This window comes from Methanomethylovorans hollandica DSM 15978 (genome assembly GCF_000328665.1).
Lineage (GTDB): Archaea > Halobacteriota > Methanosarcinia > Methanosarcinales > Methanosarcinaceae > Methanomethylovorans > Methanomethylovorans hollandica.
Genome location: NC_019977.1, coordinates 918,035 through 1,840,780 on the forward strand (window position 1 = coordinate 918,035; position 922,746 = coordinate 1,840,780).

Here is a 922,746-nt window from a genome sequence, read left to right on the forward strand (position 1 = left end):
GTTCATCTTTCGGAGAAAGCGGAAAGCAGTTCATAAGGCTTTCTTATGCGACATCCCAGCAACGCATCCATGAAGGGCTGGAACGCATTGATGATATTCTCGGCTGATCCTCAGCTGCATCTTTCTATTATTTTTTTAACGATCTTTGCACTGCTACACAGGGCACACTGTTCTGATTTTCCTATTCTTACAACAGTAGCGCAAGATCCTCTTTTTTGCAGTTCGCACTTAAGCTCTTTTTCATTGAAGTGCTGATCATACCCTAAAGCGATAACATCTGGTTTTATTTCTATAAGAGGTAAAAAAATATCTTCATCGCTTCCAAGTATTGCTTTATCTACCATCTTGAGAGCATTGATCATCTCTAATCTCTGATCTTCAGGTATCACTGGTTTGGGTTTATGCCTGATCATGGAATCCCTTGCAACAATGACATATAACTCATCCCCTAATGCCTTGCATTCTTTCAGGTATGTCAGATGCCCTGGATGCAACAGATCAAACGTCCCGGTTGCTAAGACCCTTATCAATCATATCACCTGGAATAGTATGAGGTAGACGCATACTACCTTTAATAATCTTATGCAGCCATGAAAATGCTTTTCAGATATATTTTTATATAAGGTTTCAGAACGACTCTGAAATATTACACACAAGTAGAAAACTTAAGAAGCGAGAGTGGGTAAAAGCATTAACCTTTGTTCTAACTGTCAAAGATAGCAAGAAGCAAAAGATGGACCCTCTGAGCCTAATACCGGAAATATAATGATGTAGCGATCAACAAATGAGCTTGATATGCACGGCAAATTAATGTTTATTAATACATAATCTCTCTTGTTATAAATTACCGCATGTAATATATAGTTGTTCTAACTAATTATGTCCGAATTGCAAAGGTAGGTAGCATGGTAAAAAAATCTATCAGTGAGATCAATGGCAGGATCAAAGATGGAAGCGTCAATGTAGTTACTGCTGAAGAAATGGTTGGGATAGTTGCAGAGCTTGGCGCACAAGGAGCTGCAAAGGAAGTAGATGTGGTAACAACAGGCACTTTTGGTGCCATGTGTTCCTCAGGTGTGTTTCTTAACTTAGGTCATTCAGAACCTCCGATCAAGATGCAGAAAGTGTGGCTAAATGATGTGGAAGCATACACAGGAATAGCTGCAGTGGATGCATATATAGGAGCCACACAGGTATCAGATACACTTGGAATGGAATATGGTGGAGCGCATGTGATAGAAGATCTCATAAGAGGCAATACCATCGATGTACATGCTATCTCTGCGGGAACCGATTGTTATCCCAGGAAGATCCTCGATACAACCCTTGACATCAATGACCTGAACCAGGCAATAATGATCAATCCCCGCAATGCATATCAAAAATATAATGCAGCTACGAACAGCACTTCTCAGAAACTATACACTTATATGGGGTCATTGATGCCTAATTTTGGGAATGTGACATATTCAGGCGCAGGTGTATTATCACCTCTCTGCAATGACCCTGAATACAGAACCATTGGAACAGGCACTCGTATTTTCCTTGGAGGAGCAGAGGGGTACATAATAGGACAGGGTACTCAACATTCCTCAAAGAGCGGGTTTGGCACGCTTATGGTCCAAGGTGACCTGAAAGAAATGGACCCAGAGTTCATACGGGCTTCCAGTTTCACAGGATATGGTGTGTCCCTGTATGTCGGAATGGGGATCCCAATACCTGTGCTTGACGAAAAAGTTGCACTGTCCACTGCAGTATCTGATGCTGACATTATTACCAACGTGATGGATTATGGTATACCCAGTCGTGACAGGCCCGTGGTAAGGCAGGTAACATATGAAGAGCTCAGGTCCGGCTCCATTGATATCAAAGGACGTGAAGTTGCAACTTCTTCACTCTCAAGTTTCAAGCGCTCCAGGCAGATAGCATATATTTTGAAAGACTGGATATCCCATGGAGAATTCTTCCTTTCACAGGCATCAGAGAACTTGCCATCAGATTCTGTATCCAGGCCAATGAAGCAGACAAGAGGGACACCCATGGTAAAAGAGATCATGGCCAGGAATGTGACGACCATCCATAAGAATGCCAGTGTATATGAAGCGGCCAAAAAAATCATGGATGTTTCTTTTAATCATTTGCCTGTAGTTACTGAAAACAATAATCTGGTAGGTATAGTCACTGCATGGGATATTTCAAAAGCTGTCGCACAGAACACATTTGACCTTGTGGAGAATATCATGACCCGGAAAGTAATAACTGCTATGGATAGCGAGCAGGTGACCATTGCAGCCAGGAGGCTTGAGCAACATAAAGTATCAGCAATGCCTGTCGTGGATGAACAAAATCGTGTCATAGGCATCATTACAAGCGATGATATAAGTATGCTTTTTGCCAGGAGGGACTGAAATGAAGATAAGGATCATCATAAACCAGGACATTGTCACTAGACCGATCTTGGCAGAGGCTATACTGGAAACAGGCATTCCTCTTAACATTGCACAGGCGCATTTTGATTCAACGGCAGGCGAGATAGTTGCCGACATAAAGGATACCGAATACAAGATGATCAAGCAGGCCCTGGTTTCCAGAGGAGCGGAAGTGCGTAAGCTTGACACCCCCATTAACTGGGACGAGGACGAGTGTGTAGAGTGCGGTGCCTGTGTTTCAGTATGCCCCACAAAGGTATTCTCAATGGATAAGGAATGGAACCTGGCAGTGGACACCACAAAATGTATCCAGTGTGGAACATGCATAGAAATGTGTCCGCATGATGCACTTTCCCTGGATGTCTAAAGATAATTGAAAGTGATTGTCAGAAAGGAAAGTTAATGAAAGAACATTTTCAGCTTAAGGAGACAATTGTTACCATTGTGACAGACCGGGAGTCCCATATCAAAAGGGCAAAAGAATCGATACACCACAATCGTGCGGTTCTGGAGAGATTCATTGCCCTTGACCCATTTTTCAGGTCAACTCTTGAGCCCTATGCTACTGTGGAAAATGTACCGGAAGTGGTGAAAAGAATGATCCTTGCGGGTAATTCCATGGGTATCGGCCCCATGAGTGCTGTTGCAGGTACTATTGCAGCAATGGCAGTGGAATCTATGGTAGCTGCAGGAGCTACTTTTGCAATTGTTGATAATGGGGGAGACATCGCACTGATCAACGACAGGCCTGTAACTATAGGCGTCTATGCAGGTACCTCTCCAGTAAAGGACCTGGCCTTTCAGATGCCTGTCCATGACAATATAACAGGGATCTGTACGTCTTCAGGCACTGTAGGTCCATCCATTAGTTTTGGGATGGCCGATGCTGCTATAATTTTTTCCGATGATGTCTCACTGGCCGATGCTGCAGCCACAGCACTTGGGAATGCAACACAAGTAGGCAAAGAGGCGGTTGAAAAGGCCTTTGACGCTGTGAAACATGTTACTGGTATAAAAGGAGCAGTAGTGATACAGGGAGAATATATAGGGATGTGGGGTGCCATCCCGGAAATGGTCGAAGCCCATATTGACTACGACTGTATCACTAAAGGTTGATCTCACGTCTGGACAGTGGCTAAGTAGACTTCCTCATAAGGTTGTATCACTACAAAACCTTCGCCTGTAAAGGCCATCTGCAAGCTTTCTCCGCTTGACCTGCCAACCAATGTCTTCAGGGATATGTCTGTGCGCAGATCGGGTTGCAGATTACCTGACCATGCAACAGTAGCGTTAGGATCTGTGAATACAGGTCTGTCTTTTGTAACCTGCAGTGTAAGTGGATCGTAATGTGTAGTGATGGCAACCATACCTTTACCTTCAAGTAGTACATTGAAAAGGCCACCTGACATGAAACCGGCGATCCTTTTCATCATTTTGATGTCCCACTTAACGGTTTCCTCAAAAGCAAGCAAGTCGTTACCATTAACATAAATGGATTGCCCGTCCAGTTCAAGTATGGTGACTTTTTTGCCCATCTCTGCCAGGTATAGCTTGCCTTTCCCTTCAGCTTTAGTAAGGCTTAGTCCCTCCCCTGTAACAGCTTTCTTTACAAGTTTTCCAAGACCATGTTCAAGAACGCCTTCCCTTGTGAATCTGATATCTCCGTTGTATGCAACCATGGTGCCTTTCTTGATCCACACTCTGCCATCGAGATTCACTTCAAGCAGGCGGTCGCGCTCCAGCTCGAAATTACCTTGTCCGAGGTCTTTTTGTCCTGTATTCTCGACAAATTGTTTTATTGAATAACGTCCCATATATTACACCGTAGATTAATTTTTGATAATTATATTTATATCCTATTATTAATATGTTATGGTAAGTACATGTATTGACATATAACAAACACTAATTTCATATAGAGCTAAGATAATAGATTATGATATAATAAAATGGAGTGGTAAATAATGGTAAAAGTCACACTGGTTACTGCCCAATGGTGTCATTTTTGTCCGACGGCAAAAAAACTCTGGAGAGAGCTTAAGGAAAAATTCAATTTTGAATATGCTGAGGTCGATTATGATTCTCCCGAAGGTGAAAAACTTATAGAGAAGTTTTCTATAGTTTCTGTGCCCACTACCATAATCGACGATGAGATCGTATTTGTGGGAGTGCCTGATAAAGACAAGGCAAGCAAGACTCTGGAAAAACCAATTTAATTGAAAATCCGGTTATTAACATGTATGACCTGATCATAATAGGCGGAGGGCCTGCAGGACTTACCGCGGGTATATATGCAGTAAGATATGGCCTGAACACTATAGTACTTGAGAAGGATGTGCTGCCCGGGCAGATAGCAGCAACGGACCTAATAGAGAATTATACTGGTTTTACAGCTATCTCGGGTCCTGAGCTCATGCAGCGGTTCAAAGAGCATGCCCAGACCGTAGGAGTGAAGATCGAGTCTGCCGAGGTATCTTCGATCATATCTGAGGATGGTAGGAAGGTAGTGATGACAGATACTGGGAACCTTGTATCAAAAGCCTTAGTCATTGCCACCGGTGCCAATCCAAAGAAACTGGGAATCCCGGGAGAGAAGGAGTTTATGGGCAAGGGTGTATCATATTGTGCTACGTGTGATGCACCTTTCTACAAAGGGAAAACAGTGATGGTGATCGGGGGTGGAGAATCTGCACTTACAGACGCACTTATCCTTTCCAATATAGTAAAAAAAGTATATATTGTACATAGAAGGGACAAACTGCGAGCTTCCATGATACTGCAGGAAAGAGTATCCAAAAAGCCTAACATTGAGATCATCTGGGATAATGTTCCTGAAGAGATACAGGGAAAGACCGGTGTTGAGAACATAATTCTACGGAACCTTAAGACAGGAGAAATGAATACATTACCAGTAGAAGGTGTTTTTGTATATATCGGAATTCTTCCCAACACAGAGTTCATAGATGTAAAAAAGAATAGTTCAGGTTTCATATTGACAAATGAAAAACTGGAGACTTCCGTACAAGGCATCTATGCAGCGGGAGACTGCAGGGATACAACTATCTGGCAGGTAGTCACGGCAGTTGCAGATGGTGCAGTAGCTGCGGTGTCTGCACATGAATACATTATGAATCTTGAGCTTGAACAATGAATTTTACAAATTAAATAAAGTAAGGAGAATTAAGATGAACTGCAAAACTAATGCGGATGGTACATCCTGTCTTAAGGTATGCGAAGATTCAACTGCTGAGGATCTGGAACCCATAGCAGAGGCCATACATGCTTTGCTTGGCATACCTGTCACCATTAGAAGCCTCAATAATTATGGCATCCGCATGGAAAGAGGAGAAGTGGTGGATCGGAATTATACAGGGCCTGTACTGGAAGAAGTTATTAGGGTCAACAAAATAATTCGCATGGTACCTGCAGAAGGAGCTTATAAAGGAAAAGCAGTAGTAGTGGCACCTATACGTACTCTGGAGGGGAGTGTTATAGGGGCTGTAGGTGTGGTCGATCTGGTTGCAGCCCTTGACATATTATCCATGTTCAGGGAATATCCTGGTATCGTTGATGAGGTAGAGGAATCGAAAAAGAAGCTGCAGTGATCTCTACAGCTAGATTATATCCTTTTTATCTGCTGATGCTTGACAAACTTCAAAATAATTATGGCTACTATTGATATCGACATGGAAGTGAGTATGACAAGTACCAGACTGCCCTCATCTGCAAACTTCATCATCTCATAGAAGAGAAAAGCGCATATGGCAAATCCGGTTATCAGGACAGCAATGAACTGAGAGGTGAAAAGTGTTTCGTTAGTTTTTTCCATATGCTTTTGACAAAGACTTATCCATTATAAGTTTTCTGTTCCAGCAATATCATCAGTCATCTGCAACACATCGATACCAAAATCAAAGAGCACTTTATTAAGTTTGAACAGAGGCAATCCCACCACATTAGAGTAGTCACCATCTATTTTTTCTACAATTATAGCTCCTTTTCCCTGTATGGCAAAAGCACCTGCTTTGTCAAGTGGTTCTGCAGTCTTCACATAAGCTTCAATTTCAGCATTTGACAGCTGTTTGATAACCACATCTGTCTTTTCCCAAAAGCTCGTGCGTCTTTGTGCATCCAGATCCATTACAGTTACGCCTGTGATGACACGCACCTTTTTTCCGCTGATCTGCCTTAACATTTCCCTGGCTTTATCCCCCGTATGAGGTTTTCCAAGTATCCTTTCATCACAAGTTACCACCGTATCCGCCGCAATGACTATTCCTGAACTGATCATAGAGGCGGAATCTTTTGCTTTCTCGATGGAGTTGTGGATGATAAAGTCAAACGGCTTCATATCAGGTTGAGTTCTTTCATGATAATTGCTTGAAACAACTTTAAAATTGTTTCCTATCAGTTGCCTGAGCAACTCTTTCCTCCTGGAGGAGGCGGAAGCAAGGAAAATAGCTCTCATGATGGTAAGAAGTTACAGTGATAATTTAAATCCATAGTGGTAAGATGCAGGGTGGATGAGTATAGAAACCTTAAATATAGTCCGATGATATTAAACGGCTGTAATAGCCATGTACATTAGATCATATTCTAATCGCTTGTATACCATACTGCGAATTCATATGGTATTGTGCAATATTACTATAAGTTAAGCAACCGGGAAATTATCTATAATCCCGTATGTCTGTGTGATAATTTAAAATTATGAAAAGTACTTTTGTGGATATTGACCATATGAATGATTATTAATACATGTGAATGAGGAGGAAGAGTATCATGAAGAAATTGATCAATGGAAAGTTATACAACACAAAGAAATTAGTACCAATAGCAAGTTGGGACAATGGGATAGAAATATCAGACACCAGATATTCTGAAGAAACACTGTGTAGGACCAAAACCGGAGAATATATTATATACAGTAAGGATGCCAGTGGTCTTGATTTAAGAGAGATAACTCCTGAGGATGCTTTTGAATGGCTGCAAAAACATAGCCTTACAGCAAAAGCTGATATAGAATTAATAGAGTCCGTCAAAAAAGCTTAAAAGACACTTAAATTCGTGGGGTAATTTGCATTTCAGAGGAAATTGCAAGGTATGAATACGTGCAGACCGGATACTTCGGTACCAAGTGTTCGGTATCCTGTTTTTTTACGAAATAAGTGACTCCAGTTTTTAAAAAATACTTTTAAACTATATAACCTTTTTAATGGACTCGGCGGGATTCGAACCCGCGGCCTTTACGTTGCGAACGTAACGATCTTCCCCTGATCTACGAGCCCGAAAAAAAGAAAATACTGAAAAAAGAGAGGTCTTAGAGTGGTCTGCCCACTTCTGTGACCTGTACGCTCTCAACACCGGGGACACCAGCAAAAGCAGCTTCTACCTGCTCTGTGCCGCCCTCGAGGTCACCTACCATTATGACCATGATAAGTGCTTTAAGGCCAAAAGCAACCGGTTCGATCTTTGAACCGAAGAACGTTGCTCCTTCAGGTATCACCGCTTCAAGTTTGATCTTGAGATCTTCAAGATCAGTTTCCACACTTTCCGGCATTATCTTAATAGTTGCTGCTACATCACCCATTTTCACACCTCATGGACCTACAAAACCGCATTTTTGGCAGGTGTAGGGATTGCTCTGCTGTCTGCAGCTCACACATCTTCCTATCTCTGCACCGCATACGGGACATGGGAAGCGGGCAAAACCACGTTCCTCTAAGTTAACTCCACATGAAGTACAGTTTATGACCTTGTTTACCATTCGATTTCTCCTTCAGTATTTATAAGAGATAATTCACTAATTTCATCAGCATAAGATGATTTGTGTACATAATCAGTATACAATTTAAATATTCCCCTTGATAAGAGTACCTATTACAGCTTTCTCCTCAAGAGCGGCAAGCACTCTTTCAGGATACTTGCCGTTGACTACCACGCAATCTCTACCCTCCTGCATAAGTAATTCCGGCAGCATCCTGTCCACGCAGCTTTCTCTCATTTCCGTAAGTTTTACAGCATGCACCACTGGTACTGTCTCCCCGTTGATACGTACTCCGTCAACATCAGTAACTTTGATCATCCTGGCATTCAGTATTGATGCCACCCATGCAGCAATGCAATCAGAGGTCACATCCCATGAGTGAGGCAAAGGATCTCTGTTCAACAGCAGTCTGTAAGGCTTCAGAACAGAAATTCCAGCAACCAGCTCATCCAGATCGTCTGTCATTGCTATGCCGCTTTTATCAGACAGGTAATATGCATACTGCTCCATTCCCAGAATAGCCATCCAGTGAGCTGCATCATCACTAATGCATTTATTCTCATGGATATCTCTGATGTTGTCTGCAAAAACACCACCTCCGGGAACTATCAGTAAAGTGGGCACAGGTGAGTTCATATGCGTTATATGCTCCTGCAAACAGAACAGAAGTTCGGGAGCAGTTTCTATGAGACTCCCCCCGACTTTAATGACAGTACAATCTTTAACATTTGCAGTCATGTTTTTTTGTTATCGTAGATCTGTAATTCTTTCCATCATCCTGGCTGCAGCATAGGCAGGAAATACGTCAGATATCTCTTTTTCCCATTTCTCAGCCACGGAAATGCACTCCATTCCAAGTCTTTCCGCAGCTTCGATTATCATGAATTCCCCAACGCCTGCAGCAACTACTCTGCATATATCATGTTCCTTGGATACAGTAGATATCGCCTCAGCAAGCAGTTTTATCTGCTTTTCCTTTACCTGACGTGCAATTTGTATTATTTCATTCTCTGATATCTCTTCCAGGTCCGCACATACAAGCCTTGCAAGTCTTCTCATGGTTTCAAGCCTGCTTTTTCCCGCCCCATCTGCAGTCGTACAGGTATATGCTTCCGGAATGATATCTCCAAGCAGCAGATAAACATCACCTGTTGTAGCGAAGAGTTCAGAGGAAACTCTGCATATACCCTGTTCCAGTTCAACTTTGTCTACCAGAGTAGCAACATTGGTACGCAATGTACCCATATACACCAGTTCACTTGCAAGCAATCTCTTAAAATCGGTTTTTGATGCCACATGTTTTGAACTGATTATAGGGATTATATCGCTTGTAGTACTTCCAACATCCACGAAGATGCAATCCCCTATCTCCTCGCCGATCAGTCTTGAAGAAGCTGCCCAGTTTGCTGCAGCAAGGTTACGCAGATCATCACCCTGTTTAAAAATATCGCCATTGGTATCTATGTAAGACACCTCGCACCCAAATGCATCTTCTGTAGCCCGCATGATAAATTTAAGTCCATGCACCTTGTCTTCAAAGCAATCGGCAAGTTCGCCAGTTATGACCACTCCGAGGATATCGGGTTTAATCCTTTTAGCTATATCTTGAAGTGTTTGTGGAAGGGTAGTATCTTTCCACAGTGGCAGATAGTGTATTTCTACTGTAGTGCCATCAGAAGTAGCTATTTTTGTATTTGCCCCCCCTATGTCTATTCCAAGGCATTTCATTTGAAATCCTCCTTTGTAAAGGAGTATTCTGCAGCCATGTATACAAAATCAGGTAATTCTCCTAGCCTGTTCTTAAGCAGCAGGTCAGCGATCTCTACATCCATTACCTTGCATATCCCATAAACCGATGTGGTTGGCCTGGGGTTCACATCTACCACATATGGTGTTCCATCATACACTATGTCCACACCTGTATAACCTCTGCACCCTAATACCTTAGAAGCTTCCACGGCTGCTTTGAAGAGCTCCTCTTTGTAAGGAGGTGAAAAACAAACTGTATTACCTTTGTATTCAATATGGAGCCCAGAAGGATCATTAACATCCATGAATTCAATAAGTTGTTTGTTAGCACAAAGTGGTAATGTTTTTTCTCCTGCTATAAGACTCACACTTAGATGTTCCCCGTTTATGAACTCAGTTGCAATGGACCCAGCAGGCACCTCGGCATCTTGAGTGAGATATGTTGCTTCAGAGGCGCATCCGAATCTGGGTTTTACCACACATTTCGCTTCAGATCCATTTTCAAGGATGCGAGGAGCAGCTATATTGTGCCTGAGCAGCGCTTCAGTGCATTTTACTTTATCTGCACATAAAGCAATTGCTTCAGGTGTGGAACCCAGGTTAAGCGTGTTCATCTCTATGAGATCAGTAAGCTCCGCCAGGATCTCATCAGGCCCTATCACAAGTCCGGCATCACTTTTTTTTGCTTCAGCTTCTATGATCATTCTGAAATTGTCTTCAGTTGAAACGATGGCATTTCCCCTAGGTAATAGAGGACCTGAGGTCAAATATGTAACTTCATGACCCAGCCTTGCGAAACTGCTGACAAGGGTTTTAAGCATAGACCTGCCTTCAAGGAAAAAAGTACCACCCATGCCTGTACCCATTGCATATTCTGCAAGTAGTATCTTCATGAAAGGTCCAATCGTTTTATTAGATATATTACTAGCGAGTAAGAAATTGGTGTAATTATTCGATAATCAATAAATACTATCATTCACATCTTGGCTATCCAAGGGATGAATATGGGAATATTATCTGAAAATCCGTTTGCACAGGCCATAGCAATATCCACTTCCATGGCACTGTTCATGATAGGTGTTGCAATGGGTATTATGACAATGCTCAGTACAAAGTCTACACCTCTTCCTTTTGCTGTGATACTTTTGATCTTTGCTGTCATATTCATTGCATCATCTGTATTTTTTGAGAATAGAGGTGCTGATCACGTAGGCTCACTTATGGGCGGGGGCATAGCAGGATTTGCTGTAACATTTGCTATAATCGCTTTTTTCACAGGCATATCCTTCGCTGCCCAGGGAGGCATACAGGGAATAGGATGGGAAAGAATGGTATCGGCTCTCGCCATTTGCATGATCTCAAGCATGCTGATAATAAAAGCCGTGAAGTATAAGATAAGCGGGCAATATCTCTAAATCCTGTATTCTTCTTTTTGGAGATGTACACCTGCCAAAAAGTATTTATAGAATATCAAACAATCATAAGCATTGTAGACACACAACCGTACACTAAAAGAGGAATGTAAAGATGGACGAAGGATTGGGAAACACCGAAGAAATGAAACCCAAAACCAGTGATAATGATGTGAAGGATGATGTGTCAGTTACGAATGACGCGCCATCTTTGGAGGATCAGCTGCGTATGAGAGACGAAGAGGTAGCACAGATAAAGGACAGGCTCTTACGTCTGACCGCAGAGTTCGATAACTTCAGGAAACGCACAGCACGAGAAAAAGAAGAGTTCCGTAAATTTGCTTCAGAGGAGCTTCTTCTTGAACTTGTTGAAGTTTATGATAACTTTGAACGTGCCCTGGAATCTGCAAAGAACACAGATGATGTTAGCTCCGTAGTGAAAGGTGTGGAAATGGTCTTCAAGCAGTTCGTTTCCATCCTGGAGAAAGAAGGTCTTCAAAAGATGGAATGTGTGGGTACGGAATTCAATCCCCATGAACATGAGGCCATGATGCATATAGAGCATCCTGATCATGAAGAAAATACCATTGTAGAAGTATACAGACCTGGATATTATCTTCATTCCAGAGTGCTGAGGCCCGCTGCTGTGACTGTGTCAAAGCTTCCCGAACTGTCGCTGGAAGATAAGGATTGCAAGTAAGGCGCATCGTATTGCGCGACGACCGTACGCACAAAGTCACAAATATTTAGTTATAACAGAATGATCTTATAAAGATTTGAGAGGTAATAATATGGCAAAGATATTGGGTATTGACCTTGGAACTACAAATTCCTGTATGGCTGTAATCGAAGGTGGAGAGCCAACTGTCATCCCGAATGCAGAAGGAGGGAGGACAACACCTTCTGTAGTAGGTTTTTCCAAGAAAGGGGAGAAACTTGTGGGGCAGGTTGCCAAGAGGCAGATGATTACAAACGCAGATAATACTGTGTATTCCATTAAAAGACACATGGGAGAGGCCGGATATAAGGTAGCCCTCAACGGGAAGGACTATACCCCGCAGGAAATATCTGCCATGATCCTGCGTAAAATGAAGGAAGACGCTGAGGCGTATCTGGGAGAGACCATCACACAGGCTGTCATTACAGTTCCTGCTTACTTCAATGACGCTCAGAGGCAGGCCACCAAAGACGCGGGTGCCATTGCAGGTCTGGAAGTGATGAGGATCATCAATGAACCTACTGCAGCATCACTTGCATATGGTCTGGACAAGACAGAAGGAGAACACAAGATCCTTGTATATGATCTGGGGGGAGGTACCTTTGATGTATCTATCCTGGAGCTGGGAGAAGGTGTGTTCGAAGTTCTTTCCACAAGCGGGGATACTCAACTTGGTGGAGATGACTTTGACCAGAGGATAGTAGATTATTTTGTTGAACAATTCAATAAAAATGAGGGTATTGATCTCTCCAAGGACAGAGCAGCATTGCAGCGTCTGAGGGATGCTGCAGAGAAAGCAAAAATCGAGCTTTCTGGTATACCTTCCACCAACGTCAACCTTCCTTTCATCACGGCAGATGCCAACGGGCAGCCAAAGCACATTGATATAGATATCACAAGGGCTCAGTTCGAAAAGATGACTGCCGACTTACTGGACAGGACTCTGGTTTCAGTAAGAAGGGCACTTGAAGATGCAAAGCTTAACCCCCAGGATATCGAGAAGGTGCTGCTGATAGGCGGTTCTACAAGAATGCCTGCAGTGTACGAAGCTGTAAAGAAGATATTCGGCAAAGACCCGTACAAAAATATCAACCCGGATGAAGCCGTAGCAGTCGGTGCTGCCGTGCAGGCAGGTGTGCTTACAGGCGAAGTGCACGATGTGTTGCTGCTGGATGTCACACCCCTTACCCTCGGTATAGAAACCCTGGGTGGCGTGGCAACTCCGCTCATAGAGCGTAACACGACCATACCTGTGAGAAAAAGCCAAATATTCTCTACAGCTGCTGACAGTCAGCCATCCGTGGAGATCCATGTGCTGCAGGGTGAGAGAGGTATAGCTTCTGCGAATAAGACCCTGGGACGATTCATCCTGGATGGTATCCCGCCAGCTCCAAGAGGGATTCCCCAGGTAGAAGTTACCTTTGACATAGATGCAAATGGTATACTTCATGTCAAGGCAAAGGACCTGGGTACGGGCAAGGAACAGTCCATATCTATCCAGAAGCCAGGCGGCCTGTCTGATGAAGAGATCAACAAGATGGTAAAGGATGCGGAACTTCATGCTGAGGAGGATCGTAAGCGTAAGGAGCAGATAGAGGTAAAGAACACTGGAGAATCCCTGGTGAACGCAGCCGAGAAGACCCTCAAGGAAGCAGGGGATTCTGTGACTGCAGATCAGAGGTCAAAAGTGGAAAGTGCCATCTCCGAACTTAAGGACGCTCTTCAGAAAGATGATGTTGAAGATATCAAGTCCAAGACAGAAGCTCTTCAAACTGCTATCTATGATATATCAGCTGCTATGTATCAAAAAGCACAGCAAGAAGCTGCTTCCGGGGCCGGGGCTTCTGAAGGTGCAGCTCCAAAGTCGGATTCCGGCGATGAAGTGGAAGATGCAGACTACGAAATAGTTGATGACGGCAAGAATTGAACTGTTTCAGAAACATTGGTATGTTCGATTTTTTGAACGTACCTTATTTATTTTATATTGACATACAGGGTCTCTCATGTCCACTACACGTGATTATTATGAGATCCTTGGAGTTACCAAGGAATCTACTGAAGCCGAGATAAAAAAGGCATACAGAAAGCTTGCAATGCAATATCATCCGGATAAGAACAAGGCTCCGGATGCAGAGGAGAAATTCAAGGAGATCTCAGAAGCTTATGCTGTGCTCTCGGATGAAGAAAAAAGGGCTCAGTACGATAAGTTTGGTCACGCTGGAATAGATGGACGCTATTCCCAGGAAGACATTTTCCGTGGTGCTGATTTCAGAGGTTTCGAAGACCTGGGCGATATCTTATCCAGTATATTCGGAGGCGGCTTTGGAGGATTTTCAGGCGATATATTCGGAGGCGGAAGGGGCAGGCGCAATGCTCCGATGAGAGGTTCTGACCTGCGTTATGATCTGGCCATATCTCTGGAAGAGGCGGCCAATGGCGTGGAAACTACCATCAATGTCCCAAGGGCCGAGAACTGTGAAACTTGCGGGGGGACCGGTGCAAAGGTAGGTACTAACCCAATAACATGTCCTGCATGTCATGGCTCCGGACAGATCACCAGTGCACGCAATACTCCTTTTGGCCGTTTCATGAGTACGACTGTCTGTAATAAATGTAATGGTAATGGCCAGATAATAGAGGATCCTTGTCCTGCATGTAAAGGCACGGGTAAGATCAAGAAAGTAAAGAAACTTTCTGTGAAGTTACCAAAGGGTGCTGATAACGGGCTACGCCTGAAGATCAGAGGAGAAGGTGAAGCAGGAAGTTCTGGAGCACCATCAGGAGATCTTTATGTAATGGTGCACGTGCAACCTCATAAGACCTTCGAGCGCATAGGAGATGATATTCTCTACGAGCTGCCAATTTCATTTGCACAGGCGGCTTTGGGTGATGAGGTACCTGTTCCCACACTCTACGGAAATGTGAAGATGACCATTAGACCCGGAACGCAGACACATTCTGTTCTGCGACTCAAAGGTAAAGGCGTACCGCATTTACATGGAAGTGGCGAGGGTGACCAGCTTGTCAAGGTTATCGTGCAGATACCAAAGAACCTGAACTCTGAGCAGAAAGAGTTACTTCGTAAGTTCGATGAGATTGATAAGAAGAGTGGTGGAAAAAGCAAGCATTCTGGCATATTTGAGAAAGTAAAGGATGCTTTTAATCCATAGTTTTGGCTGTTTTTGATGGTCTAATATTTTTATCTTCTTTTTTTAGTAAAATTTAAAGCCAATGACACCATAAGAGCCTATTCTTCAGATGCACGTACTTTTATATGAACCGTGCAATATAAATCTAAAGGGATCTCATGAAAGCTGTTATTATAGGTGCAGGGGAAGTAGGCTATCATATAGCAAAATCACTGTATGCTACTAATGATGTAATAGTCATAGAACAGGATGAAGAGGCCTGCAAACGGGCCGATGAACTGGATGTTCAGGTCATTCAGGGTAATGGCGCGAATGCATCAATATTGTCCCAGGTTATTAAGGGGACTGACATCCTAATGGCTGTCACTGGTTCCGATGAGGTCAACATTGTAGCATGTATGGCTTCCAAGCTCATTATAGGAGATAAAAATAAGCTTAAGACAATGGCAAGAGTCAGTAATCCTGACTATATTGATAAACCAATAGCTAAACGCACCAGTATCGGTATCGATGTGATGATATGTCCTGAACTTACAATGGCCTCTGAAGTCGCACAGATACTTGCAATACCATCTGCCATTGATATTGAATCATTCGCAGAGGGAAAAGTGGAAATGATGGAATTGGTGGTTTCCAAAGAAAGTTATTTTGCCAATAAGATGATGAAAGACCTGCATCTTGCTGATTGTTGCATAGTAAGTGCTATTTTTCGTAAAGACGATGTGATCATTCCCCATGGCGGGGATTCCATACAGGAGAACGATCATATAGTTGTTATCGGCCAACCTTCTGCAATGAAGGACATAAGGGGACTTTTGGGAGAGGTCGTTGGCAGACGCAGTAAGGTCATGATCATAGGTGGAGGCATAGTTGGTTTTTATCTTGCGAAGCTCATCGGTAAAAGTGAGGCAGATATTAAGATCATTGAATCCCGTAAGGATCGCTGTGAAGAAATAGCAGACGAACTTTCGGGGGTTCTTGTATTGAATGGTGACGGAACGGATATCAATCTGCTGAAGGATGAGGGAATCAATGAGATGGACGTGGTCGTTTCTGTCACGGATAGTGATGAAAAGAACCTTTTGTGTTCTTTGATAGCCAAAAAACTGGGTGTTAAGAAAGTTATTGCCAGGTCGGACAGATCTGATTACATCTCTCTGTTTGAAATGGTCGGGGTGGACAGTGCAGTAAGTCCCAGGGAAGCAACAGTCAACGAGGTGCTTAAACTCACCATGGGAAAAGGAATTGAGGCTATCACTACTATAGAAGGACAAAAAGCTGAGATCATCGAATATACTGCTTCGAGCAAGTCAAAGATAGTAGGTAAACCGTTGCGTGATGTAAAATTCCCTGCTGGTGCCATTGTTAGTATGATAGTGCACAAGGGAAGAACCATAGTCCCCCGTGGCAGTCATGTTATCGAGGAAAATGACAGGGTAGTAGTTTTCGCTCTTCCCACTGCTCTGGAAGCTGTGGAAAAACTTTTCAAATAAGAAAGGTGGAACATGAACCAAAAGGTCATACTCAGCGTATTGGGAACTCTTCTGCGTTTCCTGGGAATGATGATGATAGTTCCCCTGCTCGTGGCTTTTTATTATCATGAATCTCCTCTTCCTTTTCTTATCGGTATAGGTTTAACAGAGATCACAGGCATCTATCTCTGGTCATCTTATAAGTCAGACGACGACTGGAAGCTCAGAGAAGCTTTTGCTATAGTAGCCTTTAGCTGGCTGGCAGCTATGTTTTTTGGTGCTATCCCATTCATTGTCGAGGGTATATCTCCCCTTAACGCTTTTTTTGAAACTATGTCGGGTTTTACAACTACAGGTTCATCTATTCTTGATAACATAGAAAGCCATTCTAAAAGCATTCTTTTCTGGCGCAGCATGATTATTTGGGTAGGTGGGATGGGTATTATCGTCTTGTTTGTTGCAATTCTTCCTAAATTAGCTATTGCAGGCAGGCAGCTTGTCCGTGCTGAAGCTCCCGGCCCTACTGAGGACAAGATAAAACCCAGGATAAGGGATACAGCCAAGATCCTCTGGATGGTATATGTAGTGCTATCAGCCTTGGAAGTTGCAGCTTTACATCTGGCTGGCATGTCAACCTATGATGCTGTTACGCATATGTTTGCTTCCATGGGCACTGGAGGTTTTTCTCCTTATGGTCGGGGGATTGAAGCTTTTAACAGTCCTTTGATAGAAGCTATACTTATACTATTCATGTTCATTGCAGGAGCAAATTTTGCACTGCTGTACAGGACACTTTATGTGAATCATAAAATAATCTTCAAAGATGAAGAATTCAAGTTCTACACTGCAGTTGTTGTTGTGGCCACTGCTGTGCTGATCCTTGCATTGAGGCGAGATATAGGTGCAGATCCCTTTACTTGTCTGCGTTATGCTTTGTTCCAGGTGGTATCTCTCCTCACAACTACTGGTTTTGCTAATACGGATTTTAATTTGTGGCCTGACTCTTCGAGAATCGTGTTATTACTTGTAATGTTCATCGGAGGGTGTGCCGGATCAACTGCCGGTGGTCCAAAAGCAATAAGGATTCTATTGTTATTGAAGTATGCCAGATGGGAACTGTTCAGGTCCGTTCATCCAAAAGCAGTAAAACCTATCAAGTTCAATGGAAAAACAGTTCCAGAAAACACTATGCAGGAAATCATATCCTTTGTGGTTATTTATTTCCTCGTATTTATAGCAAGTACATTCTGTATCTCTATTATGGGCGTAGATATTCTCACTTCTATCACCGCATCCATTACAACTCTGGGTAACATTGGTCCTGGATTCAATCTTGTTGGACCAATGGCAAGTTTCAACGGTATGCCTGCACTAGCTAAAGTGATAATGATAGCGAATATGTGGATAGGCAGACTTGAGGTATTCACGGTAATTGTTATGTTCACACCAGAGTTCTGGAAAAAGTAGAATGAACCCAGTACTAATGTAGTTAAGTACTGGTATTTTTAACTTACAATTTTGTTAATCTTTTACATGTCCATTTCATTCTTCACGACATTCTTGAATAACACTCTCAAATCCCACAACAGTTTTTTATTGGCTTTGAAAAGTGCATATAGCAAGTCAGTAAGGCTCATTTTGTTGAAGTTCACATCCTTTAAGGAATACGCCAGAGAATTCAGTTCTTCATCCGTGAATTTCACAAAAAGGTCCTTGACGATCAGACCGTTATCTATTGCCTTGCCAATCGTTGCTCTCCATCGGTCTTCATATTCCTGGAGAGATTTTATGGAAACATCGCCCGCAAGTATTGCATTACAAGCCACTTCACCTGCTATCTCGCCTGCGTCCATGGCATTTATGATACCTCCGCCTGTAACTGGATCGGATTGCCTTGCTGCATCACCTACCAGCATGAGCCCATTGGCGATGGTACGTTCAACTGTTCCACTTACAGGTACGCCACCATAATCAATTTCAATAATAGAAGCGTCCGGAAGTTTTTCTTTTACAAATTCATTGAGGTAGTCTATGGCTCTTTTTTCACCAGATTCGCTTCCAAGTATACCGATACCCACATTGGCCATATTCCCGCCTTTAGGGAATAACCAGAGATAGCCACAAGGTGCTATTTTCTTACCCACATAGAACTGGCAGTATTCCTGATCGATATTGACACCGCTCATAAGATACTGCACACAGGTCTCCATGTCCGAAGGTTTTAGAGAAGTATCGATACCTGCCCATCTGCCGACCTTGGATTCCATACCATCTGCACCGATCACTATCTTGGACCGGATCTTATATTCCTTTCCAAGGTGCATGGCTTTGATGCCGCATACGTATCCATTTTCAATAATCAGACCTGTAGCTCTGGTCTTGACCATGACTTCGGCGCCTGCCTTTACACTTTCATAGACAAGTGCCCGGTCAAATATCTTTCTTTCCAGGACATAACCGACTTCTCCGCCGGCTATCTCTTCAGCCATCTGTACACTCGTGCCATCAGGAGAGAATATTCTTGATCCTTTCATGTCGGCACATATCCATCTTGGATCCGGTTCGATATGCTTTTTCAAGGCTATTTTGCTGATACCTTCTGCGCATCTTACTGGATCACCAATCTCCTGGCGTTTTTCTATAAGTAGCACGCTAAGGCCCTTCTTGGCTGCGGTTTTTGCTGTAATTGAACCAGCAGGTCCGGCACCTACAACGATGATATCGTAATTATCTTTCATCTGATCACCCTAATAGCCCCCACGGGGCATATCTTGCCACAGAGACCACAGCTGGAACAGTTCATATCCACTTCTATCCACGTCTCCACAAGTTCCAGGGCTCCCGCCGGACACACACCCACACATGCACCACAATATCCACATTTATACCTGTTCACTTCAATGGACACAATTATCACCTATAAATTTGAGATCGCATAACTTAACGTACTCTAATAATGTATTCAGCCTTATATCTTTTGTAGCTTACAGCCTCGGGATACATCATCCTCAATGAAGGCAGTTAAGCTTTACACGTGCTCTGCCACTTTCCAGTTCAAACTTATTCTGCACATATTCAAAGGAAAGTCCATGTCCATGCAGAAGTATTTCCACAATATCGTTTGGCTCATCGATATCGGTACTCAGCAGGAAGGAATCATATATTCTCAATGAGCAGTTCAGATATTTAGCTATACTACAGTGGTTACGAAAGCTCATTCCATAATAACAGACAGAGAATCCAGCTGGCTCCTTTATAAAAAGTATGTTCGTTCCGCCTCCTTTGCCAGGCACGATCACCACATCTTCTTCAGAGTTAATTATGTCGTTGATCTTTTCTGGCCTGGTAAGAGGAAGATCTGCCATTATAATAAGTACTGGCTGATTAACCTTCTTAAGATATTTATTGATGGATTCGTTCAGATCAGCGGGGTCGATCACAAAATTCACATCGAGATCTGAAAGTGAACTATATTTAAACGTTGCAAGTATATCGATATCTTTCACTCCTGCCTCTCTCAGGGAACACACTACATCTCTTAACATCAATTCTACGAATTCTTCCCTTTCTGTCCGGCTGAGCACAGGAGAAAGCCTTGATTTTGCATTTTCTTGTTTGTATGGTATGACAGCACGCATCATATTCCTTCATAAAGTGCATTTCTTTGTTTTGGGATCCTTCCGGAAGACCTGATGATCCATTCGATCTCAGCAGGCGCAACATATTCTCCGTTAGTGCTTCCGGAAGCTGTGGAGATCTTATCTTCCATCAGCGTACCGCCCAGATCATTGGCACCGCAATGCAACGCTACCTGAGAAAGCTTTTTCCCAAGCTTGACCCAGCTGGCCTGAATATTATCGATGTGGCCATTAAGGATTATCCTTGCCAAAGCATAGAACCTCAGATCTTCAATGCCTGTGGTCATAAATTTACCCTGGGAGAGCATATTTTCACCAATCGGGTTATTATATGGCATAAAGGGCAAAGGTACCAGTTCCGTGAACCCGCCTGTCCTTTGCTGTATGGAACGCAGAATGAAGAGATGATTCAGACGCTCTGTGAGGGTTTCAACATGGCCATACATTATAGTGGAGTTGGTTTTAAGTCCGGCCTGATGAGCTGTCATTATAGTATGTACCCATTGTTCAGTGCTCAGTTTTCCAGGGCATATAATCCTGCGTACTCTGTCAGAGAGTATCTCTGCCGAAGTGCCTGTTAGTGTATCAAGACCTGCTGCTTTAAGCCTTTCAAAGGCTTCCTCAAGGGAAACGTCACTGTTCCCGCATGCATAGAAGATCTCCATTGGAGAAAAGCCGTGTATGCTCATCTTTGGAAATTCTACCTTTATATTCTCTACAACAGAAGTATAGTAGTCTATGTCAAGCTGCGGTAGGAATCCTCCCTGGATACAGACTTCCACTGCACCAGCTTTGCTGGCCTCTGATACTTTTTCAAGTATCTGGTCCATGTCCAGCATAAATCCCTTTTCAGAACGATAAGCACAGAAACCACAGTTGCCCCTGCACATATTGGTAATGTATATATTCCTGTTCACAACATATGTGACCACATCACCTACAGTACTTGAACGAAGTTCATCTGCAAAATTAAAAAGTATCAGAGGAGATAATTCTGCCAGTTCAAGAGCATCCATGAGGGTGATTTCCCCCTCATAGACCTTCTCCTTCATAGCCTCAGGAATAAATGGCAGCATTGCCAGCCTCCCTTGGGCGGTTGCCAAGAGACGTATCTCTCATATTATCTATCTCGTAGAGAGTTGTCCGTTGTTTTGGGATCCGATTTGCCCCTTTGATCATCCATTCAAACTCCTGTACCGAGATCGAGGTGCCATTGTTTGCACCGGCTGCAGTAGAGATGCTTTCCTCCATGAGCGTCCCTCCAAGATCATTAGCTCCACAATAGAGAGCCACCTGAGCCAGCTTTTTTCCAAGTTTTACCCAGCTAGTCTGGATGTTTTTGATGTGTCTGTGGAAGATTATACGGGAGAGTGCATACACTTTGAGATCATCGATCCCCGTGGTGGCATAGTGCCCTTCCTCTATCATTTTTTTCCCGATGGGATTATTATAAGGCATGAATGGCAAGGGTACGAATTCTGTGATGCCGCCTGTATCTTTTTGTATATCCCTTAATATCATCATATGTTCTATTCTGTCCTGCCAGGATTCAATGTGTCCATACATCATTGTAGAGGTAGTACGGATACCTGTGCTATGAGCTGATGTGACCACATCTCTCCATTCTGCTGTTAGGAGCTTGTCAGGACACAGTTCTCTTCTCACATGGTCACAAAGTATCTCAGCTGCAGTACCTGGCATGGTTCCAAGACCAGACTTTTTCAGTTCACTCAATACCTGCCTGATGCTCAGGTCACTGGTCCTTGCAGCATGATAAACTTCCATGGGAGAGAATGCATGTATATGAATTGAAGGATATGCTTCTTTCACTGCTTCTAAGATGCCGGTATATAGCTCAAGACCAGCATTTGGTAAGAGACCGCCCTGGATGCAAACTTCGGTTGCACCTGCTTTGTGGGCTTCTTCTACTTTGGCAAGTATTTCCTCTGTGCTCAGGATGTAGCCGTTTTTCTCTTTAAAGGCGCAAAAACCACATGTTCCTACACAACGGTTGGTAAAATTAATATTGCGGTTCACTACGTAGGTGGTAATGTCACCGACTGCTTCGTAGCGTAAATTATCAGCAAACCTAAAAAGTTCGAAAGGTTCAGTATCCAGAAGCAAGAGCGCATCGTCAATGCTGGTTTTTCCATTGTAGGCTCTTTCCACCAGCTCTTCATCAATCTTTGACATCATAATATGACCAGACCAGTGTATTGGAATAGTATGCTCAATTGGTTCAAAATATAAAGCATTATCTAAATAAATAAAAGAACGTTCTTTATCATCCGGATCGCCTATAACCTTCATCATCAACCATGGACCTGATAAGTGGCTTTAAGTGCTTACTGTACCATCCTTTGTTTATGTAATCAGGATAAATGGGCAGTCTTTCCCTAAGAGATATATCTTTGAGCAACCTTCGCAAGTTATCCACTGTGGGCCACTCTGTTTCAGGATTGATCCAATCGATGGTAGTGGGAGATATGCCTCCCAGATCCGAAGCCCCGTATTTGACAAGTAAATATGGATCTATCAGGTTTGGAGCCACCTGGATGGCTATATCGGCAGGTAATATCTCCCGCGCCATGGAAACTATCTGTACCATTTCCTCGATTTCAGGAGAGGATTGTTTTTCCATGGATGTCCCCGGCTTTGGTACAAAGTTCTGTATTATTACTTCCTGGATGTGTCCGTATTCCACGTGCATATTGGCAATACACTGCAGGGAATCTATCCTGTCATCCAGTGTCTCCCCGATACCCACGAGTATACCAGTTGTGAACGGTATCTGTAGTTCACCTGCATATTTTATGGTCTTGACCCTGACATCAGGTTGTTTCCCCGGGCAATTCAAATGAGCAGCTACCATGCCTGTAGTTTCCAGCATGAGACCCATACTTGCATTCCAGGGTTTAAGGGCTTCAAGCTCCATGTAGTTCAGGACACCTGCATTTGTATGCGGCAAAAGGCCGATCTTTATTGCCAGTTTGCAAAGGTCGACCACATACTCCACATTAGAAGAATAACCCAGTTCTTCAAGCCATTTCTTATACTCGGGCACCTCTTCGGCATATTCCCCGAATGTAAAAAGCACCTCAGTACAACCTGCTTTGTTTCCTTCTTTAAGTAGTGGGATAACATCTTCTGGGGACATGAAGTATGATCCGGGCTCATCGGGCTCACGCCTGAAAGTGCAATATCCACATTTATTCCTGCAGACATTGGTCACGGGTATGAATACATTGCGAGAAAATGTAATAAAATCTGTCATGGCTTTCGTTGGACTATATAGGCTACCATAAATTTAATCTATCGATTGAATGCCATAATTCCTGATATCTTTCATGGCATTTCTTACACCAAGTGCAATACCATCGACTTCTATGCCACCTTTGCCTTTTGCACCATCTCCAACTACATAAAGACCTTCTATGGGAGTCCTATTGGTAAGGTCCGTACCGGAAGACGAACGATTCACCGGCCATTCTCCGGAATATGACTGAATGAGAAGTATCTCGTAATCTCTGCCTGCAAATATCTCGGAAAGGTCCTTAAGACCGAGGTCTATTTCTTCTTCCAGCCGGTCAAGTTTTTCCCATTCTACACATTGATGTGCCATTGTCAGGTGCTTTCCGGAAGGTGCAAGAGATGGATCGATATTTGTCACTTCATTGATACCATTGACCCTGCGGGCGTAAGGTGTCAGGAGGGTACCAGCATGGCCGATGAGAGATTCTTGCGACGAAAGGCAGATCTTGACGCCGGCTGAGGGTTTTAGTTCTTTGATGGACGTAAGATATTTTTCTGTATCTACGTCCAGTGCATTGGTATCGTATAGCCTGCTTGTTTCTATATGACCTGTATCGCTTATCACAATGTTTCCACGGTACTCTTTTCCATTAGCTATTATTCCCACAGCTTTCTGATCTTCTATAATTATCCGGGAAACCTCTGAAGAAGTCTGTATTGTTCCTCCACTGGAGTATATGACGTCAACAAGGGCGTCAGTAATTCCTTTACAGCCGCCGAGAGGTACTCCGGAGCCACTGTATCTATACATGTTCTCAATGATCTCAAATACTTCTGCTGCAGGTACGTCTTTAGCCCTCAGGCTTAATGCCCACCCGCAGAAAGAGTCAGCTATCCTTATGGCCCAGTCCTCTTTAAGGTGCTTAGAACACCACTCTTCCATTGAACCCTTTTTCGGAGGGAAGATACGTGTAGTGGTTATGAGGATCGCCAGTTTTATCTTATTGATCAGTGAAAAACGTTTTCTGAAATCATGGAAGTCTATATCCTGATAACCATGCACGTAATCTGTGGTATTTTTCTCTATTGGGACACGGATGACAGCCATCGGATCGGCACGTATTATCTTTACAGCTGCTCCAATGTCCCTGAGCAGGGTACCAAGAGGACCAGTCGGACCATGAGGTATCATGTGCAAAGCCCCCGTAGACAGCTGGAATCCTTTATATTCAATATTGGTAAACCTTCCACCTGTAATGGGGAGCCGCTCAAAAACAGCCACTTCGTGGCCTTCCTTTGAGAGCCAGGCAGCAATAAGAAGACCTCCGAGGCCTGCACCGATCACTAGAACCTTCATACACTTTCCTCTATAGCTTTCATAGGGCAGTAGGCTATACATATTTTGCACTGGATGCAATCTGCAGTTATCCAGGCATTCCCTTTAACAATAATAGCATTCTTTGGACAGAAAGCAGTGCATTGACCGCACCCAACACATCTTTCATCGATTTTCATTGGCTATACACCGTTTACCCAGTATAGAAGCATTCAATGAACAAAAACATTGTTGTTATAATTATCTCCAGAGATCTTCTACAGACCTATCTTTTCAATACCAAAGGACACTAAAATAGAAATGATATTTAAAGTTTGTTGTGACATAAAAACAGAAAGTTGATCAGAATTCTCTTTTTTCTAAAATTTTCTTTATGGTAAGTAAATCGAGCTGAAATTATAATTAGATTTATATATAATAAATACAAATAATAAACTGGATTGAGTAACACCTGAATAGATCGTTATGTCAATCAGTTCGTATATTATTAGCAAATTGGTATTTATCCGGACGGAGGTGAAATTGATGGAACAGAAAAAAGACGCACAGAAGAAGGGAAACACCCCTGCACCTGCTAAAGAACAGAAAAGGAAGTAATTGCTGAAACTTACTGTATACTATTGATCAAATAGTATTCTTTGATGAGGTGAAAACAATGGAACAGAGAAAGGATGTACAGAAGAAGGGAATAAAATCCCCGGCTCCTGTAAAAGAACAGAAAAAGAAGTAATTATCAAGAACAGCTTTACCGGGGGTATGAACCCCCATTTTTTACATATAGTGCATTAAATATTTATCATAGGTCTGGGGTCTTTTTCTTCAGACTGAGCACATAGACCTCTATGCCGGCACCAATACAGGCATTCACGCGGCTTTCAGCTATCCGGGCACAGACGATTCCCAATCTGATCTTTTCCGGGGGGACGTTATATTTCTCTGAATAAGTGATGAATCTTTGTACCTGTCCTATGGCATTGTCCCTGGCCTCGATTTCTATCTCTATCAAAAGATGTTCATTCTTTTTGCTTTTGAATACGACATCTATCCTACCCCCTTCTGTCTCCACCTCAGTATCTATGAACTCCAGTCCTTCCTCTATAAGTTCGGGGAAAGTAGAGATCATTCTGGCAATATCCTGTTCTGAAATGGAACCATGGTCCGTTATATCATTCAGACAGCTTGCTTTTAGCACCCTGTTCAAATGAGAAGCGATATCTGTCCTCTTCTTATTGGTCTCATGAGGATAAACATTCGTGATCTGTTCATTTTCCAGCTGGAGCAGTATACATATTTTTCCTAGCTTTTTGCTGCGGGAAATAGGAAGAGCACCAGTGCCTTTGCTAACAACACCAATCCCATTTTTCCTGCTTATTATCCTGAGATCCTCAATCAGTTCCTCTTTTTCTTCATCTTTGAGAGTTGCAATATCCACACTTTCATGCCCTATATCATGCTTTTCCTTAATAGCATCAAGTAAATTATTATAGGAAAGAATATCCTTGTACTCTGCCTCAGCAGCTGTAAAAAGTCTATATGTAATCATTCTCAAACTTTCCTGTTAGACCGGTATGCATCTGACACTTACATGAGGACATGATTGAACATACATTTTGTCATATAAGTTTATCTGCAATATACTGTAAAGGATTTCATCAAACTCTTCATGAAACCACCTAGTAATTCATTTGTTTAAATACCTTCATGTAAAAGAAGTATGACTTAATCTGTATCATATGTGATGTATAAAGGCATTGCACAATGATTACACAGTGTTGTAATGAATAAGATAATGGTTCAAAAATACAGAACTATCAGCAAGTACCTGCTTTGTTTTCAGAAAATCACCTTTAACAGAAACTTCATTCCTAATAGCGTTAGCTATGGAAAAAAAAGGGTTCAATAGTGTTCAGTGAACGACACTAGAGAGGGATCTAGTGTAGATATAATTACGATCGAGAAAAGAACATAACTATAAGAGTGATATGTGTTGTGAAGATCGCCAAAATTTAGATGAGGGTGTAGTTATGTTTACGACAGATGAATCAACAAAAGCGATTTTTTTGCAGGTATAGCATTGTGGTCTATTTTAGGCCTTCTAGGAAATAGTATAGTTACTTTTAACTTTAGAAAAAGTGATTGTAAAACATTTACTACAGCAGACACGTCATTATAAATCGCATCAGTCTTTGATTTTTAATACTATTCTTTTTTCAGTTTCTAAGTTTCTGTAATTACCATAAATCTATAGGATAGAACACGAATATATGAATATTAACGGAGAGAATAGTATCCAAAGTGCATATGGCCGCAGAAGAGGAACTGCGATAATCAACACTGAAAAGGGAATCATTGTAGTAGCTGAAAGAAATTCAAAATTCCTTCTTCCAGGTGGAGGTACACGACCTCATGAAATGCAAATAGAGTCGGCAATAAGAGAAGTAAAAGAAGAACTTGGTGTCTATCCAGTAGAAGTAAAGTTTTTATTTAGATATATGGCAGCAAAAGTATTCTTTATGAAAGTAGTGGGTACTCCAATCCCTCATAACGAAATAAGCAGAATTGGGTATTATAATCCAAGTTGTAATCTTGAGGTTTCTAATAATACAAAAAAAATATTGGACATTTATTATGGATCATACATGGCTCCTTAAATAGATCATGTGAGTGATTGAATGTCGATGATCATAGAGTCTATGGAATATACAAGACTTTTATAATTATTTTAATATAGAATATGATTGCCTCAATATTTTATATACTGTGAAAGATGGCTCTGTAGAAATGCTCACTTGAGCAATATATCTAACCTTGACATATCTGTCAAGGTTATGTATCAATAACTTGATTTTAACTTCTTTTACTTGATTCCAGTATCCTCTTGCTTTTATTTCTTCACCATATTTTCTTTTAATGACTGAGAACATAGTTTCTGCCAGGTTTCTAATATGATACAATACCTTCTCAAACTCTTGTATCATTTTTTTGCGATATTTGCCTTTTATCTTCTTCCTTTTCCTTTCTCTCAAAGGGATCATAGCTATTGCTTTTAGTTCTTCCCTTACCAGAGAATGTATTCCCCAGCAGCATCCTAGCTTTCTCTGACCTCATAACAAGCTGCAGCACTATAATAATTTAGTTTGGATGCCATGTTAAGGAAAAGGTCTGGATTTAAGAGCCCAGGACCTTTCAAAACTTACCCCCTGTTTATGATAAAAAGGGTATATCCGACATAAATTGCCAAGAAAGTTAGGGCTTCCCATCTTTCAAATTTATGCTTCTTGCCGATAAACATGAAGATAAAGAACAGCAATGTTGCAATTGCTAGAATAATTAAGTCTACATTAATACCAATTGGCACCGTTAGAGGAGATATTATTGAAGAAACTCCCATGATAAAAAATATATTGAAAATATTTGAGCCGACAATATTTCCAACAGAGATGTCCATCTCCTTTTTGAGTGCTGCCGCAACCGATGTAACTAACTCAGGGAGTGATGTTCCTGCAGCAACGATTGTTGAAGATATGAGAAACTCGCTTATTCCCATTTGCCTTGCAATCGACACAGCACCATCCACAGTCAATTTTCCTCCTATTACTAAAAAGATAAATCCCGCTATTAGCATAAATGAAATTTTTGTGCTGGAGTGTTCCTTAATATTATCAGATGATTCATTTGTGCTATTTCGGATAGTTTCAAATATATAATAAAGAAACATTGAAAAGAAAAAAAGTAATATTATCCCGTCTGCTCTCGTAAGAATATTGTCTGAATCATTGGCCAACATTATTTTGTTTGACATGGTTGTCAGAACAAGGACAGCAAGTAAAGCAAAAGGTATCTCTTTCCAAACGGTTGGCTTTTGCACAATTAAAGGAGCTATTAATCCGGTTACACCAAGAATTAGCAGTAAATTGATTATATTGCTTCCAACTATATTACCAAATGCTACATCACTGTTACCTTGAATGGAAGCAAAGAAATTAACAACGAGTTCAGGCATGGAAGTTCCAAATGCAACAACAGTCAATCCTATTACCAAGGAGGATATGCCAAGATGCTTAGCAAGAGACGAGGCACCTTCGACGAACCAGTTTGCCCCCTGATATAACAATGCAAGACCTATCAGAATAAATATGTAATCGATCATGGCTTTACATCATCTATATCAATGATTATAAAATCATCGAATCACCTACGGTACTGTACATTCCCCTGCCCGAAATCCATCAGCATATGACCCAGCTGGACGAGATCAACGAGAAAATATTAGTAACTCCGAAAGAGATCGAAGTTAAAAAGATCAAGATGATCAATACAGCAACCTGAAACGTGTTCGAAAAAGATCTCACGGATGTGATCTTTGAGGAATTAAATATGATGCCAAAGCTCATCTTTTCGTGACATCCCTCGAAGAAACCGGAATGAGCTCTGGAAGAGCAATTTATTTATAGCCATCTGATATTATAGACCGGGCTAGTTAGCATTTATGCGTATAATATGCATTTTTTAAGTGGGGGATAAAAATTTCATTTATTAGATCAATGAACAACGAGCAAAAACTCGAACTCTCCAGTAGTCTATTGTCATGGTTAGTAGAAGAGATGAGAATAAGCATTCCTGAAAGGGCACTGGAATTATTTGAGAAAACACTGCAACTGGAAAAAATTCAGCTGAAATTGTTCCATGGCCAGCAGATTTCAAATGAGGAAATTCTCACAATAGCTACTCTGAAACACTTTATCCATTCTTCTGAGGAAATAGCTCAAATGCCCTCTCCTTACAAAACAGTGGAATATACATCTGTGGATAATAAAATTACAGAAACATAATAGTTCAGATGTGCAATTGATTGGATACTTTATCAGAACTTGGAAGTAGGGTAATAAGTGCCTGAGCTAAGGGTATTGAAAGTAACCGGAACAATGGGTTTTGAAAACACATTTAAATTAAGGAAAGATAACTTTAGTCCCTACTGAGCTTTGTGACATATGATACATACAAAATACACTTACATCAAGATAAGGTAGTATAAAACCCCAAAAAATGCAGACCAAAATAAGCAGTGAGGGGATAGCGTTAAACCATTAGATTTACGCTGAGGGGGAGATTCGAACTCCCGCAGCGCGTGAGCACTACCGGTTTTCAAGACCGGCGCCGTAGTCCACTTGGCTACCTCAGCAATATGTTCCAATGAGTGTGGTATCCTTAATACCACTTTTGAATATAAGACTTTTGATAAGAGATGCGATAGCGCCTGATAAATAAAGGAACGAAGAGTGTTACTCTTCGGTTTCGACTTCTTCAGAAGCTACTGGCTCTTCGGATTCATCCTTATTTGGCGCATAGGGATATTTCTCAACAAATTCCAGATTAGATATGCCCAGATTTTCGATGAGTTCGTGGGCTATACGGCCCTTGGAAATAAGCCATCTCTGATTGAAACTGAACTCTATGGGTATAATAACGCGGATAAGTTCCGGAGTTATCTCCATATCCATGTTCGATGCACCGGTGTACAGGGCAAGCAGACCTCTGGCCTTTTCCTCAGAGTCATCCAGCTTCTTTTCAATGGTATACTCGTAGGTTACAGCCCGGCCTGCAAGAGAGTGATTAAAATCCACACGCAGCCTGCGGCCAATGATCTTCTGTACAACACCCTTCTTGCCATCTACTTCGACCTCCATACCCGGGTATGCACGTGTGTCCTTAAGCTGTGTTGCAACCTTGGTGATGGAAACAGACTCCACCAGAGCAGGGTTGTGTACACCAAAAGCCTTCTCCGGAGGGATCTCCAGGGTGCCTGTGTATCCTACTTCCTTGTCCACAAAGTCCTCATCCAGACCTTTTATGGTATGGCCGGAACCAACTATGACAACGTCTCCCCCATAAATACCACGGGGATTGAAGATACCATTCTCTTTTGCAATTTCCTCGCTAGTAGTGTCAAAGACCTGTCCGTCCTCGAACCTTCCAGTATATGTTATCTTTATGAAATCTCCTTTCTCTATTGCCACATATATCAACTCTGTTCCTTTGATGAATGTAATTATGTATACAGTGTCTCTGCTATACTCCTGTGCCTTTAAGAACTTTTTGCCATCAAAGCAGAGCAAAGAAAAGTATGGATAAGGAGAGATAAATAAGACGGTCAAAAAGTATTTCAATGGAGCCCTTAAAAAATGAAAAATAAGAAGAAGAGGAAAAAGAAAAAGAGAGAGGGACTTTTATGTCCTAGTCCTCAGCCTTCAATGAAAAGCGGGCTACATAAGCCTGCATATCATCCGAAAGCTTTGCAAGTTCCTGGGCTGACTTAGCAAGCTCCTGCATAGAAGATGTCTGCTCCTCCACAGCCGCAGAAGCCTGTTGTGTGCCTGCAGCTGCATGCTCTGAAATAGCTGATATCTCTTCAACTGATGATGTGATCTCCTCGATACTGGCAGACTGTTCCTGCGCAGCAGCAGCAATATCCTGAGCCATGATCGCCACTTTTCCACTCCTCTCCACAATGGACTGCACTGCCTGTACAGTTTCAGAAAGGGCTGTGGATCCTGTATTCACCTGCTCAGTACCTTTATCCATGGCTTCCACAGCATTTTCAGTACCGACCTGTATCTCCTTGATCAGGCCAGCTATCTCCTTCGCGGCATCACCTGATTCTTCTGCCAGCTTTCTAACCTCATCAGCAACCACTGCAAATCCTCGGCCATGTTCACCAGCCCTTGCTGCCTCAATAGCTGCATTAAGCGCAAGCAGATTTGTCTGATCTGCAATGTTCGTGATAAGACTAACGATCTCATCAATCTTTCTGGATTTCATTTCCAGTTCACGGATCACATCAGCAGATTCACCTACAGCTGATTGTATGGAACTCATCTGGATGATCAGGTTTTCAGACTGTACACCTACATCCTTTATTGTATCACTGGTGATCGTTGCGGTCTCTGCAGCCCTCTGCGCATTTACAGCTATTTCCTGCACACTCTGAGTCATGTCGGTCATGGCCCTGGAAACTTCTTCGGTTTTCTGCGATTGGCTGGTCGAACCTTTTGCGATCTCCCCAACATTAGATGCGATCTCAGTGGAAGAAGCTGTCATCTCCTCAGATGCTGCAGACATCTCCTGTGCAGAAGCTGCAATATTGGCTGCATTTACTCCTACCATCCTGACCATCTTATTCATGTTGTCCATGATAAGGTTTAGTCCGGCCGGAATTCCCTTGAAATCTATGCCAACATCAGTATCAGCCCTTATGTCCAATTTCCCGTCTACGGCCCCATTGGATATTTGGTTAAAATCCTCAATGATCCTGTTAATAGGATTGGTTATGGACCTTGCGATCAGATAAGCCACAAATGCCATAAAACCGATTGCAACAACCGAGATGATGATCAGGTTATTCCTCATGGCTGTAGCTCCTGCAAGCATCTCTGCTTCTGGAACGGACAGCACTAATGCAAAATTAGAGGAAGGTATAGGTTCATAAAATAAAACCACATCTTTGCCGCTCACAGGGTCTAAGGAAGCTATAGTTCCCTTCTTGCCGGCACTGATATCCTGTGCCATCTTTGCATATCCAGGTGCATTTACATCTTTGATAGATCTGGTGCCTATCCAGTCCTTGTTATTTGGATGTGAGAGGAAAACGCCGGACTTACTGGTAATGAAAGCGTAGCCGGTATCGTATATAGAGATCTGTCCGGCAGAGCTGTCTATCTCAGTGAGTGAAACATCCAGACCGCTTATTCCTATTGCATTTCCATCTTTGATAACCGGAGCCACATAGCTCACTAGCAGGACGCCATCATACACGAACGGCTCAAGGACTACGGTCTCTTTTAATTTTATAGGCAGCTGATAATAATCAGATGTATCGGTGTCTGCCAGCGGGTCCAGTACAAGTGAACCGCCCAGATTATTCCAGTAAGGCATGAACCTGCCCGTGGCATCGTGACCCACAGCATTGACAAATTGATTATCTCTGCCATCAAAAGCGTTGGGTTCGAATCCTACATAAGCTCCCACAACACCCGGAGTAGTAAGAAAGAGATCCTTTACTATGGCACTTACCTCTTCCCTGTTTCCGGAGTTGTAGTTTTCCATGGTACTTGCAAGGGTCTCTGCAACGATGACATTCCTCTGAAGATTACCATCAAATGCCTGTGCATGAGCTAACGCAGTATTTTCTGCATCTGCATAGGCCAGTTCATTTTCCTGCTCAGTTACCTGAGAAATGATCATGTAACTGGAAGCACACATTACAAGTGTGACACCAAGAACAATATAGATCATAAGTTTTGTTTTTAAATTTAGATTCTGCAATTTCAATTTATCACCTTATTAAAATATATATAATTGACACTTGATATAAATGCGCTGTAAAATATATAAAATACATGGTTTTAAATTGGCAGTAAAAATAGGCAGTGCATCTAAAATGCTGTAAAATATGATAGTCCTGTACCTTAGTAGAATCTTGGAAATAACTAGAAAGGTACAGGACCATGAACCTATATGACCTGTTAGACGATTATTTTGTCGATAGCGAAGGTGCTGTGAGAACACTCATAACTACCAGGCATTTCCAAAAGAGCACTGGAAACAGATATTTACCTATGGAAGATTAAGAATAGGCTGAAGTACAGGGGATGTACAGCAAAATGGGGACACTGCCAGTTACAGAGAGATTGAACAATAAATTTAAACTATATTTAAAAAAATCATCTGTATAAAGACGGAAAAATACCGAAATATCATGATCTGTCTGGTGATCAAAAATTGATATTACCCACACTATGTCGAAGAGATACTAGATTTTTAATTAAGGGATAAACCAATTAAATCATTTATAGCTATTAATTTGCTTAGTTGTTTTTAAAATTTTACTTGGATATGCAATGAGAAGTTCCGAATCATCTTCGAAAGGTTAAAGAATGAGCCATGCTAACAAATGTCATTAGAACTCAAGGAGATATGAAGATGTTTGGAATAAATGACCCGCAGATATGGCTGGCATATCTGCTCAGTGTGCTAAGTGCTCTGGGCTGCATAATATATGGACTGATGCACTGGAATGACAAAGACCCTCTGGAGGAAAGCTGATGGCAAGCACTATAGTTCTTGGAATTGCTGTACTCATTTACCTTATGCTTACCTGCTATTGCGGATGGATGGGGTACAAACATACTAAAAGCACCGATGATTTCATGGTGGGAGGAAGGAAGGTAAATCCTTTCGTGCTGGCGCTGTCCTATGGAGCTGCTTTTATAAGCACTTCAGCTATAATTGGTTTTGGAGGATATGCCGGTGCCTTTGGAATGGGAATATTATGGCTCGTATTCCTGAATATTTTTATTGGAATATTCATTGCATTTATCGTGTTCGGCTCAAGGACAAGAAGAATGGGAGTAAATTTAAAAGCCGTTACTTTTCCTGAACTTATAGGTAAAAGGTTCCAATCCCGCTTTATCCAGGGCTTTTCAGGCCTTTTAATAGCCATATTTATGCCTATATATACAAGTGGCGTGCTTATCGGCGGGGCCCGTTTCATGGAAACTGCCCTTGGTATTGACTATAATACATCTGTGCTTATGCTTACAATAATAACTGCAGCTTATGTGATCACAGGTGGCCTCCTGGCTGTGATGTACACAGACGCAATGCAGGGAATTCTTATGTTTGTAGGCATGGCAATTCTCATGATACTGACCTACCGAAATCTTGGAGGTGTAGTCGAAGCGCATCAGGCACTCACCAATCTTGCGTATCTTGTACCTGAAACCATGGCACAACAAGGACACAATGGCTGGACTTCAATGCCCACCTTTGGCTCCCCTATATGGTGGACCCTTGTTTCTACAATCATTCTCGGAGTGGGAATCGGAACGCTTGCCCAGCCTCAGCTGGCTGTTAGGTTCATGACTGTTAAAAATACTACTTCACTGAAAAGAGCAGTACTGTCAGGTGGGCCTTTTATCTTCATGATGGTTGGAGTCGCCTATGTGGTTGGAGCTCTCTCCAATGTGTATTTCTTCAATAACAAAGGCATGTTAGCATTTGATGTGGCTGGGGGGAACATTGATAAGATCATGCCTGAGTATATCAACAGCGCAATGCCCGAAATATTTGTTGTCTTTTTTATGCTCACCCTTCTTGCCGCCGCCATGTCAACCCTCAGTTCACTATTCCATAACATGGGTACAGCCATAGGCCACGACCTATATAGAGAATACATAATGCATGGGAAAATCGGACATACAATAAGCATTACAAAATTGGGTATTGCTTTTACTATTATAATAAGCGTTATTCTAGCTTATGTCCTCCCCATAGGCATCATTGCCAGAGCAACAGCTATATTTTTTGGTTTGACAGCTGCTGCTTTCCTGCCCATGTACGCGGGCGCAATATTCTGGAAGCGCATGACAAAGGAAGGAGCAGTAGCCAGTATGCTTGTAGGTACTTTCAGCAGCCTTTTCTGGCTTACTTTCGTACATGCCAAAGAAGCTAGCGCACTGGGAATAAGCCAGGCGATCTTCGGCCAGACAACATTACTTACAGGCACATGGACATTGGTGGACCCTATACTTGTAGCTACACCTATTTCAGTGCTTGTTGCTATAGTTATCAGCCTTCTCACAGAACCTGCACCAAAAGAACATATAGAGAAGTGCTTTGGAAAATAAGAGGAAGCTACTATTTTATTTTTTGTAGCTACTATTTTTTATTTTTTCTTATTATTTAGGCGATAATGTATACTGAACCACAGGTATAATCGAAAGGTTAAATAATGAGTCGTGCTAACATATAGCACATATATTTTTCATTATTAATCAATATAGAAAGAGATGACCCAAAATGCTTGGAATAGATGACCCGCAGATCTGGGTGGTATACTTACTGTGCATTCTCAGTGCCATAGGCTGCATGATATATGGTGCTTTGAAGTGGAATACGGGTACTGAAGATGAGGACGTGCAATGATGGTTTTGAACACTGCGATTCTGGGAATCACTGTACTTATCTACCTGATGATAATTTTCTATCTTGGGTGGCTGGGATACAAGAGAACGAAAGGAATTGATGATTATATGGTAGCAGGCAGGAATATACATCCATATATTCTTGCACTTTCATATGGGGCTACTTTCATCAGCACATCTGCAATAGTAGGTTTCGGAGGCGCCGCTGGTGCTCTTGGAATGGGACTTTTATGGCTCGCCCTGATGAACATTATAGTGGGAATATTCATTGCTTTTGTCGTTTTCGGCTCAAGAACACGCAAGATGGGAAAGAACCTACAGGCTGTTACATTCCCTGAACTGCTTGGCAGACGTTTCGATTCAAGGTTCATACAGGGTTTTGCAGGAATTCTGATCGGTATATTCATGCCCCTCTATACAGGAATAGTGCTCATCGGAGGTGCCCGTTTCGTAGAGACCACCCTTGGGATCAACTATGATGTTGCACTGATGATCCTGACCATCATCGTCGCAGCATATGTGATCACTGGAGGGCTCATTGCGGTCATGTACACGGATGCTTTGCAGGGCACACTCATGTTCATAGGCATGGCGATCTTGCTCGTCTTTACCTACATCAGACTTGGAGGTGTAGTTGAGGCACATCAGGCTCTGACAAACATGGCACACCTGGTACCTGAAAGTCTTGTAAAGGGAGGGCACATGGGGTGGACAGCCATGCCTGCCTTTGGTACACCTATCTGGTGGAACCTGGTTTCTACACTGGTGCTTGGTGTGGGAATTGGGGTGCTGGCACAACCTCAGCTAGTAGTAAGGTTCATGACGGTAAAGGATGACAAAGCCCTTAACAGAGCTGTTTTCGTCGGCGGTCCGTTCATTCTGATGATGACAGGTGTAGCCTTCACGGTCGGTGCACTTTCAAACGCATATTTTTTCCAGAAAAAGGATATGATATCACTTGCAGTCGCCGGAGGGAACACGGACCTTATCATCCCGGAGTTCATCAATAGTGCTATGCCCGAAATGTTTGTTGTTCTTTTTATGCTCGTACTGCTTGCAGCAGCCATGTCCACCCTTAGTTCCCAGTACCATACCATGGGAACTGCAATAGGACATGATTTTTACAGACAGTACGTTAAAAAAGGAAAAATCAGCCATACTGTCGATGTCACCAAAATTGGTATCGCACTAACCATCCTTGCAAGCGTGGTGCTGGCCTATGTATTACCAATAAGTATCATTGCCCCAGCAACAGCCATTTTCTTCGGATTGTGTGCAGCTGCTTTCCTGCCCATGTACATTGGGGCCATATTCTGGAAACGCATGACTAAAGAAGGAGCAATAGCCAGTATGCTGGTAGGTACCTTGAGTAGTCTAAGCTGGATTGCATTCGTACATGCAAAAGAAGCAGCTCCTCTTGGGATAAGCCAGGCTCTCTTTGGTAAAGCAACATTGCTTACAGGGACATGGACGGTCGTAGACCCTATCCTGGTAGCTACACCTCTTGCTATGCTCACGGCTATTGTAGTGAGCTTAGCCACACGCCCTGGGGCCACAGAACACCTGGAGAAATGTTTTCATAATATCAAATGATATGCGAGCAACCATATCATCAACTTTTTTTATAAAAAAATAGACAGGTCCATTGAAAATGAAAAGAATTGCCTGGAGAAAGGATTATTTTTAAAACGCCGCAGAAAAATCAGTATTAGCATTTGTATCAGGCGCAACATAGTACCCTTAATAAGGCAAAAGCCGTATGACGAGAACTAGAGGGGATATTTAATATAATAATGTTCGACTTTTGCCAGCTTATCTTCGGTACTAATTATATATAAACGTGATCCTCGTCCTCTTGTAAATTTATCTCACAGATCCAGTACATCTCCAGTGTTCATTATCAGCACTTTGGTTTCACATGAACCCATAACTTTGTTCATGAAATCCAGAGGATCCTGCGCGATCACATCAAATGTGTTATAATGCATGGGTATTGCTATTTTGGGGCGTATAAGGGCCACAGCTCTGGCCGCATCTTCTGGATCCATTGTGTATCTGCCTCCAATAGGCAACAACGCCACATCCGGCTTGTATATATCCTCGATAAGCTGCATATCTGCGAAAAGACCAGTATCTCCGGCATGATAGATGGAACAACCGTTCATCTGTACAATGAATCCTGCAGCTCTGCCCGCATACAAGCTTAAACCTGCATGTGATACTGATGAAGAGTGATTGGCATCTGTCATTACCACTGACATACCATTGACATTCATCCTGCCTCCTATGTTCATGCCTTCGGCTGTCACATTCTGGGATTTAAGGTATTGAGCCAGCTCATGCACTGCAATAACTTTACATCCTGTCCTGTGTGCTATCTCAATTGTATCCCCCAGATGATCAAAATGACCATGGGTAACAAGTATAAGATGCGCTTCCACATCTTCAGGGAGTATTTTTGCCTTTGGGTTACCTCTGAAAAAAGGATCAATAAACACATTTATGCTAGCCTTTATCTCAAAACAGGCATGTCCATGCCATATCAATTGGATCCCATACATAAGATAATAGAATATGTTCTCAGACTAATATATTCCGTGTGGGATCATTATTACGTATAAGCGATATTAGAGAGGATCATGGAAATAGGACTGGTGATACATGGTCCGGAAGCGATCGATTCCGGACAGGCCAGGAAGATAATCAAGGTCTTAAGCGCAAAAGGTAATGTTACAGCCATGATTGCAGGCACTATGGGCAAGACTGCTGTCATAGATGCACACATGGAAAAAGTAATTGACATAAGCAGAAGCTTCAAACCAAGTGACTGCATAGAAAAATGCATTGACACAAAAGATGTGATCTACCTGTTAAACCATGGAAAGAACCTGCAAACAGGAATAGCATTTGCAGGGATCGTTATTTCTCGCCTTAACAGAAAGGATGATAAGCCTATAGTTCACATCGAAAGACCTGGCAGTTCGGATGGTGCCGTAATTCCATGGAATGATCTTGCCCTTGAGTATGCAAAGATCATTGCCACTGAACTTAACCTTTCCATTATTTTAGCGTCAGAAAGAGATAAAAAAGCTGTATTAGATACAGAAGGAAACCAGGTCATAAGACACCTGGCCGGAGTGCAGCCCGGAGAGAATATACTTGTCAATGGGCTAGTAGTGGGCTATGCAACCTCCTGTGAAGTTAGCATCGTTACGGAGAATGGTTATATCACCCATATCATTGGAGGCACTCTAAAGAAGCATGGTGTGGAAAAACTGCATAATTATGAACATCTGGTTCCTGTGGACCTTAAAACAGCCTGGGTGAAAAGTGGAAGGCTACGCTCTGGCAATTTCAAAGCGCGTACACTGCGATCCTGCGAACTGGGAGCCCTTGTAAGGAACAGAAGAGAGAAGGGGACTGAAAAGGGAATAAATGCAGTGATAGTTGATCATGCGGCAGAAAAAGTATTTGACATCGCACCGGGAGCAGATGTTGCCGTAACCATAGGAGATGATACCACCATCCTAGCAGCAGACATACTGTACAGGCTGAGCATACCGATCATTGGAATAACTGATGGAGATCCGGATGGTGTATCCCATAGAACACATATATTTCCAGGTTCAAGTATCCTGAGACTAATACCAGATAGCGATGACGTGATAGGCAGAAAAATCGTTTCTAACGTGTTCATGAATAAAAAGAGCATGAACTTCAAAAGCTTCCAGGAGTTGAAAGACATGGTCATACATCAGGCTTTTGATGCCATTAAATATATAAACGAATATTAAACATCCTGTCCTTCAAAAAGTCCGGCTATAAAAGTTTAAATATAATAATGTTCATACTATCAAGTAGATCTCATGAAAGAGATAGAAACATAGAATAAGGGGTTATTTATGAAGGACTTTGAAGTAAAAATATTGGACGACACCGACTATCGGTTCATAGATGCATTGAAGAACCTGGGAATGTCAAGAAACGTTGCAACAACGCTGACATATCTTTCAAACGTAAGAGAGGCTTCATCCCAGGAGATAGAAATGAGCACAGGCCTAAGGCAGCCTGAAGTAAGCGTGGCAATGAGGCAGATGCGTGAAAAGCACTGGATCAGCGTGCACAATAAGAAGGCTGTTGGAAAGGGCAGGCCAACGAAGATCTACACTCTTAATGCTCCGATCGAAGAGATAATCAAGCACTACGAGGAAAAGATAATAGAAGATACGAAGACAACAATGATAGCCATCAAGAAGCTGAAGACAATAAGCAAAGGGATGGAGTAAACTTTCGTCCCTTTAGTTCAGAAATTTTCTCAAAGCTGAAGGGCCTGAAGGGCCTTCATTGAAAAATTACAAATATTTAGATTTAATTTTTATATCTTTTCATGCATATCTTTTCAATTGCTTGTAATGGAAAGTCTATTGAGTTTTTTAGTTCATTAAGTCCATTAAATTGTTCGAATAGACAGAATATTACTTATTTTCTCAGACGAATCCCATATTTCTAATGAATTTAAGCCATACATCTTGTACACAAGAAGAATAGGATGTCCGTAAAAAGACACATGCCTTATTCATATATATACAGACACTAATATAATTTATAGCAATACTATTTTCATGGAGCTGCCATAATTATTAGAGTACCCGATATATTTTCCTGGTCTGAGAGTAGTGATAATAAATTATTCATTGCTGGACTGAGATCATTATAGGATTTAATATAAGCACCTCATGAATAAAGCAAACAGGAGTAGTTCCAGAAAATAGAAGGCTTCTTAGATTTAATGGAACTGTATGGGAAGTATTGCCCACTCATGTATAAAGCAATGGCATTGAATATGTAATGTTCGAGTCTCAGATCCCGGGATTCTCACCTTTTACAATAATTGTTGAAAAAGCAGTTGAAGCTGTGTTTGTTCCATCTGTCACTGCTGATAATGAGCCGGCACCAGTTCAAACAAGACAGCAAATTGAAAATGTCGATAAGGAACGGATACAGACAGAAAGATCAAATATATAGATATTGGTCCTGATCCTCCTCCTGGCAGGAATATTTGCAGTATGAGCTGAATATCTTAAGAAAGAGGATAACTGAGTCTGTTGAATTTACTGCATTAGATCGGATGATCTGAAATAACTCGGGATAAGATAGAGTATGATAATATAAGAAACACTAAACGCATGGATATATGAAAAATAAATTAATTTTTTTGGTTCTCTTCAACATCGTGTGGGTAATGTCAATTTTCCCGCCATCAGATAGATCATGGTATTCCTGTATTTTTCTGTCTTTAGGCCATAAGATCTTTTAAAAGCAGTTTTAATTTTATTGTTTAGTCCCTCTACAGCTCCATTGTTTAGACCGTTCTTCATTGCTTCAAGAATTCCCTGCGCATGTTTTTTGATCGCTTTTGACACTGAACTTATCTCTGGGATATTGCTATGGGTTCCCCAATAATGCCATTTATCAAGGTATTCCCTTGCTATTGATGTCTCTTTTATTGTCCACAATCTTTGAAGGGCCAATCTAAACTGGTATGCTTTAGCAGTTTTTGTATCAAGGTTCTTGATGGCTTCCATGAGAACGTTTTCTTTCTCTGACAATCTATCAGGGTTCTTTAACCACATAAACCTGGTATTCTTAAGAACATAGTTTTCTTTTGATTCAGTTCTTCTAACTCTATCAACTGAATCATTCATCATCTTTATCACATGGAACTTATCAAAAACGATTGTAGCTTTTGGGAAATACTCCCTGGCTCCACTTTTGAATGCAGGATACATATCCATAGATATGTATTGGATCTGTTCGTGATCTACCTTGCCAGCGATCTCTGTTCTGAATTTTTGGAACACATCTTTTCCTTTTCCATTTTCGATGTGTATGACTCTTGCTTCTTCCATATCATAGAACAAAGTGACGTAGTTATGGCCCTTTTTAACAGCTATCTCGTCTACTCCGATCGTTTTAATATATGATATATCCCTTTCTTCTTTTGCTTTGTCTACATAATGACTAAGTATTCTCCACACAGAATCCTCATGAATATGTACAATATCAGCTACAGAAGCTACTGGCATTTCTTTGCACATAGCAACGATCAATGCTTCAAAGAACAAGGTAAATCCAGTGTTCTGTCTGGTCCATGGAAGATCGATCAACTTCACACCATGTCCATTACACTTTATTCTGGGAACCTTTGCATGTAGATAGGTTTCGTAATGGAAGAAATCCAGGTGTCTCCATACTCTTTCTTTTGTATCATGAATAGGGCATAAATCATTACATACAGGACAGAGAAATTTGCTTCCTTTTATAAAATCAAGGTAAATATCCATCCTTTTCTTAGAAGTATCGAGATTTAGTTCTTTTACAAACCAGGGAGGAATTATTCCCAGAGCAAGTTGAATGAGGTCTTTGTCTTCCATTAAAAAGGGTTTAGATGAATTAACATATTAATTTACCCACTCAATGTTGTGGAGATCCACTTTTTCTTATTCAGGCATTGTTCTTATTCAGGTATTGCCTCTACTTCTCCAGGATGTTGTGACTTTTCAGGAGCATTTGTATAAAAATCTTCGCCATAGAAGTTCATCTTATTGTTCTCAAGTATGATCACGTAATCTGCAGAGTTCCTCAGAGCAGCAGAGAAACCGGGTTCCACTCCAAAAAGAATGGTCTCTTTTCCGTGCTCGTTAGCCTTGCTTAAGAGAGGTTTAAAATCAGCATCCCTTGTGACAAGGGCCAGCGTATCAATAGTAGGATTAAAAACAAGTTCCATTCCTTCCACTGCGAGACGCACATCGACATCACTCGAACATATGATCGGCTCGAAACCATTGTTTTCAATGGCCTCTACTAGTTTATCAGAGGCATACTGATTGAGGAAGACCCTGCCTATTTTCACATTGCCATACTCTTTGAGCACATCCCTGATCTCTTCGAGGTTTACATTGAACTCCTTACGAAGGACATTAGGTCCGTCAACAAGAAGACCTATCCTGCGCCTTCCTACTTCTTTTTTTGTGCTGAGGTATTTGACAATGGAATTTAATCCAGTCTTTACGTTCTGCATATTGTCCTCACTAAAGATATATTGTTACCTTATAATAACCACTGTTACCTTATAATAACCATTGAATAGTATTATACTCTAATTAAGTTTTATAGTTTTGTGTAGACAAATGATGTCTTTGAAGAGCAATTTTCTCTAATTTTCAAGCAGTTTATACATCGAGATTTTTTTAACATCTATTTCCTCACGTCCTGTTTCCACGAGCATGAAGTAATTGATCATCCACTTGTCCTGGCTTTTGCGTGTATAAACTATCTGTCCTCCCTTTTCAGTAAATTTATCAAGAACATCTCTGAATTGACCAAGCTCCATCTCAGAAAGTTCTATGAAACTTATACCTTCAAGTAACCAGTTGTATACTTCAAGAAGGATCACTTCGCGCACTCTTTTAAGACCCTTGGTGTCCGTGAAGTCCTGTTTATAGACCGTCCTTTTCAGTTCAGGGGACCAGCCAGCAAACACTTCGCGCATATCGATAAAGGTAATCGGGACAGCTTCACCTTCCAAAGGTCTTGGATAGCTTGTCCTTAAGTGTTTCTGGTCCTCCAGATCACCACCTTCGATCATAACTGTTATATGCGCTATTATATTTTCGCATATTACTCTTAATGCGGAAGCCCATGAACAAGCCTACCAGCATACCGCTCAGATGTGCAGTATGAGCTACCATATCGCTCGATCCCATCATAGCAAAGTCCAGAAGTGCAAAGAGCAACAGTGCATATTTTATTTTCATAGGTATGAAATAAACGTAAATCCTCATATCAGGGGCAAGCACCGTCAGAGTTGCAAAAACACCCAGGATGGCACCACTTGCACCCACGACAGCCGAGTAAGGGTTTGCAACTGTCAGGGAATAACCTATAGCTGCCACAATCCCTGAAACAAAGTAAACTCCCCAGAATCTGCTCTTGCCAATACGATTCTCCAGTTCGCGTCCGAAGAAGAACAGCACAAGCATATTAAAGAACAGATGACCGAAATCCACATGCAGGAACATATGGGTCACAATTGTCCAGGGCTGTGTCAGCATAAATGCAGGCGTGAGCTTAAAAAGATTAAAGTATGTGGCTCCCAGAAAAATATTTCCGACAAAGAACGATACCAAACAAATATAGATGATAGCCATTGAAGGACTATTTTTCATTGAACTCATAATACTACTCCAAATACCCTTACCAAGTCCCTTTGCAGTTTTTCGGATCGTGGTGCGGATCATATCTTTGAATACATTATCCGAACCTTTGTTGCTTATACTGCCTGTGTATCCCGGATGACGCTGTTCGAATTCCAGTCCCTGGCATGCATGCTGCTCCGGTAACCTGTGTGTTGCACAGAAGTTCTTTCCACAAAATCTGCATGTGAAAGGCAAAAGTTCTTTTTTACCGCATATCCAGCAACTATCATCTACATCCTTCACCAAATTATCCTCTACCTACCTACAGACACATAAAATAAAACTGTTTCTGAGAGGACCATGTCACAGATTGTCAAGAACAATCGTGACATTTGCGGAAACTATATATTATACAATTACCTATGTAACCTTCAATCCACTGCAGTTTAATTCTTTTTTTTAATAACGTTTTATTAGAGTACATTATGTGTAAGTCTGTAACCATCAATCATGATAAATAGGGGAATGTTTTTATAGGCGCTTGCGCATTAAGGTTGAACCAAATACTCTTATAAAAGTATTACGCTTGATTTCATTTGTAACATATGTTGCTATGGAAACGGCTAAAAGTATGCAGTGGGACATAAGGAGGGTCAAACACATGACTAAAATATCAACAGGCAAGTTCTCCCTTGAAGATTTGGAGAACGTCCAGATCACGATCAACAACATAGTTGGTGCCATAGAGACAAAAGCCGAAGAGGAAGGTATTGAAACCGGACCTACACCAAAACCCGGTGTTTCCGGCCTGAGGGAATGGGACTATAAATTGCTGTCCCGGTATCAGCCAGTATACACTCCTGTTTGTGATCAATGCTGTTACTGTACTTATGGCAAGTGTGATCTCGGTGGAAACAAAGAAGGAGCGTGCGGTATTGACCTAGGTACACATCAGTCAAGGGAGTTCCTTTTGAGGGTCATCACCGGTGCAGCGGCGCATTCAGCTCATGGACGCCACATACTGCATCACCTTATAGGAATACATGGAAAAGACCACCCCATTGACGTAGGACCTTCAAATCTGTTTGCTCCCAACACTCAACTGGTCACAGGGATCATGCCAAAAACCCTGGGTGATCTCGAAGAAGTTGTGGCATATGTCGAAGAGCAACTGATGCAGCTCCTCTCTACGATCCATGTCGGACAGGAAGGTTCAGCTCTTGACTTTGAATCCAAAGCACTGCACGGAGGAATGCTTGACCATGTAGGTATGGAAGTTTCTGATATTGCTCAGATCTCATGCCTCGGTATGCCAAAATCCGATCCTGAAGCCCCCCTTGCAGAGATCGGCATGGGGTGTATCGATTCAACAAAACCTGTGCTGCTGGTCATAGGACACAATGTTGCAGGCATAACCTACATTATGGACTATATGGAAGAGCAGGGACTAAACGACAAGATAGAGCTTGCCGGACTGTGCTGTACAGCCATAGACATGACACGCTACAAGACAGAGGATCGCAGCCAGCCAAGAGCCAAAGTTGTTGGCCCCATGGCAAAAGAGCTCAAGATGATACGTTCTGCTGCCCCTGATGTTATAGTAGTGGACGAACAGTGTGTCAGAGCAGATGTCCTTGATGAGGCAAAGAAGCTGTTCATACCTGTGATCACAACCAACGAAAAGATCATGTATGGTTTGTCCAATAGATCAAACGATACTGCAGACCAGATCATCGAAGACCTTTCCAGCGGGAAGGAACCAGGAGCACTTATATTGAATTTCGACCTGCTTGGAGAAGTGGCTCCCCGCCTTGCCATGAAAATGGCACCCATAAGAGATGCAAAAGGTATTAAGTCACTGCCTTCTGATGAAGAACTGAGGACCTTGACCTCTGCATGTGTGCAGTGCGGTGCATGTGAACTGGTATGCCCCAACAATCTGCCCATAATGAACGCTATGGTAGCAGCTGTTGATGGGGATCTTACCAAGTTTGAGAAACTGCATGACCATTGTATTGCTTGCGGGCGCTGTGATCCTGTGTGTCCAAAAGACATTCCGATCCTCAATGTTATCGAAAAGGCTGCACAGAAAGTTATCCGCGAGGAAAAAGGGAAGATGAGGGCAGGCAGAGGTCAGATCAGTGACCCTGAGATACGCGAGGAAGGAGTTAATCTTGTAATGGGTACCACACCGGGTATCGTGGCAATGGTCGGGTGCTCCAACTATCCGGAAGGCACCAAGGACCTGTTCACTGTAGCCAATGAGATGCTCCAGAGGAATTACATAGTGGTAGTCTCCGGATGTTCTGCCATGGACCTGGGCATGTACAAGGATGAAGAAGGTCAGACCCTCTATGAGAAGTATCCAGCCAAGTTCCTGGCAGGTAATCTCATAAATGTGGGTTCCTGTGTTTCCAATTCCCACATAACAGGTACTGCAATTAAGGTGGCCTCCATATTCGCCCAGAGGAACATTACAGGTAACTTTGAAGAAATAGCAGACTACATCATGAACCGTATAGGTGCAGTGGGTGTGGCATGGGGTGCATATTCTCAGAAAGCTGCAGCCATAGGCACTGGTTGTAACAGGCTGGGTATACCGGTAATAGTAGGACCGCATGGTTCCAAGTACAGACGTGCACTCATCGGTAAACCTTATAATGAAGAGGATTGGAAAGTGTATGATGCGCGTAACGGTGAGGAAATGCCAATCCCATCCTCCCCGGAGTTCCTGCTTACGACCGCAGAGACCATTGAAGAGCTTATGCCCATGATCGCAAAGAACTGTATCAGGCCAAGTGACAATAACATGGGACGCATGATCAAGCTCACTCACTATATCGAACTTAGTCAGAAGTATATGGGTCATATGCCAGAGGACTGGTACAAGTTCGTGAGGATCGAGACAGACCTGCCTCTTGCAAAACGTGAGGAGTTGCTGAAGATTCTTGAAAAGGAACATGGATGGGAGATCGACTGGAAGAGGAAGAAGATCATTTCCGGCCCGACCATGAAACTCGATGTGTCTGCACAACCTACAAATGTCAAAAGACTCTGTAAGGAGAGTGTGTGCTGATGGTGGATACTACGAAGAACACAATGATATATACTACCTGGGGAACTAGGAATGCAAAACCAGTGCAGCCTTTAGTGGCTGCCAAACTTATTTCCAAAGCCAAGAGACCACTTTTGGTAGTAGGTGCGGATGTTCTTGAAAGTGATGTACTTTCCAAGGCCATAGAATTAGGCAAAAAAGGTATGCAGATAGCTGCAACAGGCCATTCCATGCAGGGTTTCAAGGACCAGGACGTAAATGCAAAATATATCAATATCCATTTCCTTGCTACTTATCTAGGCGATAAGACATGGAAAGGACTGGATGGCCTGGGTCCCTATGATCTTTTGATATTCCTTGCACACAAAAAATACTATCTTAACCAGGTATTATCAGGCCTCAAGAATTTTACTGATATCAAGACACTGGCTATAGACAGGCACTATTTCCAGAATGCAGATATGTCCTTCGGAAATCTGAAACCGGATGACCATCTGGCAGCACTTGATGAGCTCATATCTAACCTTTAAATCATGATCTAGAAATCGCGGAGAAAGTAAAATGGCAGATGAATTCCCTTTTGAGATATCTCCTATGTTCGAGGGAGAAAGAATTAGAAAGGACAATATGCATGTTGAACTTGCTGGCCCGAAATCTATTGGTTTCGAACTGGTAAGAGCAGCTGATATGAACGATTTGGAAGATGACAAGTTCACACTTATCGGTCCTGACATTGCAGATATGGCTGAAGGTTCCAGATATCCTATCGCTATGATCTACAAGATCGCAGGTGAACTGGTGGAAACCGACCTGGAATCAATAGTAGAAAGGAGGAACCATGAGTTCCAGAACTATATTCAGGGACTTATGCACCTCAATCAGAGAGACGATGTTTGGTTAAGAGTAAGCAAAGAAGCTGTGAAAAAAGGACTCACTTCTTTTGAACAGATCGCAAAGGCCATTATGATGCTCTTTAAGAACGAGCTTCCATTCATAGAAAAAGTGGAAACCGTGTATATCACGGATCAGGCAGAGATCGAAAAAGAGATCGAGAACGCCAGAGCTGTCTATCAGGCAAGGGATGACAGGACAAAGGGACTGCATGATGAAGATGTAGACACCTTCTATGGTTGTACTCTGTGCCAGTCCTTTGCACCGACCAATGTATGTGTTATTACACCAGACAGGATTTCCCTGTGCGGTGCTATCAACTGGTTTGATGGAAGGGCAGCTGCCAAGGTCGATCCTGAAGGTCCTCAGTTCGCCATCGAAAAAGGAGAACTTGTGGATGCAGCATCAGGTGAGTACTCCGGTGTGAACGAACATGCAAAGCGCTTGTCCAATGGTGAATACGACAGGCTCAAGTTGCATTCTTTCTTCGAATACCCTCACACCTCATGTGGGTGTTTCGAAGTGGTAGGTTTCTACGTGCCTGAAGTGGATGGTATTGGCTGGGTGGACAGAGACTTCGCAGGAACTGCACCCAATGGACTCCAGTTCTCTACCATGGCAGGACAGACAGGTGGAGGTAAACAGGTAGTAGGTTTCCTGGGTATCGGTGTCAACTACTTCCGTTCACCGAAGTTCATCAGTGCCGATGGTGGCTGGGATAGGGTAGTATGGATGCCCAGCATGCTGAAACAGAAAGTTCTAGACAGCATCCCTGCTGAACTTAAGGATAAAATAGCAACCGACGAAGATGTAAAAGATGTTGAATCCCTGAAAAACTTCCTAAAAGAGAAAGATCATCCGGTGGTCAAGAGATGGGTAGTCGAAGAGGAAGAAGCTCCTGAAGAGGAGGAAGCAGAAGTCAGTCAGGCTCCTCAGGCACAGTATCAGCAGCAACCTATGCAATATGTTCCACAGCAGATGCCAGCGGGCTTTATGCCTTCCATGCCAATGATGGGTGGCTCCGGTAGTGGTGGCGTAAAGATAGTGCTCAAGAACGCCAAGGTGACCGTAGACAAGATTATAATTAAAAAAATAGAATGATCGGGGACTATTGTGACCAGAGTAATAGCAGTGACCGGGAAAGGTGGGACTGGCAAGACAGCCATCACTACCTTACTCATACGCCATCTCACCAGGGGAAACAAGGTAGTTCTGGCAGTGGATGCCGACCCTGATACAAATCTTCCTGAAACGCTGGGATGTGAGGTGCACAGGACAATTGGTGATGTGAAAGAATTCATGCACGAAGAGCGTGACAATCTTCCTCCCGATGTCAACAAGCAATCAATTCTTGAGTCCAAGCTCTACGAGGTATTGGAAGAGATGCCAGGATATGATCTGCTTGTCATGGGTCGGCCCGAAGGGTCCGGATGTTATTGTTATGTCAATAACCTGCTAAGAGGCATCATGAACAAGCTCGTAGACAACTATGATGTCCTTATAATCGATACCGAGGCCGGACTTGAACATTTCAGCAGGAAGATATTCAAGCAGGTGGATGACCTTATTGTAGTTACAGATGGATCCCGCAGGGGAATGGGGACTGCAGAACGTATCCGTGAGCTTGTAGGAGAACTGGAAACCGATGTTGCCCACATATACGTGATCGCTAACAAGGTCACTGACAGCACCAGTGAAACGATCATAAGGACCGCTGCAGAGCTGGAGTTGGAACTTATAGGTATGGTACCGCTGGACGAGATGATAGTACAAAGAGACCTTGCAGGACAGCCGCTTATGGAACTTCCGGACGACTCGCCTGCTGTGAAGGAAATAGAGAATATCTCCCGGAAACTGAATTTATAAGGCTCTTTTGATTTATGGTGGAATGCATATGACAAAGAAGACAAAATTAACTGATATCACTCAACTTTTCAAGGATTTCGATATCGAAGCCCTTGAAGGAGTGAGCATTGAGGGTGATATCGAATTGAATATCACTGGCGGTGGAGGGCTTAACCCTGCACTAGCCTATGCACTGGGACAAGAGATCTCACACATTTCTCTGCACATGGCCAATATAGGCAGGATATTGGGATATCCGGTTGACCAGCTGTTAGCCCAGTCTTTGGGTATGGGAGTTGCCGGTGCCCCCTCGCCTGTGGGTGAGATGGTTGCCGCAAAGACAAAAATACAGGAATTGCTGGCTGCAAAATTCGAAGTGGCTTCAGTAAAGAACTGGACCAATCCCATACAGGAAGTCACTCTGGGTGCCACTTCCGGAGATGGTGGGTCCAGGAAGAGTACTATCACATTAGGAGGAGAGAACGCCCTCCCATATTACTTTGATGCGGAAATGCCTCACCGCAACTACATTACCATGGATGTCTTTGATATGCCCATTGGCATGGCCAAGGCAGTGAAATCCAACTATGATGATGTCATCAACGACCCGGCAGAATGGGCAAAGAAAGTCGTCAGGGACTTTAATGCCGACATGGTGACCATCCATCTGATATCCACTGATCCTCTTATCAAGGATACCTCTGCCCGCGATGCAGCTAAAGTGGTGGAAGATGTATTGCAGGCTGTGGACGTGCCTATTGTCATCGGTGGTTCCGGTAACCCGCAGAAGGACCCCGAAGTGCTGGAGAAAGCTGCAGAAGCTGCTGCAGGTGAGCGTGTACTTCTCGCTTCCGCAAGTCTGAACCTGGATTATGAGAGGATAGCCAAAGCAGCTATAAATAACGGTCATGTTGTGTTGTCCTGGACCCAGCTTGAGATCAATGCCCAGAAAGAGCTTAACAGGAAGCTCATGAAACAGTGTAATGTCCCAAGGGACAGTATCATAATGGACCCGACCACTGCGGCTTTGGGTTATGGTCTGGATTATGCTTATAGTAACATGGAACGTATCAGGCTCGCCGGCCTTATGGGCGATGATGAGCTGACATTCCCGATGTCCTCCGGTACCACCAATGCATGGGGAGCCCGCGAGGCATGGATGGTCTCATCACCACTGGCACAGGACTCTGAGTGGGGACCCAGGGAATATCGTGGTCCCATATGGGAGATAGTCACCGGTCTGGCTCTGTCCCTTGCAGGTAATGATATGTTCATGATGATGCACCCAACTTCCGTACAGGTGCTCAAGGAAATCACCCAGACCCTTTATGGCTCTATTGAATCAGAAGCAGTTGATATCAGCAACTGGGTCGGAGCGGAGGTGTGAAACATGAAAATAAACAGTCCGCTTGAAGCGTATAGATATCTGCCCGGTACTAACTGCGGCGAGTGTGGTGAACAGACATGTATGGCCTTTGCTGCACATCTGATCGATCGGTCGAAAAAACTCACAGACTGTACTCCCATGCTTGAACAGAAGTTCAGCAAGAAGTTAAAGGATCTACAGGCACTTCTTGCTCCGGAGATCCGCGAAGTGGAGATCGGTGTGGGTGAAAAGGCCGTGAAGATCGGAGGGGACGATGTGCTGTACCGTCACAGACTCACATTCTTCGATCCAACAGCACTTGCCTATGATGTGTGGGACACTATGCCTGAAAATGAACTTGTGGAAAGGGTCAAGAAGATCCATGATTTCAAGAAGTTCTATGTAGGCAACTTCCTTACACTGGACATGGTAGCTGTGAGATGTGTTTCCAAAGACCCGAAGAAGTTCGCTGACACTGTGAAGAAGGTCATTGGTACTACTGATCTCCCTCTTATTCTGTGTTCCTTTGATCCGGAAGTGCTGAAAGCTGGTCTTGAAGTGGCAAAGGATAAAAATCCACTCCTATATGCCGCAAACAAGGATAACTGGCAGCAGGTTGCAGATCTGGCACTTGAATACAATGTGCCTGTCACACTGTTCTCACCTGATGACCTGGATACACTCAAATCCCTTGCAGTGACCTTTGCAAAGATGGGTACAGAGAAGCTTGTGCTTGATCCAGGAACGTTCCCCTCAGGCAAGGACCTAAAGAAGACCTTTACCAATTTCCTGAAGATCAGAAGAGCTGGTGTTGAAGGGGACAGAGATATAGCCTATCCTATAATGGCGGTCCCGCTCACTGCCTGGATGGTGCAGGATGATGCTGTCAGTGCTTCTTATTGGGAAACTGTTATTGCATCCATATTCACCATAAAGTATGGAGATGTAATGATAATGCATAGCATCGAACCCTATGCTCTGCTTCCGCAGCTGCACATAAGGGATACGATCTATACAGATCCCCGAAAGCCTGTAAGCGTGCAGCCTGCCATGTACAAGGTAGGTACTCCGGACAAGGATTCACCGGTGCTCGTCACGACCAACTTTGCCCTTACCTACTACACAGTGGAGAGTGACCTTGCTTCCAGCAAGGTCAATTGTTTCCTATGGGCCATAGATACCGATGGTATCGGTGTGGAGGCTGCAGTAGCAGGCGGTCAGCTTACAGCAGCAAAGATAAAAAAAGGCATAGAAGATTCCGGTTTTGATCTTAAGAACGATACAACGCACAACACCATAGTCCTTCCGGGCCTTGCAGCACGTCTGCAGGGTGACGTGGAAGATGAAACAGGTGCAAGAGTAATGGTCGGACCTGCGGATTCCGGAAGACTTCCGGGCTGGATGGAAAAGAACTGGCCTCCAAAAGCAAAGTAAAAAAGCAAAGTAAAATCAGGCGTCCGCATTTTGCGGACCCTATTATATATTTTTTGACAGGACACAATTAATAAAAATCTGCCTGTTTCCATCCATTCCTATTTTATCCTCAACTACTATTTTTTCTTTCCTTTTACATCCCAGAATCGCGGTGAACTGTAACCTCAAAGCAAAAACAGTAATAAAATGTTTCAATGAATTATTTTTGACTTATACAAAAAGAACGCAAGATAATTATAGTACTTCTTTGTTGTCTTATTTGGTTTTTATCATGTCAGAGATAGTTCGCCAGAAAAACAGTATAGAATTAACCAAAAACTGCAAGCACTGTGTAATTTTAGGTAATGTTGAGGAAGTAGCAGATGAATATATCTTAAAGTTTGCACAATGGGCTACATCTCTATGGGATTATGAAAAGATTAAGATGTGGAAAAAATCCGATACTTTAAGTCCCGGCTATTATACTAGAATGGCTGAACATGGGGCATACAAAGTACATGTACTCGATGAGAATAAGATGAAAGACCTTTTTGACGGTGCACGGAAAGACAGTCCGGCAAGACTAAAAGATTGGGATAAGAAAGAACTTGTCGCATATGTGGGCTGGTATGTGGATGATATCTGCTAGTGCCATCAGAAATTGACATCGTCTATACATGTAAAATACTCGACTTCTTTCAACCATTTTTTACCAAGTTCAGAGTAAGTGATGCTAACTGTTCCTTCTGACGCTGCAACATCTTTCTTTTTTCTTAAAGTGTTCGTGGGCCTGACCGTCTCAGCAGTTTTTTCCATTAATGCGACACCTCCTCTAAATTATTATTCTGACACACTTCATTTTTATACTTTACTTACTAAGCATTCCACCGATCATGAAACGGTAGATCTCCATATCTTCAGCGGTGAAATAACTTTCAATACGACCATTGATTATTGTGTGGAAACCATTTGTTTCACCACACACTAATTTTTCCATCTTTACTCGCTTTTTCATTTATTTGCTCCTATTGTCTTTGTACGTGCTATAGTATGTAAACAGAGCATATATATTTTGCCAAAATATTCTATATATATTTTTAAAAAACATAGGTGCTATATATGGGTTTACTTATGGCCGTAGGTTGGCTGTAATGAAAATAGAACAATCTTAATGAAAAGTGATATGTGTTAAATTTACAGAACTTCTACCGCTGCTCTGACATATGTTTTTATATTGTATGTCACAAAATACCTTTCGTTCGCCAGTTGAAGGAGACAACATCATGAGTGAAGTATTTTTTAGATCTGCTGCAGATGTAGGACCGACAAATACACAGATAGATCAGATAAAAGAACTTTTTCGGAAAATACCCGTAGTGGAAAAAGGTGATCTTGTGGCCATCAAAATCCATCCCGGGGAATACGGCAATACCACATATGTGCGCCCGGTCTTAATCCGTACTATCGCAGACCTTGTTAAAGAAGCCGGTGGAATACCGTTCATAACCGATACTACTGTCCTTTACGGCGGGAAACGCTTCAACGGCCCTGACATGCTCTGGACAGCAGCCGTGAATGGTTTTACGTTCGGTAGTATGAATGCACCGTTCATTTCTGCAGATGGTCTGCTTGGGGACGACAGTGTGAAGGTGCCCATAGGAGGGGAATATATAGGCGAGATCACAGTAGCCTCTGCCATTGCCAAGGCTGATGCGATGATCATGATCTCACATTGCAAAGGCCATCCGGCATCAGGTTTCGGTGGTGCTGTGAAGAACCTGGGCATGGGATGTCTAGATAAGGAAGGCAAAGCAAAAGTGCATTCTCCCGGAATGCCGGACATTGATACGGAAACTTGTATAGGATGTGGAAAATGTGTCAGAGCATGTCCCTGGAATGCTATATACCTGGAAAACGGCAAAGCATTTGTCGATAAGAGCATGTGTATGGGCGAGCTATCTTGTCTTGGGTCATGCAGTTTTGACTCTATAATGCCGCATGAGGGCTATACCATTGAACTGCAGGCTCGCTTAGGGGAAGCTGCCCTTGGACCGGTCAAGCTCCTGCCCGAAAAGATAGGATATATCAACTGGGTATTTGATCTGACTCCAGGATGCGATTGTTTCAATTTCTCTGCTCCTGCTTTTGCAGGAAATGTGGGCATTCTTGCCTCAATGGATCCTGTTGCCATTGACAAGGCTAGCCTTGACCTGGTCAATAAAAAAATTAATGAAGAGGGTTGCATGCACTCTATTGAGGATGTATGGGGTATTGATCCAATGATACATCTGGAGCGCGCTGCAAAGATAGGTGTTGGCAGCCTGGAATATTCCTTGGATATTTGAAATCCAGTCTATTATTTTGTGGAGGGTTTGTTATTTATATGACTTTCCACTATTTTTATTATGGGCGTTAGCAATTTAGTGAGGGTGCATATGGTTATGTCCATTTTGTAAATGGATAATCTATTTCCCATTACAAATTTGTTCATTTAGTGGAACGGTTACCTTCCGGTTGCAACAGCTGCAAAAAATAAGGGGTATTATATATGAAAGAACTATATGATAAAATGGCAACTGAAGCCATGAGTGCACAAAGAGCTGTAGTGGACACTATTAATGCAAAGAGGGGTACTACATTCAAGGTAAAGGATGCACAACCTTATGTCGATGCTGTGAACAAAATGAAACCCATGGGCGAACAAGCCAAGTCAGTTTTTGCCCTGCATATGGATTCGGTTAACACACATTTCAACGTGCTTACCGGGCTTACTGACACTGTCAGGCCAGAAGATGATCCTTTTGTCGAACATTACCAGACACCGCCTATAATGGAGATCCTGTATGAGGAAGATCCTGCTTTTAGAAAATCCGTTGAAAAGTTTGTGGATGAGATCGGCAGGTCTGAAGCCCTCATTGGAAAAGAGTCAGTGCGCAGGTATGGAGGGTTCTATGGACCCACTTGTGTGGTAGACTTTGCATTTGTACCTGGAAGTACCAGTAATGTTGTCAATAGGATCCTGCAGAAAATGGATATACCACAGGATCACAAAAGAGCTATCCTTTCGTCCAAATCGTGGGGTATGAACACTTCTTATGGGGTGGGAGCAAAGTTCCAGATGGCCATCGAGGAAGGCAAGACGTTATCCGAAGCTATGAAAGAAGAAATAGACATGCTGAAGATGGTCTATGATACACCCACGGATGCCCAGGCCAAGCTCATGGACGAAGCCGGTCATACGTCCTTTGACGTGCGTAAATATATGTCACAGTATAAGGACAAGATGAGAAAGACGGTAAAGGCTGCAATGGATGATGAAGTGTTCTATGGTAACATAGTCACGGTCCCTGCCTATGGAGTAGGTGATGTGGCGCATCACATATCTCAGTCCATGTTTAACATGACCAAGGATGATGTGGTGATGGCTGTGATCAATGCTGTTACTGAAGTAATGGAAGCTACAATGGAGAAAGCCAAAGGCAAATTCAGGAACGAATATTCTCCGCTCACCATTGCCACGGACGCAGCAGCTGCAGCAGCTACAAAGATCCTATGGATGGATGGGTTCACCACCATGATGGTGCTGGACCTGCTGGTGAAGAGATTCCATAATCTAGTACTCACCAATCCCAAAAGAGGTGCTGCGGCAGAATTGCATAACGTTGACTTCATCGACCTGATAGAGAAAGGAGAAAGGATCATAGATCACAAACCAAGAGGTGCTGGTTGTGTAATTCAGGGAATACCTATTGACCTGAGCCCCATAGAAAGAAACACAGTACTCAATAATCCACAATGGTACACTTATCCGGCATGTGCTATCACTGTGAGGTTCTCTGCCCTGATGAGACTAGCTGATTTCCCGTGTCTGCTTACCAGTGAACCAGTGACAGCAACCATGATGACTAACATAATATCTCTCCACAAGAAAGAGCCTCATTCCCCTGCAAGGGTATGTAAGTTCTGCGCAGCCAACTACTTCGATTATAAATGCAAAGACTGCAACTGGACGGAGGCCGTCTGATCAGTGTACCCTTCAATGGGTACACCCTTTTAAGAGGCTGATCAAATGGCAGAAATAAGTCTTTTTAAACGGTCCATAGCCGAACTAATAGGAACCTATGTTCTGGTTTTTCTTGGAACTGGTTCCGTAGTTACTACTGTGCTGCTTTTCCAGGGGTGGACGCCATATCCGGATAACAATTTCAATGTAGGGATAGACATCGCTGCCTGGCTGACAATAGGTATGGCCTTTGCGATAGCTATAATAGCCATGATCTATGCTTTTGGACATATCTCAGGTACGCATATAAATCCCGCTGTAAGCATAGCACTGTGGGCAACAAAACGCTTCCCTGCATCAGATATGGTCAGCTATATTGTAGCCCAACTCATAGGCGCCAGCCTGGCTTCCTTTACGATAGTCGCAATCCTGGGTCAGAGAGCGGTTGGAACTGGTCTGGGTGCAACTGCCATGTTCTCAGGAGTAAATTATGGACAGGCTATACTTTGTGAAACAATAGCCACATTCTTCCTGATGCTAACGATCATGGGCACAGCTGTGGATAAAAGGGCACCTGCCGGATTTGCTGGCCTTGCCATAGGTCTTGTTGTCGCAGCTGATATAATCGTAGTGGGTAATATCACAGGTTCATCCCTTAATCCCGCACGTACTTTTGGTCCATATCTAGCAGAATTTCTTTTAGGTGGAAGTAACCTCTGGTGGCAGTTTCCCATCTATATTATAGGTCCCATAGCAGGTGCTTTATTGGCAGCTTTCCTTTATGACTATGTAGCACAGACAAAGCAAGGATAACAGGAAATTTACTTTTTTTACTTTTTATTATGTGTTTTCCAGTCACCTCAGAAAAACCCCTACCGAAAATCCTATCTAATCACAGACATTATGGAGTACAATGACCACTACCATCTGCCCTAAATGTGGAAAAGGCACTAATATATCGCTCAGCGGTGTATGCAGAGATTGTTTTTTTCAGAATTTCGTTCTGGCCCAGTTACCCCAGGTGATACAAGCAAGGCTATGTGCCACCTGTGGAGCACGTTTTACTCGCGGCAGATGGGCCGATGAATATGACATTGAAACTGCGGTCCTGAAAACCATTGAAGACAACCTTTCAATACATGAAGCTGCAGAAGATGTTGAAGTATGCATAGTTCCCCGGCAGTTAACTCCGCACATGTACAAGGCAGAAGTGGAAGTGGTTGCGGCAATACAGGGAGAAAGAATCACTGTAGTTCTATCAACCGAGATCAGAATAATTCGTGAATCATGCGAGATGTGTAGCCGGATTTCAGGAGGTTATTTCGAAGGTATACTCCAGATAAGGGCCACCGATAGATCACTTACTGATAACGAGCTTGCAACATGTCTTAGAATTGTGGATACGACCATTGACAGGATGCGTGCCAAAGGTGATCGTCTGGCATTCGTTACTGAAACTATCAGATCAAAAGAGGGGCTGGACCTCTATATCGGGTCGATCAATTCCGGCAGACATATTTGTAAATCAATAATAGACGAACTAGGTGGCACTTTCACTGAGTCTCCTTCCCTTTTCGGGCAGAAAGATGGCAGGGACGTCTACAGAATAACTTTTTCCATGAGACTGCCGCGCTTTACACCCGGGGACATCATAAGTATCAGGAACAGGAAAATAGTGGTCAAACATATGGAGAAAAAGCTGACTGGTACTGACCTTGCGGATAGTTCACGCTTTATAGCCACCGAAGATGAAATTGCATTGGCCAAACATGTAGGAAACATCAGGGATGCGGTCAATGCTGTGCTTGTTTCTGAAGAAGAACATGAACTTATGATATTGGACCCATTCACTTTTAGGACCATAAATTTGAAGAAACCTTCAGGATTTTCAATGCCGCAAGATGAGGAGATCTCGGTGATAAGAATCGAAGATGTATTATTCCTCTTGCCCCCCGAATGGAGAAAGAACAATAACTGAAGGACTGATCTATTGAATGTGCTTGTAATTGGTTTCAGTGCCCGTAATATTGTCTGCTCCGGTAGCCGGGCAGGCTATAATATGTATGCTATTGATGCATTTTGTGATCAGGACACAATAGGTTGCTGTATTGCCACAAAGGAGCTGCCTCATGAACTTGACATCAGGAGCAAAGATGCGGCAGATATTGTTTTAGACATGGTCCGAAGCTTTGAAGTGGATTTTGATGCAATAGTCCCGGGTTCCGGGTTCGAGACAATGGACTTTAGCTCTCTGCCCTGGTTAGTATTTGCAAGTGATCCGGGAAGTATTCATGTAGTGCAGGATAAGTTCACTCTGTCCCGCAAGCTTGCAGAACTTGGACTTCCTCACCCGCACGTTTACGGGAATGTTGATGATAAGCCGGACAAATTCCCTGTAATGATCAAGCCCCGTAAAGCAGGCGGCGGGATATTAAACAGGATAGCCTGCAACGGACAGGAACTTTTAGAGGTAGTAAAGGATATCCTCGAAACTGAACCGTCTTTTACCCGCAATGACCTTATGATGCAGGAGTTCATCCAAGGTGAACCTGCAAGTGTATCACTTATTGCAAGTAAAGATAAAGCAGTAGCTGTTGCAGTGAATGAACAGTTGATCGGTCTTCCCTGGCTGACAAGGATTCAATTCGCCTATTGCGGCAATATCACTCCTTATGAAGGAAAATATGCAGAGGAAATGTGCAACATCTCAGAAAAGCTCATAAGCGAACTGGGACTCCTCGGATCTGTAGGTATAGACTTCATAGTAACGGAGGATGGACCAAAGATCATTGAAGTGAATCCCAGATTCCAGGGAAGTCTGGATACCGTAGAACTGGCTACCGGGATAAACCTTTTCGATGCACATATGCAAGCATTTCGGGGAAAGCTGCCCCCAAGGGGCGTAAAGGCACAAAGATCTGCCGGCAGGTGCATAATATATGCATATAAGGAGGTAAGGATGAACCCACAGGTTCTGGCCGAGATGCGTAAACAACAAATAGTAGACATACCTCAGACTGATTACGTGGGGCTTGCAGACTGCCCTGTGACCTCTGTCCTGCACACAGGCTTGAACCGGAGCAGCGTCCTTAATTCTTTGAAAAGGGATTCTGAACGGGTCAGGAGACTAATTGAGAAATAATCCATATGATCAGGTACATGAAATATTAGCATCATGTGCAAAAATTAATATTACAATACAGCAGATTATAGTTCTATTCTTGAGGTGAGTATTTTTGATAGATATGAATGATCCTGTTACTCGGGGATACCTTATTCGGCTTGTGGGTGAAGACGGGCTGGCCATGATAGAAAAGATGCCGGAGGGTGAGGTCACTGACGAACAAATAGCTCAGGCCGCAGGCATACTTCTCAATATTGTAAGGAGAACTCTGTTTATATTGAATGAGAACAAACTTGCTATTTGCAGGAGGGAAAGGGACGCCAGTAGTGGCTGGCTCACTTATCTCTGGACCCTCGATATGTCAGACGTAGAAAAACAGCTTATGAAGGAGAAAAAGAGGTTAATAAAGAACCTTAAAATACGCAAGGACTTTGAGGAAAGTAATGTCTTTTATATTTGTCCTGAGGGCTGTGTAAGAATGGATTTTAAACAGGCTTCAGATTCTGCATTTATGTGTCCAGACTGTGGAGAGGATATGGTACACCAGGATAATCTGCCATTTATTCATATAATACAGGAAAGGATCAAAAACCTGGAAAGCAGATGATATGATCACTCCGGACAGGGCATTGCAAATACTCAGAGATGAGGGCTGTTCTGAGAAGGTTATTGCACATTGTATTGCTGTTTCCAGACATGCTACCGAAATTGCAGAAGTAATGGTAACATCCGGGAAACACTTGAATGTAGAGCTGGTGACAATAGGAGGTTTGCTCCATGATCTGGGGCGATGTCGCAGTCATGGTATAGACCATGCTGTGATAGGTGCGGATATTGCTATGGAACTGGGCCTTGATCCTTTGATAGTCAATATTATCAAGAAGCATATAGGAGCAGGCATTACCATAGAAGAGGCAAAAGAACTTGGTCTTCCGGAAGATGATTATGTTCCATTTACCTTCGAAGAGAAGATAGTAGCACATGCTGACAACCTTACTTCAGGTGATACAAGAATAAACATGGTCCAGCTAGTGGAAAAGATGAGGAAACGAAATTTCACTGAAAAAAGTATGGAGCGTGTCATTTCACTGGCACAAGAGATTGGTATCTATTGAACTATGGTCTAATGAACAAATCTTTATTTTAGCTGATTGAAGTAATTTTAACGGAAAGACTTATATATATTATAAATAATCAATAATGTGTCTGGGTGACAGATATTATCTTTTTGTTAAAATTTTCTCATTTTGCGACGATGAGGTATACTGATGGTCGATGATAAATATTTAAAAGGTACAACTACTGTAGGTATAGTTTGTGATAAAGGCGTGGTACTCGCTACCGAAAGACGTGCAACTATGGGTCATTTCATAGCCAGCAAGACAGCCAAAAAAATTTATCAGATCGATGATCTTGTGGGTATGACCACTGCAGGATCCGTAGGAGATGCTCAACAGATCGTACGCGTAATGAGTGTTGAATCACACCTGTACAAAATGAGGCGAAAAGAGCCTATGACCATCAAAGGCATAACTACGCTCCTGTCAAACATCCTGAGCGGACAGCGCTACTATCCTCTGATGGTGCAACTGCTTGTGGGTGGTGTGGACAAGAACGGGCCTGCAATATTCTCTCTTGATGCACTTGGCGGCACCATCGAAGAAACAAAAGCTGTAGCAACAGGTTCTGGTTCACCTATGGCTTATGGAGTGCTTGAGGACCGCTTCGTGGATGGGCTCTCCATCGAAGAAGGAGTAGAACTGGCAATACGTGCCCTTCATAATGCAATGAAGAGAGATTCTGCTTCAGGTAATGGAATAGATGTTGTGGTTATCACAGCTGACAAATTTGATCGGCTGGAAGAAGCAACGGTTCAGCAGTACAGGGATAAATTAAACTGATAACATTTTGTCAACTTTGTTGACGTTAATTTGACATTTGTTCTATCTTTCATAGATCAAAATTTTATATTTTTTTATTTTTCTCAAAGGAAGGCTTTTAATGGCAATAGATGAAGTATTAGCTGATCTGAAACAAAAAATAGACGAGAAATTGCCGAAAGGTACCACTATTTCTAGCGTAGAGTTCGAGGGTCCTCAGCTTGTAATGTACACTGAGAACCCGTGGAGTTTTGCGGACAATGGCAATATAGTACGGAACCTCGCAAAAACATTAAGAACACGTATTGTTGTCCGTCCTGACCCAAAGGTTTTGGTGCCACCGGAAGAGTCTGTTAATAAAATCGTTGAGACAGTACCTGTAGATTCGGCCATAGCCAACTATCATTTCGATCCTGATGTGGGAGAAGTTATAATAGAGGCAGAAAAACCCGGGCTTGTGATCGGAAAACACGGTGAGACACTTAGAGAGATCACTAAAAAGATCGGGTGGACCCCTAAAGTCGTACGTGCCCCGCCCATATCCTCACGGACGGTAAAGAACATCCGTGAATTCATGAAAACAAACCACAAAGAAAGGAAAGAAATACTTAAGACCGTAGGGCGTAAGATACACAGAGAATGCACTTCCAAAGATCAATGGGTCCGTGTAACTTCACTGGGTGGCTGCAAAGAAGTCGGAAGAAGCTGCTTCTTGCTTTCCACACCAGAATCATGTGTAATGATAGATTGCGGTGTTAACGTTGGTTCTGAAGAACATATGACTCCTTATCTCTATGTTCCGGAGGTTTCACCCTTTAGCAAGCTTGATGCAGTGGTCATCACCCACGCTCATCTGGATCATCAGGGTTTATTGCCACTTTTGTACAGGTACGGGTTTGAAGGACCTGTTTATTGCACACCTCCTACAAGAGACTTAATGGCCTTATTACAACTTGATTATATAGATGTAGCTTCCAAGGAAGGTGGCAGACCTCCATATTCTTCGGCTGATGTGCGTGAAGTGCTTAAGCACTCCATTGTCCTGGATTATGAAGAGGTGACCGATATTGCACCTGATATTAAGCTTACGTTCCATAATGCAGGGCATATCCTTGGCTCAGCTATTTCTCATTTTCATATAGGCGATGGTCTGCACAATGTGGTCTTTACAGGTGATTTCAAATATGAGAAGACCAGGCTTTTTGATCCGGCCGTCAACAAGTTCCCCCGTGTGGAAAGCGTGGTCATGGAATCCACCTATGGAGGCGTGAACGCGCTCCAGCCATCCCTGCAGGATGCAGAAGGCCACATGCAACAGGTTATTAAGAATACTCTCCAGAACAAGGGAATAGTACTGATACCTGCCTTTGCAGTCGGAAGGAGCCAGGAGGTTATGATCGTTCTGGAAGATGCCATACGCAAAGGACTGATAGACAATGTGCCTGTGTATCTTGATGGTATGATATGGGAAGCCACGGCCATACATGCTACATATCCTGAATATCTTAACAACGATCTGAGAAAACTTATTTTCCAGAAAGGAGAAAATCCATTCCTTTCAGAATGCTTCAGACCTGTAGATTCCAATGAACTCCGGCAGGAGATCATATCCAAACGTGAGCCGTGTGTGATCCTGGCCACATCAGGAATGATGAACGCAGGACCTGTGATGGAATATTTCAAAGCCTTTGCTGAAGATGAAAGGAACACGCTTGTGTTTGTAGGCTACCAGGCGGACGGTACACTGGGACGCAGGATCCAGAAAGGCTGGAAAGAGATACCTCTGAAAACCGGGAAGGGAACAGAGATGATACACATGAATATGAATGTGGAGATCATCGATGGTTTTTCAGGTCATTCTGACCGCAGGCAGCTCATGGAATATATACGCAAGATGAAACCCAGGCCTGAGCGTGTATTTACAGAACATGGAGATGAAAGGTCATGTATCGATCTCGCAACATCCATCCATAAAAAGAACAAGATGGAAACAAGAGCTCTCACGAACCTCGAAACCATTCGTCTTGTTTAATAGTTTCATAGAAGTCTGTATAAATATGTTATCAGTTCGGCATGGTTCGTAAATACCATGTCGGCATCTATTAACTTTTCTTCTGGAAGATAGGTAGGGACTGCCACACAGTAGATACCAGCTTTTTTTGCGGACTGTATTCCCAGGGGGGCATTCTCTATCACCATACATGCTGCCGGTTTCAGCCCAAGCTTACCGGCTGCTGTGAGGTAAGGCTCAGGATCAGGCTTTCCACGGGTAACATCTTCTCCTGAAACTATCACCTCGAAGATACCTGGATAGAATTTGTCCATGAGGGAGTTGACTATAGTCCTGTCCGCTCCCGACGCAACAGCAAGCTTATACTTCCCTTTGAGCGCCTGCAGGCATGTCGGCATATCCTTGAAGGGTTCTGCCCTGTTGTTCTGCAAGAAATATTCTCTTTTCTTTTTGAGAAACGCTTCGTAATCCGATGAACTGGGTTCCATGCCTGCCTTATGAAAAATGATATCCACTACACCCTTATGATTGGAGCCTTCTATTTCATATATGTCCATATTTGTTATATGAATGCCCACTTCTCCGAATGCCTTTACCCAGGCATCGGCATGGTAGGGCATGGAATCCATAAGCACCCCATCAACATCAAAAACCAGACCTTTCAACATGCATCTTCATCTCTGGGTATCGGATAAATATTTGTGCATGGGGATGTACGTATATAAAATTCCATATGGGTTTAAATTGGGGATACTATGGGTCAAAAAGTGGAAGAACTAAGTGTCTGTCCCGATTGCGGCTATGAGCGAGGATTTCATCTTTTTTCAGGAGATTTTCTGATAACAGGGTGCAGACAGGCATAATATGACCTTCATGCGGGCAGAGCTATGATATTGGCTGGATAACTTCCAATCTAGAAGAACTGAAACAATGAAAGGTGAAACCTGCGATATTGATCATTGATTTTGCTTTTTGTCAGGTATTTTGTCCAGTTCTTTTTTTATTTCCGATGCCTGTTTCATGTATTTGGCGGACATTAAACTGTGAACCTCTGCATCTATGATCTTTTCCTTCAGGTCCGAATCAATTGCTGAAAGGACTTTCTGTATTGCAGCGTATCTGTATTCCAGTTTCTGGATATCTGTATCCTTATGCGCATCTTTGTTCTTTCTATTCAGATAGATGGCGCCGCCAAGAACCAGAAGACCAGTAATGAAAAACAAATAAGACAAGTATGTGGTATCATTTGATGTCTTTGCCTTTGTTGTGGACACTGTGATCTCATTGAAGGACGGATGGGTGAATAAGAAACTTGTGATATTACCCTCGCGCCTGGAATTCGAAGATAGTGGCATCCCGTTCCCGTCAACTATCACCGGATCAAAACCCTGCTTTGTTTTCACGTTCAACACAAGAGAGTGGACCGAAGACGGCTGATATCCTGGCAGTGTGAGCATTTTAGTGAACTGGCCATTAGAACTTTCAGGTAAAAGATATACAAGACCGTACAACTGCGGCAACCCGGACGGAGAAGTACTGTTCTCAATGAAATAGAGGATATCTCCTGTTCTGTTATAGGCTATATCCATTGCAGATGTTGCATCAGACATATCCTGTTTTTGAAAAAGCATCACTGTAGAATCTGCTGGAACTGAGAGGCCTATCATAGTAACATTTGCATTATCGGGCAGAAGTGTCCATGTTTCCTGAACAAGGATCCCATCCACATAGCTCATGTCCATATCAATGATGTATTGCTGAAAATACATGTCAGAAAAACCTGTATCATTCCCGGTTGTCAGAGCAGTTGTGTTACCTGCTGCAACCGTATGGAGCAACATAAAAAGGCAGGTGATCATGAAGAGCGAGCGCTTCAGGCGTATGAACATCTGATGATCCTGTTTTCTGTGCGATAAATGAAGATTCATGGACTGATCCCTTTTAGTGCATTCATGTGTGCCAATTGTTATATGTTTTTGCTTTTAGCAGCGTGGTCCTGGATCATAATGTAATCATCCTGTGTTCTTTTGGAGAACCGTATAAATGGCTCCGACAAACACATATTTATATATCAATTTGTAAAGTATAGATCTAGTAAAGTTGTCTATGAGGATGATAGATGCCGGAAGATGGTGGTAAATAGGTAGCCTTTGGTCTGAGATCTGTCTGACATCAGTAAACTCTCACAGCAACTGTCGAGCACCTTCTTAAAGATGGTCTGACTGAAAATTTCGCATGCTACAAGGTGTCATGTTGGGCATCATGACGATATACAGAAGGATAAGTGATAGGTAAGCTGTCCTGCACCATAGTATGTTGGCTTACCTCTATCTTTAAATATAAACACATAAGTATAAAAGTAAGTAATGGTATATAGTATCGCTATAGTGTAATGACGCAATTCCATAGATTAGGAATTCGTGTGAAAATGCATATTACAGCTATGTGTTCATTCACATGTTCATTACAGAAGTGTACTCAGTAATCCAGCGAGGGGATGAACGTGCAGTCCATAGTACAGGAAGCATTAAAACACACAGAAAAGGATAGAGAACATCGAAAAACAGTAGCAGTGGATGATCAACTCGAAGGCTTCGGAATGCCGCGTATCACGATCGTAGGTTGTGGTGGCGCAGGCAATAACACCGTAAACAGGCTCTACAACATTGGTATAGAAGGTGCCGAGACCATTGCCATCAATACTGACAAACAGCATCTGGACAATATCAGGGCTGACAAGAAGATCCTTGTAGGTAAGACACTTACCCGTGGGCTTGGTGCCGGAGGCTATCCCGAAGTGGGTGCAAAGGCAGCAGAACTGGCTCGCAGCACCCTTGAAGATATATTCAAGGAAACAGATCTTGTGTTCATTACTGCAGGTATGGGTGGAGGTACAGGTACTGGTGTCGCACCCGTTGTGGCCGATATAGCCAAACAACAGGGAGCTATAGTAGTGGGTATGGTCTCCAGTCCGTTTAGGGTTGAAAGGGCAAGGACCGTCAAGGCAGAGGAAGGTCTTGAGGACCTGCGTAAAGCCGCAGATACCGTAATAGTACTTGACAATAACAGATTGCTGGAATATGTGCCAAATCTACCCATCGAGCAGGCTTTCTCAGTAATGGACCAGCTTATTGCGGAAACGGTAAAAGGTATCACTGAAACAATCACACAGCCATCTCTCATTAATCTGGACTACGCAGACATAAGGGCTATTATGGGTTGTGGCGGTGTTGCTGTCATGCTTGTGGGAGAGAGCAAGAATCAGGACAAGAGTAATGATGTAGTGCGCACAGCATTGAACCATCCCTTACTGGATGTGGACTACAGGGGAGCAACCGGTAGCCTTGTACATATTACAGGCGGTCCGGACCTTAGTCTTAAAGAAGCGGAAGAAATTGCTTCATCCCTTACTTATGAACTTTCACCCAGTGCCAATGTAATATGGGGTGCGAGGATAAGGGATGACTACGAGGGTAAAGTGCGTGTTATGGCCATCATGACAGGTGTCCAGTCTGCACAGGTGCTTGGTCCTAAGAATTCAGCAGGTGCAATGCCCCTGTCAGTAAAAGGCAATTCATCTGTGTATAGCAGAACACGTCAACCAGTTGTTGAGTCTCTTGGTCAGAGAAGGCAAAGCGGGTCAATAATCGATATAATAGGCTGAACTTAGAAAACTCAGGTTACTTTAATGTACCTGTTCCTTTTTTTATAGCAGATATTCTTTTTAACTATCTGTACAATTAGTGTTACATGAATGTCCTGATTGCTACGGGAAAACTTGCAGAAGGTACTGTAAGGAAAGCTGTAGGTTCAAAAGCACATATTATGGTACTGGATATAGACATAGCGGCATTTATCACTCCACGTCGCCTTATAGAAGCTTTGAAAAAAGGATCCGCCCAAAAACACTACGACATTATCTTTGTTCCTGGCCTTGTATCAGGGAATTTCTCAAAAGCTGTTGAGGAGCTTGGAAGTAAAATATACCTCGGTCCGAAACATGCTTATGATTTAGGGTATGTTCTGGATTTTGTAGGAAAGATAGAGTTTTCCACCAATATCCCTGCCTGTGAACTGCTGGCAGATGTCAGAAAAAAATTGGCCATGGAGAAAGTGGAACAGCTAGAAGCTTCCTGTGAACCTTTGATGTGTATAAGAGATGTAAAGCTTGGTGGGGGCAGCCGTATGAAGGTACTGGCCGAGATCGTGGATGCGACTGGTATGGAGACCACTGCCCTTGAAAAGAAAATAATGGCCTTTACTAACTATGGTGCAGACATGATCGACCTGGGCGCATCTCTCAATGCTACACCCGATGATGTGGAACGCACTATCCGTGTTGCCAGAAAAGTGACAACTTTGCCCATCAGTATCGATACGCTTGACCCTGCTCTTCTCAGGCGTGCAATAGAAACAGGTGTTGACCTGGTATTAAGTCTCAACAACAGTAATCTAAATGAGATCGGTCCTCTTGCAGCATCTGCAGAAGTTACTGTTGTGGTCATACCCGATAGTTGCGAAGAACTGGGTAGCCTTGTAAAAAATATCGAAAAGGCAAAAGAACTGGGCATTCGGAAGATCATTGCAGACCCTGTGCTTGATCCCATTGGCCACGGCATAGCCGGTTCCATTGTGCGCTATTATGAATTCCAAAGATATTTACCTGAAATTCCTGTTTTCTTCGGAGCGGGGAACGTAACTGAACTTCTGGATGTTGATTCCCATGGAGTGAATGCGACCCTTTGTGGCATAGCAGCAGATCTTGGTGCCAGTATACTTTTTACCCCGGAGTATAGTAATAAGACCCAGGGATCGATAAGAGAATTAAAGATTGCATCCCAGATGATGATACTTGCCATGGAAAGGCAGAGTTCTCCAAAGGACCTGGGCATAGACCTTATAGTAGTTAAGGAAAAAAGGCGACGAACAGATTCAGATATGCCTTTGAAGTTCACGACGGCTAAAGAGAACAGGATGTGGAAGATCGATCCTGCCGGCAGTGTGGGGATAGGCATAATACCTCATGAGGAAAGAAGGGGTGAAGGTTTGATAGTTGCCAAACATACCACTTCCACAATAGTGGGTACCAATGCAAAAGCAGTTTTTGATACGCTTGTGGACCTGCAGCTAGTATCTACTTTAGAACATGCCGGCTATCTCGGGCGGGAGCTTAAAAAAGCGGAAATTGCCTTAAGGTTTAATAGAAGTTATGCACAGGATGATGAGTTCTAGGTGTTATTATGATACTTCAGCAAGAAGATAAAGATGCCATAGTAGCCATAGTAGCTGCACGTCATTTCTCAGAGCAGAAATGGAAATGGATCAATCTGAAAAAAGATCTACAAAAGGTTCTGAAAGCTTTTGAGGAAATAAAGGAGCAGTATGATAAATATCCATATATGAGCAAGGACTGGTATGTAGAGAATTCCGCTACCAAAAGTACACATATGTGTGATACCTGGGAAGAGCTTCTTCTTCTGGTGGAGTTCCTGAGGGATTATGCCCAGTACTTCGATTTCATGGTCAGGTATGAAGGTGGAAGAAAAATGTTCTCCATTGCCAGCCATGATGGGGAACTCACACATGAGCAGGAGAATGCGATCACTGTCGCAAGGAGGCTCAGATGCAATGTTATCGTATTCTCCGTAGAAGTACCGGATTCCATTGAGTTCAATCTGATCCAGATTGGAGGAGGAATATAACTTAAAGTGTATCGAGATGCCATTAGTGACTTAGGATCCTAACCAACTTTTTATATAGTATTGAAGAATATTAGCCCCAGCCAGTCTCATTTATACATGAGCTGTGAATACAGCTTACAAATATGATACTCATACGTGATATATAATATATAAATCAGAATCAAAGACAAATAGAGGAGTTACATAATGGATGTTCTATACTACCTGGCACCTCTTGCCGGTCTTGTCAGTCTGATATTCGCTGGCTTCTTTGCAAGAAGTGTTCTTAAAGAAGGCACTGGATCAAAGGAGATGCAGGCAATATCAGCTGCCATACAGGAAGGTGCAATGGCTTATCTGAATCGTCAGTACAAAACAATAGCCGTCGTGGCAATCATTCTGGCAGTCCTTATATACGCACTGCTGCCTGATGGAGATAAGATCGCCATCGGTTTCCTGGTGGGTGCCATCAGTTCTGCTATTGCAGGGTACATAGGAATGAACGTGTCTGTAAGGGCAAATGTAAGGACAGCGCATGCTGCTTCCAGTGGTCTGCAAAAAGCAATGCATGTGGCATTCCGTGGTGGAGCGGTCACCGGTCTTGCTGTGGTCGGACTTGCCTTGCTTGGTACCAGTGGATTCTACATACTTTACGGTGATGTAGACCTTGTAGTAGGTTTCGGTTTCGGTGCCAGTCTTATCAGCCTGTTCGCCAGGGTTGGCGGTGGTATATTCACAAAGGCCGCAGACGTAGGTGCAGACCTCGTGGGTAAGATCGAAGCAGGTATCCCTGAAGATGACCCGCGTAATGCTGCTGTTATTGCTGACAATGTAGGAGACAATGTAGGTGACTGTGCTGGCATGGGTGCAGACCTCTTCGAGACATATGTTGTCACTGTGCTGGCTTCAATGCTGCTCGGTTCAATTATAATTGACAAATACCCCAATGCTATCCTGTATCCCCTGTTGCTGGGAGCATCAGCAATTATCGCTTCCGTCATATCGGTCTTCTTCGTAAAGATCGGCTCAGATGGTAAAATAATGAAAGCTTTGTACAAGGGTGTTGCAGGCTCTGCTATCATCAGTCTTGTATTCTTCTATTTCATCACCGATTCACTGATGAATGATATGAGGATATATCTTGCTGCTGTAGTGGGTATAGTGATCATGGTCCTCATGGTGGTTATCACCGAATATTACACTTCTACGAAATTCCGTCCTGTGAAGATAATTGCCGAGGCTTCCAAGACCGGTGCAGGAACTAACGTTATCTCTGGCCTTGCCATTGGTTTTGAGAGTACTGCTCTGCCTGTGATAACAATCGTCCTCGGTATACTTGCTTCTTACTTTGTTGTGGGAGGCATGGCAGATCCTGAAGTAGGGTTATATGGCATAGCCGTTGCAGCTGCAGCAATGCTCTCCACAACTGGTATGATCGTTGCGCTTGACTCCTATGGCCCCATCACCGATAATGCAGGTGGTATCGCTGAAATGGCAGGTATGCCTTCAAGCGTGCGTAAGGTCACAGATGCCCTGGATGCAGTAGGTAACACCACAAAGGCTGTTACAAAAGGTTATGCGATCGGTTCTGCGGCTTTGGGCGCCCTGGCTTTGTTCGCAGATTATAAACACAAGGTTTCACCTGTTGGCGCTTCCCTCAACCTGAGCCTGGATCAGCCAGTGGTGCTCGTAGGTCTCTTCATTGGCGGACTGTTACCTTTCCTTTTCACAGCTGTCACCATGCAGGCTGTGGGTAAGGCAGCTATCAAGATCGTTGATGAAGTACGCCGTCAGTTCAGGGAGATCCCCGGTATCATGGAAGGGACAGCAAAACCGGAATACGGGAAATGTGTAGATATTGTGACCGCTGCAGCCATCCGTGAAATGGCCATCCCCGGTTTCCTTGCAATTGTAGTCCCTCTTGCAGTAGGCCTTTTACTTGGTCCATCTGCCCTTGGCGGACTGCTTATAGGTCTTATTGTTGCAGGTTTGCTGCTTGCACTTACAATGGATAACGGCGGAGGAGCCTGGGACAATGCCAAGAAGTACATAGAGGATGGAAACTATGGTGGAAAAGGTTCAGATGCACACAAGGCTGCAATAGTAGGTGACACCGTAGGTGATCCTTTCAAAGACACATCCGGTCCTGCCCTCAATGCTCTGATCAAGGTGGTAAACATGATCGCCATCCTGTTCTCAACTCTTTTCATTGGCAAAGGACTGCTGTAATGGATCAAAAAAGAGTGAGGCTACGTGGCCTCACTCTTTTTTAAGTTTTTAGAAACACTTTTTATATTAATATGCATTAGGTAGTTACAGGAGCAGAAGCATGCATGAAGATTTGGGCACCTTACTAAACAAGGGATATAGGACATGGAACAGGAACATGATAATAGCAGTTCCTTTTATTTTAGATATGATGGCAACAATCATTTTTTCCTTGTTCGCTGTGACCATTTTCCTAATGATCTTTGTAGTGCCTGAAATAGCATCTTCCACTATAGCCGGTGATGTACCCCCTGAAGTATACTTGGAAATACTTGGTTCACTTTTAAAAGAAAATCTCCTGCTGTTAGTAGCAGGTGCTTTGTTCCTCTTGATATTGTTCTTATTTATAGGATCATTTTTTGAAGCAGGAGCTATCGGCATGTGCCGTCTTGCACTGCTTAGCGGAGATACGTCCGTGGGACAAATGTGGGCATCTGCACGCCACCATGTTTTGAACCTGATGTTTGCTAAAATACTGGTAGCGCTTATTATTATGGCAGGCGTGGTGTTTCTGGTACCGGGCATACTGATTGCAGGCGACCTTGGATCATTGGGGTCCGATCCAACTTCCACAGGAAGTATACTGCTGGCAGTTGGTATGTTAGTCTGGTTCCTCTATGCTCTGGTTGCCGGAATATTGCTGTTCTTCGTAGAATATGCTTTGGTAGTAGATGACCTGGACCCCATCTCAGCACTTGAGAAGAGTTTAGAGTTCTTTAAAGACAACAAAGCTGGTGTGATCTCGATCATCGGAATAATAGTTGCCATTTCCCTGGGACTTGAAATATTCGGAAGTGCTATCAGTTCAGTGGAAGCCCTGTCAGATGTATGGAGCCTGGTGTATCTTTTCCTTTCTGTGATTGTAATAAGACCACTTACAACTACCTGGATAGCACGGATGTATATGGACCGTACGGGGAAGGAACTGTATTCGTTTGATATATACAACTTTGAATAAAGGTAGTTACTGTTTTCCAAGTAACTTACATGCCTGGCAGAGTTCACTACTGCATGCCTGTCCGCATAAACGGCAACTAGCAAGTTTTGCAATGGGTATCTCCCTGGAAAGGACATTTGCTATCTTATCAAAACCGCTCAGCAGAGAATATTTTGTCCCCGGATGTTTATCCTCAAAATCATCCAGCATTTCCCTCACTTCATTCCTCATGGCCTCATGTGCATAAGGGCAGGCACCGGTACTAAGCGGCAGACCGTTAAGATAAGCATACATGGCAACCTCTTTTTCAGGAATGTAACGCAAGGGTTTTATCCTGAGCACCAGCCCTTCCAGCTCACAGGGGGGAACAAGACGTACCATACGTGCCACATCGCCTTTGAGATGGTTCATCATTATTGTCTGTGCCTCATCGTCAAGATTGTGACCTATAGCAAGTTTGGTGGCACCTAATTCCAGTGCCTTGCGGTTCAGAATAGATTTACGCAGAACACCGCAATAACTGCATGTCCCTTTTTCACGTTCCAAGGAAGCTATTTCATCCATTGTCCGTTCATATTGTTCCCTGAAAGAGAGAATGATATGTTCCACACCAAGCCGGCTGGTAAGTCCTTTAGCCTGTTCCAGAGTATTGTGCCGATATCCGGCAATACCTTCGTCCACTGAAAGAGCAATGAGTCTGATATCCGGACGTGCTCCCAGGATCTTATGGAGCATATAGAGCATTACACTACTATCCTTGCCCCCGCTGACAGCCACGGCTATGGTCTCGTTCTTTCTCACAGAGTAATGCTTACGGATCGTGAGCTTGATCTTCCTTTCCACATCTTCCATGAAATGCTTCTTGCACAGATGCATACCGGAATATCTCTGGTATATAATGGAATCATGCTTACATTTATCGCATTTGATACTCATAGGTCAATTCCCGCATCAAAAAAGGCATCTTACTATTTATTTTTGTGGTGAACAGATGATCTTGCTTACTTGCCAGATGCCTGCAGTTATAAGTAACTGGAAAAGTTTATAATATATAAACTATTTTAATGTATATTTTGACTGTTTTAAATATAGGGAAGATGAAACAATGCCTGTACTAACTGAAAATTTATCTGTGCTTCTTTTACTGCTGTCTGTATTTGCAGGTTGCCTGATGGGTGTAGTGTCAGGACTCATACCTGGGTTGCACAGCAACAATATTGCCCTGTTATTGGTATCGGTGTCACCTGTGCTCATTGAAAACGGCATACCAGCTGTATATATCATCTGCATGATCCTGGCAAACTGTATCACTCACACCTTTCATGACATAATACCTGCCATCTATCTGGGAGTGCCTAACTCTGATATGGCACTGGCAGTCCTCCCGGGACACCAGTTATTGCTCGATGGCAGAGGACCTGAAGCGATACGCCTGTCTGCTTTGGGAAGCGCAGGTTCTGTCATTGTATCCATTATCCTGCTTTTGCCTTTTGGTTTCCTGTTGTCCACAATATACCCTCTTATACAGGACTACATAGGCTGGATCCTCCTCTTTATAGCATTAATTATGATCATAACTGAAAAAGGTGAACACATACCAGGCCAGGGATCCTTTACTCGTTACAGACCCATCTCTTATGCATTCTTGGTGTTCATGCTGAGTGGCCTGCTGGGCATCTTTGCATTCGGAAAAGAGAACATGGCAAGTTCACTCTTTGGATCGGACAGTCCATCGATACTGCTGCCTCTGTTAAGCGGTCTTTTTGGAGCTTCACAGTTAGTAGTAAGTCTGACAACCGGTTCAGTTATTCCACCCCAGCATACTTCGCTTATCACACTGCCTGCCAACAGGACAATAAAAGCGATTACCACCGGAAGCCTTGCAGGTTCTTTTGTAGCCTGGTTGCCTGGAGTATCATCTTCTGTCGCTACATTGCTGGCAGAACTGGTTGGAAGGATCGGGAATAAAAAAGATCATGACAAATATAATATGACAGATGACCCTCTGAACGAAGCACGAGAGTTCATTATTTCAGTGTCTGGTGTCAACACAGCCAATGCTGTTTTTGGTCTTTTTGTTTTTTTCTTTATTGGAAGGGCCCGTAACGGGGCCATAGTTGCGATGTCATCGTTCTTAGAACCATCAGCAATTAGCACACCCATTATCCTTATTCTGTTGTGTGTTGTCATCCTTGCATCGATCTTTTCGTATTATTCCACTATCAGAATAGGAAATACAGTCCACCTGTTCATGGAAAAAATTGACTATAGAAAACTGAGCATCACTGTGCTGACAGGTCTATCAGTTATGGTGATTGTATTCACTGGCGTCTTCGGTGTCATAATATTCCTCATGGCCACATCCATAGGGCTGCTGCCGTCTTTCATGAACGTGAGAAAGAGTAATGCTATGGGTGTGATCTTACTGCCGGTTATTCTGTATTTCCTGTAAATGCAGATTATTGTTGGAAGCCATTGATCATCTGCATCATATTATCCTTGATATGTTCCACAGCATCTACCCATTTGCCTCCCACATCAATGGGTGCAACGCCTTCGAGATCTGCCCGGACAAGATCTTCATCATAGGGTATCTCACCAAGTACAGGTATCCCAAGAGCCTCAAGCTGAGGTGTGAGGTTCACAGACTTCCCTTTGTTGATGACCGCTGCCAGATGTTTGACCTCTATGCCCTCTGAGAGATGCTTTATCCTTTCAGCGGTTTCCAGGGAACGCTTGCCGGGCTCAACAACGATGATCATCAGGTCTATACCCTTTGTAGTCCCTCTGCCCAGGTGTTCGATACCCGCCTCCATATCAAGTATCACTGCACTTTTATCCTTCAGTACAACATGCCTGAGAAATGCCTTAAGGAAAGAGGATGCAGGACACATGCAGCCGCTACCCCCGCTATCAATGGTACCCATCACAAGCATTTTTACATTATCAGGGCCCACGACCCCGAAACTGTCTACGATATCGTCAACTTTTGGGTTTAATTTGAACAATCCTCCTTTTTCCCCTGCACGCTCTTCGATCATATCCTGATAGTCGGTAAGAGGATTCGGAGGATTGTTTATGCCGATGGATGAAGCGAGGTTCATATCTGCATCAGCATCTATGGCTACTACATCAAAACCATCCCTTGCAAGCATCCGCGCAAGAGTACCCGAAAGCGTGGTCTTACCTACACCACCTTTACCTGTGACAGCAATTTTCACCATGCATTGAACAGGGTTATAATATAAATTATACCTTCCGGTATCCTGTTATTATATGGTCTGTAAGTTATATTAATGCCGTCATATGTGTATCATTTATGTATCATTTATGTACATCATTCATAGTCGTAATATCAATAGTTGCTGAGGTAGAGAATGGATAAAAGATTCCGGCAGATAAAAAAAATAATGCTCCAGGTCCTGTTCCTGAACCTTATGGTTTCCTTCGCCAAGATCATCTATGGCATATTAACCAATACCCTCAGTATGCAGTCCGACGGTTACCATTCCCTGTTCGATGGTATATCTAATATAGTGGGTCTGATAGGCATACAGGCAGCTTCCAAGCCTCCTGATGCAGAGCATCCCTATGGGCATCGCAAGTTCGAAACAATGGCATCTGTCTTTATCGCTGTGTTGCTGATGTTTGCAGGCTTTAATATATTGAACTCAGCTTTCCACAGATTTGGAAGTGGGGCTATACCTGAAGTGACCACATTTAGTTTTCTGGTCATGATCGGTACGATGGTAATTAACTACATGGTAACTACCTATGAACACCGCAATGGAGTGAAATTACAAAGCGAAGTGCTGATAGCCGATTCAATGCATACCAAAAGCGATATCTATGTATCCCTTTCTGTTATTCTGGGACTCATTGCCATTAAGGCAGGTTTACCTGTACTTGATCCGATCATAGCAATCATAATTTCAGGGATCATCGTCTATACAGGCATAAGGATAATTATGAAAAGCTCTTCCGTTCTGTGTGATACATCGCAGCTCAATGCTGAAGAAATACATAACTTAGTATGTGCAGTGGATGGAGTTATAGGTTGCAACAATATCAGGAGCAGGGGGACTGTAGGTCACATATACATCGACCTGCATGTGGAAGTGCATCCCACAATGCCTACCCTCAGGTCCCATGACATTGCGGATACTGTGGAATATGAACTGAAACAGCATTTTGAAGGCGTCCAGGATGTTGTCATCCATATAGAACCTGCTCCACTTGAGCCTGCTTCATGACCTGAAAATGCGGGATAAACTATAAGATAAGTAAGGATGATTTACTAACGATGTCTGGCAACACTTTCGGAACTGTTTTTAAAGTTACCACCTGGGGTGAATCACATGGCAATGCCCTGGGAGTAGTGGTGGATGGAACTCCTGCAGGTCTGCTTCTTGATGCCTCCGTTATACAGAAGGAATTGGACAGGCGCAGACCCGGGCAAAGCAGTGCATCTACTTCACGTAACGAAGCTGATACTGTTGAAATATTATCAGGTGTGTTTGAGGGAAAGACCACTGGTATGCCAATTTCCATGATGGTCCGCAACAAGGATGCAAACTCAAATGCTTATGATTATCTGCGGACTATCCCAAGACCCGGGCATGCAGATATGTTGTACAGGGAAAAATATGGTACCCGGGACCACAGAGGCGGAGGCAGATCATCCGGCAGGGAGACCCTTGGCAGGGTGGCTGCAGGAGCCATTGCAAAGCATTTGCTTTCCTGCTACGGCATCACAGTTGTTGCACACGTGATCGAGCTGGATGGCATTATTGCTTCAGAGATGTCTTTTTCCGAAGTGATGGATAATGTAGAAAAGACACCAGTACGTTGCGCTGATCTTAAGGCAGCTCAAAGGATGATGCAAGCAATAGAAGATGCATGCAAAGAAGGAGATAGCCTTGGAGGCATCGTAGAGGTCATTGCCACAGGGGTTCCCAGAGGTCTCGGAGAGCCTGTATTCGATAAACTGGATGCCGATATCGCAAAGGCACTGATGAGCATTGGTGCAGTAAAAGGGCTGGAGATAGGTGCAGGTTTTGCAAGTGCACGCATGAAAGGGAGCCAGATGAACGATCCGTTCATAGTAAAAGACGGTCAGATCACATGTCCGACCAACAATGCAGGCGGCATAATTGGCGGTATATCTACGGGACTACCTATCATATGCAGGGTTGCAGTGAAACCTACACCATCCATTTCAAAGAAGCAGAGAACAGTGAATATGGAAACTGGTCAGGAGTGTGAAGTGCAGGTCCATGGGAGGCATGATCCTACCATACCTCCCCGCCTTGTGCCTGTAGCTGAGGCCATGGTTGCGATAGTGCTTGCAGATCACATGTTACGAAGCGGTTTTATTTCCCCCTCATCTATTTGATACGAGACACAACATCTGCTGAAAACCATGTAAATAGTTTTTCCTTCACATGGCATAAAAGGGGATTCCACAGTTGATACTTACTGTATCCTTCTGCACACTTATCCGCTACAAACTTAGGGGTACCTAAAAATAATTAGAAGTACGTGTTTCCAGATCTAGCATATAGATTTTCGATGAGTTGTATATAATACCGTTTTTATCAATGGACCCAGTGTTATAGACAGATCAACGCTAAATTATAGGTTGATATTATAGTAAATCCATTATGTTTATGTATTCCGGATAAGTATATGCCAATATATCAGAATCCAGGGTGTGTTGTTATAGACTATGAACAAAGAAAGATCCAGTTGACTGGTGGCTCCACATACATCATATCTTTACCCATTAAATGGGTTCGGGAGTGTGGGCTTAACTCAGGTGACACTTTAACGCTGCTGCCACAAAACAATTGTGCGCTTTTGCTTTCTGCCGATTCAAAGATAGATAAGAAAAAATCTGAATGCGTGATCCCGATACTTCAGGAGGACAAACTCGAGGACAATTTCAGGATACTTGTGTCCTACTACCTTGCTGGTTATGATCTTATACGGCTGGTATCAAGCAAAGGTTTCCATGCGCTTGATCGCAAGTTCTTCAAGGATGTAACCCGTCAGCGCCTTATTGGCATTGAAGTGATAGAGGAATCAAGGAATGAGATCGTTCTGCAGAGCCTTATGAACTATCAGGAACTGCCAATTACCAAAGGTTTGCAGAACATGTCCCGGCTTATCACTTCCATGCTAGAGGACGCATTAATCGCTCTGAAGGGGCATGATCTGGAACTTGCACGGGATATTGTCAGCAGAGATAATGAAGTGGACAGATTCTACCTTCTGACCGTAAGGCAGTTGAAATCAGCGGTCGAAGATCTAAAATTTGCCGAAAAAATAGGTGTAGAAAGACCCCGCCAGTGTCTGGGATACAGACTTGTTACAAAAATCATCGAGCGCATAGGAGACCACGTGCAGAGGATAGCACAGCAGATCATTATGATGGATGCTACAGTTCCTGAAAAGGATGCTGTGTTTGCCATGGGCACTCTTGCACAAAAGGTTTTTTCTGATTCTATGAAGGCCCTTGAAGAGATGGATATAAAGTTCTCGAACAAAGTGGTCAATCTTGCCAGGAAGTTCGAAGATTACACTGCCATACGCAATGAGCAGGGAGCAGCACGCTGCAAATCCGAACAAATGGTCTCAATAATCGAAAGCCTCAAAAGGATATCCGAATATAGTGCCGATATCGCTGAAATGTCCATTAATATGAGTTCAGAAAGAGATAGAGGGAAGTAAATATTCACACTTCTCTCTTCTGCTCATTTTCATAATCTGAGTTTTTCCATTCTTGCAACCGCTTCATTGATCCTGTCCACGGATTGTGTCAGAGCGAACCGGATGTAACCTTCACCGTGTTGACCAAAACCTACTCCAGGTGTGGCCACTATTCCAGCCTCTTCAAGCAACAGCTGTGAGAACCCCATAGAATCATAACCATTCGGAACCGGAGCCCATACATAGAATGTCGCCTTGGGGGGTTTAACATCAAGGCCTATGCCCTGCAGACCTTTAAGCAGCGCATCCCTTCTCTTTTCATATATCCGATTCATGTCGCTTACACATTGCTGGGAATCCGTAAGTGCAGTTATGCCGGCCATTTGTATAGCATCAAATGCTCCGGAATCGATATTCGACTTAACCTTTCCAAGCCCTTTGATAAGATCTGCATTGCCTACAGCGAATCCCAGACGCCATCCGGTCATATTATACGTCTTTGAAAGGGAATACAATTCAATGCCCACTTCCATGGCACCATTTACATTCAGGAAGCTTGGTGCCTTATACCCTTCATAGACCATTTCTGAATATGCATTATCATGCACCACTATGAGATCGTTGTCCTTTGCGAATTCCACAACCTCTTTAAAGAATGAACCGTCAGCTGTTGCTGATGTGGGATTGTTCGGATAATTGAGGAACATCATTTTTGCCCTTGCCAGCATGTCTGCCGGTATAGCATCAAGGTCGGGCAGAAAGCCATTCTCTTCCAGAAGAGGCATTGTGAAAGGTTCCCCACCTGCGAACTGTGTGCCTATCTTGTATACTGGATAACCCGGATCTGGGCACAATACCACATCATCAGGATTGATGAAAGCCAGAGGAATATGAGCAACACCTTCCTTGGAGCCTATAAGCGTAAGGGTCTGGTTTACAGGGTCTATGTCAATATCCCTTGATTCCTGGCACCATTTGGCTGCAGCTTTCCTGAACTCCAACATACCAGTATAGGATGGATATCTGTGTGTGGCAGGATCCCTGACTGCCTGGCACATTGATTCCACTATATGTGACGGTGTAGGCTGATCAGGATCACCTACACCAAGGTCTATTACATCTACTCCTTTTGCCAGCATTCTGGATTTGGATTCATCGATCGCTGCAAAGAGGTAGGGCGGTAGAGCATTGATTCTGTCTGCGTACATCTTTTCACCTGTAGAAGGTTCCTCTGAAGGACCTTCACCTTATACTTTGCACATATTTAATAAATATGGCTATTGGTTATCCTAACTAACCTATCTGTGGAAATCTTTTTATACATATATTATATTTATATTTCTATAATAATGTCTCTGATCCACGACACCTGCGTCTTGGGAGAATGCACATCGAACACTCCGGAAATTGCTACATGTACTTCATTTGCACTGCTGAAGATAATAGACCTCCTTAACTCCAGCCTACCGGTACATTCTCTTATAAGTATGCTTGTAAGATCGTTGCCTGAAGCAATGTTGCCTCTTCAGGTGTACGGTGTCATTGCAAAAATAGACGAAAAGATTTATGGATATCCGGAAAACGGCCAGTATCCAGCCATATCCGTGGATGTAGTGGTCCATGGCAAGATACGTGGTTACATATCAGCACTGTACAGTAAAGAGAATCAGAATTCCGAACAATGGACACAGGCACATACAATTTTGCACATTCTGTGTGGTTGCCTTAACAATTTGATGGAAAAGAAAGAGCTTGAAGCAATCCACATGGAAGATGTACGCCGCTACAGTTCCTTTTTCCACAATTGTCCTGTGGGCCTTTTCACTGACAAGCAGGGTAATATTGTTCATTGCAACCATAAACTTACAGAAATATTAGGAGTATCTGAAGACAGGATAGTGGGTCTGCACGTTACTGACCTTATAGACAATGAAACTATGTGGAAGACTTTTTCCTCACATAAGCTACTTTCCGGACCTATTGCTGCCGAATATGAGATCAAACTGAGGAATGAAACTGTCAAACTTCGTTCTTTATACTTGCCGGAACTGACAACAGAGGGTGAATTGAAGAGTGGCCTTGGAATTATAGAGGACATAACCAAGATAGAGGAAGCAGCACAAGTCCAGCAACAGCAGAAGAAACTTCTTATCAATACCTTCAATGCGATTAATGATCTGATACTGGTACTCGATAGGGATTTGAGGATCGTGACCAGTAACTGGAAGGGCCTTGAGCACATATCCAAAGAAGAACGGCAGAAACATCCCCTTAGAAATGATGTCCTTATACATGATGCAGACACGTGTGAAAGTTACCACGTGCTGGAGGCTTTTGTTACAGGTATTGCTAAAGAAGCACTCTGGACGGATCCTGCAGACGGGAGTATTAGGGAAATGAAGGCTTATCCCATCTTCGATGAAGACGGGGAGGCCATAATGGTAGTTGAACACCTTAGGGACATAACTGAAATAAAGCGCTCCGAAGAGAATCTTATGAAGGCTAATCAGGATCTTGCACATGCATATGAGAACCTGAAGTCCCTGGAAAAGCTCAAAAATGAATTCCTTTCCAATATTCAGCATGAAATCAATACGCCACTTACAAGCATCAAAGGGTTCAGTGAACTTGTACATGATGAAGATCTTGGGCCATTGAATGCTGAACAGAAAAAAGCAATGACGAGAGTGGTCGAAAAAACAAGACAACTACAGACTGTTCTGGATTCCCTGCTGTTCGTCAGTTCTGCAACCCATGGTGTTATTAAGTATAATTTTGAACGTTTGTCAATAACCAAAATGTTACATGTTGCATTGAATATGGTAAGCGAGAAACTGAAGCACAAAGGTCTTGCACTGGAAGAGAATATAGCCCCGAAGCTGCCTGAAATAATTGGCGATATCGATTATTTACCCCGGGTATTTGTTCACATACTTGACAATGCCATCAAGTTCACAAATAATGGAGGAAAGGTCACAGTATCGGTCACAGAAGATGCTGGGCTCTTGCATTTGATCATCAATGATACAGGTATAGGCATAGCCGAGGAGAATTTAGAAAAGGTTTTTCAGATGTTCTTTCAGTTAGATGGCTCATCAACACGTAATTACGGTGGCAACGGATTAGGACTATTTATGTGCAAGATCATAATCGAAGAGCATAAAGGCAAGATCTGGATAGACAGTAAGGAAGGACAAGGCACTGCAATACATATACTGCTTCCCTGTGCCTAGAACTTTAATGCCTGCTTTTCTGCGGTCCGGCTTTGATTTAGCTTTTTGATGTGCAAAACATCATTACCGTATCTTTTGTTCTCTTATTCTTTTATTCTCTTTATCTTATACACCAATGTACGACCGAAAAGGTATTTAATGCATTAAAAGCCACAAAATCATGTGGATAATATTTGCATAGGAATTCTTGCAAGTGCCTGGAAGGGGGTCTGGGCAGTTGACCGGGAGAACCGTTTTATTTTTTTCAATAAAGGTATGGAGGACATTTCCGGCCTGATGTCAGATTATCTGATGGGTAAGGACCTGATGTTATTCCTTCCTGACCAAACGATCATAGATGAAGTGCATTTCAGGGAATTGTTCCATAAAGCCAGGGAGGAGCTGACGCCAGTAAACTATTCCTTGCTGCCTATTATCAACTCCAAAGGAGAACTTATGGAACAAAGCGGCCAGTTGTTGCCTCTTCTGGATGAAGATGGAAGCTATACTGGTATGGTTGGCACTGTAGAGTATTTCAGTACAAAGAAAATAGGTGCATCTGCCGGAGGAGATGGATCTTCAGAAAGGAAACTGGATGTTATATACAGAAATAGCCCTGTTATTGCTTTTCTCTGGAAACCCCTGCCCGGATGGCCTGTAGTTTTTGTATCCGAAAATATATCCCGATTTGGGTACCATGCAGAGGAGTTCACATCCGGAAAAATGCTCTATAGTGATATGGTATATCCTGAAGATCTTAGTGGCCTTACTTCTGAAATATCGGATTTTGAAAAGCTGGAAAATCTGTACTTTACCCGGGAGTATCGCATTGTAACGCGCTATGGAGAAGTAAAGTGGGTTACCGAAAGGTCAATGCTGGCAAGAGATGAGAGGGGAGGGCCGAGCTATTACCAGGGCATAATCATAGACATCACGCACCTCAAAGAAATGGAGTATGCACTCAAGGAATCTGAGGAGAAGTACAGGCTTATATTTGAGAATTCCCCTCTTGGTATTTTTAACTTTGGTAAGGATGGTACTGTTACCCATTGTAACGATAAGATAGCTGATATCCTGGGCATACCTAAAGAACAGATACTAGGTTTCAACATGAACACATCCCTGAGGGATGAAAAAATGAAAGCGGCTTTCAAAGAAGTGCTCTTGCTGCGTCAGGGTCACTTTGAGGGAGAATACAGGTCACGGGAAAATGGTAAAGCAGCATTCATAAAAGTTGATTACAGTCCAAACATATCAGGTGATGGAACCTTGTTGGGTGGCGTGGGCATTGTTGAGGACATCCGTGAGCGTAAACAGGCAGAGGAAAAATTGAGGGAATATGCTGATGAGCTTAGCAAGATGAACAAGGAATTGCAGTCTGTCGACAGGATGAAGAGCGAACTGCTCTCAAACGTGAGCCATGAACTGAGAACACCTCTTACTTCCATCAAAGGATACAGTGACCTTCTTATGGAAGGCACCTTAGGGGAAATGAACTATCAGCAGCTTAAAGCTGTCAACACTGTCATCCGTAATACTGAGAGACTCCGCAGACTTGTTGATTCTTTGCTGTACGTAAGCATGGCTGAGGTTGAAAATATAAAGTATGATTTTAGCAAGATCGATGTCCTTGAGGTAATTGATAATGCGGTTACAGATATGACAATACCTGTCACTGAGAAGAAAATAGATGTTCTTCTCCATGTACAGGAAGATGTTCCGCAAATAGAAGCAGATGCCAAAAAGATCGCGGATATGCTGACAAATGTGTTGGACAATGCTGTTAAGTTCACACCTTCAATGGGTAAGATCAGCATTTCTGCCAGAAAGGAAGGAGAAATGGTACATATCAGCGTAGAAGACACTGGAATAGGCATACCTTCAGAACTGGTACCGCATTTATTTCAGAAATTCTATCAGATAGATCCTTCCATAAGACGCAAATACGGGGGCACAGGCCTTGGATTGTTCATTTCCAGGAACATCGTGGAAGCCCATAAAGGTAAGATATGGATCGAAAGTGAGGATAGCCAGGGCACTACTGTGCACATCCTGCTTCCTGTCCAGCAAGGCGGTGCATAGAGGTCAATACCGATTCTTTTTTAAGTGTACAGGCCGTAACCACGCAACAACCTGATTCCCAATGAAATAAAAGAGGTACCAGATGAGTAATATTCTACGCAGAGGGCGCTTGGCCAGCACGCCCGATGAGGACATAATGGAATTCACATCTTCGATGAATGCTGACAAATGGATATTTGATGCGGACATAATGGTGGACTTTGCCCATACCATCATGTTAAAGGAACAGGGAATAATAAAGGACCAGGACTGTTCCAGCATTCTTAATGGCTTGCTACGCATAAGAGAAGAAGGTATAGAAAAACTGGATCATACCTACGAAGACATTCACATTGCTCTTGAATCAAGGCTCATTGATATGGTTGGCGAAGACGTGGGAGGCAGGATGCACTCCGGCAGGTCCCGTAATGATGAGGTTGCGACATGCATCCGCCTGACCCTGCGTGAAGAGATGCTTGCCCTTATGGAAGAATTACATCTGCTGCGCTGTACTCTGTGTTCAGTCGCATCAGAAAATACTGAAACCCTTATGCCTGGTTTTACACACCTGCAGCACGCACAGCCTACTACTCTGGCCCATCATCTGATAGCACATATGGATGCTCTAGGCAGAGATGGCGAGCGTTTCCTGAGCGCTTACTCACGGGTGAACCTCTGTCCTCTGGGGGCCGCAGCATTTGCTTCCACAGGCTTTAACATCAACAGGGAACTCACCAGTCAACTGCTGGGCTTTGACGGCCTTGTGGAGAATTCAATGGATGCTGTCAGCAGCAGGGATTTCCTTATAGAATGTACTGCTGTCCTCACAAATCTAATGATCAATCTGAGCAAAATGGCAGAAGAGCTTGTTATCTGGTCTACTTCGGAGTTTGCGTTCATAGAACTGGATGACCGCTATGCATCCACCTCGTCTATCATGCCGCAAAAAAAGAACCCAGATACCGCAGAACTGCTGAGGGGAAAGAGCGGTGTGATAGTGGGTTCCTTGATGGCTCTTATTACTACATGCAAAGCTCTTCCCTTAAGCTATAACCGTGATCTGCAAGAAGCCACTCCTCACATGTGGAAGGCAATGCAGACCACTAGAAGTTCTGTACGCATGATGGAAGGCATGGTAAGGACAATGATGGTCAACAGGGAAATCATGGCTTCAAAGTCCACAATAGGCTTTACCACAGCCACCGAGCTTGCAGACACACTGGTAAGGGCAACAGGGATACCCTTCAGGACGGCTCATCAGATCGTAGGCGTACTTGCAAGAGGAGAAGGGGCCATCTGTCTGCAACAGATAGACACTGTGGCTGATAAGGTTCTGGGAATTAAACTCAGCAGCAAAGGGCTTACAGAGGAGATGGTAAGTGAAGCTCTGGACCCGATCTCGAATATAAAGAAACGGAATATCATAGGTGGTCCTGCGTTTGAGGAAATGGAAAAGACCATCATCAGAAGAAAAGAAACTTTGAAACATGCAAAGGAAGAGATAAGTGCATTAAGAAATGGATCCGAAACTTCCTTAAATAAGCTCATAGAACTTGTGAAACAGTATATCTCTAAAACATGATCAATGCGATCAGCAGATGTGATCTTCATGGAATTCCAACAGGGTGACAGGATAAGTATAGAAAAGGACGGTGTAGAATACGAGGGCATGGTGATGCCAAGCAATACACACCATATTGTCCTCAAGATGTCAAATGGTTATAATGCAGGTATATCTGCGGAGAACGCAAAGATAACCGTACTTCAGAAAGCTTCGAATGTTCAGGATGCTCATGCTAATGATACCTCTCAGCTAAACAAGACTACTAAGGGCAAACTGCCTAAGGTTTCCATTCTTTCTACAGGCGGTACAATTGCAAGCAAGATAGATTACAGGACAGGTGCGGTTACAGCGAGGTTTTCTGCAGATGATATCTTAAAAGCTATCCCAGAACTTACGGAAATTGCAGATTTTTCGGGGAGGGCCATCTATAATATACTTTCCGAGAACATGAGGGCCGAATACTGGGAGGAGCTTGCCAGGGCGGTAGCTGAAGAAATAAGAGATGGTGCAGATGGAATAATCATTGCACATGGTACTGACACAATGATGTATACTGCCGCTGCACTAGCCTTTATGGTACGTACTCCAGTGCCGATCGTATTCGTGGGTTCACAGCGCAGTGCTGACCGGCCAAGCAGTGACAATGCCACGAATGCGATATGTGCGGCTAAAGTTGCAGTAAGCGACATTGCCGAAGTGTGTGTGGTGATGCATGGCAGTGAATCGGATGATATATGCGATATTCACAGGGCCACCAAGGTCAGAAAGATGCACACCTCCAGAAGAGATGCATTCAGGTCCATTAACTCCGAACCCATAGGTTTTGTCGACTATCTTACCGGGGACATACATACTCATCTGGAATATAATAATAGGAACTCACAGGAACTCGATCTTCTCGAAGGTTTCGAACCGAAATGTGCACTCATCAAGTTCACGCCTGGAGCAAGTCCTGATATAATATCATATTATCTTGATGCCGGATACAAAGGCATTGTAATAGAAGGTACTGGATTGGGACATGTATCGTCCGAATGGGTGCCTATGATAGCACGTGCCACTTCTATGAACGTGCCCGTGGTAATAACTTCCCAATGCCTGCACGGACGTATATGTGACCGTGTTTATGACACCGGCAGAGATATGCTGAGAGCCGGGGCCATTGAAGGAGAGGATATGCTGCCTGAAGTAGCCCTCGTAAAGCTCATGTGGGCCCTGAAAAGGTCAGATGACCACGCTGCTGTGAAAAAACTGATGGTTCAGAACATTGCATTTGAGATCAATGAGAGAAGTCCGGAATAAAACATCGTTATATAAAAGTAATTACTTTTATACTGCAAGGATCGTTATTGAGGAAAAAGATCACTACTCTTTATACAGGTGAATATATGTCGTTGAATTTAAGGACACATTATACGTCCCAGATAAACCCGCAAGCCATGAATGGTGCGGAAGTGACCCTGGCTGGCTGGGTGTACGAAGTAAGAGACCTTGGAGGCATTTGTTTTGTCGTGCTGCGTGACCGGGAAGGCCGTGCACAGGTGACCCTTGTCAAAAAGAGGACGGACCCTGAACTTCTTGAAACTGCAAGGAAGCTTATGAGAGAATCCGTCATTGCTGTCACTGCCACTGTCAAGGCTGAAGCAAAAGCACCGGGTGGATATGAGCTTATACCTAAGGAGATCACGTTGCTCAATGAAGCTGAGTCACCTTTGCCCATGGACACTACGGGAAAAGTGGAAGCAGAGCTGGACACTCGTCTTGATTCCAGGTTCATGGACCTGAGGAGAGATAGGACCACAGCTATTTTCAAAATACGCCATGAAACCTTGCGAGCTGTGAGGAACTACCTTAGCGACAATGGCTTCATCGATGTGACAAGCCCGAAGGTCGTGGCAACTGCCACAGAAGGTGGAACTTCTCTTTTCCCTATAACCTACTTTGACAGAGAGGCTTTCCTCAACCAGAGCCCACAGCTTTTCAAGCAGATCCTGATGTCAGGAGGACTTGACAGGGTCTTTGAGATCGGGCCCATATTCAGGGCCGAGGAACATGATACAAGAAAACATCTCAATGAAGCTACTTCTATCGATATAGAGGCAAGCTTCTGCGACCATTTCGATGTTATGGAAATACTCGAGAACATGGTAGCCTATGTTTACTCCCGGATAAAGGAAAACGAAGCAAGGTCACTTGAAGTACTTGGCGTAGATCTGCAGGTTCCTGCAGTACCTTTCCCCAAGATAACCTATGATGAAGCACTTGAGATCGTGAACGCGCATGGTGAAGAATCACTGAAATGGGGAGACGATCTGAGCACCCTTTCTGAAAACACGATCGGAGCTCATGTGTTCAAAGAAATGGGGGTATCTCACTATTTCATCATCGACTGGCCCACAGAGATAAAGCCTTTCTATGCAATGCCATACGAAGACAAGCCACAGTTAAGCAAGTCCTTCGATATGATGCACAGGACCATGGAGCTGTCATCCGGTGCCCAGCGTATACACATTCATGATATGCTTAAGAAAAGGATAGAGTCTCAAGGATTGGACCCAGAGGGTTTCGATTTCTATCTGAAGGCTTTCAGATATGGAATGCCCCCGCATGCAGGCTGGGGTGTCGGATGCGAACGTCTTGTAATGACAATGCTGGGTGTTGAGAATATACGTGATGTGGTACTGTTCCCAAGGGACAGGCGAAGATTATCCCCATGAGGTAAGTGATAACATGCAGGAAAGGAACGCAGCTTCTGGAAATACAGGTAAACAAGCAGCCGGAGAGGCTGCTGCCTGGATGGTAGATGATGGTAGTGTGATAGGTCTTGGTACCGGCTCTACCACAGCTTATGCTATAAAGGCTATAGGCAGAAGGATCGATGAAGGACTGGACGTGCTGGCTGTGGTCACATCATACCAGTCTGAAATGCTGGCCATTGAAGCAGGCATACCCCTTACAACACTGGCCGAGCACCCTGAACTTGATATCGCCATCGATGGTGCCGATCAGGTTGATGCGGATCTGAATGTGATCAAAGGCGGAGGAGCTGCACACACAAGGGAAAAGGTTGTTGCATTCTCCTCGGAACAATTCGTGGTCGTGGTAGACGATTCGAAAATGAAAGAAAAGCTTGATCACTTCGTACCCATAGAAGTGTTGCCCTATGCAAAGGACCTGGTCATGAGATGCGTGCGTGAACTTGGCGGAGAACCACAGCTTCGCCTTGCATCCCGAAAAGATGGGCCTGTGATCACTGACAACGGGAATTTCGTAATAGATGCATCTTTTGGAGTTATCGAGAATGTGGAAGCTCTTGCCATTTCCCTGTCAATGTGTCCCGGAGTTGTGGAACACGGAATTTTCACCGATGTAACGGATATGGTACTCATCGGCAATACGGACGGATCTGTAACAAGGCTTGATACCCTTATCTAAGGGTATCATCTATTCACGTCAAGCGGGCAGGCGCACATTTCTATAAGTGCTTCTTCTCCGATGTGCGACCCGCGGGCTATGAGCACATCTCCGGCATGTACCTGTGTGTTCTTTTTAGGACTGTACAGCCATTTTTCTCCCCTCTTTATAGCCATAACATAGACCCCGGTCTCGGTCTCAAGTTTAAGCTGGCCGAATGTTTTACCCACGATGGGGGAGCAGCTTTCCACAGTAAGGCGTGTTATCACTTCATCGGATTGGCGTACAGCTATAGTTACTATGGGATGGAGTTCTATGCCCCTGAGCACAATATCAGCTATAGCATATGCTGCATCGGAGATGGATTCAGAGGCATGCGCAAGGTGTAAAAGCCCGCGCAGCTGGTTGACATCGGAAACATGCTTGGCGGTCTGAAGCACCCAATGCTGCAGTTCGTGCTTCATGCAATCCATCTTATATTCTATGGCTTTGACCTCTTCGGCGATATCCTCATTATTGAAGAGCAATGCAGAATATGCAAGACCCACAGACATTTCGGCCATATCCTTCATATCCACAATGATATCGACAGCTTTTTCCAGATCTTGCAACATTTTCTCATGTTTCACTTCTTTTGGGGTGTACTTTTCATTTGTCACAAGTTCTGCAAAGATAGGCACGCCTTCATCGTGTCCTCTTGCAAACAGCACATCATCAGCTCTGATCCTTGTTTCATGATTTGGATTATAGATCCAGTCATTCTGCCTGCGGATGGCTATCAGCCACATGCCCGTCTCGGTATCGAGTTCAATGTCCCCCAAAGTGTGGCCTGCAACCTGGGATTCCGGATTGACCGTAGCTCTTACTATGGTCTCGGCGGCTTCTCTTAAAGCAAGCTTCAATTCCATTGGTATGCCCATTTCCATGAGCACTATCTTTGCAATATCTCCGGCAGCATCGGCGATCCCTTCTGAAGCCTGGGCAATCTGCAGCACGCCGGCCATCTCTTCGGCTTCTTCCACACGCCTTGTACTTAGCATGGCAGTGATCTTCATGTGATAGTAAAGAGTATCCATCTTGTCTTCAAGACGCACTACCTCTTCAGCAATGTCCTCATTGTCATAGATCATTGCAGAATATGCCAGATCCACCATCAGTTCTGAGGTGTCTTTTATCTCAATGAGCATATCCTTCATGTTTCTTGGAGTATATCGTATCTCTTTCGGACTCATAATCTTCTATCAGCTCTGATCAATTTTCATGTTAGAATATGTCTCTCGGGTTTATTAATATTATAGCATGCCGAGCATGCGCAATGTAACAAATATGCCTGCTACACCCATCAGGTCTCCCAGGGTCGCAATAATGGGGATAACTGTATCGTCGGGATCCAGTCCGAATCTGTGGGACATAAAGGATATCAGTACGGTCGTTAAGAACACAACTGTAAGCTCAATGCTTCCTGCGATCATGCATATTTTAAAAAGCACAAACAAACCTATTCCTATACCCAGTATGTGTCCTGTAAGCCAGACTATGAAACTTAAGACTGCGCTCGCTGTGAGACCCACTATCAGGGCTGCGAGCACACTGTTCCTCACGACGGGGTTCTTTGTGATCGGTCCGCCAAGACCCATGTGCAGGGCTGAGGATATCCTGGCACCCAGCATACTGCCTGTGTCTCCTCCTATCTTGATGAGCGAAGGGATCAGCAATAGGATTATGGGCATGGAAACAAGCTGGTCAAGCCGGTAGTTCAGGATCTGTCCGGTGATAAGCCCGACGAACGAGGTAGCTACCAGGATCGGGAAACCTCTGCCTACGATGCCTCTTATTGTGTAATAGGTCATAGGAGGAGCACCACCTTCGCAGCCAGGAAAAGCATTAACATGGAAACGATGTCTCCAATGGTCGCAATGGCAGGCGTTACCACATTATCCGGGTCGAAACCGAACCTGAACATTCCGATGGACAAAAAAACCGCTACTACTGACAGTATAATCCCTGAAGATAGCCCTGCCAGCACAGCTATGAACATGAGCGTCAGCGCACCGGCACTTTCAAGACCAAATGCAATGGTGACGAAATGTCCTAGCAGCCCCAGGATGGCGGAAATGATAAAACTCAGCAACAATGAACCTCCAATGTTGTTGGTAAGTTCAGGATTGTTCTCAATTTTGGTGATAAGACCCATGTGTATGGCGCTTCCCAGACGGGAGCCCAGAGTACAGGAAATATTGCCGCGCATACCAAGCACTGCAGGTGCTATGACTATCAGCCCGGGAATGAGTTGCAACTCTTCTGTCATACCGGAAAGAATGATGCCAGCTATCACTCCTCCCATGGTTGCTATGATCTCAAAAGGCAAAGCTTCACGTACTATCGAGGATATGCTGGCATAGTCGCCAATGTATTCTTCGACTATCTCTATCTCATCCTCGTCTTCAGGACGTGTACGATGAAACATAGTAGCTATATTTACATCTTTATATTAAAACACTGTTCCTAGTCAGATATCCCCAATCCATCAAAAAAGGCTATATACCCCTAGTTACATTTAGGGTACCGCACAACACTACTTAGTTACAAAATAAGGGCCCGTGGTCTAGCCGGTTATGACATCGCCTTTACACGGCGGGGATCCTGAGTTCGAATCTCAGCGGGCCCACTTCTAAATTCTGTTTCTTTTGATGCTGATCTTTGTAATATACTAAGTATTCTTTTGTCATCATTGAGGTATTGAGCAAAGCGAAATACCTCTATCCGCGCTCCCGAAGCGTCATCGGGGTTGCGTATCTCCTCGGGCCCACTTCTAAGTTCTGTTTCTTTTGATGCTGATTCTTGTAAGAGCTTGAGCTGCTTTTCTAAGGATTCAACTCTTGATTCAAGCGTGTTGTTGAACATCGGTTGTGTAACTATAAGTAGCCCGGTTCAGTAAAATGTGATAAATAAAGCAATAAATGGCTCTGTAGAACTCCTACCTTCTAATCAACTCAAGGACGCTAAGGCGCAAAGAATGGTATCCTTGCGTCTTGGCGGCTTTGCGTTTCTCTTTTAGATGAGTGGAATGTTGATTGGAGGCTTTGATCAAGTTGGTTTTCTGCAGAGCATGTAATTCGTAAATTTATTTGACTTTCGAGAACAGATACTTATCGACCCATTGTGGTAAATGATTTTCATCTTTTATTTGAATTGTTCCATCGATATCTTTTTCTGCAATTAAGACTGCAGAATCATTCGAATTGTCAAATATATATGCTCTCCTGCATAGCTTTACGGCATCATATAATAAGTTGTTTGATTTTATGTACCTTGTTGTTATTTTGTGATCAGGAACGTCATGTTGTCCCTTTTCAACACGTTCTTTCACTCGTCCTTGGTTAATGGCACTATCTGATGTGCTTATAAAATAAAGATATAGCTGCCATCCTTTTTCTTTAGCCCGTTCCATGAATTCAATTTTAGATCCATGTGAAAATACTGTTTCAAATGAAAACAAGTTGATATCCAAGTCAATTATCTTATCCCGGATGAAATCTGCTGCCAATGAACCCAAATAGGGGTTGTTTAGATCGTTGATAAGACAATTGTTTTCAAATTTTATATGCTTAATATCAATTTTACTTATTGGGAGCAGGGTCGAATCTAAAAGATGTTTTTTGAATTCAGTAATATTTGTTTGTATCCCAAACTTTCCAAAATCAATAATTTTTGTAATATTAAGTTTGTCAGGATCAATATGTAATTGTGTATTTATTAACCATGGGTCATCTTCAATGAATTGCTTGACCAGAGTAGATTTACCTGATCCATTCGGATCCGCTTCATAGTTTATACACAAGTTTTTTTGGGACAACAAATGCATTTTCGAGTGTTTTTATTACTTCGACCCTACCATCCGGGAATTTCCTGACAATAGCATTACCCTGTTGAATCGTAATAGCTCTGCCATTTTTGAGAGCATCATTTGCTGCATGAGTTGTTGCTTTTCGCGCTAGCTCTTCGATGTGTTTAGATTGCTCATCAGGTGACAATCCCATAGAGTTATTACATGCTGATTGTGTACCGATTTTTTCAGGAAAACTAGATCGAACATTGGATTTAGGTATTTTTGACATGTAATTTCCTCATTGCCTAGGTATAGTCCAGTATATTATTGTGTACATAAATAAGTTTGTCTTTATCGCATAATTGAGTTTCTCGATCGTATCCAATGGCAAAAATTGCTAAACAAATTGTTCATATATAGGACCTATATATTGAATATGATTTGAGCAACAGTAGACCATTTTAGTCCTATTTTTATTATGATCGCTTTGAAGGTGCAGCAATAGCTCCTCAAAAAGGAAAAGCATCAATGATCCTTCGATATTCATCCTTTGCTTGCTGCATTTTATTCAAATAATGCGCACTTCCAATGGTGGCAGGTGCGCTATTTGTAGATTATCTTAGAACTTACGCGTTTGAATCTCGTTTGCTTCAGCAATTAGTAATATGAACAAATGCAACCTACACTCTTAAGTTTTGGAAATATCATCTACTTCCTTATCTTCAGATAATAATTTTTCTGCGTGGCAATTTCATCCAATAAAGAATGGAGTAGTTTGGATCTGTCTTTGATGTTCAATCCATATGATCCGTTTTTTGCCCTGTGCAATGCTTCTTTTAATTCCCCGATCTCTAAAACAGTTGAGGCAATACAATAATAACTTTTTGAACGTCCTTCGTTAAATTCCTGTAACATTTCTTTTAGTAATCGTTCTCTGGCCTTTTGTGACTTTTCAAAATCATCCACTCCATTTTTTTGGATAAAGGCAATGTCATCTTCCAGTTTCTGATAGCACTTGAAGGAATCTCGCTTTTTCCCTGCATCCCTGTGCTTTTTCCACTTGGCACAGGTTGCGCTTTCTTTGCAGTCCCAGCAAAACTCGATCCCTTTTTTCTTTATTGCACAGGTGATAAAAGGACAACCTACAATCATTCTGCCTTCGCTCTTACAACCTGAACACCTGCTTTCTGTGTTCATATAATAGCTTGGACAAAGTCTGCAAGAAAGACCGCATACTCCGATTTCAGGGTATTTTATTTCCATAGCCATTTATTTGTATATCATTTGCGTTTATTATTTTTGTTGTGGCAGTGATCATGCTTCATCAGAAAGACATATATGTGTTAATAGTTTTCTTAAAAATCAGCTGAAGGCTATATAGAATTATGTTCATTCAGAATCAGGGACCATGATTGTATTATCTGGTAACATGGAGGTGTTTTATGTTCACTATTTACAGATCTATAGACAACGAGATAATAAGCCTCGATAAAATTGAAAAGGGAGCATGGGTAAATATCGTGGATCCCACTGAAGAAGAGATCGTCTATGTTTCTGAGAATCTTAAGATCCCTATAGAGTACCTCAAAGCTGCTTTGGACGAAGAGGAGCGTGCCAGGATCGAAGTGGACGAAGAATGCACCATTGTGCTGATAGATATTCCTGTGGCGAGCAAGGATGCGGCAGAAAGAGGGATCTACTATACCATACCCCTCGGGATCATAATAAATAATGAGAACATTGTAACTGTTTCTTTGAGAGAGAACCTGGTTATAAAACCATTCTTAGAAAATACGGTCAAGTATTGCTGGACGTTTAAAAAGACACGTTTCTTATTACAGATACTTTACCGCAACTCCATAGTTTACCTTCAGTATCTGCGAAATATAGACAAGACAAGTGACGTTATTGAAAGCCGGCTACACAGATCCCTGAAGAATGAGGAGTTGATTCAGCTCTTAGAACTTGAAAAGAGTCTGGTCTATTTTTCAACTTCCTTAAAAAGCAATGAGATCGTCCTTGAGAAGATCCAGAGAGCAAATCTAATAAAAATGTATCCTGATGACATGGAACTGCTAGAAGATGTCATCATAGAGAATAAGCAGGCCATAGAGATGGCTAATATTTACAGTAACATTCTCACCGGCACTATGGATGCCTATGCTTCCGTGATCTCCAACAACCTCAACATGGTACTGAAATTCCTGACTTCTGTTACGATAATTATATCGATCCCAACAATGGTTGCAAGTTTTTTTGGTATGAATGTACATGTCCCCTTCGAAAACAATCTACATGCATTTGTAATAATATTCATAATATCAACCTTGTTCTCTGTGATTTTAGCAGTTGTCATGTTCCGAAAAGAACTGTTCTAAAAAGTATATTCAAAACAGAATATAGATGAGTATTCCGATAAATCTCTTTTATGATCGATCTGCACAACCTTTTATCAACGCTAAGGTGTTAAGAAGTAAATAACAAGCTTCGCGTCTTTACGTTGAAAATTAATTGCATTAAGAAATAAATAAGAATCAAAACAATAGCAGAGCGAGTTCTGATATACTAAAGCGTCTTATTAAAAGGATTGGTGCTGAATTACAGTCCGGCTTCAGCATTGTTTGTAGCTTATCAGCAGTACACTACCTTTGAAGGTGCATCTTCCATTACCACTTTTGTGATATCAAGAAGTATCAGCATCCTATCTTCCAGTTTAGCAACGCTTTTTAAATAGTTGGCATTGATCTTACCGGAGATTATTTCAGGAACCGGCTCAAGCGTAGATAAAGGCAGTCTCAGGACCTCACTTACTGAATCCACTACAATGCCCACAACATTTTCATCTACTTCCGCTACTATGATACGGGAATTATCATCATGTACCTTTTGCTCCATACCGAACCTTGTATCCAGGTTAACTACAGTTATGATCTTGCCCCTTAAGTTGATGACACCTTTTACATAATCCGGAGAGTGCGGGATACGTGTAATATCGGGTATGCGGATGATCTCCTGTACCTGCATGATGTCAAGTCCGAATTCTTCTTCACCGAGCTGGAATATCACAAGCTGCAACAGTTCTTCCGAACGTGTTTCTTTTTTAAGTCCTGTTTCTTTTTTCCGTGCTGATTCTGCCATGAAGATACCTCAAAAGATTTAACAAGCATTATACTCACAGAATATATTTAAACATTATTATTTTAATAAATTGTATTTAATTAACTATACATAAAGAATGCCTGCTGATGTAAACGGAAAACAAGATAAAAAAATGCTTTTTGACCAATGTTTTTAAAATCTATGTATAAATATGTATGTATATATACATGCATATTTATATGTGCGCATGCATGTAAATCTCTCTAAAGCAAAGCCAAAAATTAAAAAGAAGTGTTGGACCCACAAGAGCCCAAAAACAGCAAATTCATGCTTCAATGATCTTAATACTAAAGGTCAGGGCCTGTCCGGCAAGCGGATGATTCACATCTATAATGATCGTTTCCTCTGTCAGCTCAGTTATCATTGCAGGCATTTCCTGACCATCAGTAGTTCCTAGCATAATAATCATGCCGACCTCGATCTCTGTATCAGACTGAAGTGCTGATCTTGGGAATGTCTGTATGAGATTCGGATCGTGTGCACCATAGGCTTCACTAGCTTCTATCCTGAAGGTTTTTTCCTCCCCCACTTCCATGCCTCGTACTGCATCTTCGAAACCCGGTATGACCTGTCGTGCTCCCACGGTGAATTCAAGAGGTTCGCCATGGTCTTCAGAACTATCAAAAACAGTACCGTCATCCAGTGTACCAGTATAATCTATCTTTATGGTATCTCCATCTTTTATTGCCAAAAATATCAACTCTGTGTATGCATTTGAAAATTGCCTTATGTAGCATAAATGAATGATCGATTAAAAAAGAGGTTCATCGAAATCCTCTGAATTGTCAAATAATTGCTTCGCATTGCAATTTATCAGAGACCTTTCAATATCTCCCCGTAGTTTTCCAGACGCTGCTGTCCTTTTTCCTGTGACTGGCTGTTCACAGAGAACATTATGTACGAAGGTAATACCTCAAGACCAACATACTCAAAAATACAATGAGTGATGTATTTTAAAAGTGTATGGATATCCCCATGTGACCCGCCTTCCGAATACGTGTTCTCATCAGCTCCGGTGGTAATTGTCATCATGACCTTCTTGCCTTTTAATAGACCATTTTCATAGACACCCTGAGTGATGGGGTCAAATGCAAAGCCTGCTGTAAAGATCCTGTCGAGCCAGCCTTTCATGATGGCAGGCATACCAGTGAAGTAGATCGGGAACTGGAATATGAGCAGATCAGCCCATTTTACCTTATCCATCTCTTCCATTATATCCGCCACAAAAGTACCTGTCTTAGTAGCATTGATCTGCTCAGGAAAAAGAGCCAGTTTTTCAGGCTTTTTCCTTTGCATGAAGTCATTGGCATCAAGCACAGGCTTGAAGTGCATGGCATAGAGATCGCTGACCTTAACATTGTGACCGGTCTTTTCAAATGTTTCCACAGCAACAGCCTTCAGAGCTGCGTTAAACGATGCAGGTTCCTGGTGTGCATAAATATAAAGTACATTCATATTGATCTTATATCCTTTATGAGGTAGTACTATATGAGAATAGTCCTCCATCAAAGTTCAAATAATCAAAAGGCCTGCACATCAGTAAGTAGAAGTATAAAAAGACAAAAAAATAAGAATGCCACTCTTATCCAAGAGGGCATTTTCGTGCAATGTGATCTCACATCAGGCTTTGTTTTTGGCTACATGCACTTCGTGCTGAGAGTATAACCACAGTGGAATGTACAGACTCAGCACAATGAAACCTACAATTGTAGAGGTCCAGCCGATCTCAAGGCTGTTGAGATAGACAATACCAATAAGACACAGAGGCAGGTTGAAAAGACCAAAGAGCAGTGCAACGTTCTTCCAGCCGGATGGAGCCTTGAAAGGCCTGTCCAGAGCAGCAAGTCGTGGGTTTGACTTAGCCTTAAAGTATGCAAACAGGCTGATACCGTTGGCACAGACATATCCGATAGCAGATGCCGCCAGAATGGCAGTAGGTGTTCCAAAAGATATGAGACCCAGGTTGAACAGAGCTATCACGACCATAGCAACTATAGGAGTACCATTAGCATTGATCTTACCAAAAACACGTGGCAGGTTGCCTTCAGTTGCCATGGAGTGCATAGCCCTTGCAGACCCCAGGAAAGCTGTCTGGATGATCAGAACCATTGCTGCCACAAGCATGATAATGGCTATGTATGTACCAACAGTGCCCAATGCGGCCTGAGCCAGCGGCAACATGGGAGAAACAGGTTGTGCAAGCACTCCTTCCACACCCAGCGTCCCTGTAACCGCTGTCTGGACAAGAATATAGGTGAACAGACAGACTGCACCACAACTGAACAAAGCCTTAGGAACATCAGAACCTGGTTTCTTATATTCAGGACCATATATGGCCGCTGTTTCCCACGCGCATGCACTCCACTGTGCCATTGCGAAAATACCCAGCAGGATCAGTATATGATGTAAATCCCAGGCCCAGTCCGCTGGGAACCATGAGCCAGTAATGTTGGACAGTACAAAATCACCGGTTGCAAAGGGAGATAATGTGATTATTGCCAGTGGTGCAAGGGACAGGAAAGCAAGTATATAACCCATAGTTGCACCACTTGAAAGCCCTCTGGAATTAATTAAAAGCAGAGTTGAATATATCACAACACCTGCAGCAAGAGACAAACTGTATGCTGAATACCCGGAAAGTGCAGGGATCAGACCCTGAAGATAACTTCCCACAAGGATTGCAAAAATAGCGAGCACAGGGTTCCATGCGAACCAGTAGCTCCATGCACTGAAGCCTCCTATGAGATTACCTTTGTCGTATTTTGATTTGCCATCGCCTTTAAATACATTCTGGGCAAATCCGGGAAGTCCGGAAGCATTAGGGAAGGTTGTGGCAAGTTCTCCGTAGGCAAGATTCTGCATAAAACCCTGGAACACGGAAAGACCCCACACAATAATTGCAAATGAGTATAGATAACTTGCAAAATAACCTATAGATGGTAATATAAGGAGAGGTACACCAATAGCAATAGCAAGACCCTGTTTCCAGTCAATGGTTCGTTCCAGGCTGCCGCCTTCACACACGACCTTGGAACATTGAGCTGCTTGTTGCCAGTCAACTCCTTCTTCTTTAGAAGCCATAATTATCACTCCTTCATTATTATAACTACTCTACTTAGCTAATTCTATTGAATCTCTATGAGAGAAGTCGGGCCGTTCCCCTGCACCGCAAGTTCCCGGCCCCGCGACTTAAACTAAGTTATCTCAGCTTACCTCTGAACTTCTCACAGCAGTTGATCTTGATATCAAGCAGCTTTTCGATGTTCATCTTTGCAGCAATTCCCTTGGGGGCACCTGCAACGGATGTTATGACACCGATACCGAGCTCTTCCCTGAGATCTCTCATGACATACTCGTCAGAAAGATCCATTGTGGAAACTCCCAGTTTCTTAGCCACATAGTCCTTTGCATCGTTAAGCCTCATGTTCTTGGAGAATTCCATCCTTGCCACAAGGTCACCAGCTGCCCTGATACCGCTCATACCGGAGGTCATTATGTGAGTGATCGGCATACCCATCGGGTCGCCGACCCCTATCTATATACCATCCACGCCAGCAATTTCCACCATGGCCTTGCTGGCCCTGGAAACTGCATCAATGGTCGGGGTCTCAAGCATTGGGATACCACCCACACCCATACCCATGTTAACATGACATGGTATTGGTGATACCTTCACAGCCTCTTTTACAAAAGTGACTGCCCTGGCGAGGTTCCAGGCTGAGGATTTGCTGGTGTTTGTGTTCACCACAGGTCCGAATACATTGGCACCTGCCTTTGCTGCCAGAGGAGCCTGCTGGTGTGGCCACAGACCTGCGAGTGTGGTGTTATCATACTGCAGCTCACCGTGCATACCCAGTACAAGTTCGCCTGCCATACCCACTTCAATATACATGTCAGGATACTGTTTTCTCAAGGCTTCCACTGCCCTCAGGGTTGCGAACATGTCACCATCGCCGGCTGCACCGGTAGTATCAAAGTTAGCACCATCTGCACCCGCGAACATCATCTTCTGCATGATCCAGACTATGTCTCTGGTCAGATGATCAGCAGCGTGCTCCATAGATGCCTGGGCCTCAGTGATCTTGAATGCCTTCATCAGGTCACCAGGGTTCTCGAAAGGACCATCAGGAGTGTAGTACAGGCCCATGTTAGGCATAGCACCGTAGAACAGAGGTACTATCATGTTCTGCTGGCATACTTCCATTGCCTGCTGTTCCTGTGAGATGACAGGCTTCACTGGCTTATAGCTGTAGTCTATGTGACCAAGTTCCATGGTGTCTGCGCCCATGGCCCTCTCGTGTATCATACACCCTGCAAGCCTGCTTGTGGGGATACCCACACCGCTGTTACCCTGATCACCATCAAGCCTGATGGTGCCTATGTCATGGGTTACTGGTACTTCTTTACCTGGCTCTACACCGACCATTCTGGCAGGCATCATCAGGATCTCGGCCAGCTTGTCCAGCTCATTGCCGGTCAGTGCTGGAATACTTCCCAGGTCTGCAGCATCTGCAGTACCTGCTTCCAGATCGGCTCGGATCTGTTCCTTCGTAAGGAAGATCCTCTTACCGTCTCCCATCCTCAAAGCATATTCTGTCATTTATATCACCTTTAAAGCAGAAGCTCTTTTGCCCTTGTAACGGCTTCGCTTGCATTTTCTGCATAGCAGTCAGCGCCTATCTTATCGGCCCATGTCTGGGTTGCCGGTGCACCGCCTACCATGACCTTGATCTTGTCCCTCATGCCCTGTTCCTTGAGCATCTCGATGACATCCTTCTGACCTGCCAGCGTGGTGGTCATCAGAGCGGAAAGACCTATCATCTGGGCGTTGGTTTCCTTGGCCTTGTCAATAAAGTTCTGCAAAGGTACGTCCCTGCCGATGTCATGTACTTCAAAACCTGCAGATTGCAGCATGGTGGACACAATGGACTTGCCAATGTCATGCACGTCACCCTCAACGGTACCGTTGACGATAACGCCCAGTTTCTTGGAAGCTTCTCCCTTAGGCATGTCGGCTTCCAGGAGATTGACGCCTTCCTGCATAGCACCTGCAGCCATCATAACGTGGGGTAAGAACAGTTTACCTCTCTCGAACATGACACCCACTTCGTTCATACCTGCTGCAAGACCCTTTTCTATGATCTCAGCAGGTGCAATACCCTGGCCTTTTGCCTTGCTTACAGCAGCGACCACAACATCCTTTTTACAGGAAATTATAGCATCTGCTAATTCCTTGAACATTTCTTCTTTGCTCATCTTAAACCTCCTCTTTTAACTTAACCCAGCTTATTTGAAAGTTGGTCAGCATGGTTAACAAGCTAGAATTTATGTATGCTAAGAGGCGCTATATATCCTAAATTCAAGTCAATATATCTTTAATGATATAATATTTAACTTATAGCATAATATCATATTAATAAGTAATTACTATGCTGTTGTTATAATATTACAATACCATTGCAACCTTCGCTGTAGTTTATTATAAGAATTAAACAAAGATACTTACTAAGGCCTTTGTACTGTATTTACAATAATGTTGTGATATTGCATTACTTTATTTCATATTTCAAGTTGGACAGCAAAAGGTGTTACACTCCATGAGATGGAAAAATGTTTCTCTAACGGTAAAACTAATCTTTTATATGGTTATGGGCGTACTGCTAGTGCTTGCCAGCACAACTGCGATGATAATTTCCACGGTAACCACTCAGGAGAAGGCTCTTGCATATCAGCAGGCTATTGAAATGGCTAGAAGTTATGCCAACGAGTTCAACGGGGATATGGAAGCTAACCAGGCTATTGGAAAAACAATAGCTACTTCCATGAGTAATTATGAGTCTTCCGATAGGGATGAAGTGAACAATATGCTTTATGCTATATTGGTCGCTCACCCCACATTGATGGGCACATATGTGGCATATGAGCCCAATGCTTTTGATGGGAACGATGAACTGTATGTAAATGTGTCAGGACATGATGCAACCGGTCGGTTCATACCGTACTGGAACAAGATGAATGGTACAATTAAGATTGATCCACTTCTATATTACGATACCTCTGATTATTACCAGTTGCCAAAGAAGTTGCAGGCAGATGTGCTTACTGAGCCTTATTACTATGAGGGCGCGTTCATAGTAAGCTATGCTTCTCCCATAATGAAAAACGACACCTTCATAGGTATTGGTGGCGTTGATGTTTCATTATACTATCTTGATGATATCCTGAGCAATGTCAAAGCCTTTGATACTGGCTATGCTTTCATGACCAGTAATTCAGGCATGCTTTTATCCTACCCATATAACAAGCAATGGATAGGCAATAAGACATTGTATGATTTTGAGATAGATAATTTCTCACATGCTGCAGATGATATTAGAATGGGTAAAAGCGGACATGTAGAAACCATAGACCCGAACACAGGCAAAAGAGTGGTAATGTTCTATGAGCCCATAAGGACAGGTAATTTCTCTTTTGTACTGGTGGTCCCAAAGGACGAGATCTTCGCTGGAGTAATGGCCCTGAGAACAAAACTGTTGTTCATTTCCATGGCTGCTGTCATTTTCATGGCTGCAATAGCATATCTTATAGCCCTTTCAGTGACAAGGCCCATCAAACAGATAGTGGCAGGCTTCAAAATGATCTCTAAAGATGCCGTTAAAGGCAAGCTTGACACAAGGGCAAGCAGTGATGTGGAAATAGATTTCAGGGAAATACCACGTGGTCTCAACGAGATCCTGGATGCTGTCATAACGCCTGTAAGAGATACTATAAGAGTGACAAATGCCCTTGCTAAGGGAGAGCTTGAAACGAGGTCTAAACTGGATGTCCAGGGAGAATTCAAACAGCTTGCGGATACGCTGGATGATTTTGCCGAATCCCTGGATACAATGATCAAAGATTCAAATGCCGTACTCACTGCAGTGCAGAATAATGATTTCTCACATGAGGTACAGGTACACGGAGAAGGAGATTTCAGGATCCTAACGGAAGGCATTGACAGGACACGTGAAACCCTGGACCATATGATGGCTGAACGTAAGCAGATAGAGCAGATCCGTAAAAAAGAGATACACCACCGTATAAAGAACAACCTGCAAGTCATCTCAAGCCTGCTTGATCTGGAATCCGATAAATTTCAGGACCCTTTGGTTATAGAAGCTTTCAGGAACAGCCAAAGCCGGGTAATATCAATGGCTTTGGTACACGAAGAACTATACAGGTCTGAAGACATGGAGAGCATTGATTTTTCTGATTATATCCTCAAGCTTGTAAATGACCTTTCACGCTCCTACAGAACGGATAATCGGAAGGTCAATATCAGAACGCGCATAGAGAATGTTTTTCTGGATATGGATGTAGCCATACCTCTGGGTATGATAGTGAACGAGTTGGTATCCAATTCTTTCAAACATGCTTTCGGACCAGAGGATACAGGAGATATTCTCATTGATCTGAGCTGTGACAGGAAAAAGTTCACATTGGTGATATGTGACAACGGTAAGGGTTTCCCCGAAGATGTTAATTTCAGAGAGACCGAATCATTGGGATTACAGCTTGTGACCACACTAGTGGATCAGATAGACGGAACCATTGAACTTGAAAGGAATGATGGTACGAGGTTTACAATAAATTTCAAATGAATGAAATAGGTGAATTCAGTGGACGAAATAAAGATACTGGTAGTAGAGGACGAGAATATAATCGCTCTGAATATAAAGAAAAAACTTAAAAGTTTTGGTTATGAAATTCCTGCCATTGCCTCTACAGGAGAAGAAGCTGTCAAAATGGCTGAGATCATTTTACCGGACCTAATCCTCATGGATATAATGCTGAAAGGGGATATGGATGGAGTGGAAGCTGCAAAAGAAATAAGGAAACATTTTGACATCCCTATCATCTATCTGACAGCTTACTCAGATGATAAGGTATTGGAAAGAGCAAAGATAACTGAACCCTATGCTTACATTGTGAAACCCTTCAAGGCTAATGACCTGCGTTCCAACATCGAGATGACTCTTTATAGGCATAGTGTAGAGAAGGAGGACAAAAGGAAAAAAGCTTCTTTAGAAGGAAGGATATAGACAAATGTTTCCTTTTGTTCCATCCAACATTTATACTGAGAATAGTACATAAGTATTCTAATAGAAATAGTGAGGGATAAATGAAAACTTCCCTGATAGACACCATGCTCAACTCAGAAAAGAGAAAGAATTTGCTGCTTCTGCTTATGGAAGGAGAGAAAGGTCGGGACGAGATCAAAACATCTCTTAATGTGACTTCTACGGCTATCATCCCACAGATAAAGAAACTAAAAGAATGCGGTCTTGTTATTCAGGAGGAAGACCGGTATCGTCTTTCAAACATGGGTGAAGTACTGGTCGAGAACATGCTACCTTACCTCAATATTGTGGAGGTGTTCGAGGAGAACACGGAATACTGGCTGACCCATGACCTTACAGGTATACCATGGCCGTTATTAAAAAGACTAGGCGAACTTGGAAATTATCTTATCATTGAACCTGATCTTAATTATCTTTTTGAGTTCCCCAGGGAATTCAAGGAAAACATTTTAAAGTCGAATTATGTAAAGGTTTTTACTGCTTACTTTCATCCGGAATATCCTGCGATTTACTCAAAACTTGCCGAGCAGGATGTAAATGTTTCCCTTGTGCTTACACCTTCTGTTCTGGCAAGATTCCAGAAGGATTATGCTGAACAGATGGAAAAACTGGAGATTGCAGATAACACAGAGATTCTGATCACCAATGACATATGTGGGCTGGCTACCATTGTAACTACTGACAGGTTCCTATTTTTGTGTTTCTTCAATAAAAGTGGCCACTATGACCACCGTATCATTATGAGCTTCGATCCGAAGGCCCTGCAATGGAGCCAGGAACTGTTCCTGCAGTATAGGGAAAACGCTGAAAGAGTGAAAAGGGATTAAATGTACTGAGTTCGATAAAGAGGGATTTCTTTACAGCAAACCTTTTTTACTGTTATAAATAGTACTTAATTATTTGAGTATGCTGAAATATTTTGATATACTGGCAATAATCAGATCACTCCATCTATCTAAGTATATAAACCTTTATGAATAATGAATGCTATATTCAGCAAAGCATTAATTTAAGAAAAATGCATCAGTAGATAAAAAAACAGCAATTCTAACTTCATTTCTGGGCGGTCTTAGACCATGGGTTTTAAACACAATTCAGTTATTAATTCATTAAATTCACGGAGATCAATATATGGGCGATAAAGATGTTTACGATGCCACGCATATTCAGGTGCTTGAGGGTCTGGAGGCCGTGCGCAAACGTCCCAGCATGTATATAGGGAGCACTGATAACAGGGGCCTCCATCACCTTGTCTATGAAGTGGTGGACAACAGCATTGATGAGGCGCTGGCAGGTTTCTGTAATCAGATAGATGTTATAATAAACTCGGATGGTTCCTTGACCGTGCAGGACAACGGCAGGGGAATTCCTGTGGACACCTATCCTAAATATAACAAGTCTGCACTTGAAGTGGTAATGACCATACTGCATGCCGGCGGTAAGTTCGATAAAAGCTCATACAAGGTTTCCGGCGGGTTGCACGGTGTAGGTGTTTCGGTGGTGAACGCCCTATCAGAATGGACAGAGGTTTATGTAAAACGTGATGGAAATCTGTATTACCAGCGCTATGAGAAGGGGGTGCCTATTGCCGATGTACAGGTATTTGGGAAAAGTGAAGGCACTGGCACAACGGTCACTTTCAAACCAGATAAATCCATACTTGAGACCACTGTTTTTATCTTTGACACGCTTGTTACCCGTCTGAGAGAACTTTCTTTCCTTAATAAAGGCCTGAAGATCACTATTTCTGACAGGCGTACATCTGAAGAGGAAAAAGAGGTTTTCCAGTACGAAGGCGGTATTATATCCTTTGTTGAGCACCTGAACCAGAAACGCAATGTGCTCCACAAGGACGTTATATACTTCGAAAGGGAAAAAGAAGGTACTATAGTAGAGATAGCCATGCAGTACACTGACAGCTATAATGAGTCAGTGTATTCATTTGCTAATAATATAAACACACATGAAGGTGGTACGCATCTTGTGGGATTCAAGGCAGCTCTTACACGTGTTGCCAATGATTACATCAAGAAGAACAACCTTGCCAAAGGCGATGATAAGCTTTCAGGTGAGGACATAAGAGAAGGTTTGACCGCTATCATCAATGTGAAACTTACAGAACCTCAGTTTGAAGGACAGACAAAGACCAAGCTTGGGAATAGTGATGTTAAAGGTATTGTTGAGTCCATGGTCTCTGAAGGTCTTGCCGAGTTCATGGAAGAGAATCCAAAGGTCGCAAATGCGATCCTGCAGAAAGCACTGGATGCCCAGCGTGCAAGGGAAGCAGCCAAAAAGGCAAGAGAACTTACCCGCCGTAAAAATGCCCTTGATATAAGCACTCTGCCTGGCAAACTTGCAGACTGTTCTGAAAAAGATCCTTCACAATGCGAATTATACCTTGTGGAGGGTGACTCTGCAGGCGGCTCAGCAAAACAGGGTCGTGACCGGCGTTTTCAGGCCATTCTGCCTTTCCGTGGTAAGATCCTTAACGTAGAGAAAGCCCGGCTCTCCCGCATACTAAAAAACACTGAGGTGCTGTCTCTTATCACTGCCATGGGTACGGGCATAGGGGATGATTATGATATCAGCAGAGCCCGGTATCACAGGGTCATTATTATGACGGATGCTGATGTAGACGGTGCCCATATAAGGACTCTTATACTTACTTTATTCTTCAGATACATGCGCCCTCTGATAGATGAAGGGTATGTATACATTGCACAACCTCCTCTCTATCGTATCAAAAAAGGTCAGGCAGAGCATTATGTGTACTCTGACAGGGAGCTCAATGCCAAACTGAAGGAACTTGGAGATAAAGGTATTAACATCCAGCGTTACAAGGGTCTGGGAGAAATGAATCCCGGACAGCTGTGGGAAACCACTATGAATCCTGAGACCAGGACCATATTGCAGGTCACTCTGGAGGATGCAGTGGTTGCAGATGAAATGTTCTCCATACTGATGGGTGATGAAGTAGAACCCCGCAAGAACTTCATAATGAAGAATGCCAAACTGGTCACTAATCTGGATATTTGAGGTGTAGCACATGGCAGATGATAATAAAGAAAATAATGGAATGGATGAGAATCCTCTGGGTATCCAGCCTACAGACACAGGTGAGAAGATAGTTCCTGTCCTCATAGAGGAAGAAATGAAGAACTCCTACATCGATTATGCCATGAGCGTGATCGTGGGGCGTGCCCTGCCTGATGCAAGGGATGGTTTGAAACCTGTCCACAGAAGGATACTGTATGCCATGTACGAAGCCGGCATCACCCACGACAAGCCCTATAAGAAGTCTGCCCGTGTAGTGGGAGACGTGCTGGGTAAATATCACCCACATGGTGATTCTGCGGTGTATGAAAGTATTGTAAGGATGGTGCAGGAGTTCTCCCTGCGTTATCCTTTGATAGATGGCCAGGGTAACTTTGGTTCTATTGATGGCGATTCTGCAGCTGCCATGCGTTACACCGAAGCACGCATGAGCAAGATTTCTGATGAAATGCTCCAGGACCTGGATAAAGGAACGGTCCTGATGAACCCTAACTATGATGGTTCTATGGAAGAACCTTCCGTGCTGCCGGCAAAGCTTCCGAACCTGCTGATCAATGGATCCACAGGTATTGCAGTAGGCATGGCCACCAACATGGCGCCTCATAATTTAGGAGAGGTTGTGGATGCAACCCTTATGCTTATAGAAAATCCTTCTTCCACCATACATGACCTTATGACTGTTGTCAGGGGGCCGGATTTTCCTACAGGTGGAACTATTCTGGGCATGCATGGCATACGGGAAGCCTATGAGACTGGCAGAGGTAGGATACAGCTGCGGGCTGTGGCTGCCATAGAAGAGATAAGAAAGGACAAGAACGCTATTATTGTAACCGAGATACCTTATCAGGTAAACAAATCTAAGCTCATCGAGGATATTGCGTTACTTGTCAGGGAGAAGAAGATCGTAGGTATCTCTGATCTGAGAGATGAGTCAGACCGTGACGGTATCCGGGTAGTTATAGAGATTAGCAGAAACGCTGATCCGAACGTGGTACTCAACCAGTTGTATAAACATACCCAGATGCAGACGACCTTTGGCATCATCAACCTGGCATTGGTGGACAATGTGCCACTGGAACTTAACCTGAAACGTATCTTACAGATCTACTTGGAACACAGGATAGATATCATCCAGAAACGTACCCAGTTCCAGTTAAGAAAAACTGAGGAACGTGCCCATATACTCCGGGGCCTGAAGATAGCCCTTGACCAACTGGATGCTGTGATATCTCTCATACGTGCTTCGGCTACGGTGGAGGAAGCACGATCTGGACTGGTAGCTAACTTCGGGCTGGATGAGATCCAGGCAAAGTCTATCCTCGACATGCGCCTGCAGAAACTCACTGGCCTTGAAAGGCAGAAAGTGGAAGATGAGTACGAAGAGCTCATGAGGCTCATTGCAGAATACCTGTCCATCATTGGAAGCGACGAGAAGAAATATGAGATGATCAAAGCAGAACTTATTGAGCTTAAGCAAAAATATAACAATGAGCGCAGAACGCAGATCAAGGCTTCACATGTCGAGCTTGATCTTGAAGATCTCATACCGCAGGAAGATGTGATAGTCACCATTACTAACAGCGGGTACGTTAAAAGACTGCCTGTAAGCACATATTCCCAACAGCACAGGGGAGGTAAAGGCGTTATTGGTATGGAAACCAAGGAAGAGGATTTCGTGGAGAACATCTTCGTTGCTTCCAGTCATGACTATATCATGTTCTTTACCAATAAGGGAAGACTATACTGGAAAAAGGTCTATGAGATCCCTGAGGGAAGCAGGCAGTCCAAAGGTAAAGCCATAGTCAATCTGCTGGAGCTGGGAGAAGGAGAATATGTTACTGCTATGATACCCGTAAAGGAATTCACAGATGATCAGTACCTCTTTATGGCTACACGCTCAGGAACTGTTAAAAAGACATCTCTTTCGGATTTCAGCAATCCACGCAAAGGCGGCATCATAGCGGTCACTCTGCTGGAAGATGATGAGCTTGTGAACGTGGCCCTGACCGACGGATCAAAAGATGTGGTATTGGTATCAAGACACGGCAAAGCCATCCGATTCTCAGAGAACGATGTCCGATCCATGGGCAGGAGTGCACAGGGTGTGCGTGGCATCAAACTCGAGCAGAGCGACAAAGTAGTAAGCCTGGATGTGGTGGATGAACACTCTACCTTATTAAGTATTACTGAAAATGGGTTCGGTAAACGTACCGAGTTTGGAGAATACCGCACAATGCGCCGTGGAGGCATGGGTGTCATTACCATAGTGACAAGTCTGCGTAACGGGCCTGTGGTCAATGTTAAAGCTGTACGTGAGGAAGATGAGGTGATGATCACCAGTTCCGAAGGCATAGTTATCCGTATACCTGTCACAGATATCAGAATACAGGGCAGGAACACCCAGGGTGTTAAGATAATGGATGTACGCCAGGGAGATAAGGTGGTAGGTGTGGCCCGCATAGAGCCTGAGAACGGAGAAGAGAAGTAATGCTTATAAGCATTACTTCCAATTAGGAACATTTATTTATACGTGAGCGCGTAGGATGTCCAAGATAGAATTATAGGATGAGAATTATGGAACTTGAGAAACTGAGACATGGTACTGAACTGATCAAGCGTGGTTTTGCCAGCATGCAGAAAGGAGGTGTCATTATGGATGTGACAAATCCCGAACAGGCAAAGATAGCAGAGGATGCCGGAGCAGTTGCGGTGATGGCTCTGCAGGCCGTGCCGGCCGACATCAGGAAAGCCGGGGGTGTTGCAAGGATGGCAGATCCTCAGATAATAACGGAGATCATCGAATGTGTAACCATCCCTGTCATGGCAAAAGCACGTATCGGACACTTTGTAGAAGCTGAGATTCTGCAGGCTCTGGGAGTTGATATGGTGGACGAGTCTGAGGTGCTTACACCAGCAGATGAAAAATTCCATATAGATAAGACCCAGTTCACCGTTCCTTTCGTGTGCGGAGCCCGTAACCTTGGAGAAGCATTGCGCAGGATCAATGAAGGTGCTGCAATGATACGCACCAAAGGCGAAGCCGGCACGGGAGATGTAAGGGAAGCTGTGCGTCACATGAAACAGATCACAGGAGAGGTCAGAGCCCTTGCAGGCAGGAATAAGGAAGAATTGATGTCCACAGCCCGCGATATCGAGGCTCCTATTGAGCTTGTTATTGAAACTGCACAGCTGCAGAGGTTACCTGTGGTGAACTTTGCAGCAGGCGGCGTGGCAACACCGGCAGATGCAGCCCTTATGATGAGATTAGGTGCTGACGGTGTGTTCGTAGGTTCTGGAATCTTCAAGGCAGAGAAACCTGAGCTTATGGCATCGGCCATAGTGGAAGCCGTCAATAACTATGATAAGCCTCAGGTGCTTGCAGAGATATCAAAAGGCATTGGTGCTGGCATGAAAGGCATAAGCACGGATACAATCCCTCCTGAGCAGGCTTTACAGACCAGAGGATGGTAAATCCTCTTCTTTTTCAGGGTGTAGGCATTGCGTATAGGTGTTATAGCGATACAAGGTAACGTTGCTGAGCATGTTGAGGCTCTTGAGCGTGCCATCTCCGAAAGAGGGGAAGAGGCGGAGATCATCACTATAAAGCATAAAGGTCTGGTACCCACATGTGATGCTCTCGTACTGCCCGGCGGAGAGAGTACCACGCTTGGCAGGCTATTGCTAAGAGAGGGTATTGCCGATGAAATAAAGGCAATGCATGCAGCCGGTATGCCTATTCTGGGTACATGTGCAGGTCTCATTTTGCTTGCAAAGAAAGGCGATGAGCAAGTGAGAAAGACTCATCAGCATCTGCTTGGACTGATGGACACACAGGTCAACAGGAATGCATTCGGAAGACAGCGTGAATCCTTTGAGACACATCTTGACCTGGCTTTCCTTGAATCTCCCTTTAATGCTGTTTTTATAAGAGCCCCTGCTATCACACATGTCGGAAAGGATGTAAAGGTGCTCGCAACCGTTGATAACATGATAGTGGCTGCAGAACAGGGAAACCTGTTCGCTCTGGCATTCCACCCGGAGCTTACCTCGGATAGCCGGGTACATCAGTATTTCCTTGATAAGGTATTTACCAGTCGCATGTAATAAGCAGAAGGGTCATCTTTTATACTATGTTATCTGATAACCTTGATACCAATCAGGTGATACTATGGTAAAACTCAATTCAGAGATGAAAAATGCATTTTCCAAAATGAGGATATTCCCGCTGGCAACGGCTTCAAAGGACGGCGTTCCGAACGTCATACCCATCGGCTTCTGTAAATTGCAGGAAGACGATGAAACTGTCTGGATAGCAGACAACTTTTTCCTGAAAACCCTTGAAAACCTTAAGGAAAACCCCAGGGTGGCCCTGTATGTATGGGGACCTGAGACCCAGGGCTGTTTCCAGATCAAAGGACCCATAGAGATAAAAACAAGTGGCGAGGATTACGAAAAAATGTACAAGATGGTCAAGTCCATGGGTGACAGGTTCCCCGCCAGAAGCCTTGTGATCATGAAGATCACTGAAGTTTATGAGTGCGTATCCGGACCAGATGCAGGTAAAAAACTGCTCTGACAATTTTATTCCTTTTTTGGTTCAAATTCTGGAACATCCGAGACTTCCCATTCTGCTTCAAGCAAATGTTTCACAAAGGACACGAACTCCTTTCCACTTGACCAGATAGCTGTGAGCTCTTCTCTTTGACCCGAGTATTTTCGAAGATCTATCAGTACCTCTGAACCATCTATCAAAATAGCTCCACCTTTCCTTAATTGATCATTTTTCACGGAATGCAGCCTGAGTTCTGCACCGGGGATGAGTTCTGCTATATTGTTCAATTCCTTCATTGAATAAATGATCATGCGTACTTGTACACCTTCACCAATTTTGCGATTCAATTCCTTAACAAGTTGATCATAATGTTTTTCTACCACAGGATACACGCGCTCAAGATTCCTGAAAGTAGGATGAGGTGCTTCTATTATGATCTCTGATCCTGCACTGCAAACAACCTGAATCATTCTATAGCTAATGTTCTTAAGGCCATTTATGGTCCAGACGATCTCTTTCTGATGGATATTTTCTTCACTTGAGTATATATTATTGAGTTTTTCGAGAGCTAACTCTGTTTCCTGCTCGAAATCCTTTTTAATTCTCTCAATGGCTTCTTCAGGGGAAATACATTTGTAGCGCATGGGTTTTGTATGCTGCACTTCAATGATCCCACGTTGAGCAAGCTTTTTTAATACTCCATATACAGCAGATCTTGGTATACCTGAGAACAGATGAATATCGGTGGCTGTGCCACTGCCATGTCTGGCAAGAGCTATGAATACCTTTGCTTCGTATTCAGTGAGCCCTAAGTTCCTAAGTGAGTCTATAAGTGAACGCATGAACCTGTATCCGTATATGAATAGCCGGAAAGAGGGATCTCATTTTTTATCCGTCTTTACTTCTTTCTGTTTTCTGTAGATGAAGAAAACGCCTACTGCAATGATCACTATAGCAATTACCACGAAAAGTCCCGTGTAATTTGACAGCGATTCACCAAAAGATCTCGCAGGCTGTGCTTCAGTTTTTATCTTTATGGTATCCGATATATGGCTGTGCCCATCCTCATCTTCATATTTTATCTCACTGTTGATGGAATAAGCTTTGGCAACTGCCATTTCATCAACCTTCAGCTTAAATAACGCTTCTGCAGTCTCTCCGGGTGCCAGTGTACCCAGGAAGGCCTGGTCATCTGTGGTACTGAACGGATCGTCCACACTGATCCTGACCGTGGCATCTTTTGCTGTCATCTCGCCTGTGTTCTTGTAAGTAACACGCAGCATGCCATCGGCATCTGCATATAGTGTACCTGTGACGTTGACCACTTCGAAATAAGCCTCATTACCCACCTTTATGTCTATCGTCTGGTTCTGCTGACCCACCGAATACCAGAGTCCTACTTCCATATTGGTGATACCCAGATCTGTTTCATCATCACCGCTGATCTGCACGTCCTGCTGATACCCATAGTACAGCTGCAGTTCCAAGGGATAAACACCAGCTGGAGCATTCTTGGAGATCTCAATGTTGAACTCGACAGGATTTTCGGTTTGTTCTCCCGAGGGAAGAGAACCTGCTTCCTGGGGTCCGGATTTCACCTTTATGTAGGGATTATCGGAGGTAAGGACAGATACTATTCCGATAGCAGTTGTCCGCTGAGCTTCATAGTTCATCTCTGTCATCTGTATCTTATGTTCCAGATCGTCAAGGCTCTTCCTGCGAACTCCATCCTCAAACCCTGTGATCACACCTTTGTTCATAAGATTGAGATCTATTGTCACTGTGTCCCCCCGGTAATACTCATTGTCACCTACCAGGGTAGCAGTTACGTTTGGTCCTCCGTAGACTACATAGTAATTATCGTCGAAGTTGAAGAATTCCGGTAATTGTGCATATGCAGGTGTTGTAATACAAACTACCAGAAATAGAAATGCTATGGCATTGATCACATTTTTCAGGCTGTTCATTCTATCCCTCTGTTCTTTTGGTTCATGCTCCTTAATACATTCTTAAATATCAGCACTATCAATGTAATGGCTATCCCGGCAATTGCAATGCCGGTTATGTTCAATTTGTCTTCAGCAGGTGCTACTGTTACATTTACTTTCATATTGCTCGAATATGCGATCTCATCATCTGTATCGATATATTTGACCTCACTGTCCAATCCATATGTTTTTATCACGGCTGCACGCTGCGCAGAGATATCAAAAGATGCTGTTTTACTGAGACCCGGGGCAATGGTGCCAAGGGGTTGCATGGATCTGTCACAAGAGAAAGGTTTTATGGCAACTATCCTGGCAACAGCATCTGTAGCGGGAAGCTCCCCGGTATTCGTGTAGGTGACATTAATAGCACTGGTACCACCTGCTATGATCTGCCCGGAAACCTCAGTGACAGCTAACATGGGTTGTGGTCCTATGACAATAGGGATCGTAAGGGTCTTGTTGGCAGTCTGATAAAAGGCTGCATGATCCTTGTCAGGTAGACCCACGGCAGTTGTAATGCCCGCAGTCATTCGTATGTCTTTTTTGTACTCATATATTAGAGGTAGATCCAGCATATACACACCAGCAGGTGCGTTTTTTGAAACTTTCAGCGTAAATACGAGGGGGTCATCGGGCAATTGTCCCGGAAATACCTCTTCAAGGGTCTGACTGCTCGTAGTCGGGTCAACGTCTATATATTCGGAATTGCTCACCAGTGTAGCTTTCACCCCATAGGCAACAGTGCGAAGAGATTCATATTCGAGTTCCTTGATAGCAAGAGCCTGTTTAGTCTCAGAAGTACCTACACCCTGTGCACTCTTTGCACCGTATAGTACTCCTCTGTTGGAAATTACAATCCTTATATCTCTTGTTTCCCCTCTTTCCAGTTCCGTATCCCCAAGCACCGAAGCATAAAGATCCGGTTCTCCGTATCCGGTGTAAAAATTGATCGTGTGCTCGGATGCAGCCGGCAGGAATTCCTTTGCAGAAGCGGGGTGCATATCTATGATTGGGAACATTCCAAGCACAAACATAACTGCCAGAATGAGAGTCAAATGTGTGAAAATCTTTATTCTTAATGTGCTTTTCATGTGGAGCTAACCTCCATTACCCTGGAATGGTTATCATTCATGCTTTTCATTTTTTTCTTCAATATCCTCTCTTCTCTGTGCTTGTCCAGCAGGACCAGAACAGGCGGGAACACAACGAATGTAGCGAACAGCGCTAACGTTACATCGATGACAGTAATGTAACCAAAATTGCTGGTCATACTAAAAGGGGAAGCTATCAATGCTGCAAAACCAAAGACTGTGGTAAGCCCTGAACTTACGATGGCTTTGCCCATCTTTACACTTGCTTCGTGCATTGCTTCTTCGGGAGAGGCACCTTTGTCCTTCTCTTCAAAATATCTCTCCATCATAAGGATAGCATATTCCGAACCTACTCCAAGGATAAGTGCACCAAGGGTTGCTGTCATGGGAGTGTACTCAAGACCAGTGTAGTACATGATGCCACCGGACCAACCTACAACTATTAACATCGTAATGACCGGAGTGAAAGCTTTCAGATAATCTCTGTAGATGGCCAGCAGTCCTATGAATACAAAAACTATTCCCAGCATTGTCATCAGCATGCGTCCTGAGGTGAGTGCACCTATCACCTCAAAGAATACCACAGAGCCTCCGGTGATAGTAACAGTGTCCCCCGGAGGTGGTGCTAACCATTTAAGGTCCTCTTTGACGGTATTTGAAAGATCTGCTATGCCTTCAAGTCCCAAATCATTCATGGCATTGCCAATGTTCAGATTGAGCACCATTATATTTCCATCATGGATGTACTGTTGTTTCTGGATATCTGGCATCTGTGCATAGATATGTTTCACTTCTTCGGCAGTGCCCGGGATCTCGCCTCCGTTCATTTCCTTTACGATGGACACTATACTGCTGGATCCATAGATGTGGGATCTGCCTTCAACTTCATGCTTTGAAAAATCGTCCACCCATTGCAGAAGAGCCGGATCTGCATTGTTGTCAGTTTTGATTATCAGATTGAGTTCTTCACTGCCACCCAGGATACTACCCAAAAGTTTCAGATCCAGTAAAGCTGGCATATCCTGAGGAACGAATGTCTGCACATCTGTTTGCAGGGGCACCATGGTATCTACATACATGCCTCCCAGGCAGGTCAAACTTGCAACTATCAGAATGAGCCAGGGATACTTCAATGTGAAAGCGGTGATCCTTCCAAGTATACGATCAAGCATATCAGGCTGTGTGGTGCTGACACTATGATAGTTCTTTCTGGAGTTATTAGCATTCTTCAATTTTTTCTTGGTGTCTGCACGGTGCAGGTAATAGATCACTGTCACTCCCACAAAAAGAGATGACATAAAACACATCACTATACCGATGAGCAAAAGTTTTCCAAAATCCTGTATCATTGGCACCGGAGATGTAAAAAGGGACACGAATCCCAGTGCTGTTATTATCAAAGCTATCAGCACTGCAGGACCAATATGTTTGATGGTTTCCACCACGGCCTCTGCAGCATCTTCACCTTTACCAAGTTCTTCCTCTATGCGGTTATGGAACTGGATGGCATAATCTATCCCAAGGCCGATTAGCACAGGGAAAGCTGCCATGGACACCATCGTCATGGGAATCTCTAAAAATCCCATTGCACCAAAGGTGAATATAATGCCTAGCAGCACAATAGGTAACGGAAGTAATCGCCATCTGACATGTCCAAATACCATGTACAGCACTACCATCATCAGTATGGCTGATATGCCAAGCAGAGGACCCATACTTGAATTCATCTCATCGTTGAGCGCAATGTTGAAAGCAGGATCCCCGGTGATTATTATACTATAATCCGGGGGAAACTCAGCAAATGCAACAGATGCTTCAGTTTCCTTTAAAATTTCTTGCTGCGTCTGGTCTGTTGCACTACCTTCTATTACCACTGACATGAATGCATGAGTATTATCCGGCATGAGGGCTGACGGCATATATGAAGCTACGATGTCCTTTATTATCGTTTCATCATCCGGTATTTCGGAATTTCCGGTCATTTTAGAGTTGGCTTCTTTTATTACTGTGGAAGGAGAAATTACTTCAATAACACCCGGTATGCCCTGAGCTGACATGTGGGATCTGTCAAGGGCTTTCAGTAGATCCGGATTTGTGATGTCTTTACCCTCGACCATTACAACTATGGACTGGGTACTGAAGAGCTTCAGGTACAAATGGTCGAAGTCCTGATATAGCTTTGAGGTCTTTTCCACGAAAGTATCGGTTCCTGAACTCATTTCAATGAGCTGGGCACCCTGCAGGGAGAGAACAACTAAAAGCAGTGCAATAAGTAAAATAGCCACAGAGTTGTCCTCAATAATAATCCCAAGTTTTTCAAATATGTCTTTTATAATGACACCTCTAAACTGTTGCAGCTTTCTGTCCGAATATGGGCGTATATATGTGACTGATATTTATAGTTTTTTAAAAATTACAATTTTGTTGTTATTTTAATAACAACCAATTATCATGACAAATTGTTACGCATAATTCTCTGTACATCTGCATCTTTTTGATCTTCAAATTATATTTTACAGTATTCAGCTACACTGCGCAGTTAGTCGAGGTACTCGTTGGCCTTGCCAGAAATATGCAAAGCTCATTAGATATAAGAGGACTCTACTATCTACTAATTCTAATTATAATGAGGTGCTTGTCTTTCCGGATCTTTTTTAGACGAGCTATTAAACCACTTTTACTTTTATTTCACATTATTTGCAGTATTGTGCAAAGCACCTGAGTACATTTTAAAAGCTATCTGGTTGTAACACACCAGGATTACTTCATCAATAGTTTTCACTTCAGTGAGGAAATCCCACACGGACCGAACAGCGATGCCCGCAGCCCTCTCTACAGGAAAACCATAAGCACCTATGCTTATTCCCGGAAATGCGATCGATCCTATGTCATATTGGTGTGCAAGTTCCAGAGAGCTCTGATATGCACGGTAAAGCATTTTTTCCTCTCCGTGCATGCCTCCTTTCCATACGGGTCCTACAGTGTGTATCACCCATTTTGCAGGCAGGCTGTACCCTTTGGTGATCCTCGCCTCTCCTGTGGGACATCCTCCAAGCTTACGGCATTCCTCAAGCAGTTTGGGACCTGCTGCCCGGTGGATCGCTCCGTCCACTCCTTCTCCGCCAAGCAAAGAATTGTTAGCTGCATTAACGATGGCATCGACATGCTGTGTCACGATGTCATCCATTATGACAGATATCCTTTCAGCTACTTCCGTCACTTTGATGCTCCTTGTACTTTGAATACGTTTTAGATCTCTGTGGATATAAATCCTGAGCCATCCGGATGATGGATATGTACAATAAAATACTAATAAAGACAATTATCACTGCATGGACCAGCGTACACAAAGTATACTCTCGTTATTCGAAGTGATAAGTAGCATTCCACGGAGTTCCAAACATGAGGAGCGCATAGCCAGCTGGCTTAAGGAATGGGCTTTATCCCACCGACTTAGCTTCAAGTCCGACAGTGTGAATAATGTAATGATAACTGTCCCTCCTTCTGTGGGGTATGAGAGCTCCCCCACGGTGGTCATCCAGGGCCATATGGATATGGTATGTGAGAAAGCAGAGTCCTCTCCTCACGATTTCAGCTGCGATCCCATTAAGCTTATCTATGATGGGGATTGGCTGCGGGCAGATGGCACTACCCTGGGGGCGGACAATGGCATTGCTCTGGCTATGGCACTTGAACTTGCACAGGATCCTGGCATTAAGCATCCTCCTCTGGAATTGCTTTTTACTGTGGACGAGGAGACATCCATGCAGGGTGCCAGTGCCCTTGCTCCAGACTTAATTTCCGGACAGGTCTTCCTCAATCTCGATTCCGAAGAAGAAGGAGTATTCATTGCAGGTTGTGCAGGTGGTGTTACCACCAACATTGAAATGGAACTGGAGTGTGTGCCTGTTCCTGATTCGTATGGCATATGTAAGCTAGTTGCCGAAGGCATGGCTGGCGGTCATTCCGGTGTGGATATCCATGAAAAAAGGGCCAATTCCAATAAAGTGCTTGCAGCTGCCATTGACAGGCTGATGCGTTTCAAGGATGCACATCTCAAGGACACGCATTTTAAGGACCCTGGTATACTTCTGATATCTGCAGATGGGGGTAAGGCACACAATGCCATTCCCAGATACTCGCAGGCTATCCTGGCTTATCCTGTCGATAGTCTGCCGCAGATGGAATCGACCATTGCACAACTGGAAAGTGAATTGCGCCCAGAGTATGCTGAAAGAGAGCCGGGATTAACCCTGCGGCTTGAAAAGGTACACAAGGATGATACATATAAGGCAATTGCCCCCGAAATTACAATGAAGCTCTTGGGCCTTTTGCTGGATCTGCCTTGTGGCATCGTTTCCATCTCATCTGCCATGCCGGACTGTGTGGAAACATCCTGCAACCTTGCAGTGATCAAAACTGCACAGGATAAGATCACCATTATCACAAGCCAGAGGAGTTCCGATATGGTCAGGCTTGGGGAGCTTACCGGCCGAATAGGCTCAATGGGTGGATCAGTGGGGGGAGCGGTACATAACAGCGAAGGCTATCCTGCATGGAAGCCGGATATGGCTTCGCCTTTGCTGCGAAAATGTGAAGATGTCTATGAGTCTACCTTTGGAGAAAAGCCGGAAGTAGAGGTCATTCATGCCGGTCTTGAATGTGCAGTCATCGGGTCTAAGTTCATGGATCTGGATATGGTCTCGTTCGGACCTACCATAAAGAACCCCCATTCACCCGATGAGCGGCTTTATATCCCTTCAGTCTCACGGACATGGGAGTTCCTTGTAGCACTGCTTGCTTCTTTCAGGTGATATTTTATACTTGCTCATAACAAATATGATTAAAGATTAAAGAGGGGAGTCTATGAAACAATTTCCAAAACCTATAGTGGTAGTCAGCAGATGTCTGGAATTCGATAAGGTACGGTATGATGGCCAGGTGATACATTCTCGCATTGTCAGGGATCTGGAGCCTTTTGTGGATTTCGTTAAAGTGTGCCCGGAAGTGGAGATCGGGCTCGGTGTGCCGCGGGAGACCATCCGGATAGTGCGCAAGGACGGCTCTTACAGGCTTGTTCAGCCAGCCACCGGTGAAGATCTCACGGATAGGATGAACTCTTTTACCGAGGGTTTCATAAAGGATTTGCAGGAAGTGGATGGTTTTATATTCAAGTCCAAATCCCCGACCATAGGTCTTCGCAACATCAAAATATATGCAGGTGCAGAGAACGCACCTGTGGTGGAAAGGGGCACTGGTTTCTTTGCAGGTAAACTGCTGGAAAATTATCCGGGCTATCCGCTGGAAGAAGATGACAGGCTGCGCAATACCAGGATAAGGCAGCATTATCTCACTCACCTGTATACATTTGCAGATCTGCGAAAGCTCAGGAAGTCTGCAAGCCTTAAGGATGTGCAGGATTTCCTGAAAAGGAACGAATTCCTTTTCCTGGCCTATAACAGGGATATACAGAAAAAGATGTTCGCACTGGTGCAGGATGGCTCGAAACCCATCGGCAATATACTGGGAGAACTTGAGTCTCTACTTAAACAATTGATGGTGAGTGCACCGGACCATGAGGCGAACATTGAGGCTGCAAGGGCAATGTTCCAGTCGGTGGCTACTGATGTCTCTGAAAAGGAAAAGCAGTTCTTTGAGGCTGTGCTTGGCCGTTATGAACAGAACAAAATATGTTTCAGCACGGTTCTGGAATTGCTGAAACTGCAGTTGCTTATGTCTGGCAAGGACCCTGCATATCATTCGTTTATATTGCCATATCCCGAAGAGCTTATAATGGAAGTGGATGAGGACAGGGACAAGGACTTCTGGAAGCAGAGCTGATCTCATGGATGAATTGCAGGGACTGGCTGATCAGTGTATCGATTGTAAGAAGTGCTGGGATGTATGCCCTGTGAATATGGTTACAGCAGGCGACATCTATACTCCTCAGGGCAAGATCGGGTCATTGTCAAAGATACTTGCAGGGGAGGAGCTGACAGAGAACGAGTTCAATAATATCTACCTTTCCACGAGATGCGGTGCCTGTGATGATGTATGTCCTGTGGATATTCCCATTACGCAGATCATCCAGTACGAGCGCAAGCTGCTGGCAGAGCAGGGCAGGGAGCCTGCAAAGACCACCCTTATCTCAAAGAACATCCTGGAGAAGAACAGTCCGGGAGGCAAGGACCCGGCTCTGAGGTTCTCATGGGTGACGCCTGACCTTGAGATCGCTGAAAGTTCGGATGTGGCTTACATGGCCGGGTGCTGGGTAGCCTACAGCCATCCGGAGATCGCCCAGTCCACTATCAGGTTGCTCAATAAGGCTGGCATCAAGCCCATGATACTGAAAGAGGAGAAATGCTGCGGCATTTTCCTTATCGACAGCGGCCATCTGGATGAGATAGCAGCACATGGCGAGAGATATATGGAATACATCGAGTCCCTGGGTGTGAAAAAGCTGCTGGTCTCCTGTCCGGGATGCTATCACAGCATCAGGGATTCGTATGCTGAGCTGTGCAGAGCTCCCAAGTTCGAAGTGGAGCTTACTATAAATGTGTTCAAGGAACTGCTGGACGAAGGCAAACTGAAGCCAAAAGAACTAAACCGGATCGTGGCTATCAGGGATGCCTGTCCCATACGTCATCTTGCAGGCGTTCCCAGGTACATCCTCAGGACCATCGGTGTAGAGGTCATCGAGCTATTCGATGGCAAGACACGGTGTTGCGGTGGTCCGGGCGGCCTCAAGCCCAACTTCCCCCAGATCTCCGGGGATATCGCCATGATGGCTGTCAACAGGTACAAAGAGGTCTCAGACACCCTGGTCTCATATTGCCCGTTCTGCATGCACCACACCGAAGGCGTCTGCAAGGAACGCAACGCAGAACTGAACATGAAGGACATTTCGGTGCTGCTGGCTGAGAGCGTGCTGGGGGAGTGAGACTATATAACATTATTTCATTTTTAATTTATCCAAATTAATACTTTAACTAAAAAATGAAAGGATATGTGTGAAATGCCCTCCTAAAAATCAAATTATCCTTTGCTGTGCTCTTGAACACGAACTAAATATTTCTCTAAATGTGAAGTGTCTAGATTAAACTCTATTAATTTATCAAGGATTATTTTTTCGGACAAACTTCTTTTATCTGGCAATGATTTATAAAAAGAAGAAATGCTATTTTTCAACAAATTTAATTGTTCTTCTTTAATTACCCATGCAGCATCACTTAAATGTGCAACTGAGGATAACATATTTGATGGATGGATAAAAACAGGTTTTACCATAGAATTTTCATAAGTGTTTTTAAACCAAGATATGCTATTTTGCATTTGTCCCGATTCATCTTTTGAAATGTCATCGCGACTTAATTTTACTTGGTTTTTACATTCAATTACCCAATAAGACTTATTGCCTATAAACCATAAATTGTCAGGACCATCATCACTTACTTTTTCAGGCCTTTCTGAAATCAAACCCAACAATTCCCCAGTTTCTTTTATGCCTTCTTCAAATCTATCACTATCTACACCAAAATTAACTTTATCTAGAATCTGCTCAACGGCCAATATTAATGAACTTCGCGATTCTTTGCTCCTAATATATTCTGATATAACTTCTGCCCGGTTTTTTCCTTTTGCATCATGTTTAGAATAGCGTAGCCCTGCTTCAGGTTTAGATAGTCGAGAATTAACTTCATATGCTTTGATTTGAACGTCCATAGAATTTGTGGGATCAGTAGCATATAAATAAGTTGATTTTAATTGCAAGTACCACCCACGGTCATCATGGGACTCTGATTTGGATATTAAATCATCAATAGTAGAAATTGTCTTAATAAGTTGACCATTCATGTAGTTTACTTCTGCTTCTCTTTCTAAAATGGAATTATTAAGATAGTCCTCATCCAATGTGAATCCTTTTAACTTGCTCATTTCTAGCTTGTAATATTCTTTCCATCCTGCATCTCTGTCAATAGATTGCTGAATAGTTTCTTCTATTTTTGAGAGTGTAGCTCCTTCTTCTATCATTGCCGAAGTTAAAGTATCTCCAATCTCAATTTGTTTTTGTGCTTCCTCAGAAAGATACTGTTTCTTTTTTGTTTCTGAAAAGAAATTTGTTAAATCATTTCCGATTACAATTACAATACACCAATCACTAATACCTCTAATAGCTCTTCCCATACCTTGTTCAATTCTTTGTGCAATCTGCCGATTTACTATTTTGGAATCTCCTCTTACTTTTTGAATGTATTTAGCCATTAATGAGGTATAATCAGGAAATGAATCTAGAACTAAAATTCTACATATATCATCTGGCAAATCGATTCCATCATAAGCATTTACTAAAACCAATACATTATCTGCACTTTTTATTTTTATTTTCCCATTTAAAAAGTTAATATTTTGAATTACATCAGTAGATGTTGCTATATTGGCTCCTAATGATTTCCATTCATTGGTTTTATAATAGGAAGGTACAATACTTACAACACCAAAATTTTTGTTTCGATTGGATATAGATGTAATCCACTTTATTAAATTTAATCTAGTAAGCCCAGTATTTACATTTGTAGGGAACAAAATTAGCCGCTCACCACTATATTTTAATATATCATACCTTAAAGGCTGACGAACGCTTTCAGGATTAATTCCCAAATCCCTTACCAAAAATGAATCTTCAGTCAAAGTTGCAGACATAAAAAATCTTTTAGGTGCTTTATCAAAAGAAGGAATTTGTGAGATTGAAATCAAGCGGGGGGCGATTTCAATTTTTTTCCCAGAAATCACACAATTACAATTTTTCAGCTCATTTTTTAATAAATTCCATGAAAACTTAATGTTCTCATTGTCTTTATTATTTGCAAAAATGTTAATTATATCACTAATATTATCTTGCCACTTCCAAAATGGAACTGCTAAGAAACAATTTTCTTCGTTTTCTATATCAATACAAGTACCATGTCCTTGGTAATTGAGTGTTGATTTAAAAATATCCCAAAGTTGTTTGTAAATTGGATTTATAGACTTATCTTTTTGGTACTTATCAATAATAAATGAAAAAGATTCACGTATTATGTCTAAACACTTGTGGGCATCATCCATTAGAATTGCCCCGGGTATTATTTCTTCATGAAGTGAATCTCTTAATCCAAAGACGGACTTCCCATTAAAAACCTTTTTGCATGTAGTTACTAATATCGCTTCAGCGTTCAAGAAATCAATTGGGAACGGACTATTCTCTTCAAATTCCACCGTCTTTATTCCAAATATTTTAGCGTGTGCTACCGTTTGAGCCACCAAATATGTATTTGGACAAAGATACACTACTGGCTCTTTAGTTTCATTTAATACTGATTGGAGCATGAGTAGTCCTATTAAAGTTTTACCTTGTCCAGTAGGTAACTTTACAATCACGTCTCTTTTGTTTTTATAGTCTTCATACCATCTCTTTAATACATGTTCTTGTGAGGGTCTAAGGCCTCCAATACTACTTTCTTTATCGAGATTTTCAAATATTTTAATTGGATCTGTTTCAAGCGTCAGTTCTTTCTTGCCAAGTAGCTTTTTATAATCGACTATAAAAATCCCTCAGAAGGATCATTTAATTGTTAATGAATATCAATATATGGCAAGCTATTCGCAATAAATATTCCTATGTTTCTCCTTCAAAATTGAATGTATGACTTTTCTAGTCCAGCAAATGAAAATACACTAATGTTAGAAACCTTAGATAGAAAATTATTCGTATCACTTCTCATTTATCCAAAATATGAATTTTAGTCTATGACTATTCAGCTTCATAATCGAATATTCGCTGACATCGTGATCTTTCTGCATACATGACGTCCATAGCTAAGATTTTACCCTCGCTCCTATTCTCTTCTTACTTTCTCTTCCCATCCCTCATTAACCGCCTCCATCTTCTCCTTACCAAACACCCCTTCCACAGCATCGCACATCGCAATGACCCTCTCCATATCATGTGGTTCGGGCTCTCCATGGTAATAATCATCCAGGGAGCCGGTGTCGAAGATCTTGTCCAGGGGCTTTATCTCTGTGTTCATTTCAGCAGGCACATTCACAAGCTTTTCCACGCTGTGGACCTAACCTTCGTCCCGGAACTGTTTCGCTCTGCGTAGGTATGCTTTTGCGTCCAGATCGGTAGTTTGCATATACTTTCAGTTTTGTTTGGAAAGTGCAATTGATGGAAGTCAGACGATTTGTAGAGGATCGGGAAAAAGAAAAAAAGAAGTTTTTTCACAAAATGATACACAAGGTCCAGAGGACCTGTGCATCCCAGGTTCACTTCAGTTCGAAGGAACCTTTACATCCAGGTGGATACCGTAGTACGCATACTGCGGAACAGTTATTGTAGCACTGCTGCCGGAGAACGTGCCCTTGTATGTGGTAAATTTACCGGGGGCTGGATTCTTCGCAGGTGGTACAGCTGTGTATCCCTGGATCTTCAGGTTTTCCTGTACATCAGAGAAAACTGCTCCATTCTTCAGGTTGATGGTGATGGTCACTTTCCCATTGACAGGTGCTGAGAACGTGACAGTGCCTGCATCTATTTTTTGACCGGCATAGATCGTAACAGTATTTCCGCTCTTATAAGTGGTATATGTTGCCCAGTTGCCCTTAGGGACATATCTGTCACCGGCTGCCCAAGCGGTCTCCTCCTTATAGCAAACCTTGTCTTGCTGGTTTACGAAATTCAGGTTCTGGACCACATTTATGCCGTCACTTCCTCCACTTAAGGTCACCTCATGGTAGCCAGTTGACGGGAATAGCTGTGTCCATCCGGTTTCCATGTTTTCGTAGACATAATAGGTTCCGTATACGGTACCTTTGTATTCAGGGTATACAGGCAACTTTCCAAGTTTTTCGCTGAAATTGTAATGCCCTGATGCATCTGTAGTTGTCTGAGCTAGAAGAACTGGTTCAGTTGTACCCACAGATTTGTACAGCTTAATAGTCCAGCCCTGCAGAGGATGATCTGTATAGGGGGTCCCATCGCCAAGTTCCTGGTATTTATAACCAGATATCTCACAAGCAGTTGCTACAGACACCAAGCCAAGTACGGCTACTGTCAGCAGCATTACTGGCATTAATTTGGAATATGTCATTTTTTCCCTCCGTTTTTAGATCTTCTCCCTCGTCTAGGATGCGTTATCCTTTTTGGCCTTGCTTGTTTGCAGGCTAGGGTAAGATCTACACTCAAACATCGATTATTCAAGTATTTAAACATCATGAATATATTAAATATGTTGATACTCATAATGATGAGGTCTGAGTATTGCAGGATATGTTGCTTCCACTCTTGGCAGGGCTTTTGCAACAGTCAAAACTCTATAAAACTACCCTCAAAGGAAGCAGCAATATATAAGTGCCTAAAAATGTCATTCTTCTGCCTTGTCCACCAGCACAGCATCCGTGATCGTGACCTTTGCAGTGTACTCATCCAGCTCGATGACCTCAAATTGACGGATCTCGATCTTCTTTTTGTACATGGGTGCGTCCACAACGAAGCTTTCGAACTCACCGCCTTCGCCTGCAACATTGAGCCCGATCTTCTCATTGAGCTTTACAAGACGGTCTATATCGTTCTCTGTGATGATGCGTCCGACCCATTTGCTGTTCAGACCATAAGCTGCTACGCTGCTGAAAATGAACCTGAAGCCCAGGGCAAGCAGTTGCCTCATCTCCTTTTCCTGGTCTATATGCCACAGGGGCGAGAATACCTTAAGCCCTAGTTCGTCGCATATCCGCTCGATCCGCTCCCGCTGGTAGTTGGAGTACAGGGCACCCGTGACAACTCCTTCGATGCCAAATTCCTGCTTAGCTTGAAGCATGGCCTTTTTCAGGTCTTCCAGTTCAGTTTCCTTCTCTCCCTGGGTTATCTGCTCGATGAGAGGAATGCCCATAGCCTCGGCCTGCAATTGCGCCAGGCCGATATTGGGCGTGTGGAACATATAGGAATCAGGATTGATGCTCTTAATGGTTATCAGGCACTCAATGGCATAGTTCTGCTGCTGCATGATGTACATGGCATAGTTGCTGTCCTTGCCTGAGCTGAACAGCACACCCAGTTTCAGGTTGGGATAATCATAGAACTGTTTCAGGTACTCCGTCTTGGTGTCATACCCTGTTTTTCTGGTAAGCCTGTCGATGGCCTTATCGAACCTGCTGCCATACTGGGCAGCCTGTTTCTTCCTCCGGGTGAACTGTGCAGGTATGCCAATCCTTTCTCCGACCCTGCGCAGGATGAGCTTGTTCTCAGTAGCATTTATCTTGAACTCAGGTGGTATCCTAAGGCCATATTCCACGAACCTTTTATCAAGATAAGGCACTCGCATTTCGATATTGTGATACATTGCCACAACATCGTCCCTATAGGTGTTCTTCTCATAGATCTTCAGGATATCTGCATAACAGTCCCTGCTGATATCCGTAGAACGTTTGTGCCTGTCGTACCCTGCGAACAGCTCGTCTGCCCCTGAGCCTGAGAACATCACGCGCATCCCTTCCTCCTTTGCCGCCTTGCAGGCCGTGTACATGGTAAGCGCCACTCCGACTTTGGGAACATTCGTATCCTCCACCAGAGGTACCACGGTCTTGAGGTACTCTTCCACCTGCTCCAGGTCTATCTGATACACCACCAGCTCCAATCCGATGACTTGTGCTACCCGGCGGGCATATGCTATATCCGGCGGCTCTTGCACGTCCATAAGGCCCGCAGCATAGCATTTGAAGTCCTTTCCGGGAATTTTTCCAAGTCTCTTGCACATGTAAGCCAGGATGGTGGAATCCAGACCCCCTGAGAACAGTATCCCGAAAGGTTCATCAGGAAAGCGGATCTTTACAGCGTTTTCAAGCAACAGTTGCACTTGTTCTGCAATTTGCTCAAAAGTGCCTTCATGCCGAGGGGTAATATAAAAGAAATTTCTGGTGTAACGGTGAACTGTTCCACTCTTTATGTCATACGCCAGTATCTCCCTAGGATTGAGCTCTTTTATGTCAGTATAGCCTGTTGCTTTCAATGCCTTTTTCTCCGAGGCGAAGGCAAAACCCTCTGAAAAGCTGTACCAGAGAGGTTTCAAACCGATGATATCCCGCGCAATATAAACTATATCTTCCAGCCAGTAGGCGAATGCGTACACACCCCTGAGCATGTCCAGAGCATCACAGATATTTTGCATCACTGCTGTGGGATCTGAGGTGTTCACATTGCCATCTTGCAGCCTTTTTTCGATAAGCTTTACAAGCAGATCCGAATCATTGGAAGCTTCGATCCGGCAAGTTTCTGCCAGCTCTTTCCAGTTGTATATCTCGCAATTGGATGCAAAGATACCTGCATAAACAAGAGGCTGTCTGGTGAAATTTACCATGGAATGCAGGGTGTGACCGATGGTATTGTTCTCATGCGGAAGGTGCAGCTTCGCAGCAGCAGCCGCATATTCCACCCAACCGGGCCCTGCGGCGCCTGTGCTGTCCCTTCCGCGGTCTGACAGTATATGCAGCGCTTTGAGGGTTAGTTCGGCAGCACTCTCCCTGTTAAAAAAACCAGTAATACCGCACATTTTCCTTTTCCTCTTCCCTGCAATAGCTCTGCAGGGACAGCAGATTAAATGTGGTTCCTTACTAATAACCTATTGCATCTCATCTTACGGCATCGACTTTTCTGTGGGGAAAAAGGTTGAGGATCAGGGATTACAGTTGAACTCGACCCTCTCTTCAGGGGTTAATGCAATATAGAACCTTAGGATGTCATCAGGATCTATGTCATCTGCGAGTTTGAACCCTCTTTCTGCACCGGCGTTAAGGAAGTTTTCTTCCTTTTCATGCTTTTTTAGTATGAGTTCCCGTATCACATCATCACTCATAGAGGACATATCCACCCTTTTGAGCAAACCAATGTTTATAAAATTATCTTCTATGCGTTTGTACAGCTCATCAGCAGTTCTGTACTTTGTTTTTTCCTCGACCTCTGCTTCTGCATCTAGTAAAAAGATCTCTTCACCATTCATTTTTCTGTAGGACAAAGCTATCTTCTTTATTACCAGACCATTATTCTCACAAACCACCATCTTACGCTCAGGTCTCATATTTTTACCTCTTGCTGGGTGCGTGATCACATTAAACCCTGGATGGATGTACCATCATTTTTCTTCCAGCAGCAGGTAAAAACCACTCAAATCCATATTTAATGTTTTCTATATTATACTGTATAATACTACTCATGCTCATCATAGGACAGGTTTATACAGTTGTTTACTTTCGTTCACAACAGATGACTAAAATAATATATTGTCAAAATCACTATAGGATAAGTGAGGGATGCATCATTTTCAGCAAGTTCAAAAATACCGTAAGGAAGTCTTTATTACCTCTGGCTAAAGGAATAACCATTTCTCCAAACACGCTTACTGTTATAGGCCTGGCTGTGAGCATTATAACAGCTATGATCTTCGCCAGAGGTTATGTGGTACTGGGCGGAGTACTCATCCTTGTCAGCGGTATCTTTGATGTGCTCGACGGCGCCGTGGCCCGGGCTTCCAACAGGATGACAGCCTTTGGAGCTGTGCTGGACTCCGTATGTGATCGCTATGCAGATGCCATTATCTTTGTCGGCATCATTTATGGACTGATAAACGGAAGTATAGTCCCGTATCCTTTGTTCCTCATCCCGGATTGGCTTTGGTGTTCCCTTGCCCTTATTGGCTCTTATCTTGTCAGTTATACAAGGGCTCGTTCAGAAGCTGCAGGCGCTAAATCTATGGATGTCGGTCTTGCCGAAAGGCCGGAGCGCATGGTCCTTCTGGTCCTGGGTGCCTTTACAGGACATCTGGTACCATCGATAATGCTAATCGTCATCCTTACACACATCACTTCTTTACAGAGGCTGATACACGCAGAGCGCTCCCTGAGGACAAAGCTATAAAGCGTTATTTTTAATTGCGTGGTCTGTTATACTATAGCAACTAATCTAATTGAGGATAAATCATGAGATATGAAACTGATGTGATCATCGAATTAAAATCCGGTATGCTTGACCCGGAGGGCACTACTATAAAAAGAGCTCTGGAACACCTGGGGTACACCCCGGAAAGTGTGAATACTGCAAAGAAATATACTATCACGCTTGACTCAGACAACATCCATGCTGCAAGAGAGAATGTGGAAGAAATGTGTCAGAAGCTCATTGCAAATCCAATAATACACAATTATAGCATCACTTTGAGGGAAATCTGATGACCGTTGCCATTATCCAGTTCGGCGGCAGTAATTGTGACCAGGATGTGCTTCACGTCCTGCAGGATGTTGTAGGTCTGGATGCAAGACTTGTATGGTACAAGGAAGAAAGTCTTTCTGGTTTTGAAGGGGTGGTCATCCCCGGTGGTTTCTCCTACGGTGATTACCTCCGGGCCGGTGCCATAGCAGCACGTACTCCTATTATGGAGTCGGTGAAGACACTGGCTAAAGAGGGCAAGCCAGTTCTCGGTATATGTAATGGTTTCCAGGTACTTACAGAATCCGGCCTGCTTGCAGGTGCCCTGACAACCAATATGTACCCCAAGTTCAGGTGCCAGCCTAACTGTCTGCGTGTGGAAAGCATAGAAACTCCATTCACCTCCAGGTTCAAAAAAGGTGAAGTGGTGCATATCCCCATAGCCCATAAGGAAGGCAATTTCTATGCCACCGAGGATACTCTGGCGCAGCTGGAACACGATGATCTTGTGGTTTTCAGATATGCAGATGCCGAAGGTCACATTACCGATGAGGTAAATCCCAACGGTTCACAGGAGAACATTGCAGGCATTGCCAGTACCTCCCGTAATGTACTGGGCATGATGCCACATCCGGAGAGAGCTTCAGAGGACATACTCGGCTCAAAGGACGGGCTTAAGATATTCGAATCCATGGCAGATCACATAACAGGTTCTGCATGAACCTATTTTTCTTTAAGCACGTTTAGAGCGGTCTTCCACGAATGTCTGACAAAATCCGGCAGAGTACCATGTTCTCTGCTCCAGTCTTCAAGGAAACGCTTTGTTTTAGGATCTGAAGGATAGCCACTTCCCAGATCGATACCAATTCTATTTATCAGCTCTTTTACCAGTTCATCCCTTCTCACTTTGGCTACGATCGAGGCTGCAGACACTATCGGATATGTCGCATCTGCCTGGTGTTCGGAAACTACGGTCAGCTCTTCGGACTTTTCAGGATACTTTTTTGCATACTGTGCTTTCAGATTTGTTCCGAACCTTGCTGCATTCACATCCGCAGCATCGACATAGGCCATATCGGGCTGCAATTCTTCAAGCACCCTGGAAAAACCCAGGACCATTATCTGGTTCATGCTCATAACCTTGCGCAATTCATCGATCTGCGATGGAGATACCTCAAAAACGTAGACCTTGTGTGCATATTTATTTATCTGGTGTGCAAGATGTTCTCTTTTCTTAGGTGTGAGTTTCTTGGAATCAGCAACTCCCAGATTCTTCAGGGAATCTAGCTTACCTTTATCTGCAAGCACACCTCCAATGCACATCGGACCGATCACAGGTCCCTTTCCGGCCTCATCTATTCCTGCTATTCTCATCCATTATTATAACCAGAGCAATGCATAAAAGTTGATATGTTCAAATGAACAGCGTGAAGATAACAAAACCAATTGTCATCATGATTATCGAATGCTTAAGCCCGGACATCACACTTCCTTCTCCCATAGCCCCGGCCATGAGTCCGGAGCTAAGTCCTTGTATCAGAGCTGCGTGTTTGAATAGCTGGGTATAGGCATCCAGATCAAAGCTTCCCAGAAAGCCTCCGGAAGATCCCGAAGCAGCCATTTTCTCCCCAGCTGCAGCCATTTCAGCAAGGAACGTAGTGGATATGACGAATATCACACCCACAAACACAAGGAAAGAAATGTAGATTATAACTATATAGATCATCATTCTCATGCTTCTTTCCCGGCGCATGGCCTGTTCAGAGGCAGCGTCCCTCGCAGCAACTATAAGCGCTTCACCGATATCCCCGCTGGACTCATTTGCCTTTGTGATAAGAGAAAGAGAACGAGTGATCACCTGTGTTCTTAACCTGTTGGCGAAACGTATCAATGAATCATTAATTTCAAGACCCCAGGTAATATCATTCCATATTTTCTTTATTTCCTTGCTCAGGATATTTGTATCTGATCTTGCCATCAGCTGTATCGAATCCCTAAGGGTAATGCCTGTTTCATTGGTGATTGCCAGTTTCTTCAGCATATCTGGGAAATTGTTCTCTATCCTTTTCTTCTTCATATTCTTAATCTCATGGAATATAGCCAGAGGTATCAGGATAATGAAAAGTGAAAGAACAAGTTTATCGTCAATGAAATCCACCAGCTGTGCAGGAGTGGCAATACTATGCATGTTAAGAGCAAAAGGTATCATCAGTACAAGCAATGCAAGAGGAACAGTAACTATGGCTGAGAAGAGAGGTTTAGTGAACATGGGTGCAAGGGGATTCTTTAATGTGTTGTTTAAATTGAGCTGTTTTTTAGATCTGATAAAACCTTCATAAATCTGCATGCATGGTGGAAAATGTTGTATGACCTGTGGACATGGCCTGGAAAAGTGTGAGTGCTTCCTTTCCTCTTACTTCGCCCACAAGCAGGTATTCCGGCCTTTATCTTAAGGCAGCCTTAAGCAGGTCATACATATCCACAGCCCCACGTTCGTCTGCGGTAAACGAATCCCTGGTAACACTGGGTATCCAGTTAGGATGGGGCAGTTTAAGTTCCCGTGTATCTTCAAGGGTGATGATTTTTGCTTTTTCAGGAATGAACAGGGAAACAGCGTTAAGGGATGAGGTTTTACCCGATGCTGTACCTCCTGCATAGATCAGGCTCTTATTATTTTCAATACACAGCCAGAGATAAGCCATGGATTCAGCTGAGAACGTACCCCATTTGATAAGGTCCACAGGGGGTGATAGGAACATCGCTGAACTTACGTATGGTAAAAGTACTGCCATGCGCAGTTACACATGTGCCCAGGGTCATCTGTATCCTTGACCCTTCGGGCATTGCGGCATCAACCATTGGTTCTGCCACATATATATGTTTTCCACTTCTTTGGGCAAGCTGGATAATGAAAGAGTTAAGTTCATCTTCATGAAAAACAATATTTGTTGCAATGTTAGTGTGTTTTCGGTGGTACAGGAATATAGGCAGATCGTGCCCGTTGCCTGAAACATCTTCAATGGAATCTTTTTTCAAAGTAGGTCAGTTCGGGTTCTACCACATAGTAAAGATGATTGTTACGCTCAGCATTGAAAAGGATGACCACGAAATTATAAGGTTTCTTGACCCAGTAGTGTTCGATCTCCTCGTAGCCTTCAAGGCCACTAAAATGAGATATCTGTCCGTGTATCTCATGGTCGTATTTCTCTATTTCTTGTTCTTCCTTTTCGAAAAGATTACGGATCTTATCCAGTACCGAAGACTTCTTTTTCAAACCGCCTTCAGATACACTGCATACGCTTTCAACTGTACTTTCTGCCCTTTCACTTTCGATAATAACCTTCTGAGCCTCACTGGAAATATTTTCATCTGCCCCGTATGGTCCATGTACTTCAATATTATGAGGAGATCCAAATTTTGGGGAGCGGGGTACCAGTATTCGAATATCGTTCAACAAGGAACAGGCACTCTCTTCTGTTTTAAATATATGCGCTAAAGCATCCTTTTGTTCGACTTTATTCTCTATAGTGGGTTCTTCGGTATTTTTAGATACATTTCCTTGCGTTGTTGGCAGAGCCCGATTTATTTGTGGCTCAATAATAATAGTTTTTTTATTATCCTCTTCTTTCACACTGGAATTATCAAGCATTTTTCCACCAATTGATACTAGTAGTATGGCAATAATTTAATTTTAATATTTCTATATTATTTATTTTTTATAAATAGTTCTTGTCATAAAGTTAATCAAATTTAGATAGTTCTACATTCAAAGATAGTGCGTAGCAACTACTGAAATCCACTATTATTGCATTGTATCTATCGTGTAATCGTACCCTTTATATGTTAAGCACAGGACATTGATCTGGAAAATAAGCAGTGGCTCTATAATCTGTGTAGAAACCTATATAAAATTTAATTATATATTCAACAATTTATTATAAACCCATTTGCCACTTAATTAATTTTATAAGTAACAATTTATTTTAAGCTGCTTACTTTTTTATTTAAAGTATCTCAGTCATGTCCTGAACAAAAATATTAAATCTCAGATGGTTCATGTTCAGGTAGCATTCAGTCCTTCAATAAATAAGAGGCTACATTCCATGCCAGTTATCACCCTAGATTATAATGACCTTGAAAAGCTTACAGGTGCCGATAGGAAAACCATTGTCAGCCGCATTCCAATGATCGGTGCGGATGTCGAACGTTTGGAAGATGATCATGTTGATGTCGAGTTTTTTCCAAGCCGCCCTGACCTATACAGCGTTGAGGGTGCCGCAAGGGCCATGCGCGGCTTCCTTGGAATCGAGAAAGGGCTTTGCGAATATGAGGTAAGACCTTACAGTGTCGAGATCTATAAAGATGCTGCAATAGATGATGTCAGACCGGTTCTGGGGTGCGCAGTTGTCAGAGGCATGAAGTTCACTTCTTCCTCTATAAAATCCCTCATGGACCTGCAGGAAGACCTGCACTGGGCCATCGGACGCAACCGTAAAAAGGTCTCCATTGGTGTGCATGACATGGCCCACATCAAGCCGCCTTTCAAATACCAGGCAGTGGATCCTGACTTCCGCTTTGTGCCTCTGGATTTCACTGAGCCTCTGTCCATGAGGGAAATAATTGAAAAGCACCCAAAGGGAGTAAGGTTTGCTCATCTTGTAGAAGGTCTGTCTAAATATCCGCTCATCACGGATGCCAATGGTAATGTCCTTTCTTTCCCACCAATCATAAATGGTACTCTTACGCGGGTGCATGAGAATACCACAGACCTATTTATTGACGTGACGGGTCTAAGTGATGCTGTATACACCGCTCTGATCATCGTTACAAGCGCCCTTGCTGAAAGAGGTGGACAGATAGAGTTCGTGCGCATCATCAATGCAGATGGTACGGAAAACATTACACCTGATATGGCTCCTGAGATAAGGCATCTCACCTCTGTAGAAGTATTGGACCTCTCAGGCATTGATCTATCTCCGGAAGAGATTGTTGCAATGCTTGAAAGTATGCGATTTGGTGCAAAGGTCCTGGAAGATGGGACTGTGGAAGTGCAGGTTCCTCGTTATAGAGCGGACATCTTGGATAATTCGGACCTTATCGAGGACATAGCCATAGCCTATGGATACAAGAGCATAAAGCCTATCTTGCCCATGAATGCTACTATAGGTACTCAGCATCCGGTTTCTCTGGAACGTGGCCATATAAGAAGCATTATGGTAGGTCTTGGCTTTTCGGAAGTAATGCCATTCACACTCACCAGTGAAAAAGTTCACTTTGAATGGATGTGCCGTCCGGTTACAGATGATGTTACCTGCGTCATGCATCCTATCAGTGAAGAGCAGACCATGGTGCGGACAACGCTGCTGCCTAACCTGATGGAAATACTATCTCTCAACCAGCACAGGGAACTGCCTCAGCGCATATTTGAAGTAGGGGAGGTAGTTGTGAATGGGAAAAATTGTCTGCATCTTGCTGCGGTATCCATCCATGCAGGTGCAAATTTCACTGAAGTAAGGGAATTACTTGAGGCACTTATGCGGGAAAAGCAGATGCTTTATGAGGTTGTAGAGTCAGAAGATCCTGCTTTCCTGAATGGCCGACGTGCTGATATCCTTGTCAACGGAAGCAAAGTAGGTGTCATAGGCGAAATCTATCCACAGGTACTGGTTAACTTTGGTCTGGGACAGCCTGTGGTAGGCTTTGAGATCAAGCTTCTTTGAACATTTTGTGAAAGATAATATGGCATATACTCTATCATCTGATGAGTAATGTCATGTTTAATTATATTTTATTTTTCTTTTTAATTTTAGTTATTGACAGTCTGATTTAATTCGCTTCCCATATATTATTTTCCTTTCAGTGCATCTTTCTTATTGAAGTCCCTTCCTAAACGTTGCCATAATTTATTTCTTCAGTTCTCCGAACACAAGCTGTCCATACCTTTTTTGCCGTTTGATCTTGTCCATTACCTCATCTTTAGATGAGTTCTTCACATTCATGTGGATGCGCCCTTCAGTGGATACTTCTTCATTAGCACATGTCTCACAGGGGAGTATGCTCTCACGCAGGGACAGATGATCCGGACATTGTTTTTTTCGAGAATGGCTGCGATCTTTTCCCGGAGATAGCAGGCTCTGGCTGAAATAAAAAAGATCATGCACTATTTCTCTCTGTTGTTTTTTATCCTTATTTATTTCTTAATACAATTCATTTGAAACGCAAAGACGCAATGTCGCAAGGAAGCAAAGCTTCTAATTCTCTTCTTTGCTCCTTAGCGTCTTAGCGCCTTTGCATTGATAAAAAATTGTATCGATCGATCAAAAAAAGTTTATCTAAATTCTCTACAGAACCTATCTGGCAATGGTATAGTGGCAAAAGGGCAACTGAACCAAAGTCATGGAAATGGTCAGCAATCTTTAATATGAACGTAGTTAGTTTAGATTATAGAGAGATCGTTCACGGATAAGATGGAGGGAAGGCACATAATAATGCATGATATGAAAGTCCTGATCAAGCAGCATAGGAATGAGATCAGACAAATGTTCAAAGCTGAGATCATAGGCATCTTTGGTTCTTATGCCAGAGGTGAACAGAAAGCTGACAGTGACGTGGACGTACTTGTTAATTTCGATGATGGTGCAACTCTATTTGATCTGGTGGGACTTGGAGACTACCTTGAAGAGATACTTGGCATTCCTGTTGATGTGGTTTCCATGCGAGCCTTGCATCCAATGATGCGTGATGATGTGTTAAGAGAGCTGGTGGCTTTATGAGGTCACCTTTGCTATACTTGTCTGAAATGATCGATGCAGTAGAGGCAATAGAGGATTTTACTCATGGTATGGATAAAGAAGATTTCATGTGTGATGCAAAAACCAAGAGTGCAGTTGTAAGGCAGTTTGAGATACTGGGTGAGGCTGCCAAGGCAATACCTGAAAATATAAAACTTCTTGTTCCAGATCTACCCTGGAGCAGGATTGCCGGGATGAGAAACAGGCTTATTCATGCATATTTTATTGTTGATTACAATCTAGTGTGGGATACTGTGGAAAATGAACTGCCTGCACTAAAAACAAGGCTAGAGACATTACAAGGTGAATTAAATAAAATTGATTCACCTTAAATGCTTTTTCCTTATTCATCTCCGGCTGAAAGCTATCCATCCAACGTCAGCAGAAAAAAATTTTCAGCTAGCTCATGCATCCTTTCCGCGAAACCGGACCTGCTGATAAGCAAAATGCAACATTCTCTCCGGGGCCGTTCTACGCGGCCATCCTTTTCCTTGCTGACCTCAGGATATATGCTTCTGCAAGAAGCAACAAAAAGATGCTGACCATCGTTGTGGTGATAACTGCAGGATACTGGCCGGCGAATCCTTCGGATGAAGTGTGTTTAAGTAATATTCCCGCATAGGCCCAGACAATAACAAGTCCGTAAGCTATATCCCTGTTCTTTAGCATCGTTGCGACTGCTATGATAAGTCCTGCAATGATCATTATGACGGCCCAGGTCGCTTCAGCCAGTCCAAAACCTTTCCATCCAATGCTTACTAGAAGGATAGTAGCGTTAGCAATGGTTGCTACTGTGATCCAGCCGAAGTACACGCTGAACGGGAGCCTGATGAAAAAATATTCCCTCTGAGAAAAACCTTGGTTCTTCATCGTCTGGTTTATCAGGATCAGGCAAACAAGGATCACTATCATCAGTAACATGGACAATGGGATTATGTGGTAGTGCCAGGCGAATACCCAGGCTGTATTGGCAATGGAAGAAACAGAGAACAGTACTCCGATCCTGCTCAATAGCTCAGTCCTCGTGGCACTTGTATCGTCTCGGAAAATGCCAAGCTGGTACAGTGTATATCCTGCAAGCAGCAGGTATATGAGTCCCCAGATAGCAAAGGTCAGTCCTGCCGGGGCAAAGAGATTGGGATAGGAATCTGAGATCTGGCCAGTGTTCACTCCATTGATCGGGAGGGTGTTGGCCAGACCATTGACAGCAACCATAACCAGAAAAGTTATTGCCGTGATGATTTTGAGGATCGTTTCCCTTTCTTTTCTTTCCATTGTTGTTCCCTTCCTATTGTAACGTATAACCCTTCTCTGACAGTGAAGCAATAGAAGTGTTTTTAGTTTTCTGTATTTAAAGCTATGTAATAAAAGACACACAACTTCCATCGGTGGTCATGGATGTCCGAAACTCTTGCTCTGTTATTTAGCAGATAAACGGCAAAACAGTGATGAAAGTGTCCAATCCTGTGATGGTATTCAGGGAGTCAGAGACGTTCTTCGCAAGATCGGGTAAAAGATATATACCTCTCAGCAACAATCTCTCTTTATGCATCAGCTTCTCTCCCTTATGCATAGCTCCAGTCACTGCGTGTTCCTCAGTGGTGCCGGTATCTCTACACTGTCAGGTATACCTGACTTTCGGGGCAGCAAGGGCATATACAAGCAATTCGATGCGGATAAGATCTTCGACATTCATTACTTCCGCAAGGATCCAGCATATTTCTATACTCATGGCAGGGAGTTCATCTACAACCTGGAAGAGAAGGAACCCAACATAATCCATAGAATGCTGGCGAAACTGGAAGATGAGGGCATGGTGAAGTCGATAATCACCCAGAACATTGACATGCTGCACCAGAAGGCAGGCTCCAGGAGGGTCATAGAGATCCATGGTTCTCCTGCACAGCACACCTGCCTGCACTGCGGCAAAAAATTCCCTTATGAGCTTATTTCCCCTATTGTGCACAGTCATCAGGTCGTCCCAAAATGTGACCGCTGTGGAGGTCTTGTTAAGCCTGATATTGTCTTTTTTGGAGAAATGCTGGACCAAAACTCCTTCTCTCAGGCAATTTCCGAAAGCTCGCAAGCCGATCTTATGGTGGTGATCGGTTCATCCCTGGTGGTCCATCCGGCAGCTTCCTTGCCTCTTAACGCTATAAAGCATGGCTGCAGACTGGTCATAGTCAATAACATGCCCACACCGCTTGATGAGTATGCTTATCTCAGATATACGGACCTTGAAGAAGTGTTCAGGTACCTGGAAAAAGAGATCCACTAAGCATTTCATTGCTTATCATTCTTATCATTGAGGTAAATGTAATACTCTGAGTTCATCTTCCCTGAGATATCATGGGTCTTAAGGATTACATCATCACTATTCTTACTGCAAGGTATGAGAAAAACCAGATCAATGCACTCGTCACAATAATTTTACATTTTTATGGCTTTTGAAAAAACAAAATTTAAACTTATAATTATATTATTTTTTGCATAATTTTTTCATAAAGTATATTTGGGCCTTCTTCCTATATTATACATGGGGGTATCCACTAAGGTAACTGGAAGTTTGCTATAACTGGTGGAGAGGGTATGTATTTGAATAAGATCAGGTAGATCGATCTAATCTGGGATTTACTGTTGTTTCTGTTATTGGCCGTAGGAATAAGCTTTGTTGTTATACATAAATTGGCCAGAGGCAGGATCTTGTTGTACTAGATCTCACTGATGTGTCCGATCCATCAGAATTAGAGAGAACAATTAGTCTATCAGCAGTATCTGATGTTACCATAGAAGGCGATTATGCTACGTATACATTGATGGTCTTTTGATTGTGGATATCAGTGATCCCACATTTCATTTTACTTTTATATGTAAGTGAATAGTGGGATATAGGGATAGGGGCGTGTAGTAAAATGAACAGTAAAATAACAGTATTATTGGCGGCCTTAATTCTATTTGCGATCATACCCACAGTAGTGCAGGCAGTTGCTCCTGCAGAACAGTGGAACAAGACATTTGGTGGAACCTCGGATGACGTTGTAAAGTCAGTTCAGAATACTTCGGATGGGGGATACATACTATCAGGAACTACTTCTTCATATGGAGCTGGTGGATCTGATGCCTGGCTGATCAAAGTTGATAGTAGTGGCAACCAGACATGGTATAAGACCTTTGGCGGAACCTTGGATGATGGTGCAAATTCAGTCCAGCAGATTTCTGACGGGGGATATATACTAGCAGGAGCTACTGCTTCGTATGGAGCTGGGGGTACTGATGAATATGGAAGAGCTTATAGTGATGTTTGGCTGATCAAAGTTGATAGTAGTGGTAACCAGACATGGAATAAGACATATGGCGGATCAAATTATGATCATGCTTTTTCAGTTCAGCAGACCTCGGATGGAGGATACATTATAGCAGCAGATACAAACTCTTCTTCTCCAGATAGTAGCTATAGTCCAGGTTGGTTGATCAAAGTTGATAGTGATGGTAACCAGCAGTGGAATACGACTTTTGCCAAAACAGATGATGGTTTTGATTATCACGCATCTTCCGTTGATCAGACTTCGGATGGGGGATACATAATAGCAGGCTGGGTTGAGAGGCCAACTTCAGTTCTGGATTTCTGGTTAAGCAAAGTTGATAGCGAAGGCAATCAGATATGGAGTACGGGTTTCTCAGGTGGAGCTGGTTATGATTTCGCAAATTCAGTTCAGCAGACTTCTGACGGAGGCTATATACTCGCAGGAGAAGCTGGGGGTGATCTGGGAGACCCGGGTGCTGCCTGGCTCTTCAAAACTGACAGCAATGGTAACATGACGTGGGATAAGAGATTTGGTGGAGGATATGAGACCGATGTTGCTGGTTGTGCATACTCGGTTTATCAGACTTCGGATGGAGGATACATACTAGCAGGCACTGTCCGCTCGTATGGCGTTCCCGACACTGATGTCTGGTTGATCAAAGTTGATAGTAATGGTAACCAGCAGTGGACCACGAAGTTTGGTGGAACTGAAGGTGATTCTGTATATTCGGTCCAGCAGGCTTCGGATGGGGGATACATTGTTGCAGGAGAGACCATGTCGTACGGAGCTGGTTCTGCAGATGCCTGGTTGATCAAAGTTGCACCCGAAACACCTTCTGTGTCTATGACTCTGACTCCAACCTACGACAATAACTTGCGTGAGTCTTCAGCGTGCTCAGTTCTTTCCACTGCAACCTATCTGGATGTTGGAAAGAGCAAATCCCGTGCCAGGGATGTGATGTTGTTCGACCTTAGCATGTATGATAAAGATGATACAATATCCCAGGCAACACTCTCACTATATTGGTATTATCCGGCAGGCAAGACACGCACTTCTGATACTGTTGTTGAAGTTTACAGACCAGGGGCGTGGAACCCGAAGTATGTGACGTGGTACTACTACGATTATCGCAAGGCATGGACACCAGTGGGTGGGGCGTGGTTCGATGTTAATGGCGTTGCCCAGGGCAGTGCTCCTTATGCATCTGTGACCTTCCCGGCTGGTACAGTCCCTGATAACCAGTACCATGAATTCGATGTGACACAGCTTGTACAGGAATATGTAAGCGGTACTACAAATACCGGTTTCTTCCTCAAGGCAAGAACTGAGGGTGATAATTACATTGCCTTCTACAGCTCGGATTGGTCAAATGCCGACCAGAGACCGAAGTTGACCGTGACAAAAGCCTGAATGGTTTGAATGTGAGCGACTGTTATTTCGCTCCATTCAGTTTATTTTTAACTAAAAATATAGAATAAAGATAGTTGCCGGAGTTATCCGGCCATTTATTTTTATAGTTATTCTGTGGTTTCATCATCTGTTCTGATGGCTGCGGCCAATTCCACCGGGGAGACAAAGATCCTTCCATCACCGAATTTGCCCGTACGGGCTGATTTACGTATGATATCAATGATTGGACGGACATCTGTATCCTTCACCACCATATCTATCTCTATCTTTGGGATCATATCCACTTCTATCTTCTTACCCCTGTATTGGAGGCATATCCCTTTCTGAGAACCTCTGCCCTTTACCTCGTATACTGTCATGGCGAAATATCCCTTCTCTGCCAGGGCAGCCTTAACGTCGTTAAGCATCTCCGGACGTATGATTGCATTGATCTTCTTCATCGTTATCACCTCCCTCATCCCTTCGTGGATTCACCATGCTGCGAGATGTCCAGTCCTACATATTCCTCGGTCTCTGTCACCCGCAGTCCCATGGTCTTGTCTACCACCTGGGCGAGGATGTATGTTACCACGAAGGCATATGTAATGGCAACACCGGCATCCAGAGCCTGGATCAGGAATCGGTCTACATTGCCGTATATGAGGCCGTCCACACCTCCGATGGAAGCACTTGCAAATATCCCTGTTGCGAGAGCTCCCCACAGACCCCCCATACCGTGGATGGCCCAGGCGTCCAGGCTTTCATCCAGACCCTTCTTCACACGCAAGAGCAGCATCCTGTAGCACAGCACACCTGCAATACCTCCTATTGCTATCGCTGCCATGGGTCCGACGAATCCGCATGCAGGAGTTATTGCCACCAGACCTGCCACTGCACCGCTTACCATTCCCAGGGAACTGGGCTTACCCTTTGCCCATGAAGCAAGCATCCAGGTAAGAGCACCGGAGGCCGCTGAAATGTTAGTGACTACAAAGGCATTTGCTGCCAAGCCATTAGCTGCAAGTGCACTTCCGGAATTGAAGGCGAACCATCCGAACCATAGGAGAGCGCCACCTATCAAAGTAAGTGAGATATTCTCGGCTTCCATGCTGAACTTGCCGAACCCCGATCGCTTCCCGATTACCAGGGCCAGAGCAAGGGCGCCGAATCCGGAACTTATGTGTACTACAGTACCTCCTGCAAAATCCAGTGCCCCAAGCTGCGATGCCCAGCCACCGCCCCATGCCCAGTGGGCCAGGGGATCATATACAAGTGTGGTCCACAGCACGCCCAGTACTATAAAAGAGCTCAACTTTATCCTCTCTGCAACACCGGATGTGAGAATTGCAAGTGTGACGCCTGCAAATACCAGCTGGAATACCATGAACAGTATATCAGGTATCCCTTCTCCGCCCATTCCTACGCCATTAAGGCCAAAGTGCTCAAGGCTTCCTATAAAGCCTGAGATATCACTTCCAAACGCCAGGGAATAACCGGCTGTTACCCACTGGATGGTCACTATTGCGAATGCTATGAACGACATTGCGATCATTGAAATGACGTTCTTGTTCCTTACCATACCGCCATAGAACAAACCCACACCGGGGGTCATAAGCATAACCATGGCAGTACAGATTAGAATAAAGGCCGTATCGCCCGTATCAAGCGCCATTCAATAACACCTCTGTATCTGGCAAGAGCCTGTAAATAACATCCTGTCGGATGACCATATTATCCGCAACATTATTTTGCTTATATATGTCGGTTCCATTTCCATACACCATTATAATTATTATTCTACTGTATTGTACAGTATCTATCCGTATTCCGACTTTATACTATAAAAAGTTTTGGTAAAAACAAATATGGCATTAGAACTAGGTATAACTGATAAAAATACTGGGGTGTGTTAAAGTTGATCGACTTTAATCAAAAGTAACTTAACTAAAAAATAATGAACTACGTTAAAACAAATAAGTACACATCAAAAATGTAATGAGAATGCTCTCATATCTTATTCAGAACAAGTCCTTTTGAGAGATATCTCAAAAACACCGTTCCTGCAAGTGTATACCGCAGTCTCGGGATCTACCGGTACAGGCAGTTCCATAACTCTTGAATATCCAACGTTAGGTGCTATGACCACCAGTTCCACTGCTTCTTCAGAAGGGGAGAACTCCACATATTCCTCATCCACTCCAAGTTCTGCTGTCAAGTACACAGTATCTTCAGTTTCAAAGATCTCGATAACCGGTTCCACATTATTTATGTATATATCGCCTTCTTCATCGTCTTCATCCTCGGAAAAAGAGGAGTGGGCTATTTTGAAACCCTGTATGTCGGGCTTTTCGCCGACCTTCTGGAAGATGGTATACCCATAGATAAAGGACTCACCGATGTCATCAGCATCTCTGGAGAACATGGACAGCAAGTGCTGAATAAGCTGTTCGATGTCCATAATCGGGCTTTTATCAAAATCCTCATCGAAAGAATGCTTTTTCTTGTCGTCCATATAATAGCTCCTTTGTAGGCTCTCAGCAAATCAAGTTGCTTGCCCACTTGTCCCCATTTGTTCTAATTTATACGAACAAGTGGTATATAAAGGTATACTTCCGCACAGTTGTACAAGTGTAAATGCTCTATACCCCTATGTAAATAGATATCACAATACAATAAACATGTTTCGCCCTTAAGATCGGAATTAATGGTATATTCCCATAGACCTATATCGAAGCATGAAGAATACTGATGGTGGAGTGGTTTTATGAAGATCGATACGAATCTCGCAGTCGAACTGATAGACATCACAGACGATGTTCTATCAGAAGTGAACAAAAGCTCAATACGCAGTGGCATATGTGTGATAAGTACGCCTCACACGACTACTGCTATCATCATTAACGAGAATGAACCTGGGCTGCTTTCCGATATGTTCAACCTGCTTAACAAGCTGGTGCCTCCCGGAGCAGGTTATAATCACGATCGCATAGACAACAATGCCGATTCTCACCTGCGGGCTATGCTCCTGGGGTCAAGTGAAACTCTACCCATTATAGATGGCAAGCTTGTACTTGGCACATGGCAGAGGATATTCTTTGTGGAACTTGACGGGCCACGTCAGAGAAAAGCCAATATCACACTGATCAGGCAAACATAAAAGAAAAAGAGAGCAAACTGCTTATTCAGCAGAATAATAGCAGCGTTTGGGAGAAATTACCTTACCTTCCTCTTTCAGGGAACTGATGATCTTGCTCACTTCTTTGCTGTCGATCCCGGTAATCTTGGCGACATCTCCCGGCCTCACTGGCTTTCCTGCGTTTTTCATTGCTTCAAGTACTTTCTGTGTATTATCGGTCATAGAACATCTCCGTGATGTATTAGGTGAAGCATACATAAAAATATTAGGTTCGTTGTGATACGAGTGAACTGAGGGATATGATCAATACTAATAAAAAGATCTATACTAATAGATAACAGGGTTATGTATCACTTGTATCTGCAGTTTCTATCTTCTCATGGCGATATGTATGTAGCGTTCCAGTTCTTCAGGTTCCTGTGATCCAATCAGCAGGCTTTTCCCGTCATTGAACTCCAGTTCCACCCCACAGTTACCTCTCACATTGTAGGCCATACCCTTGCGCCCATAACGAATACCCCATCCACCGTATTCTCTGATGGGACTATATTTCCGCACTCTATAAATGTTTATATTTGTATATGGGTAGTGCCTGAAAGATAGATGAAACGGATAAAAGCGGACGTAAAGTCCATCCTGTCTTACTTCAGTTCTAAGTTTAAGAGAATACATAAAAAGGGGTAAAAGTATTCCAAAGAGGATCAGCAGGATCGACATTCCGATGTCTGATGTGGGGTTATCACCAAAGGCCTTACCAAGGATCAGCTGCTGTATGGCGCCATACCACACCATAGAGGTGGGTACAAGGACCAGTAACCTGAGCCACCATTGATCGAAGCGTTGCACTTCCCTGAAAAGGACAGTACTTTCTGAGCCCATAATGTCATGGGAGTGCATCCGGGATATGAATCTTGTGGTATTCTATTATAAGAGTGTCTAAGATTGAGATCATAGAGATATCACATTCCGAAATGTTCCATAAGAGGATGCAGCAGAGTGAACAAGCCGATCACAATAATAACAGAACCACTGGCAAGGGGCAATTTTTCCAGTTTACTGCTGCCCACATAGCTCTGCAGGAACCCACGACCTTTTACAAACAGCACAGACAGGCAAACTATGGAAAGAGCAAGTCCAATGCTGAATACAAGTATGTATATCAAACCATTGTACACATGGTCGGTGGCAATGCCCAGCAGCAGTACAGCCAGAGCCGCCGGACAGGGAACCAGGCCCGTGGAAAGCCCAATTGCGATCACGCCTTTGCGGGTATCGATCTGGTGGCTGTGATCATTTTCATGATGGTGATAGAACCTGCGCAGTATCCATGCACCTACTCCTATGAGTATAAGACCTCCAAGCACGCTCATAATATCATGAGTAATATCGGCATTCAGGATATTTACAAGATAGATAGATGCCACTCCTAACGTGATCACTACTATCACATGGGAGAAAATTACAGTTAATCCCAGTATGAGTGCATCTTTCAGGTCTGCACGCGTACTCATAACGAACACAGCCATTACGGATTTGCCATGACCTGGCTCAAGCGCATGTAATGCACCCAGGAGGAATGCGGATATGATCAGCACGAAATTCATGTCGGAGAGCAAAACCTCCGGCTCTGGCAATATATTCATTCGATCGCCTCTGTCTTAATAATTAGTTCAAATCACTGAAAGTGATACTTTATGTTACTGTATACCAGATTCAATATAAATATGTTATGATTAAGTATGCAAAAAATGTATGTAAAAGTAACACTGGGGATATTGCATAAAATATTGTTCTGAAAAAGACATCAAAAATAAAGAAAAGCAAAAATATAAAAAAGAAAAACAGAATTAAAATTGAATTGCTGTTGTAAGCTGTTACATCATCTTCGTGGATTCTGTCTGCCGCGGAGCCTTGATCACAAGGAAACGGAAATTCTCTGTTCCTTCGTTCATCAGTCTGTGAGGTATCTTTGCAGGGCTTTCGATAAGCATATCCCTTGAAACCTCTTCCTTTTCCTCGCCGATCTCCACAATGCCTTTTCCTTCAAGGATGTAAAAACATACATCCGTAGGTGTGGAGTGCTTCTTCAGGCTTTCTCCGGGCTTAAGCTCCATGTGCATTATCTGTGCATGCTCCGTATCATATAACTTGTTCACAGAAACACCATGAGGATTCTCCTGTTTAGTGGCTTTATTTACATCAATTATTTTCATACGTATCACCATAAAAAAATTTAGACGAGGACGTTCATGTCCTCTTCTACAGTTGAGTTTGGCCTGATGTTAAAGTTATCCACAAGTACATTGAGTACATTGGGTGAAACGAATGCCGGCAAGGTAGGTCCGAGCATGATGTTCTTTACACCCAGGCTCAGCAATGCCAGCAGCACAAGCACAGCCTTCTGCTCGTACCATGCAATATTGTAGGATACCGGCAGATCATTTATGTCCTTCAGTCCGAATGCCTCTGCGAGCTTCTGGGCTATGACGACCAGTGAATAACAATCGTTGCATTGTCCTGCATCGATAACTCTCGGGATACCGCCTATGTCCCCCAGGTCCAGCTTATTGTAGCGGTACTTTGCACAACCTGCTGTCAGGATCACAGTATCTTTTGGCAGAGCCTTTGCGAACTCAGTATAGTAATCCCTTTCCTTGTGCCTGCCATCACATCCGGCCATCACCAGGAACTTTTTGATCTGTCCGGCTTTGACCGCTGCGACGATCTTATCAGCTACGGAGAGAGCTGATACGTGTGCAAATCCTCCCATGATGGTGCCTTCTTCAAGCTGTACGGGTGGTTTACACTGCTTTGCCTGCGAAATGATCGCAGAGAAATCCTTTGTTCCATCCTTGTTTGCTGTTATATGTTTGACACCGTCGAAACCCACGACACCTGTGGTGTAGATGCGGTCAAGATAAGAATCCTTGGGAGGTACGATACAGTTAGTGGTCATAAGTATAGGACCATTGAATTTCTCGAACTCTTCTTTCTGCTTCCACCAGGAACCTCCATAGTTGCCTACAAAGTTGTCATATTTCTTGAAGGCAGGGTATGAGTTTGCGGGGAGCATCTCGCCATGTGTGTACACATCCACGCCTGTTCCCTGGGTTTGCTGAAGTAGCTGTTCCAGATCGCGCAGGTCATGACCACTGATAAGTATTCCCGGATTATTGCGCACTCCGATGTTCACAGCTGTAGGCTCAGGGTTACCGTATGTGGAAGTGTTTGCCTTATCAAGCAAAGCCATCGTGGTAACACCCATTGAACCACATTCCAGCACCAGGGGAACGAGCTCGGCTACACCCAGGTCATCATCCATTGTTGCCAGCAGAGCCTTCTCTGTGAAAGTGGAGATCGCGTCATCTGTGTATCCGAGAACTCTTGCATGGTGGGCATATGCTGCCATGCCTTTAAGACCATAGGTCAGCAGTTCCCTGAGGGAGCGTATGTCCTCGTTCTCTGTGGCAAAGATACCTGTGTTTATGCTGGTCAGGCTTTCAGCAGTAACCTTTGCTACAAGGGGCAATGGCTCTCCGGCTTTCGGGCCGGCACCTAGCAGTTTTTCTTTTATCCATCTTGGGAAAGATGAGCTGGATCCCTCATCAATGACCTTTGCACTGAGAAGTTTCTTTTTGATTCCATCCTTAATATCAAAGCCTTCATCGATCATGGACTGAATATCTGCTTTGCAGAAATTGGTATTTGTGACGGTTGCAAAAAGACCATCAAGAATGAACTCATCGGTTTTTGCCTCATTGAGCTTGTTAGCCCTTGCCTTTGAGTTGTAGAAGGCAATACTCTTCAGAACGTACAGAAGATCATCCTGCAGATCAGCGACATCTTCTTTCTTTCCGCAGACTCCGTTCTTTGTGCAGCCTGTTCCATTAAGGGTTTCTTCACACTGGTAACAAAACATATTTTCACCTTATAATTTGATATCTTTTTGATACCGGTATATTGTGGATACTACTTTATAAGGGAGGTAGTTTCCAAGTGGATACTCTGACACTATTTATGAGAATTTATTATACAAAACCAGAAGAAATGTATGAAGGATAGACTGTATTTATATTTTCTGTTATGCTATACTTTAAAACAAACTGCAGACCCTCTCTCAAACACTAATTACAGCCTATCCTGTACTTGTTCAGTTTACTTTAAATGTATGTGGGGATGTTATACTGCATCAAAGAACTTGATTGCAAAGTCACAGAACCTGATGATAACATCTTTGTCCAGCTCGAATTCCTTCCTGTTACCAAGATAGTTACGTGAAGATGGAGTTATCTCCTTGCCCTCTTTCAGTTCAGTATACGTTATGCATTTTATATGCTTCTTTGACACAACGATAAAGTAGCAGTTCTCATATGGATAATCCGGTCCAATGTCATCAAAAGTAAATGTTTCGTTCTTCCTGAACTTGACATCAGCAAAGTAGACTTCACCACTATGTGGATGCTGTATCACGAGATCAGGCATTCGTTTGATATTTGTAGCAGCATCGGCACGTACCTCTTTTAGCAGTTGCATCACTCCAGGAAGACTGTTCGCTATATTGTACCTGAAGACGCCGTACCCTAAATATGTGAACAATTCCCCGACAAGAGTTTCAGCTATCTTGCCCTTTATAATATTTTCAATGAACATACTGTCCTTTTCTGAAATATTGTTAGAATCAATGCCTTTCTCATGGTCAGCATACGTTTGAACATTCACGACTTCACTATCGATGTATTGTGATCTCTGATGCTCCCTGCAGAGAGGACGGTCAAATCTATGCAAGGAAAAATTGTATTCTGCTTCTGTAATGTCGGTATTACATTCTGAACAAATGTTATCCATTTTTGTACACCTCAAATAGTCGGTAGCTGTATAAATATATTAATAGTATTTTAACTTTACTATATATAAAAAAATAGGCATTTAATATCATGAAAGTGTATAAAAACGATGGCAAGATGGTAAGATAATGGATAGCAGCTGTATGGGTTATGCCATAAGGTGCTATGTATGCTCTGAACATGCTTTCAGAGAAACACATAAATCCGGGTTCAGCAGAATTTAACAAGTGACAGGTCCAAAAAGAGATACGATCTTATTAAACATTCCCAGCCTTCGATTGCACAACCAGCAGATAGCAGGTACAGGGTGTGACTCTCCAGGTGGATTGATCAAGTACCTTGTGGCAATGCAGGCACAGGATTATACAGGTGCCAAGTGGTCTATTGGCTTAAGACTGCCAGACGCTACAGATGCAGATGTGGAGAAAGCAATTGCAGACAGGGCCATTGTACGTACATGGCTGATGCGGGGTACGTTACATTTTGTGGCTGCTGAAGACGTTCACTGGATTCTGGAATTGGTGGCGCCGCGTATTATTGCAGGCAGTGTTACAAGGCATCAGCAGCTGGATCTTGACAATGGGACCTTTGCGCACTGCAAAGACATTTTTTTAAATGCATTGCAGGGTGGTAAGCAGCTGACAAGATCTGATATATATGCACTGCTTGAGAAAGCACATATCTCCACAACCGGACAACGTGGCTATCATATTCTGTGGTGGGCTGCCCTGGAAGGGTTGATCTGTTTTGGTCCGCAGGATGGCAAGCAGCAAACGTTCGTACTACTTGATGAGTGGGTGCCGAAAAAGAAGATATTAGGGCGTGATCAGGCTCTGGCTGAACTTGCGAGGCGATATTTTGCCAGCAGAGGACCCGCTACATTGCAGGACTTCGTATGGTGGTCGGGACTTAAGATCACTGAGGCACGAGCCGGTCTTTTAGCAGTTGCATCAGAGCTGGTACAATTCACAGTGGATGGTCAGACCTATTGGATGCCATCAGATACAGCAAATGTGTGTGAAAAGATGCAGAGAATATATCTACTGCCAGGTTTTGACGAGTATATGCTGGGATATAAAGATAGAACTGCCATACTTCATCCACAATATGCCCATCAGATAGTTCCCTGGAACAATGGCATGTTCAGCTCGACCATCGTTATGGATGGCCGGATAGCAGGGACATGGCGACGTACTTTCAAAAGAGGTTCTGTTATTATCAGGCCTCAGCCATTTGTTGAATTCACTGATAAACAACTTGAGCAATTCTCCGCAGCAGCAGATCACTATGGAAGATTTCTTGGGATGCCTGTGATAATAGAGTGAAATATCAATATGATATGGCTTTTGCAGTTCCGATCAATATTATGCCTTGATCTCTGCTTTTAACTGCTGGTAGCAGTCTTCAAAGATCTTCTGGTTACCACTATTGAATTCCAGTATCTCGAAATCGAATATTTCTGCGAATTCCTTTATTGCATCATCAAAATTCTCAGTATAGGAAAGGCCTGTATTGATCTTTGCTACCCTCTTGTATCCGATCATCTCATGGGTCTTTTTCATCATTTGTAATGCCTTTTCCGGATCACCGTGCAGTCTGCTGTTTATATCAAGCAGTTCCCGCCAGCCTTTGCTATACATGGGTGTAAAGAGATAAGTCCCTGCATCACTCACGCTTTTAAGTATCTTCAGGTAGTTATCCACTCCCCCTACGGTCGCCCCTATACAGTCATCTACGATCCTGTCCTTATTGTCTTTCAGGATATGCACAGGGCATGAGAGTGCATTGGCAGCAAAGTCCTTTTCGATATTACCAAGTACATTGCCGCATAAGCCGTAAAAAAGTAAGATGCCCGAAGAATAAGGAGCAAGAACTTCGACTGTCTCATATACTTTCTTTTTCAGCTCTTTAGGACTCCTGTGCAGTCCCAGTTCCATAAGATAGATCAGGACAGTGTATTTGGACTCATTTTCTGCTTCGCAGACAGGAGAGATATTCCCAAGGGGAAGTGTTGTGTAGACAATGTTCGTTCTATCGAGCTTTTCCACAAACTCCCCTATGTTCTCATTGTCAACAACAATGATCTCATTGATCGCAGGGTCGTTTTCAAGGATCCATATGATCTCATCCTGCATGATCTTGCATGAAATGATAGTCATAGTAGGCATTAAATTCCTCCAGATCTGATTGGTTTGTCAGGCTGTATTTTTCAGTAAGTTATTTTTCCGGAAGGTCAATCCTTCCATCCCAGGTCGGACCTTATCAGGGAGATCGATCTTTCGAGCGTTCCTCTTCCCCTTATGCTGGCAAATTGCCTGGCACCCAGCAAGGTTTCAAGTATAGCTTCTGCACGCAGATCGACAGGTTCGGAAAAGTTAAATTCACCTTTTTCCAGGCCGGTTTTCAGAACCTCTGAAAACCATGCCAGCACATCTTCCAGTAACAATAAATGCTGTTCCTTTACCTTATCAGGAAGTTCTTCAAAGTCAACGATAACGGAACCTATAGGACAGATGCTACGGCCTTCGTCGAATTCACTCAACATGAAATCAAAGAAGTATTGCAGCTGTTCACGGGCCGAGCAGCCAGAACCGCTCATTCTGGCAGTATCCTCAGTAAATTGCTGCCTTATGCCTTCAAATATGGTTGCAACGAGGTCTTCCTTCTGAGGATAATAGTGATGAATGGCTGCATTCTTTATACCAAGCTTCCGGGCAATATCCCGGTAGCTGAACCCATTGTAGCCTCTGCATTGCAAAAAGTTTCGTCCGTAATGGAGTATCTGTTGCTTGGTAGTGTTCATCTCTTCCATGATCGTGCACTTACTTACTAGTAAGTAAGGAATATGTTTCACCTGTATAAGAACTATTTGCTTTATGCATGAAGGGTTAGATCACACTTCATATTGAGTAAGGGATTTTGATGTCAGTTAATTTCTGAAACCCTTGTATTTGTACATGAAGCTCTTTCTCCTTTGTGTTTTTCACAATGGTTCAGTTTTAGAAACTACCAATTTGGCAGAAATTGGTAGGTTTTTGCAGATTTATTTATGCTTGATTCTTTCTATCTTTTTCCCTTTAGCTAAAAAACGCTTAGGTTGAATATTCAGAAAAATTCAGATCTGTCAATTTTAGGAAATAAAACTAGTAGAATTCATTGAACTAGTTTGACAAAATTTTATATACCATTGATTAACTTATTTAAAATAATAAGTACCATCTAACGCTTAAAAATGTGAGGGATGATTGTGATAAAGAAAATACAAAAAATAGATGATTTTCGCATTTTTAAGCATTTTTTATGGTCGGATGATTTAGAAGAATTCAGTAAATACAATTTAATCTATGGTTGGAATGGCTCAGGAAAAACCACACTTTCAAATGTTTTCCGTCAGCTTGAAGAACGAAAACTGTTTCCTGACTGTTCTGGGTTACAGTTACAAATAAATGATGAAATAATTACCGAGAAGAATTTTAATCGATTGTCATTAATGATTAAAGTTTTCAATCAGGATTTTGTTAGCGAAAATGTTTTCAATCCTAAACAGGATGTTAGTCCGATATTTTTTCTTGGTAAAGAAGACATACGAAAACAAAATGAAATTACTAGGCTTACTACAGAACGAAATCAAATTGAAATTGAAAAAAATGATCTTGCAAATACGTTAAATAAAATAACTACCGAAAAAGACAAGCTGTGCACATCTATTGCAAAGAATATAAAAGATTGTAACCGTACGAGTGAAAAAGATAGGTATACTAACTATACAAAAAAAGAATTTATAGCAAAATGTGAGTTTTTAAAAAAACAAGATTACAAAAACAAAATCTTAACTGAAAATGAGTTTTATGAATTAAAGAGAAAAAAGGAATCCACTCCAAAAGATAAAATAAATGAAGTCAAACTAAATCTTCTTTCTCAAAGTGAAATAAAGTCTTTTGTAGAACCTATGTTGAACAAAACAGTTGTTTCAGAAACCATTGAAAGGCTCCAAATTAACAATGAATTAAACGAGTGGGTGAGTAGTGGTCTCAAGATATACAATGAAGAAAAGTCAGGCCGCTGTCCTTTTTGTGAACAAGAATTGAAAAAAGAGGTAATAGAAAGTTTAGAAAAATATTTTAATGACCAGTATGATGAATTTATAAATGATCTTGAGTCGCTCAAAAAGGACATTTATTCTTATAAAAATGCTACTAATACACATTTTCCACATGAAACTGAATTTTACATTGAATATAGAGACCAATATATTTTAAGTTTAAATGAATTTGAGAACAAACTAAGAGAATACTCTAATTATCTAGATTTGCTATTAACCCAAATTGAAGAAAAAAAGAAAAATCCTTTTCAAAAAATTGAGATGAATGATGATATCTCAAAAATAGATCTAACTGGAATAGGGATTCTTAATAGCATCATTCGATTAAATAATGCTAAAACTAATAATTTTATTGAAGATCTAGCTAAGTCAAAAACTAAATTAGAAGAACATTATGTTGCAGAAAATTTAGATAATTATTTAATACTAGAGGCTAAACAAAATCAAATTAGCCAACAACTCCGTGAAATAAATACTACTATTCACATTCTTGATACTAAAATTAAGGAATTAGAGAATCAAATCATCGAACACCTACGTCCGGCTGAAGAAATTAATGAAGAATTGCATAGTTATCTTGGACGAGATGAGATTAAATTTGAGATTAGAGAAAATGGTTATCAGATTAAGAGATCTGGTGAGGTTGCTAAATCTTTAAGTGAGGGAGAAAAAACAGCTATATCTTTTATATACTTCTTGAAGACACTTCAAGATAAAAATTTTGATATTAAAAAAGGTATTATTGTAATAGATGATCCTATCTCAAGTTTGGATTCAAATGCTCTTTACAATGCTTTTGGATTCATGAAAAATCGCACAAAAGATGCTTTGCAGTTATTTATATTAACTCATAATCATTCTTTTTTTAAAGAAGTGAAAAATTGGTGGAAAGCCGGAAGAAGTCAAGCTAGTAGAAATCGTTCTATTAACTCCAGTTATTATATGTTGAAAAATATGGTTGTTGATGGTCAGAGAGTCGCAAAGTTGCGACCTCTTGATAATATGTTAAAAGAATATAATTCAGAATATCATTACCTTTTTAGCCTAGTCTACAAAAACTCCACAGATTGTGACGGGAATTTTGAGAATTATTATTTGTTACCAAATATTTGCAGGAGATTACTCGAAGCATTTCTTGCATTTAGAGTTCCTAGCGAGATTGGAAATTTTGGGAATCAAATTAATAAATTGGATATTACGGAAGAAAAAAAGATACGGATTCAAAGATATACTGATGCAAATTCCCATAGTGATTATATTAGAGATGATCCTGAAAAAGATTTATCTTTTTTAGATGAAACACCTTCTATTTTAACAGATATTTTAGATTTAATTAAAGTAGAAGACCCCAAACATTTCAAAGAAATGAAAGGATTAATTGACAAAAAATCTAAATAATTAGTATTATTTACTAACATGGAGTAGGCAATAGTGACTACATATAAAATTCTCTCTACAATCTAAGTTTGTTTGTCATGTAAGCTAATGTTTCTCGCTAATTTTGGTTCAACTAAGATGAGTACCAGTCAATTCATAGCTTTTTTCGCTACTCACATCCAAAACTATATCTTTACTCAGATCATCAAGTCTTAGCGGAGCCGTCAAGATGCGCATAGGGGTCTATATTTGTCATTGCGGGCTGAACATTGCACACGTCATTAACGTGCATAGCCTGCAGGAGAAGGTCAGCAAGCTAAAGGATGTGGTGCTTGTGAAAGATCTGCAGTTCATGTGCTCGGATTCAGGCCAGGATTCCATAGCTGAGGACATAAAGGCACATGATCTTGATCATATCCTTGTGGCAGCCTGCTCTCCTAAGCTGCATGAACCTACTTTCAGGCGAGTGCTGCAGAAGGCAGGACTTAACAAGTACATGCTGGAAATGGTGAATATCCGGGAACAATGCTCCTGGGTGCACATGGCAGAACCCCAGCTTGCAACACAGAAAGCTTTTGACCTCATACGTATGGGTCTCGCACGCCTGAAGCTGCTGGACCCTTTGCAGATAAAAACAGTAACTGCCAACAAGAGTGTACTTATCATAGGCGGGGGGGTCGCTGGCATAGAGGCCGCCCTAACTCTTGCTGACAGCGGCTATCATGTACACATGGTGGAAAAGGAACCCACGATCGGTGGAAAAATGGCATTGCTCAACGAGGTGTTTCCTACGAACGATTGCTCCATCTGCGTGCTTGCACCCAAGATGACCGATGTGCAGCAACATCCGTCCGTCGATCTTATGACCATGGCCGAGGTTTCCGAGGTAAGAGGCTTTGCAGGTAATTTCCAGGTAACGGTTACAAAGAAACCCAGATATGTCATAGAGGACAGATGCAAGGGATGCGTGGACGAATGCTCAAGGGTCTGTCCTGTGGAAATGGCCAACCGTTTTGATATGGGTATGGGCAGGACCAAGGCGATAAACATGCCCATTCCCCAGGCTGTGCCCCAGGTGGCTTACATTGATAGTGATTACTGTGTAGGCTGTGGACTGTGCATGCAGGCCTGTCCTGCAGATGCCATTGACTACAACATGAAAGAGGAAACAATATCTATCAAAGTGGGTGCTATCATCCTTGCCAGTGGCTATAAGATATTTGATGCAGCCCGCAAGGAGGAATACGGATATGGTGTTTACCCGGATGTCATAACCAACATGGAGCTGGAACGCCTGCTCAATGCGTCCGGACCCACTAGGGGAAAAGTGCTTGTGCCTTCCACCAGGCAAATACCAAAGAAAGTAGCATTCATACAGTGTGTGGGTTCAAGGGATGAGACTGTGGGCAATCCTTACTGTTCACGTGTATGCTGCATGTCTGCCATGAAAAATGCCCAGTTGCTCAAGGAACGTTATCACGATATTGAGATCGTTATCCACTACATAGATATACGGGCTGCGGGGGAGATGTATGAAGAGTATTACATCCGTTCCCAGTCTATGGGTATTGATTTCATAAGGGGGAAAGTGGCTGAGGTACAGCAGGATCTCAATAACAAACTGTTCATGAGGTTCGAGGATACATTAAGTTCCGAGGTAACAGAAGAATACTATGACCTTGTAGTACTTTCCACTGGAATGGAAGCTCCGGATGATGCTGATAAAATCTCCAGGGTCCTTAATCTTTCCCGCCGTACGGACCGTTTCTTCGCGATTGCCCATCCCAAGATGAGGCCAGTGGATTCTCATGTGAAGGGAATTTACATAGCGGGTTGTGCTTCCGGTCCCAAAGAGATACAGGCGGCTATTGCCCAGGGGCTGGCAGCCTCAGCCAAAACCATGCAATTACTTACCTGGGGAGAGCTGGAAACTGACCCACTAAGTGCTCATGTGGACGAAGAGAAATGTATAGGGTGCAAAATTTGTGAAGATGTGTGCCAGTTCGGGAAGATCAAGGTGATCAACGGCAAAGCCACGGTAGATGAGGTCTCATGCTATGGGTGTGGTGCATGCAGTGCCTCCTGTCCCACGGATGCCATCATGATGCGTAACAGTACTGATGAGCAGATCCTGGCTCAGGTGCGGGCAGCCACTGAAGTAAAATCCGAGTTCCCTCTTATTGTAGCATTTCTCTGTAACTGGTGCAGCTATACCTGTGCTGATCTTGCAGGCGTTTCAAGGATACAGTATCCTACCAATATCAGAGCTATCAGGGTAATGTGTGCTGGTCGCGTGGACCCGGATTTCGTGCTGGAGGCCTTTAAGGGCGGGGCGGACGGTGTACTTGTCGCGGGCTGCCGGCTTGGTGAATGTCATTACATCTTTGCTAATTACAGTGCCAAAAAGAGGATGGAAGTGCTGCAGGGAGTGCTGGAGGACATAGGTATCGATCCCCATCGCCTGAAAGTGGAATGGATCTCGGCAGCTGAAGGTGAAAGATTTGCCAGGTCCATAGAGAGTTTCGTGGATGAGCTTAAGGAGATAGGGCCCATAGGTTCTGAGCTGCTGGAGGGGCACAATGACGGATGACCGTGATGAAACATCCATGTCCCTGGAAAAGGAAATGGATGTGGATGGTACACACTTCATCTATAGGCAGATCAGCGACAGGTCCGGGAAAGTACTGGATTATGATTACAAACGGTGCATAGGTTGTGGCATCTGCGTAGGTCTCTGCCCCACAAAAGCTCTGGAACTTGGGCCCATGACGGAGATCTCCATGGGGCTGGATGCACCTCCGGTGACCATGGATCTGGATAAGTGTACTTTCTGTTCCATGTGTGTACAGTTCTGTCCCATGCATGCATACTCTATGACCGAAAAAGGGGATTTTCCTTTAAAGGAAAAGTTCCCGCAGTACGACGACTTTGTCCGGGCCAATGAAAAGTGTCTTCCCTGTGCCTTGTGCGAGGCAGCATGTCCTGAAGATGCTATCCGGCTTGAACTGGATATGCCGACCAAAGCTGAAGTCTCGCCTTTTAAGGAAGGCATAGAAGGGCAGATAGAGATAGACACGGAGAAGTGCAACCTGTGTGGGCTGTGTGCACGGTTCTGTGATGCATTCCTGCTCATTGAAAGAGAAAAGACACCTACGGATGTCAGACCTTTCGAACAGCTGCTGGTGGATGAGGATAAATGCGATTACTGTACCCTTTGCCAGGATCTTTGCCCAGAGGAAGCCATTCGTGTGGTCGGTGAGAAAAGAGGTGTAGCTCCTCCTGTAGCCGGAAGGATAATCATCGATGACAATAAATGCACTCGCTGTACCTGGTGCCAGATAGTATGCCCTTATGATGCAATGGATATCAGGAAACCTATTGAAGGTAGGATCACGCTCATTGCTCCTAACGTGAGCAAATGCGATCCTCAGGGCTGTCATGGATGTTTCAATGTCTGTCCATCACATTTATGGTATGTGTCAAAAGATGGCAAGATCTCCATTCAGCAGGATATGTGTACTTATTGTGGTGCCTGTGTGAATGCCTGCCCGAAGGATGTGATGCATGTGGAAAGGCACTTAGTGCACCATACAGAAATACCGGACAGCCCCTGGGCCAGCCAGTGGAAAGATGCCATTAATTCTATGGTTACAGGAAAACGTAATCTTCCCGATGTATCCCGTACCCTGGAAGTGGAACCGGAACTTCCCAGAGAACATGTGGAAGTTGAACTTCCCAGCATAGACGGTAATCTTCTGGCGCTTGCAAGAGCACGGCTTGAACAGGTCACGCCCGTATTCAACAGCACTTCTATCCGCAGGATGCTGGAGAAGACTGAAGAGGTTGAGCCTCTGAGGGCTCGCATAAGGGAACAGATACTTAAAAAAGAACAATAAGGAACAATGCTTAATACTTGCCTTACTATACGGTCACCAAGTTGTAGACAAGATCACATTCCTCAAGGGGATCAATTCTTATGGCTGATAACATGGCTGATAAATTAGATTACAGAGCTCTTGGTTTGAAATGCGGGCTTGAGATCCACCAGCAGCTGGACTCAAAGCAGAAACTGTTCTGCAGGTGCCCCACGATAATAAGGGATATAAAAGAATCAACTTCTGAGTTTTTCAGGTTCCTGCGCCCCACAGCCAGTGAGATGGGGGAGACAGACAGGGCGGCTCTGGAACAGTCCAAGCTCAACCGTAAATACTGCTATAAGGCCTATGATTCCACGTGCCTTGTGGAAAATGATGACGAACCACCCACCGAGGTCAATCCGGAAGCTCTGGACATTGCTCTTGTGATCACAAAACTGCTGCATATGCAGCCCGTTGACCAGATGCATGTAATGCGTAAGATAGTGGTGGACGGTTCCAACACCAGCGGTTTCCAGCGTACTGCTTTCCTTGCAAAGGGCGGTTATCTAGAGACTTCCCAAGGACATGTGGGTGTGGATGTGCTGTGTCTTGAAGAGGAAGCGTGTCAGAAGATAGAGGATCAGGGGGATGTGGTGATATATTCCCTGGACAGGCTGGGCATACCTCTTGTGGAAATAGGCACTGCGCCGGATATCATATCACCTGCACATGCAAAAGAAACGGCACAGCAGATAGGAATGCTGCTGCGTTCCACTGGCAAGGTAAAACGCGGTCTTGGTACTATCCGCCAGGATGTCAATATTTCAATCGCAAAAGGTGCCAGGGTGGAGCTTAAAGGAGTCCAGGCTCTGGATATCCTGGAAATGCTCGTGGAGAGGGAAGTGGAACGTCAGGCAAACCTGCTTGAGATAAGGGATGCATTGCTGGCAAAAGGTGCATCTGTGTGTAATAAGATATTTGATGTTAATGGTGTCTTTGAAAAGACCACTTCCAAGGTCATACAGAAATCTCTGAAGAAAGGCAAGGTGTTTGCTGTATTGCTTCCGGGATTTGCCGGGTTCGTAGGCAGAGAAGTCCAGCCTGGCAGAAGGCTTGGTACAGAGTTCTCTGACCGTGCCAAGACATCGGGAGTTGGTGGGATATTCCACACCGATGAACTTCCAAATTATGGTATTACTGAGGCAGAGGTGCTTGCACTGCGCCAGGCAGTGGGTGCAAAGGATGGGGATGCGGTCATAATGGTGGCAGATGTTGAGAAGCGTGCCAGGGGTGCTATGGAAAGTGTGATAAAAAGAGCAAATGAAGCTCTTTTGGGTGTGCCTGAAGAGACACGTAAAGCACTTCCTGATGGTAACAGCTCCTACCTGCGGCCTCTGCCGGGGGCTGCAAGGATGTACCCTGAGACCGATGTGCCCCAGGCGGATATTTCAATGGAGCATTTTGCAAGCCTCCCTGTTCCAGAACTGCTCACGGACAAGTCAAAGCGTTTCACTGCTGAGCTGGACTTAAGTGGCGAACTTGCTGATATGATCGTGTATTCGTCGTATCTCCCTCTGTTCGAGGAACTGGTCGCACGTTTCCAGGATGGGAAGATCGTGACACCCACCCTTATCTCCCGTACTCTTACGGGTATGCTGCCGGAGCTGAAACGTGATGGTGCGGACATCGACAGACTCTGTGATGAGCATTTCAGACAGGTGTTCTCTCTCGTGGAACAGGCTGCATTTTCCAGAGAAGGCATTGATCCTGTGCTTAGAATACTTGCACAGAGGCCAGATATTTCTGCACAGAAGGCTGCTGCCGAAGCAGGGCTTTCGGGCAGTGATACTGCCGATGTCGAACAGTTCATTGATACTATGATCCATGAAAGGCAGGACTTTGTGAAAGAAAAAGGCATGGCTGCCGTGGGTCCGCTTATGGGTGTGGTGATGGCTGAGTTCAGAGGCAAAGTAGACGGTAAAATATTGAGTGATATCCTCAAACAAAAAATTAATAAGTCGTTAAGTATATAATTTAATTAATGTTATATGTTAAACATATTAATCTTGTTTATAAATCACTCTGCTCTGATTTTCTTTTTTTTTTATCGTTGTTCATTCTATTATGCGGTACTGCTACATGTTCACCAGTAATTGAAGATGTACAGGTCACAAGAGGTGTGAACGAGGACAGTCCTACATGGGGTGTGGATGGGAAAAAACTGGTCTATGCATCGGATCAGGTATTGACAGAAAGGCCTGCTACTGTCATAGGTGCTGTCTTTATGGTGGTGCTTGTATTTGTGATATTTATGATACGCAGATTCCTAAAAAAAGTCGGTTTTTTTGATTCAATTTAACTTTTTGAGGACTTTGAGAAAGGTATATATATTAGTATTATGCGGAAGTTACTTTACCATCGCAATACTTATAGCCTATTCATTTCATGTATACCCAGGTTCTTACAATGAAGGCAGTATTAGGATTAGAAGATGGAACGATTATTCAAGGCACCGGGTTCGGTGCTGAAGGCATAGTTTCTGGAGAACTGGTTTTTACTACTCAATATACAGGTTATGAGGAGGCGCTTTCTGACCCTTCGTATAAAGGGCAGATTCTGATGTTCACTTATCCATTAATCGGCAACTACGGTGTTAGCAACAATTGTTTTGAATCTGACGGGGTCAAGGCCGAAGGCCTTGTGGTCAGGGAATCCTGTCCTGAGCCCTCTCATTACAGATCAAAGCGTACTATTTTCCAGCTTATGGAGGACGAGGGCAAACCCGGTATAGCCGGTGTGGATACGCGCATGCTTACAATAAAGACGCGTGAGCATGGTACTCTGCGTGCAGCTCTCATCAATGGCAGCGACGATGGGGAGGAAGCTGTGAAGCTTGCTAGGAAACAGCCCCACATCTCAGAACTGGACTACATATCAATGGTAACCTGTCCGGAACCTTACAGGCTGGAAAGTCCCTTGCGGGACCCTTACAATCCAAAACATGTTGTGCTTATGGATATGGGTATGAAGCGCAGCATCACCACAAGCCTCCTCAAGAGGGGTATTGACATCACAGTGGTGCCTGCGAATGCAAGTATTTCAATGATAGAATCATACGAACCTGATATGCTTTTCCTTTCCAACGGGCCAGGAGATCCGAAGCAGGCAAAGAACGCGGTTGAGGCTGTAAAGAAGTTTTCAGGAACACTGCCCATTGTGGGCATATGTCTGGGACATCAGATATTGTCCCGGGCGCTAGGTGCCGAAACCTACAAGCTGAAATTCGGACACAGGGGAGCTAACCAGCCTGTCAAGGATTTAGAAACGGGTATAGTACACATCACTTCTCAAAACCACGGTTTTGCAGTGGACGGCGATTCATTTGGATCTGAAGATGTGATTGTCACACAGGTCAATACCAACGATAAGACGGTGGAAGGTATAGCCCACAAATATCTTGATATGTTCAGTGTGCAGTATCACCCCGATGCACATCCGGGTCCTATGGATACGGAGAAGATATTCTTTGGTAAAGTTCTCAAGCTCCTGGAAGGTGAGTAATAATGCCCAAAAGGACAGATATTAAGAAAGTATTGCTCATAGGCTCAGGTCCTATCACCATCGGCCAGGCTGCAGAATTCGACTTTTCAGGCAGCCAGGCATGCAGGTCCCTTAAGGAAGAGGGACTGCAAGTGGTGCTGGTCAACTCCAACCCGGCTACTATTATGACAGATCCCGAAATGGCAGATGCTGTCTATATAGAGCCACTTGAGCCAAAAACAGTAGCCAAGATCATTGAAAAGGAGAGGCCCGATGGCATTATTGCAGGTATAGGTGGCCAGACGGGTCTTAACATAACCAGTGAGCTTGCTGAGATGGGCGTCTTCGAGAAGTTCGGCGTAAAACTGCTGGGCACACCGCTCCAGGCTATTAAGAACACTGAGGACCGTGAACTGTTCAAGGAAACAATGGAGAGCATCGGTGAAAAGGTGCCACGCAGTAAGGCAGTGTCCACACTTGCAGAAGCAGAAGGGCTCATTGATGAGCTGGGATTGCCTCTTATCATCAGGCCGGCCTATACGCTGGGAGGTGCCGGAGGCGGTATAGCCCGTTCCCGCGAGGAGCTTCTGGAAATAACTGAAAGAGGACTTCGACGCAGTCGCATCAGCCAGGTGCTTATAGAAGAAAGTGTACTGGGCTGGAAGGAGTTCGAGTACGAGGTCATGAGGGACTCTAATGATACATGTATCGTAATATGTAACATGGAGAATATCGATCCCATGGGTATCCACACAGGTGAGTCCATCGTGGTCACACCTTCCCAGACACTTAATGATGAAGAACATCAGATGCTCAGAACTGCAGCCATTAAGATCATCCGTGCATTGGGGATCGAAGGTGGCTGTAATATCCAGTTCGCTGTGAAGGATGGGGAATACAGGATAGTGGAAGTCAATCCCCGTGTATCGCGCTCATCTGCCCTGGCATCCAAGGCCACAGGCTATCCAATAGCAAGGGTCACTGCAAAGATCGCAATAGGTATGGCTCTGGACGAGATACTCAACGATGTCACAAAGAAAACCCCTGCATCCTTCGAACCTACCATAGACTACGTTGTTACCAAGATCCCGCGCTGGCCATTTGATAAGTTCGTGACGGCAGATAAGACCTTGACCACAGCCATGAAGAGCACAGGAGAGGTAATGGCCATCGGCAGGACCATTGAGGAATCAATGCTTAAGGCCATAAGGTCCCTGGACATTGACATGTGCTTTGGCAAAGGGGAATGGAATGAAAATGAGGTCCCTGCTCTTCTGAAAACTCCGACCAGCGAAAGGCTGTTTGTTATCTACAAAGCTCTGGCCACAGGCTTTTCAGTGGAGGAGATCGTAGAGCTCACATCTATCGACCCTTTCTTCCTCAGGAAGATCAGGAATATCGTCGATATGGAAAATATGCTTGAGCATGCTGGTTCTAAGGGTGATATACCGACGGATCTGCTAAGAAAAAGCAAGCGCATGGGATTCACTGATGAACGCATTGCAGAACTTACAGGCAGGAAAAGGGCAGATATCAATGACCTTAGACGTAATGAAGGGATCATTGCCACTTACAAGATGGTGGACACATGTTCCGCCGAGTTCGCAGCTGAGACTCCTTATTATTACTCATGCTACGAGCAGATGTGTGAAACAAATCCTTCCGACAGGAAGAAGGTCCTGATTCTGGGTGCAGGTCCCATCAGGATCGGTCAGGGCATTGAGTTCGATTACTGTACCGTGCACGCTGTTACAGCTATCAGGGAAGAGGGTATAGAAGCCCATATCATCAACAATAACCCGGAAACCGTATCTACTGACTATGACACTTCTGATAAGCTCTTCTTTGAGCCTCTTACTCTTGAGGATGTAATGAACGTCATTGACAGGGAAAGGCCGGATGGAGTACTGGTACAGTTCGGCGGCCAGACCTCTGTGAACCTGGCAATACCTCTGGAAAAGGAACTCAAGAGGCGCACAGATCTTCCGACGGTGATAATGGGTACTTCTCCGGCTGACATGGATGTTGCAGAGGATAGGGAGAAGTTCAACGTTATGATGAAGCAGCTTGGTATCAATCAGCCTGAAGCGGGTTATGCCACTTCTCAGGAAGATGCTTTTGAAGTTGCTGCCCGTATTGGATATCCTGTACTCGTAAGGCCTTCATATGTGCTGGGAGGCAGGGCTATGGAAATAGTATACGACCAGAACGATCTGGAAAGGTACATGCGTGAGGCAGTAAGGGTTTCTCCACAGCACCCAATTCTGATAGATGATTTCCTGGAAAGCGCTTTGGAGATCGATGTAGATGCTGTGTGCGACGGCAAGAATGTGCTCATCGGAGCTATCATGGAGCATATTGAGGAAGCAGGTGTGCATTCCGGTGACTCTGCCTGTGTGATACCTCCTCAGTCCTTTGATGAAGAGACACTGGAAACTGTGAGGGACTACACACGCAAGATCGCATTGGCATTGAACGTGAAGGGATTGCTGAACATCCAGATGGCAAAACAGAACGGTACTGTGTATGTGCTGGAAGCAAATCCACGTTCAAGCAGGACAGTACCTTTTGTTTCCAAGGCTGTAGGTCTTCCGCTTGCGAAGATCGCCGCAAAGGTCATCATAGGTCATTCTCTGAAAGATATGGGTTACAACCTTGATAAGGAACCCCAGGTGAACCATGTATCTGTCAAGGAAGTACTGTTACCTTTCGACAAGCTACCGGGAGCAGATCCGGTGCTGGGCCCTGAAATGAAGAGTACAGGTGAGGTCATGGGCATAGACTATGACTATGGACGTGCTTTCTTCAAGGCGCAGCTCAGTGCGGATAACCTATTGCCTCTTACCGGAAAGGTCTTCATGTCCATCCGGGGAGCAGACAGGGAGCAGCTTGTGGAGGTTGCCCGCATACTAAAGAATGCCGGTATAGAGCTCATAGGCACTGACGGAACTGCTCAATACCTTGCAGAACACGGAATTAAAATGGACATCATTAAAAAGGTACGTGAGGGCAGTCCCAATGTTATCGATATGATGCGCAGGAACGAAGTTTCCCTGGTCATCAACACGCCTATCAACAAGCAGGCCCGTAAGGACGGTTACATGATACGCAGGGCTGCTGTGGACTTCAAGATACCGTACATCACCACCATCCAGGCTGCTATCGCTGCAGCCAAGGCCATTAAGTCTATGAAGGCCGGTGAAATGATCACCAAGTCCATCAACGAATACCACAGGGAGATCCTTAATTAAGGATACCCTTTTTATATATATAGTCTTAATTCCAGGTATATTCTGAGGAAGGATATCATGTCAAAGAAAGTAGTGCTCGCTTATTCAGGGGGACTGGATACTTCCGTATGCATCCCCATACTCAAGGAAGAATACGGTTACGATAAGGTCATTACAGTGTCCGTGGATGTCGGGCAGCCCAGGCAGGAAGTACTGGAAGCTGAACAAAAGGCAAAGAAGATCAGTGACGGACACTATACCATCGATGCCAGGGAAGAGTTTGTGAAGGATTACATCTTCCCTCTGATCAAGGCTAATGGTGACTATGAGGGTTATGTGATGGGCACTTCCGTGGCCCGTCCGCTCATTGCCAGGAAGGTCGTGGAAGTTGCAGAGAAAGAGGGTGCAGTGGCACTTGCTCATGGCTGTACAGGTAAGGGTAACGACCAGTTAAGGTTCGAGGCTGTTTTCAGGCTCACCAGTCTGGATGTTGTGGCACCCATGAGGGATATGAACCTCACCCGTGAGTGGGAGATCGACTATGCAAAGCAGCACGGTATCCCCGTAGCAGTCACCAGTGCCAAGCCTTGGAGCATTGATGAGAACATCTGGAGTCGCAGCATCGAGGGTGGTAAGCTGGAAGATCCGGCTTTCATCCCTCCTGAGGAAATATATCAGTGGACAGTATCCCCAGAGAAGGCACCTGAAGCTCAGACCGTTGTGATCGGCTTTGAGAAGGGTGTACCAGTGTCCCTGGACGGCAGGAACCTTGGTGGTGTGGAGCTTATAGAGCAGCTTAACAAAATCGCTGGTTCCCATGGCGTGGGCCGTACTGATATGATCGAGGACCGTGTGCTGGGACTTAAGGCCAGGGAAAATTATGAACACCCTGCTGCTACTGTATTGCTCACAGCCCACAGGGATCTGGAGAAACTGGTGCTTACAAGGCTTGAGCTGAAGTTCAAGAAGAGCGTGGATGAGCAGTGGTCCGAGCTTGCCTATTCCGGTCTTGTGGACGAACCCTTGTACCAAGACCTGAACGCTTTCATCGACAAGACCCAGGAACGTGTTACAGGTACTGTCACCCTGAAGCTCTATAAGGGCAGTGTCACACCCCTGGCACGTACATCGCCATATGCTCTGTACTCCGAGGATCTCGTATCCTTCGACACGTCTTCCATCGATCAGAAGGATGCCGAAGGCTTCGCCAAGTATCACGGTTTCCAGGCACGATTGTATAAACGGGTTGTTGAGAAGTAAGATCGTATGCCAGGAAGGCGTATGATTTATTTTTTTTCTTAATTACTTTTCAATACCTATGATTTTCTGTTTTTTATAAAAAGCTCTTTTACTTTTACAGGAATGTCATATGCAACGCATTCTTCAGCAAAATATCTGCCTTATTATTGCTTGTTTATATGGTCTGGGGGTTTTGCTCCACAAGATGCTTCAGATAAGTGTTCCTTAAAAAAGATATGGACAATATTTAAATTCATTGAAAGCAAATAATAGCATTCTTTAACGTTAAAGGAGGATTTTTTTGAAACAAGAAGTAATTGATCAATTAGCTGCTCTTATAACTGCAGCGTTTGGGCTGATAGCTGCTCTGGCATGGAACGATGCTATAAAGTCATTGTTCGCAGAGGGAGGAGCACTTTATTTCCTTGCTGCATCGGGTATATGGGCATATGCAGTTTTTGTAACTATCCTTGCAGTCTTAATGACCTTGTGGATAGGAGGACTTACAGAAAAGTCAAAAAAAGAATGAGAAATATATTTTTCATTACACTATAATTATTATTATAACTATTTGCTTCTTTTTTTAATTTTTTCTCCAAAACTCCAATATATGTTCTCTTAATTAATTATGACCAATCTTTTCTCTTCAGACCTTTAATGATAGAGAAACCAAGAACTGCAAGTATAGCTTCAAATCCCGGAGACTTCGGTACTTCTGTGGTGGCATTTACAGGAAATTCGGGGCTTGGATCCTCACGACTATCATCTGTAATTTCAGTGGTCTGTTGTTGCTTAGTTTCGTTGGCTATTGTTCCGGATGATGTCTGAGGACCATCCTGTGGACCACCCTGCGGATAGTCTTTAGGATCTCCCGGAAAGGCCAGAGCATTGATCTCTTCAAGATTTGTGAAACCATCGTTGTCCGAATCAAAGTTCTCTATCGATGCAAAGTTCCTTCCACTTTCAGAAAATGCAATACCATATGGATTTCTGGGGGACCCTCCGCCTGAAGTATGGCAGGTGTTACACGAATCAAGCTTTGTGCTATCTGTGTTGTATTTTTGTTTGAAGGCTACAAAATAAGTGGGTCTTGCTGCTGCCACAGACATACCGATCAAAAGGACCAAAGTTACCAACAACACTATTGTCAGTCTATAGTTCATTTTATTACCTCGGATACGAGCATTCTGATTATAAGTAAGGATCTGGAAGATATTTAGTTGCTCTTATGAATTTCAAAGCTCGGAACTTCAAAGAATATATCACTATTAATCATTGAAGATGCGTAAACTATAAGTATAGTTGGTGTGGTATGCATCATGATAAATCATGATAGAAATAAACGGACACGAAACAGAAATGACACAAATTGTCACCACACTGATAACAATGGCCACAGCAGTACTTGCGTACTACTCCTTTTTCCGTTATCATGGAGTGATCTGATGACAGAGCATTACCGTTCACATGATATTCTTTTGTCAATTAATTCTATTCTTTTTTTCGACATCGGAACTTGAAGTTGATCAATTGATCCGTATTTTTTTGCATAGATATCATTCATGACTTTGCGTTCCTTAACCCCGGAGTTATCTCTGAAATATGGTAAGTAGCTTCCATAGATGCAGTTATGTTTCATTGTGAAAGAGAAAACGCTAAATAACGAGTAGAATATGAAGTAAATAATGAATAGAATATGAAGATATTTATGCCAGTTATAAGAAGAACATTGCCATTTCAGGTTTGTTGTAACCATCCCGGTTAGAATCCGGGTCTCAGCTTTTGTTCGGTCGATCAATCCCATTTAATCAGATGAAAATTGCGAATATTATGACAACACAAAATTACAGATTAGGAACACTTGCACTGCATGCCGGACAGAAACCGGACCCGACAACAGGAGCACGTGCTGTACCCATATATCAGACAACATCTTATGTTTTCCGTGACAGCGATCACGCTGCTGATCTTTTCGCTCTCAAGGAACTTGGAAACATATATACCAGGATCATGAACCCGACAACGGATGTGCTGGAGAAGCGCATAGCTGCCATCGAAGGTGGCACAGGTGCACTTGCCGTTGCATCCGGCTCAGCGGCTATAACCTATGCCCTGTTAGCTATTACACAGCCAGGTGATGAGATCGTATCCGGTAACAATCTTTACGGGGGGACATACGAACTGCTCAACTACACTTTCCCAAAGCTGGGCAGGAAAGCTGTTTTTGTGGATTCCGCTGACCCCGATGCTTTCAGGAAGGCCGTCAACGCAAGGACACGAGCCATCTACATTGAATCTGTAGGTAATCCCAAACTGGATATTCCCGATTTCCAGGTAATTGCAGATATTGCTCATGCGGCCGGAGTGCCACTTGTTGTGGATAATACGACTGCTGTAGGACTTGTGCGGCCCATTGAGCATGGAGCAGACATTGTTGTACACTCTGCTACAAAGTTCATAGGAGGACACGGGACTTCCATCGGTGGTTCGATCGTGGATTCCGGCAAGTTTGCCTGGAACAACGGCAAATTCCCGGAACTAACGGAACCTGATCCCAGTTATCATGGTCTTAAGTACTGGGACACCTTCTCCGACTTCCCGGGACTTGGTAACGTAGCGTTCATATTCAAAGTAAGGCTGCAGCTGCTCAGGGATACAGGTGCTGCCATCTCTCCATTCAATTCTTTCCTGTTAATACAGGGGCTTGAGACATTGCATCTGAGGATACCAAGGCACTCAGAGAATGCCTCTAGGGTGGCGGAGTATCTATCCGTGCATCCCAAGGTATCATGGGTGAACTATCCGGGTTTACCGAACCATCCAAGCCATGAGCTTGCATCCAGGTATCTCAAAGGAGGCTATGGTGCACTCATGGGATTTGGTGTAAAGGGTGGTGCAGAAGCTGGAAAACGTTTCATCGACCAGCTTAAGCTGTTCTCACATCTTGCTAACATTGGTGATTCTAAGAGCCTTGTCATCCACCCGGCTACCACCACGCACCAGCAGCTGACACCGGAAGAACAGATGGCTACAGGCGTTACGCCGGATTATATACGTCTCTCCATAGGTATCGAGGACATTGCAGATATCATCGCAGACCTTGAGCAGGCCCTTGAAAAGGTGTGAACATGCACAGATCGGTCGGTATAACAAGAATAGAACACCTGACATTTGATGAGCCACTGTCCCTTGAAAGTGGTGCACGCCTTAGTCCTGTTACGATAGCCTATGAAACCTACGGCAGGCTAAACAGAGAGAAGAACAATGCGATCCTTGTCTGCCACGCTTTTTCCGGGAATGCTCATGCTGCGGGTTATCATGTGGGGGAGGACCGACCGGGGTGGTGGGATGCGATCATCGGTCCGGGTAAATCACTGGACACAGATGATTATTTTGTTATCTGTTCCAACATACTCGGAGGATGCAACGGCACAACAGGACCGGCATCCATTGACCCGAAAACCGGAGAAAGATACGATCTTTCTTTTCCCATAATCACTGTTGGGGACATAGTTAACCTGCAGAAACGTCTTATTGATCACTTTGGTATACAACAGCTTCTGGCTGTGGTGGGAGGATCAATGGGTGGCATGCAGGCTTTACAGTGGTCGGTCTCCTATCCGGAAATGGTACGCAAGGTTGTTGCAATAGCGACAACAGCCAGATCCACTCCCCAGCAGATAGCTTTCAATGAAGTAGGCAGGCAGGCCATTATGTCCGATCCCAAATGGAACAAAGGAGAATACTCCAGTGGTACTATCCCGGAAAACGGTCTGGCACTTGCGCGGATGATAGGGCATATTACCTACCTGTCGGATGCCTCAATGCACAACAAATTTGGCCGGAATCTGCAGAACAAAGAGGCAATAGGATATGATTTCTCCACTGAGTTCCAGGTTCAAAGTTATTTGCACCATCAGGGGGAATCATTTACCAGAAGGTTCGATGCGAATTCCTACCTGTATATCACAAAAGCCATAGATTATTTTGATCTTAGTGTTAATGGTTCTCTGGCTGAGGGATTTTCAAAAGCTGGATCTGCCTTTCTGGTGATCTCGGTGACTTCTGACTGGCTTTATCCGCCATATCAGTCAGAGGAAATCGTAAGTGCATTGACTGCTAACGATATTGAGGTGCAGTACTGTGAGATACGCTCTAACTATGGTCATGATGCTTTCCTGCTGGAGTCTGGACAGCTGAACTATATGATTCTCCAGTTCCTTGACAGGTTACTGGTCCACGATGTGATGGCGGCCAGTCCGACCATCAATGGGCAGTCTTCTATTAACGATGCCGCCAGGATAATGATAGAGAATGGAGTGAACCATCTGCCTGTTATAGGAAACGACGGCCAGCTTGCAGGCATTGTCACCTCCTGGGACATAGCCAAGGCTGTGGCCTGCGGATATCAGGACCTTGATCAGATCATCTCCCGTCATGTATTTACTGCAACTCCTGAAGAATCCATTGCCAAAGTTGCCAAGCTGATGGAAGAAAAAGCCATTTCAGCTCTTCCTGTAGTTGATGAACACAATCAGCTGGTAGGAATTGTTTCAAGTGATAGCCTAAGCACATTGCTGGGACGATGCACACAGCCAAAGAGAGCATAAATGAAAAAGAACGTGCCATCTGAAAGTCAGATTGCTTTCAGGTGCAACAGAAGAGCAGACAGTTCCAGACGATACACTGCTATGTAATGATGACGAATTGCAGATAATTCAGTTTGTTCACGACGGGTGAAAAAAAGCATCATCTTTCTTTTTTTTCCTGTACTAGTTCCTGCTATCCGTATATTCTATTTACAGTAAAATATTAATTACTTATTTATAGTATTGTTTGTATTAAATACTTAAACAATGAAATTTACTATTCTGTGGCCAAAGCCTCTCTCAAATAGATCCTTTCATAGTTTTTTGGATCTAAGCGGGTGTCTCACAGCATACGGCTGGAAATAAATTGATATATTGGATGAAAATATGGACAATCTCAAACCCCGGTTCACTGTACTTGTTGTAGATGATGAACCCGTAAACGTAGAACTTCTGGAAGCTTATTTACATTCAGAACATGACGTGATCACTGCTTTCAACGGGTTTGAAGCAATCGACAATGCGCATAATAAAAAACCTGATCTGATACTTCTTGATATAATGATGCCTGATATCAATGGATTTGAAGTATGCAAGATACTCAAAAGTTCTAAAGATACTGCTCACATTCCAATCATAATGGTCACTGCACTCTCCAACCGTGACGAGCGTGCACGTGCAATAGAAGTCGGTACAGATGACTTCTTGTCAAAGCCAGTTGATAGGCTGACCCTAAAGACCCGGGTCAACTCACTATTGCGACTTAAATCACTTCAGGACGAGATCCTCAGAGAAAGAGACCAGGCACAGAACTATCTGGATGTTGCAGGTGTGATGTTCCTTGTGCTGGACAATGAAAAGCATGTAAAGCTTATTAATAAGAAAGGGTGCCAAATAATCGGGTATACTGAAGAAGAGGTCATTGGAAAGAACTGGGTAAATCATTTCATACCGGCATACTTAAGGGATGAGGTCGATAAACTCCATTCTGATCTCATTACATCTTCTGTTTCCGGTAATAATCTTGTAGAGAACTCATGTCTCACGAGTATGGGAACAGAGAGGATCATCAGATGGAACAATGTGGCTCTCAGGGATACTGATGGTAATGTTATCGGTACGCTCAGTTCCGGTGAGGACATCACTGAAGCAAAGAAAGCAGAGTTACTTATAAACATCCAGAAGATAGCAATGGATGCAGCCACAGATGGTCTGTCTATCCTCAATGAAAGGTCAGAGATGGTCTATATCAATGAAGCACATGCAAGAATGTACGGATATGATTCTCCTTCTGAACTTCTGGGTAAAACATGGGATATACTGTACGATCCTGTTGACCTTGAGATATTTAAAACACGATACATGCCGGAATTGTTGCAAAAGGGCAAGTGGACAGGAGAGAACAGAGGAAGGAAAAAGGATGGTACATTCTTCTTCCAGGAAGTATCCCTTACAGGCCTTGACAATGGGAGAAATGTGTGCATAGTACGGGACATAACATCCCGTAAGGAAGCAGAGAACAGATTGCAGGAATATGCACGCAATCTTAAGCGTTCTAATGAACTGAAGGACCTTTTTATTGATATCATGAGCCATGATATCCTCAATCCGGCAGGTGTGGCCAGGGGTTTTACAGAGATACTTCAATGTATAGAAACAGATAAAGCTAAACTTCACAAACTTAGTATCGTTGAGAAGAGCATTTCCAAGATACTGGATACTATAACCAGCGCTGCAAACCTCGCAAGGCTTGAAAGTGTTGAAGAGGTCGAATTCATAGAACTTGACCTCAATTCAATGATCCTTGAAGCTATTGATGCTTATAAATATGAAATACTCGCATCTGGATTACAAATAGAATATCAGGAAAGTGGCCCTTATTACGCACGGGCCAATCCCATGATAAGTGGTGTGATAACAAATCTCCTTTCTAATGCCTTGAAATACGGTTCCAAAGGCGGCAAGATCCTAATAAGGGTCGAAGATTTCAATAAAGAATGGAAAGTGATACTCACTGACTTTGGAGATGGGATATCAGACACTGATAAAAATTCTGTGTTCCAGCGATTCAAGAGGCTAAACGTAGGTGACATTCAGGGACATGGGCTTGGGCTTGCTATTGTGAAGAGAACTGTAGATCTGCATGGAGGCAGGGTTGGTGTAGAGGACAACCCTGATGCTACAGGTACTCAGTTCTGGTTCACAGTTAAGAAAAGTCTGGCAGACCCTGTTTAAGATCATCTCCTCATTTTTTTAAGTAGCACATCCTCAGAATATGCACGCAGGATCTCGGCCACGCTCCAGGCCTGAGCCACACATCCACCGGGCAGATGGGGCTCATCACCATCGCATATCTCTGAGATACTACCAATGCCCGCTTCTGCCAGATGGGGTATGAAACCGTCCAGCAGTTCTTTAGCATACATCCTGCTCCTTAAGGAGTGTCCTCTTGTTCTGCAGTAGGCTGACACAAAAGGTCCCATGAGCCAGGGCCATACGGTCCCATTATGATAGGCCATATCTCTCTGAAGCAGGCCACCTTCATATTTCCCAACATAGGCAGTTTCATAGGGAGCCAGTGTCCTTAAGCCTCTGGAAGTCAGCAAATGCTGCTGCACTTTTCTTACAATGCTCTTTTCCTTTCCAGCATCGAGCATGCAATGGGGCAGTGATACTGCTAATATCTGATTAGGTCTTAATGCACTATCTTTATATTCAATTCCTTGTGGATCGTAACCAATATAATCATAAAGACATCCCTGTTCTTCATTCCAGAAGGCTGGTTCAAAATTCTCACTTACTTTTTCCGCCATTTCTGCAAGATCAGTATCATCTTTGCCAAGCCGTGCAGCCACCTTTGAGGCAATGACCAGTGCATTGTACCACAATGCATTGATCTCGCATGCTTTGCCTTTACGCGGCGTGATCTCAACATCATCGACTTTTGCATCCATCCATGTCAGTTGACCATCATGGCAAAGCAGATGATCGGTATCAGTTTTTATACCGAACTTCGTTCCTCTGGAATAGTAGCGAATGAGGTCTTCCACCGTATTCCACATCTTTGCCACGGTTTGTATGTCATTGGTATACTCCAGATATTTCCATAATGCATTGATGAACCACAGAGAAGCATCCACAGTGTTATATGCATAGCTATCGGTACTGCGGTCAGGGAATTTGTTAGGTATAAGCCCTTCCCTGCAATTCTTTGCAAAAGTGGAGAGTATACTTGCAGCTATATCATATCTGCCTGTTACAAGTGTAAGGCCGGGCAATGAGATCATAGTATCTCTTCCCCAGTCTGCAAACCATGGATAGCCTGCTATTATCGAATGCTTTCCAGTTGAATGGCGCATGACAACGAACTTGTCGGCAGCTAATGTAAGTTTAAGAGGGAGCACTTCTGTGAAACCCGGTTTCTGGCAGATCATTGCAATGCGTTTCTTTTCAGTTTCATACGCCTTGCGTACGGAAGATAAAGAGATGTCATTAATCTTTTCAGCAGATGCGACTATAAAGATCTCATTGTTTCCCTGAGCCAGTTCCACTTCAAAGTAGCCTGGATGGAAACAGTCCTCACGGAAATCATAACCTCTTTTCATTTCAAGAGGATATTCAAAGTTGTAGTACCAGTCAACATAAGGAATGTAAGCAGCATTCGAGGTAAGATGCAGTTCTATCTTGCTGCCTTCTGGAGTATAGGTCTTCAGCGATGTGCCATGTCGTAATGTGCTCTGCGATATTCCGTCATGCCTTTGTGTCAATCCATGAAAATCCCTCATGTTCACAAGGGGATGAATGCGCATTGTACAGCTTGCTTTTTCGGGAGGCACATGAATGTTATACCCGAAGAATGCCTTGTTCTTTCCATGTTCCATGAACAATGTCTTATTTATCTGTATACCATCCACATCGTATTCCCATGATGGTACAGGTTTCTCAGTGAATATCTTGATATATTTGAAGCCCTGCGGATGGACAGCATCAGAGTATCTATGGCAGGCAAGTTCTTGTGCAACGTTATTGATAAGTATCTCTTCATCAAGGGCTGACAAAAGCACCATCCTGTCGACCGGAGGCTCCATAGATGCTACTAATAATCCGTGATATTTTCTGGTGTTCATAAAAGACAGAGTAGAAGAGGCATATCCTCCCAACCCGTTAGTCACCAGCCATTCTTTCTGGCATAATTCACTTCTATTGTCCCTCCCGGCAGAGAATATGTTCTCTTCAGATCTTTGCATCACTTATTTCCTCCGAGAATCTTTCAAGAAGAAGTATGTTGTCTATCATCAGAGCACAGCTCCAGCCCAGGGGTATGGCCCAGGCAGGATGGCCCTTATTTTTGTCCACCTGCTCAGGGAGCATACCTGTGCTGGTAGATCCTTTGAGTGCCCATTTGATATAGTTCACGGAATCATGTATAAGTTTTGAGATCTCGTTCTCAGTACCAGGTTCGCTGCGCAGTGAGTTTGCAAGGCTGAGCATTGCCTTGGATAACCACAATGTGGTAACTATCCATGGATTGCCTTCAATGTACCTGTCGTTCTCATATCTTTTTATGCCATGATGCCCGTTAACATGCACACTAAGCCTGCTTTCTATGATCCTGATCATTGAGAGGATCATTTCCCTTTCTTGTGGATCAGCAGGTGAAAGCATATTGAATGGTATAAAAGTACCGATCATACTCGCATCCGCCGTAGGATCCAATTTTCCATCTGCAAGGCATTTTGCGAAATGGCCTTCTTTAAGCCACATTTCTTCAATGGTCTTGTTCTTTACAAGCTCGGCTCTTTCAAGCCACCGAGATGCAAGACCTGGTTCACTGTAAGCTCGTGCTATGTGAGCAGCGTCTTTTAGGCCAGCATATGCCGCAGCGCATGTATAAGCGAATACCCCTTCATAAGTTTCCCATATATCCAAACAGGGTTCATGCAGCCCATTCAGTGTGCGCTTCATCAGGTACTCAGCACCTGTGAGGACAGTGGTCCAGATACTTTCCAGAAACTCGGCTCTTTGGATACCCTTTAAGGTAAGATAGTATGTGTACATGGCATGCAGTGTAGCCCCAGTCTCATCTATCTGGGTGGAATGGGAGAAGTTTCCCCATGAAGGACCCGTGTTACCATCAAGCCAGTATCTCTGGAACCAGGAGCCATCGGAAAGCTGTGTGCGTTTACACCAACGGAAGAACATGTCACAGTATTCGGGATACCCTGCATTGAGCAGGGCTATTGCTACTTCCGAAACATCCCTGTTCCAGCAGTACCCATAACCTCCGCACATCTCAAAATCATGGTCGAACTCAGGTGCAGCCACAAAAGAACCGTGTATAGGATCATTGAGCAGGTCAAGGGTGAGCAGAGAGCGGTTGAAAGCCTCCCTGATCTGTTGTTTTGTTTCGGGTATATCGTCCAGCACGGATAGTTTTACTATATTCTTTTTTGAAAGCCACCGTATCCGGTCCTCCTTGGAATCCTCAAGCATGTTATCCACGGGCTCCTGCATTAATTCCAACATCATCTTGTATAACATTGTCCTTTTCTGAGAAGCTCCTATGAACACGGTTATCTCCTTGTGTTGGCCAGCTTTAAGATTAAGGTCCCATCCGACGACCGTGTTCAGATAACCAATATCTTCCTTGTTGTTCTGCAGTCTGCCGTCTTCCATGTCATAACGTGCATTGGTCCACCATATGGTGTCCATTGCCTTGCCTACCTGCCATTCCTGGAAAGGCGGGTATGCCATTATACCGATATAGTTATTCTGCCAGTACTGCACAAGCAGCCGTGCATCAGTATCACAGAAAGCAGAGTTCTTCTTGTGCATCTCGCCTACACAGAGGTTGGAATAATAAAAGAATGTGCCATTGATATCCCTCTCAGTGCTGATGGTATATTTACGCACCATCACAGATGCTTTTTGATGTGTGAAATCCCGGATAGTTACCTTTATACCAGTTCCGTGCACAAGCTCAGTAATGACTATATTAGTATCATCAAGATAATGTTGTGTGGAGTACCATTCAATATTATTGGTCCACATCAGCTTGTTGTCCACCTGCAGGCAGGCAAGCGACTCTTCCACATGTTGGGCATAGTCCCTGCGGGGGTAAAAAAACCCCAACAGTTCGCCTTTTTTGCCCATGGTGATAAGCACCTTGTCATTACCCAGTATCACATTAGGTTGCCTGATCACTGGATCTCCTCTTTCATAATGTGTTCCAAGTTAACTCCTTCGGGTGCCGGTGATACCAGATGTTCGCATACTGCATGTCCCATGCTCTTGCAGCTAACTTCACGCACCTGGAAATTGTACCCCATCATTTCGGTCATGTAACCTGCAATGAACCCGCTCATGTACCCACATACGGGAAGGTCACTGTGACCATATGCATCTGCAATGAACGAATCCCTTACTCTGAACTTACCGCTGCAGGTATCTCTATCAAAATCCATTTCCAGTTTTCCCCAGCCGGATGCAAGGAATAGTTCTCTCAGTATGGCCATACAATTGTTCCTGTCTACCGGCATTATACCCTTTACATACTTTGCAGCACCTATGCCTCCTTTAAGGCCGCTTAGCAGAAGCAAACCGTCAGGCTGGATCACATTCTCTCTTATTATCCTTAGTATATCCAGAAAAGTCCTTGATCTTGTGATCACAGCTCTTTCCCCAAGGAAATTCAGGGGAAAATCCACTGTATGTATCATACGATTTCTGGATATACCGGATTCAATATCATTTACCCCTTCAATGCCCCGGAGCCTTTCATTGATGGTATCTATTTGTGGCTCTTCCTGAGTTTCGGTGAAGAGCACATACTTTCCCTGACCGTTCGGTTCTGTATTGTCGAGGTATGAAAACCTGATTTTCACTCCCATTTCAGTAAGCACTGAATTAATATTTGTTTCAGTCCCCATGTTGCTTTGATAAGTGATCCTGAGCCATACCACATGAGCCTTCTCGTCGCTCTTGGAAAACATGTATAGATCCCGTACCATAAGTAAACCCCGTTTCTCCCATTATTTATGGGCTTCAGCATCCATAGCGTTTAATTTCCTGAAGACCATGGATTTAAAGTCCATGAGAATTGCCATATAATTAATAGCAGCATCAAATGGCGATGAGTGAATGCTAAAATATGAATGCACATCACCGTCACTAAGATTTTTGGTGCACATGTAATAGAAATGGTCTGAAGTGAGCAGATGCTTCCAGATATTGATGATCTCCGGGTCTTTGGTTCTGCGTACATATGGCCCCAGCATCTTGACATCTTCAAAACATCTTCTTTGCATATCGTTACCCAGCCATGCGCTGGTATCACGCTCACTATCAGCCCAAGAGATCGTGGAAAAATCTCCGACGTCTATATCTGCTACAGGGTCGTACCTGCTGATCACTTCAGAAGGAGTATGGAAAGCCAACTTCCTGTCTAAAACCTCTCCGGGCAATGCTTTCAGGAAATTGAAAATGCCCGTTTCTTCCCATTGATGCTCTCCAAAAGTTTCATAATCCATAAAAATGTTTAAAGTATCTCCCGGTGTAAGGGAAGCCCAACTGGCCCATTTGTCCGCTGTAAGCGGATATTCCGGCCACCATCTCGCGGTGAACCTGTAGCCTATGTCATCGCTCAGTTTATAATTACGCAGCAATACCTTGATATTCGAGTCCTTTGCCTGATATACATAGTTAGGTGACCTGTTGCCTAGCAGATGTTCGGTACCTTCGGAAAGTATTGCTTTATATCCCATATCTTTGACAGTGGCTGCAAGACTATTATTATAAATCAGCTCCGTATTACGGAACACCTGAGGTTCCACTCCTATGAGAGCCTTCATATTTTCCCGGTGCTCACGTATCTGTTCCCTAAACTCTTCTCTGTCATCGAACAAACCTGCCAGAGAGTGATAGTTTGTCTCTTCCAGGAATTCCACACATCCTGTCTCTGCCATCTGTCTGAAGGTTTCCAGCACTTCTTTACCCCATTTTTCACACTGGCTGAGCAATGTACCCGTGACCGAGAAACTTATCTTGAACTTTCCATCATATTCATCTACAAGATCAAGCATTGTCCTGTTGGCTGGAAGGTAGCATTTGCTTGAGATCTTCTCAAATATCTCCCTGTTAGTCTTGTTATCGAAATATCTCTCAAAACCCGTGTGTTCATCCGGCCAGAACCATTTTAGCCTATATGGTTGATGGACTTCAAAATAAAAGCAGATCGATTTCATACACTTCCCTCCCATACAGCCCTTCTGAAATCAGATAATATAGATAGATTGTTCACAGATCTCTCATATCCGGTAATATTGGCTGTGTTCATATCCAGAAAAATATCACTTTGCTGGAGATATCCAAAAATATGTTTCAAATGTGCATTATCTAAAGCTTTGGCACGTTCTTTTAGTTCTTGCGCTATGATCTCAAGTTCCTTCAGGTAGAAATGTTGTGCATGATTCCCAAGCATGCCATCCATTCCGTAACGAGCTGCAGACTCGGTTTTCAGCGTGTTCAGCTTTACTTTGTCAAACCTTTTTACGGCATCTTCGGGTTTGATCATACTGATACCTTTTTCTTCCAGGCTTAGCGGCAGATCTGTCAGGAATTGGAACATTCCTCCTGCTTTGCTTTCGTTCCAGGGAATGGTACCATAGTCCAGGTAGAGGGTAACAACATCACCTTCAATGTGCTCTACCCATGAAGCGAACTTATCGGCTATCAGTGGAGATCCATCCCATGACCTGTCAGAGAAGCGCCTGCTGACATCTTCGCTAAGGTCTATATGCCTCAGAAGCGTGGGAATGTCATCAGAATATACGTTATTAGGCACATCTTCGCGGAGCAGATTTTTGGCTCCTTCTGCGATCATGCATTTCAAACCCAGCTTTTTGAGCAACCCTCCAATGTTTCCTGATATCAGCAACTCCGGGTTTACAAAAGTTGAGGGCACGATGCCAAACAGCTCCGATATCTTTTCCATGTGCATCCATACCTGCTCCTTAAAATCTGTGAGGTCAGGATAAAGAGCACTCAATGAATGATAATATGTGGATGCCGCAAATGCTACATTTCCGGTGTCGGCCAAATCTCTGAACGAATCCAGTACTCCCGGATCCCAGGAACACTGGTCCAAAAATGTCCCTGAAAGGTTCAGGGTGTAGGCAGCTCCATTGTCAATAGATCTTTCCAGTACCCTGTTAGTTCTGCCAATGTCGGCTGCCATACGCTGAAAATCAGTGAAGACCCGTTCCTGGTCAAAATAAGTAGTTATCTCAGGCCTACGATAACCTTCAGCAGACCAGTACCATTTCAAATGATAAGGCAGATGCAAGTCCACGCACACACAAACCGATTCCATGGTTAGATATACCCCCTCTCTTTACTTTAATCTATTGTAATTTTATAGCTTAAAACAACACTTTATATTTGAATCAGGCAAATATGTAACGATATTGTTTTATTGTTGTATACCAATAAAACTTTTGTATAATTTTCCAGTGGGGTCAATCATGTTTGAAAGAAAATGGTTAGTAATAGCAGGAGAAGAGGCGGGTCCGAAGTCAAATAAGATGGGTGGTATCTGGAACGTGATCGATGCCGAGGCGACTACTCTTGCCGCTCTTATGAGTTCAGGAGCCATCAAGGAGGATTTATTGCCCGGGATCATAGTTGCAGGTCCTTATTATGGTCACTCGGGTGTTGATTGGCATAAGAGTCTTAATCGTATAACGGACATGAGTGGCTTTGAGCCTTACGATGGGGATGATGAGTTAGCAGAAGCCCTGTCAGCCATGAAACAAAAAGGTATGGAAGTCGTCAGCGGTATTCGTCATTATAAAGGCATACCTATCATCTACCTGATGTTCAAGACAAATGATTTTTGCCGCATAATGTCCGAATATATGGGCACTAGCATGTGTCTTTCAGATAAGGTGAAGGGTGAAGCTTTTTCTTTCATAGGGCTTGATTCAATGAAATATGAGAACATGGGCAATGGACAGGAATATACTCATTATCTCAATCTATCCTATGCTATTTCCGAGTTCATACGGGAGCTGCTGACCATAAAGGCTAAGCGTGCAAAGGATTTCAGTGATCAGAAGATCTCAGAATTCGCCGCCTCTCTTATGCCCAGCATGCATGTATATCTGCACTGCCATGAATTTGGTGTGTTCTATGCTCTTGCAAGGCTGCATAAATTAGGTCTGTCTGTAAATTCCGTGGCCACTTATCATGCAACATTGCCGGGAAGGACTTCCGGACATCACTCGTTACAGAAGATACGGGATAACGATAGCAGCTGGGATCCACGAGTTCCTGAGAACATGGCAAAACTTGAATCCCTGTCTTCTTATGCTGATGTGGTAACTGCTGTAGGCGACTCTACACGCAAGGAAGTCAAACTCTTCTATGGGATAGACTCGATAGTTGTGCGCAACGGTATAGATGATAATGTAATGGGCGTTTCACTGGAAAAGAAGAAAAAATGTCGTGAAAAGATACAGAACTTCCTCTCTGAGAACATTCATAAGGTGTACGGAGGAATATCTATTCCTTCCAAGAGGATATTGCCTATATTTTCCATATCACGTATCGAGATAGAGAACAAGGGATATCCGGACCTGCTGGATTCTCTCATGCTTCTTGATCGAATGGTGAAGATGGAGATAACAGCCGGCCAGCAGGATGAGGATACACGCATCGTCTGTTTCATTATCGCTGCTCATGGGCCGAAGTCAAATGTACCTGACGGGTTCCCTATCAAACTTCCTGATGAGTTGCTGCAGGGTGAGGAGATGAGACTGCAGAGAATGATCAAGGAAAGAGAACTTGAACCCGGGCAGCTGATCACAGGAAGAAGGCATGTGGCAGCTGTATTGTATCCCCAGTGGATATCAGACCATGACGGTGGTCTTAACATGAACTCGGATGAACTGATGGCAGGATGCATTGCAGGTATTTTCCCATCCAGGTATGAACCTTTCCTGCTGACAGGACTTGAGGCAGGAAAAGAGGCCACTCCGAGCATAGTCAGCAAGGTATGTGGTTTCAGTGATGCTCTCGCCAGTATCAAACGCCTTGTTATGGGTATGGGTGGCGTTATAGTCGTGGATAATATCGATCTTCCATACAATGAGACTGTATGCGATTACGCCCTTTCTATGGATTATTTCCTGGATACTTATATTGATGACAAGGTAAAGTACAGTCTTCTCTGTCAGGAGGCTAGCCTGCTTGCAAAGGAGATGAACTGGCTGGACCCTGCCAGAAAATACTATGAACTATTGACCGGTGTGTGCATAGTTCCGGAAGAAGAGGAAAACTAACAGGGTATATATCCCTTTGTTCAGGAGAAGTACCAGTGTCTGAGATACGTAAACACTATTTCCTTGATGAGTATTGCATAGTAGCTGCCGGAAGAGGCAAACGCCCTTCTGATTTTTCTTCTTCCCCGGAGGTTCAGAACGCTACAAACTGCGTTTTCTGTGCGGGGAATGAGGACAAAACACCACCTGCCCTGGCTGTATATAAGGATGGGCAGGTACTGCAGGACACTAAGGATAAGCTTATTAAAGATTGGCAGATACGCTGCATACCTAATATGTACCCGGCGCTTAATCCGGAAGGTGTTGATACTCCATATAGTTCAGGCTATGGGTTTCATGAGGTGATCATAGAAACACCGCAGCACGACAGAAGGCTGACCGATTTCACGGATGAAGAAATGGCCCTTCTTATGCAAGCCTACAAAGACCGTGTCATGCATAATTGGAAACAGCCTCAGATAAAGTTCGTCTCGCTTTTCAAGAATTGGGGGAAGCAGGCTGGTGCATCGCTGGAACACACACATTCCCAGCTCATCGCACTGCCCCTGATACCAATGTCAATTAAAAAGGAATCTGATGTGATCCATGCCACAGGCAAATGTGCCTACTGCGAGATAGTGCATATGGAATCTTCCAATGAACGCTCCATTTATGAAAATGAACATTTCATAGCTTTTGCTCCATATTGCTCGAAGGTCCCATTTGAGATATGGTTACTTCCGAAGATGCATGTCAGTCATCTTGGCGAATTGTCTGAGCATATGTTGCATTCCCTAGGCGCTGCTATACGTTATATACTATCCAGGCTGGAAACGGTACTTGGGTCTCCGGCTTATAATTTCATGTTCTTCCAGTTAGTGGATGATCATCAATATCATCTTAACCTCAGGTTGCAACCTGTGACAAGCAAAATGGCAGGTTTCGAGAAGAACACAGATATATTTATAAATACCATGCCTCCGGAAAAGGCCGCAGAGTATTTGAACAATGAATTTTCCAGACAGACAGTACATTAATCAAATAGTGGGGTAAAGAAAATGAAAAAATTAAGGATAGGTATGTTCTCTTGGGAAAGCTTGCATTCGGTTAAGGTAGGTGGCGTAGCTCCCCATGTATCCGAGCTATCTGAAGTTCTTGCTTCCAAAGGTCATGAGGTCCATATATTTACACGTAATCGCGGTCTAAAGCCGCATGATCTCATAAACGGCGTACATTATCATCGAGTGGACCATGATCAGTCAGGGGGAGTGGTGAAGCAGATGGACAGGATGTGCGATTCCATGTACTGGATGTTCTTGGAGATGGTGGATCGTTTTGGCCAGTTCGATATTCTCCATGGGCATGACTGGCATCCGGTGAACGTGCTATGCAAACTTAAAGCAGAAAAAGGCCTCAATTTCCTGCTTACATATCACAGTACCGAATGGGGTCGCAATGGTAATGCTCATGGTGATTGGTGGGAAGCTAAGACCATATCACACAGGGAATGGCTGGCTGGTTATGAGTCGGCTAAGGTCATAATAACTTCTGAGGTGCTGAAGAAGGAGGTACAGTTCCTGTATCATATCCCTGATTATAAGATCTCTCTTGTACCCAACGGCATTTTTCTGGACAAGATACGTAAGGAAGTTGATCCGGGTGAAGTGAAGAAGCGGTTCGGTATCCATCCGCTGGCACCGGTTGTTTTGTTCATAGGGCGCATGAGCTACCAGAAAGGGCCTGATGTGCTTGTTAAGGCTATAGGAAAAGTATTGTCTCACCGCTGGGACACACAGTTTGTGCTTATCGGGGAGGGAGAGATGCGGGATTACTGCGAACACCTTGCAAATTCAATAGGTGTCAAGCATGCATCCCATTTCCTTGGGTATGCATCGGATGAGGTTTCCAGGGATTGGTACAATGCTGCAGATATTGTGTGTCTCCCAAGCCGCAACGAGCCCTTTGGGATTGTCGTACTTGAAGCGTGGGATGCTGGAAAGACCGTAGTGGCTACTGATGCTGTAAAACTCATAGATAACTTTAAGAACGGGGTTACTGTGCACCAAAATCCGGATTCCATAGCATGGGGCATAAACTATGCGCTGGATGGCCTGGGTAAGGCAGGTTTTGGTAAGGAAGGCCGCAGGCTCATTGAAGAGATATATAATTGGGATGAGGTCGCGGATTCTACAATGAAGGTCTATGACAGTGTATTGAAGGACAATGAATAGAGTAGTTGAGAACCATCTACTCACATTCTCTTTTCACAGAAGGACCTCTGTAAACTCTTTTTTCATAATCACCATATCCTCTGTGTTTGGGTCTGACCTTCTTCTGTAGTTCTTGTTCAAGCAGTTCTTCCACATGTTCCCATTCTGTTTGTTCCGATGTCAACTTATCCCTCATATCACCCTTATGAATGGGTTATGATGTATGAATTCCACGTCCAGTCCCAGCATGTCAGCCAGACGCGGGCACAGCTCTTCCATACCCGGGTTCTCTGTAGCGTAATGGGTGGCATCAATAAGTGTAAGCTCTCCCCGGGAACGTATCACGTCATGTTTCAGTTCCGAAGAAATGAAAGCTTCAACATCATGCTTTTTTGCTATTTCAAGGTACTCATTGCGAAAACCACTTCCCCCAAAGACCATAACGCGTTTAATATCATCCCTCTCTCCCACATATTGCACGTGCGTGTTCAGGCTTTTTGAAACATGGTTTGCCAGAGTCTCTGTTGAACACAAAGGCACTTCGCCTATCCTTCCAGTTTCCAGCTCCTGTATATTGCTAAGCCCCAGCTTCTTTGCAAGTACATCGTTTATCCCTCCTTTAGCTCTGTCAAAATTTGTATGCATGGAATACAGGGAGATCCCGTTGTCCAGGGCTATTTTCAGACTGGTGGCAAGAGTCCTGGAAATGGAATTTACCGGGTTGAAAATAAGGGTATGATGCGTGATCAAGAGATCTGTATCGATTTCGGATGCTCTGTTTAGTACATAGTCTGTAGGGTCTAAAGCAACTGCTATTTTTTTAATGTCATTGTCAAGGTCAAGATTAAGACCAATTCTGCCAATATCAAAATCTGCGGCAAGCTCAGGAGGAGCTATCTTTTCCAGAACTGGAACTATCTTAGATAGATGCATGAAAAACCTTCGTCTTCAATTAATAAGAATCTATCGCAATCATATCGATTTGCTCTACTGCAGGCTTTAAGAGATGTTTTCGGCATAATTTCATAGAAGGATTAAAATATAATTAAATATATTATTGTTTTGAGGTTTACTCATGAGAATAGAAAGTGGGATAGATGGTCTGGATGAAATCATACAGGGAGGCCTTCTCTCTGAACGCGTTTATCTGTTAAGTGGGCCACCAGGAGGTGGCAAAACCACCTTTGGTGTGCAGTTCCTTGCAAAAGGCGCACTTCAGGGTGATGTGGGGTTGTATGTCACTCTGCTTGAATGTCCCCAGAACATCATAAGCGACATGTCCAATTACTCCCTTGATATCATACCATTAATAAAAGTGAAAAAACTATTGTTTGCAGATCTGGGACCCCGTATGGAATATGGGTACATTGATGAGCTGAAGGATATAATTCATCCTCATGAAGGGGTGGAAGGTTTTTCCAATGAGCACGAAGCTCCTTCACCTGCTACTGTATTTAAGGAACTGGCGGCATACGTTGCTGAATACAATATCAAAAGGTTGGTGATCGATTCCATGACAGCCATACGTTTTGCGACACAGGATCCGGCGCTGCAGGAAAAAGAGATGACCCGCTTTATCAGGAATCTTAAAAAGCTGGGTTGTACCACTATACTCATAGGAGAGCTCACCGATCCGAATGCATATACTACCGAACAGTTCGCCTCTCATGGCGTGATCTTTCTGCATAATTTCCTATATGCGAAGCAGATGACACGTGCCATTCAGATCATCAAGATGCGTGGTACAAAACATGACTGTAATATGCACAAGGTCCAATTCACTGAACGCGGGCTTCAGGTAGAAGGACTGGTCCAATAAGGATGTGGTCTTAAGGTGCGGTTCTTTAAGAAAGCGGAAACAAAAAGAAATCTCAGCGACTCGGAAAAAGCTGAACTTGAGCAAAGAGCTTATGACCTCGGATTAGAGGTCGGTTATCATAAGCACTCAGAGCTCGGTTGGGTGAGTGAGCGCTACACTGCACTGGAATCAGTGGCAAAGGAAGCAGATCTCATGGAACTTGTCAGTGAAAATTATAAAAAAGGGAAGGAAACAGGGGCCAAGAGACGAGAGAGGGACATGAAACTTGGTCTCAGCAAGAAAGAAAAGAATAAGGGAAAACATGCTTCTGACACGCTATATGGTTGTTACTCTCAAGAAAGGGATCGCATTCATTTAAGATCTGGTTTCACATCTTTTCAGGACAGCAATGCGCACCCCTACAGCATGCTACAGCATGCCGAGATAACTGAAATGCCTTCAATTACCGAGATCCCCAGAGCAGTGGAAAGACCTCAAATGATCAATGGTTTCAAACAGCTTGTTCCAAAGGAATGAAACCGTGCGATATGATATCACTTTGAGGAGTTGTACTATTATATAATCTATCATTATATAAAAGTACGTGATTTATGTGAATAATAGCAACAGTAGGCATGAAAAGCATTCAATTTTATCTCTTACAAGATACTGCAAGCATAATGAACGATATTACTCTTAGATCGAATGTACAGGAATATCCATGATCTCGAAGAATACAGGTTCTGATGTAGTTCACAGTACCTCCGAAGACAATGAGATCGATTTCTCTCTTGTTCCTTTTTCCATGGACTTTCATGATCCTGATCCGGGGATCTGGCATGCATACATGGATGCTGTTCCTTCCATGTTGCTTGTTCTTGACACTAACCAGGTCGTCTCTTTTGTGAGCGAACATTTTTGTAAGGGCCTGCACTACACAAAACAGGAGATCATTGGTCATATATGGTATGAAATACTGATAGCTCCCGGAAAGAGATATGAAGCCAGAAAAACATATGCCAAACCGGCTGAATATGTAATAGATGATCATGGTGTTGAATTACCAATAATGGATAAGCATGGACAGGAACTTCCTGCGATCCTTAGGGTCGGATACATTCAGGACAGGAACGGAAATATTACCGGGATCATAGCACAAATAGAAATGGTCAATTCTGCATACGATAAATATTCTGTATGCTCTGCTGCTGATAAGTATCGTGTGCTTGTGGAAAATTCGGCGGATATGATCGTGGCAACGGATACGGCGGGTGTGGTCATTTATATAAGTCCTTCCATTGTTACATATGGCTTCATTCCTGAAGAGGTGATCCTCAAGGAGCTGTCAGATCTATTTTTTTTTGAGGACCAGAGCAAGATCATTCACTCTCTGTCGATCACCCTTAATAAATCCGGGCAGACCCGGGTACAAGGCCGCCTTAAAGACCCGAATGGAAAAATATATTGGGTGGAATTGTATGCACAAGCATTATTAGATAACGATTATCATGTTAAAGGGATAACTGGTACCATAAGGGACATTGCCGACAGGAAAGCTGATCTTAATGCTCTGGAGATGACCACTGACATGTTCATCTCTCAGGCACGCTCAGCTTCTGAAGTGATCATTTTTTCAGATTCTAAAGGCACTATTTTATTCTGGAACAGGGGTGCTGAGAACCTCTTCTTCTATACGGCTGAAGAAGCATTGGGCAAACATATTTCCATGATCATGCCTCAAAGATATTGGCATATACATCAGGGATGGGATATTGTTGTTTCAACAGGCCGTTCCTGGGCAATGGGAAACATCATCGAACTTTACGGTCTGAAAAGAGACGGAACAGAATTTCCTATCGAGATCTCGCACTCCTCATGGAAGAAAGATGGAGCTTCCTTTTTTAGTGTAACTATCAGGGATATCACACAGCGAGTTCTTAATGAGAAAGAAATGCGGGAAGCTAAGGACAAATATCGTATGATATTTGAGAAATCACCTCTGGGTATAATCCATTTAGATAACTCTGGGGTGATCACTCAATGCAATAAGAGCTTTGTGGATATAGTAGGTGTGGAAGAAGCAAATGTAATTGGTAATATAATTGGTCTTAACCTGATCAATTCTGATGCAAGTGAGGAGATCAAAAGATGCATCACAACAGTGCTCTCAGGAAAAACCGATGATTTCTCAGGTACTTCCTTTTCATTTATGGGTGTAAGAGATACTCCTATAAGGGCCAGCTTTGTTCCTGTGGTCACTGAAGATAAAGCTGTTGCTGGCGGCATTTGTATAGTGGAGGACATAACTGAAAGCGAGAAGGCAAGGGAGGCACTGATACACGCAAAGAACGTAGCTGAAGAAGCTAGCAGAACAAAGAGTGAATTCCTTTCTAATGCTACACATGAACTAAGAACGCCTCTGAATGCTATCATGGGATTCTCTGACCTGTTGCAGGAAAGCATCGAGGATAAGCTGAACGAGGACCAGCGTAAATACCTCACTAATATAATATCAGGGGGTAAAGACCTGCTTGATGTTGTAAACAACATTCTTGATATATCTAACATAGAAACCGGAAAAACAAGTCTTGAGCTTGAGAAAATCGATATGCCAGTTCTCATACAGGATGTTGTCACTGAAATGTCTTTTTTTGCTTCTAAAAGGAACATTGCACTGCAAACGGAACTTGATCCTCAGATAGGGCTGATCCGGGCTGACAGAAACAAATTACATCAGATACTTACCAATCTGGTAAGCAATGCCATCAAGTTCGGTAAAGAAGGAGGGTTCGTACAGCTAAGGGTCAGGCAAATATATGGCATGCTGCATGTCGAGGTCATAGATAATGGTATAGGTATCATTATCGATGATCAGCAGATGTTGTTCAAGCCATTTACGCAGTTGGACTCATCCTCAACACGTAAATATAAAGGAAATGGTATTGGACTTTATATTGTTAAGCAGTTTGTAAATCTGCATGGCGGAAGCGTATGGGTGGAAAGTGAAATCAGAAAGGGCAGTACTTTTACGTTTACCATTTCCCTGGATCTTTAGTTGCTGTATGATTTTTAATAGCTATGTTCAGATTTTCACGAAAGGGTCAGAACTGATATGGATCACAGATCTATGTTGTTTGCTGTAGTAATGGTGATATGCCTTATACTGCTGCAGCAGCCTGTAAGTGCAAAAGGTGCTGGGGATACGGAATGGCTTACTCCCTCAAACGTCACTCTCTATTGGGGTGAGCAGGTCCTGATAGGCGGATACACTATTACTGCACAGGATTTTTCACCTTCAAAGCCTGTAGACCTTCCGGACGATTATGTGATGCTCAATGTCAAAAGTAATACTTCGCGTTCATGGGGTGCCATTCTTGCTCTTAATAATTCTATCATTCCTAACGAAACGATACTCGACGGATCTATCAGATTAACTGCTAATAAAATTATAACAGGCCGTGATATACCTACTCCCTATGCCACTATAGAAGTTGCCCTTGCAAATATTCCATCCGTCAGTAAGCAAATACCCTGGATTAACAGTGTAGTTAGGGTAAAAAGGCTCCCTGTAAATGAAGCATACATCGATGAACGTGTAAATATATTGATCGAGGTGATAAGTCAAAAGGATATGTCCCTGGAGAATATCCGCATTAATGAGACAGTACCTGCCGGGTTCATAACCGATCCGGATATTGAGGGTACCTGCTGGACCATCAGTCTGAGCCCAGGAGAAAAACGATCTCTATCTTACTCCATACGTGCTTTAAGGCCAGGGACTTTCCTGATACCTGGTATGCAAATGTTCTTTGACCATAATGGTGTAACCCACCACTTGCAAACCAATGCAAGCGAAATTGTGATACATGGTCCCTATATAGATGTGAACAAGTCTTTTATTTATCAGGATATGAGGACAGATGGTCTTTTAAATGTCACTCTCAGGGTCAGTAACACTGGAGACCGGGCTGCTTATGTACAGCTTACTGACCAGATACCTCAAAACTGCCAGCTGATAAGCGGCAACCTGAGCAAAAGCCAGGTCATGCAGCCATCGGATATATGGGTGCTTGAATATTCAGTACTTGTAGGCTCCGGAGAAAATATTGTGATACCAGGTGCAAAAGTGAGGTTTGTAGACTCCAGGGAATATGGAGATGCATTTGAGTCTGCAAGCTTTTTATTCAGAATTCAGGAAAATATAGTGGAAAAGACTGAAACCGAAGAAGATATGTCCCTGGCGGAAACACCTGTTAAAACAGAGGCTGAAACCCAGGAGAATATGGTCACTGAAAAAATAAATTCTGTAAGCAGTCTTAAGCGCTGTCTGATTAACCTGATCGAAAGGGCTATAGGCTGGAGATCATAGTGGAGGACAGGAAACATTTTAAATACATGCCAGACCAACTTTTATTATGAGAGCTTTTGGAAAGGACCGTCTAACTGAAACTTTTATTTTCACTCATGGGGATTCTGACGGCATCTGTTCCGGTGCCATCGCAAAGAGTGCCTATCCGGACTCACATATATATTTCACAAGCCCTGTAAGCCTGTTACAAAAACTGGAGCTGGGGAAAGGGTACAAGCGTGTGATCATTTGTGATATTGCTATTGATGAACGTACCAGCGCACAGCTTCTTCAAAAGCTTAAAGATTTATCCCGGGAAAGTGAACTGATCTATATCGATCACCATCCTGTACCAAAGAACGGCTGGGATGAACCCTGGCTGCATAATGATCCATGTGTATGTTCCTCAGAGCTGACCTATAAAGTGCTTGCCCATCGTCTGAACAGGGATATGCGCAGAGTCGCTATTTATGGAGCTATAGGTGATTATGCAGATGATACCGATTCTGTAAAGGAGTGGTGTGAAGACTGGGATAAAAGGACCCTTTTCTTTGAGGCCGGTGCACTTGTCCAGGCGGTTATATATGCAGGTCGTGAATTCGATTTCAAGAGAGTGCTTATCGAATATCTTTCAAAGGATCGCCTTCCTTCAACTATTCCTGATGTACTTGATTTTGCAAAACAATGCTCTGATCTGGAAGAGCAGTTGAGGCTAAGGATCAAAGAGCAGGTTAAGAGCTTACAGAACATAGCCTATGTTATTGACCCCAAAGGTTACAAGTCCAAATCAGCTATATACGCTGCAGCTTACGGTCAGCGAAAAATTGGAATCTCTGCCGAATACAGGCAGACAAAGCATTCCTATGATATGAGCTTCCGTTCACGTAGTCCTGTTGATCTTAATCTTATCTTGCGGGATGTAGCTCCCCGATATGAGGGGACTGGCGGTGGTCTTGCGGAAGCAGCTGGTGCAAGGATACCAGTGGCTAATTTTCCAGCCTTCCTGAAAGACCTTGATATGCGCATAGGCGAAGAAGAGAAGAAGCTGAAAGAAGAACATATTATAGATAAGTGCCATTAAGCAACCGGAGATAATATGAAAAATAAACCGGACCTTGCTTATGGTGCTGAATTTGAGATATTATTTGTGGGCAGGTCTAATGTTGGAAAATCCTCTGTCATTCGCAAACTGACAGGCAGTAAAGTAAGAGTGGGCAAAAGGCCCGGTGTGACCCTGAAACCTACGCATGTAAGATTAGGTGATCTGCTGGTTACGGATATGCCTGGTTTTGGTTTCATGCACGGTGTCAAGGAACGTAAGCAGGACATCGTCAAAGATCAGATAGTACATTATATAGAGGATAATGCAGAAAGGATCGATCTTGCTGTATTGGTGGTTGATGGCTCTTCTTTTCTGGACATAGTTACCAGGTGGGAAGAAAGGAATGAAATTCCTGTAGATATTGAATTGTTCAAGTTCCTGAATGAGATGGAGATCCCTGTCATTTTGGCTATCAATAAAGTGGACAAGATCGAAGAAGCTATGGTTGACCATGTGCTTGATGCTATTGTGGAGAAACTTGGCCTGCCCTCACCTTGGAATATGTGGCAGGAAGTTGTGGTACCTGTAAGTGCCAAAGAGAACGACCTTAAGAAACTTGTGTCGTGTATCCGGCAACGCATGCATCTTGCAAAAAGGGATGATCTTTTCAGATATGTGCACTGATATTAGAAAATTTCAATAAATCTGTATTATATATGTAACCGGTAAATTATAGATGTTGATTGTCCGACCAAATACATATATAATTTAAATAATATAATCTAATGTAATCTTATACTTATGGCAGAGTGCTGAAGTGTGCATTTTGAAATAATGTCTTAAATATCTATGAATGGGATGAAGCTCAATATCAGCGTGTTTCTATCTTGAGTCTGAGAAAGATCTTTATATCCGTTTCAATATAATTTACGTACAATATTTAAGGAAAAAGATAAAGAAGCAAAAGTTATTATTGCTATCTCCGATAATATGTCTCGAGGAACTACGCAAGAAAATAAGGCCAGTGTCATGAATTATGGGAAACTGACACAAAGCAGTGTATATATATATATACATATTTATATATGTGTGTGTATACAACAGTCGTCACATGTCCTGAACTTCTAAGAGCCATAAAGATGTAGGAATTTCTGATGAAGCATCTGATCTCACAATTTGTAATAATTATCAGTAAGGTGAGAACAGGTGATAGCACAGTAACTGGTATCATGATCTATATGGTCCCCGACGGGACCAGGCAACTTTAATATTCTGGCAGATGCAGGATCGATGCAATTCCTGCTCTAAGACGCTCTTGTCATCTGTACGGAAAAAGAGACCGGGGTTTTGCTTTCAAAACCGGTTTACCCAATTTACTTAATAATCAAAATTGATACAATAACGAGGGAAATATGCAGCAATTAATGAGCGACCAAAGATCAATAGCCTATTTTTCAATGGAGATAGGGATTGATGAACAAATCCACACTTATAGCGGTGGCCTGGGGATACTGGCCGGTGACACTATACGCTCATCGGCTGATCTGAAGGTGCCACTGGTTGCGGTAACTCTTCTTTATCGCAAAGGGTACTTCCGTCAGAAGATCGAAGCAGATGGATGGCAGCGGGAAGAAACGGCAGCTTGGGACGTTGAAGGCATTCTGGAGGAAATGCCTCAGAGAACTATTCTCATGCTGGAAGGAAGAACTATCCATTTAAGGGCCTGGAAATATGAGGTCAAAGGAGTTACCGGCTTTACAGTACCTATCTATTTCCTTGATACTGATATGCCTGAGAACCATGAATGGGATAGGACCCTGACACATCATCTATATGGTGGGGATGAACACTACAGGCTTTGTCAGGAAGCTATCCTTGGTATAGGGGGTATCAGAATGCTCCGAGCTCTCGGCCATCAAAATATTCAGAGTTTCCATATGAACGAGGGACATGCAGCACTCCTGACACTTGAGCTGCTGGATGAACATACAAAAAAGGATGGCAGAGCATATTTGATCGAAGATGACAGAAAAGCTGTGAGAAGTAGATGTGTATTCACGACTCACACTCTTGTTCCTGCCGGTCATGATAAATTCCCTCTAGATGTGGTACGCAGGGTGCTTGGGCAAAGGGAGGATTTCTTTGCCTTGGAAGGTGTCATTCACGATGATTTTCTTAACATGACCCGTCTGGCCCTTAACCTTAGCCGTTATGTTAATGGAGTTGCAAGAAAACACGGGGAAGCCACAAGGCTTATGTTCACAGGATATTCCATCAATTCCATTACTAATGGAGTCCATGCTGCTACTTGGGTTTCAGAACCTTTTCAAAAACTTTTTGATAAATACATTCATATCTGGAAACAGGATAATTTCAGCCTGCGCTATGCATTAAGCATTCCAAAGCAGGAGATATGGGATGCCCATATGGAGGCAAAAAAGAAATTGCTCGATCTTGTCAACAAGCAATCAGGTGTGCAGATGGATGAGAATATACTTACCATAGGCTTTGCAAGACGGGCTGCGACATATAAACGAGCTGATCTCCTGTTCCACGATGTAGAAAGATTAAAAAGAATATCTTCACAGGTTGGAAAGATACAGGTCATATATGCCGGCAAGGCGCATCCCAGGGACTATGAGGCCAAGAAGCTCATCCAGCGTATATTCCAGGCTAAACAAAATCTTAATGGAGACATTAAACTTGTGTATCTTGAAGATTACAACATGACCCTCGGTGCAATGATGACTGCCGGAGTTGATATCTGGCTGAATACTCCTGAACCGCCTATGGAAGCTTCTGGAACCAGTGGAATGAAAGCTGCTCTTAATGGTGTTCCCAATCTGAGCGTGCTGGACGGGTGGTGGATAGAAGGAAACATAGAAGGTGTGACAGGCTGGTCAATTGGGGAAGCGGTTATAGGGAATGGTGAAAACCGTGATCATTCCTTGGATGCAGCCTCCATGTACGATAAGCTGGAACATACGATCGTTCCTATGTTCTATAACAATAGGGACCAATTCATCAGTATGATGTCACATTCCATTGCTATCAATGGTTCATTCTTCAATACCCATAGAATGATGCAGGAATATGTGCTTAACGCCTATTTCTTATGCTAAGAAGCACGGAACGTTCAGCAGATACAAAACCAGAAAGACAAATGACCTTTCATTTGTCTTTTATCCATCTGATATTCCATGACTATATCCATTCTAACTAAAGAACTCTGGCGCAAAAGCATTCATCTTACATCTCTTTTTATAGTAGCAGTCTATGTTTACCTGGGAAAGCCGATAGTACTGGATATGCTCATCGTATATCTGGTCTTAATTTTGCTGATCGAACATTTCCGCCTCAGTCGTGGCATTAAAATTCCGTTTTTCGATATATTGTATAGAGAAAAAGAAAGGTCATGTGTGGGAGGACATGTTTTTTTTGTCCTGGGTTCTATTGCTGCTATCGCAGCGTATAGCAAAGAAGTGGCTATCACTTCAATACTTATGATAACTTTTGGGGATATGGTTGCTTCTCTTGTAGGCATCAAGGCGGGTAAAACCCCTCTTAAAGGGACAAACAAGTCTCTGGAAGGCAGCGTTGCTGAATTCTTTACAGATCTTATAATTGCTGGTGTATTGCTGCAAAGTTTTTCTGTGGCTTTTGTCATGGCTGCAGTTGCCACTTCAGCTGAAACATGGCTAACAGGGATAGATGATAATTTATCCATACCTGTATTATCTGGTTTTAGTGCAGAGCTCATGATGTTAATTATTTCAGTATAAATCTGTTCTGACAAAACCCGGTTTTTTAATAAAATGTCTACGCTCTAAATCAAATTAACTTTAGTTACACACAAGTTGTTTTTTTGAAAAGTTATAAATAGTGCCGTTGCATACTCTAATTATACACCATGATCTAATTAACTGAAAAAAAAAGAGGCTGGAAAATGACACCATGGGAATATGAGATCAGATCGGTAAGGTTTGGAAACTGGGATCAGACAAAAGAAGATCTCAACAGAATGGGCATTGATGGCTGGGAACTGGTCAAGTTCTCTGATCAAATCGATGCAAATGTGAGAATGGCATATTTCAAAAGATCGATCGATGGTCTTGATATATGATTTTTTTGTTTACTATCTCCTCTTTTTTATTTTTTCTTTCAGGCATTTGATATTTCATTGATTCCCAGCAAGGGTAGTCTACAAATACCTTGAGAGACCTTGTCATCTGATAACGTTAATGTTCAGTGCTGATATGAATCGGATCAGACAACAATTGTCATTAATGATATCACAATGACAGACTTATGAGGCAACAAGCCAAAATTATCATTACACATTTTACTCTGACAGGTGACAATATGACCGGAAAAGGAAACCCGTTCGGTGCAAGAGAGACCGTTGATATTTGTGATGAGAACGTGACGATCTACCGTCTGAGCAAGCTTGAGGAAATGGGTATGGTAAACATATCCCGTTTACCGTATTCTATCAGGATATTGCTTGAATCCCTTCTGAGGAATGCAGGAAGCGAGGTTGTAAGTGAGGAGGACGTCCGTAACCTTGCTGCATGGAATCCTGAAAATATACAGCAATCGGAGATACCGTTTATTCCTTCAAGGGTCATACTTCAGGATTTCACAGGTGTGCCAGCGGTTGTAGACCTGGCTGCAATAAGATCGGCGATGCAACGCCTTGGGGGAAACCCGGCTGAAATCAATCCTGTGGTACCAGTGGATCTTGTAATAGACCATTCGATACAGGTGGATTACTTTGGAACTTCTTATGCCATGCATTGTAATGAAAAGTTCGAATTCCACCGTAACCAGGAACGATATGAACTGCTTCACTGGGCACAAAGAGCTTTTGACAATCTCAGGGTTGTACCCCCCGGAACAGGCATAATTCATCAGGTAAACCTTGAATATCTGGCGCCTCTGGTACATTTCAGGGAAACGGAACACGGTAAGATAGCATATCCTGATTCCCTTGTAGGTACCGACTCTCATACGACCATGATCAATGGTCTGGGTGTGCTAGGCTGGGGTGTGGGTGGTATAGAAGCAGAGGCTGTGATGCTTAACCAGCCCTATTATATGGCTATTCCTGAAGTCTTAGGTTTCAGGCTATATGGTGATCTGAAGGATGGGGTGACAGCAACAGATCTGGTTCTCACTGTAACGCAAATGCTAAGGAAATATGGTGTTGTTGACAAGTTCGTGGAGTTCTACGGACCGGGTATGAGAGCTCTTGATCTGACGATAAGGGCAACCCTGGCGAACATGGGCCCGGAATATGGGGCTACAATGGGATTCTTCCCTGCTGATGAGAAGACCCTGGAATATATGCTTATGACAGGCAGGGACAGGAAGCATGTGGACATGGTCCGCGAGTACCTCAAGATACAGGGACTGTTCGTAACTGATGATTCTCCGGAACCTGTATTCACACATACGCTGGAACTTGACATGAGCACCGTGGAACCATGCCTGGCAGGACCCAAAAGACCTCAGGATCGCATAATGCTTTCCGAAATGCCCCACGTATTCCACAAGGCAATGGAAACGTCATTCAAAGAAAAGAGAGGAGGAGAGTTACTCGCAGCAGATCCGGAATACAATCGCTGGCTGGAAGAGGGGGGGTACAGTGTTGCAAAGGACAAATATCCTGGTCATTCTGGTCTTCTGAAGATCAAATGTTCTGAAGATAATGTTTCTGTCTCGCATGGTGCTGTGGTTATTGCATCCATTACTTCATGCACCAATACTTCCAATCCCGCCGTGCTCATAGGTGCAGGGCTGCTTGCAAAGAAAGCGGTGGAGAGGGGACTGCGGGTGAAACCCTTTGTGAAGACAAGCTTGTCTCCGGGTTCTAGGGTAGTAACCGACTATCTGAAAGCTTCGGAATTAACACCTTATCTCGAGGCTCTGGGATTCCATGAGGTAGGATATGGATGTACCACATGTATCGGTAACAGTGGTCCTCTGAAGGATTCAGTGTCTCAGGCAATAAAGAACAAAGACCTTACAGTTGCTGCAGTACTTAGCGGTAACAGGAATTTCGAGGGCAGAATCAATGCCCAGATAAAGGCGAACTATCTTGCTTCTCCCATACTGGTGGTCGCATTTGCTCTTGCAGGTACAGTGGACATCGATCTTACCCGGGAACCTGTAGCATGTGATCCTAATGGGCAGCCAGTGTATCTGAAAGATATATGGCCCGGACGGGAAGAGATCAATGATTATGTTTCCAGGTATGTTCTTCCTGAAATGTTTGAAAACCAATACTCCAATGTGTTTGAAGGCACACAGCTGTGGAAGCAAATGAATGCTCCCAGCGGAACCCAATATAGCTGGAATCCTGAATCCACTTATATCCAGGAGCCACCTTTCTTCAAGGATTTCCCACTTGATATAAGGGCAAAACAGGATATAAAGGGTGCAAGGGTTCTGGCAATGCTGGGTGACAGTATAACCACTGACCATATATCACCTGCAGGGTCCATACCTGCACACTATCCTGCCGGAGAATATCTCCTTAACCGCGGTGTAGATGAAAAGCATTTTAATTCATATGGAGCCCGCAGAGGAAATCATGAGGTCATGATGCGTGGGACCTTTGGTAATGTCAGGCTCAAAAATCAGCTTGTTCCAGGAAAAGTGGGCTCCTGGACCTTGCATCTGCCTGACAGACAGGAGATGTACATCTATGATGCTGCCATGCAGTATATGAAAGATAAAGTCCCATTGATAGTGATCGCAGGCAAAGAGTATGGTACTGGAAGTTCTCGCGACTGGGCTGCCAAGGGTACTCAGCTTTTGGGAGTCCAAGCAGTGATAGCTGAATCATTCGAGCGTATTCACCGCAGCAATCTTATAGGCATGGGAGTACTTCCCCTGCAATTCAAGGAAGGAGAGAATTTCAGAACCTTTGGATTAGATGGGACTGAAGTATATGATCTGTTGGATATTGCCATGTTGCAGCCCGCCGGTGAACTGAGGGTTGTGGCCCACAAGGCAGATGGCACCGCAAAAACCTTCAATGTCATTGTAAGGCTTAATTCTTCCATTGAGGTGGAATATTTCCGAAATGGAGGAATATTGCATAGGTTCCTCAGGGAGAATATCAAAGGGAACTGAGTTTCCCTTTAGATCATTTTTTAATAAATTTTAAAAATATTATGCTACCCGGTGGTCCTGGCATGAAAAACAGTAAAATATAAAAAGAGCTTTGTCGGCATATATAAGTAATACCGACAGCAGATCAATAATTATAATTTAGTATATTGATGACTTAAGTTCAGTATCTCTTTGGTGGCCTGTGAGCTGGCAGGCAGTCCCTGCAGTATACTGGTCTGTCGGGGTCAGGTTCGAAAGGTACCTGTGTTTCCTTACCACAGTCTGCGCAGGTTGCATTGTGCATCTCTCTGTTTTCCCCACCGAAACCGCCACGGCCGCTGCCGCCTCTGTTTCCTTGGGATGATCCAAATCCTCTGCGTTCCATATATTTACCTCCTATTTATTTTATTATCAATCTATCCAAAAGAGACACTCTGTTTCTTGTAGGAGGCTTTTTGAACATAATTGACTCATTTATACATTGTTTTTTCAAATATAATAGTTTTGCTTAAAAAGGGTATAAATTCACATGAATATGAAACTGTAGGTTGCGGTTTTGTTTAAAATGAATTTTTATTATATAATTTTTTATATTAATTTGTGCTTTATATACACTCGGTTTCTTAAAAGATTTATAAAAATTGAAAAAGCTCATAAAAGGGTGCTACAGAATGAATATGATAGATGCTAATTCGTAAAAACACTTAAATATGTTTGAATAAAACACTCATATTACATATTTTACTAAAAACACGTTGCTTATAAAATGGGATTTTGATGGACCAGGTAAAAAAGGGCTTAGAGGGTGTTGTAGCTTTGGATACGCAAATATCTTTTATAGACGGTGTCCAGGGCATACTCAGATACAGAGGTATAGAGATAGAAAAGCTTGCAGACCTTTCTTATGATGCGGTTTCTTATCTTCTCATATATGGAAAGATACCCGACGCCGGAGAACTGAAACCATTTTCCATGGAGCTTATTAAGGAAAGGGACGTGCATCCACATCTTCTGGACATGTTGAAGTTCTGTGATTTTGAGCACGAATTCCTCGATGCCTTGAGAACTGCTATTTCCGTATGTGCGCATTTTGATGAAGATTTAAATGACATTTCTGAGCAGGCCAATGTCAGAAAGGCCATAAGGCTCATTGCGCGGTTCCCGACACTGGTTGCCGCTTTTTACAGGATGGCTAATGGTCTGGAAGTAATATCCCCGGATCCATCTCTCTCCCATGGAGCGAATTTCCTGTATATGCTAAGAGGAGCACTTCCCACTGCACTGGAAGCGCAAGCAATGGAAAAAGATTTTATTCTCAGTGCGGAGCATGAACTGAATCCTTCTACCTTCGCTTTGAGGATAACCGCTTCCACTCTCTCTGACATGCATTCAGCCGTCATATCAGGTCTCTGCACCCTTAAAGGCTCCCTGCACGGCGGGGCAAGGGAGGGAGTGATGGATATGCTGGATGATATAGGTTCAGCTGACAATATCGCAGCATATGTTCAGGAGCATCTGGAGCACAAGCAGAGAATAATGGGATTCGGACACCGGGTCTATAAGACCTATGATCCCAGGGCCCGTATCTACAGGGACATAGCAATGCAAGTGGCCACGGAGAAAGGTAAAAGCCACTGGTTTGACCTTGCCAGGGAAATAGAGTCAGTAATGTATCATGAAATGGTTGAGAACAAGCATAAACCCATATATCCGAACGTGGACTTCTACTCAGGGGTACTGTATAAGGACCTGGATATTCCTTCATATATGGCTACCTCTATCTTTGCCATAGGAAGGATATCCGGATGGATAGCTCATTTTATGGAACAATATGCTGATAACAGGGTCATCAGGCCCAGAGCACATTTTGTTTAAAGGATCTGCAACATCAAAAAGTCTCGGATCCAGAGGACTGAAAATCAAGGATCTCTGTTTGCCTTTCTTTTTTCGGCTATTATCTTCAGTTGCTCGTTCATGGCATTGAAGCCATTTTCCGTGTCTTCTTTTATCAGATACATAAATAATGGTACGAGAAGGCCGGTGAATTTTTCGCAATTGATGAAATGTACACTTCCATCTTCCATTTCCTCTATCCTGAACAAATGCTCGCCGTCCAGTAATCCCTTTACCCAGAATTGCCCTTTCCAGCGTATTTCCCTGTTTACCTCTGTATTGAGCACCACAGGTTTGAGATTGATCTTCAAGAAGTCATTGGTTTTAAACTGCACTTCGAGCAGTTCTCCAATTTGCAGTTTTCCGGAAACATGGGTGATAAATGGGTTCCATGCATGATACTCTTTGAGATCAGCGAGAACTTCCCATACATCTTTCGGCAATGCCTGAATGTTGATCGTTGTACAAATTCTTTTCATATTGATCTTTTAAAACCCTTAAAAGTTTATTGCGGCTTAGAGGGTGTCATTTATGAGAACATCAATGATCTTATGAAAACCTTCCTTATCTGCATTTTTGAAATAATGTGCAGAATCTATGCCTATAACCATGAAAAAAACCAGTAAAGCATTGTTGAGCGAATATCTCATTAAATTCTCCTTGTCATTTTAATGCACGAGCTCAAACTTTAAATGTTTAGCGTTTGATATATTATCACAAGATACTAGAGGCTTTATAAAAACCTCATTATTTGAAAATAGTTGTATGACGTACATAACTAATTGATTATAAAGAGGGTTAATCTAAATCTTCAACAATTAATATTGAAACTTAAAGTCTCAATAGAGTCCCTTTATTGAAAAATGAACCAATGACTTGATTACTTCTTTTGAGTTCCTTCTTTACCCTTGCCAAGATATTCGTAGTTTTTCTTTTTCTCCAATGCTCTTTTGCTGTATTTTTGTTAGTCACGAGTGTGCTTCCAGCATCTTCACTATCGACAAAATAATCTTCTAAAAGGTCATATAGATTTATGGTCCTGTATCTTGCGAGCTCACTCCCATGATCTACTAAGGACAGGATTATCATATTTTACAGCAATTTAGATACGCTGGCGTTTTTCAAGTGCTGAAGGGGCCAGCACTACGAAATTTTTATTTCAGTTTTATTACACAGACATGATCAATCTTTTCCATGAGTAACTTATCTTCTCTTGCAAGCCAACCAACGGCCATTAAGACTGTTTCGGAATCAAAACCGCTTTTTTTGAGCGTTCTCTTCAGTTTAGCTGTAGTTGATTCGTCTTTCTCAAGCAGTCTGTAAACATGGCCTGCTGCCTCTCCTATACTAAAACATACGTCATCCATATTCTCACCGGTATTTTACTTTACTTATGTACAGACTATAATGATGGATATGTTAATTTTGAAATGCCCTCATCTTGCAAAAATATACATCTATTCCATTAGATCCCATTTTCATGCTACCCCTCATTGCATGTGGAACTCCCCAGTTCCCAATCCGCTTATCACATCTCATCTGAGAAGATATTGCTTATTTCCAATTTAAATAAAACTTATTCTATATAACATCTACGGGGTTTAATTTAATGTCATTGCAAAAATTGTAATGCCATTATAATTTTAAAATCTATTGTTCCGGTTACTTTCGCTATCCTTGGCTCAGGTGCTTATTATCATACTTTCAAGTTCAGATAAAGTATCCAATCAATTGCACATCTGCACTATGTTTCTGTAATTCTGTTACCCACAGATGCATATTCCACTGTTTTGTAAGGGAAGAGCATTTGAGCTGTTGGCAGCGTATCTATTTTGCTGTAAAATGTGATAGTCCTGAACCTTAATAGAATATTACAAACAACTAGGAGAAGGTACAGCAAAATAGAGGCCCTACCTAAAATCCCAAGCCTTCTGTATATTCACATACCTTTAGCATATTATGCTGCCCATAATAATTTACATTCAGGTCTTGTTAAATATCATTGTGTTATAAGTTATTTTAATCCAGTTAAAAATTACTGGGGCTAAATCCATAGGGGATTAAAAATCCCACAAACTTCCCAAGATGTCAGCAAAATTCTCATCCTCTCCATGCTGACATCTCCCACTCTTCACAAGGATGCTGGTTAAAAGATTTGATATGGCTATCCTGCTCTGTTGCTTTACCGGGCTGCGTTCCGGTTTGACAGTTTAATATAAGAAACATACACCAGGGGCATGATCACCTCCTCCTGTTGATGGTACCGAATGCTGTTACAAAGAACCCAGCAAACACTGCAGTTGCCAGCCATGCCATTCTGTTGACATCCTGGTATTGAGCTGCCACATCAGTAATAGTCATTGTGGTGAACTGATTGGAGAGATCTGCAACTCTTGTCTGGGTGGTAATGTAGTCTTCTTCTGAGCATACGCCGTTACACACATTTTTACCCACAACCGGGGGAGTACATGGGTAAATTGCACACAATAGAAGAAATATTATTCAATATATCTAATGTTTCTAAAAAAGATTTTTATAAAAATTGATGAAAGGCGGGGTATTGATGCGATTTATACAGATTGTCCATATGTATAAAAATATACAATAATGATATAGTTCCAGTACAAAAGTGTAGCAGATCACATGCCAACGGCTGCATGGTTAATGAGTTGAGACGATAGTGCAGAAGAGATTTTAGAAGAATAGTGTGTTGGTGGGAGGTGTGTAGGCTCTCATCGAGCGTGTGTGCGCATGAGGTGTGGAAGTTATTAATAAATCTATCTATGTGTAAAACGTCCTCTATATAACGAATTTTTCTCGACACAGGCAATAAACTGTTAACATAAATGTAATAATGATAAGTTCCACATAATGGAAGCAGCAGCAGATTTATTTGTGACAGCCTCAATAGTATGAGTGAAGAAGTCTATTCACTCAATTTTCAAATGCAAGTGCATCTTTTGGACATATCTCAATGCATCTGCCACATTTTATGCAATCTCTTTTAGTAAGGCTATTACGGACATCCAGCTGCATTGGACACACTTTATCACACTTCTTACAGTTGATGCATTTTTCAGCATCCAATTTTACCTGATACCGATCTTTTCCCAAAATGTGCTGTACCGTACCCATGGGACAGAATGTACACCAGGTCCTGGGATTGATGGACAAGCCCAGCAATATGGCTATTGTAGTTGTGGTCAGACACATGATCACAAGTATCATACCTATCTGATTGAACAGACCCTGAGTCTGTAGCAGCCTGTATCCCATAAATCCCATCATGAACAAAAATATGGGTACTCTTATCCAGAAACTCCTAAGCACAGGAGGGATCTTTTTATTCTGACTGATCTTGCCTAACCAGAAATCATTGAAACTGCCTCTGGGACACAGATTTCCGCAGAACCACCTTCCTCTGAAAGGACTGATGAGCAGTAAGGTGCCAAACACCAGGAGCATGAAGTATCCCAATACTGGATACCACAAACCTGCAATAGATACGATGATTACAAGGATCCCAAGATATGGAGTAATTTTAAGCATTTTTTCACCAGGACAATGTATTAGGGACTTTCAAGGAACAATTACAATATTTTGATCCTCTTCCCATATTATCAGTTCTTTTTCAACGCGCTCAACCCAGCTATTAATTATTTTCATGATAAGTTCTTTGATCTCTCTCTTGTTCTTTATCCTGTACACAAAGAAATAGCCCCCTCCGTCCAGGTTGTTCTGGAACTTTTGCAGTACTTTTTTTTCAGTGAGTTTTTTGACGCTTCTCTGTACTGTGGATATGTCAAGAGACAGATCTGCAGCTACTTGCTCGGTAGTGAACCATCTGGTATCATTTCCCAAGAGATATTTCAATACCTGAAGCTCTGCTTTTGTCAGATTGAGACCACACTTTATGACAGCTTCGATCTGGAACTCCTTACATGCAAAATCTACCATAACACTACCTCTGCATAGTTACAGTACTGTATTAACATAACAGTATTATATAAACCATGTCAAGTACTGCAATATACTGACCATTAATAGCAGTACTGCCAAGAAGAGGGAAAGCCCTTAACGAATATCCCGATCTCAAGATCATTCGCAAGATGAGTAAATTCCGTTTATTGTTTGATATAGCCGGGTGTCAGCTTTTTCTCCAGCAAGGTAAAAGAAAGATCTATGAACAGAGCCAGCAATATTGCAGGGATAGCTCCTAAGAGCAGCTTTTCAGTGTTATAGCCGATTAGTCCCTGAAAGATGATTTCTCCCAATCCGCCGCTGCCAATGAACGCAGTAAGTACAGCTATGCTGTTTGCCAGGATGGCTGCAAACTTGATACCTGCGAACATGGCGGGATATGCATTCGGGAACCTTATATAGCGCTGTATCTGCCATTCACTGAGCCCGATGCCGTTAGCATAGTCTATAAGCGCAGGGTCCACATTTGTAAGACCAATGTATGTGTTCTTGATTATAGGCAAAAGCGCCCTCAGCATTATGGCTATAAGTGCAGGAACAAAGCCTATTCCCAGAAAAGGTACCACTATGGCTATCACTGCAAAACTGGGCACTGCTTGCACAAGGTTGGCAAAGTTCATCACAACTGATGCCAGCCGCCGGCTATAGAGAGAGGCGAATGCAAGAGGTACTGCTACCATGATGCTTGCCAGCAACGTGGTGTACACAAGCACGATGTGTTCCCACGTAGCATTCAGTATCAACGCTGTGGCTGCCATGTACCATACCTCTTGTACAGTTCTTTTTCAATCCTGCCAGCCCCGAGGTCAAGTATAACAGCCAGTATCCCTGTCCACAGGCCTGCCAGCAGTATGACATCTTTCTCATACAGCTGGATACCGTTCTGGAGCACGGTTCCAAGTCCTCCGGCAGCCACAAGCCCTCCCAGTGTGACAACACCCATGGTGAACACCAGAGCTATCCTTATCCCCCCGGCTATGAGAGGCAGGGCCATGGGTATCCTTACTTTGAGAAGTATGTCCCGTGGTGACAGTCCAATAGCTTCAGCCACATATATGTATTTGCTATCCACGCCTTTAAGGCCGGTATAGGTGTTCCTTGCTATAGGCAATATTGAATAGATCACCGAAGCAGCTATCGTTGGTCCTGTTCCCAGACGCAAAAGAGGCAAAAGAATGACCAACAATGCCAGATCCGGTATTGTTTCCAGTAGATTGAGAAAGTTAAGTACCGGGGAAGCTATCCTCGGCCTGATGTATATGAGCACTCCCACACCAACTCCGATTATCACCGATATGGTCAGAGCGATACTGAACATTTCCAGATGTTCAATGGTCCGTATGGTAAGCAGGTGCTTATCCCACAGTGTCATAATTTCGTGGAAATCCTCTATCATCTTGCTCCATTTACCTTTCCATTATATTTCCATTATATTAACTTCAAAAGCACTTCGTCAGATACCAGCATCCCGCCTACTGTATCTCCGTTCATGACCATTGCCATGTGTTCCCCGCTCCTTTTCATCTCAGAGAGTGCTGTTGCCACTGAGTCACGCAGAGCAAAGACCTTCATGGGCTTTGCTATGTCTCTAAGAAAAGGATGTTGATCCTCACATTTTAACAGGTTCACCATTTCCACTTTGCCTACCAGCATACCATTCTCAAAGACGATACCAATCTCGGTGTCCCTGTCTTTCATGATCTCCACTGCATCACAGGCATCCACTCCCCCGTCCAGGATATACTTTGCATCCAGTGGGGTCATCAAATCTTTGACATTCAACGTATCCATGTGCTTGAACTTCCGTTCCGTATCCACGATATCTGCAACCAGGTCGTTCACAGGGTCAAAGATGAGATCTTCCGGAGCACCCACCTGCACAAGCTTGGCATTGTCCATGATGGCTATCCTGTCCCCAAGTCTGAATGCCTCTTCTATATCGTGGGTGATGAAAACTATAGTCCTGCCGATTTCCTTCTTGATCTCCAGGAACTCTTTCTGTAACTGTTTTCTCAAGATCGGGTCCAGAGCTCCGAAAGGTTCATCCATCAGAAGAAGTGGCGGATCCATGGCAAGAGCCCTGGCAAGACCCACACGCTGCTGCTGGCCGCCGCTTAGCTGCCGTGGATATCTATTGATGAAACGGTCAGGAGGCAGGGAAACGAAATCCAGCAGATGACGCACTCTTCCACTTGTACTTTTATCGTCCCAGCCTTCAAGTTTTGGAACCAGACCCACATTCTCTCCGATCGTCATGTGAGGGAACAGGCCAATGTTCTGTATCACATAGCCCATGTTCCTCCTGAGCTTTACCGGGTCTAACTGCATGACATTCTGTCCATTTATCCGGATGCTCCCGCTGTCCGGTTCTATCATCCTGTTGATCATGCGAAGTGTTGTTGTCTTTCCGGAACCGCTTGGTCCGATGAGGATCAGCAGTTCTCCTCCCTCTATGGTAAGGTCCAGGGATTCCACAGCATAACGGGAACCATATTTCTTGCTTATTTGCTGCAGTTCAATGGACTCGATTCTTTCAAACAATCTCTGGGTTGGCATCTTTTGTTTCCGGGTATTGTTTTGTAAAAAAGTAATGGATGGGACTTATAGAGTCTTATGCTTCAATAAGCCCTTCCTGAACAAGGAACTCCCTTGCGATATCCCGTGGCTCCATCTTCTCCACATCGAACTTGTAGTTAAGTTCTCTCATGGTATCCGTGTCTATCCTGCCATCAAGTTTCTTTAAAGCCTCCACAGCATCAGGATTACTATTCGCGAAGTTTTCTGTCATGATGTATATTGCATCATAAGGAGGCAATGCATTCATGTCATCCTCAAGCACCCTCAGGTTGAAGACCTCGTTCCTGGTATCCGTAGTATATGCGGATATGGCATCCACGTCATCTATCTTGACAGCTTCATACATTACCGTTGCAACTGCCTGTTTGTAATCCTTGAACTCAATGCCGTATACAGCCTTTATGCGGGGCAGTCCATCCTCGCGAGTGGCGAACTCAGGATCTGTACCTACGGTCATCTGAGAGGCATAGTCTTGCAGATCGCTGATCTTCGTGACGTTATTTGCTTCTGCCCAATCCTCTTTCACTGCAATGGCGTATGCATCTTCGAATCCCGGGCTGCTGACTATAAGTATCTTGTCGGTCTCCTTCAATCCCTTTTCAGTTTCAGTGTATACTACTTCAGGGTCCCACACTTGAAGTGCCGGTTCTTTGAGGATCTGGCTGTAGGCGGTTCCTGTGTATTCCACATAGGTATTTATTTCGTCCTTCTTCAATGCTTCATAGTTGACGAATGTTCCTCCCAGCCCTTCGATAACATCGGTCTTATATCCCGCATCTTCCAGCATAATTGCTGCCATATGGGCAAGTATGTACGATTCCTGGAAGAGTTTGGATCCTATTACCACAGTAGGCTTTTCATCAGTTGTCTTTTCAGAGCAGCCACTTGCCAGCAAAGCAACAACTATCACTAATACCATCATGACAGACTTTCTCATTTGCATATCACATCCACTTTCTGTTTGTTGATAAAGTGCTCAAAAGGTTCCCGCTTTTCAACATGGGAATTGAACTTATTCCTTGAGTTGCTGGACCTTCCTGAAGTATCTATCGATCTCTTCCCAGTTGACGATGTTCCAGAAAGCATCTATGAATTTACCTCTCTCGTTCTTGTAATCCAGATAGTAGGCATGCTCCCATACGTCTATAGCCATAATGATCGGGAAATCCGGAAACAGATTTACATTATGCTTTTCTATCTGCATGATCCCCAGTCTTTTGGTGTCATTGCAGAAGGTAAGTGCTGCCCAGCCTGAACCTTCCACGCTTGCTGCCGTCTGAGTGAACTCTTTTTTGAAACGCTCGAAGTTCCCGAAATCTTCCTTTATGACCTCGGCCAGTTCACCTACGGGCTCTTTTGTCGCATTGCCTGCCGGGGTCATCTCCCACCAGAAATAATCATGCAGCACATGCCCTCCCAGATTAAAGGCCACAGCTTTGGCAGTTGCTTTGTAGTCAAAGTCCGTACCTTCCCTGCGGGCCTTTTCCATCATCTGCAGCAGTGAGTTCACATTAGTGACGTAAGCCTGATGATGCTTTTCATGGTGTATACGCAATTGCTCTTCTGAAATATACGGTTCAAGGTCGGCATAACCATATTTCAAAGCCGGTAACTTATACAGTTCTTTAGCCATAGTAGATTCCCCATATTGATCGGCCAAGAGGGTCTGTTCTATAATATTGAGGGAGTATCTGGACGGATAACCCAGGTTACAGATCCTGTTAACCAATTCCCTGATTTCATACTCACAAAATATCTCAGACCACAATGCTGCTTTAATTCCCACAAAATTTCCTATGCAACAAGTAGTCCTATATATTGCATTCAAAAAGCTTCTATATAAAGTTATGTAGTGATGGTTTTAGAATATATGAAGTTACAAGCAGGTTTAAAACAGGTTTCACATGCAGTTACTATTATCCGTTTATAACAGGAAAAAACGGCAGTCTTTCACGAAGTTTGTCTGAAATTTATATTTTACTTGCAAATATAGGACAATTGTTTCCAAAGAGATATATAAGAAAAAGCAAGATATGAGATTTATGGAAGACGGGAAAAAAGAAACTTGGCCTGAATTATCCTTTGAAGAAGGAAAAGAAACTTATCAGACCATCCACTTATGGACTCAGATTGTTGGAAAAATAAAACTGACGAAAATGCCTTGGATCAATCATTCATGGCATGTTACCCTAATGGTTACACCAGTTGGTCTTACTACTGGCGATATTCCTTCAAACGGCAAACATTTTCAAATAGACTTTGACTTTCTCAATCACAAATTAGAAATAACAACCAGCCAAAATGAAGTAAGAACATTCAACTTGTTGTCTCTTTCCATTGGTGCTTTTTACAGAAATATTTTGTCTTCATTGGAGGAGCTTGGAATAGAAGTAAAAATCAATCCAGTACCAAGTGAAATGGAAAATCCTACTCCTTTCGATAAAGATGAGAGGAACTTCTATGTACCCGCAATAGCCACTGCTCTGCATTATGCCCTGCTTAAATCTAATGAAGTTTTTACACAGTTCAGGGCAGGCTTTATCGGAAAATGTAGCCCTGTTCACTTCTTTTGGGGAAGCTTTGATTTGGCAGTTTCTCGTTTCTCCGGACGTAAAGCTCCACCACATCCCGGAGGTATCCCTAATTTTCCGGATTGGGTAGCCATAGATGCTTATTCTCATGAAGTGAGCAGCTGTGGTTTTTGGCCTGGAAACGAAGCAGTGCCTTTTGCAGCTTTTTATAGCTACATTTATCCTGAACCCCAAGGTTTTAAATCTGCTGCTATAAAGCCTGAAAACGCTTACTATCATAAGGATTTACGCGAATTCATCCTTCCTTATAAAGAGGTACAGCAAGCTAGTGATCCATCTCAGATGTTATTGGATTTTCTTAATACCACTTACAGAGCAGCGGCAGATGCAGCTTATTGGGACAGAGAAAATTTAGAAAGACAGTAAAGGAAAAAGTTACACAATACAATTTCCATCGAGAAATCAATCTACAGAGCCCTAAACAGAAAACGCATCGGTGGCTTGTGTTGTGTTCTCCTTAAATCAGATTTATATTATTTTACATTAGAACATGTTTATAGAGTCTAAACTCCCGGAATGTACAAGCCCTCTGCCCACTATGCCTCTGCGCCTTCCTGTATCCTCTTCTCCTGCTCTTTCATATCCCTTATCTCTTTCAGACGGCGTATGATGACCTCAAGCAGGAATAATATAAGAGCTGCCAGAATGAAGTATATCTTCTGGCTGACATTTTCCTTGATAAGCTTTTGTGAGTTTTCCCTTGCATCCCTTAGAAGCAAGGCCTGAGCTTCACTCTTGGTGTATGTTTCTCCACCATTGGCCTTGATCATCATTTCAAGGTCCGGGTTGATCCCTACATCCCTGTATTCCAGAGCATAGTTCACTGCTATCGGATATCCTGAGATGTAATGCACTCCCACCTGACCAACATCTACTGTTGCTTCATATGTGTCCTTGCCTGTAAGCGAAAGGTCTATGCTTCTCGTATCATCAAGTGTGATGGCGGGTATGCCTTCGTCATACATAGTGAGCTTAAGTTGTGCGGGAGTACCGAACCACGTGTCCTCTGCCTCCAGCACGGCTCCTTCCTCTACCTGCGGATTGCCGACAAGCCAGTTCATGGTAGATGAAGTGAGCTTTGAGTTATTGCCGGAGTACATCTGTGTGCTCCACATATTATCATAACCTTTACCATTATCAGTGCTCAGGGAAGCCACGCGTCCCAGGCCGTATCTCCACACAGTGAGCACAGGTTTACCTGTAGAAGTAAGGATCAGCCTGTCTGCTCCGGGTTTTGGTGTCACGTCATTGTAACCTGTGATGTTGCCCGAAAGGTTCACATTCCTGGTGATGAAATGGGTAGGGTTGTATTTTATGAGAGTAAGTGCGCTATAATCTATAGATTCGTTAGTATCTGGCTGTTCCATCTCATCGAAGACCAGATTGACCCTGTCTTCTTTTTCCACAGGGAAATACAGCCCGCCAACTTCATCCATCAAAATCTTTGCAAAGGCATTACCGGATTTATCGTATTGTGAAGGTGCACTGGACTTAACATGTACATAATATAACTTGACTCCCGCATCAGTGAGCTCACTGGCAACTTTGAGACTTTCCTCATATTTTTGTTCTATCCCACCATCTGAGATGACAATTACATCAAGTTCACCTTCTCCTTCTGCAAGCCATTCCTGTGCAATAACAAGACCCTGGTCCAGTGATGTGGTACTGGTTATCGCGGGGGCGATCGAAGATATCTGTTCTTCCAGGCGATTGATGTTGGAAGGCACGCCCATGTATACAAGGCCACCGGAAACGTCAAGTCCTTCTGTTCCAAAGGCAATCACTCCTACATTTGCACCTCTCAGATTCTCATTATTTTTAGTGAGAACATGTATAGCATTACCCAGAATATCTCCGTGAGTACCATGGGCAGATGTACTCATGGAAACATCAAGGACCAATACCACATTCCTGCCACCCTTCCATTCGGTGGCCTTGGAATATACAGGCAATAATCCTTCAAGAGATGAATTAAGATAATTCCCATAGTCATAGGAACTGTCTCCTCCTACCACGTACAGGCCATTGCCAGAACTTACATAATCTTGGAGGTTCTGTATCTCTGCTTCCGACAGAGATCCTATTCCCCTGTTATCCAGCACAACAGCCTTTTTATTATCCAGGTCTGTTAGCTGCGTGCTGATTGAGGTCTCATATAGGTTAAGCAGTACATCGGCCATGGGTGAACCTGTATCATCAGTCACTACCTGGATCTTCGGTTTTGGGACGACATATACGGTCTTATAGAAGACATTATTGATAGGCTGTCTGTCATCGGAAGCAGTAATACTGGCCGTTATCGTGTGGGCGCCCAGAGAAGTGAATGTATACGTTACAGGTATGGTCCTGGAATCGTCTTCCTGGTCATATGTTCTGCTGCGTACCAGCTGATCATCCACATACATCTCTATCTGGTAGGCGATGGGTGTATCTCCGGCCTGCTGAACTATAATGTCGAACTGGTATTCATTATTCAGGACCACTGTCTTCTCACCACTTATATACAGGCTGACATCATTTACCTGCAGTTCAGGGATGACAGAGTAAACCGTGGTGCCTGTCTCCTTTGCGAATTCCAGAGCTTTTCCTAGATCCTGGCCCTTGTTACTGTTGCCGTCAGAAACTAGAACTATCTGATTGTCCCCGCGGGCGTATTGTACAATGGCATCGCCCAAAGCTGTGCTCTCACCAGTGAGCTTTACAACGTTGGTAGGTGTATTCGCTGCCAGGGATCCATATAACTCCGTAGCTGTCTGCTTTTCGAAAAGCTCCATACTGGCAGTCTCATCGGATATCAGCACAAGATCGGGGTTCTCACTGCTTGATATCTTGCTCACCACATTATAAGGAGATGCAAGGGCAATGACCAGCAATGCAAGCACGACCATCCGGGATATGATCAGACCTTTTTTAGCGCCTTTGCGAATAAGGTAGATGCCCGCTGCTATTACCGGCACCATAAGCCATAACATCTCTGGCTGCTGCAGGTTCAGCATCACAGCTCACCTCGCTTTTTGATTATGTACAACTCCAGGATTACCAGCAGGAGTACCAATGCTATCATAATAGTGTCCAGATACTTCTTAGATTCGTATGTTGTCGCCCTCACAACAGACGGCTCATCTTTTAAGGATGTTCTCTCAATGACATCCGAAGCATCTATCGTGGTGTCGGATTCTTTGTCATTGTACAGATTAACGGCAATGGTCCTGCCTGCAACCTCATATAGACCGGCGCTGCTGTAAAGCACCCTTTTTGTAAGCTCTGTCCCACCCGGAGTAGTTATTTGCTGTTCTTTTGCCAGAGTAGATACAGCTCCTGTCTTCAGATTGTACTCTGAAATATCCCCTGAACCGCCGAGCCACCCTGCGAGTTTGAACCAGAAGACAGGGAAATCGGGCAGATTGTGGAAGTTGTTCCAAGCTCCTTCTCCAAGCTGATCGCTGAACCCTAAGTAGACAACTGTGCCTTCACCCACAGTTCCGAAAGCCAGCATCGGAGTATCTTTATCAGATGTGATAAGAGTGGTAGTGCCTAATCTGGGAGTTGCATTCAGGTACTTATACACAGCTATTTCATCCAGGGCCAGATCATCAGTAAGTCTCGTGGATTGGTTCACCTTCATCTGCAGACCTTTTTGTGTTTCTGTTATGCTGGATGTCCTTACAGGTAGCAGTTTCTGTAGTTCCAGATCTGCACCCTGTGCAGCAAGACTGTCGCTTGCTATGAATATGACCTTACCCCCACCGTTAATGTACGATGAGAGCACCGAGATCTCCCCGGATGAGAGGGACTGGTTAGCTTTGGCAACTACGACCACGCTGAACCGTGCAAGGTCCTGAGGTACGCCGTTAGCTGAGGTCGTATCGATGCCGGGCATAAGGGACACTGAGGTCATAGATGGCAACAGTGGCTGTTCAGATACGAACAGGACACGCTTGTTAGAAACCCTGGGTATTGAGACGTAGGCAGTATTATCAGCAGGCAGACTGTCATCTCTATTGATCTTTATTGTAGTGACTCCTGTGCTAAGATTTTGTAATATGAACTGCTGTGTAGCCATTGCCTTAACCGGCAGGTCGATGTTCTTGGTAACACTTTCGCCATCAGTAGTAGTGATCTCTAAAGGCACGTTCTGATCATTGCTGCCATAGTTTTTTATAACACAATTATAGGTATAGCCACTCTGCGTGGTTTCAAGCCTGCCCTGGATAATTCCTATATTATCTGCTGCACTATTACCTATTCTTATGAACTCCACCTTAAGACCGTATGATTCTGCAAGGTTCTTTGCAGAAACAGGGTCTTCTCCTTCCCAGTTGGTGAAATCAGAGATCACTATTAGCCTTCCGCCGTCCTGGGACAGTATTCTCATGCCTGTTCCCATGGCAGCAGAGATATCTGCCACCGTTGCACCTGGCCTGAGAGAGGAAAGAGCTGCCTGAGTGGTGGTTGCATCCTGTTCTTCAAGTAATGTTACAGGAATATTATGAGCAAGCACTATGCTGTTCTCCTTGCTTACGTATTCCTCTGCCTTACTGATGGCTTCCTGGAACCGGTTCCCTGTCTGCATACTGGCGGACACGTCCATAACCAGTACTGTATGCTCATCGCTCAGAGGTTCATTGGTAGTAATGTAAGGCGCAGCAGCTGCCAGGGCTAACAGAATGAGTACCAGTAGCTGTATAAGGAACAAAGGGTCTTTGATAAGTTTTGTGATGGAAGTGAAGAAGCGCTTCTTTTCTTCCACCTGCATGAGGAACATCACTGATGGTATCCTCACTAATAGAGGCTTTGGCCTCAGAAGGTAGAGAATGATAAGAGGTATGACGCTTACCAGTGCCAGCAGAGCCAGGGGTGTCTCAAAGGCCATGTCCGTGTCTCCTGTCTATGGTATAAAGGAAAGCTTCAAAGATGGGCACATCCGTAGTGAAGACATAGTACTCTGCTCCCACGTGGTAGCATGTGTCCTTGATGCTGTTCATATGCTCCATCAATTTGCGCTGATAGTTTTCCTTGAAGCTGTCGCCTACGTAGGTTTTAAGATCCTTCTCTGTTTCCAGGTCCATGAATTTTGTATGACCGTGTACCTGAAGCTGAGCTTCTGTTCTGTCCAGCACCTGTATAAGGATGAGATCATGGTCAGCAAAACGATATATTGCCGATCTGATGGCATCCAGATCATCCATGAAATCAGATATGATGATCACAAGAGAGCGTGAATGGATCACACGGCTGTAACTGATGATACATTCATGTATGTCTGTCTTACCCTGCAGTTTTGTGGTCTCAAGTCTTTCAAGTGTCTGGAACAGGTGTTTCTTTCCTCTGCGTGCCTGGGATATATCCACATCTTCAGAAAAGGTGGAAATAGCGAACTTGTCATTATCCTTTGTCACCATGTATGCAAAACCCATGGCAAGCATCAGGCCATATTCGAATTTGGTGATACCTTTATCAGGATAGTCCATGCTCTTGCTGGCATCCAGTAGTATATGTGCAGTGAGAGATTTGTCTTCCTCGAACTGTCTAACATACAGTTTTTCCGATCTGGCATAGACTTTCCAGTCAATGGACCTGGGATCGTCTCCGGGATAGTATTCCCTGAACCCAATGGTATCTATACCCCTACCACTGTTAACAGAGCGCCGGCTACCGGCATATACGCTGGACACTCTTTTGTTCACCATGAAAGAGAAACGGTCAAGCTGCCGGAAAAAATCCGCATCAATAGTGTGTTTGCCGGGGTTCATGTCCTGCCTGATTTTTATTTGACCTGTGCAAGTATTCCCTTTATCATCTGGTCTGCAGTGATACCACGCCTCTCAGATTCGAAAGAGAGACCAAGCCTGTGGCGAAGTATCGGATAAGCCATTGCGTCTATATCCTCTTCGCTCACATAATTCCTGCCTTTGATCAGAGCACGTGCCTTTGCGGTCAGGATAAGACCGATAGACGCTCTGGGAGATGCACCGTATTCTATTTGCTCGCTGTTCTGCCTTGTAGCCAGGACTATCTTCACTGCTCTGAATTTTAACTGGTCGGAGATAGGCACTTCGGTGGTCAGCTTCTGCAGGTCAAGCAATGTGCTCTTGTTCATAATCTTTCTGACCTGCGGGATGTCCATTTTAGTATATCTGTCCACTATGGTGAGCTCCTGCTCGAATGTGGGGTAGTCCAGCAAGATCTTCAGCAGGAACCTGTCCAGTTGTGCTTCAGGCAACGGGAATGTGCCCTCCATCTCAATAGGGTTCTGGGTGGCCAGAATAAAGAACGGCTTATCAAGCAGATAAGTATCATTGGCTACAGTGATCTGTTTTTCCTGCATGGCCTCAAGCATTGCGGATTGTGTCTTGGGAGAAGCACGGTTGATCTCATCTGCCAGCACTATGTTGGCAAAGATAGGCCCTGCCTGGAACTTGAACGACTTGACACCGCCGTGTTCCTCGATAATGTTCGTTCCCGTGATGTCCGCAGGCATCAGGTCCGGTGTACACTGGATCCTGCTAAAGCGCAGGTCCATGACCTTTGCTATGGTAGAAATGGTCAACGTCTTCCCAAGACCGGGGTTGCTCTCCACCAGAGCATGCCCATTGCAGAGCATAGCTATTATCATCTGTTCCACATATTCTTGCTGTCCTACGATGACTTTCCCGATCTCAGCGAACAATGCGTTGAACATCTCGCTCGCAAGCCGGTATGTCTGGGACAGATTTCCTGTGCTCATTTCACTGGAGTTCATCTCTGGTCTCCTTTACATTCATGGATCAATAGTAAGGTTCTGTATGTCATTATTGTCCTGCCATTTTCTCAAAGTACTGTTTAATGATGCTTTCGTATCCTTCCGGCAGTTTCTCGGAATAGATGGATGAGGAGATTACACTTATATCGTATGCTGAAGACGGAGTAAAACCATCGAGTGTGCTATTGGTCTGATTCCCCTGCGTAAAACCTGCGCCTGTGCCAGGTGGAAGGGTCAGATCGACCTGTTTTCCTTCGACCACCACAACTGCAGGTTCACTTAAAAGATCTTCAGTGGATTTATTTCCCGGATCATCTGAAATTTCTTCCATTACTGCCAGATCTGAACCGCCTGCATTTTCAGGTGACAGGGGGTCTAAGAGATCTTTGATATCCTGGGGTGTGGATGAGATACGATATTCACTCACACTGACATACGTAAGCAAAGAAATAGCTATCAGCAACGAGAAAAAGCCAATATACATTCTTTTCTTGTTGAAGAAGTCAGCAGGTATCACTTTGGAGGACGCACTTACCACATTTTCCCGGAGATCTGCAACTATGATATTATCAACTTCACGGTTGTCGTACGCAGTACTGAGTCTCTCGCGCAGCACCGGGTATTTTTCTTCAACAATGTCTATTGTTTCTTTTTTGTCATCTTTTATGTGCAATATGAAAGTCAGTAAAAGACCGAAGGCCAGTGACAGAAAGAACAAGAAGATCTTAGGGTATGAAAGAGTTGCACCAAGAAAACTTATCGATGCAGCAGAATATACTTCAAGTTCAGGAAACATCTCAAAGATCATTTCCATATTAGTGATCAGTAAAATGGCATACAATAGGAATGTTATGGAAATAACATCAAGCAGTTTATAAAAACGCCTGTATTTTTGAATAGCTATATCTATATTTTCTATGAAGTCTTCAACCTTCATGGTAATGCACTTGTCCTGTATACCAATGTCCCCTATGTTATTTTACATCATCTCATAGGAGCCTAGCACTTTCATCATCCCTGCTTTCGGCAGAATGCTATTTAAAGCATCTTTTATAATAGTATCGCTGATATTCCCTGCAAAGTCTATGTAAAAGATATAATCTCCCAGAATACGTTTTGAAGGTCTGGATTCAATGCGTGTAAGATTTATCTTCCGGATTGCGAATTCCCCCAGCAGGTCATATAATGCTCCTGGCCTGTCTCTGTCAAGATAGACTATGATAGATGTTCTGTGGGGAAGATCTCTCTTTGCTGTGTCATCGGTTTCGGCTACACTTCCACTGCAAGTCTTCCAGGCAAGATCATCATCTTCCTGTTTTTTCCTGAACACTATGAAACGGGTATGATTGTTATTGCAATCCTGAATATTGCAGAGCAGTACGTTAAGTCCGTACATGCCTGCTGAATCTCTGGATGCGATGGCTGCCATTTCCTCAAACTCAGTGGCAAGTTTGGCTGCATGGGAGGTGCTCCCTGTTGTGCGTATCTCTGCATGAGGAAAATGGCTTTTGATGAACTGCCTGCACTGTCCCAGTGCCTGGGGATGGGAAAGTATGACCCTTATATCCTCTATCTTCCCCCTGGACAGCAAACAGTGTTCAATGGGCACAACTACCTCCCCGATTATATGGATCTCATGTTCCATGAGCATGTCAAGGGTAACACCCACCGAGCCTTCGATGGAATTCTCTACAGGTACAATGCCAAGATCAGCATTTGTGAGAATCACAGCATTGAATGTATCGATGATATCGTCGCAATATTTCAGAGATATGTCCTTCAGGGGTGAAGCAGTGTATTCTTTACTGAGCCACAGGCTGGCGGCATGGTCCGAATAAGATCCCCTGGGTCCCAGTACACCGATGATCATAATGCCTACACTACGGCACAACTTATATAATTGTGTATATGTGCCATGCACATGCTCTCTCTCTCTGTTTTTATTTGTACTTGTTTTCCAATTGTGAACCTCTTGATATAACCCTTTTTAGAACTCTTTCTAAGACCTTTCCTAAGACCTTATTCTGAAACAGGATGTCTTTTCAGGAACCAATAAAAAACACAATGTTTAAATAATTATAATGTAATATGCTTGACAAACAAGTTCCATAGGACAGCATCATGGCCGAAAAGCAAAAAAAAGGAATAAATGAACTTATCAATGACACTGATGCTTACATTCCCTTTGCACTTATAGGCATATTCATCCTGCTGTTCTCATTGCTGACAGCCGTGGATCTCACACGTATGGATTACCAGCTTGCAGAGGTGGTATATTCCACTGATACATCGGATCCGCAACATGATATCCTTGACATGGCATGTGCTGATATATCGAGGTGTCTTAACTATGCAGGCATGGAGGCTTTAGAGTGGCAGGGGGAGCATCCTGTCATTCAGCCCGGATCTGTTTCCGTAAAAGCCTGGAACAATGCAGGCTTTGAGGCTCGTCCTTTAAACAAAGATCTGGAACCGGGGGATGTTTTGCAGGTAGAAGTAGAACTCCCCTCTAATATCCTGGGAACCTTACTTTCTCTTGTCAGCAGTCAGAACAGGGTGCTTACTGTATATGATGAAAGCGGCAGCTTCAATATGAGCTTCAACTACAACGCATCCCATCGCTTATGGGGGAGTTCTTCTTTCGTACAGGAAGTCAGCATCCCCACAGATGCATCATATGGGTTTGGTTACGTTGTACTAAAGGTTGGAAATGATGTGCAGGCCACTGACTGGTTCCATGTGGGTACCAATCCCGTGAAGGATATTGTTGCAGCACGTTTCAATGAGCTCATGGAGAACAACTACAAAAACGGTGTTCATATAACAGGCAGGTATGTATTGAACATCAACGGGGACATAACTCCTGAACAGATCATTATCGATAAAGTTAACGGAACCCTGAATAGAAGTATGGCACAGGACCAAGATGATTACATTATTCATTATACCCTAACAGTAAAGCATCTTAATTACACGCTTACTGATGTCGATACAGGTATAGTGGAAAATGGAAGCATGGATATTTTCACACCTGTCGATTCGAGGGAGCCTCTGCTGGCACAGCTCACCGCAGAGTACGAAAGGGAACTCAATACTGGTGTATCTGCGGACATTGTACTCGGGATGTCTAATGTGCGTTCCTTTACCTATGGCCCCTGGCAGCATTATGCAGGCGGTCCACTGAATATCCTGACAGGTCCTTCTATTGCAGGTGCTGTGAACACGGGTACAATGTATGCCCAGAAGCGTGTCTTTGATGCCGCAGACCCCTGGTCTTTGATGTATACGGGCTACTATAACGGGAAGGTCATGTACTCTGATGTAAAAAGGGATACTTCGGACTATGATCTGCAGAAAGGCAATCTTTCAGCGGTCTATGCTGATCTTGCGCAGAACGGTTCTTTCAATATGAATATTCAGGAAGATATGGATGGTTCCATGCAGGATGCTGGTACCAGCCTACAGGCAGTTGAGGATAACACTTCCGTTATCCTGGCGGTCTCCAACTATACGGCAGGTGTACAGAATGGTTGGATATTCAATGATCGGATGTGGAGTCCCGCAGATCCCGACCTCATACATGATGTGACCCGTAAGATATACAGTGCTGAAGTAATGCCGGAAATAATACGGAGTGGTGTAAATGATCAGCCTGGGGCTCAGGATGTACTGGTTGAAACACACTTTGATCCTGAAAGTGTACGTCTGGTCAATATCTTTCCTTTCTATCACCTTACGTGGGATGCCGAATATCTTGTCTCCCTGTGGCACGAGGGTGCTGTTGTGCCCGGATATATGTTCGAGAACACAAGCAGAATAACTTACAGTGCACGCATAATGAAACCCGGTCCCATTGCAGATCTGGACATTGCCAACTGGCACATCACAGACGCCAGGCTTAGACATCGGTCCACCTCCCTGGAAAACCTTAAGGTCACGCCTGTGATGAACTATGCAGACAATGACAGACTCCTGAGCATGGAGCGGGAAGGTGGCTTCCTTAACAGTGAATCACATTCCTTTGACTGGGATGTGGAATATATTGTGGAATTCGATATCTCTTCACAGTGGGACCTGGATTATGGTTATGCGTATACACACACAGGCATGATCGACAGCGCTTATGAAGATGAAAGACTGGATATGTATGATCATGTACAGCAGACACATAGTGAACCTGAGACAGAGAACATTACCATAGTTTATCACAAATGTTTCAGGACCAATACCTATGAGGGTCTTGAAAAATACGAACAGGCTATTGAAAATGATTTCAATGACACCACAGTGATAGTTGATGGGATGGAACTCGTAGATACCTCCTGCAGCGATGCTGCTGATAAGTACAGGGAGGCTTATGTGGATGTAGCACAGATCGAAAGAGCATATGGAATGTATGGTGATGGTACTTATATGCCCAGGCGCACCGTTGCATGTGATGTGCCAGTGTGGCTTCCCGGCCTTATGACAAAGGAAATGCTATCCATGCTTGGTGCAATGGATGACACCGGTCCCTCCCGGAAGGTGTCTTTCATGGGGAATAACCTGGGCCGCAATCCTGCGGACCTTTTCTGTGAGGCTGCAGAGGACATGGCCTTGGAAATGCAGAATGAAAGGGAGGAGTATGTGCAGGCTGCAGGACATTTCACAAGAAATGAATTTACCACCTGCAGTGATGCAGCCCGCATGATCGTAAGGAACGAGGCTTATGAGAGGACCATGCAGCAACTTGTGGATAGCAATACCAAAGTACGGTATTCACTGGATGGATATGTGAACGATGCTTTCTCCAAAAAGGCAGGATCCGCACTGTCGGACCTGCTGGGCGGGCTCTCACCTTCTTCACTTTTGTTCAACAATCCTGCTCTGTCCATGGCAACAAATGCGCTGGCACAGGAGATGGGTGTGATCGATACCATGGAAGTGGTGGACTGGCCCCACAGCAAATACAATTGGACTGAGAATATGACTCTGCTGGTGGACCAGTACCCGGACTATCTGTACCATGATGCAGATTTTGATCTGCAGGACCAGTTCTTATGGGAGGATGCGATTACAGGTAAGACTATCTATCCTCTGGCAGTGCGTAATGTATGTGTCTTTTCCGGGGATATGAGCGGTGCGGTCGCAGATGTTATGCAGAGCTGCACTGATCCTTTAAAAACAGCAGTTTCGGAGCAAATGAGCAGCAGTATCCTTGAGATCAACTCACAGGTGAATGATGTGATAGCACAGATAGGCGTTGAAGCTGTGAACCTGACACAGGCAGGAGTGAGCACAGATACCCGCCTGCTTAGGGATAACCAGACCCGGCTTATCAATACCTATGCTGGGCAGCTTCGTATGGACATTCCGGCGCAGGTCAACAGACAGGTAGCTGCTGATCCTGTGCTGTCCACTTGCATAGATCCGGGTCAGGTGGAAATGATCACTCAGCAGTATCTGGCATCCTTAAGTAATGAACAGCTTGTGGCCATGACTTCTGATGACAGACTGGCACTGGAACTTTTTAACGTGCTCAAAAATAATATGGACCTGAACAATGGTGCAAGTAACACAGAGGTCGATATTGCCCTGCTGCGCCTTGAAGCCGACATGCGTATGGGTGTTGCGGACGGGGTATGCGCGGCTATAGAGATGTGTCATGAGACCATTGATGCATGTTTTGCCAATATCGATAAAGAACTGCAGGCAAAGCTTGATGCTTCAGCTGATAAACTGACAGGCAAAGCCGCAGAAAAAGTGGAAAGAAGACTGGAAAAAGCCATGAGGTACGTACCAGCAGGTCTACCGCTGCTGCCACCTAACTGGGTCTGCACGGTGAATATCTGGGAATATGATGTGAAAGGACGATACAAAACATTCCAGATAAGTGATATAGATAACGAATGCATCGTTGATCCATTTTATGGGCATAAGGCGCAGATGTATGTAAGGGAAAAAAATTATATTTTCCACCCAGTAAAAAAAGATTCTAAAGGAGGTCGTATTTTATTAGGTCGAAATGCTCCAATTGAGTTCCAGTATAATGGTTATGCAGCGACGGTTGTAGGGCCAGGACCAAAAGGTGTTGGTGATAAAATTGGTGGAAGAGATGAAAAATCTCCAGGTTATGATAATTTTGAATCACAATTTTGAGGTAAAAAAATGAAAGTTGTTTTTTTGCTACTATTTATTACTAGTATTTTATTAAGTTCACCTGTAATCGTGTCTGCTCAAAGTCCTTATGCTAAAATAGATTTATATTATAATGGAATTCTTTACCCGGGTGCTGATATTCCAAGGCCACTTTTAAAGATTGGAGAGCCATTCATTATTCGTTTTGATGTGACATCTTATAAGAAATGTTATTTATCGGTAGAATTGTGGTCTATAGATTCAGAAGATTTTGTGATTATAGATGGTCCAACTTTAGAACTTGAAAAAGGTATACATGGTCTAATAGAAGAAAATGAAACAAAAACATATGAATGGACTGTTGCACCCACAGAAAATTGGGCAAGTGGTAGTGTTCCCATTAACTTCTACTATCAATTTACTGATTTAGACACAGCAGACACTATTATAAAAGATGAATTCACCGCCGCTTACGTAACCGTCAGCGAGGAGTACTACGATGGTGAAAAAACCGAAGTTGCCACAGAACCCGCCATTGAACAACCCTCACAAGCTCCTGGATTCATATTGCCTATAGCTGTCGGAATGTTGTTGTTAGCCGAGAAGTGCAGAAGAAACACGTGATATTTTGCTTATTCTTATTAGAAGAGGAAAAAGAAGTGAATTACGCCGCCTGCGGCGGGGTTGTTGTTATGGACAGGGGTCTGGTAAACTCCTATGTGCTGTATGCGGTTAAAAAACATTTGTTATTCGGGAAGTAAATGCCTAGTACATTTGTTTGTCTGTTTTGTTGTCCCATTCTTGCAGCAGTTCCAGACAGGCTTCGCGCTGAATGATTGTAAATTCTACTTCTGCTGTCTGTTCTCCTTTGATGATGTTGTAGATGTGGCTATCGTCGAAGCCTGCAATGGCTACTTCTTCAGTTGTGGTACCGTAATGGATACGCTTGATCCTGGCCCAGCAGATGGCTGCAAAACACATGGGACAAGGCTGCGAGGTAGTAAATATCTCGCAATCAGACAGGTCAAATTTTCCCAGTTGCTGGGAGGCTCTGCGGATAGCAAGTATTTCAGCATGTGCCGTGGGGTCTTTGCTGCTAAGCACTTCGTTATGAGCTGTGGATATTATGCCTCCGTCTTTGACGATAACAGCACCAAAAGGCCCTCCGTGATTGTTCTGCATGCCTCTGCGAGCTTCATCGATAGCAATATGGATTAATCGGAACATTTTATTAGATCATACTCCTGCAGGATCGCAGTATGTACCTTTAAATGGCTTGCATATACAAAAATATGTTCTTTTTACACATTTTCTTCATCCTATGGATGGTCGGGCTAATTTGCATGACCGTCTTTTTGTAAGTTCTGTCGGATTATCAGCGAAATTTAAATATAATTAAATTAATATAATATTGTTATACAATTTAGTGTCTTCGATCCATAAACATTCAAAAGTGCTACAGGAGCCTCATATGTTAGTGAAAAAAAACGTAAAAGCATTATGCATGGCATTTTTACAAAACCCTCGGATTCAGACAACTGCTTCGCGATCAGACGATACGCAAACCAATTACTATCATCGTTTTTCTGGAGGATATGATGACAGCTAATATCATCACCCTTAGGCCTGACTCGGTAAAGAACCTTAAAAGACTGGATGCGGAAACAAAGAAAAAAATAAAAGAAGGCCTTGGCTTCATTGAGCATGAGCCACATGAAAATAATTATATAAGATATGTGTAAGGTATATTCAAGGCAGCAATGATTATGATTAACTAAAATTGAGTTATGGATATATTTTTATTTGTAATTAAAGTGGATCTTCACACGTAACTAATTTCACCGGCTGCGAAATCTACCAGTATCTTCCGGATATCTTCCTCGGTCAAAAGGACATATAATTTGTTGTTAACCGAATATCTGTTAGCTGTACTCAGGATCACAGGAACGTTGGACATATGAGATTCTCCCATGTTTATGTATGGTATATAATGCTCCAGTGAGTACTCCCCATGCTCTACAGATACGCGTGTCTGTATAGGCACCTTGTAGTATGCATCGGGCTCAGGTATTTCTTTACCGCATTTGCATTTGCCTCCCGGTTTGCGCCATTGCGCTCTGCCGCATTTGGGACATGCTATCTTATAGGCGGGAGCTAACTTCAGGCTCTCAAACCTACTATGTGCTGTCTGCACTACCTGTTTTATCTGTAACATCATCTCGTTGTCGAAAACCTGAAGCCTTCTGATACGCAGAAGCTGAGGGCCGCGCACTTCAATGATCCCGTTAGCCTCCTGAAATACCGCATTCCCGTCATAGATATACTCATCTGATACCTCAGACCTCCAGGGAACATTAAGATCAACTAACTGGAACTTACCGTTTTGCAATCTGACAAACTCTATTTCGAACATTACGGCAACCTCAAAACTTCCATGCAATTATCCTGCCATCACTATGCGTTCTGCTTTCATGCCTGATCTCCTGTCCTGCAGGTCAATCACAGGAAACCTGTAAGCATCAGCTTTATATCAGATCCATTCATGATCAGGATTAATAATTGCATGTTTTGCTTATATTTAAGCATTCTTTAATGGATGTAAAGAGAAATAGAGGAACATTTGTTCTTATTACCCATTTTAAATGTACAATTTGTACAGTTTAACCCTTTTTTTAGTGGATTATGCTTTCGAATGTACAAGAGCAAACTTGCTTTTTGCAAGAAAAAGTGTTTCAATCCTTGTTTTAGTGGATCATGCTCTGAAAGTTATCGGCAAAGTGACTGGTTTTATGCAAACTTGTAATGATTTTATTTTTGTTTTGGTGAAAGCAAGTTTCAATCCTTGTTTTAGTGGATCATGCTCTGAAAGCAGAAGACTCGGATTCGGATATCTCCAATAACCGTCTCGTAAGTTTCAATCCTTGTTTTAGTGGATCATGCTCTGAAAGTGCTAGGGCTGTAAAATATTATGGAGAAAAGGAAGATAGCGAAGTTTCAATCCTTGTTTTAGTGGATCATGCTCTGAAAGCCAGACTAGGGAATTTTTAAAAATCGGGCGGAAGGTTGTTTCAATCCTTGTTTTAGTGGATCATGCTCTGAAAGGAGACGGCTCATGCCCGTTAACCCCAAGTTGAGCAACAAAGGTTTCAATCCTTGTTTTAGTGGATCATGCTCTGAAAGTGCATACGGCAGGGTAGGTATAGGCACAGTGGACAGGTTTCAATCCTTGTTTTAGTGGATCATGCTCTGAAAGTAGTTATCGCCGTGAAGATCCTAGGAGTTAGTTTTTGTTTCAATCCTTGTTTTAGTGGATCATGCTCTGAAAGGTGAAAATAAAAGATCGAAACCAAGGACGACGCAGGGTCAAGTTTCAATCCTTGTTTTAGTGGATCATGCTCTGAAAGTCATCTAGTGACAATAACAGTGTCACGAGGGTAAGTTTCAATCCTTGTTTTAGTGGATCATGCTCTGAAAGAAGAAGTATATATGCTCATGATTGCTCAGATGAAAGAGAGTTTCAATCCTTGTTTTAGTGGATCATGCTCTGAAAGAGGATGTTTGGGTGGCTATAAAGACCGCCGTCGAAGCGTTTCAATCCTTGTTTTAGTGGATCATGCTCTGAAAGCCGGCAAACGCATGTATTATAATGCCTATGGATAAGTTTCAATCCTTGTTTTAGTGGATCATGCTCTGAAAGCCAATATGCCAGCATCGCCAAAACAACTTTACTTGTGTTTCAATCCTTGTTTTAGTGGATCATGCTCTGAAAGATTGATGGTGAGGGTAAGCGCAAAAATACGGTTGCAACTATAATGTTTCAATCCTTGTTTTAGTGGATCATGCTCTGAAAGTGCTTGCTCTGGTAATACCTGTAGCCTCAGCGAGTGTTTCAATCCTTGTTTTAGTGGATCATGCTCTGAAAGTTGATATGTCTATTACCATTAAATGACAACGATACATGTTTCAATCCTTGTTTTAGTGGATCATGCTCTGAAAGAGGGGAATTTTTCCCTTTGTTTGGGCTGGAAATCCAGGAAAAGACTCCTTTTCAGAGGGCAAATTTCTTGTTGGTTTTTTATAGATGAGTTTATAAACTCAAGCCTATATTAAAATTTTGGTTAAGAATTGCTGCATATCGAATTAATTTTTTTTGACTGCATATGTATGTACAGTATTAATAAATTCTTTAGACACTTAGTGTGCAGCAGTTCATTTACAATCATGAAAGGGATGTATGAAATAGCAAGAGTGGTTGGGAAGACAGCAAAATATTTATGCTTGTTATAAGAGAAGTATTGTAAGATAAATTTGAAAATTGTGTCGAGTGGGGGCAGACTGTGCATGTGCAATAAAAGTGTAAGACCTTTGTGTCTTTCCGTTTCAGAGATAAACAGTTCTAATAAGATCGATCTGACGATCGGTAACTTGAAGGATGGCTACGTGAAGATCGGATCTTCAGGAAAATAGCATGGATCTGAAAATACTTTCCCTTACTCTTACCTCCACCCGCCCTATTCAGGAATCCGGTGCGCAGCTTAGGGGATTTTTTGCTACAAAGTTCAATGAATACAGCCTTCTGCACCAGCATGATGCTGACAAATTCATTTACCGCTATCCCATGGTTCAGTATAAAATGATACACAGAACGCCTACTGTACTCGGAATCAACGAAGGTGCCGAGGTCTTGAAAGAAATATACGATGAATATGATAAGATTACACTTAATGGCAATGAGTACGAGATAGCAGAACGAGGGATCACTTACAAAAAAGAGGATTTCGGAATCTCTGAGAAACTTATCAAGTATGATTTTTTAACACCCTGGTTCGCACTTAATCAGGAGAACTACAGGAAATATATTTCTTCGAATAACGAGCAGCAGGCAGCATTGCTCAACAGGAATCTTGTAGGTAACCTCCTTTCCATGTCGAAATCCCTGGATTATCAGGTACCTGATAAGATAAAGTGCCATATTGAAGTGAAAGAGCAAAGTTCAAGTTTGAAAGGGAATGATATCATTGCCTTCCGGGGTTTTTTTGTTACTAATTTCCAGATCCCTGACCTTCTTGGCTTAGGCAAGTCGGTATCACGTGGTTTTGGGACAGTGAAAAGATGCAACTAGTTATCAACTCCTACGGCTCATTTTTGAAAAAGAACCATAACTGTTTTCTTGTCAGGAATGAGGATAAAGTCTTCGAAGTATCTGCGGACAAAGTAGAAAGCATTCTGATTGCCACATCCGCCACCATTACCACGGATGCTGTCAAATTCGCTGTGGAGAACAATATAGACATCGTTTTTCTCGACCATTCTGGAGACCCCTATGGGAGAATATGGCATACAAAGCTTGGAAGCACCACGCTTATCCGCAGGCGCCAGCTTGAGGTGGCTGAGAAGAAAAAAGGCTTCAGGATGGTAAAAAAGTGGACCGAGGTCAAGCTTAACAATCAGATCACTTTCCTGAAAGATCTCAAGAAGAACCGGCCTGAACAAAAGGCCGAACTGGAAGAGTTTATTGCAAACATCGAAAAGCTGCAAGCTCAGCTTCTTGAACTCGACGGTACCCTGGAGGAGAAAAGAGGTTCTGTCATGGGAGTAGAGGGTATGGCTTCCCGACACTATTTCGATGCACTTGGTTACATAATGCCTGAGAAATGGAAGTTCAACGGCAGGAGCAGGAATCCTGCGGTTGATGCTTTCAACTGTATGCTGAACTACGGGTATGGGATACTGTATTCCCTGGTCGAAAAGGCATGTATCATTTCCGGGCTTGACCCGTATGTGGGTTTTCTACATACTGACAATTACAACAAGAAGTCTCTGGTCTTTGATATAATTGAGATGTATCGTATCCACGCTGACAGGACCGTGGTCAATCTGTTCTCCACAAAGCAGGTACATGACGAATTTTTTGACAGCATTCCTAATGGAATGAGCCTGAACAGCAATGGGAAAGCTGTGCTTATCGGGGCATTCAATAAAGCCCTTGACCAAAGTGTGGAATATGATGGCAGAAACATAAAAATCAGGGATATAATACAGCACGATTGTCATAAAATTGCAAACGGGCTTATAAAATAAGAGGGGCTTGTTATGCTTGTATGGGTAATATATGATATTACAGAGAACGATGTCCGAAAAAAGCTGAGCGACAGGTGCAAGGACTATGGACTTTACAGAGTGCAGAAAAGCGTGTTCCTGGGGGATCTTGATGGAAATCAGCGAGATGCGCTTGCTGTGGAATGTGAAGAGCTTATAGATACGGATATTGATTCTGTGTATATTTTTCCCATGGATGAGAAGTCGTTCAAAAAGGTGAGGCTGATAGGACAGGCATTTGACAGGGAGCTTGTGAGCGATGAGGTACTGACCACTTTCTTTTGAGGTTGTGTATGAAAGCAGCTTTTGACCACGGAGCTTTCGATCATGAAGTATTGATAACGGTGTCAGATGTAATGGAATACAGTTTCTGCCCCAGGTTCGTTTATTTTATGCATTGCCTTAATATATCCCAACATGCTGAGAACCGTTTCAAGGTCGTGAAAGGCAGGGAAGTACATGCAGAGCGTAAAAACACGAACCGCGACCATGTCAGAAAAAAGCTGCACTGCATCCTGAAAGATCCTGAGGTTCTGCTGGTTTCAAAAAAGCACCATATAAAAGGTATCGTGGATGAAGTGCTCTTTCTGGAAGATGGCACTGCAGCACCTCTGGAATACAAATTTGCCCAATACAGGGACGAAATATTCTTAACTCACATTAATCAGCTTGCTTTGCAGGCTATCCTTATCGAGGAGAACTATGGGCGCAAGGTCAAAAAAGGCTATATCTGCTACATCCGCAGCAAAAATCTTGTAAAAGAAGTGGAGCTCCACAAAGCTGATCTCAGTAAAGCAAAAAAGTCCATAACTGAGATACTTGAGATAATTAAGAAGGGTACCTATCCTGCTGCAACACATGAAGACAAGTGCACAGACTGCTGTTATCGCAACATCTGCGTATAGCACAATGTTCTTATATTTATAAGCACCTTGATAAATTAGTAGCAAGAATTCCAGTGCTGGAAAAGAAGGATTCCTAATCTTTCTTTAGTCCATCATAGGAAAAAATTGCCCTATTCGAGAGCAAGATCCACTATAACAAGGATTGAAACTTTGAGCTCCTTTGCTATCCTGCTGTACGTTTCATCATTCGAGAGCAAGATCCACTATAACAAGGATTGAAACAGAAAAAAATTTTCCTGCCCCATAATATGTATCCCTATTCTCAAACTCAAGGATAGCAAATCCTTGGGAATGAAAAAATTCTCTATTTCCCATAATAGTGCTCTGGTCAAAACTACTGTCCCGACCAGAACTCCAAGTAGGCATGTCATTAATTGCAACAGGGACACTTCCACTCATCCATATTTTTCCATACGGATGAATGACTTCAGAGAGACTCATCTCTCTAACGGCCGTTTCCCAAGAAACGGTCGCTCCCCCTTTAATACGAAGAAGGGAAAACTCTGTCTTACTCCCATAATCGTTTCTATAGATTCGAGAGCAAGATCCACTATAACAAGGATTGAAACATTGTGTCATTTCGACATGTATCATTTCTATGGGTTCTATTCGAGAGCAAGATCCACTATAACAAGGATTGAAACTCATAAAACTCCTGCGGCGTATCCAAATCCGACCCAAATTCGAGAGCAAGATCCACTATAACAAGGATTGAAACGTGATGCACTGGGGCTTTAAAAAATTCCGTAACCTATTCGAGAGCAAGATCCACTATAACAAGGATTGAAACGGTTCTTCTTGTAGCGCTATAATAAAATCTGTGAACATTCGAGAGCAAGATCCACTATAACAAGGATTGAAACCATCAAACTCCTGGGAATTAATAACAACATTTTCATTCGAGAGCAAGATCCACTATAACAAGGATTGAAACAATTTCCAAGATGCATGGAAATTAAATCATCTATTACACATTCGAGAGCAAGATCCACTATAACAAGGATTGAAACATCCTAAACCAGGAATAAAAAGTTCTTCAAGCGAATTACCTTCCAACTTTGTATTCGAGAGCAAGATCCACTATAACAAGGATTTATCTATTTAATCCCGATACTTTTGACGGAAGTATCATTAGCTGATCGATTTGAATCAGAATTGGGGGTTAGGCAAGTTATGGATAAGGTTGCACAGATACAGCTAGAGCTTTACCAAAAGGCGTTCAATGATCGCACAAAGCGGTTCAGGAAACTCAAAAAGTATCTTGTTATGGATGAGTTTCTCTATGCAGCATGGGAAAATGTCTGTAAGGGCACCAGATCTGCCGGTGTTGACTCTATTTCAGTGGCAGATATTAAAAAGACGGGTGTTGATGAATTCCTGCAATCGTTGAAAGAAGATATAAAGGAAAACAGATACGAGCCAGACAGGATATTAAAACATGAGATATTAAAGCCGAATGGAAAAGTCAGAAAGTTAGGGATCCTCACTGTAAAGGACAGGGTTGTCCAGTATAACATGAAACTGGTACTGGAACCGATATTTGAAGCGGACTTTGACAGTAGTTCTTTTGGTTTTAGGGCTAACAGGTCTGCACAGCTTGCCAGCCTAGAGGTCTACAAATGGCTGGAAGCAGGTAATCATTATGTTTTCAAGAGCGACATATCCCAGTGTTTTGATAACATACCGCATGAACTTTTAATGAAACGCATTAAAACGCGTATCAAAGACAGGCAGGTCCGAAGGATCATACGTGCCTGGTTAAACGTGAATTCTGCATGCCTTCTCAATGAAGAAGCAACGTATGGAAAAGATAAAGGGATCCTACAGGGTGGAATAATTTCACCCCTTCTGCTAAATATATATCTTGACCAGTTCGATGATGAAAGGGAAAACATCGGTCTTAAAAGTATAAGATCCGATGGTCAGGGACATCTTGTGAGGTATGCTGATGATTTTGTAATACTTTCAAAGCAACCCATTGACACTAAACCCGTTGAAGGATCATTAAAAAAGATCGGCCTGGAACTTAACCCGGAAAAGACCTACCAGACCCATATAGAAGATGGCTTTGAGTTCCTGGGATTCTATTTCAAAGGAGCATTCGTCGAGGACAGATACAAAGGAAAGATAGACATATACCCAACCGAAGGTTCTATAGAACGAGTGCTTGACTCAATCAGAACCATGACAGATCCAATGAACGGAAATACAAAACCTCCAGTTGAAACTATCCAGGAGATCAACAAGTCCATAGACAGCTGGCTCAATTATTACCACCACACAGATTGCAATTCCGGCCTGCAAAGAATGAACGATAGCTATAGTGACTATCTGTACAAATATGTTACTAACTATCAAAATTAATGCAGTAACTATTTATAGGTTCACATATCATATTTTTATTGTTGGTGGGTTATGGATTTCATTTTAATGAGCATGAATTCATGGATGGTGGATATTTTTGGAATCTCGAAAGTTAGACTGTGAGATTGACAGGTCCTTATCTTTGGAAGAGATTAAACTCAAAGCAGTTGTTGAAGGCTTGCTTTTTATTATAAGAAAGGGAAATTACATGGATAAAGAGATTAGATTTTTGAAATACAAATATATTCATTTAGTTTCTGCTTTGCACATATCTCTATTTTCTGGAATGTTATTTATGAAAATCCACCAATATGCTGATAATGGTTTTGGAATAGGAACTAGAAAGATGAATGATCAGAGTTGCTTATCTAGGTTAAACTGAAGTCTTTTGGCTTTGCCTCTATAATTTCAAGAGAATAAATTGAGATTGCATTTACTTAACCGCTGTCTATTGGGAGTATTGGATGACTGCTAATACAAGAACATATCATTTTCAGGCATTAAATGATATTTGGACGGGGTCCGTTCAACTGGATATGGAAAATAATAAACTGAAGATTGTACCGAATCGTTTTGTACAAACAGGTTTACTGGGTTCAATTCGTTGGTGGTTTGAGGTGGTAGTTCGTGGACTGGGTGGCGAAGCATGTGATCCCAGTAATAGTGAATGTAAGGACTCAAAACATTGCGTTGTCTGTGAACTGTTCGGTTGTACCGGTTGGGCGCGAAAGTTCAGGTTTCAGGTTTTCGATGATAATAATAGTGTCAAAGTGTCTCAAATCAAGAAAAACATTAAATTCGAACTCCAGTTCACATCCCTTCGACCCATTAGTTATGAAGAATGGGCATTATTAGACTTAACGCTTCATATTGTAGCAGAATTTGGTGCTGTTGGGGGGAAAACCGCATTTAAACCATCGACTGAAAATGGTCATGAAAATAAGCTCCATCATCGAGATTTTGGTAAGATCAAACTGGAAATAACAGAATCACAAACTAAACCTGTAAGTAAAATTGAATTCGAGCACTATGTGCGTGATAGTCGCTGGCTTAAAATTGAAAACAATGACTTTACCTGGGCATCTTTCAATAACTTTTGGGTGGTAAACAATAGATACCTTGCCCGGCAAAATCAATTCAAAAGTACATTCAACAGTGTAATCGGTCGCCCACCACAAAAGAAAAAAGCATCACAAAATGATAGTTTTCTAGCAGGTCGTAGACCAGATAGTTATAGAAAAATTGATGGCGAAAGCAAAAAAGTATTCAGTTTCAAAAACCCTCCCACTACTTTCGGTTTTATCGATGGGGAGAGCATAACATTTGATAAAATGAAATACTTGCTTAAAACAGCATGGTATGATATGAAAGATGATGAATTTAGAACAGGGGATAAAATTTTAGATGACTTTACCAGAGGAGAACAATCATGACATTCGACTACTATGCTTCCCTGGGAAATAGAAAGCAAATTCCAGAAGAAGAAACACTTTCATTCGAATTGGTTGACATTTGTTCTACACTGTATTTCAAAGGTAATAAGAAAGAAGCTCGTGAGTACTATATTAAACAGACTCTAAAGACAAAATTTAAAGTTCCAAAAGAATTGGATTTCTCCCCAATTTTATCCATCATGCCGGATTCAGCTTGGATTGGTTTTGAGGTGGAGTTTATCCTAAAAACTCCTTGGTACTCAAAAGACGATCGAAGTTTTCATGTTTTGGAGAACTCTCTTCGTAAGGACCATGTGTTCGGAATCCCATTCCATCCAGCATCTTCATGGAAAGGATTATTACGTTGGGCTTGCAGAATGGAATCTGGACTATTTGAGCATCTGGAAAAAAATGGAATGAAATTTGAAGGCTGGAAAGACGACAAGTGGATATTATATTTATTTGGGAATGAAAAAAATAACACTGATGAATTATATCAAGGTGTGATTAACTTTTATCCAACATTTTTTGATAGAATCAAATTTGAGGTCATAAATCCACACAGTCGCAAAACGCGTGCTGGTACTCAGCCGATTTATTATGAAGTTGTTCCCCCTAAAACAAAAGCAAAATTGCAACTGGTTTACGTGCCACATGCTGGATGTGAAATGCACACAGAGACGAACTGTTTAGAGACGATAAATAAATTACTGACCGCTACAGAGAAATTGCTAACCATATACGGTTTTTCTGCTAAACGCACAGCAGGGTGGGGAACTGCAGAGATTAGCAAGTGGAGAGCATTTAAGGCTGGTATGACTGTAGAGGAGGCTTCACTTGAAAAGTTCAAGGAAGCACTAAAAATCCAACTCAAACTATAGAGGTACTTATATGGGCAATAAATCTTTCGAAAAAGTGCTTGACATTCATCGTTCTCTTTTACTATCAATGGAAGCTATAGGCTGGCTTCACATGGCTGGAAAGGCTCATCCTGACTTTCTTCGATGTCAGGCAGGAGTTGAAAACGGCTATAAATACAAACAATGGTATAAGCAGGCGAATTTAGAATGGAATGAGTTTTTTCAGTCGATTAAAACCTCATATGAGTCTGAAATACTTTTTCCAGAATCAATGGATAAGTTCATTACATCTCACACAAACAAGGGTCCTGGAATCCTTGGATTGCTTCAGGCAGCCCATGGTTTGGTTTCAGGTGTTGAGAAAAATCTCTACAAAAACACATCAGAATATCTAAAACAGTCGGAATCCCACATGTGGTTCTCCACTTCTTTTGGCTACCCTGTACGAAATCTCTTGAGTGATCCTCCAAGTGTATTAAAAGAAGAAGGATGGCCAAAGTTAATCAAATCAGTAGATGAATGTTTATCTGAACTGAAAACTCTAAATGAACCATGTACAGAGGTAAAGAAATGGTGGGATTGGCGTGAAAAAGCCATTGGATATGATGGATTTCTTCGCAAAGCCTTTACAGAAACCCTTGCTGAGACTCGTCTGCCTAATAATGATGTAACTCTCTGGGACCAGTCATACGTAACTGCTGCTTTGTTCAAAAGTGCACTTGCAGGTGCTTTATTGCAGAGGGAATTTCCTTGGAAAGATGACAGATTAAACGATAAAACCCACTGGAGTCTCCTTTCAGTGGGAATTGGTGCTGACAATTATGAGATGAGATCGGTTCGTATTGGTGATTCAATAGGGTCTAAGCATGAGATTAATACCTTTTTTGAAAAAGTACGCGAGTTCATTGAAGTTAATCTCGCTGTAGGAGCAATGCTTTACAAAGATGATTCTGTAATAGTCTTTTCATTTCCTGAATTGAATGCTAATGTTTCTCATGATTTTAAGGATTCACAGAACTTTTATGCGTATATCAAAAAAACTATTGATGCTTATGCCCAGGAATCAAATTTCGAAACTCCACCCCACTGTATTATATCTCCTTCTTCGCGCTCGTTGCTGAATTTATCCCAGCAATTGAAAGATATTCGTAAAAAATTGGCAATTCCTGTTCATCGGAACTGGGAGATTGCTGATAATAATGTTTCAAAAGGCCACATCTGTCCGGTATGTCAGGTTCGTTTTAATGAAAATCCAAATGATAAACAAAAGCCCTGTACTGTCTGTAGTAAACGCCGTATCGGTAGGCTTGAAGCATGGCAAAGCGGTAAATTGGGATCAGATACTATCTGGTTGAGTGAAGTAGCTGATGAAAACGATCGGCTGGCAATTATCACAATGAGTTTTGATTTGGACAGTTGGCTGGATGGAAGTCATTTTGACTCACTTCGCAGTCAATCTGCTTTTGAATGGGTGTCAAAAAGTCAAAAGAAAGCAATTACAAAGGATATAAAGAGAGATAAGCCCTTACTGGATCTTCAAACATATATTAAAAAAGAACTGGAAAAAGCAGAAAAACAGAATTTTTGCATCAATGAAAACGACACTATAATGAACACTCTAAATGGTGGTTTTAAATATAGTAAAGACTGGAAAACCTTTTTTGAAAAAATGGTAGAGGATAGAGCTAGTTCTCCAAAATGGGAAAAGCTAACCAATGAGGGACGAGCAAAGTGGTTAACTCATCAGCTTCTAAGAAAAAATGCTTCCCCGGGACGCATGTATCGTGTACAGCGCCAGACTGAAGAGTTCTTCAAAATTCTATTAGAAAAATTAAGGCAGGTTGTGGATTCCAATTCCAATCAATGGTGTACAAAAAGGCTGATTTTAAAAGTAAAGGACGGTCAGTGGGAAGATAAGCAGACCTATAGTGGTCACTATAACGATGCCCCCGTTAGTTTATTGTATCGGAAGCAATCCAATGATTTTATAACTATCTGCAACATGGGCAGACTGCTTGAGAATGTGCACCCGAAAGAGATCCTAATAAACAAAAGGATCGAATTAAAAAATGACGATTCCAAGGAAATTATTTCAATTGAAATTAAATCTGTTAAGGATAAAGCAGAAAAATATCGTCCCATAGTACCACTTGAGATTGATCCCAGACGATTCCGGGTCGTTGTTCCTCTGAACAAAGCTAATGAATGTATAAAAGTCGCTATTGAAATGTGGAAGGAACAGTATTCCAGAGTATGGGACCGCATGCCCCTGAGAATTGGAACAGTTGCTTTCTCTCGAATGATGCCATATCAAGCGGTAATAGAAACTATCAGAAATCTTGAAAACGAATTGGAAAAGAGAAAACAAGAGGCATGGTATGTCATGAATAAGGATCTTTGCCAAGGAGTTCTTTGTCTCTCCATAAAGTCTCCTGAAGGAGAAGAGTCCTTACGAACCACTCCAGTAAAATTGCCTGATGGCCAATTAGATGTTTTCTACACATATTGTGAAGTTGAAGAAACGAAAGTAAGATATCCCCGGGACTTCCAAGGTCCTGACAGAAAGATATATCGTCATATCTGCGATTTACGCATCGGAGATGGAATTTATATTAAACCTGCTGTCATTGGCACTGTTTTTATGGAAAGCACTGCCAGTCGCTTTGAGAATATTTTTGTTTACAATTTAGATGAATGGCAGAGAATGACTGACCTTTGGCATATACTTGAGAGGCTAGCTCCAAGTCAGACTGCACTCCGTGGTGTATGGGATATTATCTGCGAACACAAGGAACGTTGGCAAGGGCAAAATCATGATTGGAAAGATGGTGAAGAGGAAACATGGTTGGCATTTGTTCGATCTATAATATATGATCGCTTTGATGCTAACTCGGCATCTTTGGAATATTTGGTTGATACAGTAAATTTGGGACTTTTTGATAGATGTATGGATTGGCATATTCGTGTACTTAAAAAGAAGATAACCGAGGAATAATTATGACTGAATCTCAAATGAGTTATCAAGCTTACGAACACATCGGTTTGGCATTAGACCCTATCCATGTAGGAACCGGTGGAAATCGATTGGGACGTGTAGATAATACGATTATTCGCGACCCAGTTACAAAAATACCTAAGATTCCGGGGTCAAGTTTAGCCGGAGTTCTGAGGACATATGTAGCTATGTCTGAAAATAAATATCCAGATTGCGCAGGACAGGGACAGCCTCGTAAAGATGGCACTGGAGGACATTGTGGTCAGAATAATTGTCCTGTATGCACAACATTTGGATTTGCAAAGGGCAATAATGGTGGCTTTGCAGGTTTGGCAAGTTTTAACGATATGCATGTCCTTCTTTTCCCAGTAGCAACTTGTGAAGGTCCATTCTGGGTCACTGCGCCTATAGCATTAAGGCAAATAGAAGAATTAAAAAATATCAGCGATCTCCCTGATAGCAATTCGGTATATTGCATTGACAGTGAAAATAATAAAAATTCAATAAACTTTGGATGGCTGTTGCTGCCGAAAAAATCAGGCTGGAATAGCATGGATTGTGTAAAAAACAATTTTAAAAAAATACTACCTGAAAATATGATATTAGGCAATATTGCGGTTGTGTCAGACAAGCTTTTTTCTCATATCGTTAATAGTAATCTGGAAGTTAGAACTTCCGTGTCAATTAATCCTGCCACAGGAGCTGCAGAAGATGGGGCACTTTTTACTTATGAAGCATTACCTAGGGGTACAATCCTCCACTGGATTGTAATCTGTAGGAATCCAAACCACTTCAAAATTGATAACCACATCATCGCAAGTGCCCAAGAACCAAGAGGTGTGCACGAATATCTTAAGAAAACTTATCCTTATCTGGAATACCTTGGTATTGGAGGTATGACAAATCGAGGTATGGGAAGACTTCGTGTTTTAAATGACAACATCTCAGGAAATATAGGAACAAAAGTTGAAAATGATAACTCCCAAATGGAGAGATGATCATGGAAAACCTAGATATGAAGTGTGCCCAGCTGGGTGCAAGAATTGGAAGCAAAGTTGAAGAGAAGATCCTTACAGATGCTTTGGGTGTATTGCAAGAACAGGGAGTTTACGCATTTTTTCTTTATCTTGAAGCAAACAAAAAACATGATGGGAAATTTATCAGCAACCAGTGTTTAAAATTCATGGGGAGTACACCAGAACATAATTCATTGATTACAAGTAACGATGAAGAGAATAAGCCATTTCCACGTATTTTAGCACTCTCTGAAGATTTGGACAACTTGCTTTTTGCTCGTGATCTTCTGCTTCAGGCACTTGTATACGGCCGTTATCATGCGAAAATAAATTCTAAGAAGGAACCACAATGAACTGGGAACTTTATCGCTGGGTGTGGGTTCTTCAATCTCCGCTTTCAGTTGGTACACTACCATCTGGTTCATTGAACCGATGCCATCTTTATATCCCCGCAAGAGCAATATGGGGAGCAATTACAGCTGAGGTCGCGAGACGTTCAGATGGTCATTTTCCTGACTATGCTGTGATTGGAAATGGAATTCAGGAAGAAATCCGCTTTACATATCTATTTCCTGCAGTCAAGATAAATCAAGAGTGGAAAGCTTGGTTGCCGTGTTATATGGAAGACAAAGGACTGTGTTGGCAGTTAGAAGATGCTAATGATGATTTTAATAATGTCATTTCAAACCAGATTTTTCGGTCAAGATTACTTTATACACGCCCAGGAACATCTATTAATCCCGAAAGCGATTCCGCAGAAGAAGGATCTCTTCATGAAACCGAATGTATCCAGATATATTGGAGTCCCAGTGAGGAAAAAAATAATAAACAATATCAGCAAATCGGAATGATTGGATATGTTCTTGTTAAATCGAATTCATTATATATCGACTCCATAAAAGAAATTGAGACGCTACTCATAGGCGGAGATACAAGATATGGATTCGGTAAGTTGAGACAAGTAGATTTTTCAAACCAATCATACTTATTTAATAATACTGTCAACCTTTCAAACAGTGAACCAATAATCACTGGCCGTAGTGTATTAGGACACACCGCCACAGTAAAAAACATGAGCGGTGACATAGAAGCCCTTGCAGGTTGGGATTATTTATCAAACGGTAGGTTGAAAGGATTTGAAAAAACCTACTGGACTCCAGGATCTTTTAGTCCTGATGGTCAAAGCGACTGGAAAATAGGTAGACATGGGCATTGGGAAAATGTTAACAAAAACTCATAAATCCTTTATTTATGCTTTTTTTGAAGCACATGTTGTTAACTGTCATTTAATTTTTCAAGACGAACAATATAACCAGCATTTTTCAGTACCTTAGCAATAGTCAAGGCTTCCTTTCCAATTTCATTAATTGTTACGTACAGAATCCCTTGCAAATCTCAAGGCATAGTTACATTTCCACACATCAAAGCACAAACCTTATTGCGACCCAACGCTCCAATTAACAATCCATGTTCAAAAATAACATTTTGTCTTGCGCGAGGTTCTTCTTCCCCTCCAGTTATTTTTCCGACATCTTCTGGAGTATAGATTACAAAACAAAAATCAACAGTCATAGATATTGTTTCTAAATACTCAATAATTGTCAATCCTTTTGCACTTTCGGGTTCCAACACCTCAGGTTCAAAATCCATTTTCTTTAATATTTGTACCAATTTATCTCTTATATGGTGGTTCCTTCCATGAACAACAAAAACACGTCTACCATAATTGACGGCTTTTAAAGCAGCAATGATCCTAAAAACTTTATCAAAAAACTCATCTGCAGAAATATTGACCTCTTTTACAAATTCGGCGTCATTCGGATTTAAGTAATAATATTCAGATGGTCTCTGATACCAAGAGTGTTTACTAGTTTTAGTAAGAGGGGCAACAAATACTTTTTTTCTATCCAAAAAAGCTCTACGAATGCACTCAGCAGTCCCTTTACCACCACCAATGGCTATCAACAGATCTGCTTTTTGAACGAGTAATGCTCTTTCTTCTAACCACCAACGACATTTGGGAAGTTTTATGACTTTTCCGATTTCTGGAATCTGGGAAATTTTTTCGGGTAATAAAAAAGTAATATAATTTTTTGGATTTTTACCCGTTTCTTTGCATAATCGTGCGATTTCGTTAGCGATCAAAAAGTCATATTCCCCAAGAGTAGTCAATATTACATGGTGGTCCTCAGATAGTAAATGCCTTGCAAAAGAAAGACAAAAATTATCCACCAGTTCTTTTTCATTTGGTAAATCTCGATTTTTACTCCAACCACCTTGAAAAAGTATATTCATAACCCTAGCCTCTTGACAATTAAGTTTAATTCGTCTTTTATTCTTTAAAGACTATTTTTTAACTGATCAATATTTAAGAATCCTTAGATAATTAAACGTATTCATCTAAAATATTATTGATGGAATAGCTACCTATAGGTAGTGTCCCTATTTTGCTGTAAATTCCCCTGTACCCTGTATGATCTTAATCTTCCATATTTAAATATCTGTTTCCAGTGATCCACTCTTCATTGATATCGATCAATATTGAGACTGAAAGTCTCAATAGAGCTTCTTCATTGGGAAATGCACCAATGACTTTACTTCTTCTTTTAAGTTCCCTGTTTACACATTCTAGGATGTTAGTAGTTCTTATCTTTCTACAATGCTCTTTTGGAAATGCCTGACAGTTATGAGTACCGAAGTGGAATCTGGCCAATGTTTCAATAGCCTTGTTTAACTTTCTTTCCCCTAGGTATTCTACCACTTTAGATAACTGCAATGGATCTTCCATAGCTTCCTTTATCTTCTCTGCTACTTCCTTTTGATGCTTTTTTGGTATTGTCTTCAATACAGCTCTTATCAAATGCACATGACACATCTGCCAGCTAGATCCCGGAAATGAAGTTGTTACTGCTCTCTGGAGACCTTTGTGACCATCTGAGATGATCATTTCTACTCCTCTTAGTCCTCTTTTCTTAAGGTCAGTAAAGAGATCTTCCCTAAACATTGCATCTTCTCCATCTGCTATCCTTGCTCCCAGAATTTCCATATATCCATCTTTCCTCACACCTGCAACTACAAACAAAGCTTTGTTTGTATATCGCGCGCTATCCCTTATATTAAAGTAAGTAGCATCAACTAACAGGTACTTGATCCCCTGTTCTATTGGTTTAGAAATAAATTCTCGAACCTTCTCATCCAGTTCCTGAGTGATCCTTGATACTCTGGAAGCAGAGACGTTCTCAATTCCTAGCTGAGAGATGATATGCTTTATTTTTCTAGTAGACACTCCTTGCAGATACGATTCCATTATAGCATTTGCTAATGCTTTTTCAGTTCGAGAATATCTTTCGAATACTTGAGTTTGGAATGGAATTTCACGTAACTGAGGTTTCAACAACTCAAGTGTTCTATGTCTGGTTGTCAGTGATCGTTTTCTATAACCGTTTCTTTGAACATTCCTGCTATCATTCCTTTCATATGTATCTGCACCAGACTGCTGTAAGGCTTCAAATTCCATAACCGGGTTCAAGAACCAGGTTATGAGGGTTCTTACAGAATCTTCACCATCGACGAAGTAATCTTCTAACAGGTCATATAGATTCATGGTCCTGTACCTTCCTAGTTGTTTGCAATATTCTAATAAGGTACAGGACTATCACATTTTACAGCAAAATAGATACGCTACCGATCATAAGGTTTAATGTAGTCCATAATTATGTTAATATCTAAGGTGGAGGGGCTAAAATTGGATGATGAATTAACAACAAATCAAATACGTCTTTTGTATCTGATTCATAAATCTAACACTAACACAATTATCCAAGGAATAACTGTTTTCAGAAATGCTGTTTATATACTGTCGAAAAAACATATCTATTCTTATACCGATTTCAAACCCATAAATCATGGAGGTATAGGTAGTTCTTCTATTGAACTTAACTCTGATCTTAACCTGCTAATTGGAAGTAATCTCATTGAAAAAAAATTAGAGCCAGGGCCATATACTCGAATGTGTAGTCTTATAATAACAGATAAAGGAAAAGATCTCATTAAAAATTTGATTTTTGACTCAATTGACTCTTTTCTCAATGATTTAAATGCGGATGTTATGAAATCAGAAAGTCAATGTAAACCTGGTTCACTTGAATACTACACTAAAATATCAGTTAAACTGCGATCAGAAGTAAGTGTATACTTTGATATGCAAGTTCAAGGTGCAGCCAATGTAAGTTGGGAAGAAGCTTTTTTTAAATATTCAAATGAGGCACAAATACATCTTTTCTTTGTAACTTGGATACCAATAGGTCCGCTTCATTTTGAGAGGTTATATCAAGATATTAAAAGAGGGTCACCTTGCACAATTGAACAAAAAATATCGGAAAATAATGCAGAAAAATGTGATTCAAAAGAAATCAAACAAAATGAGATATGGTGTTCCAAGATTATTCAATTCAATGAATTTAGCAATTCTGACTTTATTCTAGAGAAAGATTTACATATAGAATACGTAATCGGATCACCTTTTGGAAATTTAGGTGTTGAATTACATCGTGATGGAGTAATTATTGTTGGGATTAGTACTAACGAGTTTGATGAAAATATATTAGATATCATAAAGAAAATTTCAATAAATCATTTATTTTCAATTATGAGTGACATTCAACTTGACATGTTTGTTTTTTCGAAAAGCAATGGAATTGACAAAAGAATAGACATACCTGGCAATTTCTTTGCAATATGCAACAATCATTTTTATAATAAGCTTGAAAACGAAGAGTATAAAACTAAAAACAAATTAAATAGTAATAATAAAAACTTAATTTCTTATATAAGTATATCCCATTCAAATGATGTCATAAAGCAATTGATTTATACAAATATTATCAAGACTATCGATGATCTCATAATGGAATTGTTCCTTTTGTTGTGGGCAATTTGGAATCGTGATTTACAGAGCTTAAACAGCGAACTCATGGAAAATATAGATGCAAAAAGATTAAAATCAATAAAAGATAGGACCAATAAGATTCGAAAAGATCTTATTGATATAAATTTGATTTCAGAGTATCTCCACGAAGTAATTTCCCATAAACGAAGCGAAATTTATAAGATGCCAGATTTCAAAAAAGAAAAGATTGATTTATTACAATGGAAACTTAATGACTTAAATCGCTTAGTAAAATCTTCTATAGATTACCATGACAAAACTAACGAGCTAATAAGTGCACATTATGAAGATATTAATTCAGAGTATGATCAAAAAAGAAATCTATCGATGAACTTTTTAAATTCAATAGTTTCTGCTACTGTTGTATCCAGTATTTTATTGGAATTTATGCCAAATTTCCGAGCAGTGTTAATTCTTCTTCCAGCTTTGTCAATCTTAGGCTATATAGCATATAAAATAATTATGTATTTTCATTCAAATATGTAGTATTACAATTTTGGGCTCTCTTCAACATCGTGTGGGTAATTGCATCACCAGTATATCACCAATGCCCCATATAATAACAATTCACTGTATACTAAATATCCGCTGAAATTAGGAATCAACATCATGTAGCGTAGTTGTCAAGGCCACCAAAAAATGTTCAGTAAATCAGAACACTCTTTTACTCCAAATCCCTTCCGAATTTTCCCATTCAATGCTGTGGAGAGCCCAATTTTTCTCCTTTCCTTCTTTCCCATCCCCTAAACATATTTATCCGATCCTGCCTTCTCTTATCTAAGAAGGTGGAAATAAAATGCAGTTAAAAGTACAGCCTATTGATATCAAGGTCGGTAAATTCAAGGTGGTTTTGAATAATCTGGATGCCAAGGAGCTTGGCGTCAATCCCGGGGACAGGGTCAGGATAAAGAATCATACGACTGTTACTGCTATTGTTGATTTCACGGAGGATATGATCTCTCCGGGGATGATCGGACTTTATCATGAGGTGCAGGAACAGCTGCACAGGGAATGGACAGAGACCGTGGAAGTGGAGCCTGCCGAGAAGCCCAAGTCTGCACGTATCATCAGGAAGGTCATGGATCAGCAGAAGCTTACCAAGGAAGAAATCTATGAGCTTGTAAAGGATATTACGGAAGAGAACCTCACCGATATAGAGGTCTCAGCATTCCTTACTGCTTCCTATATAAATGATATGACAGAGGAAGAGACCGAATGGCTGACCAGGGCCATGGTGGATTCCGGAGAGAAGATAGAGTTTGACATGCATCCCATTGTGGACAAGCACTCTATCGGAGGCGTACCAGGCAACAAGATCACCCTGCTCATAGTGCCTATCGTGGCAGCCAATGGCCTGCTCATACCAAAGACCAGCTCCAGGGCAATAACAGGGGCCGGAGGCACTGCCGATCTCATGGAAGTACTGGCTCCCGTGGAATTCACTGCATCCCAGATCAAGGAAATGACCCAGAAGGTCGGAGGTGTCATAGTATGGGGAGGAGCCACCAACATAGCCCCTGCCGATGATAAACTCATCAAGGTGGAATATCCACTCTCCATAGATCCCCACTGCCAGTTGCTCGCATCCATCATGGCAAAGAAGAGTGCAGTGGGAGCGGACAAAGTGGTCATAGACCTGCCCATGGGTTCCGGTACCAAGATACCGGATATGGCTACCGGACGCAAGCTCGCCCGGGACCTCATGAGTCTGGGAGAGCGTCTGGGCATGGAAGTTGACTGTGCCCTTACCTATGGTTCATCACCTGTGGGAAGGACCATCGGTCCGGCCCTGGAAGTTCGGGAAGCTCTTAAAGTGCTGGAAAGCATGGAAGGTCCTAACAGCTTTATTGAGAAAAGTGTTGGCCTTGCAGGTATGCTTCTGGAGATGGGCGGTGCAGCAGCCCGGGGACAGGGACACGACCTGGCACTGGAGACTCTCCAAAACGGTAAAGCTCTGGCCAAGTTCAAGGAGATCATAGCCATACAGGGTGGCGATCCCAACGTAACCAGCAACGATATACAAATCGGTGAATTCAGTGCAGAGGTAAAAGCTCCCAGCAATGGATATATCATTGAGTTCCGCAACAAGCGCATAGTACAGATCGCAAGGCTGGCGGGTGCGCCAAACGACAAAGGCGCTGGTGTGTATATCCATAGAAAACTTGGCGAATCCGTAAAGCAGGGTGAACCCGTTATAACCATCTATGCAGAAAAAGAGGCAAAACTGCAGGCAGCTCTCAAGAGTGCCAGACAGGACCCCCCATTGATCGTGGAAGGCATGCTTATTGAAAGGCTGACCGATATCCGCGAGGTTTAACGGGTACAGTGAACATCATGCAAAGAATAGTGATCTTACGTCTAGGACACAGGGCCTTCAGGGACAAGCGTATAACCACGCATGTAGGGCTGACCGCCCGGGCCCTTGGCGCTGAAGGCATGCTGCTTGCCTCTGATGACCCCAGCATCAAGCAGAACATCGAGGATGTGGCTGCCCGCTGGGGCGGTGATTTCTATGTCACCAATGACGTGAACTGGAAGCATGAGATACGGAAATGGAAAGACGCAGGCGGAAAGGTCTGCCATCTTTCTATGTATGGCATAAACCTTCCGGACGCTGTGGATGAGATAAGACAATGTGAGCAGCTCATGATAGTTGTGGGTGCAGAAAAGGTACCTTCTGAGATATACGATCTTGCTGACTGGAACATTGCAGTGGGTAACCAGCCCCATTCCGAAGTCGCAGCTATTGCCATAACAATGGACCGCATAGCTGCCATGGATCCTCTTAAAAATCAGTTATCAGGAGGACAACTATCCATAGTGCCCATGGAACGAGGAAAAAAGGTTATCGAAAGACAGTGATCTGCCAGGCTTTCTACAATAGCCCAAAAAGTAATAATATATGATCAAAAAGTCAGGAGATGCAACAACTATTGCACCTCTTGGTATTTAAATACTTATTGACAACAATGAATCTTGACACCATCAATAATATTAGATGGTTGTCTTGTTTATAGTTTCGTTAACAATTTCTGTGGTCTCGTTAACAATTGTGGTTGTGGTCTCTGCTACTATAGGCACTACTGTTTCGTTTACGGTAGTGTTTATAGTTTCCTTTACCGTTGTTGTGGTATTGTTCACAGTTTCTTCTACGTTCTTGTCTGCGCAACCGGAAAAGGCCACAAAGCCTATAACCAGCAGTCCCAATAATAGGAAGTTGAATATTTTCTTCAAAGTAGTCACCTAGCTTGTTAATTAATATACATTTATATGAAGTGTCGATTTAGGACCAGCAGGTTTAGCACCATTGTGGAATCCGGCTTTTAAACCCATTAGCCATAATTTCGAACATTTGACTATTTATTATCTATATAGCACGTATTGCTCTATAGTATAGGTGAATAGCATAATATCGATCTGTTATATATCTTTCGGTTTTGTATCCGGATCGGTAAATTACATGCCGGATGGATTTTAAATAATTTAGTTTAAGTAAAATATAATTTTTTGTTTTGCAATTGTGCATCTGAATGGGGCATGAATATTTATGAAAGTATTATTTTTATCTATCTCGTGTAATACAATATCCTGCAGCATAATATTCTTTTGTTCAAAGGACATGAGAATTCAGCTCTCTTAGATCTTCTATGGTTTCAAAATATTAACCTGATCGAGCTCTTTTCTAAATGTTTCCGCAGGTATTGGCAGGTATAGCCTTATACTGATAATATTATAGTTAAACACCGATGGTTTGTAACTTATGAATGCTAAAATCGCATTCAATAGATGGTGATGTTAATACCATAAGTTTCAAACAAATGGTTAATAACTATAATTTGAGAGGATTTCAAAAAACCCCGTTATTTTAAAATTATCTTATAGCGTATATAAATTATCAAATAAAAAAGCGCGGTTATTGAAATCCTATTTGATCTATTAGAAGTCTCTCTCTGTTATTGTTTTAATCCCGATTCATTTCCTACTGAAAACCATTTTTAACGCAAAGACGTAAGGTTGCAAAGACGCAAAGCTTGTTATATGCTTCTTTGCGCCTTCGCGTCCTTGCGTTGATAAAAAATTATGCAGATCGATTAAAAAAGAGGTTTATCGAAATTCTCTGTGATTGTTTTCCAGAGGTCCAAAAAGAACTATAAGTATAAAGTCATGTGCATACAAGCATATTTTGCAAAGTGCTTGGATCTTGAAATCACCGGAGAAATCAAATGGTACCTATAGAAACTCTTGCTATTCTTATTGGACTTGTATCTGCATTGTCATGGGGTGCAGGGGATTTTATAGGAGGGTTTGCTACCAGAAGGACAAGCGCGTATTCTGTGGTTCTGGTCACTCAAATAATAGGTATTATTATATTCCCGATCCTTGCATTTGTATTTTCAGAGAGCATACCTCCGTTAAACAATCTTTTGTGGGGTGCTTTTGCAGGATTTTTTGGAGCTGCAGGGTTGATAGCACTATATATGGGTCTGGCCAAAGGCAAAATGAGTATAGTTTCTCCTCTGGCTGCAGTAATATCAGTGATCATACCTGTAATATATTCAGCTTTAAATGAAGGTATACCTTCTATTTTTAAGATCATGGGTTTTATTTTTGCATTTATTGGCATATGGTTCATTGTTAACGTGGACCTTGGATCCAATTTAAAATTAACATATCTGGAATATCCCCTGCTTGCAGGTATATTATTTGGTTTGTTCTTTATATCCATTGATAATTTCAGTGCTGCTGCAATTTACTGGCCATTGACGGTTTCAAGGATCACAGCATTTTTCATGCTCACAGGATTTATGATGTTCACAAAAACTGTCAGTAAAACCACACTTAATGTAATTCTGGCAGTTATCCTTGCAGGATTGTTTAACACAGGAGGTGCTATCTTGTTTGCTCTGGCCTCAGAAGCTGGGAGATTGGATGTTGCCACAATCCTGTCATCGCTAAGCCCCGCAGTTACAGTGTTGTTGGCATGTATTGTATTAAATGAACAACTTGCTCCGCGTCAATGGATAGGGGTGATAGCCTCCCTGATCGCTATAATCCTTATATCCATCTGAACTTTGGTGAACATCTCGGGCATATGGTGTCAGCTACAGAGGAGTCGATGAAAAGGCTTTTTTTCTGAGAAAGGCCCTATGCAGAAGTTCTTATAATTAAATTTGATAGTACCCCAGTGGGTTTTGCAGTTTTCTTCCATAACTTTTCTACATTTCCTGGAAAACCCGGATTATATCTGGAGGATATATGCGTGCGGAGCACTGTGAAAAAGGGGTTTTAGCTGCTTTGTTCACTGCATGTGTCCGCATAGCCAGGGAATCTGATTGCGGTCACATGCAATGGAGTGCTTTGGATTGGAACCCGGCATGTAAGTTCTATGAAAGGTTCGATGCCCGGACCCTTAAAACATCTCTGGCACTAAAGCACCTTGCTCAGGAAAGTGATGGTCCGCTCATTTTGCGCATGGTTGAATATATCCTGCGGAGTTCCTTCTTCCACTATCATGCCATCATCCATGAATAACACTCTGTCACTTACTTCCCTGGCAAATCCCATCTCATGGGTAACCACTATCATCGTCATTCCTATTTTTGCAAGGTCGTTCATCACGTTCAACACCTCCCCTACCATTTCAGGATCAAGGGCCGAGGTTGGTTCATCGAAAAGCATGACTTTAGGGCGCATTGCCAGAGCTCTTGCTATTGCAACACGCTGCTTCTGTCCGCCGGAGAGAGCAACAGGATACACGTGTGCTTTATCTTCCAACCCAACCTTGCGCAATATTTCCAGTGCTCTTTTTTCTGCTTCTTCCTTAGACAGTTTCCTTACTTTGATAAGGGCAAGGGATACATTTTCAAGGGTTGTTTTATGCGGGAACAGATTGAAATGCTGGAATACCATTCCGGCTTCCTCTCTGATCCTATTGATATCAATATGGGGCTCGGTTATTTTATTTCCATCTATCCATATATCTCCCGATGTGGGCTGTTCCAGAAGATTGATACACCGCAGGAAAGTACTTTTTCCGGATCCGGAAGGACCTATCACGCAGACGACTTCACTTTCCTTCACATTGACCGATATCCCTTTGAGGACCTGAAGATCTCCAAAGCTTTTGTATAGATCCTTAACTTCTATCACTGACACCCAGCCTCCTTTCAGAATATGCAACCAGCCTGGAAATTGCAAGGGTCATCACCAGGTACATCAGTGCTATAGCGATGTACACAGGGAAAGATGCAAAGGTCCTTGAAATATAAAGCTGACCATTCTTTAGCAGTTCATGCACTCCGATTACAGCGAGCAAGGAAGAATCTTTGAGAAGAGCTATGAATTCATTACCAAGGGGTGGAATTATTCTTCTGAAGGCCTGGGGAAGAATGATCTCTTTCATTGCTATTCTTTCTGTCATACCTAAAGAGCGTGCAGCTTCCATCTGGCCTTTGTCTATGGACTGGACACCTGAACGCACGATCTCTGCAATGTAGGCACCGCTGTTTATACTGCACACAATGACACCTGCAAGGATGGGGTCTATTGACAGAGGTCTACCTGTTACATTTGAGAAAAGACCGGGAATGCCATAGTAAAAAAGCAGGATCTGCACCAGCAGTGGCGTTCCTCTTATGAAGTCCACATAAGCAATGGAAGGATAACGGAAGATCTTTTTACGTGATAATTTTCCAAGTCCTGATATTGTTCCAAGTATAAGACCAAATAATACACCCAGGCTTGTGACCTCGATGGTCACCATAGATCCCAGGAGAAGATCAGGGAACACTTTGATTATGTGACCGATATATTCGTCCAGGAGTGACAACTTGACTACCTCGAAATGGATAGGGAAATATTGGAAAAACTGTTTTTATAGCAGCAATACATGGGCTAAATATAAACATAGCGATAAGGACTACTTTTAAGAGGAGACCATCTAATTAGCTCCAAATGATCCTTATTCTAATTAGACAATAACTTTTGAAGGATATAACAGCATATTGAAGCACTTCCTGGTAAGTTTGAGGCGAAAATAAAAATATTTGCTAAAATATATATACTGCCTTATCTCACATATCTTATATCTGCAGGTGTGCTGGAATTTTGTCAATTATCTGAATTGCAGTTATTTGTCAAACATTAGTATTACTATTCAATATAATAATGGCACATTTTGTAATAAATATTATATTTTGTACCTAGAAAGTTTTAAAAAGAGAAAATGCCTGTTTTTTTCTTGACATCTGTAGAAAGAAACATATAGGTATATGAGTATACACTGAGATGGCTTTAACTTCCTTATAACGCGTGGAGTGGGCGTGTATGCAAATAAGATCAAGTAGGTTAATTTGTTCTGTAATTGTAGTGCTGTTGCTGCTACTGACTTCAGGAGTCAGTTTAGCTGATGACATTAATGTAGAATTAGTAAGTCACTTTGGTGGTAGCATTAATGATGTTGCGATCCGGGGGGATTATGCATATCTCGGACAGGGACAGGATTTAGTTGTGCTGGATATTGCTGCTGTTGATAAACCATTCGAAGTAGGAAGAATAGTTACTCCATCAGTAGTGATCGATGTTACTGTCTTAGATAATTATGCCTATGTAGCCGATGGTAGTAGTGGTCTTCTAATTATAGATATTACTAATCCTTCCTCACCAACAATTGTGGGCAGTTATGACACCACCGGTCATGCATATGGCATTGTTGTAGCAGGTAATTATGCCTACGTAGCTGATGGTAGCAACGGTCTTGCGATTGTGGATGTCACAAATCCTGCAGCACCTATTCCTAAAGGTAGTTATGACACTGGTAGTTATGCACATGGTGTTGCTGTAGCAGGTAATTATGTCTGCGTCGCCGATTCAGACAATGGCCTTGTTATCATGGATATCACTAATCCCACCGCACCAACACTCACGGGTAGTTATAATACAGCCGGTCATGCATATGGCATTGTTGTATCTGGCAATTATGCCTATGTAGCCGATGCCGAAGGCGGTCTTGTGCTTGTAGATATTAGTAATCCATCCTCACCAACCCTTGCAGGCAGTTATGATACTAATGATTATGCAGAGGGTGTTGTTGTAGCAGGTAATTATGCCTATGTAGCCAACAGTGGCAGGGGTCTTGTGGTTTTGGATATCAGTAATCCATCATCATTAGCACTTGTGAGTACTTACTATACTTATGCACATGCTGTTGCGGTGTCCGGTAATTATACATATGTAGCCGCTGGTGACAATGGTCTTCTTATTGTGGATATTATCAATCCTTCATCACCAGCACTGGCAGGAAATTATGGTACTGTTGGTAGTGCAGGAGCTGTTGATGTATCAGGTAATTATGCCTACTTAGCAAGCGGCGGTAGTGACTATGTTCTTTTAAGTATTGTGAATGTCACATCTACTTCCTCACCAACACTTACAGGCAGCTATAATCTTTATGCTGATAATGGAATTGGTGTTACTGTCTCAGGCGATTATGCCTATATAGGCGTAGGTTTCCCTGGTCTTTCAATTTTGGATATCAGTGATCCGGCCTCACCGAGACATGTGAGTGATTATGGAGAATTTGGTCCTCTTAATTATACGGCAGTTGTTGTTGTATCAGATAATTATGCCTATATACCCAGGGAAAATGGCCTTGAAATTTTGGATATTAGTGATCCTTCGTCACCAATATTTGTAGGCAGGTATGATACTGCTGGTAGTGTAGGAGCTGTTGATGTATCAGGCAATTATGCTTACGTAGCCGACGAAAATGGTCTTTATATTGTGGATATCAAAGATAAATCCACACCAACTTTTGTAGGAAGCTATGATACTGCTGGTTATGTATCAGGGGTTGCCGTCTCAGGTAATTATGCCTATGTAACTAGTACCGTTTATTTAGACGATGCTTACCAGAGCCATTTTGAAATTTTGGATATTACCAATCCTTCATCACCAACACTTGTAGGAAATTATGATACTACTGATTATGCACGGGTTGTTGATGTATCAGGTAATTATGCTTACGTAGCTGATGAAAACGGTCTTTATATTGTGGATATCAGTGATAACTCTGCACCAACTTTAGTAGGAAGTTATGATATTGCTGGTTATGTATCTGATGTTGCTGTCTCAGATAACTATACCTACGTGGCCACTGGCGAGAATGGTCTTGTCATCCTGCGTGTAGACGGAGCACCTGTACTTGCAGCAATTGGCACTAAATCTGTCAATCTGAAAGAGCTACTTGCATTCACTGTTTCTGCAACAGGTTCTGATAATGATACTATAACCTACTCTGCGACAGGTCTGCCAAAGGATGCCACTTTTAATGTTGCTACGGCTGCATTCAAGTGGACTCCCGATTATGGTGATGCTGGAGTATATAATGTCACCTTCACAGCAACTGCTAATGGCCGTAGTGACTCCGAAACCATAAATATAGTTGTGGGTAGCACTGCATTGCCTGATTCGGTAGGTGTGTATAACAATCAGGCCACCTGGGCTCTCTGGAGCAGGATTCACAATTCTGTCAATATAGTAGGATTCGGCTGGCCTGGTACTGAACCAATTGTAGGTGACTGGAATGGAGATGGGCTCACTGAGTTAGGTATCTACAACCGTGCCGGTAACAATTTCCTGCTCCAGAGCGAGTCTGTCTTTGATATAATCGGTCTTGGATGGAAGGGTGTCACTCCTGTCGTGGGAGACTGGAACGGAGATGGTGACGATGATGTGGGTGTCTATAACAACGAAGGCACGTGGGCACTATGGAACACCAATGCTAACTCTGCAGACATCGTGGGCTTCGGCTGGCCGGGTACCGAGCCGATAGTAGGTGACTGGAACGGCGATGGGGTTACTGAAGTGGGAATCTACAACAGAGGAGGTAATAACTTCCTGGTCCAGACAGATTCCGGATTCGAGGTCATTGGACTGGGATGGTCGGGTGTTACACCTGTAGTAGGTGACTGGAATGGTGATGGCGCTGACGAGGTTGGTGTGTATAACAATGAAGGTACTTGGGCTCTGTGGAACACCGACACCAATTCCGTTGATATCGTGGGCTTCGGATGGCAAGGCACCAAACCGATGGTAGGTGACTGGGATGGAGATGAAGTTACTGAAGTGGGTATTTACAACACTGGGGGTAATAATTTCCTGATCCAGAATGATTCTGGCTTTGATATCATTGGCCTTGGATGGGCAGGTGTGACTCCAGTTGTGGGCAACTGGGGTTAAAACCTTGTCTTTTCCTCAAACACTGGCTTAAGCATATCAAAGTAAAGATCATCACATCTATCCAGTTTGATCGGTTAGTCCTGACAAGCTCTGGTTGGTATGGGTGTGCAAGGAGTGTGTCTTTGTAGGCATAGATATATTATATATTCCGCAGATGTCCTGGAATTTTGCTAATTATCTGAATTGCAGTTATTTGTCAAAAGTTAATAATACTATTTAATATAATAATAACATATATTGTGCTAAATATTGGACTTGATTCGTATAAATTGCTGAAAAGAGAAAATGTCTGTTTTTTTTATGACATCTGTGGAAAGTGAGCTGTTATTCTTGTCTCACTGCTCTGAAGCGTAGTTCCAAAACTAACTATCTGTATCAATATCAAGAAATCTGCACTCATTGACCAAAATCTAATAGGTCTCTGAGCACTGTAGGAGCTACGGTAATAGCCTGTGAGCTTGTGAACTACGGTTCAAGGGATGAAGCAGGAAGCAACTCGGTCTTTAGCCTAGTGGTAGTTCACGGTTTTGAATTGAAAAAGATAAGCATCCTGCGATTTTGCTCGCAGGAAATCTTTTTTAAGCAAATGGGTGCTCTGCTGAGTCCTTCTTTGCAAGTGCCTCATCAACTGTTGGAGTTCTATCGATAGCACGCTTTATTGCAAGCTTTGTTGCTTCGTAGTTGAACTTGTAGATCTTTTCCTTGTCCGTTGCATCCCATTCGATAAATACTGAAACAATGACAAGAAGATTCTCTGCTTCTTCTTTTGGAATAACGCTGTCAGCCACACTGTCCATTACAGCTTTTGCAATAGCTGCCTGTGCAGGTCCGAACATCAGGGAAGCCTGGGTTGCGTTCTTTATGGTTACCTTGTTCACCAGAAGTGTTGCTGGTTTTGGCATAACATTTGGTTCGAGTACTGCAAGTAATGGGGAATGACCCCGTTGTGGGTTTGCAAGTGCGTTCATGAATGCGTTCTCAACTGCACTTCCCTTTGTACCGATAACAAGATCGATGTGTGCAACTTCAGGTCCTTCTCCTACCAATGCTTCGCCAATAAGACTCTGTGTTATTTTTGTCATGTTCATTTCTCCTTTTGGACTTTGTAGAATTACCCACATTGAATGCTCAAATTCAGATGGCTCGAACATCTATGTATTTTGGATTACATCTTAAATGTTCTCTACAATGCCGTCTTAAACACCCTAATTACTAATAGTAATTTAAATACTTAACCTAACCATTTAGTAATCAGGTGAGAATTCATGGGAAAATTAGAACGCAGTCCAATAGATAACGCGATCAAAATAATAAGCAAGAAATGAACTCTTCACATTATAAGAGATACGTTCTGCGGAAGCAAACACTTTAATGATTTTTAAAGCAGGGCATTTGTGGCATATGAACTTGAAAATGCAGAAGCCTATATGGCTGCTGCATTCCCTTGGAGAAATATAATTAAGCGTGAAACCCCTGAGTCTTTAGCGGGGAATGGTTTACATGAGTTACAGAGAAGCCCCAAGAGCCGTTTTCTTTTGTTCACTAAATTTAAGAGGTGGCAATGGTCATAAACCCCTGTATGCGGCCGGATTTACACCAAAACAGCAAATGAAGCTTAGAGGCAGTAACAGAAAGACTTAAATTATCAATCATTATAAATTATTCTCATGATTGTTTATTAAAATTTTATTTATATACCATAAGGCTGTTTTCGTGTTATGTTTGAAAAATACTGGTCTTTATTCCTTACAGCCGCTATTGGCCTTATCATCGTTGAGCATCCTTACCTGGGAATTAGATTATCTTTCATAGGCTTCGCTTTAGCGAGACATAAAGTAGATTATGTACATGTGGACACATTCTCCGTAGATGTACAAAAACACGAATCTCTTGAGAGTTATGCCAGCATCCAGTAAATTCTTTTTTTTCTAAAAGGTAATTAGTATCCAGGCATATTTCTGCTGGATACAATTCGCCTACAAGCCGCCTACAGGCGCACGGGAAACACTTGTTGGTAACCAAGACCCTCCTCGCAGGAGCATATCCAAAAATCGAGGCATGAAAAGGAATATGAACTTAAGAATATTAGTATAAGTGGAGGAATTATGATGACTGCAGTAGAAGATACGGCATCTCATAAAAAGGCGTCCATACAGATAAGTAAAAATGGCCCTTATATCGTAAAAAATATAGACAATCTCATCAATTCAGATGGTGTTTTTTTAACGACCTCTATCGTAATGGCTTTGTGCAGATGCGGCGGATCCGATAATAAACCTTTCTGTGATGGCACACATATTGCTATTAACTTTAAAGATGATGAGATCTAGCCTCGCCTGTCTTACACAAAAAGAAATAACCACACTTCCACAATCGCTATAGGTCTAAAAGAAGCACAAAAAGCAGTAACAACTTGTGACTATTAGAAGTATTTTGATAGCCCGGCACGGATTCGAACCGAGGTTGCGGGATCCAGAGTCCTGCATGATTGACCACTACACTACCGGGCTACGGTGAATGTATTCTATTAACTGCATATTTCGTATATTAATGTGTCGCTTTATTACAAGCTGTCAGGATTTTCGTTCAGGACAGCTGTCCACCACCACCTTGCCATATCCAGCAGATCTTTACTGAACTGGCCTGAAAGACGATATTCACGATTCCGGTTTGATATTAATCCTGCTCCAAGTAACTTATTGCGCATGGAATAAAAAGAGCCACGATCAACTCCTAGCTGTTCCATGATCTCTTTCCACTCATTTGATCTCAGAGGATTACCACTCTTCTGGCGCTCTTCTATCATCAGGAGGAATTTCTGTCCCCTCGTGGCAGTAGCTTCTTCCTGGAACAAGCGCCTCATAAGACTATAATATGGATCTCGTGAATGTGTGATCCTTGCATTAGAGTCAGACCTAAGCACAATTGTGGTCGATGTTCTTGGAGCATCTTTTACAATGGACATTTATTGAGACATCTCAGATGCCAGTTACCTGGCCATTCTTTGATTCAAGTTCAGTGCGCAAGAGGTCTGCATATTCTTCCTTCAAAGAATATACTATCGGTGTTTTGTAAGATTCTTTATAAGATCTGAGTATGCCAAGTTTTGAATAGATATATCCTACCATTGAGGCAACAGCGCTTCTTGAAATCTCGAACTTCGAATTGATGCTCTGATGCAGTTCATCTACTGTGGTCTTTTGCACCTGTAAGAACACAGATAGAATGTGGGTGCGCAAACCATTTACATCCAACTCGATAAAAGTCTGAAGTCTCCGTTTTATTTTGGATTTTATCGAATCCATAGTTTCACCTCTGCCTAAGCATTAAAAGTTATTATCCTTTAAAGTATAAAAAAGTTTGTAATAAAAGAGTGTGAGGTGCGTAAAAATGCGTCAAAGGTGCTTAGATAAGCGATAAATAACGATAAGGTTATCAATGAAGATTAAGATATCCATGGAATAATGTGATAGCCTAATGCTCTTTAAATACGATTCTTCTAATAATTTCCTGCAGGTGGATAACACTATAGTTCCATCGTATGACTTGACCAAAAACCCCATAGGTACATGTAGCTTCTGCGATGCTCAGATTATAAGCCAGAGCCATCATTACCTTGGAAATGATATAGCAGTTGTTGCCTGCTGTGAAAAATGCGGCGCTTCTTTTATCAATTTGTATGACAGGGAATGGAACTGGTTAAGTGAACAGCCCATCTCTCACTTTTTTTCCTATACGGAATCAAATATGCATGAAAAAGGCGAGTCTAATAAAGCAAGGATCTCGGACAGGTCCGTTTTAGAGGTATATTACACGGATCTTTCAAAAGTGCCACTGAACAAGCTCAATACAATATTCTCTCCTTCGGAGATCGAAGCTATGTTTTCCAAATCCCTGGGGGAAAAATATGTGAGGCAATACCTATACAGGGCTCGCAAGAAGTACAAAAAGTTCCAGGATGTATTTGGGATCACTTTAGATATCTAACTCCAGTCTCACTTTTTGTTATCAGAGGATTAACAGTTTATAAAAAGAAACTGTTTAAATATTAACATAGCACTATGTTAAAAAAACAAACAATTACTAAAATAATTAACTGCCATTGTTTTTTTAGAAGTTTTGCTACAAATTTTGTTTTTATATGCTGTGACTAAAAATAGTTACACAATAAATTTAAACATGGTCTGCAGAATGTTAATTATTAAGTAATTTTAATTAGTTACAGTCTAGTTTTATTTATTAAACTTCAAGTTCAGCATTTTTTTAAAATAGTGGTGTATAAAATACAACTATTATTTATTTTTATTATTCATACAGAACTTTGTATCCAATTAAAGTTTACAACTTAATAAAAATAATCAATGTATGTCCAGTTAACTGAGAGTAAAAAAGTAAGGTAAATAATATAACAATAAAAACAATAGGTACTAAAATTATATCCATTTGAATGGTAGCCAGTAAAATGTTGTATGCAAAATCACTCTGTCTATCATGTTCATCAACAGAAAATATATAGCCTGATTCATTCATATAGTATATATGATCAACTGTTTTGGCTTGCAAAATTGGCACTTTTTGTGAACACGACAATTACATATACTATATGAATATGGGTTTTCTCAACTGCAACCCCCCCATTTACTGCATGATTTAGTACAAGATCCGCATAGATTACTATTTTTGCAAGTTATTCATAATGTCAATAGGAATAAGATCGCTTGACTACAATAATATATCTCCTTAAATACCAATTGCATGAATTGTAGTTTTTTAGCTATGTGTATTTTAGCCCATTTAGCTCAAAAGGGGTAGACTAAACAGGTCGAAAAGTATATTATACACATAGCTAAATAAAAATAGCTTTAGCATTTTTAATTTTTTATTGAAAATAACGAGCAAAAATAATATAACTATCTCCATTGAGGGTCTGGTATCAGCACTCAGAAAAAAAAATATTGAATCAAGCATATGTAATTTTTGCATTTATCTATATTGTAACTTATGAATTAATATTATATGTGTACATAATTTCTTAATTTACGACTCTTACTACTTATCTAGTTTGATGTATATACTCATTAGTATGTTTTGTTACAAACATTTATTTTAAAGTAGATATTATATAATATACTTTTAGTTATTCTTTTTGCAAATTAGTTATTTTAAAGTAAATACTTTAAAATATATATTCTATGTATTCAACATGTTATATATTTAATAGATTATATATTTAATATATTATATATTATCCATGTTGTATATTTAATATCGTAAAAATAATTTCAAAATAGTTGAAACTTTACTCTTTTAAAATTTGCACAATAATAAAGACAGCGGAATAATTAATATCTGTGAATACATTGCAAGTTTAGATTTATTATTCAATTTTTAGGTATGAACATACATGAAAAAAGATCGATTCCTTGTATATGCCACGGTGTTCCTAATAATGGGATTATCCAACGCTGTTATACCAGTATTGCCCGAGCTGGCATCCAGGGACCATATGTCCCATAGTGCCTTAGCTTCTTCCTTACTGTTTTCTGCATATTTTATTGGTGCACTGGTTACGATGTTGCCTTTTGGCCTTCTTTCTGACAGGTATGGCAGAAAGAGACTTATTGTTTTCAGTATGTTTCTCACATCTATTTCAGGAATTATGTTGCTGGAACTACAAGACACTTATTGGCTCACTCTTGCAAGGCTTATAGAAGGTACTGCATGCGGAGCTTTTTTTCCTTCAGCACATTCGTTACTCTCAGAATACCGAGAGAAAAGCAGATTCTTTGGCGAATTTAATTTTCTGCTCAATGCCGGTTTGGCAGCAGGTGTTGTTATTTCGGGGTATGTCGCACAGGACTACATCAAAGGAGGTATCTTCCTGTTCACGGTAGCTTCGATCTTATTACTATTCATAGGCATCCGGGAGCTATACCATGCAAAAAAAGTGAGAGATAACACAACCAGCAGCTCAGTCAATCTTCAAATACACTCTGTTTCCGAGATAAGAGATCTATCTTTTAGAAAAAATTATCTTATGATCTGGTCAAGTTCATTTTTGCTTTTTGGAGTTACAGGAGTGGTACTTTCCCTATATCCGGATTATAGTGCAGGCCTTTTGAACAAGGCGGAACTTGGTATGGCCCTTGCAGGGATGTACGCAAGTTCAATGATAACCACTCTTATTGCAGGAAGACTTCGGCTGCATTATGGCATAATGATCCGAAGTGGGGTTATCCTTGCTGCACTGGGTACTATACTCGCAGTGTATTATCCGATATACGGTTTCATTCTGATAGGTATAGGATCGGGCATAGGCCTGATAGGTCTTCCGGTTGCAGTATCTTATATGCAGAATGACAGGGGCCTTTTGATGGGCATATTCAACACATATACCTACGCCGGCATGGGATTCATGCCTATCATCGCAGGTGCACTGGTACCAGAGATGGGCTTCAGAATGGTTTTTTTCTTTTGCAGCCTTGCCCTTTGTCTACCCCTGTTAATGAAAAACAGAGTGGAAAGTGAGAGAAAAGTACAGATCTGATTTTATATCAGGCCCATCTCTTTTCTCGCCGTACATAAAATAGAAACTTTATTATATTAAACAGTTTATTAAAACTTCATGGTCAACTCAATAACAGTACCGATCAATAAAAACAAAATTACATCCTGCTTTTTTTTGTTCGTACTTTCCATCTATTGTATTTTGTCGGTGGTGCCTGCAACTGCATACACTGAGGTCATGGTCAATCCTGTTAATACTCCCTCAGGCCTGGTCATTGTGATCGTGGATGGATTAGGTTCACCATACATCTATCCAGAACATATACCACATTCCCTCGACGGTGAGTCTCTGGAAGTACCAGTTTTCTACAATATATCAATGTTAGGTGCGACAGGAACTAAAGTATCGGCCGTCAGGGCACCACAAACATATACAGAGGCAGGTCATTCTGTACTTGTTACAGGTGATCCAAAAGCACTTTCGAATACTGTAAAACTACCAATGTCCACAATATATGACATTGCCCGTGAATATAATTATCTGGCATTTGGAATTATGGAAAAAGGAGATTCTGCCAGTATGTGTGACGAACATGATGTAATAGTTCACGACTCTGCCAATTCCATGAAAGCCCCGGAAATGGTAGTAAAATCGTCACCAACTGCCTCATATAACACAGTTTGCATGGAAATTAAAGAGATCATGGAAGAGCAAGCCATGAAACTGCCTGCCCAGCTGCAGGAATCAAAACAGTCTTCCCAGGAAAGATATGACACATATGACAGATGGGCTTTGAGCACAGCCGCACAGGTTGTTGAATGTATGGCTGAAGAGGCCCCTGATCAGAAATATATCCTGACAGTAAATGTCGGAGCTGTCGATGCTGCAGGCCATTACAGAAAATATGATGGCTACATAAAGACCATCGAGGGACTGGACAAGGATATTATGTCACTGTACCAGACATGCACAGAAAACAATATTGCATTCATATTTACAGCAGACCACGGGATGGGTTTTACATCATCTGACAGCAAAGGAGGACATCAGTCGGATACTTATTCAGGCATGGATGAAACTCAGATGGTACCTTTTATAGTACATGCACCAGATGTGCCCGCAAAAGTGATCTATGAGGAATATGGACAACAAGACATTGCTCCCACGGTGCTGAACATACTCAACCTTCCTAACGGATTAAAGAAGTCCATTGGCTCCCAGATACCTTTAAAGGCGCATACGACCCTGGGTGTGCGCAGCCAGTCTGTAGGTACTGTTGAACTCTGGGCAGAGGAAAAATTGATGACAAGTTCCTCCAATGATGATAACTATCTATTTATCGGACTTGACAGAGATAAAAAATACACTGTCAAGTATATACCAGTTAGCAAGAAATCTCAGATATTGTTGCAGGAAATCGAGCCAGGTTCAGATCAGCTTGTCGTTATCAGTATGGATATTTCCGGCCAGGAAAAGACAGATTACTGGAAGCCTAGGTATATAATAGGAGCTTGCGTAATCCTATTGATCAATATAGTCGGATTGCTGTATATCATAAGTATACTGAAAGAGCAATAACACTAGTACGTCGGCATCAATGTCTGGTATTGGGTAAAGATTACTCGAAGTGGGCAGTATGCCTGAATACCTTGCAAAACTGTTAGAACTATGTCGGTAATGGAAAACATCCTGATCCTTGAAAAACCTGTGATGCACCTTTGGTTACCGTGCATGGTAGTGTGATTTGCAAGGCAACAAATATACGTGTTTGGAGAAAGAAGTGAAAAGTACCAACTTATAGAAATGACCGTGTTTGCTTTATGAACTGTTTTATTCATGATAAAGTCTATTAACAATTGTGAACATACTATAATGGGGTGATAACATATCTACAGTAGAGATAGATGTGAGAGGTCAGACGTGCCCGGTGCCACTTGTTGAATGCCGCAAAGCCCTTCGAAAAGCCTCTCCAGGGGACGAGGTGGTGGTAATAGGCACACATCCGGCATCAAAGAAGGAAATTCCCATGGCATGCGAGTCTCTTGGTCTTGATGTCCTGGCAGTGGAAGAAAAAGGCGATGAATGGAAGATCAGGATACGCAGGTAGGTTTGATCATATGGGGAATAAAGCTGTAATTGTGGTCCATAGCGGGGATATGGATAAGATATATAGTGCTTTGATCATAGGGAATGGTGCACTTTCCATGGGCCTTGAGTCATCCCTATATTTTACTTTCTGGGGTTTGCAACGACTAAAGAAAGGGGGTCTTGAAGCTGGCCCGCTTTCAAAGATGCACATGTTGGGGCTCGGCAAATGGATGGTAAAGAAAAGAATGACCAAAGCCAATGTAGTTTCCCTGGAAAAGCTTATGCAGGATTATAAGGAGCTGGGTGGTCGGATCATCGCCTGTGAGATGACCATGGAGATAATGGGCATTAAGAAAGAAGACCTGCGTACGGATTGGATCGATGAGTACGGGGCGGTAGGTACATACATACACGAAGCAAAAGATGCCAGTATCACTCTTTTCATTTGAAGGAGATAGAATATGTTCGACAAGATAACTTATCTGGACAACGCAGCCAGCACTCGTCTGGATGAACGTGTCCTGGAAGCTATGAAGCCTTATTTCTTCGATACTTATGCAGTGGCAACCTCAGAGTTTGGCTATTCCATGGGCATAGATGCAAAGGAAGGACTCATGGATGCCAGAGGATCAATAGCGAAAACCCTTGGTGCATCGGAAGAAGAACTTGTGTTCACTTCTGGAGAAACGGAATCCAGCAACATGGCAATTAAAGGTGTTGCAGCTGCCCTCAGGAAGAAAAAGGGCTCACACATAATAGTATCCCGTATAGAGGACTTTCCGGTGCTCAATACAGCAAAGAGCCTGGAAAGGCAAGGATACAAAGTAGACTATCTGAATGTGGATAGCGAGGGAACTGTGGATCTTGACCAGCTTGGCAGCCTTATAAATAAAGAAACTGCATTAGTATCCATCCAGCATGCAAATCAGGAAATAGGTACATTACAGGACATCAAGGCGATCGCAGACATCTGCAACGAAAAAGATGTACTTCTGCATACTGATGCGACACATACTTTTACCCGGGTGCCGCTGGACGTGAGCAAGATCCCTGTGGACCTGGTGACAATATCTGCACATACTATACACGGTCCAAGGGGAGTTGGTGCCCTCTATGTACGTGAAGGCACACCTTTGGAAAAATGGATGGACGGAGGCTACCAGGAATTAAACCGTAGAGCTGGTCTGGAAAATATCCCGGGTGCTGTGGGATTTGCAAAGGCTGTGGAGCTTGTAACGCCTGAAGAAAATGCATCTCTTGCCAGGATGCGGGACCACACGATAAGCAAGGCTCTGGAAGACATTCCCCATGTTACGCTCAACGGTAGTCGCAATGATCGCACACCACAGAATGCCAATCTCACATTCCATTATGTAGAAGGAGAATCCATGACACTGCATCTGGATATGCGAGGCTTTGCGGTGAGCACTGGTTCTGCATGTTTCAGCAGATCATTGGAAGCCAGCCACGTGATCCTGGGTATAGGCGGTGATCATGAAAGGGCACATGGTTCTCTGAGATTCACTTTTGGCAGGTATAACACTATGGAAGATGTGGATGCTATCCTCGGTGCCCTGAAGGAGATCGTGGAAAAACTTAGAGAGATAAGTCCGTTATATGCTAAAAAATGAGGTGACAGTATGAAGTTTCCTTATACTGAGAAAGTATTAGAACATTTCCGCAATCCTAAGAACGTGGGAAAGCTGGAGGATGCAGATGGAAAAGGCCTGGAAGGCAGCCCTGCCTGCGGAGATATGGTTGCAGTCTATCTGAAAGTGGATCCTAAGACTACGGTGATAGATGATATAAAGTTCGAATCCTATGGATGCGCCTCCAATATCGCCACTGCATCTATTATTACCGAAATGGCAAAAGGAAAGACCATAGCTGATGCAAAGAAGATCACATGGCAGGAGGCCACTGATGAACTGGGAGGCTTGCCCCCCGTAAAAAGGCATTGCTCGGTGCTGGCAGTGGAGGGTTTGAGATCTGCGATACGAGACTATGAGGAAAAGCACGGTCTGGTAAGTGAGCAGGAACCAACCACTGAAGAGGTTGTAAGAAGCAGGCTTAAGCATGTCATGAATCCCATGGCAGGGCTTGATATAGTTCGTACGGAACTGGTTACCAAGATCGAGGTTAAGGAAGGTATTGTCCGGGTTGTCCTTGATCTGCCTTCCAACCATCAGTTCGCAAATGCCATAAAGGAGGATCTCGTAGAAAAACTGGAAGCACTGTGGGATGTCAAAGAGGTAAAGGTGGTCTTTACCGAAGGCTAAGACAAAGGATACGGTATGCCCATGAATGAAAAGCAGGAAATGATTATTAGAAGAGCTCTGGAACTCGGATTAAGAGCATATCCTGTAAAAACAGCGGGTATACCCGTGGAAAACAGGGCACGAATAAAGTGTGAATATGGGTGCAGAGGTTATGGCAAACGCTTAAGCTGCCCTCCCCATATCATGGATATCGATGAGTTCAGAAAGATCCTTCTTGAATACGATAAGGCCCTGCTGCTGATCGGAGAGCATGATATGTCCCATGAACCCGATATTTTTAGGGCATGGTCTCATTTGCGCAAGGAATCTTTTCATAAAATGCTGGAGCTGGAATACCTTGCCTTCAGGGAAGGTTTTACCTATGCTCAGTTGCTGCGGCCGGGTGCATGCAATGAGTGTGATGTGTGCGCCGAACAATGCAGAAAGCCGGAATTGCGCAGATTCCCCCCGGAAGCTGTTGGTATCAACGTGGGAAAGATCATGGACACAGTAGGTGAAACTTTTGTTTTTTGCGATCCTTCTGACATTAAGTGTGTTGGGATCCTGCTCATAGAATAAGGATATCTTGAGAAATGAACTCAAAAGAAACTCTCAAAAAGGAAACTGCGGCTGTTTCTAATAGATATGTACTGATGGGAGACAAAGAAACAGATCCAGAGAAAAAAGAGCACTATTACAGACTGGCTCTTGAAGTGGAACCAAAAAATGTATCTGCTCTCAATAAAATGGGCCTTTTCTCCTATCAGAACGGAAAGCTCCGGGAAGCTATCCGGTTCTTTGATGCCGTGATCGGCTCCGGGAAAGTGCAGAACCTGTATCCGATCTATTTCAATAAAAGTATGGTCTTGAAAGAATTGAAGGAATACGAGGCTGCACTTAATTATATTAATAAAGCCTTGAAATTCGATCCCCAAAACCTGCAGGCTGAAGTAATAAAAAAAGAACTTCAGGATATAGTTGATGAAAAGTACAGACGGCAGGATGAAAGAGAGAAACAGGCTGCATATAGTACTACTTTTAAAAAAGAGAAGAGATACAGTTCCTGGGACCCTCCCACTATATCCATACTTGCGCACATGATATATTACAAGGATTGGCATCTATACAAACATCGCAGGAACTTTGAGATCACCGTTACACAGAGGGAAAAGATAGCTTCCAAGCTTGCAAGTAAGGAATTCTGTTGTGGGAAATGTAATTTTTACAGAAACAACAGTACGTGCAAAAAGAAAAAAAATATACAGGTAGATACGCAAGCTATCTGCAAAGCTTTTCAGCCCGGGAATTAATTGGTTTATATATTGCTGACAGCTAGTTTTTCTACGGGTTGGTGCCAACAATTATATATAGTATAAACTCAACTTATGATTGCTTTAAGATAGAAACTGTTTAGATAAACGTATTGGCCTTAAATAGTGTTACTTTTCCGTATATACTGTTTTTCCGTTATGTTTTCATTATAGTTGGGTCTTTTAAGCTAATATAAGGACGTGAAATATTTGTTCGGAAATGAACCAACTGCCCCAGTGGATGCTGGAAAGGAATATGAAGTAAAGATAGAGGACATCGCAAGAGAGGGAGATGGCATTGCCAGAGTTAGTGGTTTTGTTATTTTCGTGCCCGGTACTTCCGTAGGCGATGAAGTGACTATAAAGGTCACAAAGGTAATGCGCAAGTTCGCATTTGCCGAAGTCAGCAACTAAGTTGTATTTTTCAAGGTGGGATGGAGCATTATCATCTCCTCTCATCTTTCTTATTATCTGTTTTTGAAACATGAAAAACGTAATTGTGCGATTAGCACACAGGAATTTTTAGCATGGATAAAATTACATTTAACGATCTGAATTTATCTTCAGATATCAAGAAAGCAATTGAACACATGGGATTCTTACATCCTACTCCCATACAGATACAGGCCATTCCTCATATACTTGAAGGAAAGGACATCATAGGTCAGGCAGAAACAGGCACAGGTAAGACCGCAGCATTTGGAATACCTGCACTGGAAATGGTGGATATCACACAAAAGAGAGTACAAGTCCTTGTACTTTGCCCAACAAGAGAACTTGCAAACCAGGTTGCTGAAGAGATAAACCTGCTTTCAAGATATAAGGATATAAAGGTCCAATCTATATATGGCGGTCAATCCATTGAAAGGCAGATCCGGACTTTAAAGAAAGGAGTTCATATGGTCATAGGTACTCCGGGAAGAGTAATGGATCATCTTCAGCGTAACACGCTCAAACTTGACAACTTAAAAATGCTTGTGCTGGATGAAGCGGACAAGATGCTGGATATGGGATTCCGAGAGGATATAGAAGTTATTCTGACCAGAGCTCCTGAAAGAAGACAAACGATCCTCTTTTCTGCAACTATGCCAAAGCCCATTATGAAACTAACAACACAGTATCAGCATGAACCTTTGTTAATTAAGACCCAGCAGAAGAACATCAATGTTCCTCAGATAGAACAGTTCTATTTTAACACAAAGGGTAGATCAAAGCACGATATCCTGTGCCGTGTCATAGATAACTATGAAATGAAGTCTTCTCTTGTATTCTGCAACACCAAAAAAGGTGTGGATGAACTGGTAGGTACTCTCAGAAGAAGAGGATACCTGGCTGATGGGCTTCATGGAGATATGGGGCAGAGGCAAAGGGATGAAGTAATGTCTGGTTTCAGGAACGGAACTATAGAAACTCTTGTGGCTACAGATGTGGCTTCCCGAGGTATAGATGTGAAGAACATCGAAGCTGTGTTCAATTATGATATTCCACAGGATACCGAATCCTATATTCATAGAATTGGCAGGACCGGAAGGGCCGGAAAAGAAGGGAGAGCCTTTACATTCGCTGCCAGCAGGGAAGTATACAGGATCAAGAATATACAAAAGTATACCAATACTGTGATCCGCTGCAAGGAACTGCCGGCTATCCAGTAGAACAGTCAAAAGCGCATCGGCGATAGAATATCCCTTGGAAAAGGTCAAGGGATATTTAACATCCAGAACTTTTTTTATCGAATGCTTCAGATGATCAGACCTGAAACCAATACGAGGGCAACGATCATGAGCAGGTAAGTGGCCAGAACGATAGCTACTCTCTTTAAGCGTTTTTTACTTTGCATACCTACCACAAATAAAACCACTATATACCAATATATATGTCTTTCTAATATGCTCAATGGCCTGAATTAAAGACATCCATCAAACCGTAAAGTAGAAAAAATAATGGCAGTATGTACACAATATGAGTGGGGTTACTATCGAATATGATGAATGGCTCAATGCGCTTTTAGATGTGTATAGATTTCGTATTTCTATTCTGAATGAACATCTTAGTTCAATGCCCGTCAAAACAAAAGAAAATGGATCTCAATGCCACCAATTGGAGTGCCAATTGCTCGCACTTAAGGAAATCTTTTCTGAGCTTGAAGCACGTGGAACACAGGGAAGAACAACAATAGAAAATGATGCAGATCAGTCTAAAATTACCTTGACGTGATCAGATGCAAAGATTGTAGACCTTTGATGCTCTTCTGCCAGATGAAAAGTCACAACCTGTCTGAATATTTTAGTGCTTATACTACTGATTTTGCCCAATCTGCGGCTCTTTAGTAATGTAAAAGATCAGTCTGGGAAAAAAAGAGATTCCCGTATAGGGTATTCTTGCTAATTTATGCCCTCGATCCATGTTGGTTGGTAACAGGTTTTATACTCAGTGGATATGTGAATGATCTAAAGGGACCTGTGGAGAAAAGTCAATCACACATAATACATGGGTTTATTTAAATAGAATATCTTTAAAAGCAGCAATCGCCTTGAAACCCATAATGTGCTTCAATGGGCCTGACCGGATTTGAACCGGTGGCCGCCCGGTTATGAGCCGGGCGCTCTAACCTGACTAAGCTACAGGCCCACCACGTAAAAGAGTTTGAAAACGCCGCCAACAGGGCTCGAACCTGTGACATTCTGGTTAACAGCCAGACACTCTACCAACTGAGTTATGGCGGCTTGTATCTGCGCCCTACGCGCGAAACGTCTTAATGCCCTTATTGTTTTTAAACCTTGTGTTCAAGATGCTCTTTTCATTGCCTGATTACTAAGAAAATACGTGTAAATTGAGACTATTAGAAAATATTGTATATATTTAAGTAGAATAGTTTACCTCATCAATATAAGAAAAAAAGAATTTGTCACATATATTGGTTACTACGCCTCAATCTGATTTATGTAAGAATTCATCGTGCGCCACACCAAAAATTGGAATTACTTCTTCACACCTGGGACATGTTCCCTTTGTATTTATATTGTACTCCAGCAAGGAGAATACATTTCTTTTGATCAAAAGCATCCCACACTTCGGACAGTAAGTGTTCTCATAATCATGGCCGGGCATATTCCCTATATAAACAAACCTCATGCCTTCCTCTCTAGCTATGTGGTATGCCTCTTCCAATTTCCGCATAGGCGTGGGGGAGGCATCAGACATACGATATTGAGGATGGAACCGTGTAAAATGTAAAGGTGTATCAGCTCCCAGGTTCCCGTATATCCACCTGACCATGCTCCTTATCTCTTGGGCAGAATCATTGTGACCCGGAATCACAAGGTTCACAACTTCCACATGCATTCCGAGTTCACGGGCAAGCTTTGTCGATTCCAGCACCGGTCCTAGTTTCGCACTGGCAACACTTCTGTAAAACTCCTCTGTAAAAGCTTTGATATCCACCCTGAAAGCATCCAGATATGGAGATATGTGCTCTAGTGCTTCAGCAGTAATATATCCGTTTGTAATATATGCAGTTGCAATACCTGCCTCTTTTGCAAGCCTGGCACAGTCATAAGTATATTCGTACCAGATGGTAGGCTCATTATAGGTCCATGTGATAGTCCTTGCCCCTGTGGTAATTGCCCTCTGCACAGCCTCTGTGGGCGTGATCTCCACTGTACAGGCTTCATCTATCTCTATCTGGGATATAGTCCAGTTCTGACAATGTGCACATCTGAAATTGCATCCGATGGTACCCAGTGAATATGCAAGTGTACCCGGGTAGAAATGGAATAACGGTTTCTTTTCTATCGGATCAACTGCCTCACTGGAAACAGTGTTGTATATCAAAGTGTAAAAAGTGCCATTCCTGTTCTCACGTACCCTGCAAAATCCCCTCTTTCCATGAGCTACAATACACCTGTGACTGCAAACTCTGCAACGGACCTTGTTCCCTTCAAGCTTATCGTAAAGCATAGCTTCCTTGATCATATAAGCCTCCCTGAAATAACATCGGGTTCTAATGACTTAAGCCTTATCAGAGAGGTATCAATGATCCAATTCTGTTATGATCAAGGACAATGTGCCACAGCTGGCAAGCACCATGATTTTACCCAGATTCACTAAGCTCAAATAACATAATCAACTACAAATCGTTCTTCCTTGATCTTGCCAACGATCTGTGCAACCTTTACATGTTCAGGATGTTTCTGATATGTTATCAATGCTTTCTCGTCCTTGAACTTGGAGTATAACACTACATCAAAGGCAGCTTCAGAAGGTATTAAGTTCATTCCTACTTCTATATGTTCGATCTCAGTTATCTTTCCTTTTAAGCCTTCAAGCATTTCCTTCATCATTTTTGCATTTTCTGCCTTTGTTCTTCCCTCTGCATGTTCTTTTAACTTCCACATAACTATATGTTTTAACATGATACTCCCTATACTTTTCAGATATTATAAATCCGGTTGAGATCCCTTCATGAATACTTACTTATCGGACATTATCTTCTCATCCCTGGTATTTTCTGAATGGGACCGAAACGTTTCATAAATTGGTATATTTCGTCATCTGTCCTTATAACATATATATAATACAGCACAATGAACAATCCGGATATGCCCACAATTAAATATTGGTTGATCTCAAAATATTTCAGGATAAAAAGGATTGCTCCAACAGGTGAGAACAGTAGTAGTTCGGATAGAATTATATTTCTTACATGGGACATTTTAACCCTGGAATAAGATAACATCTTGTAACATAAATAACCGTATACAAAAGTTCCTGATAATGCAAAAAGAAACAAAGCCATTCTTGCACTACCCATCATCCCTCCGATAACCAAAGATAATAAACGGGTTATTAAATTAAATATATTGAATTTCAGACCGAATTGCTGTTTTTCCATGACCACATATATTGAACTAAGTGGATGGGACAGGAACCATACAAAAGCCCATATGCTCAGGATCTGAGCGTAAACGCCGGCTTCAGCCCATGAACTACCGAAAATTACGCTAAATACATCACTTCCTACAAATGCAAGTGTCAATATAGGGAACAATCCAACTATTACAAGCACTTTGAAAACAGTTTCAACGAGGGTATCCAGACCACCCTGAGAATTGGCAACAGATGCCCTTTGAAAGAAAACCTGGCTCAGAGAGCTACCTATAAAACTCATTGGCATCTGTAGAATTCTAAAACCAATGGAATAGAAGCCGACTACTGCAGGAGAAAAATAAAAAGCTAACAGAAAAGCAGGAAGCTGCCAGGAGATACTGTTCAATAGAGCTGACCATGTATCTATCAAAGGGAATTTCTTATACCTTTTCAAACCCTGTATGAACTTTTGTGGATGAAGGTTCGCTCTTATAAAGTTTTTATCATCTCTCCAGATCTGTCCTCCCAGGGTTAGAGTTGAAATTATATTTCCCACAAGATTGCCAACTATCAGGCCTCCAGTAAGCGGATATCGTATAAGACCGGAAACAATCTGTGTTCCTGTTGTCGAAAGGGAGCGGGAGACCTGGGCAAAAGAAAGTCTCTTGAAATGCTTTGTTCTGGAGTTCCAGTAGTTTAAAGCCTGAAATATCCCGTTGACAAAAATAAATAGTGGTATCATCCACAGATAATCGCCGAGCTGGGGAGAATTCAGCATCAAAGCTATTTCATTTTTAAAAAAGTATATTGGCAGAATGGTTATAGCTGTTATGACAAAAACGATCGATAAGCTCAATCCCAAAAGATTTACCGCTTCTTCATCAGAATCCGGGAGCATTATAGAAAACTCATATCTCAGGCAGGCGATGATCCCAAGGATCATTGTAATTGAGATCAATAAAGCCCAGGTACCAAACTCTTCAGGGGTATACAGTCTTGCAAGTACAGGAGAAGCCAGTATGGTCACTATCTGGGCAAAGGTCGTTCCGCCCACAAGTGTTAGTACATCTGCTGCAAAACTTTTTTTCTTTTTAACTGGTAAAGAAACATCACTATGGAGCAGGTTTGAACTTTTCATGAGCATACCCGAAAGTATTATTTTTTATGAACATCGAATTTTAACAACAGTTGAGCCCCATAAAGGCTTTTTCCGTTAATATACCTATCTATAAAAATCGGTCTGTAAAAAACCTGTTATTTATTGGAAGCATTCAAATAAATAATTTATAAGTGCTATTACGATAATGCTATCAGCAGAACACAGTATTGACAATTTTCAAATAACGGTGTCTTTAGAAATCCTCTATATTTTGTTACTTATTTCTTCATTTTCGTACAACATATACTTCAAAAAAACATACATTAGAGAGATGAACACTCAGGGCATAAAGGCACTTGGAGTCGGCACAGTAAAGAATTGGAGGGATAATAATTCCATTATCGATAGTGCTGCTCTTCACTTTTATTATATCTTACACTGCCGGATGTTGAGCTTGTCTGAGGTGCATAGTAATAGGTTCCACTATGAATGCTCTTCTGATAACCATCGGGAAATATACAGTTGTATTCTACATGGCACATAGTAATCTGACATGGGTCTCCATGGGAGCAGAATGCATTAAAGTGTATTCACAATACTTGTCAAAGTCTTGCGGACCATGATACTTATAGGAAGCTGAAAAAACCATAAACTTAAATCCTTGTCTTCAGAGTATTATATGAAGTGGTTCCATGCCAACAATAGTGCATCTGGATATTCCGGCAGATGATCCGGAAAGAGCTAGTAAGTTCTATTCAAGACTTTTTGACTGGAACATTGAACTGAATCCTGAATTCGAATATTATATGGTGCATACACAAGGCCTTGATGGTACTGATGGTCCGGGGGGAGGCATAGGAAAGCGACAGGGTGATCAGAAAATTACAGCATATATAGGGGTTCCTTCGGTAGATGAATATATCACAAAAGTGGAGTCATTGGGAGGAAAGACCGTTGCTCCCAAGATCGCTGTGCCAGGAATGGGGTACCTTGCAGTATGCCTGGATACGGAGAATAATACTTTTGGACTATGGGAAGACAATGCAGATGCCAAATGAAGAAGTTACAGAGACTTTGCTTTAGTTTTTTAAATTGTCTTCCTTTTCTTTTCTCTTGTGACAGAAGATATCTGTAACTATCAAGGCATTGCTGGCGGCTCTCTATAATGTTAATCCTGATATCTATTTCGCTTTGATACAGATCCGTGGAACAATGTCAATTAATCTCTACAGCATATCTTATTATGTCATGGATAGAATCCACATATTCCACACGGATCCCTATAGTCTCCTCAATATGTGTTTTGGCATCGATGATCTCCGGCCTCCTTTCTATAATAGAAAAGCCACCGATGTTCTTTTCTACATAGCTGTATTGTACAAGTCTCCTGTTCTCTCGTGGTAACAGGAACAGTTCCTTACCATTATCTTTTGCAGCCTCTGCTTTTTCCACTATGCCTCCAACTGCACCTACATTACCATACTGATCGATGGTACCGGTCATGGTGACACTATCATTCAATTGTTCATTTTTAAGGGCTGAGATCATGAGCAATGTCATCAATGCACCGGCACTGGGTCCGTCCACTGAAGGCACTTCATCAGCAGCAGTTATGCTGAATATCGTATCGCTGGCCATCAGATTTGAATTTGTGATGTTCTGTGCCAGGAAAACAGCAGTATTGGCTGCATCCTGGAACACCACGCCCATAAGCGGTTTAGTTTCCACCAGTACCCTGCCTTTTCCCGGATCTATCTCAACGGATATGTCCATCATTGATCCTTTTTCGATTACTGTCTGTCTGATGAAAGGTCCATCAATATATTCTTCAATGCTCTGGTACACAGCAGGAGCCTGCAGGCTGGCAGTTCCTTCATACCCATCAGATGAAAGACCCATACTGTATTCTATTTCGTTCAATCGCTGCCTATAATAGTCTATCTGAGAGGCATACGACTGAAGAGAAACATTGTCCTGGCTTATTTGCGCATTAAGAATCTCGTTCTCTGCTTCAAGGGAATTGATACTGTCCTGTAATATTCGTACCTGCTCATCCTGTACGGGTTGTTGTAATGCCAACAAGTAGAGATTTGCAGTGAGCGAAATGATCAGCAGAAAGATACATACCTTATGTTTCGTGGCATAAGTCATTATAATACCAGAAAAACACTATCACTATACGTATTTTAGATGTATGCCATCGTGGCAGTACATGCTTAGCTCTATTTTGATCTGCTGAATAATGTCACAGCAGTACCTATCCAGGATTCGGAACTTGTCTTTTAGGATGTGACACAGCTCTGTTTTTGTGATACCATCATAGACATACCCGGACAGCTCCCTAAGCACATCCTTTGCCAGCTCTGAAGCGGTGCAGGCATCCATTACCTGCACATCTATAATCTCTGATTCTGCGTTTGCTGGCCTAACAGATTCTTGTATCAGCAGATCCAGGCAGACCTGATCTCCACACGCGGGGCATTTTGTTTTGATATACACTTGATCTTCCTCAGGTATTCCCTACTGCAATAGATACCGTGTTAGCGGTGTCCCAAAACCCGCTTGTTAGCTCTACAGTGAATGTTTCACCCATCGGAACGTCAAACGCAATTCTTCCGGTCGTAGGTAGGCCAGGTTGAATCTGTTTCAAAAATATGGAGTTCCCGAGATGAATGTCTGCTTCACTGTCCGAAGCAAATTTTCTTCCCTGTGAGTCTACCGCTTGAACATTAAATGAATACAGTACTGCAGATTCTTTCCCCAAGTTTTCTGCTTCCAGCTCAACCACCAAAAATACACCGTCTGCTTTTGCTCCGAAATCACTGCTTCCTAAACTAGAAGCCGTTCTCACTGTTTTCACAGTATATGCAGTATCACCAACGACCGCTCTTTCGCCTATGCCATACTGTTTAACAGCCACTTGAGCAGCAGGCTGTCCTGCAGTAGTCGTGGTTTTTGTCTGAGTAGTTGCAGTGGTCTGTTCTTCCGGAGATCCACCCAGGAGCGCAAGCAGCACCAGCCCTACCACAATAGCTAATATTATTTTCAGTATTTTTCCCATTTTCAACACCTGTTTTTTTATTAACAATATAAAAAACAATCGTATAGTATAAGCTTTTTCCTGTATACCTTAGTAGTGGTTAATAATTCCCGGATCATCTGTTGTTTGAGGAGTATGCGAAGCAAGCGCCCGTTGTAGTATAGTGCGGATAAGTGCTTCCCCTTCTGTGCTGTGCATATATTCTTGAATGAGAGTTTCTACTTCCCGGCTGTCGGCAACTACACCATGTTTGCTGAAAAACTCATACAGCGCAACAGACACAATGTTTGACTGTGACCCATAGTCTCCTCGCTTAGATAATTTCTCAAGTTTTTCAACTAGGTTTTCATCTAGCGCAAATGATTTTGTTTTCTTCTTTCGGTTATCGGTTGTCTCTTCCAAGTCCATGTTTAATAAAGAGTTATTAATAAGTATATACCTTCTTATTGACCTGTTATTGACTGGTTATGAAAAACTATAAATAGGTTAAGGTAATAACTAGTAAATAACAGGTCATTATCATGTCACAAAACGCACGGATGGTTAGTTTCCTTGCACCGGCTTCACTCATAGAAGAGGTCGAGGCCCTGGTACAAGAAGGGACGTTCACTCACATGAGCGATGCCTGGCGAGGAGTATCAAGGAACGGAGTAGAGGTAGAACATGGCAGGAAAAAGAAGGTGTGAAACAAAGTCCATCTCAATGGACGCGATCACAGAGGAAAACCTAGACTATATCCTAGGTTCTCATTACTGCAACTCATTGGGTGCAAGTGCGTTCATTTGCGCTATTATCAATGAGCGTGCAGCGGAATTGAAGTTAATTAACAGAATGGAAAAGGCCGCTGAAGTTGTCGTGCCACAGGGCTGGTACGGTGGATCGAGTGGTATAGTAGCAATAGCAGGAGTCTGAGCGAGATGTCAAGAAGTGGAAAAACTGAGACTCGCTCATCTCCTACAACGCAGGAAGAGCAGATAAACCTATCTCAGGATGAGCTGGAAAAGCTGAGAGGGGATTATAGTGACTGCTCTCTGGACTGGGAGCGCCAAGCACAGCAGGGGATCATCTCTCAGAGGGATCTTGCGGAAATCAAAGAACTGTTAGGGGTGGCATGAATGGCTAAGGCGTGTACATGTGGCGAATGCTCAGAATGTTTGGAGATCATGAGCAGAGAACAGGCAGAGACTAGAGACCGATATGAGAGAGGGCTGTCGGATTGGAGGAACTACTAATGCCCTCCTTTGACCTACCTCTACTGCAAGAGAAGTATGTGCTACAACAGCATGAAATCGAGCTGCTCAAGAGGACAGTAGCGCACTTGCAGAGGGAGAATACAATCATGCTGAGAGAGCTGGAAATCATCAAGAGCCAGAGAGGCACAACAGCATGATAGGGCCCTCAAAGTGCTGGAGGTGTTCTAACTGTGATTCAAACAGGATATACCTCCGTACACGGACTAGAGACTATAGATGTTATTATTGTGGGTACATCATGGAAAATCCAAAGCAGTGCGATAGACGCGGCAATAATCCATCTGGCCCGTTGCCTCCTTCCCGAAATCTGCGGAGGGTAAAAGCATGAAGGTATGTCCAGAATGCAACTCTGCCAGGTTGTACAGGCGAATATTCGCAGCAGAGTACCGCTGTACAAAGTGCGGGCTGATATTCATTACTCCGAAAATAGTAGACGTACCCCGGGATTATAGCATCAGTACCGGAGTACTCACTGCTATAGAGCGGAAGCAGAGGTTGGAAAAGATAGCCCAGGTACACAAAGCAAATCCCCACTACACCCGGACAGATCTTAAAATGGTTTGCTTTGAATCATACTATATGGTCAGCCGATACTGGAAAGAGGTGTACAATTCACAGATGACGATGAACAAAACGGGATAAATCCAAACGGGGAGCCCCTCCTCTCCCCTTAGTGCCGTGGCCAGTGCGTTTGAAGGCGCGGGGTGCGACTCCCTGCCTCGGCTTTTCCGCGTGGGGCTAGTTCTATTCCACTCCCCACCCACGCGGGCTTCCTTTGGGGAAACGGGATAGAAAAGAAGGTGAAAGAAGATGGAAGAAAGGATATGTATCAATGGAATTGAATACGAGCGTGTGAAACCGGTCGGTGAATTGCCATATGTAATTGCAAGAACATACTCGGCTGGCGTATTTGCCGGATACCTGAAAGAACGCAACGGAAAAGAAGGTACACTTCTCAACGCTAGGAGAATTTGGTATTGGGATGGTGCGGCATCTTTGTCACAGCTTGCTATGGAGGGTACATCGAAACCCACAAACTGCAAATTCCCCATAGCAGTTGAGCAGGTTGTGTTGACTGAGATTGTCGAAGTCCTCACTGTCACGCGTGCCGGTAAGAAGAGCATTGAAGAGGTGCCAGTATGGAAGAAATAACCTCTGGATATGGCGATGGCTATGGCGATGGCTATGGCTCTGGCCATGGCTCTGGCTATGGCCATGGCTCTGGCTCTGGCTGTGGCGATGGCACTGGCGATGGCTATGGCTCTGGATATAGCGATGGCTCTGGCCATGGCTGTGGCGATGGCACTGGCTATGGCTCTGGCACTGGCTCTGGCTGTGGCTCTGGATATGGCGATGGCTATGGCGATGGCTATGGCGATGGCTATGGCACTAGTGACGATTCAGACAATGATGATTAGGTGGACAATGTGACAAGGTGAAAGAAGATGAAGAACGAGAACAAATACACGGAATCCATCGTATATATGGAAATGGACAAGATCCTTGAGGGGATTGGAATCAGGCAACTACCTAACCCTGTGCCTCCTGCTCTGGTAGAGAGATTCAAGAGGGCAGTGCTGGCAAAGGTAAATGATAATACCGATACTGTCGCAATGGTCGGCCGGATGCCTGAGGCAATGGCTATGGTGGTAGCAGCAGCCCTTGCTCAGAGAGTTACTCGCTTTGAGTATGGCGGGTATAGCCAGGTCTCTCATGTGATTTTTGACTACAGTGAGCAATGCCCGGAGATGAGGGTATGAGCAGTGACGCTGCTAGAGACCTAGCTCTCAAAATCAATACTCTCAGAGAGCAGGCTGAAGAGTACGAGGTAGTGCTTAGAGACCTCAGATATCAACACTGGCTCGATATCGACACTAGCCAGAAAGAGCTGGGGCTGACTAACGAAACCAAGCGCAAGATGGCTCTTGAGCTAAGGCTAGAGACTGATGAAACGTACAGCAGGATAGCAAAGGAACTCCGGTATGGGGTCAATATGCTCAAATCATGTATTGACCAAGAAGAGCTAGACCTGCTAAGAGAGTACATCGAGGCAGATGAAAGGATATCAGAAGAAGATAAGCAAATGGATTTCAAGTATTTTGATGCTGTGGAAATATTACTAGGGATGTGAGGACAATGGAACTGAGTGTTGATTTATTGAGCGAAATGCTTACAGAGAGAGGATTTTACCCTGGGAACATGGGCAATGAGCACGTATGGAAAAACGTAATCAACGGGATACCCTATGCTGTGGATTTCAGAATAGGCAGCGTATTCCGCTATATGTACGGACAGAGAGAAGAGGACGTAGAAGATGAGGTACTAGCAGACCTGAAAACAGCTATCATAGCAGTAATGCAGGAGGCAATAGGCGGGCAGGATGTACAGGCAACAGGGGCTACCAACCAAGAGCCAGAGATCCCACCCACTGAAACAATTGTAACTCAAGAAGATAAGCCTACCGTAGTGCCTGCGAAAGTACCTCAGAAACCAGCGACTCGTAAGCTGTCCAACGAGGACCTCACTAAAGACAATATCAGACAGTATCTATGCCCAGCTGCTACAGATCAGGAAATATTCATGTTCCTCCAGTTATGCGAACATAGAAATTTGAATCCGTTTATCAAAGAAGCATATCTTGTGAAATATAATAATTCTCCTGCAACCTTGATTGTAGGAAAGGACGCATTCACCAAGAAAGCAGAGGAGCATCCACAGTTTGACGGATTTGAGGCCGGAATTGTAATTGAGAGATCTGGTAAGGTCGAGTACAGGGCAGGTCAACTAGTTCGGCCTGGCGAAATACTCATAGGCGGCTGGGCTGAGGTGCACAGGAAGGACAGGCAATACCCTTACAGGTCTGAGGTGTCTATGCAAGAGTATAATACCAACCAGTCCTCCTGGAAGAAATTGCCTGCTACTATGATCCGCAAAGTGGCTCTGGTACAGGCGCTTAGAGAGGCTTTCCCCTCAGATCTGGGCGGGTGCTACGATTCAGCAGAGATGGGGGAGGTGGTGTGAATGCATACATATCAATGCTGTGGTTGCCAATTCATGTCAATTCCATGCAAATTAATTACATGCGACGACGGGGTACTGTTTCCTGACACTTGCCCGATGACCGGGATAAACTATGTTTTCATCGAACTGTGTGGAGAAGAGGAGGGAATGAAATGATATGCCCACTTCTTTCTTCTTCACATTTTACAAACTGTCAAACATCCAGATGTGGGTGGTGGGATGAAATCCGGCAATGCTGTGCGATTATTCCAGCGAATTTCGGACACATGATGAAACAGGCAGCGAAAGCTAGGCTGGACAGTGATGCAGAGCTTAGCGGGGGTGCTCCTGAATGAGCCCAGAGGAATACATGGACAAGAGAGAGCTCCTGCTCAAGCAGCAACGCAGATGCAAAAACGATGAGGACAGGGCAAGGCTGCAAGCAAAAATAGAGAAGCTCGATAGCACATTTGAGAATGGGTTTTTCAGAAGGGATATAGGTAGACCCGAGCAGAAGTTGACTCAGTACGGGGTGGTGTGAATGGATCTCTACAAAATAATCTGTCCGTATTGCAAGCATGAGCAGATGCCTTTCGGATATGAAAAGGAAGGCTACGGAGCGGTGATATGTGAGGAGTGTGGACAGCCATATGTGAATCAGACTACACGGACAATAGCATATCACTCCTATGCTCTGGTAGGCATTGGGCCGCAGGAAGAGCCAGCCCTTCCTACAAAAGAAGAGGTACAAGAAGCCAGCGAGGCGGACAGAAAGCAGCAGTTCTCAGAAGTGAAACAGAAACTCGAAGAGATTCTGCTGATCTCTGAAGATTCGCCCAGGGCGCTGATCTCTGAAGTTTCGCCCTGGGTACAAACCCCCGGACACAAAAACGGTATGTACAGAATTGATGGGGAATATGTAGAGGTAAGATACCTATCAAGCCACCCAGTGAGGACCACTCTAGCAGACATACACATGCTATGCGAGGAGAGCAACCCCACTGAAGCAATAAACTCCCTGCTAGGCACAACACAGGATACGAGAAACACTGCAGCACTGAATTTTTTTATCAAAGCTGTGAAAAGAGGAGACGTGATTTTATGAGCTCGGAACCATGCCCTAGGCACACACAGTGCAGTTACAAGGAGAAGGGGGCTCACTGCCTCCTGGACAGAGGTGGGGACTGCTATAGGTGGTTTGTCTCTGCTTCCAGGTACGTAGATGAGGAGGTCTAATATGACCTCTTCTACTACACCAGCTGTATCAGAGTGCAAGCACAGCAAGAAGTGCAGTAGATACGATCCAGAGAGCTACACATGCACACGTGGAGAGAGCGACTACTGCGGACACTACAAGGCAATTAAGGGGTTAAGAGTATGATCTTCACATTCAAAAATAAATACAGTGGACAGGATGAGCAGTACGAAGTGTCAGACAGCCTGTGCGAGTACAAGGGGATCACTCCTAGTGCTCCTGTGGTGATGGAAACAGACACAGCATACGTATTAGAGCCAGAGAAAGGGAAGCGAGCGTACTTGAACAAAGCACACTGCAAGAAGGTGATTCTATATGAGAGAGTTTAAATTTAGAGCATGGGATGAGAAAAACAGTAAAATGTATTATTCTGATAATCTTCCAGCTAATTATTACTTTGGTCACGATGGGAACAATAAAATATATTTTTCCGGTGATGTGTGGGATAACGACGAACAAATGTATTATAGAGATACTATATCCTCGGATGCTATGCAGTTCACCGGACAACATGATAAAAATGGAAAAGAAATTTACGAGGGCGATGTCGTGGAAGTGGGGGAGTGGAGAGAAAAAGTAGACGAAATCGGATCTCATTGGAAATGGTATGTGTACGTCGTGTCTTATTGCGATCAACGATGGTTGCCGGACGACTTAGACGAGGCACGGATCATCGGTAATATCTATGAAAACCCTGAACTCCTCAAGGCACTAACAGGAGGGATGAATATATGAGCACAATATATAGACCGTGCCCGGAGTGCGGCAGCCCAGTGGAGAGTGATACCGTCAAAGCTAAATGCATTCAGACCTATATATGTAGTGTATGTGCAGCGCAGCTTTGGCTAATTCAGACTCCTCTTTTCGACAAACTCATTACTGCACAGGTGGGGAGAAAATGATCTCACTATCTGAGTCTGAGTTTATTACCAGAGAAGAGTTTGAGGTGGCCTTGGATGCTGCTGTGCTACAAACCTGCAGAGAAATAGCAGACGATAGAAAGCGAATTACTGTGCTAGAATCCTTCGCACATGGAGTATTCAACGTACTGTTTATGAAGTTCAGAGGAGTAAGAGATATACTAGATGTCAAAGTCAGGCAATATCTCCCAGGGTTTGAACTCCAAAACTCTACCGAATCTCTACAGGAGGAGATTAGCGCAGAAACGTAGTACTACACTGTAGTACTACACTGTTTAGAAAGTCGGCAAAGAAAACCTACATCGGTTGACATTGTCGAGTGTAGTAAGGAGTGGATACTATATTGCTGTAAAGCAATGTAGTACTACGTAGTACTACACGGTTGCAGAAAAAAACCCTTCTAGATTGGAGGAAAATGTATCAAAAATCGCATGTTTCGTCTGTTAGGATCAATCCATCGTTGAAAGAATGGTTTGAAGGTACACAAACTATTCACCATTATGCTCTCTCAGATGCTATGGAGCAAGGCATACTCCACATCCTAAGCAACTATGTCCCTGTATCCGTTTTAGAAAAACAAATACACGAAACCCGAAAGAAACTTGCAGAACTCGAAAACGCATTGGTCAATGCGAAACACGTAGAAGCAGAAACAATGAAACAGCTAGAGAAGGAAGATCCCTCTACAGCATATACAGATATTAGAGAGCAGATCTTCATAGATGATGGCCCAGGTACTATACTAAGAATGCTCAAAAAGAATCAGTCGCCTGCATGGGACAGGGTCTGTCATAAGTACGGTTTCTCAAGCTCAAGGGAAATGGAACAGTTCGTTAGGCTAGAAGCATCAAGGAGGGGATTGATATGACCTCTCTCTATAATGCTGTTCTGGAGATACTAGAAACTCCCATGACTCGCTCAGCAATAATGAATGAATTGTACAGATATAACATATCAGCAGCAGTCACTCAAAGCGGATTCGTCAAAGGATATCTAGACGCTCTTGTGGATCTAGGTCATCTCTACGTAATCGGTACAGTCCAACGGATGAGAATGTACTCCAAACATCCTGCGAAAGAATATGCTCACAGACGCTGTCCGTACTGTCAGACTAATATATTGATATTCGACACAGATACAGGCAGCAAGTACTCCTGCCCCAAGTGCAAGGAAGAATTAGTAGTCGTGATGACGTTCAAAGACGGAGTGCAACTACACCCAGCGGAGGGGGTACAATGAGATACTATCCTCGGCTGTCTCCATGGGCACGGGATATAAAACATCTTATGGGTACTGGCTGGTTTTTGTATCGAGATCTACCATCCGAACTACAAGACAAATCTAACCTGCTCAGGGCACACGACAAAGGGCTCTTAGAACGCAGCACGGGGTATATTGGGCACGGGAACACTAGAAGGATGTGGCGGGTCAAATGACAAAATCCCACACTGCAAAACCTATCGTTTTTAAGTGGACACCTGCTCGCATAAAAGGGGCAAAACTAGCAGCGAGCACCACAATGACGCAAGAAGAGATCGCAAAAGAGTGCAGTGTTCACAGAATGACCGTTAATGAGTGGTTTCAGGCTCAAGAGTTCAAAGAAAAAGTTGCAGAGTTAATAATGCAGGATGAGCGGTTTACTAGGCCGGGGCTGCTAAAAATAACCGGGGCGATACTGGATAAAAAAATAGAAAGAGCAGCGGAGGATCGGTCTACAGCAGCAGACTATATCAAAATAGTAGCCGACATTGCCGGGATAAACAAAGCAGGTAATGAGATCAATATATACAATGCAGTAGGCGTAGTCAATACCCAGGAGGTGAAGGATGCAGTATCTAGGCTCTGCGAAAAGCTCAGGGAAGCAGACGACTCAACCGACTGAGGACGAGCTGCAAGTGTGGGCTAGCGCTCCTGCAGCCTTTGCCCGGTACTGTAGCGGGGGGCGGTGGTATCCGGCTAAGCATCTAGTAGAGCTATCGCACCGGCTTATGGATGTAGCTACCGGGGATATTACGCATCTCATGATATTCATGCCTCCAAGGCACGGCAAAAGTGAACTGACATCTAAGTACTTCCCTGCCTGGTACCTGGGGAAATACCCAGACAATAGGGTCATCCTCACAGGTTACGAGGCAGACTTTGCCGCTCAATGGGGGTACAAGGCTAGAAATATTATGCATGAGCACGGCCCTGCTCTATTCAATCTGACAGTAGCAGGCAACTCATCGGCTAGGGATAGATGGGATATAGCCGGTCATCTGGGCGGCATGAGTACAGCAGGAGTAGGGGGTGCCATCACTGGTAAGGGAGCGCATTGCTTATCGGGTGAAACACGGATACATACTAATTTCGGTATGCTGCGAATCGACGAGGTGGTGCAAAAAGCTAAATACGATGAACGGTATAATAACAGGTTAAGGGTGCTAGCATATGACCACCGTAACCAAAGAGCAGTATGGAAAAGAGTTAAAGCTACACGGATTGTCCGAGATAGGCGACTGTTGGAAATCACCACAGCTAGTGGGGATAAAATCAGAGCTACCGATGAACATCGTTTTTTTGTGCACGAACGCGGATACACAGAAGCGAACCGTCTGTGTCAAGGAGACCGGTTTATATCGGTCAAAGAGCAGATCAAACAAAACGTGCGCCCAATGTGGAGAAGCGAAGGGTGGCCGGGGTGCACTGTGCATGCCGTGTTACCAGAAGCTCAGGACAGTTCACGTAGTTCTGAAATGTTCGCTGTGTGGGGAGATATACGAAATCCCATTATACGATTACCGGAAAGCACTGGCAAGAAAACAGAAGGATTACTATTGTTCAGTGGCGTGTTCTCGGAAGCACCATGCCATAAAGAATGCAAAACGTTGTGTCGTGTGTGCAGCACCGATGCCAGGGAAACCGAGAAACATGTACTGTTCCACGGTATGTCGGGAAGCAGCGAGGCCACCGAAAAGGAAAGCGATATGTCCGGTTTGTGGGGATGCATTTTACCCAATATCTCACCGGACCGCGCATTGTTCAAGACGTTGCGCCAATACCGCGCACTCAAAGAGAATGACGGGAGCTGGAAATTCTCACTACAAGACCGGGACAAGTTATGCGAAGTGGTTCGACGAGATGAGGCCACTCGTGTTGGAGAGAGACGGACACCGGTGTGCCATATGTGGCAGCAATTACAATCTTCATATCCACCATATAAACGAAAATGTTGTGGACAACACCCCGACAAACTTAATATCAATGTGCCCCACTTGCCACATCATCCACCACAAATCGAATGCGACACCGTATCCTCAGTTACAAAAGTTAGCGGAAACGCGCACACGGTCTATGACATCCAAGTGGAAGACTGCAACAATTTCTTTGCTGAGAACATACTCGTCCATAACTGCCTGATAATTGATGACCCTATCAAGAACGCAGAAGAAGCCAACAGCAAGACCTATAGAGACAAATCATATGATTGGTACAGATCCACAGCATACACACGTATAGAGCCGGGTGGGTCTGTGGTCATTATCCAAACACGATGGCACGAGGACGACCTCTCAGGCAGACTCCTTAAGGAAGAGCCGGAAAAATGGACAGTAATAAATCTCCCTGCACTGGCAGAGGAAGGAGGGGATCAGCTAGGCAGGCAACCAGGAGAGGCGCTATTCCCAAAACGGTATGATGTACATGCACTCCAGCAGATCAAAAGGACAGTCGGCACATATTGGTGGAATGCACTCTATCAACAGCGTCCGGCTGCCTCAGAGGGTGCTATATTCAAGCGGCAATATTTCCAGTATTGCTATATCGAGGACGGGCTCTATGTGCTCAGAGACAAGCGGGTCAAGTACTACGACTGTACTATATATCAGACATGCGATCCTGCAGTCTCAACAAAGGCAAGCGCTGACTATTTTGTTCTAGCTACATGGGCTGTAACCCCAGACCAGGATCTTATTCTCCTGGACATCCTCAGAACCAGGCTAGAAGGGCCTGACCAAATCAATCTATTCAAACAGCAGTATGCTAGATGGAAACCAGCATACCAGGGCATAGAGGCGGTAGGTGTAGGCAAAACACTCTACCAAATGCTTGTGAGGGAGGGACTGCCTATCAGAGAGCTCAAAGCAGAGTCCGATAAAGTGACCAGGGCTCTTCCCGCAGCCGCTCGCATGGAGTCCGGCAGTGTCTATTTTATGCAGGATTTGCCAGGGCTAGACGAGTTTGAAGAAGAGCTCTTGTCATTCCCAAAAGGGAAACATGACGATCAGGTAGACTGTCTCTCTTATGCTGTGCAGCTAGCTCTGCAACAGTACCAGGACTTTGACCTTAGCATGCTCATCAAAACTTTTCCGAGGTAACTATGGCGAATTACAGCACCAACACAGCCCCTAAACCAAAACTACATGCTACTATAGAGGTCACTAATATGAAGTACTTGCAGGCTCTCAAAAAGAAACACGATGTGTCTCTATCGCAAGCGGCAGATATGGCTATCAAAATAGCTAGAGAGATCCAATCTGATGAGCAGGCAGCAGAGAGGATAGCTGAAAAAGTTTGTCAGAAAATGCTTAAAAAACTAGAAGAAATGCAATAATTAAACTAAAAACGTACTATTTTGATTCTTTTTCTATGTTTTTTTCTTGTCCAACAAAAGTGTACACTAAATTATATATAGTATATACAATGAAACATATACGTTGAGGTATACATTTGATTGAAATCACTGAGGCTCAAACTTTTCTTATCGGGCTGGGGGCTGGCCTCCTGGCGTCTGTTAAAATATGGTGGGGGCGCAAAACAATGGTGCAGAAAAAAGCGGCATTCAATGACGTATTAGACGCTTGTTCAGACAAACGGATCTCTATAGAAGAGGTCAAATATCTAGTAGAAGAACATTTCTGAGGCTGCTATGGAGATCAATGCAGCAGCAGTCACAACAGAGCAGCTACAGCAGGACTATGAGCTTATGGCAGCTGCATTCTCCACACGGCAGGACTATGTAACAGCTACCCGTTACTCATCTTTCGATACAGAAAACAGATTCACTTACTACTCACAGTTAGCAGCGTCTACCCCTCACGCTTCTACTTCTTTGATGAAGCTGGCTCTATCGCTAGTTAAGGGGCTCCGGTTCAGCAGCCCTACCAAATCACTGACAAAAGAGTTTACGGCCTGGAGTGATCACGTCAATTTCTTTGAGCAGGCGTATACTCTAGCTAGTTTGCTGCCAATGAACGGCACATATGCAGGCATCACTACAGGCACAGCAGCAGAGCTCAGGCTACAACATCTACTCATGCCGACTGTGACCCTAGTGCCTCCAGGTCAGAAACTAGGTGAAGGAGATAATGGTACGGTACTAACTGGCCCAATTGATAGAGTAATAATCAATGAAACCGATGACGAAAACAGAGTAGTATTAAAAGCTTCTCAAGTAGTGTATGGCTCCTTCAATGCGCATCTCAAGAAGCAGCCGGACATCCTGAATAGGAACACATTCGGCATCTACGGCACTTCTCTTTTCGAATCGATTGAGCTCTCAATCAGGAACCTGCTAACGATAGACAGCGGCTATGTATCCTTCGTGAGGAAATACGGGCAAGGTAGGTATGTATATGACTTCAAAATGTTGTATGATGCCGTAATCCAAAAAGGCATGAGTCCTCAGAAAGCGCAGGAATTTGTGGATGCTTTCATGGAGAAGCACAAATACCTGCAGGCAAACGAGGACATAGCCGGGGTGGGCATTGATGTCAAAGAACTCGATGCTAGCGGCTCTCTGGATGTAATGGCATTCAAGAAATCGCTAGAGACTAACATCCAGATAGGATTATTCCAATCACCGCTTACTATGGGAGACAGCAAGGGCTCCACGTATGCGGCGGGCTACGTAGCTGAAGAGGATAGGATGCTAGTACTCGAAGGGCTGCAGCGCATAGTGAGAGACATACTACAGCAGGTCGTGGACAAGCGCCTCCTGCTAATGGGCAAACAGCCCGGTACGGTCTCAATAGAGTTAGAGCAGCTATCAATCCCAGCCCTCACACTTGGGGATCTGCTTGAGCTATACAATACTTCAGCCATCAACAAAACAACTTTTGACCGGGTACTCTCTGAGAGATTCGGCATATCTGTTCTAGAGGAGGCAAGCAAATGAGGCTACCGCTCTATATTATTGCAATATCTTTCTTTCCGCTTATGTTAATTTGGAATTTTCTTGAGTTATATTATGCCAGGGGGCACTGAATGTACGTAATACCGGATACAGACTACACGATTAATGCTTCTGCTAAAACAATAACGCTAGCGGCAGCATACGCTACTCTAAGCGCAGGACAGATTACAAAAATTAAGGATATCACTACAGAAGAGATCCTCTATGATTCGGAAAGGGTCTCGTTTACGGGGCCACAGATCTCGGTTGCTACGGGAGTAATCACCTACACGCAAGGAAACAAAGTGGCCAATACCGATAAGCTGCGCATAGTAGTTGATGCTAATTACTCAGATATATATCACCTCGATGGAGGGAGCGCATAATGCCACGTAATCAATTAATACAGATCAGACGGGACACGACAGCAAACTGGACGAACACTAATCCAATCCCTGCAGAGGGGGAGCTCTGCCTGGACACAAATACCGGATACCTGAAAGTAGGGGACGGGTCATCTAATTATGTAGATCTACCTATCTTCACCCATGGCGCATCTATCACTGAGGCAATAGGCATAGAGTGGGATACCAGCAGCACAAGCCCAACGCTCAAGAGGATCGACATCAATGGTAACGAGCGCTCTACTGTAGACGCTACATATTTCGATAATCACTCTATCTGGGGAAATATAAAAAGATGCACTATAAACCCAGCTATCGGACTCCCTGTCTACGGCACTAATGCAAGAGGTGACGGGCTAGATCTAACAGGCGCATCAGGAAACGTGATGGTTAAGATCCCCAAATTCTATGTGAAGTTCAGCACGGACGGAACTTATCATAGATGGTGGATTAGTCCTGTTGCCCTCGCTGGTTTCGAGTTACATCCAGCTTTTCTTCAGAGGGGCGGTACAGAAGCAGAGCTTTTTGTTTCGGCATATGAAGCGGCAGGGTTCCTGGATGGGGCGACATTCAAACTCACGTCCGCTACAGGACTGCAACCAGTGACGGGTGATGTCTCCTACCCCAATTTGCCGAACTCGGGCCGTCTGTACATTATGGACGCCGGCACCTATGCAAATAACATAGGAACTGGCTACGGCATCATGAATATATGGACATGGTCTGCAATCCGGCTATTGGTGCTCACTGAACTGGGTACGCTCAACTCACAGGCCGCGTTAGGCAGGGGAATCGTAGATCTTGCATTGGGTACGGGATACGCGGGTCTGCTCACGGGTGCATTGTCAGCCGATACCAATGTTGCGACAAACGGTTCTGGAATGGGAACGGGAACAAACGGAGCAACTCCCGTTGTATGGCGCGGCATAGAGAATATTTGGGGCAATACTCTAAGTTTCGTGATCGGAGTAACCTTTTTTGATACCGTTCACTGGGTGCTGAAACCAGACGGGACAGGAGTAGTGGCTGCACCGCTTACCACTGGGAACTACGTAGAATCAGCATCAGTGCCGCCCAATACCACGAGTGGATATATCTCAAGAGTGTTCGTGGACAGCGCGCTGAAATATATGATGCTGGGGTCTGCTGTCGCGGGATCCTCAAGCACCTATGCATGTGATCTGTACACCGTACGCGAAACATCCGCAACAGGTACACACGGACAATGCAGCGGTGCGTGGGGTGCAGGAGATGGAGCCGGAATAAATTATCAACGTAGCGCGATATACGGCCATTTATCCAGACAAGTAGGGGCAAGGATCGAATTTTTGAAGAGGTGATAGAATGGTCGAATCAACAATACAACCAGCTGAAATTTATATAGACCGAATCGAGCACGGTAGAGCTAGACTTCTGTGTAGGTGGAATATCACTACATCTACCAGGGACGAACAGACTATCTATTCCTATGAGGAGGTGGTGCTCTGGTGGACGTTCCCGTATATAGACACGGACGGGGTAACAGTCCTGGACAACTACGCAGCAATAGAGAAGTTCATGCTCGCGAACAAAGCAGATATCCTCAACTACGCAAGAGGCACACAGACAACCCTCATAGGAAAGGACAAGGGCAAGGGCAAGCCGCCAGCTGCTGAAAAGGACAAGGGCAAAGGCAAAGAAGAAAAGGAATTCACAATCCGGGGGAACAAATAATCCCCTTCTCTTACTATGAACCTCCTGCAAACCCGGCCAATTCTCACAATAGAGAGAAACCTGACAGATCTGATAGACCGCACGTTCCGAAAAGCGGCAAGGGTCGCAACGCTTGATTACAAAAATGAGCTACCTAATCGGGTTAGGCAGGGGTTCAGGTCACGTACATTTGCATTGCAGCTAGATAAGCTGATTACAGAGCTTATCCTGCAATCTTTTTCTTATGCGGACAAGCAGGCTAAGCAGCTGACAGCAGCAGCGCCAGAGCTCAATCCTTCTTACGTGCTCACAGAAGAGGCAGTAAGACTATCTGGGGAACTATCAAAAGAATGTGCCGAAAGTGTGGTTAGGATGCTCGTAGAGGATGCTATATATTATGAGTCGCCAAGAGCATTAGCTAACCGAATTACAGACCTTTGGGGCGGTGAAAAGTATAGGGCTGAACGCTTTGCTCGTACGTTCACAGCAGACGTAGCTACAGCCTCTACAGTAAGCCGCTACAGGCAGCTAGGCATTAGATATATGGAGTTCAACGCAGAGGTAGACGACAAGACTACTGCTCAATGTCGCTGCTTAGACGGCACTATATTCGACCTTGAGAAAGGATCAGTCGATGCATACAGACCTCCTTTACATATGCACTGCCGGAGCGGTCTAATTCCAATCACTGAGGATGAGTACGATAAGAGCAGGGAGTTTGAGAACAGGGATTTCAGTACTACTCTTGATGATCCTAAAGAGGTAGACAGAGCATTCAAGCAGATCGGTAAGTTCAACGATAACTATAGGGTCTCTAAGCTGATTATTGATAAGGATCTAGCAGCTAGGTACATGTTTGAAAAAGGGTTCTCAGTGAGTATAGAGACCCCTTAATTCTTGTTTTTCTCTGCGTCTATGCATGTTTGCATAATTCTTATCATATCTCCGTACCTGATATAATAATACTTGCCTTCGTGTCTCTTGTATCCGTTTTTATCAAGTTCCTCAATAACGGATATAGGCAGTGATGCTATATGATGTCTATCAATTATTCCTTTTTTTCTAGCTACTTCATCTGACGGTAGTTCCGGTATATCTGTATTAGTCATTGTCTATATTATAATGTGTACACTAAATTATATATAGTATATACCTACATTATACTGTATATAATGATATTAGAGGGCATTGCTTTTCCATTAGACACACTAAACAAGAACGGCTGGGGCATCCCCTCCTCTGATGCCGACAATGCTATCTCTTCTCTCAAAAACGCTGTAGTCCGGGTCTGTTCTCGCAATGATCCCCACGGCTGTGATATCTCCGAAGATCCTAAAGCAGAAATAGGTAGAGTGCTAGATGCCTGGAAGGACGGGTCTAATGTATATACCAAAGTAGAGATTACAGATTCGGTAGCAGCAGCCAAAGTTAAAGAAGGAACCTGGCAGAAAAAGTGGAGCGTATACGGCAAAGCAGGCGCAATAAACGAGGGATGGACTAACGGAGCGTCACTAAAATCTATTACGCTTGTGACAAATCCAGCATGGGATCAATCCTCATTTGATGTGGCTGCCTCTGCTGAAGATCCCAAATTACTATTTTTCAATGATTTTTCAATAACAGCTTCGGTAGGTAATACCATGGACGACAACAACATAACACCACCCGGCGGGGCAATACCTGCCGAATTTGAGCAGCGTATGGCTGACTCACAGAAACAGATCGATACTCTCATTGTAGAGAGGAAGGCACTTGCTGAGCAGGTAGATGCTCTCACTAAAGAGAGAGATGAACTAAAAACTGTAGCAGCGTCACTGAAAGAAGAGACAGGCAAAATGGTCTCAATGGATGAAGTCAAGCAGATGATCGCTGCAGCAAAAGCAGAAGATCGGGAACAGCAGGCTCACGAAGCCGCTCTTGTGAAACTCACAGCAGCAAGAGCAGAGCTTGGGCTTGAGACCAAAGCAGAGGCATACTCTGAACTTAGCGCATCAGCAATTGAAGAGGCCGCAGCAGAATGGGGTCAGGTACAGATATCAGCATCAGCAAATCAGATCAAATATCCTTCTACTGTCCCCGCAAACAGTGCCAGGCTTAAGGTATTCGATCCATTCACAGGGGGATACGTATAATGGTACAGTTAGGATTCAGGAAACCAACTAACAAGTGGAGCCAGGGCGGTGCTCTGGGTGTCGAATATTTCAAAGTTGGCGCAAACGCTACCGCAGCAAAAATGCTTCCGGGCATAGCGGTAATCAAAGATGCTAATGATTTCAGTGTCAAGGAATCAGGCAGCTTAGGCAGCACAATTGGGGTGCTCGGATACGATGAGACTCCAGCACAGTACAGGCCAACTACCAGCTCTACAGCATACGCATTAGGCGACCACGTAGCAGTGCACAGAGGCGCAGGACGCAGGCAGAAGATGTGGCTCACTACCTCACAGACTATAGTGATAGGTCAGCCTCTGATGGTGACCACAGACGGCTATCTCACAGCAGCCACAGCAGGAACTCATGACGTATACTGTGATGCAGCCGAAAGTGTGACAACCACAAGTGCTGCTGCTGCAATCTGGGTAATTACAAGGAAGTGATTGAAACATGGTCAACGCATTAGCAAATCTTAAAAATCAGTGGGATAAAGACATCGCTCCTACTCTGTATGCTCAGGATATCAGCAAGCAGCTCATGCCAATAAACCCACAGCTCTCTAATCAGGGTCTGGGAGTTCTTAGCATTGACTCTCTAAAATACGTAGCAAGAGGCAGCGCAAGCATTAACTACGACATTCAGCAGGACATAGAGGATACTGTTGACATTGCACTGGCAAACCTGAAAATCCCTGTCCAGCAGGACGACACCAAGATCAGGCGCAGAGATTGGGAAGCATACGTAAAGCAGGGTATCCCTATCAGCTCAGATCTTGCTCAGGACATGGCTGCAAATATCGCTGTACAGCGCACTACTCTTGTAGTGGATGGCTGGAAACCAGACGGGACAAATTACGATATCAAAGGCATGTACCAGGTAGCAAACAACACTGTTGCAGGAGCCGATTTTGATACTTTCGGCAACGCATACAAAACAGTAGCAGCCTGCCTTAAGGAGCTCAAGACTGACAAGATTTACAGTCCTGGGTATAACCTTGTGCTGGCTGGTCTGAACTACGCTGAACTTATGGGGTCTATCTCCACAAACGGAGTGTCAGAGGCTCAGATGGTCATAGACCTGCTCAACAGAGATGCACCTCCAGGCACACAGCCAGGTAGGATCTTTGAGGGAACTGATCTTGCGGCAGGTACGGGAATGGTTGCACCTATCGCAGCTCAGGCAAACCTCAGATATTTTGACCTGATCGAGACCCAGGAGCCTATTAACCATCTTTGGTTTGAGGATGGCAACGAGGTATCTGGAGACATCAAAGCTAGGCAGATAGGCGCAATGGTTCCCAGGTTCAAGCACCTAGTGGGCGGTAAGGATAATTGTGTCTGTACAATCAGCTCTGGTCTGGACAGCTCTTAAGCGGAGTGATATCAGATGAGGCTACGGTGTACGATTGGATCTATGCATATCCTCAGTCGGAGGACTGTTTACAACCGGGGAGACGAGTTTGAAATGGAGGCAACGAAAGCTGCCTCTCTTATCTCCTCTGGCTATGCTGTCACGGTTGAAGAGATTGCAGTAGAGCCAGTCAAAGAACCAGAAGCAGAGCCCGTTGAAGGACATATTGAAACCACAAAACCAACTCCAAAAAGATCACGTTCTCATAAGAGGTAAGCAGTATGGCAATGTGTACTGTCGCTGATGTTAAGGCTATAGTGTCACCAAAAACGGTTACTGATGCTGAAATCACTAGCATCATTGCTCTAGTTTCTGGGGATATAGCAGCCGACACTGGAGCTAGTACTAGCTCTACAGACAGTACACTAGTCAGGGCGTGTATTCATTACTCTGCTGCAATCACGTTGCAGAGAATGAAATACACAGGCGAACTGGCTTCTCAGAGGCAGATAGGCGACAGCATGAGGTCTAATAATGTAGATGCTCAAATCGCTTATCACAACGAGAAGGCCCAGTACTTCATAAACAAATACGTTTCTGCAAATTATGATGAGTACACGATCATATCGGGCAGGATCGGGATAGGCGAAGTAGACAACGAGGTGCTCTATGAATACTGATATCCTAATCCACACCTGCTCAATCCTCCATACCGTACCTGTCTCCCAAAACAAATATGGAGAAGAGGTAAGAGGCGGTCTACCTGTCTCCTCTGCATGCCGATTCTACACATCTCGCAGGATACCAGGGAGGATGTCCTCGGTTGGTATCGGAGAGTTTCATATTGATACACCTAAACTTGCCCTTCCAGCTACTGCTACTGTTACAGAGAACGATATTATCACAAGCTCTGTTATGTCTTTTACAGGGCCGTACAGGGTCAGCCACGTCAATCCGCTTGCTGACTTGTACTCTAGTACTCTTGACCACATAGAGTGTGAGTTGGAGGCGATTGAATGAACCAGCCCGTAACTCATGCAGAGTGCCAGGCACGCATGGAGATACTCGAACAGAAGATGCATACCTGCATGAAGGAGGACAAAACCGACTTCAAGGACACCATTACTGATGTGGAGGAATGGGTCGGGAAACTAGAGTCTAAAATGGACTACATGATATACGGCCTGCTGTTCCTAGCATTAGAAGGCTTCGTAGGGCTTATAATCACAATATTCACTCTGTCTGGGGGGATCTAATGCCTCTACGTGTAGAAGTCCAGGGCATCGAGGAGCTCAGAGCCAAGATTAGAAACATGGGCGAAGAGCTAGCTAATGTGCTAGAGGATGCAGCCAACAAGGGGGCCATGATCGTAGTCAAAGAGGCACAGCTCAACAGTGCTAAGGGGGGCGGCTTTCCTAGCAGGATTACAGGTAATCTATTCAGAAGCATTCCTGCGGTCAGTCCGGTCACTGTATCCAAATCTCGCAATAGAGTAGAGGTAGCAGTGGGCTCCTCTGCTGAATACGCAAGGCGGCTAGAGCTCGGTTTCACTGGCACTGACAGCCTAGGTAGACATTATCATCAATCTCCCAGGCCGTACATTAGGCCTGCTCTTGTTGCTAATAGAAATAACGTAGAGCAGGAGATGGCAAAACGTTTCCGGCAGGTTATAGGGGGCTATACTAGATGACCACTATACACGGTGCTATCAGATCATTGCTGCTAGGTTCTACAGCAGTAACAGACCTAGTGAGCACTCGGATCTATCCTGTGCAGATCCCTTTCGGCACGACCTATCCGGCAATCTCAATACACGAGATCAGCGGCTTAGAGGATTATGTAGTGGGTTACGAGGCACATAGGTATCAAGTATCCATATTCTCTGAATCATTCACTATAGCTCAGGACATTAAGCAGGCTATTAAGCTGTGTTTGAACAGATATTCAGGCACAGTAGACGGACACAACATTAAAAGCCTGTCCTTCCTGAGCAGCCTGGAACTCTATGAGGACGAATCAAGAATGTACCATCTCCCCTTAGATTTCCAGATAGTACACTATAACGATTCCGGGGACAACCAGCAGCCAACGCTAAACCTAGACGGTGGCAGCGCATAACGATAACTGAATAATAAACTAAACAGAGGTCTTGAAAATGGTAACACAAACATCAGTACAGAAGGCTACAGCCATACGTTTTGGCTCTGGCAAGCTTGAGGTAGGCGCAACAGTAGGTACTCTTGCAGATGTGGGAGCAATCAGAAACGCTACGTTTGCTAGGGAATTTGAGAAAGTAGAAATAATGAGCGACAATGCAGACAGAATAGCTGCAGGCATCAGAGATCATTTCGCTTTCATTGAATTTGATATGCTAGAGATCGACATGTCTAAGCTCAGTGTAATCATGGGCGGCCTGGACACCTACGCTACTGTTAACGGTACTCCTGTCGCCGTAGTCGATGAGCCTATAACCCTCAACGGCACGGACGCAGTAAGACTGGCAAACAAAGAGGGAGACGGTACAGAGGCAGCAAGTATAGTAGTCACCAATGCCGCAGCAGTAGCAGCGGTTAGAAACACCGACTACGTCATTTCAGTAGATGCGAGCGGCTACACGACCATAGCAAGAGTGGCAGCCTCTGCAAAGCTTACGGATGGCGGCATTGCTCTTATAGACTATTCATATACACCAAACGCATCAGTGACTCTCAAGAGTGGTGGTAACACTACTATAGCTGACAAGGTCGTAAGGATTACGAACACCAACGCAGCAGGCAAGACCCTTCAGATCACTGCCTACAAAGCTTCAATTGACGAGGGATGGAGCTACGACTTCCCGGCAGATGACGCTTATGAAGTCGGCATGGTTCACATCAAGATGAAGGCAAGGATAGACACTACCAGGACAGTGGGAGACCAGCTCTTCGCTATTGTAGATGAACAAGGAGTCTGATCTGCATGGATTCTGTGAAAACATTTGGCGGTCTGCTTCCTGAGAAGCGCATAGCAATAATAGCTAATAGAGAGATAGACGTGAGCAGGATCCCCTCACGTTTTACTCTTGAGATGATGAATGCTACAAGAGGAGGAGTAGATTACTCAGTCGTTGTGAAAATAATTGCAGACATCTGCTCTAAGAATGCTCCTGAAATTACTCCTGATTTCCTTCTCGATAATCTGGGGATAGATGAGATCAATGAATTAGTAGAGTACATGATGGAGCCAGTCACCCAGAAAGCCAAAGCTAAGATGGCAGAGGCAGCAGGTGCAGACCCAAAAAACTCGTAACCTTTGCGGAAATATACGCATCGGTTGGCTCTATGTATGGTTGGGCAACTCCCGATTATTTGCTCAACCATATGAGCCTCGTTGAAATCCTCGATTATTACGAAAATGGGATCAAATTCGAGGAGTCAAAGGCTCAGATCCTGGTAGGTACTCTTGCGAAAGCAATGCACAGCGGCTCTGATGATCCCAAGAAACCAGCTAAGCGGATATACAGAGAAGAGCCAGAGCAGACCCCTGACCGTAAAGCCCTGTATGAACAATTCGGAGACCTGATAAAAACATGAGCGGTGTACTCGAAACCCTGTCAGTAAACGTTGTTGGTGAAATATCAGACGTAACCAACGCATTCAATCAGCTAGATCAGCGAGTCGCAGGGTTTGGGAGATCTATGCAGACAATGGGCTCCCAGCTGCAGGGCATGGGTACGTCTATGTCCCTTGCAGTCACCGCTCCGTTAATGGCTATCGGGGGGCTGGGTCTCAAGACTGCTGTTGATTTTGATGACGCAATGAGGCAAGTGCAGGCCGTCACTGGATCAACGGGCGACTCTCTTGATATCCTCCGAGATGCAGCGCTTAGGATGGGCGCTGATACAGCATTCTCTAGCTCACAAGCAGCAGAGGCAATGCTACAGCTTGGGCAAGCTGGATTTTCTACTGATGAAATATTAAGCTCTACTGAGCAAGTGCTATCCCTAGCAAGTGCCGGAGCTCTTGATCTTGGTACAGCAGCAGGCATTACGGCTAATGCTCTTATGGGTTTTGGCATGGAAGCAGACCAGACGCAGCGAGTAGTAGACCTGCTGGCTATAGGCGCATCTATTTCTACAACTGATGTACAAGGGCTAGGGCTTGCGCTTTCTTATGTTGCTCCTGTCGCTAATGCTATGGGTATGAGCATTGAAGAGACTACCTCCCTTATAGCAGGTCTGTCTAATGCTGGTATTGAGGGAGAGAGAGCAGGCACAGCTCTTAGAGGGGCTATAGAGAGGCTGGCCGTACCCACTGATGAAGCAGCCGGGGTACTTCACGGTTACGGGATTGAGCTAGATATGGTCAACCCGGCAACAACCAGCTTCACTGAGATTCTGGAGGTACTGGCAAAAGCAGGTATGTCAGCCGCTGACGTAATGGCGGTATTTGGGGTCAACTCTGGGCCCGGAGTACTAGCACTGTTAGGGCAGGGTACTCCTGCTATAGAGGCTCAGACGGCAGCCCTTACAGAATCAGCTGGCGCAGCCAAAACAATGGCTGACACAATGGAGGGCGGTGCAGGTGGAGCAATCAGACAGCTACAGGGATCTATAGAAACATTACAGATCACAATAGGGGATCTTATAGCAGATGCCCTGCTGCCCTGGATAGACAGAGCTACAGAGCTATTCAATCAGCTCTCTTCTCTTCCTACTCCTTTATTACAAAACATCATAATGATAGCAGGGCTAGCGGCTGCAATTGGCCCTGCGCTTATTGCTTTTGGTACTCTGATTAAGTCGACAGGTACTATAATCACATTGTTCTCAGGTCTGCCTATCCTATTCGGTCCGGTGGGTCTGGCTCTTGCAGGTATAGCAACAGCAGCAGCCATTGTATACACGAATTGGGATAGAGTAGGCCCCTGGTTAGTTCAACAGTTTGAGAACCTAAGAGGGGTAGCTCTTGCCCTTCTGGAGAGAGTACAATCGCTAGTTAGAGACGGGTTTGAGTATATCTCTAATTGGTGGAGTGCTAACGGCAGAGCGGTACTAGATGCACTGATAGCAGCATTCCAGAGAACAGTAGCGTTTATTACTCCTGTCTACGAGGCTGTACGAAATCTTGTACTCAATGCACTCACTCTAATCAGCGCATGGTGGACGCAGAACGGCAGCGGAGTAATGGAGACGCTGAGAGCTGCGTTCGATAGAATACAGGCGGCTGCTATCCCTCTAATTACTACTATTAGGGATCTTGTAGAACGAGCCCTCACGGGAATTAGCACATGGTGGACTGGAAACGGTAACGGGGTAATGAATGCGCTTAATGCTGCTTTTACGTGGATCATAGATACTGGCTCACAGCTTATTGCAGTAGTGCTTGATCTCGCTAACAGAGGGCTTATAGCTATCAGCAATTGGTGGAGTGCTAACGGTAATACCGTAATGACGGCTCTTAATACTGCGTTTACATGGCTGATTACAACGGGTTCAGACCTCATAGACACAGTATGGGATCTAGCAACCAGAGGGTTCACTGCTATTAGCAATTGGTGGAGTGCTAACGGAGAGTCTACGCTTAACACACTGTGGCAAAAAATCAATGATCTATATGATGCAATCGAGCCACTTATCCCTATCGTAGTCGAATTTGTGCGGGATGGACTGGAGAAGATTAGTGCATGGTGGACAGCGAACGGGCAGGACACACTCGATGCAATACAGAAGCTCACAGATGCAGCAGAGTGGCTGTTCGACAATGTTCTCATTCCTGCAATTAATACACTTCAGATCATACTGCCTCCCATAATAGACAGTATCAAATCCTGGTGGGATACTTTAGGGGATGCTTTAGAGTTCATTGTAGACCTCATCAATGGAGACTGGGCGGACGCTTGGGAAAACATACAGGCATCCGTATCAGAAGCGTATGAGGACATCAAAAACATATGGGGAACCGGGGCACTTGCAGAGGTAATAGGGGTAGTATGGGATGCAGTCGGCCTAGACACTTCTACTGCATGGGACGATATAGAGACCGATATTACTGATACATGGGACGATATCAAAGAGGCTCTGACCGACAAGGACGGTACATTTAGGACATCAGTGGTTACATTCTGGAAATTGATTAGAGGGGATATCAAAACCGAAGCAGACGGGATAGGGACAGACGCTAACACCTCCTTCTCTGGGCTATCTACTACAGTCTCAACCCACATGAGCGGCATATCTGCCTCTGTCTCTACAGCATGGAACTCTATCCGGCAGTCCATATCAGAGAGATTGACAGCCATCCGGGCTGATACAAGCACAGCATGGACGAACATTCAAACCTCGGTTTCCACGTCCCTAAACTCAATCAGAGTAACAGTAAGCAATGCCTGGAACACAATGCGCACAGACATTACTACTGCATTGAATTCAATAAGAACAACAGTAGGCACTGCCTGGAGCGCAATACAAACAAATGTCTCTACTGCACTCAATAGCATCAGGACAACGTCTACAACTATCTGGAATAATATACAAACCTCAATTACAACCTCACTCAATTCAATCCGAACCACATCAACAACTATCTGGAATAGTATACAGACCTCTGTCTCTAACTCACTGAACAATATAAGAACTACTGCAAGCAACATATGGAACTCCATACTGTCTACTATTACAGCTGCACTCAACAACATTAGAACAACGTCTGTCAACGCTTGGAACTCAATTCAGAGCTCCGTAACAGCATCACTGAATAATATTAGAGCCACTGCTCAGAATATATGGAACTCTATTCACAGTACAATCACCTCAGTACTGAATGGCATCAGAGCAACCTCACAGAGTATATGGGCATCTATACAGTCTGCTATCTCAAGTGCAATGAACAACATCCGGGCAACTATCGCCAGTGCTTGGAGCAGCATAGCAAGCGGTGTTAGTTCCGGCTGGGCTTCTATCAGATCTCGGATACAGGCAGAGATCAATACAATTATATCTGCTATATCCAATGCAGGGAGCAGGTTCTATAGTGCTGCTGCTAGCTGGGTACAGAGCATGGTAGACGGACTCACTTCTAGAATATCCTCACTGAGGTCAGCGGTGAACTCGGTACTGTCGTTAGTGTCGACTGGCAACTCTGCCAATATATCAACCTCCTCTACTTCAAATATCAGGACAGGCGGCACTTCATCGGGTGGCACAGGGTCGGCTAGAATCACCTCCCTCCCTTCCTACACCGGCGGCAGAACAGCACTATCTGGTACGCCTACCACAGTAGGATACAATCCCCTTGAAAAACACGACACTGGCGGCATAGCGGGGTACACTGGCTGGCATTGGATGGAGAAGAACGAATTAGCCATCCCCCAAGCGACTAATTGGGATGCTATCCTTATCAATCCTATCAGCAATGCATTAGCTAAAGCAGCTAGCATTACAGCAGGCAGAGGACTAGGCTCTGGACCAGGATCAGGTAACGTCACCTATGAGGGCGACACAATATATATCACTGCTAACATGTCTAACGAGTATGGGTTTGATGAGATGATGGATGACATCAACAGACGGACAACTAGGGACAGGTTTAGGAGAGGGATCAAATCATGAGTACAGGCGACTATCTTGACGTAGTGTTTGATTCTCTAAGGATCTCTGCTCTTTCTGAGCCTGAAATAGTTGACGATTTCTCTTACAACGAAACCAGACTAGCATCAGGAGAGACGTTTATACAGACCTCTAGTACTCCGAGGTTCTCAAAAACATATAGGTGTCTAACAGAGGATGATGTAGAGCGGGATGCAATCAGACTCAAGCGGGGCAAATTCGCAGATCTTGTAATTGATGGCATAACCTATAGCGGCTGCTGTATCAAGCCCCCCATTAGGTTCAAGTATACCCGTGTTCCTGGGCGGTGGGAATACGATATCACTTTTGTACAACATACTGGCACTCTACCCGTACCTGTAGCGGATGAACTCCCAGCCCTAATAGATGGAGGCAGCGCATGATCTCAAATATAGAAACAGGACAGTTTATAATCTCAATAACTAAAATAGATGTCAATGGTGTACCTGTTGAGAAAACAACGGTATACCCAGACGGTAAAGAAGTAACAGAGGTTTTATAATGGCAATACTAACTAACGCAGGCAAAGTGGCAGCTGCAAAGCTGCTCAATGGTGTGGATTCTGTACCAGCATTCACCTATATCGCAATCGGTAGCGGCAGCACAGCAGAGGCAGCAACACAGACGCAGCTAGTGACCGAGATCACAGCAAACGGAGGAGCAAGAGCGGCGGCTACCTGTTCCTATGTGGCATCGAATACAGCCAAATGGGAGAAGGAGTTCGCCTTCACAGGCGACGTAACTATAAGAGAGTTTGGGGTATTCTCTGCCTCATCTGGAGGAACTATGCTTGTACGTCACCTGTTAGCAGCAGGCAAGGCTTATGAGAACGGGGAAAAGGCTCTTGTATCAATTAGTGCTGTAATATCCTAATCGGAGTTATAACATGGCTTATCCAGGCTGGAAGTATAAAGGGCATGTGACTTTTGCAGATACAGCAAAAGCTAAAGAGGTGCAGGCGCTTGTATACATTTATTACCAGACTGGGATGAATTCTGATTTTAGTGACCTCCGTTTTGCTGCAACAGACGGTACTCCACTGCCGTATTATTTTGACTATGCTACGGCTGGATCAGTGGCAAGAGTTTGGGTCAGAGTTCCAGCCGGACAGACAACAATCAATTTCTATTATGGGAATGCTGCAGCTACATCAGAATCAAGCGGAGCCAACACATTCTTCATATTCGATGAATTCAATGATGCGAACTGGGCGGACAACTGGTCCGGCGATACTGCCTCGTGGACTGCATCGGGCAGCCTGCTCAAGTGCAGCACGTCCGGCAAGAAAATCTATAGAGCGGTATCCGGTGGACTCGATGACAAGGCTATCTATGCAAGCATAGTCACAAAAGCTAATACTAATTTGAAATTTGGTATAGTGTTCAGGGCTTCCTGGGGAGAAGTCCAATTTACCAGGTCTTATACTTCCTCCTATCCTCGCAGATGGTCGGATGGTACGTATGTGTCCGGCTCATCTCCTCTATGGTCTGACAATACAGCAGCAGTGGACAGAGTAGATATATTCAGTACAAAAGCTGCCACTAAATATTATGTGGGAAATACTTCCTGGACAGCAATTACAGGCCCAAATACCCATACTGCTATGCTGTCTGCTGCTGGCCAATTTGGTTTATACGCCTATGCTCCCAATACGTACCAATACGTACGGTGGGTCAGGGTGCAGTCCTCTGCTACACTACTGAACTATACTGTGACAGTAGACGGTGCGAACAAAGAGGACATTATAGAATCGTTCAGCCTGCACATCACTCCGTCCCACGGGTTCACCGGGAAACACTATGCAACCCGGGCAGTAACAATTATACCCGAGGTGACTCCATACGAGACAGGGCTAGTGCTGTCTCCTACTGCGGAAATCAAGGACTACCTGACAGCGTCCACGGGGATCACTGTAACCCCTTCAACAGTAGCAGTCAATGACTCTCTCTATGCCTCAACTGATGTTTACGTTACTCCTGCTGCCGATCCATTGATAGAGGGCATGGACCTGGATCAGTATCCCTGGACTGCTCTTACTGTCCGCAAATCTATAGCAGATGCGATGTGGCAAATGGATATCAAATTTGAGGGGCATACTGTACCACCTACTCAGCGTAGGATATTCTACGATGTGCTAGACATATACGGGGACGTCAACCGGATATTTGCAGGTATCATACCTGAACCAGATTATGTAATATCGGACGCAGCAAATAAAACAAGTGTAGTTGCTTACGATTATGCGTATTATCTGAGCAGGCAGCTAGTCCCATACGATGAAACCACGATCAAGCTAGTCACTGCGTATCCTACCTGGGGGGATTGGATAGAGCATCTCCTAGAGGGCACAGGGATCACAGCGTATAGGATAGCGGCAGGGCCTACCACTACAGCAGAGTTTTCCCTTACTCCCAAAACAACCAAGATGCAGGCCATCAAAAAGATAGCGGACTATCTAGGCTATCTATTCCTAGTCTCCTGGGATGGGGACGATGCTATAGCATATTTCATAGACCCAGCTAACATAGATGAGCCTACTGCAGGGCTTGATCTTCCTGCTCAATACGATGTGTACCACACAGACGGGACGCTTGTAGGCATCCCCTCTGCAAAACCAGTGTCTGAGAAAACGTACAATAGAATAATCGTTAGGGGCAGAGACCCTGTAAACAATGTGTACCTGACCTCAGTAGCAGAGACAGACAGGCTGACAGGAGGCTATGAGTACGCAAGAGAGTATTACGAGGAGTCACTGAACTACACTACTCAGGCTATCTGCGATACTCGGGCAGCTTTCCTGCTTGCTGGGCTGTCTACTGAATTGTATACGGTCAGAGCAACATTCAAGCTTAGGCATGATTTTAGGTTATGGCAAAAAATAAGGTTCCTCGGTGATGGTTTTCCGGCCGCTGTAACCAATATGGGAGTAATGAGGATAGTCAACATCTCGCACTCAATCCAGGAAGCAGACTCCACGGTCACTATAGAGTGTACGGTAGATCAGGATATCTCTCTTATCTCTGAACTTGCAGATGTGTTCGATTCAAACACAGTATCCGAAACAGTAGGAATAGTAGACAATAAATTCTCTACTCAGGCAGAGATCCAAGCAGGCACTATAACAGCCATTAACGGCACTACTGCTACGGTATTACTTGAGAACGGAAATACAATACAAGCGAGGCTGCTAGAATGACTTACAATGTAGGAGACAGGGGGCTAGTTGTCACTACTCGCTCAATGGGTTCAGAGTTCATTAAGAACAATGCTACTGCTGCTGTTGATGACCGGGTATTAATATATCCAATTCAAGGCAAAGCTATTCCTGTAGCAATCCCTGCAACAGCAAGCGAGGCAACAGACCGAGTATATACTGTTCCTCTGGGGAATGGTAGAGGCTGGGCTGTACAGCAACCACAACCCAAATTCACTATTGAAGATCCCGAGGTTCCTTCTTCTACTACGGTAGTAGAATTTGATATCAGGATAGATGAGTACCCAGGGGCTACGTATTGGGGCTATGAGCTGTTCAGCAGGGCAACCTCTGGCACTAATATAGTTTGGATGTTTGGGTTCTCTGGCATAGGGTCTGATACGTATCCTTACAGGCTCAAGGTGATGGCTACCCAGGGAGGAGTATTCAAATACGTATGTGATGCCTCAAAACAGCTATACATAGGAACCACATATCATATCATATGGACAGCATCAGGAGGCATGTCTGGGATGACAAGAAACGGACTACCTCAGGGGGTCCCTTATCCCTGCGTTCTGGAGTACGGCCTGACTACACAGCTCAATTATCCCGATACCGTAGTAGGTACGGGACTGGCACACGGTACGCATCAGGCATTCGGCTCTACAAAAGGACTGATTTCAAACATCACAATCACTAATTCGTGAGGACACAACAATGGCGACAACAGTATCAAGCAGCGCAGAACTTATAGCAGCCCTTGCAAGGGGCGGCACTATCGAGATAGAACCAGGTACGTACTCTATCAGAAGAGCAGCTATAGCAAAATCAGATACAGCACTGGTAGCAGCAGACCAAACAAAGAAGCCAGTGCTGCAAATGGCAGCCAGTCATCCGTCTGCTCCTATGCTCTCTGGGTACAATGTAGACGGAGTAGAGTTTGAGGATCTTATCTTAGACGGGAATTTCTCCAAACAGCCAGGGGCAATTAGAGGCAGGTCTGAGCTGGCGCTGTGCTGGCTAAGGAATAGTGATGACGTATCTATGCAAAACTGCCTGCTCCGTAATGGTGCAAGCGATGGGCTGAAACTTACAACCAGCGATGGGGCAAAGATCCTCAACAATACCGTAGCTCATCTGGGTCACGATGCTTTCTATTTCATGTATGGGTGTGATAATGGAGTCTATGCAGGCAACAACGTAATGACCAGAACCAACTCGGGCGGCCGCTGGTCTTACGGTGCAGCAGGTTGGGATATTCACGATAATGAGATATGGTCTGAGATAGAGCCCTGGAGCACAGGGCCGGGCCTTGAGTTCGACAAGCGGATGTTCGTGAAGATGAAGATTCACGGCAATAACTTCCACACGCTCAACGGCTCAGGCATCTGGCTATTAGGGGATATAGCAAGCTGTGATAAGGTATCTATCTACGAAAATACTTTTGATTTTGTGGGCAGGTACTACAACAATGATCTCAAATACAATGGCTACAGCAATGCAGGAATAGCAGGAGCAGGTTTTGATGGAGTAGAAATAAGGGACAACATGTTCAAAAACTTGATGTACTGTATAGAGATGTCTGAAGCTCTGTACCCAATCTCGGGTAATTACAGATGGAATTTCAATAATAATACTGTCAGTAATTGCCGCTATGGGTTTAGGATAGATCAGGCAAGAGGTTCGATCAGAGGCTCAGGAAACAAACTTACGGGTATAACCACATACTCGCATAATCTGAAAGGAACGCTCAACCTAGTGGCTCCTACGAGCCCAGTAGAGAACGCTGAGCCGATTGATTCAGGAGAAGTAATACAAACCATCCTCTCAGTTGTGGACTCTGCTGGGAAAATAGGAACTCAAACTATCGATATCAAGACTTCTGCTGTAGCTCCTCGCAATAGTACTCTATCCTTAGCTACTGTCAAACTGTCCGTAGATGGAAGGTACGGTACAAGGAACGTAGAGTTTCTTGTATCTACAGCTTCCCCAGAAACGAAGCTACAGACAGCCGTCACCGGAACAGATCTATTGGTCTCACTGACACTCAAAAGAAAAGCGTCAAGCGGGTCAGTACAATTCCTCCTGCCTACACTTGAAGCATCTGCAGGATACAACGAGCTCAAAATCAGGACGGCAGACGGACGATATGGAGAAGCGAAACTTAATATAGTGTTAGCTGAACCTCCTACACCAGAGCCGGAACCTGAGCCAGCGATAGAGCCTACTCCAGTAGAGAACAATATACACTTTACGTTAAGCGTAGATACCAGGAACCAGCGGCTCTATGTCAATGAAAAAGTAGGTACTTCTAAAATAAAAACAGAAGGGGATGGCATAACCGGGTATCTCAAACTCAGAACGGCTGATAATTATTATATTGAGATACCCATATCGGGAACGATGGTAAAGGGGTAAGGCGCTTACTCTTTTTTCACCAACCTTATATTGTTGAAAACTTCTCCTTTTTCCATTAGGTCTAGTAACTCATGATAATCTCTAGCTCTTGGGGTCTCTTTTCTCAACTCCTCCCGTAGAGCCCAATGCAGGTAATCAGAGAATCTCAATATGGGCACGTCTCTCCATGTTTTGTCTAGGTACTCGGTCTGCATGATAAAAGGGTATAGGAATCTCACCTTCAATCATCCCCATGGCCCGTCATGCATCGTTTTCACAAACGAAACTCTGATTATTACACGATTTGCGGCCCTGTGTTTGGCCAATTCGTTTTTGATGTTTTCTGCGATATGTGAATCGATTTCTGCCGTAGTGCAGTGGACATAAGTGTCATCTCCTATACTGCATAGTATATCAGACATTATTGCCCCTGTGTGAATCAGCTCGGCACTGACTGTATCAACCTCCCCTCTATACATATCGTGTATTATGATTTCATATTTCAGGGCTATACTATATTCTACCCCTCTCACAGCCGGGCCAAAATACAAGGGCAGTACACGCAAATTTAAAAAATCACTATACAACGACTCTAGCACAGCGGCACGAGGTATATCATATAGACGTTTGCTAATGTCTGTTTCTGTCATTTCATTCGCCTCATTGTAATATATTTTAGCTCCCCCCCCTTCTTACTCATTTTCAAGGTAGGCGCTTCATAGTTCTGCATGATTTGCCCGATTTTTTCGGCTAGCGGCAGCAATGCTGCGGCTGCTCTATCAGTGAAATTAATCATTGCTGTATTCATTCCTTTGCCCACTTTTTGATATCCTCCTGCTGCTCAGTGGACATTCCATACCATACTATGTATGCAGCGGGACTCAACCAATCTTCTCCATTCCACCACTTAGAATATTTCTCCTGATACAATTCAGATAATATATATTGTTCAGGAGTCTGTATACTGTGCAGCAATGAGATGTTGTGTTCACAGTCGAACAATGAGCACAATACTCTGATTGCTGATTGCTGAATTGTGCTAATATTGATGTAGTGCTCCCTCACTAGATCTACAAGTTGATCCAGCCGGGGTAACCAGGTGCATGAAGTGACCACCACCACTTTTGCCAATTCTGGCAAAGCGGGGAGTGTAACCACGTTCCCATCTAATTTGTGGAATACAAAGTCACCTTCGCTCGGCTTCCATCTCTCTTGCAATTCCTGTGCTTGTCTGCACATTGTGATATATTCAGTAGACGTGTCCATTATTCAGACTCCTCCTGCTCATTGGTCCTCCTCAACTCTTTTATTTTGTTTTGGATGGTTCCCCTAGATAGGGGTATTCCTCTGAGATTATAATACTCAACAATCTCCACTTGATTATACCCCTCATCGAGTAGGGTTCGCAGGGATTTTAGATCATCATGTAGGGGGATATCAATAGAGGGGCGGGGCATCAATCCTCACCTCTTTGACACTGCATTTGTATCTCCTTATTCCCTCCAATCCTTAGGAATAAGGATTCTCGCTGTCCTCTTGGCCGCAAGTTCCGCGCGGAACTTACTTGCTTCTGCTCCTGTCTCCACATGGAGACCGAGACAGTCGGTATAATGGACTGACCACACGTACCTAGAACCCATCCTAGATACGCGTTTTTCAATATAACTGTTGTCCGGCCATACACTGTGTCCAACGTTACTTACTTCTATCATCATTTTCTTCACCTTCATATTCCCGTACTACAATTACTAATAGGTGCTAATTACATATATAGTTTTTGGCACATTACTTGCTCTTTCTTAGCTTAGCTTGTGTGATAATATCCCTCACTTCTACCCATGCTTTGAGGGCATGTATTTCTCTTTCGAGCCTCTCAACCTCACTTAATGCCATATCTACCTTAAGTGAGTCCTTCCCTTTTGTAGCTGCATAGGCTTGATTCTCATCCTTCATCCTTTGATATTCCTCTGAGCTTTCGAGGTCTACGGCTTCCTGTATCGTAAGTGCTGGCACGTACTGTATGTAGAGATCCCGCAGCTTGTCGGGCGATGCCCTAAAATATGCTGTTCGTGTAGCGTCTAATGTGTGGCCCATAAAATACTCTGCTATCATCGAGTCACAGCCTGCGTTAATCAGAGCAGAGTAAAAGACCTTGCGCATGTTATGAGAGCGGATGAGCCCCCACTGGCCCGCTCCTTTCTTACTCTCAATGATATGCTGCATCTCCCTATACACTTCTGCAAAAGAAGTGCGGCTATACTTGCGCAGCTCTTCATCCTGCGTCTCAAGATATGCTGCAGGTATATGTCCCTTGACAAAGAGGTATCCGTCATCAGTTGTCCGTCTCTTTTGATATGCTGCGACTACATCTTTGTTTTTGGAGATAGGCGGCACGTCTCTCCACGCTAGGTACTGTTGTACTGCTCTGGAAGCCTCCGGGCTTAAGAAAGTAACATGATCGTACTGAGCCTTTTCTCTCCTGATATATAGCATAGCGAGCCCGGTCTCCGAGTCGTACCCTTCTCTGAACTGCGATATTTTGAGGTTAGTTATTTCATTAGCACCTAACCCAGAGCTACAGCCTACCAGGAGAAGAGCCCGTTCCAGTGGGCCCACAACCTCAAGGACTTTTCTTATATCCTCTATACTAGGGATCTTTGTATGCTCTTCCCTGGGAGCAGCTCTTTTGAGCTTGCCTACATTGACATTGATATCAAAAGTATTGTAGAAAGAGCGCATTACATCTATGAATTTTCTTACAGTCTTAGGCGCTTTGCCCTGCTCTTCCAGGTACTCTTTGTACCTCAGCAATTCTGCTCTATGGGTCTGGAGCCTACGCTGTAAGTTTCGCTCTCTCTCTGCTTCCTCTAGCATCTCGCTAGGTGTTTTCTGGGTCCATCTGCAATACTGTAATAGGATCTGACAATATGAAGCCCATGTTGTAGGGGCGGGGGAAATAGACCGCTTCCATTCCTGCACAGCTAGATCTTCGGCTAGTTCGGCTTTATCCATACCAAAAAAGAAAGCGTATTATGATAAGTAAGTTCTGGTATTCAGAAAGATTATGACCCCTTTTCTCATGGTAATGCATACTGCTTTTAGAGTATATACGTTTTACTTTAATTTGTTTGGTTCTAAAGCTCAAATTTTTATATTCAAACTTATCATTATGATAATTTCTATATGTACTGTATAGGATATATTTATATGCTGAAACAACAAAGAATAGCTTGCAGAGCACCTATAAAGTGGCTAATGATACAAAAAAGATATTGGATTGATCGTTGCAACAGTGGTATGATAAACAAAAATCATTTATAAAAAACGAGAGGTGGTATAAATGATAGCGAGGACAATCAAGCTAGGAGTATACGGCTGTATAATTGCTGCAGCGGTAGTCTATGCTCAGTTCAACAACAAGTAATGTGATGGCGGGCAGGGAATCATAATACTTTTTATAATACTTTTTAAAAAAGATATTTGTCAGGAACATTGACTTTTCTGCTATTTTTTCTACAATCTCTTACTAGAAATTCTAAAGATCGTTTATAGAATTTATTTAATTTTGTCCTTTATGAAAATAAGTCAATATGATACTGGGAAAGCATCTTAAACTTTTACTACAATATCCGAGTGTGAACATGGACCTCAAAGATATCCTGCTTAAAATAAAGAACAACGAAACAGACCTTGATGCTGCGGAGTCTCTTATACGCGGCATGGGTTATGTACCGGTTTCCGATATTGCAAAGATAGATGTTTGTCGCAGCCAGCGCACCGGGATCATGGAAGCCATCCTTGCGGAGGGCAAGGAACCTGAAGACGTGGTCAAAATAGCAAAAGCCCATGTAGATGCATGTGGCAGGGCGCTTATAACACGTCTTAATGAGACAAATGTAAAGTTACTGGAAGCTGCCATCGGGCCTGAACAGCTGGAATGGGGGAAATACAAAAAGACAGTAGTGGTGCACAATGGCACACCTGTTTCAAAAACAGGAGGTGTAGTGGCAATAATTTCTGCAGGGACGGCTGATATCACAGTTGCTGAAGAAGCCCGCATAGTAGCTTCTGAAATGGGGTGTGAGACGATCGCGATCTATGATGTTGGAGTTGCCGGTTTTCACAGGCTTGTCGGTGAGATGTCCAAGCTGCAGTCACATAAGCCGGATTCCATAGTGGTAGCTGCTGGCAGGGAAGGCACACTACCTACAGTTGTGTCGGGTCTTGTGGACGTGCCTGTGATCGGTGTGCCTGTATCAACTGGTTATGGGGCAGGCGCTAAGGGTGAGGCTGCACTCCTTTCAATGTTGCAGTCATGCTCTGTACTTGCGGTCGTGAACATCGACGCAGGGTTCGTTGCAGGAGCTTTTGCTGCAAGGATAGCCAATAGTGTTGCAAGGGCCCGTGACGGGAAAAACAGGGAGACACAGTCATGAGGACGCTCATTTTTGATGCTTTTTCAGGTGCATCTGGGGATATGATCCTTGGAACCCTCATTGCTCTGGGAGCTGACAGAGAAAAGATAAGTAAAATCATAGAATCTGCAGTGGACGTATCAGTAAGGATAGGTGAAGCCAAGAAAAGAGGTATTTCTGCAGTGGATGTACACATAGACGCAGCACACGAGGAACATGCACGCCACTATGATGATCTGGTGGACATTGTGATAAATGCCGGTCTGCCACCCAGAGTTGAACATAGTGCACTGGCAGTTTTCGATCTTATGGCAAAAGCCGAATCGAAAGTACATGGCATATCCCTTGATGAACTGCACTTTCATGAGGTCGGCCAGAACGATGCTTTAGCTGATGTAATAGGTTCCTGTTATGCAATGCACGAAATAGATGCTGATGCAATTTTCTGTCTACCTATTAATGTAGGGGGGGGCAGGGTTAAGGCCGCCCATGGTTCCATGCCTGTACCAGCTCCTGCCACCCTTGAGATCCTGCAACTCACGGGTCTGTCATTCTATGGTTCAGGGAACAGGGAACTTCTTACACCCACAGGAGCTGCCATCCTGGGTCACTTTGCCCTTCCCCTTGAAAATTTTCCCAGGGGAAAGATCCTGTCTGTAGGTTACGGTGCAGGAGATGCTGATACCGAAGATCCTAATGTGCTGCGTAGCACTCTCATAAATACAGAGGATGACCTCTCCAGAGATTCCATTGAGGTACTGGAAACAAATGTGGACGATGTCACCGGAGAAGTGCTGGGTAACCTGTTCGAGAAATTACTTTCAATGGGAGCCAGGGACGTTGCCATTATCCCTGCTACCATGAAAAAAGGACGTACCGGACATATTATAAAAGTAATTACAAAACCTGAGCATAGTGCTACTCTAGCACGGGAAATCATGAGGGAAACCGGTACTCTGGGGATCCGTGTGATCCCTACCAGACATCGTTATACTGCCGACAGGCGCATGGAAAGCGTAAGTGTCCTTATAAGGGGAAATGCATACGATATGCCCGTGAAGATAGCTGAGGACCATAATGGTGTGATCTTGCATATTTCTGCAGAGTATGAAGATTGCAAGCGAGTTGCCAAAGAAACTGATCTGCCTCTGAAGGACGTTATAAGAAAAGTTGAAGAAGAAGCATGGAATAAACATGGACCTGCTGATCTGTTGTAAATAGTCTACGATTATTTATTAAAATTATTGACTGCCCTTATATAGATGCAAGAGTAATTGAAGAAGACGAGATACAAAGGATACAGAACCTTGCAAAGATGAAAAAAGTCCAGATGTATGCCTTTCATCGCAGGAATTAGGGCTGATAGTTTTCAGTCAGCCTTTGCATACTTAATTTTCTGTTTTTGAATTGCATGCTTTACGAGGAATGTCGGGTTTTGCTTTTACTCTTGTTTTAACAAACAACTGGAATCGATTTCTGCAGTATTGAGTTGCTTCTTTGATTTATAGAAGAAATAGATCACTATGAAGAATGTTGCCATTGGCGACAGATACGAAGGTATATGATATCCGAAACCATCCATGATCATGAACATGCCCAGGAACAATATAGAATACATTGCTCCGTTCTTCAGATACATGTATTTCTGGATCCTATCGATATTGCCTATTGTCAGTTCTCTGACTACAAAAGCTCCGAGTCCGTTTCCAAGAATTATTAATGGCACTGAGAGAGTGAATGCAAATGCTCCGATGACACCATCTATAGAAAAAGTTGCGTCTATGATCTCCAGATAGAATATCTTGCTCATATCTGACATATTTTTTTGGACGAGATCTTTTTCACTTTTTTCCGCATTCTCCTTGAATCCATGAGTAATGAAAAAAGCAGTTGAGCCAATTACTGCACTGAAAGCGATAAGATAGTTTATTTTCAGACTATACCACACAATAACGGATAGTATTATTGACACGATAGCAAAGAACCAGACACCTTTTTTCATAAAATAAGGTTCTCCACATATCCCAAAATTCTTCTTTTCCAGGAACAGCCAGTGCAAGAACAGGAACAGCAGGAATACTCCGCCACCCATCAACAAAGCAGGAGCTGCGGTTTCAATTGCTTCTATTACTTTAGGATCATTGCTGAATGTCGCAGTAAGGGCACCAATTGGTCCTAGGGAAGGTGTACTTACCCATACGATAACCCATGGTAAAAGTCCGCGGATCACAAAAACCGCAAAGAATAGTCCCCATATCAAAAACCATCTGCGTGCTTTCTCCCCCATGGTAGACAGCACCTGAGCATTGATGATGGCATTATCGATACTGCTGATAGTTTCAAATAAGCATAAACCACCGACTATCATGATCATTGATAGGAGATCCATAGCACGCCTCTATTTTGGACATAAAATAAAATTCGGGATATACAATAAACGTTTCTGCACTTATACTATAGTTCTAGTATTTATACTGAATGGGGTGTATAGAAGAAACAGTTTAAAATATAGGAAAAGCAAAACTGAAAAAACGTGATGTAGGGACAGATAAATAAAAAACAGATTTTGTAAAATTCCTCTCTCTCATATAAGGTAGGCAAATCCACGCGAGGATTACTTTAATGATTTGCGATCATTTAATCAAAATGTTCATATACTTGTTGTAGGATATGCCATGCAGTCATTTTATTAGGCACAGGTACAAAAAAAATTTCTCAACACACTTCTATTCTAATTTTTTTATTTTTAATAGATATTGCTAAATCAAGTTGATGGGATTATTGTGTTTAACAAAAGGGATCTCGGAGGGATTATTAAATCCACTGGACTTGTCTTTGGTGATATTGGTACAAGTCCTATTTACACGCTTACGGTTATCTTTCTTCTTACAGCCGTTACACCTGCTAATGTAATAGGAGTTCTGTCTTTAATTGTCTGGACACTTGTGATACTTGTAACCATCGAATATTCCTGGCTTGCTATGAACCTTGGAAAAAAAGGTGAAGGAGGAACTATTGTACTTAAAGAACTCCTTGTTCCTCTACTAAAGCCAGGTAGAAAAGTAGTGATAGTCACAATATTATCATATATTGGTATCTCATTCCTTGTTGGTGATGGCATAATAACACCTGCTATCAGTATACTCAGTGCAGTAGAGGGTATACGGATTATTCAAGGTTTTGAATCCATCAAACAAGAGACTTTGATGCTGATTGCCGGAGTGATTGCAATATGTCTTTTTTCTTTCCAGAAAAAGGGAACTGAAAAGATAGCATGGATATTCGGGCCTTTGATGGTTCTATGGTTTTTAGCTATTGCTCTCTCGGGTATTGTCTCTATTTTTTACACACCATCCGTTCTTAAAGCCATAAATCCATATTATGCTATAAATTTCCTGTTACATCATGGATGGGCAGGATTCTTCGTATTATCTGAAGTTATCCTGTGTGCAACCGGCGGTGAGGCATTATACGCCGACATGGGTCATCTTGGCAGAGAACCGATTCTAAAAGCCTGGAGATTAGTTTTTGTTGCACTGTTATTGTCTTACCTTGGACAAGGAGCATTCCTGATCAGAAATCCAGACTCCCATAACATACTGTATGAGATGATATTTCAACAGGCACATTTTTTGTATGTGCCTTTCTTTATCCTTAGCATCATGGCTACGGTGATAGCTTCCCAGGCTATGATCAGCGGCATGTTTTCAATAGCATATCAGGCAATAACTACCAGAATTGCACCACTTTTTAAAATAGAATATACTTCGGATGTAATTAAATCGCAGATCTATATCAGTTTTGTGAATTGGTTGCTTCTTATTGCTGTACTGTTTGCGATACTTGAGTTTAAGGAATCCAGCAGACTTGCTGCTGCATATGGATTGACTGTTACAGGCACAATGGTAATCACAGGCATAATGATGACCTTTATATTTTACTTCAAAAAACAAGTAGTAAAAACCATTATCTCTATGTGTGTAACATCTGTTGCAATGATTTTTCTCATTTCCAACTCGTACAAATTATCCCATGGAGGTTATTGGTCTCTTTTAATTGCGCTTTTTTGTCTGAGCATGATTCTAATTTATACGAATGGACAACAAAAACTTTATAAGTCTTTATCCCCCATGGACATAAATGTTTTTCTTAAAAAATATAACCTGGCATATCATTTTACAAACAAAATAGAGGGAACAGCCCTCTTTTTTGCCAGGAGCATAAGTAATATTCCCCAGTATATTACACATACTATGTTAGATAATGGGATAGTCTATAAAGATAATATTCTTGTTACTATTGTCATACTTGACAATCCTTTTGGTGTAGCAAGTTTGTTCAAGGAAAAACTTGCGGATGGATTGAGAACATTTGAAATAACAATGGGATATATGGAAGTGATAGACCTTTCAGAGATATTAAAAACTGCGGGAATAGATGAAAAAACAATATTCTACGGAGTTGAAGATATCGTAACTGATAATCCTGCGTGGAAAATATTCTCCATTATGAAAAAAATGTCGCCTTCTTTTGTGCAATTCCATGAACTCTCCCCAGATAAAATTCATGGTGTTGTCACGAGAGTAGAAATGTGAAATTGTCAGACTAGAGTTCTCCGCTTGCTCAGCTTTGCCTTGCAATGCTCGCACCTTAAGCCTTCTATCGTGGCTGGGGCACCGACACGCTCTTTTGAGCGTATCCGTGCTGGGATAGTATGAATCAACTTGCCTTGATGCATCAATACATATATGCACTTATCGGATCAAATACGTCTGGTAGCCTTTGGCAAAAAATATAGGTGCAACATTACTTTGTTGATATAAAAATCCTACTGTATTATATATTACCGCGTCATTTTCTTAAGAGATACCGATGGATACACGCTACAGAAAAATCCGAAACATAATGATTCTTATTTTGTTTCTCAATCTGGCAGTTTCGGTTGCTAAGATCAGCTATGGAATGCTGACAAATACGTTAAGTATGCAATCCGATGGTTATCATTCTTTATTCGATGGTGTTTCCAATATAGTAGGTTTAGTTGGTATTCAAGTAGCCTCCAAGCCACCAGATGCAGAACATCCATACGGACACCGCAAGTTTGAAACATTAGCTTCCGTTTTTATTGCAGTGCTGCTTATATCCGTGGCTCTTAAAATAGTAAGTTCTGCATTTTCCAGGTTTGGCAGCAGTGATGTTCCTGAAGTTACTTTGATAAGCTTCTTGATAATGATAGGAACAATGATGGTCAATTACTTTGTCACAACCTATGAGTATAGAAGCGGAAAGAAACTTCAAAGTGAAGTGCTTATTGCCGATTCGATGCACACTAAAAGTGATATATATGTTTCTCTCTCTGTAATCATTGGGCTCATTGCTATCAAAGCAGGCTTCCCAATAATCGACCCTTTGATTTCTGTTGTCATTGCAGGAGTGATCATACGCGCAGGTTACTCTATCGTCATACAAAGTGCATCTGTGCTATGTGACCAGTCACAGCTTGACCCCGGGGAAATATGTAAGGTAGCCTATTCAATAAAAGGGGTTTTGGAGTGTACAACTATACGAACGAGAGGAGTAGCAGGTAACATATTTATGGATATGAGAATAGGAGTCCGGCATGACCTCTCTATTGTCGAATCAGATTTAATTGCCCACCAAGTTGAAGACAAATTGAAAGAACGTTTCGATGGAGTACAAGATGTAGTCATTCACATAGAGCCCGTTTCAATCGAGCCTGCATCTTAAAGGAAAAAGCATATCAGTACATCTCAGACCATGAATCATAGCTGTATTTGCAGTTGATGCTTCGTTTGCTGTCGGCGATTGGACGACAACGCCTATGCTTAATGAAACAAGATCAGAGTATACAATGAATCAGGTACGCCAAGGTTAATGCGTTGTTTAAAAGAAGAGTTACACAGTGCACTTAAATATTGTGTGACACCTAATTAATAATAATAGGGAAGGTTGGTGATAGATGTGAACTATAAACTAATTATTATATTGTTCTTAACGGTAGTAGTTTTGATCGGGGCGCCTATGGTGGCAGCAAAATCCAGCTACTTGACATCTTTCAATCAGAATTATAATACCGCCGGCACAAAGCTTGATTCATGCAATACCTGTCATATTGCGGGAGAGTCTCTAAACCCTTATGGCAGGGCATCTTCAGCAAATGGAAGAAACTTTGCAGCGATAGAGACTCTTGACTCGGATAATGATGGATTCACTAATACAGAGGAGATCAATGCTTTGACATTTCCGGGAAATCCCGATGATTATCCACAAACCACACCTGTAATGCCAGGTGCAACGACTCCTAACATAACTCAGGAACAGACGGTTACTGAAGTGCCGATGAGCAATATAACTTTGGAGAAACCAACTGCTGAAGTTCCAGCGAACAACACGGCTCAGGAAAAACCAACTACTCAGATACCAGTAAGTAATATAACTGAGACACCCAAGTCTCCGGGATTTGAATCAATGTTTGCATTTGTAGGATTCTTTATTATTGTAGGTCTTCATAGAAAGTATGCCTGAAAACCAATATCTTATAGATGGTTTGTTAATTGTCGGGCTGCCCTTCACCGCTTGCTCAGCTTTGTCTCGCAATGCTCTAACTTTAAGCCCTCTATCGTGGATGGGAATGGGTCAAAGCTGGAACAAAGTAAAAAAAGATCAATACGATATCTTGTCTTTAAGGGTGTAAATCAAGTTCAGGATTTTGTAATCCTGTCATTGACAAAAACCTGGCATTTATAGCTACAATTATAGTGCTAAGGGACATAAGGACAGCTCCAACCGCAGGAGATAGTAATATCCCTTGATTGTACAGTACACCGGCAGCTAGTGGTATTGCCACCACGTTATATCCCGTGGCCCAGAAGAGGTTCTGAAGCATCTTTCTGTAGGTAGCTCGGGAGAGAACGACTATAGAAACAACATCTTTGGGATTGCTTTTGACCAGTATTATATCTGCTGTTTCCACAGCTACGTCGGTCCCTGCTCCTATGGCGATCCCTATGTCCGCTTGGGCAAGAGCAGGAGCATCGTTCACTCCATCTCCGGTCATAGCAACCACAAGACCTCTTGACTGTACCTCTTTCACTTTGGCAGCCTTTTCCTGTGGCAGCACCTCGGCAAAATACTCGTCCAGTCCTATCTCTTCTGCAACCCATCTTGCAACTTGTTCATTATCACCGGTAAGCATCATGCATTTGATTCCAATTTCTTTTAGTGTGGAAATTGCCAGTTTAGATTCTGGTCTGATGATATCAGCCAAGGCAATGGCACCCTTCACTATTCCATCCATCATGACGTAAACAACTGTTTTGCCTTGGGATCTGAGTTTGTCCACAACTTCATTTTCAACGTTAATGCCCTGTTCTCTCAGATATCCAGGGCTAACTACCTTTACTTCCTTTCCTTCTACCATTCCCTGGGCTCCTTTCCCAGGAATGGATAGGAAATCCTCTACATTATACATATCCTCCATTGATGCCGCTATTCCCCTGGCAATGTGATGTTCTGAATTAGCTTCCACAGAAGTGGCATACTTGAGCAGTTCTTTTTCATCCATTGTGGCATCGAAAATAACAGTTTCAGTTATTCCGAACTTGCCCTGTGTCAGCGTACCGGTCTTGTCGAATATAATGGCATTCAGGTTGCGAGCGTTCTCAAAGGCTACTCTGTTCCTGATAAGTAGGCCATTGCGTGCTGCCAGCGCAGAGGATATGGCAACTACCAGAGGAATTGCAAGACCCAGAGCATGAGGACAAGTTATTACCATTACTGTAACAGCTCTTTCCAGGGAAAATGCAAAATTGGCCTGGATAAGCAGAGTCCACACCAACAATGTGAGAGTACCTACACTGAGGGAAATTATAGTAAGCCACTTGGCAGCCCTGTCAGCAAGATCCTGGGTATGAGATTTGCTTTCCTGGGCTTCCCTGACAAGTGCTACTACCTGGGAAAGGAAAGATCCGGCTCCTGTTTTCTTCACTTTGATCTTTATAGCTCCCTCGCCATTGATGGAACCTCCGATGACCTCCTTATCTTTAATTTTGGTAACGGGTTTCGATTCACCTGTAAGCATAGCTTCATTGACAGAGGTATTTCCTTCAACGACCACACCATCCGCCGGGATCTTCTCACCTGGCTTTACAAGCAGCAGGTCACCGGCAATGATCTCTTCCAAAGGAACATCATTAACATTTCCATTTGTATCGACCCGGTGGGCATCAGAAGGTAGCAGCCTTGCCAGTTCTTCAAGTGCCTTTGATGTTCCCATTATAGAGCGCATCTCCAGCCAGTGTCCCAGAAGCATGATATCTATAAGCGTTGCCAGTTCCCAAAAGAAGATCATTCCCATTAGGCCAAACACGACCAGACTGCTGTAGACATATGCAACTGTGATAGCTATAGCTATCAGGGTCATCATACCAGGAGCATGTGAAGTCAGTTCATCCCTGATTCCCTTAAGGAAGGGCCAGCCTCCGTAGAAAAATAGGACCGTAGACAACAAGAATAGTACATAAATGTCTCCGGAGAAACCGGGAACTGTTATCCCTAATGTAAAAAGGAACTCACGGATGATGGGAGACAGTAAAAGCACAGGGATAGTGATGATAATAGAGACAAAAAAGCGTTTCTTGAAATCTTCCACCATCATTGCGTGATGGTTAGTATGTTCGGCGTGTTTAGCCAGTGGACTATGTTCACCACGCTTCATGTCCCCTTGTTCCACATGAGATGGGTGGTGTTCCATTGTCTGCTGCCCCATATCATGCTGCATGTGCTCATGGATTGACATCTCATCATTCCCCATGTGTTCCACCCCGGTTGTCCAGATTTGTTCCCGAAAGTTCTGTCATGACTTCTACCGTTTCTTTGTGATAGGAGTTATAGCTAGAACATTTACTTTATAGAGTCTTAATGTATTCCAAGGTATCATTTAGATCTTTATCAGACATTTGCCATCTTGGCATTGTTGGCGACAGCGACTCTCCGGAAGGTTCCAGGCCGTTTCTGATAGCTGCCCTGATCGCTTCATCGGTAAATGGTGGATTTTCCTCAGTTGTCAATGAAGCGTATGTGATATCAGCAGGTACTGTATATCCCATCATCACAGGTACTCCTCCTTGCCCATCCACACCGTGGCAATTGACACAGCCGCCTCCATGCATGTAGATCCATTGGGGCCCGTAGGATGTAGGTATTCTCTTGCCTGTTTCATTGAATCCGGTATAATAGATGGTCTCGCCGTTTGATTTGAACTCGGTCTTGATCCCTTCTACATTGTATGGATAAATATATCCCGAGCCCATCATGCCTCCTTGCTGGCCATAACCTGCTCCCATCATACCACCTTGTTGGTTATAGCCGGTTCCCATCATACCTCCGTAACCGGATCCCATCATGCTGCCATAACCAGTATTGTATCCAGATGTCTGTAGGCTCATCATATAAACAATCATAATTAGAATTGCAATAATTACAACCCCAATAAGACCTAAGAAGTAAGTTTCCATCTTATTCATAATAACCTCCCACTATTTTCAGATAATAATATGCTCAGTTTCAAATATAAGTGTATGTTCAAAGGCACATTTCCAGCAGTCTGAAAGAAGGTTTAACAAGGCTATTGAAACATTAGAACGATTCCATTTCGATACTCGTAACTACCAGTCATTCCCAAAAGAGCATTGGAGAAAGATAAGAACTACGAACATCTTGGAAAGGATAAATAAGGAACTCAAAAGAAGGAGCAAAATCATTGGTGCATTTCCAAATGAAGCATCTCTATTGAGAATTTCAGTCTCAATATTGATCGATATCAATGAAGAGTGGATTACTGCAGATATTTATCTATGGAAGATTAAGTACATACCATAGGTACAGGGGAATATACAGCAAAATGGGAGCGCTACCTCGATTTCCTGAAATTACAGGCAAAAAAATATATTTACGCCAACTTTGATGCTGTAAATACACGGATTTTAAGCCAAAATAGGATGATATCGTAGAATTTTACATGAAATTATGAAAACTGTCAAATAGGTTTTCCTGACAAAAAAATGAAAATTTTGATCTAATGAGAACACTATTTTTTAAAAAAAGAGTGAAAACTGTCAAACTGTTGTGAAGAGGGCATTTCCCGGTGTCAAAAAGCCCCAGAAAACATATTATTTGTCTGCTAATCTGGTCAACAGATTGACATGTGCTAATTTTGAGTTTCTTGGACTTGGCGTAGACACTCCACTTATACGGCCATACCCCGTCTCTGAGTTTCCGGGTTGCAATGGAATCAGTGATATCTATCGTGGTACGTACAAGGCCGTTGTCATTCCAGGCAGTCAGTACCCTGCCTATCTCGGCTTTTGGATCTTCGGAAAGGTCACAACCATGTGGAGAATCACGTGAACATACCCGGATCACAGCATTTCGGAGAGAAGAAATAACATTGTCCGCGTCGCTTGATGGGATACCCCATCCGTTCTTGTTCAAAACATCCAATGGAAAGGCAATGACCTCTAAAATTACCATCAGAAAATCTGGGATGTGTGGGCGGACTATATATAGTTTTGTGTCCGGTCTTGAAAAAAGAAGATATGTGTGTTCATTATTATACTATGAAAAAAAATAACTATTGCCTTTTTTCAAACAGAATTCAATCCTTGTTTTAGTGGACCATGCCCTGAAAGTTTTCTTCGAAGATTTCTCTCTATAGCTTTTTGAAATCCTTTTCCGGGATGTGCACGATCATTCCCGGCTTATATTCCTCTACAATCCTTGACATTATGGATCAGACACTTTGATTAGGATACCTTTTGATATATCAGTAGACACCACATATAAATAATTCTAAGTTATAGTCTACATCATGGACAAAAAACAAACAACCCGCCAGAATAATAAGGAAGTACCTGTTCTGGAAATAAAGATTGGAAAGCATCTAAAGAACAGTATGCATGATAATGATGCACTGTTAAAAGAACTTGCAGAGTTATAGCTCTGCTGTATTCCTTCTTATCCACTCGTCTATTTCTTCCACTGACATTTTATACTCAGCCACTGTGATTAGCATTTTCTTAGTGGTATTTTTATCCGCGACAATTTTATATCCTCCATTTCTGAGGATAACATCGGCTAATGCAAATGCAGTTCTTTTGTTGCCATCAAAAAATGCGTGAGCCGTTGTGATGGTATGCAATGCTATGGTTGCATTTGCGAAAACAGTTTTTAAGGGGCTTAATTTATACTGAATAAGGTGATCAATAGTGGCTTCAATCATTGTACCACGTGTGCCGCCATATTTCTCAATGAGAGTATCATGGAGCGTAATGATATCTTTAGTCTATACTTATTTGTGCTTTGTAGAAATCCTCACTTTGGCAACAAGTGTGAACTTCATATACCTGCCAAGGTTACACAAAAGCCATCAAATAAAATCAATACTTATGCTCCCTGCTTCTTTAGTAAGGGAATTCGACATGAAACCCGCTTCAATACAACAAACGTGCATAACTGCACAAGGCACAAGGCATGTAGAAGTGCATCTCGCTTCCCTGGCTTTTCCCATAACAATGTTCTCTTTTATATCAAATAGATCCATCATTGGAACCTCCAGATGAGATATCTTTTTAATCTTCTCACAAGGTGTATCGATATCTACAATCACATTCTGCCCATCCATTCTTCCCTTAATGATGTGGGTGAACCCGCATATCCTGGAATTGACTTTTGCTTCTGTCATTGGACTACTCCTGTTGTTTATATATAAGTACCACAAATTAATAATTTAAGTTGTAACCATTATTTCCTTGTAGGTAATAGCATGCACCGGACATACGCTTATACATCTCTTGCATGCTGTCCCTAGGCATTTTTGGGTACTGTACTTTGCAATGAAATCAGTACCCTTTTCTATATCTATGGCTTTCTCAGGACATTCTCTTTCACACATATGGCACATTATGCATCCCACTGCAACCTCTTCAAGAGTTGTTCCTATGTCCGTAACCACTTCTATCTGATTCCTACTGTTTTCATTTATGTCCAGTCTTACCCTTTTCTCAATAATTGGATTATTCAAGGATATCGGCAGTGGGGGCAGTTTATATGCCTTCAGAAACTTGTGGTACATGTCCATACTCATTCCTTCTGTCCAATATCCGAGCTCGCATGTATAGAACTTCTTAAAAGTATCACTTGTTGCCATCATAAGGTGATCAGCTTTTATATGGCTTGCCAGTTCAATAACCGCATCAAGCTTTGCTTCATCAAGAAGTATGTCCCTTGCAAGAGCTAGTGACGTGTTTCCAAATTGCACCGTGCGTTTTGAGAAGTCAGGACACGACCCAATATTTCTTGCTTTTTTGGCGTCCACATAGGTACCTGAAGCACCGCTCATGTACACATTCTCAAGCTCTTCATATCCTATCCCCGATTCAACTATGAGAGTTAATTGGGCAGCCCTAATAGCACCTATAGCCTTCCCAGCCTCTTTGATATCCATCTCTGATAACTCTATATTCTCACCAAGTATGAGCCGGCCGTATTTTAGTTTAGGAGGATTTGTTATGAGCCCAGTTTCAATGGCAAGAGAAAGTATAGAAATGAGGCCTGTCCCTGTGATTCCTGCAGGTATTATGCCACTTTTTTCACTTATATTTCCAGTGATAGGGTCAATGAGATGCCCCTTCACAGTTTCCATATTATTGTTGAGTACGCAGATTCTCCATAAGTTCCCCTCTAGGTTCACATCCGTGATCGCTCCCGGCCCTGCAAGCATTCCGCAATTTATGCCTTGTCCTTCTATTGCAGGCCCTGCTGCAGCACTCCCGGTGATTATTCTATTCCCCACTTTAATGGCCATTTCAGCATTAGTTCCATAATCGGTTACAAGAGTGGGGTTTTCTTGTTTAAGAAAATCTGTCTCAATCATCATGGCAAGTGCATCTGCACCAATCTCATGTTCAATAGCAGGTGGTACAATGATATCACAGTTCTCAAGGATTAGAGTTTCCTTGAATATCTCCTTGGCAGGAAATATTCGTGCATCACGCTGTATGCTTTGTATGCCCAGCCTTTTCTGCATGTTCTTTCCTGCATAGGCAAGATCACGTATCTCGGAATTCTGAAAAAGTGAAAGTTGTATGGGATTGCCACAAACCGCTATCTTCCTTATCTGCGATGAGTCAACGTTGAACCTTTCTACCATTTTCCTGATAGCATCCACAATAATTCTGTGTGCTACATCTTCACCTATGGATATAGCAAAGTCAAGATGATCAGTCACGTTACCTCCTGGCAATGGATGTTTCATTGTCATTGAAGTTTTGGCAACCTTTTTTGTTTCCAGGTCTATCAACTGTGCTCGAAAGCCGCTAGTTCCCAAGTCCAATGCGATACCGTACATTTTATCCCTCTACCTTTCTGGTGAAAGTGAAAGGTTCTATGTAATTCACTTTTCAGCTCACCTGCAATCTATATTCTGTATTTTTTAATATATAACATAACTCAAGGTAATTTATTAAAGCAATTAATATTACTATACGTACTAATTTAATCACTCGCGTTAATCTTATTAATGGGTTTGACAGCATGATCAAAGACGAAAGCATTGGCTGTTTCGAGAAGAATGACTATACAACTGAATAGGTTTATAGTAAAAGTTGTGAGTAATACTCATCTCTTGCTTGAACAAATGCTCTTATGTTCCTAGTTGGTGTACGAGGTGCTATTCCACAACTAGGGGCAAGTACATCTATCCCTTCCTTCAAGCATTTAAAAACCTCTGACTTGACGTTATCAGGCGACCCGAAAAGTAATGTGCCAGATGTAGAGATATTTCCAATGAGTTTTACTCTGCTCCCAATTATAGATTTGGCATAATTAAGATCTTTTACTTTCTCTTCAACACTTATGCCATCAAAACCACAAGCTGCAAGTGAACGAAGAATAGGGTTTGCATTTCCGCACATGTGGAGTACCTTTATACCTTTCACACTTCTGCAGAAACGCTGATACTCTGGAACCATGATATTTTCAAAGATAGACGGACTAAGCAGATCCGGGCCTGCAACACCATCAGATATCACTATCACATCTGCACCTTGATCGGTGAGTGCATTAGCATATTCAATGCATGCATCCGTGGTAATTCTAAGTAGTTCAATAAGCTTATCAATAGATTTCATGGTCCAAATTAGATAATTATCGACACCTGCAAGATGTGATGCGACTGTAGCAGGTCCTTCCAGGCCTACAATTATAGGCAGATCATCCCCTACAGTTTCCTTTAGAAGAATTGTGGACTCCAGCACCACGGAGATCCTTCCTTTTTCTATGAGATTATCTGGTACTTTGATCGCATCTATATTCTTTGTAGCTGGATGGGATCTTATAGAGGGCTGTATATCACAAGTTCCCATGTTCACTTCACATCCCATGGCTTGGGAAAGGATTGTGAGACAGTATGGTATCCTAACGGCCTCCAGCCCACCTGTACGATTGCCTTCGATTGCCAGTAAGGCCATCTTTTCTGGATTTATATGTGCCTCGGGCCAGGAGGAGCCTGAGATATTCATAAGTTCCACAGTACCTGTCTGAGTAAAGGAAAGTGCAGGAACCCTTGATACTGGCTTCTCTTTAAACACATACATAAGATTTGTTCTTAGTGAGTTAGGTATGTGAGATCCCCCTATCGGTATCTTAAACCTTTCTTTTCCTACTTTCTAGGTATGATCTTGTCTATACGAAGAACGCTTATAGTGGCATCTGTAGCGGATATCACTGCTAATTTTTTAACGGCTGCCGAATCATATACAGGTGATGATTTTCTCGTCATCTTACTTAAACAATCAACTTTGGCATCTACACCTATATTATAGTAGTTTTCCATCATAACCATAGTATCAATAACATTAAGACCCATATTCTCTGCAAGTATTTTCGGAATCTCTTCAATGGCCTGTGCATATGCAATGACAGCAAGCTGCTCTTTTCCACTGATGGTAGAAGCATATTGTTTTAACATCTGTGCAATCTGGAATTCAATCCATCCTGCACCTTTGACCACCATCCTGTCCTTTATCATGAAGGCAGCATTATTGAGAGCATCATCTATTGCCTCTTCAACTTTTTCAAGTCCATAAATAAAAGGCTCCCAAATGACGATGGTGGATATAGGCTGATTCTTTACTGAAACAAAAGCAAAGTATTCACCATTCTTTTTTTCTACTCGCACCTCATCGGCCATTCCAAGATCATGAGGCATGATCTCATCTTTTATTGATACAACGCTGGAACCTGTAGACCTTGCTATCTTTTCGAGGTCTTTCATCTTAAGTTTTTTGAAGAGCAGTATGTTCTTACGTGCAAGCATTTCTTCCACTGAAGGATCCACATCTCCTTCAGAGAACACCGCATTTGCTCCAGTAGATATGATTTTATTTGCAAATTCTCGAACATGCATTTTAAGCTCTTCTTCAAACAAATGGGAAGTCTCCCAAGTGTCCATGCGTATATTGTGCTGCGCATTCAGGATACTGCTTTTAAACTTTGTTTCGTAATTAAGCACCAGAACCTGTGCATTTGTCAGATGATAGGGCATGTCCTCCCTTGCTGGTTTTTCGTCGAGAATAACTCCTGTTAGTTTCAAAAATGAGGGGCCACCCACCTTTTTGAGTATTTTCACGTTTTCTTCCAAGTCAAGGCGTTCTTCAATTTTTGTACGTTCAAGATTCGTGATTATCTCCAGTACTGCATCGCCTATCTCCTTCGCCTTGGTATATTCTAAGCCTTTGCTTAAAGCAGCGTTTAAAACTACAGAAAGAGTGTCCTCCGGAGAGATCACCGGAAAACTCTCATACTCCAGGATCTCGTACGCTTTGTTAAGAGCCATTTGATATCCTTTTACAATTGAAGTTGGATGTATTCCCTCTCGCATTAGTTTTACTGCTTTAATTATCATTGAAGTTGCAAGGATCATCGCAGTCTTTGTTCCATCTCCAGTTGCCTTGTCCATAGCTTTAGCAATTGATTTTAGCGAAGTCACAAACGGATGTAGCACATCCACTTCCTCAATGATAGTTTTCCCATCGCTTGTAAGGTAAATATCTCCTACATAATTGATGATGACTTTATTGAGTCCCGATGGTCCGAATGAAGAACATAACAATTCTTTTATGTCAATAGATGTACTTTCCAAGTGGTCAATAAGTTCTTGCTCTTTCACCTCACCGACTATACCTACCCTTCTACGTACACTTTCCCTAAGCGTAGCCATATTATCCAGTTCACTGCCGTAGGTTGAAGCAGTTGTAGTGTTCATATGGACCTCCTTGGAGAGCCCACAGCTATTCCCAAGATTTTGGTTTCAATAGGTATCGCACCGATGCTTCCTATATCATTATGTTCAAGTTCAACTCTGACATTATCCATACTTAATCCGTATCCTGCCATATAATCTGAAATAGAACTACTTACAAGGGCATTTCCCTTCTCAAGAGCTTCTTGATAGTCGTCGAATATGTATCTTCCTTTATCCGAGAACAGTAGACACTGTAAACTACCGGGACCTGCCGGACGTATCAGAACCTCTTCTCTATATACTACATTGCCTACAAGAGCACCAACAGCATTTCCAACTTCATGATATTTTGGAGCCCGTATATCTGCTTCAATAAGACCCTGCAGATCCTTCAGATATGCAGTTACAGGTGCGCCGACCATAACCACAGGAGGTATTATCATGAATTTTGTCAATTCTGAACCATCCAGTATTTTTTCGACATCTTTTTTCTGCATCTTTCCAGTGCAATAGGAAATAAGATGAAGTGCAAAGTTCCTAGCTACTTCTTTTTTGACGTTTGTACAGAATTCGAAATCTACCATTGAACAATATTTTGAAAGAATCTGAGATCCCAACATTGAAGCGTCAGATTCCCACTGTTGATAATCACCAAGGACGTGCAGGGCATCGGTAGGAGTGAAACCCACCTGCTTTATGTATCTTTTCTGTATGAGTTTTCTCAGGATACCTTCGAACATGAGAGGATGTCTATTTGTTTTTGAGGCAATATCTGATATAGAGGAAGGCTCTTCTGTGATGGCATCAAGTATTTCCATTTCTTCTCCTTCTAGTTCAGAGGCATGCAAGCAGTGTGACTCTACCCCATTGCTCATGAAAAATGTTGTTGGCTGGATGATATCACTCATAATACGTGTCGAAATATTCTGTACACTCTGTAACTTACTTATTATTGATGGGAATTCAGTAGCACAAAGGCATAAGGGTATGACCCTATTAGGCCCTATATACATTTTTTCTTGTAGCCATACATGACTGTCTCCCCCCATAGCGGAGGTATCCATTTTGATGGCTTTGACCATTGTTTCCCAGCCACCCACCACAGCACCGGAACTGCTGATGTCAGGCATACCCTTGTGAATCATAGAGATATCCGTACTAGTACCCCCCACATCTATAGTTAAACAGTCCTTGAGGCCGGATAGATGTGCTGCACCCAGCAGGCTTGCAGCAGGTCCTGAAAAAATGGACTCCACAGGTTTTTTCAATGCCTCTTCTATCCTTACCAGTGACCCATCACATTTCATCATCATTAAGATTGAATTGATACTTTTGTCTTCCATTACAGATTGTACGGACCTTATAAATTGATCTATAACTGGAATAAGCTGAGCATTAAGAAGTGCAGTCAATGCCCTTTCATAGGCTCCCAGATTCATGGAAAGCTCATGACCGCAGACAACTGGGAGATTTGTTAAGTTCTGTATGGTCTCTTTGATTCTCAGCTCATGTTCCGGGTTACGGACCCCAAAATACGATGATATAGCAAATGAAGAAACCTTATATTGATTCTTTATTACAAATTCCCTTACAATCTCCAACTTGTTCAGAGGTTCTACCTCATTTCCATTGGCATCATGTCCACCGTCTATGGAAAGAACATAATCAGTGGGAAGTTTACGAGGTATGTTATAACCAATAAGTATGAGACCTGCAGGATATCCTTTTCCCTCAAGGGTTGTGTTGGTCGCAAGTGTAGTAGATACTGAAGTGAACTTCACGCACTCAAGATATTCAGCTTTAAGCCCATCAATTGAATTTCTTATGCCCTGTATTAGGTCCGGATAAGTAGTAAGCGACTTGTTTGCATCTATTATAGATCCGTCTGCAAGGTCCATGATAACAGTATCTGTATATGTGCCACCGGTGTCAATACCAAGTCCTAATTTCATCATTATCACCTGATTCAGAGGAGACGGGGTGTTTTTGCCACCCGCCATGGATATAGACTTTTATATGAATTTCACTCACATTATAAAAATAAATAAGAAAAAGCAGGGGAAGTGAAAAACCTGCTTATCCGAATATCTGCTTTTGGAGAACGGGACCAAGTTCCTTGACCGTGTCCACCATTGCTTTTACAGTTGTGAGGGGTCCTCCTGGTGGTATCTCACAGCCAGATGTCATGATATACTTGGACTGCATGCCGTTCTCCTTGAGTACAGGAAGCACGCCTTCAAGCAAATTCCGTGTGTCGTCCTTTATCTTCTGAACGCCTGCAGGAGAATTATCCATGAACTGTACTGGGTTGACTTCTCCCATCATACAGCAGATGTCACCATATTTGGGAATAAGATCGGCATAGTTCTGCGATCCTTTAGCCCTCAGATTGGGGTAGTATGCGTAACTGAACAACTTTGTCCCGAATTTTTTGATCTGGGTGTCGTAGTGTACTGCATCAGCACAGCTGTGGATGGTGTAGGGCTGGTCGTATTTTTTGAACAACGGCAGATGCTGGTCATATATGAACTTTCCGTCGAACTTCCAGTAATCCTCCTCGCTCATGATCACGTTGTTGGACCATAGGTTATCGATACATAACGCATTGCAGGCATTTTCCTCAAAGAACAGCTCAGATACCTGACAGATATAGTCGGTACATTTTTGGACTGCCTCAAGCACTACCTCAGGATGCGTCTTCATGTCCATAAGAACGCGATCAGCTCCCATAAGCTGGGTAAGGGCAAGCAGAGGGCCTTCATGGAATCCCACAAAAGGTGTGTTCAGTTCCTTGTTGAGCTTCTCAGTGGCCATCTTGGAGGCCATCACAAGCTCATAGGAACGAGTGCCTTTCTTGACATCTGGTACTTCGATCTGCTCGTAATCCTTCAGATGGCCTTCCGAAGAAGGAGTGTCGTCCTCAGGATACTTAATCTTACATCCAAAGTCGGCCGATGTAGCTGAAAGATCTATAAGTCCCACGAACATGTCTGTGTCCAGGTATTTGGATCCCAGATATGCACTGTCAACGAACGCCTTAGGATTTGTGGCATATTCCTTGTAACTGACGTTGGCAAATTTCCTCAATACACCACAGGCTAAAGGATATACCGGCAAACGATCGACCTTCTTGTCTGCCATAGCTGCAAGTGTTCTATCCATATGGGTCATTGCTTCCTTTTTCTTGACACCGACTTTCTCGAAATCTGCAATGATCTGCCTTGCGGTCTCCAATCCTACGTCTGTCTTCCCCTTTACTTTCTTTTTAGCCAGGATCTCTCTATATTTTACCTTGCCCAGTGATATTTTCTCATCATTCCACCTTTGTTCTGCAGGGACAAGTTTCTGTACTGCACCTTTTGCCCAGTCAGTGGCTTTCATGGCGTCCAGATGCGTGGAATCTGCACCGATCTCTTTTGCGAACTCCGGGGACACTGGTGCCCCACCCACCATAACTATCAGGGAGTCCCTGATGCCTTCTTCCTGCAATATCTCTATTACTTTTTCCATGTTCACCATGGTAGTAGTCATCAGAGCACTCATGGAAACAAGATCTGCTTTTTTCTCCTTGGCGGTCTGAACGAATTTCTCAATAGGTACATCGTGTCCGAGATCTATCATATCAAAACCTGATGCAGAGAGCATAGTCTTAACAAGATTCTTCCCAATGTCGTGGACATCTCCCTCAATAGTCCCTATAACTCCCACAGAACGCTTACCAGAGTCCTCAGATTTCATGTGGGGGGCAAGGATATCCATGCCAGCATACATGGCACCGGATGCAATAAGAAGATTTGGCACAAAGGCCTCGCCTTTTTCATACATGTCACTGATTATTGTCATTCCTTTTGCGAGTCCATTCACAATAGCCTCGTAAGGATCTATGCCTTCTTTAAGAACTTTGTTTGCAAGTTCTTCTGCCAATTCTTCGTCACCTTCTACTACAGCTTCCGCTAACTGGTTCATTATAGCTACTGTCATACTATACCTCCAAAATCTTCCATCTAACAGTGAGGTATATATTTCTCACTGTTAACAAAAACAAATTAAGGCACGTGAATATATAACATAACCGCTGGTTATTAATTAAAGTAGTTAATATTATACATGTCTTGTCTCTTTAGATGAGACTTAAATTCAATGAAATGGATCTTTTTTGTAAACACCGTTAACATAGCTAAAAGAATCATATATCATTAATGCCTCAAATAAAATTAATGGCTTTAATCTGATCAACAGTGAAATGCAGGCATCTGAAAGAGACAAAAAGTATTAATGGAATTATATTTAATCAGCCATGGTTTGTAACTTATGAATGCTAAAATCGCATTCAATAGGCAGTAAAGCCAATACTATAAGTTTCAACCAAAAGGTTAATAACTATAATTATCAATAAAAATTCAGAAAGAGGTTCTCACATGTTTAAAAAATTTACATATATGTCACTTCATGTGACTGCTCCCTGAAATGCTGAAATAGATCCTCTCCCCAAATCAGTGATTTCTCTTCAAAGCTCATCATTACATGATTATGGAACATGCCTGTCTTATAAAATAAAGCAAATGAAAAGAATTTATCTGTTACTACGCTTGATGCGAGGCCTATAGTTTCGTTACAAACAAAAAGCTCGGTATTTTTTATTCCAAGATAAACCTGCAATTGTTCAAAATACTCGGTTTTAAATCTCTCAAATACAGGTTCAGTTATTATGAGCGAAATTCGTACTCCTTTACGAGCAAGGTCAACATATTTGTAGGGATATTCAGGGCTGAAAGAAGAGGATACTTCCATTATAAACTTCGATTCATTAAGTTTGTCAGTAAATTTTTTGGGTAACTCATACATACGATTCAGATCTGGTTCAACTAGCTCGCATTCACCCAATTCCTCAATCCTTTCAAGAAGATGCGAAGGAATAGCATTTATTTTATGGTTTTCCCAATATTCCTTATTATCAGCAAAGACTCTTAACGTGTTTAAAAGAGGTATCATCTTCTTTACTATAACTTCTCCAAAGCTTGAAAGTTCGTACAAATCGTTCTCGTAGAAGATAATACCTTGGTCGATAAGTATCTTAATCTGTGTCATCATGGAACTGGAAGTAACATCCAGTATGTCTTTGATCTCATCAATACTGAGAGGCTTTTCTATTAAGAGAAGGAGGAGATCTTTTCTTTTGTCGGATAGAAATAGAGTACCTAACAAAGGCAGTTTCATTTTAATCACCCACAATTTGACAGTTTAATTGAACTTTATATTATATTTTTAAATCAATGCTCTGTAGTTCTCTAGTTCTTAATCTTAACACAAATTATCCTTACAAATGGGGAGTTTTATGTGAAAAGTTGTACCCTTTCCCATCTCACTTTCAATCCATATTTGACCCTGATGTGCAAGAATTATGTTCTTAGATATATAAAGGCCGGATTCAAGACCTTGGTACCTACGACTCATAGAGTCTTCCATCTGATAAAACTTATGGAAAAGATGAGGTATGAGGTCTTTCTGTATACCGGGACCGGTATCGGTTATCCTTATGTGCTGATGTTCTTTTTCTTCACTTAGATCTATACTAATTCTACCACCTACAGGAGTGAACATGACGGCGTTATCAATGAGATTAATGAACGTCTCTGTCAATTTATCTCTGTCAGCTCTTACAGTAGATAACTCCTTAGGAATATTTGTATCTACAATGATCATCTTTTCATCTATCAGCAATATGAGATTCATCAAAGCTTCTGAAATGAGATTATCTATATGAACCGGGAAGAAAGAATATTTAATCTTCCCAGCTTGTTCCAGGCTCATGTAGAGGAGTGAATCGACCAGTCGTTTCAGTCTTTCTGAATTTAGCATAACAGAGTCGATAGATTTTGCTTGCTGATCATCTATGACCCGGATGGTTTCATCATCCATAATACTACACTCGGTCTGTTCTGCCTCGAATAAATCCATCCTTTCGGCAACAAATTCAGTTTTCATTCTTCTGATTGATCTAAGTCCCTTGTTTGCCTTTGTGAGCTCTTCTGAGTATTTTTTCAGGGCATCTTCCATCTGTTTTCTCTGTATCAGACTCCACATCCCCTGCATCAACAATATAAGCTGACGCAGATCGGAGTCGTTGTATTCCTCTTCTTTGTTACCTACACCTACAACGGCAATTATATGATCTCCATCGAAAATTGGAACATTCATGTGTCTTATAAGTTTCACATGATCTTCCGGGTATCCTTTCTTCATGGTATTGGGTGCGGGATAATCATTTGTTATTATAGGTTTACGCTGTCTTACTGCTTCACCCCAGAGACCGGTAGTTTTTATTGGATAGATGAAACGTTTATCTTTGATCCCGCATTCTTTCATGGCACTTTCGGACCAGGAGTGCATTATGAGCTCTGTTTCATCGGCGTTCATAAATGCAAGATATCCCAGTGTGCTTTCAGTAAGCTTCACGGCTTCTTCTCTTGCAAAGTCCGTGATTTCTTCTAATGACGAACCTACCATTCCATTGAGTTTTACGAGAGCATCCAGACGCTTTTCTTCAAGTTGACTCTTTCTCTCTGCCTTTTTGCGCTCAGTGATATCCCTAGCAACAGAGAGTACCATTTTCTTTCCATTATACACTATGAAACGTGCATTGATTTCCAAGGGTATAATTGTACCATCTTTAATTATTGCTTCTGTTTCATATATGGCTCGACCCTTAGTTTCTATAATTTTTAGAAGCTCTGGCATACGCTGTAGGTACTTAGAAGTAACTATGTCTACAGGAGAAGTACTTAATATCTCTTCCTTACTGTAACCTAGTGTATCCACGACAACTTGGTTCACATAAATCAGTTTTCCATTAAGTTCACTGATGTATAGTTGATCGTTTATGCTATTGAAAATACCTTTCAACTTTTGCTCTGATTCACAAAGAGCATCTGTTGCTATTTTGTGATTTATTGCGATTGCAGCAAGATTGGCGTTGGCTTTGAGGATTTCAATTTCTTCTTTTGTGGGTATGTGAGGTTCACGGAAATAGATTTCAAAAGTTCCAAGGACCTCGTTATTTGAACTCATGATTGGTTCACAGCAGCTAGATTTAATGCCCACCTGAGATGCAAATTCTTTCATATCCTTCCAGTAAGGATGTTCCATTATATTCTCTACGATAATCCTTTTTCCAGTATATGCGGCTGTTCCACAGGAACTACTACCTTCTTCAATGGGTAAACTTTCGATAGCTTTTTTATAAAAACCTGGAAGAAGTGGAGATATAGCACGAATGAGATGTTTTCTTTCTTTGTCCAACAACATGACAAAACCGATTGATTCCGGTATTGCCCGCTCTGACATCTTTACCAGATGTGTGAGTACTTCATCCAGAGATGCACCCGAAGCTAATGACTCAAGAACGCGGTTGCGACAGTTAATGATTATCTCTGAGAGTTTCCTATTACTTATATCTAAAATGATGCCTTCATAATATTGAATATTGCTATTTTGATCCCGTCTAATAATCGTTCTTTCATAAACCCATCTGATATCCCCTGATTTTGTAAGGACTCTGTATTCATGACTGAAATTAGAATCCCCTTCTTTAATGCATGTGGCAAATCGAATATGTATTTCCTCGATATCATCAGGATGGATAATATCCTCATATTTAATCTTGCCAGAAAGGAAATCCTCTGGAGAATATCCAAATTGTCGTACATTCTCAGAAACGAATTCCACTGGCCATCCCTGTTCTGCTCTCCAGACAAAAATTGTCATCGGGCTTTCATTAATTAATCTTAAGGTTTCAGCGCTAATATCAAATTGTGCCATGCATCCTCATATCAGTAGAATATTAAGGGTTCCTTGGAATTAGTATTCAATGTAGCAATTTTTAATACGATTCTCCCTGAACTGTATTATTTCGTCTAACAATATAGAAACAAGGAATTAATACATTTTGTCCATTAAGTATATTAGATTTATCGATGCGTCCAAATATGTAATTTTGGAAGGCAGCATATCTATTTTGTAGTAAAATGTGATAGTCATATATTTTCACTCATTTAAAAACTTCTTTCATACCTTTTTTCAGGATAACATGAAGCATGCAATATCTAATAGTCCTTTGAAAACAAGATTCAGTCTTTCATATCTGCTTGCCAGTTTTCTAAATCACATCTTCAAGTATGCAAAGAATCTTGCTATAGTCCCTGTAATGATATGTTTCTTCATCAAACCGAGTAGGATATCCTCTTTTCCTTCTTCTATTGTTTCCTCGCATTGTTTTTCTTTATTCTGCCTTCCTCTTCTGCCCGTAACTCAAGTTCCTGATAAGTTTCCTTAAATGCAGCTACTATTATGGATGAAGTTGATTCACAACTAAAATCACAGCTAAAGTATTTCTGCTCCTAGTCAGTAGTGAAGCAAGTAAAGCAGAAATTGCTTCTGGACTGCGTTACAAGATCGTATCCGGTGAACTCCACAAATAGATTTAAAACCTTCTGGAACTCGGTTATATCGAAATGACTATCCATGACAAAACAAACGGCAGCAAGCAAAAATATTGTTTGACGGCTAAAGGCTGTGCATTCTTAACTGAAGCAGCAGTGCATCTATTTATTGTGCTGTAAAATATGATTGTTCTGTACCTTAGTAGAATATTGCGAACAACCAGGAAGCTACATGGCCATAAATTTATATGACATTTTAGATACACTACCTTTTATACCTACGATGTTCTAAAAAAGGATGATTATTACTGCAATATAGAGGGAATCTCAGAGGACCCTAATAAGTATTGTTGGATCTCCACAACATTGAGTGGGTAAATTAATATGGTTCTCTTCAACATCGTGTGGGTAATTTTAGCACCAATACATCACCAATCCCTCATAAATAACAATTCACTGTATACTAAGTATCTGCTGAAATTAGGAATCCACATCATGTGACATAGTTGTCAAGGCAGCCAAAATATGGTCAGTTAATCAGAGTATTCTTTTATTCCAAGTACCTTACAAATTTACCCACTCAACTTTGTGGAGATCCATTTTTAATAAATGCGAGTCTTTTATTAATGAAACGAAAAAGAGGAGAGAGGATATTATAATAAACTATACTCAGCAAGGTTGGAATAACTTCTTTTCTGAAATCTTAGACGATTCTAATGAAAAAAAGTATCTTTTTTTAGTTGGAGCTGGAATATCTATAGACTCTGGGCTACCAAATTTCACAGATTTTCTCAGAAACTTTTTAGGGCATCTTCTTCCAAATGAATGTAATCCAAATCTCGCCGAAACCACCAATTTAATAATTGACAAACTGCGCCCAGAAGTAATCCTTCAAGAAATTTATCAGTTATATGGAAACCGAACGCTTAAATTTTATAGCTGTTTAGAAGGTGGGGAACCAAATTATAATCATTATTTTTTGGCATTAGCTCTAAAAAGAGGACATTGTGTATTCACTACAAACATAGATACTTTAATTGAAAAAGCTTGTGAGAGATTAGAAATCGATTATGAATTAATATATTTAAATGACAATAAGCAGAAAAAAGAATATAAAAAATATTTAGAAAATGATATATTAATAAAAACATATGAACAAATTGCTAAAGAAGAGCCTTTTAACATAGGCTCAAAAATATTTAAATTACATGGAACAATTCAACCAGGAAATAGTATTCACAAATACAAATCAATTAGATTCATGTTGAATAGAGTTGGATTGGGTTTAGATGAATCAATGAGGAAAGTTTTTGAAAATGCCCTGAAAGAAAGAGATGTAGTTGTATTAGGTTATAGTGGTAACGATCACTTTAGTGTAGACCCCGTTTTAAGACAAGTTGAATCTGATCAAAATATTTGCTGGTTTAAATACAAGGATTCAATTGATTTAGTTGAGTCTTCAAGAGATTTTAAATCAATGAGAGGGGATTTTTTTAAAGAGGTATCTATTGAATTATTTGATATTTGGAGAGATATCTCTCCATTAGATGTAATGATTAGTTGGGAACCAAATTCATATCTTATTAAAGGTGATAGTAGTAGAAAAATTAAAGAGGCAATATTACAATTAAAAACTAAAAACCCTGAATTTGAGCATTATGTAAATCAGCTCCAAATCAAAAACGAAGTTATTTGCGGAACAAATCAACAATCTTCTTTAGTAGAATGGACAAAAAAGATTAACGATTTTCAACGTAATGAGTGTGCTTCAATATTATTTCAAAGAATAGGGGACGTTGAAAAAGCTGAATATTATCTTCAACAAGCTGAAAAATTAAGTAGTAGTGATATTGATAAAAGGAAAATTAACAACTTAAAAACGAGATTGTTTTTGATTACTCGTAGACCAGATGAATTTAATCTTATGAAAAAAGAATTAAAAATTTCATTTGATTCAAATCAATGCTCAAACACGACTTTTGCTGAAACAATTCATAGATTTAATGAATCAATCGATCAAAAAGATGATGAAAATGACTTTTTTTCTGCTTTTGATCTTTCTCTTGAAATTATTAATTTATTAAGGGCTAATCGAGAATTTGATACTGCTCTTGAAGAAATAACTTATCTCAAGCAGAAACTTGAGTCAAGACTAAAGCATAAATCAAGTAAAAAGAAAATTTATGAATATTCTATTTTAAGAGCTAAATTACTGAGAATTCATGGGCTTATATGTGGTTTGGGATTAAAAAGTACAGTCAAAAATAAAGTTGAAGGGATTGTTTATTGTGCTGAAGCTTACGAGATTTCCCATAAAATAGGAGATATTACAGCAAAAGCTCAAGCATTAAATGCAAGGGGGTTAATTGTATATCAATTAATTGAGAGAAGCGATAATATATTAGAGGATGCAGAGAATTCAGTGAATGAATCTTTTATTCTTCACACAAAAACGACTGATAAAAGAAAAAGTTTTCAATCAGCTAGAAATATTTTACTAATTAATCGTTTACGCTATCTTAATGCTAAAACAAATGCTCGTAACTATTGGATAAAAGAATTAGAAAAATCGCTTAAGATGGTAAGAGATAATTTAGATTTCATTGAAACGGGTGAAGTTCCTACAGGTGATGAAATTGAATATCTTTATCGTGATGCTGAATTTAGTGCACTTAAAGGTGACAATCAAGAGTCAATAACTAAATATACTGCGTTGTTGACCATATTGGAATGTCAAAAAAATGTGCTGCACGCAAAAATAGATGAAGATAAAGTAAATCAAAAGGATTTTGAACAACAAATGAACAAAAATATGCACATGATGGCTCGTGTGACCAGAGATTTGCTGAATTTATCCACTAATAGTTGCACCGATTATATTAATAGTTTGATATTGTTAGTTGAATATCTTTTAAATTCAAATGATATATGTTCTTATTATAAATATGATTCACTACCTCTCCAAAATATAAATGATATGTTAAATGATGTATATTGTAAAATACAAAAAAGTGATGTAGACAATTTAAGTAAAATTGAAAAATTAATGGATAAAGGAGCAGAGATCTCAAAATCAATTGATGATTACAATCTTCTTATCAAATTTACTTATTATAGATGACTTCTTTTGGAGGAATTTTCATAGAAGCTGAAGAATAATATTCATGAATAACCAGAGTTAGTTGAGAATTATTTAACTTATTTTTAGCTATTAAAGTCCAGTAAATCCAATGTTTAGGAATAGGTGCTGGTTGTAGATTACTATTTCCTTTTGCAGGTAACTTAAGCCATTCATCTAAGTCAAAGTAATAGAAACCACAATCAATAACTTCAGGAACACCGGGACTAATACCGAATGCATTTGTATTGTCAATAGCACAAAATAAAACAATTAATTCACCTCTAGTTCCATATCTTTTTGATTCAAAATATGGTCTTTCAAACCAAGCAGCAACCATTAAATTTGAAGGTTTAGACAAAGCAGTTTCTTCGCTAAGCTCTCTTAAAGCAGCTTGACTTGGTTTCTCCCCATGCTCTACCCCTCCACCTGGGAGATTCCATGGTGTACCACCTTCTAAATCAGTGGCATAATCTCCAGTTTTAACAAGTAATACTTTTTTTAATTCAGGGTCAAATACAGCTATAAAAGCACCCATACTCCATTTTTTCTCGGCACAATACTTTTGTGCGAGTGAGTCAATACATTCAACTGTTGTACAAGCATCAAATTTTATTTCTAAATTCATATCAATACTTCCCGCACACTTTTTTCCAACACAAAATAAAGCAGGCAATATCTAACAATCTTTTTAAAAATACATTCAGAAGTTCATACCTGCTTGCCTATTTTCTAAACCTTATCTTTAACCAGCAAAGAATGTTCTATAGCTCCTTTATATTGCTATGTTGCTCCATCAAATAGAGTAGTTCTTCCTTTATTCCTTTTTTATTGTTCTTTCTATTTTTCAGGATAGGTGGTGTATCTAAAATACTGTAAAATATGATAGTCCTGTACCTTAGTGTCAATGGCGGTTTAGTTTTCCCCAATTTCGGCGGTATAAAATTCCCTACTTTTTGATATAAAGTTAACTCTACCCCTCTACATACTCAATAAAATATTACAGTTTACTAGTATGTAATCCCAGCTTTCTTCTCTCCTTTAGCCTGTAACTTTCACCTTTGATGTTGATCGTAGTACAGTGATGCAATATCCTGTCAAGAACAGCAGATACAATAACACTGTCCTGGAATATCTCACCCCACTGACCATATGACTTATTTGAGGTAAAGATAGTAGAGGATTTCGGAAAACCCAGATATTTGAAAATTGTCTTATATACCATTTATAAACAGTCGGTTAAACACGGGAGTTTATCGAAATCCTTTTATGAATATGCTGAACTTTAACTGGTAGTGTCCCTATTTTGCTGTAAATTCTCCATTCATAACACTATGTTCTTACGACTTTATAGAATTTGAAGATACTTGAGAAAGCTCTGATAGAAGCTGCTATATGTGTCTCATAATGTGGTTAAAACATATTGATATTTGCCGCATCATAACTATAATTGATTTCATTACATGGAAAAACATGAGTTCATTGAAAGAGTGTGAAACTTTGGCAGTTAAGGCATTAGAGGTGCTTATATGTCTCCGGCTGTAGAGAAAAATAGTACAAATACCTTCAAAAAATGCATTGAAGGCTTTGAACAAAGTTTTAGAAGCCCCCGGAGGGATTTGAACCCTCGACCTGCTGATTACGAATCAGCCGCTATACCGCTAAGCCACAGAGGCACGATTTTGAGAAGTTGCTCTCAAAATCGGAGGTCCAAAGCCTGCTTTAGGTGTGATTGGACAATGGAAGCGGGAATATATAAAATAGATGTCGATAGGCGTATAGGCACATTAATTACTTCTGAACTATCAGAGCGAAATAAATCTCTGATTATTGAATTTGCTGATAGTTGTTTTATTGCTGGACTTGGAGACCACAGGGTTCTTAAGTACATTTCTACTCTAAAAAGCATAGCTACTGATATTCAGGTTGATTTAGACAGAGTTGGAGTACCTGAACTTCGAAGATATATCTCAACGCTCGAGAGATCAGATAAAAGTGAGTGGACAAAACATGACTACAAAGTTACTATACGTAAATTCTACAAGTGGTTTTATAATGAAGACAATCCCGAGTTGACAAAGTGGATTAGGACGACTATAAAAAAGAAAAAACAAAAAGCACCGGAAGACATCCTTATAGAAAGTGAAATACTGTCGCTAATCGATAATGCAACCAATAAAAGGGATAAAGCATTGATTGCTCTTCTATGGGACATTGGAGCACGTATCGGAGAAGTAGGAACTCTACGAATAAAGGATTTAGTGTTCGATGATATTGGGCTAATCGTTCATTTAAACGGCAAAACTGGCCCAAGAAGAGTAAGAGCTGTGTGGAGCATAGAATATCTTAATGAATGGCTCGAAGAACATCCTGAAAGAGATAATCCAAATGTACCTTTGTGGTTCAAATTTAATTCTGAACCTCTAGAAATTCTCAAATATGATGCAATAAGAAGGCGCTTGGTTAAAATCTCTGAAAAGACGGGCATTAAGAAAAAGATACATCCACATCTTTTCAGGCACTCTAGATGCACACATATGGCTAACTATCTTACAGAAGCTCAGATGAATTTATACTTCGGATGGATTCAAGGTTCTGATATGCCATCTGTTTATGTTCATCTATCTGGAAGAGATATTGATGATGCTGTTCTGAAGGCAAACGGAATCATCCAAAATGAATGTGCTCGAAACAATAATCTACAATCTAGTTCAGAAGAGAATGTTATTGAATCGAAAATTTATAGCATGGTAAAAAGCAATCTAAGAAAACTTTTGGTTAATGCTAATTGGGATTAGATAGATACTATTATTTATTTTTTTATTTATCCCATTCATCAATACATTTTCACTCATTCAGCTACCATACCATCTATACTGAAAATTGCCTTTTCTGCGAATTCTTTATTTTTGACTATTTACCCACTCAATGTTGTGGAGATCCAAAATTATTAATTATTAGTCCCCCCGATTCCAACTTTAAAGAAAACTTTTTAAGTGGTGGCTCTGATATTGATTCTTAATTTATAACTTTTATAACTCTACTAAACCATACTTTACCATCAAAAATTAAAAATCTTGCAACCTGGAGCCTTAAAATCAATCCTCGAGGATAATATAAGGGATAATCAACATGTATAATTTATGATATACAATCTAAAGTTATATTCATACACAACTGTCTAAGAATATTTAGTAAGCTACGCTGGTAATAGTGTCTATAGATAACGATTTTTAATAAAACAGATAGCATCATACACCATATCTAAAGTTTACTTAAATGGGAGAGATATTGATAATGCTATATTAAGAGCGAATGGTATAATATTATAGCTAAAAATATATCCATAAATTAAATTCGCTTCGCTCATTTAATTTATATATACAATCAAATATTGAAGTTGCTATATAAACAAGTTAGTATCTAAAGTATAGTTGCTCATTGATATCGATTACTCCTAAAATCAATAGCAATGTACGCTGTAATTAATTACCTGATAACTAATACTTTAATCTATCAATCTTTCAAGCAATTACTCAATAAATAAACAATAATGCAGGTAACAATTAAATGAGAGTGACTGTCTAATGATTATTGTTAAAAAATATACTGATAAATTAAATTCGCTTCGCTCATTTAATTTATATATACATATAAATATTGAAGTTAGTATATAAATAAGCTCGTATCTAAAATCTAGTTACTCACTGATATTGATAATTTTTAAAATAAATATCAACAAACAATGTACAATTGTTCAGTAATTACATGCAGCGCAATGCAATTGATTACCAGATCGTACAAGCGATAAATCAGTACTTCAGTTACTAAACTATAAATCGTACAAAGTGTACATATTTATTAGTTTGAACCTAACCGTTATTATGCCGCAAGCCTGTAATTATGTAAAGTCTCATATATTCTCATAAGTTCCCATAATCAATAAGCAAAAAATTGTATATCTATGTATATATAAAAATACTGTGATGATTAACGCCTATATTTTACGACAATTGCCGACAATTTTGAAGACAATTGTCGTGAAATTCTTTAATTTTTGCCAAATCCGATCAACACATATATATAGAAACAAAGACAATAGGAGAGTGGACGGGCTGATAAGAGAATAAGAGGCTAAGGGAGCTACGAGCTAAGATAAATCTTAGCTCTGCGCTGAATGATATAACATGATATGAAATAACATAACATATTAGCTGATAAAAGCAGTGCATATGAGTTTCATACATGTATTAAGCTCTTAATCTCTAATGATGCTCAATTCATTATGTGATGAACAGATCCATCACGTAATGAATTGAGCAAGTAATGATATTATAAACATAATCATGAGTGATCTGTTATATAATGGATTAATAGATCTATTATATAATGATATGAATAAGTTATTATTAAAGGCTAATAAGCCAGTAACATTTAGCGTAACTGTTATAAAATTTTCTAACTGTATAGAGTGGCGTATTTAAGATAGACATATGAGCTTTGAGATGGGAGAATTATTAACCATACGCTATTGTGATCTTCAATCAATAGAACTTACAGTTCTTTAACCTTAATTTGACAGTTTACAAAAATTCAGGTGATATTTAGGAGCATTTTGCCTTTTTCCATCATAAATAAAAGAATAATAGAAACTAAAATAAAAAATTGCTTTACTTTGAAATGTACATTTAAAGGGGGAAGGTGGAAATGTACTAAGATAGAGAAAATAAGTTCTTTTAATCCTATAAATGAGTTCTATTTTGAACGGTCCCTATTCAGTATATCCTAATTCTTTGGCTCTATCAAAGGCTTGAATTGCTTCTTCTTCTCTTCCCAGACTACGAAGTGCGAAACCCTTGGTATGCCATATAACACTTGACTTTGGGTTTATTTCTATGACTACATCAAATGCCTGTATTGCTTCTTCGTATCTTCCTGCATCGGTAAGTGCAAAACCCATTCGAACCCAGGCGATTTCAGACATTGAATCTATTTCTATGGCTTTATCAAATGCACACATTGCTTCTTCATACTTTCCCAAACTACTGAGTACATAACCCGTGTTAGCCCATGAAATATCAGATTTTGGGTTTACTTCTATAGCTTTATCAAATGCCTGTATTGCTTCTTCGTATCTTCCCAGACTACTAAGTGCCAAACCCTTGCTATCCCATGCACTATCAGACCTTGGGTTTATTTCTATGACTTTATCATATGCCTGTATTGCTTCTTCATATCTTCCCAAGATACTAAGTGCCAAACCCTTGCCACTCCATATACTAGCAGACCTTGGGTTTATTTCTATGGCTTTATCATATGCCTGTATTGCTTCTTCATATCTTCCCAAGCTACTAAGTGCGAAACCTTTGCTACTCCATGGACCTTCAAACTTTGGATCTATTTCTATGGCTTTATCATATGCCTGTATTGCCTCTTCGTCTCGTCCCAAGGTACTAAGTGCCAAACCCTTGTTATCCCATGCATGTGGATACTTTGAATCTATTTCTATGACTTTATCAAATGCCTGTATTGCTTCTTCGTCTCGTCCCAAGCTACTAAGTGCCAAACCCTTGCTATTCCATATACTAGCAGACCTTGGGTTTATTTCTATGGCTTTATCATATTCCTGTATTGCTTCTTCGTCTCGTCCCAAGCTACGAAGTGCCCAACCCTTGCTATCCCATGCACTATCAGACCTTGGGTTTATTTCTATGGCTTTATCATATGCCTGTATTGCTTCTTCGTATCTTCCTGCATCGGTAAGTGCAAAACCCTTGCTATTCCATGCACTAGCAGACTTTTGATCTATTTTTATGGCTTTATTATTTATTAAATAATTCAATTCATCTCTATCCACTAGTTTTACACCATTTGCATCTGCTAACTCAATTGCAGATTTAGTAAAGTAACTGTTTGTTACAACACTGCACGAGGAACATCCATAATATTTCTTAGCTGCAACTACTTGTTGAACTGCGCTGTTTGAAACATTAGAAGTGTATTTTTTTACTTGAACAGCAGTCTTTTCTCCATACTTACTGATTATGAGGTCTGCTCCTTGGTCATTGGATAAAGGAGTTTGCTCGACAGAATAACCCATTTTCTCATAAAGTTGCCCAACGAAAGCTTCAAACTCGTATCCACCCATCCCATTTACATCAAGAATTGATAATTGTTTCTCACTTGAGAGCAGATTGAGTTCAAATATCTTTGTCTTGATATGTTCTTCAAAATTTTTGTAATCTAAACTTGTCAAATTGCGTTCCATGAAATATCGATGTAGAAAAGGTAATTGATAATCTATATCATTCCCAAAAAGATTAATTGTTTGTTTTATATAACCCATTTCATCTAAAGGTGCTGTTTTCATACATTCAGTGAACAGACCATAAAAATATTCAAAACTTGCTTCTGAGACAAGTTCTTTCAAGATGGCTTTATTATGTATTTTTATTCCTTTTGTTATGAGAAGTTTATTGAGGTTTTCCAAATCCTCTTCACTATAACTGGTTCCATATTTTTTTGCAAAATCATGAATCAATTTGAAATCATAAGCGGGCTCAAATCCATAAATTGATTTGAAAGAACATTTATTTGAAATGATGGATTTAAAATAAGATGGTATTTCATTTTCAACCTCTATATAACTAATGTTTTTCTTAAACATCATGCCTTTAAATATTTGCAAATTTTCTGCATAATTGGATCCATAAACTGACATGAACTTGCCTAAGTAATGTTTGAAAGGTGTGGAATTATTACTCAGCATATTCTCAAACATTATATCTATAAACATAGAGGTATGTCTTTTTTCAATTGAATCGATTAGTTTTTGTGTATCTGCTTCATTGAAGATTAGTTTTGCTTGTAAACGCAATAGTCTTTTGAAATCATCCAAATATTCGAGATAGTTGCTTCCATAAATATGGAAAAACACTTTTAGATAATCTATAGGTGTATCTGGATTTTCATTCAGTACCTGTTTGAACTTTTCTTTTAAACGGTCATTTTCTTCAATTAACAAAATTATTTCTCTTAGTGAGGAATCATTAATGAATTGTTCATAAGTTATTACTTTCCTTAAATAAATCAGTCTTTTAAATTCTAATGTAGACGTTATATTTTTATAATATTCGTTGCCATAAATCGAGATGAATGCTCTAATATAATCTTCAAGCGCAATTGGATTTTTATCTAATACATTTTTGAATTTTTCTTCCAACAGAGATTTTTCATCCATCATAGCAGCATATTTTTTAGATTTTACCGTCTTTGCTAGTGATTTATAAAAACCTCCTATAATGAATGTTAAGATTATACCGTATATGCACATTATCCATAAAATCCGGTAGTAGAAGTCAATATAGTCAAAGTAATCAATGATAGAAATACTGATGTAGAAATAACACAAAGAAAAAAATATGATATATAGCAAATGAATCGGTTTTAATCTTACTTCTTTGCCTGATAGTTTGTCAACTTCTTTAAAACCATACTTTTTTTCCTCTGGCATACAATACAGATGATAATGTTCTAAACTATATGTGCTTTTCTATTATTTCTAAGAGTGAGAGAGACAGTATATAATGCGAGTTAATTCAAAAACAAAATTCCCCCAGAATCCTTCGATATTCATCCTTAGCCTGCTGTACTTTGTTCAAATAATGCGCGCTTCCAACAGTTGCAGGTGCGCGACCTTGAAGAATAATCAATCATGATATCTTAAATTGGTTATAGACAGTTGCACTAATATATCCTTAAATGGTTGACAATGAAAGAAGAAATAGTCTTAAGGCGAAAAAGCTATAAGCTCTAACAACAAATAATAAAATAGAAAAGCAGGCTTTGTACATAAAAAAACCGATAGCCCCCGGAGGGATTTGAACCCTCGACCTGCTGATTACGAATCAGCCGCTATACCGCTAAGCCACAGAGGCAATTGTGTCTCTAAAGATTACATAAGAATTTAATAATTTCGCTCAACCTGTAGTGACCGTTATTATTAATGAACCAAACATCAATTATTATTACAGAGTATGTTTAAGAATAGATGGGTGAAGCAAAAATACACAAAGACACAAATATAGTCGAGGCGTTTACACTTGTTATTCTGCTATCCTTATTTGCCTATGTGATAATCAATTGGGATATGATCCCTGAGCAAATACCCTCACATTTCAACTTTCAGGGCCAAATAGACAGCTGGAGCAACAAAAACATGATATTGTTCCCTGTTCTTTTCTGCCTGTGCCTCTATCTACTTATGTGCCTATTACTATACGCGCAACATGATCACAATACTCAAACTTGAGCTTGTATCTGTATTTGCTTACATAAAAAGACTTATAAGCGATTCTATGGCTGAAACAATCCTGATACTTGAAAAAAGGTAACTTATATCCTGCTAAGGAACTTCATGCCCTCTGTTGCTGTGCACCTCAAACAAGCTATATGTGATGATTCACATATCATAGCAGGATTTAATAAGGGGAACAAGGTGAATTAAATGACAATTTCAACAGAAATAGATGTGCATCAATACAGAAAGCCGGAAATTAACATTGATGAGTTATTCGTCAGGAGATGGTCTCCAAGAGCAATGTCAGGACAGTCTGTTCCTGATAAGGACCTCATGCGTTTATTCGAGGCTGCAAGATGGGCACCAAGCGCCAGCAATGAGCAGCCATGGAGATTCATTTATGCAAAAAAGGGAACAAAGTACTGGGATGTGTTCTTTGATCTGGTTGCAGAAGGCAATAAAAGATGGTGCAAGAATGCTGCAGTTCTTATGGTGATCATTTCAAAAATCAGATTTACAAAATATGATGCAGAAAACAGGACACATTCATTCTCAGCTGGTTCAGCCTTTGAGAATTTGCAATTGCAGGCAACTAATCTGGGGTTGGTTGTTCACCCATTTGCGGGTTTTGATGAGAATAAGGCTGCTGAAGCATTAGGGATTCCCGAAGAATACTATGTAGATGTCATGGTAGCAATAGGAATGCCTGGTAAGATCGGCAATTTAGAAGAAAAAGACAGGATAAGAGAATTTCCCTCTGATAGAATGAAACTCAATGAACTGATCTTTGAAGGTAAGTTTGATGAAAAGTGAGGGATCGAAAATAATCATCGCCCTCGGCCTTGAATTCTTACTTCGATGCAGACGTTGAATTGATGTGGAGAATAAGAGCGCACGATACGCGTGGCAATGGGCTCAATACCAAAACCGGCCCTTTGTGCGGCGGCTTCTATGTGAGCAAGGGAAGAGGAGTACAGGTCATCCTCAGGTGTGATGTCGTAGTAATGGATCACAGTTCCGGGCTTTGCAACAACCATGGCCGCATCCAGGAATTCCTGAGCAGTATGTGGCAGGTTCATGATGACATGGTCTGCTATCCCTGCATAGTTCCGGACCTCTGCCTTTGCATCCCCTTCGATAGCCTCCACATTGCTGACCGCATTAAGAGCGATGTTGTGCCTGAGGAACTTAACAGCTTCCGGATTTTTGTCAATGGCTACAACACGGCATGAAGGCCGGTTCTTCGCGATAAGGATGCTGAAAGGCCCTACACCTGCGAACATGTCTGTGATCACCTCCCCTTCCCGTACCTGTTCCAGTATCCTGGAGCGTTCCGTGGCAAGTCGGGGAGTAAAATACGCTTTCTCCATGTCAACAGCATACCTGCAACCATATTCTTTGTGAACCGTATGTGTCGTGTTTTCGCCCTTGATGAATATGAACCTGCGGGTGCGGAATTCTCCCTCCACGGGGGATAATGCCGCCAGCACAGTTTTGATATGCGGGTTTGCCTGCAGCAATGCATCTGCTGCCCTCTCAAGGTCCGTTTCCCCGGATTCCAGCAGGGCTATGCTACCTATTACTTCATATCTGGGTGTGTAGCCCAGCATATGTTCCAGAGTAGCTGGCCTTTCATGCATCACGAACTCACGTTCAGTGACCAGTGCATCTTCCAGTGACAAATCAGTGGCGTTCGCGGCAGGGATAAGAGGAATATATATGCAGGAATCATCTGAAGCAATGCGTACTGAAGTATCCAGTAATCCTTTTTCCATAAGGAGTTTCCGGACATGTTCACCTTTTTTCTTGTCAACCCGAATACATTGCCTGTTCATATCAGCACCCCCAGGGCAAACCCTGAGCCAAAGAAAATGAGGAATACTCCACATGAAAGGAGCACAATCTCATAGGTCTTTGAAGACATTAGTGCCTTACCCTTGCTAAAAGATGCAGACACTATACTGAACCAGCTAAGATCCGCTATCCAGTGCCCGAATATAAATAACCCGGCAGCCAGCAGGCTTATCTCAAGACCTTTGAGCACAAACGCACTGCCTGCTGCAAACCACCATACCCAGAAATAAGGATTTGATACAGAAGTGATAAATCCTGCTGTTACAGGGCTTGCAGAAACGCTGTTTGTTTCTCCACCTTTTGATAGCGCTGCCTTGCGGGCATTTTTTATGGTCGATATGCCAAAAAGGATGAGCACTGCACCTCCAATTAGAGATATTATAGATATTTCCTTCTCAAATACGAGAGAAGGCATACCAAGAACGATGAGAATGCAAATGACAAATTCGAGCATTGCATGACCCAGTACCATCTTCGGCCCAGAGGTCCAGCCATTCTTCATAGAACTATCTATAGTAGCAAATAACATCGGTCCAGGTACAAGTGCGCCAGAAAGACCAACTGCAAAACCTATGGTAAGAATCTCTATAAGTTCGAACATTGTCCACTTTGCCTATGTGCTTTAGCACAAAAAGAGAAAGAAAGGTAAAAACCTTTCCACAGGCTTGTGTTCTTAGAGAATGATCTCTATGTCCAGCTCTTCGGCCAGTTCTTTGTACCTGTTGCGGATAGTGACCTCGGTAACGCCTGCTACATCTGCGACTTCTCTCTGGGTCCTTCTCTCACCACAGAGAATAGATGCGATATAGATTGCAGCTGCAGCTACACCTGTTGGCCCTCGACCGCTGGTAAGCTCTTTCTCGGAAGCCTGCCGCAGAATCTCCACTCCCTTGGACTGCACCTCACCTTTAAGATTAAGGCCTGAGCAGAACCTTGGGACATAATCGATGGGTGAAGTGGGCATTAATTTAAGGGAAAGTTCTCTGGAAATGAACCTATAGGTCCTCCCGATCTCTTTCCTGCTGACCCTTGAAACCTCTCCGATCTCATCAAGTGTCCTTGGCACACTGCACTGGCGACATGCTGCATATAAGGCAGCTGCGGCCACACCTTCAATACTTCTTCCACGGATAAGGTTCTTGTCAACTGCTTTTCTGTACACGACAGCAGCTGTTTCACGCACCGTTCTGGGAAGACCAAGAGCCGATGCCATCCTATCAAGCTCTGATAACGCAAAGGCCAGGTTCCTTTCAGTGGCGTTACTGACTCTTATCCTGCGCTGCCATTTCCTTAACCTGTAAAGCTGTGCCCTGTTCTTGGAGGAAATAGATTTTCCATAAGAATCGCGGTTCCTCCAGTCGATCATTGTGGACAGACCCTTGTCATGTATGGTATATGTCATGGGTGCGCCCACACGGGAGCGTTTCATTCTCTGGTCGTGATCGAAAGCACGCCACTCAGGTCCTTCATCCACGAATTCCGCATCCACTACAAGACCACATTCAGAACACACAAGTTCAGCTCTTTCATAGTCCTGCACGAGATTGCGGCTACCGCATTCCGGACACTGGACCGTTGCATTCTCAACTTCTGCATTTTGTTCTTTCTCTTTACGTGCTTTTATCATTGCACGTATTTTTTCTCTTTCAGAAGTGTCTGAATACCGTACCCTTTCGACTTCGACCATATTATTCACCTTGAAGATACTAATGACGAACTTGAAATGCAATTGTGTGACTATTGGTAAAAACCCAACATTAGATTTTTATATGTTCCAATCATTGGACATATAGACGTTCATTCAAATAATGCCGAGCTTCCAAAGTATTGACTTTCCTGTCAAGTTTCACAGTATAATATGGATTTGCCACAGGACCAAAATAGTTGGTGACCTTGCCAATCCTCTTGACAGTTTTGTCCATCACAGAAGAATTCACGTGAGGCTTTTCCCCTTTGGGCGCCTTATCATCTCCTTGAATGATAAGAGTTCCATTCCCAAAAGCGTGAAGCACTGTTCCAAGTCTTTTCATATCCCTCATTAACTATATATTTTTTTCTCTCAGCTGATAGAATGCAGCTATGTTGTATATATACTTTTCGCACTACTTAAATACGAACCTGGTCCCTAGATATAATACTGAAAGAGTATAACCAGATAGGCACCCAAAATAACATCATTAACAATTTATATGCCATCACTTAAATTACATTTATCTTGATATAATGAGGTATTCCCTATGAAAATGAGGATCATAAAATGCAGTGATATAGGCCTCTCCTGTAACTTCATGGCCCATGGCTATGATCTGGATGAGGTTGAAAAGACCATGTGGGATCATATTGAAACGGAACACAAGGACATGATCAAAGACATGTCGGATTATGATCTGCATCAGCTCAAGCATCGTGTATCAACTTTTCTGGGCAGAAGCTGCGGTTGCGGGCATCTGGAAAAACCAGGGGAGGATTATGATAGTAACGCTTGTAACACATTGTACCGGATCCGCAATTTCCACAAAGGCCTCTGAAATACCTAATTAATGCACTATTGAAGTTGCAAGCCTCAGATTTAAAGCGTGGAAGTGATTTTCGTAGCTTCCATTTAGAGTTCCAGTGGAAATAGAAGGGCTTTATATTTTTAATGTACATAAAAATACGGTTCTAGAATGCCGGAAAATATGATCCCATATTCTTATCCAACATATCAATAAACTGTTTTCATCACATACCATAGATCCCACTATAAAAGCTTTTCAAAATATTTTCTGTTTTAGGTACACTGTTACTCTAATTAGTAAAAAATAACTTTATAATAAAAAATAACTTTATTGTCATAAATAAAGGTGTGGCAACTTATATATGTAAAAATATACTATAAATCATTAAACAAGAATGCATACTCCAAATCAGGGTATGAGTTCAAAAAAGGAAAATGTGTGTATCATGACACATGTTGTTTTGCAAAACGTTATTAGGAAAGAGAGTATTGAATTTACAGGACTGATAACAATAGCCTTAGTTGTAGCTAAAGCTAAGGGATACATGGATGTAGAATGGTTGTGGGTGTTTGCACCATTGTGGTGGCCTGCAGCATTGGTTCTTGGCTTGATGCTGATAATTGTAGTTCTTATAATAATAGCTCTTTTCTTAGCTTTGATCGCTTATATTGCTCTAAATGCTGTAAAGATCGCTTATCACCTCACATAAGTACAGGATAAAAGTAATGCACATAATAATCTTCAGGGAGATGCCTTTACCAATCTCCAAGGCAGGACTGGGATTCACCTCTGGCTTTGTTTTCCAGGATCCCAGTATTCTTTATGATCTGTTTTTCAGAAAAACTATGTTTTTTGACCAGGAATTCAAATAATTCATCTGACCTCGGCTTTTTCCATCTGAGGGTATAATCGGTTGTTACCGGAGGGTTCATAAAGAAATCCCTTATCTCCTCTACAGAAACACATGTATTGATCTCTTTTTTCTCTTCCCTGAGCAGCGTGTTAATATCCCTGTGCCTGAGAATGAGCTTAAGCGCGGTCTTCGGACCCACCCGATGTATACCTTCATTGAAATCTGTGCCGATACAGATGGCAACATCGATAAGTTGTTCACGTGTGATGTTCAGCTGTCCCAGGGAATTTGCAAGGGAAATATGTTCCGGGTTCTTTGGAACATATGCAGCCTTTCCGGGGAGTTTTCGTTTGCCTGTGCTCCCCAGATTACGCACAACATTCTTGGCTCCGAAAAGAAAAGCGTCATAGTCCTGTGATCCTACAAGATCAGCATCCCCGCGCAACGTCATGAACGCTGCCTGGGCCTCTGCTTCGGATTCAGCCTGCATCCATGGAATGCCCATAAGTTCAAGGAGCTTTTTTGATTCCTTCAGTATATGAGGTGTGATACAGGAAGTTCCCTGAGCGAATTTCTTCATACCCTCCAGATCACCCCCCTCTCTTGCGATCTCATAATTACGGGCTGCAAGCTGTTTACACTCCTTGCGTTTCTCCAGTGTACGTTCTTTCATTTGCGGTGGTTTGCCATCAAATATGAAAATGGGTTTGATATTGGCATCTCTTAGTTTGCAGGTCCGTGAGAACAGTCCGGTAAGATGGGAAGTAGGGTTACCTGAAGCGTCAGTTAATAAAGAGCCATTCTTTTGTCGGATGGCACTAAGGAACTGATAGATCGTATTGTATGCATCGATAGCTATCACTTTACCTGCCAGTTCCTCGTAAGTTGTAGGATTTTTTGTGAGCAATGAACCAATTTGAGTACCCATAACGACCTTCTGATATTTGTTCTAAATGATCTCCCCGGTTTTAGCGCTATTGCCTAAACAAATTCGCTGTATATCCATGTGATCATCCTGCTGTGTTCTCATAGTTCATGATATGTGCTTTTGGAGGTTTTATGCCTCTTTTATAGAATTCGTTCCAGGTTCTCCGGGTTACATCGGATCTGAATACGAATTCATCCCTGAGATCATTCACATATGACCTTGCCTTCAAACCTTTGTAGAAGGGATAGTCGTTCAGGAGGATGACAACAGGTCTTGTTGGGGATATATATACATATCTTGAAGTAACGACTGCTTCCCTCAATATCTTCATTGCCAGGTCTACATCAGAATCGTTCTCAATGTAAATATCCAGCGTTGCCATCATTTCTGAACTGCCTGAATTGCCGCTTGCCACACTTTTTGTGAACACCAGATTGTTCGGAGCCGATACGAGACTGTCATCAGGAGTTACAAGACGGGTAGCTCTGAGGCCTATCTCCTTGACCTCTCCATAATAGTCACCCATCTGGATCCTGTCTCCAACCTGATATGTTTTTTCCATTACGATCGCCACTCCTGCCACAATATCCTCAAAAAAGTTCCGCAGGCCAAAACCAATTGCAGCACCAATAAGACCACTAAATAATGCTAGTTGATTGAACGAAAGTTCAAATACAGATGTTGAGATGTAATATATCGCCAATGAGTAAATAAGGATTTTAGAGAGGGGTATTATAGTCTTTAAATGTAGCCTGTACTTCCACGACATCTCTGAAAACTTTGTCAGTATAAATGTCACAATTTTAGAAATAAAAAGGGCAAGTATTATGATGACAAAGGATGAAAACACAGTATCTGGATTTATATTTTCAAATTCCGTGATCATTGTAACAACATCGCTTTCAGCCATTACCACACCAGCCTTATATTCTCCAGGTATTTGACCACAACATGTAGTTTTTCAGGTAGTATGCTATAATATTCATCTTTTTCCAGGATAAGTTTCTGAGAGAGCATTTCGAACAATAATCTGCTGATCATCATATCATCTGCATTACAGCTCAAATATAGTATGTTTTTCAATTCTTCCTTTTTAATATAACCCATTGACAGTATGATGTAGAGAACAAACCTGCCGGTACTATCAAGCTCTATATCAGTTGGAACAATATTTTTTGTACTACTTGTTTTTATTGTAGGATACTCCAGCCATTTGTTCCAGATCTTCTTTGCAACACCAGGATTACCCCGTGATATTTTTGTGATTTCGTTGAAAATGATGGATTCTGCAGTTTCACTGGGAGTCCTATTAAAAAGAAGTGTCCTAAGAGCCACATAATTTATATGCAGACTGTATAGATTGACCTTACCGTGTGTTATTTGTTGAGCTATAGGTATTTTAGTCACCTGGAATATTTTTTCTTCCTTTACATGAATATCATTCACAAATTGTATTTCGCCTTCATCATATGTTGAGAGCAGGAACTCTTTCATGTCCGCGGAGTTCAGCAATGGGATATGGACCTGCACTGGAAAATACCTGCCTATATCCAATACACGATGGAGATAATTCCAGGAGTGAATGTTCCATGTAGTTATGTAAAGTCTTTCATCAGATGAAAGCATCACATTCAGGAACTCTTCGATAACATCGAATCCACCGATCTTTCTCATATACAGATAATGACAATTGTCAAATATCATTATCTTATTGGGGTCTCCGAGCAGAGGGATATGGTCCTTATTATCAATTATAGATGAAAAGGTGACCTTTGTCACCTCATGCGGATGCATTTTGACTATCTCATCTACCAGTTCAGATTTACCTGCATAGGGTAATGCAAGTATGGCGATGTTGACCCGTTGGCCGTCTTCAAAATCAGAGATAGCTTTTTGAATGGCTGCGATCTGTTCGTCCATACCAAATATTAACCTCTTCACAGAATCTTGTTCATTTGATGAATCCATAAATATTCAACCAATGTTTTAGTGTTATTATTGTTCTGTTACCCTCGGAAAACTATACAGAACATAAATATACAGAACGTATAAAATGAACTGTAAAAAAAGAAAGTAATACAATTATAAATACTCCTTGATAAGTTGACCCTTTGTGAATATGAATGTAATGCAAATAGTACCACATGAAAAATAGATAACTCCTGAAAGAAGCTTTCCTGTTGTGATTGCTGCATAACCGCAGAAGCTATAATATTACATGTACATTCAGGAAAGGGAATTCGCAAATATTTAAAAAACAAATTAATAAAGGGCAGAAATAATGAGCTAACTTGATGGTCTCATGAATATTAGAGCTCATGGACCAAAACTTTATATAATGAAAGTATTACCTATTGACAGATTTTTAAATAAAGCAGTTAATAGCGAATTGTTCTATAAACTGCCCAATGGATGGAAAATGTCGGTCAAACACATTACAACTCTATATGCTTACAGACAATTGATATGGCAATTAGCTTGGAGTGAGTTCAAAATGAGGTACAAGAACTCTGTTTTAGGGTATTTCTGGTCACTCCTGGAACCTTTGCTCATGCTTACTGTCCTCTATTATGTGTTTTCTCACATTATGAAAATGCAGATAGAGAATTACCAGCTTTTTCTGTTACTGGGTATCATCATTTGGAACTTTCTTAGCCGTGCAACGACCATTGGGATGAATTGCATCGTTGGAAAGCCAGGTATGATTAAAAAGATATATTTTCCCAGAGACATATTTGTGATCTCAGCATGCCTGACAGCATTGCTTATGAGTGTTTTTGAATCCCTGGTATTTGTGTTGTTCATGATCTATTTTAAGGTACCATTGTCAGTGTACATACTGCAGGCTCCAATTATATTGATCTGCCTCTTTATCCTGTCTACTGGTCTTTCTCTGGCTTTAGCAGCTCTTAATGTGCTTTATCGGGATGTGCAGTTCATCTGGGCTGTATTTCTGCAGGCAGGTTACTTTGCAACTCCCATTTTGTATACATTAGAAGTCTTTCCTGAAAATCTGCGAAGCATAGTGCTTCTGAACCCGTTTGCAAGGGTGATCATTGCTGCAAGAGAAACAATCATCTATGCATCACCCATGCAAACAGGGGATATGATATTCATGGGCGTAGCATCCATCATTTTCCTTATTATAGGATATGCGATTTTCAATAAGATCGAGCCCCGTTTTGCGGAGGAGATATGAATGTCTGTGATAAAAGTGCAGGAGCTGGAAAAATCATTCCGGATTCCTCATGAAAAACGCACCACACTTTTCGAAACACTTACAGGCATGTTCAAGCCTGAATCATATGAAGTGTTCAACGCTTTAAAAGACATTAACTTTGATGTGAAAGAAGGTGAATTCTTTGGCATTATTGGAGAGAACGGAAGCGGTAAAAGCACTCTGCTAAAGATAATTGCTGGTATCCTTTATCCTTCCTCCGGTGAAGTGCATATCCGCAAAAGAGTCACACCCTTCCTTGAACTTGGTGTTGGTTTCCAGTCAGATATGACAGCTGTGGAAAACATAAAGACCTATGGTACTATAATGGGAATGTCCAAGCATGACATCAGATCAAGGACAGATGACATTTTAGAATTCGCAGGACTTGAGAAATTCAGGGATGCCAAATTAAAGAACTTTTCTTCCGGAATGCAGGTAAGGCTTGCTTTTTCTACCGCTATCCAGACCGACCCTGAGATCTTACTTATGGATGAAGTGCTCGCAGTGGGTGATATGGATTTTCAGCAGAAATGCCTCGATGTGCTGAACAACTACCGTAAAGAAGGAGTAACTATCGTGTTTGTGTCCCACGACCTGGGTGCTGTCAGAAGGTTCTGTGACAGAACATTATTACTGCATAAGGGCGAACAGATCGCTTTAGGAAGTACAGCTGAAGTGATCGATAGGTATGTGTATGGAGATCAGGATAAAAGCATTTCAGAACCTGTCAGCTGCGTAGTTGAAAACGACCCTGTTATTCTTACCGATGAGCAGCCGCCGGTTGCTTGCTCACGGTGGGGCGATCAAAAAATAGAGATAAGCAATGTAGAACTCTATGATAAATTTGGTAATTTGAGTAACAGATTCAACTCCTTTGATGCAATGACCATAAGGATCATGTATCATGCTCATAAAAAAGTGTTTGATCCTGTTTTTGGCATTGCCTTGTATTCAGAAAAAGGAGAGAATGTCTATGGAACCAATACAGAACTGAAGGAGATAGAAATTGATTCTGTCGAAGGTCAAGGCCATATAGATCTGAAAATAGAGAGTATCTCTCTGCTCTCTGGAAGATTTCTATTAACTGTTGCCATACATAGTCGTAGACATGAACCTTATGACTGGCATGATAAACTATATCATTTTGATGTGATACCTACAAGCAGGGATGCAGGTATATTCAATGTGCCTTGTAAATGGATAATATGAATGGTGGGACTGATATTTATGGATACTTTCGAAATACATGATGAAGAAGTTAATGTTGAAGAGATCATGAACAAGATAAGGGAGAATATCAGCAAACGGAAAGCACACGGAACTTATCCGCCTGAACTTGATGCCGCATCCAAGCATTCGACAGGGGACAAAAAATGTGCAATAGGAGAGATAAAAGGGGAGATCGCCGATGACCTCCTTAACCTTAAAATCAATTGTGATATTCAAAATAACAGTTATATAATTAGTTCCCACCGTCCTATTGTAGGGATACCTCTCACCAAAAGCAGAAAACTGGTACATGGAGAAGTCCGAAGATATGTGGATCCAATGGTCTTTAAGCAGACAACTTTTAACCAATATGCTGCAAAAATTCTCAATGATGCAGTCTATAGGCTTTCAAGTATGGAAAATGTAATTGGTGAAACCAAATGCCAGCACTCTTCTCGATCGAAAAATCTGCAACAGATAACTAAAGAAAATTATGAGAGATTATTGGATCTGCAGAGCGAAACCGATGAAAGACTATTGGATATCGAAGATAAGATAGAAGCCCTGAAGCAGGAGACCAAAGATGAGACAATTCTCAATACCAAGATGTGTGAACTGGTCGATCAGCTTAGAGCTGATATGGAAAACTCTCTTTCTAAACTAAGAACTGAAATGGTCGACCCGCTTAGAACTGATATGGAAAATTCTCTTTCTAAACTAAGAACTGAAATGGTCGACCCGCTTAGAACTGATATGGAAAATTCTCTTTCCAGACTAAGAACTGAAATGAAAAAAGATAACGAAGCCATGATAAGTTCATTCATTGCAGCAATGGACATGGATATAGAGAAAAAGGCATGGCTTGCACAAGTCCTTGATAAGAGGAACTTGCAGGGGATCTCACAGGCGGAGAAGCTTTTAAAACCACCTCAGCTGGACAGCGGTGTGAATTATTTTGTTTTTGAGGATAAATTCCGGGGAGCACGGGAGGATGTCGCTCAGCGGCAGACTGCTTTTCTCCGTTATTTCGAAGGATGTAAGAATGTGCTGGACATTGGTTGTGGCAGAGGGGAATTCCTTCAGACCATGCGTGAACACGGGATAGGAGCCCGTGGAGTGGATCTTGATGAAACCATGGTAGATTACTGTCATGCAAAGGGTCTTGAGGTGCAGCTTGATGACGCGTTCGAGTATATGGAGAAGCTGGACGATGCAAGCCTTGATGGCATATTCATAGATCAGGTTGTAGAGCATCTGGAACCTTCGTACCTTATCAGATTACTGGATTTATGTTTCAAAAAGATGAAGTACGGATTCTATCTCATTGCAGAGACTGTCAATCCACTTTCTTTTTCATCTTTTGCAAATTTCTACATTGACCTTACACACATCAAGCCTGTTCATCCCGAAACTTTAAGGTTCCTCTTTGAATCCACAGGTTTTCGGGAGATAAAAACCGTATTTTCATCTCCGGTACCCGACTCTCTGAGGTTGCAGAAGCTTGTGACAAGTGAAGTGGCAAATGATACGGAAAAGTATCAGATTGAAGTTTACAACCGGAACATCGAAATGTTAAATACTACTCTTTACGGTGCGCAGGATTATGCTATGATAGGAAAAAAATAGAAATGTTTGAATATCATATATGTTATCTATAAGTTGTAAGCGCTTCATTGACTGATAAAATGAAAATAGCTTTTGTCATACCATGGTATGGCGACATTCCAGGCGGTGCTGAAACAGAGTGTCGGCAAACTGCCGAGAACCTGCAAAAGAATGGGATGAATGTCGAAATACTAACAACCTGTGTCAAACAGTTCTTGAGTGACTGGAATACCAATCACTTTACAGAAGGCACATATAAAGAAAATGGGATCATAGTTAGAAGATTCAGCGTTCGTAAAAGGGATACCGGAAAATTCGATCAGGTCAATTTAAAGCTCATGAACAATTGTAGGATCTCGCCAGCTGAAGAGCAGATCTACATGGAGAACATGATCAATAGTGATTCTCTTTGCTCATATATCAGAGATCATATTGATGACTATGATCATTTATTCTTTATTCCATACATGTTCGGAACCACCTACTACGGTTCGCAGATACATCCTGAGAGATCGATATTGATCCCCTGTCTGCACGATGAAAGCTATGCATATATGGACGTCTTCAAAAAGATGTTCCAAGATGCAAAAGCAGTGATATACAATTCTGAACCTGAGAAAGCACTTGCAAACCAGATCTATGACATAAGAGGTCATCAAATTGTGATAGGTACAGGTATGGACACAGATATTTCATATAATGCCCGGAGGTTTCGGGATAAATATGGCATAAATAACGAATTCCTTCTGTATGCAGGAAGAAGGGATTCCGGAAAAAATGTATCCCTGCTTATAGAATATTTTTCAAAGTACAAAGGGTCTGCAGGTGGGAACCTGCAACTGGTCTTAATCGGGAAAGGAGAACTGGCCATTCCAAAGGAACATAGGCATGACATCATAGATCTGGGATTTGTTCCCCAGGAGGATAAGTTCGATGCTTATGCGGCTGCAACATTGTTCTGCATGCCTTCAATAAATGAGAGTTTCTCTATCGTATTGATGGAGGCATGGCTGTGCGGCACACCTGCGTTGGTGCATGCGGGCTGTGCAGTAACTAAAGACCATTGCATCAAAAGCAACGGTGGATTGTATTTCGATAATTACGATGAATTTGAAGGATGCCTTCAATATTTCCTTCAAAATCCTGGAAAACGTGATATCATGGCTCAGAATGGAAAAGAGTATGTTCTCAGGAACTATAGCTGGGATACCATAGTGCAGAAATATAAGAGATTTTTAGGCGTGATCTAAAATGGAGATTCATCAGATCCTGCCAACTATATCTCCCTGCGATGCCATTGGAAATGAAGCGTTCGTTATACGGGATATACTTCGCAACTGGGGTTACAGATCAGAAATATTTGCACAGAACATACATCAATCAATCAATTCTGTAAATCAGTTATCCGAACATAAAAAAAGATCTTCTAAAAAAAATGTGCTTATATATCATTTTTCCATAGGTTCCGATGTTTCAAAGTACGTGATGAATGCTCCTGATAGAAAGATACTCCTGTATCATAACATAACACCACCTCATTTTTTCTATAATGTCAATGATAATCTTGCATTGATCCTAAGTAAAGGAAAAGAAGAACTAAAACAGCTTGTCGGTAAAATAGACGTGGCTCTGGGTGATTCGGAATACAATCGTATAGAGCTGCAAGATATCGGTTATAATAGGACGGGAGTACTTCCCCTGCTCATAGATCTTGAAAAGTATGACAGATATAACCAAGGACTGATCACCAGGTATGATGATGGCTGGACCAATATTCTTTTTGTCGGGAGAACAGCACCCAATAAAAAACAGGAAGACATCATCAAATGTTTCTATTATTACAAGGCCATAAACCCACGTTCCAGGCTCTTTTTAGTTGGCGGGTTCAATGGCTGTGAAGTTTACTATGATCAGTTGCAGAATTTAATAAAAAGATTGGGAATAAAGGATATACACATAATAGGGATGGCTGATTTCCCAGACCTTGTATCTTATTACATGCTTGCACATATGTTCCTTTGCATGAGCGAGCATGAAGGTTTCAGTGTGCCTTTGATCGAAAGTATGCATTTTGGTGTTCCGATAATTGCCTATAGTTCAACAGCTGTGCCTTATACATTGGGTGGAGCCGGCATTTTGGTCAATAGGAAATGCTATCCTGAAATAGCAGAAATGATCAATTTGGTCGTTACAGATGAGAAGCTCCGTGAAAGGATAATAGCAAAACAGAACATCAGATTAAAGGACTTCGCTTATAAAAGAACAATGGATGTGTTCAGAGAACAGCTAAATAAGGTGATCCACGAGTGTTAGAAATAAAGAGCGGTGGCCCTGAAGCACTTCTTAACAAAAAGACAGCTCTTTCCTCCAATGGCGATAAAGAGAAAATACCATATAAGATAGCATTCGTAGTTCAAAGATACGGACTTGAGATCAACGGCGGTGCGGAGTACCTTTGCAGAGAAGTGGCCGAACATCTTTCAAAGTACTTTGATATAAATGTCATTACCACATGCGCCATCGATTATGTTACATGGAAAAATGAGTATGATGCAGGGGAAACATGCATAAATGGCGTATCAGTTAAGAGGTTTCCTGTCGACTTTCCCAGAGATCTAAAACGTTTTAACAAATGCTCAGAGAAGGTCTTATGCAAAGTTCATTCATTTGATGAAGAGACAGAGTGGATGAAACTGCAAGGCCCTTACTCTACTGAACTTTTTAAGTTCATCGGGGACAGTAAGGATGATTACGATCTTTTCTTCTTTTTCACGTATCTGTATTGCACAACTTTCTTTGGCCTTCCGCTGGTGGCCGACAAAGCTATCCTGGTCCCTGCTGCACACGATGAGCCTCCTGTTTATCTATCTATCTTTAACGAGACATTCCACATTCCCAGAGCTATAATGTACAACACGAAGGAAGAGAAAGATTTTGTGATCCGGCACTTTGGGAACGGACATGTACCTTATGATATAGCTGGCTCCGGGGTTTCCCTTTCTGAAGAGGCGCACAGCAGTAATTCCCCTAAAGAGATCATTAAAGAGGATTTCATAACCTACATGGGTAGAATAGACGAATCCAAGGGATGCGGGGAATTATTTGACTTTTTCCGAAGGTATAAAAAAGAAAAACCTTCATCCATTAAACTCGTAGTACTGGGAAAAGCTGTTATGAAAATACCTTCACATCCGGATATTATCTACCTTGGTTTTGTATCCGAAGAAGAAAAGTACAATATTCTCAAAAATTCCAAAATACTTATAATGCCATCTAAATACGAGAGCTTATCCATGGTATTGCTGGAAGCATGGTACTGTTGGAAGCCTGTTCTGGTCAATGGACAGTGTGACGTACTCAAAGGGCAATGTATCCGAAGCAATGCCGGTCTGTGGTACGAGAACTATGATGAGTTCAGCGCATGTCTTAACCTATTACTTGCTGATGAACACTTAAGAGACCAGCTCGGAGATAAAGGCAGGCAATTTGTGGATATGCATTATAGCTGGGAAACCATTGAGAAAAAGTATCTCAACCTTATCGAAAGGGTCATTTGATCTTAGAACGATTCTTGTATCTTCTTTGCAAGCTGTGCCAGATTCTCAGTACCCGGATCCGTTGCCACTATATCGTGCATTGATCCGCCGTTATCTCCTGCCTTACGGGGAATTATGTGGACATGCACATGCGGTACACTTTGTCCGGCGACTTCACCTACGTTCATACCGATGTTCATGCCATCCAGACCAAAAGCCCTGGAAACAGCTTTTGAAATGATATTCACTGAGCAGAAGAGATCAGATGCATCTTTTTCGTGCATTTCAGTGAACAGACTGATATGCTTTTTCGGCATCACTATTGTATGCCCTTCGGAGCACGGATAGACGTCAAGGAAAGCAAACACGCAATCATCTTCATAAACTTTATATGATGGAATCGACCCTGAGAGTATCTTGCAAAAAATGCATTCCATGTAACATCGCCTCAATCAAAATTTATCTCACTCATATAAGATAAATATAACGCAATATACCCCGCCAGAAAACAGATATTTCTGTTATAGTTTAGGTTTTTTCAGTTTATGCTGCTTGCATTAAGGCAAGAAAGTATCATGCAGCCATTGCAGGTGATCCAAAAGTAATATTCTGGAAGGCCACACTCATATATCTGTCATCAACACTATTTTCAACGTCCTGAGGTCTCAAATAACCTTCAGGTACATAGAAACGCACAACGTTCATTCCCTTTTCAAGATGTAAAGTTGTTTGGACATCACTGAATGTTGTGGAAGATACATTCACTCCATGCTCCAACAGACCGTTCGTATACATCTCAAGATTTACAGATCTACCATAGCTGATCGCTCTGAAATCAAGAGATGTATTCATATTTTCCGATGAGTATATTGCTATTGTTGCATTATTTGAAGTCCAGCGGGTGGGTATGCCACCCCAGTCCTCAATTTCATACCAGTTACTTAATAATAGCACTGGATTGCTGGCCGTTTCAATATTGCTATCACTAATGCTTATCCATACTTTTTCCGGGGAAGATACCGACAATTTATAAACATAGCTCTTTTTGTCATTATACACAGGTTTCATTTCCGTAAGGACCAAATAATTCACTTCATCTTCTTTCAGGTCCATATCATACTCCTGCTTCCCCAGTTTTAAGGAGACTGAAGTATCTTTGTCCTGTGCACCTATTACAATTGATATAACATCCGTTTTATTCTCTGACCTTAGTAATAAATTCGTAGAGCCATTGATCATAAAAACATTTTCTGATAACTTACTGTTCTCATCCACAGCATACACTTTGAGATCTCCTGTTATATGGTCACGCTCCCAGAAGGGAAGATAGTTCAATTGAGTATATTCGATTGGTAAATAGGAGTATGGAAAACTGGTCTGATGGATCGAGGGATTAGCCGAATTTCCGATAGGATCTAAAATTACCGGATTTAAGGTTACACCTGCGAGTAAAGTAACTAACAACAACTGTTTTAAATTAACTTTTGGGATCAAAAATAAAAATAACGGATATACGTAAAAATATCTGTTGCCAACGGCATGAGTGCCGCCCCAGTAATTGTATCCGACAATTATAGCAAAGAATAAGATGTATAGCACAATTCCTGTGGCTATGAGGATCTTATCTGTGTTGGAATTAATATAATCCTTAATCTCACTTGTTTTTGTAGAAAAGTGCCTAATGTTAGTGTAATTATTATTATTATTATTATTATTATGATTATTATGATTATGATTATGATTATGATTATGATTATGATTATGATTATGATTATTAGTAGTAGTATTAGTATTAGTATTACTACTACTACTACTGCTATAACGATTACTACTATTAGTATTGCTTTTAGTTTTATGGTAAGCAAATTTTAAAACGGGTATAGCTGAGAGAAGTACAAATGGATAATACCAGAACATTCCTGTAAAACTGCCAAAGAAATAGTAGAATAAATTGTAGGGGATGATCTTGATATTATTAGTATTGATCAGAGCATCAATATTGCTTTGAGATACGCTAAATAGTGACCTGCCAATTTCATTGACGCTGTCATATCCTCCAACAAATGGGAAATTTTGTGCATAATACAATCTATTCCCACCATAGAAGGAAAATGTTTCTGCGTGCATGAAAAAATAACCATATACTACAACAAGAGGCAGTGCAAATACAATGGCCATCAAAGAAGCAGTATGGTACCTTTTGCTATATAATTCATAGAAAAACAGCGGGACAAAAAAGACCATATTTGGGACTTTTGCTGCAACTGCAATACCAAATATAAAAGAAGAAATAAAAAGATATTTAGGATCATTGCTTCTGAAATATGTTATCCATAAAAACATACCGCTCATTAAAAGGAACATATTATAGATCTCTGCATGCAGCCAGAAGATATAAACGAAGGCTGCAGAGAGAAAAAAGTACAGTGCGGATATTGCCAGTGCAATTTTATCTTCATTTTGTTTTTGCAAATAACGGTAACCGATCAGGATCATTGAGAAAAACATTAATCCATTAAGTAGCAGAACCCCGTTTATCCCGAATAATTTATAGAATGGAACTGCAAACATCGCAAATGTGAATTCCTTTCCGTAATAATATTCCCCATCATCGGTTTTTATTAAAAACATGCCAGCAGGAATGAAATTATCTTCTAAGGCCCTATTAATGTCCTTTGACTCATAGCGTATATCAAAGTCATTAGATATACTCTGTATTTGCATGTAGTAAGTACCTGCATCCGCCCAGCGATAGACTGGAGCATGCATTGTTGCAAGTACAAGGAATAATAACACTGAGGCAAGTATGATCTTAACATAATGAGCTCGAGTTATTTTTCTTAAATAGTGGAAAGAAATAAAAAAACCTCCGATCAACCATCAGTATCTGAACCAGAGATAAGAACCGAGATATATAAAGGTATGTTTATTTTTGATGACTAGATAACCCTAATATACTTGCCAGATAATAGGTCATCTGTTTCCGTAGTTTGTTCCGGGCAAATTTGTATAATGGAAGAGTAGAAAAAGGATTAACGAGATAAAATTATGGATAAAAATGCTATCAGGATCATTTTTGCAATGGTTGTTTCATTAACTCTTCTTTTTATATTATATTCACAAATTGATATTGACGATATTCTTTATACAATTGGCCTGCTAGACCCATTTTATCTCTTAATTGCATTTATGCTGTATGTAGGCAATTATTTTTTCAGATCTCTGCGCTTTTACCTGCTCCTGGAAAAGAAGATCAGTTTGAGAGACCTATTTACAGTTGTCTGTGTCCACAATATGACAAATAATATTTTCCCGGCAAGAACAGGAGAATTGTCTTATATCTATCTTTTAAAAAAGATCCATTACAAAAAAATAGAAGAAGGCATAGCATCATTGCTGATCGCACGTTTTCTTGACTTTGTTTCTATAATGGTTTTATTTCTGATGGCAACCTATACCATTGGGAATCTGACTCCGGCAACCATGCACTTAGTATGGATAATAACATTTTTTATGTTGTCATTGATCATGTTATTCGTGATGTTTGTGCATTTTGGAAAGAAAGTGCCTCAACTTTTCAGAGCTATTGCTTTTCGATTAAAACTAGATCATATCAATCTCATTTCTTTGTTATTGGATAAAACCGATGGAACAATAGAGAGGCTTCAGCTGCTCAAGAATTATGAAAAGGTTTTTTTGCTCAAATTGATAATGGTTTCCCTGACCATCTGGCTTTTAATGTATTCTTTCAATTTCCTTCTTGTGCGTGCAATGAATATTGATCTGAATTTTATGCTCGTGGTTTTTGCAACTTCCTTCGCAATATTTACAACTGTTTTACCGATCCAGGGCATTGGTGGATTCGGAACTCTTGAAAGCGGATGGGCTATAGGTTTTATAACAGTGGGTCTGTCAAAGGATGTTGCGATCAGTTCCGGGCTGATCTACCATACGATCATATTGATATATTTCCTTCTTCTGGGTATTTGGGGAACTATGCTGATAAAAAAGAGATTCAGGAATGAACAGAATCACTTATTATAGGATGGTTTTTTGCATACGGCGATCAATGAAAGACCAACAGGAAAACTAACATTGTTTTCAACAGTTGAGAACCACTTGTTTAAGAAACCATAATAAAAAGGAGCCTTATTTCTATATCTGAATTCTTCATTTATTTGTTTTTTCAGCACTTTTTCAGAGATAATTACAGGCAGAAATCCCAGAAAATTCCAATACCTCATTTTCATGACCGTTAATCCGGAACTTTCAATCAATTTAACTAGGTCCTCCCTGTTATATCGCCTGTAATGTCCTATTTCTTTATCGCGGATTCCATAGAGGAAACTAAAAGCTGGAACAGAAACAATGATGATAGCTTCTTCCTTTAACGTATAGGCTAAATTATTTAAAGCTGTTTGGTCATCATTTATGTGCTCAAGAACATCAAGACAAATGATCGTATCGTAGACGTCGCGTCCAAGGGATTTTACATCCATCAGATCCATAGTATGAAGACTGGCAGTTCTATCGTTTTGTTCAAGTATTTTGTGTGTAAATGAAGTTAATTCATCAACACAATCAATGGCGGTAACTTGATATCCCTCATTGAGCAGGCTTAAAGTCATGTGCCCGGTACCACAACCGGCATCCAGAACAGAATGACCTGTCACATACTTTTTTACAAGTAAACGCAAATTTTCCCATCTGAAGTCTCTTTTTCCAGACTCATGGATCTTTTCAAGATGACTTGCTATATTTGAATTCATCCCACTCATCCTATTGTTCAGCCCTTAAGTTGTTTGTGATGTTATTTATAAGAATACATATTTTCAGAGACCGGTTTCCGGTTCAAAACTATCGTATTTGATGATGTAGTCATCATTGTTCCTGTTGTGCGTCATCAGTTCTCCTATCAATCCAAGAGAGATCAACTGCACCCCTGTTACGATAAGTACGATCCCAAGCATTAGCAAAGGCCTGTCACCTATTTTGATACCTCTGATCCATAAAGAGGATAAATAGCCACCTATCAGTATCCCGGATAGACAGAGAAGGAAACCCACAGTACCAAATATGTGAAGAGGTCTTTTTTTGTAAGTCCCTAAAAATGTAACGGTAATAAGATCCAGAAATCCTTTTAATAACCTTTCGATCCCATATTTCGATTTTCCATACTTTCTTGCATGATGATCAACTTTGATCTCGCCAACAGTATATCCTTTCCAGTGTGCAAGTACAGGGATGTATCGATGGAATTCCGCATATACATGTATATTTTTCACAACATAACTTCTGTATCCTTTATATCCGCAGTTAAAGTCGTGGATTTTTATACCTGTCAATATTTGTGTTAGTTTATTAAATATTTTAGAAAAAGCTCTTTTGCTCATTGTGTCTTTTCGTTCGAATTTCCAACCGGAGACCATATCATATTCTTTGAGAGCAACCAGGAATTGTGGGATCTCTTTTGGATCATCCTGTAAGTCTCCATCCATAGTAATGATATATTCTCCCCTCGCTTCTCTAAAACCACAAGAAAGAGCTGCAGCTTTTCCATAGTTCCGCTGGAATTGCAGTATTCTGAGATACTCGTCTTGTATACTCTTAAGTTTTTCAAAAGTTTTATCAGTAGAACCATCGTCTATAAATATAATTTCATAGGTCAGATTCAATGTAGGAATTATATTCTTGAGTGCTTCGTGCAACCAAATTACATTCTCTTCCTCATTATGAACCGGAATTACTATGGAAAGATTCGTTTTTTTCGACATGAAAAGCTTCCTTCTATTTCAATGACTAAAAAATGTGGCAAACATAAGTTCGGTTGATGGTAACTATTAATACGTCTTAAAAGTATCTATTATAATCTTCTGAAGTGTTTCCATGATATAATAACTAATTAGCTGCAAGCCTGATCCCCACAACTTTTATTTCAAAATGCAGCACCTCATCCGCCAGTGGATGGTTCATGTCCAGTGTCACAGTATCCTCAGTGATAGCTGTTATAGAGGCTGGCATTTTGGACCCATCCGGCAGGCTTACCAGCAGCATGGTTTCCTCCGTTAACCTCTCATTATTGGGAATGGAAACCCTGGGAATAGTTTCCACCAGATTCTTACTGTATTCTCCATAACCTTTGGAAGGTTCAAGTCTTATGGTCTTTTTATCGCCGATCTCCATATTCAAAACAGCTTCCTCGAAACCCTGTAATACCTGACCGCCACCAACCTTGAACTCCAGAGGACCACCCTGACTTTCAGAGCTGTCGAAAATTCCCCCGTTATCAAGAGTACCAACGTACTCTACCGCAACTATATCGCCTAGCTTTACGCCCAAAAATACCATTCCTTCTGAGTAAAAAATCAACTTTTGCTTATCTATATATTATAGAGCCTGCACATTTATAATGCTTTGCGATTTTGTTTATCAGAAGGAATGCATGCAATAAAATTGAAGAAAAAAAGAAGAAAGAGATTTGAAGAAAAAAAATTGCAGCAAAGATTTCACTTACTTGTTCCTTTTATATTGATCAGACCGGTTACCGGATCTGCGGACTCATATCCCACATGTTTTCTCTCCAGGTTGCTGCGGATGGCAGAATCAATTATATGTACCAGGTCTGGTTTACTTAGCAGTGTAACAGCTGAAAGGAACTTTAGCTGATTAGGGTCCTGTCCCGAACTTTCAAGTAGCTCTACCATAGGATACCCCTGAGAAGATGTCAGACTGCCTTTGACCAGATCTTTTCCTAAACTCAGGGAGATCTTCACATGACCTATAAATAAAGGATTGAGCAATTCGATCTTTTCCTTTACTTCTTCCAGTATTTTAAGGATCATAGCTGCCATATCTTCCCTGTCCAGATCCTTAGTATCAAGGGAATATTTTCCCGAATGACTAGATACCTGGGAAAGTTCAATGGAATTCCTGTTCTCGCCTTCCTGGCGGGCAGTTCCCTCTCCTGCCAGCAGGTCTATGAACCTCATGAACTGTGCATCTGCCCGTCTGGCAGAGAATTCCACGATAAGAGCATCCGGATTGAGATCCATTAGCTTCCCGGTTACACTGACCAGAGTTTCCCTGTCCACAAGATCGATCTTGTTCACACATAGTATCTCAGCTTCCTTTATCTGTGTCACTATAAACTTCGGTACCTGGGACAGTTCCACATTTAACCTGCTGGCATCCACGATAGTCACCACCGGAGCAAACGAAAGTTCAGGTAATTCCATCAAAGCCACATGTTCCTTTATCTGCAAGGGAAGGGCAATACCAGTGGGCTCGATGATCAGAACATCCGGATCGTATTCCTCTTCCAGGGTCTGCAGTGTGTACTCCATGCTGATCTTAAGTGTACAGCAGATACATCCGCTTGTAAGCTCCCTTGCAATAAGTCCGGACCCTGCTAAAGTTTCTCCATCTACTCCCACTTCTCCGATCTCGTTTACTATTATAGCAACCCTGTGGCCCTTTTCCACCATATGTCTTCCAAGGCTGAGCAATGTTGTCGTTTTTCCGCTTCCAAGAAATCCACCAATGATTATAACTTTCATTATAACACCTTTGCATTTTTTTCACAGTATAAAGCATTATAGAGCATTTTCTTATTCCTGCCATGGAGGCAATTCCACATGCACTGTGGTCCCCATGCCCTCTTCGCTCTCTATCCAGATATTTCCCCCATGTGCTTCCACTATGGTCCTGGAGATGTATAATCCCAATCCTGTACCTCCATATCTTCTGCTCGTCGAAGAATCGACCTGGTAGAATCTCTGGAACAGATGAGGGATATGATCCGCAGGTATGCCTATACCTGTATCCTTAACCTCTATATGAACCCCATTGGGGATTTTTCTTGCAGCAACAATGACCAGACCTCCCTCGGAAGTGAACTTAAGAGCATTATCAATGAGATTTGTCAGCACATCCGTCAGCTTATCCTTATCTGCTCTGACCGGCGGGATATCTTCCATCTCTGTGCGAAGGATAATACCCTTGTTCTTTGCCTGAAGAAGCAGATCATTGATACAATTATTGATAATGTCCGCAAGTTGAAGCTTTTCGAAATAGTAACTCATTCTTCCGACCTGCGCTCTGCTAAGGTAAAGCAGCGAGTCCACAAGACGCCGCAGCCTGTCTGAATTGCGAATAACAGTATCCATAGCTTTTTTTTGCTGGTCATTAATATCACCAAGTGTCCCGTCAAGAATAAGCTGGCTGTATCCCCTGATAGACGTGAGGGGGGTCTTGAACTCGTGGCTTACATTGGAAAGGAACTCATCCTTCATGCGATCCAGGGATTTGAGTTCCTCGTTGACCTTTGAAAGCTCCTCATTTGCCTTAGCCAGATCTTCAGCATATTTTTTAAGGCTGTCCTCTGCTCTCTTGCGCTGGACCTGACGCCACATGCCAGCCATGAGCAGTGTCAACTGACGTACATCAGCCTCATCATAATCTGTTTTCTTATTGCCGACTCCTGCTACTGCTACTATCCTGTTGCCATCAAAGACAGGAATGTTCATGTGCCTCGTTATTTTCACATGTTTTGGGGGATATCCTTTCTTCCATGGATTAGGCGCATCATAATCATTAGTGATAACGGGCTTACGCTGCCTGATAGCTTCACCCCATAGTCCGATAGATACCACCGGATAATCTATATTAAGATCTGCCAGGTTACATTCTTCCATGGCGCTCTTGGACCAGGAGCTTTTTGACCATGAATACATAGAAAACACTGTCTGCTCCTCGTTAAGGAATGCCAGATATCCCAGTTTGCTCTGGGTTAGCCTTACTGCCTCCTCCTGAGTGAAATCCGCTATTTCCTTCAGAGAAGCATCGTTCATCTGACCTAGCTCCAGCAGAGCCTGCAATCTGAACTCATCGAGCTTCAAAGCCTCTTCGGCTTTTTTCCTTTCAGTGATGTCCTCAAATATCCCAATACCTCCAAGAAGCTTGCCATCGGGAGATATATTGGGACTAAAATCAGCCTTTATAGAGGTTAACTTACTGCTTATAACTGATCTGTATTCCCCTTCATAGTGTCCCAGTTGCCTTGAAAGTACTGCCTGCACAGCCTCAGCCATCTTTTCATCTTCTATGGAGGTGACCATGTTGAAACCTATGAGCTTATCCCTTGCAGTACCCACGATCTTCAGAAACATGTCGTTACAGTGCGTGATAGTTCCCTTATCATCAAAGTGAAATATGCCAAGAGGAGAGTTCTCGAATATCAGATGATATTTCTCCTCAGCTGCAAGCAAAGCCTCTTCTGACCTTTTCCTTTCTGTGATATCTTCTACTGTTCCCACCATACCTTCATATTTGCCGGAGCTATCAAAAAGAGGGTAGAGTACACCACTCTGATACAGCAGGCCTTCCTCCGGGTTCAAGAATGGCAAAAGATCATAAGTTATAGGTTTTCTGGTATTCTTTGCTGTGTGGAACATGCTTAGGAAATTCTCCCCTGCATCGATAGCCATATCCTTTACGTAATCGAGCAAATCATTTCCGAATACCTGTTCTGCGGAAAGTCCGGAAATAGCTTCCATCCCCGGATTAAAGAAGATGACCCTGTCATTTTTATCTATAACCCACAAGCCTGTCCATATTCTGTCAAGTATTCTGCTATAAAGGCCAAGTTTTTCAGAACACTGGTCATCTGTCTGATCCTTATTCTGATGCTTATCTTGGTGTGTGCTTATGAATGACCACCTTCTTTGCTTTTTCAACATTACTTCATCATACAGTTCCAGTACATCCAGTATCTGGGAACTTGAAAGTGCATCCAATGGAAAAGCACGTATCAGGATAGCACCATTATCCTTGATTATCTGGTGCACATCTTTTTCATGAGATAAAAAAACTGGCCACTCGTCCTTAGTTATTGCTACAGGGCACGACATAATCCTAAGCCCTGTATATCCTGCATTTATTGCTTTCTCACTGGCTTGTTTCAGTTCCTCCGATCCCGGAAGATCAATTGGTTCTGAAGCAGATCCTGAGATATTGCATGGTATTAGCTGCAGTTGCCCTTTCATCATGAGGTCATATACATCCATGCCAGCCTCTGTAAAGGCATCAATGGATTCTTCTGCCAGCCTTGACGGCAGATAAATGACACAGCTTTTATTATGATCTATACCAACTTGCACATAGTTTGTCACTATGTCAATTAACTCAAAAGTAGCATCATAGAGCAGAGCTATATGGCCCCGGGGTTCCAGCCGCAGCATTATGTCTGTATGTACCATCTTCCTCTACAATCCGTTCTCTTTATTAAATAATAAATATGTTGAATGTGATCGCTGATTCTGTGCATAGATCAGCCAGCATAGTATATCCTGTATATCCGGCCCTCGTTATCATCACTCACAAACAGAGAACCGTCATCACTGACTATTACATCAACAGGTCTGCCAATTACATTGTCTCCCTTAAGCCAGCCTGTAGCAAAATCATGAACTGTCAGATCGTTCATGTTAATACGCACTACTTTATAACCTGTGGGTTCCTGCCTGTTCCATGAACCATGGAAACATACGAACATATTCCCGAAATATTCTGCAGGGAAAGAATTGCCATAATAGAAATTAAGTCCCAGAGGAGCCGAATGAGCCTGGAGGTCTATAAGGCTGGGCGTCGAATCCTCGCATGGGTTCCGGATGTATGTGTTCTTATCGAAATCAGTGTCGTGTATACTTTTGCCGTAGCATACAGGCCACCCATAATCTTTACCTTGTTCCACCAGATTTATCTCATCCGGCGGCAGATCATCACCCAGCCAATCCCTGCTATTCTCGGTAGCATATAACTTGCCTGTGACAGGATGAAAAGCCATGCCAACGGCATTTCTCATGCCTGAGGAGAACACTGTACAATTGTTACCGTTCAGATCACAGCGTGTTATGGCTGCTCTTCTTATGTCCGTTTCGTAGCATGCATTGCATGAAGAGCCCATGCTCATGTACAGACTGCCATTGTGAACTTTTACCGTTCTTGTAGCATGGCCGCCAGTGGGAATATTGTCTATCAGTACTTCAATGGTCTCCTTTTCCGCAATAAAGTTATTGTCAGCATCTTTTACTCTGATAAGCCTGTCCTCTTCAGCTATATAGAACCAGCCATCGGAATAGTCCAGGCCATGAGGGCGGTTCAAGCCATCTATGAACACTTCCGCACTATCTGCCTTATGATCTTTGTTCAGATCAGGAAGTACTGCTATCAGACCTTTGTTTGGAATTGACACCATAAGCATGCCATCTTTAAGCAGCATCATGCGAGGACCAGGAGCAGGGCCCGGATAAGATATAAGACTATCACCGAGACCATCAGCAAAAACTTCTATTCTGAAACCGGGGGGCAGCTCGATATCAGCAGGATCATCATCGATCACAGAAGGCCGCACACCCAGCTGACTGTAACCAGCCCATAGTATAATAAGCGCAATAAGGCCAATAATTCCCAGATAGCTCCATTTCATACATAGCACCTACTCTTACCAAAGTACTACTTGAACTCGATCTACAATGTATACAATATAATTGTCTCACAGAGATATTGGGTTGTGCAGATAATAAAAAGTTTGCCCAGGATGATGCTTGAGAAGATAGAGAACATATATTTACTAAAAAACATTATTCTGGTCAGATGTTCAAGAAAGCACGCAGATATTTTACAATTGTCCGTGTATTCATCAAATATAACCTGTTTTTCCTGCTTTACAAGGATATAAAAAGTAATTATATATCTAACAGTAAATGCACCTGTAGCCTTGATATTGAAAATCGTGGAGGTGCAGCAAAGCTTCGTGATGCTTTTGAGGAGCTGGGACCAAGTTTCATAAAACTCGGCCAGATGCTTAGCAGGCGGCCAGATCTTGTTCCAAGGACATATGTAATTGAACTGCAAAAGCTGCAGGACAAAGTGAAGCCACTTGATTTCAACCGGATGAGACCTTCTTTTGAAACCGGGTGCGTATGCAATGCTCTTGGCAAGACGGGGGAACATACGGGTGTTAATTATGGAGTTCAGGACATACTTGAGGTATTTGAAGAATTTGACACTCAACCCATTGCAAGCGCCTCCATCGGACAGGTGTACAAAGGTGTATTGGACGGGAAGAAAATAGCTGTGAAAATATCCCGTCCCGGCCTCATTGACATCATAAACCTTGACCTTGCCATCATCGATGACATGAAGCCCCTGATAGTAAAGATCGCTGGCCTCGGAAATAATTTTGATGTGGATGCGTTCCTGAGGGAATTCAGGGAAGTGCTTACCAGTGAACTGGATTACAGGATAGAAGCCCGGAATATGATCCGGTTCTATGACAATTTCAAAGACGATGAGAATGTTTTGATCCCCGGGGTATATACCGATTACAGCCGGGAAAGTATCCTTGTAATGGATTTTGTAGAAGGTGTGCAGGTCAAGGACCTGGAAGATGTGGATCAGGCTACCAGGACGCACTATGCTAAGCTAATTGCTGCCAGTTATCTGAAACAGGTATATATCGATGGATTCTATCATGCCGATCCGCATGGCGGAAATATTCTCGTAAAGGACGGAAAAATAGCCTTCATCGATTTTGGTGCAGTGGGTAAGCTGGACAACGAGCTTAAGCGTGATATGCTTAACCTGTTCTACGGAGTATATGCCGAAAATGTGGAGATAGCTTCGGATGCGTTCCTGAAGATAGGGAAGCTGCGTAAAGAAGAAGTGGATATCGGCAGGTTCAGACGGGACATGGACGATCTGATAGCTGACCAGAAATATGGACTTGGAGAAAGGCAGAGCGATAATTATGCAAAGATCGCTCTGAAATATAACATGTCCCTGCCAAGTGAGTTCTCCACTCTGGAAAAAGCATTGCTGCTTATAGAATCTGTTTGTTTGGACCTTGATCCGAAATTTAATCTGCTGGACGGAGCAAAACCTGTTGTCTCCGAGGCCATAAGGAATCGGTATGCTCCGAAAAAGGCTTTTGAAGCCATTCAGCTTGAAGGGGACAGATATCTGGAGATCTTCAGGAACTTCCCTGCAGGTGTCAATGATGTCATTGAGACCATCCGGGGATACAGATTCGAAAAACTCCAGGAAAGCACATACAAGATGAAAAGATACCGGCTGCTTGACAGATTGACCAGGAACCTGTTCCTGGCAGTGGTAGCTCTGGTTTCGACCTACCTGATAATACTGGGAGAAACTAACACAATGCTCCTGGGAACGATAGGATTTTTGGCATCCCTTTTCTTAAGCGTGCTTATGTTCCAGAAATGATGAACAAAGAAAGTGGGGCTAAGTGATCTTACTCTCACTTTAAACATTCCAATTTATCATATAGCTGATATCTCTTACAAAATTGTAAGGGATCACTCTTTTATTCGATGTGATCGGAAGTTTTAAAGAACAATCTTTCCAAACCCTGATATCCATCCAGACTCCAACTCTTTTACCATTGATATGCTATAGTTTTTGAAATTTTATAAGATCAACTGCTTTTTCAGCTGTGGCACCTATAATAAAAAAAATAGCCTTCTATGCTTACGCAGCCTATATTTAACAGGGGTTGAAAATAAATATAATCATATATTGTTATAATTGTCAAAAGGAGTGCTTTGGAGTTATCACCAGTCTTAAATTAATCTGCAGATGTCCCTATTTTGCTTCAAGCTAAATAGAGTAAAGACCATTATTGATGGGAAAGCACAGGGTGAATATCATAAAGTTTCAAAACCTGCCATTGAACCTTATTGATCATACCTTGTTTCAGGAGAAAAAGATCATGGACAGTTTTATGCAATGTGCCATTGAGGAGGCAAAGAAAGGACTTGCTGAGGGAGGTATTCCCATAGGGTCCGTACTTGTAAGGAACGGGCAGATAGTTAGCCGGGGCCATAACATGAGGGTACAGGAAAACGATCCCTTGGCGCATGCTGAGATCGTCTGTATACGCAATTCAGGACGCCTTGGTAATTATAGTGATACTATCCTTTACTCAACACTGATGCCCTGTTATCTGTGTGCAGGTGCTGCTGTTCAGTTCGGTATAAAAAAAGTCATAGTAGGAGAGTCCGAGAATTTCCCAGGGGGTCCTGAATTTATGAGGGAACACGGGATAGAGGTAACAGATCTAGGCATCTGCGAGTGCATAGAAATGATGAAAAGATTCATCAAGGACAGACCGGACCTCTGGTATGAGGATATAGGAAAATGAATATGTCACAACCTGTGTATATGTCTCGTGACTTTACATGCCTAAAAAATGAAAAATTTACTGCTTTTAAATTTATTTCTCTATTTGTACAAGTTCCTCTGTTAGATCTTCACTGAGATCAGCATATAAGAAATCTGCAGTTGCTGGAAACTGGAGGTAGAAACCATCGGTAATATCTATTTCTATGTTCCCTGATCTGATCATATATTCCAGAACATGACCTCCTGTACTTCCATTACTGTTAATGAAGTGAAGGTGATAGCCCGGAACGTTTACATTTCCAACATACTCCGAAAGCCAGAAACCCACTATTGTACCAGAGACATTTTCAAATTCAAATGTGGGCTGGTCCTTTGTAACTTCTGCAAGTCTGGGGTATGGTTTCTCCTGCGCAGGAACACTACGTGTCTTCATGTAACTGAAATCACCATCTATTCTTATGGCATACATCAGGTTCCTGCTCGGCATTAAAGTTCCAATATATCTGTTAAGTTCCGTATTGTTCATTTCCCGGTCTGTAGTTCCAGATATATCGTTCTCGAATTTTGTCACAGTTGCAAACGGTGTTTTTACAGAGTCTTTTACCCTGTATGCCACACCATCAGCCTTCACCTGGTAGACAATACCATCCAGTAACACCATTTCCCCGTCAAGATCATTGAATGTCCCAAGGCCAAGATCACCATGTTGTTTTAATTCGGCTACTGTCAGATCTCCCTCATACATACCTGCCAGCAATGCATCGATAGTTGATATCTGGTATATGACATCAGTACCATATTCTTTAATACCTGGTTCTTTTTCTGTGCCTATGCAGCCTGAAGAACAGACTGAGATAAGAAACAAAAAGCATATCATTTGAATTATTGATCTTCTCATAGGGATCATTAATAAGTAGTATATCAATGGATATATCTTTGACCAGATTTTTTGTGGTCCAATTAACATATCGGTTTTTTACAGAGCCGGAAAAAGGATAATATAACAAAAATATCTGGTTTTGCTGTTTGTTCTGCAAAAACTTATATACCTACATTGCATGTTAATCTTTGCTTTTAGAGTGTAACTGTTTTGAGAAGATAAGGCTTTTAATGGTATTACTTTGTAACTGCTATTTTCCGTATGCTTCCAGCAAGTGCACCTTTTAGCTTATTTGAAAAGGAAGTGAAATAGTTGTTCAACACAAACGAATCAACTTCTCCAGTTGATGCTGGAAAGGAATATGAAGTAACCATAGAGGATATTGCAAAAGAAGGCGATGGAATTGCCAGAGTAAGCGGTTTCGTAATCTTCGTTCCGGGCACATCCGTGGGAGATGAAGTAACCATAAAGGTCACTAAGGTCATGCGCAAGTTCGCATTTGGTGAAGTTGTAGAGTAATCTGACCCAGATGTTAAGGAAGATCAATTCTTTTGATTTTCCTTATATTTTTCTTTTTTTAAATATCCAAAAAAAGCATATTGAAGGTGGCTTCGGATTATTTAAGGTAGCCCTTACGTGAAAGCCAGTCTACCTGCGGTCTGGTATATCTCCAGATTACATCGGCTTTTGAATCCTGTACTTCCCAGGGGGTAGCAATGACCAGATCGCCTTCTCTTACCCACATACTTTTTTTCTTGGATCCGGGAATCCTGCCCATACGTATAATACCATCCATGCACTGTAATCTCACGCGATTAGCACCAAGCAGACTGGATACCGTAGCAAATACTTCATTATCTCTTTGGCGAGGGGTACGGACTTTTGTTACCTGTTCAGGGACGGTACTTTTATTTTGTGCATTCTTCTTGCGATTATTGCTTCTATAATTTGCCAAACTGATTCCTCCATTTTATATTTTCATATAGGGTAACAGATGCGCTTTATAATGTAAGAAGTTCCACAGGATTTTCAGAGATGCCACACACATCACCTATGATCACTTCTGAGATTAAGCGCCTTCAGAACAAAACTATAAATTTCATTCAGAAAAAGACAATCTTCAATGATAATTATACAACTTTACTCTGATAATATATACATTAACATAACTGTCCTAAACTATATAACTTGAACGCATAAGGGGACTGGCAACAGTTAAATAAACCCTCTTGCTTATGCGGCAGGAAGAACTACCATAAATTAAATTAAACCCGGTGTTTCAAGACACAGTACTGATGATCAGGTGCAGGTCAAGAACATGAACATAGATATGAATATCAGCTAAGGAGAGATCATCATTTTAATAAAGATACCTTATGACCAGGAACATATTGACCTGGATGTCACTATTCCTCACGAGATTATTACTCCGACCCATGTAAAGGTCGACAACGAGTCCGAAATAATAGTTCAGGCTCTGGAGGAACCTGTTGGGATGGAGTCTTTTGCCAGTTTTACAAGCAAGAGCGATAAGTTACTGGTCCTTGTGAACGATGCCACCCGCCCCACTCCCACATCAAAGGTGCTCAGAGCACTATATCCTCTTTTAAAAGATCATCCTGATGTAAAATTTCTGATCGCCACCGGAGCACACAGAGGACCTACAGATGATGAGCTGAGATATATATTTGGTGAACTGCTTGACGAATTCCGCAACATTATACATGTGCATGATGCACGTAAAGATGAAGATATGGTATATCTGGGAGAATCAAGTAACGGAACCGAGATGTATCTGAATAGGCTTGTAACTGAAACCAAGAACATCCTCGTGATAGGAAGTGTGGAACCACATTACTTTGCAGGCTATACCGGAGGCCGAAAGTCCTTCCTTCCCGGGGTTGCTGCCTACAAAACCATTGAAATGAACCACATGCATGCTCTTTCAGACAAAGCTTCTCCACTTGCTCTGGAAGGAAATCCGGTAGCAGAGGATATGGAAGATGCCATGAAAGTATTGAAGGACCTGCGCATATTCTCCATACAGACTGTCCTGACAGCGGATCATGGACTATACGCCATGGTAGCAGGGGATCTCAAACTGTCTTTTGAGCTTGCAGTGAAAAAGGCAAATGAGGTTTTCTGTACTCCCTGCAGACAAAGAGGGAACATAGTCCTGACAGTAGCTCCTTATCCCATGGATATCGACCTGTACCAGTCCCAGAAAGCTCTGGAAAACGGAAAGCTGGCACTGGAACAAGGCGGGATCATAATACTTGTTTCAAAATGCAGGGATGGAGTCGGAGACGACACTTTCCTTAAACTGCTTTGCTGTGCCCAGACTCCAGAGGATGTTATGCAGAAGATAGCTGAAGGATACAAGCTTGGTTATCATAAAGCTGCCAAGATGGTACAAATAGGAATGCATGCCCAGATGTGGGCAGTCTCAGACCTTGATACCGATACCCTGAAAATGGCCAGACTTAAGCCTCACACAGACCTTCAAGAAACCTTTGATATGGCGATAGCTACCATCCGCGCTAAAGGCAAGGAACCATATGCGGTGATCCTGCCACAGGGCAGCCTGACAGTGCCTCTTGTCAAATGACGGGACCTATGTGCTCTCTCTTTTGTCGGGAGCCATAACTTTTTCAAGGCTATTTTATATACATGGGTTCTGTTATTCTAAGTAACTGAAGCAATGATACGGTTTTGCTGATCCCCTAATTTTATAGCAGTGGGTTTGCATTCAAGAAAGATTGCAGGATCAAAGTGATTAATTAATATGACTAAATTTGAGAGTTTCAAAGCATTCAATCTATCCCAGAGCATGCTGGATGTTCTGGAAAAGAAAGGTTTTTTCAAGCCCACTCCCATCCAGATACATGTGATCCCTCCCCTAATGAAAGGAGACAGGGATATTATCGGTCAGGCGCAAACAGGTACAGGCAAGACTGCTGCATTTGGCATACCCATTATTGAGAAACTGAAAGCAAATACAGGTTCCATACAGGCTTTAGTCCTCACCCCTACAAGAGAACTGGCACTTCAGGTGTCTTTAGAACTTGAATCTCTCAAAGGTGATAAGGACATTACAGTAGTGCCTTTATATGGTGGCCAGACTATCAAGAACCAGCTTAAAATATTAAAATCCGGAGCCGACATAGTGGTAGGTACTCCGGGAAGGATTATCGACCATCTGAAAAAAGGGAACATAAAACTGGATTCGATCTCCTATCTTGTACTTGATGAAGCTGATGAAATGCTTAACATGGGTTTCATAGAAGAAGTTAAGGAGGTCTTCAGGAGCACAAATGAGAACAAGCAAATGCTGCTTTTCTCAGCAACCATGCCCACTCCTATACTAAAGCTCGCTAAAAAGCACATGAGGAACCATGACTTTGTTTCGGTGTCACAGGACGACCTCATTGCAGAGTTCACTGATCAGGTCTACTTGGAACTTGCGGAAGAGCAAAAGTTTGAGGCTTTATGCAGGCTTATAGACATAAACTATGGTTTTTACGGGCTTGTCTTCTGTAATACTAAAAGTGATACAATTGACATATCCCGGAGACTGACTGAAAGAGGCTATGCTGCTGATGCTCTTAATGGGGATCTTACCCAGGATCAGAGGGAAGGCATTCTTAAGAAGTTCAGAACCCAGGGGCTCAATATTCTTGTGGCTACAGATGTAGCTGCAAGAGGAATAGACGTATTGGAACTCACTCATGTGATCAATTATTCCTTACCTCAGGATGCCGAGTCCTATGTCCACAGGATAGGCCGCACAGGCAGAGCCGGAAAACAGGGTACTGCGATCACATTTGTTACCCCCGCTGATTCAAGACGGTTCGAATCTTTCGTAAGAACTGCAAATGCTGATGTCAGGAAGGAAAAGCTGCCATCTGCAAAAGAGGTTGTAACTGCCCGTACTAAAAATTTTAAATATGATGTCGGAGAGATCATCAAAACCGGAGAGTACCAGGATTTCCTGAAAATGGCGAACGAACTGCTGGACAGACACCAAGCCAGTACTGTGGTTGCGTCCCTTCTTAAATATTATTTCCAGAATACTCTGAAAGAAGAGCATTATCCTGAACCTGATGCCGACAGTTCAAAGGCAGATACTGGAAAGATACGACTTTTTGTAGCCATAGGCGATTATGAAGGTATGACCCCTGAAAAAATGCCAGAGTTCCTGAGCAGGGAATCAGGTATAAATGATCTGCAACTTGAGACCATTGAAGTGTTCTCCAAGTTCTCTTTTATCACAGTTTCAAAAAATCAGGCTGATATGCTGCTTAAGAGATTTGCCGATATGAGAAAACGGAACCGGCCCTTCGTGGAACTGGCAATGAACAGTAATGTAAGGGATAACAGGAAGAAATAAACTGCCTATGGCGACTCAGATCCCATCTTGTCAGAAAATTTTTTAGTAACTTTTTTCTTTATACTCCCTGAGTTTTCGGGGACTGACTTGCATTCCTTTGTATTTTTTCTTTTCAAGTCTTTTCAGTCCTATTTCTGTCTTTTCTGACTGGAATGCAAGTTCTGCATTCAATTTATGGTAACTGTCCACTCTTTCCTTTGCAATGCTTCCTTCCTGGACTGCTTTTTGGACCGCACACCCCGGTTCCTGATCATGTGTACAGTCTTTGAAACGACACTTTTCAGCTACTCTGACAATATCAAAAAAAGCTTTTTCTAACCCATCGTAACTATCCCCGAGCTGGATCTCCCGGATACCCGGATTATCAATAATTACTCCTCCGTTTGGTAGCAGGAATAATTGCCTTACTGTGGTTGTATGTCTACCTTTTTCATCATCTTCCCGGATATCCTTTGTTTTCTGGACAGATTCATCAAATAATGCGTTTATCAGTGTGGATTTTCCAACACCTGATGATCCTACAAGTGCCACAGTTTTACCTGGCGCAATATAATTCTCAAGTTTATCCAGACCTGCTTTTGAAAGGGCACTGATAGCAATAACAGGAACATCACCTGCAATAGTTCTTATTTTATCAACAGCTTCAGTGGGTTTATCTGTAAGGTCTGCCTTATTCAGTACAATTACCGGTTTTGCACCCGATGCATATACAACCGTGAGGTAGCGTTCAATTCTTCGCAGGTTAAGGTCTTTTCCTGTTGCTGTTATAATAAAAATAGTATCTATATTTGCAGCAATTACCTGCTCTTCATTGTTATCGCCTGCAGCGCCTCTTGAAAGACATGTTTTTCGGGGTAAGACATTGACTATTATGTAAGAATTAATTTCTTCCTGGTTAAGCAAAACAACAAAATCGCCCACTACAGGCTGTTTACCAATTCGTAAAAGTGCACCGGATAATCCGGCTTTGATGATGGTGCCTGAAATGAGAACTTCCCAGTTGGTTTTATGTCTTGACACAATTCTTCCGGCTATGTACGGATCTTTGTAGACAGAAAAAGCTGATTCAAGTGCTTCATCCCATCCCGGAATTGTTGTCTTGTCAGCAAGATCTGAACATATTGGAAGTGAAGGCATATATATCAAGAATTCTTTTCCGGGTATCCTTAAGTAATTTGCGGCAGATTATTTTAAACCCAATTTGACATATGCCTAGACCAAAAGAACTTTAATATATTTTCATCATGTCCCTTTATGGTAACATAATCAATCCAGATGACCTTCTTGATGTACAGATGGAACTTGCTGACATTTCCCGCGAAGGTGGTACCCTTTTTGTCAAAGAATATAGGATAAGAACAAAGTCAGGAGAGCAGAGGTGGGTGGAAGAGCAGACGTTCATCCAGCGTAACGATGCAGGAATTGTGACCCATTACCAGGGTGTCATCCAAGATATTACAGCAAGAAAGAAAAGCGGAAACTAAATGAAATATTCAAAAACTTGTCTGATCTCTTAAGCCTAAAACTTCCTAATAGGCACTTTTAGACACTGTGTGTCCCTAGTTATGATTTGCTACATACTCTTCGTGGAACATCCTGACAACCAGCAGGAAATAAGATAGCAAAAGCGGCCCCACCACCAAACCAATGAGTCCGAACAGGTTGATACCAATGATAATACCCAGCAGAGAGATCATGGGATGAAGGGAACCAAGTTTTTTTTGAATGAACGGCCTTACAAAGTTGTCCATGGTACTTACCAGAATTCCTGCAATGAGAATACCCACTGCAGCAAAGTAATCTTGCTGAAGGAGCTGGATAATGACTGCAGGAATCCATACGACCGTGGCGCCTACTAGGGGGATGAAGGACAAAAGCGCTGCAAGAGCACCCCAGAGGATTGCACCCTGTATACCCAGCAAGAGAAAGGCTACAGTGAGCAGCCCTCCCTGGATAATAGCTATAATGAGGGAAGAAACAAGAGTGGTTTTGACGATCACTCTGAACTCTTCCAGAAGTTTGTCAGAATTTTCCCTGTTGAAGGGAATAGCTGAATATACACTCTTCACAAAATCCGAATCTTCTTCTGTGAAAAGATAATACAAAAGGAAGGACATTATAGTGAATTCTATTAAACGCTGGCCTATACTTTGTACCGCACTAAGCAGCATCACACTACTATAATTGGCAATGGCAGAAGCCACTTCTATGACCTTTGTCTTTATATCAAGATTTATAGGCAATTGTTCAAGATGCAGGTTCTCCAGGAAACTGCGCACAACTTCAGCATAGATAGGAATGGAGTTGATATACTGTAAAACGTTCTGTATTTCCGTGGCTATGGTAGATATCAGGAAATATAAAGGCACCAGTATGAGAACGAAGGATAGGAAAATGGTCATAAGAGCGGAAATGCTTCTTGATAAATGACCCCTCCTGACCATAAAATGATATAAGGGACGCAGGATTACAAAGATTATGAATGCTCCCAGGAATGCATTGATATATGGCAACAGAGCATGTATAAGCACAGCTGCGAGCACAGCCAACATCAAAAGCGCCATTGCCATCTTAAAGGGGCGTTCCATACGTGGTATTATGCACGAATAGTATAAAATAGTAACAGTTAGCCTGAAATAATTTGACTAAAAATAGTTGCATTGGAATAGAAATAAAGGAACGCAGAACACTGCGATCCTTATGATGCGGTTTATTTGCTTTTTTCCTCCGTTTCCAGTACTTTCATAGTGATCTTCATGACAGAATCGGGATTAAGGGATATGGAGTCTATGCCTTCCTTTACAAGGAACTCTGCAAATTCCGGATAATCGCTGGGTGCCTGGCCACATAGTCCACTATGCTTTCCATTGCGTTTAGCTCCCTGTATTGCCATGGAGACAATTTTCATAACACCAGGATCCCTTTCGTCAAAGGAGGTGGCAAGGATCTCAGAATCCCTGTCAACTCCCAGGGTAAGCTGGGTAAGATCATTGGAGCCTATGGAGAAACCATCGAAGTACTTGCTGAACTCGTCCACGAGCAGGATGTTGTTAGGTATCTCGCACATGACATAGACCTGCAGATCGTTCTCTCCTCTCTTAAGGCCGTTCTTCTCCATCTCTGCGATAACCTGTTTTGCTTCTTCCACCCGGCGGCAGAAGGGTATCATCAGGATGAGATTAGTAAGGCCCATCTCATCCCTTACTTTCTTCATTGCGAGGCATTCCAGGGCAAAACCTTCGCGATACCTATCATCATAGTAACGGGAAGCTCCTCTGAATCCTAACATGGGATTACTTTCTTCGATCTCGAAGTATTTACCACCCAGGAGGCTTGCATATTCGTTGGACTTGAGATCGCTCATGCGCACTACTACTGGTTTAGGATAGAAGGCCGCAGCGATCGTCCCCACTCCCTGAGCCAGCTTTTCAACAAAGTAATCGGCCATGTTGATATAGCCCCTGGCCAGTTGTCTGATGAGGGAAAGAGTGGTTTCGTCCTTTACTTTTTCCGGATGCACCAGAGCCATGGGATGCACCTTAATATAGCTCGTGATTATGAACTCCAGCCGTGCGAGCCCGATACCGTCGTTAGGGATCATGGAAAGGGAAAAAGCTTCTTCCGGATTGCCGAGGTTCATCATTATTTCAGTACGGGGACGCTTGAGGCCTTTTAGGTCAATTGTTTCCACATGGAAAGGCAGGATACCGGCGTATACCCGGCCTACATCTCCCTCTGCACAGCTTACGGTTGCTTCTGTGCCGTTGATCAGGTGTTCCGTTGCGTCCTCTGCACCCACCACTGCAGGGATGCCTAACTCCCGGCTCACAATGGCTGCATGGCATGTTCTGCCACCTTTGTTAGTGACTATAGCAGCAGCTGTCTTCATGATTGGTTCCCAGTCAGGGGTCGTGGTATCGGCCACAAGGACCTCACCTGGAATAAACTGCGGCAGCTGTGAGACGTCAGTAATGACACGGGCTTTGCCGGCAGCTATCTTGCCTCCCACGCTCCTGCCTTCTACAAGTACCTGACTGCGTTCATCCAGATAATATGTTTCCAGGACATCACGCGACCTGTGGGCCTGCACTGTTTCCGGCCTGGCTTGCACTATGAAGAGCTCGCCTGTTATGCCATCTTTGGCCCATTCTATATCCATGGGTACGGGCTTGCCTGCCTTGCGGGAATAATAGTCCTCTATGGTGACTGCATATCCGGCCAGGGTCAATATTTCCTCGTCATTTATGCAATACCTGCGCCTTTGGGATTCGGGAACTTCCACATTACGCGTCTGGACCTTGGAATCCCCATGGCCGTAGATCATCTTTATATCCTTGCTGCCCAGCTTTTTCTGGACAATAGGCCTGTACCCTGCTTTGAGAGTGGGTTTGAAAACATAGAACTCATCAGGATTAACAGCTCCTTGCACAACGTTCTCCCCCAGGCCGTAAGCACCTGTGATGAAAACCACGTCATTAAAGCCGCTCTCCGTATCAAGGGTGAAGATCACGCCACTGGAAGCAAGGTCTGAGCGTACCATCTTCATGATGCCGATGGAAAGGCCTACCTTGAAGTGATCGAAGTTGTTCGTGACACGATACGATATGGCCCTGTCTGTGAAAAGGGAAGCAAAACAGCGGATGCACGCGATTTTCAGGGCCGGATAGCCATGCACGTTGAGATATGTTTCCTGCTGGCCGGCGAAAGAGGCAAAGGGAAGGTCTTCGGCAGTAGCAGAACTGCGGACTGCGACATCGGTATCAGGGCCATACTCCTGGCAGAGCTTATCGTAGGCAGCTTTGATCTGCGCCCACAGATCATCAGGGATACCTGCCTCGAGAATGATGTCTCTTGCTTTGCTGCCTCTTGTGGCCAGGTCCTTTACATTGCTTATATCAAGGCCCTCCATGGTCTTCCTGAGCTCATCGAGAACACCTGCGGCTTGCAGCATGTGCCAGTAGGCATCTGCGGTGATAGCAAAACCATTGGGTATTTTGATGCCTTCGTTTTGCAGTTCCCTGTACATTTCCCCGATGGAAGCGTTCTTCCCTCCCACCTCAGGTATATCCTCGATACTTATTTCTCCGAACCAGCGAATGTATCTTGCAGCCGATGTTGTATTCATGAGATCCCCCATTTACTTTTCTTATATCTGTATGTTAATAGGCTGGCTATCTGCGATAAATATTTATTCCTTAATTTAAACATAGGGTTTTAGGGACCAAATATGTGCCTTATGTGCAGCTAATATTGATGCTAGTGTTATACGGCTGTTTATCTGCACTTCGGCTTGTGAGGACAAGATGGATGTATACCTTTGGCTTTTGGGTATACATGTCGGCCCATGTAAAGCACGCTGATTATCATTTAAACAAAGTAAAAATTTCATAGTAGTGATCTTATGGGTTCAGAACTTGACGATAAAAAAATACTGATGGTGGTTGCTCAGGATAACTTCAGAGATGAAGAGTATTTAGAACCGAGAGATGTCCTGGAAGATGCAGGGGTTAGCATTACCGTTGCGAGCAACAGTACAAAAGAGGCCTATGGGGCGCTTGGAGCAAAGATAAAGCCCGACATCAGCATCAAGGATGCCATCATGGCCGAATTTGACGGGATTGTTGTTGTCGGTGGCGGCGGTTCCAGGGAACACCTCTGGCCCAACAAGGATCTTCAAAGGCTGGTGAAGGATGCGTTCGATCAGGATAAGCTCGTAGCTGCAATATGTATCTCACCGGTGATCCTTGCCAGGGCGAAGGTCCTGGAAGACAGGGATTGTACGGTGTTCAAGGACAAGGAATGTATTGCAGAGCTTGAGAAGTACGGCGGCCATTACCAGGATACGGATGTAGTGGCTGACGGGAACATTGTCACCGCAAGGGACCCGAAGGCAGCCGAGAAGTTCGGACATGCGATAGTGGAACAGCTCGCAGCAGAAGATTGAACGTAATCGTTTTTGATTACAGTTCATTTACTTCTTCTCATTTACTTTTTTATTCTTTTTTTCTGCATCCTGCAGTAGATCTAACTAAAGAGGATTTCGATTAAAACTCTTTTTGATCTATTTATACAATTTTTATCAACGCTAAGGCGCAAAGAAATAATAACAATCAACAAGCTTTGCGTCCTCACGACCTTGTGTCTTTGCGTTAAAAGTGAAGATGATTTGATCCCTGTGTTCATCTGATCTATGTGTCCATTATGGTCCAATAGTTATTGGAATAAGGGACGATAGGTGATCCTCCAAGCCCGTAAATTGAATGACCCAATTATGCAACAGTTTTAAGTTACAATCGCTACACATCGACCTGCATCAGGTCTTCTGCGATATGCACTTCTCCGGGGAAGACAGTGCGGATGTGGTCTATGGCTTCCTGCTCGTGTCCCTGCATGTGCGGGTACAGATGGGTCAGGTAAAGCCTGTCCACGTGCAGGGGGTGCTGTGAGATGTGGGATGCGAGCATATCCGGGGTGGTGTGGTTGTCCACTTCAAAACCCAGGGGGAAGGAGCATTCGTATACCAGGACGTGCGCTCCCCGGGCGAGCTCTGTAAAGCTGTCACAGGGTTCTGTGTCACCAGTGTACACAGCGATCCTGCCGGCTTGCTCCACTCTGTAACCAATAGTAGTTACACTGTGGCATCCGTGTGCGGTGTTTATGGTGCAATCCGCCACTTTGAGCACAGTTCCACCTGTAAGTTCGGTGATATTAACCTGCAGCCTGTCCTTAAGGTAGGGGTACAGTGCCATGAGCTTATCGAACCATTGCGCTGTGCCCACAGGACCGTAGATGTGCGTCTGCGTGAGCCCTACCAGCCAGTTGGCCTTGATGAGCCCCAGCACATCGGACACATGGTCCAGGTGCAGATGTGTCAGGAAGATGGTATCTATGTCCCGGTGGTCATAGCCGCTCTCGTAGATCCGCTGCAGTATCCCGCATCCGCAGTCAAAGAGCAGGGGTTTTTTCTTCCCGCCTGCCTCTACCTCAATGATCAGTCCGGACTGCGCCCTTGCCTGCGGGATGCCTGTCCCTGTGCCTAAGAACGTGAGTTTCATAGGTAGAAGAATAAGGCTTAAGTAACTTAACTTTAATTATGGGGTAATTTATACTGGAACAAATCCGGCACAACCTTATTCTTCATGCGAGGGTCGCCCAGCTGGTCAAAGGCGCCAGACTTAAGATCTGGTATCGAAGGATTTCGTGGGTTCAAATCCCATCCCTCGCATGTGGTTTTCTAGTAATATTTTAATTAACAGTTCCTTTTTTAAACCCAAATTACTGAGTTCAGTTGAATAAACTTTAGTAAATGTTTTATATTAACATCTATATTCTATCTCACAAAGAACTTGTTGAGTTTAAAACATCTAAACTTTCCGAAGTTGATATAATGACTTTTATGCCGGTTCATTAAGATGATTACAATCTGAATACTGGAAGGCATTAATTATGAGTGATATTGAAAAGCAATTGTGGAAAACTGCAGACAAACTCCGGAAAAATATTGATGCCGCTGAGTATAAACACATAGTTCTGGGTCTGATCTTCCTGAGATATATCTCGGATGCCTTTGATGAGTTATATGAAAAACTGCAGCAGGGGGAAGGGGAGTACGCTGGTGCGGACCCTGAGGACAGGGATGAATACAAAGCCGAGAATGTCTTCTTTGTGCCTGCAATCGCCCGCTGGTCATATCTGCAGGCAGAAGCCAAAAAACCGGAAATCGGTAAAGCTGTTGACAATGCAATGGATGTCATCGAAAAAGAGAATCCGTTGCTCCGGGGCGTCTTGCCTAAGGTATATGCAAGAGGTAATCTTGATCCTGCAAATCTTGGTGGTCTGATCGATCTGGTGAGCAATATCGCTCTCGGAGATGCAAAAAACAGGAGTGCCGATGTTCTGGGCCATGTTTTCGAGTATTTCCTTGGTGAGTTCGCCCTTGCGGAAGGAAAGAAAGGCGGGCAGTTCTACACTCCCAGAAGCGTAGTTGAGTTACTGGTAGAAATGCTGGAGCCTTACAATGGCCGGGTATTTGATCCATGCTGCGGTTCAGGTGGCATGTTCGTGCAGTCGGAGAAATTCGTTGCCGACCATCAGGGGAAGCTGAACGATATATCGATCTACGGACAGGAGAGCAACCAGACGACGTGGCGGTTGGCAAAGATGAACCTGGCCATCAGGAGCATTGACAGTTCCCAAGTCAAATGGAACAATGAAGGCTCTTTCCTCAATGATGTTCACAAAGACCTGAAAGCGGATTATGTCATAGCCAACCCGCCGTTCAATGACAGCGACTGGAGCGGCGATCTGCTGCACAAGGACGGCAGGTGGAAGTATGGTATCCCGCCGGCCGGGAACGCCAATTATGCCTGGATACAGCACTTCCTCTATCATCTTGGTCCGAGCGGCCAGGCAGGTTTTGTCCTGGCTAAGGGTTCTCTGACATCCAAATCATCGGGCGAAGGGGATATCAGAAAAGAGCTCGTGGAAACACGCCTGGTGGACTGCATAGTGAACCTTCCACCGAAGCTGTTCCTGAATACCCAGATCCCGGCCAGCCTCTGGTTCCTGAGCAGGAACAAGGCCAACGGCAGGTACAGAAACAGGACGGATGAGATCCTGTTCATCGATGCACGGAACATGGGACACCTGATAAACCGCAGGACCCGCGAATTCTCACCTGAGGACATACAGGAGATTGCGAGCACCTACCATAAATGGCGCAATCCGGAAGGCAATTACGAGGACGTGAAAGGATTCTGCAATTCAGCCCCCATCGCACGTGTGCGTGAGTTGGATTACGTGCTGACGCCCGGCCGCTATGTAGGACTGCCGGACGACGAGGATGATTTTGACTTCAATGAGCGCTTCACCGCCCTGAAAGCCGAGTTCGAGGAGCAGCTGAAAGAGGAAGAGAGACTGAACCTGCTGATCGCCGGGAATCTGAAAAGGGTGAAGCTTGAATGACCAGGAATGAATTGATGGTCGACGGGGAATATGAAATTTTAAGGTCACAAATTGCGACCTTAGAGAATGATGAAGAATTTTCAAATTGGAAATCACAGATTGTGATGTCCGATGAAGACTGTGGTATCGCAATATGCGATACCTTCAGAACAGCTTCCATGCGTTTTTCTGAAAGACTCTGGAAAAGAGGGTTCGTATTCTCGAAGATGGATAGTGAATGCACAATGATCGACGCTGAAAGGAAGGAATGCACAAAAAGATGAATATTTTGTGCACATTATAATTTGAATGCACAGGTGTTGCGCAGGTAATCAATGGGCCAGAGGTTGAAGCGATGGGTGGAAGTGAACTGATAGTACCGGAACAGATCCAAAGCCGGATCTACACGATTCGAGGCTTACAGGTGACGCTGGATGAGGATCTGGCAGCTCTCTATCATGTTGAGACCAGAGTATTGAACCAAGCGGTCAAAAGGAACAAAGACAGGTTTCCGGAGCAGTTCTGTTTTCAACTGACCACCGGGGAATATGAGCGTTTAAGATCACAAATTGTGATCTTAGAGAATGATGAAGAATTTTCGAACTGGAAATCACAGATTGTGATGTCCGATGAAGACCATGGCATCGCAAAATGCGATACCTTCAAAACAGCATGCGGGCGCGTTTCTGAAGAATTTGGGTTTCAACTGTCTGCAAAGGAATACAATAATTTAAGGTCGCAAAATGCGACCATAGAACACGTTTTTAAAAAAGAATACTTTAATTTCTCAAAAAGTTGTACTGCTTCCGGTCTGTACTGGATGAAATTGCGAAGCAACCTGCTACGCAATATTGCGAGGCTGGAGGGGATGAAGTGACGGGGGAGTGGAAGGAAACTGAACTTGGTGATATTCTCGTTGAAAAAGGATATATTCGTGGTCCTTTTGGTTCCTCTCTTAAGCGTGGAGAAATGAAAGATTCTGGGGTACCGGTCTACGAACAGAAAAATGCAATATACAATAGTCGTGATTTCCGATTCTTTATAGATGAGGATAAATTTCACGAACTTAAAAGATTTCAAGTAAGGACGAATGATTTGATAATTAGCTGTTCCGGTACAGTTGGCAAAATCTCAATTATTAAAGAAGAAGATCCAAAGGGAATAATTAGCCAAGCATTACTAACTTTGAGGGTAAATACAAAAAAAATAGAACTCTTATATCTATATTATTTTTTATCTTCAAGGCAAGGGTTTGCATTACTCACACAAGCTTCCCATGGTTCTGTTCAGATTAATATTGCAGAAAGAAAAGTTGTTGAAAGCATTCCACTGCTTCTCCCCCCTCTCCCCGAACAGCGCGCCATCGCCTCCGTGCTTTCCAGCCTCGACGACAAGATAGACCTGCTCCACCGCCAGAACAAGACTCTTGAGGCTATGGCGGAAACGCTGTTCAGGCAGTGGTTTGTGGAGGAGGCTGATGAGGGGTGGGAAGAAGGTACATTGGGTGATGTTATTGATCTTTTTTATGGTAAAGGCTTGAAAAATGAAATAAGAACAGGTACAGGTTATCCAGTAATTGGTTCAAGTGGTATTGTTGGCTATCACTCTGAATTTTTGGTTGAAGGTCCCGGAATTGTTATTGGAAGAAAAGGCACTCTTGGAAAGGTTATTTACTTATGGGATAACTTTTTCCCAATTGACACTACATATTATGTTAAATCTAAAGTTGAATCTGCAGGATTGTTGTATGAGTACTTCTTATTAAAGACACTCAGCTTTGAAGAAATGGACTCAGATTCAGCAGTCCCTGGATTAAATAGAAACCTCGCTCTGTCTACAGAAATTAAAATTGCACCTTTAGATAAATTGAACCAGTTCAACCAATTTAGTTCAACATTCATAGATAAATTAAGAAAGAATACAAAGCAAATCCACACCCTCGAAAAAATGCGGGATACGCTGCTGCCTAAATTGATGAGCGGGGAAGTGAGGGTGGAATGTGAGGATGTGGGATAGTGATTGTACATCTTTTCAAACTTTTCTTGACACTAAACTCATTATTACTTTCTTTGCTGGTATTTCTCATTAAAGAAGACGTTGTCCTAAACCCGTTGCATCCTTACCTTTCAAATTTGCCAGCCGTAATTTCTTACCTATTGTATTTTGGATTTATTTTTCTACTTACATTGATAAGCGTTCATCTTACTAACTTCTTAGACACAGATACAATAGATAAATTGTCAATATCTGTCATTGAACCTGCCAATGATGCATTCTTGCCGAGTTATTTAGGTTATTTTTTTGTCGCTTTGAGTGCACCGAACATAGAGGTATTTCTTTATGTTTTTGGAATAATCTGCATTTTTATTTATCATTCCAGAATATCGTATTTTAATCCCATCTTTTTACTGATTGGATTTAATTTTTATTATATAAAGACTAATAACAATACTAAAATATTAGTAATAACACAAAAACAACTTAAAGAGCCAAAAAATGCGGAATTTGAGAATTTAAAGCGTATCAATAATTATACATTTATGGATATGGGAAGGCAGGTACTATGAACCATTTATTAGCAAAAATAATCGGTAGAAATGGTGCAATCTTGAAAGTCATGTCTGATGAAAGAGATTTATTTGATTTACCTGACTTATCAGATACCCATACATACACAACATCGTATACGCTTGAAGATGATGAATGGTATAAGTTGGACAATTTTTTGAGCCGTAATTATGAGAATGATCTGATTGGGACGCCATTTGATAGCACTCATTATAACCAAATAACCAGACAACAATACTCTAAAATTAATTATTTATGCAGTAAACAAGGAGATTTTTTTCTGTTTCAGAAAATGTCTTCAACTCGATTATTGAATAAAAAGTGGTTAGATATTTCAGGCGCACCGAGACTTGAAATTAATAGATCAATCATTATTCTCAATAGTTCTGTCGATGCAGCTTATAATATAAATGACGATATTCTTTATTTTAAGAATATTGCCAGAATCAAATCAATGTTCAGAGGTATTGAGGAACTTTACCGGGAAGCTACTCAAGCTGAAGTCGATGATTTTTTGAATCACAATTTTATTTCTCTGGCTGGAACATTTACTAGTGACACAGTGAAAACGTCTAATCGAAAACGTATAGCAATAGCAATTGATATATTAAACCAATTCACGGAAGATGACGAAAGACAGATTTTCCAATATATTCGTTCTTATTGTGGAGACGTTCCGGTTAACGGTGAAGCTTTTCTTGTCAGCACAGAGAATCATTTAAAAAAAATATTATACGGTATCGAGCAGAGATACTATACAACTCCGCTAGGCAATGAAAAAAGACTTGCCAATTCTACGTTGACACTAAGTAGCAGCTAATTGAAAACATAAATGAGATATTTGTAAACATGTCCACACCAGCAACCAACCATGCGGAGCCAGAAACCCATGAATAAAAACCACCTTTCCAGCAACCAGTCAGATTTCATCCTCTACACCTCAAATGACGGGAACGTAAAGGCGGAAGTCAGATTACAGGATGAAACTATATGGCTGACTCAGAAATCGATCGGTGAGCTGTTCGGAAAATCAAAAGCAACGATTAGCGAGCATATTAAAAAAATATATGCGGAAGGGGAATTACAGATGGATTCAACTGTTCGGAATTTCCGAACAGTTCAGATGGAAGGATCGAGGCAGGTGGAAAGAGACTTGGAATACTACAACCTCGATGTCATCATATCGGTTGGCTACCGTGTCAACAGTTTCCAGGCAACCCAATTCCGCATCTGGGCGACCCGGACCCTGAAGGAATACATCATCAAAGGGTTCGTATTGGACGATGAACGGCTCAAGCAGGGGAAGCAGGTTTTCGGCAGGGACTATTTCGAGGAACTCCTTGAGAGGATCAGGGAGATCCGTGCAAGCGAGCGGCGGTTCTACCAGAAGATCACCGACATCTACACACTTTCTGCGGATTATGACAAAAATGCACCGCAAACAAAGGAATTCTTTGCCACGGTACAGAACAAGCTGCACTGGGCAATCACCGGGAAAACGGCGGCAGAGATCATTTATGATTCAGCGGATGCAACAAAGTTACACATGGGCCTGACAAACTGGAAACATGCACCCGACGGGAAAATACTGAAATCCGATGTATCAGTTGCCAAGAACTACCTCGGGGAAGCCCATATCAGGGAACTGAACAGGCTTGTCTCTGCCTATCTCGACCTCGCAGAAAACCGTGCACAACGCCACATCCTCATGAAAATGCAGGAATGGAGCGAATTCCTCCATAACTTCCTTGAACTGTCCAGCTATCCGATACTGAAGGACAAAGGCAGGGTCAGCGCATTAGAAGCAAAACTGAAAGCCGAACAGGAATACGAAGAATACCGGGTAACACAGGATAAAAATTATATCTCCGACTTTGACAGAGAGGTCCGGCGCATCATGGAGAGTACGGATGACTACAACTAAGAAACTGCCCGACTACCAGACTACGGTCTACCGGACAAATGACGGGGACATCAACATTGAGGTGCTTTATGCCAATGAAAACGTCTGGCTGCCTCAAAAGCGGGATGGCAGAGTTATTCGGATGCAGTGCAGACAACATCTCGCTGCACTTTAAAAACATCTACAAAGAGAAGGAACTTGATGATACTGCAACTACCGAGGATTTCTCGGTAGTTCAGACAGATGGTAACCGATTCTGAAAGGGAAATACAGTGCATTAAAGAGGCCAGGAATGTCCATGAATAAGATCACAGAGTCCGGAATAGAAAAATTCGCCATCGAACTCCTGGAACATCAGGGATACCGGTACGTCTATGCTCCTGACATCGCCCCGGACAGCGACACTCCCGAACGGGACAGGTTCGAAGATGTGCTGTTGTTGGAGCGCCTGCGCACAGCCGTCGGCCGGATTAATCCCAACGTACCGGCAGATGCAAGGGAAGACGCCATCCGGCAGGTCCGGCGCCTGAATTCGCCAGAACTCATATCCAACAACGAGACGTTTCACAGGATGCTCACAGAGGGCATAAATGTAAGCTACCAAAAAGACGGAAATGACAGAGGCGACCTGGTCTGGCTCATTGATTTTAACGATACTGAAAATAACGAATTCCTTGTTGCCAATCAATTCACTGTCATTGAGAACGATGTGAACAAACGTCCGGATATCATTCTTTTTGTCAATGGTCTGCCACTTGTGGTTATCGAGCTCAAGAATCCCGCAGATGAGAACGCAACCGTAAGATCTGCATTCAGGCAGCTGCAGACCTATAAACAAACCATCCCATCTTTATTTGCATACAACGGTTTCATGGTCATCTCCGACGGGCTGGAAGCCAGGTCAGGTTCCCTCTCCGCCGGATTCACCCGGTTCATGACATGGAAAAGCTCGGACGGCAGAGTCGAAGCCTCACCGCTCATCGGACAGCTTGAAACACTAATTAAAGGGATGCTTGAAAAAACCACACTCCTGGATATTCTCCGGCATTTCATCGTTTTTGAAAAATCAAAAAAAGAAGACTCTACGACCGGTATCATCACCATCCGGACCGTGAAGAAGCTCGCTTCATATCATCAGTACTATGCAGTTAACCGGGCGGTGGAATCAACGCTCCGGGCATCGGGTTATGTTGCAAAGGAGAAGTGGGACTGGAATACTTTAGGTATACAGCATGAAAGTCCCGAAAGCTATGGTCTTCCCGGAGTGAAAAAACAGCCCGTAGGGGACCGCAAAGGCGGCGTCATCTGGCACACCCAGGGAAGCGGCAAATCCCTTTCCATGGTATTCTACGCAGGGAAGATCGTACTCGCAATGGATAACCCCACCATCGTGGTGATCACCGACAGGAACGATCTTGACGATCAGCTTTTTGACACCTTCGCCGCTTCAAAGCAACTCCTCAGACAAGAGCCTGTACAGGCAGAGAACAGGAACCATTTAAAAGAACTCCTGAACGTCGTATCAGGCGGCATCGTATTTACCACCATCCAGAAGTTCCAGCCCGAAGAAGGCAACGTCTACCCGCAACTCTCAGACCGGGAAAACATCATTGTGATAGCTGACGAAGCACACCGGACACAATACGGCTTCAGGGCAAAACATGTTGACGTTAAAGATGAGCAGGGAAACGTGATCGGCAAAAAGATCGTTTACGGTTTCGCTAAATACACACGTGATGCCCTTCCCAATGCCACTTTCCTTGGTTTTACCGGTACGCCCATAGAGAAAACAGACGTGAACACGCCTGCTGTTTTTGGTAATTATGTTGACATCTATGATATCTCGCAATCTATTGAGGACGGCGCCACGGTAAAGATATATTATGAGAGCAGGCTGGCAAAAGTCGCTCTGAGCAGTGAAGGAAAAAAGCTTGTCGCGGAACTGGATGAAGAGCTGGATAAAGAAGACCTTGCAGAGACCCAGAAGATCAAAGCGAAGTGGACCCAGCTGGAAGCCTTGATAGGCAGTGAAGCCCGGATAAAACAGATAGCCCAGGATATTGTAACCCACTTCGGACAACGACAGGAAGTGTTCGAAGGCAAAGGTATGATCGTTACAATGTCACGAAGGATAGCTGCCGACCTGTATGAGGAGATGATCAGAGTAAAACCGCAATGGCACAGCGACGATCTCCGCAAAGGTGCCATCAAGGTGGTTATGACCTCCGCATCCTCCGACGGTCCCAGAATATCGAAACATCATACAACTAAAGATCAAAGAAGGGTTTTGGCAGAACGAATGAAAGACCCGGAGGACGAACTGCAACTGGTGATAGTCCGGGATATGTGGCTAACGGGTTTCGATGTTCCGTGTCTCCACACAATGTACATCGACAAGCCAATGAAAGGTCATACCCTCATGCAGGCCATCGCACGGGTAAACCGCGTCTATAAAGACAAGCCCGGCAGCCTGATAGTTGATTATCTGGGAATAGCCTCCGACCTCAAGGAAGCCTTATCCTTCTACTCTGATAGCGGAGGGAAGGGCGATCCTGCTGTCCTTCAGGAAAAAGCAGTTCAGTTAATGCTTGAGAAACTGGAGATCGTATCCCAGATGTTCCATGGATTTGCCTTTGAGGATTACTTTGAAGCGGATACATCCAGAAAGCTGTCAATCATACTTGAAGCGGAAGAACATATCCTGGGTCTGGAAAATGGCAAAAAAAGGTATATTGATGAAGTAACTGCTTTATCAAAGACATTTTCCCTTGCTATCCCGCATGAACAGGCAATGGATGTAAAGGATGAGATATCGTTCTATCAGGCAGTAAAAGCCAGGCTTGTAAAATTTGACAGTACCGGCATCGGAAAAACAGACGAGGAAATTGAAACTGCGATCAGACAGGTTATTGATAAGGCCCTTGTTACCGAACGGGTGATAGATGTATTTGATGCGGCCGGGATTAAAAAACCGGATATTTCCATATTGTCAGAAGATTTCCTTGCAGAAGTCCGGAATATGGAACACAAAAACCTAGCCATGGAAGTCCTGAAAAAGTTGCTCAATGATGAAATAAGAGCCCGCACAAAGAAGAACCTTGTTCAGAGCAGGTCATTAATGGAAATGCTGGAAAATTCCATCGTCAGATATCATAACAAGGTCTTAACTGCAGCTGAGGTTATCGAGGAATTAATCAAACTCAGTAAAGAGATCAAACGGATGGACAAAGAGCCTCAGGAAATGGGTTTGTCTGAATTCGAATATGCCTTTTACACGGCAATTGCGGATAATGAAAGTGCCAGAGAAGTAATGCAAAAAGAGCAATTGAGAGAATTAGCTGTTGTTTTATTTGAAAAGGTAAAACAAAACGCATCCATCGACTGGACAATTAAAGAAAGCGTCAGGGCTAAATTAAAAGTAATTGTAAAAAGGACCCTGCGACAATATGGTTATCCACCTGATATGCAGGCACTGGCTACGGAAACCGTGCTCAGGCAGGCGGAATTGATCGCAGATGAAATAACAAAGGATGTTTAATTATCGAATAGAATATTTTTAAGTATCTAGCCCCACAGCATTGATAGCACGCAGGCACTCAGCTTCTAGCAAAGCGTAGCCGTAGTTAAGCATGGCATTAACCATGTCCCCTGCCCCTGTGGCCCTCCGGCTCGAATCAATCCTTGATTCAAAATCGTATTTCTCAGGAATGGCTTTTGAGAACTCATTCCAATATTTGTAGGCAACCCCACCTTCAACACCCATAATTTCCTGATTTTTGATATGGTGAACTCCGTTCTTTTTATTTCTCATTTTTGCGCCAATGCGTACAACTATATATACATGCTGGACAAGGCTTTAATACTTTAATTCTTATGTACATAATATCTGTATTGGATTAGTTAGTATCCTCTTTAGGATGCTGATTCAGGATCCAGATCAAAATCTTAACATAATGATCATTTATAAGGCGATATCATGAAAGTAAGCGTACCATGTATGGGAAAAGGCGGAAGCGATGACGCAGTCAGCCAGCATTTTGGAAGGGCACCTGCCTACACTGTTTTTGACACAGAGACTGGGGAATATTCCGTTGTAATGAAAAATGGTAGTGAAGGTCCTGCTGACCTGATGGCTGGAGCCGGTGTGAATGTAATGCTCTGTGGAGGTATTGGAAAGGGTGCTGCAGTGATGCTCCAGCAGAGAGGGATCGATGTTTTCCTCGGTGCATCTGGAACGATAAAAGATGCCATTGATGCGTGGGAGTCCGGTGCTCTCTCAAAGAACCAGAATGGTAACTGCGACAGCCATGAACATGATCACAATCATGACGACTGCAGTTGTAATTGCAGCTGTCACAGTCAGGTCTCAATAAGCTGAGCTGCTGCCGAAACATAAAAGAGAATTGCCACCTAATGTGGCAAACTCCATTACTGCAATACAATTGTCTGAATGCAGGCAATTGTTTTCTCCTTTTGTGCCAGATGGTTTAATCCTTAGAGAAGAACTTTCAGTTCTAATTAAGTCATTAGGATTAATTTTCCCAGTTTCTACAAGATTGATTACTGCAAGATCAACACGGAATCTGAAAGGCTCTTGAGCATAAAATTGACCATATCACCGGCTGATACTGGTCTTCTGTATTGGTCTATCCTGGAACAGAAGTCATATTTCTCAGGAATTGCCTTTTTTTAGCCATAATGACAAAGTCTAATAATTTACTTGTAAATAATATTATAGTCTGCGATCATTTAACAAATGTGCTGATGAATAAAATCAGAACATACAGAGATTTCATTGCTCATCTGTTATGGCCAAAAAAATAATATAAGGATTTTTAATACAAGCTCGGTCTCTAACTTTATTTACGATCTCTTGTTGCTTTGTTTAAAAATCAACTACCTCTCTCTACTGTAATTTGATCGTAAACTATACCTTCTGGTAATCGATCTAGTCCTTTCCTCTTGTCTGCTGGCTGTGCAAGGTAAGTTTCAAAATCTTGTTGGGTATTACTATCTGCAATAATGGCACATATATCCATCTTTACATTGGTACTATATGGCTCGCCAAGGTAGGCAGGAGAATACCACTCTCCATTATTACTACTAATTGCAGCAGAGTTAGGTTGAGGATAATAACGATTAGATGAAAGGACTACAACCCATATTGTACTTCCTTCGGGTATGTTTTTTGATGTTCCTTTCACAGTTTCTTGATAATCAACTAAAGTATTATCGTTTGGATAGGTAATTTCTACTATAGAAACTGCAGGATCATCTTTCACTGCGTAATTTGTGATATTGTCTTCTATGTTGTTATGCGGAACCACGAGAAGGTTATAATAGGTACTGTGCATTTTTCCATCAGCACCCTGACCCTTAATCTCAATTTCGTGTTTACCTATTAAAACACTTTTATCAACATTTATCATTAAATTAGAAGTATATGAGGGAGAAGCTCCTCCAATGGGTCGAATAAATGTGGTCACAACACCAGAAGGTTGCTGACTTGAACTGAGGCTAATCGATTCATCATATCCGTTTATACTCTCAACAGTGATTGATGTTTGTACTACTCCTCCCTGTTCAACTTTTCCTTCCATTGGGTCAACAGAAATACTAAAGTCCGATAATTCATCCGATAATTCATCCTGATGATTAACAAAACCAATTAGAAGCATTGCAACTAGGGTTAAAAATCCTATTAATAGAGTTAAAAGTTGATCTTTGGATAATTTTGTCCTCTTCCCTTTTTGGCTTTTAATTATGGGTGGATTTGGGTTCTTCGTTGTTGAATCTTGATTTGTGGATATATTTGTCTTCTTCACCGTGCACCAACTCAATATTTTACTTTCAATTTCTTTAATATATTCTCAATTCCAATGTAAATAGATATCGTTTAAACGTAATAAAATATAATATATAAACAAAATAGTATAAAACTGAAAGAAGGGATTTCACTCCTTCTTTCCACCAAACATATACAGTACAAATGCACTGAGACCAACGAGAGGCAGGAGTACTACAAAACCATAAGTTCTGTAGATATTGAGGCTAAGTATTCTAGGGTGTATGCTATTTCGAAGCTTACTGGTTCTACCCCCAGGGTGTTGGCCAGGTTTAAGATACTTAATGAAAACAAAACCTGAGGGCAACGAATAAAACCCTTCAACTTTTACAACCTGGGGTTCCAGATAATAAAAGAGAATGGTAAATCTGTGAAACCCTTAGCCCCTTTCTCTACCAATCCCCAGGAAATAGTGTATGAGCCTTTCATTGATTATGAAACAGGAGAGATTAAGCAAGGATCACATTACTTCAAACCACTAAGTAAAATCATAATGCAATATGTAGATCATACAAAGAACAAGTTTGATGATGATGTGGCTATTCTGGAAAGAAAGCATGTTCAGGCTGATGATGTTATTTACATAGGAAAGGAAGCAAACAATATTGATGAAAGCGCAATCATTAGCCCGAGACCACAAAAGATTTAAACAGTTATCTATTTACAAGCTTTATGACAGAATCGCCAATTTTTGAGATATTTGATGGATTGCCCAGGCAGGGTCCTGGCAGTAATGAATGTACTGAAAAAGCCTTTAATTTGCTTTCTTCCCTTCCTGCAGGCACTAAGATCCTTGACATTGGTTGTGGTGTGGGCATGCAGACAATACATCTTGCGAAGATCTGCAACGATTGTCACATCACTGCAACTGACATTTACCAGCCTTTTCTGGATAAACTGATGGAAAATGCAGTTAAAGAAGGACTTGATGACAGGATTACCACGGTTTGTGCTTCCATGGATGACCTGCCTTTTGAAGCCGGAGAATTCGACATAATCTGGGCAGAAGGCTCCATCTTTATCCTTGGTCTTGAAAAAGGAATTAGCTACTGGAAACAGTTTCTGAAAGAAGGGGGTTACATGGCAGTGACAGAGAACACATGGTTCACGGATGAACCTTCTTCGAAAGTGCTTCAATTCTGGCAGGATATATATCCTGGTATCATGAACATACCTGACACTGAAAAAGTTATCACGGCAGCAGGATATGATATCATTGACCACTTTAAACTGCCAGCTTCGACATGGCATGATTTTTACTCCCATCTGGAAAAAAGAGTCCATGACATCAGTGATAGCTATAAAGAAAACACCGATGCAGAAATGATTCTTAGTTTTAACAGAAAAGAGATAGAGCTCTTCAGAGAGTATCCAGATGAATATGGTTATGCATTCTACATTTTTCGGAAGAACGCAAATAAATGTCCTGTTACTGATAAATAATTAAATGAACCTGAAACTTGAAAAGAAATCAAAGGAAAACAATATCTACTATCGTATATGGGGAGTGACTTGCTCATAAAAAGCAGGTCATATCCGAATACAAATCGTTTTTAATTAAATTTTTTGCTCTACTACTCATCCCCATTTATGCTATTCGCCAACCACATTTTTTCTTCATTCTGACAAGTTCAATGGCTTCTTTGCCTGTCATGTGTCCAATCTCATTTTCAACAAGACACAACTGCCTACATTTGATTATGAAGGTGATTTTTCATGAGTAATTTGTAGCTTGCAAAAAAATGTCAGGCAACATCAGGAAAATAATGACCCAGTATTGAAACAAATGTGATGCACCCAATTACTGTAGAAATTATAGATGTTCCAAGAACAATGGTACTATTCTCATAGAGTTAGGCAACATATATTCATAGATTTTATTCACAGTTGCGTATTAATTTTTTCAATAGTAATAACCAATGCCCCTCTTGCCCAAGAAAATTTTGATTTTGCCAGATCAGCATATTTTCCTGAAGTTTGAACTTCTCCTTTTCCAGAAATGCAGCATCCCTGACCAGGGCTATTGGTCCCCTGGACTTTCTTTGAAGCTATCAGCATCTCCACTTGGGGGTTCTTTTTAAGGTTCTCCTCGGTTATATTATAAAATCCGGCCGGAATAACGATTATTCCGCTATCTTCAGTTTTTAATGCTCTCATATATCCCCCCCATGTAGCCACCATATGTGGACCACTATCTCCGCAAGTTGCAATGGCAACCCATTCTGTATTATCTAGAACTTCCTTGCATTTGCCTTCTATTTGTACTATATTAGCCCCCCATTAATTTCAATCAAATGATTTCAAACTAGTATAATTAACTACGTTTTTATAAAATATAAATCAATGGGTTTGAAATCTCATATTTAAGGGGTAAATAAATTACAGTTTATTTAAGTGTGTTAAAAGATATTATAATGAAGACAAATATGTGGGAAAAACAAAAAAGAAGGTTTTTAATTACGAAAATCACTTCGCAATATCAACAATACAACCTTCTGGGAATATCATTCTAAATATAAAACCAACAAGTGGACCTGCAACAAACACTACCAGAGGATACGCAAATACAGCACTGATAGCAAGATTAGAGATCCAGGTTAAAGGTAGGTCTTTTGAAAAACCAACTGTTGAAATTGAAAAAAATAATGACATTAAAGTTGCCATTCCACCAACAAAAACTAATGCAGTTATACCTCTTTTCTGAAAAGAGGTGTGATGGTGTTTGTGTAATTTGAACACTAATTTCATCCCATACCTTGCTACAATAAAATATTCAAGTGTAAATGCCACTATAAAAGTAAGAGGGAAACTTAACCAAGTCACTTTAATTATATCTGCAGAAAACCCTTGATGGATTGTTGTGTTGTATGCTGTCATTACAAATGCCATAAAGCAAACAAAAATAAATGTATGAATTAAATTTTCTTTTTTATTTTTTATCAAATTCTCACCTTGTGTGCGTGAAAAAATTATACAACATAAGAAAGTTTAACACAAGGAGTGTTTATGTATATCAAAAAAGTTGACATCTTCTTATAGCCACGACATAGTAACAGATAAATGATAAACTTAACGCTATTGTTTTTATTGGCACGTCCCTAAAATGTTGAAAAATATGATGGTCCTGTACCTGAATAGACTGAGGTGCAGGGAAGTTACAGCAAAATAGAGAAACTGTCCAAGTTCGCACCCTAAACAAAACCTTGTTCCAATAAATATAAATACATATTTAACATCTGCAGCTTTTAATATTTATTAAAATCTGTGAAAGGAATAAGATGGAATGGATTATTTTAATAATTGCAGGGTTATTTGAAACAGCTTGGGCGATAGGTCTGAAATACAGTGACGGATTGACCAGATTCTATCCAATGGTATTTACGGCCATTACTTTGATTTTAAGCATGTATCTATTGGAAAGAGCTTTGAGAACACTGCCTGTTGGCACAGCTTATGCAGTTTGGACAGGTATCGGTATTATTGGCACAACAATATTGGGAATATACCTTTTCAATGAGTCTGTCAACATAACACGTATCTTCTTTATCGGATTGATCGTTGTTGGTATTGGCGGATTAAAACTGGTATCACCCTGATCACCTGTTTCCCTTGAGTACAATACTCTGATCCATGAGTGAGAAAAATGAATGATGTTGAAGAAAAGATAATTGACATCGGTCAGGAGATATTTAAAGGCTATGGAGTCGATGATATCACTGCACTGATCCTATCGATACTTAACTTTGAATCAAATGAGATAAGTATGGAGGAATTAGCACAGAGAACCGGATATAGTCTTGCTTCCATCAGCCTTAAGATCAAGCATATCGAACAATTCTGGAGCATAAAGCGGGTATACAAGCCAGGATCCCGCAAAACATATCTGTATATGGAAAAAAACCTGTTAGATGCCTTTGCTACACAAATCAGGAATGGATTTGCAACCGAATTGGACATTGCAAAAAAGAAAATAAAGCCCCTTATAGAAGAATATAGGGAAAATGCCATTACACAGGAACAAAAAACAAAGCTCCATACATATGAGAATTATCTATCTGAAATTAATAAGTTCGAAGCATTGATCCATTATATCTATCAACAAATTGATCATCTGAAAAATAATCAAGTTTGATCTATTACTAACTCCAGGTCACATAGAACGATGGCAAAGTGCTGTATTGATATAAATGTAGCTTAAGTAGGATACTTTAAAAACATGAATCGAAAAACAGAAAAAAGACCACCGTCCGCAGCCCGTGTTTTGGGTTTGCATGACGGTTGGTAGATAGGTCTGCCTTTTATCCGATGTAGTATGTGACCTGTACTGAAATTGAAACAGTGGACTCTCCTGGCTCAATTGGTGTGGCAACAGGTCCTGCTGCTGCATCTGCTGCTGCTTCTGGCACTGCATAGTAGACCTTGGAGTTTCCATTCTCGGATATGGATGCTGTCTGCACACCTTTAACCTTAAGATCCAGGCTGCTGGCAAGTGCATTGGCCTTTGTGGAAGCATCGGTTATGGCTTTGTTCATAAGGTCCTCACGGAGCTGTTCCTGCCTGTCATCAGATACTGAGAAGGAAATACTTCCTATCTGATTGGCTCCTGCAGCTGTTGACCTGTCGATGATCTCGCTCAGGTTGCCGAGTTTTGTGGTTGTGACCTGCACACTGTTGGATGCAGAGTAACTTGTGATATTCTGTTCTTTGTCATAGTTGTAGACAGGATACACAGAGACATAGGATGTCTGTAGTTCCCGGTCCTCCAGACCCAATGCCTTGAGTTCTGTGACGACAGCGCTCATGAGGGCTGCGTTCTGATCAGATGCGGCCTTTGCAGTATCATCCTGGACCACCACACCTATGCTTAAGGTGGCTGTGTCAGGCACTACCTTCTCTTCTGCGTATCCGCTCATGGTTATTGTGTCTGCAGTATTTGATCCACTCTGCGAGATGGCGTATATCGTTAACGCCATCACCACAAGGACAACTGATAGCGCAATGATAGCTAAATAGGATCTATCTTTTTGATTTTCCTGTGACATTTTCACACTCTCCTTGTTAGGTGCATTGTTAACCGGTGAGTCTGTCTTGTCATGGCCGGTTATTGCATGTTATATAGGGAGCTATACATATTAAAGAATTGGCTAAACTTCAGATGAACTTGCAGTTATATGCAAAGACTGATGACGATATGAATAAATTTAGCTTATTTCAACCCCGGAGCTTTTAAAGAGATCCGGAATTCCCAGTTCAATTTATTTTTATTTACGGGTACGAAATTACATCTGACCATCGCTTCTTTAAACTGCTTATTTGTGATAAAGAAACCATCTTGGGATGCTTCGAACAAATTTTTAAGTGCATAACTAGTATAATTTTTATTTGGTGTTTTTTCAGGGATGATGTTTTGCATTATCCAATTGTATATGGTTTCTTTTTCCACATCGCTTAATTCATATTCACTCATATTGCTCACTTCTGTCTTTCATATTCTCTCAGCAACGTACTACTAAGCTCTGCTCTCCTTTAATTACGACCTGTAAATCTATTGCTCTATAAACCCAACCTATTGATCTATAAACCCAACCCGGAATATTTTCTTTTACATAAGCATTCAAGATAAAAGGCTTATCTGTCTTATCCTTCCAAATTTTATCCTGATAAGTTCAAAATAAGGTCAATACAATTTACGTTACGATATTTTTTCTTTTCAGTATAAACTTACACTATTAAGTATCCTGAAGATCTATTATCTACCACATTGCTAGAAAAAAGAAAAATGATTTTGTTTTTGTTTGATCTTGCACACAATGAGAAGCTATGCGAGAAACCAGTGCATAGTCCAGTGCAAAGCTGAATGCACATGGGCATCATGAGAAAGGTGGAAAATATGGATTATATCAGTGATTTTTTTGGATTTATGAAAAAGGCGACAACATCTGTTCAGACGGTGGATGCCATAAGAGAACGTCTGAAAGCTGCAGGTTTTATGGAACTGGAAATGAATGAGTCATGGATGTTGAATGGATCGGAGAAATACTATCTGACCCCCTATCCTTCCATGTTGGTGGGCTTTACTGTCGGAAGCGGTAAGTTTCCGATAAGAAGTGTGAAGATGATCGCTGCTCACACAGATAATCCCGGATTTCGGATCAAACCCAATCCTGAGGTTAACAGTGAAGGAATGCTGACACTGAATGTGGAACGTTACGGCGGACCTATTCTGAACACATGGTTCGACCGTCCTTTATCCATCGCCGGAAGAATAGCCGTGAGATCCGATGAGGTGCTGAAGCCAAGAGTGATACATCTGGATTTTAAAAGACCTATACTTATCATCCCTAATCTGGCCATACATATGAACCGCGAGGTCAATAAAGGAATAGAGATCAAGGTTCAAAAAGAAATGCAGCCTCTCTTGACCCAGTTGATTGAAGATGAGATTAAGGATAAATATCTGCTGAAACTGGTTGCTAAGGAGGCTGGGGTACGTTGTGAAGATATTCTGGACATGGACCTGAATGTATATTGTTATGAAGAAGGCATGCTGGTGGGCTCAAATGAAGAATTTATTTCCTGTCCGAGGATCGACGATCTGTCCATGGTATACACTGCTATGGAAGCTCTTGTGGGATCAAAGCATGAGCACGGGATCAACATGGTGGTATTCATGGACAATGAGGAGATTGGTTCTATGACCAGGCAAGGTGCTGACTCCGTGATACTGAGCAATGTTCTGGAAAGGATCCGTATGGGAACAGAGAAAACACAGAACACGGAACAAATATCCATCCATCAGGCGATGAACTTCTTTGTGATCTCTGCCGACTGTGCCCATGGGCTGCATCCCAATTACAGTGAAAAGAGCGATATCACCAATAAGCCTGTAATGAACAAAGGGATGGCCATTAAGATCAGTTGCAATCGTTCCTATGCATCTGAGGTGGATACTATTGCAGCTTTTCAGCAGCTGTGCGACAGGGCAGGTGTGAAATATCAAAAATTTGTGAACCATTCCGATCAACCAGGAGGAACGACCCTGGGTCCTTTGATCAGCAAATATATGCCTGTTCATGTGGTGGATGTAGGAGTGCCGATGCTGGCAATGCATTCATCCAGGGAGTTGATGGGCAAACAGGATTTCCTGGATTCCATCGGGATTTTCAGGACATTTTTCCAATTGCAGGAGTGACGTATATCACTCAAAAGTTTAAATTTTAAGATAGCTCTGTATCGCCTCTGTAGCAGACATTTCATTTCAGGAAACTAATAAGATTGGTATTTTTTTAAAGCTTCAATAGATTTACACAGAACCAAAAAAGAAAAAGTTCATATTTTAGTTATTGGTGTGGAATTTTCTAAATAATATTCGAAAAGTTCTTTTGCCCACTCAAGAGCCTTTCTGGAGGTACATAATATGTACTTATTATCAACTTCTCCATTGGTTCTTAATAAACTCATCAGAAGGTGGGTATCATCAAATGTAAAGAACAAGACCCTCATATCCTTATTGTAAACATACATCTTGAAGTTATCATTTTTAAGAAGGGTTTCAAACTCCGTATGATGTTCTGTTATTATTTTATCCAGCAGTTCCTGAGAGAAAATAAAGTAGCTACTGATATTATTCTCAAGCATTTCTCTAAGTAACGAGTCAAATTCAGGATAAAGAAAAGCAGTGACCGTATAGACCGAATCGGGCATTTTATTATTAACATGAAATAAACTATGGAACGAAAATATATCTGTTAGAGACGGACTTACTATATCACAGTCCTTAAGCTCACCCATTCTCTTCAGGAGTTCAGATGGTATAAAATCAATTTCATGAGTACTCCAGTAATCGATATCTATATCAAAAGTATCAAGAGTATCTAGTAAAGGGACCATATCATTGACAATGATTTTTCCAACGGTTGTCAACTCATAAATATCATCATAGTGATCAACAAGATAGTGTTCTTCCAATATTTTGATCTGGGGGAGGAGTGCCTGTCTGGTAGTATCCAGAGATTTGAGCAGGTATTCGGTTTCCCTTGCTCTATCTCTCAGTAATAGAAGAACCATTTTTCTCTTCTCTGACAGGAAAAGAACATCAAGCAAATTTTTTTTCATTTAGGTACATCCTTGAAGGGAACTATAATTTCAATTGCTCGTTACAAACAATCGACAATTAAAGGATCACAATTATTTAAAACAATTCTATTCTAAATAATATTTATTAAAAATATATGAAAACTAGTACGTATAAAAATATAGCACATATATGATGTTTTTCTGGTGCTAGTAAATGCTATGGAACTTGTAGGTGTCGGATCATGTTCCTGAAATACAAAAAAAGCCATGGCTATACAGCCATTTGAGTCAATTAAAAGAGTTTATAAGGTGGTCACAAGGCTTCATCTTTGAGTTTACGCGTTCATGAAGCTTATTACGGGATCGGACTCTACTCCGTCCTGAATGTACTTCATCTTTGAGTTTACGCGTTCATGAAGCTTATTACGGGATCGGACTCTACTCCGTCCTGAATGTACTTCATCTTTGAGTTTACGCGTTCATGAAGCTTATTACGGGATCGGATTCTACTCCGTCCTGAATGTGCTCCATATTTAGGTCTACTTCCTTGTGACCAATTTATAATATCTAACTAATCGTATAAATCACTGACGGTCATATAACTCTGAGTTATTTGAGGAGGTTACGCAAATTTCAAAATTGTGTCTGCAAGCTTTGAATACGCCCGGAGAATCAGAACCAGATTAACTGTTTCTGACTTCCCAATCCCCTACAAGAGGTGTGACGCCTGTCCATCCGAGGCCTACAACTTCAAATCCACCACCTTTCATCAGCATGAAGTTGTTTCCATTACGATTATAAAGACCGATCTTCTCTTCACCGTCGCTTCCCCAATCGCCCACAATCGGTTCAGTACCTTCCCAGCCAAATCCTATCACAACTTCAAGAGCTTCATCTGAGCTTATATTAATGTCCCAAAGTGCCCAGGTACCTGCATTATCATATACACCGATGTCAGTATCAATATCACCATTCCAGTCACCAACAACTGGAGATACACCAGCCCATCCCAGGCCAAAAATATGATAATTCATAGTATCTCTCATAATTAGAAAATTATTGCCGGCTCGGTTATATATGCCGACCTCAGTGACTCCATCTCCATCCCAATCGCCTACTAACGGTTCAGTACCTGCCCAGCCGAACCCCACAAAATCTGCTGAATTGGTATCTGGGTTCCATAGAGCCCATGTACCTTCATTGTCGTACACACCTACCTCATCAGCACCATCTCCATTCCAGTCGCCTGCTACAGGGCTAACTCCTGCCCATCCCAGACCAATGACATCAAACCCTTGATCTTTCTGGATCAGGAAATTATTGCCTTCTCTATTGTAGGTACCGACCTCAGTGACACCATCCCCATCCCAGTCACCTGCTATCGGTTCAGTACCTGCCCAGCCGAATCCCACAATATCTGCTGAATTGTTATCTGGGTTCCACAAAGCCCACGTACCAGCATTGTCATATACACCTACGGATTCTGCCAAGGCAATACCCATCGTCGTTAGCAAAATACACAAAAATATCCCAAAACGGATCAATCTGATCAGTTTTTTTTGCATTCATATCACCTCTTACATAAACAATACATGGTTTTAGTGGCCTTATCCCCAACAATCATTAAAATTTAGATGCACAAAAATATCTAAAATTAAATACATTATGTTAAGACACGTCACTAGGCATTTTACATTTTGTAAAATATGGGACATAGCTAGTATAAGTAGCTAGCGAAAAAAATTTGAACCAGTCAATATATGATTCTGTTGATCCTGAGCATAGTTATCAGACATAAAATATAAAAAGCATTAAAATACATTGAACACTTCGACATGTCTAATGACAGCAGAAAAATCACACTATCTCACGCCACATGAAGTGGCTAAAAAGCTCAGGGTCGAAACAAAGACGGTGCATACATGGCTGCAGGAAGGGACCATGGATGGATTAAAACTAGGTAGACTCTGGAGAATTCCACGCGCACAGCTGGAACAGGCAGATGATAACTGTTTTACAAAGAACACACATCTATTGAACATTAAAGAGATCCCGCGCAATATGTGCGACTATAATAAGGTAAGAGAAGAATGGAACAATGAGATCCCTGAATATTTCAATTTCGGATATGACGTCATTGATGCCTGGGCAAAGGAAGACCGTAATAAACTTGCCATGATCTGGGTCGATCAGCATGGTGAAGAGAAAAAGTACACCTTCAGAGACATGATGAAACTCTCCAATCAGGCGGCAAACATTCTTCTCAAATACGAGATCAACAAAGGAGACCGGGTCCTCCTGATGCTTCACCGTGTTCCAGAATGGTGGGTATTCGTAATTGCACTGATCAAACTTGGTGCTGTGGTATGCCCTTGTCCGACACTTCTGACACCAAGTGATCTTCAGTACAGGATCAATGCAGGTAAATTCAAAATGATCATCACTGACATGGAAAATGCACCTAAAATCGATGAGATCAGAGATGAATGTCCGACTCTTAAAGAATGCATGGTTATCGACGGAGAAGCAGAGAACTGGATCAGTTTTCAATATGAACTCCTGTACCCTGCACCTGTTTCACATCACTCGGTATCAATACCGGCACTTACCCACTCCACAGACCCTATGCTGATCTATTTCACCTCAGGAACTACTGGCAAAGCCAAGATGGCACTTCACAACCATGCATATCCTTTAGGTCACAGGGTCACTGCAGAACTGTGGCAGGACCTTACAGAGAACGACCTGCATTTCACCTTCTCTGATACCGGCTGGGCAAAATGTGCATGGGGTAAAATATTTGGCCAGTGGATCGCTGGTTCATGTATCTTCGTGTATGACACCAGAGGAAAGTTCGAGGCAACTGAGCTGCTTCCGCTGATCGAGAAATATGAAGTCACAACCTTCTGTTGCCCACCCACTGTCTACAGAATGCTCATACTTGCTGACCTGAGCAAGTTCGATCTTGATCAGCTCCGTCACTGTTGTAGCGCAGGTGAACCGCTGAACCCTGAAGTTATCAAAGTCTGGAAGGAGGGAACAGGTCTTAACATCTATGAAGGCTACGGCCAGACAGAAACCTGCTGTGCTATCGCATCCTTTGCGTGCCTGGAGAACAAGCCGGGTTCAATGGGAAAACCTTCTCCGGGATGGAATATTGAGCTGCATGATGAGCATGGGAACAAGGTCAATAACTTTGAAGAAGGAAGGATCGCCATCTCACTTGATCCACGTCCTGTGGGTCTTTTTGTCAAATACCTTAATAATGATGAAGAGAATGAAAAATCATTCCAGAACGGATTCTATTACACCGGCGATAAGGCATATATGGATGATGACGGCTACTTCTGGTTCGTAGGCCGCGATGACGATGTCATCAAGAGCTCAGGATACAGGATAGGTCCTTTTGAAGTAGAGAGTGCGCTTCTTGAACATCCTGCTGTTCAGGAATCTGCTGTGATTGGGTCTCCGGATAACATAAGAGGTATGATAGTCAAGGCTTTTGTTGTACTGAACGAAGGTTTTGAACCTTCGGAGAAACTGATACAGGAACTTCAGAACCATGTGAAGCACACAACAGCACCATACAAATACCCGCGATCTATTGACTTCGTGCATGAACTGCCCAAAACCATCGGAGGTAAGATCATGCGAAAGAAACTACGGGAAATTGAAATCAAAGAGCTTCAAAGTGAATGACATTGGATAAGCAGATATAGAGAAGGAAAGAAAATATGTGGATGATACAATCATTTTTTATTTATTTCTTTACTCTTACTGATCCTCTACATTTTTATCTCTTATCTTGTCTGTATCCAGTTTCCGGTTTCTTTTCTTCCTGAACCTGTGTCAGGATCACAACTTATAAATAGGCTTCTTTTGCCAGTTTAATTTAAAGTTATAAAAATCAGCATAAAACTAGTTTTTAATTCCTGTACCCCATCAATAATATTTTACTATAAAAAAGTATTTCGATAATAAAGGGGTTTTAATCTTTGGAAAATGGAGAGAACAGAAATGAGCATTTTGATCAGGCAAGAAGAAGAGCATGACTTTAAAAATGTAGAACATATGACAAGAGAAGCATTCTGGGATCTTTACAAACCAGGATGTGACGAACATCTGGTATTACATAAAATAAGAAAAGTACCTGCATTTGTAAAAGAACTTGACCTAATTGCATGTGATGATGACCGGATTGTCGGCAATATAATCTATTCCAAATCTAAAGTCGTAAATGAAGAAAGCAGAGAATTTGAAGTTTTATGTATGGGGCCAATTGCAGTATTGCCCTCATGCCAAAAGCAAGGTATAGGTTCTTTATTGATGAATCATTCCCTTGAAAAGGCAAGACAGTTGGGATATAAAGCCGTAATTATTTTCGGAAACCCGGATTATTATCAACGTTTTGGTTTCAGAAATGCTGCAAAATATAATATTCAGACGTCTACAGGTGAAAACTTTGACGCATTCATGGCATTGGAACTCTACGATGGCAGCCTGAAGGGTATTTCAGGAAAGTTCTATGCAGATGAAGTTTTTGAAACAGACGCAGAGGAACTGGAAGAGTTTGAAAAAGGTTTTCCTCCTAAAGTTAAACATGTTACGGACACCCAATTAAAATAGATATGGAGGGATTACCCTTGAAAACAACAGAGACAATAAAAGGGCATCTATCTTTAAACCTCGTTCTATTACCAGGACTATCCGCGCATTTGTGTCATCAGGCCCTGTATCCACCCTATCTCCTGTTTTTTCATCACTTGGTCCTTCAACATGTGTTCCAATGAGAATAGCTGCAATGACAAGCAATGCTAAGACCAAAAAGAATAATTTTTTCATAATTTACTCCCCAGAAAAACTTATAGAACGACCTATATTTAGATCTGCCTGCGTTGTAAAAAAATCATCTGCTGATATTTTATGAAATTTTTATTACCGTGTGGAAATTATAAGAGTTTCCGGTACCCACCTCACTGACCAAAGATCAATCATCGCTACATTCACTTTCTTGTTTTTTCAAAATATTCTTTGTAGTACAGTATATCCATCTTTTATGCAATAACAGGTGTATTACTGTAAAAAGGGTCATCATTATGGCCGATCTGTTGTGTATGAGCGTCCATGTAGCTTTTGTAATTCCTATGTATTCCTGATATCTCCCCCGTGGCACACCCGAAGGTATCGCAAAGTACATAACAAATCCTGTTACTGCAACTATCAGGAATATTACGGTCAAAATGACATCTACTGAATAATTTAGTTTCATCCTGTTCATTTATTCTCCTCATTAGAAAACCAATGTTAAGTCAAAACGTATTTGAGCATATATATGTTAAACGAAGAAATTGTCTGTGAACAAGAACATATGGATCTATACAATTATCAGGCGGGTTTGAAATAACAGAAAAAAAATTACCGCTTCAAAGAAGTTCCGATCCGGTGTACAATGATCTTAACTATTGGATCAAACACGAAGCAATTACTTTATCATTCGATCCTCCGGAAAGCTTCAACAATTCCATTGACAGAATAATAGCTTCACTTGATGACTCTGTTGAGCTGCTCGGCTTTGGAGAAGCCCTCCATGGAGGCGAGGACATTCTGATACTGCGCAACAGGCTCTTTCAGCGCTTGGTGGAGAAGCATGGATACAGTGCCATTGCCATCGAGAGTAGTTTTCCCAGAGCGCATGTAGTGAATGAATACATAGCTGGCCGCGGCCCCGAATCTTATGAAAAGGTACAGGACACAGGATTTAGTCACGGTTTCGGAAGCTTAGAAGCAAATCGCGAACTTGTTGAATGGATGCGGGAATACAATGCAAATCCATCCCACGAGATCAAGCTCCGGTTCTACGGCTTTGACAGTCCGACCGAAATGATGTATGCCGACAGCCCAGGCCAGGTCTTGCATTTTGTGCTGGATTACCTTGCCTCTCTTGATAACATCAGCGGCAGGTATCATCAAGAGATTATAGACCCGCTTCTTGGTGATTATGCAGAGTGGGAGAACCCCGCTGCAATGATGGATCCGACCAGATCGGTGGGCATGTCACCAAATGCTATTGCGCTTCGGATGGAGACAGAAGATCTGATTTCAGAATTAAATGAAAGACGTCCAGAAATGATAGCTAAAAGCGATGAAGATCACTATATGGAAGCCGTACAATACGCAACAGTTGCCCGGAAGTTGCTGAACTATCACGCCATATCAGCCCGGGATTCAGAAAACAGGCTATTAAGGCTTCTTGGTGTTCGCGATGCGATGATGGCGGAAAATCTGTTGTATATAGTATCCCGTGAAGGAAGCAGAGGAAAAGTTCTGGCTTTTGCACACAACAGCCATTTACAAAGAGGAAAGGCCCACATGCAACTGGGCCCTTACGCATTAACGTGGTGGCCGGCAGGAGCACATTTGCATGAGATATTTGGTCCACGTTACTCTAATATTGGTTCGGCGGTAGGCATCTCCGATGCCAACGGCATCTGTCAGCCGGAAGCAGGCACTCTTGAAGCATTGCTGACCGGTTTGCAGGGGACTGTTCGGTTCATTCCAACTCATAGAGGTACAGGACTCCCAGCTTCAGAAATCGCCGCTCTTGCAAATCGCTCGGGAAGTATGAAGAACCCTACCTACTTCGTACTAACTTCTCAGAGCCTCACAGATTTCGACTGGCTGGCTGTTCTGGATTCAACAACTTACAGCCGGGGTGGCCCACAACTTCAAGAATAGATGTAAATAAAATTATTACCATCTGTTTTTGATCGAAATGATGATGTTTTTCAGGCATATAATTATCAGGAGATTTTGCAGTGCCGTTTATGAGTTGTATTTCATTCACGATCATGATGAAATTGCCATGCAATACCAAACTTATCGGTCACCATGCCGTAAAGTTTGCTCCAGAACGTTTCCTGAAGGTCCATTACCACAGTACCTTCAGCTTTGAGTACGCTGAAAATTGACCTTATTCTATCCATTTCCTTACTGATAATTACAAGGCCGATATTGTTCCCAAGGATAAAAGGCATACCCGGGGGAACATCAGAGCACATCACAGTGCTTCCCTCTATTTCCAGAGCAGTATGCATTACCAAATCCTTGATTTCTTCCGTCAAGGAGAAGTCCATATCTTCCGGTGCATCCAAAAACAAAATGATATGAACCAAACAAACTTTTTATATCAAACCCTTGCATTTAGTCATATAGCAACTATCGGATCGTCTAAATCAAGTAATTTTATGGGAACGTGCATGACAGTATATGAGAACGTTAAGTCCATCCTCATGGAAATTGGAACCACAAAACTTGTCTGTGTTACCAAAACGGTGGACCCGGCAAAGATCAATGAATCTATTCGCGCCGGAGCCACTATCATAGGAGAGAGCAGGGTTAAGGAATACGAGGACAAACGTGATGAACTGCTGCCATGTGAAAAGCACTTAATAGGCCATTTACAATCAGGAAAAGTAAAAAAAGCCGTTGAGTTCTTTGATGTGATCCAGTCGGTCGATTCCCTGAAGCTCATAAAGGAGATCGATGAGAAAGCAAGGGCAAGGACTAAGGTGCAGCAGGTCTTTCTGCAGGTAAATATTGGTAGTGAACCGCAGAAATTCGGCTTCGCAGAAAGTGAGATCCCACAGATGATTGCACATATACATGAACTCGGAAATATTCATGTGCAAGGACTAATGTGCATACCTCCTTTTGATACTCCTGAGGAAACGCGTACATATTTCAGGAGGATGAAGAACCTGTTTCACGCACTGCAGCAGAAAAACCACGATAACATCGATATCCAGGAACTGTCAATGGGTATGTCCAACGATTACAGGATAGCGATAGAGGAAGGAGCCACAATGGTGCGCATTGGCTCCTCTATATTCGGAGACAGAAAATACTAAAGTTTTATTTAGTTGATAGCGGTTTCCAATCATTTCCAGTATATCATATTTCGGTTCTTAATCCCGAATCTTTCTGCTGAAATCCATTTCCTTCCCAGTTACAATAAGAAGAAAAATATCTCGATAGCTGCACACATGGTCTGAAGCATATCCCTCGGGCATAGACAGGGAGCTTCATATAGAGGTATAGATCAACAGTTTTCAGAAAACATGAAGCAGAGGTTTATATAGGATTACCGTTTTTCTTAACAGCTCCACTTAAGTGAGGCTGTATAAACTCATCTACTTAAATGCTTTTTGAATAATTATTTTGTCTTTCTTCCGTGTATGAGTCTCTGTCTACTAAGCCCACCGTTTTTCACCTACTGATCTTCGGTTAAAGTTTATTATAGAATTAATACTATATAAAAATATTCACAATAATATATGTGGAAGTTTATATAATTGTGCAGCGATTCTATCAAAAATAATCTTACAGCAAGTAATGAAAATTAAATTAAATTAAATTAAATTAAATTAAATTAAAGTGGATTCAGATCAACTCTCTGTTTTTTATGCCAATGTCCATGTGTAATGTACAATTAATACCATGCTTCAAGTGTCACATATCCCTTCCAAAGATTATCCTCCCTTCTATTACACTCTGTGAAATCACAACTTTACTTATATTTACATGTTAAAGTTTCCTAAATATGTTTATCTATTGATCTGTCAACCTTTTTATAGTGAAAGTTCCTTCACTTGGAGAAAATGATGTACCTTTAAATTTGGACCCGGGTAAAAAGATGAACTCTCCAGCAATTGAAATGAAGTGTAGAAAGCCTGAGATACTGGCTCCGGCAGGCGATATGGAAGCATTGAAGGCAGCTATAAAAGGAGGAGCAGATGCCATATATCTGGGTGTGGGTGAGTTCAATGCACGCCAGGGTGCTACCAATTTTACCGTGGAGAAACTGGAAGAAGGTATAGATCTTGCTCATTCTTATAATATTTTGGTATTCCTGGCACTGAATATCCCAATCAAGGAACATGAACTTCCTTCGGTGCTCGAGATAGTTCATAGTTCTTATATGATAGGTATAGATGCAGTCATTGTAGAAGATCTCGGACTTGTGGATATACTGCACAGCAGATATCCCGACCTTCCTCTTCACATAAGTACGCAGGTCACTGTGCACAATACAGCTGGAGTGCACTTTCTTGAACAAATGGGTGTTTCCCGTACTATCCTTTCCAGGGAACTTACAACAAGCGAACTGAAGCATATAATAGATAATACTAACATCAGTGCTGAGATCTTTGTGCATGGTGCCTTGTGTTATTCTTACTCCGGCAGATGTCTCTTCAGCAGTTTTCTCACTGATCGCAGTGCAAACAGGGGCGCATGCGCTCAGCCCTGCCGCAGACGCTACAGGTTATTCGTTGATGGCGGGGATGTAAGTAACCTGATGGATGGTGAGTATCCCATAAGCTGCGCTGAACTGTGTACTCTTGGAGGGATAAGGGAAATAATAGACACCGGTGTGCAAAGCCTGAAAATAGAAGGCAGGATGAAAAAACCGGAATATGTTACGGCCAGTTCCAGAGCCTATAAGACAGCTGTGGAAAAAGCATGTGCCAGCGGAAAGAACCTCGAAGACGCCGAACTCACTTCCATGAAGACTGAACTTGCCAAGCTGTTCTATCGGGGTTTTACGGACGGTTTTGTACTTGGAGCTCACGATGTGACACATGCAAAATACAGCTCCAATTACGGTGTTCTTCTCGGAAAAGTAAAAGAGGTCCTATATGCGGATAACAGTGCCGGTATCAAGCTGTTTCTTGAAGACAATGTACATGTGAATGATGGTGTGAGCATAAATACCAATAAAAAAATGCTTGGTTCTAAGATCAATGCTATTGAACTCCTTAACCGGAAAAAGGTTGAAAGAGCAGAAAAAGGCACTACTGCAATTCTGCATATTAGCCCAAAAACAGCAAAAGCAGTGCGTAGCGGCGATGAGGTATATATCTCCACAGATACTGAACTATTGGATGACCTGCAAAAGCAGGAATTGATCAAAATTCCTGTGGACATTCATGTAAAAGCTTTCAGGGGCCAGCCGCTTTGGATCAAGGTAACTGAGAGCAGATGCAGTGTTGAATATTTCGATGAATATATGGTACAGGAAGCCAGAAGTGCCCCTACCACACAGGAGCAGATAATAAAATCCATTGATAAACTGGGGGATACTCCATATCATGCTGGCTCCATAGAAGTAGATGCTGATAATGAAATATTCATACCTGTAGGCGTGCTTACTGCTGCCAGGCGTAATGCGCTGGACAAACTCAGACACAATATTCTACAAAGTTACAAAAGGACATCCCCTTCTTTTCAGCTATGTGATGTTGTTTCCTGCTCTGGCTTGCCTTCCTCTGCATCCCTGGAACCTACTTCATTTTCACGATCCCATGGAAAACAGCAGCAGGACAAGCCCCTCATGAGTGTGGAAGTAGGTGATATTGCATCTTTGTTCCTGGCTGCGAGAAATGGGGCTGATATAGTATATTTGCCACTGGATTGTTTTGAGGAGCTGTTCCGGGATAACAATAATGCATCCCTGGAAGAGATCAGAACAAAAGGTACGGAGATAGTATTCATCACACCTCAGATCACCCATGACAGTGAAATGGAAGCCCTGATGCCCCTTATTTCAGCTGTGAAGCACGCTGGCTATAATCTCGCCTGCTCCAATCTTGGAACCTTACAGCTTGCCAGGGAATTCAATATCCCCTTTGTTGCACAGAAGGAATTCAATATATACAATTCGTACACTGCTCTTCGTTTTTTTAATTCGGGAGCTTACCGTGTCACTCTTTCCAGTGAACTGAACCTTGAAGAGATCGGAAATGTCTGCAAGGCACTGGCAGCCTGCAAGCACCCCGTACAATCAGAGGTGCAAATACATGGACGGGAACTTATGCTCATCACCAATAATGATCTGCTAGGACCGATAGCAGCCCGGAGCCTGCTTGGTGAAGGTGCTGAAGTATATCTGGAAGATCAGCAAGGTAGTAAATTCCCCCTTAAAAGGATCGGACATAGGACACTTATATATGATGCAAAGGTTTTGAACATGGCAGAGCATGCGGAGCAACTGCTTTCATCAGGAGTACATGTTCTGAGGCTTGATCTGTCTCTTTACAAAGGGAAAGCCATAAGGGATATCATAAGAAACTATAGGCTGGCATTGGATCAAAAGCGAATACGAAATATAATATATAAAGGGGAAACAGTAACTACCGGTCATTTTTTCAAGGGAGTATGACCCTTTTTGATGGATTTTTATTTACGTTGACCTTTGTTCCCGGAGGTTTTTCGGACAATACATTGTGAAATTATAATGGCATTATAATTTTTGATGTCATACTAAATTAACTTCAATTTATGTTATATAGAATAAGGATTATCTCAAAGAGTGCCGCTTGAGAGCATTTCTCGAGAGGACTGATAGCGGGTTGGAAAACGGGGAATTCCCATGGGAGTGGGTTCATGAAAATGGTGTCTTTGTGTTGAAAGACACGCATTTTCATATGAGAAGGGATACATAAAGAGATGTAAACAATGGGATCGTTGAAGAGATGTCCGGAATGTCATGCGAAATTTCTGGAAGTTGAAAAAGGCATGCAGGTCTGCAAAGTGTGTGGCTACTGGACAAAAAAAGGTACAGCAAGAATTGAATCAATAATGATATATGGGTGAGGGGAAAAAATGAGTGGGACCTTAAAGAGAATATGCATCAATTGTAAAAGCGCACTGAAAAAACAACAACTTGGATTAAGCGTTTTGTATTATTGTCCACATTGCGGTGTCATGACCACTGCAAATATAATATGAGATAAAAAAAAGAGTTGATACTGCACTCTTTATTTCTTTTTTTTCCCTGATATTCTTTTTTCAGATGAACTTACAATGGTACCGTTTCTTTCAGATGGGATCTTACAGTATTCCTAAAATAATGAATGTCAATAGGCTTTGAAATATACCCGCTGCATCCGGCTTTGATAAAAATTTCTTCATCGCCTCTCATGGAGTAGGCTGTGAGAGCTACTACAGGTATGTCTTTTGTATTCATATCTGATTTAATCTTGGAGAGTACCTCCATTCCATCCATTTTAGGAAGCTGGATGTCCAGGAGTATCAGATCCACTCTTTGTTCTTTGACCTTTTCCAAAGCTTCAAAACCATCGATTGCCTGGATAACATAATAGCCAAAAGATTCCAGCAGATCAACGGTCAGTTCCATGTTTATCGGATTGTCCTCTACGACCAGTATTCTTTCCATTTAATTCACTTCTTTTAGATTTTATGGCCGGTATTAGTCAGTACATAAAGTATCTTGAACAGATTGTACATACTAATTTTAGATCATATTTTATATAATCAATAGTATTTTTATACTATATAACTATATTTGAACCTTTGATATCAGATACCAGGAATCAAACTTATTTGATTTCTTTTCTTCTTGCAAGTGCACTACAAAAACATTTCTCTATCAGGTCTAAGTTTCCATCCATCTCAATGATCTCAAAATTAAATTTTCTGGCAAATTCTTCCACCCTGTCATCAAATCCCTGCTCGTAGACCAGACCTGTGTTCAGCTTTGCTACTTTTTTGTAGCCTGCATAATCAAAAACATACTTTGCCATTTTGATGTTATCCGGATCATTAGTTATTCCCGCAGACATGATCATTTCTTTCCAGTTGGCAGCCCACATAGGAGTCATAAAAAAAGTGCCTATTCCTCTGAAACTTTTCAATTTAGAAAGATAGGCGGCCCTTCCACCGAGCACTGCTCCTATACAGTCATCTACTATTTCACCATTTTCTTCCTTAAGGATATATACCGGACAGGCACATTTGCTCATTTCGGTTTCTACCTTACGCAAAACATTACCGCACAGACCATAGAATAAGAGGACGGTCTGTGAGTATGCGCTCATCTGTTCTATTTTTCCGTAAACCGTGCTTCTGAGATTTTCAGGTATTGCATGTAATGCAAGTTCAAGCATATGAATTACAACTATAGTACTATCCGGAGAAATATCTTTTATGAACTCTGGTACTTTTTCAAGAGATAAAGCATTATATGTACATCCAGATTGATCTAATTTTCTGGCAATGCTTGTACTATTCTCATCCTCGACCAGGACCAGCGCAGCAAAATTCCCGTGTTTTTCTATCATGTAGACGAGCTCATCCTCGAACATCCTGCAGGCAATGATACTAAGCACGAACATGTGATCACCTTTAAATCCAGAGGATTATATGAGCTTCAGCTTTATAAAGAGGTCACACCCTTGCGGAGTACGCTGTGGACATATCCAAAAGACAGAGTTATTAAGAGAATAAAAGACATGATTTATAGTTAAACACCGATGGTTTGTAACTTATGAATGCTAAAATCGCATTCAATAGATGGTGATGTTAATACCATAAGTTTCAAACAAATGGTTAATAACTATAATTATAAGATAGTTGATTCTTACCTTTTTGCCAAAATTCTTCGAATTTTACATGTAGTTCATTTGACAATTCTCGGTCATATATTTTTATCATGCCAAAAATTTTATCTACAGAAAGCGGATCATTGATTTCTAATATTACCAGATCCAAGTCAATCAATATAAACCTGTTAGGAGTATCCAGAGCCTTTACTTCAAGATGTTCCGATAAATTCTGTATTAAGACTTCATCTTCTGCAGAATTATGCCATTCCCTCAGGGCTTCAGACAAAGTTGGATTTGGATCTATCATTCTTATTTTAATTCCTTTTTTCACTAACGGAAGAAGAGTATCATGGAACATTGAAGCAAACATATTCTTGAATTGATTGGATTCCATTGATCTTATATTCCCTGGAACAACAACACAAATTTCATTTTTAGCTTCATGGTAAACATTTTTGATCATTTTCATGACCTCTTCGTCTCCCATTGCCGCCGACCAGAAATACTTCTCTCTCTCTTCCTGAATATTATAATGTGATAAAGCTTTTTTAAGATCATCTACTGTTTTTCTCAGTGTGCTCAGCTCTCTTTGCATTTCATTTTCTTTCCGCATGAAGAAATTTTCAAAAGCTAAATTTGCTTCAATTGCACGATATTTTTTTGGTCTGGAATGCTGGACTTCGACAAATCCCATGTTTTCCAGATTATCAAGCACTGCATAAATTTTGCCTGTTGGTATTTTTGACCTTTTTGAAAGTAGATTCGCATCTGTAAATCCTTCTTTCAAGAGAGTCAAATAAGCAGCTGCCTCATACTTATTGAATCCTGCATTCCTTAGCCACTGTTCATATTCTATCGTTGAACTACTTTGAGGTTTATTGTGGAGTGAAAATCCCATATACAAACAACCACATAGTTGTTTATAATTATTGTGTTATGAGATATCATGCTTTAATATACATTTACAAAATATTACCAAATAACAAGGTGTCCTTTATGAAAATAAACACACGAAATATCACCGTCTTTATGTTAATTCTATCACTGATCATTGGTACATCAATCGTATCTTCTGCGAAAATCAGTGGAATTGGAATAAACGCCATGGAAGTCACGCCACTGCCGGCAGAGCCTGGGAACGATGTTACTCTTAAGATAAGGGTCACAAACGAAGGTGTGCAGAAAATCGAAGACTTTTCAGTTAAGATAAATGTGACGTATCCTTTCCACTTAAAGAGCGAAAGTAAAAATTTCGAGAACAAGAGGACATTAAGTGTAGGTTCATATGTGGATAATATCTATTATTTAACAGTTGATGCAGATGCAATATCTGGTCTCTATCCAGTAGAATTTGACATTTATGTCAACGATGTAATACTTAATCCATCAGATAACAACATTTATATTCAGGTTGTTGGAAAACCGGACCTTACAATAAAGGCCGATGCCATTGATAATATCGCCCCGGGAGATACATTTCCATTAAAGATTTCTGTGAATAATATTGGTACGGGCCTGGCAAAGAATGTAAAAGTCATTTCTGAATCTGAAAGCATATTGATACTTGGGTCCAACATTGCACTGATCGAGAAGATAATGCCGGCAGAGACATCACAAATCGAAAGTAGTTTTATTGCAAAAAATGATATGCATCCCGATGCACATCAATTTCCTATAACACTCAAATATATTGATGAACTGGGTGCAAATCATACTTCAACATACAATATCGGAATCAACATACTGAACCGTGCAGACATTGGAATCCAGAGTATAAAGGTAAATCCAGCCCAGATCACTTCCCTCGACGAAGTTCACATTACCGGAATTATTGAGAATACGGGAAATGGTGCTGCAGAGCAGGTGGTTGTGGAACTGAAAAATGAAGACACAAGCTACAAATCTTTCATCGGACAGCTCAGAAACGACGATGATTCTCCTTTCTATTTTGATATCGATCCAGGTTCTGCAGGGAAAAAGGATCTTAACATAACCATATACTACAAAGATGATTTTGGCTCACATAATATCCAGCAGTCAATACCAATGGAAGTAGAAAGACCAAAGACCAATATTATCCTGGTCATTGCCCTGTTGATCGTAATAGCCATACCAGTAGCTTATCTTGTATATAAGAGAAGGCGGAGTGAAAATGGAGAACAATGATCTTAAAGTAATGTTTTTTTTGGCATACAAGAACCTCACCAAAAGCAAAATAACTTTCATGGTCATTGTTGCCGTAATGGCCATGAGTTTCCTTTCCATTACTTTCTTTGCTTCGATCATTGATGGCCTGGGATATGAATTTGAAGAAGGGATGATCCGGGGGCAAACCGGACATCTCATGATAGAGCCTCAAGAAGATGAACTTTATATTTCAGGCTCAGGGAACCTTGTAAAAGACATCCGCAGAATTCCCGGCGTTGTAGGAGTTGCACGAAGACTTGATGCAAGCGCAGTAGCGAGGTATGAAACAATAGAGATAGGGAATCCCGTTCTCTTTATAGAACCTGAGAATGAGAAGGATGTATCAGACTACTGGAATAGCATTATTGTAGGGGAATATCTTTCAAAAAGAGATACAGCTGAATTACTGATAGGAGCAAATCTGGTTAAGTCCTACGCTGCAGAGGGAGACACACAAAAGAGATTTGATGTGGATGTGGGAGATAAGATCACATTGAGCTTCAGCAACGGGTTCGTAAAAGAGTACAGAATAAAGGGTATATATAAAACGGGATCACGGTTTGTGGATGACAAAATAATACTCAACTTCGACCAGTACCAGTTGATATTTGGTTCCACGGACGATATCGCATCTAACATCCTGATAGCACTTCCTCAAAGAGGTATGGAAGAACCTTATACAGAAAAGATAATCGATCTTGGGCTTAGTGAACAGATAAATAAATGGCAGACAAAAATGGGAGCTGTAAATCAGTTTGTGGGAAGTCTCCAGATCACAAATCAGATAACAGGCACTATCGGACTTCTAACTGCTTTTGCAACGATATATATAATAATATTTATCAACGTCACGAATAAAAGAAAACAGATAGGTATACTCAAAGCAGTAGGTATTAAAAAGCAAATAATCCTGGGATCATATGTCCTGCAGTCACTGGCCTATGGGATCACGGGTGTCATAATAGGAAATATAGTAATGAAGTTATTACTCATACTGCTGTCGATACATCCGCTTAGCATGCCGATCGGCCAAGTGGTCCCGATCCTGACCACGGAGAGACTTATGACAACCAGTGCCACACTTATACTGGCATCGATAGTTGCCGGTTTTTTCCCCTCACGAAAAGCAGCTGATGAAAATATACTGGATGCAATATTCGGAGGCTGAGCATGGAAAGGGTGATAATCAAGACCGAGAATCTTGAAAGGGTTTATACTACAGGTGCTGTTAAGACATATGCCCTTAGAGATATAAGTGTTGAAATAAACGAGGGTGAGTTTGTTGCCATTATGGGTAAGAGCGGAAGCGGCAAAAGCACTTTGTTGCATCAGCTGGGACTTCTGGATAAGCCTACAAAAGGCAGTATAACTATAGGTGGAAATGATGTCATTAATATTTCTGAAAAAGAGAGGACCAGATTCAGGCTCCATGAATTAGGTTATGTTTTTCAGTCATATAACCTGATACCAGAACTTACAGCTATTGAAAATGTCTATATTACGGCAATGGCAAGAAATCTGAAAAAAAAAGAGTACGAGAAAATGGCAGAGGAGATTCTTGCTGCAGTGGGACTAGAAGACAGGATGTATCACTACCCTTCCGAGCTTTCCGGGGGGCAACAGCAGAGAGTGTCCATTGCAAGAGCATTGGTCAATAAGCCAAAGATCCTCTTTGCGGACGAACCAACAGCTAATCTTGATTCTGCTTCATCTGAGGATGTCATAAACCTGTTCAGGAAATTCAATAAGGAGATCGGGCAAACTATAGTAATGGTCACACATGAGAAGGACGAAGGGGATAAGGCAGACCGGATAATCTGGGTCAAGGATGGATTATTGGATATGGACAAGCTGGAGAATGTTTAATATCAGAATTGTATAACAAGCACAGAAAGTTTGTAAAGAGAGCACAAGCTGTATCAGATAACACACACGTTCAGATAGCTAGTTGTGAGTATTTAAAGAGGATAGACACGTGCCGTGTATTCTAGAAACTTGCCTGTGCCAGCTGCATACTTGTAATTCATTAAAAAGTCAGTTGCCTTTTCGTTTTTTGCTGATATTGCTTTGCTGCCCTGATTAGAATAAAAGCAAATTAATTTTAGTTTATCTAAATTGTGAGAAACTGTAGCCAATAGACTGTAAAAGGAATACTTGCAGATGTCTGTTAGTATTTGACAATATCTTCAACATAACGGCTGTCATACCTTTGATTTTCTGAGTTAAACCCAAAGAAAACACTGATATAAGACTTATCAACGCCTTTGACAGTAGTAATACCGTGAATATAATATGCCGAATATGTATATATAAAAAAGTTCGCTCCTTATTCTTGTAATCATAGAACAATGGAGCTGATATTATGGTAATAATGGCATGGTATATCAAATGGAATGGAGCACTGCTCGGTAAAAGCAAGAAATTCTTCATGATCGATGGAGGAAAATACTTCGCTCCAGAAACATTGAATATGGAATACTTCAAGGACAATGGGAATCAAACATCATCTCCAAAGGGAAAGCTCAATTACTACGACATCGTTGTCAATGGTAAAGTGAATAAAGATGCAGCTTGGTATTATTCCGAGCCAACGGAAGAGGCGATCAAGGCCATAAATTCTGATTTTACAAATTATGTTGCTTTTGGAAAAGGTGTGGATTTATCAATATATCCCTAATCTATCCATTTTTAATTATTGTGAGTTTTTTCCAGGCAGTTATAGTTGAAACATAATGTATTGGAATACCATCGCACCTACAACCAGCTATCAGGATAAAGACAGTACTTAGCTAATTTTATCTCCCTTTTGTTCCTGCCACTGTTGAATTATCTTAAACACTGCACTACTAACTGAATTCTTAACTTTCTTCTTAACCATTCTTCAACAAACATAATAAATCTGGCAAACCTGAACTTATCCTCATCAATAGTTATTGGACCTGTTTGTGCTATTGTGAAATGCTTTTTCTGGAGGTAAAGCCATGCATTTCTGAGCAGGAATGATAGAAGCGTAAAGAAATATCTGAAAGTCACATCTCTTGTTGATGTTCTTGGTTTGACTATATTTCTCATCCTGTACGAGGACTCGATAGCAAATCGTCTTCTATAGACCGTACTAATCTTTCTTGGAGGCCATTTTACCCCATAAACAACAAACCCAAGGTTTTCACATCCATGTTTACCTCTTTTACCTTTGAGGTACTTTACATCAATTACAAAGTCTAAGTGAACTTCTTTCTTTTGAGCATTCTTCATTACATACTCAGTAGACCTTGCTTTTCTCCCATCTAGTAGTTGCTTTACCTCATTTCCCCTTTTTACTATTGGTATGATATGTGGGATATTCCTGTTCTGTAAGAACTCAAACACATCTACAGAATTGAATTCTCTATCTAAACAAAGTACCTTGATATTGAAATTTAGTTTTCCAATGAGATCTACAAAATAAGTAAGGTAATCGACCTTTGTTTTATTCGTCTCAACCGGAAGAACTGCAATAGTATACCTATCATTCTTGTTTATAATTGAAAGTGATACATATGAATAAAATGAGTTTGTAGATTTCTTGGCCTGACTACGTATCACATAGCCTTCATTGGATGAATCAGTCGTTCCGTAATAAGGATCATTTGTAAAATCGATAGCAAACTCATACTTTTTCATTGATTTTAGAGTACTGACAAAGGCTTGAAAAAGAATACTCTCATTTACCTTGATAAGCTCTGCAAGATTCAGTTTCTTGAGATGATATCTTAAAGACGTCTCACAGGGAATCTCTTGATAGTGTTTTGATGCAGAGTGAACTGAACTATTATCCACTGCCATACAGATAGCAGTGTAAAAAAGATCTTTGAGGGTCAGTGAACCATTTATATTGATATCGATATTATCTAAGAGTGGTTTAAGAGCAGTATCAATACATTGTTTTGGCCTTAATTCGACTTTATCACAGATCCTTGAATTGAATGGGAGAAATGACATATGGCGGCGTTCACGCCGCATATAAAGGTATCGGAAGAAGTTGCGATGTGGCTAAATTGAAATTAGCGAAGTACTGAAAGAGAATTGAATATTGCACATTATCTCTTAAGATTTTCAGAAAAGTCACACCCTTGCGGAGTACGCTGTGGACATATCCAAAGGACAGAGTTATTAAGAGAATAAAAGACATTATTTATAGTTGCTAACCAAACTTTTGTTACTTACTAAACCTAATAATAGATTATGGCTAAACCTGAACAAATTCCAATTGAACATCATCTTTCATCCGAGGAATTGCTTAAAAGAATAAAATCATTAGAAAAAGACACAAGAGTTTTACAGCGTCTTTATTTTGTTAAACATCGCTACGAAGGTGCTTCAGTTACAGAATCCGCCAAGCTCGTAGGAACCTCTAAACCTGTAGCTTATCAGTGGCAAGAACGCTGGAACAAGGATGGCTATGATGGTTTGATACCTCGGTTTGCAGGAGGATGTCCTTCCAAACTTTTTGATGAACAAAAAGAGAAATTAGAAAAGATTTTACATCAGAGGGATGATTGGTCAACAAAGGAAGTTAAGGAACTTATTTTCAATAAGTTCAATGTCACAGCAGATGTTGGAAATCCAATGCATACAGATGGTGTTATAGATCAATATCAAAATCAAGCTGCTCATATGGCCTATGAACTACATGTTAGTAATAGTTGGTCATCTGGTCACTGCTATAATAATATTGTAAAATCAAATATAGCTTATAAAACTGTGACAGACCCGGGAGTTGCCACCCAAAATTTAGCTAAATTTAGTAATCCCTATTATGATACATTATGGCTTGAAGTCAATAAAGGTATGCATCAGGATACATTGTACCAGAATGCTAATATTAAGTATATGACACAAGTTCTTGTTAGTCAGACATCTAAGTATGTTAATGGATTGGCATATTACCTAAAAAATTCTTAAAATTGAGTAATAATATAATGATTATGTAAATGATCATTATATTATTTTTCTATATGGTCAGTAAAATCAGACTTTAAAATATTGGAGATATATAATAGGTGATTCTAATGAATTTAAAAAAAATGCTGAGGTGGACCCCATTATTATTTGTTATATTATTACTGGTAGCAATTATTCTATTACCGTATGCTTTGGATAAAGGACTCCCATTATTTTATGTCACAAATGAAGATTACATGCCCCATAATCTAAAAGTGGAAGTGACAACTCTGTCAAATGAAACACTTTATAATGAGACCATTAACTTAAAAGCCCGTGATCAATTAAGGGTTGAGAGGAATTTATTAACCTTTGTAAAAATCAAACAAGCACCTAAGAGTGTGTTGAATTATAGAGTTACACTTGACTCGAATTTACCAGTTTCTAAAAATCTCACTGTTTCAGAGGGATTTTATGCATATATGATGATAGATAAATCAAATATATCTCTCGAATCAGCAACTTTCATGTAAATTTGATACTCAAAATATTAATTATTTTACTTAACTGGGTAAATACCAGTTTTTCTTTATTTATGGCTCTTTTGCTTAATTTACCCAGATTGGATTGTATAGTTCAAACTAAACCCACCCTGCCAGCCTCCTCTGGTATTGTTAACTAAAGATGGTTAACTCCTTATTTCTGTATTTCATTAATAGAAGAACAGAGTACTTCAGCATTTCAAGACTCTTAGTATAACACTTTGTCTTTCTTCTCAATCTTGCCAGGAAGTGTCTCAATATGCTGTTATATCCTTCAACGGTATATGTTTCAGCTTTGGATTGAGTATGGATAGTTTCTGGAAGAAACTCTGCATATGCTCTCCAGTAATCAGTCATCACTTTGTCTATCTTCTTCTTCTTCTCTAACTTTTCCCAGAATTGTTGTCCGGTTTACGTTCCTCTGCTACCAAAAGAGCAGTCGATGAACTTTTCCCCACCTCTATCAACAACAATCCATATCCAGCAATATTTTTTTTGTTCCCGATGTAGGTGTGCATCTCATCCAGTTCAACAATATCTATCTCATTTTCGCTTTTTAGTTCCTCGAATTCCTGACCAAACTTCTTTATCTATTTCTGGACAGAAACATGACTTACACCTAAAATTCGTCCTATTGAACGAAATCCTAATCCCTCAAGATAGAGTTGCAAAGCCTGTCTTTTAACAAAAGAAGAGAAAGCAGTTGATTCTATCTCTACTGAATAGTTATAGCTGCAATCATGGCAGTGGTATCGTTGGCGTTCACTTATTTTTCCGTTCTTTTTATGATTAGGGCTTTTGCACCGGGGACAGTTCATACAGAACTATAAGTCCTCATAACATCTACCTATGTTTACTTACCACTACCCCATTTTTAATTATTGTGAGTTTTCTCCAGGCAGTTATAGTTAAAACATAATGTATTGGAATACCATCGCACCTACAACCAGCTATCAGGATAAAGAGAATAGCCACTGGATGCAGTTTAATAAACTTTCATTGTGTTTTTAAGTTGACGCAAATCCATTCATGGCATCTACACAGAGCCTGAGATACATCACCCTTAAATAAGCAATGTTCCATCCTATCTTTAAGTATTAGTTAAACGGGTGAAACAATGGACACCTCTAAAAAGATAAAAAATACGGCTGAAAAGGAAAAAGACATTACAATCCCTACCATCGAAGAAGAGATAGATGCATGGTGCGAACTCCCGTCCAAGACATCAGATTCCAAAAGCATAGCTGATGTAGAGATAGATGACTGGTGTGCAGGCTCAAAGGAATCTGCTATCCAGCCGGAAAAGAAGAAAAAGAACTGATCTTTTAGGAGACATGCTTTAGGAGATCATTCTCCTTTCTTAATGGAAAGATAGAGACTTCCATGTCCAAAAGTTTCCCACAGTTCCAGATGTGTGCTTAACATCGTATCAGATGGCAATGCATACAATAACACTCCCTGTTGTAAAATCAGGAGAATCCATCAGTTCTTGGTAGCAAACTCGTAGAAATGTGAACCCATTAAACATTATAATTAAGCGAGCACTATAAAACTCTATTTAAACAAAAAAAATTGTATAATAAAAATAAAAAGAGGTGTAGAGGCAATTTCAATTATGGTATGACAAATACCATTGCAGCCACTACTGTAGTCCATTTTCCTTCTTTATCCCCTTTTGCACACTGGCAGGTGTGAAGTGAATCAAAGATATGGCCACTTGCTTTGTAAACCTGTTCACGCTCATGCCATGCAGATTCTACATTGAACTCAATACCCAATGTTGTTGCCAGCATGGTTGCAGCAAGGTCCTCTGCATATTCTCCTGCAGTGATCTCATCTTCTCCAAAGGAATGATGTTCTGAGATGTATCCATACTGTTCCTTTGCTGCCACTGGTATGGCAGTACCGATCGCAGCCGCCATAAGACGGTGAGGTTCATTTGTCTGGTTTCTTGCAAGGACACAATGAACTATAGCTCCTGGTTTTAGTTCAGGAAGACCTTCCTCCTTTTCTACTATCCTGCAATTCGGAGGCAATATGCTTGAAACAGATACGAGGTTATACTTCTCTATACCTGCATTCCTTAAGGCCAATTCAAAAGATGCGAGCATGTCTTTATGAACACCAGCGCCTTTGACCATGAAAGCTTTTGTTGGTATCATACTCACTCCAATCACAACTTCATATATTAAGGTTTTCTATTTTCGACACTTGCACACGATTCTTTAACGATCTGCTATGACTTATCTCTTTAAAAAACAGAAAAGGAAGTATGCAAAGGCTGACTGAAAACTATCAGCCCTGATTCCTGCGATGAAAGGCATACATCTGGACTTTTTTCATCTTTGCAAGGTTCTGGATCCTTTGTATCTCATCTTCTTCAATCACTCTTGCATCTATATAACCGCAGTCTGCAGCTTCGTTGAATATTTCATATCCTATAGAAGACCGGGTAAGCACGGAGGTCCAGCCATTGGGAGTTCCCACACCTCCAAAAGAGATATCAGTGTTTTCAGCAGCCATATCTGTGCAGTATTTGCATGAACTGCTACGATAATTATCAAGCTCCTGCAGATCAAAGTTTTCCTGTCCTGCTGCTGTTGTGACCTCGAATTTCCCTTTCCTGATCTTCATAGCTTCGATGTCTCCAAGATGCATGTTCTTGCCTTCAATGAACTGCTTCAGCCCCCCATAATCAAAACTGTCCATGCAGAACAGACCCAGCTTGAATATCCTTGCCCTCATGAACATGTGCAGGAAACCACGGGAACTTCTTTGCATCTTGTGTACGGCATCTATATTGCAGCTTGGGCCTACAAAGGCAATACTGTTCATCCCCTGTCGGATCGCGCTCATCAGGGCATCCATTGTCATACTGTGACTGTAGATACTACCTGAGGATTGCAAGAGATCCTCATATGTCCGTGCCACTATAGGCACGGGTTTCCATGGCTCTTCATCGGAACTTGCAGTAACGATAGCACAGTCGATAAGACCTTCCTCAAGACCATATGCAAGCATAGCAGTGACCACGCCCCCATCCTGCCCTTTGATCTCCTTAAGATTGGACTTTGCAGCATATGCTTGCCTCAGACAGCCTATCAAGCCTTCTTCAGTAGTTATTGTCCTCGGACACTGGTTGTAACATACTCCGCATGCTGTGCATTTACCTGTTAGCTTTGGTTGCCCCTCCTCTAAAGAAATGGAGTCACATATGGAAGCACAGGCGCCACACATCGTGCAGATGCCAGGTTTGATAATATCATTACGTAGTTTTGCAAAAGAGATCTTTTCACGCTCTTGTAGAGAGCGCTTAAGACGGATAGTGTTCCTTTCGACTCTATCCATGGATTTGTTGCAGGAAAACGGAGTCATACTATATTCTATTCTGTGACGTTCTCTTATAAAATCTATGTCCCTGAGAGGGGAGGGTTTACATTCGGCGCTTTTCAGCATCTTATTCACCTGCATGAAGATGCATGATGTTTTTGTATCAGCAAAATCTGCAAATTTAAGATAGAACTTGTATTATTTAATATTAATTTTAATTAAAAATCATTAGGTATTTAGAAAAGTTCATAGGCTTCTCTAAACTCATGGAAGTACTGACTGATCCAAATGCATTCCCCCTGCGCTGCAAGGGAATGTACTTCGATCTTAAGACAAACAAAACCTCATCATCTCACATTATGTACAGGTTGCGGCACTGCAACCCACAAGCAAAATCAATCTGGTAAATCCTTCATCCTTGAAGTCCAGGTTATCATCAAGGATAAATAAGGTTCTATAATTCCCTGCCCCAATTTTTAGCCTTCTCCATACTGTTATATTTGAATCATACCATTTTAGCTATAACTCTACCTGAAAACAGTTATCAGGAAAAAGAGAATGCCACTGATGACCTTATGATCATCAGCTCTCTTTTTCCGAGAATTGATTGTGGTGGTATGTGTGGATTTATATACTTCAATTGTTCAGCAAAGAGTTTTCTGAATTCCATTAAAACCCTCATAATAGCATTCAAAGAGGTTGTATCTATAGTTTTGATACAGACTCATTATTTATTCGATCAAAATACTTTGCAAGGGGTCTTTTAACCAATTCAGTTACAACAAAATATATTACTGCCAAAGACACGATCAAACCTAAATGAACCGGAGTAGGCGTTATAAATTCAAAGAACTTAGCTGTGGCAGGGATAATTGGCAATGCTATGGTCAAAACAACTGCTGCAATAGATAATAAAATGATTAGTGGCGCTGGCTTGCCTGCCTTTCCAATTGGCAACATCGAACGAATAGAGAACATTAAGAGCAATTCCGTCAGCACACTGCCTATATACCAGTTTGTCTGAAGGACCGCTGGTGAAATTCTATAGAATAGACCAAAATACATAAAATCAAAAACCGTACTGACTAGTCCAAGTGTAACAAATATGATGTACATGGAACGAAAATCATATTTTTGAGGATATTCTATCTCTTTTTCAGATACCTTATCGAAAGCTATGGCCATCATCGGGAAGTCCGAAAGAAGGTTCAAAAGCAGCAGCTGCTTAGGCAACATCGGCAAAAAGCTGATAAGTAACGAACCCACGGCTACAGCATAAAAGTTACCAAAGTTTGAGACAAGCGTTGCTCTGATATATTTCAACGTATTGGCATGGGTTTCCCTACCAAGACGAATCCCATCCACAATAACACGGAGGTCATTCTCAAGCAGGATAATATCAGCTGTTTCACGCGATACGTCCGAAGCCGATTGAACAACCATTGATACATCAGCCGCTTTAAGTGCAGGCGCATCATTGATGCCTTCACCAAGGAAGCCGACTGTGAACTGTGCCTTCAGCAATTTAATTAATTCCAGTTTCTGCTGTGGTGTTGTACGAGCAAATACACGTATGGAGCCCATTTTTTTATACTGTTCGGTACTAGGTAAGCTCAGGAAATCCGATGCTGTTATAACCTCACTGTTGTCAGAAACCAATCCTGCCTCTCTTCCTATTGCTTGAGCAACAATTAAAGCATCTCCTGTTATGATTGTGATGGCTACATTCAAACGTTTTGCCATTTTCACGGTTTCAACAGTTGTCGCCTTCAATTTGTCAACAAAGGATACAAAGCCTCCAAATTTTGCTCCGTTGCCGTCATCATAGCTGACTCCAAGTACCCGATGTCCAAGTTTTTCTTCATCTTCAAGCCAACTCCCGATTATTTGATCATCAATTAGCCCCTGAGTATCAAAATATTCGGGACTGCCTCTTCTTATATGTAATTGAGTTCCATCAGTATGAATTACAACAGCTCCATTGCTGCGAACAGCAGGATCAAAAGCTTCCTGTGTTATAATTTTATATTCATCTACTTCTTTTCGCTGCTCTGGGCTCAGGGACTCATCTGATGCGCGATCAAAAGGTTCAGGAATTCTTTCTTTTAATCCGATAGCTGCCAGCCTTGATAGAATGAGTGGATGATAAGGCGAGGATGGCATCTTGAATGCATTGGTTAATCTGAGTTGGTTTTCAGTTATTGTACCTGTTTTGTCTGTGCAAAGCAGATTGACAGATCCAAGATCCTGAACTGAAGTTAGTCTCTTAACAACTACCTTTCTTTTGGCAAACTGGAGAGCACCATTAGAGAGAGCAAAGGTGAGTACAAGAGGCAGCGCCTCCGGTATAACTGAAACTGCTAGCGCAATAGCAAAAATTAGCAGTTGAGGAAAGTCAGTATCTTTTCCTTCAATAAAGGCATTTGCCAGCACAATAAACAGCAGCGTAATCAGAGTTGTTTTCAGTATAAATTTACTAATGCGGTCAATACCTTTAACGAGCTCACTTTCAGCCTGAACTTCTGATGCTGTTTTTGCAATCCCGGCAAGCTTCGTGTTAATCCCGGTTGCAGTGACTTCAGCCAGTGCATTCCCGCTAACAATGACAATGCCCTGCAACAATCGATTCTCATCTGTTATCGTCTGATCGTCAGACAATACAGCCTGCTTTATAACCGGTATGCTCTCCCCTGTAAAAGTAGTCTCATCAACCTGCAAACTTCTTACTTCCCGGACTATACAATCAGCAGGAACAATATCTCCCGATTCCAGATTCAGAACATCTCCAGGCACAATCTGATCCGTCGAAACCTCTTGATCCTCACCGTCCCGAATCACGGTTATGGTACTGCGCAGATAAGATTTCAACTTATCAGCTGCTGCATTTGATTTATACTCCTGATATACATTGAGTGCAGTTCCCATGAACACGAAAAAAAGAATGAATGCCGCATCAATGGGTTCACCCAAGAGATACGTCACAACCGCCGCGGCAATCAATAGCAGATTGAAAATACCTTTGAATTGACGGAGTATAAGTTTTAAGAATCTATGCCGTGGAACAGGTAATGAATTTGGCCCGTATTCCCTTAATCGCTTTTGAGCCTCTTCCTTAGTCAGCCCTTTTACCGTATTTATCATTTGTATTAACATCCTTAATCATGTATACGATCAATATCCGAGCTTTTTTAAGACATTGACTAATCAATATTTCCTTCATACCTCATTCCAGCATAACATGAATCATGCAATATCCGATCCCTTTGAAAACAATATTCAGTCTTTCATATCTGCTTGATACCTTTCTAAATCCCATCTCCTATTATGCAAAGAATCATGTTATTGTTCCTCTTTTATGGCTTTGTATCTAAAAAGCTGTAAAATATGATAGTTCTGTACCTTAGTAGAATATTGCGAACAACTCGGAAGATACAAGACCATGAATCTATATGACCTGTTAGAAGATTATTTTGTCGATAGAAAGGATAGATAAGGAAATCAAAAGAAGGAACAAAGTCATTGGTACATTTCTCAATGAGGAAGCTCTATTGAGATTTTCAGTCTTAATATCGATCGATATCAATAAAGAGTACATCACTGGAAACAAATATGTATCTATGAAGGAGTAAGAATATACCAGAGCTACAGGGGGAATTTACGGCAAAATGGGGACGCTGCCAAAATGGTGCTTATGTACGTAGAAAAAGAGTTTTGAAACAGGTTCGTAATTCACCGACTTGCAGAATAATAAATTAAAGGCTTACGGGGGTAACTTATGAGAAACGGTATATTGATGCAATATTTTGAATATGCAATGGCAAATGACGGTCAGCACTGGAAGAACTTAAAAGCTGACGCTCATCATTTAAGTGAAATGGGAATTACAGCTGTTTGGATACCACCTTGTTTCAAGGGTACCTCTTCCAGTGATACAGGCTACAGTGTGTATGATCTATATGATTTGGGAGAATTTGACCAGAAGGGTACCATAAGAACGAAGTACGGAACTAAAGATGAGCTGATCGAAGCTATTAATGCACTGCATGAAAAAGGAATACAGGTATATGCCGACATAGTGCTAAACCATAAAGCCGGAAGCGATGGAACTCAGACCTTTAAGGTGGTTGAGGTTGAATTTAACGATAGAACCAAAGTTATTTCAGATCCTTATGATATTAAAGGCTGGACTAAATTCACCTTCCCGGGAAGAAATAATAAATATTCTGATTTTAAATGGTCCTTTGAGCATTTTACAGGAGTTGATTACAATGAAGCAAACGGAAAGACTGCCGTATATAAAATTCTCGGAGATAACAAGGATTGGGCAGAGAACGTTGATAAAGACCTCGGCAACTTTGATTATTTGATGTTTGCGAATATTGACTTTGATCATCCGGACGTTAAAAACGAAATATACAAATGGTTCAAGTGGTTCGTAAATGAAACAAAAGTCGATGGTGTGAGAATTGATGCAATCAAGCATATAAATCAGGATTTTATCAAAGAGTTCTTAAAGTTCATTAAAAAAGAGCAGGGTGAAGAGTTCTATGTTGTAGGCGAGTATTGGCAATCAAACCATGAGGTATTAGACGATTATCTGGAAGAACATCTTCTGGATATGTATGATGTTCCATTGCATTTTAATTTCCATAGGGCATCTAAAGAGAGTAACAGCTTTGATATGAGGACAATTTTCGACAATTCATTAGTTAAAACTCATCCCCAGCTTGCAGTAACCTTTGTAGACAACCACGACTCACAACCGATGCAGGCATTAGAATCCTTTGTGGAGGATTGGTTCAAACCGCTGGCGTATGCATTGATCCTGTTAAGAAAGGATGGTTATCCTACGATATTTCACGGAGATTACTACGGAATTGCTAATGTAGAAGGACACAGGCCAATGCAAAATGTTATTGACAATTTGATCAGAATCAGAAAAGAGAATGCTTACGGAGAACAACAGGATTATTTCGATCATGGAAACACAATCGGCTGGATAAGGCTCGGAACCGAAGAGCATCCTAACGGCTGTGCAGTAGTATTAACGAACGGATCAGACGGAGAAAAGGATATGTATGTGGGGCAGATCCATTCGGATGAGATATGGATTGATCGTGTGGGCAATAATCCTGCAGAAGTAGTTATTGATGAACAGGGAAAGGGGACATTTCCAGTTTCGGGAGGTTCGGTTTCCTGCTATACAAAAAAAGAATAGTACAAAAGCTTTTAAGAAGGTTTAATTGAGCAAATTATGAATGGGGGTAATAGTGTATGGTTAATAATTTATTTGATCTAAGTGGCAAAGTTGCGATTGTAACTGGTGCCTCCAGTGGATTAGGGATTCAGTTCGCTAAAGCATTAGCTAGTGCCGGAGCAAATATTACGATTGCAGCAAGAAGAGTTGAGAAGTTAAAAGCACTTGAGATAGAACTGGAGAAATTTGGCATAAAGTGTCTCACAGTAAAGTGCGATGTTTTAAACGAAGATGATATTATAAATGTAGTCGAACGCACAGTTGAAGAATTTGGGAAAATCGATATTCTGGTAAATAACGCAGGAACCTCTTCTTCTGCGCAGGCGGAAGATTTGACTGGGGAAGAATGGGATACAGTACTTAATACAAATCTTAGAGGTGTGTTTTTCTTCTCAAAGCATGCTGCAAAAAAGATGAAAGAACGCAATTATGGAAGAATAATTAACATAACTTCAATGTATGGTGTAATTGGAAATACACAAAATCCACTCTCTTCCTATCATGCATCAAAAGGGGGAGTAACCAATCTTACTCGAGCACTAGCAGGAGAGTGGGCAAAATATGGAATTACCGTAAATGCCATAGGACCTGGATTCTTTGAATCTGAAATGACAAAGGAAATGGTTTCTGATGATAGTTTTAAGGATTTTGTTCGGTCAAGATGTCCTATGAAACGAATTGGTAAACCGGGTGAGATGGATGGTTTACTGATATACCTTGCATCTGACAATTCTAGTTATTTGACAGGACAAGATATCTGTGTTGACGGTGGATGGACTGCTGTATAATCATTAAAAAGAAAATATACTTTTTGTAGTCACCTGTGGATGATGGAGTTAGCAGCTGAAAAGTACCATTATAGTCTTAAGGGATACTTATTTGCCTCACGGTCTGAGTAGCCTTCCCCTGCTTGTCCGGAGGATATCCATACTTAGGTAATATCCTCTTCACAAGCACACACATCTGTGAAAGGACATTCTCACGAACGGTACAGTCAATAGTAACATTGGAAAGCACAGTGTTTACCAGCTCCTGTGCCATTGTCCGCATGGTCTCATCACCTAACACTTTAACAGCACTATCATTCTTTTCCAGTGCATCATAGAAAAGTGGGACACGTTTATTACTTTTGACTGTAATATTTTGGTAGCTACTATATGTGATTACAGATGAAAATACCAAACCTTAAAGGAAAACAATATGCATCTCACATCTTCATCTAAACGTAGCTTCTATCGGTGGTATAGATAATGGCCTTGAAAAAATCAGAACTTTATTCTTCTCTCTGGTCCAGCTGTGATGAACTGCGTGGAGGTATGGATGCCAGCCAGTACAAAGACTATGTGCTGGTGCTATTGTTCATCAAGTACGTAAGTGACAAATACGCAGGTGTTCCCTATGCACCCATCACTATTCCGGAAGGTGCAAGCTTTGCGGATATGGTTGCACTTAAGGGTAAGCCGGATATCGGCGACCAGATCAACAAGAAGATAATTGCTCCATTAGTCAGTGCCAACAAACTGTCTGATATGCCAGACTTCCACGATGCTACTAAACTTGGCAGCGGTAAGGAGCAGGTGGACAGGCTGACCAACCTCATCGCCATCTTCGAGAACCCGGCCCTTGATTTCTCAAAGAACCGCGCTGAAGGCGATGATATCTTGGGTGACGCTTACGAGTACCTTATGAGGCACTTCGCAACGGAAAGCGGTAAGAGCAAGGGCCAGTTCTATACTCCTGCCGAGGTAAGCCGGATCATTGCACAGATACTTGGAATACGTCAGGCTGATACCACAAGTTCCACCACGGCCTATGATCCTACATGCGGTTCAGGCTCTCTGCTTTTGAAGGTTGCAGATGAGGCGAGGACCAAGATAACTCTCTACGGTCAGGAGAAGGACGCTGCTACATCGGGTCTTGCTCGCATGAACATGATCCTGCATAACAATCCTGAAGCTCTTATATGGCAGGGTAATACCCTTGCAGACCCCAAGTTCGTTGAGGACGGTATACTCAAGACCTTCGATTATGTGGTCGCCAATCCTCCTTTCAGCGATAAGCGCTGGAGTACTGGTCTGGACCCTCTACACGATACTTATGAACGTTTCAAGCCCTTTGGCATTCCGCCTGCCAAGCAGGGAGATTATGCTTATCTGCTGCATATTGTCCGCTCACTCAAGAGTACAGGCAAAGGTGCTTGTATTCTGCCCCATGGCGTGCTGTTTCGTGGCAATGCAGAGGCAGACATTCGCCGTAATCTGATACGCAAAGGATACATCAAGGGTATCATTGGCCTGCCAGCCAACCTGTTCTACGGTACCGGCATCCCTGCATGCATCATTGTTATCGATAAAGAGGAAGCCCATAACCGCAAGGGTATCTTTATGATCGATGCCAGTGCGGATTTTATGAAAGATGGTCCCAAGAACCGGCTGCGTGCCCGGGATATCCATAAGATCGTGGATGTTTTCACAAAGCAGACAGACATCCCGAAATACTCGCGGATGGTGAGCTTTGAGGAGATCGGGAAGAACGAGTTCAACCTTAATCTTCCGCGCTATATTGACAGCCAGCAGGCTGAGGACCTGCAGGATATCGAAGGCCATCTGCATGGTGGTATTCCCACTGCTGATGTGGATGCATTACAGCGTTACTGGGATGTCTGTCCAGAGCTTCGGCAAACCCTGTTCAAAGCGAATAGACCCAATTATCTGGCCCTTGCAGTGGATAAAGCTGCTATTAAATCCACTATCTACGAGCATCCTGAGTTCTCTGCTTTTATCTCTGGCATGAATGCGCATTTTGCTGTGTGGCAGGAGCAAGCTTCGGCTATGCTGCGAGAATTGCAGGCGGACAGCCATCCGAAGGAAGTTATAGCCAAGTTATCCGAAGACCTGCTTGCTCATTACGCAGATAAACCACTCATCAGCCAATACGATGTGTATCAGCATCTGATGGATTACTGGGAGACAACGATGCAGGATGACTGTTACCTTATTGCAGATGAAGGCTGGAAAGCTAAGACCTATCGTATCATCGAGAAGGATAAGAAAGGCAAGGAGAAGGACAAGGGCTGGACCTGTGACCTTGTGCCAAAGTCCTTCATCGTAGCCCGTTTCTTCGCCAAAGAGCAGGAGATTGTGGATAAGCTTACGGCTGAGCTGGAAAGTGTCACAGCCCGCAGCACAGAACTGGAAGAAGAAAACAGCGGTGAAGAAGGTGCTTTTTCAGAACTTGATAAGGTGAACAAAGCTAATGTAACAGCTCGCCTGAAGGAGATCAAAGGCGACAGGGAAGCTCAGGAAGAAGCTGCTGTACTTAATGACTGGCTGCAACTTGCCAATGAGGAAGCTGACCTGAAGAAACACCTCAAGGATGCCGAAAATGCACTTGATGCCAAAGCTTATGCTCACTACCCACAGCTTACCGAGGACGACATCAAGACGCTGGTAGTGGACGACAAATGGCTCACTGCACTGGATACTGCCATCCATGGCGAAATGGACCGTATCAGCCAATCCCTCACCCAGCGTGTGAAGGAACTCGCAGAGCGCTATGAAACCCCCATGCCTCTGATGACAGAACGTGTGGCTCAACTGGAAGCAAAAGTGAATGGGCACTTGGAGAGGATGGGGTTTAGGCTATGAGTACAGAATCAGTTGCTGAGAGCATACCACCGGGATATAAGCAGACTGAGGTGGGGGTGATACCGGAGGATTGGGAAATTGTAACATTAGGCAATGTTGTTACCAAGTTTATACATGGCGGTACACCCTCTACTAAACATGAAGATTATTGGAAAGGAGATATTCCTTGGATAACAGGTGCAGATATTCTTAATCAACAAGTTTCAGAAATAAGGCGGTTGATTACTACGGATGCTGTTAAGAATAGTTCCACAAACATCGTAAACAAGGGCAATCTCTTACTCGTTTCAAGGACCGGCGTAGGTAAGTTGGCAATTGCATCTTGCGATATAGCAATAAGCCAAGATTTTACTGGTATATGCACCAAAAACGATAATCTGAGTACTGAATATCTCTTTAGATTCCTTGATATGAACCAATCTTTTTTAAAAAATCAGAATCAAGGAACTTCAATATTAGGAATAACGAGAGAAACTCTTTCATCAATTCTTATTTTTTTCCCTCCCACCCTCGCCGAACAAGAAGCCATCGCCACCGCACTCTCCGATACGGATGCCCTCATAGAATCCCTGGAGCAGCTCATCGCCAAGAAACGCCAGATCAAGCAAGGTGCTATGCAGGAGTTGCTGACTGGGAAGAGGAGGCTGCCGGGGTTTGAAGTAAAAAAAGGTTACAAGCATACAGAGATAGGGATGATTCCAGAGGATTGGGTAGTTAAAACTCTTGGATCATTCTGTGAAATTGTTGCTGGTCGTGACTTAGTAAGAGATGACTTTTCGCCAATTGATAGTGATATGCACAAATTCCCTATATACTCAAATTCAATTGCTGATAAGGGGCTTTACGGATATTCTAAATCTTACCAGTATGAACCAGATAAAATCACAGTTACAGCTAGAGGTGACGTTGGACATGCATTCTACCGAAGCATGAAGTTTAGTGCAATAGGACGTTTGCTCGTTTTGTCATCACAGCAGCAGTATGATCTTCGATTTATTACTGAATATATTAACAATTTCGTAGATTTCGCTCTTGAAAGCACGGGTGTACCTCAACTCACTGCCCCACAAATATCTAAATATGCCATTGCTCTCCCATCCAACATAACCGAACAAACTGCCATCGCCACCATCCTCTCCGATATGGATGCAGAGATCACCGCATTAGAAGAAAAACTTTCCAAGACCCGCCAGATCAAGCAGGGTATGATGCAGGAACTGCTTACAGGGAGGATACGATTGGTATGAAAGAGAACCAGCATGTTGAATGGAAGGAGAACTGGAGAGACGAATATCTGAAATGGATATGCGGGTTTGCAAATGCTGACGGCGGTCTGCTGGTTATCGGGCGCAATGACCGGGGCGTGACTGTGGGTGTAAGCAATGCACGCAAACTGCTTGAAGACCTTCCCAACAAAGTCCGAGACGTGCTGGGGATCATGGTGGACGTTCGCGTGGTCGAAGAAAACGGCAAGGAATTGATCGAAATCAGGGTTGAATCATATCCCAGTCCCGTCAGCTACAAAGGTGAGTACCACTACCGCAGCGGCAGCACCAAACAGGAACTCAAAGGCGCTGCACTGGAGCAATTCCTGCTGAAGAAACGCGGAAGGCACTGGGATGGAGTGCTGGAACCATCGTTCACCGCACGATCTTGCAGCACCGAGGCCATTAGACTGTTCAAGGAAAAGGCCATGAAAAGTGGTCGTATGGGCCGGGCCGTGTTGCATGACAGCACAGAGGTTATACTCGAGAATCTGGAACTCGTGGAGAAGCACGGCTTGAAACGTGCTGCATGCCTGCTATTTTCTGACCGCCCGGAACAATTTGTCAGCGGGTCCTGGATCAAGATCGGCTTCTTTGTGACAGATGACGACCTTCAGTATCAGGATGAGGTACATGGCAATCTCTTCGATCAGGTCGAAAAAACACTGGAGCTTCTGCACACCAAATATCTGAAAGCCTACATCAGTTATCAGGGCCTGCAACGTGTGGAAACCTTCCTCTTCCCCTACGCTGCACTGCGTGAAGCACTGCTCAATGCAGTCGTGCACAAGGACTACAGCAGCGGTATCCCTATTCAGATCAGTGTATATAACAACAAAATAGTTCTCTGGAATCCCGGCAACCTCCCCGAAAACTGGACAATGGAAAGGCTACTGGGCAAGCATCCATCCAGACCTTTCAATCCACTGCTTGCCAATGCTTTCTTCCGGGTAGGTTATATAGAGGCATGGGGCCGCGGTATCGAGAAGATCAACCGTGAATGCAGAGAGCACGACATACAGCCACCAGAATATGATTTTGGTATGGCAGGTCTGATGCTGACGTTCCAGGCCAATCCGGCCCATATGCGTGCAGACATTTTGGATCAGGGTAGTACTACCCCAATTGCTACCCCGATTACTACCCCAATTACTACCCAGGACAAACTGGTATCCTTGATCCTTGCGAAACCTGAGATCTCTCAACAAGAACTGGCAGAGGCCCTGGGCCTGACCCGTGGTGGTATTAAATATCACCTGAATAAAATGAAGCTGGATGGGGTGCTCCGACATGTTGGTCCGGCCAGAGGTGGAAGTTGGGAGGTTTTGAAATGAGCAACATTGGTCAGCCTGAACGTGCCACACAAGACCGCATCATCTCTTTATTCCGCTATGAGCTTGGTTATCGTTACCTCGGCAACTGGATCGACCGCGACGGTAACAGCAACATCGAGGAAGAACTACTGAAGGCCTACCTGATAGAAAAAGGCTACACTCCCAAGCAGACCAGCATAGCTCTACACAAACTGCGGACTGAAGCCAACAACCACAGCCGTAATCTTTACAGCAATAATCAGGCCGTCTATAGCTTGCTGCGCTATGGTGTGCCTGTAAAGACCGAGGCAGGCAAGGTCACAGAGAGTGTGCACCTCATTAACTGGCAGGAACCGCAGAAGAACGACTTTGCCATAGCCGAGGAAGTCACCCTCAGGGGTAATCGTGAGCGCAGACCTGACATTGTGCTCTATGTGAACGGTATCGCCATAGGTGTGCTGGAACTTAAGAACAGCCGCATCAGTATCGGTGACGGTATCCGTCAAAATCTTTCTAACCAGCAGCCTGAGTTCAATGCATGGTTCTTCAGTACCGTGCAGTTAATCTTTGCAGGCAATGATTCCGAAGGCCTGAGATACGGCACCATCGGCACTCCGGAGAAGTATTTCCTCACGTGGAAAGAGGAGGAAGAGGACGACAGCCGCTTCAAGCTCGATAAATACCTGCTCAAGATGTGCAACAAAGCAAGACTCATCGAGCTCATGCACGATTTCGTGCTCTTTGATGGCGGTATCAAAAAACTTCCAAGAGTGCACCAGTATTTCGGTGTCAAGGCAGCACAAAAACATGTCCTGCAACACAAAAGCGGCATCATCTGGCACACCCAGGGCAGCGGTAAGAGTATTGTCATGGTACTGCTGGCCAAATGGATACTGGAGCACAATCCCAATGCCCGTGTGGCTATAATAACAGACCGTGATGAGCTTGATAAACAGATAAAAGGAGTATTCACCGAAGCCGGAGAAGATATTGTACGCACCACCAGCGGCCGGGAACTCCTGAGTTTGCTCAGTCAGGCCCAACCCCGCCTGCTCTGCTCTCTGGTACACAAGTTCGGCCCCAAAAATGTGGATGATTTTGATGCGTTCATCAGAGACCTGAAAGCACAGCCCAGCAAGACCGTAGGTGAGGTCTTTGTATTCGTGGACGAATGCCACCGTACCCAGAGCGGTAAACTGAATACAGCCATGAAGGCAATTATGCCAAATGCAGTATTCATCGGTTTTACCGGTACTCCCCTGCTCAAGAAAGACAAACAGACCAGTCTGGAAGTGTTCGGGGGTTACATTCACGTCTACAAGTTCAGCGAGGCCGTAGAGGATAAAGTGGTGCTTGACCTGGTCTATGAAGCCCGTGATATCGACCAGCGTCTTGGTTCCGAAGCAAAGATCGATGCATGGTTCGAGGCCAAGACCAGAGGTCTCAATGACTGGCAGAAAGACGAACTCAAGAAACACTGGGGTACCATGCAGATGGTGCTCAGTTCCCGCTCCCGTATGGATAAAGTAGTAAACGACATAATCTTTGATTTTAGCGTAAAGCCCCGCCTGTCCAGTGATCGCGGTAATGCCATCCTGGTAGCATCCAGTATCTACGAAGCCTGCAAGTATTTCACCCTTTTTCTGAATACGCCATTAAAAGGCAAATGCGCTGTAGTGACATCCTACAATCCGCAGTCCAGGGACGTGACCAAAGAGGACACCGGCGCCAACACCGAAACAGATAAAGAGTTCATCTATCACACATACACTGAACTGCTCAGGGATATCGAATCCAATCCGGGCATGACAAAGACCGAGACCTACGAAGAACATGCCAAGACACTGTTCGTCAAACAGCCAGCTAACATGCAGCTGCTCATAGTGGTGGACAAGCTGCTCACAGGCTTTGATGCGCCTCCCTGTACTTATCTTTACATCGACAAATCCATGCAGGACCACGGTCTGTTCCAGGCGATCTGTCGCACTAACCGGCTGGACGGTGAGGACAAGGATTTCGGCTATATTGTAGACTATAAAGACCTCTTCAAGAACCTGGTCAATGATAAAGGCACAGGAGCCCTGCAGGTCTATTCCTCTGAACTGGACACAAGTTCCGGCGGAGCCGACCCGCAGGTGCTCATGCAGGACCGCCTGAAAAAAGGTAAGCAACGTCTTGATGATGCATTGGAGGCTCTGGATCTGCTATGCGAACCTGTAGAACCGCCAAAGGGAGAATTGGAATATATTCACTACTTCTGTGGCAATACGGAGATTCCGACGGACCTTCAGGAACGTGAAACTCAGCGTGCTGCACTCTACAAGGCCACTGCTTCGCTATTTCGTGCTTATGCCAATATTTGCGACGAAATGGAAGCTGCAGGCTACAGCACTTCGGCAATAGCCCGTGTTAAACAGCAACTGGAACATTATCGGAATATCCGGGAAATAATTCGCAGGGCCAGCGGTGAATCCCTTGATCTGAAAGCCTATGAAGCCGACATGCGCCATCTTATCGACACGTATATAGAAGCATCAGAACCCAGAAAGATCTCTCCGTTTGATGATATGCCTCTGCTGGATCTGATAGTAAAGACTGGGATCGATAAGGCCATTGCAGCTCATCTTGGCAACCTGAAAGGGAACACGACTGCTATAGCAGAGACTATCGAGAACAATGTCCGTAGCAAGATCATCAAAGAGCATCTGAACGATCCCGCTTATTATGAGAAGATGTCAACTCTGCTGGATGAAATAATAGCTGCCAGAAAGGCAAAAGCCATAGAGTATGAAGAATACCTGAAACGTATAGCAGACCTGGTAAAGCAGGTGGAAGCTGGCCATGCAGACGATACTCTTGAAGCACTGAAGACAAGTCCTGCACTGCGTGCCCTTTACAACAACCTGCAAAACCACGTAAATATTCCAGAGGCAATAGCAGAACCAGGTGGTGAATACGTAGTTGCCAGCGATCCAGTACTGAACCTGGCAGTGAAGATCGATGAAACAGTAAGACAAGTGCGTGCTGATGACTGGCGGGGTGTGGAACCTCGCGAACGGGTTATCAAGCAGGCTCTGTTCGGTATCCTGAAAGACGTAGCTGAGGTGGAACGTATCTTCCTTATAATCAAGGCACAGAAGGAATACTGATGGTCACTCAGATCGAACTTGGTGATATTACTGTAGACGTGGTGCTGAAGGACATCAAAAACGTTCATCTGAGCGTGTATCCCCCTGCCGGGAAGGTTAGGATTTCTGCGCCACTGAGAATGGATATCGATACAATTCGTGTCTTTACTATTTCCAAGCTGGGCTGGATCAAGCAGCAGCAAAGAAAGCTTCAGGAGCAGGAGCGTGAAACTCCCCGTGAGTATCTGGACCTTGAAAGCCATTACGTATGGGGGAAACGTTATCTGCTCAAGGTGATCGAGGTAGATGGAGCACCTGCAGTTAAATTGAAACACAGCAAGATGATCCTACAGGTACGTCCTGGAACTGATGAAGCAAAGAAGCAGGCTATTATTGATGCATGGTATCGTGAGCAGCTCAAAAAAGCAGTGCCTCCACTAATTGCAAAATGGGAAACAATGATGGGTGTGAAGGTAGAACTTTTCTTTGTGCGCAAAATGAAAACAAAATGGGGAAGCTGTAACCATCGTGCATTTAGCATCCGGCTTAACACTGACCTTGCAAAGAAACCGAAGGATTGTCTTGAATACATCGTTGTGCATGAAATGGCACATTTGTTAGAACCGACACACAACGCCAGGTTCGTAGTACTGATGGACCAGTTCATGCCTAAATGGCAGTTCTACCGGGACAAATTGAACAGGTTGCCTGTCAGCCATGAGAATTGGATTTATTGATACAAAATAGTGAAGTTGAGAATGGTCACTAAAAAGACAACTATGGTAACTAGTTATCTAAAGAGAGGAGAGAAGCCCGCCAGGGTGTTTTTGATGGCTGACGCATTTATGCATTTGTTCTGCGTTTGCCTGATGGTCTCATTAGGCACTGTAATCATTCCCAATTGACTATTTAATGTCTTTGATGCTATCGATTCTGATTATAGTACTCATTATGAGCTCTATACTATTTAACAAACTTCAGATAGAATTGACATTATACAAAGTTATACTAATGGCAAATTCTTCAGGTGTTAAAAAAAGAATTCTATGGATATAATCAAAAATGAGCCAACGGTTTAAAATAGGTAGTCCTGTTCCCAAAATATCAGTTCTGCAGGTCCAGTGTGATCAATTGTTCGATCAGTGTGTTCCCCAGGAAAGATCTACCGAATTAACAACCTGGATGCTCAGGCGTATAACACGCCGCTCTTTTACTTCCCCAGAACCTTCTTGATCTGACCTACCGCGTCTTGTGCCTTGCCTTCTGCCTTTTCAATCGTACCTTCGGCTTCCAGGTGGGGATCATTTGTGATTTGCCCCACGGTCTCCTTGATCTCTCCCTTTACTTTGTGAATGTTTCCTTCCACTTTATCCGTTGTGCTTGTTTTCATGTTACTCCCCTTTCTAAGTTGCGTTAGAATCTTGGAGAATTATCACAGCTATGGCATCTTTTCAAGAGATACGAACCGAAAAATGATAAGAATTGTCGGCATTACTGCTATGATACCCCTACTTAACCCTACTATTACTATAATGCACTACTTCTCCTTAAGACCCGCGCCTAACTATTTCATTTATTGATTGAGTATCAACTTTAGCAAAGCATATACTGCATAAAAACATACATGAGATGGATGGAGACTAGAAAGATCAAGGAACTTGCAGTCACTGCACTAAAGAATTGGAGAGAGAATAACTCCATAATTGATAGTGCAGCCCTGTCTTTTTACTTGCTGTTGAGCTTACCGGCCATTCTCCTCTTCTTCGTATCCTTGGGAGGTATATTTTTTTCCTCCGGGCAAGTTCAGGATAATATTATAGAGTATATGGAAGGAATTCTTGATTCTAGTCTTATTGAATCATTGAAGGCTTTTATTGCAAATATGCCCGCTACAGACTCTCTTTCTTTAAGTGCATTGGCAGGCCTTCTTCTTCTGATGTGGGGTGCAGGCAATGTGTTCAGGCAATTTAAGAACTTCCTCTACAGGATATGGAATGTTCCGCTTTCACAAGGAAAATTTGCCCGGAATTTTCTGAAAGATGGTTTGCTTTCAACCATAACGGTAATTGTTTTTGGTGGATTGATCGTGCTCATTACTTTAATAGAAGCCCTGATGTTCGCAGGTTCAAGGACCTTACACACATATCTGCCATTATTTGGTGTTCTTCAGTATGTGGGACCGGTTGTGGCCTTTGTGGTCCTTGTGATCCTTTTCATTTTTGTACATATTATATTGCCAGACATTGATATGGATCTGAAATGCCTGGTAGCAGGTTCTGTGATAACTGCTGTCCTGATCACCATCGGAAAATATGCTGTGGGATTCTACGTGACACATAGCGACATTACTTCGGTCTATGGTGTCATTGGATCCATAATTGGTCTGCTACTATGGATATATTATAGTTCCATTGTAGTAACCCTTGGAGCTGAGTTCACTAAAGTTTATTCACAAGACTCAGCAGGTTCCAAAAAGCTTTAAGTTGTTCTCTGTTACCATATGATCAAAGAGGAATATCCCATTAACCAGAAGGTTAGGACTTATTGAAAGTCAGATTTTCCGATGATGGCAATCGCTTTTGACCATGTGTCAACACAAGAAGTGGCCCGACCGCAGCGGTATGATTTCCGCGCGCTCTATATCATATTTATAACATTGGTCTTGTCAGTACCGTCTTTGATTTTATCTATTTCGGACTCTTCTATCGCATCTCCGAGGAGATGCTGCAAACTAACTGGTTCATCGCCAGTGTGATCACTGAACTCCTCCTTATGTTATCCATTCGGTCGTTGTTGCCAATTGAAAAGGCCGGCTGGCCGGCTCCTCTCATTGTATTTCTATCGGCGGCAGCATTTTTGATTACGCTTGCGTTACCGATAATCCCGTGGACCAGTGCCTTTTTTGAGTTTACAAAACCCACACCAGCACATCTCATACTCATTGTGTCGCTCGCGATCCTCTACCTCATTATCTCCGAGCTTGTGAAGCGACCGCTTGCCCGTTTCTTAAGCAAGAACGACTAAACTTATCGGGATATGGTCAAAGCATTTCCTGTAGCGAGAATATAGGTAAGTGTTGGAAAAGGGTGTGAGAGAAGTTTTGAAACGGGCTTCGTAAATGAACAGGCAACCCAATTATATTAATAAAAAAGTAAAAAAGTAACATGTTGCTGGTCAAAAACACGCAACATTCCAATAAGTTGATTGTATTGGTCAGATCTTATTTTGCAGTTTTCTGCTGGCTCTTCATCTTTTCAAGCGCATCTTCAAGTTCCTTTATCTTGAGTTCATTGATCTTGTCCTCAAGATCTGCGAGCTCCTTATCAGTTTTAAGGACTGTAGCATGGATCTTTTCAACAACGTTCTTCTCCAGGTTAAGTCTCTCTTTATTGATTTCGCTAACCAGGTCTTCTGCCATAGCTTTACCCTCTTCCATGCTCAGAGCACCGGCTTCAACTTTTTCGTTAACGAACTCTCTTATTCTCTCTTCAGACAAAGCTGCTAAGCCTGCACCTATCAGCGCAGCTGCTCCAAGAAGACCTACTTTTGTCATTTTTTCCATATATAAACCCCCATTAATACATTAAAAACTCTAACGTTTAATATTTAGGTAGTATTTAAACCACTCCATAATAAACGTAAGAATATCCACACAGGAGAAATCCAGAAATACCCCACAATTTCACTTTGTACTTCCAGACTTATATAAGGATAGGTGCAGTTGTGATATAAAGCTACTGGGGTATGTGAAGCAAAGAAATTAGAGATCATATTTACTATTAACTTAACTTTATGGTTGCGGACGCATAACACGCCGCTCTTTTACTTCCCCAGAACCTTCTTGATCTGACCTGCCTTTTCCTGTGCCTTGCCTTCTGGCTCTGTTCCATGAATGATATAGCTTTAAAGTTGACATTGTTATTGATATTAAGAAGAAGTGGTCTGATATTGACATGATTCTAATTTTTCATGCGCGGTCTATTTGATCAAAGGAAGTTTTTCAGCAAGTGTCAAGGACTTTGCTCCAGTCATCAGATAACCGCTCTGCCTGCTGCAATACTAATTGGATAGCTTCTTCCTGTTTGTCAGGCGGATACTTATACCGACGCAGGGTTATACGTACCAGATTGCGTAGTTTTGCACGGACACTATCCCGCTTCTGCCAGTCCACTGTTGTGCTTTTTCTCAGCTTGTCCGCTAGTTCCTGTGCGATCTTCTTAAGAGTGTCGTCACCCAGTTCACGAACAGCACTTTCATTATCTGCCAGCGCATCGTAGAATGTCCAGCAGGCTGTTGGACTATTGAATCATGCGAAGAAAAAGCAGGTGCTTCTGCACAAGAAAACTTAAAGGGAGCAATACAACATTCTTTGCGTCCTTGCGGCTTTGCGTTGATTTACCTTAGATGCACTTATTACCAATATACTCAGCCTACCTTCTTTATTTTCCTTGTGTAGCTTAGTTCTGATCACTTTTCTGACCATCGGGTTTTAAATTCACATCTGCATTTATTCAGTGTTTTTTACCCTGATTAATACCCTGGTTTTTGTCCACTACTTCTTCAAAGCTGGTCTATTTAATTGTTAGTCCTTACTTGTTGTTCCTGTCACAGTCTTTAATAAATTTTTTAATTTTGATCTCCAGATGTCTTTTTTCCTGTGCCTGTGCACCTTGAAGTGTTCCTACTCGGGAAAGTGCTTTTGCAAGATAACTTTTAGCTATGTTGAGATCCACCGCACTGAAGAAGATGGCAACATGCAGGTATAGTTCCGGATCATCACCGAATTTTTTGCTGACCCTTTTTGCCAGGCTCTTCATTAGTTCAAATTCTTTCCGATCTTGCAGTTGCATAAGATAAACTGAGAACAGATCGAAATGCTCCGGGCTGTGCTCTGCCAGGAAACCGAACTTCTCATCATCGTCCATTGCAAAAAACTCACTTTCGATACGTGTCTTTTCCATTTCATCGTCAGTGAACGCTTTTTCACTCTTCATCAGAAGTTGGTCCACATCTTCCTCGGAAAGGTGCATTTTTTTGCCAAGCTTTTCTATACGCTCTTCATATTGCTCTTCTTCTTTGGCTGTGTAGACCCCCAAAAAATAACAGATCCATTTTAAATAGGCCTGTTTATCCCCCATCCATGATCTGTTGTCGATAGACCACAGAACATAGTCAATGACCAGCTTGAATTCATGAAAGGTGATCGGTTTTTTTTCAAGAGCATCTGCCAGAGGCCCAAGCATCAACACTTCAAAAGGATGCGAGAAATAACTGACATCCTTATCAAGGTTCATTTTTATGTTCCTTAGAACCGAGATAATTTCCTTGTCAGTGATCTTATTGTCCTGCTCGTAATAATAAAGCGCTATACCTCCCTCAATGGTTCCTAAATACTCGCTATATTCCGTCTCTTTGTCCTGAAGACTTCTGATCTGTTTAACTTCCGGTGTATCCGGCTTGAGAAAAACGCTCAACGATACGCCAGCATCCAAATGGTCAGTGTTATTAGAGTTCATATCCTATCCTCTTCAGATTTTCCTTTATCTTCTCTTCCAATTTCTTAGACTTAGTGAACTGCTCTGATAACTGCAGGGATTTGAGTTTTAGTGAACAATTGTCCCGGCAGTGCCACCATGCACTCCACCAGATTGGACCGTAATTTATCTGCCGATGTCCAAAGTTTGCTCAGCCAAGGGGTTCATAAACTCAGATCAATTTGGGGATATTTTGATAGTAATTGAAATATTAGTTATTTGACTTTTGACAGTCTGATTTAATTCCCTTCCCTTATATTAGTATGCTTTCTGTGTATCTCTAATATTGAGGTTCCAGCCTATTGAGTATGGTTATGAAAATAGTCTGCATCCCGTTCCTGAATAAACAACCCAAAATATGGGAGTTGAAAGGTTAATAGGAGAAAACTGGATAAGGTAACTTTCCAACACGGACACGGAACCTGAAAGGTGATATGCCAATTCTTCCAGCAATTTATAACATGTGCATTGATTTAATAGTTAAAAGAATTTGTTGTTCTGATTTTGTGAAAAATATAAGAAAAATTGGTATGGATATTACTTCTTGAGCAATAGCCGTTCATCTATCGGATGATAGACCGTAGCAGCTTCAATGAGCTCTGTGGCGGTGTTCTTAGGGAAAGAATGTACTTCCACACGTACCCCGGAAGCCTTGAGATGATTGACAAGAGCCGTGAAGTCCCCATCACCTGTAACCAGTACTATTGTATCGACTCTGGTGGATATGGAGATCGCATCAATGGCTATACCCATGTCCCAATCACCTTTAGTTGACCCGTCAGGTCTTGATTTCAATTTTTTGGACTTTACTTCCCATCCAATGTATTCTATTACCGACTTAAAACCAGACTGGTCTATTTCCTTTGTTTCCACAACATAGGCTATTGCACGGATAAGTTGTCTTTCTCTTACCACAGCACTTAATAATTTTCCGAAATCTAATTTAGCATAGTAATAATTTCTGGCCGAATAGAACATATTCTGCACATCTGCAAACACAGCCAGTCTTTGGTTTGTGAATATCTGTTCCTGATTATCCTGATCCTCTGACCCCATTGAGTTCACCTGTTTATTAAAATTTAAGAGTGTTTAGATAAAATATTGCATTTTTGTGCTGTTAGATGTAGAAAGTTAGCTATATGATAATTTCAATAATGTTCTATCCTATTTAAGCACGATCATATCTTCGGGCTTTCCAGAAAGATATTTTGACAAAAACTGGATGATAAATAACATTCAAGTATTTTCAATCATCAAGTCCCTTTCTGCCGAAAATATAATTAGCCACTCTGAGGGCATTCCTGTCTCCTGTTTCCTTCTCGCACGAGTCACTTAGCTTGACTACAGGAATATCATTGATACTATGCATTTTGATCACTATATTAAGAGGAGGACTTGTCCGGAAAAAGTCCTGATTATTAGTAAGATTTGTGCCAATACCAAAACTACAGTTTATCCTGCCTGCGCAGTGTTCTTTAAGCCTTATGACATCTGCAGCATGCAGGGAATCACTGAAAACCACTACTTTTTTCATTGGGTCTATTCCCATTGATCTGTAATGCCCGATCACCTTATCAGTAAAACCTAAAGGATCACCACTGTCATGCCTCACACCATCATATAGCTTGGTAAGCCTGAGGTCGAAGTCAGCAAAAAAAGCATCTGTGCCGAAGGTATCCGAAAGAGCTATGCCCAGGTTGCCTCCATATACCTTCACCCAGTTATCAAATGCAAAATAATTAGCTCTGCGCAGACTCATCAGGGCAGAATTGCCCATGATCCATTCATGTCCGATGGTACCCACAGGACTTATTCCATATTTTCGTGCAAGATACACATTGCTTGTCCCTGTGAAGCAGGGCAGACCGCATAAAACCTCTACTACTTTGTCCTGCAATCTGGAACTCCGCCGCCTGCGGGTCCCGAACTCCGTGAACAGACAGCCATGTCGTTCAAGTTCTTTACCGATTGAATGGATCTGCTCTATGTAATGCTTGAGCACGACCTCTTCTCCTGCGCCATCGGAAAATGACTGCTCTTTCCAGCTTTTTTCCACTGTGCTGAAATATAGCTCCGACACTGTAGCCATAAGCGCCACTTCCCAGAGAATGGCACTATGCCAGGGACCTTTTATCCTCATGTCAAGATTATTATCCTTGGTAAGTTTCACACTTACCTCAGATGGATCAAAACGGTAGTTTTTCAGATATTCCAGGTACATGGGCTTGAAGAACGGGCAGGCTGACCCCAGCCAGCTGTACTCCTCTTCGGTCAGCATGATATAAGGAAAGTGACTATCCAGGATATTCCTGATATCTTTTACAAAATCTTCATTAAAGCGCTGTCCACCCCTGTTTATGAAACGATATTCCACATGTGCCTCAGGGAAAAGTTCCAGTACGGCCATCTGCATACTTAGCTTGTACAGATCATTGTCCAGTATAGATTGAATCACACCTGATCTTCCTGCATATTCTGTGGATATATGCCTGTACTTTATACCTTATGTGCCTGTCGATTATATGCCGGAAGATATAGTATGGAGAATGCCTGTACAGACTGTCAGTTATAATTAAGCAATTAAGCGAGAGTTTAAGATAATTTTTTAGAATGTTAAGGCGCAAAGACGCTAAGTCTCAAAGAAGCAAATAAAACTTTTTACGTCTTTGCACCCTTACGACTTTGCGTTAAAGATGATTTGACATAACAAATGAAATGCACAATAAACAACACACAATAAACAATGCACAACAAGGGAAATGATATGACAAGTTACTTAAAAACATATTAAAATATATCACAAAAAGAAAAAAGTAAAGATCAGATCAATTGATTGGTCTCACAAGAATCTTTGAAGCCATACCTTTACCCAGTGCATATTTACAGCCGCTTATTTCGACTATCAGGGAACCCATATGATCCCTGGTCACTTTTATAGGGCAGTCCTCAATAAAACCCATAGCTTTCAGGCGGTCTGCAAGTGATCTGCTTGCATTGATCCCTGCAACCTTGGTTTCAGTGCCTTCGGAAACCATTGCAAGGGGGATAGGTGGGGTCATAATTCATACCTCTGCGACAATAGTTTTTAGTTTTTCTGTCAAATGCGGTCCATTCAGTATCCGAAACTTCGGATCAGAATGCTTTTTGGTCCATGCATATTAGATATGACTAACATGATTAGACACTTCTATCTATGCAGTTTTAGTATATAAGCTTGTCTGCACTATAATATGTAGGTATGACTAATAGTCTGGCCAGTTATTATAAAACAGGTTGCCTGTGAAATGCATTTAAATGATGTTGATGTTGGCATATCTCTTGTTTTTGAAAGATCATGCCTCCTAAACACAAATAAACGATAAGCAACAAATAGATCCTTAGATAAAAGAACATCCTTATATTTTTCAATAAAATGGGAGTAAGACCAATGAGCGATACAGCAGATAACAGGGATCAGGTTTCTGAGGGCGGATCCAAAACACCTAATTTTCTCATAAATGAAAAAAGTCCTTACCTGCTTCAACATGCATACAACCCTGTACAATGGTACCCTTGGGGTGAAAAGGCTTTCGAAAGATCAAGAGCTGAAAATAAGCCAATCTTTCTTTCCATTGGATACTCCACATGCCATTGGTGCCATGTCATGGAAAAAGAATCCTTTGAAGATCCTGATGTGGCCAGGCTCATGAATGCTACATTTATCTGCATTAAGGTCGATCGCGAAGAGAGACCGGATATAGACAGCGTCTACATGGCTATCTGCCAGGCCATTACAGGAAGAGGAGGATGGCCACTTACAATATTAATGACCCCTAACAAGGAACCGTTCTTTGCAGCTACGTATATCCCAAAGAAAAGCAGGTTCGGAAATCCCGGAATGCTTGACCTCATACCCCACATAGCGAAGGTATGGACGCAGCAGCAGGAGGATATACTGCAGACCGCCAGAGAACTAAAAGCTGCTCTGTCCCCTCAGATGGTACAGGCTTCTGCTAAAAGCACAGGTACTGAAATTAACGAAAAGACCCTGCACAGTGGGTACTCACAGTTACTTTCTGCTTTCGACTGGCAGGCAGGAGGATTTGGCCGGGCTCCAAAGTTCCCCTCTCCACACAACCTTACATTTCTCCTCAGATATTGGCAGCGTACAGGAAAACTTGAAGCATTGCAGATGGTAACAAAAACCCTGGATGGCATGCGCGGGGGAGGCATATATGACCATGTGGGATTTGGTTTTCATCGCTATTCCACGGATGGTCAGTGGCTGGTACCCCATTTTGAAAAAATGCTCTACGATCAGGCAATGCTTATCATGGCATACACCGAAGGTTTCCAGGTGACAGGTATTGAAGATCACAGGCAGGTAGCAGCAGAGATCATAGAGTATGTACTGAGGGACATGTGCTCTGCTGAGGGAGCTTTCTACTGTGCAGAGGACGCAGATAGCGAAGGGATGGAAGGTAAATTCTATCTCTGGAAAAAAGAAGAGATATATGATCTACTTCCTTTGGAGGTGGCAAATCTTGTATGCAAAGTATATGACATATCATCCGAAGGTAATTATAAAGAGGAAATATCAGGTATCTCCACCCGCCAGAACATACTGCATCTTGCCAGGCCTATGCAAGAAGCAGCACAGGAACTGGGGATTTCTTTAGATGAATTGAAGGCAAAGCTTGAGCCAGCGAGAAAAATACTTTTTGCAGCAAGAGAAAAACGGGTGCATCCTTCAAAGGATGATAAAGTGCTTACAGACTGGAACGGGCTGATGATAGCTGCCCTTTGCAAAGCGTCCAGGGCTTTTGAAAGGCCGGAATATGCACAAGCGGCATCCAGGACTGCAGACTTCATCCTGCAGCACATGTCATCCCATGATGGCAGGCTGCTGCATCGTTATCGGGATGGTGAAGCCTCAATTTCTGGTTTTCTGGAAGACTATGCCTTCCTGGTCTGGGGTCTTATCGAATTGTATCAGGCCACCTTCGAAAAAAAGTATCTTGAACATGCTCTGCGGCTTAATTCCCTGCAGATAAGGGATTTTATGGATGTCGAGGGGGGATTCTTCCATACTGCAAATGATTCTGAGACCCTGTTGTTCAGGAACAAGGATCTATATGACGGAGCAATGCCCTCCGGGAACTCTGTAAGCGTATTGAACCTTTTGAAATTATCCCGGCTAACAGGCGATACAGACCTTGAGGAAAAAGCCTCTACATCAATGAAAGCATTCTCCGGCCAGATAGATGCGATGCCTATGGCATATTCTCAATTCCTGCATGCTCTGGACTTTACCGCTGGTCCGGCTTACGAAGTGGTCATTGCAGGAGACCCTGATGATCCGAATACCAGAGAAATGATATCCTTAGCAGGCAGATCATTCCTTCCGAACATGGTGCTGCTGCTTCAAGGAAAAAACAATATAGGGGAACTTGCCCCATATACCAAAGATATGTCAGCAACAGATAGAAATGCCACAGTCTATATTTGCCAGGGTTACAGTTGTAGCATGCCAATAATGAGCATTGGCTCATTCAGGGAATTCATATCATCTATTAGTGATAAATGGCATGCTACCGATTGATTTTGATTATAACAATGTGAGTGCAGATCTGACCTTTAAGAGTAGTTTAGGATACAGAAAACCGAATACTTAGAACATATATAATGACAAAAAAAGTCAAACCTAAAAATACAGCGCCTTATGCACCGCATCCATCGGATCAGCATAGAAGGACAGCTGGAATTTGCTCAGCAGGTCTGAAGGCACAGTGCCCAGTTTAGATGTGGATGAGGCAGGTATCAACACCCTCTTAGCCCCGGCATCAAGGGAGACTTGCAAGAGCTCGGAAAGGTTATCTATATTCAGTATTGAACCTCCTATGGTCATTGTTCCGATGATGGCAGTTTGCTCCTGGACTGGCCTTTCCATAGCTCCTGAACAGAGACTTATGAAGCCTGCAAGGGCCAGGCCGTCTGACAAACCGACTCCGTACAGGTCCTGTATGTTCATGAAATAGTCATTTTCCTTTGTGGATATTGATTGGCTTATGGATTTTGCATTTGCCTTGAAGTAGTTGATAGCAGTCCTTATGGACTCTCTGGCCTTTGAATTAGAGCTTAAACCGGAGGGTTCGTATTTACCTGTACCTGAGACAACCTGCAGTTCTGTTTTATAAACGCCTATCTTCCCGGAATCGGTTGCTGACACAGCATAGACCTGGCCGGGTTTTGTAAGACCCGGAGGAATGATCTTATTACCACTTATTTCGGGGACATTGACAAAGTGCTCTTCCATGTTATCATTGTCAATATAGGAGAAGTTAACATCGAAGAATTCCATGCCTCCCATCCTCTTCAATTGCTCCTTGACCCTTCTTCTCCCTACAAGTGCATACTCGAGGATCTCCCTAGCATCCTCTTTTGTGATGTTCTCATCGGGATATATGAGTTTGGCAAGACCGGAGAATGTTTTCTTGACAGCGATAACATCTCTTTGGTTCAGGTTGTTGCCGAGTTTATAGTATTTGAAAAGCACATCAGTGAATGACCGTTTTCTCATCTCCCTCAGGAACTCGGCCAGATAATCCACTATGAACCCATATCTGTCAGTGAAGTGCTCGGGTCTGAACTTGGGAACTTCCCAGCCTGGCAGGTAGTAGTGCATCCTGTCGAAAAATGCACTGTCGTTGTTCATCTCTTCAGGGAAAGGAACGAAGAGATGTGAGGTCTTGAGCATCGAGGAGACGCTCTGGTTGATGTTGCCTACGAATACAATGGACGCATTGGCATTTATCTGGTCCTTGCCACGGGCAAAGGAGCCGGATGCCATGTAGTCTTTCATGATCTGTATGCCATCCTTATCCTTGAACTTGATACCTGCAACCTCGTCAAAGGCTACAACATCCCACAGGCCAACGAGCCCGACCTGCCGTGTACCCATATTGTAGAATAGGTTGGCGACAGTTGTCTGCCCGCCTGAGATAAGGATGGAATTAGGGGATATTTCTTTGAACACGTGGGATTTGCCTGTGCTCCTTGGACCAAGTTCACAGAGGTTGTAGTTGTTCTCTATCAAAGGAACTAGCCTTTCCATCAAATGCCATTTTGCAGGAGTTTCCAGTTGAGTAGGCTCCATGCCTATGGACCGCAAGAGCACATCTATCCATTCGTCCTTGGTAAAGTTCTTCCGCTGATCAATGATCTCTGAGATGTTGATGTTGGGGATCTGTATGGGTTTGAGGCTTGCAATGACAAAAGGAGAAGGCAGCATTTCAGCGCTGTATTCCATTTTAATGATGCACCAGATGCCACCGCCCAGCAGTTTGTCGTACTTTGTGACGTATTCCGGGTCTACCTGCACCTTGGAAAGTCCCAAGTGTGAAAAAACAGCTTCGTAGATGTCTCTTTTTTCATTCAGCTTTACGGAGACCTTATCGATGATGGTATAGTAACCTGTTTCCCGTATCTTGGATTTGATCTTCTCTGCCTCATCAGGACGCACGTAGTTCTCTGAGAGGATGTTCTTGACTTTCCTGACACCCTGCTCTATGAGTTCTTCGTCATCGGTAGCGCAATTCGCACCCAGCAGGTATTCCAGGACGTAGACAGGGACATTGTGGCCTACTTTTACCAGCTTTGTCAGGTCTTTCCTGACCACTCTGCCCTGGAAATATGTGTTCAGTTTCCTGTCAGTTGTTATGTCTGTGTCTGCTTCTGGCATGGGTGTCCACCGATGTTATTTGATTTTGATCAGAAGTCATCTGCTATCAAGAGGTCCACTTCAAAGGGTATGGGATCGATGATGTCCTTGGTGATCTCTGTAGGGTCTGCGTCTAGCAGGCGTATGTAGTAGAACTTGTTCTCTACTTCGCCGGTTAAAGTGAGGGTGACTTTGTACTGTCTTTCTGCTGGCTCATCAGATGAGCTTTCAGCAATAACAAGCTTTTCATCGCTTACCTTGAATTCGTTCCCGTCCCTGTTCCAGAGAGCTACTTTGAACCTTCTGGGTTGCAGTTTATCCGTCACTTTTTCGGTCTGCAGGATGTTTATAGAGAACGGGCTGCTTGTTATCTTCCGGCTTGCGTTGGTTACGGTCAGACCGACTTTGCCGTACTTAATGCCTTTTCTTTCAAGATCTGCAGTCTTGTTGTAGGAGTACTTGAGTACCGGGATGACTATCTCCTGGGGTGCAGCTCCACCATGTACGAAGTTCTTGTTGCTGCCCTGCATCTTGAACCTGAGGTCTGCCTGGGGTACGTATGCGAACATCGTTTGCCCGGATTTGATGATATAATCCATGTTGAACTTGTGGACGTTCATGAGGTCAACATTCTGCTCGCTCAGGATGAATCGCTTGCTGGATGCGATGATCTGCTGCTTGTCAAAACCACCGGTCTCAACTTTATCGACGTTTTCCAATTCATCTCTTTGGTAGATGAAACCATGGTCTGCTGTTATCAGGATGTTGTTCAGTATCTGGAAATTGGTGAGTTTTTCGATGATCTTTTTGATATCTGAGATGGTATCCTCGGCTGCATCGAAGACTTCATGCTCCGAAGCGAAATGGTCTCCTCTGGCGTCGATCTTGTCGTGGTAGATATAGAAGAGCCTTGTGCCTTTGAATCGTTCACGGGCTTCGTCTCTTTTGATGTTCATCAGTTCATCATAATCTATAGCAACGGAGTCCTTTGTTATTTTTTCCAGTATCTTTCCTCTGTTAGCTGTGCCTTCGGTGCTGATGCCATCTGCAAAGACTGATTGGTTGTTGTATTCCAGTCTGTCATGGGGAAGCAGGCTTGCCATGCCGAGTTTTGTGTAAGAGGGGAGGGATCCTGCCATGCACTTTAATTCGACTGTGCCCCTTGTGTCCTTGTTCAGGACTTCCTGAAGCTCTGCAGCTACTTCATAGCGCATGGCATCCGAAATTATGACGGCTATCTTGTCCTTATCATTACGGGTGATGATGTTCTTCACGTAGAGCTTATAGAACTCGTCCTGCCGGTCGATGAGCTCTATGTTCCATCGTCCTTCCATTTCACTTGTGATAAGCTGGCTCCAGCGTGTGAGCAGTTTGTCAAGGAGCCTGTTGTTGTACAGTTTTTCCACAAGGTCTTTGGTGGGTTTGAGGATCTCTTTTTCCTTGTCCTTGTCGTAGTGATAGTAGAATTTGCGATAATAATAGTCCATCAGGTAATAGCGTTCGGTGTAGTTTCTGAAGAACTTAGTGAGATTCTGCTCGCTTATGTTAGTTGCATCGAACTCCTTTGCGAACTGGTGCAGTTTCAATGCATATTCCAGGGAATTGTAGATGTTCTGGAACCTGGAGTACCAGTGTTTTGTCTTGCGGTTGGTTATCCAGCCAAGATATGTATCGAAATCTTCTTTGCCGTTCTGGAGTGCTTCGGCTATCTTTCGGATGATGCTTTTGTCAAAGAGGTCAAGGGATTCTGCTTCGATGTATTTGGAGACTTCATGCTTTTGTATCTCGTTCACGAGGTACTTTTGAAGCGTGCTATCGCCTGCAAGCAGTTGTTCGCAGTACTCGTCAAATACTGTGGAGTCTCTGGAGTTGTCCATCCAGCTTCTGATGAAGATCTCACATTCATTACTCAGGGAGTTGCTGTACGCTTTGTACTTCTTGAGATCAAGGTTCGTGTTCCTTGTTATGTGGGTTATGATGAAGCTCAGAAAGAGCTTCTTCAGCGTAGGCTCTTCTGGCTGGTATCCGAAGTGCCTGTGCATCATGTCCCAGAAATCATCGGCAAACTCGAACTTAGTGATCTCTTCCCATGCCGTGTTGGTGCTCTCATCCAGGGAATCGATCAGTACTTTGCGTACTATTTCCTTCAGGTCCGTGGTCGCAGAGCCGGAAAGCACTGCCAGGAAACCATGTATGAACTCTTCTTCTTTCCAGTGCTTTTGATATAAGCGGTTAAACGGAGTGACCCTTTTCTTGCTTGCGAAGAACTGCTGGTGCTTGTCCAGGAATCTGTCCAAGTCATAGCCCTCTATCTCGAACTCACTCTTGATATCTGATATCCTGCTGTTCTCAAATCGTGATGAATAGAGCTGTATGTCCAGCAGCCAGTTGGCTTCGGGGTCCCGTTCCGCCTCACCTGAATAGATGAGATAACTAGAAGTCGTATCATCCGTCTCCAGCAGCTTCTTGGTGGCAAAGAAATTGTTGTGCAGGATATGCAGCTTTATCCCCTTTTCTGCCAGAGCGCCGCGTATGTGTGCAAGACCTTCCTCATCTGCGGTCCTGTCCTTATCATACCAGAAGACGATCTTCCTCTTCTCGAAGTCGCTGAGAGTTTCGAACTTCTTAAGTATGCTCTGGGTGGTCTTTTCGGGATTTAACATATTTCGACTTCCATAATCGCAGCTTATTGGAAAATTACTTTATTCAGAGAGGTTATTGAACTGTTTAATTACGATTATTTTGTAAACTTGTGTTGACGGATTGCTTCGTGTACTATTTAGCTCTGTTCCGCTATCAAGATGAATTTGTTCCAGTTTTTTAGAGTTTCTGATCGCTGTATCTGTCAGAGGGCAAAGTATCTGGTAGCAATCGTTGTTCTTACTATAAGCAGGTATATGTCTTTTTAAAAGCCCGAGCAGCCCATCGTTTTGAAGTGATGTGTCTATGTAGCTGAAATGCAAAAGGAACCAGAGCTCAAATGAAGGGTTTGACAAACACATATTGATAGACTTTCCGGCATTCCTATATGCGGTTGAGATCCTATCATCCGTATTCTCATCACAGTCAAAGACACACCAAATGGAATCACCACCTTTGATGTCCAGGTCTTGCATCTTCTTTCTGGCAAATCCGACAATGCTACCGATATCTTTACGGCTTGATGGAATTGGGATCACATCCAGATTGTTGTGCGGTGTCCTGTAGTTTTCAAAATACATTGGCTCTGTTTTCTCACCTTCACATATTATGAGCATTTTATTCCTTGTAGGCCTTTGACCACGTTTTCTCCGGCTGTAGTCTGGCATGCCAAAAACCTCTCAGGATGAGATGAAGGGGATTGCTCCATACCTTCCCATCAGGTAACCTTTCAGGATATTCTGGTCTTTACGGACCTGGAATTCCAGCAACGAGTAAAGATTTGTGTTCCCCAGATCTGCATCTTTTTCAGTGAACCATATCTGATCCCTTCTGAAGAGCTCATCGTTGAGCAAGTTGGTGTTGTGGGTGGTTATTATCAGCTGAGAGTTGTTCTTATTGTAACTTTCGTCGTAGAAGAGTCTGACCAAGTGATCACTAAGCATTGGATGCAGCTGTAGTTCCAGCTCATCTACAAACAGGACCTGCCCTTTATTGAGCGCGTTGAGCCAAGGTCCTATCAGAGTGAAAAATCTTCTTGTACCTTCGGATTCCTCGGTATTGAAATCGAATGCTATGTTATGCTTTTTGCCGTCTTTATCTCTGGCAAGGTGGAATGTATTGATATTAATCTTTTGCATTTTTCCACTGGCTTTGTCAAAGCTTCGTGGCAGATGGTTCAATATGTCTACAGGAAGGTCTGCCAGATCTATATCCTCTATACTTGTGATAATATCAATAAGACCTAAATCTGCTCTTTCAAGTGATCTCAGGATGGCTTTTTTCGAATCATCGTCCTGATTGAGCATTCTGATTGTGTATTCGCCCTGTTCTGATAGTGTCCTTGCACTGATTATTCTCAGGTCTTCCCTGAACCATTTGAAGGCTTCCAGGGTCTTATCGTAATTCTGCTGTGCGGAGTTGGAGAGATAAAGAACATTGCTCAGGGTTCTCTTAGAGATATCATTCTGAATCCTTTTATCGGTTGTGAATTTGAACTCGGTGGTGTTCCTTCTTTCAAATACCAGTGCTTCCCTGTTGTTCGGGTAATAATACAATTCTTCATCAATTATCTTGGTCCTATCATATGAGACGGCATAGCTGTACCTGACATTGTTCTTGATAAAAAACACACTGAACCTGCTGGGCTTTGACATACATTCCGGCGTCAGCTTGAATGGCTCAAACGGCAGCAGGTCCCCATCCTGATTCCTGATGGATGTCATCACCAGGTTCTGCAGGTTGAACATTGCTAAAAGAACATTGCTCTTTCCGGAGGCATTAGCCCCATAAATAACAGCGCTTTTCACCAGCCTGTCATTCTTCTTCAGGGCATCCGGTTCAATCAGATTTTCCTCAAGCGCCCTATCGGATGATGCTAATAAACTAAAGGTGACCTCATCCCTTATCGAACGGAAATTCTCGGCTTTGAATTCGATCAACATGTTGATAACAACCTATTACACAGATTTGATTGTGATTTTTGTGATATTTTCACGTATATTGAATGTAAAACTCGATTATATTTAAATTAATTGCTGGGATGAAGAAAACTTTTAGTAATACAGGAATTACTATTCATGACTGATCCCGGACCTAAGAGAAAAAATAACATAAAAGCAAATAAATTTAAAAAGAAAATCAATGTATGTGGGTTAGTTGTCGACATTCAGGCGGTCTGAATTAACTTCGATCTCGCCGTTTTCCTCTTCATACTTTGAGATTTTCTTATTCAGATCAAGTAACAGTTTTTTAGCTGCCTGCATGGTTAGGATCACCATGTGGTCGCTGTGATACACCCATGAATCTTCATCCCGGAATTTTTCATTCATCAGTTCTATTCTTATATCACAGTCGGTTATTGCAACCAACGTATTTGTAGCGTAAGTTCTACCAAAGAGTGGAGTCCTTACAACCTGTATCTCTTTTTTTTCCTGCTGTTCTTCAATAGCTTCCATTGTATCCTCCTCATGCTGAAGCAAGTGGTTGATTTAAGGTCATTGTCTGCTGTGCATATGGCTTTTCTTTTGATGATTTCATTCCGCGTTCTTCTGACCATCGAATAGCACGCTTTTCATGCACTTCAAAAGTTATGCTCCCGCATTTTAAAGATTTCCAGTTCAATGTTCTGCAGACCTCAGTTTCAGGCAGATAGGAGAAACATGCGTTCTCTTCGTAAACAATGGGGCCTGTTTCCTTTCTTATGTCGTCGATCACTTCTTCTTCATCGTCTTCATATCCCGCAACAAAGAAACTGTTTGCAAAAACTGACCCGATTAACGCTTTTACGATGTTATTATCAGCTAGTTTATAGTAGTTGACGTTTTTCTTCTTTTCTTTTATCTCGATAATCCCGTTATAGATGAGACGGGGAATCTTATGATTCACAGTTTGCCTAGAAACACCTGTGCATTCGCTTATTTCTGACTGGTTGTAGGCAATATCCGAATTTCCAGATAGAAAATCAATGATCTTAATTTCAGAAGTTTTTCCTAGAAAATCTTCTAAGGCCGTTTCAAACCCTCCTATGTTAAAAGAATAAGACAAACTATTTACTTAAAGATACTGGTTAGCTGTAAAATTCATTTTACACCATGTTTATATCATTTGAGATAATGTTTATATGTAGATGGTTGGAACTAGCTTTCTTGATAGGGAATATTCTGAATATGAACTGCGCATATTATACAATATCTGCCGGCAAAGCCGCTGGTGCCCTAAACATATAAACCAATTGCATCTATTAAACGGGATTCCTACACATAATAAAGGGGATGCAAAGAAAGCTCTGCATGAACTGCTCAAGATCAACTTATTACAGCATTACAATTCAGGTGGAAGAGATGATTGCTGTATCCCGAAAAAGAACAGAGATGATGCAATTAAAATATTGAAGAAATATGAAAAGCAGTATTCTTTCATTAAGTTCTTAGAATATATCTCGTGAATCCCTTTTTTAGATTTTAACTGCATAAGCAATATTCATATCTTCTCCACCAGCCCCTCGAACTTCGCGTAATTCACTACAACCCCGTCGTCCAGATCCATCTCAATATACGCATCGGCTTTGTTCTTCAGCACTTCATCATAAGCCATGAGCTCAGCGATCATCTTCTTAAGCCGCACCTTCTCCTGCGCATCCTTACCCATATCCGACTTGATCATCTCTTTCTTGGCGTCCAGCTTACCCTCAAGCTCCAGCAGGTAATCCGTTCTCATTTTGGCAAGCATTTCCCTGTTGTACCTGTGCATGTAAACAAGCGCATTGAAAGCCCTGCCCTTACCTGAAGTGAACAGCCAGTAGATGGGCCTTTTCTTGTACATCTTCAAGTGGTCCTTGTAGAACGACTTCAGGAAATATTCCCGTATCACAGCCTCGGAGGACTTCTTCCCATTACCACCCAGAGCCTCGGCAATGAAATCCAGGTTCTCTGAAAGTTGCTCCTTTCCTAAGGCCACCTTGAGGAATTCCTTGAACCTGTCCACAATATCATCCTCAAAGTATTCGTCCTCAAGTATGGGTATGATGTTATCGGCATCCGGCATGAAGCTCGGCTCAGGCACTTGATTAAGATAATCCCCTATCTTCTCACCCTGATTTGCAAGCACAAGCCCCGGCTTGTCCAGCGAATACCTTCCGAACATGCACCCCACGGAATAGGAGACGAACTCCTTTATCGTATCCGTAAGCAGCAAAGCTTCCAGCTCTTCCTCGCTCTTCCCTCCATTATAGCGGTAATGAGGATTGCAGGTCAGCGTGATCTCCGACAGCGGCACATCTGGTGTAAGTTCATCCTGCAAGCCGTAAGCTTCAATGAAAATACGGTTGTTCTCTTCCTCCAGCCGCTGCATCTCCAGGGTCATTTCCTTCCAGTGAGCACGGATTTTGGTATAGGTTTCACGGAGAGTTGGCTGATGGTATTCTGGTTGGAGGAGGGGGAGAGTAGTGAAATCCCAGGAGGTTTCGTAGGAGTCCCAGTCGGATTTTGAGATTTCAATTATATTGTGGCAAATAGTGTCAATTGAATCCGCTATTATATCGATCCCAAGAATAGGCAAAACAGATAAGTCTCCTGGCTGAAATGCTAAAGTAGGGTTTATTACTTTTGCAAAATTCGAGCTAATTTTAGTGCATAAAAATGCAATTAAGAACTTTAAGTGTTCTTGCTTAGGAAATGCAGAGCTTCCGTTTGTATCAAAAAGAAAACCCCCAGGAGAATAACGCACAGCAAAATACGTAGAACTAATTCTCGACCACTCAAGGCATGGTTTAAAAAAGTCTTTTTCGTTAGATATCTTCCAGCCCAAGTTATCCCAAGATAATTGAGGATAGTTCTTTAAGGTTTCAACTTTAATATCATATCCATCATTTTCCCAATTTACTACATTTTCATTGTTTCCATACCACCTTCGAAAATCGCCACCTTTGTTGTACGGAAACCACTTTAAACCAGAATCTTTAGCTTCCTGTGAATTTTTAAAACTGAAGCCTATTTTATTGTGCCATACTTCAAACCAATACCTTACAAAACGCTCATTGTTCCCTGTTCTCATACCTAGTTTTGGTTTAGCGATAGAACCCAGTGAAGCTCCTGCTAAAAACGTGTTTCGCATTTTGTCACTCACCCAATAAGCAATCGGACTTCCGGGAATCTTCTTGAAATCAGCTGCAGAGGCGCGGTAGAAGTTGGGGACGGGATTGGTTGATAAAGTGTTAGCAATTGTCATAATTAACCTCTATTATACCCTATAATGTGACCAGACTGAGGATTAAAACAAGTGTTTAATTCGCTACCCACTGGGTAGCGAATTGTATCGATCATCTGTTGAGTAGGCAATTCATCACATGGCTTGTGATGAATTTGCATATTTGCGTTTTCATCTTCAATATCTCTGTGTCCTCTGTGGTTTGTAGCGGCTACTCTTTCGGTTACATGTTCGATTACTTGTTCGGTAACTTGTTCGCCTACTTGATCGGTAACAAATCTGATACAATAGTTCAGCAAGGAAAACTTATGCAACTGGGTCGCTAACTGGATCGGTGATTGGAATATTACTTGGTCCCAGCTTGGTCCTGACTTAGTCCCTACATGATCCCAACTTGGTCCCGACTCGGGCTGTGACTTAGTGCCATTTATAGCATCAAGTTCACTAACATGGTGCTGGGGGTTCATCCATTCTTCACCTTCTTTTTCCGGGCTAAGAATGCACGACCTTTGTCTGTCAGACGGTATTTTTGCAATCTGCTGCTTGGTTTTTCCGGGATTGTCATCTCGATCAATTCTTCACCAAGAGCTGGATGGAGATAGTTATTCCTGAAGGTTGGACGGTGCTTGATATTCAGAATGTCACGAAGTTCTCCGGAAGACTTTTCTCCGTCTTGGAGTGATAGTAATAATTTTAGAATATGATTGTCTGACTGGGTCGGTGACTGGGTCGGTGACTGGGTCGGTGACTGGGTCGGTGACTGGGTCGGTGACTGGGTCGGTGACTGGGTCGGTGACTGGGTCGGTGACTGGGTCGGTGACTGGACCCCGGAATCTTCTTTGGCTAAATAGCTTTCTGTTGGTACTTCTATAGACTCTGCCAGGTAGACAATGAACCTCACCCTCATTCCGATTTCAATTATCTCCGGCTGTGGAAGTCCAAGCTCTTCAGCATCCTTAAGGATACGACGGAAACCACTGCCCCACTGCTCGATAATGTCAAGTTCCCTGAATACCCGCGCAATAACGCGATTCCTGATCCTTGAGACGCCCTGCTTGACATCCTCGATGGTCATGCCGGGAAGGAGGATACCGGGGTTCTCGATCTCTATCCTGTCATCAAAGAAGGACACTCTGATAGGTGCACCCCTTTGAGAATAATCTGCATGCACAATAGCATTGACAAGCGCCTCACGCAGGATCGTAAGGGGAATGCTCCATACATCCTTACGCCTGATCTCAGAAAAATCGGCGCTTCTGAAAGCATGTTTTTTCAGGAACATCATCACGGATTCAACAGAGCCTGGAAGGTCTTCGTATATTTCGGTATGGTCGAAAATGTATGCCTTATCCTTTCCCTTGAAACGCCCGCATTGTATCCATGCATCCGGGAAATGAAAATCCCTTTTCTTTCCAAAAAGCAGCATAGCGCCTGTGGTCGGAACCAATCTGCCCTGTTCCTTGGTAACAAGTTTAAGCGTGATCAATTCCTCTTCGTTCAGCTCCCGTATTCCTTTAAAGCGCTTTTTTGCAATATCAATATCAAGGTCAGCAGAATACAGGTCAGGCATCGGCATCTCATCAAATGAAATACCTGAAGCACTTCTCTGAAGCTCGGCAATAAGCTCCCTGTCAGCTTTCCGGTTAGTAGAACCAAGCCTTACATAAACACCATCTAGATGACCTTCACTTTTGACCCGATGCGGACGTGAACCACTCGGATAGACTTCAACACCCAAAAGGGTCTTACCCTCCACTGTCATCAATTCAACATCTGGAACAAGCCTTGGGGCAATATGATCCGCAATTATACTGCACAGACGCTCTTCTTCATCAAGCGGATTTGAGACACCTATGATCTCCTTTGTCTCGTCCTCCACCCCTATCAGCAAACGCCCTCCGGCAGTGTTCGCAAAAGCTACAAGCGTCTTGATGATGTTCTTTGGTGAGGAAATATCACGCTTGAACTCCAGAGTCTTACCCTCAGGCATGGTAATAAGCTGGGAAATGGGGGGATTCATTAAGCCTCCGTTTGCTGGGTAATGTTCCTCACCTGCATGATAGCCTCACGCAGCCATGTATCCTTTTCTGCTTCCGAGTTTCCATCCACAAGCCGGATATAAGCTCCCTTATACTCAGGATGCTGTGCATTCTCAATAACAAAAGCCGTAGTAGAGACAACCTCGCCGCCGATACTGTCAAAAGCCCGAGGTCCTAAATGTGCCATGGACAATATAGTATGGTCATCCAGAATGCCCGCTCGGAGTTTCTCATAGGAAGAAAGGAACATCCAGCTCTGCATAGTGATCATCGCCACCATGCCTTTCTGCATCGCAAGGTCAAGATTACGATCAATGAACATGGCAAAGAAATCCGATTTACTGTCAGGATAATTATCCTGAGCGAAGTCCTTGAGCCTCGCATTCATCCCCTTGCCACCCATATACGGTGGGTTGGCGACCACCACATCATACTTGGGGATAAGGTAATCTGCCTGCTTCAGAGCTTGCAGGACCTTCTGATGAGTGGAAAGAAGAGTGAGGTTCTCTGAAAGGATCTTCGGTTTTGGTAATTGGAGGATGCCTGATACATCCTCAGCCTTCGGGCGGATAAGAGAGCCGAAGTTATCAGCTTCATTGAACTGAAGCAGTGTATCCCGAACATCATTGGTGAATAACTCGCTTCCAATTGCAGTTATGTAAGCATTGAGCTCATCATCCTCAAAAGCAATGCTTTCCAGTACACATATATTGGGCACTGCAGGCTTGCGGAAGAAGTTACGGTTCTTTCCCCTTGCCTTCATGGTCAGGGCAAAGGCTGCCAGGTCCCCGGCACGCTTGTCGATCTCGATACCAAAGAGATTGCGGGTGAGGATATTCTCGGATATCTCGGAATGGTCGTAGCCCTCCTCCTCGTAGATGGCATACAGCAGATCAAAAGCATACACCAGCATGTGTCCTGAACCGCAGGCAGGATCACATACCCTGATGTCCTCCGGGGAATTTATTCTCAGGAAATCCGTTTCATTCTCCTCGGGTCTGATATAATAGTCCATCTGCTCGCACAGCCGTGAACTTGGACGGTTGAGCATCCACAAACGGCCCAGGGAATTCTCCACCAGATAGCGGACTATCCAGTGAGGTGTGAACAATTGGGTCGCTGCAGGAATGTTCTCCTTGCTGATCTTCACATTCTTCTTAAGGTCCTTGAACACCTTGTCCTTCTTGGGAGCAATATAATCCTGGTATATCCAGCCGATTATCTCCACTTCCCTCCAGTCATCCACCGGAATGATCCCGTTAATGTCCTTCACAATAGAATCAACATGCAGCAGCTTCTCAGGGAACAATAGCTCAGTGTAGTCCTCTATCTTCTCGAACATGAAAGGCATAGTGCTGTGCAGGTAATTACACAACTTCAGGATGAGATACTTGTACAGCTCTTCATCCTTATTCTCAGACCTCAGGTCAAGCACATGATCAGCATCAAGGTCCAGGAAATCCAGTTCATGAGCGTGTGTGATGATCCCAGGCTCATTCCTGTCAGCATCTTTAGAAGTGAACACCTGCACAGGAAGGTAATCATTGACCTCCATGAACTTCAGGGCAACAAAACGGTTGAACCAGGTGTAAGTGACCTCGTCCATCACCTGTTGATAGCCCTTATGTTTGATCTCCCTGACCAGTTTCTCCCTCTGGTCCTTGAGCTTCTTATTATGGACCTTCCCGCCGATAACTATGGAATCCTCATGTTCGGAATCCACGGGCAGGATCTCCTTGGGGTGGATACCGTAGAAAGCAGCCCTGTCAGCGACCTCCTGAAGCAGCTTATCCCGCACAGTATCCGAGAACTTGATAATGCTTGCCTTATCCATGATCAGAACAACCTTATATCATCTGTTTCAAGTAACTTTGCGAGATATGTCCGAAGGTCTTTAAGGTACCTATCAAGTTCTTCTTCAGAAGCGATCTTATCCTTTGACTTAAAAAGCGAAGTATCTTTAATGAACTTTACAGACCTGACATGAACAGAAACCTCACCCGAACCAGATTTTGGTTCCTTTATGATCTGCAATTGTTTGCTGATCTTGTCATAAGCCTCACTCTGAAGTGAATTCAATCTAGGAGACTGCGCCTGAACATATGTACAGTCTTCTGCCTGTGAAATACGCAGTTTGAGGTCAGTGAACGGTTTCATAACGGAATCCTTGAATTCCTGGTTAAATAACGTATGATGACCCATTTCCTTTTGAAGATCAGCTACTATTGAATCTATTTCTTTGAATGCTGCTTCCTTTAAGTCGGAAAGAGCAGTAGAAAGGGCACTTTCAATGCTTGCTTCCAGCGGGGGCAGTGACTTGATCTCGAAGTAAGGTTCCTTTGACCCCAGGATAGCTTCAACATCCCTAACTTTTGACTTTGTTTCATCGTCCATGAACTGCCTGTCACGGGTGTAATTATCGATCTTCTTCAAAAGCCGCCTGAAGATCTCCACCTGCTGACCCCCGAAGAAAGAGATAACAGGTTCAACATCATACCGCAATTTCACTAGCTCTTCCTTTTCATCGGAGATCTTCTGCAGGAAAGCAGACGGGTCTGTGGTATTGAGTATCTGTTTGAGGAAACCAGCATAGGCTTTGACCTCATCATTTCCCGGGAATCTCTTTTCCTCTTCGTACTTACCTGATATCTGCTCTATCTTGATAAACTCATCATTGAGCAAAGAATGTGTGAAATCAAAGAGATCGTTCTCCTTCTCAGGGATATTTGTCTTATCAAATACCTCCCTCAGGATCGACCTGACTATTCTCATGACCTCGGCATTCGCTTTTTCACGTATCTCCACCACAAGCTTATCAGCGTAATCCTTTCTTGTAAGATACCTCACCACTTCTTCAGCATTGGGTTTCTTAAGAACAAGATACGTCTTCTGATACCTGAGCTTGATCTCATCACTTGCGAACAGCGTAGCAACGAGACCCGATACAGTAAGCTCCTTCCATCCATACGGTTTGCGCCTGAACTTATCCTTGATATCTTGCATTACAACGCTGTCGTTCCTCTGGTGTTTTAGACTCAGATGATCGAGAACTTCCTTAAGGGCAAGTTTATTGGTATCCGATCTTTCAAACCCGAACTTTTCCAGGTCATCCGCCTGCAACACCTTTAAGATCTCACTGTCAGATTCGAAATCCTTGGTCACGTAACCTGCTTTTTTGTACACGTTCTCATAGAGCAGATCCAGACCACATGTTATTCTCTCTTTAGGTTTTTTCTTCTCAATGCTTGTGACTTCCTTGCCGTCCACAAAGACCCTAGCTTCGGAAATACCGCTTTCCATAGACTTCTTTGCATCCAGACGCAAGTTTTCCTCATCACTTCTTTTTTTACTGAGGATCTCCTTGACCTCACCTATATTGGTATTGGAAGTGTTCTGCTTAAGGTATTTATCGATCTTCAGATAATTGCGTATCTGGTCTACGAATTCGGAATCCGCATGAGTGATGAACAGCAGAGTGTCAGTGGAATCTATATTGCTCAGATTGTCGCCATACAGTGACCGCTGGCTACTGCCTCTTAGCACATCATCAGATAAAGGTGTCAGGAACTTTATGGTCAGATCCGCACCAGCCACAGGTTTTGTTTTATCGTCAATGGCCTTGTTGAACTTGTAATCCTTGTGTTTTGTCGGGCATATCTCATTGGACTCAAACACATACTCGAATATCTCATCAAGAATCTTGTGTTTCTCGATATCGATATTCTTTATTTCCCTATTGATCTCCTGCTCCTCATTTGTAAGGAAATAGAATCTATCTCCAGATTTGTGTATCAAGGTCTGGCTCTCAAGCCTCTGCAGTGATCCGGCGATCCTGTTCTTAAGAGCACGTTTATCCTCATCTACATGGGATACGGACAACACCACCAGGTTGTCAAGGCTTGGCTGCAGCTCCTTCACATGCCTGATCATGAAAAGTATCTTCAGCACATCACAGTCCCCATCCTCAAGACAATCATTGTCCTTTGCCTGCTCGATTGTACGAGTTATAATAGGATCAAGGAAGCTCTCAATGGTGCTGTAGAAAGTATAGAACGGTACCAGAATTCCCATATCGTCTTCAGCATATTGCTCAGTAGCCTCTTTGAAGGCACTGAGCATGGACCGCTCACCTTTCGCTAAGTGCTTACCTGTAAAACCGGTCTGTCGTATCTTATCGAACACTTTCTGCAGAATAAAGAACTGGTAAGGCACATAGGGATACACGTCCACAAAATCATCGTTCCCTTTATACAGCTTCATTTCAGCCCCGCCGGGGGAGAAGGTCAACAGGTTCTTAAGGATGGTCTTCTTTTCCTCATGATACAAAGATAAGGTTTCCTCATAGACCTGTTTCTTCGCAAGTATCCTCTTCTTGATGACCTCGTCTACATTGGCACTGGAAAGGCTCAGACGTGTATCAAAACGCCCCTGGATCTTAGAAAAGTCATAACCTTTCACTTTTTCCTTGGTCACCGCATCGATATCAGCCTGGGAAGTAACGACCACCCATGCTTTACCTGCAAGTTTCGTACCCAGTTCCTCAACAATGGTCTGCAGGTTCAGCATCAGGTCACTGTTTTCACCAATATACTGCCCGATCTCATCGATCAGAAAGATCACCTGATGATCCTTACCCTTGGAATCACAATACTTCTTCACCTTCTCAGCGAACTTCTCCACACTGAAATGATAAGTACTGCCATCGGACTGGAACAGCCTTTCAAGTGATTCCTTGCTCTGGTATCCACAATTTACAAGCGCCTCGATGATATGGTCCTGCTCAAAAACATAAGTATCCCTTTTCTCCTCCCAGGATTCCCCATTGAGCTGCCTGAACTCATCCTTGAACTTATCATACAGACCTTTGTTCACAAGGTCCTCTTCCATATCAGCGATCCACAACACATCCCCATAGAAACCCCTTTTCTCATTGAGCACCCGCATGAGAATGTTAACGATCAGCTCATCGCTTCTGTTCAATGTGTTAGCCTTTGAATCAATGTTGAAGAGAATTACATCCTTTGTCCCAAAAGTAATTGCCTGCTCGATGGTATTCAGTAACTGAGGGTCATCTATTTTCTCCCTGAAGAAATCCAGTGCACTCTTACCTTTTACTACCTGATTTTCCAGCAGGTAGGACAACATCTTGATAAAATGCGATTTACCGGACCCGAAGAAACCTGAGACCCATACTCCGGTCTTATCGGTAGGCTCGGACATTGCATGGAGATACCTATCAAAAAAGGTGTCCAGATGCTTCAATGTCTCTTTGGTTACAACATATTCATCCAGTTCAGTATATACGCTGTCTTCATCATATTGATCTACTTTAATAACACCGTTGATCTCTCTTCTGATGTCTTTTTGGAATAGATCATGTATCTTTATTGCAGCAGTCATATCGATCACATTTTACTGTTAAGGATATCTAAGGATCGGTGCCATCATTGATCAGCCTGAAGGCACGATAATAGTTCGCATCCTTAAACTTACCGAATAAACTAAGGTCAAAACCACTGTATTTGCCGGGATAGAAGGCGATAAGAGGAAGATTGCCCGATACAGGCTGCAGATTGTTTAAAATGGAATGTGAACGCACTATCGGCCAGGCCTTACCGATACCTGTCAGGAAGATCATCTGGAAATTCCCATTTTTCTCCATTTTAGCCTGAATAGCATTTTTCAGTATTTCAGGCTTAAGCATGAGCTTCAATTTCTTGAGCAATTCATCAGAACCCTTTTTCTTTTCGAACTGATCGACCTGTTCTATTTTTATTTTATTCTCTATGAGCTCCAGGCAGATCTCATACAGGTCCAGCATTAGAACGTTAATGGATCTCTTCTCCAGAGATGAGTTGATCTTAAGGATAGTATCCCTAATCAGCAATTCTTTATCAGGAGGATAATCGAATATCCAGAAAGGAACTTCATTACCAAGTCCTTTGGATTTGAGAAAATCATCGCTCTGGACCTGCTCCTTCAGTTGCTCTAACCTTTCTTCCAGCTTCATGGGCAGCATACAATTCAACCTAAATTTATTTAAACTTGGTCATATGATTTTGATTGTGGGGTTGTTTGCATTAGCGTGAACATTAATTTATGTTGATGCACCCGATATTGCTAAACACTCCCTTATTTTTCCCCTCATCGTTGCTCAGGTGACAGGTAGACAGGCGGTGCCGTGTAGGGAAGAGTAAGCCGGTGGATCTCGTTTTTATAGTAGTCTGCCATGATGCATAGCTATCTACCACAATAATATATTTCCAGAAAAGTAATATGATATGGTTAAAGTACAGGGAAACAAAAGTGATAAATCGTTAAGTATCATTTAGTTGTTTTAGGGTATATGATGGATCGTGTTACGTAACCCTACTCAGCATCAACACTTTCCCCACTAAAGTGTTCAATGCCTACAACATTTACGCACGACCCATCAAACCCATTTTTCCTTGGAGTCTAAATCCATTTCTTCCACATAGTTGAGAGAATTATAAACAGTCCTCCCCCAGCTTACAGGAAATGAGAGAATGAAGACAAAACGATGTAAGCCAGTAGACAGTTTATTTCCCTCATATGAAATTATGTCATTTAAGTTTATTAAGTCATCTATTTTTTATAAAAAATGTAATGAATTTAACAATTTATCTGTAGGCTCTCATGCCTTTGTAATATAACAAGAATGGAGTTAATAATAATCAAATAATTATAAATACAAATATTCCTTAAGTACTTTTTCCAGTGGTATTCTGCTGGAAAATCTCATGGCTTTTACACCTGGGACAGTTCATGCAGAACTATAAGTCCTCATAAAATATAACCATGTTTACTTACCAATGCCCAAAAATAAACTTATAATTGTTGCTACCTGTCGTTCAGGATTCGAATATGATTTCTTAGAAAAGAGATTACCTCATAACTTAACAATTGAAAGTGTATTTGATAAAGTTGTTACTTATGATAAAGTTCCAAAATCGCAGGCCCATTTAATTGCGTCCAAGCTTGATATCAACTGAAAGGAAGCAGAGTTTGATGGTACTATTGGTTCACTTATAATGAAAATCCCACTACTAAAGATCGTGGGCTTTCTGGCTGCTTATTTCGTAAACTTTGTAAGATCTGGTTCTCATGATGTAGGATTTTCTCTCCAATAACTTCTTGAGATTTATGATTTTACAGCAAATTGTGTACATTGTTCAATATCATAGAAATTAATAGAGTATAGGGTAAACCTTTATACAACTATTACAGACTTTAATGTATAAAGGGTGGTCATTATGCAAAAGATAGTTCCACATCTATGGTTTGATAAAGAAGCTGCTGATGCTGCGAAGTTTTATACATCTGTTTTCAGGGATTCTAAGATCATTGACACCACACAGATCCACGGTACTCCGTCCGGAACAGCGGAAATGGTCACCATTGAGCTGGCAGGTCAGGAGTTCATGCTGATATCAGCCGGGCCTTTCTTCAAATTTACGCCAGCTATATCATTCCTTATTGCCTGTAGCACTACGGAAGAGGTGGACACGTTGTGGGAGCAATTATCCAAAGGCGGTACTGAGCTTATGCCTCTGGACGCATATCCTTTTAGCGAGAGATACGTATGGTTGGCGGACAGGTACGGTCTTTCATGGCAGATAATGCACATGGGTAATAACAAGATCACACAGAAGATCATCCCAACACTTATGTTCACCGGTGATGTGTGCGGAAAGGCTGAAGAGGCGATCAACACTTACTCAACAGTGTTCAGTAATGCAAATATCGGTTACATCCTTCGCTACAGTGGGGGTGACGGACCAGATAAGGAAGGAACAATACAACATGCCGGTTTCATTCTCGAAGGTCAGGAATTTGCAGCTATGGATAGTGCTTATGAGCATAATTTCACTTTCAACGAGGCTATATCATTCATAGTGTACTGCGATACCCAGGAAGAAATTGATCATTACTGGGGAAAACTATCAGCTGTTCCTGCGTCGGAACAGTGTGGCTGGCTCAAAGACAAATTTGGACTATCATGGCAGATAGTGCCAATTATCATGAAAGAGATGATGCGGGAAAAGGATCCTGAGAAACTGGCACAGGTAACTGCAGCATTCCTTAAGATGAAAAAATTTGATATTGCCGAATTAAAAAAGGCATACGAAGGATGATAAATACAGACAGGCATTAAACCGGTATATGATATAATATGATATAATATGATATTATATGATATTATATGAAATATAATGGAATATCAAAAGCACATATATATGGTATATATAGAACACATATATGAAAAATCGTACCGGATATATATTGGAAATCATTTTGAATATCGGAGATGAAAATGATGTGGATCAAAAGATCTATGGTCCTGGCTATAATACTCATTGTGATGTGCTGCGCAGGTTGCAGTGAGAAAAACACCGAAAATATCACGCAGGAAACAGAAGAAATTGTTTATGAAGAAGCACAGAATTCCACTGAATGGAACAATAAAGGTGTTGATCTGTTTATTGCAGGTAGACCTGAAGAAGCACTACAAGCTTATGATAAAGCCACAGATATTGACCCGCAAAATATCTATGCCTGGTACAACAAAGGCAATGCATATTCTTACATAGGGAAATATGAAGAGGCATTACAAGCTTATAACAAAACCACACAAATCGATCCACAGGATGCAAATGCATGGAGCAACAAAGCTAATGCTCTAGATAATCTGGGCAGGTATGAAGAAGCCCTCGAAGCATTAGATAAAACCCTAAAGATCGACCCGCAGTATGCAAATGCATGGTATAACAAAGGTGCTGTGCTTGAAAAACTTGGAAGGCAAGAAGAAGCTCAGGTATGCTACGATAAAGCCAGAGAATTGGGATTGCCTGCAGCATGATGTCCCATCCTGGCTTTGATCTTTTTTGATTGATAGAAAATCCTGTTTTTTGGAGATTTATTAAATAGTTCGTTCGTTTAAATTCATTTAAAGATATTGTCTAATTCTTTATTGAGAAGAATTATCGAAACTTACCTTTTTAGATGGAAACTTACCCTTTAATGTTTTCGATATCTTTTGACTGTTTCATACTTTCTTACTTACCAAATTTACCTTTTCATTTTCGTTATCTGGCGATAGAAACTTACCTTCCTTGCCCTCAATTTGGGAACATGGGGTAAAAGTTGTATTATTTTGTGAGTGTTCAGAAGAAGGAATCAAATTACACTCTTCTCTGTGTATATTGGCAAGTATAGTAAGTTCCTTTCTATCACTACTGTTTTTATAGAGTAAGCTCGGGATAAGTTTAGGGTAAGAAGGTAAGTTTGTATAATCTACAATCACAACTTCTTCTTTACATCTTATAAAAAGGAATTAGAAGATTTATCCAAATTTATTAATACAGAAACACTATTATATACCAGTCGAGCTAATGCGTGATGTAGAATTTATTATATGTATATCGATAATACTTCCCTGTGGAAATAATAATTTAGAATGAGTTGGTGGATTAGCATCAATTGAAACATTAAAATCATAATCAGGAGCCCTATCTGTCAATAGAATAGGAATGTAAATTTTGACAGCTGTTGCCCAATCTCGCTCAACATAATATGGTGTTTTTTGTTCTACTAACAACGTGTTTTTATATATTAGATTCGTATCCGAATCTTTCATTTCAATTGTTACATTATGTGGAATTTGATCTTGGTTATATATAGAAACAAGTGGTAAACTTTTTTCAATGGGTAATGGAATAATTACAGAAATCACTAACCAAAATAAAATAATTAAAAAAAAAGATTGGAATATAATTTTTTTATTGTTCATATTCACCTCTAAAGCATATTATGACTTTATGTAATACGCTAGTCCTAAGTTATATTTTGCAGTTTGCAGAATAGTATTTTGAGTTATATATTGTACTATATTGTACTTGTGTATTTTGATACAATGCATCTGGCGTTGGGTTTGCACTAACTTGGTTCCATAAATTACTGTAAAATTGAGTACTATAAGTAGCCAAATTTTGGGTAGAAGTGCCTGGATTTGATACAGTATATCTTTGATTATTGTTATTTACTATGTTACTATACCAATGCCCGGCAGACCAACTATCCGATACATGCCGTTCATATGCCTTATGAACTGGCTGATTTAAATATTGCTGCACGGATCCATCTGTGTGCATTGGATTGCCGATGTCGGCCATATAATGTGAAGCTGAGCCAAAATGTGTGTATCATTGTTCAAACTCATTTTTCTTCCTCTCTGGCATAACATTATTGAGTCGATTCTTGTAATGCCTGTTTGTGTTCAGTATACCATTTTTTGCAGACCTGGATACTCTTTTTAATGGTCTGGGTTCGCATGGCATTTGGGACGCATCTTCAGCGATCCTGCATTGTAAACATGTTCTTCACAATTATTCATAGAGATGTGCTCATAACTATAAATCCTATGAACACTCCAAAATAAACACATATATGCATTCATGTTTTATATAATTCTAGAACGTAGATCCATTACTCAAACAATGAGATGTTATTTGGCAAAGGATAGTGAAAACAAAGGTTTAAGGCATGAACACAATGGACATCTATGGCTTATCCGGCTCGATCCATTAAACCAAATAGATCATTCTTTTGCTGTGCTTCAAAGTATAAAATTAATTAAAATTGATCTTTCTTATTATAATATATTTATTTATTCAAAAGCAAATATTAGTACAAATAATTATATATGTAATTGATCCCTATATATGGACATGAAAGGATTCAGTATCAATATTGAAGATGCCACGTTAGAAAATGACAATTTCCGTAAAGTTCTCTACACTTCAAAGCACAGCCAGCTTGTGCTTATGAGCCTTAAGCCCCTGGAAGATATCGGGATGGAAGTGCATGAGGAGAACGACCAGTTCTTCCGTTTTGAAAGTGGAGAGGGAAAGTGCATAATTGACGGTAATGAATATGAGCTCAGTGATGGTGTTGCAATAGTAGTGCCTGCAGGCGCGCAGCACAATGTCATCAACACTTCCAAGACCGAGGACCTTAAACTCTATACGATCTATTCTCCGGCTCATCACAAGGACGGTATCGTGCGGGCAACTAAGGAAGAAGCCGAAGCAAATGAAGCCGACTTTGACGGAAAAACCACGGAATAAGATCATAAAAGGTAATCTGGACCAATTTTCACTTGCTGGTCCGTAAATCTTAATGAGTTGGTAAATGTGGTGTCTTAAGAACCACATTCCAATTCCATCTATAATTATTTCTTTTTCTTGTCCTGACTTAAGCTGCATATATAAGACATATATTAAACATGTAGTGAACATGTATCAAACTTTGAACATAATATAGGCAGCTGTACTCTGCTTCTCAGGTCCGGCCCAAAAGCAGAAAATACAAGAAGTTATGCACATCTGCGGTTAGTGCAGCAAAGATAATACTTAAACTCCCTGAAACAGATAACAGAATATAACACAGGAGAATCAACATATGCCACCGGGAACGTATCATAATCCTTCCATAGAGACCATGGAAAGGGGCGAACTGGATGCTTTGATAGATGAACGTATTCAATACACTGTGCAATACGCAGCTGAGAAGTCCCCTTTCTATAGAAAATGGTTCAAAGAACACAAGATCTCACCTTCCGATATTAAGTCCCATGAAGATCTGCTGGAACTGCCTATTATAAATGGCAGTACAATAAGAGAACACCAGCCGCCTGTAACCGGGGATTTCGAGTTCAGAACAGGGGACTGGAATGAGATATTCACTATTCATGAAACAAGTGGTACCAGCGGGACACCAAAGGCGTTCTTCCTCACCTGGGAAGACTGGGAACGTTATGCTGAGAAATATGCGCGGTATTTCGTTGCACAGGGATTCGAACCCGGGGACAGGGTTGTCATCTGTGCTTCATACGGCATGAATGTAGGTGCTAATACCATGACTCTTGGAGCACATCATATCGGAATGACCATCATCCCCACTGGGAAATGCACTTTTCCGACAAGGATTGTGACCTCATATAAACCCACTGGAATCGTGGGAAGTGTTTTCAAACTGTTAAGACTTGGCAAAAATATGAAGGAACAAGGACTGGATCCTTCTGAATCAAGCATTCGGCGTCTTGTGGTAGGCGGGGAAAGTTTTGCAGAAGAAGCGCGTAATTATCTTTCCGAAATGTGGGACTGCGAGGTTTACAACAACTATGGCAGTACAGAAGGCACTATGTGCGGGGAATGTACGGACTTCAGCGGCCTGCATGTATCAGAGGACATGGTACATCTGGATGTCTATGATCCGGGCATGGATAAGTTCGTCAAGGACGGTGAATGTGGCAGGATGGTGCTCAGTACCTTGCTTCCGGTAGGCGCCAGATCCGGTACCCTGCTTCTTAACTATGACACTGAAGACACGACGGTGGTCATGAGCCGCAAGACCTGTGCCTGCGGAAGGACACACATGAAAATAATGAACCCTCAGCGTGAAGCTGAAACTTTCTGGGTTGCTGAGACTCCCTTTAACCGTGTGGATGTGGAAAAAGGAGTTTTCCAGCGGGAGAACATGGAATATTTAACAGGGGAATATGAAGCTTTCCTGTACGGCGGAGATGATGAAGAGGAAACCGTCATGAGAGTGAGCCTGGAATGCCTTGACCCTGCCACATGTGACAGATCCCTTGTGGAAGAGAATTTCCTAAGTTCTTTCTTCAGGTACAAGAAAAAATTTGAGAATGCATATAATGATGAGAGCTTTAAGATACTATTCAACTATACCGCTCCGGGAGCTCTTGAACTGTATCGTATAAAAGGCAGGCCAAAACGTATCGTGGACCGCAGATAAATTATCTTAGGCCCTATACTGGAAGCTGTATTACAGATCAGGATACAGACTGATAGATATGTGCATTCCGCCAAGCAAAACCAGAAACCATAACAATGCCACAGGTTTCATCAGTCTGTAGGGCTCCCCCAGAAAATGCACTGAACCTTTTACAGCCAGGTTGATGTATATTACCAGCAGCATCACTAAAATGCCTGCTATGTGATGTACCCACAGTTCGAGCAGCAATTGGATGCTGATCTGCATTCCTGAATGGGCTAAAAAAGAAGGGGACATTACGAACACAATGGTGAGAAGCTGCAGAAAAAGAGCTGCAGCCATTAAATTGCAATGTATTTTCATTTTTTTAGAGCGCGCCTGATATGCAGAGAATGCCAGCAACATCAGAATGAATAACTGTAACCCGATATTTCCAAAGATCCCCGTAACATCCACCATAAAGATACTCCTGCCTATTCTTTGACTTTTAAGGATAATAAATAATGATTATACTTGAATTTTATTTTAATTTATATATAACTACTTGTTGATAAGTCACTTGGTCAGTTACTTATAATAAACAGACATAAAACTTTTGATGCAAAATACTTTGACAGAATCTATGACTTCCCTGATCAGTAAATTATCATCTCCTGCCCGAGATATACGATATCTGCTGGAAAGAGGATACCCGAAAACCGCATCAATAAGATTTGTCGGCGACCATTACCGCCTTGAAAAGAGCGAGAGGCATATTCTCACCAGAGTGATAGTACCCCCAAAAACTGCTGTTGCACGTAACAGGAAACGGCTTACTTCAAAAGAAGTGGCAGGGAAAAAGATTCTTGCAGACGGATATAATGTGCTCATCGCAATAGAAAGCATGCTGAGCAATCATACATTGTGGCTGTGTGATGATGGTTTTGTCCGGGACACAAGAGGGGTTTTCAGGTCACACAATAATACCGATATTACGATCGAAGCTGTAAAACAGATGTGTGCCATACTTTCCAAAAGCAGCGTTTCCTATGTGAAGGTCCTGCTGGATTCCCAGATGAGCCAGAGCGGAGAGCTTGCTGCTCTGATAAGACAGGAACTGTCCTTATTGTCATTGCAGGGCGAAGTGTCAACCTCCGAACACGCCGACTTTGACCTCAAGCACGCAGACCCCGAATATGTGGTCGCAACTGCGGACGGAGTTATCATCGATGCCGTCGAAAAAGTAATAGACCTGCCTCAGGCAGTTATTGAAGAAAAGGGTAGCTGGGCGGAGATGATAATTTAATGTCAGTAACATTAGTAGACTGTAAGAGGATGACAGAATAGACAATGTTATTGAATGATTCGAATCGCAGATTTAGCACAGTTAAGATGGGACATAGTTAACTCGATTTTTTGTACGCAAGTTCATGAATTGTACAAACCCGCTGGTTTTTGCAAAAATTACCTCTAATTTATTTTGATCTCTATTTTTGCTAAAAGAAGTAAACACAAAATGCATTGTTTTCATAAAAAATTGACGGAACGAAACTTTTTTAAATGTATCTAACCTTCATGATATAAATGGAAAATAATATTCAAGAGACAATTTTGAACAATAGCCTTAATTCAAATAATATTACAAATATAACAAACCATGCGTCTCATTTAATTGAAAAATCTTCTTTCTATTTTCTAAACACAAGTAATATAACTCATTTTGTATCCCAAGTTGATCCAAATTGGTTTTATAGTGCATCAGCACAAAGTGCAGCTACTATAGTTGGATTAATGGGAGCTTTTTTAACAACTAAAGTCTTAAACCAAAAGTCTTATCTTAAACAGCTCAAAAATGATATTAGTGAGCTTGAACAAAAAAAAGAGCATGTTTCAACTGAAATTCAAAACATTAAAGAAAAACAAACGAACCTGTTAACAAACAAAGAAGTAGAACTTTGTAAGAAAATAAATCCATCTTTCACCCCATCTATTCTTCCAGATTACGATCTGCAAAGAATAGAAAAAAGTGAAGGAGGGAAAAACATTCTAGAAAAATTAACTAAATATCGAGAATATGATGATGTTATAATAAGTAAAAAAGGAGAACAACTTTTTTTGAATAACCTTTTAACATACAAAAAAGAACAGGTAATAACAAAAGAAGATTTTTCAAACTCTAAAGTACATTTCATAAATCTAGTAATTTTCTCAATAATTGGTGTTTTCGCACCTCTTTTTATGATGCTTTTAGATTTTGAGACTATGATTAAATATAGAGTTGCAGTGTTCATATTAATTTTATGCGGATGGGTAATAATATTGTATAGTTTAATCTCCGAAATTAAGAACTTGCGAGATTAAAAAGCCCTATGTTTAAAAAAGTCGAAGTGTACGAGGCTTTTTAATAAATTACTATATGTTAATTTAGTTGTCTTTTCTTTAATTATAGTGTAACATCGAACGTTTAAAACTAATGAGTAATAAAATCACTAAACATAGGCACTGACCAAAGGTAAATCTGTTTCAAACAAAAGGTTAACAACTATAACTTATTCCAAAAAAATTCAAAAATTTATTTCAATATCGATGAGAAAATATTGTCTACATTTATTAGTGGATTCACACCAATTTTAGTATAAAAAAATGAGACAAAAGCAATAGACGATTCTATCCCCCATATAGAACATCCTTTACCAAGACATTTATGTGGAAAAAATGGTCGATCATTATTTTTCATGAAAGGATTTATTTCAAATTTTTCTTTTAAGAGACTTAAGTTGTAAGAATCTATTTCTTCTGAACTTTCCTCTTGCCATTTTGACTTATAGTGTACTAATAAATTGCGTATTTTTATAAGATCCTTGACATTTTTATATGTTTGATCCTTTCTAAAATCTTTGACATCAATATATTTTTTCTTATTTTCATCCGAGCTATTTTGAGCAATTATTTTGATAGCTTCTTCATATTTAGAAAGAACATCTTTCCTCTCAAACCCTTCACAATTCCATTTTTCAGCAAGAACTATTAAAGCTTTCAGACAAATTCCTGTTACATGTTTTGCTCTATCACTTTTAAGGAAAGTGTTATAACTAATAGTGTGTCCTTCTGAATCAATTACTATTTTGTGTTCTACTGTATCAAAACAGTCACTATAAAATTCATTTATTATAGATTCGAGATAAGCTATACAAGAAACTACAGACCCACTTGCATATGCAATATCATTTTCATATAGTTCTGCATTTTTTTCCCAGGTACTCCCATCCCTATATTTCTTTTCAATCTCATCACATTCTTTTGCACAAAGACAGGCGCACCTAATGTGTTTACTTGAAAATGGTGATTTTTCTCTTAAATTTACCTTTGTAGTAATATTTATTGATACTTCAGCTTTTTCTTGGTCAGTATTATCTGGTATTATATCTCTCCAGTTGCAACTTAAGTATTAGTTTCATTCAAGCTTCTTCCCACATTTCCAACCTTTCCCATACATGCTTATTAAGTTTAAATAGCTTATCAGCTTTAGCATTCTGTTTCATATAATGCAAAGTATCCTTAGAGAACCCCATGTTCTTCCATTCAGTATAGGAAATACTCAGTATCTATTACCTGACTCTCTGGTTTTCAATAACAATGCATAATTCCATGTTACTGAGTTTTTCTGATATGGAATTTTCTTATTCATCCAGTTCTGGAACTCTTCAGTTACTTTCTTTGCACCAGATGGTTTAAGCCTGAGAGAATAGCTTTCTGTTCTAATGAAATCTTTAGCATCCAGTCTTTAAGTTTCTATCAGATTGATCACAGCAAGATCAACAAGGAACCTTAAGGGCTCTTGAAGATCATATGTAATTTAAAATTCAGATACACAATTTTGAGTTTAGGTATCACCTCATTAAATAACTTAGAGTAATATGAGCGCAAGTGATTTATACGATTAGTTAGATACTGTAAATTGGTTATAAGGGAAGTAAGCTGCAAAATGGAGCATGTGCAGGACGGAGTAAAATCTGGTCTCGTAATAAACTTCATTGACGCGTAAGTTCAGAAATGAAGTACATTCAGGACGGATTAAGACCTGATTTCGTAACAAACTTCATTAACGCGTAAGTTCAGAAATGGAGTATATTCAGGACGGATTAAAACCTGATTCCGTAACAAACTTCATTAACGCGTAAGTTGCAGAATGAAGCACATTCAGGACGGATTGAAACCTGATCCCGTAACAAACTTCATTGACGCGTAAGTTGCAGAATAAAGCACATTCAGGACAGAATAAAACCTGGTCCCATAATAGACTTCATTGTTGCAGGTCAAAACCTTATGACCACCTTATCAACTCTTTTAATAAACTCTATTTTGATTCGTTGGAATGTTTTCTATTAACTCCTCATCCTTCAGGCTGCTTTTGTGGTAGATCGAGTACCATCTATTCTGTTGTTTTCCATCCGTTCTTTTGAAACTTTAAAGTCTCTTATCAATTTCCAGAACTCTTTTTTAGAAACGTTAATTAATATGGTCGGATCATAGTTAACTTTGGGGTGTTTTCATGGAAAGTGAAAAGAGTCCGAAGAAAGAAATTTTTCCCACGATCTCAATAATAATATTGGTGACGGGTATATTGTGGCTGATAAATGAATTGGAGATATTAAGGATCGATATTCCGTGGTTTCCCGTGGTCTTAATAATAATTGGGATCGCCGGAATCATAGAATTCTATAGAAGGAAATAAAGATCCGTCTTGTAGGAGATCTGCTGAAAAGCAGATAATTGTTCTGAAAAGCCATAATCTACCTGAAAAGTAGCTGTCCGATGAACAGCACATGTACATATATATTACTATGAACAAAATAAAAGGGCTTGTAGGGTTATTAAGACCCGAGCTTCCCTTCTCCGCCGGCTTATGCGTAGTGATGGGGCAGATCCTGGCCCTGGGTGAGTTCGCACCCGTTTTCGAAACTGCATTTGGTTTTTTGTCAGTGTTCTTTATTTCGGCTTCAATATTGGTATTAAATGATTATTTTGATGTTGAGACCGATAAGCTCAATGCACCCCATCGTCCGATCCCTTCGAACATGGTCACTCCGTCGGAAGCGTTGCTGCTGTCCATAGTTCTTATGTTATCCGGCCTCATCCTCAGCTATCTGATCAGTATTATAGCGTTATTGATCTCGATTATTTTATTCATCATCGGATTTCTGTACAACAGGCACTACAAAAAGAGCGGACTGCCAGGAAATCTGATGGTTAGCTTTTCCGTAGGGATGACATTCATTTATGGTGGGGTGTCCGTAGGATCACCCTTTAATAACATTGTCTGGCTTTTTGGCGCTATTGCCGCATTAATAGATCTTGGAGAGGAGATCGCTGCCGACGCAATGGACATGCAGGGAGACCTGCTTATCAATTCAAGGTCCCTGGCAATAAAATATGGAAAAGCATTTGCTCTGCGGATAAGCAGCTATATTTTCCTTTTTGTCGTTCTGCTGACATCTGTGCCTTTTATACTAAAGTGGCTGCCTGCCATTTATCTCATACCTATCGCAATAATGGACCTTGCTATTGTTTATCCGTCTTTGAGATTATTGGGATCCGGCAATGATGCGAATGCAGGAAGAAAATATATCCGCTGGGTCTATTTAGGTGCAACATTGGGGTTACTGGCCTTTATATTGATAAAACTGCTTGAAGCATGAAAAAGAGTTGACACACATCTGAATTGTCAATGGTAACATTGATCCTCACAATGCTAACGCTATTCTCACTGAGCACTTTAATACTTATACTTCCCTTATAACCTTGATGAAACTTGGAATTGCTGTCACCGATCCGCATGACTGGACTGCTGATGCCCTTTTGGAAGCTGCAGTGGACAGAGACTTCGAGACATATCTCATTGATCTGCGACATACGGAAGTTGTCATAGAAAAAGATGTAGTGATCTCATGTCAGGGCCTGACACTTCCAATACTTGATGTGCTGGTGGTAAGGGATGTAGGTGCCGGGCCTATGGAAGGTGTTTCCTTCAGGTTCGATGTCCTGAGGCAGCTGGAAATGCAGGGCACGCTTATACTGAATAGCCCCGAAGCCATAAGGAATGCTGCAAATAAGTATCATACGACATACCTGCTCGCAAAAGCAGGAATACCTGTACCGGCTACGTTCTCAGTGCAGGACAGGGACAAAGCCATTGAGACGATCAACGACCTCAGGGATGCAATTGTAAAACCGGTATTCGGCTACAAGGGAAAAGGCATAATCAGAGTAAGGGAAGGAAAAATGGTAGAGCCTGATGGTAAAATCTCACAGATTCCCTGGGAAAAGCAGATCACCCAGATGATCGATAGCTGGGGAATGCTGTATATCCAGGAGTTCATAGAGAACCAGGGAAGGGACATCCGCGCTTTTGTGGTCAACGGCAAGGTGCTGGGTTCTATATACCGCAGTGCACAAAAAGGCCACTGGATAAATAACTTGAGCCAGGGCGGTACTTCGTCACCGTGCAGCCTTACGCCTTCCCAGGAAGAGATCTGTGCGAAGGCTGCAGAAGCCGTAGGCACCGTATTTGCAGGTGTGGACCTCATAGAAGGACCCGATGGCACTATGGTGCTGGAGGTAAATGGCACTCCTTCCGGGGCAGGTATATATAGCTCATGCGGAGTTAATGTTGCCGGACATATTCTCGACTACATACACTTAAGAGAATAATCAAATGATATCTGAAGTCATATTTACGAGGCCTGCTTAATGGATGAATATAAACAATGCATCATTGTGAGAGACGATCTGAAACTTTCAAAAGGTAAGCTTGCAGTACAGGTTGCACATGCAGCGGTATCTGCCAGCAGCTGGGCTTCAAAATCCGCCCTTGATAACTGGAAGGAAGGCGGACAGAAAAAAGTGGTGCTACGGGTTCCCGCACTAAAAGATCTTTTCGAGCTAAAGGAAAAAGCCCGCAGGGAAGGATTTCCCACAGCTCTTATCGCTGATGCCGGCCTCACTGAAATTGAACCCGGAACTGTGACCGTCCTTGGTATCGGTCCTGCAAGAGCTCAGGATATTGACAGAATAACCAAGGAACTTAAACTTCTTTAAGTAGTATCTGTGCAGGATGCCGTATTATAGCGAAGGGTAAAGGGTAGAAAAATAATTTTAATTCTCCACCACTTTTTTCTCTACTCCAGATGTGTTGTCAGGATGGTTATCAGCCTCATCCTTTGATTGGTCATTGACTACCTTACCACCATCATCATTCATCTGGGATGCATCTGGAGTTGTGTGTGTCTCCTTAGGGTTATAAAAATCGAATATTGAACTCGATGTCAAAGGTCTCTTCTTGGTTCTCTTTACCATATACCCATCATTCCCATTAAAAAATACTTAACCCTTCCCCTATGATATTTTTTTCATAAAAGGAACAGGTAAGCTTAGAAAGGGAAGTATGGGACTACCAGATGAATAGAAACTGACTTGATCATCTTTCTGGTGTCCCATCCATAACTATTGTCCACAATCCGACTATCAGATGCCCAGCTTGCTGCGCTTGCTCTCAATATGTTCCAACATGGCATCTACAGCCTTTTTAGCATCAGTTTCCACATTCATTACTCCTCCGGTTACATCCTTGCAGTCCTGAGTGAGCAGTTTCACCAGCCTTGGAGCACCTGTTACTGTGGGCACAGGATTAACATGCGTGTGCAGGCCCAATGCAAGAGCATAGACTGCATCAATGGTAGCTTTCTGCTCCATATATTCAGGTGCTGTTGCCACTACAGGCAGGTCAGGCAGAGGTACATCACCTAGAGCTGATGATATAGCACCAAGCAGATCTGCCAGCCTTCCGGTATCGGTACATGTACCAAAGCTGAGTACGGGAGGAACACCAAGTTGTTTGCACAGGCCTTTGAGTCCAGGTCCTGCAAGTTCCATTGCATCAGGGCTGCACAGACCTCCAACCTGCATGGCAGCATTGCCGCATCCCATAGAAAGTACCAGCACATCCCTTGCAATAAGTTCCTTTGCAATATCCAGACTATGACAATCCTGTCCCGAATCCCTCAGGGTTGTACAGGATACAAGACCTGCAACACCTCTTATGGTTCCACTCTTTATAGCATCCAGAAGAGGTGTTATGCTGCCACCCAGTGCTTCTGTTATGCTCTCTGACGAGAATCCCACCACAGACTCAGTGATAGGAAGGCCAGTTACAGGTAATACGGTTTTCCTGCGTTCACTGAAGTTATCTATAGCCATCTGCAACAGCTGAGCAGCCTGCTCACGTGCCTTTTCTGGTACATAATCTATTCTTTCATCAATACCCTCTAAAGAAACAAGGTCACTGACAGGTACTATTTTGAAATGATATTTCTGGGCATAGATCGGGTCTATAGGCATTGAACAGTTCATATCTGCCACGAACAGGTCTACACAGCCGCTGGCCATGACCGCTTCTTGGGCAATCCAGTTGCCAGTAAACCCAAAGAACACATTGTCCATTTCCCATCTCTGTATCATTTCCTGGCCAGTCTCAATATTGGCTATTATACGCATTCCTTTTGCACCAACTGCCTGAGCCTTGTCCTGCCACATTTGTTCTCTTGCCAGCTGCACCATGGCAAATCCCAAAAATGGTTCATGACCATTGGGGAGTACGTTTACATATTCGGGGTCAAGCACTCCAAGGTCAACTCTCATCTTATGCGGTTTGGGCAAACCGAAGAGGATGTCCTGGCAATATTCATTTACTATCTGGCTCTGATAACCCATAGCCACTCCCAGACGCATAGCTTTTAGGGCAAGGCTCACATAGTCTCCATCTACGTTTGTGAGGGATGAACTCGTTGTCCTCATGATCTCACTGTGGATGCCATTGGGGAATATACCTAGCTTTTTCCATGTTTCCTTACGCTCTTGGGGTGCAAGCATCTCTACTATCTTACTATGTTTTCCGTATTCATTCCTGAAATCAGCTTCCACAAAGTCACATAATCGCAAAGCTACTTCATTATCGGTGCCTGATGTATCAACACCAAGCCTTGCAGCAAAAGTTCTGAGTTTCTCAGACTCCTTAATATTAAAAGGTGTCTTGCCAAGAGCTGTGGCTCTTAGTGTTTTTATGGTCTGTTCTGTATGGTACTGGTAAGTTGAAGCTCCCATAACATTGCGTAAGAGCATCATACGCATGGCCATGCCATCAGCAGTGATACCGCAAACACCTCTTTTATCCGTTTCAGCATTGGCTCTGCAGGGTCCATTGGAACATAGGTCGCAGCGCATACCTCCCTGGCAGAAGTTACAACGTCTGTCGGGGTTCCCACCCATACCCTGGGCCTCATACCGATCCCATATGTTGGTTATGCCGTCTTCTTTGATTCTTTCATATACTTTCTTTACAGATGCATGACAGGATATCCTATCTCCTTCCATTGTTCTTCCTCCTAAAGCTGAAAATTGCTGGTTCCATGTTGCGGCCACTATTAATTTCCAGATAGCTCGAATTATCATCAATTGTGTCCAACGCTTTGAGCCATTCCCACACATTGATCATAGAACAAACAATGTCACCAGCAGAGCAGTTTACCTATATTAAGTATTAATCTGATACTGATATATATAGGAAGAAGTTTCCAACCTGATATCGCTAAAATTGAGATATGCAGAAAACCTTTCACAATCAATATATACTTTAATTTATTCATTTCATGGTGATGAGTGCATTAAGACAACGGATGATACAGGCTCTAAGGATACTAGTTTAAAATATGTGACAATATAAGATAAATAAGCTTTTTGTTTTACTAACATCAAAAATACAGGAGATACAATATGTCTGCATGGATCGTTGCTATGGAAGATAAACTGGCTGAAGAAAAAATGAACGTGATCACCGTAGAAGGGAAAAAGATTCTGTTAATCAGGAAAGAAGGTACTGTTTATGCCATAGATAATAAATGTCCCCACATGGGTTGTCCTCTTAAGGGAGGTATCCTGGAAGGTTATGTTCTGAAATGTAGTTGTCACAACTGGGGTTTTGACATCAGGACTGGTATGAATGCAAAGACAGGCGCATATGTGGATAAGCCAGATTCAAAGGTTTCTACATACCAAACAAAAATATCCGATGGTAACATTTCAGTAATGCTGTAATGTGAACTACCCCTCCCTGCTTTCTGATGAAAGCAAGGAAGGAGACTTCTGCTGTAGAAGTTAAATCTTTTTTTTGATTTTTTGAAAAAGTGACTTCGAATGTCCTTATTGTGCAGTATCCCTTCTATCCGGTCTGGAGATATTGCAGGTATCCCTGTTGCTTCCACTATTCTACACTTTGTCGTTTTACTAGCCTGGCTCCCATCTCAAAGGCTTTCTTACAGTCCTGTGGAAATACTTCTTCGCGTGTTTTCGCTTTTTCTTTGAGATCAAAGATATCCGCAACATATTGTGAATAGTCATCGAATTGATATGTGTCAGTGCTGCACAGTGATTCGGAATATCCAAAGATTTTTGTTGCAACCACTTCATTTACTTCAATTACTTTATTAAATCCAAAGAAATCAAAGTGCTCTTCCTTTGCACCCATTGTATAAATGTATCCAACCGAGATATTCTTTGGATATAATGTTGCTGGGTTAGCAGAGTAAACCAGATATGGGAATATATAACGCTCCATAAATGATCTCATTTCCCCTGTCAAATTTCCAAGGTATATGGGTGATCCAAGGATTACTGCATCTGCATTTTCCAGCTTTTCCAACACCGGTGTCAGTTCATCCTTCATTGCACATTGTCCATAGCTTTTCCCATTTTTTAATTTGCAGGCAAAGCAACTTGTACATCCTTTAAAATTCAGGTCATAGAGATGAATTATTTCTGTCTCTGCACCTTCTGTCTCTGCACCTGCAAGAGCTTGTTCAAGCAGAGTTGCTGTGTTCCATTTCTTTCTTGGACTTCCATTTATTGCTATTACTTTCATAATTTACCTCGTTTTCTTTTACTACAGGATACAAAACTTTTTGAAATATGAGAATCTTCAGAAAGACTTAGTATATCCATACCTAAAAGTATTGCGGATATGAAGGTGTGGAAGAAAGGGGACAAATCTAAAACTAAAAGAACAGGCTGGTTTTGTTTGGTTGCATTTTTCTCAAATACAGCAAAATTATAAGTTGATGTTATTTTTGACCATCGTGATTAACTCATAAAGTAGATAATGTTTCAAATACTAAATTTGATATGGGGTTAAACATATGGAAAAAGTCAAAATTGGTGAATTACGCATTGCATTTGAAAGGAAGGGCGAGGGGGTACCCCTTGTGCTCCTCCACGGCGGTCTTAGCGACAGCCGGATGTGGCACAGGCAGCTTGATGAACTGTCCGATGAATTCACAGTTGTGGCCTGGGATGCACCTGGATGCGGTCGCTCAGCAGATCCGCCTGAGACTTTCCGTTTGCCTGATTTTGCAGACTGTCTTGCTGCATTTATTGAGGAAATTGGATTAGTAAAGCCACACATTCTCGGTCTGTCATTCGGTGCCGGGCTTGCACTTGAGTTTTATCATCGATATCCTGACATGACAAGGTCCCTCATACTGGCTTCGGCTTATGCGGGATGGGCAGGATCACTTACTCCCGATATAGTAGCACAACGTTTGGTGCAGGGGCTTCAGCAATCTGAATTGCTGCCAGAACAGGTAGTTCAGATGTGGATTCCAACACTCTTCGTTAAATCTGTATCTTCTGAGGTAATTGAGGAGACAGCAACAATCATGTCCGAATTCCATCCTGTTGGAATGCGAGCTATGCTGCTTGCTTTTGCTGAGGCTGATCTGCGTGATATGCTTCCAACTATCAAAGTACCTACACTGCTGCTGTACGGTGGAGCAGACCAGCGTTCTCCTCTGAACGTCGCCGAGAACCTGCACGCTAAGATCCCAACATCAAAGCTTGTAATTATACCAGGCGTCGGGCATGAGATCAGCCTCGAAGCACCAGGATCATTCAATGCTGAAGTGCGCAGTTTTCTTCGAGTGAATCGGAAGTAGGTGTTTACTTCAGATAATTGATATGGTGGAAAAAATTGATGTTACTATTCTTTACGCGACTAATAAGGACAAATTTAATAATGCAGTTGTTCTGAAAGAATATATAGAATCTAGAACAGGGAGTGAGTAAGAATGATGGGTACTGAAGATTTAAAACATGAGCATAATGAAATTGGTCTGATGCTTGATGTTCTGGGAAAGATTTGCGAACTACTTGATGCCGGAGAAAATATTGACCCTGAACATCTTAAGCAGCTACATGATTTCATGTTTACTTTTGTGGACAAATGTCATCATACAAAGGAAGAAGAGATTTTATTTCCTATGTTGAAATCTATAAATGGTGCAGAATCTCAAAAACTGATCGATGTGCTTATTGCCGAGCATGGAACCGGACGCAAATATGCACATGCTATAGGTGAAGCTATTTCTAATCACGAAAATGTAGATTTACAAGATCGTGCTGAAATAATTAAATACGGAAGAAATTATATTAAGCTCTTGGTTCAACATATTAAAAAAGAAAATAACGTTCTTTTCACAATGGCTGAAAAGAAACTTTCAGATAAGCAGAATCTAGAATTGTTTGAAAAATTTGAGGTTGTGGAAAAGGAAAAGATCGGAATGGGAGAACATGAGAAATTGCATGCAATGCTCCACCATCTGGCTGATATTTATCTCTAAAAAAATAGAATAGATTTTGACTCTGTGCAAAACCCAGGTCAATTATTATTACTAATAGTATCGTTATTGTTATAATAATAATAATAATACTTATAATACTTATAATAATAATAATAATAATACTTATAATAATAATAATAATAATACTAATAATACTGATAATATCTGAGAGGATTGCAGTCTCAAGGTTAAAAAGAAATAGTTTGGTCGATCGAATATCCATATACCGGATTTGTCTGATTATAATGGCAGACCCCTCTTTAGCGAAGGTATCATGCGCGATATTACCGAGATCAAAAAAGTAGGATTGGAAAGATTAAAAAAAGAAGATCCTGAGTATCAGCATCTGCAAAGTAGATGCCTAGGTTACAAAAATCCTTGTGAATGCTACCATTTATGGAATATTCATTGAACTTATCCCAAAAGATTAGCAATGTTGCTTAGGAAACATTCTTGGCAAGGAATGAAATCAACTCTGGACTCATTTTGGTCTCCCTTCTCAACTTTTCAACTAGATCAACCTCTGGCATCCCTTCTGATTTATACTGCTTTATGTGGTCAAATACTCTCTGGGAAATCTCGTAATATTCGTTGATGTCCTTACGGTGTCCCCACACATCACCTTCTAGAAGTTCTATAGCTTGCATTTTCAGGTACATCCTTGCAGAGCTGGATATTGTTCTTATGTAAGAACTTGGAATGTGGATTGCCTTGATCTTTGGACATCTCATTACAAGTGAGAAGATGTCCTGGTTTGATGGTCTGAACGCAAGATGAACTATCTTTTCTTCCGGATCTAATGTGTTAATCTCGTCTTTGGAACTGACTACTCTTATTTTCATCATTTATACTTCCTCAAATGCCGTTTTTATAAAAGAAACTGTCATTGTGAATTTGTTATTATTTCTATTTAAAGTTTATTAGGTTGTATATACCTCATAATTAGTACAATCCTCAGAATCGATGGTAACAAAGACATTAAATATTCCTTTTAAAATGTTTAAAGTGTCAGGGGGCAAAAAGATCCATCAGGCAAACACAGAATAAAAGTACAAATGCGTCAGCCCGTCAAACACACCCTGACGGGCACATCTCTCCTTAATTTTTCTCCTCAAATTATGCAGACCCAATGATCCACTATAACCTTTTCTTCCTCCATTACATCCATTTGTTGCTGCTATTTTGATGATTTTCCTTTTTAAATGTAGTTCGTTCAAAAGGTATATATACCATATATGCGATATATGTAGTATATCCACTACATATATCTTAAATGGATTAAAGAGGTGACAATATGAGAAACAGAACAATAGCAATACTTGCACTAGTACTCCTTACAGGACTCGCTGCAACTACCCTCGTAAGTGCCGAGACAAACCTTTTGCAACGTGCCTCGGGTTATGCAGGAGGTTTCTGCAACTGCGGTGCAGGTTGGAATGGAAATGCTCCGGGTTACTGCGCTACTTATGCAAACCAGGAACCTACAGTAAAGACTGTAGCAGAAGCTCTTGCAATAACTAAAACAGAGATCTCAGACGATGTAACGGAAAATGATATCTACCAAATGGGTAGATGGTGGATAGTTCCTTACACAGGAGATGATGGTACTGCCAAGCAAGGACGTATCGATGCATATACAGGTGAAGTTATTCCTGACTTCTTCACTTCACAGTATGCTCCTTCCCAGTACAGGCAGGGAATGGGCAGAGGTTATGGCATGATGGGTATGCGGAGGTATTAAATTCCATACCCACTTTTTAACAATATGACGTGCTTTTTAAATCGAAAAAAGCCATCTATTCAATTATTAAAAAGTAATTTATTTAATAACACATTTATGGAGTGAAATTGACAGGTATGATGGGGTATTATGGTAGTATGTATGGCGGCGTCTTTGGTTTTTTCATCCAGATACTGGTCATACTTCTCATTGTAGGAGTGGTGGTCATGCTGCTTAGCAAGTCCAACTTTGCAGGCTCTGGTAACAATGAGAGGCTGGTGAAAGTGGAGAAGGATGTGGAAGAGATCAAAAAAGCCGTGGAAGAAATAAGGAACAAACTGAACGAGATCTAATTTTTCACTAATGCATTAAGACATAATGCATTAAGACATAGTCTTATACAACTGGAATAGCATAATGGCACGTTTAGAGATGGTCTGCAGATGACCCAATCACTTGAACAAATAGTGCACATCGGTGAGGCTCTTGCTCACCCTGTGAGAATACGATTATTGTACATGCTTTCGGAAAATGAGAGATATATCTATGAGCTTGCCAAAGAGCTGAATCTTTCCAGGCAGGTGGTGGACCTGCATCTAAAACGTCTAGAAAAGGCAGGTTTTGTGGAAAGCGACTTGAGGCTTGAAGAGAATGACATGCGGGCAAAGAAGTTCTTCCGACTCAAGGAATTTGATATAAAAATTTGTACAGCTGACCTTAAAAACATATTCACTTGATCTGTTCTGGTTAATCTGCTCTCTTGTAATGAAGATGATACCTCAAATCTTACAGTTGACCTTTACTGTAAAACACAGACACGTAAAATGAGATTAAAAAAGAAGGATGGAAAAACAAATAGTTGATTTCTCACTAAATGTTTAACCAATTATAAGATTTAAGCAACTTCGCCAAATGCGAATTTGCTCATTACCTTATTGACCTTTATCGTGACTTCATCGCCAACCTCGGTGTTGGGTACAAAGACAACAAATCCGCTTACTCTTGCGATTCCGTCGCCTTCTCTTGCGATGTCTTCAATTGTCACTTCATAATTCTGTCCAGCTTCTACTGGAGCACTTGACTGCATGTTACTAAACAAATGTTTCACGTCCTAATTGATTAGCTTAAAAAGAAATACAACCATTTGGTTGAAAATAAGAAAAACAGTAAATATGAAAAATACTATCTAAACCTATAATTCAGCAAATCAGTATCAAACTCTATAAGCATCTCTAGAATAGTAAGGATCCTATATATAGCTGTCCCTATATAGGCTCTGTACCATTGCAGAAATCTTGTAAAAACGATGTCCTCTGTGCTGAAAAGGAAACATGGAGAAGAAGGGTACATATATTGTTCAAGTGAACATTTCCAAAAAGCTTCTCAAAAAAAAGGGTTATCAAAATCTTCTATCATTGCTCTTTGCATGTATTCTTACACCTATTATATGATGTATACATTAACATTTTGAGTTTATGATTTCACCAAGTAGAGAGGTATCATTGATATAGTCTAAGAGCTATAGAACCTCTCATGCAGGTCCCTGAAACAGAACACACGATAGGCATGGAATTATATGCAACTACAACCGGAGATATCGGAGGAAAGCTCAGGCAGGTGCCGGAGGATTTCATAGTAAAGGAAGTATCCGGCTGGGAGGTGGAAGCTTCCGGGAAACACCTGATTTTAGAACTCACTAAAAGGGACTGGGACACAAATCATATCATCAGGGATCTTTCGAGATCACTTGGTATCAGCCAGAAGCGCATTGGTTTCGCAGGTACAAAAGACAAAAGAGCTGTAACCACCCAGCGCATCAGTATCTTTGATGTTACTGAAGAGACCATTGAAAAAGTGCATATCAAAGATGTACAGTTGACGCCTCTTGGAAGATACAGGAGATCTGTGGAACTGGGAGATCTGCGGGGAAATATATTCCAGATAACTATACGGGATATAGATCTTGCAACAGACGAACTGAAGCAAAGAATGGACGGGATCACTTCCGAGATACAGAATATGGGAGGAGTCCCTAATTTCTTTGGAATACAGCGCTTTGGAGCCATCCGGCCGGTTACACATCTGGTAGGAGAAGCTCTGGTCAGAGGTTCACCCGAAGAAGCTGCAATGATATATATTGCTGCAAGTTTCAAAGACGAGCCGCAAGAAACAAGGATAGCAAGAGATGAAGTACGGAACACCAGAGATTTTGCACAGGGACTGAGAACATTTCCTCCCCGTCTGCGCTATGAACGTGCCATGATGCACTATCTTGTGGAGCATCCGGAAGATTATAAAGGTTCGTTCTCGATGTTGACAGACAGCATGAGCAGGATGTTCGTACATGCATTCCAGTCATACATATATAATAGAGTGATCTGTGCAAGAATTCAAGCCGGAATTCCTCTTAACCAGGCCATTGAAGGAGATATCGTATGCTTCAAGAACAGTGATTCTCTGCCTGATACATCAAAAACACAACGTGTCAATGCTGTGAACCTGGAAGGAATGAACAATCTTATAAAAAGAGGACGGGCATTTGTCACTGCGCCGCTCTTCGGATATAATACCGAGATGGCTTCGGGAATCTCCGGAGAAATTGAATCAGCTATCATAGAGGAACTCAAATTAACTACTGAGGAGTTCCAGTTGCAGGAAATACCCTCCATGGCTTCAAAGGGACAAAGAAGAGAGATACTTCTTAATGTACAGCCACAATTCAAGATCCTCGAAGATGACCTGAACAACGGAAAGCAAAAAGTGATGGTGGAATTCTCCCTTCCTAAAGGAAGCTATGCCACCACAGTGCTGCGCGAATATATGAAGGTGGACCCTCTTAAAATGAGTTAACACCTTTCTTTCTGCCTGTCAAGCATGGCGCACATAAAAGCTTTAAATGGAGGAGAAGGTTTGCCCGGTCTTGATTTGAACTCTGGATGGAACTGAGATGCAAAGAAGAACGGATGTCCGGTAAGTTCGCATATTTCCATGCGGTTCCTGTTGACCCCGGAGAACACAAGGCCCTTTTCCTGCAATTTGTCCACAAAGTTGGGATTTACTTCATATCTGTGCCTGTGACGTTCAATTATACTGCGTGACCCATAGATCTTTTCTGCGAGGGAGCCTGGCTTAAGCTGAGCCTCATAATCACCCAGCCTCATCGTGGCTCCCATATCCTCCACCCCTTCCTGCTCTGGCAATATATCTATGACCGGAAAAGGAGTATCTTCGTTGAACTCAGTACTATTAGCTTTTTCAAGACCCACTACATTCCTTGCAAACTCTACTACAGATAACTGCATTCCCAGACAAAGTCCCAGGAATGGGATATTGTGCTCGCGGGCGTATCTGATAGCCATAATTTTACCTTCAGTACCTCTTTCCCCAAAGCCTCCCGGAACCAGAATCCCATCATATGCCTCCAGCTTTTTAAGACATTCCGGGTCATGTTCCAGTGTTTCTGCATTGAGCCAGTCCGTAACATAATCACAACCACATTCTGTAGAAGCATGTTTAATGGATGCACTGATGCTGAGGTATGAATCCTCAAGGTGAGTGTACTTCCCTACAATGCAAATATTCACCTGTCCCTTTAGGTTTTGCATGCGCTCCACCATTTCGATCCAGGATGTATCAGAAGTTGTCGATTTGAGAGAAAGTCTTTTTATCAGATATTGAGTAAGCCCTTCTTTATCCATCAAAAGAGGCAATTCATAAATGTCCCTTGCATCATGGGCACTGATAACAGCTTCTTCCGGTACATCACAGAACAGGGATATCTTTGAGATTGTATTTCTGGAAAGAGGTTCCTTGCACCTGGCAACTATTACATTTGGTGTCAATCCAAGTTCCCTGAGCTCCTTAACAGAATGCTGCGTTGGCTTGGTCTTCTGCTCACCCTGAGTATCTATTGGCACTAGCGTCACATGCACAAAAATAAGGTTGTCTGTTTTCTCTTCACGGTGCATCTGTCTGACAGCTTCGAGGAAAGGCATGCTTTCAATATCACCCACAGTGCCTCCTACCTCAATAAGACATATATCAGCGCCACTCTTTGCAGCAACCTTTCTTATCCGGTCCTTGATCTCATTAGTGATGTGGGGAATGATCTGCACGGTCTTCCCCAAGTAATCTCCCCTGCGCTCTTTTGAAATCACGGACTGGTAGATCTTACCTGTGGTCAGATTATGATCCCGGGTAAGCTCAGTGTCAAGGAACCGTTCGTAGTTCCCAAGATCAAGATCCACTTCCCCTCCATCCTTAAGGACGAAGACCTCTCCGTGCTGATAGGGACTCATCGTCCCTGCATCAATGTTAATATATGGGTCGATCTTGATGGCTGTGACCTTATACCCTATGTTCTTAAGGTTCCTGCCAATGGATGCAGCAGTGATGCCTTTACCAAGACCGCTCATAACTCCGCCTGTAACTACGATATATTTCATGTGGGTCAACTACCTGGATCACTTGAAGACTGGAAGATTTAATATAAGATATACGCAAAATGCCGTAAATACAATCGATAAAGCAACAGCAAAATAGAAGCTCAGTGCTGGGCTGAGTCCATAAGAGAATATACTTGACATCGTAAAGATGAACAGAACTATAAGAAGAACACCGGAAAGAAAGATCGTAGCCTTGGAGACCAGGTACTCATAATTGTATTTCAGCTTTCCTATAGAAATACCCGGAAGTTTCTCTTTCCACGAAACAGCAGGCTTCTTGTTCTTTATGTAGACCTCATTAGGTGCTGACAGAGAATCATCGACCTGTATGCATCGGGTATCCTTGCTTATAAGAGGCTGACCTAGAACCATAGAAAAACTACTTTTTCTTGCACCATGGCTCACTGTTACATAAACATCGCCCTGATATATCTTTTTTCCATCAAAGGGAATGCGGACTACCACCGGGACATAATCTTCATGTGTCACATATGGATTGTCCTCAAGAATAGTGACATTGGGTTTGAGAGTATCGCTTACAGAAATGTGTACATGTGTAGGTGAACTGTAATTGATGATCACTATCTCAAAACTCTTTTCTTCCCCCGGAGAGAGAGGTATCTCCATAGATTCCATATCAAATTCAATGGAATTGATCCCCAGTCTGTTAATATGAACTACCTGCAATTTACCTTCCCTCATTCTCTTAGATGCGGAGGCAACATGTTAGGTATACCCTCGTCTATTGGATAGTATTCATTGCACTTTTTACAGTACAAAGTACCTGTTATAATTTCTGCGTCCTCTTTGCTCTGCACGTTCAGAACAAGATCTCCTTTACATAAAGGACACGCAAGGATCTCCATTAGGTCCTCTTTCACTGCTGCTCACCACCATCAAATACATTGCAGTAAATATCAAGGTTTTGGTGATATTTAATTATGAGATACATTAATCTAGATACTATACATTACATATTGCCATGCTTGACCTTCTGCTCAAAGTGCTAGATTTTGCCATCCCGATACTAATAGTGATAGCAATTGGACTTTTTGGCACAGGCCTTCTGATAGAGCTTGGACTGATGCAAAAGTTGTCCGTAATTGCTGGTCCTCTTTTTCGGCATACCAATCTTCCGGAAAGCTGTGCTTCAGCATTTGTAGTTGCCCTGGGGTCAACAGTTGCTGCCAATAGCATGGTGGTGCAGGTGCGCAACAGTGGGTGTATCAATGATACAGAGGCAATGCTATGCGCTCTGCTCAACAGTACCCCCGCATATATAAGAGAGATACTTACATATCAGATACCGATAGTACTGCCAGCCCTCGGATACTTTGTAGGTGGATTCTATGTAGGAGTGTTCATACTTACGGCAATAGTAAAGATCTCAATAGTGGTCATCCTCAGCAAACTGCTGCTTGAGAAAAATAACTGTAAGATGACTGATACAACTACCCGGAAAAAGGTTTCCTTGAAAGATGCTATCAAGAGAACTTTTATGAAAGAGAAACGTCTGTTCACGAGGATCGCCTTAGTATATCTGGCTATGACCACAATTGTTTTTTATCTAAGGGAAAACGGGATATTAGAGGTGTTCAGCTTGTTGCCACTTGCAAATATCTTTCATATCCCTTCTGAAAGTATCGTTCCCCTCACAACCTATATTGCAAGCCCTATTATGGGGATATCATTACTCGGCCCCATGCTGAGTGATAATGGGATCTCGCCTGTACAGGCAATGATAGTCCTCATGCTGGGGAGTATGTTCATGCTGCCGATGTTTGGGATCAGATCACTTCTTCCCCGATACATATCGCTGTTCGGAGCAAAAGTTGGTACAAAGATAGTAGGAATATCAGTAGGCATCAGTGTTTTTGTAAGGTTGACGATACTTATCCTTCTGTTACAGGTAGCCGGATAAAAGAAAAGCCAGAGCCAGATGTTGGCTCTGTAGGGATTTTAAAAACCTTAAAACACAGCATGTTACCTTCAAGAGTGGTTATGTTGTCCATGCTAACAACGTCCCCAGCCATGTACTTGCCTGATGCCACATGATAGGTAAGTACTTTTGTCAGTTCTGTTTTGTTAGCCAGCAGGCATTCAAAGTCTCTTCAGGAACTGCGGCAAACGCAGCATCTGTAGGTGCAAAGACTGTGAAAGGCCCTTCTGAGCTAAGAGTTTCTACAAGATCTTTTGCACAGCCGTTACAAGGGTATTGAACGAACCTGCATCTATAGGTGTCTGTACTATGTTCTTTTGCTCAGTTACCTCGGTCTCATTTCCTGCTTCTGGTTGTTCTTCTGGCTGTTCCGTACATCCTGATAGCATTAAACTGAAGGCTATCAGTAAAATTACAAATTTGTTTATTTATTTGTTTAGTTGCCGTTTATCAGACTTTTTTCATTGAAATAATAACGAATTACAGAACTCTGAGACATGCTGCCATAATATCTTTCAATGGCTGTCATCACGATACTGATCAGGAAAATAAAAGGAAACTCATCAGCTTACTAATACTGTATTTTGATAATGCTGTCTACAAGAGACATTATAATCAACATGTTTTTATATTAATAATGTGTAACTGCAATTGGTATATTATTAAAAATATAAAAACAATAGTATAAAAACTTTTTTAGTTATCGGTGAGGGAATATGGCAAAAGTAATGATTGTGGATGATGCGGCTTTTATGCGCATGGTCATCAAGGATATTCTTACAAAGAACGGGCATGAAGTTGTTGCAGAGGCTGTAGATGGCCTGGATGCAGTAAAAAAATACCCACTGGTAAAACCGGAACTTATGTTCATGGATATAGTCATGCCAAATATGGAAGGTATCGATGCGCTCAAAAATATCATGGCATCAAATCCAGATGCAAAAGTAGTGATGTGTTCTTCCATAGGACAGCAGTCTGTAGTCACTGAGGCCCTAAAGATCGGAGCTCGGGACTTCATCGTAAAGCCATTCGATGCAAAGAAAGTACTTGAAGTCGTCAAGAAAGTAATGTAAATATGACCATCAGAGTACTTGTTGTTGATGATTCTGCCCTGATGCGTAAGATAATTTCGGATATACTCAACAGTGATCCGGATATAGAAGTTATCGATACCGCACGCAATGGCCAGATGGCCGTGGAAAAGGTCGAAAGGCTCAGACCGGATGTAGTTACACTGGATCACGAAATGCCTGTGCTGGAAGGCCTTGGTGCTCTGGGATATATAATGAGCGAATGCCCCACGCCGGTGATCATGCTAACGGCTGCAGACGAGAGAGGAGCAGAACTCACATTGAATGCTTTTGAGTATGGAGCACTCGATTTTATCCAGAAACCTTCCGGAACTATAAGCCGCGATATAGAACTCATCGCAGAGGAAATCCGGGCAAAAGTCAAGGCTGCTGCAAAGGCACAGCTCAAGAACCTGCATTTCATGGAAGAGCATGTAAAAAGTTCCGAGAAAGGAAAAATACATGCTGAAAATACCTTACCAATATCCAATACATCCAAAGCTACCCCCAGGCGTATAATGACAAAAAAGATACTTGCCATTGGTACCTCCACTGGAGGGCCCAGAGCTCTGGAGAAAGTGATTCCAAAGCTTCCGCGTGACCTTAAAGCAGCAGTGCTGGTAGTCCAGCATATGCCTGCCGGATTTACTGCTTCGCTGGCTCAGAGGCTGAAAGTACAATCTGAACTGGAAGTGAGGGAAGCAAAAGATGGCGACCTGATAAGGGAAGGTGTTGTGCTCATAGCGCCGGGTGATTATCATATGGAAGTAGTTCAGAAGATGATAGATGGAAAGACGGTAGAAGTGATCGCGCTTAACAAAGAACCCAGGGAATTAGGTGTCAGGCCTTGCGTGAATGTGCTCTTCAGGACATTAGCTCCAATATATGGTTCCAACATACTTTCGGTGATCATGACAGGCATGGGTATGGATGGAGCTGAAGGTGTAGAGCGCATAAAGAATGCCGGAGGAAAGGCAATAGCTGAAGATGAGAGATCATGTGTTGTTTATGGGATGCCAAAAGCCATAGTTGATCGTGGACTTGCGGATCGTGTGGTACCCCTTGAGATGATAGCCACAGCAATTCAGCAGCTCATATGAAAGCATCATACGATGGTTGAAAGTCACTGTTGGTGATATTATGGAAATGTCGGAATACAAAGAGATATTTAAAGCTGAATCTGAAGAGCATCTGCAGCAGCTTAATGAGGCATTGCTGGGATTGGAACAAAACCCTGAAGATATGGAATATATCAACAATATGTTCCGGTCTGCCCATACCTTAAAAGGGATGTCCGCAACTATGGGATTCAACACTATTGCACAGCTTACCCATGAAATGGAAAACATCATGGATATGATCAGGAAGTCTCAGATGACTCTGACCGAGAAAATAATCGCGATACAATTCGAATGTCTGGATACCCTGGAAGTACTGGTTGAGAATATTGATAATCCTGATGCTGTGGACGTGTCAACACTGCAATGTAAACTCCACAGTATAATGAGCTTACCTTCAACTGCACAGGATACAGTGGCAGTTTCAGAACCTATTACCAATCTGACATATCCTGCCCCTCCAAAGAACATCGATACTGAAATGCCTGCTGCGCAGAGCATTAGTGTTACAGAAGAAGTAAGCTGCAAAGAAGTTATCAACAAAGAAATTAAGTTCACCCAGGAAGAACTGGCTGAGATCCAACTTACAAGAGCGCATGATCAGGAAGTACTTATCGTTAAAGTGTTTCTGGATGAATCATGTGTCCTCAAGGCAGCCCGTTCAAGCATGGTGCTTATGAACCTCAACAAGCTCGGAAAAGTCATTAAAACCAAACCTCCGGAAAAAGAACTTGAAGATGAAAAGTTCGATTTCAGCTTTCTGGTAGTTGCTGCAACTTCTCAGAGCATGGGGTCAATACAGCACAGGATAGAAAACATTTCAGAAGTTACTAAAGTTGAAATAATTCCCTTATATACTCACAAAAAAGATGCTGTGGACCATGGAGAAAAAGTTAGAGAAGAAAAGATCTTAGACCTGGCAAACAAAAATACCATCCAACAAAAGAAAAACGAATCCGTAAAGACCGGACAGAGCATCAGGGTCAATATTGAGAGACTGGATAATCTCATGAATCTGGTCGGAGAACTCATTATTAATAAGATTAGACTGAACCAGCTAGCTACGGATATAAGATCAAAGGATATTGAAGAGGCTCTTGGAACCCTGGACAGACTCACCAATGAGATACAAACAGAGGTAATGGAATCAAGAATGGTCCCCATCGATCAGATCTTTAGCCGTTTCCCGAGGATGGTAAGAGATCTGGCAAAATCTGAAGGCAAGCAGATCAGTCTTGTGATAGAGGGTAAGGAAATTGAGCTTGACAGAACGGTCCTGGATGAGATAGGAGATCCATTAGTACATTTGTTGAGAAATGCTGTGGACCATGGTGTGGAATCACCTCAAGAACGTGCAAAAGCAGGTAAATCATCTGAAGGACTTGTACGCCTGGCAGCATCTAGACAAAGGAATACAGTGCTTATTGAAGTGCAGGACGACGGCAAAGGCATGGACCCTGCAAAGTTAAGAGATGCTGCTGTAAAGAAGGGCTTAATGAGCAAAGAAGAAGTTTCAAAGCTCTGTGATGAAGAAGCATTTAATCTGATATTCCTCCCGGGTTTTAGCACCAATGCCGTGATTACAGATGTATCTGGCCGGGGAGTTGGAATGGATGTTGTCAAGACAAAGATCGAATCTTTAGGAGGAAATGTTTCAGTTAAATCCGTACTTGGAGAAGGCAGTATTGTTACGCTTCAGTTGCCTCTTACTATTGCTATCATCCAATCATTGATGATAAGAACAGCAGGTGAAACGTACGCTATACCTCTTAACAATGTGGTAAGAGATGTAGGTATAAGATCAAAGGATATAAAGACAATAGAGGGCCAGGAAGTCATCCTGCTGCGCGGAGAGGTCTTACCGCTTTTAAGACTTAACAGTACTCTGGATTGTCCTGTTAAAGTCAACGACAAAGAGAACCTCATAGTTGTAGTGGTGGAAAAGATGGGAAACCACTTTGGTTTTGTAGTTGATGAACTGTTGGGGCAGCAAGAGGTCATAATCAAATCCCTTGACAGTAAAGTGCTGCGTAGCGTAAAAGGATTTGCAGGTGCCACTATTCAGGGAGATGGCACTGTTTGTTTGATACTTGACATTGGAACATTGGTCTGATACCAAAGGAGATGTAATCATGCCTGAAATCGATGAGATGACAAAGGGTGCCTTTCAGGAAGCTGGGAACATAGGAATGGGGCATTTAGCTACTTCCCTATCAAAAATGGTTGACCGTGAGGTCAAGATAGATATTCCGAAAGTGGACATATATCCACTGCAAAGGATCATAGCCGAAGCTTCAGAGGGTGCTCAGAAAAGTGTGGTAGGAGTACATTTAAAGATAAGTGGTGATGTTACGGGAGGAACACTTATATTGCTACCAAAATATTCAGCCCTTTCCTTTGTAGATCTGCTAAGAAAGAAGCCTATAGGTACAACTCATGCTATCCAGGAAGAAGAAATAAAGAAACTCAGGGAAATGGGAATGCGCCTGTGCGCTGCATACATGAGAGTAGTTAATGAGTTTCTGGGGATCAATCTACAGATCGGTGAGCCAGAGATCAGTGTGGACATGGAAGGCGTCGGGAATTTTATTAGAGAAACTGTAGGGTCCATGGCAGATGAGTTCATTGTAGTGAAAGGAGTGGGCTATATACCGTCTACAAATTCCCGTAATGAGTTCAACATGCTCTTTGAACCGGGTGCATCAGATGTAATTGTTGCCGCGATCATGAAAAAGATGATGGGATAATAAATGCTGCCTGAGGCATGATCCAAAAAAATATTTTAGATAGAGTGAATGTAAGTCTAAGGAGTTGATCAGATGTTAAAGCTGGAGTGCTCTGAAGAACAGGATTACTTGAAGTTAAAAAACCTCATTAAAAAAAACCTGGGTTTCAATAGCGAGCAATATAAGGATTCACATTTCAAACGAAGAGTTAACGTAAGAATGAGGGTAACCAATTCAAAAAATTTTGGAGAATATGTACAATATCTTAATACTCACACAGATGAGTACACACATCTGATGGATACTCTCACAGTTAATGTAACTAATTTCTTCAGGAACTCCGAAACATATGAGGTTGTGGAGAAGGAAGTGCTGCCCTCTATAATCAAATCAAAAAGTACAGGGCTTCGGAATATACGAATATGGAGTGCAGGGTGCTCTATGGGTGTTGAAGCCTATTCCATAGCCATACTCCTTAAAAAACTACTGGGAAATGATTTCTCCAGATATAATATCCAAATTACCGGCACTGATATTGACAAAGATATTCTAAGAAGAGCGGAAGAAGCGATATATACAGAAGTGGAAATGAAAGAAGTGCCTGAAGACATCCGTATTAAATATTTTGACCATGATGGGGAATGTTATCATTTAAAAGATGAGATCAAAAAAGTAGCTAAATTCCGCAGGAACGATCTTATTTCCGGAGAGAAACTCACCGGTTTTGATGCCATATTTTGCCGCAATGTCACCATATATTTTGAAAGGCATCTACAGGAAAAACTGTACATGGACTTTTACAATGGCCTTAATAAAGATGGTTTTTTTGTAATGGGTAAAACCGAAACACTGATAGGTCCGTCAAAAGACATGTTCAGAGCATTTGACCCAAGGGAAAGGATCTATCAAAAATAAAAAAACTGGCTGCTCAACTGAAAGAGAGGATCATATGGTTTACGATATTTCCAAACTTACAGACTTTCATTACAGCGCTTTAAAAGAGATAAGCAATATAGGAATAGGTAATGCGGTCACTTCTCTGGCAGAGATGATGGGAAGTGAAATAAAGATAATGACCCCGAGCCTCAAAGTTGCCAGGATAGAGAAAGTAACAGAGTTTTCCGGAGGGGCCGATAAACTGGTTTCGGGAGTCCTTATGGAGCTGGCAGGGGGGGTCAATGGTTATATGGTCATACTTCTGCCACCGGAAAGTGCACAACTTATCTGCAACACTATGACAAAAAAGGAATACTCAGACATCACAGATCCCATGAACGAGTCGCTCATATCAGAAGTAGGTCACATCCTGGGAAGTACTTATATTACCGCTTTTTCCGATTTTCTTAAAGTGGATGTTTTTGCATCGGCCCCATTCCATACATATGACATGATAGGTGCCATAATGGACAATATACTTATTCATATGAGCCAGGAAGTTGAACATGCCATAATTCTGGATACCCTGTTCACGCTAAAAGGTAATGATATGCATGGGAAACTTCTCACTCTGTTCGATCCCATATCTCTAGAATTGATTTTAAAGCATGTAGACGCGATGTTCTGTTGATCGACTGAATATGATAGTGGTAGGAATGGCAGATTATGCTGTGACTCGAAGTCCGGATAAATTGACAACCCTGGGCCTGGGATCATGCGTAGGTATTGCCCTCTATGATCCCGTGGCAAAAATAGGAGGATTGATACACATCATGCTGCCAACTATTGAAAATGCACGTTTTACAGATAACTGTGCCAAATTTGCTGATAGCGGCATACCTATTGTCATACAAGAGATGGTAAGTATCGGAGCAGTGCGCAGAAGACTGGTAGCTAAAATAGCCGGTGGAGCAAAGATGTTCTCTTTTAACAGCGATGTGAACCTGAACATCGGAGAACGGAATATACAGGCCACAAAAATTGTACTTACAGAAATGAAAATACCTCTAATTGCAGAAGATGTGGGAAAGAATTATGGGCGTACTGTTGTGCTGGATACTGATACAGGAGTTTACCATATTAAAAGCGCAATAAAAGGAGAAAACTTAATTTAATAGACAAGAATTTATATTAATTGTTTGAATATATTCATTTGGAGGTAGAAATGCTTAGTCCGGACCTTACGCTCTTACATATTGTATTCATATCTGTCTCCCTCCTAGGAGGAATGCTTGCTATTTATTTCTGGATAAAGGTATATAAAGATACAAAAAGAGGTTCTGTTGCATGGCTCCTTCTTGCTCTGACAGCAATATTCCTCATTACTACTGCTATCTTCCCGGCTTTGGCAGTGGGGAATACTGACCAGAACGTAGTTGAGACCATATTATTGTTCCTTGGTTTCTGGAGTGCTGTATACACAAGTATTTTTGCTGCAGCGGGCTTTTTGATGTTCAGGGCATTTAAGACCGTCCCCCGTCAGGACCTGGGGAATTTTCTCATCGAAGGCATGGTATTCAGAAAAAGCGAGGGAAAACAGGCTGACGATGATGCAAGCACTGCTGAAAGTATAGCCGGGCTATTAAAATGGTCAACGCTGATCGAATACACTCCAAGGACCCGCTATGAGGATTCAGTAATAGAAATGTGTCTGCGCTTTTATGGTGAAACCATGAATGTAGTGCTGGTCTCAACTGAACCGCGCACTTCCATTTACAAGGAAAGGCTTGGAGAACTGTTGGACATCGGAGCTATGAAATTCATTGAACTGTCCGGTACTGAGGACAAACTGGTAGAAAAAGATGGGATCATCATATTGCCGGCAAGAGAACTTGATAGCTTCTTCGACCTTACAGGTAAACTTCCTGCAGGCTGCGCCCTGATATTCGAACCGCTGTCCCATATGCTTTTAGCAGAAGGAGAAGACCGCACATATTCCTTCACATCTAAAATGGCTGAGCAATTTACATCCAAAGAGATCGTGTTTGTTGGTATGATCAATAGCCTTGCACATCAAAAAGAAGTTGTTAGCAGATTCGAAGGGCTTTTTGTGAATATTGCAGAAGAATCCGAGAACAGTATAAAAATAGTAAAAGGCGGCAAAGATGAGTTTATTCGATTTTATGCAGGTAAAAGCTTCTTCCTTGAGACGGAAATGATAAATAAAGCTTAAAGAGTTTGTCATATGATACAGCTTTCAGGTTTCCAGTCAGATGCGCTGAGGGAGATAGGGGGCATTGGTATGGGCAATGCCACAACCGCTCTCTCCCAGCTTTTGAGCAGCAGGGTTCAGCTGAACCTGTCAAATTCACAGATAATGGACATTGCATCGATGGCCTCAATGATGCCTTCATCTATGACCCTCGTAGCTATAATGATGGATCTGACCGGAGACCTGACTGGCACAATGATGATGCTTTTAGATCCTGGTAGTGCTGTGACCCTTTGTTCCAATCTTTTGAGAGAACATGCACTGGAAGAGAATCCGGAAATGTATGAGTCTGCGCTTAGTGAAACTGTCAATATCCTGGCCGGATCCTATCTGAATAACATATGCGAGTTCCTGGGAACAAGAGTGTTGCATTCAACTCCTGAAATCGTTTTAGAAGATGCAGAGACGGTATTTTCCCGGATCAAGGACAGATCAGATGCAACTTCCTCTGAAGTGCTGAACATAGAAACAATGTTCCAGGTACAGGGTCTGTGCAACGCTCAAGGTAATTGCACTCTTTATGGCGATATGTTCGTGTTCCTTGATGAGGAGTCTGTAGGTGCATTGCTTATTCTAATTGAGAAGTTACTGGATGGCCGATGGGAGATTAGAAAATGATATCACCAAGCCAAATTTGTCTTGATGCAACAGGATAATTCAACAATTGATAGCCTTTTCCTGACTGCTCCGCAATGCAAACGGAAGCTTGTGATGTAAAGACATCACCCATAAGATACGTATTTATAAAAATAATAATATATCTATAGAATAGACGACAGCTTCTGTGATATAATATAGGAAAACAGCAGAGTTTCGGGAATTTCAAACGGAGGATATGGATCATGATGGATATAGCATTATATTCACTTGTTGACGATATGGTAAGCAAGGCAGGCACGGAGGGTGTAGTGGAATACTGGCTGCGGGTCGGAGAGAGTTACGCAGAAAGAATGGGAAAAGAGGCATATGTTGGCTGGCCAGCTTTCAACGTAGCAATGAAAGAAGGCAGAACCTCTCTGACAATTGAAGGTGAAATAAATGTACTTACAGATCTTGCGATCACAGATAAGGACGGAGATGTGATAGGCTATGTGTATGCATTGAAGATGTGCCCCATGGCTCCTACTATGATCAGGTTCATCCAGAAGATCGGCCCGATCCCCGGTTCTGATGAAGATGTCGCAGACAGCTATAATAATCGTATCCGGGACTCAGCGGTCTCGAATTATTGTATAACTCACCAGCGCTTCCGGGAGATAGCTGCAAACAACATAACTGTTGCAAAGCAGCTCCTTGAATGCCTGCATCTTGCAAACAAAGGACGTATGGGAGAAGTAAAGATGTTACAAGAAAACCTTACCAGGATCAATGTGGATGAAAGACACATTAAAAGCATTCTAAGAAGTGCATCATGTGTCTTCGCACTGATCGTGAAGGGTAAATCTGCCGGTGAGGAGATAATGGAATAAGGTGAAGCAAATGGCAGAAACAATAGCCTCTAATCCTTTTGTTGACGTGTCTGTATTCCTCTTCTTTGAGGATATCTCTGATAAACAGGGTGTTGAAGGTTTCACGAACTATATCGTAGGACAGGCAAAATCTCTTGCAAGGTCTGTTCCCGAAGAGGAATACAATAACTGGGAAGAGTTTGCCAATGCAGTGGTAAACGGAGAATCTGTGCTTTCATCCTTCGAGAACATTAAACAGATCAGCCCAAATGGTTTTGTAACGAAGGTATGTCCATTCTCAAAGGCCATAAGTGAATATATCAAACGTCTTGGTAACTTCAATCCTGTACATATGGAAGCCACTGATCACTACAATCATACAATACAACCTTCTGCTGCCCACAGTGCCTGTATGATGCATCAGACATACCGCAATGAGGTAGCAAAGAGGATCAGGATCGGAGGGAAACCCTTAGAGTACGCGCAAATAGCAGCAAAGGCATATACAGGCAAGATCGCATTGCCTCCCGAGTCCTGGAAAAAAGTACTGCTGGAAAAAGCTGGCATTTCCGAAACACAGGGTTTTATGGAAATGCGTGAAAATTCGTGTCTGTATGTACTCTACGTGCATGATTGATGATAAGTTTTTAGATGCTCCTGTATCTTTCCGGAAAGAAGCATCTTTATTTTTTCCTTAATTTCAAATTAATAGTTCTAAGATATAGATGAAGATAAAAAAGTTACATTATAATTCCATTAAATTTCCCATTGACACGTACAGTAGATGTTTATTTGAAATGCATTAATGGATAATAAGCTTATTATCCGTGAAAATAACTATTGACACCTAAAAGTACTGATAATGCGAAATATGCATTCCAATTAAACTGACCTCAAAGGATGAAAAAAATAATGGAAGAAAAAGACTTTGATCACACTTCATATCCGCGAAAATTGAATCTGGGTTGTGGGTTTGATAAAAAAGAAGGGTATCTGAACATTGATTTCAATGATTTCCACGATCCGGATATGGTAGCTAATGTCTGTAACCTTGAAATGCTCCCCTGCGGATACTATGAGGAAATTATTGCTTATGATGTGCTTGAACACATAACACGCAACAAGACAAAGCTTGTCCTTTCCGAATGGAACCGTCTGTTGAAAAAAGGTGGTATCCTCCATTTACAGGTTCCTGATCTTCTGGGAATACTATCCCTGTTAATGCAAGATGCATATCAGTCCTTAGAACAGCAGGAGGTATTGGTGCACTGCCTTTTTGGTTCACAGCAATATCATGGGGACTTTCATCACACAGGATTTACAGAAATGATCATTAGAAGTTACCTTGAGGAAACTGGTTTTGAAACTGAGAGCGTTGCAAGAAAAGATGAATGGCTCTTGCAGGTAAGCGCAAAAAAGATCAAAGAGTGCGTTCTGGGAGAGTTGCTTTCCATACAGGATCACACGGAGTTCGTTGCAACAGCTTATGTGAACATACTTGAGAGAAAACCTGACAAAGATGGATTCAAATATTATACTGAAAGACTGATAAGCGGGGAGATGGATAAAGGATCGGTGCTGATATCACTATTGTATTCGGATGAAAAGAAAAAGCTCAGCGAACGTGTGTCCGGTACACCTGCCGGATCTTCTGGTCGAATAAAGAGATAATCTTCCAACACATTGATCCTGATTAGCACATAAAGGTTTAATAAGTGGTAAATGGAATTTTTACTTATGGAGCCTATGCTAATCTTTTTATTTGCACTGCTGATCGTTCTTATACTGACAACGTATGTAAGGCTTCACCCTTTTCTCAGTCTGGTAATAACTTCACTGCTTATAGGAATAATGGCAGGCAGACCTGAAGAAGCATTGAATACCATGTCCTTTGGCATGGGGAAAGTATTCGCCCAGTTTGCCATAATAATTACCGCTGGCAGTATCTTAGGTATAGTACTGGAAAAAACCGGAGGCATGGACGTTATTGCCAGTGATCTGATCAGAGTATCTAAAAGACCACTGCTTGCTCTTAACATATTGGGATTCCTGTTTGCTGTACCTTTTATGTGCTCTATTCTTGCCTACGTGGTATTTGCTCCTCTGGCTAAGGATTTTAGCCTTAAATTGAAGATACCGGCCGGAATACCCGCAACCTCACTTGTACTTGGTACACTGGCATCCTTTGGTCTTCTGTATCCTTCACCTGTTGTACTCAGTGCCGCCAGTGAGATGCATGCGGATATTGCGAAAGTGTTTTTCATAGGACTTATGATAGCTTTTCCCATATCATTACTGGGATACAGATATGCATCAAGATCGACAAAGATCAAGGAACATGATTATGTCCTTCAAGCAGAATCCCTGCAGAAAGCATCAAAAAGCAGACTAGCAGCATATCTTCCCATAGGTCTTCCCATTCTGCTGATACTTGCAGGTACGTTCTTAACTCATCCATTGATATCATTCATAGGAAATCCCAATGTAGCCTTATTGATTGGTGTGCTGCTTTGTCTGGTATTGTCACGATCGTATGGGAAGGAGCTGCATGAATGGGTAGAAAAAGCTATCAGACGCAGTGGAATTGTATTGCTTGATCTCTGCGCAGGAGGAGCGCTCGGAGCCACGTTTACAATGACAGGAGCAGGCGAAGCTTTGGGTAAAATGTTCCTGGATCTTGCTTTTCCTGCTCTCTTGATACCTTTTCTGGTAGCTGTGGCTGTGCAGACGGTACAGGGTTCCCGTGTGGTCACGATGCTTATAGCACCTGCTCTGATAATACCCATCCTTCCACAACTTGGACTTCCTGTTGAGATCAGTCTCCTTTCCATGGCATGTGGCACATTCCTGATATCGCATGTAAACGATCCCTTTTTCTGGATATTCAGAGATCTTGCAGAACTTGAAACCAGCGAAGCACTCAGATACTATACGTTCGGAGGCATCCTGATGGGATTAACAGGCTTGCTGCTGCTCGGATGTGTATATTGGATAGCGTTTTAAAAATCAGGCAGCCCAGTTATAACAAGAGCAAAAAATAAAAAAAGATAAGACCGGGATAATTATCCGGTCTTAGTGATGCTCATGCTGTTCTTTTTCTTTTTGCCTTTGCCAGCTTTTGTCGGCTTCCTGAACAGCAGCAAGACATTTCTTGCAGAGCATTGCAGTGTCCTCTTCTTCTCCTTTTGAGAAAGAAGGCCTGGATATTTGTACGGGCTGCAGCTGGGCAACAGCGCTGCACAGGTCACATTTACCAACAGTGCCGGATGCACTGAATGTGGTGAATCTGTCAGCAGTCTCTTTTGCTGCCTTCAGACATGGTTCACACAGTCCTTTCCAGATACCTTCCGGATACGAGTTCTCAAACCGGGGCACAAAAACCCTTACTGGGACAACAGTGGGTATTGAAACACTACATAGATCGCAATCTGCCATATTCTTTACCTCCTTAGATCAACACCTTTGCGGCTTCCATTGCCCAATAAAGGAACGGCTCTGACCAGAAACCAATAGCTAATACGAATATCGCTGCAATGATCATTGCAAATGTGTAAGGCTTGGGTTCTGAGATCTTTTCCCCATCAGAAGGCAGGAAATACATGTATTTTACTACCCTGGCGTAATAGAACAATGAGATCGCACTGTTGAGTATCGCGATCACTGCAAGCCACACCATTCCTGCCTCTATAGTAGATGCAAAGAGAACGAACTTGCTCATATAACCTGCTGTAAGAGGTATACCTGCAAGGGCAAAGAGGAAGATCGTCATGCAAAGAGCAGTGACCGGCATACGTCTGCCAAGTCCCCGGAAATTATCAATGTCGTCAGGAGTTTCTGAATCCTTTTTCTCCGAAAGGACCATGTATACGACCGCTCCAGTGGCTATGAATGCGCCTGCTTTCATGAAACCATGTGACAGAGCATACAATATTGCACCTGCCAGAGCTGTTTTGCTCATAACCACAAAGGCCATGGTTATATAACCTGCCTGGGCGACCGAAGAATACGCAAGCATTCTCTTGACGCTTGTCTGTGAGAGAGCCACAACGTTACCAAGAGTCATGGTGATCACTGCAAGCACTGCAAAAGCTGTAGTCCATTCAGCCTGCAGAGCGATCAGAGCGATCATGAACACCTTGAAAGCTGCCACAAAGCCCATTTTCTTTGAACCTGCTGCAAGTAATGAGGACACAACTGAAGGAGAACCCTGGTAAGTATCGGGTGCCCACATGTGGAATGGAACGAGAGCTATCTTAAAGCCAAGACCTGCGATCATCAGGACCACAGACAACAGTCCCATTGGGCTTCCAAGCAGGAGATCGATATTTGCTGCCACGCCAGGAATGCTGGTGGTGCCTGTGGCACCATATATGAATGAGATACCGAAGAGCATAAGAGCTGCTGACAGTGATCCGATCATAAAGTACTTCATGGAAGCTTCAAGGGATATTGGATTCTTCTTCTCGAAACCTGCCAAAGCATACGTAGCAAGACTTGCCAGCTCAAAGGCAACGAACAGTACCATGAGGTCATTGGCGGATGCCACGAACATCATACCAGCTGTTGCAAAGATCATCAGCGAGTAGAATTCCTCTGTATGGGAATTGCCTTCAGTATACTTAATAGATGCTATGGATACCAGCAAAGCTACTGAAAGGAAGATTATCTTGAAAAACTGAGATAATGCATCAAATGAAAGTGTGTCATTAAATAGCATACCTTCACGGCCAAGGCTCATTATGACAAGCACAAGGGATGCAAGTACACCCAGAGATGCAAGATAACCCAATATCTTCTTTGCGTTCGTATTAAGGAATAATCCTATAAGTAGAACCACAAGACCCGTCCCCACCAGGGTGAGTTCAGGTGTGAGTAATGTGAGATCTGCCATCTATCACACCCCCACAACAGCCATCAGGCTGACCAGTTTTTCGGAATTTGTTATCATCATATCCAGCACCGGACTGGGGTTCAGTCCAAAGTAAAGTATCAGTATCGCAATGACAGCCATTGAGAATGTCTGGGATGCGGAAATATCTTTCAAAGCCCCGAACTTCTCATTGTATACGCCGAACATTGTTCTCTGCATTGCCCACAAGTGATATGCCGCTGTGATGATTATGGCCAGTATAGCTATGATCACGTAAGTGGGCTGATTGATGTATGTGAATGTCAGCACCAGGAACTCTGCAATGAATCCTGTAAGCCACGGAAGTCCCAGTGAGGCCATGAAAGCCAGCATCATGATCACAGCAAGCTTTGGCATCTTTCTGGCAAGCCCTCCAAGTTCATTGATGATCCTGGTACCCGTTGCATTGTTGATGACCCCACACGCCATGAACATTATACTCATGATGAGTCCATGTGAGAACTGCTGGAACATGGCTCCTGAAACTGAGAGAGAGACAACACCTGCAGCTCCAAGCGTTACATAGCCCATATGGCTTACACTGGAATATGCCACCATGCGTTTGAGATCTTTCTGTGCCAGCGCAAGGAAAGCACCGTAAAGGATGCTCACTGCACCAAGCGCTGCCATGATAGCGATCATAAGGTTCATGGATGGTGTGAAGGGTAGTATAGGCAAGATTACCCTGAACAATCCGTAACCGCCTATCTTAAGCAGAACGAAGAGCACACTGCCTGCGGTAGGTGCTTCAACGTATGCATCAGGCAGCCAGGAATGGAACGGAAATGCAGGGATCTTCACCAGGAAACCGAACAACAGTGCCACGAATATGAGATCACGAGATACTCCGCTGGCTATGAACTGGAACTGTGAAAGCAGATGTTCAATACCCATGTTCGGAGTACCTGTCTGTTTCCAGGCGGCGAAATAGAGGCCAAATATACCCAGCAACATCACAAGTGAACCCACGTGTGTGTAAATAAAGAACTTGATCGATGCCTTATGCTTCCCGGGCCCTCCCCAGATGCTCACCATAAAGAAGAGCGGTACCAGGGTCAGTTCCCAGAACACGTAGAACAGGAAGAAATCAAGCGCTAAGAACACACCTATAACAGCTCCCTGAGTTGCAAGTATCAGAGCATAGAATCTGTTGGGCTGTTTCTTGTCATCATTCCATGTAAACAGTATGAGCAAGGGTATGACTATAGCGTTCAGCAGAACTAGTGGCATGGAGATGCCATCTATACCCAGCTGATAATTGATCCCAAGGCTTGGCACCCATTGAGCAAATTCCTGGAACTGCATCTGAGATGTCGTACTGTCAAAATTGAAGTACGTGAACATGCTCAGTGCCAGTACCACAACTGATGAGAATAGGGCAAAAACCCTTGCTTGTTCTTTAGTCTTTGTGAGTAGAGTAAGTACTGCGAATAAAAGTGGGATCAGTACTATTAAAGATAGAATGGGTATTGCCATTTAGAATACCTCCAGGATCAGCTTAACGAGAATTATAAGTAAACTGACACCAGTTACCACTGAAGTGGCATAGTTTTGTACCACACCTGTCTGAAGTACTCTCAGACCATCTGAGGCTTCGGTGAATATGTGACCTATTAGATTGACCGTCCAGTCAAAGCCTCTGTCAATCGCTCTTCCGGCAAGTGCAAGACCTTCGTATATAACCTTAACTGCAAGGAATTGCGTAAAGATAGAGTTCTGGTAGTACCTGTTGTAAAGCAGCTTGTAGACAGGATTCTTCCTGGAAACAATGCTGGACATGTCAATGATCCGCATACCATAGATAAGATATGAGATCAACAGACCTGCCACGGCAACGATAACAGGCATCCAGAGGATCAGCAAGGGCTCGCCTCCGGCACCGTGTGATGCCAGATGATACTTACCGATCTCTGCAAGTGCATGGATATCCATGTTAACGAAGTTGTTGGCAAATGTTTCTTCCAGGAATTTTCCGAAGCCTGTCTTTGTGATTGCACCAAAGACAAGTGCCAGAACACCCAATATCATGAGGGGAACGGTCATCACAGATGGAGATTCGTGCCCTCCGTAATTGGTCCTTGGCTTACCTGTAAAGGTCATGAAGATCAACCTGAATATATAGATAGATGTAAGCAAGGCAGCGACTATCGAGAATAAATAGGGCAACCAGTTTTCTGTGGACTCACCGAAGAGGTATGCTGCTTCGATTATAGGGTCCTTACTGAAGAAACCACTTACACCAATAGAAGTGCCCGGGATACCGAAACCTGCCAGAGCCAGAGAAGCAATGAGCATGGTTATGAATGTTATAGGCATGACCTTCTTCACGCCACCCATTTGACGGATATCCTGAGTTCCAACTGCGTGGATCACACTTCCTGCGCACAGGAAGAGAAGTGCCTTGAAGAATGCATGGTTGATGAGGTGGAACAGTGAATCTCCCACTGCGGTTACTCCGATGACTGCACCCATTCCAAGTCCAAGCATCATATATCCAAGCTGACTGATAGTGGAAAATGCCAGAACACGCTTAATATCGTTCATGACAAGTCCCATGGTAGCCGCAAATAGAGCGGTGAAGGCTCCAAGATATGCAACTATGATCAGTGAATGGGGAGCTGCAATGAACATGGGGAATGTCCTTGCAACCAGGTATACACCGGCTGTAACCATCGTTGCCGCATGGATAAGAGCAGAAACAGTAGTCGGACCTTCCATTGCATCCGGCAGCCACACATGCAGAGGGAACTGACCGGATTTACCCACAGCGCCTCCGAAGAAGAGCAGAGTTACAATTGTCAGATGACTTACTTCATATCCGAAGATCTGTGTATTGAGAGCTGCTATTTCAGGTATGTGAGTGAAGATCTCATCGAACCTCAGAACATATACGCCTTCGGGTATGGAACCATTGTATATCCTGAAGATATCGGAAAATAGCAGGATGATACCTGCAAGGAACATCACGTCACCAACCCTTGTGGTCAGGAAAGCCTTCTTTGCTGCAGAAGCTGCTGATGGTTTTTCGAACCAGAAGCCAATGAGCAGGTAAGAACACAGACCCACAAGTTCCCAGCATATGAAGAACTGAAGAATGTTATCAGAAAGAATTACTCCTAGCATCGCAGCTGTGAAGAGGGCTGTCTCTGCAAAGTACCTGGGCTGAGCTTTGTCATGGGACATGTAGCCAACAGCATATATGTGGATGAGCAAACTGACAAAGGTAACCATGGACAGCATCACAGCTGCCAGGGGATCAATAAGGACACCCACATTAAGTATGGCAAACCAGTTGTATGATTGAGAAACAACCAGACCCGGGTTCTGCAACAGGTTCAGTGTGATCATCAATGAAATTATAAACGAGGTAAAGATAGCAATAATGGGGATGATAGCTCCGCCATTTGGCAGCTTCTTGCCCAGGAAGAACGTGAGCAAAAACGCCAGTGCCGGAAGTACAGGTATTAAAAATGCCATGTCTTCTATCGCCATTTTTACCACCTCAATACATTGATCTTGTCAAGATCGATCATGTCCCTTACTCTATAGATGGACATAAGGATCGCGAAACCAATGGCTGCCTCAGCTGCTGCAAGAGAAATAGAATACAAAGCAAATACTTGCCCCGTAAGGTCTGCATTATAGCTTGAGAATGCAACCAGATTGATATTGGCAGCGTTCAGCATAAGCTCCACACACATAAGCATTCTGATACCACTTCTCTGGGTCATGAATCCAAACAGACCTATTGAGAATATGATCGCTGAAAGTGCAAGATAATAAAATAATGGTATCATTCGGTACCATCTCCTTTTGCCATGTAGATAGCTCCCATAAGGGTAGACAGTAATACTATCGAAAGTATTTCAAATGGTATAACAAAGTCAGTAAATATCAACATACCTATTCCCTGAATGTTACTCTGGTCCATAGCGTTTTGCGGGATCTGATCCACAGTGTTCCAGTTGGTAAAGCCTACTGATATGAGAACTATTGCAAGGAAAAGAATAGCTACCATCATACCTGCTATACGCGGTCTGAAGAAGTTGTACACTGCAGTCAGGATCTGCATAACAGTAAAATGTTTATTCAGCATCCTTATCACTTCCAAACTGCTTTTTCGTGAGCATGACCGCGAACAGTATCAGTACACCGATAGCTCCCACGTACACTAGTACCTGAATGACCCCAAGGAACTGGGCATTCAGCAGTATGTACAAACCTGCTACGACGAACATGACAGCTATCAGGGACAATGCAGACCTGACTATATCCTTCGCTGTGACAACTAACAGGGCGAAAGATATGGCTAACAGGGCCATTACAGCAAATACAATTATTTCCAGAACATCTGCAATTATTGAGGTGTCCATCTGCTTACCTCCTCACCAGCTTCTTTTTCAGCGTTTATGTCAACCTCTCTTGCCAGCATTTCCGGCGTGAAGAGAAGATCATTGTGCTCCCATCTAATGACACCTGTCAGGTATACCTTGGTGCTTGAAAGAGCTTCTTTAGGACACTGGTCTATACACAGCCCACAAAACAGGCAATGCCCGACATCGATAGATGGGAACCATCTCTTCTTGCTGCTGTCTGGACCGATCCTGGCCTTGACTATCTTGATCGCGTTGTTAGGACAGGTGTTAGCACATATCCCACAACCTATACACTTGCTTTTATCCAGCCTTTGAAGACCCCTGAACCTATCGGCGAGCCTGGTGGGCTCTTCCGGACACATCCTGGTTACCGTGGGCTTGAAATAAATATGATTTAATGCTTTTTTAATATTTTTTAGAACCATATTGTCACACTCCCAGCAAGGCCAGTAATATGACCCATCCCAGATTCAGTAAAGACAGGGGCAAAAGCCTCTTCCAGCTCAGGTCTACTACCTGATCGATCCTGAACCTGGGAACAGCCCATCTGATCATTATGATCGCCAATATAACTATGGCTACCTTGCCCAGGAAGAAGGCTGTGGGCAGGATGATCCCAAGGAGCATGTTAGAGGTAAGCATTGCAGGTAGGTTCCATCCACCCAAAAACAGCAGGACCACAAGCATGGACCCAAGTATCAGGTGAATATATTCTGCGAAGAAACCAAGACCGAAACGCATACCTGTGTATTCTGTGATCCACCCGGCAATGAGTTCTTCCTCGGATTCGTTCTGGTCAAAAGGCAGGCGACCCATATCCGCCATGAGAGCTATAAAGAACACTATGAACCCAAGGGGCTGCATGATAATGAACCATAATGGACTTTGAGCCTGTGCAATGTCTACAATATTCAAAGACCCTGCCATTATAGCCACACTTACGATACAGATCCCAAGGGGAACCTCATAACCGATCATACGTGCGAAGTTTCTGAATGCGCCCAACAGGGAATACTTGTTGTTTGAGCTGTATGCTATCATAAAAATACCAATTACAGAAACAGCAGACACAGCCTCAATGTAAAGAATACTTATATCCATATCAGTGGCTGCTATGGGATAAGTATTACCATTTATGATCACAGCGCCGAAAGGAATAGCCACAAGCATCAGGAAAACGGATCCCATGAGGACTATCGGTGCAAAGACAAAGAGAAGTTTATCAGCATTAGCAGGTATAATGTCTTCCTTTGTGAACAATTTTATTGCATCTGCTACCAGCTGGAAAATTCCATGGGGACCGACCCTGTTAGGACCATGACGCTGCTGAATGTCAGCCGATAGTTTACGCTCGAACCAAACAGCTAACATTGCACCCATGAATATAGCACCCATAAGGCAAAGTCCCAGAATGCCGCGTATCCAGGGATTGAAAAGAATTTCTGGTATTTCCATCATTATCACCTGTCAACCTCACTTGTACATGTGTCCATGCTGCCGGCAATTGCCACAATATCAGCAAGTGGCACCCCTTTCAGAAGTGGGGGTAATGCCTGCAATGTAGGATATACGGGTCCTCTGATCTTGACACGATACGGTTTATCAGAACCGTCAGAAACCATATAGAATCCCATTTCACCTCTTGGGTCCTCCACACGGTGGAACACTTCTCCGGCCGGTATCCTCATGACAGGGGATCTGCGTCCATAGGCAGTTCCCTCCGGGAATATAGGTCCCTTAGGTATCTGATCTAGGCATTGCTCTACTATGTACATACTCTCCCGCATCTCATCAAGGCGCACCTGCACCCGGGCGAACACATCCCCTGCCGTCTGGGTACATACTTTGAAATCCAGGTCCTTGTAAACAAGATAAGGTTCGTCCTTACGGATATCAAAGGCAACTCCAGTTGCACGCAGCGGAGGTCCGGATACTCCGATATCCTTCGCAACCTCGGCTGTAAGCGTACCGATACCCACTGTTCTTGCCTTATATATGGAATCTGTACTGAACAGCTCCTCATAAGTGTCAATGGCCTTTCTCAGATTCCCAAAGACATACTTTACATCATCCGCGAAACCTTCGGGAAGATCATCCTTTACACCACCAAAGCGCAGGAAAGAATGCGTGATGCGTGCTCCTGTAACAGAGTCAATAACACTCATAAGATCTTCCCTTTCCTTGATGGTATACATGAACATGCTCACAAAACCAACAAAAGAAGCATATTCTCCCATGCCCAGCAAATGGCTCTGTAGCCTGGAAAGCTCTTCCATGATCACACGAATGTACTGTGCCCTTTCCGGTACTTCTATATCGGCAAGTTTTTCCACACAACCAACATAGGCTTCTTCGTTGGTCAGAGCAGCAAGATAGCATATCCTGTCCACGATCGTTATGCCCTGCAGGTATGTCTTGCTCTCAAGTATTTTCTCGATCCCTTTGTGGAGCCATCCGGCCTCTACTTCAGAATCTATAACAGTCTCACCCCTCAGCTTTACATTGAGCCTGAAGGGGCCCGGCAGCATAGGGTGTTGTGGGCCCATATGCACTATCATTTCAGAAGGTCCAACTTCATCATACATAATAAAACCTCATACCAGATTCCTGGCTGTTTTGTTGGGGAAACCTTTGTAATCTTTTCTGAGCGGCCATTCACCAAGCAGTTCCTGAGGAAGCACCAGAGGCCGAAGGTTCGGATGATTGAGATATTTAACACCAAAAAGTTCGTACGTTTCTCTTTCATACCAATTGGCATTCCAGTATACAGAAACAACGGACTCGACTTCAGGATTATCCCGTGGCAATACGGCCTTTAAAGTCAACAGTACCGAATGTTCATAAGAACCGATAACATATACCACTTCAATCTCGTTCCTGTCAGGATAATCGACACCTAATTCACAAGAAAGATGTCCGAAAGAAAGTGTTTCCTTGAGATATTGACATATATCCTTCACGCTCTCAGGCTTTACCTTGACATGGATCCTGATATCAGATTCCACCTGTGCATCGTAGATGACACCTGGGAACTGACCGGAAAGGGAATCTATCATAGCTTTAGCATCCATTATGATCACCTCAGTATTCAGTACCCTTGTCCTTCTTTGCGGTTATCTTCTCCTGCAGTTCATAAAACGCCTGGATAAGAGCCTCGCATCTTGGGGGACAGCCCGGAACATATATGTCTACCGGAAAAACTTCATCTATGTTCTGACGAGTGCTGTATGATTCGTAAAATGGGCCGCCGCTGATCGCACAGTCTCCAAAGGCTATAATCCATTTTGGTGCTGGCATCTGATCCCATACCCTCTTAAGTGCAGGGAAATATTTTTTTGTCACGTAGCCACTGATGATCAGTACATCGGCATGCCTGGGAGAGTTCCTTGGAATGATACCAAAACGATCGGTGTCATAGTGTGCCATACCTGTGGAAAGCAATTCCACACCACAGCAACCCATAGCATTTACAGTGAACCAGAGAGAGTTTTTCCTTCCCCAGTTAATGATATCCTGTGCTTTTGTCTTCTTTAAGAAGTCACTGATAGCACTAGTGCTTGTGGTCATGACACCTGGTATCTCTTCTTGCATGTCATCTTTATTATTAGTGGAAACAGGCTCTACTTCTGCCATTTAAGTGCCTCCTTCTTGATAAGATATAAGTATCCGAACAATACAACGAAAATAAAGATCAGCATTTCAATGGTTGCTATAGTCGTTATGCTTGGTTCTCTGAAAATAGTAGCCCATGGATACAAAAAAAGGACCTCTATATCGAACAAGACAAATGCAATGGCATACAAGTAATATTCAACATTGAACTGGATCCTCGCACTCCCAGTGGGAACGGAACCCGCCTCATATGTTTCATATTTTACAGGAGATTTGCTCCTCGGACTTAACTGCTTCACAAGAAGCATGGTCACCGGAGGCATTAAAAGCGCCACTACTAGAATTATCGCAACCGGAATGTAACTGTAGATTATGTTGCTAACATCGATTATTCCTGACATAGTGATTCACCTGAAGATTACAACAATATACAGGTTATTTGTATAATTCTTTTTTTATGAAAAAGAGTATACTGTAACCTATTCTCAATGAATGTTGGTTCAGAATACGTTAAAGGTTATTAAATTTTGTGTTATGGCAAGTTGCAATTAGCCTTTTTAGCTATGTTTTTATCATGCAGACATCGCCATTACACTAAAAGGTGTGAACCCATAGACAAAGGTTCTGCAGAAGAAATGCATCTTAATTGAACCGCAAGAGGGCGCAGAGCACACAGAGAATCAAAAAATATACAAAAAACTCAGCTCATTATTAGAGCTGAGGAGAATAGTATTTTTTGATCAAAGTATCACATTCGGAGCAGGAAACTATCATCCAGTGCCCTACATCCGTGCGCACATATTTTTCAAAGATCGAAGAGCCACAATTCGGACACACATAATAGTCCTTGAAATAGTAATGGTAGAAATGTGGCGTTGTTTCAAGCCACTTCAGTACCATTTGCATGTGTGTGAAGTATTTCTGCTTAAGGGGAGCAGCATTGCTCTCAAGGGCACCTTGCACACGACTGGCTACATGCCGGATATGGCTTTCAGATTTATCTGTGAGCTTTTTGTAGTCCGATATATATCTTATCGTGTGATCCAGATATTGCAGATAGGCCTTATGCGCCTTAGGTTCCCTTTTCCAGATGGTCTGTATGAAGTATTCTCCCATCACATCTTCCATGATATCTGCACATGTTGTACAGATATTATAATCCTTAAAATGACGGGAATCCTGCTCACCCCCGCATATAACACATGTTTCCATCATGTCACCCCTGATTATCCTCAACTTATCAAGTAATCGATATCGGCTTCATGGCTTCCCGGGTAAACATTATGGGGAATATGTTCAGCACTGCAAGCAGATCGCCACTGTGCACTTTTCCGGACTCCTGCCCCAGCACATAAGCATATGTGATAGTGCGTTCAGTGTCCACCGGCTTGGCACCTCCATCTGTACCCACCTTTATGAGAGAAACGAACGCATGGTGAGTAAATGTGCAAGGTATGGCGATCGTGTCAGGCTCGATACTGATATCCTTCACACGCAGTTTCTTGAACTCACCTGCCCTGATGTCTGCATCCTCTGTGGCTATCACCATTTCCCACTTTGCTCTTGTGGCGATGGTGAATTCGTATGTTGCAGCGCTTATTTTCTTACACTTGATGTCACCGTTCTCACGACAAACGACCTGAACTATTTCCTGCTTCATTGCATCACCATGAATAGTTGGTCTATTATAGTACATATAGATTTCGAGAAAACTTCATTAATAATCATTACATATGGTGGGCAGAAAAAACAAGATGTAAAAAATATGTATGAACGCTCATTTCCTTAACATAATACACGTTTTCTCTTTATGACATTTAGTAGTGAGAAGACTATTTGATTCAAGCACACCATCTATGTTGGTTAGTACATGGATAACATTCTCTTTCAATGAATGGATATCACAGGTCCTTACCTTTAACAGAAGATCATAAGGCTCCAGAAGTTCATAGATCTCAAGCACATCATTGATATTCTTGAGTTTATTGATCACACTTATCCTTTTACTCTGTTCTATTCTAAGACCTATATAGGTAGTTACATTTAACCCGATGCTCATAGGATCGATCAAAATGGTGAATTGCTTGACAACCCCGCTGCTCTGAAGTTTTTCGATCCTTTTGTGAACAGTAGATGTAGCAAGCCCGAGATTGCTGGCTATTTCAGTGCTGTGAATCCTGGAATTATGTGTGAGGTGTTCCAAAATAGCAAAGTCTAGATCGTCCATATTAATATATTTAATAGTTTATGGTATATGATAGTTTTCTTTCGGCCAGCAATAAGAAATCAATGTAACATGAGCTGTCAATAACCAACGACTAAAGGCGTTGGCTTGCGATTCAAATTCCCTTTCGGGCAGACCGCTATAGGCATATTGACTAATGCCCTTGCTGCTATGTTTTTAGCAGCATTATAATCGGCGTGTTCAGTATGACCACAATCTAAACACTTAAATTCTGCCTGAGAAGTTCTGTTGTTCTTGTCTATGTATCCACATACAGAACATTCTCTGCTAGTGTTTCTTGGGTTAACTGATACAAAAGGCACTCCTATTAACTTTGATTTATATTCTAAAAAGAGCTTAAGTTGACTGAAAGCCCATTTCCCGAATTGTTCACGCTGTGCTTTCTTAACAGTAGTCCTAGAGCGAATATGTGTCAGTTCCTCTACAGCAATTGCTCTATTCATGTCTTTAGCTACCTGAACAATTTGTTTAGCAATAATATGATTGGTGTTAGTTTTAAAACGTCTTTCCTTGCCCGATATTTTCTTCAGGTGGCGTTTAGCTGACTTTGTACCAACACTCTGAAGAGTTGACTTTAGCTTAGAAAAGTGTTCTCTCACTTCATTGCATTTATCGCTGGAGTAGATCACTCCATCGCTGGTTGTTGCAATGTTAACAACACCCATATCTACACCTAATACTCCTTCTGGAGTCAAAGGTATTTCTTCTGGTACATCTACAACAATGCATAGGTACAGATCCCCTTTGATATATATCAGGTCAACTTGTCCTTTTATCCTACTCATTTTCAGCTTTGCATAACTACCATATACCATCGGAACAACGATTCTGCCTTCTAGAGTTGTTATGCTTGCTTTATCAAGTCCTTTAAAAGATAACACTCTCTGGTCATAGACAATTGCACCAAACTTATCAAAAAGATGCAAGCACGTCTTATCGATCTTATAAGATTCAACGACCTTTGAAATTGCTCTAATCGCTAACTGTGCTGGAAGATTGAACTCTTTACGAATATCATAGTAACATTTCTGTTGGAGCTTAAACTTATTGTAACATTTCAGTTCAAATGCTATTTTTGAAATGCTATTACATGCATTGTTAAATTGTTCCATAGTATCTACTAACTTCTTTTTCTGTTCTACAGCAGGATAGAGTTTAGCTTTCAAAGTTAGTAGCATAGTATTGATATAATACTTCAATGCATATGTAGTTATCGTGTAGCAGATACGGCATTCCTCCCACGGCTAAAGCTCGTGGGCTTCCTGCCTGCTTAATCGTGAAAATATGTGAAAATATGAATATGCATAAGGCAGCAAAATGCTGCCAGGAATTTTAAATGAACTTCTTTTTTATTTTATAATTAAATGAGATATTTTGCTTCTCCTTTAAAAATTAATCTAAATTTATATCAGAAACATATCAGTTGTTCATATACACAACCGAAAATTTCAGTCATGCAAAAAACGAAAGCCTTATTAATAGATGCCTTTTATGCTTATTATCTATTATTTTAAAAAAGGCCAGGTGATCTATTTTGAAAAAAATACTAAACTTCCTAGTATTAGGACTGATGATTGCGGTCCTGGTAACGACCTCAGGATGCACGGACAAGAATGCTGGAGCAAACAGTACCCAGAAAACATACGTAGTTGGTACAGAACCTTATTTCCCTCCATTCGAATATGCTGAAGAAAACAATAGCAAGAATATAGTTGGTTTTGATGTTGATCTCATCAACGCCATAGCTGCAGACCAGGGATTCAAAGTTCAATGGAAGGATCTTGAATTCGATGCGCTGATACCGGCTCTGCAGTCAGGGCAGATCGACATGATCGCTTCAGGCATGACCATCACAGAAGAGCGTGAAAACGCTGTAGACTTTACCGAACCTTATATCAATGCGGGGCTGGCCCTTGCGGTTGCTGTCAGCAATGAAGAGATAAAAGGTGTTGATGACCTCAAGGGCAAGGTCGCTGCCGTACAGCAGGGTTCAACCGGCTCTCATGAAGCTGAAAAGCTAAAAGCTGAAGGCAAGATCGGAGATATAATCTATCTTGCACATGTGAACGATATAATTCTGAACATCCAGAACGAACGTGCAGACTTTACCATAAATGATCTGCCAGTGACCCAGGCTTTTATGAGCCAGAATCCGGGCGTCATAAAGATCGTGGATGATGAACTTACAAGTGATTCGTATGGTTTTGCAGTAAAGAGCGGGAACACTGAACTTCTCACTATGCTCAACCAGGGTCTTGAAAACGTCAAACAGGACGGAACATACGATCAGATAATGACAAAGTACTTCTGAATTTTCCAGTTGCATGCGACTTTTGTTGCATGCCATAATTTTTATCCAGATCTGTCCAGGTCCGGTTAACTCCTTATAGGGATCTTCTAATTAGAACCTGAACTTAAAAACATATTGAGGATTTCGATCAATCTCTTTGTGATCGATTGATACAATTTTTTATCAATGACAGGAAGCTAAGGAGCAAATAGCAAGCTTTGCGCCCTTGTGTCCTTGCGTTTAAAATTATTTGCATTAAGATATTAATATGAACCTAAACAATCAACTAAAGAAATTAATGTTAAATTATAATTTTATTTTATAATTAGTAAAATACGTACACAATTATTATCAACGCAAAGGCGCTAAGAAGCCAGGACTGCCACACTCTTTGTTTCTTTGAACCTTGGCTTCTTTGTGCTGCGGATGCTTGCAGTAAATAAGTGGAGAAAAGGTAGCAAATCACTAAATAGAAAGGTTCTCTTCAACATCGTGTGGGTAATTGCAGCACCGATACATCACCAATCCCCTATAAAATAACAATGCACTGTATACAAGTATCTACTGAATTTAGGAATATGCATCATGTAACATAGTTGTCAATACCGCCAAGACCTGGTCACTAAATCAGAAAACGCTTTTGTTCCAAATACCTTAAGAATTTACCCACTCAATGTTGTGGAGATCCAATAGAAATATATGCAAGTGCATAACTATATGTAATTGGTGATGTTATGAAAAGATTCACTGTTTCTCTCCCCGATGAACTTAAAAAAGAGATGGATGTTTTCCCTGATGTGAACTACCACTCAGCTAAAGACCGAGTGGCTTCCTGCTTCATTCCTTGAACTATCGTTCACAAGTCCACAGGCTCTTCCCGTAGTTCCTACGGTGCTCAAAGACATATTAGATTTTGGTCGATGAGAGCAAATTTCTTGATATTGATAGCAGCGTTGATGTCCCTATCGTGCTTTGTAGCACATTCTGGACATTCCCATTCTCTATCTCTCAATTGAAGCTCTTTGTTATGGTATCCACACATACTACAGAGCTTTGAAGATGGCTCAAACTGTCCAATCCTCAGTACAGTTTTTCCCAACCATGCAGCTTTGTATTCCAGTTTTGTTACAAAGCTACTCCATGCTGAATCGCCTATTGATTGTGCTAAGTTGTGATTCTTAATCATTCCTTTAACATTCAGAGTTTCCAATGCTATTGCTTGGTTCTCGCTAATCAGTTTAAAAGATAGTTTATTCTGGAAATCGTTTCTCTGATTTGCTATTTTGTCATGGAGTGATGAAAGCCTTTGTTTAGCCTTTGCTCTATTCTGAGAGCCTTTTTGTTTCTTTGATACTCTTTTTTGTAATACCTTCAATCGTTGTAAGGAGTTCTTCAAGTGTCTTGGGTTCTCAATCTTTTCACCAGTAGAGAGTACAGCAAAATCTTTGATACCAACATCTATTCCAACCGTAGTGGAATCTGAGAACTCTTGCTTTACTGGAATTTCGTTTCCATCCTCAACAAGAATGCTGATATAGTAATATCCTTTACATGACTTTGATACTGTAGCTGTTTTAAGTTCTCCCTCAAAAACTCTGTGGAGTACAGCTTTGATTTCTCCAATCTTGGGAAGTTTCACAGTATTGTTGTCAAAGTTCACCGTGTAATGCTGTGGTACTGGAAAAGACTGTATTGGATTCTTCTTTGATTTGAATCTAGGAAATCCATTTTTCTCTCTAAAGAATCGAGTGAAAGCCGATTCAACCTGCTTTGTCATGCCTTGCAATGACTGAGAATTAACTTCTCCTAACCATTTGTTAGATTCTTTCAATGCAGGAATCATCTTGTTCAAATCGAATCTGGAAACAGATTTTCCAGTCTGTTCGTATGTTATGATTTTCTGGTCTAACGCCCAATTGTAGACAAACCTACAGCTACCTATGTGCTGATTCAATTGCACAGCTTGGGTAAGAGTAGGATATAGTCTAAACTTGAACGCTTTCAGCATACAAAGGTATTATATGCTTTAACAACATATACAGCTTTTGGTAAAAATTAGTGTACTATCCATATCATAAGGCTGAAACAGGAGTCTACTCACCGATTATGGAAAGCAAAAAGAGAGTATATATGTGAGCATTATTGGGGAGAAAACACATTATGGAGTGATGGATATTTTGTATCCACCATTGGAAATGTTAGTAAGGAAGCTATGGAATATTACATTCGGAATCAGGGATGAGTGTACGCTTATATCCCCTGAGCTAAAGACTCAGGGGTTTTACGCTGCTTTTTATAAATGGAGTTTTTCATTGATGTAAATATTATCCTGCCTGCATTAATAGCAGCGAAAGGAAAGACATTTCCACTTATCTACAATGATCATTTAAAGTTATTTGCATCTAAATTTTTACTTGAGGAAGTCGAGAAATACAAAAAACGATGTAGAAATGCTCATGATTTCCGATCAGTACAGAGATTTGTCGGTGAAAGCGTATTCGGTGAAATGATTCTAACGTGTCAGAGACAATAGTTGTTCAATAATCTTCCTGGCAAAACCTTGTGATATCCTGCCGTATTTCTCTATGCCTTCATTTGTTTCGTACACTGAGATCAAGGATCTTTCAAGGAAAGGATAATTTCTAAATAACTTACCGAGTACATATATATTCAAATCTCTTCCTCCGTGTTCCGGATCCAGTAATGCCAGAACATCAGCTCGATCCTTTACGACCTTTCCTGTTTCCCAAAGCAGATCGTCACATAGGTCATGATCTATCCGGTACTGTCGATCCCATATTGCTTTCAGTTTAAGCACCAATAATGTTACTCTGTTGGGAACAGCTACTTCGATGCCGCCACGGATATTTCTCATTTCCGTATTTTCTTCAAGGATGTGCAGGTCCATAAATATGTCTTCAATTCCTTCAAAAAGATAGGGCTTCTGCAACGTGGCAAAATCAATGATTATAGGACCGGCTTCTGTCAACTTTTGCACGCTTGTGGATAGGCCTGGAAGCCTGTATGGTTCAAATCCTCTTTTTTCTCTCAGATGATGCATTATTCCTTTACGTGTCCGGCTATTTGTGACCAGATCGATATCTATAGATCCGAACCAGGGATTATAGGAATCTACTGCCCAACCCCCTATGAGTACTGCCTTAGGTCCAGCATCATCATACTTTTCTCGCAGATATTGTATAATTTCATTTAACTCTGCCAGAGATAGTGCAATTATTCTTTGGCTGGGCTCATATTGTGCCATACTCTGAAACCATCTGTTTTGTCACATCCATTGCAGAATAACCCATGCCTGCAAGGTCAAGCAGCGTCTGAGCCGGTGATACTATCCTGATACCTTCTATTTCCCGGGTGTTCTGAAAAAGTTCTCTGTCATGCTGGTAGATAAGCACTAAAACTCCTTTTTGCGAGCTGGACTTAAAAAGTTCCCTGAAATAGTCTAAATGTTCTCTTTTCATGTAAAGATATACAGCATCATGACGTACACCATAACCAGTGTACAGTGCTGCAGCAGTGTATGAGGTGAACCCAAAGGGCATATCATCCTGGGCCTTAAAGGCTGATGTTATCTCTTTTGCTGCAACTGCAGCTTCATCGAAATTGATCCGTATTTCACCGAGCCTGAGATTGGAAAACGGCCTTTCCCATGCAACACCATTGAGGAGCTTGTTCACATCCGAAATGCTTACATGGTTATTTTCCTGTTTAACGATATTCTGCTGCATCAATGTTCTGATGGTCTTGTATGCCCATCCGTAGGACACGTTTTCCAGAAGTGAGAGCTGCCGAATTGAGGTTTTTTTCTCTTTGAGCAGGCGGGATATCACTTTCCATGCCTTTTCAGATGTTATCCTCTGGCCTGTGGGTGTGTATTGCTCCCTGCTTTCAGATTTTAATGACCAGGGAAGTTTTATTGCCTGCATGTCCAGCTGTTCCATAAGGTTTTCTTCCCGTTGGGGGAAATATTTAGCAGCAATGACCAGCTGCATCTTTTCTGTGTTTTTGTTGCGCAGCCAGAGGTCACGGAGGAGATTCAACCGTGAGATCGTATCGATGGTAACCCTGGATCTTATCTCAATTAAATAAACCACATCAGCCTTTTTAAGCAGCAGGTCAGGAGTAAAAGGCAGATCCCCGAAGTCTGTTTCAACATCGGCTTTTTCCAAGCCTTCCGGAATACCTATAAAGTCCCGGACATATGCGCGGATATTTGTGTATTCTTCTGCTTGCTGCATTACCATAGTTATCACTATATAGTGATAACTATATAAAGATATCAGTAATACATATCACTTGTTAATGAAGAGCATATATAGGTATCACTGATAGGCTCTAGAGATAAGCTGTAATAATAAGCTAGAGAAGATTTCGATAAACTTCATTTTTAATCGATCTGCACAATATATTCTCAACGCAAAGTAGCAAAGATGAAACGTGCCGCCTGCAGCAGTGTGTTGTTTTGATACAAAATGCATAAATATTCTGAAGAACATCAACATCTGTTCAAAGGTCATCTGGCATTTTCAGAATATATAACAGAAAACAAAAAATGTTATAGCATTCTTTTAAAGTCTTCAATGCTTAATCCGATATCTTTGATTATAGAACTTACGATCTTGGGATGCAAACTCTTTCCAGTATGGTAGGGTATTACAATTCTTTTTGCATCATTATTTCTGAATACCATGTGACTTCCTGACTGTCTAACAAGCTGAAATCCAAGACTTTCAACAATTCTGATCAACTGCTTAGCTGTTACCCTTGGCAGTTTTTCACTCATGCAGTGACCTCAACGGCTACCAGGCTGAATGAGTTGATATCTGAAATAAGATCCTCACATTCTTCCATATCCTGCAGGACCAGCCTAATTGCATCTTTGATGTTCTCAAGTGCTTCTTCGTATGTATCGCCCTGAGAATAACACCCCTTAAGGGCCGGACACATCGCAAAATACCCGTCTTCATCTTTTTCTATTACAACAGGTAATGTGTATTTCTTCATGCTTGCACCTTATTTTTAATATCCACACCTTGCTATTAAAAACTTCCTTTCCTGAGCATGCTGCGAATTGTATGGATACGGCTGGCAATATTATGGAGCATGTTCTCAATGTTCATTGATGGATCCATGCTGTTCGATAGCCCTGATGTCGCGTAAAAAGAACTCATGTGGATTATTATTCACATGATCCGACCAAATTTGATCTCATTCACCAAACCATTCGTCTCTTGATATTTCACCATAATAGGGATCATCGTCTTCAATAATTTCGTATCTGGCTTTTTCAAGGGCTGCCTGAATGTATTCAACATCTACAGGCAGGAGTCCCCTTGCGGAAGCTGGGGGAGGAATGCCGTGCATATTAACCGATTACAACTAAATATTTACATGTTATCTATAAATACTTGCGTGTGAATTACTATGCATGGAATCTACTAGAACTATCCAACTGAAAATAGCTGATCCTGATTTTGATCTAGTAGAAACCATAAAGAAATATGCACAAGGTATGAACTACGTTTCTGAAATTGTTTTTGATAATGAGAAAGTAATACCTGCTAGGAAGTTACAACCTTTAGTTTACAACCACTTAAGAGAAGAACTTGGTTTGAAATCTCAGGTTAGTTGTAATATACCCAGACAAGTAGCTGGTACCTATAAAACAATTGTAGAACTTGCTAAACAAGGTTTGAGTTATTGGCAAAAGATAGTATATTCTCCTACATCGATGATATTGTCGTATAAGAGAGATTATACTATAACTGAAAACTCAGTTAGTATAACTACTTTTAGCAGTGGAAGGAAGACCTACCAACTTGTTAATTACCCTTATGCAATGCAGTTTTTTAAGTCTCCCTGGAAGTTTGGAGCATCGAAAGTAGTCAAACATGATGATGGATCATATTACTTCCATCTGACCGTATATCAGGAAATACCCGATAAACGAACTGAAGATGCTTCTACATTCATGGGAATTGATGTTGGTATGAACTATCTGGCTGTTGCATCTACCACCGATAAGAAATGTAAGTTTTTTGCTGGTGGAGAGATTAAGAACCAGAGAAATATCTACAAGAACATGAGAGCAAGGTTACAGTCTAAGGGAACTTCATCGGCTAAAAGTGTGATGAAACAATTAGCTGGTAAAGAGAAACGTCTAATGAAAGATGTAAACCATTGCATATCTAAAGCTATTGTTAAATTTGCAGCAGAGAACAATGTTTCAGTAATCGGGTTTGAAGATCTGACTGGTATAAGAACACGAACTGAACACAATATATCAAAGAAACATCGGTACCATCACAGCAGTTGGGCTTTCAGACAACTGCAATCATTTGTAGCGTATAAAGCGAAATTAGCTGGAATTATTACCGAATATGTAGATCCTGCATTTACTTCCCAGACATGTTTCCGCTGTAATCATATTAGCAGGAACAATCGACACAGCCTCAAATTCCATTGTGAAATTTGTGGTTATGAGGTGAATGCTGATCTTAATGCTGCAAGTAACTTAGAGCATAGAACACGAGATTTTAGGTATACCTTAGAATCTCAGGGGTGTCAGTCAATCACCCATACGCACGAGATGATCTGATATTATTATCAGTGACATGCAAGCCCTTTCCTCGACACGCTGTAGCGTGGCAGGGAGGGGTAATTGACTAAGCATTTGTAGCATTCGTGAAGTTTGCTATAAGATATAGTTAACAACAGATATGTGTCTTCACCAGTCCTTTACGACATTGCAGCTTTGCGTTAAAAAACAGTTGCAGTAACAAATCTGTACAATATATTCTCAACGCAAAGGCGCTAAGACGCCAAGGCGCAAAGAAGTAAAGAAAAGAATAACAGGTTTGTGCCCCCGCGATACTGCGGCTTCACATTAAAGATCTATCAGTAAGAAACAAACATAGCCGGAGAACTATTGAGCAAATCATCCAGATTATAGATACTTACTGCATAGTAACATTACTATAACTTTTGATCACTGCTGCTTTCATATAGATCTGCATATGTCCCTTTCGTTTCATCGTTACAGAACGTAGGATTGATCTCAGAGCTTGCGGTAGATCACACTTCGATGACCAATGTCGATTACGAAGACAATTAGTTTGTCGCCGTCAATGCTCATGATCACACGATATTCTCCTATCCTTAATGAATACAAAGGAGATCCCGGAGATCCTCTGAGTTTCTTTACGTGAGCTTTTGGGTCCTCTTGTATCTCCTTGATAGCAATGACTATTCTTTTCGCTACGTCAGTAGGAAGTTTCTGCAAATCTCTTCTTGCTCCGGGAGAATACAGGATGGAATACATCAACTAAGCCCCAGTTCAGCTTCAATTGCTTCCTGGGTGTAGTATTTCCCCTTTTTCAGGTCTTGAAGAGCCTCTGCGATCCTTTCAAGGGTTGCATCGCTCAAAGGCTCGTTATCATATGCTATGTTCAGCAGACGGGCGATCACATCATTATATGATTCCCTGGAATGCAGTTTCAGATCATCAAGCCTACCTTTCAGCTTTGGATCAACTTTTATTGTAGTTGCGTGCATATACTATGGTATATGTAGGTATACCATAAATACCTGTTCTTTATACATGGAAAAAACAACCACTCGTCCATTATAAAAGGATTTGAATGCAAATTCACAGGCATCAGGGATATGAAATAATGCTCCTCCATTTGGGATAATTATCTTGAAGGATGTGATCATTGCAATTTTGCGTTTAAAATTATTTGCATTAAGAGATTAATGAACCTAAAAAATGAACATAAGAAATTAATATTAAATTATAATATTGTTTTATAATTAATAAAGTATGTACACAATTTTTATTAACGCAAAGGCGCTAAGACGCCAAGGCGCAAAGAGTAACTAAATAAGTTTTACGTCTTCATGCCCTTACAGCTTTGTGTTAAATAGGATTTGTAATACCAAATGGATGTGGATTAAAACAATAACAGAGATCACAAAAAGATGCACTTGAACCCGGAAAACAAATAAATGAATCTTCACAGCAGCGGTAGAGTCTTTACATCGGCGATACAAAGATCCGGGCGTGTTAAACAGTTTCTGCATATGCAGATCTCCAAAATGTAATAACCCAATTTCATTTTTTCGGGCTCGTGTACCATACCCTTGCTTATTCCGAAGGACAGGGTACTGTAAGCTGTAAGCGATGGGTCAATTCCAGTATTTTTCTTTTTGTGACCGTAGATGTCATGTAACAACCTGCGTCACTTGATGGTACGCCCCATCCGTTCTTGTTCAAAAAGTCTAATGGAAAGGCAACACCTTCGATAATAACCATTAGACAATATGGGATGTGTGGACGCCCTATATATATTTGAGTGTGCAGTATCAGAAAGAGTATCTATAATTAGAGACAATATTACCTTTTTTCAAACCGTATCCCGTGATCGCCAGAAAAGAGAAAAAGTAGATTAGTCGTCTAATTTGAACTGTTTCCTAAGCTCTGGCTCGAAATCCCCGTGTCCGAACTTCTTAAGAATGGCCAGCTTTTCTTCGAATGTTTCCCTCATCCATTTTTTGTGATCTTCCGGAGGTATATACTCGATCATTCCCGGCTTATATTCCTCTACAATCCTGGACATTATGGATCAACCACTTTGATGAGGATATCTTTTGATATATCAGCAGACACCACATATAAATAATTCTAAGTTGTAGTCTACATCATGGACAAAAAACAAACAACCCACCAGAATAATAAAGAAGTACCTGTTCTGGAAATAAAGATTGGAAAGCATCTAAAGAACAGTATGCATGATAATGATGCACTATTAAAAGAACTTGCAGAGTTATAGCTCTGCTGTATTCCTTCTTATCCACTCTTCTATTGCGTCCACTGACATTTTATACTCAGCCACTGTGATTAGCATTTTCTTAGTGGTATTTTTATCCGCGACAATTTTGTATCCTCCATTTCTGAGGATAACATCGGCTAATGCAAATGCAGTTCTTTTGTTGCCATCAAAAAATGCGTGAGCCGTTGTGATGGTATGCAATGCTATGGCTGCATTTGCGAAAACAGTTTTTAAGGGGCTCAATTTATACTGAATAAGGTGATCAATAGTGGCTTCAATCATTGTACCATTTGTGCCGCCATATTTCTCAATGAGAGTATCATGGAGCGTAATGATATCTTTCGTCTTCAAGCCGTCCATTAGTAGGGATGGGGTATTATTCGATATACTCTTTTTGGGAACTTCCACTCTGAGAGAAACACTCACGCCCTTCTCAAAAATAATCCTTGCTGCAAGATCCTGATCCAGAACATACTTAGAGATCCTGTACTTATCGTTGAACTTGTCGATGTTCTCAAATGCTTTGTCAACCTTTGCAGAATCGTCTAGGACACCTGAGAAATCCCTGTTCTCAAATATCATGTTTTTGTCGATCTCTTTTGTGATTGGTACTGGAACAAGGCCAGATCTGCAGTTGTGCACTACAATACCGTTTGCAATATAGCTCTCATCTTCCAAGACCGCTATATTGTATACCTGCTTAGGCTCGGATGGCTGTGAAACAATGACAAATCCGTATCCTTTGACTGTGCATACCATGTCATCTACATTCAGCTGTCCAGCTTCCACCCACTGGTATACACCGTTGTACATATCCCATTGAAGTATGGGGTGGTTCGGTGTGATACGAATATGATAAGACGACGTATGCAGGTCAATTCCAGAGTTTTTCCTTTTGTGACCGTAGATGTCATGCAACAACAGAGCACACAAAGAGTGCGCATAGCCCACAACCGCACAACATACGGTCCGAATGCAGCCTTGCTTGCAAACCCTTAAATAATTTATATCATATCATGCATCTCATACAAAAATATCCGAAGCTTCGCAAGTGGTGGATGTAACCGGATTAAAAACTACAATCCTGCGGATGGTACGAACTGTGATAATTATTAAAGAGGCTTTGTTTTGAAAATAGCTATCATTCTGGGCACCCGCCCGGAGATCATCAAGATGAGCCCTGTGATCAGGGAATGTGAAAGACGCGGTTTTGAATATTACATTCTCCACACCGGCCAGCATTACAGCTACGAGATGGACAGGATCTTTTTTGATCAGTTGCAGCTCCCGGCAGCCAAGTATAACCTGGACGTGGGCTCGGGCTATCACGGTGCACAGACCGGTAAGATGCTCGCCGGCATTGAGCAGATCCTCATGGAAGATACACCGGATGTGGTGCTGGTGCAGGGTGATACCAATACCGTGCTTGCAGGAGCCCTGGCGGCTGCCAAGCTGCACATCAAGGTAGGCCATGTGGAAGCGGGCCTGAGGAGTTTTGACAGGACCATGCCTGAGGAGATCAACCGTATCATGGCCGACCATATTTCCGATTACCTTTTCGCACCCACCGCAACCTCGAAGCAGCATCTGCTTGCCGAGGGCATCCCGCAAGAAAAGATCTTCGTCACAGGCAATACCGTGGTGGACGCCGTGTACCAGCACCTGGAGATCTCTAAACACACCGCCAGTCCCCTTAAGGACATGGAGCTTCAGGAGAAAGGCTATTTCCTCACCACCGTACACCGGGCTGAGAACACGGACAGCAAAACACGCCTATCCGCCATACTCGATGGTTTTGGGCAGGTCTGTGCAGAATGCTCCTTACCCATCCTTTTCCCGGCTCACCCCCGTACCGTGAAGATGATCCATGAATTCAACCTCTCGATCCCCGAAAGTGTGCGCATCATCGATCCCGTAGGCTACCTGGAATTCCTGCAGCTTGAAAGCGGTGCAAGACTGATCCTCACCGACAGCGGCGGCCTCCAGGAAGAAGCCTGTATCCTGAGTGTGCCCTGTGTTACATTAAGGGATAACACGGAGAGGCCGGAGACTGTGGATGTGGGGGCTAATATCATTTCAGGGAAGAATATCATTGCAGGCGTCAGACAGATGATGCAGGCGGGGAATGGCTGGAAGAATCCCTATGGAGAAGGGGATGCAGGTAAAATTATGATCGATGAACTAATTGCGAATGTGTAAATTATCGGGTGTTACTATATGACAACCGGGTTCCGCTGCACTGCAGCTTGCTGCAGTTGCCCGGAAGGATGTGCACTTTTAGTTGTGCCTGTCTGATGTGTCAGGCCTGTATTATTATATAATGTAAAGTATTTTGATCAATCTCTTTGTGATCGATTTATACAATTTTTATGACTGCCAGGATGCTAAGGAGCAAATAGCAAGCTTTGCGCCCTTGCGTCTTTGCGTTAAAAATGATCTGCAGTAACAAATCAAGAGATCAGTAACTTCCTCTTGATAACTAATATAACAGCCTATGCACTATATTTTTCAACAAATGATGTGTATCGGATATGAGGGCCACATCACAATACTTAAATATCTATAGAAAACTAATGTGCTGTTACAAATTTCATATGTAAATCTATAGATTTCGGTGAAATTATAGTTAAATACCGATGGTTTGTAACTTATAAATGCTAAAATCGCATTTAATAGATGGTGATGGTAGTGCCATAAGTTTCAAACAAATGGTTGACAACTATAAAACTGTATAGAATGGGTGTTGTTACGATGTTAGAATGTGCACCGATAGTGTCAGCAGTTTTGAGCTGGTGATCACAGGCGCAGGGCGTACATTGTTTGCTTACATGTTCCAGAAGACTTGTAGTTTGCCCTTCATAACTACAGTCCATAGGCTTGTAAACGTCTTCCTATTCGGTATGATACCGCTGATTTCTCCGGGTCTGGGATTTTTGTAAAAGAAAAATAAGGATAAAAAATATGGAAAGCATAAACACCATGCAAGATGCCTAATCTTTCTTAGTAGCTCTTCAACTATGCGAATTTACATGCAATGTATTTGAAATGATCTAAATTAAGAAAATATTTGAGTAGGAAATCATTGTAATGGATACACCTGGTATTAATTACTCTTATCTGTAATTTATGTATACTTGCATTTTATTTTCCCGGACTGTTTAATATGAGTGTTAGGAAGGAATTATTGCAAAAATTCGGATTAATTGGATTTGCAAATCTTGTTTTCTCACTTAATAGTATAATACTACTACCAGTATTAACAAAAAATCTTAGTATCCTTGAATATGGAATTTGGGCACAAGTAGTTGTTACTGTAGGTTTTGCTCCTTTACTTCTTATGTTTGGCTTACAGTATTCTATGGCACGTTTCATTCAATCTGTCGATAGTAAGAAGGATATTCAAGAGATATTCTATTCAGTATTATCATTTGTTGCTATAATCAGTTTACTTGCTTCTATATGTGTCTACATAGGTGCAGATATTATTTCTTTCTTATTGTTTGATGGAGAAGTAGCTATAGCACAATTGCTATCTGTTATTATTTTCACTGAATCAATTAATGCAGTTTTGATCCATTTTTTCAGATCCATTCAAGAAACCAAAAAATATACTATTTTTTTACTCATGCAAACTTTAATTCATATATTCTTGACATCTACTTTGGTTTTACTCGGTCAAGGAATCTATGGAGCTACCTTTGCTATTATAATAAAAGGTATTTTGATGTTCATAGTAATGTTTTATTTTGTGATTAAAAAAATAGGATTTAAATTACCAAAGTTCAAATTTTTGAGAGAACACATAGCTTTTGGGCTACCTACTATGCCTAGCGAGCTTTCAACCGGGATAGTTAGTTCAAGTGATAGAGTTATAATATCATATCTATTAGGGCCTATATTTGTTGGATATTATGCACCAGCATATACCTTAGGGAATAATATTATGTTTGGTTTAATAGCGCCAATTTCTTTGATATTACCTCCATTTCTTGCAAAGCTATATGATGGTAAAGATATTGTAAATGTAAAAAATATAATAGAGAATACTTTAAAATACTTCTTGTTTATTGGCATACCTGCTGTTTTTGGCTTATCTATTTTATCTAAACCAATATTGGAACTTTTGACAACTAATGAGATTGCTTCTGAAGGCTACTTCATTTTATCTATTACTGCAATAAGCACTCTATTATTTGGTGTGTCAACGATAATAAATCAAATATTCATACTCAAAAAGAAGACACAAATAATTGGAAAGATCTGGCTTACATCAGCAATACTAAAGGTAACTTTAAACTTCTTTATAATACCTCATATAGGAATTATAGGAGCAGCATTTGTAACATTAATTGTATTTATGTTTAGTTTAACATTTTCTATGTATTATTGCTTAAAATTGATCCGGCTGAAGATGGACTATATTTTTATCAGCAAAGGTATACTAGCATCTGTATTAATGGCTCTTCCAATTTTAATTGTACATCCCATTGGATTTATTGAAATGTCAATGTGGATTGTAATATCAATATTTCTTTATATCTCAATAATGCTCTGTTTCCACGCCTTCAAAAAGGAAGAGGTTGAGTATTTAAGAAATAAAATATCTTCGACGTTAAATAGATGAAAGTAGATGAAAAATTATTATTTGCCTGCGAAGTTACGCTAAAAAAATAAACATTAATGTGTTGAATATAGTAACTTTTACTTGACGATTTGTTACAGGTATAAATTTTGAAAACTATAGTATTTAGAAAATTATTTTATTATCAATTATCTTTTTTAATAAAAAACATCCTTCGTAAATTGATATGTATATAATGGCTCTCTTCAACATCGTGTGGGTAATGTCAATTTTCCTGCCATCAGATAGATCATGGTATTCCTGTATTTTTCCGTCTTTAGACCATAAGATCTTTTAAAAGCAGTTTTAATTTTATTGTTTATTCCCTCTGCAACTCCATTGTTTATACCATTCTTCATTGCTTCAAGAATTCCCTGCGCATGTTTTTTGATCGCTTTTGACACTGAAATTATCTCTGGGATATTGCTATGGGTTCCCCAATAATGCCATTTATCAAGGTATTCCCTTGCTATTGATGTCTCTTTTATTGTCCACAATCTTTGAAGGGCCAATCTAAACTGGTATGCCTTAGCAGTTTTTGTATCAAGGTTCTTAATAGATTCCATGATAACGTTTTCTTTCTCTGACAATCTATCAGGATTCTTTAACCACATAAACCTGGTATTCTTAAGAACATGGTTTTCTTTTGATTCAGTTCTTCTAACTCTATCAACTGAATCATTCATCATCTTTATCACATGGAACTTATCAAAAACGATCGTAGCTTTTGGGAAATATTCCCTGGCTCCACTTTTGAATGCAGGATACATATCCATAGATATGTATTGGATCTGTTCGTGATCTACCTTGCCAGCGATCTCTGTTCTGAATTTTTGGAACACATCCTTTCCTTTTCCATTTTCGATGTGTATGACTCTTGCTTCTTCCATATCATAGAACAAAGTGACGTAGTTATGGCCCTTTTTAACAGCTATCTCGTCTACTCCGATCGTTTTAATATATGATATATCCCTTTCTTCTTTTGCTTTGTCTACATAATGACTAAGTATTCTCCACACAGAATCCTCATGAATATGTACAATATCAGCTACAGAAGCTACTGGCATTTCTTTGCACATAGCAACGATCAATGCTTCAAAGAACAAGGTAAATCCAGTGTTCTGTCTGGTCCATGGAAGATCGATCAACTTCACACCATGTCCATTACACTTTATTCTGGGAACCTTTGCATGAAGATAGGTTTCGTAATGGAAGAAATCTAGGTGTCTCCATACTCTTTCTTTTGTATCATGAATAGGGCATAACTCATTACATACAGGACAGAGAAATTTGCTTCCTTTTATAAAATCAAGGTAAATATCCATCCTTTTCTTAGAAGTATCGAGATTTAGTTCTTTTACAAACCAGGGAGGAATTATTCCCAGAGCAAGTTGAATGAGGTCTTTGTCTTCCATTAAAAAAGGTTTAGATGAAGTAACATATTAATTTACCCACTCAATGTTGTGGAGATCCTATATAATTAACAATTGAACTTAGATTACTTTCACGTACAGTATTAATTTTATGTTTTATCAATGTTATTTTTGAATGTTCTGGGACCCTTCTACTCAGACCTTCTTTTCTTGTGTCTTTGCAAGGATTGCACATTCCACATGGTTTTCCATTTATTGGATAGTGACAAAACCATGTTTCATCCATAATATGCTTAAAACACATCTCACTAGCTTTTTGTTCCATATCCAGTTTTGTCATGTATAATACTGGAAAGTTGTAGTACCTAAAAATTTGCAAATAACTATCTTCAGAAACATTATCTAAAATATAAAACACATCATTATCTTCAGTAACTTTTTTAATATTATTTTTTATAAGGTTAAAAGGCTTTGTATCTTTTTCAATACATAATTCCAATGTCAGATTATTTTTATCTGCAAAACTCCCTAACCAGACATATTGAGAACCTAACTTGAAGGACTTAATTATATTGTTGTACATTTGTTTAATCTCAGGCTTTTCACAAATCTCGGCCTTCAGAACAGTTTCGGTTTTTAAGATTCTATGATATGCATCCTCATCTAATTGTTTTATAAGAACTTTTATTTTATCCATTGATTTTTGTTCATGTTCAATTGATTTTCTCTCTTCATCAATTATATAATATGGTTGTACAACTTTTTTCTTCACAATGACTAAGTCGAGTAACCTATAAGTTGAATCCCAACCTCCAGTCCATAACAAATTATATGTTTTCATATATATCCCTTTTAATATATTTTAACTTTTAATCTAAAGAAAATTTCGATTAACTTACCTTCCTCGTATTTATTAATAAATATTGCCTCTATTTACTATTAAATCTCAACTTCTTGGGATCATAATCTTATGAATTAATGTCTATTTCCATTAAGGATTGTTCCAATTATAGGTTTTGTAAAAATCCCGATTTAAAGGACAAATATAACCTTGACATACCCCTATCAAAGTAATGAACTACTAGTTTGGAGTTAATTCTTTTACTTGACTATAGTACTTTTCAAAAAAGTTATTTTATGATATAATTTCTTCTTAAACTTCTGTGCCATTATCCTGTAGCAGATACCCTTCATTCTATTTGTGTTTTTTTGTCGTAAGTGGTGCTCAGGAGTTAAATCCATTTTGAATTATTATGTTAAATAAGATGGACAATAAGATTTCTACATATTGTACATCCTCACTTTTTATATGTGGTTATCATTCCATTGGTGTATATTTGTGAAATATTTAGATTAAAATCAAGATCTTGCTTCGTATTCGGGTTGATTTTTTCTTTTCTAGTAGAACCTACATGATACCTACTATCAGCCATTCTTCCAAAATTAAATCCAACCGTTTCATCAAATTTATTAAATACGATATATGAATTCGAAGTAATATTTTCAGCGTCTACTAGGATATTACCTCCATCTTCATAATATATATAATTAGTTAATGGAACCTGAATTTCAGAAATAAATCCAGGATTTACAACAATGCTTGGACTTGTAGAAACATTAGTATTTGAAATATCTGTATTATGGTTCATTTCAATCCATAACAAACTTTTTATTTCATAATCAGTTTCGTATATTTTCCAATAAGGTTGTTCTCCAACAAAGGGACTTGTTTCAAAACCTGCAATCGTACTAGATGAAGAGAAAAACTGTAGTATTAAGATTAATAATACAAAAATAGTTTTTTTAGCATTATTGTGACGGTTTATATTTCCAAAAATCCAAAATATAGAAGCACTTGCAAGAAATACCAAAGACATTTGTTGCATAAATGCATAAATTCTGTTAGGTAATAAATAATATAAGTTTAAAACGGCTCCAACTCCAATTAAACCAAGAAATACAACAAACAAAAGCGAAATAACATTACTAAATAGCGAGCGGTGTCTTATATAATAAAAAAGTCCAATAACAGAAAGGCAAAGCAGAATTGAACTCCCAATTTCGTTCAAGAATATATTTCCAAGTGGCAATTCATCATAAAATGTAATAGATTTAGAGTATGTAGTTATATCTCCTGTAAATACTTGGATATATGAATCAACAATATTTACAAAACTTTTAAATATGGATGAATAATACATCCAATGGGTTAAAAGCATTAAAATAAAAATTGTAAAAACACCAAAAGATTTAACTTTATATCTTTTAAAATCTGCTTTAAAAAGTAACTCTACTAATAATACAGATGCAATCATAAAAAACATAATAAATGCACTATAATGATGTAAAAAAATTATATATGCTGCCATAATAATAGACAAAATAGTTGTATTAACTTTTTTACCACTAATATTTTTTAGGAGCAAAAAGAAAAAAAACAGAACTGCTGGGTACATGTATGATAAATGTGAAGGGTGAGATCCCCAATAAATTAAATAGTCACAGCAACAATACAATAAAGCTGACAATAATCCAAATCTGGTGTCAACCATCATTCTGCCAATCATAAATATGAGTAGCACGCCTAAAGACATAGTAATTGCACCTAATAAATTATAAATTATTAGCGGAGAGTATGGTTGAGTAAAATACATTGTGATCGCCACTAATAAATGATGCATTGGAAAACCAGAGTATACATAACCAGTAGGTACTGTTCCAGTTTCAATAATAGGTAATATTATATTATATACATGATAAAAATTGTCCGGGTTCCCAATACCTAAGGGGTACAATATTTGATTGCTGATAGATAAATTACAAAACAGCAATACACATTTTAAAATTGTTGTTTTGAATGTTTTTTTTGAATTGAGAAAAAAAATGTCTATCGCGATACTAGCTGTACAAATTGAAATAAACAGATAGTACCATACTGTTTTTGTATAAAACCCATCCAAAAGTGTTAGAAGACTTAGAGAATAGAATATAAAAAATATTATGGAAAATGCATGTTTGTAAGGAGTATATGGATAATTATAATTTCCTTCTTTTAATTCGCTATTAGCAAATTGCTGTTTAAATATAATGAAAATAATTAATCCAATTATTGCTGCAAATACTAAAAAAAGATAACTGATATAGTTTAGAGAGTATAAAAAGAAAAGTACAAATGTTAATATTAATAAAGACAAATATTCAAATTTACGAAAAAATAATTGAGAGAATTTACTCAGAGTTTGCAATACTTTTTCTTTAAACATACATATCACCAATATCTATAAGACTTATACAATAGCACTTTGTATGTATTCAAATAATTATAATTAAGCACGATGGTTTGTAACTTATGAATGCTAAAATCGCATTCAATAGATGATGATGTTAATAACATAAGTTTCAAACAAATGGTTAATAACACTATAATTATCAAATACACTCATTTATCTATAATAGTGAAACTTTGTGGTTATTATTTAAATCTTTTTTCTGTAAAGCTGATTGATTTATTATTGATTAATAACTATTTTTTGATTGTATGCTTGCTATATTCCAACAGAATAATGGATTTTTTAGATTCATCAGCTTTCATGCCTGTTTATTCATCTCATGGAATATTTTTCATATTGGGTAATTCTTGTCAATAAAATACACTACCATAATATATTTGTACTTCAATCGTTCTCTGAACTTATGTTTGAAATAATTGATCTTAACTTTCCAGTCGAACCTCTTTTTATTCTATCAGTCAATTTGACCTTGACTAAAACCTCATTTTTGAGGTATTTTTGAGCCTCCAATTTTATTTGCTCTAATTTATCACTTGTTAGATTTTGTGAAACAACTATATTTATTGACATTTCATCAGGTTTTTCTTGAACAATCTGATATTCCAAAATTTCCTCCGTCTGTTTTATCAACAATGATAAAACTCTTGGAGATATAAGTTTTCCACTAGGTAGAATTATAAAGTCATCGCATCTCCCTTCTAAGGATTTCATAAGAGGTAGGCTTCTTCCACAAGAGCACATTTCTTCAGTAGGGATTCCCACATCTCCAACTTCATATCTGATGAGAGGCATAGCATAATTGTAAAGACAAGTGTAAACTATATTCCCACTATCTCCAGCAGAAATATTTTCTCCATCTTGAACAAATTCAGTGATCACACTGTCCACATCAAGATGGTAACCACAATGTTCAGAACATTCCCATCCAGTTCTATTTACTTCAATGCAACCAAATAAGTCAACTAATTCCACATCAAAGGATGAATTGATCAATTCCCGCGTATTAGAATCAAGCATTTCTGCTGTAGTAAATATATTTTTGGGATTAATTTGTTTAAGCGAATTGTTTTCAATATATAATGATATTAGTTTTAATTGAGAAGGATAACCTACTATAGTAGCAGGATCTATTTTTATTAATGTATTAACCTGATCTTCAATAGTATCAAAGATGCTTAAAGTTTGCAGGTTAAAAACACCTAGTTTCTGAAACCATGAAGGATTATTTGAAGTTCTTGCATCACCTATATTTACCCATTTATCTCGAACTTTCAATCCATTTTCCATCATCGATCTCAAATTTATTGCTTTACTAAAATCATCAGCTGCAATATCATATACAGCTTTTAAAGGTTTTCCAGTGGAACCGCTTGTAGGAATTATCTTGCACTTATTCAGGTCCACATTTTTTGCAAGGATTGTTCCAAGACTATGCTCTCTTACCTCTTGCTTAGTAGTAAAAGGTATTTTTTTCATGTCATCTATTGTTCTAATGTCTTCAGGTCTTATTCCTGCATCTTTGAATTTCCTGTTGTAGAACTCAGTATTATAATAAGCATGCTTGACAATGGCTCTGAGCTTTTTATTCTGCAATTCTTTTAGTTCTGATGGTTTAAGCCATTGATTTTTACGAGCCTGATGAAGGAACCTGAATTTATTGAGAGATCCCATAATTATTACCCTTTAGGCGAACCATTCAACAAATTTTTTTAATCCTTTCTCTATGCTTATTGATGGTTCATATTGAATTAGTTTTTGTGCTCTAGACACATCCGAAAGCGTATTTTCAGCATCTCCTTTTTGTGACACGGTATATTCTACTGCTGATTTTGATTCAATTATGTATTTCAGAGTAATTATTAAATCATTAACACTAATTCGATTCCCGCTTCCTATATTCAAAACCTTACCATCAGTAACTTTACAATTAAGCAATTTAATATTTGCTTCGACAACATCATCGATATAAGTAAAATCCCTTGTTTGTTCCCCATCTCCATAAACAGTTATTGGCTCATTTGCCAGCATTTTTTTTGTAAATATGGATATGGCAAGATCTGGTCTCATTCTGGGTCCATAAACAGTAAAGTAACGTAGAGAAGTAGTTGGCAACCCATAAACTTCATAGAACACACGACAGTAATGTTCCGCAGCAAGTTTACTGACGCCATAGGGAGATACTGGTTCTGTAGGATGTTTTTCATCAAAAGGCAGGTAGCTCACTTTTCCATAGACTGAAGAAGAAGAAGCATTTATTACTTTTTTTACGTCTGCTTCAAGAGATGCCTTGAGTACGTTCAGTGTTCCCACTACATTTATATTATTAGGTTTGAATGGATCTTCCACAGATATGCGTACTCCTGCCTGAGCAGCCTCGTGATAAACGTAATCCACAGTGCTGTCAATGATCTGCTTCATACTCTCAAGATGTGTAATATCAGCATTTACAAAAGTGACATCCCCGCTGTTAAGGGCAATATCCAGGTTCCTCTTTTTTAGTTCAACAGAATAATAGGGGTCAAGGTTATCAACGATTACGATCTCATGACCATCTTTAGCTAGTTTTTCTGCAATGTGGGAGCCTATAAAGCCCGCACCACCGGTAACTATTATCTTAGAAATTATATCAACTCCTCATAAAGTGAAATTGTTTTTTTGACGGTATCTAGCCAGGAATATCCATTCAAAACTTGTTGTCGTCCGTGATTCCCCATATTTGCTGCAAGTTGGGGGTCTGACAAGATAGTAGAAATGCTATCAGCCAGAGATTGTGGATCTTTTGTAGGAACTAAAAAACCACTACCTTCTACAATATCGACCAACTGAGGTAATCTAGAACAAACTATGGGAACACCACATGACATAGCCTCTAAAATGGTTCGTGGCACGCCTTCTTCAAGGCTTGGCAGTACAAATATGCTTGATTGATGGTATAATTGGACTATTTCAGAGTTAGGAATAAAATCCTTCAAAATAATACTATTTTCAAGACCATAATTGTGTATTTTTCGAATTATTTTGTCTTTATCTGGACCTGTTCCAACCATTGTTAAAATTATTTTGGGATAATCAGATTTTAATATGTTCAACGCATCAACTAAATAATCAACACCTTTTCCTTTTACATATCTGCCAATCCAGAGTAATTTTTGTTGATTCAAAGGTGCATTTTCAGGTGGGATAAATAAATCAGTATCAATACCATTGTGTACAAGAGATATTTTTGTAGAAAATACACCCATTTTTATGATTATATCTTTCTCTTCTTGTGTATAGCAAATAATCCTGTCTGCAGATCTAAATATTAATTTTGCGACAGTTGAATTGTATAAGCTTTGAAACCACTTTGGAGCAGTTTGTGATCTAAGTCCATGATTAGTAATTACTAAAGGTGAAGAACCAATTGTCCTTATGACTGAACACAAAATTGTAGAAAAATATAGGTGTCCATGTGCATGTATAATATCATAATTATAGCGGTTTTTATACAAACTTTTAAACATCCTTAAATTAATAGGATTGCCTAATAATTTAACAAGGGGTTTAAATTGGTACACATTATAATTTGTTGCAGATTCTATTGAAGATTTAGAGCCTAATGAAGTGGTATAAACATCTACAGAATGTCCGAATATAACTTGTCGTTTTGACATTTCATGAGCATGTATTCCAATACCACCTACAACATAAGGATATAAATCTGAAATAACACGCAATATTTTCAAAATTAATACCTCGTCTGCTAGATGAAATCTTTTTTCAACAGTTTTTTTCAAAAATATTTCTCAGAAAAAATTGATAATTTTTAAGTAATCGGTTTAAATAGATTTAATTTCATTTAATCTCTCAAGGATGAATTTCTCATCTAATCCCACCTGGTTGAGAACTTCCTTAATTTCATCTAAATATACTACATTTTCGGCAGCTAAGCGTTTTAATGCTTCTTCACGAGTTATAATGCCTTCTCGAACCATTATGGCATATAAATCGTCTTTTTCAGTCATATTTAGTGTGTTTAAGTACATTAAATCTTTTAAATGACTTACTTTACAATCAAATCTCCAAGATGAATTTAGGTTTTGAGGATAATCCCATCCTATCTCATTCTTAATTCGTGATAGAACTTCTTGTTCATCCCATGGAATATAATAGAACAGATCTATGAACTTTATATCAGATGCAAATAACCGAGGACCGAGTGCATGTGGATCGCCATATAAATAACCTTTAACCATAGTCGGTATGCATTTAGGATGATAATAAGCTGGAGTTTTAGCAGTATTTGCCAACACACCATAAAGTATTTTTACAAAAGTAGACTTGTGGTCTTGATCTCGTGATATATTGATTAATTCTTTTTTAAAAGACGTGTCTTCATAGGGATTATGACCTACAACAACACATTTAATATCATTCATTTTAGCATATTTTATAATCTCACAGAAAACCACTTTACATGAAATACACATCATAGGGATTGTTGCTGGGGATGGATGTTTGAGCCAAACTTTAAAATTATGTTCAAATGTCTTTTCATGTGTATTATTTTTAGATTCAAATGAAATTAAATCTACACCCAGCTTTTTTACTGCATTATCTATGTTTCTTTTTGCCTGAGGGTCTGTAAATGGATTATAGTAATTTACTGCCAGAACTCGCATATTGTAATCTTTAACAAGTTTAAGTAAGGCATAAGAACTGTCTCTTCCTCCACTCAATCCTATTATACAATCATATTTTTTGTCTTTTTGTTTCAGTGCATTAAGCACAGATTTCAATTTTTCTTCGCCTTCATACTTTACCTTTTTATAAGTATGACAATAATTGCAAACTCCATTTTCATCAAAGGAAATGTTTGGAGTTGTATCAGGAAGAACACATTTTGTACATCTCATTATCTAGGCCTCATACTTTAAATCAGGATTTTCAATCGCTCTTTTTTATATTTTGGGCAAATTGTACCATTGAATTTAATATTAGTCCACTGAAGATCCCAAAAACACCCACTAAAATAAATGTCATCGCCAGCAATGCCTTACCAATCCAGAAGCCGTCACCTGATCTATAACCATATATTGTCCAGAATCCAAAAACCAGTCCTAAGAACATACAAATAAACCCAGGCACCCCGAAATACAGCAGTGGATGCTTTCTTTCAAACTGGTTCAAAATAGAGCTTAACACCGCTGCTCCATGCCGTAATGGGTTGAACGTGGAACCTTCTACATCATATCTGCATGTGATGGGCACTTCCTTGATCCTCAGGCTGGCACTGCTGGCGTCTGCGAGCATCTCGGACTCGATGCCCATGCCGTTGTTGTTAAAAGTGAATGTGTCAAAGGTGTTGCCGGCAAAGGCACGAAAACCGCTCTGGGAATCGTTGATCTTTGACTCGAAGCTTCCGCCCAGGTTAGTGGCGAAGGTAAGGACTTCCTGGCCTAAACGGCGGTATTTGGGCACTTGCAGATCGTGGCCTTTAAGGAAACGGGCACCGTTGACCATGTCGGCATCCTTCTGGAGAATGGGTTCTAAAAGCCGGGGAATTTCATCGGGATTGTGCTGGCCGTCCCCGTCCAGGGTCACCAGGATATCCACGTTGTTGTCCATGGCCCATTTAAAAGCAGTGCGAAGAGCAGCACCCTTGCCTGCATTCTTCTCATGGCGCAGTACCGTGGCTCCCATAAGCTCGGCTACTTTATACGTGCAGTCAGCACTGCCATCATCGATGACCAGCACCTCGTCCACGTACTGGCGTGTACGGGCGATGACACTGCCTATGCCGATCTCCTCGTTATACGCAGGTATAGCAGCAACAATTGTCATACCAGACACCCCTGTACACAAGGCATGGGTGGAAGCCTGATACTATTGTTATCTTGCTGGTCTCCCTCCGTTTTGTTCCTTAATCCTATCTGCATAATATGAAAATCAATACAATGTCTCATAATATAAATCTTTTTAATCAGCATCAAAAGTATATTGATAAAAGATTTAAAATATGTAGCAGCAATAGAGGAATCAAGGCTCAGCGGGCGTATATACCGGGCGCGGGGTATTTCCGGACAGCTGCCCGAAGGATTGTGAATTTGTTTTAAGTCCGCAAATTATCGGTTGTGTAGAGCAGCCGGTCCTGAGGGCACAGCAGTTGCCGCAAAATTTACCGCCGCTTACCGCCATTGTCCCGACGGGGGAGTAAAGGACCTGCCAGACTGCAATTCCTGGGGCGGGTTTGCAGCAGGCGGTCTTAAGATCATGTGTTTCTTTTCTTTTTTCGATGCTCATATCCCAGGGCAATTGCTTCCAGCAACAGGAGGCCCGCGAAGAAGAGCCATACACCGGACAGATCTGTCGGCCCCTGCTCTGTTACGATCTCCCCCTGGGTAAGCGTGGTGTCCGTACCTCCGGGGATACCCTTCGCAGTACCCGCAGCAGTATCAGTGCCTGCAGCAGTACCCGCAAGAGATGCAGCTGCTTTTTCCGCCGTGATGGCAAATACCGAGAAACCCGATACATCTGACTCATATACCGTGTAATCCGCTGTGCTGTTAACCAAGGTGACAGGCAGCAGTTCCCAGGCAGTGCCATCGTATCTCTGCAACCTTATGTCCTCTGGCTGTACATCCATATCTGCCATCCAGGCATTGTTTACTTTGAATTGCACCCGAGGATCCCGGATGTTAGCCTCAGTGGCGAATTTGGCATTGCCCACCCAGATGTTAATGTATCTGTATACAAGCCCTGCAGGAGCGCTATTCACAAGCCTGGACCTGTTATGCAGCACTTCTATGGTGGACTTGATCTCGCCTGCATTCTTCAGGGCATAGAAACTAACCGCCTGGATGTCATTACCAGGTCTTGTGAACTCATAGGTGACATCGGCATTCATTCTGACATATGCATTGGCTGCATCTTTAAGCGCAATATTCGCATAATCCTCACCGCTTCCGGCACTACCGCCGCCACCGCCTCCGCCACCACGGCTGCTGCTACTGCCACTGCTACTACCGCCTCCTCCCCCGCCTGCGCTGGTATCTGCAGAAGACGTTGTAAGACCGATACTGACAGCATATCCCTGTAGTCCGCTCACATTGTACGGGATCAGCGTGTAGTTATAGGCCGTACCGCTGCTCAGGTTACTGTCCACATAAGATGCCGATCCGGTCACATTGCCGAGGATGGCATCATCCCGGCCGATTTGCACCAGGGTAGTGTCATTGGAAGCTTCCCAGACCAGTGTTATGGAACTTTCCGTGACATTAGTTGAGATATTGTATATCCCGGGAAGCTGCAGGGTAGTGGCTGAGCCATTGGCCCACGCTGCACTGATGTTTCCGTACATATCCGCAGTACATATGCTGATATTGTAGGTCATGCCTTCAGCAAGCTGCGTTGCATTGTAGTAGCTTTCGGAAGTATTTGTGACAAATGTACTGTTCATGTACACCATCACATGACTGAAGTTTTGATCATCCGGCTTTACCCAGCTCCAGTTAAGCCAGCTTGCACCTGCGGATGTTACCTTTAGGTCCGTTACAGATAGGGAAATTATATCCTCGGCTGTGATCCGGGATGCATCGAATATTTCCTCAGCCTCCAAAAGATCCGTAACGGCCTGCTGTACTTCCTCTGCAGTTGCATCGGCGTCATCAAGAGCGGTCTGAGCCATGTCAATGGCTGCATTTAATGCATCAATTGCGGATTGCGGGTATTGGTCTATGTCAGTGCCGATAGTTGCATTTTCCGCTTTGGCACTCACTGCAGTGATATTGGCTTGCAGTTCTGTTTTGTCAATTGCGGTTATCCTGGCTGCATCGAATATTTCCTCAGCTGCCAAAAGATCTGCAACTGCCTGCTGTACTGCCTCCGCAGTTGCATCGGTGTCATCAGCAACTGTTTGAGCTATGTCAATGGCTGCATTTAATGCATCAATTGCAGATTGCGGATATTGGTCTATGTCAGTACCGATAGTTGCATTTTCCGCTTTGGCACTCACTGCAGTGATAGTTGATGTTAATTCGCCTTTATCAACAATTTCCTCTATAGCTATGCATGTTCCCATAGCCATTAGCGAAAACAAAAAAAAGATACAAAAATAACTTGCTCCTTTTCCAAGATAAGTAGATCTCTTCAATGTCATTTGTATTTGTACCACCGGTTCTGAGGATATGTATTTTAAGTCAGTTCTCTTTTTTATTATGATGATGATGGTACGTTGTTCTTAACACTATTTAACTTTGTTCAAAAAACTTAGTTTCGGAATATATTTCATGGGTTCTGTGTAAGGGCCAAAAAAGTAAAACAAAAATTATGAAATAAAAAAGGAACATGCCGAAAAAAGAGTTCAGCAGTGCATGTAAATGTTTGTTATATGAAATTTCTGCAAGGTGCTTTGTAACACGTCAGGAATTATAGGCTGCGTAAACATGGAGGCGGTACTTCCCGCAGTATTTATCGCCATTGTCCTGGGTGCAGGTGGCTGAGTAGGAGTCTGCAAAACCGCACCTGTGATAGAACTTGCACTTCATGTTAGCATTTACTCCTGGTCAGGTGTTGTATCATTAACATAATATATAATTAACATTATAAATATTTGTGTTTTTTTATATTCAGTCACAGCTGGATATGGAAGGTGTTGACAATTAGATCTTGTAAGGGACGCATACAATTTTCATTACCGCAAAGACGCAAAGGAGAAAATAACAATCTTTGCGCCTTTGCGTCTTTGCGTTAAAATGATTTCGCAGTAACAAATGAATTGAAACAAAAACAACAACGGAGAGAAATCTAATTTAAGTTATGAAGAACTTTGCGTTTTTAACTGAATTAACTAAGAAAGCTTTGCACCCTGGCGATAAAATGCTTTACAGAAAAAAGTAACAGGGATCAAAACAGTCAACTACCAACGACTAAAGTCGTTGGCTTGTAATTAAGTACCTTAAATACTCACTACGTTCGGCTGGTTGACAGGCAGCCTACTCAGACAAGATGTACCCGACTGAGCAATGTTTCGAGCAGCATTAAGATCAGCATGTAATTGGAGTCCACAGTTATGGCAACGATAAGCATTACCGTTCCTGTTCTCTTTCAGAATGTTCCCACATCTGGAACACTTCTGACTGGAGAATCTAGGATCAACGGTAATTACAAGTTTACCAACAGCTTCAGCTTTATATCGGATAAACTGTTCAAGCTGGTAAAAACTCCAGTTGTTCAATTTACGAGTAAAATTCTTACCACGTCTTGTCTGAACTCGAATACTAGTAAGATCTTCAAGAGCAAATACATTATAAGGCATTGCCACGATTTCCTTAGAAATACAGTGGTTAACGTCTTTCACAAACCGTCTTTCTTTTCCGCTGATCTTCTTCAAAAGTTGTTTAGCGGACTTAGTGCCTTTGGATTGAAGTTTCTGCCTGATATATGCGTATTTTGCTCTCACTGCTTTGATTTGAAAACCATTAAAGAATTTATTGTTAGAACATACAGCTACATTGACTATTCCTCTATCTATCCCAAGCACTTTATTTCCAGATTGTTTAGGAGATTCTGTACGCATCACAAGATGCAACCAAAACTCATTCTTCTGTTGGATATACTTGATAGTAGAGGATTGTACAGACCAATTGAGATACTTACTATAATATTCAGGAATAGTATAGGTTGCTTCGATTCTGCCAGCAATGGTAGACATTGTAGCAAACATGTGTTTCAGAACAACCCTAAGCGTTCTCTGGTTAAATCTGGCTGCTGCAAGTGGTTTAGCAACAGGAAGTATTTTCAGCTTAACGCCTTTAAGAGCTTCCGCTGCAACATCCCTGGCAGCCTGTACCAAAGAACTATTCAGTTCTGGAAACTGTTCGCGAATAGAATAGTATGTAGCATGGTGGATAATTATCTTAGAACTAGTATGGTGTTCAAAACCATAGTTAGCAGCTATGTTAACTGCTTTATTATACATCATAATAGTTTCTTTAAGTTTAGGCTCGTCAATTTCATTGAGTCTAAGTCTAAGTTTTATGGTCCTATCCACCTTCATATGTACAAGATAATACTATATATAACCAACGTCAAGAGGTGCACAAGAGGTGAGGGTTCGTTTTCTCCAACGACTAAAGTCGTTGGTCTCCACGACCCTCTGCACTCCCATTTATCATGATCTGAATTTTTTTCAGTCCTCGCGCTTAAATGGATCATACGTGAACCCGAAGCCCAGGTATCTCAGGGACAGGAAGGCCATGAGCACCACAAGGACGAAAGAGAGCAATCCTGCAAGGGCTGTAACATAGTACATGACACCCATTGCTGACAAGCCGGTATTCAGATACGGGAAGAGACTGAAGGGCTCGTTGTACAGCGGATACAGATACGTGATGATACCATTGTCCATGTCGTCCAGCAGCAGATGAGAGAGCGAAGCTGCCTCTGCGAATACTCCTACGGCCAGAGCTTTGTGCCACTGCCTGTACAGCACCATACCAGGTAAGACGCCGCCCACAAAGGCAATGCTGGCGAATAATAATGAATGCGTGGGCAGGGTACCTATGTTACAGTGATCACCCCGGGCACCGTACAGGAGCAGATTGATGACCGCAGATATATCCGGGAACAGCGAGAAAAAGCTGCCTATACCAAACAATACCAGGAAATACCACCAGTCGCTGCGCTGTAGCTTGCCCCGGCGGAAAGCTTTTGCAAAACCATACAATGCTATCGGAAACAGCAGTAATACGAAGAATATCAGATGTCCTGCAGGATATGGCATATGGATATATATAACTAAAATATTTTATAATCCTATCGGTCAGTTCTATCATAAACGAACAATTTCCGCAAAAGAATGCAATGTGGTTTGGAAAAGTACAGTTATTTATAGTCAATTACTTAACTTTTCTAACTTATTATTTAGGAACTTTTCGATCCATTTTCTTGCGAAACTAAGCTTTGATGAACAACTGATAAACGTTTCAGCAATCAGATTTTTCATGTGGCCTAGATCTTTCACAAAATTACAAGAAATGACTCTTTTGATGCTCTTCCATATGAATTCTATGGGGTTCAAGTCTGGCGAATATGGAGGTAAATAAACCAATTCGATATCATTTGCCAGTGCAAAATTCACTGTATCTTTTGCTCGATGTGATCTGAAATTATCAAGAATGACTACAATTCTCTTTCCCATATTACTGTTTTTGACAGTTGATAGAAATAAGCATACATCTTCTTTAGTTGAATGCTCCTTAAAATCAATAACAGAATTACCATTCAATGCATAAAACCCGAAGGAGTTTGCTTTTAGCCGGGTTGTGTTTTTAAACATAACTGGTTTGTCGAAAGACCATAGACGAACTGTATTTGCTGTTGTCTGCGGTGATGATTCATCAAGAAAACCAATTACACAATCCCTCTCAATCACGGGTAAGTTTTTTTAAACTATCTTCTGCATCTTCTGGCCTTCTGTAATCATGCGAATATGGTTTGGCATGATGCATGCCAAACTTTTTTAAGATCTCCAATATTTGTTTACCTGTATATATGACATTGAACCTATTGAAAATAAGTTCCTTAACTTCTTTTGTTGACCAATCATCCCTCTGATGTAAAATCTCTTTTAATTCCTCTTTTTGTTCATCCAAAAGTTTGGAAGGACAACCTCCAGCAAACCGAGGTATCAAACCATCATAGCCATCCTTGTTCCAACGTTCTTGCCACTGATAAGCTACAGGTTTAGAGGTTCCTACGAGCTTGGCGGATTCTGCAACAGAAGCACCTTCATAGCGATGTTTAACAAAATAAAGACGCTGTAATACTCTTGTGTCTTTTTCTAATGACTTTATTCTTTTAAGCAATTCCTCGGATGAAAGATGATGTTCAATTGGAATTTGTTCAGGTTTAGCCATAATCTATTATTAGGTGCAGTAAGTAATAAAAGTTTGGTTAGCAACTATAATTTCCAAAGTGTGGACAGCATGTACCTATTTAAATGAGTAGCCAGGCGGCATAGCAGTTTTACCAGATGTATTTTCTCTCTCATTGGTCCTTGCTGCAAGAGGTTGGTACTTATACCCAAAGCCCAGATAGTTCAGGGACCATATGGTCATCAGCAGTATAGATGATATGATCATGACAGTGACCATGCCAGCCAGGTTATAGTACATGAAGTTCACCTCTGACAGATCAATGTTCATATAGGAGAACAGGTTCATGGATCCGCTGTAGAATGGATATAAATAACTTATACCAGCACCGGCCACATCGTCCAGCAGCAGATGCGAAAGGGAAGCAGCCCAGGTAAATACACCCAAAGCCACAGCTTTGCCCCTATGCATGTATAGCAGCTGGCCCAGCAGGGCTGTACTGAAGAAAGCAAGGCTACAGAACACTAAAGAATGGGTGGGTATTGGCCCTGCCATGGTGTGTTCCAGATTACCGTGCAGCAGGTAATTCCACACAGCGGGTATATCCGGCAGCAATGAGAAAAAACCTCCAAGGATTAGCAGCAATATCAAATGCCACCAATCGGTCCAATGCACTCCCTCCCTGCGGGCAGTGTTTACAAAACCGTATAAAGCAGATGACGATAAACAAAACACGAAGAACATCAGATGCACGACTGGATATGGCATATGCTATAAAATTGATCTGAACATTTAATAATTTAATGTATTGATCCCCGCAGAAAAATGAATTGTATATCCTTAACGATTGTAATGCAATATGCATTACCTTATATTTCCACAGCTTCCGCATCCTGTCTGACCCTTCCCGGATACCCTCTTTGGGGACAGACTGGTGAACTACCCCTCCCTGCTTTCTGATGAAAGCGATGAAGGGGCTTCTTGTTTCATTCTTCGAACCACTGTTCGCAAGTCCACAAGCTCATCCCCTGCGTTCCACAGGTGTCAGATTACTATAAGATTTTGCTCTTGAATAGAGAATTTCTTGATATTGATTGCAGCATTTATATCTCTGTCATGCTTTGTTTTGCAATCTGGACACGTCCAGTCCCTATCCGCAAGTGTTAGCTTTCCGTTATGATAGCCACACACATTACAGATTCTTGTACTTGGCTCAAACTGTCCAATATGGAGTATGGTTTTTCCAAACCATTCAGCTTTGTATTCCAGTTTAGTTACAAAACTACCCCATCCAGCATCGGAAATTGATTGAGCAAGACAATGATTTTTTAACATACCTTTAACATTCAGAGTTTCCAGAGCTATTGCTTGGTTCTCGCTAATCAGTCTAAAAGAGAGTTTATTCTGGAAATCATTTCTCTGATTTGCTATTTTGTCATGGAGTGATGCAAGTCTTTGTTTAGCCTTTGCTCTGTTCTGTGGGCCTTTCTGTTTCCTTGATACTCTTTTCTGTAATACCTTCAATCGCTGTAAGGAGTTCTTCAGATACTTTGGATTTTCAACTTTTTCTCCGTTTGAGAGAACAGCAAAGTCTTTGATACCTATATCTATTCCAATTGTAGTTGATTCTGAAAAGTTCTGCTTATTAGGAATTTGGTTTTCCATCTTCGACAAGAATACTTATATAATATTTTTCCGTACATGTCCTTGAAATGGTTGCGGTTTTAAGTTTACCTTCAAACCTTCTATGAAGTATGGTTTTGACTTCTCCTATTTTTGGGATCTTAATTATTTGCTTCTCGAAATCTACAGAGTAATGTTGTGGCATCTGATAAGACTGGACTGGGTTTTTTTAGATTTGAATTTGGGAAATCCTGCTTTCTCTCTAAAGAATTTTGTAAATGCTGATTCTACATTTACTAAAGAGGCAAGCAGAGCCTGTGAATTAGCTTCTTTCAACCATTCATTAGAACGTTTCACTTCGTGGACTAAAATGCGTTGCAAATCAAACCTTGATATTGATTCCTTAGTTTGTTCATAAGTTTTTATTTTCTGTCCTAAAGCCCAATTATATACAAATCTACACGCACCAAAATGAACTTTTATTATTTCCTCTTGTTTTTTGGTTGGGTAGATTCGGAATTTGTAGGCTTTTAACATATTATATAATATGGTTTAGAGATAGGTATAGGTTTCTCTAAACATGTTGTGTTATGACATGTACGCATTCACCTCCCACCTGCCAGCTTACGGCTGGCGAGGAAGGAGACTTCTGCTGTAGAAGTTAAACGATATATTATTTTTTATTTTACATTTATATTAATTAAACCATACAATCCTTACTATATACGTGCTCCAATTAAATAGGTTTATATGCAGTAAGATACTAATGAAAGATTTGTATGTTGACCACTGTAGTATCTACAACAGCTGTAAACGCAGTATCATCTGCTACTACAACAGCTGCCGGAGCTATATCCATGACAACACCCATGGGACTTTCTGAATATGGTGTGCTTGCCGTTATTGGATTAATAGCCTTTTTATCCGCAAAAGAAATACTATCTGCGTGCAGCAAATGGAACAGTAATATTAACTGTATGCTGAATATGAGCATATTACCACTTCTGTTTTCCTTTGCTGCTATCGTTATATATAAGGTAGCAGAGATTATATAATCTCTTTTCTTACTACCTTATATAGCATTTTTTTACTCTTGAAAGTGTATATTGATCAAGGCCTCAGTGTACTTGCAAGACGACATAAATGTTATAATTTACCTGTAATTTTGTTTAAAGGATAAATTCACTGGGTCTTTAGCTCAGAGGATATAAGCATGCATTCTAAGTATGCATTCGCCCCTGAGCTTGTAAGAAAGTCTTTTGATGCTGCCGTCAATGGACGCTTCTGCAGAATATCATCTTCTTGTAAATAGCTTCCGGAGAATATGAATGATCAATTAAAAATGGAGGATTGAAATCCTCTTTAATTTATTAGAATTCTCTGTTGTTTTTAAATCTAAGATCATATTCATTCCTTAATGCAAATTATTTTTATCGCAAGGTCGCAAAGGCGCAAAGCTTGTTAGTTTCTTCTTGGCACCTTAGAGTCTTAGTGCCTTTGAGTTAATGAAAAATTGTGTACTTTACTCACTTAATTTTATTTTTAAAGCAACATAATACATGATTCAATTTTTATTTCTCTATCATTGATTTCTTACTGCAAAATATTTTTAACGTAAAGACTCAAGGGCGGAAAGACGCAAAGCTTGTTATTTGCCCTTGGCATTGATTAAACTCTTTTTTAGGATTATATGGTATAAACGATTTGTTCTGATGTCTGGAAGAATCGTTTCACGATTATTCCCCCTGATATAAAGTCAGGCTTCAAGTCCGATGATAGCATTAACCCACATGGTAATGATATTGCATCCATAATGAGAACTCTGGTTTCTTATCTTCTATAGAAGCCCTGAAAATGTACTTCATAATCAGCATTGGTCATAGGATGTGTAAAAAAGCAGAAATAAAAAATAGAAGCTTGCTAAGATAATAAATAAAAGTAGGAGGTAGTTTACCTACTTAATTAAAAGCCTAACCAGCTCAAGATCTGCCAGACATAATCTATTATGCTGTTCTTCTTAACTACTGGTTCTTCGTTAATCTCTTCGAGAATTGCAATTTCTGCATTCATCTCAGGCATTGCCGTTTCATTCTCAAAGGTCATATTCTCAGTGATTAATATCTTTGCTTGGCCTGTACCGCTGCCACTACTTCTAGCTGTTTCTTGAACCTCTTCTTCAAGATCTGCACCATTGATTCCATCACCTGCGGTCTGGCCATTGCTGCAATCCCTTAAGGTCACTATTACTGTCTTATCTTTGACCTTCATAATGTATTCGCCAGCTGGTCTTTCTGTGCAGCATTCCTGCTTGAAGTGACCTGTCTCGTCAGCCTTAACTTCCAGGTGCGCTATAAAAGTGAGCTTTACAGTTTCCACTTTATCTGTGGTCTGGTTATCTGTGGTCTGGTTATCTGTAGTCTGATTTGTTTCCTCATCAACACAGTTGGTCACAGCACCTGAAAGTGCTCCTGTTGCGTTACCACTGACCACAAGGTTATAATTGCCCTTTGGAACGCGTGTTGACACACTAGCTTTGCCTGCAGATGCAGCAAAAGTTTTGGAGAGATCAAAACCGAATATGTTTGTGGTTATAGTAAGGTCTTGTACATCCTGTGCCTTGATAGTAGCTGTTGTACCTGGAGGTATGGCTATATTTTCTTGTTTGTATTCAAATTTACCATCTACGACTGGCACCTCTACCACATAAATTGTAGTAATGGGTACATAATCTCCAGGGCCTACATCACCTTCAATGAGGATCGGACCGCTATCTACACACAGGTCAAGACCAGGACTTATTGTCAGGTTTTCCACAGGCCATGCAAGAGCACAACTTGCTGATAACAAGAGGATCAGCATTGCACTGACCAGCAGAACGGAAGTGCGGCCAAGCGATTTAGAGCCGGGACTACGCACATTATTAGAAATACTTAATGATTTAATGTTCAATTAAACAACCTCCTACTTTTTTATGCATAGTAGAAATTACTCGTACATAAACATGTTCATATATTATTTGACTTTTACTTAAAGTTATCTATTAGAGCATTCATTTTAGATTTCTAATCAGAACTTTAACTTAAAAATCTATCCGTTATTTAGTTAACTTTACACTTTTTTCTGAGGCACAGCAACCATATATCTTAAAATAATTTCAATAAATCTTATTATTTGAAAGGTATCTTATTCTTACATTCTGCAAGTGCCCTATAATTCTGCCAATTATCTGAATTGTAGATGTTTGTCAAACTTTAATAATACTATTTAACATAATAATAACACACATTGTGATGAATATTGGGCTTTGTTCGTACAAATTGCTGAAAAAAGAAAATACCTGTTTTTTCTAGATATCTGCGGAAGGTTGGTTATATGCTATATCTAAAATTTTGACCTCTAATAATATTTTATTGCATTTAATTTTTAACACAAATTCGCAGGGTCATAAGAAGAGAACTTTGTTTTTTCTTCCTTTGCTCCTTTGCGTTGATAAAATATTGTATAGATCGTTTCAAAAGGGATTTATACTACTCCTCTTAAAATTCTCCACAGCAAGACCTAAAAATATATGGAGTATACACTCTATATAAGGAAGTAGAATATAGATAATATCGGCTGGAAACATACAGCAAAGCAAATCTATTTGTATGAACTGGCGGAAATGCTGCAAGGCAGTGGAAATTATAAGGCAGGATTTTAATTATGGTTCTGAAGTTTCAAAATGCAGCAAACATCGCTCAGCATTTGCATGACCCCCTGTTCAATAATTCCATATTCATCATGCTTGCATCCCTCTCAAGCGCTGGTTTTGGATTCATGTTCTGGGTGCTGGCTGCCAAGACATATGCTACCGAAGACGTGGGTACTGCAACTGCGATCATTTCGTCCATGGGGCTTATCATGATGCTCGCAAAGTTAGGTCTGGATGCTTCGATGATCAGATTCTTTCCTGGTAACGATAAAAAGAAGATCTTCAGCACTGCTATAATTGTTGTAACGTGCTTTGCATTGCTGTTCGGCACGATCTTTATCATATGCGTGGATTTGCTTGCGCCTGAACTTCGTTTACTGAAGTCCCCTGCAAACGCAGCTTTATTCCTGATATTTCTTGCTGCAAACTCAGCAACTGCATTATCATGCATCTCTTTTGTGGCGGTCAGAAAAGCTTCCCTGCAATTGTTCCAGAGCATAATAGTGAGCTCAAGGATCCTGTTTCTCATACCTCTTGCAGTACTTGGCACAATGGGTATCTTTTGCTCGCTGGGCATTTCCTTGCTCATTGCGCTCATAACTGCCTATATCCTTCTTGCAAGATCAGGTGTCATGCCCGGATTTATAGCCGACTGGAAATTTCTGGATGAATCGTTCCATTATTCTGCAGGGAGTTATATCGCAGGTCTCTTTATTGCAGGACCTGGCCTGATCCTTCCTGTCATGGTCCTCAATATGCTTGGAGCCAAGCAGGCAGCTTACTATTTTATTGCTTATGCAGTTGCTACATTGCTTTTTAAAATACCCGCTGCTGTCAGTACATCACTCTTTGTCGAAGGCAGCTATGGTGAAGATATTAAGAAAACTGCAGCAAGGTCCGTGTTGTTTACTTATCTGTTACTGATACCTGCTTCCTTTATAATGTATCTGTGCAGCCATTGGGTGCTAGCGGCTATAGGTGCGGAGTATGCAGCAGAAGGGGTAAGCTTGCTGCAGGTGATGGTAGTCTCCGGTCTATTGGCCGGACTGAATTCCACATATTTTGCTGTGCAGAGAATACGGAAGGATATGAAAGGACTGATAGCACTTAGCGCAGTGATAGGAGGAGGGATACTTGGAGCCGGTTATGTACTCATGCCCACGTTCGGCGTATTGGGGGCGGGATACGCATGGGTGGCAGGAAATGGGATAGGTAACCTGTTGGTTGCCATAATGTTCCGGATGAGAAATGGTATTGATGATAATGTGTATTGATGACAATGCGTATTGTTCAGGTTATTTAGGATAATCAGTACCCGTATGTTGTTTCCCTGCCGCCTTCAGATACACATAAATAAAGATCATGAACCATACAGGGAACAGGACATAACCTGCATTGTCATGCATCTTCCACATTGCAACTGATCCGAAATGATAATTCGTGGCCACCAGGAGCAGCAGCCGGAATATATTCTGTACGGATGTTCCCAGTATCCCAAAAAGGAACAATGGCAAGATGCGATCGTTCCTGGGTCTGACATCTATCAGCATAAGAGCAAAGACAGTAAGAAATATAGCCAGCGAGGCACTTCCCGAACATCCTACATCAATGAATACAAGACTGCTTGAACCGGCAGCATCGGTCAGATAAAGTAACTGCCCCTCAAAACCCACAGGGTACACCAGAGATGAAAAGTATGCTACGATCTTCGTGGTGATAAGTGCATATTGTGTCCCAATGGCTCCATCAAAGATCTTTGGGAAGGAAACCGAGAACCCATATACAAAGACTAGCAGCGATGGCAGATAGGCTGCTGCTCCGAAGAATACCATGAACATGCCAGTGAATATCAAAAAGACAGTGAAAACCACGAATGCTAGATTAGAAGAGAGCGGCATCAATAAGGATATAACTGCAATAAACACACCTGCTACCACATAAGACTGTTCAGCAAGCATTCCTTCATTATTCATTTGACTTAATATTGCATCTTTCTTTAGCCATCCAAAGGTAATACATAACATGAGAATCACAAAGTGATGTGCAGTAAATGGCTCCTCGACTACACTATTACGTTGTGAAAAAAAGATTTTAATAATTGAAATTACTATGGAAATAGCAAGCCACATCAAGAGTTTGTTTTTCATGTTCTGATTCATTATTACTCGTTATTAAATACAAAAAAGGCTTCTTCAAATGGTTCTGGCTTATCGTCCATATATACCACAAACTTTGCAACACGTAAAGTTGAGTTGATGGTTTGGTTTTTTGATACAGGTATCTCATTAGGCAGCACATCTCTTTGATAGAAAAAAGTCTTGCTTTTTTTAACAGTGACATTCAAACTATGCTTCAACTCTTCAGCATAATATGTATTTATCGAAAAATTATGGCTTATAGTATCATTGTTAGCAAGAAAAACAGATATTTTTGAATAATTGCCGTACAAATCATCATACATATCTATTCTACTTATTTCAGCCACTGGCTTTGATGAACTTTCAGAGAGTCCTGAAAGTACGCCTTGGGCAAACAACACAATTATGCTTCCAAGAATTAAAAGAGATAAAATGTAGAATAATCTGATCTTATCTTTTGGCATTTCAATAAACCGCCATATTACGACGTAATGTCAGATACAGAAAACCTACTATGAAAATTAATAAGCACGATCCGATTGGAAACTCTGGAAGAGGGGCAACAATAAAATAAGCATCACTTTCTTCTTTAATTTTACCATTCATTTTATACTCTATAGCGTGAACACGCCATCTACCATCTTTATCGAGACCCCCAGTATACAAACCAGCAGAGAATTTTTTATTATCAATAGTATCATCCTCAGTAAACCCTCTATATTCTATGGGACCTCCAATGGGATCATAATACCAATGGAATACCATTCTTTTACCACTAGCATCGTCCACAGTTATCGTATCAATAATGTTTAAAGAACCATATATAAATTGTGTGGGCTCCTTGGGATCCATAGTTCCAGTGAATACATGAGTATGTGCAGCCTCAGCAACCGACACAAATCCCACTAAAACAATTAACAACAAAGCATACTTAAACAACTTCATTTTCATCCCACCTTCCCTATGATCAAAGCCACCTGAGTGAACACCATACCAATGAATATAACGAACAGTACTCCTGACAATCTGCCAAACCTTATACGCAGGTCTCCTATGAACTTAAATGATTTTTGAGAGAGCGAAGGTTCTGTCAGTTCAAGATATATCAGTAATATAATCAGGACTATAGAGAAGATCACGCTTACATTGAGAGTTGAATTGTCTCCGAATGCCTGATCATAGTAGGCCATGGTGGTCATATAGCTCATTACTGACGTGGAGAACGATGCAAAGCTTACAAAACTGCTCCAGACCTGTGGTGGGTATGCAGGCAGTGACATGTATTCATCATGGGTCTTTCCATCCATATTGGACTTTACTAAAAAGGTGATCTGTTCTCCCATTTCCAGGGGATTTACATAAGTGTACTGATATTTTTTATTTGACAGAGGAGCCAGTTCCGTTGCACCCTCCATCATCAGTTTCCCGTTGGCATATAGTTCATAATCAGCTGAAGATGCCTGAAGGGACGGATTATTGAGATTGAAAGTAACTACTACAGGCACTCCTTCTGAGGGCACCTGGGGAAAGACAGACACGGACACCGGAGCAGCAGCATCGTGTAAGCCAACAACCAGACTTGCCATTACCAGCACAGAAAACCATATTACAAGAGTCTTTGAAACATATTGCCTATCCGAAGATTTCATATAACCACCATTCAACAACTTTACACTGTTTTTTAGTCTGTTACTACTAATTTAATCAACTAATCTTATATCATTTTACCATTATTGTTTAATCAACTACCAGTATATTAACCTATCGTAATGCTTATATTATGTAGCAGTACCGATTTAATAAAATTAATATATTTAGTCATTATTGAGCGCAATAAGTCAGTAGTATATTATTTAAAAGAACATTTATAAAACGTTTAAAAATCAAGAAATAAAAGATGATACTATGAAGCAAAATGTTCCCGTACAATTATAGTTAAACACCGATGGTTTGTAACTTATGAATGCTAAAATCGCATTCAATAGATAGTGATGTTAATACCATAAGTTTCAAACAAATGGTTAATAACTATAAATTCCGGGATACCTCCAATTAATTCATATAATGATCTACTGAACAGTTTTATGTTTCACGAAATGGAGGCATATTCCAGTCATTTCCTGTCACACTATAGTGTAAACTGTTGGTAACGTCAGGAAAATCATATACAGAAGAATTTTGTAAGGTTTTGTAGATCAAAACCAATACGGTTTTATAGATTATTCATTTAGTAAACTCTGTGAAGCTAAAAAAAGTAGGGTTAAATGATCAACATGCTACTTTGTTCATAATAGGCATTTTTCTGGCGATCGTAATTGCAGAATATATTTTTACTTATCTTGATGCGGGGGAGGGAATAATCTTATGTCTGGGTCTGACGATCCTGATATATGTCATTATCTCTGTGATCGATATGAAGCAAGGCTTCATAAATTCGGCAGAATCCCTGGCGATCATTCCTCTTTATGTGCTTTTCACATCATCACTTCCCTGGTTCTTTATTAACCAGCAATTTCTCCTGCCAGCAGTATACTCACTGATATTGGCTCTGTGCTTCTGGCACATGCACGAAAAGAACCTCGAATTTCACGCTGTCGGGCTTAAAAGCAACAAGCTGTTAAAGTATGCCATGATAGGTGTATTGATAGGGATCTTCACCGGTCCCATAGAATACTGGGTACTAAAACCGGCACCTTCTTTCCCGACATTCGAACTGAAATATCTGTTTCGGGATCTCGTATACATGACACTTTTTGTCGGCCTGGGGGAAGAACTTCTGTTCAGGGGCCTGATCCAGAACGATCTTATAAAAATATTTGGTACCAAAACAGGCATATTCGGACAGGCATTTTTATTTGGGATAATGCACATGACATGGCGATCGCCCCTGGAACTTGTGTTCACCTTTTTTGCAGGGTTACTGTTCGGCATCTTATATCACAGGACTGGCAGTTTGACCGCGCCCATCGTATTCCATGGAGTGAACAACACAATGCTGGTCTCGATAATACCATACTACTTCGCCGGGTTGCTCATCTGACATGACAGGAACTAAAGTTTGCATCAGGATAGATATTGATACGGTAAGGGATACACAGGTCCTTCCGGTAGTGCTCGAAATACTTGACCAGTTTAACGCCATGCCACATTCTTTGTCACAACAGGGCCGGACACTACCTTTAAGAACTACAGGAATTATCTGAACCCTCTCAGGCTGCTGCAGAAAAAAGCGATCCGACAGCATGGACTGCAACAAATGTTCAGGGGTATGGTGTACAAACAACAAGTCCAGGCATCTGAAAATCTGCAATTGATCATGGAACGTGACCATGAGCTTGGACTGCATGGTTATTCCCACTATGAATGGATGAACACCCTTCCTAAAAAAACCGAAGAAGAGATCACTGAATGGATATCCAAAGGTTGTGCATATTTTGAAGATGCATGCGGTTTTGTACCAAAGTCATTTGCATCCCCCGGTTTTGTAACAAGCAGCGAGTTTTTGGAAGCATTGGACGGGTTCAAATTTGATTATTCAAGTGATTTCAGGGGCACTGCAGCGTTTTACCCGCAGCCAAGCACCCGCCGCTTTCGAACATTGCAGTTGCCTGTATGTGAAAAGTCTTTCGGAGAACTGGAGTTCGAAGGCTATTCTCAGGATGAGGTCTATGGTATTTTCAAAAGCAGCCTTGACACAGCGCAGCACTTCTTCGTGTTCTACATGCACCCATCCTATGAACCTATACTGAACAGAGATCTTTTAATAAAAGTGCTGGAACATATCATTTCCTCTGAAGATCTGGAAATTATTACAATGCATCAACTGGCAAAACACATAAAAAAGAAGGGGTTTCCCTGAGGATCCTGCAGATATATGAACTGGCACCCCATAAAAATGCAACATCAGGTGGTATAGAAGTTGCAATACTGGAAACATCCAGGGAACTTGTTGCCCTGGGCCATGAAGTAACTGTACTTACAGGTGCAAAGGACATGCCTCAAGAGCAGATAATAGATGGCGTGAAGATCATTAGCATTGATATCTGCAAAATAATGGAACGTACGTGGAATCCATCAAGCCTGACCCTGAAAAGACAGATATTGTTCCCGATAGCTGTCCTCTTTAACATGCCAGAGACCTTTGATATTTACCACGGACATATATATTCATCAGGATTGATCGCAAATTACCTTGCAAGGCGGTCAGGTGGTGTTGCCGTTAATACCATCCATGGTTCCTATTATCCGATATGGAATAAACTTACCAATCCCATTGCTGCCCAATGCTACCGGATCGCAGAACGTATACTGGCACCGGCACTTGCGAAATTCTCCGATATACAGTTGCACACCGGAGATTACTTTGCGCAACAGGTGATCTCCTGGGGTGCACCCAAACAAAAGATCAGAACCATACATAATGGTGCTGACATTACCAGATTCAATCCACATATACCCCATGCAACGGTTCCGGATCATGTATCTATTGACCCTTCACTGCCAGTGATCCTCACAGCCCGCAGACTTGTCAGGAAAAACGGTATCGATTACCTGATAAGGGCAATGCGGTCAGTATGCAGGGAAGAAAAATGTCAGCTGGTTATCATAGGCGAAGGTGAAGAGCGTGATTCTCTGGAACGTTTAGCACATGAGTTGCATGTGCAGGATCACGTGCATTTTCTGGGGATGATACCCCATGATAAGCTTCCGCCATATCTGGCCCTTGCTGATATAGCGGTGGTGCCAAGCCTGGTAGAAGCATCCAGTATATTCATGCTGGAAGCAATGGCAATGGCAAAACCGATCATAGCGACCAATGCAGGTGGGCTGCCGGAGATCCTTCCTCCTTCTGCAGGCATATTTGTAGAACCCATGGATGAGATAGGGCTTGCAGATGCGATACTGGAACTATTACGGAACAAAGAAAAACGGCTGCAACTGGGAAAACAGGCATATCATCATGTACAAGATAACTACTCCTGGAAAGCTGTCGCACAGCAAATGGAATCCGAGTACATGAGATTATTGACCGAAAAAAAGGCACAGGCAGAACAATTACCTGATATTCCTTTTGTATGAAAGCTTGTATGAAAAATACTGCAACCCAAAGACAAAATCAAATAAAAAAGAAATTGAAGTAGGAGGCAGTCATACCTGCTTTATTAAAAGCCTAACCAGCTCAGGATCTGCCAGACATAATCTATTATGCTGTTTCTGTTAACCACTGGCTGTTCGTTAACATCGTTGGCACTTACAATTTCTGCATTTGTCTCAGGAGTTGCCTGAAGCGTGACATTCTCAGCGGTCACATTCTCAGCGGTTACTATCTTTGCTTCGCCTGTACCACTGCTTCTGGATGTTTCTTGAACCTCTTCTTCTTCAATCAGGCCTGCACCATTGATTCCATCACCTGCGGTCTGGCCATTGCTGCAATCCCTTAAGGTCACTATTACTGTCTTATCTTTGACCTGCATTGTGTATTCACCTGCTGGTCTTTCTGTGCAGCATTCCTGAATGAAGTGACCTGTCTTGTCAGCCTTGACTTCCAGGTACGCTATAAAAGTGAGCTTTACAGTTTCCACTTTATCTGTGGTCTGGTTATCTGTGGTCTGGTTATCTGTAGTCTGATTTGTTTCCTCATCAACACAGTTGGTCACAGCACCTGATGCTCCGGCTGCGTTACCGCTGACCACAAGGTTATAATTACCCTTTGGAACTCGTGTTGACACACTAGCTTTGCCTGCAGATGCAGCAAAAGTTTTGGAGAGATCAAAACCGAATATGTTTGTGGTTATAGTAAGGTCTTGTACATCCTGTGCCTTGATAGTAGCTGTTGTACCTGGGGGTATGGCTATATTTTCTTGCTTGTATTCAAATTTACCATCTACGACTGGCACCTCTACCACATAAGTAGTAGTAATAGGCACATAATCTCCAGGGCCTACATCACCTTCAATGAGGATCGGACCGCTATCTACACACAGGTCAAGACCAGGACTTATTGTCAGGTTTTCTACAGGCCATGCAAGAGCACAACTTGCTGATAACAAGAGGATCAGCATTGCACTGACCAGCAGAACGGAAGTGCGGCCAAGCGATTTAGAACCGGGACTACACACATTATTAGAAATACTTAATGATTTAATGTTCAGTTAAACAACCTCCTACTATTCTATTTATAGTAAATATATCCACCTATACATAAAGATATTCATACATTGCAAATAGAAGGCTAAAGTAAAATTATAACAATTTTGCTGAAATATTTACAAATTGTGCAGATCTATTAAAAAAGAGGTTTATCAAAATCCTCGTTGACTGAGTTTACTCTATTATGGCATAAACCATATTTACCATAGCTTACAATCAGGTTAAACCAAATGGGGTATATTGTCAGGGGAACTTCCTGAAAATAAATTAAAGGTGACATATATGGCAGGAGACATATTAGAGAAAGGAGCGATCCTACAGAGAGACAAGGAAACATACGCAATAGCACCACAGATACCCGGAGGCATAGTAACTCCCGACCTGTTGCGCAGGATTGCGGATGTGGCGGAGAAGTACAATGCTGCAGCCATGAAAATGACATCTGCACAGAGAATAGCCATAGTGGGGATCAAGGAAGCTGACCTGGACAATATCTGGAAGGACCTGGATATGAAACCTGCAGCAGCCATTGGGTTGTGTGTGAGGAGCATAAAGATCTGTCCTGGCACCACATTCTGTAAGCGCGGACAACAGGACGCTGTGGGCCTAGGTTTAAAGCTCGATGAAAAATATCACGGTCTGGTACTCCCTTCCAAGCTTAAGATAGCAGTAGCAGGATGCATGAACTCCTGTTCAGAACCCGCAGTCAAGGATATAGGTATCCTGGGCACTCCCAAGGGTTACACTATGATGGTCGGAGGCAGTGCTGGTATCAAACCAAGGCTTGCGGACATAATTGCTGATGAACTGACCGAGGAAGAGGTACTTGACATGGTTGAGAGGATCATTACCTATTATAAGAGCCATGCCACAAAACACAGGCTTGGCAGGTTCATCGACGAGATAGGACTGGAAAAGTTTAAGAAGGACATAGGGCTCTGAGCAGCCCATACACTTTTTTAAATTATATCTTTATTCACAGACCGTGCATACATAAAAAATGTGGCTGCTGATAGATATAATATAATGAAAATCTTTAAATATAATAGATACTACAGTCATGCAACCACAGCGGTTGCTTGAGATTATATCAGATTTAACTTTTATAGAATTCACATTAACAGCAGGAGAATGTAAATATGGAGTATTTTGCAGGTATATCCGATGCATTAAGGGTCACATTTGTGCAGATGATGTTACTTTCTATCATTGCATTTGCCATCTTTATTGTAGGAATGTACATCAACTTGAAGAAATGGGGCATGGGCTCCACAGGATATGGTCAGACACCATCGAAAAGTATCTGGGCTTTCCCTAAGATGCTCATGTACCAGATGAGTCAGCATGCCCATGTTCATAATCAGTCGGTTCTTGAAACGCTTGTTCTTGATATTCTTTTTCAGAGAAGGATCCTGAGAAGAAGTAAGATCAGATGGTTTATGCACATCACTATTTTTGTTGGCTGGATGGTCCTCTTTGCAATGTCAGGTGCCATGTTCTTTGTTGAAATGACACATATGATCGGTGAAAAGATTGGATTCGCAGAAGCACTTCCCTGGTTTATGAACCCTGAAGTTTTCAGAGAATTGCTCGCAGTACCCAATGACATCTTCAGTTACATACTATTCATTGGTGTTGTAATTGCAATATACAGGAGACTGTTTGTTGCAAAGGCCAGAGAAGCCACAATTGCATACGACTCCGTTCTTCTTATAGGACTTGCCGTTATCACAATTTCAGGTTTCATTGCAGACGGTATAAGGACCGGCAGGTTCTGGGGATTTGGCATAGACTATGCATATGCACCTCCGGCTTCATTGTTCCATGTGGTGATATCTCTGCTGTTCTGTATCGCATACATACCCTTCAGTAAATATATTCACATGATAGCCATCCCGCTTACACTGCTCGCAAATAAAGGAGGAGAATAAAAATGGTAAAACGTCAGCCTTCTATAAACACTGAGAACTTCACAGCAGTGCAGCTCATGGAGCTTGATTCATGCAGCAGATGCGGAGAATGTGTCAACTGGTGTCCTACCTACGATGCGTCCGGTCAGAACCCCGGACTTGCACCCAGAGACAAGATTCTCAGGTGGGGCGAGTTCATGAAGAAGTCCTACGGGCTGCGTGCTAGGCTTTTCGGTCCAAAGCACATCCCGCTGGAAGAGCTTGAAGAGTTCAAGAACGACGTATACGGATGTACCACCTGTGGTATGTGTGCCACCGTATGTGAGTCTGCCATAAACACTGTGGAGCTATGGGAATCCATGCGTGCAAACCTTGTTAAGAGCGGCATAGGTCCCTATGGTAAGCAAAGCATGTTCCTGAAGCTCATTGGAGAATACAAGAACCCCTATATGGCAGACAACAAGGACAGAGTCAACTGGTTCCCTGCTGATATCAAGGTCGAGGAACAGGCAGAGGTTCTGTACTTCGGCGGATGCACTGCTGAACTTAAGCAAAGGAAACTTGCCCTTGCGACCGCACGTGTACTCAATAAGCTTGGAATAAAGTTCACAATGCTGGGAGAGAGCGAGATATGCTGCGGTTCCGCACTTATAAGGACAGGACAGTACTTCATCAATGACACTGCAAAGATCAATGCACAGAAGAACATAGATAACATTAAAGCAAAGGGTGCAAAAACAGTTCTTTATGCATGTGCGGGCTGCTACAGAGCTTCCCTTATTGACTGGCCACGCCTGACCGGCAAAGAGCTGCCATTCAAGGTTGTTCATGTCACTCAGTTCCTTCAGGATCTTATTCAGAAAGGAGAGATCAAGTGGGAGAAGTCGATTGACAAGAAGGTAACATACCATGACCCATGCCACCTTGGTCGTCACGTAGGTGTCTTCGAGCCTCCAAGAGCAGTTCTTCAAAGCATTCCGGGCATAGAGTTCATCGAAATGGAAAGGATCGAGGAGAATCAGCGCTGCTGCGGAGCAGGCGGCGGTGTGAAAGCGGGTATTCCTGACCTTGCACTGGGTGTAGCAAGAACAAGAGTTGAAGATGCACTCGCAACACAGGCCGAACTGTTGTCAAGTGCCTGCCCGTTCTGTAAGAGGAACCTTAGCGACGGACGGGATGCCCTTGGTGCAAACGAACTTGAAGTTGAAGATGTAGTGGTGCTTGTGGCAGAAGCCATGGGGATCGACCTGAGCGACACTCCCGCAGAGTGAAACTCAACGATCTCTTTTTTAAGTACATCAGCTGAAAAAAGTGTAACTGAGATGAAAAATGCAGATTCCCTATGAAATTCTGGGAAAAATATTCGTACTGCTGGTCATTGTCGTTATTGTAGGCATCGGCGTAGCCTTATTGATAGGTGCTTACAGTTTCAGACGCAAAAGGATACTTTTTCCGAATTTCGTACTTTTTATGCTGTACCTGTTCTATGGTCCGGCCAAGTGGATCTGCAGAAGATTTTCTATTCGCGACACCATTGTCGATGAGATCCTTATAGAACTCCGGAATGCCCTTATGCTGGAGGATTTCAAAAGATCAAAAGATCGAAAAGTGGTATTCCTGCCCCAGTGTCTGCGCCATCCTGACTGTAAGGCACGATGCGATCCCATTGATGGGTACCAATGCAAAAGATGTGGGAAATGCGATATTGGAGCTGTATGTAAAGCTGCTGATAAATACGGTTTTCAGGTTTTTATCATTCCCGGCGGCAGTTTCATAAAAAAGATACTTAAAGCGTACAGGCCCAAAAGCTGCATCGGTGTGGCCTGCTATCCTGAGCTTTCAGAATCTATGCAAGGAGTTGCTGCCTATATGCCAGTTCAGGGAGTATGCCTGCTCAAGGATGGCTGTTTCAACACAGAAGCAGATGTGGAAGAAATAATACGAAAAATGGAGGAGTCCTGTGTATAGTCTCATAGGAGAGATAGTTTTTGTCCTTATTATCACTTCGATCATACTTACCGGGCTCGCCCTTCTGGTCAGCCGGATGAGCCTTAGCAGGAATGTCTGGCTCGCAGGTTCGTTTGCCGGAATCCTTGATTTCTTTTATCTGCCCATCAAGTACTTTTTCTATAAGTTCTCTGATCCCAGGATACTCGATAAATGGATGGTCTCCCTGAAGAACATAGCTCACAGGAACGATTTCAAAAGAACGCAGAACCGTATCATCCTGGCACCTCATTGTATGCGTGCCATGGATTGTCCTGCGCATTCCACGGAGAATGGTATACAATGTATATCATGCGGAAAATGTGTTTTTGACAGACTTGGCAGAGACGCACAAAAATATGGGTACAGGTTGTTTATAATCACAGGTTCTTCCTTTGTCAAGCATGTCCTGAAGGACCATAAGATCGATGGTGCTTTGCTTATTGCATGTGACTATGAACTGAATAAAGTGATGATGGCCCTTAAAGGCACAAGGATAACAACCTATGGTGTCCCTATGCTCAGTGATGGATGTTATGATACACAGGTAGACTACAATGACATTATCCAGGCCTTTGAGGAGTTCAGTTGATCTGCTCCTGATGCATTATTATGCACAAGGTAATTTCTGGTTGATCTTACACTGATAAACCATCCTAACCGGAGATTATCGGAATAAAATGGTGACTGAGATACGTTAATGTCGGCTGAAGATATGATTGAAGATGATCATATATCCTGTAATTGTCAGGAGGTTATTTTATGAAAAGAATATACAAATATTATCCGGAAGATTTCGGAGAATTAACTGTTAAAGTTATACACATGGATCTTCTTTTTGATGTGTTCGATGATCATACGAAGGTCACCTCTTATCTCAAATTAAAAACCCTGGACCATCCTGTCGATCAGCTTGAACTCAATTGCAGAAAACTGGAGCTCTTGTCCGTAAGCTGCAGGGAATATGATATTGATCATGAGTACAGGCAGGAAGAAGCTACCCTGTTAATAAGGTTCTTGAAGACAGTACCTGCGAACACAGAGCTCGTCATTGATACCCAGACCATCTGCAGACCTACTAAAAACATACTGGAAGGTCTCTACTATGATGAAACACCCGCAGGAGCTCCACCACAACAGATCACTCAATGTCAGCAATGGGGATTTCAGAGGATAGTACCATGCATAGATGATATGGAAGCAAAATGCACTTACACTACGACCATCATTGCGGATGAGAGATATACCAATCTCATTACCAATGGTGATATCAAAGAAACAAGGCATTCTGTAGGAAATGGGAGGGACAGGATAGTCTATGACAATTCGGTCACACCGATGGCACCGTATCTCTTTTTCCTGGGCGTGGGCACCTATGACACTTTCAGGAGAGAATTTGAGTACCCGGATGGACACACCTTTGAACTGGAACTGCTGGTGCCTCCCGGTTCTGATCCCCTGACAGCCCGCAGAGCTCTTGATGTGCTTTATGATTCTATAATGTGGGTGCATCTTTTTACCGGCAGCCCTGAGCAATACTCACAGTTTGAAAAACGCAAAGATATCATGGCTATGGCCAGGAAAAGGGACCAGCTTAAAGACGGGAATGGTGCCAGTGAACAGATCGCAAAGGTAAGAGACGATCTTAAAAAGGCAGTGCAGTCGATAAATACCGGATACATGTACACAGGTACTGTTTATAGAGAGATCGGCATGCAGAATTCCAATTTCGGTGGTATGGAAAATGTTGGAAACACTACCATTACCACAAATCGCATAATGCCCTTCCCTCAGATGACAGACAGTGCTTTTGAGTATATGATGAGGGTCAAGGTCCATGAGTTCTATCACAACCTGAACGGTTCGGAGGTGACCGGGAAAAGTCCTTTTGAACTATGGCTTAACGAGGCAGTTACCGTCCATATAGAAAGAGGATACCATGCATATCATTTTGGGGAAACCTATAGCCGTCTTCAGGAAGTACTGGAATTCCTGGCTCCCGGTTCAGGAACTTTTGCCCTTGACATGGGAGCAGCCTCTATGCCCATCATTCCTCAGGGGTTTAATGACCCTGATGACCTTATCACCTCAGTGACTTATGTCAAAGCCCCGGAATTTGTACGCATGGTAGAGACCCTGATGGGCAAAGAAAATTTTGTTAAGGCTCTGAATGTCTATTATTCCAGGTATAAGCACTCAAATGCTTCAAGTCAGAACTGGATCGAAGTGATGGAAGAGGTCTCTGGCCAGGAATTCAAAGACATGGCAAAGACCTGGCTGGAACAGATACATTTCCCGATGGTCCATCTAAATACTTTCTACAATGAAAATGCAAGGACCTTTACATTATTGTTCGAACAGGAAGTTTTGCAAAAAGGGACATTCTGGGAATTCCCTGTAAGTGTAGCCCTTGTAGACAATGAAGGGAACGATCTTGCCGAAGTTATAGAGCGGATGAAGGGCATGGAGAAAAAGATAGTGATCACTGATGTGGAGAGACCTGCCTTTTTGTCCCTTAATCGGGGATACTCTTTCTTTGGTAAAGTGGCTTATGGTGTGGATTATGATGAACTGGTCCTGCAGATAAGAAAAGACAAAGATCTGATAAACCGGTTCATTGCATTCCACAAGATTGTGGATATGGAAAAAATGGCATTGATAGAGGACACCGTGCGTCTTCCCTCGCAAGAGTTCACAGACCTTTATCACGAACTGATCCGGGACTCAGACCTGATGACGCAAGCTGGGGCTCAGTTCCTGACGATCTTTGAATCCGTCGAGGATGAACGGCTGGCACACAGATATCAGTTGTTATATGAGATCAAGCAAAAGATCATGAAAGCAATAGCAAGCAGACATGAAGAGTCCTTAGTCTCACTCTATCGGTCTTACAATGCAGCAGGATACAAAGACCAGGATTATATAGATGAACAGGTCAGTGCGATCAAGGAACGACAGTTAAAGAACATATGCCTCTCTGTGCTGTCGACCCTCGATACTCCTGCAGTACAGTATATTATTAAGGAACAGTTCGAAACAGCCAAAAACGCCACGGATAAATTAAGTGCTTTCAGTCATTATCTTAATAGTTCGGCATCTGACAGGATCCAGCTTATGGAGGCTTTCCGCAAAGAAGCAGAAAAACACCCTGTAAGCTGGGAAGCTTTCCTGAAAGTAATAGGAAGTAATAACAGTGATGATGTATTCGATCTGATAAGACAGGTTAAGCGATGCGAGGCTTTCAGGCTAGAACAGGCAAATGACCAGAGAGCTCTTTACGGCAGTTTCGCATTTAACAGGAAGAAATCTCTGCAAACTGAGAAGGGAAGAGAATTGCTCGAAGAGATAGTCCTCGAGCTTGCAGAGGTCAATGAGTATAATACCGTAAATATACTCAATGTGCTTGCCAATATTGATAAGATGGAAGAGGAATATCATGCCCCTCTGGTGGGAATGATGGTCATTTTCCTGGAAAAGCTCAATGAGGATCGTACTCCAAGCGTATATAACAGGATCAGGAAAATCCTGCTCAATACTCCGAAGGCTGTGGAAAGATACGAAGCTCTCCACGGAAAAATTGATCTGGGTTAAAACCTGCGACCTTCAAGTCAAAGCCTGAAAACAAAAAGTAATGGCAGAGCTCTCATTTTTTAATGAAACCTGGCAACTATGGTACTATGTAGATATATAAAGGTGGAACCTCTTGAATGAGCTCACACCTTTTTAAATAGATAGTGAGATATTATTTGACATGGATAAGGATCTGGATATGGTGCAAGATCTGGATATAATAAAAGGTCTGAACATTCGTATAATGAACCGGGAAGAGGTACAGTTTGCAATTGAGATGGCAGCTTCCGAAGGCTGGAATACCGGAATCTATGACGGAGACCTTTTTTATGAAGCTGATAATAACGGTTTTTTCATAGCAGAGTTTGAAGGCAAGCCAGTAGGCTGTGCATCTGCTGTTGCATATGATGACAAGTTTGGTTTTTTTGGGCTTTATGTGGTCAAACCTGAATTTCAGAATAAAGGTATAGGAATGAAGCTAACCGAAAAATGCATGGAATATTTGGGAGACAGAAATATCGGACTTGATGGCGTTGCAGAGAATGAAGAGAAATACCAGCTAGTCATGAAATTCAGATCTTCTTACAGCAACCTGCGTTTTGAAGGCAGGGGCGGAGGACAAATCCCGGATGGGCTGGTAAAGCTTTCAGAAGTCCCATTTGAAAAGCTCCTTGAATATGACAGGAGAATGTTTCCTGCTCCACGTTCCGGTTTTTTGAAATTATGGATAGATCAGCCGGATTCTTATGCCTGCGCAGTCCTTGAAGACGGTGAGCTCAAAGGATATGGTGTGATCAGAAAATGCTGGAAAGGTTATAAAGTCGGCCCTCTTTTTGCGGATGATAAGGATATAGCAAAAAAAATATTCAAAGCGCTTAGAGCTTCGGCTCCAAAAGAGAACATTTATCTTGACGTGCCGCAGCCCAACAGAGCAGCAATGGAAATAGCTAAGAAATATAACATGACCGTGATGTTTAAGACTATACGTATGTACAGTCAGAAAGAGCCTGATATAGAGCTTGATAAGGTGTATGGAGTTACGAGTTTCGAACTTGGGTAACAGAATAAAAAAAAGAATGAACAGGCAGGTAGGTTGTGACTGCTGGGATCATTTCCCTGTGTCCTTTTCATCTTATTCCACACTCTCTGATCCTTTTTTGTAGTGTGTTTTATCGATTCTTACTTTTACTTGTATCATCGGTGCATCATCAAAAATACAGGAATTAAAATCAAAGGGAAAGGTTTATGCTTTTTATCGATAATCTTGTCTATCATAATAGACAAAAGGAGTATTCTAAATGCAAGAGTTCACACTTGAAGAAGTTGCACGCTACAATGGAAAAAACGGTGAAAAAGCCTATGTCGTATATAATGACAAGGTTTATGACGTTACTGAAAGTGGTTTCTGGTCAGAGGGAGAGCACATGGGACTGCATGAATCCGGGAACGATCTGACAAATGAGCTTGAAGCTGAAGCTCCACATGAAACCTCTGCCTTGGATGCATATCCTGTTGTGGGTACAATAAAAAAATGAATTAATATTTTTTAATATCTTTTACAGCGTCAGATCTCTTAGTGTTATCAAAGGGGTTTTACGCTGTTAACATGTGGAAATCTATATATAAATACCCGGTGGATATAACGTCATTCTGATAGGGGGACCTACATGCTGGAGATACAGAACCTTTCCGTAGAAATTGGAGGCCGTAGGATACTAAATGGTATTAATCTCAATGTTGAGAACGGCTTTAAAAATGTACTCTTTGGGCCGAACGGTGCGGGCAAATCAGCATTGCTGATGACCCTGATGGGATTCTCAGGTTACAAAGTGGTGGAAGGAAAGATCATATTCAAAGGTGAGGACATCACAAATATGTCCGTGTACGAACGGGCACAGATGGGACTTGGGATAATGGCCCAGAGACCGCCTAATATGAGCGGGGTGAAACTGCGTAGTCTTTTAGGTGTAATATCTAAAAGTGACAGTAAATATGATGAGCTTGCTGAAACACTGGACATGGTGCGTTTCCTTGACAGGGACATAAATGTAGGTTTCTCAGGCGGGGAGATCAAGAGATCTGAACTTTTGCAGCTTTCAGTGCAGAACCCTGACATGGTGTTGCTTGATGAGCCAGAATCCGGTGTAGACCTTGTTAGTATCGCGCAACTTGGTATTACTATCAAGGAACTTCTGGGCGGTAAAGGTAAATGCGCAGGAGAAAGATGTAAACATGGCAAATCAGCTCTTATCATCACGCATACCGGACAAGTACTGGACTATGTGGAAGCAGATAGAGGGTTTATATTGTGCAATGGCAAAGTGATGTGTTCCGGTAACCCGTACGAGATGCTGGAGGATATTAAGTCACAGGGATATGAGGAGTGTATCAAATGCAAGATGAACTATCTCTGAAGAAAAAGGCGGAAGATGCTCTTAAGAAAAGCGCTGCCTATGGAGAGGATTTAAACCTTGATGATTATGCGATAGCCAGCAAAGAGGCAGAGGTTACGGAAAATCTGATGAGCCTGAGTGCTGACGATCAGAAAACACTTCTAAATGTGGGAGTTGTACCTAGTGAAGAGAATCGCAGCGGTACTTTCATCATGCTTAACAATGCAGTTTCTCATACATCTGTCAAACACGAAGATGTAGTGGAACTCATGTCCCTCAGGGAAGCGATGCAGAAATATGACTGGGTGAAGGATTATTCCTGGAAGCTTGTAAAACCTGATGCAGACAAATATACTGCGATGACCTACCTGCAGAATGCAGATGGCTATTTTATTCGTGCTCCCGCAGGAAAGAAATCCAAAATGCCTGTGCAGACATGCCTGCTGATCGGGTCCAAAGAGGTTTCACAAACAGTACATAATATAATAGTTGTCGAGGAAGGTGCACAGCTTGATGTAATTACAGGATGTTCCACCAAAACGGGCGTGGAAAAAGGATTACATCTCGGAATTTCAGAAATGTACGTGAAAAAGGGAGCCACTTTAAACTTTACCATGATACACAACTGGGCTGAACAGATCGGTGTCAGGCCCCGTACTGTGGTCCATGTTGAAGAAGGCGGAACCTACATCAACAATTATATTACCCTGAAACCAGTGAAATCTATTCAGATGTATCCGACAATCCGGCTTGAAGGAAAAGGCGCATTTACAAGGCTGAACAGCATAGGAGTAGCTCATCCCGGATCTGAGCTGGATTTGGGAAGCAGAGTAATATTCGATGCTCCGGATACAAAAGCAGAAATAATCTCGAGGACCATTACCACCGGTGGAAAGGTCATTGCAAGAGGTGAGATGATAGGTAATGCTTCTGGAGCAAAAGGTCATCTGGAATGCCATGGTCTTGTGATCTCCGCAGGTACTCAGAGAGCTATCCCTATCCTGGAAGCAAATGTTGAGGACATAGAGCTCTCCCACGAAGCTGCTGTTGGCAGGATCGCCAGGGAACAAATAGAATACCTTATGGCTCGTGGTCTTACTGAGGATGAAGCTGTTGGAATGATCGTCAGAGGATTCCTTGATGTGGGGATTCAGGGCATACCTGATGAGCTCAAGGCAAGTATCGATGAGACCATTGCCAAGATCGGTGAAAAAGCCATCTGATACGAGTACTTTTATGGATGCGGTGTATGCTAAATGCCGCCTCCTTCTTTACAAATGCTGTTAACATAAATCTTAAGTAAAGGTTTTTATCATCAGATGTCATTAAATAAAGCCGAGAGGATAATAAATGGATAAAAAGAGTGCTATTGGTATTTTTCTCGTAGTGATCATGCTGGGATCCATTCTTCCCCTGTTCTTTAGCGGTTCATCGAATAATAACAATAATCAAACAAATTCACCCAGTGAAGCTCCTGGTATAGACACAATTCCTGGTAACAAGGTAAGTCATCAGCTCGATTCCATCGCAGACGGATTGGCAATGAGCCCTGAAAACATAACATCCGCTCAATATGTGGACTACGCAAAGATGCACCAGAGCCAGCTTAAGATCTTCGTGCCTAATGAAACCGAATTGTCAACTCTGTATAACGTAAGGCTTACAAAAGAGTTCATTGCCGTCGACTCTAATGTACCGAATGGAACTGATATTGCTTTGAGAATGCATGAAATAGAGCCAAAGGTAGTTAATTTCCAATATATAGCTTCGAAAGAGCCGTATAAAGGATACTACTTACTGTCAAGAAGTGAAGAATATTACAATGTCGTAGGATCACCTATGTTATTTGGCAGTAAAGAAAGTATTGAAAATGCAATAGATGTAATTTCCGGGGATGCTTCAGGATCACATTATTTCGATCGCTTGCTCGGTTATACTGAACCAGGAGCGGAATATCAGGTGCTCAGTTCTGATAATGAGCTGGTAGCTGATCAGTATTACTTAGAGTTCAAGGCTCTGGAAGAAGGGGGATATGCAAGGACATCTCTTTTTATGAACCTGAACGAAAGTGTACTTAGTGATATCAACTCTCTCGCGCAGAACAGTTCCACGCGTGGACTTGAATATAATATAACAAACAATAATGACATCACGAAAGTTATCGTGAAAACCAACGAATCTAACTTTTTCAACCTTGCATTGGAGCCATCTGCATAAGGCTCCTGTTTTCTTTCTTCAACGGAAAGACTTTTGTTCTAAAAAGACCTTCTGCGCAGGCTACGTTAGCATTTTGCCGTAAGGTATATAAATAAATGCAGCGATTGATAGCCAGCGCTTGATGTAAGTTGTGATGTAATTTACTTTATGTAGCAATCGACACAGGCAGTTGATAATCATTAAGCCAGACATATACTTCGGTAAGTATGATTCCGGAGCTACAATGAATGATGAAAGGCCTTTAATGAATTCATGGTCTTGAAGGAGATAAATAATATGGCAAAAAAATTCGATATTCCAGCAGAGCTCTCTGATAAAGCCCTCGAGAGCGTTGAACTCGCAAGAGATACCGGTAAACTCAAAAAAGGTACCAACGAAGTCACAAAAGCAATTGAAAGAGGAATTGTTAAACTCGCTGTTATTGCTGAAGACATTCAGCCTGAAGAGATCATTGCCCACATTCCTGTACTGTGTGAAGAAAAGAACGCCCCCTATATATTTGTAAAGCAGCAGAAGGAGCTTGGAGCTGCCTGTGGCATTGGTGTCAACTGTGCAGCAGTGGCTATAGTAGATGCCGGAAAGGGTGCAGAACTTATCGAAGATATCGTTGAGAAGGTTAATGCCCTGAAATAAATCCTTTGGAGGTATAGGCAATGGCAGATGATGATACAGGATATGCGGCAGAGGTCATCGATGTTATCGGAAATACCGGTATGCATGGTGAGGCCAGCCAGATCCAGTGCAGGGTTCTGGAAGGCCGTGACAAGGGCCGTATTATTACCCGCAACAGTGTCGGGCCCGTAAGGATAGGGGATGTCTTCATGCTCATGGAGACCTCAAGAGAAGCAAAGAAGCTCACTACAAGGTGATATGAATGGAACAGAGAAAATGTTCTTTCTGCGGTGAGTTGCTCGAGCCAGGTACAGGGAAATTGTTCGCAAAGAAAGATGGATCCACATTTTATTTCTGTTCATCCAAGTGCGAGAGCAACTTCATGCTTGGAAGGCTACCGAGGCGTACTACCTGGACAGAGCAGGGTAGAGCCTACCTCAAGAAAGCCTGAGTTGGTGTCAAAATGGAACAGACTTATGTGATGATAAAGCCGGACGCTGTACAAAGAGGGCTAATAGGCGAGATCATTTCAAGGATAGAGAGAAAAGGGCTTAAGATAGCAGCCATGCGCATGAACGTTATGGATAAAAACAGTGCAAAGGCACATTATAAGGAGCATTCTGAAAGGCCTTTTTTCACTTCCCTTATAGAATATGTTATTTCCGGACCATCCGTATCCATGGTAGTTGAAGGTAACAACTCCATTGTGATCATGAGAGCCATAAATGGTGCCACTAATCCGGTGAATGCGTTGCCTGGCACCATACGTGGTGACCTTGCTGTAGAGACCGGAAGGAACATAGTACATGCTTCTGATTCACCCGAGGCTGCAAAGCGTGAGATCTCCATTCACTTCAAGGATGATGAGATCACGGGATATAAGAAGATAGATGAGGCGTGGCTGTACGAGTAAAGGGATTAGGCAGGTGTTCACCATTCCTGGTCCTCTTGGTCCATTTTAGTACCGGGCATGGAGCAACTCATCCCTTATGTTTTTACATATCTCAAAGAAAGAGTAATAGAAGGGTTTTCTCATGGTAGACAAAAAGAATTTACGAACTCCAATAGTATCTGTGATGGGGCACGTAGACCACGGGAAGACTACCCTGCTTGATAAGATCAGAGGAAGTTCAGTGGCTGCCGGTGAGGCAGGTGCAATTACCCAGCATATAGGTGCTACCGAAGTACCTATTGATGTAATTGTCGAGAAATGCGGCAATCCCTCCTTAAGGGAAAGGTTTGTCGTACCTGGCCTGCTGTTTATTGACACTCCCGGTCATCATGCGTTCACATCCCTGCGAAGCCGCGGGGGAGCGCTTGCAGATCTTGCTATCGTGGTGGTCGATATCAATGAAGGTTTCAAGCCGCAGACCATAGAGAGCTTGCAGATATTGAAACGCTTCAAAACTCCCTTTGTGGTGGTGGCGAACAAGATCGACAGGATACATGGATGGAACCCTGTACCCAATGCTTCTTTCCTTGTAAGCTATAATAAGCAGGCTGAACATGTGCAACAGTATCTGGACAACAAGTTCTATGAGGTCATAGGTGAGCTGTTCAACATAGGGTTCAATGCAGATCGTTATGATCGGATAAAGGATTTCCAGCACACTATCGGCGTGATCCCCATAAGCGGGCATACGGGAGAAGGAATATCGGATGTATTAATGGTGCTACTGGGACTGGCACAGAAATTCCTGGAAGCCAATCTGCAGTATGATGCCAGTGGCCCCGGAGTAGCTACCGTGCTTGAAGTGAAGGAAGAGCGTGGGCTTGGTACCACTGTAGACCTGATACTTTATGACGGCATGCTACAAAAGGGCGATACGATCGTTCTCGGGAGCCTCGGGGAGCCCATTCAGACCAAAGTAAGGGCCATTCTGAAGCCCAGACCTTTGTCAGAGATCAAATCCGAAGAAAAGTTCCAGCAGGTAGATAAAGTAATTGCAGCTGTAGGTATAAAGATATCCGCCCCCAATCTCGACGGAGCCCTTGCGGGAACGCCATTGAGAGTTGCGACTGCTGAGACTATCGATAAGATAGTCAAAGATATCAAGCAGGAAGTGGATGCAGTACACATTGATACTGATACAATGGGTATCACTATCAAAGCCGATACTATAGGTTCTCTTGAAGCTCTTGTCAATGAGCTTAAAAAAGAGGAGATAGCCATAAGGAAAGCTGATGTCGGTGATATTACCCATCGTGATATCGTTGAGGTCTCTGCAATCGAAGAATCTCAATACTCAGTATTGGTAGGGTTCAACGTAAAGATATTACCTGACGCCAAAGAAAAAGCTCAGTTGTCCAACATCAAACTATTCGTGAATGATGTGATCTACAGGCTCATTGACGATTATAAGGATTGGATAGAAGAACAGAAAGAGCTCTCTGAAAAGAACATTTCCGAAACCATCGTGAAGCCTGCGGTCTTCCAGATCATGCGCGATTGTATTTTCAGACAGAGTAAACCTGCTGTTGTCGGAGTGAGGATAAGATCGGGTATTGTAAGGACAAACACCGAGGTCACAAATTCTGATGGCGTGGTTGTCGGCAAGATCAAAGGCCTGCAATTACGGAGTGAGAACATTGGTACTGCAAGGACAGGGATGGAAGTGGCCATGGCAATTGAAGGACCGACTGTCGGGCGGCAGATCAAAGAGGAAGACATCCTTTACGTAAATGTGCCTGAAAGGCATGCGAAGATCCTTGAGCACGAGATATCGGACTCCCTTTCTGCAGATGAACTGGAAGCTTTAGATGTGTTCCTGGACATTAAAAGAAAGGATAATCCATTCTGGGCAAAGTGAATGCAATCTATATCATATTAAGCGAATTACAAGAGTTCAAAAATATATGGAGGAATAAAGTTGGCAGATTTTAAAGTAGTTGTTTCAGATCCAAAGACAAAGAGTTACCAATTCGATGTGAAGGGACCTGAGGCAAACAAGTTCATAGGAAAGGCAATAGGCCAGGATATTGACGGGTCCATAGTGGGTCTCTCCGGGTATAAATTGGTGATCACCGGAGGTAGTGATAAGAGTGGAATGGTCATGCGGCCAGACCTACCGGGTCCAAAGAGAAAAAGGATCCTTGTCTCCACAGGCGTGGGTTATTCACCCAAAGCCGATGGAATGCGCCGCAGAAAAACCATGCACGGCAAAGAAATCTCACCTAATATCGTCCAGATCAACACCAAGGTTATCGAGTACGGGGAAAAATCCATCGAAGAGATAATTGGTGGCGATAAGACCGAAGAGTGATCCTGGTAATGGATCATTCGTTTTTTTCTTTTTTATATTCTCCTCAGCAGTGTTATTTATCTTCATACTTTGATTCTTAAATCGTTAATTTAACTCGTCAGTATCAGGAACCTTTCCATTCTTCCTATCCACAGGCCGGCCTTCTCAAGCCCCTCATAATTTGAGGGCTCTATCTCTTTTTTCCACCTCTCTGTTGCTTTCCCTATGAAAAATCCCGCAGGAAACAGTATCATGAAATATGCTGTAACAAGGATCCATATTTGTGGATCTTCAAGCCTGTGTCCATATACCCTTTTTCACTGGCAGCTTTGCTTTGAGCCGGTTCCTGTAATATTCCAGGAATTATTCCATAGCAATACTCCCGGCCAGTCTCAGGCGCTGATTGACAGCTGACTGAGATATGGAAAGACTGGATGCTATCGCTTCCTGGGTCCATCCCCGCATCCTGCCGGTTGCCAGAACATTCTTCTGAAAGAAGGCAGCAACGCAGGGAAATAGCAGCCATGAGCGCATCTTCAGGAGAAGCCAGTACACACATTATATTTTCGGTTTAATCTTCTTTTGATAATTGTCTCTTCTTTACCAGCACCTCACAACTGTCCATACTGTGATGTTCTGCATTCAGTACAGTACCGAGTGCATGTATTGAAATCTAAATAGTTACAAATAGAAAGATATAGCTATATGGATGTATAACTTCTTTACAATTATCGAAGTGGTGATCATTGTTTTGAACCATCATGTAAGTACGTTAGGCCCGGGTGACGTTTTCAGGGATTGGCTGGTATACATACTTGGGGACAGAATAAAGAATAAAAACTGTGAAGTGGAAGTTTTTAAATATAGTCCCTCTTCACACACCGTATGCAGATATAAGTTCAAAGGAGAAGGGTGCAGTGTTATAGTAAAGTTCTTTGCCGAGCCTACTGGTAAACTGAAAAAATATAATGCTTATGAGGCAATGGTAAATGAATATAATACTCTCATAGCAGTTAGGTCCTTTACAAATGTTCCTGCACCAATAGCAATGCATCAGGATTTTAACTGTGCCCTTGTGACCAGTTATATATCGGGCAAGTCTTTGTCATGGTATCTGTCACATGACAGAGAACTTTACGACAGGCTGACATCTGTTGCACACATGCAGCGCAGGCTCCATGAATATACACGACATAATTATTATGACAAGGAGAGGGACTTTGCTAATTTTCATAGTGTGCTGGACCATCTTAAGCTTGATCGCTCCACAAGGAGCCATTTCGATCAGCTGCTTGGAAAATGGTGGTACAGTCCCCTGCTTGACCAGAAGCAGGGCTGTATGATACACCGGGATGCAACGCCCTCCAATTATGTGTTCCATAGAGATGTTCCATATATTCTCGATCTTGAAAGTGCCTGGTATAATGCACACTATGCAAGGGATCTGGGGATAATGTGTTCCGAGATTAAGAACCATTTCCAATTGCAGAAAGGTTCAGGAAGGCTTGCAGAACCATATATAGGTCATTTTTTATGGCATTACAGTAAAAACGAAAGTGACTTTTTAAGAACCACCAAAGTAATTCCCTTCTTTATGAGCCTGGGCTTTTTGAGGTCTGCCAGACTGCACAGGCACTATCCACATCATGAATATCTGATCAGGGAGGCATTTGCATGTTTGAAAGGTCTGAGATAAAAGGTTTGATCTTTGATTGCTACGGTACGTTAATAGATATAGATACAGATGAAGATGACTATTATACATACGATGCTGTAAGCAAATGGCTCAAGTACAAAGGAGTGCAGATAGATCCTGACCTTCTTATATCTGAGTATCATTCAAAGATAAGAGATAAAATGGAAGGTTCCGGCGAACAATATCCGGATGTAAGGGTTGAAGAGATATTTGCCGAGATCTGCAATGAGAACGCCATATGGAAGAGTGACACAATATCTTTAGGTATTGAAACTTCAATGGTGTTCCGTTCAGCGTCCCTGCGCAGGCTGCGTCCCTTCCGGGAAAGTATGGAGATACTCAACAGATACCAGGACATTCCCATTTGTTTAGTTTCCAATGGGCAACGGGTGTTCTCAGAAAAGGAGTTACGTTTTCTGGGATTATATGACTTTTTCGATCATGTGATCTTTTCTTCTGACGTAAGATACAAAAAGCCAGATCAGCGCATATTCAAAATAGCACTGGAGCATATGGGACTTAATCCTGAGGAAGTACTTTCTGTTGGTGATACAGAGGAGAATGATATCATTGCGCCTCAAGAACTAGGAATTAAAGCCATGCATATCTATGATGCCTGGAAGGACTTGCTCGATTAAGATCAAGTGATATCAGCTTTCTTCGTTTCCAGGCAAATATTTATCATATACATCGTCTACTTAATTTGAGGCTCGATCTCCATGAACATGATATTTGATCAAGAAATGTGTACTCAATGCGGTATATGTACAGAGATATGTCCAATAGGGATAATCTTCCAGGACGCACAGAACATGCCCTACGTTCCCGATAACATGGGCTATGCCTGCACAAGATGCGGGAATTGTGAAGCTTTCTGTCCTGAAGGAGCGATTTCACCCCTGTTTAAGATTGAACATTCTGTTCCTGATGATGCTGTACTGCCTGATATCACACCTGAACAGCTCGGCCTCTACATGAGGAAGCGTCGCTCCATACGCAATTACAAGGATACAATTGTGGACAGGGCAACCATTGAAAACATTCTGGATATTGTACGTTTCGCACCATCGGGAGTTAACAACCAGCCTGTACACTGGCTGATAGTGCATGATCCGGAAAAAGTGAAGGATCTTACTAGGCTTACTATCGACTGGATGCGTGAGATAGTTGCCTCAGACACCCCAAATCCAATAAAACCTGTAATGCAGGGACTCATTACAGCTTATGAGAATGGAAAGGACCCTATTTGCAGAGGAGCTCCACATATAGCCATAGCTCATGCCCAGGAAGACAATCCCATGGCCTATACGGACTGTATCATTGCTCTTTCATGGTTAGAGCTGGCTGCTCCGGCCTTTGGACTGGGCGCTTGCTGGGCAGGTTTCCTCAAAATGGCTGCGACATCATATAAACCTGTCATAGATGAGCTTGGGCTGCCGGAAGGACACGTAGTACAATATGCAATGATGTTCGGTTATCCGAAATATGATGTATGCAATATACCGGGCAGGCTTCCTTCCAGAACCATATGGAAATGATCTGGCACAAAACTTGAAGAAACAACAAAACTTAAAGAAAAACTTAATTTATAGTGAATGGGTTTGAGCGAGATCATCACCCAGAAAATGATGACCTTCCCTCTGCACCAGACAGTTCAAAAGTAAAGTTACTCCCTGTGCCGACCTCGCTCACAGATATGTGCACCATCTTGCCTTCCAAACTTGCATGAATGTTGATCTCTCCTTCGTTAGGTGTGAACTTAATGGCATTACCCAGCAAGTTGTACAAGATCTGCTTTATCAATGGAAACATAATGTTCTTTGCAAATTCTATGTTCTCCATATAGCAAGGTCTGAAGTTCCACTCCACTGGAAATGGCCCTTTTTTATAGTAGCCATATCTGAAAACGATTATTCTGTGTTTTACCGCATGAATCGGGTATAGTTTATGCGGTTATGGTAATGATCTTATCAATAGCTATTGATGTGTATCGGCCTTGAATTATCTCAAGCTGGACAAAACCATTCTCGCACTCTTTAACTTTACCTTTGAACGTGGCAATCCCACCACAGTAAATAGTAGCGACTTTTCCAAGGAAATCCTGTACGATAAATTCCTCCATCATGCTAATTCTCCCGATGTATGATGGTTTCATTATTTTACATATAAATTATATTTGATATAAAAGTTTGTATTGATATGAGAATAAGACATGAGTACACATAAAAATTCATTGCAAATACAAATAGAACAATTAAAGAGAGTAATATTATTGAAACCTATGAAAAGAAGATATACGGCAAAGTTGAACGTTGACCGGGCTTACAAAATAAATAAAAACTCTCAAACCAAAACATATTCTATGCAAATAATCAAAGGAAAACTGGTAGATATTATCCAACGGGATATTTACAATGCCATTGTCATTCTTGAAAAAGGAAAGATCCAAAATATCCAAAGGACGGATGAGGAGTTTGATAAGTATTTACTGCCCGGGTTTATAGATGCCCATGTGCACATCGAAAGCTCAATGCTCAAACCTTCTGAATTTGCCAGAATGGCTGTCAAACATGGTACTGTTGCTACGGTATCTGATCCACATGAAATAGCTAATGTATGTGGTCTTGAAGGTATTTTTTACATGATAAGAGAATCTGAAAACGTACCTGTAAAAATACATTTTACTGCTCCAAGTTGTGTTCCCGCAACTGAATTTGAAAACACTGGCCATAGGTTGTCAGCAAAGGAAATAGGTATACTGATGCAAGAGCCAAAAATAGTTGCATTGGGAGAAATGATGAATTATCCTGGTGTATTGAATGATGAACCTGAGGTATATGCTAAAATCAAAGCTGCCTTTGATACCAACAAACCTGTTGATGGTCATGCACCTGAGCTTGGGGGGGAAAACCTTAATAAATACATTCGTGCAGGGATCAGCACGGACCATGAATGTACCCGGCTGGAAGAAGCCATGGAAAAAATAGAGGCTGGCATGCATATCCTAATCAGAGAAGGCTCTGCAGCACAAAATTTTGATATTCTCCATCCTCTTATCACAAAGTACCCGGGATCATGTATGTTCTGCACAGATGACTGTCATCCGGATTATCTTGAGAAGGGGCATATTAACAGACTTGTGTCCCGAGCTATAGCTGCAGGTCACGATCTGTTTGATGTATTAAGGGTCTCTTCCTGCAACGCATCAAAACATTATATGATCAATGCCGGAATGTTACAGCCGGGAGATCCGGCAGATTTCATAATTGTCAATTCTCTGGATAAAATGGATGTAGTTGCAACCTACATAGGTGGAAAACCTGTATTTGAAAATGGCAAAGTGCTGTTTCAAGCATCCGTATCAAAACCGATTAATAATTTCAAATTAACCAAAAAAATCAAATCTGAACAACTGGAAGTATACTCGGATGCTGATCTTTTTAAGATCATACAGGCTTTTGATGGCTCCCTTTTTACCGATGTTCTGGAATACCGGCTCCCAAAGAAAAATGGGGAGGTATTTGCGGATCCGGCGAACGGGATCAATAAGATAGCAGTAATTAACCGTTATACGGAAGATCCAGTGCCTTCCATAGGATTCATAAAGGGCTTTGATATTAAAAAAGGAGCAATAGCGTCCACAGTTGCTCATGATTCCCATAACATTATAGCCATAGGAACGGATGATGTGGCTCTGGCCAGGGTTATCAACAAACTTATAGAATCAAAAGGCGGGTTGGCTCTTTCAGACGGAGTGAATATGTGTCATCTCCCTCTGTCGATCGCCGGGCTGATATCTGATGAACAGGCGAGCATCGTTATTGAAACCTATGAGAAGCTGAACGAAAAGATCCACCAAATAGGATGTAATTTAAACTCTGCTTTTATGACAATGTCATTTATGGCATTATTGGTAATACCAAGATTAAAAATAAGTGACAAAGGTTTATTTGATGTATCTGCATTCAAATTGACTGTTTTGGAAAAAGATACTTAAACACAACAGATCCTTGACCATTTACCGGGTTGAAGTAATGAACATCTAAGTAATCATATCCAGCAAAAGATTGTGGAAAGACAACAGTAGGTTTTTTCAGATAGGTATGTTTGATACAGGCTTGTAGTAGGCATACGTTGTTGATCCACAAAGAAATAATAGTGAAACACTCCTGGTTTGTAACTTATGAATGGTAAAATCGAATTCAATAGGTAGTTACATCAATAATATAAGGTAGTTACATAAGTTTCAAGCAAAAGGTTAACAACCATAATTATTGAATGGATACTTTAAAGGAGCCGTCTAATTAAAACTGAAGTGCTGCTGAAAATAATGTGGGGTGGGTATGTTAATTAAATATAATGAAAAACGTAATACAGGATTTCGTTTCCATAGATGGATAAATTCCAGGACTCTATTGATCAGGTTATTTGTACGTGCTCATTTTTTCCTTGCGCTAGGAACAGCATGTGTACAAAGCTATGATAAGATAATTTCGAATAATAAAAAAAGATCCCTGGCAATAAGAATATGGACTTTATTCATTTTTTTTTCAATTTGTATCATATGCTTTTTGGCTGCTGGAAGTAGTTCAGCAGCAGCAGCCATCGTATATGTTGATACAGATGGAACAGGGAGCTACAATTGTGATGGGATTAATGACCACATTGAACTAAATAAAGCACTTGCATACGTCGACAGTACTGGTGGTGGTACTGTATACCTGAGGGGGGCAAACACATACTGGATAGACGCAACGCTTGAGATGGGATCAAATACTATCCTCACCGGAGATCCAAGTGCCTGCATTAAGCTGGTACCAAATGCAGGATGGGATGTTCAGGTGCCAATGATCAAGAATAAAAATGATGTAAACAAAAATATCACGATTAGGGGATTTAAAATTAATGGAAACAGCGAAAGCCAGTCAGTTTCCTACGGTAAAGGATACTATAATATGATGTATTTCGTGAACTGCACGGATGTCACTGTGACAGGTATGCGTCTGGAGTGGGGAACCGGTGATGGACTGAAGATAAGGAACAGTCCTTATAATTATACTTTTTTAGCAGATGTTAAGTTCACAGATAATTCAGTGTACAAACTAGGACATGATGCCCTATACGTTCTGGGAATGAACGGCATTACAGTAGCCAACAATGATGTCTATACAAGGACGAATAGTGCTTTCAGATTATCAAGTTCTGGCCATGCAAAGATCTATAACAACGTTATCCATTCAGAGTTCTCTAGCAGTTCCAATGGTCCGGGTATAGAAATAGATAAGACCAGCGGAATTATCAGTGCACATATATCAGAAAACATTGAGATCTATAACAACCTATTCCATACACTCTACGGTTCAGCTATCTGGATAGCCGGGGAAGATGCTGATAATGTTGTACGTGGCAAGGATGTGTATATACATCACAATATAATATATAATGTTGGGCAGTATCCCATAGATACCGGATACAGCAATGCAGCAATCACTATTGGTCAGTTCAATAATACTAGGATAGAAAATAATGTTATAGACAATGGTGGGCATGCCGGAATAAAATACTATCAATATGTAAACTCCTATAGAATGGCTTCAAAGTTCACCACCACCGTAAAAAACAATATAATCATCAACTGTGCTAAAAATGTAGCAACTGGTGTGTGGAACTATAATTCAGAGAATCACAAATTTATACTGAATAATAATTGCATATATTGGAATACAAAAGGTGCATATGTTGGTGCAAATATCATACGTAGCGGTGATATCTATGTCGATCCTTTATTCGTATCTTCTGCTACCCGGGATTACCATCTCAAAAGTACTGCAGGCCACTATTCGAGCGGTAAATGGATAGCTGACACAGTCAGCAGTCTCCTTATAGATGCAGGATATCCTACCTCTGCATATAATAATGAACCATCTCCAAATGGTGGCAGGATCAACATTGGCCGATATGGTAACACTGCACAGGCATCCAAAAGTGCTTATTCATCAGAGGTCCCAAATGCAGGAGATACTTCTCCAGTTGCCAATGCTGGCGCTGATAAGACTGCAATCGCAGGTTCAGCAGTAATGTTTGATGGCAGTGTTTCCACTGACGATCAAGGCATCGTTTTGTATTCATGGGACTTTAATTATGCAGATGGTATTACATCTGATGCTACGGGAGTCACAGCTACCAAAATATACACTACAGCAGGGACTTATACTGTGACACTCACTGTAACCGATACTATTGGACAGAAATCCACCGATACGTTACAGGTGGTTGTCAGTACTCCAACAAGTATTCCAGCTGGTACGGTATCATATGTTCCTGTTTATGACAATAGGTTGCGTGAGGCATCTCCGACGACTGCTCTTCTCACTAACAGTTATATAGATGTTGGAAGGACAACAGCCAATTTCAGGGATGTAATGATGTTCGATCTAAGCAGCTACAAGACCACGGATACAATATCCAAGGCAACACTTTTGCTCTACTGGTACTATCCGGCAGGGGCTATACGGAATTCTGATACAGTAGTAGAGATCTACAGACCAATCCAGTGGGACCCGCAGTATGTAACCTGGAACACCCGGATGTCTGGAATACCCTGGACCACACCAGGAGGCAGTTGGTTCGATAAGAATGAGGTCTCTCAGGGTGCTACGCCTTATGCTTCACTAACATTCGCTGGTAGCAAAGTACCTGACAATAAATACTACGAGTTCGATGTCACACAGCTTGTACAGGAATATGTAAGTGGAAAACACAAGAATACAGGATTCTTCCTGAAAGCAAAGACTGAGGGCAATAATTACATTGCCTTCTACAGTTCTGATTGGTCAAATTCAGCTCAAAGACCGAAACTGACTGTGACTACGGGAGCAAGTGCTGTGGATAAACCACCAGTTGCAAATGCAGGAGCTGATAAAAATACTACAGCAAACTCTGTAGTTATTTTTGATGCAAGCTTGTCTACTGATGACAAGGGCATAGCATCTTATTCATGGGACTTTGATGCATCTAACGGAATAACTTCACAAGCTAGTGGCGTCTCAGTTACTCACACATACACTTCTCCAGGAACATATACTGTCACGCTTACAGTTACAGATACTGCTGGACAAAAATCTGCAGACACACTGCAGGTGGTTGTTAGTAGTCCAATCATTATTCCAGCTGGTACGGTATCATATGTTCCTGATTATGACAATAGGTTGCGTGAGTCATCTGCAACCAGTGTCTTTTCTACTATTACTTATCTTGATATTGGGAAGCTTGGCACAACCAGTTATAGGGATGTTATGTGGTTCGATCTCAGTGCATACAGTTCAAAAGACACAATTTCTCAGGCAACCCTGTCACTCTACTGGTATTATCCAGCAGGTGCTACACGCACTTCTGATACAGTGGTGGAAGTCTACAGACCTGCAAAGGAATGGGATTCACAGTATGTTACCTGGGCTTCCAGAATTTTGGGTGTGCTATGGGATACACCTGGAGGAGAATGGTTCGACAAAAATGATAACGCACTGGGCACTGTCCCGTATGCTTCAGTAACTTTCCCGGCAAGCACTGTGCCTGATAACAAGTACTATGACTTTGATGTTACACAACTTGTGCAGGAATACATAAGCGGTACTTATGAGAACACTGGTTTTTTCCTCAAGGCAAGAACAGAAAGCGGTAATTACATTGCCTTCTACAGTTCTGAGTGGTCTAATCCTGATCAGAGACCGCAATTGAAAGTGTGTCTAATTGACGCTTCAGATCCGATCACACCGCCTGTAATAGATAATCCACCGGCTGCAGATGCTGGTGCTGATAAGAATGCTACTAAGAATGTAGCTGTAACTTTCGATGGTAGTAATTCCACTGATGACAACGGTATAGTTTCTTATTCTTGGGACTTTGGCGATGGTACAGCTGTAGCCAGTGATGTCTCACCAGTTCATACATATGCAGCAGCAGGGACTTACACTGTGACCCTTACAGTTACAGATACCATAGGACAGACCGATTCGGATACAATGGAAGTTGTTGTGAGTGAACTGACAATCACAACAGGAAGTTCTGTCTCGTACACAGCTGCTTATGATAACAGATTACGCCAATCATCTCCAACAACCGTTCTTCCTACTAGTGCCTATATTGACATCGGAAGGCTTGGTACTGCCATTTACAGGGATCTGATGTGGTTCGATCTTAGTGATTACAACTCCACGGATACAATAGCCAAGGCAACTCTGTCTCTTTACTGGTATTATCCAGCAGGTGCTACTCGTGCTTCTGATACAGTGGTGGAAATCTATAGACCGGTAAAGTGGGATCCACAGTATGTGACATGGAACACTCGCATATCTGATGTTCCTTGGACTGCAGCAGGAGGAGACTGGTTCGATAAGAAAGGAGTTGTTCAGGGTAATGTCCCTTATGCTTCAGTAACATTCCCGGCAAGTACTATGCCTGACAATAAGTACTATGACTTTGATGTTACACAAATTGTGCAGGAATACGTAAGTGGCAAGTATGAGAACACTGGTTTTTTCCTCAAGGCGAATACCGAAAGTGGAAACTATATTGCATTTTATAGTGCTGATGCTTCAGATGCTGCAATGAGGCCAAAATTAACTATAACAAGTTAACACGCAAGCGAATACACATTCGTTTGATTTTTTACGGGTCATTATACTTCAAATCGCTAGTTATATATGCTTTTCAATCAAAACAGAGCCAACGAACTAACTTAGAGTGATATTTGTGATCAGTGTCAACGAAAAGGGATTAGATATAATCGATGAGATGCTCGACTGGGAAGAAGAACTCAATGTCCAGTCCTTTGAGCTTGGAAACGGGGCTACGGTCATTGACTGTGGCGTTAAGATGCAAGGTGGTTATGATGCGGGTCTGTACCTTTCCCGCCTATGTCTTGCTGATCTTGCAGACATAAGCTACACAAAATTCGATCTGAACGGCTTGCCAGTGCCTGCCATACAGGTAGCTACCGATCATCCGGTCGTAGCATGTATGGGTTCACAGTATGCCGGCTGGAGAATATCAGTAGGAAAATACTTTGGAATGGGTTCAGGTCCTGCCAGAGCTCTTGGACTCAAGCCAAAAGAACTTTATGAGGAAATAGGCTACAAGGATGACTCCGAATTTGCGGTCCTGGTCATGGAATCTTCTGCACTTCCAACAGAAGAGGTAGTGGAGTATATAGCAAAACACTGCAATGTGGATGCTGAGAATGTATATATCGCCGTTGCACCTACAGCTTCGATTGCCGGCAGTGTGCAGATATCTGCAAGGGTCGTAGAGACCGGTATACACAAACTGGAGTCAATAGGATTCGATATCAATACCATAAAGAGTGGTTTCGGAGTAGCCCCCATTGCACCTATAGTGGGTGACGATACAAAATGCATGGGATCTACCAATGACTGTATCATCTACTGTGGCGAGACTTATTACACAGTAGAATATGGAGATGATGAGCAACTGGCCGATTATGTGAAAAAGGCACCTTCTACAACATCACGTGATTACGGTAAACCGTTCTTTAACACATTCAAAGAAGCCGGCTTTGACTTCTTCAAGGTTGATGCAGGCATGTTTGCTCCTGCAAAGATAACAATAAATGACAAGAAGACACAGAAATCATTTACAAGCGGCCGTATCAATCCGGGCATTCTGCTCGATTCATTTGGAATAAAGGAAGTATGATATCTTCGACCCCGGGGTGCAACCTATCAGGTTGTACCTTTTTTGGAGATCAATCATGAAGCTCATAAGTACATCCAAAGGTATAGGCGGTCAGCTTGCTTTTTTAAGGGAACTAGTAAAAGGTTCCTAAAGCATTATTCTTATGGTTTCCCCAGGATTTTGTACACCTTTTGCCGAAATTCTCGCATACGGGTCAGATGAAAAGTTAATGGCATACGTGATCTTTACATGATCTTAGCATCAATCACCACATGCCATACACCTGGCGAATATTTTTTGATCCTTCTGGTCTCTACAATCTCAACTTCTTTTCCAATTTCCAGAGCAGCTTCCCGTATCCTGTTCACAGGCCTTTCGAACACAAGTCTTTCAGGAGTTGTTTCATGGTAATGCAAAATGCCACCTTCAGGCTTCAGAGCCTTGATCCCTTTAAAAAGATAGTTGTGAGTTGTTCCCACGTAACCCATGATGACCCTGTCAGCCACACCTTCAGGTGTAACAATGGCGCAGTCTCCAAGTATGGGTTCGACAAGACTTTTCACATGGTTCAAACGGATGTTTTCCTGCAGATAACTAAAAGATACCGGATTTAGTTCGATGGATATGATCTTTTTGGGTGAAGAGTGTACTGCAATGGGTATAGAGAAATACCCTATACCGGCAAACATATCAACAACAACCTCATCATGTGCAACTACGCTCATTAGTTTCTTTTCAGCCAGGTTACCTTTTGAGAACATCACTTTTGCCACATCCAGCTTGAAAGTGCAGCCATTCTCTTTATGTGTGGTCTCAGTACCATGGCCTGCTATGACCTCTCTGGTTGGCAGCCTTAAAGCCCCCTGTATGCCTTTATCCTTTACAACACAGCTACATCTGGGATACATTTGCAGCAGTTTTTCGCCGATAAGCATTTTTCTGTGTTCCAGATCTTCAGGGATGGTCACTATAATCACAGTACCGATAACCTGCCAGCCTGCAGGCACCTTTACAAGTTCTTGGACAGGCATTTCATTTGCAAGCAGTTCTTTAAGGGACTTGTTAGGCGTGTAAATCTCTGGCATTTGGTCGTTGAAGCATGTGTATCCCTTAACCTTTTCAGTTACAGGCAAAAGCAAGTATTTTTTTCCGTTTTCGGTGGTCTTTCTGATCTTCCGATCCATATCCAGAACTTTGCTCTCCAGTAGCCATGTCCTTATAGCCTCTGCCTCTTCAATAGGCACGCAAATAATGAGATCTTGTTCAATTTGCATATCAGTAACCATCATTTATTGTATGGTCCAGGGTTCAGTGAATAGTTACCCCGGAATCTATTCGACTATTAGCTAACGTTTATATAGATTTATTGTTATCTAATGTACTATGAACGACAGCGACCGAACTGCTCTTTTTTCTAACGGAAATGGTTTTGTCGCATTGAACAGTCCTGTAAAGATCGAGATACTAGATTTCTTAAAAGTTTCCACACGTTCCTTTGATGAGATCGTGAAACATACGGGAAAAGCTAAATCCACGATTTCAGTACATCTTAACGACCTGAGGTCCTTCGGACTTGTAGAAGAGGAGTGTGACCAGAATGATAAACGCCGTAAGGCATATCACCTTAAATGTGAGCACATGGCCCATTCTCAGCCTCCTATTCTTAGGCACTATAAAAATGTTCTGGAAACATTAGCTTCTCCACAGCTCGAAAAACATGGATGTTTCAAATGTTTTTTCCGTGCCATACAGTTTGGCTTTGATGCCCATGGAATTAACAGCGATCCCATTATGAGAAAAATAGGCAGGGATATAGGTACAAGCATATCCTCTAATTTCACTTCAAAGGACATTAAGTTTCTTGTGCAGGAATTAGCCGAATTCTGGAAACGGTATCAGATGGGTACTATGTATCTGGTGAACAGTGAGCCTTTGGTAATAGCTGTAGAGAAATGTTTCGATTACAAGCTCATATCGACAATAGGAAAGAACCTGTGCTCTTTTACAGAAGGTATTATCGAAGGCACAATAGTCCACTCGCTAAACATCTCTTGCTGTGTACAGGAAATCGAATGCTGCGGCAATGGAAAAGAAAGATGCCTTTTTATTGTGCATTTTCTGAACAAGTGATAATATTTCTCATATAGAACCTATTATCACTCCGAGTTCCGAAGGTACTAACCTTCCAATGGCAGCAACTATGCCAGGCCCATCGGTAGTTTCCCTGCAAACAATAGCATGCTCCATTATCCCCAATCTTTCGGTGCCGTATATATCCCTTGCATGTCCGGTTCTTTTTATTGCAGCTTTAAGCTCTGACCGTGTGATATTATTTGCTGTAACCCTGTCGTGTCCGGCTTTTTTCCATTGCCACCAGATATCCGCCTGATATTTGCTGAACTTACCCTGTAACTTAGATGGATCATTCATGATCTCTATTTCTACAGGCAGATATCTTATCATGCCAAAACGTGCGGCTATCTGTCGGGCACTTCCTATTCCCAGATATTGCATGTTCTCAGAAGCTATGGATACTTTTGTGCCTATATCCACGACGATCCGGTCTTCTTCAATAGCATCAATAAACCCTTTGTATACATTCCCTTCCTCAGGGATGGATGTTGGTGTGCCATATTGTCTTATAAGGAGATTGCTTGCGAACTCTTCATCTTCCCCTTCGATTTCAACGACAGTCCATCTATCTTCTGAAACGGTGATCATGGCCTTGACAGCCAGTTCCTTCAGTTCATTTGCAATAGTGACAGAAATAGTATCTACAGTTTTTTTTTCGTTACCATAGACCTTTATACATAATGTGATCTTGTTCATATCTTTTGATCTCTTACTGATTTATAAGTGACTCTAGAAGCTCCTTTGTCTCAATAAAGTACTCCAGTGTAGCATCGTCGATAGCGTGACACTCCTGCATAACGTTCTCGATCTTCTTGAGGTCCCTTTTGAAAGGTCCCAGTCTTCTTATAACGGTTTCCCTGTCTGCTCCACCAATAACCAGTTCATTATAAATGGAAATAGTAGTATCGTTCAGCCTTTTGATCTTTTCGCATATATCTTGATTCTGCTCATGATCTGTAAAGACCTCTTGTCTTTTGCCGGCCAGATCTTCAATATTTTCATCCTCAGCAGGGCCAAGTCCTTCAGGCAGTTCTCCTTCCAGTGCAATAATGAGATTTTTGAGAGCTTCCACTACCTTAAAACCTGATTCGGTAAGCTCCACATATTTAACCCTTCCTTCCATGGTAAATTTGACCAATCCATATTCTTCCATTTTCGAGAGGATCTTCGTTGTATGTGCAAAAGTAGAATTGATCTCTTTAGTGATCACAGAAGCATACGTTTTCTGGAAGGACCAGATAGCAAGGAGTGCCAATGTTGGTTTTTCCTGAAGGAATAGTTGCTCAGCATATTCTTTAGCCATAATTTTTCTCTCTTTTTATGATTGGTCCTGCGAATTAGAAGAGAATTATCCCACAAATTCTATCTATTTTATTGTATATTACTTTATGTAAGTATACCCATGTGAAGATATTTATATTTATCGAAATCTTCTCAGAATGTCTAATATTTCCTTTAGTCCTGCATTAGTTTTAAAAGATGTTCCGCTGAAATGTGTCCTTGAAGCCTTGAATCCATCTCCTGTTAACTCCTTAAGCAGCTCTTCCATGGGCATGGCAGATATCCCCAGTTTTTTTGTAAGAAGGTGCTGATCATAAAAGGTAGGTATATCCAGTTCATTCCTGCACAGCTCAACTATCTTTACTGCATATTCTTTTTTCCCAAGTTCCCTATTAGTTAGCTGCACCAGCACCGAGTCACAAAATTCCCTGTTGTGCAGAGGGCCAAGCCATAATGGACCTGCAATACTTGTCTCTTCGCCACATAGCTCACATTTTTCAGGTATATGCACTGCCATTCCATAATGGACCGACCTGGCCGTACATTTAGTGCAATGAGCTATAAAACCCAGATCCTTTAAGCATTTATCTGTCTTATTTGCACCTTTTTTTACTTCAAGATATGCCCGCACATAATGTCTGGTGGCATGGCAGAACATCGGGTGCATGGCTTTCTCATGTCTTGCGAGGTCTCTTGCTATCATACCAAGCATGATGCGCAATCCCATTTCACTGTGATATTCCACGTTCAAAGGTACAGCACTGTATTTCCGGATACCTGAGTTAAGGTGTGCTCCACACAGGGGTGCAGTATCCGTAGCTGTGACAGCAAGCATATTTATGACTGAACTCGATGCAGCATCAAGGTAAGTAGTTGGTGATCCAAAAGGATCTATATCCACTATATTATATCGTTCTTTATGCAACAATGCATTAGCATTTCCAAGACATATTCTCACTTTATCCGTAAGATCATTGATTGCTGCATTTTCCTTTATCAGAGTGTATGCCTCTTCGCTCCAGTCATTAAGTGTGACATTAAGGCCTACCTCTTTTGCGATCCGGAGTCCTCGAATACCTGAAGCTGAAAGTGCATCCACATAGGTGATCTCCGACATTTCAAGATGTCTGCGGGAAGACATGATCTGCGAAAAAGCAGCAATTGAAGCCACTGACAGATCACGGTTCAGTTCCATTTCCGGATTATAGAAAACACTTGCAGAAGAGATGGAAAGCTGCCCGTCATCCGGAACCGGAGGGACCAATGCCCGGGTACCACCTTCTTGAATAGTCCTGGTCTTCATCGGTCCCAATCGAATGATTGTTATTATTTAACTATGATGGTCCCGCTCATTCTGGGGAAAGCCAGAATACTGTAATTGTACGTGCCTGTTTCATTAAATGTATAACCGAAAGCTTGCCTGTAACCTATAGATCTATTCTCCCAAAGGCCATTTTCACTCACAAGAGTGAAGGCTCTGACGGGATCATTAAAATTGATCCAGAACACAGTATCTTCAGTTGCCACTTGCAGGGTACTGGGGGTGGAGAGGAATTTTTCCAGGCGTATGGTATAAGTTCGCGGTGCTCCCGTATCAATAACCTGTGGCCCCTGGGTCACAGTGCCTTCAGCAGGCACATTAACTGCTGGCTGCTCTGGAGTGGTAGTATCATTTTGTTCCGTTACGTCGGGGGATGCATCACTTTCATTTACGGCAATGACATCACCGGTACCATTTTCATCGATAGTGGTATTTTCATCGACAGTATCATTTACACCATCTGTTACATTCACTTCACCATCTGTTACATTGTCGCCGGTACAGCCAGACAACACGACAGCAGACAGTACAAACAATAAAGCTAGAACTTTTAATTTCATCCCTGTCACCTGTGTATACATTAAAAGCCGTTACCTAATAAACTTTCACTTCAAAAGTGCAGAAGTTGGACTTCGATCTTATTTTTCTGTTCATCCTCTTTCATCTCTATAAGTGCGGCATATCCCGAAGCTGCCATACCAGGGTTTACAACTACAGTGCCTTTTGCTCTTACCACCCCTCTTGCCTCGTGTATGTGCCCGCATACAATAAGTTTCACCCTTCCTATTAAAGCTGAGAAAGATGTGCATCCTACATGCCCGGATGGGATCTCGTCCAGAACTCCATATGGAGGAGCATGAGTAAGCAAAACTGTATCCATTTTATCATTTTCTGCAGCTACAATCATTTCTTCGATACCGGATCCGATATCGCACTCCTGCATCTCGAAAGGTGTACAGAAAGGAGTTGGATTGGAACCTCCTGAACCTATAAATACTGTATCGTTTACCGTGTAGGACTTATGATGGAGGTTCACTGCCTTTGAACTGTCAAGCACGTCAAGTATAGAAGGATGGTCACAGTTCCCGGGCACCGCCAGCACAGGTACGTCGAAAAGCTCGAAAAGTTCCAGTGCTTTCTCATCGGGTCCAAAATTAGTAATATCTCCTGCCACAAGGGCAAGATCAATTTGACCGGCTTGTTCCAGAAGACCTTTTATCTTCAGATAGTTTCCATGAGGATCAGCAATTGCGAAAATTCTCACTGCCGAAGCACCTCTGCATAGATTGACATTTCTCAGTTCACCTTTTTGTTCTTTTTATATTTTCGTTTTAGAAGGATCTGTCGCCTCCCAGCATTCCACCGATGACTTTGCCACCTATACCACCTATACCACTAGATTCATCATGGCTCTGGTATCTTGCTGCTGCCATTATTCTGTCAGCAAGCCTGGAGAATGGCAGGCTCTGCAGGAATACTTTTCCAGGACCTTTAAGAGTTGCAAGTACCACGCCTTCACCTCCGAAAAGTGCATTCTTGAACCCCCCTACAAAACCGATGTTATAGTCAATGCTTTCAGCAAAAGCGCATATACAACCGGTGTCAACTCTTATTACTTCTCCTGCTTTAAGGTCACGCTCTATGATCGTTCCACCTGCATGGACAAAAGCCAGGCCATCGCCTTTTAGCTTCTGAAGGATAAAACCCTCGCCTCCAAAAAGTCCTGCTCCGAGCTTCTTCGTGAAAGTTATTTCAATTTCTATCCCCTTTGCTGCACAGAGGAAAGAATCTTTCTGGCAGATAAAACCCCCTCCCAGTTGAGCGAGGTCAAGACAAATGATCTTCCCCGGATACGGAGCTCCGAAGGCTATATAGCCTTTACCTTCTCCTTCGTGCGTAAAATTAGTAATAAAGAAACTCTCACCTGTGACAGCTCGTTTAAGACCCTTCAATAAGCCTCCACCTGTAGAAGTTTCCATTTTGATCCCTGGTCCCATGTACATCATGGCACCTGCTTCTGCCCTTACGCTCTCTCTGGGGTCCAGCTCTATCTCTACAAGTTGCATATCGTTACCAATTATTTTATAATCGATAATATCCGCCATATTCATCTCTCCTTTTATTAATCTCAGGTCTTTAGCGATACTATATACAGTAATGTATAGCTGAAAACTTGAATTCTTTATGTTATTAATGTATAGTTTTAGCTGACGCAAAGATAAAAACTTAATTATATCAGGTGTGCATAAGTGACAAGGTGAGATCATCCATGGAGGAAAAAAGGGCAGTTCTTAAAGAAAATGTAAGTATGATCGCTCGGAGTTATCATGGTGTCCTTCTGGATGAACTTCGTGCAAAAACCTATGCACAAAAAACGCCTACACTTGATTTTAGCACTCGTCTTAATCCCAAAGGTAATGTTTTCCAGTGTCAAAACGATATTCTGGATCTGCATGATCTGATGCATGCTTCCGGGGACCATATATGTCAATACCCGGATAACAGATACCTGGAATTCAGAAATGCTGCAGCAGGCTTTATAGGAAAAGGCCTGACACATTCAAATATTATACCAGGCAGCGGGACATGTGAGATCATAAGACTTGTTTTGGGATGCACACTTGAAAAAGGGGACATTGTGCTTGTTCCATTCCCATCTCCTCCGGAGTACATCCGGAATTCTATATTATTCGGGGCACGTGTGATACCTCTTCCTCCTCATGAACTGCTGCTGGCAGAGGATACTGTCTTGTCATGTGCCAGAGTCATACTGTTATCAAATCCTGGTAACCCCGGAGGTCGCCTTATTTCCAAGAAGGAATTAAGGCTCTTTGCACAGAGGTGTGCAGAAAACAGGACACTGCTCATTGTGGATGAATCCTGTATTGAACTATCTGATCCATCCCAGACCCTGGCAGGCCATGTATTCGATAATGATTTTATTGTCGTCGTTCGTTCCATAGCTCATGCGTTTGCCATTCCGGGACTTGCAGCTGCATATGGCATAGCTTCCGAAAAATTAGCCCAGCTTCTTGATAATGTTCGCTTTCCATGGAGCATTGGCGCACATTCGGACGTATTGTGCACGGCTGTGCTCAATATGGAAGGAGGCACCAATTCAAGGTACCTGGAAGAATCCAGGGAGCTCATAAGATCTCAGCGTAATTATATGATCAAACGCATAGGGCGTATCCATGGTTTTTCCCCACAGTCCTCGGATGCAAATTATCTTCTTGTGGACCTCAAAGATCTTTTCATGGATGCACGCACTCTTACAGAAAATCTTGCATTAAAAGGCTTTCTGATAAGGGATTGTAGTGCCTTCTTCCAGGCAGAGAAGCAGTTTGTGAGGATCGGCCTGCATCTACAGGAGGATGGTGATAGTCTTCTGAAGGCTATAGGCGAGGTTCTTACTGAAACCAGTAAGGAGGGTGCAAGGGAGCGGCTGGAAGTTACTATTGAAACTGCTGCGACTGGAGACGCTTCTGCCAGCAGGGGCACATGCCAGTATTATCCCTGTCATTTTGAGGAACAGGATTGTACTTTCTGTTTTTGTCCCTTCTATGCCTGTGAGGACGTACGCACCGGAGGCAAGTGGATAGTGGCATCCAGCGGTAATAAAGTATGGAGTTGTGAGAACTGTACCTACATACATCAGTCAAGGTTATCCCGCCAGATACTTGATATCCTTATGGAAGAAGGCGATACAGAGGATAACATAAAGAAGGCTTGGGATTTAATAATAAAACCTTTGCTATAATTAATGTTATCTTTCTGACATACAAAAATAAAGCAACAAAAGCTTAACACAACTTTAATTTAATTGGGTTAAGCTTAATTGAATAACTTAATATAGGTCTTGTTGCCTAAAAAAAAGCGATAACTGTGTCAAGACAAACAAAATTTATCCCGGTCAGAGAACATCTGCTAAAGGTCCAGCCATGTAAACACGGAGGTCTGGTGAAGAAAACATCCCAGCAATACGGCATACCGGAATCCCAACTACTGGATGCAAGTGCCAGTCTTAACCCATACGGTACTCCTTTTGATCATCCATACACCGGGCTTGATATGGACAATATATTACATACTGCCCTTAAGAGGATGGGGCAATACCCTGACAATCGTTACCTGGAATTCAGGGATGCAGCAGCCCGTTTCATAGGGAAGGGCATGACAGCGGAAAATATAATCCCAGGCAATGGTTCCTCAGAGATAATCCGCCTGGTGGCAGAGACGGTTATAGAGAAAGAAGATATAGTACTCATTCCATCTCCTACTTTCAGCGAATATGAACAGCAATGCAGCATATTCGGAGCTGAGGTCCGATACATTGAGCAGGAGATGCTTCCGGATGTCCCCGTTGAGATCTTAAAGGGGGCCAGGCTTCTTTTCGTGTGTAATCCCAATAATCCCACTGGCAGATTATTCTGCCGGGAAGAACTCGAGGCCCTCATTGACAAATGCCGGGATAACAATGTGGTCCTTTTTGTTGATGAAGCTTTTATAGAACTGGCTGATCCTTCACAGACCATTGTGGACCTGGTGGAAGCCAATGATCATCTGTTCATCCAGCGTTCCCTTACCAAGGCATTTGCTATCCCTGGCATCAGAATGGGCTTTGGTGTCGCTTCTGTAAAGATAGCAACATTGCTTAATAATGCACGGCTTTCCTGGAACCTGGGATGCGTGGCAGAAGAGGTAAGCACTGTGCTTATGAATATGGAAGGCGGATGTTATAGCCGTTATCTTGTGGAATCCAGGGAAATGATATCCAGAGAGAGGGAGTTCCTTATGCAAAAACTGGAACGCCGTGGATTTAAGCCCCTTGAAAGCACTGTTAACTTTATTTATGTGGATATAAGCGATCTGTCCATGGATTCCACAGAATTGACCGAAAGGATGTCAGCTCACGGTGTACTGATAAGGGATTGCAGTTCTTTCCAGGATATTGGAAAACATCATATACGCATAGCCGTACGCACAAGAGAGGAAAATGAGCGGATAATGGACTGCATAAGACAGGTCATTCAGGAATGGGGAAGAGAACAGGCAATCCTTTATCTGGAGCGCAATCTGGCAAAGGCCAGGGAGAAAGGGCCACTGGGAAGCAACAGGGAATGCAATTACTATCCTTGCCATTTTGAAGGACAGGACTGTACTTTTTGTTTCTGCCCTTTCTATCCGTGTCAGGATGAGCGTACAGATGGTAAGTGGATAACCGGTTCAAGTGGTAATGATGTATGGAGCTGTCTGGAATGCAGGCTGGTGCATGAATCCAATGTGATTGAAAAGATGTTGTCGGTGCTCACTGCCGAGGGCTGTACTGAGGAAGGGCTTAAGAAGGCATGGTCAAAGGTCATGGAGCCTATATTATGTTCTTCACGATAGCTACACTCGATCTGATCGTTGTACTGCTCCTGGCTTTTATCATTGATCTGGTACTAGGGGAGCCACCTTTTGCCATACATCCTGTTGTATGGATAGGCAATCTTATATCATTTTTTAAGCGCAGGGCGCCTTTAGCAAATAGAAGGCTCTATGGTATCTTTATGGCATTGTGTTGCATTCTCTTCGCTGCTTTTATTGGTATTGTTGCTACTTTGATACTAGATACTGAAAGCATACCTGCATTGATCCGATATCTTGTGGCAGCCTGGTTCCTGAAGATGACCTTTGCCATACGCTGCCTTATGGATGCCGGTAAAGAAGTGTATGAAAAACTTGCGGTAGGTGATCTGGATGAAGCAAGGAAGAAACTGTCCATGTATGTGAGCAGGAACACTTCGCAATTAACTGAAGAGCAGGTATCATCTGCAGTGATCGAGACATCATCTGAGAACTTCGTTGATGGTATACTTTCTCCGTTGTTCTACTTTGCGTTATTCGGACCGCTGGGGATAATAGCAGCATACGTATTCAAAGCCACCAGTACCCTTGATTCCATGGTGGGTTACAAGGATCCCCAATACCTGCATCTTGGCTGGTTCTCTGCAAGGTTCGATGATATATTGAACTGGATACCTGCCCGTCTTTCTTTGTTACCCATATCCATAGCTGCTGTTATACTAAGCCTGATTCCAGCCTTTTCAAGATCTCTTGATCCGGTGAATACCGTCAGGTACTCCATTAAGGATGGGAGAAAAACCCCGTCACCCAATTCCGGTTATCCGATGGCGGCTTTTGCAGGAGCTATGAGTATTCGCCTTGAGAAACCCAAAGTGTATGTGCTGGCAGCAGAGAATCCTTATCCTAAGTTCTTTCACATTAAACTTACACGCAGCCTTGTTCTGAGCTCTTCTTTGATCTCTGTGCTGATGTGCGCTTCCTTGCTTTACATTATTATGGATCGTTTCTATGTATTATATTAAAGCCTGACCAAAGTGATGAGTATGAAACTATCAGATATCAAAAATACCGATATGAAAAAAGACCAGTCAAAGGAACTGGAAGGTGATGTGACCGTAGATATAAGGGATATTCTTAAGGAAGAGGGTATCACTGTAAAGATGCTTATCGATACGGCACTTGAGCTATATGTTCCACATCCCGGGATAGAGACAAGGGAAAAGGCAGAAGAAGTGTTTTTGCGGGAACTGGATCTGGCCTTGTCCGATCCGAACCTTTGTCTTCTCATATATGCCGGTATACTGCTGGAAAAAGAAGGACGCAGAGGTCATCTTCCTAACATCAGCAGAAAATCCTATGAAGGAGACCTTACTTTCATAATAGCTGACGAAGTTATTGGGATGAGTATTTCCAGGTACATCAGTGGTGACAAGGGCACTTTTGAATTTGTAAGGTTCGATAAGCAAAAACCGGGCATTCTTTCAAAGCTAGGTCCTTTCATGGACGATGTCATAGGCGGGCTTATTGGTGGTGTTTCCGCAAACATGTATACCAGGAGCATGGCAGACCTCGGTGCAAATAAGGAAGACAAAAGCGATAAAAATAACAAAAGTAGTGATAATAGTGGTGTGATCGCAGGATGAACGATTTCTTTCTGGCATTAAGGTCCGGTTTTGGTTTTCTCTCCACTGTTCCGGTAGGATTGACAATGGAGGGTCTGGACGAGTTCTTCAAGCGGACCTATTTGCATATTCTCGTAGGTGCTGTGTTAGGTTTACTTATGGGTATGTTCGCTTTCTTGGCCATGATGACATTGCCACAGCAGATAAGCGCTATATTGATAGTCATCTTTGTATACTATCTTACAGGTCTTAACCATCTTGATGGACTTGCAGATTTCGGAGATGGTGTAACTGCTCATGGATCGTTGGAAAAGAAGATCCGTGCTCTTAAGGATGTTGCACTTGGCATAGGAGGTGTAGGATTCTGTGCAATGGGTATTCTGGCATTATATGCCTCGATCGTTTGCCTTCAATCAGAAGCCGTTATATTGGCTAATAGTAGTATGCGGACTGCCGCTGCTATCCTGCTGTCCTCCATACTGATAGCAGAAATATCTGCTATGCAGTGCATGCTCACAATAGCAGCCTTCGGTAAGTCTATCCATGAAGGATTGGGTTCTATTCTGGTACAGAATACGACTATCCCGAAATATGTTGTGGGACTATCGGGTTCAGTTGTAATATGTGCTATCGCCCTGCAGCCTTTCGGACTTTGGTATGGAGGACTTATTGCCCTTATAGCTGCTATCATTTCAGCATTTGTCGTATTGAACATCAGTAACAGGCATTTTGGCGGGATGAACGGGGATGTGATCGGCACTTCCAACGAGGTAGGGAGAACTATCGCTCTTATAACTATTGTATTGATATTGAGCTATCATAACGGAGGGATTCCATGGATGCTATAATTATGGCCGGAGGTTTGGGGAGCAGGCTTGGTATGGGGGAGAAGCCCTGTGTGAGTTTGCTGGACAAACCGTTGATAACTTATGTTATAGACGCTTTGCACGAAGCTTCCGGGATAGACAAGGTATATGTTGCTGTATCCCCTGCCACTCCTCTGACACAGAGCTTCCTTAAGAAGAAGTATAATGGCGAGGTAAGATCTATCATGACCGGCGGAGGCAATTATGTAGGTGATATGATATATGCCGTAAAAGAGGCGGCTATAAATGCTCCTGTCATGATAATTATGGCCGATCTGCCATTGCTTAATGGTAAGCATATTGACTATGTTATCGAAGAATATGAAAAATGTGGGAAACCTGCAATGTCGGTTTTCTCTCCCCTGGCAGTATGTAAAGGCCTTTCAGTAAGGCCGGATACGGTCTTTAACTGGGGGGGTGAACTGATAGTGCCCAGTGGTGTAAATATCATTGATGGCAGTAATGTTGAGCAGGAACAGGATTATGAGAGTCTGGTGAGCCAAGAAGCTGCTTTTGCATTGAACATAAACCGTGCCGAAGATCTGCACAGATGCAAAGAGATAATAGAACAAAGACTATTATCCCGGTCATGATCTTCATTTTATATGATCAGTGAGGTATATGTGATGTCCACAGCAGGAAAAATAGTCTTGGCAGGGAAGGAATATTCTCTTGATACATTGAAGGTGATCACTGGACATTCGGTACTCAAAGACACCGGGTCAATATCCGATGAATTGCTTATTCTGTGCAGTGTGATAGATAATCCTTATCTTTTACCTTATTTTCTTGAGACTTTCTATTCAATGCAGCTTAGGGATGAGAATGCGTTCCATTTTGCCTTGCTCAGGATACAGGTCGATTCGCAACTGCGTATGAATGAGGATATCCAGAAGTATCAGCACCGCATGTATGCTGCAAGAACGCTGGAAAAATTGCTTTTCAATGAACTTCTGCTTGAGACACTTGCTGTCCAGGATATTATGGAGTGACATTTCTTTCAAAGGGTACATGCCCGTAAATGCATCTGTATTACGGTGATGAACTATCTTTTTTTCTTAAAACACAGAACAAAGCATTTAAATTGAATACCGCAATAGGTGAACATCTAATAATCATGCTTATGGAGACTTCCTATGTTAAAGGAGATCACAGGTCAATACAACGCAGGCGATATCGAATCCAAGATACATGTTTTCTGGGATGAGATCGATGCTTACTCAAAGGTACGCCAGCTCAGAAAGGGTGCAAAGCGTTTCTTTTTCGTGGACGGTCCACCATATACCACCGGCCACATACACCTAGGTACTGCATGGAATAAGATAATCAAGGATTCCATACTCAGGTACCGTTCAATGAACGATTATCATGTACTTGACCGTGCCGGGTGGGACATGCATGGGCTTCCCATAGAGGTAAAAGTGGAGGGGGTCCTTGGTTTTACGTCCAAGAAAGATATTGAGAAGTATGGCGTCGGTAATTTCATAGAAAAATGCAAGGAATTTGCCTTATTGCAGAAAGACGATATGACCCGCCAGTTCTACTCCCTGGGAGTATGGCTCAACTGGAAAGACCCGTATATGACACTGAGGGACGAGTATATCGAAGCTGCATGGTGGACTCTGAAGCAGGCTCAACAAAAGGACCTGCTCGAAGAGGGAAAAAGAGTGGTCAACTGGTGTCCCAGATGTGAAACCGCAATAGCGGATTCTGAAGTTGAATATGAGGAGCGTATAGATCCTTCTATCTATGTGAAGTTCCGGCTGAAGAATGAACCAGGTACATCGATAGTTATCTGGACCACAACTCCCTGGACCATACCATCCAATATTGCAGTGGCAGTGCAACCTTCATTTGAGTATTCAAAGGTAAAGGCTGTTACATCTTCCGGCGAAAGTGAGATCCTTATCATGGCCTCCTCGCTGGTCAAAGATGTGCTCAAAAAAGGCAGATATGCTGATTTCGAGATACTGGATACCATGCTGGGTGAAGACCTTACGACACTGGAATATGAACACCCGCTTGCAGACCAGATCCCCAAGCAGGCGCGTTTCAAGCATAATGTATATCTTGCAGATTTCGTAACAGCCGAGAACACGGGCTGTGTTCATATAGCTCCCGGGCATGGTATGGATGACTTTGAAGTAGGTATGAAACACGGACTTCCCATTTTCTGTCCGGTTGGGCCAGATGGCAGGTATACGGAAGAAGCTGGTGAATATACTGATATGCACATCAGGGAAGCTAATAAAGTTGTTGTGGAAAACCTCAAGGAAAGAGGTCTTCTGCTTGCAGAAGGTAGTATTTCCCACCGTTATGGACACTGCTGGAGATGTAAAACACCGATCATCTATCTTGCTACCCGCCAGTGGTTCCTGAAGATCTCGGAATTAAAGGAGCAGATGCTTTCAGAGATAGATAAGGTTGTCTGGTATCCGGAATGGGCAGGCTCAGCACGTTTCAGGGACTGGGTAGAAGGTGCAAGGGACTGGTGTATCTCAAGGCAGCGTTATTGGGGAATACCTATCCCGGTCTGGCGTTGTACAGAATGTGAACTTATAGATGTCATAGGCACCAAGCAGGAACTCCTTGAGAAGTCGGGTATGACAGAAGGGATAGAGCTGCACAGGCCCTATGTGGATTCCGTGACCCTTACATGCGAATGCGGCGGAAAGATGCGCCGTGTGGAGGATGTGTTCGATGTATGGTTCGATTCAGCTGTTGCTTCCTGGGCCACATTGAACTTCCCACATCAAAAGGACGAGCTTGAAAAATGGTGGCCTGCAGATTTCATCACCGAAGGTCATGACCAGACCAGAGGATGGTTCTATTCGCAGTTAGGCGCCAGCATGGTGGCCTTTGGCAAGGCGCCTTATAAGAGTGTGCTCATGCATGGTTTCACTCTGGATGTGGAAGGCAAGAAAATGTCCAAGAGCCTTGGCAATGTCGTGCATCCTTCGGAAGTTATCGGGAAGTTCGGTGCCGATACTTTGCGTGCTTACGTTTTATCATCCAGTGCACCCTGGGAAGACCTGAAGTTCAGCAAGGATGAGATAGCCAATATCCATCGGACGATCAATATTCTGTGGAACGTCTACCGTTTCCCCTTGCCCTATATGGCGCTGGATGCCTTTGATCCTTCTCAGGTATCACTGGAATCGGTGAAGCCACATATGCGCAGTGAGGACAGGTGGATACTTTCAAGGATGCAGTCTGTGATAAAATCAGTGGATTCTGCCATGGAGACATGTATGCTCCATAAGGCCATAAGGGCCATCAATGACTTTGTGCTTGAGGACCTTTCCCGCTGGTATATACAGCTTATAAGACCCAGGACATGGGTCGAGGCCAATGATCCGGACAAGATAGCCGTGTACAGGGTACTGTATGAGGTATTCACGACCATTACAAAAGTTATAGCTCCTTTCATGCCCCATCTTGCCGAAGAAATGTACCAGAACCTGGTATGCAATGTCTACAGTGACGCGCCTGAATCTGTACATATGAACGATTGGCCTGTACCTAATGAATCCCTTATAGATATGGACCTTGAACAGCAGATGAAACTTGCACGCTCCATTGTAGAGGCAGCTTCCAATGCCCGTCAGAAGGTCGGGCGTAAACTGAGATGGCCTGTGGGCAGGATAGTTTTGACCCCTCAGAATGAAACAGCGGTTTCAGCTGTCAATAATCTCAAAGAAGTGCTGATGGATCAGACCAATTCCAAGGATATTGTACTGACAGAAATTGGTGGTTCCTGGGATAAACTCGGGCTGAGTGCCGTACCCAACCCTGGTGCTATAGGACCGGTTTTCAAAGGCGATGCTGGAAAGGTCATAGCTGCTTTAAAAGAGATAGATGTCATTACATTGAAGAATAAACTTGCCTGCACTGAAGGGTACGAATTACAACTTGCTGACGGCAATATTGTGACGATAGCTCCGGATATGGTCAATTTCCAGGAAACACTGCCTGACCTGATTGCAAGTGCTTCATCATCTGCAGGTATTGTATATGTGGATGCAAAGCTTACAAGGGAATTGGAAGCAGAGGGTTATTCCAGAGAGGTCATTCGCCGGGTTCAGGATATGCGAAAGGAAATGGACCTTGCAGTGGAAGAGAACATCAAGGTCATTATCTGTATCGATGACGAGAGGGTGGTGGACCTGGTGCTAGATCTGGAACAATTGATAGCCAGCGAAGTGCGTGCAGATGTGCAGATCATAGGCTTTGATGTTGAGGTTAACGGAGACCTGGTCAAGGACTGGGATGTGGAAGGGATAGCAATGCACATTGGAATAGCCAGAAGCTGAGAGATTTAAGGAAAGACTATGCATGGACTTCACATCCTGGCAACCTGTATACGAGGAAATACTTCAGGATCTTGGCTTTAGCCGGGCAGAGGATGAGCGTGCAGCTCTCCTCCTTTCACATCTGCTTGAAGGAAAGATCTCACCTGGACTGGGTGCTCTTAAGGGGGCAATATCCGGAAAGCATGTCCTTGTTTGTGGTAATGGCCCGAACCTCGCCGAGGATCTTGGAAGGCTGGACCTTGAACGATATGTGGTGATCGCAGCTGACGGTGCAACGACAATTGTAATGGATACGGGCAGAATACCGGATATTATAGTCACGGACCTGGACGGGGACGTAGAGCGTGAGATAGAAGCTTCAGAACAAGGTTCTCTTGTGGTAGTTCATGCTCATGGAGACAATATGAGCAAACTACTCAGGTATGTTCCACAGCTTACGAATATTATCGGGTCCACACAGGCTGTTCCCCTTCAAAATGTTTTCAACTTTGGTGGCTTTACGGATGGGGACCGGGCTGTGCATGTGGCCATTGAGTTTGGTGCAGAAACGATCAAACTTGCAGGTTTCTTTTTTGATGATCCAGTGGTATCACCGGCAAAAAGCAAAAAATTGAAATGGGCCCGCAGACTTATTTCCTCATTAGGGGTCGAGTCTTAAGGAGGCTGTTCTATGATGACGATTTTCATGAGAACTTATTTATATTTTGTTACTCAATTAGCAATAAGGTTTCATGGATACACTTGTCATCTGTATAGACCGGGATAATGACCTGGGCGAAAAGGCAAAGGTCTCAAGCCCGATTATAGGAAGAGAGGAAAATATCAAAGCAGCTGTTGCTTTGTCTATAGCGGACCCGGAAGATTCGGATTCTAATACCATTTTCGGCGGCGTGAAAGTGCTGGATGAGCTACGTGCCAAAGGACTGGATGCTGAGCTTATTACCTTTGCTGGTGATAAAAAAGTTGGTCTCACTTCTGACCAGAAGATTTCGCAGCAACTTGATGATGTCCTTGCTAAATATCACGCTTCTAATGCCATTTTCATTTCCGATGGGGCTGAAGATGAAACATTGCTGCCCATAGTCCAGTCCAGGATCAAGATCAACTCCGTGAAACGTATAGTGATCATGCAAAGCTCGAACCTTGAAAGTACTTATTATATTCTGAAGCATGCTTTTAATGATCCCAAGATCTCTCAAACCTTCTTTGTTCCGGTTGGGCTGGCAGCTCTTATATATTCCATCTTTCTGTTAGCAAGTTATCCGGAAGGAGCTATAATAGGCATTCTTGCTGCAGTGGGTCTCTACATGCTATACCGTGGATTCGGTGATACGGTCACCGTTATTTGGAACAAGATAAAAGATGATTTTCATATGGGCAGATTGGTCATTGTAACCCATACTGCAGCTTTAATGGTGATCGTTGTCGCTTTTGTGCAGGGAATTGTCAGTGTATGGCAATATTATACTCAAGCAGGGATCTGGTATCATGGATTGGTGCCACTGACCACTGTCTTCATACATAGTTCCGTATGGTGGCTTGTATTAGCTGCGATCATTGTTAATTTTGGTCGTATGATGAATATGTACTTGCATGGGAAGTTTAGCTTGAGGCAGATATCATCCTCGTTCTACGCTTTTTCTTTTGGGATCCTATTCTGGGGAGCGACCACATATATACTGGCCTTCGATCCTACTATTGAAGGCTTCCAGCCTTCCATCGTTTCAGGACTGCAATATTTCATTTATTCCATAGTCATAGCTATAGTCATAGCTCTTGCAGGTATCAGGATCTCCGCCAGTCCGATCAGGAAGTGAAAGGATGGACATAAGCAAACAGCACGATGAGTGCATAGCCAATATGCATATATCTTTTGCAGTTATCGGCGGGGTGGGTTTTTCTCGCCTTGCAAACCAGTCACAAATGACACTTCATACTGAATATGGTGCTGTCGTGGCATTCATCTCTAAAATGGGAGACAACAATGTATTGTTCATTCCAAGGCATGCAGGGGACAGTGGGCATGTGCCCCCCCATAAGATCAATTATCGTGCTATTATAATGGCAATAAAGCAATTAGGAATTACCAGGGTCATATCTATCAACTCTGTGGGTACGATGCAAGGACATCCCATCGGAAGTATAGCAATTCCTTGTGATTTTGTGGACTTCACCCACGGGCGCCCTTCTACCTTCTTTGAAAATGAGACGGTACATGCAGACATGTCAGATCCTTACTGCCCCCAGCTGTGCTCCCTGATAAGGTCCATACTTAATGAAAAAGGGATTCAGACAGACGATGTGGTATATGCCTGTACTGAAGGGCCCAGGTTCGAGACCAAGGCTGAGATCCGCATGTTGAGCAATTTTGCTGATGTTGTGGGCATGACAGGTGTCCCTGAAGTTATACTTGCTAAAGAAATGCAGCTATGTTATGCATCTGTGTGTCTGATCACAAACATGGCGGCTGGGATTGAGAGTTCCAGACCAACAGCAACCGAGGTACTGGATGTGCTGACTTCCAGAAAAGACCTCATTTTTGAGCTGTTGCATTCCATTGCATCACGCATGCCCATAGAACGGGAATGCCAGTGTAATTATGCGATAGACGATGGAATTCTTTGACCTGGGTACTCATGCTGTGTCCTTCATCTTTATGCCATGTCCTTCGAAGTGTCGATCCGGACACCATCACATATCTTGAACTTGATCACTTCCAAAGTCGGCAACATGCCTCGCATCTTAGGGATAGCAAGCTTATTTACCATCTTATCGGCACCCATGTCAAGAGATATCTCAAAGATAACATCTGCAGAAATAAGGATATCGTTCTCTATATGCTTAGGATGACTGCCTTTGAGACCATAGAGATATGTAAGAGTGCCTGTTTCCTTGCTTACCTCGTATATGATGTGCATCAGCCTTCTAAGCACTCTCGGATTTATATCCAGATTCATAAAAAAGGAGAAATTGTCAAAAACAAGGTTTATATTTCCCTGCTGGTTGTCTGCTGTATTTCTGCAGACTTGAACGACCCTGGCATGACACTTTCCCTCTTGAAATTGAAGATATTATGACACTTGAATTCTTTATTACTAATTGATTATATTTTAATTTATATCTATTGATTGTAACACATATAATGTTTTCCAGAGAATGATGAGCAAGCATACATTACTTATACCTTCTCTCCAATTCAGCTGCATAATGAGCTTATGGATCCTCATAAACCCCGAAAATGCTAAATTATTGGTAATGGTCATAAAGGGCGGCAGAAAAATGCCTCTTTTCACCGGGGAAGTGATCCTTAATAAGACACCAGCCGGTGCAAGGCCGCACAAGTTCAGAATATTGAAGGACGGCAAAGAAGAATACCTGACACCTGCAGAGTTCATAGATCTGCTGCGCATGGCCGATCGCATCATGATCGCAAAAGGCGGAAATGATGCTACCACTACAGCTTTTCTTGATATGCTGAAAGGCTTTCAGCTGGAAGGGGAAATTGTTAATGTCTGCCGTTTTTGTCTGCTTAAACGTAGATTTAATTTTCTGAACAGGAGATCAATAAAATATCATTCCGAGAAGATATGTGAAGAATGTGCAAAAGAAGAACTTTCCAGGGCCCTTAATGCTCCACATTGCCATTATAGTGATGAGGCTAAACAGCGCATTGAAGATATGCTGTTGCAAACAAGGGATTTCGACAGGACAATTGGTACATTGGACCCTGAAGGTCTTGACCAGGAACTGACGAAGTTCGATACAGTACAGGCATCTCTTGATGCCAGGACCATGAAGATAGCAGACCTCCCCATCTCAAAGAACTTCAAAGATATCCTGTTACAAAAATCAGAAGATCTGCTACCAGTACAGACGATAGCTGTTGCTGCAGGTCTTTTCAAAGGAAAGCACCAGTTAGTTACTTCAGTTACAGCTACCGGAAAGACCTTGATAGGCGAGCTTGCGGGTATAGAGAACATACTACACAAAAAAGGAAAGATCCTGTATCTGGTCCCTCTGGTGGCTCTGGCAAACCAGAAGTATGATCAATTCACAGCTAAGTATGGGCCTCTGGGCCTTAAAACTTCGATACGAATAGGCAGTGCACGCATACGCACTTCGTCTACTCTGAAGATGCGCAGAACTCTTGATTCTGATATTATTGTAGGGACCTATGAAGGGATTGATTTCATACTGAGATCAGGTGATGCTGACCTGTTGGGTAAGATCGGTACTGTGGTCATAGACGAGGTACATACACTTGAGGATAGTGAACGGGGTCACAGGGTTGACGGTGTCATAGGCAGGTTAAAATACATTGCTCCTGCTGCTCAGTTCATATATCTTTCTGCCACGGTTGCCGAACCCCTGGCTCTGGCACAAAAACTGAATGCTACGCTGGTGGAGTACGAATATCGACCTGTTCCCATTGAAAGGCACCTTATTTTCTGTGAGGAGCATGACAAGCTCAAGCTTATGACTCGCCTGGCAAGGGAAGAGTTTGCCAAGACATCCACAAAAGGTCACAAAGGCCAGACGATCATTTTCACAAATTCCCGGCGTAATTGCCACAGCATATCAGAAGCATTGCCCATGGTTTCTGCACCTTATCATGCAGGTCTTACACAATCCGTGCGCAAATCCGTAGAAGAGCGTTTTCTTAAAGGAAAGTTGCCAGTGGTGGTAACAACTGCTGCCCTTGCTGCTGGTGTGGATTTTCCTGCATCACAAGTGATATTCGAATCCCTTGCCATGGGAATCGAATGGGTTACAATGCAGGAATTCATGCAGATGCTGGGACGTGCCGGACGTCCGGACTATCATGACATCGGTATTGTGGTACTGCTGGCAACTCCCAATAAGCGTTATTCCAGCGAGCAAACCGAGACCGAAGATGCTGTTGCTATAAGACTGCTTAAGGGCAATATGCTGCCATCCTCAATGGATTATGGTGAAGATGAACAGATGGAAGAGATACTGGCATCAGCTGCTGTTACATCTTCCAAGAAGGACCTGGGAGCCATCCATAACAGGATGATGGGCACATTTGAGCTAGAAAAACTTTTCAGCAGGCTGGTGCATTACAAATTCCTTGAAAAAAGAGAGGATGCGATCTCTCTCACACCTTTCGGCCAGATAGCTGCCGGTCATTTCCTGTCAGTATCTTCAGCATTCCTTATTCGTGACGCAGTGCTTAAGGGGATGGGGCCGCTTGAGATCGTAACAAACCTGGAGTTCTTTGATGCAGGTTACTTCAAATATGCAGCACAGATATCCACAGCTTTGGACATCAATATTCCTTCCCGCGTATTTCAGGGTGCTTCTCTTGATATAATATTTGAGGGAGATAATATATCTCAGCTTGACCAGAACATACAGGACCAGCTCTTTGAATTTGCTGCAGCTTTTCTTACCTGTAAGTGCAAGGACTCTCCTTATTGCGGGTGTGCAGAGAGGCGATTTTCTGCAAAGATCGTGGAGATCCGCATGGAAGGCTATGATCCCACAGGTATTGTACGCAAACTGGAAGACCTGTATGGTGTGACTGCTTATCCGGGTGATGTATTGGGATACCTTGACAACGTAGTACGTAATCTGGATGCAGTGGAAAAGATAGCAAAGGTCTATTCTAAAAAAGAAATAGTTCGTGCTTCCCGGGAAATGAAACAGCAGATAGAAGGTTAACCTTGCATCAGATTATGTGCAGATGCAGTAGCAGAGCAAGAAGTATCAGTATGATCCCTGTAAAAAGCCTGATCTCCACACGCTTTTTTTCCTTGAGTTCTGTAATGGTTTGGGGTTTCATGCCATAGCCGAGCAATACACCCAGGACGATAATAGGAAAGACAACCCCTATATTATAGATCGCCAGGTAGAACGCTCCACGTGCAAGATCTGTTCTGTCTATCAGCATATCCAGGATAGAAAAGTATATAGCTCCTACACAGGGTGCTTTTACGAGGGAGAATACCCCCCCCGATACAAAAGACAACAGCAGGACATTGCTGCTAGCTGTTTTTTCAAGTAGCTTGACCATGGATCTGGGTGTGTGGAAGGTTGATCTGGAATATTTCCTCAGATGATGAGCATCATAAATATGCCACAAGCCAAGTATGAATATCAGAATTACCATTACCGTTGTAATGATGCCTTTAAGTGAAGGCAGTCTATGTACTGTTCCCAGGATGCTCAGGCCTACTATCATGTATGTGAGGAAAATACCACTACAAAAGCCCAGTATCATCTTCAAAATGTCTTTTTTGCTTCCGCTGGATGACAGTATCAGTGTTGCCAGAAAAGCCATGACTGCAAGGATGCAGGGATTGAAGCCCGCAAGCAGGCCGGCAATGAACACAAGATAAAAAGAGAGGTTTGTATCTTCTTCACCCTCATCCTTTGGTATGTCGGATACATTGTCCTCTCCTTCGGATACATTAACAATAGCTTGCGTGAGCAGGTCTTTCAGGATTTTGGTGTTCCCCTGATAATCATTATATGTAATAACTGTCTTCCCGTCCACTACTAATGCAGGCACTACAGATATGCCATATCCGCGGGCAAGTTCATAAGATGAAATGATCTCATGGGAAGTAAGGTTACATCCATAAGTATTTGCTATTTTTTCTATTACAGGTAATGCCTGCTGGCACTTCAAGCAGCCTTCCTCATAAAAATAGTCAACTGCAATAGCAGATGTAGTATTTTGAGCACAGAGAACTACATGCACAGCTGATATTAATAAAAAAAAAGTTAAAGCAGCCAGTAATGCCTGCCTAATGACATGCTGTGGATGCGCAGGTGGATGCATCATATTCGTTTTCCTGGATTTTTTTCGTTGTGGTGTTGAAAACTTTTCCAGTGTCCGTGGAAACATAGCCTTCTATGACATAGATAGGCTTTATACCGGCACATGCACAGCTCCTTTCCATTAGTTCTACTTTCCAGACATCTTCTTCTGGTGTTATCGGTGTGCCGTACATATCAGGGATATTTCCATTCACTATAGTGGTTCTGTTGACCCGCCAGTCCTGAACATGGAAGTAAGTTTTGTAGTACATGGAAACGTTACTGTCGTTCAGCACGATCCCCTGGGCTTGTAAAGAATTTATATTGTACTCTCTTTCATTCTGTGATGGCTGCAGCACCACCACTATACCGACTCCGATTAGCACGATAATAAGTGCCGCTACCACCAGCATAGCAAGTGTTTTTGAAATTTTCATAGTTGTAACCTGGGTGCATTCCTTAATTACTTTTTGTTTTGTAACAGAGGTGTTTATGTCCCCACCACTTATTTAAGTGATGTTAACACAATACGTGCCAGTAACTGGAGAGATAAAAATGAGCACGGATGTTAATAATGGAAAACACCAGAAGAAACTGAGGGTAGAGTTCTATAAACCGGAGGATTGCAGGCAGGTGTATTCCATAGGTGCCGTGGGGGGCCATAGCCCTTATGATTTCAGAATAGGCTTTTATAATGATAACCCCAGGCCAGGAACAGATGAGGATGGCGTGCAGGTGATCCAGCGCAGGCTTGAGGCCGAGATAATTCTTTCACCCCTTGCAGCACTGGAGCTTTCCAGATGGCTAAACCATCATCTGAAAGAATATGAAGCTATGTTCGGTCCTATACCCCAACCTAACAGGAGTGAAAAAAAGTCAGAACCATCCGCTGAAAACAGCAGTGAGAATAGCGAGATACAGGGTTACAACTGAGTTCCTCTCAGAGGTAATCGCTATAATTATATAGGATACAATACAGTTTTAATAGCTTGTGTCCTGCCTTATGTCGGCGGGTATGCAGTATCAATTAAAAAGTGAAAATTAAGAAGTGAGGATTCCATTTGTTCCCAAATAAAAGAGTTCATAAGCTGGTTGGATCGAGAGTCCAGGTTGAAATGAAAGGCGATCTCCATCTTCTGGAAGGTTTACTTAACAGTGCCGATGATTATCTTAACCTTCACCTGTTAGATACCGTGGAAATATCTAACGGAGAAAAGCTCAGGTCACTTGGTTCAGTGGTGCTTCGTGGCAATAATATAATTCTTATCACACCCGCTGAAGAATAATATTTAAGGCAGGATTCTAATAGCAATCGTAGGTTACCATGGTAATAGAAGAAACAGCTATAGAGGTAATCGGCAAGCATGAGGAAGGCGTGTTCCAGAACCAGCTATGGAAAGAGCTGGATATAGATAGCCGCAAGTGTTCAAGGGTTATAGCAAAACTTCTGAAGGATGGTCGGATCACTCGTGAGTCCGCAGTGGACAATGGAGCAAGGACCTTTCTGCTCAAAATTGCCCATAGGGAAGAACCCTGTTTTGAGCTCTTGCTCTCCGGAGAGATGTTCTCTCCCTGTGCAGGTTGCAGGGACGCATGTCAGCCGGAGTACTGTGAAAGGCTGACCTCGTGGGTGATGAACCTGCCTCAGGACAACGTTGAAGATCAAGAGGCCAGTGTAACTGAGTAAATCTGGCCGAAAGGTTTAATTAGGTTATGTGCCATTTTGGAGTCGCTCAACCAGCGCTATTCAATGTGCTCCGGTAGTGTAGTCCGGCCAATCATTCCGGCCTTTCGAGCCGAAGACTCGGGTTCGAATCCCGACCGGAGCACTATAAACTTTTTTCTATAATTTTATGGAGTATTTAGATTTATTTTTCAACTTTTAGTGGTTGCAGATACAACTCCTATACTCCTAACCAGGCATCTGTATTATCGTTGAATGGGTAGCGATATGCATAGGTAATATCTCCAGTGAAGTGATGCCTGTAATCAGTCGGATGAGACGTTTCTTAGTGTTTATAGTTAGATCACTACAGCTTTTTTTCCATGCGATACATAATACACTAAGAGGCATACTGCTGCAACGATTGACATAACCATATACATTCCTCTGTAACCAAAGAAAGGGATTATGAGTCCAACCAGTAAAGGCCCAATTCCCATTCCCATGTCTGTGAACGCAAAATATGTTGAATTTCCCAAGCCCATACGATGTTGCGGAGTTACTTTTACAGAAATTGCCTGAGTACTGGACTGTATGGCTCCAAATCCAAGACCCAACACCGCTCCGGCCAATAAAAGAGTATATCCATGATGAGCCTGGCTAAACAGAAGAATCCCGATTGAAAATATTAGAATTGCCGGGTACATAATTGAGTTTTCACCTTTGGAGTCAAACAGCCGGCCAATAGCAGGCCTCGTAATTACGATTACTGCGCCATATACGATAAAAAAGAGGCTGGCTGCGCTAACCAGATTAATTTCCAGTGAGTACACTGCAAGGAATGAAACAACACTCGAATAACAAATATATATAAACATACAACACATTGAAATTGGAATGACTTTTGGTTCAAAGAAATTGTCAAATTTGAACCCCTTCATTTTCTCCAACTGTTCTGCTGTTAATTCCATTTTATTTAAAGATGACAAAAATGGGAAAATCAAAAGGCTGATCATCGAAGTAATTGTACAGGCAACAAAAATCATATTGAAGCTGCCATGCTGAGTGATGAACATGCCTAAAAAGGGGCCGAGAGCTGTTGCAAGTGTCAGGCTTAATCCGTAATAACTGATACCTTCGCCCCTCCGATCCATGGGAATAACATTTGCAATGATCGTACCTGTTGCTGTGGTAACAATACCAAATGACATGCCGTGAAGAAAACGGACGATAAGTAAGGAGATAAGACTGTTTACTCCGAAATATATCAACGTCATAATAAAACTGAAAATAATTCCTGCGTGAAGTGTCTTCTTATAACCTATCTGTCCGATCCATTTCCCGATAAGCAGACGCATAAAAAGTCCGCCAATCACAAATATACTGGTAGAAAAGCCCGCTTCACCCGGCGATGAGTCAAATTTGCTCATTGCATATCCGGAAATAACTATCATTAATAAATAAAAGCTTAAGAAAGCTAATAAATTTTCAATAGAAATAATTATAAAATCTTTAGTCCATAATTTTGATTTTTTTGGAACCATGTTTGATCCCTCAATTATCTCACATAATTTTGGATACATTGTCAAACATTGTTTCAAGTGAGTGCATGAGATCTTTTCTTTGACGTTCATCAAAACCGGATAAGAGAATGTTATCCCATTCTTCAGCTATCTTTTTCATTTCAGGTTCCAGCTTTTTCCCTTTATCTGTAATAAAAATAAGGTATGAACGCCTGTCCCTCTCATCAATCTTCTTGAAAACATATCCCTCATCAACAAGTTTTTTTATAGCCCTTGTAGTAGTGGCCTTATCGATCTTTAGATAGTTTGAAAGAGATTCCTGATTAACACCATCTTCTTGATACAATCGCACAAGAAAAGAGAACTGTCCACTTCCTATACCATATAGTTTAATTTTCTTGTCAATATAGATTTGTCCATATCGATGGAGATATGAGATGAACTTCCCGCTGAACTGATTATCACACATTTGTACACCTTTTTTTGCAAACGTTGACCTTGTCCATGTTTATAATCTCACTATATTGTCCACAAAATTAGTTGCAGACACAACCATTGGGGTTGTAATTCAACTAATAAATATATAGTTGTTGATGCAACTAATCTCCCGCGGATTTGGATCTGTATAAAACAGAAGTTCCTGCAATACTTCCTTAAAATATGTATAAAAAAGCGGCTTTATTTGCACATTTTTTTAATAACATTTTTATAAATACTTAACATTTAAACTCAGCGATTTATTTATAGTTAAATGATGCATGTGAATTAGATGCCAGTAAATCAGAATGAGATTCAAAGACTGAGTGAAAGCGAAAAGGAAAAAATCAGAACACTGCAAGAAATGAAATCTGAATTTCATCAGATACCTGATAAATCTGCTGTCTTGGCTGACCTGCATCGGCTAATAGATGATGAAGAATCAGAAGTAAGGTGGGATGCTGCTTGTACTCTTATTTACATCTTTTCATCGGTTCCGGATGAATACAAATGCATTGCCTGGGATGATCTGATTAAGTTAACACATGATTTGAAACCACATATTAGTGGAAAAGCTGCTTCAAACCTTGTGCCTGCATTCTCATCACTTCCTGATGAATGTAAATCTGCTGCCTGGGATGATCTTATTAGGCTAACAGATGATAACGATCTATATGTAAGAGAAAGTGCATTTTCAGTTCTTATCAATGCTTTTTCATCAGTTCCTGATGAACACAAACCTAAAGCCTGGGCCGATCTAATTAGGTTTTCAGGACATGAAGATTCGCGTTTTAGATGGATGGCATTTTCTGCCCTAGACTCTGCATTTGCATGTGTGCCTGATGAATGTAAATCTGCTGCCTGGGATGATCTTATTAGGCTAACGCGAGATAGATTTTTAGACGTAAGAGGAGAGACATCAACTGTCCTGGGTTCTGCTTTTGTATTTGTTTCTGATAAATCTGCTGCCTGGGCCGATCTGGTCAGACTAGCAAGTGATAAGGATTCAAAGGTCAGAAAATATGCTGCAGATACTCTTATCTATACTTTTGATCATGTTCCTGATGAATGTAAAAGTGATGCAAGATATGATCTGCAAAGATTGACAAGTGAAGGAGACCCGGATGTTAGAATACATTTAAATCATTCTCTGGGCAAAATGTGCATTGATAAAGCATATAAATCAATAAATGAAGAGGATTTCAGAACTTTTTTAAAAGATGCAATTTGCTATTTTGAAAAAGCTGCAAAAGATAGCAGCTCCTTCACCCCTTCACTTTGTTGTAATCTTTTTTATCGTGCATTCCATGCTGTAATTTTTAAAGAGGCGCATTCGAATAATGAAATTAAAGATTATATCACAGCAGCAAAAAAAGAAATTGAAGGCTCTAAAAGTAAGCAGAAACTTGTGGCGGTTATTGAACAGTTAGCAACAGTATTAGAAATTGCATCTAATACTCAAGGCTCCAATAATGGCTGGAGAGAATTGCTTAAACGAGGTTCAAATATTTGCAATCACGTTGACAAAATGATGGTTTAGGACCAAAAATGACGCTCTGTGCAAAGACCAGGAAATAGATCCTCATCTATGCGATGCTCTGAGAGTCCATATCTCTTCTTTAAGCGTCTCAATATTTGATTTGTACATGAACAGTGTTAGGAACAAAGCCAGAAATGCCAGGAAGTTAACTAACAATGTAAGCTGTAGAGTAGTTCCCCCCAATCCCCCACCTGGGCTGCCGTATATTGCTTCACCGAACATTAACGGATGTACAGAGCGCCATAAGCGGATGGAGAGGAAGCTTAGGGGCACGGATACGAAACCCACTATTCCAAATACTGCTGCAAGCCTCGCTTTAGATTCCGGTTCTTCTATGGCCTGACGCAGCAGCAAATAGATAACATAAACAAGGAAGAGTGTAAGAGATGTGGTAAGCCGTGGTTCCCATACCCAGTACCATCCCCACGTTGCCCTGGCCCAAATGGAGCCGGTGATAAGTACAAGAAGAGCAAATATAACCCCTATCTCTGCTGCTGATCTTGCATAGATATCCCACTTGACATCATGGGACCTGAGCTGCATTACGCTTGCAACAAAGACAATGAAAAAGGCAAGGTATGCAGTAATGGCTATAGGCATGTGGAAGTAGAATATCCTGAAACTGCTATCTAGAACTTCTCCGGCACCGGACCTCATAATAGGCAAATAGAAAAAAAGCATATATATTGCCATCAGCACGAGTCCAGCTGTTATAAAGGTCAACATCCTAAATTTCTTAGTATCCATGCTTTTGTCCCATGTTCTTTTCTATGGAGGTGTATTATCAATATATTTTATCTAATTTGTTATCTTTCTATTTTACCTTTCCAGATTATCCTTCCAGTGTATGATCGAACAAGAGATGTGCCAGACTAAAGAAAACAATGTCATAGACAGCCATGAGGCGCAGTTCTGTGATAATCACGGGTATCCCAGCTCCTGCCACTATCTTGCCTGTGGCCAGCACAGCAGGAATGAGCACCGGCACAAGCAGAGGAAGTAAAAGCACAGGAAGCAGGATCTCTCTTGTACGAGTATTCACCGTGAGGGCAGAGAGTAAAGTACCGACCGCAGAAAATCCCCCTGTACCCAGCAGTATAACTAACATCAGGGTAGGGATGTTTGGAATATTGTAGTTGAACAGCACCATGAACACAGGTATTGTGAGAAGTTCGACAATAAGCATCAGGCACATACTGGATATTACCTTGCCGGTGTATATGGCTGCACTGTCCAATGGACAGAGGCGCAGTCCATCCAGGCATGAGTTCTCAGTTTCCGAGGCAAATGCCCGAGTGATGCCCAGTGTTCCTGCAAATATGAAAGCTATCCAGAGTAATCCTGGAGCCAGGCGGTCAATACTGGAAGAGTCGCTAAGCATGTCACTCAGGGACAGGCTGAAGATCATCATAACCACGAGGGAGAAAACAAGCATGGAATTAAGCACCTGTTTTGTGCGTAATTCAGTACGCAAGTCCTTTGCTGCAATATGAAGGCTGCGTATCATGGTCCTCCATCGAATATCGTGGTATAGATGTTCCTGAGCTCTTCCACAGAAGCTATTTCCTGTTTTCTCATGTCCACAGCTATCTTACCGGCACTAAGTATTATCACTCTGTCACATATAACAAATGCCCTCTCTAGGTCATGTGTGACCATCAGCACAGTGACTTTTCTGCTGTTTTCAAGAAGCATGTTATCCAGGTCACATGCTGACCGCAGGTCCAGTCCTGTGTATGGCTCATCCATCAGGATAATATCCGGATCGTGGATAAGAGAACGTGCAATGGACAGGCGTTGCTTCATACCTCTGGAAAGCGTGCTGACCCTGTCCATACACCGTTGTTCAAGGTGCAGCTGTTCAAGGAGCGTTTGTATCCTTACAGTAAGTTCACTTTCAGGGAGTCCGTACATCTTCCCATAAAAATGCAGATTTTCTTCCACTGTCAGATCTTCATAGAGATAACTTTCATGTGAGATGGCACCTATCTTCTTGCGTATCTCTACTGCCGATCTGCTGAGTTCCAATCCACCGATCTTAACAGAGCCATAAGAGGGTCGTACAAGGGTTTCAAGTATCTTGAGCAGTGTAGTCTTCCCTGCACCATTAGGACCCAGGATGATAACAAACTCGCCTTGTTCTATATTCAGATCAATATCATGCAGTGCAACATGTCCTGCGAACCTTTTGGTAAGTCCCTTTACGGAGATGACGCTGCCCATGGAATAGTAAATGAAATGATACTTAGATTAATATTGTGCCACGCAGATCATTACCTGTGCACAGAACCTGAAAAGAACATAATTGTTCAGAAAGGTAAAAATCCACGTTTTTCTAGAATAGCCAGATTGCTGTAACCCCTGGATTCCCAGAATCCCTCATAAGACTGGTCAGTCACTTCGATATGTGTGATCCATTTTGCCCATTTATACCCATATCTGCCTTCGGCAACCAGTTGCAGGGGGAAACCTCTGTCAGACGGCAAGGTCACATTATTGAGCCTGTATGCCAGCATTATGTCGTTCCCTCTCAGATAGTCCAGCTCTAGGGATGTGGAATAACCATCAGCACAATAGAATATCACATTTTTAGCTCCAGGTTGTAGCCCGGAATCATTGAAAATGCTGCTCAAGGTAACACCTGTCCACCTGGCATCGAATCCCCAGCCCTCCACACAATCCATGCGCACGAACCTGTCAGCGACAGGTAAAGCAAGCAGTTCCTCATATGTAAGGTTCAGAGACTTGTTTACCATTCCTGTAACCTGAAGCGTATAGGTTGCCTCGTTGATGAACTGAGTCCCTTTTATGGCATTGTTACGCTGTTCTTTAATTGACGTAAGTTCTCTGCCAGCGAAAAAAGTATCTTCTGTTTCTGATATATTCGCTGTAGGAGTTTGTTGCGGTTCAACACAGCCAGAAACAAGCAGAAGAACAAGTAAAAATATAAAAAAGTTCATCCTGCCATGCAAAACCATTATCACTGACAGAGATGTTCACCTGTGCATTTCAAGTATTTCAAGACCCTTATCAGTGAGACGATATTTTCCCTCTTCTTCTTTTACAAGCTCCTGGTGCAGAAGGTAATCGATCTGGAACTTGAAGGATGTTTCCTGCAGATTCAAGTTCTTAAGCAGGTCTTCTTTTGAGGCACCGTAAATCCCAATTTCCTTGATGAGCTTACGCCTCACCGGATTGGAAGCAGCTCTGTTAAGCATGTCATGTTCTATTTTTTTGGCTTCACGGGGACCGGGTTTGGTCATGATTATATCTTCAAGATCGTCTTTTTCTACCACAAAAAACCTCCTGTGACCTCTCTTTTGAAATCTATGATATTAATATGCTACGCCTGAAGAGGTTGCCCGAGGATCCGGCAAATAACTTTTGTGATATGTGAATGGGATCTTATGACTCAAGGCATACTCCCAACTAATTTTATTGCTGAAATTTGATTTTCTTCGTTTTAGGAGAGGATATATGCTTTTTATGAAGGTTTTAGAGTCGCCAAAATCTCATAAATGCACCCCGATATCAAAAAAGCATTAATACTAAGAAGAAATAAGATACATTAGGCATGCAAGAGTACGGCACCAGGGAGCAGATCTACAATTTGCAGAACAATACGATCCAGCTTTTGCTATCTGCCCAAAATGAGGCACGTGAAAAGCTTGAACAGATCTGTCAGGGTATCAAGGTAGAAGTTCCTCTAAGCCAGAGACAATCATTGTTCCTGTTCCCGTTTGCGGATACGGTTAACCTTTCCGATTCTATCGATATAATGATCGATCGGTTCATTAACCAGATAATTCTCCTTGAAAGCATAGCAAATCCATCTTTACCTGTGGATCTCGAGGATGTTTTTTATTTTGCTAAAAAAATGCCAGTATACGATGCCTTTCAGATAGCAGAATATGTTCTGAACATGTACCTTCAAAACAATAACAATGCTCTGAAACGCATAAGAGCAGATTGTCAAAAACTTATTCCCTTAAATGGAAGCAGATTCTCTTCAGATAGTATAGAAGTGAAGAACGATACGGTAATTAATCTAAAAGCATCAGGGAATCTGCAGGATTCAACAAAATATGTTGAAAGCCTGCTGAAGATGGTCGATGTGGTCATCCATTCGGCAGAACCGCTCAAGGCCCGGGGTGCGCGGATAAGTCCCGGAGAATCGTATCTTACTGACGACATCAGGCTCTATTTCTTCAAGAACCGCAAGATCCGGCTCGTATTCAAAAAGCCGGAATATACCATAAAATTCATTACTGTCCTTCAGGCTGCGCACCGTCCGGCAAAAAATATCCATCTCTGTGAAAAACAACAATTGTCCATTGCCAGCTATTCTTCTGTCATTTAGCGTGTTTCATGAGCAGACCAACATGCGCCCTATATCGAAAAAATAGCCGTTGACGACAATGAACAGTATCATCTTTCACCCAGGGATGAAGCGTATCTGGAAAACATAAAAGCCGGTAATGTTAATGGGAAAGTTTTATTTGGAAACTATGTGCTTGGCAGATCTCTAAAAATCTCAAATCCAGGAGATTTAAGAGAACTCTGTATGATTTCTGTTCTCTGTGGAGTCTTTCCACCATTGACCAGAGTTTCTGCCCTTGCTGATGATAGTGTATCATTAAGACCAATGTCATCAATATATCATTGATTTTTTATTTTTATGTACTTCTGAATGCAAATAACACAAAATATTGGTAGATTATTTGTCTGCTTCAATCTTTAATTATAGTTATTAACCATTTGTTTGAAACTTATGGTATTAACATCACCATCTATTGAATGCGATTTTAGCATTCATAAGTTACAAACCATCGGTGTTTAACTATAATTAATTTATTGATTGATTGATTGATTGATTGACTTATTCACTAATTTATATATTCATTTATTTATTGATATTGCGCTGATTCTGCAATTAAACTTAAGAGATACATGTTATTTCATTTTAATTAATAATAAAAAACACAAAATTATTAATACTAATTCGGAGTAATAAATTCATCTTCGTGCTAGAGGAGCAATACAAATGAATGCAAAAGACATATACAAAATATTTGTAATTACTTCACTGGTCATCGCTTCTACTTTTTTTGCGGGTTGTATGGATAGCTCATCGACCAGCCAGAACGTATCGAATAATAACGATACGATCACTGTAACAGATTCCCTTGGAAGAACAGTGGAAGTCCCCAAATCTCCTGGGTATGTCATATGCTCCGGTTCCGGCGCCCTTAGATATCTCACGTATCTGGAGGCCCATGACAGGATAGTTGCTGTTGACAGCATCGAAACCGAGGGATCAAAATTCGATGCCAGACCTTATGCAATTGCAAATCCCCAGTTCAAGGAGTACCCCGTTTTCGGGGAATTCAGAGGTAATGACGATCCTGAAAAGATACTGGCACTTGACCCGCAGCCTCAGGTCATTTTCAAAATGTATTCCACATCAGGATACGATCCTGTAGAACTGCAGAAAAAGACCGGTATCCCTGTAATAGCCCTGAACTACGGCGATATGGTCAGCAATAGGGCTGACATGTACAACTCACTCCGCATAATGGGAGAGGTAATGGGTAAAGAGGACCGGGCCGAAGAGCTCATTGCCTTCTTTGACAGCACCATTGCAGACCTGAGCGAGCGCACTGCGGGTGTTCCTGAAGAAGAGAAGATCACATGTTACGTTGGCGGTATAGCCCGCTCAGGCCCGCACGGCTTCCAGTCAACAGAGCCAACATATCCCCCATTCCTCTTCACCAATGCAAAGAACGTGGCATATGATCCTATGAACCTCACCACAGCAGAGGTTTCTAAGGAAAGCATACTTGGATGGGATCCTGACATAATATTCGTGGACCTCTCGACAACCCAGTCAGAAGACAAGTCCAGTGCTCTGTACCAGCTGCAGAACGATGTGTCGTACAGGAAGCTCACAGCAGTAAAAACAGGAGATGTTTACGGAGTGCTCCCCTACAACTGGTACACACAGAACCAGGGATCTGTGCTTGCTGATGCCTATTTTGCAGGCAAGCTCCTGTATCCTGATAGGTTTGAGGATGTGAACCTGGAGAACAAGACCATCGAGATATATACATTCCTGGTTGGAAGGGGCGATGAGGAAATAGGCCGCCAGGTGTATGAAAAAATGATCAACGCCTTCCCGGTTCCTGCATTCACGAAGCTTGATGTCTGAGGGAAAAATAAGAATGGTGAATAAATGCGCTTCCAAGAAGGGGACATAGCTGGCAGGTATAAAGAGCATACAGCCAAAAAAAAGACATATATACTGACAGGTCTTGTGCTTTTGCTTGTGGTGGCCGTGCTTTCGATAGCCACAGGATCCGTGGATATCCCACCGCTGGATGTTGTGCGGACACTTGCTGGATACACAGTCTCGACAACATGGAACAGCATCATATGGAACGTCCGTTTACCGCAAGTCCTGACAGCCATTGTGGCTGGTGCAGGCCTGGCAGTTACAGGTGTTGTGATGCAATCCATACTGCGCAATCCCCTCGGCTCTCCTTTCACCTTAGGGATATCCAATGCTGCAGCCTTCGGCGCAGCATTCTCTGTTATAATACTGGGCTCCGGGAGCACCAGCAGCAGTGTAGGGGATGCAGTCACAATAAATAATCCCTATGTAACCACTGTAGCTGCATTTGTTTTTGCCATGCTGGTCACTATGGTCATTCTGGGCTTCTCAAAGATAAGAGGCACCAGTCCGGAGGTCATGATCCTTGTGGGAGTGGCTATGGGGTCGCTGTTCACGGCCGGGACAATGTTCCTGCAATACTTTGCTGATGATGTGCAACTGTCCTCCATGGTGTTCTGGACCTTTGGGGACACTGCAAGGGCAAGCTGGGAAGAGCTCGGGCTCATAACTGCCATAGTGGGTGCCTCCATGATCTATTTTACATTGAACCGCTGGAAATACAATGCTATTGATGCAGGCGATGAGACTGCCAAGGGGCTTGGAGTGAACGTTGAAAGAGTTAGGCTCTGGGGCATGTTATGGGCGTCCCTTGTCACTGCCATTATCGTGGCATTCCTGGGTGTCATAGGCTTTGTGGGACTCATCTGCCCTCACATGACGCGACGTCTTGTCGGCGATGACCATCGTTTCCTGCTGACAGGAAGCATGGTAATGGGAGCCCTGTTGCTGCTTTGTGCCGATACCACGGCAAGGCTCATGATCCAGCCATACCAGCTTCCTGTTGCTGTACTGACGTCTTTCCTGGGTGCGCCTACGTTCATTTACCTTATATTAAAGGGGAGAAGAATATGATACTTGAAGTAGATGGTGTGGAATTCCAGTACAGGAGTAAAGAAGTCCTGAAAGACATAGAATTCCATCTGAAGAGAAATGAGATACTATCCATACTGGGACCTAACGGTGTCGGAAAGACCACTCTGTTAAAGTGCATGAACGCGATCCTCAAACCCAAAAGAGGCACGATACTTATCGAAGAAGAAGATGTGCTCAAACTGGAACAGATAGAGATAGCCCGGCGCCTGGGATATGTACCTCAGCGCTGTGAGTCTGCAAGGCTGACGGCTTTTGATGCCATTCTGCTGGGGAGAATACCGCATATGAAATGGAATCTCTCTACCGAAGATGTGATGCTTGTAGAAGCCACTATCAGGAAACTGCATCTTGAAGAACTGGCCTTGAGATACATTGATGAATTGAGTGGAGGAGAAATGCAAAAAGTAGGTATCGCCCGTGCAATAGCCCAGAACCCTAAACTGCTGCTGCTGGATGAACCCACAAGCAGCCTAGACTTGAAGAACCAGCTCGAAATACTCAATATTATAAGAGAGGTTGTCAAAAAAGAGAATGTGTCAGCCATAATGACAATGCATGATTTGAACCTTGCCCTCAGATACTCGGATAAGTTTCTCTTCCTTAAGCACGGCACTATATTTGCTGCTGGTAGTGTGGAAGACATTACACCGGAAATAATCGAAGAAGTATATGGAGTACCTGTAACTATCCAGAACTATAATGATGTGGCAGTAGTCATACCCACTGCCTGAAACAACACCAGAGATGTGTATTGCTTGTACGATGCAAATTCCCAGAGATCAGAAGGTGATGGGGACAAGAAAGTAAAGATGGATATCAAAACCCGGATAAATGCCGGATTTCACTTCTTTTCCCAGCTTATCCGAACACGGGTAGAAGTTCCCTTTTCGACCAGCTGACCATTTTCCTGCACAAGAATGCTCTTCAGATGATCACGAAGGATACTTGCCTGTGTCTGTGTTTCTATCACATACCTATCCCTGTAAAAATCCATTGCCTCATCCACGGAAGAAAAATAGTTGGTATAGTCCATGGAAAAGACATGCACATCAGGAAATATCCCCATATTGTACAATACATTGTACAGCACATCACATTTGGGGCCCGGAACATAATTCGTGCCGTAAAGAGAAGGCCACAGGGAAATTGAATGCTCTTCCCAGGGAGTGATCCCTGCGAACCAGTACAGGTATATATATTTTGAAGAAGCCTGCTCCATCTTTTGTATAGCTTCCCTTATATCGGGCATTCCCAGGGAGAACGAGGCGATGACCACATCATACGGAGCATCGAGGTCAGCCTTAACATCCAGATCCTCCCAGCGCTTGCTCACGCAATGTATGTTATTTATTCCCTGAGCTTTCATATTTTCCTTTAAGACATCCATCATTCCGGCTGCAGGCTCTACAGCAGTTACATGGGAGACTTTCTTTGCAATGGGGATGGAAAGCCTTCCAGGGCCAGATCCGATATCAAGCACTCTTGATTCAGGAGTTAGCGAAATTTCGCTGAGTGTTGAATCTGTTCTTTCAGAGTTTGTCTGTGATCTCTTCCAGAAACGTTCTGCGTTTTCCTTTTTGTTCCAGTGTGTGTTCTTATCGCCTGTCTTATCAAGTCTTTGCTGAGTGGTCATGAGTTCTTTCCATACATCATTCCAGTCAATTTTTCCGTATTCCATATATGATCCACCTGCTCCATTTTTGTGATATCTGTAATTGTGATATCTGTAATTGTGATGTGTGTGCTCTAGAATTGATATGTAGTATTATCAGATCCGGTCCTTACATAATCAAATGTTATATTCATTCTTACCTATCAAATATGATTAAATTCTAAAAAATATATGTATAATGGAATAACACGAAAAGTATTAAAAGTATTACCTTGTTTTTACCTGATATGATCAACATGTCATCCGAATGTTCAACTGAAAATACTGTGAAAAAGATTGCCTCTTTTGAGGATGCTGTAAGATTTCACGGGCACGTGTGCCCGGGGCTTACTATTGGTTATATAGCTGCCAAAGCTGCAATCGAAAAACTGGATGCAGAAAGAGATGTAGATGAAGAGCTAGTGACCATTGTGGAGAACGATGCGTGTGGAGTTGATGCAGTGCAGGTCCTTACAGGATGCACTATAGGTAAAGGTAATCTCATCCATCAGGACCATGCAAAACAGGTTTTTACTTTTATATGTAGGGACAGCGGAAAAGCTGTAAGGGTTGCCCTGAAGGCTAGTTTCAACATCGATAACATCGACCCCGAAGTGAACAAACTGCGTCCGAAAGTAATGTCCGGCACAGCCACAGGGGAAGAAAAAAAAGAATTCAGCGAGCGTATGGATGGCATATCCCAGACCATGAGGAACACGCCTGTAGAGAAAATGTTTGACATACGGTTCGTTGATGCCAAGATCCCTCAGAAAGCAAGGATATTCAACTCCGTCCAGTGTGCCAAATGTAGAGAAATGATGGCAGAATCCAGGGCAAGGGTGCAGAACGGGGAATACGTGTGCATACCATGCTATGAGGAATATACCAGAGGATGGTAAGCATACAGCAGGAAGGAAAATGAATTCGACAGGTATTTATCTAAGATACTCACACATAGGTTCGTATTATATTCGTAAAAAAGTAATAGGGAGTTAAATTCATATGGTAGTTATAGTTGATAGAAATCTTTGTACAGGATGCGGGCAATGTATTGATACCTGTCCCGTAGAAGCGCTTTCATTGGGTTCCGATGACATTGTGGTTGCTGATGCGGACTCATGTGTTGATTGTGGACAGTGCATAGACGTATGTCCTGTTGAAGCACTCTCACTGGACTGAGCTCACTGCAATTTCCCTCTCATTAATTTCAGATATTAAAGAAATGTATAGTGTGTGCAGCAGTTCTAACTATGTTGGGATCAAATACATTATAGGGTGAAATGAATATATGCCTAAATCCCTTTCAAAAGGTATTATCGATAACGTTTCTGGGCCCAAGTCTGTGGATGCCTATCTTGCTGGCGTTCCGGAAGATGCGCGTGCTACGCTGATAAAGCTGCGTAAGATTATCCAGGCAACAGCGCCCAATGCAACAGAGGGCATTAGTTACCACATACCTACCTTCAAGTACAAAGGTCCACTTGTAGCCTTTGCTGCCTTCCCTGCACACTGCAGTTTTTATGTAATGAGCCCGGCAGTCATGGAAGCTCACAGGGATGAGCTCAGATCCTATGATACTGCCAAGGGCACTATCCGCTTTCCTGTCAATAAACCTCTTCCTGCCTCGCTTGTGAAAAAGCTTGTAAAGGCACGTATCGAGGAGAACGAGAAAGCTTAACATTATTGTTGGAAAAACAATAATTTTGATCTTCAAATCATCTTTTCGTGCATCTGCAATAACCAAAGCAGTTGTTTTTGTTGTGTTTGTCTTATATACTATGCAATTCAAACGTACATTATCCATCCAAGGGGGAGTAAAGTATGGCAGACAAAACCATTAAAGCATCTGAAAATGTTCCAGGTCCGTACTATGTAGATGAAGAGTGCATAGCATGTGAATTATGTGTAAACACAGCTCCGGATTATTTCAAAATGGCTGATGATAGGCCACAAGCATATGTTTTTAAACAACCCAAAACTGATGAGGAAAAAGATCTTTGTGAGGACGCATTAGGCGTTTGTCCTGTTGATGCCATAGGAAATGACGGATAAATCCAGTGATATCATGTTAAACTAATAAGATCCCCACATTTTTCACAAACCCATTTTTTATTTTTGAGAACCATAAGTTCTTCTCCCGCAGTTCATACCTCAGGGGGCTATCACGGTCTTATCGAGAGTTAACTGATGTATTTCACCTCAGAACTTGCTAATATCCATTTTCATTACTCGCACACAACATTTATCTCATCATCAGTCTCTTAGTGGCCAATACTGCATCTGCAGCTGTTTTTGCGTATGCGTCCGCTCCTATGGCATCTGCATATTCCTGAGTAACGGGGGCACCGCTAACCAGCAATTTAGCTCTCTTCCTTTTAGTTAAACTTTCCAGCAATTCTCTGATTTCCCTGAGTCCGGACATGGATAATGTGGTCATTGCGGATGCAATGATAACATCAGCATCGTGTTCAGCTGCCTTCTGAACTATTATTTCAGCAGGCAGGTCTTTTCCCAGATCGACCACATTGAAACCTTCTACACGTAGCATGCTTGCAGCTATTTTCTTACCAAGGTCATGTATGTCATTCCTCACAGTTCCCATAATAATGGTTCCTTTATTCTCGGGTACCAGTCCGGTTCCGGAAATTTCTTCAAGGACCATTTTGGTCACATTTTCCATGATATTCGAAGACAAAATAAACTGTGCAAGGAAATATTCCTTTTCATCGAATTTCCTGCCGATTTCCACCATAGCCTCCGCTAATTTGCTCAGAAGCTTCATAGGATCATATTCACTATCCATCCATTCTCTGGCAACTTCCAGGACCTTATTCTCATTGATCTGTACAAGGGCTTCATATCCCATATCCAGGAGTTTATCTTCTTGTAACATAGATCCTGTATTTTAGGATACAGACGAATGGTAAATACTTTTTGATAGGTGTATATCCGATGTTTCCGGAAAAGCCAAAAAGTATATATGTTAGGCAAACCCTAACTAACCAGAAGAACAGGGATACAATGGAAAGAAAAGAGCATTTGTACGTAGTTTTTGAAAATTTATTGAAAGTTAAAAACGAGTGCTCTTGTGAGATCTTCTCTGAATGTGGCCTCTCGGATATTACTGTGAAACAGGTAGGATATCTAAAAGCCATTGATGAGCATGAAAAAGTAACATTCAGCAGGCTTGCCAGGATCACCCGGAACTCTAAGCCTACTATCACGGAGATGGTTAACAAATTTGTGAAAATGGAGTGTGTATACAGAGAAAGGTCTGCGGATGATGGCAGGATCTATTATATTTGTCTTACAGAAAAAGGACAGATGATAGCGCGTTCCGAAAAAAATGCTTTACTAAAACTCATAGAAAAAATGTCAGATGCATTGGATGAACACGATATGGACACTCTTATACAAATTCTTCACAAAATACAGTGATAACTGCAACGATGTTTTGTCCGCATATATAGTTAGGGCAATACAAACTAAACGATTTTTATACTTCGAGACGATCAATAATGTATTCACAACAACCCAGCAATAACAAAGAAAGCATCGTGATACCCCTATTTGAGATGGTGATATATCCCCATAGCCGGACAAAGTTCCTTATAGAGAAGACTCTCGGAGAGAAACTTTTAACTGAGATGAATAACGGAGAGCCGGTGCACGCAATAGGATTGACAGTAAAGAGCGATAAAAGACCACCAGATATTTCTGAAGATGATCTGTATAGAACAGGGATCCTTTTCCACATAACGTCATTGCAGCCCGCAGACGAGGAATATCTGATCCATGTGAAATCTCTGCAGAGAGTAGAGACTTCTTCCCTGTACCTCAAGGACGGAGAGTTCTATGCCAGCTACGAACCATTGCCAGATATCCATGACCTTGATGAGAATTTCCAGGAAACTATACTGTCAGATGTGAAAAAGACCATAAATGATATCAGCAGCCGCTTCCATAGTTCAGAGGAGTTTACGCGTCCGATAGCAGATATGGATTCCATTGATCATATAATGGGTTATGTCATGCCATTTATGCCCATAAAGATATCAGAGAAACAGGATCTTCTGGAAACAGTTTCTTTACGTGAACGGTATCTTACCTTCCTTTACATACTAAACAAGCAGAAAGAGAACATCAACCTGCAGATAGAAGTAGCAAAGAAGGTTGCAGAGAAGGTCAATAAGTCACATAGGGAAGCGATGCTGCGAGAGCAGCTTAAGGTGATTCAGGAAGAGCTCAATGATAATGAAGACTCGGTCTTGGGTGAAGTAGGATACAGGGAAAGGATCGATAGTTCAAATATGCCTGAAGAGGTGAAAAAGAAAGCCCTTTCGGAGTTGAAGAAACTTGATAACGGTGGCAGCCATAACCCTGAAAACCCTGTGATAAGGAACTATCTGGATCTCTTGCTGGATCTGCCCTGGATGATAGACGAAAAAAAGAACATTGATATCAATGAAGCCCGCAGTGTGCTTGAAAGCAATCATAATGGACTTGAAAAAGTAAAAGAGAGGATAATCCAGCATCTGGCAGTGATGAAACTGAAACATGAGAAGCAGGGTTCTATTCTGCTCTTTACAGGACCGCCGGGAACAGGCAAGACCAGCCTTGGAAAGAGCATTGCAGATGCCCTGGGCAGGAAATATGTCCGGGTGAGCCTGGGCGGTGTCAAGGATGAAGCTGAGATAAGGGGTCACCGGAGGACTTACGTGGGAGCTCTGCCTGGAAGGATCATACAGGGCATGAAGAAGGCAGGCACGAAGAATCCCGTGTTCGTGCTTGACGAGATAGACAAGCTATCGTCTTCATATTCCGGAGACCCTGCAAGTGCGCTTCTGGAAGTCCTTGACCCTGAGCAGAACGGAACGTTCTCAGACCACTACCTGGAGGTCCCTTATGATCTGTCTGAGGTATTGTTCATAGCTACTGCCAACTCTCTGGCAACTATCCCATGGCCACTGCTTGACAGGTTGGAGGTCATAGAGATCTCAGGCTACACAAAGAATGAAAAGCTTGCAATTGCAAAAGATCATTTGCTGCCTTCTATACTGGAAGAGCACGGCCTTGATGCCGACAAGCTTAAGGTAGACGATGAAGCCCTGAAGCTCATCATTGATAAGTACACTCATGAAGCTGGTGTAAGGGGGCTTAAAAAACAGCTTGCAAGGACTGCGAGGTTCGTATCAGAGAGGATAGTGTCCGGAAAGGCTGAACTTCCTTATGAGGTGAAGGTTGAGATGCTCAAGGTGATCCTTGGAAAAGAGTTGGTCCGGCAGGAAGAAGCCAGGAAAGAGAATGTACCTGGTGTGGTTACAGGACTTGCCTGGACTCCTGTAGGAGGCGATATCCTTTTCATAGAGGGCACTTTCATGCCCGGAAAGGGTAAGCTCACTCTTACAGGCCAGCTTGGAGATGTGATGAAAGAGTCTGCTCAGATCTCTTTGAGCCTGGCAAGGTCAAGGCTTGCAAACACTGTGAGCGGCTTTGACTTTATAAAAAGCGATATTCACATACATGTGCCCTCAGGTGCGACCCCCAAGGATGGGCCTTCGGCAGGTGTGACCTTGTTCACTGCTCTTACATCCCTCATTACCGGCAAAGCGGTTGATCCGCAGCTTGCCATGACAGGAGAGATAACGCTCAGTGGAGCAGTGCTGCCTGTAGGAGGCATAAAGGAGAAAGTACTTGCTGCGCACAGAGCCGGTATAAAGAAGGTGATCCTGCCAAAAGAGAACGCAAGGGATCTTGAAGATGTGCCTGAAGATGCCAGGAGCGAACTCACGTTCGTGACAGTGCAGACCATAGAGGATGTGCTGAAAGAAGCTCTTGACATTGATCTGCCTAAGCCTCTTGTATCAAATACAGGAAGCAGCAGTTTAACACCCGTGCAGAATATTTAAGTGCAGGCAAGGATTACGGTCCTGCAGGGCCGTAATATATTATTTTATGCAATTGTATTTCCTCCATACTCTGTTAACATTATCTGGCTCCATCTGCATTGAGCTCATCTTGCAAAGAAGCTTGCTCCCATGTCCTTTGCTATTTTCTTGCAGGCATCTATGTCGATCTCAGGCACTTTTACAACGGTCATCCTGGTACTGATGCCTGCAGCAATACACTGGCGGGCAAAAGTGAGCATAGCCTGATATGATCCCGAGAATACTGGTCTGCAAAGTTTCTCATATAGTTCTTCGGTTTGTGCGTTCAGACTTACGGAAACAGCAGCCATTCCTGCTTGCTTAAGCTCTTTCACAACGTCTATATCAGGATTGATCAATGCTGCATGCCCATTGGTATCAAGTCTCACTTTTATTCCCTGCTCATGGAGCCATGCTGTGATCCTGAGCAGGACTGACAGCCTGGCAGTAGGTTCACCAAATCCTGTAAAAACAATTTCCTTATATTTATCAAGGTCCAGTTCACTGAGGTGACTGATCATATCTTCCAGTGTAGGTTCCCTTGAGAGCCAGAGATCATATCCATAAACTACGTCTGAAATGTCTCTTATGCAGAAAGTGCATCTGGCACTGCATCTGTTAGTGATGTTAAGGTAGAGGTTACTATGTACCTCATAGGCAATAGTATCTTTATGTCCCTGGGCAAGATCATTTTTACCGTACAAGATCCTTTCTTTTACTCCCCTAGTATTTTCACCCATTTCATCCTCCCATGTACCTGAAGGGATCACAAAGCTTCTGTTCTTCATAGAGGATGGTATATCCTTCAGAAAGTACATCTGCGCAGTGATACCATTTTCCATTTCCACTTCTGATCTGAAATACCATTCGCCTTCATGGTCATCGAGCTTGCATAACAGCTCTGTGTTTATATTATATATTTCTCCAGTAATTAAAGATATGCGTAGGTCATATAGTACTCCCGGGAAAGGACCAAGATCTATCAGGCCATATTTTTGAGAAGTACGGGTTTTGCATACGAAAGTTGCGCTTTCCATGAGCTGATGACTTACACCTTCTCGTTTTAAGGTGCCATACACAAAAAGATACATGTCAGCCCATGCCCATATTTAATCGTTGCAGGGTCTTTTTCACTGGATCAGGCAACTGGCCACACTGTATAGCTTTCATTTGTGCAGGCGAGATGGCCTTGATGGCCGTGTTCATCAATCCATCCGAAAGCATGAGCCTGTCCATTAATTTGCGTACGTGCACAGCAGTCCTTATCTCCAGTCCCATCTGGGCTCGCCACCTTCTGTCATATTCTTCAAGTCTGCATTTCCCTTCCAGGAAATCGGAAGCAGATTCACCCGCAAGCTTACCTCCGACCATGGCTGTGGATATGCCTCCTCCGTTAGTGGCAATGAGATGACCTGCGGCATCCCCTGCAATAAGAGTATCTTTTGTGGCCGTGACCCTGGGTGCACCTCCCACCGGCACGAGTCCGGAAATGACCGATATGATATTGCCTTCCTTTAATTTTTCACTGGCAATGGGATGCTGGCACATGAACTTGTTCAGATAATCCCTTGCACACATATGTTCTGCAAAGAGAGCTTCCCGGATACCCACCCCAATATTTGCCCTGTCACCACCCTGGGAAATTATCCAGGCATAGCCTCCGGGAACATAGTCTTTCCCAAAATACATTTCCACAGCTTCTTTATCCACGTCGACATCAGAGAGCTCATATTCAAAAGCTGTACTTGTTCCCATGGGGTCGGGTTCTCTTACCATGCCATTTGAAGCAGCAACTATGGAATTTGGCCCGTCCGCTCCAATAATCACCTTTCCCTGCACTTCGTATCTTCCGAATGCACCGTCCATTGTCACTTCTGTCCTGTTCACTTCCAGCACATTGGTGGCGATCAATAGATGTGCGCCTGTTTTTGCAGCCACTGAGGCAAGATGTTTATCGAACCTGCGCCTGTCAAGAGCATCTCCCTGTACTTCAAAACCTTTGGATATGCCATTTGGGGCTATAAATCGTTGAAAAGACGTGGTGGCATGTATGCAGCTTGAAGGGTATTCCTCAAGGGTGAAGGGTAGTTCTGCACTGGGTATGAGCTCCTGCAGTGTCTCAACATGGGGCAGAAAACCACCACATTGCAGAGGCACTCCGATATCTTTCTTCTTATCAACTAACAGGACAGACATACCTCTCTGGGCTGCATAGGTGGCGGCAGTGGAACCGGCAGGACCGGCGCCTATTACAATAATGTCATAGGATTCTTCAGGGATCATGTATCTCAATAATCTTTTTGGGAATATAAGAGTGGTTCATGATATTTAATTATTGAGCAGCGTATCTTCGCAATTGATATCCAATTAGTGTCTTTTGTTCGACATCTTAATATGTTCCTCATAACAAGAGAAAAGGATGTTACAGATGGATGATAGCAGGAACTGCTGGCTGGTGGACACCGGATACTGCCAAAAGAGGGCGGAAGCTTGCCTGGAACAGGGAGTTGTTACCATAGATATTGAGATCCATCTGATGGACGAACTTGCTGATGATATCGTCAACCTGAAATATATTGACACGAAAAGCTCGAATTTCGAATATCTGCGTGAAGAATATAGGAAGATGGATGACAAGTTCAGAGCAGAACTTGCGGAAGAATTCGAAAAGATCAAATTGCCTGATGGCTCTCCTGAAGCATTACAGCAGCAGAAACTGGAACTTCTCACATCCAGACTCAATCGGTTAAGAGAAGAGGCACGTCTTTTGCGGGAAACCATGAAAGAGTTTGACAGATTTGAAAAACGCGAACGCATAAAGGAACTTATCAGATCTCGTTTGTGTTACATCGGAGAAGGAAAGCTTAACAGCTGGTCCGAAGATATATTTTGTTTTGCCAATGAGATCCATAATGGTGATCTTGTGATCATGCCTCTCACAGATGAGAGTTATTTTGCCGTCGGAAAAGTAAGGGGAGGCTATGAATATGCAGAGAATGGCCTCAACCTTCGGCACTTAAGGGATGTTACCTGGATACAGGAGAAGCTTCATATCCCACCACTGACAAAACTCCAAGGTGTTTCCCGCAGAGTAATGCCCATAGAAGGGGAACTTAAGGCATCATTAATGGATCTGCTGGATAAGCAGTAATTGTTGAGACAAAAGTTCTTTGTCCTGATCATGGGCTAAAAATCCATGAAAATGTTTCGGATATCACTTTATGCAATAAAAAGCAGCCTGCATATAGGAATACCATAGTATTTCCACGGTCCTGAACCCAGTTTTCCTCAATGATCTAAGATGGTCTTCCACTGTTATCGGGAAGTATGCTACATCGAATCTTGCAAGGTGTGTATCTGCTTCTTCCTGGGTTTTTCCCATAGACAACTGGAAATTACGCAAGTATTGCTTCTCAATCATGATACCTTCTTCTGTGAGAGGTCGGATATTCTCAGATGTAATGTAGGCTCCGCCTTCTTTTAATAGATCATAGCATACTTTTGTTGCGTTCATTCTGTCTTCAGCACAAAGATAATGGTGACATTGGATAGCGGTGATCACATCGGGTATTTCTTCAAGCTCCTGGAAAAACTCCTGTGTGGAAGAAGGTCTTAGGAATTTAAATCTTCCTGCAGGACATGAAGATAGTTTTTCCCGGGCTTGCTTAAGCATACCTTCAGACGGATCCAATAACAAAAACCTGGTTTCTGGGAATTCCATCAATGCCTTTGCAATCAAAGACCCCGTCCCACAGCCAGTGTCCATCCATATTGCAGGTGTGAATGGCAGTGCTTTGACAAGATTGATGACTTCCTGATGAAGTGAAAAGTAATAAGGAATCACTTTGGATACTTGGGTATCATAATCCTCTGGTAGATGAGGTATAGATTCAGTAGAGGGTTTTACATCTGCCATGATGAGAAATTCAATTCATCTTACTTCAGACTTTCTTCTGGGAGTAAATTTAGAACAATCGTTGTAACAAAGGCATTGAGTGAATAAAAAGGGCCGTGTGGAAAGTGGACAGAGCCTTCATGATAACCTTGGGTAACAGGTTATCTTCAGTATTAATAGCTGTATTTTATCCATTTTATCTTTTTGGTATCATTATAAAATAGCTTGAAAACGGCAAAGATGCTTCTGATACAGCTCAAAACCAGTGCTTTTGGAAGGGAACATAACTTGATGGCATTAATATGATTCTATTCCAAGTTGTGTACCCACGTAATCCTCACCGTAGGCTTTTCCATCAATGATCGTTCTTACTCTGTTCGGCTTGAAGCAATTTGGACATCTGCGGATAAATTGAAGACTGGTGATCACAGCAAAAAATTCTCTGTGACAGTTGTAGCAAGTTACAATTATGTTCATTTTTACCCCCTAATTACAGAAGGACTTCTAAGGAAATAAGGATTTCAGTATACTGTGGGAACTTTGCAGTGCATGATAATGTATGCCTGGTAAAAGCCCCATTGCATGATCTCTACTGAGGATATGATGCATAGTATGGGATCAGCTCAATTCATATGGGTGCCTTATGATGTAAACACAAAAATGCTGCACATGTCTGAAAAGATCAACTTTTTCTCTTGATCCATCACATCAGAACACGATTAAACTTAGTGCAAATACTATCCGTATCTATATTGCGATGCTCTTTCTTCAGACATACACCTTTATAGCATCGAAATCACACGAAGCCACACAATCCATACAATACCTGCAATCCTCCGTCCTTACAGCTCTGCACGATCCATCTTCGATGGTCAGTACTTGATTCTGGCATGTAATGACGCATAAGCCGCAGCCTGTACACTTGTTTTTATACACTGCTATGAACATTAAAGTTTCTCCTTATCAATAGAAGTTATTGGAATTGTTTAAATGGAGTGGTTGTACTTTATCCTTACCTTTGACTTTGACATTAATGTATGAGTTAAGGTTTTTTCATGTCAAAAGTTAAAGTTCAAGGAGGTTAAGTATAAACCTTACCTAAAAGTATTGTGTATCTGAAAGATTGAAAAAAGGAACAGAGTTAGAGCTAAAAGAATATGCAGGGTTAGTGTCATTGGTTGAAGTGAGTTATCAAAGAAGATGGAGAGCAAAATGGAAGATACTATTAAGGACATATTTTCAAACGTTAACGAGTGGTTAAAATTTGCAGAAGAAAAAAATGCTGCACTTATAGCCTTCAATTTGGCTTCAATCTTTGGAGCAGCTACAATAGTAACTCAAAACGATACTCCAATTAAACCAGTAGTTTCAATTTATCTCTATTCATTTATAATATTGAGCATAGTTTCACTATTTTTCGCTCTATTTTCTTTTTGGCCTCAAACGAGAATTGAGGAAGTATTAAATAGAAAAATAAAACATTGCTTTCTCTTTAAGAAGCCAGTGATTGAAGGAAATCTCATATTTTATGGTGATATAAACAACTGTGATTCAGAGGTTTATTTATTTAAACTATGTGAATCTTGCAGTAGGAATGTAAAGGATTGTTCACAATTAGAATTAGACTACGTAAACCAAATAATTGTAAATTCTCATATCACTGTTAGAAAATATTTTTATTTTAAACTTGCTCTTCTTTTCACTATAATAGCTTTATTGAGCCCTATATTAATTCCGATAATATTTCTATATAATATTATCAACTCCCTAACAATGAAGCAATATAAAATGATTTTTATTCATCTAATCATGTGTATCCTATCACTTCTAGTTTTGAAGTTAATCTGTAAGTATGTGATATTATGAAAAGTAACTACGTATCATACGATTATATGAAAAGTTTTTCAAGAATTGATCAGATTATTGATGAGTGCAATTCCTATGAAGAAGTTGATTATATTCCTTCAAGAGATAAACTGACTTATAATAATGGTTTTTATGTAGATTGTACTGCTCTATTTGTTGATATCCGGGGTTCTTCTAAATTACCAACTATTCATAAAAGGCCAAAATTAGCAAAATTATATCGTTCTTACGTTTCTGAAATTGTTGCTTTAATGAATGGAAATCAATCCTGTATAGAAGTGAATATAGTCGGAGATTGTGTTTCTGGAATCTTTGGTACTAATATATATTACGCATTTAGCACAGCAGCACAGATATCATCTTTAATCAATGTAATGAATTACAAGTTTAAAAAAAATGAAATTGAAATTATCAAAGTCGGAATTGGTATCTCTTATGGTAGAGCTCTTATGATTAAAGCTGGATACAGTGGCAGTGGAATAAATGAGGTTGTTTGGATGGGGGAAGTTGTCAATGAAGCTGCAAATTTATGTAGCTACGGAAACAAAGAAGGGGATGACAAACAAATTATGGTATCCAACCTAGTTTACGATAAACTTAATGAAAATCACAAAAAACTTCTTAGAAAAAATTATAAAAGAGGATGTTACCATGGTAATGTCATTTGTGTAGAAATGGATAATTGGTATAAGAATAATTGTATCTGACTCTGTCTCAGCGTCTACATTGAATGTATTCTACTTAGAAGTATGTTTATAGTGGTGTCAATAAAATGGGATCAAGAAAACCTCTACAGAATCCAAAGAGATATTTTCAAAGAAACTAATATTTAATCTATTTCCCAATACCAATTAGTGAGTTTGGATTTATGATCTTCTCCTTTCCATTTTACGATTCCATTCCCCCACAAGTCTACTTTTTTTCCATTTTGTAGTCCATAAAGAACCTCATCTTCCAAATTACGATATACAGATTCAGAGATTTCGATATGATTTGGAGAAGCTGCTTGGTTAGCAATTGCAGTTGCATAGTTTACACATTTACCAATAAAAATTAAGTCGTTATTGTTTATATTTCTTGGAATGCCTGCTCTCAGTATGTAGACCTCACTCCAATCTATCCCTATTCCAAAATCAAGTTTTTCGTACTTTTCAAAATAAAGTGATAACTTCTTGTCTAGTAACCATTTTGTAATCATTGCAGCTTTTATTGCTTTTGAAATTTGAGATTTGTAATCAGCAGGCCAAAATGCTAATAATCCATCACCGTTAAAACTTCTAATTACGCCATCATTTTCTAATACTACTTTAGAGGCGACAGCAAGAAACGCTTTATGAATTTTTCCAGATGTTTGTTTTTGATGAATTGTAAGTAGTTCTGTTGATTTTCTTAGGTCAATACAATAAGCACATAGTTTTATTTTTTTAGCTATTTTCTTAAAAGTTACATCTTCTATTGAAGGGATGCCTTTTGTTTCTGTTATCTCATAATCCCCATCTAAGTAATCTTTAACTTGATTCTCTATTTCGTCAATGTATCCCATTAATTCCACCAATCTTAATAAAGATGAATTTACATAAAAATCGACCGGTGTATAAGTTTATTGAAATATTGGTTTCTGGATTCTTCTCAATACCCTTTATCAACAACTGCTGATTTAATGAAGAAGAAAACTATACAAAAGTGGTTCAACCTTCACTTATTATGAAATATATACTCTGCAGAAATCCTTAATCTTGAAGAAACAAATTGAATTGGAGTTTTTCAAAAATGTCTCCATATATCGTCAGGAAATTGGTATTCAAATCTGAAATATCGATTTCAATACATACTCTACAGAGCTAGTCCGCATGTATTTCTTAACCTTCTTTCCCTTTTTTCCTCAAAACGAACCAGTTTCAACTTCACCTGCACGTTTGTAGGAAACTATGATCACTCCTTTAGGTGAGCTTTTCAGATCGTACAAAATAAAGGCAGCAGGAATAGTGCCTCCGGCAAACAGGCGCTTGCCTGTTCCAAGTGTGATAGGGAATATCTTGAGCCAGAGCTCGTCAACAAGATCGTGTTCCATTAGCATTTGAATAAGGTTTCCACTGCCATGAACCTGCAATTGCGGACCTTCCTGAGCCTTAAGTTTTTTTATTTCCCTACATCATTGCCTTTCAATAGAACTGAATTACTCCACTCAAGATGCTGCAGGGAATGAGAAACCACGTACTTCTTTGCCTTATTGAGCTGTGAACCCTCTTCTTTATGGTCCTGCCAGTAGCCCGCAAATATTTCATACGTTTTTCTTCCAAGCAGAATATCAAATGGCCTGTCCATTTGCTCACCCGTTAACTTACTAAGAAAGTCTTCAAAGTAAGGACTGTCCACCCACCATAACTGAAACCCCCCGAGGTATCTTCCTTGGGCCCGCCCGGAGCCTGCATAACACCGTCAAGTGTTATAAAAGATAGAACAATTATTTTTCTCATAACGCTTCCTCATCTAAAATATTAAAGTGCTTCATCTTTTATAATTACTGATTATGAGATCCTCGCCCACATGATCCTTCCCTCCAAGTATCATCTTTTTATCCGAGAACAGAGTTCCAATGTTCATGGACCATGTAGCAATAGGAAAAGTTCACAATCATGCTTCAGAAGAGAATATGGAGATACTGCCTCTCTGGAAACAGGCGATAAGCGGGATCGAGATAATGGATGTCGAAAAAGACCTGTTCACTGAGGAGCATTCTCATTATATAGTGATTCACGACCCTCTGAAAATAAAGTTTCCCAAGAGCCGGGAAGAACTGAACAAAAGGTTCTGTGCCCAGGTGGGAGCTTCTGTTGTCAGTTACATCCACCAGGAAGGGAACATGCATTATGTGAGAGGGCTGATGGCTGAAAATGATGCCAGGGTCTATAGTATTTTGCCGTATACGTCTTTTGACCGCATAGAAGAGGCACGGTTCCCAAAAAGCAACATGGAAGCCAGGAAGATGCAGGCTTTCAAAGAGATCCTTCCGCTACTGCATGGAAAGAATATACTTGATGTAGGATGTGGTGTGGGTACTCTTACCATAAAGATCGCCACCGTGAATACGGATGCTTTAGTACATGGCATCGATCTTCAGGAAAGCCTCATGGAGCAATGCAGGCTCAACTCACAGATAGAAGGCGTGAACAATACTAAGTTCGTTGCTGCAAGTGCATACGAGCTTCCGTTCCAGCAGGGATACTTTGACTCAATAACATGTTTCTTTATGCTGCACCACCTTGAAGATGTGCCGCGAGCCCTGAAAGATATAAGAAGGGTTCTGAAACCCGGTGGCGAAGTCTTTGCCGCGGAACCTATAGACCACTTTCATGATGTGCAAAGATATCCAGAAGACTGGAAAAAGCTCTTTCTGGACGCAGGCTATAATATAGAGATATATGAAAAAGATAAATTATCATACATCCGTGCTAGTATAAGTGATGCCAAGGCACAATAAAAAAAGATAGGAGGGAGTGGGGTCAAAAAACCCCGATATTAAAAACCTGTGTTTTAAGAAGTACTGTTGCAATCTTTATTTACAACGTTTTAGTATTAAAAATTAACCATTTTGTAATACTAGAAAAGATTTCTACAAACATCTCTTTTAATTTATCCACACAAATTTTTATCAACGCAAAGGCGCTAAGACGCTAAGGCGCAAAGAAGAAAATAAAATGCTTTGCGCCCTTGCGACTTTGCGTTAAAAACTATGTACAGTAAGAAATCAATAGGTATTAAAACATTAACAGAGAAATTTCTATAGATTAAAGAGGATTTGGTCGATCCTCCTTTTTTAAACGATTATTTATATACGCCGTGCAACAATTTTCAAATAACGGGGTTTTTAGACAGTCTTGAAATTCTATTGTGGATTGTGGATCCCCACAACATTAAGTGGATAACTTAATATGTTGTTCATTCTTTAACTTTTTTTATAAGAGAAAGCAAATTTCCTTTTCCCGACAGCATCTTCACAATGGACAAGATAATCTTCTGACAGGTTATATTGATCCACATTCCGTACCTTTCTGGTTGTTTCCAGGATTCTAAGAAGGCACAGGGAATTATGTTACAGCATTTAACTGCACTGCCGTCGATAAAAACCAGATTAATGTACCATGAGCGCTTTAAGCGTGTACCGAGGAGTAATAATGCAGGAACCTCTGAAAACAATAAAAGAAACAAGACCTCTGATACACCATATCACAAATTGGGTTACGATCTATGAATGTGCGAATATCACCCGGGCCTTTGGTGCTCTTCCTGTAATGGCCCATGCACCTGAGGAATGTGCTGATATGACACGGATCTCATCAGCTCTTGTGCTTAACATAGGCACCCTGACAAATGAACTGATCGACGCAATGATCCTTTCCGCAAAGGCCGCGAACGAGAAAAAGATACCCGTGGTACTCGATGCGGTCGGTGTGGGCGCTACGAAGTTCAGAGATTACATGGCTGCAAAGATAATCGATTCTGTTAATATCGATATCATCAAAGGGAACTATTCAGAGATCGCAAAGCTTGCAGGGGAAAAGGCTCAGACAAAGGGAGTGGAGACCACGTCTATCAATGCCGATCCCAGAAAGATCGCACAGGAGCTTGCGACATCTAAGTCATGCATTGTTGTCATGACCGGAAAAGAGGACATAATCAGCAACGGCAAAAAGATATTCGTTGTCAGGAACGGGCATGAACTAATGGGGTCTATCGTCGGCACGGGATGCATGGCCGCTTCAGTAATAGGTTCTTTCGCTGCTGTTAATCCGGATCATTTTGATGCCGCAAAAGATGCCCTCTGTTATTTTGGGATAGCAGGAGAACTTGCAGCTGAAGTTTCCCGGGGACCTGGGAGCTTTAAGGTAAATTTATATGACGAGGCATTCAGTCTTTCTGATGAAAATGCAGAAAAGATGCTGAATTTCGAAGAATGCTGAATCAGAGCTAATAGAGGAAACATGACCGGCAAAAAAGATCTGCTTGCAGTACTCGATTTTTACCTCGTGACCGACTCCGGTCTATCTAAAAAAGGGACTTTATCGGATGTGCAGGAGGCAGTTGCAGCCGGCTGCAGGATCGTGCAATACAGAGAGAAGAACAAGAGCACAAAAGAGATGGTCGCAGAAGCATCACAGATCAAATCCATATGCGGTGCTGATGCGATATTCCTGGTGAACGACAGGATAGATGTTGCTCTGGCTGTGGATGCAGATGGAGTGCACATTGGTCAGGAAGATATGCCCATAGATATTGCACGGGCGATCCTTGGTGCTGACAAGATCATTGGTCTTACGGTCCATAACATTAGCGAGGCCATAGAAGCCGAAAGAAGTGGTGCCGATTATGTAGGGCTCAGCCCCATATTCGACACTGCTACAAAAAGTGATGCAGGTACGGGCATTGGCACTGAAAGGATAAAGGATGTTAAAAATGCTATCAATATACCTGTAGTTGCCATCGGCGGAATAAACAAGCAGAACTGCAGAAGTGTGATCGAGAATGGTGCCGATAGCCTGGTGGCAATATCTGCAGTGGTATGCAGCGATGATGTAAAGCGTGAAACACAGGAGTTGATTGCTGTCATCAAAAGTGCTTCAGGTCGTATCTGCTGACGTTATGCAGATCCTATGCAGCATAATCAGGATTTTGAGCACAATTCATGATCTTTGATGCAATATCAGGTTATGGCAGTGTCCAAAGAGGAGTAAAACCATGCTTAATGAACAGGAGTTGCAGCGATATCAGCGTCAATTGCTCATGTTCGATAAAGAAGGTCAGGAAAAACTTAAACAATCCCGCGTGTTCATTGCAGGCGGAGGTGGATTAGGTTGTCCCATAGCACTTTATCTTGCAGTTGCGGGCGTTGGTTGTATTGATATAGCGGATATGGATGCTGTGGAGCAGACTAATCTTAACCGTCAGGTGCTCCACTGGGAAAAGGATATCGGAAAACCGAAGGTATTATCCATCAAAGAAAAGATCCGGCAAATAAATCCTTATATCAATATAATTGCCCGGCATGTGACCATTACGGAAGAGAATGTCCTTGAGCTTGTCAGGGATGCTGACATCATTGTGGATGCACTGGACAATTTCTCTGCCCGGTATCTTCTCAACCATGCATCTCTTCAGACCGGTATCCCTCTTGTGCATGGGGCTATCCGGGGCTTTGATGGTCAGTTAATGACGATCATCCCGGGTAAGACCGCTTGCCTCAAATGCGTATTTCCACATGCTCCTCCTGAGGAGGTTTTCCCTGTCATTGGCGTGACCCCAGGTATTATCGGAACTATCCAGGCTAACGAAGTTCTTAAATACCTTCTACAGACCGGGGAACCCCTGGAAGGGCTTCTAGTATGGGACGGGCTCAATGCCAAAATGGATTCCTTCAAGATACAACGCAGGAATAAATGCGAAGCTTGCGGGGATCCGGATCTTTAATTTTATTGGTTCTCTTCAACATCGTGTGGGTGATGTCAATTTCCTCGCCATCAGATAGATCATGGTATTTATGTATTTTTCCGTCTTTAGACCATAAGATCTTTTTTAAGGAAGTTTCAGAGTTTGGTTACGACTAGAATGATCCTAACAGGAAAGATTATATACATCTTAAACACCATTTTTGTATAGTCGGGTTAAATTTTTGATTGAATGAAACAATTCAAAGATTTCATTCGTGTTATTTTACTGTTGTAGGGAGGTAATTAAAATGAGTGTGGAAGAAAACCTTAAACTTATGAAAACTTTGGATGATGCATGGAATTCCCAGGATTGGGATACATTCGAGAAAAGGCATGCAGATCATGTGGAAGTATTCTGGCCCGGACAGTCGGAGCCGACCAAAGGACGAACTTCACATAAAGAAGAAGCTATTGCATTCTTCAAGATATTTCCTGACAATCACGTTGGAAATGATCCATATAAAGTACTCTTCGGTCAGGGTGAATGGACCTGTTCGGTAGCAGAATTCACCGGCACTTTCAAAGGACCGATGACAGGTGCAGACGGGACTATTATTCCACCGACAGGTAAGAGTTTCAAGGTCGAGTTTTGCACTGTAGCTCACTGGATCAATGGAGAGATCGTTGAGGAGAAGCTTTTCTATGATAAGATCGAGTTGATGAAACAGATCGGCCTTATGTAAAGATAGATCATGGTATTTATGTATATTTTCTTTTTGAGACAATAAGATCTTTTAAAAGCAATTGGAATTTTATTGTTTAATCCCTCTGCAATTCCGTTGTTGAGATCGTCCTTCATTGCTTCAAGAACTCCCTGCGCATGTTTTTTGATCTCTTTTGACACTGAGATTATCTCAGGGATATTGCTATGCGTTTCCCAATAATGCCATTTAGCAAGATATTCCCTTTGCTCTTTTGCTTTGTCTACATAATGAATAAGTATTCTCCAGACAGAATTCTCATGAATACTTACAATATCGGCTACTGAAACTACTGACATTTCTTTGCATATGGCAAAGATCAAGGCTTCAAAGAACAAGGTAAATCCCGTGTTCTGTCCGGTCCATGGAAGATCAATCAACTTCACACCATGTCCATTACACTTTATTCTGGGAACCCTTGCATGAAGATAGGTTTCATAATGGAAGAAATCGAGATGTCACCATACTCTTTCTTTTGTATATGAGTAGGATATGACCTGTTGCAAAGATACTCAAACAGACTTACATATCAGGAAAAGAGTGGTCTGGTGAATGAGATCAAATCTGGCAGGACCATCTGAATAATGGTCCATATGAGCTCTTTTTATGCGACATCAGAACGATACAACAGCATGGATACATCAATGAACATGTACATCAGAATCATCCCGTGACCCGAGAGAGGAGCGGGATCAGACCGAACAGGAATACGTTCACGAACCCGTGGGCTATGGTTATGAATGGCAAACTCCCGGTCTTCTGAAACATGTAACCGAACAATATACCTGCACTGCCTGTGACCACCAGCTCAAAGCTGTTTCCGTAGCCTGAGTGCATCATGCCGAACAAAAGACCTGCAACCAGGAGACCTTTTGTCATGCCGAAGGATTCCTGCAGCCTGGTTTGCAGTAATGACCTGAAAATAAGCTCTTCCATAAGACCTACAAAGAGGAACATGACAACGGAGATCTTGAGCAGGCTTCCTATGGATGCGTCCGGTATAAGGCTGCCTACCTGGATAGTATTGTATTCTCCCATTGCGATCAGTAATCCCACCAGCAGGCTGAGAGGGAGGTATATATGTAGGTTCTTAAGTGTCAGCCCCAGCTCCTTTCGGGTGAACCGCTGGTGGCGTATCAGGATATATAGGGGGATGGCCAGAGGAGCATAGATAAAGAAATACAGATACAGGGTCGTTCCAAAGAACACGGGCATGGAGATATTGACAAGCCGGAGTATAGGAAGCATTATAAGAACTTCCATAATAAGGCTTACATTGGGCCTGTGTATCCACATGGAAGCTACTGCCAGGCACAGCGGGATCATCACATGCAGGAATATGCCAGCCTGCAATTTGCCCATGTACAGCAGGGTCTCCGCTAATACAATGGCAACTATAGGGATAGCCACTAATTGCCAATCCTTCACAGGACGACCGAACACTGAGACACCGGTCGCAGCCGGAACATTCGGATCTTCCACGGTACCTTCATCCGGGTTCATATTCGCATGTTCCCGGCCATGGCCTGTACATATTCTGTCATCTTAACAACACCCACTCTATACATTTTTAATTTCACCGCAATCTATGAATTTATATATGAAGAATAGTAACAGCACATTAGTTTTCTATAGATATTTAAGTATTTTGATGTAGACCTCACACCTGCACACGCCCTTTATCGAAAAAAGATAGGGCTCAGACTGTTATAGTTAAAAATAATACAAGTTTTTAATTTGAAATATCACCACAATTAAATATCATTAAAGAAATAAGTGTATGTGAGTAAGTTATTCTTAATGCTTACATTGAAAAATGTGGCAAACAAGAGTAGCTTGTAACTCGTTTTCTCAGTTTTTTGGTTATGCAATAGTAGGCTAAATAATTTTTTACTGGGAAGTAAGTTTACGACAGAAATGTGTACTTGTGAAAGTACGTAGATCTGATCGAAGTATGTGCATAAATGGGCATGGGGGTATATATGATGACTAATCTACGGTTAAGTGTTGTTGCAATTGTCCTATGTATATTGTTGTTCGCACCATTGGCTGCGGCAGCAAAAAATCCAAATCCGGGTGTTTTGCCGGTAAATTCACACGCCTATGGGATGACCTATGGAGAATGGAGCGAAGAATGGTGGAAGTGGGCTTTATCCATACCTGCAGACCGTAATCCTGTGACAGATACAACTGGTGATTTCTGTGCTGAAGGACAATCCGGAAAAGTATGGTTCCTTGCTGGTACCTTTGGAACTAGTGAAACACGTAGCTGTACTATTCCCGCTGGCAAAGCTCTATTTTTCCCAATAATTAATGGTGAGTCGTCAAAAATACAAGGATATGGGGATACTGAAGAGGTGTTGCGTGAAGACGCTACTGCAACAGCCGATGCCATAACATTTGTAGAGGTAATCGTCGACGGTAAAAAGTTACAAACAGAGTTACAAACAGAGCCTAATTTGGGTTATAGAGTGCAATCTGGTCTTTTTACCATTTGGCTTCCTCCAGATAACGTCCTAGAAATACCAACTGAAGAAGGAGTTTCTAGTATTGCAGTAGCTGATGGTTACTGGATAATGCTAGCACCTCTTTCTGTCGGTGAGCACACAATTCATATTCACGGCGAAGTTGGGAGTTTCTTTGTAACTGAAGTGACCTACGAACTTACCGTTGTGCCCGAGGGTTCAACTAAGTGAATGACAAATATCGAGATTACGAAAATAATCTCAACAAAAGGGGGAGAAGAAATGTTGTACATGGAGATAATTACATGGGACCCAAAGGATGATATGGAAACTGCTAAGCGTTATGCTGAATGGAAACCTCCGGAAGGCTATAATGTTCTGGGAGTCTGGAATGACATAGCATCATGTAGAGTATTTATCCTATCTGAAGTAGATAATGCAGAGGCATATGCTGCTGCTACATTACCCTGGAGAGACATCACACGATGCGAAACCGTTCTAGTAATGGAAAACGATAAGTTCATGGAGATTGCTGCTAAATTTGGGGAAATGTGACTACCTTCGTATATTCTTGACAATATACTCAGAAGTAACACTTTCCTTCACTTTTTTTTATTTATAGCATAGGTTCGCCATGACAAAAAACAATAAGGGAGTGGATGATATGAATCAAGATGTCAAGGTCCGAATGAACTTCATTATATCTGACTGTGCCAGTCGACATCATTCCATTCAAAACTGATCAGTGCAAGTGTACAGATCTGCCTTGAAATTTTCCAGGATTCAGTGTCTGGAATCTGCTGTGACTATCACACAACTTCCATAGTCTGTGGGAAATCCCCCTCGAAATGCATCTGCCCATCCTCTATTTTAAGAGTTTTTATGTTCAGACCGGGCATCTTTGCAAGGTTAGAATTGATCAGATCTTCAAATGCCTCTTCACCTTTATCCTCAGCGCTGCCTGGGATAGGGAGCATGCCTACTTTTGCTTTATAGATAGCCAGGCGGGTTGTGGCATCACTGTCTTTCTCAAAGCGGCCTGAAGCATACACAGGACCTTTGAAATCATAACCATGATCTTGCAGGTCAACATACGCTGACATTTCCGCTTCGTTATTATCACCTAATTTTATCTGGATCTGTTTTATAGCTCCCTCATTGTTAGTGGCCTGCAGATAAGAGCTCAGCTGAGAGCTGGAAAGAGTAATGTCCAGGGGTGCCGGGTCAGAATATTGTATATCGCTTGTGAGCTGGTATGCTGAAACCGGGGATTTAAGGTCTATACCATTTTCTTCTATCATTTGGTCAAAAAGCATAGGGTCCACTTCCACACCCAGATCCTTTGCTTCATCTGTACCCAGCAGCTGGGTTAAGAGCGGGATGTGTACCAGACCACTGGCAGCAACTGCTGTAAGTGCTAAGAACAATACTATGAGAACACCAATGTATATCTGGTTTCTTTTACTTTTGACTGCATTTCCTGAATAGCTCAATCAAACCTCTCCTTGGAACAGTTTCATGCAAATTTCATATGATCATAGTTATAAAACACCTGATCTTATTGGATCAGTCAGGATCTTATACACATATCCTGGACCAGAAGATAACATATGCAATATTAATATATAAAAATAATCATAAAATAAACCCGGAATGTAGCTCACATCTTACTCATAATTCTTGGTAGATTGGATCGAAGGAAGCATCACAAGCCAGATGCGAGCTATTATATGATCTGGCAAACATGTATTTAAGATTCTCTTCTGAAATGCAGGACCTTCCAATTAGAGTCAACAGTTTCATTAATACCAATATCTGTATTGTGAGCAATCAGACGCAGTCTGCATTATAATATAGTGACCTTAAACTGGCACTATGATCAAAGATTGCAGGTGTACACATGGATGTTTTAGCAAAAAAACTTGGAACTACATTTTGCAATAATGCCGTATTTACTATTTTCTGGAAGAATGATGAGAACTGGTCCGTCCACCATGTCTCAAAGAATATAGAACAGTTGGGATATACACCCGAAGAGTTCATTTCGGGAGATCTCAGCTATGCCGGGATAGTACACCCCGATGATAGGGAGAAAATCAGGCATTCTGTGCTCCAATGGGATTGGAAGCACACTCCGTGTCTTTTCCAGGAATGCAGGATACTCGATCATAAAGGCGATGTACACCTGGTGGCCAAATTTCTGCGCGGACAATGTGATGAAAAAGGTACACTGCAATATGTAGAAGAAACTATTGTGGATATCACACAAAATAAAAGTACCGGATCATTTCCCGTATCAGAGAACGATTACCTGAGAAATGCTGTGAACACTGCAAAAGAAGCGCTGCTGTTTCTTGATAATGAATTGAAGATAATCTTTGCAAACCGTGCCTTTTCCCGCTTGTTCTTAACCGGATCCTCAGCCATCGAAGGCCAGTCCCTGTACGCAATTGAAGATGGCCAGTGGAATATACCGGCCCTGCAGGACAGAATATCAGTTCTCCTAAAAGACAATACAGAGTTCAGTGATCTGGAAATAGAGAGCTGTTTCAGCAACATTGGACAGCGCGTCCTTTTGATCAGTTCCAGAATAGTAAATACATTGAACAACAAGACAGGTATGGTCCTGCTTGCCATTGAAGATGTCACTGACAACAAAAGATCTGCAAGGGAGTTAAAGACATCAGAAGCAAAATATTCTGCCCTTGTGGAAAAAGGCAATGATGGCATAATCATAGTACAGAGAGATATCCTGAGGTTCATTAATTCCAAGTTCCTGGAGCTGACAGGGTTTCAGGAAGAAGAAATAATCAACAGCACATTGCTTGATCATGTGCCTGTGGATTTCAGACGCATGCTTGCAAAAAGATGTGCTAAGGCATTAAAAGATGAACGAAGCATAAAGCGTAATTATGAAGTGGATTTCTTCAGAAAAGATGGATCTGTTTTTCCTGCTGAGGTCAGCTTTTCGTTCATATCATATGAAAATGACCCGGCTGTTATGATCACTATCAGGGACATAGCAGAACGTAAAAAAGCAGAGATGCAACTCAAGAACTCTGAAAAGAAGTACTCCACCCTTGTAGAAAAGAGCAATGATGGTATTGTCATTATACAGGATGATCAGCTTGTGTTTGCCAATAACAAGTTTATCGAGATCACAGGATATACACTTGCAGAGGCCATCGGCAAAAACTTCACACGCTTTCTTTCCACGGAATATCGTCGTATGTTCGTCGGCAACTCCGGGAAGAAACTGGGAAAAAGAAATGAAAATCTTCTGAAATATGAGATAGAGCTGCTTTCAAAGGTGGGTAAAAAGATCCCTGCAGAGATCAACTCATCTATGATCGAGCACGAAGGAAAACCAGCTTACATGGCTATTATAAGGGATATCACGGAGCAGAAAACAAGAGAAAAGGAACTCCTGAAGCTCATTGAGGTGAGAAAGGTCCTGGAAAATGTCATTGAAAGCAGTCCTGCAATTGTTTTCTTCTGGAAAGCAGATGATAAATGGCCCGTGGAATTCGTATCTGAGAATATTTCGCAATTTGGATACAGCGCAAAGGAATTCATGTCAGGTACAATACTCTATGGTGATATAATTCATCCTTCTGACCTGCAAAAAATAGACCGTGGCCTTTCAAGATATTTCCAGGAAGATGAGAATAATATTTCTCTTGAATATCGCATCCTTACAAGATCCGGTGAGATACGCTGGATAGATGAACGCTCGGTCATCAAAAGAAATCCCGAAGGCGAAGTCGAGTATCTGCAGGGTATTATTGTTGATATCACTGAGCGTAAGAATGCTAATAATTTCATGCAAATATGCTCAGAGCTTGATACGTTCTTCACTCCAACCACCGATGTTAAAGAAATCTTCCAGCAATTAATTGAACTTGTGACCCAGGTTAAGGGAATAGATTGTGGTGAATTGTATCTTGTAGACGAGGTCACAGGCGATCTGAATCTTGTTGCACATAAAGGCCTGTCATTCAGGTTTGTCAACAGTACCCGACGGTATGCTGCCAATTCTCTTCATGCGAGGGTCCTCAAAACAGAGTATCCGATCTATAAACTATATTATGAGATCAATTCCATGACCCATGGAATTGATCTCGGTTTTGAAGGGCTTGAAGCTACTGTCATATTACCCCTTAAATATGAAGGCAATATTGTAGCAGTGATTATGCTGGCATCACATACTGAGTACGCTATTGAGCAAAACACACGTAGTATAATTGAAAGTATTGCTTCTCAGGTAGGTCCTTCTATTGGACGTATAAGGGAACAGGTACACTTCCAGAAGGATCTGAACAATCTGCAGGAAATATTTGATAGAATTGAAGATTTCTTATTTGTCCTTGATAAAGATGGGTGTATATTACATACTAATAGTTTCCTGTGTAAACGTCTGGGATATTCCCATGAGGAATTGGTTGGTTTGAACATACTTAATGTGCATCCTCAGAACAGAGCTATAGAGATAGCTGCTGCACTTGCGGACATACTTGCCGGAAAACTGTCGGTAGTAAGGATACCATTTGAATCATATATCGGAGAACTGATACCTGTAGAGGTCAAAGCCACCAGAGGTAATTGGAATGGGCATACAGCCCTCATATGTCTGGGCAGAGAGATCAAAGAAAAAGTAGTCTGAAAATATATTCGAGGCAAAAATATGATCAATATTGATCCATCCGCGATCCTGGTAAGGTATAACGTAAAAGCTGAAAAGGAAATAAGCCCGGAGGAAATAGCTAGGCAGCTATATACTGAAGATATTGTGATACGTCCCATCGTTGAGGCTGTTTTTGAAGGTGACGAAGATGATGTTATAGAAGCTTTAGAGGCAGCGATCCGGGCAGGCAGGGACCCTTTATCTTTGATCGATGATGCACTCATGCAGGGAATGGGTATTGTTTCTAAACTATATGACGACGGTTTTCTTTTCCTTCCGGACGTCATTATATCCGCACATGCCATGACCGATGGCATTGAATATTGTAAACATAGTTCCAGTGCAACTCACGAGTTCAAAGGAAAGGTCGTATCCTTTGTTGTGGAAGGGGATATGCACGATATTGGAAAAAAGATAGTCACTGTCCTGCTACGTGCCAGCGGATATGAGGTCATAGATCTTGGAAGCGATGTGCTGGTAAGCGAAGTGATCAGTGCCGTCAGGAGGGAAAAACCTGTAATGCTTTCAGGTACTGCTTTGATGACAACTACTATGTATACGTTCAAAGAGATCAATAACCAGTTGCTCGAGAACGGCATCCACATTCCTTTTGTCTGTGGGGGTGGAGCTGTGAAACAGGATTTCGTATTTGGTTATGAACTCGGAGTATATTGTGAGGATGCAGCGGATGCTCCAAAGATAGCCGACGAAATCCTCAAAGGTGCGGGCGTGAAAGAGCTGAGAGAAAAATATCACAGGCATTGATCGTTGCCTGCGCTCTGCACACATGTATTTTTAAATAGTATATACATTAATTTACTTTTCAACTAATGATTCTTTGATGTTTTTAGCTTCAGTTGAGGTATAGAGAATATAGCATATTTAATATTCTTTAATGTAAAGTATCTATTTTAAAAATATACATGTAGTTTTTTTTATGTATTCGGTTTTGAAAAAACACTGGTATTTTAATATTTTGCTTCATTAAGATCTATTTTAGATAAATAGAGACCAGTTCAAAAAAAACGCAATTGATAGCCCACAATGGATTTGAATGGAAATTATTCCCATACTTTGTTGCAACAATCTATTTATATTACCTCCGAATGTTGCTTTTTTGGTTTGTGTTATATAAGTATTGTTGCACTATAGTATATATCAATTTTATTTTTTAAAAATATTAATCAATAAAACAATATCAATAGGCATACTATTTTTAACATCTAGTAAATTGGAGCCACTTGCATTATAAGTAAAGATTATATATCTAAACAATACAAACCAAACATTTAAATAGATAAATAAAAGTTGCATACCTGGGTCTAGAGACCTATGAAGGTAGATTGGATCAAGGCTTAGTTAAGCCTTAAAAAATAGAGGAAGTGTAGTATGTTAAAAATAGACTACAAGGATATATTAGTAAGATACAACGTAAAAATGGAAAAATCAATGACTCCGGAAGATGCTGCAGCAGAGCTTTATCCAAAGGATGCTCTCATCCGCCCCATCGCTGAAGCTATTTTCCAAGGCGAAGAGGACGATGTGATTGCAGGCCTGGAAAAGGCCATTGCAGCTGGAAAAAGTCCAATATCCCTCATTGATGATGCCCTGATGGTTGGAATGGGTGTAGTGACAAAACTGTATGACCAGGGCATAATATTCCTGCCAAACGTTATGATGTCTGCAGATGCAATGCTTGATGGTATCGAATATTGTAAGGAAAAATCTGGCGAGTCCCCGGTAACAAAAGGAAAGATCGTTGTTCACGTGGCAGAAGGAGATGTTCACGACATTGGTAAGTCTATTGTTGCAGCACTTCTCAGAGCAAATGGTTATGAAGTGGTCGATCTTGGCAGAGATGTACCAGCAGCAGAGGTCCTCGCAGCTGTCAAGGATCACAAGCCTCTGTTGGTATCAGGTACTGCATTAATGACAACCACCATGTATGCCTTCAAAGAGGTCAACGACCTGCTCCTTGAAGCCGGTATTAAGATACCCTTCGCATGCGGCGGCGGAGCAGTTAACCAGGACTTCGTTTCAACATACAACCTTGGTGTCTATGGTGAGGAAGCAGCAGATGCACCAAAGATGGCAGATGCTATTTTACAGGGTGCTGGCGTAGAGAAGCTTAGAGAGATGTTCCACAAACACTGAACGAGGTGAAAAAAATGGCAGTAAAAAGATATACACAGATGGCTTATGCAAATGCAGATGAGATGGTATTCGGCCGTGCAAAATATCCGGTAAAGGCAGGACTTGGAATTGAGCTTGGTGCAGGATCCACTACAGCTGAAGTAAACTATGCACCCAGACCAGAAGCAGGCGCTTCCAAAGAGAAGCTGGTAAATGAATACCAGAGGATCACAAAGGACATTCTGCAGAGAATGGTACAGGTAGGCTTCCCTGCAGTAGTACTTGAAACAGAACATGTGCAGCAGATGACCAACAATCCATCATGGGGTGGCGAGATTGCACACGCACAGAAGACCATCATGGAAGAGTACTATGAGGAATATGGTCTGAAGTCCGCACTGAGGCACACTCCCGGTGACATCAGAGAGAACAAGGATTACATGGACCTCAGAGGAAACAAGTACCCTGTCCTTATGGAATCATTCGAAGCTGTTGCAGAAGGTGGAGCAGACTTCTTATCCATTGAATCAATGGGTGGAAAGGAGATTTTTGACTATGCAATTCTGAGGAACGACATTGGCGGTATGCTCTACGCAATAGGCGTACTGGGCAGCATGGACATGGAATACCTCTGGCAGGACATCGCAAAGGTAGCACAGAAGAAGAATGTCATTGCAGCCGGTGACACTGACTGTGCCCAGGCAAACACTGCAATGTTCATTGCAGGCGGACTTCTTGACAAGAACCTGGCACACACCCTCGCGATCATCGCAAGGAGCATGGCAGGAGCAAGGACGCTATCCGGATATGAAGCCGGTGCAGTAGGCCCAGGAAAGGACTGCGGATACGAGAACATCTTCGTAAAGGCAATCACTGGTATGCCAATGGCCTTTGAAGGTAAGACCTCTACCTGTGCTCACTCCGATGTTATGGGTAACCTGATCATGCAGTGCTGTGACCTCTGGTCCAACGAATCCGTCGAATACCACTCTGAATTCGGAGGTACTACAGTCCAGTGCTGGTCAGAGACCCTCAGCTATGACTGTGCTCTGATGAACGTTGCACTCAAATCCGGAAACGAAAAGCTCCTCAGGGATATGCTCGTGGCATCTGACAAATACAGAGACCCACAGTCCTACATCCTTGCATACGACAACGCATACAAGATCGGTCAGGCAATTGTCAAGGACGGTAACGACCTGTACCTCCGTGCAAAGAACGCTGCTGTGGAATGCTGCAACCTGCTGACCGCCGCAGAGGGCCTTGAGATGACAAAGTTCGAGATCAATGCATTGCTGAAGGCAAAGGGCGAACTGGAAGCACTTACTGCAGATGCTGACAAGTTCATGAGCGACTGCATGAGCAAGTACAAGGCCGAAATAAAGGTATTCAAGCCAGAGAACTACGGTCTCTAAATGCGTGAATGTGAGGGTTTCACTTCAAACCCTTACTCTTAATTTATAACATTGAAGCAATAAGAGGAATGATTTTAACCATAAACTCAGCAGGACTCTTGTTGATAAATATGGCTTAGTGGTCTTTGAAGATTTGAATATCAGGAATATGGTCCGAAACTCTAAGCTATCTAAATCAATACATGATGCTGCATGGGGTAAACTGATTCAGTATACGATGTACAAAGCGGAAGAAGCTGGTAAGATCGTTGAACTGGTTGCACCTCACAACACATCTCAAAACTGTAGTTCTTGTGGTATAAAAGTGGATAAGACACTTGCTACGCGAACACACAGATGTCCAAACTGTGGATTAGTTCTGGATAGAGATCATAATGCTGCTATTAATATTCTCAAGTTAGCCGTAGGGACTACGGTAAAAGCCTGCGGAGTTGAGCCGTTAGGCTCAACAATGAACCAGGAAGCCACATGCTTTAACAGGTGGTAGTTCATTAAGAGATCCTCATGAAGTAAGGGGAACATGTTAAAATGACAACTATCAAGGTTTCCTGTATTCAGATGGATATCATCCAGTGTTCAAAAGAACAGAACATTGAAAAAGCCCTCTTACTGACAGATAAAGCAATAGATTCGGGTGCCAGGATCATAGTGTTACCTGAAGTGTTTTCAACGGGTTTTTGCTATAAAGGTCTGGAATCGATTGCTGAGACCTCTGCGTCCCGGAGAGTTGAGGCATACCCCACCATAGAGAGACTATTAAAATTTTCAAAAGCAAACGATTGTGTCCTCATTGGTTCCATGATCGAAAAACAGATGGATGAACCTGATCAGATCAGATATCATAATCTGGGTTTTTGCATTGGATCCGGGGAGCTCTCCGGGGTTTACAGAAAAACCCACCTGTACGGGCTGGAAAGAAAACATTTTTCCAGGGGAGAGCATATCCTGCCGATAAAACTTGCAAGTGATGATATAACCATCGGAATGCAGATATGTTTTGATCTGCGGTTTCCTGAGATCTCAAGAAAACTGGCACTTGCAGGTGCGGATATTCTGGTCACAGTTGGTGGATTTGCAGATCCAAAAGCTGGCCAGTGGAAAGCGCTCACAACTGCCAGAGCGATAGAGAACCAGATACCTCATATTGCCTGCAACCGGGTAGGTACTGCTCCCTTTGCATCATACTTTGGTAAGTCCATGATAATCAACGCATGGGGAAATGTGAAAGCAGAAGCTGAGAAGGATGAGTGTTTCATTATAGGGGAGATAGATACTGATGAAACAAAAAGGATAAGGGGCAAGGTTTCGCTCTTGGATGACAGGCAGTTGGACCTGTATTAAGCTAAAAGATGCAGATCATGAGGTTTTGGTACCAAGTAGTCAAAGACAGACCAGTTAAAAAAGAGGTTTATGTTAATCCCAGTATACTTCAAAATAAAAAAGCGAAAGAGCCTGTTCAATAGTTACCGCTGAATCTGAGTAAAAGCGAGCCTGTATAAAATAGCATTGTATCCGATCTGTGGTCAAACTATTATTTCCAGAAATTGGAAGATTTAAAACCACCTTTTTTTGTTTCATCAACGGAATTTCATAAGGAGTACTTGGCAACATTTTGATCGCTGCATAAGACAAATGTTGCCGTGGTGCATTCCATCGTACCCCACCTATCTCTGCGTAAATCTCACCTTTTTCAACATTTCCAACCATCACAAACTGACGGATAATTGCCTTCTCCAAAACCGGGAGTTGGCAAACACAGGAAACATCGATAGGTCCATCATAGTTAAATACGTCCAATCCCCCGCTCGCACTGATCAATTCAGCTTTAGGAGTATTAGAGTAAGTCGAGCAACTCCCGGCAGGGATTCGTACTCCATGTTTGAAATCATATATACTCATAAAATAGCCTCCTTAAATTATATTATGGAATTTATTCGTGCAGTAAAGTAAATAGGTAAGCCTCACCATTTCGGATCACTTGTAGTGTTCAAAATATGTACTGTAATCTTCCATGCATCGTTCTCTTTATTCCAGAGAATGAAGTATGTTCCTTCCTCCAGATCTTTACCTACTCCTGTTTCTGCTGCAAAACTGTAAACTCCTATCTCGTATGCCACATCGCCAAGTACATCAATATTTTTTGTGTATTGAATATACTTGAAACTGTTTCCAACGATCTGATAAATATCACTCCAGTACTTACTGATGTACTCCTTAGACCAGCGATTGTCAGGAATTGGACCAAATTGGGGAATATCGCCGCCACGTGGCATGAATTTCGGCTCATCTGTATATAACTGTACTATTCTTGTTATGTCCTGAGTTTGTATGGCAGAAACAAGATCCATGATGATGTCTTTTATTATACTGCGCACCTCTTCTGTATCCATACTCATTTCCTCCTATTATCTTATGAAATGAAAAATTCTCATGTAATCTGATGAGATGTTATTGCATGTGCATAACCTGCACTGTGGTTTTGGAATAGTGCTGATCACTGCACATCGCGAATAAAATTCGCAAAAGAATCAGCGTTGAGAAGTTGGGTTACAGTCCGATTTTTGCTATATTTTTTTTCATGTTCATAGCCCAGATCGAAATTACAGCCGTATTTATGTATCCATTCATGGATCAAAGTAGTCGAGCGCTCGATTGCGCTCTGACTAAAATAAGATGGACACAAGCGGATATCGATTCCTGGCACACACCAGAATGTAGTGGCAAGTTCATTATCGGAACGGCATGCCCACGTACGTTCCACGATTCCACCTGTATAACATTTGTAGCCTGCCATCCACGTCAATGCCCAGAGAATCCGTAAATTCAGATTGATCCAAGTTGCAAAGGCATTGCTTGTAGCGCTATGAAAGTGAGCAGAGAGGGCATTTCTCACCTTAGCCGGGTTTGTCCCATTATACGAAGAGACGACATCGATGGCATTCGACAGCATCTCTCGAGCTCTGCGATGATCTTCCGTAATAATTGTATCCTGGGAAGAAGAGCATCCAGATCTCCTCTGTATGATATTTCTTTGAACATTCTGTGTCTGTTGTACGAGATGCATCAGCTCATGTGCAATCAATTCTTTCCCTGCATCTGTTTTGGGTGCGTATTTGCCATTCGCAAAGACGATCTCCTGGCCAACGGTATATGCATGGGCATTTATTGCTTCTGCTGATGCTGCAGCTTGCGCTTCGCTACGCACCCGTACATTACTGAAATCATACCCGAAACGTGGCTCCATAAAAGCACGGGTAACCTGATCCAGCGGCTTACCAGGCAAGCGTAAAACTTCACGAATTATGGGTGGCACATCTTGGTATTGAGTTACAGGCATCTGTCTCGATAACTTTTTTTGTCTGTGAAATATCCTTTTCATCTTTATTGCATCCAGTACACTTGTGCTGTACCGTCGGCTCCAATATACTCATCACCTGCTTCGCCATCCTGTCAGCCTCCTGCTCGTAAATGTCATTAGGCTGGCTAACTTTCATTTTAGCCTGTAAAGCCCCTGATCTTATCAGTCTCTGTACCGCCTGGTTGCCTGCAGTTTTTTGAAGTTGGAGTATCCTGTCAGCAGGAAATCCTGAAGAATTGAAGCTTGACCTTTGCTTGCAGGAATTCGAGCATATATACTTACCTCCGGTTTTTTGGTAGCTACAATAGTTCTTTCAGCCATTTTAATCACCATTATCTGCAAAAATCACATCGGCAAAACCTCTGAGTCAGACCCAATTGAGACAATTCGATGCCGCAGCAGTTTGCACGAGCAAGCTTACCTCGGTAACGAGGCGAAAACAAGCGTCTGTAAGGCGATTCATTTTTCAGACGTAAGACTAAACTCTGCAGCGTCTGAGGGTCGATAAGGGTGAGTGACGGTGTAAATGTTTCCACCCTGGCTGCAATGGTAGTCCGGGCTGCACTCGACTAGAGACAGGAAGGTCACCGTCGTGTCCTTTCCCTTTCTTTCTTTGCTCGTCACTTTCAGGAGTACGACTTCCTTGGTCCGCATATTGACAACCCCATAAGCATTCCCAACCACGACAGTATCCAAGTTCATGCCCTCGATCACCTTCATTTTGATCGCTTGCTTCTTAGCCGTCGTCTTCTGTGGAGGAGCGCCCACTGTCGGCCGCTCCTTCTCTGTGGTTGGTACGGTGGTCTTACGAGGCGGGAGCTGCGACGCCTGTTGCCGTTGTTCCTTGAGAAGTTGTCTCAATAGTTTAAGGACTTGAACGAGCAGGTCTCCTCCAGGTACAAGCCGAACAGATTTTTCGGCATCATCAATGATCTGCAATGTATCCGACATAGCGTTCTGAGGTGATTGCGACATAGGGCCGGAGATTCTGCCCTGGAGTTTGTTCAATAATTCCCCAAGCGCCGATGGTCCTCCCGGCGACTGTTTTCCACCACCCTTGGATGGAGAGCCTTTTCCCAAAGGCTTCTGCAGCGGGTTTTCGGCCGCACTTGCCTCAGAGGGGAGTAGGAGAAGCAAAAGCGCTGCTAAACCTGCCAGCGGGAGCAGACCCGCGGCGGCTTCTGCAAAGAAAGCAACTATAGCCGCCGCTGCCGTGGCTATTGCTGTTATAATAACCTCACAGAAAACGACCACGATGATGGCCACAACAATGAGTGCAACTATCGCCAAAATAGTCGTGCCCCATTCCTCGAGGAATTGCCGGACAGCATGAGCAGCAGCGGCAAGCTTGGAAAGCACCACCTCAAATGCGTAAGCGATCTTTTGCCCCAATTTTTCGGCGGCCTTCTTTAGTTCATCCATCATTTCGGCGATCATACTGGCGGCACGTGCTGCGAGCCATGCCAGTTCGATCATCGGCCTGCAGAAGTACCAATACATCCCATCCATGGTCGTGAAGATATGGATCATCTGCGGGAGTGTCGCAGGTGAGAATGGGAAAGGAAGTCCGGGTAAAGTCCAACTCGGATTAGTGGGCACGGTCATCGGCTCCGCTATTGAGAGCATACTGCCCGATGCTCCCGCGTATGCATCTAATGCAGTAATGTAACTAAGAAGATCGGCGTGAGCAACTGGAGCTGGTGTGGTAAATGGCTTGATGGAACCGAGCATCACAGGGCCGGGCACAGGCGCTGGCGATGGAAATGTTGCAATGGGCGGTGGAAACATGCGGCCTTGCGGAGCTGCCGGAACAATACCTATAGGCCACGATCCATACAGGTCAACAAAGCCAGGCAACTGGCAATCGATACTGCTCCCCGAAGTGCCACCCCCCGGAATAGCGACTTCGGCGAACATTGCCGGTGAATACAGTCCCACCATCAGCCCTTGAATGAATCGGTGAATGTCAGTGCCTAGAGTGCAATTATCTGCGCTGCCAATGCAATTCCCAGCGATGCCACGCGCAATGCCAAACGGCGCACGCCGAATGCCGAGGGATTCGCTGCCTCCTCTTTGTTGCACGACATGCGTGAGCTCATGCGCAAGCAATCGCTGGCCAGTTTGCGTATTTGGAGAGTAGTGCCCACTACGGAACGAGATGTCACTTCCGAGAGTAAAGGCAAATGCGTCAACGCTCTTGGTCGATGCATCTGCCCGCGAATCCGTGTGCACGCGCACATTACTGAAGTCATGACCAAAGCGATGTTCATAGAAAGCACGCACAGATTCAGGCAGAGGCCGGCCGCCGCCGCGGATGGCACTGATATTGGATTCTAATTTTGGGGTCACTTTTGGAGTTGAGCCAGAAGCTTCTTTTTTCTGGAGTTTCTCGTCCTCTTCTTCCTTCCCGATCTTAATTCCCTTTTTACACCCTGGACATTTGCGCTGGATGGAGTTGTTCGGAGCAGGTTCAGAAACATTTTTTTCATTTGACATCTGCGGCTCTGGCATCCGCATGACCTGCTCCGCTACCCTGTCAGCCTCCTGCTCGTACATATCATTAGGCTGGCCTATTTTGAGTTTAGCCTGCAAAACACCTGATCTGATCAGTCTCTGGACTGCCTGATTGCCTGCTGTGCGCTGAAGATGCAGTATCCTCTCAGCAGGAGAGACTGAATAAGCTTTACCATTTTTTTGATTGATTAAATTTGAGCTTTTCTGCTTTGTTTCTGGTGTTTTAGCAAACGTAACAGCTTTTTCAGTCATGTGACCATCTTCAATTTTGATTTTAGATTTTATGTCTTTTCAGGATACTCGAACTAATGAACCTCTGAATACTACTTTTCTGTTTAAAATGCCGTTTATATGCAATTGGATATTCGGATCATCCCAATCTCATGCAGAAACGCAATGATTTGTTGCGAGGAACTAGGGGGTATTTGTTCATCTGACAAATCTCAGTGAAGGGGCGCAGATCAAGGCTCTTCTCGCTCCACGCGATAGTTAGGTACCCCTTTTTTTTGGTCTCATTGCATTCCCTAGATAAGGTTAATGTGATTCTACCCCATCTTCTCATGGTTTTTTGGGAGATGGGACCGGACCAGGTATCTTCGAAAGGGGCACATAGATCGTGAACGATCCCATAGAAGGTGCAGGGAACTCCACCGTGAAGGGCACATCCCCTGAAATCCCCGTAGCCTCAAACTGAGACAATGGTACTGTAGCTATCTGCTCAAGTATTGTTCCGCAGTCACCAGGGCATAGATCGATAGTATCCTTCACGGAATAGTTGATGTAAGGGGTCACGATAAGATCACTGGAAGCCAACCGCGTCAGCTTCACCATACCGCCCGCATGGCGCTCGTCGTTGAAAGGAGAGGGTTTTGCTCCCGCTGGGCAGGAGAGCTGGTTTTTGCCGATACCCCCGGCAAGGTTGCCAGGAATGTCTTTAGGAATGTTAAAGTTCATCTGCTTTAGGCTCGCCGGATCGTCGAGTTCCGAAATAGCCTTCGGTATTAAAGTGTTGAGGTCTATATAATCATTGGAATACAGCGGAACAGACGGTGGTTTTGCGGTAAGGCTTTTCTTTATCTCATCATAGAGGAAAGTTGTAGTCTCTTTCGTTGTCGGTGAATTGGTAAAGTCCTTGCCAAAGTCAGCACTCAGGTTCTTCGGCGACGATCCACCCCACAGGTACTCGCTCCATAGGGGTACCACGCGGCTGTCAACAGCTGCAGAAATCCCTTTCATTATCCACCATGCTTTCTTGCTCCGGTAATATTCCGCCAGCTTTTCGCTGCGGTAAGGTTCACAGAATCCGGCAGGACACCATGAGGGACGGCCACAATTCTGAGCTTTGGGAGCTCCACTGCTCCCGTACTCACGCTCTGCGACTACATCGCCTTCAGCTCCTGTGACTAGAGGAACGCGCTGTACGATGCCCGATGACAGAGGAGATGCATTCTGCTGTACTACATGGGTGAGTTCATGCGCTAGCAAGCGCCGTCCATTGGGAGTAGCTGGACAATAACGCCCTGCTCCGAAAACCACGTGAGATCCCACGGTATAAGCTTGGCCACTTACGGCATCTGCGGATTGCTCCGCATGCAAATCCGTGTGCACCCGCACGCTGCCAAAATCATGTCCAAAGCGAGGCTCCATGAACGCACGGGTTTGTGTATCTAGCGGCCGCCCCGGAGAGCGCAACACATCGTGTACAATCGATGGCACATCCTGGCCCGAATTTACAGGCACCTTTCCAGATGACTCTTTAAGCTGCAATTTTTTTTCATTCTCATCACAGTTAGCACATTTGCGTTGTACCTGTGGCTCTGGCATCTGCATGACCTTCTCAGCAACTCGGTCAGCCTCCTGCTCGTACATATCATTGGGCTGACCTATTTTGAGTTTAGCCTGCAAAACACCCGATCTGATCAGTCTCTGGACTGCCTGATTACCTGCTGTGCGCTGAAGATGCAGTATCCTGTCAGCAGGAGAGCCGGAATTATTTACACGGCTCTCCTGCTTGCAAAGACTTGAACATTTCTGCTTTGGTTCTGATGTTTTGGCATAAATTGCGGCTTTTTCAGCCATGGATTCATCCCTTATTATACTAATATAGAAACTTCTAAATCAGCATTCAAATATAATATAGACAGAAGCTATTTTCCCTTGAAAATCTTAATGAAACTGAGTGCTGCTAAACCAAGAAAAAGTTGTGATTTGAATATCCAAAATTAAATAGCAGCATACCTCTTGGTATAAGTAGAATTTCTACACTTCAAGTTTGCTTTGAACTTATAAATAAGGCGTTAAGCTTCAATAGTTTGAGTCGGGAACCTTGGCTAAATTTTTGGCGGTCTTGGTGGCTTACCCAGTCTCTCATATGCATCGAGCTGTCTGCCAGCCTGCAGCTCCTCCTGCGTCCAAGTTGAAGGCGTTTTACGTCCTGCAGCAGAAACTTTGTCAAAAGTCAGGTCACAATCCCTCCATATGGATCCACCACGGCTTTCGAGTGCTTCTCTCATCTTCCTAATATTTGCAACCAGCTCCGCTCCTACTGAAGAATTCTCGCCTGTTTCCATCAACCGATAATTAGGCAGAAGGTCGAATTGTGTCTCGCGGCCTATTGGCGTCACCTGCATTTCCACTATATGATCAACAACCATGCGATCACCGAGGACATGGCTCTTTGACCAGTACGGACGGATGATATCGTCCATATTAAGTCCAAGCCTCTCTGCTCTTTGTTTAGTAGATATTGGCACTCTGCCTGGCATAAGAGCATTCCATCTAGATAACTGATTTGTGTCACGCGGACGACCAACTCGATGTTGTAGCGGTCCTTTATCCAGCCAGGCCGCATAAAGACTAAGATCATCACTTTTGAGAGACGGTAGTAGAAGAATTACCGGCAAGGGTGGTGGCACAGGACAGGCACCTACTGGTGCTGGCGCCTCTTTCTTCTTCCCACAGACTCCAGCAGCTGCATTTGAAAGTGCTTTCAAAATCTTATCCTTGTCCGTACTGAAAACCTGACCCTGACCGATACTACTCTGTGCAACAATCAATTGAGAAGGATCACCAATACCTTCAATTAAATCGCAGAACTTTGTACATTTTCCCTGAAGACCTGGCAGATTTCGTGATAAATCACCTTCAATGTCCTCACCGGAAATAACCTGTTTAGTTATAGGTCCAACCGTAACAGGTTTATCACCTTTACTTGGGTTTATTGAAATGGGAATAGAGAGCTCTTCAGCCTTAATCCAAATTTCCCAGGTCCAGAATGGTGCAGTAAACTCACATAGACGCTTTTCTCTTTCAGCTATCTTATACTGGACATTTAAGAATGGTGTAACATTGAACTGTACCTTAAAACCAGCTTTAATTTTACTGTCAAGGTCAAACATAAATTTATCCTGAATATATGATAGGCGAACTATCTCCTGAAAGTTAAAGATAGTAGAGCCTATACCTTCACCCCGAAGCCCCCCTTCAGCAAAACCTTTAATAGGAATGCTAATTCCTTCTACCGGAATTGAAAGTGTGGCACCGGCACTGATCTTGCCCACAACTTCGACAACAATATGGCTGCCTATCGGAACATTAACCTGCCCCTGTCCTATGTAGGTATCATGCAGGGGATCAATCCGAATTAAAACATCATTAAGGGTGATAGAGCCAACACTCAGCCACAGGCTGGGACCTATATCAAGTCCAAGTTCAGGCTCGATCTTTACTCCTGCAATTATAAAGTCTTTTAAATTCTTAATTTTCGACAATTTAGGAAATTCTAGAACCTTTTCTTCCTGGGGATCTGTTAACTTAATGCGCCCGCAGCCAAGAGTAATTCCATCCTGGCCAATTGATAATTTGCATTTTAATTTGCCCGCCAGCTGTTTTGCTGCTGCCAGTGCAGCCGGGCTGAAGCTTGTCCCGGATATATTATTATCAGCGCCTTTCTGTCCAGCTCCATCTCCAGATTGAATAACTGCGCCTGCCTGTTGCTTGGCCCAATCAACCGCTTCGCCTCCAGCTTCAGTAATAGAGTTTACCACTTCATTGGCTTTCTCTTCAACCCAGCTTAAGATGCCTCCACCTGAACTATCAGATTCGTTCTTATCTTCGTTATCACCAAAGAGTGACCACCTTTGTATTCCAGGCATGGATACTGATATCTCAGGTGACCGTTGTATCTCCGCTTTCTTTTTTTCACAAGCTAAACATTTTAACTGGACAGACGGCTGCTCGGGAACTTTTTTGGTTTGAACCCCACCGGTTTGCTGCACCACATGAGTCAATTCATGTGCAGTCAACTCATTTTTATCAGGAGCTTTCCCGCCTCCATAATAGATGTCCTGATTATATGTGAATGCCTGTGCCTGCAGGTCACGGTTCATCTGCACTGCCTTTGAATCCGTATGCACACGCACCTGACTGAAATCATATCCAAAGCGTGGCTCCATAAAAGCGCGGGTTTCTGTATCTAGCGGCCGCCCTGGAGAGCGCAACACATCGTGTACAATTAATGGCACATCTTGTTCCTGAGTTACCGACACCTTTCCAGGCAATTTTTTTGCCTGTAAAACCTTTTTTTCATCCTTGTTGCACCTAGCACACTTACGCTGCACCTTTGGCTGTGGCATCCGCATGACCTGCTCCGCTACCCTGTCAGCCTCCTGCTCGTACATATCATTAGGCTGGCCTATTTTGAGTTTAGCCTGCAAAACACCTGATCTGATCAGTCTCTGGACCGCCTGATTACCTGCTGTACGCTGCAGGTGCAATATCCTCTCAGCAGGAGAGCCGGAATTATTGACATCGCTCTCCTGCTTGCAGAGACTTGAGCTTTGCTGCTTGGGTTCTGATGTTTTGGCAAACACTGCGGCTTTTTCAGCCATCTTCTCCCCCTTGATTACAGATGTAACAAAAACGAAATTGGATCTTATCCACGACAATATTTCAGCCTATGTGCAGAGGCAAAGCAGTCAATAATTATGTAAGAACACCGTTGACATCTCCTTACTCAAGAACAGGATAAGTTATCTGAATGTAGTAATGGGTATTATGTGGTTTGAGGTAAAATCAAGGAATATCAAGGTGTTGTAACTTCAAAATGTTTTAAGCCCGATAAGTATCTGTATCTGGATGCTGTCCAGCTTATTGTCTGGTGTCGGCTTACTGTACGAAAATTTAAGCTGTTTTGGTTTAGGGTCCAGCATATTTACTGAGCTATTGCCGATCAGAAGATGAGGCTGGTCGAGTTTGTATACATCTGCCACATCGTTTACTTTATAGGTTATTGTATCTCCATACCAGTTCGAAGTAATCGCCAGCAGGACTACTTCCCCTTCATTGTCGCTCGGCCAGAGATCAACAACTTTGTCAGCATCCTCATTTTTGATGCTCACATTTATTTTTTCATAAGCATCTACTTCCACTATCCGGTTCAAGCTTATATTCGGGCCATTCTGTATATCTATCTTCACTGTAACTGCAATCTTTTCGTTCATCAACGTACCTCCATGTACTAGTGTAAGACGTTTTTAAAGAGAGAATACCCGAACATGTGTATCGGGCTAAAAAACTTAATCGATTATTTAGATATTTTGTAAAGATTCGGAATAAGAACTATCTGGAAATGTTTTGAGCTGTTGGAATTCTACATATACGACATGTAAACCTGAGAAAACTTTGGTTCTGGAACTCATCCCCGTATTTCCAGTTCCGATACATAGAAGCAGACCTCATCCTGCTGGATAGCTACCCTAAGGGCATCTTCCGAGCCAAGTGCTTCTTTGAGCTCTTCCAGTGCGTTGAGGAAATTCCTGAAACTTTCATCTGTACTCCTTCCCTGGATGTTGTCTGCAAAAGCCATCATCAATTCCAGAAGCTCTTTCATGAATTCCATGAAGTCTTCCTCTTTTTGATAGACTTTATTGTTCACCGCATCTTTGGTATTCTGTGCAATTTTAAAGGCTATATCATTGTTAAATTGTATTCCAATTGCCTTAAAATTACTAACAGTGCATTTTAGCGCCCTTTCTCTCAGATACATAAAGAGCAATTCGAGCTGCTTCTGCAGTTTTTCAGAGAGGTTTTCAATATCTACAACTCCCCTCCCAAGATTATGCACATGGTCTTCACGGGAATATCTGTCAGAAGTTCCCACAATAAGGCTGGTACCTACGCTTTGCACAGTTGTTGCAGGTTCTCCCCCTCCCCCGGTGGAAGCAATTTCAATTGTATGGGTCGAAGGATTGGGAGTTATTGAAACATTTGAACCTGCAATAAGATCTACATTTCCACCGGGATTACTAACCCCATCTATACTCACGAGTGCCCCTGTCTGGATAGCAGTAACCTGATGTGGATTGTCTTTTTTTGCCGAGTGATTCTCCCCTATAGTAATACGATCGTTCGTATCATCAGGAGTAATAACGATCGAACCCTCAGGTACAAGATCTACATCTCCTCCGGCGTTGCCTACTCCATCAACACTAACCAATGCTCCTGTCTGGACAGCAGTGACTGCATGAGGATTATTGATATCAAGAATATGGCACTTAAAGAGCTGATACAGTTCTTTCTGAGTGAAAAATATCCTGTTTTTCGCAGTATCTTCAGAATCAACTGAATAAATACCATTTTCATCTTTTACCGTCGCAAGAAACACTCTTTCTTTATCTGCACACGAAGGACAGATTCTATGATCCTTCTCCAGGTCTTCAAGCCACACGGTCACATCTTTAAGTGGAGTAAATTCCAAACGGCACTCAAGTTCCTTTAATTCAGGAGCTTTATCTGAAGCTATTACCTCAAAACTTTCAACTGTTTTTCCCGGACAGCATTTTTCCGCACAGCTTGATGGATTTGAAGCTGAGGCGACATATCCGTCATAGCAGGCTTTGTATTTTAAATAGAGGTAAGGAGTGCCTGTCAGGTTCGAAACACTGCTCCCACTGCTATTCAATATCTTTTCTTCAGTATTAGGAGGCACGACAATTTCACGCCCACAGCAATCCAGAGCCGCCCCGCCGTCTATGAAAAGCATATTCAGATTTCCATCTGCTGCTGTTTTTATTTGGATCTGTTCAAAACCACAGATAAGCCCCGACCCATTAAGCAGCCTGTTGATTAGATGACGCTTTTCGTCAAAATAGCTCTGTTCCGTTTCAAAGTCCCTGACTGTCATCAGCTTGCCGTAAAAATACTTATTTTTCTCGAACTTGTGAAGCTGACAATCTTTGTTTTCTTTAGTATTGTTAGACATACTCCTACACTCCTTTATATTACGCATTGATAGATTACAACATTACCAGGACATTGTGCTGTCAATTCCCATACGCGCATGCCTTCCCACCTGTCCGGCCTGCTCCTCGTCATGAAGAACAGTATCCCTGCCAATAACGGATGTAACTCCGAGTAAAAATTCGGGTTTATTAAGCTTGGTGTTAATTCCCAGGTACGTGTGCATATCCAGATAGAACCACGGCTGAAGCACTTTCAGTCCATAACAGGTGTGCGCAGGCTTCTGCTCTTCAATGATCCTCCTTACACGACTGATAGTGACCGGATCCATATCGGAGTCTTCCAAAATCACACAGAAACCAAACCTTTCGGTTCCGTAAAGGATGTCAATTAAAGGTATCTCCTGATGAGCTTCTTCTAAGGCTCCATCTTTATCGGACCTCTTCAGGGTTTTTTCATCAAGGCATGCTTTGACCACAGCCTCTTCAGGAGGGAAAAAGATTATTTTCTCCTGACCTTGCTGCTCATTACAGTCTTCAGCAGCAACATGCTGACAGCGGTCCTTGCTCTTAAAAACCTCTACAATGAAGGGCTTTTTTCCCGTTAAGAGGAAAATGCTTTCTTCCAGTCCTTCCCTGGTACCCCTCTTTTTATACAGGAAAACCGCCTTACTGATAAAAAGCCTCTTCTTATCCTCAGGCCAATTCTCCTCCACAGCAAAAGCAAGCCAGGAACCAAGCCATGAAAGAAATTCAGGCGGAGTTCCATAGGCATCGAAATAGCGACCTATGTGCTCTATAGTATGATCGATATCAAAGAATATACTTTCAAATATCGAAAGAAAACGCTCAAGCAGTCCTTTGCTAAGAAGATCTTCCCGATAGATGGCCGGCAGGTGATCAAGATATGAGACCCTCGGGAAGAACACAGTGATCTTTCTGACCACCGGAGAACGTGTTTCAGTACCTGAGAGAATGATCTTGAACCACAGATATTGTCCCTGGGAATCTGCAAGAAAAAGTGCATCCCTTTTCTCATTACCCTGAACTGATGAAGTTTCGGAGATACGCTTGCGCCACTGATCTGGAGAGAGTGTTTTGATATCCACTACGTTATCGTTAGAAACATAATACAGGAACTCTAGCTGCGTGCCATTTTCAAATTCCCCTTCCAGCACCAACCTGTGCCACCTGGTATCAGGGGTCTGGCTGTCTATGGGCTTTGAGATATAATATCCGCTGAAAGCACCCTCTTTGTCCTGAAGATTTACTTTTTGGCGGATCAGAGATGTCAGTTTGTTTCCTTTATCATTGAGCACATACAGATTGCCCTTCGAATCACTGATCAGTTTACGACTTGCTCCTCTGTATGACCAAAGTGCGGTAAAGAGCTCGCCTGACAATTTATGGATCGTCTTTAAAGATATCTCGTTGTCAGATCCATCATCCTGCCCCATTTCACCTATGAACACCTGTTTACAGGCATCGACTACAATTCCGGAAGGTGAAAGATCTTCAGGCCGGATAGGTATCTCTTTTTCTCCAGTATTTGCATAAAAGATATGCAACTTTTTTTCATAAAGGACATATAAATTGCCCTCCGTATCTACAGTAAGGTCCTTTGGTTTTGAAGTTCCGGGATCAGGAGAATATAATGAATGAGGAGCAGGATAATCAACATTTTCCTTACTTATAGACAGAATTTTTCCCGTTTCACTTTCAAGAAGACATATATTCCCTTTGTTATCACATTCTATGTCAAGGATCTTGTGCAAAGGCTTTCCATCGTGATCTTTGCAGACAACCCACCGAATCTGGAAGTCCCTCTTTGAAAGTGCTATCATGCGGGCATTATCTGCACCATTTATTGAAACGAAATCTGCAATGTATAGTGTATCCCTGTCTACCCCGATCGCTGAAAGTGTGTTCAGTTTTAATGGAAGAATCCCAGGATAGCATCCGATTGCCTTCGGAGCATCGTTATGCTGATCGTATGTGAGGATCAGATTTCTTTTTTCATCTACAAGGTAAAAGACATCACATTCATCTATAGAGATATCAATTATGCTTAAATTATTATCATCAAGCAGTACATCCCCAAATTTGTACACATGATCGCTGTTTAAGCGTATATCACCACTTTCCAGATCCACGTTCTGTGCATAAGCTTTGAAACTGTCGAGGAGCTCTTTTGTGTTGATGAGTTTGTAATTTACTTTCTGCATACGATCACCCGCTTTTGCGGCACAGACCTGTTTCTCTGCTGAGCTTCACTGTGTGGCTGCCAGAATATACACATGCATGTTTTGAATTAAGCAAAAGGTTCCCATCGCTATCAGTAGATGCACCTTTATCCCCGGAAACTGAGAGTTTTATAACACAGTTCACACCCTCAACATGCTCTATAAGATTGTACAATTCTGAAACATAAACAGCCCTGCCTATAGGCCAGCCTTTTCCATCCTCTCCCCCCTTTATCGGGTGGAGGAAGCCATTGAGCTTTTTGATCACGTTGTCCCGAACCAGGCTGTCGTCACGAAAACCATCCATCGGAACAACTGTGGCGATGACACTGACCTTTACATAATCAGGCGGGATCACATGGATCTGAGTTCCAAGAAGACGGTGCTTGTCCAGATGCCTGCATACTGCATTTTTGAATCCCTCGGAAGGCTGTGGGGGGACATTCAATATCTCAAGAGGCGTATAAGGAATGATCACAACTGTCACAGACCCCTTGTTATCGTCAGGATTTATCGCTTTGGGGTTAAAAGGGTCGTAATTTGGGATCGCTTTTGCTCTTGCCACCCTCAGACCGGGTGTATTTATAGCTATATATTCAAAATCCTTTGCTGTGACAGTTGTATAGGGAGTTCGTAGATCTTTAAGAAAATCCTCGATCGCCTCTTCAATGGTCTGTGCATCCATTCCACCGCTTGCAGGTCTGTGATTTGTTATGAAACCGTTAAATCCATCTACATTCCAGGTATATTCTGCGTTCAGATTTACTTCTGCGCCTCCTCCGCTCGCATATCCCATAATCCGTATTGCAGAGCCGGCAGGAGGTACAAAACCTCTCTCCCCATCACCAAATTTAATTTTACCTTTTTCATAATCAAAGACAAAGTGTTTATCAGAGGGGCCAGACCCGTCCAGATCTTCAAATTCTTTCCAGTCTTCTTCTTCAATTGATAATTTCAATGTCCTGTCAAGGACGGGAATTTCCTTTAGCTTAAAGACCTGATTTGGCAACCCGGTACTGATCCGCTCCTCATTATCATCCTTTACTGTAAAACCATGAGTTGCAGAAACCGTATTAAGCCTCAAATTTTCTATGCGGGGAGGATATTCGTAACATGAATCTTCCACCCGGCAGCGCAGCCAGAAATAATCAGAATTAAATTTCTGACCCGGGATCGTTGATGAAGCTGTCCATCCTTCTATTCCTTCAAAAATTATTCTTCCGCTCTTCCTGAAATCCTTTGTTTCATCAACGGCATCAATATATTTCCAAATATTTCCATTTGAAGATACCGAAAATTCCCATTTCAAGCGTGCGTTCTTAAACTCATAATCCTGTTCCTCTCCATGCTTTCCAGGTGCTATGAGGTCTTTTTCATAGAGATAGCACATAAAGTCCAGTGCATCAGGAACATTACCATTCTCTGTTTTGAACCCGAGATACAGGGCACAGCCCTTCTGGACATATTCCCCAAAGGGAGCAAAGAAAAGATCTCCGTTTTCATTTGAACTGCTTCTATCAAAAATACCCGACGTGAACTCATCAACCACTATTTTCTCAAGTGTCGCAGGAAGTATAGTAATATCATTATCTAACTGAAAATGAACTCTTTTTCCCTCAATCTTTGTTGATACCAACATGCCTTTTTTCAATACTGGCTTTTGCGCTACTGACTTTTGAGAAGAAGTGAATGTTAAGTCCACTTTTGCAGGTTTTGCCGGCTGGGGCCTGATTCCCAGCAGCTTGAGATATTTCAAGCGATGCTGATCTGTCACACGATCGATCCGATATAAGGCTATCTCAGAAAGCCACGCAAAAAGCTCGATAAGAGTTATACCGGGATCGCTTTCATTGTGATCGGTCCATGCCGGAGAATATCGTGGAACAAGTGTTCTGGCTTCAGCTACCAGCTGCTCGAATGTTCTATCATCAAGATCAGGCTTAGGCAGCGACATATTAATTCCCCTCCTTTTTGCTATTCTCCCATTTTACGGTAATCTCATGTTCACCATTGCATGGAAGAGCATATTCAGGCAGCTTCACCATGGCGGATGCATCATCGATCTTCATGACCTTTGAACTGTTGTGAAGACTTATTGTTACGTTATTTACATGGTCCACGTCTTCTATTTTTTCAAGTATTGAGTAGATGTCAGATATGCATGGGGCAAAGCCGAAACCCCAGCCTTTTCCCTCAGCTGAACCGGTTAGGGGATGCAAGAACTCGGTGATCCTTCTTTTGGCTTCCATTTCTACTATCGGCATCTCATCAATAACACCGGTAACTAGCTCAGCGCCAACATCTATCTTCACATAAGAAGGTGCCATTACATTCAGGTTTACTACGGCAGGACACCTTTCGGTCAAGTATTCTGTTACCTGACGTTTTAATTCAGTGGGGGGCACAGGTTGCGGGTCTGAACTTGCAGGGACGATGATCACTGTTACGCAACCTGTGCTGAATTTCCCTTCGGAATTAAAATTAGGAAGTACCTTGACCCTGGACACATTCCTGGAAGCTTCCTTTGCCAGCCATTCGTAATCCTCAGCTGCCATCGCCCTGTTCCTATGTTTAAGGATAACAGGTGCCCTATTAAGCAGACTTTCGATATCTTCTGTTTCACTGCCACCCTCAGAGCTGACAGGATTGAAGACCTTATCTGCAAAAGCTATGGAACTCTGAAGCTTTGAAATCGCTAAAGCCTCAAGATTTCCTGATCTTCCTCCGCCTATGCTGTACGTAGCTCTGATATTGTTAGCACCTATGGGAGGAAGCATCCCATGTTTTCCATCTCCGAAAGATACCTCGCCTGAAGTTCTGTCAATTATGTAATGTCGGCCTTTGCCTGTCGATTCAAAGAAGTCATGTACTGCTGTCCACTTGACCCAGAATTCCAGGATATTGCCTCTATCATTCTTTCTTAAGATCAAGTTGCCTGGACCTTCCAGCAGTATCTGCTTTTCCTTTTCTGAAAGGGCAGTGTTCTCATTCACCCATATAGTTTCATTTATTACTGGAGTGTTAATAAGACTGAACTTTTGATTTGCTTCTCCATTACCTGAGCCAAGTATTTCATCTCTGATCGTCCTTGATTGCACAGCCCAGACTGAATTAAAATAAAAACCAAGGACCTTCGGAGGAAGTTTTTCTAGATCTTCAGGCATCATATCAATATTAAAAAGTTCAAACTCCTTTTCACATTCTTTAATCTCCTCAACATCTAAAATTTTGATTGGAGTTGAAGCATCAGATCCCTTGATCAAACGTTGCTCATCTGCTTTAGGGGCATTTAATACCATTTTCGGATTCAGGACAACAGGAAAGTCCATAACTTTCAGAGGCTCTATTCTGGACAAATCCAAGCCTTTCATCACTAAATTTCTATAAATTGAAGGCCTCTTCTTTTTTAAATGCATTATATATTGCTGAGGAGGCAAGGAATTTTGTGAATCAGTAACAAAAAGTTCTCTATTAAATAAATCTCCCGTTATTACTGCCCGAATCCAGTACAGATCCTCTGCACCGAATAATTGAGAAGCTTTCATTTTTTCCGGAACAGTGAATTTCACCATTTCCATTTTCTTAAACCCTGAGGTTTTATCCAGTACTTCCAGTTCTTTCCATTCTTCAGGGTCTTCATCACTTAGGTACTGCCACTTTGCTTTTGGAGTGAATGATTCCGGGTATTCAAGGCTTTCATCAATATTTATAAAAAGGCTGAATGGTCCCTTTTTGAGTTCTCTGTCAAATCCAAAATAAACCGCTGGATATGTATCCGGAAGAGCCAGGAAAGGCCTTGATCTGGCATTTGTTTTTAGTTCATCGAGGCAATTCTTTGATTCGATGTTGTTCGTAGCAAAAATGTATTCTGGCTGGGTCTCTTTTCCAGTTCCATCATAAAGGATTTTAAGATCTTTTATCTTAGGGGGACAGAAAGAACCAGGATTAACACTATTACCATTGATCTCGTATTCTTTTCCGTAGTTTCCTCCCACCAGCCGGGTGCGGATCCAGTAATTTTCTTTTCCATTAACTCTGACTGGTTTTACATCAGGCATATCAGAAATAGTTAAAACCATGGAAATGAAATCAGATGCAGTAGCTCTTCTGGAATTACTTCGTTTGGCACATTCAGTATTATCACTTAAGTTTTTCTTGTCACTTTCATCAATCTTAAGAATGCTCCAGCTTTCCCCATCCCAGTACTCCCATGAAAGTATGGGGATATCCGATCTATCAGATGAACTCGGATTACCATGATCCAAACTAAAATTCAGACTGACTTTATATCCTTTTTTTGAAAAAGCATCCTCACACGCTATGTAAAAGGTATCGTAAATTTGTGGTTTTGTTCCAAAAGGATACAGTGTCTTCTCCGGACTTTCTATCGGAATAGGAGTATCGTTGTAATATAAAAGATCAGGCACTATCCCCTGTAAATCTGTATTGCTGGAGGTATCTTTGCTCTCCATGTGCGCTGTTTCTACAGTTTTGTCGAAAAATTGCTTTCGAGCCGCTTCAAGGATGTTTTGAGCCCGTTTCCTACTGCATTGGAGCCGAAATGCCAATTCTTCTTCATTGAGCTTTAATAGTTGATCAAGAGTTTCAATTTTATTTGGAATGTTGTTTCCTGCAAGTTTGGAATAGAACACATCTCCTATTCCTTGCACCTTTTTTACAGATTCACTTTTATGGACGGAGGTCTGCATAGGCGAAATTGAGACCTTAAGTCCTGTTAAGCTCAGATCCTTGAACTCATCTATCTGGTTCTCGGATATTTCACACTTTATCCATCTGCTCTCTATACCGTTTATCGCCACTTTATCAGAGATCACTGCCTCATTTTCGATTGCTTTACATTCACCGGTAGCAGGATCCTTTTTTATTATTACCTGATTTCCATTAACTGCAACACTTCCAAAACGACACCACCTTATTGCCTCAACTTCTTTTCCATCCTTTTTTTCTTTTATCTTTACTCCATATTTCCACTCAGCAAGCCCCTTTTGCTTCTCTGTATCATTATATCCTAGTTTACGCAGTAAGTTCACATCACTTCCACAAAAAAGAACACTGATGTATCCTTCCTGCAAGTTGAAGAGATTTTCATCTCCTATATAGAGAACATGTTCCTGTAAGGAGCTATCTCCTGTAAAAAGCTCTGCTGGTGCTGTTCCATTTATGGCTACTGTATGTTCGAATATTTCGTCTTTGTCCTTTATCACACTATAAACGGATACCAGCTTTGATGGCGTTGCAATAATATTTGTTTCCGTCTCAAAGATGACCGGCTTTCCGTCAGGACCTTCTGCAGAGGCCTGCACAGAAGACTCAATCAGCACATTTTCAGAAGTTCCTTCGCTGAGCACGAACGTAAGCGGGACTCTTGCAGGGCTGGCAGGGATCAGTGAAAAATCGAGCATTTCAAGAAAAGATAGAAAATGCTTGTGAGGAGCTTCATTTAATCTGCTTGTGATGGTATCTGTCATGTTGGCAAAGATCCTTGAAAGGCCAACCCCAAAGTCCCTCTCATCTTCAGTATTCCACTCAGGCACATAAAATGACGCCTTCTTCCTGATATCTGCCAATATTGTTTCCGCATTCATCTGGCTGATCTGGGGTGCTCTCATAGGCTCACACTCCCTCTTTGATGTAGAAGGGATAGACCATATTGAATTGGGTATTGGTTGTCCGAACCTTGTAATCAATGTTTATCAATAGCTTTCCCTCCTCTTTTGACCTTGTATCAGCCTTTACACCAAGCACTTCAATGCGCGGCTCCCACTTTGTCAATGCCTCGTGGACTGTATTCTCTATAAGATGGAGATTCAGTGTATCCATTGAACAGAAAACGTATTCATTTATGCCGCATCCAAAATCAGGCCGCATCAAACGTTCACCTTTTGCGGTCCCAAGGATGATCCAGATAGCCTCTTTAATATCGTCCTCAAAGCTTGAAACTGCCACTTTCCTATTGTAGTCCACATTGAATGGAAATTTCCATCCTTTTCCCAGAAACTCCCTGCCCATTTCAGATCCCCTTTTCCCAAAGCATATTGACCTTTCAGCCCCCGCTTTTGTCTTTACCCTATCAGCACAGTGGGACATCCCATCACAATAGTGTTAGGAGGACCGATTTCTGCAATGACATCTCCCTGTCTGGCAGCAGGTAGGTTGTTAATGAACACCGTAACACTTCCTGCTATCACAACTCCTCCCACATGAGGTACTACCCCTGAAATAAGAGGGCAGTTATGAATATCAGCTGTTGCTCTCCAGGCAGGCATACCTCCTATCAGTACATTAGGACTTCCAGGCCCCGGACCTAAAGGAGTTCCATGCGATGTCACATCTCCAACTCTTGCTGCAGGCGGCATAAAATAACCTCAGTTTATCTTTATAGGCATCCCCTGGATGGTCAAAGCGGCATTGGATTTCAGTGTTAAGGAAGTGGATCCCTCGATCTCCACAATATTTGCCTTGATAGTAAGCTTCATCGCACTTTCCATTGCAATGGAATTCTGTACTGAGTCAATAGTAATTTTGTTATTTCCGCTCTTATCCACAATTTCGATCTTTTCCTTGCCGCTGGAATCATCCAGGATTATCCTGTGTCCTCCTTTGGTGTGTATCTCGATCTTTTCCTGCTTCGCTTTGTCATCATCATTGAATATGAGCTCATGCCCGCTTCTGGACCTTATCTTACGGATGTTGTTCTTCCCATCTGCATTGGTTTCAGGTGGTTTGTCCTGTCCGTTCCAGAGAGCACCGATCACGTAAGGAAAGGTGATATCCCCCCGATCAAAGGCCACAAGCACTTCATCACCTACTTCAGGATAAAAGACGATCCCTCTTTCGTTCCCAGCCATAGGACTTGCGATCCTGGCCCAGTAGCTTTCATCGTTCTCTCCTCTCCAGGGCAGGTTCACCTTTACTCTACCACGCTTTTCCGGATCACTATTATTTGTTACAATGCCAATAGCAACTCCGTAGATGTTCCTGTTCTGCTGGCTTTCTTCCCTGCTTAACAATTCACTAAGGCCCATTATAAACACCTTCGAACTTCAAGGGTAGTTTTGTAGCCGCTTTCCCCAAGCACATGCCTCGTCTTTGTAACATAGTAAACTCCACTGAAGAAACATTTCCCCACCTTTTCAATATTTATCGTCATGCCAGACCGAAGTTGCGGATTCCCGGCACATTCAAGAGTTCCTGTAATGAATCCCATATTTCGTTTTTTCAATTCAGAAAGGGCGATTGCCTTTGCTTCTTCTCTGGAGCGTACAACCCTCCCCTCCAGTTTTAAGCTGCTCTTTTCTCCTTCTGCCTTTTCTACAATACTGGAAAAATCGGGGATTCCTATACTGCTTTCTATCTCTTTGATATTTGCTTTTTCGGAAATGGTTTTCTTTTCTTGTTCACTCCATGCAGTTACTCTAACTTCATGTACCAGATTTGCAGAGCTCATTCGCGGACTGAAACTTATTATATTCTGATTAAATGTGAAGCTTACATTTGCAGTAAGATCATCTTTTGGTTTTCTGAAATAGAGAGTTTTATTCCTTACAAAAAACTCAAAGCCAATGTTTTTTGCAAGGCCCTGCAAAAAGGCATAGTCCATTTCATCGACTTTTCGTTCTATTTTTGGATGGACTATCAGTTTATCGCTTTCTACACCAGCAGGAGACAAATCATTCTTCATAGCGATCTCCCTGGCCACATCTGCATAGGTCACATTGTCACATTTTACTTTATGCTGTCTTTTTTGCAGGTCATGGGAAAGGTCATAACCTTCTACGATCAGTGCCTGAGGCCCCCCTGACAGAAAACCAGGTGATATAGCTTTGATCTTACCCATAATTGTTCCTTGCTCCTGAGGTGCAGAAGCATATCCAAAAGAGATCATGATCCTGGTGCCGGGCTCGATACGTCTGTCATCCAACCATTTGAATTGCTGTTTGGCGAGATCGAACTGTTCATTGAAAGAGATCTTAAACATGCCAGGACTTTCCAGATCTTCATCGATCTCTACTCCAATTATGTCATCCTTTGGAATGCCCTCGTTATTTTCTTCCCATTTAACAGTAAAAGAGGGAACATATATTTCCGGACCTATTAGAAGACCTGCCATGTCTTACTCCACGGATGGAATAACTAATTCCATTCCCATTTCAAGCGATCTTGGATCATGAATCTTATTTGCATCTGCAATATGCCTCCACAGTGCCGGATCTCCGTATTCTCTGTAGGCGATCGACCATAAACTGTCCCCCTGCTTTGTTACATATAGTTTTGTCCTGTCAGAGGATTCTACTACCCTTTCACGTTCATTAAGCCCGATTTTGAATTCTTTAAGTGTTATACTGAGCCTGGCACGGACAGGAATGCCATCTGAATTGAACATTGTAAAGCGCGTGGTCACCCTTTCCAGTACACAGGCAAAGGGTTCCTGTGAAGACATTCCCCATATAAAATGCAAATTAGGTGGGGCATGTATTTTTGGGTCAATGTTCATAAGGTCAGAAAGCTGTTTTGTAAAATCCCGAACATCGGTTCCTGCCTCATAGGTATCATAAAATGCTTCAAGCGTGATACTGCCTGTATTCCCTTTCACGTACTGCAAGTAAGGAGCTTCGAGGCCAGGAATGGAGATCTCTGCAAACGTGTTACTTTTTTCAAAGGAATATTCTGGTGGGAAATAGAGGATCTCGATCTGTTCTCCTTTCTTATTACCATTCAAAATTTCAATGAACCCTTTTTTTGCTTTTGGATTTACTGCCATTTACAGAATTCCCCTCCTTTCACATTCTATCTTTAAACGATGGTCTATTTGCCTGTAGACCTGCTCCGAGATCTGATCAATGTTAAACTGACGTTTAAGATCAGTTTCTATTTTGGAATATGTAATGGCAGATTGTGTCAGCATTGTCTCTTTTGTGAGGGCTACACTGCTTTTTATTTCCATGAGTTTCTGATTTATCAGGTGATCTAGATCAGGCAGAGCATGAAAAACAAGTTCTTTGCCTGCTCCTGAAACATCGCTTACCTCTATGTTCCGAGAAACAATACCCTCGTTGCTGACAGCAGAATTTCTGGCTCCGTTAATTCTCAGGATATTCTTGGAATCAGGGAGGCCGAACCCATACTTATGGGCCGGATGAACCGGGAAATTTCTGTTAACACCGGCCAGGCTGAGGGAAGAGATAAGATTATTTTTTTTCCATCCAGAGCGAACAATGTCAGTGAGATCTGTATTTGGCATGTATGATGGTAAAGACAGCTTATGCCCTGATTCAAAATAAGATATCAACTTATTTGTATTGTGAACAGAATAATTTTTGATATCTTCTGCTCTATATAGCTTTCCTTCATTCAGGATATCCCTATTAGTAACTTTTCTTAAAAAACTGACAGAATTTAAACGACCTGGAGCTCCCAATGGGCTATGTATTACCTTTTTTGAAGGCAAACCCATTATATTTGAAACAAATATCTTTTTCGCTTCTTTAGTGGCAACAGGGACCCGCTGAAAAATCTTTTTTGGCAAAGATATTGCTGATCCCTTTACATAATATCTGTTATTCTTGAGTGCTGAAACCTCTGTAACAGTCTTATAGGCAAAACCCTGGAACATTTGTTGCAGTCGGACGGTCACATGCATTTTGTTGTGCAAAGTGATGAACCATCGGGGAATTTGATCGTAAACAAGTGCTGGAAAAAGAATATATTTTCTTTTTCCTGGCAGGTGTTTATGCATAATTCTTGTATGGAACTTAGGATCAGATAAAGTAAACATTTTAATCCACCCGTCAGCTATCTTTCTTGATACCATTATGAACCAGTTCAACGGTCTCGAATGCAATTGTATTGCTGTCAGCCTTAAGGTCGGGTCCGGTCCATTTAACCGGGTATGCAGCGGAAAAATTCCAGCGCCATTTATCCTCTCCTGTAGCATCCATTAAAATGATAGCTCCTGATTTCCTTTCGAACTTGCCGTTCACCACGTCCTGATACCACTGCCACATCTGGTCAAGCTCGGTGATTCCCCGTTTTAAAATGATTTTCTGGTACTTTGTTCTTTTAGGAAGCTGATGCACATAATCGTTGACACCTCCTTCCTCATAGGATTCGGTCTCTGTTTCTATCTGAAGGCCCGTAACCTCGGACATCTGGGCAAATGTGATCCCATCGATCTCTACACGAAACCGAAAGGACATGAAAGGATCCGTTTTTCCTGCAGTGGTCACCTTTTTCCCCCCTTTGCATCTGAAGAAAATAGAATATACCTTATTCTACCTCGAGAATACTCCGTTGTTTCTCTTCACTCATGCGCTGATTGATTCTGGAGATCTCTTCACACCATCTATGTCTATCCTGGTGTTCCATATTGATTATTTCTTCAAGGGACCAGTGGAAATGGTATGCAATAAAGGCTACCTCCTCGTATATCCTCTCGGGGGGGTAGCCTTTCATTCCCCCAGATACTCACTCTCAATATCGAATTTCTCTCCGCATTTTGGACATGTAGTTCTTATTTTGGATGTGCCGTCTTCGTTAATTCTGTTGTAAAAGTCCTGCAGGAAGGCAAGGTCCGAAGCAAAGAGGTTCTCGATCGTATTTGTGCTGATGTGCTCCAGATTCCCAAGTTTTGTGATCACCCTTGAAAGCAGGATCACAGTGAGGTAAGCTGGATTTGCCTGTACCTTCGGATCCTTTAATGGAAGGATCTCATCGGCTGCAGTGGCCAGACGCATGATACCATTTTTATGCAGAGTTCCTTCCTGGTCCACATACCCCCGGGGTAAATCAAATTCGAATTCTGTCTGGAATGTCACTTATATGCCTCCGCATTATCAGGAATCCCTCTTAAAGCCTTCATGCACTATTTCCAGTGTCTCGATGGCAACTTCATTACCTTTGGCACTGAAATCCACTGGATCATATTTACTTGGCCATGCTCTTACAATGTTCCACCGTGCCTTATCACTTCCAGCCTCGTCGATAAGTATGATGGACATATTTCTCCTCGCACCCTGAGCACCCGAATCTATGACCTGCTGCCTCCAATTATAAAGGTCCATGGAATCTGTGATCCCCCATTTGAGGGTGATGTTCCCGTATTTGGTTAAACCTGAAAGCTTACGGAATACAGGTATTTCGTCCCCTTCCCTATATTCAACAGGGTCGGTGGTGGTATCTGCAAAAGTACACTCGCTAAAACCAGCCTGGCTTATTCCATCGATTTCAACCCTGAACCTGAACTGTCTGTATGGATCCTGTCTTACCATTATAGTTTCCTCCAATGATTATTCTCTTTTTCAGGAATGCAACTGCCATTTATTCCGTGGCTGCGCTCCCTCCTGCCCACTGGGCTATACGGAATATCACAAATTCTGCAGGTTTTACAGGAGCTATGCCGATCACACAGATCAACCTGCCATTGTCAATATCGTCCTGGGTCATGGTCGTCCTGTCGCATTTCACAAAGAACGCTTCTTCGGGCTTTGTACCCATCAGAGCGCCGTCCTTCCAGACAGTGGTAAGGAATTGGGTGATGGTAGCCCTGACCCTTGCCCAGAGCCTTTCGTTGTTCGGCTCGAAAACAACCCACTGAGTGCCTTTTTCAATGGACTCTTCAATATAGATGAAAAGACGGCGGACATTGATGTATTTCCAGAGAGGATCAAGCACGATATTCCTGGCTCCCCATACGAGTATTCCCCGATCTGTAAAATTACGGATCACATTGATCCCTCTGGGGTTCAGGATGCCTTGCTCATCTTTAGTTAACTCGAACTCAAGCCCTAATGCTCCTCTTACAACCTCATTTGCAGGAGCCTTATGCACTCCACGCTCGATATCGCTGCGGGCATAGATGCCAGCAACATGCCCGCCTGGCGGGACCTGCTTGATCTGCTGGCTCAGGGGATCATACACCTTTAACCATGGATAGTAGATAGCCCCGTACTTGGATTGTCTGCCAGCAGTGCTAATAATTGTCAAGCCTGAAATGTTAGGGTTGTCTTTCCCCACTTCAAGGATAGCAAACCTGTCCTTGAGGACTTCACACTGGGTAAGAAGATCGCTTATTAATGTCTTCCTTATATCCGAAGAGAGTTGATGCAGGTCCGGAGCACATAGGATGGATATTTCATCGATATCCCCTAAAGCAGTAAGCCCCTCTTTTTTCCCCGGTACTGCTGCAGGATCTCCGAGGAAGTCACGCCTGCTTAATGGCACTGATGTTTCTTCTGCATCAAGGCCGTCTTCCAAGACATCGAAAAATACAGTGTCTTCTGTGTTTGAAGGCCTGCCTGAACCTTCCATGACTACGAGATTTGAAAGATTGTTCAGTGGATCTCCTAACTTTTTAAGAAAAAAGTCCGATGATGTTGCATCTTCTGAAAGATTGTCAAAAGTCTCCACAGAATCCGCTCTTTCAAGTAGTTCCCTAAATTTTCTCTCTTTTTCCGTGTCGGGAACATTAAAATTTGCTGGAAAATTCACATTCTTCCAGTAAGCTATTGTCAGTTTAAAGGATCGTTTTCCGGCAGGTTCATCATTTTCAGGGTCGATCGAAGAATTGTCAACTCTTATAGCAACCCTGTTGCCCCAGGCCCCTTCTCCAATGGCCTTGAAGATCACTTCGCCCTTGGTCAAAGCAGCAGATTCTGCTCCTCCGGCACCTTCAACACCCCGTCGGACAACCCGTGCAATATAACAACGTTTACCTCCATTACTGAAAAAACCTTCCACTGCATATGGAAGGTAGGAATCTTCGGTATAACTGCCGTAGACTCTCATGAACTGGGTCCAGCTTGTGACCAGTTTAGGCGGGATTGTGGGGCCGCGCTCGGTAAGACCGAGGAAACCCACTGTACTTGTACTCACTCCTTCGATCGGCCTGGCACCGATCTCAAACTCTTCTATATAGACTCCTGGTGTTAAATACTCTGGAATGATGTTCTCCTCCTTATATATTTATAGTGTTATTGAAATATATTTTACTGATCTACAACTAATCTAAATGTTATCATGAAAACAAAAACAATTATGAATTATAATTTGAAATTCCTACTCCAGAATATCTGGATCAGGCACTTCATCAGGGAAGAGAAATAAAACCCGATGAAACTGTTTGGAACTCTTTTGCAGTAACATTAATTGTTCTGGTAATACCATTTTTTTTGCTCTCAATGCTTACCTCCTCTTCATTCTCAATGCCACTCAAATAAACAACAAAACTTCCCTTCCCATCACTTATGGTTTCCATATTTCTGCCTATCACCCTCAACTGAGCACCTTTTACGGGTTCATTTGCTCCATCCCTGACAACACCCCTTACAAGTGTTGCATTTGAGGAAAATGGGTACTCAGGTCTGGGCTTAAGGACTATTTCAGTTATCAAAGGATTTTTTGGATCGAGAATAGGTGGAAGATCAACAGTTGTTTCCTTTGGGAAATACATATCGGAGTCAACTCTCACAGTGTAAGTTCCAGCTTTGAGGTCCGTAAAGAGATAATAGCCGCTTGTGTTTTTCATGGCTTTTTTGTCTGTTTCCTTTACCTTCACCTTAATGTTGCCAATGGTTTCGTTTTTTGTTAGATCATCGATTAGCTGAACTGCAAAAGAAAGTGTGGTTGTCACCACATGATCCAGATATGCAACATACTGACCGGTCTCATAAGGTGTGGAAAAAGCCATTGTGTCATCCTTCTTGCTGACTTTCTTTCTTCGTCATCATTTGCATATAATCCATCTCTTTGGATATCACTCTCTGAACACTCATCTTCCGAGTTGAATCGATCCTCACCGGAGTTACCACGTAGCAAACTGAAGATTTGAAGGGTCTGCCCGCAAAGGTGGTCCATATCTTAGTAAGGTCGTCCAGACTGAGGGAAGTTAGCGTTATATGCAATTCATCGCTTCTGTCAAGGTTTCCCTTCAAAAGTGATCCGCCCAGGATAGAATTATCATGGAGGACCTGCAGAGCTCTTCCCAAAACCCTGTGCTCTTCCAGCGCCTTTTCGGTTTTATCTTGTTCCCCGGAAGATACATGAGATGTCAGCATGTAATATAATTCAAGGATTTGGGGCGGAAACGTAACCTTTGTGGGATCACTCAACTGCATCTCCTGGTTCTTTAAATGGGCATTTTCAAGTATCTGGTATAAGAAGAGAGATAGTCGAACATTATCTTTGGCATCGATCTCTCCCGGAGAAGCCAATATTATAGAATCCGCCGGTATCAGATCTTTCATATTATCCTTTAATAATTCTATCAACGTTTCTCCGACATCTGCTATCGCTCTGTAATCAGACATTGTCCTTTTCTCCGGATTGCTTGATCCAACGGGAATACTCTCCAAAATCAGCTTCAGTAAAAAGCTTCCCAATCTTTTGTAATTCCCTTTTTGTAGCTTTTATCAGGTGTTCCATTCCCACAATACCTGAACTCCCTGCAGCCAGAAAGGCTGCTGCAAGTGCTATATTTTTAATGTTTCCTCCAGTGAACCTGAACTTTGATAGGAAAGAGAAGTCCACATCATCTCCAAGGGGAGTTTCAGCCGGAAACATGCCCTTCCAGATCATTTCCCTGGACATGTCATCGGGGAGTGGGAATTCGATAGTGAAATGCAGCCTGCGCAGGAATGCATCGTCTATATTTTTTCGGAAATTACTTGCAAGGATCACCGTTCCTACATGTTCCTCCATTTTCTGGAGCAGATAGGCAATTTCAATGTTTGCATACCGATCATGAGCATCCTTAACTTCCGATCTCTTTCCAAAAAGTGAATCCGCTTCATCAAAAAAGAGGATCGCATTGCTTGATTGAGCTTCATTGAAGATCTTTTCCAGGTTTTTTTCAGTCTCCCCAATATATTTACTAACCACATTTGATAGATCGATTTTATAGATGTCCAGATCCACCACATTTGCAACGATCTCCGCAGCCATGGTCTTTCCGGTTCCGGATGGCCCGGAGAAAAGAACATTCAATCCCTTTCCCAGGGATAGTTTCTTTTCGAAGCCCCAGTCAGAGTATACTTTTCCTCTGTACCTGATAAAACCACAGACTTCTTTTAACTGCGATTTTGTATCCTTGGGGAGAACTATATCTTTCCAGGTATAATGTGGATCGATCTTTATGGCAAGAGAACTTATTTTTTGATTGGACTGGAGCCTACAGCCCTCGTAAAGGTCTTCCATCGATAAGACAGGATTGGAAGGGTCCTTCAACTTTGCGAAAGTATGTGCTGTGAGGACCGCATCCTTTATTCGACCACCCGTTAGCTGGAACTTGCTTGCAAGAATGTTCGTATCCACATTGAAGGCTACGTTGTAACCTTCCAAAGCATTCTCCCATAATTGTTTACGCAGCGGATATGAAGGCAAAGGAAAGGAAAAATGTATAAACCCATTGTTCATGAGCTCTTCTTTCAATCCCTCACTGCGCTCCAAAGGTTTCGTTCCGGCTATGAATAACCAATTAGGGAAAGCCATTAAGACCTGGATCAGAGATCTTATCTGAGTTTCCGATTCCCTGAAAGTCAAAGCCCCCTGATCTTCTAACAACGCATCAAAATTCTCGAGATACAATGCCGAATTTTGCAGGAGTGCTTCTCGTAGTATGAGAGCGGCTGTTTCTGAAGCCTGAGAAGAGGTGTCTTTAAACAGGGATTTTGTATCAACTACAAGCATATCCATTCCTGCTATCCTGCAGGCTGCTTTTGCTGCACTCGTTTTTCCACTGCCATTAACTCCAGAGAACAGGAACTTCAAGGGAGAACTATTCTGAATATGCCATATTATCATGTCCTTCAGCCTGCCTTTGAGGTCAGCAGGAAGGATCAGATCATCAAAAGAACTCTCAGGGTTAACTAAGTGTGAAAGTTCCCGAACTTTCCTGTCAGGCTGGTCAGACCCCAGTAAAAAACCGATTATTCTCTCATCAACTTTGATGAAGCTGGATATAAGGGGTAACTGTCCATTCTGTCCATCTCCTGTAAGATGGATCAGCTTGTTTTTAAGCAGCGATGAAGATAGAGAAAAATAGGTTCTGGATCTTAATTTTGCTTCCATCGTCGGGCAGAGCAGATTCATGACCAGATCGATCCCGGGACGTTTGCGGGTCACATCATTTTGAAGGTAGGAATATATTTTTTCATATTTCAGATCCAATTCCGGAGCAAGCCCGATCAAAAGAACGTCGGTTTCGAATGTATCCAGGCCGAACATTTCAACAAGCGTATGAAATCGTAGTTGAGTACCTTGCTTCAGGCTTGCGGCCATTTTAGAGTTAATATTTTTGCGAATTGCTTCCAGTTCTTTTCTTTTTTCATCTGGCAACGCTTTAAAACTGCCCTGAAAAACCGGTAATTTTTGAAGATTTTGTATTTCACCCTCTGAGATATAGAGACCCATAAATTCAATAGGTTCTGAATTATCGGCACGTACTGTTTCAAGATAGGTCATAATAACCTGGTCGATCCTTGAAAGCTCATCCAGCAGATGTTCCAGATTGTCAGTATAAGGTATCATGATAATGTACCTTTATTCTGTTTCACGCATTTTTCAAAACTTCATGATATGCATTCATCAAAATTTCCACATCCCGTAATCTTCCCTGTGACTTGAACCTCTCTACTGCAAGCAGGAACTGTGCAGTATTTTCAACGGGCAGATTTTTCTGTGCAAATTTGCATGCAAGAACTCTCAGTTCTTTTCTGGAAGAATATTTCTTTGGCCCTTTCCCATCTGCAAAATTGAACATTAGACCACAGTTCCTGTGACCAACTACCCTTGTAGATGGATTAAAGGATGTTTTCATATAATCTTTGAATATATCAGTCTCTATGAACTTCCCACACTCACACAGGATCATCTAAGCACCCCGATTTTTCAAAAATATAAAGCTAGCACTTAATAAAAGGGTGTATCATCGCCCAATCGCTCGCCCCTTGTATTATTGTACTAATATTCAATCCCACTGTACTAATTGTAAATTTGGTGTGGCATACTATTTAAACATTTTTCTTGTATTTGACTTTTACCTACTGGCATATATAATTTTATTTTGAATAAGTTATAATATTATCTTTTTTAAAAAATATATCAAATTTTCTTTTTCTAAGTTCGAAAAGAGATATCAAGAAAAAAAATACATACGATCGGCTAAACAACTTGAAAGATAAGAAGCACACATGCTGAAGAGGGCCATTATTTTTTGCTGATGACCACAACCTTAATAAATATTAATACAACAATTGTGCTGCATTCCTATAATATAACCAATTAATCTATGTCTGATTTGTCAGACCCCAGGGAGGAAAGTTGGTGGCAGACAATAAATTCGTGTACTTTTTCGGCGGTAATAAGACAGAAGGAAAAAACAGTATGAAAGAACTGCTGGGTGGTAAAGGTGCAAACCTGGCAGAAATGGCCAACCTTGGAATTCCGGTACCACCTGGTTTTACCATCACGACTGAAGTCTGTGTGCAGTACCTCAAAGATAAGGACTATCCAAAAGGACTGCTGGAACAGGTGGATGCTGCTATCGTAAAGCTTGAAGAGGTAGTCGGGAAAAAATTTGGTGACAACGAGAACCCATTGCTGGTTTCGGTACGTTCCGGCGCGAGGGTTTCCATGCCTGGGATGATGGATACGGTCCTTAACCTTGGACTGAATGACGCTTCTGTACTGGGTCTTGCCAAAAATACTGAGAATCCAAGGTTCGCTTATGACAGTTACAGGCGTTTTCTTACAATGTTCGGGGACGTTGTTCTGGGGATCGAACATGACAAGTTTGAACATGCTTTGAGTGAAAAAAAGCACGCTTTAGGTGTCAAACTGGATAATGAGCTCGGGGTTAACGCTCTCAAGGAACTTGTGGAACAATTTAAACTTATAATAGAACATGAAACCGGGAAACAATTCCCTCAGGATGCACGTACACAGCTTCTCATGTCCATTGATGCTGTTTTCCAGTCCTGGAACAATCAGCGTGCAATAACATACCGCAAGCTCAATAATATTCCCATGGAATGGGGTACAGCGGTCAATGTACAGTCCATGGTTTATGGAAACATGGGAGAGACATCCGGCACGGGTGTTGCTTTTACAAGAGACCCTGCAACGGGGCATAAACGTTTTTATGGCGAATATCTCATCAATGCCCAGGGCGAGGATGTCGTAGCAGGTATAAGGACACCCAGACCGATCTCCACTCTGAAGGAAGCAATGCCAATTGCCTTCAAACAGCTTGAAGAGATCTATATAAAACTGGAAAATCATTTCCGCGATATGCAGGACATTGAGTTTACCATAGAGCAGGGCACACTGTACATGTTACAGACCAGGAATGGAAAGCGTACTGCTGCTGCTGCCATAAAGATCGCTGCAGACATGGTCGCTGAAGGTCTTATCGATAAGAAGACCGCTATTTTGAGGATAGAGCCTAACCAGATTGACAAGTTGCTGCATCCGATGATCGATCCACAGGCAACTCTGCAGGTCGTGGCTACAGGACTTCCCGCTTCTCCGGGAGCTGCAGTGGGTAAAGTTGTGTTCACTGCGGAGCATGCTGAACAAATGGCAGAGTCCGGTGCAAAGGTGATCCTCGTACGTACGGAGACATCTCCCGAAGATATAGGCGGTATGAACGCTGCCGAGGGGATTCTCACAGTGCGCGGCGGAATGACATCACACGCTGCAGTAGTGGCAAGAGGCATGGGGAAACCCTGTGTTGCCGGATGTGGCGAAATATCCATAGATATAAAGAAAGGTGTATTCTCTGCAGGATCCTGCTCGATCCATGAAGGCGATTATATATCCATAGACGGTTCAACAGGTCACGTTATAGTGGGCAAGGTCCCCCTGATCACTCCTGAAGTTAGCGGGGAACTTAAGACCGTGCTCAAGTGGGCGGACGAAGTGAGAACCCTTGGTGTGAGAACGAATGCCGATACTCCTTATGATGCCAGTGTTGCCAGGGAATTTGGTGCAGAAGGCATTGGATTGTGTCGTACAGAGCACATGTTCTTCGGTGAAGAGCGTATTCCCGTAGTAAGGGAAATGATCATGGCCGAAACAGAAGCGGCAAGAAGGAGTGCTCTTGTAAAGCTTCTCCCGATGCAGAGAGAGGATTTTGCAGGCATATTCCATGCCATGGAAGGATATCCGGTAACCATCCGTTTGCTTGATCCTCCGCTTCACGAGTTCCTGCCTAACCATGAGGAAGCTCTGGAAAAATTAATGGAGCTTGAGAGCAAAGATGCTCCTGAATCTGAGATCAATAAGGTAAAGAAAGTTATGGAAAGGATAGAGTTCCTGAAAGAGATCAACCCTATGCTAGGTTTCAGGGGTTGCAGGCTTGGAGTTGTCTATCCTGAAATATATGAGATGCAGGTGCAGGCTATTATTGAGGCGGCCTGTGAGCTTACCAAAGAAGGCATGACTATAGTGCCAGAGATAATGATTCCCCTCATATCCCATGTTAAAGAACTGCAGATAGTCAAGCAGCAGGTTGTAAAGGTAGCAAGTGCTGTTATGGCAGACAAAGATGTGAAAATAAATTACAAAATCGGTACCATGATAGAACTTCCAAGGGCTGCCCTTACAGCTGACAAGATAGCCCTTGAGGCGGATTTCTTCTCATTTGGTACAAATGACCTTACTCAGACTACCTTTGGTTTCAGCAGAGATGATGCAGCCAAGTTCCTGCCCGCTTACATAGAAAAGTCCATACTGGAACACGACCCTTTTGCCGTGCTTGACCAGAGCGGTGTGGGTGAACTTATAAAAATAGGAATTGACAAAGGCCGCTCCACCAAAAGTGATCTGAAAATAGGCATTTGCGGTGAACACGGAGGAGAGCCCAGTTCTGTTATCTTCGGGCATAAGGTGGGCCTTAATTACGTCAGTTGTTCACCATTCCGTGTGCCTGTGGCCAGAATGGCAGCTGCACATGCAGCAATTCAGGAAGAAGAAATGAACAAAAAATGAGGTAAGACAGGGTTTTTCCAGGCCCTGCACATGATTTTTATTAACTGTTTTTTATTATCTGGGCTTCAGTACAATAACATATGATAGCGATCTGATTTTTAAAATATCATGATTAATGGGATCGGATCATAAATAGGACCCAATTCAATAAGATCGCTCTATCATATAATCTGCTATTGCAAGGAGTATCTCTTTTGCTTCTGAATCACCCAGTACATCCAGTTTCGCTTTACCTTCACGGATGTGTGCAAGAGCCACATTGCGCGCATATTCGATAGAACCAGATTCTTCAAGCTGTCTGATAGCATCTTCCAGTTGTCCCCTTGAAGCCTTGCCCTTGCCGAATATTTCCAATTGCACGCCGGAGTTGAGGGCGTGAATGGCTATGAGGGTCTTTTTTCCTTCCATTATATCGCTTCCCCTCACTTTGCCCAGCGTTTCTTCAGGGGTCACTATATCCAGCACATCATCATATATCTGGAAAGCAATACCTATCATGCGGCCAAACTCGTACATCTGGTCCGCTACTTCAAGGGAAGAGCCACCAAGCAATGCACCTATCTTACATGCAGCTCCATAAAGCACAGCAGTTTTCTTCTCCACCATTTGGATGTACTCTTTTTCAGAGACCATGTCCTTATGCTCGAATTCCACATCCAGCCACTGACCTTCACATATCTCTGTGCAGGTCCTTGCCAGGATATAGATGCACTTTACTATGCGTGCAGGATCGTTATCCATGCGGGTTATTATCTCAAAGGCTCTGGAGTATAATGTATCTCCTGCAAGGATAGCTCCGGGTTCTCCCCATTTCACATGTGCTGCAGGCATTCCCCTGCGTACATCGTCCCTGTCCATGATATCATCATGCATCAGAGTGAAATTATGTACCAGTTCTACAGCAACAGCAGCAGGCAGGACGGTCTGAAGATCAGACCCCACAGCTTCTGCGGTCAGTATTACTGCTGCAGGCCTGAGCCTTTTTCCGCCTGCATCAGGCAGGTATCGTGCAGCTTTATATAGTTCTTCGGGGTGTTTAATAGGGAGCATTTCCCGAATGCCCTCATCCACATGCACACTCCGTTTTTTGATCTCGTCAATCAGGTTCATGATATCTCGTCACTGCTAGATTACTCTTCTATGTATAGTTCCTCTCCGTTCCTTAACAGATGGAGCGTATCTCCCAGTACATAGCCTGCATCTTCTGCCATCTCTATGTATGCGGCATGCATTTCAATGGTTCCATGAGCAGGTATGACATGTTCAGGTTTGACCATCCTCAGCAGTTCCCAGTGATCTTCTCTGTAGGCGTGTCCTGACACATGTACATTATCATATATCCGTGCACCTTTCATTCTGAGCTTTGTTTCCAGAGCATAGCGGTTAGCCCGAGTGAGAGGATTGGGTATCACATTAGCGGAAAAAACGATCTTATCCCCGGGTTCTATAATGTAAGGCAGATCACCGTTTGCTATACGTATCAATATGGAACCGGGTTCTCCCTGATGCCCGGTAACAATAGGCAGGTATTTGTTTTTGCCTCCTCTCATCACCTTTTCCAGAGCCTTTTCTACTTCACGGCGCTGACCGTATATTTCTACATTCCCCGGAAGGTCAACGTATCCCAGTTCTTTTGCTGTGCTCATGTACCTGTCCATGGACCTGCCAAGCAATATGGGTATACGTCCCATTTCTTTAGCGAAGGAGATAATGGAATTCAAACGGGATATGTGAGAAGCAAAAGTAGTAATTATCATTCCCACATCAGACTCCTCGGTACCCAGCAGCACGTCCTTTACCAGGTCATGTGCAATCTGCTCGGAAGGTGCTTTACCGGAACGTCCGGAATTTGTACTTTCGGTAATAAGTGCAATGACCCCCTCTTCTCCGAGGGATTTGAGCCTGTTGAAATCCGGAGCTTCTCCTAAAGTAGGTGTCCTGTCCAGTTTGAAATCACAGGCGTACATAATAGCACCTTTAGGAGTGTGGATGACCGCGAACACCGTATCTATTATGCTATGCTGGGTATTGATGAACTCTACAGAGACATCTTTTGTTATTTCATAGGTCTCTCCTGCCTTCATGGAGATGAGATTGTTCTTCACACCGAATTTGCGTTCCGAGTCTATCTGATGTTTTATAAGTGCTGTTGTGTATGGTGTACTTATGATAGGTGCACTATAGCGATGCGCCAGCTTGGGGATAGCACCGATATGGTCAAGATGACCATGTGTGCATACAATAGCCCGCACATTCCCGTTTACATCTTTCATTATTGTGTCATCGGGTATGGCTCCCATATTTATAAGCTCAAGGGAGTGCATTTTATCTATTTCTACATCTTCATGTATCTGCACTCTGTCCAGCCGCAGACCCATATCAAGGATGATTATATCCTCATCAACTCTTATAGCAGTCATGTTGCGGCCCATTTCATTATAACCGCCAACTGCTATTATTCCGATTTCTGTCATATTAATTCCTCAAATTCTAAAATATATTGTTACTATATTGTTCCTTACAAACGATCTTTATACGATCTGTAATTCGCTACGGTTAGAACGTAGAGCGAATTCTTTTACATTAAATCCACGCAATTCAAGGTATTCCCTTGTCCACCCGGTGATAACTGTGGGTGTTATATGCAGCCTGTGCATGTCTTGGCATCCGCAGAGGAACATTGCTACTTTAAGCTCGTTCATCATAAGCTTCAACCTCTTAAGCACCATCTCTTTACTCTCCAGTGCCGGAGCAACAAAAGGAAGGGCCGCACTGGCGACACTGGCACCAATGGCTATTGATTTGGCAATATCCATACCTGTCCTTATCCCACCGGTGGCTATCACCGGCAGCGATACATTGCATTCCACAACACTTGCTGCTGTGGGGATACCAAAATCCCAGAACAGTTCTCCCAGCATTTCCGACATGACGTCTTTTCTGTCCCGTGCCCTGTATACTTCTACTCCGGACCAGCTTGTGCCACCGACTCCGCCTACATCAATGGCAGAAACACCAGCTTTCTTTAGCAGCAAAGCATCCTCATGAGATATCCCTGCACCTGTTTCCTTCACAATGATAGGCAGATCCAGAGAGCATATCTCTCTGATGGCTTCCAGGGCACCTTTTGCACCGGCATCTCCTTCCGGCTGTATGGCTTCCTGTAAAAAATTAAGGTGTATTGCCATTGCATCCGCATCGATCATTTCTACAAGACGTTCTATCCCTTCGAGACCATATTCTTTGATCTGGGCAGCTCCTATATTGCCATATATAAAGGCATCAGGCGCCACATCCCTCATTATGGAAAAAGAACTTTCCTGGGCCGGGTCCTCGATAGCGGCTCTCTGGCTGCCTACACCTATGCCGATGCCCATTTCTTCTGCGGCCTGTGCAAGAGCAGCATTAATAGGTTTTGTGTCAGGATGTCCTCCTGTTATAGATGCTATAAAAAAAGGAGCATCCATTCTCTTTCCAAGAAAATCTGCATGAAGATCTACGTCCTCTACATCGAATTCCGGAAGAGCTCTGTGCACCAGCATTACATCTTCCAGACCTGTACCTTTTGTCCTGGACTCTACCGGACTTGAAGAACATAGATTGAGGTGCTCTATCTTTCTCTGGGACGTGCTCATATTAAGACCTGCATTCATATTGTTCATGTGTTATAGCTGTGCCTATTTTCTCGCCTTTAAGGAAATGTTCGATATTGCCGGGTTGTCCGGCATCGAAGATATATGAAGTGAGATGGGTACTGGCACTAAGATCAAGCATTTCCTGAACTTTCCCCAGCATACCTCCTGTGACATCCGTGTTCTCTGAGCCTTTTATATATTCTTTTACGTTCTCGAAGTTCGTGGGCGTGATTATAGGGATAGTTGAACCATTGTCGTCAAGAACCCCTGCAGTTGCACTTCCTATACCCAAGAGACTTGCTTTCAGACGTTTTGCAAGATATGGAACGATCTGGTCCCCGGAGATCACGGATGTTCCAAGACTATGGTCCATTACCACATCTCCGTGCAAGACCGGAACGATGTCCTTTTCCAGCATACAATGTATCTGGTCAAGGAACATGGTCTGAATTCTTCCGTTATCTGCAAGCATACAACACATCGGATGAACTCCCACAGCGCATATGCCATTAGCATTGAGTATATCGACTACCATACTGCAGAGCTCTTTTACCGAAAGATGGGTTATAATAGAACCAGTGGCATTGAACTCTTCATTAAGAGAGAACTTTTTTGCCTGAGGATGACCAAAAGAACCTGCTCCATGCACTATCATGAGCTTTCCTTTGAAGCCGGATATTTCCTGAGCTATTCTACGTATCTCATTTACCCTGACCACTCCATCGTCAGCTCTTTTGTCAGTGATGACACTCCCGCCGATCTTAAGTATGGTTAGACTTTCCGATGAAACCATATCAATGCTCCACTCTTACTCCGTGTTCAGTTACTTTGGTTATAATGGCCTTTCCTCCGACCCTTGTTATTGCCGAAGCCACCTGTTCCGCCTCAGAAAGTGGAGTTAGTGCTACCATGCATCCTCCTCCTCCTGCACCCGTTATCTTTGCGCTGTATGCGCCGGCATTGCGGGCAGCATATATAAGATCTGCAAGCTCCGGACTGCTTACACCGATAGCATCAAGAAGTCCCTGGTTAATGTTCATGAGCACCCCTATGGACTCATATTCCTTTTTGGCGACCATTTTCTCTCCGGTAAGCGAGATCCTGCCTATAGTGGAAAGTATGGGATCGATTATCTTAGGATAATTTTTCTTAAGCTGTGCCACATTAGATACCAGCTGCCGTGTGGAAGAAAATTTTCCGGTATTACCAATAACAATACCACAATCAATAATATGAAGCTTCTTTTTCAGAGGTACCATCACAACTCCGCCCATAGTGCTGACATACGTATCAGTTGAACTGGCCACACCCTGTATCTTTTTCTCTATGCTGTGTCCCAGGGTTGCAATATCTTCTGCTCCCAATCCACATTCAAACAACAGGTTCAAAGCTTGTATAGTGGCAATTGTCACTGCCGCGGATGAACCCAGGCCTGAGCCAACAGGTATATCGGACTTGATGCACAGCTTTATACCTTTGATGTCTGTGATCTCTGACATCTTCTCTACCACAGATGAAACGTACGGGTACCTGTCATGGTCGATTCCGGTATCACCCAGCACCGAACTGATCTGGACGGTATCGCTTAGACAGGCTTGTACCTGAGTACGCAAGTCTACAGCACAGCATATTGCGCTTTCCCCGTAAACTACCGCATGTTCACCGAACAGATATATTTTTCCGGGAGCAGAACATGTTATCTTTTGCATCGTATTCGACTCATTCAAATATTAAGGAGGCGTATCCCACTACGCCGGAATCGTCACCTGTCACTTCTCCACTTGTTGCATACTTAAGAAGTTCTGCTTTGCTTGCTCCAAGTTTCCTGGCAGCAGTAATGGTTGCTGCAATGGGTCCATAACCGCATGCCGATATATCCCTGGCGTACAGCCTGTTATAGAGATCATCCACGTTCATGTCCAAAATAGCTTTTATCAGGTACCTGTCATTGCTCTCTGCCACATGTGCAGGCTGGTAATGAGTGAAGTCACTTGATGCGATTATAACAGCCTTTCTGCCAATAGCTGTGATAGCCCTGGCAATTTCCATGCCGACCTCAAGGGCTATTTCCTCATCCTGCATTCCTATGCATACAGGCAGTATCCTGAAATCATGCTTAAAACGATACTGTAGGAAAGGTATTTGCACCTCGATCGAATGCTCGAAACGATGTGCAACCTCATCTTGGCAGATAATACTGCCTGCAAGCTTTTCCGCCAGTTCATGGTCCGTCTCTACTTTTCCCAGAGGGGTAGACCATGTTTCTGTTGAAAGAGCTACCGGTGATCCATAGCCCGTATGATTTGGGCCGAAGATCACATAAGTATCTGCCTCTGGCAGTACCGCATAGGAGCGAGCTGCGACCCTTCCAGAGTATATGTAACCGGCATGGGGTACCACAACACCCTTTATACCGGACCTTGGATCGATTGTGGTGCCGCTGAAGCAATTATCTAACTCTTTCCTCAAAGCTTCTGGATTAGCCGGGTAGAATTTCCCGGCAACTGTAGCCTGTCTCATACTACGTCACCCCGTGTAAATATTATAAGGGGTACATTGTATATGTAGTATGCTTCCAAAGCAAAGCCTTTCAAATACCAGCTTCGAAATCCTCGAACTCGTAATTGAAGTATGTGCCATTGGCCTTTGCGATCTCTCTTGCAAGCAACCAGTAGACGAGGGAGAGGGCTTTTCTTCCTTTGTTGTTGGTCGGTATGACCATGTCCACATTGGAAGTCATGTTGTTCGTATCACAAAGTGCTACAACAGGGATCCCAATGTTCACAGCTTCTTTAATTACCTGTGCATCTCCTGCAGGGTCTGTGACTATGATCACATCGGGCTCAAAGAATGCTTCGACTGTCGGATTTGTAAGTGTGCCTGGAATGAAGCGGCCAACCATTGACCTGGCCCCTACAGCTTTTGCGAACTTCATTGCCGGGAACTGACCATATTGTCTTGCAGAAACCACAAGCATCCTGGATGGTTCATATTTGGACAGGAAGTTTGCCACCAGTTTTATCCTTTCATCAGTTGACTGGATGTCCAATACATAAAGTCCGTCAGTCCTTACCCTGTATACGAACTTCATCATGTTCTCTGTCTTCTGCTGGGTACCAATATGTACACCAGCTGCCAGATACTCATCTATAGGAACAAGTGAAGTAGATTTCTCTGCATCTGCACTGACGTCTGATAGTTTATCATCAGTATCCACTTGTATATCTGCATTATCAGTAACCTGTATTTCTTCTGTGGTCATTGGATCACCTTGAATTTATAGTACCTTTTTATGGTCCCTTTTAACAGTAATTGGGATAACCCCAAGCTCTAGTTCTTTCTTTGCTATATACAGAGATTGAGTACCGGGATCATCGATCAGGACGGGTGCGCCCATAGAGATCTGCAGGGATCTGGCACCGATAATCCTTGCTCGCTCATATCTAGTATAATGTTCTGTGCTCAAAAAATCACCTTAAGGAATATGATAGAACGTGATCATAAGGATATAATATCAGGTATTGTCAACTAAAAGCTGCATAAGTAAAGCTTACATCCGTGAGTGTTCTTTCCATACCTGAGATAGTTTTATCCGGAATCCCTCCGAATGTGGTCACACATCTATTCTTGCAGGCCAGTCTATATTAATTACAGTAAGAGTAAGGGAATGGGACCGCTGAGATTTGAACTCAGGTTCCGGCGTGATTCGCGTACTACAAAGTACGTCCCGAACGCCGAAGGATGGTCCAGGCTACCCTACGGTCCCTTACTGATATGGTGCCAGTGTATCTACAAGCTCCACATGGGACAGGAGTATGCGACGGCAGCAGTAACGTGTGATACCCAGGTCGTCCATGACCTGGGCAGGATCTTCGCCATCTTTGGTTCTCCTTTTGTATTCATCCCAGCTGCTTGCGATAACTTTACCACAACTGAAACAACGGACTGGTATCATCTATATATGCCTTACCTGTATGATTTCTGATACTTAGCACGTGCACCAGGTCCACCAAACTTCTTGGTTTCTTTCTGCCTGGAATCGTTAACAAGAAGGTTACGGTCATATGCCATATACGCATCACGAAGATTGGTATCATTGGCCCATTCCACTATACCTCTTGAGATAGCCGTCCTTATGGCATTGGCCTGTCCAACAATGCCTCCGCCGCTTACTTTCACATCGATGTCCAGTCCCTCTGCAACTTCGCCTGCAAGCATAAGGGATTCATAGATCTTCATCTTTGCGAATTCAGGTTCATATATCTCAACGGGTTTCTTGTTTATGCGAGTTCTGCCTGCTCCTTTTTTGATAGTTGCACGGGCAATTGCGGTCTTGTTCTTACCTGATGAATTGACTACTTTGTTTGACATGATGATCCTCCTTAGAACTTGCCGCCCATCTTTGTGCTCACGTCCCCAAGTCTCATGTATTTGTTAGAACTGAGCCTCTTCATACTTGCTTCGGCAACCTGTATCATTTCCTTGTCCTTTAGATCGAGCGGGACTCCTACATGCACTTTAAGACGAGCCATTGCATCGCGTCCTCTTGATCTCCTGTAAGGCAACATTCCCCTTACTGTCCTTTTAAGAATACGTTCCGGCCTCTTTGGGAAATGAGGACCAAATTCGGTAGAACCTATAGAGATCTTGTTCCTGTACTCTGCTATAGTATCGAGCTTGGAACCGGAGATCACTGCCTTTTCAGCATTAACTATATCTATTTTATCTCCTGCAAGCAGCCGCTTTGCCACATCACTTGCAAGCCTTCCCAGAATAAGCCCATTGGCATCGATTATTGTCATCTTCAACACCTCTTACTGCAGTATCCTTATCTTTGATCCGCGGGGGTTCTCTTCAAGGATCTGTTCAATCGTCAGATATTTGCCACCGACCTCATTAATCTTGTCAATAGCAGTGCCACTGAAATCAAGAGCTGCTATCGTTACTGATGTCTTAAGCTCACCAGCACCCAGTACTTTACCGGGTATAAGGACGACCTCTCCTTCCTTAGCGTATCTGTTGATTTTACTGAGATTGACCTGAGCATACCTGCGGCTTGGTTTCTCCAGTCTCTTTGCAATATCTCTCCAGATCAGAACATCATTGTTCCTTGACTCTTCCTTAAGAGTGGATATAAGTTCAGGTATTCTGGGGTTTGTTTTTCTTGTAACTTTTCTTTGTGTCTTGTTTCCCATAATGTCCCTCCGCAAGATCATCCGGACCTTACTCACGCAGGTAGGCTGCGTTCAAACATCCATGAGTGTCCTTCAGGGTATTTCATGTCCATAAGGACATCTGACTCATGAATACTATTACTAGTACATAAAGATTTTGTGGCTCACTCCATGTTTGGGAACATGTCAGCCAGCACTTTTGGATAGATCCTGCTTATGTCACACCCTATTTCCCTCGCAACTACAAGTGCTGCGATCTCGATATCCACCATATCCCCCAGGGTTTCCTGTTTTCTGCTTATAAGAGCAGCCACATTCCGATTATCCATACCTGAACAGGCAGCTATCATCGCCATGATCTGTTCTATCAGGGGCCTCTCATGGAATATTTTCTCCGATGGGCGAAAACCACGAGGAATCTCCACTTTTCCTATATCGAATGTAGGAACCAGCTTATTCTCATCTGCTTCCAATAAGCGCAGGGCAAGAGCAGTATCCCTCACCTTTGACGCATTTTCGGGCGACATCCATTTCAGGCCAAAAGAAAGGGCGAACTCAAAATCCCTTATAGAAATGCGATCCGTAGCATGCTGTTTGAAAGGTGCTGATACAACGCACAAGAATTCGTCCATTATGAACCGCGCCTGATTTCTTCTATAATGGTGTCTGCAACCCTCCCGGCTTCTGTCCTACCGGGCCCTTCTATCCTGTGTATCTGCAGTACGAGCACTTCATTCTCAAGCAGAGCACGCACAAGATAAGTATCCCCTCTAAAAGGTACACGGTTGTATTTCCCATCCAGGTAACTGTAGTTGAGGACCACCTTGAAATCTATAATCCCCTCTTTTTCGATCGTGTCGATCATCTGATCTACATTCTTGTAATTGAGATTTTCAAAATCCACTCCATTACTCACGATCTCGATACTGATCTCCCTTTTTGCCTGTATCCGGTGCCCTCTCTGCACTACAGATTCAGTGACGAACATCCCGAACTTCCCGTCCATATTAGCCATCACTTTTACAAGATAGGGAAGATCCGAGTGGTATCGGTACTTCTGTTCGAACTCGACCTCCCTATGCGGGAACTTGTGATATATGCGCTTTCTCATGCTTCGGACCTGGAATAGGCCATATTACCAATATTTTGTTTGAAACACCTATGGCTTTCAGAGCTTGACAAGTTTTGCTGTCAGTATCCCATCAACACCACGCATTTCCTCCAGAATGGCAGGAGATACTTCAGAGTCTACGTTAAGGGTCATGATAGTGACCCCCCCGATAGCTGCTCTGCCGACTTGCATTCCCGATATGTTGATGTTGTTCTTTCCAAGCACCATGCAGCAAGGCCCTATCACATTGGGTCTGTTGATGTGCTTTGCAACTATCATATAACCGGATGGGATTATATCCACACGTTCTCCGTCAATTCCAGTGATCCGGGCTTCGTCCCCTATCATGGTTCCTGTAACAGATACAGATTCACCATTATTGTTTAATTTTATCTGGATTTCAGAGGGTCTTTCTCCGGAAGTTTCGGATTTACTCTCTATCACTTCGATCTTCCTTGATTTTGCAAGTGCAGGAGCATTCACATAGTTCACACTGGAACCCAGGGCATTCTGCAGCATGCCCTTCAACGCAGCAACTGTAACTGGCCTGATGTCCTTCTCAGCAATCTCTCCGTAATATGATATCTCAACTCTCTCATAGCTGGTGCCAAGCAATTGAGCGCAGACATCCGCCATGGTCTCTGCAAGATTGATATAAGGTGCAAGAACCCGCATCACTTCCGGTTTTACAGAAGGTATATTGATCGCGTTCTTTGCCGTTCCACCATTCAGTACTGAAGTAACTTCTTCTGCGATCGTTATGGCTACATTTACCTGAGCTTCCTCGGTGGATGCTCCCAGGTGAGGAGTCATGATAAGATTGTCACACTCAAGCAGAGGGCTGTCCTTTGGAGGTTCATTGATGAATACATCAAGCGCTGCTCCTGTGATCCTTCCACTCTTGAGCGCCTCAGCAAGGGCCTCTTCACTGATGATGCCTCCACGGGCACAATTGATGACCCTCGCTGTTTTCTTCATCACATTGAACTCTTCAGTATCGAGGATATTCCGGGTCTCTTTTGTAAGTGGTGTATGCACTGTAATGAAGTCGGCATTTTCTGCGATCTCCTTTACTGTGGCAAGCTTTATTCCAAGCTCCTGTGCTTTCTCTTTTGATATGTAGGGATCGTATCCCATTATGGTCATATTGAGGCCCTGTGCCCTTCTAGCAACTTCTGTCCCAATGCGTCCCAGACCGATAACCCCCAGCACCTTACCATTGACCTCCACGCCCATGAAATTCTTACGTTCCCATTTCCCGGCTTTCATTGAAGCGTTTGCCTGAGGTATGTTCCTTGCCAAGGACATCATCATGGCAATAGTGTGCTCTGCAGCGGAAAGCATATTACCTTCAGGTGCATTAGTGACGATGATACCTTTTTCAGTAGCAGCTTCGACATCCACGTTGTCAATGCCTACCCCCGCTCTGCCTATGATCTTGAGATTACTGGTAGATTCGATAACCTTTCTTGTTACCTGTGTTCCACTACGGATGACAAGAGCATCATAGTTGACTATCTTAGCTGACAGCTCGCTCTCGGACAACCCCGTGATAACATCTACATCAAAATGTTTCTGGAGCATTGCCAAGCCTTCCTCAGATAACGGATCACTGACTAATATCTTCATCTTTATGTCTCCTGTAAATGGATGATATGGTCGTGGCGATTTAAGCCAATTTCCACCTGTTCGCAGTATGTTAAGTCCAACTGTAATTACCATGCAAGTATATTTAGTAGTTGTTATTACAGCAATACACCAGAAAAGATATTGTACATACATATATCTTCCTTATAGGAGAGCCATATCCGGCCATATCTGCACGCTGGTGCCCGGATCATTATTATCTGAAACGTAAATACACCCTTCTGTTGTTCTTGCCTTTGTTTTCGGCCTTGAATATCTCTATATGAGGTATTTCTCCGGTGCTGGCAACATGTGTTCCCCCACAAGCCTGCCTGTCCACTCCCGGGATGGTGATCACTCGTATGTTAAGGACTTCCGGGGGAAAAGCATCTTTAAGTTTTACTACCGAAGGTATCCCGAAGGCTTCCTCACGATCCATTGTTTCAATGGTGACAGGAATATTCCTGTCTATCACATCGTTGACCTTTACCTCATAGGCCTTGAGTTGTTCCCTGTCGAACTCCTCCAGGGAGAAATCCACACGTGTCTTGTCCTCTGACAACTGATTACCGCTTATCTTAGCACCCGTCTCGCTATGTATGATGGAACTCAGGATATGACATGCAGTGTGGTAACGCATAAGCAGATATCTCCTATCCCAGTCGATAACCCCCCTTACCACATCTCCATCGTTTAGTCCGGCTTTCCCGATTTCATGATATACCTTTCCATCTGCTTTCCTCACGCCTGTAACCGGATATTCTTTACCGGCACAGTACAGAAAGCCAATATCATGGGGCTGTCCTCCGGCTTCAGGGTAGAAAGCGGTCCTGTCCAGTACTATATACCTTTCATCGACCACATTTTCAACTACGGCATCGAACTCTTTGAGATAACAGTCGTCAAAATACAGTTCTTCCATGCCTATGAATGATGAGGTATAACATAAATCTGTTTCTTATGCACCATCAGCAAAATTTCTAATATCAATACATTCCATATATGCAGCGATGCTGGAATCAAGGATCTCAATATATCCCATGCTTGCTGTGAACTTCATAGGCACCCTGGGTCTGAGCCTTGTTCTTCCCTTTCTGATATTCCTTGTGGAACGGTTCGGAGGCAATGCTATCATCTATGGTCTTGCAGCTTCAATGTACCCTGTCTTTCAGCTAATTGGCGGACCATTGCTCGGAAGATGGTCAGATATATACGGCCGGAAAAAGGTACTGTTCCTGAGCCAGATAGGCACCTTTATTTCCTGGGTCATTTTTCTGACGGCTATGCTTATCCCGATCACCAGGATCATCGATGTGAGATCAGGCGTACTGGGAAGTTTTGTCCTCACCTTGCCTCTGACGCTTATTTTTATAGCCAGAGCCTTTGACGGCCTGACAGGCGGGAATGTATCCGTTGCCAACGCCTATCTTGCTGACATCACTGAGGATAAGGACAGGAGCAGTGTATATGGTAAGCTTTCGGTTTCAACTAACCTGGGCTTCATATTCGGACCGGCGCTTGCAGGCATACTGAGCGTTACAGTGTACGGTGAGATCCTGCCCGTGATTGCTGCAGTCCTGATATCGTTTGCAGGAATATTGATGATATCTTTTCTTGTGCCGGAGCCCGAGACACGTGGTTTGCATGACCCTCGGGTCCAGGTTGATGAAACGCAACACATGGAGATGCAGGCCGGAACTTCGAACAGCACAAATAAACTCAGTTTTCTGGAAGTGATAAGGATGCAAGGCATTTTCAGCCTTTTACTTATATATTTCCTAATATTCCTCGGCTACAATATTTTCTATACTGCCTTTCCAGTACATGCCGCAAACAACCTCACATGGAATGCAGCTACCCTTGGCCTGTATTTTTCTGCGCTCAGTCTGCTGCTTGTTGTTGTTGAAGGTCCTGTACTCTCATGGGCCAGTAAAAGATATTCAGATGCTGCACTCCTTACTTTTGGCAGCTTCGTGCTATGCATCAATTTCTTGCTGCTTTTTTTCGGTACTGATCTTATCACATACTGTGCATTGATTTTCTTTGCAGTGGGAAACGGATTTATGTGGCCTTCACTGATGTCCATACTTTCCAAAACAGCTAAAAAGGAATATCAAGGAGCTGTACAGGGTGTATCTACCAGTTTCATCGGTCTTGCCAGCATCATAGGGCTTATAGCAGGAGGCTTTATGTTCTCATTCCTTGATGCAGGTACCTTCCTTATAGCAGGCGCTATGATATTTGGCGTTTTCCTGCTGTCCTTTAAGATGGACCCTTTTAAAAAGAAAGGACACAGGAAGATCGATGATGAACGCCCGGTCTAGTTCTTTTTCTCAGCTGTGCTGAACCCCATAAGCACATAAGGTGTGCAGTGTCTTGTCATGCCGGTGAACAAGCCTGTGAATGCAACGAGAGCTGTAATCCATTTCCATAATCCAGGTTCCACCAGATCCATGGCAAGTATAACAATTGCTATCGAGCCCAGCAATGCTCTTAACAGCAGATCATATCCGCCCACGTTCTCCCGGGTCAGCGTATCTTTGAGTTTCATACGATCCCTCCGTTCTATTATTGTCCAGTGCTCCAATATTAAAATATGCAATGTATCTCAAATACACGAATAAATGGAGGAAGAAATGTATGCATGAGCATGAAAAAGAGATAGAGGACCTGATCGGTTCCATTATGGCCGCAGAACTTCTTGCTGTACTTGCCACAAAAGCTCCGGAATATCCTTATACGAACCTTGTGGCCTTTGCAGCCACCGAAGATCTGAAAAGGTTGCTCTTTGTGACCACAAGGTCCACACGTAAATATCTGTATCTGATCTCCGATAACAGGGCTTCTTTGCTTATTGACAACAGGTCGAACAGTTTTATTGATTTCAGAGATGCAGTGGCCATCAACGCCACGGGCAGGGTAAGAGAGGCAGACCGTGAGAACTATTCTCGCCTCGGAGACATATACCTGCGTAAGCATCCATATCTGCGGGGCTTCTTCAGTTCAGATTCATCAGCACTCATGTGCATGGATGTGGAAAAGTACATCATAGTAAGGGATTTTCAGAATGTGGTGGAGCTTGATATGTGATGTATCCTTTGCTGTTGCTCCAAAAATAGATCGATGAAGGCCATAAGGCCCTTAACGGTCTAAGAGGCAGAATAGCCCTGGAATTTACGCGCAAGATTATCATCAATACTGGGGATATTATAACAGTGGATGGTTATCCGGGGATCATAGTAATACAAAAAGCAGATGCAACTTAAGGGCTGCTGGTCAGCCATGTTATGCCCGATCGGTTATATTGAAACCACCAATAATTATATTTATTACCACATATTCTATTGATGCAATGATACTGCCAGTTGTCGTCCTTTGCCTTGTATTTCTTTTAACGATCATCCGACAGATAGGCAACATAAGGCTTGATCTGTGGCAGATAATGGGCCTTGGGGCCCTTGCTGTATTGCTCACCGGCCAGATCTCCATCCCGGAGGCTATAGAAGCTATCAATCCGGATATAATGTTATTCCTTTTTGGCGTGTTCGCCATTGGACAAGCCCTGGAAACCAGTGGTTATCTCTCCCTTGTTTCCTATAATTTCTTTAAAAATGCAAAGAACATGGATGCCATCATCCTGTACGTGCTTTTTGGCATGGGTTTCGCATCAGCTTTCCTCATGAACGATACTTTGGCAATAATCGGTACTCCTGTAGTGCTCTTGCTTGCAAGGCAACATCAGATCGATCCAAAGGTGCTCCTGCTTGCACTGGCTTTTGCTGTAACTACAGGCAGTGTTGCAAGCCCGATAGGCAATCCCCAGAATCTTCTCATAGCAATGAACGGCGGTATAAAAGACCCTTTTGTGGTCTTTGCACGATACCTACTGCTGCCGACCACAGTTAACCTAATAGCTGCATACCTTGTGCTCAAGTTCTTTTTCAGGGAGCATTTTTCTGCAGCTGTCCTGAACCATTCAGAACCTCAGACAAGCGATCCTAAACTCGCCAGCTTGTCCCGACTCTCGCTTGTCTTGTTCGTATTGCTGGTGTGTGCAAAGATCCTCGTGCAATTGCTGTCTATTCCCTTTGACTTCAGACTGACGTATATTGCTCTGATAGCTGCTATCCCGGTGCTTGTTCTGAGCAGCCGCAGATATGAACTGGTCAAAAGAATGGATTGGCACACCTTGGTTTTTTTTGCGGCTATGTTCATACTCATGGAAAGTGTGTGGAACTCAGGATTTTTCCAGGGTTTTCTGACGGATACGCAACAAAGTATCGTTTCGATCTCCATGGTCTTAAGCGTAAGTGTCATCCTGAGCCAGTTCATCTCTAACGTACCGCTCGTAGCTCTGTACTTACCTATCCTGTCCCATGCTTCAGTGGATACAGGAGGATTGCTGGCGCTTGCTGCAGGCAGTACCATTGCAGGCAATCTCTCTATCCTGGGTGCAGCAAGCAATGTGATCATCATCCATAATGCTGAGAAAAAAGGCAATGTAACACTCACTTTCATGGAATTCTTCAAGATAGGGGTACCGCTGACAATTATCCAGACCTGCGTCTATTGGTTTTTCTTGTCCTTGTAGCTTTCTTGTATTTGCCGTTCTCTCTTACTTGTAAAGATCCGATGCCATTGCTCCTGAGGTACAGATCAGCATCTCGGATCCATGAGATAAGTTCTGAATACAGCCCTTGCCTTTTCCTCTCCAAGCGTTTTAACTACCAGATCCACGAATACCTGCATGTAGTCGGGAGGCACACAGCCAAGGCTCTCACTACCATTTTCGATAAGTAAAAGCAAATATTGCAGGTCTTCTGTGCTGAGTTTTTCCAGCCTTTCCCTGAAATCATTTTCATTTGTGGCAAAATGGTTGGCAAGAGGGGGAAGTAGAGATCTGTAAGGAGCACCCGAACCTGCACAATCCAGACCTTTACATTCCGGAGCTAGTTGTTTCAATATATCTATATCCTTTTGTGAGAGTTCCCTTGGCATTTTTATATCTTCCTGTCTTACCTTGATCTTCTGGTCAACATATGATCTCAATGTTATTTATCCTTATATATTATGTTTAGAGTAAGAATAATTATATAATGTAACTATTGATTAACAATGTCAGAAGATATTGAAAGCTAGGTTAATCTGGAGGTTACTCTTATGTACAAAAATGTTCAAGCCCTTTCGTCAAGATTATTCCGTCCATGCAGAGTATCTCATAGATAGAATACTAGAAAATCTGGCCCCATGTTTCAACAAACTGCCTGCACCCGTTGTATATGGCTTTTCTGTTGTAAGTCTTTCAGAAAATGAAAACCGGATAAGAGAGTTCAGCAGCTTGCCTCTGGCGAGATAATTCTCAAAGCAACGGATGGTTACCTTGATCTTAAGGCATCGCACGGCGGATGTAAGTATGCAGAACATAGCCCACTTGCATCAAAAGCTGATCCTGAGAGTGTAACAGCTACTTACCGCAAGGGTTACTGGAAGTGGTCATAAAGACATTCAGCTTTGATAAGACAGTGTTGTGGACATCGAATAGAACATTTCACTTAGATAATAAATTATTTTTCAGAAACAAATATTTGGGAAATAAAGGATATACTTTTCAGACAAGAATTTATAGAAAATTTTTCCCCATATATAAGTCAAATCCATCATTAAAAACAATTATATATAGGCAGAATAATGGAGGTAGGCATGGACCCATTCATACTGATAACATTGGCTGTATTCCTGCCATTTTTACTGGCCGTTGCCGTGCCAGCAGTAGAAAAGCTGATCAAACACAGAGTTGGCTGGTTTGCTACACTCGTTGCTTTCATAAGCTTTCTGCTGGTTATCAGTATTTCTCCCCTTGTGATGCATGGGGAAAATTTCCAGGCATCTGTGGAATGGCTTCCCTCAATGGGAGTAGAATATAGTATATATGTGGATGGCCTGAGCGTTCTTTTCGGTATAATTATCACGGGTATAGGCATAATAATTATGTTCTACTCGAATGGGTACATGGGTCACAAGGAAGACCTGCCAAGGTACTACCAATGGCTTCTACTGTTCATGGGTTCCATGCTGGGAATGGTATTTGCCGCTAATACGATCATGCTCTTTGTCTTCTGGGAACTTACCAGCATCACATCTTTCATGCTCATCGGCTACTGGAGGAACAAACCTCAGTCCGTGTATGGTGCGACGAAATCTTTGTTAGTGACAGCTGCAGGCGGACTTTTCATGCTTGCGGGCTTCATCGTGTTGCGTGCTATTACAGGCACCTTTGATATACCCACCATTCTGCAGAACGAAACACTGATAACAATGGTGAAAGGCCATGAATTGTTCCTTGCAGCTCTTATATTGATATTTATCGGAGCAGCATCAAAATCCGCTCAGGGTCCTTTCTATATATGGCTTCCCAATGCGATGGAAGCACCAACTCCTGTAAGCGCTTTTCTGCACTCTGCCACCATGGTAAAAGCCGGTATATATCTGGTAGCCAGGATACACCCCATATTTTCCGGAACAGAGGCCTGGTTTATACTTGTCAGCGGCACTGGAATGATCACAATGCTGGCAGCAGGTTTCCTGGCTTTCAGGCAGACCGATATAAAAGCAATACTTGCGTATTCCACCATCAGCCAACTGGCATATATTATGGCCATGTATGGATATACTACCTATCAGGAGCCAGGCATAGGAGTTGCTGCTGCAACCTTCCACCTGCTTAACCATGCAACGTTCAAAGCATGCCTGTTCCTTGTGGCAGGTATCGTTGCACATGAAGCTGCTACCCGTGATATCACACGGCTTGGCGGATTGCGGCACGAAATGCCCATCACGTTCATTATTGCCACGATAGGTGCCCTTTCCATGGCGGGAGTACCACCATTAAATGGTTTTTTGAGCAAGGAAATGTTCTATGAATCTTCCATTGAGATGGGACATGCGCTGGGAAGTCCTTTTACTTTCATTATCCCTGCGATTGCAGTTGCCGGCGGAGTATTCACTTTTGCATATTCTATAAAGTTCATAGCAGCTATTTTCCTGGGCAAGCGCCCTGAAAAAGGTATACCGCCCCATATTCATGATCCTTCGCTCATCATGATCCTTCCGGCAGCCTTCCTTGCCGGCCTTATCATTATCTTCGGGCTTGTGCCATCCATAGCCGTACAAAATCTCATAGAACCTGCGGCATCTTCAATAATGATGGAAGCCCAGCATCTGCATGTACAGCTCTGGCATGGACTGACAGGCTCTCTGGCAATGACCGTAGTGACATTCCTGCTGGGCATCGCAGTGTACACAAAATATGACCGTATAGCAGAATGGCAGAACAGCTTTAACCGTAAATATCCGATGATCAGTGTCAATTACGTATACGATAGCCTTGTGAACAATGCAGGGGACACTTTGAAAGGCTTCTCTTCTTTCATGCAGCCAGGTAGTGTCAAGAGATATGTGGTTGCACTTCTTATCCTGATGGTCGTATTATTTGCCATACCTTTCCTGAAACTTTCAGCAGGTTTTGCACCGACATTGAACTTAAACCTGGAGCCATACGAATTAGTGGTATTTTTCTTCATGATAATGGCTGCTGTGGGAGCAGCGGTGTTGCCCAAATATTTGCCGGCAGTGATCTCCCTTTCAGCCCTGGGGTACCTCGTAAGCTTACTTTTCATATACCTGTCGGCTCCGGACCTTGCACTTACCCAGGTATTGGTAGAAACCCTTTCCACTATAATCTTCCTGTTTGCTATTGTCAAGATCCCTCAGACCTTTAAGGAGCATATATCTCCATCCCTGTTCATGCGAGATGCTCTTATAGCAGTATCTGTGGCTTCTGTAGTATTTATTTTGCTGTTGAGTGCAACACAAGGCATCATTGCGCCCTTTGAGTCGCTTTCTTACTACTTTATAGAAAAGGCATTACCTCTTGCAGGCGGTCATAATATTGTCAACGTGATAATCGTGGATTTCAGAGGATATGATACATTAGGAGAGATAGCTGTCATGTGTCTTGCTGCTCTTGGAGTTTATAATCTTATACACAGCAGAGGTGAGAGCCAATGACCACAGTGATAACAAAAATGATCACAAGGATATGCTTACCATTAGTGATACTATTTTCCATATCATTATTGTTGGCCGGACATAACAATCCGGGCGGAGGGTTTATAGGAGGCGTCATGTTCGCGTCTATTATAGCCCTTGCTTATGTAGTATACGGACTTGAAACCATTAAAAGATCATTCAATCCGGATTGGGGCAAGTGGTTCGGTTTCGGATTAGTTCTGGCATCATTCACAGCTTTTGCCGCCCTTCCTTTTGGACATAATTTCTTTAGGAGTGCAGTAGAGTTTGTACATATTCCCCTGATAGGGGAGATCGAACTGGTCTCTGCTGGCTTATTTGATATAGGGGTGTATTTTGTGGTGATCGGTTCTTTGCTTAGTATATTCCAGATGGTTGGTGAGGACAAATGAATAACACATTGCTATCCCTTACTATAGCTATACTTTTCGGGATAGGTACTTTTCTTATCCTGCGCAGAGACATTGTAAAAGTCATCATCGGCTTGAGCATAATGTCCCATGCAGTGAACTTGCTCATAGTATCTGTAGGAGTATTCAGCGGTAAAGATGTACCAATAATCACTCAGCATGAAGTGGAGTCTACAAACACAATTTTCAGTGATTCTCTGCAAAGTGGTGTGCTTGCCCCTTTATTGAACGGAACTGAAACTACGCAGTTCGTGGACCCGCTGGTGCAGGCCCTGGTATTGACGGCTATCGTCATCAGCCTTGCAACAACAGCCGTGATTATTATACTTGCATATCGTATTCATGAAGAATATGGTACCACTGATATACAAAAACTAAAGAGGTTGTGGGGATGAGTTCGATGATCCATCATTTCCCTATTCTGCTTATAGCAATACCCATACTTACAGCGGCTCTCACAATGATGCTGCGCTCAAGGTCGAAGCTGCAGGCGGGACTGAGCGTCCTTGCATCATTTTCACTTGTAATTATAAGCTTGTTGTTGCTGATAGAAGTATGGAGATCAGGGATACAAGTCTATGAAGTTGGGGAATGGGGCAAATATGGGATCATGCTTGTGGCAGATCTGCTCAGTGCAGGCATGGTGGTAATGAGTGCAGGCGTGTCTTTCCTTTCACTCATATATTCCCTGGACTACATTGAGAAACGTTCATTGCCCACATATTATCCCCTGTTCAACCTGCTGATAGCCGGTTTGCATGGTTCCTTCCTTACAGGGGACATTTTCAACCTGTTCGTTTTCTTTGAAGTACTATTACTCTCATCCTGTGGACTTGTAATGGCACTTGAAAAGGGTGGAGTTACAAAAAGTTCAGACAAGCTGGAAGCAACGTTCAAATACCTTATTCTGAACATGCTAGGCTCTTTCCTTATGCTGATAGCTGTTTCAGCTTTATATGCAACCACAGGTACCCTGAACATGGCAGATATATCGGTGAAACTTAGCGCCATGCAGGCAGCGGGCAATCTTCCCTGGCATGTGTTTGCCATAGGTCTTCTGTTTATAGTTGTATTTGGTAACAAGGCAGCCATATTCCCATTACATTACTGGCTACCCGATGTGCATCCCACAGCACCTTCCCCTATAAGCGCCATGCTAAGTGGCGTACTTATAAAGGTAGGAGTGTACGGCATGCTCAGAGTATTCTTCTACATATTTACAGACTTACTGGGCATGTTCCAGCCCATAATAATAGTGCTTGCATTGTTCACAATAGGCATCGGAGCTGCATCGGCAGTTGCACAGACAGATGTAAAGAGATTGCTGGCTTATTCCAGTGTTAGTCAGATAGGCTATGTGTTCTTAGGTATTGGTTTCGGAAGTGCGGGAGCCATCGCAGCATCCCTTGTGTACCTGGTCAATCATGCTATCGCAAAATCATTGTTGTTCCTTACTTCAGGAGGTATCATACATCATGCAGGTACTCGCGATATGAGCAAGATGGGAGGTATGGCCAATAGTTCTCCTTTCATGGCCGCAGCTTTCCTGATAGGCAGCATGTCGATAGCGGGACTGCCTCCCATGGGAGGTTTCATCTCCAAGTTTTCCCTGTTCGATGCTGGTCTTATTGGACAACACTACACAGAAATTGCAATTGCGCTGCTGTTCGCTGTATTTTCGCTGTTCTATATGTTCAGGGCATGGTTGCTTATGTTCTGGGGTGAGAAAAGAGATGTAAAGATACATGGAGAATACTCACAGCACGGTAGCTCTCCCCTGATATATCTGCCAATTGCCATTCTGGCCCTGACGGTTCTGGTCCTGGGCCTTTATGCAGAACCTTTGTTTTCCCTGGCTCAGGCAACTGCAGTGCAGATACTTGACCCCCAGCCATACATAGATGCTGTAATGACAAGGGTGGTAAGATGAAAAAATACATTCCTCTGGCAGCTATATTTGGAGTGATATGGTGCTTAATTCATGGCACTATCGATCTGAATAACTTTATATTTGGTTTCCTGCTCGGCCTGCTTACCATAAGGCCTTTCAGATTCCTTTACAAGCCTGAAGAGAACTTCAAATTATTATCTCCGCCAAACCGTATAATTTCGATCATAAGGTATTTTATGGTCCTTATTAAGGAGATAATTAAAGCCAACATAGTGGTGGCTAAGGTCGTAACAAAACCAAAGATAGATATAAAACCGGGAATCATTGCAGTTCCCATCAGATGCAAGACCGATCTGGGCATCACCGGGATCGCAAATACAATAACCCTCACCCCAGGTACAATTACGGTAGATATATCAGATGACCATTCAATGCTCTATGTGCACTGCCTCGATGCATCTGATCCTGCAGCCGTATGTGCATCTATACGTGATGATCTTGAAAAATATATACTGGAGGCTTTCGAATGATCAGTTTACTGGATTTCTCCCTGATATTCATGGTGCTTGCATTCATACCATGCATGTATCGTATAATCAAAGGCCCCACTATCCCTGACAGGGTAGTGGCCCTGGATGCCATGACAACTGTGATAATAGTCATGCTTGGGGCCTATTCTTACGATAAAGGCTCAGCCTTTTTCATGGACGTAGCCCTGGTGCTGGCAGTGATATCTTTCGTAGGTACTGTGACCATTTCAAAATACCTTGATGAAGGAGTGGTCTTATGAGCATAGTAGGTATATTCAGCATGATAATGAACATCCTGAGCGACATAGTGCTGCTGATAGGCCTAGTTTTCGTATTCCTTGGTATGCTGGGCCTGATGCGCATGCCTGACGTGTACAACCGTCTGCATACGACTTCCAAGATAGGTACGGTCGGAGCCTTCGGAGTAATGCTGAGCATCCTCATGAGAGCAGGTTTCACACCTATAGGTATCAAAGCTATTACCGTGGGTCTGTTCTTACTCCTTACAGCTCCTATTGCAGCTCACATGATCACAAGAGCAGCGCACAGGCATGGAGTAGGATTATGTAAGGAATCTGTTATAGATGAGTATGGAAAAGCATGCGAGAGATGTAAAAAGTAATACCCATATTTCATTTCTTTTATTTTTTATTTAAAATATACATATATGCTTGAAAAATGTATACACATTTGATTGATCTTGTCGGATTTTTCATAATCGTTGACCCGATGAGAACATAGCAAAATCAGTATAACAAGTAAAATACAGTATGAAACATTAATCCACACAAATTGAGATCCACTGCATTATAATCATGTGAGCGGGTTGGGGAGTGGGGGTTAGTGTGGGAGTGGGGTTAAAAATGTTGTACCCGCTCACTTGGCCTTTGATAGGAACTAATGATATATATACTTTCTCTTCACTGGATATCCGTAGTCTTACTTTATACTTTGCGCTTTAAATCTGATGGTAGAATCTGGTTCTATATATTGGAACTGTTGCGTTCCTGAACATTTCTGCATTACCAGGATGTGGCAATTGATCTAATATACATGCTGATACATTTACATAATGCTTATTGCATGACCTCCCCTATATGTGATATGGGCACTACCCTTTATGTCATTGATATTTATTTGTATTACCCATGTTTTTTATTTCAGTATAAAGGTAGGATAGGAATGTTAAAAGAGTACATTGACATTGGATATGTTCCTGATGAAACCGATTTTGTATGTGAATATCATCTGGAACCTGCGCTGCGAGTTAGTTTCGAGGAAGCCTGTAACCATCTGGCCGGAGAATGTTCCATTGGAAAGTGGAGTGATATTGCTCTGCTGAACCCTAAACTTGCACAGAAATTAAAACCCCATGTGTTCCACATAGATAAAAAGAAACATGTTGTCAGAGTTTCATATCCCCAGGACCTGTTCGAGTTCTGCTCGGTGTCTCATATCATCAGTACAGTTGCAGGCAGAATACTGAATAGTAATATGATAAGCAGATTAAAGCTGCATGATATTATCTTTCCGCCAGACCCTGTGAACGAACTCTGGGGACCAAAGTACGGTGTGGGAGGAATAAGAGATCTTACAGGTGTTTATGATCGCCCCCTGGTGAATGCTGCTGTAAGGCCAAAGGTTGGACTTGATCCGGCAACACATGCAAAGGTCGCATATGATCTTTTTGTAGGGGGCTGTGATATGGTAAAAGACGACGAAAACCTGACCGATCAGAAGTTCAACAGGTTCGAAAAACGTGCAGAACTCACATTCGAGGCCCGGGAAGATGCAGAAGAGGAAACCGGAGAGAAAAAGATGTATATGTGCAACATCACTGCTCCCACATGTGAAGAGATGATAAGGAGAGCAAATTTTATAAGCAATATAGGTGGGCATTATGTAATGATAGATGCAGTGCCCACAGGCTGGAGCTCGGTGCAGACATTGCGTGATGTCACTGAAGAACTCGGACTTGCCATACATGCACAGATTCAGGGACATAATACCTTTACGGGTATGGAAGATCATAGTATCAGCCTGTATCTGATAACCAAGCTTGCCCGTCTTGCAGGGCTTGACCAGCTTTATATCGGTGACATTGACAAGCATTTCCATGAAAAGAAAAAAGAATTAATGGCACTGCATGATTGTTGTGTTATGGATAAAGTAAAAGGAAATGAAAAGATGCACATTCTCCCTCAGAACTGGGATGGGATAAAGCCTATGTTCCCTGTTGTTTCAGGCGGGTACGTACCTGCATTGATACCGGAGCTTATGAATGTATTTGACAAAGATGTTATAATAGATTGCAACAGTGGTATATATTCACATCCAATGGGCTGCGCTGCCGGTGCAAAATCTTGCCGGCAGGTTATTGAGGCAGTACTTGCCGGCGTGTCTCTGGAAGAATATGCAAAGAGCCATACAGAACTACAAGCTGCCTTTAACGATAAAGGATGATATGATCAAGCGATGAAACACCATACAAAGATCTTTAACATAAATCCTGAGAACTTCTCAGATGTTATAGAAGAATGTGCTGAAATTATCTGCAGAGGCGGAACTGTGGCCATACCTACGGAAACCGTGTATGGCCTGAGTGCCAACGCACTTGATCCGGTAGCTGTAAACGGAATATTCCATGCAAAAGGTCGCCCGGCAGATAATCCGCTGATCGTGCATGTGGCATCTGTGCAACAATTAGACAAATTAGTATTAGAGATCCCTGCAAAGGCTTTGTCCCTGATGGAGGCTTTCTGGCCCGGACCATTGACACTTATTCTGAAAAGGACTTGTATTGTTCCGGACATAACTACGGGCGGGCTGGATACGGTTGCTGTGAGAATGCCAGCCGATATTGTAGCACAGGAACTGATACGTGTATCCGGCAAACCTCTGGCAGCACCCAGTGCCAACACTTCAGGCAGACCAAGCCCCACCACCGCAGCTCATGTGCTGCATGATCTGGAAGGAAGAATAGATGCAGTGATAGATGCAGGAAATACATGCATAGGAGTGGAATCCACAGTTATCGATATGAGCGGAAAGAAACCTGCCATTTTGAGACCTGGATATATACCCGCGAGCAGGATCGAAGAGATCATAGGAGAAGTGGAGATCGGTTATAATGACAATGTGACAGAAACTGAGGGTGTAATCAGGTCTCCGGGCATGAAATACACACATTATGCTCCAAACGCCACTGTACTGCTTCTGGAAGGGGCCCATGATCTTGTACAGGATAAGATCCGCGAAATGTATACTGATTTTACCTGCAGGGGAGCCAGAGTGGGCTTGCTTGTTACCAATGCTGGTCTTTTGTCCCTTACAAACGATATGTTCTATCTTGGAAGCAAAGATGAACCTGAAGAAGTAGCCAGAAACCTTTTCCTAGGTTTACGTGCGCTGGATGAAAGAAGAGTGAACATCATACTTGCAGATGGATCTTTTACTCATGAAGGTGTTGGTGCAGCTGTAATGAACAGGCTGAGGAAAGCCTCTGAAATGATAATCAGACTATAGGTGTATTTATGAAACCATACAAAAAAGACCAATTACATTCAAAGCAACGATACATTGCAATATTGAAAACAAATAAGCAACTTGCCAGGATAAATGTAGTTATATTGTCCCTGGGCCTGGCATTATCATATCTGGGGAAAGACAATATAGGTAATCCATTGCTCTGGCTGGGGATAATCATTTTCATATACACGATGTCATCTAACCTGATGGTCCGTCGTTCACTTAAAAAATTGAAATGACCTGTAAGGTCAAAAGGTCACTTTTAAAAAAAACCGGTTGTTTTAAGCATTTTGAATGCCAGATCTGTGACCGCAAATTTAGCCTTGCTGACAAAACTTACAGGATCAATGGATATGGCTCCGCTTGCACGGGCTTCTTCATAGACAGTAAGCGGGGCTGTAGTTGTGATAAGGTTTCTGACAGTATCTTCATCGGTAGCGATGATCACAGTAGGATGGTAGTCACTTACATCCTTGACCTTTTCGAATTCTGTCACTCTGCCGTTCTCTGTAACTAGCCATACGTTCAGTTCACTTCCATCGTTCATTATAATTCCCGCCAGGATACCTTCGTTCCCAAGGAGAACCTTAATTGAGCCGGGAAGTTCTTCGTAGTATGCGTTGTATTCCGTAACAGACCTGTCCAGGTCATTGAACAGCTCTGCATTTGCAGTACCCATCGTAATGAACAACAGGATAATTAACATGCATAAGGTCTTTTTCATACCGTACCTCTTTTTTGTCCATTCAGCAGGAGTTTTTCCGTTAATCCTTGTTTTCTTTTTCTAGTATAAAGCCTTGTTCGTCTTAAAAAGAACAATTTATTGATATTTCGGGCATATATATATGTCCTCTGTCCTGAGATTGTTTTTTATATCGTGGTGTAATTAAGATATTGCTGTAAAGTATCTTTATTATTTTCCTTTACACGTACTCACTTCGAGGTTTCCGGATGGGAGAGATAATTGCAAGTGAATCAATGTGGGAGTACTTCCACTGGCTTGAAGCAAAGCTGAAACAGGAAATGGACATAGCTAACAAGGCCAGAGAACGAGGGCGTGATCCAAAGCCCTTTGTGGAGATACCACTTGCAAAGGACCTGGCTGATCGGGTAGAGAACCTCATCGGCGTACAGGGTGTAGCTCAGCGTATCAGGGAACTGGAAACGACCATGTCCCGTGAGGAAGCTGCACTTGCTCTCGGAAGAGATGTGGCTGTAGGTACTGTTGGTAATTTTGAAGACAGGAAAAAAGCCATAGAGGCTGCTATCCGGGTATCCATGGCAGTGATTACGGAAGGTGTGGTGGCAGCCCCCATTGAAGGTATTGATAGGGTAGACCTGGGGAAGAACGATGACGGTACGGAGTATATCCGCATCCTGTATGCCGGTCCCATACGTAGTGCAGGTGGTACTGCCCAGGCCCTTTCTGTGCTGGTAGGCGATTATGTCCGCAGGAGCGTAGGCATCGACAGATACAAGCCACGAAAAGAAGAGGTAGAACGATATGTTGAGGAAATATTGCTTTACAGAAGGGTGGCAAACTTGCAATACACGCCTTCGGAATCAGAGATCAAGCTGATAGTAGAGAACTGTCCCATTTGCATAGATGGTGAGCCCACCGAAGAAGAGGAAGTTGAGGGGCACAGGAATCTGGAGAGAGTAGAAACAAATCGTGTCAGAGGAGGCATGGCCCTTGTGCTTGCAGAGGGACTGGCCCTGAAAGCCCCAAAGGTCCTGAAACACGTAAAAAAGCTACAGATGGATGGATGGGACTGGCTGGAAACCCTCATAGCAGGTACCAAGATCAGTGGGAGTGAAGAGGAACAAACTGCAGGTGTAAAGCCCAAAGATAAATATCTGAGAGATCTTATAGCCGGAAGACCGGTATTCTCCCATCCTTCAAGGCCTGGGGGGTTCAGGCTAAGGTATGGAAGGTCCCGTAATACTTCTTTTGCTGCTGCTGGCATCAATCCGGCCAGTATGGTGATCCTGGATGATTTCATTGCTCCCGGCACTCAGCTTAAAGTGGAAAGGCCTGGGAAAGCTGCAGGTATGGCTCCTGTAGATTCCATAGAAGGCCCCACAGTAAGGCTGAGATGCGGTGATGTTGTCAGGATCGACGATGTAGAAGAAGCTCATAGATTGCACCCGGAAGTTGAATATATCATCGATATAGGTGAAATATTGATCAATTATGGTGACTTTCTTGAAAATAACCATGTATTGATACCTTCACCATATTGTTTTGAGTGGTGGTTACAGGATTATTCTCTTGCTACCGCTGAAGACGGATCAGCTAAGCCGGAACTGAAGCATCCCTCCCAGGAAGCTGCCCTGGAAATGTGTGAGAAACACAACGTCCCTCTTCATCCCGATTTCACTTACTTGTGGCATGATATAACTGCTAATGAATTTGTAAGATTAGCAGAGTTCATCGAAGAACATGGGTCTTTGAATAAAGCGTGCTCGGTTTTATCGTTGCCCCTTAAAGAAAGTGCTGATAGTGGGATAAAGGTCATTCTTGAAAACATGCTGGTCATGCACAGGGTACTTGAAGGAAATATCCTGATCATGCAGCCTCTTCCTCTGATCCGCTGCCTGGGCCTGGGAGCTAAACTTCACAGAAGGTGGTCAGTTCTTGAAGCAGAGACAGGCCTTGAAGCTGTCAATGTGGTCAGTGGACTGCTTGTGCGGGCACGTGCTCCTTCCAGGATCGGGGCACGCATGGGAAGACCTGAAAAATCGGACAGGAGAATGATGTCACCTGCACCACATGCACTGTTCCCTATTGGGGAAACCGGTGGAAATACCCGTAAGCTTGAGGATGCTGCCAGCTACAAGGAATCTGTAAACGGAAAAGTGGGGCTTATACGAGTGGAGATCGGCTCAAGGATATGTCCTGCATGTGGCATGGACTCTTACGAGTTCAGATGTGAATGTGGTGAATTTACCGTTCCCAAGCTTTCCTGTCCGAGGTGCGGCATTTCGGTTAACAGAGAAACATGCCCTAAATGCGGGGTGAACACTACATGTGCCCGCATGCAGCAACTGGATTTCAAGAAAATATATCAGCGGGCCTTTGAGAAACTTGGTGAACGTGAATCGAATATTGATGCCATCAAAGGTGTCAAAAGGATGATGTCTCGCAATATGACCCCGGAACCTCTTGAAAAAGGCATTCTGCGTGCCAAGCATGAATTGTATACTTTTAAGGACGGTACTGTAAGATATGATATGTCGGATATACCTCTTACACACATAAGAGCGGATGAGCTGGGCGTACAAGTGGAAAAACTGCTGGAAATAGGTTATTCAGAAGATGTATATGGAAAACCACTTATCAGCGGAGATCAGGTGGTATGCCTTAAAGTTCAGGATATTGTCGTTTCATATGATTGTGCTGGATATCTTTTAAAAATAAGCCGATATGTAGACGATCTTTTATCCCAGTATTACCATCTTGAACCTTATTATAATGCTCAGAGCATCGAGGACCTTGTGGGCACACTTGTCATGGGGCTTGCACCCCATACATCCGCAGGTGTTCTGGGGAGACTTGTGGGTTTCACCAGGGCTGCGGTGGGTTATGCTCATCCTTTCTTCCATGCGGCAAAAAGACGTAACTGCGACGGTGATGAGGATTGTGTAATGCTGCTCATGGATGGACTTATCAATTTCTCAAGGGAATATCTGCCGGACAGAAGAGGTGGAAAGATGGACGCACCGCTTGTACTTACCACTCTCCTGGACCCGAGCGAGGTGGACAAGGAAGCTCACAATATAGATGTATGTGCCCATTATCCTCCTGAGTTCTATGAAGCTACTTTGGAATACACGAACCCAAAGGAACTGGAAAGTAAAATGGACCTTGTCAGCAGTCGCCTGGGTACTCCCCTGCAGTACGACCATTTCATGTTTACCCATGATACTTCTGACATAGCTGGAGGGCCGCCTGTAAGTGCTTATAAGACCCTTGGCAGCATGGTCGAAAAAATGGATGCTCAGCTGGCCCTGGCAGATAAGATAAGGGCTGTTGATGCATCTGATGTTGCTGAAAGGGTTCTGGTGTCGCATTTCCTGCCGGACCTGTTTGGCAATCTGAGGGCCTTTTCCAGGCAGAGCACACGTTGCATCAAGTGCGAGGGAAAATTCCGAAGGCCACCACTTACAGGTGTATGTCCTAAATGCGGAGGCCGTGTAATATTGACAGTGCATGAAGGCTCTGTGAAAAAATATCTGGAAGTGTCTAAAAAGGTAGCTATAGATTACAATGTTTCAGCTTATACCAAACAGCGTATTGAACTTGTAGGCCTTGATATTAAGTCTCTCTTTAATAATGACAAATCAAAGCAGACAGGTCTTTCAGAGTTTATGTGAAAAATTATTTGATCGGCAGACCAAAGGCATTTATCTGGTTGATCAGCTCTGTGAACTGTTCGACCTCAAAGGCTATCACTGCTTCCCGGGTCATGCTTATGGACATTTCCCCGTCATAGCTGAGCATCTCGGGCCCTCTGCGCACGAACCTGTCAATGCCGTCCCTGGATAATGCTGCCTTTGCTTCAGGATCATGTACGAATGCCCTTCCCGGGATAAGGACTGTTTCTTTGACATTCCCCAGGTCAAGATCATTAAGGTCTTCTATGGTTATAAGGCAACCAATATCCTTGTTAACAGGTACCACGTTCACAAAGCTCCCCAGCCTGTCAAAGATCTCTGCAAGTCTTGAAACTGCTGCTTTACTGGTGATAAGTGTTGCCTGCTTTCTTATTTCAGGAAGCTGGGACATGGCCTGCTCATCATTGCGCAGTGCAAAGGGGCAGCCTATGAGGGGGTCTTCCAGAGGAGTTCCGGTTATCCTCATGCTATATCTTGAAGCAGCTTCCATGACAATGTTCGTGAATTCATCTATTGTATGCGTCTTGAAACCGTCCAGTACAGGGCCATTACCCAAAATAAGTCCTTCTTCCCTGCAGTTTGCAAAACGCATGAGTATGGCACCTTTTGCCCCCATGTCCTGCAGATCTGCAAGTGTTTTCCATAACTCTTCGCCGTCATTTACACCGGGTATGAGCACAATGGCAGCATAGACATCACAATGCCTGCTGAAATCCTTCAGCACCTGCAGGGATGCTTTAGGGTTGGGATCACGCATATGATCTGCCCGAAGTTGTGGGTCTGTAGAAAAGACAGTAAAGGACACTTCTGCAACACCATGTTGTATAAAGAACTCTGCATCATTTGGAGAATTGAAACCTTTGCCGCTGGTGTAGCCCAGATGAATTGGTTTTCTAAGCTGGGAAAGAACAGCTACGAGATCTCGCAATTGAGGATAGCAGCTTACATCACCTCCTCCGCTAATGGTGATCTTTTCTATCTCGTTGGCTCTGAACCTGATGCTGTCTGACAGGCTGTGAAGAACAAACTGCATGGGTTTAAAACCAGTGTATGATTCCCTCACTCCTCTGGTACAGTAATCACACCCTTTATGAAAAGGAAAACAATATTTGCACCCGAAGGGTGGTATCTCTTTTACTTTTTTAAAGTAACAATATGTGCAGAACCCATTGCAGTCTATGCCCGGACTGCCACCAACATCGGCTACAATTTCCATTTGTATCGTGTGATACCATATGTATTACTTAAATCTTTGTAATGCACGAGAAGCATATGTTCATATAACACGTGCACAAAAGCAAATATATACATAAAAGTTTATTAATATTATTTTGTATGAAAAATAAAAGTAAATTTACGCAGGATATACATTTAGAAGGCACTTTAAGTGTTACTCTAAAAGCCAATTTAATATAATAAATATAATATATAGTACTTACCCTGAAATTGAATGCAGAGAGAATATTGATGCAAAAGGTTTAAAACCTAATTAATCTTAATTAGCGGATATTCCAATGGAAAATATCGTATCTTTTAACGATTGTACAGATTTTTTATTAACACTCTATCTGTACACTTTCCATAATGGATCTTAACAAATAGGAGGAAATATACGTGTCTGATAAAATAGACATTTACGACGACAAAGGTAAGCTGTTGGAAAGCGGCGTCGATCTTATGGACATTGCGCCAACAAGAAACGCAGCCATACAGAAAATCGTCAAAGACACCAAGAGGACTGTTGCAGTTAACCTTGCAGGTATCGAGAATGCTCTTGCCAGTGGTAAAATGGGTGGCGCTGGTCGCCGTATCCTTGGCAGAGAACTTAAATATGACATCGTTGCAAACGCCAGTGCCATACAGGACTCTGTTGCAAAATTGATCCAGGTCAACAAAGACGATGACACCAATGTACAAGTACTTGCTGGCGGAAAGCAGTTACGTGTGCAGGTTCCATCCCTTAGGACTGCAATTGGTGCAGACTATGTTTCAGCAAGCACAGTAGGCGCAGCAGCCGTGGTACAGACCATCATCGACATGTACAAGGTAGACATGTTCGACGCACCTATCGTTAAGGGTGCTGTATGGGGAAGCTACCCACAGACAATGGACATGATGGGCAGCAACGTTGCATCCATCCTCAGTATCCCACAGAACAACGAAGGTCTGGGTTACTCTCTGAGGAACATCACCACCAATCACATTGCAGCCATCACTGGCAAGAGGGCCATGAACTCTGCAGCACTCTCATCCATCTTCGAGCAGGTAAGCATGTACGAGATGGGTAACTCAGTGGGCTTGTTCGAGAGGCACCAGCTTCTGGGTCTTGCATACCAGGGACTGAACGCTAACAACATGGTATGTGACATTGTCACCAAGAACAAGACCGGTACTATCGGTACTGTAGTGGAATCAACAGTTGAGAGAGCTATCGAGGACGGCGTCATTGCAGTTGACAAGAAAGCACCATCCGGATACAACTTCTACAAGGCAAATGATGTCTCCAAGTGGAACGCATATGCAGCAGCAGGTATGCTTGCAGCCACCATGGTGAACTGTGGTGCAGGAAGAGCAGCACAGAACGTTTCTTCAACCATCCTGTACTTCAATGACATCCTGGAAAAAGAGACAGGACTTCCAGGCTGTGACATGGGAAGAGCTCAGGGTACTGCAGTCGGATTCTCCTTCTTCAGCCACTCAATCTACGGTGGAGGCGGACCAGGCATCTTCAACGGTAACCACGTAGTTACCAGGCACTCCAGAGGATTCGCAATTCCTTGTGTATGTGCAGCATGTTCACTTGACACAGGCACCCAGATGTTCACTATTGAGAAGACATCCTCACTTGTGGGCAACGTGTTCGGTTCAATACCAGAATTCAAGGAACCGATCAAGGCAGTTGCAGGAGCGCTCTAAATCCATTAATATCCTATGTCATGGTATCAAAGGTAATCACAGATGTCAAATATGTCCTCAGACACAACAAAGCATTTGCAGCTTGAAATAGTTCCTCAGCGTTTGCTCAGGCCCGAAACTGCCCAGGATCTCCTTAATAAGATCCTGGACCTGGAAGGAGTCATAAGGCTGTTTATTCACGGCCCGAGATTGCCCGGAACAGTACCATATGGTCCTGCAAAGGGAACCGCCCTGGTCCATGATTCCAGACGCCTTATAGAAATAGAAGGCAAGGCAGTGGAATTGATGGTCAGTGTAGGTAGCATCCGTCTGGAAGTGACAGATGCCGACGTGAAAGAACAGGTGCATGAGATATGCGAGAAGATACTTCCGTTCCCCTTTGAGTTCAGAGAGGGTAATTTCATGCTAAGAAGGCAGACTGTTTCAGGTTATGCAAGGTTCGGACCTGATCAGGACCCCCTTCTGGTGGGTATGACCGATCCGAAAGGCAAACTGAAAGACCAGGTATGTTTCATCAAAGATGAGTGATGTTATGTTCGACCGGGAAACACAAGTTGTTGACTGTAGGCATGGGATGGGACTTGGAAGAGGAGGGGGTCTCGCACAAAGAGGCACGCTTTCTGAAACCGGAAGATCCGATGTTATAGCAATTGCAATGAGCCCCGGAAGGAGACATATCACAAAACCTGTATGCGAAATTACCTACGGTATGCGTCGCGAAGAAATACAGGTGAGCGTCCTGGTACTTAATACAGGATCAGGCATACCTGATACTAACATGGGTTCCGGTACCTTCGGGATATCACCCGAGGAAGTGGCCCAGATCTCAAGGCATAAACTTGCGGTCATACATACAGGCAATGTAAGGGACCATGTGATCAAGAAAGTAAGGAACATACTTGAACAAGTGAATGTTCCTGCCATTATCGTGTGTCAAACTCCCGTAGATTTTGAGGATTTTGCAATGGCAGGTGTGAAGACAAGGCTTGTGAAACCAAAAGATAAGGATATTGTGACAAAAGGAAAAGTAATGGAAATTGTGACAGGGATTACACGAGGCGAATCATGTTCAAGGGAAAAATTGAACGAACTCGTGAAAGCCGTGAAAACCACAATGAAATCATTAGATGTTAGGAGTGTATGATTATGGCATATAAACCACAGTACTACCCAGGTGCAACATCTGTTGCAGCAAACAGAAGGAAACACATGTCTGGCGATGTGGAAAAGCTCAGGGAGATCTCCGATGACGACCTGACTATGATCCTCGGGCACCGCCCAGCAGGCAGCGACTACCGCAGCACCCACCCACCACTTGCAGAGATGGGTGAGCCAGAGTGCTCTATTAGACAGACTGTAGAACCAACCCCAGGAGCCAAAGCCGGTGACAGGGTAAGATATGTACAGTTCGTAGACTCAATGTACAATGGTCCATCTGTACCATACTTCAGATCCTACGGTGCAGCCATTAAGTTCAGAGGCGTGGACCCAGGTACTCTTTCCGGTCGTCAGGTCGTTGAGGCCCGTGAGAGAGACATGGAAGAGGTTGCCAAGTTCCAGATAGAAACAGAGATGTTCGACCCCGCACTTTCAAGCCTTAGAGGCGCAACTGTGCACGGCCACTCCCTGAGACTTCAGGAAGATGGTGTAATGTTCGACATGCTGGACAGGGCAAGACTCGAGGAAGACGGTATCGTGAAGATGCACAAGGACCAGGTAGGAAGACCTATAGACAAAAAGGTTCAGCTTGGAAAGCCAATGTCTGCAAAGGAAGCAGCAAAGAGGACAACCATCTACCGTGTGGACAACGTTGCTTACAGGAGCGACAAAGAAGTTATTGAATGGGTCCACAGAGTGTTCGATCAGAGAACAAAATACGGATTCAAGCCGGAATAATCGAGGTGACATAAATGGCAGCAGACAAAAAGATGTTCGCAAAGCACTTGGAGATCAAGTTCACAAAAGAGCACGGTGCCAACAAGATGGAAGGTGGCAAGATCACTGACATGGTTGGTAAGTACTACAGGCTCGGTGTTGACCAGAACCCAAGGAAAGTTGAAATGAAGAAGGCAGGTCAGGAGCTCGCCAAGAAGAGAGGACTTGTCGGTTACAACCCCATGATGCACTGTGGTGGTATTCCACTCGGTCAGAGAGCACTTACTCCATCCTTCATATCAGGCACTGACATGATGGTAGAGGTCGACGACCTGCACTACGTGAACAACGCTGCAATGCAGCAGATGTGGGATGACATCAGGAGAACCTGTATCGTCGGTATAGACTTAGCCCACGAGACCCTTGAGAAGAGACTGGGTATCGAGGTCACACCAGAAACCATCAACTTCTACCTTGAGACACTCAACCACGCCCTTCCAGGCGGCGCAGTGGTCCAGGAACACATGGTAGAGACCCACCCCGCACTTGTGGATGACTGTTACTGTAAGATCTTCACCGGTGACGATGAGCTTGCAGATGAAATAGACAAGCAGTTCCTTATTGATATCAACAAGGAATTCCCCGAAGAGCAGGCAGCTCAGATTAAGGCAGCTATCGGAAAGACAACCTGGCAGGCAGCCCACATCCCAACCGTGGTCAGCAGGGTAACAGACGGTGCCCAGACTACCAGATGGATGGCCATGCAGGTCGGTATGTCCTTCATCTCCGCATACAGCATGTGTGCCGGTGAGGCAGCAGTTGCTGACCTTTCATATGCCGCAAAGCACGCTGGTGTCATCTCCATGGGTGAGATGCTTCCTGCAAGACGTGCACGTGGTCCAAACGAACCAGGAGGAATTTCCTTTGGTCATCTCTCAGATATCGTACAGACCAGCCGTGTAGACCCAGAAGACCCAGCACACGTAGCCCTTGAGGTAGTCGGTGCAGGCTGTATGCTCTACGACCAGATCTGGCTTGGATCATACATGTCCGGTGGTGTGGGTTTCACACAGTACGCAACAGCTGCATACACCAACAACATCCTGGATGACAACCTGTACTACAATGTCGACTACATCAACGACAAGTACAACGGTGCAGCCAAGAAGGGTACCGACAACAAGGTAAAGGCCACTCTGGAAGTTGTCAAGGACATCGCCACAGAGTCCACCCTGTACGGTATGGAGAACTACGAGAAATACCCAACTGCACTCGAGGACCACTTTGGAGGATCCCAGAGGGCAACTGTGCTCTCCGCTGCAGCAGGTGCTGCAACCGCTATCGCAACTGGTAACGGAAATGCCGGTCTGTCCGGATGGTACCTCTCTATGTACCTGCACAAGGAAGGCCATGGCCGTCTCGGTTTCTTCGGTTTCGACCTGCAGGACCAGTGCGGTGCAACCAACGTGTTGTCCTACCAGTCCGACGAGGGTCTGCCTGTTGAGCTGCGTGGACCAAACTACCCCAACTACGCCATGAACGTAGGTCACCAGGGTGGATACGCTGCAATAGCATGTGCAGCACACGCAGGCCGCGGCGACGCATATGCAGTGAACCCACTCATCAAGGTCTGTTTCGCAGACAACCTCCTGCCCTTTGACTTTACAGCTCCAAGGAAGGAATTCGGTAGGGGCGCACTGCGCGAGTTCATGCCTGCTGGTGAGAGATCACTCATCATCCCGGCAAAGTAAATCAAAAAGTAAAATACAGGTAGGCTTCATGCCTACTTTTTTCTCTTTTTTCATACTATAACCCCATATTCCAGCGGCTTATTCTGCTGACTTTCCTAACTGTTATATATCATGCAATTCTTTTTCATATAGTACATTTAGGCTTATACTGCCCGTTTTCATGGAGTGTCACCTATGCAATATAGTCTGGGAATAGATGCCGGCGGAACTTTTACAGATGCTGTCCTCATTCGTGATACGGATGGGGCCATCGTGCAGAAAACAAAGGTAATTACCACATATCCTGATCCATTAGATGGGATAAGCAGGGCCATCGATGAACTGGATAAGGAATATACCCGCAATGTTAAACTGGTGTCAGTTTCCACCACACTTTCCACCAATACTATCCTTGAGGACACCGGATTTCCTGTGGCTGCTATCCTCGTTGGAGATTATGCTATACCACAGGAGGGATTCCCCACACCTAATTATATTATGGTTAACGGCGGCCATACAAGTAATGGTGAAGAGGCTGCTCCTCTGGACGAGGAGAAAGTAAGGAATTTCGCTCTGGAGGTAAAGGACAAGGTAGCTGCATTTGCTGTTTCTGCCTTCTTCAGCAATAGGAACTCGGACCACGAGCTCAGGGTGAAGCACATAATTACGGAACTGACTGGACTGCCGGTAGTATGTGGGCATGAACTGTCCCAGGAAGTGGGAGCATATGACCGTGCGATAACAGCATATCTCAATGCCCAGTTGCTGCCCATCACACATAATTTTATACAGTCCATACTGAAGGATATTCATGCAAGAGGTATTGAGGCAAACCTTCTCATGTTAAAGTGTGATGGCTCTGTGATAGGTATGGAAGAAGCATTGGAGCGTCCGATAGAATCAATCTTCTCAGGTCCTGCCGCAAGCCTTGTAGGTGCTTCCTACCTTACAAAACTGGACACTTGTGCCATGATAGACGTAGGTGGCACCAGTACCGATGTCGCTCTTATAAAAAATGGTGTGCCTGAGCTCAGTGAGCATGGAGCCATTGTAGGAGGCTGGAAGACAATGGTCAAAGCTGTCCGCATGGAAACCTCAGCCACCGGAGGAGATAGTCATGTATGGATCAGCGATCGCAAATTCCACGTGGGGCCCCGCAGGGTCATTCCGCTCTGCCGTGCAGCACAGCAATATCCGGGTTTTCTAAAGCAGCTTCATGAGAGTAAGAGTCCTTCAAAGAAACTTCTTGATGAGAATGTGCAATCCACTAAATATTTTGTTCGCACTGGATTCAGACCTATAGGACTGACAAAAAGTGAGGAAGAGATATATGATTATATTTTGCATACTCCTGTATCCTATGTTGACCTCTTCCAGAAAATGAAAAAGCATCCAAGCACCTATGCTATAGATAACCTCATCAAAAAGCGTCTGATACAGCCTATAGGTTTCACTCCGACGGATATGCTCCATGTACTTGGAGAAATGCAGAAATGGGACACTGAAGCTTCTATTGCAGGTGCTGAAAAACTGGCAAAATTATTGCAGCTAGATAAAGAAGAATTCTGCCGACAAGTGAAAAGAAAGGTAGCAAGAAACATGGCATCAGCCCTGATCTCCTACCTCATAGAAGGTATACCGGCCGATATTGTGCAGCGTATCCTTTCAGCTGAGAATTTTACCCGTTTTAAGGTCGAAACACCTGTTGTACTACTGGGTGGACCTGTGTGGGCGTTCAAGGAAGAGATGGAAAAACTCATTGATGCGCAGTTCATAGTACCTGAGAATGCTGATGTGGGCAATGCAGCAGGTGCACTGGTAGGCAAAGGCATAAAAAGAGTGGACATCCTTATTAAGAAACACTTTGCTCCCATTACCGGAGAAGGTGTCTCGAATGAGGAGCTAAAAGAGGCAAAAGAAGTTGTGGAATACTTCGTATTCACCCCTGAGGGAAGAAAGGTCTTTACTGACCATGTCGAAGCCATAGCATTCGCGACAGAAACCGGTAAAAAGATAGTAATGGACTATATGATAGCTGCGGGTTATTGTAGCAACGATGTGGGTATCGAGGTCACCAGAAAAGATATGGTGATCACCGAAGGGGAAATGCCCATGGAATCCAAGATCATAGTGGTGGGTGTGGGAACATCCCACATAGTGATGGAAAAGAGCTGTATCCCCGAATATATGCGTAAAAAAGCATTCAGTTTCAGCAAGGCGCTTGATGGATCATATTCCGGAAAATGATCATTCATCAAGCATTTCTATTTTTGCTCCGATGGAACTAATTTCCTCAAAGAATTTAGGATACGAGATGGACACAGAGTCAGCAGTATCTATCGTGGTTTTTCCGGCAACCATTGCTGCAAGGGTCAATGCCATCACTATCCTGTGGTCATGCCATCCATGTAGATCTGCTCCGGCGAGCTTGCCGCCAGTGATAGTAAGACTGTCTGGCTCCTCTTTGATCATGATACCCATCTTTGAAAGTTCCACTGCCATGGCATGCAACCTGTCGGTCTCTTTATAGCGCACATGCTTTGCATTGCCTATCACAGTCACGCCATCGGCAACAGCAGCAAGTACTGCTACAGTGGGGACAAGATCAGGGGTGGCTCCGGCATCGAAGTTTATGCCTTTAAGTTGTTTTCCTTCAACTGTCACAACACCTTGTTGCGCGTCCCACTGCACCTCTGCCCCCATGAGCCTCAGCACATTGATGATCTCGGAATCACCCTGCTTTGAAGGGAAAAGATTATGGACAGTGATGCATGAGCCAAGCATTGCTGCAGCTGCAAGCAGATAGGAAGCAGAAGAAAAATCTCCCGGAACAGTGTAATCTTTAAGATCGTACTGCTGATTTGCAGGAATGATGAACTTAATACCATTGGATTCATCCACAAGTATCTTTACTCCTGCTTCCTGTAACATTTCTACTGTAATGTCCACGTAAGGTCTGGACTTCAGCTCTCCTTTTATGGAAAGGATCGTATCTTCAGTGGCAAGGGGACAAGCCATGAGCAATGCAGAAATGAACTGCGAGCTCATGGAACCATCTATCTCAGCGGCAGAGCCTTTGAGCCCGCCTCTTACTACAATGGGAGCACAGCCGTTGTTCCTTGTGGAAAATACGTCTACATTAAGCCTGTTGAGCACATCCAGAAGCGGCTGATTGGGCCTTCCTCTGATGGAACTGTCACCTGTTAGCACTGTCGCGCCATTTGCCAGTGAAGATATGGCGGTCATGAGGCGCAGAGTAGTACCAGAGTTCTTCACATCTATTACATCATCAGGAACACCGGGTTTTCCCTTCATGCCTATTATATGCAGATCACCATTGACTTTTTCTATTTTAGCTCCTAATTTTTCACAAGCTGCTACGGTTGCCAGTGTATCTGCTGACAATAAGGGTTTTCTTACGATGCATTCGCAGGAAAGCGCACCTATGGTAATAGCACGATGCGTATAACTTTTGGACGTCGGTGCGTTCAACTCTCCGCCAATATTTGAGACATCAACTGAAACCCTCATTTGTGTACAACCTCATCTTGCAAAACTTCTGCTGATGGAAACTAAAAGCTGCCAAAGCATTCCAATCGCAAAGATAATACTCCACAATGCCTATTAACCTTATTGATGGCAAAAGGACCTACATGTTACACAATCGGATATGGGGATCGTACTCTTGAGGAATTCATATCCCTGATACTGAACAGCAATATCACCCACCTTATAGATGTAAGGCATTATCCCCATTCATGGATGGAGGATTTTGACAAGGAATCATTGCAGACAATACTTCCAAAGAATGGGATCGCTTATGTGCACTGTGCCGGGGTGGGTGGCATGCGGGAAAGCTCTTACAGTGAATATATGGAAACAGAAGAATTCAACAACAGTTTTACCAGGCTTGTTGCTTTCATATTGGAAGTAAATAGCATAGATGGAAACCCGGTCTTAATGTGTGCTGAAAAGAATCCTAAGGACTGCCACAGGAGATACCTGGCACAGCACCTGGAACAACAATCGGGAATAGAAATAGTGCATCTGACCGAGACAGGTCAGATGGATCTGTGTTCTTTTTTCTGATAGTTATTACATTGACCGAAGACGAGCTACCCTTTCTTCAGTTGCAGGATGTGTCCGGAACAGATTGCTTAAGCCGCCTCCTTTCAGAGGATTGACTATGAACATGTGGGCAGTATTGTCCGATGCCTGCACATCTCCCCGCCTTGGCCGGTAGAGAGTCGCACCAGATTCCAGCTTTTCCAGTGCACTTGCTAGAGCCCATGGTTTTTTAGATATCCTTGCTCCCTCTTCATCGGCAGCAAACTCCCTTGATCTGGATATGGCAAGCTGGATGATGGTGGCTGCAAGAGGGGCTACAATGGCCAATGCTAAAAAGCCAAGTATATTGTTACTTCCTTCTTCATCACGACCTCCTAGTCCCCCAAATATGGCTGCCCACTGTACCCATGTGGCGATCATGGAGATAACACCTGCAATGGTCGCTGCGATCGCACTAATCAGCGTGTCCCTGTTTTTCACATGAGCCATTTCATGTGCCAGTACGCCCTCAAGCTCTTCTGTGGTCAGAAGGTCCAATATACCTGTAGTGGCAGCTACAGCTGCATGCTTGGGATCTCTGCCGGTTGCAAAGGCATTGGGCATAGCCGTATGGACTATATAGACCTTGGGCATGGGCATGTCTGCAAGGGTTGCAAGCTTCTTCACTATGTTGTGCAGTTGTGGATGTTCTGAAGCAGTTACCTCTTGTGCCTTGTACATGCGCAGTACGATCTTATCACTGTACCAGTAAGTACCGAAGTTCATGATTATAGCAAATAAAAAGGCTATAATCATTCCCGAAGGCCCTCCGATGAGCCTTCCCACTATGACCAGCAGACCGGTCAAAGATGCCAATAACAAAGTTGTTTTTAGCATGTTTCCCATATTGTTTTTACCTCAAGGATCTCTTTTGAATTTCTCATAAATTTACATATACTATATGTATGTCCATCTATAAAAATAGATCTGCTCAGAATAAATATATAAATTTAGTGTAAAAAGTGGTATGTCACGCTCACATCTCTTCGATGGTGATGTTCTCCTCTTTTTCCATCTCAATGATAAGAGCTTCCAGTTCTTTCATTTCCTGCTCCATATCCTGTACCTCAGTGTCGGTTATACTTACATTGCCTTCCGATAATATCGCATCAGCAGCCGCAGTATTATTTGTAAGAGATATTTGAGATGAGGGTGCTTCAGAAGCAGTATCACTTTTATCTGCACATCCGGAAATTACAAGGCCACAGGCCATAATGACAAGGATATAAATACTAGCATATTTAATATTTTATTCCTCCTGTGAACTATATTCTTCGGGACCACTTTCAAATCGGGAAGCCCAGTGTTTGCTTTCTTCGCCAGTGACTGCCGTATATGTGCCTTCTCCTGAAAGTACAGTGCTTCCGTTTCCTTCGATTTTCAGATCAAGTTCTGTACCTTTTATCATAACCGTAAGCCTGCTACCCGAAATGCTCACTTTGGCTGTAAGGTCAGAATATACCAGTGCTCTCTTTTGCTCAGCCTCAAGGGAATTATCTAGTTCCAGGACTATTTCAGAACCATTGCTGATCTTTATTTTTGCATCGCCTGCATGGTCCTTGATCACAAGCTGCGCATCATCTATTGTCATCTCTGCGGCTATATCTCCTGAAAGTACAGCAGTACCATTGCCTTTTGCCAGAAGTGTGCCATCACCATTAAGGGAAACTACTCCCTGCCTGTAAGTTTGAAGGATCCGAGATATCCTAGAGAGCACAGCATTTGCATCTTTGAGGTTCTCTGCCGAAGCACTCCAATATTTCCCTGAAGTGTCACCACCATTCTGATACGTCTCTCTTGCACGTTCCCTATTCTGCCGGGCTTGTTCTATAAGACCATTGTATTCCAGGAGCAATTCTTCAAGTTCTGAAGTATCCTCTCCCTGATTTTGAAGTATTTCCACTTCCAGCGAAAGGCGCTCTGAAAGAGAGGTGGACTTGTTCAGATAAATCTCAACTTTATCATCTACGAATTTTACCCTTGTCTTGTAGGCGTCTTTCACGGCATCTCTCCAGATATCATGAATATTCCTGGCCGACTTAGCGAGTTCCTTGGTTGTGGTAGCATTTTCAACAATATACTTTTCAGCATCAAGTTTAGAGATATGGTCATCGAGGTCAGCAATGATCTCATCGGCATCTTCTCTCTGAGATTCATCCACTTTCTCCTTAAGGTCTTCTAAATTAGATATTGTATAATCAATGGTTTCAAGCAAATAGGCCTGCCTTACCTCAAAAACTTCCTTTGAAGAAGCATTGATCTTACCACTGTTCATGTTGACATTTATTTGCTGTAATTTTTCCTTTGCAGCAAAATAATCATCTCTGTTCTTTTGCTGTCTTTCAGTGGCACCTTTGTCATCCGGATCATCATTGCCACTTACCGATACACGGTTCTGTTCCCCTCCCTGGTTCCCTGCTGCATTACCCTGGCTTCCCATCCCATTGTTGCCATTACCTCCTCCGGATGCAGCAAAGGCACCAGTTGAGAAAACACTCATCAACATCAGCATAATAGTAACGTAAGTAAATAATTTCATGACTTTCGTTTTTATCTCCCCTTGTATTTTTATCTCCCCTTATATTTTTATGTCCCCATGTAGATAGATATATTGATAAGCACTTTTAGTGGTTTAGTCGTTCTGTAGAAACCTACTACTGTAGAGATTCCTACAGAACCAAAGAAATCATTTTTTCAAATTATGATTCACTGTTGCAGTAATCATAGTTGTGTTCATAGTTGTAAGCTTTGGGGTCGCATACACCGGTGTTTATACATTCTCCATCACAGATTCTATCACGGTCGCAGTCTTCAATGCAATTCCCATTATTGGCCATCTTTCCTCCATTCCCGCCTTCTCCTGCTTTTCCAGACACTGCTCCGATCACCAACATGCTCACGATCAGGAGTGCAACGGAAATATAAGTGATTGTTCGTATAGTTCTCAGTTCCATTTCTCCTTTGTTCTAGATAAGACGTTTTTCGTCAATTACTATGTAAGGATATTCAAATAAATACATACTTTACTTTATAGCTGTTTTTCTTTTATATGAAGAAGGATATAAGGGTTAATTTGCTTTATTTTACTTGAATAAACTTTATAAATGCCCAGATGACAGATGATGGAAAAGATTTACATATCTTGTTGGTTAATATAAAATTGTGCCTTCCAAAAAAACTAAAAATAGAATATATCATTTGTTGATACTTATATTCTTATGTTTGTTTGTTCTCCCAATGGCGGAGGCCGCGGAAGTCGCAACAGTCCATGGTGCAGTATATGATTGGGAGACCTTCAAGCTTCTGGAGAACACAATTGTTGAAGTGAACTCCACACCTCCGCAGTCACAGGTAGCCAAATATGGTCTCTACTCCTTTGATCTGCCGATGGGCATCTACATCCTCAAAGCAAGTTATTATGAGAATGGTGAACTGGCCTCATACAGAGAAGAAATGCTCAATATTACAGATGGAGGAGACTATCTGCTGGACATGTTGCTTCTACCGGCTTATCCTGAAAGCAATTTGAATGATAGTGACCTTCCGGAGATTCCGACACTGATAGAAGAAGAAAATCCCCTTCCGGGGAATAATGGCTCTAAAAGCACCATTTTCTTAATAGTGGCAGGCTCGTTGCTAATTGCAGGTGCAATCGTATTTTTGGTATTGAAAAAGAAACAAAGTTCTCAGAAAGCCTATCTGGAAACCAGTTTATATGAAACTGAATACTCAGGTTCAGAGAATACAACTGATGATGGTGTATCGCTGCCGCAAGACCTTCAACAGGTAGTCAACATCATAAAAGCCAATGGAGGACGTATTACTCAAAGAGAACTTCGTAACAAGATACATTATTCAGAGGCTAAAGTAAGCCTTATGATATCTGATCTTGAGAACAGGGGCATTGTCGAGAAATATAAAAAAGGAAGGGGTAACATCATAGTACTCAAATATGCAGAACACCAAAATATATAATTGTGTTAAGTACCTATGTTTTTCAAAATAGATAATCATTTCAAATAAAACGAGGCAGCACATGCGAGTTTCTATGGATATAGAATTACAGGATGCTCCAGGACAACTGGTGCATGCACTGAAGCCAATATCTGAGTTCAGGGGCAACCTGGTCTCTGTGGTACATCATCATGAGAAAAGAACTCCAAGAGGTACCATTCCTGTACAAGTGGTATTTGAGACAGAGTCCCTGAGCATAACTACTCTTATAACCAAGCTGGAAAATCTTGGTGTGGGAGTGATCCGGGTAAATGAAGAGAGGTATCTAGAAAGAGGGACAGTCGTGCTCATAGGTCATATAGTGCACACAGACCTGGAAGACACTATCGATACGATTGATAAAACTGGATATGCAGAAGTAGTTGAACTGCATCTTTCTATGCCCAGCATAAATAAATCATCCTCTGCCTCATTCAAGCTTGATGCCGTCGGAAAGAAAGAATTGAGGGATGCAATATCATTGCTAAGGTCGATAGCCCAGAAAAAAGACCTTGTGCTGATAGAACCCATTGAGAGTGAGATCCTGTGAGGTCATAAAATGAAAACAATAAAGGCATCAATAATTGGTTTTGGCTCTGTTGGACAGGGAGTGGCAAGAGTATTGCTCCGCAAGAAAGAGGAATTCAGATCAATTGGCCTTGAAATTATGGTTGTGGCAGTGGCAGATTCAAAGACTGCTGTAGTTGATCTGGAAGGTGTGGACCTTGCAACGGTGCTTGAGCGCAAGGAATCAGAAGGTGTGGTGGGTGATGCCCATATCACAGGCCATGATATCATCCGTGACATAGAACACGATCTGGTCATAGAAACAACTCCTACTAATATAGATACCGGTGGTGTGGGACTGCAGAACATGCTTACTGCATTCAGTAAAAAAAGGCATGTGGTAACATCCAATAAAGGACCACTTGCTTTAAAATACAGGGAACTTGCAGCACTGGCAGAGAAGTCTGGTTGCGCTTTCAGGTTTGAAGCAACCGTGGGAGGTGCAATGCCTTTGCTCAATCTTGTGAGGGATACTCTGGCAGGTAATGATGTTATCAGTATAGAAGGCATATTCAATGGCACCTGTAATTATATCCTTACTCGTATGATGGAAGAGCACGCAACCTATGAGCTCATGCTTGCAGAGGCACAGGAACTGGGTATAGCGGAAAAGGACCCTGCCTATGACGTGGAAGGCATAGACACAGCATGCAAGCTTGTGATCCTTGCAAATGCTATTTTTGGAATAGATGCCACGTACAAAGATGTGCAGGTTACAGGTATCTCTCGCATCACTCCTGAGGCGTTGATGCTGGCCGAGACCGATGGTTATGTTATAAAGCTCATAGGAGAGGTCAACAAGCAGAGGATCCAGGTAGCTCCACGGCTTGTACCAATAGGCCATCCGCTAGCGGTAGGTGGAACTATGAATGTAGCCTCGCTGCAAACCGATCTTGCCGGACCCGTTATAGTTGTTGGCAGAGGTGCAGGTTCCATAGAGACAGCAAGCGCTATTCTCAGCGATATTGTTTCCATTTGCAAGGAATAAAAGCTGATCACAATGACAAGCTTCAGGGAGTTCTGCAGGACATGTAAAGTCATAGAAGAAACAGCCGGATCTCTGGATATGACAGCTCTTGTGGCAGAGCTCTTCTCTCTTGTGACAAGTGAGGAGTTGCCGGTAGTAACTCATTTTGTCATGGGCGAAGTCTTTCCCGCATGGAGTGATGAAGAAGTAGGCCTGGGCACAGGTATTCTTCTCAATGCACTTTCCAAATCATCAGGTCTGCCAGTGAAGGAAATAGAAGACGTAGTAAGGGAAACCGGAGATATAGGCAAGACTACAGTGAAAGTTCTGGGCAAAATATCTAAGGGGCAGGCTACTTTTTCTTCGTTTTTAGACTCACCTGTGGAACTAAGCATCATGGAAGTCTATGAAAGATTCAAGGACATAGCCCATGCAACAGGCAAGGGGTCCCAGACATCCAGGATAAAGCATCTACAATATCTTTTTAACTCGGCGTCTGCTGAAGATGTTGGGTATATAGCCAGGCTTGCCATAGAGGACATGAGGATAGGTGTGGGAGAAGGTATTGTCAGGGATGCCATTGCAAAGGCTTTTGAAGTTCCCGTAGCATCCGTTGAAAGAGGCTTCATGCTCACTAATGACATGGGAATTGTGGCTGTCACTGCAAAAGAAGGTGGTGATGAGGCTCTTTTAGAATTAGGATTGCAGATAGGCAGGCCTATAAAACTAATGCTTGCACAAGTAACACCGGATATTGAAACTGCTATAAGGGAGCTGGGAGTTGTCGCTGCAGAGTGGAAATTTGATGGTGCCAGGGTGCAGATACATAAAAAGGGCGATGAGGTCATCCTCTACTCCCGGCGCCTGGAGAACATCACAGGCTCGCTTCCCGACATTGTATCGTCAGTAAAGAGGGCAGTAAAAGCTGATTCTGCCATACTTGACGGGGAGGCTGTGGCGATTGACGAAAATGGAAGACCGAAACCATTCCAGGAGATCCTTAAGCGTCTCAGACGTAAACATGATGTACAGAACAAGGTAAGACACATACCACTTATTCTTAACCTTTTTGACATCATGTACCTTGATGGTGAAAGCCTTATAGAGCTCCCCCTGCAAAAGAGACGGGAATTCCTTGTAGCCTCTGTAGAGAACGATGATCTCGTCCGCGTGGACAGCCAGCTCATAACATCAGACCTTTCACAGATAGAAAACATGTATGAACAGGCATTGAGTGCAGGTCATGAAGGCATTATGATAAAGAACCCTGCATCTCCATATTCACCGGGAAAGCGGGGAAAGAACTGGCTTAAGAAAAAACCAGTTATGGAAACTCTGGACCTTGTAGTAATAGGGGCGGAATGGGGCTATGGCAGAAGGACAAGTTTTCTTGGTTCTTATGCATTGGCCTGTCATGACCCTGACACAGGCCAGTTCCTGCCGGTAGGTAAAGTGGCCACCGGAATATCTGATGAGCAACTGGCAGAACTAACAGAAATGTTCAGGGAACATGTCATTTCAGGATCCGGTACTAGTGTGGAGATCAGACCGCATATACTCTTTGAAGTGGCTTTCGAAGAGATACAGAAGAGCACGAACTATGAGTCTGGATATGCATTGCGCTTTCCACGGCTTGTACGTGTAAGAGATGATAAGTCACTGGAAGAGGTTGACACGCTGGAACGTCTTGAGGACATGTACAGGACCCAGCGTAAATGAGCATTCATAAGGTCATTAGAGTGTACTTTTTTGTTTCAAAAAGTATTATACCTATCACCCCATAACTTACAATCATATGAAAAATAAGTTGCTTGTAAGTATAGTGCTGATATCTTTTCTGGCATTTTCTGGATGTACAGACAAAGAAAACATGCCGGATACTGGCAGTAATACCAGTACAAATGTATCTGTAGATGACACAAAATACTTTGAAATATACATTGATAATTATGCCTTCCATCCTCAATCCATCACTATTTCCCGGGGCGATACGATAAGGTGGACAAACAATGATTCAGTGCCATTCATTGTCAAAAGCAGTGTATTCCAGTCCCCCACACTGACCAAAGACATGACCTTCACCTACACTTTCCATGAGAGACGTACATATAACTATTATCTTGCCACACATCCTTATACACAAAGTGGAACAATAGTGGTGGAGTAAAAAAACAGGTTCTGTCATATAATTTTCTTTTTTGGAAGAATTGAATAACTTGTGGCTATATATGACACGGAAATTGAGATGGAGAGGACATTCTATGGTAAACGCCGAAAATACTAAAGAGAAGCTTGATCCCAAACTTTACATCCTTTCCATTTCCAAGTTATTCAAAGATATGGGCACAGGTATACTTGCTTTTCTTATACCTCTGTACATAGTTCAAACCCATAGCTTCTTTGCACCGGGAATTCCCGATGTTGTAAAAGCAGGCATAGTAGCCACAGTATTTGGATTTAGCAATGCATTTTCCCAACCATTTTCAGGCAGATTATCAGACAGGCTGGATAAAAGAAAGTCTTTTGTAATATTCGGCCTTGCAGGTTTCATGGTGGTCTCGGTGCTTTATTCTCATGTTTCTATGTTCGAGCACGTGGTGCTTCTAAGAGCAGTACAGGGGATAACCGTCGGTGCAACAGTACCTGCCATCGTGGCAATGGTGACACATTTCTCAACATCCGGCACCAGGGGTAGAGCTATAGGCATATATTCAAGCATGAGGGGATTCGGTTATGGTATAGGTGCAATGATCGGTGGTATAGTAGCTACCTATTTTGGATTCACTGCCGGATTCTATTTGTGTGCTCTTCTGGGTTTTATAAGTTTACTACTTGTGCAGTTATTCGTGGGTGAGACACATAACAGGCATGAAAAAAGAAGAACAAAAGACCAGAATAATGATGGAGCATCACAGTTCCATGCCCTGTCCTTTGCAATGTTCATTATAATGGTCGGGATCATGATAATATTCGCTTTTCTCCCGGAATACGAGGTCCGCCTGCAAGCCTCGGAACTTTCTCTCAGTATTGCAGTGTCCGCATATGTCATTTCCAGAGTGATACTGCAAACTCCCATTGGTGTGCTCTCTGACAGATATGGACGCAAAAGGCTGATACTATACGGCCTGCTCCTGAATATACCAGTAGTGCTGGGATTAGGATATGTAACCAGGGTAGAAGAGCTCATAGTGCTGCGTGCCTTGCAGGGACTTTGCATGGCTTCTGTGGAAACCCCTGTCATGGCCCTTGCAGTGGAACTTGCAGGAGGTGCTTCCGTAAGTTCACGGATAAGCTCCATCACCAGCGCACAGGCAGCAGGTACAGCTTTTGGTCCCCTTATAGGAGGATTCCTTGGAGGATATGTATCTTTCACAATGCCTTTCTATGTATGCGCAGCCATGATGGCCATCTCACTGCTAGTGGTTATGTATATGGTTACAGAACCAAAACTCACTACCAATGCCAGCCCTGATGCATGAAGGTTATAATGAGAATTGGTATCTAAAGAGTTATGTTCAGCCGACAACACTCATATCAGCTATCCGAAGCGAAGGCGTTACTGTGCCGCCTACTTGCCTCAGATCCTTACCGGCACCATTTATAGTCCTAAGAATATTGAAAACATTTCCTGACAGCATAAGAGATCTGATAGGACTTGAAAGCTCTCCTTTCTCGATGATGAAGGCATTCCGTGCTTCTACTGAAAAGTCACCTGATAGGTAATTAGCGGTATGTGCTCCGATGACCGTGTTAATGTAGATCCCTTTATCCGTGTCTTCGATCACATTGCTTTGTTCATGTCCAATAATAAAATTGCGTGTCCCTACAGAGGGAGGTGAGGAATAGGAATGTCTTGAAGCGTTGCCTGTACTGCTTATACCTTCCTTGCCTGCAGTATAGGTATCATATAGATAGGACTTGAAAACACCTTTATCTATTACAGGAGTTGTCTGGGAAGGAATACCTTCATCATCCGCCATAGCTGTCTCAAGACCCCCTTCAAGAAGTCCATCGTCTGTTATAGATAACTTCTCACTTGCAATCATTTCTCCTTTACGTCCAATGAGACTGGACCTGCCTTTTTGAACATTGTCTGCATCAATAGCAGAGGAAAAGATACCTGTCAGAAGATCAGCAACTGCAAATGGATGCAGAATGATCTCTGTACGGTGAGGTTCAATGGAAATACCATTCTTTGACATGGATGCAAGTTCAGAAGCAGCCTTGCCCAAATTGAAAAAATCAATGTCCATTTTTCTAGACATGTCGTATTCATAGGCAGTGGTAGGTTCTTCCTGACCAGTTATAACATCTACGAACCCGCTTATTGCTGTTCCTCTGTCCTCTACCTCTATGCCATTACTATTTAATATCAAACGCCTGCTTACCACACGGGAAAACGAGCCTGCAGTTACAAGCACTTCAGGTAAAGATGATGCTCCTGCCAGCATGTTAGTGGAAAACTCTATACATTCGTCAAGTTCCATATCTTTGATACGGGGATCGAACGCACCCTTTATTTCGGGATACTTCCCATCAGTTGGAAAAGACTTCCATGCAGGATCCGTTCCTCTGATCCTGGCAGAGGAAACTGCTGTCCTTGCAGCTTCTTCCATTTTAGTGTCTATATTGGTACTTGAGAAACCAACAGCACCGTTAACAACTGCACGAATTCCCATTCCTTTATTTATGTTTTCCCTGGAACCTTCGATCACGCCTTTGCGAATGTCTATACTGGTCATTTCGCTTTTGACCAGATAGACCTCAGCCTCGTCGGCACCTGCTTTGAGGGCAGCACGGAGGGCTTTTCTTGCAATGTCATACATTCAGACACCTCCGACAACAGCCTTTGAGATGCAAATATGAGGAGAACCATCGCTCACAGGTACCAGCTGTCCGCCTTTGCCACATCTCCCGGAATTCATTTTCAGATCATTGCCCACATGTGTAACATTGTTGAGGATCTCAAGGGTCTTTCCGGACAGAGATACATCTCTCATGAGGGTTGTGATCTCTCCTTTTTCAATGAGATATGCCTTTTCTGCATTGAACTGGAATATGCCTTCACCAGTGTTGACCTGTCCGCCTCTGGAACCAATAAGGTACATTCCATCGCCTATTTCCTCAAGCATTTCTTCAAAGGTGGATTTGCCATTATCAAGATATGTATTGCTCATGCGCACTATAGGCATGGAATATCCCTGACACCTGCTGTGTCCGGGTTCGCCTCCAAGCTTTGCTGAAGTTTCTCTGGAATGCAGATAAGAACTCATAACACCATCCTTTATGATGGTAGTCTTTTGTGATTGTGCCCCTTCATCATCGAACGGGAAATAACCATATTCATGAAGCGTAGGATCATCCACTATAGTGATAAGGGGTGAAGCTATCTGTTTTCCAATCATATTCTCAAGTATGGAACTTCCCTCAAGCACCAGATCAGCTTCTGAAGCATGACCTACAGCCTCATGTACGAAAACTCCTGCAAGTTCTTGATCAAGTATCACAGGCATATTACCTCCCTTTGCAGGCTTGGCATGTATGAGCTGAAGGGCTTCGTTAGCTGCATTTGTTGCAAGCTCAAGAGCATCTGTTTCATCGAATATCTCATATCCTTTGACACCGAACTTGCTTTCCCTTCCTGCCTGGTAAATGCCATTCTCTGAGGCCACTGCACTAACAGCAAATCCGGATCTTATAAGCTCGTATTCACAATCCAGACCGTCAATGTTGTTATAACACACCTTGACTTCAGATTCAGAGTAGACGGCACTTGTGCTGCTTATCCCCTCAAGTTTTGCACGCTTGCTCATTTCCTTGAGCAGTGCTACTTTTTCTTCAATGGATATATCCCTTGGATCGACCTTTATGCGAGGAAGGTCTTTTAAAGTTGGTTTGCCTACCGTCTTGAGGTCTACTTTTTCTTTGGGATTGCGGGAATTCATACTAACAGCGAGCTCAGAAGCAGCATTTAGTGCTTTCTTCTCATTGAAATAGCCATCAGCTGAAGTAAAACCCCATGAACCACCACACAGAGCGCGTATGCCTCCTCCTCTTGTATAGTTCACAGATATCTCTTCAACGTTTCCATTGTCAATAATTATGGACGTAGTGGTAGCATCTACCACCCTTACGTCGTAAAAGTCAACATTTTTCATGGGAGTCATATTAAAACCAATATCCTCATGTGGGAACAACTTCAGGAATATCGAGGTTAAGCTTAAGGTTTGTTAGTTTCGAAAGCTTCTCTACTATTCTCTGTTTATCGACTCCCACAAGGCTGTGCTCTATAACTTCTATTATGTTAGTTACAGGCACTATTTCGATCTTATCCTTATAGGCTTCTTCTATAAGCACATCATCCTCATTGGATTTAGGAATGATGACTTTCTTTATCCCTGCCAAAGCTGCAGCCTCTATCTTGTAGGTTGCACCACCAATTGGTAGTACGTCACCTCTCACAGAAAGCGACCCAGTCATTGCCACAGACTGATCCACGGGTATGTTCTCCAGGGCGGAGATCACAGCAGTAGCTATGGATATCGATGCACTGTCGCCTTCCACACCTTCATAGGTCCCTATGAACTGTATGTGGATATCATGGTTTGATGTATCTTTTCCAGTGATATTCTTTATCACAGCAGATACATTCTGGACAGCTTCTTTAGCTATATCCTTAAGCATACCGGTGGCGATAACACGTCCTTCTGAACTTGATTGAGCTGGCGTCACTTCAGCCATTATAGGTAACACTATGCCAGAGTCTCCCCCCATTACGGCAAGACCGTTAACCCTGCCCACGGCCGAACCGTTCTTCTGGAACAGCTGATAATCTTTGCGCCTTTCAAGATAGCTATCGGCCAGTTGCTGTTCAATGGAGCGGGCCATCTTCTTTGCAGCCAATACATGTTTAGCAGTGGTCACCACAGCCTCCTCAGCATGAGCAATATCTCCGGCTACTCTTACAAGACCGCCGAGATCCCTTAGCTTCAGGGTAAGGTGTCCTTTTCTTCCCGCCCTGCGTCTGGCTTCCCTGATAACCTCATTGACTGCAGACTTGTCAAAAGGAGGTATATGTCCATCACGCATTACCTCCTGGGCTACGAAACGTACAAGATTCCTGCGGTTCTCGAGATCATCCTCCATGGAATCCCGCATGAATATTTCATAGCCGTATCCCTTGATCCTTGATCTGAGGGCAGGATGCATTTTTTCCACTGCATCGAGATTACCTGCAGCCACCATGATAAAATCACATGGTACAGGCTCTGTCTTTACGAGGGCTCCGGAACTGCGTTCTGATTGTCCGGTAATGGCATATTCTTTTTCCTGAAGCGCTGTAAGCATACTCTGTTGCGATTCCAGGCTTAGAGTATTGATCTCATCTATGAACAAAACACCCTTGTGCGATTTATGTATATCTCCGCTCTCAACCCTGTCATGCGCAGGAGTTTCAAGTCCTCCTGACTGGAAAGGATCGTGGCGTACATCACCGAGGAGAGCTCCTGCGTGAGTGCCTGTTGCATCGATGTAAGGAGCATGTTCTTTGTTGTAATTATTAACAACAAGTTTAGGTATCATCATCTCTTCTTTTGGGAGCAACTGGCGTGTAAGCAGAAGTATCATTATAGCTGCTATGATCCCCCACAATAGTTGGTCCACATAGAAAGAATATATGATTATACCAAAAACCAGTAGCATCATCAGCATGTTCCTGGATTGGGCCTTTTTCTGGGCTTCCAGTTTATGGGCCATGACTATTTCTCTTCCCTTACCAGCGGGTACAGTCCTTATCTTGGGATTGTTCTGGTCCTCAGGATTAGGGTAAGCAAGGATATCCTGAAGTTCTTCTTTGGGTAAAAGTTCTGCCATAGCCTTCGCCAGTAAAGATTTACCGGTACCGGGGGTCCCTATCATCATTACATGTCGGCGCTGGCTAGCCGCCTTCTTGACCACTGTCACAGCATGTTCCTGCCCGATGATCTGATCAATCAACAGTTCCGGAACATCTATGGAGTCCGTAGTGTTGAAATCAAAATCATAAAGTTCGTTTTGATCAATAGTAGTCATCTCTGTATCCATGATTTGCTCACAGTTATGATTTCTGTTGTCAACCTGACTATTCCTTTTGTCCATTGATTCTGCATATATAGATGCACATATAAAATAAATGTATTCCTTTATATTGCAAAACTATATGAATATTAAAGCTGATATGCAGGAAGTGTTCAGAGAATGAAATCCATTATTCATATACTTATTGCTTTCATGTTTGTAATGATATTCAGCTCATTGCCGGCAACTGCGGCAACGGAAGATTCACCATATATACATTACAGACAAATGACAATGAACTTCAGTGGAACCGATGCCACGGTTACTCTTTTGTTTAAACTCGATACATTTGCACAGGCTTACACGTTACTCATGGGAAGCCATAATCTTAAGGGCGATATAAGGAAGATGTTCTTTGAATTCGACGAGGTGACCGTGTACCAGATAGGTAAAGACTATGCTACCCTCAGGATAAACAATGTCTCACAGTTAAGTGACGGATATTACCTGCATAATTCAAGAGCTTTAGGTTCAAGTGTAGATATGCTCACGATGGTCTATCCAAGCGGTGCAAGTAAGCAGATGTCCAATGCAAAACAAACATCGAATATCTTTTACTGATCACGCTCTTTGTTTCTTGTTTACTTTCCTGTTTACGCTACTGCTCGCTTTTATGAAATTGGATAAGCTCGTATAATGTAATATTTGGGTGTGCAGCCGATGTACTAAATTCTGTTGATTAAGCATGCGGCACATGCCTGCTGGCTGCACTTGGTGCAATGATGAAATAGACATTATAGTTTCAAAAATAAATTGATAGAACAATGTCTTTTTCTGGTGAGCTGCAAATTTTACTACGCAAAGAAAAGAAAACAAGTGAACTATATATAATAGCTCCCACTTTGAATAGGTAGATAGCTTTTTCTGATTATATGGAACAAAAGGTTTATCTGCTATGACAATGTATGGGTGGTGCCGATAAGGGCTCGTGGTCTAGTTGGTTATGACGTCGCCTTGACATGGCGGAGGTCCTGAGTTCGACTCTCAGCGGGCCCATCAGCAAAACGAAGAACAGTTAAGTTTAAATCGGAAAACAGCATTAAGGTGCTATGCTGGCCCCCCCTAAGGCCCAGGTAGCTCAGTCTGGGAGAGCGCTGCCCTGAAGAGGCAGTTGTCCCCGGTTCAAATCCGGGTCTGGGCACCAAATAATGCACATCAGTAGTGTAGCGGTTATCACCTGGCGTTGCCAACGCTAGAACCCGGGTTCGAATCCCGGCTGATGTATAATAATTTATTTTTTTTTTGCATATATATTTATAATTACAACTAATTATATTAATGAATGATTTAGGAATGAATAAAGAGACGAGATTGTATCTTCATTCATTAAAGATCCAATCATAGATACGTAAGTATTATAGATACGTAAGTATTATGCATACATCCGTGACAACTTTAAACAACAATATAAAATAAGAAGTTAATAGAGAGTATTCTTACCGAACTCTCTTTATAAATGCTGCTAAGTCTCAGAAAAAAGGTTGTTTTTCTCTGCAATTAGTCGATTTTCTCGAACTTGGATGCAGGTGCTCCACAGACAGGACAGTTACTTTCAGGTTTACCTTCGTGAGTATGACCGCAGACGCTGCAGACATAGTAGTCAACCTCTTCGTTCTTCCCGATCTCAGAAAGCGCTTTTTCGAATAGTCCGGCATGTATCCTTTCCACTTTATTGGCCACTTCAAAGCTCCATTGAGCCCTGTTATCTCCTTCAGTCTTTGCCTCCTCAATGAATTTCGGATACATACTTTCAAATTCGTATGTCTCACCATTAATGGCTTCTTTCAGATTGTCCATTGTAGTTCCGATCCCACCCATACGCTGCAGGTGGTTCAATGCATGGACTGTTTCAGCAGCAGCAGCAGCTCTAAAAAGTTTAGCTATTTGAGAGTAACCTTCATCATCTGCTTTTTTTGCAAAAGCAAGGTATGTCCGATTTGCCATTGATTCGCCAGTAAACGCTGCCTTTAGATTATCCTTTGAGCTCATTATATCTCCCCATACTTTAAAATCTTTACTTTTGATTACATTCAGTTTTCATATGTTTGCCAAAATATGAAAATTGGAAATTCAAAACGCATTTGTGAGATTTATTTACTTAATTTTGATACTCGAATTGAACGAAAATAAATTTATTTCAGTTCATCTGACCAAAATATTTTCACCATGCCGATTGATTTATCACAATTACGATTTGGCATAGATTTTATGCAATGCTATTATTAAAATGTATTCCATATGGTAAATAGAGACACTACAGAGGATTCTGATTAACCCTTTGTTTTTTATGTCACCATAAATTTAAAGTGGAATTTATTTTTGGTATTTCTGTTTTTGTTTCATTTCCTCCAGGTTCATGTGCTTTAGCATGTCCCGAATTTGAATGAATGAAAGTAGCACCCAAGCAGAAAAAACAAAACTACTTTTCTGCTGCTTTCTGATATAGGAATTCTCACCGAGTGCAGAGAGAACCATTAGGACCATGGCAGATGAGATAATCCAGTTCAGAACAGAGTATGTAGGCAGCAAGATCAATAGATATGTAGTTATTCCTAAAATGCCGGATAATTCTCCTCTTAACAGAGTGATACCTTTCAATATTACCGCAAGGAGTATCAATATTGATACCAAAGAAAGAGTGGGATTAACTTTTTCTTCCTGCCATAAAGGATGTACAGGAAGTGTATCTTTTCCTTAAAGGACATAGCTGAAAAATACCTCCTCAAAAGAAGTGATGAGATTTTTCCCGGCCAGCGGAAGAGTCTACAGGCCAGTATTTTCCTCATACAGCAACACATTGATACTAACAGAGTAGGGAATGTGGGGAAAAAGGGGATTACAACTATCTTTCCGCAATTCCTGACAATGCTGCTTTGGTTCCTTGTTCTTATCCTTAATCATAGAATTGCGCAATAAAAGAATTCACTTGAAATAGATATATAGAAACATAGAGGATAAGTAGACCTATAGCCTCTATACTGATTAGGTTTATTTGTCGTACTGCATTCAAAATAACATGGTTCACAGCGATAAGAAGATTAAAGTGCTTTTTGTATGCGTGCACAATAGTGCCAGAAGCCAGATGGCAGAAGAATACTTAAGAAGGATCGGCAAAGAACTATTTGAAGTAGAGAGCGCCGGGTTTGAACCCACCAGTGTAAACCCACTAGTCATAGCTGCTATGGAGGAGGATGGTTTCGATCTCAGCACAAAGAAGACCCAGGCTGTCTGGAACCTTTTCAGGGAAGGGAAATTTTACAATTATGTGATCACCGTGTGCGACAGGACCCATGAAAAGGAGTGTCCGATATTCCCAAAACCTTTCGTTCAGTTAAAATGGTCATTCCCTGATCCTGAATCGTTCTCTGGCACTGACAGCGAGAAGATGGAACAAATAAGAGCTCTCAGAGATGCCATCCGGACCAGAATAGAACAATTCGTCGAAGAGATCACCAGATCCTCACAGATAGATGCCTGAAAGAATTCATTTAAACCCCGATATGTATATAAATGGCTGCTGATGGCCGATACGTTCAGCAGCCTGAATAGGATCTTGAGCAGTGACTGTTATCTGGATAGTTTTCCAAAATGCGTTTCAAATCTCTCCTGCATCATTTCCCAGGTAGGCAACTTCACCTGACAGCCGATGACCTCCACTACAAAGGAGGCGACCGTTGCACCGATTCTGCCGCAGGTTTCCATGTCATAGCCCCTTGTAAAGGCTAACAGGAACCCTGCCCTGTATGCATCACCGGCACCGGTAGGGTCAACGGCTTTCACAGGCACCACGGGTATGCAATATTGTGCATCTTGCGTATGTATCCTGCTTCCCCGGGAATCGTAGGTCACCACAATGGTTCCGATCCTTGCTTTAAGTTCCTCTAAGGAACGGCCGGTCATCTCACAGACTCTCTTTATCTCATGACGGTTAGTGAAAAGTATATCCGTGTGCTCCAGAATGGTTTCCAGGTCCTTGCAGTTATAGGTTATGAGATCCTGCCCCGGATCAAAGGACACAAAGTTTGCCTTCTTTGCTATCCTTGCATTAAAGGAGCATTCAGATGTCGCAAGATGTACAAAATCAACCTCCGGAGGTTCCAGCTCTTTCAGAAGAGTAGATGCACCCCAGTGGAAATACGTGCTCTGATTGTGGTCTCTGTCAGTAAAGACAAAAGCCTTTGTAACTTTCTGACCTTTACATCTGTATAATAATGATAGATCAACACCCAAAGAAGTGAGATATTCCTCGTACCCCGAACTTCCAAAATCCTCTCCTGTAGCAGATATCAGCTGACCTTTACCCCCAAGGGTGGCAATACCCACTGCAATGTTGGCAGCCCCTCCTCCAAAATACTCATGGTAATCAGTGATCGGGTAAGATTCATTATGGCAGGAAATGTGCTCCACATCAAAAAGCAGATCTATGGCTGCATGCCCTACGACAGATATTGTCCTGTCCATATTTACTTCTCCCCTTTACTGGAACTCCTCAACATCAACTACCTTCAGAGGAACATCCCTCAATGCCCTTCCAATGACGGATTTAGCTATCCTTGATGCGTGCTCCTCACTTTCCGCATCAAAGACCTTCATCTCAAGGACCAGGCCGACAATTGCAGTGTTCGCTGTAAGGAATACACTACTGAAGGCCTCCTCACATGCAGGACAATATGTGCTGCCAACGTCCACTTCCACAAAATCGAGTTTAGGGTTAAGTCTTTTGCCAGCTTCGGAGATCGCCACTCCTATGGCATCATCCGGACTGTTCACATCTCTGACCAACCAGGCAGCTTCAATTACAACATTATAATTTGACATTTAATCGTCTCCGGGAAATTGGGTTCTGTCACTTATCAGGATCCATAGATTCAAATGGTGAACAATGTATCATCATCCACCCTGAACACTCCAAGACGTGCCCCGGCATCCAGCCAGGCGTGCCCGTAGCTGAAACATATCAGGGCGTTCACAGGGTCTTCATGATGTACAAAGTATATACCATCCTCGTAATATGATCTTGCCATCGTATGAAAGTCGTTTGCGACAGCATACATATGCGAATCCTTAATAGGTGCAAACTCTGCTTTTTCCAGCGCTTGCCTTAGTAGGTTCTCATATCTATTAACCTTTTCATTCAGATCAGCAGGCAACTTAGTCCCCCTTATTTGCTAGCACCAAAGATTTTCTTAAATAGACCGCCTCCTTCTTCTGTTTTTAGTTCTCGTGACGGTTTTCTCTTAGGAGGAGGTGTTGTGCTGGTCTGAACAGGTATGTGCTCTTCTTCAATATGGTGTATTTCAGTATGATCTGGTTTTACCGGCTGCATATGTACAGACTCCACCGGGGATTTCCTGGCCGATATTCCCTGAGAAGAATTAAGGTTAACACTCCTCATAATGTTAACAGACTCACCACCGTGTTTGCTTTTACGCACCCTGATATCCACAAGGATTGGCCGCTCAATGTCAGTGCTCACCAGCATGGCAACTCCGGGTGGCAGGCGCATGAGTTCATCCTCTACATAGGAGTTTACACCTTCCAGACCTTTGCTGATAGCTTTCAGATCATTTGGATTGGTGACCTTCATAATTATCTGTGTGCCGCACTGCGAAAGAATGTTCTTGTCCACGCGTGCAGGCCTTTGGGAAATTACCATCATGCCAAGACCGAACTTACGGCCTTCGGAAGCAATGGTCCGCAACACATCGGAACTTAAGGACTTACTGAAACCTTTTTCAGGTGCATAGTTATGAGCTTCTTCCACCACCAGCATTCCAGGAGGAATGGTGTTCATTTTACGAGCCTCGAACAACGTACTGCACAGACGTGCAACGATCATAGACTGGATATCCGGAGCCACACCTTTGAAGTCTATAATGGAAGCCCTGCCTGGCTGTACGAGATCTTCTATTGATGTGGGATTGGTCGAAAGTATGCCAGTTTCCCTGATCTCTTCAAGCAGGCTGATGACATTCCACTTTGCCTTGCTGTCATTGTTCTTGACCTCGAAGATTATCTCGTCCAGAGTATATGTTTCCATCTCGGATTTGATCTTATCAATGGTCTCGTACAATATGCCGATATGTGTGCTGGTGAAATTGTTGGGAAATGCTTCACTCAATTCCTTTGCTGTAAGATTCATGCCGTTAAGCCGAAACACTTCATCAGCTTTGGGATTCAGGCTTTTGTTGGCAGGAGTGTATACTGTAACATACTGTGCGTATGATCTTGGAGACACCTTGAATCTGTTAGCAACTTCTGGCTTGATGATACCCTCTTCTTTCAGTGATGCATATTCACTATGCGGATCGATTATCAGCAGGGGTACTTTGCGGTCCAGCATCTCTTCGAGGAGCACTCCTGCAGTATAGGACTTACCACTTCCTGTCTTTGCAAGGATGCTGCAATGTTTCTGTACAAGACTGTTAACATTAAGATGTACAGGTATATCCGTGCCTTCCAGCATGCCTATGAACATTTCTTTCCCTGACAGACCCAGGGAACTGCATATGAGCTCATTATTAGCCTTGTAAATAGGATCCCCTGGGCTAAAGGGAGTGTTGGGTGATCTGAGCAGACCAGAATCATCCCGTTTTCCAATAACTGTTACATCAGCGATTATCCGGTTCCCGCTTTTATCTTTGCGGCTTCCGTTCTTTGCTTCCTCGATAGAATAACTATCTCCAAAACGGGTAATAGATAGCACCTGTGCAAGTACCCAGCCATCGATCTCATGCCAGGCTTTTATATATCCTCCCTGATGCACAGTGGTACTGTCCGATAACAATATTCTGAAGCTGGATGTACCAGCTTCTCCGAATATCACGCCAACTGCATCTCGAACCATTTTTCCCTCTTATAGTGATTTGATCATATTACTTTAAGTAAAAATATTTGTTTATGTAATTATTAGCATTATTATTATTATTATTACTATTATTATTATTATTATCTATGTTTTTTAATATATAGCTTGTACCCTATAATAGCATACGCCATTATTGGTTATGAACTTCCAGTATTGACTTAGGGGCATGAGCCAGCTTTACTAAAGACTCAGCTTCCACAAAATGTGTATCTGCCGGAATAATCATTATATGAAGTGGTGCACCGAAATCGAAGTTTTTCAGCCTTTGAATGTGGTCTGCTGCAACCGCCGGGAAGTCTGATCCGGCTCTTGCGATGCCTACAGCTATTCTGTCCTGCAGTATGTTTGTACTTCTCTTTGCTTCCACCTGCAACAGAAGGTCCAGTGCCTGGTTCACTGTCATATAACCTTTTTCTTTATCGATATCAAGGAAAACAAGGGTATGCAGGCCATGCTCAAGATTCTGGAGAACAGTATCATAAGGGGTTTCCGAAATTACTGTTTTTCCCCGGCTGCTGGTATATGGATGGGGAACAGTAACAGCTTTTCCAAATCTGTAGTTTTGCAAGCCCGTAAGCCCACATACAGCGGATGAGATAGAAGAACCGTGCACAAGCTTTGTAGTGATACCCATTTCCATAGCGCGCAGGCGCAGGTCAACGTGGGTAGTCGAGACCATTGTATCCCCCCCTGTAAGGAATACCACATCTTCATTTATGGCATGTTCAAGCCAGTTGGGATACTGTTCCACTTCCTCCCGTGTGAGAACTGTTATTTTCTTATTGTATAGTCCTTCCATCTTTTCCAGGGTAGTACCCATAAGCCTGGATGTGTAAAACTCTGCATAGACTCTGTTTGCGCGGGCAATAGCTTCGAGGCCTTTCAAAGATATGTCTTTCTCGTCAAAAAGCCCCAATCCAATGAAGGTCAACATAACCGAGAAATGGAATTAATGATTTAAATGTTTTGACCATGCAAAAACGCACATACACTTATCGAAATGCTTTTATAGAACCATATACAGTTAATTCAATTCATACGTAAAAAAGATACATTCAAATAAGTTCATCATCTGGATTCAGGAGGTTCGAAATTATGGCACAACAAGGCATGTCAATACAAATGGCAGGACAATATGGAGGCCAGCCGGTATATATCATTAATCCAACAACTGAACATACACAGGGTAAAGATGCCCTTTCCATGAACATTAACGCCGCCAAAGCGGTTGCAAAACTGGTGCGTTCCACCTTAGGACCAAAAGGCATGGATAAAATGCTGGTCAACATCCTTGGTGATATTGTTCTGACCAATGATGGTGCCACCATACTCAAGGAAATGGAGATCGAGCATCCCACAGCAAAAATGATCGTCGAGGTTGCCAAGACACAGGAGGACATTGCAGGGGACGGTACCACCAGTGCTGTTGTATTAGCAGGCAGTCTGATGGATAAAGCAGGAGATCTTTTAGAAAAAGGAATTCATCCGATCGTTATCTTCAAAGGATACAACCTTGCTACCGAGAAAGCCATCGAGATCCTGGAGAACTTTGCCATAAAAGTAGACAAGGACGACAGAAAGACACTTGAAAAGATAGCAGAAACCTCTATTACAGGAAAAGCTCCAGAAGCGTCTTCAGACCATCTGGCAAAGGTATGTGTCGATGCAGTACTGGCAATAGAGGAAAATGGCAAGTATAACATAGATGAGAAGATAGTGATCAGGAAAGAGGCTGGCGGCAAGATCACCGATACAGAGGTAATACAGGGCATTTACATCAACAAATATCGTCTTCACCCTGACACCCCTGCCAAAGTTGAAGGTGCAAAGATAGCACTTCTGGATATGCCAATAGAGTTCGCCAAGACAAATACAAAGTCAAAGATCCAGCTTGGCAGTGTGGAGGAAATGTTTGCATTCAGAGATCAGGAAATGATCAATTTCCATAAAATGCTGGACACGGTCATAGCAACAGGTGCCAACGTAGTCTTTTCTTCCAAGAACATCGATGACAATGCAGTTCATTACCTCATGAGGCACAACATCTTCACCTGCAGAAGGCTGAAAGATGAAGATATGGCAGTGCTTTCCCTTGCCACGGGCGCCAAGCTCGTAAGGAACATGAAAGAAATAACTGCTGATGACCTAGGATCTGCCGAGGTAGTGGAACAGGAGTCAGAATACGAAGAGAAGACACTTATCACTGGATTCAAAAAGTCCAATTCTGTTACCATTCTGATTAAGGCAGGCAGTGAGCATCTCACTGACAACATTGAACGTGCATTCGATGATGCTCTTAACGTGGTGAAATCAGTACTTGAAGATAAAGCAATAGTGCCGGGAGGAGGAGCCTCTGAGATGCAGGTGGCACAGGGATTGCGCTCTTATGCTTCTACTATAGAGGGACGCGAACAGCTTGCCATCCATGCCTTTGCCGATGCCATGGAAGAGATACCAAAAGCAATAGCAGAGAATGCAGGTTTGGATAAGATCAACATGCTGTTGCAGTTGCGTGCCGAATCAGGAAAGAATAAGAACAGTGGGATCAACGTGTATTCCGGCAAGGTAGAGGATATGATAAAAAACAATGTAATTGATCCGCTTCGTGTAAAGACACAGGCCATCAAGTCTGCATCAGAAGTATCTGCCATGATATTACGCGTTGACGATATGCTCAGGGCCCAGGAAAGGGATATGCAGGACGTAAACCCTGCACACAATGTCCATAATTACAACATGGGATGAACTTATAAACGAGAGCCATATCAAAACGGCAGCTTTATCGTAACGAAATGGTTTGTAAGGTTTACTTACAAACCATAGAAATTTCTGTAATCTTCCATTACCTTTTTTGTCTGCTCAGGATACCTTTTTGTGAGCTGCTCAATAAAATGCTCTTTGGATAAGCATTCTTTCATTTTTTCAGCGATTTTTGATCCATAATCCTTAGAGATGCGGTTTTCTTTCTGGATCTCAAAAGAAAGACATAGTGATTCTGCAGGGAAGTAGTCCTTTCTGATGACGGGTGATACAGAACCAAGAAGCACATCATTATCAAGCTGACTATATGCAGGAACTCCGGTCTTGTGTATCCGGTCTGCACCTGTCAGCAGCTTTTGGTTCTGCTTTGAATATGAGTGGAACTCAATGTATATACTGGGTCTGAGTGCTTCCACAGCTTGTATTATTGGCCTGCCAAGTGTCCTGTAGTAACTTTCTTCCAGGGTAGATACATATTTTTCTTTGCATATGATGGGTATTATCGCCAGAGAACCCACAGCAGGAGGTGTAAGTCCTTCCAATATGTCGGAAGTGTCCATCCATTCATTACCATGCAGACCCCCAACGAAAAGTCTTATGGGATCACCATCACCCAGCATCTTATATTTCATCGGACACCACCTCATTGTGTTTTCCGTTCTTGCAGGCGATCACATATATCTCCTGTTTTTGTGGCTCTATGACCTGAAGAACTGTAACCCCGAGAGCCGCTATTGTGGATATAATGGGTTCCCGGGACTCACTTTTTTTTATCTTTATGACCTGCAGCAGTTTCCCACCCTCCCTGAGTAAGGGAAGCACTCTTTTAAGTGCCAAAAGAGAATCCCCGGGCTCCAGGGTCATGTCGCTTAATATGACATCCACTTTCTCAGATGACATTGCCTTAAGAGGAAGAGTAAAAACATCTCCGAACAATACACTCACATTTTCATGTTCATGCGTTATCCTTTCAAGCTCTGCATGAAAGTCTGTGCTGAACTCAATGCCGCGTACTTTTCCTGCTATCTGTGAAGCATAGAGCAAAAATCCTCCTGCGCTTGAACCCAGATCAAGGACATTGTCTCCTTCACAGATAATGCCGGAAGCTTCCTGAATGAGCTTTAGCTTGAAATAGCCCTTGGGCATATCAAGTCCTTCAGCGACTTCGATAGAGTGATCGGTGCTGACATCCTTGGAAGGTTTAGTTACTATGTTTCCTCCCACTCGTACATTACCACGGATAATAGCATCCTTTGCACGTACTCTTGAGCTAAAATAACCCATGTCCACAAGATAGGTGTCAAGCCTCATGGAACACATATTTACGGATCAAGGAATATAAAATCATGCAACGGTAACAAACAGAGATATGTTATTAACGATTTAGTACATAAATCAAGCTGGATACATTAGTATATTCAAAGCTTAATGGAAGCATATTATGCTGCAAAAGTTCACTTCCCTATTTCCGATCTGGGCTATCATTCTATCAGCAGTCGCACTTTTACATCCCGGGACCTTTCTGCCATACAATAAAGCCATACCTTTTCTGCTGGGGCTTGTGATGTTTGGGATGGGCATGACACTGACTCTTCGAGATTTTCTGCTGGTCTTCAAAAGACCTAAAGTGGTGATCATCGGAACGGTACTCCAGTATACTCTGATGCCCCTGGCAGGTTTTTCCATTGCCAGGACCTTGGACCTTTCCCCTGAGCTTACAGCAGGCGTGGTGCTTCTGGGATGTTGTCCGGGAGGTACGGCTTCAAATGTGATATGCTATCTTGCAAAAGGAGATGTTGCACTGTCTATTGTGCTGACATCTGTTTCTACATTGATCTCCTTTATTATGACCCCTCTGCTCACGTGGATCTATATGGGCCAGACCATCGAAGTGGATACATACGGCATGCTTATCAGCATCCTGCAGATCGTTATAGTGCCTGTTGTTCTGGGGATCGCCATTAATTCACTTCTCGGTGTCCGCATAAGGAATATACGGCATTTCTTCCCTGCACTTTCAATAGCAACCATCGTATTCATAATATCTATCATCATGGCCACGAACAGAGAAACTGTAATCTCGGCAGGCATCCTGGTCACGACTGCTGTCATTGTGCACAATCTGCTTGGACTTGCAAGCGGGTATGGCCTTTCCAGACTGATGGGTCTCAGTGAGATAGAGGCAAGGACCATTGGTATAGAAGTGGGGATGCAGAACTCTGGCTTAAGCGTTGCCCTTGCAATAAAGCATTTCACAGCTGCAGCTGCACTTCCGGGTGCTCTGTTCAGCATCTGGCATAATATCTCAGGGTCTTTTGCAGCTTCTTATTGGGCAGAAAGAAACATATCTGAATGATGTATTCATATATCCGTACTCAGATAAAGGAGAATGACGTTGTTAAAAACATTGATATTCGATATGGATGGAGTGCTTGTGGATTCCATGCCATACCATGTTGAGGCAATGCAGCACATCTTTGACCAGATGGGTGTGTACATGGACCAGCAGGTTATCTATGAAAGAGAAGGCGAAAAGACCATCGACATTATACGTCTGCTACTGGAAAAAGCAGGCATTGATAACGGCAGGTTCGATCTTGAATCAATAGTTGAGAAATATATTGAAGAGTTCAATATTATAGTTGTACTGAATGCCTTTGAAGGCATGCCGGAATGCCTCGAGGTGCTCAAGAACAGATATGCACTTGCAGTGGTTTCCGGTGCTGATAAACCAATTGTGCACAGTGTTCTGAATAGCTTATATCCAGGACTTTTCAGCGTAGTGGTCACAGGAGATGATGTTGCTAACGGCAAGCCAGCTCCTGATCCTTATCTTAAGGCGTTGGAGATGCTGAATATGCAAAAGAATGAGTGCATTGTAATAGAGAACGCTCCTGTAGGCATACAGGCTGCAAAAGCTGCAGGCCTTTGCTGCATAGCGGTTCCTACTTACCTGGATCCCCAGGAGCTCCATCAGGCAGATCTTGTTGCAATGGACCACGATCTTCTCATTGATCTCCTGCTTAATCTGAACTCAGCTACCCCGGAAGCTTGCATAAAAGAGTGTGCTCACTCTGTGAAATTGTAATTGCATTTTATCCCGGTTTCATCAGAACACAGGTTACAAGAGACACATTTTGCGATCTCTGTCTCTCCTTTTTTTAGTTTCATCACCAGATCAGGTTCTGCTATCAATGGCCTGCACAGGGAGATCATATCAGCATATCCTTCCTTAAGCAACATTTCCATTACCTGCTTCGATCTGATGCCTCCCACAAGGATCACGGGCACATCGACCTGCTCTTTTATCATTTTAGCATATTCCCGGTAATATGCTTCCTTTTTTGGTGAATTGATCTTGGTCCTGAAAAGCTCACCCCCGGCTTCTGCAATGCCTCCGCTGACCTCTATGGCACATACACCATTGTCTGCAAGGATCTTTGCTATCTCTATACTTTCAGGAGATTCAAGAGAATGTTTATGGGAATCGGGTTTAAAACCATCGGTAAAGTTCAGTTTGACCAGGATCGGATAATCTTCACCTGCCAGTTCCCTGGCACGTGAGATAATGTCAAGGATCACCTGTGTCCTCTTTTCAGTGGAACCGCCCCATCTGTCCTTGCGCCTGTTGGTGTATGAGGATATGAAATTGCTGAGCAGGAAACCGTGTGCACAATGCAGCTGGATACCATCGAATCCTGCTTCCTTTGCACGCCTGGTAGCCTGCGCAAAATCCTCAATGGTTTCCAGCACTTCTTTCCCGGTCATTTCCTCAGGTGTCATGCCCTTTGTAGTTTCGATAACCGCAGAAGGCGCCAGCATATAAGGGTTATCGGCAGTGACCATGGTCTGCCGTCCCCCATGTGCTATTTGCAGGACTATCTTACTACCATGTTCATGCACCCTTGAAACTATCTCCTTATAGGGCCCGATGAACCTGTCATCATAGATACCCTGTTGCAGATCATCGCTTTTACCCTTCGGATTAACATAGGCATATCCGGTTATGATAAGCCCTACTTCATTGAGAGCAAGTTCCTCATACAGGTCGCCAATGCGTGAGGTAGGAGTACCGTCGGGCTCTGCCATCCATTCGTGTGTGGCAGATCGGACAAAACGGTTAGGGATCTTGATACCGGCTATATTTATGGGTTCGAACAACATAGATATAATTGTTTCTTCCAGGAAGTTATAACTTTTTCTTTTTCAGAATCTGCAGAGATCATAGCTACGACCTGAACTGTGTGCAGATGCAACCACAGGGTATACATGATACAAATAGTAAAAAAAGTAAATAGAGTTCGCAAAGATGGATGCTATTCCCGTGCTCTGTAAACTCAGTGACTCAAATATAATGTGCTGTTTTCCATAAAGCCGATTTGAGCTTTATTCTCTTACAAAGGATATGCTGATGTCAGCTTAAGTCCTGCTTCCTTACGGATTTCCCCGGAGTATTCGGGTCCTGTGTGAGCCTATAGAACCTGTTCAGTTTGTCAGTTTTAAACCTGCTGCTTTGGCTCTGGCCATCAGTTCAGCATTACCTTTCACCGAACCGGGTTCGCTGTATCCTGCAGCTATGATAGTATCAATAGTTTCTATGCCCATGAAATTCTGAATGCTCTGTGCAAACTCATTGAACACGGCTGCATATAGACCAGAATCAGGTGCTCCATGGGAACCAACGAGCACAGCTTTTATCCCGGGTTTTACACGGGGAGAGAAATCGGAATTTACAAGAGAATAGCATCTGTCCAGGAACAAACGCATCTGTCCGGTGAACTGGCTGAAATATATGGGCGAACCAAATACAATGGCATCTGCTTTTGCCACAGAGTCCAGGACACGGGTCAGATCATCCTGTAGCTTGCACTTATCATGTATCTTGCAATGGCCACATCCCTGGCAGCCTTTGAATTCCAGTTCATTGAGATAGATTATCTCTGTTTCAGCACCTGCCTCTGCAGCTGACTCAATGGTTTGCCTGACAAGTGTAGCTGTATTTCCGTTAATGCGTGGACTTCCGATAATACCTATAGTCTTCATGTAATCTCCTCCGAAACATATTGAAATGAATTACCGGTTAAGGGCATTCTTCCATTATATTCTATTAGTCTTCTATTCTATGGAGATTAACTATATTTATATATCATACAATCATTTAGTATAGTAACTTACTGATTTGATATTATGCAAAATATAGAACTTGTGCATGGCATGCAAAACCACTGTAATTGTCCTATCGAGTCAACCTTGAATGTGATAGGTGGTAAATGGAAACCCATGATACTCTGTCTTCTGGCCAATGATACTTTACGTTATAATAAGATCCAGCAGCTCATACCTGAAGTGTCTCCAAAGATGCTGACAAAACAGCTGAGAGAACTTGAATATGATGGATTGATATTGAGAAAAATGTATCCTGAGATCCCCCCAAAGGTCGAATATTCCATAACAGATTTTGGAAGGACCGTGCTTCCGGTATTAAAAACACTGCTGGAATGGGGAGCAGAATATATGGGTAAGAAGTGCATTGCAACTACGCATGTTAATACAGATTATTAACCTAGATTATTGAATAAACTTCAAAATATCATAATCGCTCTTTTTATTAACATTTTCATACAAATAACACATACTTTACGAAACTTATATATATGTTCAGCAATTAATAAATAAATATCAAATAAGGGGAGATGCAATATGAAAACACTCGTTACATACATGAGTCAGACAGGAAATACAAAGAAGATAGCTGAAGCCATCTATGGTGAACTTGAAGGGGAAAAGGACATAAAGCCAATCACTGAGGTAAAGGACCTGCAGGGATATGACCTTGCATTCATAGGTTTTCCTATAATGCAGTTCGATATTCCGCCAGTGGTAAAGGACTTTGTATCAGCTAACACTAGCGGGAAAAAAATTGCAATATTCATGACACACGCTGTTCCTGAAGGGTTCGAAGCCATCCATTCGTGGACCGGTTCCTATGAACAGGCTGCAGCTGGTGCAGACATCCTTGGAAAATTTGATTGCCAGGGAGAGCTTGCACAGCCAATAATCGATATGCTGTTAAAGGCCGATGACCCCCAGATGAAAGCCTTTGGAGAGATGGGCCCTTCCACAAAAGGACAACCGGATGAATCCCGGGTCCAGAAAGCAAAGGCATTTGCAAAGGAAGTACAGGCAAAGGTCTGATATTGCGAAGATGGAACGGAGTTTTCAAAACTCCGGACGTTCCATTTTCAATTGAACATAATTTAATTTACATAGGTATATAATGGATTTTGTGATTCTTTTAATTTGTAAAGATATCCAGTAGATTTATGCCGGATGTGTCGGTGCAGGGTCAGATAGTGAGGATCATGCAGCATATCCAGAAGGTTATAACATGCTTACTTTTTTCCCACATCCTTAAAGAAGATATAATTAAAGGTCCCTTCTTCAGATGCCTTTTTGTGTAGAAGATTCCAAAGATTTCAGCAAATGAAGTATTCCTTCTTGGAACGGATATACAACAGCACCGGAATGGACGTTATCAACGAGCTGGTTGCTATTATGATCAAAGAGTTAAACGTTATTGGAGGAAATATAAACAAGGAGAGAAATCCATTGACAGCTTCGAACAGAAGCCAGGGCAGTCCGAGCGTCCAGGAGATCTTTTTGAGCTTATAGAACCCGTATGTGATAACGAGTCCTATGACCCCGAATATAAAAGCTACCACAGTGCCCAGAAGTCCATATATCATTTTTCCGAATATGAAAGCCGGCATCTGAGGCATTGTCTGTAGCAAGTGTCCAATTGCTCCCAATATTAGTAATGTAAGCACCATATTAAACCCGGTTGGCCTCTTTAATTCCTTTGATAGCACATTACATCCCGGACCCACTACAGTTTCAGTTGACACGTTAATCCTCACCTTTTAAACTTTTCACACAAAGTAATCCATGTTAATATAAAATACTATTGTACTGCATAAACTACCTCTAATGTTATATGAGTTTTTTTGTTTTTTTCTTACTTTATATTTAATTCAAATTACAATAATGCCTAAACTAATATGATATAAAAAGATATAATGTAGGTATTCTTAGAAGCAAGCCCCGGAATAGAAAGTATGAAGTATTTCGCAAGATAGTTCTAAAGCATCAATCTTACTGGTAGAAACATGAAACCCGAAATAAAATCAGAACTTATTGCAGCAGGTTCCGTGGATATGGATCCCATCCTGCTGGGCCGCACCACCATACCTACTGCAGGTCCCGGTGCAGGAAAAAAGGCATTTTTCTTTAGTTCCAGTGGTCACCGGGTACGCCTTGGGATCAACTCCGAATCTCCTCTTAAAGGTAAAAAAGAAAATGAAGAGCTTGTGATCACGAAAAATGGCCAGGAGATCGCCCGTGGATTCATAGAAGAAGAGATAATCCATTGTCCGGACCAGGCTTTCATCACCATGTGCGAAAAATGTATATTTGACTGCAAGTTCTGCCCTGTGCCCAAACTGCAGGGGAAAGTCAAGACCATGGACGAGATGCTTGCAATGATAGAAAAGGCCCATGCCACAGGCAGGATGCATGCGATATCTATCACATCAGGTGTAGAGATCTCTCCTGAAAAAGAAGTTGACAGAGCTGAGGAGCTCATCAGCAGGCTCAGGGAAAGATATACCGTGCCCATAGGTGTTTCAGTGTATCCCACTAAAGATTCCACCCGCAGGCTCAAAGATACCGGTGCCGATGAACTCAAATACAACGTAGAGACCATGGACAGGGATATCTTCAGCAAAGTGTGTCCGGGAGGTGGTCTGGAAGATGTGCTTGCCGGACTGCGGGAAGGTGTGGAGATCTTTGGACGCAATAAAGTTTGCTCGAATTTTATAATCGGCCTGGGAGAAACCGATGAATCTGCCATGAAAGGCATTGAGGAGCTTGTGGCCATGGGCGTGGTCCCCATTCTCAGGGCCGCCAGTCCTCACCCCTTAAGAATTGGAGAGGTATTCATTGAAAGACCATCTGCTGACAGGCTCATGCGTCTGACCCGCTTCCTGCGTGAGAAACTGGACGAATATGGTCTGCGTGCCGATACATTCCGGACAATGTGCCTTCCATGCACAGGATGCGATCTAAATCCGCATTCGGATCTGGAATAAAGGGAAATGAAGAATTACTTCAGGCTGTTTTCAAACTCATCTTTGAGGACAGCATATATGCAGCCATCCTGCACAACATCATTTTTGATAATATTGTTCTTCAGGACAGCTTCAAGCCTGAAGCCTGCCTTTTCAAGAACTCTCCTTGATGCTGTATTTCTGGCAAAAGGCTGTGCATAAACTCGTATTATGTCGAAGTTCCCGAAGAGGTATTGTGTAATGCACCTCACCACTTTTGTCATGATACCTTTTCCCCAGTATTCCTCAGCCAGATAATAACCCAATTCTGCGTTCTTCCGATGTACATTCTCCTTAAAATAAGCAGCTATGCTTCCTGCCACAACACCATCTACAACAATAGCAAATGCCCTGGAAATGCCTCCGCTATGTTTAGCGTTGTGAATGAATTTTCTGGCATCATCTATGGAATATGGATAAGTGAATCCATCCCGTAAATTATCGGATATTTTTTTGTTGTTCGCAATGAATACAAGTCCCTCAGCATCTTCCTCGTCCCATGGCCTCAGAATGAAATCATCGGTCACTATTCTGGCATTATCCTTCTTCATGGGAATTCCTTTCTGACAAATATGAAATGAACATATATTCGATCAGCGTATCCTTTTTTCAATGATCTCAGGCCAGATAGAAGCTGATACTATCATGCTCAAAACAAAAACGAACACCATGCCTGCAATGATATCCACCTGACTATACAGAGGCACAACCCTGGAGCTATTGACAGTTACAGCAAGGCCGGCAAAAATGATCACAAGCAAAAGTGAAGAAAGGATGCTGGCAATAAGCGCATGTTTTCCTTTATTGTCTGAACTTTTATCCATACCGATCATCACCTTATTTTATCCGGCTCCTTTTCATGAGCAGCGAGTTCGTGGTGACGGATACGGAACTCATGGCCATGAAAGCCGCAGCAATCTCGGGAGTTATCAGTATCTTGTGGAACAGCGGGAACAGTACTCCGGCAGCAATAGGTATGCCGATACTGTTGTATCCGAAGGCCCAGAACAAGTTCTGCTTTATCTTGTCCATAGTAAGCTTGCTAAGAGTGATAGAAGCCACCACATCCCGTAAGTCGTTCTTGATGAGCACGATACCTGCTGATTCCATGGCAATGTCCGTGCCTGCACCCATGGCAATGCCGATATCAGCCTGGGTGAGTGCCGGAGCATCGTTGATACCATCGCCTACCATGGCAACTATGCGTCCTTCCTCCTGCAATTGCTTTATCCCGGAAGCCTTGTCCTCAGGCAGCACTTCAGCAAGCACTCTGTCGATACCTGCTTCTTTGGCAATTGCTTCAGCGGTCCTGCGGTTGTCACCGGTGATCATCACAACCTCTATCCCCATTTTCCGAAGTTTTTGCACGGCTTCCCCGGAGTTCTCCTTGAGAGTGTCCGCAACGGCAACGATCCCTATGACCTGTCCACCCTTAGCGACGATCATGGCAGTCTTGCCCTCTGCTTCAAGCTTTTCCATATCCTTATTGATAACTGAGGTATCAAGGCCATTGTCTTCCATGAGCCTGCGGGTCCCAAGCAGTATCCTGCTGCCATTTACTGTAGCTTCGATACCTTGTCCTGCGATCGATCTGAAATCCTCCGCATTTCCAATGTCCACCTGCTTCTCCTGAGCTTTCCTTACAATTGCCTCCCCCAGAGGATGCTCCGATCCCTTCTCGGCAGCTGCTGCGATTGCAAGCACTTCTTTCTCATCATGGCCTGCAGTAAGCACAATATCAGTAAGCTCGGGCTTGCCTTTTGTGAGAGTGCCTGTCTTGTCAAAAACAATAGTATTGACTTTCTGGGTAAGCTCCAGAGCCTCTCCACCCTTGATGAGGATACCATTCTCAGCGCCTTTACCAGTGCCCACCATTATGGCTGCAGGCGTGGCAAGCCCCACGGCACAGGGACAGGATATGACCAGCACTGTAATGGAAATAAGTAATGAGAACAGGAAAGGACTTGTTATACCTGAAACTGTGGTTACGTCATATCTTTCGTATCCTATGAAGAACCAGAAGAAAAATGCTGCAAGCGCAATGACATGTACTGCCAGGATGAAGTTCCCTGCCACCACATCAGCGATGCGCTGGATGGGAGCCTTGGATGTCTGGGCATTCTCCACCAATTCTATAATCTGCGCAAGGGCAGTGTCTGCACCAACCTTTGTGGCCCGAAACTGCAGATATCCACTTTTATTGATGGTAGCACCGATCACAGTATCTCCAGCTGTTTTCTCCACCGGAATGCTCTCCCCGGTTATCATGGATTCGTCAATAGCAGAACTTCCCTGTACCACCACTCCGTCTACAGGCAGTTTCTCCCCGGGCCTTACAACCACAATATCCCCTACCTGTACATCTTCCACAAGTATTTCCTTTTCCTCTTCGCCAGCAAGTACACGTGCAGTCTTAGCCTGCAGGCCGATAAGCTTCTTGATGGATTCCGATGTCCTGCCCTTCGCCCTGGCTTCCAGATACCTGCCCAGGACGATGAACGCAATAAGCATGACAGCAGTATCGTAATACAGATGATGATAGCCAGGTCCCAGGTCCAGGAACGAAGATGCCACACTGATCACGTAGGCTGCTCCGGTACCAGTAGCTATGAGCAGGTTCATGTCCGTGACCCCGTGTTTCAGGCCTTTGTAAGTGCCTTCGAAGAATTGCCTTCCCGGAAATACCATTACGATCGTCGTGAGCAGGAAGAGCACGAGGTCATTTGTAAGGATATCCGGCACAAAGGATAACAGCCGCGGGAATCCCATTTTCATGCTGCCGAGCATTACCGGGATGACCATACCGCCAGCTATGAGCAGGTTCCTTTTCTGCTGCCTGATCTCCTCTTCCCTTTCCTGGCGTTCCCTGTCTTCCAGGACTTTTCGGTTCACTTCCAGGGATGCTGTGTATCCTATGCCGTCAACAGCTGCTTTCATCTGGTCGGGAGAGACCAGGGAAGCATTGTATTCCACATGGGCTTTCCCAAGGGAAACACTCACGCTCACGGACTCCACACCATCGAGCTTTCTAAGCACCTTCTCAACGTTCAGGGCACACGAGGTGCATGTCATGCCTTCTATCTTAAGGTTCAGATTGTCTCTTACCACTTTGTATCCGATGGCTTCAATGGTGTTTTCCATCTCCTTGAGACCCACAAGTGCGGGATCATAGGAAACATACGCTCTTGCCATGGGCAGGTTCACAGCAGCAGAAGCCACACCCTCCAGCTTTTTGAGGGTGCGCTCGATATTAAGAGCACAAGCAGAGCATTGCATCCCTGATACTTTCAGGGTGATCTCCTGAAGTTTACCCGGTTCGACCTTTTTTCTATCCTTATCTTCTTTTTCGTCTTCTTCAGGTATGGGTAAAGGACATGTCTGCTGCGCATCAGCGGCAGCACATTCCTCTCCGGTCTCATAACCTGCTGCCACTACTGCCTGTTTTATAGCCTCAAGGTCTGTTTTTGCCGGGTCTAATTCAACAGCAGCGCTTTCATCTTCCAGTTGCACTTCCACGGAACTGACCCCGGCTACTTTGGAAATTGCCTCTGTCACCCGCTTGTGACAGTGCATGCATGTCATGCCGTAAACTTTGAATTTGGTCTTCATGCAACCTTATATTGGAAATATTAAACTACAACATCATAACCGGCATCAACAACAGCTTTTTTTATATTACTGATATCAGTTGCAGCGGCATCATATTCAACAGTTGCCTGTTTTTTTGCCAAGTCAACTGTTACGCTTTTAACTCCTTTGACCGCCTTTATGGCCTTCTCTACAGTTGCCTGGCAGTGTCCGCACATCATTCCTTTTATGTTGATCGTTTCTTGCGTCATAATATCACCAGTCTGGTAATTATGAATTCATTTGTTATTTGAGGGGCAGACTATAATATCCTTATGCAAGTGCAATAATACATATTCCTCTTGCTGCACGATGCTAAGATCGATCCTCAATCAAATATTCCTTTACCCCTTTCCAGAGGGACTGTCAATCCACTGATATACGACCCACGGAGCATTAAAAGCGTGTACGGGAAACAGCAATATCAATAAATCGTCTTGATCCACAATGATGGCGTCATAGCCAGGTTCCCTGTAGTACGAATATCAACAATTTGATCCAAGATTTGTATCGTTTCTAAATTCAGCCCACTCTGATAGCAGCTTCTATAGCTTCCTTCCACGATGCCAGATCTGCACAATCAATTTCAGAAAGGTTATTCTCCTTCATATTTCCCATGAGGAGGAGTTTACTTCGGCTCAGAAGGCCGCCACCCTTTAGCTCAGTGCCCAATATGTTTTTCAGGCTTATTTCGTCTGAACCGCCTGAAGAATGAATTTTTGTTATTCTTTTGTTAGTGAGTATTAGAAAAGCATCTTTCGTTCTTTCGAACTTCAGCAAATGTTCTCTACGTACGTATTCCTGCTGCAGGCATTCCAGCATCTCCACTGCATGTTCCAGTTTCCTGGCCCGCATGCTCATAACTGTAATCTGTATACCTCCCAAAACCAGATGCAACGAAGACATTTCATGTGCCCATCCCAGCATATCCTTCACCTCTATCGAGTGAAGTACCTCTCTTCTTTTAGAGATAAGAGAGTTTGCATTTTTTATAAGAAAGATGCGCTTGTTGGTACAGGCCATTAGGACCCTTTCACCTCTAAGAAGCACTTCTGTCTCTCCAAGTGTCTTTTCTCCTTGTTTGAGAACAGTACCTTCAATGGTTCCAATCTCTCTGTTTTCAGACAGAGCATGCTGCTGTATCCTTCTATCCGGATCCTTAGGCATGTAATGCTCCAGCATCTTTAAGAGCAGCGGACCGTCGATCAGTTTCACATTATGATCTCCAGCTTCTTTTTGAGCCTCCTTTGTGAAACCTGAGGTAGTAGCTATGATGACTCCATCGACATTATCTCTGTAGCGCAAGCTGCTGTATTCTCTTACCTCCTTTACACCCACCGGCTCAGCATAGCGTTTGGCTTGTACGATCCATGTATGGGACAAGCCAAAGTTCTCGATGGAGATCATGATATCCACTCCCGTATCCCTTGACCTCTGGGTTACTTCTGCTCTGTATCCCATCTGTGTGAATAAATGGCCGAGCAACTCCTCGAACTCATAGGGCTCCAGACCCAGCAGTCTATTAAATGTCCAGATGTTCATAGTATCGACCATTTTATATGTTCTAAATATATAGGGACAGGAATATATGTAACTGTTTGTTTCACTCATACTTATATTCTCTCTTCTGACCCCGTATATGATAGAGGTTGATCAGAAGAGGATTTGCACGATAGTTGCACAACCACACAAAACTTTATTTCCTATCGTGCTATATTGAACAATTACCTGCTGATTAACATTACAGGATCAGGTTTTAAATCCAATGGAGCAAATCATTTAAAGTTGAGCAATATGGACGATCTTGAAGCGATCAGAAAGAAAAGGCTTCAGGAACTTCAGCGTTCCCTCGAAGCACGTCAATATCCGGCAGAGCCAGTAGTTGTAACAGACACCGGTTTTGATCAGTTTGTATCACAATATCCTTTGACGGTGATAGACTGCTGGGCACAATGGTGTGCTCCCTGTCGCATGTTATCTCCCATCATTGACCAGCTTGCCTCAGAACTGCAGGGCAAGATTGTCTTTGGCAAGCTTGATACTGACCAGAATCCTGTGATTGCACAAAAACTGAGAATAACAAGCATTCCCACATTACTGATCTTCCGACAGGGTAACTTAGTTGACCGTATTTCAGGGGCATTACCGAAACATCTGCTTTTACAAAGATTAAAACCAATTATTAATTGATCTCAATCATAAATAGGAGTGTGTAATATGGGTCATAAACCAAGAATCGTAGAAAGTCCTTCAGTACGGCTGATCGAACTGAAATCAGCTTCCACTGCCTACTTTATTGTAGCGTCTGTGGAAGTAGGTAACACCACTACCAAATGTATCCTCACAGCCACTAACCTGGAAGACGGAAAAACACGTCTGATCAACAAGATAGTCACCATGACCCGTGATGTAAGGGCACCTAAGACCGGCGAGGAAATATTTGGCCGGACCCTCAGCGGTGTGGAGCTTACGCGGCAATCCATTGCAGAACTTGTAAGAGATACGCTTCTCAAAGCAGTGGACTCAGCAAATCTGGACATAAAGACGGATATTCATTTTGTGGTACGTTCTACAGGTGTTGTGGCAGGTTTTGATGCACCTGAAGAAGTGGGTGAGTTCATAAAGGCACTGGCTGATGGCTGCCTCATGGCAGGTGTGCCCCCTAATCGCATGACACCCCCTATGTCGGTATTCAATATGCATGAGAAGTTCCGCAAATACACCAAACTGGAAAAAGTTGTCTTTGATGGAGCCGTTGCAAGTGTCACACCTCCCAAAGGAGCTACCGGTGTGGAGATCGTGGCCAACGAAATGGAAGGAGAACTTGCAACTGCAGGTATCAAAGAAGGTGCAAAATGGGTGGATGTGGATTTCCGTAACCCTTGTATCTCCATGGACTTTGGTACCACACTGGATGGCAGGATCATAGGCCAGGAATTACCCTATGCGAGGACAATCGGTAACTTCTGCGGTTATGCGGGTGCTATACCGGATGCGCTTATCAAAGGCACAGGTAAGGTCGATGCCAAAAAAGGCACTGCTCTTGAGATCGCTCAGAACATCTCCCTTGGTAAAGTTTCGCTCATGCTGAAAGGTAAACAGATAAAGGAATACTCCGAAAAGATCCAGCAATATATACGTATTGAGAAAGTGCCTTCGGGCTTTAAAAGATACGGGAGTGTACCAGTGAACCCTCAGGCTGCAGAGGAGATAGGTGTTGTGCTCATAGGCTGTGATGTAGGTATTAACGGCTCAGATATGGACAAGCTCATGGCAATAGGTGCTGAGATAAATGAGAAACACGGCCTTAACTTCCTGTTCGCTGTAATAGATGACGTAATGGCCCGTGTTGTACAGAGGCTTGTAAAAGTGGCACAGGAACATGGACTTATTTTTGAGAACACTGCTATAGGCGTCACCGGACGCGCAGCAATAACCGGCAATAAACCGAAACTCATCCTGAAGTACCTGGAGGAGCTTGGCCTTAACCATAAAATAGAGGAGAATGTCGTATTTGTGGACGATGGTCTGGCAAGGGGTGCTGCTGTCATGGCGCGGTGTATGAACTCCCTGGGGACGACTTTCAATCCTCTTGGGGGTAGAAGAGGCGGAAAATGTATCCTTGCCCAGCGTGTTAAATTACAGTCTGGAAAATAAGTATTTGGGAAGGAATAACCTTCCCTGTGAACATTTACATAATGGCCAAAAATACCAGGCGATAAAAAAGCTGTTATTATCCTTCATTCCGTCCTAAGGAATGCCTAAGAGCTTGCAGAGTTCTTTTAGATCTAAAGTATTCACTACATCTGCGGGTTTAACCCAAGCCCTTCTTGCAGTACCAACTCCATATCTTATGTTGGCAAACTGATCGGGCGAATGGGCATCTGTATTGATAGCAAGTTTTATTCCCATTTCCATGGCCATCATTGCATAGTTGCCATTAAGGTCAAGTCTCTGGGGAGAGGAATTGATTTCCAGGACTTTTCCGAATTCAAGAGCTGCTTCCATGATCTTTTTCATGTCCATCTCAAAGGGTAGCCTCTTTCCGAATTTTCGGCCGGTGGGGTGCGCTAGGATATGTACATGTTCATTCTCCAGTGCAGTTACTATTCTCTTTGTCATGGTCTTACTATCCTGTTCGACAGCACCATGCACAGCAACTACAACAATGTCAAGCTGTTCCAGCAAATCATCACCGTAGTCAAGTGTTCCATTGGGAAGTATATCGCACTCTGTACCTGAAAGTATCCGTATACCATCGATGCTTGCGTTAAGCTGCTCTATTTCTTTGACGTGTTCCATCAATCTCTTTTCCGAAAGACCGCTTGCGATCCTGGAAGATCCGGAGTGATCAGTGATAGCTATATATTCATACCCGAGAGCTCTGGCTGCAAGCGCCATTTCTTTGATGGTGTTCCTACCGTCACTCCAGTTGGAATGTACGTGAAGATCACCTTTGATGTCACCGATCTCTATAAGCCGAGGGATCTTTCTTTGCATTGCTGCTTCTATTTCTCCCCTGTCCTCGCGCAGTTCAGGTGGAATGAACTGAAGGCCGAGCATCTCGTACTGTTGCTCTTCCGCAGAAAAAGGCATTTGTTCTCCGGTTTCAACGTTCTTTAATCCATATTCACTGAGATGCAAACCCTTTGCGAGGGCTATATTGCGCAATTTTACATTATGATCCTTCGAGCCTGTGAAATGCTGAAGCAGGGAACCGAATGAATCATCTTTAACGATCCTCATGTCCACCTGGATATGTTCTTTATATATGACAGAACCTTTAGTAGTTCCCTTCTCAAGGATCTCCTGTACATTATCCATAAGTGTAAAAGCCTCTATGGCTCTTTCCGGCTCATTGGAGCAGGCTATGAGATCAATATCCCCCACAGTTTCTTTCCATCGCCTTATGCTGCCCGCTATCTGGACCTCCCGGATCAATTCCCCATCAACGAGCTTTCTGGATATTTCTTCGGCTATAGGCAATGCCAAACCCAAAGGGAACCTTCCGGTATTGCCTTCTGCAAACTGGCGTTTAGCTGCAATAAGGACATTCTCTTCCATCTTAACACCCATTCCAGGGATCCTGCGTATCCGGTGTTCTTCTGCAGCTCTGAGCAATCCTTTCAGATCTTTCACGCCTAGTTTTGTGTACAGCAGATACGCGGTCCTGGGGCCGATTCCCTGCACGGCAGTGATCTCTTCTATTTTTTCCGGTATCGTATGTCTGAGCTCTTCATAGGCCATGAATGTGCCTGTTTCAAGCATTTCCTTTATTTTTGCCTCTATTGCCTCTCCAACACCGGGAATATGGGCAAGATCATCTTTTTTGCACAGGACATTTAGATCCTCTTCCAGCTCCTCAATATGTCGTGCAGCTTTCTGGTATGCTTTTATCTTGAAAACGTTCTCTCCTTTGAACTCCAGCATATATGCCATTTCATACAGGAGCTTTGCCACTTCAGCGTTATCCATCTTAAATAGATAATGAGAAAGTTACACAAAAATCTAATGTTCTTTTTTAAGGTTGGCCTTTTCAATGGCCTTTGCAACAGCATCCTTATGCAGTTGCGCAGATTCATGGATACCGCCTTGGTTGCCCCGCACGGCACGGCACGGGTATTGCTGTATCAGCAGTCCGGCTTTAGCAGGTGCCTCTTCTATAGGCGTTCCTTTCAGTGCCTCTGCCATGTGCCAGGTGCTGCCACAGGGTGCTCCCCTGATAACTTGTACTTGATCCACTTTTCCTTCGTGAGTGATGATATCCAGGAGAGGTCTCGATAATTTGTCAGTGAACTCACATATAGCAGGATTTGCGCTGAGGGTGCAGCAGATATCTTCCACTTCTATGTACATTCCATATTCTTGTGCGATCTGCTCAAGTTCCTGCACAGGTGCCTTTGAGGCACCTCCAGGAACGATGAGGCTGCGGACTCCGTGTCTGCCGGCAAGCCTGGCTATGGCAGGCGTAAGGTCCGGGTGCAGGGAATATGTTATCAGGATCTCTGCGTTGAACACTTTTTCATCCATATGCAATTCTTCAAGGAACTCATCTGGATCGTCTATGAACTCAGGTAGATATTCAGGTACCTCTGCAGAGATTACTCCCAGGTCCGTTTTGCCAAGTATGGTATCTATCAGCCTTTTACCATACTTGCCTCTTGTAATCACACCAATATTCGTCATGTATGTTTTTCCTGAAAGGAGATATAGTAATCAGATAAAGTTAATTATTTATCTTTTGGGCAGGCTCTTTGTTTTCATGGGAGAAAAAAGATGGTGTGCCATTCCAGCTGAGGATGTCTTTTCGTTGATCGGAAGCGATCAGGATGGCCTAAGCGATCAGGAGGCCAGTATAAGGCTTGCGAGGGACGGATACAATGAGGTGACGTCCAAGAAAGAACATGGCCCTATCTATCGTTTTCTTAAGCAGTTCGCGAGCCCTCTTATCTATCTGCTGCTGATAGCTGCGGTCATCACTCTGTTCCTTGGGAAGTATGCAGATGCTGTGGTCATTGTATTGGTGGTACTGGCAAATGCTATAATCGGTTTCATACAGGAAGGCAAGGCGCAAAATGCTCTGGAATCATTAGCTAAGTTACTGGTACCTGAAGCACGGGTATTAAGGGATGGTGTCAGCAAGGTATTGCCAAGCAGGGAGCTTGTGGTAGGAGATGTGGTGCTGCTGGAATCAGGAGACAGGGTCCCTGCAGACCTGCGCCTGTTCTATGTGAAGAACCTGAGGGCAGATGAAGCGATCCTCACAGGAGAGTCATTACCTGTGGAAAAGAACGCCTCCGCCATTGATAGTGATTGTGTTTCCTATGGTGATCAGAAGAACGTATCTTTTGCCGGCACCCTCATTTCACAGGGCCAGGGAAGGGGTATCGTTGTGGCAACAGGTAATGACACACAGATAGGCAGGATCTCCAAATTTATCAGGGAAAGCAAGGAGATCTCAACTCCCCTGCTGCGTAAGATGGCACGGCTCAGCCTCATCCTTTCAGTTGTGATCGTAGCTATTGCGACACTTACCTTTGCTGTGGGTCTTTTGCAAGGATATGATACCGTAGAAGTATTCATGGCGTCGGTTAGTCTTGCAGTCGCTGCTATTCCCGAAGGGTTGCCTGCAGTCATTACCATTTCCATGGCCATAGGTGTCAACAGGATGGCAGCAAGGAACACGATCATCCGTACGGTACCTGCGGTAGAGACCCTGGGAAGTGCTACTGTTATCTGCACTGACAAGACCGGTACTCTCACCAGGAATCAAATGACAGTGACACAGGTATACGCTGCAGGCAAGACTTATACTATAACAGGTACGGGTTATTCACCTGAAGGTGATTTCCTACTGGATGAGATCAAAGTTGATCCGCTTCAGGATAAAGCCCTTGTGGAAACCCTTAAGGCGGGTGTGCTCTGCAATGACGCTTCTTTCAAAGGGACAGATAACATAGATGGTGACCCTACGGAAGGTGCACTACTCGTTTCCGGCCTTAAGGCCGGTAAGTTCCATATTCCCCGCAAGGACGTAGTTCCCTTTGAGCCGGAACAAAGGTTCATGGCCACACTGCATGAAAAGGAAGACGGTTCACGGATAATATATGTAAAAGGTTCCCCTGAAACGGTCCTTGACATGTGTGTCTCACAGTTTGACGGAAATTACCTTGTTCCTGTAGATACGGAAGGTATTATGCAGGCTGCCGAGCAGATGGCCTCAGAGGCGCTGAGAGTTCTGGCTATGGCTTACAGGGATGTTCCTAAGGATGTAGCGGGCATTGAAGCAGAGGATATAGGAGATCTTGTATTTGTAGGACTGCAGGGCATGATGGACCCCCCAAGAGATGATGTGATGGAGGCCATAGCAAAATGCAAAACTGCAGGCATTCGAGTAATAATGATCACAGGAGACCATTTGAAAACTGCCTCTGCCATTGCAAAAAAAATAGGAATAGAATCATCAGGTGCTCTATCTGGAGGCGATATGGAGAAAATGTCAGATGAGCATCTGAGCGAAAAATTGGATTATGTTTCGGTGTTTGCACGCACCTCTCCGGAAGATAAGTTAAGAATAGTAAAGTTACTACAGAAAAAAGGTGAGGTCGTGGCTGTAACAGGGGACGGGATAAACGATGCTCCTGCCCTTAAAACAGCGGATATCGGCATAGCCATGGGCCAGACAGGCACAGAGGTGGCAAAAGAGGCTTCTGATATGGTACTAGCAGATGACCACTTTTCGTCCATTGTAGCCGCTATCGAAGAAGGCAGAGATGTCTACAGCAAGATCCAGAAGATCATATTATGGACACTGCCTACGAACGGTGGACAGGGATTATCCATAGTGATAGCGGTGTTGCTGGGGATCACATTGCCCCTGGTGCCCCTGCAGATCCTATGGCTCAATACGGTGACAGCTATCGGACTTGGTGTTCCCATCACTATGGAGCCAAAGGAAAGGGGCATACTGAAAAGGCCGCCAAGGCCACCTAAGGAATCTATCCTCGTTCCTCTGATCAAGAGAAGGATCATATTTGTATCCTTGCTGATAGTTGCTGGTGCCTACCTTACATTCTTCCTGAAGATGGGAAGAGATGGGGATCTTACTGCAGCACGTACTGTTGCTTTGAATACGATAGTGTTCTTCCAGATATTCTATCTGTTCAACTCCAAGTCAATGTATGAGTATGTCTACAAGGATCTGCTATCTAACAAGTACATGCTGCTGGGTATTGGTATAGTTGTGTTGCTCCAGTTGCTGATAACTTATAATGGCGCTCTGAACTCTATATTTTCCACAGCGCCTCTTCTGGCCGTGGACTGGCTGATGATCATAGCGGTTTCCAGTACAGTCTTCTTCCTCATAGAGCTTGAAAAATATCTGTACAAGAAGCACTATATCTCATAAAGTATAACCGATACATTTATATATAAATTTTTATTTATATTTTTTTTGGTGAAATAATGGCTGAGATCAACCAGTCTATGGTGTATTTCAAATGCAGCTCATGCGATTATGTCTTTGAGTCAGACCCTGAATTTTTCGGGGTAACTTGCCCACAGTGCGGAGGCAAGAATACTTATCGTATCTGAGCAGTTATGTATAATAATAAGTCCTGTCTTTATTGACACTCATTGAATGAAAGGCAAACTAATTACTTTAGAGGGCATCGATGGCTCCGGTAAGTCTACTATATGCAGGTTACTGCAGGATGACCTCGGATTTGAGGGTTGTATCTTCACCCGGGAGCCTACTACAAGCTGGTTTGGTGATGCTGTAAACCGTGCCCTTCGCAGCGATACGGACCATATAGCGGAACTCATGCTCTTTCTGGCAGACCATGCTGATCATATTTCCAGGCTTATTCGCCCTTCCCTTGAGAATGGGGACAATATTATATCAGACCGTTATTCTGCAAGCAGGTGTGCCTACCAGGGAGCTACACTTCAGGATATTTTTGAAGATCCACTTGACTGGGTGCGCTTTCTGCATAAAGGCTGGACCATCGATCCTGATCTGATAATTCTTTTTGATATCGATCCGGAAGTGGCTGTAAAGCGCTGCGGCGACCGTGGGGAACGCTCGAAGTTCGAGAAGATGGAGTTCCTGAAAAAAGTACGCAGCAATTATCTGCGCCTTGCAGCAGAAGAGCCCGGAAGGTTCGTTGTGGTCAATGCGGACAGACCCTTAAATGAAGTACAAGAAGAAGTATTCAGGATCATTGCACATGCAGTAGGAACCGGGAATAAAGAGTGAAAAAATATTAAAAATCGTTTTTCGTTTGAAAGTGCTTTTTTTCCTTTTCCCGGCTCTAAGGATCACAGATCGTTCGCATCAGCGAACTTGATAAGGGTTTCTCCCAGGTCCCTTATATATTTGGGATTGAGGTTGAAACGGCTCCTTTTCTGGCCGGCTCGTTCTTTTGCTATCTCTACATATTCATTGTCATATTTCTCACTTTTAGCAAGGCCAATAGTGAGGAACCATCCTCCTCCCATTTTGATCTCTGCAAAGCCTTCTTCTATTGTTATCTCAGATTTGGTATCTGATGTAGTATCGATCTCTTCCAAGTACGTCACCTTTATTCTCGTCATTGCTGTGCCATGTACAGCGGTATTGAACCGTTATGCAATGCAGTTGCCACAAGGGCACCCTTTATGCCTATACTTTCAAGCTTGTCGATATCATGGATATCTTTCACACCGCCGCCAAGCAACACATCGTGATGGGAGATGGAGACAATATTACTTAAGAATTGTGAATCCACTCCGCTTGATGTGCCTACTCTGTCCATGTCAAGGACAATGATATTCCGTATATCGAGAGCATTGAGCTCATGCACGATGTCAGTAGGCTCTTGAGGCATGTGGGGATCGGATGTAAGTACTTTCCCATGCTTTTTATCAATGCTGACATTCACTTTCCCTGGAAGGAGAGCTGCAACTTCTTTTATTGTCTGAAAGGATGATGTTTCGGTTCCAAGGATGATGCCATCTGCAAGGGAACTTGCCTCTATTGCTTCTTCAACTGAGGAAATGCCCGGGTCAAGCATTGTAGTGACCCTGGAGGATATTTGCCTGATCACCGGGAAGTTGGTATTGTGATGCCCTGCTCCCTGCAGTATATTAAGGTCTGCGATGTAAACTTCTTTTGGATTTATTTCTTCTATGAGCTTTATGGGCTCTGAGGTGGTACAGATGTGGCTCGTAAGATGCACTGGACGATAGTTCTTCCGATCCCCGCCCTGAGCATGAACCACATTTATATTATATAAATCTAGTACAAAAACGATACGAAACATATATTAACTGATAAACATTCTCATGCTATAAAATAGAGGTTATTATCATGAAATTACTAGTCAGCCCAATAAACAAAGAAGAGGCAATCGCTGCACACAATGGTGGTGCTGACATCATTGATGTAAAGAATCCCAAAGAGGGTTCTCTGGGCGCCAACTTCCCCTGGGTTATCAGATCAGTGAAAGAGGCTATCGGATCTGAAAAACCCATCAGTGCAACGATTGGGGATTTCAATTACAAACCGGGCACTGCATCCCTGGCAGCTTTGGGTGCTGCTGCTGCAGGCGCTCAATATGTGAAGGTTGGTCTCTTCGATGTCCGGACCGAAGATCAGGCTCTTGAGATGCTTACCAACATTAACAGAGCGGTCAAGGATTATGATCCATCCAAAAAAGTTGTTGCATCCGGTTACTCGGATTATAAGCGCATAAACTCTATTTCTCCTTTTCTGCTCCCGGCCATCGGTGCGAAAGCCGGAGTGGACGTGGTGATGGTCGATACTGGTATAAAAGATGGCCGGTCCACCTTTGAATTCATGTCCGAGGAAGAGCTCATGAGATTTACAGGCTCTATCCGTGATGTTGGTCTGGAATCTGCTCTTGCAGGCACTCTCAAGTTCGAAGACCTCCCTGTGCTCAGGCGCATCCGGCCAGACATCATTGGCATTCGTGGCATGGTATGTGGCGGGGACCGTACTGCCTGTATTCAGCAGGAACTTGTTGAAAAACTCAAAAATATGATTTGAACAGTTCCGGTATTTCCGGATATTTTCTACTTTTGTCTTCTCTTTATTTTCGATTTTTTATTTTTATTTATTTTATTATTTTAAGAAATGGTCATTCGATCACAACCAGTATCTGATAAGTATTGGCCCCACGGATAAGCTCCATATATGCCCATGATATTGTAGTGCCATCATTTCTACAAGGGAATTCAGAAAGTTTAAATATGTTCTTAATAGTATGCTTCGTAAAAATGAACAATGTGTTTGGAGAGGTGGAAGGATGAGATCGGATTCATCTAAAACAGTGCTCGTTACGGGCGGTGCCGGGTTTATAGGCAGTCATGTTGTGGACAGGCTCTTGGACGACGGCCACAATGTGGTTGTTTTCGATAACATGACCTCCGGTAAAATGGAATTTATTGCACATCATTTAAATGATCCGCGTTTCAGGTTCATCAATGGGGATATGCTCCAGCCGGAGCAGATTCAACAGGCATGTAATGGCGTTGATCAGGTATTTCACCTGGCAGCCAATCCTGATGTAAGGATCGGGGTTTCTGACACCCGGATGCATTTGGATCAGAATGTTCTGGCCACATACAACCTTCTGGACGCCATGCGCAAGCAACATGTGAAGGAAATAGCTTTCACTTCTTCCTCCACTATCTATGGAGAGGCACACATCATTCCAACCCAGGAGAACTATGGTCCATTGATCCCAATTTCTATGTACGGTGCTTCCAAACTTGCCTGCGAGGCGATGATCACTGCCTACTGCCATACATTTGATATGAGATCCTGGATATTCAGATTTGCAAATATAATAGGTGACCGTGGCACCCATGGTATCATAGTGGACTTTATCTATAAGCTTAAAATGGACCCTGCTCACCTGGAGATCTTGGGTGACGGGAAACAATCCAAGTCCTATCTTCACGTAAGGGAATGTGCGGACGCCATGATGCTTGTTGTCCTTAAAGGCATCGACCAGGTCAATATCTTTAACATCGGCTCCGAAGATGTCATCTCAGCCACCCGTATCGGTGAAATCGTAGCTGACGAGATGGGACTGCATCCGAAACTCCTGTACACAGGAGGATCTCAGGGATGGAAAGGCGATGTGCCAAAAATGATGCTGTCTATCGAAAAATTAAAAGCACTGGGATGGAAACCCGGTATGGGTAGCGAAGAGAACGTGAGAAAGACTGTTGTATCCTTGCTTGAAACTATGGAATAGACCGAGTCAAAGAATTTTTTAATAGAGATCACATAAGCACAAACATATGTATAAACATTAGAGATGTATATTATATAATAATATGACTATTTATGCCAGGCTTGTCAGTGATCGTAAAATACAACTTCCGGAATGTGTGATCCAAAAAATGGATCTATCAGTGAACGATGAGATTATTGTGCAAATCGAAGACAACAAATTGATCCTTACCAAAAAAGAAGAAAATCAGACAAATCTTTTTGATGGATCACATGAAGACATCTGGAACAATACTGATGGCGAAGAGTATTTGAAAGATGAAGGCAATGGCGCGGATAATAGCAGCTAATGAACTACAGAATATCAGTATTCTGATCGCTTTTACACTGATAATTGCAACCGGAACCTGATTCTCGTAGCATTGTACAAATACCACAAATGCGCTGTGAGAGATCTTGACCCTTGCCATTGCTCAAGTCCTGAGCAATTGATCTGATAGCGATTTTTACATCATCTTCGAACTCTATTCGATATCCTCTCTTCTTGGAAATGTACTGAGAAATTGCAGATGGAGCCATGTCCAGCAGACGGGCAGTTTCCTGCTGAGAAACTCCAAGCTTTACCAGCTCTTCAGCTATAGCTGCTCTTATAGCTGGCAGTACATCCCACACTATAGTTTGGCAAGGTAACTTCATCAAAGTATAATTTGTACCTTTAGATTAAATCATTGTGGCCATATAGACACTTTCAGTTATAGATGCATATAGTAAGTAAAAGAGCTGTACTATTTAATATACATATATATATAAATAGCAGTATACTATACAACAACTTACTTAATAAATAAGAGCCTTATGTATGCTTTACTGAGGACTAAGTGAATTATAAAGAAACATTTATATTGCTTTGCATGGATAGATATTTAGATAATATGCACATAGCGATACTAGGCGAATGTGAGGTTTACGATAAGTATGCCACCTTCCGGCTTTTAATGCGGGGGCTAAATAGTTGACCATAGTTGCTGTAATTCCTGCTTATAATGAAGAAGTGTATCTGCGTGATATCATCAAAAAAGCAAGATCTTATGTTGATGAGATCATAGTTGTGGATGATTGTAGTGACGATGCCACTGCATTCATTGCCACCAGTATGGATATCACTCTTGTACGGCATGATAAATCCCTTGGCAGGGCAGAGGCTTTAAAAACTGGTTTTCATGAGGCATATAAACTTAATCCAAAGATCATTGTAACCCTTTATGCAAACGGATGCCATAATCCTGATGAGATACCCAAACTTCTGGAGCCGATCTTCTGGTTACAATCTGATGTTGCTACCGGTGAATTGAAAGGCCATGAATGCATACCTGTGATCCTTATCGATAAAAATGGAAAAAATCAACAGGCAGCTATAGAGGAAGTATGTGATATTTCTGGAAACCGGTTTGCAGGATTCAGTGCTTTTTCATCCAATACCTTTAATGTTCTTAAGTTCAATGAAACAAATTTTCCTGTCGAATTCTCTCTGCTCAAAGACGTACAGGATGCGGGTCTTGATGTAAAAGGTGTGGAAGTATCGATTTTTGTCAGTGATGAATATGCTGTTCTCCATGAACGCAAGATAGGCGTGGTTATTCCCGCCTACAACGAAGAAAAACTTATCAGGATCACAGTGGAAAGCATTCCTCCATATGTTTCGAGGATATTTGTGATCAATGATGCAAGCACTGATTCGACCGCAAAGGTGCTGGAGTCTATTAAAGATCCACGGTTGCATGTCATCACACATGAAACAAATCAGGGCGTGGGTGCGGCTATTTTGCATGGGTATAAGCGCGCTCTGAAAGAGAACATGGAAATTGTCGTGGTCATGGGGGGAGATAACCAGATGAACCCAGACCAGCTCCCTAAACTACTCATGCCTATTGTTCAGGGCAAGGCAGATTATACCAAAGGCAATCGTCTTATGAGCAAGGAATTCAGGGGTGGGATGAGCAAATGGCGTTTGTTAGGTAATTCCGTTCTTACCATGATCAATAAGATCAGCAGCGGATACTGGCACATCATGGACCCTCAGAATGGTTATACAGCGATCTCCAGAAAGGCTCTCTCTGGTATTGATATTGACACTCTGTTCACTTACTACGGATACTGTAATGATATGCTTGTGAAACTCAATACATTTGGTTTCCGTACAATGGATATCACAATGCCTGCCCGCTACGGTCAGGAAAAATCTTCCATCAAGTACAGTAGATTCATGTTCCGTGTTTCCGTTATGCTTTTCAGGAAATTCCTGTGGCGTCTTAAGATGAAGTACATGATATTGAGTTTCCATCCTTTGGTGTTCTTCTATACTCTCGGAATGATACTGGTACCTCTGGGTTTGCTCTTCGGGAGCTACATCTTTGTAGCCAAATTGTTACTCGGGTGGCCAGTGTCACCGAATTCCCCATTGCTGGATGCCCTGTTGCTGATCACTGGAATACAGTTCACATTGTTTGCTATGCTGTTTGACATGCAGGAATCCGATAAATCTATGCAAGGCGGTGAAACAGATGTACGGAGTGTATCCTGGAACTAATCACGCATCCTATTTTCATTTAGAATGATGGTTAAGACAAATACGATAAATTCCGTTACAATAATACTAAGAGATGATCATACTCAAACGTACAGGGCCTACAGGCGGAAAAACCAATTCAATCTAAATATTTTGCTAGCGGTGATATCTGATGTCTTATCTTGATAATCTCGATTTTTCTCTTCCCCGGTTTCGCCAGATATGCGAAACAATATCCAGGAACTATCCAACTATTACAGTATTAGAGTATTTTGAAAACCCCCGATCTGATAAATTCATCATTATGCGTCATGATATTGACCGTTTTCCGGGAAATGCATTGAAAACAGCAAGTATAGAACATGAACTTGGGATCAAGGCAACATATTATTTCAGATCCAATAAGGGTGAATTTCACAAAAATGTAATAAAGCAGATCAAAGAAATGGGTCATGAGATAGGATATCACTATGAGGTACTAAGTGAGACTAATGGTGATCCAGAAAAAGCTATTGAATTGTTCCAATCTAATCTGAAAAAATTAAGAGAGATATGTGACGTTAAAACGATCTGTATGCACGGAAGGCCTCTGTCAAGTTTCGATAACCGTGATCTCTGGAAAATATATAACTATAAAGATTACGGGATCATAGGTGAAGCCTACTTATCCGTAGGTGATGAACTTAATTATTTCTCTGATACCGGCAGATGCTGGGGACTTAAGGACAATATGAGGGATTACATTCCCGGAAATGAGCAGCATATAGATATTGATAGTACCGGCAACCTCATCAAACTCATTGAAAGCAAAGAACTAAATAATTTATATATTCTGACACATCCTGAAAGGTGGTCATCTGACATATTTTCATGGGGTGCATATTATTCAATGGATCGTGCTGTTAATCTTGGGAAGAACATACTGATCAAGTATGGTGGAAGGAAGAACCGTCTGCATGTGGATCGGAGTTTATCGATAACCGTTGATATTGAAGACTGGTATCATATACCTTCAGTTTGTGGGTCTGACTTTTCAGTTTATAAAGATGTTAAAGAATTCTTTGAAAAATGGGAAGGCAGATACGACTACTTAAGTGAACCTACAAAAAGGGTTCTGAATATACTTGATGAATTCAATATGACAGCTACGTTCTTTATAGTAGCGGATGTTGCAGAACATTATCCCGGACTGATAGAATCCATTGCTGCAAGGGGCCATGAGATCGCATGTCATGGAGCTGATCACAGGTGCAGCATCAATCCAAACACAAAAAAACCTTTGCTGACTATAGAAGAGTTCGAACAGAGCACAGAGGAAGCAAAGAGAATACTGGAAAAGGCTTCGGGGCAGGAGGTAATTGGTTTCCGTGCACCTAACGCAGCAGTGACAGGGCAGATGCTCGATTCACTTCGAAAAATGGGTTTTAAGTATGATTCATCAGTAGCTGTGAATTCTTTGTACAATAAAACCGATTCTTCATTGAATTTTGTTTCAACTGTTCCTTATTATCCTGCAATGGGCAGCCTTGAACCCGCTACTACCGGGGACCTTATAGAGTTTCCATGGTCATATTATGACGTTGGGATAAAGATACCTACATCCGGAGGGCCGATGCTGAGGTTCTTGGGTGCTAATCTCATCCTGAAAGGAATCAGGCAGAGCTTGAATAGGGGACATACAATATTTTACTTTCACCCCATAGACATCTGCAAAGAAGAGTTTCCAAAAGTGGGAAAAGGACGGCCTTTTTATTGGATAATTAAAGGAGATATTGTTGAACAAAGGATCCGTTATATACTTCGGAATTTAGATGACGTGAAGGTAGTTCCATTGAGAGATCTGGCAACCAAGTTAAAACCAGTGGGTGATTCTGAGTGTTAAATCTTCAGGAACTTGATTTTACTACCGAGAAGTTCCGCCAGCTCTGCTCTGCCATAGCTGATAATTATACGTCTATCACTATAGAACAATACCTAAACAGTAGAGATGATCTTCCAGAGCGGTTTGTTCTGATGCGTCATGATGTTGATGGGAAAGCAACTCCTTCATTGAGGACAGCGGTCATAGAAAAAGATTTCGGTATACGTGCAACATATTACTTCAGGGCGAAAAGAAATATCTACGTCCCGGAGATCATACAACAGATCGAAGGAATGGGGCATGAGATAGGATATCACTATGAGACCTTGAGTGACTCAAAAGGTGACTATGAAACAGCAATAAAGATGTTCGAGGAAGAAACAAACCGATTCAGAAGCATTTGCACTCTTAAAACCATCAGTATGCATGGAGCCTCTCTGTCAAGGTATGATAACAGGGATTTGTGGAAAGTATATGATTTCAGAGATTATGGGATCATCGGAGAGGCGTACTTATCACTGGGAGAAGAGTTAAATTATTTTACTGATACAGGAAGGGGCTGGAATTCCAAGAATAATCTGAGAGATTTTATTCCGGGTAGGGATCAAAAGTTCTTTGCCGAGACAACTGATGACCTGATCAGATTGATAGAGAGCGGAAAAATGCAAAATATGTATATCACACTGCATCCGGATCGATGGACATCGACTACCTTCACGTGGGTTTCATTCTGGTTCCAGGATCTTGCTTTCAATTTTGCAAAAAAGATATTGAGGATGACGAGAAAATGAAGATCATCGACACCATCCAACATAAACTGATCTTAAAAATGGGATTTAAGTATTACGATGAAGACAAGTACCTGATCCGAAAATGTCTGCAGTACTTCAATGGAAAAAAACCAAAAGTTCTAGATGTTGGCTGTGGAACAGGGCATCATTCATTGCTATTTGAAAAATATGGGGCGAAGGTAACTGCTTTTGATTATGACGAAAGTGTGATCGAAAAGGCAAAAGAAAACAAGATAAAAAGTAATTCAAATGTAACTTTTCTGGTTGCTGATGGACGATATCCGGAAAAATATTTCACTGAAAAATATGATATTATATTTATGGCTGGCTTCTCAATATTTGGCATCGATCTAAATAAACCAATAATGACTAAATATCTGTCTATGCTCGATGAAGGAGGCATATTGGTCTTAGTGCATAATTCCAATCTAACGGGGCTTGTCAGGAAGACAAACTGGAAAAATCATAAAATAGAAGATATGAGATCTTTCTTTGAAAGTGTAGGTGGCAAAGTCGAAAAAATATATTTTTACGACAGGCACGTCACTATAAAGATCTTACGCAGTTTTGCCATTACAGGCCTATCTACCAAACTACATATTCTTATATCCAAAATAACGAAATTACCCTGTGCTATACTTTTCATTGTGAGCAAGAGTGAGAAGCGGAATTAACAATATAAAAAATTATACTTAAATTTTGACAACGGTGAAACAATGAGAATACTTTTTAATGTTGGTCATCCTGCTCAAGTTCATTTCTTCAAGAATGCAATAAGGATTCTTGAAGGCAAAGGGCATGTTTGTAAAATGACGGCAGTCGCCAAAGATGTATCTTTAGATCTATTGGATGCTTATGGATTCGAATACGAGATAGTGGGAAGTGCACGCCCTACGTTGTTTTCCAAAGCTGTGGAGTTATTGAAGATAGAGAACAAACTCTACAAAATTGCCCGATCCTTCAAACCCGATATGCTGGTGGGCGGTTCCGGTAATGCATATAGTACCCACGTTGGCAAACTTATCCATAGACCTTCTATAGTTTTCGAGGACTCAGAAAAGGGGGCCATTGAACACCTTTTGACAGACCGTTTCGCATCTGTTATATTTACTCCGACCTCATACAAAAAGAAGATTGGTGATAACCAATTATTTTTGAACGGATACAAAGAGCTGGCTTATTTACATCCCAATCATTTTCATCCTTCACAGGCTCCTCTTAATGAGCTTGGTCTAACTGCAGATGACAGATTTGTGATCTTCAGATTCGTCACATGGAATGCGGATCATGACATTGGTCATCATGGTATAGAAAATAAAGTTAAGTTTGCTCAAGAGCTTGAAAAATATGGGCGTGTGCTGATCACTTCTGAAGGAAAACTGGAGCCGGAGTTAGAAAAATACAGAGTGCGCGTCTCTCCGGAAAAGATACATGACCTGTTATACTATGCCCAGATGTTCGTAGGAGATAGCCAAACTATGACAACTGAGGCTGCTGTATTGGGTGTACCTGCTATCCGCTGTAATTCTTTTGTCGGAGATGATGATATGTCCAATTTCATAGAACTTGAAGACAAATATGGCCTTATTTTCAATTACAGTGATTCTGAAGAAGCATTGAAAAAAGCACTTGAACTTGTAAAAATGCCTAGCCTCAAGGAAGAATGGAGCAAAAAGAGAGAGAAACTACTGAATGACAAGATCGATGTCACTGCATTTATTGTGTGGTTCATCGAGAATTATCCGGAAAGTATAAAGAGAGCAAAAGAAGGTGTTCCTTTTAATTCCAACTAAGGTGATAGCATGAAGATAGCAAGTATAGTCGGTGTCAGACCTCAGTTTGTAAAAGCATCCGTAGTTTCTAAACAATTAAGAAAGGAACATGAAGAGGTTCTGATCCATACGGGTCAGCACTATGACTATAAGATGAATAACGTTTTTTTCAGTGAATTAAATATTCCAGAACCTGAATATTTTCTTGGAATAGGTTCAGGTTCCCATGGATATCAAACCGGAGAAATGCTGAAGAAAATAGAAGAGGTTCTAATCAAAGAAGAGCCTGATATCGTTTTAACGTACGGGGACACTAATTCGACACTTGCCGGTGCTCTCTCGGCTGCAAAGCTGCATATTAAAAACGCACATGTGGAATCCGGGTTGAGAAGTTTTGACAGATCCATGCCTGAAGAGATCAACCGTATCTTGACGGACCATTGTTCTGATCTATTATTCTGTCCAACCAAAAATGCAGTTGACAACCTTAAAACGGAAGGGATAACTACCAATGTCTATCTGACCGGTGATGTCATGGCTGATTCTCTGCTATACAATAAAGAAATAGCAGAGGAGAGATCGACGATCCTGTCTGATCTGGACCTGAACAGCAAAGAATATGCAGTAGCCACAATACATAGAGCAAGCAACACAGATAACAGGGAGAATCTGACAAACATCGTTGATGCTTTTTCGCAACTGGATGAAACTATTGTATTCCCGGTGCATCCACGGACCCAGAAATTGTTGAAAGAGTATGGCCTCTACGAAAGTTTAAGTTCATCTGTGAAACTGGTCGAACCCCTCGGATTCCTTGATTTCATAAAGCTGATGGCTCATTCAAAAATGATACTTACCGATTCAGGCGGGATCCAAAAAGAGGCATATATTCTGAAGATCCCATGTATTACGTTAAGGGAAAACTCAGAGTGGGTTGAGACCATTGAAGATGGCTGGAACGTTCTTGTCGGAACGGACAAAGAAAAGATATTCCAGGCAGTCAATTCCTTCCATCCCTCATTAAAATTGCACAAGGACAGATTTGGGAATGGAGATGCAGCTGAAAAGATCGCTGCTATCATTGGAGGTCTGCAGTGATGTTGGATCAGAATTCCGAACTGTGGGAAACATTTACCAGAAAAGAAGAGTACTCTCCGGTTAAATTAGATAAACATCAGAGATTTAATTATGCCAATAGTAAAAATAAAAACGCATTTGAGCCCGTTGTTTCTAAGTTTTTGGTATCTGAAGGTTTGAGCGCGGAATATCCCGAAAATAAAAGATTTGCTGTCTGTCTGACCCATGATATTGATGATATCTATCCCCCGTCCTCTCACATCCTGTCTTCTTTTTTTTATTGTTTGAAGGCATTAGATTATAATTCATTTAAGCCACAGATAGCATGGAAAATAAAAGGAAAAGAGCATTCCCCATACCTGAATTTTAGCGAGATCATGGACATAGAAAAGAAATATGATGCAAAATCTTCTTTTTATTTTATCACAGAAAAGAAAGATCCCGTAAGATTCAGATACGACATTGAAGAGATAGGCCATGAACTGGGAAACATTCTGGACAACGGGTGCGAAGTAGGATTACATGGCGGTTACTATGCGTATAATAGTCTTGAGAGTATGAAAGAAGAAAAATCGAGATTAGAGAACACTTTAGGGAAAAAAATTATCGGATACAGGAATCATTATTTAAGGTTCAAGATCCCGGATACCTGGGAGCTATTGGCAAAGGCTGGTTTTAAATATGATTCTACGCTGGGATATGATGATATGATCGGATTCAGAAATGGTATGTGTCATCCTTTCAAACCATACGATCTGAATAAAAACGAACCTATAGATATACTGGAACTGCCATTGGTCATTATGGACGGCTCTTTGTTCTCCTATGCAAAGTCCTTAGATGAAGCCTTTGAATATGCTAAAAAGCTCATCGACACAGTAGAGAGATATAATGGAGTTATCACTCTTTTGTGGCATAATAGTCCTTTCAGCTGGCCGATCCGGAAGAATTGGAAAATATTATACGAAAAAATACTTAAATATTGTTATGATAAAAATGCATGGATAACCAGTGGTGAAGAGATCTATAACTGGTGTATGAAAGAATGTAAAGTGCAATTTTATCAATCCTAAAAAATATCCACACTATACAATGAAGAGTGCAGATATGTTACAAGTGTTCTGAGATAATTCTATTGAAATCAAAATAATAAAAACGGTCCAAGCAGGTGTTTTCGTGATACCAACTGACAAAAAGGCGTTATTTATAATACATGCATACAATAATTTTCAAAAAGAATCCATTAACAGTACATGCAATTATTTCAAAAGCTGTTCAGTGTTAGTCAGGTCCAACCCTATCTCAGAGTTTTCTAAATACATCAAGGTGCCATTTTTGGAAACTTTCAAACTGGATTATAAGATTGATCTTAATGACGTTCCTCCAAATATATCTGTTCATCCAACACCGGTCTTATACACTCCTCTTAATTCACAGTACAAGAAACTTGGGGAGAAGCACTTCAAAGCTGCTGAAACATCAATTAAGAAAAATAACATAGAATTCGATCTTATCCATTCTCATTTCACATGGTCCTCCGGATATGCCAGTGCAAAACTTAAGGAAAAATACAATGTCCCTTTTGTTGTAACGGGTCATGGATATGACATCTATAGCTTGCCCTTTAAAGATGAAGAATGGAAAGAAAGAATTGAATATGTACTTAATTCGGCAGATAGGATAATAACTGTAAGCAATAAAAATCTGTCCTATATTAAGAAACTGGACGTTAAAACGCCTGTTCATATTTTACCGAACGGGTACAGGCCGGATAAATTTTATCCAATGAATATGGAAAAATGCAGAAAGGCTTTAGGTTTACCTCTCGATAAGAAAATAATAGTCGCAGTAGGCAATCTGGAAGAAATAAAAGGCCACTATTACCTTGTAGAAGCTATGGCAGAAGTGATAAAGCATAGAAAAGATGTGCTTTGTTTCATAGTCGGCGGCGGCAAACAAGAGAGAAATCTCAGGAGGCAGATAAAGAATGCAGGCTTGGAGAACCATGTGAAGCTTCCGGGAAGTAAATTGCATAATGAGATCCCTAGGTGGATGAATTCCTGCGATCTATTCGTATTACCAAGTTTGAACGAGGGCAATCCGACAGTTATGTTCGAGTGCCTGGGTTGTGGAAAACCTTTCATAGGAACAAAAGTAGGCGGTATTCCGGAGATCATTGTTTCTGATGACTATGGACTGCTGGCTGAGCCGGCAAATTCAGAAAGACTTGCAGAGACTATTTTGCTGGCATTGGATAAAAACTGGGACACAACTAAGATCAAAGCATATTCTGCACAATTTACATGGGCCGAGATCGGAAAGAATATAGTGGATATATATAAGACACTTCTCTGATGATCTTGTATAAATATTTGTTTAAATATTAAAGCAACTATTATCCTCCAAGAAGAATTAAGTCCTTATTTAACGACCCTTGTAAGTTCAGTTGCCTTTACCAGCATTCCTTCAGATCCCCTCTCGCTAATCTTTTTGGCAGGAACTCCTGCGATCGAGATAGCAGGCTCCAAGAAAGATTTATTAACGACAGAATTGGCACCTATAGCTATTCCATCAGCTATTGCTATCTGTCCAAATATTTTGGCTCCGGGGCCAATATAAACATTATCACCGATTTTGGGTGCTACGTCCTCGTATCCTGCTTTAGTTCCAATGTTAACGCAGGCGTGCAACCTGCAATTTGCTCCAACCCGTGTGGCTTTGTTGACGACTATAGTGCCTCTGTGAGCAATACTTAATCCAGGACCAAAAACATTCAGAGGTATGGTGAAACCTAATTTTATGCTCAGTAAGTAATATTTTCTTTTTAATAGCAGAAGGTATAGTTTCCAGAAGATAGACTTCTTACAATTTTGGTAATACTCTACCTTCCTTAAAAGCCTCTGGAATGTCCAAATGTAATCATATTCGAAATTTTTAGGTTTTTTACCTTTTCTTGATAAGGCTATTCTATCCGCTTCTAAATAAAATTTGTAGTCATCTTTAGACAAGATCAATGTGAACACCATTTGAGTTCCATTTTATTATAGTATTTGCTGTTACCGCGTACTCTACCACATTCATAATTAAATTAGTTTGTATTCGGATATAAATTTGTCTCTCTTGAATACGCATTATTAAAAATATAGCCTTATACCTATTTTGTTGAGCCTTGAAGTACTTTCGAGCAACAGATTTAAATAAATTCTCATAATTTATCATATTGTATTCTTAAAGCCACTCTAACTGCTTCAGGTAGATTCTGTCCCGGAAAAAGAAAGGTGATGATATGCAATTCCAAAATCCGCAGAAACAAGAACCAAATATAAGTGAAAAGGCATGGATATCCGAAACAGCCATCATTATTGGAAATGTCTATATTGGCGACAATGTCTTTGTGGCGCATAACGCTATCATCCGGGCAGATGAACCGGGCTCTTCAATAGTTATTATGGATGGGTGCAATGTACAGGACAATGTGATCATCCATGCTCTGTCCCATTCTCAGGTTCTTATCAATCCTGATACATCCCTTGCCCACGGGTGTATAGTGCACGGTCCCTGCCAGATAGGAAAAGGCTGTTTCATAGGCTTTGGTTCAGTGGTCTTTGATTGCATGATCGGAGATGACACACTTGTACTGCATAATGCTACTGTGCGAAAAGTAAGTATCCCGGATGGAAAAGTGGTATCAGATGGTATGGCCATTAATAAGCAGGATGCGGTAGAAAATCTGGATGATATTACATCTGACCTGATAGAATTCAAAGGTTCGGTAATCATGGCCAACATCAACCTGGTGCATGGCTATCAGGCCCTGGAAATGAAGGTCGAAAGTAAATAATTAAAAATCATTTAAAGGAAACTTGTTTTGTCTTTTTGCAGATAAGTGGAAGAGGTATATATCAGATATATTTTCCTTCCATCCTATCTATCACCATCTTTCCCTTATCTGTCAGCATATACTTTTTCCATGTAGTTTTAGTAGGGGTCAAACACTCTATCAGTCCCATATCTTCCAGTTCTTTCAAAGCGTGGCTGATATTCTGGGTAGACCTGTTGCTCTCATGTGCAATATCAGAAGCATTGGCAACCAAATGTTTATGCATATATTCCATTAATATAAAGCGCCTGTCAACACTAATTATCCACTTGAGCAGTTCATCCAATGTGTTCTCGTTCATTATCTTCCCATCACAATTACGCATTTAGTATATATTGATTAGCGTGACTGCTCCCACACCTAAAGCCTGTGGGCTTCTACGGTTTCGATACCGACAGATTGCAATCCCAATCTGAGAATATTGATGGCTGCATTATGGTCTCTATCCATTACAAGATCACAGCTATCACATTTATGAACTCTATCGGCTAGTGTTTTTTCAACTAGCAAACCACATCTTGAACACATCTTTGATGTATTAGCAGGATTAACCAATACTACTACAGAACCAGCACTTTCAGCCTTGTACTTAGTCATATTGATTAACATGTTCCACGATACGTCTGCTATGCTTTTTGCAAGACAGTGGTTTTTAATCATGTTTTTAATATTCAAATCTTCAAAAGCAATAAATGAATAATTGCCCACAAGTTGTCTACTGATTTGATGTGCAAAATTATACCGTTTGTTAGCTATTCTTTCGTGAACTAACTGAACCACTTTCCTAGCTTTCTGTCGTTCAGTGGTACCTTTAGAGGCTTTGGAAAGTTTGCGTTGGACTCTCGCAAGCTCTTTCTCTTCAGCTCTGAAGAAACGTGGATTTGGAATAAAGGTTCCATTCGACATGGTTGCGAAATTTGCAAGTCCAACATCAATACCTACGACTTTATTCAGATCGGCGATTGGTGTTGGAGTATCTTCAACTTCAATTGTCAAGCACACATACCATTTATTGCATGCTGTTCTTCTAACAGTTATACGTTTCACATTGTCTTCTATTTGTCTATGGAATTTGACATATACATCTCCTATTTTGGATAGATAGATGTGATTGTTCTTTAATTTAAAACCCATCTGAGGATAAGTGAAACTATCATACCATCCTTTGCCCTTGAAACGAGGATAGCCTGGTTTCTCTCCATTCTTTACCCTTCTAAAAAAGTGTTTGAAGGCAAGATCAACACGTTCCTGTACTTCCTGAAGAGTCTGAGAAAACACTTCATTATACTCTGTATTCTCTACTTTCCACTGTGGTAGAAGATTGTTTAGTGCATATTTAGATAATGTTTTTCCAGTTTCTTCATAAACTTGCTTTCGTTCAGCAAGAGTCCGATTATATACTTGCCTACATAATTCCAAGCTCCGCTCCATCTGTCGAATTTGAGATTTGGTTGGATAGATACGAAACTTGTATATCTTACGCATTTAGTATATATATGACTTATTCGCTTAAATACATAGCTTTTGTTAGTATAAGTGTACACCATTCATCCCACGACTAAAGATCGTGGGCTTTCTGGCTGCTTATTTCGTAAAAATACTATGCTTCATCCTAAAGTCCATTGGTATACCGTTATATATACATTAGTAATATAAATAGTAATTTAAGAATACTGCACAATACCTATGACAGACAGCAGAGCAATTCCTTATAAAAACAAGTTTCTGACATCGCTAGATTAGCTTAAGAATCATTTCAGCAGGCTTGTCACCTACATATTAAAGGCGTTTATATTTCCCATTAATTTTCAAAAATACTTGTGAATAAATTAAATAAAAAGAGATGAGATATAAAACAAAACCGCCAATATTCTGACTTTGATTTCCTGCAACTGGCGGCTTTGATCTCTTAAAGTTGGAGTTACGAGATACTAATTCTAGACTACCTGCTTTCTTCCACTTCAGTAAGTGATATGCCAAGGGCTTCAGCTACACCTTTCCCATAGGCAGGATCTGCCTTTAGGCAGTTCCCTATGTGCCTTACTTTGATCATCTTTGGTGCATCACCCATAGCACGAGCAGTATTTTCAAACAAAACCTTTTGCTGCTCAGGACTCATGAGTCTGAATAATTTACCGGGCTGAGTATAATAATCAGCATCATCTTCTCTGAAGTCCCACTGATATGCTGCTCCGTATAGCTCAAGTGGAGGTTCCTTAAACTCGGATTGCTCTACCCATTCTCCATAACTGTTTGGCTCATAACCAAGAGTACTGCCGGCGTTGGCATTGACCCTCATTTGTCCATCCCTATGATAACTATTAACTGGACATTTGGGAGCATTTACAGGTATTTGGTGGTGATTGACTCCCAATCTATATCGCTGCGCATCTCCGTAGGAGAAAAGCCTTCCCTGAAGCATTTTATCAGGTGAAAGTCCAATTCCTGGAACAATATTTGCAGGATTAAAAGCTGCTTGTTCCACATCTGCGAAATAGTTATCCGAATTCCGGTTCAGCTCCAAATAACCAACTTCAATAAGCGGATATTCGTTTTTATACCATACTTTTGTTAGATCAAACGGATTGTATGGCATATTTAACGCTTGTTCCTGGGTCATTACCTGGATGAACATCTTCCAGCGAGGGAAATCTCCACGTTCAATACTTTCATAAAGATCCCTTTGGTGGCTCTCTCTATCTTTAGCGACTATCGCCTCAGCTTCTTCATCTGTAAGATTTTTAATACCTTGCTGACACACAAGATGGAATTTTACCCATAACCGCTCGTTATTGCCATTGATCATGCTGTAGGCATGGCTTCCAAAACCATGCATATGCCTATAAGAGTAAGGAATGCCTCTGTCACTCATTGTGATGGTAACCTGATGAAGTGCTTCAGGCAGTGAAGTCCAGAAGTCCCAGTTATTCTTTGCACTTCTCATATTTGTACGTGGATCACGCTTGATCGCGTGATTAAGATCCGGGAATTTGAGCGGATCACGAAGGAAAAACACCGGAGTATTGTTGCCTACCAGGTCCCAGTTGCCTTCTTCAGTGTAAAATTTCATCGCGAAACCGCGGATATCACGTTCAGCATCTGCAGCACCGCGTTCTCCCGCAACGGTAGAAAAGCGCATAAATAAGTCAGTCTTCTTTCCGATATCAGAAAATATTTTGGCTTTAGTGTATCTCGTAATATCATGAGTTACAACAAATGTTCCAAATGCACCGGAACCTTTTGCATGCATACGTCTCTCAGGGATTACTTCCCTGTCAAAATGTGCAAGCTTCTCCAAAAACCAAACATCCTGTAACAGCTGCGGACCACGGGGACCGGCCGTTATCACATTCTGATTATCAGAAACAGGTGCTCCTGCCACTGTAGTCAGTTTTCCATTTAAATTCTTTCCGTTCATAAAAAACTCCTATACATTAAACCCATTTTCTTACAATGCCACAAAATAAGCACAAAAATATAGGCTCAGACATTTCTAATGTCATGAGCCTTCAAGAGATCAATCCCTGAGCGGCATCAATTAGATGTTCTCGATTACCTTGAACATTTCCGCTAATCAAGCAACCACTTATCGGCAAGTGCCTCTTTTAGTTCACCTGGAAATCCATCTACATCGATGCCAAAGATCTCTATTTCTTTTATCCCCTTTTAATCAGCTTCACTTAACAGGGGCATTCGGTTCAAGACTCTTTCTTAAAGCAGATGAACCAGTCCAGGCAATACTTGCCCTCTTCCTTTTGCTCGACGCGCTCTTTTGCAACACCGCATGAACCCGGTGGAGGGATTATGACGTCTTCGCCTGGCTGCCAGTTGGCAGGGGTTGCAATACCTTCGGCATCTGATTTCTGCATAGCCAGCAATAGCCTCTTGATCTCAGCCATGTTCCTGCCGTTGGACAGAGGGTAATAAAGTACAGCTCTTACCTTTGCTTTCGGGTCAATGATGAAAACCGCTCTTACTGCCTGTGTATTAGAAGCATTGGGTTGTACCATCCCATATTTCTTTGCAACGTCCATCCTGATATCTTCGATAACAGGGAAGGTAACTTCCACATTCTTCATTCCCTTGAACTCGATCTTCTCTTTGATGGTCCTAAGCCATGCAATATGAGCATATATACTGTCGATGGAAAGGCCAATTAGCTCTGTGTTGAGTTCCTTGAACTCTTTCTGCATGGAAGCAAAGGTCATGAACTCGGTGGTACATACGGGAGTGAAATCAGCAGGGTGGCTGAACAGGATCACCCATTTACCTTTATAATCCTCGGGGAATTTGATCTCGCCCATTGTTGTCTTTGCTGTGAATGCTGGTGCATCGTCGCCTATTAAAGGCATAGTTACTCTTTCTTCATCCATTTATGTTATCCTCCTTACATTTCTTGCATTTTCCATAAAAGTTAGTGTTCACTGAATCGATACTGAATCCTTCTATACCGCCAGCTATCTTCATTGAATAATCGAACAATTCTTCTGACTCAAAATCTTCTATCTTCCCACAATCCCGACATATTAGGTGATGGTGCGGTACGAAATTAGCTTCAAACCTTGTTACCCCTTTTACGTTCACCTCCTCAAGCAATCCTCTCTCAGAAAGGAATTTGAGATTCTTGTAGACTGTAGCCTTGCTTATACGGGTCAGTTTTTCTCTGACACCCTCATAAACCTCATCTACAGTGGGATGACCCCTGTGCTCCCGCAGAAAAGCTATAATCTCCACTCTTTGATTAGTGTATTTCATATCAGCTTTTCCTGTGATTTCCAATGTCATTTCCCCCTGTACTTGCTTCTAAAGACGATTTTGTTATAGATACATATAAGAACTAATACTAAATAATGCTTATTATTATTTAATACTTACGTTTAATTAAAATTTGTTATCAAATAAATCTGGTTGTCAATAGCTCTTACTAAAAATTCCCATAGCATTAATTTGTTTAATACCATAAATATGTCATTTTATATATATATATATAGATATAGATATGCGTGTGTGTACCACCTATTTTGGATAACGTATTTACTTTTGTCTTTGGATGAACACACATAAAAATCCGATCTCAAAGGTTCAGTTTATATACCCACCTGTACAATGAAATCAGGATTAAGATGAGCAGGATCAAGATGCTTTCATGGAATGTAAATGGCCTTCGGGCAGCTTATAAAAAAGGATTTATGGAAATTTTCACAGCACATGGGCCAGATATTCTATGTCTGCAGGAAACAAAGGCACAGGAGGAACAGTTACCTTCCGCTCTGCGGCATGTGGATGGATATAAAGCATATTTTTCCTCCGCAGAGAAAAAAGGATATAGTGGAGTAGGCCTGTACACCAAACAAGAGCCGCTTGAAGTAAGATATGAACTTGGAAAGGCAAAGTTCGATACTGAGGGTAGAGTCATAGCCTCTGATTTTGGAGATTTCATACTCTTTAATGTATATTTCCCCAATGGCAAAGCCTCTAAGGAGCGGCTTGATTTCAAAATGGAATTCTATGATGCATTTCTCGATCATCTCGATGCCCTCAAAGCACAGGGCAAAAAAATCATAATTTGCGGTGATGTGAACACAGCACATAAGGAAATAGACCTGGCACGCCCAAAAGAGAATGAAAAAGTATCTGGTTTCCTGCCCCTGGAAAGAGCCTGGATAGGCAAATTAATAGATCATGGCTATCTGGATACGTTACGCATGTTCAGCGACCAGCCTGGCCAGTACACGTGGTGGGACATGAAAACAAAAGCAAGGGAAAGAAATGTGGGGTGGAGAATTGATTACTTCTTTGCCAGTGATAATCTGAAAGATAACATAATATCTGCCTTCATTCTGCCCGATATAATGGGTTCGGATCACTGTCCCATTGGTTTAGAACTTGAAATTTGAATACTTGTAATAGATGAAATGGCTCTGTTCAGGCAATTGCATTCAGAGCCAGATCTACAGCTTCCACAGGGTCATTTGCCTGAATTATACCATCAACTTCCCATTTGCATGCTATGGTAACGACCTGCTTGCCCATTTTGAGGGCCAGAGCGATCTCCGAAAGAGTACCATATTCTCCACCCACTGCTATCACAACATCAGAGGATGCGACAACTATGGCATTGCGTGCATGTCCCATATTGGTCACGATCTGGTAATCAATATACCGGTTAGCATCTTCACGGCTATTACCCGGCAGGATACCTATAGTGGTCCCTCCCTGCCGCTTAGCTCCGCGTGCGCAGGCTTCCATCACGCCCTCCAATCCTCCGCATATAAGAAGCACGCCGCGTATGGCAAGCTCACGGCCTATTTCTTCAGCGATCATCTCAGTCTTATTGTCACACACCCCGCCACCAATTACTCCTACCTGCATCTTTGCCATACATTACCCTCCATAGTGTTAGATGAATGTCAGATATATTCAGCCTGAACCTTAAGTATCTCCTTGCTGTCCTTAGCCATGGAATATTCCTCCAGTGGCTCACGGTTAACTTCCAGAAAAGTATGGCCCCAGTTGAACTTGGATAATATACTGGCAGCTTGTTCCTTATACCCCAGTATATAAAGAGAAGCAGCAAATGCTTCTACTGATGTAAGTTTGAACGGGCGGCCGAAGTTCACCGGATTGCCTGCAACAAGATACGGCAAAGCACGATGCTGCAGGTCAAGCACTAACAATTGAGGAAAGACTGCTTCTACATGTTCCCAGGAGCAGTCCAGTACAGTAAGCCCTTTTGTTATACTGTCAGCAGGAGAAAGAGCCTTTTCGGCCATAGGGTCAAGGAGAATGGAACCTCTGGGAATGGCATTCACCTTTTCCACAAGTCTTGCAAGCTTGAAGCGTACCATTTTTTTACCAGTGCATTTTTTAGGATCACACTGCCCTGCGTGATAAAGATATAGACGAACTTCTCTAGGTCTGCTTTTTTCCATACATTGGTGATGGACTTTCGTATATATAGCATGAGCGAGATTTAATAGCAATTATAATATAGTTATCTTTTTATATATTAGTTGCGTATTTTTCTTTATACTTTTAGGAGCAAAAATGAAAATAGAAAATAGGAGTTATGAAAAAGATGGCTGCCAAAATATATACGATAACCTCTGGAAAAGGAGGGACTGGCAAAAGCATATTTGCTGTCAATCTGGCAGCGGCACTTGCTGGACTTGCAAAAAAGACCCTGCTGATAGATGCTGACCTTTGCATGGCTGATATCGGTCTTATGTTGGGAATGGAGAACAGCAAGATCACACTACACGAAGTGCTGGCCGATGAAGCGAACGTAGCTGATGCACTATACGACGGGCCTAACGGACTTAGGGTTCTGCCCTGTAGCATCTCTTTAGAGGGGTTCAAAAAAGCAGACCCTTCCAGGATTAAGGATGTTATCAGCGAACTTACACCGAATTTTGAATTTATTATCATTGACACATCCACAGGCATAAATAGTGCAACAGCAGCCTCTATTGAAGTATGTGACGAGGTCTTGCTGGTCCTCACACCTGATATAACATCTATTGCCGATGGTTCTAAGATGAGAGCATTTGCAGCATTATTAGGTAAAGAAGTAACAGGAGTGATATTGAACAGAACTATGCCTGTACATGATGAAACGTACAGGGAGAAACTCATGATTTCCCTTGATCTTAAAGTACTTGAGGTATTACCCGAAGATGTGAGCATACCCGATTGTATTGCAGGTAAAAGCCCCGTAGTCACTAAATATCCTTATTGTGAGGTAGCTATTGCCATGAACAAGCTTGCAGCACTATTCTCTGGAATAAAGATGCCTGAACCTGAAGAAGGAAAGGGGCAAAAGAAGCAAAAGAATAAAAAGAAGCGCATTACAGGTGCAAAGCTACCCTTTTCCCAGTCCAAGAAATGAGAGGTCATATCATGGATCTTGCTGATGGAATCCGATATAATCGAAATTCAGATGAAGTTTCTCTTCATGTGTCGCAAGGAATAGATATAGCTCAAAAGAATTCTAAAACTGAGGAAATTATCGCCCTCCTCGCAGATATTAACAGTGATGTTGTTTCTGACGATAACATAAATAGCCTGAAAAAACGCATCGAAACCGACCATTCACAATTGATTAAGGGCTATAACATTAATTTTACTATAAATAATAACTGGGAACAAAAAATAAGAAGTGTCATTGCCAGCAAGGATCTGCATATAGAATGCGCCTCAAAAGTACAGGAAAAACAACAAATTCCTTTACACCAGCGCTTGATAACGCTTATTTCTAACAATCCTGAAGAGGAAGAAGAATACAATATCGCAGTACATGGTCCTATTGTAGATTTTGGTGTACCTGAAGGGAGCAATTTCAAAGAGATAGAAATGTACGCGGTAAATCCTCCATATGCTTATATAAGGATGGCATATGATCCGTTTGCGCATGAATACCAGTATCAAGTACTCGAACCCCTGCTTTCAGAAGAGGAAAAGAGACTTTTGGAAAATATAAAACAACGATTAATAGAAACCCTGGAACTCAACCTGAAGCAAAGTGATCACAAGAATGCTGAAAAATACCTGAGAAAGCATACAAAGAAATATCTTAGAGAATACAAGATAGACATCTCTGTCCGTAAAAAAGAAAGAGTGATGTATCACTTGATCCGGGATTTCCTTGGATTCGGAAGAATAGATGCTATCATGCGGGACATGCGACTTGAGGATGTATCATGTGATGGCCCCAACACTCCCATATATATCTACCACAAGGCCTACAATTCAGTGCCTACGAATGTGATTTTCTCAGATGATGATGAGCTTGATTCCTTTGCCATAAGGATAGCCCAGCTATGCGGAAGGCATATATCCATAGCAAATCCGCTTCTTGATGCAACAATGCCCGATGGATCACGCATTCAGATAACCCTTGGAAGGGAAGTCACTACCCGAGGAAGCACATTTACCATAAGGCGGTTCAATGAGAATCCTATCACTCCGGCAAATCTCGTAAATTTCCACACTTTCTCCACGGCAATGATGGCATATCTGTGGATGGCTGTGGACTCGAGCAAGAGCATCGTATTCGTGGGTGGTACTGCATCAGGTAAAACCACTGCAATGAATGCTGTATCTCTTTTTATCCAGCCTGAAATGAAGATCGTATCAATAGAAGATACAAGGGAACTTAATCTTTCACATCCCAACTGGATACCTGGCGTGACCAGAGAGTCCTTTGCAGGTGAAGAAAGAGGATCTATCCAGATGTATGAGCTTCTCAGGGCATCCCTGCGACAAAGGCCGGAATATATTCTTGTGGGTGAAGTACGTGGAGCAGAGGCTTATGTCCTTTTCCAGGCCATGTCCACAGGCCACACTACGTTCTCTACCATGCATGCCGATTCAGTACAGTCCGTAGTGCACAGGCTTGAAAATCCCCCTATCAATGTTCCAAGGATCATGATACAGGCTCTTGATATTGTTTCTATTCAAGCGCAGGTAAAAGTGAATAATGAGAGGGTAAGAAGATGCAAATCCCTTACAGAAATTGTGGGTGTGGACCCAAGAACGGGTGAATTGCTCACGAACGAAGTTTTCACCTGGGATGCGGCAAAGGATAATTTCCAGTATTCAGGTCGTTCATATATACTGGAAAGCATCATGGAGAACAGGGGATGGAACGAAGAGAAACTTAAGGATGAACTTAAGAAGAGACAGGACCTTCTTGAATGGGCACGTTTGAAAAAGATAAGTCACTACAAGGATTTTGCTAAACTTGTGGTGACATATGGCAGGGAACCTGAGACTATAATGAATATGGTAAGGCAGGACCGGAATGACTAATATTTATTTCAATGTAGCCTATGAGATGTTCGGAGAATATTATGAAAAACGAAGGCACGAATATTATGGTCTTCGTTTGAACATGCTCCGCAACCGAATGAGCATTGGTTACGATATGTACATGTCCGGTGCCGTACTTACCGCTTTTGTATGTATGTTCTTCCCACTTATTGCTGCAAACCTGGTCTTCTATTTTTTGGGAGTCCCTGATTTCACAGGCTCAAGGATCGGTGCTCCTCAATGGTTGTTCCAGTTCAGCGAGTACAAAACAGCAGCTATATGGCTGCTACTTAATGTTATCACAGGGATACTTGTTTTCAGTGCGGTGTACAAGACCTTTGTGATATATCCCGCTGTCATGGCTGGAGAAAGGAAGAGAGGAATAGAACGCATGCTTCCTTATGCCATTAATTACATGTCCTCAATGGCAGGAGCCGGAGTGCTGCCTTTGGACCTGTTCCGTTCTCTTGCTTCTAATAACATATACAGGGATGTGGCAGTAGAGGCAAGATACCTGGTACGGGATATCGAGGTACTGGGCCACAATCTTGTAACAGGGATGAGGAACCTTGCCCTTACAACACCTTCACCTTCTTTACAGGATTTCCTGCAGGGAGCTATTACTGTCATCACATCAGGGGGAGAACTGGAACCATATTTCAAGATAAAGACAGAGCAGTATCTCATAGAGAACAGACAAAAACAAAAAGAGTTCTTAGAGACTCTGGGGCTGCTGGGTGAAACCTATGTTACAGCTTTTGTTGCAGGCCCTTTGTTCATGATAGTGGTCATATCGATCATGGCAATAATGGGAGGAGCTGAAATGGTATTTTTATATCTGCTTATCTATGCGGTCATACCCTTTGGAAGCGCAATGTACATTTTACTTATAAGTAGCATGACGCCGGAGGCATGAAAATGGAATGGAAGAAGCTATTTAAAAATGACTTCCCAGTAAATCCAAATTTAGATGAGAGAACACTCCGTCACATGGAAGATGCTACCGTACGTGTCGGACTGGAAAATTCGCGTAAGAACGTCGTGTTGAAACAGTTCATAAAAGATCCGTACATGACGCTGTGTGCCTATCCGGACTATACGTTCATAATCACTACACCGGTTGCGCTGGTATTTCTCATAGCGGGTCTTATGCGAAACTGGCCAAATCCTATAATAGACGATGTGATCTTCTTCAGTGTCCTGATAGCTATATTCCCTGCTTCCATAATGTATCAGAAGAAGATGAAGCATATAACTAAAATAGAAGAATACCTGCCTACATTTCTGAGGGATATTTCAGAAATGAGCCGGGCGGGGCTTACTCTTTCCAGATCAGTAGCCACTGTGGCAAAAGGAGAGTACGGAGAACTTTCTCCAGAGATAAAAAAGATGAATGACCTCATGTCCTGGGGAGTCTCTTTTGAAAAGGCATTGCTCACTTTTGCACGCCGTATGAATACTGCTCTTATTGACAGGTCTGTTGCTTTGATCACTCAGGCTAGCAAGGCAGGAGGACGAGTTTCCCAGGTGCTGGAAGCTGCTGCCAGGGACTCTACTGAAGTGAAACAGATCGAGAGGGAAAGAAAGGGTAACATGATGGTCTATCTGGTGATCATCTACATGTCCTTCTTCGTGTTCCTCTTCGTTATAGCCATGCTTGCAATGACTTTTGTGCCCACTATGGCAACAGCAGGCCAGGCGGCCACAGATGCCGGAGCAGGCGGCCAGTTCATAGGTGCTTTCGATCCAGGCATGTTCATAAGGGTGATGTTCCATGCATCTCTTGTTCAGGGCTTCTTCAGCGGACTTGTAGCAGGGCAGATGGGAGAAGGAGCCATATCTGCGGGGCTGAAACATTCCATAGTACTATCGATGATAGCCTGGATCACATTCACCTTTTTTATCTGAGATGGCAGAAAGCTGTGAGGGCCTGGTCCCTCACTTCTTGAAAAAGATCGTGCCCATGGGCATCTATGCCAACTACGAGAGGACCAAAGTGTTCGACCTCAAGTTCCCATACGGCTTCAGGCATTCCTAATTGTGGCCAGTATACGGATCGAACATTTTTTATTGCCTCTGCAGCAAGCGCAGCACATCCTCCGGTATAGGCAAGATATACACACTTTCCCTTAAGTGCATCAGCCACTCCCTGCATACCGCCTTTTCCAATGAGGACACGAATAGCATGTCTTTCAAGCAACCTGGGAGTCATACCGGCCATTCTGGCGCTTGTGGTAGGACCGGCGGCAACTGCTTCCCATTTATCTTCATCTTCTTTGACCATCAGAGGACCACAGTGATATATAGCCGCACCTTCAAGCTCAAAGGGCAGTTCTTTACCTGCTTCATCTAATTTCAGAATATGAGCATGGGCTTCATCCCTGGCAGTGTATACAATGCCGCTTACGTACACAATATCTCCGGCATGCAGCTTTATTATATCATCTATTTGCAGGGGCGTGGTTAAGTCATACTTGCTCATGCCTTCCCTCCAGCACTACTTTTGCATGCCTGTTTGCCCAGCATTGAATGTTCACAGCTACGGGAAGAGATGCAGTGTGGCAGTGTGCCTGTTTTACATGTACGGCAAGAGCAGTTGTGGTACCACCCATGCCCATGGGACCAATTCCCAGAGAATTGATGCCCTTGAGCAGCTCAAGCTCAAAAGGATCCATGTATTTTATATCCGTCAGAAGAGCTTGCTTTGCAAGTCTTGCTGCCTTGTCAAAGGAACCACCGATCCCTACCCCCACAATGATAGGTGGACAAGGCATTCCACCTGCTTTAAGCACGGTCTCCAGCACGAATTCCCTGATCCTGGAAATCTCTGTGGGATTGAACATGCGCAGAGCGCTCATATTCTCAGAGCCAGCACCTTTGGGAGCTACAGTGATGCTAAGCTTGTTGCCTTCCACAAAACTGTAATTGATGTCCGGCAGACCGGCACCCGTATTATCCCCGCTGTTCTTCCGGGAAAGGGGAGATACGGCATTTGGCCGAAGAGGCACTTGAATTGTTGCACGGCGTACACCCTCGACAATAGCGCCTTCAAGATCAAAATCCAATGTAAGAGAACGACCGATATCTACAAAGAACACCATGATACCTGTGTCCTGACACATAGGTACCGATCGACTTTTGGCAAGTTCGATATTCTTTAAGATCGCCGCAAGCTGTGCTCTGGCAGTTTCAGATGTTTCCCGTTCATATGCATTCTCAATAGCATCAATGACATCAGGAGGCAGACAGATCTCTGCTTCTCTTATAATGTTCACTGTTGCCAAAACAACGTCATCATAAGTTACCATTCCTGTCAAAGAACCACTCCTGATAAGATGCGAAACCCTTTTTATCAATGTTACTGACATTTACTTTTTGTTAAGCTGGGCATAGACCGCTGCCGCGACTATTATGCAGCCATATAGTCCTAATTTGATAGTTTTGATTATCATTCCACCACTCACCCATTAAGCTAAGCTTGCAGACTATTATTGAGCTAAACTTTGTTTTTTGTAACGGGTACCACTTCTAGTCCCTCAGACAGAACTTCCCTCTGATGTTCAACTATATTAATATATCTCATGCTGATAATTGGAAATTATTGTCATGAGCTCACAAGGAAAATACAACTAAAACCAGGATCATATGGAATAAATAATGACCCACAACAGGAACAGACTGTATTTATAGGTGCGGGAGAAGGGATTCGAACCCCCGAACGCCTGCGCGAGTAGATCTTGAGTCTACCACCTTTGGCCGCTTGGTTACTCCCGCATTTTGGATTAAGATAGCAGTAATACAGGTATTAATTATAAATCTAACTGTTCATGAAGTATATAGCTAAACATGTTCAACGGAAGATTCATATCCTACATTTACTAAGTTCATCATTATTTAGCATGAAAGCTACTAAGAGATTATTGGATGCAACCAGATACATTTTGTTCTTAATTTTGATCGGTACTCTGGAAGTGGAGGCCATGAGCACTTTAGCTAAAAGGCTATTAAGAGATATATCTCCTTCCCGTGAACTAGCAATAGCTCTTGAGGATGCTGATCTGGAGTATGGGAACTGGATATGGTTAAAGGTACTTTCAATGTGAACAAAAGTTGGGCACATATGCTAGGATATGACTTGGAGGAAATAGAGCCTCACACATCTTTCTAGAACATATTGGCGCATCCAGATGTTTGCTGTGAATGGTACTGTTGTTCGGCGGGACACACTGGGAAATCACCTTAGGATCATTGGCACACAATTTGAGGTGGATCATGTAAAAGAAGCCGAGAAGAATATAGAGCATTCCGAGCCAAATTTAAGACATTGTTCCACAGTGCTAATGACCTGATCTTTATGCAGGATATGGATCTCAATCTGCTGGAAGTGAACCAGATAGCCTGCGAAAGACTTGGCTATACAAAGGAAGAACTGCTTTTACTCCGGCCAAAAGAACTAGAAACATCTGATTATTTACCCCTCATAAAGTCCAGGATGACAGCCAGAAAGACAAAGGCACCACTTATACACGTGTCTCTCGCATTAAAAAGAAAGACCATTGAGAGAAAAGAGTATATAGACCTCACTGACAATTAAAGACAAATAAGACAACACAATGCTATACTCTTTGTAGCATAGAATATCCTTTAATTCATATTATAAAAATCAGGCATTGTCAATATAGTGACCATTGCCAAATTGGAGAGTTTATTTGAACTGGACAACCGCTGGAATTGCATTGTTTCTCCTGTATTGGATACTTGTATCGTATCTGAACAGGAATGGTACCCTTGAGAGATATAATATCACAAATTATGGCCCGCTCTTGATGATCAGGACCACAAGGGGGCTTAAACTACTTGACAGGTTAGCAGTGCCTAAGAAAGCCTGGAGATTGTTTGCTGACGTTGGTATACGACTGATGTTCATAGGCATGTTAGCTATGTTGCTCATTGTGATAGTTTCCGATATTTCGATGCTTTCATCGCTGGGTGACAATACAATGCCAGAACCGAACAAGTTCAATGAAGCGCGCAACATATTCCTGATTCCCGGTGTCAATGAGTTCATTCCTTTTACATGGGGTTTAATAGCCCTTATTGTGACCCTGGTGGTGCATGAGTTTTCCCATGCTATTCTCTGCAGGGTAGAAAATATCCGGGTCAAATCAATGGGCATACTGCTTGCTCTTGTACCAGTTGGAGGGTTTGCAGAACCAGACGAAAAAGAACTTTTTGGTACTGAAACAACTGAAAAGGAAGATGAGGGACCAGTTGAAAGAACAAAATCCAAGGCTGCTACGCGTCAGCAAAGGGCACGCATCCTTTCAGCAGGTGTCATGGCAAATTTTGTTGTTGCACTTTTTGCCTTTAGCTTGTTCTTCGGCCCCGTGCTTGGTGCAATTGCACCAATTGGTAATGTAATGATCATGGATGCACAGGATGAGGCTTCCGCTGCCGGGCTGGAGTCACAGATGATCATCACCCAAATAAATGAAAAACCAGTTGAGAACATAGTGGGGATGCTTGAATATCTTGATACTTTCCCGGAAGGTGAAACTGTCAGATTATATGCTTCAAAGGATAGGGTTACCTCTGCCTATGATGTCAAGATAGGGGCTGCTGAAGAAGACATCAAGGGAGTTCTTATCCAGGACATAGTATCTGCATCTCCTGCAGAGGCTGCGGGTTTACAGAAAGGCATGAGGATAATGGAGATGGAAGGTGTTCCCATACGAACTGTTTATGACTTCCGTTATTTCATGAACACCACATCTGCAGGTCAGCCTATAACACTGGTGCTTGCTGACAACACATCCGCAGAACGTGAGTTAACACTTGAGCTTGCATCTCATCCTGACGAAGGTAATGACAAGGGTTTTTTGGGAGTATTTACCAGTCAGGATGAAAATGTGGCGACAAGTCTTGGGATCACAGTGGGAGAATTCCCTGCAACGACCTATATCTCTTTGCTCCAGAGTATCCCTGAAATGCTAAAAGGAATAGCTGGCTGGCTGATCCTGCTGGGTTTGCCTATTGTTGGTTTTGCCGGAGAGGGTTTCCCCGGATTCAGTGGGATGCTCGCCAACTTCTATGCTCCTGCAGGATGGGCCGAACCCCTGGGAATCGGTATATTCTGGATCGCTAACTCTTTATTATGGATAGGCTGGCTTAACTTCTATGTGGGCCTGTTCAATTGCCTGCCTGCAGTACCTCTTGACGGAGGACATGTATTCAAAGATTACACAAAGGCTTTTATTTACAGGCTGACAAAGAATGAAGAGAAGTCACTTCGCCTTTCAGCAGCTGTAACTGCCACATTTGCTGTGCTGATATTCATGTCCTTTGTATTCATGATATTCGTACCGTATTTAGTGCATGGGTTCTGATGGCAGATACAATGGAATGCAACGATGCATGAACATGTATTTATACCGTATTGCAGTTGCCAAGAACATTGCATCCTTTTTTCCCATCACCTGTAATCTAATTCAGGATCGTTGGAGATCTGCCCGGTGCAAGGTAAAGATGAACAGGTTCAATAAACAGTATCTAAAAAACTAAGATGATGATATCATGGAGTTTCTGTTATTTGCAGTAATGGTCTTTTTTTTGTCTATGCTGTTCTCCATGATAGGCCTTGGAGGCGCCATAGTGTATGTACCTCTTTTTTATTGGTCAGGATTCGACCTGCTCAGTGCCATACCTATGGGCTTGTTGTTGAATACAGTGACATCGGCATCTGCAGCCGTGACATATCTGCGAAAGGGACTTGTAAAACTGCCTGTCGCGATCCCGTTTATTATCATCTCCATGATAGCTGCGCCTGTAGGTGCTTATTGTACACATTTGGTACCTGTTAATATACTGCTTGGGATATTCAGTATCATTATGGTACTGATAGGAACTCAGATGTTGGTCCCTGAAAAAAAGTTTTTTCCAGCAACTGGGAACCAAGAGAACATAAGTTCTTTTCCTCTGATCCTCACCTCGGGGTCCATAGTAGGTTTTGCCGGTGGTTTGCTGGGAATTGGCGGGGGTTCACTGGTAATGCCATTGCTGATCTATATGGGATACGCTGTTAAAACAGCTGCGGCTACTTCCGGCCTTATTGTTTTGTTCACTTCCTTTGCCGGATTGATCGCACACCTCACTTCGTGGCAGCCGGATATGGAACTTGTGAGTTATATTACGATCGCGGCTTTTTTAGGTGCACAGGTGGGTTCCTACCTCATGCATACCAGAATGCAGCCGCAGACCTTAAGGAAAATGGTTGGTATGGTGCTGTGGATTATGGCCGTGAGAATGATAGCAGGCCTGTTTGGAATTCTTTCTGATGGAAACCTTTAAGAATCTGATCGTAATCAGATGTTCCATAGTGGGCTCGTAGGGTAGCCAGGATATCCTAATGGGCTTCGAAACCCATGGTGAAGACACCCATTGACTCGCGTTCGAATCGCGGCGGGCCCGCTTGATTTATTAAGTTCATTGACAAAGCGGTAGCTTTCCGTAGTAGTATATATGGCCGCCATCACCATCTGCTCTGAATGTAAATACTAGAGGCTGGACCTGCACTCCTTCTTTGAGAGCATGGTTAAAAGCAGCAGCGAAATCCGGATCTATGTTCTCATGTGCTGTGAAACATTGTGCCTCCTGCCGGAAAACCAATACCATCATCATAGCTTTATCTCCGGCTTGCACGGCTTTTATGAGTTCCTCGACATGCCTTCTTCCGCGTGTCGTGGGAGCATCTGGGAACATCGCCCTACCATTTTCGGCAAGAGTGCATCCTTTTACTTCGATCCATGTTCTGCGCCCTGCTTCCTCAAGCAGGTAATCCAGCCTGCTTTCCCCGAAGACCTGCTCAGGCAGGATCTTCTCGGTATTTGCTAGGCTCTCTATTATTTTATTTTCCAGAACCCACATGGAAATCTGTCTGTGATACCCGGAATGAGTAAGAACGAAGTCATCTCCTGCTTTGCCAGCTATGAGGTCCCACTCTGTTTTTCTCTTTTTTCCGCTGGCTTTTTTCAGAAGCAATTTGTTGCCGGGATACAGTAGATCCGTAAGTCTTCCGGGATCATGGACATGTACTTTTTCACATTTTGATCCTAAAGGAGTGGCAATGTCCACTATTGCCAAAAACCTGTTGGGTCTGGAAACCAGGGTCCCCTCTGCATCAAGGGGAATGTCAAGAACATGTCTTGAAACTTGTGTCATGTTCATTTCTCTTATTGACATTTCTTTTATGTATAGGGTAACAGGAATTAGATCTCCGGGCTTTGCCGGTGTTACAGACTTGCATACACAATTAAAAACCTGTATAATCCGACATTTCATCCATGAATCTTTCCAATATAACCTCTGGACATATGTCTATAACAGGAACCTGTGCATTTCCGGGCTGCACTTTGACCACTATGACGCCACTTTTCACTTCTTCAAGTAACCGTATAAGACTTTCCGGATCGTCTGCATCATATACTTCTTTGATCCCTACTCCCTTGGCCACAGCTGCAAGGTCAGTGTACATTGAAGTGGCCGTAGGTTCATCACCTGTGGAGCCGTATGTGCCATTGTCTATTATTGTCAGCAGATAGTTTTCCGGGTGCTGGCTTGCTATGGTTGCAAGACTGCCGAGGTTCATAAGCATGGAGCCATCACCTTCGATAGTTATCACACGTCTTTGAGGCTGCGCAAGGGACAAGCCCAAGCCAATGGATGAAGCAAGTCCCATAGAACCCAGCATGTAGAAGTTGCGCTGCGTATCACATAAGTAATACAGTTCCTTAGAGGGTATGCCAATATTGCTTATCAGCAGTGCTCCATCCTTTTTGGCTTTATCTGCAATGACCTTGATAGCATCCAGACGTATCATCATAATCTCCAGAAACCTATCTTTAACAGCACAGCCACAGGGCTTTTCTTTTCCAGGGATGTTGTCATTGCTTGAACGATCATGTTTTCAGCTTCCTGTTTTGAAGCTGGCACAAAAAAGGGGATAGCCATTGTTCTCAGCAAACCCGGAGTGAGCACGCCCATAGGCACCTGTGCACAGACAGGTTCCCCTTCCACACCCCTGTGGCTCACGATCATGAGCAGGGGTATGCCGTACAGTTCGTTAAGGGAAGCAAGGGCATTAATGGAATTTCCAAGACCGGAATTCTGCATCAGCATTGCGGTGCTTTTTCCACCCATATATGCGCCTGCACATACTCCTACACCTTCTTCTTCTCTCGTGACAGCCACATGGATGATATCCGGGTCCTTGTCGACCATTAATATGAGGTCCTTCAGGTTCACACAGGGCACGCTGACCACAAAGTCGATACCTGCTTTTTTAATGCCTTGCAGCACTGCCATTGACGGATTATTGTCCATCCTGTATCCTCATTGTTACTGCTTCTTCACCACACTTTAAGGTCAATGGCCTCTATGCGAAGCCTGCGACCCTCTACAGATACCACGATGCCGGAATGCACCTTCTGCATCATACAGTGTTCCGGCAGAAACTTAACTGTCTGGCACATCGAAGGGACCTTGCCTTTTATAACAATGCCTTCAAAAGCGAGGATCATGCATAGACCTGCATCCTTAAAAGAAAAATCGTTCTTTCCAAGCCTGTGCAAAGGTCCTACTATGTGCACAGTGAATATACCCGGGGATCTGTCTATCACTTTAGCAAAGTGAGTGACCGGACAGCCTAATGGCCTATAGCGTAATATATCCCCGATCTCTATCTCAAGAGATCCATCCAGGGGATGAATATCCTCCCTGCAGGAGCATTCGCTGTGGAGCGGACCAAGTGAAAAATCAGCTCTAAGGCCATCAATGATGCCAGTTACTTTATCTTCGTTCTTTTCCTGACCTACAAGCCCCTTTAACTGCTCCAGGTTTGTTCTGAACATCTCTCTTTCAAGGAAAGGGCACCGCATCAGGCTTGATTCATCTGTGATCTGTGCTGCAAAATCCCTGCATTGCTTAAAACCACAGCTTCCACAATTATATCCGGGCAGGAGCGACAGTATCTTGTTCACCGTTCACTCTCCCCTGTATTCCATACAACCGTCAAGGCTGCGCAAAACTCCCATGTGGTGTTTGCGTGCCACTCTCATCTCACCGGTACACAAAGAACAAATTGCAAGAGGAGGATTATATCGTAATTTCATCCCGGTCCCTGTATCAGGGGAAGCACGTATCAGCTCAGCAAGCTCAAAAGAGCCTTTCCCTGTAAGTCCGTTAGCTTCCACAATACTGCATCCGGGATTCACATCCAGGACCCTTTCCCTGAACACTTCCCGCTCTGCCTGGGAAACCACATCTCCTTTTGTCATGACCACCACGTCTGCGGTTGTGAGGAGCGGGCCGACCTTAAGGGGAGTGTTAGGACCGGTAGTCACATCGATGACACAAACAGCAAGGCAATCATCAGGATAGGGAGCACATCGCAGGCAAAGGCCCGCAGTTTCGTTTAGGAGCATGTCAGAACCCTTGGATGCTGCCCATCTCAGCATTTCTTCGGTGTTGTAGATCGTAAAATGGTCAGGACACATATCCTTGGCAAGTCCCACCTGCACAGGTATCCCAAGCTTCTGGAACCTCTGGTCATCATCTGTCCACAGACAGTCGATCTTGACCACTGCCGGGGAATTTCTCAGGGATACAAGAGCTTTGATCGTGTGAAGCAATACAGAAGTTTTTCCTGACCCGGGAGTGCCTGCAATTACAACAAGTTTCATACCGTACCCTCAACAATGTCTCCCCTGCGGATGGTTTCTCTGAGAGAGAGCAGCCAGTTATCCACTTCAGCTATCTTGCAACAAACATGTTGTTCCCGTGAGCTTGTAGTAATAACATCCACCATGCCGCCATTTTTCATCACTATCCTGCGGGTGGCCATGAGTGCCAGTACAGGATCGTGGGTCACAACTATCACTATCTTGCCCTCACATGCAAGCAGTTCCAAAGCTTCCTGTTTTCTGATCCCTGCATTTTCTATCTCATCGATGAGCACCACAGGAGAATCACTGATAACAGCAATGTCAGCTGTCATGAGAGAACGGGACTGGCCGCCGCTAAGTGCAGTAAGATGGTGATGTAGGGCTATGGGTTCCCCGGTAAGAGTATTGGCAAGTTCCAAAACACGGTGCACAAGTCCTGGTCCCTTCCCTCTGCTTCTTGCATGCATTATAAGGAAATCCTCTACTGTCATATCAGCCAGAAAGTGCATTTTCTGCGAGAGTTGAGCCACCAGTTTAAGCCGTGGGTCCACTCTGATCGAAGTGTCCGGTACTTCGCCATTAATAAGTATATGCCTGCCTGAAGAAGTATCTCCCCGGGCAAGCTGTTCAATATCATCGATAAGAGTGCTTTTTCCCGAACCAGTGGGACCCACTATGCCGATTATCTCACCTTTGTTAACTTCTATTCTGTCAATAGACTCCGTAATTCCGTCCTTGTTGACGCCACCCAGAATAGTCAGTGTTATTACATCCCTCATATTCCTACCTCTTAAACTTCTCAGAAACTTTTCCTACTATCTTCAACTCTGCTTCCGGGTCATGGGCCGAGACCCTCATGTCAGGAACAAGGTTATACAAATTATAGTCCCTGTGCAGTCTTTCCATCCCCCCGCCTGTTATATTAAGCACTATACTGTCATTGCGATCTATGAACTTCTTTTCCACAGCTCGCATAAGAGCGGCAACTGCAACTGCAGCAGCCGGATTAATGTCAATGCCTTCAAGTTCTTCGAACAACTGTCGTGCATTTGCTGCAGCAGCATTATCGATGCCATACATCCTGCCTCCTGTGGCTTGTAGGGCATCCCTCACACCTCCAACAACAGAATACGGAGGTTTCCTGTTGAATAGGACATCAGCGTACATATCCTTCGGACATTTCCTATCCACTATACTTTGATCTGCAACGTTATTTGCCCACAAACTGATAAGGGGGGCACATGGCAAATTCTGTGCCAGGTGTAGTTGTGGCAATACATTCCCAAAACGTCCGTCCTGGATAAGCCTCAGGGATGCTTCCCAGGAGGAAATGCCACCAGTCCCGCTCCCCACAGCCTGAAAATAATGCATGGGCAATTTTCCTATAGTAAGTACTGCATCCAGCATCACTGTACCCATGCCATCCCTGCGTGCAACGTTCTTTGCTCCCCCTTCACTAACAAACATCTCTCTTGATGCCACTTTGTTGGCAAGTTCGATGGCATTGTAATAATCTCCCTCTACAGTTACCAGGCATATTGAAGATGTATCTTCATGCAAGGTCCAGAGACGATGAACACTGTTCTGCGGGACTACAAGCAACAACGGCTGTCTTGTAATACTGCATACGTGTGCAAAAGCACGGGCAGTGTTCCCTGCTGAAGCGACGGCCATGATCCTTCTATCCTGTCTTTCCAGCAATCTCTGCATTGTAGGGAAGGCTTCCAGGTCTTTGAAAGTACAGGTCATCATGGAAGCATTCTTCTCTGGCCAATATCCGTTAAAAGCTATATACAGGTCAGAAAGACCAAGTTCTCTGGCAAAAGCTTCACTTTTATATGTCACCGTCTTGCCGGTACCTTCACCGATAATACCGTCCACTGGAAGCCAATCATAGAATTCCCAGATCCCAGGTATGTTCCTGGGTATCAGCTGTGATGCCCCATAAAAAGTGCGTAAAAGTGCATCATGTCCTTTACTGCATATCAAAGACATTGGATCTTGCATCTCTCCGCATGTTGGACATCTTACAGAATACTTATGCATAAGGCCAACTTGGTAATGCCTGATAAATATGTTTCCTTGGATGGAAGTATATTTGCCTTACTGAGGCAATTAATGACCAATCAATGTCCTGAGTAGGATATTATTGTTAGAATCAAGGATCCACAATAAGCTTAGCAGAGGCTAAGGATTCTGGCACGTAAATATTTTACAGTATTCTCATGATCTGTCATGAGCGGATATGGATTCCATGTATGCAGGAATGTTGCACAGAGCTGCATACAACTATCATCGAATCCTTTTTGGTCTTTTCCTTCTAATGCTATTGAAAGGATATTATGGTAAAGTTTGAAATCGTCTTTATCTGCCACAGCAGAGTGCATTTCAGCAAGAGCATTGCTATCATAGATGTGAGAATTGAAACTTTCGGATAAATAGGCCAGTGACTCATCCAGTATGCTGAAAAGACTGAAGTATTTGTTAAGAACAAAAAGGTTCTCTTGCATCTGAGACATCTCTGGAAGAACAAGGAGCAATGCCTGAAGAGCATCCATGACTGCATCCCTTATGGCTGCTTCAAGCTCATGGTCTTTTCCCAAAAAGAAAAGAGACCTATCATCTTCAGTAAGAGGAAAAAGCACTACATCAATGAGTTCCAGATATAAAGATGCCAGTTCCTCAGGCTGCATGTAATTGCCCTGCAGGAAATACCAGTTCCTTATCACAGGTAAGAAGTATTTCTCATGGTTGAGGAAATGTGTGAACTCATGCTGTGCATAAGAACAGAGATCATCCCAGCTATCCTTTCCCATAAGTACAAGTCGAATACTCTTATGTGAATCATAATATAGTCCATCAGCAGGATACAGCTTGTCAAAGTCCTCATCTATCTGTTGTAACCTGAAGGAATCGAATCTTTGAAGTCCTTCAAGTAATCCTATCTCGTCCTTCGTACATTTGCCAGCCAGTTTCTTTAGAATAAGATTTCCCATTAGAAGTGGCTTCAGTTCCCCAATACAGGAAATATCCCGTTGCAACTGAAGAAGTTTTTCTTTGTATACCACATGCTCATCCTCTGCAAGCCTCTGTACTTCAAGCCGGACCTGCAGCAGAAAATCTTCATGGGTCCATCGTCGATATTGTGCTAAAAGGTCCGATATCATTTCATCCAGAAGCATAGTAACCTCTGAGTTAGCAATATCGAAGGTTGCAGCCCGTATAATTAATATAGGTCGCATCTTTGCGTCTTGAAGCTGCAACTGCTTCCTGAAATCCAGTTCATTTCTCTGTAAGAGCATATATTCGCGATATTCATGAGCGTAATATGTGAAGGGTGTAGCATTACTAAAAAAAGTAGCTGTTCTGTTAAGTGCCAAAACTATTGTGTTAATAGAGCGCCGACATAAAGAAACCGTCTTCCGCCGTGCATCAGCTTTGGGAACATGAGCCTTTTTGCTGCCCATCCCAAAGAGCCTCTGCAGCATATGCACCCTGATTATCACCTTCCATGCTGAAATTATTGATCAGAAACAGATGATCAGCAGTGAATCAAATATAAGCCTCAATTCTTAGTTTTCTTTTTTTCCAGTGTTTTGTTGAATGTTTCCCTGCCGGAGAGCTCTCCCATCGTGTAGAACGTCTGCACCTCGGCTCCGAAATTACCGATGATATCCTCCATACGCCTGAAACTCTCTTTAATCTTTTCCGCAGTCATACCATGGTCAACAGATGTATCTGTTTCAAAAAATGCGGCTACTATACCATCTATCATACCCTTCGGATGCCATTCATGCGGAGCTTTGGGAAGCGTGGCCGTAGATTGCTGATACAGAGCAAGTGCATCATTTAACAGGCCTTCTCCAAAAAGGCACAGGAGCATTCCTGATATTGCCTGCAGGTCCGATGGGTTGTCTTCCCGCAGTTTGCGGTAGATCACAGCGGCATCTGCAAAGCTTCCATTTATGGCAAGTATCATTGCCTTGGCATGCAGTGCCTGAAGATCGGCTGGTGAGAGCTTCAGAACCTTATCCAGATATTGGAGCGCTTCCTTATATCTTCCCACAAGCTCCATGATCATGCCCATTTGCATTGATCTTATCTTTTCATCACTGATCTGCAACAGTACAGCTTCAGCAAAACCTATGCCCCTTTCAGTGAACCCCGTTTGATGGTACGCAATCACCACGCGCACCATTCCCTCAAGGGAGGGAACTTGCCTGAATTTTTCCTTCAGGCTTTCAATATTATCAGCAATACTCTGCTTTTGATCCATAATATCCACCATTGATACATGTGCATGATAGAAACTAAAACCTTTCTAATTACCTGAAAGGATCAGCTTTTTAAAATATTCGTACAAAGCAGGATGGTCATGTAACACAAGGTCAGCCAGGCTCAATCTTGAAGGAGGCACATATGTAGGTAGGCCCACACAGAAAAGTCCTGCCTTTTTGGCAGATTCCACACCCATAGGTGCGTTTTCCACTACTATACATTCGTCTTTCCTTACGCCAAGCAATTCCACTGCTTTAAGATAGGGGTCAGGATATGGTTTGCCATAATGGACGTCTTCACCACATACAAAGGTATCGAAAACATCCGGGAAGAAGTCTTCCATGATGGAGTTGACCGTATATCTATCGGAACCTGTAACCACAGCAAGGGAATAATGCCGTTTGAGATCGCTGAGACACTCGGCTATACCTGCAAAAGGTGTGATACTTGCATTTGCACTGAAGAATTCCACTTTCTTGCGCTTGATCTCTTCATATAAATGGGGCTCTACCTGCCTGCCGGCTTTTTCGAATAGCCACTGTATACCCAGTATGTGGTTCGCACCTTCTATCTCATAGATATCTTCCCTGGATACATCGGCACCCACTTCTTTTGAAACCGCTATCCAGGCATCAGCATGGGAAGGCATGGAGTCCACCAGCACCCCATCCATATCAAAAATGATGGATCTGAGCATGTTGACAGAACCTGCTTCAACACGGATAAAACTTGTGTACGGACTTAGAGGATCTCCAAAAGCACGCGTATCCAATATTCCATTTATCGATACCAGTAATTATAAACCATAATCCTACATTAATTAGTACAACAACGAATCAAATATGGGTTTGGTGCTATGCTTAAAAAATGCAGTCTGTCAGAGGAATTACCTGTTGAAGAGTATCTTATTGAGAAGGAGCCATATTATGTGCCTGTGGGAAATGAAATAGAGATCTTCATGTCAGCCTACCGGAATAAGTTGCCAGTTAACCTTAAAGGTCCTACTGGTTCAGGAAAAACCCGTTTTATGGAATTCATGGCCTACAAACTAAAGCGTCCCCTGGTAACCGTAGCCTGTCATGAAGATTTGACAGCTACTGATCTTGTGGGAAGGTTCCTGATAAAAGGCGATTCCGTTGAGTGGAGCGATGGCCCTCTTACAAAAGCTGTCAGACATGGTGCCATCTGTTATCTTGACGAGGTCGTGGAAGCCCGTAAGGATACGATAGTTGTTATCCACCCTCTTACTGATGACCGCCGTATCATGCCCATAGATAAACTGGGTGTGATCCTCAAAGCTCCTTCTGAATTCATGTTAAGTATCTCCTATAATCCGGGTTATCAGAGCGTTGTAAAAGATCTCAAGCAAAGCACACGTCAAAGGTTCGTGGCTATAGATTTCGATTATCCCCCTGCAGAGCTTGAAATGAAGATAGTTGCCCATGAAAGCGGAGTCAATGAGGAAATGGCTCGCTATCTTGTAGATATCGGTCACAGGATCAGGAACTTCAAACAACACGGCCTAGAAGAAGGTGTAAGCACCCGGCTACTCATCTATGCCGGGAAACTCATAAAAGATGGCATAGATCCAAAAGAAGCATGTCGTATAGCTATGGTTAGACCTATCACTGATAACACCGACCTGCAAAAGAGCATTGATGAGATAATCTCCACCATCATGGAGTGAGGGAGAGAAATGCCAGAAGCAGGCGGAAAAACTCTTTCCCCGGAAGAACTTACTGATATTGTCAGATCATATTTCCCTAATCTAGACTCAGATGATTTTTCCTCTGTAGTGGAGCCTTTAAAGAAGATCTCTGTCCAGGATCTGAAGTTCATATTGAACTGTGGGAAATTTACATTCGTTAAAGGCCGCAGAGTTATTAGATCTTATCTGAAGGCAGCACCTCAGGTGTACCGTTTGCTTCCTCAAGATGGCTTTAGAAACTGGATCCTGCTCGCACAAAAAGCATCATTTTTGAGTATTTCGTGTATCGAAGGTTTCTTTGATGCGTCGGGTATGATCACTGAAAAGGGTGGTCTGCCTCTTTTGCACCGGTGGACAGAACTGGGAATCTCCATAGCAGGTCGGGACAAAGGGCTTGCTATATCGTATTTTACCAATACTGCCAAAGTTGTGTCATCCAGACCTTTTGAACATTTTGAAGAACTGGTATCTATTGGAAGCAATTTCTCAGATTCCAATATAAGAGTATCTGAGGCATATTTCAAACATCTGGCCGACCTTTTATCTCTGATGTCCACTGATGAATTTCATAAATTTGTGGATATAATTGAAAATATCAGAGAAAAGGACTGGAGGACCGTAATAGAGATAATGAACAGTTCCAGAGAAACATTCAGCCCCATTGAACCGCATCGAAGGTATTTGATACTCAATGCACTCAATTCCATTCTCAGGTTCGGTGCACCCCTGATCCCTGCACTGTTCAACCGCTCACCTCGTACTATGGCCAACCTGGATGACAAAGACTTCAAAAAATGGTTCTCTGCGGCAGAGAAAATAGCTGAGCTCAATACTGATATGGCTACATCCTTTGTGAATAGGAGTCCGAACATCCTTGGTTTTACAGATGTTGACGAAGTAAAGGAGTGGACAGATAGAAGCATAGTTCTTTTATCCAGGGACAGGCAGGCTGCAAAGGCATTCATGGAATATAGTTTCAAGGGTCTTGAAAAACATATGAAAAACACAGACCACGAAAAAAGAGCATTTATATTAGATGTGGGTGCTGAGCTTGCTCTGGTGAATCCGGAATGTGTAGAAAATTTCTTCAAATATGCTCCGGAAGTGCTGCATCTCTTTACTCATCAGAATTTCAGGGAATGGCTGACCATTGGAAAAGCGATAGCAAAGCAAAGTTCCAATCTTGGTGCAGGTTATTGCAGACATTCAACGCTTGCTTTTAAAATGATTCCTCCTGCTTACCATGGAGAAATATTTTCCACAGCCCGCATATTGCTGGAAGTAGATTGGCTGCTTGCAGGAATTTTCTTTGAAAGTCTTCCGGAAGTAGTGGAAAAGATAGACCCTGCACAGATCAGAAAATGGGCAGGTATCGGCCTGAAGGTACACGAAAAAGATAAAAAGATAGCAGTTGATTACTTTGCTTTCTCTCCGCCCCTGCTGGCAGATCTGGACGTAAGGGAACTTGAAGAGTGGGCACTCAAAGGTATCAGTGTTTTTGAAGAAAGTCCCATAAAGGGCAGGCCTTATTTTTCCCTTAAGTCAAAAAGTTCGACGGATACCATCGAAGATCTTAAAGGCGGTATAGCCCTGAAAAAGGTGGTGAATATACTCAAGTACTATGCAATTGGCCTTTCAGGTGTAGACTTCAGCATCCGGTCAAAGCATGTCCTGCCGTTGGCAGAAGGTCTTGATTTCATGAATCCCATAATTGCAGGTAATGTCATCTATCTGGAACCCAAGATCAAGAAATATAGTGATGTTGAGGATAATTTCAATATATATAAGCTAAGCGTGATGCATGAAGTGGGACATGTGCAATTCAGCACCACTGAAGTATCTGTTGAAAAAGCATATTCTATACTGAAAAAAATGGGATTTGAGTTTAGCAGCGCTGTGGAAACAGTGAGCATAACCAGTCTTTTTTCTGCATTTCAAGATCATCTTCTGGCCATTGATCTTATGGGTATCATAGAGGATGCAAGAATAGAATATATGATATTTACTTCCTACAGAGGACTGCGGGAGAATTTCAGACATATCAGAACTCAGCTTTTACAGGCAAGACCTATCCCGGAAACTGAGATGGAGAGGTTTATGGAAGCGCTGATGTGGCTTTCCACCGGAAATGAACCGTCCTTCCGGATGGAAGAAAAGATGAGGCAAGGTATAAACATTTGCAGAGATCTGCTCCATAAAGTACTTCATCCGGATTCCTCTACTCTGGATTCCATGGAAGCAGTATTTGAGATCTATACTTTGCTCAAGGAGCTTTATGGTCCTCTGACTGATCTGCAATACACACCAATTAAAAATCTTGAGTACAGGGGTGTGGGCATTTCTGCTTTGACCGAGGACGAGCCTGCTTCTGCTGACCCGTACGAGCACATGCTTGCAAGGTTCGTGCCCCAATGTGAGGAAAGCAGGGAAGAGGAGAAAAAAGAAGAAAAACCGGATGAGATGTTCCAGGAACAAAACTATGCTATTCCAAATGACTGGAGTTTGCGCGGGAGCTTCATATACGATGAGTGGGACACTGTGATCAATGACTACAAGTCCGGCTGGTGTGTGGTAAAAGAAATAGAGCCTTCTGGTGACTCGGGAGAATATTTTGAAGATGCTATAAAACGCTATGGAAATGAGATAGCACTTATCCGGCGTATATTCAGCACAATGAAACCTGAGTCTTTCCACAAGTTAAAAGGGCAGACAGATGGCACGGAGATAGATATAGATGCGCTCATAGAAGCCCTCATGGAGAAAAGATGCGGTGCGGATCTGGATGATCGTTTTTATCTGAGATGGGATAAAAGAGAAAGAGATGTGGCTACTCTTTTCCTTGTAGATGTAAGTGCCTCCACCTCCAAAAAACTGGACATAGGAGGTCAGAGTATAATAGATGTGGAAAAAGATTCTGTGATAATAATGAGCCAGGCGCTTGAGAGTATTGGAGATAAATACGCCATCTACGCTTTCTCCGGACATACCCGCAATGATGTGGAATATTACATAATAAAAGAATTCAATGAGGAACTTACCGATACTGTGGCCAACAGGATCAGTCTCCTGGAACCTGTAGCCAACACTCGTCTCGGACCTGTGATCAGACATTCCATCACAAAGTTGGAACAGGTACAGGCAAGTACGAAGATGATAGTGCTCCTCTCAGATGGAGAGCCCTATGACACCTGTCATGGAGAAGGAGCATATGAAGGACGCTTGGCAGAAGAGGATACAAGGGTAGCCATCCAGGAAGGACATGCCAGGAACATACATTTCTTCTGTATAACTGTAGATAAAGATCCGGGAAACTATCTGGACACTATCTTCTCAAATGTAGGTTACACGATAATAGACGATGCGCAGGTGCTTCCTGCAAGGCTTCCGGCATTATATAAGAGGCTCACTACGTAAGCATAAACTAGCATCGAGTTCATCAATTTTTTCTAAGAAACAAATATAAAGTAGTTCAGGTAAGCCTGTCTGCAGGTACATTCCTTTGACAGTATGTGTAATCTTCGGCACCCTCTTGTTCCATTACTTGTACCAGACAAATTACATTGTCGTATGCTTTGGAGGTTTCCTGTAAACTGAAAGTTGCTGCAAATGTGTGCAGCAGTTTAAGAGTATCAAGGAGTTCTGAGGATTCTATGAGAACCATGGATCTATCACCATTGCATTATAATTTGGGGTTATCCTGCTTCTGTCAGCCTATAGCGATCCAAGGAAGCAGGAGGATATACCGACCCTCCTTTTACTATGGATACAGGCACCCAGCTAGGATGTCTAAGTAGTGAATCAAATAACACTATGATATATAACAAAACCTTGCAATAATTTGCAATACCTATGATACTCTTCAGCCCATATATGATATTAAGACCTGAATGTAATTTTACAATGAGGTGTGAACTCTGTATATAAGACGTGAGATTATGTTAATGATGATCTGATAAAAGGGATAACTATCATCAGATTAATTTTTAAGCAAAGGTGTGCTTATTAGTGATATACAAGAATGAAATATATATAAGGAGTACAATATGATCGGCTACCTTGCAGGAACACTTACAACTCTTGCTTTTGCACCTCAACTTTTTAAAGCTTTGAAGACGAAGTCCACAAAAGATATCTCATTATTGATGCTTTTGTGTTCTACAACAGGTATGACATTATGGTTGTACCATGGACTGCTGATCAAAGATATTGCTTTGATATCGGCAAACTCTATTTCTATAGCTCTGTCTTCAACTCTGCTTATGTATAAACTTAAGAAAGATTATCTGGAATTGAATAAAGACTCTGCATTGACCAATGATACTACGATCCGAATGTAGAACAGGAACTTAAAAAATGAAGTGGCTGTACAGATAAATGTACATCACTTCCATTAAAATAAATCAATAAAAGTATTTAGTATCTTCTTGGTGGTCTGTGCTTCTGGTAGCATTCCCTGCAGTATACAGGCCTGTCACCGGATGGCACGAATGGCACTTCCGTTTCCTGTCCGCAGTCAGCACAGGTTGCTTTATGCATCTCTCTTGGACCGCTTGGTCTGAATCCACCGCTTCCGCCGGATCTGAATCCGCCACTTCCGCCACTTCCGCCGGACCTAAATCCGCCACTTCCGCCACTTCCGCCTCTTGAACCGCCGCTTCCGCCAGACCTGAATCCGCCACTTCCGCCTCTTCTATCGTTGTTCATATTTGATGTCCTTTGTTGTTTTATTTTATTAGTTGTCTCATAATTTGAGACTGAGAATTTGTGTATGACTTGGTAGATCAGGTTTAAATCCTTGCTTTTGCAAAAACCACAAACCTGGGGATACACATTACTGTACGTCTTATAACACCTTTTAAAAAGGCATTGGAAACAGCGTCAGTTGAGACCGAATAATTTACCTTGATCAATACAACCCATTCTCTGCATTCAGTCAATTAACCTAAAAGAAGCAAACAGAAACGGTATTATCCTTTTCTTTACTCGCCAACTAAGCTAACTGCAATTGTCATACTGGCATTTTTAATATATATACTTTTTGCCGTCATGAAAAATCACAGCTTAACCCGGCATCATGCCTTAGCTGTCTATTAATCACCGATCGATTTAATCAGATTTTATTTAATAATCTATTAGTTAATCATCTATTATTTGCAGCTCTCTTTCTTCTCCTTCGGAATTGAAACATTTCCAGCTTTGAAGATCAAAGGGGTATCCTGCGATTATATGATAGTTCCCTGTCTTTCCAAACATCTGTATATCTGCATTGGATGGCCTGACAATTCCCCTGGGATGACTGTGCACGGAACCGACCGTAGAAATATTAGGCATCATGAACAGATGCAGCAAGGCACTGCTTTCTCCTGATTCTGTTCCCGGCAGGATCAGCACTTCGCTAATAATACCGTCTTCCGCCTGAAGCAAACCGGCAAATTCATTAGGGTAAGATGATCTGCTGACCTCTAAGATAAATCTGAGGGTATTTCTTGCAATACCTTTTATTTTTTTCATGGAAAAAGATGAAGAACTAAATGTATATAGTTATTTAGGGTAAACCTCATGCATGCAATGAAGCAACCATGGATCCCAAAAAGCTCCAGCCATAAAGTCCCACAAGGATATTATTTACGGTAAGCACAATGCCAAGTATAGCTACTGAAGACTTGAGTCCTTCTTTTAAGTAGGGGACGACCTCATGTATGCAATTATTCAGCACGTAAAAGTTGATTACCAGCAAGACTACAAACAATAATTTAAGCAGTAACAAACCATATATCCCATTATTGGTTATAAAAGAACTAAGAAGTATATTGCCTTCCTGTCCGTTAGGCAGAGCATATGCAGTGCTCAGCCAATCACCTATTACATAGAAGAGAATAATGATGCGGATTTCCCAGAGAATACTTCTAAGGGATGAATTAGTCTGCATTATTGTACCACCTAGTTGCATCAAAGATTATTTTGGATAAATACTTATCTATATTTTACTGAATAATATAGAATACAAGACATATATATACCAGAATCAAAGAAAGAAAAAAAGAAGAATAAGAAAAAATAGGAGGAAATTAATTGAGAATTGTTATCACAGGAAAGTCAGATCACCCCGTGGTAATTGAAAAGTGAATAATACGCAAGCACTGCTATGGCCATTGTTATCAGCACCATGACGATCTGCGTCATTTCTGTTTCGTGTCCGTAATGTTCTATCATGTTTGATCATGATAGAATAGCAATCCATGTTATTTAAAGTTATCTCCTAAATATAACGATTAATAATTGCCATTAACTTATATGTAGATTGCTGGCGCTATTCATCTGCCCATAACACAATAAACAAGACCCTCTAATCCATATATCGGCAGATTTTTAGTCCTTCCACAGCATAGATAGATATGTAATATGAATGGAGTGATCACAGTGCAAGAAACAATTACACCTTTTATGGAACTATTGTCAAAGGATAGATTTTCAGCTTATTGCAATATGGAAGTGCTTGAGGTCAGTCCAGGATACGCAAAAGCTCGTATGCTTATAGCAGATGAGCATCTGAATGCTTTTGGCACTGTGCACGGTGGAGCGATATTCACTCTTGCAGATCTGGCATTCGGTAGTGCATCAAATGCTCATGGCCGGGTGTCAGTGGCGATAAATTGTTCAATAGCTTTTGTGAAAGCTGCCAAAAAAGGATATCTGACCGCGGAGGCAAGGGAAGTATCAATAGGTCACAAACTGGCTACCTATGTAATTACTGTAACAGATGAGGAGAATGAAATTATAGCAAGCTTTCAGGGTACTGTGTACAGAAAAAATGAAACAATAGAAGGCCTGATAGCTTAATCTGGCCTTATATCAGGACCATAAAAGACGATACATGTGGTTTTCCTTCACGATACATACCTACGGAACCACCCGAATCGTCCTTATTTCAATTCCCGGGGTTGTTTCTTATCAGGAAGCACCGGAAGCTGCATGGTATTTACCAGTATAGGACTATCCACTTCTTTGGCACGTTCAAGTAACAGCTCTTTACCTTTTTGTGTTAATGCGAACAGAGGCACTGCCGTCCCTACCTGTGCTATTGGCTTTATGATCTCTCGCAGGTTCCTGGACGCACATGCTGTTACAATATCAGTATATTTCAGCAGCTCAGAAGCGTGTTCTTTTGTCAGGCCCGTAGTATGGGCAGCTATAATACAAACATCCAAACCTTGTGCACTCTCTATCTCCCTTAACTTCGAAGCTGTCAGAGCATCGATAACAGAAACAGCTACCTTCTTGTAACCAATTTGTGCAGCCTTTTGAAGACCTTGAACCGGATCGATGCTTGCATGCTGCGGATCAAGTACTATGCCATTCCTTTGTTCAATGCCTGCTATGACCTCAGGGATCGGTTCGGTCTCCACAAGCCCGGAGATCCTTGCCCCCATACCCTGCACAAGTCTTGGATTAGCAGTAATGACAGTTCCTGCACCATCACATACAGTGACCGTTGCATCGAGCATGCCTCTGTTAAGACCAGTCATCATCACTTCAGAAGCCCCAAAACCTACGAAGACATCCATGTCAAGTTTTCTTTGCGGAGTGAACAGACCAAAGTCCCGGATACGGAACTCCATGTTCTTCCTAATTTCTTCAGAGTTGATATGTTTTATACCCCTGGCCTTTTCAAAGAGTGGACACCAGTCTAACTGTGGTTCTCCTACTTCTGTGACCTTGCCATCCTTTACAACTACCCGTGCCATCCCAAGGATTTCCATTACATGCACCATTATATCACCTTATTTGCTTTCGATTTGAATACTGGAACTAAAGATCAAAGAGCGTTACGCCTGTCAATGACCTTCTTAGACTTACCTTCCGTACGGGGTATGGAACCTTTTTCAGCCAGTTCCACATTCGTACGTATGTTCAGAACGCTTTGAAGCTCATCTTCCACGTGTTTTTGCAGTTCGGCCAAATCACGCAGCTCGCCTGTAAAAGCGTTTTCCGTAATTTCCACTTTTACAGTGATCTCATCCAGCATCTTTTTATTCCTGTCCAGGATGACCTGAAAATGCTCTGTTATCTCCGGGATCTTCACAACTACGTCCTCTATCTGTGAGGGGAAGACATTGATGCCTCTGACGATGAGCATATCATCAGCTCTGCCCAGCAATCTTGAGATCCGCACAGTTGTCCGCCCACATGAACATTCGCTTTCCAGCAAACGTGTGATGTCTCCGGTCCTGTATCTGACAATTGGGAATGCCTCTTTGGTAAGAGATGTCAGCACCAGTTCTCCTTTTTCTCCTTCAGATACCTGCTCTCCATTTTCGTCAAGCACTTCCACAAAGAAATGATCGCTCCAAAGGTGCAATCCATCCTGCTCCTCACACTCAAAAGCCACACCCGGACCCATGACCTCGGATAGCCCATAGGAATCATATGCTTTGATGTTCAGTATTTTTTCAAGCTGTTTTCGCGTGTTCGATGACCAAGGTTCTGCACCGAAACATCCTACGCGCAGGGATAATTTATCAACTATATCCATCTCCCTGGCAGTCTCAGCTAGATAAAGGGCATAAGAAGGAGTACAATGCAATGCCGTTACTCCAAAATCTATCATCATCTCAAGCTGGCGTGTGGTACTACCCGTGCCGCTTGGAACGATCATGGCACCTATCTTTTCCACACCGTAATGGAACCCAAGCCCGCCAGTAAAAAGACCATAGTTCACTGCATTCTGGAATACATCGTCCTTGCCAAGACCTACCATTGTCAGATTGCGGGCCAAAAGATCCGACCAGGTTTCCAGATCATTTTTAGTATAGCCCACAACAGTGGGTTTACCACTTGTACCGGAAGAAGCGTGGATCCTCACTACCTCGCTCTTCGGTACTGCAAAAAGGCCAAAAGGATAGTTATCCCGCAGATCAGCTTTATAGGTGAAAGGCAGATTTTTCAGATCATCCAGAGATCGGATATCTTCCGGCCTTATACCGGCCTCTTTGAACCTGCGGGCATAGAAAGGAACATTGTTATAAGTTGCAGCCACTGTTTTTTTTAACCGAGTTAGCTGTAATTCCTTGAGTTCTGCATGACCCATGGTCTCATATTTTGGCTGCCAGTATTTCATGTAACTATCTCCTAATGTTCATTCCTCATGGGTTTGAACACTTATATTATTTACTGCAATTTCCACTTTCGATATCAGTAAATAATAATCAAGAAACAGTTATTTGTTAAAAAGGAAACGCTTTGGGCATTCCCTTCCGCACCATGTACGTACCACTTCAGGACATGTACAGAATTCCCTTTTTTGTGCCATAATACTTACATGTGTGTACACAGTATTATTATATTAAAAATAGGATAATATGTACAAACACGAAAAACGGTTACTTAGGTCAATCTTTCTTATTTTGACGGTGTTGTCCATAACAAATATTTCTCCAGTACCCGGCGGCTGGAACCAGACTATCACCGATATGGATGTTACATATGAGGTTTCACCAGACGGAAAGAACATACATGTACTCAGACAGGTCACGTTTGAAAACCGGGATGAGGACACCAGGTTCTGGAGGGGATACTATTCAAGCTTCAATTATTACTTCCCTCAAAATGCAAGCAACATCTGTGCCTATGAGAAAGAGAGCAGTGATAACCTTACCTGGAGTCTTAGCTCCTATGGATACTACACTTTCTGCCTGAATAAAAAAGTATGGTATGGAGATTCCTATGCTTTTTACGTTGCATATGATCTTCCACGTAACAGCAACACTGTAGTGTTCAACATAGTGGAATATGGTAACAGGACAAAGGTAGTACTGCGAATACCCCAATACTATGAAACTGATATCGAAAGAAAGGATTATCATATGCTTGAACAGAAAGAATTCACTGAATTCGTATTCCAAAAAGGTACTACCTGGAAGAATCCATGTCAGGTAACCTGTGTGAATCACACGGATATGTATGAGATCAAAGGTGTTGCCCATCTAAGTGAAAAAGAAGTGGGAATAACTGTCAGGTTCTGGGAAGGTGAAGATGCCTGGGGAGCTCATGTTCTGGATGCGACCGTGAAAAATCTGCTGTTGCTTGAAAATGTCACTGGGTTCTCATATCCCCCACAATATAATGTCACTATAATACAGGCAAGCGTGGAAGATACTCAAGGCTACGGCGGCTTTAATAAGGGAAGTAAAGGCATTTATCTTCTCCATACTTCCAGCGATGCCATCCTGATACATGAGCTTGCTCATTATTGGACGCAAGAATGCAGTTTTTCACACATCTGGATGGATGAGGGGCATGCAGACCTGTATACGTATCTCGTTCTGACAAAAACAAACCCAGATGTTGCTGTAAAAAGGAAAGATAGGACTTTAGAAACGTATCAAAAGCTTGAAAGAAAGTATGACATATCCCTGTCTGCATGGGAAACTGCCGATAGCTTTGATTCAACTAATAAAGATGCCATCCTGTTCGGCTATAGTAAAGCTTTCACTGTGATCTATTTGATGTACGAGGAACTGGGATCAGATACAATGCAGACTGGCTGGCAATGCTTAAGCGAGCTTGACCATGAGGTTGATGAGCAATGTTTCATCCAGGTTATGCAAGAAGCATCTGATAAGGATCTGTCATATATTGAAGAATTCCTGTGAAAACTCGGACAATTAGAAAGAAACTGGCATTGAAAGATATACCATAAAGATCCAGTTTCTTTCATTATTTATCTTTTATTTTATCTGCCATCTGTTCTTTCAGTTTTCACTTATATAGTATTTTATTAACACATCATTTTCTTTATTTCTCAATTATTTTTACTTATTCTAGCTTAAAGTAATATCTAAGTTCATCCATATGATGTCAGGAGTGAGATAATGGCTGATATTCCGGATAAAGAAGATACTGATCTGCTGATCACGGATTGGGAAAGGAAGCAATTTCTTGCAGCATTACACAACCGCCTTTTCTGGGTGGGAGAAAAAATACCTTATTTTGTTGAAATGGAAGGTAAAAAATGCAAGCTGCATGACAGGGTCTGGGAACTGATCAACAAGGAAACAATATCAGATGATGAAAAACAGGAGATTGAAGAATGTATTCAACTGTTAAAGAAAAAGGAACTCATAGATGAACTGGAGCTGGAAACTAAAGAAATGACCCGGGAAGAAGCAAAAGGACTGTTCGATGAAACTGCCGGGTTGTTACGTGCAATAATGGACCTTCGGGAGATCGAGGAAGGCATCTCAAAAGAAAAAGAAAAAAAATTCCATGAAATGTTTTCAACACAACGCACTGAAGAGATACGCAGATGGTTGAATTTCTTAAAGGATGCCGGAAAGGTATGAGCTCCAATCTGGTTGATTCATATGAGAAATCAGCAAATTGGTATAAATTATTGTATGTGAGATACAAATCTTTTGTTGAATTACCTTAGACGCTCTTGACAAAGTGTCCTTAGACGAGGAAGACCCTGAATGGTATGCCTGGTTCTCAGGACCGGATCAAGAAATGTGAATCAAGAAATGGATAATTTCATTTGATCGATACCATTGATAATTATAGAGGTGCTTATCACCATTACCACTATATTCATTCCATTGACCTCTCTTAGGGGCGTATGCGGATGAACTTTCAATATATTTAAGAAATTACATGGAAAAGGGGATATCCGTTCCTCTGATTCATCACGAGAACAATAGATTTCCATGCTCTTCTATTTCCGAAAGAAGAAATAGTTATAAACTATAAAATACTTCTTTTATATTATTTTATAGGAATTATTATGCTCGGCTCATATAGATCTCCTTTTAACATGGAAATAGAAGGCGTTTCCTTATCAGTGGAAAAACATGAAGATTCTCTCATATATCGCAGATGGGGAAATCTGGGAAGCACAGAAAGATTACTGTTGAAGGGTCCATGTAATTTCTTACTCAATCCCATTGAACCGGTCAATATGCCTAAAAGGCTCACTCATTTTTTACTGGTGAACTTTAAACAGACGTTGATAATTGAACCGGGCACCACAAAGAAAGTTTACATCACTTTCCCTATAGAACTGGGAGTTTTCGTATCCCAGGGAAGAGAGGACTTTGAGATTATAGATATCTTTTCTTTTGCACGGTTAAAGTACACTCTGTACGGTGCTCCAAGTAATGGGATCATCTGCAGGTACTGGGAAAGTGATGCATCCCTTTCTCCTCCGGACACGGATCCCTGGCATACGGGTTACATAGACCTGAGGATTGTGAATGATACTGAACACATGACAGAGATCAGCAAGTCTTTGTTCAACGCCTATGCTATGAAGATCTACTATGAAGAAAATAAAGTTGTAATGAAAGCGGTCATGAAGGTCCAAAGCCGAAAATTAGCGGAAACGGAGTTCATTCACTGTCCTGGAAAAGGCAGGTTCAAAAAGGCCATGGAACTCTACGTATCATCGAAACTAAGGGTAAGCGGCAGCAAATGCGTTATGGAGTACGGACTATGAACATCACGCTGCATGATGCTGTATCAGTTTCATTATCCGACTATTCCATTCTCTTTTTAAGGATCACTTTTGTAGCTGCAATCGTGGTCATATCTATGATCACTGGAAAAATACTGTATATATACCTCATGAGGAGGCTGCAGGACAAAATGGACAGGAAACAACTGAGCATGCTGCTCAAACTTATGCGCTATAGTTTCATTTTCCTTGTCACTGTCTTTTTCATACTCCCGTTCATGGGAGTAGAGCTTTCAAGCCTGCTGGTTGCCGGAGGGGTGCTGGGTATCATTCTGGGTATTGCAGGCCAGAGCATTGTTGCGAATCTGATCTCAGGAATCTTCCTGACCCTTGAAAGACCTATTAAGATAGGAGACCAGGTGAACATAGATAATAATGCAGGAGTTGTTGAAGACATAACTTTTGTTTCCACCATCATCAGAACCTTTGATGGACTGTATGTGCGCGTGCCCAACGATAAGGTCTTTCTCAATAACATCACCAATTTCGCTGCCAATGTAGCAAGAAGATTTGAGTATTCCATAAGGATAACATATGAAAGTGATGCTGACGAAGCCATTGGGATAATCAAAGGCATAATAGATGATGACCCAATAGCTTTTAAAAATCCGACTCCTACGGTCTTTGTGGATAAGCTGGAAGATAACGGAGTCAATATCTTCGTAAGGATTTGGGCCCCATCCACTGAATGGTATTCTGTCAAAACCAGACTGTTGTGGATAATTAAAAAGTCACTTGAAGAGAATGGCATCAGGATAGCTCTGCCACAGCGCACTCTCTGGTTCGCCAACAGAATACCGGCAAATGAGATAGAAAGTTCAGAGAACGATTGTTCTATTTTTTCACATTATTGATGACAATTAAGCATACTTTTTTAGATTATAGAAATGGAAATAGAGATGTCTTATATGGTTATAATAACGTGAGTATTCATTTTTTTTTGTTTATTGCAGTCTGCGATCTTCTCTGGACTTACTATCGGCTTGTTCGGTCTGAGCAGACTTCGGCTTGAAGTAGAAGCTGAACTTAATAACTCATTTGCTGTGAAGTTATTTTTCTAAAACATATTTCCATATTATCCGGTCATTCTCAGTGGATAAAATGTAATAAAATGTATATACTCTTAAGATAATACTATTTTTGAAGATAGTAAATATTGAAGGAGAGATAAATATATGAAAATTAAGATATTCATAGTTACTCTGCTTTGCCTGGGCCTGTTATCCACTACGGCCCTGGCAGCAAATAATTCAACAGGTAACAGGATATGGGATGCTGCCCAGGAGCCCGCGCTGGAATACACCTGGTCACCCCTTAGTTATTCGGGTTTCTATTATGACCTGGACTCAGGCGAAGGCTCTGAAACGCTGACTGTTAAACTGGACAGCTATTCGGACAGGTCTATTGAAGAGAATGACCTGACATATTCCACAAGACCGATAGAAACTGGTTTTGAGCGTAGTGAATGGGGTTCTTTCCAGATAATCGGTTTCATGGCAGAACGATACTTTGCGGGGTATTCTGGTAATACGGACTTTACAAGAGATGTCAGTCTGATAGCTGATGGGCAGCTTGCAAAGGTCCTCATAAATGAGGATGACGAAAAATCATTGTTCACAGGTTCATCACTGATCCTGGAAGAAGGATATGTGCTGGACATAACAGAGATCGATCTTAATGGTAACAAAGTGTTCGTCACCCTGAAGAAAAATGGCGTGCAGGTAGATAGCACCGTCATAGCCTCTAATCAGGATTACATTTATAAGACGAGAGTAGGTTCCACAGACGATTTCCCCCTTATAGTCGTGCATCTCGAGAACATATTCAGAGGAACTGAAACCAATGCAGTGTTTGTAAGGGGTGTCTTCCAGGTCTCTGACGAGTATATATCTGTACAGGGCAGTGACAACTATGGGAGAATGAGAGTAAGGACAGTGAGCGATGCACAGATCACAATGTCAAATCCCGATGTCATAAACCTAAACGCAGGCAAGACCATTAACATAATGGGAAAACTGAATTTTGTTGTTGCCGACGATAGAGTTCTGCGTTTTGCCCCTGTTGTAGACATGACAGAGCCGGGAACATACGAGTTGCGTGGTACAGTTGCAGACGGACCTTTTAACTGGACCGCACTGAATTTTGAAGGTTTCTACTACAACATTGATGAAGGCATAGGTACGGAATCACTGAAAGCAACAGCCTTGAGAGGACGGACAATACCTACTGGCAACCTCGTATATTCCACAACAGCTCAGCAGGTCAGCTTTGACCACAGTGCCTGGGGAAAGTTCGAAGTGATAGGCTTCCTTGCACATAAGTACTTTGCAGGCTATCCGGACAATGCATTCACCAGTTCTGTAAGCATGGTCTCCCAAGGTCAGCTTTCCAAAGTGCTTATAGATAACGATGATAAGAAATCGGCCTCTCCTGGATCATCTCTGGTACTCGAGGAAGGATATGTGCTTGATGTGGTTGAAGTAGACCTTAATGGTAACAGGGTGCTTGTCTCACTCACACAGAATGGCCAGGAAGTAGACACTGGTATCCTTTCATCCAACACAGACTATGTATACAAAACTGATATTGGCTCCTCTGATGATGTACCCCAGATAGTCGTCCATTTCGATCAGATATTCCAGGGACGTGAATTCGATGCTATCTTTGTACAGGGTATTTTCCAGGTATCCGAGGACTACATTACCCTTGAGGGTTCTGACAGGTTTGGCAGAATGGAGGTTTCCGGCATCTCTGAAAACGGTATAACTCTCAGGAACAGGAATTCCATCTCACTAACCAAAGACACTGTGATCTCTGTAATGGATGACATCTCAATAAAAGTGGCAGATTCGGACACTTTGAGATACTATCCGTTTGTGCTGACCACAACATCCTCAACCCAACAATTGTCCATAGAAATGCCTGAAACGATCATAGCAGGAACAGCAGTGGACATAAAAGTGACTTCCCAGGGTGCAGCTGTGGAAGGTGCGGTCGTGAAGCTCAACAACGTGCAGAGAGGAACTACATCTAACGAAGGTATACTTTCTGTGACCTTGGGCGAGACCGGAACTTTCAAAGTGACTGCGGAAAAGGAAGGTTCTGTCACTGGTGCTCTGGATGTTGAGGTAATATCTGCAGATGATGCCACAAGAAAAATGGAAATAGAGATCAATCCAGAAACCGTGTTCGCAGGAGATGGGATAACAATATCTGTAAAGAAGGCCATCGGTGGCGAACCTGTGAGAGGGGGAGCACTGTTCTATGATGGTACCGCCATAGGTAACACTTCTGCAGAGGGTATGCTCACATACACACCAAGGGATGCAGGTATACACAAGATCAGAGTTGAAGCGGATGATCTGCTTCCGGCAGAGATTACCTTTGAGGTCGAAGCTGCAGAAAACATGTTCACATATTCTGATCTGATCATTGAGCCGGCTTCAGTGGAACAGGGCAAGGAAGCGACCGTCAGTGTCAATGTCGCCAATACTGGCACCTCTGCAGGCGAGGTAAGAGTGGAACTGTTGGTGAACAATAATGTAACGGACGCACAGAACGTCTCTCTTACAGCAGGTGAAGAAAAGACTGTGAAGTTCACTGCAACCGCAGACCAGCCTGGTACCGTCGATGTGCAGATAGGCAACCAGCAGGGCTCATTTGACGTAACGCAGAAGACTCCTTTTGTGGGAATAGTTGCAGCAATAGCCATAGTGGCAATGGTTGCTGTATTCAGGAACCGCAGAAACAAAGAATAAGTTAGTGAGTGAGGATAATACAATCCTCACTTTCTCTTTTTTTTACTGATCGTTTAATTTATGATTTCCAAATTTTTTCTCACACCAAATTTAATTATTTCATCTATGAGCAACAATGCAATGGCAAAGGGAACTGCCAAGAGTATATACTTTATAGAAATCGGCGCTGTGTTGAAGACAGTATTGACCAGAGGATTGAAAATGATTAAACCAAGTATGATTAGTTCACTGGCTATTCCGAGAAGTACCATTCTGTTTCCGAAAAAGCCTCTTGTAAGCACAGACTGCCGTCTTGTACGGGATGTAAAGACATTAGCTATCTGACAGATGATAACAGCAGCAAAGAAAGCTGTGATTGCCTGCATATAAAGCGGATCTGTAAACGGCAAAGCCTGCCCAAAGCTCCAGCCACCATCCCGCAGCACAGCAAAGTAACAGAAAAATCCGGCTGCTGCTTCAATAGGACCTTTGATACCATAGGATGTAAATAGTACCTGGCGTGTTAGCAGTTTCTCATCCTTTGACCTTGGTGGACGATGCATAATGTCACCTTCCCCCCTTTCTACTGCCAGGGCAAGTGCAGGTAGTATATCCGTACCCAGATCAATAGCCAGTATCAGCTGCACATTCATGGGCAGTGGCAGCGCTAATAACACAAAGGCAATAAAAGGCAATATTTCAGGTACGTTGCTTGTAAGTATGTAGGCAATGAACTTCTTGATGTTATCAAACACAGTCCGTCCTTCTTCCACCGCATTGACTATGGTCGCAAAATTATCATCCAGTAACACCATGTCCGCTGCTTCCTTTGCCACATCCGTGCCACTGCCCATGGCCACTCCCATGTCGGCAGTTTTCATAGCAGGTGCGTCATTGACACCATCACCTGTCATAGTAACGATTTCACCGGCAGCCTTGAAAGCCTGAACTATCTTGAGCTTTTGCATGGGCGATGTTCTGGCAAAGACAATCTTTGGAGCTTTGAGCCTCTCAGCCAGTTCCTGAGTGGACAGTTCAGCGAGTTCAGAGCCGATAATGATTTCAAGCTTTTCATTATCGTCACAGAGACCTACCTGATGGGCTATAGACCTGGCAGTGATCGGATGATCACCGGTGATCATGACCACTTTTATCCCTGCCATGTGACATTTGTGGATCGCCTCTTTTGCTTCAGGGCGGGGTGGGTCCACTGCACCTACAAGCCCCAGGAAAACAAATCCATTTTCACATTCCTGCAAATCTTCGACTTTCCTGAAGGCCAGAGCAAGCACTCTTTCACCTGCTTCTGCCATGGCAATGTGCTCATCCATGATCATCTCAGTACTCTTTCCATCAAGAGGCAGAGTACCATCCACTGTGAGTAGCTGGCTACACATATTCATGACAACTTCAGGCGCACCTTTCAGGTAAGATTCCATTGTTCCTTCCAGGGTGGAACAAATGACCTGCATTCTCTCTTTCTTTGAGTCAAATGGATATTCCTGTAGCCGCGGATAGGCGTGCTTCAGTTTTTCGAGATCAGTGAACTGATTAGCGTACACTAACAGAGATCCTTCAGTAGGATCTCCCTTATATCCGGGAGGGTCCTCTATGATCCTTGAATTGTTGCACAGGCCAGCAACCCTTATTAGAGGTTCGGAGGGTCTTTGTTTTTCTTTGACATTCAGATAGCCTTCTCCTGTAAAGACAGAGTTTACAGCCATCTTGTTCTGGGTAAGCGTACCGGTCTTATCGGTGCATATCACAGTGGTGGAACCCAGGGTCTCCACGGATTCTAGCTGTTTTATAAGTGCATTTTTTTTTGCCATTCTTCTGGAAGCAAGGCTCAGGGCGAGAGTGACTGTGGGCAGCAAGCCTTCCGGAACATTTGCCACAATTATACCTATAGCAAAAATGAGGTTCAGCAAGAATGTATCCTGCACGAAGGACCCTATTAAAAAGAAAGATATACCCAAAAAAATAGCGATCGAAGAGATCAACTTGATAAAACTGTTAAGTTCTTTTCTTAAGGGTGTTTCAACCGATGAAGTACGTTTGGTAAGGATAGCCAGACGACCTATCTGAGTATTTGCTCCTGTGCCGAAAATGATAGCTTTACCGTTCCCGGTCTGCACAAGTGTGCCGGAGAATACCATATTCCTGCATTCAAGTATGTTGGGGTGGGTACACTCCAGAGAACGCAACTGGGGTTCAGCCTCTCCGGTTATGGGTGAATTATCTACCTTTAGGGAATTCACCTCTATGAGCCTGCCATCGGCAGGGACCTTGTCGCCTTCTTCAAGTAAGATCACATCCCCGGTAACTATGTCTGAGGCAAGTATTTCTGTAATTTCACCGTTTCTGAGAACCCTGGCTTTCGGAGGTATCAACTGGCGAAAGCTCTCCATTATCTTCTCTGCCTGGAATTCCTGAATGAACGTGAAGGTACTATTAAGGATCACTACAGCAAGCAGTGCTATGCCAATATAGAGGTTCCCCTGGCCGGGAGAAAGCCACTCTGCAATAAAAGCAAGTAATGAACCGACTGTAAGCAAAATTGAAAAGAAATTCCAGAACTGTTTCAGGTACTTGTACAGTAAACTTTCCTTTCCGGTATCTTCGAGCACATTTGCTCCGTATTCTGTCAGCCTTTTGAGAGCTTCATCCTGCCTCAGTCCTGCATCACTGCTTTTCAAACGTGTGAACAGTTCATCAAAAGAAACCTGATGCTCATCACCATTTATCTGTACAGCATTGCCGCCGGTTCTTGCATCCATCTTAAATAATTATTGATCGATTCGTACTTAAAAGATATGCCCTCAGACCGAAGATAGAGCAGTATATACGCTCCAAATACCTGTTGTCACAAAGTTCACAGCCAATGCTGCAAGGAAAAGTCCCATGATCCTTGTGAATACCAGCATGCCGTTATACCCTATATATTTATAGATACGCCTGGAGAACAGGTATATCACCAGACACACTGCAAACGTGATCAATATACTTAGTATCACCATGGACTTCTGCACCATGAGATCGGTGCTTCCCATGAGCACGATCACTGTGGTGATAGTTCCCGGACCTGTTAGCAGGGGCAATGCAATCGGGAAGATCCAGATATCGGACCGGTCCTGCGATTCACTTATCTCGTTCTCAGTGATACTTTCCCGGGATACTTTTGCGAACATCATGTCCATTGCCACATGGAACAACAGTATGCCACCGGCAATGCGTAGCGAGTCGACGTTAATGCCGAAGAGGTCCAGCATCATCTCACCGGTAATGGCAAAGAAGAGAGCTATGACACAGGCAAGGAATACCGCTTTTTTTGCAATGGTATTCTTCTCTGCAAAGGTCATGTGACTGGTAAGGGATATAAAGGTCACAACTCCGCTGATGGGGTTAACTATCACGAAAACGGAAATTAGGGAATAGGTGAGAAAGGCCAGGTTATCCATTCATGATCCACATTAAACGTTGTTTTTCAGAGTAGTAGATTCTGCAAGAATCATGCTTTTAATTGCCACTGAACAGTTAAAAGCCTTATTATCAAAAAAGGTTAAAAGAAGCCAAAGGTGATCATTCTTCCTTTGAAAGGGCTTCTTTTACTATCTTCATCGCACAGAGATCACCACACATGGAACATGCATCACTGCCTGTCACACGGCTTTCCCTGATACTGCGAGCACGTTCTCCGTCAATGGCCAGTCTGTACTGTTCTTCCCAGTCAAGCCTATGGCGTGCGTGTGACATCCTATCGTCCAACGCACGTGCTCTTTCCCGTTGTCCTTCTTTTGCAATGTCTGCAGCATGTGCTGCGATCTTAGTTACGATCGTACCTTCTCGTATATCACTTACCGTAGGTAATGCCAGGTGTTCCGAAGGCGTGGTCATACACAAGAAGTCTGCGCCATACATGCCTGCGAGAGTTCCGCCGATAGCACCGGTTATGTGGTCATATCCCGGAGCTATATCGGTCACCAGAGGACCCAGAAGATAGACAGGAGCATCAAGGCACAGGCTCTTCATGGTCTTTACACAAGTCTCGATCTCATTCACAGGCACATGTCCCGGACCTTCCACAAAGGATTGCACGTTCGCAGTACGTGCCCTTTTCACAAGCTCGCCCAGAGTGACGATCTCAGTAAACATTGCGCCATCAGATGCATCGTGGATACAACCCGGCCTCATGCCATCCCCAAGGCTCACAGCCATATCATGCTCATAGGCTATTTCGAGGAGATAGTCGTATTCGGTGTAGAAAGGGTTGTCTTCCTGATTATGCAACATCCATGCAAGAGTGAACGCACCACCACGGCTGACAACTTCGGTGATCCTATCGCCTTTTTTGATCCGTCCGAGAGAATCAAGGTTCACACCAGCATGCACCGTGACAAAATCCACTCCATCCATGGCATGTTTCCTGACAGCATTGAACATGTCATCGGAGGTCATGTCCACAACCGCTTGCCGGGATGCTGCTGCCTGATATATAGGTACGGAGCCTATGGGGATATGAACAGCTTTCATGATCATGGACCGGATACTATCCAGATCTCCGCCTGTGGAAAGGTCCATCAGCGCATCGGCACCGAACTTTTCGGCAGTGCGCGCTTTTTCAATCTCTTCCTCTATATTGATGTAGTCTCTGGACGTACCTATGTTGGCATTTATCTTAGTGCTCATGTACCTGCCAATGCCCACAGGCCTTGAATCCCTTGCAGGGTTATCGGGTATGGCAATGATGCCTTTTGCCACACAGGAGCGTACAAGGTCGGGATCAATACCTTCTTTTTTAGCTACTTCCTGTATCTGGGGAGCTATAATCCCCTTTTTTGCATCTTCCATGAGTGTCATTGATATTCTCGTATGAACACGAACATAAAAGCCTTTTGCTGTCCTTATATATCCTGTCTGACATATATCGGTGCAGAGTATTTATCAGCTGCGTGGAAAATGAATAAGTAAGGTCGCGGTGGTACGATGCCCCATGATGTTGAAAAAAGCTCATTAGTTTACGGTGTGGATCTTTACAGATTCGTGAAGGATATAAAGTTCGTCCTGTTATTCTATGTAACAGGTGACCTGATGACCATGATATACGTTATAGGATCTGGTCTTGCACAGGAAGGCAATCCGATAGTATCTGCATTCTCCTCCATGAATGGACTTTATAGCATCGTACTGTTCAAGGTATTCTTCACAATAGCACTGTTGGGAAACTATACTTATATTATACATTCCACGGCAGGGAAAAAACAGGGCCAGACCTTTGCATGGAATGCCCTCAGACATACCACTTTGCAATAATGGGACTGATAATAATATTCAATAACCTGCTTGTGATGGGAGGCTATATAAACCCTGTTTATCGGGTATTGACCTTTGTAACCAGCCTTCTGATCTGAGACCGGAATCCCTTTAGATTCTTTTCTGACAATCGATAAAGTTAATGTAAGGTCAGTTATAATGTATCGCGCACGATTCTTACAGGGTGCGGGATATATTATGACTGTTGTTGTATTTACCGAAAAGAACAAAGCTGCTTCACAGATAGCCAACATTTTAAGCGGAGGCAAGCCTGACAGGAAGCTTGTCGAAGGAGTGCCAGTCTATATGTTCCGCAGGAATGGCCAGGAATGGCAGGTAATGGGCCTTTCGGGTCATATAATGGGCTATGATTTTCCACAGGAGCTGAACAACTGGCGCTCGGTGGACCCGGCCATATTGATCGATACACGACCCATCAAGACAGTTACAAAAAAACCGTTTGCAGATGCCATTATTTCTCTTGCCAGGGAAGCTGATGCGATAATACTTGCTTGTGATTTTGACAGGGAAGGCGAGAATATCGGTTTTGAAGCGAAGGAACTTGCATCCAGGGTTTCCCGTGCTCCTGTAAAAAGAGCTAGGTTCTCTTCATTGTCGGATTCTGAGATCATTAAGGCTTTTGATAATCCGGTGGAACCTGATGCAGCCATGGCAATGTCTGCGGAAGCCCGCCAGATCCTCGACCTTAAGATGGGCGCTGCTTTTACCCGGTACCTCACCCTGGCCGTAAGAGAAAGGGCACGTACCAAGGAAATCCTTTCCATAGGACCGTGCCAGACCCCTACCTGCGGTTTCGTATATGAAAGAGACAAGGCCATTAAAGAGTTCAATCCGGAGGATTTCTGGAAAATAGAAGCACTTTTCCATGCAAAGGACATGGACTTCAAAGGAGTGCACCGGGCAGGCAATATAAAAGATAAGGCGAAAGCAGCCGAAATATTCGATCGTATCCGGGCAGGCAAGACCGGGCTGGTTACAAAAAAGAGCGTCACTGAAATAAAGACAAATGCACCATACCCGCTCAACACTACCGAATTCCTTAAACGTGCCTCTAAGTTCCTTAACATCAGCCCCGAATCTGCTCTTGAGATAGCCGAGCAGCTGTATCTGAACGGTTTCACAAGCTATCCGAGGACTGAAACAAATAAATATGCCGATGATTTTGATTTTAAGTCAAAAGTCATAGCCTTTACATCCACAGAATACAGAGACCATGCACTTGCCATACTCTCAGGCGGGGATATTGTTGTGCGCAATGGTATAAAAGACGGACATGACCACCCTCCCATACATCCGATAAAAGCTGTTGCTGTAAAGGAAGTGGAAAAAGCTGTAAAGACAGAAGGTGCCGGCAAGATCTATGACCTGATAGCCAGGCATTTTCTTGCTAACCTCATGCCTGCGGCTTTATTTGAGAAGACGCATCTCGAGATCACAGTGGAAAAAGAACTGTTCGACTCTTCGGGGTCCATAATGAAAAACGAAGGCTGGATGGTAGTTTATCCGTTTGAGACAAAGAACGACAAATTGCTGCCCGATATAAAGGAGCAAGATGAGGTCAAGGTGAAAAAGCTGGAGAACATAGCTTCCAAAACCACTCCACCAAAACACCTTACTGAAGCCGAACTTCTCACCCTCATGGATAAACATGGTATCGGCACCAAGGCAACAGCTCCTTCCCATATAGAGACTAACAAGAAACGTGGTTATTTTGAAACAAAGGGGAAGACCATAGTCATCCAGGAAACTGGTTTCATTCTGATGGACGCTCTTAGCACATCGATACCAGTTGTAGTGAAACCGGAAATAAGGGCAAGTATAGAGTCCCTGGTGCAGGAAGTGGAGGATGGCAGCAAGGACTTAGAGCATGCAGTGGCTGAGGGGACAGAGCTTATCAAAATGATGTATTCACGGCTTACCGAGAGCCGGGATTCCATTGTATCGCGGCTTGCAGGATCTATAAATGATGGCACTGCCACTGATGACAAAAAGAACTATATTGGCAAATGCCCGGATTGCGGACGTGTGCTGCGCATAATAAGCACTGAGAAGGGACGTTTTGTAGGGTGCACCGGCTATCCGCAATGCAGGAACAGCTATCCTTTGCCCAGGGAAGGTGCACTTTCAGTGCTTCGTTCAAAAAATTGTAAGAAGGGTGGAGCTGCAGTAATAAAGGTAGGGAACAAATATTGCTGGGCAGTGGGTATAGGTCCATGCTTTGCATGTGACCTTATGAAGAAATGCTTCCCCCCTGAAGTAGTGGGGCCCTGCCCAATATGTGACGGAGAGATGTGTCTTGTCACTACAAAGGATTCACGTTTTCTGGGTTGTAGCAACCGCTGTGGCCGTACTCAGTCCCTGCCGCAGGAAGGCAGACTTACAGTGCTTGAGCGCAAGTGTGAGGTGTGTGGATGGAAAATGATCCGCATAAAGGAAAAAGATAAGGAAGCCATTGAAAAGTGTGTAAATCGCAGCTGTGGAAAAGATCAGGGTAAAAAAAGGCTTTCAACTTGAGTTGATTTTGCTCTAAATCAATTAACCTTGATTAGTCGTATTGCGAACAAATCTTTAAATATAAGAAATGCATACTTAGAATTAGAGACGAAGGGCAAAACCGGAAAACCTTCTAATACCAAACTGGTGTCTAAATCCAAAATATATTCTAAGCCTCCTTAATTTCGGTTTGCGGCTTCGCCTCTACCTCCATAAATTACCATACAGTTCTTCAAAAGCTATTTCATTAAGCTCTTTTCTTGAAGATGTTGTTTTAAACTCGCCTGGATGCCCTATGGCCAGTGCAGCCACGAGTTCAAGAGATGCCGGGGCTTCTAAAATCAAATTCACTTGTTCTTTATTCTTTAAGATCTCTCCGAGCCACACTGCCCCCAATCCAAGTTCACAACAGGCAAGCAGCATATTCTGTATGGCTGCACCTGTGGATTGCACATCTTTTGTGCGATCGTACATCGTAGAGGTATCCAGAAAAACAGCTATGATCACACTTGATCCTTTTACAATAGATGAATAGCGTGTACAAACAGCCAGCTTTTCTATTGTGTCCCTGTTTTGTACTACTATGAATTTCCAGGGCTGGTTGTTAAGGCCCGATGGTGCCCAGCGTCCGGCTTCAAGGATCATTGTTATATCCGATCTTGCCACAGGCTCAGACGTATAACTGCGGATGCTTCTTCTTGAAAGAATGGTCTCTATGGTTCCCTGCATTTATATCACTTCAAAAAAGGTAGACGTGTTCTTGTATATAAGACACGTCTTTGTATGGAAATAAAAGAATTATATTCCAGAAAGTTCACTTCTCATTAAGGCCACTGTTAAGCCATGGCATCATGGCACGCAACCTGCGGCCCACTTCTTCCACAGGGTGTTCCCTGTCCAGACGTTCCATAGATGTGAGCACGGGCCTGTTGGCCTTGCCTTCGAGCACGAACTCCCTTGCGAACTCTCCGTTCTGGATACGTTCCAGAGCTTCGTACATGGCTTCCCTGGACAGCTCATTGATGACCTTAGGCCCAACGGTCATTCCACCGTATTCAGCAGTGTTGGATACGGAATACCACATCTTCTCCAGACCACCTTCATGGATAAGATCTACGATGAGCTTCAGCTCATGAGTGGTCTCAAAATATGCCATCTCTGGCTGGTAACCAGCTTCGACGAGAACCTCAAAGGCAGTCTTGATAAGAGAGGCCACGCCACCGCACAGGTCTACCTGCTCGCCGAAGAGGTCAGTTTCCGTTTCCTCACGGAAGGTTGTCTCAAATACTCCGGCCCGTGTACAACCTACACCTTTTGCATGTGCCAGGGCTAACTCTTTTGCCATGCCTGTAGCATCCTGATAGACTGCAATAAGACCAGGGACCCCATGTCCTTCTTTGTAAGTTCTGCGCACAAGGTGTCCCGGGCTTTTTGGTGCCACCATGTACACATCGATGTCTTTCTTGGGCACTATCTGATTGTAATGGATGTTAAAACCGTGGGAGAAAACAAGAGCATTACCTGGCTCAAGTCCGGATTCTATCTCCTCATAGTAAATCTGGGACTGTGTTTCGTCCGGCAGAAGCATCTGGATGACATCAGCCGCTTTGGCCGCCTCTTTGACCGTCATGACCTTAAGGCCATCCTCTTCTGCCTGCCGCCATCGTTTGCTGCCCTCACGCAGACCTACGATCACCTCAAGTCCGGAATCATGCAGGTTCTGGGCCTGGGCATGACCCTGGCTGCCATATCCCATCACCGCTATCTTCTTACCTTGCAGGATGCTGAGATCTGCATCCTTATCATAGTACATATTTACTGCCATTTGAATTACCTCTTAAGTTTATCTTTATACGCTCTTCGGGCCTCTGCGCAGGGCAATTTTACCTGTACGCACCATTTCCTTGATACCGAAGGGCTTAAGCAACTGTTCTATTGCCTTGATCTTGTTCTCGTCACCTGTTACCTCTATGACCATGGACTTGCTGGCAACATCGATGATCTTTGCCCTGAAGATGTCTGCTATTTGCATGATCTCGGAGCGATTGTTCACATCCGCATTGACCTTAATAAGGACAAGTTCCCTTTCCACAATGTCCTCGGTCCCAAGATCTGTTACCCTGATAACATCGATCAATTTATTTAGCTGTTTGGTGACCTGTTCCAGAACGAGGTCATCACCACGTACGACAATGGTCATCCGGGATATTGTGGGATCCTCGGTAACCCCCACTGCCAGGCTGTCTATGTTATAGCCCCGGCGGGCAAACAAGCTGGCAACCCGTGAAAGCACACCGTATCTGTTCTCCACCAGAACTGCAAGTGTATGTTTCATGCTTTCCTCTCCAGGTCCATTATCTCGTTGATAGCCGCTCCTGCCGGCACCATGGGCGATACGTTCTCTTCACACTCTACCCAGAAATCTATCAGCGTGGGCCTTCCGGAAGCTATTGCCTGCTCGATGGCCGGCCTGACCTCTGAAGGCTGTGTAACGCGCAGCCCGAGTGCACCGTATGCCTCTGCGAGCTTTACGAAATCAACACTGTTCCTTATACAGGTATAAGAGTATCTTTTATCGAAGAAGAGTTCCTGCCACTGCCTGACCATACCCAGATAACCATTATTGAATATAGCGATTATCACGGGGATATTCTCCTGGACAACAGTTGCCAACTCCTGCGAGTTCATCTGGAACGAGCCGTCACCTGAAATATCAAAGACCACTCTGTCGGGCTTTGCCATTTTGACCCCGATGGCTGCCGGGAACCCGAATCCCATGGTACCCAGACCTCCGGACGATATGAACGTCCGGGGTTCACTGAACCTGAAGTATTGCGCAGCCCACATCTGATGCTGGCCAACTTCGGTAACGATGATTGCATCCTTGCAGGCATCATGGATCTGTTCTATGATGTACTGGGGTTTGATATTTTCCTTGCCGCCAATATAATGCAGGGGATATGATCTCTTCCAGTGTGCTATCCTTTTCAGCCATTCATCGGTGGGAGCCCTTTCGACATATTTAAGCAGGTCTTCAAGCACCTTTGCGGCATTACCCACTATAGGGATGTCTACGCGCACGTTCTTGGATATCTCTGCAGGATCTACATCTATATGGATGATCCTGGCATTGGTTGCAAAAGATCTGATCTTGCCCGTGACCCTGTCATCGAACCTTGCACCCACGGCGATGATGAGATCTGATTCCTGTATCGCATAGTTGGCATATTTGGTGCCGTGCATTCCCAGCATACCCAGGAACAGCGGATGGTCCACCGGGAAAGCACCCATCCCGGTAAGTGTCGTGGTGACCGGAGCCTGCACTTTTTCGGCAAGTGCCCGCAGATATTCGCTGGCATTTGCACTGATAACTCCGCCCCCTGCGTAGATCACAGGTTTGGAAGAGAGGGAGATCTCTTCTGCAGCCTTCTTTATTTGCTGAATGTTACCTTCATAAGTGGGATTATAACTGCGCAGCTTCACCGTTTCTGGGTAGTGGAAATCGATCATTTCGGTTGTGAGATCCTTGGGGATATCTATAAGCACCGGCCCCGGTCTGCCAGTGGATGCAATATGGAACGCCTCCTTCATGATCCTTGGAATATCGTTAGCATCCTGCAGAAGATAATTATGTTTTGTTATAGGCAGGGTTATACCCGTGATGTTAGCTTCCTGGAAGGCATCGTTCCCGATCATGGACAGCGGCACCTGGCCGGTCAGGGCTACAATGGGTATGGAGTCCATGTAAGCAGTGGCTATACCTGTGACCAGGTTAGTTGCTCCGGGGCCGGATGTGGCTAAGCATACTCCCACCTTACCTGTGGCCCTTGCATACCCATCTGCGGCATGGGCAGCTGATTGTTCATGGCGTACAAGCACATGGCGTATCTTTGAGTCATACAGTGCATCATAAATGGGAAGCACCTGACCTCCGGGATATCCGAATATCGTGTCTACGCCTTCCCTATACAGACACTCGATGATGGCTCTTGCACCTGTCATCTTCTCTGTTTGTCCTGTCATACGATCACTCTGATGGTCATTTTTTTAGATGTAGATATGTGTGTTTATCACTCTTTTATTCTATCAGACGATTCTGCCTGTATCAAACGATTGATACCGTTAAGCATTGCCTCCACAGAAGCCATGATAATATCAGTGCGTGTACCTCTGGAAGTTATCATCCTGCCGTCCTTTGAAAGTTTCACCAGTACTTCCACAAGGGCATCAGTGCCTCCTGTAATGGCATCCACATGGTATTCCTCAAGCTGGATGTCTCCTACCCCAGCCACTGCTTTCTTTATACACTGAATAGTAGCGTCCACAGGTCCATCGCCTATACCTGCCTGGACGACCTCCTGGCCATCAACTTTCAGTTTTACCGAAGCTGTGGGAGTGACCCTGTTCCCTGATACTACGGTAAAGTCTTCAAGTTTGACCCTGGAATTGCACTGGATGTTTAGTACGGTCTCGGCAATGGACTGAAGATCAGCATCAGTAACATGCTTGCCGAAATCACCCAGCTCCTTTACTCTCTTGAGGATCTCGTTAAGGTGAGAATCCTGGATATCATATCCCATTTCCTTAATGGCAAGAGATACAGAGCTTTTGCCTGCATGCTTACCCATCACGATCTTACGCTCACGTCCGAGTATTTCCGGCCGTATCGGTTCATATGTGGATGTGTCTGCCAAAAGACCATGTACATGAATACCTGCCTCATGAGAGAAAGCATTGCCTCCTACAAGAGATTTGTTGGGAGCTACGGGTATACCCGTAAGGCGGCTTACAAGCCTCGAGGTCTTGAAAAGCTCAGTTGTCTTGATACCTGTATCATATTTGTACAACCATTCAAGGATCATTACCACTTCTTCAAGGGAGGTATTACCCGCTCTTTCCCCTATGCCGTTAATGGTCACATGTGCTTCTCCTGCACCTGCTCTGAGAGCAGCTACCGTATTTGCGGTGCCCAGGCCGAAGTCATCATGACAGTGTATGCTTACAGGTATCTTTAAGGAAGCTGCCAGATCCTTGAATATAGCCTCTGTCTTTTCAGGTATCAGCATACCTACGGTGTCGCAGAAACAGAGTCTCTCTGCACCAGCCTCGATACCTGCCTGGTAAATGGACTTCAGGAAGTCAAGATCTGCCCTAGAGGCATCCTCTCCACTAAGCTCAACGATAAGCCCATGATCCCTGGCATATTCCGTAGTCTCGATGGCCATCTGCATTACTGCTTCCCTGTCCTTCTTGAGCTTAACTCTAATGTGCAGATCGGACACAGGAGCCACAAGATGAATGGAGTCCACATCACATGCAAGCGCATAGTCGATATCAGGTTGCATGATCCTGCAATAGCTGCAAATATCTGCACTTAAACCTTCAGCCGCAATTGCGCGGATGGATTCCCTTTCCCCTTCGGAAGTGATGGCTGATCCGGCCTCGATAATATGCACGCCAAGCTCGTCTAGCTTGCGGGCAATGGCAAGTTTGTCCTCTTTAGTTAGCGCCACGCCGGGCGTCTGTTCACCGTCTCGTAGAGTTGTGTCCAAAAAGCGGATGTTTTCCAATAATAAGACCCCTCACAGGTATTAGTCTGCGGCAATAGCCAACAGTACCTACACCGATATCGCTATACTATATATGGATATCGATGTATCTATCATGATTGTTCACTAAAGAAGAACAAAAGAAAAAGTGCCTGAATTCCAGGCATCAGAAATACTTGTCAATAGCCTCTATTGAGCTTACCAGAAGGTCTACACATGCCTTGACGTCAGCTGTATCCACTACTTCCACGGGAGAGTGTATATAACGGGTAACTACGCTTATGACACTGCATGGGATGCCCGCTCTTGTAAGGTGTATGGCAGTGGCATCCGTAGTACCACCATCACCCACCTCAAGCTGATAGGGGATGTGTTTCGATTCTGCGGTTTCAATCAGCCATTTAAGCACTTGGGGCGAAGCAATAAGACCACGTCCGGAGGCATCTGCCACGGTGATAACTCCACCTTTACCCTGTTCCACTGCAGCATCCTTTTTATCAATGCCCGGATGATCACCTGAAATTGTCGTGTCGACTGCAAGGGCTATATCCGGGTCCAGGCTGAAGGCAGATGTACGTGCGCCTTTGAGACCAACCTCTTCCTGCACGGTTCCCACGGCATACACGGTCGCTTTGATGTCCTTATCTGCAAGTTGCCTCATAACTTCCAGAAGTATTGCACAGCCTGCACGGTTGTCAAAAGCCTTGCCTGTTATCTTACCATTTGCAAGAGCAACTACTTCCCTGTCCATGGAAACAGGCGTTCCTATGGCAATACCCATCATTTCAGCATCGTCGCGGCTTGTGGCACCCACATCGATGAACATTTCCTCGGACTTCACAGGTCTTTTCCTGTCCTCTTCTTTCATCACATGAGGTGGTTTGGATCCGATGACTCCGGGAACAGGACCATTTTTGGTATGGACCACAACTCTCTGGCTGTGCAGAGTGGGGTCGAACCAGCCACCTATCTTCACGAACTTCAGGAAACCCTTGTCATCAATATACTGCACCATCAGACCTATCTCATCCATATGGGTTGCGATCATTATTGATGGGCCGTTTCCCTTTTTAGTGCCTATCAGATTGCCCATCTTATCCGCGGTCAGCTCGTCCACATAGGGCTTAAGTCCTTCCTCCATAATGGCACGTATACTTTCCTCATGGCCGGAGATGCCATGTGCATTGGATAACTTCTTCAAAGAATCGACCAGTTTTTCCATATTGACCCTCTTTTTTGGAATTAATGAAGATAATAAGCATTGCTGGTATAAAGGTATAGATGTAAAATATAAAATAAAATAAAAAAAAGAATGCTTTGCTGTATGTTGAAGCTTACTCTAACTGCACCCTAACAAAGTGTAAGATCAATGATCGTCGTTACTGGGACTGTAAGGGATGAAATCAGATAAATGCTGTTGCTTCTGATATCAATACTATATTTAGATCTTTTAATCAATTCAACAATTTGTAAAAATTTGAAGATTTCATTGTTTTTTTATTGATTTTCCTTCCTTAATCCTTCCAAAACCAAATAGCACAAATTGCTCTTATTGCGATGCAATGCAACAACATCTAGCAAGACCCATAAATCGGAACAATGAAATGTGCCACCCAATCAGGTGGATACAATCCATACTTAATATATAATTATTGCAATATGAATATAAGTGTATATATATAACATGTGGCTCGCGCACCCACTTAACAGGTTGCAGTGGCCTTCCCATTATAACGATTATTATAAAAATACACTTCACTATAGATGATTTTATATATATGTACTTACATCCCCATATTCAGAACATAGAACTAAAAAGAATAAGTCTGTAGTTGATTGGAACAGGTACAAAATAAAATAGAGTGATTCAAATGGAACTTATCGAGGTAAAGTGTGTTGTGTGTGGAGCCCCCATCTATGTTTATGAAGAATACATCAAAGAAAACATGTACTGTACCATACATTGTTTGAATATTTCTATTAGCTCTGAAAAAGAGCAAATTGTCTAAATGAATAATTCATGTTTTTAACTTCATATTATAATTATTCAAATATTCTGCTAAATGATAAGAGATCGCTTTTTTGTCAATTAATCTATACCTTATAGATATTCGAATATTATATATCTCATAAATGTCTACTGAAAGTAACATGCAAAGAATACTTATCACCGGAGGATTAGGACAAGTAGGTAGTTACCTAGTGGATGCATTGCACGAAAAAGCGGAAGTCACAGTGCTGGATAATTTTTCATCCACTACAAGGGAAACTGTACCTCGGGAAATCAGCATAATAAAAGGTGATGTTCGAGACAGGATAGCTGCAGACCTTGTAAAACAAAACGACATTATTATCCATACTGCAGCCCAGATCAGCGTCACAGCCTCGATGGAAGACCCACTGTCCGATGCACATAACAACGTATTCGGCACCCTCAACCTGCTTGAGGCAGCCCGTAGGTCCCCGACATCCAAGTTTGTCTACATAAGTTCAGCAGCCGTATACGGCGATCCTCTTTATACACCTATCACCGAGTCCCATCCCCAAGACCCGCTTTCTCCATATGGTACCAGCAAACTGAGCGGAGAAAAATATTGTATGATGTACCATAAGGCCTTCGGTCTGCCTTCCTGCTGTATCCGTCCCTTTAATATTTACAGCCCCAGGCAGGATCCGGATAATCCGTATTCTGGCGTAATATCACGTTTCATTGACAAAGCCAGGACAAAACAAAGTCCTGTGATCTTCGGAGATGGTAACCAGACCCGGGATTTCATCTCCGTTCACGATATAGTGGATATGATAATGCTACTCCTTGAAAACGAGGAGGCTAACGGCCAGGTGTTCAATGCAGGCACCGGCAACAGTACCACTGTAAGCGAGCTTGCACACATGATCCTGGACATATTCGGCGTGGATGTTCCGGTGCAATACATGCCGGAAAGACCCGGAGACATCAAATATAGTTGTTCTGACATATCCAAAGCAAGGGAGATACTTGGATTTGAACCAAAGGTGCTACTAAGAGAAGGACTAATGGAATTTGAAGAGATAAAAACATAAGACAATTGGATTTGTGCTCAATTAAAAAATGTAAAAGAGAAAAAGGAGACAGCTCACTTCAGAGAGTGACTGTTCTTATCTCCTCTGCCTATTCCCTTGTACACAAAACCTGCATTAATGAACTTATCAGGGTCCACCACATTGCGGCCATCGATGATTACCGGCTGTTTCTTTCCCATCTTCTGTTTGATCTGTTCAGGGGTCAGTTCGAAATACTGTTTATGCCCGGTGAAGATAACGACCACATCGGCTCCTGTCAGCACCTTATCAATATTAGCATGTATATCTATGCCAGGGTAGTGGACGACGTGAGGATCCTGGACATTTATTTCACAGCCTGCCTGTAGCACCATATCCCTGTATGTTTCTGAAGGTGGGTTACGGGCGTCGTCGGAGTCGTTTAGGAATGCCCAGCCTAACATAGCTATCTTGATGCCTTTGGGCTTTTTACCGACCCTTTCCAGAGCCTTAACAGTGAGGTTGAACATATGCTTTGGCATAAAGTCATTGACCCTTCTGGCAAGCACATAGATAGATTCGGCATTCTCGGGATAGTCCAGAGGTTCTATACCAAGGGTGACACCGCGTTCCAGATGGTAGGTATCCTTAGTCAAACAATGTCCGCCAACACCTGCTCCGGGATACAGAATAGCCCGTGTGATACCTTCGCCTTTAAGGCTTGCAATACCGGCACGTACATCATATACATTTATGCCCATGGCCTCACAGTAAAGCGCAAGCTGGTTCACAGCTGCTATCTGCAGGTCTCTGAAAGTGTTCTCAGCAGTCTTGGTGACCTCTGCAGCAGTAGCTGTCATGGGTATTATCTTACCCTTCGTAAGCACGGGGGTATATAGCTCAGCTGCACGTCGGGTACAGACATCATCAATTCCGCCTACTATCCTATCATGTTCCCTGATGTTCTGCAAAAGCCTTCCGACCATTACCCTCTCCGGTGCATGCGCCAGTGCGAAATCCTCGCCTGCAACAAGACCAGATTCCTTTTCCAGGATCTCCCTTGCCATACCTACGGTGGTACCAGGAGTAATAGTGGATTCAAGTACCACAAGCATGCCTTTCCTGAGATTCTTACCAACGTTCTGTATACCTTCGATTAGTGCGGTAAAGTCCGGCAAGAGGCTTTTGGGGTCCTCAAAAGGTGTCTGTATAGCTAATGTAACAGCGTCAAGCTCGCTGATCCTTGAAAAATCAGATGTGCAGGTGAACTTGCCTGCCTTTACTACATTCTGCAGCAGGCCTTCAAGTCCTGGCTCTTCGCCTTTAAGAGGACTTTCACCTTTGTTAAGCATATCGATCTTATATCCGGAAGAGGATGAAGCTCGCTGGAACCCCAGCACATGATCAAAACACGGGGCATCTGCAAACAGTGCAGCTGCAGGTATACCCACATATCCCATACCGATAACACCTATTTTCTTGATCGGCCCTTTCTCAGTAAGGATCTTTATTAATTTCTCGCTCATTGTGATCACTTTATTTAGTTTAGTATTATATGTCTACCACTTTTTCTTCATGATATGATGTAATAGCAGCCATACATGCCTCAAGGGCATGTTTTCCATCCTCGCCATTAGGATGCGGATACTCGTTATTGGCAACACACCGCACAAAGTATTGAAGTTCATTGAGTAAAGGCTCTTTCGGCTCAACCTTTGCCTCACGTACCCATTCCTTATCGTGGAGCACAACAGATTGTTTCAGATAATCAAGATATGCAACACCCTCAACACCCACTGCAGTAAGAGTGCGTACTTTGTGTGGCGTCAGCCAGTTAACATCCACAAGACCTGAATATTCATGATCGAAGCGTAGGTGTATAGATGCATGGTCCTCAGAAGAATGAATGTTTGCCCCTGCAATCGTGTAGACCTGGTCGATCTTCTTACCATACAGATAAGAAATAATATCTACATCATGCACACCAATGTCCAGAATAACACCTACATCCCTTATCCTGGGGTTATAGGCACCTACTCTCCTTGTGGACATGGATACGATCTTTCCCAATAATCCTGACTCGATGATCTGCTTGAGCCTGATGACAGCCGGATTGAACCTTTCGATATGCCCTACCATGAGCATCAATCCCTTTTCTTTGGCAGCCTTTATCATCAGATCCGCATTTTCGAGGGTGTCTGCAATAGGCTTTTCCACAAGGACATTAACTCCGGCATCCAGAGCATCCAATGTTACGTCTTTATGCATTTTGGTGGGAACCACAATGCTCACTGCATCCAGGCCCTGGGACAGCAGCTTCTTATAATCTGTATAAGCTGTTGTCTTGAAAGTGTGTGCAAGCTCTTCTACAAGTGCCTGGTTCACATCAGAGATACCAACCAACTCGACGCCTTCCATTTCACTGTAGATCCTCACATGGTTCTTTCCCATGGAACCTACACCAATTACTCCTACTCTTATCATATCTTACCTCTGGGCCCATTCCTTTATCGATGCAATGACAGTGTTGATATCAACATCTGATAACGCCGGATGCACAGGTACAGACAGGACTTCGCTGGCTGCCTTTTCACTGTTAGGGTAACTTCCTGTATAACCCATTTCCTTGTACAAAGGCTGCTGGTGTATACAAAGGGGATAATATGTACCTGTTCCGATATCCTTCTGCTGAAGAGCATCACGCAGTGAATCCCTGTGATCGGTACGGACAGTATACTGGTGGTACACGTGTAAACAATTTTCTTTCTCCACTGGTAATATAATGTTCTTTGTGCCTTTAAGGCCCATAGAGAGCTTGCTGGCATTCTTCCTTCTCTTTTCGGTGAACTCGTCAAGTCTTCCCATTTGCACGATACCTATAGCAGCAGAAATGTCGGTCATACGGAAATTATAGCCTATCATCTCATGCAGATAGCGCTGTTTAGAACCATGTGCCCTGAGCATACGTGAGCGAGCTGCAATGTCCGGATCATCGGTGGTGATGATACCACCTTCACTGGTGGTCATATTCTTGGTAGGATAGAAGCTGAAAGTACCGGTTCCGAAAGAGCCGACCTTCTTGCCTTTGTATGTTGCACCATGAGCCTGACAGGCATCCTCTATCACAAGAAGGTTATGATCCTCGGCTATCTCCATGATCGCATCCATGTCAGCAGCGTGGCCGTAAAGATGTACAGGCATTATTGCCTTTGTACGACTGGTGATCATCTCATGGACCTGGTCCGCAGAGATAATATAAGTATCAGGTTCGATGTCAGCAAAAACAGGTTTCGCACCAGTGTAAACAATAGAATTGGCAGTAGCTACAAAACTGAAGGGTGAAGTGATCACTTCGTCTCCTTTGCCTATGCCATGAGCCATCAATGCTACGTGCAATGCGGCCGTTCCTGAATTAACGGCTACAGCATGGTCAACTCCGATATACTCTGCAAAGGCCTGCTCGAACTGGGCCACCCTTGGCCCTTCAGCTATTACCCCTGAACGCAGCACGGCGGTGACGGCCTCGATCTCCGCTTCGTCAAGATAGGGTTTTGCGATGGTTATCATTATATACCTCTTTAAGAACTATAACTAGAACAATAGACCTATATTTATATTTTATTCAATTGTCTAAGCTTCTCCGGCAGTTCGGTTATTTTTGCAGGGCAGCCAATGGCAAGTTTCCATGGGGGCACATCTTTCGTAACCAGGGCCCCGGCGGCTACCATTGCTCCTTCTCCGATCTCCACTCCCGGAATCAGAGTGGCATTAGCACCAATAGATGCACCTTTACACAATGTCGGTCCATCAGCTATGTATTCACCTCTGATAGGATATTTATCATTCGCAAGTACTGCACATGGACCGATAAATACGTTATCTTCTATAGTGACATGAGTAGGAATGTAAACGTTGCCCTGAATACTCACATTGTTACCGATTTTTACATTGCCATCTATGATCACGTTAGTACCCACAAGTACACTGTTGCCAATTGAAGTATTTTCCCGTACCATAGCATTGTGACCTGTTTTGAAACTGTTTCCTGTTTTCACGCTACTGAAGATAGTCGTACCTGCACGGATGAAAGACTCTCTGCCAATGATGGCACCTGGGTAATCATAATCCTCGATCTCAAGTCCCTGTTTAATGATCTCCATCAATACACGATGTTCCGGGTAGCCCAATGTGACGTTTTCCATAACTACAGTCCCTTCACCTACTGAAGTTCGTCCATAGAGCTTTGAGCTACGGTGTATACTTATATTATCTCCCATTAGTATCCTCTTCTGATCTTTGAGCATAAATATATTTTAGATAGAATGATATAATTTACATATATAAAGGTTGCAACATGTTTCATAGCTTAACAGTCCCAGATATGACATATAATAGATATTTCTGTCGCAGGTATCGGATGTTCAGGAACAGCAAGACCATAAAACCTGTTACCTCGGAGATGAAAACATAATCAAGGGAAGGAGTATACGCATATGTAAATAGTATCTGAAAATAATCAAGGGCACCACCATAAGTTCCTGGATTACTCGGGAAATGCCATCCCATAAGAGGCCAGAACAGTGTTGCCGGTGTTTCCCACATATTGTCCGCTATCAGATGACAGAAACTGGCAGCTGAGAGGAACATGAATCGTATATCATTTTTTCTCTTCCACAAATAGAAGGAAACGCTGCAGAGAAACACGAAGAACAGCAAAGTATGTGCAAATATCCGACCATTGTCTATAGTTTCTGAAAAAATTACCCTTCCTATTGGCTTGTCGATAAGATCAGGTAACATAGAGCCAAGGGTCACACCTACATAACTAATGCGACCTTTCAAAACTGGAATTTTATGCTCCAGAAGCTTGAAAAGACCCAAAGTAATTCCTAAATGGCCGAAGATGAACATCGTATTAATATAATATTCAAATATAAATACGTTTATGCCTTATCGAGCTGTAAATATAATTCCCTTTTAGTTTAAAAAGGGAATGAAGAGTAAATATTTAACAGGCAAGAGCATCTAAAGAGGACTATTTTCGTAACTTACGATAGATTTTCCAATGAAAAGGCTCTTCTTTTCGGTATTTTTTGATCTTTGTCCAATCGCTCACCTGTGCGATAAATTCCTCTTTGGACATGCCAATCTGCTGCAAGAACATATCTAGACCCTGAACAGCCTCCGGATTTTCTGCTTTCTCCAATTCTAATTCAAGAGCTTTTTCTCTTGTCATTTGTCCTAATCTTATTAGGTTGCTGTGATAGAAAGTAGACCCTGTAACCTCCGGGAATTTAATAGCGTGTATGTAGAAAGGAATCTCATGCAGAAAACAATCTGTATGTTCAAAGGTCTCCCCGGCTTTTTTCCAGCCCATTTCACGTTGTATCGTCTCAAGGATCTCTGTATAATTAGAATCCAGATAATCATATATCCCCACATAGCCCGGAGTGATATGAGCAGGGACGAATTTGTCTTTGATGCCCATGAGATTAAGTGCAGCACTTATATAAGACTTATAACCTGCTTTTGCTTCATGCCCCAATAAAGGGGAACAGCTCTTTTCAGCTTCAGTACCTTTACATGCATTCTGAAAAACAGTAAGTTCGCCACTTTGAAAAAGCTCGGGAAAACCACTGAGATAGGAAATTCTCCGCCCATTTCCTGTTATTACAATAGGTATATTGAAAGCCTTAAGAGGAAAATAACTTACTAATCCTATACCTCGCATGCAGGGAATACATACATGACCACAACTCATAATGAAATGTTTATAGAGTTCAAGCATTGTTTTCGGATTTATGGCATAATATATATGATCTGCTTTTGTGGCATTTAGTGCATTTTTTATGTTCAGTCTTGCATAGTCTGATAAAAAACCATTGTCAAAAGTGATACACAGGCATTTAAGATTGTAGATCTTATCACAAACATAAAGTGCATATGTGCTGTCCTTACCTCCACTCAGGGGGACAAGGCAATCGTATTCAGAATTGAGTTTCTTTATCTTTTCAACAATTTGTTCGAATTGTTTTTTCTTAAATTCTTTTTTAATATCCCAATCACCAAATGATCGGTCAAAATTGTTACAGTAATTACATACACCCCTCTCATCAAGCTTTACGCTTGGCAAACTGGCCGGCAGGATGCATCGGGAACATCTTAAGATCTCTTCCAATCAGATACCTCCATGGAAAAAAATTAGTAGAAAAACTATGAACGACTAAGAGAGATATAATTTTCCATATACGATGTACTGGAACTACAATTTTACACAAACATTATATTCTGAATATTGACCAACCTTAGATATAATGACGGAATAATCCCGGCTCAGATATTACCTCCGAAGATTCAGATTTTTTTATTTTGAATACATAACCTCAATATCTGCTCCAGCCAACCTATGAGTAAATTTAAAAAGGACATGGAGTCTAAAAAAGTATAACTATGGAAATAAAAGAACTGGTACATAAGATACACTCCTGCGAATGTGAACTTGTGCTTGCTATTACAGGCGGAGGAACTGAGGCAATCGGAGAACTATTGAGATATGGAGGAGGGTCTGCCACTTTACTGGAAGCGATAGTGCCATACAGCCAGAGTGCACTTGATGCTTTCATTGGCAGGAAGCCAGAAAAATATGCTTCCGCAAGGACCGCGCGGGCAATGGCCATGACCGCCTTCCAGAAGGCAATAATGCTACAAAGTCCTGAACAAAAAAGATTTGAACATCTTCTGGGTATTGGGGCGACATGTACCCTGGCAAGAAACGGTGAACGGAAAGAAAGACAGCATGAACTGCATGTGGCAGTACAGTCACTTCAGAATACAACCTCCTATAGCATCTTGTTCTTAGAAAAAAGAGATCGTGAGCATGAAGAGGCCATAGTGTCCAGGTCGATCATTAACATGATAGCTATATCGTGCCACCAGGATGTCGTAATAACAGACGGGACAGGATTATCTTCTCAGGAAAGACCACAAATAAAGCAGGTACAAGCTATTGAGGGGATATCAAACATGCTGTTGCATGAAGCTAACTCATATAATACGCTCCCAAGCTTTGTAAGAATAAGTGGGCAAGATAGGAATACACATCATTCACACAAAATCATGTTCTCCGGCTCCTTCGATCCTTGCCATAAGAACCATTTGAAAATGGCACGGATAGCGTCCAGAAAGTATGGTTTACCAGTACATTTTGAGATCTCACTCCTTAATGTAGACAAACCGCCAATAGACTATATCTCACTTGAGGATAGGATATCTTCAATAAAAGCCCGGTATGAACCTGATTTTATGGGGGACATATTTGTGACAAATGCACCTCTGTTTTCAGAAAAGGCGATCATTTTCCCGGATTCCACTTTTATTGTGGGCGCCGATACTATGAAGAGACTCTTTGACCCGAAGTATTATCGTCCTGGAGACAACCTCTATTCTCTTCTTGAACATTTCAGGACAAAAGGGATAGATTTTCTTGTTTTCAGCAGAAAAGGGATACATATTGAGATCCCAGCGGAAATTGAACATATAATAACTATAGTTTCCGAGGATGAATATAGCGACGATGGTATTTCATCTACACAAATAAGAAAGTTACAACAGAACAAGTAGTGCTGATGAAAAGACACTATTTAGGCGGGTCTCTTTCTGTTTCAGCGTATAATTTGGGGTGTCCCTTTTCTTTATGCACCTTGATAATATCGTTGCTAAGCCCGATGGCAAGCTTTTGCAATATTATCTGAGCCTGAAGTATCTTTTCAGAGTTGAGTTGATCCCATTGTTCTGATGATATACAGTCCATTACAGACTTAAAGTAATCAAGCTCCTCTTTTTGAACACAGGAATGCACGCTCATGCAGGAACAATACTTTTTTTGTAAACGATCAAACATTTCCTCAAGCTTACTGCCAGTTAACACATGGCAGAACTCGTGACATACAGGAGACACTTTTGAATCTATAAAATGCACTTCTGCCAGGAAAAGGAAAAGTTCACATTCGTACATCCAGTCACGTATCTCATATAGATGAAACATATTCAGATATAATTGCAAACTGAAAAGTATAAAAATTTTATGGTTGCTTTAAAGATACTCTATGAATAATAGGAATAATATGAATCATTTGTATATCACTTTGTTTATTTCCCCTAACTAAACTGCAAATAAACAACATGATGGAGCATAACATATTCTAGAAAAAAAGAGCTGAGTTATTCTCAGCTCAATACAGAGTATTCAAACACGTGTCACAACTAATTTCGGTCTCTGATCAGTATTGGACCACTCAGAACTGTAGAAAGCAATGTAATTACCGCTCTCGGTTCTTGCCTTGAGGAAGAAACCAGTGTTCTCATAAGTACCCCGTATGTATTCCTGCACAAGTTGTGTGACATCAAAGTCATAGTACTTGTTGTCAGGCACAGTACTTGCCCGGAAAGTTACCGAAGCATATGGAACATTACCCTGTGCATTACCATTCTTATCGAACCAGTCTCCTCCAGCTGTAGTCCAAGGAACACCGGACATACTAGTATTCCATGTCACATACTTTGGATCCCACTTTACTGGCCTGTAAACTTCAACCACAGTATCAGAAGTGCGGGTAGCACCGGCTGGATAGTACCAGTACAGCGACAAGGTTGCCTGAGATATCGTATCCTTTGGATCATAACCGCTTAGATCGAACAATATAACATCTCTGTAACTGCTTGTGCTTAGCTTTCCAATATCGAGATAGATGCTAGTGGAATAGACTCTATCCGGAGATATCTGACGCAATCTGTTATCATAAGCAGCTGTGTATGAAACAGAACTTCCTGTTGTGGTTGTAGGTTCATTCACAACAACTTCCAGTGTGTCTGAATCGGTCTGTCCGATGGTATCTGTGACTATAAGAGTCACAGTGTAAGTTCCTGCTGTTGCATATGTATGAGCCGGTGAGACACCGCTGAATTCAGCTGTGCCATCACCAAAGTCCCATGAATATGAGACTATACCGATGTCATCAGTGGAACCACTGCCACCGAAAGTTACAGCTACACCCGTTGTAGCAGTCTTGTCAGCTCCTGCATCTGCAACTGGTGGATTATCTACAGGACCAACAGGTTCACTCACAACAACTTCCAGTGTGTCTGAATCGGTCTGTCCGATGGTATCTGTAACTGTAAGGGTCACAGTGTAAGTTCCTGCTGTTACATATGTATGAATTGGTGAGACACCGCCAGATTCAGCTGTGCCATCACCAAAGCTCCAAGTGTAGGAAACTATACCGATGTCATCAGTAGAATTACTACCATCAAAAGTTACAGCTACATCCTTAGTAGCAGTCAGATCAGCACCGGCATCTGCAACCGGTAGGTTATCTACTACAGGCGGTGTGATCGGAGCTGAAAGCGGTGGTGCGATCGGAGCTGAAACTGGTGGTGCGATTGGAACTGAAGCACCAATGAGACACACTTTCAATTGTGGTCTCTGATCAGCATTGGACCACTCAGAGCTGTAGAAGGCAATGTAATTACCGCTCTCGGTTCTTGCCTTGAGGAAGAAACCAGTATTCTCATACATACCACTTACATATTCCTGCACGAGCTGTGTGACATCAAAGTCATAGTACTTATTGTCAGGCACAGTACTTGCCCGGAAAGTTACCGAAGCATACGGAACATTACCCTGTGCATTACCATTCTTATCGAACCAGTCTCCTCCTGCTGTAGTCCAAGGAACACCGGACATACGAGTATTCCATGTCACATACTTTGGATCCCACTTTACTGGCCTGTAAACTTCAACTACAGTATCAGAAGTGCGGGTAGCGCCTGCTGGATAGTACCAGTACAGCGACAGCGTTGCCTGGGATATCGTATCAGTGGGCTTATAACCACTCAGATCGAACAATATCGCATCTCTGTAACTGCTTGTGCTTCTTCCAATATCGATATAGTTATTTGTGGAATAAACTATATCCGGAGATCTCTGAAGCAATCTATTGTCATAGACTGGAGCGTGTGAAACACAATCTGTTGTGGTTGTAGTGGCTGTTGAGTCACTCACAACAACTTCCAGTGTATCTGAACCTGTCTGCCCGATGGTATCTGTAACTGTAAGGGTCACAGTGTAAGTTCCTGCTGTTGTATATGTATGAACTGGTGAGACACCGCTAGCTACAGTTGTAGTATCACCAAAGTCCCACGAATATGAGACTATACTGTTGTCATCAGTGGAACCACTGCCATCAAAAGTTACAGCTACATCCTTAGTAGCATCCTTATCAGCACCAGCATCTGCAACTGGTAGATTATCTACTACAGGCGGTGCCAACGGAGCTGAAAGCGGTGGTGCGATCGGAGCTGAACCAGCATTGAGATCTACAGTCAACTTAGGCCTCTGATCAGCATTGGACCACTCAGAACTGTAGAAGGCAATGTAATTACCACTCTCAGTTCTTGCCTTGAGGAAGAAACCAGTGTTCTCATACGTACCTCTTATGTATTCCTGCACAAGCTGTGTGACATCAAAGTCATGGTATTGATTATCAGGCACAGTGCTCGCCGGGAAAGTTACTGAAGCATATGGTGTGCTGCCTTGTGATACACCATTTTTATCGAACCACGCCCCACCTACCGGGTTCCACGCAGTACGATACAGACGATAGTACCAAGTCACATGCTTTGGATCCCATCTCTGTGGCCTGTATATCTCCACTACCGTATCAGAAGTACGTGTCTGACCTGCTGGATAATACCAGAAGAGAGATAGTGTTGCCTTCGATATTGTATCATCTTTATTGTACATACTAAGATCAAACAACATCACATCCCTGCTACGAGCCTTGCTCTTCCCTACAGCAAGGTAGGATGTATCAGAAAAAACAACACAAGATGATGACTCACTCAATATATTGTCATATTGAGCGCCTTGAGAGATTGGGCCATAGTAGTGTGCATCATCACTATCAGTGTACTTTGTATCGCCGTAGTAGCCTTCAACATCAGCAGTGTTTACCTGCTGACCGGAAACCCAGGCAAGATCATACTTAGCTTCGGTAGAAGCTCCAACACCAAGAGTGGTTGTGGGCAGAGTTACCGGACCATACTTAGTATCGGTTACAACAATGTTAGTAAGTTCAACGTTACCCATGTTAGTAACTATGATCTTAAACTGAACGGGACCCGACGATAGAGAAGGACCTGTTATGGTATCAGCATCCTCCCAGCCAGTACCGTTCCATACGTACTTTTCAATATCAATAGCACCGCTGGCACCATAGTAATGGGCATCATCAGTGTCATTGTACTTTGTATCGCCGTAGTAACCTTCAACATCAGCAGTGTTGTTCTGCTGACCGGAAACCCAGGCAAGATCATATTCAGCTTCGGTAGAAGCTCCAACACCAAGAGAGGTAGTTGTCAGAGTGACTGGACCGTACTTGGTATCGGTTACAACAATGTTAGTAAGTTCAACGTTACCCATGTTAGTAACTATGATCTTGAACTGAACGGGATCAAATGTGGAAGCAAGATAAGGACCAGTTACTGTGTCAGCATCTTCCCAACCAGTACCGTTCCATACGTACTTCTCGATGTCAATTTCACCACTGGAACCGAAGTAGTGACTCGGATCTTCATCGGTTACCGGAGCTTCATTGTAATAGCCTGTAACATTACCGATGTTAGCATACTGACCTTCAGTTGCAGTACCGGTAGCAGTATACGTCCAGACCTCTCCAGGTTGCAGGATACCATCATTATTGGTATCACCATCAACAAGGTTGCTTATAATGCCCAGAATATCGTCCATTACAACAATGTCTGTCAAGTTCACATTACCTGGGTTAGTTACATTGTAAGTCCAGGTAACTTCGGAACCAATGGGGATGTAAGGTCCGGTTGGACTGTCAGCGTCTTCACCATTGGTGTACTTTTCAATATCAACTGAAGAGTTAGCACCATAGTAATGGCTTGGATCTTCATCGGTTACCGGAGCTTCATTGTAATAGCCTGTAACATTACCGATGTTAGCATACTGACCTTCAGTTGCAGTACCGGTAGCAGTATACGTCCAGACCTCTCCAGGTTGCAGGATACCATCATTATTGGTATCACCATCAACAAGGTTGCTTATAATGCCCAGAATATCGTCCATTACAACAATGTCTGTCAGGTTCACATTACCTGGGTTAGTTACATTGTAAGTCCAGGTAACTTCGGAACCAATGGGGATGTAAGGTCCGGTTGGACTGTCAGCGTCTTCACCATTGGTGTACTTTTCAATATCAACTGAAGAGTTAGCACCATAGTAATGGCTTGGATCTTCATCGGTTACCGGAGCTTCATTGTAATAGCCTGTAACATTACCGATGTTAGCATACTGACCTTCAGTTGCAGTACCGGTAGCAGTATACGTCCAGACCTCTCCAGGTTGCAGGATACCATCATTATTGGTATCACCATCAACAAGGTTGGTTATAATGCCCAGAATATCGTCCATTACAACAATGTCTGTCAGGTCCACATTACCTGGGTTAGTTACATTGTAAGCCCAGGTAACTTCGGAACCAATGGGGATGAAAGGTCCGGTTGGACTGTCAGCGTCTTCACCATTGGTGTACTTTTCAATATCAACTGAAGAGTTAGCACCATAGTAATGACTTGGATCTTCATCTGTGACTGGGGTACCGCTGTAATCTGCACTAACATTACCGATATTAGCATACTGACCTTCAGTTGCAGTACCGGTAGCAGTATAAGTCCAGACCTCTCCAGGTTGCAGGATACCATCATTATTGGTATCACCATCAACAAGGTTGGTTATAATACCCAGAATATCGTCCATTACAACAATGTCTGTCAGGTTCACATTACCTGGGTTAGTTACATTGTAAGTCCAGGTAACTTCGGAACCAATGGGGATGAAAGGTCCGGTTGGACTGTCAGCGTCTTCACCATTGGTGTACTTTTCAATATCAACTGAAGAGTTAGCACCATAGTAATGACTTGGATCTTCATCTGTGACTGGGGTACCGCTGTAATCTGCACTAACATTACCGATATTAGCATACTGACCTTCAGTTGCAGTACCGGTAGCAGTATAAGTCCAGACCTCTCCAGGTTGCAGGATACCATCATTATTGGTATCACCATCAACAAGGTTGGTTATAATGCCCAGAATATCGTCCATTACAACAATGTCTGTCAGGTTCACATTACCTGGGTTAGTTACATTGTAAGTCCAGGTAACTTCGGAACCAATGGGGATGAAAGGTCCGGTTGGACTGTCAGCGTCTTCACCATTGGTGTACTTTTCAATATCAACTGAAGAGTTAGCACCATAGTAATGACTTGGATCTTCATCGGTTACCGGAGCTTCATTGTAATAGCCTGTAACATTACCGATGTTAGCATACTGACCTTCAGTTGCAGTACCGGTAGCAGTATACGTCCAGACCTCTCCAGGTTGCAGGATACCATCATTATTGGTATCACCATCAACAAGGTTGCTTATAATGCCCAGAATATCGTCCATTACAACAATGTCTGTCAGGTTCACATTACCTGAGTTAGTTACATTGTAAGTCCAGGTAACTTCGGAACCAATGGGGATGAAAGGTCCGGTTGGACTGTCAGCGTCTTCACCATTGGTGTACTTTTCAATATCAACTGAAGAGTTAGCACCATAGTAATGACTTGGATCTTCATCTGTGACTGGGGTACCGCTGTAATCTGCACTAACATTACCGATGTTAGCATACTGACCTTCAGTTGCAGTACCGGTAGCAGTATAAGTCCAGACCTCTCCAGGTTCAAGGATGTTGTTACCATTATCACCACTGATACGAACTGGAATTACACCCATGTTATCAGCTACAACAACATTCGTCAGATTCACAGTACCATTGTTGGTAACGTTATAAGTCCACGTTACAGTGGATCCTACAGGAATGAACGGGCCAGTTGCGTTATCAGCATCTTCTCCATTAGTATATTTCTCAATATCTACTTCTGGAATAAGCTGGAAGAGACCAGCGTCCAGCATGCTGTTGTTCTCACCTGCAGCTAGCGTTATCGAGCTAGTTCTACCTGTGAGCAGGTCAGCATCGCTGTCCACCGCGTCATCTTGGCCCTTATCCTTAAGCGTGAAGTCATAGCCTGTCGGTTTTATGAACTCCACAATGTAACTACCAGGAAGCAGGCCGAGGAACTGGTAGAAGCCTGTAGCATTTGTTTTGATGGTTACGGGATTGCTGAAAACATCGAGCATTGGATTACCACTGCCATCCAGCAGATTTACTGTTACATTTGCAACACCCAGCTCACCTACGTCCTGAATACCATTGCCGTTAACATCCAACCACACATAGTCACCGAGGCGACCGTAAATTGGTGTCCTGGCCTCAAAAGGTATGGTGATACCGACAGCAGTTGCGCTTCCAGTATTCACGATCTCTGTAATACCGGGAGTCAGGTCTACAAAATCCTTGATGATAGCCTTGAAGGTGACTGTATATGAGCCACCAACTGGAAGTGCAACATTATCATCGAGGATAACGCCCCCTTCGTCCAGCGGGAAAGCAGTTGTACCACTGTCAGGAATTGGACTTGTTGTTGTTGGGATGGTGGGAGCTTCTTTAGTCAAGTTGGTGCTATCCTCAACATAGATAGCATCTACAGGGAATGCGTCCTGCAACAACACATCCGGTACAGGAGCACGAGCAATGTTATTAATGACAATTGTATAGAGTAACACATCCCCGGGGCTGACATAGCCGTCATTGTCCCTGTCTTCATATAAGCTGGCAGTTTTACCATCATCAAACAAGGGTAGAGGTGGTATTCCCGTACCCATATCTACTCCTGGCGCTGCGGCACTGGCAGTCAATGGATCCTCACCCCAGGCTCCCACCAGTTTGGTACCATCCAAAGTGTACAGCAGCATCCCTGTCTGGTCGCGGTCAATAGTATCATAGACCTTTGCCCTGTCGAGTTCCGTTAGATCATAATGAACGTTATATTTATTTCCGTTTGGATCAGTTAAGCTTCCCGTTGTTGGATTGGCATCAAAATCAACGTAAACCCTAACAGGATTATTTCCATTTCCGATAGGTGAAACCCAGACAGGATTTCCATTTTCAGTAGGGTTGGTAGAAGAAGTAGGATCACGTCCGATACCAAGACCTATGAGCAACTGAGGTGTCAGGGAACTCTCAGGGACTAGAGCAAAACCCCAATCCCAAATGGAATTGTAGTAATTAGTGCTTGTTCCAGAGTTGCCAGAGTTAGTAGTGGACAAAGCGTAGAACTTTTGACCACCGGTCGTGTAGAAATGTGCGCCATAATTCACGTTTGTTAGAACTTGCTTGAGATAGCTGTTTGCAGGAACTGTTAGAGCAACGTTGCTTATAGTACTGGAGGAAGTTCTGGCACGATACTGAACCGTGATAGCAGTGGAAGATGGATTATAAAGCCAGACAGTTGTCTCTACACCATTGTAAGTCTGAGCACTGGTAGGAGTTGAGACGGGAGTATAGTAACTGGCGGCCCACAGATTAGTAGGCAACAAACGGAAGAAACGACTTTCGTATCCCACTGAAGTGGCTATATTACCAGTTATAAGGTCTACCTGAACCGGGTTGTTGGAAATTACACGAGCTCCCACGGAAAGACCATTGTTCACCAGATAGCTCTGTCCTTCTGTAAGAGGAACAGTTGTTTCAAATACAGTATCTGCATTAGCATCAATTTGGACTGTTGCGCCACCTTTGCCGGCCATGATCGCCATACCAGTGTACTGGAACATCTGAAAATCTGTGCCATCGGGAATGTTCGTACCTACCGGAACACGGAATTCCGTACCCCAGTTATCAGTATCGTACACTTCATTGGCATCGGCCATGAGAGTATTTGGCCCTGTAGCCCAGCCTGCACGGACCACAGAGATAGTCTTGGTGGCTGCTATCTTATCCCTGCCGCCAAATTTGATGACCGTTAGAGGATCGGTGGTAGTAACAGGATTATTTAAGACGATTACCGTTCCCCCATTGATTATATCACTGGGCACCCCCGGAGGGACTCCATTTGAAGTGTCACCATCTCCCCATATCTGCGTACCGTCAAGATTAGAACTTGAATATACATCAAGAGGGTTGCCAATATCGGGTTCATATCCATTCTCATACTGATCATAATAAATTATAGTATTATTGGCAATCGCAGAAATAGAAATGTAACTTTGCATTGGATTGCGAGGAGTTTCACCGAAGCCACCTGCCTGAATTACCTGTAGAGCTTGTAGCCACTGGTTTTCAGGAACCGGTACATAGAAGAACTGCACAGGCGGCGGATTAATGGCTGCACTTATCATAGGCATACAGGCCAAAATGGCCACAGTTAGAAATACAGTTAGAACCCTTCTGTCTCTTCTCATTTTCAACACCCCTCTGCTAAATCCACGGATGCCCAGAAAACCACAAAATTGTGGTTAAACTCCAACTATAATGAAAGGAATATCCACCCCTGGACCTAGAAGTAGATCTACTATCCTAATTAGGTATGGGTTCTTATTAAATATAAATATAACCAAATTAGATTTGATGACAATTATATTAACATTCGTGTGACTTTAAACATTATTAAATTATTTATGGCGATTATACTTATTAAATCCCTGTAAATCTTTTTCCCTTAATACCAAAGTTGACAGCTACATCCATTTAAGGTGCAACTAAAAAAAGTAGACTTGTATTAAATAATTTTTTCAAGATCAATGGCCTCTACCAATGATGAATCATCGGATAGATGTTAGCTTCCGGTACATTTGCTAAATTTAATGGATCTCCACAACATTGAGTGGGTAAATTCGGAAGGTATTCGGAGTAAAAGAGTATTCTGACTTACTGAACCGATTTTGGTAGTCATGACAACTAAGTCACATGATATGGATTCTTAATTTCAGCGGATATTTAGTATACAGTGAATTGTTATTTTATGGGGGATTAGTGATGTACTGGTGCTGCAATTACCCACACGATGTTGAAGAGAGCCAATTTAATGAAAACATTAAAGGCTTCAGTGTTAAATATTCAAGATCAAGAGTGGGCTTCATGCCTAAAAAGAATCCTATATGTGTTGAATATACCCATTTGTGACCTTCGTTTAGTGGTATAAGGAGAAGTTGCATAATTAATCCGACCTTCCGCAGATGTCAAGAAAAAACAGGTATTTTCTCTTTTCAGCAATTTGTACGAAGAAAGTCCAATATTTATCACAATGTATGTTATTATTATGTTAAATAGTATTATTAAAGTTTGACAAATAACTGCAATTCAGATAATTGGCAAAATTCTAGGACATCTGCGGAATATAAGATTAATCGCCAGAGGAGGATAATCCGTTCTATTCAATAAGTATCATACCTACCTTTGATGTTCTAAAAAAGAGAATTATTGCTTTAATAGGCAGACAAGATTAAAGTACCCTGATTATGTATCGATGAATCTGTTCAAAGGCACAGATCGTTTGATGTTCCTGTGATCTTTTATGAAGACCACGTAACCAGAATCCTCTTTATCGAAGATGAAAGTATATTCAACATTGAAATATGCCCAGTACTTCACATAAACTGACCTGGCATCCGAAACAGTAACAATAGCATCTGTAGAGTTTTCTGTGATATTGTACACAGGATAATCTATCTCCCGTGGGAAGCTGGAATCATACAATGCTGCGGCTCTTGAGATGTATCCGTAATCATCTGCAGTTATATTGTCATAAGAGTTCACTGGAATAAGACTCGATCTGTGTATGCCTTTCCAGTAACTTGTTTCAAATATCTTATAATGCGTTTCATTAAAGCTGTATGCACCCAGGAACTTCCCGAATGACATAGGTGCCATATTCTGATACGAAATGTCAGAGTCTTCCGTATCTGAGATATGTTGTACCAGCATGAGCTTAGTAAAAGGTGCCAAAGCACACCAGATTAGAAAAATACATGATATAGAAACTATTATTGTTCTTTTATTGTGTTGCAGGTATCTGTATACCGGGTCCATTTTTGGCCACTTCCCTTTATTTCTCTGATACTGTAACAACAGTATGAACAGAGGTATCAGGGAAATTGCAGTTACAATAGGATCAAAGAAATCAAAGGCCCCCAGGGTGGAGCTCTCTTTTATAAAAGGGAAGAAAGGACGCATTTTCCAGCTTGTTGCATAATCCAGGTATACGTGACTAAGAATTGCCAGGAAGCATGCGATCGTAAGATGGAGGTTCTTCTCCATTATGTGAAGGAACAGCACAACTAATATAATGAACAATATGGAGTGCATGAATTCCCGATGTCCCATAAAATAGAACAAACTGTTTCGCATCTCCGGGCTCAGATACTTTTCCAGCAGGATAAATATGACGTATGGAATAAAATCAAGGTCAGGAAGTATCGAGAACAAAACCACCAGTTTACTTTCCCTTCCGCGCAATCCTAAAAGTAAAACAATGAGCAGACCGATTCCTGCGTGGGATAAAGAACTTACCATAATTCACCATTTACATTCAATGCCAGAATATTGTACCCCGATCATCTGATTTAAATTTACTTCAATGATCATCTCTGTGAATATGAACCGATGCCTGAAGGGAAGTTATAACATCTATCAACTATCAGCTGAACAAGTATGTCCATTAGCAATGCTTCCTGAAGGAAGTTAAGAAATAAACCAAGTTAAATCGAATGAGAGATCTCAGATTTATAGAACCTTCGGTGCAGCCAGATCAACCCGGAATATCAGTATTTTCCAAAAGAGCGCGCAATCAGCCTGTGCATCCCATGGATACTTAATCCGCTACCAAGGTACAACATCGGACATTTGCCGGTCATTATATTACCTGCTGTGCCTGAAGCCATTTCACGTACTTTTTCTGTATCCGTCCTCCAGTGGACCCAGATATCTTCACAACCTCTGCCAAGAAGATATTGTATGATATCAGCAGGTTCCATAGCTGTAATACCTATCACAACTTTTTCCACCGGCAGGGACAAAGCTTCAAGAGCAGCCTGGACCTGAGATGCACCCAGATCCTTGATGTCCAGAGCCTGCACGGATAAGCCTCTATTTTTGAGCTCATCGATGGTCAATTTGATAGCCGGTTTTGATCTATCGGTCACTATAAGATAACTGTTACCTTCCCAAAAGCTTTCTGCATCATTCATACTATGCCCTCCCTATCCATGCCATACTAGATCAGTTCAGCAAGCGAGGTAACCTTGCCTTCTTTTGATCTCGATATCATCACTTCTATTTTCTTAAAGGCAGGTACACCCGTGCCTGCGGTATCAGCTGCCACAAGAACATTAGCCCAGGGCCCATTGATCATGAATGCTGTTCCCGGATGAGGCTGTTCAAGAACTGAAATCCCTACTTTCAGTACTACTCTTCCGGAAGTGTTTTTCGCAAGTATCATATCCCCTGATTTAAGTCCCATCTTCTTCATATCATCCTTATCCAGTCTGATGATGGAAGAAAGCTCGGCATATTGCTCACTGAACCTGGAATTTTCCTGGGCGGTGTTCTGGAATATATCCCTGTGGGTAACGATGATGAACTTGAACTCAGGTTCTGCGAGGAATTGTCCGAATCCCATCATATCTCCTCCATGATACGTGTGATGATCTGCTCATCTGCCAGTTTCTTTGTGTCAATGATCTGTTTAAGTACCACTTCCACACCATCCATGCGTATTGCAGTGCCTCCGCATTCAACACCGCTAAGTGCTGAGGGAATGGTCACTTTGGACACCCTGGAGGTCAGGTTCTCGCAGGGATCAATGGTAATTAACGGGACCTTACTGAGTTTTTTTGCAATTGCCCCGGGGAGGCTTGCAAGAGGATCAGAGCCAATGATCATGGCTGCATCTATAACGTCATTGCTGATGAGTTCCACCACAGATTGCTGTGGCCCATGTTCTACTTTTTCTCCTCCGAAATACACCCTGTTGATATGGCCAGTTTCCCTGAAAAGAGTATGATCAAAACCACGCATATTGTATTGTCCCACCATGGGTATCAGATGGAATTTTGAAGTTTCGTTGAGCTTGTTCATTAAGCTGAAGAGGGGGTCCAGAGAATTCAGAGAATACGTCATGCCAAGACCTGCAAACACTACTCCGAACTCTGCCTTTTTCAGTATATTTGCTAATTCCAATATCCTTTTGGGATCCATGTTGAAAGATGTCTTTGGAACCTTACTGGATAGAGCACTAAGAAGAGCACCCATGAATTCCGGATCCGCTCCAACCGGGATCTCGTAGAGCTTATCGCTGCAGACTGCAGCAGTATCCGACCTCCTCACATCTATGATCACAGCGGTCCGGTCCTCTTCCCAGCCTCTCTGGCGTTGTTTTCCCCGGGGGAAGTAAGAATACATGGAAAGATGCCGTGGATGAGAATGTGAAGGATCCGCTCCCCAGAATACGATCACATCAGCCATGTGTCGCACTTCATCCAGAGTACAGGTCGGTAGTTTTCCATTGAGGATAGCCTCAACCAGGGGTCCCTGACAGAAAGAAGATGTATCATCAATATGTGCACCAAGTTTTCTTGCAAGCTCTATGGACTTTGTCTGGGCTTCCAGTGTGGAATTCCCGTGCCCGAAGATAAGAGGATGCTTTGCTTCTTTCAGTATCCTGGCAGCTTCCTTTATTGCAGTGTTTTCATCAACTGTTTTTCCATCCACTGTGCATGGCATGGGTGAAGCGCAGCCTTTCATGCGGGAAACACCTTTCAGGCATGCTGTATTAACTCCAGTGACCCTGCTGTCCTGCAGCTCCACTGTAATGTCATCACATAATAAGGCACAACCTGTGCAAACAAATGGTCCGTTGTCCAATGATATCACTCCTGAAGGGGATCATACAAATTCTATTGCTTTTGTGGGGCATGTGTCTATACATGCATAACACAGCGTCTTGTTGGAGCCAAAACGACGGCATTCCTGGATATTCACCGGCCGTACTATGCCATCCTTTATGTATAGGATTACTTTGTCATTGGTCGGAGCCTTGCCACTACCTGTTCCTTCCGGGTCTGCCACCACATTTACCGGGCAGGCAACAACACAATTGCCACAACCAATGCATTTGTCCTTGTGTACAAGAAAACCAGTTTCAGTGACATCACCCACCGGAGTTATCAGTTCATTCAGTTTTTCATAGCCGGTAAGATATTTTTCTTCCTTAAGAGGCGGGCAATCATCTATGCTGATCTTACGTGCCAGCAGATCCACTGCAAAGGCCATACAGGTCGCCTTACCGCATTTTTTGCAGTTTGTTTTTGGCAGCAGCTGGTAGATCTCCATCAGAGTTGGCATTATCAATGTTCTCCTTCAGGACCACTTACTGGCCATTGCCATTGTTCTTAAAGAACAGTCCACAATGACAACTTCCATTGGTCTTGATCTCTTCTTCATGATACACGCATGGACAGATTATATTCTTATCCTCGTCCTTGTCCCCGGTAACTATCCTGCAAGGACAGTACTGGTGCCCGAGCTCATTTCTGTTCCGTGTCAGACCATCGATAACTATATGCAGCATTTCTTCATCGGGGTTAAGAATATATCCTTTTTTATCTGCATATCTTATGAGCCATCCTCTTGTCTTTTCAACTATGTGTTCATGTTTGATCATTCATCTCACCAGAATTTACGATTGATCTCTGTGGGTCCATTTACCTTTTTCAGACCCACGGGTCCATTGAAAATACGATTATTACGGGAATTGTGGATTTCCAGACATGTTTCAGGAATAAATATATGATCCAAAGGGTCCACTCCCATATATTATGGAAGGGATGTATTAAATGTGTAACGCTTAGTGGTTGCCTGTCTTTCTGTTCTTATATCTTTGTAACGGAAGATATTAAAATAATTTTCATTCCGGCAGAAAAGGAGCGTTTATAGGGTGCCCATGTACGGCAGGAACCCTACGCATGATAGCAATAGCACTGGGTATTATATCAACTTCAAAATTTGTTATTTATCGATCACTTTCTTTCTTTTTCTGGATTCCTGAAGTATCTTTACAGGTATTCCCGCACCTGGAACAATGAAACCTGCGATCTCCCCACCAATCTCGAACAAAGCTTCCTCAGTGAAGATCTCTGTCATCTTTTCCCGAAGAACTTTCCCTGAATAGAACTCGCCTGTGATACCGTCGAACTCCAGCACGTTCTGTTTGTTCTTCGGGACCCAGGTATACTCGAAAGCATAAACTGGTCTGAAATAGAGATCCAGGGTATCTATGCTCACAGTCTCATCCAGTACTTCATCAGCATCTATCGGTTTCAGCATTTCGGTCAGCAGTTTCCTGACAATGTATGCAGCCTTTACTTTTACAGGAAGTACTATAGTGTTTCCTTCGTTCAGCTCTGCGGTCTGTGCAAGTTCCCTTGTGGACATGGCGACATACTTGGAAAAATCTTCTTCTTTTTCAGTATAGGCATCGACAAATATATCTTTTGAATTAGCTTCCAGACAGTGTTCTACCCGTGAAAGTGTGATGTTCCTTTGCGGATCCATGGTCTTTTCTTCACCAAATATTGTTACTTTTTGAACTATTGGATCGCTGATCTTGACAATGAATTCACAATTACGTTTATATTCAAAGTGCGTGGAACAGACAGCATGCCAGAACGGTTTATATTGTTTTTCTGAATGAGTTATATTGATATCTTCAGGTTTTGGCCTTGACAGGAGGTTCTTAAGACCTCCGAAAGCTGCAGTCTTTTTGTTCCAGGCCAGTTCTTTCATTTCCTCAAATGTCTTTTCACCCGTCACTATCAGCATTCTTGGCTCATGGGTTACCAGATTAAAACTATCCATGATAATGAATAGCAATATACTTAGAAATAATGTTTTTGCGTGATTCTGGTATGTTCTTTGAATAAATGGAATTTATCAGCATATTTCCCTTCAAGGCCGATATTTTATTTCAGTACCATGGGTTCTGAAATCCGATATACAAAAATATAGAAACTAACCAGAATTAAATTTTTAAGAGGCTTGCTGAATGATCTTATTTATGCATATAACAAAATATAACCTAGTCTCCACAGCCACGTGAATATAGATCTCACAGCTATTCCACAAAGAGGACAGAGCCCTGAAATAAATCCTTTACCTTACTACCTAACCATGATGCACATGTAGTCGTACACTTAAGCTTATGTTTTTATCTCATCGCTGATCATTATACCATCTTCGAGTGTTATCACCCTGTTAACATATTCTACATGCCACGGTTCATGTGTGACCATAATAATTGTCTGTCCATATTTTTCATTCAGCTCTTTGAATACATCCAGCACTTGTTTTGAGTTGTTGGTGTCCAGGTTTGCACATGGCTCATCAGCAAACATGATATCAGGTTTTTTTGCAATTGCTCTTGCAATGGCAACTCGTTGCTTTTCACCACCCGATAATTCATCAGGGACTCGATCATGTTTCCCATTCAGGCCAACCTTAGCTAATGCTTCAAGAGCAGTTCTGTAAGATTCCTTCTTTGACTTTCCTTCCATCATAGAAAGCACATATACATTCTCTGCAGCACTCATCTCATTGATGAGTGCATAATCCTGAAAGACATAACCAACCTGAGTCAGTCTGTAATAACTTCTTTCTGCCTCCGGCAGGCTTGAAACCTCTAGCCCCCGGATAGTGTATATCCCATCTGTTGCATCGTCCAACAAAGCCAGTATCCTCAAAAGAGTCGTTTTTCCACTACCGGATGCACCCATTATGGCTACAAATTCCCCTTTTTTAATTTCAAAAGAAACACCATTAAGAGCCTTGACCGCAGTTTTTCCGGTCCCATAATATCTTTTCAGATCTTTTACTATGATTATTTTTACCGTCCCCATATGGCTTTGAGTATGCTCTCTCTGGATACACTCCAGGCAGGCAGGATCCCGGCTATCACTGACAGCGTAAGCATGGTAACTATACTTTGAATAAGTAGCACAGGATCAATGACCGGACTTATTTCTATGGTTTCATAGAAAATTACTGGATTTGCCTGGAAATAAAGCATAAGTGTAAAGTAGAGTATCAATCCTGCAAAAATTCCCAGTGAAACGTAGAAAGTGCTAAGAAATGCATAGGACAACACAATAGATCTTGGGGTAATACCTACCGCTTTGAGAATTCCGATCTCTTTTTTCCTGTTAAGCACATTGATATAGATAATAATAAGGACCAGCGCTGCACCTACGATCAAACTCACGATCTTGGACATCACATCTATAGCACCCATGCTTTGCATGGCCTGCCTTATGAGAGATTCCGACTTATCAGCCCATGTAAATACCTGTTCATTCACTCCAACTTCTCTGATCTTGTCCTGGATCTGTGCTTCTGTCCCTTGATCAGTGACCCTTACAACTACACTGGTAGCTTCTTTGCCTTCAAGGCCATACACATCCTCGATCTCCTTGTAATGGACCAGAGCATTCAGATCGACAACCTCAAATGTGCCTTCCATAATGCCTTTGACCTTATAGGTCCTTTTTACTCCATTGCTGTATGTTACGTCAACAAAGGATCCTGGCCTTACTTCACCCAGGTTGTCATATATCTCTGATCCGAACCCCGTCCCTGCTATCATAGCCCCGATGATTATCTCGTTCCGGGAGAGATCACTTAAAAATTCTCCTTCACTGATAATGTACGGATAGCGAGAAATATCATACTCTTCTGTGGGAAGCATGCCGGTTATCGTTACACCTACGACTTTCTGCTTATGGTTAATAGATGCTCCCACATCAATCCTTTTTGTTGCAGCTCTCACCCCTTCTACAGCCCGTACTTTCTTCAATACATTATCTGCATTGTTAATGTAGGTATTATCACCAGTTGGTTCAATGACAATATCTCCGTACGGATAATCCTGCATGAACCCGGTGAACATGCCTAAAAGTCCTCCTATCATTGACGGAAGAAACACTAAGTTCAAAAAAATGAGGGAGAGGACAAAAACAATGAACGTCAGTGTTTTCTTGTTGCCTCTCTTGATACTGCAGTAGGCAATAAGAGCTCCTACCCGTATATCATTGATCATATTGTAGCCTCATTTATTCTTGTTGTCAGCAGAATTATCTCCGCCTTCCATCAACTGCTTGATCACGGCATCTTTTAATTTTATTGTCCTGTAATTATAATAGATAAGGCCGCCAATGATTACCAGAATGATCAATATAAGCAGAGCTGTGCCTACTCCACTATCCTTTTTCATGACGATCAGATTGACCTTCGTTTCAATTTGTTCTTCCCCAAAATCATCAATATATGTTATTGTTACCGGGATCTGGTATTCTCCTGCTCTGTCGGCCACAAATGTAATTACTGCAGGCCCGTCTTCGTTAGTATCAAGAGTACCTATAAAAGACTCTTTTAGTCCTTTGAACGGATGATCAGCGTAGACCCTTATTGAATTAATTGTCCTCTCACCAGAGTTTTCGACCCTCATGGTCAGTTCTACAGTATCACCCTTGCGGGGAAGAACAGGGTCAACCTTCACAGATGCAAGATTTAAACTTCCTTTTTTGTCAAGTATGGTGAGTTTAATGTTATACTCATCCTTATGAATGCCATAATCATCTTCATAGTTTATGATAACCGGGATCTCAAAAGTTCCTGATCTGTTTGCCTTGAATTTGAATAATGCCGTTTGACTGCCATTTGAACTAAGAGTTCCGATCGTAGAGTTCTTTATTCCCTGGAAATCATAGCCTAAATCGACTGCCAGGGATTTTGCTATTCCTTTGCCAAAGTTCTCTATCCCTAAATTAAGATCAACTGTATCTCCCTCATAGATATATTCTGGGTTGGTCCTGACAGACGAGATCCTTGGTTCGGCATGCTCACCTATCACTATTACTTCAACCTCATAATATGCTGTTCTTGTTACATCCTTATTTCCATACGTCAGTTTCATTTTTATGATATGAGGACCGGGTTTGGCATCCGGGGTTGTTCTCATATGGTATCTCAACTGCCTTTCACTGTTACTGTAAACAAATCTGGGAAAGTGAGCAACGAGACTTTCCGTAACCATGATATCCGGGGGGATGCTGATTATTTCAAAAGTGATATTTTCAGGAATCTGGGTACCGCAGTTCTCAAGACTTATCCCCACAGTGAACTCTTTATTGATCCCGACTGAACTGGGGCTGATGTCCTCTACGACAGCTATTAAACATTCGTCACCAGAACCTGCTTCAGCTGTAATACTTCCCAGAAGGATAAACAAAAAAAGTGATACCATAAAAAATGTTGATCTTGCATTAGAATTCATTCTTTATTCATCCCTTCAAAATCATTTATGTGCATGCCTTTTGATAATGATCTGTGGTCACTTGAAGCATTTCTTAAGCGTCCCCATTTTTGCTTATGATCGGATTATAAGTAAAATTCAGATTACATTTTTTATGTTTTTATCTTATTTTTAAGTTGTTATGTTAATATCACATACACCATCTGAGTCTAGTCATACTCTTACTGGAGAATGTATCTCTTCAGAATAATAGCAGTTATCTCTATCTTTTTGCTATCTGAGTAGATTTTTACTATATGAGTAGAAGAATTTTAACCCAATTCCTAACTTCAACTTGTCCATCAGTTCCGCAAGCGCAACAATAATTATGTAGTCCCGATTAAGATATTCTTTTAGCAAAATCAGAGTTAATAACTTGTGCTGTACATATCTTCTTTTGGAAGATTTGCAATTACATAGGGAGATCATTGCCTTTATCTTTCAGCGGAAAACAATGATCATGAGAAGCATTCTGTATTAATAATCAGATCAAAATAAAATTAAAAGTGGCTTTTATACAAAGCCAAAGTTTATATACTAGTTACTTTACTTGTATTCTGATAAGTGGATAATTAAGATTTACTTTAGGTATTATGGGAAGTACATAAATTCGTGGTAGGAAAGATACAAAAGAAGCATGCGAAGATGTGCAAAAATGTGGAATCCTATCATTTTTTAGACATTTTATATGTCTTCTTAGGCTGAATTATCCCAAGATTAATGTTTAAAAAAATAAGTGAATATTTCCAGCAGTGTGGTGGTTAGGTCGTGATAACTTTTTAAAAGCAATTATTATGACACAAAGTAGCCACGGTTTAGTTCATTAGAATAAATAAACATTAAGATTGTCAAAATATGAATTATTTATGGTGGAGTATATTATGGAATACCAAGAAAAAAAGGATCGATCACAAAAAAATATTTTTAAACTTTCAGGAGTCTTGTTCCTTTTAATAATCTTAAGTGTCGGCATTGTAGCTGCAGACAGAATTGAAGATGTAAAATCTGACAAATCTGCCCCTATCTATAACTCTTTTACTATCTATAGCACAGGAATTGCAACTTCTGATCTGAATGCCAGTCTGACCCCGACAGACTTGGTGAACAGTTTACTTGGAGGAGGAGTTTCTGTTTCAAATGTTACATTTACTGGAAATAATAGAGCATCAGGACTATTCAGTGGTGGTAATGGTATCATAGGTTTTGATAGTGGTGTTATCCTGGGTACCGGGGATATAAATAACGTTATAGGTCCTAACAAATATAATAGTACAGGAACTAATTATAGTTTGCCTGGTGATGATGTGCTGGATGGCCTGATTCCCAGCTATAACACTTATGATGCAGCAATACTGGAATTTGACTTTGTACCAAATACCAGCCAAATGACCTTCAACTATGTTTTTGGTTCAGAAGAATACAATGAATATGCAAATACGGAATACAATGATGTCTTTGGTTTCTTTGTCAATGGGAATACCACAGATTTTAACATCGCACTACTTCCAGGCATAACTCCACCAACACCGGTTTCCATTAACAGTGTAAATGGTGGATATCCATTGGGAACCGATCCCAAGAACCCTGAATTCTATATTAATAATGTTCTTCCAAACGCTACAATTAACACCGAACTTGATGGCTTGACGGTTGTTCTTACTGCTATAGCTAATGTAAAGCCCGGAGAACTAAATCACATCAAATTAGCAATTGGAGACGCTGGTGATCCATATCTCGACTCTTACGTTTTCATTCAGGCAGGAAGTGTAATGTCCCTTAAACTCAGTCTGACACCTTTAAATACTACAAATGAGGTGGGTACAAGTCATACTTTGACATCCAGACTGGTAAATACTAATAACGAGCCGATATCTGGAAAGACAATTACTTTTACGGTATCTGGTCCAAATGCCCAGAATGGAACGGCAGTAACGGATAGCAATGGTAATGCTACATGGAGCTACATTGGATCAAACGCAGGTACAGATACTATCGTTGCTATCAATGACGAGGAAACTTCAAATCCGATCTCAACGGCTTGGGTACAAGTTGATCATGAAGTATCCATAGACATCGAGAAGTATGTATGGAATGGCACTGACTGGGAAGATACTGACTCAGCACCAGGTCCGTCTTTGTCCTTTGATCCGGTAAAGTTCAAAATAGTGGTTAACAACAATGGAAATGTTACGTTGACAGGAGTCAATGTTACAGATGACAAGTATGGTCCGGTACTTCTCAACAACACTACTCTGGATCCAAATGCTTCCACTGCAGCTGAATATAATGTGTCCATATCTCCTGGTCAGCAGATAAATAACGCTACTGCTTCCGGATATTATAACGGTACGGAATATACAGATCAGGATAGTGCATACTACGTTGGCACTAATGCGAATGTTCACACTGCTATTAATGACAATAACCTGCGCGAGTCATCCTCGTGTTCTGTGCTTGGCACTACAACCTATCTGGATGTTGGAAATAACGAATCCCGTGCCAGGGATGTGATGTTGTTTGACCTTAGCATGTATGATAAAAATGATACAATATCCAGGGCGACACTTTCACTCTTCTGGTATTACCCTGAATCCAAGACACGCACTTCTGATACTGTAGTTGAAGTGTACAGACCAGCGCAGTGGAACCCGGAGCATGTGACCTGGTATTATTATGACTATCACAGAGCGTGGCAACCGGTAGGTGGAGCATGGTTCGATGTTAATAACATTGCACAGGGCAACGTTCCGTATGCTTCAGTAACTTTCCCGGCAAGCACTGTGCCTGATAATCAATACCATGACTTTGATGTCACACAGCTTGTGCAGGAATACATAAGCGGTACTTATGAAAACACTGGTTTCTTCCTGAAAGCTAGTACAGAGAGTGGCAATTACATTGCATTCTATAGCTCTGAGTGGTCTAATCCGGATCAAAGACCTAAACTGACTGTGGAACTTTAAATAAGGCCAGTTACAATCGTTTGAGCGGAAATAATTTCGCTCAATTTCTTTTTTATCTCATCGATCGTGTGCTTTAATGGTACACATAGATATGAAGCATGTTAGGACCCTGCACCCATCCCAGATGTTACTTATCCTGGACTTTGTGCGGGACTACATCAGACTATATTCCAGGGCATCCCCATCTACAGCAACTACGACCTTAAATTTCCTCATACCCGCACCCGTACAGTGCAGGATATGGATAACATGCAGCAGGGAACTTTCGTCATGGACGAGGCCTGGTATACCTTCGATTCCCGTGCTTTCTCCTCCAAGACTAACATGCTCGGCTCCTACATCCTCTCCAAACTTGCAAAACGCAACATGAACGCATACCTTAACATGCAGTCCATGGACCTCCTTGACTCCCGCTTCAGGTATAGGATGCAGGCTATCCTAATTCCTGAAACCTACAGGCAGGACCAATCAGGCAAACCTCTTATCCTCGAAGTCCAGGCCATCACCAAGGATAAATGGGGCTTCTATAATTTCCTGCCCCAATCCTACTTCTTTGATGTCTCGCAGGTTCTTCACCTCTATGACACCACCGAAGAACTCGACCCTTTAACTTAATTTACCACTTCGCCCGCCCCACAATCATGGCAAGCGACCCAGGCCGCCCGCCTGATGGCGGCGGTAGGTAAGTATACTGAACTGAAGAAATAAATTAGGAGAAACATTCATACTTGGTTTTTCTAAAGACAAAATAAGGTTGGCTACTAATAGTGTATTGGGAGTCTATTTAAATTAAACGGGATTAGTCGAAATGCTCTATTACTCTCTTATCTTCAATATATGAAAAATATTTTGCTAAGGCTGCTAACGTAATTCCACATACTATTTTTCCATTTCTAATCATGTTTTTTGTATCTTCAATTGAATAGAAAGATACACCATTTATGTCTTCTGCTTTCTGCAATTCTGTTAGTTTCTTAGTCTCACTAATATTAATTTTTACTAACCTAACTCCAATAGGAGTAATAAAGAATGTAGTATTCTGGTATAAATCGCCGAGATCTATTGATTCAATCAGTTGATATTCTCCTATCTCTTCTTCAATCTCCCTTAATGAACATTTAACCCTATTTTCTTCATCAGAATCTGCAAAACCACGAGGACAACTTATAAAGTACCTTTCTGGCATAAATCGATATTCTTTTAGTAAACCAATATTACCATCTTGATTAACTACAACGGAAACACAATTATGAGCTCTTTCTTCAATGCCAAAAGTGTCATACTCAAATGAATTATGTTCATTTAAAACGGCAAAATAATAAAGGGTAACACCTAAATTAGAATTTTGAAAAACAATTCCATTACTAATATCCGATTTCCAACCAAAATGGATTGATTTTTTTTGATACAAAAAATCTTTTTTTGCAACAACATTTAGAAGAATCTTCTTTTTCATGTTTTCACGTAGCTATTTTATCACTTATCAAGTAATTTCTGGTACTTTTTTACAACATCTGTTAAAAGATTGATCAGAACACCTATAAGTACAGTTCCTGAATGTTGAATAATTAGATCAACTGCTTGTTCTACTGGATGAATTGATAGCTGTAGAATATGTGAGTTACTACTTGTAATAAACATAAAGCATATCATAAAGATAATAAATTTCTCATCTACCTCATTTCCAGAACCAAGCATGGATTTATTATATGTATTTAAGACATCATCCACTATATCAATAAATTCTTCATGAGATTTTTGTTCCTTCAACTTATTATATATATGTTCATCTGTAAGAAGTACAAATTTTCCAGCTTTTTTTAAATATGATATTTCTTCATGGTTCAACTTTTTTGAGTTGTACTTTCCAATTAAGTCAACAATGTTTTTTTCAATACTTCCTAAATTTTCATTTGAATTCATATTTTTTCCTCTATTCTACTGCTTGTAAGTTAGTATATTGAACAAAAGGAATAAGAAATGGTTTATAAAAAACACGTGAATTTTGTACAAGATAAGATAAATCCCAAAGATATGTATTCTCCGCAGACCAATTTTCTTTAAGAACACCTATAAAATTATCATGCACTTTTGGATGTATTTTCCAGAGAGGAGCAATTATTGACTGCACATTTCTTGATAACAAGGATGTAACAAGACCTACAACTTCATTTTCATCTGTATATTTACATGATCCTCCACTGCAGGCACCTATAAATACATTTTTAACACTTTCAAAGTTAGAAGGAGACATCAGAAAATCGTAGGGTGTAATGAATGAATTATAAAGCATAATATTAGAAGCATAAGATGTAACTATATTATTGTTAAAATAACAATGCGTTGAAAAACAAATATAATTATATCTATTGCTATTTAAAGATTCCATGTATCTTTCGATTGTTGCGTTTTTACATGTTAGCAAAGTATCTGTAGAACTTAACGAAGGTATTTCTAGTTCTTCTTTTTCATTACATAAATTATTGTACTCATTATATGGTGATGAAATCCATAGATATTTAATAGGAACCTCATCTTTTAAAATAAGATTGTTTTCTTTTAAAATATAACGTATTGAAGGCGAATAAAACACATTAAAGTTCTCTCTTAAATCTTCGCCATCTTTATTTATTAAATGAAGAGGAAATTGAAATAGTTCACCGTCGGGAATTATAAATATATTTTTTATGTGTTCTGTATCAACAGTATCACGCAACTTAATCGCATCATTCAATTTGGCCATGACTTTATATAAATCAGAATTTCCTGCACCCATACTTTCTTTTAATTCGGTGTCTTGAATTGTAGCTTTAATCTGATTTATAAGATCGATATGTGATTCTTTTTCCAATTTTACTACTTTTTTTATTTTATCTCTTGTTATAAAGAAAATCCATATTGTGTTATCTTTTGATTTTTCATTATCTACAACCATGAATTTAATTACTAAAGTTTCTTTATTTTTTGGTATTTTGCCTAATCGCATTATTAACTCGCTTACCAAATTAGATTCAATTTGCACACAACTATTAATATTTTCGATTGGAGATTTGAGCATGTCTTCATAAGCTAACAACAGATCTAAATAGTCAACATTGATATCATTTGATAACATAATTGAAGTTGAGAGACTTTTTTGAGTATCGATTTCTGATTTCTGTTTATTATTGCGACCTTCTTCTTCAATCTTTTTACAAACGTTCAACTTACGTAACTCAACATTTTCTTTTTGTTTGTCAGTGGGATGAAACTCGCCAGACTGTATTAATTCTGCTAACTCCAAAGTACTACGGCAATTGTATTTCTCAGTGAATTCAATAGCTTCATCGTATTTTCCATTATCCAATAAATTTCGAGTCTTGCAAGCAATATCATCTCTTATGATTCGTATTACTTGCCTTTTATATAACAACGCTGAAAAAACATTTTGAAGTTTTTCTGCAATACAGAGCTTTGCATCTGCAATCGTTAAAAAAGTTAAAGGATTATCTGTGCTATCTCTTAATTCAACATTTGGATTATTTCTTAGAAACACCTTTATTGAATCATAATTATATAACAAGCCCATTTTGTCTTCGGAATTTATATCTAAATTTAAATTATTCTTGATTATTGTTGTTACTTCCTCTTGGTTAGTGGCCCTCTTTATCTTTTCTTGATAAATTATAGACTTCCCACGTTTCCATTTACCATTCAGGACTTCTCTTTCATATCTATTTATAAGCTCTTCGTCAACAGTTTCACGATATTTGCTTTTAAGTATTTCAAAAACCACTAATAAAGCTCTTTTTGATTGTAATTGTCTGTAAATGTCGTTATATTCTTCTCCATACTCCAAAGATTTTTCATTAGCTTTTTTTGCATCATTAATTCCATCTGGATAACATTCTGGTAATAACTCTCCCTTTTTAAAAATAGAAATATATGTTTCAGCTAAATTATGATACAAACTTGCCATCCCATGACCATAAAATATTTTTTTCTTGTTGAAAATTGCATTCTCTGCCTTACAGTAATCAATTGCGTCTTTATATGTTTTTATAAATGAATTTATTTTAATTTTACATTCGTCTTTACGCTCCTCAGGTATTTTATCTGGGAGCACTTGATAATAAAGCTCAAATTCAGTTCTTATAATATTACTTTTAGTATCCGGTAAGAAAACTTTTATGTCGTTGAATTTTTCAGCCAGATCATGAGCTTTTTTGAAAAGAACTAAAGCAGAAGGGTAATTACCACATCTGTAATTAATCAATCCACAAGAATTAATATATCTAATTGATTCATATGGATTATCTGTAATTACAAGACTTTTAAAAGTATCATCTGCAATTGAAATTAAATTAAGACCTGTTTCAAGATCCATTTCACGGTCACAAATTATAATTCTTCTACAAGAACACGCAATCAAATCCCAATCTGAACTACATCTAATAAATTCATCAAATTTTGTTTTCAAATGATCGTCAAATTCAAGGTTTGGTTCATTGTATAAGTCAAACCTATCTATTAACTTTTGAACATCATCTGAAATTTGGAGCATAAATAGTTATAGAGATAGATACTATTTAAATTAGGTCAGAGATAAAAACAATATTTTAATAAGTTTTGTATATAATATCAATGTTTATTCCACAAATTGGAACAATGAAATAATCCGTATTTAAACGAGGACGTCAGCGCATCTAAAATTCTTTAAATGCAAAATTAAAGGGAATTCACATCAAAACATGGACAGTGCCAAGATAGCATCAATCAAAAAGTGGAGTTAAAGATATTATGAAAAATTTACAAAAACCGAAATATTTCAATAAGATGTCTGTATTGTTCCTTTTGTTATTTTTATTAGTTAATCTTGTATCTGCAGAAGTGCTTGAAATGCCAGTAAAAGGCATGAAAATGGAATACACCAGTTGCCCAATTACAGAACAGTACAAATATTCCACAGTATGGACTGGGAATTATGACAGCGGATGTGAAGGAACCGGCACACATGTAGGAGTTGACATTCCCTTACCAGAAGGTACAGATATTTATGCTATTGCAAATGGAGTTGTATGGAAGATAGGGCGTTATGGTGTAAAAGGTACTAAGGATTTTGGGGCTCATGTTGTACTTAAACATGATATTGAGGGTATTGGAGTATTCTATTCAGTTTATGGACATTTAAAAAATGATACCATTCCAAAAGAAATAGTTGAAAATAAAACTGTGTTAAAAGGAACTATAATTGGGAAATCAGGAAACACAGGTTATGTATTAGGTCCCACTGGTTTGCATTTACATTTTCAAATTGAAAAAGATATAGCTGGACAACATCCTTATCTAGTCTTACCAGATATCAAAACAGTTAAAGAAAAAACATATAACCCAATTGTTTTTATCAACACATACAAAAATTATGATGAAAAAATAAAACCAGGTACCGTACTTGAAGGGACTTTCAATCAATACAGACATGGTTCGTACCCGATGATAATGGAGGTTACAGATGTAAACGGAAATGAATTCAGTGGACTACTTCATTGGCCAACACTTAAAGATAGTAAAACAAAGTTTAGGGGAACGATTGATTTTGAGCAAAATAAAGTTTGGTTCACAGAATACGAATTAATACAAGGATCAAATATAGTTCTTGATGGTAATTATTATGCAGAACTAACTGGTAGCACTCTCAGTGGATATTGGATTTGGCCAAGCGGTAAAGAAGATGGCAGTAATTTTTTGATAAAAAAAGTCAATGATGTAAACAAACTTCTCACACTTGCTGCAATTGGTGATAAAATCGTCAATGAGAATTCGCTACTCACATTCGTTATTTCAGCAACTAATCAAGATGGTGACACTGAAACTTACTCTGCCATAGGTATGCCACTTGGAGCTACTCTGGATACAACTACAGGCGAATTTAGCTGGACGCCAGGTACCGATACTGTAGGAACATATGATGTAACATTCTCCGTAACTACCAATGGTTTAACTGACTCCGAAACTATTACTATTACAGTGAAAGAGGAATATTACGATGACGAATCTCCTAAAGAATCTACAGAATCTACCTTTAAAGAGCCTTCGAAGGCTCCGGGATTCGTCTTATCCCTAGCTGTTGGAATGTTTTTATTAGCACAAAAATATAGAGGAAGGATGTGATCCTCTTCCTTTTCCATCAAATGAAGGGGAAAACTATGTCTGTGGTATGGTTGCCTTCGTGGGACGCCAGGTCAGGCTTGAAGTGGAAGGTGATGAGTTCTTCATGGATCTGCTTTTCTACCATACCCGCCTGAAATGCTACATTGTGGTCGAGCTCAAGGCCGGAGCCTTCAAACCCGAACACATAGGACAGCTCAACTTCTACCTTTCTGCAGTGGATGCACAGATCAAAACACCTGAAGACCGACCCACCATCGGACTTCTGCTCTGTAAGACAAAGAAACGTCTCATCGCAGAATATGCTCTCTCCGGTATGGATAAACCCATGGGAGTGGCAGAATACCAGCTTGTCCACGCCCTCCCCGAGCCTCTGGACACCTGCCTCCCCACTATCGAGGAGCTGGAAGCCAGTTTACCCGAAGAACTGGAAAATGAGGAATAATGATCGAGAACAGAAATATTAAAAAATAACTAGTGAGGGGGGGCCCTCACACACTCTCCCTCAATATCTTCGCGATCCTGGCTCCTTCTCTACAAGCTCCATCAAGGCCATGGCAATATCAGACCGCTTCTTTTCCAGATCCACAGCAACATCAACCCTCAAGGCCATACCACAGCGGGAACAAAAAGTCGAGTTCGGCCCGTTCAGCTGCCTGCACCCATCCCAGATATTCCTTTATCTTGGGCGAGCAGGAAATTCTCATATCTTTCTAGTGATCTCTAGTGGTTATAGGGTGAAAGTAAAATCTGTAATTAGGGAGTTGGAATGAAAAATCAAGAAGCCTCGGACGGGATTTGAACCCGCGGCCTCGTCCTTACCAAGGACGCGCTATACCCCTAAGCCACCGAGGCACACAGAATCAGTGGGGCAACCCTGTAATATACAGAATCTATTAATAAGGTTTCGGTTGAATACAACCGATTATAAGAGCCAGCGGTCATCGATGGGGAACCGTTCGTTGATCCACATGAGCACGCCATTATGGTGCACTATTTTGTAGGAACGGGAGAGCACGGATCGTGCGCCGAAAAGAGATTCCTCTTTATGGAGCTCGATATCCTCGAAGTCCCGGCGAGTCTCGATGTTATGATCACGCAGTATCCTGCCAATAGGGATATCAGCCTTCATCATATCGCACTTAACACCCGGCGGCATTTTCTCAATGGCAGAAAGAGAACGTGCGTACACGTAAGACACCTCCCCGGCAGTGAGAGTGACCACACGATCATTGATGTCCGCACCCACTTCCACTTTGAACATCTGTGCCATCCACTCATCCGCAGGGGTGATGTGCTGATACTCAGTCACCACTGTCGTTGGATGGCCGGTCATTATCTCCAGCAGGAAAGTCACAGATCCGTCAGTACCGGCGCATACCCGCAGACAGGTGGGGATGCGGAAACCCTTCAGTTTTGCAAGAAATTCGCTGTCCATAGGAATTGATTTTTTAATACCTTCACAAATTTACGTGGATACGCTCTGTTTCGCCTTCTTCAGGCGCTCCTTGGCAGTGTATCCGGTAGCCTGATACAGGAAATCCCTGTATCTCTTATTCGTTTCCAGAATAATTTTATCATCTTTGACCGTAGTATCGGATTCAGTATCTACTGCCATTTTCTTGTTCTGTATCCATACTGTAAGCGTCTTGAAGACGCCATAGGATATTACAAGCTTCTCCCCGTTATTCGTTATCTCGGCTGGAAAACTCTCAGCCAGGCAATCATGGATCCTTTCAAGATCAAGCTTATATCCACGTTTCAAAGTGTATTCCTGCATTGCTATCATCTTCTTAATTGCTGGTAAAAAGCATAAACATTCCGGTATTTTCAGCATTGACCCAATATTCATTGTTTTTGGGAAATAGTACTAAGAAAGCCTTCCCCAGCCTGTATAAGCTCATCTTTCCTTTGCTCAGGCATCCTGTCATAAGCAGCTATCATCATCCCCATCCTGAAGTTATTGCGCAGCACATCCCTGTGCCGGTCAATGAACCTCCAGTACAATCCATCCCATATCTCACACCACCGACCTTTTTTGTAATCACTCATTTTCAGGATGTAGGCTGAACCGGAGATATAGGGCTTTGTAGCCAGGCTCCCGCCGTCAGCGAACTGGCTCATACCGTAGACGTTAGGAACCATTACCCAGTCCGCAGCGTCCACGAATAGCTCCATGAACCACCTGTACACCTCATCCGGATGAATGCCGCATAGAAGCATGAAATTCCCCAGGATCATCAGACGCTCTATATGATGGCAATAACCCTTATGCATAACCTTTTTTATCGTGATATCCACAGGCTCGATACCAAGTGTACCGTGATACCATCGCTCGTCAAGCAACCCATTATTTTCAAAGAAATTACCTCGCAGTTTTGAGGAATGGTACATGCCCCGTACAAACTCCCGCCAGCCAATGATCTGTCTCACAAATCCCTCCAGGCCGGACATCGGCACATCCCCGTTATCCTTCGAATATGCAATCGCCCGCTGCACCACTTCATCAGGGGTCAGCAGTCCCAGATTGATCAATGGTGAAAGCAACGAATGGAACAGGAAATGTTCATTTGCGGCAATGGCATCTTCATAGGGTCCGAAAAACCTGAACCTTTCAGCCAGAAAATCTTCCATCCAGTCCAGAGAAGCCTCCCGCGTGGTCGGCAGATAAAAATTAGAAACATCTCCAGGATTCTCCGGGAATAACTGCTCTACAAGCTCTGTCACTTCCTTAGTATGAGCTGTCCAGTCTGCGAACCTTATTGGAGGTATCTGTATCCCCTTTGGTATTTTTTTCCTGTTCTCATAATCCAGGCTCCATACTCCTCCTGCTGGGGTCATTCCTTCATCCACAAGTATATGTAGCCTTTTGCGCTGCCAGATATAAAAATTATTCATGAGAAGCTTCGTTCTCCCATCCCTGTACTCTTTGAACTCCCGGATATTTGTCAGAAAACCAGGATTGTCCACAAATTCCAGTCTGACCCCATGTTGCTCGCAAAACTGCCTGATCCCCGAAGCAAAAAGATCGTCATCGAGCTCATAGGTAACAACATGCTTGATCCCATGTTCTTCCAATATATCAAGCAGTTTCTCTTCGTACGGCCTGCCATCAGTAATATCAAAATATGTCACTGCATGTTCATGCAGAAGCATATCCCTGTACGAGCGCATAGAGGACAATATTAGCACAAGCTTATGCTTATGATACCTATATCTGGAGCATAGACCAAAGTCTTCGGCCATGAAAAAAAGGGTATGCCTGTCCGGTTTCAGCTGTTCTGTAGAGGAATACAGGCAATTGCCAGGTATAAATACAAGTTTTGTGTATTTTTGATCCGTATGCTCACCTTGAAGAAGATATAAAAGCTCTTTAGACCGGTTTTTTCAACAGTTGTTATTTGTACCCCATTCTATTTGTACCCCATTCTTTCAGGAAGAGTGTTTATTTTTCAAGCACCTTTCTGCCTTTTTCACCCAGCAGTATCACATTCTGGACCTTTTCAAGGGCTATTTTTCCAAGCTCCTCAAGTTCTTCCCAGGAAGGCGTGGGCTCCTCATGTCCCAGAAACGGCCTGTCAAAATCCGTCTTGCTCATGAACTGGTACAGCATCATCTCATCCGCCCCCTCCACAGTCTGCAGTATACGGCGAATGGTTTCTTTATTTACGTACTCCGGGATCACCCGCACCCAGACACGCAGCCACTTCTGCTTTGCAATATCAAGGGATTTTTCAAGCAGGTCTATGTATTTCACAGTGCGCTCCCCGGACATGCCTGTAAGCTCCATTATCCCCTCCACATCGTCAAGCGGCGCTTTGATCTCCAGCACAAGACCATGTATGAAAGGCAGAGCCTGCTCAATAACATCCGGCTTCATGCCATTGGATTTGAGCAGCACCTGCTTTCCGGCTGCATGCAATCCCTCAAGCAGGGGCAGCAGTTCCTTCTGCAAAGTCGGCTCCGCGCCTCCCAGATAAACGGTCTTCATAGAGGAAGAACTCGCGAACTCCAGAGCTGTTTCCAGTGAAACTTCAGTGAAGGGCTGATGAATATGTACACAATAGGGGCATTTCATGTTGCAGCCTGCAAATTCCATCCTTACCTGCCCTTCGGCCTCAGACAACTTGATCACACGCATTTAATGACTCACTCCACATAAGAATAGGTATAGGTATAGAAATTAGAAAATACCCCGTATAAAGACTTCTGCTAACTGCTACCACAATTAAGATATGTATGTAAATATAACTTGTTCCAAAGAAAAACGTGATATTGAAAATCACACAGGAGTGGTAAATAATGGTAAAGATGACTCAAGAAATTATGGACACCATATCAAAGCAGAACCCGGTACCTGTAGCTACATCAAGTGCGGATGGCACCCCAAACGTTGCATTGGTGGGTTTTCTCAAAGTAATGGACCCCGAAACCATTATGATATCGGATAATTTCTTCCTTAAGACGGAAGAAAACCTCAAACACAACCCAAAGGTTGCCTTTGTGGTATATGATGGCTATACCAGAAAATGTTTCCAGATAAAGGGCAGTGTGAAAATGATCACTGATGGTAAGTTATTCGATGAAATGAAACAATGGGTGGACTCAGCCAAGCCTAACATGCCTAAGAAGGCAGCTGTTGTGGTACACGTGGAAGAGGTCTATGATTCTATGCCAGGTCCTCATGCCGGGGAGAAAATTTTCTGAAATTACGGAAAACTGTGGTACCCCATGTACCATGGTACTTTTTCTAGTTGTCCGTTTACTTTTTATGCTGAAGCTTAATATCAGGTCTCTGCAATAGGTGAGGCGCATGGCAAAAAAACTAACGATTGAAGATCTGAAACCCAAAAAAGAAACTGAAGAAGAGCAGCTTGAAGACCTCTACGATCTCGTAATCCCTCCGGGAACTCCTTCTTACATCATATATGATATAGTTGAAGAATTCGAACTCGAACCCGTGGAAAGAAAGATATCAGTGAACATAATAGAATGTGATCAGAGGGACCTGCTGGCACTGCGCGGTAAACTTGAAGTTGTGCAGGCTGCCGAAAAGGTCCTGTATGATGAACTGAATGCATGGGTCAACAGCAAAGAGTGATACACACCCTTACTTTTTTAATGTCAGCCACTGAATTGACCATTCATTTATTCATTCACCAATTCCCGTAATGACATCTTTCGTGAGATCAAAAACAATAGCTTTTTCGTTCTGATCTTGGATCTCTACCAGTTTACTGTCGGTAATCTCACCTACAGCAGCAGCAGTGAGACCTACCTGAGAGAAAGTTTGCAGGCATTCCTGTACATTCTCCGGTTTGACCGTGACAACATAACCTGTAGCAGGATATATTTTGAGCCACTGCTCAAGGTCCATATTTTCAGGTCGGGGTATTTTGGCAAGATCTACGCAAGCACCTACCTTACTGGTCTCACATAACATACCCAGAGTACCTATAGAGCCAGGGTTACTGATGTCCTTCCCGGCAGTTACAAGCTTCCTTTCAGCTATTGTTACCATCACCAGGTAACATTCCCTGACAAATTGCGGATCTTTAAAAGAAGTAGTATCCCAGCTATAGGGAGAGTTCTTACCTACCCTGCCATCCATATCGTATGCGAAGACAACGATATCCCCGGGAATTGCAGTATCGCTTCTTATAAGACAGTCCTTTTTAGCTGTACCAATGATGGCCACTGCAAGGGAATTATACGGTGTGTCAGGATGAGTGTGTCCTCCCACCATGGGAACACCGAATTTATTGACACCATCCCTTATGCCTTCCATAATGCCTTTAATGGACTCCGGGTCGCTGGAGGACATAATGTTCACCATGGCAAGAGGTTTACCCCCCATGGCCGAGATATCGTTAACATTGACAACTACGGATGTGTAACCAGTCCACCATGGACTTTTTTCCACGATCCTGCCCCAGATACCATCGGCAGCAAAAAGGATCACATCATCTCCGCCCGTATCTATAACAGCAGCATCATCGCCAAAATCTGCGATGACATTACCATATTCATGACGCACGCTCTCGAATATCTTAAATATCTCGGCAATGGGTTTCTTGCGTGAAACCCCTTCAAACTCCCGCAGATGACGGGCAAGCATTTCCAGGCCCATGAAGACCACCACGGATCAATAGTATCTACGTTATATTTCTTCGGCCTTCTTTACCATTTCCATCTTAATGGTATTGCGGCGCTCTTCGCTCATCTGGGAAAGGTCCTTTCCGATAAGACCAAAAGCATCTGACCTGCACTGGCGACAATGCCTCATCTGCTGCACATAAGGTTCACACGCATTCTGCAGCTTCTGCCTTTCTTCGGGGGTTGGTGGTTCCATATCTGCGAACTTAGCCTGACAGATGAGCGGCATGATATTCATTATATAGACACCCATCTCATGGATCTTCTTCGCCACTTCAATTATGTGCTTGTCATTGATGCCTGGCACCATCACGGTATTGATCTTGATGACAAGACCTGCATCCACAGCCATCTTAATGCCTGCAAGCTGATTCCTGATAAGGATCTCAGCAGCCTCCACCCCTTTGTACATCTTACCCTTGTAGACCACATGGCTGATAAGTTGTGCCTCGATTGCCGGGTCTATGGCATTCAACGTTACGGTCAGTGTGTCTACGCCTGTCTCGATGATCTCGGGCATCTTATCAGGAAGTGCAAGCCCATTGGTACTCAGACAGAGAGTGACCTCCGGGAACTCGGCCTTGATAAGCTTGAAGGTCTCGAAGGTCGCATCATTGGCCAAAGGGTCACCCGGGCCTGCTACTCCAACTACCTTAATGAACGGGAATTCCTTGAGCACCTGTCTGGTCCTTTCCAGAGCTTCATGTGGGGTCAGTACTTCACTTGTTACACCGGGACGGCTTTCGTTAACGCAATCAAATTTCCGGTCACAGTAGTTACATTGGATATTGCATGCAGGCGCAACGGGCAGGTGTATTCTGCCAAACTTGTGCTGTGCCTCTTTTGAGTAACAGGGATGTTGTGCAATGATCCTTTTCATTTCTTCCTCCTTACCGGAGACCGTTATATCGCATATATTCTTTGTTTCATCTGACATACCTGTCACGCCCACAGCACTATAAATAGAATTGCCTCAATTATACCTCTACACATTATATATGTTTTGGGATTTCTGCATCATCCACAGACTTCGCACCACTTTCCTTCGCCTTCCCATACCTTTACAGACAGTGAAAAACTCAGTTTTGAACTAAGGTTGCGGTGCATGTGTTCACACAGGTTCTCCACACTTGGGAACTCAAGTATATCATTAAGTAACCTGTGATCATATTCATTAAGCACTCCCTTGACAACCCTTTTTATGTCATAGAAGTCCATAACCATGCCATTCTCATTCTTTTCACCTTCTATAACTATCTCAACCTTGTATGTGTGACCGTGCACGATACCACATGTCTTATGCTCAGGTAAGTAATGAGCACTGTCAATATGATCTATTATTCCAAGTTTCATTTTCATTATAAGCACCCCCACATTCTGTGGGTTTGTGGGATTATCAAAGTATCTATCTCGCCAAGTAGTTCATTTTGCAATTCAAGTAAGGTCCTTACATCCGGCCTTAATTCATATTGTGTTACAGGCTGCAGGATAATACATGAGATATAGTTGCTGATGGATCCTGCCACATCCAGCACATCAGTCGCAGAGGTATTTTTTGTCATCACGACCTTGCAGAAACAATCCCTGTTCTCGTTCTTTCTGAGGATTCTGAAAGTTTCAATGGTCCTCTCTATATGAGGCTGTACCTCTTCACCCTGAAACTCTTCAGTAAGCTTCACATCACCTGAAACAAAAGCAACATGATCTTTTACCTTTCTGGCCTGATCCGGCAATGTCATATTGGATTCCAGATATAATGGGAAAACTACATCTAGTTCCGTGATGAAGTCTGCATACAGTAGCGGTTCACCACCTGTGAGAGACATTGAATGTATGTTCATGAAAGGGTCCACAAGATCTCCGACCTGCTCAGGAGTCAAAAGATTTTGTACGTACTTAAAAATATCTGAGCCTGGAGTTTCCTCATACTTGCAAGCTTCAGAAGTTTTTACATTTGTATCGCAATACGGGCAATTAAGATTACAGCCGGCAAATCTAAGGAACACCTGCCGGTTACCAACATATGGTCCCTCCCCCTGTACAGAACAGAAGATCTCTGTAATAGGTGCTTTCATTACATCACACCTAAAGGCCTGGATTTACGCAGGTCTTTCTCGATATCATGGATCTCGTCCACATACCTGCTGGCTATTTTTTCCATTACCGTAAACAGATCTTTCTCATCGAATCCCTGATCTTTCAGGCAACCATATATCCCATGTTCCACATTCATGCCAAAATGTATCTTCTGAGATACGGAAGAAGTACTGGCAATGGAAATGCTTAGCTTTTTCCCCTGTACAAAAAGATCATCTCCAGCCCTTGAAGTACTTATTCCTCTCTGCAGCAGGACCTCAGCCACCATGGCCGTGAACAAACGTTGTCTGGCATATATGAGCTTGAGATCTGTGGAGTCAAAGTGCTCAATTATGAAATGCAGCATATCGGTGGAATAGATGGGATCTCCTTCCTTCCTATCCTCAAGATCAATCATGTGCCGAAGCTGTACATCGCATGACCCACGGAAAGCAATTATGGAATCCTCCTGCAGATCAGCTTCCATGTATCCCCATAGTGATGATATCTGGCTGCCATCGTAATCAAGGGGCTTTTTAAGCACTATCCACTTCATTTTGTTGTCTCTCCTTTAATTTAATGATCAATACCAAGTCTTTCCATAAGGGGATCCCTTATGCCTGCCTGCATGAAGGCACGCTTTCTGCGGGTACAGCTTTCACAGATACCGCACGGAACGTGATCTCCGTGATAACAGCTCCAGCTCCATTCAAGGGGAGCCTTTAGCTCCAAAGCCTTACGGATGATGCCTTGTTTGTCAAGAGCTGCCACCGGAGCCATCATTTTTACGCCATTGAGAGTGGAATGAGAAAGGCATTTGTCAAGACTGTCAAGGTAAGCAGTGGAATTATCCGGAAAGGTCACGGCCTCCTCACTGTTAAAACCAACAAGTACATACTGGCATTCCAGACTCTCTGCAAAACTTGCAGCAATGTTGATCATTACACCGTTGCGGTTCGGTACCCACACTTTTTTTGCAGAATCCCTTGTTATTACCGGATCGGAATCCTCTGCAATGTCCTGCATAGATACTCGGGGAACATTCATATCCTTGCTCACCAGGCTGGTGGTAGTGATGGCCTTAAGCCATGGAAGAGATATGACCGTGCACTCGATACCGTATTTTTCAGCAACTTTGAGGGAATATTCTATTTCCTTTGCAGCTGCTCTTTGACCATAGTCGAATATCAAGGCCAGTTTTATGTCTGTCTCCCTCTGTGCTATCGCCAGGGATGTGACAGAATCTAATCCACTACTTAACAAAGCAATTGCGCTTATGGTATATCCCTCATGTTCTGCAGGTATTCTCCGAGTAATACCTGGATATTATTTATAATTAGTGGACTGGATAATGCTCAGTGAAGAGGAAAAGACCACATATGCATATACACTTAATACGTGAAACAATATAATTTTTGACCATTTTGACATACTTATAAATATGGCTTCCCCTCCTCACTTAAGAGGAGGGATAGACATCCGCACATTTCCGTATCCCGTAGTAGTCATAAGTAAATGTCTGGGATTCGAACACTGCAGATATGATGGACAGATGGTTTATTGTGATATCATCGATAAGATACTGCCTTTAACAGAAGTTATAACAGTATGCCCGGAATGCGAAATAGAATTAGGCATACCAAGAGACCCCATCCGGCTGGTCGATGGAAGAACAATGAAACTGATACAGCCATCTACAGGTAGAGACATCACTGAGAAAATGCAGTTCTTTGTCAAGGATTTTCTGGACCATCTTCCGGAAGTGGATGGATTCATTCTCAAATCGAAGTCACCTTCATGTGGATCCAGAACTGCGAAAGTTTTTGCATCTCCTGATACACAGGAACCGTTACACAGGCATGGATCCGGGTTTCTCGCAAAAGAAGCAACGGATCGGTTTCCAAACCTGCCATCTATAGATGAAACAGCCCTCATGGACCCTGAGACAAGGGAGCAGTTCCTTACAAGGCTCTTCATGCAGGCTGATCTGAGAATGCACCACAGTTCAATACAGGAACTGATGGACTTCCAGGCCCGTAATAAATTGTTGCTTATGGCGTATGACCAGTGTAAAGTAAAAACATTGGGAAGGATCCTGGCTGACCACAAAAACCGGACTTTTGATGAAAATATGGCAGTCTATGTGAACACATTACAGGAAATGATAAAAGAAAAACCTTCAAGAGCTAATACCACCAATGCTTTTATGCATGCTTTTGGGTATTTTTCCAAAGACTTAGGATCAGACAAAAAGCAGTACCTGCTCAACTGTATGGAAGCATACCGTAAAGGTGATCTAAACATACAGGAACTAAGAAAGGCCATCAGACCCTGGATCTTAGAGTTTCGCGTGGATTACCTTGCAGATCAAACACTTTTTTACCCTTACCCTGAAAATCTCGATCATCTTGATCCAGAATAGAGGAAATATAAATAATATAGGAAGCTAACCGTTTTTAACATGTGTGAGTGTCATATGTAAAGGAAATGAGAAGGCTGGGATAAAATGGATGAAGAAGAAGCAGAAATGGAAGAGTTCATGGAAGATATGAGGTCTGAAGAACTTATTCAAGTATGTCCAGTATGCGGAAACCCTGAACTATATTATGAGGTAGGCGGAGTGGAAGGCTTGTACCACTGCAAGAATTGCGGCTATATAGGCGCCTTTGTGATCGATGCCAATAAAGAGATGATGGAGCTTATTCAGAAAGAATACAATGCTACTGCACGGGACGCAGAATAAAAAAACAAGTTTCTATAATAGCAAATGAAAAAGTGTTGAAACAGGGTCATGCGGCTGGTATGCCTTCGACCTCTGTTTTCCTTATCTCTACTCTTCTAAGAGGATAGATGTTCTTTGCGTTCCTGTAAATAGTAGCAGAGAGTTTGCCCATAATAGCTTCTTCCACAAACTGCTCGAAGTTAAGCTCGCTTGCTCTTTCCTTCACAGTACCGTCCATTACCTCACGGATACCTTCGATCTGGCTGGTCCTTGCCCTTTTTACAGTGAAACAAATAGGTTTCACTCTGACGGTATAACCATCCTTGGTAGTGACCTTAAGGTTTGTATCTATTCTGGAGGTCTGCCTCTTGACAATGGAACGCAGATAATCAGTAGTGATCTCGTGTCCGATGAAAAGGGTTTGTGCAACGTCCCCATTGATGTCGTTGATCCTGAACTTGAGTTTAGTATTGTGCTTTGAGAAATCGTTAGTGAGGTCGCCAACAGTGGCTTCCACAATACGCCCAATGAGCTGTTCAGGTTCCTCTGCCATAGTGGTGCCGATATTGTTCCTGCCTATAAACTCAGGTGTTTCAATGTTATACCAGGATTTAGACTTCCATTTGTCTAATTTTTTCTGTACTTTTCTTGCCAAGTAATTCCTCCGATCAACGCGAATTCTTATGATAGATGATATGAATAATGTATCTGTTCACTGTGCATTCGTTCCTTAGAACGACAACATAGAATAGATCCTGATTAATGGCTCTGTATACTAGACATGTCTCTATATAAAGAAATCGGTCAGCAGACTGACCGACAGGTCCGATTTACAGGAAGCGTATGCCCTTTGACACTTTGCCGGCGCGCTTTGCAAATCCTTCAGGCCAGTTCACAGGATCCAGACCTTTCTGAGCAAAGAAAGCAGAAGACCATCTTTCCAGACCTACGCCTGAACATCCTGACCAGAGTTCCTCACCTGACTGACACTTGACGTTGAAACCAGCCGGGTACTTGGCCCCATTAACGCTTACATTCTGGAACTCCAGCCATTCTCCGTTCTCGCCCCTGTATGGCAGAACCGCTTCGTAATCAGTGGTACCGGCCTCGCTCTGTGCGGCCACACCTGTAAGTCCTTCCTGTGCCATGAACCAGGGAGTAACCCAGGCCTTTCTCCATTCCAGCTCCAGGATCTCATTGAATATGTGCATGTACTTCTCATGCAGTTCCTTTGCACACTCCAATACCTGCTCTTTGGCTCCGAGCCATACGATCTCTATCCTGTGGAACTCATCCACGCGTTCCATACCATGGATACCACCGCTCTCATACCTGTGAGAAGTTCCGGATCTGTCAAATACCTTTATCGGGAACTCATCTGTGGGTATTGTCTCTCCCTGTAGGAACATCCAGAAGGGAGGACACTGGGCATAACACATGCCACCGATTGGTTCACCGATCTTCTCTTTTATAAGGGCAGTGGGAACCTCATGTGTAACTTTGTAATAATCACTGACCTCTTCCCAGTAATCCGGATCCCTGGTCTTGGGAGGACATACATAATAGATCTCAGGATAGACTCCTTTAGCATGACCTGACTTCTGCCAGACCTCCCAGGGCACCAGCTTGGGGAAGATCATCTCCCTGTAACCAAGCGGACCCAGAAGTTCCTCAAGCACAATTCTCTCAAAGGTCCGGAACATCTGCGTGGACTGTGGTCCATGTATCCACTGACCCCGGCTTGCACCCCTCTTGAGCCAGCCCTCTTTTAGCATTGCCTGAGTGGGATCCCCGGAGAACTGATGCTCTTTCTTTTCACTCTGCCACAGTATTTGCCAGTGCTCAGCCTTGCCACCATAGGATTGCTGCTGGATCTTGTCTTCCATCAAAGTGAGTATCCTGTCAGGCACCCGGTTCTCGATCTCAGACTCACCCACATCCAGGGACAGTTTTATTGCACCATTCTCATAATCAATGGACTTCACATAAGGTATCTTCAATTGCTTTAAGGGCTTTTCTGCCGGCATGGTTATAATAAATGACTCCACTTCAATGGCCCTTAGACCAATACGAAAGTCCTTACCTAATTTTGCTGCCAGAGGCTTGCGTATGCGCATGAGTGCATCGTGGGCGCGTACATAGCGACCGGATTCTATCAACATGTCTATTTTATTGCCGTCAATACCCCATTCTACTACCTGTGCTCCATAGCCATCTGAAGCACCCTTGACTAGAATGGTCCTGTTTGCCTCTTCTAAATACTCCCCTATCATCTCATGAGCAGGAGTGACATCCGAACTCGCCCGGATAGCAACTTTCAATGTGAAATGCAATTCCATTTATTTATTCCTCGTAATAGTGAATGAAGAGCCAGCATAGTAGGTAAGCTTTTCAGTAGGCAAAAAGGCGTACATCCTTTATTATGTTGTCGAAAAAGGGCTCTGTAGAAAACCTACTTTAAATTCTATTTTTACCTGGCTCTGTAGAAATCCTCTAAATTCAAACAATAATGTAAGTCAATAAAACTTCTATATGTTGGCCTGAATAATAGTTATTTTCGCATAATTTTGGCTATGAGTAGCTATTTAAAAAGGTTTTCTACGAGCCGAATTTATAGCAAACGTAATTATTGTCGTTTTTGCTTTTTTCTCATTCAACAGATCTTTGTTAGGTTCAATATTTTGAGAATAGTTTTCATGTACCACATTATTCAAGCATATTTTTAAGTTTATGGTATTTAACAAATAGAAGCTGAATTTTAAATAACATAAAATTTATATATAATGTATAATATATTTATTTGTGAGATAGATGATATAATGGGCACAGATAGAGTATTTCAAGACCAAAAGGAAAAACAGAACTTAAATCCTTTAGCTGGCAATGATAGACCAGGTGGACCATGCAAATTTGACATTCCTGTGGCATCACCTCCAAACAACTACTCACAACCGGATAGCAAATATTCTCATACAGCAACGACTCTTGATAATTCAGTAGAAGTAATAAGAAGTCAAAAATACAACCTATCTTCAGATTTACAAACTAACTTACTTAAACCGCATCCCAAGAAAAAACCATCGTTGCTTACCAAAATAAAGAAATTTTTCAAAAATTAATTCAACATATATGTGAGGAAGTGGATACCTTTGGTATTACTTTAAAAAATGATTAAAATGTCTTAAAATCATCAGAGGTTGACTTATGCGTTGGGACTGGAATAAAACCTTCATTGGAATGTTCAGATTAGGATTAATGGTTTTATCTTTTTCATTTGTCATTCAGAATGAGGTGATACTTAATGATGAATTCTTACCCCAGATACCTGTTGGATTCATTTTGGTATTTGTTATAGGATTTTTTATATTACGCCATATACTCAGGACATTTAAGTGGTATTCTTCATGCTGTAAAAAAAAAAGATATCAAACGAATGTGATTGTTCATTTTTGTTTATATTTAATACTTTTCTCAATTGTATTATCCATTCCGGTGACTTTAGATGCGACATCAACATTGCAAAAAGATACGTTACAAAATAGTGAACATATTGATTTATTACGCAATATTGCTGAAACAATTACAACTACTGAGTCAGTTACACCGGATGCATCACGTTTTAAAACCGATCCAAAAACTGTAGATTATAACTATATTTTACGTGGAGTTCATGGACATATAACATATACTGTGTATGGTGGCTTAAATGATTATTTAAAGGAATTACCGAGATCAATTAGTTATTACACTACGCCACCAACTGATATAGATTTTATTAACAGAAATTTGAATGATGAAAATCAAAAACTTTTTTTAGACCCATTCGTTGAACAGATTAAGGGTATTACACCAAATAAAGACGACCAAGCTAGAATTGCAATAAGTCTTGTACAAAACATAAACTACGATACTGCTGCCTTTATGTCAGACAATGTTAAAGGAAAATATCCATATGAAGTTTTGTATACAGGTTCAGGCTTGTGTTCAGGAAAATCAGAGTTGATTGCTTACTTATTGCGAGGTCTTGGTTATGAAGTAGTTATATTCAGTTTTAATACTGAAAACCATGATGCCATTGGAATAAAATGTCCACAAAAATACAGTTATAGAGACACAGGTTATTGTTTTGTTGAATCAACTTCACCAAGCATTATAACGGATGCTTCTGGAGATTATGTAGGAACAGGAAAACTAACTACGATGCCAAATATACTAAAGATATGTGATGGCAATTCATTTGACAGCGTTTCTGAAGAATACGATGACAATATTAATTATTACAAATTATGCAACGACATGAACTCTTACCCCAGTGCGACACTGAGTCAATCAGACTATAATGAATTGAAATCTTATCATGATGAATGGCAGAAATTGGTGGATAAATATGGAATTGAAGTAGCCTTACTTAATTAAAATGACATCTATACCGCCTGTTCTTTGCGTAAGGAAGAGGAATGAGCAAAAAAGTTAATTCATATATATCCTTACTGCATACCCTGTCGTTTCTATCTAACAGTATTATACCTTGAAGTGTGATGATATAATGAATATATTGATATTAGGTGCGGGTGCCGTAGGCCTGTCTATTGCAGCCCGTCTTTCCAGGGTCTCTGATGTGTATGCCGTATGCAGACACAAACATGCTGAAATTATAAAGACAGATGGTTTTAGAATGACAGGCATCTGGGGGGAAGAGACCAGTTTTTTCAGCTGCGGTGAAGATATACCAAAGAACAGGGACTTTGATTACATATTCATAAGTTCCAAGTCCACTGCCACCAGATCCATTTGTGAACAGTTCGCTGATATTATAAAAGGCAGAGAAGTAATAAGCCTCCAGAATGGAATAGGCAACGAAGAAATAATAGCAGAGTACACTGACACTGTGATAGGAGGTACTATAATCACGGGTTTCGAATGGACCGGGGATGCAAGTGTTCATGTATCTGTGGAAAGTGGCCCCATGCAGCTTGGCAGATTCCCTTCAGGAATGGATGGTGGTGTGCAAAAGCTTGCAGAAATACTACTCAAAGCTGACGTTCCTGTGTCTGCAACAGATAATATAAAAGGAGCAATATGGTCTAAGGTCCTTTACAATTGTGCATTGAACCCTCTTGGAGCTATAATGGGTGTGCCCTATGGCAAGCTGGAAAATCCACATGCATGGAGCATAATAGAAGGTATGATGGATGAAGCTTTCAGGGTAACAGCTGCTGAAAAAGTGCAATTGTCCTGGGATACTGCCAAAGAGTACATTAAATATCTGAAAGAACACCAGTTACCTAATACACGGGCACATCATTCTTCTATGCTGCAGGACCTTGCAGCCGGCAAAAGAACAGAGATCGAATTTCTGAACGGTGCAATCGCACAGCGTGCAAAAGAATATGCAATGGACACTCCATACAATGCGTTCATAACCGAACAGATATATTTCATGGAAGAACTGAGAGCAAATGATAATCAATAGTAGAAACTGCAACACACATGAATAGAAACTGCAATACACCTGCTATGAACTCGGGTGAACTGGTAAAACTGGGACTTAAGGGCATAACTGCCAGGGTACTGGAATGTAAGAAGTGCCCTCTACACGAAAATGCAACCAATAAGGTAATAATTAGAGGTTCCGAAAGACCAAAGGTGCTGTTCATTGGAGAAGCTCCCGGGAAAAACGAAGATGAGTCCGGCATTCCTTTCTGCGGAAGGGCAGGAAAAGTACTGGATGAACTTATAGATTACATGGCCCTTGAAGAGAACGAATATGCCATAATCAATACTGTCAAATGCCGTCCTCCGAACAACAGAAAGCCAACGCACAGCGAGCTTAAGACATGCAGACCTTTTCTGCTTGCTCAGATAGAGCTGCTTGATCCTGAAGTGATCATACTGCTGGGCAATACGGCAGAACAGGCATTTTGTGTTTCACCGCTGAAATGGGGTGAAGCTGTGAACATGCAGGAGGGTAAATACCTGGTTAAGTTGTACCATCCTGCAGCCCTGCTTTACAGGCGCTCCCTTATGGAACAACAGAAAGAAATGATCGATCTGAACAAAAAGCTCTGGCAGAAAATATGATGCTTGCTTAAAGGAATAGAATCAGAAATAGAATCTGTAAAAAAGAAGGCTCCGATGGCAAAAGTAGTTGAGATGGAGACTCTGAGGACCAGAATTAAAAATTGATCGTGAATAAAAATGCTCACGAAACGACTACTTTTGGGACCTTTTATCTACATTCTCCAGAATTTCCTCAGCTATTCGGGCATTCATGAGCAGATCATCCATAGTGGCGATCAGGGTTGTGATCTTTTCAGTACTGAAACTGATAGTTGCCAGTCCTTCAGCAACTTCTGTACTCATACCGGAAAGATTATCCGCAGCCAGAGATAAAGCTACTTTTTCTGCCATCTGTGGACTTTTCATGGTAATGGTAGTACGAATTCTCATTTTTTATCGCCTGACTCTTCACCTGATTGCTGCCCTACGATATCATCCACGATATCAATGAACTCCTGCACCTTTCCAGGGGGAATAGAGGCGCCGGATGCTATATTATGGCCACCCCCCTGACCACCCACAGCCAAAGCACCTTCCCTTAAGGCATAAGCAAGGTCAAGACCCTTATCTATCAAAGCCCGTGTACCCCGGCCTGAAATTTTGACGATCCCTTCTACTTCATTGGTTACAATACAGGGTTTCTCAGGGTGCATGTATCTGACCATGGTACTGCTGATCATCCCTGTGTTGTCCATATCCTTTGCTATGATGTAGCAGATATTCTTCCCTTGCTGCAGCATGCCTTCTGCCTGCTTTATATTAGCTACTATAGACCTTTGATATTCAATTGTCAACTGGCGTATTTCCTCTACAACGGACGCATCCTGCATACACATGGACAGAGCCATACCAGCCTTTTCCAGCTTACCACATGTATTGAGCATGGCGACAAAGTCATATACATTCTTTACAAGCTCTTTTTCAAGATAATAAACATCTCCTATGGCAGCGTCCACAGCTTCAGGGCTTGCATGCTTTGCAAGCTTAAGTGCAATTGAAGATGTAAGCTTCTTGAGATCTCCATGAGACAGCTCACTTAATCTCCCTTTCACCCCAAGGATATCAAGGAAATCATGTATCTTCTTTATGTCACCGGTGATATCCAGATAAGGTTCAGGTGTATATTCCAGCACATCGGCTATATCACCATCCCCTACCTTGAGACCCTTTTTGACAGAAACCACGCCTGCCTGTGTGGCCTCCTCCAGAATATGCAGATTTGCACTTCCAAAGAGCTGTTTGTCTCCGACAGCACCTGCAATTGCAAGTCCTGCAAGATCAACATTATCCGGATCCATTTCCTTTGCCACCAGATAGGTAGTACCTGAAGCAGATAGATATATAGCTCCATCAATGCCCGTATAATGAGGATTTACAGCTACCTTTGCAGGGGATTCACCCACAGGCATATGATGATCGATAACTATCACATCATTCTCAATCTGCCTGATAAGTTCTATCTGTCCACTGCCCATATCACAGAATATGACCAGGTCTTCCGCAGATACACTGCTCTTTATTGTATCAATGGTATCCTGAGCCAGCCTGCTTGTAATAGTGGTCTGGAAAGTCATGCCTTTTCGCATGAGGGCCCTGCACATTATACCCGCCGAAGTAAGACCGTCAGCATCATTGTGAGATATAAGACGTACATGCCTGTGTGCAGATATCACATCGGCAGCTTTTGCTGCAAGCTCTTTGAGCCTGCTCAGAGCTATGCTTTCAGATGTCAAATGCGTCACCATCACTGCATAAGAACTTCACCGGGTCTGGTGCCGCTGCCATTCTCAATCACAACACCCACATTGATGCTGGTGTTGATGCCCGTATGAACATCATCCCCCATTATCACACCCAGCTTTCTGCGGCCTGTATCTACCCTCTTGCCTTTGATGATGGACTTGATGCTCTTGCCATCATGACGAAGATTTGCAACCTTTGTACCAGCACCGAAATTACAACCGTACCCTACAACGCTGTCACCAATGTATGTAAGGTGTCCAATTTTAGTGTAATCCATGATGACACAGTTCTTCACCTCAACGCCATTGCCTATATGCACATTGTTGCCTATGGAAGTGGAGGGCCGGATAAAACAATTGGGACCTATATCGCAATTCTTACCGATGACCACAGGACCTATGATGTACGCACCATTGCGCACGATTGTACCCTCACCTATAATCACATCTCCATGTAAGGTAGCCATTGGTTCCACAGTACCTTCACATTTAGGCTTGATCTTTTCAAGCAGAGCCTTGTTGGCATCCAGCATATCCCAAGGTCTACCCACATCCAGCCAGACATGGGTAAGAGGTTCAAAACCCACATGTATGCCATCGTTTACCATCATCTGCATGGAATCGGTTATTTCATATTCATTGCGTGGAGATAGCGCAGTCCTGTCAATGTATTCAAAGATAGTAGTATCGAACAGGTAAATGCCTGCATTAACGGTTTTAACAGGAGGGTCAAGAGGTTTTTCGATTATACGGACAACCTTATCCGCTTCCGTAACGATCACTCCGAATTCAGACGGATTCTCAACCGCCTTTACACTAATTACAGCAGGCTCATTGTGCTGTATAAGTTTTTCAAGATGTGTAGGGTCTACAAGCATGTCACCATTTAGCTGAACAAAGCGTCCATTCACATATTCTCTGGCACAACCTATTGCATTAGCAGTACCAAGCTGCTTTTCCTGGGTTACATGATCAATATGTATACCCCATCTTTTCCCGTCACCGAAATAATCCCTGATAGTCTCTTCCTTATAGCCCGTGACCACCACAAAATCCTTTATGCCTACCTTGATACAGGCCTCTATCACATGTTCGAGCATGGGTCTGTTAGCAAGAGGCAACATGACCTTCGGCCGGGCAGCGGTCAGAGGCCGCATACGTGTGCCTTCGCCGGCTGCAAGTATCACTGCCTTCATCAAAGGTTCTCCCTGACGGTCTTCTCAGCCATTGCATAAAGCTCTTCTACGTTTTCACGGGATTCGGCTGTGATCCTTATCTTGGGTTCTGTGCCCGATGGTCTGATAAGTACCCATCCGTCCTTCATTTCCACACGTACACCATCTATATCAGTAACCTTGCCCATTTGCTTCATCCTTACAGCAATGGTCTGCATTACCCTTTCCTTGTCCATATTATCGCAGGGAAGAGTACCTCTCTTAGTAGGATATCTGGGAAGTACAGCACGCATTTTACCAAGTGGGGTTTCCTGTACCATTTCTACAAGCAATGCGGCTGCGAGGATACCATCCGGACAATATGATACTCTGGGGAAGATCCAGCTTCCGGAAGGTTCTCCGCCGAAGGTTGCGCCTATTTTCTTGAGTTCTTCGGCCACGTAAACATCACCTACACGTGTATGGATCACTTCTGAAAGAGGTAAGGAATCATCCACCATCATCGAAGTATCTACAGGTACCACAAGCTTGCCGGAATCCTTACATTCACGCAAGGCGAAAATTGCAAGCAGCTCATCCCCTGATACGAATTCTCCGTTCTCATCGACCGCCATCATCCGATCAGCATCGCCGTCATGGGCAATACCGACCTGAGCACCGAACTCCTTTACAGCCTTTTTGAGCATCCACAGATTTTCCTCTGTTGGTTCCGGATTGCGTGCGGGGAAGTGTCCGTCGAGCTGCGCATTGAGAGTGATGACCTCACACCCCATTTTTCGTAACAGAAAAGGAGTGATGGTGCTGCCTGCGGCACAACCGCAATCAACAACCACCCGCATCCTGA

Annotated in this window: 889 protein-coding genes, 17 tRNA genes, 13 pseudogenes and 2 CRISPR repeat arrays (2 of these 921 only partly in view); of the genes and pseudogenes, 460 read left to right on the plus strand and 459 right to left on the minus strand. The window is 42.4% G+C overall.

All coding sequences use genetic code 11. The annotated features are described in order from the left end of the window. A protein-coding gene (locus METHO_RS04450) for a pyridoxal phosphate-dependent aminotransferase (RefSeq protein WP_015324332.1) crosses the window boundary here: on the plus strand, nucleotides 1-107 show its end. The gene continues 1,036 nt to the left of window position 1, outside the view; the window shows 107 of its 1,143 coding nt (coding positions 1,037-1,143); its start codon lies beyond the left edge, outside the window; its stop codon occupies nucleotides 105-107. A 3-nt stretch (nucleotides 108-110) separates the two neighbouring features. On the opposite strand, the gene METHO_RS04455 is transcribed toward METHO_RS04450, so the two are convergent. Further along, a complete protein-coding gene (locus METHO_RS04455) occupies nucleotides 111-530 on the minus strand; it encodes an adenylyltransferase/cytidyltransferase family protein (protein WP_015324333.1) in 420 nt (139 codons plus the stop codon). 375 nt (nucleotides 531-905) lie between these two features. On the opposite strand from METHO_RS04455, the gene METHO_RS04460 reads away from it, so the two are divergent. The 3 genes from METHO_RS04460 to METHO_RS04470 are packed head-to-tail and all read left to right on the plus strand — an operon-like array spanning nucleotide 906 to nucleotide 3,545. Next, on the plus strand, nucleotides 906-2,408 hold the full coding sequence (locus METHO_RS04460) for a homocysteine biosynthesis protein (RefSeq protein ID WP_015324334.1): 1,503 nt from the start codon (nucleotides 906-908) through the stop codon (nucleotides 2,406-2,408). Nucleotide 2,409: 1 nt separating this feature from the next. Beyond that, nucleotides 2,410-2,796, plus strand: a complete 387-nt coding sequence (locus METHO_RS04465; protein ID WP_015324335.1) for a 4Fe-4S binding protein — start codon at nucleotides 2,410-2,412, stop codon at nucleotides 2,794-2,796. 35 nt (nucleotides 2,797-2,831) lie between these two features. Beyond that, on the plus strand, nucleotides 2,832-3,545 hold the full coding sequence (locus METHO_RS04470) for a UPF0280 family protein (protein ID WP_015324336.1): 714 nt from the start codon (nucleotides 2,832-2,834) through the stop codon (nucleotides 3,543-3,545). Nucleotides 3,546-3,547: 2 nt separating this feature from the next. On the opposite strand, the gene METHO_RS04475 is transcribed toward METHO_RS04470, so the two are convergent. Then, nucleotides 3,548-4,243 carry an AIM24 family protein gene (locus METHO_RS04475; RefSeq protein WP_015324337.1) on the minus strand — a complete coding sequence of 232 codons (696 nt, stop codon included), beginning with the start codon at nucleotides 4,241-4,243 and terminating at the stop codon, nucleotides 3,548-3,550. A gap of 150 nt (nucleotides 4,244-4,393) precedes the next feature. On the opposite strand from METHO_RS04475, the gene METHO_RS04480 reads away from it, so the two are divergent. Genes METHO_RS04480 through METHO_RS04490 form a run of 3 tightly spaced genes read left to right on the plus strand, consistent with a single transcriptional unit; the run spans nucleotide 4,394 to nucleotide 6,034 of the window. After that, nucleotides 4,394-4,645, plus strand: a complete 252-nt coding sequence (locus METHO_RS04480) for a glutaredoxin family protein (RefSeq protein ID WP_015324338.1) — start codon at nucleotides 4,394-4,396, stop codon at nucleotides 4,643-4,645. A gap of 20 nt (nucleotides 4,646-4,665) precedes the next feature. Further along, the gene (gene trxB / locus METHO_RS04485) at nucleotides 4,666-5,580 is read left to right on the plus strand and encodes a thioredoxin-disulfide reductase (protein ID WP_015324339.1); all 915 of its coding nucleotides are present in this window, start codon (nucleotides 4,666-4,668) and stop codon (nucleotides 5,578-5,580) included. A 34-nt stretch (nucleotides 5,581-5,614) separates the two neighbouring features. Beyond that, the gene (locus METHO_RS04490; protein WP_015324340.1) at nucleotides 5,615-6,034 is read left to right on the plus strand and encodes a DUF2111 domain-containing protein; all 420 of its coding nucleotides are present in this window, start codon (nucleotides 5,615-5,617) and stop codon (nucleotides 6,032-6,034) included. A 14-nt stretch (nucleotides 6,035-6,048) separates the two neighbouring features. Here METHO_RS04490 and METHO_RS04495 read toward each other — a convergent pair whose 3' ends face one another. Continuing rightward, entirely contained in the window at nucleotides 6,049-6,258 is a 210-nt protein-coding gene (locus METHO_RS04495) for a hypothetical protein (protein WP_015324341.1), read from the minus strand. 24 nt (nucleotides 6,259-6,282) lie between these two features. Beyond that, nucleotides 6,283-6,897, minus strand: a complete 615-nt coding sequence (locus tag METHO_RS04500) for a Maf family nucleotide pyrophosphatase (RefSeq protein WP_015324342.1) — start codon at nucleotides 6,895-6,897, stop codon at nucleotides 6,283-6,285. Nucleotides 6,898-7,211: 314 nt separating this feature from the next. Here METHO_RS04500 and METHO_RS04505 point away from each other — a divergent pair, with 314 nt between their 5' ends. Then, nucleotides 7,212-7,481: a hypothetical protein gene (locus METHO_RS04505; protein WP_015324343.1), complete on the plus strand. Its 270-nt coding sequence runs from the start codon at nucleotides 7,212-7,214 to the stop codon at nucleotides 7,479-7,481. Nucleotides 7,482-7,645: 164 nt separating this feature from the next. Here METHO_RS04505 and METHO_RS04510 read toward each other — a convergent pair. The 6 genes from METHO_RS04510 to METHO_RS04535 all read right to left on the minus strand — a co-directional run bounded on the left by METHO_RS04510 (nucleotide 7,646) and on the right by METHO_RS04535 (nucleotide 10,838). After that, a tRNA-Ala gene (locus METHO_RS04510) sits at nucleotides 7,646-7,717 on the minus strand. Between the two features lie 32 nt (nucleotides 7,718-7,749). Continuing rightward, nucleotides 7,750-8,019, minus strand: a complete 270-nt coding sequence (locus tag METHO_RS04515) for an elongation factor 1-beta (RefSeq protein ID WP_015324344.1) — start codon at nucleotides 8,017-8,019, stop codon at nucleotides 7,750-7,752. A gap of 9 nt (nucleotides 8,020-8,028) precedes the next feature. After that, nucleotides 8,029-8,196: an HVO_2753 family zinc finger protein gene (locus METHO_RS04520; RefSeq protein WP_015324345.1), complete on the minus strand. Its 168-nt coding sequence runs from the start codon at nucleotides 8,194-8,196 to the stop codon at nucleotides 8,029-8,031. 84 nt (nucleotides 8,197-8,280) lie between these two features. After that, a complete protein-coding gene (locus METHO_RS04525) occupies nucleotides 8,281-8,934 on the minus strand; it encodes an amino acid kinase family protein (RefSeq protein ID WP_015324346.1) in 654 nt (217 codons plus the stop codon). Nucleotides 8,935-8,943: 9 nt separating this feature from the next. Further along, the gene (locus METHO_RS04530) at nucleotides 8,944-9,924 is read right to left on the minus strand and encodes a hydantoinase/oxoprolinase family protein (RefSeq protein WP_015324347.1); all 981 of its coding nucleotides are present in this window, start codon (nucleotides 9,922-9,924) and stop codon (nucleotides 8,944-8,946) included. After that, a complete protein-coding gene (locus METHO_RS04535; protein WP_015324348.1) occupies nucleotides 9,921-10,838 on the minus strand; it encodes an ATP-grasp domain-containing protein in 918 nt (305 codons plus the stop codon). The genes METHO_RS04530 and METHO_RS04535 overlap by 4 nt, the downstream gene beginning before the upstream one ends. 111 nt (nucleotides 10,839-10,949) lie before the next feature. Between METHO_RS04535 and METHO_RS04540 the strand changes: the two genes are divergently transcribed. The 6 genes from METHO_RS04540 (at nucleotide 10,950) to METHO_RS04565 (ending at nucleotide 18,163) form a co-directional block, all read left to right on the plus strand. Continuing rightward, entirely contained in the window at nucleotides 10,950-11,360 is a 411-nt protein-coding gene (locus tag METHO_RS04540) for a hypothetical protein (RefSeq protein ID WP_015324349.1), read from the plus strand. 112 nt (nucleotides 11,361-11,472) lie between these two features. Continuing rightward, nucleotides 11,473-12,057: a nucleotide exchange factor GrpE gene (grpE, locus tag METHO_RS04545; RefSeq protein ID WP_015324350.1), complete on the plus strand. Its 585-nt coding sequence runs from the start codon at nucleotides 11,473-11,475 to the stop codon at nucleotides 12,055-12,057. A 91-nt stretch (nucleotides 12,058-12,148) separates the two neighbouring features. Further along, a complete protein-coding gene (gene dnaK, locus METHO_RS04550; RefSeq protein WP_015324351.1) occupies nucleotides 12,149-14,002 on the plus strand; it encodes a molecular chaperone DnaK in 1,854 nt (617 codons plus the stop codon). A 76-nt stretch (nucleotides 14,003-14,078) separates the two neighbouring features. Further along, nucleotides 14,079-15,245 carry a molecular chaperone DnaJ gene (gene dnaJ, locus METHO_RS04555; protein ID WP_015324352.1) on the plus strand — a complete coding sequence of 389 codons (1,167 nt, stop codon included), beginning with the start codon at nucleotides 14,079-14,081 and terminating at the stop codon, nucleotides 15,243-15,245. 137 nt (nucleotides 15,246-15,382) lie between these two features. Next, nucleotides 15,383-16,717, plus strand: a complete 1,335-nt coding sequence (gene trkA / locus METHO_RS04560) for a Trk system potassium transporter TrkA (RefSeq protein ID WP_015324353.1) — start codon at nucleotides 15,383-15,385, stop codon at nucleotides 16,715-16,717. A 12-nt stretch (nucleotides 16,718-16,729) separates the two neighbouring features. Next, nucleotides 16,730-18,163: a TrkH family potassium uptake protein gene (locus METHO_RS04565; RefSeq protein ID WP_015324354.1), complete on the plus strand. Its 1,434-nt coding sequence runs from the start codon at nucleotides 16,730-16,732 to the stop codon at nucleotides 18,161-18,163. A gap of 62 nt (nucleotides 18,164-18,225) precedes the next feature. On the opposite strand, the gene METHO_RS04570 is transcribed toward METHO_RS04565, so the two are convergent. From METHO_RS04570 to METHO_RS04610, 9 genes are all read right to left on the minus strand, one after another. Continuing rightward, nucleotides 18,226-19,434 (minus strand): NAD(P)/FAD-dependent oxidoreductase, encoded by a 1,209-nt coding sequence (locus METHO_RS04570; protein ID WP_015324355.1) that lies wholly within the window; start codon nucleotides 19,432-19,434, stop codon nucleotides 18,226-18,228. After that, nucleotides 19,431-19,604 carry an indolepyruvate ferredoxin oxidoreductase subunit alpha gene (locus METHO_RS04575; protein ID WP_015324356.1) on the minus strand — a complete coding sequence of 58 codons (174 nt, stop codon included), beginning with the start codon at nucleotides 19,602-19,604 and terminating at the stop codon, nucleotides 19,431-19,433. Before METHO_RS04575 ends, METHO_RS04570 begins: the two co-directional genes overlap by 4 nt. A gap of 100 nt (nucleotides 19,605-19,704) precedes the next feature. Beyond that, on the minus strand, nucleotides 19,705-20,334 hold the full coding sequence (gene cofC / locus METHO_RS04580; protein WP_015324357.1) for a 2-phospho-L-lactate guanylyltransferase: 630 nt from the start codon (nucleotides 20,332-20,334) through the stop codon (nucleotides 19,705-19,707). Beyond that, entirely contained in the window at nucleotides 20,334-21,410 is a 1,077-nt protein-coding gene (gene cofH / locus METHO_RS04585) for a 5-amino-6-(D-ribitylamino)uracil--L-tyrosine 4-hydroxyphenyl transferase CofH (RefSeq protein WP_015324358.1), read from the minus strand. Before cofH (METHO_RS04585) ends, cofC begins: the two co-directional genes overlap by 1 nt. Then, nucleotides 21,391-22,530: a 5-amino-6-(D-ribitylamino)uracil--L-tyrosine 4-hydroxyphenyl transferase CofH gene (cofH, locus tag METHO_RS04590; RefSeq protein WP_048831232.1), complete on the minus strand. Its 1,140-nt coding sequence runs from the start codon at nucleotides 22,528-22,530 to the stop codon at nucleotides 21,391-21,393. Before cofH (METHO_RS04590) ends, cofH (METHO_RS04585) begins: the two co-directional genes overlap by 20 nt. A gap of 88 nt (nucleotides 22,531-22,618) precedes the next feature. Next, the gene (gene cofG / locus METHO_RS04595) at nucleotides 22,619-23,608 is read right to left on the minus strand and encodes a 7,8-didemethyl-8-hydroxy-5-deazariboflavin synthase subunit CofG (RefSeq protein WP_015324360.1); all 990 of its coding nucleotides are present in this window, start codon (nucleotides 23,606-23,608) and stop codon (nucleotides 22,619-22,621) included. 33 nt (nucleotides 23,609-23,641) lie between these two features. Next, nucleotides 23,642-24,943, minus strand: a complete 1,302-nt coding sequence (locus METHO_RS04600) for a phytoene desaturase family protein (protein ID WP_015324361.1) — start codon at nucleotides 24,941-24,943, stop codon at nucleotides 23,642-23,644. Then, the gene (locus tag METHO_RS04605) at nucleotides 24,940-25,101 is read right to left on the minus strand and encodes a 4Fe-4S binding protein (protein ID WP_015324362.1); all 162 of its coding nucleotides are present in this window, start codon (nucleotides 25,099-25,101) and stop codon (nucleotides 24,940-24,942) included. Before METHO_RS04605 ends, METHO_RS04600 begins: the two co-directional genes overlap by 4 nt. 617 nt (nucleotides 25,102-25,718) lie before the next feature. Beyond that, a complete protein-coding gene (locus METHO_RS04610) occupies nucleotides 25,719-26,465 on the minus strand; it encodes an endonuclease NucS domain-containing protein (protein ID WP_015324363.1) in 747 nt (248 codons plus the stop codon). A 721-nt stretch (nucleotides 26,466-27,186) separates the two neighbouring features. Here METHO_RS04610 and METHO_RS04615 point away from each other — a divergent pair. Beyond that, nucleotides 27,187-27,573 (plus strand): NUDIX hydrolase, encoded by a 387-nt coding sequence (locus METHO_RS04615; protein ID WP_015324364.1) that lies wholly within the window; start codon nucleotides 27,187-27,189, stop codon nucleotides 27,571-27,573. A 66-nt stretch (nucleotides 27,574-27,639) separates the two neighbouring features. On the opposite strand, the pseudogene METHO_RS04620 reads toward METHO_RS04615, so the two are convergent. Further along, nucleotides 27,640-27,996 (minus strand): annotated as a pseudogene (locus METHO_RS04620) (transposase); the annotation flags it as partial. A 119-nt stretch (nucleotides 27,997-28,115) separates the two neighbouring features. Next, entirely contained in the window at nucleotides 28,116-29,072 is a 957-nt protein-coding gene (locus METHO_RS04625) for a calcium/sodium antiporter (protein WP_015324365.1), read from the minus strand. Between the two features lie 394 nt (nucleotides 29,073-29,466). On the opposite strand from METHO_RS04625, the gene METHO_RS04630 reads away from it, so the two are divergent. After that, a complete protein-coding gene (locus tag METHO_RS04630; RefSeq protein WP_015324366.1) occupies nucleotides 29,467-29,754 on the plus strand; it encodes a hypothetical protein in 288 nt (95 codons plus the stop codon). A gap of 264 nt (nucleotides 29,755-30,018) precedes the next feature. Here METHO_RS04630 and METHO_RS04635 read toward each other — a convergent pair. The 3 genes from METHO_RS04635 to METHO_RS04645 all read right to left on the minus strand — a co-directional run bounded on the left by METHO_RS04635 (nucleotide 30,019) and on the right by METHO_RS04645 (nucleotide 33,250). Continuing rightward, nucleotides 30,019-30,104, minus strand: a tRNA-Ser gene (locus tag METHO_RS04635). 100 nt (nucleotides 30,105-30,204) lie between these two features. Next, nucleotides 30,205-30,939, minus strand: a complete 735-nt coding sequence (locus METHO_RS04640; protein ID WP_048831234.1) for an FKBP-type peptidyl-prolyl cis-trans isomerase — start codon at nucleotides 30,937-30,939, stop codon at nucleotides 30,205-30,207. Nucleotides 30,940-31,156: 217 nt separating this feature from the next. After that, nucleotides 31,157-33,250, minus strand: a complete 2,094-nt coding sequence (locus METHO_RS04645; protein WP_015324368.1) for a methyl-accepting chemotaxis protein — start codon at nucleotides 33,248-33,250, stop codon at nucleotides 31,157-31,159. 176 nt (nucleotides 33,251-33,426) lie between these two features. On the opposite strand from METHO_RS04645, the gene METHO_RS14240 reads away from it, so the two are divergent. The 5 genes from METHO_RS14240 (at nucleotide 33,427) to METHO_RS04655 (ending at nucleotide 37,497) form a co-directional block, all read left to right on the plus strand. Beyond that, nucleotides 33,427-33,549, plus strand: a complete 123-nt coding sequence (locus tag METHO_RS14240; RefSeq protein WP_281162792.1) for a hypothetical protein — start codon at nucleotides 33,427-33,429, stop codon at nucleotides 33,547-33,549. Between the two features lie 352 nt (nucleotides 33,550-33,901). Then, on the plus strand, nucleotides 33,902-34,024 hold the full coding sequence (locus tag METHO_RS14245; protein WP_015324369.1) for a symporter small accessory protein: 123 nt from the start codon (nucleotides 33,902-33,904) through the stop codon (nucleotides 34,022-34,024). Further along, nucleotides 34,024-35,607, plus strand: a complete 1,584-nt coding sequence (locus METHO_RS04650) for a sodium:solute symporter family protein (RefSeq protein WP_015324370.1) — start codon at nucleotides 34,024-34,026, stop codon at nucleotides 35,605-35,607. Before METHO_RS14245 ends, METHO_RS04650 begins: the two co-directional genes overlap by 1 nt. A 172-nt stretch (nucleotides 35,608-35,779) precedes the next feature. Further along, nucleotides 35,780-35,905, plus strand: coding sequence for a symporter small accessory protein (locus METHO_RS14250; protein ID WP_015324371.1), 126 nt, complete (start codon nucleotides 35,780-35,782; stop codon nucleotides 35,903-35,905). After that, entirely contained in the window at nucleotides 35,905-37,497 is a 1,593-nt protein-coding gene (locus METHO_RS04655; protein ID WP_048831235.1) for a sodium:solute symporter family protein, read from the plus strand. The genes METHO_RS14250 and METHO_RS04655 overlap by 1 nt, the downstream gene beginning before the upstream one ends. 275 nt (nucleotides 37,498-37,772) lie before the next feature. Here METHO_RS04655 and METHO_RS04660 read toward each other — a convergent pair whose 3' ends face one another. Continuing rightward, entirely contained in the window at nucleotides 37,773-38,465 is a 693-nt protein-coding gene (locus METHO_RS04660; RefSeq protein WP_015324373.1) for a metal-dependent hydrolase, read from the minus strand. 78 nt (nucleotides 38,466-38,543) lie between these two features. Between METHO_RS04660 and METHO_RS04665 the strand changes: the two genes are divergently transcribed. The 3 genes from METHO_RS04665 to METHO_RS13575 all read left to right on the plus strand — a co-directional run bounded on the left by METHO_RS04665 (nucleotide 38,544) and on the right by METHO_RS13575 (nucleotide 40,929). Continuing rightward, nucleotides 38,544-39,698 carry a DUF2117 family protein gene (locus METHO_RS04665; RefSeq protein ID WP_015324374.1) on the plus strand — a complete coding sequence of 385 codons (1,155 nt, stop codon included), beginning with the start codon at nucleotides 38,544-38,546 and terminating at the stop codon, nucleotides 39,696-39,698. A 108-nt stretch (nucleotides 39,699-39,806) separates the two neighbouring features. Next, the gene (locus METHO_RS04670) at nucleotides 39,807-40,190 is read left to right on the plus strand and encodes a transcriptional regulator (protein WP_015324375.1); all 384 of its coding nucleotides are present in this window, start codon (nucleotides 39,807-39,809) and stop codon (nucleotides 40,188-40,190) included. A gap of 562 nt (nucleotides 40,191-40,752) precedes the next feature. Next, complete coding sequence (locus METHO_RS13575) at nucleotides 40,753-40,929, plus strand: hypothetical protein (RefSeq protein WP_015324376.1); 177 nt, start codon at nucleotides 40,753-40,755, stop codon at nucleotides 40,927-40,929. A gap of 200 nt (nucleotides 40,930-41,129) precedes the next feature. Here METHO_RS13575 and METHO_RS04675 read toward each other — a convergent pair whose 3' ends face one another. From METHO_RS04675 to METHO_RS04690, 4 genes are all read right to left on the minus strand, one after another. After that, complete coding sequence (locus METHO_RS04675; protein ID WP_015324377.1) at nucleotides 41,130-42,338, minus strand: ISL3 family transposase; 1,209 nt, start codon at nucleotides 42,336-42,338, stop codon at nucleotides 41,130-41,132. An 83-nt stretch (nucleotides 42,339-42,421) separates the two neighbouring features. Next, the gene (locus METHO_RS04680; protein ID WP_015324378.1) at nucleotides 42,422-42,985 is read right to left on the minus strand and encodes a TIGR00288 family NYN domain-containing protein; all 564 of its coding nucleotides are present in this window, start codon (nucleotides 42,983-42,985) and stop codon (nucleotides 42,422-42,424) included. 135 nt (nucleotides 42,986-43,120) lie between these two features. Next, complete coding sequence (locus tag METHO_RS04685) at nucleotides 43,121-43,552, minus strand: hypothetical protein (protein ID WP_015324379.1); 432 nt, start codon at nucleotides 43,550-43,552, stop codon at nucleotides 43,121-43,123. Next, on the minus strand, nucleotides 43,536-44,405 hold the full coding sequence (locus METHO_RS04690; RefSeq protein WP_156811034.1) for a rhomboid family intramembrane serine protease: 870 nt from the start codon (nucleotides 44,403-44,405) through the stop codon (nucleotides 43,536-43,538). Before METHO_RS04690 ends, METHO_RS04685 begins: the two co-directional genes overlap by 17 nt. 358 nt (nucleotides 44,406-44,763) lie before the next feature. Here METHO_RS04690 and cdhA point away from each other — a divergent pair, with 358 nt between their 5' ends. The 7 genes from cdhA (at nucleotide 44,764) to METHO_RS04725 (ending at nucleotide 53,321) form a co-directional block, all read left to right on the plus strand. Then, on the plus strand, nucleotides 44,764-47,178 hold the full coding sequence (gene cdhA / locus METHO_RS04695) for a CO dehydrogenase/acetyl-CoA synthase complex subunit alpha (RefSeq protein ID WP_015324381.1): 2,415 nt from the start codon (nucleotides 44,764-44,766) through the stop codon (nucleotides 47,176-47,178). After that, entirely contained in the window at nucleotides 47,178-47,687 is a 510-nt protein-coding gene (gene cdhB / locus METHO_RS04700; RefSeq protein ID WP_015324382.1) for a CO dehydrogenase/acetyl-CoA synthase complex subunit epsilon, read from the plus strand. Before cdhA ends, cdhB begins: the two co-directional genes overlap by 1 nt. 31 nt (nucleotides 47,688-47,718) lie before the next feature. Next, complete coding sequence (cdhC, locus tag METHO_RS04705; RefSeq protein ID WP_015324383.1) at nucleotides 47,719-49,149, plus strand: CO dehydrogenase/CO-methylating acetyl-CoA synthase complex subunit beta; 1,431 nt, start codon at nucleotides 47,719-47,721, stop codon at nucleotides 49,147-49,149. Nucleotides 49,150-49,161: 12 nt separating this feature from the next. Next, nucleotides 49,162-49,914, plus strand: a complete 753-nt coding sequence (locus METHO_RS04710; RefSeq protein WP_015324384.1) for an ATP-binding protein — start codon at nucleotides 49,162-49,164, stop codon at nucleotides 49,912-49,914. 28 nt (nucleotides 49,915-49,942) lie between these two features. Further along, nucleotides 49,943-51,280: a CO dehydrogenase/acetyl-CoA synthase subunit delta gene (cdhD, locus tag METHO_RS04715; RefSeq protein ID WP_015324385.1), complete on the plus strand. Its 1,338-nt coding sequence runs from the start codon at nucleotides 49,943-49,945 to the stop codon at nucleotides 51,278-51,280. A 3-nt stretch (nucleotides 51,281-51,283) separates the two neighbouring features. Further along, nucleotides 51,284-52,693, plus strand: a complete 1,410-nt coding sequence (gene acsC / locus METHO_RS04720) for an acetyl-CoA decarbonylase/synthase complex subunit gamma (RefSeq protein WP_015324386.1) — start codon at nucleotides 51,284-51,286, stop codon at nucleotides 52,691-52,693. A gap of 271 nt (nucleotides 52,694-52,964) precedes the next feature. Continuing rightward, nucleotides 52,965-53,321 (plus strand): hypothetical protein, encoded by a 357-nt coding sequence (locus METHO_RS04725; RefSeq protein WP_015324387.1) that lies wholly within the window; start codon nucleotides 52,965-52,967, stop codon nucleotides 53,319-53,321. Between the two features lie 5 nt (nucleotides 53,322-53,326). On the opposite strand, the gene METHO_RS13580 is transcribed toward METHO_RS04725, so the two are convergent. Continuing rightward, nucleotides 53,327-53,488 carry a hypothetical protein gene (locus METHO_RS13580; RefSeq protein ID WP_015324388.1) on the minus strand — a complete coding sequence of 54 codons (162 nt, stop codon included), beginning with the start codon at nucleotides 53,486-53,488 and terminating at the stop codon, nucleotides 53,327-53,329. 52 nt (nucleotides 53,489-53,540) lie between these two features. Beyond that, a complete protein-coding gene (locus METHO_RS13585) occupies nucleotides 53,541-53,687 on the minus strand; it encodes a hypothetical protein (RefSeq protein ID WP_015324389.1) in 147 nt (48 codons plus the stop codon). 268 nt (nucleotides 53,688-53,955) lie between these two features. On the opposite strand from METHO_RS13585, the gene METHO_RS04730 reads away from it, so the two are divergent. From METHO_RS04730 to METHO_RS04770, 9 genes are all read left to right on the plus strand, one after another. Further along, nucleotides 53,956-55,017, plus strand: a complete 1,062-nt coding sequence (locus METHO_RS04730; protein WP_015324390.1) for a DUF362 domain-containing protein — start codon at nucleotides 53,956-53,958, stop codon at nucleotides 55,015-55,017. Between the two features lie 203 nt (nucleotides 55,018-55,220). Continuing rightward, entirely contained in the window at nucleotides 55,221-56,696 is a 1,476-nt protein-coding gene (locus METHO_RS04735) for a DUF2193 domain-containing protein (protein ID WP_015324391.1), read from the plus strand. Nucleotides 56,697-56,741: 45 nt separating this feature from the next. Beyond that, nucleotides 56,742-57,488 carry an MIP/aquaporin family protein gene (locus tag METHO_RS04740; RefSeq protein ID WP_015324392.1) on the plus strand — a complete coding sequence of 249 codons (747 nt, stop codon included), beginning with the start codon at nucleotides 56,742-56,744 and terminating at the stop codon, nucleotides 57,486-57,488. Between the two features lie 100 nt (nucleotides 57,489-57,588). Next, nucleotides 57,589-58,653 (plus strand): 60S ribosomal export protein NMD3, encoded by a 1,065-nt coding sequence (locus METHO_RS04745; protein WP_015324393.1) that lies wholly within the window; start codon nucleotides 57,589-57,591, stop codon nucleotides 58,651-58,653. 18 nt (nucleotides 58,654-58,671) lie between these two features. Then, nucleotides 58,672-59,817 carry an ATP-grasp domain-containing protein gene (locus METHO_RS04750; RefSeq protein WP_245546362.1) on the plus strand — a complete coding sequence of 382 codons (1,146 nt, stop codon included), beginning with the start codon at nucleotides 58,672-58,674 and terminating at the stop codon, nucleotides 59,815-59,817. Nucleotides 59,818-59,911: 94 nt separating this feature from the next. After that, nucleotides 59,912-60,406 carry a transcription initiation factor IIE, subunit alpha gene (locus METHO_RS04755; RefSeq protein ID WP_015324395.1) on the plus strand — a complete coding sequence of 165 codons (495 nt, stop codon included), beginning with the start codon at nucleotides 59,912-59,914 and terminating at the stop codon, nucleotides 60,404-60,406. A gap of 1 nt (nucleotide 60,407) precedes the next feature. Then, nucleotides 60,408-60,914 (plus strand): TIGR00295 family protein, encoded by a 507-nt coding sequence (locus METHO_RS04760; RefSeq protein ID WP_015324396.1) that lies wholly within the window; start codon nucleotides 60,408-60,410, stop codon nucleotides 60,912-60,914. Between the two features lie 153 nt (nucleotides 60,915-61,067). Beyond that, nucleotides 61,068-61,700 carry an archaeal proteasome endopeptidase complex subunit beta gene (gene psmB, locus METHO_RS04765; protein ID WP_015324397.1) on the plus strand — a complete coding sequence of 211 codons (633 nt, stop codon included), beginning with the start codon at nucleotides 61,068-61,070 and terminating at the stop codon, nucleotides 61,698-61,700. A 100-nt stretch (nucleotides 61,701-61,800) separates the two neighbouring features. Then, a complete protein-coding gene (locus tag METHO_RS04770) occupies nucleotides 61,801-63,711 on the plus strand; it encodes a beta-CASP ribonuclease aCPSF1 (protein ID WP_015324398.1) in 1,911 nt (636 codons plus the stop codon). Nucleotides 63,712-63,716: 5 nt separating this feature from the next. Here METHO_RS04770 and METHO_RS04775 read toward each other — a convergent pair whose 3' ends face one another. Next, nucleotides 63,717-64,358, minus strand: a complete 642-nt coding sequence (locus tag METHO_RS04775) for an HAD family hydrolase (protein ID WP_015324399.1) — start codon at nucleotides 64,356-64,358, stop codon at nucleotides 63,717-63,719. A gap of 288 nt (nucleotides 64,359-64,646) precedes the next feature. Further along, entirely contained in the window at nucleotides 64,647-65,618 is a 972-nt protein-coding gene (locus tag METHO_RS04780; protein ID WP_156811035.1) for a hypothetical protein, read from the minus strand. Between the two features lie 575 nt (nucleotides 65,619-66,193). Here METHO_RS04780 and ftsZ point away from each other — a divergent pair. The 5 genes from ftsZ (at nucleotide 66,194) to METHO_RS04805 (ending at nucleotide 72,597) form a co-directional block, all read left to right on the plus strand. Next, nucleotides 66,194-67,354 (plus strand): cell division protein FtsZ, encoded by a 1,161-nt coding sequence (ftsZ, locus tag METHO_RS04785; RefSeq protein ID WP_015324401.1) that lies wholly within the window; start codon nucleotides 66,194-66,196, stop codon nucleotides 67,352-67,354. An 86-nt stretch (nucleotides 67,355-67,440) separates the two neighbouring features. Beyond that, nucleotides 67,441-68,922, plus strand: coding sequence for a dihydropteroate synthase-like protein (locus tag METHO_RS04790; protein ID WP_015324402.1), 1,482 nt, complete (start codon nucleotides 67,441-67,443; stop codon nucleotides 68,920-68,922). A gap of 8 nt (nucleotides 68,923-68,930) precedes the next feature. Beyond that, a complete protein-coding gene (locus METHO_RS04795; protein WP_015324403.1) occupies nucleotides 68,931-69,392 on the plus strand; it encodes a hypothetical protein in 462 nt (153 codons plus the stop codon). Nucleotides 69,393-69,578: 186 nt separating this feature from the next. Further along, nucleotides 69,579-71,600, plus strand: a complete 2,022-nt coding sequence (locus METHO_RS04800) for a sodium-translocating pyrophosphatase (RefSeq protein WP_015324404.1) — start codon at nucleotides 69,579-69,581, stop codon at nucleotides 71,598-71,600. Between the two features lie 100 nt (nucleotides 71,601-71,700). Further along, the gene (locus tag METHO_RS04805) at nucleotides 71,701-72,597 is read left to right on the plus strand and encodes a DUF7847 domain-containing protein (RefSeq protein WP_015324405.1); all 897 of its coding nucleotides are present in this window, start codon (nucleotides 71,701-71,703) and stop codon (nucleotides 72,595-72,597) included. Nucleotides 72,598-72,603: 6 nt separating this feature from the next. Here METHO_RS04805 and METHO_RS04810 read toward each other — a convergent pair whose 3' ends face one another. Then, nucleotides 72,604-73,512: a TIGR00269 family protein gene (locus METHO_RS04810; protein WP_015324406.1), complete on the minus strand. Its 909-nt coding sequence runs from the start codon at nucleotides 73,510-73,512 to the stop codon at nucleotides 72,604-72,606. Between the two features lie 169 nt (nucleotides 73,513-73,681). Here METHO_RS04810 and METHO_RS04815 point away from each other — a divergent pair, with 169 nt between their 5' ends. Continuing rightward, a complete protein-coding gene (locus METHO_RS04815) occupies nucleotides 73,682-75,028 on the plus strand; it encodes a tripartite tricarboxylate transporter permease (RefSeq protein WP_015324407.1) in 1,347 nt (448 codons plus the stop codon). 7 nt (nucleotides 75,029-75,035) lie between these two features. On the opposite strand, the gene METHO_RS04820 is transcribed toward METHO_RS04815, so the two are convergent. Beyond that, entirely contained in the window at nucleotides 75,036-75,800 is a 765-nt protein-coding gene (locus tag METHO_RS04820) for an ATP-binding protein (protein WP_015324408.1), read from the minus strand. Between the two features lie 153 nt (nucleotides 75,801-75,953). Here METHO_RS04820 and METHO_RS04825 point away from each other — a divergent pair, with 153 nt between their 5' ends. From METHO_RS04825 to METHO_RS04835, 3 genes are all read left to right on the plus strand, one after another. Continuing rightward, nucleotides 75,954-76,829 carry a cation diffusion facilitator family transporter gene (locus tag METHO_RS04825; RefSeq protein WP_015324409.1) on the plus strand — a complete coding sequence of 292 codons (876 nt, stop codon included), beginning with the start codon at nucleotides 75,954-75,956 and terminating at the stop codon, nucleotides 76,827-76,829. A gap of 50 nt (nucleotides 76,830-76,879) precedes the next feature. After that, nucleotides 76,880-77,971, plus strand: a complete 1,092-nt coding sequence (gene aroC / locus METHO_RS04830; RefSeq protein WP_015324410.1) for a chorismate synthase — start codon at nucleotides 76,880-76,882, stop codon at nucleotides 77,969-77,971. Between the two features lie 293 nt (nucleotides 77,972-78,264). After that, nucleotides 78,265-79,308, plus strand: a complete 1,044-nt coding sequence (locus tag METHO_RS04835) for a phosphate uptake regulator PhoU (protein WP_015324411.1) — start codon at nucleotides 78,265-78,267, stop codon at nucleotides 79,306-79,308. Between the two features lie 29 nt (nucleotides 79,309-79,337). Here METHO_RS04835 and METHO_RS04840 read toward each other — a convergent pair whose 3' ends face one another. Next, complete coding sequence (locus METHO_RS04840; protein WP_015324412.1) at nucleotides 79,338-80,495, minus strand: LL-diaminopimelate aminotransferase; 1,158 nt, start codon at nucleotides 80,493-80,495, stop codon at nucleotides 79,338-79,340. 141 nt (nucleotides 80,496-80,636) lie between these two features. Between METHO_RS04840 and METHO_RS04845 the strand changes: the two genes are divergently transcribed. From METHO_RS04845 to rpiA, 6 genes are all read left to right on the plus strand, one after another. Further along, nucleotides 80,637-82,520, plus strand: coding sequence for a sensor histidine kinase (locus METHO_RS04845; RefSeq protein WP_015324413.1), 1,884 nt, complete (start codon nucleotides 80,637-80,639; stop codon nucleotides 82,518-82,520). 162 nt (nucleotides 82,521-82,682) lie between these two features. Continuing rightward, nucleotides 82,683-84,581 (plus strand): sensor histidine kinase, encoded by a 1,899-nt coding sequence (locus METHO_RS04850; protein ID WP_015324414.1) that lies wholly within the window; start codon nucleotides 82,683-82,685, stop codon nucleotides 84,579-84,581. Nucleotides 84,582-84,663: 82 nt separating this feature from the next. Then, complete coding sequence (gene argH, locus METHO_RS04855; RefSeq protein ID WP_015324415.1) at nucleotides 84,664-86,142, plus strand: argininosuccinate lyase; 1,479 nt, start codon at nucleotides 84,664-84,666, stop codon at nucleotides 86,140-86,142. 27 nt (nucleotides 86,143-86,169) lie between these two features. After that, a complete protein-coding gene (gene gatD / locus METHO_RS04860; RefSeq protein WP_048831238.1) occupies nucleotides 86,170-87,426 on the plus strand; it encodes a Glu-tRNA(Gln) amidotransferase subunit GatD in 1,257 nt (418 codons plus the stop codon). Between the two features lie 86 nt (nucleotides 87,427-87,512). Beyond that, a complete protein-coding gene (gene aspS / locus METHO_RS04865) occupies nucleotides 87,513-88,841 on the plus strand; it encodes an aspartate--tRNA(Asn) ligase (RefSeq protein ID WP_048831239.1) in 1,329 nt (442 codons plus the stop codon). A 13-nt stretch (nucleotides 88,842-88,854) separates the two neighbouring features. Continuing rightward, entirely contained in the window at nucleotides 88,855-89,559 is a 705-nt protein-coding gene (gene rpiA / locus METHO_RS04870; RefSeq protein ID WP_048831051.1) for a ribose 5-phosphate isomerase A, read from the plus strand. Between the two features lie 5 nt (nucleotides 89,560-89,564). Here rpiA and METHO_RS04875 read toward each other — a convergent pair whose 3' ends face one another. The 3 genes from METHO_RS04875 to METHO_RS04885 are packed head-to-tail and all read right to left on the minus strand — an operon-like array spanning nucleotide 89,565 to nucleotide 92,005. Continuing rightward, nucleotides 89,565-90,770, minus strand: coding sequence for a potassium channel family protein (locus METHO_RS04875; RefSeq protein ID WP_015324419.1), 1,206 nt, complete (start codon nucleotides 90,768-90,770; stop codon nucleotides 89,565-89,567). A gap of 60 nt (nucleotides 90,771-90,830) precedes the next feature. Further along, the gene (locus METHO_RS04880) at nucleotides 90,831-91,388 is read right to left on the minus strand and encodes a magnesium transporter (RefSeq protein ID WP_015324420.1); all 558 of its coding nucleotides are present in this window, start codon (nucleotides 91,386-91,388) and stop codon (nucleotides 90,831-90,833) included. Further along, nucleotides 91,385-92,005 carry a magnesium transporter gene (locus METHO_RS04885; RefSeq protein WP_015324421.1) on the minus strand — a complete coding sequence of 207 codons (621 nt, stop codon included), beginning with the start codon at nucleotides 92,003-92,005 and terminating at the stop codon, nucleotides 91,385-91,387. Before METHO_RS04885 ends, METHO_RS04880 begins: the two co-directional genes overlap by 4 nt. 127 nt (nucleotides 92,006-92,132) lie before the next feature. On the opposite strand from METHO_RS04885, the gene METHO_RS04890 reads away from it, so the two are divergent. Next, nucleotides 92,133-92,206, plus strand: a tRNA-Val gene (locus METHO_RS04890). A gap of 456 nt (nucleotides 92,207-92,662) precedes the next feature. Here METHO_RS04890 and METHO_RS04895 read toward each other — a convergent pair. From METHO_RS04895 to METHO_RS04905, 3 genes are all read right to left on the minus strand, one after another. Next, nucleotides 92,663-93,394 (minus strand): hypothetical protein, encoded by a 732-nt coding sequence (locus METHO_RS04895; protein WP_245546333.1) that lies wholly within the window; start codon nucleotides 93,392-93,394, stop codon nucleotides 92,663-92,665. Next, nucleotides 93,363-93,656: a hypothetical protein gene (locus METHO_RS04900; protein ID WP_015324423.1), complete on the minus strand. Its 294-nt coding sequence runs from the start codon at nucleotides 93,654-93,656 to the stop codon at nucleotides 93,363-93,365. The genes METHO_RS04895 and METHO_RS04900 overlap by 32 nt, the downstream gene beginning before the upstream one ends. A gap of 419 nt (nucleotides 93,657-94,075) precedes the next feature. Further along, on the minus strand, nucleotides 94,076-94,636 hold the full coding sequence (locus tag METHO_RS04905) for a DUF3795 domain-containing protein (protein ID WP_015324424.1): 561 nt from the start codon (nucleotides 94,634-94,636) through the stop codon (nucleotides 94,076-94,078). Between the two features lie 173 nt (nucleotides 94,637-94,809). On the opposite strand from METHO_RS04905, the gene METHO_RS04910 reads away from it, so the two are divergent. After that, nucleotides 94,810-95,745 carry a magnesium transporter CorA family protein gene (locus tag METHO_RS04910; RefSeq protein ID WP_015324425.1) on the plus strand — a complete coding sequence of 312 codons (936 nt, stop codon included), beginning with the start codon at nucleotides 94,810-94,812 and terminating at the stop codon, nucleotides 95,743-95,745. Nucleotides 95,746-95,998: 253 nt separating this feature from the next. Here METHO_RS04910 and METHO_RS04915 read toward each other — a convergent pair whose 3' ends face one another. The 6 genes and pseudogenes from METHO_RS04915 to mtbC form a co-directional block, all read right to left on the minus strand. Beyond that, a complete protein-coding gene (locus METHO_RS04915; RefSeq protein ID WP_015324426.1) occupies nucleotides 95,999-96,505 on the minus strand; it encodes a chemotaxis protein CheW in 507 nt (168 codons plus the stop codon). 286 nt (nucleotides 96,506-96,791) lie between these two features. Then, nucleotides 96,792-97,217 carry an FKBP-type peptidyl-prolyl cis-trans isomerase gene (locus METHO_RS04920; RefSeq protein ID WP_015324427.1) on the minus strand — a complete coding sequence of 142 codons (426 nt, stop codon included), beginning with the start codon at nucleotides 97,215-97,217 and terminating at the stop codon, nucleotides 96,792-96,794. A gap of 122 nt (nucleotides 97,218-97,339) precedes the next feature. Next, nucleotides 97,340-97,981 (minus strand): NAD(P)H-dependent oxidoreductase, encoded by a 642-nt coding sequence (locus METHO_RS04925; protein WP_015324428.1) that lies wholly within the window; start codon nucleotides 97,979-97,981, stop codon nucleotides 97,340-97,342. Nucleotides 97,982-98,146: 165 nt separating this feature from the next. Further along, a complete protein-coding gene (locus tag METHO_RS04930; RefSeq protein ID WP_015324430.1) occupies nucleotides 98,147-99,607 on the minus strand; it encodes an APC family permease in 1,461 nt (486 codons plus the stop codon). 118 nt (nucleotides 99,608-99,725) lie between these two features. Beyond that, nucleotides 99,726-101,126, minus strand: a pseudogene (mtbB, locus tag METHO_RS04940) ([dimethylamine--corrinoid protein] Co-methyltransferase). Nucleotides 101,127-101,137: 11 nt separating this feature from the next. Next, on the minus strand, nucleotides 101,138-101,782 hold the full coding sequence (mtbC, locus tag METHO_RS04945) for a dimethylamine corrinoid protein MtbC (RefSeq protein WP_015323501.1): 645 nt from the start codon (nucleotides 101,780-101,782) through the stop codon (nucleotides 101,138-101,140). Nucleotides 101,783-102,123: 341 nt separating this feature from the next. Between mtbC and METHO_RS04950 the strand changes: the two genes are divergently transcribed. The 8 genes from METHO_RS04950 (at nucleotide 102,124) to METHO_RS04985 (ending at nucleotide 112,276) form a co-directional block, all read left to right on the plus strand. Next, nucleotides 102,124-104,166: a histidine kinase dimerization/phosphoacceptor domain -containing protein gene (locus METHO_RS04950; RefSeq protein WP_015324432.1), complete on the plus strand. Its 2,043-nt coding sequence runs from the start codon at nucleotides 102,124-102,126 to the stop codon at nucleotides 104,164-104,166. A gap of 18 nt (nucleotides 104,167-104,184) precedes the next feature. After that, a complete protein-coding gene (locus METHO_RS04955) occupies nucleotides 104,185-104,607 on the plus strand; it encodes a response regulator (protein WP_015324433.1) in 423 nt (140 codons plus the stop codon). An 80-nt stretch (nucleotides 104,608-104,687) separates the two neighbouring features. Then, complete coding sequence (locus tag METHO_RS04960) at nucleotides 104,688-105,473, plus strand: helix-turn-helix transcriptional regulator (RefSeq protein WP_015324434.1); 786 nt, start codon at nucleotides 104,688-104,690, stop codon at nucleotides 105,471-105,473. A 304-nt stretch (nucleotides 105,474-105,777) separates the two neighbouring features. After that, nucleotides 105,778-107,682: a DNA topoisomerase (ATP-hydrolyzing) subunit B gene (gyrB, locus tag METHO_RS04965; protein WP_015324435.1), complete on the plus strand. Its 1,905-nt coding sequence runs from the start codon at nucleotides 105,778-105,780 to the stop codon at nucleotides 107,680-107,682. A 10-nt stretch (nucleotides 107,683-107,692) separates the two neighbouring features. After that, nucleotides 107,693-110,188 carry a DNA gyrase subunit A gene (gene gyrA, locus METHO_RS04970; protein ID WP_015324436.1) on the plus strand — a complete coding sequence of 832 codons (2,496 nt, stop codon included), beginning with the start codon at nucleotides 107,693-107,695 and terminating at the stop codon, nucleotides 110,186-110,188. 86 nt (nucleotides 110,189-110,274) lie between these two features. After that, nucleotides 110,275-111,171, plus strand: coding sequence for a pyridoxal 5'-phosphate synthase lyase subunit PdxS (pdxS, locus tag METHO_RS04975; protein ID WP_015324437.1), 897 nt, complete (start codon nucleotides 110,275-110,277; stop codon nucleotides 111,169-111,171). A gap of 27 nt (nucleotides 111,172-111,198) precedes the next feature. Continuing rightward, the gene (gene pdxT, locus METHO_RS04980; RefSeq protein WP_015324438.1) at nucleotides 111,199-111,804 is read left to right on the plus strand and encodes a pyridoxal 5'-phosphate synthase glutaminase subunit PdxT; all 606 of its coding nucleotides are present in this window, start codon (nucleotides 111,199-111,201) and stop codon (nucleotides 111,802-111,804) included. A 64-nt stretch (nucleotides 111,805-111,868) separates the two neighbouring features. After that, entirely contained in the window at nucleotides 111,869-112,276 is a 408-nt protein-coding gene (locus tag METHO_RS04985) for a pyridoxamine 5'-phosphate oxidase family protein (RefSeq protein WP_015324439.1), read from the plus strand. 5 nt (nucleotides 112,277-112,281) lie between these two features. Here the strand turns inward: METHO_RS04985 and METHO_RS04990 are convergent, their stop codons facing one another. The 5 genes from METHO_RS04990 to METHO_RS05010 all read right to left on the minus strand — a co-directional run bounded on the left by METHO_RS04990 (nucleotide 112,282) and on the right by METHO_RS05010 (nucleotide 118,551). After that, the gene (locus tag METHO_RS04990; protein ID WP_015324440.1) at nucleotides 112,282-113,094 is read right to left on the minus strand and encodes a TrmB family transcriptional regulator; all 813 of its coding nucleotides are present in this window, start codon (nucleotides 113,092-113,094) and stop codon (nucleotides 112,282-112,284) included. A gap of 39 nt (nucleotides 113,095-113,133) precedes the next feature. After that, nucleotides 113,134-114,219, minus strand: a complete 1,086-nt coding sequence (locus METHO_RS04995; RefSeq protein WP_015324441.1) for a COG1361 S-layer family protein — start codon at nucleotides 114,217-114,219, stop codon at nucleotides 113,134-113,136. Further along, nucleotides 114,216-115,331 (minus strand): COG1361 S-layer family protein, encoded by a 1,116-nt coding sequence (locus METHO_RS05000; protein ID WP_015324442.1) that lies wholly within the window; start codon nucleotides 115,329-115,331, stop codon nucleotides 114,216-114,218. The genes METHO_RS04995 and METHO_RS05000 overlap by 4 nt, the downstream gene beginning before the upstream one ends. Further along, complete coding sequence (locus tag METHO_RS05005) at nucleotides 115,328-117,616, minus strand: efflux RND transporter permease subunit (RefSeq protein ID WP_015324443.1); 2,289 nt, start codon at nucleotides 117,614-117,616, stop codon at nucleotides 115,328-115,330. The genes METHO_RS05000 and METHO_RS05005 overlap by 4 nt, the downstream gene beginning before the upstream one ends. 398 nt (nucleotides 117,617-118,014) lie before the next feature. Next, a complete protein-coding gene (locus METHO_RS05010; RefSeq protein WP_015324444.1) occupies nucleotides 118,015-118,551 on the minus strand; it encodes an O-acetyl-ADP-ribose deacetylase in 537 nt (178 codons plus the stop codon). Nucleotides 118,552-118,663: 112 nt separating this feature from the next. On the opposite strand from METHO_RS05010, the gene pepD reads away from it, so the two are divergent. The 3 genes from pepD to METHO_RS05025 are packed head-to-tail and all read left to right on the plus strand — an operon-like array spanning nucleotide 118,664 to nucleotide 122,271. After that, entirely contained in the window at nucleotides 118,664-120,145 is a 1,482-nt protein-coding gene (gene pepD / locus METHO_RS05015) for a beta-Ala-His dipeptidase (RefSeq protein WP_015324445.1), read from the plus strand. Nucleotides 120,146-120,197: 52 nt separating this feature from the next. Next, on the plus strand, nucleotides 120,198-121,172 hold the full coding sequence (locus METHO_RS05020; RefSeq protein WP_015324446.1) for a YbgA family protein: 975 nt from the start codon (nucleotides 120,198-120,200) through the stop codon (nucleotides 121,170-121,172). Beyond that, nucleotides 121,135-122,271: a (Fe-S)-binding protein gene (locus METHO_RS05025; protein WP_245546334.1), complete on the plus strand. Its 1,137-nt coding sequence runs from the start codon at nucleotides 121,135-121,137 to the stop codon at nucleotides 122,269-122,271. Before METHO_RS05020 ends, METHO_RS05025 begins: the two co-directional genes overlap by 38 nt. 95 nt (nucleotides 122,272-122,366) lie before the next feature. On the opposite strand, the gene METHO_RS05030 is transcribed toward METHO_RS05025, so the two are convergent. The 5 genes from METHO_RS05030 to METHO_RS05050 form a co-directional block, all read right to left on the minus strand. Next, nucleotides 122,367-124,919: a DEAD/DEAH box helicase family protein gene (locus METHO_RS05030; protein ID WP_015324448.1), complete on the minus strand. Its 2,553-nt coding sequence runs from the start codon at nucleotides 124,917-124,919 to the stop codon at nucleotides 122,367-122,369. A gap of 287 nt (nucleotides 124,920-125,206) precedes the next feature. Next, complete coding sequence (locus METHO_RS05035; RefSeq protein WP_048831054.1) at nucleotides 125,207-125,428, minus strand: hypothetical protein; 222 nt, start codon at nucleotides 125,426-125,428, stop codon at nucleotides 125,207-125,209. Between the two features lie 213 nt (nucleotides 125,429-125,641). Then, nucleotides 125,642-126,460 (minus strand): hypothetical protein, encoded by an 819-nt coding sequence (locus METHO_RS05040; RefSeq protein ID WP_015324449.1) that lies wholly within the window; start codon nucleotides 126,458-126,460, stop codon nucleotides 125,642-125,644. Between the two features lie 273 nt (nucleotides 126,461-126,733). Continuing rightward, nucleotides 126,734-128,914, minus strand: coding sequence for a diphthine--ammonia ligase (locus METHO_RS05045; RefSeq protein ID WP_015324450.1), 2,181 nt, complete (start codon nucleotides 128,912-128,914; stop codon nucleotides 126,734-126,736). A gap of 123 nt (nucleotides 128,915-129,037) precedes the next feature. Further along, nucleotides 129,038-129,439, minus strand: a complete 402-nt coding sequence (locus METHO_RS05050; RefSeq protein WP_015324451.1) for a hypothetical protein — start codon at nucleotides 129,437-129,439, stop codon at nucleotides 129,038-129,040. A gap of 185 nt (nucleotides 129,440-129,624) precedes the next feature. Between METHO_RS05050 and METHO_RS05055 the strand changes: the two genes are divergently transcribed. From METHO_RS05055 to purQ, 3 genes are all read left to right on the plus strand, one after another. Further along, nucleotides 129,625-130,275, plus strand: a complete 651-nt coding sequence (locus METHO_RS05055) for a CDP-alcohol phosphatidyltransferase family protein (RefSeq protein ID WP_156811038.1) — start codon at nucleotides 129,625-129,627, stop codon at nucleotides 130,273-130,275. A gap of 62 nt (nucleotides 130,276-130,337) precedes the next feature. After that, nucleotides 130,338-130,586: a phosphoribosylformylglycinamidine synthase subunit PurS gene (gene purS / locus METHO_RS05060; protein ID WP_015324453.1), complete on the plus strand. Its 249-nt coding sequence runs from the start codon at nucleotides 130,338-130,340 to the stop codon at nucleotides 130,584-130,586. After that, the gene (gene purQ / locus METHO_RS05065; RefSeq protein WP_015324454.1) at nucleotides 130,586-131,284 is read left to right on the plus strand and encodes a phosphoribosylformylglycinamidine synthase subunit PurQ; all 699 of its coding nucleotides are present in this window, start codon (nucleotides 130,586-130,588) and stop codon (nucleotides 131,282-131,284) included. The genes purS and purQ overlap by 1 nt, the downstream gene beginning before the upstream one ends. 2 nt (nucleotides 131,285-131,286) lie before the next feature. On the opposite strand, the gene rnhB is transcribed toward purQ, so the two are convergent. The 5 genes and pseudogenes from rnhB to METHO_RS14100 form a co-directional block, all read right to left on the minus strand. Next, complete coding sequence (gene rnhB, locus METHO_RS05070) at nucleotides 131,287-131,937, minus strand: ribonuclease HII (protein WP_015324455.1); 651 nt, start codon at nucleotides 131,935-131,937, stop codon at nucleotides 131,287-131,289. Nucleotides 131,938-131,977: 40 nt separating this feature from the next. Beyond that, nucleotides 131,978-132,910: a type II secretion system F family protein gene (locus METHO_RS05075; protein WP_015324456.1), complete on the minus strand. Its 933-nt coding sequence runs from the start codon at nucleotides 132,908-132,910 to the stop codon at nucleotides 131,978-131,980. Continuing rightward, a pseudogene (locus METHO_RS14090) lies at nucleotides 132,897-133,355 on the minus strand (type II/IV secretion system ATPase subunit). The gene METHO_RS05075 and the pseudogene METHO_RS14090 overlap by 14 nt, the downstream one beginning before the upstream one ends. Continuing rightward, complete coding sequence (locus tag METHO_RS14095) at nucleotides 133,270-133,599, minus strand: type II/IV secretion system ATPase subunit (RefSeq protein ID WP_052309357.1); 330 nt, start codon at nucleotides 133,597-133,599, stop codon at nucleotides 133,270-133,272. The pseudogene METHO_RS14090 and the gene METHO_RS14095 overlap by 86 nt, the downstream one beginning before the upstream one ends. Continuing rightward, the gene (locus tag METHO_RS14100) at nucleotides 133,580-134,212 is read right to left on the minus strand and encodes a hypothetical protein (RefSeq protein ID WP_015324457.1); all 633 of its coding nucleotides are present in this window, start codon (nucleotides 134,210-134,212) and stop codon (nucleotides 133,580-133,582) included. Before METHO_RS14100 ends, METHO_RS14095 begins: the two co-directional genes overlap by 20 nt. A 454-nt stretch (nucleotides 134,213-134,666) precedes the next feature. Between METHO_RS14100 and pheT the strand changes: the two genes are divergently transcribed. Continuing rightward, on the plus strand, nucleotides 134,667-136,283 hold the full coding sequence (gene pheT / locus METHO_RS05085; RefSeq protein ID WP_015324458.1) for a phenylalanine--tRNA ligase subunit beta: 1,617 nt from the start codon (nucleotides 134,667-134,669) through the stop codon (nucleotides 136,281-136,283). 183 nt (nucleotides 136,284-136,466) lie between these two features. Here pheT and METHO_RS05090 read toward each other — a convergent pair whose 3' ends face one another. Next, nucleotides 136,467-136,724: a hypothetical protein gene (locus METHO_RS05090; RefSeq protein WP_015324459.1), complete on the minus strand. Its 258-nt coding sequence runs from the start codon at nucleotides 136,722-136,724 to the stop codon at nucleotides 136,467-136,469. Between the two features lie 327 nt (nucleotides 136,725-137,051). Here METHO_RS05090 and METHO_RS05095 point away from each other — a divergent pair, with 327 nt between their 5' ends. Beyond that, on the plus strand, nucleotides 137,052-137,336 hold the full coding sequence (locus tag METHO_RS05095; protein ID WP_245546335.1) for a nucleotidyltransferase family protein: 285 nt from the start codon (nucleotides 137,052-137,054) through the stop codon (nucleotides 137,334-137,336). A gap of 26 nt (nucleotides 137,337-137,362) precedes the next feature. After that, nucleotides 137,363-137,686 carry a HepT-like ribonuclease domain-containing protein gene (locus METHO_RS05100; RefSeq protein ID WP_245546366.1) on the plus strand — a complete coding sequence of 108 codons (324 nt, stop codon included), beginning with the start codon at nucleotides 137,363-137,365 and terminating at the stop codon, nucleotides 137,684-137,686. A 139-nt stretch (nucleotides 137,687-137,825) separates the two neighbouring features. On the opposite strand, the gene METHO_RS05105 is transcribed toward METHO_RS05100, so the two are convergent. Further along, entirely contained in the window at nucleotides 137,826-138,629 is an 804-nt protein-coding gene (locus tag METHO_RS05105) for a hypothetical protein (protein WP_015324462.1), read from the minus strand. Between the two features lie 271 nt (nucleotides 138,630-138,900). On the opposite strand from METHO_RS05105, the gene METHO_RS05110 reads away from it, so the two are divergent. Together METHO_RS05110 and METHO_RS05115 are read left to right on the plus strand one after the other, a co-directional pair. Next, entirely contained in the window at nucleotides 138,901-139,632 is a 732-nt protein-coding gene (locus METHO_RS05110; protein ID WP_015324463.1) for an NAD-dependent protein deacylase, read from the plus strand. A 634-nt stretch (nucleotides 139,633-140,266) separates the two neighbouring features. Then, the gene (locus tag METHO_RS05115) at nucleotides 140,267-142,069 is read left to right on the plus strand and encodes a disaggregatase related repeat-containing protein (protein WP_015324465.1); all 1,803 of its coding nucleotides are present in this window, start codon (nucleotides 140,267-140,269) and stop codon (nucleotides 142,067-142,069) included. 107 nt (nucleotides 142,070-142,176) lie between these two features. Here METHO_RS05115 and METHO_RS05120 read toward each other — a convergent pair whose 3' ends face one another. The 3 genes from METHO_RS05120 to METHO_RS05130 form a co-directional block, all read right to left on the minus strand. Then, on the minus strand, nucleotides 142,177-142,509 hold the full coding sequence (locus METHO_RS05120; RefSeq protein WP_015324466.1) for a P-II family nitrogen regulator: 333 nt from the start codon (nucleotides 142,507-142,509) through the stop codon (nucleotides 142,177-142,179). A gap of 14 nt (nucleotides 142,510-142,523) precedes the next feature. Next, nucleotides 142,524-143,720 carry an ammonium transporter gene (locus METHO_RS05125; RefSeq protein ID WP_015324467.1) on the minus strand — a complete coding sequence of 399 codons (1,197 nt, stop codon included), beginning with the start codon at nucleotides 143,718-143,720 and terminating at the stop codon, nucleotides 142,524-142,526. 342 nt (nucleotides 143,721-144,062) lie between these two features. Next, nucleotides 144,063-144,560: an Hsp20/alpha crystallin family protein gene (locus tag METHO_RS05130; RefSeq protein ID WP_015324468.1), complete on the minus strand. Its 498-nt coding sequence runs from the start codon at nucleotides 144,558-144,560 to the stop codon at nucleotides 144,063-144,065. 252 nt (nucleotides 144,561-144,812) lie between these two features. On the opposite strand from METHO_RS05130, the gene METHO_RS05135 reads away from it, so the two are divergent. Continuing rightward, a complete protein-coding gene (locus METHO_RS05135; RefSeq protein ID WP_015324469.1) occupies nucleotides 144,813-145,205 on the plus strand; it encodes a secondary thiamine-phosphate synthase enzyme YjbQ in 393 nt (130 codons plus the stop codon). A gap of 21 nt (nucleotides 145,206-145,226) precedes the next feature. Here the strand turns inward: METHO_RS05135 and METHO_RS05140 are convergent, their stop codons facing one another. The 6 genes from METHO_RS05140 to METHO_RS05165 form a co-directional block, all read right to left on the minus strand. Beyond that, complete coding sequence (locus tag METHO_RS05140) at nucleotides 145,227-145,406, minus strand: hypothetical protein (RefSeq protein WP_015324470.1); 180 nt, start codon at nucleotides 145,404-145,406, stop codon at nucleotides 145,227-145,229. 147 nt (nucleotides 145,407-145,553) lie between these two features. Beyond that, complete coding sequence (locus METHO_RS05145; RefSeq protein WP_245546336.1) at nucleotides 145,554-146,063, minus strand: DUF6141 family protein; 510 nt, start codon at nucleotides 146,061-146,063, stop codon at nucleotides 145,554-145,556. An 80-nt stretch (nucleotides 146,064-146,143) separates the two neighbouring features. Continuing rightward, nucleotides 146,144-146,827, minus strand: a complete 684-nt coding sequence (locus tag METHO_RS05150) for a HoxN/HupN/NixA family nickel/cobalt transporter (protein ID WP_015324472.1) — start codon at nucleotides 146,825-146,827, stop codon at nucleotides 146,144-146,146. Between the two features lie 231 nt (nucleotides 146,828-147,058). Next, complete coding sequence (locus tag METHO_RS05155; RefSeq protein WP_048831248.1) at nucleotides 147,059-147,397, minus strand: cupin domain-containing protein; 339 nt, start codon at nucleotides 147,395-147,397, stop codon at nucleotides 147,059-147,061. 20 nt (nucleotides 147,398-147,417) lie between these two features. Next, nucleotides 147,418-149,103, minus strand: a complete 1,686-nt coding sequence (hcp, locus tag METHO_RS05160) for a hydroxylamine reductase (protein ID WP_015324474.1) — start codon at nucleotides 149,101-149,103, stop codon at nucleotides 147,418-147,420. 260 nt (nucleotides 149,104-149,363) lie between these two features. Next, the gene (locus METHO_RS05165; RefSeq protein WP_015324475.1) at nucleotides 149,364-150,029 is read right to left on the minus strand and encodes a hypothetical protein; all 666 of its coding nucleotides are present in this window, start codon (nucleotides 150,027-150,029) and stop codon (nucleotides 149,364-149,366) included. A gap of 226 nt (nucleotides 150,030-150,255) precedes the next feature. On the opposite strand from METHO_RS05165, the gene METHO_RS05170 reads away from it, so the two are divergent. After that, the gene (locus tag METHO_RS05170) at nucleotides 150,256-151,353 is read left to right on the plus strand and encodes a winged helix DNA-binding domain-containing protein (RefSeq protein WP_015324476.1); all 1,098 of its coding nucleotides are present in this window, start codon (nucleotides 150,256-150,258) and stop codon (nucleotides 151,351-151,353) included. Nucleotides 151,354-151,392: 39 nt separating this feature from the next. Here METHO_RS05170 and METHO_RS05175 read toward each other — a convergent pair whose 3' ends face one another. Continuing rightward, on the minus strand, nucleotides 151,393-152,196 hold the full coding sequence (locus METHO_RS05175; protein WP_015324477.1) for a DUF1638 domain-containing protein: 804 nt from the start codon (nucleotides 152,194-152,196) through the stop codon (nucleotides 151,393-151,395). Nucleotides 152,197-152,261: 65 nt separating this feature from the next. After that, nucleotides 152,262-152,840, minus strand: coding sequence for a TetR/AcrR family transcriptional regulator (locus tag METHO_RS05180; RefSeq protein ID WP_015324478.1), 579 nt, complete (start codon nucleotides 152,838-152,840; stop codon nucleotides 152,262-152,264). A 435-nt stretch (nucleotides 152,841-153,275) separates the two neighbouring features. Here METHO_RS05180 and METHO_RS05185 point away from each other — a divergent pair, with 435 nt between their 5' ends. The 9 genes from METHO_RS05185 to METHO_RS05225 all read left to right on the plus strand — a co-directional run bounded on the left by METHO_RS05185 (nucleotide 153,276) and on the right by METHO_RS05225 (nucleotide 167,902). Next, nucleotides 153,276-155,528 carry an AAA family ATPase gene (locus METHO_RS05185; RefSeq protein WP_015324479.1) on the plus strand — a complete coding sequence of 751 codons (2,253 nt, stop codon included), beginning with the start codon at nucleotides 153,276-153,278 and terminating at the stop codon, nucleotides 155,526-155,528. Between the two features lie 208 nt (nucleotides 155,529-155,736). After that, nucleotides 155,737-158,097 carry a CoB-CoM heterodisulfide reductase HdrA2 gene (gene hdrA2 / locus METHO_RS05190; RefSeq protein WP_015324480.1) on the plus strand — a complete coding sequence of 787 codons (2,361 nt, stop codon included), beginning with the start codon at nucleotides 155,737-155,739 and terminating at the stop codon, nucleotides 158,095-158,097. After that, nucleotides 158,087-159,403 carry a 4Fe-4S binding protein gene (locus tag METHO_RS05195; RefSeq protein ID WP_015324481.1) on the plus strand — a complete coding sequence of 439 codons (1,317 nt, stop codon included), beginning with the start codon at nucleotides 158,087-158,089 and terminating at the stop codon, nucleotides 159,401-159,403. The genes hdrA2 and METHO_RS05195 overlap by 11 nt, the downstream gene beginning before the upstream one ends. Before the next feature lie 92 nt (nucleotides 159,404-159,495). Then, on the plus strand, nucleotides 159,496-161,397 hold the full coding sequence (gene gatE / locus METHO_RS05200; protein ID WP_048831249.1) for a Glu-tRNA(Gln) amidotransferase subunit GatE: 1,902 nt from the start codon (nucleotides 159,496-159,498) through the stop codon (nucleotides 161,395-161,397). Between the two features lie 77 nt (nucleotides 161,398-161,474). Beyond that, nucleotides 161,475-161,723: a hypothetical protein gene (locus METHO_RS13590; RefSeq protein ID WP_172635185.1), complete on the plus strand. Its 249-nt coding sequence runs from the start codon at nucleotides 161,475-161,477 to the stop codon at nucleotides 161,721-161,723. A gap of 107 nt (nucleotides 161,724-161,830) precedes the next feature. Then, a complete protein-coding gene (gene carA, locus METHO_RS05210; RefSeq protein WP_015324484.1) occupies nucleotides 161,831-162,925 on the plus strand; it encodes a glutamine-hydrolyzing carbamoyl-phosphate synthase small subunit in 1,095 nt (364 codons plus the stop codon). 2 nt (nucleotides 162,926-162,927) lie between these two features. Then, nucleotides 162,928-166,155, plus strand: a complete 3,228-nt coding sequence (gene carB, locus METHO_RS05215) for a carbamoyl-phosphate synthase large subunit (RefSeq protein WP_015324485.1) — start codon at nucleotides 162,928-162,930, stop codon at nucleotides 166,153-166,155. A 57-nt stretch (nucleotides 166,156-166,212) separates the two neighbouring features. Then, nucleotides 166,213-167,394 carry an argininosuccinate synthase gene (locus tag METHO_RS05220; RefSeq protein ID WP_015324486.1) on the plus strand — a complete coding sequence of 394 codons (1,182 nt, stop codon included), beginning with the start codon at nucleotides 166,213-166,215 and terminating at the stop codon, nucleotides 167,392-167,394. A 280-nt stretch (nucleotides 167,395-167,674) separates the two neighbouring features. Beyond that, nucleotides 167,675-167,902: a DUF5654 family protein gene (locus tag METHO_RS05225; RefSeq protein ID WP_015324487.1), complete on the plus strand. Its 228-nt coding sequence runs from the start codon at nucleotides 167,675-167,677 to the stop codon at nucleotides 167,900-167,902. Nucleotides 167,903-167,999: 97 nt separating this feature from the next. Here the strand turns inward: METHO_RS05225 and METHO_RS05230 are convergent, their stop codons facing one another. Beyond that, complete coding sequence (locus METHO_RS05230; RefSeq protein ID WP_015324488.1) at nucleotides 168,000-168,536, minus strand: hypothetical protein; 537 nt, start codon at nucleotides 168,534-168,536, stop codon at nucleotides 168,000-168,002. A 667-nt stretch (nucleotides 168,537-169,203) separates the two neighbouring features. Here METHO_RS05230 and METHO_RS05235 point away from each other — a divergent pair. From METHO_RS05235 to METHO_RS05245, 3 genes are all read left to right on the plus strand, one after another. Continuing rightward, nucleotides 169,204-170,499 carry an O-acetylhomoserine aminocarboxypropyltransferase/cysteine synthase family protein gene (locus METHO_RS05235; protein WP_048831058.1) on the plus strand — a complete coding sequence of 432 codons (1,296 nt, stop codon included), beginning with the start codon at nucleotides 169,204-169,206 and terminating at the stop codon, nucleotides 170,497-170,499. A gap of 2 nt (nucleotides 170,500-170,501) precedes the next feature. Continuing rightward, nucleotides 170,502-171,983 carry a homoserine O-acetyltransferase MetX gene (gene metX / locus METHO_RS05240; RefSeq protein ID WP_015324490.1) on the plus strand — a complete coding sequence of 494 codons (1,482 nt, stop codon included), beginning with the start codon at nucleotides 170,502-170,504 and terminating at the stop codon, nucleotides 171,981-171,983. Between the two features lie 366 nt (nucleotides 171,984-172,349). Next, a complete protein-coding gene (locus METHO_RS05245) occupies nucleotides 172,350-174,197 on the plus strand; it encodes a PAS domain S-box protein (RefSeq protein ID WP_015324491.1) in 1,848 nt (615 codons plus the stop codon). Nucleotides 174,198-174,199: 2 nt separating this feature from the next. On the opposite strand, the gene METHO_RS05250 is transcribed toward METHO_RS05245, so the two are convergent. Genes METHO_RS05250 through METHO_RS05270 form a run of 5 tightly spaced genes read right to left on the minus strand, consistent with a single transcriptional unit; the run spans nucleotide 174,200 to nucleotide 181,332 of the window. Beyond that, nucleotides 174,200-176,209 (minus strand): amylo-alpha-1,6-glucosidase, encoded by a 2,010-nt coding sequence (locus tag METHO_RS05250; RefSeq protein ID WP_015324492.1) that lies wholly within the window; start codon nucleotides 176,207-176,209, stop codon nucleotides 174,200-174,202. Continuing rightward, on the minus strand, nucleotides 176,196-178,166 hold the full coding sequence (locus METHO_RS05255) for a glycoside hydrolase family 15 protein (protein WP_015324493.1): 1,971 nt from the start codon (nucleotides 178,164-178,166) through the stop codon (nucleotides 176,196-176,198). Before METHO_RS05255 ends, METHO_RS05250 begins: the two co-directional genes overlap by 14 nt. Further along, the gene (locus tag METHO_RS05260) at nucleotides 178,163-178,972 is read right to left on the minus strand and encodes a V4R domain-containing protein (protein WP_083885732.1); all 810 of its coding nucleotides are present in this window, start codon (nucleotides 178,970-178,972) and stop codon (nucleotides 178,163-178,165) included. The genes METHO_RS05255 and METHO_RS05260 overlap by 4 nt, the downstream gene beginning before the upstream one ends. Nucleotides 178,973-178,993: 21 nt before the next feature. After that, nucleotides 178,994-180,205, minus strand: coding sequence for a glycoside hydrolase family 57 protein (locus METHO_RS05265; protein WP_015324495.1), 1,212 nt, complete (start codon nucleotides 180,203-180,205; stop codon nucleotides 178,994-178,996). Further along, complete coding sequence (locus tag METHO_RS05270; protein WP_015324496.1) at nucleotides 180,202-181,332, minus strand: alpha-amylase/alpha-mannosidase; 1,131 nt, start codon at nucleotides 181,330-181,332, stop codon at nucleotides 180,202-180,204. Before METHO_RS05270 ends, METHO_RS05265 begins: the two co-directional genes overlap by 4 nt. 151 nt (nucleotides 181,333-181,483) lie before the next feature. Between METHO_RS05270 and METHO_RS05275 the strand changes: the two genes are divergently transcribed. The 3 genes from METHO_RS05275 to METHO_RS05285 are packed head-to-tail and all read left to right on the plus strand — an operon-like array spanning nucleotide 181,484 to nucleotide 185,511. Then, the gene (locus METHO_RS05275) at nucleotides 181,484-183,301 is read left to right on the plus strand and encodes a glycosyltransferase (RefSeq protein ID WP_015324497.1); all 1,818 of its coding nucleotides are present in this window, start codon (nucleotides 181,484-181,486) and stop codon (nucleotides 183,299-183,301) included. 35 nt (nucleotides 183,302-183,336) lie between these two features. Beyond that, nucleotides 183,337-184,317, plus strand: a complete 981-nt coding sequence (locus METHO_RS05280) for a galactose-1-phosphate uridylyltransferase (protein ID WP_015324498.1) — start codon at nucleotides 183,337-183,339, stop codon at nucleotides 184,315-184,317. Nucleotides 184,318-184,338: 21 nt separating this feature from the next. Next, nucleotides 184,339-185,511: a glycosyltransferase family 4 protein gene (locus METHO_RS05285; RefSeq protein ID WP_015324499.1), complete on the plus strand. Its 1,173-nt coding sequence runs from the start codon at nucleotides 184,339-184,341 to the stop codon at nucleotides 185,509-185,511. A gap of 16 nt (nucleotides 185,512-185,527) precedes the next feature. Here METHO_RS05285 and METHO_RS13875 read toward each other — a convergent pair whose 3' ends face one another. After that, nucleotides 185,528-185,686 carry a hypothetical protein gene (locus tag METHO_RS13875; protein WP_015324500.1) on the minus strand — a complete coding sequence of 53 codons (159 nt, stop codon included), beginning with the start codon at nucleotides 185,684-185,686 and terminating at the stop codon, nucleotides 185,528-185,530. Further along, nucleotides 185,683-186,423, minus strand: a complete 741-nt coding sequence (locus METHO_RS05290) for a Nif3-like dinuclear metal center hexameric protein (RefSeq protein WP_015324501.1) — start codon at nucleotides 186,421-186,423, stop codon at nucleotides 185,683-185,685. Before METHO_RS05290 ends, METHO_RS13875 begins: the two co-directional genes overlap by 4 nt. A 142-nt stretch (nucleotides 186,424-186,565) precedes the next feature. Here METHO_RS05290 and METHO_RS05295 point away from each other — a divergent pair, with 142 nt between their 5' ends. The 10 genes from METHO_RS05295 (at nucleotide 186,566) to acnA (ending at nucleotide 199,818) form a co-directional block, all read left to right on the plus strand. Further along, the gene (locus METHO_RS05295; RefSeq protein WP_015324502.1) at nucleotides 186,566-187,309 is read left to right on the plus strand and encodes an RAD55 family ATPase; all 744 of its coding nucleotides are present in this window, start codon (nucleotides 186,566-186,568) and stop codon (nucleotides 187,307-187,309) included. Between the two features lie 15 nt (nucleotides 187,310-187,324). Beyond that, the gene (locus tag METHO_RS05300; RefSeq protein ID WP_015324503.1) at nucleotides 187,325-187,825 is read left to right on the plus strand and encodes a hypothetical protein; all 501 of its coding nucleotides are present in this window, start codon (nucleotides 187,325-187,327) and stop codon (nucleotides 187,823-187,825) included. 184 nt (nucleotides 187,826-188,009) lie between these two features. Then, nucleotides 188,010-190,343 (plus strand): PAS domain-containing sensor histidine kinase, encoded by a 2,334-nt coding sequence (locus METHO_RS05305; RefSeq protein WP_015324504.1) that lies wholly within the window; start codon nucleotides 188,010-188,012, stop codon nucleotides 190,341-190,343. A gap of 57 nt (nucleotides 190,344-190,400) precedes the next feature. Beyond that, nucleotides 190,401-191,657, plus strand: coding sequence for a hypothetical protein (locus METHO_RS05310; RefSeq protein WP_048831059.1), 1,257 nt, complete (start codon nucleotides 190,401-190,403; stop codon nucleotides 191,655-191,657). A 46-nt stretch (nucleotides 191,658-191,703) separates the two neighbouring features. Beyond that, nucleotides 191,704-192,717, plus strand: a complete 1,014-nt coding sequence (locus METHO_RS05315; RefSeq protein ID WP_015324506.1) for a DHHA1 domain-containing protein — start codon at nucleotides 191,704-191,706, stop codon at nucleotides 192,715-192,717. A gap of 15 nt (nucleotides 192,718-192,732) precedes the next feature. Beyond that, nucleotides 192,733-193,362, plus strand: a complete 630-nt coding sequence (gene engB / locus METHO_RS05320; protein ID WP_015324507.1) for a GTP-binding protein EngB — start codon at nucleotides 192,733-192,735, stop codon at nucleotides 193,360-193,362. Between the two features lie 740 nt (nucleotides 193,363-194,102). After that, nucleotides 194,103-195,800, plus strand: a complete 1,698-nt coding sequence (gene glgP, locus METHO_RS05325) for an alpha-glucan family phosphorylase (protein ID WP_245546337.1) — start codon at nucleotides 194,103-194,105, stop codon at nucleotides 195,798-195,800. Between the two features lie 78 nt (nucleotides 195,801-195,878). Next, nucleotides 195,879-196,460: a diacylglycerol/polyprenol kinase family protein gene (locus tag METHO_RS05330; RefSeq protein ID WP_015324509.1), complete on the plus strand. Its 582-nt coding sequence runs from the start codon at nucleotides 195,879-195,881 to the stop codon at nucleotides 196,458-196,460. Between the two features lie 164 nt (nucleotides 196,461-196,624). Beyond that, entirely contained in the window at nucleotides 196,625-196,801 is a 177-nt protein-coding gene (locus METHO_RS13880; protein ID WP_015324510.1) for a hypothetical protein, read from the plus strand. 239 nt (nucleotides 196,802-197,040) lie between these two features. Continuing rightward, the gene (gene acnA, locus METHO_RS05335) at nucleotides 197,041-199,818 is read left to right on the plus strand and encodes an aconitate hydratase AcnA (protein ID WP_048831060.1); all 2,778 of its coding nucleotides are present in this window, start codon (nucleotides 197,041-197,043) and stop codon (nucleotides 199,816-199,818) included. A 160-nt stretch (nucleotides 199,819-199,978) separates the two neighbouring features. On the opposite strand, the gene METHO_RS05340 is transcribed toward acnA, so the two are convergent. Further along, entirely contained in the window at nucleotides 199,979-200,182 is a 204-nt protein-coding gene (locus METHO_RS05340; RefSeq protein WP_015324512.1) for a CxxC-x17-CxxC domain-containing protein, read from the minus strand. A gap of 392 nt (nucleotides 200,183-200,574) precedes the next feature. Here METHO_RS05340 and METHO_RS05345 point away from each other — a divergent pair, with 392 nt between their 5' ends. Next, nucleotides 200,575-201,672: a citrate/2-methylcitrate synthase gene (locus METHO_RS05345; RefSeq protein WP_015324513.1), complete on the plus strand. Its 1,098-nt coding sequence runs from the start codon at nucleotides 200,575-200,577 to the stop codon at nucleotides 201,670-201,672. A 44-nt stretch (nucleotides 201,673-201,716) separates the two neighbouring features. Here METHO_RS05345 and METHO_RS05350 read toward each other — a convergent pair whose 3' ends face one another. From METHO_RS05350 to METHO_RS05400, 12 genes are all read right to left on the minus strand, one after another. After that, a complete protein-coding gene (locus METHO_RS05350) occupies nucleotides 201,717-202,169 on the minus strand; it encodes an SRPBCC domain-containing protein (RefSeq protein WP_015324514.1) in 453 nt (150 codons plus the stop codon). 36 nt (nucleotides 202,170-202,205) lie between these two features. Continuing rightward, nucleotides 202,206-202,340: a hypothetical protein gene (locus METHO_RS14255; RefSeq protein WP_015324515.1), complete on the minus strand. Its 135-nt coding sequence runs from the start codon at nucleotides 202,338-202,340 to the stop codon at nucleotides 202,206-202,208. A 181-nt stretch (nucleotides 202,341-202,521) separates the two neighbouring features. Further along, a complete protein-coding gene (locus METHO_RS05355; protein WP_048831061.1) occupies nucleotides 202,522-202,779 on the minus strand; it encodes a transposase in 258 nt (85 codons plus the stop codon). 65 nt (nucleotides 202,780-202,844) lie between these two features. Then, nucleotides 202,845-203,057, minus strand: coding sequence for a winged helix-turn-helix domain-containing protein (locus tag METHO_RS05360; RefSeq protein ID WP_015324516.1), 213 nt, complete (start codon nucleotides 203,055-203,057; stop codon nucleotides 202,845-202,847). An 874-nt stretch (nucleotides 203,058-203,931) separates the two neighbouring features. Then, on the minus strand, nucleotides 203,932-204,132 hold the full coding sequence (locus METHO_RS05365) for a hypothetical protein (RefSeq protein WP_048831062.1): 201 nt from the start codon (nucleotides 204,130-204,132) through the stop codon (nucleotides 203,932-203,934). Nucleotides 204,133-204,624: 492 nt separating this feature from the next. Then, nucleotides 204,625-205,239 (minus strand): 4Fe-4S binding protein, encoded by a 615-nt coding sequence (locus METHO_RS05370; protein ID WP_015324518.1) that lies wholly within the window; start codon nucleotides 205,237-205,239, stop codon nucleotides 204,625-204,627. Between the two features lie 30 nt (nucleotides 205,240-205,269). Next, entirely contained in the window at nucleotides 205,270-205,647 is a 378-nt protein-coding gene (locus METHO_RS05375) for a MarR family transcriptional regulator (RefSeq protein WP_015324519.1), read from the minus strand. Nucleotides 205,648-205,814: 167 nt separating this feature from the next. After that, on the minus strand, nucleotides 205,815-206,429 hold the full coding sequence (locus METHO_RS05380; RefSeq protein ID WP_015324520.1) for an ABC transporter permease: 615 nt from the start codon (nucleotides 206,427-206,429) through the stop codon (nucleotides 205,815-205,817). After that, on the minus strand, nucleotides 206,411-207,067 hold the full coding sequence (locus METHO_RS05385; protein WP_015324521.1) for an ABC transporter permease: 657 nt from the start codon (nucleotides 207,065-207,067) through the stop codon (nucleotides 206,411-206,413). Before METHO_RS05385 ends, METHO_RS05380 begins: the two co-directional genes overlap by 19 nt. Nucleotides 207,068-207,099: 32 nt before the next feature. Continuing rightward, the gene (locus METHO_RS05390; protein ID WP_015324522.1) at nucleotides 207,100-208,227 is read right to left on the minus strand and encodes an ABC transporter ATP-binding protein; all 1,128 of its coding nucleotides are present in this window, start codon (nucleotides 208,225-208,227) and stop codon (nucleotides 207,100-207,102) included. A 55-nt stretch (nucleotides 208,228-208,282) separates the two neighbouring features. Then, entirely contained in the window at nucleotides 208,283-209,191 is a 909-nt protein-coding gene (locus METHO_RS05395) for a glycine betaine ABC transporter substrate-binding protein (protein WP_015324523.1), read from the minus strand. Nucleotides 209,192-209,260: 69 nt separating this feature from the next. Beyond that, entirely contained in the window at nucleotides 209,261-210,034 is a 774-nt protein-coding gene (locus METHO_RS05400; protein WP_015324524.1) for a superoxide dismutase, read from the minus strand. Between the two features lie 256 nt (nucleotides 210,035-210,290). On the opposite strand from METHO_RS05400, the gene METHO_RS05405 reads away from it, so the two are divergent. Next, the gene (locus tag METHO_RS05405) at nucleotides 210,291-211,205 is read left to right on the plus strand and encodes a DUF5996 family protein (RefSeq protein WP_156811039.1); all 915 of its coding nucleotides are present in this window, start codon (nucleotides 210,291-210,293) and stop codon (nucleotides 211,203-211,205) included. Nucleotides 211,206-211,375: 170 nt separating this feature from the next. On the opposite strand, the gene METHO_RS05410 is transcribed toward METHO_RS05405, so the two are convergent. From METHO_RS05410 to pheA, 6 genes are read right to left on the minus strand one after another with little or no spacing between them, the layout of a single operon-like run. Next, nucleotides 211,376-213,838: a vWA domain-containing protein gene (locus METHO_RS05410; protein ID WP_015324526.1), complete on the minus strand. Its 2,463-nt coding sequence runs from the start codon at nucleotides 213,836-213,838 to the stop codon at nucleotides 211,376-211,378. After that, complete coding sequence (locus METHO_RS05415) at nucleotides 213,838-215,715, minus strand: DUF7408 domain-containing protein (protein WP_015324527.1); 1,878 nt, start codon at nucleotides 215,713-215,715, stop codon at nucleotides 213,838-213,840. The genes METHO_RS05410 and METHO_RS05415 overlap by 1 nt, the downstream gene beginning before the upstream one ends. Continuing rightward, nucleotides 215,705-216,595 (minus strand): DUF58 domain-containing protein, encoded by an 891-nt coding sequence (locus METHO_RS05420; protein WP_015324528.1) that lies wholly within the window; start codon nucleotides 216,593-216,595, stop codon nucleotides 215,705-215,707. The genes METHO_RS05415 and METHO_RS05420 overlap by 11 nt, the downstream gene beginning before the upstream one ends. 14 nt (nucleotides 216,596-216,609) lie before the next feature. Further along, nucleotides 216,610-217,584 carry an AAA family ATPase gene (locus tag METHO_RS05425; protein ID WP_015324529.1) on the minus strand — a complete coding sequence of 325 codons (975 nt, stop codon included), beginning with the start codon at nucleotides 217,582-217,584 and terminating at the stop codon, nucleotides 216,610-216,612. Nucleotides 217,585-217,633: 49 nt separating this feature from the next. Further along, complete coding sequence (locus tag METHO_RS05430) at nucleotides 217,634-218,521, minus strand: DUF7502 family protein (protein WP_015324530.1); 888 nt, start codon at nucleotides 218,519-218,521, stop codon at nucleotides 217,634-217,636. A 42-nt stretch (nucleotides 218,522-218,563) separates the two neighbouring features. Next, nucleotides 218,564-219,454, minus strand: a complete 891-nt coding sequence (pheA, locus tag METHO_RS05435) for a prephenate dehydratase (RefSeq protein WP_048831064.1) — start codon at nucleotides 219,452-219,454, stop codon at nucleotides 218,564-218,566. A gap of 251 nt (nucleotides 219,455-219,705) precedes the next feature. Here pheA and METHO_RS05440 point away from each other — a divergent pair, with 251 nt between their 5' ends. Together METHO_RS05440 and METHO_RS05445 are read left to right on the plus strand one after the other, a co-directional pair. Then, nucleotides 219,706-223,722, plus strand: coding sequence for a DUF7286 family protein (locus METHO_RS05440; RefSeq protein ID WP_015324532.1), 4,017 nt, complete (start codon nucleotides 219,706-219,708; stop codon nucleotides 223,720-223,722). Nucleotides 223,723-223,731: 9 nt separating this feature from the next. Further along, nucleotides 223,732-224,325, plus strand: a complete 594-nt coding sequence (locus tag METHO_RS05445; RefSeq protein ID WP_015324533.1) for a sarcinarray family MAST domain-containing protein — start codon at nucleotides 223,732-223,734, stop codon at nucleotides 224,323-224,325. 141 nt (nucleotides 224,326-224,466) lie between these two features. Here the strand turns inward: METHO_RS05445 and METHO_RS05450 are convergent, their stop codons facing one another. After that, nucleotides 224,467-224,928: a nucleoside deaminase gene (locus METHO_RS05450; RefSeq protein ID WP_015324534.1), complete on the minus strand. Its 462-nt coding sequence runs from the start codon at nucleotides 224,926-224,928 to the stop codon at nucleotides 224,467-224,469. Nucleotides 224,929-225,299: 371 nt separating this feature from the next. On the opposite strand from METHO_RS05450, the gene METHO_RS13595 reads away from it, so the two are divergent. Then, complete coding sequence (locus METHO_RS13595) at nucleotides 225,300-225,443, plus strand: hypothetical protein (RefSeq protein ID WP_015324535.1); 144 nt, start codon at nucleotides 225,300-225,302, stop codon at nucleotides 225,441-225,443. Nucleotides 225,444-225,523: 80 nt separating this feature from the next. Here METHO_RS13595 and METHO_RS05455 read toward each other — a convergent pair whose 3' ends face one another. Next, the gene (locus METHO_RS05455; RefSeq protein ID WP_015324536.1) at nucleotides 225,524-226,114 is read right to left on the minus strand and encodes a hypothetical protein; all 591 of its coding nucleotides are present in this window, start codon (nucleotides 226,112-226,114) and stop codon (nucleotides 225,524-225,526) included. Nucleotides 226,115-226,430: 316 nt separating this feature from the next. Then, nucleotides 226,431-227,698: direct repeats of the CRISPR family, unit length 37 nt; unit sequence GTTTCAATCCTTGTTTTAGTGGATCATGCTCTGAAAG. A 344-nt stretch (nucleotides 227,699-228,042) separates the two neighbouring features. Here METHO_RS05455 and METHO_RS14260 point away from each other — a divergent pair. From METHO_RS14260 to cas4, 5 genes are read left to right on the plus strand one after another with little or no spacing between them, the layout of a single operon-like run. Further along, a complete protein-coding gene (locus METHO_RS14260; protein ID WP_015324537.1) occupies nucleotides 228,043-228,168 on the plus strand; it encodes a hypothetical protein in 126 nt (41 codons plus the stop codon). Nucleotide 228,169: 1 nt separating this feature from the next. After that, nucleotides 228,170-228,823, plus strand: coding sequence for a CRISPR-associated endonuclease Cas6 (locus METHO_RS05460; protein WP_015324538.1), 654 nt, complete (start codon nucleotides 228,170-228,172; stop codon nucleotides 228,821-228,823). Next, on the plus strand, nucleotides 228,814-229,782 hold the full coding sequence (gene cas1 / locus METHO_RS05465) for a CRISPR-associated endonuclease Cas1 (protein ID WP_015324539.1): 969 nt from the start codon (nucleotides 228,814-228,816) through the stop codon (nucleotides 229,780-229,782). The genes METHO_RS05460 and cas1 overlap by 10 nt, the downstream gene beginning before the upstream one ends. A 12-nt stretch (nucleotides 229,783-229,794) precedes the next feature. Beyond that, nucleotides 229,795-230,085, plus strand: a complete 291-nt coding sequence (gene cas2 / locus METHO_RS05470; RefSeq protein WP_015324540.1) for a CRISPR-associated endonuclease Cas2 — start codon at nucleotides 229,795-229,797, stop codon at nucleotides 230,083-230,085. Nucleotides 230,086-230,093: 8 nt separating this feature from the next. Next, on the plus strand, nucleotides 230,094-230,705 hold the full coding sequence (gene cas4 / locus METHO_RS05475; RefSeq protein ID WP_015324541.1) for a CRISPR-associated protein Cas4: 612 nt from the start codon (nucleotides 230,094-230,096) through the stop codon (nucleotides 230,703-230,705). A 183-nt stretch (nucleotides 230,706-230,888) separates the two neighbouring features. Here cas4 and METHO_RS13600 read toward each other — a convergent pair whose 3' ends face one another. Then, the gene (locus METHO_RS13600; RefSeq protein ID WP_156811040.1) at nucleotides 230,889-231,104 is read right to left on the minus strand and encodes a hypothetical protein; all 216 of its coding nucleotides are present in this window, start codon (nucleotides 231,102-231,104) and stop codon (nucleotides 230,889-230,891) included. A gap of 133 nt (nucleotides 231,105-231,237) precedes the next feature. Next, nucleotides 231,238-231,804: a CRISPR direct-repeat array (repeat unit 37 nt; unit sequence ATTCGAGAGCAAGATCCACTATAACAAGGATTGAAAC). A 74-nt stretch (nucleotides 231,805-231,878) separates the two neighbouring features. Between METHO_RS13600 and ltrA the strand changes: the two genes are divergently transcribed. The 8 genes from ltrA to METHO_RS05515 all read left to right on the plus strand — a co-directional run bounded on the left by ltrA (nucleotide 231,879) and on the right by METHO_RS05515 (nucleotide 240,613). Continuing rightward, nucleotides 231,879-233,069, plus strand: a complete 1,191-nt coding sequence (ltrA, locus tag METHO_RS05480) for a group II intron reverse transcriptase/maturase (protein WP_015324543.1) — start codon at nucleotides 231,879-231,881, stop codon at nucleotides 233,067-233,069. 142 nt (nucleotides 233,070-233,211) lie between these two features. Continuing rightward, nucleotides 233,212-233,451: a hypothetical protein gene (locus METHO_RS05485; RefSeq protein WP_048831065.1), complete on the plus strand. Its 240-nt coding sequence runs from the start codon at nucleotides 233,212-233,214 to the stop codon at nucleotides 233,449-233,451. 82 nt (nucleotides 233,452-233,533) lie between these two features. Then, the gene (gene cmr1, locus METHO_RS05490) at nucleotides 233,534-234,502 is read left to right on the plus strand and encodes a type III-B CRISPR module RAMP protein Cmr1 (protein ID WP_015324545.1); all 969 of its coding nucleotides are present in this window, start codon (nucleotides 233,534-233,536) and stop codon (nucleotides 234,500-234,502) included. Further along, on the plus strand, nucleotides 234,499-235,383 hold the full coding sequence (locus METHO_RS05495; RefSeq protein WP_015324546.1) for an RAMP superfamily CRISPR-associated protein: 885 nt from the start codon (nucleotides 234,499-234,501) through the stop codon (nucleotides 235,381-235,383). The genes cmr1 and METHO_RS05495 overlap by 4 nt, the downstream gene beginning before the upstream one ends. Nucleotides 235,384-235,393: 10 nt before the next feature. After that, nucleotides 235,394-238,357, plus strand: a complete 2,964-nt coding sequence (locus METHO_RS05500; RefSeq protein WP_015324547.1) for a CRISPR-associated protein Csx11 — start codon at nucleotides 235,394-235,396, stop codon at nucleotides 238,355-238,357. 2 nt (nucleotides 238,358-238,359) lie between these two features. Further along, a complete protein-coding gene (cmr4, locus tag METHO_RS05505) occupies nucleotides 238,360-239,355 on the plus strand; it encodes a type III-B CRISPR module RAMP protein Cmr4 (RefSeq protein ID WP_015324548.1) in 996 nt (331 codons plus the stop codon). Between the two features lie 2 nt (nucleotides 239,356-239,357). Further along, nucleotides 239,358-239,726 (plus strand): hypothetical protein, encoded by a 369-nt coding sequence (locus METHO_RS05510; RefSeq protein ID WP_015324549.1) that lies wholly within the window; start codon nucleotides 239,358-239,360, stop codon nucleotides 239,724-239,726. Next, nucleotides 239,723-240,613 carry a hypothetical protein gene (locus tag METHO_RS05515; RefSeq protein WP_015324550.1) on the plus strand — a complete coding sequence of 297 codons (891 nt, stop codon included), beginning with the start codon at nucleotides 239,723-239,725 and terminating at the stop codon, nucleotides 240,611-240,613. The genes METHO_RS05510 and METHO_RS05515 overlap by 4 nt, the downstream gene beginning before the upstream one ends. 155 nt (nucleotides 240,614-240,768) lie before the next feature. Here the strand turns inward: METHO_RS05515 and METHO_RS05520 are convergent, their stop codons facing one another. After that, nucleotides 240,769-241,668 carry a nucleotide-binding protein gene (locus METHO_RS05520; RefSeq protein WP_015324551.1) on the minus strand — a complete coding sequence of 300 codons (900 nt, stop codon included), beginning with the start codon at nucleotides 241,666-241,668 and terminating at the stop codon, nucleotides 240,769-240,771. Between the two features lie 184 nt (nucleotides 241,669-241,852). Continuing rightward, nucleotides 241,853-242,977, minus strand: coding sequence for an IS256 family transposase (locus METHO_RS05525; protein ID WP_015324552.1), 1,125 nt, complete (start codon nucleotides 242,975-242,977; stop codon nucleotides 241,853-241,855). Nucleotides 242,978-243,118: 141 nt separating this feature from the next. On the opposite strand from METHO_RS05525, the gene METHO_RS05530 reads away from it, so the two are divergent. The 3 genes from METHO_RS05530 to METHO_RS05540 all read left to right on the plus strand — a co-directional run bounded on the left by METHO_RS05530 (nucleotide 243,119) and on the right by METHO_RS05540 (nucleotide 247,183). Continuing rightward, on the plus strand, nucleotides 243,119-244,807 hold the full coding sequence (locus METHO_RS05530; protein ID WP_015324553.1) for a hypothetical protein: 1,689 nt from the start codon (nucleotides 243,119-243,121) through the stop codon (nucleotides 244,805-244,807). Nucleotides 244,808-245,117: 310 nt separating this feature from the next. Next, the gene (locus tag METHO_RS05535) at nucleotides 245,118-246,638 is read left to right on the plus strand and encodes an AMP phosphorylase (RefSeq protein WP_015324554.1); all 1,521 of its coding nucleotides are present in this window, start codon (nucleotides 245,118-245,120) and stop codon (nucleotides 246,636-246,638) included. Nucleotides 246,639-246,655: 17 nt separating this feature from the next. After that, entirely contained in the window at nucleotides 246,656-247,183 is a 528-nt protein-coding gene (locus METHO_RS05540) for a tRNA (cytidine(56)-2'-O)-methyltransferase (protein WP_015324555.1), read from the plus strand. A gap of 132 nt (nucleotides 247,184-247,315) precedes the next feature. Here the strand turns inward: METHO_RS05540 and METHO_RS05545 are convergent, their stop codons facing one another. Further along, the gene (locus tag METHO_RS05545) at nucleotides 247,316-247,555 is read right to left on the minus strand and encodes a hypothetical protein (protein WP_015324556.1); all 240 of its coding nucleotides are present in this window, start codon (nucleotides 247,553-247,555) and stop codon (nucleotides 247,316-247,318) included. 989 nt (nucleotides 247,556-248,544) lie between these two features. On the opposite strand from METHO_RS05545, the gene METHO_RS05550 reads away from it, so the two are divergent. After that, nucleotides 248,545-249,390, plus strand: a complete 846-nt coding sequence (locus METHO_RS05550; protein ID WP_015324557.1) for a DMT family transporter — start codon at nucleotides 248,545-248,547, stop codon at nucleotides 249,388-249,390. 358 nt (nucleotides 249,391-249,748) lie between these two features. Here the strand turns inward: METHO_RS05550 and METHO_RS05555 are convergent, their stop codons facing one another. Next, entirely contained in the window at nucleotides 249,749-250,477 is a 729-nt protein-coding gene (locus METHO_RS05555; RefSeq protein WP_281162793.1) for an amino acid ABC transporter ATP-binding protein, read from the minus strand. Beyond that, the gene (locus METHO_RS05560; RefSeq protein WP_015324559.1) at nucleotides 250,458-251,150 is read right to left on the minus strand and encodes an amino acid ABC transporter permease; all 693 of its coding nucleotides are present in this window, start codon (nucleotides 251,148-251,150) and stop codon (nucleotides 250,458-250,460) included. Before METHO_RS05560 ends, METHO_RS05555 begins: the two co-directional genes overlap by 20 nt. Nucleotides 251,151-251,647: 497 nt before the next feature. Between METHO_RS05560 and METHO_RS13095 the strand changes: the two genes are divergently transcribed. Further along, nucleotides 251,648-254,560: a cadherin-like domain-containing LVIVD repeat protein gene (locus METHO_RS13095; protein ID WP_015324560.1), complete on the plus strand. Its 2,913-nt coding sequence runs from the start codon at nucleotides 251,648-251,650 to the stop codon at nucleotides 254,558-254,560. A gap of 578 nt (nucleotides 254,561-255,138) precedes the next feature. On the opposite strand, the gene fae is transcribed toward METHO_RS13095, so the two are convergent. Continuing rightward, the gene (gene fae, locus METHO_RS05570) at nucleotides 255,139-255,642 is read right to left on the minus strand and encodes a formaldehyde-activating enzyme (protein WP_015324561.1); all 504 of its coding nucleotides are present in this window, start codon (nucleotides 255,640-255,642) and stop codon (nucleotides 255,139-255,141) included. A 636-nt stretch (nucleotides 255,643-256,278) separates the two neighbouring features. On the opposite strand from fae, the gene METHO_RS05575 reads away from it, so the two are divergent. Continuing rightward, the gene (locus tag METHO_RS05575; protein WP_015324562.1) at nucleotides 256,279-256,476 is read left to right on the plus strand and encodes a hypothetical protein; all 198 of its coding nucleotides are present in this window, start codon (nucleotides 256,279-256,281) and stop codon (nucleotides 256,474-256,476) included. Nucleotides 256,477-256,665: 189 nt separating this feature from the next. Beyond that, nucleotides 256,666-256,890 carry a CDGSH iron-sulfur domain-containing protein gene (locus METHO_RS05580; RefSeq protein ID WP_245546338.1) on the plus strand — a complete coding sequence of 75 codons (225 nt, stop codon included), beginning with the start codon at nucleotides 256,666-256,668 and terminating at the stop codon, nucleotides 256,888-256,890. Between the two features lie 107 nt (nucleotides 256,891-256,997). Here the strand turns inward: METHO_RS05580 and METHO_RS05585 are convergent. The 3 genes from METHO_RS05585 to METHO_RS05595 all read right to left on the minus strand — a co-directional run bounded on the left by METHO_RS05585 (nucleotide 256,998) and on the right by METHO_RS05595 (nucleotide 257,865). Beyond that, nucleotides 256,998-257,070 (minus strand) — tRNA-Gln (locus tag METHO_RS05585). 53 nt (nucleotides 257,071-257,123) lie between these two features. Further along, entirely contained in the window at nucleotides 257,124-257,525 is a 402-nt protein-coding gene (locus METHO_RS05590) for a hypothetical protein (protein ID WP_015324564.1), read from the minus strand. A gap of 13 nt (nucleotides 257,526-257,538) precedes the next feature. After that, nucleotides 257,539-257,865, minus strand: a complete 327-nt coding sequence (locus METHO_RS05595) for a DUF2551 domain-containing protein (RefSeq protein ID WP_015324565.1) — start codon at nucleotides 257,863-257,865, stop codon at nucleotides 257,539-257,541. A gap of 172 nt (nucleotides 257,866-258,037) precedes the next feature. On the opposite strand from METHO_RS05595, the gene METHO_RS05600 reads away from it, so the two are divergent. From METHO_RS05600 to METHO_RS05655, 12 genes are all read left to right on the plus strand, one after another. Beyond that, nucleotides 258,038-258,547, plus strand: coding sequence for a hypothetical protein (locus METHO_RS05600; protein WP_015324566.1), 510 nt, complete (start codon nucleotides 258,038-258,040; stop codon nucleotides 258,545-258,547). 1,417 nt (nucleotides 258,548-259,964) lie between these two features. Beyond that, nucleotides 259,965-261,107 (plus strand): MFS transporter, encoded by a 1,143-nt coding sequence (locus METHO_RS05605; protein WP_015324567.1) that lies wholly within the window; start codon nucleotides 259,965-259,967, stop codon nucleotides 261,105-261,107. A 78-nt stretch (nucleotides 261,108-261,185) separates the two neighbouring features. Next, nucleotides 261,186-262,646 (plus strand): sulfatase-like hydrolase/transferase, encoded by a 1,461-nt coding sequence (locus tag METHO_RS05610; RefSeq protein WP_015324568.1) that lies wholly within the window; start codon nucleotides 261,186-261,188, stop codon nucleotides 262,644-262,646. A gap of 307 nt (nucleotides 262,647-262,953) precedes the next feature. Beyond that, nucleotides 262,954-263,175: a sulfurtransferase TusA family protein gene (locus METHO_RS05615; protein WP_048831068.1), complete on the plus strand. Its 222-nt coding sequence runs from the start codon at nucleotides 262,954-262,956 to the stop codon at nucleotides 263,173-263,175. A gap of 10 nt (nucleotides 263,176-263,185) precedes the next feature. Next, entirely contained in the window at nucleotides 263,186-263,605 is a 420-nt protein-coding gene (locus METHO_RS05620; protein WP_015324570.1) for a DsrE/DsrF/DrsH-like family protein, read from the plus strand. 12 nt (nucleotides 263,606-263,617) lie between these two features. Continuing rightward, on the plus strand, nucleotides 263,618-264,787 hold the full coding sequence (locus tag METHO_RS05625) for a cysteine desulfurase family protein (protein WP_015324571.1): 1,170 nt from the start codon (nucleotides 263,618-263,620) through the stop codon (nucleotides 264,785-264,787). 9 nt (nucleotides 264,788-264,796) lie between these two features. After that, a complete protein-coding gene (locus METHO_RS05630; RefSeq protein WP_015324572.1) occupies nucleotides 264,797-265,435 on the plus strand; it encodes an iron-sulfur cluster assembly scaffold protein in 639 nt (212 codons plus the stop codon). A 21-nt stretch (nucleotides 265,436-265,456) separates the two neighbouring features. Beyond that, nucleotides 265,457-265,993, plus strand: a complete 537-nt coding sequence (locus METHO_RS05635; protein ID WP_048831256.1) for a DUF2284 domain-containing protein — start codon at nucleotides 265,457-265,459, stop codon at nucleotides 265,991-265,993. A gap of 14 nt (nucleotides 265,994-266,007) precedes the next feature. Beyond that, complete coding sequence (locus METHO_RS05640; protein WP_015324574.1) at nucleotides 266,008-266,724, plus strand: tetratricopeptide repeat protein; 717 nt, start codon at nucleotides 266,008-266,010, stop codon at nucleotides 266,722-266,724. 210 nt (nucleotides 266,725-266,934) lie between these two features. After that, complete coding sequence (locus METHO_RS05645) at nucleotides 266,935-267,138, plus strand: TRAM domain-containing protein (RefSeq protein ID WP_015324575.1); 204 nt, start codon at nucleotides 266,935-266,937, stop codon at nucleotides 267,136-267,138. A gap of 113 nt (nucleotides 267,139-267,251) precedes the next feature. Further along, nucleotides 267,252-268,376, plus strand: a complete 1,125-nt coding sequence (locus METHO_RS05650; protein WP_015324576.1) for a DEAD/DEAH box helicase — start codon at nucleotides 267,252-267,254, stop codon at nucleotides 268,374-268,376. Between the two features lie 307 nt (nucleotides 268,377-268,683). After that, a complete protein-coding gene (locus tag METHO_RS05655) occupies nucleotides 268,684-268,938 on the plus strand; it encodes a hypothetical protein (RefSeq protein WP_015324577.1) in 255 nt (84 codons plus the stop codon). Nucleotides 268,939-269,277: 339 nt separating this feature from the next. Here the strand turns inward: METHO_RS05655 and METHO_RS05660 are convergent. From METHO_RS05660 to METHO_RS05680, 5 genes are all read right to left on the minus strand, one after another. Further along, nucleotides 269,278-269,352, minus strand: a tRNA-Ile gene (locus METHO_RS05660). A gap of 22 nt (nucleotides 269,353-269,374) precedes the next feature. Beyond that, nucleotides 269,375-269,447 (minus strand) — tRNA-Asn (locus METHO_RS05665). Nucleotides 269,448-269,652: 205 nt separating this feature from the next. Next, the gene (gene amrS, locus METHO_RS05670) at nucleotides 269,653-270,696 is read right to left on the minus strand and encodes an AmmeMemoRadiSam system radical SAM enzyme (RefSeq protein WP_015324578.1); all 1,044 of its coding nucleotides are present in this window, start codon (nucleotides 270,694-270,696) and stop codon (nucleotides 269,653-269,655) included. Between the two features lie 137 nt (nucleotides 270,697-270,833). Further along, a complete protein-coding gene (locus tag METHO_RS05675) occupies nucleotides 270,834-271,136 on the minus strand; it encodes a Dabb family protein (protein ID WP_015324579.1) in 303 nt (100 codons plus the stop codon). A 71-nt stretch (nucleotides 271,137-271,207) separates the two neighbouring features. Beyond that, a complete protein-coding gene (locus METHO_RS05680) occupies nucleotides 271,208-272,728 on the minus strand; it encodes a lipopolysaccharide biosynthesis protein (protein ID WP_048831069.1) in 1,521 nt (506 codons plus the stop codon). 653 nt (nucleotides 272,729-273,381) lie between these two features. On the opposite strand from METHO_RS05680, the gene METHO_RS05685 reads away from it, so the two are divergent. After that, nucleotides 273,382-273,747, plus strand: a complete 366-nt coding sequence (locus METHO_RS05685; protein WP_015324581.1) for a VOC family protein — start codon at nucleotides 273,382-273,384, stop codon at nucleotides 273,745-273,747. A 157-nt stretch (nucleotides 273,748-273,904) separates the two neighbouring features. Here METHO_RS05685 and METHO_RS05690 read toward each other — a convergent pair whose 3' ends face one another. The 4 genes from METHO_RS05690 to METHO_RS05705 form a co-directional block, all read right to left on the minus strand. Then, on the minus strand, nucleotides 273,905-274,840 hold the full coding sequence (locus tag METHO_RS05690) for a S16 family serine protease (RefSeq protein WP_015324582.1): 936 nt from the start codon (nucleotides 274,838-274,840) through the stop codon (nucleotides 273,905-273,907). A gap of 24 nt (nucleotides 274,841-274,864) precedes the next feature. Beyond that, the gene (locus tag METHO_RS05695; RefSeq protein WP_015324583.1) at nucleotides 274,865-275,188 is read right to left on the minus strand and encodes a hypothetical protein; all 324 of its coding nucleotides are present in this window, start codon (nucleotides 275,186-275,188) and stop codon (nucleotides 274,865-274,867) included. Nucleotides 275,189-275,198: 10 nt separating this feature from the next. Then, nucleotides 275,199-275,750: a DUF4352 domain-containing protein gene (locus tag METHO_RS05700; protein ID WP_015324584.1), complete on the minus strand. Its 552-nt coding sequence runs from the start codon at nucleotides 275,748-275,750 to the stop codon at nucleotides 275,199-275,201. A gap of 69 nt (nucleotides 275,751-275,819) precedes the next feature. Continuing rightward, on the minus strand, nucleotides 275,820-276,137 hold the full coding sequence (locus METHO_RS05705) for a hypothetical protein (RefSeq protein WP_015324585.1): 318 nt from the start codon (nucleotides 276,135-276,137) through the stop codon (nucleotides 275,820-275,822). A 113-nt stretch (nucleotides 276,138-276,250) separates the two neighbouring features. Here METHO_RS05705 and METHO_RS13605 point away from each other — a divergent pair, with 113 nt between their 5' ends. From METHO_RS13605 to METHO_RS05835, 27 genes are all read left to right on the plus strand, one after another. Beyond that, nucleotides 276,251-276,415 (plus strand): hypothetical protein, encoded by a 165-nt coding sequence (locus METHO_RS13605; RefSeq protein ID WP_015324586.1) that lies wholly within the window; start codon nucleotides 276,251-276,253, stop codon nucleotides 276,413-276,415. Beyond that, a complete protein-coding gene (locus tag METHO_RS05710; RefSeq protein ID WP_015324587.1) occupies nucleotides 276,393-276,641 on the plus strand; it encodes a hypothetical protein in 249 nt (82 codons plus the stop codon). The genes METHO_RS13605 and METHO_RS05710 overlap by 23 nt, the downstream gene beginning before the upstream one ends. A gap of 5 nt (nucleotides 276,642-276,646) precedes the next feature. Beyond that, the gene (locus METHO_RS05715) at nucleotides 276,647-276,844 is read left to right on the plus strand and encodes a hypothetical protein (RefSeq protein WP_015324588.1); all 198 of its coding nucleotides are present in this window, start codon (nucleotides 276,647-276,649) and stop codon (nucleotides 276,842-276,844) included. A 116-nt stretch (nucleotides 276,845-276,960) separates the two neighbouring features. Continuing rightward, nucleotides 276,961-277,119, plus strand: coding sequence for a hypothetical protein (locus METHO_RS13610; protein WP_015324589.1), 159 nt, complete (start codon nucleotides 276,961-276,963; stop codon nucleotides 277,117-277,119). A 187-nt stretch (nucleotides 277,120-277,306) separates the two neighbouring features. Continuing rightward, nucleotides 277,307-277,624: a TFIIB-type zinc ribbon-containing protein gene (locus tag METHO_RS05720; RefSeq protein ID WP_015324590.1), complete on the plus strand. Its 318-nt coding sequence runs from the start codon at nucleotides 277,307-277,309 to the stop codon at nucleotides 277,622-277,624. A gap of 168 nt (nucleotides 277,625-277,792) precedes the next feature. Further along, a complete protein-coding gene (locus METHO_RS05725) occupies nucleotides 277,793-278,134 on the plus strand; it encodes a DUF6948 domain-containing protein (RefSeq protein WP_015324591.1) in 342 nt (113 codons plus the stop codon). Then, nucleotides 278,122-278,400, plus strand: coding sequence for a hypothetical protein (locus tag METHO_RS05730; RefSeq protein WP_156811041.1), 279 nt, complete (start codon nucleotides 278,122-278,124; stop codon nucleotides 278,398-278,400). Before METHO_RS05725 ends, METHO_RS05730 begins: the two co-directional genes overlap by 13 nt. A 27-nt stretch (nucleotides 278,401-278,427) precedes the next feature. Then, nucleotides 278,428-278,742, plus strand: coding sequence for a hypothetical protein (locus tag METHO_RS05735; protein ID WP_015324593.1), 315 nt, complete (start codon nucleotides 278,428-278,430; stop codon nucleotides 278,740-278,742). Then, nucleotides 278,739-279,113 (plus strand): hypothetical protein, encoded by a 375-nt coding sequence (locus METHO_RS05740; protein WP_015324594.1) that lies wholly within the window; start codon nucleotides 278,739-278,741, stop codon nucleotides 279,111-279,113. Before METHO_RS05735 ends, METHO_RS05740 begins: the two co-directional genes overlap by 4 nt. 5 nt (nucleotides 279,114-279,118) lie before the next feature. Then, complete coding sequence (gene bet / locus METHO_RS13100; protein WP_015324595.1) at nucleotides 279,119-280,003, plus strand: phage recombination protein Bet; 885 nt, start codon at nucleotides 279,119-279,121, stop codon at nucleotides 280,001-280,003. 152 nt (nucleotides 280,004-280,155) lie between these two features. Further along, entirely contained in the window at nucleotides 280,156-280,338 is a 183-nt protein-coding gene (locus METHO_RS05750; protein ID WP_015324596.1) for a hypothetical protein, read from the plus strand. Next, nucleotides 280,335-280,523 (plus strand): hypothetical protein, encoded by a 189-nt coding sequence (locus METHO_RS05755; protein WP_015324597.1) that lies wholly within the window; start codon nucleotides 280,335-280,337, stop codon nucleotides 280,521-280,523. Before METHO_RS05750 ends, METHO_RS05755 begins: the two co-directional genes overlap by 4 nt. After that, nucleotides 280,524-281,087 carry a hypothetical protein gene (locus METHO_RS05760; protein ID WP_015324598.1) on the plus strand — a complete coding sequence of 188 codons (564 nt, stop codon included), beginning with the start codon at nucleotides 280,524-280,526 and terminating at the stop codon, nucleotides 281,085-281,087. Nucleotides 281,088-281,552: 465 nt separating this feature from the next. Then, nucleotides 281,553-281,972 (plus strand): YopX family protein, encoded by a 420-nt coding sequence (locus tag METHO_RS05770; protein WP_015324600.1) that lies wholly within the window; start codon nucleotides 281,553-281,555, stop codon nucleotides 281,970-281,972. A gap of 163 nt (nucleotides 281,973-282,135) precedes the next feature. Next, a complete protein-coding gene (locus METHO_RS05775) occupies nucleotides 282,136-282,408 on the plus strand; it encodes a hypothetical protein (protein ID WP_015324602.1) in 273 nt (90 codons plus the stop codon). Between the two features lie 164 nt (nucleotides 282,409-282,572). Continuing rightward, on the plus strand, nucleotides 282,573-283,025 hold the full coding sequence (locus tag METHO_RS05780; RefSeq protein ID WP_015324603.1) for a hypothetical protein: 453 nt from the start codon (nucleotides 282,573-282,575) through the stop codon (nucleotides 283,023-283,025). 41 nt (nucleotides 283,026-283,066) lie between these two features. Then, nucleotides 283,067-283,396: a hypothetical protein gene (locus tag METHO_RS05785; protein WP_156811042.1), complete on the plus strand. Its 330-nt coding sequence runs from the start codon at nucleotides 283,067-283,069 to the stop codon at nucleotides 283,394-283,396. After that, nucleotides 283,393-283,593, plus strand: a complete 201-nt coding sequence (locus METHO_RS05790) for a hypothetical protein (RefSeq protein ID WP_015324605.1) — start codon at nucleotides 283,393-283,395, stop codon at nucleotides 283,591-283,593. Before METHO_RS05785 ends, METHO_RS05790 begins: the two co-directional genes overlap by 4 nt. After that, the gene (locus METHO_RS05795; RefSeq protein ID WP_015324606.1) at nucleotides 283,590-284,039 is read left to right on the plus strand and encodes a hypothetical protein; all 450 of its coding nucleotides are present in this window, start codon (nucleotides 283,590-283,592) and stop codon (nucleotides 284,037-284,039) included. Before METHO_RS05790 ends, METHO_RS05795 begins: the two co-directional genes overlap by 4 nt. Next, nucleotides 283,984-286,512, plus strand: a complete 2,529-nt coding sequence (gene terL / locus METHO_RS13105; RefSeq protein WP_015324607.1) for a phage terminase large subunit — start codon at nucleotides 283,984-283,986, stop codon at nucleotides 286,510-286,512. Before METHO_RS05795 ends, terL begins: the two co-directional genes overlap by 56 nt. 2 nt (nucleotides 286,513-286,514) lie before the next feature. Next, the gene (locus METHO_RS05805) at nucleotides 286,515-286,748 is read left to right on the plus strand and encodes a hypothetical protein (protein ID WP_015324608.1); all 234 of its coding nucleotides are present in this window, start codon (nucleotides 286,515-286,517) and stop codon (nucleotides 286,746-286,748) included. A gap of 116 nt (nucleotides 286,749-286,864) precedes the next feature. Next, nucleotides 286,865-287,056 carry a hypothetical protein gene (locus METHO_RS05810; RefSeq protein ID WP_015324609.1) on the plus strand — a complete coding sequence of 64 codons (192 nt, stop codon included), beginning with the start codon at nucleotides 286,865-286,867 and terminating at the stop codon, nucleotides 287,054-287,056. Between the two features lie 7 nt (nucleotides 287,057-287,063). Continuing rightward, entirely contained in the window at nucleotides 287,064-288,311 is a 1,248-nt protein-coding gene (locus METHO_RS05815) for a hypothetical protein (RefSeq protein ID WP_015324610.1), read from the plus strand. Nucleotides 288,312-288,400: 89 nt separating this feature from the next. Further along, a complete protein-coding gene (locus tag METHO_RS05820) occupies nucleotides 288,401-288,694 on the plus strand; it encodes a hypothetical protein (protein WP_015324611.1) in 294 nt (97 codons plus the stop codon). After that, complete coding sequence (locus METHO_RS05825; RefSeq protein WP_015324612.1) at nucleotides 288,694-290,052, plus strand: hyaluronate lyase N-terminal domain-containing protein; 1,359 nt, start codon at nucleotides 288,694-288,696, stop codon at nucleotides 290,050-290,052. Before METHO_RS05820 ends, METHO_RS05825 begins: the two co-directional genes overlap by 1 nt. A 4-nt stretch (nucleotides 290,053-290,056) precedes the next feature. Continuing rightward, a complete protein-coding gene (locus METHO_RS05830) occupies nucleotides 290,057-290,425 on the plus strand; it encodes a hypothetical protein (protein WP_015324613.1) in 369 nt (122 codons plus the stop codon). Between the two features lie 15 nt (nucleotides 290,426-290,440). Beyond that, a complete protein-coding gene (locus METHO_RS05835) occupies nucleotides 290,441-291,298 on the plus strand; it encodes a minor capsid protein (protein ID WP_015324614.1) in 858 nt (285 codons plus the stop codon). Here the strand turns inward: METHO_RS05835 and METHO_RS05840 are convergent. Next, nucleotides 291,295-291,513 carry a hypothetical protein gene (locus METHO_RS05840; RefSeq protein ID WP_015324615.1) on the minus strand — a complete coding sequence of 73 codons (219 nt, stop codon included), beginning with the start codon at nucleotides 291,511-291,513 and terminating at the stop codon, nucleotides 291,295-291,297. The two genes, METHO_RS05835 and METHO_RS05840, sit on opposite strands and share 4 nt — an antisense overlap. Before the next feature lie 63 nt (nucleotides 291,514-291,576). Between METHO_RS05840 and METHO_RS05845 the strand changes: the two genes are divergently transcribed. From METHO_RS05845 to METHO_RS05925, 19 genes are all read left to right on the plus strand, one after another. After that, complete coding sequence (locus tag METHO_RS05845; RefSeq protein WP_015324616.1) at nucleotides 291,577-292,536, plus strand: hypothetical protein; 960 nt, start codon at nucleotides 291,577-291,579, stop codon at nucleotides 292,534-292,536. Further along, complete coding sequence (locus METHO_RS05850) at nucleotides 292,536-293,000, plus strand: structural cement protein Gp24 (protein WP_015324617.1); 465 nt, start codon at nucleotides 292,536-292,538, stop codon at nucleotides 292,998-293,000. Before METHO_RS05845 ends, METHO_RS05850 begins: the two co-directional genes overlap by 1 nt. 7 nt (nucleotides 293,001-293,007) lie before the next feature. Next, entirely contained in the window at nucleotides 293,008-293,928 is a 921-nt protein-coding gene (locus METHO_RS05855) for an encapsulin (protein ID WP_015324618.1), read from the plus strand. A gap of 93 nt (nucleotides 293,929-294,021) precedes the next feature. Beyond that, entirely contained in the window at nucleotides 294,022-294,183 is a 162-nt protein-coding gene (locus METHO_RS13615; RefSeq protein ID WP_172635186.1) for a hypothetical protein, read from the plus strand. 5 nt (nucleotides 294,184-294,188) lie between these two features. Beyond that, nucleotides 294,189-294,587 (plus strand): hypothetical protein, encoded by a 399-nt coding sequence (locus METHO_RS05860; RefSeq protein WP_015324620.1) that lies wholly within the window; start codon nucleotides 294,189-294,191, stop codon nucleotides 294,585-294,587. A 133-nt stretch (nucleotides 294,588-294,720) separates the two neighbouring features. Continuing rightward, entirely contained in the window at nucleotides 294,721-294,927 is a 207-nt protein-coding gene (locus tag METHO_RS13620; RefSeq protein WP_156811044.1) for a hypothetical protein, read from the plus strand. Continuing rightward, entirely contained in the window at nucleotides 294,924-295,163 is a 240-nt protein-coding gene (locus METHO_RS05870; RefSeq protein WP_015324622.1) for a hypothetical protein, read from the plus strand. Before METHO_RS13620 ends, METHO_RS05870 begins: the two co-directional genes overlap by 4 nt. Next, the gene (locus METHO_RS05875) at nucleotides 295,163-295,597 is read left to right on the plus strand and encodes an HK97-gp10 family putative phage morphogenesis protein (protein ID WP_015324623.1); all 435 of its coding nucleotides are present in this window, start codon (nucleotides 295,163-295,165) and stop codon (nucleotides 295,595-295,597) included. Before METHO_RS05870 ends, METHO_RS05875 begins: the two co-directional genes overlap by 1 nt. Then, the gene (locus METHO_RS05880) at nucleotides 295,594-296,025 is read left to right on the plus strand and encodes a DUF3168 domain-containing protein (RefSeq protein ID WP_015324624.1); all 432 of its coding nucleotides are present in this window, start codon (nucleotides 295,594-295,596) and stop codon (nucleotides 296,023-296,025) included. The genes METHO_RS05875 and METHO_RS05880 overlap by 4 nt, the downstream gene beginning before the upstream one ends. Before the next feature lie 37 nt (nucleotides 296,026-296,062). Next, entirely contained in the window at nucleotides 296,063-296,860 is a 798-nt protein-coding gene (locus METHO_RS05885) for a hypothetical protein (RefSeq protein ID WP_015324625.1), read from the plus strand. A 5-nt stretch (nucleotides 296,861-296,865) separates the two neighbouring features. Next, entirely contained in the window at nucleotides 296,866-297,195 is a 330-nt protein-coding gene (locus METHO_RS05890) for a hypothetical protein (protein ID WP_015324626.1), read from the plus strand. A gap of 71 nt (nucleotides 297,196-297,266) precedes the next feature. Next, a complete protein-coding gene (locus METHO_RS05895) occupies nucleotides 297,267-297,479 on the plus strand; it encodes a hypothetical protein (protein WP_156811045.1) in 213 nt (70 codons plus the stop codon). Then, nucleotides 297,476-301,495, plus strand: a complete 4,020-nt coding sequence (locus METHO_RS05900; RefSeq protein ID WP_015324628.1) for a phage tail tape measure protein — start codon at nucleotides 297,476-297,478, stop codon at nucleotides 301,493-301,495. The genes METHO_RS05895 and METHO_RS05900 overlap by 4 nt, the downstream gene beginning before the upstream one ends. After that, entirely contained in the window at nucleotides 301,492-301,896 is a 405-nt protein-coding gene (locus METHO_RS05905) for a hypothetical protein (RefSeq protein WP_015324629.1), read from the plus strand. Before METHO_RS05900 ends, METHO_RS05905 begins: the two co-directional genes overlap by 4 nt. Next, nucleotides 301,893-302,015, plus strand: a complete 123-nt coding sequence (locus tag METHO_RS14265; protein ID WP_015324630.1) for a hypothetical protein — start codon at nucleotides 301,893-301,895, stop codon at nucleotides 302,013-302,015. The genes METHO_RS05905 and METHO_RS14265 overlap by 4 nt, the downstream gene beginning before the upstream one ends. Continuing rightward, complete coding sequence (locus tag METHO_RS05910; RefSeq protein WP_015324631.1) at nucleotides 302,015-302,386, plus strand: phage tail fiber protein; 372 nt, start codon at nucleotides 302,015-302,017, stop codon at nucleotides 302,384-302,386. The genes METHO_RS14265 and METHO_RS05910 overlap by 1 nt, the downstream gene beginning before the upstream one ends. Before the next feature lie 13 nt (nucleotides 302,387-302,399). Next, on the plus strand, nucleotides 302,400-304,709 hold the full coding sequence (locus METHO_RS05915; protein ID WP_015324632.1) for a DUF2341 domain-containing protein: 2,310 nt from the start codon (nucleotides 302,400-302,402) through the stop codon (nucleotides 304,707-304,709). Next, nucleotides 304,706-305,416: a hypothetical protein gene (locus METHO_RS05920; RefSeq protein WP_015324633.1), complete on the plus strand. Its 711-nt coding sequence runs from the start codon at nucleotides 304,706-304,708 to the stop codon at nucleotides 305,414-305,416. Before METHO_RS05915 ends, METHO_RS05920 begins: the two co-directional genes overlap by 4 nt. Nucleotides 305,417-305,426: 10 nt before the next feature. Then, complete coding sequence (locus METHO_RS05925) at nucleotides 305,427-307,127, plus strand: right-handed parallel beta-helix repeat-containing protein (RefSeq protein WP_015324634.1); 1,701 nt, start codon at nucleotides 305,427-305,429, stop codon at nucleotides 307,125-307,127. Between the two features lie 5 nt (nucleotides 307,128-307,132). Here METHO_RS05925 and METHO_RS05930 read toward each other — a convergent pair whose 3' ends face one another. The 7 genes from METHO_RS05930 to METHO_RS05955 form a co-directional block, all read right to left on the minus strand. After that, entirely contained in the window at nucleotides 307,133-307,321 is a 189-nt protein-coding gene (locus tag METHO_RS05930; RefSeq protein WP_156811046.1) for a hypothetical protein, read from the minus strand. 30 nt (nucleotides 307,322-307,351) lie between these two features. Beyond that, nucleotides 307,352-307,756, minus strand: coding sequence for a hypothetical protein (locus tag METHO_RS05935; protein ID WP_015324635.1), 405 nt, complete (start codon nucleotides 307,754-307,756; stop codon nucleotides 307,352-307,354). Then, nucleotides 307,753-307,926: a hypothetical protein gene (locus METHO_RS13625; RefSeq protein WP_156811047.1), complete on the minus strand. Its 174-nt coding sequence runs from the start codon at nucleotides 307,924-307,926 to the stop codon at nucleotides 307,753-307,755. Before METHO_RS13625 ends, METHO_RS05935 begins: the two co-directional genes overlap by 4 nt. Then, on the minus strand, nucleotides 307,911-308,372 hold the full coding sequence (locus tag METHO_RS05940; protein ID WP_015324637.1) for a hypothetical protein: 462 nt from the start codon (nucleotides 308,370-308,372) through the stop codon (nucleotides 307,911-307,913). The genes METHO_RS13625 and METHO_RS05940 overlap by 16 nt, the downstream gene beginning before the upstream one ends. Continuing rightward, complete coding sequence (locus tag METHO_RS05945) at nucleotides 308,372-308,563, minus strand: hypothetical protein (RefSeq protein WP_015324638.1); 192 nt, start codon at nucleotides 308,561-308,563, stop codon at nucleotides 308,372-308,374. The genes METHO_RS05940 and METHO_RS05945 overlap by 1 nt, the downstream gene beginning before the upstream one ends. A gap of 36 nt (nucleotides 308,564-308,599) precedes the next feature. Beyond that, a complete protein-coding gene (locus METHO_RS05950; RefSeq protein WP_015324639.1) occupies nucleotides 308,600-308,821 on the minus strand; it encodes a hypothetical protein in 222 nt (73 codons plus the stop codon). Nucleotides 308,822-308,891: 70 nt separating this feature from the next. Beyond that, entirely contained in the window at nucleotides 308,892-310,118 is a 1,227-nt protein-coding gene (locus METHO_RS05955) for a tyrosine-type recombinase/integrase (protein WP_015324640.1), read from the minus strand. A gap of 629 nt (nucleotides 310,119-310,747) precedes the next feature. Here METHO_RS05955 and larB point away from each other — a divergent pair. Together larB and larC are read left to right on the plus strand one after the other, a co-directional pair. Continuing rightward, complete coding sequence (gene larB / locus METHO_RS05960; protein ID WP_048831260.1) at nucleotides 310,748-311,542, plus strand: nickel pincer cofactor biosynthesis protein LarB; 795 nt, start codon at nucleotides 310,748-310,750, stop codon at nucleotides 311,540-311,542. After that, a complete protein-coding gene (gene larC, locus METHO_RS05965) occupies nucleotides 311,539-312,738 on the plus strand; it encodes a nickel pincer cofactor biosynthesis protein LarC (RefSeq protein WP_015324642.1) in 1,200 nt (399 codons plus the stop codon). The genes larB and larC overlap by 4 nt, the downstream gene beginning before the upstream one ends. 224 nt (nucleotides 312,739-312,962) lie before the next feature. Here larC and METHO_RS05970 read toward each other — a convergent pair whose 3' ends face one another. Continuing rightward, entirely contained in the window at nucleotides 312,963-313,910 is a 948-nt protein-coding gene (locus tag METHO_RS05970; protein ID WP_015324643.1) for a DUF475 domain-containing protein, read from the minus strand. Between the two features lie 394 nt (nucleotides 313,911-314,304). Here METHO_RS05970 and METHO_RS05975 point away from each other — a divergent pair, with 394 nt between their 5' ends. The 3 genes from METHO_RS05975 (at nucleotide 314,305) to METHO_RS05985 (ending at nucleotide 318,067) form a co-directional block, all read left to right on the plus strand. Further along, entirely contained in the window at nucleotides 314,305-316,116 is a 1,812-nt protein-coding gene (locus METHO_RS05975; RefSeq protein ID WP_015324644.1) for a KUP/HAK/KT family potassium transporter, read from the plus strand. Nucleotides 316,117-316,393: 277 nt separating this feature from the next. Then, nucleotides 316,394-317,269, plus strand: a complete 876-nt coding sequence (locus METHO_RS05980) for a cation diffusion facilitator family transporter (protein WP_015324645.1) — start codon at nucleotides 316,394-316,396, stop codon at nucleotides 317,267-317,269. Nucleotides 317,270-317,563: 294 nt separating this feature from the next. Further along, a complete protein-coding gene (locus METHO_RS05985) occupies nucleotides 317,564-318,067 on the plus strand; it encodes a hypothetical protein (protein ID WP_048831071.1) in 504 nt (167 codons plus the stop codon). Between the two features lie 157 nt (nucleotides 318,068-318,224). Here the strand turns inward: METHO_RS05985 and METHO_RS05990 are convergent, their stop codons facing one another. Beyond that, complete coding sequence (locus tag METHO_RS05990) at nucleotides 318,225-320,354, minus strand: copper-translocating P-type ATPase (protein ID WP_015324647.1); 2,130 nt, start codon at nucleotides 320,352-320,354, stop codon at nucleotides 318,225-318,227. A gap of 94 nt (nucleotides 320,355-320,448) precedes the next feature. Then, nucleotides 320,449-321,066 carry a c-type cytochrome gene (locus METHO_RS05995; RefSeq protein WP_015324648.1) on the minus strand — a complete coding sequence of 206 codons (618 nt, stop codon included), beginning with the start codon at nucleotides 321,064-321,066 and terminating at the stop codon, nucleotides 320,449-320,451. A gap of 82 nt (nucleotides 321,067-321,148) precedes the next feature. Between METHO_RS05995 and METHO_RS13270 the strand changes: the two are divergent. Further along, nucleotides 321,149-321,421, plus strand: a pseudogene (locus METHO_RS13270) (transposase); the annotation flags it as partial. A gap of 135 nt (nucleotides 321,422-321,556) precedes the next feature. On the opposite strand, the gene METHO_RS06000 reads toward METHO_RS13270, so the two are convergent. After that, the gene (locus tag METHO_RS06000) at nucleotides 321,557-322,072 is read right to left on the minus strand and encodes a hypothetical protein (protein ID WP_015324649.1); all 516 of its coding nucleotides are present in this window, start codon (nucleotides 322,070-322,072) and stop codon (nucleotides 321,557-321,559) included. Between the two features lie 337 nt (nucleotides 322,073-322,409). Here METHO_RS06000 and METHO_RS14270 point away from each other — a divergent pair, with 337 nt between their 5' ends. Then, nucleotides 322,410-322,538, plus strand: a complete 129-nt coding sequence (locus METHO_RS14270) for a hypothetical protein (protein ID WP_015324650.1) — start codon at nucleotides 322,410-322,412, stop codon at nucleotides 322,536-322,538. On the opposite strand, the gene METHO_RS06005 is transcribed toward METHO_RS14270, so the two are convergent. The 9 genes from METHO_RS06005 to METHO_RS06045 all read right to left on the minus strand — a co-directional run bounded on the left by METHO_RS06005 (nucleotide 322,533) and on the right by METHO_RS06045 (nucleotide 335,660). Further along, nucleotides 322,533-322,874: a type II toxin-antitoxin system death-on-curing family toxin gene (locus METHO_RS06005; RefSeq protein WP_083885734.1), complete on the minus strand. Its 342-nt coding sequence runs from the start codon at nucleotides 322,872-322,874 to the stop codon at nucleotides 322,533-322,535. The two genes, METHO_RS14270 and METHO_RS06005, sit on opposite strands and share 6 nt — an antisense overlap. Nucleotides 322,875-322,967: 93 nt before the next feature. After that, the gene (locus tag METHO_RS06010) at nucleotides 322,968-323,282 is read right to left on the minus strand and encodes a DUF6951 family protein (protein WP_015324652.1); all 315 of its coding nucleotides are present in this window, start codon (nucleotides 323,280-323,282) and stop codon (nucleotides 322,968-322,970) included. 45 nt (nucleotides 323,283-323,327) lie between these two features. Beyond that, a complete protein-coding gene (locus METHO_RS06015) occupies nucleotides 323,328-324,947 on the minus strand; it encodes a methylamine methyltransferase corrinoid protein reductive activase (RefSeq protein ID WP_015324653.1) in 1,620 nt (539 codons plus the stop codon). A gap of 244 nt (nucleotides 324,948-325,191) precedes the next feature. After that, nucleotides 325,192-326,241, minus strand: coding sequence for a methylcobamide:CoM methyltransferase MtaA (gene mtaA / locus METHO_RS06020; protein WP_342664118.1), 1,050 nt, complete (start codon nucleotides 326,239-326,241; stop codon nucleotides 325,192-325,194). A 17-nt stretch (nucleotides 326,242-326,258) separates the two neighbouring features. Further along, entirely contained in the window at nucleotides 326,259-327,863 is a 1,605-nt protein-coding gene (locus tag METHO_RS06025) for a molecular chaperone GroEL (protein WP_015324655.1), read from the minus strand. Then, the gene (locus tag METHO_RS06030; RefSeq protein ID WP_048831263.1) at nucleotides 327,860-329,794 is read right to left on the minus strand and encodes a hydantoinase/oxoprolinase family protein; all 1,935 of its coding nucleotides are present in this window, start codon (nucleotides 329,792-329,794) and stop codon (nucleotides 327,860-327,862) included. The genes METHO_RS06025 and METHO_RS06030 overlap by 4 nt, the downstream gene beginning before the upstream one ends. A 124-nt stretch (nucleotides 329,795-329,918) precedes the next feature. Next, nucleotides 329,919-331,823 (minus strand): uroporphyrinogen decarboxylase family protein, encoded by a 1,905-nt coding sequence (locus METHO_RS06035; RefSeq protein WP_015324657.1) that lies wholly within the window; start codon nucleotides 331,821-331,823, stop codon nucleotides 329,919-329,921. A 450-nt stretch (nucleotides 331,824-332,273) separates the two neighbouring features. Next, nucleotides 332,274-333,059: a helix-turn-helix transcriptional regulator gene (locus METHO_RS06040; protein WP_015324658.1), complete on the minus strand. Its 786-nt coding sequence runs from the start codon at nucleotides 333,057-333,059 to the stop codon at nucleotides 332,274-332,276. Between the two features lie 84 nt (nucleotides 333,060-333,143). Beyond that, a complete protein-coding gene (locus METHO_RS06045; protein WP_015324659.1) occupies nucleotides 333,144-335,660 on the minus strand; it encodes a sensor histidine kinase in 2,517 nt (838 codons plus the stop codon). A 1,206-nt stretch (nucleotides 335,661-336,866) separates the two neighbouring features. Between METHO_RS06045 and METHO_RS06055 the strand changes: the two genes are divergently transcribed. Beyond that, entirely contained in the window at nucleotides 336,867-339,401 is a 2,535-nt protein-coding gene (locus tag METHO_RS06055; protein ID WP_015324660.1) for an SIR2 family protein, read from the plus strand. Here METHO_RS06055 and METHO_RS06060 read toward each other — a convergent pair. The 3 genes and pseudogenes from METHO_RS06060 to METHO_RS06070 all read right to left on the minus strand — a co-directional run bounded on the left by METHO_RS06060 (nucleotide 339,385) and on the right by METHO_RS06070 (nucleotide 341,074). Beyond that, nucleotides 339,385-340,026, minus strand: a complete 642-nt coding sequence (locus METHO_RS06060; RefSeq protein ID WP_015324661.1) for an NUDIX hydrolase — start codon at nucleotides 340,024-340,026, stop codon at nucleotides 339,385-339,387. The genes METHO_RS06055 and METHO_RS06060 overlap by 17 nt on opposite strands. A gap of 372 nt (nucleotides 340,027-340,398) precedes the next feature. Beyond that, nucleotides 340,399-340,590: pseudogene (locus METHO_RS06065) on the minus strand (ATP-binding protein); the annotation flags it as partial. A gap of 412 nt (nucleotides 340,591-341,002) precedes the next feature. Continuing rightward, a tRNA-Thr gene (locus tag METHO_RS06070) sits at nucleotides 341,003-341,074 on the minus strand. 63 nt (nucleotides 341,075-341,137) lie between these two features. On the opposite strand from METHO_RS06070, the gene METHO_RS06075 reads away from it, so the two are divergent. Then, a complete protein-coding gene (locus METHO_RS06075; protein ID WP_015324662.1) occupies nucleotides 341,138-342,196 on the plus strand; it encodes a tyrosine-type recombinase/integrase in 1,059 nt (352 codons plus the stop codon). A gap of 1,973 nt (nucleotides 342,197-344,169) precedes the next feature. Here the strand turns inward: METHO_RS06075 and METHO_RS06080 are convergent. After that, nucleotides 344,170-346,911 carry a tetratricopeptide repeat protein gene (locus tag METHO_RS06080; protein WP_015324663.1) on the minus strand — a complete coding sequence of 914 codons (2,742 nt, stop codon included), beginning with the start codon at nucleotides 346,909-346,911 and terminating at the stop codon, nucleotides 344,170-344,172. 352 nt (nucleotides 346,912-347,263) lie between these two features. Continuing rightward, nucleotides 347,264-347,335, minus strand: a tRNA-Thr gene (locus METHO_RS06085). A 113-nt stretch (nucleotides 347,336-347,448) separates the two neighbouring features. Here METHO_RS06085 and METHO_RS14390 point away from each other — a divergent pair. Both METHO_RS14390 and METHO_RS06095 read left to right on the plus strand, forming a co-directional pair. Continuing rightward, a complete protein-coding gene (locus tag METHO_RS14390) occupies nucleotides 347,449-347,709 on the plus strand; it encodes a DUF1648 domain-containing protein (protein WP_048831074.1) in 261 nt (86 codons plus the stop codon). Between the two features lie 195 nt (nucleotides 347,710-347,904). After that, entirely contained in the window at nucleotides 347,905-348,510 is a 606-nt protein-coding gene (locus METHO_RS06095; RefSeq protein ID WP_015324664.1) for a nitroreductase family protein, read from the plus strand. A gap of 14 nt (nucleotides 348,511-348,524) precedes the next feature. Here the strand turns inward: METHO_RS06095 and METHO_RS06100 are convergent, their stop codons facing one another. From METHO_RS06100 to METHO_RS06115, 4 genes are all read right to left on the minus strand, one after another. Then, on the minus strand, nucleotides 348,525-349,532 hold the full coding sequence (locus tag METHO_RS06100; RefSeq protein ID WP_015324665.1) for a class I SAM-dependent methyltransferase: 1,008 nt from the start codon (nucleotides 349,530-349,532) through the stop codon (nucleotides 348,525-348,527). Beyond that, nucleotides 349,529-350,152 carry a LysE family transporter gene (locus METHO_RS06105; RefSeq protein WP_015324666.1) on the minus strand — a complete coding sequence of 208 codons (624 nt, stop codon included), beginning with the start codon at nucleotides 350,150-350,152 and terminating at the stop codon, nucleotides 349,529-349,531. The genes METHO_RS06100 and METHO_RS06105 overlap by 4 nt, the downstream gene beginning before the upstream one ends. A 72-nt stretch (nucleotides 350,153-350,224) precedes the next feature. Beyond that, the gene (locus METHO_RS06110; protein WP_015324667.1) at nucleotides 350,225-351,238 is read right to left on the minus strand and encodes a transcription initiation factor IIB; all 1,014 of its coding nucleotides are present in this window, start codon (nucleotides 351,236-351,238) and stop codon (nucleotides 350,225-350,227) included. 91 nt (nucleotides 351,239-351,329) lie between these two features. Further along, nucleotides 351,330-351,581: an H/ACA ribonucleoprotein complex subunit GAR1 gene (locus METHO_RS06115; protein WP_083885790.1), complete on the minus strand. Its 252-nt coding sequence runs from the start codon at nucleotides 351,579-351,581 to the stop codon at nucleotides 351,330-351,332. Nucleotides 351,582-351,788: 207 nt separating this feature from the next. On the opposite strand from METHO_RS06115, the gene METHO_RS06120 reads away from it, so the two are divergent. Further along, complete coding sequence (locus METHO_RS06120) at nucleotides 351,789-352,079, plus strand: DUF1059 domain-containing protein (RefSeq protein ID WP_015324669.1); 291 nt, start codon at nucleotides 351,789-351,791, stop codon at nucleotides 352,077-352,079. A 415-nt stretch (nucleotides 352,080-352,494) separates the two neighbouring features. Next, nucleotides 352,495-352,758 carry a hypothetical protein gene (locus METHO_RS06125; RefSeq protein ID WP_048831075.1) on the plus strand — a complete coding sequence of 88 codons (264 nt, stop codon included), beginning with the start codon at nucleotides 352,495-352,497 and terminating at the stop codon, nucleotides 352,756-352,758. 46 nt (nucleotides 352,759-352,804) lie between these two features. Here the strand turns inward: METHO_RS06125 and fen are convergent, their stop codons facing one another. The 3 genes from fen to METHO_RS06140 form a co-directional block, all read right to left on the minus strand. Next, nucleotides 352,805-353,830: a flap endonuclease-1 gene (gene fen, locus METHO_RS06130; RefSeq protein WP_015324671.1), complete on the minus strand. Its 1,026-nt coding sequence runs from the start codon at nucleotides 353,828-353,830 to the stop codon at nucleotides 352,805-352,807. Nucleotides 353,831-353,912: 82 nt separating this feature from the next. Then, the gene (locus METHO_RS06135) at nucleotides 353,913-354,740 is read right to left on the minus strand and encodes a mechanosensitive ion channel family protein (RefSeq protein WP_015324672.1); all 828 of its coding nucleotides are present in this window, start codon (nucleotides 354,738-354,740) and stop codon (nucleotides 353,913-353,915) included. Further along, nucleotides 354,740-355,798, minus strand: coding sequence for a hypothetical protein (locus tag METHO_RS06140; RefSeq protein WP_015324673.1), 1,059 nt, complete (start codon nucleotides 355,796-355,798; stop codon nucleotides 354,740-354,742). The genes METHO_RS06135 and METHO_RS06140 overlap by 1 nt, the downstream gene beginning before the upstream one ends. Nucleotides 355,799-356,249: 451 nt before the next feature. Here METHO_RS06140 and METHO_RS06145 point away from each other — a divergent pair, with 451 nt between their 5' ends. From METHO_RS06145 to METHO_RS06170, 6 genes are read left to right on the plus strand one after another with little or no spacing between them, the layout of a single operon-like run. After that, entirely contained in the window at nucleotides 356,250-357,029 is a 780-nt protein-coding gene (locus METHO_RS06145) for an ABC transporter permease (RefSeq protein WP_048831076.1), read from the plus strand. Next, the gene (locus METHO_RS06150) at nucleotides 357,030-358,259 is read left to right on the plus strand and encodes an ABC transporter ATP-binding protein (RefSeq protein ID WP_015324675.1); all 1,230 of its coding nucleotides are present in this window, start codon (nucleotides 357,030-357,032) and stop codon (nucleotides 358,257-358,259) included. After that, the gene (locus METHO_RS06155; RefSeq protein ID WP_015324676.1) at nucleotides 358,260-359,885 is read left to right on the plus strand and encodes a methionine biosynthesis protein MetW; all 1,626 of its coding nucleotides are present in this window, start codon (nucleotides 358,260-358,262) and stop codon (nucleotides 359,883-359,885) included. Nucleotides 359,886-359,932: 47 nt separating this feature from the next. Continuing rightward, complete coding sequence (locus METHO_RS06160) at nucleotides 359,933-361,114, plus strand: glycosyltransferase family 4 protein (RefSeq protein WP_245546253.1); 1,182 nt, start codon at nucleotides 359,933-359,935, stop codon at nucleotides 361,112-361,114. A 1-nt stretch (nucleotide 361,115) separates the two neighbouring features. After that, complete coding sequence (locus METHO_RS06165) at nucleotides 361,116-362,177, plus strand: glycosyltransferase (protein ID WP_015324678.1); 1,062 nt, start codon at nucleotides 361,116-361,118, stop codon at nucleotides 362,175-362,177. Further along, nucleotides 362,171-363,421 (plus strand): glycosyltransferase family 4 protein, encoded by a 1,251-nt coding sequence (locus tag METHO_RS06170; protein WP_015324679.1) that lies wholly within the window; start codon nucleotides 362,171-362,173, stop codon nucleotides 363,419-363,421. The genes METHO_RS06165 and METHO_RS06170 overlap by 7 nt, the downstream gene beginning before the upstream one ends. A 2-nt stretch (nucleotides 363,422-363,423) precedes the next feature. Here METHO_RS06170 and METHO_RS06175 read toward each other — a convergent pair whose 3' ends face one another. Both METHO_RS06175 and METHO_RS06180 read right to left on the minus strand, forming a co-directional pair. Next, nucleotides 363,424-363,837 (minus strand): HIT family protein, encoded by a 414-nt coding sequence (locus METHO_RS06175; protein WP_015324680.1) that lies wholly within the window; start codon nucleotides 363,835-363,837, stop codon nucleotides 363,424-363,426. 136 nt (nucleotides 363,838-363,973) lie between these two features. Beyond that, a complete protein-coding gene (locus METHO_RS06180; protein ID WP_156811049.1) occupies nucleotides 363,974-366,124 on the minus strand; it encodes a hypothetical protein in 2,151 nt (716 codons plus the stop codon). A gap of 324 nt (nucleotides 366,125-366,448) precedes the next feature. On the opposite strand from METHO_RS06180, the gene METHO_RS06185 reads away from it, so the two are divergent. Beyond that, entirely contained in the window at nucleotides 366,449-367,444 is a 996-nt protein-coding gene (locus METHO_RS06185) for a lysylphosphatidylglycerol synthase transmembrane domain-containing protein (protein ID WP_015324682.1), read from the plus strand. Here the strand turns inward: METHO_RS06185 and METHO_RS06190 are convergent. The 6 genes from METHO_RS06190 to METHO_RS06215 all read right to left on the minus strand — a co-directional run bounded on the left by METHO_RS06190 (nucleotide 367,432) and on the right by METHO_RS06215 (nucleotide 374,885). After that, a complete protein-coding gene (locus METHO_RS06190) occupies nucleotides 367,432-368,169 on the minus strand; it encodes a class I SAM-dependent methyltransferase (RefSeq protein WP_015324683.1) in 738 nt (245 codons plus the stop codon). The two genes, METHO_RS06185 and METHO_RS06190, sit on opposite strands and share 13 nt — an antisense overlap. 63 nt (nucleotides 368,170-368,232) lie before the next feature. Continuing rightward, on the minus strand, nucleotides 368,233-369,174 hold the full coding sequence (locus METHO_RS06195) for a glycosyltransferase family 2 protein (RefSeq protein ID WP_015324684.1): 942 nt from the start codon (nucleotides 369,172-369,174) through the stop codon (nucleotides 368,233-368,235). Nucleotides 369,175-369,298: 124 nt separating this feature from the next. Next, the gene (locus METHO_RS06200) at nucleotides 369,299-369,748 is read right to left on the minus strand and encodes an FKBP-type peptidyl-prolyl cis-trans isomerase (protein ID WP_015324685.1); all 450 of its coding nucleotides are present in this window, start codon (nucleotides 369,746-369,748) and stop codon (nucleotides 369,299-369,301) included. Nucleotides 369,749-369,906: 158 nt separating this feature from the next. Then, nucleotides 369,907-370,956: a CobW family GTP-binding protein gene (locus tag METHO_RS06205; protein WP_015324686.1), complete on the minus strand. Its 1,050-nt coding sequence runs from the start codon at nucleotides 370,954-370,956 to the stop codon at nucleotides 369,907-369,909. 51 nt (nucleotides 370,957-371,007) lie between these two features. Continuing rightward, a complete protein-coding gene (locus METHO_RS13280; RefSeq protein ID WP_015324687.1) occupies nucleotides 371,008-373,656 on the minus strand; it encodes an ATP-binding protein in 2,649 nt (882 codons plus the stop codon). A 71-nt stretch (nucleotides 373,657-373,727) separates the two neighbouring features. Continuing rightward, nucleotides 373,728-374,885 (minus strand): PQQ-dependent sugar dehydrogenase, encoded by a 1,158-nt coding sequence (locus METHO_RS06215; protein ID WP_015324688.1) that lies wholly within the window; start codon nucleotides 374,883-374,885, stop codon nucleotides 373,728-373,730. A gap of 167 nt (nucleotides 374,886-375,052) precedes the next feature. On the opposite strand from METHO_RS06215, the gene METHO_RS06220 reads away from it, so the two are divergent. After that, nucleotides 375,053-376,684 carry an ABC1 kinase family protein gene (locus tag METHO_RS06220; RefSeq protein ID WP_015324689.1) on the plus strand — a complete coding sequence of 544 codons (1,632 nt, stop codon included), beginning with the start codon at nucleotides 375,053-375,055 and terminating at the stop codon, nucleotides 376,682-376,684. A 505-nt stretch (nucleotides 376,685-377,189) separates the two neighbouring features. After that, the gene (locus METHO_RS06225) at nucleotides 377,190-377,621 is read left to right on the plus strand and encodes a nucleoside deaminase (RefSeq protein ID WP_015324690.1); all 432 of its coding nucleotides are present in this window, start codon (nucleotides 377,190-377,192) and stop codon (nucleotides 377,619-377,621) included. Nucleotides 377,622-377,693: 72 nt separating this feature from the next. On the opposite strand, the gene budA is transcribed toward METHO_RS06225, so the two are convergent. Further along, on the minus strand, nucleotides 377,694-378,500 hold the full coding sequence (gene budA, locus METHO_RS06230) for an acetolactate decarboxylase (protein ID WP_156811050.1): 807 nt from the start codon (nucleotides 378,498-378,500) through the stop codon (nucleotides 377,694-377,696). A gap of 294 nt (nucleotides 378,501-378,794) precedes the next feature. Here budA and METHO_RS06235 point away from each other — a divergent pair, with 294 nt between their 5' ends. Beyond that, nucleotides 378,795-379,001, plus strand: a complete 207-nt coding sequence (locus METHO_RS06235) for a TRAM domain-containing protein (RefSeq protein WP_015324692.1) — start codon at nucleotides 378,795-378,797, stop codon at nucleotides 378,999-379,001. 97 nt (nucleotides 379,002-379,098) lie between these two features. Here METHO_RS06235 and eif1A read toward each other — a convergent pair whose 3' ends face one another. Continuing rightward, the gene (gene eif1A, locus METHO_RS06240; RefSeq protein WP_015324693.1) at nucleotides 379,099-379,437 is read right to left on the minus strand and encodes a translation initiation factor eIF-1A; all 339 of its coding nucleotides are present in this window, start codon (nucleotides 379,435-379,437) and stop codon (nucleotides 379,099-379,101) included. A 414-nt stretch (nucleotides 379,438-379,851) separates the two neighbouring features. Between eif1A and larA the strand changes: the two genes are divergently transcribed. Together larA and METHO_RS06250 are read left to right on the plus strand one after the other, a co-directional pair. Beyond that, on the plus strand, nucleotides 379,852-381,090 hold the full coding sequence (larA, locus tag METHO_RS06245) for a nickel-dependent lactate racemase (protein WP_281162802.1): 1,239 nt from the start codon (nucleotides 379,852-379,854) through the stop codon (nucleotides 381,088-381,090). Between the two features lie 177 nt (nucleotides 381,091-381,267). Beyond that, complete coding sequence (locus METHO_RS06250; RefSeq protein ID WP_015324695.1) at nucleotides 381,268-382,872, plus strand: DEAD/DEAH box helicase; 1,605 nt, start codon at nucleotides 381,268-381,270, stop codon at nucleotides 382,870-382,872. A gap of 42 nt (nucleotides 382,873-382,914) precedes the next feature. On the opposite strand, the gene rsgA is transcribed toward METHO_RS06250, so the two are convergent. Then, on the minus strand, nucleotides 382,915-384,009 hold the full coding sequence (gene rsgA, locus METHO_RS06255; RefSeq protein ID WP_015324696.1) for a ribosome small subunit-dependent GTPase A: 1,095 nt from the start codon (nucleotides 384,007-384,009) through the stop codon (nucleotides 382,915-382,917). A 107-nt stretch (nucleotides 384,010-384,116) separates the two neighbouring features. On the opposite strand from rsgA, the gene METHO_RS06260 reads away from it, so the two are divergent. Next, nucleotides 384,117-384,356, plus strand: coding sequence for a PAS domain-containing protein (locus METHO_RS06260; protein WP_015324697.1), 240 nt, complete (start codon nucleotides 384,117-384,119; stop codon nucleotides 384,354-384,356). 75 nt (nucleotides 384,357-384,431) lie between these two features. On the opposite strand, the gene METHO_RS06265 is transcribed toward METHO_RS06260, so the two are convergent. Together METHO_RS06265 and ppsA are read right to left on the minus strand one after the other, a co-directional pair. After that, nucleotides 384,432-385,460, minus strand: coding sequence for an AI-2E family transporter (locus tag METHO_RS06265; protein ID WP_015324698.1), 1,029 nt, complete (start codon nucleotides 385,458-385,460; stop codon nucleotides 384,432-384,434). A gap of 122 nt (nucleotides 385,461-385,582) precedes the next feature. Further along, nucleotides 385,583-387,997, minus strand: a complete 2,415-nt coding sequence (gene ppsA, locus METHO_RS06270) for a phosphoenolpyruvate synthase (RefSeq protein ID WP_015324699.1) — start codon at nucleotides 387,995-387,997, stop codon at nucleotides 385,583-385,585. A 276-nt stretch (nucleotides 387,998-388,273) separates the two neighbouring features. Between ppsA and METHO_RS06275 the strand changes: the two genes are divergently transcribed. Continuing rightward, nucleotides 388,274-388,816 (plus strand): DJ-1/PfpI family protein, encoded by a 543-nt coding sequence (locus METHO_RS06275; protein WP_015324700.1) that lies wholly within the window; start codon nucleotides 388,274-388,276, stop codon nucleotides 388,814-388,816. 352 nt (nucleotides 388,817-389,168) lie between these two features. On the opposite strand, the gene METHO_RS06280 is transcribed toward METHO_RS06275, so the two are convergent. Then, nucleotides 389,169-389,927: an MBL fold metallo-hydrolase gene (locus METHO_RS06280; RefSeq protein WP_015324701.1), complete on the minus strand. Its 759-nt coding sequence runs from the start codon at nucleotides 389,925-389,927 to the stop codon at nucleotides 389,169-389,171. An 86-nt stretch (nucleotides 389,928-390,013) separates the two neighbouring features. Between METHO_RS06280 and METHO_RS06285 the strand changes: the two genes are divergently transcribed. The 9 genes from METHO_RS06285 (at nucleotide 390,014) to METHO_RS06330 (ending at nucleotide 399,824) form a co-directional block, all read left to right on the plus strand. Beyond that, nucleotides 390,014-390,097: transfer RNA gene (locus METHO_RS06285), tRNA-Leu, on the plus strand. 221 nt (nucleotides 390,098-390,318) lie between these two features. Then, nucleotides 390,319-391,836 carry a type I restriction-modification system subunit M gene (locus METHO_RS06290; RefSeq protein WP_015324702.1) on the plus strand — a complete coding sequence of 506 codons (1,518 nt, stop codon included), beginning with the start codon at nucleotides 390,319-390,321 and terminating at the stop codon, nucleotides 391,834-391,836. Beyond that, complete coding sequence (locus tag METHO_RS06295; RefSeq protein ID WP_048831078.1) at nucleotides 391,833-392,099, plus strand: hypothetical protein; 267 nt, start codon at nucleotides 391,833-391,835, stop codon at nucleotides 392,097-392,099. The genes METHO_RS06290 and METHO_RS06295 overlap by 4 nt, the downstream gene beginning before the upstream one ends. A 71-nt stretch (nucleotides 392,100-392,170) precedes the next feature. Beyond that, nucleotides 392,171-392,692 carry an ORF6N domain-containing protein gene (locus tag METHO_RS13110; protein WP_015324704.1) on the plus strand — a complete coding sequence of 174 codons (522 nt, stop codon included), beginning with the start codon at nucleotides 392,171-392,173 and terminating at the stop codon, nucleotides 392,690-392,692. After that, nucleotides 392,689-393,831, plus strand: coding sequence for a restriction endonuclease subunit S (locus tag METHO_RS13960; RefSeq protein WP_015324705.1), 1,143 nt, complete (start codon nucleotides 392,689-392,691; stop codon nucleotides 393,829-393,831). Before METHO_RS13110 ends, METHO_RS13960 begins: the two co-directional genes overlap by 4 nt. A 547-nt stretch (nucleotides 393,832-394,378) precedes the next feature. Beyond that, nucleotides 394,379-395,203, plus strand: a complete 825-nt coding sequence (locus METHO_RS06315; RefSeq protein ID WP_015324707.1) for a hypothetical protein — start codon at nucleotides 394,379-394,381, stop codon at nucleotides 395,201-395,203. A gap of 69 nt (nucleotides 395,204-395,272) precedes the next feature. Next, nucleotides 395,273-396,307, plus strand: coding sequence for a virulence RhuM family protein (locus METHO_RS06320; RefSeq protein WP_015324708.1), 1,035 nt, complete (start codon nucleotides 395,273-395,275; stop codon nucleotides 396,305-396,307). 68 nt (nucleotides 396,308-396,375) lie between these two features. Further along, entirely contained in the window at nucleotides 396,376-396,546 is a 171-nt protein-coding gene (locus METHO_RS13640; RefSeq protein ID WP_216594297.1) for a hypothetical protein, read from the plus strand. A 32-nt stretch (nucleotides 396,547-396,578) separates the two neighbouring features. Further along, nucleotides 396,579-399,824 (plus strand): type I restriction endonuclease subunit R, encoded by a 3,246-nt coding sequence (locus METHO_RS06330; protein WP_015324709.1) that lies wholly within the window; start codon nucleotides 396,579-396,581, stop codon nucleotides 399,822-399,824. An 18-nt stretch (nucleotides 399,825-399,842) separates the two neighbouring features. Here the strand turns inward: METHO_RS06330 and METHO_RS06335 are convergent, their stop codons facing one another. Continuing rightward, nucleotides 399,843-400,097 (minus strand): CRISPR-associated endonuclease Cas1, encoded by a 255-nt coding sequence (locus tag METHO_RS06335; RefSeq protein ID WP_048831079.1) that lies wholly within the window; start codon nucleotides 400,095-400,097, stop codon nucleotides 399,843-399,845. A gap of 165 nt (nucleotides 400,098-400,262) precedes the next feature. Here METHO_RS06335 and METHO_RS06340 point away from each other — a divergent pair, with 165 nt between their 5' ends. Next, nucleotides 400,263-400,664, plus strand: coding sequence for a NifB/NifX family molybdenum-iron cluster-binding protein (locus METHO_RS06340; RefSeq protein WP_015324710.1), 402 nt, complete (start codon nucleotides 400,263-400,265; stop codon nucleotides 400,662-400,664). A 514-nt stretch (nucleotides 400,665-401,178) separates the two neighbouring features. Here METHO_RS06340 and METHO_RS06345 read toward each other — a convergent pair. Further along, nucleotides 401,179-402,111 (minus strand): hypothetical protein, encoded by a 933-nt coding sequence (locus tag METHO_RS06345; RefSeq protein ID WP_015324711.1) that lies wholly within the window; start codon nucleotides 402,109-402,111, stop codon nucleotides 401,179-401,181. A 390-nt stretch (nucleotides 402,112-402,501) separates the two neighbouring features. On the opposite strand from METHO_RS06345, the gene METHO_RS06350 reads away from it, so the two are divergent. Both METHO_RS06350 and METHO_RS06355 read left to right on the plus strand, forming a co-directional pair. Further along, on the plus strand, nucleotides 402,502-402,780 hold the full coding sequence (locus METHO_RS06350) for a hypothetical protein (protein WP_048831080.1): 279 nt from the start codon (nucleotides 402,502-402,504) through the stop codon (nucleotides 402,778-402,780). A 23-nt stretch (nucleotides 402,781-402,803) separates the two neighbouring features. After that, entirely contained in the window at nucleotides 402,804-403,574 is a 771-nt protein-coding gene (locus tag METHO_RS06355) for a class I SAM-dependent methyltransferase (protein ID WP_015324712.1), read from the plus strand. Nucleotides 403,575-404,012: 438 nt separating this feature from the next. Here METHO_RS06355 and METHO_RS06360 read toward each other — a convergent pair whose 3' ends face one another. Together METHO_RS06360 and METHO_RS06365 are read right to left on the minus strand one after the other, a co-directional pair. Further along, nucleotides 404,013-404,399, minus strand: coding sequence for a pyridoxamine 5'-phosphate oxidase family protein (locus METHO_RS06360; RefSeq protein WP_015324713.1), 387 nt, complete (start codon nucleotides 404,397-404,399; stop codon nucleotides 404,013-404,015). A 198-nt stretch (nucleotides 404,400-404,597) separates the two neighbouring features. Next, nucleotides 404,598-405,074 (minus strand): DUF2798 domain-containing protein, encoded by a 477-nt coding sequence (locus METHO_RS06365; protein WP_015324714.1) that lies wholly within the window; start codon nucleotides 405,072-405,074, stop codon nucleotides 404,598-404,600. A gap of 335 nt (nucleotides 405,075-405,409) precedes the next feature. Here METHO_RS06365 and sugE point away from each other — a divergent pair, with 335 nt between their 5' ends. Beyond that, on the plus strand, nucleotides 405,410-405,727 hold the full coding sequence (gene sugE, locus METHO_RS06370) for a quaternary ammonium compound efflux SMR transporter SugE (protein ID WP_015324715.1): 318 nt from the start codon (nucleotides 405,410-405,412) through the stop codon (nucleotides 405,725-405,727). A 47-nt stretch (nucleotides 405,728-405,774) separates the two neighbouring features. After that, complete coding sequence (locus METHO_RS06375) at nucleotides 405,775-406,263, plus strand: GbsR/MarR family transcriptional regulator (protein WP_015324716.1); 489 nt, start codon at nucleotides 405,775-405,777, stop codon at nucleotides 406,261-406,263. Between the two features lie 166 nt (nucleotides 406,264-406,429). On the opposite strand, the gene METHO_RS06380 is transcribed toward METHO_RS06375, so the two are convergent. Further along, the gene (locus METHO_RS06380) at nucleotides 406,430-407,173 is read right to left on the minus strand and encodes an SIMPL domain-containing protein (protein ID WP_015324717.1); all 744 of its coding nucleotides are present in this window, start codon (nucleotides 407,171-407,173) and stop codon (nucleotides 406,430-406,432) included. Nucleotides 407,174-407,337: 164 nt separating this feature from the next. Next, nucleotides 407,338-407,598 carry a hypothetical protein gene (locus METHO_RS06385; protein WP_015324718.1) on the minus strand — a complete coding sequence of 87 codons (261 nt, stop codon included), beginning with the start codon at nucleotides 407,596-407,598 and terminating at the stop codon, nucleotides 407,338-407,340. Between the two features lie 423 nt (nucleotides 407,599-408,021). Here METHO_RS06385 and METHO_RS06390 point away from each other — a divergent pair, with 423 nt between their 5' ends. Further along, nucleotides 408,022-409,323, plus strand: a complete 1,302-nt coding sequence (locus tag METHO_RS06390) for a M18 family aminopeptidase (protein ID WP_015324719.1) — start codon at nucleotides 408,022-408,024, stop codon at nucleotides 409,321-409,323. A gap of 137 nt (nucleotides 409,324-409,460) precedes the next feature. On the opposite strand, the gene METHO_RS06395 is transcribed toward METHO_RS06390, so the two are convergent. Continuing rightward, nucleotides 409,461-410,246: a helix-turn-helix transcriptional regulator gene (locus METHO_RS06395; protein ID WP_015324720.1), complete on the minus strand. Its 786-nt coding sequence runs from the start codon at nucleotides 410,244-410,246 to the stop codon at nucleotides 409,461-409,463. Nucleotides 410,247-410,890: 644 nt separating this feature from the next. After that, a complete protein-coding gene (locus METHO_RS06400; RefSeq protein WP_015324721.1) occupies nucleotides 410,891-411,772 on the minus strand; it encodes a hypothetical protein in 882 nt (293 codons plus the stop codon). A 277-nt stretch (nucleotides 411,773-412,049) separates the two neighbouring features. Here METHO_RS06400 and METHO_RS06405 point away from each other — a divergent pair, with 277 nt between their 5' ends. Further along, on the plus strand, nucleotides 412,050-413,906 hold the full coding sequence (locus METHO_RS06405; protein ID WP_015324722.1) for an AMP-binding protein: 1,857 nt from the start codon (nucleotides 412,050-412,052) through the stop codon (nucleotides 413,904-413,906). A 303-nt stretch (nucleotides 413,907-414,209) separates the two neighbouring features. Continuing rightward, nucleotides 414,210-414,833, plus strand: a complete 624-nt coding sequence (locus METHO_RS06410) for a GNAT family N-acetyltransferase (protein ID WP_245546255.1) — start codon at nucleotides 414,210-414,212, stop codon at nucleotides 414,831-414,833. Here the strand turns inward: METHO_RS06410 and METHO_RS06415 are convergent. Both METHO_RS06415 and METHO_RS06420 read right to left on the minus strand, forming a co-directional pair. After that, on the minus strand, nucleotides 414,825-415,049 hold the full coding sequence (locus METHO_RS06415) for a hypothetical protein (RefSeq protein ID WP_015324724.1): 225 nt from the start codon (nucleotides 415,047-415,049) through the stop codon (nucleotides 414,825-414,827). The two genes, METHO_RS06410 and METHO_RS06415, sit on opposite strands and share 9 nt — an antisense overlap. A 145-nt stretch (nucleotides 415,050-415,194) precedes the next feature. Then, entirely contained in the window at nucleotides 415,195-415,485 is a 291-nt protein-coding gene (locus METHO_RS06420) for a DUF4405 domain-containing protein (RefSeq protein WP_015324725.1), read from the minus strand. A gap of 164 nt (nucleotides 415,486-415,649) precedes the next feature. On the opposite strand from METHO_RS06420, the gene METHO_RS06425 reads away from it, so the two are divergent. Continuing rightward, entirely contained in the window at nucleotides 415,650-416,942 is a 1,293-nt protein-coding gene (locus METHO_RS06425; protein ID WP_015324726.1) for an erythromycin esterase family protein, read from the plus strand. Between the two features lie 101 nt (nucleotides 416,943-417,043). Here METHO_RS06425 and METHO_RS06430 read toward each other — a convergent pair whose 3' ends face one another. Further along, on the minus strand, nucleotides 417,044-417,328 hold the full coding sequence (locus METHO_RS06430; RefSeq protein ID WP_245546256.1) for a VOC family protein: 285 nt from the start codon (nucleotides 417,326-417,328) through the stop codon (nucleotides 417,044-417,046). Nucleotides 417,329-417,463: 135 nt separating this feature from the next. Between METHO_RS06430 and METHO_RS06435 the strand changes: the two genes are divergently transcribed. The 3 genes from METHO_RS06435 to METHO_RS13890 all read left to right on the plus strand — a co-directional run bounded on the left by METHO_RS06435 (nucleotide 417,464) and on the right by METHO_RS13890 (nucleotide 421,859). Next, nucleotides 417,464-418,114, plus strand: coding sequence for a YggS family pyridoxal phosphate-dependent enzyme (locus METHO_RS06435; protein ID WP_015324728.1), 651 nt, complete (start codon nucleotides 417,464-417,466; stop codon nucleotides 418,112-418,114). Between the two features lie 725 nt (nucleotides 418,115-418,839). Then, entirely contained in the window at nucleotides 418,840-421,425 is a 2,586-nt protein-coding gene (locus METHO_RS06440) for a DUF3656 domain-containing U32 family peptidase (RefSeq protein ID WP_015324729.1), read from the plus strand. 296 nt (nucleotides 421,426-421,721) lie between these two features. After that, complete coding sequence (locus METHO_RS13890; RefSeq protein WP_015324730.1) at nucleotides 421,722-421,859, plus strand: hypothetical protein; 138 nt, start codon at nucleotides 421,722-421,724, stop codon at nucleotides 421,857-421,859. 205 nt (nucleotides 421,860-422,064) lie between these two features. Here the strand turns inward: METHO_RS13890 and METHO_RS06445 are convergent, their stop codons facing one another. The 3 genes from METHO_RS06445 to METHO_RS06455 form a co-directional block, all read right to left on the minus strand. Then, entirely contained in the window at nucleotides 422,065-422,442 is a 378-nt protein-coding gene (locus METHO_RS06445) for a response regulator (RefSeq protein WP_015324731.1), read from the minus strand. A 163-nt stretch (nucleotides 422,443-422,605) separates the two neighbouring features. Next, the gene (locus METHO_RS06450; RefSeq protein ID WP_015324732.1) at nucleotides 422,606-423,400 is read right to left on the minus strand and encodes a DUF1638 domain-containing protein; all 795 of its coding nucleotides are present in this window, start codon (nucleotides 423,398-423,400) and stop codon (nucleotides 422,606-422,608) included. A 214-nt stretch (nucleotides 423,401-423,614) separates the two neighbouring features. Further along, nucleotides 423,615-424,508: a TrmB family transcriptional regulator gene (locus METHO_RS06455; protein ID WP_015324733.1), complete on the minus strand. Its 894-nt coding sequence runs from the start codon at nucleotides 424,506-424,508 to the stop codon at nucleotides 423,615-423,617. 98 nt (nucleotides 424,509-424,606) lie between these two features. Between METHO_RS06455 and METHO_RS06460 the strand changes: the two genes are divergently transcribed. From METHO_RS06460 to METHO_RS06475, 4 genes are all read left to right on the plus strand, one after another. Continuing rightward, a complete protein-coding gene (locus tag METHO_RS06460) occupies nucleotides 424,607-425,776 on the plus strand; it encodes a COG1361 S-layer family protein (RefSeq protein ID WP_015324734.1) in 1,170 nt (389 codons plus the stop codon). Beyond that, the gene (locus METHO_RS06465) at nucleotides 425,763-426,965 is read left to right on the plus strand and encodes an ABC transporter permease (RefSeq protein ID WP_015324735.1); all 1,203 of its coding nucleotides are present in this window, start codon (nucleotides 425,763-425,765) and stop codon (nucleotides 426,963-426,965) included. The genes METHO_RS06460 and METHO_RS06465 overlap by 14 nt, the downstream gene beginning before the upstream one ends. Nucleotides 426,966-426,967: 2 nt before the next feature. After that, on the plus strand, nucleotides 426,968-427,663 hold the full coding sequence (locus tag METHO_RS06470; protein WP_015324736.1) for an ABC transporter ATP-binding protein: 696 nt from the start codon (nucleotides 426,968-426,970) through the stop codon (nucleotides 427,661-427,663). A 496-nt stretch (nucleotides 427,664-428,159) separates the two neighbouring features. Continuing rightward, nucleotides 428,160-428,474 carry a DUF427 domain-containing protein gene (locus tag METHO_RS06475; RefSeq protein ID WP_015324737.1) on the plus strand — a complete coding sequence of 105 codons (315 nt, stop codon included), beginning with the start codon at nucleotides 428,160-428,162 and terminating at the stop codon, nucleotides 428,472-428,474. A gap of 149 nt (nucleotides 428,475-428,623) precedes the next feature. On the opposite strand, the gene METHO_RS06480 is transcribed toward METHO_RS06475, so the two are convergent. Continuing rightward, nucleotides 428,624-429,751 (minus strand): ISH3 family transposase, encoded by a 1,128-nt coding sequence (locus METHO_RS06480; RefSeq protein ID WP_156811212.1) that lies wholly within the window; start codon nucleotides 429,749-429,751, stop codon nucleotides 428,624-428,626. Nucleotides 429,752-430,021: 270 nt separating this feature from the next. Between METHO_RS06480 and METHO_RS14395 the strand changes: the two genes are divergently transcribed. Both METHO_RS14395 and METHO_RS06490 read left to right on the plus strand, forming a co-directional pair. After that, nucleotides 430,022-430,741: a helix-turn-helix domain-containing protein gene (locus tag METHO_RS14395; RefSeq protein WP_015324739.1), complete on the plus strand. Its 720-nt coding sequence runs from the start codon at nucleotides 430,022-430,024 to the stop codon at nucleotides 430,739-430,741. A gap of 107 nt (nucleotides 430,742-430,848) precedes the next feature. Then, nucleotides 430,849-431,253: a hypothetical protein gene (locus METHO_RS06490; RefSeq protein WP_015324740.1), complete on the plus strand. Its 405-nt coding sequence runs from the start codon at nucleotides 430,849-430,851 to the stop codon at nucleotides 431,251-431,253. 141 nt (nucleotides 431,254-431,394) lie between these two features. On the opposite strand, the pseudogene METHO_RS13290 reads toward METHO_RS06490, so the two are convergent. After that, nucleotides 431,395-432,080, minus strand: a pseudogene (locus tag METHO_RS13290) (IS1 family transposase). 299 nt (nucleotides 432,081-432,379) lie between these two features. Here METHO_RS13290 and METHO_RS06505 point away from each other — a divergent pair. Next, a complete protein-coding gene (locus METHO_RS06505; protein ID WP_015324741.1) occupies nucleotides 432,380-432,583 on the plus strand; it encodes a hypothetical protein in 204 nt (67 codons plus the stop codon). A 292-nt stretch (nucleotides 432,584-432,875) separates the two neighbouring features. On the opposite strand, the gene METHO_RS06510 is transcribed toward METHO_RS06505, so the two are convergent. The 4 genes from METHO_RS06510 to METHO_RS06520 form a co-directional block, all read right to left on the minus strand. Then, nucleotides 432,876-433,424: a pyruvoyl-dependent arginine decarboxylase gene (locus METHO_RS06510; RefSeq protein ID WP_015324742.1), complete on the minus strand. Its 549-nt coding sequence runs from the start codon at nucleotides 433,422-433,424 to the stop codon at nucleotides 432,876-432,878. Nucleotides 433,425-433,557: 133 nt separating this feature from the next. Beyond that, a complete protein-coding gene (locus METHO_RS06515; protein ID WP_015324743.1) occupies nucleotides 433,558-434,718 on the minus strand; it encodes a Coenzyme F420 hydrogenase/dehydrogenase, beta subunit C-terminal domain in 1,161 nt (386 codons plus the stop codon). 418 nt (nucleotides 434,719-435,136) lie between these two features. After that, nucleotides 435,137-435,262 (minus strand): hypothetical protein, encoded by a 126-nt coding sequence (locus METHO_RS14275; RefSeq protein WP_281162778.1) that lies wholly within the window; start codon nucleotides 435,260-435,262, stop codon nucleotides 435,137-435,139. 35 nt (nucleotides 435,263-435,297) lie between these two features. Next, entirely contained in the window at nucleotides 435,298-437,733 is a 2,436-nt protein-coding gene (locus METHO_RS06520; RefSeq protein WP_015324744.1) for a cation-translocating P-type ATPase, read from the minus strand. A gap of 329 nt (nucleotides 437,734-438,062) precedes the next feature. Between METHO_RS06520 and METHO_RS13650 the strand changes: the two genes are divergently transcribed. From METHO_RS13650 to METHO_RS06530, 3 genes are all read left to right on the plus strand, one after another. Beyond that, nucleotides 438,063-438,221: a transposase gene (locus tag METHO_RS13650; RefSeq protein WP_172635188.1), complete on the plus strand. Its 159-nt coding sequence runs from the start codon at nucleotides 438,063-438,065 to the stop codon at nucleotides 438,219-438,221. A 146-nt stretch (nucleotides 438,222-438,367) separates the two neighbouring features. After that, a complete protein-coding gene (locus METHO_RS06525; RefSeq protein WP_015324745.1) occupies nucleotides 438,368-439,810 on the plus strand; it encodes an alpha-amylase in 1,443 nt (480 codons plus the stop codon). A 56-nt stretch (nucleotides 439,811-439,866) separates the two neighbouring features. Continuing rightward, nucleotides 439,867-440,637, plus strand: coding sequence for an SDR family NAD(P)-dependent oxidoreductase (locus tag METHO_RS06530; RefSeq protein ID WP_015324746.1), 771 nt, complete (start codon nucleotides 439,867-439,869; stop codon nucleotides 440,635-440,637). Between the two features lie 76 nt (nucleotides 440,638-440,713). Here METHO_RS06530 and METHO_RS14280 read toward each other — a convergent pair whose 3' ends face one another. Next, entirely contained in the window at nucleotides 440,714-441,031 is a 318-nt protein-coding gene (locus tag METHO_RS14280; RefSeq protein ID WP_048831083.1) for a type I restriction enzyme endonuclease domain-containing protein, read from the minus strand. Nucleotides 441,032-441,099: 68 nt separating this feature from the next. Between METHO_RS14280 and METHO_RS06540 the strand changes: the two genes are divergently transcribed. Genes METHO_RS06540 through METHO_RS06560 form a run of 5 tightly spaced genes read left to right on the plus strand, consistent with a single transcriptional unit; the run spans nucleotide 441,100 to nucleotide 449,939 of the window. After that, a complete protein-coding gene (locus METHO_RS06540) occupies nucleotides 441,100-443,496 on the plus strand; it encodes a type I restriction-modification system subunit M (protein ID WP_015324747.1) in 2,397 nt (798 codons plus the stop codon). Then, nucleotides 443,493-444,743, plus strand: coding sequence for a restriction endonuclease subunit S (locus tag METHO_RS06545; RefSeq protein ID WP_015324748.1), 1,251 nt, complete (start codon nucleotides 443,493-443,495; stop codon nucleotides 444,741-444,743). The genes METHO_RS06540 and METHO_RS06545 overlap by 4 nt, the downstream gene beginning before the upstream one ends. After that, nucleotides 444,740-446,095, plus strand: a complete 1,356-nt coding sequence (locus METHO_RS06550; RefSeq protein ID WP_015324749.1) for an ATP-binding protein — start codon at nucleotides 444,740-444,742, stop codon at nucleotides 446,093-446,095. The genes METHO_RS06545 and METHO_RS06550 overlap by 4 nt, the downstream gene beginning before the upstream one ends. Beyond that, complete coding sequence (locus METHO_RS06555) at nucleotides 446,092-449,223, plus strand: type I restriction endonuclease subunit R (protein ID WP_015324750.1); 3,132 nt, start codon at nucleotides 446,092-446,094, stop codon at nucleotides 449,221-449,223. Before METHO_RS06550 ends, METHO_RS06555 begins: the two co-directional genes overlap by 4 nt. Next, on the plus strand, nucleotides 449,223-449,939 hold the full coding sequence (locus tag METHO_RS06560; RefSeq protein WP_015324751.1) for a M48 family metallopeptidase: 717 nt from the start codon (nucleotides 449,223-449,225) through the stop codon (nucleotides 449,937-449,939). Before METHO_RS06555 ends, METHO_RS06560 begins: the two co-directional genes overlap by 1 nt. 473 nt (nucleotides 449,940-450,412) lie before the next feature. Here the strand turns inward: METHO_RS06560 and METHO_RS06565 are convergent, their stop codons facing one another. After that, the gene (locus METHO_RS06565; RefSeq protein ID WP_015324752.1) at nucleotides 450,413-450,592 is read right to left on the minus strand and encodes a CsbD family protein; all 180 of its coding nucleotides are present in this window, start codon (nucleotides 450,590-450,592) and stop codon (nucleotides 450,413-450,415) included. 243 nt (nucleotides 450,593-450,835) lie between these two features. Here METHO_RS06565 and METHO_RS06570 point away from each other — a divergent pair, with 243 nt between their 5' ends. Together METHO_RS06570 and METHO_RS06575 are read left to right on the plus strand one after the other, a co-directional pair. Then, on the plus strand, nucleotides 450,836-451,684 hold the full coding sequence (locus tag METHO_RS06570; protein WP_015324753.1) for a YihY/virulence factor BrkB family protein: 849 nt from the start codon (nucleotides 450,836-450,838) through the stop codon (nucleotides 451,682-451,684). A 203-nt stretch (nucleotides 451,685-451,887) separates the two neighbouring features. Beyond that, complete coding sequence (locus METHO_RS06575; RefSeq protein ID WP_245546370.1) at nucleotides 451,888-452,226, plus strand: cation transporting ATPase C-terminal domain-containing protein; 339 nt, start codon at nucleotides 451,888-451,890, stop codon at nucleotides 452,224-452,226. Nucleotides 452,227-452,422: 196 nt separating this feature from the next. On the opposite strand, the gene METHO_RS06580 is transcribed toward METHO_RS06575, so the two are convergent. From METHO_RS06580 to METHO_RS06600, 6 genes and pseudogenes are all read right to left on the minus strand, one after another. Beyond that, on the minus strand, nucleotides 452,423-452,764 hold the full coding sequence (locus tag METHO_RS06580; protein WP_015324754.1) for a hypothetical protein: 342 nt from the start codon (nucleotides 452,762-452,764) through the stop codon (nucleotides 452,423-452,425). A 438-nt stretch (nucleotides 452,765-453,202) separates the two neighbouring features. Continuing rightward, nucleotides 453,203-453,472: pseudogene (locus tag METHO_RS13295) on the minus strand (type I restriction enzyme endonuclease domain-containing protein); the annotation flags it as partial. 319 nt (nucleotides 453,473-453,791) lie between these two features. Then, nucleotides 453,792-454,718, minus strand: coding sequence for a hypothetical protein (locus tag METHO_RS13115; protein WP_015324755.1), 927 nt, complete (start codon nucleotides 454,716-454,718; stop codon nucleotides 453,792-453,794). A gap of 555 nt (nucleotides 454,719-455,273) precedes the next feature. After that, nucleotides 455,274-455,792, minus strand: coding sequence for a LabA-like NYN domain-containing protein (locus METHO_RS06590; protein ID WP_015324756.1), 519 nt, complete (start codon nucleotides 455,790-455,792; stop codon nucleotides 455,274-455,276). 190 nt (nucleotides 455,793-455,982) lie between these two features. Next, nucleotides 455,983-457,191 (minus strand): nicotinate phosphoribosyltransferase, encoded by a 1,209-nt coding sequence (gene pncB, locus METHO_RS06595; protein ID WP_015324757.1) that lies wholly within the window; start codon nucleotides 457,189-457,191, stop codon nucleotides 455,983-455,985. A gap of 370 nt (nucleotides 457,192-457,561) precedes the next feature. Continuing rightward, nucleotides 457,562-457,795 (minus strand): FeoA family protein, encoded by a 234-nt coding sequence (locus METHO_RS06600; protein WP_015324758.1) that lies wholly within the window; start codon nucleotides 457,793-457,795, stop codon nucleotides 457,562-457,564. Nucleotides 457,796-458,163: 368 nt separating this feature from the next. Between METHO_RS06600 and METHO_RS06605 the strand changes: the two genes are divergently transcribed. Further along, the gene (locus METHO_RS06605; protein WP_015324759.1) at nucleotides 458,164-460,317 is read left to right on the plus strand and encodes a thioredoxin domain-containing protein; all 2,154 of its coding nucleotides are present in this window, start codon (nucleotides 458,164-458,166) and stop codon (nucleotides 460,315-460,317) included. Between the two features lie 102 nt (nucleotides 460,318-460,419). On the opposite strand, the gene brxL is transcribed toward METHO_RS06605, so the two are convergent. The 6 genes from brxL to METHO_RS06635 form a co-directional block, all read right to left on the minus strand. Then, nucleotides 460,420-462,456, minus strand: a complete 2,037-nt coding sequence (gene brxL / locus METHO_RS06610) for a protease Lon-related BREX system protein BrxL (protein WP_015324760.1) — start codon at nucleotides 462,454-462,456, stop codon at nucleotides 460,420-460,422. Between the two features lie 29 nt (nucleotides 462,457-462,485). Then, nucleotides 462,486-465,098, minus strand: coding sequence for a BREX-1 system phosphatase PglZ type A (gene pglZ, locus METHO_RS06615; RefSeq protein WP_015324761.1), 2,613 nt, complete (start codon nucleotides 465,096-465,098; stop codon nucleotides 462,486-462,488). 39 nt (nucleotides 465,099-465,137) lie between these two features. Continuing rightward, complete coding sequence (locus METHO_RS06620; RefSeq protein ID WP_015324762.1) at nucleotides 465,138-465,743, minus strand: RloB family protein; 606 nt, start codon at nucleotides 465,741-465,743, stop codon at nucleotides 465,138-465,140. Nucleotides 465,744-465,755: 12 nt separating this feature from the next. Continuing rightward, complete coding sequence (locus tag METHO_RS06625; RefSeq protein WP_015324763.1) at nucleotides 465,756-467,018, minus strand: AAA family ATPase; 1,263 nt, start codon at nucleotides 467,016-467,018, stop codon at nucleotides 465,756-465,758. A gap of 210 nt (nucleotides 467,019-467,228) precedes the next feature. Further along, a complete protein-coding gene (locus METHO_RS06630) occupies nucleotides 467,229-467,531 on the minus strand; it encodes a DUF3467 domain-containing protein (RefSeq protein WP_015324765.1) in 303 nt (100 codons plus the stop codon). 10 nt (nucleotides 467,532-467,541) lie between these two features. Then, the gene (locus METHO_RS06635) at nucleotides 467,542-468,120 is read right to left on the minus strand and encodes a winged helix-turn-helix domain-containing protein (RefSeq protein ID WP_015324766.1); all 579 of its coding nucleotides are present in this window, start codon (nucleotides 468,118-468,120) and stop codon (nucleotides 467,542-467,544) included. A gap of 82 nt (nucleotides 468,121-468,202) precedes the next feature. Between METHO_RS06635 and METHO_RS06640 the strand changes: the two genes are divergently transcribed. Further along, nucleotides 468,203-468,520 (plus strand): hypothetical protein, encoded by a 318-nt coding sequence (locus METHO_RS06640; protein ID WP_015324767.1) that lies wholly within the window; start codon nucleotides 468,203-468,205, stop codon nucleotides 468,518-468,520. A gap of 35 nt (nucleotides 468,521-468,555) precedes the next feature. On the opposite strand, the gene pglX (METHO_RS06645) is transcribed toward METHO_RS06640, so the two are convergent. Genes pglX (METHO_RS06645) through METHO_RS06670 form a run of 6 tightly spaced genes read right to left on the minus strand, consistent with a single transcriptional unit; the run spans nucleotide 468,556 to nucleotide 478,338 of the window. Further along, nucleotides 468,556-470,301, minus strand: a complete 1,746-nt coding sequence (gene pglX, locus METHO_RS06645; protein ID WP_015324768.1) for a BREX-1 system adenine-specific DNA-methyltransferase PglX — start codon at nucleotides 470,299-470,301, stop codon at nucleotides 468,556-468,558. Between the two features lie 2 nt (nucleotides 470,302-470,303). Continuing rightward, a complete protein-coding gene (locus METHO_RS06650; protein ID WP_015324769.1) occupies nucleotides 470,304-470,747 on the minus strand; it encodes a hypothetical protein in 444 nt (147 codons plus the stop codon). Next, entirely contained in the window at nucleotides 470,744-472,300 is a 1,557-nt protein-coding gene (locus tag METHO_RS06655; RefSeq protein WP_015324770.1) for an AlbA family DNA-binding domain-containing protein, read from the minus strand. Before METHO_RS06655 ends, METHO_RS06650 begins: the two co-directional genes overlap by 4 nt. Further along, complete coding sequence (gene pglX, locus METHO_RS06660) at nucleotides 472,300-474,153, minus strand: BREX-1 system adenine-specific DNA-methyltransferase PglX (RefSeq protein WP_015324771.1); 1,854 nt, start codon at nucleotides 474,151-474,153, stop codon at nucleotides 472,300-472,302. Before pglX (METHO_RS06660) ends, METHO_RS06655 begins: the two co-directional genes overlap by 1 nt. A gap of 2 nt (nucleotides 474,154-474,155) precedes the next feature. Then, a complete protein-coding gene (gene brxC / locus METHO_RS06665) occupies nucleotides 474,156-477,719 on the minus strand; it encodes a BREX system P-loop protein BrxC (RefSeq protein ID WP_015324772.1) in 3,564 nt (1,187 codons plus the stop codon). Nucleotides 477,720-477,747: 28 nt separating this feature from the next. Continuing rightward, nucleotides 477,748-478,338: a DUF1788 domain-containing protein gene (locus tag METHO_RS06670; protein WP_015324773.1), complete on the minus strand. Its 591-nt coding sequence runs from the start codon at nucleotides 478,336-478,338 to the stop codon at nucleotides 477,748-477,750. Between the two features lie 1,255 nt (nucleotides 478,339-479,593). Between METHO_RS06670 and METHO_RS06675 the strand changes: the two genes are divergently transcribed. From METHO_RS06675 to METHO_RS06680, 3 genes are all read left to right on the plus strand, one after another. Next, nucleotides 479,594-480,475 (plus strand): VOC family protein, encoded by an 882-nt coding sequence (locus METHO_RS06675; protein WP_015324775.1) that lies wholly within the window; start codon nucleotides 479,594-479,596, stop codon nucleotides 480,473-480,475. Between the two features lie 124 nt (nucleotides 480,476-480,599). Next, entirely contained in the window at nucleotides 480,600-480,725 is a 126-nt protein-coding gene (locus METHO_RS14285) for a hypothetical protein (RefSeq protein ID WP_281162779.1), read from the plus strand. Continuing rightward, the gene (locus tag METHO_RS06680; protein ID WP_172635189.1) at nucleotides 480,703-481,200 is read left to right on the plus strand and encodes a tetratricopeptide repeat protein; all 498 of its coding nucleotides are present in this window, start codon (nucleotides 480,703-480,705) and stop codon (nucleotides 481,198-481,200) included. Before METHO_RS14285 ends, METHO_RS06680 begins: the two co-directional genes overlap by 23 nt. A gap of 513 nt (nucleotides 481,201-481,713) precedes the next feature. On the opposite strand, the gene METHO_RS06685 is transcribed toward METHO_RS06680, so the two are convergent. Further along, nucleotides 481,714-482,130, minus strand: coding sequence for a hypothetical protein (locus METHO_RS06685; protein WP_015324777.1), 417 nt, complete (start codon nucleotides 482,128-482,130; stop codon nucleotides 481,714-481,716). A gap of 937 nt (nucleotides 482,131-483,067) precedes the next feature. Here METHO_RS06685 and METHO_RS06690 point away from each other — a divergent pair. After that, nucleotides 483,068-483,466: a cupin domain-containing protein gene (locus METHO_RS06690; RefSeq protein ID WP_048831274.1), complete on the plus strand. Its 399-nt coding sequence runs from the start codon at nucleotides 483,068-483,070 to the stop codon at nucleotides 483,464-483,466. A 334-nt stretch (nucleotides 483,467-483,800) separates the two neighbouring features. Further along, entirely contained in the window at nucleotides 483,801-485,156 is a 1,356-nt protein-coding gene (ftsA, locus tag METHO_RS06695) for a coenzyme F390 synthetase (protein WP_015324779.1), read from the plus strand. Between the two features lie 30 nt (nucleotides 485,157-485,186). Here ftsA and METHO_RS06700 read toward each other — a convergent pair whose 3' ends face one another. After that, on the minus strand, nucleotides 485,187-485,594 hold the full coding sequence (locus METHO_RS06700) for a hypothetical protein (RefSeq protein ID WP_015324780.1): 408 nt from the start codon (nucleotides 485,592-485,594) through the stop codon (nucleotides 485,187-485,189). Between the two features lie 139 nt (nucleotides 485,595-485,733). On the opposite strand from METHO_RS06700, the gene METHO_RS06705 reads away from it, so the two are divergent. The 6 genes from METHO_RS06705 (at nucleotide 485,734) to pth2 (ending at nucleotide 492,212) form a co-directional block, all read left to right on the plus strand. After that, nucleotides 485,734-486,420, plus strand: a complete 687-nt coding sequence (locus METHO_RS06705; RefSeq protein ID WP_156811054.1) for a DUF434 domain-containing protein — start codon at nucleotides 485,734-485,736, stop codon at nucleotides 486,418-486,420. 278 nt (nucleotides 486,421-486,698) lie between these two features. Continuing rightward, entirely contained in the window at nucleotides 486,699-487,475 is a 777-nt protein-coding gene (locus METHO_RS06710) for a hypothetical protein (RefSeq protein WP_015324782.1), read from the plus strand. Nucleotides 487,476-489,666: 2,191 nt separating this feature from the next. Continuing rightward, entirely contained in the window at nucleotides 489,667-489,849 is a 183-nt protein-coding gene (locus METHO_RS06715; RefSeq protein WP_048831086.1) for a hypothetical protein, read from the plus strand. Between the two features lie 109 nt (nucleotides 489,850-489,958). Next, a complete protein-coding gene (locus tag METHO_RS06720; RefSeq protein WP_156811055.1) occupies nucleotides 489,959-490,813 on the plus strand; it encodes a UbiA family prenyltransferase in 855 nt (284 codons plus the stop codon). 106 nt (nucleotides 490,814-490,919) lie between these two features. Then, nucleotides 490,920-491,825, plus strand: coding sequence for a tetrahydromethanopterin:alpha-L-glutamate ligase (gene mptN, locus METHO_RS06725; protein WP_015324784.1), 906 nt, complete (start codon nucleotides 490,920-490,922; stop codon nucleotides 491,823-491,825). A gap of 39 nt (nucleotides 491,826-491,864) precedes the next feature. After that, a complete protein-coding gene (gene pth2 / locus METHO_RS06730) occupies nucleotides 491,865-492,212 on the plus strand; it encodes a peptidyl-tRNA hydrolase Pth2 (protein WP_015324785.1) in 348 nt (115 codons plus the stop codon). Nucleotides 492,213-492,269: 57 nt separating this feature from the next. On the opposite strand, the gene METHO_RS06735 is transcribed toward pth2, so the two are convergent. Both METHO_RS06735 and cooS read right to left on the minus strand, forming a co-directional pair. Next, nucleotides 492,270-492,470 carry a hypothetical protein gene (locus METHO_RS06735; protein WP_015324786.1) on the minus strand — a complete coding sequence of 67 codons (201 nt, stop codon included), beginning with the start codon at nucleotides 492,468-492,470 and terminating at the stop codon, nucleotides 492,270-492,272. Nucleotides 492,471-492,638: 168 nt separating this feature from the next. After that, nucleotides 492,639-494,543 carry an anaerobic carbon-monoxide dehydrogenase catalytic subunit gene (cooS, locus tag METHO_RS06740; protein ID WP_015324787.1) on the minus strand — a complete coding sequence of 635 codons (1,905 nt, stop codon included), beginning with the start codon at nucleotides 494,541-494,543 and terminating at the stop codon, nucleotides 492,639-492,641. A gap of 399 nt (nucleotides 494,544-494,942) precedes the next feature. On the opposite strand from cooS, the gene METHO_RS06745 reads away from it, so the two are divergent. After that, the gene (locus METHO_RS06745) at nucleotides 494,943-495,263 is read left to right on the plus strand and encodes a Rieske (2Fe-2S) protein (RefSeq protein WP_015324788.1); all 321 of its coding nucleotides are present in this window, start codon (nucleotides 494,943-494,945) and stop codon (nucleotides 495,261-495,263) included. A gap of 166 nt (nucleotides 495,264-495,429) precedes the next feature. Here the strand turns inward: METHO_RS06745 and METHO_RS06750 are convergent, their stop codons facing one another. After that, nucleotides 495,430-496,086, minus strand: coding sequence for a flavodoxin family protein (locus tag METHO_RS06750; protein ID WP_015324789.1), 657 nt, complete (start codon nucleotides 496,084-496,086; stop codon nucleotides 495,430-495,432). A gap of 274 nt (nucleotides 496,087-496,360) precedes the next feature. Between METHO_RS06750 and METHO_RS06755 the strand changes: the two genes are divergently transcribed. Both METHO_RS06755 and METHO_RS06760 read left to right on the plus strand, forming a co-directional pair. Then, on the plus strand, nucleotides 496,361-497,155 hold the full coding sequence (locus METHO_RS06755) for an alpha/beta fold hydrolase (protein ID WP_015324790.1): 795 nt from the start codon (nucleotides 496,361-496,363) through the stop codon (nucleotides 497,153-497,155). 132 nt (nucleotides 497,156-497,287) lie between these two features. Beyond that, a complete protein-coding gene (locus tag METHO_RS06760) occupies nucleotides 497,288-497,839 on the plus strand; it encodes a hemerythrin domain-containing protein (protein WP_015324791.1) in 552 nt (183 codons plus the stop codon). 440 nt (nucleotides 497,840-498,279) lie between these two features. On the opposite strand, the gene METHO_RS06765 is transcribed toward METHO_RS06760, so the two are convergent. Next, entirely contained in the window at nucleotides 498,280-498,681 is a 402-nt protein-coding gene (locus tag METHO_RS06765) for a DUF1699 family protein (RefSeq protein ID WP_048831275.1), read from the minus strand. Nucleotides 498,682-499,133: 452 nt separating this feature from the next. Here METHO_RS06765 and METHO_RS06770 point away from each other — a divergent pair, with 452 nt between their 5' ends. The 3 genes from METHO_RS06770 to METHO_RS06780 all read left to right on the plus strand — a co-directional run bounded on the left by METHO_RS06770 (nucleotide 499,134) and on the right by METHO_RS06780 (nucleotide 500,296). Further along, on the plus strand, nucleotides 499,134-499,580 hold the full coding sequence (locus METHO_RS06770) for a PepSY domain-containing protein (protein WP_015324793.1): 447 nt from the start codon (nucleotides 499,134-499,136) through the stop codon (nucleotides 499,578-499,580). Nucleotides 499,581-499,696: 116 nt separating this feature from the next. After that, a complete protein-coding gene (locus tag METHO_RS06775; RefSeq protein WP_172635205.1) occupies nucleotides 499,697-499,912 on the plus strand; it encodes a hypothetical protein in 216 nt (71 codons plus the stop codon). Between the two features lie 90 nt (nucleotides 499,913-500,002). Beyond that, complete coding sequence (locus METHO_RS06780) at nucleotides 500,003-500,296, plus strand: ArsR/SmtB family transcription factor (protein WP_015324795.1); 294 nt, start codon at nucleotides 500,003-500,005, stop codon at nucleotides 500,294-500,296. Nucleotides 500,297-500,454: 158 nt separating this feature from the next. On the opposite strand, the gene METHO_RS06785 is transcribed toward METHO_RS06780, so the two are convergent. Then, nucleotides 500,455-500,646, minus strand: a complete 192-nt coding sequence (locus tag METHO_RS06785; RefSeq protein WP_015054961.1) for a TRAM domain-containing protein — start codon at nucleotides 500,644-500,646, stop codon at nucleotides 500,455-500,457. Between the two features lie 446 nt (nucleotides 500,647-501,092). Between METHO_RS06785 and truD the strand changes: the two genes are divergently transcribed. After that, the gene (gene truD, locus METHO_RS06790; RefSeq protein ID WP_015324796.1) at nucleotides 501,093-502,409 is read left to right on the plus strand and encodes a tRNA pseudouridine(13) synthase TruD; all 1,317 of its coding nucleotides are present in this window, start codon (nucleotides 501,093-501,095) and stop codon (nucleotides 502,407-502,409) included. On the opposite strand, the gene pyrG is transcribed toward truD, so the two are convergent. From pyrG to METHO_RS13305, 3 genes are read right to left on the minus strand one after another with little or no spacing between them, the layout of a single operon-like run. Continuing rightward, nucleotides 502,406-504,004, minus strand: a complete 1,599-nt coding sequence (gene pyrG, locus METHO_RS06795; RefSeq protein ID WP_015324797.1) for a glutamine hydrolyzing CTP synthase — start codon at nucleotides 504,002-504,004, stop codon at nucleotides 502,406-502,408. The genes truD and pyrG overlap by 4 nt on opposite strands. A gap of 18 nt (nucleotides 504,005-504,022) precedes the next feature. Next, complete coding sequence (locus METHO_RS13120) at nucleotides 504,023-504,706, minus strand: DUF7524 family protein (protein ID WP_015324798.1); 684 nt, start codon at nucleotides 504,704-504,706, stop codon at nucleotides 504,023-504,025. Beyond that, nucleotides 504,703-504,885, minus strand: a complete 183-nt coding sequence (locus METHO_RS13305) for a methytransferase partner Trm112 (RefSeq protein ID WP_083885744.1) — start codon at nucleotides 504,883-504,885, stop codon at nucleotides 504,703-504,705. Before METHO_RS13305 ends, METHO_RS13120 begins: the two co-directional genes overlap by 4 nt. Before the next feature lie 101 nt (nucleotides 504,886-504,986). On the opposite strand from METHO_RS13305, the gene METHO_RS06805 reads away from it, so the two are divergent. Next, nucleotides 504,987-505,925 (plus strand): hypothetical protein, encoded by a 939-nt coding sequence (locus tag METHO_RS06805; RefSeq protein WP_015324800.1) that lies wholly within the window; start codon nucleotides 504,987-504,989, stop codon nucleotides 505,923-505,925. Here the strand turns inward: METHO_RS06805 and METHO_RS14400 are convergent. Continuing rightward, nucleotides 505,897-506,138: pseudogene (locus METHO_RS14400) on the minus strand (fasciclin domain-containing protein); the annotation flags it as partial. The gene METHO_RS06805 and the pseudogene METHO_RS14400 sit on opposite strands and share 29 nt — an antisense overlap. 47 nt (nucleotides 506,139-506,185) lie before the next feature. Continuing rightward, nucleotides 506,186-506,332, minus strand: a complete 147-nt coding sequence (locus tag METHO_RS13975) for a hypothetical protein (protein WP_216594298.1) — start codon at nucleotides 506,330-506,332, stop codon at nucleotides 506,186-506,188. Between the two features lie 327 nt (nucleotides 506,333-506,659). Here METHO_RS13975 and METHO_RS06810 point away from each other — a divergent pair, with 327 nt between their 5' ends. From METHO_RS06810 to METHO_RS06870, 13 genes are all read left to right on the plus strand, one after another. Beyond that, a complete protein-coding gene (locus METHO_RS06810; RefSeq protein ID WP_015324801.1) occupies nucleotides 506,660-507,016 on the plus strand; it encodes a response regulator in 357 nt (118 codons plus the stop codon). 2 nt (nucleotides 507,017-507,018) lie between these two features. Beyond that, complete coding sequence (locus tag METHO_RS06815) at nucleotides 507,019-508,113, plus strand: protein-glutamate methylesterase/protein-glutamine glutaminase (RefSeq protein WP_015324802.1); 1,095 nt, start codon at nucleotides 507,019-507,021, stop codon at nucleotides 508,111-508,113. Between the two features lie 40 nt (nucleotides 508,114-508,153). Further along, complete coding sequence (locus METHO_RS06820) at nucleotides 508,154-510,244, plus strand: chemotaxis protein CheA (RefSeq protein ID WP_015324803.1); 2,091 nt, start codon at nucleotides 508,154-508,156, stop codon at nucleotides 510,242-510,244. Between the two features lie 19 nt (nucleotides 510,245-510,263). Beyond that, nucleotides 510,264-510,878 (plus strand): chemotaxis protein CheC, encoded by a 615-nt coding sequence (locus METHO_RS06825; protein ID WP_015324804.1) that lies wholly within the window; start codon nucleotides 510,264-510,266, stop codon nucleotides 510,876-510,878. 72 nt (nucleotides 510,879-510,950) lie between these two features. Next, on the plus strand, nucleotides 510,951-511,772 hold the full coding sequence (locus METHO_RS06830; RefSeq protein ID WP_015324805.1) for a CheR family methyltransferase: 822 nt from the start codon (nucleotides 510,951-510,953) through the stop codon (nucleotides 511,770-511,772). A 34-nt stretch (nucleotides 511,773-511,806) separates the two neighbouring features. Then, nucleotides 511,807-512,424, plus strand: a complete 618-nt coding sequence (locus METHO_RS06835; RefSeq protein ID WP_015324806.1) for a chemotaxis protein CheC — start codon at nucleotides 511,807-511,809, stop codon at nucleotides 512,422-512,424. 10 nt (nucleotides 512,425-512,434) lie between these two features. Then, on the plus strand, nucleotides 512,435-512,908 hold the full coding sequence (locus tag METHO_RS06840; protein WP_015324807.1) for a chemotaxis protein CheD: 474 nt from the start codon (nucleotides 512,435-512,437) through the stop codon (nucleotides 512,906-512,908). A gap of 38 nt (nucleotides 512,909-512,946) precedes the next feature. Then, the gene (locus METHO_RS06845; protein WP_245546258.1) at nucleotides 512,947-513,966 is read left to right on the plus strand and encodes a DUF3795 domain-containing protein; all 1,020 of its coding nucleotides are present in this window, start codon (nucleotides 512,947-512,949) and stop codon (nucleotides 513,964-513,966) included. Nucleotides 513,967-513,978: 12 nt separating this feature from the next. Beyond that, nucleotides 513,979-514,623, plus strand: coding sequence for a chemotaxis protein CheC (locus tag METHO_RS06850; RefSeq protein ID WP_015324809.1), 645 nt, complete (start codon nucleotides 513,979-513,981; stop codon nucleotides 514,621-514,623). A 224-nt stretch (nucleotides 514,624-514,847) separates the two neighbouring features. After that, nucleotides 514,848-515,474, plus strand: coding sequence for a hypothetical protein (locus METHO_RS06855; RefSeq protein WP_015324810.1), 627 nt, complete (start codon nucleotides 514,848-514,850; stop codon nucleotides 515,472-515,474). Between the two features lie 10 nt (nucleotides 515,475-515,484). Next, nucleotides 515,485-516,090 (plus strand): hypothetical protein, encoded by a 606-nt coding sequence (locus METHO_RS06860; protein ID WP_015324811.1) that lies wholly within the window; start codon nucleotides 515,485-515,487, stop codon nucleotides 516,088-516,090. Between the two features lie 275 nt (nucleotides 516,091-516,365). Further along, on the plus strand, nucleotides 516,366-517,124 hold the full coding sequence (locus METHO_RS13125; protein WP_015324812.1) for a DUF4214 domain-containing protein: 759 nt from the start codon (nucleotides 516,366-516,368) through the stop codon (nucleotides 517,122-517,124). Nucleotides 517,125-517,190: 66 nt separating this feature from the next. After that, entirely contained in the window at nucleotides 517,191-518,456 is a 1,266-nt protein-coding gene (locus METHO_RS06870; RefSeq protein WP_015324813.1) for a GntP family permease, read from the plus strand. 69 nt (nucleotides 518,457-518,525) lie between these two features. Here the strand turns inward: METHO_RS06870 and fpoO are convergent, their stop codons facing one another. The 17 genes from fpoO to METHO_RS06955 form a co-directional block, all read right to left on the minus strand. Continuing rightward, nucleotides 518,526-518,888, minus strand: a complete 363-nt coding sequence (gene fpoO / locus METHO_RS06875) for a F420H2 dehydrogenase subunit FpoO (protein WP_015324814.1) — start codon at nucleotides 518,886-518,888, stop codon at nucleotides 518,526-518,528. A 13-nt stretch (nucleotides 518,889-518,901) separates the two neighbouring features. Further along, the gene (gene fpoN, locus METHO_RS06880) at nucleotides 518,902-520,344 is read right to left on the minus strand and encodes a F(420)H(2) dehydrogenase subunit N (protein ID WP_015324815.1); all 1,443 of its coding nucleotides are present in this window, start codon (nucleotides 520,342-520,344) and stop codon (nucleotides 518,902-518,904) included. A gap of 3 nt (nucleotides 520,345-520,347) precedes the next feature. Continuing rightward, nucleotides 520,348-521,838 (minus strand): F(420)H(2) dehydrogenase subunit M, encoded by a 1,491-nt coding sequence (gene fpoM / locus METHO_RS06885; RefSeq protein ID WP_015324816.1) that lies wholly within the window; start codon nucleotides 521,836-521,838, stop codon nucleotides 520,348-520,350. Further along, nucleotides 521,839-523,854: a F420H2 dehydrogenase subunit FpoL gene (gene fpoL, locus METHO_RS06890; RefSeq protein ID WP_015324817.1), complete on the minus strand. Its 2,016-nt coding sequence runs from the start codon at nucleotides 523,852-523,854 to the stop codon at nucleotides 521,839-521,841. A 2-nt stretch (nucleotides 523,855-523,856) separates the two neighbouring features. Continuing rightward, nucleotides 523,857-524,159, minus strand: a complete 303-nt coding sequence (gene fpoK, locus METHO_RS06895) for a F420H2 dehydrogenase subunit FpoK (protein WP_015324818.1) — start codon at nucleotides 524,157-524,159, stop codon at nucleotides 523,857-523,859. Then, the gene (fpoJ, locus tag METHO_RS14290; RefSeq protein ID WP_015324819.1) at nucleotides 524,156-524,458 is read right to left on the minus strand and encodes a F420H2 dehydrogenase subunit FpoJ; all 303 of its coding nucleotides are present in this window, start codon (nucleotides 524,456-524,458) and stop codon (nucleotides 524,156-524,158) included. The genes fpoK and fpoJ overlap by 4 nt, the downstream gene beginning before the upstream one ends. Next, on the minus strand, nucleotides 524,448-524,735 hold the full coding sequence (locus tag METHO_RS14295) for an NADH-quinone oxidoreductase subunit J (protein ID WP_015324820.1): 288 nt from the start codon (nucleotides 524,733-524,735) through the stop codon (nucleotides 524,448-524,450). Before METHO_RS14295 ends, fpoJ begins: the two co-directional genes overlap by 11 nt. Beyond that, a complete protein-coding gene (gene fpoI, locus METHO_RS06910; RefSeq protein WP_015324821.1) occupies nucleotides 524,720-525,163 on the minus strand; it encodes a F420H2 dehydrogenase subunit FpoI in 444 nt (147 codons plus the stop codon). Before fpoI ends, METHO_RS14295 begins: the two co-directional genes overlap by 16 nt. Nucleotides 525,164-525,167: 4 nt before the next feature. After that, nucleotides 525,168-526,193, minus strand: a complete 1,026-nt coding sequence (gene fpoH / locus METHO_RS06915; RefSeq protein ID WP_015324822.1) for a F420H2 dehydrogenase subunit FpoH — start codon at nucleotides 526,191-526,193, stop codon at nucleotides 525,168-525,170. Nucleotides 526,194-526,198: 5 nt separating this feature from the next. After that, nucleotides 526,199-527,323, minus strand: a complete 1,125-nt coding sequence (gene fpoD, locus METHO_RS06920; protein ID WP_015324823.1) for a F420H2 dehydrogenase subunit FpoD — start codon at nucleotides 527,321-527,323, stop codon at nucleotides 526,199-526,201. Between the two features lie 9 nt (nucleotides 527,324-527,332). Continuing rightward, nucleotides 527,333-527,809, minus strand: a complete 477-nt coding sequence (gene fpoC, locus METHO_RS14130; protein ID WP_015324824.1) for a F420H2 dehydrogenase subunit FpoC — start codon at nucleotides 527,807-527,809, stop codon at nucleotides 527,333-527,335. Between the two features lie 10 nt (nucleotides 527,810-527,819). Further along, a complete protein-coding gene (fpoB, locus tag METHO_RS06930) occupies nucleotides 527,820-528,371 on the minus strand; it encodes a F(420)H(2) dehydrogenase subunit B (RefSeq protein WP_015324825.1) in 552 nt (183 codons plus the stop codon). Continuing rightward, complete coding sequence (gene fpoA / locus METHO_RS06935; RefSeq protein WP_015324826.1) at nucleotides 528,359-528,751, minus strand: F420H2 dehydrogenase subunit FpoA; 393 nt, start codon at nucleotides 528,749-528,751, stop codon at nucleotides 528,359-528,361. The genes fpoB and fpoA overlap by 13 nt, the downstream gene beginning before the upstream one ends. Before the next feature lie 310 nt (nucleotides 528,752-529,061). Beyond that, entirely contained in the window at nucleotides 529,062-529,562 is a 501-nt protein-coding gene (locus METHO_RS06940) for a hypothetical protein (protein WP_048831089.1), read from the minus strand. 28 nt (nucleotides 529,563-529,590) lie between these two features. After that, nucleotides 529,591-530,010 carry a DUF22 domain-containing protein gene (locus METHO_RS06945; protein WP_048831090.1) on the minus strand — a complete coding sequence of 140 codons (420 nt, stop codon included), beginning with the start codon at nucleotides 530,008-530,010 and terminating at the stop codon, nucleotides 529,591-529,593. Between the two features lie 117 nt (nucleotides 530,011-530,127). Continuing rightward, a complete protein-coding gene (locus METHO_RS06950; protein WP_015324829.1) occupies nucleotides 530,128-530,577 on the minus strand; it encodes an Lrp/AsnC family transcriptional regulator in 450 nt (149 codons plus the stop codon). A gap of 77 nt (nucleotides 530,578-530,654) precedes the next feature. Continuing rightward, nucleotides 530,655-531,773, minus strand: coding sequence for an RNA-guided endonuclease InsQ/TnpB family protein (locus METHO_RS06955; protein ID WP_015324830.1), 1,119 nt, complete (start codon nucleotides 531,771-531,773; stop codon nucleotides 530,655-530,657). Nucleotides 531,774-532,129: 356 nt separating this feature from the next. Between METHO_RS06955 and METHO_RS06960 the strand changes: the two genes are divergently transcribed. Further along, on the plus strand, nucleotides 532,130-532,906 hold the full coding sequence (locus METHO_RS06960; protein ID WP_015324831.1) for a basic amino acid ABC transporter substrate-binding protein: 777 nt from the start codon (nucleotides 532,130-532,132) through the stop codon (nucleotides 532,904-532,906). 713 nt (nucleotides 532,907-533,619) lie between these two features. Further along, complete coding sequence (locus tag METHO_RS13980) at nucleotides 533,620-533,733, plus strand: ribbon-helix-helix domain-containing protein (protein WP_216594299.1); 114 nt, start codon at nucleotides 533,620-533,622, stop codon at nucleotides 533,731-533,733. A gap of 47 nt (nucleotides 533,734-533,780) precedes the next feature. On the opposite strand, the gene tnpB (METHO_RS06965) is transcribed toward METHO_RS13980, so the two are convergent. Beyond that, nucleotides 533,781-534,893 carry an IS200/IS605 family element RNA-guided endonuclease TnpB gene (tnpB, locus tag METHO_RS06965; protein WP_015324832.1) on the minus strand — a complete coding sequence of 371 codons (1,113 nt, stop codon included), beginning with the start codon at nucleotides 534,891-534,893 and terminating at the stop codon, nucleotides 533,781-533,783. Nucleotides 534,894-534,918: 25 nt separating this feature from the next. Between tnpB (METHO_RS06965) and METHO_RS13315 the strand changes: the two are divergent. Beyond that, nucleotides 534,919-535,127 (plus strand): annotated as a pseudogene (locus METHO_RS13315) (transposase); the annotation flags it as partial. Nucleotides 535,128-535,184: 57 nt separating this feature from the next. Further along, the gene (locus METHO_RS14405) at nucleotides 535,185-535,418 is read left to right on the plus strand and encodes a PIN domain-containing protein (RefSeq protein ID WP_015324833.1); all 234 of its coding nucleotides are present in this window, start codon (nucleotides 535,185-535,187) and stop codon (nucleotides 535,416-535,418) included. Here the strand turns inward: METHO_RS14405 and METHO_RS06975 are convergent. The 5 genes from METHO_RS06975 to METHO_RS13660 form a co-directional block, all read right to left on the minus strand. Further along, nucleotides 535,398-536,150, minus strand: a complete 753-nt coding sequence (locus METHO_RS06975) for a hypothetical protein (protein WP_015324834.1) — start codon at nucleotides 536,148-536,150, stop codon at nucleotides 535,398-535,400. The two genes, METHO_RS14405 and METHO_RS06975, sit on opposite strands and share 21 nt — an antisense overlap. Then, nucleotides 536,137-537,147, minus strand: a complete 1,011-nt coding sequence (locus tag METHO_RS06980) for a hypothetical protein (protein WP_015324835.1) — start codon at nucleotides 537,145-537,147, stop codon at nucleotides 536,137-536,139. Before METHO_RS06980 ends, METHO_RS06975 begins: the two co-directional genes overlap by 14 nt. Before the next feature lie 311 nt (nucleotides 537,148-537,458). After that, on the minus strand, nucleotides 537,459-537,686 hold the full coding sequence (locus METHO_RS06985) for a type II toxin-antitoxin system HicA family toxin (RefSeq protein WP_015324836.1): 228 nt from the start codon (nucleotides 537,684-537,686) through the stop codon (nucleotides 537,459-537,461). Then, nucleotides 537,683-537,907 (minus strand): type II toxin-antitoxin system HicB family antitoxin, encoded by a 225-nt coding sequence (locus METHO_RS06990; protein WP_015324837.1) that lies wholly within the window; start codon nucleotides 537,905-537,907, stop codon nucleotides 537,683-537,685. Before METHO_RS06990 ends, METHO_RS06985 begins: the two co-directional genes overlap by 4 nt. Nucleotides 537,908-538,111: 204 nt before the next feature. Continuing rightward, nucleotides 538,112-538,267: a hypothetical protein gene (locus METHO_RS13660; protein ID WP_015324838.1), complete on the minus strand. Its 156-nt coding sequence runs from the start codon at nucleotides 538,265-538,267 to the stop codon at nucleotides 538,112-538,114. A gap of 64 nt (nucleotides 538,268-538,331) precedes the next feature. Between METHO_RS13660 and METHO_RS06995 the strand changes: the two genes are divergently transcribed. Next, a complete protein-coding gene (locus METHO_RS06995; protein WP_015324839.1) occupies nucleotides 538,332-539,501 on the plus strand; it encodes an RNA-guided endonuclease InsQ/TnpB family protein in 1,170 nt (389 codons plus the stop codon). 459 nt (nucleotides 539,502-539,960) lie between these two features. Here METHO_RS06995 and METHO_RS07000 read toward each other — a convergent pair whose 3' ends face one another. The 4 genes from METHO_RS07000 to METHO_RS13670 all read right to left on the minus strand — a co-directional run bounded on the left by METHO_RS07000 (nucleotide 539,961) and on the right by METHO_RS13670 (nucleotide 541,521). Next, entirely contained in the window at nucleotides 539,961-540,224 is a 264-nt protein-coding gene (locus METHO_RS07000) for a type II toxin-antitoxin system RelE family toxin (RefSeq protein WP_015324840.1), read from the minus strand. Beyond that, a complete protein-coding gene (locus tag METHO_RS07005; RefSeq protein WP_015324841.1) occupies nucleotides 540,224-540,457 on the minus strand; it encodes a DUF7557 family protein in 234 nt (77 codons plus the stop codon). The genes METHO_RS07000 and METHO_RS07005 overlap by 1 nt, the downstream gene beginning before the upstream one ends. 592 nt (nucleotides 540,458-541,049) lie before the next feature. Beyond that, nucleotides 541,050-541,217 carry a hypothetical protein gene (locus tag METHO_RS13665; protein WP_156811056.1) on the minus strand — a complete coding sequence of 56 codons (168 nt, stop codon included), beginning with the start codon at nucleotides 541,215-541,217 and terminating at the stop codon, nucleotides 541,050-541,052. 133 nt (nucleotides 541,218-541,350) lie between these two features. Then, nucleotides 541,351-541,521, minus strand: coding sequence for a hypothetical protein (locus METHO_RS13670; RefSeq protein ID WP_015324842.1), 171 nt, complete (start codon nucleotides 541,519-541,521; stop codon nucleotides 541,351-541,353). 84 nt (nucleotides 541,522-541,605) lie between these two features. On the opposite strand from METHO_RS13670, the gene METHO_RS14300 reads away from it, so the two are divergent. Then, nucleotides 541,606-541,734 carry a hypothetical protein gene (locus METHO_RS14300; protein ID WP_015324843.1) on the plus strand — a complete coding sequence of 43 codons (129 nt, stop codon included), beginning with the start codon at nucleotides 541,606-541,608 and terminating at the stop codon, nucleotides 541,732-541,734. On the opposite strand, the gene METHO_RS07010 is transcribed toward METHO_RS14300, so the two are convergent. Continuing rightward, nucleotides 541,729-542,547, minus strand: coding sequence for a type II toxin-antitoxin system death-on-curing family toxin (locus METHO_RS07010; protein WP_015324844.1), 819 nt, complete (start codon nucleotides 542,545-542,547; stop codon nucleotides 541,729-541,731). The genes METHO_RS14300 and METHO_RS07010 overlap by 6 nt on opposite strands. A gap of 39 nt (nucleotides 542,548-542,586) precedes the next feature. Here METHO_RS07010 and METHO_RS14135 point away from each other — a divergent pair, with 39 nt between their 5' ends. Both METHO_RS14135 and wecB (METHO_RS07015) read left to right on the plus strand, forming a co-directional pair. Further along, nucleotides 542,587-542,733, plus strand: coding sequence for a hypothetical protein (locus METHO_RS14135; RefSeq protein WP_156811057.1), 147 nt, complete (start codon nucleotides 542,587-542,589; stop codon nucleotides 542,731-542,733). A 129-nt stretch (nucleotides 542,734-542,862) separates the two neighbouring features. Beyond that, on the plus strand, nucleotides 542,863-543,933 hold the full coding sequence (gene wecB / locus METHO_RS07015) for a non-hydrolyzing UDP-N-acetylglucosamine 2-epimerase (RefSeq protein WP_015324845.1): 1,071 nt from the start codon (nucleotides 542,863-542,865) through the stop codon (nucleotides 543,931-543,933). A 470-nt stretch (nucleotides 543,934-544,403) separates the two neighbouring features. On the opposite strand, the gene METHO_RS13680 is transcribed toward wecB (METHO_RS07015), so the two are convergent. After that, nucleotides 544,404-544,607: a hypothetical protein gene (locus METHO_RS13680; RefSeq protein WP_156811058.1), complete on the minus strand. Its 204-nt coding sequence runs from the start codon at nucleotides 544,605-544,607 to the stop codon at nucleotides 544,404-544,406. 290 nt (nucleotides 544,608-544,897) lie between these two features. Between METHO_RS13680 and METHO_RS07020 the strand changes: the two genes are divergently transcribed. Further along, nucleotides 544,898-546,358 carry a flippase gene (locus tag METHO_RS07020; RefSeq protein WP_015324846.1) on the plus strand — a complete coding sequence of 487 codons (1,461 nt, stop codon included), beginning with the start codon at nucleotides 544,898-544,900 and terminating at the stop codon, nucleotides 546,356-546,358. Between the two features lie 203 nt (nucleotides 546,359-546,561). On the opposite strand, the gene METHO_RS07025 is transcribed toward METHO_RS07020, so the two are convergent. The 16 genes and pseudogenes from METHO_RS07025 to METHO_RS07105 form a co-directional block, all read right to left on the minus strand. Then, entirely contained in the window at nucleotides 546,562-547,770 is a 1,209-nt protein-coding gene (locus METHO_RS07025) for an ISL3 family transposase (RefSeq protein ID WP_015324847.1), read from the minus strand. 40 nt (nucleotides 547,771-547,810) lie between these two features. Beyond that, nucleotides 547,811-548,569 (minus strand): hypothetical protein, encoded by a 759-nt coding sequence (locus tag METHO_RS07030; protein WP_015324848.1) that lies wholly within the window; start codon nucleotides 548,567-548,569, stop codon nucleotides 547,811-547,813. Nucleotides 548,570-549,026: 457 nt separating this feature from the next. Then, nucleotides 549,027-550,991 carry a hypothetical protein gene (locus METHO_RS07035; protein ID WP_015324849.1) on the minus strand — a complete coding sequence of 655 codons (1,965 nt, stop codon included), beginning with the start codon at nucleotides 550,989-550,991 and terminating at the stop codon, nucleotides 549,027-549,029. A gap of 411 nt (nucleotides 550,992-551,402) precedes the next feature. Beyond that, nucleotides 551,403-552,689: a phenylacetate--CoA ligase family protein gene (locus tag METHO_RS07040; RefSeq protein WP_015324851.1), complete on the minus strand. Its 1,287-nt coding sequence runs from the start codon at nucleotides 552,687-552,689 to the stop codon at nucleotides 551,403-551,405. Between the two features lie 12 nt (nucleotides 552,690-552,701). Next, the gene (locus tag METHO_RS07045; RefSeq protein ID WP_015324852.1) at nucleotides 552,702-553,643 is read right to left on the minus strand and encodes an SDR family oxidoreductase; all 942 of its coding nucleotides are present in this window, start codon (nucleotides 553,641-553,643) and stop codon (nucleotides 552,702-552,704) included. Continuing rightward, the gene (locus tag METHO_RS07050) at nucleotides 553,640-554,743 is read right to left on the minus strand and encodes a glycosyltransferase family 4 protein (protein ID WP_156811060.1); all 1,104 of its coding nucleotides are present in this window, start codon (nucleotides 554,741-554,743) and stop codon (nucleotides 553,640-553,642) included. Before METHO_RS07050 ends, METHO_RS07045 begins: the two co-directional genes overlap by 4 nt. 93 nt (nucleotides 554,744-554,836) lie before the next feature. Further along, nucleotides 554,837-555,913: an ATPase of the PP-loop superfamily implicated in cell cycle control gene (locus METHO_RS07055; RefSeq protein WP_015324854.1), complete on the minus strand. Its 1,077-nt coding sequence runs from the start codon at nucleotides 555,911-555,913 to the stop codon at nucleotides 554,837-554,839. A gap of 31 nt (nucleotides 555,914-555,944) precedes the next feature. After that, nucleotides 555,945-556,841 carry a glycosyltransferase family 2 protein gene (locus tag METHO_RS07060; RefSeq protein WP_015324855.1) on the minus strand — a complete coding sequence of 299 codons (897 nt, stop codon included), beginning with the start codon at nucleotides 556,839-556,841 and terminating at the stop codon, nucleotides 555,945-555,947. Between the two features lie 427 nt (nucleotides 556,842-557,268). Further along, nucleotides 557,269-559,083: a PGF-pre-PGF domain-containing protein gene (locus tag METHO_RS07065; protein ID WP_015324856.1), complete on the minus strand. Its 1,815-nt coding sequence runs from the start codon at nucleotides 559,081-559,083 to the stop codon at nucleotides 557,269-557,271. An 870-nt stretch (nucleotides 559,084-559,953) separates the two neighbouring features. Continuing rightward, complete coding sequence (locus METHO_RS07070) at nucleotides 559,954-561,054, minus strand: RNA-guided endonuclease InsQ/TnpB family protein (RefSeq protein ID WP_015324857.1); 1,101 nt, start codon at nucleotides 561,052-561,054, stop codon at nucleotides 559,954-559,956. A gap of 132 nt (nucleotides 561,055-561,186) precedes the next feature. Then, a complete protein-coding gene (locus tag METHO_RS07075) occupies nucleotides 561,187-561,780 on the minus strand; it encodes a metal-dependent hydrolase (RefSeq protein ID WP_015324858.1) in 594 nt (197 codons plus the stop codon). Nucleotides 561,781-561,891: 111 nt separating this feature from the next. Then, a pseudogene (locus METHO_RS13320) lies at nucleotides 561,892-562,915 on the minus strand (IS630 family transposase). Between the two features lie 75 nt (nucleotides 562,916-562,990). After that, nucleotides 562,991-563,641, minus strand: coding sequence for a metal-dependent hydrolase (locus tag METHO_RS07090; RefSeq protein WP_015324861.1), 651 nt, complete (start codon nucleotides 563,639-563,641; stop codon nucleotides 562,991-562,993). A gap of 276 nt (nucleotides 563,642-563,917) precedes the next feature. Further along, nucleotides 563,918-565,033: pseudogene (gene tnpB / locus METHO_RS07095) on the minus strand (IS200/IS605 family element RNA-guided endonuclease TnpB). A gap of 226 nt (nucleotides 565,034-565,259) precedes the next feature. Then, a complete protein-coding gene (locus METHO_RS13685) occupies nucleotides 565,260-565,490 on the minus strand; it encodes a hypothetical protein (protein ID WP_048831094.1) in 231 nt (76 codons plus the stop codon). Nucleotides 565,491-566,458: 968 nt separating this feature from the next. Then, complete coding sequence (locus tag METHO_RS07105) at nucleotides 566,459-567,445, minus strand: hypothetical protein (protein WP_015324863.1); 987 nt, start codon at nucleotides 567,443-567,445, stop codon at nucleotides 566,459-566,461. A 753-nt stretch (nucleotides 567,446-568,198) separates the two neighbouring features. Between METHO_RS07105 and METHO_RS07110 the strand changes: the two genes are divergently transcribed. Continuing rightward, nucleotides 568,199-569,461, plus strand: coding sequence for an oligosaccharide flippase family protein (locus METHO_RS07110; RefSeq protein WP_015324864.1), 1,263 nt, complete (start codon nucleotides 568,199-568,201; stop codon nucleotides 569,459-569,461). Nucleotides 569,462-569,482: 21 nt separating this feature from the next. Here METHO_RS07110 and METHO_RS07115 read toward each other — a convergent pair whose 3' ends face one another. The 4 genes from METHO_RS07115 to METHO_RS07130 are packed head-to-tail and all read right to left on the minus strand — an operon-like array spanning nucleotide 569,483 to nucleotide 571,974. Beyond that, complete coding sequence (locus METHO_RS07115; protein ID WP_015324865.1) at nucleotides 569,483-570,346, minus strand: exosortase/archaeosortase family protein; 864 nt, start codon at nucleotides 570,344-570,346, stop codon at nucleotides 569,483-569,485. 2 nt (nucleotides 570,347-570,348) lie between these two features. Next, nucleotides 570,349-570,789, minus strand: a complete 441-nt coding sequence (locus METHO_RS07120) for a hypothetical protein (protein ID WP_015324866.1) — start codon at nucleotides 570,787-570,789, stop codon at nucleotides 570,349-570,351. Nucleotide 570,790: 1 nt separating this feature from the next. Further along, the gene (locus tag METHO_RS07125) at nucleotides 570,791-571,270 is read right to left on the minus strand and encodes a hypothetical protein (RefSeq protein WP_015324867.1); all 480 of its coding nucleotides are present in this window, start codon (nucleotides 571,268-571,270) and stop codon (nucleotides 570,791-570,793) included. Between the two features lie 2 nt (nucleotides 571,271-571,272). After that, nucleotides 571,273-571,974 carry a hypothetical protein gene (locus METHO_RS07130; RefSeq protein ID WP_015324868.1) on the minus strand — a complete coding sequence of 234 codons (702 nt, stop codon included), beginning with the start codon at nucleotides 571,972-571,974 and terminating at the stop codon, nucleotides 571,273-571,275. 590 nt (nucleotides 571,975-572,564) lie between these two features. Between METHO_RS07130 and METHO_RS07135 the strand changes: the two genes are divergently transcribed. The 4 genes from METHO_RS07135 to METHO_RS07145 are packed head-to-tail and all read left to right on the plus strand — an operon-like array spanning nucleotide 572,565 to nucleotide 575,404. Then, nucleotides 572,565-573,365 (plus strand): CPBP family intramembrane glutamic endopeptidase, encoded by an 801-nt coding sequence (locus METHO_RS07135; protein WP_015324869.1) that lies wholly within the window; start codon nucleotides 572,565-572,567, stop codon nucleotides 573,363-573,365. Nucleotide 573,366: 1 nt separating this feature from the next. Then, complete coding sequence (locus tag METHO_RS13690; protein ID WP_156811064.1) at nucleotides 573,367-573,528, plus strand: hypothetical protein; 162 nt, start codon at nucleotides 573,367-573,369, stop codon at nucleotides 573,526-573,528. Further along, nucleotides 573,525-574,184 (plus strand): DUF2334 domain-containing protein, encoded by a 660-nt coding sequence (locus METHO_RS07140; RefSeq protein WP_245546375.1) that lies wholly within the window; start codon nucleotides 573,525-573,527, stop codon nucleotides 574,182-574,184. The genes METHO_RS13690 and METHO_RS07140 overlap by 4 nt, the downstream gene beginning before the upstream one ends. Before the next feature lie 20 nt (nucleotides 574,185-574,204). Then, nucleotides 574,205-575,404, plus strand: a complete 1,200-nt coding sequence (locus tag METHO_RS07145) for a glycosyltransferase family 4 protein (protein ID WP_342664120.1) — start codon at nucleotides 574,205-574,207, stop codon at nucleotides 575,402-575,404. Between the two features lie 83 nt (nucleotides 575,405-575,487). Here the strand turns inward: METHO_RS07145 and METHO_RS07150 are convergent, their stop codons facing one another. Continuing rightward, nucleotides 575,488-576,387: a hypothetical protein gene (locus METHO_RS07150; RefSeq protein WP_048831099.1), complete on the minus strand. Its 900-nt coding sequence runs from the start codon at nucleotides 576,385-576,387 to the stop codon at nucleotides 575,488-575,490. 370 nt (nucleotides 576,388-576,757) lie between these two features. Between METHO_RS07150 and METHO_RS07155 the strand changes: the two genes are divergently transcribed. The 17 genes from METHO_RS07155 (at nucleotide 576,758) to METHO_RS07235 (ending at nucleotide 592,426) form a co-directional block, all read left to right on the plus strand. Beyond that, nucleotides 576,758-577,417, plus strand: coding sequence for an NAD(P)/FAD-dependent oxidoreductase (locus tag METHO_RS07155; protein WP_015324872.1), 660 nt, complete (start codon nucleotides 576,758-576,760; stop codon nucleotides 577,415-577,417). Between the two features lie 197 nt (nucleotides 577,418-577,614). Further along, nucleotides 577,615-578,406 (plus strand): nitrate reductase gamma subunit, encoded by a 792-nt coding sequence (locus METHO_RS07160; RefSeq protein ID WP_015324873.1) that lies wholly within the window; start codon nucleotides 577,615-577,617, stop codon nucleotides 578,404-578,406. Nucleotides 578,407-578,408: 2 nt separating this feature from the next. Continuing rightward, nucleotides 578,409-579,656, plus strand: a complete 1,248-nt coding sequence (locus METHO_RS07165) for a (Fe-S)-binding protein (RefSeq protein WP_015324874.1) — start codon at nucleotides 578,409-578,411, stop codon at nucleotides 579,654-579,656. Nucleotides 579,657-579,714: 58 nt separating this feature from the next. Further along, nucleotides 579,715-580,353, plus strand: coding sequence for a DUF116 domain-containing protein (locus METHO_RS07170; protein ID WP_015324875.1), 639 nt, complete (start codon nucleotides 579,715-579,717; stop codon nucleotides 580,351-580,353). Continuing rightward, a complete protein-coding gene (locus METHO_RS07175) occupies nucleotides 580,346-580,963 on the plus strand; it encodes a DUF116 domain-containing protein (protein ID WP_015324876.1) in 618 nt (205 codons plus the stop codon). Before METHO_RS07170 ends, METHO_RS07175 begins: the two co-directional genes overlap by 8 nt. A gap of 170 nt (nucleotides 580,964-581,133) precedes the next feature. Continuing rightward, entirely contained in the window at nucleotides 581,134-583,962 is a 2,829-nt protein-coding gene (locus METHO_RS07180; RefSeq protein WP_015324877.1) for a M1 family metallopeptidase, read from the plus strand. Between the two features lie 160 nt (nucleotides 583,963-584,122). Then, on the plus strand, nucleotides 584,123-585,001 hold the full coding sequence (locus METHO_RS07185) for a GNAT family N-acetyltransferase (protein WP_015324878.1): 879 nt from the start codon (nucleotides 584,123-584,125) through the stop codon (nucleotides 584,999-585,001). Between the two features lie 238 nt (nucleotides 585,002-585,239). Beyond that, nucleotides 585,240-585,476 carry a cytochrome b5 domain-containing protein gene (locus METHO_RS07190; RefSeq protein ID WP_015324879.1) on the plus strand — a complete coding sequence of 79 codons (237 nt, stop codon included), beginning with the start codon at nucleotides 585,240-585,242 and terminating at the stop codon, nucleotides 585,474-585,476. A 132-nt stretch (nucleotides 585,477-585,608) separates the two neighbouring features. After that, nucleotides 585,609-586,355: an ABC transporter ATP-binding protein gene (locus METHO_RS07195; RefSeq protein WP_015324880.1), complete on the plus strand. Its 747-nt coding sequence runs from the start codon at nucleotides 585,609-585,611 to the stop codon at nucleotides 586,353-586,355. Then, a complete protein-coding gene (locus METHO_RS07200) occupies nucleotides 586,334-587,557 on the plus strand; it encodes a SufB/SufD family protein (RefSeq protein WP_015324881.1) in 1,224 nt (407 codons plus the stop codon). Before METHO_RS07195 ends, METHO_RS07200 begins: the two co-directional genes overlap by 22 nt. 127 nt (nucleotides 587,558-587,684) lie before the next feature. Beyond that, on the plus strand, nucleotides 587,685-588,551 hold the full coding sequence (locus METHO_RS07205; RefSeq protein WP_015324882.1) for a hypothetical protein: 867 nt from the start codon (nucleotides 587,685-587,687) through the stop codon (nucleotides 588,549-588,551). A gap of 276 nt (nucleotides 588,552-588,827) precedes the next feature. After that, nucleotides 588,828-589,184: a 50S ribosomal protein L7Ae gene (gene rpl7ae, locus METHO_RS07210; RefSeq protein WP_015324883.1), complete on the plus strand. Its 357-nt coding sequence runs from the start codon at nucleotides 588,828-588,830 to the stop codon at nucleotides 589,182-589,184. Nucleotides 589,185-589,204: 20 nt separating this feature from the next. Beyond that, the gene (locus METHO_RS07215; RefSeq protein ID WP_015324884.1) at nucleotides 589,205-589,420 is read left to right on the plus strand and encodes a 30S ribosomal protein S28e; all 216 of its coding nucleotides are present in this window, start codon (nucleotides 589,205-589,207) and stop codon (nucleotides 589,418-589,420) included. A gap of 5 nt (nucleotides 589,421-589,425) precedes the next feature. Then, a complete protein-coding gene (locus tag METHO_RS07220; protein WP_015324885.1) occupies nucleotides 589,426-589,614 on the plus strand; it encodes a 50S ribosomal protein L24e in 189 nt (62 codons plus the stop codon). A gap of 12 nt (nucleotides 589,615-589,626) precedes the next feature. Next, complete coding sequence (gene ndk / locus METHO_RS07225) at nucleotides 589,627-590,076, plus strand: nucleoside-diphosphate kinase (RefSeq protein WP_015324886.1); 450 nt, start codon at nucleotides 589,627-589,629, stop codon at nucleotides 590,074-590,076. Nucleotides 590,077-590,197: 121 nt separating this feature from the next. Next, nucleotides 590,198-591,973 carry a translation initiation factor IF-2 gene (gene infB, locus METHO_RS07230; RefSeq protein ID WP_015324887.1) on the plus strand — a complete coding sequence of 592 codons (1,776 nt, stop codon included), beginning with the start codon at nucleotides 590,198-590,200 and terminating at the stop codon, nucleotides 591,971-591,973. Nucleotides 591,974-592,033: 60 nt separating this feature from the next. Next, nucleotides 592,034-592,426, plus strand: a complete 393-nt coding sequence (locus METHO_RS07235; protein ID WP_015324888.1) for a 30S ribosomal protein S6e — start codon at nucleotides 592,034-592,036, stop codon at nucleotides 592,424-592,426. A gap of 89 nt (nucleotides 592,427-592,515) precedes the next feature. Here METHO_RS07235 and METHO_RS13695 read toward each other — a convergent pair whose 3' ends face one another. Next, nucleotides 592,516-592,659, minus strand: coding sequence for a hypothetical protein (locus tag METHO_RS13695; protein ID WP_156811069.1), 144 nt, complete (start codon nucleotides 592,657-592,659; stop codon nucleotides 592,516-592,518). Further along, nucleotides 592,656-592,964, minus strand: coding sequence for a hypothetical protein (locus METHO_RS07240; protein WP_048831100.1), 309 nt, complete (start codon nucleotides 592,962-592,964; stop codon nucleotides 592,656-592,658). The genes METHO_RS13695 and METHO_RS07240 overlap by 4 nt, the downstream gene beginning before the upstream one ends. 150 nt (nucleotides 592,965-593,114) lie before the next feature. On the opposite strand from METHO_RS07240, the gene METHO_RS07245 reads away from it, so the two are divergent. From METHO_RS07245 to METHO_RS07255, 3 genes are all read left to right on the plus strand, one after another. Further along, nucleotides 593,115-594,101, plus strand: coding sequence for a phosphotransferase (locus METHO_RS07245; RefSeq protein WP_015324889.1), 987 nt, complete (start codon nucleotides 593,115-593,117; stop codon nucleotides 594,099-594,101). After that, on the plus strand, nucleotides 594,080-594,739 hold the full coding sequence (locus tag METHO_RS07250; protein WP_015324890.1) for an HAD family hydrolase: 660 nt from the start codon (nucleotides 594,080-594,082) through the stop codon (nucleotides 594,737-594,739). Before METHO_RS07245 ends, METHO_RS07250 begins: the two co-directional genes overlap by 22 nt. An 81-nt stretch (nucleotides 594,740-594,820) precedes the next feature. Then, nucleotides 594,821-595,639 (plus strand): nitroreductase family protein, encoded by an 819-nt coding sequence (locus METHO_RS07255; RefSeq protein ID WP_015324891.1) that lies wholly within the window; start codon nucleotides 594,821-594,823, stop codon nucleotides 595,637-595,639. A gap of 76 nt (nucleotides 595,640-595,715) precedes the next feature. Here METHO_RS07255 and METHO_RS07260 read toward each other — a convergent pair whose 3' ends face one another. Both METHO_RS07260 and METHO_RS07265 read right to left on the minus strand, forming a co-directional pair. Continuing rightward, a complete protein-coding gene (locus METHO_RS07260) occupies nucleotides 595,716-595,943 on the minus strand; it encodes an ATP-binding protein (RefSeq protein ID WP_048831101.1) in 228 nt (75 codons plus the stop codon). A gap of 103 nt (nucleotides 595,944-596,046) precedes the next feature. Beyond that, the gene (locus METHO_RS07265) at nucleotides 596,047-596,226 is read right to left on the minus strand and encodes an MM0924 family protein (protein WP_015324892.1); all 180 of its coding nucleotides are present in this window, start codon (nucleotides 596,224-596,226) and stop codon (nucleotides 596,047-596,049) included. Between the two features lie 237 nt (nucleotides 596,227-596,463). Here METHO_RS07265 and ade point away from each other — a divergent pair, with 237 nt between their 5' ends. The 3 genes from ade to mch all read left to right on the plus strand — a co-directional run bounded on the left by ade (nucleotide 596,464) and on the right by mch (nucleotide 603,815). Then, complete coding sequence (ade, locus tag METHO_RS07270) at nucleotides 596,464-598,098, plus strand: adenine deaminase (protein WP_156811071.1); 1,635 nt, start codon at nucleotides 596,464-596,466, stop codon at nucleotides 598,096-598,098. Between the two features lie 346 nt (nucleotides 598,099-598,444). After that, entirely contained in the window at nucleotides 598,445-602,737 is a 4,293-nt protein-coding gene (locus METHO_RS07275) for a disaggregatase related repeat-containing protein (RefSeq protein WP_015324894.1), read from the plus strand. Between the two features lie 115 nt (nucleotides 602,738-602,852). Next, nucleotides 602,853-603,815, plus strand: a complete 963-nt coding sequence (gene mch, locus METHO_RS07280; protein ID WP_015324895.1) for a methenyltetrahydromethanopterin cyclohydrolase — start codon at nucleotides 602,853-602,855, stop codon at nucleotides 603,813-603,815. 224 nt (nucleotides 603,816-604,039) lie between these two features. On the opposite strand, the gene METHO_RS07285 is transcribed toward mch, so the two are convergent. After that, on the minus strand, nucleotides 604,040-605,068 hold the full coding sequence (locus tag METHO_RS07285; RefSeq protein ID WP_048831280.1) for a class I SAM-dependent methyltransferase: 1,029 nt from the start codon (nucleotides 605,066-605,068) through the stop codon (nucleotides 604,040-604,042). A gap of 109 nt (nucleotides 605,069-605,177) precedes the next feature. On the opposite strand from METHO_RS07285, the gene METHO_RS07290 reads away from it, so the two are divergent. Next, on the plus strand, nucleotides 605,178-605,924 hold the full coding sequence (locus METHO_RS07290; RefSeq protein ID WP_015324897.1) for an ArsR family transcriptional regulator: 747 nt from the start codon (nucleotides 605,178-605,180) through the stop codon (nucleotides 605,922-605,924). Between the two features lie 9 nt (nucleotides 605,925-605,933). On the opposite strand, the gene METHO_RS07295 is transcribed toward METHO_RS07290, so the two are convergent. The 6 genes from METHO_RS07295 to METHO_RS07320 all read right to left on the minus strand — a co-directional run bounded on the left by METHO_RS07295 (nucleotide 605,934) and on the right by METHO_RS07320 (nucleotide 610,634). Next, entirely contained in the window at nucleotides 605,934-606,623 is a 690-nt protein-coding gene (locus tag METHO_RS07295) for a DUF2110 family protein (RefSeq protein ID WP_015324898.1), read from the minus strand. Between the two features lie 13 nt (nucleotides 606,624-606,636). Then, complete coding sequence (locus METHO_RS07300) at nucleotides 606,637-607,230, minus strand: MarR family winged helix-turn-helix transcriptional regulator (RefSeq protein ID WP_015324899.1); 594 nt, start codon at nucleotides 607,228-607,230, stop codon at nucleotides 606,637-606,639. A gap of 117 nt (nucleotides 607,231-607,347) precedes the next feature. Further along, on the minus strand, nucleotides 607,348-608,511 hold the full coding sequence (locus METHO_RS07305; RefSeq protein ID WP_015324900.1) for a tRNA (guanine(10)-N(2))-dimethyltransferase: 1,164 nt from the start codon (nucleotides 608,509-608,511) through the stop codon (nucleotides 607,348-607,350). 23 nt (nucleotides 608,512-608,534) lie between these two features. Next, complete coding sequence (locus METHO_RS07310) at nucleotides 608,535-609,089, minus strand: hypothetical protein (protein WP_048831103.1); 555 nt, start codon at nucleotides 609,087-609,089, stop codon at nucleotides 608,535-608,537. 50 nt (nucleotides 609,090-609,139) lie between these two features. Next, nucleotides 609,140-609,793 (minus strand): metallophosphoesterase, encoded by a 654-nt coding sequence (locus METHO_RS07315; protein WP_015324902.1) that lies wholly within the window; start codon nucleotides 609,791-609,793, stop codon nucleotides 609,140-609,142. A gap of 67 nt (nucleotides 609,794-609,860) precedes the next feature. Next, the gene (locus METHO_RS07320) at nucleotides 609,861-610,634 is read right to left on the minus strand and encodes a TIGR00266 family protein (protein ID WP_015324903.1); all 774 of its coding nucleotides are present in this window, start codon (nucleotides 610,632-610,634) and stop codon (nucleotides 609,861-609,863) included. A gap of 164 nt (nucleotides 610,635-610,798) precedes the next feature. Between METHO_RS07320 and METHO_RS07325 the strand changes: the two genes are divergently transcribed. From METHO_RS07325 to METHO_RS07375, 11 genes are all read left to right on the plus strand, one after another. After that, nucleotides 610,799-612,289: an aminotransferase class I/II-fold pyridoxal phosphate-dependent enzyme gene (locus METHO_RS07325; protein WP_015324904.1), complete on the plus strand. Its 1,491-nt coding sequence runs from the start codon at nucleotides 610,799-610,801 to the stop codon at nucleotides 612,287-612,289. A 125-nt stretch (nucleotides 612,290-612,414) separates the two neighbouring features. After that, on the plus strand, nucleotides 612,415-613,920 hold the full coding sequence (gene cobD, locus METHO_RS07330) for a threonine-phosphate decarboxylase CobD (protein WP_015324905.1): 1,506 nt from the start codon (nucleotides 612,415-612,417) through the stop codon (nucleotides 613,918-613,920). Beyond that, a complete protein-coding gene (locus METHO_RS07335; protein WP_245546260.1) occupies nucleotides 613,878-614,900 on the plus strand; it encodes a cobalamin biosynthesis protein in 1,023 nt (340 codons plus the stop codon). The genes cobD and METHO_RS07335 overlap by 43 nt, the downstream gene beginning before the upstream one ends. Nucleotides 614,901-614,921: 21 nt before the next feature. Then, nucleotides 614,922-615,521 (plus strand): alpha-ribazole phosphatase CobZ, encoded by a 600-nt coding sequence (gene cobZ, locus METHO_RS07340; protein ID WP_048831104.1) that lies wholly within the window; start codon nucleotides 614,922-614,924, stop codon nucleotides 615,519-615,521. Further along, nucleotides 615,518-616,348, plus strand: a complete 831-nt coding sequence (cobS, locus tag METHO_RS07345; protein ID WP_015324908.1) for an adenosylcobinamide-GDP ribazoletransferase — start codon at nucleotides 615,518-615,520, stop codon at nucleotides 616,346-616,348. Before cobZ ends, cobS begins: the two co-directional genes overlap by 4 nt. Continuing rightward, nucleotides 616,336-616,959, plus strand: a complete 624-nt coding sequence (locus METHO_RS07350; RefSeq protein ID WP_015324909.1) for a GTP--adenosylcobinamide-phosphate guanylyltransferase — start codon at nucleotides 616,336-616,338, stop codon at nucleotides 616,957-616,959. Before cobS ends, METHO_RS07350 begins: the two co-directional genes overlap by 13 nt. 33 nt (nucleotides 616,960-616,992) lie before the next feature. Next, nucleotides 616,993-617,358: a hypothetical protein gene (locus METHO_RS07355; RefSeq protein ID WP_015324910.1), complete on the plus strand. Its 366-nt coding sequence runs from the start codon at nucleotides 616,993-616,995 to the stop codon at nucleotides 617,356-617,358. A 144-nt stretch (nucleotides 617,359-617,502) separates the two neighbouring features. Then, nucleotides 617,503-620,679 (plus strand): isoleucine--tRNA ligase, encoded by a 3,177-nt coding sequence (gene ileS / locus METHO_RS07360; protein ID WP_015324911.1) that lies wholly within the window; start codon nucleotides 617,503-617,505, stop codon nucleotides 620,677-620,679. Between the two features lie 22 nt (nucleotides 620,680-620,701). Further along, a complete protein-coding gene (locus METHO_RS07365) occupies nucleotides 620,702-621,337 on the plus strand; it encodes a 6-hydroxymethylpterin diphosphokinase MptE-like protein (RefSeq protein ID WP_015324912.1) in 636 nt (211 codons plus the stop codon). A gap of 73 nt (nucleotides 621,338-621,410) precedes the next feature. Next, nucleotides 621,411-622,496 carry a DUF373 family protein gene (locus tag METHO_RS07370; protein WP_015324913.1) on the plus strand — a complete coding sequence of 362 codons (1,086 nt, stop codon included), beginning with the start codon at nucleotides 621,411-621,413 and terminating at the stop codon, nucleotides 622,494-622,496. Between the two features lie 4 nt (nucleotides 622,497-622,500). Then, a complete protein-coding gene (locus tag METHO_RS07375) occupies nucleotides 622,501-623,304 on the plus strand; it encodes an MTAP family purine nucleoside phosphorylase (protein WP_015324914.1) in 804 nt (267 codons plus the stop codon). 29 nt (nucleotides 623,305-623,333) lie between these two features. Here METHO_RS07375 and METHO_RS07380 read toward each other — a convergent pair whose 3' ends face one another. Continuing rightward, on the minus strand, nucleotides 623,334-623,636 hold the full coding sequence (locus METHO_RS07380) for a DUF7125 family protein (RefSeq protein WP_052309358.1): 303 nt from the start codon (nucleotides 623,634-623,636) through the stop codon (nucleotides 623,334-623,336). Between the two features lie 250 nt (nucleotides 623,637-623,886). Between METHO_RS07380 and METHO_RS07385 the strand changes: the two genes are divergently transcribed. Next, entirely contained in the window at nucleotides 623,887-626,364 is a 2,478-nt protein-coding gene (locus METHO_RS07385; RefSeq protein ID WP_048831282.1) for a DUF5814 domain-containing protein, read from the plus strand. Between the two features lie 7 nt (nucleotides 626,365-626,371). Here METHO_RS07385 and METHO_RS13330 read toward each other — a convergent pair whose 3' ends face one another. Both METHO_RS13330 and METHO_RS07395 read right to left on the minus strand, forming a co-directional pair. Next, nucleotides 626,372-627,490 carry a cytochrome c biogenesis protein CcdA gene (locus METHO_RS13330; protein WP_015324916.1) on the minus strand — a complete coding sequence of 373 codons (1,119 nt, stop codon included), beginning with the start codon at nucleotides 627,488-627,490 and terminating at the stop codon, nucleotides 626,372-626,374. Further along, entirely contained in the window at nucleotides 627,453-627,902 is a 450-nt protein-coding gene (locus METHO_RS07395) for a hypothetical protein (protein WP_015324917.1), read from the minus strand. Before METHO_RS07395 ends, METHO_RS13330 begins: the two co-directional genes overlap by 38 nt. A 118-nt stretch (nucleotides 627,903-628,020) precedes the next feature. Between METHO_RS07395 and METHO_RS07400 the strand changes: the two genes are divergently transcribed. The 4 genes from METHO_RS07400 (at nucleotide 628,021) to METHO_RS07415 (ending at nucleotide 629,294) form a co-directional block, all read left to right on the plus strand. Further along, on the plus strand, nucleotides 628,021-628,398 hold the full coding sequence (locus tag METHO_RS07400) for a DUF3467 domain-containing protein (protein WP_015324918.1): 378 nt from the start codon (nucleotides 628,021-628,023) through the stop codon (nucleotides 628,396-628,398). 128 nt (nucleotides 628,399-628,526) lie between these two features. Then, nucleotides 628,527-628,751, plus strand: a complete 225-nt coding sequence (locus METHO_RS07405) for an LSM domain-containing protein (RefSeq protein ID WP_015324919.1) — start codon at nucleotides 628,527-628,529, stop codon at nucleotides 628,749-628,751. Nucleotides 628,752-628,789: 38 nt separating this feature from the next. Beyond that, on the plus strand, nucleotides 628,790-629,152 hold the full coding sequence (locus tag METHO_RS07410; RefSeq protein ID WP_015324920.1) for a helix-turn-helix transcriptional regulator: 363 nt from the start codon (nucleotides 628,790-628,792) through the stop codon (nucleotides 629,150-629,152). 67 nt (nucleotides 629,153-629,219) lie between these two features. Next, nucleotides 629,220-629,294, plus strand: a tRNA-Glu gene (locus METHO_RS07415). A 193-nt stretch (nucleotides 629,295-629,487) separates the two neighbouring features. Here METHO_RS07415 and METHO_RS07420 read toward each other — a convergent pair. Both METHO_RS07420 and METHO_RS07425 read right to left on the minus strand, forming a co-directional pair. Then, nucleotides 629,488-630,672, minus strand: a complete 1,185-nt coding sequence (locus METHO_RS07420; protein ID WP_015324921.1) for an MFS transporter — start codon at nucleotides 630,670-630,672, stop codon at nucleotides 629,488-629,490. Between the two features lie 19 nt (nucleotides 630,673-630,691). Further along, complete coding sequence (locus tag METHO_RS07425; protein WP_015324922.1) at nucleotides 630,692-631,120, minus strand: MarR family winged helix-turn-helix transcriptional regulator; 429 nt, start codon at nucleotides 631,118-631,120, stop codon at nucleotides 630,692-630,694. A 300-nt stretch (nucleotides 631,121-631,420) separates the two neighbouring features. Between METHO_RS07425 and METHO_RS07430 the strand changes: the two genes are divergently transcribed. Next, nucleotides 631,421-632,668 (plus strand): HEAT repeat domain-containing protein, encoded by a 1,248-nt coding sequence (locus METHO_RS07430; RefSeq protein ID WP_015324923.1) that lies wholly within the window; start codon nucleotides 631,421-631,423, stop codon nucleotides 632,666-632,668. Between the two features lie 42 nt (nucleotides 632,669-632,710). Here METHO_RS07430 and METHO_RS07435 read toward each other — a convergent pair whose 3' ends face one another. From METHO_RS07435 to METHO_RS07455, 5 genes are all read right to left on the minus strand, one after another. Continuing rightward, complete coding sequence (locus METHO_RS07435) at nucleotides 632,711-633,415, minus strand: cytochrome c biogenesis protein (protein ID WP_015324924.1); 705 nt, start codon at nucleotides 633,413-633,415, stop codon at nucleotides 632,711-632,713. A gap of 85 nt (nucleotides 633,416-633,500) precedes the next feature. After that, the gene (locus METHO_RS07440; RefSeq protein ID WP_015324925.1) at nucleotides 633,501-634,175 is read right to left on the minus strand and encodes a heme exporter protein CcmB; all 675 of its coding nucleotides are present in this window, start codon (nucleotides 634,173-634,175) and stop codon (nucleotides 633,501-633,503) included. Further along, complete coding sequence (locus METHO_RS07445; protein ID WP_015324926.1) at nucleotides 634,172-634,891, minus strand: ABC transporter ATP-binding protein; 720 nt, start codon at nucleotides 634,889-634,891, stop codon at nucleotides 634,172-634,174. The genes METHO_RS07440 and METHO_RS07445 overlap by 4 nt, the downstream gene beginning before the upstream one ends. Before the next feature lie 86 nt (nucleotides 634,892-634,977). Beyond that, entirely contained in the window at nucleotides 634,978-635,646 is a 669-nt protein-coding gene (locus METHO_RS07450; protein WP_015324927.1) for a molybdopterin-dependent oxidoreductase, read from the minus strand. A gap of 18 nt (nucleotides 635,647-635,664) precedes the next feature. Next, the gene (locus METHO_RS07455) at nucleotides 635,665-635,964 is read right to left on the minus strand and encodes a winged helix-turn-helix domain-containing protein (RefSeq protein WP_015324928.1); all 300 of its coding nucleotides are present in this window, start codon (nucleotides 635,962-635,964) and stop codon (nucleotides 635,665-635,667) included. 278 nt (nucleotides 635,965-636,242) lie between these two features. On the opposite strand from METHO_RS07455, the gene METHO_RS07460 reads away from it, so the two are divergent. The 4 genes from METHO_RS07460 (at nucleotide 636,243) to METHO_RS07475 (ending at nucleotide 640,723) form a co-directional block, all read left to right on the plus strand. Next, a complete protein-coding gene (locus METHO_RS07460) occupies nucleotides 636,243-637,028 on the plus strand; it encodes a hypothetical protein (RefSeq protein WP_015324929.1) in 786 nt (261 codons plus the stop codon). Nucleotides 637,029-637,712: 684 nt separating this feature from the next. After that, on the plus strand, nucleotides 637,713-638,876 hold the full coding sequence (locus METHO_RS07465) for an iron ABC transporter substrate-binding protein (protein ID WP_015324930.1): 1,164 nt from the start codon (nucleotides 637,713-637,715) through the stop codon (nucleotides 638,874-638,876). 24 nt (nucleotides 638,877-638,900) lie between these two features. After that, nucleotides 638,901-639,971 carry a FecCD family ABC transporter permease gene (locus tag METHO_RS07470; RefSeq protein ID WP_015324931.1) on the plus strand — a complete coding sequence of 357 codons (1,071 nt, stop codon included), beginning with the start codon at nucleotides 638,901-638,903 and terminating at the stop codon, nucleotides 639,969-639,971. Beyond that, on the plus strand, nucleotides 639,968-640,723 hold the full coding sequence (locus tag METHO_RS07475) for an ABC transporter ATP-binding protein (RefSeq protein ID WP_015324932.1): 756 nt from the start codon (nucleotides 639,968-639,970) through the stop codon (nucleotides 640,721-640,723). The genes METHO_RS07470 and METHO_RS07475 overlap by 4 nt, the downstream gene beginning before the upstream one ends. 110 nt (nucleotides 640,724-640,833) lie before the next feature. Here METHO_RS07475 and METHO_RS07480 read toward each other — a convergent pair whose 3' ends face one another. Next, nucleotides 640,834-641,670 (minus strand): class I SAM-dependent methyltransferase, encoded by an 837-nt coding sequence (locus METHO_RS07480; RefSeq protein WP_015324933.1) that lies wholly within the window; start codon nucleotides 641,668-641,670, stop codon nucleotides 640,834-640,836. A gap of 221 nt (nucleotides 641,671-641,891) precedes the next feature. Between METHO_RS07480 and METHO_RS07485 the strand changes: the two genes are divergently transcribed. The 4 genes from METHO_RS07485 to METHO_RS07495 all read left to right on the plus strand — a co-directional run bounded on the left by METHO_RS07485 (nucleotide 641,892) and on the right by METHO_RS07495 (nucleotide 643,695). Then, nucleotides 641,892-642,542, plus strand: coding sequence for an FmdE family protein (locus METHO_RS07485; protein WP_015324934.1), 651 nt, complete (start codon nucleotides 641,892-641,894; stop codon nucleotides 642,540-642,542). Between the two features lie 103 nt (nucleotides 642,543-642,645). Further along, complete coding sequence (locus METHO_RS13335; RefSeq protein WP_015324935.1) at nucleotides 642,646-642,822, plus strand: DUF362 domain-containing protein; 177 nt, start codon at nucleotides 642,646-642,648, stop codon at nucleotides 642,820-642,822. A gap of 109 nt (nucleotides 642,823-642,931) precedes the next feature. Beyond that, nucleotides 642,932-643,321, plus strand: coding sequence for an iron chaperone (locus METHO_RS07490; protein ID WP_015324936.1), 390 nt, complete (start codon nucleotides 642,932-642,934; stop codon nucleotides 643,319-643,321). Between the two features lie 143 nt (nucleotides 643,322-643,464). Next, entirely contained in the window at nucleotides 643,465-643,695 is a 231-nt protein-coding gene (locus METHO_RS07495; RefSeq protein WP_015324937.1) for a ferredoxin, read from the plus strand. Between the two features lie 190 nt (nucleotides 643,696-643,885). On the opposite strand, the gene METHO_RS07500 is transcribed toward METHO_RS07495, so the two are convergent. Beyond that, entirely contained in the window at nucleotides 643,886-644,536 is a 651-nt protein-coding gene (locus tag METHO_RS07500) for a cobalamin B12-binding domain-containing protein (RefSeq protein WP_015324938.1), read from the minus strand. A 59-nt stretch (nucleotides 644,537-644,595) separates the two neighbouring features. Between METHO_RS07500 and METHO_RS07505 the strand changes: the two genes are divergently transcribed. Then, nucleotides 644,596-645,081: a MarR family winged helix-turn-helix transcriptional regulator gene (locus tag METHO_RS07505; protein WP_015324939.1), complete on the plus strand. Its 486-nt coding sequence runs from the start codon at nucleotides 644,596-644,598 to the stop codon at nucleotides 645,079-645,081. An 80-nt stretch (nucleotides 645,082-645,161) separates the two neighbouring features. Continuing rightward, nucleotides 645,162-647,552, plus strand: coding sequence for an endopeptidase La (gene lon / locus METHO_RS07510; protein WP_015324940.1), 2,391 nt, complete (start codon nucleotides 645,162-645,164; stop codon nucleotides 647,550-647,552). 104 nt (nucleotides 647,553-647,656) lie between these two features. Here the strand turns inward: lon and METHO_RS14350 are convergent, their stop codons facing one another. Together METHO_RS14350 and METHO_RS07520 are read right to left on the minus strand one after the other, a co-directional pair. Beyond that, on the minus strand, nucleotides 647,657-648,661 hold the full coding sequence (locus METHO_RS14350; protein WP_015324941.1) for a TatD family nuclease-associated radical SAM protein: 1,005 nt from the start codon (nucleotides 648,659-648,661) through the stop codon (nucleotides 647,657-647,659). A 1-nt stretch (nucleotide 648,662) separates the two neighbouring features. Then, nucleotides 648,663-649,853 carry a geranylgeranyl reductase family protein gene (locus METHO_RS07520; RefSeq protein WP_015324942.1) on the minus strand — a complete coding sequence of 397 codons (1,191 nt, stop codon included), beginning with the start codon at nucleotides 649,851-649,853 and terminating at the stop codon, nucleotides 648,663-648,665. A 136-nt stretch (nucleotides 649,854-649,989) separates the two neighbouring features. On the opposite strand from METHO_RS07520, the gene METHO_RS07525 reads away from it, so the two are divergent. Continuing rightward, nucleotides 649,990-650,721 (plus strand): hypothetical protein, encoded by a 732-nt coding sequence (locus tag METHO_RS07525; protein ID WP_048831105.1) that lies wholly within the window; start codon nucleotides 649,990-649,992, stop codon nucleotides 650,719-650,721. A 63-nt stretch (nucleotides 650,722-650,784) separates the two neighbouring features. On the opposite strand, the gene METHO_RS07530 is transcribed toward METHO_RS07525, so the two are convergent. The 3 genes from METHO_RS07530 to METHO_RS07535 all read right to left on the minus strand — a co-directional run bounded on the left by METHO_RS07530 (nucleotide 650,785) and on the right by METHO_RS07535 (nucleotide 652,413). Then, nucleotides 650,785-651,486, minus strand: a complete 702-nt coding sequence (locus METHO_RS07530) for a class I SAM-dependent methyltransferase (RefSeq protein WP_015324944.1) — start codon at nucleotides 651,484-651,486, stop codon at nucleotides 650,785-650,787. A gap of 276 nt (nucleotides 651,487-651,762) precedes the next feature. Next, on the minus strand, nucleotides 651,763-651,942 hold the full coding sequence (locus tag METHO_RS13700) for a hypothetical protein (protein WP_015324945.1): 180 nt from the start codon (nucleotides 651,940-651,942) through the stop codon (nucleotides 651,763-651,765). Between the two features lie 291 nt (nucleotides 651,943-652,233). Further along, nucleotides 652,234-652,413, minus strand: a complete 180-nt coding sequence (locus METHO_RS07535; RefSeq protein ID WP_015324946.1) for a 4Fe-4S dicluster domain-containing protein — start codon at nucleotides 652,411-652,413, stop codon at nucleotides 652,234-652,236. A gap of 264 nt (nucleotides 652,414-652,677) precedes the next feature. Between METHO_RS07535 and METHO_RS07540 the strand changes: the two genes are divergently transcribed. After that, on the plus strand, nucleotides 652,678-653,331 hold the full coding sequence (locus METHO_RS07540) for a Pycsar system effector family protein (protein ID WP_015324947.1): 654 nt from the start codon (nucleotides 652,678-652,680) through the stop codon (nucleotides 653,329-653,331). Then, nucleotides 653,328-654,038 carry an adenylate/guanylate cyclase domain-containing protein gene (locus tag METHO_RS07545; RefSeq protein ID WP_015324948.1) on the plus strand — a complete coding sequence of 237 codons (711 nt, stop codon included), beginning with the start codon at nucleotides 653,328-653,330 and terminating at the stop codon, nucleotides 654,036-654,038. The genes METHO_RS07540 and METHO_RS07545 overlap by 4 nt, the downstream gene beginning before the upstream one ends. Before the next feature lie 122 nt (nucleotides 654,039-654,160). Here METHO_RS07545 and METHO_RS07550 read toward each other — a convergent pair whose 3' ends face one another. From METHO_RS07550 to METHO_RS13990, 3 genes are all read right to left on the minus strand, one after another. Continuing rightward, entirely contained in the window at nucleotides 654,161-654,874 is a 714-nt protein-coding gene (locus METHO_RS07550) for an adenylate/guanylate cyclase domain-containing protein (RefSeq protein WP_015324949.1), read from the minus strand. A gap of 339 nt (nucleotides 654,875-655,213) precedes the next feature. After that, nucleotides 655,214-655,441, minus strand: a complete 228-nt coding sequence (locus METHO_RS13985) for a dihydrofolate reductase family protein (RefSeq protein WP_216594300.1) — start codon at nucleotides 655,439-655,441, stop codon at nucleotides 655,214-655,216. A gap of 29 nt (nucleotides 655,442-655,470) precedes the next feature. Next, complete coding sequence (locus tag METHO_RS13990; RefSeq protein WP_216594301.1) at nucleotides 655,471-655,656, minus strand: hypothetical protein; 186 nt, start codon at nucleotides 655,654-655,656, stop codon at nucleotides 655,471-655,473. Nucleotides 655,657-655,933: 277 nt separating this feature from the next. Here METHO_RS13990 and METHO_RS07560 point away from each other — a divergent pair, with 277 nt between their 5' ends. The 5 genes from METHO_RS07560 to METHO_RS07580 all read left to right on the plus strand — a co-directional run bounded on the left by METHO_RS07560 (nucleotide 655,934) and on the right by METHO_RS07580 (nucleotide 660,499). Next, nucleotides 655,934-656,812 (plus strand): class I SAM-dependent methyltransferase, encoded by an 879-nt coding sequence (locus tag METHO_RS07560; protein ID WP_048831286.1) that lies wholly within the window; start codon nucleotides 655,934-655,936, stop codon nucleotides 656,810-656,812. A 694-nt stretch (nucleotides 656,813-657,506) separates the two neighbouring features. Further along, nucleotides 657,507-658,292 carry a hydroxyethylthiazole kinase gene (gene thiM / locus METHO_RS07565; RefSeq protein ID WP_015324951.1) on the plus strand — a complete coding sequence of 262 codons (786 nt, stop codon included), beginning with the start codon at nucleotides 657,507-657,509 and terminating at the stop codon, nucleotides 658,290-658,292. Between the two features lie 21 nt (nucleotides 658,293-658,313). Next, nucleotides 658,314-658,967 carry a thiamine phosphate synthase gene (gene thiE / locus METHO_RS07570; RefSeq protein WP_015324952.1) on the plus strand — a complete coding sequence of 218 codons (654 nt, stop codon included), beginning with the start codon at nucleotides 658,314-658,316 and terminating at the stop codon, nucleotides 658,965-658,967. A gap of 100 nt (nucleotides 658,968-659,067) precedes the next feature. Continuing rightward, on the plus strand, nucleotides 659,068-659,796 hold the full coding sequence (locus tag METHO_RS07575; protein WP_015324953.1) for a HesA/MoeB/ThiF family protein: 729 nt from the start codon (nucleotides 659,068-659,070) through the stop codon (nucleotides 659,794-659,796). Between the two features lie 268 nt (nucleotides 659,797-660,064). After that, complete coding sequence (locus tag METHO_RS07580) at nucleotides 660,065-660,499, plus strand: ester cyclase (protein WP_015324954.1); 435 nt, start codon at nucleotides 660,065-660,067, stop codon at nucleotides 660,497-660,499. Here the strand turns inward: METHO_RS07580 and METHO_RS07585 are convergent. Both METHO_RS07585 and METHO_RS07590 read right to left on the minus strand, forming a co-directional pair. Next, nucleotides 660,457-660,996, minus strand: a pseudogene (locus METHO_RS07585) (helix-turn-helix domain-containing protein); the annotation flags it as partial. The gene METHO_RS07580 and the pseudogene METHO_RS07585 overlap by 43 nt on opposite strands. A 184-nt stretch (nucleotides 660,997-661,180) precedes the next feature. Beyond that, nucleotides 661,181-662,020: a CPBP family intramembrane glutamic endopeptidase gene (locus METHO_RS07590; protein ID WP_015324955.1), complete on the minus strand. Its 840-nt coding sequence runs from the start codon at nucleotides 662,018-662,020 to the stop codon at nucleotides 661,181-661,183. A 482-nt stretch (nucleotides 662,021-662,502) separates the two neighbouring features. Here METHO_RS07590 and METHO_RS13130 point away from each other — a divergent pair, with 482 nt between their 5' ends. Then, nucleotides 662,503-663,213 (plus strand): hypothetical protein, encoded by a 711-nt coding sequence (locus tag METHO_RS13130; protein WP_245546261.1) that lies wholly within the window; start codon nucleotides 662,503-662,505, stop codon nucleotides 663,211-663,213. Continuing rightward, complete coding sequence (locus METHO_RS07600; RefSeq protein WP_048831107.1) at nucleotides 663,214-663,537, plus strand: DUF3303 domain-containing protein; 324 nt, start codon at nucleotides 663,214-663,216, stop codon at nucleotides 663,535-663,537. 254 nt (nucleotides 663,538-663,791) lie between these two features. Here the strand turns inward: METHO_RS07600 and METHO_RS07605 are convergent, their stop codons facing one another. Next, entirely contained in the window at nucleotides 663,792-664,475 is a 684-nt protein-coding gene (locus METHO_RS07605) for a hypothetical protein (protein ID WP_015324958.1), read from the minus strand. Between the two features lie 407 nt (nucleotides 664,476-664,882). Between METHO_RS07605 and METHO_RS07610 the strand changes: the two genes are divergently transcribed. From METHO_RS07610 to METHO_RS07635, 6 genes and pseudogenes are all read left to right on the plus strand, one after another. Next, nucleotides 664,883-667,645 (plus strand): PAS domain S-box protein, encoded by a 2,763-nt coding sequence (locus METHO_RS07610; protein ID WP_015324959.1) that lies wholly within the window; start codon nucleotides 664,883-664,885, stop codon nucleotides 667,643-667,645. 21 nt (nucleotides 667,646-667,666) lie between these two features. Continuing rightward, nucleotides 667,667-668,431: a methanol--corrinoid protein MtaC gene (gene mtaC / locus METHO_RS07615; RefSeq protein ID WP_015324960.1), complete on the plus strand. Its 765-nt coding sequence runs from the start codon at nucleotides 667,667-667,669 to the stop codon at nucleotides 668,429-668,431. A 624-nt stretch (nucleotides 668,432-669,055) separates the two neighbouring features. Further along, entirely contained in the window at nucleotides 669,056-669,820 is a 765-nt protein-coding gene (gene mtaC / locus METHO_RS07620; protein ID WP_015324961.1) for a methanol--corrinoid protein MtaC, read from the plus strand. Between the two features lie 14 nt (nucleotides 669,821-669,834). Then, a complete protein-coding gene (gene mtaB / locus METHO_RS07625; protein WP_015324962.1) occupies nucleotides 669,835-671,214 on the plus strand; it encodes a methanol--corrinoid protein co-methyltransferase MtaB in 1,380 nt (459 codons plus the stop codon). A 67-nt stretch (nucleotides 671,215-671,281) separates the two neighbouring features. Then, nucleotides 671,282-671,701: pseudogene (locus METHO_RS07630) on the plus strand (RNA-guided endonuclease InsQ/TnpB family protein); the annotation flags it as partial. A 41-nt stretch (nucleotides 671,702-671,742) separates the two neighbouring features. Further along, nucleotides 671,743-672,555, plus strand: coding sequence for a nitrilase-related carbon-nitrogen hydrolase (locus METHO_RS07635; RefSeq protein WP_015324963.1), 813 nt, complete (start codon nucleotides 671,743-671,745; stop codon nucleotides 672,553-672,555). A 72-nt stretch (nucleotides 672,556-672,627) separates the two neighbouring features. Here METHO_RS07635 and METHO_RS07640 read toward each other — a convergent pair whose 3' ends face one another. The 28 genes from METHO_RS07640 to METHO_RS07765 form a co-directional block, all read right to left on the minus strand. Further along, nucleotides 672,628-673,113: a hypothetical protein gene (locus tag METHO_RS07640; RefSeq protein ID WP_015324964.1), complete on the minus strand. Its 486-nt coding sequence runs from the start codon at nucleotides 673,111-673,113 to the stop codon at nucleotides 672,628-672,630. Between the two features lie 62 nt (nucleotides 673,114-673,175). Beyond that, the gene (locus tag METHO_RS07645) at nucleotides 673,176-673,604 is read right to left on the minus strand and encodes a YybH family protein (protein WP_015324965.1); all 429 of its coding nucleotides are present in this window, start codon (nucleotides 673,602-673,604) and stop codon (nucleotides 673,176-673,178) included. 104 nt (nucleotides 673,605-673,708) lie between these two features. Beyond that, a complete protein-coding gene (locus tag METHO_RS13135; protein WP_172635192.1) occupies nucleotides 673,709-674,497 on the minus strand; it encodes an eCIS core domain-containing protein in 789 nt (262 codons plus the stop codon). Nucleotides 674,498-674,507: 10 nt separating this feature from the next. Next, nucleotides 674,508-674,708 (minus strand): hypothetical protein, encoded by a 201-nt coding sequence (locus METHO_RS13895; protein ID WP_172635193.1) that lies wholly within the window; start codon nucleotides 674,706-674,708, stop codon nucleotides 674,508-674,510. Between the two features lie 26 nt (nucleotides 674,709-674,734). Next, on the minus strand, nucleotides 674,735-674,893 hold the full coding sequence (locus tag METHO_RS13705; RefSeq protein WP_156811075.1) for a hypothetical protein: 159 nt from the start codon (nucleotides 674,891-674,893) through the stop codon (nucleotides 674,735-674,737). A 138-nt stretch (nucleotides 674,894-675,031) separates the two neighbouring features. Then, a complete protein-coding gene (locus METHO_RS07655) occupies nucleotides 675,032-677,338 on the minus strand; it encodes an eCIS core domain-containing protein (RefSeq protein WP_015324966.1) in 2,307 nt (768 codons plus the stop codon). Nucleotides 677,339-677,644: 306 nt separating this feature from the next. Continuing rightward, the gene (locus tag METHO_RS13140) at nucleotides 677,645-679,165 is read right to left on the minus strand and encodes an eCIS core domain-containing protein (protein ID WP_015324967.1); all 1,521 of its coding nucleotides are present in this window, start codon (nucleotides 679,163-679,165) and stop codon (nucleotides 677,645-677,647) included. A 251-nt stretch (nucleotides 679,166-679,416) separates the two neighbouring features. Continuing rightward, nucleotides 679,417-681,975, minus strand: a complete 2,559-nt coding sequence (locus tag METHO_RS07665) for an eCIS core domain-containing protein (protein ID WP_015324968.1) — start codon at nucleotides 681,973-681,975, stop codon at nucleotides 679,417-679,419. 210 nt (nucleotides 681,976-682,185) lie between these two features. Continuing rightward, a complete protein-coding gene (locus METHO_RS07670; RefSeq protein ID WP_015324969.1) occupies nucleotides 682,186-682,587 on the minus strand; it encodes a hypothetical protein in 402 nt (133 codons plus the stop codon). A gap of 194 nt (nucleotides 682,588-682,781) precedes the next feature. Then, nucleotides 682,782-684,347 carry a hypothetical protein gene (locus METHO_RS07675; RefSeq protein WP_015324970.1) on the minus strand — a complete coding sequence of 522 codons (1,566 nt, stop codon included), beginning with the start codon at nucleotides 684,345-684,347 and terminating at the stop codon, nucleotides 682,782-682,784. Between the two features lie 42 nt (nucleotides 684,348-684,389). Then, nucleotides 684,390-686,549, minus strand: a complete 2,160-nt coding sequence (locus METHO_RS07680) for a phage tail protein (protein WP_015324971.1) — start codon at nucleotides 686,547-686,549, stop codon at nucleotides 684,390-684,392. A 4-nt stretch (nucleotides 686,550-686,553) separates the two neighbouring features. Next, a complete protein-coding gene (locus tag METHO_RS07685) occupies nucleotides 686,554-688,521 on the minus strand; it encodes a putative baseplate assembly protein (protein ID WP_015324972.1) in 1,968 nt (655 codons plus the stop codon). A 1-nt stretch (nucleotide 688,522) separates the two neighbouring features. After that, nucleotides 688,523-692,197, minus strand: coding sequence for a putative baseplate assembly protein (locus METHO_RS07690; protein WP_015324973.1), 3,675 nt, complete (start codon nucleotides 692,195-692,197; stop codon nucleotides 688,523-688,525). A 4-nt stretch (nucleotides 692,198-692,201) separates the two neighbouring features. Beyond that, nucleotides 692,202-692,597, minus strand: coding sequence for a GPW/gp25 family protein (locus tag METHO_RS07695; RefSeq protein ID WP_015324974.1), 396 nt, complete (start codon nucleotides 692,595-692,597; stop codon nucleotides 692,202-692,204). Nucleotides 692,598-692,650: 53 nt separating this feature from the next. Further along, nucleotides 692,651-692,944, minus strand: a complete 294-nt coding sequence (locus tag METHO_RS07700; protein ID WP_015324975.1) for a PAAR domain-containing protein — start codon at nucleotides 692,942-692,944, stop codon at nucleotides 692,651-692,653. 9 nt (nucleotides 692,945-692,953) lie between these two features. Continuing rightward, a complete protein-coding gene (locus tag METHO_RS07705) occupies nucleotides 692,954-693,613 on the minus strand; it encodes a phage baseplate assembly protein V (protein ID WP_015324976.1) in 660 nt (219 codons plus the stop codon). Continuing rightward, nucleotides 693,613-694,698 carry a phage late control D family protein gene (locus METHO_RS07710; protein ID WP_015324977.1) on the minus strand — a complete coding sequence of 362 codons (1,086 nt, stop codon included), beginning with the start codon at nucleotides 694,696-694,698 and terminating at the stop codon, nucleotides 693,613-693,615. Before METHO_RS07710 ends, METHO_RS07705 begins: the two co-directional genes overlap by 1 nt. Before the next feature lie 3 nt (nucleotides 694,699-694,701). After that, nucleotides 694,702-695,349: a CIS tube protein gene (locus METHO_RS07715; protein ID WP_015324978.1), complete on the minus strand. Its 648-nt coding sequence runs from the start codon at nucleotides 695,347-695,349 to the stop codon at nucleotides 694,702-694,704. Further along, nucleotides 695,350-696,363, minus strand: a complete 1,014-nt coding sequence (locus tag METHO_RS13900) for a hypothetical protein (protein WP_015324979.1) — start codon at nucleotides 696,361-696,363, stop codon at nucleotides 695,350-695,352. A gap of 13 nt (nucleotides 696,364-696,376) precedes the next feature. Continuing rightward, entirely contained in the window at nucleotides 696,377-696,814 is a 438-nt protein-coding gene (locus tag METHO_RS07725) for a phage tail protein (protein ID WP_015324980.1), read from the minus strand. 40 nt (nucleotides 696,815-696,854) lie between these two features. After that, nucleotides 696,855-697,040: a DUF6760 family protein gene (locus tag METHO_RS07730; RefSeq protein WP_015324981.1), complete on the minus strand. Its 186-nt coding sequence runs from the start codon at nucleotides 697,038-697,040 to the stop codon at nucleotides 696,855-696,857. Continuing rightward, the gene (locus METHO_RS07735) at nucleotides 697,037-697,402 is read right to left on the minus strand and encodes a hypothetical protein (RefSeq protein WP_015324982.1); all 366 of its coding nucleotides are present in this window, start codon (nucleotides 697,400-697,402) and stop codon (nucleotides 697,037-697,039) included. Before METHO_RS07735 ends, METHO_RS07730 begins: the two co-directional genes overlap by 4 nt. An 18-nt stretch (nucleotides 697,403-697,420) precedes the next feature. Beyond that, nucleotides 697,421-697,855 (minus strand): phage tail protein, encoded by a 435-nt coding sequence (locus tag METHO_RS07740; protein WP_015324983.1) that lies wholly within the window; start codon nucleotides 697,853-697,855, stop codon nucleotides 697,421-697,423. A gap of 49 nt (nucleotides 697,856-697,904) precedes the next feature. Next, nucleotides 697,905-699,458: a phage tail sheath family protein gene (locus METHO_RS07745; protein ID WP_216594302.1), complete on the minus strand. Its 1,554-nt coding sequence runs from the start codon at nucleotides 699,456-699,458 to the stop codon at nucleotides 697,905-697,907. A gap of 214 nt (nucleotides 699,459-699,672) precedes the next feature. Further along, complete coding sequence (locus METHO_RS07750; RefSeq protein ID WP_015324985.1) at nucleotides 699,673-700,272, minus strand: hypothetical protein; 600 nt, start codon at nucleotides 700,270-700,272, stop codon at nucleotides 699,673-699,675. Between the two features lie 4 nt (nucleotides 700,273-700,276). After that, nucleotides 700,277-700,891 (minus strand): DUF4255 domain-containing protein, encoded by a 615-nt coding sequence (locus tag METHO_RS07755; RefSeq protein ID WP_015324986.1) that lies wholly within the window; start codon nucleotides 700,889-700,891, stop codon nucleotides 700,277-700,279. Then, nucleotides 700,884-703,109: an AAA family ATPase gene (locus METHO_RS07760; RefSeq protein WP_015324987.1), complete on the minus strand. Its 2,226-nt coding sequence runs from the start codon at nucleotides 703,107-703,109 to the stop codon at nucleotides 700,884-700,886. Before METHO_RS07760 ends, METHO_RS07755 begins: the two co-directional genes overlap by 8 nt. A 22-nt stretch (nucleotides 703,110-703,131) precedes the next feature. Further along, entirely contained in the window at nucleotides 703,132-703,452 is a 321-nt protein-coding gene (locus METHO_RS07765; protein ID WP_015324988.1) for a hypothetical protein, read from the minus strand. A gap of 452 nt (nucleotides 703,453-703,904) precedes the next feature. Between METHO_RS07765 and ppdK the strand changes: the two genes are divergently transcribed. Then, complete coding sequence (ppdK, locus tag METHO_RS07770; protein WP_015324989.1) at nucleotides 703,905-706,571, plus strand: pyruvate, phosphate dikinase; 2,667 nt, start codon at nucleotides 703,905-703,907, stop codon at nucleotides 706,569-706,571. Between the two features lie 144 nt (nucleotides 706,572-706,715). Here ppdK and METHO_RS07775 read toward each other — a convergent pair whose 3' ends face one another. The 17 genes from METHO_RS07775 to alaXM all read right to left on the minus strand — a co-directional run bounded on the left by METHO_RS07775 (nucleotide 706,716) and on the right by alaXM (nucleotide 719,039). Beyond that, nucleotides 706,716-707,681 carry a polyprenyl synthetase family protein gene (locus METHO_RS07775; RefSeq protein WP_015324990.1) on the minus strand — a complete coding sequence of 322 codons (966 nt, stop codon included), beginning with the start codon at nucleotides 707,679-707,681 and terminating at the stop codon, nucleotides 706,716-706,718. A 20-nt stretch (nucleotides 707,682-707,701) separates the two neighbouring features. After that, entirely contained in the window at nucleotides 707,702-709,045 is a 1,344-nt protein-coding gene (locus METHO_RS07780; protein WP_015324991.1) for an RNase J family beta-CASP ribonuclease, read from the minus strand. Between the two features lie 57 nt (nucleotides 709,046-709,102). Further along, nucleotides 709,103-710,206 (minus strand): type 2 isopentenyl-diphosphate Delta-isomerase, encoded by a 1,104-nt coding sequence (gene fni, locus METHO_RS07785; RefSeq protein ID WP_048831109.1) that lies wholly within the window; start codon nucleotides 710,204-710,206, stop codon nucleotides 709,103-709,105. A 1-nt stretch (nucleotide 710,207) separates the two neighbouring features. Continuing rightward, nucleotides 710,208-710,999: an isopentenyl phosphate kinase gene (locus METHO_RS07790; RefSeq protein WP_015324993.1), complete on the minus strand. Its 792-nt coding sequence runs from the start codon at nucleotides 710,997-710,999 to the stop codon at nucleotides 710,208-710,210. A 1-nt stretch (nucleotide 711,000) separates the two neighbouring features. Continuing rightward, nucleotides 711,001-711,915: a mevalonate kinase gene (locus METHO_RS07795; protein WP_015324994.1), complete on the minus strand. Its 915-nt coding sequence runs from the start codon at nucleotides 711,913-711,915 to the stop codon at nucleotides 711,001-711,003. Nucleotides 711,916-711,925: 10 nt separating this feature from the next. After that, nucleotides 711,926-712,726, minus strand: a complete 801-nt coding sequence (locus tag METHO_RS07800) for an MEMO1 family protein (RefSeq protein WP_015324995.1) — start codon at nucleotides 712,724-712,726, stop codon at nucleotides 711,926-711,928. Between the two features lie 70 nt (nucleotides 712,727-712,796). After that, a complete protein-coding gene (rpsB, locus tag METHO_RS07805) occupies nucleotides 712,797-713,468 on the minus strand; it encodes a 30S ribosomal protein S2 (protein ID WP_015324996.1) in 672 nt (223 codons plus the stop codon). Nucleotides 713,469-713,483: 15 nt separating this feature from the next. Continuing rightward, entirely contained in the window at nucleotides 713,484-713,672 is a 189-nt protein-coding gene (locus METHO_RS07810; RefSeq protein WP_015324997.1) for a DNA-directed RNA polymerase subunit K, read from the minus strand. A gap of 202 nt (nucleotides 713,673-713,874) precedes the next feature. Beyond that, nucleotides 713,875-713,972, minus strand: a tRNA-Pro gene (locus METHO_RS07815). Continuing rightward, a complete protein-coding gene (locus METHO_RS07820) occupies nucleotides 713,973-714,161 on the minus strand; it encodes a DNA-directed RNA polymerase subunit N (protein WP_015324998.1) in 189 nt (62 codons plus the stop codon). It lies immediately after the preceding tRNA gene. Between the two features lie 11 nt (nucleotides 714,162-714,172). Beyond that, entirely contained in the window at nucleotides 714,173-714,577 is a 405-nt protein-coding gene (locus METHO_RS07825; RefSeq protein ID WP_015324999.1) for a 30S ribosomal protein S9, read from the minus strand. Nucleotides 714,578-714,588: 11 nt separating this feature from the next. Next, on the minus strand, nucleotides 714,589-715,008 hold the full coding sequence (locus METHO_RS07830; protein ID WP_015325000.1) for a 50S ribosomal protein L13: 420 nt from the start codon (nucleotides 715,006-715,008) through the stop codon (nucleotides 714,589-714,591). 12 nt (nucleotides 715,009-715,020) lie between these two features. Continuing rightward, nucleotides 715,021-715,401 (minus strand): 50S ribosomal protein L18e, encoded by a 381-nt coding sequence (locus METHO_RS07835; RefSeq protein WP_015325001.1) that lies wholly within the window; start codon nucleotides 715,399-715,401, stop codon nucleotides 715,021-715,023. Between the two features lie 143 nt (nucleotides 715,402-715,544). Next, entirely contained in the window at nucleotides 715,545-716,012 is a 468-nt protein-coding gene (locus METHO_RS07840; protein WP_015325002.1) for a DUF2240 family protein, read from the minus strand. After that, nucleotides 716,012-716,491 carry a hypothetical protein gene (locus METHO_RS07845; RefSeq protein ID WP_015325003.1) on the minus strand — a complete coding sequence of 160 codons (480 nt, stop codon included), beginning with the start codon at nucleotides 716,489-716,491 and terminating at the stop codon, nucleotides 716,012-716,014. The genes METHO_RS07840 and METHO_RS07845 overlap by 1 nt, the downstream gene beginning before the upstream one ends. A gap of 57 nt (nucleotides 716,492-716,548) precedes the next feature. Next, nucleotides 716,549-718,120, minus strand: a complete 1,572-nt coding sequence (serA, locus tag METHO_RS07850; protein WP_048831110.1) for a phosphoglycerate dehydrogenase — start codon at nucleotides 718,118-718,120, stop codon at nucleotides 716,549-716,551. A gap of 214 nt (nucleotides 718,121-718,334) precedes the next feature. Further along, on the minus strand, nucleotides 718,335-719,039 hold the full coding sequence (gene alaXM, locus METHO_RS07855) for an alanyl-tRNA editing protein AlaXM (RefSeq protein WP_015325005.1): 705 nt from the start codon (nucleotides 719,037-719,039) through the stop codon (nucleotides 718,335-718,337). Nucleotides 719,040-719,127: 88 nt separating this feature from the next. Between alaXM and METHO_RS07860 the strand changes: the two genes are divergently transcribed. Beyond that, nucleotides 719,128-720,441 carry an MFS transporter gene (locus METHO_RS07860; protein WP_015325006.1) on the plus strand — a complete coding sequence of 438 codons (1,314 nt, stop codon included), beginning with the start codon at nucleotides 719,128-719,130 and terminating at the stop codon, nucleotides 720,439-720,441. Here the strand turns inward: METHO_RS07860 and METHO_RS07865 are convergent. Then, a complete protein-coding gene (locus METHO_RS07865) occupies nucleotides 720,438-720,668 on the minus strand; it encodes a YgaP family membrane protein (RefSeq protein WP_015325007.1) in 231 nt (76 codons plus the stop codon). The two genes, METHO_RS07860 and METHO_RS07865, sit on opposite strands and share 4 nt — an antisense overlap. An 89-nt stretch (nucleotides 720,669-720,757) precedes the next feature. Between METHO_RS07865 and METHO_RS07870 the strand changes: the two genes are divergently transcribed. Beyond that, a complete protein-coding gene (locus tag METHO_RS07870) occupies nucleotides 720,758-721,207 on the plus strand; it encodes a pyridoxamine 5'-phosphate oxidase family protein (RefSeq protein WP_015325008.1) in 450 nt (149 codons plus the stop codon). 262 nt (nucleotides 721,208-721,469) lie between these two features. Then, on the plus strand, nucleotides 721,470-722,708 hold the full coding sequence (locus METHO_RS07875) for an ArsB/NhaD family transporter (RefSeq protein ID WP_015325009.1): 1,239 nt from the start codon (nucleotides 721,470-721,472) through the stop codon (nucleotides 722,706-722,708). A 65-nt stretch (nucleotides 722,709-722,773) separates the two neighbouring features. On the opposite strand, the gene METHO_RS07880 is transcribed toward METHO_RS07875, so the two are convergent. After that, a complete protein-coding gene (locus METHO_RS07880; RefSeq protein ID WP_015325010.1) occupies nucleotides 722,774-723,166 on the minus strand; it encodes a hypothetical protein in 393 nt (130 codons plus the stop codon). A gap of 651 nt (nucleotides 723,167-723,817) precedes the next feature. On the opposite strand from METHO_RS07880, the gene mbhE reads away from it, so the two are divergent. From mbhE to METHO_RS07935, 10 genes are all read left to right on the plus strand, one after another. Beyond that, nucleotides 723,818-726,184: a hydrogen gas-evolving membrane-bound hydrogenase subunit E gene (mbhE, locus tag METHO_RS07890; protein WP_015325011.1), complete on the plus strand. Its 2,367-nt coding sequence runs from the start codon at nucleotides 723,818-723,820 to the stop codon at nucleotides 726,182-726,184. Further along, nucleotides 726,181-726,597 carry a monovalent cation/H+ antiporter subunit B gene (locus METHO_RS07895; RefSeq protein ID WP_015325012.1) on the plus strand — a complete coding sequence of 139 codons (417 nt, stop codon included), beginning with the start codon at nucleotides 726,181-726,183 and terminating at the stop codon, nucleotides 726,595-726,597. Before mbhE ends, METHO_RS07895 begins: the two co-directional genes overlap by 4 nt. Beyond that, nucleotides 726,594-727,010 (plus strand): NADH-quinone oxidoreductase subunit K, encoded by a 417-nt coding sequence (locus tag METHO_RS07900; protein WP_015325013.1) that lies wholly within the window; start codon nucleotides 726,594-726,596, stop codon nucleotides 727,008-727,010. Before METHO_RS07895 ends, METHO_RS07900 begins: the two co-directional genes overlap by 4 nt. Beyond that, nucleotides 727,007-728,545 (plus strand): proton-conducting transporter transmembrane domain-containing protein, encoded by a 1,539-nt coding sequence (locus METHO_RS07905; RefSeq protein ID WP_015325014.1) that lies wholly within the window; start codon nucleotides 727,007-727,009, stop codon nucleotides 728,543-728,545. Before METHO_RS07900 ends, METHO_RS07905 begins: the two co-directional genes overlap by 4 nt. After that, entirely contained in the window at nucleotides 728,542-729,036 is a 495-nt protein-coding gene (locus tag METHO_RS07910; protein WP_015325015.1) for a Na+/H+ antiporter subunit E, read from the plus strand. Before METHO_RS07905 ends, METHO_RS07910 begins: the two co-directional genes overlap by 4 nt. Beyond that, complete coding sequence (locus tag METHO_RS07915) at nucleotides 729,033-729,296, plus strand: cation:proton antiporter (RefSeq protein WP_015325016.1); 264 nt, start codon at nucleotides 729,033-729,035, stop codon at nucleotides 729,294-729,296. The genes METHO_RS07910 and METHO_RS07915 overlap by 4 nt, the downstream gene beginning before the upstream one ends. Next, a complete protein-coding gene (gene mnhG, locus METHO_RS07920; RefSeq protein WP_015325017.1) occupies nucleotides 729,293-729,658 on the plus strand; it encodes a monovalent cation/H(+) antiporter subunit G in 366 nt (121 codons plus the stop codon). Before METHO_RS07915 ends, mnhG begins: the two co-directional genes overlap by 4 nt. A 560-nt stretch (nucleotides 729,659-730,218) precedes the next feature. Then, nucleotides 730,219-731,499 carry a RuBisCO large subunit C-terminal-like domain-containing protein gene (locus METHO_RS07925; RefSeq protein ID WP_015325018.1) on the plus strand — a complete coding sequence of 427 codons (1,281 nt, stop codon included), beginning with the start codon at nucleotides 730,219-730,221 and terminating at the stop codon, nucleotides 731,497-731,499. Nucleotides 731,500-731,511: 12 nt separating this feature from the next. Beyond that, complete coding sequence (locus METHO_RS07930) at nucleotides 731,512-732,561, plus strand: L-threonylcarbamoyladenylate synthase (protein ID WP_015325019.1); 1,050 nt, start codon at nucleotides 731,512-731,514, stop codon at nucleotides 732,559-732,561. An 8-nt stretch (nucleotides 732,562-732,569) separates the two neighbouring features. After that, complete coding sequence (locus METHO_RS07935) at nucleotides 732,570-732,803, plus strand: hypothetical protein (protein WP_015325020.1); 234 nt, start codon at nucleotides 732,570-732,572, stop codon at nucleotides 732,801-732,803. Between the two features lie 23 nt (nucleotides 732,804-732,826). On the opposite strand, the gene METHO_RS07940 is transcribed toward METHO_RS07935, so the two are convergent. Continuing rightward, nucleotides 732,827-733,288: a hypothetical protein gene (locus tag METHO_RS07940; protein WP_015325021.1), complete on the minus strand. Its 462-nt coding sequence runs from the start codon at nucleotides 733,286-733,288 to the stop codon at nucleotides 732,827-732,829. A 227-nt stretch (nucleotides 733,289-733,515) separates the two neighbouring features. Here METHO_RS07940 and METHO_RS07945 point away from each other — a divergent pair, with 227 nt between their 5' ends. After that, on the plus strand, nucleotides 733,516-736,941 hold the full coding sequence (locus METHO_RS07945) for a DNA polymerase II large subunit (RefSeq protein ID WP_015325022.1): 3,426 nt from the start codon (nucleotides 733,516-733,518) through the stop codon (nucleotides 736,939-736,941). A gap of 4 nt (nucleotides 736,942-736,945) precedes the next feature. Here the strand turns inward: METHO_RS07945 and mmp10 are convergent, their stop codons facing one another. Further along, the gene (gene mmp10, locus METHO_RS07950; RefSeq protein ID WP_015325023.1) at nucleotides 736,946-738,178 is read right to left on the minus strand and encodes a methyl coenzyme M reductase-arginine methyltransferase Mmp10; all 1,233 of its coding nucleotides are present in this window, start codon (nucleotides 738,176-738,178) and stop codon (nucleotides 736,946-736,948) included. A 398-nt stretch (nucleotides 738,179-738,576) separates the two neighbouring features. Between mmp10 and mcrB the strand changes: the two genes are divergently transcribed. The 6 genes from mcrB (at nucleotide 738,577) to METHO_RS07980 (ending at nucleotide 745,730) form a co-directional block, all read left to right on the plus strand. After that, entirely contained in the window at nucleotides 738,577-739,878 is a 1,302-nt protein-coding gene (gene mcrB / locus METHO_RS07955) for a coenzyme-B sulfoethylthiotransferase subunit beta (RefSeq protein ID WP_015325024.1), read from the plus strand. Nucleotides 739,879-739,920: 42 nt separating this feature from the next. Next, complete coding sequence (gene mcrD, locus METHO_RS07960) at nucleotides 739,921-740,406, plus strand: methyl-coenzyme M reductase operon protein D (RefSeq protein WP_015325025.1); 486 nt, start codon at nucleotides 739,921-739,923, stop codon at nucleotides 740,404-740,406. Continuing rightward, nucleotides 740,399-741,022: a methyl-coenzyme M reductase I operon protein C gene (gene mcrC, locus METHO_RS07965; protein WP_048831112.1), complete on the plus strand. Its 624-nt coding sequence runs from the start codon at nucleotides 740,399-740,401 to the stop codon at nucleotides 741,020-741,022. Before mcrD ends, mcrC begins: the two co-directional genes overlap by 8 nt. 2 nt (nucleotides 741,023-741,024) lie before the next feature. Next, a complete protein-coding gene (gene mcrG / locus METHO_RS07970; protein WP_015325027.1) occupies nucleotides 741,025-741,774 on the plus strand; it encodes a coenzyme-B sulfoethylthiotransferase subunit gamma in 750 nt (249 codons plus the stop codon). Nucleotides 741,775-741,788: 14 nt separating this feature from the next. After that, nucleotides 741,789-743,504, plus strand: coding sequence for a coenzyme-B sulfoethylthiotransferase subunit alpha (gene mcrA / locus METHO_RS07975; RefSeq protein ID WP_015325028.1), 1,716 nt, complete (start codon nucleotides 741,789-741,791; stop codon nucleotides 743,502-743,504). Nucleotides 743,505-743,678: 174 nt separating this feature from the next. Further along, on the plus strand, nucleotides 743,679-745,730 hold the full coding sequence (locus METHO_RS07980) for a hydantoinase/oxoprolinase family protein (RefSeq protein ID WP_015325029.1): 2,052 nt from the start codon (nucleotides 743,679-743,681) through the stop codon (nucleotides 745,728-745,730). Here METHO_RS07980 and aroA read toward each other — a convergent pair whose 3' ends face one another. Continuing rightward, a complete protein-coding gene (gene aroA, locus METHO_RS07985; protein ID WP_015325030.1) occupies nucleotides 745,731-747,014 on the minus strand; it encodes a 3-phosphoshikimate 1-carboxyvinyltransferase in 1,284 nt (427 codons plus the stop codon). Nucleotides 747,015-747,119: 105 nt separating this feature from the next. Here aroA and METHO_RS07990 point away from each other — a divergent pair, with 105 nt between their 5' ends. Then, nucleotides 747,120-747,572 carry a DUF488 domain-containing protein gene (locus METHO_RS07990; protein WP_015325031.1) on the plus strand — a complete coding sequence of 151 codons (453 nt, stop codon included), beginning with the start codon at nucleotides 747,120-747,122 and terminating at the stop codon, nucleotides 747,570-747,572. A gap of 6 nt (nucleotides 747,573-747,578) precedes the next feature. Here the strand turns inward: METHO_RS07990 and htpX are convergent, their stop codons facing one another. From htpX to METHO_RS08010, 4 genes are all read right to left on the minus strand, one after another. Further along, nucleotides 747,579-748,436 carry a zinc metalloprotease HtpX gene (htpX, locus tag METHO_RS07995; protein ID WP_015325032.1) on the minus strand — a complete coding sequence of 286 codons (858 nt, stop codon included), beginning with the start codon at nucleotides 748,434-748,436 and terminating at the stop codon, nucleotides 747,579-747,581. Between the two features lie 130 nt (nucleotides 748,437-748,566). Beyond that, a complete protein-coding gene (locus tag METHO_RS08000; protein ID WP_015325033.1) occupies nucleotides 748,567-748,803 on the minus strand; it encodes a hypothetical protein in 237 nt (78 codons plus the stop codon). A 36-nt stretch (nucleotides 748,804-748,839) separates the two neighbouring features. Continuing rightward, nucleotides 748,840-750,129 (minus strand): hypothetical protein, encoded by a 1,290-nt coding sequence (locus METHO_RS08005; RefSeq protein ID WP_015325034.1) that lies wholly within the window; start codon nucleotides 750,127-750,129, stop codon nucleotides 748,840-748,842. A gap of 160 nt (nucleotides 750,130-750,289) precedes the next feature. Continuing rightward, nucleotides 750,290-750,544 (minus strand): hypothetical protein, encoded by a 255-nt coding sequence (locus tag METHO_RS08010; protein ID WP_015325035.1) that lies wholly within the window; start codon nucleotides 750,542-750,544, stop codon nucleotides 750,290-750,292. A gap of 283 nt (nucleotides 750,545-750,827) precedes the next feature. On the opposite strand from METHO_RS08010, the gene METHO_RS08015 reads away from it, so the two are divergent. From METHO_RS08015 to METHO_RS08040, 6 genes are all read left to right on the plus strand, one after another. Further along, entirely contained in the window at nucleotides 750,828-751,565 is a 738-nt protein-coding gene (locus METHO_RS08015) for a DUF7343 domain-containing protein (protein WP_015325036.1), read from the plus strand. Nucleotides 751,566-751,626: 61 nt separating this feature from the next. Next, nucleotides 751,627-752,133, plus strand: a complete 507-nt coding sequence (locus METHO_RS08020) for an allosteric regulator of homoserine dehydrogenase (protein WP_015325037.1) — start codon at nucleotides 751,627-751,629, stop codon at nucleotides 752,131-752,133. Nucleotides 752,134-752,142: 9 nt separating this feature from the next. Further along, nucleotides 752,143-753,138: a homoserine dehydrogenase gene (locus METHO_RS08025; RefSeq protein WP_015325038.1), complete on the plus strand. Its 996-nt coding sequence runs from the start codon at nucleotides 752,143-752,145 to the stop codon at nucleotides 753,136-753,138. 12 nt (nucleotides 753,139-753,150) lie between these two features. Next, nucleotides 753,151-754,836, plus strand: a complete 1,686-nt coding sequence (locus METHO_RS08030) for an ATP-dependent DNA ligase (RefSeq protein WP_015325039.1) — start codon at nucleotides 753,151-753,153, stop codon at nucleotides 754,834-754,836. 76 nt (nucleotides 754,837-754,912) lie between these two features. Next, nucleotides 754,913-755,284, plus strand: coding sequence for a cupredoxin domain-containing protein (locus tag METHO_RS08035; protein WP_015325040.1), 372 nt, complete (start codon nucleotides 754,913-754,915; stop codon nucleotides 755,282-755,284). A 94-nt stretch (nucleotides 755,285-755,378) separates the two neighbouring features. Then, a complete protein-coding gene (locus tag METHO_RS08040; RefSeq protein ID WP_015325041.1) occupies nucleotides 755,379-756,596 on the plus strand; it encodes an MFS transporter in 1,218 nt (405 codons plus the stop codon). 36 nt (nucleotides 756,597-756,632) lie between these two features. Here the strand turns inward: METHO_RS08040 and METHO_RS08045 are convergent, their stop codons facing one another. Genes METHO_RS08045 through lonB form a run of 3 tightly spaced genes read right to left on the minus strand, consistent with a single transcriptional unit; the run spans nucleotide 756,633 to nucleotide 761,199 of the window. Then, on the minus strand, nucleotides 756,633-757,943 hold the full coding sequence (locus METHO_RS08045; RefSeq protein ID WP_015325042.1) for a TldD/PmbA family protein: 1,311 nt from the start codon (nucleotides 757,941-757,943) through the stop codon (nucleotides 756,633-756,635). Continuing rightward, on the minus strand, nucleotides 757,944-759,275 hold the full coding sequence (locus METHO_RS08050; RefSeq protein WP_156811226.1) for a TldD/PmbA family protein: 1,332 nt from the start codon (nucleotides 759,273-759,275) through the stop codon (nucleotides 757,944-757,946). Between the two features lie 25 nt (nucleotides 759,276-759,300). Continuing rightward, nucleotides 759,301-761,199 (minus strand): ATP-dependent protease LonB, encoded by a 1,899-nt coding sequence (gene lonB, locus METHO_RS08055; RefSeq protein ID WP_015325044.1) that lies wholly within the window; start codon nucleotides 761,197-761,199, stop codon nucleotides 759,301-759,303. Nucleotides 761,200-761,352: 153 nt separating this feature from the next. On the opposite strand from lonB, the gene METHO_RS08060 reads away from it, so the two are divergent. The 4 genes from METHO_RS08060 (at nucleotide 761,353) to METHO_RS08075 (ending at nucleotide 762,456) form a co-directional block, all read left to right on the plus strand. Next, the gene (locus METHO_RS08060; protein ID WP_015325045.1) at nucleotides 761,353-761,793 is read left to right on the plus strand and encodes a hypothetical protein; all 441 of its coding nucleotides are present in this window, start codon (nucleotides 761,353-761,355) and stop codon (nucleotides 761,791-761,793) included. A gap of 361 nt (nucleotides 761,794-762,154) precedes the next feature. Then, a tRNA-Val gene (locus tag METHO_RS08065) sits at nucleotides 762,155-762,228 on the plus strand. A 71-nt stretch (nucleotides 762,229-762,299) separates the two neighbouring features. Then, nucleotides 762,300-762,376, plus strand: a tRNA-Phe gene (locus METHO_RS08070). A gap of 8 nt (nucleotides 762,377-762,384) precedes the next feature. Next, a tRNA-Gly gene (locus tag METHO_RS08075) sits at nucleotides 762,385-762,456 on the plus strand. A 273-nt stretch (nucleotides 762,457-762,729) separates the two neighbouring features. On the opposite strand, the gene METHO_RS08080 is transcribed toward METHO_RS08075, so the two are convergent. Continuing rightward, complete coding sequence (locus METHO_RS08080) at nucleotides 762,730-763,221, minus strand: rubrerythrin family protein (RefSeq protein WP_015325046.1); 492 nt, start codon at nucleotides 763,219-763,221, stop codon at nucleotides 762,730-762,732. Nucleotides 763,222-763,714: 493 nt separating this feature from the next. Between METHO_RS08080 and METHO_RS08085 the strand changes: the two genes are divergently transcribed. Together METHO_RS08085 and METHO_RS08095 are read left to right on the plus strand one after the other, a co-directional pair. Further along, nucleotides 763,715-763,930 (plus strand): hypothetical protein, encoded by a 216-nt coding sequence (locus tag METHO_RS08085; RefSeq protein WP_048831114.1) that lies wholly within the window; start codon nucleotides 763,715-763,717, stop codon nucleotides 763,928-763,930. Between the two features lie 318 nt (nucleotides 763,931-764,248). Beyond that, nucleotides 764,249-764,710 (plus strand): arsenate reductase ArsC, encoded by a 462-nt coding sequence (locus METHO_RS08095; protein ID WP_015325047.1) that lies wholly within the window; start codon nucleotides 764,249-764,251, stop codon nucleotides 764,708-764,710. Nucleotides 764,711-764,799: 89 nt separating this feature from the next. Here METHO_RS08095 and METHO_RS08100 read toward each other — a convergent pair whose 3' ends face one another. From METHO_RS08100 to dph5, 5 genes are all read right to left on the minus strand, one after another. Beyond that, entirely contained in the window at nucleotides 764,800-765,693 is an 894-nt protein-coding gene (locus tag METHO_RS08100; protein WP_015325048.1) for a carbohydrate kinase family protein, read from the minus strand. 15 nt (nucleotides 765,694-765,708) lie between these two features. Next, nucleotides 765,709-766,050: a DUF555 domain-containing protein gene (locus METHO_RS08105; protein WP_015325049.1), complete on the minus strand. Its 342-nt coding sequence runs from the start codon at nucleotides 766,048-766,050 to the stop codon at nucleotides 765,709-765,711. A 50-nt stretch (nucleotides 766,051-766,100) separates the two neighbouring features. After that, nucleotides 766,101-766,382 carry a DUF357 domain-containing protein gene (locus tag METHO_RS08110; RefSeq protein WP_015325050.1) on the minus strand — a complete coding sequence of 94 codons (282 nt, stop codon included), beginning with the start codon at nucleotides 766,380-766,382 and terminating at the stop codon, nucleotides 766,101-766,103. A gap of 11 nt (nucleotides 766,383-766,393) precedes the next feature. Further along, nucleotides 766,394-768,079, minus strand: coding sequence for an ATP-binding protein (locus tag METHO_RS08115; protein WP_015325051.1), 1,686 nt, complete (start codon nucleotides 768,077-768,079; stop codon nucleotides 766,394-766,396). 151 nt (nucleotides 768,080-768,230) lie between these two features. Continuing rightward, nucleotides 768,231-769,034: a diphthine synthase gene (dph5, locus tag METHO_RS08120; RefSeq protein ID WP_015325052.1), complete on the minus strand. Its 804-nt coding sequence runs from the start codon at nucleotides 769,032-769,034 to the stop codon at nucleotides 768,231-768,233. 161 nt (nucleotides 769,035-769,195) lie between these two features. Between dph5 and thsA the strand changes: the two genes are divergently transcribed. Beyond that, entirely contained in the window at nucleotides 769,196-770,845 is a 1,650-nt protein-coding gene (thsA, locus tag METHO_RS08125; RefSeq protein WP_015325053.1) for a thermosome subunit alpha, read from the plus strand. A gap of 65 nt (nucleotides 770,846-770,910) precedes the next feature. On the opposite strand, the gene METHO_RS08130 is transcribed toward thsA, so the two are convergent. Next, nucleotides 770,911-771,492: a DUF2119 domain-containing protein gene (locus METHO_RS08130; protein WP_015325054.1), complete on the minus strand. Its 582-nt coding sequence runs from the start codon at nucleotides 771,490-771,492 to the stop codon at nucleotides 770,911-770,913. After that, on the minus strand, nucleotides 771,482-772,171 hold the full coding sequence (locus tag METHO_RS08135) for an SAM-dependent methyltransferase (RefSeq protein WP_048831116.1): 690 nt from the start codon (nucleotides 772,169-772,171) through the stop codon (nucleotides 771,482-771,484). Before METHO_RS08135 ends, METHO_RS08130 begins: the two co-directional genes overlap by 11 nt. A gap of 130 nt (nucleotides 772,172-772,301) precedes the next feature. Here METHO_RS08135 and METHO_RS08140 point away from each other — a divergent pair, with 130 nt between their 5' ends. After that, nucleotides 772,302-773,216: a bile acid:sodium symporter family protein gene (locus METHO_RS08140; protein ID WP_015325056.1), complete on the plus strand. Its 915-nt coding sequence runs from the start codon at nucleotides 772,302-772,304 to the stop codon at nucleotides 773,214-773,216. 33 nt (nucleotides 773,217-773,249) lie between these two features. Then, complete coding sequence (locus tag METHO_RS08145) at nucleotides 773,250-773,948, plus strand: HAD family hydrolase (protein WP_342664101.1); 699 nt, start codon at nucleotides 773,250-773,252, stop codon at nucleotides 773,946-773,948. Here the strand turns inward: METHO_RS08145 and METHO_RS08150 are convergent. Next, nucleotides 773,930-775,024, minus strand: coding sequence for an NADH:flavin oxidoreductase (locus tag METHO_RS08150; protein ID WP_015325058.1), 1,095 nt, complete (start codon nucleotides 775,022-775,024; stop codon nucleotides 773,930-773,932). The genes METHO_RS08145 and METHO_RS08150 overlap by 19 nt on opposite strands. A gap of 321 nt (nucleotides 775,025-775,345) precedes the next feature. Next, nucleotides 775,346-775,903: a flavodoxin family protein gene (locus METHO_RS08155; protein ID WP_015325059.1), complete on the minus strand. Its 558-nt coding sequence runs from the start codon at nucleotides 775,901-775,903 to the stop codon at nucleotides 775,346-775,348. A gap of 144 nt (nucleotides 775,904-776,047) precedes the next feature. On the opposite strand from METHO_RS08155, the gene METHO_RS08160 reads away from it, so the two are divergent. Together METHO_RS08160 and METHO_RS08165 are read left to right on the plus strand one after the other, a co-directional pair. Beyond that, nucleotides 776,048-776,422, plus strand: coding sequence for a winged helix-turn-helix transcriptional regulator (locus METHO_RS08160; RefSeq protein ID WP_015325060.1), 375 nt, complete (start codon nucleotides 776,048-776,050; stop codon nucleotides 776,420-776,422). 138 nt (nucleotides 776,423-776,560) lie between these two features. After that, nucleotides 776,561-777,055 carry a flavodoxin family protein gene (locus tag METHO_RS08165; RefSeq protein WP_015325061.1) on the plus strand — a complete coding sequence of 165 codons (495 nt, stop codon included), beginning with the start codon at nucleotides 776,561-776,563 and terminating at the stop codon, nucleotides 777,053-777,055. 281 nt (nucleotides 777,056-777,336) lie between these two features. Here METHO_RS08165 and METHO_RS08170 read toward each other — a convergent pair whose 3' ends face one another. Beyond that, nucleotides 777,337-777,765, minus strand: a complete 429-nt coding sequence (locus METHO_RS08170) for a hypothetical protein (RefSeq protein ID WP_015325062.1) — start codon at nucleotides 777,763-777,765, stop codon at nucleotides 777,337-777,339. A gap of 261 nt (nucleotides 777,766-778,026) precedes the next feature. On the opposite strand from METHO_RS08170, the gene METHO_RS08175 reads away from it, so the two are divergent. Beyond that, nucleotides 778,027-779,007, plus strand: coding sequence for a radical SAM protein (locus METHO_RS08175; protein ID WP_015325063.1), 981 nt, complete (start codon nucleotides 778,027-778,029; stop codon nucleotides 779,005-779,007). Nucleotides 779,008-779,021: 14 nt separating this feature from the next. Here the strand turns inward: METHO_RS08175 and METHO_RS08180 are convergent, their stop codons facing one another. The 5 genes from METHO_RS08180 to METHO_RS08200 all read right to left on the minus strand — a co-directional run bounded on the left by METHO_RS08180 (nucleotide 779,022) and on the right by METHO_RS08200 (nucleotide 784,206). Then, entirely contained in the window at nucleotides 779,022-779,576 is a 555-nt protein-coding gene (locus METHO_RS08180) for a GNAT family N-acetyltransferase (protein ID WP_015325064.1), read from the minus strand. Nucleotides 779,577-779,618: 42 nt separating this feature from the next. After that, nucleotides 779,619-779,849 carry a hypothetical protein gene (locus METHO_RS08185; RefSeq protein ID WP_156811079.1) on the minus strand — a complete coding sequence of 77 codons (231 nt, stop codon included), beginning with the start codon at nucleotides 779,847-779,849 and terminating at the stop codon, nucleotides 779,619-779,621. A 13-nt stretch (nucleotides 779,850-779,862) separates the two neighbouring features. Further along, complete coding sequence (locus tag METHO_RS08190) at nucleotides 779,863-782,634, minus strand: heavy metal translocating P-type ATPase (RefSeq protein ID WP_015325066.1); 2,772 nt, start codon at nucleotides 782,632-782,634, stop codon at nucleotides 779,863-779,865. 20 nt (nucleotides 782,635-782,654) lie between these two features. Continuing rightward, nucleotides 782,655-782,864 (minus strand): heavy-metal-associated domain-containing protein, encoded by a 210-nt coding sequence (locus tag METHO_RS08195; RefSeq protein ID WP_015325067.1) that lies wholly within the window; start codon nucleotides 782,862-782,864, stop codon nucleotides 782,655-782,657. A 310-nt stretch (nucleotides 782,865-783,174) separates the two neighbouring features. Then, on the minus strand, nucleotides 783,175-784,206 hold the full coding sequence (locus METHO_RS08200) for a restriction endonuclease (protein WP_172635194.1): 1,032 nt from the start codon (nucleotides 784,204-784,206) through the stop codon (nucleotides 783,175-783,177). Between the two features lie 240 nt (nucleotides 784,207-784,446). On the opposite strand from METHO_RS08200, the gene trxA reads away from it, so the two are divergent. Both trxA and METHO_RS08210 read left to right on the plus strand, forming a co-directional pair. Continuing rightward, complete coding sequence (trxA, locus tag METHO_RS08205; RefSeq protein WP_015325069.1) at nucleotides 784,447-784,842, plus strand: thioredoxin; 396 nt, start codon at nucleotides 784,447-784,449, stop codon at nucleotides 784,840-784,842. A gap of 27 nt (nucleotides 784,843-784,869) precedes the next feature. Then, entirely contained in the window at nucleotides 784,870-786,309 is a 1,440-nt protein-coding gene (locus METHO_RS08210) for a methanogenesis marker 14 protein (RefSeq protein ID WP_015325070.1), read from the plus strand. A gap of 93 nt (nucleotides 786,310-786,402) precedes the next feature. Here the strand turns inward: METHO_RS08210 and polX are convergent, their stop codons facing one another. Then, complete coding sequence (gene polX / locus METHO_RS08215) at nucleotides 786,403-788,127, minus strand: DNA polymerase/3'-5' exonuclease PolX (RefSeq protein WP_015325071.1); 1,725 nt, start codon at nucleotides 788,125-788,127, stop codon at nucleotides 786,403-786,405. Between the two features lie 33 nt (nucleotides 788,128-788,160). Further along, the gene (locus tag METHO_RS08220) at nucleotides 788,161-788,838 is read right to left on the minus strand and encodes a DUF166 domain-containing protein (protein ID WP_015325072.1); all 678 of its coding nucleotides are present in this window, start codon (nucleotides 788,836-788,838) and stop codon (nucleotides 788,161-788,163) included. 76 nt (nucleotides 788,839-788,914) lie between these two features. Here METHO_RS08220 and METHO_RS08225 point away from each other — a divergent pair, with 76 nt between their 5' ends. Together METHO_RS08225 and tmk are read left to right on the plus strand one after the other, a co-directional pair. Beyond that, nucleotides 788,915-791,560 carry a cation-translocating P-type ATPase gene (locus METHO_RS08225; protein ID WP_015325073.1) on the plus strand — a complete coding sequence of 882 codons (2,646 nt, stop codon included), beginning with the start codon at nucleotides 788,915-788,917 and terminating at the stop codon, nucleotides 791,558-791,560. Between the two features lie 231 nt (nucleotides 791,561-791,791). After that, nucleotides 791,792-792,409, plus strand: a complete 618-nt coding sequence (tmk, locus tag METHO_RS08230; protein WP_015325074.1) for a dTMP kinase — start codon at nucleotides 791,792-791,794, stop codon at nucleotides 792,407-792,409. 62 nt (nucleotides 792,410-792,471) lie between these two features. Here tmk and METHO_RS08235 read toward each other — a convergent pair whose 3' ends face one another. Beyond that, a complete protein-coding gene (locus tag METHO_RS08235; RefSeq protein ID WP_015325075.1) occupies nucleotides 792,472-792,747 on the minus strand; it encodes a hypothetical protein in 276 nt (91 codons plus the stop codon). Further along, nucleotides 792,744-793,454 (minus strand): HisA/HisF-related TIM barrel protein, encoded by a 711-nt coding sequence (locus METHO_RS08240; RefSeq protein ID WP_015325076.1) that lies wholly within the window; start codon nucleotides 793,452-793,454, stop codon nucleotides 792,744-792,746. Before METHO_RS08240 ends, METHO_RS08235 begins: the two co-directional genes overlap by 4 nt. Before the next feature lie 47 nt (nucleotides 793,455-793,501). Between METHO_RS08240 and METHO_RS08245 the strand changes: the two genes are divergently transcribed. The 3 genes from METHO_RS08245 (at nucleotide 793,502) to METHO_RS08255 (ending at nucleotide 795,744) form a co-directional block, all read left to right on the plus strand. Next, nucleotides 793,502-794,200, plus strand: coding sequence for a (5-formylfuran-3-yl)methyl phosphate synthase (locus METHO_RS08245; protein WP_015325077.1), 699 nt, complete (start codon nucleotides 793,502-793,504; stop codon nucleotides 794,198-794,200). Nucleotides 794,201-794,459: 259 nt separating this feature from the next. Beyond that, on the plus strand, nucleotides 794,460-795,416 hold the full coding sequence (locus METHO_RS08250) for an NAD-dependent epimerase/dehydratase family protein (protein WP_015325078.1): 957 nt from the start codon (nucleotides 794,460-794,462) through the stop codon (nucleotides 795,414-795,416). An 82-nt stretch (nucleotides 795,417-795,498) separates the two neighbouring features. Further along, the gene (locus METHO_RS08255; protein ID WP_015325079.1) at nucleotides 795,499-795,744 is read left to right on the plus strand and encodes an AbrB/MazE/SpoVT family DNA-binding domain-containing protein; all 246 of its coding nucleotides are present in this window, start codon (nucleotides 795,499-795,501) and stop codon (nucleotides 795,742-795,744) included. A 4-nt stretch (nucleotides 795,745-795,748) separates the two neighbouring features. On the opposite strand, the gene METHO_RS08260 is transcribed toward METHO_RS08255, so the two are convergent. Then, complete coding sequence (locus METHO_RS08260; protein WP_015325080.1) at nucleotides 795,749-796,090, minus strand: transcriptional regulator; 342 nt, start codon at nucleotides 796,088-796,090, stop codon at nucleotides 795,749-795,751. A 316-nt stretch (nucleotides 796,091-796,406) separates the two neighbouring features. Here METHO_RS08260 and METHO_RS08265 point away from each other — a divergent pair, with 316 nt between their 5' ends. The 8 genes from METHO_RS08265 (at nucleotide 796,407) to METHO_RS08305 (ending at nucleotide 805,816) form a co-directional block, all read left to right on the plus strand. Beyond that, nucleotides 796,407-797,981, plus strand: coding sequence for a glycosyltransferase family 2 protein (locus tag METHO_RS08265; RefSeq protein WP_015325081.1), 1,575 nt, complete (start codon nucleotides 796,407-796,409; stop codon nucleotides 797,979-797,981). Between the two features lie 151 nt (nucleotides 797,982-798,132). Further along, a complete protein-coding gene (locus METHO_RS14150) occupies nucleotides 798,133-799,842 on the plus strand; it encodes a polysaccharide deacetylase family protein (RefSeq protein WP_015325082.1) in 1,710 nt (569 codons plus the stop codon). Further along, nucleotides 799,836-800,612 (plus strand): hypothetical protein, encoded by a 777-nt coding sequence (locus tag METHO_RS08280; RefSeq protein ID WP_015325083.1) that lies wholly within the window; start codon nucleotides 799,836-799,838, stop codon nucleotides 800,610-800,612. Before METHO_RS14150 ends, METHO_RS08280 begins: the two co-directional genes overlap by 7 nt. Continuing rightward, nucleotides 800,609-801,286: a class I SAM-dependent methyltransferase gene (locus METHO_RS08285; RefSeq protein WP_015325084.1), complete on the plus strand. Its 678-nt coding sequence runs from the start codon at nucleotides 800,609-800,611 to the stop codon at nucleotides 801,284-801,286. Before METHO_RS08280 ends, METHO_RS08285 begins: the two co-directional genes overlap by 4 nt. A gap of 42 nt (nucleotides 801,287-801,328) precedes the next feature. Further along, nucleotides 801,329-802,405 (plus strand): DUF354 domain-containing protein, encoded by a 1,077-nt coding sequence (locus METHO_RS08290; protein WP_015325085.1) that lies wholly within the window; start codon nucleotides 801,329-801,331, stop codon nucleotides 802,403-802,405. Between the two features lie 9 nt (nucleotides 802,406-802,414). After that, the gene (gene wecB / locus METHO_RS08295) at nucleotides 802,415-803,482 is read left to right on the plus strand and encodes a non-hydrolyzing UDP-N-acetylglucosamine 2-epimerase (protein WP_015325086.1); all 1,068 of its coding nucleotides are present in this window, start codon (nucleotides 802,415-802,417) and stop codon (nucleotides 803,480-803,482) included. Continuing rightward, nucleotides 803,482-804,534 (plus strand): polysaccharide deacetylase family protein, encoded by a 1,053-nt coding sequence (locus METHO_RS08300; protein ID WP_015325087.1) that lies wholly within the window; start codon nucleotides 803,482-803,484, stop codon nucleotides 804,532-804,534. The genes wecB (METHO_RS08295) and METHO_RS08300 overlap by 1 nt, the downstream gene beginning before the upstream one ends. 253 nt (nucleotides 804,535-804,787) lie before the next feature. After that, nucleotides 804,788-805,816 (plus strand): glycosyltransferase family 4 protein, encoded by a 1,029-nt coding sequence (locus tag METHO_RS08305; protein ID WP_394296210.1) that lies wholly within the window; start codon nucleotides 804,788-804,790, stop codon nucleotides 805,814-805,816. 65 nt (nucleotides 805,817-805,881) lie between these two features. On the opposite strand, the gene METHO_RS08310 is transcribed toward METHO_RS08305, so the two are convergent. Continuing rightward, nucleotides 805,882-806,469, minus strand: a complete 588-nt coding sequence (locus METHO_RS08310) for a serine O-acetyltransferase (RefSeq protein WP_245546265.1) — start codon at nucleotides 806,467-806,469, stop codon at nucleotides 805,882-805,884. A 278-nt stretch (nucleotides 806,470-806,747) separates the two neighbouring features. Between METHO_RS08310 and METHO_RS08320 the strand changes: the two genes are divergently transcribed. Continuing rightward, nucleotides 806,748-807,302: a carbonic anhydrase gene (locus tag METHO_RS08320; protein ID WP_015325090.1), complete on the plus strand. Its 555-nt coding sequence runs from the start codon at nucleotides 806,748-806,750 to the stop codon at nucleotides 807,300-807,302. Nucleotides 807,303-807,363: 61 nt separating this feature from the next. Here METHO_RS08320 and METHO_RS08325 read toward each other — a convergent pair whose 3' ends face one another. From METHO_RS08325 to METHO_RS08345, 5 genes are all read right to left on the minus strand, one after another. Further along, nucleotides 807,364-807,642, minus strand: a complete 279-nt coding sequence (locus tag METHO_RS08325) for a winged helix-turn-helix domain-containing protein (RefSeq protein WP_015325091.1) — start codon at nucleotides 807,640-807,642, stop codon at nucleotides 807,364-807,366. 59 nt (nucleotides 807,643-807,701) lie between these two features. Beyond that, nucleotides 807,702-808,826 (minus strand): RNA-guided endonuclease InsQ/TnpB family protein, encoded by a 1,125-nt coding sequence (locus tag METHO_RS08330; protein WP_015325092.1) that lies wholly within the window; start codon nucleotides 808,824-808,826, stop codon nucleotides 807,702-807,704. Nucleotides 808,827-809,283: 457 nt separating this feature from the next. Beyond that, nucleotides 809,284-810,759, minus strand: coding sequence for a catalase (locus METHO_RS08335; RefSeq protein WP_015325093.1), 1,476 nt, complete (start codon nucleotides 810,757-810,759; stop codon nucleotides 809,284-809,286). Nucleotides 810,760-811,039: 280 nt separating this feature from the next. Further along, a complete protein-coding gene (locus tag METHO_RS08340; RefSeq protein WP_015325094.1) occupies nucleotides 811,040-811,714 on the minus strand; it encodes a peroxiredoxin in 675 nt (224 codons plus the stop codon). After that, nucleotides 811,707-812,126, minus strand: coding sequence for a Fur family transcriptional regulator (locus METHO_RS08345; protein WP_015325095.1), 420 nt, complete (start codon nucleotides 812,124-812,126; stop codon nucleotides 811,707-811,709). Before METHO_RS08345 ends, METHO_RS08340 begins: the two co-directional genes overlap by 8 nt. Nucleotides 812,127-812,464: 338 nt before the next feature. Here METHO_RS08345 and METHO_RS08350 point away from each other — a divergent pair, with 338 nt between their 5' ends. Continuing rightward, entirely contained in the window at nucleotides 812,465-813,238 is a 774-nt protein-coding gene (locus METHO_RS08350) for an exodeoxyribonuclease III (protein ID WP_048831118.1), read from the plus strand. Nucleotides 813,239-813,266: 28 nt separating this feature from the next. Here METHO_RS08350 and METHO_RS08355 read toward each other — a convergent pair whose 3' ends face one another. Both METHO_RS08355 and METHO_RS08360 read right to left on the minus strand, forming a co-directional pair. Next, nucleotides 813,267-813,722 (minus strand): TIGR00725 family protein, encoded by a 456-nt coding sequence (locus METHO_RS08355; RefSeq protein WP_015325097.1) that lies wholly within the window; start codon nucleotides 813,720-813,722, stop codon nucleotides 813,267-813,269. 29 nt (nucleotides 813,723-813,751) lie between these two features. Beyond that, a complete protein-coding gene (locus METHO_RS08360; RefSeq protein WP_015325098.1) occupies nucleotides 813,752-814,273 on the minus strand; it encodes a DUF367 family protein in 522 nt (173 codons plus the stop codon). A 137-nt stretch (nucleotides 814,274-814,410) separates the two neighbouring features. Between METHO_RS08360 and minD the strand changes: the two genes are divergently transcribed. The 4 genes from minD to METHO_RS08380 are packed head-to-tail and all read left to right on the plus strand — an operon-like array spanning nucleotide 814,411 to nucleotide 819,059. Beyond that, nucleotides 814,411-815,229, plus strand: a complete 819-nt coding sequence (minD, locus tag METHO_RS08365; protein ID WP_048831119.1) for a cell division ATPase MinD — start codon at nucleotides 814,411-814,413, stop codon at nucleotides 815,227-815,229. Nucleotides 815,230-815,240: 11 nt separating this feature from the next. Next, nucleotides 815,241-817,151 carry a type II/IV secretion system ATPase subunit gene (locus METHO_RS08370; protein WP_015325100.1) on the plus strand — a complete coding sequence of 637 codons (1,911 nt, stop codon included), beginning with the start codon at nucleotides 815,241-815,243 and terminating at the stop codon, nucleotides 817,149-817,151. Beyond that, nucleotides 817,144-818,067 (plus strand): type II secretion system F family protein, encoded by a 924-nt coding sequence (locus tag METHO_RS08375; RefSeq protein ID WP_015325101.1) that lies wholly within the window; start codon nucleotides 817,144-817,146, stop codon nucleotides 818,065-818,067. Before METHO_RS08370 ends, METHO_RS08375 begins: the two co-directional genes overlap by 8 nt. Before the next feature lie 2 nt (nucleotides 818,068-818,069). Beyond that, the gene (locus tag METHO_RS08380; protein WP_245546266.1) at nucleotides 818,070-819,059 is read left to right on the plus strand and encodes a type II secretion system F family protein; all 990 of its coding nucleotides are present in this window, start codon (nucleotides 818,070-818,072) and stop codon (nucleotides 819,057-819,059) included. Here the strand turns inward: METHO_RS08380 and METHO_RS08385 are convergent. The 3 genes from METHO_RS08385 to METHO_RS08395 form a co-directional block, all read right to left on the minus strand. Continuing rightward, nucleotides 819,052-819,633, minus strand: a complete 582-nt coding sequence (locus METHO_RS08385) for a FumA C-terminus/TtdB family hydratase beta subunit (RefSeq protein ID WP_015325103.1) — start codon at nucleotides 819,631-819,633, stop codon at nucleotides 819,052-819,054. The genes METHO_RS08380 and METHO_RS08385 overlap by 8 nt on opposite strands. Next, nucleotides 819,620-820,468, minus strand: a complete 849-nt coding sequence (locus tag METHO_RS08390; RefSeq protein WP_015325104.1) for a fumarate hydratase — start codon at nucleotides 820,466-820,468, stop codon at nucleotides 819,620-819,622. Before METHO_RS08390 ends, METHO_RS08385 begins: the two co-directional genes overlap by 14 nt. A 374-nt stretch (nucleotides 820,469-820,842) precedes the next feature. Next, nucleotides 820,843-820,925 (minus strand) — tRNA-Leu (locus tag METHO_RS08395). Nucleotides 820,926-821,050: 125 nt separating this feature from the next. Here METHO_RS08395 and METHO_RS08400 point away from each other — a divergent pair. The 6 genes from METHO_RS08400 (at nucleotide 821,051) to METHO_RS08420 (ending at nucleotide 824,618) form a co-directional block, all read left to right on the plus strand. Next, on the plus strand, nucleotides 821,051-821,254 hold the full coding sequence (locus tag METHO_RS08400) for a hypothetical protein (protein WP_156811083.1): 204 nt from the start codon (nucleotides 821,051-821,053) through the stop codon (nucleotides 821,252-821,254). A gap of 84 nt (nucleotides 821,255-821,338) precedes the next feature. Then, nucleotides 821,339-821,500: a hypothetical protein gene (locus METHO_RS13730; RefSeq protein WP_156811085.1), complete on the plus strand. Its 162-nt coding sequence runs from the start codon at nucleotides 821,339-821,341 to the stop codon at nucleotides 821,498-821,500. After that, nucleotides 821,476-821,745 carry a PAS domain S-box protein gene (locus tag METHO_RS08405; RefSeq protein ID WP_048831123.1) on the plus strand — a complete coding sequence of 90 codons (270 nt, stop codon included), beginning with the start codon at nucleotides 821,476-821,478 and terminating at the stop codon, nucleotides 821,743-821,745. Before METHO_RS13730 ends, METHO_RS08405 begins: the two co-directional genes overlap by 25 nt. Nucleotides 821,746-821,860: 115 nt before the next feature. Next, a complete protein-coding gene (locus METHO_RS08410; RefSeq protein ID WP_015325105.1) occupies nucleotides 821,861-823,537 on the plus strand; it encodes a site-2 protease family protein in 1,677 nt (558 codons plus the stop codon). A gap of 187 nt (nucleotides 823,538-823,724) precedes the next feature. Further along, nucleotides 823,725-824,498, plus strand: coding sequence for a sulfite exporter TauE/SafE family protein (locus METHO_RS08415; protein ID WP_015325106.1), 774 nt, complete (start codon nucleotides 823,725-823,727; stop codon nucleotides 824,496-824,498). Nucleotides 824,499-824,528: 30 nt separating this feature from the next. Then, nucleotides 824,529-824,618 (plus strand) — tRNA-Arg (locus METHO_RS08420). Between the two features lie 15 nt (nucleotides 824,619-824,633). Here METHO_RS08420 and sfsA read toward each other — a convergent pair. The 10 genes from sfsA to METHO_RS08470 all read right to left on the minus strand — a co-directional run bounded on the left by sfsA (nucleotide 824,634) and on the right by METHO_RS08470 (nucleotide 832,919). Continuing rightward, nucleotides 824,634-825,389, minus strand: a complete 756-nt coding sequence (gene sfsA / locus METHO_RS08425) for a DNA/RNA nuclease SfsA (RefSeq protein ID WP_245546267.1) — start codon at nucleotides 825,387-825,389, stop codon at nucleotides 824,634-824,636. A 70-nt stretch (nucleotides 825,390-825,459) separates the two neighbouring features. Further along, nucleotides 825,460-826,029 carry a sulfopyruvate decarboxylase subunit beta gene (comE, locus tag METHO_RS08430; RefSeq protein ID WP_245546268.1) on the minus strand — a complete coding sequence of 190 codons (570 nt, stop codon included), beginning with the start codon at nucleotides 826,027-826,029 and terminating at the stop codon, nucleotides 825,460-825,462. Beyond that, nucleotides 826,026-826,529: a sulfopyruvate decarboxylase subunit alpha gene (comD, locus tag METHO_RS08435; RefSeq protein WP_015325109.1), complete on the minus strand. Its 504-nt coding sequence runs from the start codon at nucleotides 826,527-826,529 to the stop codon at nucleotides 826,026-826,028. Before comD ends, comE begins: the two co-directional genes overlap by 4 nt. A gap of 26 nt (nucleotides 826,530-826,555) precedes the next feature. Next, nucleotides 826,556-827,185 (minus strand): (Fe-S)-binding protein, encoded by a 630-nt coding sequence (locus METHO_RS08440; protein WP_015325110.1) that lies wholly within the window; start codon nucleotides 827,183-827,185, stop codon nucleotides 826,556-826,558. Nucleotides 827,186-827,188: 3 nt separating this feature from the next. Further along, nucleotides 827,189-827,887: a GTP-binding protein gene (locus tag METHO_RS08445; protein ID WP_015325111.1), complete on the minus strand. Its 699-nt coding sequence runs from the start codon at nucleotides 827,885-827,887 to the stop codon at nucleotides 827,189-827,191. Next, nucleotides 827,884-828,648, minus strand: coding sequence for an ATP-binding cassette domain-containing protein (locus METHO_RS08450; RefSeq protein WP_015325112.1), 765 nt, complete (start codon nucleotides 828,646-828,648; stop codon nucleotides 827,884-827,886). Before METHO_RS08450 ends, METHO_RS08445 begins: the two co-directional genes overlap by 4 nt. Before the next feature lie 4 nt (nucleotides 828,649-828,652). Beyond that, complete coding sequence (locus METHO_RS08455; RefSeq protein WP_015325113.1) at nucleotides 828,653-829,915, minus strand: cysteate synthase; 1,263 nt, start codon at nucleotides 829,913-829,915, stop codon at nucleotides 828,653-828,655. A 131-nt stretch (nucleotides 829,916-830,046) separates the two neighbouring features. After that, complete coding sequence (locus tag METHO_RS08460; RefSeq protein ID WP_015325114.1) at nucleotides 830,047-831,336, minus strand: hypothetical protein; 1,290 nt, start codon at nucleotides 831,334-831,336, stop codon at nucleotides 830,047-830,049. A gap of 98 nt (nucleotides 831,337-831,434) precedes the next feature. Continuing rightward, entirely contained in the window at nucleotides 831,435-832,145 is a 711-nt protein-coding gene (locus METHO_RS08465) for a tetratricopeptide repeat protein (RefSeq protein WP_015325115.1), read from the minus strand. Between the two features lie 45 nt (nucleotides 832,146-832,190). Continuing rightward, nucleotides 832,191-832,919: an HAD family hydrolase gene (locus METHO_RS08470; protein WP_245546269.1), complete on the minus strand. Its 729-nt coding sequence runs from the start codon at nucleotides 832,917-832,919 to the stop codon at nucleotides 832,191-832,193. Nucleotides 832,920-833,003: 84 nt separating this feature from the next. Here METHO_RS08470 and METHO_RS08475 point away from each other — a divergent pair, with 84 nt between their 5' ends. After that, the gene (locus METHO_RS08475; protein ID WP_015325117.1) at nucleotides 833,004-833,834 is read left to right on the plus strand and encodes a CbbQ/NirQ/NorQ/GpvN family protein; all 831 of its coding nucleotides are present in this window, start codon (nucleotides 833,004-833,006) and stop codon (nucleotides 833,832-833,834) included. A 9-nt stretch (nucleotides 833,835-833,843) separates the two neighbouring features. Then, nucleotides 833,844-837,269: a nitric oxide reductase activation protein NorD gene (locus tag METHO_RS08480; protein WP_015325118.1), complete on the plus strand. Its 3,426-nt coding sequence runs from the start codon at nucleotides 833,844-833,846 to the stop codon at nucleotides 837,267-837,269. Between the two features lie 55 nt (nucleotides 837,270-837,324). Here the strand turns inward: METHO_RS08480 and METHO_RS08485 are convergent, their stop codons facing one another. Next, entirely contained in the window at nucleotides 837,325-837,516 is a 192-nt protein-coding gene (locus METHO_RS08485; RefSeq protein ID WP_015325119.1) for a hypothetical protein, read from the minus strand. Between the two features lie 382 nt (nucleotides 837,517-837,898). Between METHO_RS08485 and METHO_RS08490 the strand changes: the two genes are divergently transcribed. Then, entirely contained in the window at nucleotides 837,899-838,192 is a 294-nt protein-coding gene (locus METHO_RS08490) for a SemiSWEET family sugar transporter (protein WP_015325120.1), read from the plus strand. Nucleotides 838,193-838,268: 76 nt separating this feature from the next. On the opposite strand, the gene METHO_RS14355 is transcribed toward METHO_RS08490, so the two are convergent. From METHO_RS14355 to METHO_RS08505, 3 genes are all read right to left on the minus strand, one after another. Beyond that, nucleotides 838,269-838,559 carry a CxxC-x17-CxxC domain-containing protein gene (locus METHO_RS14355; protein WP_015325121.1) on the minus strand — a complete coding sequence of 97 codons (291 nt, stop codon included), beginning with the start codon at nucleotides 838,557-838,559 and terminating at the stop codon, nucleotides 838,269-838,271. 432 nt (nucleotides 838,560-838,991) lie between these two features. Beyond that, on the minus strand, nucleotides 838,992-839,366 hold the full coding sequence (locus METHO_RS08500) for a Mov34/MPN/PAD-1 family protein (RefSeq protein WP_015325122.1): 375 nt from the start codon (nucleotides 839,364-839,366) through the stop codon (nucleotides 838,992-838,994). Between the two features lie 46 nt (nucleotides 839,367-839,412). Next, the gene (locus METHO_RS08505; protein ID WP_015325123.1) at nucleotides 839,413-839,784 is read right to left on the minus strand and encodes a DUF5658 family protein; all 372 of its coding nucleotides are present in this window, start codon (nucleotides 839,782-839,784) and stop codon (nucleotides 839,413-839,415) included. Between the two features lie 491 nt (nucleotides 839,785-840,275). Between METHO_RS08505 and METHO_RS08510 the strand changes: the two genes are divergently transcribed. After that, nucleotides 840,276-840,695, plus strand: coding sequence for a PaaI family thioesterase (locus tag METHO_RS08510; protein WP_245546270.1), 420 nt, complete (start codon nucleotides 840,276-840,278; stop codon nucleotides 840,693-840,695). Between the two features lie 83 nt (nucleotides 840,696-840,778). On the opposite strand, the gene METHO_RS08515 is transcribed toward METHO_RS08510, so the two are convergent. Together METHO_RS08515 and METHO_RS08520 are read right to left on the minus strand one after the other, a co-directional pair. Beyond that, entirely contained in the window at nucleotides 840,779-841,627 is an 849-nt protein-coding gene (locus tag METHO_RS08515; protein ID WP_015325125.1) for a methanogenesis marker 8 protein, read from the minus strand. Between the two features lie 44 nt (nucleotides 841,628-841,671). Then, the gene (locus METHO_RS08520; protein ID WP_015325126.1) at nucleotides 841,672-842,973 is read right to left on the minus strand and encodes a phenylacetate--CoA ligase family protein; all 1,302 of its coding nucleotides are present in this window, start codon (nucleotides 842,971-842,973) and stop codon (nucleotides 841,672-841,674) included. A 295-nt stretch (nucleotides 842,974-843,268) separates the two neighbouring features. Between METHO_RS08520 and METHO_RS08525 the strand changes: the two genes are divergently transcribed. From METHO_RS08525 to METHO_RS08545, 5 genes are all read left to right on the plus strand, one after another. After that, the gene (locus METHO_RS08525) at nucleotides 843,269-844,507 is read left to right on the plus strand and encodes a hypothetical protein (protein WP_156811087.1); all 1,239 of its coding nucleotides are present in this window, start codon (nucleotides 843,269-843,271) and stop codon (nucleotides 844,505-844,507) included. Between the two features lie 219 nt (nucleotides 844,508-844,726). Beyond that, complete coding sequence (locus tag METHO_RS08530; protein ID WP_015325128.1) at nucleotides 844,727-845,197, plus strand: DUF5788 family protein; 471 nt, start codon at nucleotides 844,727-844,729, stop codon at nucleotides 845,195-845,197. A 437-nt stretch (nucleotides 845,198-845,634) separates the two neighbouring features. Then, on the plus strand, nucleotides 845,635-846,345 hold the full coding sequence (locus tag METHO_RS08535; protein WP_015325129.1) for a DUF432 domain-containing protein: 711 nt from the start codon (nucleotides 845,635-845,637) through the stop codon (nucleotides 846,343-846,345). Continuing rightward, nucleotides 846,342-847,217 carry a mechanosensitive ion channel family protein gene (locus tag METHO_RS08540; protein ID WP_015325130.1) on the plus strand — a complete coding sequence of 292 codons (876 nt, stop codon included), beginning with the start codon at nucleotides 846,342-846,344 and terminating at the stop codon, nucleotides 847,215-847,217. Before METHO_RS08535 ends, METHO_RS08540 begins: the two co-directional genes overlap by 4 nt. A gap of 321 nt (nucleotides 847,218-847,538) precedes the next feature. Continuing rightward, entirely contained in the window at nucleotides 847,539-850,121 is a 2,583-nt protein-coding gene (locus METHO_RS08545; protein ID WP_015325131.1) for an S-layer protein domain-containing protein, read from the plus strand. A 53-nt stretch (nucleotides 850,122-850,174) separates the two neighbouring features. Here METHO_RS08545 and METHO_RS08550 read toward each other — a convergent pair whose 3' ends face one another. The 3 genes from METHO_RS08550 to thiC all read right to left on the minus strand — a co-directional run bounded on the left by METHO_RS08550 (nucleotide 850,175) and on the right by thiC (nucleotide 854,957). Continuing rightward, a complete protein-coding gene (locus METHO_RS08550) occupies nucleotides 850,175-852,877 on the minus strand; it encodes a cation-translocating P-type ATPase (protein ID WP_015325132.1) in 2,703 nt (900 codons plus the stop codon). 42 nt (nucleotides 852,878-852,919) lie between these two features. Then, entirely contained in the window at nucleotides 852,920-853,558 is a 639-nt protein-coding gene (locus tag METHO_RS08555; protein WP_015325133.1) for a MarC family protein, read from the minus strand. A gap of 121 nt (nucleotides 853,559-853,679) precedes the next feature. Further along, nucleotides 853,680-854,957 carry a phosphomethylpyrimidine synthase ThiC gene (gene thiC / locus METHO_RS08560; protein ID WP_015325134.1) on the minus strand — a complete coding sequence of 426 codons (1,278 nt, stop codon included), beginning with the start codon at nucleotides 854,955-854,957 and terminating at the stop codon, nucleotides 853,680-853,682. Nucleotides 854,958-855,083: 126 nt separating this feature from the next. Here thiC and METHO_RS08565 point away from each other — a divergent pair, with 126 nt between their 5' ends. Continuing rightward, the gene (locus METHO_RS08565; protein ID WP_015325135.1) at nucleotides 855,084-855,410 is read left to right on the plus strand and encodes a hypothetical protein; all 327 of its coding nucleotides are present in this window, start codon (nucleotides 855,084-855,086) and stop codon (nucleotides 855,408-855,410) included. Nucleotides 855,411-855,608: 198 nt separating this feature from the next. Further along, complete coding sequence (locus tag METHO_RS08570) at nucleotides 855,609-857,945, plus strand: DNA topoisomerase (protein ID WP_048831125.1); 2,337 nt, start codon at nucleotides 855,609-855,611, stop codon at nucleotides 857,943-857,945. A 183-nt stretch (nucleotides 857,946-858,128) separates the two neighbouring features. On the opposite strand, the gene METHO_RS08575 is transcribed toward METHO_RS08570, so the two are convergent. The 6 genes from METHO_RS08575 to METHO_RS08600 form a co-directional block, all read right to left on the minus strand. After that, complete coding sequence (locus tag METHO_RS08575; RefSeq protein WP_015325137.1) at nucleotides 858,129-858,653, minus strand: nitroreductase family protein; 525 nt, start codon at nucleotides 858,651-858,653, stop codon at nucleotides 858,129-858,131. Between the two features lie 85 nt (nucleotides 858,654-858,738). Beyond that, nucleotides 858,739-859,737, minus strand: a complete 999-nt coding sequence (gene ilvC, locus METHO_RS08580) for a ketol-acid reductoisomerase (RefSeq protein WP_048831298.1) — start codon at nucleotides 859,735-859,737, stop codon at nucleotides 858,739-858,741. 36 nt (nucleotides 859,738-859,773) lie between these two features. After that, complete coding sequence (ilvN, locus tag METHO_RS08585; RefSeq protein WP_015325139.1) at nucleotides 859,774-860,259, minus strand: acetolactate synthase small subunit; 486 nt, start codon at nucleotides 860,257-860,259, stop codon at nucleotides 859,774-859,776. After that, nucleotides 860,256-861,947 carry an acetolactate synthase large subunit gene (locus tag METHO_RS08590; RefSeq protein ID WP_015325140.1) on the minus strand — a complete coding sequence of 564 codons (1,692 nt, stop codon included), beginning with the start codon at nucleotides 861,945-861,947 and terminating at the stop codon, nucleotides 860,256-860,258. Before METHO_RS08590 ends, ilvN begins: the two co-directional genes overlap by 4 nt. Before the next feature lie 47 nt (nucleotides 861,948-861,994). Then, nucleotides 861,995-863,494 carry a (R)-citramalate synthase gene (locus METHO_RS08595; RefSeq protein ID WP_015325141.1) on the minus strand — a complete coding sequence of 500 codons (1,500 nt, stop codon included), beginning with the start codon at nucleotides 863,492-863,494 and terminating at the stop codon, nucleotides 861,995-861,997. A 145-nt stretch (nucleotides 863,495-863,639) separates the two neighbouring features. Continuing rightward, complete coding sequence (locus METHO_RS08600; protein WP_015325142.1) at nucleotides 863,640-864,695, minus strand: M42 family metallopeptidase; 1,056 nt, start codon at nucleotides 864,693-864,695, stop codon at nucleotides 863,640-863,642. Between the two features lie 929 nt (nucleotides 864,696-865,624). Between METHO_RS08600 and METHO_RS08605 the strand changes: the two genes are divergently transcribed. Beyond that, nucleotides 865,625-866,536: a GDP-mannose 4,6-dehydratase gene (locus tag METHO_RS08605; RefSeq protein ID WP_048831126.1), complete on the plus strand. Its 912-nt coding sequence runs from the start codon at nucleotides 865,625-865,627 to the stop codon at nucleotides 866,534-866,536. 53 nt (nucleotides 866,537-866,589) lie between these two features. Here METHO_RS08605 and METHO_RS08610 read toward each other — a convergent pair whose 3' ends face one another. The 6 genes from METHO_RS08610 to METHO_RS08635 form a co-directional block, all read right to left on the minus strand. Further along, entirely contained in the window at nucleotides 866,590-868,020 is a 1,431-nt protein-coding gene (locus METHO_RS08610; RefSeq protein WP_015325145.1) for a nucleotide sugar dehydrogenase, read from the minus strand. Between the two features lie 25 nt (nucleotides 868,021-868,045). Continuing rightward, on the minus strand, nucleotides 868,046-868,978 hold the full coding sequence (locus METHO_RS08615; RefSeq protein WP_015325146.1) for a UDP-N-acetylglucosamine 3-dehydrogenase: 933 nt from the start codon (nucleotides 868,976-868,978) through the stop codon (nucleotides 868,046-868,048). A 3-nt stretch (nucleotides 868,979-868,981) separates the two neighbouring features. After that, entirely contained in the window at nucleotides 868,982-870,061 is a 1,080-nt protein-coding gene (locus METHO_RS08620) for a DegT/DnrJ/EryC1/StrS family aminotransferase (protein WP_015325147.1), read from the minus strand. Nucleotides 870,062-870,105: 44 nt separating this feature from the next. Next, nucleotides 870,106-870,771 (minus strand): acyltransferase, encoded by a 666-nt coding sequence (locus tag METHO_RS08625; RefSeq protein WP_015325148.1) that lies wholly within the window; start codon nucleotides 870,769-870,771, stop codon nucleotides 870,106-870,108. Nucleotides 870,772-870,853: 82 nt separating this feature from the next. Next, nucleotides 870,854-871,405 (minus strand): metal-dependent hydrolase, encoded by a 552-nt coding sequence (locus METHO_RS08630; protein WP_015325149.1) that lies wholly within the window; start codon nucleotides 871,403-871,405, stop codon nucleotides 870,854-870,856. A 124-nt stretch (nucleotides 871,406-871,529) separates the two neighbouring features. Then, nucleotides 871,530-872,672, minus strand: a complete 1,143-nt coding sequence (locus tag METHO_RS08635) for a hypothetical protein (protein ID WP_015325150.1) — start codon at nucleotides 872,670-872,672, stop codon at nucleotides 871,530-871,532. A 272-nt stretch (nucleotides 872,673-872,944) separates the two neighbouring features. On the opposite strand from METHO_RS08635, the gene METHO_RS08640 reads away from it, so the two are divergent. Next, a complete protein-coding gene (locus METHO_RS08640) occupies nucleotides 872,945-874,114 on the plus strand; it encodes a nicotinic acid mononucleotide adenylyltransferase (protein WP_015325151.1) in 1,170 nt (389 codons plus the stop codon). Between the two features lie 16 nt (nucleotides 874,115-874,130). On the opposite strand, the gene METHO_RS08645 is transcribed toward METHO_RS08640, so the two are convergent. From METHO_RS08645 to METHO_RS08700, 12 genes are all read right to left on the minus strand, one after another. Continuing rightward, the gene (locus METHO_RS08645; protein ID WP_156811089.1) at nucleotides 874,131-874,538 is read right to left on the minus strand and encodes a hypothetical protein; all 408 of its coding nucleotides are present in this window, start codon (nucleotides 874,536-874,538) and stop codon (nucleotides 874,131-874,133) included. Between the two features lie 201 nt (nucleotides 874,539-874,739). Next, nucleotides 874,740-882,923, minus strand: a complete 8,184-nt coding sequence (locus METHO_RS08650; protein ID WP_015325153.1) for a disaggregatase related repeat-containing protein — start codon at nucleotides 882,921-882,923, stop codon at nucleotides 874,740-874,742. A gap of 1,054 nt (nucleotides 882,924-883,977) precedes the next feature. Beyond that, the gene (locus METHO_RS08655) at nucleotides 883,978-885,033 is read right to left on the minus strand and encodes a metal-dependent hydrolase (protein WP_015325154.1); all 1,056 of its coding nucleotides are present in this window, start codon (nucleotides 885,031-885,033) and stop codon (nucleotides 883,978-883,980) included. Nucleotides 885,034-885,281: 248 nt separating this feature from the next. Continuing rightward, complete coding sequence (locus METHO_RS08660) at nucleotides 885,282-885,707, minus strand: hypothetical protein (protein WP_015325155.1); 426 nt, start codon at nucleotides 885,705-885,707, stop codon at nucleotides 885,282-885,284. Between the two features lie 26 nt (nucleotides 885,708-885,733). After that, the gene (locus METHO_RS08665; protein WP_015325156.1) at nucleotides 885,734-886,138 is read right to left on the minus strand and encodes a molybdopterin dinucleotide binding domain-containing protein; all 405 of its coding nucleotides are present in this window, start codon (nucleotides 886,136-886,138) and stop codon (nucleotides 885,734-885,736) included. Then, complete coding sequence (locus METHO_RS08670; RefSeq protein WP_015325157.1) at nucleotides 886,138-887,382, minus strand: formylmethanofuran dehydrogenase subunit B; 1,245 nt, start codon at nucleotides 887,380-887,382, stop codon at nucleotides 886,138-886,140. Before METHO_RS08670 ends, METHO_RS08665 begins: the two co-directional genes overlap by 1 nt. A 21-nt stretch (nucleotides 887,383-887,403) precedes the next feature. After that, entirely contained in the window at nucleotides 887,404-887,862 is a 459-nt protein-coding gene (locus tag METHO_RS08675) for a (Fe-S)-binding protein (RefSeq protein WP_015325158.1), read from the minus strand. A 25-nt stretch (nucleotides 887,863-887,887) separates the two neighbouring features. Next, nucleotides 887,888-888,181 carry a ferredoxin-thioredoxin reductase catalytic domain-containing protein gene (locus METHO_RS08680; protein WP_015325159.1) on the minus strand — a complete coding sequence of 98 codons (294 nt, stop codon included), beginning with the start codon at nucleotides 888,179-888,181 and terminating at the stop codon, nucleotides 887,888-887,890. A gap of 344 nt (nucleotides 888,182-888,525) precedes the next feature. Continuing rightward, the gene (locus METHO_RS08685; RefSeq protein WP_015325160.1) at nucleotides 888,526-889,374 is read right to left on the minus strand and encodes a hypothetical protein; all 849 of its coding nucleotides are present in this window, start codon (nucleotides 889,372-889,374) and stop codon (nucleotides 888,526-888,528) included. Between the two features lie 341 nt (nucleotides 889,375-889,715). Then, the gene (locus tag METHO_RS08690; protein ID WP_015325161.1) at nucleotides 889,716-890,411 is read right to left on the minus strand and encodes an ABC transporter ATP-binding protein; all 696 of its coding nucleotides are present in this window, start codon (nucleotides 890,409-890,411) and stop codon (nucleotides 889,716-889,718) included. Beyond that, nucleotides 890,399-891,607 (minus strand): ABC transporter permease, encoded by a 1,209-nt coding sequence (locus METHO_RS08695; RefSeq protein WP_015325162.1) that lies wholly within the window; start codon nucleotides 891,605-891,607, stop codon nucleotides 890,399-890,401. Before METHO_RS08695 ends, METHO_RS08690 begins: the two co-directional genes overlap by 13 nt. A 9-nt stretch (nucleotides 891,608-891,616) precedes the next feature. Beyond that, nucleotides 891,617-892,843, minus strand: a complete 1,227-nt coding sequence (locus METHO_RS08700) for a COG1361 S-layer family protein (RefSeq protein WP_015325163.1) — start codon at nucleotides 892,841-892,843, stop codon at nucleotides 891,617-891,619. A gap of 899 nt (nucleotides 892,844-893,742) precedes the next feature. Here METHO_RS08700 and METHO_RS14000 point away from each other — a divergent pair. The 3 genes from METHO_RS14000 (at nucleotide 893,743) to METHO_RS08710 (ending at nucleotide 896,439) form a co-directional block, all read left to right on the plus strand. Further along, a complete protein-coding gene (locus METHO_RS14000; RefSeq protein WP_015325164.1) occupies nucleotides 893,743-895,824 on the plus strand; it encodes a disaggregatase related repeat-containing protein in 2,082 nt (693 codons plus the stop codon). A 76-nt stretch (nucleotides 895,825-895,900) separates the two neighbouring features. Continuing rightward, nucleotides 895,901-896,194 (plus strand): hypothetical protein, encoded by a 294-nt coding sequence (locus tag METHO_RS13735; protein ID WP_156811091.1) that lies wholly within the window; start codon nucleotides 895,901-895,903, stop codon nucleotides 896,192-896,194. Then, nucleotides 896,191-896,439, plus strand: coding sequence for a hypothetical protein (locus METHO_RS08710; protein ID WP_156811092.1), 249 nt, complete (start codon nucleotides 896,191-896,193; stop codon nucleotides 896,437-896,439). The genes METHO_RS13735 and METHO_RS08710 overlap by 4 nt, the downstream gene beginning before the upstream one ends. Nucleotides 896,440-896,623: 184 nt before the next feature. On the opposite strand, the gene METHO_RS08715 is transcribed toward METHO_RS08710, so the two are convergent. The 3 genes from METHO_RS08715 to METHO_RS08725 are packed head-to-tail and all read right to left on the minus strand — an operon-like array spanning nucleotide 896,624 to nucleotide 900,367. Further along, nucleotides 896,624-897,280 (minus strand): NUDIX hydrolase, encoded by a 657-nt coding sequence (locus METHO_RS08715; RefSeq protein WP_015325166.1) that lies wholly within the window; start codon nucleotides 897,278-897,280, stop codon nucleotides 896,624-896,626. Nucleotides 897,281-897,300: 20 nt separating this feature from the next. After that, nucleotides 897,301-897,747 (minus strand): hypothetical protein, encoded by a 447-nt coding sequence (locus METHO_RS08720; protein ID WP_015325167.1) that lies wholly within the window; start codon nucleotides 897,745-897,747, stop codon nucleotides 897,301-897,303. 10 nt (nucleotides 897,748-897,757) lie between these two features. Next, on the minus strand, nucleotides 897,758-900,367 hold the full coding sequence (locus tag METHO_RS08725) for a CHAT domain-containing protein (protein ID WP_015325168.1): 2,610 nt from the start codon (nucleotides 900,365-900,367) through the stop codon (nucleotides 897,758-897,760). Between the two features lie 236 nt (nucleotides 900,368-900,603). On the opposite strand from METHO_RS08725, the gene METHO_RS08730 reads away from it, so the two are divergent. Both METHO_RS08730 and METHO_RS08735 read left to right on the plus strand, forming a co-directional pair. Then, complete coding sequence (locus tag METHO_RS08730; protein ID WP_015325169.1) at nucleotides 900,604-901,974, plus strand: peptidoglycan DD-metalloendopeptidase family protein; 1,371 nt, start codon at nucleotides 900,604-900,606, stop codon at nucleotides 901,972-901,974. A 58-nt stretch (nucleotides 901,975-902,032) separates the two neighbouring features. Then, on the plus strand, nucleotides 902,033-902,416 hold the full coding sequence (locus METHO_RS08735; protein WP_245546271.1) for a PDDEXK nuclease domain-containing protein: 384 nt from the start codon (nucleotides 902,033-902,035) through the stop codon (nucleotides 902,414-902,416). 338 nt (nucleotides 902,417-902,754) lie between these two features. Here METHO_RS08735 and METHO_RS08740 read toward each other — a convergent pair. From METHO_RS08740 to METHO_RS08760, 5 genes are all read right to left on the minus strand, one after another. Further along, nucleotides 902,755-902,826, minus strand: a tRNA-Thr gene (locus METHO_RS08740). 70 nt (nucleotides 902,827-902,896) lie between these two features. After that, complete coding sequence (locus tag METHO_RS08745; protein WP_015325170.1) at nucleotides 902,897-903,409, minus strand: chorismate--pyruvate lyase family protein; 513 nt, start codon at nucleotides 903,407-903,409, stop codon at nucleotides 902,897-902,899. A gap of 30 nt (nucleotides 903,410-903,439) precedes the next feature. Next, on the minus strand, nucleotides 903,440-903,751 hold the full coding sequence (locus METHO_RS08750) for a DUF5611 family protein (protein WP_048831304.1): 312 nt from the start codon (nucleotides 903,749-903,751) through the stop codon (nucleotides 903,440-903,442). Between the two features lie 68 nt (nucleotides 903,752-903,819). Further along, a complete protein-coding gene (locus METHO_RS08755; RefSeq protein ID WP_015325172.1) occupies nucleotides 903,820-905,283 on the minus strand; it encodes a cryptochrome/photolyase family protein in 1,464 nt (487 codons plus the stop codon). 133 nt (nucleotides 905,284-905,416) lie between these two features. Next, nucleotides 905,417-906,112, minus strand: a complete 696-nt coding sequence (locus tag METHO_RS08760; RefSeq protein WP_015325173.1) for a radical SAM protein — start codon at nucleotides 906,110-906,112, stop codon at nucleotides 905,417-905,419. A gap of 161 nt (nucleotides 906,113-906,273) precedes the next feature. On the opposite strand from METHO_RS08760, the gene METHO_RS08765 reads away from it, so the two are divergent. Continuing rightward, nucleotides 906,274-906,678, plus strand: coding sequence for a pyridoxamine 5'-phosphate oxidase family protein (locus METHO_RS08765; protein WP_015325174.1), 405 nt, complete (start codon nucleotides 906,274-906,276; stop codon nucleotides 906,676-906,678). Between the two features lie 106 nt (nucleotides 906,679-906,784). Continuing rightward, nucleotides 906,785-907,072: a hypothetical protein gene (locus tag METHO_RS08770; protein ID WP_015325175.1), complete on the plus strand. Its 288-nt coding sequence runs from the start codon at nucleotides 906,785-906,787 to the stop codon at nucleotides 907,070-907,072. Between the two features lie 51 nt (nucleotides 907,073-907,123). On the opposite strand, the gene METHO_RS08775 is transcribed toward METHO_RS08770, so the two are convergent. From METHO_RS08775 to queC, 6 genes are all read right to left on the minus strand, one after another. Continuing rightward, on the minus strand, nucleotides 907,124-908,101 hold the full coding sequence (locus tag METHO_RS08775) for a methanogenesis marker 2 protein (RefSeq protein WP_015325176.1): 978 nt from the start codon (nucleotides 908,099-908,101) through the stop codon (nucleotides 907,124-907,126). Between the two features lie 30 nt (nucleotides 908,102-908,131). Beyond that, a complete protein-coding gene (gene nifB, locus METHO_RS08780) occupies nucleotides 908,132-909,064 on the minus strand; it encodes a nitrogenase cofactor biosynthesis protein NifB (protein WP_015325177.1) in 933 nt (310 codons plus the stop codon). A gap of 80 nt (nucleotides 909,065-909,144) precedes the next feature. Continuing rightward, nucleotides 909,145-909,486 carry a 6-carboxytetrahydropterin synthase QueD gene (queD, locus tag METHO_RS08785; RefSeq protein ID WP_015325178.1) on the minus strand — a complete coding sequence of 114 codons (342 nt, stop codon included), beginning with the start codon at nucleotides 909,484-909,486 and terminating at the stop codon, nucleotides 909,145-909,147. After that, entirely contained in the window at nucleotides 909,486-910,202 is a 717-nt protein-coding gene (locus tag METHO_RS08790; RefSeq protein WP_015325179.1) for a 7-carboxy-7-deazaguanine synthase QueE, read from the minus strand. Before METHO_RS08790 ends, queD begins: the two co-directional genes overlap by 1 nt. Continuing rightward, nucleotides 910,202-910,759 carry a DUF366 family protein gene (locus tag METHO_RS08795; protein ID WP_015325180.1) on the minus strand — a complete coding sequence of 186 codons (558 nt, stop codon included), beginning with the start codon at nucleotides 910,757-910,759 and terminating at the stop codon, nucleotides 910,202-910,204. Before METHO_RS08795 ends, METHO_RS08790 begins: the two co-directional genes overlap by 1 nt. A gap of 20 nt (nucleotides 910,760-910,779) precedes the next feature. After that, complete coding sequence (gene queC, locus METHO_RS08800) at nucleotides 910,780-911,481, minus strand: 7-cyano-7-deazaguanine synthase QueC (RefSeq protein ID WP_048831130.1); 702 nt, start codon at nucleotides 911,479-911,481, stop codon at nucleotides 910,780-910,782. Between the two features lie 163 nt (nucleotides 911,482-911,644). Between queC and METHO_RS08805 the strand changes: the two genes are divergently transcribed. After that, nucleotides 911,645-912,625 (plus strand): YbgA family protein, encoded by a 981-nt coding sequence (locus METHO_RS08805; RefSeq protein ID WP_015325182.1) that lies wholly within the window; start codon nucleotides 911,645-911,647, stop codon nucleotides 912,623-912,625. Nucleotides 912,626-912,709: 84 nt separating this feature from the next. Next, nucleotides 912,710-912,946 (plus strand): transposase, encoded by a 237-nt coding sequence (locus tag METHO_RS08810; RefSeq protein WP_015325183.1) that lies wholly within the window; start codon nucleotides 912,710-912,712, stop codon nucleotides 912,944-912,946. 46 nt (nucleotides 912,947-912,992) lie between these two features. Here the strand turns inward: METHO_RS08810 and METHO_RS08815 are convergent, their stop codons facing one another. Together METHO_RS08815 and METHO_RS08820 are read right to left on the minus strand one after the other, a co-directional pair. Then, complete coding sequence (locus METHO_RS08815; RefSeq protein ID WP_015325184.1) at nucleotides 912,993-913,580, minus strand: 30S ribosomal protein S3ae; 588 nt, start codon at nucleotides 913,578-913,580, stop codon at nucleotides 912,993-912,995. A 175-nt stretch (nucleotides 913,581-913,755) separates the two neighbouring features. Then, nucleotides 913,756-915,264: a serine--tRNA ligase gene (locus tag METHO_RS08820; RefSeq protein WP_015325185.1), complete on the minus strand. Its 1,509-nt coding sequence runs from the start codon at nucleotides 915,262-915,264 to the stop codon at nucleotides 913,756-913,758. Between the two features lie 480 nt (nucleotides 915,265-915,744). Between METHO_RS08820 and METHO_RS08825 the strand changes: the two genes are divergently transcribed. From METHO_RS08825 to METHO_RS08840, 4 genes are all read left to right on the plus strand, one after another. Continuing rightward, nucleotides 915,745-916,044, plus strand: coding sequence for a hypothetical protein (locus METHO_RS08825; RefSeq protein WP_048831131.1), 300 nt, complete (start codon nucleotides 915,745-915,747; stop codon nucleotides 916,042-916,044). 85 nt (nucleotides 916,045-916,129) lie between these two features. After that, nucleotides 916,130-917,341, plus strand: coding sequence for a hypothetical protein (locus METHO_RS08830; protein WP_015325187.1), 1,212 nt, complete (start codon nucleotides 916,130-916,132; stop codon nucleotides 917,339-917,341). A gap of 130 nt (nucleotides 917,342-917,471) precedes the next feature. Then, a complete protein-coding gene (locus METHO_RS08835) occupies nucleotides 917,472-918,398 on the plus strand; it encodes a ketopantoate reductase family protein (RefSeq protein WP_015325188.1) in 927 nt (308 codons plus the stop codon). Between the two features lie 44 nt (nucleotides 918,399-918,442). Then, nucleotides 918,443-919,006, plus strand: a complete 564-nt coding sequence (locus tag METHO_RS08840) for a uracil-DNA glycosylase (protein ID WP_156811245.1) — start codon at nucleotides 918,443-918,445, stop codon at nucleotides 919,004-919,006. A 132-nt stretch (nucleotides 919,007-919,138) separates the two neighbouring features. On the opposite strand, the gene METHO_RS08845 is transcribed toward METHO_RS08840, so the two are convergent. The 4 genes in view from METHO_RS08845 to glmM are tightly spaced (each overlapping or abutting the next) and all read right to left on the minus strand, a layout consistent with a single transcriptional unit that may run on beyond the window. Further along, nucleotides 919,139-919,375 (minus strand): KEOPS complex subunit Pcc1, encoded by a 237-nt coding sequence (locus METHO_RS08845; protein ID WP_015325190.1) that lies wholly within the window; start codon nucleotides 919,373-919,375, stop codon nucleotides 919,139-919,141. Next, the gene (locus tag METHO_RS08850) at nucleotides 919,372-920,730 is read right to left on the minus strand and encodes a single-stranded-DNA-specific exonuclease RecJ (protein WP_015325191.1); all 1,359 of its coding nucleotides are present in this window, start codon (nucleotides 920,728-920,730) and stop codon (nucleotides 919,372-919,374) included. The genes METHO_RS08845 and METHO_RS08850 overlap by 4 nt, the downstream gene beginning before the upstream one ends. Continuing rightward, a complete protein-coding gene (glmU, locus tag METHO_RS08855) occupies nucleotides 920,730-921,923 on the minus strand; it encodes a bifunctional sugar-1-phosphate nucleotidylyltransferase/acetyltransferase (RefSeq protein WP_015325192.1) in 1,194 nt (397 codons plus the stop codon). Before glmU ends, METHO_RS08850 begins: the two co-directional genes overlap by 1 nt. Then, nucleotides 921,923-922,746 carry the 3' portion of a phosphoglucosamine mutase gene (gene glmM / locus METHO_RS08860; RefSeq protein WP_015325193.1) on the minus strand. It continues 475 nt past the right edge of the window, so the window shows 824 of its 1,299 coding nt (coding positions 476-1,299); the start codon falls outside the window, past its right edge — the gene reads right to left on this strand; its stop codon occupies nucleotides 921,923-921,925. Before glmM ends, glmU begins: the two co-directional genes overlap by 1 nt.

What these genes read in the sequence shown, in the direction of transcription:
- METHO_RS04460 (WP_015324334.1), top strand. Translation starts at nt 906, where the DNA reads ATGGTAAAAAAATCTATCAGTGAGATCAATGGCAGGATCAAAGATGGA.
- METHO_RS04465 (WP_015324335.1), top strand. Translation starts at nt 2,410, where the DNA reads ATGAAGATAAGGATCATCATAAACCAGGACATTGTCACTAGACCGATC.
- METHO_RS04470 (WP_015324336.1), top strand. Translation starts at nt 2,832, where the DNA reads ATGAAAGAACATTTTCAGCTTAAGGAGACAATTGTTACCATTGTGACA.
- METHO_RS04475 (WP_015324337.1), bottom strand. Translation starts at nt 4,243, where the DNA reads ATGGGACGTTATTCAATAAAACAATTTGTCGAGAATACAGGACAAAAA.
- METHO_RS04480 (WP_015324338.1), top strand. Translation starts at nt 4,394, where the DNA reads ATGGTAAAAGTCACACTGGTTACTGCCCAATGGTGTCATTTTTGTCCG.
- trxB (WP_015324339.1), top strand. Translation starts at nt 4,666, where the DNA reads ATGTATGACCTGATCATAATAGGCGGAGGGCCTGCAGGACTTACCGCG.
- METHO_RS04490 (WP_015324340.1), top strand. Translation starts at nt 5,615, where the DNA reads ATGAACTGCAAAACTAATGCGGATGGTACATCCTGTCTTAAGGTATGC.
- METHO_RS04495 (WP_015324341.1), bottom strand. Translation starts at nt 6,258, where the DNA reads ATGGAAAAAACTAACGAAACACTTTTCACCTCTCAGTTCATTGCTGTC.
- METHO_RS04500 (WP_015324342.1), bottom strand. Translation starts at nt 6,897, where the DNA reads ATGAGAGCTATTTTCCTTGCTTCCGCCTCCTCCAGGAGGAAAGAGTTG.
- METHO_RS04505 (WP_015324343.1), top strand. Translation starts at nt 7,212, where the DNA reads ATGAAGAAATTGATCAATGGAAAGTTATACAACACAAAGAAATTAGTA.
- METHO_RS04515 (WP_015324344.1), bottom strand. Translation starts at nt 8,019, where the DNA reads ATGGGTGATGTAGCAGCAACTATTAAGATAATGCCGGAAAGTGTGGAA.
- METHO_RS04520 (WP_015324345.1), bottom strand. Translation starts at nt 8,196, where the DNA reads ATGGTAAACAAGGTCATAAACTGTACTTCATGTGGAGTTAACTTAGAG.
- METHO_RS04525 (WP_015324346.1), bottom strand. Translation starts at nt 8,934, where the DNA reads ATGACTGCAAATGTTAAAGATTGTACTGTCATTAAAGTCGGGGGGAGT.
- METHO_RS04530 (WP_015324347.1), bottom strand. Translation starts at nt 9,924, where the DNA reads ATGAAATGCCTTGGAATAGACATAGGGGGGGCAAATACAAAAATAGCT.
- METHO_RS04535 (WP_015324348.1), bottom strand. Translation starts at nt 10,838, where the DNA reads ATGAAGATACTACTTGCAGAATATGCAATGGGTACAGGCATGGGTGGT.
- METHO_RS04540 (WP_015324349.1), top strand. Translation starts at nt 10,950, where the DNA reads ATGGGAATATTATCTGAAAATCCGTTTGCACAGGCCATAGCAATATCC.
- grpE (WP_015324350.1), top strand. Translation starts at nt 11,473, where the DNA reads ATGGACGAAGGATTGGGAAACACCGAAGAAATGAAACCCAAAACCAGT.
- dnaK (WP_015324351.1), top strand. Translation starts at nt 12,149, where the DNA reads ATGGCAAAGATATTGGGTATTGACCTTGGAACTACAAATTCCTGTATG.
- dnaJ (WP_015324352.1), top strand. Translation starts at nt 14,079, where the DNA reads ATGTCCACTACACGTGATTATTATGAGATCCTTGGAGTTACCAAGGAA.
- trkA (WP_015324353.1), top strand. Translation starts at nt 15,383, where the DNA reads ATGAAAGCTGTTATTATAGGTGCAGGGGAAGTAGGCTATCATATAGCA.
- METHO_RS04565 (WP_015324354.1), top strand. Translation starts at nt 16,730, where the DNA reads ATGAACCAAAAGGTCATACTCAGCGTATTGGGAACTCTTCTGCGTTTC.
- METHO_RS04570 (WP_015324355.1), bottom strand. Translation starts at nt 19,434, where the DNA reads ATGAAAGATAATTACGATATCATCGTTGTAGGTGCCGGACCTGCTGGT.
- cofC (WP_015324357.1), bottom strand. Translation starts at nt 20,334, where the DNA reads ATGCGTGCTGTCATACCATACAAACAAGAAAATGCAAAATCAAGGCTT.
- cofH (WP_015324358.1), bottom strand. Translation starts at nt 21,410, where the DNA reads ATGCTGCCATTTATTCCTGAGGCTATGAAGGAGAAGGTCTATGAGGGG.
- cofH (WP_048831232.1), bottom strand. Translation starts at nt 22,530, where the DNA reads ATGATGTCAAAGATTGATGAAGAGCTGGTGGAAAGAGCCTACAATGGA.
- cofG (WP_015324360.1), bottom strand. Translation starts at nt 23,608, where the DNA reads ATGACAGATTTTATTACATTTTCTCGCAATGTATTCATACCCGTGACC.
- METHO_RS04600 (WP_015324361.1), bottom strand. Translation starts at nt 24,943, where the DNA reads ATGAAGGTTCTAGTGATCGGTGCAGGCCTCGGAGGTCTTCTTATTGCT.
- METHO_RS04605 (WP_015324362.1), bottom strand. Translation starts at nt 25,101, where the DNA reads ATGAAAATCGATGAAAGATGTGTTGGGTGCGGTCAATGCACTGCTTTC.
- METHO_RS04610 (WP_015324363.1), bottom strand. Translation starts at nt 26,465, where the DNA reads ATGATTACATATAGACTTTTTACAGCTGCTGAGGCAGAGTACAAGGAT.
- METHO_RS04615 (WP_015324364.1), top strand. Translation starts at nt 27,187, where the DNA reads ATGAATATTAACGGAGAGAATAGTATCCAAAGTGCATATGGCCGCAGA.
- METHO_RS04625 (WP_015324365.1), bottom strand. Translation starts at nt 29,072, where the DNA reads ATGATCGATTACATATTTATTCTGATAGGTCTTGCATTGTTATATCAG.
- METHO_RS04630 (WP_015324366.1), top strand. Translation starts at nt 29,467, where the DNA reads ATGAACAACGAGCAAAAACTCGAACTCTCCAGTAGTCTATTGTCATGG.
- METHO_RS14240 (WP_281162792.1), top strand. Translation starts at nt 33,427, where the DNA reads ATGAACCTATATGACCTGTTAGACGATTATTTTGTCGATAGCGAAGGT.
- METHO_RS14245 (WP_015324369.1), top strand. Translation starts at nt 33,902, where the DNA reads ATGTTTGGAATAAATGACCCGCAGATATGGCTGGCATATCTGCTCAGT.
- METHO_RS04650 (WP_015324370.1), top strand. Translation starts at nt 34,024, where the DNA reads ATGGCAAGCACTATAGTTCTTGGAATTGCTGTACTCATTTACCTTATG.
- METHO_RS14250 (WP_015324371.1), top strand. Translation starts at nt 35,780, where the DNA reads ATGCTTGGAATAGATGACCCGCAGATCTGGGTGGTATACTTACTGTGC.
- METHO_RS04655 (WP_048831235.1), top strand. Translation starts at nt 35,905, where the DNA reads ATGGTTTTGAACACTGCGATTCTGGGAATCACTGTACTTATCTACCTG.
- METHO_RS04660 (WP_015324373.1), bottom strand. Translation starts at nt 38,465, where the DNA reads ATGTATGGGATCCAATTGATATGGCATGGACATGCCTGTTTTGAGATA.
- METHO_RS04665 (WP_015324374.1), top strand. Translation starts at nt 38,544, where the DNA reads ATGGAAATAGGACTGGTGATACATGGTCCGGAAGCGATCGATTCCGGA.
- METHO_RS04670 (WP_015324375.1), top strand. Translation starts at nt 39,807, where the DNA reads ATGAAGGACTTTGAAGTAAAAATATTGGACGACACCGACTATCGGTTC.
- METHO_RS13575 (WP_015324376.1), top strand. Translation starts at nt 40,753, where the DNA reads ATGTTCGAGTCTCAGATCCCGGGATTCTCACCTTTTACAATAATTGTT.
- METHO_RS04675 (WP_015324377.1), bottom strand. Translation starts at nt 42,338, where the DNA reads ATGGAAGACAAAGACCTCATTCAACTTGCTCTGGGAATAATTCCTCCC.
- METHO_RS04680 (WP_015324378.1), bottom strand. Translation starts at nt 42,985, where the DNA reads ATGCAGAACGTAAAGACTGGATTAAATTCCATTGTCAAATACCTCAGC.
- METHO_RS04685 (WP_015324379.1), bottom strand. Translation starts at nt 43,552, where the DNA reads ATGATCGAAGGTGGTGATCTGGAGGACCAGAAACACTTAAGGACAAGC.
- cdhA (WP_015324381.1), top strand. Translation starts at nt 44,764, where the DNA reads ATGACTAAAATATCAACAGGCAAGTTCTCCCTTGAAGATTTGGAGAAC.
- cdhB (WP_015324382.1), top strand. Translation starts at nt 47,178, where the DNA reads ATGGTGGATACTACGAAGAACACAATGATATATACTACCTGGGGAACT.
- cdhC (WP_015324383.1), top strand. Translation starts at nt 47,719, where the DNA reads ATGGCAGATGAATTCCCTTTTGAGATATCTCCTATGTTCGAGGGAGAA.
- cdhD (WP_015324385.1), top strand. Translation starts at nt 49,943, where the DNA reads ATGACAAAGAAGACAAAATTAACTGATATCACTCAACTTTTCAAGGAT.
- acsC (WP_015324386.1), top strand. Translation starts at nt 51,284, where the DNA reads ATGAAAATAAACAGTCCGCTTGAAGCGTATAGATATCTGCCCGGTACT.
- METHO_RS04725 (WP_015324387.1), top strand. Translation starts at nt 52,965, where the DNA reads ATGTCAGAGATAGTTCGCCAGAAAAACAGTATAGAATTAACCAAAAAC.
- METHO_RS13580 (WP_015324388.1), bottom strand. Translation starts at nt 53,488, where the DNA reads ATGGAAAAAACTGCTGAGACGGTCAGGCCCACGAACACTTTAAGAAAA.
- METHO_RS13585 (WP_015324389.1), bottom strand. Translation starts at nt 53,687, where the DNA reads ATGAAAAAGCGAGTAAAGATGGAAAAATTAGTGTGTGGTGAAACAAAT.
- METHO_RS04730 (WP_015324390.1), top strand. Translation starts at nt 53,956, where the DNA reads ATGAGTGAAGTATTTTTTAGATCTGCTGCAGATGTAGGACCGACAAAT.
- METHO_RS04735 (WP_015324391.1), top strand. Translation starts at nt 55,221, where the DNA reads ATGAAAGAACTATATGATAAAATGGCAACTGAAGCCATGAGTGCACAA.
- METHO_RS04740 (WP_015324392.1), top strand. Translation starts at nt 56,742, where the DNA reads ATGGCAGAAATAAGTCTTTTTAAACGGTCCATAGCCGAACTAATAGGA.
- METHO_RS04745 (WP_015324393.1), top strand. Translation starts at nt 57,589, where the DNA reads ATGACCACTACCATCTGCCCTAAATGTGGAAAAGGCACTAATATATCG.
- METHO_RS04760 (WP_015324396.1), top strand. Translation starts at nt 60,408, where the DNA reads ATGATCACTCCGGACAGGGCATTGCAAATACTCAGAGATGAGGGCTGT.
- psmB (WP_015324397.1), top strand. Translation starts at nt 61,068, where the DNA reads ATGGTCGATGATAAATATTTAAAAGGTACAACTACTGTAGGTATAGTT.
- METHO_RS04770 (WP_015324398.1), top strand. Translation starts at nt 61,801, where the DNA reads ATGGCAATAGATGAAGTATTAGCTGATCTGAAACAAAAAATAGACGAG.
- METHO_RS04775 (WP_015324399.1), bottom strand. Translation starts at nt 64,358, where the DNA reads ATGTTGAAAGGTCTGGTTTTTGATGTTGATGGGGTGCTTATGGATTCC.
- METHO_RS04780 (WP_156811035.1), bottom strand. Translation starts at nt 65,618, where the DNA reads ATGAATCTTCATTTATCGCACAGAAAACAGGATCATCAGATGTTCATA.
- METHO_RS04790 (WP_015324402.1), top strand. Translation starts at nt 67,441, where the DNA reads ATGAATGTCCTGATTGCTACGGGAAAACTTGCAGAAGGTACTGTAAGG.
- METHO_RS04795 (WP_015324403.1), top strand. Translation starts at nt 68,931, where the DNA reads ATGATACTTCAGCAAGAAGATAAAGATGCCATAGTAGCCATAGTAGCT.
- METHO_RS04800 (WP_015324404.1), top strand. Translation starts at nt 69,579, where the DNA reads ATGGATGTTCTATACTACCTGGCACCTCTTGCCGGTCTTGTCAGTCTG.
- METHO_RS04805 (WP_015324405.1), top strand. Translation starts at nt 71,701, where the DNA reads ATGCATGAAGATTTGGGCACCTTACTAAACAAGGGATATAGGACATGG.
- METHO_RS04810 (WP_015324406.1), bottom strand. Translation starts at nt 73,512, where the DNA reads ATGAGTATCAAATGCGATAAATGTAAGCATGATTCCATTATATACCAG.
- METHO_RS04815 (WP_015324407.1), top strand. Translation starts at nt 73,682, where the DNA reads ATGCCTGTACTAACTGAAAATTTATCTGTGCTTCTTTTACTGCTGTCT.
- METHO_RS04820 (WP_015324408.1), bottom strand. Translation starts at nt 75,800, where the DNA reads ATGGTGAAAATTGCTGTCACAGGTAAAGGTGGTGTAGGTAAGACCACG.
- METHO_RS04825 (WP_015324409.1), top strand. Translation starts at nt 75,954, where the DNA reads ATGGATAAAAGATTCCGGCAGATAAAAAAAATAATGCTCCAGGTCCTG.
- aroC (WP_015324410.1), top strand. Translation starts at nt 76,880, where the DNA reads ATGTCTGGCAACACTTTCGGAACTGTTTTTAAAGTTACCACCTGGGGT.
- METHO_RS04835 (WP_015324411.1), top strand. Translation starts at nt 78,265, where the DNA reads ATGCCAATATATCAGAATCCAGGGTGTGTTGTTATAGACTATGAACAA.
- METHO_RS04840 (WP_015324412.1), bottom strand. Translation starts at nt 80,495, where the DNA reads ATGTACGCAGACAGAATCAATGCTCTACCGCCCTACCTCTTTGCAGCG.
- METHO_RS04845 (WP_015324413.1), top strand. Translation starts at nt 80,637, where the DNA reads ATGTCTCTGATCCACGACACCTGCGTCTTGGGAGAATGCACATCGAAC.
- argH (WP_015324415.1), top strand. Translation starts at nt 84,664, where the DNA reads ATGAGTAATATTCTACGCAGAGGGCGCTTGGCCAGCACGCCCGATGAG.
- gatD (WP_048831238.1), top strand. Translation starts at nt 86,170, where the DNA reads ATGGAATTCCAACAGGGTGACAGGATAAGTATAGAAAAGGACGGTGTA.
- aspS (WP_048831239.1), top strand. Translation starts at nt 87,513, where the DNA reads ATGTCGTTGAATTTAAGGACACATTATACGTCCCAGATAAACCCGCAA.
- rpiA (WP_048831051.1), top strand. Translation starts at nt 88,855, where the DNA reads ATGCAGGAAAGGAACGCAGCTTCTGGAAATACAGGTAAACAAGCAGCC.
- METHO_RS04875 (WP_015324419.1), bottom strand. Translation starts at nt 90,770, where the DNA reads ATGAGTCCGAAAGAGATACGATATACTCCAAGAAACATGAAGGATATG.
- METHO_RS04880 (WP_015324420.1), bottom strand. Translation starts at nt 91,388, where the DNA reads ATGACCTATTACACAATAAGAGGCATCGTAGGCAGAGGTTTCCCGATC.
- METHO_RS04885 (WP_015324421.1), bottom strand. Translation starts at nt 92,005, where the DNA reads ATGTTTCATCGTACACGTCCTGAAGACGAGGATGAGATAGAGATAGTC.
- METHO_RS04900 (WP_015324423.1), bottom strand. Translation starts at nt 93,656, where the DNA reads ATGTCAAAAATACCTAAATCCAATGTTCGATCTAGTTTTCCTGAAAAA.
- METHO_RS04905 (WP_015324424.1), bottom strand. Translation starts at nt 94,636, where the DNA reads ATGGCTATGGAAATAAAATACCCTGAAATCGGAGTATGCGGTCTTTCT.
- METHO_RS04910 (WP_015324425.1), top strand. Translation starts at nt 94,810, where the DNA reads ATGTTCACTATTTACAGATCTATAGACAACGAGATAATAAGCCTCGAT.
- METHO_RS04915 (WP_015324426.1), bottom strand. Translation starts at nt 96,505, where the DNA reads ATGGCAGAATCAGCACGGAAAAAAGAAACAGGACTTAAAAAAGAAACA.
- METHO_RS04925 (WP_015324428.1), bottom strand. Translation starts at nt 97,981, where the DNA reads ATGAATGTACTTTATATTTATGCACACCAGGAACCTGCATCGTTTAAC.
- METHO_RS04930 (WP_015324430.1), bottom strand. Translation starts at nt 99,607, where the DNA reads ATGGCTTCTAAAGAAGAAGGAGTTGACTGGCAACAAGCAGCTCAATGT.
- mtbC (WP_015323501.1), bottom strand. Translation starts at nt 101,782, where the DNA reads ATGAGCAAAGAAGAAATGTTCAAGGAATTAGCAGATGCTATAATTTCC.
- METHO_RS04950 (WP_015324432.1), top strand. Translation starts at nt 102,124, where the DNA reads ATGAGATGGAAAAATGTTTCTCTAACGGTAAAACTAATCTTTTATATG.
- METHO_RS04960 (WP_015324434.1), top strand. Translation starts at nt 104,688, where the DNA reads ATGAAAACTTCCCTGATAGACACCATGCTCAACTCAGAAAAGAGAAAG.
- gyrB (WP_015324435.1), top strand. Translation starts at nt 105,778, where the DNA reads ATGGGCGATAAAGATGTTTACGATGCCACGCATATTCAGGTGCTTGAG.
- gyrA (WP_015324436.1), top strand. Translation starts at nt 107,693, where the DNA reads ATGGCAGATGATAATAAAGAAAATAATGGAATGGATGAGAATCCTCTG.
- pdxS (WP_015324437.1), top strand. Translation starts at nt 110,275, where the DNA reads ATGGAACTTGAGAAACTGAGACATGGTACTGAACTGATCAAGCGTGGT.
- METHO_RS04985 (WP_015324439.1), top strand. Translation starts at nt 111,869, where the DNA reads ATGGTAAAACTCAATTCAGAGATGAAAAATGCATTTTCCAAAATGAGG.
- METHO_RS04990 (WP_015324440.1), bottom strand. Translation starts at nt 113,094, where the DNA reads ATGCGTTCACTTATAGACTCACTTAGGAACTTAGGGCTCACTGAATAC.
- METHO_RS04995 (WP_015324441.1), bottom strand. Translation starts at nt 114,219, where the DNA reads ATGAACAGCCTGAAAAATGTGATCAATGCCATAGCATTTCTATTTCTG.
- METHO_RS05000 (WP_015324442.1), bottom strand. Translation starts at nt 115,331, where the DNA reads ATGAAAAGCACATTAAGAATAAAGATTTTCACACATTTGACTCTCATT.
- pepD (WP_015324445.1), top strand. Translation starts at nt 118,664, where the DNA reads ATGGACCAGCGTACACAAAGTATACTCTCGTTATTCGAAGTGATAAGT.
- METHO_RS05020 (WP_015324446.1), top strand. Translation starts at nt 120,198, where the DNA reads ATGAAACAATTTCCAAAACCTATAGTGGTAGTCAGCAGATGTCTGGAA.
- METHO_RS05025 (WP_245546334.1), top strand. Translation starts at nt 121,135, where the DNA reads ATGAGGACAGGGACAAGGACTTCTGGAAGCAGAGCTGATCTCATGGAT.
- METHO_RS05040 (WP_015324449.1), bottom strand. Translation starts at nt 126,460, where the DNA reads ATGACATATTCCAAATTAATGCCAGTAATGCTGCTGACAGTAGCCGTA.
- METHO_RS05045 (WP_015324450.1), bottom strand. Translation starts at nt 128,914, where the DNA reads ATGTGCGGTATTACTGGTTTTTTTAACAGGGAGAGTGCTGCCGAACTA.
- METHO_RS05050 (WP_015324451.1), bottom strand. Translation starts at nt 129,439, where the DNA reads ATGAGACCTGAGCGTAAGATGGTGGTTTGTGAGAATAATGGTCTGGTA.
- METHO_RS05055 (WP_156811038.1), top strand. Translation starts at nt 129,625, where the DNA reads ATGACTAAAATAATATATTGTCAAAATCACTATAGGATAAGTGAGGGA.
- purS (WP_015324453.1), top strand. Translation starts at nt 130,338, where the DNA reads ATGAGATATGAAACTGATGTGATCATCGAATTAAAATCCGGTATGCTT.
- purQ (WP_015324454.1), top strand. Translation starts at nt 130,586, where the DNA reads ATGACCGTTGCCATTATCCAGTTCGGCGGCAGTAATTGTGACCAGGAT.
- rnhB (WP_015324455.1), bottom strand. Translation starts at nt 131,937, where the DNA reads ATGAGAATAGCAGGAATAGATGAGGCCGGAAAGGGACCTGTGATCGGT.
- METHO_RS05075 (WP_015324456.1), bottom strand. Translation starts at nt 132,910, where the DNA reads ATGCAGATTTATGAAGGTTTTATCAGATCTAAAAAACAGCTCAATTTA.
- METHO_RS14100 (WP_015324457.1), bottom strand. Translation starts at nt 134,212, where the DNA reads ATGCTTGATAATTCCAGTGTGAAAGAAGAGGATAATAAAAAAACTATT.
- pheT (WP_015324458.1), top strand. Translation starts at nt 134,667, where the DNA reads ATGCCAGTTATCACCCTAGATTATAATGACCTTGAAAAGCTTACAGGT.
- METHO_RS05095 (WP_245546335.1), top strand. Translation starts at nt 137,052, where the DNA reads ATGCATGATATGAAAGTCCTGATCAAGCAGCATAGGAATGAGATCAGA.
- METHO_RS05100 (WP_245546366.1), top strand. Translation starts at nt 137,363, where the DNA reads ATGATCGATGCAGTAGAGGCAATAGAGGATTTTACTCATGGTATGGAT.
- METHO_RS05105 (WP_015324462.1), bottom strand. Translation starts at nt 138,629, where the DNA reads ATGGAAAGAAAAGAAAGGGAAACGATCCTCAAAATCATCACGGCAATA.
- METHO_RS05110 (WP_015324463.1), top strand. Translation starts at nt 138,901, where the DNA reads ATGCATCAGCTTCTCTCCCTTATGCATAGCTCCAGTCACTGCGTGTTC.
- METHO_RS05115 (WP_015324465.1), top strand. Translation starts at nt 140,267, where the DNA reads ATGAACAGTAAAATAACAGTATTATTGGCGGCCTTAATTCTATTTGCG.
- METHO_RS05120 (WP_015324466.1), bottom strand. Translation starts at nt 142,509, where the DNA reads ATGAAGAAGATCAATGCAATCATACGTCCGGAGATGCTTAACGACGTT.
- METHO_RS05125 (WP_015324467.1), bottom strand. Translation starts at nt 143,720, where the DNA reads ATGGCGCTTGATACGGGCGATACGGCCTTTATTCTAATCTGTACTGCC.
- METHO_RS05130 (WP_015324468.1), bottom strand. Translation starts at nt 144,560, where the DNA reads ATGGACGACAAGAAAAAGCATTCTTTCGATGAGGATTTTGATAAAAGC.
- METHO_RS05135 (WP_015324469.1), top strand. Translation starts at nt 144,813, where the DNA reads ATGAAGATCGATACGAATCTCGCAGTCGAACTGATAGACATCACAGAC.
- METHO_RS05140 (WP_015324470.1), bottom strand. Translation starts at nt 145,406, where the DNA reads ATGACCGATAATACACAGAAAGTACTTGAAGCAATGAAAAACGCAGGA.
- METHO_RS05145 (WP_245546336.1), bottom strand. Translation starts at nt 146,063, where the DNA reads ATGGGCTCAGAAAGTACTGTCCTTTTCAGGGAAGTGCAACGCTTCGAT.
- METHO_RS05150 (WP_015324472.1), bottom strand. Translation starts at nt 146,827, where the DNA reads ATGAATATATTGCCAGAGCCGGAGGTTTTGCTCTCCGACATGAATTTC.
- METHO_RS05155 (WP_048831248.1), bottom strand. Translation starts at nt 147,397, where the DNA reads ATGAAAATAATTGATGTAAATAAAGCCACTAAACAGGAGAATCCTCAT.
- hcp (WP_015324474.1), bottom strand. Translation starts at nt 149,103, where the DNA reads ATGTTTTGTTACCAGTGTGAAGAAACCCTTAATGGAACAGGCTGCACA.
- METHO_RS05165 (WP_015324475.1), bottom strand. Translation starts at nt 150,029, where the DNA reads ATGGATAACATTTGTTCAGAATGTAATACCGACATTACAGAAGCAGAA.
- METHO_RS05175 (WP_015324477.1), bottom strand. Translation starts at nt 152,196, where the DNA reads ATGCCTACTATGACTATCATTTCATGCAAGATCATGCAGGATGAGATC.
- METHO_RS05180 (WP_015324478.1), bottom strand. Translation starts at nt 152,840, where the DNA reads ATGGAAGAGATGAACACTACCAAGCAACAGATACTCCATTACGGACGA.
- hdrA2 (WP_015324480.1), top strand. Translation starts at nt 155,737, where the DNA reads ATGCGCATAGGGGTCTATATTTGTCATTGCGGGCTGAACATTGCACAC.
- METHO_RS05195 (WP_015324481.1), top strand. Translation starts at nt 158,087, where the DNA reads ATGACGGATGACCGTGATGAAACATCCATGTCCCTGGAAAAGGAAATG.
- gatE (WP_048831249.1), top strand. Translation starts at nt 159,496, where the DNA reads ATGGCTGATAAATTAGATTACAGAGCTCTTGGTTTGAAATGCGGGCTT.
- carA (WP_015324484.1), top strand. Translation starts at nt 161,831, where the DNA reads ATGAAGGCAGTATTAGGATTAGAAGATGGAACGATTATTCAAGGCACC.
- carB (WP_015324485.1), top strand. Translation starts at nt 162,928, where the DNA reads ATGCCCAAAAGGACAGATATTAAGAAAGTATTGCTCATAGGCTCAGGT.
- METHO_RS05220 (WP_015324486.1), top strand. Translation starts at nt 166,213, where the DNA reads ATGTCAAAGAAAGTAGTGCTCGCTTATTCAGGGGGACTGGATACTTCC.
- METHO_RS05230 (WP_015324488.1), bottom strand. Translation starts at nt 168,536, where the DNA reads ATGAACTATAGACTGACAATAGTGTTGTTGGTAACTTTGGTCCTTTTG.
- METHO_RS05235 (WP_048831058.1), top strand. Translation starts at nt 169,204, where the DNA reads ATGACAACACAAAATTACAGATTAGGAACACTTGCACTGCATGCCGGA.
- metX (WP_015324490.1), top strand. Translation starts at nt 170,502, where the DNA reads ATGCACAGATCGGTCGGTATAACAAGAATAGAACACCTGACATTTGAT.
- METHO_RS05245 (WP_015324491.1), top strand. Translation starts at nt 172,350, where the DNA reads ATGGACAATCTCAAACCCCGGTTCACTGTACTTGTTGTAGATGATGAA.
- METHO_RS05250 (WP_015324492.1), bottom strand. Translation starts at nt 176,209, where the DNA reads ATGCAAAGATCTGAAGAGAACATATTCTCTGCCGGGAGGGACAATAGA.
- METHO_RS05260 (WP_083885732.1), bottom strand. Translation starts at nt 178,972, where the DNA reads ATGGTACGGGATCTATACATGTTTTCCAAGAGCGACGAGAAGGCTCAT.
- METHO_RS05265 (WP_015324495.1), bottom strand. Translation starts at nt 180,205, where the DNA reads ATGAAATCGATCTGCTTTTATTTTGAAGTCCATCAACCATATAGGCTA.
- METHO_RS05270 (WP_015324496.1), bottom strand. Translation starts at nt 181,332, where the DNA reads ATGGAATCGGTTTGTGTGTGCGTGGACTTGCATCTGCCTTATCATTTG.
- METHO_RS05275 (WP_015324497.1), top strand. Translation starts at nt 181,484, where the DNA reads ATGTTTGAAAGAAAATGGTTAGTAATAGCAGGAGAAGAGGCGGGTCCG.
- METHO_RS05285 (WP_015324499.1), top strand. Translation starts at nt 184,339, where the DNA reads ATGAAAAAATTAAGGATAGGTATGTTCTCTTGGGAAAGCTTGCATTCG.
- METHO_RS13875 (WP_015324500.1), bottom strand. Translation starts at nt 185,686, where the DNA reads ATGAGGGATAAGTTGACATCGGAACAAACAGAATGGGAACATGTGGAA.
- METHO_RS05290 (WP_015324501.1), bottom strand. Translation starts at nt 186,423, where the DNA reads ATGCATCTATCTAAGATAGTTCCAGTTCTGGAAAAGATAGCTCCTCCT.
- METHO_RS05295 (WP_015324502.1), top strand. Translation starts at nt 186,566, where the DNA reads ATGAGAATAGAAAGTGGGATAGATGGTCTGGATGAAATCATACAGGGA.
- METHO_RS05305 (WP_015324504.1), top strand. Translation starts at nt 188,010, where the DNA reads ATGATCTCGAAGAATACAGGTTCTGATGTAGTTCACAGTACCTCCGAA.
- METHO_RS05310 (WP_048831059.1), top strand. Translation starts at nt 190,401, where the DNA reads ATGGATCACAGATCTATGTTGTTTGCTGTAGTAATGGTGATATGCCTT.
- METHO_RS05315 (WP_015324506.1), top strand. Translation starts at nt 191,704, where the DNA reads ATGAGAGCTTTTGGAAAGGACCGTCTAACTGAAACTTTTATTTTCACT.
- engB (WP_015324507.1), top strand. Translation starts at nt 192,733, where the DNA reads ATGAAAAATAAACCGGACCTTGCTTATGGTGCTGAATTTGAGATATTA.
- glgP (WP_245546337.1), top strand. Translation starts at nt 194,103, where the DNA reads ATGAGCGACCAAAGATCAATAGCCTATTTTTCAATGGAGATAGGGATT.
- METHO_RS05330 (WP_015324509.1), top strand. Translation starts at nt 195,879, where the DNA reads ATGACTATATCCATTCTAACTAAAGAACTCTGGCGCAAAAGCATTCAT.
- METHO_RS13880 (WP_015324510.1), top strand. Translation starts at nt 196,625, where the DNA reads ATGACACCATGGGAATATGAGATCAGATCGGTAAGGTTTGGAAACTGG.
- acnA (WP_048831060.1), top strand. Translation starts at nt 197,041, where the DNA reads ATGACCGGAAAAGGAAACCCGTTCGGTGCAAGAGAGACCGTTGATATT.
- METHO_RS05340 (WP_015324512.1), bottom strand. Translation starts at nt 200,182, where the DNA reads ATGGAACGCAGAGGATTTGGATCATCCCAAGGAAACAGAGGCGGCAGC.
- METHO_RS05345 (WP_015324513.1), top strand. Translation starts at nt 200,575, where the DNA reads ATGGACCAGGTAAAAAAGGGCTTAGAGGGTGTTGTAGCTTTGGATACG.
- METHO_RS05350 (WP_015324514.1), bottom strand. Translation starts at nt 202,169, where the DNA reads ATGAAAAGAATTTGTACAACGATCAACATTCAGGCATTGCCGAAAGAT.
- METHO_RS14255 (WP_015324515.1), bottom strand. Translation starts at nt 202,340, where the DNA reads ATGAGATATTCGCTCAACAATGCTTTACTGGTTTTTTTCATGGTTATA.
- METHO_RS05355 (WP_048831061.1), bottom strand. Translation starts at nt 202,779, where the DNA reads ATGATAATCCTGTCCTTAGTAGATCATGGGAGTGAGCTCGCAAGATAC.
- METHO_RS05360 (WP_015324516.1), bottom strand. Translation starts at nt 203,057, where the DNA reads ATGGATGACGTATGTTTTAGTATAGGAGAGGCAGCAGGCCATGTTTAC.
- METHO_RS05370 (WP_015324518.1), bottom strand. Translation starts at nt 205,239, where the DNA reads ATGCTTAAAATTACTCCATATCTTGGGATCCTTGTAATCATCGTATCT.
- METHO_RS05375 (WP_015324519.1), bottom strand. Translation starts at nt 205,647, where the DNA reads ATGGTAGATTTTGCATGTAAGGAGTTCCAGATCGAAGCTGTCATAAAG.
- METHO_RS05380 (WP_015324520.1), bottom strand. Translation starts at nt 206,429, where the DNA reads ATGGCAGCCACAGCGTTGATACTGAATGCTACGTGGGAACACATCGTG.
- METHO_RS05385 (WP_015324521.1), bottom strand. Translation starts at nt 207,067, where the DNA reads ATGATAGAGGATTTCCACGAAATTATGACACTGTGGGATAAGCACCTG.
- METHO_RS05390 (WP_015324522.1), bottom strand. Translation starts at nt 208,227, where the DNA reads ATGCCAACCCAGAGATTGTTTGAAAGAATCGAGTCCATTGAACTGCAG.
- METHO_RS05395 (WP_015324523.1), bottom strand. Translation starts at nt 209,191, where the DNA reads ATGCAAATGAGAAAGTCTGTCATGATGGTATTAGTGATAGTTGTTGCT.
- METHO_RS05405 (WP_156811039.1), top strand. Translation starts at nt 210,291, where the DNA reads ATGGAAGACGGGAAAAAAGAAACTTGGCCTGAATTATCCTTTGAAGAA.
- METHO_RS05410 (WP_015324526.1), bottom strand. Translation starts at nt 213,838, where the DNA reads ATGCTGAACCTGCAGCAGCCAGAGATGTTATGGCTTATGGTGCCGGTA.
- METHO_RS05415 (WP_015324527.1), bottom strand. Translation starts at nt 215,715, where the DNA reads ATGGCCTTTGAGACACCCCTGGCTCTGCTGGCACTGGTAAGCGTCATA.
- METHO_RS05420 (WP_015324528.1), bottom strand. Translation starts at nt 216,595, where the DNA reads ATGAACCCCGGCAAACACACTATTGATGCGGATTTTTTCCGGCAGCTT.
- METHO_RS05425 (WP_015324529.1), bottom strand. Translation starts at nt 217,584, where the DNA reads ATGAACTCCAGTGAAATGAGCACAGGAAATCTGTCCCAGACATACCGG.
- METHO_RS05430 (WP_015324530.1), bottom strand. Translation starts at nt 218,521, where the DNA reads ATGAAGGTTGAAGACTTCATAGAAAATATAGATATAGCTATTCAAAAA.
- pheA (WP_048831064.1), bottom strand. Translation starts at nt 219,454, where the DNA reads ATGATCATCGGTGTACTGGGACCCAGGGGATCTTATTCGGACCATGCC.
- METHO_RS05440 (WP_015324532.1), top strand. Translation starts at nt 219,706, where the DNA reads ATGGCCGAAAAGCAAAAAAAAGGAATAAATGAACTTATCAATGACACT.
- METHO_RS05445 (WP_015324533.1), top strand. Translation starts at nt 223,732, where the DNA reads ATGAAAGTTGTTTTTTTGCTACTATTTATTACTAGTATTTTATTAAGT.
- METHO_RS05450 (WP_015324534.1), bottom strand. Translation starts at nt 224,928, where the DNA reads ATGTTCCGATTAATCCATATTGCTATCGATGAAGCTCGCAGAGGCATG.
- METHO_RS13595 (WP_015324535.1), top strand. Translation starts at nt 225,300, where the DNA reads ATGACAGCTAATATCATCACCCTTAGGCCTGACTCGGTAAAGAACCTT.
- METHO_RS05455 (WP_015324536.1), bottom strand. Translation starts at nt 226,114, where the DNA reads ATGTTCGAAATAGAGTTTGTCAGATTGCAAAACGGTAAGTTCCAGTTA.
- METHO_RS14260 (WP_015324537.1), top strand. Translation starts at nt 228,043, where the DNA reads ATGTGCAATAAAAGTGTAAGACCTTTGTGTCTTTCCGTTTCAGAGATA.
- METHO_RS05460 (WP_015324538.1), top strand. Translation starts at nt 228,170, where the DNA reads ATGGATCTGAAAATACTTTCCCTTACTCTTACCTCCACCCGCCCTATT.
- cas1 (WP_015324539.1), top strand. Translation starts at nt 228,814, where the DNA reads ATGCAACTAGTTATCAACTCCTACGGCTCATTTTTGAAAAAGAACCAT.
- cas2 (WP_015324540.1), top strand. Translation starts at nt 229,795, where the DNA reads ATGCTTGTATGGGTAATATATGATATTACAGAGAACGATGTCCGAAAA.
- cas4 (WP_015324541.1), top strand. Translation starts at nt 230,094, where the DNA reads ATGAAAGCAGCTTTTGACCACGGAGCTTTCGATCATGAAGTATTGATA.
- METHO_RS13600 (WP_156811040.1), bottom strand. Translation starts at nt 231,104, where the DNA reads ATGAGTGGAAGTGTCCCTGTTGCAATTAATGACATGCCTACTTGGAGT.
- ltrA (WP_015324543.1), top strand. Translation starts at nt 231,879, where the DNA reads ATGGATAAGGTTGCACAGATACAGCTAGAGCTTTACCAAAAGGCGTTC.
- cmr1 (WP_015324545.1), top strand. Translation starts at nt 233,534, where the DNA reads ATGACTGCTAATACAAGAACATATCATTTTCAGGCATTAAATGATATT.
- METHO_RS05495 (WP_015324546.1), top strand. Translation starts at nt 234,499, where the DNA reads ATGACATTCGACTACTATGCTTCCCTGGGAAATAGAAAGCAAATTCCA.
- METHO_RS05500 (WP_015324547.1), top strand. Translation starts at nt 235,394, where the DNA reads ATGGGCAATAAATCTTTCGAAAAAGTGCTTGACATTCATCGTTCTCTT.
- cmr4 (WP_015324548.1), top strand. Translation starts at nt 238,360, where the DNA reads ATGACTGAATCTCAAATGAGTTATCAAGCTTACGAACACATCGGTTTG.
- METHO_RS05510 (WP_015324549.1), top strand. Translation starts at nt 239,358, where the DNA reads ATGGAAAACCTAGATATGAAGTGTGCCCAGCTGGGTGCAAGAATTGGA.
- METHO_RS05515 (WP_015324550.1), top strand. Translation starts at nt 239,723, where the DNA reads ATGAACTGGGAACTTTATCGCTGGGTGTGGGTTCTTCAATCTCCGCTT.
- METHO_RS05520 (WP_015324551.1), bottom strand. Translation starts at nt 241,668, where the DNA reads ATGAATATACTTTTTCAAGGTGGTTGGAGTAAAAATCGAGATTTACCA.
- METHO_RS05525 (WP_015324552.1), bottom strand. Translation starts at nt 242,977, where the DNA reads ATGAATCTATATGACCTGTTAGAAGATTACTTCGTCGATGGTGAAGAT.
- METHO_RS05535 (WP_015324554.1), top strand. Translation starts at nt 245,118, where the DNA reads ATGCAGTTAAAAGTACAGCCTATTGATATCAAGGTCGGTAAATTCAAG.
- METHO_RS05540 (WP_015324555.1), top strand. Translation starts at nt 246,656, where the DNA reads ATGCAAAGAATAGTGATCTTACGTCTAGGACACAGGGCCTTCAGGGAC.
- METHO_RS05550 (WP_015324557.1), top strand. Translation starts at nt 248,545, where the DNA reads ATGGTACCTATAGAAACTCTTGCTATTCTTATTGGACTTGTATCTGCA.
- METHO_RS13095 (WP_015324560.1), top strand. Translation starts at nt 251,648, where the DNA reads ATGCAAATAAGATCAAGTAGGTTAATTTGTTCTGTAATTGTAGTGCTG.
- fae (WP_015324561.1), bottom strand. Translation starts at nt 255,642, where the DNA reads ATGACAAAAATAACACAGAGTCTTATTGGCGAAGCATTGGTAGGAGAA.
- METHO_RS05575 (WP_015324562.1), top strand. Translation starts at nt 256,279, where the DNA reads ATGTTTGAAAAATACTGGTCTTTATTCCTTACAGCCGCTATTGGCCTT.
- METHO_RS05580 (WP_245546338.1), top strand. Translation starts at nt 256,666, where the DNA reads ATGATGACTGCAGTAGAAGATACGGCATCTCATAAAAAGGCGTCCATA.
- METHO_RS05590 (WP_015324564.1), bottom strand. Translation starts at nt 257,525, where the DNA reads ATGTCCATTGTAAAAGATGCTCCAAGAACATCGACCACAATTGTGCTT.
- METHO_RS05595 (WP_015324565.1), bottom strand. Translation starts at nt 257,865, where the DNA reads ATGGATTCGATAAAATCCAAAATAAAACGGAGACTTCAGACTTTTATC.
- METHO_RS05600 (WP_015324566.1), top strand. Translation starts at nt 258,038, where the DNA reads ATGCTCTTTAAATACGATTCTTCTAATAATTTCCTGCAGGTGGATAAC.
- METHO_RS05605 (WP_015324567.1), top strand. Translation starts at nt 259,965, where the DNA reads ATGAAAAAAGATCGATTCCTTGTATATGCCACGGTGTTCCTAATAATG.
- METHO_RS05610 (WP_015324568.1), top strand. Translation starts at nt 261,186, where the DNA reads ATGGTCAACTCAATAACAGTACCGATCAATAAAAACAAAATTACATCC.
- METHO_RS05620 (WP_015324570.1), top strand. Translation starts at nt 263,186, where the DNA reads ATGGGGAATAAAGCTGTAATTGTGGTCCATAGCGGGGATATGGATAAG.
- METHO_RS05625 (WP_015324571.1), top strand. Translation starts at nt 263,618, where the DNA reads ATGTTCGACAAGATAACTTATCTGGACAACGCAGCCAGCACTCGTCTG.
- METHO_RS05630 (WP_015324572.1), top strand. Translation starts at nt 264,797, where the DNA reads ATGAAGTTTCCTTATACTGAGAAAGTATTAGAACATTTCCGCAATCCT.
- METHO_RS05635 (WP_048831256.1), top strand. Translation starts at nt 265,457, where the DNA reads ATGAATGAAAAGCAGGAAATGATTATTAGAAGAGCTCTGGAACTCGGA.
- METHO_RS05640 (WP_015324574.1), top strand. Translation starts at nt 266,008, where the DNA reads ATGAACTCAAAAGAAACTCTCAAAAAGGAAACTGCGGCTGTTTCTAAT.
- METHO_RS05650 (WP_015324576.1), top strand. Translation starts at nt 267,252, where the DNA reads ATGGATAAAATTACATTTAACGATCTGAATTTATCTTCAGATATCAAG.
- METHO_RS05655 (WP_015324577.1), top strand. Translation starts at nt 268,684, where the DNA reads ATGAGTGGGGTTACTATCGAATATGATGAATGGCTCAATGCGCTTTTA.
- amrS (WP_015324578.1), bottom strand. Translation starts at nt 270,696, where the DNA reads ATGATCAAGGAAGCTATGCTTTACGATAAGCTTGAAGGGAACAAGGTC.
- METHO_RS05675 (WP_015324579.1), bottom strand. Translation starts at nt 271,136, where the DNA reads ATGTTAAAACATATAGTTATGTGGAAGTTAAAAGAACATGCAGAGGGA.
- METHO_RS05680 (WP_048831069.1), bottom strand. Translation starts at nt 272,728, where the DNA reads ATGAAAAGTTCAAACCTGCTCCATAGTGATGTTTCTTTACCAGTTAAA.
- METHO_RS05685 (WP_015324581.1), top strand. Translation starts at nt 273,382, where the DNA reads ATGCCAACAATAGTGCATCTGGATATTCCGGCAGATGATCCGGAAAGA.
- METHO_RS05690 (WP_015324582.1), bottom strand. Translation starts at nt 274,840, where the DNA reads ATGACTTATGCCACGAAACATAAGGTATGTATCTTTCTGCTGATCATT.
- METHO_RS05700 (WP_015324584.1), bottom strand. Translation starts at nt 275,750, where the DNA reads ATGGGAAAAATACTGAAAATAATATTAGCTATTGTGGTAGGGCTGGTG.
- METHO_RS05705 (WP_015324585.1), bottom strand. Translation starts at nt 276,137, where the DNA reads ATGGACTTGGAAGAGACAACCGATAACCGAAAGAAGAAAACAAAATCA.
- METHO_RS13605 (WP_015324586.1), top strand. Translation starts at nt 276,251, where the DNA reads ATGTCACAAAACGCACGGATGGTTAGTTTCCTTGCACCGGCTTCACTC.
- METHO_RS05710 (WP_015324587.1), top strand. Translation starts at nt 276,393, where the DNA reads ATGGCAGGAAAAAGAAGGTGTGAAACAAAGTCCATCTCAATGGACGCG.
- METHO_RS05715 (WP_015324588.1), top strand. Translation starts at nt 276,647, where the DNA reads ATGTCAAGAAGTGGAAAAACTGAGACTCGCTCATCTCCTACAACGCAG.
- METHO_RS13610 (WP_015324589.1), top strand. Translation starts at nt 276,961, where the DNA reads ATGCCCTCCTTTGACCTACCTCTACTGCAAGAGAAGTATGTGCTACAA.
- METHO_RS05720 (WP_015324590.1), top strand. Translation starts at nt 277,307, where the DNA reads ATGAAGGTATGTCCAGAATGCAACTCTGCCAGGTTGTACAGGCGAATA.
- METHO_RS05725 (WP_015324591.1), top strand. Translation starts at nt 277,793, where the DNA reads ATGGAAGAAAGGATATGTATCAATGGAATTGAATACGAGCGTGTGAAA.
- METHO_RS05730 (WP_156811041.1), top strand. Translation starts at nt 278,122, where the DNA reads ATGGAAGAAATAACCTCTGGATATGGCGATGGCTATGGCGATGGCTAT.
- METHO_RS05735 (WP_015324593.1), top strand. Translation starts at nt 278,428, where the DNA reads ATGAAGAACGAGAACAAATACACGGAATCCATCGTATATATGGAAATG.
- METHO_RS05740 (WP_015324594.1), top strand. Translation starts at nt 278,739, where the DNA reads ATGAGCAGTGACGCTGCTAGAGACCTAGCTCTCAAAATCAATACTCTC.
- bet (WP_015324595.1), top strand. Translation starts at nt 279,119, where the DNA reads ATGGAACTGAGTGTTGATTTATTGAGCGAAATGCTTACAGAGAGAGGA.
- METHO_RS05750 (WP_015324596.1), top strand. Translation starts at nt 280,156, where the DNA reads ATGATATGCCCACTTCTTTCTTCTTCACATTTTACAAACTGTCAAACA.
- METHO_RS05755 (WP_015324597.1), top strand. Translation starts at nt 280,335, where the DNA reads ATGAGCCCAGAGGAATACATGGACAAGAGAGAGCTCCTGCTCAAGCAG.
- METHO_RS05760 (WP_015324598.1), top strand. Translation starts at nt 280,524, where the DNA reads ATGGATCTCTACAAAATAATCTGTCCGTATTGCAAGCATGAGCAGATG.
- METHO_RS05770 (WP_015324600.1), top strand. Translation starts at nt 281,553, where the DNA reads ATGAGAGAGTTTAAATTTAGAGCATGGGATGAGAAAAACAGTAAAATG.
- METHO_RS05775 (WP_015324602.1), top strand. Translation starts at nt 282,136, where the DNA reads ATGATCTCACTATCTGAGTCTGAGTTTATTACCAGAGAAGAGTTTGAG.
- METHO_RS05780 (WP_015324603.1), top strand. Translation starts at nt 282,573, where the DNA reads ATGTATCAAAAATCGCATGTTTCGTCTGTTAGGATCAATCCATCGTTG.
- METHO_RS05785 (WP_156811042.1), top strand. Translation starts at nt 283,067, where the DNA reads ATGACTCGCTCAGCAATAATGAATGAATTGTACAGATATAACATATCA.
- METHO_RS05790 (WP_015324605.1), top strand. Translation starts at nt 283,393, where the DNA reads ATGAGATACTATCCTCGGCTGTCTCCATGGGCACGGGATATAAAACAT.
- METHO_RS05795 (WP_015324606.1), top strand. Translation starts at nt 283,590, where the DNA reads ATGACAAAATCCCACACTGCAAAACCTATCGTTTTTAAGTGGACACCT.
- terL (WP_015324607.1), top strand. Translation starts at nt 283,984, where the DNA reads ATGCAGTATCTAGGCTCTGCGAAAAGCTCAGGGAAGCAGACGACTCAA.
- METHO_RS05805 (WP_015324608.1), top strand. Translation starts at nt 286,515, where the DNA reads ATGGCGAATTACAGCACCAACACAGCCCCTAAACCAAAACTACATGCT.
- METHO_RS05815 (WP_015324610.1), top strand. Translation starts at nt 287,064, where the DNA reads ATGGAGATCAATGCAGCAGCAGTCACAACAGAGCAGCTACAGCAGGAC.
- METHO_RS05820 (WP_015324611.1), top strand. Translation starts at nt 288,401, where the DNA reads ATGTACGTAATACCGGATACAGACTACACGATTAATGCTTCTGCTAAA.
- METHO_RS05825 (WP_015324612.1), top strand. Translation starts at nt 288,694, where the DNA reads ATGCCACGTAATCAATTAATACAGATCAGACGGGACACGACAGCAAAC.
- METHO_RS05830 (WP_015324613.1), top strand. Translation starts at nt 290,057, where the DNA reads ATGGTCGAATCAACAATACAACCAGCTGAAATTTATATAGACCGAATC.
- METHO_RS05835 (WP_015324614.1), top strand. Translation starts at nt 290,441, where the DNA reads ATGAACCTCCTGCAAACCCGGCCAATTCTCACAATAGAGAGAAACCTG.
- METHO_RS05840 (WP_015324615.1), bottom strand. Translation starts at nt 291,513, where the DNA reads ATGACTAATACAGATATACCGGAACTACCGTCAGATGAAGTAGCTAGA.
- METHO_RS05845 (WP_015324616.1), top strand. Translation starts at nt 291,577, where the DNA reads ATGATATTAGAGGGCATTGCTTTTCCATTAGACACACTAAACAAGAAC.
- METHO_RS05850 (WP_015324617.1), top strand. Translation starts at nt 292,536, where the DNA reads ATGGTACAGTTAGGATTCAGGAAACCAACTAACAAGTGGAGCCAGGGC.
- METHO_RS05855 (WP_015324618.1), top strand. Translation starts at nt 293,008, where the DNA reads ATGGTCAACGCATTAGCAAATCTTAAAAATCAGTGGGATAAAGACATC.
- METHO_RS13615 (WP_172635186.1), top strand. Translation starts at nt 294,022, where the DNA reads ATGGAGGCAACGAAAGCTGCCTCTCTTATCTCCTCTGGCTATGCTGTC.
- METHO_RS05860 (WP_015324620.1), top strand. Translation starts at nt 294,189, where the DNA reads ATGGCAATGTGTACTGTCGCTGATGTTAAGGCTATAGTGTCACCAAAA.
- METHO_RS13620 (WP_156811044.1), top strand. Translation starts at nt 294,721, where the DNA reads ATGTCCTCGGTTGGTATCGGAGAGTTTCATATTGATACACCTAAACTT.
- METHO_RS05870 (WP_015324622.1), top strand. Translation starts at nt 294,924, where the DNA reads ATGAACCAGCCCGTAACTCATGCAGAGTGCCAGGCACGCATGGAGATA.
- METHO_RS05875 (WP_015324623.1), top strand. Translation starts at nt 295,163, where the DNA reads ATGCCTCTACGTGTAGAAGTCCAGGGCATCGAGGAGCTCAGAGCCAAG.
- METHO_RS05880 (WP_015324624.1), top strand. Translation starts at nt 295,594, where the DNA reads ATGACCACTATACACGGTGCTATCAGATCATTGCTGCTAGGTTCTACA.
- METHO_RS05885 (WP_015324625.1), top strand. Translation starts at nt 296,063, where the DNA reads ATGGTAACACAAACATCAGTACAGAAGGCTACAGCCATACGTTTTGGC.
- METHO_RS05890 (WP_015324626.1), top strand. Translation starts at nt 296,866, where the DNA reads ATGGATTCTGTGAAAACATTTGGCGGTCTGCTTCCTGAGAAGCGCATA.
- METHO_RS05895 (WP_156811045.1), top strand. Translation starts at nt 297,267, where the DNA reads ATGAGCCTCGTTGAAATCCTCGATTATTACGAAAATGGGATCAAATTC.
- METHO_RS05900 (WP_015324628.1), top strand. Translation starts at nt 297,476, where the DNA reads ATGAGCGGTGTACTCGAAACCCTGTCAGTAAACGTTGTTGGTGAAATA.
- METHO_RS05905 (WP_015324629.1), top strand. Translation starts at nt 301,492, where the DNA reads ATGAGTACAGGCGACTATCTTGACGTAGTGTTTGATTCTCTAAGGATC.
- METHO_RS14265 (WP_015324630.1), top strand. Translation starts at nt 301,893, where the DNA reads ATGATCTCAAATATAGAAACAGGACAGTTTATAATCTCAATAACTAAA.
- METHO_RS05910 (WP_015324631.1), top strand. Translation starts at nt 302,015, where the DNA reads ATGGCAATACTAACTAACGCAGGCAAAGTGGCAGCTGCAAAGCTGCTC.
- METHO_RS05915 (WP_015324632.1), top strand. Translation starts at nt 302,400, where the DNA reads ATGGCTTATCCAGGCTGGAAGTATAAAGGGCATGTGACTTTTGCAGAT.
- METHO_RS05920 (WP_015324633.1), top strand. Translation starts at nt 304,706, where the DNA reads ATGACTTACAATGTAGGAGACAGGGGGCTAGTTGTCACTACTCGCTCA.
- METHO_RS05925 (WP_015324634.1), top strand. Translation starts at nt 305,427, where the DNA reads ATGGCGACAACAGTATCAAGCAGCGCAGAACTTATAGCAGCCCTTGCA.
- METHO_RS05930 (WP_156811046.1), bottom strand. Translation starts at nt 307,321, where the DNA reads ATGCAGACCGAGTACCTAGACAAAACATGGAGAGACGTGCCCATATTG.
- METHO_RS05935 (WP_015324635.1), bottom strand. Translation starts at nt 307,756, where the DNA reads ATGACAGAAACAGACATTAGCAAACGTCTATATGATATACCTCGTGCC.
- METHO_RS05940 (WP_015324637.1), bottom strand. Translation starts at nt 308,372, where the DNA reads ATGGACACGTCTACTGAATATATCACAATGTGCAGACAAGCACAGGAA.
- METHO_RS05945 (WP_015324638.1), bottom strand. Translation starts at nt 308,563, where the DNA reads ATGCCCCGCCCCTCTATTGATATCCCCCTACATGATGATCTAAAATCC.
- METHO_RS05950 (WP_015324639.1), bottom strand. Translation starts at nt 308,821, where the DNA reads ATGATGATAGAAGTAAGTAACGTTGGACACAGTGTATGGCCGGACAAC.
- METHO_RS05955 (WP_015324640.1), bottom strand. Translation starts at nt 310,118, where the DNA reads ATGGATAAAGCCGAACTAGCCGAAGATCTAGCTGTGCAGGAATGGAAG.
- larB (WP_048831260.1), top strand. Translation starts at nt 310,748, where the DNA reads ATGGACCTCAAAGATATCCTGCTTAAAATAAAGAACAACGAAACAGAC.
- larC (WP_015324642.1), top strand. Translation starts at nt 311,539, where the DNA reads ATGAGGACGCTCATTTTTGATGCTTTTTCAGGTGCATCTGGGGATATG.
- METHO_RS05970 (WP_015324643.1), bottom strand. Translation starts at nt 313,910, where the DNA reads ATGGATCTCCTATCAATGATCATGATAGTCGGTGGTTTATGCTTATTT.
- METHO_RS05980 (WP_015324645.1), top strand. Translation starts at nt 316,394, where the DNA reads ATGGATACACGCTACAGAAAAATCCGAAACATAATGATTCTTATTTTG.
- METHO_RS05985 (WP_048831071.1), top strand. Translation starts at nt 317,564, where the DNA reads ATGGTGGCAGCAAAATCCAGCTACTTGACATCTTTCAATCAGAATTAT.
- METHO_RS05990 (WP_015324647.1), bottom strand. Translation starts at nt 320,354, where the DNA reads ATGGGGAATGATGAGATGTCAATCCATGAGCACATGCAGCATGATATG.
- METHO_RS05995 (WP_015324648.1), bottom strand. Translation starts at nt 321,066, where the DNA reads ATGAATAAGATGGAAACTTACTTCTTAGGTCTTATTGGGGTTGTAATT.
- METHO_RS06000 (WP_015324649.1), bottom strand. Translation starts at nt 322,072, where the DNA reads ATGGTAATTTTAGAGGTCATTGCCTTTCCATTGGATGTTTTGAACAAG.
- METHO_RS14270 (WP_015324650.1), top strand. Translation starts at nt 322,410, where the DNA reads ATGGACAAAAAACAAACAACCCGCCAGAATAATAAGGAAGTACCTGTT.
- METHO_RS06010 (WP_015324652.1), bottom strand. Translation starts at nt 323,282, where the DNA reads ATGACAGAAGCAAAAGTCAATTCCAGGATATGCGGGTTCACCCACATC.
- METHO_RS06015 (WP_015324653.1), bottom strand. Translation starts at nt 324,947, where the DNA reads ATGTACGGTATCGCATTGGACTTGGGAACTAGCGGCTTTCGAGCACAG.
- METHO_RS06025 (WP_015324655.1), bottom strand. Translation starts at nt 327,863, where the DNA reads ATGAACACTACAACTGCTTCAACCTACGGCAGTGAACTGGATAATATG.
- METHO_RS06030 (WP_048831263.1), bottom strand. Translation starts at nt 329,794, where the DNA reads ATGAAATTAGGACTTGGTATTGACACCGGTGGCACATATACAGATACT.
- METHO_RS06035 (WP_015324657.1), bottom strand. Translation starts at nt 331,823, where the DNA reads ATGACAGTAGCTATAATGAACCAGTTAGCGGAAGCTGTAGTAGAAGGT.
- METHO_RS06040 (WP_015324658.1), bottom strand. Translation starts at nt 333,059, where the DNA reads ATGAAACTGCCTTTGTTAGGTACTCTATTTCTATCCGACAAAAGAAAA.
- METHO_RS06045 (WP_015324659.1), bottom strand. Translation starts at nt 335,660, where the DNA reads ATGGCACAATTTGATATTAGCGCTGAAACCTTAAGATTAATTAATGAA.
- METHO_RS06060 (WP_015324661.1), bottom strand. Translation starts at nt 340,026, where the DNA reads ATGAATTTAGAAATAAAATTTGATGCTTGTACAACAGTTGAATGTATT.
- METHO_RS06075 (WP_015324662.1), top strand. Translation starts at nt 341,138, where the DNA reads ATGGAAGCGGGAATATATAAAATAGATGTCGATAGGCGTATAGGCACA.
- METHO_RS06080 (WP_015324663.1), bottom strand. Translation starts at nt 346,911, where the DNA reads ATGCCAGAGGAAAAAAAGTATGGTTTTAAAGAAGTTGACAAACTATCA.
- METHO_RS14390 (WP_048831074.1), top strand. Translation starts at nt 347,449, where the DNA reads ATGGGTGAAGCAAAAATACACAAAGACACAAATATAGTCGAGGCGTTT.
- METHO_RS06095 (WP_015324664.1), top strand. Translation starts at nt 347,905, where the DNA reads ATGACAATTTCAACAGAAATAGATGTGCATCAATACAGAAAGCCGGAA.
- METHO_RS06100 (WP_015324665.1), bottom strand. Translation starts at nt 349,532, where the DNA reads ATGAACAGGCAATGTATTCGGGTTGACAAGAAAAAAGGTGAACATGTC.
- METHO_RS06105 (WP_015324666.1), bottom strand. Translation starts at nt 350,152, where the DNA reads ATGTTCGAACTTATAGAGATTCTTACCATAGGTTTTGCAGTTGGTCTT.
- METHO_RS06110 (WP_015324667.1), bottom strand. Translation starts at nt 351,238, where the DNA reads ATGGTCGAAGTCGAAAGGGTACGGTATTCAGACACTTCTGAAAGAGAA.
- METHO_RS06115 (WP_083885790.1), bottom strand. Translation starts at nt 351,581, where the DNA reads ATGAAAAGACTTGGAACAGTGCTTCACGCTTTTGGGAATGGAACTCTT.
- METHO_RS06120 (WP_015324669.1), top strand. Translation starts at nt 351,789, where the DNA reads ATGAAAATGAGGATCATAAAATGCAGTGATATAGGCCTCTCCTGTAAC.
- METHO_RS06125 (WP_048831075.1), top strand. Translation starts at nt 352,495, where the DNA reads ATGACACATGTTGTTTTGCAAAACGTTATTAGGAAAGAGAGTATTGAA.
- fen (WP_015324671.1), bottom strand. Translation starts at nt 353,830, where the DNA reads ATGGGTACTCAAATTGGTTCATTGCTCACAAAAAATCCTACAACTTAC.
- METHO_RS06135 (WP_015324672.1), bottom strand. Translation starts at nt 354,740, where the DNA reads ATGGCTGAAAGCGATGTTGTTACAATGATCACGGAATTTGAAAATATA.
- METHO_RS06140 (WP_015324673.1), bottom strand. Translation starts at nt 355,798, where the DNA reads ATGGATTCATCAAATGAACAAGATTCTGTGAAGAGGTTAATATTTGGT.
- METHO_RS06145 (WP_048831076.1), top strand. Translation starts at nt 356,250, where the DNA reads ATGTCGGTCAAACACATTACAACTCTATATGCTTACAGACAATTGATA.
- METHO_RS06150 (WP_015324675.1), top strand. Translation starts at nt 357,030, where the DNA reads ATGTCTGTGATAAAAGTGCAGGAGCTGGAAAAATCATTCCGGATTCCT.
- METHO_RS06155 (WP_015324676.1), top strand. Translation starts at nt 358,260, where the DNA reads ATGGTGGGACTGATATTTATGGATACTTTCGAAATACATGATGAAGAA.
- METHO_RS06165 (WP_015324678.1), top strand. Translation starts at nt 361,116, where the DNA reads ATGGAGATTCATCAGATCCTGCCAACTATATCTCCCTGCGATGCCATT.
- METHO_RS06175 (WP_015324680.1), bottom strand. Translation starts at nt 363,837, where the DNA reads ATGGAATGCATTTTTTGCAAGATACTCTCAGGGTCGATTCCATCATAT.
- METHO_RS06180 (WP_156811049.1), bottom strand. Translation starts at nt 366,124, where the DNA reads ATGCAAATACAGAGTATATCTAATGACTTTGATATACGCTATGAGTCA.
- METHO_RS06185 (WP_015324682.1), top strand. Translation starts at nt 366,449, where the DNA reads ATGGATAAAAATGCTATCAGGATCATTTTTGCAATGGTTGTTTCATTA.
- METHO_RS06190 (WP_015324683.1), bottom strand. Translation starts at nt 368,169, where the DNA reads ATGAATTCAAATATAGCAAGTCATCTTGAAAAGATCCATGAGTCTGGA.
- METHO_RS06195 (WP_015324684.1), bottom strand. Translation starts at nt 369,174, where the DNA reads ATGTCGAAAAAAACGAATCTTTCCATAGTAATTCCGGTTCATAATGAG.
- METHO_RS06200 (WP_015324685.1), bottom strand. Translation starts at nt 369,748, where the DNA reads ATGGTATTTTTGGGCGTAAAGCTAGGCGATATAGTTGCGGTAGAGTAC.
- METHO_RS06205 (WP_015324686.1), bottom strand. Translation starts at nt 370,956, where the DNA reads ATGAAAGTTATAATCATTGGTGGATTTCTTGGAAGCGGAAAAACGACA.
- METHO_RS13280 (WP_015324687.1), bottom strand. Translation starts at nt 373,656, where the DNA reads ATGGTACATACAGACATAATGCTGCGGCTGGAACCCCGGGGCCATATA.
- METHO_RS06215 (WP_015324688.1), bottom strand. Translation starts at nt 374,885, where the DNA reads ATGAAATGGAGCTATCTGGGAATTATTGGCCTTATTGCGCTTATTATA.
- METHO_RS06220 (WP_015324689.1), top strand. Translation starts at nt 375,053, where the DNA reads ATGTTCAAGAAAGCACGCAGATATTTTACAATTGTCCGTGTATTCATC.
- METHO_RS06225 (WP_015324690.1), top strand. Translation starts at nt 377,190, where the DNA reads ATGGACAGTTTTATGCAATGTGCCATTGAGGAGGCAAAGAAAGGACTT.
- budA (WP_156811050.1), bottom strand. Translation starts at nt 378,500, where the DNA reads ATGAGAAGATCAATAATTCAAATGATATGCTTTTTGTTTCTTATCTCA.
- METHO_RS06250 (WP_015324695.1), top strand. Translation starts at nt 381,268, where the DNA reads ATGACTAAATTTGAGAGTTTCAAAGCATTCAATCTATCCCAGAGCATG.
- rsgA (WP_015324696.1), bottom strand. Translation starts at nt 384,009, where the DNA reads ATGCCTTCACTTCCAATATGTTCAGATCTTGCTGACAAGACAACAATT.
- METHO_RS06260 (WP_015324697.1), top strand. Translation starts at nt 384,117, where the DNA reads ATGTCCCTTTATGGTAACATAATCAATCCAGATGACCTTCTTGATGTA.
- METHO_RS06265 (WP_015324698.1), bottom strand. Translation starts at nt 385,460, where the DNA reads ATGGAACGCCCCTTTAAGATGGCAATGGCGCTTTTGATGTTGGCTGTG.
- ppsA (WP_015324699.1), bottom strand. Translation starts at nt 387,997, where the DNA reads ATGAATACAACATCGGCTGCAAGATACATTCGCTGGTTCGGAGAAATA.
- METHO_RS06275 (WP_015324700.1), top strand. Translation starts at nt 388,274, where the DNA reads ATGGGTTCAGAACTTGACGATAAAAAAATACTGATGGTGGTTGCTCAG.
- METHO_RS06280 (WP_015324701.1), bottom strand. Translation starts at nt 389,927, where the DNA reads ATGAAACTCACGTTCTTAGGCACAGGGACAGGCATCCCGCAGGCAAGG.
- METHO_RS06290 (WP_015324702.1), top strand. Translation starts at nt 390,319, where the DNA reads ATGAGTGATATTGAAAAGCAATTGTGGAAAACTGCAGACAAACTCCGG.
- METHO_RS06295 (WP_048831078.1), top strand. Translation starts at nt 391,833, where the DNA reads ATGACCAGGAATGAATTGATGGTCGACGGGGAATATGAAATTTTAAGG.
- METHO_RS13110 (WP_015324704.1), top strand. Translation starts at nt 392,171, where the DNA reads ATGGGTGGAAGTGAACTGATAGTACCGGAACAGATCCAAAGCCGGATC.
- METHO_RS06315 (WP_015324707.1), top strand. Translation starts at nt 394,379, where the DNA reads ATGAACCATTTATTAGCAAAAATAATCGGTAGAAATGGTGCAATCTTG.
- METHO_RS06320 (WP_015324708.1), top strand. Translation starts at nt 395,273, where the DNA reads ATGAATAAAAACCACCTTTCCAGCAACCAGTCAGATTTCATCCTCTAC.
- METHO_RS13640 (WP_216594297.1), top strand. Translation starts at nt 396,376, where the DNA reads ATGCCAATGAAAACGTCTGGCTGCCTCAAAAGCGGGATGGCAGAGTTA.
- METHO_RS06330 (WP_015324709.1), top strand. Translation starts at nt 396,579, where the DNA reads ATGTCCATGAATAAGATCACAGAGTCCGGAATAGAAAAATTCGCCATC.
- METHO_RS06335 (WP_048831079.1), bottom strand. Translation starts at nt 400,097, where the DNA reads ATGAGAAATAAAAAGAACGGAGTTCACCATATCAAAAATCAGGAAATT.
- METHO_RS06340 (WP_015324710.1), top strand. Translation starts at nt 400,263, where the DNA reads ATGAAAGTAAGCGTACCATGTATGGGAAAAGGCGGAAGCGATGACGCA.
- METHO_RS06355 (WP_015324712.1), top strand. Translation starts at nt 402,804, where the DNA reads ATGACAGAATCGCCAATTTTTGAGATATTTGATGGATTGCCCAGGCAG.
- sugE (WP_015324715.1), top strand. Translation starts at nt 405,410, where the DNA reads ATGGAATGGATTATTTTAATAATTGCAGGGTTATTTGAAACAGCTTGG.
- METHO_RS06375 (WP_015324716.1), top strand. Translation starts at nt 405,775, where the DNA reads ATGAATGATGTTGAAGAAAAGATAATTGACATCGGTCAGGAGATATTT.
- METHO_RS06380 (WP_015324717.1), bottom strand. Translation starts at nt 407,173, where the DNA reads ATGTCACAGGAAAATCAAAAAGATAGATCCTATTTAGCTATCATTGCG.
- METHO_RS06385 (WP_015324718.1), bottom strand. Translation starts at nt 407,598, where the DNA reads ATGAGTGAATATGAATTAAGCGATGTGGAAAAAGAAACCATATACAAT.
- METHO_RS06390 (WP_015324719.1), top strand. Translation starts at nt 408,022, where the DNA reads ATGGATTATATCAGTGATTTTTTTGGATTTATGAAAAAGGCGACAACA.
- METHO_RS06395 (WP_015324720.1), bottom strand. Translation starts at nt 410,246, where the DNA reads ATGAAAAAAAATTTGCTTGATGTTCTTTTCCTGTCAGAGAAGAGAAAA.
- METHO_RS06400 (WP_015324721.1), bottom strand. Translation starts at nt 411,772, where the DNA reads ATGCAAAAAAAACTGATCAGATTGATCCGTTTTGGGATATTTTTGTGT.
- METHO_RS06405 (WP_015324722.1), top strand. Translation starts at nt 412,050, where the DNA reads ATGACAGCAGAAAAATCACACTATCTCACGCCACATGAAGTGGCTAAA.
- METHO_RS06410 (WP_245546255.1), top strand. Translation starts at nt 414,210, where the DNA reads ATGGAGAGAACAGAAATGAGCATTTTGATCAGGCAAGAAGAAGAGCAT.
- METHO_RS06415 (WP_015324724.1), bottom strand. Translation starts at nt 415,049, where the DNA reads ATGAAAAAATTATTCTTTTTGGTCTTAGCATTGCTTGTCATTGCAGCT.
- METHO_RS06420 (WP_015324725.1), bottom strand. Translation starts at nt 415,485, where the DNA reads ATGAACAGGATGAAACTAAATTATTCAGTAGATGTCATTTTGACCGTA.
- METHO_RS06435 (WP_015324728.1), top strand. Translation starts at nt 417,464, where the DNA reads ATGACAGTATATGAGAACGTTAAGTCCATCCTCATGGAAATTGGAACC.
- METHO_RS13890 (WP_015324730.1), top strand. Translation starts at nt 421,722, where the DNA reads ATGGGATCGTTGAAGAGATGTCCGGAATGTCATGCGAAATTTCTGGAA.
- METHO_RS06445 (WP_015324731.1), bottom strand. Translation starts at nt 422,442, where the DNA reads ATGGAAAGAATACTGGTCGTAGAGGACAATCCGATAAACATGGAACTG.
- METHO_RS06450 (WP_015324732.1), bottom strand. Translation starts at nt 423,400, where the DNA reads ATGTTCGTGCTTAGTATCATTGCCTGCAGGATGTTCGAGGATGAGCTC.
- METHO_RS06455 (WP_015324733.1), bottom strand. Translation starts at nt 424,508, where the DNA reads ATGGGATTTTCACTCCACAATAAACCTCAAAGTAGTTCAACGATAGAA.
- METHO_RS06460 (WP_015324734.1), top strand. Translation starts at nt 424,607, where the DNA reads ATGAAAATAAACACACGAAATATCACCGTCTTTATGTTAATTCTATCA.
- METHO_RS06465 (WP_015324735.1), top strand. Translation starts at nt 425,763, where the DNA reads ATGGAGAACAATGATCTTAAAGTAATGTTTTTTTTGGCATACAAGAAC.
- METHO_RS06470 (WP_015324736.1), top strand. Translation starts at nt 426,968, where the DNA reads ATGGAAAGGGTGATAATCAAGACCGAGAATCTTGAAAGGGTTTATACT.
- METHO_RS06475 (WP_015324737.1), top strand. Translation starts at nt 428,160, where the DNA reads ATGGTAATAATGGCATGGTATATCAAATGGAATGGAGCACTGCTCGGT.
- METHO_RS14395 (WP_015324739.1), top strand. Translation starts at nt 430,022, where the DNA reads ATGGCTAAACCTGAACAAATTCCAATTGAACATCATCTTTCATCCGAG.
- METHO_RS06490 (WP_015324740.1), top strand. Translation starts at nt 430,849, where the DNA reads ATGAATTTAAAAAAAATGCTGAGGTGGACCCCATTATTATTTGTTATA.
- METHO_RS06505 (WP_015324741.1), top strand. Translation starts at nt 432,380, where the DNA reads ATGGACACCTCTAAAAAGATAAAAAATACGGCTGAAAAGGAAAAAGAC.
- METHO_RS06510 (WP_015324742.1), bottom strand. Translation starts at nt 433,424, where the DNA reads ATGATACCAACAAAAGCTTTCATGGTCAAAGGCGCTGGTGTTCATAAA.
- METHO_RS06515 (WP_015324743.1), bottom strand. Translation starts at nt 434,718, where the DNA reads ATGCTGAAAAGCGCCGAATGTAAACCCTCCCCTCTCAGGGACATAGAT.
- METHO_RS14275 (WP_281162778.1), bottom strand. Translation starts at nt 435,262, where the DNA reads ATGGAATTCAGAAAACTCTTTGCTGAACAATTGAAGTATATAAATCCA.
- METHO_RS06520 (WP_015324744.1), bottom strand. Translation starts at nt 437,733, where the DNA reads ATGATAAATACGGTAAAAGGGCTGACTAAGGAAGAGGCTCAAAAGCGA.
- METHO_RS06525 (WP_015324745.1), top strand. Translation starts at nt 438,368, where the DNA reads ATGAGAAACGGTATATTGATGCAATATTTTGAATATGCAATGGCAAAT.
- METHO_RS06530 (WP_015324746.1), top strand. Translation starts at nt 439,867, where the DNA reads ATGGTTAATAATTTATTTGATCTAAGTGGCAAAGTTGCGATTGTAACT.
- METHO_RS06540 (WP_015324747.1), top strand. Translation starts at nt 441,100, where the DNA reads ATGGCCTTGAAAAAATCAGAACTTTATTCTTCTCTCTGGTCCAGCTGT.
- METHO_RS06545 (WP_015324748.1), top strand. Translation starts at nt 443,493, where the DNA reads ATGAGTACAGAATCAGTTGCTGAGAGCATACCACCGGGATATAAGCAG.
- METHO_RS06550 (WP_015324749.1), top strand. Translation starts at nt 444,740, where the DNA reads ATGAAAGAGAACCAGCATGTTGAATGGAAGGAGAACTGGAGAGACGAA.
- METHO_RS06555 (WP_015324750.1), top strand. Translation starts at nt 446,092, where the DNA reads ATGAGCAACATTGGTCAGCCTGAACGTGCCACACAAGACCGCATCATC.
- METHO_RS06560 (WP_015324751.1), top strand. Translation starts at nt 449,223, where the DNA reads ATGGTCACTCAGATCGAACTTGGTGATATTACTGTAGACGTGGTGCTG.
- METHO_RS06565 (WP_015324752.1), bottom strand. Translation starts at nt 450,592, where the DNA reads ATGAAAACAAGCACAACGGATAAAGTGGAAGGAAACATTCACAAAGTA.
- METHO_RS06570 (WP_015324753.1), top strand. Translation starts at nt 450,836, where the DNA reads ATGGAGACTAGAAAGATCAAGGAACTTGCAGTCACTGCACTAAAGAAT.
- METHO_RS06580 (WP_015324754.1), bottom strand. Translation starts at nt 452,764, where the DNA reads ATGGAAAAAATGACAAAAGTAGGTCTTCTTGGAGCAGCTGCGCTGATA.
- METHO_RS13115 (WP_015324755.1), bottom strand. Translation starts at nt 454,718, where the DNA reads ATGAACTCTAATAACACTGACCATTTGGATGCTGGCGTATCGTTGAGC.
- METHO_RS06590 (WP_015324756.1), bottom strand. Translation starts at nt 455,792, where the DNA reads ATGGGGTCAGAGGATCAGGATAATCAGGAACAGATATTCACAAACCAA.
- METHO_RS06600 (WP_015324758.1), bottom strand. Translation starts at nt 457,795, where the DNA reads ATGACCCCACCTATCCCCCTTGCAATGGTTTCCGAAGGCACTGAAACC.
- METHO_RS06605 (WP_015324759.1), top strand. Translation starts at nt 458,164, where the DNA reads ATGAGCGATACAGCAGATAACAGGGATCAGGTTTCTGAGGGCGGATCC.
- brxL (WP_015324760.1), bottom strand. Translation starts at nt 462,456, where the DNA reads ATGCCAGAAGCAGACACAGACATAACAACTGACAGGAAACTGAACACA.
- pglZ (WP_015324761.1), bottom strand. Translation starts at nt 465,098, where the DNA reads ATGTTAAATCCCGAAAAGACCACCCAGAGCATACTTAAGAAGTTCGAA.
- METHO_RS06620 (WP_015324762.1), bottom strand. Translation starts at nt 465,743, where the DNA reads ATGCCAGACTACAGCCGGAGAAAACGTGGTCAAAGGCCTACAAGGAAT.
- METHO_RS06625 (WP_015324763.1), bottom strand. Translation starts at nt 467,018, where the DNA reads ATGTTGATCGAATTCAAAGCCGAGAATTTCCGTTCGATAAGGGATGAG.
- METHO_RS06630 (WP_015324765.1), bottom strand. Translation starts at nt 467,531, where the DNA reads ATGGAAGCTATTGAAGAACAGCAGGAAAAAAAAGAGATACAGGTTGTA.
- METHO_RS06640 (WP_015324767.1), top strand. Translation starts at nt 468,203, where the DNA reads ATGGTTGGAACTAGCTTTCTTGATAGGGAATATTCTGAATATGAACTG.
- pglX (WP_015324768.1), bottom strand. Translation starts at nt 470,301, where the DNA reads ATGACAATTGCTAACACTTTATCAACCAATCCCGTCCCCAACTTCTAC.
- METHO_RS06650 (WP_015324769.1), bottom strand. Translation starts at nt 470,747, where the DNA reads ATGAACCCCCAGCACCATGTTAGTGAACTTGATGCTATAAATGGCACT.
- METHO_RS06655 (WP_015324770.1), bottom strand. Translation starts at nt 472,300, where the DNA reads ATGAATCCCCCCATTTCCCAGCTTATTACCATGCCTGAGGGTAAGACT.
- pglX (WP_015324771.1), bottom strand. Translation starts at nt 474,153, where the DNA reads ATGGATAAGGCAAGCATTATCAAGTTCTCGGATACTGTGCGGGATAAG.
- brxC (WP_015324772.1), bottom strand. Translation starts at nt 477,719, where the DNA reads ATGACTGCTGCAATAAAGATACATGATCTATTCCAAAAAGACATCAGA.
- METHO_RS06670 (WP_015324773.1), bottom strand. Translation starts at nt 478,338, where the DNA reads ATGCTGCCCATGAAGCTGGAAGAAAGGTTAGAGCAACTGAAGGAGCAG.
- METHO_RS06675 (WP_015324775.1), top strand. Translation starts at nt 479,594, where the DNA reads ATGCAAAAGATAGTTCCACATCTATGGTTTGATAAAGAAGCTGCTGAT.
- METHO_RS14285 (WP_281162779.1), top strand. Translation starts at nt 480,600, where the DNA reads ATGAAAAATCGTACCGGATATATATTGGAAATCATTTTGAATATCGGA.
- METHO_RS06680 (WP_172635189.1), top strand. Translation starts at nt 480,703, where the DNA reads ATGTGCTGCGCAGGTTGCAGTGAGAAAAACACCGAAAATATCACGCAG.
- METHO_RS06685 (WP_015324777.1), bottom strand. Translation starts at nt 482,130, where the DNA reads ATGAACAATAAAAAAATTATATTCCAATCTTTTTTTTTAATTATTTTA.
- METHO_RS06690 (WP_048831274.1), top strand. Translation starts at nt 483,068, where the DNA reads ATGAAAGGATTCAGTATCAATATTGAAGATGCCACGTTAGAAAATGAC.
- ftsA (WP_015324779.1), top strand. Translation starts at nt 483,801, where the DNA reads ATGCCACCGGGAACGTATCATAATCCTTCCATAGAGACCATGGAAAGG.
- METHO_RS06700 (WP_015324780.1), bottom strand. Translation starts at nt 485,594, where the DNA reads ATGGTGGATGTTACGGGGATCTTTGGAAATATCGGGTTACAGTTATTC.
- METHO_RS06705 (WP_156811054.1), top strand. Translation starts at nt 485,734, where the DNA reads ATGCAAAATACTTTGACAGAATCTATGACTTCCCTGATCAGTAAATTA.
- METHO_RS06710 (WP_015324782.1), top strand. Translation starts at nt 486,699, where the DNA reads ATGGAAAATAATATTCAAGAGACAATTTTGAACAATAGCCTTAATTCA.
- METHO_RS06715 (WP_048831086.1), top strand. Translation starts at nt 489,667, where the DNA reads ATGGAAAGTGAAAAGAGTCCGAAGAAAGAAATTTTTCCCACGATCTCA.
- METHO_RS06720 (WP_156811055.1), top strand. Translation starts at nt 489,959, where the DNA reads ATGAACAAAATAAAAGGGCTTGTAGGGTTATTAAGACCCGAGCTTCCC.
- mptN (WP_015324784.1), top strand. Translation starts at nt 490,920, where the DNA reads ATGAAACTTGGAATTGCTGTCACCGATCCGCATGACTGGACTGCTGAT.
- pth2 (WP_015324785.1), top strand. Translation starts at nt 491,865, where the DNA reads ATGGATGAATATAAACAATGCATCATTGTGAGAGACGATCTGAAACTT.
- METHO_RS06735 (WP_015324786.1), bottom strand. Translation starts at nt 492,470, where the DNA reads ATGGTAAAGAGAACCAAGAAGAGACCTTTGACATCGAGTTCAATATTC.
- cooS (WP_015324787.1), bottom strand. Translation starts at nt 494,543, where the DNA reads ATGGAAGGAGATAGGATATCCTGTCATGCATCTGTAAAGAAAGTATAT.
- METHO_RS06745 (WP_015324788.1), top strand. Translation starts at nt 494,943, where the DNA reads ATGTCTGCATGGATCGTTGCTATGGAAGATAAACTGGCTGAAGAAAAA.
- METHO_RS06750 (WP_015324789.1), bottom strand. Translation starts at nt 496,086, where the DNA reads ATGAAAGTAATAGCAATAAATGGAAGTCCAAGAAAGAAATGGAACACA.
- METHO_RS06755 (WP_015324790.1), top strand. Translation starts at nt 496,361, where the DNA reads ATGGAAAAAGTCAAAATTGGTGAATTACGCATTGCATTTGAAAGGAAG.
- METHO_RS06760 (WP_015324791.1), top strand. Translation starts at nt 497,288, where the DNA reads ATGATGGGTACTGAAGATTTAAAACATGAGCATAATGAAATTGGTCTG.
- METHO_RS06765 (WP_048831275.1), bottom strand. Translation starts at nt 498,681, where the DNA reads ATGAAAATAAGAGTAGTCAGTTCCAAAGACGAGATTAACACATTAGAT.
- METHO_RS06770 (WP_015324793.1), top strand. Translation starts at nt 499,134, where the DNA reads ATGAGAAACAGAACAATAGCAATACTTGCACTAGTACTCCTTACAGGA.
- METHO_RS06775 (WP_172635205.1), top strand. Translation starts at nt 499,697, where the DNA reads ATGATGGGGTATTATGGTAGTATGTATGGCGGCGTCTTTGGTTTTTTC.
- METHO_RS06780 (WP_015324795.1), top strand. Translation starts at nt 500,003, where the DNA reads ATGACCCAATCACTTGAACAAATAGTGCACATCGGTGAGGCTCTTGCT.
- METHO_RS06785 (WP_015054961.1), bottom strand. Translation starts at nt 500,646, where the DNA reads ATGCAGTCAAGTGCTCCAGTAGAAGCTGGACAGAATTATGAAGTGACA.
- truD (WP_015324796.1), top strand. Translation starts at nt 501,093, where the DNA reads ATGCAGGTCCCTGAAACAGAACACACGATAGGCATGGAATTATATGCA.
- pyrG (WP_015324797.1), bottom strand. Translation starts at nt 504,004, where the DNA reads ATGAAATATATCGTAGTTACAGGCGGAGTTATGAGCGGTCTTGGTAAA.
- METHO_RS13120 (WP_015324798.1), bottom strand. Translation starts at nt 504,706, where the DNA reads ATGAGGGAAGGTAAATTGCAGGTAGTTCATATTAACAGACTGGGGATC.
- METHO_RS06805 (WP_015324800.1), top strand. Translation starts at nt 504,987, where the DNA reads ATGCTTGACCTTCTGCTCAAAGTGCTAGATTTTGCCATCCCGATACTA.
- METHO_RS13975 (WP_216594298.1), bottom strand. Translation starts at nt 506,332, where the DNA reads ATGCTATCAGGATGTACGGAACAGCCAGAAGAACAACCAGAAGCAGGA.
- METHO_RS06810 (WP_015324801.1), top strand. Translation starts at nt 506,660, where the DNA reads ATGGCAAAAGTAATGATTGTGGATGATGCGGCTTTTATGCGCATGGTC.
- METHO_RS06815 (WP_015324802.1), top strand. Translation starts at nt 507,019, where the DNA reads ATGACCATCAGAGTACTTGTTGTTGATGATTCTGCCCTGATGCGTAAG.
- METHO_RS06820 (WP_015324803.1), top strand. Translation starts at nt 508,154, where the DNA reads ATGGAAATGTCGGAATACAAAGAGATATTTAAAGCTGAATCTGAAGAG.
- METHO_RS06825 (WP_015324804.1), top strand. Translation starts at nt 510,264, where the DNA reads ATGCCTGAAATCGATGAGATGACAAAGGGTGCCTTTCAGGAAGCTGGG.
- METHO_RS06830 (WP_015324805.1), top strand. Translation starts at nt 510,951, where the DNA reads ATGTTAAAGCTGGAGTGCTCTGAAGAACAGGATTACTTGAAGTTAAAA.
- METHO_RS06835 (WP_015324806.1), top strand. Translation starts at nt 511,807, where the DNA reads ATGGTTTACGATATTTCCAAACTTACAGACTTTCATTACAGCGCTTTA.
- METHO_RS06840 (WP_015324807.1), top strand. Translation starts at nt 512,435, where the DNA reads ATGATAGTGGTAGGAATGGCAGATTATGCTGTGACTCGAAGTCCGGAT.
- METHO_RS06850 (WP_015324809.1), top strand. Translation starts at nt 513,979, where the DNA reads ATGATACAGCTTTCAGGTTTCCAGTCAGATGCGCTGAGGGAGATAGGG.
- METHO_RS06855 (WP_015324810.1), top strand. Translation starts at nt 514,848, where the DNA reads ATGATGGATATAGCATTATATTCACTTGTTGACGATATGGTAAGCAAG.
- METHO_RS06860 (WP_015324811.1), top strand. Translation starts at nt 515,485, where the DNA reads ATGGCAGAAACAATAGCCTCTAATCCTTTTGTTGACGTGTCTGTATTC.
- METHO_RS13125 (WP_015324812.1), top strand. Translation starts at nt 516,366, where the DNA reads ATGGAAGAAAAAGACTTTGATCACACTTCATATCCGCGAAAATTGAAT.
- METHO_RS06870 (WP_015324813.1), top strand. Translation starts at nt 517,191, where the DNA reads ATGGAGCCTATGCTAATCTTTTTATTTGCACTGCTGATCGTTCTTATA.
- fpoO (WP_015324814.1), bottom strand. Translation starts at nt 518,888, where the DNA reads ATGGCAGATTGCGATCTATGTAGTGTTTCAATACCCACTGTTGTCCCA.
- fpoN (WP_015324815.1), bottom strand. Translation starts at nt 520,344, where the DNA reads ATGGCAGATCTCACATTACTCACACCTGAACTCACCCTGGTGGGGACG.
- fpoM (WP_015324816.1), bottom strand. Translation starts at nt 521,838, where the DNA reads ATGGCAATACCCATTCTATCTTTAATAGTACTGATCCCACTTTTATTC.
- fpoL (WP_015324817.1), bottom strand. Translation starts at nt 523,854, where the DNA reads ATGGCGATAGAAGACATGGCATTTTTAATACCTGTACTTCCGGCACTG.
- fpoK (WP_015324818.1), bottom strand. Translation starts at nt 524,159, where the DNA reads ATGATACCATTATTTTATTATCTTGCACTTTCAGCGATCATATTCTCA.
- fpoJ (WP_015324819.1), bottom strand. Translation starts at nt 524,458, where the DNA reads ATGCTGAATAAACATTTTACTGTTATGCAGATCCTGACTGCAGTGTAC.
- METHO_RS14295 (WP_015324820.1), bottom strand. Translation starts at nt 524,735, where the DNA reads ATGGACACCTCAATAATTGCAGATGTTCTGGAAATAATTGTATTTGCT.
- fpoI (WP_015324821.1), bottom strand. Translation starts at nt 525,163, where the DNA reads ATGGTTCTAAAAAATATTAAAAAAGCATTAAATCATATTTATTTCAAG.
- fpoH (WP_015324822.1), bottom strand. Translation starts at nt 526,193, where the DNA reads ATGGAAATACCAGAAATTCTTTTCAATCCCTGGATACGCGGCATTCTG.
- fpoD (WP_015324823.1), bottom strand. Translation starts at nt 527,323, where the DNA reads ATGTATGATGAAGTTGGACCTTCTGAAATGATAGTGCATATGGGCCCA.
- fpoC (WP_015324824.1), bottom strand. Translation starts at nt 527,809, where the DNA reads ATGGATGCTAAAGCTATGATAGATTCCCTTTCCGGTCAGTTCCCAGGT.
- fpoB (WP_015324825.1), bottom strand. Translation starts at nt 528,371, where the DNA reads ATGGCAGAAGTAGAGCCTGTTTCCACTAATAATAAAGATGACATGCAA.
- fpoA (WP_015324826.1), bottom strand. Translation starts at nt 528,751, where the DNA reads ATGTCAGGAATAATCGATGTTAGCAACATAATCTACAGTTACATTCCG.
- METHO_RS06940 (WP_048831089.1), bottom strand. Translation starts at nt 529,562, where the DNA reads ATGGAAACATGTGTTATATGCGGGGGTGAGCAGGATTCCCGTCATTTT.
- METHO_RS06945 (WP_048831090.1), bottom strand. Translation starts at nt 530,010, where the DNA reads ATGAAGCAGGAAATAGTTCAGGTCGTTTGTCGTGAGAACGGTGACATC.
- METHO_RS06950 (WP_015324829.1), bottom strand. Translation starts at nt 530,577, where the DNA reads ATGGACGATCTAGACTTTGCTATTTTGGAACACCTCACACATAATTCC.
- METHO_RS06955 (WP_015324830.1), bottom strand. Translation starts at nt 531,773, where the DNA reads ATGCTACTAACTTTGAAAGCTAAACTCTATCCTGCTGTAGAACAGAAA.
- METHO_RS13980 (WP_216594299.1), top strand. Translation starts at nt 533,620, where the DNA reads ATGAAAAGATTCACTGTTTCTCTCCCCGATGAACTTAAAAAAGAGATG.
- tnpB (WP_015324832.1), bottom strand. Translation starts at nt 534,893, where the DNA reads ATGCTGAAAGCGTTCAAGTTTAGACTATATCCTACTCTTACCCAAGCT.
- METHO_RS14405 (WP_015324833.1), top strand. Translation starts at nt 535,185, where the DNA reads ATGGAGTTTTTCATTGATGTAAATATTATCCTGCCTGCATTAATAGCA.
- METHO_RS06975 (WP_015324834.1), bottom strand. Translation starts at nt 536,150, where the DNA reads ATGGCACAATATGAGCCCAGCCAAAGAATAATTGCACTATCTCTGGCA.
- METHO_RS06980 (WP_015324835.1), bottom strand. Translation starts at nt 537,147, where the DNA reads ATGGTAATGCAGCAAGCAGAAGAATACACAAATATCCGCGCATATGTC.
- METHO_RS06985 (WP_015324836.1), bottom strand. Translation starts at nt 537,686, where the DNA reads ATGAGTGAAAAACTGCCAAGGGTAACAGCTAAGCAGTTGATCAGAATT.
- METHO_RS06990 (WP_015324837.1), bottom strand. Translation starts at nt 537,907, where the DNA reads ATGAAGAAATACACATTACCTGTTGTAATAGAAAAAGATGAAGACGGG.
- METHO_RS13660 (WP_015324838.1), bottom strand. Translation starts at nt 538,267, where the DNA reads ATGCACGGCATTCCTCCCCCAGCTTCCGCAAGGGGACTCCTGCCTGTA.
- METHO_RS06995 (WP_015324839.1), top strand. Translation starts at nt 538,332, where the DNA reads ATGGAATCTACTAGAACTATCCAACTGAAAATAGCTGATCCTGATTTT.
- METHO_RS07000 (WP_015324840.1), bottom strand. Translation starts at nt 540,224, where the DNA reads ATGTATTCCATCCTGTATTCTCCCGGAGCAAGAAGAGATTTGCAGAAA.
- METHO_RS07005 (WP_015324841.1), bottom strand. Translation starts at nt 540,457, where the DNA reads ATGCACGCAACTACAATAAAAGTTGATCCAAAGCTGAAAGGTAGGCTT.
- METHO_RS13665 (WP_156811056.1), bottom strand. Translation starts at nt 541,217, where the DNA reads ATGGTTATTATCGAAGGTGTTGCCTTTCCATTAGACTTTTTGAACAAG.
- METHO_RS13670 (WP_015324842.1), bottom strand. Translation starts at nt 541,521, where the DNA reads ATGTCCAGGATTGTAGAGGAATATAAGCCGGGAATGATCGAGTATATA.
- METHO_RS14300 (WP_015324843.1), top strand. Translation starts at nt 541,606, where the DNA reads ATGGACAAAAAACAAACAACCCACCAGAATAATAAAGAAGTACCTGTT.
- METHO_RS07010 (WP_015324844.1), bottom strand. Translation starts at nt 542,547, where the DNA reads ATGTACAACGGTGTATACCAGTGGGTGGAAGCTGGACAGCTGAATGTA.
- METHO_RS14135 (WP_156811057.1), top strand. Translation starts at nt 542,587, where the DNA reads ATGATAAGACGACGTATGCAGGTCAATTCCAGAGTTTTTCCTTTTGTG.
- METHO_RS13680 (WP_156811058.1), bottom strand. Translation starts at nt 544,607, where the DNA reads ATGGACTGTAGTTATGAAGGGCAAACTACAAGTCTTCTGGAACATGTA.
- METHO_RS07020 (WP_015324846.1), top strand. Translation starts at nt 544,898, where the DNA reads ATGAGTGTTAGGAAGGAATTATTGCAAAAATTCGGATTAATTGGATTT.
- METHO_RS07025 (WP_015324847.1), bottom strand. Translation starts at nt 547,770, where the DNA reads ATGGAAGACAAAGACCTCATTCAACTTGCTCTGGGAATAATTCCTCCC.
- METHO_RS07030 (WP_015324848.1), bottom strand. Translation starts at nt 548,569, where the DNA reads ATGAAAACATATAATTTGTTATGGACTGGAGGTTGGGATTCAACTTAT.
- METHO_RS07035 (WP_015324849.1), bottom strand. Translation starts at nt 550,991, where the DNA reads ATGTTTAAAGAAAAAGTATTGCAAACTCTGAGTAAATTCTCTCAATTA.
- METHO_RS07040 (WP_015324851.1), bottom strand. Translation starts at nt 552,689, where the DNA reads ATGGGATCTCTCAATAAATTCAGGTTCCTTCATCAGGCTCGTAAAAAT.
- METHO_RS07055 (WP_015324854.1), bottom strand. Translation starts at nt 555,913, where the DNA reads ATGAGATGTACAAAATGTGTTCTTCCTGATACAACTCCAAACATTTCC.
- METHO_RS07060 (WP_015324855.1), bottom strand. Translation starts at nt 556,841, where the DNA reads ATGACAATTGTTGCTGCTATACCTGCGTATAACGAGGAGATCGGCATA.
- METHO_RS07065 (WP_015324856.1), bottom strand. Translation starts at nt 559,083, where the DNA reads ATGGCTATGGGAACATGCATAGCTATAGAGGAAATTGTTGATAAAGGC.
- METHO_RS07070 (WP_015324857.1), bottom strand. Translation starts at nt 561,054, where the DNA reads ATGAAGGTGGATAGGACCATAAAACTTAGACTTAGACTCAATGAAATT.
- METHO_RS07075 (WP_015324858.1), bottom strand. Translation starts at nt 561,780, where the DNA reads ATGCCATATCCTGCAGGACATCTGATATTCTTCGTATTACTGCTGTTT.
- METHO_RS07090 (WP_015324861.1), bottom strand. Translation starts at nt 563,641, where the DNA reads ATGCCATATCCAGTCGTGCATCTGATGTTCTTCGTGTTTTGTTTATCG.
- METHO_RS13685 (WP_048831094.1), bottom strand. Translation starts at nt 565,490, where the DNA reads ATGCTCATATTCAGCATACAGTTAATATTACTGTTCCATTTGCTGCAC.
- METHO_RS07110 (WP_015324864.1), top strand. Translation starts at nt 568,199, where the DNA reads ATGGTTCTGAAGTTTCAAAATGCAGCAAACATCGCTCAGCATTTGCAT.
- METHO_RS07115 (WP_015324865.1), bottom strand. Translation starts at nt 570,346, where the DNA reads ATGAATCAGAACATGAAAAACAAACTCTTGATGTGGCTTGCTATTTCC.
- METHO_RS07120 (WP_015324866.1), bottom strand. Translation starts at nt 570,789, where the DNA reads ATGCCAAAAGATAAGATCAGATTATTCTACATTTTATCTCTTTTAATT.
- METHO_RS07125 (WP_015324867.1), bottom strand. Translation starts at nt 571,270, where the DNA reads ATGAAGTTGTTTAAGTATGCTTTGTTGTTAATTGTTTTAGTGGGATTT.
- METHO_RS07130 (WP_015324868.1), bottom strand. Translation starts at nt 571,974, where the DNA reads ATGAAATCTTCGGATAGGCAATATGTTTCAAAGACTCTTGTAATATGG.
- METHO_RS13690 (WP_156811064.1), top strand. Translation starts at nt 573,367, where the DNA reads ATGACAGGAACTAAAGTTTGCATCAGGATAGATATTGATACGGTAAGG.
- METHO_RS07150 (WP_048831099.1), bottom strand. Translation starts at nt 576,387, where the DNA reads ATGCTGATCCTCTTGTTATCAGCAAGTTGTGCTCTTGCATGGCCTGTA.
- METHO_RS07155 (WP_015324872.1), top strand. Translation starts at nt 576,758, where the DNA reads ATGGCAGGAGACATATTAGAGAAAGGAGCGATCCTACAGAGAGACAAG.
- METHO_RS07160 (WP_015324873.1), top strand. Translation starts at nt 577,615, where the DNA reads ATGGAGTATTTTGCAGGTATATCCGATGCATTAAGGGTCACATTTGTG.
- METHO_RS07165 (WP_015324874.1), top strand. Translation starts at nt 578,409, where the DNA reads ATGGTAAAACGTCAGCCTTCTATAAACACTGAGAACTTCACAGCAGTG.
- METHO_RS07170 (WP_015324875.1), top strand. Translation starts at nt 579,715, where the DNA reads ATGCAGATTCCCTATGAAATTCTGGGAAAAATATTCGTACTGCTGGTC.
- METHO_RS07180 (WP_015324877.1), top strand. Translation starts at nt 581,134, where the DNA reads ATGAAAAGAATATACAAATATTATCCGGAAGATTTCGGAGAATTAACT.
- METHO_RS07185 (WP_015324878.1), top strand. Translation starts at nt 584,123, where the DNA reads ATGGATAAGGATCTGGATATGGTGCAAGATCTGGATATAATAAAAGGT.
- METHO_RS07190 (WP_015324879.1), top strand. Translation starts at nt 585,240, where the DNA reads ATGCAAGAGTTCACACTTGAAGAAGTTGCACGCTACAATGGAAAAAAC.
- METHO_RS07195 (WP_015324880.1), top strand. Translation starts at nt 585,609, where the DNA reads ATGCTGGAGATACAGAACCTTTCCGTAGAAATTGGAGGCCGTAGGATA.
- METHO_RS07200 (WP_015324881.1), top strand. Translation starts at nt 586,334, where the DNA reads ATGCAAGATGAACTATCTCTGAAGAAAAAGGCGGAAGATGCTCTTAAG.
- METHO_RS07205 (WP_015324882.1), top strand. Translation starts at nt 587,685, where the DNA reads ATGGATAAAAAGAGTGCTATTGGTATTTTTCTCGTAGTGATCATGCTG.
- rpl7ae (WP_015324883.1), top strand. Translation starts at nt 588,828, where the DNA reads ATGGCAAAAAAATTCGATATTCCAGCAGAGCTCTCTGATAAAGCCCTC.
- METHO_RS07215 (WP_015324884.1), top strand. Translation starts at nt 589,205, where the DNA reads ATGGCAGATGATGATACAGGATATGCGGCAGAGGTCATCGATGTTATC.
- METHO_RS07220 (WP_015324885.1), top strand. Translation starts at nt 589,426, where the DNA reads ATGGAACAGAGAAAATGTTCTTTCTGCGGTGAGTTGCTCGAGCCAGGT.
- ndk (WP_015324886.1), top strand. Translation starts at nt 589,627, where the DNA reads ATGGAACAGACTTATGTGATGATAAAGCCGGACGCTGTACAAAGAGGG.
- infB (WP_015324887.1), top strand. Translation starts at nt 590,198, where the DNA reads ATGGTAGACAAAAAGAATTTACGAACTCCAATAGTATCTGTGATGGGG.
- METHO_RS13695 (WP_156811069.1), bottom strand. Translation starts at nt 592,659, where the DNA reads ATGATACTGTTTCCTGCGGGATTTTTCATAGGGAAAGCAACAGAGAGG.
- METHO_RS07240 (WP_048831100.1), bottom strand. Translation starts at nt 592,964, where the DNA reads ATGTGTGTACTGGCTTCTCCTGAAGATGCGCTCATGGCTGCTATTTCC.
- METHO_RS07245 (WP_015324889.1), top strand. Translation starts at nt 593,115, where the DNA reads ATGTATAACTTCTTTACAATTATCGAAGTGGTGATCATTGTTTTGAAC.
- METHO_RS07250 (WP_015324890.1), top strand. Translation starts at nt 594,080, where the DNA reads ATGTTTGAAAGGTCTGAGATAAAAGGTTTGATCTTTGATTGCTACGGT.
- METHO_RS07255 (WP_015324891.1), top strand. Translation starts at nt 594,821, where the DNA reads ATGAACATGATATTTGATCAAGAAATGTGTACTCAATGCGGTATATGT.
- METHO_RS07260 (WP_048831101.1), bottom strand. Translation starts at nt 595,943, where the DNA reads ATGGAGAACATAGAATTTGCAAAGAACATTATGTTTCCATTGATAAAG.
- METHO_RS07265 (WP_015324892.1), bottom strand. Translation starts at nt 596,226, where the DNA reads ATGATGGAGGAATTTATCGTACAGGATTTCCTTGGAAAAGTCGCTACT.
- ade (WP_156811071.1), top strand. Translation starts at nt 596,464, where the DNA reads ATGCAAATAATCAAAGGAAAACTGGTAGATATTATCCAACGGGATATT.
- METHO_RS07275 (WP_015324894.1), top strand. Translation starts at nt 598,445, where the DNA reads ATGTTAATTAAATATAATGAAAAACGTAATACAGGATTTCGTTTCCAT.
- METHO_RS07285 (WP_048831280.1), bottom strand. Translation starts at nt 605,068, where the DNA reads ATGCAAATTGAACAAGATCTCATTATTTGCGTGCCTATTGAAGAGGCA.
- METHO_RS07290 (WP_015324897.1), top strand. Translation starts at nt 605,178, where the DNA reads ATGAACGACAGCGACCGAACTGCTCTTTTTTCTAACGGAAATGGTTTT.
- METHO_RS07295 (WP_015324898.1), bottom strand. Translation starts at nt 606,623, where the DNA reads ATGAACAAGATCACATTATGTATAAAGGTCTATGGTAACGAAAAAAAA.
- METHO_RS07300 (WP_015324899.1), bottom strand. Translation starts at nt 607,230, where the DNA reads ATGGCTAAAGAATATGCTGAGCAACTATTCCTTCAGGAAAAACCAACA.
- METHO_RS07305 (WP_015324900.1), bottom strand. Translation starts at nt 608,511, where the DNA reads ATGAAGACCAGGACTATTCAAGAAGGTGGTACCCGGGCATTGGTCCCT.
- METHO_RS07310 (WP_048831103.1), bottom strand. Translation starts at nt 609,089, where the DNA reads ATGAAATTAAAAGTTCTAGCTTTATTGTTTGTACTGTCTGCTGTCGTG.
- METHO_RS07320 (WP_015324903.1), bottom strand. Translation starts at nt 610,634, where the DNA reads ATGGCGGATATTATCGATTATAAAATAATTGGTAACGATATGCAACTT.
- METHO_RS07325 (WP_015324904.1), top strand. Translation starts at nt 610,799, where the DNA reads ATGGAGGAAAAAAGGGCAGTTCTTAAAGAAAATGTAAGTATGATCGCT.
- METHO_RS07335 (WP_245546260.1), top strand. Translation starts at nt 613,878, where the DNA reads ATGGTCAAAGGTCATGGAGCCTATATTATGTTCTTCACGATAGCTACA.
- cobZ (WP_048831104.1), top strand. Translation starts at nt 614,922, where the DNA reads ATGAAACTATCAGATATCAAAAATACCGATATGAAAAAAGACCAGTCA.
- cobS (WP_015324908.1), top strand. Translation starts at nt 615,518, where the DNA reads ATGAACGATTTCTTTCTGGCATTAAGGTCCGGTTTTGGTTTTCTCTCC.
- METHO_RS07350 (WP_015324909.1), top strand. Translation starts at nt 616,336, where the DNA reads ATGGATGCTATAATTATGGCCGGAGGTTTGGGGAGCAGGCTTGGTATG.
- METHO_RS07355 (WP_015324910.1), top strand. Translation starts at nt 616,993, where the DNA reads ATGTCCACAGCAGGAAAAATAGTCTTGGCAGGGAAGGAATATTCTCTT.
- ileS (WP_015324911.1), top strand. Translation starts at nt 617,503, where the DNA reads ATGTTAAAGGAGATCACAGGTCAATACAACGCAGGCGATATCGAATCC.
- METHO_RS07365 (WP_015324912.1), top strand. Translation starts at nt 620,702, where the DNA reads ATGGACTTCACATCCTGGCAACCTGTATACGAGGAAATACTTCAGGAT.
- METHO_RS07370 (WP_015324913.1), top strand. Translation starts at nt 621,411, where the DNA reads ATGGATACACTTGTCATCTGTATAGACCGGGATAATGACCTGGGCGAA.
- METHO_RS07375 (WP_015324914.1), top strand. Translation starts at nt 622,501, where the DNA reads ATGGACATAAGCAAACAGCACGATGAGTGCATAGCCAATATGCATATA.
- METHO_RS07380 (WP_052309358.1), bottom strand. Translation starts at nt 623,636, where the DNA reads ATGAATCTGGATATAAATCCGAGAGTGCTTAGAAGGCTGATGCACATC.
- METHO_RS07385 (WP_048831282.1), top strand. Translation starts at nt 623,887, where the DNA reads ATGAGCTTATGGATCCTCATAAACCCCGAAAATGCTAAATTATTGGTA.
- METHO_RS13330 (WP_015324916.1), bottom strand. Translation starts at nt 627,490, where the DNA reads ATGATGCATCCACCTGCGCATCCACAGCATGTCATTAGGCAGGCATTA.
- METHO_RS07395 (WP_015324917.1), bottom strand. Translation starts at nt 627,902, where the DNA reads ATGAAAATTTCAAAAACACTTGCTATGCTGGTGGTAGCGGCACTTATT.
- METHO_RS07400 (WP_015324918.1), top strand. Translation starts at nt 628,021, where the DNA reads ATGAGCACGGATGTTAATAATGGAAAACACCAGAAGAAACTGAGGGTA.
- METHO_RS07410 (WP_015324920.1), top strand. Translation starts at nt 628,790, where the DNA reads ATGGTAATAGAAGAAACAGCTATAGAGGTAATCGGCAAGCATGAGGAA.
- METHO_RS07420 (WP_015324921.1), bottom strand. Translation starts at nt 630,672, where the DNA reads ATGGTTCCAAAAAAATCAAAATTATGGACTAAAGATTTTATAATTATT.
- METHO_RS07425 (WP_015324922.1), bottom strand. Translation starts at nt 631,120, where the DNA reads ATGTGTGATAATCAGTTCAGCGGGAAGTTCATCTCATATCTCCATCGA.
- METHO_RS07430 (WP_015324923.1), top strand. Translation starts at nt 631,421, where the DNA reads ATGCCAGTAAATCAGAATGAGATTCAAAGACTGAGTGAAAGCGAAAAG.
- METHO_RS07435 (WP_015324924.1), bottom strand. Translation starts at nt 633,415, where the DNA reads ATGGATACTAAGAAATTTAGGATGTTGACCTTTATAACAGCTGGACTC.
- METHO_RS07440 (WP_015324925.1), bottom strand. Translation starts at nt 634,175, where the DNA reads ATGATACGCAGCCTTCATATTGCAGCAAAGGACTTGCGTACTGAATTA.
- METHO_RS07445 (WP_015324926.1), bottom strand. Translation starts at nt 634,891, where the DNA reads ATGGGCAGCGTCATCTCCGTAAAGGGACTTACCAAAAGGTTCGCAGGA.
- METHO_RS07450 (WP_015324927.1), bottom strand. Translation starts at nt 635,646, where the DNA reads ATGGTTTTGCATGGCAGGATGAACTTTTTTATATTTTTACTTGTTCTT.
- METHO_RS07460 (WP_015324929.1), top strand. Translation starts at nt 636,243, where the DNA reads ATGCAAGAGTACGGCACCAGGGAGCAGATCTACAATTTGCAGAACAAT.
- METHO_RS07465 (WP_015324930.1), top strand. Translation starts at nt 637,713, where the DNA reads ATGAATGCAAAAGACATATACAAAATATTTGTAATTACTTCACTGGTC.
- METHO_RS07470 (WP_015324931.1), top strand. Translation starts at nt 638,901, where the DNA reads ATGCGCTTCCAAGAAGGGGACATAGCTGGCAGGTATAAAGAGCATACA.
- METHO_RS07475 (WP_015324932.1), top strand. Translation starts at nt 639,968, where the DNA reads ATGATACTTGAAGTAGATGGTGTGGAATTCCAGTACAGGAGTAAAGAA.
- METHO_RS07480 (WP_015324933.1), bottom strand. Translation starts at nt 641,670, where the DNA reads ATGGAATACGGAAAAATTGACTGGAATGATGTATGGAAAGAACTCATG.
- METHO_RS07485 (WP_015324934.1), top strand. Translation starts at nt 641,892, where the DNA reads ATGATCAACATGTCATCCGAATGTTCAACTGAAAATACTGTGAAAAAG.
- METHO_RS13335 (WP_015324935.1), top strand. Translation starts at nt 642,646, where the DNA reads ATGGTAGTTATAGTTGATAGAAATCTTTGTACAGGATGCGGGCAATGT.
- METHO_RS07490 (WP_015324936.1), top strand. Translation starts at nt 642,932, where the DNA reads ATGCCTAAATCCCTTTCAAAAGGTATTATCGATAACGTTTCTGGGCCC.
- METHO_RS07495 (WP_015324937.1), top strand. Translation starts at nt 643,465, where the DNA reads ATGGCAGACAAAACCATTAAAGCATCTGAAAATGTTCCAGGTCCGTAC.
- METHO_RS07500 (WP_015324938.1), bottom strand. Translation starts at nt 644,536, where the DNA reads ATGTTACAAGAAGATAAACTCCTGGATATGGGATATGAAGCCCTTGTA.
- METHO_RS07505 (WP_015324939.1), top strand. Translation starts at nt 644,596, where the DNA reads ATGTTTCCGGAAAAGCCAAAAAGTATATATGTTAGGCAAACCCTAACT.
- lon (WP_015324940.1), top strand. Translation starts at nt 645,162, where the DNA reads ATGTATTCACAACAACCCAGCAATAACAAAGAAAGCATCGTGATACCC.
- METHO_RS14350 (WP_015324941.1), bottom strand. Translation starts at nt 648,661, where the DNA reads ATGTATCTTTTTGTGTATGGCACCTTAAAACGAGAAGGTGTAAGTCAT.
- METHO_RS07520 (WP_015324942.1), bottom strand. Translation starts at nt 649,853, where the DNA reads ATGATCCCTGAAGAATCCTATGACATTATTGTAATAGGCGCCGGTCCT.
- METHO_RS07525 (WP_048831105.1), top strand. Translation starts at nt 649,990, where the DNA reads ATGTTACAGATGGATGATAGCAGGAACTGCTGGCTGGTGGACACCGGA.
- METHO_RS07530 (WP_015324944.1), bottom strand. Translation starts at nt 651,486, where the DNA reads ATGGCAGATGTAAAACCCTCTACTGAATCTATACCTCATCTACCAGAG.
- METHO_RS13700 (WP_015324945.1), bottom strand. Translation starts at nt 651,942, where the DNA reads ATGAACATAATTGTAACTTGCTACAACTGTCACAGAGAATTTTTTGCT.
- METHO_RS07535 (WP_015324946.1), bottom strand. Translation starts at nt 652,413, where the DNA reads ATGTTCATAGCAGTGTATAAAAACAAGTGTACAGGCTGCGGCTTATGC.
- METHO_RS07540 (WP_015324947.1), top strand. Translation starts at nt 652,678, where the DNA reads ATGGAAGATACTATTAAGGACATATTTTCAAACGTTAACGAGTGGTTA.
- METHO_RS07545 (WP_015324948.1), top strand. Translation starts at nt 653,328, where the DNA reads ATGAAAAGTAACTACGTATCATACGATTATATGAAAAGTTTTTCAAGA.
- METHO_RS07550 (WP_015324949.1), bottom strand. Translation starts at nt 654,874, where the DNA reads ATGGGATACATTGACGAAATAGAGAATCAAGTTAAAGATTACTTAGAT.
- METHO_RS13990 (WP_216594301.1), bottom strand. Translation starts at nt 655,656, where the DNA reads ATGGACAGGCCATTTGATATTCTGCTTGGAAGAAAAACGTATGAAATA.
- METHO_RS07560 (WP_048831286.1), top strand. Translation starts at nt 655,934, where the DNA reads ATGGACCATGTAGCAATAGGAAAAGTTCACAATCATGCTTCAGAAGAG.
- thiM (WP_015324951.1), top strand. Translation starts at nt 657,507, where the DNA reads ATGCAGGAACCTCTGAAAACAATAAAAGAAACAAGACCTCTGATACAC.
- thiE (WP_015324952.1), top strand. Translation starts at nt 658,314, where the DNA reads ATGACCGGCAAAAAAGATCTGCTTGCAGTACTCGATTTTTACCTCGTG.
- METHO_RS07575 (WP_015324953.1), top strand. Translation starts at nt 659,068, where the DNA reads ATGCTTAATGAACAGGAGTTGCAGCGATATCAGCGTCAATTGCTCATG.
- METHO_RS07580 (WP_015324954.1), top strand. Translation starts at nt 660,065, where the DNA reads ATGAGTGTGGAAGAAAACCTTAAACTTATGAAAACTTTGGATGATGCA.
- METHO_RS07590 (WP_015324955.1), bottom strand. Translation starts at nt 662,020, where the DNA reads ATGAACCCGGATGAAGGTACCGTGGAAGATCCGAATGTTCCGGCTGCG.
- METHO_RS13130 (WP_245546261.1), top strand. Translation starts at nt 662,503, where the DNA reads ATGACTAATCTACGGTTAAGTGTTGTTGCAATTGTCCTATGTATATTG.
- METHO_RS07600 (WP_048831107.1), top strand. Translation starts at nt 663,214, where the DNA reads ATGACAAATATCGAGATTACGAAAATAATCTCAACAAAAGGGGGAGAA.
- METHO_RS07610 (WP_015324959.1), top strand. Translation starts at nt 664,883, where the DNA reads ATGGATGTTTTAGCAAAAAAACTTGGAACTACATTTTGCAATAATGCC.
- mtaC (WP_015324960.1), top strand. Translation starts at nt 667,667, where the DNA reads ATGATCAATATTGATCCATCCGCGATCCTGGTAAGGTATAACGTAAAA.
- mtaC (WP_015324961.1), top strand. Translation starts at nt 669,056, where the DNA reads ATGTTAAAAATAGACTACAAGGATATATTAGTAAGATACAACGTAAAA.
- mtaB (WP_015324962.1), top strand. Translation starts at nt 669,835, where the DNA reads ATGGCAGTAAAAAGATATACACAGATGGCTTATGCAAATGCAGATGAG.
- METHO_RS07635 (WP_015324963.1), top strand. Translation starts at nt 671,743, where the DNA reads ATGACAACTATCAAGGTTTCCTGTATTCAGATGGATATCATCCAGTGT.
- METHO_RS07640 (WP_015324964.1), bottom strand. Translation starts at nt 673,113, where the DNA reads ATGAGTATATATGATTTCAAACATGGAGTACGAATCCCTGCCGGGAGT.
- METHO_RS07645 (WP_015324965.1), bottom strand. Translation starts at nt 673,604, where the DNA reads ATGGATACAGAAGAGGTGCGCAGTATAATAAAAGACATCATCATGGAT.
- METHO_RS13895 (WP_172635193.1), bottom strand. Translation starts at nt 674,708, where the DNA reads ATGAAAGTTAGCCAGCCTAATGACATTTACGAGCAGGAGGCTGACAGG.
- METHO_RS13705 (WP_156811075.1), bottom strand. Translation starts at nt 674,893, where the DNA reads ATGGCTGAAAGAACTATTGTAGCTACCAAAAAACCGGAGGTAAGTATA.
- METHO_RS07655 (WP_015324966.1), bottom strand. Translation starts at nt 677,338, where the DNA reads ATGACTGAAAAAGCTGTTACGTTTGCTAAAACACCAGAAACAAAGCAG.
- METHO_RS13140 (WP_015324967.1), bottom strand. Translation starts at nt 679,165, where the DNA reads ATGGCTGAAAAAGCCGCAATTTATGCCAAAACATCAGAACCAAAGCAG.
- METHO_RS07665 (WP_015324968.1), bottom strand. Translation starts at nt 681,975, where the DNA reads ATGGCTGAAAAAGCCGCAGTGTTTGCCAAAACATCAGAACCCAAGCAG.
- METHO_RS07670 (WP_015324969.1), bottom strand. Translation starts at nt 682,587, where the DNA reads ATGAACGAAAAGATTGCAGTTACAGTGAAGATAGATATACAGAATGGC.
- METHO_RS07675 (WP_015324970.1), bottom strand. Translation starts at nt 684,347, where the DNA reads ATGTCTAACAATACTAAAGAAAACAAAGATTGTCAGCTTCACAAGTTC.
- METHO_RS07680 (WP_015324971.1), bottom strand. Translation starts at nt 686,549, where the DNA reads ATGCAGAAAGTAAATTACAAACTCATCAACACAAAAGAGCTCCTCGAC.
- METHO_RS07685 (WP_015324972.1), bottom strand. Translation starts at nt 688,521, where the DNA reads ATGTCGCTGCCTAAGCCTGATCTTGATGATAGAACATTCGAGCAGCTG.
- METHO_RS07690 (WP_015324973.1), bottom strand. Translation starts at nt 692,197, where the DNA reads ATGAGAGCACCCCAGATCAGCCAGATGAATGCGGAAACAATATTGGCA.
- METHO_RS07695 (WP_015324974.1), bottom strand. Translation starts at nt 692,597, where the DNA reads ATGGGCAGGGAGTTTCTGGGAAAAGGATGGAAATTTCCATTCAATGTG.
- METHO_RS07700 (WP_015324975.1), bottom strand. Translation starts at nt 692,944, where the DNA reads ATGCCGCCTGCAGCAAGAGTTGGAGATGTGACATCGCATGGAACTCCT.
- METHO_RS07705 (WP_015324976.1), bottom strand. Translation starts at nt 693,613, where the DNA reads ATGGGCCTTAGTGAATTGTTAAGCAGGGAAGAAAGCCAGCAGAACAGG.
- METHO_RS07710 (WP_015324977.1), bottom strand. Translation starts at nt 694,698, where the DNA reads ATGGCAGGTCTTCTAATAGGTCCGGAAATATATGTTCCCTCTTTTACT.
- METHO_RS07715 (WP_015324978.1), bottom strand. Translation starts at nt 695,349, where the DNA reads ATGGCAGTAAATCCAAAAGCAAAAAAAGGGTTCATTGAAATTTTGAAT.
- METHO_RS13900 (WP_015324979.1), bottom strand. Translation starts at nt 696,363, where the DNA reads ATGTTTACTTTATCTGATCCTAAGTTCCATACAAGAATTATGCATAAA.
- METHO_RS07730 (WP_015324981.1), bottom strand. Translation starts at nt 697,040, where the DNA reads ATGAAAGGCTACCCCCCCGAGAGGATATACGAGGAGGTAGCCTTTATT.
- METHO_RS07740 (WP_015324983.1), bottom strand. Translation starts at nt 697,855, where the DNA reads ATGGTAAGACAGGATCCATACAGACAGTTCAGGTTCAGGGTTGAAATC.
- METHO_RS07750 (WP_015324985.1), bottom strand. Translation starts at nt 700,272, where the DNA reads ATGGCTTTTTCCACACCTTATGAGACCGGTCAGTATGTTGCATATCTG.
- METHO_RS07755 (WP_015324986.1), bottom strand. Translation starts at nt 700,891, where the DNA reads ATGTCTGATTACAGAGCGATAGCAGATGTCGGAGAAACGTTGATAGAA.
- METHO_RS07760 (WP_015324987.1), bottom strand. Translation starts at nt 703,109, where the DNA reads ATGATACCTTATACTGACAATCTGGAACATCTGCTGGATGAGCTTTCA.
- METHO_RS07765 (WP_015324988.1), bottom strand. Translation starts at nt 703,452, where the DNA reads ATGATCCTGTGTGAGTGTGGGAAGTTCATAGAGACTGATATATTCAAA.
- METHO_RS07775 (WP_015324990.1), bottom strand. Translation starts at nt 707,681, where the DNA reads ATGAACCTGATTGACGAGATCAAAAAACGGAGTGTGCATGTGGATGAG.
- METHO_RS07780 (WP_015324991.1), bottom strand. Translation starts at nt 709,045, where the DNA reads ATGACAGAAATCGGAATAATAGCAGTTGGCGGTTATAATGAAATGGGC.
- fni (WP_048831109.1), bottom strand. Translation starts at nt 710,206, where the DNA reads ATGAGCACGTCCCAGAGAAAGATAGAGCACCTCAATCTATGTTCTTCA.
- METHO_RS07790 (WP_015324993.1), bottom strand. Translation starts at nt 710,999, where the DNA reads ATGGTTTCATCGGAAAGTCTAACCATACTTAAGATCGGCGGGAGTGTC.
- METHO_RS07795 (WP_015324994.1), bottom strand. Translation starts at nt 711,915, where the DNA reads ATGCAAAAGATAACATGTTCTGCTCCCGGAAAAATATATCTGTTCGGT.
- METHO_RS07800 (WP_015324995.1), bottom strand. Translation starts at nt 712,726, where the DNA reads ATGAGACAGGCTACAGTTGCCGGGAAATTCTACCCGGCTAATCCAGAA.
- rpsB (WP_015324996.1), bottom strand. Translation starts at nt 713,468, where the DNA reads ATGACCACAGAAGAAATACAGGTTACTGATAATGCAGATATACAAGTG.
- METHO_RS07820 (WP_015324998.1), bottom strand. Translation starts at nt 714,161, where the DNA reads ATGATACCAGTCCGTTGTTTCAGTTGTGGTAAAGTTATCGCAAGCAGC.
- METHO_RS07825 (WP_015324999.1), bottom strand. Translation starts at nt 714,577, where the DNA reads ATGTCAAACAAAGTAGTCAATTCATCAGGTAAGAACAAGACCGCAATT.
- METHO_RS07830 (WP_015325000.1), bottom strand. Translation starts at nt 715,008, where the DNA reads ATGACAATAATCGATGCCAATGGGCTTATTCTGGGAAGGCTTGCAAGT.
- METHO_RS07835 (WP_015325001.1), bottom strand. Translation starts at nt 715,401, where the DNA reads ATGGGAAACAAGACACAAAGAAAAGTTACAAGAAAAACAAACCCCAGA.
- METHO_RS07840 (WP_015325002.1), bottom strand. Translation starts at nt 716,012, where the DNA reads ATGGACGAATTCTTGTGCGTTGTATCAGCACCTTTCAAACAGCATGCT.
- METHO_RS07845 (WP_015325003.1), bottom strand. Translation starts at nt 716,491, where the DNA reads ATGAGAAAGCGCATATATCACAAGTTCCCGCATAGGGAGGTCGAGTTC.
- serA (WP_048831110.1), bottom strand. Translation starts at nt 718,120, where the DNA reads ATGAAGATATTAGTCAGTGATCCGTTATCTGAGGAAGGCTTGGCAATG.
- alaXM (WP_015325005.1), bottom strand. Translation starts at nt 719,039, where the DNA reads ATGGAAGAACTGTATTTTGACGACTGTTATCTCAAAGAGTTCGATGCC.
- METHO_RS07860 (WP_015325006.1), top strand. Translation starts at nt 719,128, where the DNA reads ATGCTGGAATCAAGGATCTCAATATATCCCATGCTTGCTGTGAACTTC.
- METHO_RS07865 (WP_015325007.1), bottom strand. Translation starts at nt 720,668, where the DNA reads ATGAAACTCAAAGATACGCTGACCCGGGAGAACGTGGGCGGATATGAT.
- METHO_RS07870 (WP_015325008.1), top strand. Translation starts at nt 720,758, where the DNA reads ATGCATGAGCATGAAAAAGAGATAGAGGACCTGATCGGTTCCATTATG.
- METHO_RS07875 (WP_015325009.1), top strand. Translation starts at nt 721,470, where the DNA reads ATGATACTGCCAGTTGTCGTCCTTTGCCTTGTATTTCTTTTAACGATC.
- mbhE (WP_015325011.1), top strand. Translation starts at nt 723,818, where the DNA reads ATGGACCCATTCATACTGATAACATTGGCTGTATTCCTGCCATTTTTA.
- METHO_RS07895 (WP_015325012.1), top strand. Translation starts at nt 726,181, where the DNA reads ATGACCACAGTGATAACAAAAATGATCACAAGGATATGCTTACCATTA.
- METHO_RS07900 (WP_015325013.1), top strand. Translation starts at nt 726,594, where the DNA reads ATGAATAACACATTGCTATCCCTTACTATAGCTATACTTTTCGGGATA.
- METHO_RS07905 (WP_015325014.1), top strand. Translation starts at nt 727,007, where the DNA reads ATGAGTTCGATGATCCATCATTTCCCTATTCTGCTTATAGCAATACCC.
- METHO_RS07910 (WP_015325015.1), top strand. Translation starts at nt 728,542, where the DNA reads ATGAAAAAATACATTCCTCTGGCAGCTATATTTGGAGTGATATGGTGC.
- METHO_RS07915 (WP_015325016.1), top strand. Translation starts at nt 729,033, where the DNA reads ATGATCAGTTTACTGGATTTCTCCCTGATATTCATGGTGCTTGCATTC.
- mnhG (WP_015325017.1), top strand. Translation starts at nt 729,293, where the DNA reads ATGAGCATAGTAGGTATATTCAGCATGATAATGAACATCCTGAGCGAC.
- METHO_RS07925 (WP_015325018.1), top strand. Translation starts at nt 730,219, where the DNA reads ATGTTAAAAGAGTACATTGACATTGGATATGTTCCTGATGAAACCGAT.
- METHO_RS07930 (WP_015325019.1), top strand. Translation starts at nt 731,512, where the DNA reads ATGAAACACCATACAAAGATCTTTAACATAAATCCTGAGAACTTCTCA.
- METHO_RS07935 (WP_015325020.1), top strand. Translation starts at nt 732,570, where the DNA reads ATGAAACCATACAAAAAAGACCAATTACATTCAAAGCAACGATACATT.
- METHO_RS07940 (WP_015325021.1), bottom strand. Translation starts at nt 733,288, where the DNA reads ATGAAAAAGACCTTATGCATGTTAATTATCCTGTTGTTCATTACGATG.
- METHO_RS07945 (WP_015325022.1), top strand. Translation starts at nt 733,516, where the DNA reads ATGGGAGAGATAATTGCAAGTGAATCAATGTGGGAGTACTTCCACTGG.
- mmp10 (WP_015325023.1), bottom strand. Translation starts at nt 738,178, where the DNA reads ATGGAAATTGTAGCCGATGTTGGTGGCAGTCCGGGCATAGACTGCAAT.
- mcrD (WP_015325025.1), top strand. Translation starts at nt 739,921, where the DNA reads ATGTCAAATATGTCCTCAGACACAACAAAGCATTTGCAGCTTGAAATA.
- mcrC (WP_048831112.1), top strand. Translation starts at nt 740,399, where the DNA reads ATGAGTGATGTTATGTTCGACCGGGAAACACAAGTTGTTGACTGTAGG.
- mcrG (WP_015325027.1), top strand. Translation starts at nt 741,025, where the DNA reads ATGGCATATAAACCACAGTACTACCCAGGTGCAACATCTGTTGCAGCA.
- mcrA (WP_015325028.1), top strand. Translation starts at nt 741,789, where the DNA reads ATGGCAGCAGACAAAAAGATGTTCGCAAAGCACTTGGAGATCAAGTTC.
- METHO_RS07980 (WP_015325029.1), top strand. Translation starts at nt 743,679, where the DNA reads ATGCAATATAGTCTGGGAATAGATGCCGGCGGAACTTTTACAGATGCT.
- aroA (WP_015325030.1), bottom strand. Translation starts at nt 747,014, where the DNA reads ATGAGGGTTTCAGTTGATGTCTCAAATATTGGCGGAGAGTTGAACGCA.
- METHO_RS07990 (WP_015325031.1), top strand. Translation starts at nt 747,120, where the DNA reads ATGGCAAAAGGACCTACATGTTACACAATCGGATATGGGGATCGTACT.
- htpX (WP_015325032.1), bottom strand. Translation starts at nt 748,436, where the DNA reads ATGGGAAACATGCTAAAAACAACTTTGTTATTGGCATCTTTGACCGGT.
- METHO_RS08000 (WP_015325033.1), bottom strand. Translation starts at nt 748,803, where the DNA reads ATGGCCTGTGGCCTTGTAATTTCCGGATGTGCAGATAAAAGTGATACT.
- METHO_RS08005 (WP_015325034.1), bottom strand. Translation starts at nt 750,129, where the DNA reads ATGAAATTATTTACTTACGTTACTATTATGCTGATGTTGATGAGTGTT.
- METHO_RS08010 (WP_015325035.1), bottom strand. Translation starts at nt 750,544, where the DNA reads ATGGAACTGAGAACTATACGAACAATCACTTATATTTCCGTTGCACTC.
- METHO_RS08015 (WP_015325036.1), top strand. Translation starts at nt 750,828, where the DNA reads ATGGCGGAGGCCGCGGAAGTCGCAACAGTCCATGGTGCAGTATATGAT.
- METHO_RS08020 (WP_015325037.1), top strand. Translation starts at nt 751,627, where the DNA reads ATGCGAGTTTCTATGGATATAGAATTACAGGATGCTCCAGGACAACTG.
- METHO_RS08025 (WP_015325038.1), top strand. Translation starts at nt 752,143, where the DNA reads ATGAAAACAATAAAGGCATCAATAATTGGTTTTGGCTCTGTTGGACAG.
- METHO_RS08030 (WP_015325039.1), top strand. Translation starts at nt 753,151, where the DNA reads ATGACAAGCTTCAGGGAGTTCTGCAGGACATGTAAAGTCATAGAAGAA.
- METHO_RS08035 (WP_015325040.1), top strand. Translation starts at nt 754,913, where the DNA reads ATGAAAAATAAGTTGCTTGTAAGTATAGTGCTGATATCTTTTCTGGCA.
- METHO_RS08040 (WP_015325041.1), top strand. Translation starts at nt 755,379, where the DNA reads ATGGTAAACGCCGAAAATACTAAAGAGAAGCTTGATCCCAAACTTTAC.
- METHO_RS08045 (WP_015325042.1), bottom strand. Translation starts at nt 757,943, where the DNA reads ATGTATGACATTGCAAGAAAAGCCCTCCGTGCTGCCCTCAAAGCAGGT.
- METHO_RS08050 (WP_156811226.1), bottom strand. Translation starts at nt 759,275, where the DNA reads ATGAAAAATGTTGACTTTTACGACGTAAGGGTGGTAGATGCTACCACT.
- lonB (WP_015325044.1), bottom strand. Translation starts at nt 761,199, where the DNA reads ATGGATACAGAGATGACTACTATTGATCAAAACGAACTTTATGATTTT.
- METHO_RS08060 (WP_015325045.1), top strand. Translation starts at nt 761,353, where the DNA reads ATGAAATCCATTATTCATATACTTATTGCTTTCATGTTTGTAATGATA.
- METHO_RS08080 (WP_015325046.1), bottom strand. Translation starts at nt 763,221, where the DNA reads ATGAGCTCAAAGGATAATCTAAAGGCAGCGTTTACTGGCGAATCAATG.
- METHO_RS08085 (WP_048831114.1), top strand. Translation starts at nt 763,715, where the DNA reads ATGGCAGATGAGATAATCCAGTTCAGAACAGAGTATGTAGGCAGCAAG.
- METHO_RS08095 (WP_015325047.1), top strand. Translation starts at nt 764,249, where the DNA reads ATGGTTCACAGCGATAAGAAGATTAAAGTGCTTTTTGTATGCGTGCAC.
- METHO_RS08100 (WP_015325048.1), bottom strand. Translation starts at nt 765,693, where the DNA reads ATGGACAGGACAATATCTGTCGTAGGGCATGCAGCCATAGATCTGCTT.
- METHO_RS08105 (WP_015325049.1), bottom strand. Translation starts at nt 766,050, where the DNA reads ATGTCAAATTATAATGTTGTAATTGAAGCTGCCTGGTTGGTCAGAGAT.
- METHO_RS08115 (WP_015325051.1), bottom strand. Translation starts at nt 768,079, where the DNA reads ATGGTTCGAGATGCAGTTGGCGTGATATTCGGAGAAGCTGGTACATCC.
- dph5 (WP_015325052.1), bottom strand. Translation starts at nt 769,034, where the DNA reads ATGTTGACCTTCATTGGATTGGGGCTTTTTGACGAGAAAGACATATCT.
- thsA (WP_015325053.1), top strand. Translation starts at nt 769,196, where the DNA reads ATGGCACAACAAGGCATGTCAATACAAATGGCAGGACAATATGGAGGC.
- METHO_RS08130 (WP_015325054.1), bottom strand. Translation starts at nt 771,492, where the DNA reads ATGAAATATAAGATGCTGGGTGATGGTGATCCCATAAGACTTTTCGTT.
- METHO_RS08135 (WP_048831116.1), bottom strand. Translation starts at nt 772,171, where the DNA reads ATGAGGCTTGACACCTATCTTGTGGACATGGGTTATTTTAGCTCAAGA.
- METHO_RS08140 (WP_015325056.1), top strand. Translation starts at nt 772,302, where the DNA reads ATGCTGCAAAAGTTCACTTCCCTATTTCCGATCTGGGCTATCATTCTA.
- METHO_RS08145 (WP_342664101.1), top strand. Translation starts at nt 773,250, where the DNA reads ATGACGTTGTTAAAAACATTGATATTCGATATGGATGGAGTGCTTGTG.
- METHO_RS08150 (WP_015325058.1), bottom strand. Translation starts at nt 775,024, where the DNA reads ATGTTGTTCGAACCCATAAATATAGCCGGTATCAAGATCCCTAACCGT.
- METHO_RS08155 (WP_015325059.1), bottom strand. Translation starts at nt 775,903, where the DNA reads ATGAAGACTATAGGTATTATCGGAAGTCCACGCATTAACGGAAATACA.
- METHO_RS08160 (WP_015325060.1), top strand. Translation starts at nt 776,048, where the DNA reads ATGCAAAATATAGAACTTGTGCATGGCATGCAAAACCACTGTAATTGT.
- METHO_RS08165 (WP_015325061.1), top strand. Translation starts at nt 776,561, where the DNA reads ATGAAAACACTCGTTACATACATGAGTCAGACAGGAAATACAAAGAAG.
- METHO_RS08175 (WP_015325063.1), top strand. Translation starts at nt 778,027, where the DNA reads ATGAAACCCGAAATAAAATCAGAACTTATTGCAGCAGGTTCCGTGGAT.
- METHO_RS08180 (WP_015325064.1), bottom strand. Translation starts at nt 779,576, where the DNA reads ATGAAGAAGGATAATGCCAGAATAGTGACCGATGATTTCATTCTGAGG.
- METHO_RS08185 (WP_156811079.1), bottom strand. Translation starts at nt 779,849, where the DNA reads ATGGATAAAAGTTCAGACAATAAAGGAAAACATGCGCTTATTGCCAGC.
- METHO_RS08190 (WP_015325066.1), bottom strand. Translation starts at nt 782,634, where the DNA reads ATGAAGACCAAATTCAAAGTTTACGGCATGACATGCATGCACTGTCAC.
- METHO_RS08195 (WP_015325067.1), bottom strand. Translation starts at nt 782,864, where the DNA reads ATGACGCAAGAAACGATCAACATAAAAGGAATGATGTGCGGACACTGC.
- METHO_RS08200 (WP_172635194.1), bottom strand. Translation starts at nt 784,206, where the DNA reads ATGGTCGATACTATGAACATCTGGACATTTAATAGACTGCTGGGTCTG.
- trxA (WP_015325069.1), top strand. Translation starts at nt 784,447, where the DNA reads ATGGACGATCTTGAAGCGATCAGAAAGAAAAGGCTTCAGGAACTTCAG.
- METHO_RS08210 (WP_015325070.1), top strand. Translation starts at nt 784,870, where the DNA reads ATGGGTCATAAACCAAGAATCGTAGAAAGTCCTTCAGTACGGCTGATC.
- polX (WP_015325071.1), bottom strand. Translation starts at nt 788,127, where the DNA reads ATGGATAACGCTGAAGTGGCAAAGCTCCTGTATGAAATGGCATATATG.
- METHO_RS08220 (WP_015325072.1), bottom strand. Translation starts at nt 788,838, where the DNA reads ATGACGAATATTGGTGTGATTACAAGAGGCAAGTATGGTAAAAGGCTG.
- METHO_RS08225 (WP_015325073.1), top strand. Translation starts at nt 788,915, where the DNA reads ATGGGAGAAAAAAGATGGTGTGCCATTCCAGCTGAGGATGTCTTTTCG.
- tmk (WP_015325074.1), top strand. Translation starts at nt 791,792, where the DNA reads ATGAAAGGCAAACTAATTACTTTAGAGGGCATCGATGGCTCCGGTAAG.
- METHO_RS08235 (WP_015325075.1), bottom strand. Translation starts at nt 792,747, where the DNA reads ATGACGAGAATAAAGGTGACGTACTTGGAAGAGATCGATACTACATCA.
- METHO_RS08240 (WP_015325076.1), bottom strand. Translation starts at nt 793,454, where the DNA reads ATGTTTCGTATCGTTTTTGTACTAGATTTATATAATATAAATGTGGTT.
- METHO_RS08245 (WP_015325077.1), top strand. Translation starts at nt 793,502, where the DNA reads ATGAAATTACTAGTCAGCCCAATAAACAAAGAAGAGGCAATCGCTGCA.
- METHO_RS08250 (WP_015325078.1), top strand. Translation starts at nt 794,460, where the DNA reads ATGAGATCGGATTCATCTAAAACAGTGCTCGTTACGGGCGGTGCCGGG.
- METHO_RS08255 (WP_015325079.1), top strand. Translation starts at nt 795,499, where the DNA reads ATGACTATTTATGCCAGGCTTGTCAGTGATCGTAAAATACAACTTCCG.
- METHO_RS08260 (WP_015325080.1), bottom strand. Translation starts at nt 796,090, where the DNA reads ATGAAGTTACCTTGCCAAACTATAGTGTGGGATGTACTGCCAGCTATA.
- METHO_RS14150 (WP_015325082.1), top strand. Translation starts at nt 798,133, where the DNA reads ATGTCTTATCTTGATAATCTCGATTTTTCTCTTCCCCGGTTTCGCCAG.
- METHO_RS08285 (WP_015325084.1), top strand. Translation starts at nt 800,609, where the DNA reads ATGAAGATCATCGACACCATCCAACATAAACTGATCTTAAAAATGGGA.
- METHO_RS08290 (WP_015325085.1), top strand. Translation starts at nt 801,329, where the DNA reads ATGAGAATACTTTTTAATGTTGGTCATCCTGCTCAAGTTCATTTCTTC.
- wecB (WP_015325086.1), top strand. Translation starts at nt 802,415, where the DNA reads ATGAAGATAGCAAGTATAGTCGGTGTCAGACCTCAGTTTGTAAAAGCA.
- METHO_RS08300 (WP_015325087.1), top strand. Translation starts at nt 803,482, where the DNA reads ATGTTGGATCAGAATTCCGAACTGTGGGAAACATTTACCAGAAAAGAA.
- METHO_RS08320 (WP_015325090.1), top strand. Translation starts at nt 806,748, where the DNA reads ATGCAATTCCAAAATCCGCAGAAACAAGAACCAAATATAAGTGAAAAG.
- METHO_RS08325 (WP_015325091.1), bottom strand. Translation starts at nt 807,642, where the DNA reads ATGAACGAGAACACATTGGATGAACTGCTCAAGTGGATAATTAGTGTT.
- METHO_RS08330 (WP_015325092.1), bottom strand. Translation starts at nt 808,826, where the DNA reads ATGCGTAAGATATACAAGTTTCGTATCTATCCAACCAAATCTCAAATT.
- METHO_RS08335 (WP_015325093.1), bottom strand. Translation starts at nt 810,759, where the DNA reads ATGAACGGAAAGAATTTAAATGGAAAACTGACTACAGTGGCAGGAGCA.
- METHO_RS08340 (WP_015325094.1), bottom strand. Translation starts at nt 811,714, where the DNA reads ATGGATGAAGAAAGAGTAACTATGCCTTTAATAGGCGACGATGCACCA.
- METHO_RS08345 (WP_015325095.1), bottom strand. Translation starts at nt 812,126, where the DNA reads ATGACATTGGAAATCACAGGAAAAGCTGATATGAAATACACTAATCAA.
- METHO_RS08350 (WP_048831118.1), top strand. Translation starts at nt 812,465, where the DNA reads ATGAGCAGGATCAAGATGCTTTCATGGAATGTAAATGGCCTTCGGGCA.
- METHO_RS08355 (WP_015325097.1), bottom strand. Translation starts at nt 813,722, where the DNA reads ATGGCAAAGATGCAGGTAGGAGTAATTGGTGGCGGGGTGTGTGACAAT.
- METHO_RS08360 (WP_015325098.1), bottom strand. Translation starts at nt 814,273, where the DNA reads ATGGAAAAAAGCAGACCTAGAGAAGTTCGTCTATATCTTTATCACGCA.
- minD (WP_048831119.1), top strand. Translation starts at nt 814,411, where the DNA reads ATGAAAAAGATGGCTGCCAAAATATATACGATAACCTCTGGAAAAGGA.
- METHO_RS08370 (WP_015325100.1), top strand. Translation starts at nt 815,241, where the DNA reads ATGGATCTTGCTGATGGAATCCGATATAATCGAAATTCAGATGAAGTT.
- METHO_RS08375 (WP_015325101.1), top strand. Translation starts at nt 817,144, where the DNA reads ATGACTAATATTTATTTCAATGTAGCCTATGAGATGTTCGGAGAATAT.
- METHO_RS08380 (WP_245546266.1), top strand. Translation starts at nt 818,070, where the DNA reads ATGGAATGGAAGAAGCTATTTAAAAATGACTTCCCAGTAAATCCAAAT.
- METHO_RS08385 (WP_015325103.1), bottom strand. Translation starts at nt 819,633, where the DNA reads ATGAGCAAGTATGACTTAACCACGCCCCTGCAAATAGATGATATAATA.
- METHO_RS08400 (WP_156811083.1), top strand. Translation starts at nt 821,051, where the DNA reads ATGAAAGCTACTAAGAGATTATTGGATGCAACCAGATACATTTTGTTC.
- METHO_RS13730 (WP_156811085.1), top strand. Translation starts at nt 821,339, where the DNA reads ATGTTTGCTGTGAATGGTACTGTTGTTCGGCGGGACACACTGGGAAAT.
- METHO_RS08415 (WP_015325106.1), top strand. Translation starts at nt 823,725, where the DNA reads ATGGAGTTTCTGTTATTTGCAGTAATGGTCTTTTTTTTGTCTATGCTG.
- sfsA (WP_245546267.1), bottom strand. Translation starts at nt 825,389, where the DNA reads ATGTCAATAAGAGAAATGAACATGACACAAGTTTCAAGACATGTTCTT.
- comE (WP_245546268.1), bottom strand. Translation starts at nt 826,029, where the DNA reads ATGATGATACGTCTGGATGCTATCAAGGTCATTGCAGATAAAGCCAAA.
- comD (WP_015325109.1), bottom strand. Translation starts at nt 826,529, where the DNA reads ATGGACAATAATCCGTCAATGGCAGTGCTGCAAGGCATTAAAAAAGCA.
- METHO_RS08445 (WP_015325111.1), bottom strand. Translation starts at nt 827,887, where the DNA reads ATGAAACTTGTTGTAATTGCAGGCACTCCCGGGTCAGGAAAAACTTCT.
- METHO_RS08450 (WP_015325112.1), bottom strand. Translation starts at nt 828,648, where the DNA reads ATGAGGGATGTAATAACACTGACTATTCTGGGTGGCGTCAACAAGGAC.
- METHO_RS08455 (WP_015325113.1), bottom strand. Translation starts at nt 829,915, where the DNA reads ATGCATAAGTATTCTGTAAGATGTCCAACATGCGGAGAGATGCAAGAT.
- METHO_RS08460 (WP_015325114.1), bottom strand. Translation starts at nt 831,336, where the DNA reads ATGGGCAGCAAAAAGGCTCATGTTCCCAAAGCTGATGCACGGCGGAAG.
- METHO_RS08465 (WP_015325115.1), bottom strand. Translation starts at nt 832,145, where the DNA reads ATGGATCAAAAGCAGAGTATTGCTGATAATATTGAAAGCCTGAAGGAA.
- METHO_RS08475 (WP_015325117.1), top strand. Translation starts at nt 833,004, where the DNA reads ATGCTTAAAAAATGCAGTCTGTCAGAGGAATTACCTGTTGAAGAGTAT.
- METHO_RS08480 (WP_015325118.1), top strand. Translation starts at nt 833,844, where the DNA reads ATGCCAGAAGCAGGCGGAAAAACTCTTTCCCCGGAAGAACTTACTGAT.
- METHO_RS08485 (WP_015325119.1), bottom strand. Translation starts at nt 837,516, where the DNA reads ATGGTTCTCATAGAATCCTCAGAACTCCTTGATACTCTTAAACTGCTG.
- METHO_RS08490 (WP_015325120.1), top strand. Translation starts at nt 837,899, where the DNA reads ATGATCGGCTACCTTGCAGGAACACTTACAACTCTTGCTTTTGCACCT.
- METHO_RS14355 (WP_015325121.1), bottom strand. Translation starts at nt 838,559, where the DNA reads ATGAACAACGATAGAAGAGGCGGAAGTGGCGGATTCAGGTCTGGCGGA.
- METHO_RS08500 (WP_015325122.1), bottom strand. Translation starts at nt 839,366, where the DNA reads ATGAAAAAAATAAAAGGTATTGCAAGAAATACCCTCAGATTTATCTTA.
- METHO_RS08505 (WP_015325123.1), bottom strand. Translation starts at nt 839,784, where the DNA reads ATGCAGACTAATTCATCCCTTAGAAGTATTCTCTGGGAAATCCGCATC.
- METHO_RS08515 (WP_015325125.1), bottom strand. Translation starts at nt 841,627, where the DNA reads ATGGTGCATGTAATGGAAATCCTTGGGATGGCACGGGTAGTTGTAAAG.
- METHO_RS08520 (WP_015325126.1), bottom strand. Translation starts at nt 842,973, where the DNA reads ATGAAATACTGGCAGCCAAAATATGAGACCATGGGTCATGCAGAACTC.
- METHO_RS08530 (WP_015325128.1), top strand. Translation starts at nt 844,727, where the DNA reads ATGGCTGATATTCCGGATAAAGAAGATACTGATCTGCTGATCACGGAT.
- METHO_RS08535 (WP_015325129.1), top strand. Translation starts at nt 845,635, where the DNA reads ATGCTCGGCTCATATAGATCTCCTTTTAACATGGAAATAGAAGGCGTT.
- METHO_RS08540 (WP_015325130.1), top strand. Translation starts at nt 846,342, where the DNA reads ATGAACATCACGCTGCATGATGCTGTATCAGTTTCATTATCCGACTAT.
- METHO_RS08545 (WP_015325131.1), top strand. Translation starts at nt 847,539, where the DNA reads ATGAAAATTAAGATATTCATAGTTACTCTGCTTTGCCTGGGCCTGTTA.
- METHO_RS08550 (WP_015325132.1), bottom strand. Translation starts at nt 852,877, where the DNA reads ATGGATGCAAGAACCGGCGGCAATGCTGTACAGATAAATGGTGATGAG.
- METHO_RS08555 (WP_015325133.1), bottom strand. Translation starts at nt 853,558, where the DNA reads ATGGATAACCTGGCCTTTCTCACCTATTCCCTAATTTCCGTTTTCGTG.
- thiC (WP_015325134.1), bottom strand. Translation starts at nt 854,957, where the DNA reads ATGACACTCATGGAAGATGCAAAAAAGGGGATTATAGCTCCCCAGATA.
- METHO_RS08565 (WP_015325135.1), top strand. Translation starts at nt 855,084, where the DNA reads ATGCCCCATGATGTTGAAAAAAGCTCATTAGTTTACGGTGTGGATCTT.
- METHO_RS08570 (WP_048831125.1), top strand. Translation starts at nt 855,609, where the DNA reads ATGACTGTTGTTGTATTTACCGAAAAGAACAAAGCTGCTTCACAGATA.
- METHO_RS08575 (WP_015325137.1), bottom strand. Translation starts at nt 858,653, where the DNA reads ATGCAGGGAACCATAGAGACCATTCTTTCAAGAAGAAGCATCCGCAGT.
- ilvC (WP_048831298.1), bottom strand. Translation starts at nt 859,737, where the DNA reads ATGTACTATGATAAGGATGCAGATCTCAGCATCCTGCAAGGTAAGAAG.
- ilvN (WP_015325139.1), bottom strand. Translation starts at nt 860,259, where the DNA reads ATGAAACATACACTTGCAGTTCTGGTGGAGAACAGATACGGTGTGCTT.
- METHO_RS08590 (WP_015325140.1), bottom strand. Translation starts at nt 861,947, where the DNA reads ATGACAGGACAAACAGAGAAGATGACAGGTGCAAGAGCCATCATCGAG.
- METHO_RS08600 (WP_015325142.1), bottom strand. Translation starts at nt 864,695, where the DNA reads ATGGAAAAACTGGTCGATTCTTTGAAGAAGTTATCCAATGCACATGGC.
- METHO_RS08605 (WP_048831126.1), top strand. Translation starts at nt 865,625, where the DNA reads ATGCAAAGAATACTTATCACCGGAGGATTAGGACAAGTAGGTAGTTAC.
- METHO_RS08610 (WP_015325145.1), bottom strand. Translation starts at nt 868,020, where the DNA reads ATGAGCGAGAAATTAATAAAGATCCTTACTGAGAAAGGGCCGATCAAG.
- METHO_RS08615 (WP_015325146.1), bottom strand. Translation starts at nt 868,978, where the DNA reads ATGATAAGAGTAGGAGTAATTGGTGTAGGTTCCATGGGAAAGAACCAT.
- METHO_RS08620 (WP_015325147.1), bottom strand. Translation starts at nt 870,061, where the DNA reads ATGATAACCATCGCAAAACCCTATCTTGACGAAGCGGAGATCGAGGCC.
- METHO_RS08625 (WP_015325148.1), bottom strand. Translation starts at nt 870,771, where the DNA reads ATGGGAGATAATATAAGTATACACCGTAGCTCAAAGCTCTATGGACGA.
- METHO_RS08630 (WP_015325149.1), bottom strand. Translation starts at nt 871,405, where the DNA reads ATGTTCATCTTCGGCCATTTAGGAATTACTTTGGGTCTTTTCAAGCTT.
- METHO_RS08640 (WP_015325151.1), top strand. Translation starts at nt 872,945, where the DNA reads ATGGAAATAAAAGAACTGGTACATAAGATACACTCCTGCGAATGTGAA.
- METHO_RS08645 (WP_156811089.1), bottom strand. Translation starts at nt 874,538, where the DNA reads ATGTTTCATCTATATGAGATACGTGACTGGATGTACGAATGTGAACTT.
- METHO_RS08650 (WP_015325153.1), bottom strand. Translation starts at nt 882,923, where the DNA reads ATGAGAAGAGACAGAAGGGTTCTAACTGTATTTCTAACTGTGGCCATT.
- METHO_RS08655 (WP_015325154.1), bottom strand. Translation starts at nt 885,033, where the DNA reads ATGGTAAGTTCTTTATCCCACGCAGGAATCGGTCTGCTCATTGTTTTA.
- METHO_RS08660 (WP_015325155.1), bottom strand. Translation starts at nt 885,707, where the DNA reads ATGAATGATGCAGAAAGCTTTTGGGAAGGTAACAGTTATCTTATAGTG.
- METHO_RS08665 (WP_015325156.1), bottom strand. Translation starts at nt 886,138, where the DNA reads ATGGGATTCGGACAATTCCTCGCAGAACCTGAGTTCAAGTTCATCATC.
- METHO_RS08675 (WP_015325158.1), bottom strand. Translation starts at nt 887,862, where the DNA reads ATGCCAACTCTGATGGAGATCTACCAGCTGCTGCCAAAAACAAACTGC.
- METHO_RS08680 (WP_015325159.1), bottom strand. Translation starts at nt 888,181, where the DNA reads ATGATCAAACATGAACACATAGTTGAAAAGACAAGAGGATGGCTCATA.
- METHO_RS08685 (WP_015325160.1), bottom strand. Translation starts at nt 889,374, where the DNA reads ATGGATAGTTTTAATCTGGTAACCCATGAGCCAAGAATGCTGATAGTG.
- METHO_RS08690 (WP_015325161.1), bottom strand. Translation starts at nt 890,411, where the DNA reads ATGGGGACGGTAAAAATAATCATAGTAAAAGATCTGAAAAGATATTAT.
- METHO_RS08695 (WP_015325162.1), bottom strand. Translation starts at nt 891,607, where the DNA reads ATGATCAATGATATACGGGTAGGAGCTCTTATTGCCTACTGCAGTATC.
- METHO_RS08700 (WP_015325163.1), bottom strand. Translation starts at nt 892,843, where the DNA reads ATGAATTCTAATGCAAGATCAACATTTTTTATGGTATCACTTTTTTTG.
- METHO_RS14000 (WP_015325164.1), top strand. Translation starts at nt 893,743, where the DNA reads ATGGAATACCAAGAAAAAAAGGATCGATCACAAAAAAATATTTTTAAA.
- METHO_RS13735 (WP_156811091.1), top strand. Translation starts at nt 895,901, where the DNA reads ATGGTACACATAGATATGAAGCATGTTAGGACCCTGCACCCATCCCAG.
- METHO_RS08710 (WP_156811092.1), top strand. Translation starts at nt 896,191, where the DNA reads ATGAACGCATACCTTAACATGCAGTCCATGGACCTCCTTGACTCCCGC.
- METHO_RS08715 (WP_015325166.1), bottom strand. Translation starts at nt 897,280, where the DNA reads ATGAAAAAGAAGATTCTTCTAAATGTTGTTGCAAAAAAAGATTTTTTG.
- METHO_RS08720 (WP_015325167.1), bottom strand. Translation starts at nt 897,747, where the DNA reads ATGAATTCAAATGAAAATTTAGGAAGTATTGAAAAAAACATTGTTGAC.
- METHO_RS08725 (WP_015325168.1), bottom strand. Translation starts at nt 900,367, where the DNA reads ATGCTCCAAATTTCAGATGATGTTCAAAAGTTAATAGATAGGTTTGAC.
- METHO_RS08730 (WP_015325169.1), top strand. Translation starts at nt 900,604, where the DNA reads ATGAAAAATTTACAAAAACCGAAATATTTCAATAAGATGTCTGTATTG.
- METHO_RS08745 (WP_015325170.1), bottom strand. Translation starts at nt 903,409, where the DNA reads ATGGACAGCGAATTTCTTGCAAAACTGAAGGGTTTCCGCATCCCCACC.
- METHO_RS08750 (WP_048831304.1), bottom strand. Translation starts at nt 903,751, where the DNA reads ATGCAGGAATACACTTTGAAACGTGGATATAAGCTTGATCTTGAAAGG.
- METHO_RS08760 (WP_015325173.1), bottom strand. Translation starts at nt 906,112, where the DNA reads ATGCGTGTGATCAAGTTGTCTGAGGCCGAAGGGCAGGTAAGGATGGAA.
- METHO_RS08765 (WP_015325174.1), top strand. Translation starts at nt 906,274, where the DNA reads ATGGTAAAGATGACTCAAGAAATTATGGACACCATATCAAAGCAGAAC.
- METHO_RS08770 (WP_015325175.1), top strand. Translation starts at nt 906,785, where the DNA reads ATGGCAAAAAAACTAACGATTGAAGATCTGAAACCCAAAAAAGAAACT.
- METHO_RS08775 (WP_015325176.1), bottom strand. Translation starts at nt 908,101, where the DNA reads ATGGGCCTGGAAATGCTTGCCCGTCATCTGCGGGAGTTTGAAGGGGTT.
- nifB (WP_015325177.1), bottom strand. Translation starts at nt 909,064, where the DNA reads ATGTCAGATGAAACAAAGAATATATGCGATATAACGGTCTCCGGTAAG.
- queD (WP_015325178.1), bottom strand. Translation starts at nt 909,486, where the DNA reads ATGAAAATGAAACTTGGAATAATAGATCATATTGACAGTGCTCATTAC.
- METHO_RS08790 (WP_015325179.1), bottom strand. Translation starts at nt 910,202, where the DNA reads ATGAAAGCACCTATTACAGAGATCTTCTGTTCTGTACAGGGGGAGGGA.
- METHO_RS08795 (WP_015325180.1), bottom strand. Translation starts at nt 910,759, where the DNA reads ATGAAGTGGATAGTGCTTAAAAAGCCCCTTGATTACGATGGCAGCCAG.
- METHO_RS08805 (WP_015325182.1), top strand. Translation starts at nt 911,645, where the DNA reads ATGGCTTCCCCTCCTCACTTAAGAGGAGGGATAGACATCCGCACATTT.
- METHO_RS08810 (WP_015325183.1), top strand. Translation starts at nt 912,710, where the DNA reads ATGGATGAAGAAGAAGCAGAAATGGAAGAGTTCATGGAAGATATGAGG.
- METHO_RS08820 (WP_015325185.1), bottom strand. Translation starts at nt 915,264, where the DNA reads ATGGAATTGCATTTCACATTGAAAGTTGCTATCCGGGCGAGTTCGGAT.
- METHO_RS08825 (WP_048831131.1), top strand. Translation starts at nt 915,745, where the DNA reads ATGGGCACAGATAGAGTATTTCAAGACCAAAAGGAAAAACAGAACTTA.
- METHO_RS08830 (WP_015325187.1), top strand. Translation starts at nt 916,130, where the DNA reads ATGCGTTGGGACTGGAATAAAACCTTCATTGGAATGTTCAGATTAGGA.
- METHO_RS08835 (WP_015325188.1), top strand. Translation starts at nt 917,472, where the DNA reads ATGAATATATTGATATTAGGTGCGGGTGCCGTAGGCCTGTCTATTGCA.
- METHO_RS08840 (WP_156811245.1), top strand. Translation starts at nt 918,443, where the DNA reads ATGAACTCGGGTGAACTGGTAAAACTGGGACTTAAGGGCATAACTGCC.
- METHO_RS08845 (WP_015325190.1), bottom strand. Translation starts at nt 919,375, where the DNA reads ATGAGAATTCGTACTACCATTACCATGAAAAGTCCACAGATGGCAGAA.
- METHO_RS08850 (WP_015325191.1), bottom strand. Translation starts at nt 920,730, where the DNA reads ATGGTGACGCATTTGACATCTGAAAGCATAGCTCTGAGCAGGCTCAAA.
- glmU (WP_015325192.1), bottom strand. Translation starts at nt 921,923, where the DNA reads ATGAAGGCAGTGATACTTGCAGCCGGCGAAGGCACACGTATGCGGCCT.